Raw genomic sequence first — 889590 nt, forward strand, 5'->3', positions numbered from 1 at the left:
CCGGCGTCGGCCGCGACCTCCCGCACCCGTCGAGCGCTCTCGACGCCCGCCTCGCTCGGCGTCGGGTGGTCGCCGGGGAGGACCGCGACCCGCTCGGTCTCGACCGGGTCGTCCGTGACGACCGCGCCGCCGTCGATCCGGTCGCCGAGCAGCCGCTCGACCGCGGCCGCGAAGTGGCCCGCCGCGTTGCCCGCGCCGACGACCAGCACGCGGTCGTACGCGGCGAGGTCGCGGTCGGTCGTCGCTCCGTCGGCGGCCGCGACGGTCAGCACGTCGCCGTCGAGCGCGAGCGCGTCGGCGACGACCGCGGCGGGGTGCGCCGCCTCGATCCCGGCGACGACGCAGTCGAGCGCCACCTCGCGGGCCGGGTCGCTCGCGTGTCGCTCGCGGTCGGCGACGGTCACGGAAGGGTCGGCGTCTGGCGGACCGGACATCGGCTCTCGGTCGAGATGCGGCCTGTCGTGACAAGAGAGTTCGGTCGGCGCGAGCGCCGAGCGGTCCGGCTCAGAGGATGTAGCCGGCGGTCGAGAGGACGTAGTACGCCGCGAGCAGCGCCGCGATGACGTACTGGCCGAGCGCGACGTCGCGGCCCTCGCCGATCGCGAGCTTGATCAGCGGGTACGCGACGATGCCGGCCGCCAGCCCGTCGGCGATGGAGTAGGCGAACGGCATCACGGTGACCGTGAGGCCCGCGGAGACGGCCCACGCGGGCTCGGTCCAGTCGACCTCGACGAGCCCCTGGAGCATCATCACGCCGACGACGATCAGCGCGATGAAGGAGGCGTACGCCGGGATGGCGGCGACGACGGGGATCACGGCGAGCGACGCGAGGAAGAGCGCGGCGACGACGAGGGCGGTCAGCCCGGTGCGACCGCCCTCCTCGACGCCCGCGGACGACTCGATGAACGTCGTCACCGTGGAGGTGCCGACCACCGCGCCGAACGTGGTCCCGACGGCGTCGGCCATCAGCGGTTTGTCCATGTCGGGGAGGTCGCCGTCGTCGTCGAGGAAGTCACCGAACTGCGAGACGCCGATGAGCGTCCCGGCGGTGTCGAAGAAGTCGACGAAGAAGAACGTGAACACGACCAGGACGAACGTGAGCGGGTCGATTTCGGAGAGCCCGCTGAGGAACGCCCCCGCCAGCGGCGTGATGTCGTACTGGGCCGACGGCAGCGTCTCCGGGGTGACCGTGCCGCGGGCGAAGAACCCGCCGAGGGTGAGCGCCCACCCCGCGAGCGCGGTGGTGATGACGCCGAGGATGATGGCACCGGTGATGTTCCGCGCCCACAGCACGAACGTGAGGACGAGCCCGAGCAGGCCGAGAATCGCCCACGGGTTGGCGAAGACGTTCCCGAGCGTGACCAGCGTTGCCTCGTCCGGCACGACGATCTGTAGCTCCTGGAACCCGATGAACAGCAGGAACAGCCCGATACCGGCTCCGACCGAGCGCTTCACCGGCTCGGGGAACAGCCGAATGATATACTCGCGCGCGCCAACGGCGGTCAGGATCATGAACAGTACGCCCTCGACGAAGACGGCGGCCAGCGCCGTCTCCCAGTTGACTTCGAGCCCCTCCACGACCGTATACGCGAAGAAGGCGTTGAGCCCGAGTCCGGGCGCGAGCCCGAACGGCCGGTTCGCGTACAGCGCCATCACCGCCGTCGCCACTGCGGCCGAGAGGACGGTCGCGATGGCGATCATCTGGACGACCTCGAAGAACTCGTAGCCTCGGATGTCGATCGCGTCGGCCAAGATGAACGGGTTCACGACGATGATGTACGACATCGCGAGGAACGTCGTGAGCCCGGCGACCAGTTCGGTGCGGACGTCCGACCCGTGCGACTCCACGTCGAACCGCGCAGCCAGCGTGTCTGAAAGCCCCATTGAACGCGTGGAGGTTCCCGTGGATCGAGTGATAAGCCTTGCTGAACGACGCGAACTATGATCCGTGTATGTGGATCAAAAACCTCCCAAAACGGATTTTTTCTCGGAGAGTATGCGTGAACGTGGCTACTCGAACGTCGTGAGCGCCCCGACCGGGGCGTCGGTGATCGCTCGCGCGCGGTCCATCCCCTCGTCGCCGACGGCGATGAGCGCGAACACGCCGGTGACGTCGGCGTCGCCCTGGAGCGCGATGTCCAGAAGGAGCTCCTGGGTCTCGCCCGAGCGGATCAGGTCGTCGACGACGAGGACGGTGTCGCCGGCGTCGATGGCGCTCGCGGGGAGGTAGTACGTGAGCTCGATGCCGGAGGCGAGCCGCTGGCGCGACTCGATGAACTCCTCGACCGCCGTCTCCTTCGACTTCTTCGCGTACGCCAGGCGCGCGTCGAAAAAGGAGGCCATCGCCGCGCCGAGCGTGATGCCGTCGGTCGCGGCCGTCAGCACCACGTCGGGCGACTCGAACTCGAACGTCTCAGCTGCGACGGGCGCCACGAGGTCAAGGAACGACTGGTCGAAGACGACCCCGGAGTTGTCGACGTACCCCTCGTCGTCGAACTCGACGCGCGCGACCAGCTCGTCGGCGAGCGCCTCGCGGCCGACGGACTCGACGACCTCGCTCGCGCGGTCGGTGCCGGGCAGCACGTGCCCGTTCACGTAGCGGTTCAGGTCGCCCGCGGGCAGCCCCGTCACGTCCGACAGCTCCTCGTACGTTCGCGTCTCCTTCAGCATCCGCAACACGGCGACCGCCTGTAGCTGGAGGGCCGCCTTCTCTGCGCGGTTCATACGGATGATCGCGATCGCACAACTATGAATACGTCGAAGTCAAACGCCTATCGAATACCCACGTGTGTGGGTCTCACGCCTCGGGCGCGTCGAAGAAGACCGCCGGCTCGTCGATCGCGATCTCGACGTGGTCGCGGTCGTCGAGGGGGCGCAGCCGCACGGTGAGCGCGCCAGCAGCCTCCGCGGCCGCGCGCAGCGCGTCGAGGTCGTCGCCCTCGAGGTACGTGGGCACGCACAGCGCCACCTGCGCGGACTCGTCGGTGGCGACCACCAGCCGGTACGCGACCCCCTCGACGGCGCCCGCGTACACGTCGACGCCGTCGATCGCGGCGCCCTCGACCGCGGCGAGCGCGTCGTCGAACTCCGAGCCGGGCAACAGCACGTCGATCCGGGCGGCGTCCGCGACGGGGTTCACCTGCCCGGGGTGGCCCGCGATCGCGGTCCAGCCGCGCTCGCCGTACGCCGCCGCCGTCGACTCCGCGTCCGCCTCGACCGCGTCCCACTGCGGTCCGGGATCGGGTCCGTCCATACCGCCCGCCTACCGCCGGGGGCCCTACATACCCGTCGGTTTCCGCTCGCGCCCGATCCGGCGCGTTCGGCGCCGCTCACCCCGGCGACTCGGTCCCGCTACTGTCAGCCCATCGCGAGCAGTCGGTCCCGAAAGGGGCCGTGTCTGCCGGTAGGTTCATAACTCTCTATCGTATGGGATCGCCTATGCCTACTGACAACGACGATCATGTCGACAGGCGGACGGTGCTCAAGTACGCCGGAACGGCCGGTGCTGTCGGTCTCGCGGGCTGCGCCGGCGGCGACGGGGGCGACGGCTCGGACGGCTCCGACGGCGGCGACGGCATGGACGGCGGGGACGGCTCCGACGGCTCGGACGGCTCCGACGGCGGCGACGGCGGCGACGACACGTTCGAACTCGGCGTCACCATGGGACAGATGGACTCCGGGCTCGACCCGCAGGACCACGCCGAGACGAACACCGAGATCATCGTCGGCCAGCTGTACGAGGGGCTCCTCGACCGCGACAAGCAGGGCGGCATCATCGCCGGCCTCGCGGACGAGTGGGAGCGCACCGAGGACGGCGACGTCCGCTTCATGCTGCGCGACGGCCTCACGTTCCACAACGGCGACGAGGTCACGCCGCAGGACGTCCGGTACAGCATCCGGCGGATCGTGTTCGAGGACGTCGGCATCGCCAGCCCGCAGTCGAACGACCTCGGGCCGGTCACCGAGGTCGCCACCGGCGACGGGCAGGTGACCGTCTCCTTCGACGGCTACAACCCGATCGCCTTCCAGCTGTTCGCGACGAACGGCCCGATCGTCCAGCAGTCGTGGATCGAGGAGAACGGCAGCGACTACATCAACCGGAACGCCAACGGGACGGGGCCGTTCCGCCTCACGAACTACGAGTCGGGCAACCAGGTCGTCTACGAGCCGAACGAGGAGTACTGGGACGGCGCGCCCGAGGTCGACGAGCTCACCATGACCGCCTCCAGCGAGTCGAGCACGCGGGTCAACCAGCTGCTCGCCGAGGAGACGGACATCGTGACCAACGTGCCGCCGAACGAGGTCTCCCGGGTGAACAGCTCGGACGTGGCGACGATCAACTCCGTGCCCAGCGCGCGGATCATCTTCCTCCAGATGCGGTACGACGTGGAGCCGTTCTCCAGCCAGCAGTTCCGGCAGGCGATGAACTACGCCGTCGACGTCGAGAGCATCATCGAGAACGTGCTCAACGGCTTCGGGAACATCACCGGCCAGCCGACGCTGGAGGGCCACGTCGGCTACAACCCCGACATCGACCCGTACCCGTACGACACCGACGAGGCGGAGCGGCTCGTCGAGGAGTCCGGCCACGCGGGCGTCGAGATCACGCTCCAGACACCGATCGGCCGCTACCTCCGCGACGTGGAGATCGCGCAGGCCGCGGCGAACCAGATCGACTCGCTGTCGAACGTCTCCTGTGAGGTCCAACAGCGCGAGTTCTCCTCGCTCGTCCAGGACATCACGACGGGCAACATCGAGGACAAGCCGCACTTTAACCTCCTCGGCTGGGGGAACGGCGAGTTCGACGGCAGTCAGACCATGACGCCGCTGATGTCCTCCGAGGGGGCGCTGACGATCCTGAAGAACGACGACCTCGACGCGCTGCTCAACGAGGCCGAGACGACGCAGGACACCGAGGAGCGCGTCGATATCCTCCAGGAGGCGAACCAGCTCGCCCACGACCTCGCGCCGTGGGTGTTCATGCACCAGCAGTTCAGCGTCTACGGCGTCTCGAACGAGATCTCGTGGGAGCCGCGGGCCGACGAGTTCATCGACCCGGACACCGCCACCCGGCAGTAACGCCTCCGCCATCTCCCAATATCGTTATTAATGTCATTCGGAAGATTCGTACTCAAAAGAAGCCTCCAGGGGATCGGGGTCGTCTGGGGCGTCGTCACCGTCGTGTTCGCGCTCCGGTTCGTCACCCCCGGCAGCCCGATCAACGCGGTGGCACCGCTCGACGCGTCACAGGAGACGCGACAGGCGATCGCGGCCGAGCTCGGCCTCGACCAGCCGCTGTACATCCAGTACGGGCGGTACGTCTTCGAACTGCTTCAGGGCGACATGGGTCGGTCGTACATCCGCGGCCAGGAGGTCACGACGCTCGTCTTCGAGCGCCTGCCCGCGACGATCGAGCTCGCCGTCGCCGCCAGCATCGTCGCCATCGTCCTCGCGATCCCGCTCGGCGTGATCAGCGCGACCCGCCGCAACGAGCCGGTCGACTACGGCGCGACCCTGCTGTCGCTCGGCGGCATCTCGACGCCGAACTTCTGGCTCGGGATCATGCTCATCCTGATCTTCGCCGTGGAGTTCAACATCTTCAACACCAGCGGCCGCGGCGCCGACGTCGGCGACGTGGCGCTGTCGGTGGTCAACGCCGAGCCGTTCGTCGGGACGCTGTTGACCTGGCTCGCGTACATCACGCTGCCGTCTATCGCCTTGGGGACCTACTTCATGGCGCTCATCACCCGGCTGACGCGGTCGGGCATGCTCGACGAGCTCAGCAAGGGGTACGTCCAGGCCGCGCGGGCCAAGGGGCTCCCGCGGACCCTGATCCGGTACAAGCACGCGCTCCGGAACACGCTGATCCCCGTGATCACCGTCCTCGGGCTCCAGCTCGGGACGCTGATCGGCGGCGCCGTGATCACGGAGGCGGTGTTCTCGTGGCCGGGGCTCGGCACGCTGGTCATCGAGAGCATCAACCAGCGCGACTGGCCCGCGCTCCAGGGCAGCCTGATCGTCATCGGGACGAGCTTCGTCCTCGTCAACATCCTCGTCGACGTGGTGTACGCCTACCTCGACCCGGAGGTGGTGACCGACTAACATGGTCTCTTCACGTGTCATACGCAATCTCAAGAAGGAGTTCAGACAGAGCGGGCTCGCGAAGCTCGGGCTGGCGCTCGTGGTGGTCATCGTGTTGACCGCCGCGTTCGCCCCGTTCGTCGCGCCCCACAACCCGACCGAGCAACAGCTCAACGAGAGCGAGCTACCGCCGCTCGGCTTCTCGCAGACGGCCGAGCGGACCTCCTCGCAGATGGTCGACGGCGAGATCCAGACCGTCACCGAGGAGGTCGAGATCACGGCCGACCCGGACCACGTGTTCGGGACCGACGGACTCGGCCGCGACATGTTCTCGCGGGTGGTGTACGGCGCCCGCACGTCGCTCGTCGTCGGCGTCCTCGGCACCCTGCTGGCGGCGTCGATCGGCGTGCCGGTCGGCCTGCTCGCCGGCTACCACCGCGGGCGCGTCGACGACGCGCTGATGCGGATCGCGGACGTGAGCCTCGCGTTCCCCTCGCTCGTGCTGGCGGTCGCGCTCATCGGGCTGTGGGGGCGCGCGGCGGTGAACGTCCCCGACCCGTTCGTCGCCGCCGGGCTCGCGCCGGAGATGCCCGAGAGCTTCGTGTTGCCGATAACGGTGGTGATCGTCGTCGGCCTCGTCAACTGGGTGTGGTTCGCCCGCGTCGCCCGCGGGGAGGCGCTCTCCTTGCGCGGGCAGGAGTACGTGAAGGCGTCCCGCGCCCTCGGGGCCGACGACAACACGATCATCCTCCGCCACATCCTCCCGAACGCGATCACGCCGATCATCGTCCTCGGGACGGTACAGGTGGCGGCGATCATCCTCCTGGAGAGCTCGCTGTCGTTCCTCGGCTTCTCGGGGACGACGCTGTCGTGGGGCTTCGACATCGCGCAGGGGCGCGACTACGTCTCCTCCGGGCAGTGGTGGATCGCCTCCATCCCCGGGCTCGCGATCATGCTGTCGGTGATCGGGATCAACCTGCTCGGCGACTGGCTGCGTGACGCCTTAGACCCCGGTATCGAGGGCGAAGGGGGTGCCGCATGAGCGACGCCGAGCGGTCGCCCGACGAGCCCGCCGCGGCGACCGACGGCGGCGCGAGCGACGCCGCGGCGACCGACGGCGGCGCGAGCGACGCCGCGACGGCCGACGCCGTCGGCGCTGCCGGCGCGGCCCCGACCGGGCTGCCCGCGGCCGACGACGTGTTGTCGGTCCGGGACCTCTCGACGCGCTTCTTCACCGAGGAGGGGCAGATCAACGCGGTGGAGTCGGTGTCGTTCGACCTCCGGGAAGACGAGATCCTCGGCGTCGTCGGCGAGTCCGGCTCCGGCAAGTCCGTGACCGCGCTGTCGCTCGTCGACCTCGTCGAGACGCCCGGCCGGATCACAGCTGGCGAGGTGTGGTACCGCGACCCCGACCTCGCGGAGGAGTTCCGCGGGACGGAGGCGGTCCACGTCGACGGCGACCACGTCGACCTCCGGACGGTGCCGCCGAGCGTGCGCCGGTCGCTGCGCGGCCCCTCGTTCAGCGTCATCTTCCAGGACCCGATGAGCAGCTTCAACCCCTCGATCACGGTCGGCGAGCAGATCGCCGAGGCGGTCGAGGTGCAGCGCCGGGCGCGGGCGAACCCCCGCTCGACGCGCTCGCGGACGCAGGGGTACGGGCTCGGCAAGTACCTCCTCGACGGGCTCGTCCCCGGCCGCGACTACACGAGTGAGGAGAGCATGGAGCGGGCGGTCGAGTTGCTCGGCCAGGTCGGGATCCCCGACCCCGAGGACCGCGTCGACGAGTACCCCGGCCAGTTCTCCGGCGGGATGCTCCAGCGCGCGATGATCGCGCAGGCGCTCGCCGGCGAGCCGGACGTGCTGATCGCCGACGAGCCGACGACCGCGCTCGACGTGACGATCCAGGCGCAGATCCTGAACCTGCTGAAGGAGATCCAGGCCGAGCGCGGGATGAGCATCGTGCTCATCACCCACGACCTCGGCGTGATCGCGGAGATGTGCGACCGCGTCTGCGTGATGTACGCCGGCGAGGTCGTCGAGCGCGGCACGCTCGACTCCGTGTTCGAGGACACCGTCCACCCGTACACGCAGGGGCTGCTCGGCTCGATCCCCGACGTGGACGACCCGCGGCCGCGGCTCGAACCGATCGCGGGCAACGTCCCGAGCCTGGTCGACGCCGAGATGGGCGACCGGTGTTACTTCGCGGACCGGTGCCCGAAGGCGATGGAGGCGTGCCTCGACAAGCCCGCGGAGGCGACCGTCGACGCCGCCGCCGACCACGGCGCCAAGTGCGTCCTCGCCGAGCGCGAGTACGACCCGGCGGACGCGCTCCCGGACGACCACTTCGGCGGCCGCGGAGGTGAGGGCGAATGAGCGACCCGCTCCTCTCCGTCGACGGGCTGAAGAAGTACTACGCGGACGACTCGTCGATCGTCGACCGCCTGCTCGGGCAGGAGTCGTCGAGCGTGAAGGCGGTCGACGGCGTCTCCTTCGACGTGCGCGAGGGCGAGACGCTGGGGCTCGTCGGCGAGTCCGGCTGCGGGAAGTCGACGACCGGCGAGACGGTGCTGCGCCTGCGCGAGCCGACCGCCGGCGAGATCACCTTCGACGGGACCGACGTTCGGGCGATGACCGACCGCGACCTGAACGAGTTCCGCCGGCGCGCCCAGATCGTGTTCCAGGACCCGTTCTCCAGCCTCGACCCGCGGATGACCACCGGCGACATCATCACGGAGGGGCTCCGCATCCACGACGTCGCCGACCGGGAACAGCGCCGCGAGACGGCCCGCGAGTTGCTCGAACGGGTCGGCCTCTCCGCCGACCAGATGGACCGGTACCCGCACGAGTTCTCGGGCGGGCAGCGCCAGCGCATCGGGATCGCCCGGGCGCTCGCCCTGGACCCCGACTTCGTCGTCCTCGACGAGCCGGTGTCGGCGCTGGACGTGAGCGTTCAGGCGCAGATCCTGAACCTGCTCGAAGACCTCCAGGACGACTTCGGGCTCACGTTCCTGTTCATCGCGCACAACCTCGGCGTGGTGCGCCACGTCTGCGACCGCGTCGCGGTGATGTACCTCGGCGAGATCGTCGAGATCGGGCCGGTGGAGGAGATATTCGACGACCCCGCGCACCCGTACACGAAGGCGCTGCTGTCGAGCGTCCCGCGCGCGAGCACGGAGGCGCGCGACGAGGAGTTCGAGACGCTCCGCGGCGACGTGCCCTCGCCGCGGAACCCGCCGGCGGGCTGTCGGTTCCACACCCGGTGCCCGGAGGCGCGCGCGGCCTGCCGCGAGTCGGCGCCGCCGGGGTACGACGTGGGCGACGGCCGGACGGCGACCTGCTTCCGGGCCGACGACGGCCACGCCTACTGGGACAGCGAGCCGATCGGCGAGAACGCGGCGGCCGGCGACGAGTCGGACGCGCCCGCCGGGGAGCCGGCGGACGACTGATCCGCGCCCGCTCCCGCCGCGGCTGATTTCTTTATATACTACGGGCCGAACCAGTTCGTCGCTCGTACCTCCGATCGGGAAGCCGCGACCCGGTTATGGTGCCGCTTCCCCTCGGTCCAGACATGACCGACGCTGGTTCCGACTCCGACGGCGGCTTCGCGCGGCGAACGATCCTCCAGGCGGCGGGGCTCTCGGGCGTCGCCGGGCTGGCGGGCTGTATGAGCCAGACGGTCTCCACCGCCGCGACCGGCGACGGCGCGGAGCCAACGCAGACGAACGATGACGACGGGCCCGCGCTCCCCGAGACGGGGTCGCCGGAGGTCGTCGACCTCGACGAGCGCGGCCGCGAGGTGACGCTGCGCTCGGTCCACGCCCGACACGCGGCCCACCCCGGCGGCTCGCTGGGCGGGCCGGTCGAGATGCCGGTGACGTGGGCGTTCCAGGCCGACGACGGCACGCCGAGCGTCCCCGGGCCGGTCCTCCGCGCGACCGAGGGCGACGACCTGTCGATCACGCTCGACAACACCGACGGGGAGATGCCCCACACGCTCCACTTCCACGGCGTCTCGAAGTCGTGGAAGGACGACGGCGTCCCGTCGACGACCGGGATCACGGTGATGCCCGGCGAGAAACACACCTACGAGATCGGCGCCGACGTGCCCGGCACCCACCTCTACCACTGCCACTTCAACACCCCGATGCACATGGACATGGGAATGTACGGGATCCTCCGTATCGACCCCGAGGGGTACGAAGCAGCCGACGTCGAGCGGTTCATGACGCTGAAAGACTGGGACACGCGGCTCTCCCGGTCGTACGGCGGCGCAGACGTGACCTACGACATCGAGAACCGGCGGCCGGACGCGTTCACGATCAACGGCCGCGTCGCGCCGTACACGTTCAACCCCGACCGCGGCTCGCCGATCGTGGTCAGCGAGGGCGACACGGTGCGGCTCCACATGGTCAACGCCGGGTTCATGTCGCACCCGATGCACACGCACAACCACCGGTTCCGCACCGTCGAGAAGGACGGCGCCGAGTACCCCGAGGTGATGCAGATCCCGGAGGACGTGGTGAACGTCGCGCCCGCGGAGCGGTACACCGTCGAGTTCGAGGCCGACGCGGACCCCGGCATCTACCCGATGCACTGCCACAAGGTCGACCACGTCCGGAACGGCGGGGTCTACCCCGGCGGGATGCTCACCGCCATCGTCTACGAGCAGGCGATGGGGACCGACGTGTTCGCGGACCTCATGGAGAAGGCGGGCTACGAGCTGTAAACGCCGAGCGGCGCGGCCCCGAAACCCCGCTTCCGCTTACCGCTCGCGGACGACGACGAACTCCGCGAGGTCGCGGAGGTACTCGATCGCCTCGGTCTCGGGCGGGTCGGCGTCGTCGAGCGCGGCCAGCGCGCGCTCCGACTCCGCCCGGGCGCGTTCGTTGATCTCCTCGGGCGACAGCGACGTGACCTGGAGCACCGACGGGCGGTCCATCTCGGCGTCCTGCCCGGTCGGCTTGCCGAGGTCGTCGGCGTCGGCGGTGGCGTCTAACACGTCGTCGCGCATCTGGAAGGCGACGCCGACGCGCTCGGCGTACTCGCCGAACGAGTCGATCGCGTGCGGCTCGGCGCCGCCGGCGACCGCGCCCAGCTCGGCGGCGGCCCGGAACAGCGCACCCGTCTTCCGGCGCGCGAGCTCCATGTACTCCTCTTCGTTCGTCGGGCGCGCCGCCAGCTCCGTCGCCTCGCCCTCACCGAGTTCGACCATCGCCTCGGCGACGGTGCGCATCGCGCGCGGGTCCGTCGAGAACAGCGCGAACGCCTCGCCGAGCAGGCCGTCGCTGGCGATGATCGCGGGGCCGTAGCCGAACTCGGCCCAGGCGGCGTCGGTGCCGCGGCGGACCTCCGAGCGGTCGATGATGTCGTCGATCACGAGCGAGGCGTTGTGGACGAACTCGATGCCGGCCGCGAAGTCGACCGCCTCCTCGGGGTCGCCGTCGAACGCCTCGCAGGCGAGGACGGTCACCGCGGGCCGGACGCGCTTGCCGCCCGCGAGGACGACGTGCCCGACCTCGTCGGACAGCTCCTCGGGCTCGACGCCGTCGATGACCGACTCGATCCGGTCTTCGACGAGCCCGACCCGACGCTCCAGGTACTCCATCTACCGCCCGGAGGGCCCCGGCGCGCAAAGGCCTAACGGAACGCCGTCCGGGCGCGATTCGGACGACGGCGGCGGCGCGCCCGCCGCGCTACCGGAACCGCACGCCGAGGTCGTCGAGCCCGTCGTTGTTCGCGGCGACGTTGATGAGAAGCGGCGTGAGCCCCTCTATTTCGGGTGCGTTGGCGATCCCGCCGGCGTCGAGCGCGCGCAGCCCCTCGATCCCCTCGGCGACGTCCGCGACCGTCCGCTTGGCGTCCCCGTCGTCGCCGATCACGAGCGTGTCGACCCCCAGCTCGGCGTCGAGATTCGCCAGCCGCGCGGCCGCGAGGTTGTGGAACGCGCCGACGACGGCGACGCCGTCGGGCGCCGCGTCCGTGACGATCCGCGTCACCGAGCCGGCGCCCGGCCTGTGGTAGTGGAACCCCTCCTCGTCGCGTTTCATCCCCGTGGCGGGCGAGACCAGCACGTCGCCGTCGTCTAACGACCCCGCGACCGCCTCGACGGTGTCGCCGACGTGGTACGGCGGGACCGCGAGGACGACGATCCGGGCGTCGGCGGCGACCGCGGCGTTGTCGCCGCCGGTCACCGCGGCGTCGAGGCCGCGGCTCTCCAGTTCGGTCGTGTACTCCTCGGCCTTGGTCTCGGCCTTCTCGGCCTCTCGGGAGCCGACCGCGACCCGGTGGGGCGTGTCAGCCGCCAGCCGGAGCGCGAGCCCCTCGCCGATATCACCGGTGCCGCCCAAGATGGCGATTTTCATACGATCCGTGGGGTCGCTCGCGTCTTAGGGGTTGCGCGACCGGCCGTCCTCGCCACGACCGAAGGCGACCGGACAGCGGGGGACTTTTGCCCGATCGCGCGGAGGCGACGCCCATGGACGAGCAGGACCGCGTCGCCGCGTTCGTCGCCGAGCACGGGTTAGAGACCGACCTCGCGTACCGCGTCCTCGACTTGGAGAGCGAGGTCGGCGAGGTCGCGAAGGAGGTGGCGACCTCGACCGACTACGGGGAGGACCCGGACGCCGCCGCGATCGCGACCGACGAGGTCGGCGACGCGCTGTTCGCGCTGCTCGCGCTCGCCGACGCGGCCGACATCGACGCCGACGCCGCGCTCGACGAGTCGCTGGCGAAGTACGAGTCGCGGATCGAGTCGTCCGGCGACGCCGGGTCCGGGAAATAGCGGTCCGAAGGCCGACGCCGAATCCGAAAGGGAGGAGCGCACGAGGGCGCCGGTTCAAGTGCGTCGCCCGCCTACGAGGCTCATGGCCGACGCCCCGTCGCTCGCGCTGCGCTACGTCGCCTGCGACGCCTGCGGCACGGTGTTCGCGCGCCCCGACGACCCCGACGAGCCCGCCGCCTGCGGCCGGTGCGGCGCCCGTCCGCTCCGCGAGCTCTCGGGAGTTCGGGGGCCGGACGCGTACTTCTCGCCCTGACCTCGGTCCGCGGGCGGGGGGGTTGCCGATGGGTCACCCCCGACGACTCACCACCGACGACTCACCGCGGCCGACTCACCGCAGGTCGTCCATCTCCAGCTCTCCGGCCGCGATCGCCCGCAGCTCCTCGTCGGAGAGGCGGTCGATCACGAACTGCGGCATCCCCTCCGGAAGCCCGGCCGGCACCGACCGCCCGCCGTCCGTGCGAGACGCCGCGGAAGGGCCGCCGTCCGCGTGAGACGCCGCGAGAGGCCCGCCGTCGTCCGCGGTCAACCGGCGGACGGCCCGCTCGACGGTCTCGACCGCCGCCGACTGCCGCTCGCTCTCCTCGGCCAACCCCCTCATCCGCTCGCTGATCCGGTTCGACTGCTCGACCACCCCGTCGACCGTCGCGGCGATCTCCTCGGCCGCGGCGGCCTGCTCGTCGGTCACGTCCGAGACCTCGTCGATCCCGTTCGCCGTCTCCGTCACCGCCTCGGCGATGGCGGTGAGGCTCTCGGTCGCGTCGTCGACGCGCTCGCTCCCCTCGTCGACCCGGACGGTCGTCTCCGAGAGGCTCTCGACGGTCTCGTCGGTGTCGGTGCGGATGCCCTCGACCATCGCCTCGATGTCGCTCGCGTGGCCCTGCGACTCCCCCGCGAGCGACTTGATCTCGTCCGCGACGACGCCGAAGCCGGCGCCGGCGTCCCCGGCGCGCGCCGCCTCGATCGAGGCGTTGAGCGCGAGGAGGTTCGTCTGGTCGGCGATGCCGTTGATCGCGTCGACGAACTCGTCGATCTCCTCGACCCGCTCTTGCAGCGTCTCGACGTCCTCCGACACCTCGTCGACCGCGGCGCCGATGTCGTCCATGGCCGCCGCGGCGTCGTCGGCCGCGTCCGCCCCGTCCTCGGCGAGCGTCTCCGCCCGGCCGCTGGTCCGCTCGACCTCGTCGGCGGTCGACGCCACCTCCTCGACCGTCGCCGAGAGGTTCGCCACCTCCGAGGAGACCTCGGCGACCCGCTCCGACTGGTCCTCGGCCGCGTCGCCGACCTCGGCGGCGCTGTCGGCGACGTCGCTCGCCGACTCGCGCAGGTCGGCGATCGGCTCTTCGACCTCCGCTTCCACGTCCGCCATCAGCCGCTCGTTCCGCTCGACCGCCGCCGAGAGCTTCTCGCTGTACGAGTGGATGTACGTGTCCGTGACGACCTGCATGTCGAGGTTGACGATCCGGAGGATAGAGAGCAGGTCCTCGACCGCGTCGTCGACCTCCTCCTCTACCGCCGCCGCGGTCGCGTCGTCGAGCGTCTCGCCGGCGGCGTCCGGGCCCAGCCGGTCGGTGAGCGAGTCCGCGAGCCGGTCGCCGACGATCGGCAGGATGAGGTCGTAGTACACGCCGTACTGGCCGAGGTAGTGTTTCATCGGCATCTCCAGCACGTCGTGGATCTTCCCGATCCGCGCCCGGTCCTCGAAGTACTCCTCGCCGTACTCGCCCCCGGCGAGCGTCACGAGGTACGCCGACTGCGTCCGCTTGAGCTGTTCGATCCCCTTCTCGGACCGACCGATCACGTCGACCGTCTGCTGGTGACCGGTGAGGTTCTCGTAGAAGTCGTCCGCTATCTGGTCGGCGTTCTCCGCGAACGCGCCCTCGTACCGGCTCAGGCGCCGCTCGTCCTCCGCGTCGAAGCCGATGAACTCCTTCCGCCACGCGATCTCGTCGGCGTCGAGGCCGATCTCGTCGACGAGTTCCGACGCGTCGAGCCCCTCGTTCAGCCCGCCCTGGCCGAAGTCGTCCCGGCCGTACTCTCCGGATGTAGCCATACTGAGGCTTCTCCGCCTGTGTTATATAAACGGTAACCCGTGCTTCTCACCGGCGATACCGGGCTCAGCGGCGAGTAACAGGGACGGACGGCCGGGAACGCCGCGTCGGCGGTCGCTCAGTCGTCTCCGACCGCCTCGCCTCCGTCGCCCGCCTCGGCGGCGGGCTCGACCGCGACGGCCGAGTGCTTGAACTCGGGAATCTTCGCCTCCGGGTCGAGCGCGTCGCCCGTGAGCGCGTTCGCGAGCGGCTCCGCGTAGTGGAACGTACAGAACGCGACCCCCTCGCGCACCGCCGGCGTGACCTCGGCCGCGACCTCGACGGTCCCGCGCCCGTTCGAGACGGTCACCCGGTCGCCGTCCTCGATGCCGCGCTCGGCAGCGTCGCTGGGGTGGACCTGGAGGGCGTCCTCGCCGCGCATCGCCGTGAGCCGGTCCGAGCGCCGGCTGAGCGCGCCGCTGTTGAAGTGCTGGAGCACGCGGCCGGTCGTGAGCACCAGTTCGCCCGCGTCGAGGTCGTCGGCGGGCGGGACCGGGTCGACGACCGCGAGGGGGGCGGTGCGCTCGCCCGTCGCGAACGCCTCCGCGTGTAACACCTCCGTGCCGCGCCCCTCGTCGGCGTCGAACGGCCACCGCTGGTAGCCGTCGCCGATCCCCGCGTAGCTCATCCCCTCGTAGATCGGCGCGACGCGTGTCAGCTCGTCGAAGGCCGCCTCGGGGCCGTCGTAGTCGAACGCCTCGGGACGGTCGGTCAGCCGCCGGCCGAGCGCGGTCAGGATCTCGAAGTCGCGCCGGGCGTTCCCCGGGAGGTCGGCGTTGGGGCGCATCCGCAGCACGCGCCGGTCGGTGTTCGTCACCGTGCCGGACTTCTCGGCCCACGCGCTGCCGGGGAGGACCACGTCCGCGTGCGCCGCCGTCCGCGTCTCGAAGAGGTCGATGACGACGCAGAAGTCGAGGTCGTCGAACGCCGACGCGACCGCGGTCGCGTTCGGCTCGGTGACCGCGGGGTTCTCGCCGAAGACGACCGCCGCGCGCACCTCGTCGCCGAAGCGGTGCGTCGCCTCGACCTCGGTCAGCCCGGGCTGCGCCGGCGGTTCGACGCCCCACTCCGCCGCGACGCGCTCGCGGGCCTCCGGGTCCGTCACGGGCTCGTAGCCGGGGAGGACGCTCGGGAGTCCTCCCACGTCGCTGGCGCCCTGGACGTTGTTCTGCCCGCGGAGCGGGTTCACGCCGGTCCCGGGCCGCCCGACGTTGCCGGTCAACAGCGCGAGGTTGAGCAGGGTGTGGACGTTGTCGGTGCCGCAGCGGTGCTGGCTCGTCCCCATCCCCGTCACGATCGCTGCGCGGTCGGCCTCGCCGTACGCCCGGGCGGCCTCGCGGATCGCCTCGGGATCGACGCCGGCCGCCGCGGCGTTGGCCGCCACGTCGACGCCGGCGAGGTGCTCGCGCAGGCGGTCGAAGCCCGTCGTGCGCTCCGCGAGGAACGCCTCGTCGACGAGGTCCTCCTCGACGAGCACCGCGGCGACCGCGTTCGCCACCTCGATGTCGGTGCCGGGCCGCAGCGGGAGGTGGACGTCCGCGGCCTCGGTCGTGTCGTTCGCGCGCGGGTCGACGTGGACCAGCGTCGCGCCGTCGCGGACCGCCGGGAGGACGTACGACCGGAACGCGACGGGGTGCTGCTCGGCCGGGTTCGCCCCGTTGACGAAGATGCAGTCCGCCTCCCCGAGGTCGTCTAAGGTGTTCGTCATCGCGCCCGCGCCGAACCGCTCGCTCATCGCGGCGACCGTCGAGGCGTGGCAGAGCCGCGCGCAGTTGTCGACGTTGTTCGTCCCGAGCACCCGCGCGAGCTTCTGGAGGACGTAGTTCTCCTCGTTCGTGCAGTTCGACGACGCGAAGAACTGGACCGCGTCCGGTCCGTGCTCGTCGACGACGCGGCCGATCCCCTCGACCGCGCGGTCGAGCGCCTCCTCCCACGGCGCCGTGACGAAGGTTCCGCCGTGACGCACCAGCGGCTCCGTCAGGCGGTCGTCGTTGTCGACCACGTCGAACGCGGCCGCCCCCTTCGGACAGATCTCGCCGCGGTCGTTCACCGGTCCCTCGACGCCGGTCGCGCTGCCCCGCCCGGCGTACTCGACGCTGCAGCCGACCCCGCAGAACGGACAGACGGTGGGGTTCGACTCGAAGCGCCGCTCGGCCGTCTCGGTCGGATCGGTCATCGGGTCGACGTAGGGCCTCCACGACCCTCCCGATGCGGCCGGAACTGCGTGGTGTTTTAAGTGGCAATCCCGCGACCGGCGGCGCGACCGCCGACCGCGGCGCGTCACCCCGTCACGGCGTCGCCGCCGACCGGCGCGACCTGGCTACCGAGCGACAGGGCGCCGGCGGTCACGAGGCAGGCGGCGAACGCGATGGTGCCGAGCTTCCCGCCGAAGCCGACGACGTACGGCGCCGCGCCGACGAACCCGACGCCCGCGGTCCCGCCGGCCAGCAGCATCGCGCCGGGCCCGGGGATCCGCTCCGGCGCGGCCATCCCGGCGAACGACGCGCAGAAGGCGACCGCCGCGACCGCGTCGCCCGCGGCGAAAAGCGGCGGGCAGACGACGCCGGCGACGAGCCCGACGACCGCGCTCGCGACGACCGGGCCGTGGCCGAGCCGGACGCTCACGAGGAACGTGACGGGCGCGGCGACCGCGGCCGCCGCGACCAGTCCCGCCGCGACGGCCGGGTCCGGGACGGTCCCGGTGCCCGGCGTCAGCCCGCCGAGCGCCGCCACCGACAGGCAGCCGACGAACGCCGTCGTCCCGAGCTTCCCGCCGAACCCGTTGAACGCGCGCTTGGCGGCGACGAAGGCGACGGCGGCGGCGACCCCGGCCGCGGCCACCGACGCGAGGTCCGCGCCGGCCGCGGGCGTGGCCATCCCGACGAACGAGCCGCAGTACGCGGGGGCGCCGTACGTCTCGGTCAGGAGGTGCGCGCAGAGCCCGACGAGCGCGGACGCCACGACCGCGCCGACGCCGACCCGCACGGAGAGGGCGTACGTGACCGGCGCCGCGACGGCCACGGCGGTCGCGTTGCCGAGGTCGACCCGCGTGACGCCGAAGCCGTCCGTCCGCAGCGCGTCCCGCGTCTCCCTCGCGGCGGTGTACCCGAGGCACACCGCGGCGACCGCGAAGACGGCCGCCCCGATCGGTAGCTCCGGTCCGCCGACGGTTCCGCCCGCAAGGCCCGCGGCCGCCGCGGCGCTCATCCCGGCGCCGGCGCCGGTCAGGGCGACCGCTCCGACCGCGTGGATCGCTCGGTTCACGGCCGCGACTCCGGGGCGCGGACCGATACCGACCGGCCCTCAGTATTGCGGGTGTTCTCGGCGTGACCCCTCGGAGCGGGCCGCGCGTCGGGGATCAGGCCTTTGTGCCCGTCGCACTAACTCCGACGCGATGGGAACCGGAGGGAAGCCGGCCGACGACGGCGCGGGCGCGACGCCCGACGGCGTCCGCGCGGGCGTCGCGATCCACGGGACGGGGAACTGCCCGGTCGTCGCCGCCTCGACCGCTCACGAGGGCCCGATCACGGGCGTCACCTGGACGCACGCGGGCGACACGCACACCGAGGAGTTCCGCGCCCGCGACCCGGACGCGGTCAACGGCGCGGAGGGCGTCCCGGAGCCCGCCTCCGTCGTCGACCTCGGCGACGAGCGCGTGTACCGGTACGAGCGCCCCCGCGACGGGGCCTGCGCCTGCCGGATCATCGAGGAGCTCGACTGTCCGATCGCTGACGCCCGCGCCGAGGACGGCGTCCTCCTCCTAACGTTACACCTCCCCGACCTCGAACGCCTGCGCGACATCGTCTCGGCGCTCGACGGGACGGCGGAGCGCGTCGAGGTCCGCTACCTCGTCGAGGGCGCCGCGCGCGGCGACGGGGCGCCGGACCGGACGCTCGTCGACCGCGGCCGCCTCACCGACCGCCAGTGCGAGGTGCTGCGGACCGCCTACCGCATGGGCTACTTCGAGCGCCCCCGCGACGCCAACGCGAGCGAGGTCGCCGGCGCGCTCGACATCTCCCCGTCGACGTTCGCCGAGCACCTCGCGACGGCGCAGCGGAAGCTGTTGGAGGAGACGCTGGCCGGGAACTGACGGCCCGCCGGGAACTGACGGCTCGCCTCAGGCGGCGTGTTCGGCGATCGCGGACTCCAGCGTCGCGCGGTCCTGCGCGCCGACGAAGCGGTCGACCGCCTCGCCGTCGGCGTACAGGACGAGCGTCGGGATGCTGCGCGCGCCCAGCTGCTGGGCGACCGCTTGGTTCGCGTCCACGTCGACCTTCGCGACCGCCGCGTCGGTCTCGGCGGCGAGCGCCTCGATCGCCGGCTCCATCATCTGACACGGCCCGCACCAGTCGGCGTAACAGTCCACCAAGACCACGTCGTGCTCGTCGACCGCGCGCCGGAGCTCGTCCGTCCCGTTCACGTGGATCGGCTCGCTCGGGGTCGCCGCCCCGCCGTCGCCGCCGGCGTCGGGTTCGGCGCCCCCGTCGACCGCCTCGCCGTCGCCGAGGCGCGCCTCGAGCTCCCGCCGCTTCCGTTCGCGGATGCGCTCGCGCTCGGTCTTCGCGTCGTCGCCCGCCGGTTCGTCCGCGTCGGCTGCGTCGCTCATACAACAGTATTGGATGCTTGGAACAATATACCTTCCGCCGCCGGATCCGCTCGCGCGTCACTCCGTCGGCCCGAGGAGCCCGCCGAGCCCGGCCGCGCGCAGGTCCACGTGCTCCGCGACGAGGTCGGCCGCGCGGTCGTACGGCGAGCGGTCGGTCGCCGCGCCGTCCGGGCGCGTCAGGCCCGCGTGCGCGAAGACCCGCTCGACGAAGGCGTCGCGCACGGCGGCCGTCTCGAAGAGCCCGTGGAGGTACGTCCCGAGGACGCGGTCGGTCGCGACGCTCCCCGCGCCGAGCGGCTCGGTCGCGACCGCGGTCTCCGCCGTCCCCTCGTCGGCCGCGTCGCCGAGGAGCCGCGTCCGCCCGGCGTGGATCTCGTAGCCGGTCGCGTCGCCCTCCGCGCCCGCGATCGGGCCGGCGCCGTCGACGGCGCACGTCACGCGCTCGACGCGCTTCTCCGTCGAGAACTCGGTCTCGACGGGGAGGACCCCGACCCCCGGCACCGCCTCGCGGTCGCCGACGCCCTCGACGTCGGCGCCGACGAGCCGCTCGCCGAGGATCTGGTACCCGCCGCAGACGCCGACCACGGGGCCGTCGAACGCGCGCAGCGCCGCGTCGAAGCCGGCGTCGCGGAGCGCCAGCAGGTCGTCGACCGTGTTCTTCGACCCGGGGAGGACGACCGCGTCGACCCCGTCGAGCGCGGCGTCGAGCGGGAGGTAGGCGACGCGGACCCCCGGCTCGCGCGCCAGCGGCTCCAGGTCGGTGAAGTTGGAGATGCGCGGGAGCCGCGGGACCCCGACCAGGACGGCGGCCTCGTCGGGGACGCCGTCGTCGCTCCCGAGCACGCCGCCGTCGCGGTCGCCCTCGCCCGGTCCGTCCTCCCCCGCGTCCGGCAGCGAGAGGCTGTCCTCGGCCGGGAGCCCGGGGTCGTCGTGCGGGACGACGCCGATCACCGGTACCCCCGTCCGGGCCTCTATCTCCTCGATTCCGGGGTCGAGGAGGCCCGGGTCGCCGCGAAACTTCGTGATCACGGCGCCGCGGACGCGCTCGCGGAGGTCGTCGGGGAGCAGTTCGAGGGTCCCGTAGAGGCTCGCGAACGCCCCGCCGCGCTCGATGTCGACCGCGATCAGGATGTCGGCGTCCGCGAACCGGGCGCACTCGACGTTCGCGAGGTCGCGGTCGCGGAGGTTGATCTCGGCGACGCTCCCCGCGCCCTCCGCGACGATCACGTCGTGGGCGGCCGCGAGGCGCTCGTGGGCCGCGACCGCGGCCGCGCGCGCCTCGTCCCACCGGTCGTCGTAGTACTCGCTCGCCGGGGCGTTCGCGACCGCCTCGCCGTCGATCACGACCTGGCTCTCGCCGCCGCCGCGGGGCTTGAGCAGCACGGGGTTCATGTCGGTCGTCGCCGGGACCTCGGCCGCCCGCGCCTGGACGTGCTGGGAGACGCCGACCTCGCCCCACTCGCCGTCGGGCGTCAGCGCGACCCGCGCGTTGTTGCTCATGTTCTGGGCCTTGTACGGCGCGACCGAGACGCCGCGCCGCGCGAGCAGCCGACAGAGCCCGGCCGCCAGCGTGCTCTTGCCGACGTGGCTCGCGGTCCCCGCGATCAGGACGGTGTCGGCGTCGGGAGCGGCCATCTCTCGGGCCCTCAGTACTCCGTCCCGCGGCGGGCGCGCTGGCCGTCGTCGAACGGGTGCGCGACCTTGCGGACGTTCGTGATCAGGTCGGCGACGCCGTCGAGGTACTCCGGCTCGGCGTGGCTCCCGGTGAAGACGAGTTCGAGGTCGTCCGGCTTCGACTCGGCGAGGGCGACGACGTCGTCGGGGGCGACGAGCCCGCGGTCGGCCGCGTACAGCAGCTCGTCGACGATCAGCATGTGGACGCCGTCCTCGGGGTCGCCGTCGAGCGGGAGCGGCTCGGTCAGGGCCGCGTCGGCCGCGCCCGCGACGAGCTCCTCCGCGCGCTCGAAGGCGGCCGCCGCCTTCGCCTCGTGCTCGTCGTCGGCCGACCCGTCGAGCAGGCCGTGCCAGCCGTAGTGGCCGGCGTTCTCGTAGGTGAACCCGGGGACGGCGGCGATGGCGTTGTACTCGCCGCGGACGCCCTCGACGCTGTCGGCGCCGCCCTTCATCAGCTGGAGCATGTGGACGCGGTAGCCGTGGCCCGCGGCGCGGAACCCCATCCCCATCGCTGCCGTCGTCTTCCCCTTCCCGTCGCCCCACCAGGCCTGAACGAAGCCGAACTCCTCGGGGGCGGCGGGCTCGATCGGTTCGGGCTCGGGGGCCTCGCCCCCGCCGGGGGTGCGGCTCCGGTCGGCGGCCGGGGTCGCCTCGTTCTCGCTGCTCTCGCCGTTCCCGCTGCTCTCGCCGTTCTCGTCGGTCGATGCCTCGTCGGTGGTGTCGTCGTTCGGTGTCATGGATCGAAGACCTCCCCCCGCTCGTCGGTGACGACGCCGTGTTCGGCGTCGGCCGCCGAGCCGGGCACGTCGCCGTCCGGGTACCGCGACCGCAGGCTCGCGCGGACCGCGTCCCGGACGCAGGCGCGGGCCGCCCCGCCGACCGCGGTGGCGCTGCCGGAGAACGCCGCGGGCTCGCCCTCGGGGTCGTCGCCGACGACGACCGCGTCGCTCGTCGTCCCCGGGACCCCGGCCGCCGCGAGCAGCGTCGCCGCCTTCGCCTCGGCCGCGACCGCGACGAGGTTCGCCGCGGCCCCGGGCGCCAGCCGCCGCGTCGTCCCGACGACCAGGTTGACCGTCCCGGGGCCGGGCGGGCCCTCCGCGGCCTCCGTCGTCCCTCCCGAGTCGGCCGCGCCGGCCGGATCCGTCGGCAGCATCGCGGGGTTCGAGAGGCCGACGGTCGCGTACGCGACGGCGGGTCCGAGCCGCGCCCCCCTGGCGTGCTCCATCGAGACGCCCGTGAACAGCGCCGGGGAGGCGTCGGGGTCGCCGTCTCCGCTACCGCCGTCGCCGACGCGGTCGTCGGCCTCGCCGGCGAATCCAGCCCGCGCCAGCCGCTCGTCGCGGTAGGCCGCGAGGTCCGTCCGGTCGAACCCCTCCGGGACGGTGACGTTGTACGCGGCCGCCGCCCGCGACCGCCCGCCGTCCCAGCCGGTCGAGAGCCAGCGCGTCCCCGGTCGGCGGAGCCGGAGGACGCCCTCGCTGACGGTCGCCTCAAACATCGGCGCCCTCACCTCGGCTTCCGCCACCGCTCGACCCGCCGCCATCTCCCGCTTCGTCGCCGACCCCGAGCGCCGCGAGGAGCCGGTCGTTCTCGGCCGGGCGGCGCACCGCGACCCGAACGTGCGCGTCGAGGCCGCGGAAGGACCGCGCGTCGCGGACGGCGACCCCCCGGTCGCGGGCGCGTTCGATCACGCCGTCGACGTCGCGGTCGCCGACGTCGAGGAGGAGGAACGGCGCCTCGGAGGGGGCGACCGCGTAGCGCTCGCCGAGCGCGGCCCGCAGCCGGTCGCGCTCCCGCCTGACGCGCTCGCGGGTCTCGCGGACGAACTCGTCCTGCCGGAGGCAGTACTCGCCGGTCGCGAGCGCCGGCGCGCCCAGGTTCCACGTCCGGCGGGCGCCCCGCAGCGCCGCGCCGAGGTCGCCCGTCGCGACCGCGAAGCCGGCCCGGATCCCGGGGAGCCCGAACAGCTTGGTGAGCGCCCGCGCGACGACGACGCCGTCGGTCCCCGCGAGCGACGCGCGCTCCGTGAATCCGAGGAACGCCTCGTCGACGAGGCAGACGGCCCCGGCCGCCCGACAGCGCTCGGCGAACGCGAGCAGCGCGTCGCGGTCGTAGCCGGTCCCGGTGGGGTTGTTCGGGGTACAGACGACCGCGAGCGCGTGGCCGCTCGGGTCGGCGTCGAGGACGCGGTCGGCGTCGACGAACGACGGCTCGCCGCCCCGGAGCCGGACCTCGCGGGCGTACTCGCCGAAGCTCGGCGCCGGGAGCAGGGCGGTGTCGCCCTCGTCGACCGCGAGCGCGACCGCGGCGCGGATCGCCGCCAGCCCGCCCGGGGTCGGGACCACATCCTCGGGGTCGCAGCCCACGTAGTCGGCGGCCGCCCGCCGGAACGCCGCCGGCGGCTCGGGCGGGTACGTCCGCGCCCGCTCGAACGCCGCCCGGTAGACGCGCTCGACGCCGTCGGGGACCTCGGGGTTCGCGTTCGCGCTGAAGTCCAGCAGGTCGGGATCGTCGCTGCTCCCGTGCGGCTCGCGGCCGAGCGCCGCGGCGCGCTCTCGGTTCACGACCGCCCACCTCCCCCGCGCGCCGCCGTCGCGTCGAGCCAGTCGACCCCGCCGGTCGGGAGCGGTTCGGGTCCGTCGCCGTCGAGCAGTCGCTCCGCGAGGCGGCGGTCCCCGGGGCGGTTGACGTTGACGGCGAGGCGCGCGTCGCGGGTCGCCCGGACGGCCTCGTCGCCAGCGCCGTCGAGCGTGCCGACGACGTTGATCCCGGCGGGAACGCGGTCGCCGGCGGCTTCCCCGCTCGCCTCGCCGTCGTTCGCCTCGTCGCTCGCCCCGCCGCCGTCTCCCTCGTCGTACCGCGTCGCGGCGTCGGCGCTCGCGCCGAGCTCCCGCTTGCGCGCCGCGGGCACGCGGACCGAGAGCGCGTCGGCGTCGGCGGCCGCGTGCGCGTCGAGGACCGCGTCGACCGCCGGGCCGTCGAGCAGCGGCAGGTCGACCGCGAGGGTGAGCGCCGGCGCGTCCGGGCCGGCTTCGAGGGCCGCCCGGAGGTCCGCGACGTACCCGTCGCCCGGCGTGTCGAGCACCCGGAGGTCGACCGGTCCCGCATCCGAATCGTCGGCGCTCCCGTCCCGCCGCGCGACCAGTCGCTCGCGCGTCCGCGGCGTGTGCGGTGAGACGGCGGCGTACGCCGTCTCGACTCGGCTCGCGGCGAGCGCGTCGAGCGCGCGGTCGACCATCGACCGCCCGGCGACCGCCGCGAGCGGCTTCTCGCCCTCGCCGAGCCGGGTGCCCCGGCCGCCGCACATCACGAGAGCGTCCACGCGATCACCCCCGCGTGAACCCCGACGACCCGGGCGACCTCGGTCGTCGCGCCGAGCACGTCGCCGCTGACCCCGCCGAGGCGCGCGTTCGCCCACGCCAGCCCGACGACGGCGACGGCGCCCGCGGCGGCCAGCGCCGCGCCGGGGACGAACGCGGCGTTGAATCCGACGCCCGCCGCCGCCGCGGCGGGGCCCAGCAGCGCGGCGGGGGCCGCCGCGAGCGCGACCCAGATCAGGCCCCGCGGGCCGGACTCGGCGGTCAGCGCCGACCCGAGCCCCTCGTGGGGAGCCTCGCCGACGCAGACGAGCGCGGCCGCGGCGCCCCTCGCGCCGACCTCGGCGGCGACGACGAGCGCGACGGCGTCGACGAGCGAGAGCCGGGCGAGGTCCACCGCCACCGTCGCCGCCGTCGCGAGGCCGAAGACGACGAGCGCCACCGCGAGCGCGCCGCCGACGCCGAGCGCCGAGTCCTTCATCACCTCGCGGCGGCGCTCGGCGTCCCCGTGGACGACCGCCGCGTCGCCGAGGTCGGCGACGCCGTCGAGGTGGGTGATCCCGGTGACGAGGTACAGCCAGACGGGGACGGCCGCCGCGACCGTGGGGGACGGGACCGGGACCGGGAGCAGCGTCGCGGCGACGACCGGGAGCGCGACCAGGGCGCCGAGCGCGTAGGCGACCGCCGGCATGGCCGCGGGCGTCCGCCGGAACGCCTCCCAGGCCGCCTCGTCGCGGCCGACGGGGACCCGCGAGCAGAACCCGAGCGCGCCGCGGAGCGCGGCGACCGTCAGGACCACGCGACCACCCCCGCGAGCGCGAGGAGCCACCCGGCCGCGGCCGCGACCGCGACGCCGCCCGCGGCGCCGACGAGGCGCACGGCCTCCCGGGCGGCTGCGGGCGTCGGCGGTTCGGGTCCTCCAGCGAGCGCGTACGCGCCCGGCTTCTCCAGGCGGACGCCGAGCGCGACCGCGGCCGTCGCCATCGGCCACCCCGAGTTCGGGGAGGCGGGCTCGCGGGCCAGCGGCCGCGCGCGCCGCAGGCTCTCCGGGGACTGAGCGGCGACCGCGAGACAGCCCGCGGCGACCCGCGCCGGGAGGAACATGACGGCGTCGTCGAGCCGGGCGCTCGCCCGCCCGACGGGCTTCGAGCGGTAGCCGAGCATCGAGTCGAGCGTGTTCACGGCCTTCGCCCAGGCGGCGGCCGCGACGCCGGCGGCGAGCGCGACCGACGGGACCGCTGTGCCCCCCGCCGCCGCGGCGAGCGCGACGGCGACGGTCGCGCCCGCGACGAACCAGGCGAGGGGCGCGACGAACCCGTCAGCGAGGTTCTCGGCGGCGCTCTCGACCGCGGCGCTCCGGAGGTCTGCGGGCGAGAGGGCGGCCGGGTCGCGCCCGACGAGCGCCCGGACGGACTCCCGGGCCGCGTCGGGGTCGGCCTCGCTCTCCGCGACCACCTCGCCCGTCACGTCGAGCAGCATGCGCAGGCTCGCGGTCGAGAAGCAGACGGCGGCCGCGACGGCGACGGCGACGACCGGAACGCCCCCGATCCAGGGGCCGTAGACGGCCGCGAGGCGGACCGCTCCGCCGCAGACCGCGGCCGCCGCGAGCGGGAGCGCGACCGCGACCGCGACGCCGACGAGTCCCGGACGCTTCCACTCGCGGTCGACGGGTTCGACGAGGCGCCCGAACAGCGCCACCGGATGGACCCGCCGGGGCGGCTCCGCGACCGCGAGGTCGAGCGCGACGGCGACGGCGAGCGGGGCGAGCAGCGTGACCGCCGCGGCCGGGAGGGGTCCCGTCCCCGTCACCCTTCCACCTCGTCGAGGAACGCGTCGAACGCCCCGCTCGCGGCGTGGACGTGGCAGTACGTGCCGAGGGTCCGGTGCTCGACGAGCCCCTCGCGGTCGCCGTCGATCCCGGTCCCGCGCTCCACGTCGAACGCGAACCGGGCGTCGTCGGCGACCGCGGCCCCGGAGTAGTGGAACTCGTGGCCGCGGAGCCGGTCGCCCGCGCCCGCGGTGAGCGTCTCGGTCCGCGCGCGCAGTTCGACGTGGTCGAGCCCCTGGTACCGCTCCCGCATCTCGACGCTCGCGGGGAGGACGCCGGCCATCTCGTGGGCGTCGCCGTCGACCGTCGTCAGCGTCTCCGCGAGCGCCATCAGCCCGCCGCACTCGCCGAGGACGGGGGTCCCCTCGGCCGCGGCGTCCGCGACCGAGCCGAGCGCCGGCCCGTTCGCCAGCGACTCGGCGTGGAGCTCCGGGTAGCCGCCGGGGAGGTAGACCCCGTCGCAGGGCGGGAGCTCGTCGCCTGCCGCGGGCGCGAACGGGACCACCGTCGCGCGCTCCGCGAGGCGCTCGCGGGTGGCCGGGTAGACGAACCGGAACGCGGCGTCGTCGGCGACCGCGATCCGCGGGGAATCCTCGTCGCCCCCGCCCACGGCGGCGTCTCCGGCGCCCGCGTTCGGGGTCGCCTCCGCCCGCGGCGTCGGCTCGCGCGCGAGGTCGAGCAGCCGGTCGGTCCGGAGCGCCTCGGCGGCGGCGTCGAGCGCCGCGTCGTCGAGCGGGGCCTCCTCGGCCATCCGGAGCCCGAGGTGCCGGTCGGGGACCTCGAGGTCCTCGCGGGGCGGGACCCGGCCGCAGTAGGCGAGCCCGTCGGGGAGCGCCTCGCGGATCCCGTCCTCGTGGCGGCCGCCGTGGGCCCGCTGGGCGATCACGCCCGCCACGTCGAGGTCGTGGGGCGTCCGGTCGGCGTACGCCGCGAAGCCGAGCGCGGTCGCCGCGACGCTTTCCATCCCCGCGCTCGCGTCGACGACGAGGACGACCGGCAGGTCGAGCGCGGCCGCGACGCCGGCCGTGCTCGCCGCGTCGCCGTCGTACAGCCCCATCATACCCTCGATCACGCACACGTCGCCCTCGCCGCGGGCGTAGTTCCGGCGGAGCCCCTTGGGCCCCTGGAGCCACGGGTCGAGCGTCCGCGAGGGCCGGCCCGTGACCCGGGCGTGGTGGCTCGGGTCGATGAAGTCCGGGCCCGCCTTCGCGGGCTGGACCGTCCGTCCCGCGGCCTCGAACGCGCGCAGCGCCGCGAGCGTCGCCACGGTCTTACCGACGCCGGAGGCGGTGCCGGCGAGGACGAGCCCCTTCACGGCGGGTCACCCCCGGTCGTCGGCGTCGACTCGTCCGGGTCGCGCGGCGCGCGATCGGCGAGCAGTCGGTCGGTCACGGCGGCGATCCGATCGCGGACGGCGGCGTCAGCGACCTCCGCCCGGTCGGCGAGGGCGAGCGCCCCGCCCATGCCGACGCCCTCCTTCGCCTCGCCCCGGGCGTACGCCGCCAGCGCGGGGTGGTCGCCCTCGGCGAACCCGGGGTCGGCCGCCGCGAGCGTCAGGTCGAGGTCGGCGGCGAGCGCCGGGAGGTCCGCCGTGGGGTCGTCGGCGACGAGCGACGTGGTCGCCAGCGGGAGCCGGCGGTCGACGCCGGCGTGCCGCGCGAGCGCCGCCGCGGCCGCGAGCTGGGTGCCGCCCGCGAGCGTGACGTCGATCCCCGCGTCCGCGCAGCCGACGAGGAGCCCGGCGACCGCGGCGAGGACCGGGTCGCCGGCCAGCCGGACCGCCTCGATCGGGTCGCCCGCCGCGCCGCCCGGGTCGAGGCCGCTCGCCGCCAGCCCCTCGGCGACGACGCGGCGCTTGCGCTCGATCGGGTTCGCCGGGAGCGACGAGGAGACCGCGGCGCGCTCGCCGAGCGCGGTCAGGACCCCGAGCCCGGTCGTCGTTCCGCCCGGGATCGTCTCCGCGACGAGGAGTTCGGTCGCCCCGTCGCCGCCCGCGTCGTCGCCGCTCCCGGACGCGGCGAGGTCCGGGGCCAGCGACCGCGCGCGCTCGAAGACGGTCGCCGCCGCCGGGACCGGTTCCGGGTCGCGCACGTCGCCGCCCGGCGCCGCGCCGACGCCGCGCGTCGCGGCCGCGGTGGGCGCTCCCAGCCCGGCGTCGACGAACTCGGCGGTGAGCGACTCGGGGCCGAGCAGTTCGCGGACGGCGCGGGTGACGACCGCGGGGGTCGGACAGCCGCCCGGGCTCACCGGCACGGGCGAGCCCGGCGCCGGGCGCCCGGACGCGACGATCTCGAGGTCGGCGCTCGGCGTGTGGACGCGCAGGTCGGGGTCGGCGCCCGCGGCGCTGATCCCGTCGATCGCGGCCGTCTCGGTCGTCCCGGCGACGACGACGAGGGTCACGTCCCCCACCGGACACCCCCTCCGTCGAGGCCGCGTCGGTCCGGCGCGGCGTCGATGTGTACCACTGGCGGTTAATCGATACAAGTGAACTTTAATCGATCGACGCGGGGCGCCGGGAGCGCGGCCGAGCCTCCCTGTCACTCCTCCGCACGCGACCCGCGGAGCGAAGCGGTTAAGGGCGGACCGCGGGTAAATTCGCCAACTCGCTGGTGCGGACACAGCGGGCACTCGCCGCCGGGAACGTCGGGTCGGCCGACGCGCGCCCGGGACGAGACGACATGTGGCCCCTCGCGGCTGAATCGCAACCGTCCGCGGACACACAATGGCACGAAGCTTCTACTCGCACATCAAGGAGGCGTGGCGGTCCCCCAAGGAGGGGAAACTGGCCGAGCTGCAGTGGCAGCGCAAACAGGAGTGGCGCGACCAGGGCGCCATCGAGCGCATCGAGCGCCCCACCCGGCTGGACAAGGCCCGCGAACTGGGCTACAAGGCCAAGCAGGGCGTCATCGTCGCCCGCGTAAGCGTCCGGAAGGGCGGCTCGCGCAAGCAGCGCTTCAAGGCGGGCCGCCGCTCGAAGCGCCAGGGCGTCAACCGCGTCTCGCGGCGCAAGTCGATCCAGCGCATCGCCGAGGAGCGCGCCTCGCGGAAGTACCGCAACCTCCGCGTGCTCAACTCCTACTGGGTCGGTGAGGACGGCTCCCAGAAGTGGCACGAGGTCATCCTCGTGGACCCCGCCCACCCCGCGATCGAAAACGACGACGACCTGAACTGGATCTGCTCGGACGACCACAAGGGTCGCGCGTACCGCGGCCTCACCTCCGCCGGCACCAAGGGCCGCGGCCAGCGCAAGCGCGGCAAGGGCACCGAGAAGACGCGCCCGAGCGTCACCTCGAACGACCGGCAGGGCAAGTAACGCCCTCGACGCAACCGACGTTTTTCCTCGCGGTCCGCGCTCCCGACGAGCCGCGGGGCCGTGCGACGGCGACGCAAGAGCAAAGAGACCGCGTCACATACTCACGTACGTGGCGATCGCTCCGTGACCGCGAACGCGCCCATTCCGCTCGACGCGTTCGCGACCGAACTCGAGTCGCTCGACGGCGACGCGTTCGCGGACTTCGTCGCCGAGACGTACGCGGCGACCGCCGACGCCGTCGACGTCGACCCGCCGCGGGTCACGGTGACCGAGGGCGGCCGACGGACCGAACTGCTCGCGGTCGCGGCCGCCGACGGGACCGTCCCCGACGCCCCGGCGGACGCCGTCGTCGTCGCCAGCGACTCGCTGCTCGACGACCTCGACGCCGGGTTCGACGCCGACGTGGTGACCCCGGCCGACCTCCGAGAGCGCCTGCTGTACGGGGTCCCGCCGGCGACGGCGAACGCCGTCTCCGACCGGTTCCTCGACGTGCCGATCCGGTCCGCGGCCTACGAGAGCGCAGCCGCTCCCGCCGCCGACGCACCGGACTCCGGTACCGGTCCGGCGGACGACGACGCGGACGCGGTGACCGACGACGGCGACGAGTCGGGCGCCGGCGTGCCGGGCGCCGCTGCGCCGGAACCCACCGGTGACGACGACGGTTCGGGCCTCCGGTCCGCCGACCGCACCGCCGCCGACCGCACCGCCTCCGGCTCCTCGGGCGACTCGCGGGCCGACGCCCGACCGGGGAGCGAGGCGGCCGCGACGGATACGAGCGACGAGGCGACCGCGACCGACGGGGCGAGCGAACGAACGGACCGACGGGCGCTCCTCGCGGCGGTCGGCGTCGCCGTCCTCCTCGTCGCGGCGGCCGGGGCCGGGTTCGCGGCCGGCGCCGCCGGGGTCGGCGGCCCGGGCGGTCTCGCCGGCGTCGGGGGCGACGGGGCGAGCGACCCGGCGGGAAACGACTCGGACCCGACCGAAGCGGCGAGCGAGAGCGACGACGGGAGCGGCGGATCGACCGACGGCGGCGCGAACACCGTCTCGGTCGCGGACGGCGATCCGACGGGCGAGGCCGCGCGCAACACGGCGCCGTCGCCCACCTGCGAGCGGTCCGCGCTCCAGGTCGTCCAGATCCAGATGAACGCGCTCCGCTACAACGACAACGCGACGAACGACGGGATCCGGACCCTCCGGGCGTTCGCCTCGCCGCAGAACAGGGACCTGGTCGGCTCGACCGAGGAGTACGCAGAGCTGTTCGAGACGCCGCTGTACGGGCCGATGCTCACGTACGACACCGCCCAGTACTCGGTGCCGGACGTCGTCGACGACGCCGCCTACGTTGAGGTCGTCACCCGGGAGAACGGCAGCGTCACCGGCCGGTACGAGTTCCGACTCGTGCGCGTCGCCGGCGGGAGCGGGGACACGGACACCTCCCTCGGCGACGTGGACGACTGCTGGATGACCGACGCCGTGGCGGCGGCGACCGAGTGAGTCGGCGCGCCCCGCCGTCGGGGCTCAGTCGAGCCCGTCGAGCAGTTTCGCGTAGAACCGGTCCTGTTCGGTCCGCGCGTCGGTCTCCTCGGCGTCCTCGTCGTAGCGCAGCCACCGGAGCACGACGACGAGGTCGTGTTCGGGGTCGACCCAGACGGTGTTCTGCCCGTGGCCGAGGGCGGCGTACGCCGACTCGGGGGCGCTCGGCCACAGCGTCCGGCCCTCGTTGAGCCACCACAGGTAGCCGTAGCCCTCGTTGACCTCACAGGGCTCGGTCGACGCGTCGACCCACGCCTCCGAGAGCAGTCGGTTCCCGTCCCACTCCCCGCCGTTGAGGTACAGCAGGCCGACCCGGGCGAGGTCGCGAGCGGAGATCCACAGCCCGCCGCCCCAGTGGCCGCCGCCGGAGACGCTCTTCATCGCCGTCCCGTCCACGTCGACCGTCGAGTTGTAGTAGCCGTGCCACTCCCAGGTGTCGGTGGCGCCGACCGGTTCCATGACGTTCTCCGCGAGCACGCGGGGGAGCGGCCGGCCGACCGTTCGCAGGAGCGCCAGCGAGAGGCGGTTGATCCGCACGTCGTTGTACTCCCAGAACGTCCCCGGCTCGCGGAGCGACCGCGTCTCCGACTTGTCGAGCGCCTCGCCGTCCTTCCCGACCGCCCGGTTGCGGTCGACGGCGTCGGGCTTGCCGAACAGCGTCCCCTCCCACTCGCTGGTCTGGTGGAGCAGGTGGCGCCACGTGATCGCCCCGTTGTGGTCGCCCTCGAACCCGCCGTCGTCGACGTACTCGCGGACGCGGTCGTCGACGGAACCGATCTCGCCGCGGTCCCACGCCACGCCCGCGACGACCGAGAGGAAGCTCTTGGCGACGCTGAACGCCTGGTCCACGCGCCGGGTGTCGCCCCACTCCGCGACGAGGTAACCGTCCTTGAGGACGAGTCCCGCCGGGCCGCCGCGCCGCGCGGGGTGGGGCCCGATCCGCTGCCCGTGCTCGCCCTCGGCGTCGTCCCACGTCTCGTGGTCCGCGAAGTCGTAGTTGATCTGCTCGCGCGGCGTGCCGTTCAGCCTGTGGTAGTCGGCCGCGGCCGCGACGGCCTCCGGGTCGAGCCCGACCGCCTCGGGGTCGCGCCGTTCCCACTCGCCCGCGTCGGGGAAGTACATACCCCGCCTTCAGGGCTCGCCCCCTTCAGTCGTTCGCGTGTGAGGGAGTTTCCCCGGTCGCGTGCGGGGACCGTCGCCGGTGGCGCGCCCGCGCCGGCGGGCGCGTCGGCGACCGCCGCTCGGGAACACGATTATATCCGCGCCGGCACAGGTCGTAGGCATGAGTCTCTCGCTCGACGCGACCCAGCTCGACCGCTACTCAAGACACGTCATCCTCGACGACGTGGGTCCGGAGGGGCAAAAGCGACTGCTCGACGCGCGCGTCCTCGTCGTGGGCGCGGGCGGGCTCGGCGCGCCGGCGATCCAGTACCTCGCGGCCGCGGGGGTCGGGACGATCGGTATCGTCGACGACGACGTCGTCGAGCGCTCGAACCTCCAGCGACAGGTGATCCACGGCGACGGCGACGTGGGGCGGAAGAAGGTCGACTCGGCGGCCGAGTTCGTCGCCGACCTCAACCCCGACGTCGACGTCGAGCGCCACGAACTGCGGCTCGACGCGGGCAACGCCCGCGAACTGATCGCGGACCACGACGTTGTCGTCGACTGCTCGGACAACTTCGCCACCCGCTACGTGGTGAACGACGCGGCCCGGATCGAGGGGGTGCCGGTGTCGCACGGCGCCATCTACAAGTTCGAGGGGCAGGTGACGACGCTCTCGCCGGACGGTCCCTGCTACCGGTGCCTGTTCCCGGAGCCGCCGGAACCGGGCACCGTACCGGACTGCGCGAGCACGGGCGTCCTCGGCGTCCTCCCGGGGACGGTCGGCTGCCTCCAGGCGACGGAGGCCGCGAAGCTGATCATGGACGTGGGCGACCCGCTCGTCGGCCGGATGCTGTTCTACGACGCGATGGAACTCTCGTTCGAGACGGTGCCGTACGCGCGCAACCCAGACTGTCCGGTGTGCGGCGACGACGGCATCGACAGCATCGACGGCATCGACTACGCGGCCGGGTGTCAGATCGACGCGGCCTGAGTCGGCCCGCCGCCCGCGAGGCGCGTGCCCCGGCCGCTCACAGCGACCGGTCGGCCATCGCGGTCCCCGCGGTGACGCCGGCGTCCTCGTCGACGAAGCCCGACCGGACGCACCACCGGCAGTACCGATACCCCGCCCGGTTCTCGGCGCCGCAGTGCCGACAGACGACCGTCTCGCCGTCGGCGTCCAGCGGCGGCGGGTCGTCCCCGTCGGGCTCCCCCGCCCCGCTCGCCGAGCCGGCGTCCCCGTCGCCGTCGAGCGCGAGCCTCGGTCCGATCTCGGGCCCCTCGCCGTCGCCGTCCGACGACCGGGCCGCGGCCGAACCGAGCAGCTCCGCCGGGTCGCGGTTCCGCCGGACGAGCAGCCACGTCACCGCGAGGTTGAGCGCCGCCACGCCGACGAATATCGCGGCGAGCGGCAGGAGCTGGTCTCCCGTCATACGTGGAGTGTTACCATCCCATGCGCTTGTGTCTGACGGTGATTCCGACCGTTCGCGACCGCGATCCGGGCTCTGGGCCAGCCGACGGCGCCGCTCCAGAGTACTCTTGAGGCCGCCGGTCGAAGGCGCACCCGCATGAAAGAGACGATCCACACGGACGACGCCCCGGCGGCGGTGGGCGCGTACAGCCAGGCGACGACCGACGGCGACCTCGTGTTCACGGCCGGGCAGATCCCGCTGACGCCCGACGGCGACCTGCTCGACGACGCCCCGATCGCGGTCCAGACGGAGCAGGCGCTCGACAACCTCCTCGCGGTGCTCGAGGAGGCCGGCGCCGGTCCCGAGGACGTGCTCAAGACGACGGTGTTCATGGCCGACATCGGCGACTTCGACGAGATGAACGAGACGTACGCCGACTACTTCGACGCGTCGCCGCCGGCCCGCTCCGCGGTCGAGGCCGGCGCGCTCCCGAAGGGCGCGGGCGTCGAGATCGAGGCCGTCGCCGTCGTCGAGTAGATGGCCGACGGCGAGGGCGGGTCCGGACCGGGGCGCGAGCCGGACGCCGCGACCGACGGGTCCGTCCCCGCGCCCGGTGCGCCGGCGACCCCGCGTGCCCGAGCGCGCTCCGCGGCGCTGTGGGGGATCGTCGGCGGGTTCGCCTTCCTCGTGCTCGCGCAGGGGTACCGGCTCCTCGGTCCCGGATCGCTGCCGCTCGGTCTCGGCGGGCTGGCGCTCGTCGCGCTCGCGGTCGCGGTCGCGTCGGCCGGTATTACGTATCTCGCCGAGGTCCGGGTGCGCGCGAAAAGAAGGACTTAACAGTCGCACCGGATTATCTCCGCGTGAGCCAGGATGGCCGAGTGGTAAGGCGCACGCCTGGAAAGCGTGTTCCCATCCGGGATCGGGGGTTCAAATCCCTCTCCTGGCGTTTCGTCGACGCCGACTACGAGCGAGGAGCGACAGCGACGAGCGAGTCCGGCGTCGACGAACCCAAACAATGGGATTTGAACCAGGGAGTGAAGCGAACGGAGTGAGCGGAACGACTGAGGTTCAAATCCCTCTCCTGGCGCTTCGCTGTCGCAATAACGAGCGAGGAGCGGTAGCGACGAGCGAGTCCGGCGTCGACGAACCCGTCTAATTGCCTATTTATGAGCAACCGAGTGACGCCGCTGGCGATTACTTATAAATAGTTGACGACGCATCGGCGGCGAACACCGCCAAAGCCCCAGTCACGAGGCGGGCGCACGCTCGCTGCGGTCCTCGGTCGCTCACTCCGTTCGCTTCCTGTGGTCCTTGCGTCGCCTGCGCCCGCCTCGCGGCTGCCCCTTTGCGTCCCGCCCCGCACAGCACCGCAACCGCACCTCACGCCTCCCCAGCCTCATCGGCCGGCCTCCGCTTCGCTCCGGCCGCCCGACTCCCTCGCGCGTACTGTCTCGCGGCCGCCAGGGGCGGCCGCTCGCAGGCACGCGCCACCGCCTCGTTCATTCAAATGTAAGATCGCTGCTATCGGCACCTCCGCTTCGACTGCGTCTGCCGCCGCCTCGCTCGCGGACACGTCCGCACACCGACACAAGATTCATATGTGTGGGAATAGTTGACACGGGTGACGATGCCAGACACGAAATCGGGCCGCGAGCGGAAAGGGAGGAACAAGCGCCGCCAACTCGAGAACCACCTCGCACGGCGCGAACTCGACGCGGACGACGAACCGCCGGAGCCGTATGCCGAGGTAACTGACGCGGAGTTCCTCGCCGAGTCCGACGACGCGGCCCGGTGAGCGGCCGTCCTCGGGTCCCTTCTCGCCGTTCGTTCGCCGCCGTGCCTGCCGGGAATCTCGCGTCGCGAAAGCTTTAGACCGAGGAGCGGCCTATCTCGGCGCAATGAGTCGCGGCCCCGAGCTGATCATCACGGAGAAAGACAACGCGGCGCGGCGCATCGCCGACATCCTGAGCGGCGAGTCCGCGACCGCGGAGCGGATGAACGACGTCAACGTCTACGAGTGGGGCGGCAAGCGGTGTATCGGGCTCTCCGGCCACGTCGTCGGCGTCGACTTCCCGGCCGAGTACAACGACTGGCGCGACGTGGAGCCGGTCGAGCTGATCGACGCGCCCGTCACGAAGACGCCGACGCAGGAGGGGATCGTCGCCGCGCTGCGCCGGCTCGCCCGCAACGCCTCCCGGGTCGTCATCGCGACCGACTACGACCGCGAGGGCGAACTGATCGGCAAGGAGGCGTACGAGCTGGTCCGCGAGGTGAACGAGGACGTGCCCGTCGACCGCGTGCGCTTCTCGTCGATCACGGAAAACGAGGTGAAAAAGGCGTTCGCGAACCCCGACGACCTCGACTTCGAGCTGGCGGCCGCCGGCGAGGCCCGTCAGACCATCGACCTGACGTGGGGCGCGGCCCTGACCCGCTTCCTCTCGCTGTCCGCCCGACAGATGGGCGACGACTTCATCTCGGTCGGCCGGGTCCAGGGCCCGACGCTCAAGCTCATCGTCGACCGCGAGCGCGAGATCCAGGCGTTCGACCCCGAGTCCTACTGGGAGCTGACGGGCGAGCTGGCGAAGGCCGGCGGCGACCCGTTCGAGGCGCGCTACTTCTACCTGAACGACGAGGGCAACGAGCGCGAGCGCGTCTGGGACGAGGCGGTCGCCGACACGCTCACCGAGGCGCTCGCCGCGGCGGAGGCGGCGACCGTCGACGACGTCGACCGCCGCACGCAGACCGACGACCCGCCGACGCCGTTCAACACCACCGCGTTCATCCGCGCGGCGGGGTCGCTCGGCTACTCCGCGCAGCGCGCCATGTCGATCGCGGAGGACCTCTACACCGCCGGCTACGTCACCTACCCCCGGACCGACAACACGGTGTACCCGGACGACTTGGAGCCCGAGGAGCTGATCGAGGACCTCTCGGCCGCCTCGACGTTCGGCGCCGACGCCGCGAGCCTGCTCGACGGCGACGGCGACATCGAGCCGACCGAGGGCGACGAGGAGACGACGGACCACCCGCCGATCCACCCGACCGGCGAGCTCCCCTCCGCGTCGGACCTCTCCGACGACGAGTGGGAGGTGTACGAGCTGATCGTCCGCCGGTTCCTCGCCACCTGCGCCGACCCGGCCACCTGGGAGCGGCTGCGCGTGGTCGCCCTGGCGAACGGCGAGGCGACGCCGATCGCCGCGGGCGCGGACGGGCTCGCAGCGCTCCGCGACCCCGAGGACGCGGCCGGGCCGGCCGACCTCGTCGCCGACGGCGGGCTGCGGCTGAAGGCCAACGGGAAGCGGCTGCTTGAGGCCGGCTACCACGACGTGTACCCGTACCGCTCCAGCGACGAGCGGATCGTGCCGGACGTCGAGGTCGGCGAGACGCTGTCGCTGTCGGACCGGGCCACCGAGGCCAAGGAGACCCAACCCCCGCGGCGCTACGGGCAGTCGCGGCTCATCGAGGAGATGGAGAAGCGGCAGCTCGGGACGAAAGCGACCCGCCACCGGACGATCGAGAAGCTGTACGACCGCAACTACGTCGAGAGCGACCCGCCGCGACCGACCCGGCTCGCCGAGGCGGTCGTCGAGGCCGCCGAGGAGTTCGCCGACCGGATCGTGAGCGAGGAGATGACCGCCCAGCTCGAACGCGACATGGCGGCCATCGCCGCGGGCGAGAAGGACTACGACGAGGTGACGGCGGACTCCCGCGAGCTGCTCTCGCGCGTGTTCGACGACCTCACGGCGTCGCGCGAGGCGGTCGGCGACCACCTCCAGACGTCGCTGAAGGCCGACAAGACGCTCGGGCCCTGTCCGGAGTGCGGCTCGGACCTGCTCGTCCGGAAGTCGCGGCAGGGGTCGTACTTCGTCGGCTGCGACGGCTACCCCGACTGCGAGTACACCCTCCCGCTCCCCTCGACCGGGAAGCCGCTCCTCCTCGACGAGACCTGCGAGGACCACGACCTCCGCCACGTGAAGATGCTCGCCGGGCGGAAGACGTTCGTCCACGGCTGCCCGCAGTGTAAGGCGGACGAGGCCGACGAGCAGGAGGACGAGGTGATCGGGGCGTGTCCCGACTGCGGCGAGGAACACGGCGGCGAGCTCGCGATCAAGCGGCTCCGCTCCGGCTCGCGGCTCGTCGGCTGTACGCGCTACCCCGACTGCGACTACTCGCTGCCGCTCCCGCGGCGCGGCGAGATCGAGGTCACCGACGAGACCTGCGAGGAACACGACCTCCCGCACCTCCGCGTCCACTCCGGCGACGACCCCTGGGAGCTCGGCTGCCCGATCTGTAACTACCGCGAGTTCACGGCCCGCCAGGAGGGCTCGGAGCTGCAGACCGTCGAGGGGATCGGCGAGAAGACCGCCGAGAAGCTCAAGGACGCCGGCGTCGGCGGCGTCGACGACCTCAAGTCCGCTGACCCGGACGACCTCGCGGCCGACGTCGACGGCGTCGGCGCCGACACCGTCCGCGACTGGCAGGCGAAGGCGGACTGACCCCCTCGGGCCGAGCGCCGTCGCGCGGTCGCCGCGACTCATAAATCCATAAACACATATGCGCGGAGTGTTTCGATCACCGACAGATGGGAGACGGGAACGGGGATCCGCCGGCCGACGGCCCGTCGTCGAGCGGCGACGCCGCCGCGACCGGGATCCTCCGGGCGTTCGTCGGGGCGGTCCCGACGCCGACGCTCGTCTGTGACCCCGAGACCCTCGCGATCCGCGCCGCGAACGCCCCCGCGGTCGACCTGCTCGGCCACGACCGCGGCACGCTGACGCTGATGGGCCTCCCCGACCTGGGCGAGACGGAGGTCACCGTCTCGGGGGAGCCCGTCGACGCCGTCGCCGCGGCGGCCGTCGACCCCCCCGCGTCCGACGGCTCGGACGACCGGGTCGAGCGGTTCGAGTGGGACCTCCGGCTGGGCGACCCCGGGCTGCGGGTCGACGCGGCGCTCCACGCGGCGACCATCGCCGGCGACGAGTGGCTCGTCGTCGGGCTCTCGGACGCCACCGACCGGGTCGCCGCGGAGAGCGAGCGCGACGGCGAGCGCCGGCTCGTCGACGCGCTCGCCGAGACCGTCCCGCTCGCGCTGTTCCGCTGTACCGAGGAGGGGACGCTCTCGCGGTGGAACGACCGACTGGCGGCCGATTCCGGCTACGACCCCGAGTCGCTCTCGGGGCGGGCGCTCACCTCGCTGTTCGACGAGGAGACGCGCGGCCGCGTGAGCGAGTCGCTCTCGCGGGTGTACCGGGCGGGCGAGACCGTCTCCTGTGAGGTGCGGCTGCTCACTCGCTCCGGCGAGCGCGTCCCCTACCGCCTCTCCGTCGGTCCCGTCACCGACGGCGACCGGGTCGTCGGCGCCGTCGGCGTCGGCGAGGACCTCACGGAGGCGTCGCTCCGCGAGGAGCGGCTCGCGGTGCTGACCCGCGTGCTGCGACACAATTTCCGGAACGACCTCAACGTCGTTACCGGCTTCACCGGCCGGGCGATCGAGGCCGTCGACGACCCCGAGCTCACGGGGCAGCTCGAACGGGTCGTCGACACCGCCGAGCGGCTGCTGCGCCTCGGCGAGACCTCGCGCAAGGTGGAGCGGCTGCTCTCCCAGCGCCCCTCGCCGCGGCCGGTCGCGCTCGCGCCCGCGGTCGACGCGGCGCTCGAGTCGCTCCCGCCGGAGATCCGCGAGCGCGCCGCCGTCGACGTGGACGTTCCCGAGGGGATCGTCGTCTCCGCGGTCGCGTTCCTCCCCGAGGCGATCACCGAGCTGGTCGACAACGCGGTCCGCCACAACGACGCCGCCGACCCGCGGGTGCGGATCTCGGCGGCGGAGCTGCCGAGCGAGTCGTGGGTCTCGCTCGTCGTCGCGGACGACGGCCCGGGGATCCCGCCGGCGGAGCGCGCCGTGCTCACCGGCGAGGAGACGCCGCTCGACCACGCGAGTGGGCTCGGGCTCTGGTACGTGAACTGGATCGTCACCGCGGGCGGCGGGAGCCTCGACATCGTCGAGAGCAAGGCCGGCGGCAGCCGGATCGAGCTGTCGCTGCGCGTCGCGGACGAGCCGCGCTCCGGGGACGCGGACGTGTTCGACCCCGACGCCTTCGAGGACGGTCCGTAGGCCTCGGGCGGCTCCCGCTCACTCGACCAGCCGCAGCTCGTCGCCGACCGCCACCGACTCGGCCGCGCCCGCCGGCAGTTCGACGACGGTGTCGGCGCGGCCGCGGCCCAGCCCGACGAACGGCGCGAGCCGCTTCGTCGCCGTCACCTCGCCGTCGGCGAGCCACACCGCGTCGATCGCGAACGGGACGAACAGCATGTGGAGCCACTGCGTGTCGGCCTCGTCGAAGGGGAAGACCAGGCCGTAGTCGTCCGGGATCGAACGCCGGAACATCAGGCCCCGGACCTGTTCGAGCGTCGAGCGCGCGACGTCGACGTCGCTCGCGAGGACGGTCTCTCCCCCCGACTCGGGACGGTGAACGAGTCGCACGGCCGCCACCTCGCCGCGGGCGGATAAATAGCCTCTCGTTGCGGGGTCGGGCTCCGCCGGCTCCGTCGCAGGCTGATCGCGTCGGCCTCAGCTCGCGCCGCCGTACGTCTCTTCGAGGTACTCGACGATGTCGTCGCTCTCGGGCATCCCCTCGATCCCGTGGTCTTCGTCGACGAGGACCGGGACGCCGGTCTGTCCGGAGACCTCCTCGACCTCCGTCCGGTCGCTGTGCGACCGCGGCACCATCACCGACTCGTACTCCAAGTCGAGCTCCGACAGCTTCGTCTTCACCTTCGCGCAGTACGGACAGCCCTCAAGCTCGTAGAGCGTTAGGTTTGCCATCGCCCGACCGTAGGGCCCGGGGCCGTAAAGAGGTGCGGCCGCGGATGCGTCCGCCGCGCACGCCCGGCCCCGTCGCGGACTCGGATCTGGGGGACGCTACGGCGCGGCGGGAAAAACGGGGGGAAATCGGAGCGCGCGAAGGGGTAGTCGTCGAGCGATCGCGGTCGGGGCGGGCGTCGAGGTCCGAAGGACCTCGGCTACGTCGGCGTCGTCAGGCGGCGCCTGACGGGCTGTGGGAATTCGTCTCCGACCGGCGTCACATCGCGCCGCCCATGCCGCCCATGCCGCCCATGCCGCCGCCGGGGGCGCCGCCCTCGTCGTCGCCGCCCGACGTCGAGAGGTCGCCCGCCGAGATGATGTCGTCGATTTTCAGGACCAGGTTCGCCGCCTCGGCCGCGGAGGCGATCGCCTGCTCCTTCGCGTGGGCGGTCTCGACGACGCCCGCGTCGGCCGTGTTGACGACCTCGCCGGCGAACACGTCGAGCCCGGCGTTCTGGTCGCCCGCCTCGTGGGCCGCGCGCAGGTCGACCAGCAGGTCGATCGCGTCGAGGCCCGCGTTCTCGGCGAGCACGCGGGGGATCAGTTCGAGGGAGTCAGCGAACGCCTCGACGGCGAGCTGCTCGCGCCCCTCGACGGAGTCGGCGTAGTCGCGCAGGCGGCGCGCGATCTCGACCTCGACCGCGCCGCCGCCGGGCAGGGTTCGCCCGTCGGAGACGGTCGTCGAGACGACGTCGAGCGCGTCCTGGATGCCGCGTTCGAGCTCGTCGACGACGTGGTCGGTGGTGCCGTACAGGAGGAGCGTGACGCCGTGGGCGTCCTCGCCCTCGACGTAGAACAGCTCCTCGTCGTCGTCGCGCTCGACGGAGCCGACCGCGAGGTCGTCGGCGGTAAGCGAGTCGAGGTCGGTGACGATCGGCGCGCCGAGGACGTTCTTCAGGAACGTCAGGTCGGACTTCTTCGTGCGGCGGACCGCCAGCACGCCCTCCTTCGCGAGGTAGTGCTGCGCGAGGTCGTCGATGCCCTTCTGACAGAAGACCACGTCGGCGCCGGAGTCGACGATCTGGTCGACCTTCTCGCGGAGCTGCTGTTCCTCTTGGTCGAGGAACTTCTGGAGCTGGTCGGGGGAGTCGACGTTGACCGAGGTGTCGACGTCCGCCTCCTCGACCTCGATCGGGTCGTTGAGGAGGAGGATGTCGGCCGCGTCGAAGTCGGTCGGCATGTCCTCGTGGACGGGGTCCTTGTCGATCGCCGCGCCGGTGAGCAGGCGGGACTCGCCCGCCGCACGACCGGTGCGCGTCTCGATGTTGAGGTTGGCCAGGTCGACCACGTGGGAGCCGTCGTCGGCCTCGACGGTGACGCCCTGTACCGCGCGGACGACGAGGTCGGCGAGCACGTCCTTGTCGAGCTCGGCGCCCTTGCCCGTCATCGAGGTCTCGGCGACGTTACGCAGGGTCTCCGTGTCCTCGGGGTCGACGGCGGTCGCGACCTCGTCGACCTGCTCGCGGGCGTACTCGCTCGCGAGGTTGAAGCCCTTGATCACCGCTGTCGGGTGGATGTCCTGCTCGAGGAGGTCCTGCGCGTTCTTCAGCAGCTCGCCCGCGATGGCGACCGCGCTGGTCGTCCCGTCGCCGGCCTCGTCCTCCTGGGTCTCGGCGACCTCGACGACCATCTCGGCGGTCGGGTTGTCGATGTCCATCTCCTGGAGGATGGTGACGCCGTCGTTCGTGATGGTGACGTCCCCCATCGAGTTGACGAGCATCTTGTCCATCCCCTTCGGTCCGAGCGTCGAGCGGACCGACTCGGCGACGCCGCGCGCCGCGGAGATGTTGTACTCCTGAGCGTCCTTGTCCTGGACGCGCTGGGCGTCCTCGCCCATGATGATCATCGGCTGGCCCTGCTGCATTCGCTGACTCATACAGCGTTTGATTGATTGTGATTCTATATAAATGTCTCGTTGAGGGGCCGCCGCGCGCGGGTCGTCCGTGACGAATCGACTCGCTCGAAAACACCGGACTCCGCCGCCTTGGACCGAAATTCATGCGGGGAGTTAGCATTGCCCTCTGTCGACGCGAGAACGCCGATTCGGCGGCATTTATATACTCGCGTTCCGGGGGACCGTCACCCCGGTATCCCGCCGGCCAGGAGCGCGGCGTCGACGAGCAGCAGGACGGCCAGCCCCGCGCTCGCGAGCAGGTAGGGGCGGGCGACGGAGGCCAGCCGGGCGGACCCGGGGACGCCCCCCACCCCGGCGAGGGCGTCGACCGGGAACCCCTCGGCCATGTACCGGCCCCACCCGAGGTCGGGGTCGACCTCGCGGCGCATCCGGAGGACGCCCAGCTCGACGAGCCCGTTCATCGCGCCCCACAGCGACAGCATCGCGAGGACGGCCCACCCCCGGCCGGTCGTCGCGAGGGTCCCGAGCGGCGTGTACAGCCGCCAGATCATGTAGGCGCCGGTGACCGGGAGGACGACGCCGGTCCAGCGCGTGACCATGAGGAGCCGGTGGGCGGCGTCGACGAACGCGGCGCGGCCGAGCGTCCCGTCGGTCGCCCGCGGCAGGGTCGCGTAGACGACGTACAGCGTCGCGCCGGTCCACAGGGCGCCGGAGAGCACGTGGAAGACGAAGGCGGTCGTGAGCAACACGCGATCGACTGGGAGCGAGAGCGGCAAAAAGGCCGTCCCGGACAGGATCGGTTCGCTCGCCGCGGTCCGGCCTCGCGCCGTGCCGACCGGGCTCGCCTCTCGTCGACCGAATCCATCTCTCGTCGACCGAATCCATCCCTCGTCGGCCGGATTCCCTTCGTCGGCCGAATTCACCCCTCGTCCACGGGCACCGCCTCCAGCGCCGCCTCGACGACCCGGACCGCGCTCGCGCCGTCGCGCCGGGAGACGACGAAGACGAGCGCGTCGCCGGCCACGCCCGCGGCCGCCACCTCCACGTCCGCGGCGCCGAGCCGCCCCAGCGCGTCCGCCAGCGACGCGGCGTCGACGTCGCCGGTCGCCAGGATCGCGGTGCGGTCGCCGCCCTCGACGACCGCCGCGTCGCCCACGCGGAGGAGGGGGTCGGCGTCCGCCCCGTCGCGTCCCGCCTCGTCGTCCGTCTCGGTGGGGTCGTCGGCGATGCCCACTCCGCTCCGCATGGAAACGCTCGCGGTCCGGGCCTCGGTCTCGTAGGCCGGCAGGTCCTCCCGGAAGCGGCGGAGCGCGGCCGCGATCGCGTCGGGGTCGCCGTCGAGGTCGGCGCGCGCCGCGAGCCACGACGCCGCGGCGCTGTGGTTCACCAGTCCGGCGCGGAGCGCGTCGCGGACGAACGGGCGCGCCCTGACCGCCTCCCGCGTCTCGGCTGCCAGCGACATGCGCGGGGCTGCGCGGCGGGCGGGCAAGATCGTTTCGGTCGGCGGGAGCGCCCCGGCGACCGACCGTCGTTCCCGTCGTTCCGCAGCCTCCGAAGTCCCTAAGAGCGGCGCGGCCCCAGCACGGGTATGCAGTCGCTCGTCATCGTCGCGCACGGCTCCCACCTCAACCCCGAGTCGAGCGCGCCGACGTACGACCACGCCGACACGATCCGCGCCACCGGTGCCTTCGACGAGGTCCGCACCGGCTTCTGGAAGGAGGAACCGCACTTCCGAGAGGTGCTCCGGACCGTCGAGGGCGACGAGATATACGTCGTCCCGCTGTTCGTCTCGGAGGGCTACTTCACCGAGCAGGTGATCCCGCGCGAGCTCCGGCTCGACGGCTGGGACGTCTCCGAGTGGGGCTCCGACGGCCTCTCCGCGGACCAGGCGACGCTCGTCGCCGAGGACATCGGCCGCGAGGTCCACTACTGCGGGCCGGTGGGGACCCACCGCGCGATGACCGACGTGATCGTCCGGCGCGCCGAGTCCGTGACGGACGACCCCGACGTGGGCGAGGGGTTCGGCCTGGCGGTCGTCGGCCACGGCACCGAGCGCAACGAGAACTCCGCGAAGGCGATCGAGTACCACGCCGACCGGATCGCCGAGCGCGACCGCTTCGACGAGGTGAAGGCGCTGTACATGGACGAGGACCCGGAGGTCGACGACCTCCCCGAGCACTTCGAGAGCGACGACGTGGTCCTGGTCCCCCTCTTCATCGCCGACGGCTACCACACCCAGGAGGACATCCCGGAGGACGTTGGGCTCTGCGAGGACCACACCGAGGGGTACGACGTGCCCGAGACGGTCGACGGCACCCGGATCTGGTACGCCGGCGCGGTGGGGACGGAGCCGCTCATGGCCGACGTGGTCTTGGAGCGCGCGGCCGACGCGGGCGCCGACCTCGGGAGCGCGCTCGACGACGTGCGCGAGACGACCCGCGTCGCCACGGGGGACTGACCGTGGCCGACTCCACCTCCGCGACCGACGGCGGCGAGGCGGGCGGCGACGACCCCGAGGTCCCCGAGATCGACCTCCCGAGCGACGCGTTCGACGCGGTCCTCGACGCGCTCGACGAGCTGGACCCCGGCGAGCCCCTGCGGTTCGAGGGGTTCAGCGTCGCGCGCGGCACCGAGGGGGCCGACGAGGAGCTGCCCGGCGGCTCGCCCGACGAGTACGTCCTCGCCGACGGGAGCCGGCCGACGGGGATGAGCGAGCGCGAGCTCCACGAGGCGCTCGCCGAGCGCGCGCCCGCCGTCACCGACTGGTACGTCTTCGAGCGCGTCGTCGGCGAGTTCGGCCCCCGACGCGCCTTCCTCCGCTGGATCGAGGACGCCGACGGCGAGACCGTGGCGCCCCGGTACGCGGCGCTCGCGGCCGGGATCGAGCGCGCCTGGGGCGAGCTGAAGATTACGGCGACGCTCACCGACCGCGGCGAGCGCCGCTACGACGTGCGCCACGCCGACGACGCGGGCGTCCCGGTCGACGACCTCGACGCCTACGACGACCCGCTCGACGCGCGCGACCTGGTCACCTTCGACGAGAAGGGGCGGTACCGCCCCCTCAAGACGGCGCCGTCGCTCGCGGGCGGCTGGGTCTTCCCCGACCTCGGCCCCCGCGAGCTCTACGAGACGGTCGAGACGATATACCCCGCGACGGTCGCCAACTGGCACCGCGAGCGCGAGGGCGAGCTCGACGTGAACCACTGGCGCGAGACGATGGAGCGCCAGTCGGGCATCTACGGCGTCGTGAAGACGTGGGACCGCGGCGAGGGATATGAGCACGTCAACTGGGTCGCGGAGGCCTGTTGCGACGACTCGCAGTGTCTGAAGCGCCGGGAGTGGGAGTACGACGACGAGACGGACCTCGACGTCGACGGCGGCGACGGCGCCTTCCCCTGCCGCGAGCCCTGCTCCGTGGTGGTGTCGGCCGCGCGGAAGTGGACGCGGCTGGAGAGCGAGCAGCCGCGGACCTACGAGTTCGAGCTGACCCCGAGCGAGAAGGAGCAGGTCGAGGCGGTTATCGACGCCGTCGCGGACGGCCGGATCGACGAGATCCGCGAGGCGGACACGAAGGAGGGCGCGAACCGCTACCGGACGCGGTTCCTCCGGGCGAAGCTGTTCGACGACGAGGGGAACCTCGGCGGCGTGCCGACCGACCCGGACGAGGAGTGAGCCCCGCGGACGAGCGACCCGCCGCGGACGAGCGACCCGCCGCGGGGACCGTCACCCGCCGACGGCCCGGAAACATCGCCGCGCCCCGCAGGCTTTTCTCACCGCCCCCGGTACGGTGGGGTGATGAACGCCGTCACGCTGGGCCCCGCCGGCACGTACTCGCACCGCGCCGCGCGCTCCGTCGCCGCCGAGGTGTCGTTCCGCGAATCGGTCACCGCCATCGTCGACGCCGTCGCCAACGGCGAGTTCGAGCGCGGCGTCGTCCCCATCGAGAACAGCATCGAGGGCTCGGTCACGGAGAGCCTCGACGCGCTCGCGGAGTACGACGTGTCGGTCACCCGCGAGGTCGTCACGCCGATCCGGCACGCCCTCCTCGCGCAGGACGACTCCTTCGAGGTCGTCGCGAGCCACTCGCAGGCGCTCGCGCAGTGCCGCAACTGGCTGGAGGCCGAGTACCCGGACGCCGGCCTCGAGGCGGTCGCCTCCACCGCCCGCGGGGTCGAGCGCGCCCGCGAGGACGCCCGCGTCGCCGGGATCGGCCACCCGGACAACGCCGGCGACGACCTCTCCATCCTCGCCGCGGACATCCAGGACCGCACCTCCAACGCGACCCGGTTCCTCGTCGTCGCGCCCGACTCCGCGCGCTCCGACGCCGGCGGGAAGACAACGCTGATCGTCTACCCGAACGCGAACTACCCGGGGCTCCTCCTCGAACTGCTGGAGGCGTTCGCGGACCGCAACCTCAACCTCTCCCGGATCGAGTCGCGCCCGAGCGGCGAGCGCCTCGGCGACTACCTGTTCCACTTCGACGTGGACGCGGGCCTCTACGAGGACCACATGGCGAAGGCGGTCGGCGACGTCGAGGCCATCGCCGACAAGGGCTGGGTCAAGGTGCTCGGCTCGTACGACACCGAACACGTGCTGGACTGAGCCCCGGCGCCCGCTCGCGGCCCCGGGCGACGCCGTTCCCGAGCGACGCCGCCCCCGAGCGACGACGCCCCCGAGCGACGACGCCCCCGAGCGACGACGCCCCCGAGCGACGACGCCCCCGGTTCGGTCGCCACCCCTACCGGCAATACTGGCGAAGATTTGGGTCGCTTTCGTGCCGGATGCGGGTTACTTTCTCCAAATTGTTGAATACATACTGAAACGTTCTCCCGGCCGGGTGTCCCCCATGAACGCGAACAGACGGACGGTACTGAAGGGCCTCGGCGCGGGAACGGCGACGCTGGTCGGCGGCGTCGGAGCGGCCGCCGCCAAGCCGCCGAGCCAAGGGGAAACGATCGTCGACGTGGCCGTCGCGGCCGACGGGTTCGACGTGCTCGTCGCCGCGGTCCAGGAGGCCGGGCTCGTCGACACGCTGAGCGGGAACAGACAGCTCACGGTGTTCGCCCCGACGGACGAGGCCTTCGAAGACGCCGGGATCACCGTCGACAACGTCGGCGACGTCGACGGGCTCGGCGACGTGCTCACCTACCACGTCGTGCCGGGCCGCCGAAAGGCGAACTCGATCGTCAACGCCGACAGCGTCCCGACGCTCAACGGCGCGAAGGTCGACGTCGACGGCACCGACCTCAACGGCGACCAGGCCGACATCGTCGACACGGACATCGAGGCCTCGAACGGCATCATCCACGCCATCGACGGCGTGTTACAGCTGTAGCGGCTCCGAGCCGCCAGATGGTCCCCGCCGACGCTCCCGTCCTCCGCCCTCGCGGTGCTGGTATCCACGAGTTTATAGGTCGCTCCGCCGATCGGTACTGTCGATGGAGCCGGTCCTCTGGCAGGTGCTGGCCGGAACGCGGGGGGGTCCCAACCGGGCCCGCCTGCTCCGCGCGCTCGACGAGCGCCCGCGGAACGCAAACCAGCTCGCAGAGGACCTCGACCTGGCGTACAAGACCGTGCGACACCACCTCGACGTGCTCGAAGAGAACGACGTGGTCGAGAGCACGGAACAGACCTACGGCGCGGTGTACCTACCGACCGAGCGCACCCGAAACAACTGGGAGACCGTCGAATCCATCATCGACCAACTGGAGTGAGCATGACCCGAACCTGGAACGCGGCGACTGATCGTGGAATCGGAGGCGACGCGGAATGACCCTGACGCTCGACGTGGCGCGAGTCGCCGCGGGGGTCAACATCCTGCTGTTGATCGTCCTCCTCGGCATCTGGGGGCGCAGCTACCTCGAGGTGCGGTCGAAGCACACGCTCGGGTCGGCGGTGTTCGCCGCCTTCCTCTTGGCGGAGAACGCGCTGGCGCTGTTCTACTACCTGAACCCGCCGCAGATGTCGACGCCCGCGGTCCGCGCGATGATGTACCTCCAGATCCTCGAGTTCGTCGGGATCGCGTTCCTCGTCTACGTGACCTGGGACTGACTGCCCTGTCCGAGCGAGCGCCGCTCCGATGCCGCTCTCCCTACTCGAACCGGTACGTCGCGCCGTCCGGCCCGTCCTCTATCTCGACGCCGACCTCGCGGAGGGCGTCCCGCAGTTCGTCGGCGCGCTCGTAGTTGCCCGCCTCGCGCTCGGCTTCGCGCACGTCGAGCACGAGCTCGACCAACTCGCCCGCCAGCTCCGCGTCGCCGCCGCTCTCCGCCTCGAACTGGAGCCCGAGCACGTCGCCGCCGAGGTCCTCGAACGCTTCCACGGCCTCGCGGAGGCCGCGGTAGTCGTAGGCCTCGCCGGCCCCGTCGACCCCGTCGACGTGGCGGTTCACCGCGTCGGTGAGATCGAGGAGCGCCGCGGTCGCCTCCCGGAGGTTGAGGTCGTCGTTCATCGCGGCCGCGAACTCCTCGCGAGCCGTTTCGACCGCCGCGCGGAGGTCGTCGTCCGCGGCCTTCGCGCGGGAGTCGGTCGAGTCGAGCGCCTCGACGGCGCGGTCGTAGGTGCGCGAGAGGCGCTCCCAGCGCTCCTCCGCCTCGGCGATCGTCTCCTCGGTGAGCGCCTGCTCGGAGCGGTAGGCCGCGCCGGCGTAGAACGTCCGGACCACGTTAACGCCGAGTTCCTCTAAGGCGTCGGGGACGGTCCAGAAGTTGCCGATGGAGGAGGACATCTTCTCGCCGTCCATCTCCAGGAGGCCGACGTGGAGCCAGTGGCGCGCGAACGCCTCCCCGGTGGCCGCCTCCGACTGCGCGATCTCGTTTTCGTGATGCGGGAACACGAGGTCGCGCCCGCCCATGTGGACGTCGAGCGTGTCGCCGAGGTGCGTCGTCGACATCGCCGAGCACTCGACGTGCCACCCCGGGCGCCCCTCGCCCCACGGGGAGTCCCACGTCTCGCCGTCGGGCGTCTCGGCGCCGTGGTCGTGTTTGGCGTGCTCCCGCGCCGCGGTCTCGCTGACGCCGTCGGCCTTCCACAGCGCGAAGTCCGCGGGGTTGCGCTTCTCCGAGCGCTCGTCCGGGTCGCCTTGCGCTTCGAGCGCGTCGAGGTCCTGGTTCGAGAGCTTCCCGTACCCGTCGAAGCGCGTCACGTCGAAGTAGACGGAGCCGTTCGACTCGTAGGCGTACCCCTTCTCGATCAGGGTCTCCGTCAGGTCGATAATCTCCGGGACGTGCTCGGTGACGCGGGGGTACACCTCCGCGCGCAGGAGGTTCAGCCCGCGCATCGCGTCGAAGACGCTCGCCGTGAACGTCTCGGCCACGTCGCGCTCGGCGGTCCACTCGTCGCGCTCGCCGACGCGGGCCGTGATCTTCTCGTTCACGTCGGTGACGTTCTCGACGTGGCGCACGTCGTACCCCTCGTGTTCGAGCCACCGGTGGAGCACGTCGGCGTGGAACCACAGCCGGGCGTGGCCGAGGTGCGGGTCGTCCGACACCGTCAGGCCGCAGACGTACAGCGTGACGTCGCCGTCGGCCGTGAACTCGACGCGCTCGTCTTCCAGGGTGTCGGTGACGACGAGACTCATTACGACGTGGTTGCCGGGGTGCGCGTTTCAAATCGTCGGATCGAGCGAGACGCGGACGGATCCGGCTCCGTCATCGGCTCGTCTGCTCGGCTATAACTTACTGCTGACGGATCCGCTGCGAACACCACCAAAGCCCCAGCCGCGAGGGCTCGGTGCGCTCGCTGCGCTCCTCACTCGGTCGCTCCGCTCCCTCGTTGTGGTGCTTACGTCGCGCGCCTTCGCCCTCGCGGCTGCCCCTTTGAGTCCCGCCCCACACCGCAACCGCACCTCTCACCTCCCCAACCTCGTCGGCCTCCCTCCGCTTCGCTCCGGTCGGCCGACTCCCTCGCACGCGCTCCTCGCGGCCGCCAGCAGCGGCCGCTCGGAGGCGCGCGCCACCGCGGTTTTATTCACAAACTGACGACCTCGCCTCTCACTCTTCCCGCGTCGTCCACTCGACCTCGTAGCCCGCCTCGCGCACCGCCGTCAGGACGCGGTCGACGTGGGCGGGCCCGTTCGTCTCCACCTCGAACACGAGGTCGGCGTCGCCCACCGGCAGGTCCGGGCGGCTGCGCTCGTGGCGCACCGTCCGGATGTTCGCGCGCTCGCCGCCGATCAGGGTCGCTATCTCCCCCATCGTCCCGGGGGTGTCGTCGATCCGGACGGACAGCTCGATCAGCTGGTCGCGGTCGACGAGCGCGTGGGTCACCACCTCCTTCAGCGTCGTCACGTCGATGTTGCCGCCACAGAGCAGCGGGACGACCGTCTCGCCGGCGAGGTCGAGCTCGTCGACCGCGTCGTCGTTCAACAGGGCGGCCGCGGCGGTCGCGCCCGCGCCCTCGACCAGCTGTTTCGCGCGCTCCAAGAGCAGGAGGATCGCGCTCGCCACGTCGTCGTCGCTCACGACGACGGCGCCGTCGAGGTGCTCGTCCAGCAGGCCGAGGGTGAGGTCGCTCAGCCCGCCGGTCGCGATGCCGTCGGCGATGGTGTCGGGCTCGTCGCGCGTCACGAGCTCGCCGGCCGCGAGGCTCTCCGAGAGCGTGGACGCGCCCTCGGTCTGGACTCCGATCACGCGCGTCTCGGGCGAGCGCGCCTTCACCGCGGTCGCGACGCCGCCCGCGAGCCCGCCGCCGCCGACCGGGACGAGGACGGTGTCGGCGGCGGGCACCTGGTCGAGCACCTCCAAGCCGAGCGTCCCCTGGCCGGCGACCACGTCCGGGTCGTCGAAGGCGTGGACGAACCGCGTCCCGGGGTCGTCGGTCAGCGTCTGGGCGTGGGCCATCGCCTCGGGGAACGCGCTCCCGCGGAGGACGACCTCGGCGCCGTACGCGCGGGTGGCCTCGATCTTCGCCGCCGGCGCCGACTCCGGCATCACGATCGTCGCGTCGATCCCGGCGTCGGACGCCGCCAGCGCGACGCCCTGCGCGTGGTTGCCCGCGCTCGCGGCCACGACGCGCTCGATCGCGGGCTCGTCGGCCCCCTCGCCGGAGCCGTCGACCGCCCGCGAGATCGCGTTGTACGCGCCGCGCGTCTTGAACGAGCCGGTGCGCTGGAGGTGCTCCATCTTCAGCCGCACGTCGGCGCCGCACCGCTCGCTCAGCGACCGGCTCCGCTCGACGGGCGTGCGCTGGACGATGTCGGTGCCGGCGAGCCGCTCGGCCGCGGCCTCGACGTCGTCGACCGTGACTGGGGACATGCCAGCGGTGTTCGGCCGATCCCCTGAAAAGAACTCGGATACGCAACCGGGTTCCGCACCGTTCAGCGCTTCCCGAGCGCCTCCTCGAAGACGCGCTGGGCCCGCTCGTACCCCTCGTTCCGGTCGACGATGGGGTGCGGGTAGTCGGGCGCCAGCTCCTCGCGCTCCGCCCGCGAGAGGGTCGGCCAGTCGACGACCTTCCCGGCCGGCACGTCCGACAGCTCCGGGACGTACGCCTTCACGTACCGGGCGCCGTCGTCGTACTTCGACATCTGGCTCACCGGGTCGAAGATGCGCACGTCGACGGAGTCGGTGCCGGTGGAGGCGGTCCACTGCCAGGCGCCGTGGTTCGAGGCGTAGTCGTGGTCGATCAGCTGCTTCGTGAAGTAGCGCGCCCCGCGCCGCCAGTCGATCAGGAGGTGCTTCGTCAGGAAGCTCGCGACGACCTGCCGCGGCCGGTTATGGACGTACCCCTCCTCGTTCAGCTGTCGCATCCCCGCGTCGACGAGCGGGTAGCCGGTCTCGCCGCGGGTCCACGCCTCGAAGTCCGCGTCCGACTCCCGCCACGCGATCTCGTCGGGGAACGACTTGTAGTTCGAGACGGCGAGGTCGGGGGCGTAGTACAGCAGGTGGTACATCTGCTCGCGCCACGACAGCTCGTAGCGGTACTTGTCGACGTTGCGGCGCTCGCCGCCGGTCACGGCGTCGTAGACGTCGCTCGCGCCCGCCCACACCTCGCGGATCCCGATCGCCCCCGTCGCGAGGTACGGCGACATCCTGGAGACCGCGTGCGTCGGCGCCTCGACCGCCCGCGCGAGGTCGTCGCGGGTGTCGTTGTAGGAGGTGATCCCGTAGTCGAGGAACTCGTCGAACCGCTCGCGCGCGGCCTCGTACCCGGCGCCCGGGAGGTCGATGTCGGCGTCGGGCTCGGGGACCGTCTTCCCGTCGCGCACGTCGGCCAGCGCGTTCGGGTCGGGCTCCGGGTACGGCCCGCGCTTCGGCACGGCCTCCCAGTCGCCGTGGAACTGGCTGTGGTTCGGGTACCGCTCCTCCAGCCGCCCGGGGTCGACCAGCACGAGGTCGGTCCGGGAGTCCGTCGCGACGCCCGCGCCGGCGAGCGCGTCCTCCACCGCGCGCTGCCGGTTCCGGCGGGCCGGCCGGTAGTGCTCGTTGTAGACGACCGCCTCGGCGTCATGCTCGTCGGCGAGGTCGACGAGGACCTCGTCCGGGTCGCCCGCGCGGACGATCAGGTCGCTCCCGAGTTCCCGATACCGCTCTTCCAGGCGTTTCACGTGCCGGAGGAAGAAGGCGCGCTGACGCGCGCCGACCGTCGCGAGCAGGTCCGCGTCGTACACGAAGACGGGAACGACCGTTCCCTCGCGGGCCGCCGCCGCGAGGCCGGCATTGTCCCGCGTCCGCGCGTCGCCTCGGTGCCAGAACAGGCGCATACGATCACCAGGGTCGCCAGCGGATAGTGTCTGTCGCCCGGGCCCGGTCCCCCGGTCCCGCCGCCAGTACGTTCAAGACGCTCCGCCTCGAATCCTGACCCGCATGACACGACGCGATCCCTTCGACGAGATCGAGGACCTGCTCGAACGGATGGGCCGCGAGTTCGAGGAACTCGGCGGCACGCTGGAGGGCGCTGGCCCCGAGGTCCCCCGGTTCCCCGGGGCCCGCGAGGTGGACGTCGACGTGATCGAGGACGACGAGTCGATCACCGTCGTCGCCGACCTCCCCGGGTTCGACGCCGACGACGTGGACGTCGAACTGCGCGACGACGCGCTCGTGATCGCCGGCTCCCGCGAGGAGTCCGCCGAACTCGCCGCCGAGGGCGACGACGCGGACGACGCGGGAGACGCGGGCGAGGGCGACGAGGTCCGCTACCACCGGCGCGAGCGCCGCCTCCGGTCGGTCTCCCGGCGCGTCCCGATCCCCGAACCGGTCGAGGCCGACGCGGCGACGGCCGCCTTCGACGCCGGCGTGCTCACCGTCACGCTCCCCAAGCGCTCGCCCGACGACGACCGCGGGCACACGATCGACGTCAACTGAGCGCCGGCCCGCGATCGCCGTCGAACCGGAACGGTCACGTCCGGGGGATAGCACGTCTCACTCTGTGTTTATTATCTCACGGCGCCTTTCTGTTCTCATGAACGCGACGAATCCCTTCGACGAGATCGAGCAGTTCCTCGGCCGCACGCCCTTCGCCGGCGAGCGCGCCTGGGGCCGCGACCTCCGCGCCGCCGACATCGACGTCGCCGAGTACGACGACGAGTTCGTCGTGATGGCCGATCTCCCGGGCTTCGACCGCGATGAGATCGACGTTCGCGCCAGCGGCGACCGGCTGACCATCACCGGCGAGCGCGACACGGAGCGCGAAGACGCGGACCGACGCTACCTCCGCCGCGAGCGCCGTCACGAGTCCGTCACCCGGACGATCGAACTCCCCGCGACCGCGGTCCTCGAGGACGCGACCGGGACGTACCGCAACGGCGTGCTCACGGTGACGGTCCCGCTCGACGCCGTCGACGCCGACGAGGGGCACCGGATCGACGTGAACTGACCCGTCCTCGACGCGAACCGAACGACTCTCGACGCGAACTGAACGACCCGATGCGTCGCGGTCGAGCCGGACCCCGCTCTTTCCGGCCGATGCTTTCTCCACGGACCCCGTGGTAACTCTCCGCATGAACGACGCCGACCACGCGGCCGCCAGGCGCGACCTAGTGAGCGCGCTGCGCGACCGCCTCGACGCGAGCGAGCGGACGCTGTCGGCGATCGGCGCCGTCCCGCGACACGAGTTCGTCCCGGAGTCGGTGCGCGGGTCGGCGTACGCCGACCGACCGCTCCCGATCGGCCACGGGCAGACGGTCAGCGCGCCGCACATGGTCGCGATGATGACCGACCTGCTCGAGGTCGAGCGCGGCGACCGCGTCTTCGAGGTGGGGACCGGCTGCGGCTACCACGCCGCGGTCGTCGCCGAGGTCGTCGGCCCGGGGAACGTCTTCTCGGCCGAGCGCGTCCCGGAACTGGCGGCCGCCGCCCGCGACCGCCTCGACCGCCTCGGGTACGAGGTGACCGTGTCGGCCGGCGACGGGCGCGAGGCGTTCGCCGACGCGGCGCCGTTCGACGCCGCGTACCTCACCTGCGCGGCGCCGGAGGCGGTCCCGGACGCCGTCGTCGACCGCGTCCGGACGGACGGCCGCGTCGTCGCTCCCGTCAGCGAGCGCGGTCGCCAGCGGCTCGTCAGGCTCACGGTCCGCGAGGACGGGATCGACCGCGAGGACCACGGCGGCGTGCGGTTCGTCCCGATGCGGTAGGCGGGCGACCGAACGCACAGTTTTAGAGGACCGAGTCCCGAGACCGCGCATGGACGACGCGTCGCTCCGGGCGGACATGATCGAGGGGCTCGAACACCAGATCGGCGAGCCGATCGAGCCGCCCGTGCTGACCGCCCTTCAGCGCGTCCCCCGCGACCCTTTCGTCGACGACTCGCCCCGCGGGGACGCCGTCGACGGCGACGACCCCCACTCGCTCTCGCTCGCGACGCTGGTCCGACTGCTCACCGCGCTCGACGCCGACGAGGGCGACTCGGTCCTCGTCGTCGGCGCGGGGATCGGCTACTCGGTCGCGCTGCTCGCGGCGATCGCCGGCGCGCGGCGCGTCCACGCGGTCGACATCGACCGCGCCGCCGTCCACGCCGCGCGGTCGAACCTCGACGCGGCCGGCTACGGCGCCGTCCTCGTCGACCGCGCGGACGGCGCCGACGGGCTCCCCGCCTACGCGCCCTACGACCGGATCCTCCTCGAAGCCGCCGTGGTCGAGCCGCCGCGGCCCCTCCGCGAACAGCTGGCGCCCGGCGGTCGGATCGTCTACCCGCGCGGCGCGGGCGTCCAGACCGTCGCGGCGATCGAGCCGTCGACCGGCCCCGAGGACGGGGACGACCCGGCGCCGCCGGGGTTCGAGACGGTCGCGACCCACGGCCCGGCGCGGCTCCAGCCGATGCTCGTCGACGGCGAACAGCCGGGGACGGAACGCAACCGGACCCGGCGCGAGGACGCCGAACGCGCCGAGCGCGGCCGGCAGCGCCGACACGGCTGGGAGCAGGACTGGATCGACTGGGACGATCAGCTCTGACCGCCTCTCGCAGCGCGCCGCCGCGGCGTCACTCCTCGACGACGAGCACCTCGGTGTTCCCCCGCTCGTCGACGTAGTCGCCCTCCGCCGTCGGCTTGACGTCGATGGTGAGCGTCCCGTCGGCCTGGTTCGGCCCCAACTCGGGGTCGACGTCGACGGTCGCGATCCCCTCGCCGTTCGTCTCCGCGGTGACCACGCCGTCGATCCGCGCGGAGCCGCCGCGGACGATGACCGTCGCGTCGGCGACGCGGGAGCCGTCCGGGTCGACGACCGCGACGTCGATCGACTGCTCCCCGGGCGTGGTCACCTCCGGCTGCGGCTGCGCGTCGAGCTCCGTCGCGGCCAACCCGTCGATGTCGCCGATCATCCCCATCATCACGCTGAGGCTGGCGACGCCGACGACGAGCGCGATGACGAGGCGGACCGGGAGCCCCTCGATCGCGCGGGTGTCGGTGCTGAACGTCCGGCGGTTCGCGGTGCGCGAGTCGTGTGTTCGATCGGACATACGCCCCGCTGGCCGCGGCATCCGGTATAAAGGGTCGGCCGCCCGACCGTTTTTATCCCATACCGAGGCCAGCCGTCCGCGTGTACGTACTCGGCCGCGACGGACCGGACCCCGACGGCGACGACGCGAGCGACCCCGGCCGCGACCTCGGCGACGCGAGCGACAGCGACTCCGACCACGGCGACGCGATCGATCGTGACGGCGACCGCCCGCCCCACACCGCCCGGATCGGGTCCTTCCTCGCCCGCGACGGGAGCGCGGGCGCGCCCGTCGGCGTCGACCTCGACCGCCCGCACGCGGGCGTCGTCTTCGGAAAGCGCGGGACCGGGAAGTCGTACACGCTCGGCGTCCTCGCGGAGGGGCTCGCCGCCGCCGACGGCGTCGCGCCGGTCGTCGTCGACCCGATGGGCGTCTTCGGGGGCCTCGAAGCGGCCGGGGGACGGGTCGTCGACCCCGCGGTCCGTCCCGGCTCGATACCGCCGTCGACGTGGCCGGACCTGCTTGGACTCGACCCAGAGAGCGGGCCGGGAAGCCTCGTCTGGCGCGTCGTCGCCGACGCGGTCGACGGCGGCGACTCGCCCTCGCTCGCGGCGCTCCGGGAGGCGGTCGCCGCCGCGGACGCGCCGGCGGAGACGCGCCGCGCCGCCGCGAACCACCTCCGGCTGGCGGACTCGTGGGGCGTCTTCGACGCCGACGCGCCGCCGGTCGCGTCGCTCGCGGCCGACGGCGATCCCGCCGTCCTCGACCTCGCCTGCGTGCCCGACGCCGCCGCGGGGGCCGCCGTCCGCGCGGTCGCTCGCGGCCTCTACGACGCGCGGATCGACGGGCGCCTCCGGCGGCTGCCGTGGCTGTTCGTCGACGAGGCGCACGCGTTCTTCAATGGGGTCGCCGAGCCCGCGCTCCGGACGCTCCTCACGCGGGGCCGCGCGCCCGGCGTCTCGCTGGTCTGTGCGACCCAGCGGCCGGCCGCGCTGCCGAGCGTCGCCGTCTCCCAGTCCGACCTCCTCGTCTCTCATCGGCTCACGGCCGCCCGCGACGTCGACCGGCTCGCCGAGGCGGAGGCGACGTACCTCGCCGGCGACCTCGCCGCCCGGCTCCCCGAGGGCGTCGGCGAGGCGCTCGTCGTCGACGACGCGACCGAGACGGCCCACACGGTCCGGATCCGGGAGCGGCGAACGCCGCACGGGGGAGCGAGCCCCCGCGCCAGCCGGCCGTCGGACGCCGAGTAGCGCGGAGGCGGCTCGGAACGCACAAGCGCCCGCGGACACACCGACGCCCATGGAACGGACGCCGTACGGGTTCCTGCTCGTCGCGGCCGGCGGCTTCCTCGGCGCGGTCGCCAGGCACGCGGTCGACGTCGGCGCGAACGAGGCCGTCGCCGCGGTCGCCGCCGCGAGCGGCGTCGCGGTCGCCGGAGGCGCGCCGACCGGCGCGGGGACGCTGGCCGCGAACGTCGCCGGGTCGTTCGCGCTCGGCCTCCTGTTGACCCACGCGTCGAGCGACCGGGTCCGGCTGTTCGTCGGGACCGGCGCGCTCTCGTCGTTCACGACGTACAGCACCTTCGTCGCCGACGCGGTCGCGCTGGGGACGCCGGCCGGCGCGTGGTACGTCGCCGCCAGCTACGCGACCGGCTTCGCCGCGGCCGCGCTCGGGCTCGCCGTCGGGGGGCGGGACGGCCGATGACCGTCGCGCCGCTCCCCGCGACGGCGCTCGTCGGCGTCGGTGGCGCGCTCGGCGCGGTCGCCAGGCACGCCGTCGGGCTCCGCGTCGAGGGGCGTCGGTCGGTGCTCCTCGTCAACGCCCTCGGGAGCTTCGCGCTCGGCGCAGTCTCGGCCGCACCGATCGGGTCGGCGGCGGCACTGCTCCTCGGCGTCGGCTTCTGCGGCGCGTTCACGACGTTCTCCTCGTTCGCCGTCGGGACGGTCCGGACCGCGAGCGAAGCGGGTATCCGCGCCGCCGCGGGCGGCGCGGCCTCGACGCTCGCCGCCGCGCTGGCCGCGTTCCTCCTCGGCTCGCTCCTCGTCGGGCGGCTCTGGTGAGGGGCGCCGACGCTCGGCCGCTGTCCGGCAAGCGATAGGTACAGCATCCCTCGGCCCGTACCCGCGTCCGTGACCGACACCGACCGCTCCGTCGACGGCGAGTCGACAGACCCGGCCGACTCGGGGCCGCTCTCCGACGCCGTGGACCCCGAAGACGTACCCGAGTTCGGCGACCTCTCGATCGCCCAGCGCGCCTTCGTCGCCGCCGCGCAGAACCCCTCTCGCGGACTGCTGGTCGTCGGCCTGTTCGCGTTCGCGCTCGCCTTCTACGCCGCGTTCTGGCTGTCCTTCCCCGCCGCCGCGGGCCTCCTCTCGGCGCTCGCGCTCATCGTCGCCGCCGTCGCCGCCGCCGTCTACTGGCTCCTCGACCGCGTCGCCGGCTGAACCCCCTCCCTCGCCGACCTCACGGCCGCGGCTCGTAGAACTCCCGGAGCGGCCGCCCGAACGCGGGCGCGAGCGTCGCGACCGCCTCGCCGACCAGCACGTCGCGGTCGTCGAACGCCGGCTCCACCTGCGCGCCGAGCGCAACGTCGCTCGCGGCGTCGCTCTCCAGGTACTCCCGGACGGTGGCGAACTCCCGCTCCCGCTCGACGACGTATCGGTCCCCGTCGATGAACGGGCCGTAGGTGTCCGGATCGACGTCGTCGACGTACGACTCGAAGAAGCTCGCGGCGTGCTTCCGGACCGCGACCGGCGGCCCGTCGTGGCGCTCGACGGCCGGCCGCTCGGTCACCTCCAGTTCGGCGTACAGCGCGGCCCGCGTCGCCCCGTCGGACCCGTCGCGTCCGACCGTCCTCTCCGCGCCGTGCCCGCCAACGTCCCCCGTCGCCCTCGCGGCGTCCGTCATGGCCCGCGCTCGGAGGACGTCGAAGCCGCGGTCGTTCAGCCCGCCGACGATCCCGTCCAGCGACCGCCGGAGCTGCGGCCACAGCTGGTCGTCGACCACGTCGGGCGCGTCGAAGACGACCGCGACCGGCGTCGTCCCCCGCCGGTCGAGGTGGGCGCGCACCGCCTTCGGGTCCAGCGGCTCCGGCTCGTCCGGCTCGAAGAGGTCCTCGCTCGGGGCCGCGAGCAGCTCCCGGGCGTAGTGCTGGAACCGCGCGAGGTTCGTCGCCGACAGCACCGCGGCGACGTTCCGCGTCGGGTCCGTCGGGTCGACGACGACCAGCGGGTCCTCGAACGTCCGCTCGGCGTGCCCCTCGGGGTCGAACTCCACCGGCGGGTGCCAGCTCCGCGCCGACTCGACCAGCGGCACGAACCCGCCCAGCTCCAACACGAGCAGCTCCGTGAGGTACCCGGAGAACCCCTCCGTGCGGAGGTCGCTCCCGTACGCGCCGATCCCCTTCAGGAACGCCTTCGCCAGCACCACGTCCGCCGCGAGGTCGTCGTCGAGCCGCGCGGAGAGGTAGGCGTCGTGGAACGGCGTGCGGTCGACCGCGGAGACCAGGTCGCCGGCGCTCTCCACGTCGTGACAGGGGACGAGGTCGACGTCGAACCCCTCGTAGCTCCCCTTCACGTACGGGTGTTCGGCGTACTCCTCGTGGCCGTCGGGGAGGACCGCGTGGCCGACTTCGAGGCCGTACTCCTCCAGTTCGGCGCGGTCGAGGTCCGCGTCGAACCGGACGAACAGGTCGATGTCGCGGTCGCCGGCGACCCACGTGCCGCGCGCGGTCGACCCGACCTGGACCACGTCGGCGTCGACGGGGAGGTCGGCGATGGCCTCGCGGGTCCGGTCGGTCAGCGTCGCGGCCGTCTCCCGCAGGCGCTCGCGTTCCGCCGGCTCCGGGAGGACCCGCTCGCGGACCCGCGACAACACCGCCTCCAACTCGTCCATACCGAACGGTCTCGCGGTCCGGCCGAAAACGTGTCGGTCGGATCGGCGCCCGCGAGACCTGTCCTCCGCGGTATCGTTTCGCACCCCTGCGTCCCGCTGATCCCCTTCCGTCGGGCGGAAACGAAAGCCATATCAAAACGACGCGAGTACCCGGAAGTGAGCCGAAGTAGCTCAGTTGGTAGAGCGCCTCGCTGTTACGACGTTCGGCGGAAGCTCCCCCGGCCGTCACAGTCACGAGGCGGTCCCAGGTTCGAGTCCTGGCTTCGGCGTCCCTTCGTTCGGCCGCTCGTTTTGTACGATAGCGACGCAGCCGTTCGTATGTCGCGTCTCGCCCAGTACGACCGACTCGAGGAACCACAGAAGCGCGGACAGGCGACGGAAGCGATCGTCATCGCGGAACTGGTCGCTCGGGACGTCTCCGTGCTCACGCCGGCGTTCGACAACGAGCCGTACGACCTCGTGGCCGAGGTCGGCGGCGACTTCCACCGGATCCAAGTCAAAACCGCGTACGACAGTAAACGCGACGGTGCGGTGGAGTTCAGAACCAGAAGCGTCCGCGCAAAAAGCGACGGGTACGAGCGATCGGGATACGAGGGGGAGATCGACTACTTCGCCGCTTTGAACGTCAGAGAAGAGCATGTCTACCTGATCGCGATCGAGGAGGCCGGATCGACGACGACCGCGATCCGGTACGAACCCGCCGCCAACGACAACCGCGCGAACGTCAACTGGCACGCGGAGTATCGGCTTGAGACGGTTCTCGACGACCTCCGGTCGGGGTAATGCGGTAATCTAAAGAACGTCGCTCGTGTACCCGAAATCGACGCGGGCCTTTAGCTTAGTCTGGCTCAAAGCCCTCCGCTCATAACGGAGTGATCGCCGGTTCAAATCCGGCAAGGCCCATCAGTTCCAGCCTCGTTACCGACCGGTCTCCGAAACGACCATCGCCGACATCCGTCCCTCGAACGGTCCCACCTACTCCCGCCTGAGCGTCACGTCGGTCGCGGTCTCGTTCGCGAGGTTGTCGCTCACCGGGCACCGCTCTTCGACCGCGGCGGTGAACTCGGCGAGGGTGTCGTCGGCCACGTCGCCGGCGAAGTCCACGTCGACGCTCGCCTCGACGCCCTGATAGCCCGCTCGGGGCTCCTCGGCGTGACCGAGGTGTTTGCGCGGGTCGAACTCGCCGGCGACCTCGACCGCCACGCCCTCGACGTCGAGGTCGAAGTCCGGCGCCACGGCGCGAACCGTCGCGTCGAGGCACCCGCTCCAGGCTGCGAGCAGGTACTCGATCGGCATCGCGCCGGCGTCGTCGCCGCCCATCGGCTCGGGGTCGTCCATCACCAGTTCGTGGTCGCGGGCCCGGGCGACGAACGCCGACTCGCCGTCGCTCTCGCCGCGCACTACCATCCGCTGCGTCGCGTTGGCGTCACTCATCGACCGTATTAGCGTGTGAGGGCCCATAAACCGTCAAAATCGGTCCGGTTCGTGCCGGTGGCCGTGACGCCCGCGTCTCGCGTCGAGGCAGCACACGGGCGCCGAGACCGCCGATACCGGTCGGTTCGCCGTCAGCCGCCGCCGAGGCTCGTCCCCGGTACCGGCGAGTTCCGCGACCGCGTCGGTCGAAGGAATCGGATTGGCTCGGTCGCTCGCGCGGTACGGCCGCGACGCGCCGCCGGTCACTCCAACAGCTCCACCAGTTCGTTCACGTCCTCGACGACGGCGTCGGCGCCGTTCTCGGCGAACTTCTCGCGGCCCGCGTCGCCGGTGAGGCCGCCGGTGAGGACGCCGATCCCGTAGTACACGCGCGTCTCGTCCGCCTCGTCGGCGTTGCGCGCGGTCCGCACGTCGTCGAGGGTGTCGCCCGCGAACGCGACGCGCTCGGCGCCGAACCGCTCGGCGAGCTCGACGAGCGCCCGCGGGTGCGGCTTCCCCTCCTCCCAGTCGTCCATCGTGAACCGCCGGTCCTCTGGCACGTCGAGGCCGACGCGTTCCAGGGCGATCTCCGCCTCCGCCGCCGGCCGACCGGTGAGGACGCCGACGTCGAACCGGTCGGTGAGGTCGGCGATCGTCTCGGGGGCGACGAGCGTCGGCTCGTCGTGGATGTACCCCTCCGTCTCGACCGGCGGCTCGCCGCCCTCCAGCTCGCGGTACAGCTCCGCGCCGAGGTACAGCGCCTGAAACGTCTCGCGGAGGGCGTCCCGGTCCCACTGGTCGCGGACGCGGGCCTGCGCGACCCGCGGGAGGTCGCCGACGACCTCCTTGGCGGCGTCGAGGCCCCCGCCGAGTTCGCGGACGCGGTCGGTGAACTCCTCGACGTCCATCCGAAGTCCCTCGCGGCGGGCCAACACGAACAGCGCGGCCGCGTCGGTCAGCTCCCAGTCGTTGTTGAAGCCGCCGGCGTCCTTGAACGCCTGGACCGCGTCACGGTCGATCGGCTTGCCGCAGACCCGGTCGACCGACTCGAGGATCGCCCGACGGTAGGAGTCCGCCACGTCCACCAACACCCCGTCGATGTCGAGGACCACTGCGTCGACCTGCATACCGCAACGCCGTCTGGGGGCGGAATGAACGTTCGGGTTCGCGGCCGGCGCCGCCGGTTCGAGGGACGGCCCGCTGCCGGTTCGACGTCGCGACGGAGCGGTCGCCGGGCCGCGGCGTCACCGGGCGACGTACACGACGGTCCCCGCCTCCCGCGACCGCCGCCGGACGTCGACGGCCGGCTCCTCGAACCCGAGCGTGGTGAACAGGCAGGCGGCGTCGAGCCGCTCGGCCAGCGCGACGGTCGGACGCTGGATCTCGGCGGGCAGGTTCCGCGCGTACACGGCGTCGACCCCGTCGCCGACCCACTCGGAGCCGACCGCGTCGCGGATCGCTCGCCCGTCGTCGGCCGCCAGCGCCGTCACGTCCGCGGCGGCGACGCGGAGCGACCCGCCCCCCGACCGCGCCTTCGTCGCCGCCGCCTCCCGCGCCGACTCGCTCACGTCGACGTCGACGGCGACGACCGCTCGGCCGCGGTCCGCGAGCGCGAGGGCGACGTCCGGCCGCCGCCCGACGCCGACCTCGATCAGCCGCTCGTACGGGTCGAGTGCGGCGACGAGCGCCCGTTCGGACGACGGCGGTGACCCCACGGCGCGGCCTTTATGCCCGCGGCGGCCAAAAGCGGTTCCATGCTCGTGGACATCGTCCCGGTCGGGGAGGTCACGCCCCGAGTGAAACGGGAGGCCTCCGCTGCGCTGCGTTCCGTGTACGACTGTGACGTGACGGTCCACGACGACCAGGCGATCCCGGACTCCGCGTTCGACGCCGACCGCGACCAGTACCGCGCCGAGGACCTCATCGAGACGGTCACCCGGGTCGGCGGCGGCGAGAAGAACATCGGCATCACCCCCGAGGACCTCTACTACCGGCGCCGGAACTACGTCTTCGGCCTCGCGTACCTCAACGGCAGCGGCTCCGTCATCTCCACCCACCGGCTCCGCACCTCTTCGGACGGCGGCGTCTCGACCAAGCCCGCCGTCGACGTCTTCGGCGACCGCGTCCGCAAGGAGGTCGTCCACGAGATCGGGCACACGCTCGGCCTGGAGCACTGCGACAACAGCAAGTGCGTGATGTCGTTTTCCCCCACCGTCCGCGAGGTCGACGTGAAAGAGGAGAACCTCTGTGGCACCTGTTCTCGGATGGTCCGCTGAGCGCGCGGCCGCCGACGCGCCCGCTCGCCGACCGCCGGTAGACGTAAAGTCCGCCCCGCACAAGGGACACGTATGGCCGCAAAGCCGGAATACCGCGACCGGCCGGACGTCGAGGTCGCGCTGCTCGACGCGCTCGTCGACCGCGGCGACGAGGGGATGACGGTCCTCGAACTTCGCGCGGCCGTCGACGCCGACATCGACGCCGTCGAGGAGGCCCTCTCGGCGCTGAAGGAGGACTCGCTCATCACCGTGGAGTCGGACGAGCACGTCCGGGTGTACGCCCACGAGAAGGTCGTTCCGGACCCCGAGGCGCCGGGCGACGACCCGTCGGCGGGGCTCGTCGACGCGATCCGCGACCGCCTCGGACTGTAGCCGCCGGAGACGGCGGCCTTTTGGCTCTCGCTCGCGTCCCTTCGGCCATGACGCTCGTCTCCGGCACCCACGACGCGCACGGCGCCGTGTACCGCGACCGCGGCGGCCGCGAGGTCGTCGACCACTACGGGAAGCCCGTCCGCGTCGGCAAGGCGGTCCGCAACGTCGCCGGCGTGATCGAGATGGGGTACGGCGTCCTCGCCGTCAGGGGCGACGACCGCGTCGAGTTCGTGGACAACGCCGTCTCGAACCGCGTCCCGACCGCGGACGGCGAGGGGACCTACGCCCTGCTGCTCGACCCGCAGGGCGGGATCGAGACGGACATGTACGTGTACAACGCCGACGAGCGACTGCTCGTCTTCCTCCCCCCGGAGCGGGCCGAGTCGGTCGCCGCCGACTGGGCGGAGAACGTGTTCATCCAGGACGTCGAGATCGAGGACGTCTCCGACGAGTTCGGCGTGTTCGGCGTCCACGGCCCCAAGTCGACGGAGAAGGTCGCGTCCGTCCTCGGGGGGCCGGGCGCGCCCGAGGACCCCCTGTCCTTCGTCCGCGGGTCGATGGTCGACGCCGGCGTCACGGTGATCGCGACCGACGCGCCGCTCGGCGAGGAGGGGTACGAGATCGTCTGCGCCGCCGCCGACGCGGGCGAGGTGTTCGACACCCTGATCAACCGCGGGCTCAACGCCGCGCCGTTCGGCTACCGGACGTGGGACGCGCTCGCGACCGAGGCCGGGACGCCCCTCTTCGAGTACGAGCTGGCGGGCACCGTCCCGAACGTCCTCGGCCTCCGCAACGCGCTCGACTTCGAGAAGGGGTGTTACGTGGGTCAGGAGGTCGTCTCGCGCGTGGAGAACCAGGGGCGACCGAGCCGCCGGCTGGTCGGCCTCGAACTCGACGGCGCCGCCGAGGCGGTCGCCGGCATCGACGCGAACGCCGACCCCGAGGGGATCGACGCCGCGCTCCCCGCCCCCGGCGCGGCCGTCTTCGACGGCGACGAGGCGATAGGCGAGGTGACCCGGGCCGCGGTCGGCCCCGCGACCGAGGTCCCGGTCGCCCTCGCCCTCGTCGCGTTCGACGCCGGCCTCGGCCCGGTCACCGTCCGCGTCGACGGCGATGAGGTCTCGGCCGCCGCGGTCGACCTCCCGTTCGTCGACGGGAGCGCGGCGTCCGCGAGGCTGCCGACCTACCCCGAGCTGCGCGCCTGAGCGTCCCACTGCGGCGCCCGCCGCGGCTCAGACGACGAAGTCGACCGCCGTGTAGAGGCTGAACCCGAGCGTGAACGCGCCCACGAGCGACCCGACCCACGCGAGGACCGTGTACCCCATCTTCTTCCGGCTGACGCCCGCGTCGCCCGCGGCGTAGCCCGCGCCGACGATCGCGGAGACGATGATCTCGTTGAACGAGACGGGGATCCCGAAGGCGACGGCGGTCTGCGCGATCGCGAACGACGGGATCAGCGCGGAGATCGACCGCCGCGGCCCCATCGAGGCGTAGTCCTGCGCGAGCGCCTTGATCATCCGCGGCGCGCCCGTCCACGACCCGGCCAGCAGCCCGGCGCCCCCGCCGACGAGCAGCGCCCACAGCGGGACCCCGACCTCGCTGAAGATCGGGACGAGGGGGCCGATCGCGAGCCCCACCTGCGACCCGCCGGCCGAGAACGCGACGAGGCCGCCCATCGCCAAGAGGAACCGTCGCTGAGCGCCCTCGCGGTCGCGGCCGAGGTCGGCGTACACGGCGACCGCGACCAGGGCGGCGATCCCGAGGGTCACCGCGGGCGGCCCCGCGCCGCCGATCCCCAGTTCCGTGCCGAGGACGGACGCGACCGACGCCTGTTCGCCGGCCGGCCCGAGCAGCGCGAACCCGACGTTCGCGAGGAGCGCGCCCACGAGCCCGGCGAGCGCCGCGGTCAGCGGGCGCTCGGGCAGCGACTCGCCGATGAGTAGCCGGGCGACGCCGAAGGCGACGCCGCCGCCGACGAACGGGGTGAGCACCCACAGCGTCGCGATCTCGGCGTACTTCGGCCACGCCGGGTCGCCCCCCATCGCGAGGCCGACGCCGACGACCGCCCCGGTGACGGTGAACGCCGTCGCGATCGGGTAGCCCGCGAACACGCCGACGGCGACGAGCGCGGCGGCCGTGACGAGCGCGACGATGGCCGCCGCGGCCGTGAGCGTCACGCCGCCGATCAGCTCGGTCCCGACCGCCTCCGTCACGTTCGCCCCCTGGAGCGTCGCGCCGAGCAGCCCGAGGACGCCGACGATCAGGCCGGCCCGCATCACGGAGATGGCGTTCGCGCCGACCGCGGGGGCGAACGGGGTCGACCCCGACGAGCCCGCGCCGATCGACCACGCCATGAAGAGGCTGGCCGCGGCGGCGACGACGAGCGTCGCGGCGGTGACGACGACCATCAGTTCCGCCCGTCGTTGTACCCCTCGTTCAGCCCCCTCACCGTGCGTCGAACGAGGAGGAACCCGAAGAAGAACAGCCCGAGAAGACCCACCAACAGAAGCACGAACAGCGGCTGGACCGGAAGCATAGACGTGAATCCGTCGGGACGGTGTTATGCGTTTCGGGCGACGCGGCGGGGACCGGCGCGCGCCGCGCCCCCGTCACACGCCCCCACGAGTCCGTCCTACCGTCGCGAGGCCCGGTCTGCCCTCCGGTAAAGTGGGTATTGTTTACTCTCCTCATGAACACAGTTATATAGCTGTATCGTTCTGGGTTATATTGGTATGACGGACAAACAGAACAGACGGCAGGTACTGGAAGCGATCGGTGTGGCCGGCGTCGCGGCGCTGGCCGGGTGTAGCGGCGGCGGCGACGGCGGCGACGGTGGGGACGGCGGTGACGGCTCCCGCCTGAGCTGGCACGCCGGAGGGACGGGAGGGACGTACTTCCCGCTCTCGAACGAGATCAAGACGGTCGTCGAGGAGAACACGGACTTCTCGCTGAACGTCCAGTCGACGGGCGCGAGCGTCGAGAACGTCGGCAGCCTCGGCGACGAGTCCGCCGACTTCGCGCTGATCCAGAACGACATCGCCTACTTCGCGAAGAACGGGACGGGCATCGACACGTTCGAGGGCAACGCCGTCGAGAACCTGCAGGGCGTCGCGACGCTGTACCCCGAGACGATCACGGTCGTCACCCTATCGGACTCCGGTATCGAGTCGCTCTCCGACCTCAGCGGCGCGACGATCAACACGGGCGACCTCGGCTCCGGGACGCAGGTCAACGCGAACCAGATCCTCGAGGCCGTCGGCATCAGCGACTACAACGAGCAGAACGCCGGCTTCTCGCAGGCCTCCGAACAGCTCGCGAACGGGGACATCGACGCCGCGTTCGTCGTCGGCGGCTGGCCGGTCGGGGCCATCGAGGAGCTCGCGACCACGAACGACATCAACATCGTCCCGATCCAGGGGGACAACCGCCAGGCCGTCAAGGACGCCGCCTCGTGGTTCGCCGACGACACGATCCCCGGCGGCACCTACACGGGCATCGACAGCGACGTCGAGACCGTCGCGGTCCAGGCGATGATAGCCACCCACGCCGGCGTCCCGGCCGAGACCGTCGAGACCGTGACGGGCGCCATCTTCGACAACGTCGGCGAGCTGAGCATCAAGACCGACTTCATCTCCGCCGACAGCGCTCAGGACGGGATGTCCATCGAGCTGCACGAGGGCGCCGCGGCGTACTTCGACGCCTGACCGACCCGGTAGGTCGGATCCGGCGACGACGCACCGCTTCGCGCCCGCGTCTCCGTCCGCGAGACGCGGCGCTCGCACCCCGCCCGACGCGGGACACCCGTCACCGCACCTGAACATCACACGTGGTACTACGAGACGCGACTTCGCGAGACCTGCTCGGCCCGGCGCTCGCGGTGGTAGCGGTCGCGCTGTGTCTGTCGATCGCCGGCGCCGCCGTCGCGGCCCCCTCCGGACAGGTGCTCGTCGTCGAAGGGATCGACACCGGCGAGCGCTACCTGACGCACCCGGTCGACGACGGGAGCACGGTCGCGCTGTCGTACACCCACAGCGTCGAGAAGACCCCGGTGTACGACGAGTACCGCGTCGAGGGCGAGACGCTCGTGAACACGCGCATGGAGTTCGAGTCGTACGGCTGGGGACTCCCCTCGCGGGTGAACGTCACGAACGTCAACGGGACCTTCGTCTACGACCCGCCCGGACCGATAACGACGCTCGAGACCCTGTCGGTCTCCCCGGGGCGGATCGCTAACCACACTCTGATCGTCGAGGACACCCGGTACGACCTGGTCGCGGAGACCGACGCGAGGGACGTTCGGATCCGCGTGGAACGCCGGGGCCTCACGGACGTATTCTCATGAGCACGAACGACACACAACCGGACGACGCCGAGGAGATTTCCAGAGAAGAGGCCGACGAGATAATCGACGAGATCGAGCGCCGGCGGTCGTTACAGGGGCTCGCCGCACTCGCCGTCGCGGTCATCGGGATCTGCTTTTCGCTCTTCCAACTGGCGCTCGCGGCGCGCAGTTTCACCTTCACGATACCGCTGCCGACGATCGATCTCGGCCTGTTCGCGGTGCGGCCGATACAGATCTCGCTCCAACTGCTCCAGGCCAACGCGGTCCACGTCGGCTTCGCGCTCGTGCTCACCTTCCTGATGTTCCCGGCCACCATGGGCGACGGGCCCTTCTCGCGGCGGCTCGGCGGAGCGGTCGACGCCGCCGTGAACCGCCTCGGCGGTTCGAACCCGCTCTCGCGGGCCCTCGACGGCGTTCGGCGCGCGGTCCGGTGGGCGTTCGTCGACCCGGACCGCAGCCGCGTCACGCCCTTTGACGTGGCATGTATGATCGTCTCGCTGCTCGCGGTCGTCTACTTCCTCACCGAGTTCCGGGAGATCCGCGACATCCGCGCCTTCGGGCTCGAGTCCGGCCGCCCGATCACCGGCGTCTACTCGGTCCTCGAACCGCTTCTCGGCGGCGTCCCGTTCGTCAGCGAGTACTCCTACGCGATGCTGCTCGGCGTGCTCGGCGTCCTCCTCGTGTTGGAGGCCACCCGGCGGACGCTCGGGCTGCCGCTCATGATCATCGTCGCCAGCTTCATCGTGTACGCCCGCTGGGGGTACCTCATCAGCGGTAACACGCCGTTCGTCGGGCTCCTCGCGATCCCCCAGTTCACCTGGCCCGACATCATCCAGAACCTGTGGTACAACACCGAAAACGGGGTGTTCGGGATCCCGGTGACGGTCTCCGTCAGCTTCATCTACATCTTCATCCTGTTCGGCTCGTTCCTCGAGATGAGCGGCGCGGGCCAGTGGTTCATCGACCTCGCGTACGCCGCCACCGGCCACCGGAAGGGCGGCCCGGCGAAGTCGAGCATCCTCGCCAGCGGCTTCATGGGCACCATCTCGGGCTCGTCGATCGCGAACACGGTCACGACGGGCGCGTTCACCATCCCGCTGATGAAGAAGTCGGGCTACTCGCCCGAGTTCTCCGGCGCGGTCGAGTCGTCGGCGTCCTCCGGCGGCCAGATCCTGCCCCCGGTGATGGGGGCTGCGGCGTTCCTCATGGTCCAGTACACCGCGACGCCGTTCCGCGAGATCATCATCCTCGCGACGATCCCGGCGATCGTCTTCTTCTTCGGCGTCTGGGTGATGGTCCACCTCAAGGCTGTCCAACAGGGGATCGGCGGCGTCGACGCCGACACCGTGTCGCTCGGGACCCACCTCAAGCGCGGGTGGTTCTACCTGGTCCCCATCGTGCTGCTCCTCTACTACCTGATCGGCGCCCGGCTCTCCGTGTCGCGGTCGGCGTGGTTCACGCTCGTCGCGCTGGTCGCGCTCATCGCGTTCATCGCGGCGTACAGCGAACAGACCCGGGTGTTCCTCCTCGCGTCGACGGCGGCCATCTTCGGCGTCGAGCTGGCGAGTTACACCGTCGCCGGCGTCCCGATCACCGGACTCCTCGCCGGCGCCGGCGGGGCCGGGGTCCCGCTCGGCGACGCCCTCGCGGTCATCGGCCCGCGGATCGGGTGGTACGCGATGCTCGGCAGCGTCGCGACGATGATCGTCCACGCCGACGTCCAGTCGGCGGTGCTCGATCTCAACCCCACCGTCCAGACCGCCGCCGAGTCCGCCGGCGAGCGGACCGGTCGCGACCTCGGCGACAACCAGCTGTTCCGCGTCGGGACCTTCGTCGTGAAGTCGATGGAGGAGGGCGCGCGGACGGCCGTCCCGGTCGTCATCGCGGTCGCCGCGGCGGGGATCATCCCGGGCGTCATCAGCGTCTCCGGGCTCGGACCGAACCTCACCTCGCTCCTCTTGGAGCTGTCCGGGGGGTCCATCGTCGTCATGCTGCTCGTCACCGCGGTCGCGAGCATCATCCTCGGGATGGGGATGCCGACGACCGTGACGTACATCATCTTGATCTCGATGCTCGCGACGCCGCTCGTCGAGTTCGGGATCCCGCTGCTCGCGGCGCACCTGTACATCCTCTACTTCGGCGTGATGGCCGACATCACGCCGCCGGTCGCGGTGGCCGCCTACGCCGCGAGCGGGGTGGCGAAGTCGGACCCGTTCGAGACTGGCGTGAAGGCGTTCTCGCTGTCGCTGAACAAGGCGATCGTTCCGTTCGCGTTCGTGCTTGCCCCCGGGGTCGTCCTCCTGCGCGAGAAGGCGAACGCCGACGAACTGCCGCTCCGCGAGCAGTACCGCGTCGTCAACTTCGCCGACCTCGCGGAGCTGTCGTACTCCGTGCCGGAGATCCTGATCCCCGTCGTCGGCGTCTTCCTCGGCGTCGTGGCGCTTGGCGCGACCGTCATCGGGACGCTGTACGCCGACGTCCCGAAGCCCGAGCGCGCCGTGTTCGCACTCAGTTCGCTGCTGCTCATGGCACCCCGGCTGCTCTCGGAGTCGGTCTTCGATGTCCTCGGCCTCGCGGGCGTCAGCGTCTCGGTGAACGCGCTCCTGCTCGACCTGACGCTCCGCGGCGTCGGCCTCGTGCTGTTCGTCGCGCTCACCGTCAGGAACCGGCGCAAGGCCAGCGTCGAGCCCGCGGGCCCCTCCGGCGAGCCGACGACCGCCTGAGGTCGCCCGGGGCCGTCGCGTTTCGGTGACTAAAACGCTCGTTTGCGCCTCAGACACCTATATGATCGCGCCGCTCGTAAGTGGAAACGCGACCCCCGCTTCGGCCCTCACACGCTCGGAGAAGCCGGTCGACGCGCCGGCCGGTCGGACTCGCTGCCTCCCTCCCTGCCCAGAACCCCTCCCCCGGCCGCCGTCCGACCGCCGGCGTTCCCACCCGCACCGACTCGGGTCCTCCACCGTGCACACGACCGTCGGCCGGTCCGGCCGCACGCGGGGCGTCGCGATCGGTCCCCGCCGACGCGCACGACGGCCTCGCGCGCCCGCTCCTCGCGCCCGTTACTCCGCGCTCCCGCCCTCGATGCGGAACGTCTCGAAGGCCTCGCCGTCAGGCGTCACCAGCCGCCCGTCCAGCCCGTTTCCGCTCTCGCCGTCGACCGGCGTCAGCTCCGCGTGCGCCGGGCGGTTCCCGCGCGGCTGCGCGTGGCTCCCCGGGTTCAGTATCGGGAGCCCGCCCGAGTCGTCGAACCGCGGGCGGTGGCTGTGGCCGCAGATCACGGCGTCCGCGTCGCGGCCGCGGCCGAGCATGACGAGCCCGGTGTCGCCGCTGCGGTGCCGGTGGGTGACCGCGAACCGGACCCCGGCGTACTCGACGGTCCGCACCTCGGGGACGCGGTCGCGGATCGCGGCGTCGTCGTTGTTGCCGTAGACGGCGCGGAGGCTCGCGGCGGCCGACCGGAACGCGTCCAACACCGGCTCTCGGTAGAAGTCGCCCGCGTGGACCACCAGATCGGCCTCGCGGACCGCCTCGGCGGTCCGCCCCTGAAGCCTCGACTCCTCGCGTGCGTGCGTGTCGGAGACGACGACGAGCATGACCGACTCTCCGCGCCGGCGTGTTTTAAAAAGCGCGCCTGCTACCGTGGCGCGCGCCCGTGAGCGCCCGGCGGGCGCGAACGGCGCGTGCGAGGGAGTCGCGAAGGGAGTGAGCGACGAGGCTGGGGAGGCGTGAGGTGCCGTGCGGAGCGGGGCGGGGCTTCGGCGGTGTTCGCCGTCGATCTGTGGCCACTTGCGTACAGCCGAGCGGCTGGGGATTCGGCGGTGTTCACCGTTGATCCGTGGCCAGCAAGGTACAAAACGACGAGTAGCGTTCCGGAAACAGCCTACTCGTCCAGCGAAAGCGCCGCGAGCAGCGACTCCAGTTGGACCTGCTCGTTGGCGCCCTCCGCGATCCGGTAGTCGGCCTCGCCGATGCGCTCCATCAGCCGCACCGCCTCGCGCTCGCTCAGGTCGAACTCCCAGACGGAGCGGTGGAGCTGGTCGATCACGTCGCCGCCGGCCATCCCCGTCTCCGTGAGCAGCGTGTCGAGCGTCGAGCGGGCGCGGGCGAAGTCGCCCTCCAGCGCGTCGGTCACCATCGACTCGATCTCCTCCGGGCGGGCGGTCGCCGTGATCGCGTACACGGCCTCCTCGTCGACCACGTCGCCGGTCGTCGCCGCCGCCTGGAGCGAGTTGATCGCGCGGCGCATGTCGCCGTCGGCCGCGTAGACGAGGGCGTCGACCCCTTCGTCGGTCACCTCGATACCCTCGGCGGCCGCGATCTCGCGGACCATCCCGCCGACCGCCTCGTCCGAGAGCGGCGAGAACCGGAAGACGGCGCACCGCGACTGGATCGGGTCGATGATCTTCGACGAGTAGTTACACGAGAGGATGAACCGGGTGTTGTCGGAGAACTGCTCCATCGTGCGGCGCAGCGCCGACTGGGCGTCGTCGGTGAGGCTGTCCGCCTCGTCGAGGAACACGATCCGGAAGTCGCCGCCGAACGACGAGCGCGCGAACCCCTTGATCCGGTCGCGGACGACGTCGATCCCGCGCTGGTCGGAGGCGTTCAGCTCCAGGAAGTTGCCGCGCCAGTTGTCCTCGCCGTATATCTCGCGGGCGATGGCGGTCGCCGCGGTGGTCTTGCCGATCCCGGCGGGCCCCGAGAACAGCAGGTGGGGCACGTCGTCCTGCGCGATGTAGCTCTGGAGGCGCTCGACGATCTCCGCTTGCCCGTGGATGTCGTCGAGCGACTGCGGCCGGTACTTCTCGATCCAGATCTCCCGCCCCGTCGCGGTCGCAGCCGCCTGCTCGTCGGCCTCGCTCATTGCCCGATCCGAGGGCCGGCGGGGTCATAAACGAACCGAGAGCCGGCCGCGCCGACGCGCGCCCTCGGCGAGGCTACGTCCGCCGCCGGACCGCCTCGCGAAACGCGCCGGCGGCGTCGGCGTCGGCCTCCGTCCGCCGGAGCCGCGCGCTCGTCTCGGCGTCGAGCCCCGGCGCCAGCACGACCGCCGCCGCCCCGGTCGCGACGGTCTCGGTCCGCCAGTCGACGTACCGCCCGGCGAGCCACGCCGGGAGGTCCGCGCGTAACACGGCGTTTCGCCACGCGAACTCCCGGGTCGCCGTCAGTCCGAGCAGGGCCAGCCGGTCGTCGAGGGGGTCGAACGCCGCGTCGATCCCGGCGATTCCGAGCGCCCCGTACGCCTCGACGAGGGCGTCCTGGGCGGTCTGAACGAGCCGGGCCAGTACCGCGTTGATGCGGTCGTGGTCCTCCAGTTTGGCGCCGCGGTCGGGGTCGATCCCCACGTCGCCGAGGGTGTACGTGAGGTCGTAGGCGATGTGCGCGTTGATCCCGAGCAGCGCGTCCTGCGCGACGAGCGTCTCCCCGCGGGCCGCGGCGGCGAAGGCGAGCAGCCACGGCCGGGGGAGCGAGTCGAACGCCCGCCGCTCGAACGCGACCAGCGCCCGGCGGTAGCGCTCCGCGAAGGCGACGAGGTACGCCGCGGTCCACTCGGGGTCGACGAAGGCGCCGTCGTCGATGGCGGTCCGCACGGTCGCCGTCATCCGGCTGTACACCGTGAGGAACACCGCGCGGCGGTCGCCCCGCTCCCGGAGGTACGACTCGGTCTCCGCCAGCCGCTCGGCGACGTCGTCGACGGACGCGAACGGCGCCGCGACGAGGTCGAGCAGCGCCGCGTCCGGCTCGTCGTCCGGCAGCTCCGCGGCGATCGCGTCCCGCTCGCCGTCGACCGCTCGGCGGAGCCCGACGAGCAGCGCTCTCGCCTCTGCGGTCGTCGGGACGGCGGCGCGGGTCGGGGTCATGACTGGCGGACGGTCGGGCCGTCCGACCGACCGGTACTCGGCCGGAGTCAAAGAACGTTGCTGCGAGCGGGCCCGGCGCCGACTACGCGAACTCGTCGATCAGCTCGGGCACCACGTCGAAGAGGTCGCCGACGATCCCGTAGTCGGCGATGTCGAAGATCGGCGCGTTCGGATCGGTGTTGATGGCGACGATCGTGTCCGAGCCCTTCATGCCGGCGACGTGTTGGACCGCGCCGGAGATGCCGACGGCGATGTACACGTCCGGCGTGACGACCTTCCCCGACTGGCCGACCTGCCGGTTCTTCGGCAGCCAGCCGTTGTCGACGATCGGCCGCGAGGCCGAGAGGGTCGCGCCGAGCGCGTCGGCGAGCTCCTCGACGAGTTCGAGGTTCTCCTCCTCCTCGATGCCGCGGCCGACCGAGACGAGCACGTCGGCGTCCGCGATGTCGACGTCGCCGCCGCCGACCTCCTCGAAGCCCGTGACGCGGGCGCCCGACTCGGGGATGTCGACGTCGGCCGCCTCGACGGTCGCGTCGCCGACCCCCTCCGCGGGCGGCCACTCGCCGCCGCGGACCGTGATGACGAAGCGGTCGCCGGCCACGTCGACGGTCGTCTCCACCTTCGAGCCGTACATCTCGCGGGTGACGGTGAGCCCGTCGTCGTAGTCGATCCCGACCGCGTCGGTCACGACGGGGACGCCGAGGTCCTCCGCGAGCGCTGGCGCGTAGTCGAGGCCGTTGACGGAGTTCGGCAGCACCACCGCGCCGGCGTCGAGCCGGTCCGCGAGCGTCGAGACGGCCGCCTGGTAGGCGTTGTGGTCGAACTCCTCGCCGTCGTCGACGGCGTGGATCGCGTCGACGCCCTCGCGGTTGAGGTCCTCCGCGAAGCCGTCGACGTCGCCGCCGATGACGGCCACGTGGAGGTCGGCGCCGCGCGCGTCGGCGAGCTCCCGCCCGGCCGTGATCGCCTCGTACGTCACGTCCCGGAGCGCGCCGCGGCGGTGTTCGGCGGCGACGAGCACGCTCATCACGCGCCCACCCCCTTGTCTCGCAGGACCTCGGCAAGGCGACCCGCGGACTCGCCGGCGTCGCCCTCGATGATCTCCGCGTCGGACTCGCTCTCCGGCTCGTACATCTCGGTGATCGTCAGCGCGCTCTCGACGTCCTCGGCGCTCAGCCCGAGGTCGGACAGGTCCTTCGGCGCGATCTCCTTGCGCTGGGCCTGTCGGATCCCGCGGAGGCTCGCGTACCGCGGCTCGTTGAGCCCGGTCTGGACCGTCAGCACCGCCGGGAGGTCCACGTCGGTCAGCTCCTCGACGCCGCCCTCCAGCTCCCGGTGGACGTGCGCCACGCCCGCGTCGGCGTCGACGTCGAGGTGGTTGACGACCGCGGCGTGCTCGAAGCCGATCCGCTCGGCGAGCGCGACGCCCGTCGCGCCGAAGCCGGTGTCCGCGGCCTGGACGCCGCCGAGGATCAGGTCCGGCTCCTCCTCCTCGACGACCGCCTCGAACAGGTCGACCTTCGAGGCCACGTCGGCGAACCCGCCGGCGAGCGCGTCGTCCCAGACGCGGACCGCGCGGTCGGCGCCCTTCGCGAGCGCCATCCGGATCGTCTCCTCGGCGCGCTCCGGGCCGACGGTGACGGTCACGACCTCGTCAGCGATGCCGGCCTCGGCGAGCTGGACGGCGGCCTCGACGGCGTAGTCGTCCCACTCGTTCAGGTCATACTCGAGGTCGGACTCGGCGATGTCGGTCCCCTCGATCGCGAAGTCGTCGTCGGCCTCCGCGACCTCCTTGACGGTCACCAGAACCTTCATGATCGATACTCAGTCGCTCGTCCTGTAATGGTTTTCGGAACGAGCGACGGCGGACCAGCGGTTTTTCCTCTGTTCGCCCGACTCGGGGCGAGGGCCGGCGCCGCGGCGACCGCCGGCGCTGCCCGCCACCGTCGCCGCGACCGGGACCGCTACTCGTCGGCGCGGTCGCCGTCGCCGCCCCCGGCGTCGCCGTCGTCGGGCAGCGAGATGAGGTTCTCGCGGCCGAGCCGGAGCTTCTCGACGCGCCCCTCGTCGGCCATCGCCGAGAGCAGCTGCGACACCTTCGCGTCCGACCACCCGGTCTCGGCGACGATGTCGGCCTGCCGCATCCGACCGCCGTTGGCGTCGAGGAGGCGCTCGACGCGCTCCTCGTCCGAGAGCAGCGAGAGGTCCTCCCCGTCGTCGCCGGCGTCCTCCTCGTCGCCCGCGTCGGCGCCGTCGTCGTCCGGCTCCGGTCCCCGACCGGCGCCGCCGACGCCGGCCGGAGTCGGGCCGTCGCCGTTCGCCACGTCCTCGCCGCCGTTCATCGCCGACTCGCCCGGTCCGTCTCCCCCGGGATTGATCCGTCGGTATCCGACGACGCTCCCGGCGACGAGGGCCGCGGCGAGCACCATCGCGGCCATCAGCATCGTCCACGGGGCGCCCGCTCCGGCGGGGCCGTACACGATCGCCACGGGCTCGCCCTCCTCGAACGTCTGGGGCCCCTCGATGATCACGTCGCCGTCCGAGAGCTGGGTCACGGCGCTGCTCGGCGTTCCGGTGACGGTGTACCCCTCCGGCGTCGCCACCTCCAGCGTCTGACTCGCCTCCAGGCTGCGGAGCCACGTCTCGTTGTCCGGCGTCGTCAGCGCGTCCCCGAGGACGAGGCTCTCGCCGTCCTGTTCGAGGAATGCCGTCCAGGTGAACGTGAGCCGCAGCTCGCCGACCGCGACCGCGTCCTCCGTCGCGACCTCGTACTCGCTCGGGTCCTCGTACACCTCGACCTCGCGCTCGACGTCCTCGATCGCCATCGAGCGGTCGACGTTGCGGTTCGCCTCGCGGCGGAACCCCTCGAACAGGGCGGCGTCGGGGCCGACCTCGCCGTCCTCGAAGCGGTCGCCGGCGGTCCTGAACGCCGCCGTCTCGTTCGCGTCCGCCAGCGAGTACCGGACCGCGACGGTCCAGTCCGCGCTGCGGTCGGGGTTCAGACCGATCCGGATCCGCGTCGTCGACGGCGACGTGATGCCGTCGTCGGTCTGCTGGCGCGCGGCCGTCGAGCGGTCGCCGACGGCGCCGGCGACGCCCGGGCCGTCTGCGGCGGCCGACGCGCGGGTCGGGTTCTCGTCAGCGTCGAGGGGGGAGGGGGCCGTGACCGCGCCGTCGGCCGCGACGCCGGCGCTCGCGACCAGCGCGAGCGCGACGACGGCGACCAAGAGCGCGCGAAGAGCGGGGTTCCGCATACGTCACGGGCCACTCGCGCGCCGGGCAAAACGCTTTCCATACGCTGTTTTTTGACAGGACGCCCGGCCGAGTCGCCGCTCGCGCTCGCGCGCCGCTCGACGGCGACGCGGGTCGGTGGGCCCGGGCGGCCGGCCGCAGTGGGTGGACTTTTTGTGTCCCGGGCCGAACCGTCGGGCGATGAGAGCCCTCCCGATCGCCGCGGTCGCGGTCCTGTTGATCGTGGCCCCGGTCGCCGGCGTCACCGCGCCGGGCGCCGTCTCCCCGTCCGTCGCCCCGGCGGAGTCCGCCGATTCGGCCCCGCCCGCCGCGCCGGACCTCCCCGCCGCTCCGGCGTCGCCCGGTAGCTCGGCGTCGCCCGCGGACCCGACGGCCGCCGCCGGCCAGCCGGCGCCGCAGCTCGAAACGACGAACCTGACGCTCCGCACGCTCTCGACGCCGCCCGGCGCGGAGACGCGGGTCGGCACGTACGTACGCGGCCCCGACCTCGGCTCGGCGCTCGGGTTCGCGACCGCCGACGCCGACGCGGCCGTCGAGACCGCGGCCGTCGTCGACCGGATCGAGGGCGCCGAGGCCGGCGTCGAGCGCCAACAGCAGATCCTCGTCGAGATCAACCGCGTCGAGCGCGCGGAGGTGGCGCTGTCGAGCCGCCAGGCGGACGCCTTCAGCGCGCACGCCGCCGGCGAGATGAGCGACCGCGAGCTGGTCGACGAGCTCGTCCGGGTGGCGGCGACCGCCCGCGAGTACGACGAGCGGCTCGAGGCCATCGACGCGCTCGCCGAGTCGACGGACGGGTTCAGCTCGCCCGGCCGGCTCGACGAGCTTCAGGTGGCGCTCCAGGTGTACGAGGGGCCGGTCCGCGACCACGCGCTCGCGACCGCTCGCGGCCAGTCCTCGCCGAACGACATCTACGTCGCGTCGAGCGAGGACGCCGTCGTGCTCACGACCGTCGTCGACGGCGAGTACGTCCGCGAGGTCTTCCGGACCGACCGCTGGGACCGCGGCGGCGGCGATATCTCGAACGACGCGGCGATAGAGATCACCGAGGCGGCCTACCCCGAGACGGCCGCGCTGCGCGAGCCAGACGCGTTCGGCGCGGGCGCGGTCCAGCGGATCACCATCCCGCACGAGTTCGGCGTCCTCCGCACGTTCGTCAGCGGCGGCACCGAGCAGGTGTTCGTCGAACACCAGCGCGTCGACCTGGCCGCGTTCCCCGACACCGAGCCGGTCGCGGCCGCCGGCGACGGGTTCAACGTCACCGTCGAGCGGACCTACCCCGGCGGGCCGGTGACGGTGACCGTCCTCGACGACGAGACCGGCGAGCCGGTCTCCGGCGTCACCGTCACCAAGTCCGTCGGCGGCGGCGACAGCCGGGCGATCGGCGCGACCGACGAGAACGGGGTCGTCCGGACGCTCTCGCCCGCCGAGCCGTACCGCATCACCGTCGTCGACGAGCCCCGCGTCGTCGTCATCGACGGCATCGAACCCCTCCCGACGCCGCGGCCGGTCGACGACGAGTGACCGGCCGCCCGGGGCGACGCTTTTAGGCGAAACCGCCCCACGCCCCCCGTGTCACCAGTTGCTCGCCGCGCCCGAGGGATGGCGCCCGTCGCGGGCGTGCTGCTCATCGCGATCACGGTCGTGTTGGCCGGCGGCGTCGCGGCCGCCGCGCTCGACGGCCCGAGCGCGACGGTGCCGCCGTCGGCGGTGCTGTCGCTGTCGGCGACCGACGACCGGATCGCGGTCACGCACCGCGGCGGCGATCCGATCGACGTCACGGCCGTGCGGGTCCGCGTCAGCGTCGACGGCGAACCGCTCGACGAGCAGCCGCCGCTCCCGTTCTTCTCGGCCGCCGGGTTCCACCCCGGCCCGACCGGGCCGTTCAACTCCGCGGGCGACGACACGCTCCGCGTCGGGGAGACGGCCGCCTTCCGCGTCGCGGACACCAACGACCCGACGCTCGAACCGGGCCGACGGGTCACCGTCGAGATCACGGCCGACGGCCGGCCGGTCGCGACGCTGGAGACGGTCGTCGAGCCGGGGTGAGGGCGCGTCGGAGGGAGCGGCCGGGCGTTCCGGCTCTCGATCGACGCCGCTACTCGGCGTCGGGCGCCGAGGGGTCCGCGTCGGGGGCGGCCGCCGACGACTCGTCGCCCGACTCGCCGTCGTCGGGAACGCGGGCGACGGTCGTGATGGCGCGGGGGCTCTGCGGCGTCGCCTGCTGGATGTGGTGTTCGAACTCCTCGTAGCCGGCCGCCTCGAACATCCGGTCGGCCTCGTCGGCGTCGTAGAACAGCATGATCGCGTCGGCCACCCGCTGGAGGATCGGGTTGTGCGGGTAGTCGGGGCCGACGACGAGGACCTGCCCGCCGGGCTTAGCGACGCGCCGGAGCTCGCGCAGCCCCTCGACGGGGTTCGGCCAGTACTCGATGGAGCCGGACGACCAGACCACGTCGAACGCGTCGTCGCGGAACGGGAGCCGCTCGGCGTCGCCGCGGTAGAAGTTCACGCGGTCGCGCTTCCCGAACTTCCCGAACGCCTTCTCCATCTGGTGGATGCTCTGGTCGAGCCCGTGGACGTCGTCGGCGTGTTCGAGCAGTCCCTCCGTGCCGAAGCCGGTCCCGCAGCCCACGTCGAGCACCCTCGGGTCGTCGCCGAACTCCAGCCACGAGAGCGCCTCCGCGCGCATCTCCTCGTTCCAGTTGAAGCTGTTAATCCGGTCGTACACCTTCGAGAGGTACTTGTAGAAGAGCCGGGCGTTCGACTTGTCCTCGAGGATCCCCATTTACCGGTTCCTTGGGCCGGCGCCCCCATAACGACACGGATCCGCGAACGGTATCGGCCGCGGACGAGCGGGCCGCACCGCTTCCGACCGGCTTTTCCGCCCGCCGCCCCACCGCCCGGTATGGATCCGACGACGAGCGGCCGGTTCCGCGTCCACGACCGGCGCCGGCGGCCGGACATCGACGACGAGTCGGACGGGGGCGACCCCGGCGCGGCCGCGGCCGACGCCGAGGAGTTCGTCCTCGTCGAGCTCGCCGACGAGCCGGTCGACCCGACGGCCCCCGACGCCGAGGACCGCTTCGACCCCCTCTACGCCACCGCGGAGGGGTACGAGGGCGACCTCGGCGAGGCCGTCGACGCGCTCCGGCCCGGCTTCGTCGTCGACGCGACGCTGGCGTGGACCGACGGCTCCGCGCGCTTCCGCGAGGTCGAGGTCGTCCGCGAGACGCGCTTCCGCTTCGCCGACGGCGTCGAGGGGATGTTCGAGGCGGCCGTCGAGACGTGGCGGCAGATCCGCGCCGAGGGCGAGCCCGTCGGCTCGGTCACGACCCGGTCGAACGACGGCGACCCCAACGGCGCGCTGTACCTCTTCGCGGACGCGCCCGGCAGCGACACCTTCGACGAGGTCCGCACGGGCCGGCTCCCCATCGAGCCGCTCGTCGCGCGCGTGAACGAGTCGCGCGACGACGACGGTCCGCGGGAGGTGTTCGTGTTACGCCCCGCGGCCCACGAGTTCGTCGCCGTCTACGTCGTCTTCGACCGCGACGGCGTCCTCGCGCAGACGGTCCGGGACACCTACGACCTCGGGGCCGGGCTGGCGGCGGGGCTCGACGCGAGCTACCCGGGCGGCGACGACGGCGACTCGCTCGTCTCCGACGCCGCGGACGACGCCCCGGGGGAGTCGAACGGGTCGGACGACGACCCGCTCAACGATGACGACGACTTCGACGCCCTTGACCGCCTGTAGGCCGGCGCGTCTCCCCGGACTCCCGCGGCGCTACAGCCAGTCCGCCTCGGGGTCCACCCGGCCGTCCGGCGTCTCGCCGTTCAGGACGGCCGCCACGTCGGCCGCGCCGCTCCGGTTCAGGTCGTCTTTCGCCTCCTCGCTGTACCACGCCGCGTGCGGCGTGACCACCGTGTCGTCGCGCCCGACGAGCGGGTCGTCCTCGGGCGGCTCCTCGGCGAGGACGTCGAGGCCGGCGGCCTTTATGCCGTCGCGCTCCAGCGCGTCGAGGAGGGCGTCGGCGTCGACGACGGGGCCGCGGCTCACGTTGACGACCACCGAGTCCTCGCCCAGCCGGCCAAGCGCGTCCGCGTCGACGATCCCCCGCGTCGCGTCGGTCAGGGGGGCGTAGACGCCGACGTGGTCGGCGCGGTCGAACAGCGCCTCGAACTCGACCTTCTCGACGCCGCGGTCGGCCATCTCCTCGGCGTCGACGAACGGGTCGTGCGCGATCAGGTCGGCGCCGAACCCGGAGAGCTGCTCGGCCGCCCGCTTCGCGATCGGGCCGAACGAGAGCAGGCCGATCGTCGACGCGCTCACGCGCCGGGTCGGGACGCCGGCCTCCCAGCTCCACCCGCCCTCCGCGACCGCGTCGTCGTACGGCTTGAGCGAGCGCAGGCAGGCGAGGAGCAGCGAGACGGAGTGGGTCGCCACCTCGTCGGTACAGTAGTCCGGCACCCGGGTGACGGTCACCCCGCGCTCCGCGGCCGCCGCCACGTCGACGTTGTCGACGCCGACGGCCGAGCGGACGACCACGTCGAGGTCCGTGGCGTCGAGCGCCGCCTCGGTGACGGGCGTGTTGATGTCGGTGACCACCGCGTCGGCGCCGGCCGCCGCGTCGATCAGCCGCTCGGTCGACCCCAGTTCCGCGACCTCCACCTCGACCGGCTCGTCGACCGCGTCGGCGAGGACCTCGCGGTACGTCTCCGGGTCTATCATCGGGAACGCCGACAGCACGACTCTGGGCATGCGCGGCCGTTCACCGCCGACCCACTTGACGGCTGTCACTGACGCTGTCAGGCCCTCTTCCGTCCGATTCGATCGTGATAGATCGCCAGACCGGGCGCCGCGTTCCGATGGCTCTTTGCGGCGGCCGACCGTACGTGCCTCCGTGAGCGAGGACAGTTCGAAGCCCCCGATGCTGGTCCTGTTGGAGTCGCTGTCGTTCTATCGCAACGTCCGGATCGGGGCGGCCGCCGGCGCGCTGCTCGCGCTCTCGCTGTACCTCGTCCGGACCCTCGAACTGCTCGGGCCGGTGATCGACACGCGCGAGTACCCGCTGTTCGGGCCCGACGTGTGGTTCCTCCTGCTCGCGTTCGTGCTGGCGGCGACGTCGGCGCTGGCGGTGGCGGTCGTCCTCACCGTCGCGGCGGCTGTCCGCGGCGCACGCGAGGGCGGCGCGGAGCCGCCGGAGTAGCGGAGACGCCGCGCGGGACGGTCCCGAGCGCACGGAACGCGTCGCTCGGCGTCGCCGAGAGAAGGTGAGAAGACGGACGGGGTGGGGAGTCGACCGCCGCGGGTCAGTCGGCGGTACAGGAGGCCTCGCCCTCGTCGGCGGTGAACTCCTGGGCCGGCTCCGTGAGCTTGTAGAGGTTCTGTCTGGCGTCCGCGAAGTAGACGTCCTCGTCGACGACGCCGATCCCTTCGAGCCGTTCGAGCGCGTACCGGACGGTGCGGGCCGACAGCATCGACTCTTGGACGATCCCCTTCTGGGTCAGCGGTCCGTTGTACTCGAGCACCTTGAAGACGAGTTTGGCGCTCGGTGGGAGGTCGTCGAGCCCCTCCGTTTGAGTTCCTTCCATCGTTACGATTCGAAACCGCACACGTTCATAAATGTTGATGGAGCAGCCCCGTCTCAGCGCCGTTTACCGGCGAAATCGGCCGCATCTCGCGTCACAAACCAGCAAAATAGGCCGCTAACACCCCGCTGGACTGACCAGTCAGTCAGCGATTCGGCTCGCGCGCGCCTCGGCCGCGGCGACGCGCGGCGGTGCCCGACCGCCGCGTTCCGAGCGGCGGCCCGTCTCGCCCGCGGGCGACGGCGGGAACGAACGGCTTTTCACGGGCGCTCGCGGATCCGAAGGCATGAGCGACGATTCGGGCCTGTCCGACCACGCGCGCGGCGTGGTCGTCACGACCATCTGCTGTCTCGCCGGGATCGCGGCCGGCGTCGTCTCGGCCGTCTACGTCGGCACCGACCCGGCGTCCGCCGCGAGCACCACCGCGGTCTTCGTGCTCGGCGCGTTCGTCATCGCCCAGTACCCCATATTCAAAGCGGTCGGCGTCGGCGACCTCGGGGTCAAGGACAACCTCTACGTGGCGTTTCTCACGTTCACCCTCTGGTTCATCAGCTACACCGTCCTGCTGACGTCCGCCGTCGACCTGGGGGTCTGAGATGGCCGACGACAGCATCGCGGTCGTGGACCTCGATCGGTGCCAGCCCGACCGCTGTAACTACGAGTGCATGAAGGACTGCCCGCCCAACCGGACGGGCAAGGAGTGCATCACGGAGCGTGGCCCGGACGCCGAGGAGGGCGACCCCGACCAGATCCACATCTCAGAGGAGATCTGCCTGGGCGAGACCTGCGGCATCTGCGTCCAGTCGTGCCCGTTCGACGCCATCGAGATCATCAACCTCCCCTCCGAGCTCGACGACGACCCGGTCCACCGCTACGGGGACAACGCCTTCTCGCTGTACGGCCTCCCGACGCCCGAGCCCGGCAGCGTCACCGGCATCCTCGGGCCGAACGGGATCGGGAAGTCGACCGCCGTCCACGCGCTCGCCGGCGAGATGGTCCCGAACCTCGGCGACCACGCCGCCGACGGCGACTGGGAGCGCGTCCTCGACCGCTTCCGCGGCACCGGCCTCCAGAACTACCTCGAATCGCTGAAGGCGGGCGACGTGACGGTCGCGCGCAAGCCGCAGTACGTCGACCAGATCCCGAACCAGTTCGACGGGAACACCCGCGAGCTGCTGGAGCGGACCGACGAGCGGGGCGCGCTCGACGACCTCGTCGACCGGCTCAACATCCGGCCGGTGATGGACCAGGACATCGACTCGATCTCCGGCGGCGAGCTCCAGCGCGTCGCCATCGCGGCGTGTCTGGCCCGCGACGCCGACTTCTACTTCCTCGACGAGATCACGCCGTACCTCGACATCGGCCAGCGGATGATCGTCGCCCGGCTCATCCGCGAGCTGGCGGACGACGACGCCGCGGACCGCTCGATGCTCGTCGTCGAGCACGACCTCGCGATCCTCGACCTGCTCGCCGACACGCTCCACGTCGCGTACGGGGAGCCGGGCGCGTACGGTGTCATCACCGACCCGAAGTCGGTCCGGAAGGGGATCAACGAGTACCTGAAGGGGTACCTCGACAACGAGAACATGCGGATCCGGCCCTCCGCGATCACCTTCGAGGAGCACGCGCCGCGGGTCGCCTCCCGGAGCGAAACGCTGATCGAGTACCCGGACCTGCGGAAGTCGTACGGCGACGGCGAGTTCGAGCTCCGCGTCGAGGGCGGCGAGATCAACCGCTCCGAGGTGCTCGGCGTCGTCGGCCCGAACGGGATCGGCAAGTCCACGCTCGCGCAGCTGTTCACCGGCGACTTGGCGCCCGACGAGGGCGAGCTCGACTTCGCGCTCGACATCTCCTACAAGCCGCAGTACATCGACATCGACCAGCACATGCGGGTCGACGCGTTCCTCTCCTCTATCACCGACGAGTTCGGCTCCTCCTACTGGAACACCGAGATCGCCCAGCCGCTCCAGTTGGAGCGCGTGATGGAGCAGAACCTCTCGGACCTCTCGGGCGGGGAGCGCCAGCGCGTCGCCATCGCGGCCTGCCTCTCCGACGACGCCGACCTCTACCTGCTCGACGAGCCCTCCGCCCACCTCGACGTCGAGCAGCGCGTGCGGGCGACGACCGCGATCCGCCGGTACGCCGAGAACCACGACGCGACCGTGATGGTGATCGACCACGACATCTACATGATCGACCTCCTCGCGGACCGCCTGATGGTGTTCGACGGCGAGCCCGCCGAGCGCGGGCGCGCCGCGCCGCCGCAGGACATGCGCGACGGCATGAACGAGTTCCTCGCCGACCTCGAGATCACCTTCCGGCGCGACGAGCGCACCGGCCGCCCCCGGATCAACAAGCCGGGGTCGCAGCTCGACAGCCAGCAGAAGCGCGACGGCGAGTACTACTACTCAGGCTGAGCCGGCCTCCCGGTCGCTGGCAGCCCGCTCTCCGGCGCTCGCGACCCGCTCCCCGCCGCTCTCTCCCAGCTCCCCCGCCGGGCGCCGCCGCCTCGCCGCTACCCCGACGCTTTCGTCGTTCGACCTCGGAGCCTCCGCCATGCCCGAGACGGACGCCGACCTGTTCGGCATGACGTGGGAGGACGCCGGCGCCGCGATCGACGACGCCGACTTCGCGGTGCTCCCGGCCGGCAGCATCGAGCAGCACGGCCCGCACCTCCCGGTGTCGACGGACACGCTCCGCGCGGACCACCTCACGGCCGAGCTCGTCGACGCCGCCGACGAGTTCGACCTCGACCTGCTGCGGCTCCCGACGCTGCCGTACGGGCAGTCGGAACACCACATGCGGTTCCCCGGGACGGTCACGCTCTCGACGGAGACGTACGTCGACGTGGTCCGTGAGATCGGCGAGTCGGTGGCCGAACACGGCGCCGACCGGTTACTCCTTCTGAACTGCCACGGCGGGAACCGCGAGCCGCTGTCGATCGCCGCCGACCGGCTCGGCCGCGACACCGACCTCACGGTCCACTTCGTCCACTGGACGGACTTCGCGGAGGCGGACCTGACGGAGGCGTACGGCGAGGGGTGGGGCCACGCCGGCGACCACGAGACGAGCTTCGTCGAGCTGTACCGCCCGGACCTCGTGCGGACCGCAAAGAAGGAGCCGCAGGAGGCGGCGGAGCTGCCCCGGACCCGGAGCTACGAGTACTTCGACGAGGTGACGGAGCTGGGCGGTCTCGGCGACCCGACGAACAGCGATCCGGACGCGCTCGAACCCATCGTCGCCGCGACGACCCGGGAGATCCTCGGCGCGCTCGTCGAGGATCTCGACCGGGGGTGGTAGGGCCTCCCCACCTTCCGCGGGGTCGCCGCCGCCGTTCGATCCGCGGTATCGAAGCGATTAAGCCCGGAACACGCGAACCCCGGCACATGCACCACCTCATCATCCGCGGCGACCCCGACATCCGGAAGGACGCGGTGATCGAGCACGACGGCGAGGAGCTGGTCTGTTTCGGCATCAACGTTCAGGGCGGCTGGCACGGCCCGGACGAGCCGCAGCTCTGGTGTACCGTCGGCACGGAAGACGAGCGCGAGGCGTACGACAAACGCGAGTACGTCCCCCACTGGCTCGACGTCGAGACGGTCGACGCCGAGGACCTCGACGTGATCAAAGCGAAGGGCGACCTCTCCGTCTGAGCGCCGCGGTCGACTCTTCTCGCCGACTCACCCGTCCACCGGCGGGTCCGCCAGCCACGCCTCGATGGCGCCGGCCATCGCCCCGCGCCGGTGGATCGTCCCCGCCTCGGGGTCGACGACCGTGCTCTCCGTCCCAGGCGTCTCGCCGCCGTCGATCACGGCGGCGACTCCCTCGCGGATCCGGTCGGAGAGGTCGCTCGGGTCGGTGACGCTGCCCGTCCCGGAGACGTTCGCGCTCGTCGCGGTGAGGGGACCGGTCTCGGCCAGCAGCGCCCGCGCGAGGTCGTGGTCCGGCACGCGGATCCCGACGCGGTCGCGCCCGGCGGTGAGCGCGTCGGGCACCCGGTCGCCGCGCTCGACGACGACCGTCACCGGCCCCGGGAGGAACGCCCGCGCGAAGGCGACGGCCAGCTCCGTCGGGCGGGTGTAGCGGAGCGCGTCGTCGACGCTCGCGACGCCGAGCGAGAGGGGGTTCGACCGGTCGCGGCCCTTCAGGTCGAAGATGCGCTCGACGGCCTCGGGGTCGAGCGCGTCGGCGCCCAGCCCGTACACCGTCTCGGTCGGGTAGACGACGAGGTCGCCGCGGTCGACGGCGGCGGCCGCCGCGCGCAGCTCCTCGGATCGGTCCGGTCCGTCGTCGCTCGTGTCGGCGGTCACGCGCGACCGTTCGGCGGCGAGTTGAAAAAGCGTGACGAGTGTGTGCGGTCCGCGCGCCGGGCCGCGACCTCGGGTCCGCTCAGTCGACGAGGTCGGCGACCGCGTCGCCGATCGCCTCGGCGTCGGGGAACTCGGGATGCTCGCTCGCGACCCACGCGTACTCCACGGTGCGGTCGGCGTCGAGCAGGAAGACGGCCGGGCGGCTCTCCGTGATCCCGGTCATGCCGTCGATCTCGTGTGCGAGGCCGTACTCCTCGACGACGCCCGCGCCCGGGTCGGAGAAGATCCGGACACCGTCGCCGCGCTCGGCGAGCAGGCGCTTGTGGGCGTACGGCGTCGAGATGGAGACGCCGAGCACGTCGAGGTCGTCGCTCCACCCGTGGTCGTCGACCGTGTTGTAGAGGTACGTCCCCTGGAAGGTGCCGTCCATGGGGTGGAACAGGAGGAGCGTCGGGCCGTCGACGGCGTCGGCGAGCGCGCGGTCCTCCCAGTACTCGCCGTTCACGAGCGGGCGGGTGAAGTCGGGCGCCGTGTCGCCCCCGGCGACGTGGTCCGTCTCGGGCAGGGAGACGACGTCGAACTCCGGCATCTCAGGCACCTCCCTCGGCGTCGGCTGCGCGGCCCCCATCGGTCGCCGCGTCGCCGTACGTCCCCTTCAGGTACTCGACGATGTTCGCGCTCTCGGACATGGTGACGCCGGTCTCGCGGTCGACGATCGCCGGCACGCTCCGGGCGCCGGAGACGCGCTTGACGACGTTGCGCTCGGAGTGCATCGGCTCGACGTAGCGGGAGCGGTACTCCAAGTCGAGCTCGTTCAGCGTCCGGACGACGCGCTCGCAGTACGGGCACGCCTGCAGCCGGTACAGGGTGATCTGTGGATCGCTCATGTCCCGCGGTTCGCCCGCGAGACGGGTAACCGTGTCGGCGGCGGCACGCGCGTCGACGATGGCCCGGGTCGGCGGCGGCGCGCGTCGGCGGCACTCCGCCGCCCCGCCGCGGGGCTCAGCGAAGGGAACCCTTTAATCGTGGGCCGACGGATGACAAACGAATATGGGCTTGTGGTCGAGTACGCTGACGGCCGGTCTCCTCCAGATACAGATGCCCGGCGACACCGTCGTCGCCGCGCTCGGCGCGCTCACGATCCTGGTGTTGATCGCGCTGTCGGCGTTCTTCTCCTCGTCGGAGATCGCGATGTTCTCCCTGCCGCAGCACCGCATCGACAGCCTCGTCGAAGACGGGGTGCCGGGCTCGGAGACGGTGAAGGCGCTGAAGACCGACCCGCACCGGCTCCTCATCACGATCCTCGTCGGCAACAACATCGTCAACATCGCGATGTCCTCCATCTCCACCGGGCTGCTCGTCTACCTCGGCCTCGGGCAGGGGCAGGCCGTCACCATCGCCACCTTCGGGATCACGGCGCTCGTCCTGCTGTTCGGCGAGAGCGCGCCGAAGTCGTACGCCGTCGAGAACACCGAGTCGTGGGCGTTGCGCATCGCCCGCCCGCTGAAGCTTTCCGAGTACGTCCTCCTCCCGCTCGTGGTCCTGTTCGACTACCTGACCAGGGTCGTCAACAAGATCACCGGCGGCCGCTCGGCGATCGAGTCGTCGTACGTCACCCGCGACGAGATCCAGGACATTATCGAGACGGGCGAGCGCGAGGGCGTCATCGACGAGGAGGAGCGCGAGATGCTCGACCGCATCTTCCGGTTCAACAACACCATCGCCAAGGAGGTGATGACCCCGCGGCTCGATGTCACGGCGGTCGCGAAGGAGGACACCGTCGAGGAGGCGATCGAGACGTGCATCCAGGCCGACCACGAGCGCGTCCCCGTCTACGAGGGGAACCTCGACAACATCGTCGGCGTCGTCACGGTGCGCGACCTGGTCCGCGAGCTGCGCTACTCCGAGGGGACGCCCTCCCTGGAGCGGGTCGTCAAGCCGACGCTGCACGTCCCCGAGTCGAAGAACGCCGACGAGCTGCTCGCGGAGATGCAGGAGAACCGCCTCCAGATGGTCACCGTCATCGACGAGTTCGGCACCACGGAGGGGATCATCACGCTGGAGGACGTGGCCGAGGAGATCGTCGGCGAGATCCTCGAAGGCGACGAGTCGGCGCCGGTGGAGTTCGTCGACGACGACGTCGCCGTCGTTCAGGGGCAGGTCAACATCGACGAGGTCAACGAGATACTCGGGATCGAACTGCCCGAGGGCGAGGAGTTCGAGACGCTCGCCGGCTTCGTGTTCAACCGCGCGGGGCGGCTCGTTGAGGAGGGCGAGGAGATCGAGTTCGACGGCGTCCGGATCCGCATCGAGCGCGTCGACAACACTCGGATCATGTCCGCGCGCGTGACCGTCCTCGACGGCGGCGCCGCCGAGGCGGAGGAGTCGAGCGCGCCCGTCGAGGCCGCGGACGCGACCGACGAGGGCGCGGCGGAGGCCGACGGCGAGGGCGATCCGGTCCAGAACGACGTGGAGTGAGACGGCGCCGCCGACGGCTTCCGGACTCGGAGCGACCGTCGTCGACTGCCCATACCGACCATCGTCTCCGCAGCGTCGTCCGCGAGCGACGCGCTACCCCGCTTCAGACCGCGTAGGCGCGGGCGGCGGCGACGAGCGCCTTCCGGTAGTCGCTCTTGGAGGGGTCGTGGCCGAGGTCGAGGAAGCGCTCCTTGAACGCGTCGACGTCGACGGCGTCGGTGTCGCTCCCGGCGGCGCGCGCGAGGTCGTAGATGCGGTGGTCGGGCCCCGCGATGCCGTGGCGCTCGACCAGCGCCAGCGCGAACGCCGCGTTGACGGCCGTTATTTCGGGGTCGGCCCCCGCCGTCACCGGCGGCGAGCCGGTGCGCGACACGTCGGGGCGGTCCGCGACCGCGGCCGCCAGCGTGGATTCGAGGAACCCGAGCAGCTTGTCCGCGGGCGCCACCGAGAGCGTGATGTCGTCGGCGTAGATGTCTTTCATGTGGTTCGCGATCTGGTAGCAGTGCGCGAGCTTGCGGCGCTCCACCGTCTCGCCGGAGAGCCCGAGGTACAGCGCTTCCTCCGTCGACTGGAGGTGCGAGGGGTGGCCCTCCTCGTACCGGGCCATGTGCGCGAGCTCGTGGATCGCCAGCTCGCGCGCCATCGCGCTCGTGGCGGCCCGCCGGGAGACGTTCAGCACGTGGTGGTCGTCGTAGTGGCCGGCCCAGGTCCGCTCGTCCGGGTCCTCGCGGACCACGACGCGGACCGGCGCCTCCACGGAGCGCTCGGTCTCGAAGAGGTCCGCGGCGCCGAGAAACGGGTCGGGGGGTACGTCCCCCTGGACGCGAAGATCCATGCGTACGGTTAACACGGGCGGCCGCGATAAGTCTCTTGCGCTCGTCGAACCCCGGTTCCGCTCGCGTCCGAAGTCGACGAACCGAGGCCTTCCTGCCGGGATGCGCCGGCGTACGCTTTTGGGCCTCCTGGCCGAACCCCGATCCATGCGCATCTACGCGGCCTACGACGACGGCCTCCGGATCGTCGACCCCGCGACCGGCGCGGTCGAGACGCGCCTCTCCGGCCAGCGCGTCGAGTGCCTCTCCATCACGCGCCGCGAGGACGGGGGCGACGGCCCCGGGCGACCGCGCGTCCTCGCGGGGACGTTCGACGCGGGGCTGTTCCGGTCCGTCGACGGCGGCGAGCGGTTCGCCCGCGCGGCCGCCTCGACGCTCGGCCCCGAGGGGTCCGGTCCCGACGCGGTGACCGCGGTCGCGACGAGCCCGCACGACCCCGCGGTCGTCTGGATCGGGACGGAGCCCTCGCGGACGTACCGCTCCGCCGACGGCGGCGAGACGGCCGATCCGGTCGACGGCCTGACGGACCTCCCCTCCGCCGACGAGTGGTCGTTCCCGCCCCGGCCGGACACCCACCACGTGCGGTGGATCGAGCCCTGCCCGGCCGACCCCGAGCGGTGGCTCGTCGGTATCGAGGCGGGCGCGCTCGCCGTGACCGCGGACGGCGGCGCGACGTGGACCGACCGCCCGGCGGGCGCCCGGCGGGACACGCACGCGATGGCGACCCACCCGGACGCGCCCGACCGCGTCTACGCCGCGGCCGGCGACGGCTTCGCCGAGAGCGACGACCGCGGCGACTCGTGGCGCGTCCCCGACGCCGGCCTCGACCACGGGTACGCCTGGGGGCTCGCGGTCGACCCGGGCGACCCCGACACCGCCTTTGTCAGCGCGGCCGCGGGCGCGACGGCCGCCCACCGCCGCGGCGAGAGCTACCTCTACCGCTACCGGCGCGGCGAGGAGGGAGGAGCGGCGGACTCCGAGCGCGGTCCCGGCGCGTTCGAGCGCCTCGACGACCGCGGGTTCCCGACGGGCGAGGGCACCTACCGGGCGGTGCTGGCCGGGGGTCGGACCGCCGGGGAGGTCTGGGCGCTTTCGAACCGCGGGCTCTTCGTCACCCGCGACGCGGGCGACTCCTTCGAGCAGGTCCCGGTCGACCTCCCGGACCGGGCGGCGCGGGCGCTCGCGGTCGGCTGACGGTCGCGAGAAAGGGCTACCGCGGAGCGAGCGACGCGGTCAGTTCCGGACCGCGCCGACGATCAGGTAGACGACCGGCGTGTCGAGGACCGCGATCCCGAGCTTCAGGATGTACTGACCGAGGCCGAGCGCGAGCAGCGCCGAGGGCCCGAACACCGGACCGGCGCCGAGCAGGGTCGGCGCAACGTAGAAGGCGACGCCGACGAAGATGACGGTGTCTATCGCCTGGCTCGTCGCCGTCGACGCGAGGTTGCGGAGCCACAGCATGCGCTCGCCGGTGCGGTCGCGGATCGCGTGGAAGACGAACACGTCCCAGTTCTGACTGACGACGTACGCCAGCAGGCTCCCGGCGACGATGTTCGCCGCGGGGCCGAGCGCGGTCTGGAAGGCGGCCGACACCTCGGGGTCGACCCCGGGCGCCGCGAGCGTCGACCACACGAGCGCCAACACGAGGAAGTTCGCGAGGAACGCGACGTTGACGACCACCTGCGTCGCCCGCCGCCCGTACAGCTCCGCGTAGCAGTCCGACGCCAGGAACGTGAGCGCGTACGCCAGCGCCGCGCCGGGCAGCAGGATCTCCGGCCCGACGACCGGCAGCGCGACCGGGAGCGGCAGCGCCAGCACCTTCGCGGCCGTGAGCTGCGCGGTCGCGAGCGCGACGGTGAACAGCGTGATCAGCCCGACCGCCGCGACCGCCGACCGGTCGAGGGGGTCGGTCCGGAAGGGGCCGCTCCCGCCGGCAGCGGTCCGACTACTCATCGGTCCCTCCGCCCGACTCGGCCGCGGTCGACGTGCGGTCGCCGTCGAGCCGGTCGTGGCGGGCGTCGATCTCGTCGAGCAGGTCGAGGTTCTTGCGGATCGACGCGCGCACCGCGTCGCTGCGGTTCACGAACTTCCCGTCGTCGCCGACGTGTTCGTCGAGGTCGGCGAGCAGCTCCGCCGGGATCTCGACGCTTATCTTGGGCATACTCGTCTCGTGGACGCCGGGCGGGGATGAACGTTATTATCCGAGGATTATCCGAGGACTCTCGCGGTAGTCGAACTCGGTGCCATTCGGGCCGCGTCGAACTCGTAAACCGCTACGTTGAAGTGAGTTTACGAGTCCGTTCAGCCATGGCAACGAACACGGAGTCCGTCGACCTCGTCGGCGACGAGGCGGCGACGAACCTCGCGCGCGCCGCGCTGTTCGCGGCGCTCGTCGGCGCGTTCGCGTACGTATCGTTCCCGTTCCCGGTGTCGCCCGCGCCCGTCACGCTCCAGGTGCTCGGCGTGTTCCTCGCCGGGATCTTCCTCGGCCCCGTCTGGGGCGCCGCCGCGCTGGTCCTCTACCTCGCGGCCGGGGCGCTCGGCGCGCCGGTGTTCTCCGGCGGCGCGGCGGGCTTCGGCGAGCTCGTGGGTGCGACCGGCGGCTACCTCTGGTCGTACCCGCTCGCGGCCGGACTCGTGGGGGCGATCGCCCACCGCGGCGCCGCCCTCCGCGACCTCGACGCCGTCTCCGCCCCGCTCCTCGTGGCCGCCATGACCGCGGGGACGGTCGTCGTCTACGCGATGGGGGTCGCCGGCCTCTACCTGACGCTCGATCTCACCCTCGCCGAGTCGGTGATCCAGGGCGCCGTCGTCTTCCTCCCGGCGGAGGGCGCGAAGATGGCCGCGGCGATCGGCATCGTCCGGTCGGACGCGATCGCGGCGCGGTGAGGGGCCCGCCGTGATCGAGGTCCGGGAGGTCACCTGTCGGTACGACGGGGCCGATGAGGGCGGCGTCACGGCCGTCGACGACGTCTCCCTCTCGATCCCCGACGGCCAGTTCCTGATCGTCGCGGGCGCGAACGGCTCCGGAAAGACGACGCTGGTCCGGACGTTCAACGGGCTCGTCGACCCCGACGCCGGCCGCGTGGCGGTCAACGGGACCCCCGTCGAGACCGACCTCGTCGCGGCCCGGACCGCGGTCGGGATGGTGTTCCAGGACCCCCGGGACCAGTTCGTCGCGGCGACCGTCGGCGCCGACGTGGCCTTCGGGCCGGAGAACCTCGGCCTCGCGCACGCGGAGATAGACCGCCGCGTCGAGGCCGCACTCGACGCCGTCAACATGACCGGCCGCGAGACCGACCGGATCGCGTCGCTGTCGGGCGGCGAGCGCGAGCGGGTCGCGATCGCCGGCGCGCTGGCGATGGAGCCCGACCACCTCGTCTTGGACGAACCGTTCACCGGCCTCGACGAGCCGGCGCGTCGCTCGGTGATCGAGCGGCTCCGCGCGCTCCGCCGCGAGGGGACCGGCGTCGTCGTCGTCACCCACGACCTCCGGGACGTGTTCGGGCTCGCCGACCGCGTCGTCGGCCTGGCGGACGGCCGCGTCGCGGTCGACACCCCGCCGGCCGAGGCCGCCGCGGCGCTCCCGGGGCTCGACGTGCGCGTCCCCGAGGGCGACCCCGCCGAGCCCCGACCCAGCGACGGATGACGCTGTCGTACGTCCCCGGCGACTCGGTCGGCCACCGCCTCGACCCGCGCTCGAAGCTGCTCGTCCAGGTCGCCTTCGCGGCGGCGGCGTACGCGTACACCACGCCGCGCGGGCTCGCCGTCCTCACCCCCCTCGCCGCCGCCTGCCTCCTCGCGGCCGACGGCGGCGCCCGCGACCTCTGGGCGTACCGGGTCGCGCTGCCGTTCCTCCTCGTCGCGCCGCTGGTGGCCGGCGCGACCCTCGGCGCGCCGTGGTTTCGGGTCGAGCGCGCGGCGGACACGGGGCTCGCGAGCTACCGCGTCTTCCTGATCCTGGTCGTCGCGGCCGCGTACGTCCGGTCGACGCCGGTCCGCGAGTCGCGCGCGGCGGTCCAGCGGACGATACCGGGGCGCCCGGGCGTCTTCCTGGGCGCGGGCGTCGCGCTCGTCTTCCGGTTCCTGCCGCTCCTGCGGCGCGACCTGTTCGCGGCGCGCGACGCCATGCGGGCGCGCCTCGGCGACGAGCGCCCCGTCCGCGACCGGATGCGGATCGTCGCCGTCGCGGGGATCGACCGCGCGCTCTCCCGGGCCGACCGGCTCGGGACGGCGCTCGTCGCCCGCTGTTTCGCGTGGAACCCGACGCTCCCGCGGCTGGCGTTCCGCCGCGTCGACGCCCCGGCGCTGGCGCTCGCCGGGTGCCTGTTCGCGGCCGCCGTCCTGCGGATCGCGTGAGCGCCCCGCCGGGGGCGACCGCCTCGGGTCGGGTGAACGCCGAGCGACGACCGCCGCGTTGTGGCAAGTTTTAACCTCGCCGTATCCCGGTGATCGATCATGACTCCCCTACAGGCGGCCACCCGAGAGACCTTCTGGACGATCGGTCCGGTAGGGAAGGCGGCGTTCTACTGGCTCGCCGCCGTCGCGGTCCTCGTCTTTCTGTACGGCGTCTACGCGCGGTTCGCGGCGTACGCACGCGGCGGCGCCGACCCGCGGGACCGGCTGTCGAACCTTCCCGGCCGGGTCGCCGCCGCGACGAAGACCGTCCTCGCGAACGAGAACCAGTTCGACGGGGACCTCTACACCGGCGTGATGCACACGTTCGTGCTGTGGGGGTTCCTCGTCCTGCTCGTCGCGACGACGATCCTCGGGATCGACATCGACCTCTACCGCCCGCTCACCGGCGAGTCGTTCTGGGTCGGCGACTTCTACCTCGCCTACCAGTTCGCCGTCGACGCGTTCGGCCTGCTGTTCGTCGTCGGCGTCGGCATGGCCGCGTTCCGCCGCTACCGGCGGCGCGAGGGGCGGCTGTGGGGCAAACACACCTCCCTCGAGGACGACGCGTTCGTCTGGACGCTGTTCCTCCTCGGCGTCGGCGGCTTCCTCGTCGAGGGCGTGAGCATGGTCGGCCAGCCGCAGCGGGCGACCGAGACCGTGAGCTTCGTCGGGATGGCGCTCGCGACCGGGCTGGAGGCGGCCGGGCTCACGGCCGCGGGCGCGGAGGCGATATACGGCGCCCTCTGGTGGAGCCACTCGCTGCTCGCGTTCGCGTTCGTCGCGTGGATCCCCTACGCGAAGCCGTTCCACATGATCTCGTCGTTCGCGAACGTCGTCGCCCGCGACGAGAAGGCGGGCGCGCGGCTCCCGAACGTCCCCGCGGACCTCGATCACACCAACGCCGAGTCGCTCGACGACTTCACGTGGAAGGAGCTGATGGACGGCGACGCCTGTACCAAGTGCGGGCGGTGTACCGACGCCTGCCCCGCCGACACCGTCGGCCGGAACCTCGACCCGCGGAACGTCATCCTCGACCTGAAGTCGTACCGCGAGTCGGTGAGCGACGACCCGGTCGCGGGGAGCGGGCGGGGTGACGGGCCGATGGCGACGGACGGCGGGACTGCCGCCGCCAGCGACGGCGGCACGGTCCCCATCGTCGCCGACGAGGGCGGCGTCATCGACGCCGAGTCGATGGAGTCGTGTATGTCCTGTATGGCGTGTATGGACGCCTGCCCCGTCGACATCGAACACCTCACCTCCTTCACGAAGATGAACCGCCAGCTCGTCGACGAGGGGGCAGTCGACTCGAACCTCCAGGACGTGTTCCAAGACGTGATGGGGAAGGGGAACACCTTCGGGGAGTCGCAGTCGGCCCGCGGCGACTGGACCGACGACCTCGACGACGCCGTCGACGTGCCGGACGCCCGCGAGACCGAGGTCGAGTACCTCTGGTACGTCGGCGACTACCCGAGCTTCGACGACCGGAACAAGAAGGTCGCCCGCGCGCTCGCCCGCCTGTTCGACGAGGCCGACGTGTCGTTCGGCATCCTGTTCGACGACGAGAAGACGGACGGCAACGACATCCGGCGGATCGGCGAGGAGTTCCTCTACCTCGAACTCGCCGGTCACCACGTCGAGACGTTCGCGGACTGCGAGTTCGAGAACATCGTCTGTACCGACCCGCACTCGTACAACACCATCAAAAACGAGTACCCCGAGGTCGACTTCGCGGAGTTCGCGGACGACCCGATGATGCCGTTCGACCGCGAGGAGCCGTGGAACGCGGACGGCGCGGTCGACGTGTTCCACTGGACGCAGGTGGTCGAGGAGCTGGTCGACGAGGGGCGGCTCGGCCTCGCCGGCGACGAGCTCGACTACACCGTCACCTACCACGACCCCTGCCACCTCGGCCGGTACAACGACGAGTACGAGGCGCCCCGCGAGCTGATCCGGGCGACCGGCGCCGACCTCTACGAGATGCCCCGCTCGCGGGACGACTCGTTCTGCTGTGGCGGCGGCGGCGGCGGCCTCTGGACCGAACACGACGAGGCGGTCAAGCCGAGCGAGGAGCGCCTCCGCGAGGCGGTCGAGGACACCGACGCGGGCGCCGCGATAGAGAAGTTCGTCGTCGCCTGCCCGATGTGTACGACGATGTTCGAGGACGGTCGGAAGACGGGGAACTTCGAGGACGACGTGGAGATCGTCGACGTCGCGGAGCTGCTGATCGAGGCGGTGGAGGCCGGCTCGTAGCGGCCGGAATTCGCCGCTCTCGGTCGGGGCTGAGCCTCTCGCGGCGGGGACTCGCACCCAGCGTCCGTCGGTCCTACGCGTGGCTCGACCGCGCGTCGACCGCGTCGTCGGTGCGCCGCAACAGCGCCCGCCCGGGGGCGCGGTCGCGGACCGGCGCGTCGCCGAGGTAGTCGACGAGCGCGTCTCTGAGCAGGGCGATTCCCTCGTCGTCGAGTGCCGCGCCCCGCTCTATCGACTCGATCGAACGGTGGTACGGCCTGTCGTCGTCGGTGGCGGCGGTCGCGGCGTCGATCAGCGCGGCGTGGGCGACCCACGCCTCCTCCCTGGAGGTCGTCGGCGCGGGCGGCCCGTCGGTCGTGGGAGGGGTCATTCGTCCGGGTTCTCCCGGTACGGGGACTTAAAACTACGTCCCGGGCTGCTCGCTTCTCGGCCGCGACCATCGCTCGGGTGGCTATATACCGCTATATAGGAAACATACAGAAACGTACCCGTACCGGGCCGTACGCGTTCCCCCGTACCGCTCATAGCATACTACTTAACCGGAACTCGCTCATCAACTGGTGATGGCTTCCAGCCACGACGCGGACGCAACGGGAATCACACGGCGCAAATCGCTCGCGGCGATCGCCGGCGCCGGGGCGCTGGGACTCGCGGGCTGTACCCAGAGCTCCGACGGCGGGGACGGCTCGGACGGCGGCGACGAGCTCTCCGGAGCGATCAACATCGCCGGTTCGAGCACGGTGTTCCCGCTGATGAGCGCGATCATGGAGGACTTCGCCGAGGAGCACCCCGGCGTCGACCCCGACATCAGTTCGACCGGGTCCGGCGGCGGCTTCTCGAACTTCTTCTGTACGGGCGACACCGACTTCAACAACGCCAGCCGCCCGATCCAGCCGGCCGAGGAGGAGCTGTGCGCGGAGAACGGCGTCGAGTACATCGAACTGATCGCGGCGACCGACGCGCTCACGGTCGTCGTCAACCCCGACGCCGACTGGATCGACTCGCTCACGACCGAGGAGCTCGCGCAGATCTGGAAGTCGGACCCCGCCCAGACGTGGGACGAGGTCCGCGACGAGTTCCCGAACGAGGAGATAAACCGCTTCGGCGCCGCCGACACCTCCGGCACCTACGACTACTTCATCGAGGCGATCCTCGGCGAGGAAGGCCACACCAGCGACTACCAGGCGACCGAGCAGGACAACAGCATCGCCAACGGCGTCGCCGGCGACGAGTACGCCATCGGCTACTTCGGGTTCGCGTACTACTTCCAGAACCCCGACCAGCTGAAGGCGCTCGGGATCGACGACGGCGACGGGCCGGTCGAACCGAGCCTCGAAACGGCGTCGTCGGGCGAGTACACGCCGCTCTCGCGGCCCCTGTTCACCTACCCGTCGATCGAGTCGCTCGGCGAGGAGCACATCGCGGAGTTCGCCCGGTACTTCGTCGAGCAGACGACGAACGAGGACCTCGTCGCCGGCGACGTGGGGTACGTGCCCGCCACCGAGGAGACGCAGGAAGCGCAGATGGAGAAGCTCGAAGACGCGATCGAGCGGGCCCAGGGATAGCGCCCGCGCGATGAACCGGTGTATTGATTTACGACAGCGTTCGATACCTCACCGTTCGTGACTGACAGCACAGAGAGTCCCGACCTGAGCCGGCGGGGCGGGCTCACACGACTGAAGGAAGGAACCTACGGCGGCCTGTTCGCGGCGTGCGCGGCGATCACGCTGCTCACGACGGCCGCGATCTTCGTCACCCTCCTGTCCGACGCGGTGGTGTTCTTCCGGGCGATACCGATCACCGAGTTCCTCACCGGCACCAACTGGAGCCCGAACCCGGCCGGCGGGGGGCAGGTGTTCGGGATCGTCCCGCTGCTGATCGGAACGATCACGGTGACGATCACCGCGGCGTTCATCTCCATCCCGATCGGGACGCTCACCGCCATCTACCTCAGCGAGTACGCGACCCCGAACGCCCGGTCGATCCTGAAGCCTCTCCTCGAGATCCTCGCCGGGATCCCGACGGTCGTGTACGGCTACTTCGCGTTGGTGTACGTCACGCCCGCGCTGAAGGCGACGCTGTTCCCGGAGATGAGCACGTTCAACGCGCTCGCGGCGTCGATCATGGTCGGGATCATGACGATCCCGATGGTGTCGTCGATCTCCGAGGACGCCATGAGCGCGGTGCCGGACGAGCTGCGCCAGGCCGGCTACGGGCTCGGCGCGACCAAGTTCGAGGTGTCGACGGGCATCGTCGTCCCGGCGTCGATCTCCGGGATCGCCTCCTCGTACATCCTCGCCGTCTCCCGCGCCATCGGCGAGACGATGATCGTCGTCGTCGCGATGGGCGCGCAGGCGCGGATGCCCGAGGTCCAACAGGCGCTGTTCGGGATCCCGTTCGTCAACCCCGCCGACGTGCTCCTCCAGTCCGGGATGACGATCACCGTCGCGATGGTCCAGATCACCGGCGGCGACCTCACCGGCGGCACGCTCCCGTACAACTCCATGTTCGCGCTCGGCCTCGCGCTGTTCGCGGTAACGCTCGTTATGAACGTGATCAGTGACATCATCGCACAACGCTACCGGGAGGAGTACTGATGGCGACCGAAAACTCGAACGCCGACGGGTTCGGCGAGGTCAGCCGGGTGCGGGGGATCGCCTTCGAGTACCTCTCGTTCGGCGCGAGCGTCTTCGGCCTCGTCGCGCTCGGCGTGCTGCTCGTGTACGTCGCCATCGACGCCTTCGACCTGGCGAACGCCAGCCCCGCGTGGCTGCTGACCTACTTCCTCACGCTCGTCGTCCCGTTCCTCGCGTTCTGCCTGTACAGCGCGGACGACCCGGAGGTCACCCGGCGCGCGCTCGGCGCGCTCGGCGGCGGGCTCGTCGCCGTCGCGGTGCTTTTCACCGCGGTCGAGGCGCTCGTGACGCCGATCCCGCGGCTCAACTGGCAGCTCGCGTACCTCTTCGTCGTCGCCGCCCCCGTCACGGCGTACCTCGCGTACGTCGGGAGCCGCGGCCGCGTCGGCGCGGTCGGCTTCGGGCTCTTGGGGCGGCTCGTCGGCGGGGTCGCCATCGGCCTCGCGGTCGGCACGCTGTTCCTGGTGTTCGACGCGCTGCTGTGGTTCCTCGCGTACACCCTCGGCGTCCTCCCAGCCGTCGGACTGTACGCCTTCGGCCGGGCCCGCGACGAGGCGCGGGCGCGGACCGCGGCGGCGCCGGCCGGACTCGTCGGACTGGTCGCCGCGGTGATCCTCCGCGGCGTGGTCGCGACGTACCCCTCCGACCTCATCATCTACCTCTGGACCGTCGCGGTCCCGGTCGCGGCCGCGGGGGCGCTCCTCGTCGCCGACCGTCGGAGCCGAACCGCCGGGGCCGTCGTCGGCGGCGTCCCGCTCGCGCTCGCGACCGCCGGCGGGTTCCTGGCGGCGGGCGCCGGGCTGCCGGCCCCCACGGTCCTCCTCGCGCTCGTCCTCACCGGCGTGCCGACCGCGGTGTACGTCTCCCGCGTCGTCGACGCCGGCGAGGGGCTCGCCGGGCTCGGGCTCCCGCTGCTGCTCGCCGCCGGCGTGGTCGCCGGGGCGCTGATCGTCGAGGCGCTGGGGGTCCCCGCGCCGGACCCGTGGCTCGACCCCTCGTACCTCACCGAGGCGCCCTCTCGGACCCCGACGGAGGCGGGCCTGTACCCGGCCATCGTCGGCTCCGTCATCATCATCGCGATGGTCGCGGTGCTGTCGTTCGCGCTCGGCGTCGGCACCTCCGTCTTCCTGGAGGAGTACACCCCGGAGAGCGGGCCGCTCGGGACGCTGACCCGGATCCTCCAGGTCAACATCGCGAACCTCGCGGCCGTCCCGTCGGTCGTCTACGGCCTCCTCGGTTTGGGGCTGTTCGCGAACCTCCTCGGGCTCGGGATCGGGACGGCGGTGACCGCGGCGCTGACGCTGTCGCTGCTCATCCTGCCGATCACGATCATCTCCGCGCAGGAGGCGATCCGGTCGGTCCCGGACGACCTCCGGCGCGGCTCCGACGCCATGGGCGCGACGCGCTGGCAGACGACGAAGAACGTCGTGTTACCCGAGGCGATGCCGGGGATCCTCACCGGGACGATCCTCGCGCTCGGCCGGGCGATCGGGGAGACGGCGCCGCTGATCATGATCGGCGCGGCGACGACGGTGTTCCGGGCGCCGGACAGCCTGTTCAGCCGGTTCAGCGCCATGCCGATGCAGATCTACACGTGGGCCGGCTTCCCGCAGGCCGACTTCCGGTACGGCGTCGTCGCCGCAGGCGTTATCACGCTGCTGATCATTCTCGTCGGCATGAACGGAACGGCCATCCTGCTGCGGAACCGCGCGGAACGGGGGAGCTAACATGAGTAACAGCACAACAGACGACTCGCTCATCACGACGGAGGTACAGGCGGACTCGAACGACGACCGCGCGGCGCCCGCCGCCGGCACCGCGGTGGCGGCCCGGAACCTCGACGTCTTCTACGGCGACGAGCAGGCGATCGACGACGTGACGATGGAGATCCCGGAGAAGCGCGTCACCGCGCTCATCGGCCCCTCCGGCTGCGGGAAGTCGACGTTCCTCCGGTGCATCAACCGGATGAACGACATGATCGAGATCTGCCGCGTCGAGGGCGACGTGGAGTTCGGCGGGAAGAACGTGTACGACGACGACGTCGACCCCGTCGCCTTACGCCGGAAGATCGGGATGGTGTTCCAGAAGCCGAACCCGTTCCCGAAGTCGATCCGCGACAACGTCGCGTACGGCCTGAAGATCCAGGACTTCGACGGCGACGTCGACCAGCGCGTCGAGGAGTCGCTGAAGGGCGCCGCGCTGTGGGACGAGGTGAAAGACCAGCTGGACTCCTCGGGGCTCGAACTCTCCGGCGGGCAACAGCAGCGGCTCTGTATCGCCCGCGCCATCGCGCCGGACCCGGAGGTCATCCTGATGGACGAGCCGACCTCCGCGCTCGACCCCGTCGCGGCCTCGAAGATCGAGGACCTGATCGACGACCTCGCGGAGGAGTACACCGTCATCATCGTCACGCACAACATGCAGCAGGCGGCCCGCATCTCCGACCGGACGGCCGTCTTCCTCACGGGCGGCGAGCTGGTCGAGTACGACGACACCGCGAAGATCTTCGAGGACCCCGAAGAGCAGCGCGTCGAGGACTACATCACCGGGAAGTTCGGATAGATGCCCCGCGAGAACTATCAGGAGCGGCTCGACGCGCTCCGGGACGGCGTGGTCGCGATGGGCGAGACCGTCTGCGACCGGCTCGACGACGCCGTCGAGGCCGCGGTCTCCGGCGACGACGAGCTCGCCCGCTCGGTGATCGAGAGCGACCACGAGGTCAACGAGACGTACCTGTCGCTGGAAGACGAGTGTACCGAGCTGCTGGCGCTTCAGCAGCCGGTGGCCGGCGACCTCCGGCTCGTCGCCGCCTCGTTCAAGATCATCACCGACCTCGAACGGGTCGCCGACCTCGCGACGAACGTCGCGGCGTACGGCGGTCCGGACGGCGGCGTCCACCCCGCGGTCGACGTGCGCGACCTCGGCGACGCCGCCCGCGAGATGGTCGCCGACGCGGTCGCGGCCTACGCGGCGCGCGACCCGGACGCCTGCCGCGAGATTGCCGCCAGCGACGACGCGTTCGACGACCGGTGTCGGGCGGCGAGCGAGGCGGTCGTCCGCGAGCTGCTGGAGGCCGACCGCGCCCGCAACGCGGCCCGCGACGGCCCGGCGCCGACCGACGGCGAGGCGCTCGAAGCATCCCTCGACGAGGTGTCGCAGGCGCTGCTCGCGGTGCGCGACCTCGAACGGATCGCGGACCACGCGGTCAACGTCGCGGCGCGGACGCTGTACATGATCGAGAACGACGACGACCTGATCTACTGAGCGGCGCGTTCGCGGCCCGCTCCGCCGCGAGCGCGAGGCGGGCCGGGCGACCGGCGCGGGGTCGGGTGCGCTCGCTTCCGGAACCACTAATCCGCTCCGTGCGCACCGGTACCTCGTGACGTTACTCGCGGAGCTCATCGGCGACCAGCCGCTGCCCGTCTGGATCGCGCTCGGATTCGTCGGCTTCCTCCTGACCTGGAAGGGCGCGAACGTCGTCGAGTCGACGACCTCGAAGATCAGCGACCACTTCGGGGTCTCGCAGGCGATCCAGGGCGGGCTGATCGTCGCGGCCGCCACGTCGTTCCCCGAGCTCGCGATCATCGTCATCTCGGTGCTCGTCCTCGGCGACTTCGGCGTCGGCGCCGGGGCGCTCATCGGGACGGCGGTGTTCAACATCTTGGTCATCCCGGCCGCCGTCGCGGTCACGAGCGGCGACACGACGACGACGCAGGGGATCGTCTACCGCGACGCCATCTTCTACATGGTCGCCGTCCTCGCGCTCTTCGGCGTCATCGCCTTGGGCGTCCTCGGCACCGACGGCCGGGAGCTCGCGCGGATCACCCCGCAGATGGGCGTCGGGCTGCTCGTGTTGTACGGCGTGTACGTCGTCTTGCTCGTCGGGGGCAAGAGCGGCGCGTCGGACGTGGAACGGACCGACTCGACGAACGTCCCGAAGCAGGCCGGGCTGTTCGCGGCCGGGCTCGTCGTCGTGCTCGTCGGCGTCGAGTCGATGGTGGGCATGACGGTCCAGATATCGGGCGCGCTGAACGCGCCCCCGTTCCTCGTCTCCGTGACGGTGCTGTCGGTGCTGAGCTCGTTCCCCGACCTGCTCGTCGGCGTGAAGATGGGCCAGTCCGGCGACCAGCGGGCGGCGATCGCGAACGTCTTCGGCACGAACACGTTCAACCTCGTCGCGGCGCTGCCGGTCGGCGTCGTCCTCGCCGGCGGCGTCTCGATCGGGTTCCTCACGTCCGTGCCGCTCATGCTGTTCCTGTTTTACACCACCCTCGTCGTCGTGGTGCTGGCCGCGACAGACTTCGAACTCACCACCGAGGAGGGGTACGTCCTCCTCGCGATGTACCTGATATTCCTCGCGTGGATGACGACCGAGGCCGTCGGCGTCACCACGTTCCTGACCGAGTCGACGCTCCGGACCATCGTCGGGTGACCGGCCGGTGACTCGACCGGGGCGGAGGGGCCGGTGGCGGCCCGCTACGGCGTCCGGACCCGGACCTCGATCCCGTCGGCGTCGGTGACCGCGAGCCCGTCGCCGCGCGCCTCGACGGCGAACTCGGCGTCGCGCTCGGCCGCGACCGCGTCGAGCCGTGCCCGGACGGCGTCCAGCGCGGCCGCGTCGGGGACGACCACCTCGAACCACGCGAGCCCGCGTCCCGCGGCCGGGGTCGTCCGCCCCCGCCACGTGTTCGCGCCGAGGTGGTGGTGGTACCCGCCGGCCGCGACGAACCGGACGTCCGGTCCCGCCATTCCGACCGCGAAGCCCAGGCCGTCGACGTAGACGGCCTCGAACGCCGCGAGCGAGGCGACTTCGAGGTGGACGTGGCCCACGTCCGTGCCGGCCGGAGCGCGGTCGACGACGCCGCCGGGATCGGCGCCTCCGTCCGCGGCCGCCGCGACGCCCTCGACGTCGAGCGGGTCGGTCGCCACCCGGGGCGTCCCGTCCGGGTCGGTCGGCCACTCCTCGCGCGGGCGGTCGCGGTAGATCTCCACCCCGTTCCCCTCCGGGTCGTCGAGGTACAGCGCCTCGCTGACGAGGTGGTCCGAGGCGCCGTCGAGCCGCCACCGCTCCCGGACGCGGCCCAGCGCCTCGCCGAGCGCGGCCCGCGACGGGACGCGGAACGCGGTGTGAAAGAGGCCGGCGTCGGTGCGGCCGCGGGCCGGGCGGTCAGGGTCGCGCTCGACGACGAGCAGCGGCGTCCCGCCGGCCCCGAGCGTCGCGCGCTCGGCGTCGCGGTCGAGGACCGCGAGCCCGACCACGTCGCGGTAGAACGCGGTCGCCTCGTCGAGGTCGGCGACCCGGAGCGCGGCGCGGCCGATCCGAGTCTCGGGCGGCAGCCCCGCGCCGCCGTCGTCCGCGGCGTCGGCCGGGGCGTCGTCGGTGTCGGTCATCGGTGAGGGTACGTCCGCCCGCGCGTTCAACGCGTCGGTCGCGGATCCGACTCGGCGGCGCCCGCCCCGCGACGGAACCTTCCCCATCGTCCGTTAGAATCAAACCCGCACGCGACCCAATGTGGGACATGAGCGCCGAACAGCAGGAACGCGCGGTGCGGTGTCTGGTCGCGAAGGTCGGGCTCGACGGTCACGACCGGGGCGCACACGTCATCGCGCGGGCGTTCCGCGACGCCGGCTTCGAGGTCGTCTACTCCGGGCTCCACCGGGCGCCGGAGGACATCGTCCAGGCGGCGGTCCAGGAGGACGTCGACGTCCTCGGGATCTCGATCCTCTCCGGCGCGCACAACACGCTGGTCCCGAAGGTGATCGAGGGGCTGAAGGAGTACGACGCGTTCGACGACACCCTCGTCCTCGTCGGCGGGATCATCCCGGACGAGGACGAGGACGACCTGAAGGAACTGGGCGTCGCCGAGGTGTTCGGACCCGGGACGCCGATGGAGGAGACGATCGAGTTCATCCGGAACAACGTCCCGGAGCGCGCGTAGATGGCCGGGCCGGACGCACCGGCGTTCGCGGACGCGCCGTCGCTCACCGACGCGGACGCCGCGCTCGTCGAGGACCTCCTCTCGGGGAGCCACCGCGCGCTCGCCCGGGTCATCACCAAGATAGAGAACCGGACGCCCGGGTACCGGGCGATCGTCTCCGCGCTCCACGAGCACACCGGCGGGGCCGACGTGATCGGAGTCACCGGCTCGCCGGGCGCCGGGAAGTCGACGCTCGTCGACAAGCTGGCGGCCGCCTACCGCGACCGCGGCGACACCGTCGGCGTGATCGCGGTCGACCCCTCCTCGCCGTACACCGGCGGGGCCGTCCTCGGCGACCGGATCCGGATGGGGTCGAACGTCGGCGACATGGACGTGTTCTTCCGGTCGATGAGCGCGCGCGGCCAGCTCGGCGGCCTCTCGACCGCGACCGCGGACGCTGTGAAGGCGCTCGACGCCTTCGGGAAGGACGTGGTCGTCTTAGAGACCGTCGGCGCCGGGCAGAACGAGGTCGACGTGGTCCGGACCGCCGACACGGTCGCCGTCCTGGTCCAGCCCGGCTCCGGCGACGACGTCCAGACGCTGAAGGCCGGCATCTTAGAGATCGGCGACGTGTTCGTCGTGAACAAGGCCGACATGGACGGCGCCCAGCGGACCGTCGCCGAGCTGGAGGAGATGGTCCACCGCCGCGAGGGGACGACGACGGCCCGCGACGCCGGCCACCACGGCGCGGCCTCGATGGCCTCGACGGGCGGCGCCGCGGGACAGCGCGACGGCGCCCGATCGGGCGGTTCCGGCCGCGACGAGCCCGACGCGGACGACTCGGGGGACGACGAGTCGTGGACGCCGGACGTGTTAGAGACTGTCGCGAACACCGGCGAGGGGGTCGAGGCGCTGATCGAGGCGTTCGACGCGCACGCGGCGTACCTCCGCGAGTCCGGCGAGATCGAGGCGACCGAGCGCCGGCGGTACGCCGCGGAGATCCGCACGCTCGTGCGGGCGGACGTGGGGGAGATCGCGACCGCCGAGATCGAGCGGCACGGCGGGATCGACCGCCTCGCGGAGCGGGTCCGCGACCGCGAGACCGACCCGTACGCGGTCGCGGAGGCGATCGTCGGGCCGATCGCCGACTGCGTCGAGGAGGCGGGCGACCGGGATCGCGACGACTGACGGCGCCGCCCCGCCGTCGCGGCCGCGGTCCGCCGGGGCGCGTCCCACGAGTATAAGTCGCCAGCGAACCAACAGTATTCTATGAAGCTCAGGAACCTCCTCGGCAGCGCCGCCCTCGGCGTCGGCGCGCTCGCCGCGCTCAACACCGGTCTCCGCTACGAGGGCGAGTTAGAGTCCCCGCTCGACGGCAACGACGGCGTCTTCCGCTGGCGCGGGATGGACGTCGCGTACACCGAGGCGGGCGACCCGGACGACCCGGACCTCGTCCTGCTCCACGGGATCAACGCCGCCGGCTCCTCCGGCGAGTGGCGCGCGGTGTTCGACGACCTCGCCGCCGACTACCACGTCATCGCGCCCGACTTCCCCGGCTACGGCCGGTCCGACCGCCCGCCGCTCCGCTACTCCGCGGCGCTGTACGAGGACTTCGTCCACGACTTCCTCGCCGCGTTCGACGAGCCCGCGGTGGTCGCCTCCTCGCTGTCGGCCGCGTACGCGGTCGCGGCGACCGACGGCGAGGACGGCGTCGAGCTGCGCGGCTTCGTCGCCGTCTGTCCGACGGCGACCGCGGGTCCGAGCCCGGCGAAGGGGTGGCTCCGCGAACTGCTCCGCGCCCCGCTCGTCGGACGGGCGCTGTTCAACGCCATCACGGCGAAGCCGTCGATCCGCTACTTCAACGCCGACCACGGCTACGACGACCCCGCGAACCCGAGCGCCGAGTGGACCGACTACGAGTGGCGGACCACCCACGTCGAGAACGCCCGGTTCGCGCCCGCGTCGTTCGTCTCGGGGACGCTCAACAGCGAGGTCGACCTCGCGGCCGCGCTCGCCGACCTCGACGTGCCGCCGACGATTGTCTGGGGCCGCGAGGCGACGGTCAGCCCGCTCACCGAGGGGCGTGAACTCGCCGACGCGGCCGACGCGCGCCTCGTCGTCTTCGACCGCGCGCGGCTGCTCCCGCACGTCGAACACCCGGACCGGTTCGTCGAAACGGTCGAGGAGGCGCTCGTCGCCGGCGCGACGGCGTAGCCCGCCGACGCTCTCGGGCGGCTACTCGTCGCGGCGCACGTACAGCGTCTTCTCGCAGGCCGCGTGGACCTCGCCCTCCTCGTCGACGAGCGAGACGAGGTACTCGCGGTCGGTCGACTCGCCCGGCGCGAGCGCCTCGCGGATCGCCTCCGTCTCCCGGGTCGGGAGGTCGAACTCCGCGTACAGCGTGTCGCGGCCGGGCTCGATGAACTCCAGCGCGGCCGACTTGTCCCAGACCGTGAACCCGTCGCCGAGGACCCGCCGCAGCATCATCATGTACACCGGGTCGATCGCGCCGTAGATGCTGCCGCCGAAGACCGTCCCGACCGCGTTCCGGGTGCGCCAGTTGAACGGGACGCGGATCCGGACGTAGCGCCAGTCGGCCGCGATGTGGTCCACGCGCGCGCCCGTCCCCCGGTACGCGGGCATGAGGTTGAACCCGAGGCGCCAGAGCCGCGTCCGACGGCTCTCCGCCGGGGGGTCCTCGCGCAGGGGTCGCGGGTCGGGGTCGCGGTCGACGCCGGTCGGGGAATCGCTCACGGCGATCCGCGACGGGCCGGCGACAAACCGGTGTCGGAACCGGCGACAACCGGCCGGGGGTTGTCGACGTTTACCGCTCGTTTACGCGGGTCTCACCGTGCCCGCGAGCGCTCGCCCTCGGCCCGTCCCGGTTCCGCGGCCCGCCTCGCGCGGTCGGCCCGAAACGGGTATCCCCGCGCGAGCGCAACCGGACACCGATGGAGTGCGACAAGTGCGGAGCCGACGCGATCCACCACGCCGCCTACTCCGGGGCGCACCTCTGCGGCGAGCACCTCCGGCTGTCGGTCGAGAAGCGCGTGAAGCGTCGGGTCCGCGAGGACGGTCTCCTCGACACGGACGCGACGCCCGACGCCCCCGACCGCTGGGTGATCGGCCTCTCCGGCGGGAAAGACAGCGTCGCGCTGACCCAGATCCTCGACGACGTGTTCGGGGCGGACCCCCGCGTGGAGATGCTCGCCCTGACGATCCACGAGGGCATCGAGGGGTACCGCGACGAGAGCGTCGACGCCTGCGTCGAGCTGGCCGACGACCTCTCGATGCGCCACGAGCTGGTGTCCTACGAGGAGGAGTTCGACGTGCGGATGGACGACGTGGTCGAGGACGACCCGGAGAACATGGCGGCCTGCGCGTACTGCGGCGTGTTCCGCCGCGACCTCCTCGAGAAGTACGCCGCCGAGTTCGACGCGGACAAGCTGCTCACCGGCCACAACCTCGACGACGAGGCGCAGACCGCGATGATGAACTTCCTCGAGGGCGACGTGCGACAGGTCGCGAAGCACTTCGACGCCTCGCTCGGCCCGTTCGACGAGCGCGCCGAGACCGACGCGTTCGTCCCGCGCGCCAAGCCCCTCCGCGACGTGCCGGAGAAGGAGATCGCCCTGTACTGCCACGTGCGCGACCTCCCGACCCACATGGCCGAGTGCCCCCACGCCGAGGAGGCGTACCGCGGCGAGATCCAGTCGACGATCCACGCGCTAGAGGAGAACCACCCCGGCGCGCGCCACTCGATCATGGCCGGCTACGAGGAGCTGTCCGCGCTCGCGGCAGACGCCTACCGCGACGGGGACGGCGACGGCGAGACCCCCGACCTCGGCGAGTGCGAGCGCTGCGGCTCGCAGACGAGCCGCGACGTCTGTCGGAAGTGTCGACTGCTGGAGTCGCTCGAAGCGGTCTGACCCGACGCCTCCTCTCCGAACCGAGTCAAAAAAGCGGTTAGCCGTCTGTCCTCCGGGGTACGCTCAGCGGATGACGTCGAGGCCGTTGTTCTTCTCGATGGGGTCGCTGCCGCCGTCGGACTCCCACGCGCCGCGGTCGGTGCCGCCGGAGACGGCCGCTTCGCCCCTGTCGCCCGCCGCGCCCGGGCTCCCGTTCGCCTCGGCGGCGCGCGAGCGCGAGTCGCTGAGCTCCTCGCCGTTGACGGCCGCGCGGGACTTGTCGGCCTGCTTCTGGGTGGAGGGGCCGAGCACCTGCGCGCTCTGGACGCCCGTCATGATCGCCATGACGCGCACCTTGCCCTTGTACTCCTCTTGGATGCGGGCGCCCCAGATCACGTTGGCGCTCGCCTCCAGCCGCTCGGTGATGTTGTTCGCGATCCCCTCGGCCTCCTTCAGCGTGAGGTCGGGGCCGCCCGTGATGTGGACGAGCCCGCCCGAGGCGCCGCGGTAGTCGACGTCGAGCAGCGGGTGGTTCATCGCGTCGTTGACCACCTCTTGGGTCTTGTTCTTGTCCTGCGTCTCGCCGACGAGCATGACCGCCACGCCGCCCTGGTTCATGATCGTCGACATGTCCGCGTAGTCGAGGTTGATGAGGCTCGGCTGGGTGATCGTCTCCGAGATCCCCTTCACCGTCTCCGCGATGATCTGGTCCATCACGGAGAACGCCTTCCCGATCGGTAGGTTCGGGACGTAATCGAGCAGGCGGTTGTTGTCGAGGACGATGATCGAGTCGGCCTCGTTGCGGAGGTCTTCGAGGCCCTCCTCGGCCTTCACCGTGCGGGCGCGCTCGACGTTGAACGGCGTCGAGACCATGCCGACGACGATGGCGCCCTGCTCTTTGGCGATCTTCGAGACGACCGGCGCCGCGCCGGTGCCCGTGCCGCCGCCCATGCCGGCGGTGACGAAGACGAGGTCGGCGTCGCCGAGCACCTCCTTGATCGTGCCCTGGGCCATCTCGGTGGCGCGCTCGCCCATCTTGGGGTCGCCGCCGGCGCCGAGCCCCTGCGTGAGCGACTTGCCCACGAGGATCTTGGTGTCGGCCTCGATCATCTTGAGGTGCTGTTTGTCCGTGTTGATGGCGACGGTGTCGGCGCCGTCGACGCCGATGTTGTACAGCCGGTTGACCGTGTTGTTCCCGGCGCCGCCGGCACCGACGATGACGATTCGGGGGTCCCCGAACTCGTCGTCGTCCATGTCGACGTCCATGTCGCGCTTCTCCGCTTCCGCGTTGTCGAGGGCGTCCTGAACGAGATCTTGCATCAGTTTACACCTTCGCCCAGTTGCGGTTGCGGCCGCGCTCGTCGCGCTCGCCGTCCTGTTCGTTCAACATGTCGCGGACGGCCGACCGGATCGCCTCGCTCCGGTTCGGGAACTCGCCCGTCTCCACCATCTGTTCGACCTCGTCGATCTGCTGTTTCGGGATTCGTAGTGTCACACGCTCCATTGGTATTCCCCCGGTAAGACGGCGACCACGCGACGCGTGTGTCTTACAGCGCGAGACCGCCCGAAACCGGGGTATCACCCCGACCGGACGGACGCTGTAAGACGACCGTCTTACGCAACTCGTATCTCTGAGGCTACCATTATAAAACTATCGGAGGTTGTAAGACAATCTGCCGGTGAACGGGCCGCGGCGTATGCGCGGGGTCTTACGCCGGACTACTGATCCTTCAACACGTCCGCCGCCGGCGTCCGACGCCCGCACCCGGGACAGAACGCCCAGTCGGTCCGGAGCTCGTCGCCGCACTCGCAGAAGGCCCTGTGTGACTGCTTTTCGCCGCAGTTCGGACAGTACACGTGTTCGGACGGGACGACCTCTCCGCAGCCGCCGCAGGCGTTCTCGCGCGGCTTCGCGCCCGGGTCCGTCTTACGCGCCGCCGGCTCCGCGTCGCCGGCCGTCTCACGCGTCACACGCACCTCGTCGTCCCTGTCGTCGGACTCGGCGCTCGGCGCGTCGAGGGTGACGTTTACGTTGATGTCGCCCGGGCTCCCGGCCGCGTACGCCGGGGACGGGGCGCCGCCGGCCGGACCGAGCCGCTCGTCGAGCGCGGCGTCGAGCCGCTCCGCGATCAGGTCGTCGACGCGGTCCGCGAGGGCGTCGTCGACGCTCCCGGCCGACACGTCCGACGCGTCGGACTCGTCTCCCGTCCCGTCGAGGTGGGTCCGGAGCGCCTCCCGCATCACCTCGCTCTTGGAGGCGTCACACGCTTCCAGCCGGTCGACGAGGTCGTCGTCCGCCCGGAAGGTGATCTTGCTCATACCGAACGTGTATCCTCGGTCAGTACAAGTATCTTCCCCCGGCGTCTGACACGTTTCACGGTGATGAAACGTTCGTCGCTCGCCGGCCGAATCGGGCGACTGCCCGCCGAATCGTGTGATTTGGTCACACGTGTGTCTGACGCAGATTTATACGCGTCGCGCGAGCATGCGTGTGTATATGAGTAACCGCGTCGAGGACCTCGAACGGCAGGTCGCGGAGCTACAGGCGGCGGTCAACGGGCTCACCGAGGAGCTCGTCGAGATGAAAGAGCGCGTCCGACAGCTGGAAGACGAGCGGTCGGTCGCGGTCGAGGCCGACGCCGCGGGCGCGGCGGCCGGCTCCGAGGCGAGCGCGGCCGGCGACGCGTCGGACGACGAGCCCGCGGCCGACGACGCCGCGCAGGCCGCGGCCGGCGGCGAGCGGACGACGCACTCCGACGACCACGTCGACGTCTTCGAGTCCGTCGAGGAGTCGTCCGACGGCGCGGACGAGGCGGCCGCCGCCGACGCGGCCGAGGGCGACGACGTCATCGTCCCGGAGCAGTCGGCGACGACCCCCGACGCCGAGGAGAGCGCCGAGGACGACGAGGGCGAGTCGAGCGAAGGCGACGACATCATCGTCGCGTAAGCGGTCGCCTCCGACCCCATGCACATCACTGAAGTCGTTCTGGACGGGTTCAAGAGCTTCGGGCGTACGACGCGGATCCCGTTCTACGAGGACTTCACTGTCGTCACCGGTCCGAACGGCTCCGGGAAGTCGAACATCATCGACGGCGTGCTGTTCGCGCTCGGCCTCGCCCGCACCCGCGGGATCCGCGCCAAGAAGCTCACCGACCTCATCTACAACCCCGGCCACGACGACGGCGAGGCCGCGGACGGCCCGAACGAGGCCTCCGTCACGGTCGTGCTCTCCAACGAGGACGGCACCCTCGACCGCTCGCAGGTCGTCTCCGCGGCCGGCACGGAGAACGTCGGCGACGTCTCCGAGATCACGATCAAGCGCCGCGTGAAGGAGACCGAGGACAACTACTACTCGTACTACTACCTCAACGGGCGGTCGGTGAACCTCTCGGACGTCCAGGACCTGCTCGCGAGCGCGGGCGTGACGCCGGAGGGGTACAACGTGGTGATGCAGGGCGACGTCACCGAGATCATCAACATGACCCCCTACCAGCGGCGGGGGATCGTCGACGAGATCGCGGGCGTCGCGGAGTTCGACGAGAAGAAGGAGGCCGCCTACGAGGAGCTGGACACGGTCGAAGACCGGATCGGCGAGGCCGACCTCCGCATCGGCGAGAAGCAGGACCGGCTCGACCAGCTCGCCGACGAGCGCGAGACCGCCCTCCAGTACCAGGAGCTCCGCGAGGAGCTTGAGGAGTACCGCGGGTTCCGGAAGGCCTCGGAGCTCGAAGAGAAGCGCGAGGCGCTCGCGGACGTGGAGGGCGACATCGACGCGGCGGAGACCGACCTCGCCGAGCTCCGCGAAGAGCTCGACGCCAGGCAGGGGAAGCTCACCCGCCTCGAAGAGGACCTCGCGGACCTCAACCACGAGATCGAGACGAAGGGCGAGGAGGAACAGATCGAGATCCGCTCGGAGATCGAAGAGATCAAAGGCGAGGTCTCGCGGCTGGAAGACCGGATCGAGTCGGCCGAGTCGCGCGCCGAGTCGGCAGAGAACGACCGCCGGCAGGCGTTCGTCCAGATCGACCGGAAGGAGGAGAAGATCGAGGAGCTCGACGCCGAGATCCGCGAGACGAAGGTGGAGAAGGCGTCGGTGAAGTCGGAGCTGGCGACGAAGCGGTCCGAGCTCGCGGACGTCGAGGCCGAGATCGAGGGCGCCGACACGGAGTTCGACGAGCTGAAGGCCGAGCTGGCGGAGAAGAAGGAGGCGATCGAGTCGCTCCGCGAGGAGAAAAACGAGACGCAACGCGAGAAGGACCGGCTCCTCGACGAGGCCCGCCGCCGCTCGAACGCGGTGAGCGAGGCCCGCGAGGAGCTGGAGGACGCCCGCGAGTCGATCCCGGAGCACAAGGCGCGGATCTCCGAGCTGAAAGGCGAGCTCGACAAGGCCGAGAAGAACGAGGCGACCATCGAGGACGCGGTCGCGGACCTGTTCGCCGAGAAGGCGGAGAAGGAGGAGCGACTGGGGGAGATCGAAGACACCCTCCGCGAGAAGCAGAACGAGTACGCAAAGCTGGAGGCGGCCGCAGACGAGCGCGGCGACGCCTCCTGGCCGCGGGCGGTCACCGAGGTGAAGAACGGCGGCATCGACGGCGTCCACGGCGCGGTCGGCGAGCTCGGCTCGGTCGCGGCCGAATACGCCGAGGCGTGCGAGACCGCCGCCGGCGGGCGGCTGGCGAACGTCGTCGTCGACGACGACGGCGTCGGCTCGACCTGTATCGACTACCTGAAACGGCGGAACGCAGGCCGGGCGACGTTCCTCCCGATCACGAAGATGGACGACCGGAGCCTCCCGCGGAAGCCGTCGGTGCCGGGCGTCGTCGACTTCGCGCGCAACCTCGTCGACTACGACGCGGAGTACGAGTCGATCTTCTCGTACGTGCTCGGCTCGACGCTCGTCGTCGAGGACATGGCGACCGCCCGCGACCTGATGGGCGACTACCGGATGGTCACCCTCGACGGCGACCTCGTCGAGAAGTCGGGCGCGATGACCGGCGGCTCCGGCGGCGGCTCCCGCTACTCGTTCACGAAGTCCGGCGGCGGCAAACTGGAGCGGCTCGCGACGGAGATCTCCGAGCTCGAAGACGAGCGGCAGTCGGTCCAGTCGGAGATCGACGCCCTCGACGACGACATCGCGGACGCGCGCGACCGGAAGGCCGACGCGGCCGAGCGCGTGCGGTCGCTGGAGGCGGACGTCGAGCGCGCCGAGGACGACCTCGCAGAGGCGGAAGCTCGGATCGCAGAGCTGGAGGACGAGCTCGAGGAGCTGGAGGCGGAGCGCGAGTCCGTCGACGAGCAGATGACGGCGTTAGACGAGGAGCTCGCGGAGACGGACGCGGCGATCGACGAGCTCGAAGCCGAGATATCGGAGATCGAGGCCGAGCTCGCCGACTCGAAGATCCCGGAGCTCTCCGAGCGCGCCGACGAGATCCGCGCGGAGATCGACGAGCTTGAAGACCGGATGGACTCGCTCGACGGGCGGATAAACGAGCTGGAGCTGGAGAAGGGGTACGCCGAGGACGCCTTGGACGGCCTCCACGACGACGTCGAGGAGGCGCAGAACGCGAAGGCGGAAGCGGAGGAGGCGATCGCCGACCACGAGGCCGCGATCGAGGAGAAGGAGGCCGAGCTGGCCGAGAAGAAGGAGGCGATCGCCGACCTCGAAGCGGAGCTCACGGAGCTGAAAGAGGAGCGCGAGGAGCTCCGCGAGGAGATCCGCGAGGCGACCCGGAAGCGCGACGAGCAGCGCTCGCTCGTCTCCGAGGCGGAGTCGGACCTGTCGGACCTCACGGACCGCCGCGACCGCTTGGAGTGGGAGATCGACGAGCTGGAGTCGCAGGTCGGCGACTACGACGCCGACGAGATCCCCGACCTCGACGAGGTGGAGTCGCGGATCGAGGCGATCGAGGCGGAGATGGAGGCGTTAGAGCCCGTGAACATGCTCGCGATAGACGAGTACGACGAGGTCCAGGCGGCGCTCGACGAGCTCCAGGAGCGCCGAGACGTGCTCGTCGAGGAGCGCGACGCCATCGAGGAGCGCATCGAGGGGTACGAGGCGGCCAAGAAGGAGACGTTCATGCAGACGTTCGAGTCGATCAACGACCACTTCCGGGACATCTTCGCGCGGCTCTCGGCCGGGACGGGCGAGCTCGTCTTGGAGAACCCCGAGGACCCCTTCGAGGAGGGGTTGACGATGAAGGCCCAGCCCGCGGACAAGCCGGTCCAGCGGCTCGACGCGATGAGCGGCGGCGAGAAGTCGCTGACCGCCTTGTCCTTCATCTTCGCCGTCCAGCGGCACAACCCCGCGCCGTTCTACGCGCTCGACGAGATCGACGCCTTCCTCGACGCGGTCAACGCCGAGCGCGTCGGCGAGATGATCGAGGAGCTGGCCGAGGACGCTCAGTTCGTCGTCGTCGGCCACCGCTCGGCGCTGTTGGAGCGCTCCGACCGCGCCATCGGCGTCACGATGCAGGGCGACAACCTCTCGGCGGTGACCGGGATGCAGTTCGGCGACGACGCGGACGAGGAGGAGGTGAGCGCGGATGACTGACGACGGCGTCCCCGACCTCGACCTGACGAGCGAGCGCGACGGCGCCGACCCGTTCGCCGACGACGCCCCGGGCCGCGACGGGGGCGCGTCGGACGCCCGCTCCGAGTCGTCCGACAGTTCCGAGCCGTCCGGCGGACCCGCGTCGACGGCGACCGACCCCGGGTCGGACGTGACCGACATCTCGCCCCCGGACGAGACCGACGAGGACGAGGTCGAGCCCGTCGAGCTGCTCGTCCAACTGGCCGAGGAGGGCGAGATCGAGCCGTGGGACATCGACATCGTCCGGGTGACGGACGCCTTCCTGGAGAAGCTCGACGAGACGGACCTCCGGACGACGGGGCGGGCGCTGTTCTACGCCAGCGTCCTGCTCCGGATGAAAAGCGACGGCATGCTGGCGGACGACGACGAGGACGACGAGCCCGAGCCGGAGCCGTGGGAGGCCGCGATGGAGGGCGGCGCGCCCGACCCGGCCGCGGACGGGTTCGACCCCGTCGACAAGCTCGAAGCGGAGATCGACCGTCGGCTCGACCGCAAGAACACCCGGGGCTCGCCGGAGACGCTCGACGAGCTGGTCCGCGAGCTGCGCGAGGCTGAGCGCGGCTCCTGGTGGAAGGACTCCCGCGAGTACGACACCTCCGAGTCGCCGCACGGCCACGCCAGGGGCACGCAGACCCTCGACTACCACGCCGGCGACGAGTTCCGACAGGACGGGGAGCCGACCGCCGGCGAGGCGACCGACCGCACACACGACGAGGACATCGAGGAAGTGATCGTGGAGATCGACAACGCCCTCCGCACCCACTTCGACCGCGGGCGCACGGAGGTGCTGTTCGCGGAGATCGAAACCGCCGGCGGCCGCCCGTTCATGACGTACCTCGCGCTGCTGTTCATGGCCCACCGCGGCTCGGTCCGGCTCCAGCAGGACGACCTGTTCGGCGACCTGTGGGTGAAGGACCCGGCGGCGATGACCGGCGAGTCGGAAGCGGTCGCGGACTGACTCGGTCGGACCGGGACCGAACCGACGCGTGTTGCACGCCCCGCGGTCGGTGTCTTACAGGTAGTCGCCCAGCAGCGGCTCGACGCGCTCCTTCGTCTCCTCGGGGATCGCCTCGGTCGGCGTGTTGACGGTCCCTTCGAGCGCGGTGTGCGCGTCGCACTCCAGATCGTCGGGGAGCGTTCGCACGGCCTCCTCGACGGCGGCCTTGATGGCATTCTGGTTCTTCTCGGCGTTTTCGAGCACCTCTTCGAGCGTCACCTCGCTGTCCTCCTTCCAGACGTCGTAGTCGGTGACGCCGGCGATCGTCGCGTACGCGATCTCGGCCTCCCGGGCCAGCTTCGCCTCCGGGATCGCGGTCATGCCGACGAGGTCCCAGCCTTGGCTCTTGTAGAACTCCGACTCCGCGCGCGTCGAGTACTGCGGCCCCTCGATACAGACGTAGGTGCCGCCCTTCACGACGCCGGTGTCTTCGGGCGCGGCCGACTCCGCGGCCTCGGTGAGGTGGTCGACGAGCTCCGGGCTGTACGGGTCCGCGAACGGCTGGTGGACGACGACGCCGTCGCCGTAGAAGGAGAGGTCGCGGTGTTTCGTCCGGTCGTAGATCTGGTCGGGGACGACGAGCGTCCCGGGCTCAAGCTCCTCTTTGAGGCTCCCGACCGCGTTCGACGCGAAGATGTGCGTGACGCCCGCCTGCTTCAGCGCGTACATGTTGGCGCGGTACGGGAGGTCGGTCGGCGAGACGCCGTGGTTCGAGCCGTGGCGCGGGAGGAACGCGACCTCGCGGCCCGTGTCGCCGAACTCGCCGATCGTCACCGCGTCGCTCGGCTCGCCGTACGGCGTGTCGAACTCGATCTCGCGCACGTCGTTGAGCGGGAGCGCCTCGTAGATGCCGCTGCCGCCGATGAATCCGATGGTGCCCATACCTGGAATGCGCCCGCTCGCTACTTATATGACGTGAACCCGTCCGACGCCGGCGTGCGGTCGACCCGGCTCACAGCAGCCAGCGCACCGCCGCGAGCGCGACCGCGCTCACGGCGAGCAGGTGGACCAGCACCGCGCCCACGGGCGCGGCGCCCACCGCGCGCATGTCGTCGATCCGGATCGAGAGCCCGAGGCCGACGAACGCCAGCGCGAACAACGCGTCCGAGACGCGGCCGATCGACGCCAGCGCGGCCGGCGAGAGCAGCCCGCTGTTTGCGACCGCCGCCACGATCAGGAAGCCGAGCAGGAACTTCGGGAACTCCGCCCACAGCCGCCGCACGCCCGGGTCGGCCGCGGAGCGCGCCGTGTACGCGACCGAGTACGCGACCGCGACCCCGCCCAGCAGCGAGTTGCGCGCCAGCTTCGTCACCGTCGCCCACTGGCCCGCCTCGGGGGAGTAGGCGAACCCCGCGGCCGCGACGGGGCCGGTCGAGAACATGCTCACGCCCGCCCAGACGCCGAACTGTCGGCCCGTGAGGCCGAGCCACTCGCCCGCTAGGGGGAACGCGACGAGGGTCGCGGCGTCGAAAAGCAGGATCGTCGCGGCCGCGAAGGTGATCGCGGCGCCGCGCGCGTCCAGCACCCTCCCGATCGCGACGACCGCGGAGACGCCGCAGATGCTCGCGCCCGCGGCCAGGAGCGACGAGGTGGGCGACCCGATCCGGAAGAGGCCGCGCGCGACGGCCTCGGCGAACAGGAGCCCGCCGGCGACGACCGCCACCACGAGGCCGAGGACCCGCGGGCCGGCGGCCAGGAACTCCTCGACTGCGACCGCGGCGCCGAGCAGCACGATCCCGGTCTCCAAGAACAGCTTGTCGACGCCGACCCCCGGCTCCGCGATCTCGGGGATCCCGACGGTGTTCCCGACCCCGACGCCGAGCGCAACGGCGACGACGAGCGGCTGGAGGCCGGGGACCGCGTCCGCGACGAGCGTCGCCGCGACCGCGCCCCCCGCGAGCAGCGCGAGACCGGGCAGGTACGCCCGGACCGCCTCGACGACCCCCGTCACAGCGCCTGGCCGACGAGGTGCGCGGCGACGATCCCGAGCCCCAGCGCGAGCGCCTGCCAGCCGCGGTCGAGCGCGGTCCAGCGGTCGACGAGCGACGGGCCGGCCGCGCCGGCGTCGCCCGCTCCCGCGTCCGTCCCGTCGGCGGCGTCCGATACCATACCCGTGGCTCGGCGCGCTCGCATTTATGCCGTGTGACTCGGGGCGTTCTCCGAGGGCGGGAGCCGGACGGCCGTCGGGCGGCGACCGAAAGAGGCAGGGCGCGGGAGGGTGTGGTGACCACAATCGATGTCCACCACGCAGATCAAAGACTCCGTCCACGGCTACATCGAGCTGCCGGACGCGCTCGTCGAGGGTGTCGTCGACACGCGACCGTTCCAGCGGCTGCGGTACGTCCGCCAGCTCTCGGCGACCCACCTGGTGTACCCGGGCGCGAACCACACCCGGTTCGAGCACTCGCTCGGCGTCTACCACCTCGGGCGGACCGTCTTCGAGAACCTCCGCCGGCAGTCGTACTTCGCCCGGGACGCGACGGTCGAGGAGCTAGAGGAGATCCAGCGCACCCTGTCGTGCGCCTGCCTGCTCCACGACGTTGGGCACCCGCCGTTCTCGCACCTCTCCGAGGGGTTCCTCGACGAGGGCGTCCTCCGGGAGCGCGTCGCGGAGACCGGCCTCGTCGACGCCTTCGACCGGGCCGGCGTCGGCGGCGCGCCGCTCCGCTCGGCGAACCCCCACGAGCTGCTCGGCTGCGCCATCATCGTCGAGGAGTACGGCGACGCCCTCCGCGCGTTCGACGTGGACCCCTTCGAGGTGTGCGCGTACGTCCTCGGGTACAGCCTCGCGTACGAGCGCGGCGAGCCGTGGCAGTACGGGGTCGGCGCCCAGCTGCTCCACTCCCCCATCGACGTGGACCGGCTGGACTACATCACCCGCGACAACGAGATGACCGGCGCGGGCGTGTTGAGCTTCGACGTCGAGCGCATGGTCGACGCCTACACCGCGCACCCGGAGGCGGGGCTGGCGCTCTCGGAGAAGGCGCTGTCGACCATCGGCAACTACCTCGAAGGCCGGATCGCGCTGTACATGTGGGTCACCCAGCACCACAAGTCGGTGTACGCGAACCGGCTCCTCCAGGCGATGCTCGGCGAGTACCAGCGCGTCACCGGCGAGAGCCCCGTGACGGTGGACGGCATCATCGACCGGGAGCTCGACGACAACGCCGTGCTCGAACGGCTCCGGGTCGCGGCCCGCGAGCACCCCGACTCGACGCTCGCGTCGATGTACGACCGCTTCCGCGGCCGGCGGTTCCCCGCCACCTGCTGGAAACACCGGATCGCGCTCGCCGACCGGATCGGCGGCGACCTCGACGACGACCTCCCGGTGGACGGCGACCCCCTCGACGAGTTCACCGCGTGGCTCACGGCCGGTGACGACCGCTTAGAGCGGCTCCTCGCCGACGCCCTCGACGTGCCGGTCCACGAGGTGTGGATCGACCGCTCGTACGTCCCCGCCTACGACCCCGACGAGCTAGAGGACATCCCCATCGCGTACGGCGGCACGACGCGCTCGGTCGCCGACTGGGGGCTGTACGGCGACCGCGCATTCGACGTGCCGATCCCCTTCGTCTTCGTCCCCGGCGGGACGAAGCGGCGGGCGATCCGCGTGCTCCGGGAGGCGTTCGAGCGGGAGGTCGTCGACGCGTCGGCGGAGTAGGCCGACGGTCCCGTCAGACCGCGTCGGCGAGCCCAAAGCACATACCGAGACGGGGCGTACGCGCTTCGAGAAGGAGGTCCCCCGACCGGTCGCCATGCCCCTCGACGCCAACGAGACGGTTCGACGAGCGCTCTTCGGAAGTCGATCGTCGCCGAGGCGATTCGGGGCCGCGGCGGCGGTCGGGCTGTTCGCCGCGACCGGACTGTTCGCGCTCGCGTCGCACGCAGTCTTCGACGCGATACCCGAGGCGATCCTGTGGCTGTTCGTCCTGCTCGGCGTGCTGCTCGCGGTGGGAGCCGCGTACGGCGGAGGCGGGCTGCTCGTCAGTGCGGCGCTGGTGGTCGGACCGGTGTACGGTCCGGTGGCGTTCTACACGTGGCTGATCTCGACGCAGCGGGCGGCGCCCGTGGCGTTTGTGCTGTCGTTCTACGGGCACGGGGCGCCGGCGCTCTGGGCGCCGGTAGCGGTCGTCCTCGTCGCGGTCAGCTACGCGTTGGGTGTACTCACTCGCCGGATCGGGAACCGTCGCTAACTGCGTGGAGTAGAGGTCGTCGCGGACAGACGCGCGCGTCGATCTCGGCCCGTCGCCGAATGGCTCAGTCGTCGGCTTCCGCGGGAACGGGGTCCTCGGCGTCGTCGGCCTCGGCGTCGGACTCCTCGTCGGCCCGCGGGAAGTTCTCGATGGTCGCGTCGCGGAAGGCGGCCTCGTCGAACTCGTAGTCGTCCTCGAAGAAGTCCAGGACGGTCTCGACGTCGGTCATCGCGTTCTTCAGCGCGGTCGACGCGCCGGGCGAGGGCGTGATGTTGAATAAGATTCCGTCCTCAACGATCTTCGCTTCGCCCATGTCCAGCTCCTTGTTCTCGGTGTCGACGATCTGGGGGCGCACGCCGCCGTACCCCTTCGCGCGGTCGATGTCGTCGACGTCGACGCTCGGCACGACCTTCTGGACGTTCGGCAGGAACGCGCGCTTCCCGACGCCGGGGAGGTCGTACACGAGGTTGCGGACGACGTACGGGAAGAGGATCCTGTCCGAGAGGATGTTGACGTAGCTCAGCACGGAGTCGGGGTTGAACCCGAACACGTCGACGAAGTCGCTCACCGTCGAGAGGTGGCCGCGCTCCAAGGCGGGCACGAGCTTCGCCGTCGGGCCGAACCGGGTGACGCTCCCGTCGTGGACGTCGGCGTCGCCGTGGACCGCCGCGAACGGGAGCTTCTTCATCTGGAGCGTGTACACCTTCCCGTTCAGCAGGTCGTCCGCGAGGAAGAAGCTCCCCGCGACGGGCAGAAGCGACATGCCCTCCCCGTACCCCATCTCCTTGGCGAACTGGAGGCTGTGCGAGCCGGCCGCGACGACGACCGCCTCGGCGTCGAACGCGCCGTCGTCGGTGTCGACGACGAACCCGTCGCCCCGGTCGTCGACGCCGGTCACGGTCGTCCCGAGGTGGACGGAGACGCCGTCCTCCTCGCGGGCGGCCTCGACGAACGACTCGGCGACCGCGCCGTAGTCGACGACGTAGCCGTCGGGCGTCTGGAGCGCCTTCAGCTCGGTGTCGGGGTCGCGGCCCTCGACGACCTTCGGCTCCAGCTCGGCGATCTCCTCGCGGCCGATCTCGCGGAGCTTCGGGAACAGGTCGCCGAACCCGTTCTCGCGGTAGCGCTCCTCCAGCTTGGCGACCTCCTCGTCGCCGACCCCGAGGACCATCTTGCTGCGCTTGCTGTGCATCTCGCGGTCGGGGTCCGCCCCCTCGAGGTAGCCCGCGAGCAGCTCCGCGCCCTCCTTGACCTCCTCGGCCTTCTCCAAGGTGTAGTTCGTCTCGATGTCCCCGAAGTGGAGGGTCTGGGAGTTGTTCGTCCGGTGGGAGTTGATCGCGGCGACCTCCCGCTCCTTCTCGATCAGCGTGACGTCGTCGACGTCGGTGAACTTCGCGACCGTGTACAGAAGCGACGCCCCGCTTATCCCCCCGCCGACGATTACGAGATCGGTGTCAGACATGCGTGGTGAAACTCACCTCGCGAAACGCCCTCCCCCGTTAACCATCTTACCATCTTCGCGCGAAATCGTGCGGTAGAGGGCCTACGAACGTCTATCTCGAACACGACGATCGTCGAACAGCCGGCGTCGCCGCGGTTCGGGCCCTCTCGAGTCACCCGTCGCGCGCGGCGCGGTACCGCTCGCGGACCGCGGCGAACAGCGCGCGGCCCGCGTCGGTCTGGAGGCGCGGCTCGGCCGTCGCGAAGAACTCGTCTAAGTCGTCGTACTCGCGGAAGGCGTCGGGCTCGCCGCGCTCCGGGGCGTACCGGTCGCCGCGCTCGTACAACAGGGCTTGGAGGCAGGCGTCGAGCAGGTCGCACTCCTTGACGAGCACGGCCTCCGGCGAGTCGCGGGCCTCGTACGCCTCCCAGGCGTCGGCGACGCGCTCGGGGAGCGGGCCGGCGAGGTCGGCCATCGCCTCGCGCTCCGCCGCCGCCTTCGCCTCGCGGTCGACCGCGTCCGCGGTCGAGTCGGCTCGGGTCGCCACGTCGCCCGTCTCCGCCTCGGCCACGTCGTGAACGACCGCGAGCCGGAGCGCGCGGTCGAGGTCGACGCCCGGGAGGTCCCCGCGGAACCGGTCGCCGAGCGTCACGACGAGGTAGGCGACCCCCCACGAGTGGGCGGCGACGGACTCGGGCGCGTCGACCCCGCGGAGCTGCCACCCGGTGCGCTCCTCGTCTTTCAGGTCGTAGGCGGCGAGGACGGCGTCGAGCGCCGGGTCGCCGTCCGCGTCGCGCCGTTCGTCGGCCATCGCTCCGGGCCGCTACTCGGCGAGCGCCCAGCTGTCGTCGCCGACGGGCTCCGCGACGTCCCGGCGGACCATCTCGTCGATGACCTCGTCGAGGCGGTCGGGCTGGGCGACCTCCATCTCGATCCGGCCGATGCCGTGGTACTCCTCTAAGTAGTGACGCAGGTCCTCCCGCGAGAACGCCGACTCGTCGGCGCGCTCCATCGCGCCCTCAGTGAGGTCGATCATGTCTTCGAGGAAGTTCCACGGGTAGACGACCCACGTCCACTGTTCGAGCCGCTCGCCCACGAAGTCGGGCTGGAACTCCGAGGTGCCTAAGAGCTGGAGCGTCGCGGTGCGGATCTCAGCCGCGTTCCGCTCGTCGACGTACTCCTCGGCGCGGCGGATCGAGCCGCCCGTGTCGGCGATGTCGTCGATGATGAGGACGTTCTTGCCCTCGACGCTCCCCTCCGGCATCGGGTAGCGGATCTGGGGCTCACCGCTCTTCTCGGCGGTGCCCACGTAGTGTTCCATCTTGAGGCTCGTGAGGTCGTTGAGCCCGAGGAAGTCGCAGACGCAGCGGCCCGCGAACCAGCCGCCGCGGGCCAGCGCGACCACCATGTCCGGCTCGAAGTCGGCCCGCTTCACCGCGTCGGAGACGTTGCGGCAGAGCCCGTAGATGTACTCCCAGTTGGTGAGCGTGCAGTCGAAGTCGTCCGGGAGGTCGCTCATACGACCGTACCTGCCACCCGCGCGCTGATAAGGGTTTAGCTCCGGCGTCGCGGGCCTCACCGCAGCGCCGAGATCAGCGCGATACCGCCGGCCAGTAGCAGCGCGAGCGCGGCCACGGGCTGGCCCCCGCCGACCGCGAGTGAGACGCCGTAGACGAGCCCCGCCGCGAGCGCGCCGATGAGCAGGCTCAGCCCCGCGTGGACCGCGACGTTGCGCCGGACCCGCGCGCCCCGGCCGACCTGCTCGCCGAGGCCGACGCCGTGGTCGGCCACGTCCCACGCGACCGCCAGCCCGACGGCGGCGACGAGCAGCGGCTCGGCGGTCGCGCCGCGGTACCCGGCGACCGCGAGGCCGACCACGCCGACGGCGGCGCCCCACGTCAGGACCCGCGTCGACCGCCGGAGCGAGCCGGCGAGGAACCCGAGCGCGGCGACGCCGAGCAGCGCGCCGCCGACCGGGCTCGCGACCAGCCCCGCGGTCGCGGCGACCCCCGCGGCCGCGAGGCTCGCGACGACCGCGACCGTCGGCGACCGCGCGTCCGTCTCGTGGAAGTCGCCGTGCGCGCCGTCGCCGATCGGGCCGTCGCCGATCGGGTCGTCGCCGGTCGGCCGGGCCGTCGACTCGTCGCCGCTCATCGCGACCACCGCCTCGTCGCGGCCGCGACGGCGACCGGGAAGGAGTCGTCGCCCCACTCCACCGCGCGGATCCCCCCGGACCGGAGCGACCGCAGCCGCTGGCGCCGCTCGAAGGTCGTCAGCCGCTGGCCGACCGTCCCGGTCGCGGTGGGGTCCGGCGAGAGGACCGTCACGAGGTGCCCGTGCGCGTCGATCCGGCGGGCGAGCGTCGCCGCCGTATCGTCGACGAGCGGCGTGAAGAACAGCACCTGCGCGTCGGCCGGGAGCCGCCGCCGGAACCGCCGGAGCCACAGCGACCGGTAGAACCGCTCGTCGCTCGGCGTCGGCGCCAGCGCCGGATCGGTCGCCAGCGTCTCCCGCCCGCGGGCGGCGTGGACGGTCCCGCTGCCGGGCGGGAGCCAGCAGTCCAGCGGCGACAGCGCCGCGATGCCGACCCGGTCGCCGCCGTCGAGGAGCGCCGAGAACGCCTGGCCGGCGGCCGCGACGCTCGCCTCCACCGCGGTCTCGGCGTCGGGGTCGGACGCGGCGTACGCGGACTCGCGGGCGTCGACGAGCAGCACGACGGTGGCCGAGCGCTCCTCGCGCAACTCGACGGTCGACAGCTCGCCTGTCCGCGCCCGGCGGTTCCAGTCGATCCGCTTGAGCGGGTCGCCCCGGCGGTACTCCCGGGTCGCGTGGAACTCGACGCCGGCGCCGCCCACGTCTGTCGGGACCCGGCCGTGGTGGACGGTCGTCAGCCCGCGGAGGGGGAGGTCCCCGCCGGCGGCCAGTTCGGGGGTACAGGCGATCGCGGTCGGCGCGTCGAGGGCCGTCGCGCGCTCGCGGGCGCCAGCGGCGTCGCGCGTCACCGCGGTCATCGGCTCCCACTCGTGGTCGCCCCGGGCCGCGCGCACCGTGTACTCGAACGTTACCGCGGCTCCGGGCCGCAGCGCCGTGGCGACGCGCGCGGGTCCCTCGGCGACCGCCAGCCCCGGGGGGACGCCGTCGACGAGCCGGAGGTCCGGGAGCGGCGCCTCCCCGACGTTCTCCGCGCGGACCGTCACGCGCACCTCGTCGCCGGGCGCCGGCGCCTCGTCGCTCACCGTCCGGGTGACCGCGAGCGTCGGCGTCGGGGCCTCGCCGGCCCGCGCGTACACGGCGTAGCCGACCCCGACCGCGCCGGCGAGCACCAGCGACGACTGCCGGACGAGCACGCCAAGGCCGACGAGGGCCAGCGCCGCCCCGGCGACCCCCAGCCAGCGGTCGGTTGCGACCTCGCGCCGACGCTCGCGGTCGGTCGGTGCCGCGGCCGGTCCTCCGGCCGCCTCGGAAGCGTCTCCGGTCGCCTCGTCGGTTCCTTCGACCGTCTCGCCTTCGGTTCCCGGCGCGTCGGCCTGCGACCCGTCGGCCCGGTCGGCCGTCGGCTCGGATCGGTCGTCCCGTTCCGTGCCGCTCGTCTCGCTCCCGTCGGCCGCGGCCGCGTCCGAGTCGGTCGCCACCTCGGCGCCTCGCGGGTCGCTCACGCCGCACCACCCTCGATCCGTTCGATCTCGTCGACCGCGGCCCGGAGCCCGTACCAGTAGTTCGAGCGTCCCCGGATCCCGGCCGACAGGCGGACGCGGACCGGGTACGCGCTCCGCGTGTCGAAGAAGGCGGCCGCGGTGGGGTCGTCCGTCCACGTCCCGTCGTCGACGGCCGTCGCCGCGGCCTCGGGCGGGCAGTTCCGGTCGCGGGCGACGGCGTCGACCGCGACCTCCCGGATCCGGTCGCGGAGGTCCCGCCGGTCCCGGTAGCCGCCCGGCGCCGGGCTGACGACCCGCGCGATCCGCTCGTCGAGGTCCGTCCCGGGCACCGCGGCGGGCGCGCGCCGCTCCGGTTCGCCGGGGTCGGTCAGCAGCCGCCGCCGGTCGCGGCGCGCGTTCGCGTACCGCACTCCTTGGACCACGCCGAGGACGCCGATCAGCGTCACCACGGCCGAGGTGGGGGAGGTGGCCGCCGCGATGCCGCGGTCGAGCGCCGCGAGGACGCCGACGGCGACCGCCGCCACCCCGACGATCGCGAGCGGTCGCACTACGGCTCACCCCCGTCGGGTCCGGCGCTCGCGGTCGCGGACCGGTCGCGCGTCACGAGTCGCCCCCGTGTCGCTCCTCGATCCGGCGCAGCGCCTCGACGGCGCGGCGCTCGCGGTCGTCGGTCGCGTCCTCGCCGCCGTACCGCACGCGCTCGAACACCTCGGTGAGCGCGGTCACCGGCTCCTCGTCGACGCCGGCGTCGACCGCGGCGGTCGCGAACTCGGCGGGCGTCGAGGAGGCGGGCCGGTCGACGTCGAGCACGTCCGTCATGTCCCGCCACGCGCGGTACACCTCGTTGTCCGCGTCCGACGACTCGATCCGGTCCGCGGCCTCGCCGGCGGTCCGGCCGATCGCGTCGAGGTCCGGCGGGTCCTCGGCCGGCTCCTCGGCCCGCGCGGCCGCGTCCCCGTCCGTCTCGTCGTCGCCGCCGGCGAGGAGCAGCGCGGCGACGCTGGCGATCACCGCGACCACGACGACGAGCGCGAACAGGATCTGCGGCGCCGACGCCGCGCCCTCGCCGCCGCCGACGCCGGCGCCGCCGACGGCGCCGGCCGGCAGGATGCTCGTCCCGTTGCCGCCGAGGCCGAGCGAGACGGTGACGCTCTCCGCGACCGAGCGGCACGTCGACAGCACCCAGAAGAGGACCCCGATGGGGGCGCCCATCACGCTCGCGACGGCGACGCTCGCGAACGGCGACGCGGTGTCGCGGTAGGTGATCGCGGCGAGCAGCGTCAGTCCGACGAGCAGCGCCAACACGGCCGGCGGCTCCCGCAGCGACGGGAAACAGAGCCCCGACGCGGAGAACTCGCCGGCCTCGCCCGACGAGGAGAGCACGCCGGGGTCGCCGGTGTCCGACCCGACGCTCGGGGCCTCGCCGCCGCCTCCGCCGAACCCGCCGCTACCCGTGTCGACGGCGGTGTTCAGCGTCGCGGCAGCGACGCCGAGCGCGACGAGGGCAAGGAGGGCGACCGCGACCGCGACGAGGGCGTCCCGCTTCACGTCCCCGAATACGCCGGCCGCCGGGAATAGCTTACGGCGTCGGCCGCCCGGTCCGGGGGCTCACCGCTCCGGGCTGGCGTCACCGGTGCCCCGAGCGGGCGACTCGGCCGAGCGTCCGGACCGCTCCCCTACGCGTCCTCGCTCCCGTCGACGAGGTCGTCGAGCGGCGTCGTCGGGAACAGCGCGTCCACGTCGGGCTCGGGGTCGACCAGGCGGTACGCGGTCCCGTCGCGCTCGACGACGCCGGCGGCCGCGAGGTGGTCGAGGTGCGAGAACGCCTCGCCGGGGCCGTGGAGCACGTGGATGTCCTCCAGCGAGCCGAACAGCGCCGCCGACACCTCCCACGCGGTCGCGGGCCCCGACTCGTCGAGCACGTCGATCACCCGGCGGGTCCGGTGGCGGTGGTGGTCGAGGATCGTCGCCGCGCGGCGGCTCGGCTCGTCGATCCGCCAGCGGTGGCCGGGGTGGGCGGCGTCGAAGTCGCGCGCGACGAGCCGCGCGAGGCTCTCGGCGTAGGCGGCGAGCGCCCCCTCGACGCGCACGTCCGCGCCGCCGACGTTCGGGGTGTACTTCGGGAGCAGCGCGTCCCCGGTGAAGGCCTCCTCCGTCGCGTCGTCCCCCGCCACGGGCTCGTGGTCGGGGACGGTTCGGGGGTCGAACGCGAACCCGGAGAGCCCCGCGGTGTGGCCCGGCAGGTGGAGGGCTTCGAGTTCGACGCCGCCGGCCTCGATCACGTCGCTGTCGCCGAACGTCGTCACGTCGGCGGGGTCACCGGAGAGGTCCGCGCTGACCGCGTCGAAGAACCCCGTCAGTCGCTCGCGGTCGGCCGCGGGCATCCCCCAGCGCTCGAACGTCTCGCGCTGGAGGTCGCGGTCGGCGAACAGCGGCGTCTCGGTCCCGTCGACGAGGCCGGCGTCCGCCTCGTGGACGTACACGTCGGCGCCGCCCGCGGCCTGTACCTCGCCCGCGAGCCCCGCGTGGTCCGGGTGCCAGTGGGTGAGCACGACCGCGTCCACGTCGGCGAACGAGCGGCCGTGCTCGGCGAGGCCGTCGACCAACTCCCCGCGCACGTCCGGGAGCGCGACGCCGGTGTCGACGAGCGCCGTCGTCTCGCCGTCGAGCAGGTACACGTCGTTTTCGCCCTCGAAGACGGTGTTGCCGAGCTGGATCCGTTTCACACGACCACCTCGCGCGGCGCGCATTTCAGGGTTGCCACCGCGGCGAGGCGGACCGGTCGGCCGCCTCCCGTCCCCGGGTCGCGTCCGTCACTCGACGTCGACGCCGGTGAACTCGAAGCGCGCGCCGCCCGCGTCGCTCGCGGCGACCGACACCGTCCAGCCGTGTGCCTCGGCGACCCGCTCGACGATGGCGAGCCCGAAGCCCGTCCCGTTCGGGTCGGTCGTGTGCCCCGCCTCGAAGATCGCGTCACGCTCTCCTTCCGGAATCCCCGGCCCGTCGTCCGCGACGTAGAAGCCATCGTCGAGATCGCCGACCGTGACCGCGACCGCCTCGCCGCCGTGTTCGACCGCGTTCCGGATCAGGTTCTCCAGCAGCTGTTTGAGCCGGCTCCGGTCCGCGCGGACCGTCAGGGACGCCGCCGCGTTCAGCGTCGCGTCCGCGGTGTCGACGCCCCGCCAGCACTCCCGCGTGACCGCGGTGAGGTCGACCGCCTCCGTCGACTCCACGTCGACGCCCTCGCGCGCCAGCGTCAGGAGGTCGTCGATGAGCGTCGCCATGCGCTCGTGGGCGCGGGCCACCGCGTCGAGGTGCGGGGACTCGACCTCCTCTCGGGCGAGTTCGAGGCGCCCCTGCGCCACGTCGAGCGGGTTCCGGAGGTCGTGTGACACGATGCTCGCGAACTCTTCGAGCCGCTCGTTCTGACGCTCCAGCTCGCGCTCCCGTCGCCGCCGTTCGCTCACGTCTCGGATCACCCCGACGCGGCCGAGCTCTCCGTCGTCGCCGAGTTCGGTCGGCCCGAACCGCATCTCCGCCGGGAACGGCTCGCCGTCGACCGGCTCGAACTCGTACTCGATGGAGCCGGCGTCGCGGCCCTCCTCGCGCATCGCCGCGCGCTCCCGCCGCGCGCGCTCCGCTGTCTCCTCGCTCACCCAGTCGTAGATGTCCGTACCGAGGAGCTCATCGCGGTCGACGCCTTTCATCTCCGCGTACCGCTCGTTGACGTAGACGATCGTGCCGTCGGGACGGATTGCGTAGACGGCGTCGTCGAGCGACTCGAGGATCGTCTCGTACCGCCGCAGGTCCCGCGCTCGTCGCTCTCGGTCGCGGTCCCCCATCTGTGTTCGTGATCCGGTTCCGGCCGGTCCGTAATAAACCATCGTCAGCCGCGGCCCCGTCCGATCCGTCACCGATCCGTTGGGGCTTTGCTTCTCCCGCCCGTTCCGGCGATATGGAGTACCAACCGGGCGTGTGTAACATCGGACCGACCCAACAGCGACGGCGGCTCCTCCTCGGCGTCGGGTCGCTCTTGGTCGCCGCCGTCTACGTCGCGGCGGCCGTCGCGCTCGCGTGGCCGCGGTGGTCGCTGATCGCCGCCGTGGTCCCGCTGTACGGCGCCGCGATGGGGGCGTTGCAGTACCGCGAGCGCTTCTGTATCGGCTTCGCCGGGATGGGCGTCTTCGACGTGGGCGACGGGGCGAACGAGATACAGAACGAGGAGGCGCTCGCCGCCGACCGCAAGAAGGCGGTCCGCCTCAACGCGAAGGCGATGGCGCTCGGCGCGGCCGGGACGGTTGTGGTCTTTGCCGCGGTGACCGTCTTCCTATAACTAGTCGCGGGCTTCTGAGCGCTGGTTTATAAATCGTTGCTGGCGGATCGGTGGCGAACGCCGCCAAAGCCCCAGCCGTGGGGCGGGCGCACGCTCGCCGCGCGGCTGCCCCTCTGAGTCCTACCCCGACCGCACAGCCCCGCGCCTCACACCTCCACAGCCTCGTCGCTGGCCCCTCCGCTTCGCTCCGGCGCCAGCGACTCCCTCGCGCGGTGCTGCTCGGCCGCGGGGCGGCCTCGCAGGCACGCGCCACCGCACAACGACCGTTGGTCGCTTTCGCGTCGCGTCGGCGCCGCTGTCCTCGAATACACACGAACGTGCGTATAGAAAAGCATTAGACCCGGCTCGGTGACCACGTAAGTGAATGAGTCTGTCCGATGCGGACCACGAGCTCGTGACCGCGGAGCTCGGTCGGGAGCCGACGGCGGCCGAGGCCGCGTTGTTCGAGAACCTCTGGAGCGAGCACTGCGCGTACCGCTCCTCGCGGCCCCTGCTGTCGGCGTTCGACAGCGAGGGCGACCAGGTCGTGGTCGGCCCCGGCGACGACGCCGCGGTCCTCGCGCTGCCCGAGCCCGACGCGGCCGACGACCCCGCGGCCGAGCGCGACGCCGACGACTACGGCGACACCTACGTCACGTTCGGCGTCGAGAGCCACAACCACCCCTCCTTCGTCGACCCGTTCGACGGCGCGGCGACCGGCGTCGGCGGCATCGTCCGCGACACGATGAGCATGGGCGCGTACCCGGTCGGGCTGCTCGACTCGCTGTACTTCGGCGGCTTCGACCGCGAGCGCTCCCGGTACCTCTTCGAGGGCGTCGTCGAGGGCATCTCCCACTACGGGAACTGTATCGGCGTCCCCACGGTCGGCGGCAGCGTCGCCTTCCACGGCGGCTACGAGGGGAACCCCCTCGTCAACGTCGCCTGCGTCGGCCTGACGAACGAGGAGCGGCTCGTCACGGCCACCGCGCAGGAGCCGGGCAACAAGCTCGTCTTAGTCGGCAACGGCACCGGCCGCGACGGGCTCGGCGGCGCCTCCTTCGCGAGCGAGGACCTCGCCGAGGACGCGGAGACCGAGGACCGCCCCGCGGTCCAGGTCGGCGACCCCTACGCCGAGAAGCGCCTGATCGAGTGTAACGAGGCGCTGCTCGACGAGGACCTCGTCCGCTCGGCCCGCGACCTCGGCGCGGCCGGCCTCGGCGGCGCCTCCTCCGAGCTCGTCGCGAAGGGCGGCCTCGGCGCCCGCATCGAGCTCGACCGCGTGCACCAGCGCGAGCCGAACATGAACGCCACCGAGATCCTGCTCGCCGAGAGCCAGGAACGGATGTGCTACGAGGTCGCGCCCGCGGACGTCGACCGCGTCGCCGCGCTCGCCGAGCGGTTCGACCTCGGCTGCTCCGTCATCGGCGAGGTGACCGAGGGGAACTACGTCTGCGAGTTCGCGGGCGACGCGGACGGCGACGGGGAGTCCGAGGTCGTCGTCGACGCGCCGGCCGAGTTCCTCGCCGACGGCGCGCCGATGAACGACCTGCCGAGCGAGCCGCCGAGCGAACCCGAGCGCGACCTGCCGGACGACGAGCCCCCGCTCGACGAGGCGGTCGCCGCCGTCCTCTCTGCCCCCTCGACCGCGAGCAAGCGCTGGGTGTACCGCCAGTACGACCACGAGGTCGGCACGCGCACCGCCCTGAAGCCCGGCGACGACGCCGCGCTGCTCGCGATCCGGGAGACGGAAGCGGAGGACGGGGCCGACGGCGGCGCGGACGAGTCCGGCGACGGCGTCGGCCTCGCGCTCGCCTCCGGCGCGAACCCGAAGTGGACCGCGGCCGCGCCGTACGAGGGCGCCCGCGCCGTCGCCCTGGAGAACGCGACGAACCTCGCCGCGACCGGCGCGGTCCCGCTCGCCGCGGTCGACTGCCTCAACGGCGGCAACCCGGAGAAGCCGGACGTGTACGGCGCGTTCGAGGGGATCGTCGACGGGCTCGCCGACGCCTGCGCCGCGCTCGACGCCCCGGTCGTCGGCGGGAACGTCTCGCTGTACAACGACAGCGTCGAGGGCCCGATCCCGCCGACCCCGACGCTCGCGGTGCTGGGGACGACGCGCGGCTACGACGCGCCGCCGGCCGCGCTCGACGCCGACCGCGCGGTCGACTCCGAGCTGCTGCTCGTCGGCGCGGCCGGCGACGCGCTCGGCGGCTCCGAGTACCTCGCGCACGCCGGTGGCAGCGACCGGTTCCCGGCGCTGCCCGACGACTCCGGCGGCGCCGACGACCTCGGCGGACTCGTCGCGTCGCTGGCGGCGGCCGCCCGCCACGAGTCGACGCTCGCGGCCCACGACGTGAGCGAGGGCGGGCTCGCGGTCGCGCTCGCCGAGCTGGTGACCGACGACGCCGGCGTCGACGCGACCCTCCCCGACCGCGTCGCGGCCTTCGACGAGACGCCCGGCCGCCTCCTCGTCCAGACCACCGACCCCGAGGGCGTCGCCGCCGAGGTCGGTGACCTCCCCGTCTTCCGGCTCGGCGAGGTGACGACGGACGGGACGCTCTCGCTCTCGGTCGGCGACGAGTCGGTCGCGCTCTCCGCCGACGCGATACGGGACCACCGCGACGTGATCGACCGCGAACTGGCCTGACCCGCCGGGGAGCGGCGCGTTGGGAATTCGACCGTCCGCGGTCCGTCCCCGCGACCACCCGATTTCGACGCCGCGAGAGCGAGCGATACGCTTTTAGGCACTCCTAAAGTATGTGGCGGCAACCGCGGGACGCCGGTCGGCCCGGCGCCCGCCTCTCATCGATGGCATCCACGGAACCAGTCGGCACGACGCGCTCGGTCGAGTCGGACGACGCGACGAGCGAGCGACCCCGCGACGACTCGGACGACCGGCGGTCGGCCGGCGGCGACGCCGACCACGTCCTGTCGCTGTCGGACGTGACGAAGGCGTTCGGCCCGGAGACCGCGGTCGAGGACGTCTCGCTCGACGTCCGGTCGGGCGAGCTGCTGACGTTCCTCGGCCCGTCCGGATGCGGCAAGACGACGACGCTGCGCACCATCGCGGGACTAGAAGAGCCCACGGAGGGCCACATCACCCTCGGCGACGAGGTCGTCGCCGGCGACGGGTCGTTCGTTCCGCCGGAGCGGCGCGACGTGGGCATCGTCTTCCAGAACTTCGCGCTCTTCCCCCACCTCACCGTCCGCGAGAACATCGCGTTCGGGCTGTCGGACGCCGACGCCGCCGAGAGCGAGGCGCGCGTCGACGAGCTCTTGGAACTGGTCGAGATGACCGACCACGGCGAGAAGACGCCGGACCAGCTCTCGGGCGGGCAGAAGCAGCGCGTGGCGCTGGCCCGCTCGCTGGCGCCCGAGCCCGAGGTGCTCCTCTTGGACGAGCCGTTCTCGAACCTCGACGTGCGCCTCCGGGTGGAGATGCGCGAGGAGGTGCGCCGCATCCTGAAGGAGGCGGGCGTCACCGCCGTCTCGGTCACCCACGATCAGGAGGAGGCGCTGTCCATCTCTGACCGCGTCGCCGTGATGAACGACGGGCAGATCGAGCAAGTCGGCCGCCCCGAGTCAGTCTTCGAGCGCCCCGAGTCGAAGTTCGTCGCCTCCTTCCTCGGCCGGGCGTCGTTCCTCGAAGGCGAGCTCCGCGACGGGAAGGTCGACACCGGTATCGGCCGCTTCGACGCCGTCACGCTGGAGGGATACGACACCGTCTACGACGGGGCGCCCGTCGACGTCTTGGTCCGCCCCGACGACCTCCGCGCGACGCCGGCGAGCCCGGAGCTCGCCGACGGTGTCGTCACCTCCCGCCAGTACGTCGGCCCCTCGTTCGTCTACCGGGTCGAGCTCGACTCCGGCGAGGCGGTCCACTGCCTCCACAACCACGTCGAGGAGTTCGACCTCGACGAGCCGGTCTCCTTGGAGCTCACGGCGGACCACCCGCTCGCCTGGTACCCGCGCTGAGAGCGCCGCTGGCGGCGATTTCCCGTCGATAGCCGTGCCCGGAGAGCGCCGGCGGCGCTCAGAAGGTGGCGAGGAACGGAACGGCGTACGCGATCACTAGGCCGATCAGGGTGATGGCCGCGCCGATACCGACCTCACGGGTCCCGAACTCCTGCATCGGGGCGGTCACGCGCGCGTCCGGGTCGGGCTCGTGCGAGTGGTCGTCCATGCTCGCGATTCCGGTCGGGGGATACATAAGCCCACCTGAAGCCGACGGCGCCGACCCGCCCTGGCCCGGGCGCACCCGGTGTCCCGGGCCGTCCCCCCATACGATCTCTCGACGCGATATGTAACGCGCGTCCGGCCGCGATGGGCGCTCCCGTGTCCCGATCAGTTCGGGAAGTTTCGTCAGAAAAGAAACTTACATATGGTTCGTTGCGGGACGCCAAGGTACGGGCAACTGACACAACTATGACAACAGTCCTCACGCTAGCGTTCGTCGGCGTCATTCCGATCGCCGTCGCGTTCGTCCTGCTCGCCGGACTGCGGTGGTCGGCCGCCCGCGCGATGGGCGTCGGGTGGCTGCTCGCGGGCGGGATCGGACTGACGTACTGGGGCATGGAGCTCGACTGGCTGGTCGCGTCGGCCGTCTACGGCGCGCTCCAGGCGGTCGACATCATCCTCATCGTCTTCGGCGCCATCCTCCTGATGAACTACCTCGAGGGAAGCGGCGCCATCGCCACCATCCGCTGGTACTTCGGCCAGATCGAGGAGGACAGACGCATCCAGGTCCTGCTCATCGGCCTCGGCTTCATGACGATCATCGAGGGCGCGGCCGGGTTCGGCACTCCCGGCGCGCTCGCCGCGCCGCTCTTCATCGGGCTCGGCTTCCCGCCGCTGGCGGCCGCGGTGTTCGGCCTGTTCTTCAACGCGCCGAACCCGCCGTTCGGCGCGGCCGGCACCCCGGTCATCGGCGGTACCGGCGCCGTCATCGAACCGGCGCTGTCGGGCTCGATGAGCGTCGGCGAGTTCCTCTCGATGGTCTCCGCGTGGTCCGGCGTCGTCACGGGGGTGACCTACGTGTTCTGGGGCCTGCTCGGCGTGTTCTTCCTGACGTACTGGTTCGGCGACGCCGACGGCGGGCGGAGCGTGGGCGGCGCCGTCCGCGACACGCTCCCCATCGCGCCGTTCGCGCTCCTGCTCGGCGCCGTCACGGGCGGGACGCAGCTGGCCATCGCGTGGATCGTCGGGCCCGCCCTCCCCGACATCGCGGCCGGGTTCGTCGTCCTCGGCGTCGGGCTCCTGCTCGCGAACAACGACGTCCTCGTCCCCGACCGCGAGTGGGACTTCCCGAGCGACTCGCGGTGGAGCGACACCTGGCTCGGCGGGCTGGACCTCGACGAGATCTCCCGCGACCAGCCGAAAAAAGAGATGTCGGTGCTGCTCGCGTGGACGCCGTACCTGCTCGTCGCCCTCGCGCTGCTCGTCACGCGGTGGCCCGACCTCACCCTCGCCGGGACCGAGGTGCTCGCGTGGATCCAGAGCTTCTCCGTCAGCATCGACTCGATCCTCGGCACGGAGCTCGGGTACACGCTCCAGTACCTCTACCTGCCGGGGACGATGCCGTTCATCCCCATCGCCGTCCTCACCGGTCTCATCCACAAGATGGACCTCGACGAGATGGGCGCCGCGTGGCGGCGGTCGGTCGAGCAGGTCGCGCCCGCCGCGCTCACGCTCATCATCGCGGTGTCGATGACGCAGGTGATGATCCAGTCGCAGACGAACACCGCGGACCTGCTCGGCATGATGGAAGCGCTCAGCCGGGCGCTCGCGATCGGCGCCGGCGGCCTGCTCCCGATGATCTCGCCGTGGATCGGCGCCATCGGCTCCTTCATGACCGGGAGCAACACCTCTTCGAACATCCTCTTCAGCGTGCTCCAGTACAACGCCGCCGAGACGGTCGAGCTCTCCCGGACGATCGTCGTCAGCCTCCAGAACGTCGGCGGCGGCCTCGGCAACATGGTCTCCGTGCTGAACGTCGCCGCGATCTGCGGCGTCGTCGGCATCACCGGCCGCGAGGGCGACCTGCTCCGCAAGGCCATCGTCCCGATGGCCCTGTTCGCGCTGTTCGCCGGGCTGTTCGGGATGCTCTTGAGCTACGTCTTCGTGCCCGGGCTGTTCTGAGCCCGCGGCGGGTCGGTTCGGAACCGGGCGTTTCGGGCTCGGTTTCTGAGAGCCGTCAGATCGAAGCGGAATTTTATCCGCGGTCGCATCGACGACCGTGTATGGGCGGCGTCGACCTCACCGACCGCGGACTCGTCGTCGACCGCGAGCCCAATCGCCTTGACGAGCTCGCGGTCAGATTCTCTCGGGTGCTCTCGCGCCTCGACATCGACCACGTCTTCGTCGCGGGCTACGTCGCGATACTCGCCGGGCGGTCGCGTTCGACCGAGGACGTCGACGTGTTCATCGAGCGCTGCTCGTCGGAACGGATCGACGACCTCGTCGCCGAACTGGAGCGTGAGGGGTACTGGGGACCGGCGATGCCGCTCTCGGACACGTACGGGAACCTCGCCAGCGGGACGAACATCTGGGTCGCGCCGGACGGCGAGATGACGCCACACCTCGAACTGAAGTTCCCGAAGGACGAGTTCGACCGCGCGTCGCTTGCGAACGCGATCGACGCGCACGTCGGCGGCGAGACGGTCCCCATCGGCCCGCTCGAACTCCAGATCGCGTACAAGCTCTCGCTCGGCGGTCGGACCGACCTCGAAGACGCCGCGCACCTCTACACTGTTTTCGAAGAAACGCTTTCCCGCGACCGGCTCGAAATGTGGGTCGAACGACTCGACGTCGAAGACCGCTATGAGCGACTCACAAACACCTAAAGAGGGCTCGGCCGGAAGCGATGACGGTCCCGAGCGACCGCCCCGCTACGAGCAGGTGATCCGGTGGGCCGAGTATATTAACACGCAACCGCCGGAAGTATGGGGCCCGCAACAGAACGCGGTCGTGAACGGCCAGATCGAGAGCGCGCAGGCGGTCGACATGAGCGCCGAGGAGAAGAAGCGAATCCGGGAGTTCGCGGACGAGACGTTGCGGGCCGAAGGTGAGATCAACGAGGAAAATAACAGCGAGGAGTAGATCGACGCCCGAACTCAGTCGTAGAGTATCTCATCGATGTCCGCCTCGTCGGTTGCGACCCCGGAACTGACTCGGCCGCGCCGCATTCGTTCTTTTTGTTCCTCTGATAGCCGGAGGGGCGATACCATACCGAAGCCTCTCTCACGAGCCGTAATAGTCGTTACTCGAACGACTCCAACTTCCCGACGTTCCTGGTGTACACGTCCGGCGCGACGTACCAGCCACGGTCGATCATCGCGTCGATCGCCTCGGCGGACAACTTTCCGCGTTTCACCGCCGGGAGGAAGACGTGCGCGGTCCCGCGTGTCTCGACCCCCCCGACCGCAGCCGCCGAGCGACCCGCGGCCTCGTCCATTACCGCGACGCCGTCGCGCGCGTCGGCACACGCGAGCACCGCGACATCGGCGTTGCTCAGCCCTGAATGACGCTCAAGCCGTGTCGCGACCGTGGAGCCGTCGAAGTTGACCTCAACGACGTCGAGGTTCCCGCCCTCGACCGCCCGCTCGATCCAGCGCGCGTCGTTGTAACCCGCTTCGACCCTCTCGGTCACGACCTCGTGGTACACCCATTCGAGGACGAGCTGCGGGTCCGAAAGTTTCTCGACGACGCCCAGCCGTTCCGCCCTCGCGAGGTAGATTAGTGAGGTCGCGTCGAAGATCCAGGTCACAGGTTGTCGAGGTCGGCTTCGAGGTGATCGGACGAAACCCACGGGCGGTCAGATTCTCTGACGAGCCGCGCGAACTCCCAGACCGACATCTCCGCGAGCCCGGCGGCCCTGGCAAGCGATACCTCACCATCCGCGAACCAGTCGAGCGCGCGTTCCCGGCACCACTCGTCGAGCCCCTCAGCAAGGAGTTTCCTGACTGCCGTACTCCGGTCGAGACGCTCGGACTCGAGGTACGCCTCGAGTTCGGCTTCGAGGTCGTCAGAGACGCGGGCGGAGATGGTGGGCACACTGTTTGCTATGTGTACGATGTATTCATAGGTCTCGGCGGGACTCCCCCGTCCTTACTCGGAGCGTGGATTGGCCGTCCAAACATCGAGGGCGACAGTCTCCAGGTAGAGAGTACCTATATGGCCGCGGAGATAATACACACGTATATCTGAAACGGGTACGAACGATAGCGGTATCGACGACCCCGAGACGACGATCAACGTGCGCGTCACCGAGCGCCAGTTGGTGGAGATCGACGCGGCCTGGAGAGAAGAGGGCTACACCTCTCGGAGCGAGTTCCTCCGGCACGCGATCCGGGACGCGACGGAGCACCCGGGTGCGTCACGTGATATGCTGGCGAGCATCGCGGCCGAGGAGTACGCGATGCGGAAGGGTGTGAGTGAGGCCGTCTCTCGCGCCGAGGTCGCCGAAATGATCGATGACGAGGAGTAACGACTGGACGTAGGAACTCCGGCGGCCTGCCGCGCAGGTCTTCAACGGACTCGACGCGCCGATACAGCGTCGGATCGTCTCGAAGTTCGACGACATCGCGACCGACGAGTAGTGGACCTTCCCGAGTATATTGAACCGTTTTCGGGCGTTCCTCACAGCAAGAGACGGATCGGTGGGTCCACCTTGTTGGATTCATCTCCGCCCTGAAGCTGTAGATATTCTCCTTGTTCTGAGAACAGACGGTTTCTGTTAAATAGTTCCTGCCAGATATATTGAAAAGGAAATGACGGTGCTTGATATCGTTGCGGAGACATCCTCAGTGACGTTTTTTGCTGTGGGTGTTGCGCTCGCCTTTGGACTTCTACTCGCCTACGCAGCAAATTCGTCTGGCTATTGACACATTGTCACACATCAACAGAAACGTTGCTGGTCTCTACCGGGACTCAACAACGTCAATCCAGATATGAAGATCCCGATACGCATTCTCTTCTGCGGGCGATTCCGGCGCGGTCCCTTTGTACAGTAAATACTTGACACGGAGATCCTCTCCCGACTGTGTCGGACGTAATGTGTGTGGTTCGTGATGTGTACTGTTATGATCTACTGTAGTTTGAAATCGGTCAATCTCTTCACGGTCACGTACAACGGTGGTATTCCCGTCTCGTTCTACCGTTTGGAGTTGGACAACAACTGTGTACGTCGTTGTCTCATACTCGTTGTTGCCGATCCCAACAATCAATTCGCTCTGCTCACCAACTGTAAGCTCCTCCGGATAGCCGTCCGCGACTAATTCACCATCCTCGGATTCACTCAGTAAATAAAATTCAGAGAACTGTTCACCCTGTGGTGGGACAGCAACTGCGTACCCGACACTGCCAACAGCTAGCAACACCGAGACCGCAAGTGCGAGATTAAGCGCCGCATCCATCCGGCTATCTGGATTAAACAGTTCGGCCTTCCCGGCTCCGATCCACGATCGATACGGCACTTGAAACTGCTCTTCAGCAGGCAATTTGTGGCGTTGTCGTGCTGCGACACCCACACAGACAAACGTGAACACGGTGACTGACAGAGCAATCGGTGCCAGTCGAATCCCCCATGGTGTAAAATTCAGGACTAACCCGATGAGCGGTACAATGGCAATGGATAAGCCAAACGAGAGCGCGACCCGTTCGATTCCATCTATTCCCTCCCGCTGGTGTGCGTGTTCGCTGGGAGTGGCGGCCTGTGAATCGTCTACCTCTGCTGTGTCAGTGTCCGGAACTGGGCTCGGTTCTGTCCCAGTTTCAGTTCCAACTTCCGTCTGTGTCTGCTCGTCGTCTTCTGTAGCTGTTTGACCCTTTTCAGGAAACAACGCCGCAATCAGTGCGTAGCCGGGGAGAAACAAGACAAAGCCTAAACCGAAAATAACTCGCAGCGGCGTCTCATTTATGACTGGAAGAAAGACACTCCCCAATGTGAGCAGCGTGAGTACAACGACCGCTGCTAAGTCGGCAGGCAGCCGCCGGATTGGTCGCGGAAGAAGCAACCATGCCGTCTGCCGATCACTCATAGGTAAAAATCGGATACCGTAGACAAAAGCCACACGGTGTAAATCTGTACTAATTTGTGACTATAGTAACTATATTCCATTAGCATATACTCACAACCAAGATGCGCACACGGCTTGTCCACCCGACAGACTTCCAAATTCTTGAAGCGCTTTCGGACGGTCGACGGGATACAGCGGTTAATCTTGTGATGATTCAAGACAAGAATAGAGACTACATCAATACACGCTTGCCTATCCTTGCTGACGAAGGACTAATTCATCGGATCGGCCCCGCTGACTCTTCTGGGTTGTATCAGATTACACCGCGAGGTGTTGTCGCTTCGCAAAATCAAACGTTGGGCGCTTGCTGAACAAGAACCGCTAGTTACGATCACTGATCCTACTGTTCATCAAATCTCCGCATCGGAACAGTGAGCCATTATCTCGATATGTTGGATACTCCGATTTAATTTACGGAGAATCGAGGAGAAAGCCTCCTGAAATGCTCCACCTCACCCTTTGAGAATGAAGTACGATTCTCGCGCCCACAATTGTACTCGTACAACCAGAGAAGTATTCGCTACGTGATAGACCCGGTGCTCCTCCGTCGACAGAATCTAACCAACAAACATTAGTTAATTCACGAAACAACTATATTTGGTCGTCCTTTTCTCCCACTCTAAGAGGGACGATCGACAGACAGCGCAGGAGCTCCCTCCGCGCGCTGTTTGTGCTGTCCCGGATCCGCATCGCTCAGTCACAAGCAGGAGGTTTCGCTGTTTACATGACTACATCTGACATCACGGCATCAACAATTGATCCGACGGCACCCTCCACTCAACGCGTATGCGAGTGTGTGACGCGATGCGCTGTGCTACAGAGATCCAGCTTGGATTGGCAACTTAGCTCGGGGAAGATTTCAACTGAAGCGGTAGCGCGGAGTCCCCTTCCTCAAGGAGCGACCGAAGGGAGCGAGTAGGGAGGGGAGGAGCGCGTTCGTATCTGTCACAAACACCAGTCTATAAATAGCCACTTATACACATTGAATACGTGGCAGACGACTACGTGCGTCGGACGGCAATCACCCGCCTCTCGGTAGATGGCGAGCAACGCGAGTTGCTTGAGGAAACCATCTCCGAGTGGAAGCGTGGTTGCCAACTCGCCACGGACATGGCGTGGGGGAAGTGTAACGCCAAGAGCGACGTACAACCCCTCGCCTACGACGACGTGCGCGAGGAAACCGACCTCGGGAGTCAGCACGCGATCCTCGCCACCCACCAAGCCGCACAAGCTATCACCGGCTGTCTCGAACGCCGCTCGAACGGCAAGCAGGTCAGTAAACCCACGTTCACCGCACCCACGGTAACGTACGACACTCGAACGATGACGCTGTTCGATGACGATACAGTGTCGCTCTCCACGACGGAGAGTCGCGTCCGATGTGACCTTGCGCTCCCTGAAGCCGAGGATGGCTACCAACGGCAGTACTTCGACTCCGACCACTGGAGCGTCACGGAAAGCACACTCACCGCTCGTGACGGTGACTACTTTTTGCACATCGGCTTCCGCCGACCCAAGACCGAGACCGAGCGAGATACCGCCGAGGACGGAACGGTTCTCGGGGTCGACCTCGGTATTGAAAACCTCGCCGTCACTAGCACAGCACGATTCATCAATGGGCGCGAACTCTCACATACCCTCCGTGAGTTCGAGAAAGTCCGTGTAGGACTCCAACAGACAGGCACGCGAAGCGCCCACAGAACGCTCGAACAATCAAGTGGACGCGAACTACGATACGTTCGTGACGTGATTCACCAAGCGTCGAACGCGATTGTGGATGGAGCACTTCGATACGAGTGCGACGTGATCGCGTTCGAGGACTTGACCGATATCCGCGAACGAACGGGTGCGTCGTGGGGGCACAAGTGGGCGTTCCGAACGCTGTACGAGCAAGTAGAGTATAAAGCCGAAGCGGAAGGTATCACGGTGAAGCAAGTGGGGTCGGCATACACATCGCAACGGTGCGCCGAGTGTGGATTCACAGCCGAGGAGAATCGTGCGACTCGTAACGACTTCCGGTGCGTGAAGTGTGAGTCGGAAGCGAACGCGGATTACAATGCGGCGAAGAACATCGGGATGCGGTATGTCCGTCGAGGCCAACAGTCGTCTCGGCGGACGGGCGACAGTCAACTCGCCCTGAAGTCTGGAACGGTGACACCGAGTGGCGGATTCGCCGCCTACCCGAAAGGGTTCGACGCCGAGTTCATGGACAAGCCCCACCCTCAAAACGCCGAGGGCGTTTAGGGTGGGGTAGTTGACATGATCGAACCTCCGTCGACGGTGAGCGAGACCGAGCGGACGCACTCTCGATCGTGGCATTCCCAGCTCGTCCCGGTCCATTCGTCGACAGAGCGCCACCACCCGGAACGCTCCTGTCGCGGTTCGAATCGGTAGCGACGTCGCGTGGCGTCCCCGCATTCGATTTTGATTGTGAAACACGGATCCGACTGGATCTCTGTGGCTGCGGTGCCGCCGTCTGCGATCGCGAGTGTCGCCATCGATGCTGGCTCGACTGGGGTTGTTGTTTCGGTCATGGGCTCTTCGGGCGGGATTTTGTCCGGCCCTCACCCAATTCGGGGAATACAAACCGTTTCTGGAAGGTTCGACCCAACCTCACGGCGAGTGTTTCCTTCTGTGGTTGCTGTCGCCCCATTGGATACCGAATGGCACTCGTTGGTACGAAGTAGGGGGTTCAGTAGGGGGTCAAAGAAAACTCCAGCGAGGTGGTAGTAGGTGACTGATCAAAATCGCATGATAGAAGAGAGGTAGGGGATAACCAACCCGACTGATTAAAGAAGAATAAGAAGACTATGCTGGAGGCGGTGAAAACAGGTCAACACTCCTTCCGGCACGGAGGCCAGAAGAACTCCGTCAAAAGAGAATTGCGCAGGCAGAAGAGAAAGCCACGTTCATTCAGCAGGTTTCGATGCGGAGCCTCCGGCCTCAAGGAGCGAGGGGTTCCGACACTCAGTCGGAAGCGCGACGCGAGTAGGCCGGAGGGGAAGCCGACACGAGCTTTCACAGCCGTTATGTTATAGAGACGGCAAGGCGAATACACCCGCCTTCAGGCGGGTGATGAAGCTGACATAGTGGGAAGCAATCCACTAGCCGAACGTCTGTACCGAGTTTCACATACGGAGATTTAACCGACAGGCCGCTCTATGTGAAGGCAGGAATCGGTCGGAACGGAGCGGATTCCGAACCGTCCTTCGGAGGCGGCCTGTCCGCCCGCATAACGAAGTCGTTCGAAAATCTTCGATTTTCGTGATCACGAGAGACTTCGTCTCTCGGACGACAGTATCCGAAAGAGCAGTCGGTGAACGCCACATCCTCGAAAGGTGTGTCTCTGCCGACTGCTCAAAGCACGCGACATGATACCTCCAACTCCGCTGATGCCTGCCGGCGTCCCCGTGGCAAAAACAACATGTGGGACGCCATACACGGTGAAGGATAGGGGTAACGGCCACTTGGCATGGCCAGCAGTCCACCAGTCCGACACTGTGGGACTACCCGTGCCCGAAAGGTCTGGGAGTCAACTGATTGGACTACAAACCTGAAACTCCCACCGCTCGGGATTCCTCCGCGTTTACGCGGAGGAGGATGTCAAACCATATTTTACTGCCAGCTAGTGCCGTGCGTCCACAAGTGGCACGCAGTACGGGCCGCAGTAGCCCGGCCCTGAATGGTGGGTTTGTCGACCCCGAAGGGCGTCCGGTAGGCGGGGCGCACGAGACGCCCCGTCGCGCCAATTAAGGGCGAGAACCACATCAAAGCCCAACCCTCAACGAGTGAGCTGTAAGGCCGAGCGAAGTAGGGTGGGGTCGGTCACGAGGAATGGTCTGAGCGCTCGAATCACCATATATATTATATTTCTGGCTATCCTGCTCAGTTCAGAATATCACTTTCCAGAGAAAGATACAAATAATGAAATATTTAGGTGCTATACCTGATCTGCTGAGCGGTGACTCGAACGCATTTCACTAGTGGGTTGTGACTCATCACACCTGTAGTTTCAGCAATTGGTTGTCAGATCAGCAGCGTGGCTGACTGAGTTTCAGTTGTGGTGGAGAGAAATTGGAGCGTCCACAGAGTATCTATCTAGACAGACCTGATTGATCATCGGCTCCGTCCTGTCCAGTGGAACCGTCATCTTAGCCGCCGTTGACAACATCTTCTTCTTATTCTTCTTTAATCAGTCGGTGATGTAACCCCCTACCTGCGTTACGTCATGCGTTTTTACTCTTCTATCTGCTACTGATCTGCCAGCATACGGTTAATCAAAATTTGACCCCCTAATCGATAGCAGGCTCGCCTATCGAGATCGATCATCAAATAGCGAGTAGAGGGTCGATCTGACCCCCTACAAACTGAATATCCAACAAGTATGCCGCCGACTCGCGCGAGTGGCCAGCGGCTCACGATCAACGTGCTATGAAAATCATGAGTGATATTTTGGCCCAACAGAATATATACGGCTGATTGCTCGCTTTGCTTATGCGATGATCGTAGGTAATAATCACAGCGAGTATGAACTACTCTCCACGGTCACATCAGCCACCGAATATCGACGACAATTCGGTTAGATGATGTGTTTGATAACATACTTGTGGTTGTCTCACGTGGGGGCAGTCAGATCGAATCTCCACCGGGAGGATCAATGCTACTAGATTCTCGACATGCGTCGACTCCTCGCTCGCTTACCGAACTCACGCCACCACCGGATGAGTATTGGGCACGGATCGTTCCTCCTGGCGTTCAGGATTCGCGGGCCCGCGTGGGCGGGCCGGTCGTTGGAATGTTGACGCCGATCGTTGCTGAGATACTTGCGGATGATCTGGCGAGCGGTATCGAGATACTCTCGTATCCGGGAGTGGATCACCAAGAGTATCTGTTGCGGCCGTGGTCGCCGATTTCGTTTCCAGAAGACGAGGGGGAGCCGCCGACACCGGGGCGACCAGAAACGGTCGACAGCGAGATCGTGCGGTTTGCCATGGTGGTGAAACCGCTGCTTGTTCAGCGATTCGGCCTTGAGGTCGTTCACCAAGACTGGACGCCGCTTGGACAGACCCCGGTATTGACCGACCGGCTCATGAGTGTTGATGACCGCCGCATATCGCTGTCACCGTCCCGGACAGAGAGTTCCTTTGGCGCCTATCTTCACAGGCTTACAGACACGTCAATTCCGACCGTCGTGCGGATGCGGCTGCTACCGACAGATCGGGAGACGTACTTGCTCGAACAACAGATCGGGTACTTCGATTACCCACATCGATATCTCCTCCCGGCTGATAGTCTCTCCGTCCTTGGAGACACCCCGGAGACGGCGATCGCAGATGCGTATGCCGAGTCGGATCTCACGTCGCTGTTTCTGGTTCTTAACGACCTGCTCGACAAGCCGATGGGGTTGCCTGAGTCTGCGCGTGATGCGTACCGTGCTCGATTCATCGAAGACACGGCCGGGTCTGCTACAGAGACTGCTCTCGGGATCGACAGCTTCGAACAAGGGTATGAGTTTGATCGGCTTGTCGGCCGCTCAGAGCAGACAGATCCGCTTTCAGCCCTGTACTCTGCGCTCTCTGGAACGCCAACAGTCGAGATTACGCCTGACTCGCTGGCGCAGTATCTCGGCTACGTGCCAAACTACGGGCCGGATCAATGGACCGGACCGATGTGTACGGATCGCAGCCCGCCAACGCTTGAAACAGTCACCATCTCACAGGAGGCCAGCGGAACGCAACAGTCACTTACTACGCCGACGCAGGATCCTCCACAACGCCGCCGAACCAACACCGATCAGGAGACACCGTCATTCACGACGCTCACACAAACCAGTCTTCAACGGCTCAAAGAGTACGGTGATACCGTCATCGAAGCGCACGACGACGCATGTGCTGATAATACGTTCGTGCGGACGACACCGACGGGTGACAGCGACTACGTCGTTGTCGGCACACGCGAAACGCTTGCGGCAGGCGATCTAATCGCGACGGTTGCGGCCGGCTCGGACAGCGCCGGCGCCTTGTTTATCACCGGTTCACAGGCGGATGCACGCTGGATGATTTCTCGTCTTCGGCATCCCGTTCGAACGGCCGGTGAGCAAACCCACCTATACACACGACGGGATCAGTACTGGCATTCTGACGAGTTGATCGCGCTCATCCCGCAGGGAGTCACATACAAGTGGCAGGTGTTTCCGGACGGAACACTCGAATTACTCGCTGATGAGACGGTGGCGGCAACTGGTGATGTGAACAGAGGTCTTCACAACATCACCGCAAACGTCCGCTGGGGGCGGCTGAGAGACACGGTGTTTGACGTATATCACGCAGATGGAACATCCTTGGCTACGAATCAGTCGTATGATGCCGTCTCCACCCGCTATCAACCGGTGACGGTTCCAGCTGTTCCCTCACGGGTTTCATATCTCAATCACGCAGCCGTGTTCGTTCTTGAGGAAGGCCAACTCGTCCATCAGCTCCCGCAGCTCCAAACCGGGGCACAGTCCCGAGACTGGTCGAGGACCGAACTGGAGGCGTTTCTCTCAGATTTCACCTGCTTGTGGCCCGGTGATCAACTCGAGAAATCCGCTGTTGGTGTGCCGTTTCAACACTATCTCTGCGGGCTCACGAATGACGTTCCGCCGCCAGCAACGCTTGTTACCAAGTACCTCGACGATCTTGGGGTCTCATTTCAAGCGATGTCTCACCGCGAAGACGGGAACCCCGTGCCCGAGATCCGAACCCGTCAGTGGCGATATCCGCTTGAGGCGACGCCGGACCCGTTCGTCGAGACCGCACTGACAGCGACCAACGAGACCGCACGAACACTCGATTCATCCCAATGAGACACGACATAACACACCGACAAACCGCGACGACACCACGCACAGGGGAGAGCAGCTGATGAGCAACGACACCCAGGGTATCAAATCGAGGTGGCCACGCATCGGCTGTGTTCGAGTAACACTGCCTGACGGCGACCAGCAAGATGACCGGTACCTCCGGCCTGTCTCACTGCGGCCCGTCGTCAACCAGATCTTCGGGAAACATTCGAATATCACCCGACTCGAAATTCTCTCGTGGCCCGGTGACTCACAACAGGAGTGGATTTTCTTCCCCCGGGGAGCCAACGCAACCGAACTTGATGAAAACGCGATCACCCCGGATTCAGCTGCCCTTTCTGAAATCAACGAGGCGCTGACAGAGACTATCGCAGATCGTGAGGAGGTCAGCGGTATCCTCACCACTGTCAAAAACGCCTGTGAAGAACATCTCCCAGGATCCTTCGGATACGATTTCTGTTCGGTGGATCTGGCGCCACTTGAGAGTACGATCCGGCCGACATCACGATTGATCGCCCGTGAGAGCCCGGATCTGAAGCCGTTTACCTGGCGCAGCCCGCACCCGATAACGGATCTGTTTAGTCATCTCTATGACGCAAGTCTGCCACATCTCTTTCAGGTCATTATCGATAGGGGAAAAAACTCGGATTACCAGGTTTCCCAGCGACTCGCAGTATACCCGCCAAACTACGGTATTGCGACGGGACACGATCTGGCGAAGTTGCTTGAAGAAGGCCCACAGGTCAATCTCTCGCGGTTCTATGACCCGAACACGAACAAGATCCTCTCTAACTTCGATCTGGACAGTAGCAAGTATTTCAAATTCGAAGTCGATGAGGAGACGGGAAAACGGACCGCAACGAAACGATACAAACACGGTGAACAAGCAGCCAAAGACGCCCAAAGGATTCTGGAGGGCAAACGTGAGTGTTATGAACTGTACGCTGGGTTTCACGATACGGACGCGAAGTTACGAAACCTGTACCCCTCAACTGACTACTACACAAAAATTGCCGTCAATGAATCAGACATCTCTGCGTTCATCAAACTCGTTCCGAACTACTACGCGTACACACCGTGGTCGTTATTGAACTACCAGATACAAAAGCCCGAGATCATCGGTAATATCAAAACGTTCGCTGCCGGCTCACGTGCGCCTCACCGCACCGACTCCGAAGAGACAACAGAAACGTCAACGTTCGCAACACAGGGAAGTGATCTTCACCAAGAGTACGTTGAACAGACACGCAAATACTATGAGCGAGAAGGATACGAGGTCGAAATATTGGATGACCAGAGTACGGATTCCGTTCCAGATCTCCGTGTCCGGAAAGACGGAATCACGCACGTCATCGAAGTTGAAGTCGCCGGAACGAGTCGACCGGCAAACGTCCTGACAAACGCTGGCCGCGCGTTCAACGAAAACCTCAATCTGATCTTTGTCGCGGAAAACAAACGCAAAGCACAGCGACTCGTGAAGATCCTCCGGCATCCGGTTAAGAAAAATACCCCGGAGGGGGCTCAACTATATACGTATTCAGAGGCGCTGACGCTTGCGGATGGCGGACAGCCGTTGCTTCCAGCCGGCACCGATGAAACCTCTTCGACGTGGTATCTGCGTCACGATCGGGAAGCGCTTGCTGATGGGGCTCCGGAAACGGGGTATCCACCGCGGGATGATGAACTCCAGTTAGTTGTTGATGGAGACGTGATTGCGTCTGGGCCCGCGGATGAGTCCGTGACGACCTGGGAGTATGACACGACAGTCGTGACCGACGGGGAGATCCCAACTGGCCGGACACGCATCCATGCGGGATTTGTACCGTCGCGATTGTCCTACTTGCGTGGCGTCGAGATTCGCTACGTGAACGGCAAAGAGCTCTCTATCCTCGAAAAAGACGATTACCCGACTGAGTGGGATTACTCTGATGCAGAAGGGAAGCGAAAACGATACCGCGCGGCGTATGATAAGTTCATCACTCAAAAGACGGTTCCCGTCTCTGGTGGTGAGATCGACAAACGAGACGTAATGTCGACGATACAAACTGAGTTCTACAAGCCACAAACCGGACTCAAAGCGCCTGGGCCAGGGGAATCCGGGAAAGCGCTTCGGGACTCAGTCAACATCAAACCGAAACAAGAGAATACGCTTCACGTCTTGACTGACCGGGTGTGGCGTTGGCGGCGTGGCATTGAGTCGCCTGACACTCCGTTTACTGCTGGTGAGTCGTTGGGGTTAGACGACTGGGGGTGAACAATCTCACCTAACTCACCCGCTGGTCCACCTTCGGTCAACTATCTCTCCTACTCGCCCACGATGTACAGGCGGAGCGGGCCGCGTGTCTCGGAACTTGACCGCGAGGCGATTCACTCGTCGGGTGTACTCTCGAGAACGGACACAATCTCGGACAGATCGAAGAGGCGAACCGCATCTCGTTCGTCTGCGGCTTCTTTGACGGATCGGTTGAATCCAGAGCGACTGAACGTTCCGTCCGGGGCGCCGTACACGGTCGACGAGCAGCGGAATTTCGTCGCGAGCGACGAGCGGGACACGACGAACCACGGAACGCGAGTCGCGTTCATCCTGTCACGCTTCGCCCCGAAGGCTGTCTACAGCTTCTGTAACCCCACTAATGGGCTCGGCTTTGAATGTTGAGTTTTTAATACTCATCGACCGAAAATGGCGGTTAAGACGGTGTGTGAAGTACCTCGGGATCAAGCCCCGAGGCTTCCCGTTTCCACGACGCGCTTTACAGATTCCGCGAGGGAATCCACAGGGAGCGCAGTCTCCGCGCGCGTGGATTCGGAGTCTCCCACTCCTACTTGGTGGTCACGGCAGAGCGTCTGACCCGGCTTGTTTTATCCGACTAAGCCAGACGCGAAGTGTGCCGTCACACCACTCTGTTTGAGATGTTTCGAGTTAATGGCTTGGTTCACGAGTTGTCGGCTTCATCCACGGGGTCAAGCCCCGTGGCATTCGCCTCGCACCGCTTGTAAACGAGCGCTTCACGCCGCCGCGGGCTCCTCACCGGAGCCACTCGCGGTGAGCTCGACATCGAGGCGGATTCGCTCGTACGGGAGGTATGGGCGCTTCGAGCGGTCGTCGTCTTCGACGATGAACACAATGCCGTAGTCCGCCAGCAGCGTGACATCGTCGTGGACCGTCTTGTAGTCACGATCAAGCGCCTCCGCGAGCGCGCTGATGCTCTCAGCAGCCCCCTCGGTGTTCATGAGTGTCTGAAGGACCTCAATCCGCCGATCAGTGAGAATCTTCCGCAGCTCGCCGACCGTCGCGAACGACACCACTGCGGGCTGTGGGTCGCTGTCTGCGACTGCGTCAATCGCGGTGAGCGTGTCCTCGAACGCATCGTCGAACGATTCGACGGTGATGCGAAGGACATCGGGATGGGGCCGGTCACGAGGGTCACTGTACTTGTCGGGCCAGCCGTCGTGGTCGGGTTCAGTCATTGGTTTCCTCCGTGTCCGTCAGCGTCGCGATCTCGTTTAGGAACCGAGTCACGTGCGCCGAGAGCCCGTGGAACTCGATCGCTGTGTCGTCGCCGAATCGAACGTGTCGGTGATGCCAGCCGAGATCGTCGTCGTCGTGCGCGTCGTCGTACCGGAGCAGTTCGCCGGTTTCGGGGTGGTAGTACTGAAACCGGTAAAACCACCCGTCCGGATACTCCTCGTCGCGGACAGCGAATATCTCCACGCGCCCACCGGGAACAGCGCGGTTCAACTCGATCGGGTGACGCTTTGGCATCCCGTTGTACTATGATGTATGATGTTATAGGTCATAAGTATACGGGAAGAGATGTCAAAAGACAAGCTGCTCTGTGGAATCCGTAGAAGGCGTCAGGATTAGCTGAATACAGGCGCTAAGCCCCCTTCCTCACGGAGCGAACGGCGTCAGCCGTGAGCGAGTAGGGTGGGGTAGTTCACCAGTCACGATCTGGTAGACGGTTCAACTGAACTGGTAGCGCGGAGTCCCCTACCTAGCGGCCTCGTCAATGAGCTCGTCGGCCTTCTCGCGAAGTGTTCCAGTCATATGAAGCCCGTGTGAGTCAATCCGTCTTACGAGATCGTGTGCTGCCTCTCGATCAAGTCCCTCCTCTACTGCCCGAACGATCACACCGACCGTTCCAGTGACTGTCGCCCCAAGCCCACGAGCCGTGGTTCGAACACGCTGGTCATCTGAGACGACACCGACTGGTCGCTCCTCAGCCGTGTAGGCCAACACAGCAGCAATCAGAGAGACGTCTCCATTCTGTTCTACTTCGCCAAGGACCTCTTTGGCTTGCTCAACACGATCCTGAACAACTGGATCGGCCGTCGCAACCGCATCCTGCGCAATGAACCGGCTCAGATTTGTCTGTGCGGGCTCTGTCGTGACCTCACGTTGGACTGTGGGAAGGACAACAAGTGTACCGCTAAAACTCGTCAGCTGTTCGAGCTCACCGATCGTTCCGAGTACGATAAGCGTCGTCGCATCGAGAAAAATCCGCGTCACAGCTCACGCGCAGCAGCGGCGTCTGCTTCGATATCCTCTGGAGACAGTTGCGTTGTGAGATTATGTTTACGGGCGATCTCGAGCCACTCTGCGAGACTGACACCGGCAAGTCGAGCCGCCTCATTAACCGAGAGCTCGCCACTTTGATACCGTTCGATCGCGACTCGTCGACGGATAGATGAGAGACCTTCTGCGAGTGCTTTCCGAATGACTGTACTCTTGTCTTCATCTAACAGCTCACTCACCGCTTCAAGTTCGTCTTCATCGTCATCAGGAACTCGGGCACTAATTGACGGCATGTATACATCGTAGCACGTTGTACTACATAATGGTTTCTCATAGCGGAACACGGAGGAAGCCCGCAGCTTCAGCTGTGAGAGGATATCTAGCCGAAGTCGTAGTCGCTGTCGCAAGCGTTGACGTACTCATCGTTGCCCGCTCGATCCGGCACGAAACACGGACCACTCGCACTCGCGATTAACACCGGCGCCTCGATGTCGAGATCACTGCGTCGATCCACCAGCTGGGCACGGTCTCGCGGAGCTCGCTCACCCGCGGCTCGCGGCGAGTGCGGAGCGTCCCCTGGGGTGGGCGATGTTCAGTCAGCGGTGGGAGCGACTTGTTGGAGAGATCGTCGATGGTGACGATCCGCACGTCAAGGAGTTGTGCGAGGTACCACGCCGGGGTGGTCACGCCCCACGCCACCACAAGCCGGGGCTACTCATCACGCCATGAGCCCCATACCTCTCGATACTTGCCGAGTTCACGGTACTCCTTCTTCCGCTCGAAAGCGTCGATGGCGTAGATCACCTCGTTGTCTTTGTCCCAATCGATTAATACGCGGAAGTCACCGATTCGAAGCTTGTAGCCGGGGTGGTTCTTTAGCCGATCAAGAAAGTGGTCGGGGAAGTCCACGATGTCCTCCAATTTGTTGATGATCCGTTCAGTGTCCTGTGTTTCAAGCTTCTCTAACGTTTCGACCAACGTCTCTGTCAGAACGACCTCGTGAGCCACTGTTCACCCCCTCACTCGTCGATACCAAGTCGTTCGCGGGCCTCATCCGTGGACATCGTTCGGCCCGCCGCCACGTCCGCATAGCCCTCCGAGACTCCCTCTTGCGCACCAGGGGTCAGAATTGGCTCCGTGGTGTCGCGTAGCACCTCACGAATGAACTCCGACCGGTTGGTGTACTCCAATTCCTCCGCAAGCTCGTCGATCTCTGCGAGAAGTCGTTTCGGGACCTTCACGTTCAATTTGACCATGTCCCCGTCGCTGTCGTTGTCTGCGCCCGTACTCATACATCGTGGTACACGGGTGGTACTAATAGAACTGTCGCCAGCTGGCTGGATGTCAGCATCGTCGCCAACTTGTTGCCAAGAGAGTGAATCTTGTGTCTACAAAGCCGTCATATATTTACACCATATTGTCACAAAAGAATCCCGCCGAGTCGTATCTCATCACGGTACTGGTGGCAGTGTGGCCGGAAACGCCGCGTTCACCCGAAGTCGTAGTCGCTGTCGTAGGCGCTGACGTACTCGTCGTTGCCCGTTCTGTCTGGCACATAACACGGGCTTGTCCCCCCAGCGAAGAACACTGGCGCCTCGATATCGACGGTGCGCTGCCGGGCCACGATCGACGGTACGTGTTCACGGAGTTCCCTCACGGAGGGCTCTCGGCGGGTACGGAACGTTCCCACGGGTGGCCGATGCTCTGTGAGCGGCGGCAGCCCGTCTTTTGCGAGATCCTCGATGGTGAGGATGCGAACATCAAGTTGTTGCGCGAGCGTCCACGCCGAGGCCGTGACGCCTCTGGCGACGACGAGGACGGGCATTGCGCGAGCCAGTGCGGCCCGGTGGGAGATGGCGGCGACAGCGTCGCGACCGACGAGGGTTGCGTGCCAGTCTTTACACTCACCGACGATGAAATCGTCCGGCTCGTTTCGTGGGGATTGTCGGCGCGCGAGGACGTCGGTCTCAAGCCCGAAGAGCTGCTCATTGCGGGCGGTGAGATACCCCCACGCTTCGAGCGCGTCAGCGAACTTCCCTTCGAGCCACCGGCCGTTCGTAGGGTCGTGATCCGAGGGTGTCTCGTCGGGGTCGCGGCCGCCAACCTTCGGGATCTCCTCGTGGTCTTTGGAGTCGTCACTCATCTGTGGCCTCCAGAGCGGGTGCTCGCATGGCGGTTTCGACAAGCGCAGTCCCGAGTGCCTCTGCCGCGGTTGGGGTGAGTACTGCGTCCGTCGTCTCGTCTGGTCCCTCGACACTGAGCGTGACCGTCGGCTCTGTGGATGTATCGAGGCGCACGGTGAGCGAGCCGTCGTGGTGGGTGACGAGCCGATCGCGTGTAATGTGGGTGGTGAACCTGAAGGTGGGTGCTGTCATTGTGTGTCACCCATCTGGTTGGAGTGGAGCGGGAGCGATGCCTGTACTGTTGGGTGGTTGGAGTACATGCTGGTGGGTTGTGAGTGGTCTGACGGCGGTTCGATGGGGTGGTCTGGTGGCTGTTCGTCAGGGTGGGAATCGGGTGGGTGTCTGTGGTGACGCGCGTGCGTACTGGGTGAATTCATTGGGTGGGTGGTGGTGACTGTGGTTGGCCTTACGCCGGCGCTCTCCGGGTGCGGCTGGCCGGTGGCGTGGCTCATCACCACTTGATCGGGTGTGGTTGGCTGTTGGTGCGTCTCCAGCGTACCTGCCGACTGTCGAGCGCGCGTTGCTCGGATGGTCCAGCGGCGGTGGCCATCCACCTGTACCGCACAGACCCGATCAAGCGCGCGAACATCGCGGAGTCGCCGATCATAGCTGCTCGCAGAGATGTCGGCGCGCTTGAGGAGCTCACTACGGCCGAGCGGCTTGTCGGCACGCAGCAAGGTGGCGTACAGTTTGGTCGCGCTTGGCGCGAGATCCGGCCGGAACCGCTCCGGCGGGAGCGTGGCCATCGCGCGCTCGACGTCGGCAGGGGTTGGGTGGTGAGACTCGTTTAGCGCTTGGTGGAGACTCGCCACGACGTCGTACGGACACGCTCTGTGGGTGTCCGCCGGGCCAAACGAGCGGAGACAGAGCCGCACGAGCCGCTGGCGCTCGCGGGGTGTCCACTGTACGTCGTGGGTCATCGCGACCTCGTCGATCACCCGCCGGATGGCGGGGTACGTTGTCGCGTCTCGAACGGGGATAGCGAGAGTGGGTGCGTCTTCAGTGCCCTCGGCGATCGCTTCACGAACGGTGGCGAGTTCCGTTTGGAGGGTGGTGGTGATCTCCTCGTGGAGTTCGGTGATTGTCGGGCCCGCAATCACCCACGACATCGTGAGATTAATTCGATCAGTTGGGTCGACATCGTAGGGGAGTCGCCGGCACAGTTTTGCGGGCCGATCTTCGAATAAGAGTCGGTAGCCCGAGTGAATTCCATACGCTGATTGTTTGGGGACCGTCTTGGCGAGGAACTCACAGAAGTCTTCTCGGGTCTTGTGATTGCGAGCAAGAGACGCGGTGTCTGGGACTCTGAGCGTGGTTGTGAGGTTGAGTCCGGCCGCTTGGTACAGTTGGGTGACAGAGGCGATGAGCCCGTGGAGATCTGCGAAGAGATCGCTGCGAGCAGCGGTGTCATCGCTGTCTGTGAGTTCAGCGAGGCGGGCGAGCAGCTGATCGCGAACGGTGGTGATTCGATCCCGCCACGCCTGATAGGTGGCGTCGTCGTCGCTAAACCACCCGACTTGGTGGCCACGCTGGATGATGCGGGGTGTGTCTTCAGTGGAGTCAGTAATGTTCTCGAACTGCTGGCCAAGCCGTGTTGGGGTGAGGATTTCTGCGAGTGCTTTCTCGCTCAGTAAGGCACTCGCGAGACGTCCCAACGTGGCTAAGGGGCCACCCCACTGGAGCACGACGAGCGTTTCTGTGTTGGTGTGGCTGAGATACGCGACACGGCCGTCCTCGAATGCGTCGAGTGGATCGTCGACGAGCGTGATGCTGTCATCAGTGGCAGGGATGGCGAATCGCTGGTGGCGGGTGGGTGAACTGGCGTTCGGGTCGCTGAGCCACTGGACGTACTCGGCGTCGTCGGCTGTCTCGCCAGTTGCCGTGACCCACTCCTCGGTAGTGGGGCCCCCTGCCCGGCGGGACGACACTGTACTTGTGAGTTCCTGAGGGGTCCCAGTAAGACGTTCTCCCAGTTGGCGCTGATCCGGGTGGATGAGCGCCTGTGTGTCGTCAAGACACGCTTCGACGGCCGTCTGTCCCAACGCGGTGAGCTGGACGGTGTTTTGTTGGCCACGCCGATCGACCGTGACAAGATCGCGTGCTTCGAGATCGAGGACGTACCGACTGATGGTGCCTTCAGCGATGTCGAGTGTGGACTCATTCGCGAGGTCAGCATACGAGCACGCGTCCTCGTCGGTGAGACACGCGAGCAGGCGGCGTTTCGTTGGTTCCGTCTCGAGATCGCGGATGGCTGCCCACGCGTCGGCGACGCGTCGTGACTGCTGCTGGTGGTGGCCCGGAGTGGGGGACCGATCCCGACTGTTAGTAAGATCGAAATGAATCTCGGTCCACTGTGGATACCGCGCGCTGAGGTGTCGTTGGAGGGCGGGTGAGACACCGACCCGAACACAAAACCCGTGTGCGAGTACGGCGATCGTCGCGAGCGCGCGCACCCCGGTGCGGCGATCCTTGAGGCTGGTCCAGGCGGCCCCATCAAGCAAGAGCGTGATGACGCGTGGGTCGCTGTCGAGTTCTCGATGGAGTGCGACCGGGCCCTTGGCGAGCGCTCCCAAGCCGGCGTTGACGGGACCACGCCCAGTGCCGATCGACTCGACAGTGTCGACGAGGTCAGCGTGACGCTGCTGGTGGTACGTTGATCGTTCCTCGGCCGTGTCGTAGGTGGTCGCGAGTGTGGTGATCGCGTGGGTGTACGCGACCGCTTCGGCGACATCGTCGGTCCACGCGTCGTCGAGGGAGTTCCATTCAGGGTGGAGTCGCGAGCAGAGCGCGGTGCTTGTCCGCCACGAGTCGATGCGAGAGTGGTTGCGGATTGTTGCTTCGGTACGTGGTCGAAGTTCAGAGAGCAGGTCTGGAAGCCACTCTGTTCGCCGTGGCGTGACTCCCGAACAGACGAGTCCGTCTGTGGATTCGGCCGGCTTGTTGCTGGCGAGATGGACCCCTCGCTCAGGGGCCGCAGGCTGGTGTGCCCGCACCAGCAATCACCGTGGGTTGGCTGCGGAGTAGCGTCGTTCGGGCCGCATTACTCCGAGCCTCCATCACGCGGACCACCATCAGCACGCGTCTGCTCGCGAACAGCGGTGAACAGTGGTGTTGGCTCCCGCTGGGTAGGTCCAGTGGGATTGCGTGAGGTTGTGGTGTCTGGGTGGACGTGCGGCTTCGTGTGTGTGGTAACGCTCGTGACGACAATGGTCGGCGCGAGAAGGACCCAGGTCGTTAATTGGGTCCGGGTGTTCGCACAGCTGCCGATGTGGCCAGTGACGACGAGTTCACGAACGCCGCGGGTGAAGACGGTCGGATGCTCGTGGGTATCGTGGCCGCACATGAGATAGCCAATCTCGTAGGTGGGCTCGCCGGCTGGGCGGTACGCATAGACGGTGATGTCGTCGCCTTCCTGGAGGGTCTCCCCACAGACCTGACATCGCGGGTCACGTGTATCGAGTGCGATCCGGGTGAGGTGACTGCGATCGGTCTGGCGGCTGTACGAGTTATTCATCGCGGCCCTCCAGAAGATCAGTGTAGAACTCGCCGAACGCAGTCGCGCACGTGGTACAGAGTGGACCGCCAAACGCGGCGTCATAGCCGCTTGCGGTCTGTTCACAGAGGCGACAGCTGCCTTTGTAGGTATACGACTCCGTGGTTGTCTCGCAGGGCTTAAGCCCCGCAGTTGGATTGGTTAACATGGTTCTGTGGTGCCGCACAGAACCCGTCCCGGCTGGGTGTTCCAGCACCGCAGCCGGGGTTCCTACATTTTCTCGCGAGCCGACGGGTCGTCAGTTGGGTTCTGTAGCTAAACTGATGCGCTTAGGTCTTATCAATATTACGATGGCACTTAGGATAGCTTGTAGACATCATAAGTGCTATGCGACTGTAATAATGACCTTGGCACAGTAGAGAGACCTATGAGATATGCGGGCAGTTGGATGACTGCGGCAGATGATCGTATCTTGGAGTATCTATCCGAGCATAAATCTGGGTCTCCTACAAAGATGAAGCGCGAAGGTCCTATTCGGTATTCGCGTCAACAAGTAGACCGGAGATGTAAAAAATTAGCCGAAGAAGGGCTTATAGATCACCTTGGAAACGGCGTTTATGTGATCACGGAAGACGGAGAAGCATATCTTGATGGGCGGTTGGACACTGAAGAGTGGAGATATGTTGATGAGAATGATAAACTGGATCGATAGTTCCTCGCCAAGTGTGTGAGGAACATAAAAGCGACACCCCTAGTAGATCAGACCCTCCTACACCCTCGGTAGACTCGCTACAGAGTACGATAGCGTCAGTCAGTGGTCGTTGATTTCCGGGTAGCAAGATCAGGTGCTGTCGCCGCTATACCGACAGCTGTTGACTGGGAGTCACACACTCGTTGCTGGGCTTTCGCTGGGCGGACCCATTCATTATCTACGTGTTCAGCACTGAGCTCAACGCTATCATCAACTGGCTCACAGTCATAATGGACGGCAAACCGCCCCTCGTCTGCCGTGTTGACCCACGAGTTTGCCTTCACAATATCAGCAATCTCGATATCTAGTCCGGTCTCTTCGCGAATCTCCCGGCGAAGTCCCTGGCGTGGAGATTCACCCCGACTGAGCCGGCCTCCAGGAAGTTCCCATTCCCGATCCGTACTCCGCTGGACAACCAGTATCTGGCTGTCGGTGTTGTGGATCACTCCACGGACGCTTACGGTCGCACAGAGGAGGTTCTCAGTCATTACCTCAAGTGGTTAGCGATACATCATAACTGTAGAACAAGTTTCATATAGACGCACGCTACAGGATACAACAACTGAATATTCAGACAAATGGCATCTACTACCGCGCCCTCACAAGGAGATCACAACACGCCGCGCCCGGACCGCACACGAAGTGCCGATGAGTTGTTAGTTGGGCGTGACGCAACCATCACGCCGGAGTTGTCTGTCGTGATGCCGACACTGAACGAGGAAGCCGGCATCCGCACCTGTATCAACTGGATCAAGAACGCGGTTGAGGAGTTGCAGGTGCCGACAGAGATCATTATCAGCGACAGCTCGACTGATCGGACACCCGAAATTGCGCGTGAGATGGGCGCAATTGTTGTCGAGCCCGATGGGAAAGGCTACGGCTATGCGTACCGCTACGCCTTCGAGCGGACGCGGGGCGACTATATTGCGATGGGAGATGCCGACACCACCTACGATTTCAAACAGATTCCACGACTCCTCGATCATCTCGATGAGACGGGTGCGGACATGGTGATGGGGAGTCGGCTTGCCGGTGAAATCGAAGATGGAGCAATGCCACCGCTCCACCAACACATTGGAAACCCCGCGCTCACCCGGTTTTTGAATTTGTTCTACGGGGCTGGTGTAAGCGACGCCCACAGTGGTTTCCGGATTTTCACGCGAGATGCCTATGAGACGATGGAATGGGAGACGACTGGGATGGAATTTGCCTCTGAGATGATTATGGAGGCCGGAGCGAAGGATCTCGAGATTGCAGAGGTGCCGATTGTCTACCACGAGCGAGAGGGCGAAGAGACACTCGAGAGTTTCCGTGATGGCTGGCGCCACGTCCGATTTATGCTGGTGAACGCGCCTGGGTACCTGTTTTCGGTGCCAGGGTTGTTGTTGACGATCTTCGGTGTCGCAGTGATGACAGTTGCACACACTGGGGTAGCGCTTGGCGAGGTGACGCTTGGCATTAACTCAATGATAGCCGGGAGTCTCGCCACGATAGTGGGCACCCAGGTTGGGTCGCTTGGCGTGTTTGCAACGGTTGCCAGTGACCCAATTCAGCAGCCTGATGACCCACTGACAACCGGGATAACTGAGTACGCAACCCTTGAGCGTGGTGCGACAGCAGGCGTTGTCGTACTTGTTGCTGGTGGCGCGTACGCCAGTTGGCTGGTTGGTAACTGGATCCTGAGCGGGTTTGATGCCGTTCCGTTCACGTCGGCAGCGCTAGTCGCGTTTACCGCTGTTGTTGTCGGGATTCAGCTTGTGTTCTCGTCGTTCTTTTTGAGTACGGTCAATTAATGAGAATTCAAGTGTAGTTGGCTAGGTCGCTTATTTGCTATTGACCTTTTTCGGCACCCGAGTACACGAAATTCCACCGTCCCGACCGCGTGATTGGGCTATTCGGGTTTACAATCCACCACTCTGTCTGAAGTTAGAATCCTCAAGAGAACTCATAGAGATAGACTCCAGGCTGTGTCAGCTGACGATGCTCATCCTCCTTGGCGAAGTCGATCACATCGGCGACGATTCACGTTTGGCGAGGAGCACGCCGCTGTCGCGTTCGATCGCGGGGTCGACCGGGACGAGCGGGACGTTTGCGACGATCGTGTGCTACTCATCGTTTGGGAGATCTGTCGTGTGTATCACTTGCGTCGTTTTGTGGCTCAGTCACCATGTGAGTCCCTCGTACACGATCCCGTCACGGCGGTCGATCGCCCGCCGGCCGTCGACGACCACAGGCGTGCTCATGGCATCGAACTCCTCGTCGAGGGCCGTTATCTCCTCCCAATCAGTCACGACGAGGGCAGCAGCTGCCTTGGACAGCGCTGCGTTGAGGGTGTCGACATACTCGACGTCAGGGAACCGCTCACGCATGCTCTCGATCGCGACCGGATCGTAGGCGACCACTTCAGCGCCGCGCGCCTGAAGTCCCTCGATGACAGGAATCGCACGGCTGTTCCGGATGTCGTCGGTGCCGGGTTTGAACGCGAGCCCAAGCACTGCCACCCGCTTGCCGGCGACATCGACATGGTCGTCCATGAGTGAGAGTAACCGGTTCGGTTGGCGGTCGTTCACCGCGGTCGCGGCATCGAGCATTGCCGGCTCGTAGTCCTGTTGTCGTGCGGCCGCGCGAATCGCTGCGGTGTCCTTCGGGAAACAACTCCCGCCCCAGCCAATCCCGGAGCGAAGGAATTGCTCGCCGATACGGTCATCAAGCGCGATGGCGTCCGCGACCTCGTAGGCGTCGATCCCGAACTCCTTACAGATGTTCCCGATGTCGTTGATGAGGCTGATCTTGGCCGCGAGAAAGCCGTTGTTCGCGTACTTGATCATCTCGGCTGTGCGAGTGTTTGTCTCGACGACCGGGGCGTCGCTTCGCTCGATGAGTGGGTCGAACACCGAGTACATGTCCTCGAGTGCGCGCCCGTCGTCGGCGCCGAGCACGACCTTGTCGGGGTTGAGGAAGTCGTGAACTGCCGTTCCTTCGCGGAGGAACTCAGGGTTCATCCCGACGCCGAAATCCTCGCCTGCTGTGTTGTTGCTAGCTGCTTCGAGAATGGGTGTGATCGCTTCTTCGGTGGAGCCCGGCACAACGGTGCTTTTAATCACTACCGTATGCCACGCGTCTTTGGTTGCGAGTGTGCTTCCGAGTTGCTCGGCGGCAGCTTCCATGATCGAGAGGTCGATGCTCCCGTCGTCGTTTTGCGGCGTCGGGAGACAGAGGAACGTGATCTCGGTGTCCAAGACCGCCTCGTAATCGGTGGTGGCCTCGAGTTTACCTGTGCCATTCGGCCCGACGTGGTCAGCGACAAGGTCTGCGAGTCCGTCTTCGTGGATTGGAGCGGAGCCGTCGTTGATCGTGTCAACGATTTCCTGATCGATGTCGACGTTGATGACTTCGTGGCCGAGGTCGGCGAAGCATGCGGCGACCGTTGTCCCGACATAGCCGCTCCCAATGATACTGACGCGCATACACAACGGTTGCGTGGTGGCCTCAAGATGATTTGGTTATCACGATGAAAAGACATATCACCGTCTCGGGGGTGGGTTAGTGACATGAAAGCTGTCGTACTCGCCGCGGGGGAAGGGACGCGGCTTCGCCCGCTTACCGAAGACAAGCCCAAAGGGATGGTCGAGGTCGCGGACGAGCCGCTGCTCACCCACTGTTTCGACCAGTTGATCGAGTTGGGCGCCGACGAGCTTGTTGTCGTCGTCGGCTACCTGAAAGAGGTGATTATTGATCATTACGGCGATGAGTACGAGGGCGTCCCCATCACCTACGCCCACCAGCGCGAGCAGAACGGGCTGGCCCACGCGTTGTTGACGGTCGAAGAGTACATCGACGACGACTTCATGTTGATCCTCGGGGACAACGTCTTCGAGGCGAACCTCCAGGACGTGGTGCGGCGCCAGCGCGAGGACCGGGCGGACGCCGCGTTCCTCGTCGAGGAGGTGCCGTGGGACGAAGCATCGCGATACGGCGTGTGTGACACCAACCAGTACGGCGAGATCACCGACGTGGTCGAGAAGCCCGACGACCCGCCGTCGAATCTGGTGATGACCGGCTTTTACACGTTCAGCCCCGCGATCTTCCACGCGTGTCACCTCGTCCAGCCGTCGAATCGTGGGGAGTACGAGATCTCGGACGCGATCGACCTGTTGATTCAGAGTGGGCGGACGATCGACGCGATCCCGTTGGACGGGTGGCGTGTCGACGTTGGGTATCCAGAGGATCGAGAGGAGGCCGAGTCGCGGTTGGAAGGGAAGGAAGTAGAAGCTTGATTTTGACTTATTAGACGGTATGAAAATGAGCCAAGCAATGTGCTTTTGGTCAATCTGAAGCGTTAAAATCCCTTTTCTAGGTGTTATTAGGACTCGTAGACTAAGTCATCAAGCACGAATCGTACTTCTAGACCAGAAATTGTGAAATCGATCTGTTCACCAATGAGAATCATCAACATAGTATGTCAAGTCAAAATTGTAAGAATGAAGTAGGGCACACTTTAACCCATGTCTATGGATATCTGCTTCATTAATGGGTCCTTCCCACCACAGATAAACGGTGGGGCAGAAAACTATATAATCAGAACAGCTAACGAATTAATGTCAAGAGGACATAATGTAACCGTCATAACCACAAAACCGTTGAAGAAGGTCGACGACATTTCAATAGAAAAAACCAAGATTGAGGGAATTACGACATTCAAATTTTCTCCAATAAATATTTCATCAAGATACTCTTTCCCTGAAAAGTCAACAATTGAGCAGACAATCTGGAGATGTTTTGATCTAATTAATCCGCACTCTGCTTTCGTGGTCAAAAAATTGTTGTCAAAGATTGATCCGGATGTCATACATACAAACAACTTAATCGGAATTTCTTCCATAATTACTAAAGCCTTGAAACAGTTGGATGCTAAACATGTTCACACCCTACATGACTACAATTTAATTTGTCCAAGTGGAAGCCCTAGAACGGATGTGGATAGAGATTGCGTTCGAAGTTTTCTGAATTCTGAGATTGTCCTGAGGCCTTTTTCAAGGATACAGCAGTCAGTCTTAGAATCTCCAGACATAGTCACTGCTCCAAGTCAACACATCATCGACACACACCTAAATCGGGGGTTTTTCTGTTCGACTCCGACTAGTTGTTTGCCACTTGGGGTAACAACTACAAAACAAATAAGTACAAAACAAGAACTGTCATACAGGGCCTTATTTGTTGGTCGAATAACAGAAAGGAAGGGATTGGATGTGCTATTCGAAGCAGCCGAGCGTGATAGAAAGTATCAATTTGATATCTGTGGTGATGGGACATACGGTGAAAGAGTAAAAGAAAGATCCGCTAAACACTCTAATGTGAAATACCATGGATATGTGAGTTCAGAAAGACTAGCTAGACTCAGAGACAAGGCAGACACAGCGGTGGTTCCTTCGTTATGGATGGAAAACTCGCCGTTGACGATCTATGAATCCTTTGCGAATGGATTACCCGTCGTTGGAAGTAATATCGGGGGAATACCAGAACTAATTAGTCCAGGCACTAATGGAGAATTATTCACTCCCGGTAATGCAAAATCACTTATTAATTCCTTGGATAGCATGATGGATCAGCAAAAGCTTGCCAACATGCGTAAAGAGGCAATACATTGGGCTGAAAACCACACCATGGAAAAGCATGTGAATTCTCTCACAAAAATCTACACAAAATGACCACTGATTCACAGGACGGCTCTACAGTCCTCTTTCACAATATTGTGGCACCGTATCGAAACAAACTATTTGAAGAAATATCAGATAGCATTAATTTGACAGTATACTTTAGCAAATCAAACAACAAAGATAGATATTGGGAATCATCCCCAGAGAACTACAACTATAAGTCACGTATGTTAAAAGGATTTGAGATTGGACCATTTATTATAAACCCCTTCCTATGGATCCATCTTTTGAGAGATGACCCGGAAACAGTCATAGCTGTAGAAACGCTTCAAACAGTAGTATCCACGTTTATGCTGGTGATACTCACTAAGCTCACCGGAAGCTCATTAGTGCTCTGGAGTGGGGTCTTTGAGGATGAATATAAGTACAAGCGTTCTCCTGAAATGATTCATAATATAGATAATGCTGTAATTAGAAACACTATTCTTTCCATATTTAGAATTTGCTCGGAGTTTTACAGGAAATTATTGTACAGATATTCAGACAAACATATCGCCTACAGCCCTGACGCAAGAGACTATCTAATAGAACGTGGTGTCCCGGAAGAGCGCATCCGTGTCGGTGGGCAAGTGGTACCACAGAATCAAATACCTGAACCATCAAATGACGACGTTAAGTCAGATCAAGTAAATATTCTATATCTCGGTTATTTGAGGAAGGTGAAAGGAGTGGATCTGCTAATCCACTCATTCAAAGGCATAGACTCAGAAAACATACGTCTAACTATAGCGGGGGATGGACCTGAATACGACTCTCTAACAACCTTGGCCAGCGGAGATGATCGGATCACTTTTACTGGCTACGTTGAAGGGGTACAGAAAGCAGATGAATATCAAAAGGCAGATATTTTTGTACTTCCCACATATCATGACCCATGGGGGCTAGTTGTGAATGAGGCTATGGAATATGGTTTACCAATTATTACAACAGCGAGCGCTGGGTGTCGACAAGATCTGGTAAACAAGAACGGTCTGGTTGTGCCAACAGACGACAAGCATGCTCTTAAGGTAGCTATTGAGACACTTGCCGATCATGATGAATTAATGAAGGCAATGGGTAAGAAGTCTGAGAAACAAATAAGAGAACTGAGCATTCAAGCAGGTGCTGAACCATTCATTAAATCGTCCAGTGGTAATTGAATTACGAAATCCGTTCGGCCAATGTATTACTGACAGTTTCAACTTTTTCTTTGTCATTGATATATATTGAAATTAGATGGACAATGCCAAACGCCAACGAAAACGTTACTACTCCGACGATACCGCCTATTCCTTTGATTCCTAAGAACAGGATGGGGATAGAGCCCGTCGAAATGAGTGTACACTTTATGAGTCGCATTTTGATTGGAAATATACTATATCGGGTATATAAGCGATAGTTTAGAGAAACATTCCAAATAACATAAGAAACAACTGTTGCAGTGGCAGCTCCTACTAATTGGTATTCTGGAATTAGAAGTATATTCAATACTATGTTTATTGTAGCTATTATTACTGCTACCTTCGAAATGTAGTCAGTATCACCGATAGCAGTTGTTGCGTTTCTGTTTGGACCCAAGACAGTGTGCGTGAAGAAACCAATACATAACAATATTAATACATTTGCTCCATCAGTGTAAGCTGGACCGTAAAGTACCGAAATGATTGTTTCTGGGAATAAAATCAACGTGATAAATATAGGAAGGGTCAGCAGCACGATCCACTCTGTCATTTCGTTGTATGTTTCTCTCATCCTCTTTGTATTGCCCTCACTGTGAAACTCCGAAAAGATCGGCATGAACAAAAACCGAAATGCGCCGAGAACAAATATCAACAATTTGGTAATAGGATACACCGCGCTGTATATGCCAACAAGTTCACTAGGGTGGTAGTAACCAATTACAAATATGTCCATATGTGTCAGTATCTGAAACATTATCAAAGTGATAGTAAGTGGTGCGGAAAATCTTAGCAATTCTTTACCTCGAAATTTATATCCTGTCAAGTCGAAAGTCGAAGTTCGACTATATATAAAATATAAGCAAACTACTGCAATAAGTACATACGAAATTAGGTAAGCGTACGAGACTGCTTCTGCTGTTTTCCATTGAAACGCAGCAAATATCCCTAAGACAGACAAAAATACTGGTAGTGAGACATCTTGAATAATGGCTTTTGCCTGTGCATTTTGTAGGCCTTGAATGACTCCGACAGTCAACTTCATTAATGCGGCGAGAGGTATAACCATAGCAAAGATCAAAATGGGAACTACCTGACTGGTGTCAAAAAAAGCGCTAGAGATCTCTTGTCTAAAGAGTATAATCGCTATCGAACAAGTTACTGAGGCTGGAATTACAGTAACGAATGCAGATATCACATAGTCTCTTATTTGCTTATCAGAGCTGAGCCGTGGTATGTAGCGACCCACTCCTGTATTTTGCCCAAATAAAATTATTGTTGATATCAATGTGAACATTGAGATACCGATTGAAACGACCCCAAAAGCACTTTGACCAAGTTCTCTTGCAAGTACAAGTTTTATAAGAAAGAGGGTTCCTAAACTGAATACTTGGCTAAATAAAAGAAGAACTCCACTCTGTAAGAGCTGTTTACTTTGATCGGGCATTATCCGTTATAGCGGTTATTCTACCAAACATAAAGCATTTCATCTTTCCGCTTTTTCTAAGCACTCTCTCGTCTGGATCCTTATACGGATAATTGCCAATAAGATTCTTACATTTTAATTACACCAATAGCCTGTTTCTCCGCCTGAGTAGATTCGATTTAAACTTCGATCAAACGAACCCTTAACGGGTCCTGTTCGCAGGTAGGAAGCGTTTGCGTGCGTTACCCAGTCTTCACGGTACTTCACAACCCCATCATTCAGATTCGCACTACCTAAGTACATACAAATATTTTGATCTGTCTCTACACTCACGTTATCTCCAGAATATGTGTATCCTGTAGGGGAGATGGACCGTTTTCCAGGGTATCGAATCACGTCGTGTATCTCCCGATCGCGGGTAGCCCTATCTAAACCACCATAAGCAGTAAACGGAGTATCCAGTAAACTATCTGTATATACTCTTTCAATCTCACCGTGCGATTGTATCCATGTGATAGCCCTGATGTCTGCTTCCGTAGTACGAGAACTGCTATCCAAGATATCCGCTACTTCAGCTAACGAATCACTTTCATCAGGAGTCTCGATTACGAAGTTATTATGATCATCACCGGCAGCTTCCTGCGGTATACCCGCATTTAAGCTAAAAAAGACTATGACAAAAACCATAACTAATGTAGTTGTCGCAGGTGTTCTACTAACCGCCCTACGGGCAAGACTACTGCTACTCTGAACACCAATTACAAAGAAAGGAACTACTAGAATCGACACGATTGCATATAGCCGGGTCGTTGTAAAGTACGGATATGGAAGTGCCAGAGTTGAGACTAAGATTGTAAATCCACTCCCTGCGATTATAAGAAGCTCATCATCGATCTCTCTAGACCATTTGTCGAGGAAGCCGAAGAAGTGTGAGAATACGACGACTGCTATGCCGAGACCTATTAGACCAATAAGTGCGTACATCAAAATTCGAGTCAGAAGTGGAAACACCTGTGTGGGTACATCACCAACTTCTCTTGCTGTTTGAGAGCTCGATGAGGCCTCAGAAATTGAGTTCATGAGATAGACTCCTAGACGCACAAACCCATTGAAAAAGTTAGATGTATACATCTGCCACACAACATTTCCAATCAGTATTATGGAGAAAGCGGGGATTATTCTCTTTCTGAAATCTAAATTTAAGCGATTCTTAATTTTAGGGTTGAAATGGGTGAGAACGACAATTCCTATGAGTGGAACAAAAGATAACATAAATAAATAACTCGTCGCATAGTGTGATATCACAATCCCGTATCCAACAAGTGCCAGCAATATAGAGCGGCTTCGAGAGACGGTATATTCTAGCAGAATGTAAAGAAATAGGGTTATAAAAAACATACTGAGAGCTTGTCTGTAAAGCCTAGGGATTCCGAGGATAGTCGCATCAAAAGATAAGAATAGGCCCGCTGCCAAGAATGATTCTTTTTTGTTAAACCCCTGTCCCTTGACCATTTGATAGAGGGTGACAGGAAGAAATGAGTAAATAGTCGGATAGAGTATCTTCATCACAGTCGTAAGAGAAAGTTCAGACACTTGTACGAATATTGGTGCAGCAACAATCACAGGTATAATTGAATTTTTAGCAAACGCCGTTTGATCCGGTTCCCACAACCCGGTAGTTATGACGTTTTCAATTGAGGAATAGACAAACGCAGTGTCCCAATTTGTAACATATTGAGAACGGAAAGACACTAAGAAGAAAATAGAAAATGCAATTGCCCAAAGTGTAAGCGGATAAATGCGCTCGTCGAGATCACCTGCGACTACAGCCCAGATTAAAAATATGATTGCTACAAAAACAAACGATGTGATTATATCAATTCTTAATGTATTGATGTAATACGAGCCGATGAGGGAAAAGACAGGAAGTAGTATGACAGAGAGTGTAATGCGGGGGTAATTGCGCACAAGGGCTAATGGATCTTTACCGTACCTACTACTTTTTCCGGACACATATGATGCTATTACTAACCCTCCAATCAAAATGTTCACACCGATAACAACACCAATGGAAGACAAGGGCGGCGTATCACTAACTACTTGCCAAAAGAGTGATAAAACAAATCCTAATATAGAAACAAGTACAATGCTTAGTCCGATACAGAACGGTACGATATCACGTAGATCAGTGAAAAAATCCTCATCTAGAATCTGAAGCAATAGAGCACCAGGAATAATTGCTAGCAAAATGAATGAGCAAACTGGCCTCAAAGCCATGATATTCATGTCAGACACGTAAGTAACATTTAAGCAGAATAGACATAACAAAGATGTAAATCTTAATAACCCAAGTTTACGAAAGAGATTTAAGATTTCTATTTTTCCAATATCTAATGCTTGCATACCATCACTTCCCTCCACAGATAGATATTGGTTTTCCTTCGCGGTAATAAGTTTCTTCACCCCCACTCCAAGCAATTCGAGCAAGCATCTCGGAAGACTACCGAAATAAACTTAGATTAATTTAAATTGAATTTAATTAGCCGCCAACTCATATCGCAGCAATTGGCTGTTTGTCAACCCGTGCGTAGTCATTCGTATGACTCGTTATATTGCTTATGTTGTTTATATATGTCCCCTATTTGTACGTCCAAGCCATCGCGATTAGATCCGGGGGACATAATGGATGGAACCCGCAGGTTATGAACCCGGTTTTGTAATATAAAATGCTGTTAAACTAATATTAATATAAATTGTCTATACAAGAAATGCGCTCATACACTCGATAGCAGGAGACAGACCATACCGCTTATTTATTAGTAGACAAGTTAGTATCTAGTAATGACATCGCCTAATATCGTTATAGCACTACTGGACGCAGCCCGTGCGGATCATTTCTCTTGCTACGGATACAATCGCAAAACCACTCCTTTCATTGATGAAATCGCTACTAACGGAGACCTTTACACATCAGCGTACTCAAATTCCATCTGGAGTCTGCCCGCATACGCGTCACTTTTTACTGGGAAGTATCCATCCGAACACAAAGCAGTCGATTGGGGACAGAGTATCGATCCCGAGGAGAATACTCTTATCGATGGCGTCAAAGAGCAAGGATATAAGACTCACGCAATCACAACGCATCTACTATCCTGTGGACACGGTATCGCTGATTCATTCGATACCGTAGAATGGGTTACCAACCCTAACCGGCTTCCTTATCAAAATGACCCTGTGCTTGACTTAGTTCAAAAACAAGCTGATACAGGTGAAATCTCTCCTGAGACGTTTATAGACGCAATTAGCGTAATGGCCCGAGAGAGATCCTGGCAAACGATCCCAAATACCATCCAGTATATTACTCGTAAGTGGAGGCAAGCCACTGGCAATTGGAAGGATAACGGTGCTTCTGAAATTATCAGCAAAGCTAAGGATATCGTTCGTGAAACTTCCGATCCATATCTACTATTTACTAATTTTGTTGAGACGCATGATCCGTATCGACCCCCAAAAAACTATATTCGCGAATTTCTACCCAAAGACGTGAGTATAAAAGAAGCAAATAGGGTTGCTGACTCACACTTGGTTGACCTTTCTCTTGGGATAGACTCGCTCTCAGAGCGAGAGCGTGAAATACTGGTTGCGCTATATGATGCCGAAATACGATACATAGATGATGAGCTGCGGGAGTTTGTGGAATATCTTAAGCGACGTAATGAATTTGAAGATACGATTTTTATTGTATGCTCTGACCACGGTGATCTGTTCAGTGAGTGGGGTATTTGGGGACACCAGGGTGTCATCCACCGAGATCTATGCCGCGTGCCGTTAGTCATATCAACACCTTGGAATAGAGGAAAAAGACACACTAAGCCAGTTGAATTACGTAATCTCGCTCAATACTTAAATGAAGTTGCCTCGGGGTCTCAAATATCACTAAAACCACAGAGTTCTGCTGTTGTTGAATATCATGGTTGGGATTGTCAAATATCCAATGAGCAGTGGACAAAGTTTGATCTAGATCAGAAAGATCGTTGGAAAGCGTATTCAGCGAGCTATTTCACTGATGATTGGCAACTACTAGTTGACTCAAATGGTAATGACCGGCTGTTTGATCTATCCAATGGAGAGTACCCAATCAATATAACGCACACAGTTGAAAATCCAGAAGTTAGTAACAGATTGAAAGAAAAACTAATCAGTAGGATCGGAAAGCCGCAAGACAATCATGAAAAGTACCGAAAACATCTTGATAATGAAAATAGCTTATCGGAAGCCAGTGATGAAGTAAGAAATCATCTTGAGGACCTTGGATACGCATAGCTAACTGTGAATCCCGACTGTGTCAAAGTCCGGTGAATGTTTATGAGCTCAATGCTGGATATGATCCAGTTTCATAAAAAATGCCGATTGACATCCGAAATCAAGAAATTTTAAATTCAAAATAACACTTAACACAGTTGTATATTTGCTTACGAATATCAAGTTTTAATCATTATAAATATCAGCGGTGCGTGCGGCGATTGATTTCCAAGAATAATTTTTGGAAGTACATTGGAACTCATTAATTAGTTGTTGTTGTACGGCCTTGTTCCGATCCATTTCTTGGATCGCCGCCGCGTAAGCTCGTCCATCCCGCCGAGTAACGAATGCCTCTTCACAGTCAACTACATGACGAAAAGCCGGGCAGTCTGTCAAAACAACGGGAACCTGCCAGCTAATCGCATGACTAAGAATTCCCGACATTGAAGTGTGAGATTCATAAGGGAGAATGACTAGATCTGCTTTTTGAAACTCACTAAATAACTCATCATCGGAAACAAATCTGTTGAGCCAGTCGATTTGGTTGTCAACCCCGAGATCTTTTGCCTGCGACCGAAGACCCCGATAGTATCTCTCGTTTCCAATACCCCCTACGATTCTTAGATTAATTCCATCGAGAGCGGTGAGCGCACTAATAGCTACTTCATGACCCTTGATAGGACGAATTCCCCCTGGGAAAAGGATTGTTTCGATCTGACGTGGTTCTCTATTCACATTTTCACGGGCAATAATTCCGTGTTCAACGACTTCAACGCGTGTCTGGTGTCTATCCCAAATCATCTGCTTCCGATATTCAGTGTGGACGATGACTGTGTCGACAAAATAGTACAACAATTGGTGGTACAGAAACAAAATATCTGACATCCAGAGATTATCAAATCTCTCGTGTTGCGTTACTATTACACGAGTCCGAAAAAGTGCACTAATGAATAATAGAACTGGGAATGAAAGAAGATATCGTCCGAACGTGTACTGGATGTGAACTACATCCTGTTGTAGCATACTTGTTAGTAATTTATAACGAAACACGGGGATTCCACTTCCTCGAACGTATATTGGTTCACTATCCCAAGGTACGACATTGATATCACATGACTCTCGAAGGTGTGGAACAAGTTCGCGACTGTAGGTAGCCAAACCTCCATCACGATTCCACGGAGAAATGAACGTCGCCGAAATTTTGTCATTTGCCATTACTTGTACCCCAACGCGTCCAGCCGCCGTTCTATCTCTTCGTCTACCTCCTCGTCGTCCTCGACCGACTCGCCGTTCTCGACGCGCACCCGCTTGTCGACGTGCGCTTCTAACTCCTCGCGCAACGTGGAACCGGTACACTCCCCGAACTCGATGGTCCCCGACTTCTGATCGCGCTCACAGAAGCACGCACCCTCGGCGGTTCGCGACGCGTACCGCCGGAGATGACTGTGTTCGTCTTCGCCCCGCGCCTGACAGAAGATCGTCCGCTCGTCCGGAAGTTCCTCGAGCAGCGACACACCCACACCGGCCGCCTCGGCACCGACTGCCGCCTCGATCGTCGCACCCACGTCCAGTGTGCTCGTGGGAGTCGCTATCTCCTCCACATGCCCCCCAGGAGGTCGCACGTACAGGGGCACCTTGGTGATCTCGTCGTGGAGGTACCGTGGGTGTTCGTAGTAGTCGTGCTCGCCGAAAGCGTCGCCGTGGTCGGCGGTGATAATCAACAGCGACTCCTCCAGCAGATCGCGCTGCCGAAGGGCCTCCAAGAACTCTCCGATTTTTGCGTCGTTGTAGCGGATCTCGCCGTCGTAGAGGTCGATCAGTAGCTCGCGCTCGTCGTCCGTGATCGACTCCGGATCCTTGATCGCCCGCTGGTACAGCGACTGGGCCTCTCGGCCAGACACCGACTCGTCGGCGTACAGCGTCGCGTACTCGCCGGGCGGCTCGTACGGCCCGTGGGTGTCCATGTAGTGGTTCCACAGGAAGAACGGCTCATCGTCCGCCAGCGAGTCCAGCCACGACAGCGACCGCTCGTTGATCTCCTCAGCCCGCGCGTAGTGCCGGTTCCGGAGCTTATCGATCGCTCGCTGGGCGAGCGCGACCAGCTTGTGCTGGCCGAGGTGGAGGTCGTCGTCGAAGTGATCGAACCCCTCGTCGAACCCGTACGCCCGCGAGACGAACGGGTTCGAGTGGAACCCGGCCGTCGCGAACCCCGCCGCCGAGAGCGTCGACGCCACCGTCTCCGTCGCGAGCCGATACCCATCGTCGACCGCGACATCCGGGTACTCGCCCGTCAACAGCGCGGGCACCGCCTCGCGGGTGTGCGAGCTCGCGCTGTAGGCGTTTGCGAACCGGATCGACTCCTCGGCCAAGTCGTCGAGCACGGGCGAGGTCTCGCGGTGATACCCGTACGAGGAGAGGTGGTCCGCACGGAGCGCGTCGGCGGAGAGAAGAATGATATTTCTCAGATCCTCACTCATCGAATCGACACAGCACGTGAACTGATAAAGGTGTTACGTGAGTGGAGAGAACGGCGATCGAATTGGCAGTTCCGCTTTGGAAATGAACTTCCTACGTCTCCCGCGGATCTGTCACGAACCGATACAACCCGCGATTGACCTTCTCGATCCACCCCGCATCGACGAGTCCCTGTAATGCCCGATTGATGTACTGCCGCCGGATGTCGAGCCGCTGCTCCAGCCGTTTCGGATTCGCATACCCCCACGGGTTCCCCTCCGCTTGACCCTCTCTGAGCACATCGAGAATGGCTTCTTGTCGGTCGTCGGGCTCGAACTCTTCGTTGACCATCTTGCTCGGAGGTACCCGGTGGGGATATTTACGAATTCGGGACAGGTACACGATCGACGAGGCTGTTCTTTTAGAAGTTACAAAGTAACTATTAAGTTTGTACCTATCTAATACCCGTTGAGAAGCGCGGGCCGCCTCAGAAGTGGGGCCGGTGCTGGAACACCGACACCCGTGCTTCGCCACCACGACGAAGCATGACTAACTCCAAAGACGAGCGGCAAGAGCCTGTCGAACAGCCAGACGATTGTGTGGGACCACCGCTAGCAGAGTGTTTAGTCTGTGGCGCTGTCGGTCTCCCAGAACGCATTCTGAATCACGACTGCCGTGCGTTCGATCGGGGAAGCCAATGAGCGAGCGCTACGAGTGGCTCGACGAGCGGGTCGACGAACTTGCCGAGCGGTACGAATCCGGCCAATCGCTCCGAGAAATCGCAGATGCCTTCGACGTGACGCCGCCGACGATTCACAGCCGACTCCGAGATCACGGTGTCGAGATGCGAAACGGGGGCCCGGACCACCGGAAGTTGGCGGACCTCACCTCGGAACTACGCAAGCAGTACGTGGAGGACGACTGTTCCATCCAAACGATCGCTGATCGTTACGAGACATCGGTCAGGGCAATCCGGTACCACCTCGAACACGCCGGGATCGACTGTCCCCAACGGAATCCGCGAACGACCGATGTCGACTGGCGACCCTTCCAGACCTCGGTGATCAAGGGCGAGCTCCTCGGCGACGGCTGCCTCCACCGCCGTCGACACGCCGAATCGTGTTTCTTCCAGCTGTCGACCACGACGAAAGCCCACGCGGACCGCCTCATCTCGAAACTTCCGGCGGGACTCTTCCCGGATGCTCAACCGAACTCGGTCACGCGTCCGAACCAGTTCACAGAGGAGGACTACACGTGTTGGACCGTCACATCCCGACCGCAACCGTATCTCGACCGACTGTACGACACGTGGTACGAGGTCCGCGACGAACATAACCGCAAACGAGTCCCGGACAACTTCAGACTCGATTACACGGCACTCCTCCACTGGTACTGGGGAGACGGGAACTGTTCGATCCGTGACCGGGGCGCGCCTCGTGTGTCTTTCGCGACGCACGGATTTGCCGAACCGGGCGTGCGGCATCTCCAATCCGAACTCGACGCGATGGGCTACGACAACTACGCTGTTGAACAGCAGGAGGTCGACGATGGGTCAGGGCTGTACATTCGACTCCGTGACTACGATGCGCGTACCTTCCTCAATGACCTCCGCCGGGTGAACACGCTCCCGCAGTACGACCGGAAGTTCCCCGTCCCGATAGACGACTGAGAGGAGATCACGCAATCCTTCTCTCTCAGTCACACGAAGCGGAGCGTTCAAGCGTCGTCCGACGAGCATACGACTATCAGTCGATGAATATCTGTTATGTCAGCAATGTGGTTTATCCGTACATAACTGGAGGCGCCGAAAAGCGCATCCACGAGATCGGCACCCGACTCGCCGATCAGGGCCACGAGGTCACCGTGTACGGCCGGCACTTCTGGGACGGGCCCGCGGAGATCACCCACGAAGGGATGACCCTCCGCGCGGTCGCACCCGAAGCGGACCTCTACGCCGAGGACCGGCGATCCATCACCGAGGCGATCGATTTCGCGGCCCGCGCGCTCCCGCCCCTCCGGAGACGCCTCCGCAACGACGAGCACGACGTGGTCGTCGCCAGCGTCTTCCCGTACTTCCCGGTCCTGTCGACGAAACTCGCGAGCCTCCGGACGGACACGCCCCTCGTCACGACCTGGCACGAGGTATGGGGCGACTACTGGGACGAGTACCTCGGGCGCCTCGCACCCTGTGGAAAGATTACCGAGCGCGTCACCGCGCGCACGCCCCAACACCCCACCGCGATCTCGGCGATCACGGCCGACCGTCTCGCCGCTATCGGTCCCGACCGCGAGGACATCGAGATCGTTCCGAACGGGATCGACGTGGAGCAGGTCCGCACCGCGCCGCTTCCCGATCAGGGGTACGACGTGCTCTTCGCGGGCCGACTGATCGAGCACAAGAACGTCGACGTGCTCTTGGAGGCGTTTGACGCGGTCGCCGCAGAGCACGACGCCACGCTCGGGGTCATCGGCGACGGCCCCGAACGCGACCGGCTCGACGCACAGCGCGACTCGCTCGTGTATGCCGACCGAGTGGAGCTGTGCGGCTTCCTCGATGATTACGAAGACGTGCTCGGCCACATGCGAGCCGCCGACGTGTTCGCGTCGCCTAGCACCCGCGAGGGATTCGGGATCACCTTCTTGGAGGCGATGGCGGCGGACTGTACCGTCATCGCGGCCGATCACCCGGAGTCGGCCGCCGACGAGGTGATCGCCGACGCCGGCTTCCTCGTCGAGCCTACGGTCGACGCGCTCACGGAGCGACTCGACGCCACGCTGGGTGGGGCCCGGCCACCGACATCGCCCGTCGACCACGCCCAGCAGTATGACTGGGACGCGATCGCCGCGCAGGCGGAAACTGCCTACCGGCGGGCGATCGACGGCGCGTGGTGACGACTCCACCTAAGTATTGTTTCTCTGACAATGATATTTTACACGTCACCACGTACCCATCACCATGCCTACCAGCAATCCCCGGAGAATCTCTGGGAGGGCAACGTGAACGAGGCCGTTATCAAGCAGTGGACCGACGACACGACGGCATTCGACCGCGTGCGCCAGGTCGTTGACGTGACGACCGAGCCGCAATCCGCCGAGGAAATCGCCGATCGCGCCCGCGTCAGCCCGCCGACGGCGCGCAAGTACCTCTCGACGATGGCTGCGGACGGTCGTGTCAAGCGCATCAACACCGACGCCGGCAGTCAGTACATGCGCCCCCCCCCCCCCAGATGCTCGCGATGCGTCGTATCGCCGCGATCCACCGTGAACACACGAAAGCCGAGATCCGCAAATCGATCAAGGAGCTCCAAGAAGAGCGCGCGAACATCAAGGAAAGCCACGAGGTCGGAACGATCGACGAACTCACCCTCGCGCTCGACGCCGGCGACGACGGGTGGGGTGATGTCGCGCGCTGGCGCCAGATCGAGCAGAACCTCGAGATCGCACAGGCCGCGCTCGCGCTCTACGGGTTTGACACCGACGATAGCCACGCAGCCGCAGTGCGTACCGCTGAGTCTACAACCGAGCGCCGAGAGCGTGGTGCATTCGGTGACGAAACCTCACGCACCACCGCGTAGATGGACGAAGACATCGAGGGGGATGCCGGGTCGCTCGACATCGCAGCCCTCGAAGAGATCCGCGCAGAGTTCCGCGCACTCGACGGGCTCGTCGACCACGCCCAGCAGTACGACTGGGACGCGATTGCCGAGCAAGCAGAAACAGCCTATCAGCGCGCCATCGATAGAACCTGGTAGAAATACCTCAAAATAACGATAGAGGTCCAATTTCTCTTAAATAGGCAAAATGCTTCTCGGGCTGTCGTTCTGGAGAGTTAGGTGTAGATCCGCTGAATTTTGCGACACTATTATATACTAGTGTCAAGTGCCGCTATGAGGCCGTAAGAGTATCTCTACAGATATAATATCAGATTTTATTAAAAAAATCCCCCGATTTATCACTCCCACACTAGTTTGTGTATCCAGCGAATCACCAGACGGGATCGGGCGTATCGTGCTGCGTCACGATATCAACGGCAGAAACGGGGGGTTGTATTATAAGCAACCCGCCGCCGTATGGCGTACGTGGACCTGTATGCGCGGTGACGATCCCTGTAGGCTCGACTGAGCAAGCGCCACGTATGGATACAGTCGACGATGGCAACGGTATCGGTTACTCACACTTTTGGACAGTCACGTCAATATTACTGGTAGGCGAATGGCGACCCTCTGATTGGCGTTCAAACCAGGGACAGACGACATCCGCAACAGTCGGGCGATCCCCGTCATCGAGGGGCTCCAGGCGCGCGGCGCCGAGATCGTCGCCTACGACCCGGTTGCGACCGACAATATGCGCGAGCGGTTCCCCGATATCGAGTACGTCGACACCCCCGAAGCAGCACTGTCCGAGGCGGTCGCCGCCCTCGTCGTGACCGACTGGGAAGAGATAACGGCCCTCGACGACGAGTTCGATGGCATGCGAACACCCGTCGTCGTTGACGGGCGCCGGGCGATTGACCGCCGCGACGGGATTGTGTACGAGGGACTGACGTGGTGGCCGATCCTCGGAATTCCGTGCCCGACGAACGCGATCGATGGATCCCCGACGACGAGTGGGGGACGGTCGTCGCGAACGTCCCGCTCGTCTCGGTCGACCTCGTGATCGACCACGACGGCGGCGTGCTTCTCGGGAAACGCGAGAACGAGCCCGCGAAAGGCGAGTGGTTCGTGCCCGGTGGAACGGTATTCAAAAACGAGCCCCGTACTGATGCTGTTCACCGCGTGGCCAACGAGGAGCTTGGTGAATCCGTCATGATAGACGACTGTCTCGGCACCTACGAACACTTCTACGAGACGGCTGATGTCGACGGCGTCGACTCGAAACACTACCTCGCGACCGCCTATCGCTGTCACTTCGAACGAGACGATCCAAAGATCGTCGGTGACGACCAACACAGCCATTTCAAAGTCTTCCGGCCGCCGTTCGAGAATCTCCATCCGTACGTCGAACGATATCTCGACGATCGCTAACCTGACTCCAACTCCCCCACTCAGTCGCTATTTGTCTCCCCCACAACTCCATCCTCGAACTCTCCCTCCAACCGCACCTCCGTCTCCTCCCGATCCTCCGGATACCCGACGTCGATACGCCACCCGTCGAGTGGGGTCGCGTCGATCGTCTGCCCGCACTGGATCAACAGGTCGATCGCGTCCAAGATCTCGCACACCCCACGCCTAGGCGACTCGACGGGGTGACAGGCGTGGAAGAACGCGAGGGTAAACGTGGAAGAGCCAGTCATCACCAGATTCGACGGCGGGTCGTCGGGCTTCTCGACCACGTCGGTGATTTCGCCGTACTGATTCGATTCACACACCGTACCGCGTCGCCTCCTCCCACGACACCTCCTCGACGAGGAACGCGGCATCCGCTTGGTCCTCGCGCTGGCGCCGCACCATGTTTTGGAAGTTCGCGTCAAAGAGGATATCGCCAAGGATCGGCATGACGTCGTCGATGTGTTCCTCGACCATGAGGAGGGTGGGGCAGCCGCTGCTGCTCGTGCTGGTGAACGGTATCGCTGTACAAGGTCGAATCAATCGGGTCGTGGGTAGGAGCAACTCAGTGGAACTCATGATTATCGGTTCTGAGTAAGCTGACAACCAGCATTAAATATCAACAGTCTATTGCTAATCCGATGGACTCAGATTCCGTATCGGCGGTGGCAATAAACGTCGGGTCACAAACGGGTGAGCCGCTGGGCAGAGGGCCGATTTTCAGTGATGGTTCATTTCAGTACGTACCGATCACTGAGAAGTACGACGAGGCCGTCGACTGGCCGACCTATGCTGATCTTGGGTACACGAATCTCACCAGTGGTAGCTCAGGAGAGTTAGTAACCCATTTTGATCCCGAATTTCCAGAACTCCCTGGTGGCGAACACTACACGTTTGCTGATCCCGGCCGAACGAAAACCCGCCACTTAGCAAAACTCTCAGAGGGCGACTACGTCTTCCTTTACGGCACGCTGGATTTTGTCGGGAGTCGACGGCAGCAATACTGGATTACCGACGGCTGGGGTGGCTACGTATTTGGACATTTTCAGCTTCAGCGGGATCCAATATCTATCCAAGAGTACCGAGAGTTATCTGAAGCCGAGCAAGCGCCGTTCTCGAATAATGCTCACCTCCGCCGTCCAGAGCAGGATTCCAATCTCGTGATGCTGCTTGGAGATCCGGAGAACTCAAAATTGTATGAAACGGCTGTGCCGCTCACACTTCCTGAGGGGTCGTTAGGCGCAGATGAAAAACGAAGTGCGTTCTTTGATTCAGACGAAGTTGACATCAACATGGTGTGGTATCGTGGACCAATTCAGCTGACCGCAGCAAAGCGCGACGAATTGCTCACGGCTCACCAAACGGGGAATGCTCGTCACCTCTACGGGCCATCGCTGTCAGCAGCGCCCGGATTCGAGGATTTTGAGGCGGAGCTGCGGCCCCCCTCGTCATTTTCTGCGTTCCGTGAATTTATCCAAACCCAAGATCTCCATCGTGAGCAGGAGCTGCTAGCAGCATTTTCGTATATTTCTGGCGGGTGGACAATCGAGGTTCCCAAGGCCTTGGTGACTGAAGACGGGTTGGACATTCAGGCCCTGTCAGAGCTCTCTACAACAGATGGCGTCCATGAGGCCCTAACTGATGTTTTCACCCGAGTCCATGCCTCAAGCGACTGGCCCCACGGCCACCGTCGTAATGTGCCACGAAACGCAGGAAAACGACGAGACGACAACGAGCAACTTGGGCCGTATGAGGCGGAAATTCTGATTGAGTCTGTGGAGACCTTCAAAACAGATGTTGCGTCCTCATTTATGAACTTCTTAGATGGGTTGGATCGCGACGAACCGTTTGTCGATGGACTTGAAAAACTGAAACGCGTGTACTCTTTCCAGCGACTCGCAGCATTCGACTTGCTTGAATTAATTGTCCAGGTGTTAAACTACGAGTGGTTGGCTCCGGATCAACTTCGATACGAATACGTCAACTCAAATGGGCCAATCAGCGGCTTAGAACACGTATTCGGAGACGATGTCCGAACTCTAGGGGTGCGAGAGCAGACGCACTATCTCACCCGCCTTGTTGCGTATGCGGTTGAAGAACGTGAAATGTCACTTGCGGATGCTATTTTTGCGGTTGAGTCAGCTCTTTGTAACTGCCAAAAAGCGAATGGTGGGGCTGCGTAGCTCATCTTCTGTGATCTTATCCGGTTCCGAGTTGCCATCTTTGTGCTTGTGAGACCGTACAGAGATAATTGCCCCTCGTAACGCTGGAATCAAGTCAGATGACGCGAATCTGGCGCATACAGAATATGGACTCCTCTGGGACACTCCAAACGCTCTATACGGCAACTGTTGAGCAAAATGATGGTGCCTACCAAATTACAATCCCAGAACGAGAAATCACGAACGGCACACTTGCTGAAGACGGGACGTACCGTATTGCGCTGATTTCGACGGCGGTGTCGGGTACTGACACCGCAGTACCTGATTCTACCCATTCTGTTGCCCACGATGAACAACAAGAGGACGACGACGGCCCACCTGTTACGGAAGGCGAACATCGAGACGTTGAAATCGAGCACCTCGGTGACCAGGGTGATGGAATCGCGAAGGTCGAACACGGCTACGTCGTGATCGTTCCTGACACAACGGTTGGCGACCGCGCCACCGTCGAGATCCAACAGGTGCGTGAAAACGTCGCGTTTGCGGAGGTTGTAGACCGCCACCCGCGTAGCGCATTGTAGCACCGCCAGCTCGCGAACCGATGCGCGGCCAGCCAGAAAGCTTTCACACGGGCACGCGAGATAGCATCTGTGTCGCTGGCCATCACTCACTTCGCAGTCGGAGGCATCTGTACGGCGCTCGTTGCGCTGTATCTCTTGCCGCCGACACGGTACGCACGCACCCTTGTCCTCCTTGGCGGTGGCTGGGGCATGCTGCCGGACGTCCACTGGGTGGCGCCAGTATACGCCCCCGAACTCAAAGCCCTCCACTCTTCCGTGTTCACCAACATCTTCTGGTTTCACCAGACGCTCGACGTCGTCGATCCCACTGACTCATACACGGCGGCGGCGCTCGCGCTCGGTGCGTTCATCCTCATCGTGAGCCTTGGCGACCACTGGACCTACCGGACCGCTGAGCGCACCACCGCCACAACTGATCCCGGTCCGCTCACGACAGTCCGCTCGCTTGACACGCTTGTCGGGACTGCTGGCGTCCTGGCGCTCACGTGCGGGGTCGGGATCCTCGCTGTCGGGAGCCTCCACCCTGGTGTCGACGAGCTCCGAGGATTGTATCTTGGCGTGGGAACAGCCCTCGCGAGTACCGGGGGATTCGTCCTCGGCGGCCACCTCACGCTCGCCCCGTGGGTGACGAATCGCCTCTCAGCGACGGTGACGCGTGTCCTTGCCGGTGTGGGGAGTGTTGTGCTCGTGGTTGGTGGCGGGACACTCGCCGCCAGCCCCCTTCGATACGGCCTGACGGCACACTCAGTCGTTGTGGCTAGCGTCGGCGCGCTACTGCTCGTGTTGGCTGTTGTGTGTGCGCAACTCCGGCTTCAGAGTTAGCCAGTCACTAGCCGATCTCTCTCAGCTCTGATTGTCTTCCCGTGTGTATGAGGCCCCCATCACGTGGTCGAATCTGTATTCCTACCCGAGCGCCCCCGTATGCCGCGCTGTAACATTGTTTTCGTCACTATCTGAAACCGCGTAGAGCCCTGCTTCGGTGCTGACATACAGCGTGCCATCCTCATACGCCACGTCGTAGAACACGTAGTTGGTCCGCGATTGCCACTCGATGGCTCCCGTCTCTGTGTCGAGGATGGCCCCGCGTTCTCCATAGTCATATTCCACAAGTGCGGCGTCATCAGCAATCGTCAGATCAGGGAACTCCGCCGGAAGCGTCTGATCCCACGCAACCGAGCCATCCGTGCGGTCACGGGCAGACACGCCGCCCTCGCCGGCCAGAATCACGTGGTCGTCGGCGACTTGTAGTTCAGCGGAGTCGCGGGCGGCGGTGCGCCAGTTTTGCTCGCCAGTGGGCTCAATCGCGGTCACCCATTCGGTTGTGCCCGCATCACTGGTGGCGAAGATTGTCCCGTTGTCGATCTGAACAGACCGAACGTACGAGTAACTCGACTGGTTGCCAGCCGGTTGTTGGGACCACGCAACCGCACCGGTATTGACGTTGTACGCCGTGATAGTGCCGGATTCGGACAGGATAAGCCGCCCGTCAACGATGCCCTCCACCTCTGGATAATCATCACGGGTGAGCTGCCAGCGGACAGCCCCGGTGGTAGCGTCACGGACAACGATGTTGCTAACGGAGCCCGTCTCCGTGCTGACGATGCGTTCCGTGGCAACCGTGTCGCTCCCAGCGACGAGTGTCGACGGATTTGAGCTGTTGTCCGCATCCACATCCCACCGCACAGCACCAGTCGTTTTGTTCAACGCGGCGATCGACTGGTCATCCGCCACGTAGACCGTATCCTCTGTGATCTGTGCCTCGACGTACTCAGCTGTCGTCCACGACCAGTCGATCACACCAGAGTCCTGCGTGATCCGTGCGACACCCTGGCCAACGGCGTAGACGGCGTCCCCCTGGACGTGTGTGTCGCCCGCATAGAAGGGGGTAGTGACAGCCCACTGTGTCGACCCGTCAGCAGGATCGAGCGACCGGACCGTTGAGTCGCTCTCGTTCTCATCGTCTGACTGTTCTTCGCCGTCGAGCACGTACAGTGACTCACCAGCCCTGGCTCCTATCTCCCCGCCGCTGTCGCGCTGCCAGTCAAACGTGAGGCTCTCATCAACAGACACAATCGGAATGCTCTCGCGGTCGACAGCCGGCGAAGCGTTCGGTGCGTTCACCCGGACTGCGACTTCGTACTCTCCGGGCTCGGTAATCAGCCGATTCTGTGCCCGACCATCGCTCTCAAACTGTCCGTCACCATCGAGATCCCACTCATACGTGACTGCTTCTCGGTCGATGCTATCCGGTGTATCCACGGACGCCTCTGAACTGAGCACGCGATTCCCTAGTTGGGTCCGGACGTACACTCGTGGGTCGAGGCCCGGATTCACCGCAATCGTCTCGTTGACGACGGTCGTGGCGCCAGCAGTATCGGTGACCTGGAGACTAACGGGTATTACCTCCCCGCCATCGGCGTTGAACGTCACGTTCGGCCCGGAGTAGGTCCGTCCCTCGACCTCCCAGCTGTACTCACTGATCTCACTGTCGGGGTCAGTTGCGTCAGCTTCGACGGTCACGTCCTCGTTCGCATCAACGCTATCGGGGGCAACGATGGTGACGTCTGGCGGCGCGTTCACGCGGAGTGTTCGGTTTGTGGCTGTCGTGGCGCCATCGTCATCAGTGACTGCGGCGGTAACGCTCCAGTTCCCACTCTCGTTGAACCGCACGGTTGCGGTTCCAGCGGGCGTTACCGTGCGGGTGACTCCGGTGGATGACGTGACGGTGAGCGTCGTATTGTCGATTGCTCCGTCATCGTCACTCGCATCGATAGCGTATTCGACTTCGTCGCCCGTTTCGACCGGAGTCGTTTCAGGCGAGACACGCGTTAGCCACAGTTCTGGCGGGCGATTCTGAACCGTGACGTTCGTCGTGACGCTCGCTGTTGCGCCATCGTCATCGGTGGCTGTCAGGGTGACCGCGTAGCTTCCATCATCAGTGAACGTCCGATTCACATTGGCACCCGCCGCGTCAGGCGCAGCTTCAATTGTCCACTCGTAGGCGACAACGGTGCCGTCTGGGTCGTTACTCTGTGAGCCGGTGAGTGTCACCGGTTCGTTCGAGAGCACTGGGTCAGACACGTTCACGCGCGGGTTGGGTGGCCTGTTCACGTCGACAGTCACGTTCGTGCGAGCTGTCGCCCCATCATCGTCAGTCACCCGTACCGTGACAGACTGATTGCCTGGCTCGCTGAACGCTCTAGTGACTTGCTCGCCAGTGAAGTCGTAAGTGCCGTCGTTGGTGATGTCCCAGGCGACAGTGGCGATCGCACCATCGACGTCAGTGCTCTCGCTCGCGTCGAACGTCACCGGTTGCCCAATCGCCGGCGTTGTATCGTTAGCCGTGGCCGTTGCGTTCGGTGGCCGGTTGGTGACGGTCACGTTCCGCGTGAGCGAGCGATCGGTCCCGTCGTTGTCCGTGACAGTCAGCTCGATGGAGTAGGTTCCATCGTCAGCGAACTCAACGCTTGTCGTGGACCCGGTTGCCTCGCTGGTTCCATCGGTATCCAGATCCCACTCGTACGACTCTATCGTTCCGTCGGGGTCGACACTGGAGTCAGCCACCAGATCAATCGATTCAGCGGTCGGCACTGGGGCAGATGTGGTGAACGCCGGGGTGGGCGGGGCGTTCACGTCGAACGTGAGCGTCGTCTTGTTGCGGGCCCCGTCGTCGTCAATCACGGTCAGTGTCGCCGTCTGCTCACCGTAGTCGTCGTACGTTGCGGTTGGTTCCGAGGCGTTAGATTCGACGTGGCCGTTAGCGTCCAGATCCCAGCGTGTCTCAACAACCTCGCCGTCAGCATCGGTGCTGTCCGCCGCGCTGAACGCCACGGGATCACCAACGACAGGGGTAGCTGTCGTCACAACCCCGTTCGGAATCGGCGGCCGATTGGTGATCGCAACAGTCGTCGTCGCGGTGTCCACAGCTCCCTGGTTATCAGTCACACGGAGCGTAACCGAGTAGTTGCCATCGTCAGCGAACGTGCGGGTTACCGAGACATTGCTCGCGTCAGCCGCATCCGCAATGCTCCAGTCATACGCGATGATGTCGCCGTCTGGGTCTGTGCTGTCAGCGGCGGTGAATGTGACATTGTCACCGGTGAACGCCGGCGCTGTCGTTTCGAGACTGGCCGTTGGCGGCGCGTTCACGTCGACAGTGACCGTCGTCTCGTTTGTTCCACCATCATCATCGGTTGCTCGCACTGTAACGGGCTGTTCGCCCGGCGTGTCGAATGTGGTCTCAATTGTGCGCCCCGAACGTTCGTACGTACTGTCCCCGTCAAGATCCCACTCGTACCGTTCGATGTTCCCATCCGGGTCCACGCTGTTGCCGGCTTTGAACACGACGGGGGCGTTGACAGCGGGTGTCGACTCATTAGTTGTCGCGTCCACGACCGGTGGGCGGTTGGTGACAGTCACGTTCGTCGAAACGGTGTCTGTCGCGCCCACCCCGTCCGTGGTGGTGAGCGTGACCATGTACGTCCCGTCATCAGGGAAGCGGACCGTCGCGTTCGACCCGTCTGTGGTGCGGGTTCCGCTGTTTGGTACCGTCCAGTCATAGGTCGCGATTGTTCCATCGGGGTCCACGCTGGCGCCGCCGGAGAGCCTGATTGGCTCGTCGGTGAGTGCTGGGCCAGTTGAGCTGATCGCCGCTTGTGGCGGCGCGTTAATGGACACTGTCGTCTGGTTCGTTGCAGACGCTCCAAACGCGTCGGTCAACCGAAGGGTGACAGTTCGGCTTCCAGGCTCTGTGTATGTGGTAGTCAGTGTGGCGTTTGTGGTCGTCTGCTCGTATGCGCCATCGCCGTCAATGTCCCACTCGTACTTGACAACAGCCTCGCTTGGTGCCCGGTTATTCGAGGGAGCAATCGTGACTTTTTCTCCCGTGGTTGCGTTCGTCGGCGTGCCAGCAATCGGCGGCACGTATGGAGTCCGGTCAATCAGCCGAAGGCTATCGAGCACGACGGTTCCGTTACCCCTCACCTCAACTTCAAGTTGGGAGTCATCTGTGAGGTTTCCGGGGAGATCAGCAGTGACCGTCTGATTGCGTTCTTCCGTGAACGTGATTGACGAGAGGGGGTAGCGGTCGCCGTCACGGGTGCTGACGTACAGGTCTAACAGTAGCTCTCCATCGATCTCGTCCACAAGCGCGTTGTACGCGACGATGGCGTCACCAACGTCCGAGCCGTCTGGCACGGTGTATGACTGGTTCGAGCCACCAGAGAGCGAGTTCCCATCGTCATCTTCGTCGTCATCACCGTTACCCCCTCCACCGAGAGGCTCTGACCGGTCTCCTGGGAGGCTATTGAAGGGTACTGGACCGGTCCATTCGCCAACATTCCCAACGGAGTCAACGCCGCGTGCCCGGAGCTCAAAGGCACCAACTGCGTCTAGCTGAACCGCAGTTGTCTCTGATGAGTCAAGGGTCGTCCAGTCGGTCCACGCAGCGTCATCATCAGTGCGGTACTGGAGTTGGACAGACGAAAGCGGCTCATCTGCGGTTGGAGTGACGATCGCGCCGGTTTCATCGGCTGTCGCCGACACATTAACGATTGGCGCGTGGTTGTCGCGACGCACGCTGACTGACCGGGTAGCGATATTACCAGCCGCGTCGCGTACGTTGACAGTCACGTCGGTCCCATCTGTCGCCACATCAACGTCCACGCTCAGGCGGCCGTTCTCTGTCGGCGTCCATTCGGACCACGCCTTGCCATCGACCTGAACACGATACTCCAAGTCACTGGGGGACGTTTCAGCATCGTCTGCGGACCAGGCTAAGCTGACTGTCTGCGCTGCGACAACCCGGCGTTCAACCCGTTCACCGTCAACGAGTGTTGGCCGCTTCAGCGGAAGTGATTCAGCGTCAATATCCGGCGGCGTGGTATCTGGCGGGAAGTACCTGACGGTCTCGCTTGCCCAGGGACCGGTTTCGTTTGTGAGATTTGTAGCCCGCGCACGGACCTCAATCTCGCCTTCGATGGGCACTTGTAGCCGGCCAAAGCCATCAAGATCGTCACCGGTAACCCGCCGCCAGTCAGTCCAGTTTGCGTCACCGACTTGGCGGTACTCAACCTCAACAGACTCGATTCGTCTCTCGGGCAGTACCTTGACGTACACGTCATCGGTTGTGGGGTCGTCCGCAAGTGGCGCTGCGACGCGCGTAGTCGGCGCGCCAGCCGTAACGACCACATCAGCGTTCCGGACGGTGGTCCGCCCGACGCCATCGCGCACCTGAAGCTGGACCCGGGTGAGTCCATCACCGTAGGTCTGCTCGGGCGAAATCCGCCCGTTTTCGGGGAGCGTCGTCCACGCAGACCAGCCGTCGCCGGCTTCGCCGCCGGTGAACCCCTCGCCATCATCAACCCGGAACCGGTACTCAATGTCTGTCGTAGCCGTTTTGGCATCCCACACGTCCCAGATGAGATCGATGTCACCGTTGTCCGTCGGGTACACCGCATCACCGTCTCTCAGCGTCACCGGGTCAGGGCCTTCAACAAGCGTGGCATCCGGACGTTGGATATCCGGACCGGCACGCTCTGCAACGGCCACGTCGACAGTGCCACCAGTACCGCTTGCGCTCAGTTTCAGCGGGCCAAGACTGTCGCCGGCACGTACAACGAGGTACGTGGTGGCTGCCGGATCTTCAATACTCGCAGAGAGCGTCTCGGTGTCAGCCACTGACAGTTCTCGCCCGGTGGTGAGCCGGGGAGTGTCGGGACGCTCAGTAACAAGGGCCGTCTCGAAGGCGGCTGCGTTTGCGCCTGTCACATCGATGTTGAGTTCATCAGCAGTCGTCCCATTGGGCGCAGCATCGAGTTCAAACACAACGTAGTCGTCTGCGTGGTCCATTGTATCGTACACCTGTGCGTTACCGAAGGCGGTCCAGCCATGGGTTGGCATGGACGTGTCCCGCGGCAGCGATTCATCAGGCGCACCATAGAGCCGATCTGTGGTCTCTTCGTAGTCGAGTTTCACCAAGAGACGAAGTGACTCGACATCGGAGCGAATCTGTTGGTATGCCTGTGGGTCTTCGATGCCAGCGGCGTTGCTGACCACGTCGGCATGGACGTCCTGGAGATACGTTGGCAAGAGAAGGTACGTCTCTTGGAGTAGTGTTTCGCGCTCTCTGAGGAGCTGCTCCACCTCAGCAGCGTTTCCACGCTGTTTTGCCTGCTTGTAAGCTATTGAGTTCCGTTCGAGCTTCGCAAGATTCTCCCGTAGATTATCGTAGGAGTCAGTCCCGGGATCGACGTGAATCGCGATTGCCTGTTTTTGAATCCCTGGGCCAAGTGAGCCCGCAAATTGGTCTGATTTCAGCGCAATGTCAATGGCCGTGAGTGCGGTGCCGATACCACTGAACCCGGTGGCTGATTTGAGTGCACCATCCGCATACGAGATTGCTTGATCAATCGCCGCGTCCTCCACCTCCGATTTGAGGTTAACACGGAGTTCTTCGCGAATGACTGCGGCCGCGTCATCGGCGTCTTCGCGTGCGTCGACCTTCCAGTAGGATGCGTTGAGTGCCTGGGTGTGGTACGTGTTGTACGCAGTTGCGGGGAAATCAACCCGTGGGTCGGTAATGAGACTGGCGTCAACTGCCTCAGTGGTACCCTCTGTCTGAACGTAAACCCCTCGAGCCGCCTCAACAAGCGCAAATAACGAAAGTTGCTCAGTTTGGCTCCTGTAGACGTATCCAGCGGACGTGTTTTCTACGAATGTAACGCGCGTCGAGATTGTCTCCCAGCCACCAGTCGTCTCGTTGTAGCGTAAGAAGGAGACGTTCTGTGCCGGCCGGTCACTGTCGTGTGGGACCGTAAATAGGAACGATGCCTCCGCAATTGCGGCATCGGGGGTCGCCGGGTGGGAGACGTTGACGTACGTCCGGACAGACGCGTCCGGTGGGGCCGGTCGGTCGCCGGGCGCTGTAGCAGTTGACTCCGAACTGTCGACGACGGAGACGGTTGTGTTAATATTCTCGACGCTATCCGCGTATGAGATCGTCGTTGAACGGACGCTGACATCGTCTTGGGTTGCGCTGTCGAGGCCAGTGAGATTGAGCGTAACCGACTCACCGGCGGCGACCGACCCAGTCGCTTGCGCAACATCCCCATCGGTTCCAGAATCAACGGTGTCATTATCAGAGCCGTCTGTACCGTCAGTCGGGGTGTCGTCGTCTTGATCTCCATCAGAACCATCGCCTGAATCCCCATTTTCACCGGAACCGTCGCCCGGGTCTTCACTGTCGTCTGACCCGTCGCCTGGGCTCCCATCCGTGTCTGTGGCAACGGCGTTGATAGTGATCGCCTCGAGCGATTCAAGTTCAGTCTCGTTCGAGGAATCGATCTCAACTGAGACATTTGCCGATTCGCCGACACCGATAGTGACGCCGTCAGCGTCGGTGCCATCGAGTCGACGCTCGGTTTCCCCCTGTCCCGCAAACAGCGACAGTCCATCTACGGTGTCATCTACGGATACTGACACAGGGGCCGACCCACGATTTGTGACAACGAATACATTGGCAGCATACGTTGTTGCGTCCGGGTTCAACCCGTCAGCAAGCGTGTTGGTCCCATCAAAATTCAGTTGAAGTGTCCCGTCAGACTGTTCAGCGTACACGCCGTTGGGGCCTGTCGAGGGCTCCAACGAGAGATACGCCGCATCATCTTCTGCGACAGCAACCGACACTGTTCGGTCGGCTGTCACACTGGAGAACGCTCCAGTCATTGGAATTCCAGCTGTCAAAACAGAGACTGCGAGTAGTACAACAGCGACGCGACGCCACCGGGTCATTGTCGATCACACAGAGTGTCGACTCCGTCTCTCATTGCTCTTTTACACACATAATATAAGGATAGTAATGACCAAGTTGAAACATTGAAACTACCGCCTGAGTAGGTTCAATGAGTGCCTGAAAATGGCTGTACCATCGATATTCGCGGTCGTGGGGACTAAGGTAGCTGGCCTCCCGAGCGCAGCCGCACCGGTGTTGCCACCCAGGAGAAGACGCGTGGAAGATGCTGCTTGGAACTAGAGGGCCGTGCTCGGCCTGAAATCACATTCATTGCTGAATTATCTGGTGAAAGTATACTGAGTCGTCCTGGTGCTGATGGAAATCCAGTCAATACCCGGCCTAGCAGCAGCATCTGCTGAGTTGAAACCTTGTTGTTAGTCCACTGCTGGCCAGCTATCTCTCTCGTTGACATCGTCTCTGGGTTACGTTCGAGCGAAATTTTTTGGCAAGGTCGCGAGAAGTGGCCGTATGGCTCGGCTGGGGACACAATCGACAAGCGCTGACCGGCAGTTCGCGTTCGCATGGGTGGGGATGGGTGTTATTATGTCGGTCGCTGTTGCGACCATTGAGTTTCTTCCGCTTCCCTTGGAGGCAGTCTACGTGTTTGCTGCTGGTGTCATGCTCCGCGAGGCGCTCGGCTTGGCGTATTGGCTTGTCCAGCAGTGACCGATCGGAGCTAGATACACCATCCTGACTGACTAACGGGTGGCCGTCGAGTTCACTGACACCGGTCCTTTGACGACTGTTCTGTTTCCAAATCTACATGCCGGTTGCTGCTGTTGTTTACATATGGATTTGACAGATGCCACTGTGCTCGTCACGGGCGGCGCAGGCCTAGTCGGGAGCCACCTCGCAGCGACACTTGACGATGCGGGTGCGACAGTCCGCGTTGCTGATGACCTCTCGAAAGGTGAGCGTGAGCAAGTGCTAGAGTCCGTCACGTTCACCAAAGCCGACCTGACGGATCGCGACGACGTCGAACAGATCGTCACCGGTGATCTCGATATGGTGTTCCACCTCGCCGCGTACACAGACACGAACTTCGACGACGATCGGAAACTGTTCGAGGAAAATACCGAGATGACGTACAACCTCCTTGAAGCGATGCGTGGTGCCGATGTCAACCACTTCGCGTTCACCTCCTCCTCAACGGTGTACGGCGAGGCACCACGGCCGACTCCTGAGGATTACGCCCCACTTGAGCCAATCTCAATCTACGGCTCCTCAAAACTCGCCGATGAAGCGCTCATCTCGACATACGCGCACTCGTATGGTATCCAGTCGTGGGTGTTCCGCTTTGCGAATATTGTCGGGCCGTACCAACGTGGCAACGTTGTCCCTGACTTCATCGAGAAACTCATCGACGATCCCACTGAACTCGAAATTCTCGGTAATGGCTGCCAAGAGAAGTCTTATATGTACGTTGAAGAGTGCGTGTCGGCGATGAAATACGTCGTTGAACATGCCGACGAGCCGCTCAACATCCATAACTTGGGGACGAAAACAACTACGTCTGTCACCGACATCGCAGACATCGTCAGCGACGAACTCGATGTCGATCCGGAGTACACCTACACTGGTGGCGACCGCGGTTGGACGGGTGACGTGCCGAAGATGCGGCTCTCAACCGAGAAGCTTGCCGCACTCGGGTGGGAGCCGACACGCTCGAGTGATGAGGCTGTGCGGCAGGGCACTCGCGATCTCATCGACGAAATCGTCGAGTGAAATAGCTCACCCCCGTTGTGAGGTGTATAGACTCGCTCAGGAGTATCTCTCGTGGAGCTTTCACGCCGAACTCAGTCGTCCGTGCGTCATCCCGAGGTCATCCCACACAGCAGGTCCTCCAAACCGCCAGTACATTGATATCCGTCACACAACATGAGCGGTGTATCGATGGAGCTGAAAGACGTGCTCCAAGCTGTGCTCACTCGTGGAGACAGCTCACGCGCTTCGACAAGACATCGTGAGTGTCGCAACTGCGGGGCAAATCTCACGTGGAACCACGAACAGTGTCCCGGCTGCGGCGGCGATGTCGCCGTCTACGAGCTGTGAGCTGTGTAGATGCTGAGCAAGAACTATTACTCAGAATATCTCACATAAATCTATGTCTGAGACCGCAAATGGTCCGCGGTGTGACTGTGGCCGGCCAATTCCACGCGGGCTCTCAGCGACCGCTAAATGTGACCGGTGTCGAAGACGGTCGAAGTCACGATAATCTTCGGACCCGGTCATTCTCAAACGAGACGACCGGACTTCGTAGGCTGAAGAGTTGGTACTGCCTTTCTTGACTGTCTCCCTACGCTTCCGGTAGTTCACAACTGTTCTGTATTGCGGTGAGATGTTCTGTTGATAGTATTTTTCACAGATTAATTGGCCGACAACGCATCGGAGACCACAGGAGAGATGTCGGCGAGAAAATCCCGCAAATTCGATGCGCTTGCGGCATCAACACCGATGATAACCCCGGACGGCGGCTCCGTATAGTGTAGCAGAAGCCACTCATCATACAGTTGGACCGAGCATCGGTGCTCACCAAGTGGGAGTGTCTGATCGGTAGTCTGGTCAGTACAGCTTCGCTTGATCTGTGTCAGGGTGGGGTGTGACTCAGTTATTGGCTCATCGGAGTGGCGGAGGGCGCGTTTCGCATGTGGTGAGACGTACAAGAGCTGGCTTGATTCGTCATGATAGACAAGCACAACATACAGATACTCGCTGAGCTCGGTGCGGAGGCGTTGGACGAGTCGCTGCTCGCTAGGAGGGGGGGGGCCGTCCGGGCGGGGCATAATACAAATTCCTGTAACCGAATAATAGCTATTCCGGATGCTATAGGTTCCGAAATTCGAGGGAATAATAACTGATTATTAATCCGTATAGGGTGAGACAGATGGGAATACTTTCAGTATCGTAACGTTTTCACGGACACATTGAGCAGTCCACTACATGGAAGCGCAACGTGTCCTCGTCACAGGCGGCGCTGGCTTCATCGGCTCCAATATCGCCAACCATCTCGCGGCACACAACGATGTGGTCGTTGTTGACGACTGCTACCTTGGAACGCCTGACAACCTCAACGATGATGTTGAGTTTGTCGACGCTTCGGTCGTCGACGACGATCTCCCCACCGACGTTGACGTCGTGTTTCACCTCGCAGCCCTCTCCTCGTACAAGATGCACGAGGAGAATCCCGCACAGGGCGCTCGCGTCAACGTTGAGGGATTCGTGAACACGATCGAACAGGCCCGTCAAGACGGGTGTGACACGGTCGTGTACGCAACTACGTCCTCTATCTATGGAGATCGGACGAAACCCTCACCTGAGACAATGAACGTCAAAGCCCGCACTGGCTACGAGGCCTCAAAACTCGCGCGTGAGCGCTACGCAGAGTACTTCCACAATTTCCACGACATGACTCTTGCCGGGATGCGCTTTTTCTCCGTGTATCAGGGCTTTGGCGGCGCCGAGAAACACAAAGGCGAGTTCGCCAACACGGTCGCGCAGTTCACCGACAAGATCGCGAATGGGGACCGCCCAGAGCTCTTCGGTGATGGCACCCAAACGCGCGATTTCACCCACGTTGACGATGTCGTGCGTGCGTGTGAGCTCGCTGCCGATCACGAACTCCAGGGGATCTACAACGTCGGGACCGAAGAGAGCTACTCGTTCAACGAGATGATCGAGCTGATCAACGAGGAACTTGGGACCGATGTCGATCCGAAATACATCGAGAACCCGCTGGATGAGTACGTCCACGACACGATGGCGGACTACTCAAAGCTTCATGAGGCCACCGGCTGGGAGCCCAAAATTGGATTTGAGGAGGGTGTGTCGCGGGTGTGTGAACCGTACCAGTAGCTACCTCAGAAGCTGTTAGGATTCTCAGTCAGCTAGTCTTATTTACGACATCCACTACTAGTGTTTTGACGTGCTTCCATTAGGCCACCTCTCCTTCGCGTATCTCTGGTATGTCCTCTACGCGCTGGTTAACACCCATCGACTCCCCGCCCGGCTTGCGCTTGTCCCGCTTGCGTTTGGGAGCCAATTTCCGGATCTCATCGACAAACCCCTGGCGTATCTCGAGATCCTCAGATATGGCCGTTCGCTCGCCCACTCCGTATTCACGTTCACGATATGTTCGCTTGCGGTCTGGTGGGCCACGACCCGCCTTCGCAGCCGCTGGACAGCTGAGAGCCTCCCCGAACGACTCCGAACCGCCACCCCAGCAGCGTTTGCGCTCGGATATGCGAGTCACCTGCTTGGCGATACGTACCAGTTTTTCCTCGCAGGTGATCTGTGGGCTACACGCTTTCTGGTGTACCCGCTCTATTCTGTGCCAGTATCTCCGGCCGACGATGTCGCGCCGTGGGTTCGACTCTTCCGGATCTACCAAGAGATGGGGACTCATCCGCAGGTGAACTTGATCATTCTTGCTATTGCTATGTTCGTAGGACTACGACTCTACCACCGGAAACACCCACGCTCAGACTGCGTGTGAGATACCTACGCTTGGCTATCTCTTGTCTTACCCCTGTACTGTCTCCACAGATCCCGCACCACAACACCCAGCGTCACCACAAGCACGGCCACCGAAAACGCAGTCCACAGTCGCACATTGACACCGTCGACGCCAGCCCAAAACGGAACTTCAGGTCGCGCTTGTGCCGCAACGAAGGGCCACAACAGATCGGCCGGAATCTGCCCAGTACGCAAGACCTGATAGGTGTCTCCGAGCACATGGAGTAGATACGCGACGACAAAGGCACCAGCCACCCGCAGCCGATCCGTCTGCCAGCCATACAAAATGACACAGGCAGCGATCGGGATCGCGAACGGAATCGAGTGCATGAATACTCGACCACTCGGAATCACCTCAAACTGGTGGGCAAGCGGCTTATCAATCAAATCGGGATACTGACTCCCAACTACTGTCGCAAATGCGACTCCCCGTGTTGGTAGTTGTCGATCCCGGATACCGACGTACAAAACGACAGGAAAGAGAGCGACGAACAGATGCTCGTGCGGGAACACGCTACCTGTTCATCGAGCAGGCCTCAAGAGTTTTCTTTTGGCTAGAACCCACTTGACATCCTCTTCCGTGGTCACGCAGAGAAACCCCACGCGGCGGGCATGTCTGGTTCACAAGCGCCTGTCCGCACACCTCAATAATTCTAGATCACGTGTTTCTGGTCACTACACGGTCATGCTGAGTGTGTTTCTAGAGCTCCCACAATAGATGGCAACATCCCGACGACTGTTTGAGCCGTCTCTGTTGACACTGACTCAGGAGCAAACGTCGCTTGCTCGTATGCGGTTGTAAGCTGATGTATCTCTGAAGAGTCAGAATGATCTATTCCCTGCCATCGGTCATACAGCTCCCAGTGTGTCTCTGGGAGGTCTCCATCGGCCGGTGTCATCTGGGTCCTGAACGCAGCGTACGCGAACTGTACAGCAGCATCAGGGTCACCAGCATCAAGTGCGGTTTGCGCACGCTCAATAAGTGTATCACTCGAAGAATCGATCGCCTCAGAAGCCACACTACTAGGTAGGGATTCGTCGCGCGTATCCGTCGCCGACGGGACTGCTGATTGGGTGGACGTATTTTCGCCTGCCACTTGATTGCGGAGCCATCTCCAAACAGTTGTGTCCCTCCACCAAGTTAACAGCCCGCCAGCAATCAGTAGCGTCAGTATGCCTCCGACGAGTATCGGGCGACGGAACGGGCTCGTCGATGATACAGGCAGCGTCTGTTCTGCTGTACTTGCTTCGATATTACTCCCGGTGGGAGCAAACTCAACAGTTAACATCTGCGTCTCTTCAGAGATTTCTGCGCGGTCGATGGTCGTTTGGTACTGTCCAGTTGCGTCTGTCTCGACTGTCTCAATTGGTGTGTCTGCGAGTTGGAGTTGTAAGGACCGATCAGCAAGTGGCTCGCCCTCTTCGGTTGTGAGTGTCCCAGCAATTGAGACATTTTGATCAGTTCCTTCGTTATCGGCCATCTCAACCGTCAGCACAGTCGGTGTCGAAGCAACTGTTAGTGGTACCGTTGTATTCGACGGTGGCAGAATCAGGTCCTCGGTGGCAAGCACAACCCGGAGTGTCGTCTCACCGGCAGGGATCTGCTCGGGAAGCCTTATTTGAAACCGAAAACTGCCATTGGCTGTTGTTTCAGTTTGCGCCAGTTCTTCGCCAGCAACCTGTAGTGTAACCGGCAGCCCAACTCGTGAGCCAGCGTCCCGATCAGTGATATTTGTATAGCCGGAAACATTGACTGAATCTCCAAACTGAGCTTCTGTGGTCGCATTCGTCACCGTAATCGAGGTAGCCGGTTGCCCATGAACAGAAATGTTCGTTGACGCTGTACTCGATAAATATGGAGCTGCTGGAGCCGGCGTGTATGTCGCTGTGAGAACCGACGCATTTGGTGCGACGACGAGTGGCTGATACATTGCAGTATACGTGCCATTGTCCCTCGTCCGAGCGGTGATCGTATCCTCACCAATCCCAATCTGGATTGTGGCGTTTGCGATCGCCGTTCCATTCGCAGCCGTCAGCCGGCCACTCACCGCTGTTGGCTCTGTCGCCGACAGATTTGATTGCGCTGGCTGGATGGTGAGAGTTGTCTCTGTAAATTCACGAGCCGCAACCGCGCCAGCTGCTTGCGTGAGGCGCCGTTGACTCACGTTGAGTGCCTCCTGCGCAGCGTCAAAGTTCAGATTGGTCTCTGTTTCGAGCGTACCGTACCGTTGGTTGAGTGCTGTTGTACTCTGATTCAGTTCGCTCGCATTTTGGACGATGTTACGGGCAAGTGCCCGTGCTTCTTCCTCATTCCCATTTTCAACAGCCTGCTGATAGGCGGCGGCCGTTTGGTTGAGCTGCTGGGCCGACGTAATGATTTCACGTTGCTGTTCACGCGTGAGGTTAAACTGTGCTGCTGTCTCCGCTAGGTCAGTGTCGGCCGATACAGTAGCATACTTTTCTAATAAGACATCATACTCGTTGCCAATGAGGGCCAGTCCAGTCTCATACTCTTCATCGCTGGTAGCAATGGCACTCGCGTTAAGCCGAGAGCCAAGCTGTCGGGCGAGGTATGACCCAACTTCTTGGCTGTCGCCGCTCTCAGATACTTCTGTTGGGTTCTGGTGTGACGGCGTGGTGTTCGCCTCCGTCGAATTGAGTGGCTCGGAAGCAGGTGTCGTCGCACTCGCGGTGACCGCAAGTCCACTCACAAGAACGATCGTGGCCACGACGAGTGCGAAACGACGCGTACGAGCCGACACAGTTGCCATCTAATGGCGACCACAATAAAAAGCGCGACGACCGTCGCTTAGGTAGCAGTCAGTATCATATAAACGTGATCACAACTGGCACAGCATCTATCACCAGTATCCCAAACAGTCCCTGTCGCTTAATTGGCCACGTTGGTGCCTCTCGAAGTGATTCCCACGCTGTAGCTGATACGTCCAAGTCAGCGAAGTCTTGTCGTGGTTGCTGGTCGTCGCTCTCTGTCACCCGTTGTAGCTCTTCGATCCGCTTCTGTCGTCCTTCTTCCATTTTTTGATGAAGTCGCCAAAATGAGTGGTACAGCCAGAACAACGCCAATGATGCGTACGCAGCAATCGGACCGATATACAACACCACCCATGTGAGTCCGAGAAGCGTTGGCTCAACTCCCCCAGCGGGAATATTAAGCACACCTTCAGCGTAGAATCGATACGCGACATAGCCACCGGCAATAACCAAAATCACGTTGACACGAGTGGCAAACCGACCAAAATCACGAAACCCACCGTGATCGTCGGGATGGAATGGCTGATATCTGAGAATATCTCGCTGGAGAAGGTCTGTGAATTTGTACACCAAAACAAACACATCATACAGCATCGCAATCACGAATAGTGTCACAATGGCATAGACGACATACGCAATCTCACCCCAGCCAGCCCACGGACTCACAATGACTGGCAATAGCAGTGGACCTACTGCGACAACGAGCGCAAACGCCGCTGACCGTGGTATTGCTATCGGCCCAATAGTTAGTGTATCACCTAACACCGCAGTGAGTTCGGTATAGAACTCGTCATACGCTGGCTGTGAGACAATACTGCTGTTTTTCAATTGAGTTAACAAGTTCTCAGTCTTGAGGGCTAATCCATCATAGACGAGATGCCCAGCGACCAAGACAAACAAAAAATAGCCGGCTTGAACAGTCAGGGCTGGTTCAGCATCGCTTCCGGTGACTATCAATGCGATGTAGACTGCGTAGGCGGTTCCAGCTACTAATGGAAGTGCTGTTGCGAAAAATAATAGACTTCGATACATCCCAGAGCCACTTATGACGGATGCCAACAGCCGGTAGACGAGATATGCCCACACCAATCCAACCCCAATCCCACCAACGAGAACTGCGCCGCCGCGGAGTGTCGGCTGTGGGAGCACAAGTTGAACCTCACCGGTCCCAACAGCTCGGGCCAAATTGATGCCGAAATAGAGTGCCATCGAGACTCCCAAGACTGTTGGAAGATGTCGGAGTAACTGTCGTGTAATGCCTGTGGTGAACTGTACTGGTGGTCGATCTTGGTTTTCTGTCGTCGTGGGTTCGCTGCCCGAATCAAGCGGCCAGACAGCACACGATCGGTAGAAGGGACCACTATCGTCGGTCCACCGTTCCCAATGTGATTTGTGTGCCAACTCTGTATCCTCGTCAGTCATAGTTCAGTTGAATTACAGCTCCATTTTCAAGTTTTTGGCCCCACACCACAGGTGGGTAACACGAGAACCGAGAAGCCAAGTTTCAATTTACCCCGCACTAAGACAGAAGTAATGGAGGTCACGGAGCAGTGGTGGACGCTTGCGAGCGCCAGCCTGTTTTTAGTCGGCCTTGGAATTCTCGCAGACCAACTTGTGTTTCTCGTCGCCGCAGCTGGCCTTGGAGCGTGGCTCCTTGGCGGGGCCATTACCGCCAGCCAGTCATTCCGGACACAGCAGCGACAGCTCTCTGTCGAGTACACACTTGACGCCACGACACTATTTGTTGACACAGCGACGGAACTCACGCTTCATGTCTCTCGCTCTTCAGAAGCGGCACAGGAGCCACTCGTTATCGATGCCGAACTGCCTGCTGGCGTCACTACTGACACCGACTATCCCTCTGTCGCGCTCAAGGCCGGAGCGACAACCGGGACAACAACCTGTACGATTTCCCCCTCCGTTGTTGGCCAGTTCGAGTTCCCGCCCGTCGCAATCACGATCGGTGATAGATACCAGCTGTATACGGTGACACTTTCACATACGGAGACACCGACGTTAACGGTCCAACCCCACACGCCAGAGCTCCATATCGGTCAAGGCGGGACCGGTGTCCAAAGTGCCTACGGGCAACATCGCTCAGATCGTCCCGGGCCGGGCGTGACAACCCGGGAGCTGCGTGAGTATGTCCCAGGCGATGATGTTCAACAGATCGACTGGAACGCAACGGCTCGGCTTGGGGAGACGTATGTGCGCGAAACAGAGGGCGAAACAGACCGCCAAACGCTTCTCATTGTAGATCACCGCCACCGCATGGCTGCTGGGGTTGACGGCGGGACAATGCTTGAGTACGCACGTGAGGTCGCCGGTGGGATCGCACAGACAGCCGCGGACTACGGCGACCCACTTGGTCTTCGCGCGGTCGGTGCACAAGGAATCACCGCCCAAATCGCTGCGGGCACAACGCCACAGACGTACACTCGGATTGAGTCAACACTGTATACTCTCCAACCGACGGCCGAGACGCGTACGGAAGGCACTCGATCGGCACCCCAGGCACGCCGGCTTGCCACCCGGCTGGAAGGAGATACAAGCCCCTTTGGAACCGTCCTTGGCGCATACGTCGGAGAGCAAACACAGTACGTCCAGCGGTTTCAGGATGACCCGCTTGTGAGTACTGTCCGCCAAGCACACTCAACCGGTGGGGGTGACGGAATCATCGTGATCGTCACCAGCGATAAAGACCCGGAAAAACTCCGTGAAGCAGTCAAGACAGCGATTCAAGGAGACAGCCGGATATTGGTGTTTCTGACGCCATACTGTCTGTTCGAGCCACCAGCACTCGCTGATCTCACCGAGCTGTATGACCGCTATCGTGAGTTCGAGGAGTTACGGCGCGATCTCGAGCGGCACCCCCGCGTTAGTGCGTTCGAAGTCGCACCCGAATCACGCATCCAGCGTGTGCTTGCTCACCGCCAAGCGACAGGGGTGAGACCGCAATGACACAACAGCCATCGAAGCTCCCGTACCCAGATGAACCTGCTGTCTTCGAGCTGCGCGCTCGTGACTGGGGCAGCATCTTCGGGCTTGGGCTCGCTGCGGCCGCGCTGGTGAGTCTGTCATCGTCGTTGCCAATCGCCTCACTCGTGGCGCTCGGCGTTGCGGGGGTCGTTAGTTCGGCCCCGCTTGCGTTCGTCCTTGGCCAGCTGGCGCTTATTCCAGTCGTGAGTGGACTCTCACCGGCCGTCGGCGTTGTACAACTTGGCCTCCTCGCTGTGTTAACAGAGCGAGCCCGGTCGTCACGTGATCCGACTACACTCGTCGTGACAAGTCTCGGGTGGGGCGCTCTAATCGCCCTTGTAGTAGGAACAAGCGAGCAGGGACTGCTCATCACAGGCGGGCTGTTGGTTCTCGCTGTCGCGGGGAGCGTCTACCTCACGTATCGGGTGACGCTCGTCCGACTTGACCTTGTCACCCCCGCTGAGCCAGCCGAGAACCCAGACCCGGAAACACAAGGATAATTGGGAGTGACATGAATCAGAGGATATCATAATGGCGCACTCTGGCGGTACTGAGTCCGCACACTCACCAGCATCTGATGAGTCTGGCTCTACGGCCGACACCTCAGACGCACTCCAGACTCGCGTGGCGGTGCTTGAAGCCGAAAACAGACAGCTTCGAGAGGAGTACGCCCGCGCCCGCCAGGCCGCGTATCGTCGGACCGCGGTGAGCCTGTTGATCGTAGGCTTGCTCGGGATCGCTGGTGGCGTCGTGTTTCCCGATGCGCGGACTGTCCTGTTTGCGCTTGGTGGGACTGGGATCTTTGCCGGGGTGCTCACCTACTTTATTACGCCTGAACGCTTCATTTCAGCGGAGATTGGGGGGCGCCTCTTCGAAGCGGTTCACGCTGACCGTGAGGCGACAATCGATGAGCTCGGGCTTCGGGGTGATCCCGTATACGTCCCAGGAGATGAGGTCCGGCTCTTTGTCCCACGGGACACAGACGCGCCACTCCCTGAGTCACTCACCGATCTGGATCTATTTGTCGTGCCTGCGGATCCAACCACAGGCGGCGTTGCGTTTCACCCGACCGGTGTTCCGCTCTTCGAAGAGTTTTCCGACACCATGGACCAATCGCTCGGCACACGTCCACAGTCGGCTGCGCCCGTTCTCGCTGATGCGCTGGTTGAGGTGTTTGAACTCGCTGACAGCGCTGAGTCCACAGTCGATACTGACACACAGCGTGTCACGTTTGAGGTTCGTGGCGCCGGGTTAGGCGATCCGAGAGCCATTGACCACCCAATTGCCTCGTTTCTCAGCGTGAGTCTCGTCGAGGCACTTGCGGAACCCGTTGAGGTAACCGTCACAGAGGAAGACCCGCTTACGGTAACGTGTCGATACGGTCACCGCGAGTAAGCAAGGGCCCGTCTCAAAACGCACCACTGACATACGTTAGCTGACGTCGACTGTTCTCTCCGTAAGTTCTCAGAGAGCTACTCGCTCGGCACCGCTTGGTCGTCTGTCTCAGCAAATGTGGTGTCGGCACTAGGAGGTGTCACATCGGAAAGCACCCCGTCGATAATTTCGGAGACAGATTCGTCAGCGAGTTCGGCGTCAGTCGTCCGGATCACACGATGTTTGAGTACGGGTGCTGCGAGCGATTTGACGTCGTCTGGAATCACGTAGTCACGCCCCTGAATCGCAGCACGTGCCTTGCCAGCACTCAAGAAGGCAAGTGTGGCCCGTGGGGAGCCGCCGTGTTGTAGCATTGGTGACGCACGTGTTGCCGCCACGAGATCCAGAATATACTCTTTGACTGGATCAGCAACGTAGACGTCCGTTACTGCGTCGCTTGCGAGCTGAAGTTCGTCCGGGTCGATGACCTGCTCAACCGCTGATGGGCCAAGACCGGGTGCCGTGTCAAACCGGTCGAGCACCTTCCGTTCGTCAGTCCGGTCGGGAATCTCAACGGTGTATTTCAGCTGGAAGCGGTCGCGCTGGGCTTCCGGCAACTCGAACACGCCCTCCATCTCGATTGGGTTTTGAGTTGCAATCACCATGAACGGCGCTGGCAGCTCAAGAGTTTCACCGTCAATCGTAACCGTCGATTCCTCCATTGCTTCTAACAACGCACTCTGCGTTTTTGGCGTGGCCCGATTGATCTCGTCGGCTACGACCAGATTTGCGAACACAGGCCCCTTTTTCAGCTGGAACTCGCCAGTCGCCTGCTGGTAGACGTTTGTCCCGACGACGTCAGCGGGCACCATATCGGGTGTCATCTGAATCCGGCTGTACGAGAGCCCGGACGCCCGCGCGAAGGCGTTGGCAATCGTCGTTTTCGCGACGCCTGGTACGCCCTCCAACAAGAGGTGCCCATCAGTAAGTAGCGCGATCGTCAGGCCTTCTAAAATCTCTTCGTTGCCAACGATGACATCGCCAACCGCCTCGCGGAGCGTCTCGTACAGCGCCTCGGGACTACTCATCTTGTTCGTCTCGTGACCGCTCAGATAAAACAGCTGCCATCACCTGCTGAAGCTGTGCCTCATCAAGATCAAGCTCGGGATACTCTTTTTGAACGATAGCCTGTAGCGTCGCTGTATCAACGTGAGGTGGCCGTGTTGTGCCAGGGCTGTCTCGCAGCCAGCGTGGAAGCAGCGACAGCACACGCGCTGGGAGAAGGGTTTCGACAGCGCCACCTACTGTCTCCGTACGGATGCGGCGCCGCACCAGCAGCCACACACTGAGTGTGGCGAGTCCACCACCCACCTGAAGAAGTGGTGATGTACGCAGCAATACTACCGCACGCGCGAGCGGTGGTTGTGGACCGGCGTGTGAATAATCGAGTATCGCCCGTTCGTGTGTGTCAACGAGCTGCGTCGCAAAGATCCGGTTATCCGGCTGTGTCAACATTGAGTTAATAAAGAGACTCGGATCGCTGACCGTGATGACCTGTCCCTCTCCAACGGGCTCGACAGCGACGACAGGATACGCTCCCAGTTCATCGCCAGCCGAGAGGCTTCCCGTCGCATTCCGATCAAGATAGGCGAGTTCCGAACTCGTCACGATCGGCGTCGCATTCCCAGGTTCAACCGCAGTAGCGCCATTTAACGCGAGTTGTGAGACCCCCTCTGTATACGGCGTGGCCGTTACATTCGGCGCGATTGGGAGTGAGGGCCCACGGTAATACTCTCGCTCATCACGTAACGGGAGGCGGCTAAACCGAGCGTCGGCCCCAATTGTCTCGAGGAGCGGATTGCTGTGTGACCCGAAGTCATCAGCGATGAAAACAGTCCCTCCCCGCTCAATGAACTCACGGATGCGTTGTGAATCAGTCTCCGAGTACGACTCTGTGGGCGCAAGAATAATCGCAACGGCATCTGTCGCGTTCTCCGTCTCGTATGGAGTCGTCTCAAAAGCGATTCGGCTGTCTGGCCGCTCGTTGACAAGCTCTCGAAACTCACTCGTACCGTCCCACTGGGGGTTATACGCCCCAAATGAGGCTGTTGAGGTGCTCGCAGCAAAAATTAGTGCGCCTGCGAGAAGCCCGATCAGCACGTACAAGACGAGGCGTGGAAGTGGTGGTCTCCGCATTTAGAATGTCCCCGCTGGCAGGATCTCGATAATGCGGCGGATGACAATGTAGCTGAACCCAGCCAGTCCGATAAGAACGATTGGGAGCAGCCGTCGTCGCCAGCGTGGTGTGACATTGAATGGAGCAGTCAACTCAACAACGACGAGCAGGCCAATCAGAGACACGACAAAAAACAACTCTAGTTCCAACGCATCAAGTACGGTGAGTAGAAGAATTACGCTTACCATCCACGCAACGAGCGCGTACACAAATTGCCGTCGCTTCTCCAAGCTCATTAGTTACTCATCATTAACTTCTGTATTGCCGGGTTGAGCGTACGATTCTCTTGTATGTATTTTCCCAGTATGTATTCAACTTAGGATTCATCCTCTGTTTTATATCACGCTCTTCTTTCTTGTACGCCCGTGTCAACAATACAAATCGCATTGTTTGCTGGTGGAGATAGCCTGAGTACAACAAAATTACAGCATATTGGCGATTCGACGAAGGCCCGCACCAACTACTGTCGCGATCAAGATTGCCTGTACCGCATATAGTGGCATGCTATCGTTGGAAGTATCAGACGAGATGGATCCCTCGTTAGGCTCAATTGTTTCATCCTCATTGGTAGTCCCGTTCGTACCCGTCGAATCATCGTCTTTACCCCCAGCCGAACTGTCTGTGTCAGATGACGAATCCGTCTCCCCATCCGTTGAGTTGTTGTCTGTCGATGAACCAGTCTCTGCTCCGTCCCCGGAAGTATCAGATTCGTTCCCACTAGAGGTATTAGTATTGTCTGTTTGCTCGTTACTTGTGTTTCCGCTGCCGTCGTTCCCACTACTGCTATCTCCGTTGCTATCCGTACCTCCGCTACTTCCATCACCACTGTCGCTTCCGCTACTTCCATCATCACCGTCGCTTCCGCTACTTCCATCATCACCGTCGCTTCCACCGTTATCTGAATCCTCGTCCGTCTGGGTAACAGTTAGTGAATAAGCCTCGCTCAATCCTATTAGAGAGGGCCGTCCATCTACATCTTCACCCCCGCGAATCCTAACCTGTGTCTGGTACTCTCCTTGCTCGAGCGACGATATGTTTCCTTCATACTGATCATCAGCTGTCTCTGTCAGCGTGATATTCTGACGTTGGTCGTCATCCCAGACAGTCAAAGTCACTGACTCGACTGATGTTGGCTCTAGTGTTGTGAGAGAAGCTTCGACAGATACATTTTCAGACGGATTAATCTCTGCGTTTTCTGGTGCCGATCCATTGATACTTAGCGACTCCACCTCATGTGACGCAATCACGACCGGTAATACTGACTTGATAAGACCCTCATCGGGATCGAGGATATTCACCCCATAGCTCCCGGGTGACTCTACACTATCTGCGAATTCATACGTTGTTTCCGCTCCAGTAGTACTTTTAGCGTCAATTAGCGACTCATCAGAGTCACGGAACTGTATTTCATATGTTTTGTTCTCTCGATCTGGTACTGTTGCTGTCCCAGTAAGCGATTCATCTGGGGTAATAACTGCGGTCTTGTCGACCTCTAACTTTCCATCAATAAATCCATCTGATACTGTCTGAGAAGGGATTGTAACTGTCGCCTCTGAGTCTAACGCGAAGTCACTCGTCGACTGACCGCCAACAGTCACGCTTCCAACGGTGATTCCGAGACAAAGGAGAGCAACAAGGAGGGCTAACCGACGGTTCATAACTTTCTATGGCTCCTGACATGGTATCAATTTTCTGGTCGCAACTCATAATAACCTCGTCATTAGTACCCGTAGTCCTCTCGTAAGAAAGATATAAACGTGATGCCAAAAATTACAACGTATGACACATTCAGCGAGACAAGTAACGCTCGCTATTTTATTCAGCCTCGTCATGATAGGATCCATGATGGGGCCATTCGTTGGAGGTGCCGTGGCTGCCACAGACGGGAGTTTCTCCCCATCAGAGAGTGCCATTCAGCCCACAGGGCAGCCAGTCCACTCAGACATTGGTACAATCAACGTTACTAATGAGTTAGCGGTCTGGGAGCGTGCCCCCCTCCGTCCTGTAAAGGTTGACCGAACAGACGGCCCTGACAGGCCAGCAACCACGGTTAGTTCCCCTGAAGTAACTCTTGAGGGTGTCAACATCGAAACCTCCCAAGAAGCTATTTTCGAGCAAGGTGATGATGTCTCGTTTAATCTCGACGGGACATCAGACCTCCCTGAGAAAGAGTTCAGAGTGCTAGTCACGCGTATTGACGCAAATCAAGATACGACTGAGGTGTTTCTCAACGCTCAGAACGTGAGTGTTGACGAGGTTGAAAATGCCTTTGAAGATGTTCCGGGATACAGTGACTTCGAATCAACCGTTCAAAACCAAAACGAGGTCCGGTTTGGAACTGTCCGTGACTTCTTCAACGAGACGAGCCAGTTTGAGACGTTTGCCGACTCCTTTGCTGAGAATCAAACGTTAACTACAGAACGATTTGAGGAGGCACTGACTTCGGAAGAGTTCTTAGAGCTCACGGAGTTTAGCACTGTTTCCGCTGGTGAGATCCGTGCCGACGGAACTCAAGAGGCAACTGTCAATCTTGACCAGGCAGGTACATACATTTTAATTGGGCACATTGGCGGTGATGTGTATGACGAGGGTGATGACCGCCCCCGATTCAATAACACAACCGCACTTGGGGTTGATGCTGTTACGGCTCAAGAGGCCTCCTCAACAATTGAGCTTGACAGTAATGAGGTCACAGCCGGAAATAATGTCTCGATAACTGCGACAGCTGCTCTTGATACTGATACAGATATTTCACACGCAGTTGCCGTCATTGACGAAGATACGTTCAGCGAGAGTAAAACAGAAATCCTAGTCGACGGTGGCTTCTCGCGTGACGTACGCGCCGAGGATGTGACAGTTGCTTCAACAATTTCGGAGATACAAGGAGTTGCTAATGTACAGCCGAATATAGAGATATCTGGAACTGATATCGCCTCTGAGGAATTCTCAGGCACGGTAAGCACAGAAGACCAAGCAGACAGCTTCTTTGATATCCGGAATGCGCTGGTTGATGGATTCAATATCCGTGACCAAGCCGGCGACGCGGCCACGTTCAATACCATCGGAGATACAACGTTGAACGCCTCGATGACTGCTATTGGCGACGCCACCAGCCAAGAAACAATCGAAGTTGAGACATTGGAGGAGTGGGAGGCTGGCACATACACCCTTCTTCACATCGCATCTGATCAAGAAGACGGGCATGTCAGCACGAACAGTACCACGATCACTATTGTCGATAGCACTGATACGGGCGGTGACGGCGGTGACGGCGGTGACGGCGGTGACGGCGGTGACGGCGGTGACGGCGGTGACGGCGGTGACGGCGGTGACGGCGGTGACGGCGGTGACGGCGGTGACGGGGCACCCGAAGTTGTTGAGCCATCGCCTGAAGATCTTAATATTGTTGAACGAGAGGGTGGCGCGTCAGTCACGGTTGAAAACATTCGGGCGAACACGCCGACCCGGTTCGGCGTCGGTCGGAACGTGTCCCGGAACGGCGCCTCGGTCCGGAACTTCACGGTGAATCTCGCACAGGACCGCGACACTTTCTCCGTGAACGTCTCGACGAGTGACGATCCGCCGGAGACGACACCGCCGGTTGAGACTGGCACCCCGTTCACATACGTCGACGTGGACGCGGGGAACCTCACCGACGAGGATTACAACAGTGTAGAGTGGGACTTCACGGTTGACCTCGAGCGACTTGAAGAAAACGACGTCGACCCAGAAGATGTCCAACTCCAGCGGTACAACGAGACTCAGGGTGCGTGGGAGCGCTTCGAAACGACGCACCGTGGCGATGGTGTGTTCGTGGCTGAAGTGCCTGGCTTCTCCACGTTCGCGATTACGGCAGTTGAGCCCGCCTCACTCTCGGTTACTGCCGCCAGCCTCAGCGCAGACGAAGTCAACGTCGATGAGACGTTCGACGTGACAGCCACCATCGAAAACACTGGCGACGAGAGCGGTGAAACCGAGCTCGAAGTGCTCGTTAATGGCAATGTCGTTGAGACGCGCACAGTGACGCTTGATGGCGGCGCAACAACAGAGGAAACCTTCGAGGTGAGCGTGACCGAAGCAGGTGACTTCGAAGTTTCTGTCAACGCTGTCAGCGCTGGTGACATCTCTGTTGTGAGTGCTGATGCGGATGGAGGCGACGGGACCGGTGACGGTGACGGGACCGGTGACGGTGACGGGACCGGTGACGGTGACGATGGTGGGAACCTCGGCATCGCTCTCGTTGCCCTCCTGTTTGGCCTCCTAATTGCCGGCGGGTTCATCTACTACTTCGTCAATGAGCAAGAGTAGCTAACACACGACTCTTTCACCCGCCCTCCACATGGCAACTCAGCACAGCTCAGCCCCGGTCGTCTGCTCGGACGTGACCCGTCGGTACGAAGGCAGCACAGGCCGGTTCGGAACGAGCGGGACCACCGTGACGGCGCTCGACAACGTCTCGTGTGAAATCACACACGGGTCGGTCGTCGGGGTTGCGGGACCGAGTGGTAGCGGCAAATCCACACTGCTTCACCTGCTCGCAGGTCTTGATACGCCAACGGCCGGTGATATTCAGATCTACGGAACCTCAATCCAAACCCTCTCGTCGCGTGAACGAACAGCATTTCGCCGGTCGCATATTGGGATGGTATTCCAACGCTTCCACCTCTTGCCCGCGCTCACCGCGGTAGAAAACGTCGCAGTGCCACTCGTTCAGGCCGGTGAGAGCCGCGCTACACGGCGTGACCGCGCCACGGAGTTGCTTGACGCGGTCGGCCTCGACGGCCGTCACAAACACCGCCCCGGCTCGTTAAGCGGCGGCGAACAACAGCGCGTCGCGATTGCGCGGGCGCTCGCTGCGGATCCAGCGGTTGTAATTGCTGACGAACCAACCGGTGAACTTGATCGTGAAACGGGTGAACAGGTGCTTGATGTGTTGACTGACATTGCTGCGGATCGCGCAGTTGTCATCGCGTCGCACGACGAGTACACCCTGTCTCGAACAGACCGCGTGATCAACCTGCGAGATGGACGCCGAGAGACGTGAGTAGTCGACGACGTCAACTGGCGGGGATCTGTGGCCTTGGTGTCCGACGCGTTGTTGGTCGCCTCCGAACTGGCGCACGCGGCCGCACACTCGTCTCAATCACCGGTGTTGCCCTTGCGGTCGCGTTGTTGGTCGTTGTCACGAGTCTGTCAGCGGGGCTCGCTGGTGGCGCAACCGTCCAGAGTGAGGATATCGACTACTGGATCGTCCCTGACGAGTCGGGCGCAGGGAGCGTCCCACTCAACGCAGAGGGAGCCCAACTGAGCGAGGTCCATCGCATTACAGCCCAATTACGGGCAGATTCACGGATTAACTACGTAACTCCCGTTGCGATCACGCCGATTCAGCTTCGGCACCCAGCAACCAACGAGCAGACGTATGTCCTCGTGCTGGGCGTGATCCCCGAATCAGGGCGACATGTTGCCGGACTCAATACGACTCCATTAGCGGACTCATACGTCCATTATGACAACGGGTCATACGCTGGGCCGTGGACAGGACAGATGGTCATTTCCCCTGCTGTTGCCACTGAACTCAACGTGACACAGCGGGATGAACTCGCACTCGGTGGGAGCACGCGAACTGGGACCGTCTCCCACGTGACAGACACGAATCTCGATGCTGGCGTGGGTGAGGTGCCGGCGATTGTGATGCCGCTTGCTGAACTTCAAACACTCACCGGCCAAGCCAGCAGTGATACCGCTGACCAGATTCTGGTGAGTACGACTGACCCCAGCGTTCAATCACTACTTACTGACATCTATCCGGGGACGAGTGTGGTTTCACGTGTCGGGCTCGCAGGCGCAGAGACATCGACCACGAACTTACCACTCGCGATGGCGCTGGCTGCCACTGTTGTTGCTGGAGGGATTGGGGTCGCGTTCGTCGCGACAATGATGGGCTTAGAGCTAACTGCGAGCCGTCAAGAGATAGCTATTCTTGGTGCTGTCGGCTTCTCGACGCGGGCTCGGGTACTCGTTGTGATTACGGAGACAGTTACCGTGGCGATCCTTGGCGGGCTGCTTGGCGTTGCTCTCGGGAGTGTCGGGATTGTTGGTCTGAACGCCGCCATCGCGGAGTTTGTTGGTGTTACGACACTAGCGACACTCACACCCGGTATCATTCTGTATGCGCTGGCCGCAGCCGTTGCGGTGGGCGTACTTGCTGTTCCGTATCCATTGTATCTGGCAACACAGACAGACGTGCTAGCAGCACTTACACGCTAATGAAAACACGACTCAGACAGATTTTCGGGCAAATATGGATTGCGCTTCGCCAACTCCGCTGGGATAAAACCCGAACTGTCCTTGCGGTCATCGGCATTGCGCTTGCCGTCTTATCTGTCACCCTGCTTGCTGGTGTTGGGACTGGCGTGACCGAAACTGGCAACGAGCTATTCAACGAAGCTGACCGTGATCTGTGGGTTACTGGCGGCCCGATCGACCTCGCACCCGGGACTGTCGGCGGCTTCCAAAACCCGGTTCCAAACGCACACACCATTGCCAACCAGATCGAGCAACACGAGGATGTGCGAGTAGCGGTTCCACTCGCCTTCCAAGTCGTGTACGTCAGCACTAATGGTGAGGAGTTCGAGACGATGATTGGCAGCGGAACGCCAGGCACAGGTGGCTCCGTACGCGTTACAGCTGGCGAGCGATTTACGGGTCCAAACACTCACTACGCTGATGGCACCTACAGTGGGAATTTCACGCATCAAGCACTCATCTCACCAGAACTTGCTGCCCAACAGAACCTCACGGTCGGCGACACCATCCACGTCGGTGGGACCATTGCGAGTGCTCGCGCGAACGAGTTTGAGATTGTCGGAATTTCTCCTACCTTCTCGAACTTTTTGGGGACATCCACAGTCACGTTGCGGTTGAGCGAACTCCAAACGCTCACTGGTAACGCGTATGATGACAGCGCAACACTGATTACCATCACTACTGTCGACGGCGCCGATCGTGAGGCTGTACGGGAAGACCTCGCCACGTCATATCCCGAGTATACGTTCCGCACCAATCAAGAGCAGTTCGTTGAGGTCCTCCAACAGCAGGCGGTCGTGCTTGCTGCCGGCACGAGTCTTGTAGTGTTGGGCATAATTGCTGGTGGGATGCTCGCGCTGAATCTGCTCTTGTCGTTAGTGTATATCCAGTGCGAACCGTTTGCTGTCCTTCGTGCCACCGGCGCAACCCGGCGTGGCATTGCTGGGATCGCGATCGTCCAAGCCGTCAGCATTGCCGTCGGTGGGTATCTGTTGGGCGCACTGTTGACTCCGCCACTCGCAGCTGCTCTTGACCAGCTTGCGTTTGCTGTGACCGGATTCGAAGGGCTCGTACAGATCCCACGGTACGCCTATGTTGCTGGGGGAGTTGTTGCTGGGGGGTTCGCACTGCTCGGTGGCCTTCTGGGTGTCTGGCGTGTTACGCGGGCGACGTCCACTCGGGGCTTAATCAATTAATAAGATATCTGATCTGTCTGATCCCTTTCACAGCTGAAGCTGTGGGGCTTCCTCCTTGTTCCTCTGTGAGGGTTGCCCCAATCGACGTTCGTTCTAGACGTGGAGCCGTCAAGTGAACACCTTAATTAACACATGTGTTGATGTATACTCACAAATAATGTTTGAGCGGGCGAGAGAGTGGCTTCGCGACATCTACGTTGGCGAGATCAAGCAGTCGCTTGAATTGACACCGGACCACGTTGCTGTCATCCAAGACGGAAATCGACGGTATGCCCGTGAAAGAGGGCTTGATCCCTCGGATGGGCACGCTTACGGAGCAGAGACGACCGAAGACATGCTCCATTGGTGTACTGAATTTGATATTACTGAGGTCACCTTATATACCTTCTCGACGGAAAACTTCGCACGGCCGGATGAGGAACTTCTCGACCTTTTTGATCTGATTGAGGATCGACTGTACTCGTTTGCAGATGCGGATCTTGTTCACGATAACGAAGTATCAATACATGGGTTGGGTGAAATTCAACGACTCCCAGACCGCGTGGCTGAGGCAGTTGCGTACGCTGAACAACGTACCCAACAGTATGAGACACTCAACCTAAATATCGCATTAGCGTACGGCGGCCGAAACGAACTTCTGCGGACGGCCCAGCAACTCACACGAGAAGTTGCGAACGGTGAGTTGGAGCCAGACGCAATCACGGCAGAAACGATCGGAAAGAGGTTATACCGGAGGCCAGTCCAAGACGTCGATTTAGTAATCCGGACTGGTGGAGATGAACGCACCTCGAATTTTCTTCCGTGGCATGCGAGTGGAAATGAAGCTGCGGTCTACTTTTGTACACCGTACTGGCCAGAGTTCAATAAAGTGGAATTTGCGCGGGCCATCCGCACGTATGAAGCACGCGAACAGTCCTGGCAAGAGACCCAACTTCACCGTGCTCTCTCGCTTGTTCGTGCGGCTACACACATGGAATACCAGCCGCGAGTACAACTAATCCACCGGCTTCGTAGCCAGCTTCCACAAGAGACTGCCACCCAACTCGCGAACATAGTCAATATTGATACCGAAATAACAGCCACAGACGCGGACACACAGCAGTGTCAATCTCTCTCAAACGATTAACTCCAGAGGGTACAAACTCTTCACTTGAAAAGGTGGAGCGACTACGACTCTTTCTTTTCGTATTAATCACAGCCGGGATGCCACTCAGAAGGTAAGCTCCTCTAACCGCGACCTCGGAGATCCAACAGACCAAAACTCACAGACGGATGCTGGTGTTCACAATCTTTTTGTCAGTAACATACATGTGGCATTATCGGTCACGCCGGTACCTGGATCAAAGCCTCCGTGATTTGTATTTACGGGCACTGATCCGGCGGTGTTAAGATAAGGTCGAAGGATAAGGCGGTCAACAGATCGAGTGGTTCATGCTCTCGTTTGACCGCCTCAGCGGCGATAACGGTCGTATCGAGTTAGATTTTCTAGAGCGAGAGGCGACACCCGAGTCGGCGATGAAGCTCGGTATCCAACTCCATTTGGCTGAATTATCACTTTCAGATACAGTTTTATTTTTGAGGGTTTGGGTGTCAATCGCCATCGAACTACCGTTCATCGGTGGCTTCAGAAAGCCGATCTACAGCCGACAGACGATGCGAATCCGACTCACGTTGTGGTCGATGAAACAGTGATTCAGCTCAACTCTGAGCAATATTGGCTGTACGCTGCTGTCGATCCCGGCACAACCCGCCTGCTCCACGTTTGGCTGTATCCGACGAGAACGAACGCTATCACGTCGATGTTTCTCTCGAAACTGCGTGAGAAACATCAGGTTGACGATGTGGTCCTTCCCGTCGACGGTGCGCCGTGGTTACACGCGGCCTGTCATCGTCACAGGCTCCGATTCCACCATGTCACACGTGGGAATCGGAATGCCGTCGAACGTGTCTCCCGAGAAGTAAAACGACGAACAAACTAATTCTCAAATACGTTTAGTCACGTCGAACCGAAGACCGCCGAAAATTGGCTCTAAGCGTTCGCCTTCGCATGGGATCAACTTATCCAAACACTACCCTGATCCCCGCTCGGATGTACATACTAACCGATCACGATTAATGAACCGTTCTATAACTCTTCCAAGACTTGTCGCATTTGCTGTCTTTGTAGTTTTATTTTTGATGATAATGGAAAATTTTTTAAACAATGCGGGTTCATGGTGAGATATCGAGTAGCTTGAGCGGATCATTTTAACAAGTTTCTCCCTGAATTCGCGCTGTAGATGTTGTCAATTTTTCCTGATAATATTATAATATAAAATTCATCACACACCAACCAAATGAATGTCCTGACTACCTGTTTGATTCTGAAATCGAGGATACATTTCTGCCTTTATTCTCCGCGATCCTCGTTATCGCCTCTAAGACAGTTTGAACTACTCCTCGTCAGATCTTTTGTTTTCGGGTGGACCACGACCAGGGGGCTCTTCAGGCGGATCACGACCAGGGGGCTCTTCAGGCGGATCACGACCAGGGGGCTCTTCAGGCGGATCACGACCAGGGGGCTCTTCAGGCGGACCACGGCCGGGACTGGTCTTGTTTTCATTGCCTTCACAGAACACCTGGAACTGCTCAGTTGTTCTGACAGTCCCCCTTCCATCGCCGATCTCCCCAGCCAAGTTGAGTGAAAATGTAGCTTGTCCGGTGTCTCTACACTCTGTTTTGATTTCTACTGGTGGATCTCCAATATCAAAACCTATTTGTACGGTTGAGTTGGTCTCGAGACTTTTCCCGGCAACTGTTATTTTGTCAAGTGGGCCGCTGGTGCTGTCAAGCGTGACTGTGAGTTCAAGTGGGGTAGGAAACTGATTGGTGATCCGGGCCACTGTCTCGCCATCAGATACGCTCTCCTTCTGTTGTGTAATTCCCAGATACGCGTTCTCGTCTTTAACGACATTCACCTCCACGCCGCGCTCGGCCTCGATGCTGCTGAACGCGCCGGTGCCGACGCTCATCGCGCCGGCGCTCGCGCCGCCGAGTAGCAGGATGAGGTTCCGTCGTTTCATTTGCGTTGAGTTCGCACAGTCCGTTCACTCGAACTAACGCGTCCGGACTGTAAGGTTATGCGTCCCCGGAACGTCGGAAAGCACTGCTTGAACGCTGCCGCCTTACCTCAGTTCCGGTGGTTCCCCGGGTTCGCCGACCCTCATCTCTGCGGTGTAGTACTTGTGGACGACCGCGGAGAACGCGAACGCCACGACGATGGCGACCGCCCACGCCATGTCGGGGAGGAGGACGAACGGCCACGCGTCGAGCCACACCGCACCGGTGAGCGCGGCGGCGACCCCCGAGAGTCCGAGGTAGTAGTCGCTCCACGGGATCTCTTTCCCCTCCACGACGTCCATGTACAAGTCGACGTTCTGGAGCGCGGGCGTCGGCTCCACGATCCCCCGGTCCTTGTTGAACTCGACGACGCCCGCGTCGTCCATCTTCGGCAGGTGCGACTGCTGGAGCGCGGTGTACACGCGCTTGCGCTCGTTTCCGGTGATCTCGGCCGTGTCGATCCCGTTTTCCCACGCCGCGATCTGTTCTGCCATGTCGCCGATCTCCAGTTTGTCCGCCTCCTCCCGCTTCAGCAGATGAACTGCGAACCGTCGGCGCTGGTTCGCCAGCACGTCGAACAGCTCGTCTTCGGACACCTCCGTTGTCGGTTCCGCTCCCTGCCCGTCTAACTGCTGTACCGACGCCATTCCTGTCTGATATATATGAACAAATCAACATAAAACCCATGGGTATGATAACCTGCTAAACTTTTTTCTCGTTCATTCGGCGGTCAACACGAACGCGTAAATTTGCTTTTTGCGGCCTAAGAACCCGAGAAACGCCGTGATCAAATTCTATCCGCGAGCGGTTCGCCCGATATTATCAGGTTCCAGTAACTACCCCTCTCGTCACAGGGGCGGCGATCACCACTTCAGGCCGGGCTTGAACGCGGTCTCAGGACCGGCCTGAACCGATCGAACCGGGGTTCAGGCGGGGTCGGAACCGACCGGCCGGGAGTTCAGTCCCGCCCGGAAGTGTTTCTGGAACTTCATTACGATATGGGATAGGCCCCATGGGTGTTATAGAGCGACCCTGGGTGACGCGGGATGTCCCGCGTCGGCGGTCCACGGGTCGTGTGCGAACACAACGAGGTTACACAACTATGGCAAACCGACGCAAGTTCCTCGCCGGACTGGGCGCATTGGCTTCTGGTAGCGCGGCCGCAGTGGGTACGGGCGCGTTCACGAGTGTGAGCGCAGACCGGACCGTGAATGTAAGCGTTGCGGATGACTCCGATGCGTTACTCGCGTTTGAGACGGGTAGTGCTGACAACAGCGCGTATGCGGACGCAAGCGATACTGCGGTCAGCATCGACGTTACTGATTCGAATAATTCTGGGTTTAGCGACACCGATCCGAACGGCGTAAACCCCAACGCGACCACCCAGATCAACGACATCTTCAAAATCCGCAATCAGGGATCGCAGGCGGTTGTCGTCTACGTCGACCCCTCGAGCATTAGCAGTAACAACCGGACGACCTCCGATGGGTTCGGCGTCGACCCGCAGGCATCTAACCGTCCGAACGGTGACTACGAGAATAGTCCGGACAGTCGGGCTGACGGCGTCGAGAACGACCAGATCTCGCTGACGGGACTCTACAGTACGCCCCCGTACGAGTACTCGGCGTACGCCGACGACGGGACCGATGACGCGATCGAGGAGTTCGTCCTTGAGCCCGGGGAAGCGTTCGACTTCGGGCTCTACGTGAACTCAGGCAGCAGCACCACCTCTGCGACAATCAACATGGATATCGTCGCTGACGCGACACTCGTTCCCGATTCCTTCGCTGGTCAGGAGAGCTAACGATAGACCATGAATCGACGCACCCTCCTCGTTGGGGCTGGCAGTCTTGCGATGAGCGGGACACTTCTCACTGGAACGGGTGCGTTTACATCTACGAGCGCAAATCGAACGGTCACGGCGCGCGTCGCTGATGATGACCAGGCGTTGGTTGCGTTGCGTCAACAAGGGGCTGGGCGCCGAAGCCTTGGTGTCGGGACTCCTGAACGCGTTGTCTTTGATTTTCCTGGCTCGTTGGAAGCAGCTAATGCTGAAGATCTCGGGGTAGGTGCGAATTCAGTGTATGAGTTTAGTCAGGATTCTGGGAAGACAATTACCGGCCAGATCGACCCAGTTGAGGGGCTGCTCGCAATCGAGAATCAAGGGTCCCAAGCAGTGTCCGTTTTTACCCGTGACGCGACCGACTCTGCCGTAACAATCGAGCTGTTTGATGTCAACGATCCGGAGCGGATTGCACTTCGAGACGAGCCGGCCCAGCTGGCGACCGGCGAGTCCGTGAACACTGGTGTGCGGATTCGAACTGGTGATACGGGGCCACAGGAGTTCGAAGAAACACTTGTGATTATCGCGCAAGAGCAGTAACCCACACTGGTCGTCACTGCGGCGGTTCGATCCCGCCGGTGGGCATCCCCACACCCGGGGAGATACACCATGCAACGGAGAAAATACCTTGCTGGGCTCGGCGCCCTTGCGGCTGGTTCAGGAGCGGCAGTTGGAACAGGTGCGTTCACGAGTGTCACTGCGGATCGGGGTGTGTCTGTCGCCGTGGCGGACGACGCAGATGCGCTCTTAGCTATCGAACCCGAAGACACCCCTAACGGGAACGAATACGCAGACGTCTCCGGTGGAGAGGTTTTGCTTGACTTCTCAAATACGAACGAAACCTTCGCTGAAAGCTCTGATGACGGTGCGAGTGGGATCAACGGTGATGCTGATACAACGATTCGTGATGTACTTCAGGTTACAAATCAGGGAACTCAAGACGTGATCGTCGGTATTGGAAGCCTGCCGTCTGCGACGAGTGCGTACACTGACGATGGAGACGTGGCAGCTAACGGCAACAGCACTAGTCTCAACTGGGACAACTACTCTCCGAGCAGTGGCAATCTCGCGTTGGTCGAACCAGGTGAGACGATGAATCGTGTTGGGTTCATTTTCCGGGACCCGCCGAACTCCCTGAATCTGACCGGTGGGACGCTGACGCTCAACGCTGTTGCGGTGGACTCACTTGCTGACCCGGCCGCTGTTCGGAGCAACTATAGCAACGTTACGAATAACAGCTAACTCTCTCTTTGCTTCAACTGCTGTCTAGTCCTTTCTCAGCCGTGACAGCGGTGGGTTTCCCGTAGTTGTCCCGCTGTTTCACTGATTCTTACATTTTCAGTTTTGACAAGTAATATATTCAGGATCAGGCAACCCCAGAGTTCGGGCCTTCAGAATCGAGGCCCGTTATCGTTGGTTGCGTGTGGTATCAGAGTGACAATGAATGGTCAACTAGAGCCTTCGATATCTTCAGGAACACCATACTCATATCCCAGCATCACTTACGCTCTATATAATATATACATGCCCGCCACTCGCCGTATGTTGGGCTTTGCTCTCCTCTTCGTAGCCGCGGGGTCACTTGCGTTCGCCACAGGTGGGGCGGTAGTTGATGACACCGACCCCCTCACGACCGATGACCTCGTGGTCCAGCCAGCCGACAGCTCCAATGGCCAGTATGTCTATTTCACTGACGACGGTGAGATTTCGATCGACATTTCGGCGTCAAATCCAGATTCTCCCCGATCTTTCGAGGGTGTCAACGTCGACTCGACCGCAGCGATCGACGACGTGTTCACGGTCACGTACACGGCCGACGAGTACGCGCACGTGTGGATCGGGGACGCGAGCGAGAACGTCACGTTCGTCGCCGGCGGCGACTCGATCGAGGGCGAGGCGAACAACGTTACGCTCGCGCCGAACGAGACGGTCGCGATCGGCCTCGCGCTCGACACGCGCGGGAAGACCGCTGAGACGCAGCTGGGTGCCGACGAGTTCTCGATCGAGGCAAAGATCGCGGAGCCGGAGTCGCCGGCGATGTCGACCGGGAGCGATAACGGTGGCCCGACCACGACTGTTTTCTCGCCGAGCGGGGACCGGCGCGAGCTCGTCGCGAGCGGCATCGAGCGCGGCGAGGGCGTGCGGTTCCGGGCCGACGGGATGTCGCTCGACGGCAGGGACGTCACGCTCGAAGGGATCGACTTGGAGGGCGTCCGGACCGAGCGCGTCGAGCTGAACGCCACGGGGAGTCCGACCCCCTTCGCGAACGAGAGCGCGCTGGCGGCGCCGACGACGCCGCGGTCGCTGGCCTACCTCGCCTTGGAGTACGACTTCGCGCCCGACGCGGTCGATTCGATGACGGTCCGGTTCAGCGCGGACCCGGACTACCTCAACGCGACCGGGACCGACCCCGCGGACGTGACGCTCTACCGGCGGACGGACGCGGGCGAGTGGGAGGAGAAGCCCGCGACCGTCGTCAACGACGCGGTCGTCGAGATTCTGGGGCTCCCCGAGGACCGCGTCCACTTCCGCGCGCGGACCGCCGAGTTCTCGACGTTCGCGGTCGCGGCGCACGCGCCCCGGTTCGACGTGACCGAGGCGTCGGTCGTGCCCGGGGCGATCGACCCCGGCGACGAGGCGACCGTCCGGGCGACCCTACGGAACGGGGGCGGCGCGGCGGGCGAGCGCGGGGTGACGCTGACCGCCGACGGCGATCCGGTGGCGACCGAGACGGTCGCGCTCGCGCCGAACGAGACGGCGACGGTCGCGTTCGACGCGACCTTCGAGACCGCCGCCGAGTACGAGCTGGCGCTCGACGGCACCCCGGTCGGCACCCTGCTCGTCGGCGACCCCGCGGAAGACCCGGCCGGCGGCGAGGGGGAGGAGTCCGGCGGGACCGGCGGCGGATCCGCCGGGACGGACGGGAGCGACGGGGGCGGCGCCGGAAGCGATCCCACCGAGGAGCCCGGCGGCGTCGACTTCGCGCAGCTCGGCGGGCTGTTCGCCGCGGTGCTCGTCGCCGCGGCCGGGCTCGCGCTGTACCGGCGGACGTCGCGCTCGTGACGGCCGAGCGGCGCGCGGTCGAGACCGACGCCCCGTCCCCGCGGCCGGGCGTCGTCGACAAGTTATCACCGCCGAGACATGCGCCGACAGTTCTTCCCGTCTGGTCGGTCGTGTTACGCCCGTGACAGCGCCCGCGACCGACGAGCGCGACCGCACTGGCGACGCGAAGCGTCGAGCGGACCGCGACTTCCGTCGGGAACTGCTCGCGAGCGCCCGAGCGATCGACGTGTTCGCCCTGCTCGCGGTGCCTGGGGCCTTGATCGCCGTCTTCGCGCTCCCCGAGGCGACCCGGCGGTCGCTCGTGTTCGCGTACACCGACCCCACGCTCCGCTCGGCGTTCACGGCCCACTACGTCCACCTCAGCGCCGACCACCTCCTCGGCAACCTCGCCGGGTACGGGCTCCTCGCCGGGGTCGGCTACGCGCTGGCGGCCCTGAGCGGGCGGCGGCGGCTCTTCTTCACGGCGTTCGCGACGTACCTCGGCGCCTTCCCGCTCGCGCTCTCCGCGCTGAACCTCGCCGTCCCGCGGAACGCGATCGGCTTCGGCTTCTCCGGGGTGAACATGGCGCTCGCCGGACTGCTCCCGATCCTGTGGTACTGTTACGCCCGCGAGCGGTTCTTCCCCGCGGCGTCGGTCGCCGCGCTGCCCGCCGTCTTCTTCGGGCTGGTCGGGTGGATCGCGCTACTCGCGCTGCCCGTCTCGACCGAGGGGATCGGGCTGGGAGGGCTGGCGATCGGCGTCGCGAGCGGGCTCCTCGCGGTGCTGTACGCGGCCAGCAGCGAGGTCCGGTTCCCGCCGCCGGTCCGCGAGCACGTGCGCACGGTCGCGTCGCGCCCCGGCCACGGCGACCTGCTCGCGGTCGCCGCGGTGGTGGCCGTCGGCTACCCCGTCGTCGGCTTCCCCTCGGACCCCTCCGGCGGCGGCAGCGTCGTGAACCTCTACGTCCATCTCCTCGGGTTCTGTCTCGGGTTCATCGGCCCGTTTGCGCTCCTCGCGGGCGGCGCCTTCGACGGGTAGGCCGGGTCGCCGAACGACCTCGTCGTCGGGCGGCCGCCCGTGCCGATCGGATTCGCCTCCACCCACGAACTTATTAGGGCAGGCCGACGTTCAGCGATCGACGGATACCTGACGGTCGCACGACAGGAACGCCGGTCGCGCGGTCGCTCCCGGGACCGCTCTCTCGCCCGAACCGACGCATGTCACTCAAACGAACGCTGTCTCTGGCCGTTCAGGCCGCCGCGGTGCTGGTCGTCGTCTCGCTCGTCGTCGGCCAACTCCTCGGCCAGCCGGTCCTCCTCAGCTACGTCGAGACCGGGAGCATGCAGCCGACGCTCGACCCCGGCGACGGGTTCGTGGCGATCCCGGCGCAGGTCGCGGGCGGGATCGGCACCGGCGACGTGGTGACGTTCGACGCCCAAGAGATCCAGGGCGGCGGGCTGACGACCCACCGCGTCGTCGAGGAGACCGAACGGGGGTACGTCACCCGCGGGGACAACAACCCGTTCACCGATCAGGACGGGGGCGAGCCGATCGTCCAGGACGCGGACGTGGTCGCGAAGGCGCTTCAGGTCGGGGGAAGCGTCGTCGTGATCCCCCACTTGGGCACCGCGGCGATGGGGTTCCAGTCCGCCCTCGACGCCGTTCAGACGCGGTTGGCGGTGACGTTCGGCGTCCGGTCGCTCCAGGGAACGCAGGGGCTGGCGTACATCGTCTTCGGGCTGTCGGTCGTCGCGTACGCGGTCGACTGGTACCTCAACGCGGGCGGTCGCGACCGCGACGCGCGCGACCGGTCCCGCGACGACGGCACCTCCGTGTTCGCGATCCTCGGCGTGCTGGCGCTGGTGCTGATGGCGACCGCGACCGCGGCGATGGTCGTCCCGGGCGGGACCCAGGAGTACGGCGTCGTCAGCGCCGAGTTCGAGTCCGAGAACCCGACCGTCATCGAGCGCGGCACGAGCCAGGAGATCGAGTACGTCGTCCCCAACGCCGGGCTCGTCCCGGTGTACGCGTACGTCACCCCGGCGAGCCCCGGCGTCGACGTCGAGCCGCAGCGCCTCGCCGTCGGCAGCCGCGGCGAGGCGTCGACGACGGTGACGCTGTCGGCGCCCGACGAGACCGGCTACTACCGCCTGTTCGTCGTCGAACACCGGTACCTCGCGGTGCTGCCGCCGGGCGTCGTCGACGAGCTGTACGGCGTCCACCCCTGGGCGCCGCTCGTCGCGATCAACGGCCTGCTCGGCGGCGGTATCGTCGGGATCGGACTGCTACTGCTGCGCGGCGAACCGGCCCGGATCCGGTCGCGCGGCTCCCGCGAGCGCCCCCCGCTCTACAAGGGACTCCTCCGCGAGCTCTACAGGTAACACATGTCTTCAGCGCCCGACGAACGTCGACTCCGACTCCGCGCCGTACTGAACGCACAGTCCACCGCGATCCTCGCGGTCTGTCTCCTCCTCGTCGCGGTCGGGGCGGGGCTCGTGTACACGACGCACGTCGATCCCGGGACGGAGACGGAGCAACGGACGGTCTCGTCGCTCACCGTCGAGAGCGAGTACCGCCACAGCGCGACCGTGACGGAGCCGAACGCCGTCTTCGAGACCGGGCGCGTGCTCGACGGGCGCGACACGTACTTCACGCGGGTGGCCCCGGAGCTCGACGTGAGCGTGGCGACGAGCTACGCCGCGTCGACCGCGGAGAACGTGACCGTCCAGGTCGACTCCGCGCTCGTCATCCGCAACGTCGGCGAGGGCGACACCGTCTACTGGCGCGAGACGGAGCCGCTCGCGTCGGAGACGGCCTCGGGCGTCGCGCCCGGCGAGACGGTGAACGCCTCCTTCACGCTCAACAGCACGGCGATAGACGGGCGCGTGGCCTCGATCGAAGAGCAGCTCGGCGCCTCGCCGGGCGAGACGGAGACGTTCGTCACGACCGAGGTCGCCGTCGACGGGTCGATCGGGGGCGTGCCGACGGCCTCGACGCAGACGCTCGACATGACGGTCACCCACGGGGGCGACACCTACTCCGTCTCCGAGCCGGGCGTCCAGTCCGACACCACGGAGCGGACCGAGCCGGTGACCGTCAAGCGCGAGTACGGCGTGCTCCGGTCGTTCGGCGGCCCGCTCCTCCTGCTCGTCGGGCTCGCGGGCGCCGGCGGGATCGCCTACGCGCGGCGGGAGTACGACCTCGCGCTCACCGAGGCGGAGCGCGAGTACCTCTCGTACCGCGACGACCGCTCGGAGTTCGCGGAGTGGATCACGACGTTCCGGCTCCCGGCGTCGGTCCACGAGCGCCCGACCGCCGAGGCCGGGTCGCTTCGCGACCTCGTCGACTTCGCGATCGACAACGACACCGGCGTCGTCGAGGACCCCGAGACCGGCGCCTTCCACGCGGTCGCCGGCGAGTTCGTCTACACCTACCGCCCGCCCGCGCCGTCGACGGGCGACGGCCCCGCCGACGGCGAGGCGGTCGCCGGCGACGACCCGGGAGCGACCGCCGCGGTCAGTTCGGACTCGGCCGCGACCGCCTCGGCACCGGCCGAGGACGGCGACTCGCCGGGCGCCGCCCGCGACGCCGCCGACCTCGACGCCGCCGACCTCGATGGCCGCTCCGCCGACGCGACGGGGTCGGACGAGCGGGACGAGCGGGACTGACCCCTCCGGCCGCGCTCGCCGCTTCTGACCGCGGTTCAGTCGCCACCGCTCCCGTTCGCCTCATCGTCGCGCCAGGAGTGTTCCGGCTCCCACCCGAGCAGCCGCTCCGCCTTCGTACAGTCGAAGACGGACTCGTCGCCGTCGAGGTCGCAGTCGGCGGGCAGGTCGCCGAACGCCGCCTCGATCGTCGCGGCGGTGTCGCGGCCGAGGAAGTTCTCCGCGGCGACGATCAGCACCGCCTCGTGGCCCTCGATCGCGGTCTCGGGGTCGATCGCAGCCTCGATCGCCGAGACCGCGTCCCGCACGTCGACGTACGACCAGCAGTTGCCGCTCGGGTCGGCGGTCGCGGGGTCGAACGTCTCCCGGGCCTCGCGGCGCCGCTCGTCGCCCGGGTAGGTCACCCACGAGAATCGCAGCGAGACGACGGGGACGCCGTGGCGGCGGGCGGCCGCGGCCGCGATCTCCTCGCCGACGACCTTTGAGAGGCCGTACGGGTCCTCCGGCTCGGTCGGCGTCGCCTCGTCGATCGGGAGGCGGTCGGGGAGCCAGTCGTCGGCGGCGAAGACGGTGCCGTAGAGGCTCTCGCTCGACGCCCACGCGATCCGGGCGCCCGCGGCGCCGGCCGCGTCGAAGACGTTGTACGCACTCTCGACGTTGTTCGCGAACACCCGCGAGCCGGCGTGGTCCTCGGGGTGCGGGATCGCGGCCAGGTGGACGACCGCGTCGGGCGCGGCCGCCTCGATCACCTGCCGCGTCTCCCCGTAGTCGGTGAGGTCCGCCGCCGCGTAGTCGACGTCGGCGCGCCGCTCGTCGCGCGGGGGCGTCCGCCGGTCGACGGCGACGACCTCGCGGCCCGCGTCCGCGAGCGCGTCGACCGTGCGCGCGCCGACGCCGCCGGCGCTTCCCGTGACAAGTACGGTGTCCATGTCACCGCGAGCGCGACTCCGGGCCATAGGTGCGACGATCCCGGGACGCTCGGTCGTGTCGGTCGCGTCGGTCGCGCTGGTCGGGGCGGATGCCGCCGGGTATGATGGCTCTGCTCGCGCTGCGCGTGCGAGTCGTGCCAACTAGTAGCAAAAATCCGATCGCGCTCGGGCTCGGACCCCCCGCCTACGCCGAGGCCTCGTAGCCGGCGTCCTCGATGGCGGCCACGACGGCGTCGACGTCCACGTCGCCCTCGACGGTCGCGGTCCCCGCCTCGTGGTCGGCGCTCGCGGACTCGACGCCCGGCAACTCGCCGAGCGCGTCGGTGACGTTGTCCTCGCAGCCGGTACACGACATGCCGTCGACGTCTATCGTCGTCATGCGCGTCTGTAGCCACCGCGGACACAACTGCCTTTCCGTCGCCCCCGCAGACGACCGGTTCCCGGGGTCGTTCTCGCGTCGCCCGACCGTCGGACCGCTTTTGCCCGCGCCGGTCGAACGCCCGCCCATGCGCACCCTCGACGAGACGGACCGGGAGATCATCCGGCTGCTGCTGGCCGACGCGCGGCGCCCGTACAGTGACATCGCCGAGCGCGTGGACCTGTCGGCGCCCGCGGTGTCCGACCGCGTCGACCGCCTCCGCGAGGTGGGCGTGATCGAGGGGTTCACGCTCCGGATCGACGGCGACGCGCTCTCGGACGGGCTGCGGGTCCTCGCGACGCTCGCCGTCGCGCCCGCGGACGCCGAGCGCGTCCACGAGTCGGTCGCCACCCACGAGCGCGTCGAGCACGCCTTCCTCACCGCCGACGGCGAGGTGACGGTCGTCGCGCGCGTCGAGGAGGGGACCGCCCGCGACCTCGTCGACGACGCGGTCGGCCTGGACGCCGTGACCGAGCTGTCGGTCCGCCCGCTCGACGCCCACGACTGGTCGCCCGCCGTCGGCGACGCGGACCTCGCGGTCGAGTGCGTCGAGTGCGGGAACACCGTCACCGCCGAGGGGGAGTCGGCCCGGATCGACGGGACGCTGTACCACTTCTGTTGCGGCTCCTGCCGGGAGAACTTCGAGGAGCGCTTCGACCGGATCGAGGAGGGCGCGTAGTCGGGAGACGCTCCCGACGCGCCGCGGAGAGTAACGTACTTGAGTGCCCGCCGGTTAGCCGAACTCGCAGTCCCGTGGTGTAGTGGCCAATCATAATGGCCTTTGGAGGGAATCCGTCCGCGTCCGCGACTCACACGCGGCTGTTGGGCGTTTCTGCTGGAACGCCCCGTCGGATGCCCGAAGTCAGCCATTGACGGCGGTTCGAATCCGCCCGGGACTATCTTCCGAACTCCACCGCGAGCCGCGGGCTCCGAAGTCCGGCGCCGCCTACGCCTCGTCGAGGAACTCGTCGAAGAGGGCGACGACTCGCCCCTCTATCTCGTCGCGGATCTCGCGGACGCGCTCGATGTCCTGCCCGTGCGGGTCGTCGAGCGCCCAGTCGCGGGCCTCGACTCCGTCGGCGAGCGTCAGCGTCGAGCACCCCATGGTGGCGACGACGTCGCAGGCGTTCAGCTCCGCGGTCGAGACCTCGCGGGGGACGCGGTCGGAGAGGTCGATCCCGAGTTCCCCCATCGCTTCCACGACCTCGGGGTGGACCTCCTCGGCCGGATGCGTGCCGCCGGTGACGACCTCGACGCGGTCGTCGAGGCCGCGCTCGCGGCGCTCGCGCTCCGCGAACGCCGCCGACATCTGGCTGCGACCGGCGTTCTGGACGCAGACGAACCCGAACGTCACGACGTCGTCGTCGTTCATACCCGTGCGTCCCGGCGCGCCCGATTAACGCTTCCTAAGAGGGCTATAGAGCGCTATGTATTCCGCGCGTCGGCGCCGAGGGGCGGGCATCGGCGACGGGCACTCACTCCAGCACTACCGAGAACCCCCACGCCGCCGACGACCGGGGCTCGGCGTCGTCGGCCACGACCGACACCGTCGTCTCGAACCGGTACTCGCCCACCGGGAGACAGGCGTCCTCGCCGAGCGTCGCGTACAGGTCCACGAGCCGCTCGCTCGACTCCCCGGGGTCGAGCGCGAACGTCCAGTACTCCTCCGTCGTGGCGATCGCGTCGGTCAGCCGCCAGCAGTCGGGTTCGGCGGGGTACTCGCCGTCCGCCGGCAGGCAGACGAGCGCGTTGTCCCCGTCGGAGACGTACTCGAAGTGGACGGCGCGCCCCTCGCCGACGCGCACCCGGTCGTCGCCCGCGTTCGTCAGCGTCGTGCGCAACTGCGGCGGGTGGTCGGTCGTCGCGGCCTCGCGCGTGACCGCCACGCTCGGCCGGACCGGGAAGTCCACGTCGCCGTCGGTGGCGACGATCGAGACGCCCGGGCCGCCGGTCCCCTCGGGGCGCGTCCCGCCGGCGTCGGTGTCGTTCCCGTCCGAGCCCGGCAGGCCGTCGCTGTCGGACCCGTCGCTGCCGGGACCGCCGCCGTCGGAGCCCGTCGACGCACACCCGGCGAGTGCGAGCAGTCCGCCCGCGCTCGCCCCGCACACGCCGCGGAGGTACCGCCGTCGAGTCGGTGTCACAGGTCCGACAGCACCGGCGCGCGTATAGCCTTGTTGTCGGGGGTCCGCCCGCCGATCGTGTGTGTCATTTTTTACCATGCGGATCGTGGGTGTCACATGGACATCTCCGATTACCGGGCGGCGGTCGCGGCGAACCGGCGCGAGCACGGCTTCGAGGCGGTCGACGAGCGGACGGACGCGTTCGAGCGGCTGTGGACGACCCGCGAGACGGACGACACGCTCGGCGAGATGGTCGTGTTGGCGACGCTCGTCGAGGCCGACGGGGCGGACCCGGAGACGCTGCTCGACGCCGCGGCGGCGCTCCGCGACGTGTTGGCCGACACCGTCGACCCCCGCCCGGGACGCGCCGACGGCGGCGAGGCGCCGACGCCCGTCGGCTACGTGACGCTCGCGACGCCGGATCCGGACGCGTCGCTGCTCGACGCGATGTCCGGGTTCACGGTCGCGAAGCGACGGACGAACGTGTTCCCGCTCGTGTACGACACCGAGGCGGAGCGGCTCCACCGTCACGAGGTCCCGCGGCTGAAGGGGCGGGGCATCTACCGCCGGCAGGCGGACGACGCCGAGCGGCTCTTCGACGTGTAAATAGCGGTGGTTGAACCGGAATTCCCGTCGCTGACGCGTCGGGTGACTGCGGATGACTGATTGCCGATAAGTCGTCAGCGAACACCGCCGAAGCCCCACGCCGCGACCGCAACCTCACGCCTCCCCAGCCTCGCGGTTCGCGCTCCGCGAGCGCTCACCGCTCCCTCGCGCGTGCGACTCACGCCCTCCGGGCGTTCGTCGGCACGCGCCACCAAGTCGGTCCCGATCAGCGAATCGCGGAGCGGCCGCTGTGGGTCTGAAAATACGGAAAAATCGCACCGCTCGCGCGCCGTTCAGACGAGCCGCGCCGCGATGCGCGCCGCGCCGTCCGCGGCCGCGGTCGCGGGGTCCTCGGGCGAGACGACCTCGACGTCGCGGTCGAGCTCCTCGCTGAGGCGCTTCTCGAACTCCTCGGTGAGCCCCGGGATGCACGCCATGCCGCCGGTGATGGCGAGCGGGCGTCCGAGCGCCAGCTGGTAGGGCTTCATGTGGTCGTTCGCGAGCTCGGGGAGGAACTCGTTGGCGACGACGTCGACCGCCTCGTCGATGTACCGGTCGATCGGCTCCTGGACGCCGCGGTCGACGGTGAACTCGTGGCTCCCGCCGCCCGGCTGCTGGACCACGTCGGTGAACGGCTCGAAGTCGTACACGTCGCCGTGCTGCTCTTTGTACTCCCGAGCGGTCGTCCGGTCGATGTGGACGCGGCCCTGCGTCTCCTCCTCAACGGCCGCGACGATGCGGCGGTCGACCTCGTTGCCCGTCACCGAGCCGGTCGAGAACGGCGAGAGCTGCTCACCGCGCCGGTAGGCGCACGCCTCCATCGTCGTCGAGCCGAGGTTCACCGACACGAACACCTCGTCGATCGCGTCGAGGTCGTCGCCGTAGGCGGGGATCGCCCCGCACAGCGACTCGGGGTAGCTCCGCGTCTCGACCCCGCCGATCGAGGAGCCCTCGATCACCGACTTGAGGTTCTCGACGCCGGCCTCGTTGTCGATGGTCGGCACGGCGTAGACGACCGCGCTGTCCTCGGGCACGTCGTGGGCGTCCACGACCGCCTCGAAGAAGCGCTCGGCGTCAGCGACGCTGTCGTCGTCCTCGGGGAGGCCCGAGCGCAGCATGAAGCGCACGCGGTCGGGGTACTCGACCGCGGCCTCCTCGCCGAACAGCACCTTCTCCTCGCCGGTGATGGCGTCCTCGTAGGTCGCTAGGCAGGTCAGCACCGAGTGGCGCTCGCGTCCGCCCCGGCCGTCGGGGATGTCGAGCACCGTTCGAGTGCTGCCTAATTTCACGCCGACCGCTGCCGATTCGTCCGATTCGTTGATGTCCGTGGATTCGTCGTCGCTCATTGGTCACTCGCACACGAAGCGATCCGGACGATGGAGACGAGGCTGATCCGGTGGTCCGCGGGCGTGAACGGCCGGTCGCGCGTCGGGGCGTCGAACCCCTCGAGGCGGCGCGTCAGCGCCGCGACCGCGTCGTCGCCGACCCAGTCGAGTTCGCCGTAGTAGGACAGCGCGTCCCGGCTCCGCACGTGGCCGCCGACGTCGACGAGGTAGCCGAGCCACTCGCCGATCTCGCGTTCCGCCGCGGGCGACGCGGGGATCGCCGTCAGGTACGGCTTCTCCCCGGGACCGTCGCCGTTCAACCGCGCACCACGTCGACGCTGGAGCAGCTCCGTGAACGCGGCCGAGCGCGCCGCCTGCTCGGCTCGGTTCCGGTTGGGCCGCCGGAGCGCCCGCTCCCGAGGCGCTCCGTCCGCACCGTCCCGCGGCGCGTCCGCGATCCGGCGCAGCTCCCGTACGTCGTACCGTCGTGGATTCAGACTCATGTTCCGTCCGTCGTTCGCGTCCGTACCGGCACTGTCGCGGCGGGGTTATATGATAGTTGGCTCTCAGTTATCAGCGGTGAGAAACTACCGGCGGGGCCGCGGGGCGATTCGATCTCCCTTCCGCTGCGAGGGGACCGACATCGCCGCTCAGTCGACGATTCGGTTCGCCGCCGCGACGCTCCCCGCCGCGAGGACCCCGCCGGCGACGACGTCCGTGACCCAGTGGATGCCGAGGAACACGGTCGCGACGACGATGCTTCCGGCCAGCGCCCCCGCGACGTAGGTCCAGCGCGGGAACTCCTCGTGGGTCGAGACGGCCGCGAGGAACACCGTCACCGACAGCGCGGTGTGGAGGGAGGGGAAGACGTTCGTGGCGGCGTTCACCTGCGAGGTGAGCTGGGTGACTCCCCCGAACCAGTCGAGGAGCAGGGGCTCGACGGGCGCCGCGCTCGGGTCGGCGCCCGGCACCGTCGGGTAGTTGCGCGGGCCGTACGCGACGACCCCGGCGTAACAGGCGATCGCCACCGCGTAGTTGACCGCGTACGCCGCGACCAGCCGCTTCAGCGGGCGCAGTCGCTCGGCGAACGCGTACGCCGCGACCGGGAACGCGACCAGCACGACGTAGCCGACGACGTACATCGGGCCGAAGTAGTACACCGCGAATCGCGGGACCGCGTCCTGTATCGCGGCCACGAGGTCGCCCTCTATCGCGTAGATGGCGGTCGTCGCGCGGTAGCCGTACTCGAAGGAGAACGCCTCGATCCGCCGGATAGAGCCCTTGTTGACGGCGAGGACGAGGGCGAGCCCCGCGACGTACGGCGCGATCCCGACGGCGCGCTCGCGGAGCAGGTCGCGGTCCGAGAGGACGGTCCGCATGCGGTCCGGACCGACGCAGACCGGAAGCAGCACCGCGAACGCGGCGAGCGCGGCGCCGCCGACGAGCCCGGCCACCCCGACGAACCCGGCGGCCGCCGCGGTCATCGCGACTCACCAGTCATCCGTTCACGGACACCCGGGGCGGCGGAGCAATCAGTCTCTCGGTAGCGGTGGGCCGTCCGCGTCACCGGGCGTCCGACTCGGCCCACGGGAGCGGCTCGGTACACCAGTGACAGAAGTCGAGGTCGGCGTCGACCTCCTTGCCGCAGTTGGGACAGGACACCTCCAGCGTCTCGCCGTCCTCGACGGTCGCGGCCGCCGGCGGGGGGGACTGGCCGCCTCCCGGTCCGTCGTCGCCGTCGGCGCTCGCGGCCCGCCGCCGCATCGCCTCGGCGGCGGCGTCGGCGCGGTCGCGTTCGGCGGCGTCGGCGCGGCCGACGAGGTACGCGTCGAGCGCCGACAGCGCGGACAGGAGCACGATGGGCAGCGTCACGTCGGTCGGGACCGCCGCCGTCAGCGCCGCGGGGTCGGCCAGCGGGTCGACGGGCTCTACGTCGTACAGCGCGAACAGCGCGACCCCGCCGCCGACGATCGTCAGGTGCCACAGCAGCGCCCGCCCCCACCGGCGCAACGCGAGGTGGCCGAGCCCCGGGAAGACCAGCGCGAGCAGGGCCGCGAGGACGGGGCGCAACTGGTTTCGCATACGGCCCGGCTTCGACCGGCCGGTACTTAGGCCTGCGGTGTCGCCCCGAGCGCCCCCGTCGACCGAGCCGTCCCCCGGTCCGCCACCGCTTCGGCCGGGATAACAACCGTTAATCGCGGCCCGTTCGTCGGCGGGCACATGAGCAGCCAGCGGGCGACCGCGTTCGTCCCGGGCCACGTCACCGCCTTCTTCAGCGCGCACCCCGCCGACGACCCGGCGGTCGCCGGGTCGCGCGGCGCCGGGCTGACGCTCGCCGACGGCGTGACCGTCCGGGTGTCGGCGCCGGCCGACGCGGTCGACGGCGACGGCGACGGCGACGACAGCGACGCGGCGGACGCGAGCGACCGCGACGCGAACGCCGACGCCGGGTCGCGCACCGTGGACGGCGAGCCCGGATCGATCGGCGCGGTCGACGACGTCCTCGCCGAACTGGACGCGACCGCTGCCGACGTCGCGGTCGAGACCGACCTCCCGATCGGGGCCGGCTTCGGCGTCTCCGGCGCCGCGGCGCTGGGGGCCGCCCTCGCCGCGAACGACGCGTTCGACCGCGCCCGCACCGAGAACGACCTCGTCCGGATCGCCCACGCCGCGGAGGTCGGCCGCGGGACCGGCCTCGGCGACGTGGTCGCACAGGCGCGCGGCGGCGTCCCGGTCCGGCTCGAACCGGGCGCGCCGGGCGCCGGCCAGCTCGACGGCGTCCCGGCGACCGCCCGCGTCGAGTACGTCACCTTCGGCGAACTGTCGACGGAGACCGTCCTCGGCGGCGACACGGACGCGCTCACGGCGGCCGGCGAGGACGCGCTCGACCGGCTCCGCGCGGACCCGCGGCTGCCGACGCTGATGGACGCCGCCCGTGAGTTCGCCCGCGAGGCCGACCTCCTCGTCCCCGAGGTCGCCGAGGCGGTCGAGGCCGTCGACGCGGCCGGGGGCGAGGCCGCGATGGCGATGCTCGGCCGCACGGTCTTCGCGCTCGACACCGGGCTCTCCGACGCGGGCTACGACCCCGAGGTCTGTCGGATCGACGCCGCGGGCGCGCGGCTCGTCGACCGCTGACTCCTTCGGCGGCTGCCCGGAACGGTCGACGGTCCTTCACCGACGTGCGGGTGCGGTCGCCCCGACCAAGTCGGGGTGTCGTCCCGGGCCCGTCGGCCAGTCGACCGTCGGCTTTTGCGATGCTCCGCGCTCGATATCGTCCCGAGTGTGCTGCCACTCCTCGTGGCGACACAGGACGTTCACCGGAATTCCTTCGAGCCCTGCTACCGATGCGATCGCCGTCCGGTGGAACCCCTCGCAAAGCTGTATCTCCCCGTCCCGTCCGATCGCGACAACCGGTTCGAGTCGGTGGATATACGCGCTCTCGAAGTCGTTTTCCGTTGACGCCGGCTCGTGTTTGGCCTCGGCGTTTGGCCGGTACCCTTCTGTCTCGATCGATCGGATCAGGTCGTCGAGATACGCGAGCCGGACCCGCCGATACTCGTCGACGCTCTCGTATCCGCGGACGCGTTCGTCGGCTTCGAACCGCTCTCTCGCGCGACGGTACAGGGGTGTCTCCTCCCACGCGTCCCCCTCCTCGTATCGCTGCCGTACCGACCGGTACACCGGCGTCTCACGGACTGGTTCCCGTCCGTCGATGTCCCAGTCACCGCCCTCGACCCGGCCGATACCCCGATCGAGGCGAAGTCGCTGGTTATGGTGTCGTACTTCCGTCGGATCGACCCGTATCGTCGCCCACGGGTCCGCCGGCGCCCGGTACCGCCGGTCGTTCGCGAACGCGTGCCACCGGGTGTAGTAGCGGAGTCGATCGAGATCCATCGGTGCGAGCGGCCGAATGTCGTTCGGCGCGGCACTAAACGGATCGCTTCGTCGGGTCGACGGCGACAAAATAACCGACGTCCGCCGACGAACAAAGCTTTACCGCGTCGCCCGCCTATCTCCGGCAAATGGTACTCGACGACCTCGGTACGTCCCTGCGGAGCAGCCTCAACAAGCTCCAGGGGAAGTCCCGACTCTCCGAGAGCGACGTCGAGGAGATCGTCAAGGAGATCCAGCGCTCCCTGCTGTCCGCCGACGTCGACGTCTCCCTCGTGATGGAGCTGTCGGACTCGATCAAGTCCCGCGCGCTCGAAGAGGAGCCGCCGGGCGGCACCACCGCGAAGGACCACGTCCTCAAGATCGTCTACGAGGAGATGGTCGAGCTGGTCGGCGACTCCACCGAGCTCCCCTTAGAGAATCAGACGATCCTGCTGGCCGGCCTCCAGGGGTCGGGGAAGACCACCTCCGCGGCGAAGATGGCTTGGTGGTTCTCGAAGAAGGGCCTCCGCCCCGCGGTGATCCAGACGGACACCTTCCGGCCGGGCGCGTACGACCAGGCGAAGCAGATGTGCGAGCGCGCCGAGGTCGACTTCTACGGGAACCCCGACAACGACGACCCGGTTGACATCGCGCGGACCGGCCTCGAAGAGACCGCGGACGCCGACGTTCACATCGTCGACACCGCCGGCCGCCACGCGCTCGAAGACGACCTCATCGCGGAGATCGAAGAGATCGAGGGCGTCGTCGACCCGGACCGCTCGCTGCTCGTCTTAGACGCCGCGATCGGGCAGGGCGCGAAGGAGCAGGCCCGCCAGTTCGAGGAGTCGATCGGCATCGAGGGCGTCGTGATCACCAAGCTCGACGGGACCGCGAAGGGGGGCGGGGCGCTCACCGCGGTCAACGAGACCGACTCCTCCATCGCCTTCCTCGGCACCGGGGAGACGGTCCAGGACATCGAGCGCTTCGAGCCCTCGGGGTTCATCTCGCGGCTGCTCGGGATGGGCGACTTAAAGCAGCTCTCCGAGCGCGTCGAGCGCGCGATGCAGGAGACCCAGGAGGAGGACGAGGACTGGGACCCGGAGGACATGCTGAAGGGGGAGTTCACCCTGAAGGACATGAAGCGGCAGATGGACGCGATGAACAAGATGGGGCCGCTCGACCAGGTGATGGACATGATCCCGGGGCTCGGCGGCGGGATGATGGACGAGCTGCCGGACGACGCGATGGACGTCACCCAAGACCGGATGCGCCGCTTCGAGCGCATCATGGACTCGATGACCGAGGAGGAGCTGGAGAACCCCCGCGTCGTCGGCCAGTCGCGCACCGAGCGGATCGCCCGCGGCTCCGGCACCGACGAGGAGACGGTCCGCCAACTCTTGGAACAGCACTCGATGATGGAGGAGACCATCGGCCAGTTCCAGGGGATGGGCGAGGGCGACATGCAGCGCATGATGAAGAAGATGGGCGGCGAGGGCGGCGGCCTCGGCGACATGATGGGCGGCGGCAAGGGGCCGTTTTAAATCAGTAGGAGCTGTCGGGATTCCACTTCTCAGACGGATTCTCGCCTGAAACAGTAGCTGCCGCTTCCTGCGACTGAGTCGCGTAACAGGAGAGCAGACGTTCTACTGGAATCACAGTAAACCATCATTTAGTATCGTTAGCAGAAACACGTCAACTATGGTCCCCCATATCAGCGACGTTCTGTTCAACGAGCCGCAGGGCCGACCCGTCTCACTCGTTCAGTTCGGCGCGTCGGTCTTCTACCTGTGCCTATTCGCGTATGCGTGGAGCGTCGGCGAAACTGGAGCGGTAGTCCCGTGGCTACTATTCTTTGTTGTCGGAACCGCGCTGTCTGGAATTGCCGAATCCCTTCCGAAAGCCCGACGACGGGCGGCCGGTCTGCTGCGTCTCACGGCCGTCCTCGTATTGGCCTGTTTTCTCGCCATTCTGTTCCTTGCCCCGGAGTCCATCATCGGGTGACCGACGGTCGTTCTTGACACGGGGCAGATCCGTACCGTACATCAGTATGTGTACTTCCTGTACGGAGCGAGTCCGACGAGGACCGCACGAAAATAAGCATTTCAACGGAGCCAAACGGTATCTCATCAGCAAACGGTCGTGTTAACTTAAGCATCGGTTCCAGCAGACGGCGAAGGCCTGGAGCCACGATTCTGCCGCCGTCGGCTCCGCGTTTCTGAACGTATTTGAAAACAAAGAGGTTCTGCGTTTTACTTCTCTAAAGACACGTTCGACAGCATTCCGATTTCCATGACGAGTGATTTGAAATCGGAGTGAGGTGCGTGAGAGCGCAGCTGTGAGATGTCCGCCAGCATCAACAAGAAAGAGCGCGTCGTCAACGCGGTGTTTCTCTCTGAGATCGCGGAGAAACACCAGGGTGAATTGTTGGTTTTGGACGGGAAATACGTCAACATGAAGGAATTCGTTGGTACGAGGATCGACAGCGGCATACAGCCAGAATCTATCTGAGTTGATCTGAATCGCAGTCTCATCGACCGCAACGCGATTCGGGCTCGCACTGTCGGCTGGCTGTAGATCGGCCTTTTGAATCCAATTATGAATTGCTGTTCGGCTTCGATTGACACCCAACTTCTCAAGATACTGTTTAGTATTCGAAAGTGATAATCCAGCAAGATGGAGTTGAATACCGGTTTCAATGATCTCGCGGGGTGTCCGCTCTCGCTCCACAAACTCCAAGTCGATCCAATCAGTACAGCCGTCGAGGCGGTTGGATTCGGACATAGAGCATTCGAAACACCGACCGCCTCGTTCTTAACTTAACATCGCCTCAGCAAACCGATTGTACATTCATAAATGACTACGCGGTGTCGGAGGTGCTGAATCACGAAGTTCCAGCCGATTATTTATAACTCGTCGCGGCGGCAGTGAATCCCTCCGACCCTCCGGCCGCTCGCTTATAAATGGTTGCTGGGAGATCGGCGGAGAACGCCTCCAAAGCCCCAGCCACGAGGCGGGCGCACACTCGTTGTCGTTCGAGACGCCGAAGGCGTCTCGTGATGACGAGAGAGCGAAGCTCTCTCGAACCACGCTCCTCACTCAGTCGCTCACTTCGTTCGCTCCTTCGTTGCGGTGCTTAGGTCGTCTGCGCCCGCCTCGCGGCTGCCCCTCTGAGCCCCGCCCAGCACCGTTCCGCACAGCACCTCACGCCTCCCCAGCCTCGTCAGCCGGCCTCCGCTACGCTCCGGCCGGCTGACTCCCCCGCGCGTGCTGACTCGCGGCCGCCAAGGGCGGCCGCTCGCAGGCACGCGCCACCGCGGAAATCGAAATAATAGATCGATCCTTCCCGGCAGCCAGCGAGCGCTTCAGGCCTTTTATACGGGTGACCGGGCTACGCTTCGCCGATGAACCGAGACCGGATCGGCGAGTACGACGCCCTGATCCTCGTCTCGCTCGTCTGGTTCCTCGGGAAGTTCGTCCGCTACCTCTTCCCCCCGCTTTTCGAGTCGATCCAGGGCGCCTACGGCGTGAGCAACGCCGTCGTCGGGACCGCGTTCACGGGGTTCATGATCGTGTACGCCCTCCTCCAGTTCCCGAGCGGCGCGGTCGCCGACCGGCTCGGACCGGTCCGGGTGATCGTCGCGGGCGCGCTCGTCGCCGGCGCGGGGTCGCTCGCCGTCGTCGTCGACGCGCCCTTCGCCGCGCTGGTCGCCGCGATGCTCGTCATCGGGGCGGGCACCGGCGTCCACAAGACCGTCTCGGTGCGGCTGATCGCCCGCGTCTACCCCGCGCGCACCGGGCGGATGCTCGGCGCGCACGACACGCTGGGCGCAATGGGCGGCGTGGCCGCGCCGGCGGTCGTCGTCGCCGTCCTCTCGGCGCCGCCCGCGCTCGCGGCCGTCCTCGCGCGCCTCCCGGGCGCCGACTGGCGCGCGCCGTTCCTGCTCACCGGCGCCCTCGCGGTCGGGCTCGCAGTCGCGACCGCGGTCCGGCTCTCCGGGTCGCCGGCGGCGACCGGCTCGACCGACGGCGACGGCGACTCGCCCGGCACGAGCGAGTACCTCCGGCTGTTCCGGAACCCCCGCTTCTCGGCGTTCGTGCTGGTGACTGTCGGGTTCTCGTTCGCGCACAACGGCCTCGTCGCGTTCCTCCCGCTGTACCTCTCGGAGGCCGCCGGCCTCGCGACCGCGACTGCGAACCTCCTGTACTCGCTCGTGTTCGCGGTGACGTTCGTCCAGCTGGTCACCGGCGACCTCTCGGACCGCGTCGGCCGCTTCCCGGTGATGGTCGCGGCGCTCGGGCTGGCGGCGGCGGCGCTCGTCGCGCTCGTCTCGCTGCCGAGCCTCGGGCTTGGCGCCGTCGCCGCCGCGGTCGTCGTCGCCCTCTTCGGCTTCGGCTCGCACGGGTTCCAGCCGGTGCGCAGCGCCTACCTGATGGAGCTGCTCCCGGAGCGGCTGGCGGGCGGCGGGCTCGGCGTCGTCCGGACGCTGCTGATGGGCGCCGGCGCGCTCGCGCCGAGCGCGGTCGGCATCCTCGCCGACGCGGTCGGGTTCCGGCCGGCGTTCGCCCTCCTCGCCGGCTCGATGGGCCTCGCGGCGGTCGTCGCCGCCGGGCTCTGGGTGACGGAGTGAGGCGCCGGTTGGCCCTCCGACCGGACCCCTGACCGGCCCGCGGCGCTCAGTCGAGGCTCCCGGGCTCGAACGCCTCCGGGTCGAACTCGTGTTCGCGGAGGCGGTCGGCGTCGACCGCGCGCAGCACGGACTCGTTCGTGGCCTCGAGGACGACCGGCGGCGCGACCCCCGCCTCGGCCGCCTCCGTCCAGCGACCGACGCAGAGGCACCAGCGGTCGCCCGGCTCCAGCCCGGGGAAGTCGAACTCGGGGCGCGGCGTGATCAGGTCGTTGCCGCGGTCGCGGCTGTACCGGAGGAACTCGGCCGTGACGACCGCACAGAGCGTGTGTTCGCCCACGTCGCCGTCGACGTCGCGGCAGTACCCGTCGCGGAGGTAGCCGGTCGTCGGCTCGCCGCCGCAGGGGGCCAGGTCGCCGCCGAAGACGTTGCGCTCGCCGGGCTCCCCGTCGGAGTCGTCGGTCGACATGGAACGGGGTTCGGCCGCCGCCGACATAAGCGACCGGCGGGTCGCCGCCCGGCGGCCGTCGGGCGTTCGGCCGGCCGTATAAGTGCCGCGCCGTCGAACGGTCGCGGCATGAGCCGGAACGACGAGGTCGCGACCCGCCTAGAGGAGTTCGCCGACCTCCTCGAGGCGACGGGCGTCGAGTACAAGCCGACCGCCTACCGACGGGCGGCCGAGAACGTCCGCGACCACCCCGCGCCGATCGAGGGGCTCGCGGCGGAGGGCGAGGAGGCTGTCGCCGAGATCGACCGGGTCGGCGACGCCATCGCCGCGAAGATCGTCGAGTACGTCGAGACCGGCGAGATCGAGGAGCTGACCGAGCTCCGCGAGGAGCTGCCGGTCGACATGGCCGGGCTGACCGCGGTCGAGGGCGTCGGCCCCAAGACGGTCGGCTCGCTGTACGACGCGCTCGGGGTCGCCGACCTCGACGAGCTCGAGGCCGCCGCGGAGGCCGGCGAGATACAGGAGGTGTCCGGGTTCGGCGCCAAGACGGAGGAGAACATCCTCGAGAACGTCCCGTTCGCCCGCGAGGCCCGCGAGCGCACGCGCCTCGGCGACGCCCGGCCCGTCGCGGACGACGCGCTCGGGTACCTCGCCGACCGCGACGCCGTCGAGTCCGTCGAGGTGTGCGGCTCGATCCGGCGCTGGAAGCCGACGATCGGCGACGTGGACCTGCTCGTCGCCAGTGAGGAGCGCGAGCCGATCGTCGAGGCGTTCACGGACTGGGACGCCGCGGACGCGACGATCGAGGCGGGCACCGGGAAGGCGAGCGTGCGCGCCGACGGCACCCGCGTCGACCTCCGGATCGTCGACCCCGACGAGTTCGGCGCCGCGCTCCAGTACTTCACCGGGTCGCGGGCGCACAACGTCGCCGTCCGCAACCGGGCGATCGACCGCGGGCTCAAGCTGAACGAGTACGGGCTCTTCGACGTGAGCGACCTCGACGAGGACCCCGCCGCCGACGCGGACGACGGCGGAGACGCCGCCGAGGCGGACTCGACGCGCGCCGGCGAGCGCGTCGCCGGCGAGAGCGAGGACGAGGTGTACCGCGCGCTCGACATGGAGCCGGTTCCGCCCGAACTGCGCGAGGACCGCGGCGAGGTCGACGCGGCCGCCGAGAACCGGCTCCCGCCGCTCATCGGCGAGGGCGAGCTCCGCGGCGACCTCCACACCCACACCGACTGGTCCGACGGCGGCTTCTCGATCGCGGAGATGGCGCGGGCGGCCGACGAGCGCGGGTACGACTACCACGTCGTCACCGACCACGCGACCGGGCCGGGGATGGTCGGCGGGGTCGGTCTCGACGAGTCCGACATCGAGGAGCAGGCGACGGCGGTCGCCGAGGCGGCCGACGAGGTCGGGATCCCGATATTCCACGGGATCGAGGCCAACATCGACGCCGACGGCGGGCTCTCGACGGACGACGAGACCCTCGCCGCGCTCGACCTGGTGGTCGCGTCGCCGCACGCTGCCCTCGGACAGGACCGCGAGGCGGCCACCGAGCGCCTAGTCAACGCGGTCGAACACCCCCACGTCGACGTGCTGGGCCACCCGACCGGCCGCCTCATCAACGAGCGGCCGGGGCTCGACCCGGACGTGGAGGCGATCGCGACGGCCGCATCGGCTGCCGGCACCGCGATCGAGGTGAACGCGAACCCCGCGCGCCTCGACGCCGACGGGGAGTTCGTCCGGGCCGCGATCGAGGCGGGCGCGACGATCGCCGTCAACACCGACGCGCACGCCCCGCGCGAGCTCGACAACGCGCGCTACGGGGTCCACACCGCGCGGCGGGGATGGGCGCGGGCCGCCGACGTGCTCAACGCGCGCTCGCTCAACGGGGTCCGATCGTTCCTGCTCGAATGACGAGCGGCGATGGCGGCGACGCGCTCGACGGTCCGGGTCCCGCAACCGGGGAGAACCCCCCGGTCCTGCTCGACGTCATGTGCGGGAAGCTGGCCACCTACCTGCGCCTGTGCGGCTACGACGCCGCCTACGCGCTCGACCGCGGCGTCGAGGCCGACGACCGGCTCCTCGACCTCGCGGCCGACGAGGGGCGGACCCTGGTCACCCGCGACCGCGACCTCGCGGCGCGGGCCGACGCGGCGGACGGCTCCCCCGAGGCCGTCCTCCTCACCGAGCGCGACGTGCTCGACCAGCTCCGCGAGTTCGACGCGGCAGGATTCGCCGTCGAACTCGCCGCCGAGCCTTCCCGGTGCGGCTCGTGTAACGGTCCCGTCGAGCGCGTCGGCGCCGAGGGGAATCCCGCTCCCGTCGACCGCCCCGACTACGTCCCCGACGACGTGGGGACCGACCGACCCGGATGGCGCTGCGCCGAGTGCGGGCAGTGGTTCTGGAAGGGCGGCCACTGGGACGACGTGGCGGCACGGCTGGACGGGCTCTGACTCGCTCGCCCGACGCCCCGAGCGTAACCGGTTTGCCGGCCCGCCGCGTAGCGAGGGGCAATGGACCGCGACCGCGCCGTCGACCGCCTGGAGTCGCTCGTCGACCGCGTCGAGCGCGAGCCGATGCCGGTGCCCGTCCGCGAGGTGTGGGCGTTCGGCGACGTGGCGCTCGGGCTCGACCCGGTCGACCGGCTCGACGTCTACCTCACGAAGGACGTGATCATGGGCGGCGACGGCGACGCGGCCGCCGCCTTCGAGGCCGAGTACGGCGTGAAGGGCGTCGGCACCACGGTCGACGCCGACTGGGCCGAGGCGAACCCCGACCGCGTCCGGACGAGCGACAACGGCTACGCGGCGCCCGAGAAGTGCCTCGCGGCCGAACTAGTCGACGACGACGAGCCCATCCACCTCGAAGTGTGTAACGCCGGCTTCGAGGACAACGTCCGCCAGCGGCTGAAGGGCGCGCTCGCCCGCGACGCCTACGAGGAGGTGCTCGACCCCCGGGGCGTCTGCCTGTGGGTCGACGGCGAGCGCGACGACGAGGCGTTTGACCGCCTCCGCGAGGCCTCGCTCGCGATGCCGACGCTGCCCGCCGCGCTGGGGATGCTCGGCGCCGACGAGGACGCCGCGAATGCGGCCGCGGACGTGCTGAAGCGGCAGCGCGCCGAGCAGGAGGGGGCGTCCGTCCGCGGCGACATGGTCTGAACCGGCTCCCGGGAAAACGGGGGTCAGCCGCTCGACGCCACCCGTCCGACGGTCACGTCGAACGGGACGTACTCGACGCGCTCGTACTCCTCGGCGCCGATGGCGTCGACGACCTCGCGGCCCATCTCGCGCCAGCGCCCGCGGAGATCGTCGTAGGCCGCCTCCGAGGTCGCGGCCACCAGCTCCTCGCGGTGGTCGGCCAGGCCCGCGCCGGAGGCCTTCCGCGCCGCCGACCGCAGCGCGGCCTCCGCGTACGGCGGCTCGGTCCGCTTCTCGTGGACGTAGCGACGGGTCCGCACGTCGACGAGCCCGGCCGCGTCGAACGCCTCGCGCACGCGGTCGCCGAGCGCCACGTCCGTCTCCACGCCCGCGACGTACGCCTCGCGCGCCTCGCGCTCCAGCCGCTCCTCGGCGTCGACCGTCGAGGCCACCCGCACGTCGGCGTTGTCCGGCTCGACCGCGGCGACGAGGTCCCCGGAGACGCGGGCGAGCTCCCGCACCGCCGCGGTCGGGTCGGGCAGGTTGATCAGGAGCGCCTGACAGACCGCCAGGTCGACCGCGTCGTCGGCGACCGGCAGCCGGGTCGCGTCCCCCGCCAGGTAGCCGATCCGCCCGTCGCTCTCCTCGCGGGCGACCCCGAGGAGGTCGCGGTCGGCGTCGACGCCGATCACGGTCGCGTCCGCGTCGCCCGCCGCGTCCGCCTCCGCGGCCAGCACGCGGGTCAGCTCCCCCGTGCCGCAGCCGACGTCGAGGACGCGCTCGCGGCTCCCCAGGTTCAGGTCCGCGAGCGCGTCGCGGCCGTCGTCCCACATCCCGCGGCGGGTGTGTTCGAGGTACTCGGCGGAGAAGCGTCGCACGGGCCCGCTTCGCGGCGGGCGGAAATAAACGTCAGGAGATCGGTCGCGTGCGGCCCCGCGTCCTCACTCCGCGTCGCCGCTTTCGCTGTTCCCGCTACCGGACCCGACCCCGATTAGGTCGGCGGCGAGGACGGCGGTCACGCCGGCGCAGTAGCCGACGAACGCGCTGGTCACCCCGACCGCGGCGAAGCTCACCGTCACGTCGCCGATCGCCGGGTTCCCCCCGTTGATCCCGGGGACGCCGACCACCGTCCCGAGGAGGACGAACCCGCCGAGGACGGCCGCCGGCACGACGCCGACGGTCAGGCACGCCGGGCCCCCGCACCGCGCGTACGCGCCGGCGGCGGCCAGCGGCCCGGGCGCGTAGAAGACCAGCAGCGGCAGGACCCGGTCGGTCAGGGCGCTCGCCGTCGTCACGCCCGCCGACTCGGCGAGGAACGCGGCGACGAGCGCGAGCGCCACGGCGCCGGCGAACCCGACCACCAGCCCGACCGCGCGGCCGCGGCGGCGTCCCAACAGCAACGCCTTCGTGATGGGCATGTCCGTGGATCGCTCGCGAGGTCACTTAAAACCGCGTCGGACGGACGGCGTCCTCGGAGCCGACGGCGCTCGGTGCCGCAGAGCCCGTCTCAGTCGTGACGCAGCTCGCGGACCCGGTCGATGTTCCACGCGAAGCTCTTCCCGTCCTCCGTCGGCGTCTCTAGGGCCAGCGGCACGTCGACCAGGTCGGGGTGGTTGAGGATCCGCTCCATCCCCGCCTCGCCGATGTGCCCCTCGCCGATGTGGGCGTGCTCGTCCTTGTTGGTGCCGCACTCGTGTTTCGAGTCGTTGAGGTGGATGTACTTCAGGTGCTCTAACCCGACCACGTCGTCGAACTCCGCGACCGTCTCGTCGACCGCCTCGGGCGTCGAGAGGTCGTAGCCCGCCGCGAACGCGTGGGCCGTGTCGACGCAGACGTCGATGTCGGTCTCCGTGCGGTCGATGATCCCCGCGAGGTGCTCGAACTCGCCGCCCAGCTTCGTCCCCGCGCCCGCGTCGCTCTCGATCAGGACCGTGACGCCGTCGGGCACGTCGAGGTCGTCGATCACCGACGCGGCGTTGTCGAGCCCGCCCTCGACCCCGGCGCCCGTGTGCGCGCCGAGGTGGACGTTGACGTACGGGATCCCCAGCTTGTCGGCCGCGTCGACCTCCTTTTGCATCGAGTCGAGCGACTTCTCCCGGAGCCCCTCCTTCGGCGTACAGAGGTTCACGAGGTAGGAGGTGTGGATCACCCACGGTCCCTCCAGGTCGCGCTCGGTCCCCTCGCGGAACCGCTCGGCCTCGTCGTCGCCGATGTCCGGGTCCTGCCACACCTGCGGCGAGTGGGTGAATATCTGTCCGCAGTTGCCGCCGACCTCGACCTGGTTCGCCACGGCGTTGTCCACGCCGCCCGCGATGGAGACGTGCGCGCCGACCTTGAGGCTCATACCGGCTACACGGAGGCGGTCGAAAAAGCCCCTTCGGAACCGGGAATCCCCGCCTTGCCCGCCGAGGTCGCTACGCTCCGCCGCCGCCGGGCCGCGTTCGGACCCACCCCTCGTCGCGGTACTTCTCCGCGACGAGCTCCTCGGCCCGTTCCAGCTCCGCGTCCGTCCACGAGCCGTCCGTCTCCACGGTCGCGTCGGGCGCTCCTCCCGCCCAGTCCGCCAGCGCCGCCTCGACGGCCGCGACCGCGTCCGCGCGGTCGACGTCGACCAGCTCGTCCATCCCGACGACGCGCTCGCGGAACCCTTCGGGCGTCACCGGCGGGTCGTCGAAGACGCCGAGGTGGCGGTCCGCCTCCGCGGAGAACGTCAGCGACCCGTGCTGGATCACCGCCTCACGCTTGCGGTACTGCGCGTTGCCGGCGATCTTGCGCGGTCCATTTCGGCCGTCGTCGGCCACCACGTCGTGCGCCGGGTGAAGCTCGCGGAGGTAACACGCCGGGTGGTACAGCTCCGGCAGCGGATCCTCGACGTAGTCGGCGTCGATCCCGAGCCGGTCGAATGCGCCGAGGACGGGCTCGCAGAGCAGGTGATAGCAGTCGAGCAGCTCGCCCGGCACGTCGTCCGCGGGGACCGCGATGGAGTACGCCACGTCCCCGCGGCCGTCGTGGTAGATCCCGCCGCCGCCCGTCTGCCGCCGGGTCGCGTCGATCCCCTCGCGCTCGCAGAACCCCCAGTCGACCGTCTCCGGCTCCTGGTGGCGCCCGAGGGTGAGACAGCTCGGTTCCCAGCGGTAGGTGCGGAGCGTGGCGGGCCCGCCCGCCGCGGCGGTCTCGGCGGCGACCTCGTCTAACGCCATCTGCATCGGGCCGGGGCGGGCCTCCTCGCGGATCAGCCGCCAGTCGACGGCGGGCGCGGTCATACTGCTCCCGTGAGGCGCCGCTCCGAAAGCGGTTGCGCTCGGCGTCGCGAACGGCGAGATTCGGATTTGCTATCGCAGTATGCGATTTATCGGCCACCGATCCCGAACGCGCGTCCCTTTTAGGAATCGGCGGAGTAGGGGCGCGTATGGTGCGAAACGTCGCCGGCGACATGGCGGAGCTCGACCCCGAGGACTTCTACCTCCTCTCGGGCGTCGAGCAGGGGATGCGCTTCTCGGAGTGGGTGCGCCGCGACAAGCTCCCCGACTACGCGGACCTGACGCGCGAGGAGGTCGACTACCGGGTCGACCGGTGTCTCGACCGGGAGCTGATAGAGCGGAAGACGATCCAGTACGAGGGGTACCAGCTCACCTTCGAGGGGTACGACGCGCTGGCGCTCCGGACGTTCGCCGAGCGCGAGACCATCGACGGCGTGGGGTCCCCCCTGGGGCTCGGTAAGGAGGGCGACGTGTACGAAGCGCAGTCGTTCCGGCCGCTCGCCCTGAAGTACCACCGGGAGGGGTACACCAACTTCCGCGAGGTGAACCGCGAGCGCGAGTACACCGCCGACCGCGACCACGTCTCGTGGCTCTACACCGCGCGCAAGGCGGCCGAGCGCGAGTACGAGGCGATGGAGGAACTGTACCCCGACGTGAGCGTCCCGCGGCCGGTCGATCACAACCGGCACGCCATCGTGATGGAGAAGTTCCCGGGCGTGGAGCTGTCGCGCGCGAAGCTCGACCCGGAGCAGGCGGTCGGGGTCCTCGATCTGATCCTCCGAGAGCTGGCGACCGCACACGACCTGGGCTGGGTCCACGCCGACGCGTCCGAACACAACGTCGCCGTCGCGGAGAGCGGCGTGACCATCTTCGACTGGCCCCAGGCCGTGCCGGTCGACCACGAGAACGCGCGCGACTTCCTGAAACGCGACGTCGAGAACCTCACGCGGTACTTCGCTCGCAAGTATCCCCACGAAGTGCCCCGAGAGGCCGATGTCGACGGTATCGCCGCCGCTATCGCCGACGGCTCGTTCGACAGCGTTCGAGCGTTCGACGACCGATAAATCAGATAGCGCGATATACAATTTCTATCGGGCAGTACGACGACGGCCCGGTCCGACGCGGAACCACCGCGTTGAAACCGGTCGCTCGCGAGATCCCCGAACAGCCCATGGAGGACTCGGACCCCAGCCGCCTCGCAGCCCGGATTACCGAGGGAGACGCCGAGGCGGTCGTCGCGACCGTCGCGCGCCTCGAGGCGGTCGACGCCGAGACTCGCAAGCGCGCGCTGCGCGCCGTCAGAGACGCGGTCGACGACGGGACCCGCCTCGACGAGGCGGCCGTCGAGCCGCTGACGTCGTTCCTGACCGACGACGACCGGGCGGTTCGGCTGACGGCCGCGAAGCTGTTCGTCGCGCTCGCGCGGACGGCCCCGGAGGCCGTGACCGCCGCCGCCGATTCGCTCGGGGGGCGGCTGGCGGACGACGCGGAGTTCTACTACGTCCGGGCCCGCTGCGCCGAGGCGCTCGGGTACGTCGCCGTCGAGTCGCCCGAGGCGGTCGCGGACCCGGCGACGCTGGCCGACCTCCGCGTCGGACTGGAGTTCGACGAACCGGAGGTGAAAGAGAAGCTCGCGAAGGCGCTGGCGCACGTCGCGCTCGGCGATCCGGGCCGGCTCCGCCACCACGTCGACTCGCTCGCCGAGCACCTCGACGCCGACGACGAACTCGTGCGCTACCACCTCTGTACCGCGCTGGTCGCGATAGGCTGTGAACGCCCCGAGCGGTTGACGGCCGCCGAGGCCGCCCTCAGCGAGCGCCTCCGCGACGAGAGCCCGTACGTCCGGGGACGCGCCGCCGAGGCGCTCGGCCTGCTCGCCGGAACCGAGCCGCCGGGAGAGCGCGTCGGCGCGGGCGACGCGCTCGACGAGGTCGTCGCCGACGCGGCGCCGTCCTTCCTACTCGACCGCGCGGAGTTCTGCCGGCGCCGACTGGCCAATCCGGCGTCAGATCCGGTGTCCGGCGTCGGCACCGTCGAGTCGGTCCGCGAGGGGACGGCCGACGCGGTCGCGGCGATGACGGCCCCCGACGACGGCGCCTGCCCGCACTGCGGCCTCGACTTCGCCGACGGCGGCCCGCCGATGTGCCCGCGCTGCGGGACGCCTCGCTGACAATTTTGGCCGGCCTAAAGATTCGGAACTCTTTTGAATAGTTAGGCGAGCCTAAAACGTATGGCAGATGAACGGCCTGACCGGCTGGAATCGTCTCGACGGGACTACGTCAAGTACGGCGCCGCCGTCGGGGTCGGCGGCCTGCTCGCCGGCTGTACCTCCGACGCCGGCAATTCGTCGGGGGCGACGGACGACGGCCCGGAGACGGAAAACGAGACGACAGAGGGGGACGACGGCGGGACGACGAGCGCCGAGGAGTCGACCGAGGACACCGGGTACTCGGTGACGATGTCGCCGGCCGGCACGGTGGAGTTCGACGCGGTCCCGGAGACGGCGGCCGTGTACTCCAACCACGACGCCGACATTCTCGTGTCGCTCGGTCAGTCCGACGTCATCTCGTCGCTGGGCTTCCCCGAGAACTACAGCGCGCAGTACTACGACGAGCTCCCGGGGGTGTCCCTCGACACGAGCGCCCTGACGAAGCTCTACGACGACGGCGTCGACAAGGAAGTGTTCTACGAGCTCGACAGCGACGTTCACCACATCGACCCGGTGTGGATGAGCGGCTGGTCCTCGTTCGACGAGTCCGACTTCGACGAGATCGAGTCCAACATCGCCCCGTTCTTCGCCAACTACCACAGCCGGACGAACATCGCGCCCGACAGCGCGTCCGACTACCAGTTCTACACCATCTGGGAACTGGTCGACAAGTACGCGCAGGCGTATCAGGTGCCGGAGCGCGGGGCAGAGCTGAAGGCCGTCCGCGACGAGATGGTCGCGGACATCCGAGCGGACCTCCCGCCGCAGTCGGAGCGGCCCGAGGTCGGCGTCGTCTGGTACGATCAGAAGAAGGAATCCTTCTGGGTGTACCACCTGAACGAGCCGGGATTCCAGAACGCGCACACCCGGCCGCTGCGGGCGAACGACGCGCTCTCCGAGTTCGACAGCGGTCCCCGGAGCGGCTGGTCCGACAGCGCGCTCATCGACATGGAAGCGATGCTCGACGCCGACCCCGACGTGCTCCTCCACTTCTCGGACTGGCAGAATCCGGACGGGGCGACGGAGGCGTTCTTCGCCCTCGACGAGCACCCGGTCGGGAAGGAGCTCACCGCCGTCGAGAACGACCGCCTCTACGCGAGCGGCGACGCGTTCCAGGGACCGATCATCAACATCTTCCAGATCGAACTCACCGCGAAACAGATCTACCCCGACCTGTTCGGCGAGCCGCCGGAACCCGGAAACACCGGCGGACTCGGTGAGATGTTCGACCCGCAGCGCGTCGCGGACATCGTCAACGGCGACATCTGACCGATGAGCACCACCGACCCCGAGGCGACACACGACTGCGACCGCGACGTGGCCGTCGTCGGCGGCGGCCCGGCCGGCTGCTCCGCGGCCGTGTTCTGCGCCCGCGAGGGGCTCGACACGGTCGTCTTCGACCGCGGCCGGTCGTCGCTCAAGCGCTGCGCGCACCTCGAAAACTACCTCGGCTTCCCGGCCGGAATCGACATCGAGACGCTGTACGGGCTGATCCACGACCACGCCGAGACCGCCGGCTGCGAGATCGACTCCGACCTCGTCGAGTCGGTCGACCGCGCCGACGACGGTGAGGGCTTCGTCGTCGACCCGCAGGAGGGCGACCCCGTCACCGCTCGCCGCGTGATCGCGGCGACGCGCTACGACGGCTCGTACCTGCGCGGGCTCGCTGACGACGCGGCAATGTTCGAGACGTACGAGGAGGGCGGCGAGGAGCACGACTGGTTCGACCGCGAGTACCCCGACCGCGACGGGACGACGCCCGTCGACGGGCTCTACGTCGCCTCGCCCTCGGAGGAGGCCGACACGCAGGCGATCATGGCCGCCGGCCGCGGCGCGCGCGTCGCGCACCGCGTCATCGCCGACGCCCGGATCGACGACGGCTGGTGGGAAGCGGTCGCGGACGGCGTCGACTGGGTGCGCCGAGAGGCCGAGCTCGACGACGAGTGGAACGACCGCGACCGGTGGACCGAGTGGTTCGACGACCACTACGGCGACGACGCGCCCGTCGACACCGACTCCGACCGCTACCGGCGCGTCCGCGCGGCGGCCATCGACGAGTCGCTCTCGTCGTACGTCGAGCCGGACGAGATCGAGGAGCGCGCCGCCGAGGGGCAGGCCGCGCTCGCGTCCCACCTCGACGCGGACCGAGTGGCCGGGGCCGTCGACGCCGAAACGCTGCTGGACGCGGTCGACGACGAGACGCTGCTCGACGCGGTCGACGAGGACAGCGTTCGGGACCGCGCCGCCGAACTCGGCGCGACGCGGGGGGGATCCTGACCGTGGCGACGGGTACCTCCGCCGAGGCGGCCGGCTGGCGCGAGCAGTGGTTCGGCTGGTTCGACGGCTCGCTGTTCACGCTGTGTGCGGCGAGCCTCGCGGTCGTCGTCCTCGGCGGGCTCGCCCAGGTGAGCTTCGGCGCGTTCTCGATGACGATCGTCGACGCGTGGCAGGCGGTGTTCGACCCCCGCGTCGTCTTCGACGCGCAGGCGTGGCGAGCGTTCCTCCTCGGGGCCGAGCTCCCGGAGATGGGGAAACAGAGCCTCATCGTCTGGAACATCCGGCTGCCGCGGGTGTTCGTCGCGATGCTCGTGGGGATGAACCTCGCCGTCTCCGGCGCCATCTTCCAGGCCGTCACGCGAAACGAGCTGGCGAGCCCGTTCATCCTCGGCGTCTCCTCCGGGGCGGGGCTGATGATCCTGCTCGTCCTCGTCGCGTTCGCCGGCGCGACGCTCGCGATACCCTTCCTTGCGGTGTCGGCGGACCTGTCGCTGTCGCTGACGACGGTCGAACTCGGGATCTCGTCGCTGTTGCCCGTTCTGGCCGCCCTCGGCGGCGCGGTCGCGTTCCTGATCGTCTACGCCATCGCGTGGAAGAACGGCACCTCGCCCGTCCGGCTCGTGCTCGCGGGGGTCATCGTGGGCACGGTGTTCAGCAGCCTCCAGACGGCGCTGTTCTTCTTCGCGAACGACATCGGCGTCGTCCAGTCGGCCATCGCCTGGACCACCGGCTCGCTGACGGGCACCGACTGGGAGCAGGTCCGGATGGCCCTGCCGTGGACCGTCGCCGCGATGCTGCTCGCCTTGGTCAGCTCTCGGCAGCTGAACGTCCTGTTGCTCGGCGAGCGCACCGCCAGTTCGCTCGGGATGAGCGTCGAGAAGGTCCGGTTCGCGCTCTCGGGCGTCGCGGTGCTCGCGGCGGCCGCGAGCATCGCCGTGGCGGGCATCGTCGGCTTCGTCGGGCTGATCGTCCCGCACATGGTGCGCAACATCGTCGGGAGCGACTACCGGAAGCTGGTGATCGGCTGCCTGTTCGCCGGCCCCGCCCTGCTGGTCGCCGCCGACGTGGGCGCGCGCCTCGGCATGGCGGTGATCGTCGGCTCCGACGCGCAGATCCCGGTCGGCATCGTGACCGGGCTCGTCGGCGGACCGTACTTCCTCTACCTGATGCGCAGACAGGAACAGATGGGTGAGATCTGATGGCGCTCGAACCGACCGCGGGCGAGTCGAAGCGCCCGACCGAGGCCGAGGCCGACGCGGGTCGGGACGCCGAGGTCGACGCGGGCCGGGACGCCGAGGCCGACGGCCGCCTCGACGGAGAGGACCTCGTCCTCTCGTACCCCGCGAGCGACGGGCCGGTCGTCGACGGCGAGTCGATCACGGCTCCGAGCGGGGCGGTGACGGCGCTCGTGGGTCCGAACGGGTCCGGCAAGAGCACGCTGCTGAAGGGGCTCGCCGACCAGCTCGCGCCCGACGCCGGCTCGGTGCTCGTCGACGGCCGAGAGATCGGCTCGTTCGACAAGAAGGAGCTCGCACGGACGATGGGGCTGCTCTCGCAGGAGAGCACCTCGCCGAACAGCATCACCGTCGAGGACCTGGTGTACCACGGGCGCTACCCGCACCGCGGGTTCTTCGAGACGACGACCGACGAGGACGAGGCGGCCGTCGACCGCGCCATCGAGCTGGCGGGCTGCGGTCACCTCAGGGACCGCGAGGTCGGCAGCCTCAGCGGGGGGCAGAAACAGCTCGCGTGGATCGCGATGGTGCTCGCGCAGGACACGGACGTGCTCCTCTTAGACGAGCCGACGACGTTCCTCGACCTCCACCACCAGATGGAGGTAATGGAGATCATCGAGACGCTCCGGGACGAGAGCGAGGTCACCGTGGTCGTCGTCCTCCACGACATCGAGCAGGCGGCGCGGGTCGCCGACCGCGTGGTCGCGCTCAAGGACGGCGCGATCCGCGCCCGCGGCACGCCGGAGGAGGTCGTCACCGAGGACCTGCTCGCCGAGGTGTTCGAGATCGACGCCGCGGTCGACCGGACGCCGCGAGGGCCTCGGATCGAACCGCTCCGCGCCCGGCACGACGACCGCGAGCGCCCGAGCGAGCGCGTCGCGCGGGCCGACGGCGGCGACGAGTAAGCTCGCGAGCGACACGGTCGATCCCGGGTCGCCGGCGAACGGCGCTCCGCCGGGAATCGACGGATCAGAATCCTTTTCAATTTTTAGGTTAGCCTAAAAGTATGGCAGACGAACGAAGCCAGCGTCGGGCGCCGACCCGGCGAGACTACCTGACGTACGGCGGCGCGGTCGTCGGCGCGGGACTGCTCGCGGGCTGTACGGGCGGCTCCGAGGGCCCCGGGTCGAACGCGACCGACGACGAGACGACCGGCGGGTCGAACGCCACGGACGGGTCCGACGTGACGGGAGACTCGAACGGTTCGACGGCCGACGCCGGCTACACGGCGACCATGGCGCCGGCCGGCGAGGTCGCGTTCGACGCGGTCCCGGAGGACGTCATGGTGTACAGCCTCCTGTACGCCGACCTGGCCGTCGCGCTCGGGCACGGCGACGCGGTCAACTCGCTCGGGTTCGACGCCGACGCCGGCGGGAACACGCTGGACGCCTACTACGCCGACCTCGACGGCGTCTCCTTCGACCGCGACGGGCTCGCGCAGCTCAACACGGGCTCCGGCGGCGGCATCTCCGTCGACCGCGAGCTGCTCTACGAGCTCGACAGCGACCTCCACCTCGCGGACCCCTGCCTGTTCGTCTCCTTCGACGGGTGGACCGAGGACGACGTCGCCGAGATCCGTGACAACGTCGGACCGTGGTTCGGGAACATCTACAGCCGGCGGCGCTCGCAGCCGCCGGAGCCGTGTCGCGACCGGTACGAGTACTACGCGCTCCCGGAGATCGGCGAGCGCGTCGCCGCCGTCTTCCGGGAGGAGGAGCGGTTCGCCGCGCTCGACGCGGTCCGCGAGGACCTGATCGAGACGGTCCGGAGCGACCTCCCGCCGGCCGAGGACCGGCCGACGGTCGCGACGCTCATCTACATGGACGGGACCTACTACCCCTCGCGGACCGACGGGCCCGGGTTCGCGAACGCGCACGTCCGACCGCTCGGCGCTCCCGACGCCTTCGCCGGCGACGAGGTCACCTACGAGACGACGTACGACCACGAGGCGCTGCTGGAGGTCGACCCCGACGTGGTCCTCCACCAGTTCGGGATCGCCTCCTACTACGACGTGGGCGCGGTCCGCGAGGAGCTGGCGGACCACCCCGTCGCGAGCGAACTCGCCGCGGTCGAGAACGACCGGTTCTACCCGTCCGGGAACCCGGTTCAGGGCCCGATCATGAACCTGTTCCAGCTGGAGATGACCGCGAAGCAGCTGTACCCGGAGCGGTTCGGCGAGTGGCCCGGCTACGACCACGGCGACGCCTACCCCGCGATCCCCGACGGCGAGCGGCTGTTCGACCGACAGCACGTTGCGGACATCATCAACGGAGACGCCTGACATGAGCGACGACGACATCACCACGACCGGAGAATCGACCCGGCGCGACTACCTGACGTACGGCGGCGCGGTCGTCGGCGGAACCCTCCTCGCCGGCTGCGCGGGGCCCTCCGACGAGTCGGATTCCGGTGCGGACTCCGGCGAATCGGACACGGGTGCGGACTCCGGCGCCCGGGACGCGAGCTACTCGGTGAGCATGGAGCCGATGGGGACCGTCGAGTTCGAGTCCGTCCCGGAGACCATCGCGCCGTTCACCGCCGACTACATCGACATGTTGGTCGCGCTGGGCAAGGCCGACGCCGTCCGGTCCATCTGGTACCGCGGTCGCTACAAGACGAACCACTACGACGAGCTCGACGGCGTCTCCGTCGACCTCGACGGCCTCACCCAGCTGTGGAACGACGGCGTGTCCAAGGAGCTGTTCTACGAGATGGACGCGGATCTACACCTCATCGATCCGCACTCGCTGACCGACTGGCTCGCCGCCTGGGACCAATCCGACGTCGACGAGGTCCGGGACAACGTCGCCCCGTTCCTCGGGAACCTCATCTTCCGCCGCACGGACGACTGGCACGACTACCGGTACTACTCGCTGTACGAGGCCTTCGAGAAGGTCGCCGCAGCCGTCCAAGAGCGAGAGCGCTTCGAGGCGATCCGATCGATACACGACGACCTCGTCGCGACGGTTCGGGACCGACTGCCGCCGCAGGCGGAACGCCCCGACGCCGCGCTCATGTTCGCGGGCAAACAGCCCGAGGAGTTCACGCCATACCGGATCAGCGGCGAGGGCGCGAACAAGGAACACTTCCACGCGGTCGGCATCGAGGACGCCTTCGAGGGGACGGGGGTCGAGGGGTACACCGGCTCCGAATCGCTGGACTACGAGACGCTGCTGGAGATCGACCCCGACGCCTTGCTGCTCCGGTACCACGGGCGGGGGATGAGCCGTTCGGAGTTCGAGGAGACGGTCGTCGCGTACCTCGAGGACCACGACCTCGGCAGCGAACTGACGGCCGTTCAGGAGGGCCGGGTGTTCCGCGGCGGGCCGATATACGCCGGGCCGCTTCACAACCTGTTCATGATCGACCGGTACGCCACCGGCCTCTACCCGGACCGGTTCGAAGACGAACGGCTGTTCGACCGCCAGCGACTCGCGGACATCATCAACGGAGACGCCTGACATGAGCGACGACGACACCACCACGACCGGAGAATCGACCCGGCGCGACTACGTGAAGTTCGGCGGCGCGGTCGTCGGCGGCGGGCTGCTCGCCGGCTGTGCCGGCGAGGCCGAGGAGGGCTCGACGCCCGCGGACGCCGAGACGACCGACACCACCGAGTACAGCGTCGAGATGGCGCCGGTCGGCGAGGTCGCATTCGACGGCGTCCCGGAGACGTGGGAGTCGTACTTCCCGGGCTACGCCGACATGGGCGTCGCGCTCGGACAGGCCGACGGCCTCGCCGCGGTCGGCGTCAAGTCGCGGTACCACACGTCGTACTACGACGAGCTCGACGGCGTCTCCGTCGACAAGGACGAGGTCACGCAGCTGTACGACGAGGGGATCGACAAGGAGCTCTACTACGAGCTCGACAGCGACGTTCACATCACCGACCCGCAGTGGCTGCTCAGGAACTCCTTCTTCGGACTCGACGAGGGCGACGTCGAGGAGCTGACCGAGAACGTCGCTCCGTTCGTCGGGAATACGGTCTTCCGTCGGACCGACCCGTGGCACGACTACCGGTACTACACGATGTACGAGGCCTTCGAGAAGGTCGCGGAGATATTCCAGGAGGGCGACCGCTTCCGGGCCTTCGCGTCCCTCCACGACGACCTCCTCGCGCGGGTCCAGGCGGACCTCCCGGCGGCCGACGCCCGGCCCGCGGGGCTGCTGTGTTTCGCCGGGTCCGATGAGCCCGAGAAGTTCTCGCCGTACCGCCTCACCGACAAGGGGACTAACAAGAAGCACTTCCGCGACCTGGGCGTCTCGGACGCGCTCTCCGGGACCGGTGTCGAGGGGCTCTCGACGGACGACCGCGGACAGATCGACTACGAGACGATGCTGGAGGTCGATCCCGACGCGCTGTTCGTCCGCGGCCACGAGAACAAGACCCGCGCCGAGTTCGAGGACACCGTCTTGGCGTTCATGAAGGAACACAGCGTCGCAAGCGAACTGACCGCCGTCGAGAGCGGCGCGGTGTACCGCGGCGGCCCGATATATCAGGGACCGATCCAGAACCTGTTCCTGACGGAGCGGTTCGCGACGCTGCTGTACCCCGACACGTATCGCGGCGAGCTGTTCGACCGCGACGCGGTGAGCGCCATCGTCACCGGCGACGCCTGACTGCGGGCGGACGTTCCGGCGCCGCGGTCACGCCCGGGAGCCCGGCCCGCGGGCGGGTCGCGAGCGCGGACTCCGTGTGGAGCGGACCGTGGCGACGCGTCCCGTTTCGGGGCCGTGCTGACCGGTACTTTCTTGTGTTTTTAGGCTGGCCTAAAACATATGCTCGGAGGGAACCGCACCGACACCGGATCGACTCGGAGGGCCGTTCGAACCCGCGCGAGCACGTCGCCCGGTCGGCGGACCGAGGCCGGCCGTACGGACCACGACTGAACCATGGTACGGAGCGACACTGTCGGGTGGACGAGCGCGGCCACGCGGTCGCCGTCGTCGACGGAGGGGACCTGAGATGAGCGTCGACACGTACGTCGAACGAGCTCGGACCCGCGTTCGGACGGAGCGGGAGGCCCTCGACGCGAAACGGACGGCGTTCGAGCGGTTCGACCGCCGCGTTCGGTCGATATCGGCCGATCCGACGCCGGTCGCGTCGACGGGCGCCGCCGTCACCGGAACGGAACAGCGCGTGAAACCGGCGGGCGACGCCCGCTGCCGAGACGTCCGTCGGGCGTTCGAGGAGACGGTCCGGCCACACAGCCTCGACGACGTCGAGGGCTCCGGCGACGAGTCGCTGCTGGAGACGGTCCGCTCGGAGCTCACCGAGTCGATCGCGCTGGCGCTCTCCCCGGCGACCGACGCCTCGTTCAGTCCGCAGCTGAAGCGAACGGTCGTCGCCGAGACGGCCGCCCGTCGCAACGAAGTCAAGGCGCTCGAAGGGGCGCTCGCCCGCGAGGCGGCGCACCTGTCCGACGCCGCCGACGCCGTCGACGGCGTCGTCGATCGCCTCGCGGTCCTCGACGAGACGCCGCTGACGGCGCTCGGCTTCGAGGCGCTCGAGGCGCGACACGAGGCGCTCGACGAACTCCGATCGCGGTGTGCGGACCTGGCGCGGCGCCGACAGGAGTTTCTGAACGGCACGACGAGCAACGGAGCCGAGGCCGCCGTCGCTCACCGGCGGCTCCCGCCGTACCTCTACCGCGACTTCCCCGTCGATCACCCCGTCCTGTCGACGGTCGCGACGCTCGACGCGACGTGTGACGACTGCCAGCGAGCGGTGCGGAGACACCTCGTTCGGAGGGTATGACCGTGGGAAGCGGACCGCGAGGTCGGCGCGCTCGGGCGTGGGCCTGGACGTATCTCGCGATTTTCGGTCCCGGTGACGGGCGTGAGGAAGAGGACGGCGCCGACGACGCCGACGGACCGTCGTCGAGCGGGGTCGACGGCGGGACGCGAGGGGGCGAGCGATGACCGGCGCCCCGCAGTACCTCTTGGCGGTGTACATCCTCGGACATCGGAACGGGGAGCCGATCCGGACGAGCGCGGTGGCCGAGGCGCTCGACCGGTCGCCGGCCACAGTCACCGAGACGTTCCAGCGGCTCGACGATGACGGCCTCGTCGAGTACCGGCCGTACGAGGGCGCGACGCTGACGGACGCGGGACGCGAGCGGGCCGCGGAGCTTCACGAGACCTACGTGACCGTCTCGTGGTTCTTCCGGAGCGTCTTGGACCTCGACGACTCGGAGGGCCAGGCGATGCGGGTGGCGGGGCTCGTCAGTCCGATCGTCGCCGAACGCCTCGCGGAGACACTCCCCGTCGAGACGGGCGATGGCCCGGGAACCGACTCGGACGACCCGAACTCGACCGACGGCGAGCGGTCTTGACCCCGGCCCTAACGCGCCTTCACCCCGGCAGAATCCGGGTGGCGGGTACCGACTGCCGTCCCGTTTTAGGCGGTGCGAAAAATAACAGAACATAATTACTTGTCAGTGAAATCTCGGTATATATCCTATATATAGGCTCTATCGCGTGTTTTTAGGGTACCCTAATACCACAGTTTTATGATACTATGCGTTGAACGTGAGAACGCAATGAGCGCAGAAGGACTCGAACGGCAGACGCGGAGTTACCTGAGCAACGAAGTCCCGCAGATCCAGCAACACGGCGGCAGCTTCGAGATCCGCGACGTCGACGAGGAGGCGGGAACGGCGACCGTCGCTATCGGCGGCGCGTGTTCGGGCTGTGGTATCGCCCCGATGACGATGAAGGCCATCGAGCGCCGCCTGCCCGAGAGCGTCGACGGCCTCGAAGACGTCGAAGTCGTGCGGTCCGGCGGCCCGCGAGCCGCGGTGATGCCGTCGAAGACCGACGAGATGGACGAGATGGACGAGTACGAGGACTACAGCCCGCCGTTCTGACCGGGGCACCGGACGAGTCCGTCCCCGTCTTCGGGGAGAGCGCTCGAACCACGGACCCCGACCGGTCCCCGTGACCGCGCTCGACCACCGCCTCGACCGGCCGGTTCGGGCGCGGTTTCCCCCGACTCGCCGAACTCTTTAGGCTCGCCTAAGATTCGAAACCGATTTATTTCTTTAGGGTGGCCTAAAACGCATGGACTCAGACGCAGAGCGGTCCGGGGCGACCCGCCGCGACGCGATCAGGTACTGCGGCGTCGCCGGCGTGGGAGCGTTCGCAGGCTGCGCCGGGAGCGAGTCGCCGGACGACCCGAACTCGACCGACGGCGGCGGGTCACAGACCTCGACGACGGACGACGGATCGTCGGCCGACGGCGACGGAGACGGCTCCGACGGCGACGGCTCGGGCGACGAGACGGCCCCGTACGAGGCCTGTATCGAACCCGTCGGCTGTCTCACCTTCGAGTCGGTCCCCGAGACGTACGCCGTGTACAACGGGGGCTGGGCGGACATGGCGTTCGCCCTCGGCCAGCAGGACGGGTTCCTCACCGCGGGGAACATGATCCCGTCGTTCTTTTTCGAGCCGTTCGACCTCGACGTGCCCTCGCAAGACGAGCTACCGTCCATGTGGGCCGACGGCGGCTGGGACAAGGAGAGCTTCTACGAGCTCGACCCCGACGTGTTCCTCATCGACCCGAACTACCTCCACGGGACCGGCTGGGACGGCTCGTGGAGCGAAGCGGACACCGCCGAGATCCGCGAGAACGTCGCTCCGTTCTTCGGCAACAACATGCGGCGTCGCCGCGGATTCCACGACTACGAGCTGTACGGGCTCTACGAGGGGTTCGAGCGGCTCGCCGACCTGTTCCAGGAGCGCGAGCGCTACGAGGCGCTCGCGGCGGTCCACGAGGAGCTCCAGACCGAGATCGCCTCTCGGCTGCCGCCCGAGGAGGAGCGGCCGGAGGTCGGACTCATAAACGGCGGATCCAATCCGGCAAGCGGTGAGATATATCCGCTGTACACCCGCGGCGAGGGGTACGAGATGAAGCCGTACCGCGATCTCGAAGTGAAGAGCGCCTTCTCGGAGGAGCTGGCCGAGAGCGGCGCGATCGGCTACGAGCGACTGCTGGAGGTCGACCCGGAGATCATCGTCGTCCACTGGGGGATCGGCACGACCGGCGACACCGACTCCCACTCCGCCTCCGCGTTCCGCGAGCAGTACGTGACGCCGATGGAGGAAGACGAGGTCGGAAGCGAGCTCACGGCCGTCAGCGAGGGCCGCGTGTATCCGGGCGCGTACGGTGAACAGGGACCGATCGTCAACCTGCTCCAAACCGAAATGAAAGCCCAGCAGCTGTACCCCGAGGAGTTCGGACAGTTCGACCCCGAGGCCTTTCCCGAGGTCCCGGAAGAGAACCGACTGTTCGATCGCGACCGTGTCAACGACATCATCGCGTGTGACCTCTGATGCGCGCGCGAGAGTGGACCGTCGCGGCGACGTACGGCGATCCGTCGGAGTACGGCGTCCCCGCCCTCCCGCAGTGGCGCGTGGCGCGCGGCTCCGACGGCGCGGTCGCGTTCGCGGCGGCGGACGCCGACGAGCCGTTCATCACAGCCGACAGACCGGTCGAGGTGCGCCGATGACGACCCGTCCCGACACCACGCCAGCCGCGGACCCGGACTCGCGGATCGACGCCGACGTGGCCGTCGTCGGGGGCGGCGCCGCGGGGCTGTCCGCGGCGACCTTCGTCGCCAGGTACGGCCTGGAGACGACCGTCCTCGACGGCGGCAAGGCGGCGATCACGCAGTGCGCTCACGTCGAGAACTACCTCGGATTCCCCGCCGGGATCGCCCCCGACAGACTCCTCGAACTGGGTCGAACGCAGGTCGAGACCGAGGGCGGTCAGGTGGTGGACGAGCGCGTCACCGCGGTCCGACCGGCGGACTCCGACGGCAGCGAGCCCGACGCGTTCGCCGTGGAGACGACGTCGGGAGAGCTGATCGCGGACCGGGTCGTCGTCGCCGCCGCGTACGACGGCGAGGTGCTGGACCCCCTTGCCGATGCGGTCGCAGACACACACGCGGACGCGGAGGCGTCCGACGACGCCGACGGGTCGCCGCCCGAGCCGTTCGTCCCCACAGACGGGGGGCGCACCGAAGTTCCGGGACTGTACGTTGCCGGCTGGATGAGCGACGAGACCGTCCACCAGGTCGCGGTGAGTGTGGGCCACGGCGCGCAGGTCGGACTGGCGCTCGCTCGCGACGACATGAGCGAGCGGTACTGGCCCGCGGTCGGCGAGCGCTACGTCGACTGGGTCGTCCACGACGGTCGGTACGGGGGCGACGGCTGGGACGCCCACGTCGACGAGTGGTTCGAGCGGGAGATGCTCCCGGCGGACGGGGACCTCGACCAGGCCCTCGTCGAGCGCGCCCGCGAGGACCTCAAAGCCGAGTTCCTGGGCCGGTGCGTGACGCCGGAAGAGCGCTCTCGCCGGGACCGGCGGGGACAGCGCCGGCTCCTCGACGCGCTCGACGACGACGTGATAGGCGCGTACGTCGCCGAGACCGACATCGACCCGACCGAACCGACGGGCGGGCGGTCCGAGGAGTCGACCGCCGGGCCGGCAGGCGCTCGGCCGGAGGGCGACCGATGACCGGACCAGCCGAGAACGGCTCACCGGCCGCCGCGACCGACTCCCGCGACGTGGTCGTGGTCGGCGGCGGCGTCGCCGGGCTCTCGGCGGCCGTCTACACCGCTCGACAGGGGCTCGACACGCTCGTCGTCGACCCCGGCGGCTCGATCCTCCGCCGGAACGCGCGCTTGGAGAACTTCCCCGGCTTCCCGCTCGGCGTCGACGCGCGCCGGCTGCTGGACCTCCTCGGCGAGCAGGCCGAGACCGCCGGCGCGGACCGCCTCGACGCCCGCGTCACGCGGGTCGCGCTCGCCGACGGGGAACCAGACGCCGCCGACGGGGATGCCGCCGACGCGGACGGCGACGCCCGCTTCGCCGTGACCACCGACGACGGCGACCGCTTCGGGGCGCGCCACGTCGTCGCGGCGACGAAAAACGAGGTCGGGTACTTAGAGGACCTCGACGGCGTCGGAATCGTCGACCGCGGGAAGGCGTACGTCGACGCCGACGAACGCGGTCGGACCGGCGTCGACGGGCTGTACGCGGCCGGGCGGCTCGCCCGCAAGCCCCACCAGGCGGCGGTGTGCGCGGGCCACGGCGCGGAGGTCGCCGTGACGCTGCTGGAGGCGGCGGACGTGCCGTTCTACCACGACTGGGTCGCGCCCGAGGGGTACTTCACCGACCGCGACCGCGAGGTGCCGCCGGGCTGCGAGGAGATCGACGCCGCGGAGCGCGAGGCGCGCGAGGCGGCCGCGCTCGACGCGGCCCGCGACCGGTTCGCCGAGCCGCACCCCGACCCGCAGGAAACCCACCCGAGCCTAGAGGAGTGACCGACCGAGCGATCAGGAGCGACACGTGATCGGAACCACCCTACTCGACATCGCGGACCACATCGAATCGCTCGCGGCCGACGACGGCGAGTTCTCGCTCGTCTGCGCCCGGTACGGCGACCGGCCCGTGCCGGCCGCGGGGCTGCGCTTCGAGAGCCGCGAGACGGCCCGCGCGGCGGCCCGGGCGACCGAGCAGTACCGCGATACCCTCCGCCGGTACGACCCGGAACTCCCCTTCTACGACGTGGTCGTCAGACAGGAGTTCGCGGAGCCGCCGCCGGGGTCGACGGGCCGGGACGACGGCGGCCCGACGTTCGCCCCCGGTGAGGGCGGACCGCCGCCCGCGGAGCTGGCGGACCGGATCGTTGACGGCACCGCCCGCCGGGCGTCCGGCGGGGACGACGCGCCCACGGACCGCCGCCGCGCGGACGAGGCCGGGGGGCGCGGCCGGGGCCGCGACCGCGTCGAGTTCTGCCACGCGGCGGCCGCGGCGACGTTCGAGGCGCTCTCCGCCGGCGGCCACGACCGCGCCGAGTCGGCCGTGATGAACGCGTACTTCTCGCTCGCCGAGCGCGTCTCCGACCCCGACGACCTCTGTCTCTGCCTGCTCGAAGCGATGGCGACGGCGCTCGACCGACACTTGGACCCGGACGCGCAGGCGTCGGTGCTGGCCGACGCCGCCGAGCGCCTCCCCGAGCCGTCGGAGCCGGCCGCCGCCGACCCGGTCGACGCCGCGTTCGACCGCCTCGCGGCCGTCGGTCTCGTCCAGGGGTACGAGCGCGTCGACGAGGCGGGGTCGGCCGCGCGACCCGGGGATCCGGCCGACGACGCGACGGTCCGGGTCTCCGGGTACGCGCTGTCGCCCGCCGACGGGCGGGTCGCGACGCTCCCGGCCGCGCTGGAGCTGTGCCGCCGGGACTCGCGCGGCCGGATCGCCGGCATCGCCCTCCTCGGCGCGGTCGGCGACGCGACCGGCTCCGACTGGTGGGTCCGGGTCGACCCGGACGCGCCCGCCCTCGACGGCGGCCCGTCGACCGCGTCGGTCCCGTCGGCGGACTGACTCTCCCGCCCTACTCCTCGTCCGGCTCGATCCGCACCAGGTCGGCCTCGACGTCCTCGACGAACGCGCCCTGCCCCCCGACGGTGACCTCGCCGTCGTCCGTCGCGACGACGAGCGAGTGCTCGACCGGGAACTCGTTGTTCGTCGGCTCCACCATCCCCTGTTTCGTCTCGACGACGCGCCCGACGACCTCGGCCGGCTCGTCGTCGTCGGTCCACCGCCCGCCGACGGTCACCCGCGGCGGGTCGCCGGCGCGGAGCCGCAGGGTCGCCTGGAGGACGGTGTGCCGGAAGTCGGTGTACTCGGCGGGGAGCGGCGCCGGGTCGGCGACGGCCAGCTCGGTCGCGGCGGGCCAGTAGTTCCCGAGGAACGAGCCGACGATCACCGGCGCGAGCTGCTCCTGCGCGAACGCGATGGCCTGCCGGTCGGTGGTCGACCGGCGGAGCAGCTCCGGCGGGGAGACGACCCCGGCCGCGGAGTCGACGGTGAGCAGCGTCGGCATCGCCTCGCTCCAGGTCCGGACGACGTTCGCGACGCCCGCCAGCCCGGGGTCGTCGGCGTCGAGGTCCGCGGCCGCGTCGGAGACGACGAGCAGGACGAGCACGCCGCGGTCCACCGCGTCGACGAGCGCCTCCCGCACCTCCGGGAGTTGCTTCGCGGTGATCGACAGCGCAACCTCGCTCTCGGCGTCGGCGAGCAGCGACCGGATCCGCTTGATGACGGTGGCCCGCGACTTGATCACCTCGAACTGCTCGGCCTGGCGCTCGACGCGGGAGTACCGCTCCGCCAGCCCGGGCCGCATCGCGTCCACGTCGGACCGGAGCCGGTCGATCACCTCGTCCGGCGGGTTCGCGCGAATCGTCGTCGGCACGACGTGGTCGTTCACCTCGACGAAGCCGCGCTCCGCCAGCGACTCGCTCACGCTGTAGACGTACCGCTTCGAGACGCCCGCCGCGTCGGCGACGGTGCTCGCCTTCGCCTCGCCGTGTTCCAGCAGACTGAGATAGGTGTCGACCTCCTTGTCCGAGAGCCCGAAGCGACGGAGGAGGTCGGTCAGCGTCCGGTCGTCCATACGAACGCCTCTTCCGAGCGACACTTATATGGGTCGGTACCGGGCGACCTCGCCGCGCCGCCGGTCGGCGACGCCCGACCCTCACCGAAGCGCGGCGACGGCGTCGACCGCTATCGGAGCACGGCGACGGCGTCGACCGCGACTCGGACCTCGCCTTCGCCGTCGCCCTCGATCGAATTCCCGCCGCCGAACAGGTCCGCCTCGACCGGTCCGGGGACGGCGACGGTCGCCGGCTCCGCGGCGAAGTTGACGACGACGAGCAGGGGATCGGCGTCGTCGCCCGCGCCGGCGTCACCGGCTCCCGCGCCCGCCGGCGGCGTCCGCTCGTAGGCGACCACGCGCTCGGCGTCCCCGTCGACGACGCGGGCGTCGGCGGCGCGGCCGTCGAACGACACCCCGCCGCGGCGCAGGAGCGGTTCGGCGTCGCGCAGCGCGGCCAGCCCGCGGTGGAAGTCGGTGAGGTCGTTGTCGCCGTCGTGCCATCGGATCGGGCCGCGGTACGTCTCGTTGCCCCGCTCCTGGCCCGCGTAGATCATCGGCGCGCCGGGCAGCGTGAACGTCACGGCCGCGGCCGCGCGGAGCGCCTCGCGCCCGTGCTCCGCGAGGTACCGGTCCTCGTCGTGGTTCTCGACGTAGCGCATCTGTGCGGCGGGGTCGTCGAAGCCGAGCCACTCCCCGCGGGCGAGGGCGGTCTCGACTGCGTCCGCCGTCTCGTCGCCCGCGCCGATGGCGCGCAGCGTCTCGTACAGCGACGTGTCGTAGTGGCGGTGGAACTCCCCCTCGCCGTAGAACGGGTCGTGGGGGAGCGTCTCGTCGAGCAGGAGGGTGTCGTCGGGGACGCGGTCGGCGACCTCCTTCCAGAAGCCGTGCGGGACGCCCCACGCCACGTCCGCGCGGAAGCCGTCGACGACGCCGGCCCACTCGTCGACCACGTCGAGCAGCCACTCGCGGACCGCCGGGCTGTCGTAGTTGAGGTTCGGGATGCGCCCCCACTCGAAGTAGTAGTCCGGGGCGTCCCCGTCGCCGAGTTCGGCCCAGTCGATCCCCGTCACGTCGGCGGCCGCGTCGGTCCGGCGGTAGTGGTCGGCGTACGCGTCGACGCCGGCCGAGTGAAGCTGGAACGCGGGGTGATCGCGGGAGGTGTGGTTGATCACGAGGTCGAAGATCACGCGGATCCCGGCGTCGTGGCACGCCTCGACCAGGGACTCGAACGCCTCGCGGGAGCCGAGGTCCGCGGCGGTGTCGTAGTAGTCGGTGACGTGGTAGCCGTGCTCGGTCGGCGACGCGAGGACGGGGGTGAGCCACAGCGCGTCGACGCCGAGGTGGTCGAGGTACTCGACCCGGCGCTCGATCTCCGCGAACGTCGTCGGGAGCGTGTCGCCCGCGAACGAGCGGACGAAGACCTCGTAGATCGTCGGCGACTCCGCCCACTCCGGCGCCGGGTTCGGGTCGCGCACCGCGACCGAACCGTCGCCGCCGGCCGCGGCGCCCTCCCGCTCGATCCGGACCGTCTCCGCGGCCCCGTACCGCTCGCCGTGCGGGATCGCGTGGATCCGGACACTGTCCGGGAGGTCGTCGAGCGGGACCGAGAGCGTCCGCCCGTCCGCGCGCGACTCGATCGCCGCGACCGTCTCGGGGTCGGCGTCGCGGTCGTCGACGAGGAACGTCGCGTCGAGCGCGTCCGGGTCGCCGCCGCGCTCGACGCCGTCGACCGCGGGCGCCGGCTCGACCGCGGCGGTCAGGCGGAGCCGGTCGCTCGCCGCCGGGTCGTCGGCCCCGACGACCGACGCGTCGAGCGAGAGCCGCGGCCGACCGGGACCGGGCACCTCGCACTCCCCGTGGAACGCCGCCGAGCGGTCGCCGTCGGGGACGAAGCCGAAGCCGTGCCTGCCCGGCGGGACGCGGACCGAGGCGACCCACTCGTCGCCGTCGCGCTCGGCGCGGTCGAGCGCGAGCCGGTTCTCGTTGTGGGGCCACAGCAGCGAGACGCGGTCGACTTCGCCGTCCTCGACGCCCAGGTCGTCGGCCGGGACGCGGATCTCCGCCTCGCGGCGCTCGTCGGGGAAGGCGCGGACGCGCTGCCGGTGGGTCCCGTCCGGCGCGTCGAGCGCGAGGACGTAGGTGCCGGGGGCGTCCGGGTCGAGGTGAACCACCGGGTCGTCGCCGCGACCCGTCTCGCCGGCCCGCAGCACCGCCTTCGGCCCGTCGGGCGCGGGTGCGTCCGTCGCCGCCGTGGCGTCGGGAGCGACCGTCGTCGCCGAACTCGGCGGGCCGGTCGCGGTCGGGTCGGGGCCGTCGCCGGGGGAGAGGTCGCTGTCGGCGGGCGCGTCGCGGACGGTCCAGCGGTAGGTCCCGTCGGGGTCGGGGGACCGCGGCGCCAGTTCGACGGGCTCGCCGACGCTCGTCGTTCGCGGGGGGCCGGGTTCGTGCACGCTCCGCCTCTCGTCGCGCCGCGGTTTGAGGGTTTCCGTTCTCCAAACGAGTGAACAATAATTACACCAAAGGTTCATACCGACCGGTGGCGTGTGTTCGCGTAATGCAGCTTCGCGACGCCCTCGACGACTACAAGCGCCACGCCGGCGACGGGACGCGCTTCCCCGGCGAGCGGCGCACCGTCTCCGGCCGGTTCTCGGGCGGAAACGGCCGGCTCGTCCACGTCGGCGACGACGGCGAACTCCGCGACTTCGGCTACCCGCTCACCGGGCGGACCGGGCTCGTCCGGTCCCGGATCGGGCTCGCCGTCGGCGACGAGATCGCGTGGCTCGACGAGGCCGAGACGAGCCAGCGGTACGTCGGCGACACCGCGCTGGTCGAGACGGTCCACGAGACGCCGCGCGCGACGGTGACCCGCCACGACCTCACGCTCGGCGACGCGCACCTCACCCGGGCGTCGGTCGAGTCAGCGGACGGCGACGTCGACCCGGCGGACGCCTCGCTCGTCGTCTACACCCGCTTCGCGCCCGACGGCCGCGACGACCGCGTGGGACAGCTCCGCTACGACGACGCCGTCGAGGTGTACCACGCAGACGAGCACGACTTCCTCGCGAGCGCGACCGGCTTCGCCGACCTCCGGGGCCAGCTCCCGGCGACGTTCCCCGAACTGCTCGACGACGACCCCACCGAGCTCCCGCGCGACCGCGACGGCGACCGCTACGAAGAGGAGCGCCTCTCCGGCGAGGTCATCGCCGACGTGCCGTTCGACGACGGGGTCGCGACCGTCGCCACGCTCCTGACCGACCGCGCCGAGACCGACCGCGAGGCGGCCCGCGAGCGCCTCGACGACCTCTTCGCCGAGCTCGACACCGTCGACGCGCTCGCCGAGGCGGCGGCCGACGCGCTCCCGTCGGTGCCGGAGTCGGCGCCCGCCCGCGAGTCGGTCGTCGCGGACCTGCGCGTCCTCTCGCTGCTCTCCGCGCCGTCCGGGCTCCGGATCGCGGGGCCGGACTTCGACCCCTACTACGAGCACTCCGGCGGCTACGGCTACACGTGGTTCCGCGACGACGCGGAGATATCCGGGTTCCTGCTCGGCGCCGCCGACGCGGTCGGCCTCGACCTCGACGACTGGCACGCCCGCTCCGCCCGCATGTACGTCGACACGCAGCGCCCGGACGGCTCCTGGCCCCACCGGGTGTGGCCGCGGAACGGCGCGCTCGCTCCCGGGTGGGCGAACGCCCGCATCGAGGACGGCCCCGACGTCGACTACCAGGCCGACCAGACCGGCAGCGTCGTCGCGTACCTCGCCCGGGCGCGGGCGGCGGGCGTCGACGTGGAGGGCCTCGACGCCACGCTGGTCGCCGCGCTCGCGGGCCTCGACCGGACGCTCGAACCCGACGGGCGCCCCGTCGTCTGTCAGAACGCGTGGGAGGACTCGGCCGGCCGGTTCGCGCACACCGCCGCGACGTTCCTGGAGGCGTACAGCGAGCTCGCGCGGCACGGCGAGGGGCTCAGCGTCGACGCGCTCGACGACCCGGAGGCCGTGCCCGGCGCCGCGTCGCTCCCGGACAACCTCGCCGCGCACGCCCGCGACCGGGCCCGCGAGGTGTACGCGGCGCTCGACGACCTGTGGGTGCCAGAGCGCGGCTGTTACGCGGTCCGCGAGACGCTCGACGGCGGCATCGACGACCGGCTCGACTCCGCGACGCTGGCGCTCGCGGCCGCGCACCGCTCGTTCGACGCGCTCGGCGCGGCGGACGGCGAGGGCGGCGCGGTCGACGAGGAGCGCCTCGACCGGCTGGTCTCGCACGTGGAGACGGTCGTCGACGGCCTCTCCCACGAGACCGACGACATCGCCGGGCTGATCCGCTACGAGGGCGACGGCTGGCGCCGCGCGGACCAGCTCTCGGAGAAGGTGTGGACCGTCTCGACCGCGTGGGGCGCGAACGCCTGCGCGGAGCTCGCCGCCCTGCTCGCGGCGCACGACGACCCGCGCGCCGCCGAGATGACGGCCCGGGCCCGCGACCTGCTCGCGCACGTCTCGCCCGGCGGCTCGCTGTGCGAGCCGACGACGTACCTCCCCGAGCAGTTCTTCGACGACGGGACGCCGGACAGCGCGACCCCGCTCGGCTGGCCGCACGCGATCCGACTGGCGACGGTCGCGCTGCTCGACGACGAACTGCCGCAGTTCGCCGACCGCGCCGCCGCGGACGACGACTGACCGACCCGCGGCGACTATTTCTCGGTAAACCCTGAGCGGCGGCGCGTGCCTGCGAGTGGCCGGAGCGGAGCGGAGGCCGCGAGGAGCACGCGCGAGGTCGCCGGCGCTACGCGCCGGCTGCCACAGGGACCTTCGGTCCCTCGCTGGAGTCGGGCGCCGAGCGAAGCGACGGCGCCCGACGAGGCTGGGGAGGTGTGAGGTGCGCGGCTGCGCGACTGGGGCTTTGGAGGTGTTCGCCGCCGCTCCGCTCACGACGATTTATAAATAAACCCCAAAACTACGACAAAACCGCTCTTATCGCCACTCGTCGCGGGGCACGCAGTCGGACTCGCGGACCGTGATCCACCGCGTGGTCCGCTCGTCCGGGTCGACGTCCCGCTCGAAGAACGTCACCTCGCCGCCGTCGTCGCCGTCCGTCCGTTTACAGACGAGTTCGGGCGACCCGTCGTGAACACGCGCGGATGACGTGGACGTGGACATACGTCACGATTCGCGCTCGGTCGGATAATAACTGTTGGTTTCAGTCGCGCAAAAATAGAAACTACGAGCGTAGTTACTCCCGCGCCGGTCCGCGCTCAGCGCCGCACCGGGACGCCGCGCTCGTCGAGGTACGCCTTCGTCTCCTCGATGGAGTAGTCGCCGAAGTGGAAGATGGAGGCCGCGAGCCCGGCGTCGGCGTTCGCCTCCGTGAACACCTCGTACATGTCCTCGGGGCCCCCGCAGCCGGAGGAGGCGATGAGGGGGGTGGAGACGGCCTCGCCCACCGCCGTCATCAGCGGGATGTCGTAGCCGTCCTTCGTCCCGTCCTTGTCGATGGAGTTGACGAACAGCTCGCCCGCGCCGCGCTCCTCCGCCTCCTTCGCCCACGAGACGGCGTCGATGCCGGTGCCCTCGCGGCCGCCCTTCTTCGTACACTCGAACCACACCGTCTCGCCGTCCTCGTCCTCGTAGAAGTGGTCGCCCTCGTCGTCGTACCGGCGGCGGGCGTCGACGGAGATGACGATGCACTGGCTGCCGAACGCGGCCGCGCCCTCCTCGATGAGCTCGGGGCGTTCCAAGGCGCCGGTCGTGATCGACACCTTGTCCGCGCCGGCCCGGAGCGTCTCCTTGATGTCGGCCTTGGTGCGGATACCGCCGCCGACCGTCAGGGGGATGAAACACTCGTCGGCGACCGCGTTCACCACGTCCAGCATCGTCTCCCGCCCCTCGGCGCTGGCGGTGATGTCGAGGAAGACGAACTCGTCGGCGCCCGCCTCGTTGTACTTCTTCGCCAGCTCGACGGGGTCGCCCGTGTACTCCAGGTTCTCGAAGTTGACGCCGGTGTACACCGCGGCGTCGCCGTCGTCGTCGAGGTCGACGTCAATACAGGGGATGATGCGCTTCGTGAGTCCCATTCGTTGGCGGAGCGTAGACCGCGCCGTCGGTTAAAAGGCGCGGGGCTCACTCGGCGTCGGCCGCGTCAGCCGCGTCGCCGGCCGCCACGTCCTCGCCGCGACCCGCCGCGTCCCGTCGGTCGTACTTCGCGACGGCGCGGTCCGCGCGCGTCGAGACCCCGTTCGGGTTCTTGGCGGGGCTTCGGTCCCGCCGCCGCGCGACGATCCCGTCCGAGGCGCCGCCGGTGAGCCCGACGATCACGTCGCGACCCGTCGCGGCCCAGCGCGAGGGGGTCGACTCGCCGCGGACGACGTCCCGCGCCGCGCCGACGGCGTCGCCGACCGCGTGCGACCCCGTCCGGAAGAGGACGGTCGGCCGCACGCCGTAGTTCTTCAGGAGGCGATAGGCGAGCCCGCGGTACTTCCAGCCCCACTCGTGGGCGCTGCGTCCGCCGTCCGCGGCGGTCGGGGTCGGCAGTTCCTTCCGCGCGGCCATCTCCGGCCGCCACGCCACCTCGCGGTCCATGCGCGCCAGTCGGTGGGCCGCGTCGCGCGCGCCGCCGACCCGGAGGTACTCGTCGAAGCCGTCGAGGTCGCGGAGGGCCTCGGGCCGGAACGCGACGTTCCCGCCCTCGAAGTAGGTGACGTCCCGGCCGGCGATCCGGTTGCGCTCCGGCTCGCTCGGGTCGTCGGCCGCCGCGTCGGCCGCGCGGTCCGCGTCCCCGTCCGCCTCGCTCGGCGGGATCGGGGTCACCGGGCCCGAGACCACGGGGGCCGCGTCGAGGCCGTCGGCGACCGCGTCGCGCCACCCCGGCTCGATGCGGTTGTCGTAGTCGACAAGCGCGACCGCGTCGCCCGTAGCCACCTCGATGCCGGCGTTGCGGGCGACGTTCACCGTCCGGTCGGAGATTTCGACCAACACGTCGACGTCGTCGCGGTCGCGAACCATGCCGGTCGTGCCGTCGGCCGAGGGGCCGTTGACCACGATGACCTCGGCGTCGGGGGCGTTAGCCGCCAGCGCGTCGAGGCAGGCGGCCAACCGGTCCCGACCGTTGAGCGTCGGGACGACGACCGAGAGGTCCATACGACCCGCTATCGGGGCGAGGAGGTAAAAAGGGCAACGTGTGCGTTCGATCGGTCCGACCCGACGCCGCGCCGACCGCGGCCGGCGATGACGGTCCGAGGGCCGCTCAGATCGTCAGGTAGTACACCTGCTTGCGCGCGTCCTTGAAGCTGTACCGCGAGTCGACGAGGCCCTCCTCCTCGAGGCGGTTGAGCGCGTAGCGGACGGTGCGGTCGGGCAGCAGCGACTCCTCGGCGAGGCCGCCCTGCGAGAGGGGCGCGTCCCCCTCCAGTACCTTCGCGACGAGCTTCGCGCTCGGGGGAAGCTCGCGCAGGCGGTCGCGATACTCGCTCTCCGACAGGCGGTCCTGGTCAGCGGTCTCCGCGGGACTGGTACTCATGTCTCACACGAATTCCGTGGGTAGTGGTAAAGGTTGGCTACATATAGGGGAATCCGCCTGTGATAATATAATGTGTTAATATCACTCTTCGGCTCGCTCTCATACACGATCGATCAGGCGTGTTTTCCGGCGGCGGCCCGTACGCCGGCTCGTGATCCCCGAGTCCCACGTCGACATCCTCGAAGCCGAGTCGTACGCGCACTTCGCGACCGTCGGGCCCGACGGCCTCCCCCACGTCACGCCGGTGTGGGTCGACCACGAGGACCGCGAGTACGTCCTCGTGAACACCGCCCGCGGGCGACGCAAGGAGCGGAACGTGCGGCACAACCCGAAGGTCGGCGTCAGCGTGCTCGACCCCGACGACCCGTACCGCTACGTCTCCGTCCGCGGCGAGGCCGAACTGACGGAGGAGGGGGCGCGCGAACACATCGACGAGCTCGCCCGCCGGTACTTCGACGTCGACGAGTACCCGCACCACGACGAGGAGGAGGGCGCCCGCGTGATCGTGAAGATCCCCGCCGAGAACGTCGCCACGAGCGGGTGACCGGCGACCGCCGTCGGAGCGGTCCGGACCGCCCGCACCGAGGCCCGCGCCGGACCGCTTCCAGTACGGTTTTGTCGGTCCGGCGTCCACCACGGACAACGTGAAGGGACAGGACTGGTACCAGGCCGACGAGGTCGCCGAGGAGTACGACGACGTCCGCTTCTCCGGCGGCGGACAGCTCATCGACCGCCGGGAGAAGGAGGCCGTCCTCGCCGCGTTGGGGCCCATCGATCCCGGTCACCGCGTGCTGGAGGTCGCCTGCGGCACCGGGCGGTTCACGACGATGCTCGCCGACCAGGGCGCGGACGTCGTCGGGCTCGACGTCTCCCGCGAGATGCTCGAACAGGCCCGCGAGAAGGTCGCCGCCGCCGGGCACGCCGACGCCGTCGAGTTCCTCCGCGGCGACGCCTCGCGGCTCCCGTTCCCGGACGACCACTTCGACACGGTCGTCGCGATGCGCTTCTTCCACCTGATGGACGACCCGGTCCCGTTCGCGAAGGAGCTCCGCCGGGTCAGCCGCGATCAGGTGTTCTTCGACACGTTCAACAGCCGCAGCCTGCGGACGCTGTACACCTGGCTGCTCCCGATGGGCTCCCGGCTCTACTCGGAGCGGCAGGTCGCCGCCATGCTCGGCGACGCGGGGCTCACGCTCGCGAACGAGGAGCACGACTTCGTGTTGCCGTACGGCTTCTACCGCGAGCTACCGGGCGCGGTCGCGCGGCCGTTCCGGGCGCTCGACGAGCTCGCGGGCGACACGATCCCCGGCGACTACGTCGCCTCGGTGTCGTACTGGGACGCCAGGGTGCCGGACGAGGAGTGAGCGGCGCGCCGCCGCTCGTCGCCTGTCCCGTCGGCAGAAACCGCCGCCGCCTCGCTTCGCCGCCGCTTTAGCCCGCTTCCTCGACGACTTCGCCGACGGCGAAGTTCGACTTCACTTCGGTCACTTCGATCTTCACGCGCTCGCCGACCTCGGTGCCGGGGACGATGATCACGTAGCCGCGCTCGACGCGGGCGATCCCGTCGCCCTGCTTGCCGAGGTCCTCGATCTCGACGTACCGCATCTCGCCGGGCTCGACCGGCGGCTGCGGCCCGTCGTCGTTCCGGGAGGAGGCGGCGTCGGCGTCGTCCGTCGACGCCGCGACCCCGTCGCGGGCGACGAGCGCGACGCGGTACGTCTCGCCCGGCTCCAGCGACCCGGTCTCGATCTCTCGGTTGGGCACGTCGACGACGTACTCGCCGTCGTCGGCCTCGCGAACTTCCGCGCTGAACAGACAGAGGAGCTTCTCGGAGATTTCCATAGTAGACTCCATCGGAAACTGGGTGCGGGTCAGTATAGTTGTACCGCCGACACTGTTAGGCGCCGGGCGGCAAGCGTTCGGCGGGCACCAACGACTTTGTCGGCACCGGTCGAAGGGCCGTCCATGCCAATCTTCGATCTGCCGCACGCAGCCGTCTCGCCGCCGATAGTGACGCCATTCGCCGCCGACGGCGACGCCCCCGGCAGCGAGGTCGACGCCGACGCGCTCGCGAGCCACGTCGACGCGCTCGTCGAGGCCGGGATCGACGGGGTGGTCCCCTGCGGGACGACCGGCGAGTTCGCGAGCCTCGACGACGGCGAGCGGCGGACCGTGATCGAGACCGTCGTCGACGCGGCCGACGGGCGAGTCCCCGTGATCGCCGGCGCGGCCGACACCGCCGTCTCGCGGGTCCGAGACCACCTGTCGGCCGCCGCGGCGGCCGGGGCCGACGCGGGGCTCGTGACCCTCCCGTACTACCACACGTCGACGGACCCGGACGGACAGCGGGCGTTCCTCGAGGCCGTCGCGGACGACGCCCCGCTCCCGATCCTCCTGTACGACATCCCGGCGACGGTCGGCGAGGGCATCGACCTCGACGCGCTCGCCGACGCGGCGAGCCGCGAGTCGGTGATCGGGATGAAGGACACGACCGGCGACCTCACCGGCTTGGAGGCGAAGGTCGGCGGGACGCCCGACTCCTTCGCCGTCTTCCAGGGCGTCGACGCCCAGCTGTACCCGAGCGCGAGCCTCGGCGTCGACGGCGGGATCCACGCGCTCTCGCAGGCGATCCCGGAGGCCTTCGACGCGCTCGGCGAGGCGATCCGCGCCGGCGACGACGAGCGGGCACTGGCGCTCCACCGCCGCGCGGTCGCGCCGCTTTTCGCCCGCTGCGCCGACCACGGCTTCGCGCCGGCGACGAAGGTGGCGGCGGCGCACCGCGGCTTCATCCCCGACCCGGCGGTGCGCCCGCCGCTCACGCTCCCGGACGAGGCCGCCCGCGAGGCGATCCGCGACGACGTGGACGCGGCGCTGGACGTGGTCTGAGACCGCTCCGACGGCGACCCGTCTCCGCCCCCGCTACTCCCCGCCCACCGGGGTCCCGTCGGCCTCCTTCGGGCCCTCGGAGTCGAAGACGACGACGTCCCCGTCGGCCCGCTCGCGCGCCGTCGGGTCGTAGCCGTCCCGCACGCCGATGGCTTCCTCCAGTTCGCGCACCGCGCGCTCCTTCAGCGCCGCGGCCAGTTCCTCGGCGTCCTCGCGGGAGATGTCGCGGCCGAGCCCCTCGCACTCGTGGGCGCGGACGACCCCCGCCTCGTCGACCGCCTCGCCCATCGGCTGGCTCGTCCCCTCTAAGGCGACGCTGAACGGGTAGGTCCGGCAGATGAGCGGGCGCGAGTCGTGGACGGTGCAGGCGCCCTCCCCGCCCGACTCCTCGTAGAAGGTACAGTCGCCGCAGCCGTCGGTCGCGAGCGCCCACTCGAACGTCTCCCCGGTCGGGTCGCCGTCCCCGTCGGCGTCGAGCCCGAACGGCATCGGCCGCGCCACGTCGCGCCAGTCGTACGCCTCGCCGAACTCGTCTTCGGCGGCGTCGGCGACGCGCCGGACCTCGTCGGGAAAGACGGTCGCGGTGTGCGGCTCGCGGTCGGCGTCGCCATCGTGGCAGTCGGGGGCACTGCCCTCGTCGCCGTCCGCTCCGGCCTCGTCTGCCCCTTCTCCCGCGGGCGCGCCCCCCGGCTCGTCGGGGGCGTAGCCGGTACAGCAGCCGCCGCAGCGCGTACACTCGAACCCGATGGACTCGATGGCGTCCGCCAGGTCCGCGACCGCGAGGTCGCGGGCGGCGTCGAGTTCGGCTTCGAGCGACTTCATGTGTTACCCTCCGTGACGCGCGCGAAAAACCCCGACGGTCCCGAGCGAACCGGAGCGATATATATCCCTCTTAGCAAGCCCCATGACCGGGCGGGAGACGAGTCCACATGTATGGCCGCGAAGCCGCACGCGCGACTGCCACCGGCGTACGACTCCCTCCGGGTCGGTATCGCGCTGTTCGACGTCGCCGACGGTACCGTCGAGAGCGCGAACGACCGCTTGGAGTCGCTCGTCGGGTACTCGACCGCGGAGCTCCGCAAGCTGTCCGTCGGTCGGTACACCGCCAACACGTACCGCTTCTCCGAGTCGGAGTTCGCCGACCGCCTCCGCGAGGCCGCCGCCGGCGGCTCGCCCGAGTTCACGTGGCGGATCAAGCGGCGTGACGGGGAGTTGGTTTGGGTCCGCGTCTCGCTCTCCCCGTGGTCCGGCGACCGCGGGCCGGAGGGCGACGCCGACCGACGAACCGACGGCGACGGCGAGTGCGGGACGGGCACGAGACGAGTCCTCGCCGAGGTGCGCGACATCAGCGAGCACTACGCTGCGAGCCGGCGCGAGGCACTGTTCTGGCGCGTGCTCCGACATAACCTCCGGAACGAGGCGAACAAGATCATCGGGTACACCGGCGAGATTCTTCGGGCGACCGACGACGACGGCGTTCGCGAGGCTGCCGCGGATGCGCGCGAGGCCGCGGTGGGGCTTGGCGGCGTCGCGACCTCGGTCAAGGAGATCCAGCAGGCCGTCAGTCGGTCGGAGCCGCCGCGTTCGCACCGACGGGCCGCAGCCGCCGCGCGCGACGTCGTCGCCGCGCTCGAACCGTCGTACCCCGACGCCGAGTTCGTCGTCGAGGAGCGCCGACCCATGTGGATCCACGTCGACGCCGCGTTCGACCACGCGCTTCGCCACGCGGTCGAGAACGCGGTCCGGCACGCTGACGAGCCGGATCCGACCGTCGAGGTGACCGTCCGCCCGTCGCCGAACACCGGGCGCGTGGAGATCCGCGTCGTCGACGCGAACCCGCACATTCCGGAGGCCGAGGTCGACGCCCTCGACGCGTTCGGCGAGGTGACGAACACCCGCCACGGGACGGGCGTCGGCCTCTTCGTCATGAAGTGGTGTATCGAGTCGCTCGGGGGAGAACTCGAGTTCGAGCGGCGGGACCCCCGCGGCAACGTCGTCCGGCTCTACCTCCCGGCGAGGGAGCGGCCGGCGCCGTCGGCCTGACGGCGCCCGGCGAAGGAGCGAAGTGCGCCCGCGACCTACCGATCGAGCGTGAAGGAGTTCGAGCGAAAACAGCTCCTGGAGCGGGTCGAACGGGAGTCGTCGACGATCGGCGTCGACATCCCGGAGTCGATCGAGATCCAGGGGGAGGCGATCGACCTCCGGTCGTTCGTCTTCGAGATCAAGCGGCGCGACTCGGTCCCGCCCGGCGAGCGCGACCGCGTCGAGCGCGCCAAGCGGAACCTCCGCCGCGAGCGGCTCGACCGCCTGGCGCCGATCGAGGACAACGAGGTGAGCTACGAGGAGGGCGAGCGGCTGGCGGCGTCGATCATCGGTATCGACCGCGCGCTGGAGGCGCTGGAGGGACTTAACGCGCCCGACCCGGAGACCGAGGCGAAGCGCCAGGAGGCGGCCGACCAGAAGCGCTGGATGAACTTCCTGAAGAAGGCGCTCGGGCGCGAGGACGCCGGCAGCGGGAGCGGTCGCACGCGGTTCTGACCGCCGGCGAGTGGCGGTCGCGGCCCCGCGGCCGCTCAGTTCCCGGTGAAGTCGATCCGCGAGCCGCTGCCGTCGCCCTTCCCTGCGGAGGGGCCGAGCCGGACGAACTCGTAGGCGTCGTCGTCGAGGTACACTGTATCGTCCGCGACCGTCACGCCGACCGATTCGAGGACGGCGCCCTCGCAGGGACCGAAGTTACAGTAGCCGCCGTCGGCCTCGAAGGTGGCGCCGTGCGTCTGACAGAACACCTCGCCGTTGCGCACGAACGCCCCGTCGTCCTTGTCGAGGCGCACGTCGGTCCAGTGTTGACAGTAGTTCCGGAACGCGCGCACCTCCCCGGCGGCCCGCGTGAGGATCGCCTCGACCTCCGGGGCGCCGTCCTCGCCCTCGCCGAGGTCGCCCTCGCCCTCGTCGACCGTCTCGGGGTCGACCGGGCGCAGGGTCGCGAGCAGCGTGCTCTCCTCCGGGACCTCCTCGACGCCGGCGATCCGGCGGCTCTCGTCCATATCGTCCGGTGGGATGGGGCCGATTTGAACGCTGTGGTCCCCCGCCGACCTCAGAGCCGCTCGCCGTCGTAGTGGGTCTCTTCGATCCGGCGGTCGAACAGCCGCGAGAGGAGGGTCGTGAGCGGGCCGGCGACGCCATCGCCGTCGCCGTCGACCGCGATGCCGTCGACGGTCGCCACGGGTCGGACCTCCCAGGTGGAGTTCGTGAGGAACACCTCGTCGGCCTCGCGCACCGCGTCGGGGGCGTACGTCCCCTCCTCGACGGGGATTCCCTCCTCCTCCGCGACCTCGATCACGGTCGCCCTGGTGACGCCCGGGAGGATCGGGCCGTCGAGCGACGGCGTCTTCAGGGCCGTCCCGTCGGCGAAGAAGAGGTTCGCGGTCGCGCCCTCCGCGACGTTGCCGTCCGGGCCGAGCAGCATGGCCTCGTCGGCGCCCGTGACCCGGAGTTCGAGTCGAGCCAAGATCCCGTTGAGGTAGTTGTGGGTCTTGGCCGCGGCCGGGATCGCGCGGTCGGCGGGCTTGCGCGTCTTCGTCGTCTGGAGCGCGGCCGGGCCGTCGTGGACCGGGTCGCTCCCGACGCCGCCGCGCGCGAGCGGCTTCGCGATCACGACGACCGTCGGGTCGACCGCCGGCTTCGGGTCGAGCGTCCCCGGCTGGACCCCGCGAGTGACCGAGAGCTTCACGTACGCGTCCGCGAGGTCGTTCGCGGCGAGCGTCTCGTCGACCCGGCGCTTCAGGTCCGCGTCGGCGAGGCCGTGGTCGAGCCCGAGCGTCTCGCAGGTGTCCCGGAGCCGGTCCGCGTGCGCGTCCCACCGGAAGACGGCGCCGCCGTACGCGCGCATCGTCTCGAAGGCGGCGTCGCCGTAGGCGAACCCGCGGTCCTCCACCGAGACGGTCGCCTCCGGGGCGGGGACGAGGTCGCCGTCGACGTGGTACAGTCGCTCCGCGTCCTCGCCTCCCTCACGCATCCTCACACACCTCCACGAAGTTCCGGACCATGCGCTTCCCGCGGGGCGTCAGGATGCTCTCCGGGTGGAACTGGACGCCGACGTGCGGCTTCTCGCGGTGGCGAACGCCCATCACGACCTCGCGCTCCTCGTCGGTGCGCGCGGTCTCGACGAGTTCGTCCGGGAGGTCCTCGCGCTCGACGCACAGCGAGTGGTAGCGCCCGACGCGAAGCCGGTCGGGGAGCCCGGCGAAGACGCCCTCGCCGTCGTGGGCGATCGTCGACGGCTTCCCGTGGACGACCTCCGGCGCGTGGCCGACGCGGCTCCCGCGGCTCGCGCACAGCGCCTGGTGGCCGAGGCAGACGCCGAACACAGGCCGGTCGAGCTCGAAGACCGCGGTCGAGACCCCGGCTTCCGCCGGCGTCCCCGGCCCGGGCGAGACGACGACGCCGTCCGGGTCGAGCGCGCGGATCCCGGCGAGGTCGACCGCGTCGTTCCGCCGGACCGTCACCGCGCCCGCGACCTCGCCGACGTACTGGACGAGGTTGTACGCGAACGAGTCGTAGTTGTCGACGACGAGGACCCGGGCGTCGGCGTCGCCCGCGCCGGGGCGCCACCCGCCCGCCGCGTCGGCGTCGTCCGCCGCGGTCGCCGCGTCGACGCCGCCGCCGTCGCTGTCGCCCGTCATCGCTCGGCCGCCTCCTCCGCCGCGGGCCCGTCGTCGGCCTCGACCGCCATCCCGCCGGCGGCGAGCGCCTCGTCGACCGCGCTCACGAGGGCGCGCGCCTTCGCGAGCGTCTCCTCGTACTCCGCGTCCGGGTCGGAGTCGTGGACGATCCCAGCCCCGACCCGGAGGTGGTACTCGGCGGCGTGGCGCACGAGCGTCCGGATGACGATGTTCAGCGTCGCGCGGCCGTCGAACCCGGCGGCGAACATCGACCCGGTGTAGGGCCCGCGGCGCGTCGGCTCCAGCTCGTCGATGATCTCCATCGTCCGCGGCTTCGGCGCGCCCGTGATGGTCCCGCCGGGGAAGCAGGCCGCGACCGCGTCCGCGAGCCCCACGTCCGGGCGGGCCTCGCCCTCGACCAGGCTCACGAGGTGCATCACCTCGCTGTAGCGGTCGACGCGCCGGTACTCGCTCACCTCGACCGTGCCGAACCGCGACACCTTGCCGAGGTCGTTGCGTTCGAGGTCGACCAACATCGCGTGCTCGGCGCGCTCCTTCTCGTCGCCGGTCAGCTCGGCCTCCAGCCCGGCGTCGGCCGCCTCCGTGTCCCCCCGGGGCCGCGTCCCCGCTATCGGCTCCGTGACGAGCCGCGCGCCGCGGTCGGGGTCGTCGGTCGGCTCGCGTGCCAGGAGGAGCTCCGGGCTCGCGCTCACGAGGTCGCCGCCGGTCGGGCGGTCGCCGAACTCGATCAGCCCGGAGTACGGCGCCGGGTTTACCTCGCGGAGCGCGTCGTACGCCTCGACGGGATGGACCGCCGCCGGCGCGGTCAGCCGCTGCGAGACGTTCGCCTGGAACGTGTCGCCGTCGCGGACGGACGCCTTGACCCGCCGGACCGCGTCGGCGTACCCCTCGCGGCCCACGTCGCTCTCGAAGGTCGCGCTCTCCGCGGTCGGGTCGGGCGGCGCCCCCGAGGCCGCGTCCCCGGTCTCGATCCGAGTTATCAGGTCCGCGGCCCGCGCCCGGCCCTCGTCGAACAGCGCGTCGAGCGCGTCGCGGTCGGCCTCGGGGTCGTCCAGCCCCGCCGGCACGCGGGGACAGGCGGTCACGCGGAGCGTGACGGTCTCGTCGTCCTCGCCGTCGTCGCCGTCCTCGGCGTCCACCGGGCACTCCCAGGCCGCGATCCGGTCGAAGAGCCCGGCCTGGAGCCGCGGGAGCCCGCGGTCGTCGACCGCGCCGGGGCCCGCGGGCGGCACCGGCGGGAACGCCTCCAACTCGCGCGCCACGTCGTAGGCGAGCCAGCCGAACGCGCCGCACGGGTACGGCACCTCGCAGTCGCCACGCGCCAACGTCTCGCCGTCGAGGACGCCCTCCAGGGCGGACAGCGAGGCCGACGGGCGCCGGTAGTCGCCCGCTCGGGTCGCCCCCTCGCCGCGCTCCGCTCCGTCCGCGTCGCCCGCGCCGGCGACGACCGACTCGGCGGCGACGGTCAGCCGCTCGACCGGGTCGACGCCGAAGTACCCCCATCCGGACTGGCCGCCCGTCGTCTCGTAGAAGACGCCGCCGGGCCCGTCCCGCGCCCGGCGGTAGGCGTCGAAGGGGTCGTCGACGGCGACCCGGAGCTCGACCGGGACCCGCGCGCCGTCCGGCGCCGCGGCCGCGACCGCGCGGAACCGCTCCCGATCGGTGTGTACCGTTCGCCTCATGGGACTCCGTTCGGCGGGCGCGACGAAACAGTTGCGGTCGCCCGACCGCCCCGTCAGAACTCGCTCGCGCGGTCGATCCACGTCGCGGCGCGCTTCTCGCCGACGCTCGTGCCCTCCGCCACCTCGGCGGCGTCCGCGTCCGCGAGGTCGGCCACCGTCTCGATCCCGATCTCGGCGAGCCGCTCGGCGTACGCCGGGCCGATCCCCTTGATCTCCTCGACGCTCGGGCCGCGGTCGTCGTCGTCGACCGCGACGTCGTCCGCCTCGCCCGCCGCGGCCTCCGCCTGCTCGGCCGCCTCGTCCGCCCCCGCGCCCTCGTCGTCGACGAGCGACTCCGTCGAGGCGGCCGCCTCTGTCTCCGCGGCGACCGCCGCCTCGTCGCCGTCGCCGTCGCCCGCCTCGCTCTCCGCCGGTTCCGCGGCACTCGGCTCGCTTTCCGCCGGTTCCGCGTCGTCCGGCTCGACCGAATTGCCGGCCGCGGGCTCGTCGGCCGCGGGCGGCTCGGCCGCCGGCTCCGATTCCCGCTCTACCGTCACTTCCGTCTCGCCGGACTCGCGCTCGCCCGAATCGCTCCCGAATCCGAGCTTCTCTTTGAGCTTCTGGAGTAGAGCCATTGCCGGCGGCTACACGTGCGAGATATTTAAAAACCCTCTCCGCCGCAATCGACCGCCGGCCCCGTCCCGCCTGTTTATAAGTGACGCCGGGCCGTCGCGGTCGTATGAACGTCATCAACCCGGTCATGTGGTCGGTCCACGTCGGCTTCGCCGTCCTCTGGGTCGGCAGCGTGCTGTTCGTCACCCTCGCGGTCCTCCCGCCCGCGCTCCGCGGCGAGATCGGGACGACCGCGCTCGGCTCGGTCGCCGGTCGCCTGCGCTGGATCACCCGGATCAGCGCGGTCGCGTTCGTCCTCTCCGGCGGCCACATGGCCGGGACGCTGTACACGTTCGAGGCGCTGACGGGCACGCCCCGCGGCCACCTCGTGTTGACGATGCTCGGGCTGTGGTTCGTCGGCACCGGGCTCGTCGAGGTCGCCGGCTCGAAGCTGGCCGACGGGCTCGACGCCGACAAGCTCCGCGAGCCCGCCCGCGAGGCCAAGCCGTTCCTCTACGGCGCGTCCGCCGTCTCACTCGGTCTGATCGTCACCGCCGGGCTGCTCGCGAGCCCGTCGCTCCTCTGAGCGGCCGCCGAGTCCTCCGCCCGTTCACTCAAGCTCCGCCCGCAGCGCCGCGTTCATCGCATCGACCGGCGCCGACTCGCCGGTCCAGATCTCGAACGCCTCCACCCCCTGGTACAGCAGCATCCACGCGCCGTCGACCGTCGTCGCGCCAGCGGCCGCGGCCTCCCGCAGCAGCCGGGTCTCGATCGGCGCGTACACCGCGTCGAGGACGGCGAGGTCGCCGTGGAGGTGTTCGGCGGGCACCGGGGTCTCGTCGGGCGCCTCCATCCCCACGCTCGTCGCGTTGACGAGCAGGTCGGCGGCCGCGACGCGCTCGCCGAGGCCGTCGAGGCCGCCGCCGGTCGCGCCCGGCACGTCCCCCGCGAGCTCGACCGCGCGCTCCGCGGTGCGGTTCGCGACGTGGACCGCCGCGCCGGCGTCCGCCAGCGCGAACGCGGCCGCCCGCCCCGCGCCGCCCGCGCCCACCACGAGCGCGTCGCGGCCGTCGACCGTCACGCCGTGGTGTTCGAGCGCCCGCGTCACCCCCGCGGCGTCGGTGTTGTGGCCGCGCGGTCGGTCGGCCTCGCCCGCCCGGACCGGGCCGTAGTCGACCGTGTTGACCGCGCCGATGCGCTCCGCGAGCGGGGCGGCGTCGACCGCGTCGAGAACGTCCCGCTTGAACGGGACCGTCACGTTGAGCCCCGCGACGCCGAGGTCGGCCGCGCCCGCTATCGCCGCGGCCGCGGCGCCGGCGTCCGGCTCGAAGGTGACGTAGCGCGCGTCGAGGCCGAGCGCCTCGTAGCCCGCCTCGTGCATCGGCGGCGACAGCGAGTGGCCGACCGGGTTCCCGATCAGTCCGTACACGTCCATGCCCGCTCACGCGGCCGCGACCGACAAAAGCGGGTCGGTCGCCGGGTCGCTCCCGCCGGCCTCGCCCGTCTCACTCCCGCCGGCCGTCGGCGTCCCGCTCCGCGTCGATGACGTCTTCGAGGGTCTCGGTGCCGACGTCGCTGGCGACCTTGACGCCGACGAGCGACACCACGATGCCGCCGACGATGAACGCCGCGAGCTGTTGGACCGGCGTCAGCGTCATCCCGTACGCCGACAGCGGCTCGTGGATCGCCTCCTGCGCGAGGAAGTACCCGGCGAACCCGCGGACGACGAGGGCGACCGCGGCGATGACGAACGGGAGGTTGAGGTACGGGGTCCGGATCCCCTCGTCGCGGATCAGCTCGTCGAGCAGCCGCCCCACGGCCGCGGTCACGCCCGCGACCGCGAACCACGGGACCGCGGCGTAGGTGAACTCCACGACCTCGACGAGCCGCGCCGATCCGGGGGTCAGGTTCGAGGCCGCGAGGAAGCCGAAGAACCCGCCGACGAGGGCGAGCCCGCCGGCGACGACGTACGTCACGACGGACACCTGACCGGCGTACAGCGCCTCGCGGACGCGCTCCGGCAGCCCGGCCACGAGCCGGTCGACCGCGAGCCCCTTGTACAGCAGCGCGGCGCCGAGCAGCCCGGCGACGCCGGCGACCGCCTCGCCGGCGGAGAACCAGTAGAACAGCGCGGGGACCAAGAGCAGCGCGACGCCGAACGGCACGAGGATCGTCGAGCGAAGCTGCTCGTCGGCGAGGAACTGCTTGAGGAGGTAGTAGGTGGACTCGATGTCCCGGGCCTGTCGGACGACGACGCGGTCGACGGAGTCGACGGGGACCCGCGACTCGACGACCGGGAGGACGCGCTCGTCCTCCGCGGAGTCGACGACGACGATGGCGGCCCGCGGGTCGTACCGCTCCACGAGGTCGTCGAGCTGGGAGGCGATGGAGCGGTCGGCGCCGACCGGGGAGTCGCTCTCGGCGGAGACGACCGCCACCACCGACTCCTCGCGTTCGTCCCTGAGGTCGCGCGCGACGCGCAGCGACTCCAGCAGGCAGTTCACGCTGGCGTCCTCGGGGTCGTCCAGCCCGGCGTCCGTGACCAGCGACCGGACGGCCTCCCAGCCGGCGACCGGCATCGGGACGTTGGTGGCGCGACCGATCGCCCCCGAGCGGTCGACGCAGATGACCAGCGTCGTCACGTGTCGTCTCACACCGCGGCCGGACAAAAATCCTCCCCGTCGGTCCCCGGCCGCCTCTTCGTTTCGGCGGCAGTCTGCCCGTCGCTACCGGAACTCCACGTCGATGTCGCCGCCGTCGTCGGCGAACACGCCCGCGACCCCGCTCCCGGCGGCGAACGCGACGCGCTCGGCGCCGATGCCGAGCCGCTCCGCGAGCCCGCGCTCCGGGGTGAACTCGCGGACCTCGGGCTCGGCGCCGATCAGGTCGGCGAGCCGGTCCTCGACGTCGTCCTCGGTGCCCAGCTCGTCGACTAGGCCGAGCTCGGCGGCGTCGTCCCCGAGGTACACCCGCGCCTCGGTCTCCCGGATCGCTTCGGGGTCCATGTCGCGGCCCTCGCTCACGGTCTCGACGAACTGTTCGTAGTAGCCGTCGATGATCCCCTGGAGGTACTCCCGTTCGTCCTCCTCGATCTCCTTCAGCGGGACGCCGGCGTCCTTGTACTCGCCCGCGGTGAACTGCTCGTAGGAGATGCCGAGCTTGTCGGCGAGCCCCTTCGCGTTCGGCCGCGAGCCGACGACGCCGATAGACCCGACGAGGCTCGCCTCGCGCGCCCACAGCTCGTCGCAGCCGCTCGCGATCCAGTACCCGCCGGAGGCGCAGGTGTCGGTCGCGTACGCGACCGTCGGCCCGTCGAAGTCGGCGGCGGCCCGCCGGATGTCGTCGCTCGGCACGACCTCGCCGCCGGGCGTGTTGAGCTCGACGAGCAGCGCCTCGGCGTCGTCGTCCTCGTCGGCCGCCTCGATCTGCTCGACCACGTCGTCCGCGGTCGCCCCGCCCGGGCCCGAAAGCGGCGACGGCCGCCCCTGATTCCGGCGGATCGGCCCCGAGACCGTCACCTTCGCGACGTTGTACTCGTCCGCGTCACCGAATCGCCCGCCCGTGAGCCGCGCGAGGACCGCGCGGCCCGCGATCGTCGTCGCCGCGCCGACCGCGGCGGCCGCGAGCAACCCCTTCCGTCCGTTCGCCGGCGCGTCGTCCATACCGTCGGTTGGCGGCGCTCCCGTTTATATGCTGTCGTGGGCGACGCCGGTCGCCGGGACCGGCCGCCCGCGCTCGACGGGCGCGGGGCTGTCGGCCGTGGAAAACCGCAGAAAACCGCGGACCGCGTCTCGCCCGGCTTACAGGAGGCCGGTCTTCTGGAGCTTCATCAGGTCCTCGGTGTCGAGCGTCTCGCCCTCCTTGAACTTCTGATAGATCTCCTCGGCCTCTTCCTTCTCCTCTTCGCGCTTCTCGGCGCGCTCGTCCTGCCGCTCTTCCTCCTCCTTCTTGTCGAGCTCGCGCAGGCGCTTCTGGACGCGGACGAAGTCCTCGTGGTGGCGGTCGGCCGCCTCCTGGGCCTCGACGAACAGCTCGTGCATCTCGTCGGCCTCGTCGCGGATGTCGTCGGCCTCGCGGTAGGCCTCGATCATCTGGTTGTGGTGCTCCTGGGCCTTGTCGGCGAGCTCCGTCACCTTCTGGTGGTGCTGGGACGCCTCGGAGCGGACCTCCTCGGCCTCCTCGACGAGCTCGTCGAGCTCGCTTGTGTCGTCGACCTTCTCCTTCTTCTCGGCGAGCTTCTCGCGCTTGTCGTCGATCTTCTCGATGAGCTCGCGCTCGTCTTCGGCGTCGAGCACCTCCGTCTGCTGGCGGAACTCGAGGTCCTCGATCTCCTCTTCGAGCTCCTCGATGGACTTGCCGGAGCCGAGTTCGAGGTCCTGTTTGAGCTCCTCGACCTCGTCGAACAGCTCGTTGGCCTCGGCGTTGAGCTCGTTGCGCTTGTCCTTGTGCTCTTGGACCTGCTCGTTGAGCTCGTCGCGCTTCTCGCGGTGTTCCTGGGCCTCGTCGACCTTCTCGCGCGTCTTCGCGTTGAGGTCGTCGCGCTTGGAGGCGCGCTCGGACGCCATCTGGTTCAGCTCGTTGCGTCGGTCTCGCAGCTGTCCGGCGCGTTTGATGAGCTGACCCTTGGAGCCGTTCTCCAGGTCGTCCTCAGAAAGGTCCACGTTGTCCGCCTCGTCCATCGCTTCCACGTCGTACTGCTCGATGACTTCTTCTTTCGTTACCATTTGTTATCTCTCCATCACCGCTCCGGCGATAGCGGACGCTCGCTGTGGTGCGTCGGGCCGTCTGCAAGAACTCCCGTTCATTTCAGCGTGCGATTCCACCAGCGCCAGAGGCGTTCTGGTACCCGCAACTACCCCCGGGCGATACATAAATACTTCGGTGATTTTCGTGCGTACCGGTGCCACGGAGCGTGTACCCCGCGATTTCCGTGGTTACCGTTCACACGACTCGCTTACGACTCGCCGTCCTCCCCCACCGCGTACGAGAGGACGATCCCGTCGTCGAACCGCTCCGTGCCCGTCAGCGTCAGGTCGGGGAACCCCTCGGTGAAGCCCGCGCCGTCCGCGAGGGTGGGCGCGTCGCGGCCGCCGATCACGAGCGACCCGACGTAGACGTGTAGTTCGTCGACGACGCCGGCCTCGAAACACGAGAAGATCACCTCGCCGCCGCCCTCCACCATCAGGCGGTCGACCCCCCGCTCGGCGAGCCGATCGACCCCCTCGGCGACGTCGACGCGCTCCTCGCCGGCCACGATCACCTCGGCGCCCGCGTCGGCGAGCGCCTCGCGGCGCTCCCGGTCGGTCGCGGCCGAGACGAGCAGGTACGTCGCGGCCGCGTCGTCTAAGATCCGGGCGTCGGTCGGCGTCCGCCCGGTCGAGTCGATCACGACGCGGGCCGGGTCGCCGGGCCGCCCGTTCCGGAGGCGCTCGACGCGCCGGTCCTCCTCGTCGAGCGTGAGGTGCGGGTCGTCCGCGAGGACGGTCCCGACCCCGACCAGCACCGCGTCCGCGGCCGCCCTGACGCGGTCGACCCGGTCGAAGTCCTCCGGGCCGGAGATGCGGAGCTGCTCCCGGCGGCGGGTGGCGAGCTTCCCGTCGACGCTCTGGGCCGCGTTGACGACCACGTGCATACGCGACGGTCGGCCGGACGCGGAATGGTCGTTTCGGTCGGGGCGGCCGCAGCCACCTCCGACCGCGGCGGTCGCTCCGACCCAAAGCGTATCCGGCGCCGGACCGAAGCGAGCGCGTCATGAGAACCTCGACGATCGTGGTCCTGATCGGCGTCGCCCTGTTCCTCCTCCCGATCCCGGGCACGTTCATCCTCGGCGCGCTGGTCGTGCTCGCCGGGCTCGCCGCCCGCCTGTTCGGGCTCTGACCCGACACGGTTTCCCCGGCGGGGGCCGTCCGACCGGCCGTGTCCGACCCAACCGCGCACCACGTCGGCGTCACCGTCGCCGACCTCGACCGCGCCGTCGAGTTCTACGCCGAGACGTTCGACCTCGACGTCGTCGCCGAGTTCGCCGTCGGCGGCGACGCCTTCGCCGAGGCGGTCGCCGTCGAGGGCGCCGCGGCGGCGTTCGCGCACCTCGCCGCCGGGGACGCCATCGTCGAACTCGTCGAATACGACCCGGCCGAGGAGGCGGGCCCCGCGGACGGCCCCGACCTGAATCGCCCCGGAGCGACCCACCTCGGGCTCACGGTCGACGACGTCGAGGCGTTTCACGCGGAACTCGCCGACAACGTGGAGACGTTGAGCCCGCCGCGGACGACCGAGAGCGGGACGACCGTCCTGTTCATCCGGGACCCGGAGGGGAACCTGATCGAGGTGCTCGACGCCTGACGGGCCTCGCCCGCGCGGGCCGTGCGCCCCCTTACGCCGACATCGACTCGCGGAGCACGAGCAGCGACATCGGGACGCTCGCGGCCACGAGCCCGTACACGCCGCCGAGGATCGGTTCGACGCCGAACTCGGGCGCGAGGAGGTAGCCGGCGGCGAACCCGATCGGGTCGCAGACGACCGCGACGGCGATCAGCTGTGCGGCAAACGACATGGCTTCGAACCGACGGAGGAGGGCCATATCCCGTCGTCGCACGTCAGTCAAATAAAACTTCGAGGACCGTCGCCGTCCGCGGGGCGCCGCGGCCTCACTTCACCTTCGTGCCGGGCGCGGCGTCCTCGTAGGTGGTGAGGAGGTCGGCGTCCTCGCCGGCGGCCAGCACCATCCCGTTGGACTCGACGCCGAACAGCTCCGCCTTCTCCATGTTCGCGAGCACGATCACCTTCGTGTCCGGCAGCTCGTCGACCTCGTGGAGCTGTTTGAGCCCCGCGACGATCGTCCGGGTCTCCGCGCCGAGGTCGACGGTGAGCTCGACGAGGTCGTCGGCGCCCTCGATCCCCTCGGCCGCCTCGATGCGGCCGACGCGGATGTCCAGCTCCTGGAACTGTTCGAAGCCGATGCGGTCGTCGCTGATGGGTTCGATGTCGCTCATGTCGGTGTCGTCGGTAGCGTCGGTCTCGTCATCCTCGTCGTCGGCGCCGCTCTCGTCGTCAGCGTCGTCGCTCTCCGCTTCGGCGACGCGCGCTTCGAGCTTCTCGTTCAGGTCCGCGACGCGCTCGTCTTCCACCTGCTCGAACAGCTCGGTCGGCTCGCTCAGGTCGCCGGCGGGGCCCTCGCGGGCGGCCTCGACGGTCGCCTCGTGGACGGAGCCGGGCTCGCCGAGCTGGGCCCAGAGCCGCTCGCTCTTCTCGGGCGCCAGCGGCTCGAAGAGGACCGCGATCGCCTTCGCGAGCGCGACGCAGTCGTAGATGACCCGCTCGGCCTCGGCGGGTTCCTCGTCGACGAGCTTCCAGGGCTCGTTGCGCTGGATGTACTCGTTGCCGTACCGCGCGAGGTCGGTGACGGCGTCGCCGAGCGCGCGGACGGAGTAGTCGTTGACCGCGGCCGCGAACTCGTCGACCGCCTCGTCGATCCGCGCCGCCACGTCGTCGCTCGGCGCGTCGGCGTCGGGGCCGTCCTCGTAGTTGCGGTGGGCGAAGAGGAGCGAGCGGTAGAGGAAGTTGCCGACCGTGCCCACCAGCTCGGTGTTGACGCGCTCGGCGAACTTCTCCCACGAGAAGTCCACGTCCTGCTGGAACCCGCCGTTGGTCGCGAGGTAGTAGCGCAGCGGGTCGGGGTGGAACCCCTCGTCCAGGTACTCGTCGGCCCAGACGGCGCGGTCGCGGCTCGTGGAGAACCCCTTGCCGTCGAGGGTGACGAAGCCGGACGCCATCACCGCGCGCGGCTCCGCGTGGTCGGTCGCCTCTAACATCGCGGGCCAGAAGATCGTGTGGTGCTGGATGATGTCGCGGCCGATCACGTGGACGATCTCGCCGCCCTCCGGGTGATCGTCGCTCGCGCCCTCCTTCCAGGCGGCCTCCCAGTCGAAGGCGTCGGCGCCGACGCGCTCGGAGTACTGCTTCGTCGACGAGATGTACTCGATCGGTGCGTCGACCCAGACGTACAAGACGAAGTCCTGCGGGTTCTCGCCGGGCAGGTCGATCCCCCAGTCCATGTCGCGGGTGATACACCAGTCCTGGAGCCCCTGCTCGATCCACTCGCGGGGCTGGTTCCGGGCGTTCGAGGTGCCTTCGAGGCGGTCGAGGAAGCCGGAGAGGTAGTCGGCGAACTCCGAGACCGCGAAGAACTGGTGGGTGCGCTCGCGGTACTCCGCGGGGTTGCCGGTGATCGTCGACTCGGGGTCCTCGACCTCGCCGGGTTCGAGGTGGCGCTGGCACCCCTCGTCGCACTCGTCGCCGCGGGCGTGGGCGCCGCAGTACGGGCACGTCCCCTCGACGTAGCGGTCCGGGAGGTACTGGTCGTCGACGGGGTCGTACGCGACCATGATCTCCTTCTCGTAGAGGTGGCCCGCCTCGTCGAGGTCGCGGACGAGCTCCTGGGTCAGCGCCGTGTTCGTCTCGTCGTGGGTGTGGCCGTAGTTGTCGAACTCGACGTTGAACTTCGGGAACGTCTCGGCGTAGCGCTCGTGCCAGTCGAGCGCGAACTCCTCGGGCGAGACGCCCTCCTGTTCGGCGTTGACCGCGACGGGCGTGCCGTGCATGTCCGAGCCGGAGACGAACGCGGTCTCCTGGCCGAGTCGGTCGAGCGCGCGGCTGTACACGTCGCCGCCGACGTAGGTGCGGAGGTGGCCGATGTGGAGGTCGCCGTTCGCGTACGGCAGTCCACAGGTCACCACCGCGGGCCGGTCGGTGGGGTAGTCGTCGTGGCTCATGTGGTGCGTGTGTGTCGTGTGTCGGTCGATCGGGTCTAAAGCCCGCTGGTTCGAGACCGTCGACCGCGGCGAGACCGGCGCTCGCGCGGTCGTCGGTGTCGACGCCGGCGAGGCGGTCGACGGTCCGGGCGCTGCGGGAAGGCGACGGGATTCGCCGCCGCGTCGGCGCCGACCGCGTTACCGGCCGGCGGCGACGCGACGGGTCCGCCCGCCGCTAGAAGGAGCGCATCTGCATCCCGAACCGTCGACGCCGTGTCACGCCCCACGCTTCGGGCGGTTCCGTCTAAAAAGCGTCGCCCCGGGTCGACGGCGCCCCCGGCCGGAGCCTCAGGGCTCCATCGCCTGCTCGGCGCGACCCGTGAGCCGCTCCGGATCGAGCCGGTAGTACTCGAACGTCACCTCGCTCGTCGGCTCGCCGAAGACGTCGACGATGGGGATCTCAGCCGTCCGCTCGAGTCCGGCGAGCGACTCGGTCGCGCTGGCGTCGTCGCTGGTCGACACCAGCCGGCCGCTCGCGACCACGCTCTTCCACCGTCCGTCGTCCCGCCCGTAGGCGACGAACGTGACGCCGCGGTCGGCGGCGTTCGCCTTTCCGCTGTCCGCCCCGACGGCGAGCCGGAAGTAGAACGTCCCCTCGACCGGGTCGTAGCCGTACGAAACCGGGACCGAGTGCGGGGGCCCGTCGCCGTCCGTCGACAGCGAGAGGACGCCGGTCCCCGACCGCCCGAGGAACTCGTCGCGCTCGTCGTCCGTCATCCGAACCGCGTCCGTGTCTCTCATACGGGATCTACGTCCCATATGTTAATGAATACCTCTCATGGATCACGCGGCGTGCGGACCGTCGCGGGCCACCGGCGACCGCCCCGCCTACAGGATGTCGCGGACGATCGCGGCCGCCTCGGACGCCGTCGGAGCGAGCACGTACACGATCGGCTCGATGCCGACCGCGCCGGTCTGGTAGAGGACGAGCGTTCCTCCGTCCCCCTCCGCCGGGGAGCCGGCGGCCGCGACCGCGTCCGCGACCGCCTCGCGCGTCGGGCGTTCGGCGTCGAACTCGACGGTCGGGTGCGACTCGGCGAGCGCCTCGACGGTGTCGGGGTCGTACCGGACGTTCACCGCGCCGCGGGCGGTCGCCCCGCCCTCGCGGGCGGCGAGCAACACCGTCGCGACGTGTTCGCTCACGCCGAACTCGGGCTCGCCGGGGACCATCGCCCGGCCCTTCACGTCGACGAGGCGCCCGGGGACCGCCGCCACGTCGTCGATCGCCCGGGCGTCGCCGAGACACTCCGCCACGTTCGCCCCGACGTTCGGGATGAGCCCGGCGAAGCCCGAGGTGTTCGTCAGGGTGCGGAGCCCGCGGCGGACCGAGGTGAGGACCCGCTCGCGCTCCCGGAGCCCGCTGTCGGGGTCGTGGACGGAGAACTCGACGTCGGCGTCGGCGAGCGCGGGCATCGCCGTCTCGTGGAGGTCGGCGAGCAGGTCCCCCTCCTCCAGCTGCCGGATCAGCACCTCTATCTCCACGAGCGCGGCCACCGGCGTGAGGTCGCCGCTCGCGAGCCCCTCGCCGACCCGCTCGACGAGGTCGCGCACGCGCTCGTCGGCGACGATCCGCTCGTGTCTCGCCACGTCGCCGGCGGCGTACTTCGACACGGCCGACTGCGAGATGCCGAGCGCCGACGCGACCTCCGACTGGGTGAACCCGCGGTCGCGGAGGTCCTCCGCGAGCATCGAGCGGACGGTCGGCAGGAACTCGTCGACGACGACCTCCTCGATGAACCTCATTCGCGATCACCGCCCGACGGCGTCGCCCCGCCGTCACCCTCGCGTCCGTCGCCCGCCGCGCCCGCGAACTCGGGGTCGTCGCCGATCCGCGACGCCTGCGGCCCGTCCTGTCCCTGGTACTTCGAGCCGCGCTCGGCGCCGTAGGGGCGCTCCGCGGGCCGTTTCAGCTCCGTGAAGGTGAGCTGCGAGACGCGCATGCCCGGCGAGAGTGCCACGGGCGCGGTGCCGAGGTTCGAGAGTTCGAGCGTGATCTGCCCCTCGTAGCCGGGGTCGCACAGCCCCGCGGTCGCGTGGACGACGATGGCGAGCCGGCCGAGCGACGAGCGCCCCTCGACGTGGGCGACGAGGTCGTCCGGGATCGCGACGCGCTCGGCGGTCGTCCCGAGGACGAAGTCGCCGGGGTGGAGGATGAACTCGTCGCCCTCGTCGACGGTCGTCTCGGTGACGTACTCGCTCACCTCGCCCGCGTCGGTCGGGTGGATACAGGGGATGTTGGTGCGCTGGAACTCCAGGAACCGCTCGCCGAGCCGCAGGTCCACGCTCGCGGGCTGGACCTGCTGGTCGACGTCGTCGAGCGGCTCGATCGCGAGGTCGCCCTCGGCGAGCCGGTCGAGGATGTCGGCGTCGGACAGGATCATACCGGGAGGGGGAGCGCCGGCGGCTTAAAAACTCCCGAATTCGGCGTCCAGACGGGACCGAGCGTCGCCCGCGACGGGATCCGACCCGGGGAGTTACACCGCCGCGAGCAGCAGGGTCGGGACCGCGAAGAACGTCGCCACGCCGGCCGCGGCCCCGCGGTCGAGGTCGTACTCGGCCTCCAGCCCGCCGACGACGATCACCCACTGGACCGCGATAGCGACCCCCGAGGCGACGAGCAGCGGCCCGGTCGCGCCCGTGATCGCGGCGGCGACGTCGGCCGCCACCGCCTCGCCCGTCGAGCCGGATATCGTCGCGGTCGAGAGCGTGTACCAGATCCCGACGATCCCGGCCCCGAGCCGGAGCAGTTCCGCGCCGACCGCCCAGCCGGCGATCACGAACGAGTCGCCGACGGAGCCGGACCCGCCCGCGACGCGCGCGCCGACGTGGAGCGCGACCGCGAACAGCGCCCACCAGAGCGGCACGCCGATCAGCCCGTAGTGGATGAGCCCGGTCGCGGCGTCGCGCAGTTCCTCCCCCGCGTCGACCTCGATCCGTTCCGGTTCGTCGCACTCCTCGGCGAACATCGACCCCGGCTCGTCGCCGAACGTCTCGCAGGTCGACTCCGACGGCCGGTCGGGGTTGTCGACGGTGATCCGCTGGTCGACCGTCGCGTCGAAGACACCACCGAGCGCGACGATCCCGAGGCTGGTACCGATCGTGGCCACGACCAGCATCGCGACCGCGACGGTCCCGGCGTGAGGGGAGTCGAACCCGTCGCGGACGCGGTCGAGCACGCTGCCGGGCAGGCTCGCGAGGGCGGCGAGCGGGGAGGGCATCGTCGGGTTGTCCCCGCCGACGGACAAGTGCTTTTCCGCTCACAGCTCCGGGGCGGGGCGGCGTCCGGCCGCCCGCGTCACTCCCGGTCGAGTTCGGTCTCTCGCTCGACCTCCTCTGTGTCGGCGTCGTCCGCCTCCGCCGCCTCGTTCGCGGCGGCCTTGCGGGCGCGGTCGGCCGCCAGCTCGCGGTCGATGTCGTCCTCGACGTACCCCATCGACTCGACGGTGACGACGTTGCCGCCGCCCGGGTCGACCACCATCACCTCCTCGCCCTCGTCGATCGTTCCCTCCATCGAGCGGGCGGAGTAGTGGGGATTGAAGCCGCCGCCGGCGAGCTTCACCTCGCCGCCCGTGGGGGTCACCCGCTCCGTGACCGTCCCCGTCTTGCCCTTCAGCGAGTCGCTGTCGCTGGTCTGTTGTTGCCCTTTCCCGCCGTAGAGGTCGAACTCGTGGTAGCCGTAGAAGGCGGCGGCGCCGAACGCGAGCGTGAGGAGCGCCATGAGCAGCGTGAGGAGCGCGCCGGCGACGCCGAACGACGCCAGGAGCAGGCCGCCGAGCCCCGCGCCGATGAGCGCGATCCCGACGACGATGAAGTTCGCCCCCGGCGCGAGCGCCTCCGCCATCGAGAGCAGCAGCCCCGCGGTCAGGAGTAGGAGCGGGAGGGTGTCCGGGGAGAGGAGCCCGGACTGTGCGAGCGCGTTCATAGTCGGTCCTACGGCCGCGGCCTGATAAGTGGTGGTGCGCGCGGCCGCGGCGCCGTCGGTCGGCGGCGTCCTCGGCGGTCCGGGTCGTCGACCGCGCGTTCAGAAGCCGACCAGCAGGGTCCCGACAGTGAGCGCGACGCCGAGGACGACGAAGGCCGCGTGTTCGAGGTCCACGTCGCCCGGCTCTATCGGCTCGTCCGCCGGGGTGGCGGTGTCCTCGGTGACGCCGTTCGGCCCCACGTCGTCGACCGAGAAGCGCCACTCGCCGCCGTCGTCCGGCTCCTCGTCGCCGGCGTCGTTGGCCCGGCTGCGGTCGCCGAACTCCGTCGACTCCGCGGCGTCGGACGCGCGCTCGTCGCGGGCGTCGTCGCCGGATTCGTCGCTCATGGCCGGGTCTACGCGACTCCGTAATAAATGGCTGGCGGGCGCGAGCGGCGCGGGGCCGGGGCGGTCACGCCGATGGCAGCGCGTCGGGTGGGGGCGTGTCGGGTGGCGGCGCGTCGGGTGACGCTGTGTCTGGTGACGCTGTGTCGGCGGGATCGGGCGCGGCCTACCGCTCGCGGGCCGCCCGGAGCACGTCGCCGTCGTAGACGACGCCGCGCTCGCCGTCGAGGGTCACGGTCGTCCCGTCCGCGACCGAGTCGGGGAGGCCGGCGCCGGAGACCATCGGGACGCCGAGTTCGCGGGCGACGACGGCGGGGTAGCCGGTCATCCCCTCGCGGGCGTCGATGATGCCGGCGATCCGGTCGAGGTCGCCGGAGAACTCTCCGTCGAAGTCGGCGCCGAGCGCGACGACGGAGCCCGCCGGCAGCGCGTCGAGGTCGCCGTCCGCGGTCCGGTGGACCGGGGCGGCGACGCGGCCGGCGACGACCGCCTTCCCCGTCACGAGCGTCTCGGCGGCGACGTGGACCTTCAGCGTGTTCGTCGTGTTCGTCCCCTCGAACTCGGTCAGCATGCCTGAGAGGACCACGAGGGTGTCGCCGGACGCGGCGCCGCCGCGGTCGAGCGCGGCGTCGACCGCGTTGTCGAGGATCCCCTCCATGTCGTGGGCGTACTCGGTCAGCACCGGGCGGACCCCCCACGAGAGCGCGAGCTGGCGGCGGATGCGGTCGTCCGGCGTCGTGGCGACGACCGGGACGCCCGGCCGGAACATGGCGGTCTTGCGCGCGGTGAAGCCGGACTCGGAGACCGCGACGACCGTCGAGGCGCCGATGTCGCGCGCGAGGTAGCGCGCCGAGCGCGCCAGCGCCTCGGTGCGGGAGCCCTCCTCCGCGGTCGGGACGCGCTGCTCGCGCGTCTCCGCGTACTCGTCGCTGGCCTCGACCTGCCGGACGATCCGGTCCATCGTCTCGACGACGTTGACGGGGTCGTCGCCGACCGCGGTCTCGCCCGAGAGCATCACGGCGTCGGTACCGTCGAGGACGGCGTTGGCCACGTCGGAGGCCTCGGCGCGGGTCGGGCGCCGCGAGGAGACCATCGAGTCGAGCATCTCCGTCGCCGTGATGACGGGGACGCCCTCGTTGACGCAGGTCCGGATGATCCGCTTCTGGATCACGGGCACGTCCTCCAGCGGGCACTCGACCCCGAGGTCGCCGCGGGCGACCATCACGCCGTCGGCGGCGTCGACGATCCCCTCCAAGTTCTCGACGGCGCCGGCGCGCTCGATCTTCGCGACGATCGGGATGTCGCCGCCGCCGCGGGCCTCCAGCTCGTCGGCGATCCGGTAGATGTCGTCGGCGTCGCGCACGAACGAGGCCGCGACGAAGTCGGCGTCGGTGCGCGCGGCGAGGTCGAGTTCGGCCTCGTCCTCCGGCGTGATCAGGTCCACGTCGATGGCGACGCCCGGGAGGTTCACGCCCTTCCGGGAGCCGAGCTTCCCGCCGGAGACGACCGTGGCGACGACGGCCTCGCCGTCGACGCGCTCGACGCGGCACTCGATCCGGCCGTCGTCGAGGAGGATCGTGTCGCCCGGCTCGGCGGCCCCGATCGAGTGAGTGAGACCGACGCGCTCGGGCGTCGCGTCGTCGGCTTCGAGGAAGGTGACCTCCGAGTCGCCGGCGAGTTCGATCGGCTCGTCGATCTCGGCCGTGCGGACCTCGGGGCCCTTCAGGTCGACCATCACCGCGAGCGGGTCGTCGATCTCGTCGTCGACGGCGCGGGCGCGCTCGATCACCGTCTCCCGGTGGTCGGTGGTCCCGTGGCTGGCGTTGAGTCGGACGACGGACATCCCCGCGTCGGCGAGGCCGCGGATCGTGTCCCGGTCGTCCGAGGCGGGACCGATCGTACAGACGATCTTGGCGTTTCGCATACCGCCGGGTTCGACGTAGCGCCGGAAAAAGGCACCCGGTTGAGTCGCTCCCGAGTGAACGTTCGTGACGGACGGGCGCGTTGCGGGTTCAGTCCGGTATCCGGCGTCGATGAGTCATGGTCCGAACTGCGGCGGCGCGTGCCTGCGAGCGGCCGGAGCGAAGCGGCGGCCGCGAGGCAGCACGCGCGAGGGACGCCGCGAACGCCCGGAGGGCGTGAGCGGCGAGGTTGGGGAGGCGTGAGGCTGCGGTTGCGGTGCTGTGCGGGGTGGGGGCTCAAAGGGGCAGCCGGGAGGGCGAAGGCGCGCGACGCAAGCACTGGAAGGAGCGAGTGAAACGAGCGACTGAAGCGCGTGGTTCGAGAGAGCGAAGCTCTCTCGTCATCCCGAAAATCTCCGATTTTCGGGCGACAGCGAGCGCACCGAGCCCTCCCGGCTGGGGCTTTGGAGGTGTTCGCTGTCGACTCCCGGTCGAGCACGTGTACTCGACCAGCGGCGGACGTGGAGGGAGCAGCTACCGGAGCGTCAGCGGTGATCGCTCGTCGAAAGACGGCGACTTCGCCGGGTAACCGACTTTCGTATCAGTCGTCGGCGGGCGCGGGCGCGCCGCCGGCCGACAGTTCGACTTCGGGCGCGTCGACGCCGAGCTCGTCGAGGGCGGCCTGCGCGGCGCGCTTCCCGGAGACGAGCATCGCGCCGAACGTCGGGCCCATCCGCGGGAGGCCGTGCGCGGTCGCGACCGCCATCCCCGAGGCGATCAGCCCGTCGTGGACGACGCCGGTGTGCTCGACGACGGCGTCCTCGCTCTCGCCGACCCACATCGAGTCGTGGCCGGGCGAGTCGTGACCGGGGGCGCCGTACTGGTCGTCGCCGGTCTGGTCCATGCCGGTGTTGTGCTCTTTCGCGTGCTCGATGCCGGGCGCCGAGAGGACGCCGCGCTCGTCGAGCTTGCTGATCGCGACGGCGTCGTGGCCGGTCGCGTCGATGACGAGGTCGGACTCGACCGCGACCGGGTCGACGCAGGTGATCTCGCGGGGGAGCGCGTGGACCGGCGTCCAGTTCATCACGATGCCGCCGACGCGGTGGTCGTCGCGGACGACGAGGTCGGTGAACTCGGTCATGTTCTGGACGCGCGCGCCGGCGTCGCAGGCGGCCTTGATCAGCCCGGAGCAGGCCTCCGGCCCCGCAGCGGTGTAGAGGCCGTCCACGTCCGCGACCGGCTCGTAGTCCACGTCGAGGTCGTCGAGGATCTCCTGGGCGGGGTCCCGGACCGTCACGGTGTTCATCAGGAACCCGCCGAGCCAGAAGCCGCCGCCGAGGTAGTTGTTCTTCTCGACGATCATCACCTTCACGCCGCGCTCGGCCAGCTCCTTCGCGGCCATCAGGCCCGACGGGCCGCCGCCGAGGACGATCACCTCGGAGTCGGTGAAATCGAGGAACCCGTCGGTCCACTCGGTGCCGATGGCCTTCGTTACGTCCGTCTCGCTCACGTCGCTGAAGCCGTCGAATCCGTTCATACAACTTGGTAGTATTACTTGGTTGTGAAATACGTTGCGGTCGATACGTAGCCGTGTCTGTGAGGACTGCCGGCAATCTTCCGGCGAACACCGCTAAAACGCCAGTCAGTCGGTTACAGGTGGACGCCACTGACACGAACCCCTCCAAAGCCCCAGCCGGGAGGCGGGCGCACGCTCGCTGCGCTCCTCGCTCAGTCGCTGCCGCTCCTTCGCTGCGGTGCTTACGTTGCCTGCGCCCGCCTCCCGGCTGCCCCTTTGAGTCCCGCCCCGCACCGCACAGCAGCCTCACACCTCCCCAGCCTCGCCGTTCGTTCCGGGCTCCCTGCGGTCGCCCGTCACTCACGGCGTCCCTCGCGCGTGCTGTCTCGCGGCCGCCGAGGGCGGCCGCTCGCAGGCACGCGCCACCGCATCCGATCACCCCTCTTTCGTCGTCGCCGTCGGCGGTTCCGACCGCCGCAACTCGCAGCCTTTTTACCTGCGCTGGCGGTAGGAGTGGCTACTATGGCTGAGGACAAGGCTCGAAGCACCGGCAGCGCGGGCCGATTCGGCGCCCGTTACGGCCGGGTCTCCCGCAAGCGGGTCCAGGACATCGAAGAGGAGATGCGCAACGCGACCGTCGACGGCGACGACGTGAAGCGCGTGGGTACCGGCATCTGGGTCAACGAGGAGACCGGCGAGACGTTCACCGGCGGCGCGTACCGCCCCGAGACGCCCGGCGGTCGCACCGTCCGCCGCTCCATCCGCGCCGCGCTCGCCGACGAGGAATAAGGCGATGAGCTACAAGTGCTCCCGCTGTAAGCGCGACGTCACCCTCGACGAGTACGGCGGCGTGCGCTGTCCGTACTGCGGCCACCGCGTCCTCCTGAAGGAGCGCGGCGGTGGCATCAAGGAAGTCAACGTCGAGTAACGCCGTCTCCCCCTCCACGGACCGTGACGCGCGCACACGAGACGGTCCTCTCGTTCACCTACCCCTCCGAGCGGCGCGCCCGCGTCGTGGCCGACGCGCTCGGTCCCGAGGTCGGCGAGATCGACGACGCCCGCTCGACCGCGACCGTCGACCGCGAGGGCGACGCGGTCCGCGTCCGCGTCCTCGCCGACGACCTCGTGGCGCTGCGCGCCGGCGTCAACAGCTGGTCCCGGCTCGTCGCGGTCGCCGAGCGCGTCGCCGGGCTCGACGACTAAACCGACGCGAGCGTTTCCGAGACCCGTCGTATTGCCGACTTGTCGGGGCGGGAGAGATGTAGTGGGTTTTTCCGTCCGGGCCGCCTCGGTCCGCCCATGCAAGGGAACATGCCGCCCGAGGCACAGGAGAAGATCGAGGAGCTGCAGGACCTTCAGGAGACCGCACAGCAGGTCGCCGAGCAGAAGGAGCAGGCCCAGTCCGCGCTCAACGAGTCCAAGACCGCCCTCGACGCCCTCGAAGACGTCGACGAGGACGCGGGGATGTACCGCGAGATCGGCAAGGTCCTCGTCGAGACGGACTACGAGTCCGCCTACGACGACCTCGAGGACAAGGTCGACTCGCTCGAAGTCCGCGTCGAGCAGCTCGAGAAGCAGGAGGAGCGCGTCGAGGAGCAGTTCGACGACCTCCAGAGCGAGCTCCAGCAGATGCTCCAAGGCGGCGCGGGCGGCGGCGGCCCGATGGGACCGGGCGGTCCGGGCGCCGGCGGCGCGTAAGGCCGTGACCGACGACGCCGACGCCGCCGCGGAGCCGAGCGACGACGAGGTCGTTCGCACCGCTGCCGAGGCGGCCGAGGGGATCGTGTTCAAACACTACGACCAGTCCACCGTCACCGACCTCGACGTCACCGTCACGTTCGAGGAGGGCGTCCTCGACGTCGACGTCTACCTCAACGCCCCGGAGGACGCCGGGCCGGACCCGGACGCGGTCGCGCAGGAGGCGGTCGAGACCGCGGGCGAGGCCGTCGACGAGCTGTTCGAGGCGTAGGCGCCGGCCGTCTTTTCCGACCGGTGCGCCCCCGACACGACGAGCGGCGCGACCGCGTCCGGCGTCCGCGCATCGGGTACTGTTAACGTCTCGCACGTCGTGGGTCGGGCCGACATGTACGACGCGATACTGTGTCCGATCGACGGGAGCGCCGGGAGCGCCGCCGCGACCGAGCAGGCCTGCGGCCTCGCCGCCCTGACGGGCGCCCGGGTCCACGCGCTGTTCGTCGTCGACGAGGGCATCGCCGGCGCCGGCGAGTGGGACGTGGTCGTCGAGCGCGAGGAGGCGCGCGGCGAGCGCGCGCTCGACGCGGTCGCCGAGGCGGCCGCGGCGCGCGGCGTCGAGTGCGAACTCCACCTCCGCCGCGGCCGCCCGCACGAGGAGATCCTCGACGCGGCGGCGGACTACGGCGTCGACCTGATCGCGATGGGCACGCACGGCCGTACCGGGATCGGGCGCTTCGTCGCGGCGGGGTCGGTCGCCGAGCGAGTCGTGCGTTACAGCGAACTCCCGGTGTTGACGGCGCACGTCGGAGAATAGTCCGCGGCGCACGCCGAAGAATAGCCCGCGCTGTGCGTCGAAGAATAGCCCGCGACGCACGTCGGCGAACCGCTCGCGTTCTACGCCGACTCGCAGATCGCGACGAAGTTCTCGAAGACCTCCTCGCCGCGCTCCGTGTGCGCGACCTCGGGGTGCCACTGGACGCCGTACAGGTCCGCGTCCGCGTCGGCCATCGCCTCGATGCCGCAGACGTCGGAGGTGGCGGTGCGGGAGAACCCGTCCGGCAGCTCGGTCACCTCGTCGGCGTGGGAGGCCCAGACGCGCGTCTCGGGGGCCAGCGAGCCGACGAGCGGGTCCTCGTCGTCGGTTATCTCGACGTCGACGTCCGCGTAGCCGCCGTAGTCGCCCTCGCCGACCGCGCCGTCGAGCTCCGCCGCGATCAGCTGCATCCCCAGGCAGATCCCGAGGACGGGGACGTCGCGGTCGAGGTAGTCCGGCGCGTTGCCGACGCGGTCCATGTCCGGGCCGCCCGAGAGGACGACCCCGTCCGCCTCGACCTCGTCGGCCGGTGTCTCCGCCGAGACTATCTCGGTGTCGACGCCGAGGTCGCGGAGCGCCCGGCGTTCGAGGTGGGTGAACTGGCCGTGGAGGTCGATGACGACGATCCGAGTCATGGCCTCGATTGACGGCTGTCGCACAAAAACGGCTCGGAACGGAACACAGTCCCGTGGTGGTTTCGACTCCTCGAATCCCGAAGTGATCCACGAATCCGGATCGATCAGAGGTCGAGCGGGCCGCGCTTCGTGAACTCCCGCAGGAGCGCGGTCGCGTACGACCCGCTCGGGAGCGCGAAGGCGAACCGCGGGTCGCCGCCCTCGAACGTCACGTCGAGGTCCGTGCGCAGGAGGGCCGCGCGGCGCGTCCCGTTCGAGTCGAACTCGCCGGGGAGCGCGAAGTCGCCCGGCTCGACGCCGGCGTCGGCGAGGACCTCGCGCTCTATCTCGCCCGGCTCGCCGCCGCCGAGGGTCGTCTCGGTGCCGACGAGCGGCGCGGTGACGAAGGCCCGCCCGCGCTCGCAGTGCCGCGAGACCACGTCGACCCGGTCCGCGTCGACGCGCTGGAGGCGGTCGGCGTCCGGCGCGTACAGCCCCTCGGGCGCGTCGCCGTCGGCGAAACAGACCACGTCGCCGGCGACGGGACGGTCGAACGGGAGCCCGCGGCGCAGCCGCTCGCTCACGATCCGGTTGAAGAGGAACGACTGCGCGGCGTTGACGAACAGCCGCTGGAGGTTCGAGGGCACCGCCTCCAGGGCGTGCCACCAGTCCTCGTCGTCCGGCGGCGCGTCGGGGGCGACGCCGCGGTCGGCGAGCCGGTGGACCATCGAGCGCTCGAACCGGAGCTTGCCGGGGATCGCGTCGAGGCAGGCGGCCCAGTCGCCGTCGCCCGTGCCGTCGGCGGCGGGCCCGCCGTCGAGTCCGGAGTCACCGCTCACGCCGAACGCCGCGTCGACCTCATCGCGTGCGGCTCGGGTGTCCTCGGGCTCCGCCGCGGCGGGGTTCCCGGCGTACAGCCGGACCGCCTCGCGGGGGTCGTTCCGCGCGATCGCGAGCCCGACGACGTGAGTGACGGGGCGCCGGCTGCCGAACCGCTGCTGGCCGAAGTAGTTCGGGACGCCGACGGTCGCCTCGATCGACTCGTCCCCGCTCGGACCGCTGCTCCCGTCCGCGTCGCCCTCGTCCGCGTCGCCCGCGAACGCCCGGAGGTCCCGCACCGCCTCGGCGACGCGCTCGGGGGCGCCGTCGACCGCGTCCGCGACGCGGATCTCGAAGGCGTTGCCCGCGAGGTCGCCGAACGAGAGGCTCCGGCCCGCCCGGCCGAGCGCCGCTATCTCGGCGCCGCGGATCTCCGGGAGGTCGTCGGCGTCGACGCCGCGGACGGTGAACAGCTGCGTCGTGACGGCGCGCTTGTCCTTCGTCCCCGCCCACGAGACGCGCTCGCGGCTGACGCCGAGCGCGTCCGAGAGCCGGCGCGCGAAGTCGTTCGTGTCCCAGTCGCGGAGCGTCGCCCGGACGACGAGGTCGGGGTAGCTGCCGGGGTCGGCATCGAGCGGCTCCGCGTCGAACGCCTCCAGCTCCCGGACTCGGAAGTCCTCGGGCGACTCGCGGAGCCGCCCGCCGATCCCGTCGGCGCGGCTGGCGTAGTACTCGATACCGACCGCGCGCTCCGTCGGGTGCGCCTCGCGGAGGGAATCGCCGTCGGCCATTCAGAACAGCGAGAGGTCGCCGGTCACGCGGTCGACGCTGTCGTCGCGGGCGGGGCCGACCGCGAGCGCGGTGACGGTCCCCGGCTCCAGCTGGGTGTGGCCCGCGTCCCGGACGATAGCGTACGGCAGCCCCTCCTTGTCGGCCTTGTCGGCCAGCTCGAACAGCTGGCTCTCGGAGCTCCCCTTCAGCACGACCTTCTTCTGTCCCTCCCCCTGCCACTTCTTCCGCGCCCGGTCGCTCGCGTCCTGGTACGCCGACAGCGACGCGTGCGCGACCTGCGCGGCGAGTTTCCCCTCGCCCATGCCGATGTCCGTCCGGGCGACGATGGCCTGTTTCATACCGTCTCCACCGCCGCCGCGGGTTTAGCGCTTTTCTCTCCGCCGCCGGGCCGCGGCGCTCGTCGGCGGTGGAAATAGCGGGGGACCGACCGCGGCCGATCAGTCGTCGGCGGGCGCCGCGCCGCCGCGGGAGGCCGCGCCGAGACCGGCGGCCATGTCGGCGACGGTCCGCTCGTTGTTGACGACCCAGCGCAGCAGGAGGAACGCGAAGAGGTACTTCGCGATGATGTCCATCCCGCTGTACGCCCACGAGGTGATCGCCACGTCGAGCACGGCGAAGCCCTCGGCGCCGAGGGCCCAGAAGATGGGGTAGCCGAGCCAGAGGACGACGGTGAGCACCTTCAGCGTGTTGAAGATGTCGGCGGTGCCGGCGACCTCGGCGTCCTTCGCCCACTCCGCGAGCAGGATGTAGAGGACGACGACGAAGAACGCGCAGCTGATGCCGTACCAGACCCAGCGCAGCAGGAGCGAGGACGTGGTCAGCGCGGCCGCAAGCCCGGTGACGCACATCCCGACGTCGGCCACCACGGCGGTGAACAGCTTGCTCAGGTTCGAGCCGGCGAGCAGGCCGAGCGCGACGAGGATCATCGGCGTCGAGAACGCCCACGTGAGGTACCGACCCCACGGGGTGAACACCCCGCCCTCGGGGCCGGCGCCCGCGCCGGCCAGCGCGTGGCCGGCCGGCATCTCGAGGAAGCTGACGGTGAGCCCGGAGACGAGCCCCGTGTAGCTGGAGATGGACACCAGCGGTACCATCAGCGTGGCGACGAAGATCAGCTGGGCGCGCGGGTCCTCCACGTTCCGTCCCATGTAGACGAACAGGAGGATCGACAGCCCCGCGAGGGCGATGTTCACCCAGAGCGACGCGCTCAGGAGGGTGTTGCTCTGAATGAACTGGAATATCTCTGTCTGCGTCATTTCGAGCGGAACGGTACTCTGCGCGAGGAGGTCGGCCGCTGCTGTTTCTATCATGCGACGTTCTATTACACGTGGCGTATTTATTAAATGTACTAACCTGACTGGTAAGGTTTTCCTGACAGTTTCCCGTCTCAATCCGTATTTTTTGATATATTACCGTTCTCGAACTCGTATTTGGACGGCTGTTGCGACTCTCTCCGGATTCAGCGCCCGACCAGCGGCAGTCGGTCGAGTGGGCCGCCGGCGGCGTCCGCCTCGACCGCGGCCGCGCAGTGTTCCCCGCCGAGCAGGCACATCGGCACGCCGATCCCCGGGTTGCTGCTCCCGCCGACGTAGTAGAGGCGGTCGGTCCCGCGGACGCGCGGTCCGGGTCGGAGCGGCCCGGTCTGTCGCATCGTGTGCGCGAGCCCGAGCGCGCTCCCGCCGGGCTGGTCGAACCGCGCCGCGAACTCCGAGACGCACGCCGACTCCTCGGCGACGATCCGGTCGCGGAGGTCGACGCCGGCCCGCGAGTCCACCGCGTCGAGGACGCGCTCCCTGAGCGCCGCCCGCCGGTCCGGCGTGTCGTCGAGCCCGGGCGCGAGCGGCACGAGCGTCACGACCGCCTCGTGGCCGTCGGGGGCGACCGACGGGTCCGTCCGCGACGGGACGTTCACGTACACGACCGGCTCCGTCTCGCCGGTCGGCCACGCGGGGTCGTCGAAGATGGCCGCGAAGTGCGGGTCCCAGTCCGTCGGGAGCGCGAGCGTGTGGTGCGCCAGCTCCGGCAGCTCGCCCTCGACGCCGAGGTACAGCAGGTGCGCCGAGGGGCCGTACGTCCGCCGCTCCCAGTAGTCGCCGAGCCGCGGGACGGTCCCCTCGGGGAGCAGCTCGCGCTCGACGTGGGCGGGCGGCGCGTTACAGACCACGCGGTCGTGGACGTAGCGGTCGCCGCCGAGCTCGACCTCGACGCCGCCGTCGACCGGTTCGAGGCCCGTCACCTCGACGCCGGTGTGAACGTCGGCGCCGGCGTCGCGGGCGACCGTCTCGACGGCCTCGACCACCTCGTACATCCCGCCCATCGGGTAGTAGACGCCGAGCCCGTAGTCGACGTGGCTCATCAGCTGGTACAGCGCCGGCGTGTTGTGGGGCGACCCCCCGAGGAAGACGAGCGTGTACTCCAGCAGCTGCCTGAGCTTCGGATGGTCGACGTACGACCGCACCCGCTCGTCGAGGCTGGAGAGCAGGTCGAGCTCGCGGCCGCCGGCGAGGACGTCGAGCGAGAGGTAGTCGCGGAACCGCGACCGCCCGGGGAGGACGAACCGGTCCATCCCGGCGTCGTACGCCCGCTCGGCGTCGTCGAGGTACTCGCGGAACGCCGCGCCCGCGCCCGGCTCGTACGACTCGAACAGGTCGGCCGCGGCGTCCGGGTCGGCGGGCACGTCGGCGCGGTCGCCGTCGTCCCAGAACACCCGGTAGTGCGGGTCGAGCCGACGCAGGTCGTAGAACTCGTCGGGCGACCGGCCGAAGTCCTCGAAGAACCGCTCGAAGAGGTCCGGGAGCAGGTACCACGACGGGCCGGTGTCGAACCGGAACCCGTCCAGCTCCAGCCGACCGGCGACTCCCCCGACGCGCTCGGCGCGCTCGTACAGCGTCACCTCCGCGCCTCCGGCCGCGAGGTAGGCGGCGGCGGAGAGCCCGCCGACGCCGCCGCCGACCACCCCCACCGAGGCTCCGCGCAGCGGCTCGTCGCTCATGGGGTCGGTAGGGGCTCGCGCCGTGAGTGTGGTCGCCAACTCTCGACGGTCCTTTATAAGTCGGTCCGACGAGCCGCCGCGACGCGTACTCGTTCGGCTTCCTTTTTTTCCGGCTTCGGGCACAGGATCGATACATGGAACGGCGGTCGCGGTCGTCGGACAGCGGCTCCGCCGACAGCCCCGGTACCGCCGGCCGGCCCGGCTCCGACGGCCTCGCGCGCTCGGGGACCGCGCGGAGCGGGTCCGACGCCTCCCGAGACGCCGACCGGTCGAGCGCCGGCGGCCGCGACGGCGCCGGCGTCCGCGTCGAGGTGGTCGTTCACGACCCGAGCCCCGCGCCGGTGGCGGCGGCGCTCCCGCCGGGCGCGGTCGCGGAGGACGTCGACCGCGTCCGCGTCGACGAGGCGGTCGTCTCGCAGTTCCGCGCCGACCGCGCGGTCGACGCGGAGCTCGTCTTCGACGGCGGCGACGAGTTCGTCTACCGCTGCCGCAGCCCCGCGGCGGGCCAGTTCCCGTCCGACGCCGTCGAGTCGCTCGGATACCCCGTCTCGTCGGTCACGGTCCGCACGGCGCCGGACCGCGTCCGGCTCCGGCTGTCGCTGCCCGCCGCCGACCCGCTCGGCGACGTGATCGACGCGCTGGAGGCGACCGGCGGGTCGGTCCGTCTCGAACGGCTCACCAGCTCCGGCGCTGCCGACAGCCGCTCCGACCCGGTCGTGGTCGACCTGGGGCGGCTCACGGAGCGCCAGCGCGAGGTAATCCGGACCGCCCAGCGGCTCGGCTACTTCGAGCACCCCCGCGAGGCGAGCGCGACGGAGGTGGCCGACGCCATCGGCATCGCTCGCGCGACGTTCTCGGAGCACCTCGCGGCGGCGCAGCGCCGCGTCTTCGACGACCTCGTCGGCGGGTGAGCCCCGCCGCGAACGGCCCCGCGGGGACGGGCTGGCCGGGGACGGATCCGTTCCCACGCGGCGGGGTCGACCGCGGTATTGAAACCCCTCAGGCGCCCAGGTAAGGTATGTATCGCAGACGGTTCCTTCGCCGGACCGGCGCCGCCGGGAGCGCGGCGGCCGCCGTCGGGCTCGCCGGGTGCGCCGGCGTCGGCGGCGAGCCGGACTACGACGTCGGGATGCTCGCCGCCGCGTATCAGCCGCGGGAGGTCACGGTCTCGGTCGGCGACACCGTCGTCTGGGAGAACACGAGCGCGCGGGCCCACACCGTCACCGCGACCGAGGGCGGGATCCCGGACGGCGCCGAGTTCTTCGCCTCGGGCGGCTTCGACGACTACGACGCCGCGCTGTCGGCGTGGCAGTCCGACTTCGGCGGGCGGCTGGAGAGCGGCGACCGGTACGAGCACACGTTCACCGTCCCCGGCGCCTACGAGTACGTCTGTATCCCCCACCGCGAGGGCGGCATGTTCGGCACCGTCGTCGTGGAGGAGTGATCGGCGTGGCCCCTCTCGCCCCGCGCCGGCGGCCTCCCCGACGCGACGCCGAGCGACGAAACCCATTCACGCCCGCACGCCGAACGGGAGGTGACTGACTCGCATGGCCCTCTCGCCGCTCCTCGGGACCGACGTGCTGCTGTTCGCCGCCATCGGGCTGCTCGGCGGAGCCCACTGTATCGGCATGTGCGGCCCGCTCGTCACCGTCTACGCCAGCCGGATGGACGCCGACGGCGGCCGGACGGACGGCGGCGAGCCTGGCGCGGCCGGCGTCGCCGGCGCGGGGACCGGCCGCGAGGGCCACCTGACCACCTACGAGGTGCGCCAGCACGCGCTGTTCAACCTCGGGCGGGCCGCGAGCTACGCGGCGATCGGAACCCTCCTCGGCGCTCTCGGCGGCGCGGTCCTCGTCACCACGGCGACGCTGACCGGCGCCGCGACGGCGGTCCGCGGCGGGGTGGGGCTCCTCGTCGGCGCGGCCGTGATCGCCGTCGGCGTCCGGTACCTCCTCGGCGGCGCGACCGGCGGCGTCCACCTCCCCGGGCTCGAACGCGTCACGGGCTGGCTCACGGGGCACGTCGACCGGCTCGCGAACGGGCCGGGGATCGTCGCGCTCGGCGCGGTCCACGGGCTGCTCCCCTGTCCGATCCTCTACCCGGCGTACCTGTACGCCCTCGCGAGCGGCTCCGCGGCCGCGGGCGGGGTCGCGCTCGGCGCGCTCGGGCTCGGGACGATCCCCGCCGTCTTCGCGTACGGGACGCTGATCGAGAGCGTCGACCCCGTCCACCGCCGCCGGATCCACCGGCTGCTGGGCGTCGCGTTCGTCGCGCTCGGCTACGTGCTGTTCGCGCACGGGCTGATGTCGGTCGGGATCCGCGTGCCGCACCCGCGGCTCCCGTTCTGGAACCCGCTCGACGCCGGCATGGGGGGTATGTGAGATGAGCGCGACCGACGACGCCGCGGACGCGCGCGACGACCCCGCCGCCTGTACCCTCTGCGAGCTCCCGACCGAGGGGGTCGACGTGACCGACGACGCGGGGAACCGCTTCTGCTGTACCGGCTGCCGGGACGTGTACGGCGCCCTCGGCGACGCCGACGTGGACGCCGACGCGGTCCGAGAGCGGCGACGGGAGCGGGACGGTGCCGCGGGCGACGGCGACGAGACGGACGCCGACGGCGACCGCGACCTGCCCGACGGCCACGAGGCGGCGTTCCTCGAGGTCGACGGGATGCACTGCGCCACCTGCGAGGCGTTCATCGAGGCGGTGGCGACCGACGCCGACGGCGTCAGCGGCGCGAGCGCGAGCTACGTCACCGACACGGTCCGGATCGACCACGACCCGGAGGCCGTCACCATCGACGACCTCACCGAGACGGTGAGCGGCCTCGGGTACAGCGCGTACGCCCGCGACGACGCCTTCTCCAGGCGGCAGGCGAGCAACATGGCGACGGCGCGGCTCGCGGCGGGCGTCCTCGTCGGGATGGCGGTGATGCTGCAGTACATCGTCCTCATCTACCCGACGTACTTCGCGTTCCCGTTCTACGACGAGCGCACGCTGACGTACCTCAACGAGGCGATGGCCTCGACCTCGGGCACGTACTTCTTCATCGTCATCGGCGTCCTCACCACCATCGTCCTCTTTTTCACCGGGAAGCCGATCCTCCGGGGCGCGTACGTCAGCGCGAAGACGCGCTCGCCGAACATGGACCTCCTCGTCGCCATCGCCGCGGTGAGCGCGTACCTCTACAGCACGCTCGCGGTGATATTCGTCGAGTCGCCCTCGATATACTACGACGTGACCGTCGCGATCATCGTCATCGTCACGGTCGGGAACCACTACGAGGACTCGGTGAAAGACCGGGCGACGGAACTGCTCTCCGAGGTCACCGCGGTCCAGGTCGACGACGCGCGGCGGCTGACCGGCGACGGCGAGGCGGAGTCCGTCGCCGTCGACGCGCTCGAACCGGGCGACCGGGTCCTCGTGCGCGCCGGCGAGCGCGTCCCCGTGGACGGCGAGGCGGTCGACGGCGACGCGGCGGTCGACGAGTCCGTCGTCACCGGCGAGTCGCTGGCGGTCCGGAAGGTCGCCGGCGACCCGGTCGTCGGCGGCTCCGTCGTCGCCGACGGCTCGCTCACGGTCGCGGTCGGGCCGGACGCGACCTCCAGCCTCGACCGGGTCGCGGAGCTCGTCTACGACCTCCAGAGCGGGAACCACGGCGTCCAGAAGCTCGCGGACCGGCTCGCGACCGTGTTCGTCCCGGCGGTCCTCGTCATCGCCGCCGTCGCGGCCGGGGCGTCGCTCGCGCTCGGCGGCGCCCCCACCGACGCGATGCTCGTCGGGCTGACGGTGCTGATCGTCTCGTGTCCCTGCGCGCTCGGGCTGGCGACCCCGCTCGCCGTCGCCGCCGGGATCCGCGACGCGCTCGAACGCAACATCGTCGTCTTCGACGACACCGTCTTCGAGCGGATCCGCGACGCGGACACGGTCGTCTTCGACAAGACCGGCACGCTGACGACCGGCGAGATGCGGCTGACCGAGCGCGAGGTCGACGACGACCTGCTCCGCCTCGCGGCCGCGCTCGAATCGCGGTCCGCGCACCCGGTCGGGCAGGCCATCGCGGCGGCGCGCTCCGCGGCGGACGCGGCCGGGGCCGGTCCCGGCGAGGCGGGCGACGAGGGCGCGACGCCGGCGGTCGCGGACGGCGGGGCCGCGGCGGCAGCGGGCGAGTCCGGAGAGGGAGGCGACGGCCCCGCGGTCGAGTCCTTCGAGAGCCACGCCCGCGGCGTGTCCGGCGTCGTCGACGGCGTCGAGGTCGTCGTCGGCCACCCGGACCTGTTCGACGAGCGGGGCTGGACCGTCCCCGACGGGATTCGCGCGGCGGTCGCCGACGCGCGCGATGTGGGCCGCGTCCCCGTCGCGATCGGTCGCGACGGCGCGGCCGAGGGGTTCGTCGTCGTCGGCGACGAGCTGCGCGAGGGCTGGGAGGAGACGGTGACGGCGCTCGACGAGTCGGGCGTCGAGGTGATCGTCCTCACCGGCGACGACGAGCGCGCCGCGACGGTCTTCACCGAGCACGACGCCGTGTCGTCGGTGTTCGCCGGCGTGCCGCCGGAGGGGAAGGCGGAGGCAGTCGGGCGGCTGAAGGAGCGCGGCGTCACCGTGATGGTCGGCGACGGGACGAACGACGCGCCGGCGCTGGCCGCGGCCGACCTCGGGGTCGCGCTCGGCGGCGGCACCGCGATGGCGGCCGACGCCGCCGACGTGGCGATCGTCGACGACGAGCTCGGCTCCGTGGCGACCGTCTTCGAGCTCGCGCGGGCGGCGGGCCGGCGCGTGAAGGGGAACATCGGCTGGGCGTTCTGCTACAACGCGGTCGCCATCCCGCTGGCGGCGACCGGCCTGCTGAACCCCCTCTTCGCCGCCGTCGCGATGGGGGCGTCGAGCCTGCTCGTGGTGACGAACTCCTCGCGGGCGCTGCTGTCGGACGACTGATCCGCCGACACGACCCGCGGCGGCGCCTCGCGCCGCGACCCGGCCGCGCCCGCCCCTACCGCAAGCGACTTTCGGCTCACGCGAGTAGAGGCGGGCGATGACAGACCAACAGCAGCAGCCCGCGGTCCCGACCCGGAACGACATGCCCGTCCTCGGGCTCGGCACGTGGGAGAACGACGAGCCCGCCCAGTGTACCGAGTCGGTCGCGAACGCGCTCGACGCCGGCTACCGCCACGTCGACACCGCCCAGATCTACGGCAACGAGGCGGCCGTCGGCGAGGGGATCGCGGAGAGCGACGTCGACCGCGAGGACGTCTTCCTCGCGTCGAAGGTGTGGATCGACAACCTCGCGCCCGAGGACGTGGCGGCGTCGACCCGCGAGAGCCTCGACAAGCTCGGCGTCGACTCGGTCGACCTCATGTACGTCCACTGGCCGGCCGGGGAGTACGAGCCCGAGGAGACGCTGCCGGCGTTCGCCGAGCTGCGCGACGACGGCCTGGTCGACCGCATCGGCGTCTCCAACTTCGAGCCGGAACACCTCGACGCCGCGGCGGACGCGCTCGGCGAGGCGCCGTTCGCGAACCAGGTCGAGATGCACCCGCTGCTCCGCCAGGAGGAGCTCCGCGAGTACGCCGACGCCAACGGCGTCGAGCTGGTCGCCTACTCGCCGCTCGCGCGCGGCGAGGTCCTCGACGACCCGGCGATCGTCGACATCGCGGAGAAGCACGGCGTCAGCGCGGCGCAGGTGAGCCTCGCGTGGCTCCGCGAGTCCGGCGTCACGGCCATCCCGAAGGCGACCGGGATCGACCACATCCGCGACAACCTCGCCAGCGTCGACCTCAACCTCGACGACGAGGACGTCGCGGCGATCGACGACCTCGGCCGCACCGACCGCCAGCTCAACCCCGACTTCGGGCCGGACTGGTAACCGCGGGGCCGCGGCCGCGTGGACCGCCTCACTCCGCCGCGCGCGGCAGCGACACCGTGATCCGGTTGCCGCGCTCGTCGCCCGCCGTGCCGACCTCGACCGACACGCTCCCGTTCGACAGCTCCACGCTCCAGTAGACCAGCCAGAACCCGAGCCCGCTGCTGTGGTACACGTGGCTCATGTCGTGGTCGCCGGTGAGCACGTCGGCCTCGACCGCCGGGATGGGCGCCAGGTCGTCCTCGACGACGAGCTCGGCGCCCCCCTCGGTGCGGCGCAGGCGCACCGTCACCGTCGGACTCCCGTCGTCGCTGTGCTGGAACGGGTTCTCCAGGAGCTCGATCACCGCCGAGCGGAGCTCGCAGCGCCCGTCGACGACGACCGCGTCGAGCCCGTCGACCGCGATAGATCCCTCCGGGTACCGCTCGCCGACGGTCTCGACGGCCTCCTCGACCACGCTCCGGAGGTCGATCGCGTCGGTCTCCCGCTGGTCGGTGATGAGCTCGATCACCTCCCGCTCCTTCTGTGCGGTGTCGAGGAGGCTCTCGCCGACCCGCCGGATCACCGCGGTGTGCTCCGCCGACCCGGGGACCTCGTCTTCGAGGTCCTCGGCCGTCCCGAGGACGATGTTGAGGTCGTTCCGGAGGTTGTGGCGCAGGAGGTTGTCCATCACGACGAGCTGGCGCTCGCGGCGCCGGCGGTCCGTGACGTCCTTCGTGAACCCCGTGATCCGGACGACCTCGCCGTCCTCGACGATCGGCTCGCCCTGGACCCAGACCCACCGCTTGTAGTTCTCCGCGGCGTTCACGCGGTACTCCATGTCGACCGACTCGCCCGCGGAGAGCCGTTCCATCGCCTCCTTCACGGCGGAACGGTCCTCGGGGTGGATCGCGTCGAGGAACGTCGCGGGGTCGCCGCGGAGCTCGTCGAGCGAGGCCCCGTACATCTCCTCGTACGCCGGGTTCGCGAAGAGCAGCTCCGACCAGTCGGCGTCGAACATCCAGAGCACGTCGCTGGAGACCGCCGCGATCTCCCGGAGGTGCGCGGTCGCCTCCTCGCGCTCGCGCTCGGCCCGAACGCGGTCGGTGACGTCGCGCGAGCTGACGACGAACCCGTCGAGCTCCCCGTCGGTGAGGTTCGACATGCGGCTCTCCAGCCACACCCACGAGCCGTCCTCGGCGCGATGTCGGTACTCCGCCGTGACCTCCGTGAACTCGGCCGCCTCGACCGCCTCCTCGAAGGTTCGGCGGACCCGCTCCCGCTCGTCGGGGTGGATGTACCCGAAGGCGTTCGTTCCGACGAGCTCGTCCGGCTCGAACCCGAGGATCTCCTCCGCGGCCGCGTTGACGTACGTGTACTCGCCGTCGACGCTCAACAGGGCGACCTTGTCCTGCGCCTGGTCGAGCAGTAGCCCGTACGGCTCGGAGGCACTCATTCCCCCTATCCTCGTCGGCGAGCCCGTATAACCGTCACGGCCGTTCGACGGCGGTGACGACGCGCGGGGCGACCGCGCGGCCTGCTCAGACGTGTTCGGCGAGGAAGTCGACGATCTCGCGGTACGCCTCGATCCGGTTGTCGAGCTTCGCGAAGCCGTGCCCCTCGTCCTCGAAGATCAGCTTCCGGACCGGCACGCCCTGCTCGCGGGCCTCCTCGACGATCTGTTCGGCCTCGCCGACGGGCACCCGCGGGTCGTTCTCGCCGTGGAGGACGAACAGGGGGGCCTCGATCCGCTCGATGTTGTTGATCGGCGAGACGGACTCGAGGAACTCGCGGTCCTCCTCCAGCGAGCCGTACTCGGCCTCGCGCAGCGAGCGCCGCCAGTCCCCGGTGTTCTCCAGGAACGTGACGAAGTTCGCGATCCCGACGATGTCGACGCCCGCGGCCCACAGCTCCGGGTACTCCGTCAGCGACGCCAGCACCATGAACCCGCCGTAGGAGCCGCCCATCGCGACGACGCGGTCCGGGTCGACCTCGGGGTGGTCGTGGAGCCAGCCGACCCCCTCCCGGATGTCCTTCACCGAGTCCATCCGGTTCTCCACGTCGTCGAGCCCGGAGTACGCCTTCCCGTAGCCCGACGAGCCGCGGACGTTCGGCTCGAAGACGGCGTACCCGTTGTTCAGCAGGTACTGGGTGACGGAGGCGAAGGAGGGCCGGCGCTGCGACTCCGGGCCGCCGTGGATGTCGACGACGACCGGGTAGCCCGACTCCGGCGGCTCCGTCTCGGGCACGGAGAAGAACGCGGGGATCTCCCGCCCGTCGAAGGTGGGGTAGTGGACCAGCTCGCGCTCGACGAACGTGTCCGCGGGGATGCCGGCGGTCGAGGCGCGCGTCCACCGCTCCGTATCGCCGGTGGTCGCCTCGACGACGAAGACGTTCGCGTTGTGCGTGCTGCCCGTCGACGTGACGGCGAACCGGTCGCCGTCGGGCCCGAAGCTCACGCCGCCCGCGACGCCCCGCGGCAGGTCCGGTGTCGGGAACTCGTCGATCCGGTCGGGCGCGACGAGCTCGCCGGCGGTGAGCTCGGTGTAGCCGTCGACGTTCCGGGAGTAGACGAGCCGGCGGGTGTCCTCGTCTATCGCGACGCCGTCGACGTTCCACTCGCCGCCGTCCGCGACGACGGCGAACTCGTCGGTCTCTAGGTCGAGCCGCTCCAAGCGGAGCGTGTCGGTCTCGCGGTCGGTGACGAGGTACACGCCCTCGCCGTCGGGCCCCCATTCCGGGCTGCTGTACCGCACGTCGCCCTCGTGGGGCGTGTGGTGGGTCAGGTCGCCGGTCGACAGGTCGAGGGTGTACACGTCGTGGTCGAACGACGAGTGCGCCTCGTGGACGATCAGCCGGTCGTCGCTCGGCGACCAGCCGGCGACGGAGAGCCAGCCGTCGCCCTCGTACACCAGTTCGGCGTCGTCGCCCGTCTCGTCGCGCCCCTGGACGTACACGTCGAAGACGGCCTCGTCGCGGCGGTTCGACGCGAACGCGAACCGGTCACCGGCCGAGTCCCAGCCGCCCCACCGGTGTTTCGCCTCCGGCATGTCGGTGAGGTTCTCGATCGCGCCGGACTCGTAGTCGAGCCGGTACAGCTGCGCGCGCTCGTTGCCGCCCTCGTCCATGCCGAAGACGGCCTCGGAGCGCTCCGGCGAGGAGTCGACGAAGGAGACGGACTCCTCGAAGAAGGTGTGCTGTTCGGGCCACGACTCCGGCTCGCGGAGCGACCACACCTGCCCCGTTCCGGTCGTGTTGAGGAGGAAGGACAGCCGTCCGTCGGGACCTAAGTCTGCGCCGCCCGCGTTCCGCACGTTGAGGTAGCGGTCGATGTCGTACTGTCGCATGCGGACCCGTTCCGCGCGCGGCGTGAAACCGCTTCGGGTGACGGAACCCCGGCGAGGGGGAGGCCGGTCCGGTCGCCGTCAGCGCGCCGTCTCCCGACCGGATGCCGTGTCTTTTTACCGGCGCCCCCCGTGCGGTCGGCGTATGCGCGTCGCGTTCGCCTCGCTCTTCGCCCCCGGACACGGGGAGACCCCGGCGCGAACGCGGACCCTGCGGACCGCCCGCGGCCTCGCCGCCCGCGGCCACGAGGTCGTCTGGCTCTGCGCCCGGTGGTGGGGCGGCGACGTCGACGCCTTCGACGAGGACGGGATCGAGTACCGGTCGGTCACCGCCGAGCCCGCGCCCGGGGCCTTCGCCGCGCGGCTGCCGGCCGCGGTCCGCCGCGTCGACCCCGACGTGGTCCACGCGGTCAACAGCCCGCCGACGCCGGCGCTCGCCGCCACGGTGGCCGGGTCGCTCTCGCGGGTCCCGGTCGTCGTCGACTGGTGGCGCGACCACCCCGCCGACGCCCGCCGCTGGTACCGGCCGCTCGCCCGGCGCGCCGACGCGGTGACGACCCCTTCGCGGACGACCAAGACGCGCGTCCGCGAGCACGGCGCCGACGGCGACGACGTGCGGGTGCTCCCGGAGAGCATCGACTTCGACGCCGTCGAGGCCGCGGGCGTCGACGACCGGTTCGACGCGGTGTACTCGCGGCGGCTCGACCGTCACGCCAACGTCGAGACGTTCCTCCTCGGGCTCGCCGAGCTGCGCGGCCGCGACTGGACCGCGGCGGTGATCGGCGACGGGCCCGAGCGCGGCCGGATCGAGGCGACCGCGAGCGACCTCCGGATCGACGACCGGGTCGCGTTCCTCGGCGACCTCCCGACCGAGGAGCGGGTCCCGATCTTCAAGGGGACGCACGTCGCCGTCGCGACCGCGACGTGGGAGACGTTCGCGACCGACCTGCTGTGGGCGGTCGCCTGCGGCTGCGTCGCCTTAGTCGAGTACCAGGCCGACTCCAGCGCCCACGAACTCGTCGAGGGGCGCGAGCGCGGGCGGCTCGTGACGAGCCCGGCCGAGTTGGCCGACGAGTTCGTCGCGGTCGGGGACCTCGACCGCCGCGCGGTCGACCGCGAGTTCGCCTCGTTCGACCACGACGCGGTGATCGACCGCTACGTGGCGCTGTACGAGGACGTCGTCGACGGGGAGTGAGCCGCGCGAGGGCGGCAGAAAGGGGTCGGTCGCCGGCCGCTACCCCTGCTCGCGGCCGGTGATCGTGCCGCCGTACTTCATGAAGACGAACGCCAGCCCCAGCGTGCTCACCATCGCGATGAACGTCGCGATGCCGAGCGCGCGGGCGGCGTCCGGGACGAACACCGCGTTCGAGCTGCCGCCGCCGCCGGTCTCGACGGTGGCGACGTCCTCGCCGACGGCGATGCCGCCGTGCATGCCGACCGCGGTGTGGGGGACGCAGTGGTAGTGGGTGATGCCGGCGTCCTCGCTCGACGTCTCGTACTCGTAGGTGTAGCCTTCCTCGCCGACGGGGCTCCCGCTGTCGAGGCTGGCCGGACCGCCGCCGTCCACTGTCTGGACGTTGTGGTCGCCGCCCGCGCCCGTCCACTCCCAGGTGATCGTCGTCCCCTCGTCGACCCAGACGAGGGTCGGGTCGAACGCGAGGCCCTGGTCGCCGGCGCCGACCGAGATGGTCACCGAGTCCTGGCCGCGGGCGTCGGTGTACGACCCGACGTTCCCTTCCGCCCCGCTCGGCCAGTCGGGTGCCACTTCCTGTGCCGCCGCCGTCCCCGCCGTCGCCGTCGCCGCGCCGGCGGCGGCCGCCGCACCGCCGGCCGTCCGCATGAACGCGCGCCGAGAGACGTCGTCCGAACTCATACGAGGCGGTTCGTGGCGGCCCGTAGTGAATATGTTGATCCGAACGCGGCGCGAGCGATCGCCCCGGACCGGTCGCTCGCCCGGTCGATCGGCCGGTTACCGGCGAATCCGGTCGAGGTCGTCGAGGAACGCCCGCAGCGTCGACCGCGTCACGTGCGGCATACACACCACGCGGAGCTCGCCCGCCCCGGTCCGCGACACCTTCCAGCCGGCGTCGCGGAGCGCGGCGAACGTCGGCTCGGGCACGTCGGCCGCGACGAGCGGCAGCTCGGGCTCGACCACGTCGTACCCGCGGTCGGCGAGCCCCTCTGCGAGCCAGTCGGCGTTGTCGGCCGCGCGCTCGGCCGCCTCGCGGTAGCCGTCGGGCCACAGCGCGTCCATCGCCGCGACGGCGCCGGCGACGCCCGCGCCGCTCCGCGTCCCCGTCAGCGTCGCCTGCGACCGCGTCTCCAGGTAGGGCGTGTCGACCGCGAGCGCGTCGAGCGCGGCGTCCTCGCGGGCCAGCAACCCCCCCGCCGGGACCGGCGCTTGGCCGAACTTGTGGGGGTCGATCGTCAGCGTGTCGACCGGCGCGTCGGCGAACGACCAGTCGCGGTCGGTGAACGGGAGGACGAACCCGCCCCACGCCGCGTCGACGTGAAGCCGCGCTCCCGCCTCGTCGGCGATCGCCGCCAGCTCCGGGATCGGATCGACGCGGCCGTACTCCGTGCTGCCGGCGACGCCGACGACGAGCGCGGTGGCGTCGTCGACCGCGGCCGCGACGGCGTCGGGATCGGCCCGGTGGTCGTCGTCGAGGGGGACCGTCCGCAGCTCCACGTCGAGCAGCGCCGCGGCCTTCGAAAACGAGAAGTGCGCGCTCTCGGGGGCGACGACGTTGACCTCGCCCGCGCCGCCGCCCGTCGCTTCGCGGTGCCTGTTCCGCGCGGACCGCACCGCCTGGATGTTCGCCTCGGTGCCGCCGGAGGTGACGTACCCCGCGGCGTCGGCCGGCGTCGGGTGGTCCGCGAGCGTCGCGAGCCCCGCGACCGCGCGGGCCTCCAGGTCAGCGACCGACTCGTAGGTGGCGGGGTCACCGGGGTTCGTCGCGAGGAACCGCTCGGCGGCCGCGCGGGCGTCCGGGTGCGGCTCGGTGCACATCGAGGAGAGCACCCGGTCGAACGACTGCGGCTCCGGTTCCGGCTGTCGCATCTGCCCTCCCGTTGCCGGGGACGGCTCTTACCCGTTCCGCTCTCGGCTCCGGCGAGGGGTCTCGGCCCCGCACGGCCTCAGCGGACCGAATCGAGGAGCAGGCGCTGCTCGGTCCGCTTCACCTCGTGTTGGACGTCCCGGACCGCGTCGATGTTCGCCGAGATGGAGGAGACCCCCTTCTCGACGAGGAACTCGACCATCTCGGGCTTCGACCCGGCCTGCCCACAGATGCTGGTGTCGACGCCGAGCTCGCGGCACGTCTCGATGGTATCGCCGATGAGCCGCAACACGGCCGGGTGGAGCTCGTCGAACCGGTCGGCGACGTGCTCGTTGTTGCGGTCGACCGCGAGCGTGTACTGCGTGAGGTCGTTGGTGCCGAAGGAGGCGAAGTCGATGCCGGCGTTCGCCAGCTCCTCGATCTGGAGCGCGCTGGCGGGCGTCTCGATCATCACGCCCCAGCGGTGCGTCTCGGGGTCGATCCCGGCCCCGCGCATGTGGGCCGTGATCCCCTCGATGTCCGCGGCGTCGTTGACGAGGGGGAACATCACCTCCAGGTTGTCGTACCCCATGTCGTAGAGGCGCGCGAACGCGGCCAGCTCCTGGCGGAACGGCTCCGGCTTGTCGAGGCTCCGCCGGATCCCCCGCCAGCCGAGCATCGGGTTGTGTTCGACGGGCTCGCCGTCGCCGCCCTCCAGCTCGCGGAACTCGTCGGTCGGCGCGTCGATGGTGCGCACGCGGACCGGGCGGGGGTAGAACTCGTCGGCGACGCGCCGGACGCCCTCGATGAGCTCGTCCTGGTACGCGCGGGCGTCGTGGTCGGCGATGTACCGCTCGGGCGTCTTCCCGAGCGAGAGCACCATGTGCTCGATCCGGAGCAGGCCGACGCCGTCGGCGCCCGTCGCCGCGGCGCGCTCGGCCGCCTCCGGGATCGAGACGTTCACCTTCACCTCCGTCGCCGTCATCGGCTTGACGGGGGTCTCGGGGCGCGCGGCCTCCACCGGCTCGAACTCCTCGCCGGACTCGGCCGACTCGGACTCGCCGGCCCGGATCGTCCCCTTGTCGCCGTCGAGGGTGACCTGCCGGCCGTCCTCGAGGACCCGCGTCCCGTTGCCGGTGCCGACGACCGCGGGGACGCCGAGTTCGCGCGAGATGATCGCCGCGTGGCTCGTCATCCCGCCCTCGTCGGTGACGATGCCGGCGGCGCGTTTCATCGCGGGCACCATGTCCGGCATCGTCATCTCGGTCACCATCACGTCGCCCTCCTGGACCTGGTCGAGGTGGTCGAGCTTGTGGACGATCCGGACGGCGCCGGAGACGACGCCCGGGCTCGCGCCGAGCCCGTCGACGAGCACGTCCGCGTCGTCGTCGCCGTTCGAGGCGGCCCCGCGGTCGGGGCCGTCGTCCGTCACTCTCCCGTCGCCGTCCGCGGTTGCCGCGCCGGCCTCGTCCGCGCCCGCCTCGCCGCCGGCGTCCTCGCGGATCGTCGTGATCGGGCGCGACTGGAGCATGTATATCTCGCCGTCGTAGATCGCCCACTCGACGTCCTGGGGGGCGCCGTAGTGGGACTCGACGCGCTCGCCGAGCTCGACGAGGTCACCGATCTCCGCGTCCGAGAGGACCCGCTCGTGTCGGCGCTCCTCCTCGACGTCGAGCTGGACCGTCTCGCCGGTCTCCGCGTCCTTCACCATCTCGACCTTCTTGTCCGCGACGGTGACCTTGTCGACCGCGCCGCGCTCGCGGTCGTAGACGTAGTTGTCGGGCGAGACGGTGCCGGAGACGACCGCCTCGCCGAGCCCCCACGCCGCCTCGATGGTGACCTGCGGCTCGCCCGTCGAGGGATGGCTGGTGAACATCACGCCGGACTTCTCGGCGTCGACCATCCGCTGGACGACGACCGCGATGTCGACCTCGGAGTGCGGGAAGCCGCGCTGCTGTCGGTAGTAGATCGCGCGCTGCGTGAAAAGCGAGGCCCAGCACTCCTTCACGCGCCGGAGCAGGTCCTCCTCGCGGACGTTGAGGAACGTCTCCTGCTGCCCGGCGAACGAGGAGTCGGGCAGGTCCTCGGCGGTGGCCGAGGAGCGCACGGCGACGAACGCCTCCTCGCCGTCCTCGCCCATCGCCCGGTACCGGTCGAGGATCTCCTCGCGCACCGGCTCGGGGAACGGCGTGCCGAGGATCAGCTCCTCCGCCCGCTCCTCCGCCTCGCGGAGCGCCGCGGAGTCCTCGGGGTCGACGTCGACCGCCTCGAACAGCTCGTCGTCGATCCCGGCCTCCTCGATGAAGGTGCGGTACGTCCCCGCGGTGACGGCGAACCCCGGCGGCACCGGGAGCCCCGCACCGATGAGTTCCCCGAGCGACGCGGCCTTCCCGCCGACGGTCCCGACGTCGTCGGCATCGACGTCCTCCAGCAAGAGTACTGCCATTCGTGTGTCCGGAGGATCCGCGAGCCGACGTATGAAGCTTCCGGCAGCCGTAACGATGAATAAAAGATTACTCGCCGCCGAGTTATCTCCGTGCGTCGGAGTCGACACACCGAATCGCTGAACAGCAACCCCGGTTCGGAATTCCTACGCCGCTGACTGCGGTGACCCCGGGCACACCCTCTCGGATTCGGGCATGGATCCCTCGCTGGTCAACCGTCACCTCTGTTCGTTCTATCCCAGTCCACACCCGTTGAGTGACCACGTGAACGGACCAGTGCGACGCGGGGATCCGACGGCACAATAATGTCTGTCAGGGTCGAGAGTAGAACCGGGGCCGCGACGAGACCGCCGCGGCCGCGAGCGAAAACGAGGGCCGAAGGTCGGGGACAGCGAACCGACACGCGGTTCGTACCACTCCGTAATGGTCGAACTGGTCTATACTTACCTTCCGTTTTGCGATCGGATACTGTAACTTGTTACAGGAGCTGTAACATATTTTCCCGCCAGCGTCCGGTGTGACTCAGTCGGTCGCCGATCCCGATCAGTCGCCGCCGATTCCGTTCAGTCGCTGTCCACTCCGTTCAGTCGCTGTCCACTCCGTTCAGTCGCTGTCCACTCCGTTCAGTCGCCGCCGAGCCGCCGCCGCTCGTCGCGGAGGAGCCGCTCCCAGAGCCCGAACAGCGCGCTGTCGAGGCCGTACGCCTCGTCGACGCGGCGGACCCAGCGGTCGTCGCCGAACAGGTGTCGCTGGAACCGCCGGACCTCCGGGGAGAGCCGGTCGCGCTCGCCGCCGTAGTAGGACAGCGACTCCTCGCGGGCCCGCGCGACGAGGTCGTCCGGCACCTCGATCCCGTCCGCGGCGGCGACGTGGTCGAACCACTCCAGGTGGAGCAGCGAGTCGGCGAGGAGGAACCGCTCGCGGAAGCCGTCGACCCGCGACAGCGCCGGCGCGCCGTCGATCCGCACGTCGGTCGGCCGCGAGAACCGCGGCGCGGTCGCGGTCACGGACGCGCGCTCGGCGACCGCGCCGGCGACCCGCCGCAGCCGCCAGTCGGCGTACCGGACCGGCGCGATCAGGGCGAGCTCGTACCACGTCGGCAGCCACTCGCAGTACGGCTCCGAGAACGCGCCGTCGGCGAGCAGCGTCGTCGCGACCGAGCGCGCCTCGTCGGGGGTCAGCTCGTCGGGGGCCGTTCGGAGCCGACGGACCGCCCGGTCGCCGTCGAGCGCGTCGACGCCGGGGAAGCCCATGCCCTCGGCGACGGCGGTCGTGTACGCGCGGCCGGCGGCGTACCAGGCGGCGAAGTCGGCGGGCGCCGTCAGCCGCAGGAGTCGGAGGACCGTGATACCGATCGGATGGGCTCCGCCGAGATAACTCGGTCGGTCAGCCGTCGACGCGGGCCAGCGCGTCGCCGAGCGAGACGCCGTGGTCGGAGCGGACGGCGACGGCGTACACCACGCCCGCGGCGACGGCGGCGAAGGCGACGGCGAACGCGACCCCGGCGAACGAGAGCGGGCCGAACACCGGGAGCCCGGCGGCCCATGCGCCGAGGACGGCGCCTGTCGCGAGCGCGAGCGCGCCGAGGGCGGTCCGCCTGACGTTCGCCGTGTCCGGTTCGATCTCGATCACGAGCTCGTCCGGGAGGTCCGAGGTCAGCCGCACGGTCCCGTCGCGGTCGTCGAACTCGACGAGCCCGGCGTCGGCCATCTTCGGGCAGTGGAACTGTCGGAGCGACGTGTACACGCTCTTCCGCTGATCGTAGTCGACGTCCGCGGGGTCGACGCTGTTCTCCCACGCCGCGATCTGTCGGGAGGCGTCCGACAGCGCCGCGGCCGCCTCCTCCGCGCGGAGGTGTCGCCACAGGAGGCGCCGGCGGCGGTTTCCGAGTAGCTCCAGGAGCTCGTTCGCGCAGACGCGGTCGCCGTCCGCCGGCGCGTCGGGGTCGCTGTCGGGCTCGCCGCCGTCGCCCGCGGCGTTACCGTCCACGCCGCCGTCGTCCGCGCTGCCCGTTCGCTCTCCCGTCCGCTCTCCGGCGTCGGCCGCGCTCCCGCTCCCGGCGTCCGTCACGCCGGCCGACCCGGCGCGGTCCGTCGAGTCTCCCGCCTCGGGCGACCCCTCGACCCCTCCGGCCGCTCGTCTCCCCGCCTCTACTCGTCCACTGAATGACATGTTATATCTTCACATTACCTGTGTTCAAAAAATTACCGGCGAGACGGACGTTTTGAACGCGCGTCTGATTTCCGTATCACGCGCGTCAGGCGTCGGAACTCGGGTCGAGCGGCGGGGCGCGGTCCGCCGGATCGCCGGACTCGTCGAGCGCGTCGTCGAGGCCCCACTCGGCGGCGCGGTCGCGGGCCTCGGCCCGCGCCTGCTCGCGGATGGCGTCGATCCGCTCGTCGTCGGCGAGGAAGGCGGCGACGGCGTCGTCCTCGTCGGTGCCGTCGCGCAGGCGCTCGTCGGGCGCCGCCTCGCGGGTCCGCTCGGCGAGGGCGGCGTCGTCGGCCAGCTCGGTCGCGGCCGCGTCGGGCGCGACGCGCAGCGCGTCCTCCTCGTGGGCCGCCGCCAGCCCGCTCGCGTCGACGGCGTACAGCTCGACGCGGTAGGGGCCGGGGACCGCGAGCTCGGCGAGCGCGTCCGGGCCGCCGCTGTCGGTCACGGTGTTGTACGCCAGCACAGGCACGCCGTCCTCGAAGGTGATCACGCCGCGGGCCTCCCCCGACAGCAGCAGCGTCTCTTGGGGCACGAGCGTCGCGTAGCCGGTGAGCCCGCGGTCGAGCGCGCGCGAGAGCGTCGTCCCCACGTCGGAGACCACCCGTGAGCGCAGCAGCGTCCCCCGCGGGATGGTGAGCGCGGGCGGCTCCGAGCCGTCACCTTCTACACCGTCGCCGTCCCGGCGCCCGCTCATGGCGTGTCGGGGACGACCGCGCTGCGGAACCGGTCGGCGACCGCGTCGCCGTCGCCGTCGCGCACGTCGAGCCGGTCGGCCGCCCGGCGGTAGCGCGCCGCGGCCTCGCTCTCGGGGGCGTGCGCGAGGAGGGGCTCACCGGCCCGGTGCGCCGCCCGGACGGCGTCGCTCTCGGGGACGTTCGCGAGGACGGGGCCGCCGAAGTGGCGCTCCGCCTGTGCGGCCACGTCGTCGGCCTCGTCTCTGACCTTGTTGAACAGGACGCCGGCCGTCTCGGTGCCGTACGACCGCGCGTACTCCTGGACCTTCAGCCCGTCAGAGAGCGCGGGGATCGTCGGCTCGACGACGACCACGACGCGGTCCGCGAGCACGACCGGCAGGACGGCCGACTTCGAGCCCAGCGCGGCCGGCGAGTCGAGCAGGAGCACGTCGGTGTCGCGCGCGAGCGCCGCCACCACGTCGCGGAGCCGCTCCGGCTCCGCGGCCTCGAAGCCGGCCAGCGAGGTGCCGCAGGGGACGACTGAGAGCCCGAACCGCTCGTAGACCGCCTCGCTCACGTCCGTCGCGGTCCCCTCGACGAGCAGGTCGTGGAGGGTGACCGCCGCGTCGTCGAGCCCGGCGTGGAAGAGGAGGTTCGCCATCCCGGTGTCGGCGTCCACGACGGTCACGTCGTGGTCGGCCGCGAGCGCCATCCCGAGCGCGAGCGTGCTCGTCGTCTTCCCCGTGCCGCCCTTCCCGCTGGCGACCGCGAACGCCTCGACCATACGCCCGCTGGCCGGTCGCTCCGAATAAATCCTACCCATCGCGGTCGCGGTGGCGCGCCCCGCCGAGCGGCCGCCGCAGTCCGTCCGTCGACGGCCGTCTCCGCCTCCCGTCCACCGAGCGCTTTTGCTCGCTCGGCACGCCACCCCGGTATGGTCGAGACCATCTCCGCCGACGAGTTCCGCGACAGGATCGACGCGCGCCGGCGCGGCGACCGGTCGTTCACCGTGGTCGACACGCGACCCGAGGAGAGCTTCGAGGGGTGGCGCGTGGCGGACGCCGTCCACTACTTCTACAAGCCGTTCCACGAGTTCGACCTCGCCGACTTCGAGCGCGAGACCGGCCTCTCGCCCGGCGACAGCGTCGTCACGCTCTGCGCGAAGGGGAAGGCCTCGGACGACTTCGCCGCCGAACTCGCCGCGGCGGGGTACGAGGACGTGACCGTCGTCGCCGACGGGATGCGCGGGTGGTCCGCGGTGTACGACCGGACCGAGGTCCCGCTCCCCGACGGGCCCGACGACGCCCCGCCGCTCGACCTCGTCCAGGTCCAGCGCCGCGCGAAGGGGTGTCTGGGCTACCTCGCCGTCGGCGGACGCGAGCCGGGCGAGGCCGACCACGTCCCGGCGGGCGCACCCGCAGACGACGCGGACGGCGCCGACCGCGTCGCCGTCGCTGATTCCGACGGCGCCGACCGCGTCGCCGTCGCTGATTCCGACGGCTCCGACCGCGTCGCCGTCGCTGATTCCGACGGCTCCGACCGCGTCGCCGTCGCTATCGATGTCTCCAGACACGGCGACGAGTGGGTCGCGGCGGCCGCGGAGCGCGACGCGTCGATAGCGGCCGTCCTCGACACGCACGTCCACGCCGACCACCTCTCCGGCGGCCGCGCGCTCGCCGACGACCTCGGCGTCCCGTACTACCTCCCGGCCGCGGCCGCCGAGCGCGACGTGGCGCACGCCTTCGAACCGATCGGGCGCAACGAGACCCTCGACGTCGGCGGCGTCGACCTGAAGGCGCTCGCGACGCCCGGCCACACCGACGACGGCGCGAGCTACCTGATCGGCGGCGCCGCGGTCCTCACGGGCGACACGCTGTTCACCGAGGGCGTCGGCCGCACGGAGCTCCAGTTCTCGGCGGGCGGGGGCGACGAGTCGGCCGCCGCCGGAGACGGCGACGAGGGCGCCGCGGGCGCGGCTCGTCGGCTGTACGACTCGCTTCACGGGACGCTGCTCGCGCAGCCGGACGGCGTCGTCGTCTGCCCCGGTCACTTCGCCGTCGCGAACGATGGGACGACCGGCGGCGCCGAGCCCGGCGAGCCCGTGTTCACGACGGTCGGGGACGCGCGCCGCGGGATCGAAGTCCTCGACCTCGACCGGGCGGCGTTCGTCGACCGGATCACCCGGACGCTCCCGGAGAAGCCGCCGAACTACGAGTCGGTGATCGCGGCCAACCGCGGCGTCGAGTCGCCGCCGGACGAGACCGCGGCGATCGAACTCGAACTCGGCCCGAACCGCTGCGCGGCCGAGCCGGACGCCGGTTCCGCCGCGGACGACGACTGAGACCTCCCTCTCACCGCGGTTCGGCGCTCACTCGTCGTGGATGAAGACGAGCCGCTTCGACTCCGTGTTGACTAGACAGAGGTCGATGCCGTCCCGGGTCGCGCCGATCTGCTGCCAGCCGTGGTCGCTGACGAACAGCGTCTGGAAGACGCCGCGGTCGCAGTCGGGGTTCGGACAGCCGACCCCCGCCGCGTTCTTGTAGACGGTCGTTCCGCCGCCCGAACTCTGTCGCACCAACCCGTCGGTCAGCGACCGGAACTCCTCCGCGGACATCGGACTCTTCCCGTCGTCGTCTGTCATGTCTCCGCGTTCGCGGCCGACCGCCTAAAAACCGCCTACCGTGGCAACTGCTGACATGCCGCTCGGCGCGGGAGGCGGTCCGGCGCTCACTCCGCGTCCCGCTTCGCCCGCTCCGCGTGGGCGTCCGCGAGCCGCGTCGGCTCCGGGAGCTTGTACCCCGCGCACAGGGCCGCGACGAGGGCGACCGCGGTCTCCGCCGAGACGCGGTGCCCCGGGCTCACGTACAGCGGGTTCACGCGCCTGCTGTTCGGGTACTGGCGCGACTGGAGCGCGTGGCCGATGACGGTGCCCGGCTCAGCCGTCGTCACCGCCTCGTCCGCCCGGATCGGCGTGCGCCAGCCCTCGGGCCGCTCGTCGGTCGCCTCGTCGGGCTCGCCACAGAGGAGGCTCTTGGCGACGCCGACGCTGGGCACGTCGCGGAGGACGCCGACGTGCGTCGCGAGCCCCGCCTCCCGGTAGTGGATCCGGCCCGAGCCGTCACAGACCAGCAGGTCGGGGTCGGCGTCGAGCGCGTCGAGCGCGGCCAGTATCGGCTCTCCCTCCCGGAACGCGAGCAGCCCGGGGACGTACGGGATCGACAGCGGCGTCGTCGCGCTCGCGTACTCGACCACCGTCCCGCCCCGGAGCGCGACCGCGGCGGAGACGGCGGCGTCCGGGCGACCGTCCGCCCGGTCCGTGAGGAACGCCTGGTCGACGCCGACGACGGTGGGGGCGTCCTCGCCGCCTCCCTGGGGTTCGGCGTCCGCCGGCCCCGCGCCGGTCCCCAACCGCTCCTGTGCGCCGTCGTGCGCCGGGGGAAGTCCGTCCGCGAGCGAGGCGCCCTCGTCGACCGCGACGGCGGCCGGCTCGGGCGCGCCGTCGTCCGCGAAGACCGCGGCGGCCGCGATGTCGCGCTGGAGGGCCTCCATCTCCGCGCGCGACAGCGACGGGTCCGGGCGGAGGTCGGGCCGCGCGAGGTCCATCAGAACCGCCCGCCGGGGCCGCCCGGACCGCCGGGACCGCGCGGGCCGCGGGCGCCGCCCATCGAGACGCCGCCCATGCCGCCCGCGGAGCGCGCGAGCCCCTCGTTGCGCTTGCCGAACGCGAGGCCGATGGCGAAGCCGATCAGGTGCGCGAGGTGGGCGATCCCGCCGACGCCGCCGGTCCCGGTCTGGACCACGAGCGCCGCGGAGACGATCGCGATCCCCCACGTCAGGTACTTGATCTTCATCGGGACCACGAAGAACAGCAGCACCTGCATGTTCGGCCGCCAGACCGTGAGAACGCCGAGGATCGCGAAGCCGGCGCCGCTGGCGCCCAGCACGCCCGTCGGCGGGGCGTTCGTCGCGATCGCGAAGAGGACGTGGCCGAGGCCCGCGAGCATCCCCGACAGGAAGAAGAACGCGACGAACTTCTTCGAGCCCACCGCGCGCTCGACCAGCGGGCCGAAGAACAGGATCACGACGCTGTTGCCGATGATGTGGAACAGGCCGACCCGCGAGTGCGACAGCACAGAGGTGACCCACGTCCAGACGTTGCCCACCGCCTCCGAGCGCAGCACGAATATCTGACTGTGCGCCGCCTCCCCCAGCGTCAGCGTCACCGCCCACTGGAGGAGGAACGTCACCCACATCGCCAGCAGGAGGGCGTACGTCGCGTTGTTGCGGAAGTAGCTGATCAGCCCGCCGGTGCTGGTCTCGTGGTCGATCCGCCGTTTGACCTGATCGACGACCCCCGCGGACGCGCCGCCCGAGCGGGAGCCGCCCCCCGACCCGCCCTCGACGCTCTCGTCGAACCCGCTGTCGAAGACGCCGCCGGGGTCGTCCCACTCGGCGAGGCCCGGGCAGTCGTGGTTCTCCGGGAGCCGGTGCTCGGCGCAGAACGTCTGCCCGCACCGCTTACACTGGTACGGGAGGTTCTCGTACTCCCCGCACTCGTCGCACGTCGCCATTGCCCGCACTTACGGGGGCGGTCGTAAAGCGGTTTGGCTCCGCGCCGGCCCTGACGGACGCCCGACCGCGACGGACGGCCGACCGCGCGACGAGCCGGCGGCTGGCGGGCGGCTCGAACCGGTCGGCGGCGCGTCGCTCAGTCCAGTAGCCGCGCGGCGACGACCGCGACCGCGACCCCGGCGACGGCGACGCCGATGAGGGTCGAAACGAGCCGGCCGGACCCCCACTCCCAGCCGAGGAAGCGGGTGCCGACGACCGCGACGAGGGCGATCAGGAGGCCGAACGCGGAGACCAGCGACGACTGATTCGATCGGCGGAGGGCCATCTCACCCCTCACGTTCGACGGCGCCGGTGAAAAATATTCGTCCCGTCCGACCGTTCAGCGATTCCTTACGCCTCCGATTCGACCGCTCGCAGCCCGTCGACGAGGTCCCTGAGCGTCGCGAGCGGGTACTGTCCCGGCGCGGTCGCGTCCGCGGCGTCGACTGGCGCGTAGCCGATCTTCGACCCGTACAGCGGCGTGACCGCGCGGGTGTGCCGGCCCGGCTCGCCCATGCACATCGTCGCGACGCGGTGGCCCGCCGCGGTCGCCTCGTGGGTCGCCTCGATCATCGCGAGCGCGTCGCCCGGCGCCGTCGCCGTCGTCGCCAGCTTCCCAACGTCGCCCTCGCTCGCGGCGTCGGCGAGGAGGTCCACCAGCGCGGCGGGCTCGGGCGTCGACTCGAAGTCGTGGGCGGACGCGACGACCGCGACGCCGGCCTCGCGGGCCGCCTCGCGCAGCGCGGTCGCGTGCGACGCCTCGGCCGGGTCCGGGTGCGTCCCGCGCAGCGCGGCGAGCTCGACGTCGACCGCGGCGACGGCGTCGCGACCGATCGCGTCCGAGAGCGCGTCGTAGCGGCCGAGCCCCTCCGCCTCCCCGCCCTCCCACGACGCCCGGTTCGTGACGAGCAGCGGGAGCTCGCCGTCGTAGTCCGCCAGCTGGTCGAGCGGGTCGCTCGCGAGGTCCATCCGGAACTCGACGGCGTCGGCGTGCCCGCGGGCGGCCGGCTCCGCCGAGAGGTCCGCCGTGCTCGCGGCGAGAACGTACTCCTCGAACATACGCGGGCGTTCCGCGGGCGGGGACTTAGCTGGTCGGGTTGGCGGGACCCCGTGGGGTCGAGGAGTCGAGGAAGAGCGCGCGAGTTACGCGACGAGGCCGTCCTCGGCCTCCAGCAGCTCGTGGTAGCGGTTCCGGATGGTGACCTCGGAGATGTCGGCGACCTCCGAGACCGCGGCCTGCGTCGTCTTCTCGTTCGTGAGCAGCGCGGCGGCGTAGACGGCGGCCGCGGCGAGGCCGACCGGCGACTTGCCCGAGTGGACGCCCTTCTCCTTGGCGTTGCGCAGGAGGCTCTTCGCGCGCATCTCGGACTCCTCGGAGAGCTCTAGGTCGGAGGCGAACCGGGGGACGTACTGCTCGGGGTCGGCCGGCTTCACTTCGAGCTTGAGCTCGCGGACGACGTACCGGTACGTCCGGGCGATCTCGGCCTTCTCGACGCGCGACACGTCGGCGATCTCGTCGAGCGAGCGCGGGACGCCGGCCATCCGGGCTGCGGCGTACACGCAGGAGGTGGAGACGCCCTCGATGGAGCGGCCGGGGAGGAGGTCCTCGTCGAGCGCGCGGCGGTAGATGACCGACGCGGTCTCGCGGACGTTGTCCGGGAGGCCCTGCGCCGAGGCCATGCGGTCGATCTCGCCGAGCGCCTGCTTCAGGTTGCGCTCTTTCGAGTCGCGGGTGCGGAAGCGCTCGTTCCACTTTCGGAGCCGCTGCATCTTCTGCCGCTGGCGCGCGCCGAGCGAGCGGCCGTACGCGTCCTTGTCGCGCCAGTCGATGTTCGTCGAGAGCCCCTTGTCGTGCATCGTGTTCGTGGTCGGGGCGCCGACGCGGCTCTTCTCGTCCTTCTCGCGGGAGTCGAACGCGCGCCACTCCGGGCCGCGGTCGACCGAGTCCGCCTCGACGACGAGGCCGCAGTCGCTACAGACCGTCTCGCCGTGTTCCTCGTCGTTGATGACGTGGCCGCCGCACTCCGGGCAGCTCAGCGTCTCGTCGGTGCTCTCCGATTCCTCCTCGTTCGTCTCCGTTCGGGAGCGACTCCCCCGTGTGTGTAGTCGTTCACTCATAGCTCGGTTGCCCCCGGAAACTGAAACTGCCCGAGAGCGATCTTGGTTTACCGTCGGCGGAGCACAACTTAAAACGACCGGAACGTGTCGCTCGAATCCCGACGAAAGGACACGATCTATCACGTGTTTTCGCCGATCTCGGGATCGACGGCGACGCGCCCTCACGTTCCCTCGAACCCCGCCTCCGGCGGCCGTCGGGACCGAAACCGTTGACACGGTCGCGGACGGATCGACGGGCATGTCCGCGCCCCGCGTCGTCTCGCTCGCGCCGAGCGCGACCGCGACGGTCGCCGCGCTCGGCGCGGCCGACCGCCTCGTCGGCGTCACCGCCCACTGCGACATCTCCGAGGCCCCGAACGCCGGGTCCGCGCACGGCCTCGACGCCCCGACGGTCGTCGGCGGCTGGCTGAACCCCGACCTCGACCGCGTCGCCGACCTCGACCCCGACGTCGTCCTCACGAGCGACGGGCTCCAGGCCGACCTCGCCGACGACTGCCGCGAGCGCGGCCTCGACGTCGCGCACCGCGAGCCGGCGACCCTCGACGACGCCCTCGACGGGTTCGCCGCCCGGGGGAGCGACGTCGGCCGCCCCGAGGCGGGCGAGCGGCTCGCCGCCGACGCGCGCGAGCGCCTCGACCGGATCGCCGAGGCCGTCGCCGACCGCCCCCGCCCGACCGCGTACTGCGAGGAGTGGTCCGACCCGCCGATGGCGGCCGGCAACTGGGTCCCCGACGCCGTCCGCGCCGCGGGCGGCCGCTACCCGTTCGTCGACCCCGGCGAGCGCTCCCGCGAGGTCGACCCCGCGGCCGTCTCGCGCGCCGACCCGGACCACGTCGTCGTCCACGTCTGCGGGCGCGGCGACCGCGTCGACCCCGCGGCCGTCGCGGCGCGCGACTGGATCGACGCCCCCGTCCACGTCGTCGACGACTCCCTGCTCAACCAGCCGAGCCCCGCCCTCGTCGACGGGGTCGAGCGCCTAGCGCGGCTGCTCCATCCCGACGCGTTTTCGACCCCGGGCGACGAGGACCGACCATGACGACCCTGCGAGTCGGCGTCGGCAGCGGTAACCCGGTGAAGCGGCGCGCGGTCGAACTGGCCCTCGGATCGGCGGCGGACGCCGACCTCCCCGGCGCCCCGACGGGCGTCGCCGTCGAGTCGGTCCCCGTCGACTCCGGCGTGAGCGAACAGCCCCGGGGCCACGCGGAGACGATCGCCGGCGCCGAGAACCGGGCCGCGGCCGTACTCGACGCGGCGCCGAGCGGCGGCGACGCCGCGGCGTTCGACCTCGGCGTCGGCGTCGAGGGCGGCGTCGCGGGGTTCGACGGGACCGACGACCGCTACCTGATCATGTGGGCAGCGGTGACCGACGGCGACCGCGTCGGCCGCGGGGCCGGCCCGAGCCTCGCGCTCCCGGCGAGCGTCGCCGCCCGCCTCGCCGACGGGGCGGAGCTCGGCCCCGTGATGGACGACCTCCTCGACACCGAGGGCGTCGCGGAGCGGGGCGGCGCCGCGGGCGCGCTCACCGCCGGCCGCGTCGACCGAGCCGAGGCGCTCGCCGCCGGCGTGAGCGGCGCGCTCGGGCCGTTCGTCTCGGACCTGTACTGAGCGACCCGCGGCGCCGCCGCCGGCGGTCGGCGCGGTTCGAACACCGTACCCAAACGCGGCCGCGGGGCGGCGCTTTCGCTCCCGTTCCGGGACGAAACCGCACGACAGCGGCGTGTTAACCCCGTCTACCAACCGCCTTATGTCGGATGGCGGCGTGGATCGGGTATGAGTACTGCCCAGTTGGACGCGGTCGCAGCCGAATCGAGCGGCCTCTCCGCGAAACAGTCGCAGATACTGCGATACCTCCGCGAGAACGCGGGCGACCGGACGTACTTCAAGTCGCGGCTGATCGCCGACGACCTCGGCCTCTCCGCGAAGGAGGTCGGCGCGAACATGAGCGCCGTCGCCGACGCGGCCACCGACATCGACGTCGAGAAGTGGGGCTACTCGTCGGGGACGACGTGGATGGTGACGGCCTGACCGCCGGCCGCACGATTAGGGGTCGTACGAGACCAGCGACGCCGCGTCGTCGGCGACGGCGACCGCGGCGGCGTCGAAGGAGTCGGCGTACCGGACGACGAGCGTGAGCAGCCGCTCCGGCTCGGTCAGCGCGTAGCCGTCGGTCCGGTCGAGGAGGCCGGCGCGCTCCAAGTCGGCCGCCGCCGCGCTTATCGCCGGCCGCGAGACGCCGAGGGCGCTCGCGAGGTCGGCGCCCGTCGCGTCGGGGTCGCGCAACAGCGCGAGGATCATCCCCCGCGGCGTCTCTCGGCGGAGGTAGCCGAGCGCCCGCTTGTCCGTCTCGTCGAACCGGTCCGCGGGGAAGAACCGCCGGTAGTCGTCGTCTTTCACCGACTCTATCGCGCCCGCCTCCTCCAGCTTCCGGAGGTGGTACTGCGCCTCGCCGGTGCCGAGTCTGAGGTCGTCGCGGAGCTTCGAGAAGTGCGCGCCGGGGGTCGTCGGCACGTAGCCGCGGATCGCCTCCCGCGTCTCGTTCCCGTCGCCGCCGTCGTCGGCGCTCGCGGTCCCGACGAACGGCGCGGCCGCTCCGACCGCGGCGAACCGCCGGAGCGTCTCTCGCTTCTGCCCGTCGAACCCCTCTGTCACAGTTCCAGTAGCCTACGCCGCGACAAAAGCACTTCGCTCGTGACAGGTCCGCGGCGGAAAACGCGGTCTTCGACGGCGTCTCGCGCCGATTTACTCCTCTTTCTCGACCTCGGCGGGCGCCTCCTCGTCGTCCATCTCCTGGATGACCTCGTCGGCGGACCTGATGTTCGCGCCGGCGTCGCCCGCCTTCACGGCCTCCGCCTCCTTCTCTAGCTCCTCGACGTTCATCTCCGCGGACTCCTCGATCTGGCCGAGGATCTCGTCGATGTCGTCGAGCCCGAGCATCTTCCGGGTGTCGGCGTCGAACTCCTTGCCGTCGAGCCCCTCCATCTCCTGGACGTCGGAGCCGGAGAGGGCCTTCCCGTAGCGGCCGACCAGACTCGTCAGCTCCTGCGGAAGGACGAAGGTGGTGGACTCGCCCTTGCCGATCTCTTCGAGGGTCTCCATGCCGCGCTCGATGATGGCGCGCTCGCCCATCGACTCGGCCGAGCGGGCGCGGAGGACGGTCGAGATGGCGTCCCCCTGCGCTTCGAGGATCTGGGACTGCTTTTCGCCCTGCGCGCGGATGATGTTGGACTGCTTGTCACCTTCCGCCTGCTCGACGGCGGAGCGGCGTTCCCCCTGCGCTTCGAGGATCATCGCGCGGCGGCGGCGCTCGGCGGAGGTCTGCTGCTCCATCGCCTGCTGGACGTCCTTCGAGGGGTTGACCTCGCGGACCTCGACGCTCTCGACGCGGATCCCCCACTCGTCGGTGGGCTCGTCGAGCTCCTTGCGGATCTTCGCGTTGATCTCCTGGCGCTTGTTCAGCGTGTCGTCGAGCTCCATGTCGCCGAGGACGGCCCGAAGCGTGGTCTGCGCGAGGTTCGAGACGGCCTTCTTGTAGTCGTCCACTTCGAGGAACGCCTTCTTGGCGTCCATCACCTTGATGTAGACGACCGCGTCGGCGGTCACCGGTGAGTTGTCGCGGGTGATCGCCTCCTGCCGCGGCACGTCGAGCGTCTGCGTCCGCATGTCGAACGGGTACGTCCGGGAGACGAACGGCGGGATGAGGTTGATACCGGGTTCGAGCAGCTTGCGGTACTCGCCGAAGACGGTGAGCGTCTTCTTCTCGTACGCGTCGACGATCTCGAACGACTGCCAGAGCGTGACGACCACGAGCAGCAGCGCCAGCAGCCCGACGCCGACGAGCCCGAGGCCGAGTCCGGATTGGAGGGTGATCGGATCCATACCCCCGTTTAGACCATCGAACGGTTAATAGTTCGCCCGCCGGCACCCCGATCGCAACGCCGTCCCCCGGTCCGCCCCCGGCGTCCCCGTCGATCCCCTCACTCGTCCGCCTCGAACTCCGCGGCGACGTTCCGCAGGGCCGCGCGGAGCTGTCGCTCGTTGAACCGGCGGATCACGGGCGCGCCGACCCTCGTGAGCGCGTTCTCCGGCAGGCCGTACGTCGCGGCGTACGTCAGCTCCGTCCCGCCCTCGACGGGGGCGAGCCGGAGGTCGATGGTGCCGGTGAGGCGCCCGCGGAGCTCGAATCGGTGGCGCTCGGGCGGGTCGTGGACGGTCTGGACGATCTCGCCGTCGATCCCGACGCCCGCCATCCGATAGGTGTACGCCAGCCGCTTCCCGCCGTTCTCCAGCGGCTCGACGTCCCGCACGTCCGTGAGCCCGGGCGTGATCGCCGCGTGGTTCTCGGGGTCGTCGAGGAACGCGAACACCGCCTCCGGGTCGGCCGCGACGGTGACCGCGTCGCTCGCGGCGAACGGGTCGTCGCCCGCCGCTGACGGGCCGCCGGCCGCGTCGTCCCCGTCCGTCATGCGCCGTCGCGATCGGCCGCCGACGCTCGGGTCATCCGTCCGACCGGGGGTCGACGTACGCCTCGACCAGCTTCCGCTCGGCCGCGCGGAGGTGCTGGTGGAACGTCTGCCGGGTGATCCCCATCCGCTCGGCGATCTCGGAGCCGTCGACCGGGCGCGGCCACTCGAAGTAGCCGTTCAGCTCGGCCGTCTTCAGCGCGGCGCGCTGCCGGTCGGTGAGGCGCTCGTCGACCGCGGCGGCGAACTCGGCGACGGTGCGGTCGCGGCTCTCGCGCTCGACGCGCGACCGGAGCTCGACGCCCTCGTACTCGTCGCGGAACACGTCGAGGATCGACCGCACGTCGTGCTCGGGCGGCGCCTCGATCGTGAGGGTCGCCTCGTCCGCCGTGGCGGTCGCCTCGGTGACGACGCCGCCGTGAGCCGCCAGCTGGGTGAGCGGCGGCGAGTCGGTGACGGTAACGGCGAAGCTGACGCCGTCGTTCGTCTCCGAGACGGTCCGCATCGACTCGACGAGCGGGAGCGACGCGAGCTCGTCGAGGTCCGGGTCCTCGCCGTCGGCGCGGAAGTACAGCTCGCACTCGTCGTCCTCGAGCCGCGTCGTCCCGAGGTGTACCACCTCCCCGCCGACCGCGTCCGCGATCCGGGCGAGCGCCGCGGTCTCGTCGCGGATCCCGACCACGAGCTCCACAACCCGGTCGGTGGTGAGGATCTCCGTCGTCTCGATGGAGTGGAGCCCGTTCGCGATCATCTTCCCGACCGACTCGCACACCCGCCGCTCCCGGCGGGCTAAGACGTCCGCCCCGTTGCCGTAGATCCCCAGCAGGCCGTACTGCCGGTCGCCGTACGTGAGCGGCACGACGAGGAGCCGGCGGCCGCCCGCGGACTTGGGTTCGAGCGGCCCGTCGGCGACGTGCTCTATCGACCCGCTGTGGAGCTCCTCGGTCTCGATCGCCTCCTGTACCTCCGCCGGCGTCTCGGCGACGTCGTACGACGCGCCCGGCTCGACCGACACGCCGCTCGCCGCGCGGATCTCGAGCCGACCGGTCGCCGACGAGACCTCGCCGATCCAGCCGCCGGCGTACCCCGGCTCGCCGGCGATGACCTCGCAGACGCGCTCGGAGATGACCCCCGAGTCGCGGTTCTCGACGAGGATGCGGCTGATGTCGCTGAGGAGCCCGTTCACCCGGCCGAGGACCCTGTCGAGCGAGCGCCGCTCGGTCGCCAGCTTCTCGGCGCGCTCCTCCGCGAGCCGCTCCGCCTCCTTCCGGTCGCTGATGTCGTTCTGGAAGCCGACGTAGTGGGCGAGGTCGCCGTCCTCGTCGTAGACGGGCGCGACGGTCAGCTCGTTCCAGAACGGGGTGCCGTCGCGCCGGTAGTTCCGGATCTCGACGGTCACCTCCTCCTCGTTGCCGATCGCCTCCGCGATCTCGTCGACGGTCTCCGGGTCCGTCCCCGGCCCCTGGAGGAACCGCGGGTTGCGACCGAGCGCCTCCTCGACCGGGTAGCCGGTGTGTTCCTCCCAGGCGTCGTTGACGTACACGAGCGGGTAGTCCGGGAGGTCCGGGTCGCTGATGCTGATCCCGATCGGCGCGTCCTCGACGGCCCGCGTCACCTCCGAGGCGGTCGGTTCGTGGTCCGACACGTCCTGGCGGGTCTCCGAGGCGGAGACGCCGGAGCAGACGGTCGACACGTCGGAGACGAGCCGGTCGATCGACGCCGACCCGTTCTTCTGGAGGAACCTGTCGACGCCGTTCTCGAAGGCGGCCTCCGGCACGCCCTCCTCGTCGGTCGCCGTGAACATCACGACGGGCACGCCGGCGTCGGACTCCTCGATCGCGGTCGCGAGGGCCACGCCGTCGTCGCCGGCCAGCGCGTACTCGCTGACGACGCAGTCGTACTCGCCGGTCGTCGCCTTCGCGACCGCGGACGCGGCGGTGTCCGTGCGCGTCACCTCGAACCCCGCGGCGCCGAGCGCAGTCTCGATTCGATCGCTCCCCTCCTCCGGGTGGACGAGGAGCGCCCGAGCATTCGCCATGAGCAGCAGTTCGCACCCGTACGGGTTAATGCTTACCTGTCTTCCGAGGTCCTGAATCGCCCCCGGCCGCGCGGTCGGTGCCCCGAAACGGTCGAAACGCGATCGGAATCGTGTCGATAGATCAACCGTTCGATCGCGTTCGTGCGTATCATTCTCACATTCGATTCGTCGGCCGACGAGCACCGCCGGTCCGCGACTGTCCAGTTAGGCCGTGGGTACTTTGTGGTCGCTGGGCGTGAGATCGACGTATGGTGTCGACCATCGCCGCCGAGCCCCGCGAACGACCCCGCGGACCATGAGCGTGCGCGTCCCCGTCAGAGAGCCGCCCACGTCGGTCCCCGGAGACCGGATCGGGCTCCCCCGGGCCGTGCTCGACGACCTCGGGGTCGGCCGCGGCGACTCGGTGACCGTCGCGGGCGCGCACCGCGTCGCCGCCCCGGTCGTCGCGGTCGACGACGGGACGCGGGCGGCGTTCCTCCCCGAGCGGCTCCGCCGGACGGCCGGGGTCGAGCCGGGCGACACCGCGACGGTGGCGGTCTCGGACCTCCCGGTCGCGTCGTCGGTCACGCTGCGGCTCCGCCAGTCGGTCGACGTGGAGCGGAGCGAGGACGCCATCCGCCGGCGGCTCGCCCGGCGCGTGGTCGCCGTCGGCGACGAGGTCGAGGTCACGCGCCTCGGCGGCGCCCTCACCCTCCGGTTCGACGTGCGGGACGTGGCCCCCGCCTCGCCGGCGGTCGTCGACGACACGACCGAGATAACCGTCACGTCCGACGAGGCGGACGCCGCCGTCGTCTCCGAGCGCCCCGGGGACACCGGCCCCGACGACGGGTTCGTCGCGACGGCGACGTTCGAGCGCCTCCGCGACGCCGTCGCGACCCGGTTCGACGCGGCCGAGGCGTTCGCGTCCGCCGGACATCCGACCCTCGGGCTGCTCCTCCACGGACCGCGCGGGTCGGGGAAGACGACGCTCGTCGAGGCCGTCGCGGCCGCGACCGACGCGTCGCTCGTCCGCACCTCCGCGGCCCGGCTCCGGGGCGAGCGCGCGAGCGACCAGTCGGACGGGCTCGACCGCGTCGTCGACGCCGTCTCCGCGGGGGAGCCGACCGTGGTCCTCCTCGACGACCTGGAGGCGCTCGGGGCAGACGACGGCGGGGGCTCCGCGCTCGCCGACCGCCTCCGGTCGACCGTCGACGAGCTCCGCGACGGGGACCGGACGGTCGTGATCGGCGCGACGACGGACCCGAGCGCCGTGCCGTCGGCGCTGCGCCGCGGCGGGCGGTTCGACCGCGAGATCGGGGTCGAGCCCCTGACGACCGCCGAGCGGCGCGACGCGCTCGAAGCGCTCTGCGAGGGCGCGCCCCTCGCGATGGACGTCGACTTCGAGCGCGTCGCCGCGCGGCTCAACGGCTACGTGTTCGCCGACCTGGCCGTCCTCGTGGACGCCGCCCTAGAGCGGGCGGTCCGCCGCGACGGCCGGACCGCGATCCGGATGGCCGACTTCGAGGCCGCGCTCGACGACGTCGAGCCCACCGGGCTGCGCGAGGTCACCGTCGAGTTCCCCGCGGTCGGCTGGGACGAGGTCGGCGGCCTCGACGACGCCAAACGCGAGCTGGTGCGCGCGGTGTACTGGCCCCTGGAGTACGCCGACCGCTTCGCGGAGATGGGGATCGACCCTCCCTCCGGCGTGCTCCTGTACGGGCCGCCCGGCACCGGGAAGACGCTGCTCGCGCGCGCGGCGGCGAGCCTCAGCGACGCGAACTTCATCCCGGTGAACGGGCCCGAGCTGCTCGACAAGTACGTCGGCGCGAGCGAGCAGGCCGTGCGCGACCTGTTCGCGACGGCGCGCGAGAACGCGCCGGCGGTGATCTTCTTCGACGAGGTCGACGCCATCTCGCCGAAGCGCCGCGGCGACGACACCGGCGCCGGCGAGCGCGTTGTCTCCCAGCTGCTGACCGAGCTCGACGGGCTGGAGCCGCTCACCGACGTGGTGGTGATCGCGGCGACGAACCGCCCGGACAACATCGACGAGGCGCTGCTCCGGCCGGGGCGGATCGAGAAGGCGGTCGAGACGCCGCTCCCGGACCGCGAGGCGCGCCGCGAGATCCTGCGGATCCACGCGCGGGAGATGCCGGTGGCGTCGGGCGTCGACCTCGACGCCCTCGCCGACCGCACGGCCGGGTACAGCGGCGGCGACCTCGCGGCGCTGGTCCGCGAGGCCGGGCTGCTCGCCATCGAGGACGCCATCGTCGACGACGGGCCGCCGGCCGACCCGACGGTCGGGCGCGACCACTTCGAGCGCGCGCTCCGCGAGACGTCGCCGTCGACGAGCGACGGGCGCGCGGACGCCGAGCGAGTGGGACGCGACTCGCCGGCGGAGTGAGCGGCCGGCAAGAAGCCGGACTCCCCGGCCGACGAACCTCGCCTTACTCCGGCTCCTCGTGGAGGTTCAAGACGAAGTAGACGACGCCGGCCATGGCGAGCAGCTCCAGGGCCGCCATCGTCCAGAACCGGACGTTGATCCCGTCGACCGGCTCCGACAGCGTCGGAATCAGGAAGATCCCGACGAGCGCGACGGTGATACAGATGGCGATGCCGGCGACGGACCGCGTACGCAGCTCTGGCGGCTGTTCGGTGGTAGTGTCAGTCATGTCGAAAAATGAACGGTGGAAACGGTTGAACCGTGCTGTTCGGTCGCGTCGAGTCCGCCCGCCGAGAGGCCGGTGGCCGCTCCGATCAGTCAGCGGCGGAGGCCTCAGCGCCCGCGGAGGGCTCCGGGGCCTCGGTGTCGCCGAGGATGGCGCGGCTGCGGAGCAGGACGAACCCGAACCCGACCTTCGCGGTCACGTCGAGGACCATGAACGCGAGGGTCTCGACGCCGAGCCCCACGACGCCGGCGCCCTCAGTGCCGATGATCCACAGGATCGGGTACGCAGTCCAGAGGACGGCGACGAGCGCCGTCAGCGTGTTGAAGGTGCTCTGGACGTCCTCGGAGCGCTCCCGAGCCGCGCTCCGGAGCGAGGTGAGGAGGTAGTACAGCACGAACAGGAACGCGATCGTGCTGAACAGCCACCAGGTGTACCGGGCGAGCGGCGTGTGCGAGAGCGCGCCGATCAGGCCGGTGACGATCATCAGCGCGTCGACGCCGATGAGCGTCCCGGTGGTCACGCGATCGACCTTCGCCAGCAGGCAGAGGTCGAGCAGCAGCAGCGGCGTCGTGAACAGCCAGTCCGCGTACCGGGCGTAGTAGATGTCGAGCACTTCACCGCCGACGAGCTCGACCTCCGTCAGCCCGATGCCGAAGAACATCGACAGGTATGCCGCCGATGCGATCCCCGGCACGAGGATCGTGATCGCGTAGTACTCACGGGCCTCCTTGTCAGTCACGCCCCAACCGCGGGCGATGAAGTAGAAGGTCCCGATGATCATCAGTAGCGTGCCTATACCCAACCAGAGCGTCTCGGGGCGACCGTCCCCGAGCAGGTCGTATCCCGCCTGTAGCGCTATCGGGTCCATACCCACATCTTGATACAGTATATACTCTATTGAGACCGATGCCAACCCAGTTAGGTATCGGGGTCCGCGGGCGGTGCGTCGCGGGGGTGGATCGGGCCCCGTCGTCGTCGCCGAACCCTGACCGGGGGGAGACGTTGTCGGCCCGAAAGTAATGACCCTGGGGCTCCACTGGTGTCATATGGCAGACGAAGAGACCGAGGCGGAAGCGGAATCGACCACCGAAACCACCGCGGAGCGCGAGGCGGAGGCGATCGACGACGTCACCATCGACGTCGAGGCGATCGACGAGTACGAACAGCGCATCGACGAGCTGTCCACCGCGGTCGAGGAGCGCGACGAGACCATCGAGGAGCTCCGGTCGGTCGTCGAGGAGCAGTCGGAGCAGATCGACAAGCTACAGAACCAGTTCCTCGACCTGTCCGCGCGCGTGGCTGACGGCCGGAACCTCGGCGTCTGCCCCGAGTGTAACGGGCCGACAGAGAAGAAGGAGCGGCTGTTCCGCGCGGACACGATCGAGTGCACGCGCTGCGGCGAAGTGATCCACACGTACTGAGCGCCGCGGCGAAGCGATCCACGACCGAGGCGCCGTCCCGGCCCCCCCCGTCCCGCGCTGTGTCGCGTGACGGTATATAAAAGACCCAATAATGGCGACGAGGCCCTAACCCCGTAACGCCCCTACGTACGTCCATGTCGACGTCGACGGCGAGTCCGGTGCGGCGACTCCTCGGTGAACCGGAACGGACGGCCATCGGTGCCTCTCGCGCGGCGTTGCTCCTGCTCGCGGTCGGGTTCGGGGCCCTGTCCGCGGTCGGCACCGACGTGTCGCTCCGGACGCAGATGATCGCGTACCTCGTCGGGATGGTCGCGCTGAACCTCCCGCACGGCGGGTACGAGCACTTCTCGAACCTCCGGCGGCGGGGGCTCCCGTTCGGCGCCCGGTACGTGGCGCTGTACCTCGGGTTCGTCGCCTCGTTCGTGGCGCTGTTCGTGTTCGCGCCCCTGCCCGCGCTCGCGCTCGCGTTCGGGACGGCCGTCGCGAAGGGCGGGCACGGCGACCTCCGCGTGATGGACGCGCTGGTCGGGACCGAGCACCTCCCGACCAAGCCGCAGCGCGCGCTCGCCGCCCTGATCCGCGGCGGCGCCGTGATGATCGTTCCCGCCGTCTTCTGGACGGAGACGTTCTACGGGTTCACCGGCATCATGCTGGGCGTCTTCGACGGCCGGCTGGCCGGGCCGGCCGCCTCGAACCCGGAGGCGTTCACCACGGCGCTGGGCGCCGCCTTCGGGCTCGGCGTGGTCGCCCACCTCGGCGGCGGGCTGGCGACCAGCCTGCGCGCGACCGGCGGCGTGAGCCGGTCGTGGCTCCTCGACGCCGCGGAGACGCTGCTGCTCGTCGCGTACTTCGCCCTGGTGCCCGTGGTCGTCGCCATCGGGCTCTACTTCCCGCTGTGGTACTCGATGCGGCAGTCGGCGCGGAGCATGGTCGTCGAACGCGAGCAGCCGGACCGGACGGAGGGCGTCTCGCTCGTCGTCGCGTGGGGCGTCCTCGTCGTCGGCGCGCTGGTCACGGCGAGCGTCGCCACCGCCCTGTGGACCGTCGCCCCGAACCCGCTGGCCGGCGGCTCGCTCCTCTCCGGCGCCGTCGCCTTCTACACCATTTTCGTCTGCGTCATCGCGATGCCGCACGTCGTGGTCGGCGAGTGGCTCGACTTCGGGCGCGGCATCTGGTACGTGCCCTGAGCGCCGGCGCATGTTCCCGCGTGCGGCCCGACCCCGCCCGCGGTCGACGAGATAACAAGCCCTAAAACCCGGCTCGTCGACCGATACGGTATGCCTCTGCGGTTCGCTCGGCGGCTGGGGCTCGCGGACGCGGTCACCGTGGCCAACGCCGCCGTCGGCTTCCTCGCCGTCGTCGCCGCGACGGTCGACGTCGCGCTCGCGGCCCGGCTCGTGCTCCTCGCGGCGGTCGCCGACGGGCTCGACGGGGTCGTCGCCCGTCACCGCGGGTCGACGCCCGCCGGCCCGTACCTCGACTCGCTGGCCGACGTCGCCTCCTTCGGCGTGGCGCCCGCCGCCCTCGTGGCCGCGGTCGTCCGCGACGGGCGCTCGTTCGCCGCGGACCCCGCCCTCGTCGCGGCCGGCGTTGGCGCGGGCGCGCTGTTCGTCGCCGCCGCGGTCGCCCGGCTCGGCCTCTACACCGTCGACGAGGACGGCGCCCGCGAGACGGTCGGCGTCCCGACGACGCTGGCGGCGACCGTGCTCGCGGCCGCCGTCATCGCCGGCTACACCGCCCCGCTCCTCCTCGTCGCGGCGACGGCGGCGTTCGCGCTGCTGATGGGGTCGACGGTGACGTACCCCGACCTCCACGCGCAGGACGCGCTCGTGATGGGCATCGTTCAGGCCGCCGTGATCCTCACCCCGGCCGGCCACATGGCGACGGACGCGCTCCCGACGTGGATCGGGGAGGGGTTCGCGTTCGCGCTGCTGTTCCTCTCGGCCGGCTACCTCCTGCTCGGCCCGCGCTTCTACTGGGGCGACGGGATCCGCGCGCCGCCGGGACTCCGACGCTGAGTCGCTACGGTCGGCGAGTTCGGCACGGCCGGACACCGGACTCGCGAACGAACGGACGCCGACGCGATGAGGCGGCGGCTCAGGAGTTCGCAGACGGTCGAAATCGCAGTGAGAAGCGGTCGCCGGGGCCGCCGCTCGGCCTTACAGGAGGTCGTCGAAGTCCTTGTACCGGGTGATGTCGACGCCGTCGTCGGTGACGACCGCGACGTTGATCCCGTTGCCGGAGGCGAGGTCGCGCTCGACGGCGGACTGGATCGCCTTCGCGGCGATGGTCTCGGCCTCGTCGATGGTGACGTCGTCGTCGTACTCCTGCTCTAAGACACCGAGCGCGTACTGCGACCCGGAGCCGGTGACGGTGTACTCCTCCTCGGTCGTGCCGCCGAGGGCGTCGATGGAGTAGATGTGCGCGCCCTCGTCGTCGACGCCGCCCAGGATCGGCTGGACGACGAAGAACGCCCCGGAGCGGAGGAGGTTGCCGGTCAGCGTCGACAGCGCCTCCATCGACATGTCCTTGCCGCGGCGGGCCTCGTAGAGGCTCGTCTCGGCGCGGAGCGTCGAGATGAGGTTCTGCGCCGCCGAGACGGAGCCCGCGATGGTCAGGGCGCCGCGCGGGTGGATCTCCTCCACCTTCTGGACGTCCTTCGAGGAGACCATGCCACCGAGGGAGGCGCGCATGTCGGTCGCCATCACGACGCCGTCGTCGGCCTTGATGCCGACGGTCGTGGTCCCGGTCTTCATCTCGCCTTCGCCCTCCGCCTTCGCGGCGCGGCGGTCGCTGTGTTCGAACTCGCCGAGCTCCGGTCCGAAGACGGGCTGGTCACGGCCCAGGTCGGCGGCCGGCCCGTCGGAGAGGTCGCCAGTCGGTGTTCGCATTACACGCTCGTTGGCCCGGCGCGCTGATAAAGGCAACCCTTCGGGGGCCGCCGACCGGTTCCGACGGGCCTATCCGTCGCCGGGTCGGGACCGCCCGACGGCGGCCCGACGAGCGTCTCGGCGGCGACGGCGACGCGGCGAGGGCCCGCGGGGCGCGACGGCGCCGTCGCTCGGCGTCGGGTCGGTTTCGCAGAACGGGGGCTACGGCCGGTCGATCACTCCTCGGCGGCGGTCTCGCACGCCTCGGTGGTGGTCTCGACGAGCCGGCCGACGGGGACGTTGACGCCGAGGTGTCGGCGCGCGAAGACGGCCACCGGGAACAGCGAGATCCCGACGGCGACGGTCGCTTGGTGCAGCCCGAAGAGGGCCGCGGTTCGGATGCGGTCGAACATTGGACTTCTGCCCCAGCCCAACCGGGGGATGTATAAATATCTTCCGTGGCCGGCGCCGAGGAGACCCGGACGCAGTCGTGCGGTTTTCGGTCATAAATTAACGATCCTGAAACTTCCCGCGTTCCGCGCGGATCGTCGCGTATCCCAAGCCGGCCCGACCGAGTTTATTCTCGTAACTTATGCGAATCCACGCCGGCTCGTGCGCCTCGCATCGGCGCCCTCCGGGCGGGTCCGTCGCCGCCTCGCCGACCGCCCTGCCGACCTCGTCGCCCCGCGCCGGACCGAACGGGATTTAACGGCGTGCGCGCCTATCGGGTCGCGTGTAGAACGTCACGGACCGGATCCGGAACCCCTTCGGGATGCGCCCCGACTGCCCCTCGTTCGTCCCCGGCTACGGCGACGCCAACGCCGACTTCCACGTCGTCGGCGACCGCCCCGGCGTCCACGGCGGGACCGCCGCCGCGGTCCCGTTCACCGGCGAGCCGTGGTCGCCCGCGTTCCTGTCGGCGCTCGAGTCGGCCGGACTGATCGCCGGGCTCGCCGAGGGCGTCGCCCCCGACGGCGTGGCGACCGACGGCGACCCCGCCGCGGTCGACCCCGTCTCGACTGACCGGACGTTCCTCTCGTACCTCCACATGTGCGAGAGCGAGGGGCCGCCGGACGACGACGCCTACGACGACATGGAGCGGTTCTTCGACGCGGAGCTCCGCGCCATCGCGGCCCACGTGCTGCTCCCGGTCGGCGCGCGGGCGACCGAACACGTCTTAGAGACCTACACCGCGCGGGCCTGGAAGACCGAGATCGACATGGACGCGCTCCACGGCGAGGAGCTGCTCGGCGCCGGCTGGCTCGTCGTCCCGGTCAAGGACCCGGCGGACTGGACGGACGGCGACGCCGACCGGCTCGTCGACGCGCTCGGGGAGCTCCGGTCGACCGACTTCCGCCGCGAGAGCGACCTCGGACGGTTCATCGCCGGCAGCGACCCGTACCTCGTCCGCTGACGGGGCGACCGCCCGCGGGGCGCGCGACCCCGTCGGTCACCCGCCGCATGGTCGTGAACTTTCCCCGGCAAAGCGCGTCCCCATCGGTTCGATTCGGCAGTAATCTCCTCCGTCCGCGGACGATCGTTTTCTACCCGCGCCCGGGAGTGTCATATTTGTCGCTACTGCCCGGATTTTATAGCTGTCCTGTCGATCCGTACCCAGACGCCCGATCGATCGGGCGTCGGCCGCAGGACTGGTACTCCGCGCGGCGACTTGGTCAGCTCCGGCCCTCACCGGCCGGTTTTTCCTCGGCGCACAGCGACTCGACGTACTTCCCGACGTGGTCGTCCAGCCGCCGCTTGAACCCCGCCCGCCGCGCGAGCCGGTCGAGCTCGCGGGAGACGTACGTGCCGTACTGGACCGCCTTCTTGTCCGCGGCGTGGACCGACGCCGGGACGCGCTCGGCCGCGACCCGACGCAGCGCGACCTTGCGCTCCTCGCCGTCGACGAGCAGATCTCCGGGGAGCGCCAGCGCGGCGGCGACGACCCGGTCGTCGAGCAGCGGCGTCGCGGGCTCGACCCCGGCGGCCCGGAGCGCGAGAGCGTCTCGCTCCAGCTGTGCGGGGAGCGTGCGGACGGTCTCGGTCCGCGCCCCGCGGACGGTGTCGGCCTCGACGCGGGGGTCGTCGGCCGGGTCGACGACCTTGCTGTAGCCGCCGAACAGCTCGTCGGCGCCCTGGCCGACCGCGAGCCGGTCGAACCCGTCCGCGGCGGCCGCCTCGGCGGTCAGGAACAGCGGCACCGCGATGGCGACGTCCATCGGGTTCCGGCGGCCGGTCGCGGCCGCGACCGCGCGGACGGCGCGCGTGAGGTCGTCGTGCGTGACCTCGACCACCCGCAGGTCGCGGCCCATGGCCGCCGCGGCGTCGCGCGCGGCGGCGACGTCGTGGCTCCCCTCGAAGCCGGCCACGTAGCAGGGCGCCTCGGGCACGGCGGCCGCGACGAGCCCGGAGTCGACGCCGCCGGAGAAGGCGACCGCGAGGTCGCCGCCGCTCTCGGCGCCGTCCGCGGACCGAGTCGCAGCGAGGTCGTCGAGCGCCGCGCTCACCGCGTCGTCGACCGCCGCCAGCGCGGCGTCGCGGTCCGCGGTCGGATCCGCGTCGGGCAGCCGCCAGACGCGCTCCGTCCCGGCCGCCGAGGCGACGCTCCCGGCCGGAACCGGCTCGGGGTCGTCGAGGTCGCCCCGGTCGAAGCTCCACGCGCCGGGCTCCGTCGGCCGGCGGTCGGACTCGGGGTCGAGCGCCGCGGCCTCGGCGAACAGCGGCTGTCGACCGAGCACGTCGCGGACCAGAACCGGTCCGTCTTGGTCCGGCGGGTCTGCCAGCAGGCCGGCGAAGCCGCGCCCGCCGGGGAGGGGGTCGCCGTCGCGGAGCGCGGCCCGGACGCGGTCCGGGGCGGCGCCGCGCAGGTCGGACGCGGGTGAGTCCGGCATCGCGGTCACCGGAGGGCGTCGAGCGCGCGGAGCGCGCGGCGCTTCGCGCCCCCGCCGAACTGGCGGAGCGAGACGCGCCACGGGGTGCGCTTCCCGACGACGCTGGTCCGGCCGTCGGCGATGCCGTCGAGGATCGCCGCGGCGGAGCGCTCGTCGGCGCCGACCTCCGTCACCGCCTGCCCGACCATCTCGGAGATGTGCGCGTCGCTGCCGGCGGTCATCGGCAGGCCGTGGCGGACGGCGAACTTCTCGGCCTGTCGGTTCGAGCGGCCGGTGAACAGCCGGGAGTTGTACACTTCGAGGGCGTCGGCGCTCGCCAGCTGCTCGTCGCTGATGTGCGCGGCGACGCCGTGGCGGGACTTCTGGAAGGGATGGGGGACGACCGCGATCCCGCCCTGGTCGCGGATCCGGTCGAGCGTCTCGTCGAAGGGGAGGCCGCTCTCGACGCGCTCCTCGATGCCGAACGCGAGGACGTGGCCGACCGCCGAGGTCACCTCCATGCCGACGATGCCGACGAGGCCGTAGTCGGGGGCCTTCTCGGCCGCCTCGATGCTGGCGTCGATCTCGTCGTGGTCGGTGACGGCGAGCGCGTCGAGCCCGACCGCGGCCGCCTGCTCCAAGAGGAGGTCGACCGGGTCGCGCCCGTCGTACGACAGCGCGGAGTGCGCGTGGAGCTCGACCGATAGCACATCCGACGGTTCGAGCGTGGTCATAAAAAGCGCCCCGGTCCGGGCCCGGTTCCCGCGGATTCGCGGCGGTTGAACCCCGTTCTGACGATCTGCTATTTAAAACCACAACCGCGGTGGCGCGTGCCTGCGAGCGGCCGCCAGGCCGCGAGGAGCACGCGCGAGGGAGTCGGCCGACCGAAGGGAGGCCGACGAGGCTGGGGAGGCGTGAGGCTGCGGTTGCGGTGCCGCGGGTGGACTCGAAGGGGCAGTCGCGAGGCCGTCGTAGGCGACGCAAGCACCGCAGGAGCGAGTGGAACGAGCGACGAGGAGCACAGCGAGCGTACGACGGCCTCGCGACTGGGGCTTCGGCGGCATTCTCCGCGGTGGCAACCGCATGGTTTCGAGCGGTGGGCCCTCGACGGCGTTCGCCGCAGGGTCAGAAGTAACGACGTACGAGCAAACGGCCGGATCGACGAAATTGAAAGATGATCCGACGAAACCTGATTAGAACGCGCTCTCGCCCACCGTCTTCCGGTAGGTCGCCCGCCCGCTGTGGGTCGCGTCGTCCCACGACTCCACGTCGACGATCACGCGGGTGTTCACCGCGTCCGGCGGCGCCCCCTCGATCCGGAGCGTCGAGTCGCCGATGCGGGCGACGTGGTCGCCGCCCTCGCCGGCGCCGCCCCCCTCGCCGGTCACCATCACTTCGATCACGTCGCCGGCCGCGTAGTCCGGCGTCGGACCGCGGAACGACCAGCCCGCGAGGAACTTGTCGAAGACGCTCATGCGCGGGACACCTCCTCGGAGACGCGGTCGGGGATGTACTCCCGCCCGAAGCCGGTGATCGCGGCGAGGACGAATATCGCCACGAGGAACCAGCCGTGGAAGACGTACGGGACGACCTCGATGGGGTTGACGACCATCTCGGGGCCGTACTCGGCGCCGAGGCCGTCGGGCCCGACCATCACCTGGTAGCCGACCAGCACGCCGCCCGCCCACGGGAAGATGTAGCCGAGCGCGGAGGTGTTGGCGTCTAAGATGTTCGCGCGCCGGTAGCCGTTGATGTTGAACTTCTCGCCGATGCGGGCGACGTACGGGGCGATCGCGATCTCGGCCGCGGTGTTGATCGTGATCATCCCGTTGATGGTCGCGGTGCCGAGGACCATGGTCAGCTCCGCGCGGCGGACGGTCGTCGCGACGCGGTCGAGGAGGAACGTCTGGATCGCCTCGAAGCCGCCGCCGCGGATCATGATCTGCGCCATCGCGACGATCAGGAGCGTGAGGACGATGAGCGGGAAGAACCCGACCGCGCCCGCGTAGAGGCTCCCGCCGACGCCGGCGGTCTCGCCGACCTCGACGACCGGGAGCCCGGAGAGCGCCCCGGCCTCGGTGACGGTGAAGACGACGATATCGCTCGCGGCCGAGAGCCCGAAGAGGAGGTTGAACGCGACCGCCACGAGCAGCCCCCACGAGATCGCCTCGACGATGTGGCGGCCGGCGACCGCCGTGACGATGACGACGGCCATCGAGAGCAGGTGGACCAGCCCGAGGGCGTTCGCGGACTCGCGGAGCGCGGCGGCGCCCTCCAGGTTCACGCCGGCCATGACGGAGCCGGCGATCAGGTACGCGGCGAACGCGGGGACCGCCGCGCCGATCGCGTACTTGAACCGCGAGGCGACGACGCCGCCGATGTCGGCGTCCTGGGTCACCGCGCTCACGATCGTCGTGTCGCTCACGGGCGCGAGGTTGTCGCCGAAGACGGCGCCCGAGAGGATGGCGGCGAACAGCAGCACGGGGTTCGCGCCGATGAGGACGCCGGCCGGGAAGAACAGGGTGACGAACGCGACGGTCGCGCCGTACCCCGTGCCGATCCCGGTCGCCAGCAGGCCGCAGAGGACGAACGCGGCGGCCGGGAACGTGGTCGCGCCGACGTTCAGGGCGTCGGCCGCGAAGATGAGCCCCTCCACGAACCCGCCGACCTGGAGCGTCTCGGCGAACATGCCGGCCCAGAGCCACGCGACGATGGCGGTCGCGGCCACGCGCTGGGTCATCCCCTCGAAGATTGTGTCGGCGTACGCCTTCCAGTCGCCGCGAACGAGGAACATCCCGAGGGTCGTCCCGATCAGCGCGCCGACGACGAGGCCGTTGGTGTCGCCGATGCCGAGGACGCCGCTCTGGAGGATCGCCCAGCCGATGAAGAAGACGAGCGGGACCGTGCTCGCCCACTTGCCCCCGCGGAACTCGATCCGCGGGCCGTCGCCGCCCTGGTCGCCGACGCCGAACTCGCTACCGTCTGGCGGGTCCCCGCCGTCGGTCGCCGACGGAGCCCCGTCTCTGGTCTCGGTCATCTGTCGGTCACATCGCCCCGAACACCGACGACTCACCTAAATCCTCCTTTCCGCGGAGAACTCGCGCGGAACAAAACCCCGGGCGGCGCGGAGCGAGCGCGGACGAGAGCGCGGCCGCACTCGTCGCTCGCTCCACGGGAACGCTCGCCCCAACGAGAACGCACCGATCCACGAGGGCGCTCCGGCCGACAAGAACACTCCATCTCACCGGAACGCCCCGACCCACAAGAACACGCTTAAGAACCCCGACGGCGACCCCTCACACGGGAACAGCACAGCTGCAGATCCGACTCGCCGGGGCCCTTTCGCCCGCGGCTTGGGAATGTAGCAGTGCGCCGACGCCTCCGGCGTCGCGGTCTGGCGGTCCGCTCGCGCGGGCCGTCCGGTCGGATCGCTCGGTCCGCGAGCGGTCCGTAGCCGCGCCGCGCGGAGTCGCGGTCACGTTGCGGTTGTGCCGTTCCAACCAGACAGACAATGGCACGAATGCACACGCGCCGTCGCGGTTCGTCCGGTTCGGACAAGCCGGCGACGGACGAGACCCCGGAGTGGAGCGACGTCGACGCCGAGGACATCGAGTCCCGCGTCGTCGAACTGGCGGAGCAGGGCCACGACCCCAGCGTCATCGGCCTCAAGCTGCGCGACGAGGGCGTCAAAGGCGTCCCGATCCCGGACGTGAAGCTGGCGACCGGGAAGAAGGTCACCGAGATCCTCGAGGAGCACGACGCCGACGCCGACCTCCCGGAGGACCTCCGTAACCTCATGCGGCAGGCGATCCGCCTGCGCGAGCACATGGAGGAGAACGGGCAGGACCACCAGAACAAGCGCGCGCTCCAGAACACGGAGTCGAAGATCCGCCGCCTCGCGAACTACTACCGCGGCGACGAGCTCGACGAGGAGTTCACGTACACCTACGAGAACGCCGTCGAGCTGCTCGAGGAGTAACGCGGCGAGACGCGGCGACGACACCCCACGAGACCCACCCATGACCGAAGCGACGTCCGCCACGCCCGCCCCCGACGCGCTCGCCGGCGTCCTCGCAGACGCGCCGTTCGTCCGGCTCGTCGCGACCGACGACGGCGACGCGCTGGCAGCCGCGGGGCTGCTCGCGCGAGCGCTCCGAGCGACGGGCACGCCGTTCCAGGCGCGGGTGGCCGCCGACCCGGTCCCCGACGATCCCGACGACGGGGTCGCGGTGACCGTCGGCGTCGACCGCGGGCCGCACGCGATCCCCGGCACGGGGCGCCCGGCCAGCACGGCGGCCTTCGCGATCGCCCGCGCGCTCGGCGGCGACCCCGACCCCGTGGTCGCGCTCGCCGGCGTCGTCGCGGCCGGGTCGATCCCCGGCGCCGACGGCTCGGGCGACGCGCTCGACGCCGCGGAGCGGGCCGGCCGCGTCGAGCGGCGCCCCGGCGTCGCGCTCCCGGTCTCGGGCGGCGCGACGGGCGACGACGCTGACGCCGCGCCCTCGCGGGCAGAGGCCCTCGCGGCCTCGACGCTCGCGGCGACGCGGTACTCCGGCGATCCCGAGGCGGCGCGCGACGCGCTCGCCCCGCTGGGGCTGCCGGCCGACCCCGACGCGGACGACCGCCGCCGGTTCGCGTCGCTGGTCGCTGTCGACGCCGTCGACGGCGACGACGCGAGCGAGCGTGCGGCCTCGGCGGTCGAGCGCGCGCTCCGCCCGTACGCGACGGACGGCCCGTTCGCCACGGTCGGCGGCTACGCCGACGTGCTCGACGCGCTCGCTCGGGAGGCGCCCGGGACGGGCGTCGCGCTCGCGCTCGCGAGCGACCCGGACGACTCGCTCCGACAGAGCGCGCTCGACGCGTGGCGCCGCCACGGCCTGGCGGCCCACCGCGCGCTCGACGCCGCGACGGTCGGCCGGTACGACGGCTGCGTCGTCGCCCGCGTCGACGCATCGGAGGCGGTCCTGCCGACGGTCGCCCGGCTCGTCCGGGACTTCCGCTCGCCGGAGCCCGTCGCGGTCGCGCTCGACGAGGGCGCGGGCCGGCTCGCCGCCGCCGCCACCGGCGGTGGCCGCGCAGCGGGCGACGCGACCGGCGAGCCGACCGACCTCGGCGACGCCTGCCGGGCCGCCGCCGGCGCGGTCGGCGGCGACGGCTGGGGCACCCCCGAACGCGGCGGCGTCTCGGTCGCGACGGACGCGAACGACCCCGGCGACGCCGACGTCACGGCGGCGCTGGCCGCGCTCCGGGAGGCGATCTGAGATGGCGGGCGACGCCTCGCCGGGCGCCGACGCGGCACGGACCGCGACGGTCCGGACCGAGCACGCCGACGCCGCGACGGTCGCGGCCGCGCTCGCCCCGGACGAGACCGACTCGATGCGCACGCGCGTCGACGGCGACGTCGTCGCGTGCGCGGTCGAGCGGCCGACAACCGGCGGGCTCCAGTCGACGCTGGACGACCACCTCGTGAACCTGCGGGTCGCCGACCACGTGATCGAACGCGCACGCGACCACGCAGACGCCGCGCACGCCGACTCCCTCGACTCCGCAGACGAACCGCAGACGACCGACACCGACACACAACCCGACACATGAGCGAACGATCCGTATCCAAGAGCAGAGAACAGAAGCGCTGGTACACCGTGCTGGCGCCCGAACAGTTCGACCGGCAGGAGCTCGGCGAGACCCTCGCCGAGGAGCCCCAGCAGGTCGTCGGCCGCACGATCACGACGACGCTCGACGAGCTGACGGGCGACTCCAACGCGAACAACACGAAGCTGACCTTCAAGATCACCGACGTGGGCAGCGACTCGGCGTACACCGAGTTCATCAAGTACGAGCTGACGCGGGACTACCTGCGCTCGCTCGTCCGCCGCGGCGCCTCGAAGGTCGAGGCGTCGATCACGGTGCTGACGACGGACGACTACCGCATCCGCGTCCAGCCCGTCGCGCTGACGACGAAGAAGGCGGACCGCTCCCAGGAGAAGGCGATCCGCCGCGTGATGATCGACAAGGTCCACGCCGCCGCCGAGGAGCGCACCTTCGAGGCGTTCGTCGACGCCATCGTCGACGGGAACCTCTCGTCGGCCATCTACGGCGACGCCAAGGAGATCTACCCGCTCCGCCGCGTCGAGGTCCAGAAGCTGACCCTCGAAGCGCGCCCGAGCGAGGTCGCCGCCGAGGAGGAGGCGTCCGTCGACGTCGACGCCGACGAAGTCGCGGTCGACGCCGACGAGTAACCCCTCGGCCGACCGACGCGACCCGTTTTGCGTTTATCGACCGTCCAGCGGCGGCGCCGGGGGCTCATCCCTCGTCGACGCGGTCGACCGCCATCGTCATCTGCTTGCGGTAGTCCTCGAACCCGATCCGCTCGTAGAACGCCACGGCCCGCTCGTTGTCGACGTCGACGTCGAGCCGGAGCTGTTCGCAGCCGTGGTCGCGGGCGTCGGCGGCCGCGCGCTCGACGAACCGCTCGGCGAGCCCTGTGCCGCGGAACGGCTCCGCGACGTATATCTCGCCGATCACCAGCCGGTCCGGGCGGTCGAACGGGTCGGGACACTCGTCGACGCTCGTCATCAGCAGCCCCACGAGGTCGAGGGCGGGGTCGGTCACGTCGGCGGTCGCGGGGTCGACTTCGGCGTCGTCCGCGCCGTCGCCGGCGGTCGCGGCGACCCAGCCGCGGCTCCCCGCCTCCTCCAGTCGGTCCCGGGAGAAATCCACGTGTCGCTCGATGAAGCGCTCCGCGGGCCAGTCGGCGAGGTCGTGGGCCGCCACGGCGTCGGCGAGGTCGCGGTTGTACGGGAGCCACAGGTCGGCCGCGTACCGGCGGAGGGCCGCCTCGTCGAGCGGTAACCGTCGGATCGCGGGTCGATCGGCGGACATACCCGCCGTCTCGGCGGGCGATGGAAGTGCTTTCCGGGTGCGTGCGACCCGTCCGCATCCGGCGATATCCGGGAGACGAAAGCTTGAAACGCCGCTCGCCCGACCTGACGGGTATGGAACTGCGGGTCATCGAGAAGACCGACACGGAACTCCACATCGAGATCGCGGGCGAGGACCACACGTTCATGAACGTGCTGAAGGGCGCCCTGCTGGAGTCGGACGACGTCGCGGCCGCGACCTACGACATGAACCCCGAGCAGTCCGGGGGGCAGACCGAGCCCGTCCTCACGGTCAAAGCCGAGGAGGGCGACCCGCTCGACGTGCTCGCGGACGCCGCCGGCTCGATCACCGAGCGCACCGACGCGCTGCGCGACGCGGTCCGCGCGGCCTGAGCGCGGTCCGACCGCGTCCCCCGCCGACTCCTTTCCTCGCCCTCTGTCTCTCCGTTCTCCCACGCCACGAGGGGCATACCTAAGTGGTGACTCCAGAAACGAGGGTGTATGCCGCCGAGCGTACTCATGCTGGGGTGGGGGTTCCCGCCGAACATCACCGGCGGGCTCGACGTCCACGTAGGGGAACTGTTCACCGGGCTCCGCGACGACCTCGGGGTCGAGGTCACCCTGGTGTTGCCCGCGGAGTTCGCCCCCGACGACGAGCCGGGCCTCGAACCCGTCGAGACCGGCGAGGGCGACGTCGCGGCGCGCGTCGGCGAGCTCTCCGACCGCTTCGCCGAGCTCGCGCCCGACCACGACGTGATCCACACGCACGACTGGTTCGGGTACGGCCCCGGGCGCGCCGCCGCCCGCGCGTCCGACGCCACCTGGGTCTCCTCGTTCCACTCGCTGGCGAGCGACCGCAACATCGACCCGCCGAGCCGCGAGGTCGAGACCGAGCGCCGCCTCGCGAACGCCGCCGACACCAACATCGCGGTCAGCGAGATCGTCCGCTCGGACATCCGGGAGCTGTACGACGCGGACTCGCGGGTCGTGTACAACGGCTTCTCGACGCCGACGTTCTCCGGCAAGGACGTGCGCGAGGACCTCGGCATCGACGGCGAGATGCTGTTCTTCGTCGGGCGCCACACCGACCAGAAGGGGATCTCCCACCTCCTGTACGCGGTCAAGAAGCTGCGCGGCCGCGACGTGACGCTCGTCGTCGGCGGCTCCGGCCACCAGACCGACCAGCTCAAGCGGTTCGCGGAGCTGCTCGGCATCGAGGACCGCGTCGAGTTCGTCGGCTACGTCCCCGAGGCGGAGCTCGGCGACTACTACGCCGCCTCGGACGCGTTCGTCTCGCCGTCGTACGCGGAGCCGTTCGGGATCACGATCACGGAGGCGTTAGAGGCCGGGACGCAGGTCGTCGCGACCCCCTCGGGCGTCGCGGAGGTGCTCCCCGACGGCTGCCTCGTCGAGGTCGCGACGGACTCGGAGTCGATCGTCCACGGGCTCATCGAGGCGCTCGACCGCGAGGAGCCGCCGGAGTACGAGCGCCGCGAGTGGCTTGACGTGGCCGAGGACACGCTCGCCGTGTACGAAGACGTCGCCTGACTACTCCCGCTCCAGTCTCGTCCGCCGCCCGCGGCGGGCTCAGTCCTCGTCGCCCCGATACACGTCGAACTCCGTCACCGGCTGCGGGTGCGTGACCCGGAAGCCGTCCGCGGTCTCCATCACGCCGCGCGTGCTGCCGGTCGTCCCGCCGTACGGGCTCTCCTCGCCGCCGGCGCCGGCGCCCTGATACGGCGAGGTGTACGGCGACCCCCCGACCGGGTCGTCGAACCCCTCGGGCGGGAGGTAGATCCGCTCGCCGTCCGCGGACCGCACGACGACGGCGACGTCTCTCGTTCCCGTCACGTCGATGACCGTGCGGTCGTCGGTGATCCGCGCGTCGACGTCGATCTCGTCCATGCCCCACGTTGCGGACGGGGGCGGTTTAGCCCTACCGGCCGTCGCGGCCGCTGTAATTCCATCGGCCGTCGCGGGCGCTGCGCTCCCGCCCGCCGCCGGCTCGAACGGTGGTGAATCCTTTTGTGCGGCCGCGCCGAACCTCGCTTCGATGGACGTCAACAGCCATGCCGAGGAGCTCGCCTCCGACCTCGGCGTCGACAAAGAGGAGGTCAAAGCCGACCTACAGAACCTGCTGGAGTACAGCGTCCCCATCGACGAGGCGAAACAGAGCGTCCGCCGGAAGCACGGCGGGGGCGGCGGCGGGTCGTCGCCGACGCCCGACGCGGTCGACGTGGGCGAGATCACTACCGAGAACGACGGCGTGACGGTCACCGTCCGCGTGCTGACGCAGGGGACGCGCACCATCCGATACCAGGGCGACGACCTCACGATCCGCGAGGGTGAGATCGCCGACGAGACCGGCGTCATCTCCTACACTGCGTGGCAGGACTTCGGCTTCGAGCCGGGCGACTCGCTGACGATCGGCAACGCCGGCGTCCGCGAGTGGGAGGGGGAGCCGGAGCTCAACCTCAACGACTCGACGACGGTCGCCATCGCCGACGAGCCCGTCGAGGTGGACCGCGAGGTCGGCGGCGACCGGAGCCTCGTCGACATCGCGGCCGGCGACCGCGGCCGCAACGTCGAGGTCCGCGTGCTGGAGGTCGACGAGAAGACCATCTCCGGCCGCGACGGCGAGACGGAGATCCTGGAGGGGGTCGTCGGCGACGAGACGGCGAAGCTCCCCTTCACCGACTGGCAGCCCCGCTCCGAGATAGCGGTCGGCGCGGATCTCCGCATCGAGGACGTGTACGTCCGGGAGTTCCGCGGCGTCCCCTCGATCAACCTCACGGAGTTCTCGACGGTCACCCCGCTTCCCGACCCCGTCGAGGTCGCCGAGGACGCCCCGCGGCTGTCGATCGCCGACGCGGTCGGCTCCGGCGGCATGTTCGACGTCGAGGTCGTCGGGAACGTGCTGGAGGTCCGGGACGGCTCCGGGCTCATCGAGCGCTGCCCCGAGTGCGGCCGCGTCGTCCAGAACGGCCAGTGCCGGAGCCACGGCGACGTGGACGGCGAGGACGACCTGCGCGTGAAGGCCATCCTCGACGACGGCACCGACACCGTCACCGTCGTCCTCGACGACGAGCTCACCGCCGAGGTGTACGGCGGCGGGCTCGACGACGCCCTCGAAGCCGCGAAGGACGCGATGGACAAGCAGGTCGTCGCCGACGACATCGCCGACTCGCTCGTGGGGCGCGCCTACCGCGTCCGCGGGAACCTCTCGGTCGACGACTACGGCGCCACCCTCGACGCGGTCGAGTTCGCGCTCGCCGACGACGACCCCGCCGAGCACGCCCGCGCCGCGCTCGCGGAGGTGGGCGAATGAGCGACGACGGCCCCGGCACGCGAGAGGTCGCCTACCGGGTGTTCGCCGCGGAGTTCGACGACGCCTCGCTGTCGTACTCCGAGAGCGACGAGGAGCGCGCCCCGAACTACGTCGTCACCCCGACCGGCGCGCGCGTGAACCGCCTGTTCACCGCCGGCGTGCTCACCGAGGTCGAGCGCGTCAACGACGAGACGCGGCGCGGCCGCGTCGTCGACCCCTCCGGCGCGTTCGTCACCTACGCGGGCCAGTACCAGCCGGAGGCGCAGACCTTCCTGGAGCGCGCCGACCCGCCGGCGTTCGTCGCGCTCACGGGCAAGGCGCGCACCTTCGAGCCGGAGGACTCCGACCGCGTGTTCACCTCCGTCCGCCCAGAGAGCCTCAACGAGGTCGACGCCGACACCCGCGACCGCTGGGTCGTCTCCGCCGCGGAGGCGACGCTCGACCGCCTCGCGGTGTTCGCGCGGGCGCTCGACTCCGACCTCCGGGGTGACGACCTCCGCGCGGCGCTGGAGGCGGGTGGCGCCCCCGCCCCGCTGGCCGCGGGGATCCCGAAGGCCATCGACCACTACGGCACCACCGCGGTCTACGCCGAGGCGGTCCGCCGGCTCGCGGTCGACGCCCTGGAGATGATCGCGGGCGACCGCGACGAGGTCCGCGCCCTCGACCTCGCCCCCGACGAGGGCGGCGAGACAGCGCTCGGTCCGCTCCCGGAGACCGACGTGACGGTCGCCGAGCCGGCGGCGACGACCGATACCGACCGAACTCCGAGCGAGGCGAGCGCCCCCGAGGCGGAACCGTCTCCCGCCGCGAGCGACGCCGAACCGAGCGCGGAATCGGACTCGGCCGCGGAGTCGGAATCGACCGCTGACTCGGAACCGACCGCCGACTCCGGGGCAACCGCCGACTCCGGGGCGACCGTCGACTCCGGGGCGACCACCGACGCCGACTCGTCGTCCCCCGAGACCGACTCGTCGCTCGGCGACTCTAGCGAGGCGTCGACCGACGACGCCGTCGGGTCGCCGACGGACGAGACGGCCGAGCCGGCGTCCGCTTCGACCGCCGAATCCGACTCCCTCGGCGACGCCGACGACCCTGCCGCGGATCCGGCCGACGCGGCGGCCGACGACGGCGGGCTCGGCGACTTCGACGCCGGCGGCGACGCGGACGCGGCGTTCGACGACGGGAGCGAGGCGGACGCGACCGCGGACCTCGACGCGGACGCCGACGCCGACGACATGTACCAGCTCGACGACGAGGAGCGCGAGGAGATCGAGTCCGAGTTCGGCACCGACTTCTCGACCGGCACCGAGGTCGACGAGCCGGGCGAGGCCGACATCGACGTGCCGGACCCCGAGGACCTCGCCGAGGAGCCGGTCGACGACCCCGCGGCGGCCGCGGACGAGGCGACCGGCGCCGCGACCGAGGAGAGCGAGCCGGCCGACCCGGCGACCGAGGCCGCCGAACCGACGGAGGACGACGAGGCCGACGCGACCGAGGCCGACGAGGACGTCGACCTCGAAGCCGCCGCGGTCGCGGCGATGGGCGACCTCGACGACGGCGACGGCGCGCCCCGCGAGGCGGTCGTCGAGCGCGTCGCCGACGACCACGGCGTCGAGCCCGGCGCGGTCGAGGACGCCATCCAGGACGCGCTGATGAGCGGGCAGTGTTACGAGCCCGGCGACGGGCTGCTCAAGCCGATCTGATGGCGCGGGTGGAGCCGGTCGTCGGCGAGCCGGCCGCCGTGGCCGACCTCGGCGGCGAGCGCGCGCTGCTCGTCGCCGACGTCCACGCCGGCATCGAGGTCGGCCTGCGCTACGAGCGCGGCGTCGAACTGGACTCCCGCGCCGACGCGCGCCGCGAGCGGCTCTGCGACCTCCTCGCCGAGACCGACGCCGATCGGCTCGTAGTCCTCGGCGACCTCGCGCACCGCATCGGCGCGCCCGACGGCGACGAGCGCGAGGAGTTGGAGACGTTGGTCCGCGCCGTCACCGACCGCGTCCCGATGACGCTCGTCGAGGGGAACCACGACGCGGGCGTCGCCGAGGCGTTCGCGGACGACCTCGACGTGATCGGTCCCGAGGGCGGGCTGCTCGGCGACTCCCCGGGAGCCGTCGGCGTCTGCCACGGCCACACCTGGCCGGACCCGGGGCTCCTCGACGCCGACGTGGTGTGTACCGGCCACGAACACCCGCAGGTGCGGCTGGAGGACGCGGTCGGCGGCTCGCGCGTCGAGCGCGCGTGGCTCCGCGGGGAGCTCGACCCCGCGGCGTTCACCGAGTCGGGCGACGAGGGGGACCGCGCGGCCGACTCGCCCGAACTCGTCGTCTTCCCCGCGTTCAACGAGCGCTCGGGCGGGACGTGGGTCAACGTCGAGGGGCAGTCGTTCCTCGCGCCGTACCTCCCCGCGGCGCTGCCCGCCGCCGACGCCTACCTGCTCGACGGGACGCGGCTCGGCGACTACCGGGGGGTCTGAGCGTGGCGACCCCGCAACCTCGCGTCGCGACGGACGGGACCGTTTTCACCCGCGGCGCCGAACCGACGCCATGGTCACCGACCGGTCGCCGACCGCGATCGACGAGGCCGGCTGGCACTGGCTCCGGGTCAAGCACGTGACCGGGTTCCCGCGACAGGCCCGCGACGCCTACTTCCCGACCCACGACGTGACGCGCCCGGCAGCGACGACCGAGGCCGACCTGCCGGGGGTCGACCGGGAGCGGGCGGATGCGCCCCCGGCCGACCCCGAGACCGTTCGCGACGCCGACCGCCTCGCGCTGGAGACGACGTACCTGAGCGGGAAGTGGCTCGTCGAGCGCCCCGCGGGAGCGGTCGACGACCTCTGGGAGGGCGTGGTCGACGACGTCGCGGCCGGGCGGTTCTGGGACGCGAAGGTCACGACCCGCGCCGGCCGCGAGGCCTTCGGCGAGGAGAACTACGCCGTGCTGGTGTTCACGCCGAACTACTTCGACCGCGAGGACGTCGACCGGGTGCGGCGCCGGCTCCGGGACGCTCACGGCGTGACCGAGGAGATCCGGTACCGCCCGGACGTCTACACGCTCGACGGCGTCCACGCGGAGCGGCTCGGGCCGCTCACCGACACCGACGCGTCGCGGTTCCGGGCCTGAGCCCGTGCCGCGCGAGGGGGACCGCTACTCGACCGGGCGGAACCGGAACCCGTCCCAGTCCTGGCTCTCCGGCTCGCGGATGCCGGCGCCCGGCTCGCGCAGTTCGCCGGCGTGGACGGGCTCGACGCGGTCGCCGATGGCGACGTCGAACTGCTCGCCGTCTCCGTCGTCGCCCGCTCCCGCGTCGCCCCGCTCGGCCACCTGTCCGAGCGCGCGGACCGGCGGTCCGTCGTAGTCGTCACCCATCTCGAACTCGACGATTGCGAGGGTGTTCGGCTCGCGGACCCCCGGCGGCGTCGCGGTCGAGGTCGTCCACGTGACGACCCGGCCCTCGTACTCGCGGAGGTCGACCGTCCCGACGCGCTCGGCGCCGTCCGGGCTCACGGTGTGAGGCGGGTAGGTGACGGTCCCGTCCGCGTACTCCGCCGCCTCGAAGGTCGGTTCCTCGCCGGGCGCTGCCCCGTCCTCGCCGTCGGTCGTCTCGTTGTCGCTCATTGGCTTCCCTCCAGGATAGTGGTGGTCACGCAGTTCCCGAACCCGCCGACGTTGCAGGCGAGGCCCGTGTCGGCCTCGACCTGTCGCGGGCCGGCGTCGCCCGTGACCTGCTTGAATATCTCGTACACCTGCGCGACGCCGCTCGCCCCGAGGGGGTGGCCCTTCGACTTGAGCCCGCCCGAGGTGTTGATCGGCAGGTCGCCGTCGCGGTCGGTGACGCCCTCCTCGACCGCCTTCCACCCCTCGCCCTTCTCGAAGAAGCCGAGGTCCTCGCTCTGGAGGAACTCCAGGATGGTGAACATGTCGTGGAGCTCGGCCACGTCCACGTCGTCCGGACCGATGCCGGCCATCTCGTAGGCGACCTCGGAGGAGTCGACGACCCCGCCCATCGTCGTCGGGTCCGCGCGCTCGTGGACGACGTGGGTGTCGGTCGCGCCGCCGATCCCGCTGATCACGGCGTAGCTGCCGTCCGGCGCGTACTCCTCGGCGACGGACTCGGGGCAGAACACGAGCGCCGCCGAGCCGTCCGTGATCGGACAGAAGTCGTACAATCGGAGGGGGTCGGCGACGACCGGCGAGTCGAGGACGGTGTCGAGGTCGACCTCCTTCTGAAACTGCGCGTGGGGGTTGTCGACCCCGTTCCTGTGGTTCTTCACCGCGACCTTCCCGAGGCTCTCGCGTGGCGCGTCGTACTCGTCGAGGTAGAGCCGCGCGGTGAGCCCCGCGAACGAGGGGAGCGTCACGCCGTGTTTGTACTCGACCGGGTGGGTGAGCGACGCGATCACGTCGGTCGCCTCCGCGGTCGTCCGGTGGGTCATCTTCTCGCCGCCGACCAGCATCGTGAGGTCGCTCGCGCCGGACGCGACCGACTGCCACGCGGCGTACACGCCCGCGCCGCCCGACGAGGAGGTCTGGTCGATCCGCGCGGTGTAGGCCGGCTGCGCGGCGAGGTCGTGGGCGAGGGCGTTCGGGACGCCGGTCTGCCCCTCGAACTCGCCGCTGGCCATGTTCGAGACGTACAGGTGATCGAGGTCGTCGCCGTCGACGCCGGCGTCGTCGAGCGCGGCCGCGCCCGCCTCCGCCAGCAGCTCGCGCACCCAGGCGTCGCGCTGCCCGAACCTGGTCATCGACGCGCCGACGATCGCTACGCGTTCCATACCGCTGGGTCCGTCGCAGTCGCCTAAAACGTACCTCTCTGCGGTCGCCGTCGTCGGGGTGCCCCGGCCCGGTTGCGGAACGGGAGGCCCCCGCGAGGCCTCAGTCGGCCCCGGTCGGCGTCTCGTCGCCGAGCGACGGGGCCGCGCCGTCGCGGTCCGCGGCCGCGGCGGACACCACGTCGGTGAACGCCTGCCGCCGCGCGTAGAAGAAGTAGACGTACGGCACCTTCGCCAGCACGTCGAGGAAGGCGTACGTCAGCGCGACGCCCACCGCGCCGGTGAACCCGACGCCCGACGGGCCCATCAGCCAGACGAACGGGTACGCGAGCCACAGCAGCCCGACGTGGTTCTTCAGCAGGCTGAACAGGCCCCGCTGCATCGGGTCGTCGGGGACCGACCGCGGGAAGATCACGTACAGGTACGCGAACAGCGTGACGTGGAACAGCGCCGAGACGCCGAACAGAACCCACCTGAGCGTCCCGCCGGCGACGACCGCGCCGGCCCCGAACGCGATCATCAGCGCGTCGGCCACCATCACGCCCGCGATGGCGCGGCGCGACGCGCCGGCGACGTAGCCGATGAACCCGACGAGCAGCGGCGTGGTGACGATCCAGTCGACGTAGCGGAGCCCGACCAGCTCGTTCCCGTTCACCGTCACGGTCCCGACTCCGAGCGCCATCCCGACGTACGCGAGCCCGGCGAACCCGGGGATCACCGCCAGCGCGGCCAGTCGGCCGCGGTGCTCCGACCCGTTGAGCTTCGCGTACAGCGCCGCCGTGATCCCGAGGCCGACGAGGAAGCCGACGGCCGCGATCCAGTACGCGGCGGTGACGGCGCCCGTCATCGCGCACCCCCGTCGGTCGTCGCCCGCGAGCGGCCGGCGCCGCCCTCGGCGGCCGGACCGCCGGTCCCGGCGTCGCTCCCCTCGACGGTGAAGGCCGCGACGCGGTCCTGGAGCGTCGTCACGGCGTCGGTCTGGAACTCGCGCAGCGAGTCGGACACGTCCTCGACGACCGACTGTCCCTCCTGTATCTCCGCCGCCGTCTCCTCGGCCGTCTCGGCGGTCTCAGTGCTGAGCTCCGTGATCTCGTCGACGGACTCCGCCGTGTCCTGTACCGTGTTCGCCTGGTCGGCGGTCGTCCGGCGGATCTCCGCGAGCGACCCGCTGATCTCGTCGACCGAGTCGGCGATCGACTCGATGTCGGAGAGCGTCGACTCGACGGTGTCGGTCCCGTTCTGGACGCGCTCCTGCGTCGAGCGGATCGACACCGTCACCTCCTCGGTCTGGTCGGCGATCTCGTCTATCATCTCGTCGATCTCGTTCGCGCGCGACTGCGTCTCCTCGGCGAGCCCCTTCACCTCCTCTGCGACCACGCTGAACCCGTCGCCCGAGCCGTCCGCGCGGGCCGCCTCGATCGAGGCGTTCAGCGCGAGCATGTCGGTCTGCTCGGCGATCTCGCCGATGATGTCGACGATCTCGGTGATCTCGTCCATCCCCTCCTGGAGCCGCTCGACCCGGTCGACGGCGCGTTCTGCCTCCGACTCGACCTCGGCCATCTCGTCGAGCGCGCTCTGGGAGGAGCTGCGCGCGTCGTCGCTCGTCGCCGCGACCGCCTCGCTCCGGTCCGACAGGTCGTCGACGGTCGCCGCGATCTCCTCGGCCGAGGCGCTGATGTTCTCGACGTCGGCGGCGATCGACTCCAGCTCCGCGCGCTGGTCGCTCGCCTGCCCCCGGATCGTCGTCGCGCTCCCGGTCGCGCTGGCGACGCGCTGTTCGACCTCGTTGCTCATCTCCGCCATCTCGCCGGCGTCGGCCTCGATGCGGTCGGCCATCTCCCGGACCGTCTCCACGGTCGCCTGGAGGTCGTCCATCATCCGGTTGAACGACTCCCCGACGGTCGCGAGGCTCTCGTCGCTCTCGTCGACGTCGACCCGGCGCGTGAGGTCGCCGGTCGCCGCCTCCTCCATCACCTCGGCGTAGCGGTCGGCCGTCCGGCGGTACCGTTCGGCCATCTCCGTCGCCTCCGCCCGCGCGTCTTCGAGCTCGTCCTGCGTCCGCTCCATCTCCGCGAGTCGGTCCTTCAGCGAGACCCGCATCTCCTCGATGGAGCCCGCCAGTTCGCCGAACTCGTCGGTCCGTGTAGACCGCACCTCGCGGTCGATGTCGCCGTTCGCGACGCGCCGCGTCTGCGCGCCGATCTCCGTGACGCTGGCGATCGTCTCGGCCGCGTTGATCGACCCCAGCGTCAGCAGTCCGGCGACGGCCGCGACGACCGTCGCGTTCGCGTCGTTCGTGACCACGCCGACGGCGACGATGAACGCCCCCGTCGCGACGTACCCGACCCCCAGTTTCGCCCCGTAGCTGTCTTTCACCGATGCGATCGGCATACGATCTATCACGAAAACCAACGTGTTAAACGGCGGCCCGCTGGTATCAACCGTGATATTCGGGATCGGCGGTGAGTCGGGCTCCGCGTCCCCGCGCTGTCAGGGTCGCTCCCGGCGGACGCTACTCCGCGCGCCGCCCGCCGTGGCCCGGGTAGTCACGCTCGAATCGCGACCCGATCTCCTCACGGTCGAGCCGGATCACGACCGGGCGCCCGTGCGGGCAGGCGTAGGGGTTCTCGCAGGCGTCGAGCCGGTCGAGGAGGTCGACGACGCGGCCCTCGGTCAGCGAGGTGTTCCCCGTCACCGAGGGGTAACAGGCGAGGTCGGCGAGCAGCTCGTCGACCGCGTCGGCGACCGGCTCGTCGCCCGCGGCGGCGTCGTCGACCAGCGCGGACAGCGCGTCACGCAGGAGGTCGGGGTCGAGCGCGGCGTCGAAGACGGCCGGGACCGCCGTCACCGCGACCTCGCGCTCGCCCGCGCGCTCGGCCCGGAACCCGATCCCCGCGAGGTCGTCGACGAACTCCTCGAACAGCGCCGCCTCGCGCGCCGTCAGCTCGATGCGGACCGGCTCCGCGAGCGCCTGCGCGTCCGCGCCGTCCGCGAACGCCGCCTTCAGCCGCTCGTAGTTCACCCGCTCGTCGGCCGCGTGCTGGTCGATCAGCACGAGCCCGTCGGGCGCCTCGGCGACGACGTACGTCTCGTGGAGCTGTCCCAGCACCCGCAGCGAGGGTAGCGAGTCGAACTCGCGCTCGCGCTCGGTCCCCTCGCCGCCGAGGGTCCGCTGCCGCGTCGCGGGGCGCGCCCGCGGAGAGGGCCGCGACGACTCCTCGGCGGGGGACCGGTTGTCCTCCTCCTCGCCGGCCGGCGAATCGGAACCCTGCTCGGCCGCGTCGCTCAGCGTCTCCGCGCTGTCGCCGGTCGCCCCCGCAACCTCGTCGGTCTCCGTCGGCGGCTCGCCGTCGCGGTCCGCGGAGTCCGCCTGCCAGCTTCGCGGGGACGGCCGAGCGTCGCCGCCCGCGTCGGTGCGCCCGGAACCTGTCCGTTCGCCGGCCGGTCCGTCCGTCGACGCGCCCTCGCCGCCTAGCCCGTCGACCGACCACGCCGCGTCGTCCGCGGGGTCCAGCTCTGTCGGCGCCGACGGGTCGTCGTCGCCCTCGGCGGCGGCGGCCCGGTCGGTGTCATCGTCGGGCCGAGCGGCGTTCTCGTCAGCCCGGTCGGTGTCATCGTCGGCCCGAGGGACTTCGCCGTCGCGAGCGTCCTCCGAGCCGCCTCCGGCGTCCGTCGGGTCGCCCGACGCCGCGGACTCGGTCGCGCGCTCGCGCCCCTCGCGCGCGGCGCGCTCGTGGCCGGTGTCCGCGCCGCCGACGGCCTCGACGTCGGGCGTCTCCGGGGCGACCGCGGTCTCGTCGGGCGCCGACTGCCCGCGGGGCGCCGTCGAGCGGATCAGCCCGTGGTCGAGGAGGGCGTCCTCGACGGCCGTCTCGACGGCGGCGCGGACCGCCGGCTCCTCGTCGAAGCGGACCTCCAGCTTGCGGGGGTGGACGTTCACGTCCACGTCGCCGGCCGGGACCTCGACGAAGAGGACCGCGAACGGGTAGCGGTCGGGGGCCAGCTGGCCGCCGTAGGCGTCGAGGGTCGCCTCGCGGAGCGCGCTCGCGGTGACGTACCGCCCGTTGACGTACGTCGAGAGGTAGTCGCGCGTCGAGCGCGCCGTCTCAGGGTGCGAGACGAGTCCCGTCACGCGCTCGACGGGGGCGCCGTCGGCGTCGGCCGCGCCGTCCGTCTCACTCCCCTCGGGCGTCCAGTCCACGTCGATCATCGACTCGGCGACCTCGCGGCCGTAGACGGCGAGGACGGCCGACCGGAGGTCGCCGTTCCCCTCGGTTGCGAACGTCTCGCGGCCGTCGTGTTCTAAGGAGACCGCCACGTCCGGGTTCGCGAGCGCGTAGCTCGTCACGACCGTGTTCACGTGGTCGAACTCCGTCGCCGTCCGCTTGAGGAACTTCTCGCGGGCGGGCGTGTTGAAGAAGAGGTCGTTGACCTCGACGGTCGTGCCCGCGGGGCAGCCGGCCGGCCGGACCTCGCCGACCTCGCCGCCCTCGACGGTGATCTCCGCGCCCGCCTCGGCGTCCGGAGGCCGTGAGCGGACGGTGAGCCGCGAGACGGCGCCGACGGTGTACAGCGCCTCGCCGCGGAAGCCGAGGGTGCCGACGCCGCGGTCGAGGTCCTCGATGTCGCCGATCTTCGAGGTGGCGTGCTCCGCGACGGCGGCGTCCAGCTGGTCTTCGGGGATGCCGACGCCGTCGTCGCGCACGCGGATCCCCTCGGTGCCGCCCGACTCGACCGACACCGCCACGCGGCTCGCACCCGCGTCGAGGCTGTTCTCGACCAGCTCCTTCACGACGCTCGCGGGGCGCTCGACGACCTCGCCGGCCGCGATCCGCTGGACGGTCCGCTCGTCCAACCGCTCGATGTCTGGCGGCTCCATGCTTACGGACTGTCCGACGAGCGCGCACTTCAAGCCGTTGTCGGCGGCGACGCGAGACAGAGGACTCGCCGCGACGCGGCTCGGCATGACAAATCCGCGGCGGCGCGCGCCTTCGAGCGGCCGACAGGCCGTCAAGGAGCGCACCGAGCGCATCGAGTCGTCGCGGCCGGAGCTTCGGCGGTGTTCACTGCCGAAACGGCGGGTTCCCACCGAGCAGCGGAACTCACGATGTCCGCCTCCGATTCAGCGAGAAAGTACGAACGCTCGGTTCACACCCCGACGCCAGCTCCGAAAATCGCCCGTCTCTAAGCGACCGCGGCCGCGATCTCCTCCTCGGTCAGGAACACGTCCTCGCCGGTCTCGGGGTCGAACAGGTGGAGGTCCGCCTCGTCGAAGGTGACGCCGACCTCGTCGCCGGCCTCGGGCTGGACGTCCGCGGGCGATCGCGCGAGGAAGTCCTCGCTCACGTCGAGGTGGACGTAGTTGTCGGAGCCGATGGGCTCGACGACCTCGACGGTCGCCGTGAGGGTCTCCTCGCCGGTCGGCTGCTCGACGACCTCGATGTTCTCGGGGCGGACGCCGAGGGTGTACGGGCCGCTCTCGAGGTCGTGGCCCGCGACGTAGTCGCGGCTGAGCGGGAACGCGAGTCCGGACGCCTCGTCCCGGATCGTCGCCGTCGTCCCGTCGGTCTCCACGTCGACGTCGAGGAAGTTCATCGACGGCGAGCCGATGAAGCCGGCGACGAACTCGTTGACCGGGTTCTGGTACACCTCCGTGGGGGCGCCGACCTGCTGGAGCTTCCCGTCGTTCAGGATGGCGAGTCGGTCGCCCATCGTCATCGCCTCCTCCTGGTCGTGGGTGACGTACATCGCGGTGACGCCGAACTCCTTCTGGAGCTTCTGGATCTCGGCGCGCATCTCCGTGCGGAGCTTCGCGTCGAGGTTCGAGAGCGGCTCGTCGAAGAGGAACACCTCGGGCTCGCGCGCGATGGCGCGGCCGAGCGCGACGCGCTGCTTCTGCCCGCCCGAGAGCTCGTCGGGCTTGTCGTCGAGCAGGTCCTCGATGCCCATCATCTCGGCCATCTCGCGGACGCGCTCGTGGCGCTCCTCTTTCGTCATGTCCGTGCTCATCTTGAGCCCGAACGCCATGTTCTCGCGGACCGTCTTGTGGGGGTACAGCGCGTAGTTCTGGAACACCATCGCGACCGGGCGCTCCTTCGCGTGGATGTCGGTGACGTCCTCGTCGTCGAAGCTGACGGTACCGGAGGTCGGCTCTTCGAGCCCCGCGACCATCCGGAGCGTGGTCGTCTTCCCGCACCCCGACGGCCCGACGACGGTCACGAACTCGCCGTCGTCGATCTCCAGGTCCAGGTCGTCGACGGCGACGATGGTTCCTCGGTCGAACTCCTTCCGGAGCGTGTCGAGCGTGACGCGTGCCATTTCCCTGAAGACCGGTCCGCTGGCATATGAGTTCTTTGCTGTTTTCCTGATATATGGTGAACAATCTCTTCTCAAATATTCGCACCCGCCCGTTCGGCTCGGTCGGCCCGGCAGAACCGGCCGGAACCGGCCCTCCCGAGCGGAAACCGCTCTTTCGACTCGGTCGAGTCGATCGTCGAACGGTTCGGTCGACGCGGATCGATCCCGATCGATCGGAACGTACCCCAAACACTAAATGTATGAAAATATAATTCATCATTTGTTCTGGACGCATGAGCGAGAAACGTAGAACGCTGCTCAAGGCGATGGGGGGAACGACTGCGCTCGCGGGGCTCGCGGGCTGTATCAGCACCGGCGGCGACGGCGGTGACGGCGGCGACGGAAGCGACGGGTCGGACGGCTCCGACGGGTCGGACGGAAGCGACGGTTCCGACGGCGGCAACACCGGGTCCGCGCGGCTGTGGACGGACCTCTCCGACGCCGAGGACGAGGCGATGACCGATTACATCGACCAGTACGAGTCGGAGACGGGCAACACCATCAACAAGGAGGCGCCCGGCGGCGAGCTCGACCAGCAGCTCGAAACCGCGATCCCGGCCGGCGACGGCCCCGACTCGTGGATCTGGGCGCACGACTGGGTCGGCCGGTTCGCGGTCCGCGAGGACCCGCCGTTCCTCTACGACGCGAGCGACGACGTCGACGTCTCGCTCGACAGCTACACGCAGGCGGCGCGCGAGGCCGCGCAGTTCAACGACGGGCTCTACGGGCTCCCGTTCGCCTCCGAGACCGTCACGCTGTTCTACAACGAGGACATGGTCGACGAGCCGCCGGAGACCCTAGAGGAGATGGTCTCGGTCATGGAGGAGCACCACGATCCCGAGAACGGCCAGTACGGCCTCTCGTACCCCGTGACGGACCCGTACTTCGCCAGCGGGTTCATCCAGGCGTACGGCGGGAACATCTTCGACGAGCAGAATCTCGAGGTCGGCGTCGACAGCGACGCGTGTAAGCGCGGGATCGACGCCCTCGAGACGGTGTCGCAGTACGTCCCGGCCGACCCCGGCTACGAGTCGCAGATCGTCGCGTTCGCGGACGGCCTCGCGCCGTTCGCGATCAACGGGCCGTGGGAGCTCGGGAACCTCCAGGAGTCGATCGAGAACCTCGGCGTCACGACGCTGCCGACCATCGACGGGAACCACCCGCGCACGTACTCGGGCATCCAGCTGTTCTACTTCTCGTCGATGCTGGCCGACGCCGACCAGTCCACGGTCGACGCGGCGACCGGCCTCGCCGAGTGGTACACCACCAACGAGGAGATCATCCAGACCAACGCCGCGGAACAGGGGTACATCCCCGTCCTGGCCGACGTCGTGGGCAACGGCGACCTCTCCTCGGAGGTCCAGGCGTTCGCCCAGCAGGTCGACCACGGCGTCCCCATCCCGACGCACCCGGACATGGACAGCGTCTGGACGCCCGTCACGGAGGCGCTGGAGCGCGTCTTCAACGACGAGCAGGACAGCGACGCCGCGCTCGACCAGGCAGCCTCCGAGATCCGGGAGGCGCTGTAGGCACCGCTCGGAGCGATGGCCTCTTCGCAACCCGGAACCGGCGTGAGCGGACTGGCGCGCCTGCGGTCGGCGCTGCCGTTCTCCAGTCGCGACTGGGGACTGCTCCTCGTCGCGCCCGGCGTGCTGCTCTTCTCGAGTTTCATGCTGTACCCAATCTTCTACCTCTTCTACATCTCGCTCACCGACGCGACGTTCGCCGGGTCGGTGATCGGCGGCGGCGCCGAGCTGATCGGGCTGGCGAACTACGTCCAGCTGATCGGCGACTCGCAGTTCTGGACGTCGATGACGACGACGTGGCTGTTCGTCGCCGTCTCGCTCGTGATCAAGGTGATCCTCGCCGTGGGGATCGCACTCCTCTTGAACCACGTCCGGGTCGCGGGCAAGCGCTACATGCGCGCCGCGGTGATCGTTCCGCTGGGGTTCCCCGGCATCTTCACGATCACCGTCTGGCGCGGGATGTTCAGCGACGCGCGCTTCGGCGTGTTCAACACCATCCTGGGCCGGTACAACGACGTGATGTCGTCGCTGTCGGCCCCGCAGGCCCTGCTCTTCGACGTGCCCATCGGGTTCCTCAGCGGTCGCTGGGAGGCGTTCTTCGCGTACGTCACCACCGAGGTGTGGCTGGCGTACCCGTTCATGGTGATCATCATCGTGAGCGCGCTCCAGGACGTGCCGAAGTCGCTCCACGAGGCCGCGATGGTCGACGGTGCGGGGGCGCTCCAGCGGTTCCGGACCGTGACGCTGCCCGCGATCAAGGGGCCGGTGCTGTTCGCGTCGATCCTCACGGCCGCGACGTCGTTCCAGCAGTTCCTGATCCCGTGGGTGTTCAACCAGGGGGGGCCGTCGAGACAGAACGAGCTGATCATCGTCTACGGCTACCGCGAGGCGATCACGTTCAACCAGTTCGGCCTGTCGGCCGCGATCCTGATCGTCGGGATCGGGTTCGTCGGGCTGTTCATGTACGTCGCCGTGCGCTACGGCGGCCTCGCAGAGGGGGTGGGTGACGAATGAACCCCCTCGAGTCCGCGGCCGCGCTGGTCGCCGGCGCGCTCGGGCTGGTCCGCTCGAAGCTGATCGGCCTCGCGACCGCGCCGAAGCGGTTCGCCGTGGTGATCCAGCGGGCGATATACGACGTCCGCACCGGGAAACGCAGCGCCTGGGACGTGGCCAAGAGCGTGCTGATGACGCTGTTCGGCCTCGCGATGGTGCTCGTGCTGCTGTTCCCGCTGTTCTGGATCACGACCGCGTCGCTCGCGGAGGGGTCGCGGCTGTTCAACACGAGCGGCATCTTCCCGGACCCGTCGACGTACAACCTCGGCGCGTACCGGTGGGTGATCTTCGAGTCCGACTTCTTCTTCGTCGACGGCGACTGGGGGTACCCCCAGCTGGTCCTCGGCGGCGCGGACGGGCTCGTGAGCTTCCGGTGGGCCGGCACGGAGACCGGTCCCGGGGCCGTGTTCAACAGCCTCTACATCGTCAGCGTGACGCTCGCGGCCGGCTTCGGAATGATCGTCCCGGCGGCGTACGCGTTCTCGCGCCGCAAGTTCGTCGGCCGCAAGCGCATCCTCTACGGCTACGTCCTCTTCACGCAGATCGGCGCCGGTCTGTCTATCGCGACGCTCGTGGCGCTGTACTCGCTGTTCAGCACCTACGGGCTCACGAACAACCTGTTCGTCCTCGGGCTCTTCTACGCCGCGTCGGCGATCCCGTTCAACACGTGGCTGCTGAAGACGTACATGGACAACATCCCCGTCTCCTACGAGGAGGCGGCGATGGTCGACGGCGCGAGCTTCCTCGACACGATCCGGGAGGTGATCCTCCCGCTGACGAAGCCGGGGCTCGCCGTCGTCCTGATCTTCGTCTGGCTGGCCGGCTGGAACGAGTTCATCATCGCGCAGACGCTGCTGCGCCCCGAGAACTACCCGCTGTCGGTGGAGCTGTACAACATCGCGACCGAGGGGCGGTTCTCGACGCCGTGGACGCGGTTCGCGGCGTTCGCGAACCTGTTCGCGCTCCCGGTGGCGATCGTCTACTTCGCGGCCCAGCGCTCCGTCGAGGACGGCCTCTCGTTCGGCGGGATGGAAGGGTAGCCGACCCGACCGCCCCGTCTCGACTTCTTCGACTTCTTTGACTTCTTCGACTTCTTCGATTCCTCTGACGACGCGGCCGACTCAGTCGTCCGCGGCCGGCGTCGGCGCCTCACCGCCGAGCCGCTCCCGGTCGTGTGCCGCCTCGAAGTCGAGGTCGGGCCCGCGCGCGATGATGCCCGAGGGGGTCACGTCCGGGTGCGTGGTGTAGTAGTGCTCCTTGATGTGGGCCATGTTCACCGTCTCGGCGACGCCCGGCGTCTGGTAGAGGTCGCGCAGGTACGGCCAGAGGTTGTCGTACTGGTGGATGAACTTCCGGTTACACATGAAGTGCGTGTGGTACACCTGATCGAAGCGGATCAGGGTGGTGAACATACAGATGTCCGCCTCCGTCAGGGAGTCGCCGACGAGGTACCGCTGGTCGGCGAGCCGCTCGTCGTAGCGGTCGAGCGCGCCGAAGAGGTCGTCGATGGCCTCGTCGTACGCCTCCTGCGAGGTGGCGAACCCGGCGCGGTAGACGCCGTTGTTGATCGGCTCGTAGATGTCCGTGATCACCTCGTCGACGTCCGCGACGGTCGCGTCGTCGTCCGCGTCGGGGAGCAGCGAGGCGCCGTTGCCGAGGTCGGCGAACGCGGTCGAGAGCATCCGCAGGACCTCGCGCGACTCGTTGTTGACGATGGTCTCCTCCTCTTTGTCCCACAGTACGGGGACGGTCACCCGGCAGGTGGCGTCGGGATCGGCCTCGACGTACAGCTCCCGGAGGTAGTCGCTGTCGTGGAGGTGATCCCGCGTACAGCCGTCCTTCTCCGGGCTGAACTGCCAGCCGTCCTCGCCGCGCCACGGGTCGACGACCGAGACGCTGATCGCGTCTTCGAGGCCCAAGAGGGAGCGGGCGAGGAGCGTGCGGTGCGCCCACGGGCAGGCGTACGAGACGTACAGGTGGTACCGGCCCGCCTCCGGCTGGAAGCGCTCGTCCGGCTCCGCGTCGACGTGCTCCGGCACGTCGCTGCCGGCGATCCAGTTCCGGAAGGTGGTCTCGCCGCGCTGGAACGCGCCCTCCTCGTCGGTCGCCTCGTAGGTGTCCGTGCGCCACTCGCCGTTCACGAGCTGATTCATGTTCGCAACGTGGGGTTCGACGCCTATAACGTGGGCGGGGACACGCGTGTCACCGGTTGAACGCAGAGCAAGATGCCGCATTCTGAGTACCCTACAGATAATTGATCGACGGAGAGCAAACGAGAGGCTCCGCCATAACCCCAATTACTCGCTGATAAATCGATGATGGTAGATCGGCGGTGAACACCGCCAAAGCCCCAGTCGCTCGGCACTACGTCGTTGCCACTACGGGGAACACCGCCAAAGCCCCAGTCACGAGGCCGCAGTACGCTCGTTGCGCTCCTCGCTCGCTCCGCTCGCTGTGGTGCTTACGTCGCCTACTGCGGCCTCGTGACTGCCCCTTTGAGTCCCGCCCGGCACAGCAACCGCCCCTCGCGCCTCCCCAGCCTCGTCAGTCGCCCTCGCTCCGCTTCGGGCGACTGACTCCCTCGCGCGTGCTGACTCGCGACCGCCTCCGGCGGCCGCTCGCAGGCACGCGCCACCGCAGTAGCGTATACACAATCGTCGTCCCGGTGGCTTTTCGTCGTCGCTCGCGTGTCACGGGGTATGACCGAAGCAGACGAGCCCGCCCCGTCGGTCGCGGTCGTCGGCGGCGGCGCGGTCGGCGTCACCGCCGCGCACGACCTCGCGGCCCGCGGCGCCGACGTGACCCTGTTCGAGCGCGGCGATCTGGCGGCCGAGAGCTCCGGGCGCGCGGCCGGGCTCCTCTACGACGCCTACGCCGAGGACGTCGACGCCGCGGTCGGGGCCCGCGCGCTGGAGCGGTTCCGCGCGTTCGACCGCTCGCTGCCCGGCTTCTCCTTCGCCGCGTGCCCGTACGTCATCGCGGTCCGGGAGGGCGACCCGGACGCCGACGCCGTCCCGGCGATGGTCGACCGCATGCGCGAGCACGGCCGCGAGGTGTCGGTCGCCGAGCCCGACGCGCTCGGCGACCGCTTCCCGTCGCTCCGGACCGACGACCTCGCCGTCGCCGCGGTCGCGGAGGGCGCGGGGTGGACGGATCCCCCGAGCTACGTCCGCGCGCTCGGCGAGCGCGCCGCTCGCGAGGGCGTCGCGGTCGAGACGGAGACCGCGGTCGCGCTCGGTCCGCGGACCGACGCCGGACGCGAGGTCCAGGTCCGGGACGCCGGCGAGGAGGAGAACCCGCAGACCGAGACCCGCGCGTTCGACGCGGTCGTCGTCGCGGCCGGGGCGCACACGCGCTCGCTGCTCGCGGACGCCGGCGTCTCGGTCCCGGTCGTCCCCTACCGCGTTCAGGCGCTCGTGGCCCGGGACGCCTACGACGGCCCGATGGTCTACGACGCCACCGCGGACGCGTACTTCCGCCCGCACCCGGACGGCCTGCTCGCGGGCGACGGCACCGAACCGGTCCCGGCCGACCCGGACGACTACCGCCGGGAGGCGGACGACTGGTTCCGCGAGGACGTCGGGGCCGTCCTCGACGAGCGGCTCGCCCGCGGCGACGCCCCCGGTCGCTCGACGGGCACCGGCCGCGACCTCGCCGACGCGCGGGCGTGGGCCGGGCTCTGTACCGCGACGCCCGACGGCGACCCGCTGATGGGGCCGGTCGACGCGGGCGCTGAGGGGTCCCCGACCCTGTTCGTCGCCGCCGGCTGGCAGGGACACGGGTTCATGCGCGCGCCGGCGACGGGCGAGACGGTCGCCGAGGGCGTGCTCGCGTCGCTCGCGGGGATTACGTTCGACGCGCCGGACTCGCCGTGGATCGGCGCGTTCGACCCCGAGCGGTTCCACGGCGACGAGTCCTTCGAGATCACGGAGGGGATGTCGCTGTCGAACCGGACGGACGGGGAGTAGCCCGCCAGCACGGGGCCGGAAACGGCGGCGTCAGTCGCTCTCTTCGACGACGTCGACGTCGCTCGACCCGCCGCGCTTGGGTATCTCGACGTGGAGCGTCCCGTTGCGCGTGAGCGTCGCGTTCGCGCCCTCGGGCGTCACGTCGGCGTCGCGCGGGAGGTCGACGCGCCCGGACAACGAGACGCCGCGGCCCGGGAACACGAGGTCGTAGCCGTCGTAGAAGTCGCGGAAGCGTTCGAGGTTCACCTCGACGGTGCGGTCGAGGAAGGTGACGTCGACGTCCTCGCCGCGGACGCCCGGGGCGTCGAAGACGACGAGGTAGGCGTCGTCGCTCTCGAGGAGGTCGGTGGAGAGCGGGCGCCGCTCCTGGACGCGCCCCCACCCGCGACCGACGCGTTCGAGGGCGCTTCGGAGCGCCGAGCGACCGGTCTCAACGAGTCGGCCCACGGCTCACACCTCGATTTCGACGAGGTCGCTCCCGCCGCAGTACGGACACGAGAGGTCCTCCACGGCGTGGTCGTCCGGCACGTCGTACGTGTAGTGGTTCTCGAACATGTCGAGCTCGCAGTCGTCGCTCTCGCACTTGACCTCCATCGTCGATGGCATATACGAGCCAGTTGTGTCGGCGAGGGCTTAAACGGCGTGGCGGCGGCGACCCGGGAGCGCCGAACGCCCCGCGCGGCGGTCAGATACCCGCGCCGCGGAGCCGCTCCGGAACGACGGTGCGCTCGGCGACCGCGACGACTGCGGTGCCGACCGCCACGCCGGCGAGGAAGCCGGGACCGTACGGGTAATACGGGACCCCGAACGCGAGCGCGACGCCCAGCCCGACGGGGATCGCGAGGATCGCGGCGCCGAAGGCGACGTAGGTCAGCGTCTCGTAGCGTTCCGGGGAGAGGCGGTCGCGGGCGAGCCACGCGACCGGTCCGAGACCGACCGCGGTCGCCGCGGCCCACCCGGCCGCGAGCCCCCAGGGCCGAGGGTCGGCGCCGAGGAACTGTATCGCGGCGAGCGCGCCGAGCGCCGCGAGCGAAACGACGTTCGAGACTCGTTTCCAGCGAGAGGGCTCGTCGGCGGCCGAAGGGGGGCCGTCACCCGAGCGCGTCTCGGCGGTCGGGGGCGTCTCGGAGGGCATAGCCGGCGCTTCCGTGCCTCGCGACATAAGCCGTCCGGCGGAGTCCCCGGCGTTCCGCACGCTTTTCCCCTCTCGGCCGACTACGGGAGGTAACATGACCGATTCGCCCGCGTCGGCCCGGGGGTCGCTCCCGGCCGACCCGAACGACCTCGCCGTCACCATCGTCGACGGGTACGTCGACGAGCCGGCCCACTTCGGCGTCCCGCCGTACCTCTCGACGTACCCGCGGTACACGGCCGGCGCGCTCGTCGACGCGGGCGTCCCGGAGTCGCAGATCACGTATCACACCATCAACGAGCTCCGCGAGGACCGCTCGAAGCACGCCGACGTGGCGGACGCGGACCTCATGATCTACGTCGGTGGGATGACGGTGCCCGGCAAGTACGTCGGCGGCACCCCCGCGGAGCCCGACGAGGTCCGCGAACTCGGCTGGACCGCGGACGGCGTGACGCTCTTGGGGGGTCCCGTGCGGTTCGGAGTCGGCGAGGAGAACGCGGGCGCACAGGAGACGCAGCGCGACGACCTCGACTACGACTTCGTCGCGATGGGCGACGTCGAGGCGGCGGCCCACGACCTCGTCCGCGAGGGGTTAGAGGGGTACGGCAACCGGATGCGGACGAACGAGGAGGTCGACCGCTGGGCGCGGCGGGGCGCGTTCGTCGTCGAGCAGCACCCGAACCACCCGGACTACCTCATCTGCGAGATGGAGACCTCCCGCGGCTGCGCGTACCGCTGTTCCTTCTGTACGGAGCCGCTGTACGGCGACCCGGCGTTCCGCGCGGCGCGGTCGGTCGTCGACGAGGTCGACGCGCTCTCGGACCGCGGGGTCAGGCACTTCCGGCTCGGGCGGCAGGCCGACATCCTCGCGTTCGGCGGCGACGGCGAGGCGCCGAACCCCGACGCGCTCCGGGAGCTGTACGGCGGGATCCGCGAGGTCGCGCCCGACCTCCGCACGCTCCACCTCGACAACATGAACCCGGTGACGATCACCGACTACCCCGAGGCGTCCCGCGAGGCGATCCGCGTCATCGCCGAGCACAACACGCCGGGCGACACGGCCGCGTTCGGGCTGGAGTCGGCCGACCCAGTGGTTCAAGAGGAGAACAACCTGCTCGTCACCGCGGAGGAGTGCCTGGAGGCGGTCCGCGTCGTCAACGAGGAGGGCGGCTGGCGCCCCGGCGACGCCCCCGAAACGACGCCCGGCGACGCGTCCCGCGTCACCGGACCCTCGACCGGCCCGGACGCCTCGCCGCGGCTGCCGAAGCTGCTCCCCGGGATCAACCTCGTCCACGGGCTGACCGGCGAGCGGCCGGAGACCTACGAGCACAACAAGCGCTTCCTCCAGACGGTGTACGACGAGGGGTTGATGCTCCGCCGGATCAACATCCGGCAGGTGATGGCGTTCGCCGGCACGGAGATGGCCGAGACGGGCGCCGAGGTCGCACAGGAGCACAAAGACCAGTTCCAGGCGTACAAGCGCGAGGTGCGCGAGACCATCGACAACCCGATGCTCGACCGCGTGGTCCCGCCGGGGACCGTCCTGCCGGACGTCCACCTGGAGTACCACCAGGACGGCAAGACGTTCGGGCGCCAGCTCGGCACCTACGCGCTGCTGGTCGCGGTGCCGGGCGAGCGCGAGCTGGGAACCAGCATCGACGTGGCGATCACGGACCACGGCTACCGCTCCGTGACGGGCGTCCCGTACCCGCTCGACGTGAACGCGGCGTCGATGGACGAGCTGACGGCGATCCCCGGGATCAACCGGAGCACGGCCGGCGACGTCGTGGTCGGCCGCCCGTACGACTCCGTCGACGCCGTCGACGCGGTCGCCCCGGGGACCGTCGACCTCGCCGCCTACGCGGTCGCGGGCGACACCGACGTGCCGATCCCGGGCCGCGACCGACGCGGGTCCGGCCCCGGTCCGGCCGCGCGGTCGTCGCTCGGCCGCGGGGACTGAGCGATGGCGGCCGACGACCCCGGCGACGCGGAGCGGCCCCACGACCCCGCGGTCACCCGGGTCGAGGTCCCGGTCGACACGCGCGCGCCGGGCGGGACCACGAACGCGTACGTCGTTGACGGCGTGCTGATCGACCCGGCCGCCCGGACGGACGCGCTCGACGCGGCGGTCGCGGCGGACCGTCCCGGTGATCCCGGCCTCGAGGCCGTAACAGTCACCCACGCCCACCCGGACCACGTCGGCGCGGTCGCCGACTACGCCGCCGCGACGGGGGCGACCGTCGTCGCCCGCGAGGGCCACGCGGACCGGTTCGCCGCGGCCGCCGGGGTCGAGCCGGACGAGACGGTCGCGCCCGGCGAGTCGGTCGCGGACACAGCGGTCCGCGCCGTCGACACCCCGGGACACGCGCCGGACCACCTCGGGTTCGCGGCCGGCGACCCCGACGCCCCCGGGCGCGCGGTGCTGTGCTGCGGCGACCTCGCCGTCGCCGAGGGGAGCGTCGCGGTCGCCGCGCCCGAGGGCGACCTGTCCGCGTACCTCGCGAGCCTCGAACGGGTCCGCGACGCCGGCTACGGTCGCTTGCTCCCCGGGCACGGGCCGCCGATCGACGATCCCCAGGCGACCTGTCAGCGGCTGATCGACCACCGGCTCGACCGCGAGCGCGACGTGACCGCCGCGATCGACGCCGGCGCGACGGACGTCGAGTCGGTCGTCGACGCCGCCTACGAAAAAGACCTCACCGGCGTGCGGGACCTCGCCCGAGCGACGGTCGTCGCGCACGTCGAGAAGCTGGTCGCGGAGGGGCGGGTCGACGAGGCGTGGCGCGCGCGGCTGGCGGACCGCGGCTTCGACTGACGCGGCCGCTCGGCGCCGTCGGTCCCGCCTACGGCTCGGCCTCGAGTTCGCCGACGACCTCGGACAGCGGCGTCTCCGTCACGTCGACGAAGCGGCCGCCCGCGGCGACGATGCCGCCGTCAGTCTCGGGGTCGTCGCCGACGTGGACGAGCCCGGTGGTGGTGGTCCCGAGCGCCTCGGCCGCGGCCTCGAACGCGGAGGGATGCGGTTTCCGCCAGCCGCAGCCGACGCTCGTCGTGACCGCGTCGAACTCGCCGCGGAGCCCCGCGCGGATCAGCGTCCGCGGGACGAGCTCGGGGACCGCACAGTTCGAGAGGAGGCCGACCGGGCCGCGCTCGGCGGCGCCCCGGACCGCGTCGAGCGCGTCGTCGCGCCGGGTCACGTCGGGGTCGAACGCCGCGATCACGGCGTGCCTGGCGACGTTCTGGGGCGCGTCGACGCCGCGAGAGTCGAGCGCGCGGGCGACGTGCGCGGGGAGGGGAACCTCCGCGCCGGCCGGCGCCTCGACGTGCTGCTCGCCGTACGCGACGTGCCAGTCGTCGGGGACCGTCACGTCGCGGGACTCCAGTTCGCGCGCGACCGCTTCCGCCGGGTCTGCCGGGTACTCGACGTCGACGAGGGTCCCGAAGAGGTCGAAGGTGACTGCCACGATACCACCGTTAGGGCCAAACCCGGATTGAACCTGTCGGTCGGGGAGACCGCGCCTAGAACGCCGACCCGAAGTGGAGCGTGACCAGCCGGTAGAGCCCGGTCACCCACGCGCACAGCCACAGCAGCATGAACCCCGCGACGCCGGCCCTGAGGCGTTTCCGCCAGTGGCCCATGTCCTCGTGGAGCTCGTCGATGTCCACGCTGGGGTCCTCGTAGGCGTCCGCGTTCCGCTTCGCCTGGAAGATCCGCACGATGCCGGTGAGCGCGAACGCCAACAGGGCGTACGCCTGAACGCCGAAGAACGCGTGGAGGATCGCCATCCCGCTCACCTGGTCGAGGACGCGCGGGATCATCCAGGTGACGATGGGGACCGTCGTGAGCACCAGCCCGACGAGGATGTACCGGAGGTGCCGCATCAGCACGTTCCACGACACCGTTTCCGCGTCGATCATGATCCAGGCCCCGTACAGAAGGAACGGGAGGCTCGTCGTCACGGACACCCCGGCGAGCGCCGCGATGACCGACTCGTCGACCATGTCGACGGGTACGTGCTCCGGCGCGTAAAGCCCCGCGATCCGCGTCCGGCGACGCGGTCGCCCGGCCCCCGTCCCGTCTTCCCGGCGGCCGGGCGCGGACGAAAACAGTTAGCGTCAGGAGCACGTAGCGCCGGGGTGATGGAGGACACCTCGACGCGGTCGGAGCCGGAGTCGCCGCCGGAGGAGTCGGCCGATCCGACTCCCGACGGTCCGGACGACCCCGGACCGACGGGCGAGGACGGAGAGCCCTCGGCGGCCGACGAGGAGACTCGGGACGACGAGACCGACATCGAGGCCCTCCGCGAGCGGGTCGAGTCGGAGTACGACTTCGACGACTTCGGCCCGTCCGACATGGCGCAGATGAGCGCGGAGGAGTGGGACGCCGCGTTCGACCCCGACACGTGGATCACCGGCGACCGACTCTTAGACCGCGTCGACGCCGAGCTGAAGTCCCGGATCGCGACCCGGGACGTGTTCGGCGTCTTAGAGCGCGTCCGCGAGGACGGGGAGGAACGCATCCTCGTCTACTCCGACGAGGGGTACGCGATCATCCGGCCCACGGGCGAGGTCCGCGGCGAGGGGACCGTGCTCCGGGACATCGAGCCGGTCGTCGCGCTCGCGGCGATGGACTCGTACGAGGTGCCCGAGCCGCCGGAGGACTGGTCGCTCCCGCACCCGGACAGCGTCCCCGAGGGATCCGGCGAGTTCGGGAACCTCGTGGTACAGGTCGTCGCCGCGATCCAGGTGCTCGCCGGCGCCGCGCTCCTCGTCGCGAGCGCCGTGGCCGACCTCGGGACCATCGTCGCTCCGGTGATGGGGATCGTCTTCCTGCTGGTGGGCGTGTTCCTGTTCGCGATGGTGGCGAACGCGCGGCTCTCCGACCGGTTCCGCTCGGAGGAGTACCGGGAGCGGCTCCGGGCGCTCCGCGAGGCGAAGGAGCGGCCCGAGTTCGTGCCCGTCGAGGACGGCGTCGTGACCGACGGCGACGCCGCCGCGACCGACCGCGACCGAGACGAGTAATTACGCCGATTTCGGCCGTCTCAGCCCCTCCAACCTCCTCCACGTCGGCGGTTTCAGTCGGAGGGTTTAAGCGGGGCCCGTCCTGAGTGAAACCGTATGAAAAGGCGGGACTTCGTGCGGACGGCCGGCGGCGCGACCGCCGCCGTCGCGGCCTCCGCCGGGGCGACCGGAACGGTGGCTGCACAGGAGGTACAGCCCGACTGGCCGAGCGGCGCGTCGAGCGGCAACGTCGGGTCGTACACCGACGCCCGCGGCCAGGACTCGGTGACCATCTCGGTCGGCGCCGGCAGCAACGGCCTCGCGTTCGACCCGACCCTGGTCTGGGTCGACGAGGGGACGACGATCACCTGGGAGTGGACGGGCGCGGGCGGCGACCACAACGTCCAGACCGTCGACGACGGCGGCCCGGCCAGCCTCGACAGCGGAGACCCCGTCGGCGAGGAGGGGTACACCTACGAGTACGAGACGTCGAGCGAGGACGCCGGCATCACCCATTACCACTGCGTCCCCCACACCGCGGTCGGCATGCACGGCGGCATCGCCGTCGGCGAGGACGTCGCCACCGTCGAGACCGGCGGGGCGAACACCGGGTGGCCGGAGGACATCGCCAAGGTCGGCGTCCCCCTCCACGCCCACTGGGTCGGCATCTCCGCGATGCTCGGCATCGGGATGACGTTCGTGTTCACGTTCTACATGCTCAAGTACGGCGAGTCGGCCCACACCGGCCACGGGGGTGCGAGATGAGCTCCGGCAACTCCTCGTACGGGGACATCCACCGGTACGAGCCGGCCCGCGAGAGCACCGCCGCCGCGATCGCGATCGTCCTCCTCACCGTCATCGAGGTCGTCTTCGTCTCGCTTTTCACCTACGGGCTGATGTCCGCGTGGGCGTCGACGGAGGCGGGGAACATGTACGTCGGCGCGCTCCTGGCCTTCATCTTTATTGATCTCGCGTTCATCCTCCTCCTGTACCGGAAAGAGTTCCTTCCGGACGTGATGATCGTGAAGAAGCGCCGCCGCAAGTGGGAGGACCTGTACGTCCGCGAGGAGGACAAAGACGGCAAGGGAATTGACACCGGCGGGCTCGCGGAGACGCTGAAACGCGCGGTGTACCCGTACTACAAGAAGTGATTCGACAATGAGTCTGAAAAAACAAGACGACATGGACCACAACGCGTGGCTCAAGAGTCAGGACCTCACCGCCATCGAGACGGCGTTCCTGACCACGCTCATCTGGCTGGACAAGCGGCTCCGCATCGTCGACTACCTCGAGCTGCTGGAGACGATGTACTACCGCGCGAACCTCCAGATGCCGAAGAGCCACACGGAACAGTACGACCTCGACAACAAGTTCTGGTACTGGTACCCGCTGTACTCGCTCGGGTCTCTCTCTATCATCGCGTACCTGCTCGCGGCGGTGTCCGGCGCCATGCTCGGATTCTACTACGCGCCGTCGACCGCGGGGGCGGCGGCGCAGGGCGACCCGACCGCCGCGTACGACTCGATGGTGATGATCATGCAGGACGTCCAGTTCGGCTTCATGCTCCGGTCGATCCACCGCTGGGCGGCGCAGTTCATGGTGGCGGCGGTGTTCCTCCACATGCTGCGCGTCTACTTCACCGGCGCGTACAAAGAGCCGCGCGAGGTCAACTGGATCCTCGGCGTCGTGCTCATCGCCCTGACGCTGCTGTTCGGGTTCTCCGGGTACGTCCTCCCGTGGAAGCAGCTGTCCTTCTGGGCGGCGCAGATCGGCGTCGAACTGGCGCTCGCGACCCCCATCGTGGGCGAGTGGGCGGCCCAGCTGCTGTTCGGCGGGTTCACCCTCGGACAGGCGACGCTCGTGAGAATGTACATCCTGCACGTGTTCGTGCTGCCGTTCGTGGTCACCGCGCTCATCGCGATCCACGTCGGCATCGTCTGGGTGCAGGGCATCGCGGAGCCGCACTAATCCAATGACCGACGACACCACCCCCATGACGGACGGAGGCACCGACGACGAGGCGCGGACCGACGGCGGGCCGCCGGCGACGGTCCCGCCGGACGACGAGACGCCCACCTGGTCCGAGCGGAAGGAGCGCAGCCAGGGGCTCGCCCAGCTGACCTACCAGTACTTCGAGCGCTCCCGGCGCGAGGACGAGGACCTGCGCGCGGAGTCGACGTACGTCGAGCGCGACGTGCTCGGCTTCCCGACGTGGCCCCACGAGACGATCCGCAACCTCGCTATCACCTCGTTCTTCCTCGGGATCATCCTGCTCGTGGCCTCGATCCTCCCCTCGCACTTCGGGGACCCGGCGAACCCCGGCTCGACGCCGGCGATCATCCTGCCCGACTGGTATCTCTACTGGTCGTTCGGCCTGCTGAAGCTCAGCCCGATCAACCCCGAGCTCGCCGTGCTGGGCGGGAACATCGTCATGTCCAACGAGCTGTACGGGCTCGTGGCCCACGGCGCCATCTTCGGCGTCATCACGCTCGTCCCCTTCCTCAACAAGGGGAACGCGCGCCGCCCCGTCGAGGAGCCCGGCTGGGCCGCGCTCGGCGTGACCGGGGTCATCCTGGCGATCACGCTGGCGGTGCTGGCCATCCAGAACTTCTTCTCGGTCCCGCTCGAGCTGCTGTTCTCGCTCGTGTTCATGTTGCCCATCGCGGGCGGCGTCATCACCTACGCGGTGCTGAAGACGATGCGCGAGGGGTACATGTACGACCTCAACCGCCGGTACTACATGCTGCGCCCGCCGAAGTAAGCGGCCGAGACCCGCCCGCCCCGACCCCGTGACCGACGCGCGGTCGCGGTCACCGTTCCGCCTTCCCGTGTCACACATGTCATCCTCAACAGACGGCGACGCCTCGCAGGCGTTCGACGAGACCGGCGACCCGATCGCGGCCGACGACGACGCCGACCCGCGCAACGAGCCGACCGGCCCGCGGGACGGACCGAGCGGCCGGGAGGTCGTCGTCCCGTTCCGGCTGTACAAGGCCGTCACCGTCTTCTCGACGCTGGCCGCGGTCGTCACGTACTTCATCGGGTTCACGCTCATCGACGCCGCGACGCTCCAGATCAGCTTCGTCCGGACGACCATCGTCTACCTGCTCGACAACGCGGGGATCCTCCCGCCGGAGGACGTGCTCGTCGCGATCATGGCCATCACCGGCGTGGGCTTCATCGTCCTCGGGACCGCCGTGTACGTGCTCGGGACCCGGTTCCGCGGACAAGGGATGGGAAAGTCTCAAGACGACTCCAGCGAAACGTAAGATAATGGCAGACGAGTTCATGAAGGGCTTCGCCCTGTTCACGATCGGCGGTCTCGGGTGGATCACCTTCGGCGGCTGGTACCGGACGCCGTCGTACTACCAGATCTCGCAGCTCGTGAACCCGGCGGAGGGCGTGAACACGGCGTACGGCGAGATCGGCCTGCTCGCCGGCGACGTGCTGTTCTGGCTGATGATCCTCGGCGCGCTGACGTTCTGGGTCCTCATCCCCGCCAGCCGCCAGCTCCGCGACGCCCTCAACGACGGCGAGGACGACGCGGCCGCGAACTGAACCGGACAGCGCTCGTCTCCGTTTTTCCCTCGTTTCGCTTCCCCGCGAGCGACGCGACGGCCCCCGCCGACGAACCGAGAGCTTTTCACCGCCGCTCGCCCCAGCCTCGCGCATGAGTGAGCCGACGCGCGGCCTCGCGGTTCTCGGCGACGGCGACCCGGCGGCGGCGATCCGATCGGCGGCGACCGCCGCGGGCGCCGGCCTCGTCGACCGCTCCGCGGCGGACGCGGTCGTCGCGGTCGGGGACGCCGCGCTTCGGGAGGCGATGCGCGCGGCGGCGAGCGACGCGCGGCCGGCGCCGATCCTGCCGGTCGGCGGCGGCCGTCACGCCGTCGCCCCCGACCGCGCGACCGAGCGGGTCGCGGCCGTGGTCGACGGACTCGACGACGCTTCGGACGCCGTCGAGGGATTCTCCCGGATCGGGCACCCGCTCTTGGCGGTCGCGGACGCCGGCGACGGCGAGCGCCGGGTCGCGGTCGCGGACGTCGCGTTCGTGACGGCGGCGCCGGCCCGGATCTCCGAGTTCGAGATCGCGCTCGACGACGGGGAGTCGGCGTCGGTGCGCGCGGACGGCGCCGTGGTCGCGACGCCGTTCGGCAGCGACGGGTACGCGGCGGCGGCCGGCGGGCCGGTGGTGTCGCCGGGCGGCGGCCTCGCTGTCGTCCCGGTCTCGCCGTTCACCACGCGACCCGACACCTGGGTCGCGAGCGGCGGCGTCAGGGTCACGGTCGAGCGCGAGGAGGAGCCGGTCGCGCTGGTCGTCGACGGGACGCGGCGCGGGACCGTCGAGCCGCACCGCGCGGTCGCCATCGAGGTCGCGGCGCGGGTCGATCTCCTCGCGCCGACGGCCGAGTGACCGGCGGCCCGTCCCCCGTCCGCGGCGGCGTCACCCGCCCCGCGCCGGCGCGCCGATCGGAAACACTCTAATACGTCGTGAACGGAAGTGGTGGATATGGACCCACTGCAGTTCCTCGTACCCCTCGGCTGGCTGTCGGCCGTCGGGCCGGCGCTGCCGTACGCGATATTCGTGATGACAGTCGCGAACCTCGCGACGCGGCACCTCGCGCACAGGCGGCACGTCGAACAGGGTCAGGACGCCGACAGCGTGGAGGCGTACACGCCCCACGTCTTCACGAACGTCGGGCTCGTCCTCCTGACGTTCCTGTACATCCTCACCGCGCCCGTGCGGGGGACGATCCTGATCGTGCTCGTGCTCGCGATGTTCATCGCCGACCTCTTCGAACTGGAGGCCCGGAACGTCGAGGCCCGCAACGACATGGAGATCGAGGCGCCGAAGAGCTCGATCGCCGCCTCGCTCGTCGTGCTGATCTGGTCGTCGTACTACGCGTTGTTCTTCCTCGTCGAGGGGATCTGGAACCAGTTCGTCGTCGCCTGACGACTCCCCCGACGTCCCGTTTTCCCCCGCTTTCGCCGCCTCAGAACGTCCAGTCGCCGGTGAGCTTCATCCCGGTCGCCTTGCCCTCCGCTTCGAGCGCCGCCGCTATCTCGTCGGTGTCCCGACGCGGGATCGACGCGTCCGCCTCGGCGAGGTCGACGACCAGTTCGGTCAGCAGGATCGCCTGCTCCCGGAGGTTCCGCGACTCCAGCTTGTCGAGCGTGTCCGCGTGGGTGTGGCCCCAGCCGCGGCCGCGTCCCTCTGTCTCGCCGGAGATCATGTACCCCGGAATCCCCCGCTTCACGAACGGCCAGTGGTCGCTGTGGGGGACCAGCTCTCCGCCCGTCGACACCGGGTGATCGAAGCGGTCGCTCACGCGCTCGGCGGCGGCCGCCAGCGCGTCGAAGTCGTGGTGGTCGACGCGGAGCGTCCGCCCGAACACGTTGCTGTCGACGTTGACGACGGCGCGGACCGCGTCCCTGTCGGCCGCCTCGGCGGCCACCGACGATCCGACGAGCCCGACCTCCTCGGCGCCGAACGCGGCGAACCGCACCCGCACGCCGAGCTCGTCCTCGCGCGCCGCGAGCGCCCGGGCGACCTCGACGATCGTCGCCGTGCCCGCGCCGTTGTCCATCGCGCCCTCGGCTAGATCGTGCGCGTCGACGTGCGAGGAGACGATCAGGTGCTCGTCGGTGTCGGGGCCGAGCTCAGCGACCGCGTTCCCGCTCGTCGCGGTCGGCGTCTCGCAGTCGACCGCGACGGCCAGCTCGTCGCCCTCGCTCCGTCGCGCGAGGCGGGCGCCGGTCTCCTTCGAGACGCCGACTGCGGGGATCGCACCGATCGGGTCGTCCGCGGTCCCGACGCTGCCGGTCGGCGGGAGGGTCCCCTCGACGTGGTTGGCGAAGACGAAGGCGGCGGCGCCCGCGTCGACCGCGCGGTAGTACTTCTCGCGGCGGTGGATGAAGCGGTCGACGGAGTCGGGTGTGTCCGACGAGACCATCACGACCTTCCCCTCCAAGTCGGCCTCGAAGTCCTCGGGGACGCCGTGGCCGAGGTCGACGAACTCGCCGGTCGCCTCGCCGCTCGGGCTCCGCGGCAGCGCGATACAGGCGTTCGGGCCGACCGCGACGGGGTCGCCGCTCGCGGCGTCCCGGACCGCGCTGTCGCCGCGCTCCCAGCCCTGTATCTCGAACTCCTCGATCGCGGCGTTCCGCGCGCCGGCGTCGGCGAGCGCGTCGCGGGTCAGCTCGAGCGCCTCGCGCTCGCCCGGGGACCCGGCCATCCGGTCGCCGACGTCGACGAGGTCGGTGAGGTGGTTCCAGCCCGCGTCGCTCGTGAACGTCTCGCCGATCCAGTCGGTCATGGGTAGCGGTGTCGCGGACGCCGCTCAAGCGTTTCGGTGGCGGCGGGGGCGGCCGGAAGCGGGCGGCCGGCCCGCCGGGTCGGCGGGGGAGCGATCAGACCGGGACGGCCGGCAGGAGGGCCGTCGCGGCCTCGGCGGCCGCGAACGTCGAGTCGTACAGGTGGTTCAACAGGAGGTAGGTGACGACGCCGAGGACGAGCGAGAGGATCCACGCGCTCGCCGCGATCCGGCCGACGCGGCGGTGCGGCGTCTCGTTCCGAAGCTCCCGCTCCGTGTGCGTGAGCCCGAGGACGATGGCGTACAGCACGACCGGCACCGAGACCACGGAGAGTATGATGTGGATCGCGAGCATGAGCAGGTACGCCGGGTACACCCAGTTCCACAGCGGGACCCACGCGTACGACGAGTCCAGCACGAACTCCTTGGTCCCGCCGCCGGCGACCTTCGGGAGGTACATCCCGAGGAACAGGAGGATGAGCGCGAACGACGTCGTCATCGCCGCGGCGTGCTTCTTCACCTCGTCGTTGCGGATCCAGTACCACCCGAGCGAGAGGCTGATCACGGCCATCGTGTTGACGACGGCGATGGCGTGCGCGAGGAGGTTCACGGTCTCCTGCGTGAGCGTCGGGAACAGCGCCTGGAACTCGGGGACCAGGAAGACGCCGCCGACCGCGCCGTAGCCGACGACGGTGAGGAGGACGGTGATGGCGGTGGCCCGCTCCTTGGCCCGCTCGCGAACGCTGGCGGTGGACATATCAGGTGTACTCCCGGGAGCGTTATTGGCCTTTCGAGCGCGGCCGCCGTCGCCGGAAGCGGGCGGGGGTCGCGGCCCGCGTCGCGCCGGGACCGATCGACGGCCCGCGGGCCCGAAGCGGGGTCACTCGTCGATGACGCCCGTCGCCGTCGCGACCTCCACCGCGGCCGACTCGTTGATCCCGCCCTGGAGGATCGTGTAGCGGTCGCGGATCTCGTGGGCGCTCGTCAGGGCGGCGATCAGCTCGGCGTCGTCGATCCCCAGCTCATTAGCGGTCGTGGGGGCGTCGAGCTCGGCGAGCGCGTCGCGGATCGCCGCCCACCGCCCGTTCTCGCCGCTGTGGAGGTACTCAGTCATGATCGAGGCGACGCCGACCTGGTGGCCGTGGAGCGCCTTGCCGGGCGCGATGCGGTCCAGCTGGTGGGAGATGAGGTGCTCCGCGCCGGAGGCGGGCCGCGAGGAGCCCGCGATGGACATCGCGACGCCGGAGGAGACGAGCGCCTTCACGACCACCCACGCCGACTCCTCTAGGCCCGGGCGGATCATGTCGGCGTTCTCGACGAGCAGCTCCGCGGTCATCTCCGAGAGCGCGCCCGCGTACTCGCTGTACTCGACGTTGCGGAGGCGGCGGGCGAGCCGCCAGTCCTTCACGGCGGTGTAGTTGGAGATGATGTCGGCGCAGCCGGCGGTGGTGAGCCGCCACGGCGCCTCCGCGAGCAGCGTCGTGTCCGCGACGACGGCGAGCGGCGGGTCGGCCGCGACCGAGTGGCGCGTGTCGCCCTCGGGGATCGAGGAGCGGCCGGAGACGATGCCGTCGTGGGAGGCGACGGTCGGGACGGAGACGAAGCCGACGTCGAGGTGGTCGGCGGCCATCTTCGCGATGTCGATCGGCTTCCCGCCGCCGAGGGCGATCAGGTAGCCGGGGTCGACCGCCTCGGCGGTCGCCTTCAGCTCCTCGACCGCGTCGAAGGAGGCGTCCTCGACGACGGCGGTCGCGGGGTCGTCGAACTGCGCCCGGACGCGGTCGCCGGCGATCTCGTTCGGCGTCGGGCTCGTCACGATCAGCGGCCGCCCCGTCAGGTAGAGCTCGCCGACCGCCTCGCCGAGGTCGTCGATGACGTCGTGTCCCACGAGGACGTTCCGCGGGAGCTTGATCCACGTCGTCTTCTCGAACATATCGGGCGGTCGCGCCGACGCGTCAAAGCCGTTGTCCATGCGCGTCGCGGGCCGCGCGGACGCGACCGGGGCGGCGGGCGCGCGGTCGGGGACAGGCGCGCGCTACGCGCCGAGGGCGGCCAGCGTCGTCGCCGCGTCGTAGAGGAAGTACACGCCGAACCCGGCGAGCACGACGGCGGACAGCACCGCGACGATCGGCGCGAACGTCTCGATCCGGCGCTCGGCAGCGACGAGCCCGGTCGGGAAGCCGACGATCCACGTCAGCACGCCGAGGAAGAACCCGCCGATGAGCGCCGGCGACCCGGTCGCGACCACGAGCGTCCCCGCGAGGTCGCTCCCGACCACCGGGAGCCGCGCGAGCACGTCGAGCTCACCGCGCTGAAGCAGTCCGACGCCGATCGTCAGCCAGAACAGCACCTGGTACGGGTTCGTCAGGGCGAGCACCAGCGCCTTGCGGAACCCCTTCCCATCTGCGACCATCGGCTCCTCCCCGGCGGTCGGCCGGAACGACTCCCGGGCCCCCCGGGCGGCCCCGGCGGCGAAGTACAGCATCAGCACGCCGCCGACCGCGACCATGAGGCCCTGTAACAGCGGGAGCGACTCGACGACCGCGACGACGCCGACGTACGCGAGGACGAAGAAGATCGCGTCGGCGGTCGCCGCGCCGAGCCCGGCCCGGAAGCCGGCGAGGCGGCCGCGGAGGACGGACTCCTCGGCGATCACCGCGTTCATCGGTCCGGGCGGCGCCGCGAGCGCCAGGCCGAAGACGACGCCCGCGCCGAGCGTGACGAGGGTACTCACGTCGCTCGAAACGGCCGATTTCGTGAAAAACCCCGCGAAGAAGGGGCGGACAGCAGCGGACGGCTCCGGCCGTCACGCCCGGGATCGGGACATCGACGGACGGATCCGAACGTCGGTGCGCGCGGCGGACGACCGCCCCCGGCCGGCGGCCCCCCGGCGCCTACGCGTCCTGAAGCTCGGCGTCCCGGAGCGCCTCGTTGAGGTCCTCGCGGACGCGCTCGCCGGTCTCGCGGTCCATCGCCGTGGTGACGATCCGGTTCTCCTGAACGCTGGAGCCGTCCCGGAGGAGCAGTCGGACGTTGCCGTTCGTCCCCGCGCGCGTCGCCTTCGCGCGGAGCCCGGTCCGCGAGCCCGTCCCGCCGGCGTCGATGGGGCCGGGGACGATCTTCTTGACGTGCGGGTGCTCCGCGACGGTCTGGACGGCCTTCCGCCCCTTGCGGTCGCCGATGAGCGTCGAGTGCGAGCCGCCGATCTTCTCCCGCGGCGGCGTCTCGACCACCGCCAGCGACCGGTCGCCCCGGCGGTCGAGCACCCAGCGGACGACCGGGCTCACGTCCGCCTCGCGGTCGTCGTCCGAGGGGTCGCCCGCGGTTTCGGCGCCGTCGTGGGCGCCCTCGCTCGCGCCGCCGTCCGGGACGCGGTAGAACTCGTGGTGGAGCTGCGCGCGCGTCTCGCGGAGCGGCTCGCGCTCCCCGGCGGCGTAGACGGTCTCGGGGCGCTTCCGTCGGATCTCGTCGGCGACGCGGCCCGCGAAGTTCCGCAGTTGGACCTCGCTCAGCCGCTCCCGGTCCTCCGGGCGCGTGGTGACGGTCGTCTCGCCCACGACGTCGTCCTCGTCGAGCAGCGTCAGGCGCGCGCGGTCGGGCTCGAACTCGGCGACGACGGCGTCGGCGTTGGCGGTGTTACAGGTCAGACAGTAGTCCCCGGGCTTCTCTAACGGGGTCCCGCACCGCCGGCAGTTCATACCGATCGGACGGTCGTGTGCGGTAAAAGGCCGTCCGTTCGCCGTGCGACCGGCCCGTCGGGCCGCGGTACGGGACCGCCGCCCGGGTCGGAGCAACAGGTTATAACCCTCGCCGGTCTCCCTACCGGGTATGGACGGAGACCGACGCCGCCGCGGCGACGACGGCGCCGAGCGGGACGGCGGGGAGCCGGAGACCGTCGAGGACCGGCTGGCGCGGCTGGTCCGCGACGGGCGGTTCAACGCGCTCGCGGCGTGGACGATGATCGCGGTCCTGGCGGGGGTGCTCGTCGAGAGCGCGCTCGACTACGACCTCCTCTCGGCGGTCATCGTCGTCGGCCTCGGGGCGGTCGTCCTCGCGCCGACGGTCGCGGCGCGGGACTGGCGGGCGATGCTGCCCGCGGAGCTGGTCGGCCTCGCGCTGCTTCCGGTCCTCGTGCGCGCCGTGTTCGGCGGCGAGCTGGGCACGTTCGCCACCTACGTCGCCATCGCGGCGCTGGCGCTCGTGGTCACCGTCGACCTCCACATGTTCACGTCGCTGCGGGTGACCCACTGGTTCGCGGTCGTCTTCGTCGTGATGGCGACGCTGGCGACGGCGGCGGTGTGGACGGTGCTGCGCTGGAACCTCGACCAGCGCGGCGGGACGGCGTACCTCACGACGAACGACGCGCTGATGATCGAGTGGCTGTACGTCACGCTGGCGGGGCTCGCCGCGGGGCTCCTCTTCGACGGCTACTTCCGCGGCCGCGGGCGCCGCCTCCGTCGCGCCATCCGACGGGTGGTGCGGCGATGAGGCTCCTCCCGCGCCCCTCCATCCGGTCGCAACGTCGCCTCACCGGCGCGATGCAGGTCCTCCTGATCGCCATCGTGGCCTACGGCTTCCTCGCCGGCGAGCAGAAGGCGATAAGCAACGGGATCATCGCCTTCCTCGTCACGCTGGTCCCGGCGACGCTGGAACGCCGGTACGACCTCCCCCTGGACCCGTGGCTTGCCCTGTGGATCACGATGGCGGTGTTCCTCCACACGGTCGGGTCGGCCGGGTTCTACGCCCGCGTCGAGTGGTGGGACCACATGACCCACGCGCTGTCGGCCTCGCTGGTCGCCGCGGTCGGGTACACGACGCTCCGGGCCGTCGACCTCCACAGCGACGGCATCCGCATCCCGCCGCGGTTCGCGTTCGTCTTCATCGTCGTCGTCGTGCTCGCGTTCGGCGTGCTCTGGGAGCTGTTCGAGTTCGGACTCGACATCATCGCGACGGAGACGGGCATCGACATGCCGCTCGCGCAGCACGGGCTCGAGGACACCGTCAAGGACCTCACCTACAACACCATCGGCGCGGTGCTGGTGGGCCTGTTCGGACAGGCGCACCTCACGGGGGTCGCGGAGCTGGTCCGGGACCGGCTCCTCGGGAGCGCGGCCGAGTGAGGTTCTCCGAGAGGCGCCCCGACTCACTCAGTTCAGGCAGGCCGCCACGACCCGCAGCGCGGCCTCGCCTCTGACCTCGTTCGCGAGCAGGGGCACCCGCTTCACCTCGCGGCCGCGGAAGAGGTCGGTGGCCTCGCGGAGCGCGTTCTGCTGGACCTCCCAGCGGCGCGCGCAGAACTCGCAGGTCTCCGGGTTCGGCTCGACCACCCAGTCGGGGTCGATGCCGGCGCCGCCCCCGCCGGTCACGTCGCCGACGCCCTCCATCACCCGGTTGACGACGAGCGTGTCCACCGGAATCTCGAACTCGTCGAGGCGCGCGACCAGCCGCTCGGACTCGACGACGCTCATCTCCTCGGGGATCATCACGACGCGGAAGTCGGTCTTCGCCGGGTCGCGGAGGACGGCCCGCAGGCGCTCGATGCGCTCGCGGAGCTCGTCGAGGTCGGCCGACGGGTCGGGCTCGTCGTCGCCCCCGCCGAACATCCCCTTGAGCCCGTCCATCATCCCGGAGAAGCGCTGGCGGAGCTTCATCACGCGCCCGAGCATCGAGTCCATGATCTCGGGCAGCTGGAGCAGCCGGAGCGTGTGGCCGGTCGGGGCGGTGTCGACGACGACGCGGTCGAAGCGCGGGTCGTCGAGGTACTCTAACAGCTGGCGCATCGCCGCGGCCTCGTCGGCGCCCGGCATCGTCCCGCCGAGCAGGCCGCCGAGCCCCTCGCCGTCGCCGGCTTCGTCGTCCATCTCGCCGGGGCCCATCCCGCCCATCGCGTCGCCCATCTCGCCGAGCCCGCCGAGCGGGTCGGCGTCGGCGCCGAACATCCCCTCCTCCATCGCGGCGTCGGGGTCGATCTCGGCGGCGTACAGCGGCAGGTCCTCGCGGATGCGCGCCGGCTCGGCCGGGATCTCCGTCTCGTAGGTGTCCGACAGCGAGTGCGCGGGGTCGGTGGAGACGACGAGCGTCCGGACGCCGCCCGCGGCCGAGGCGAGCCCCGTCGCGGCCGCCATCGTCGTCTTCCCGACGCCGCCTTTCCCGCCGTACAGAACGTAATCGGGCGCGTCGACGCCCGCCGGGAGGTCGGCGAGGTCGTCGTCGACGGTCAGCGCCTCGTCCGTCTCCGCGGGCTCGACGGCGGCGCCGTCTCCCCCCTCGTCTTCGGGCCCGTCGACTCGGTCGACGGGCTCGACGTCGATGTCGTCCATGTCCCCGTGTCGTTTCGGCGGACACCTGTACCCGTCGGTCCCGAGAAGGCGATCGCGCGGGTCGCGTCGGACAGTCCCGCTCTCAGCACTCCCGCTCGTAGACGACCGACGGGTTCGACTCGCCGACCACGACGATCTCGCCCGTCGCGCGCGGCTCGAACCCCTGCGCCTCGTAGAACGCGCGGCTCTCGTCGTGGGCTTCGAACGCCTCCAAGACGAGGCGATCGCGCCCCGCCGGAACGCGCGACAGGACCGCCTCGACCAGCGCGGCCCCGACGCCCGCGTCCTGATACTCGGGGTCGACGTAGCAGGCCCGCAGCTCCGCCTCGTCGTCGCCGACGAACTCGCCGGTCCACTCGTCGTCCCACAACAGGGTCGCCCAGCCGACGACGGTCGTCGGACCGCCCGCCCCGTCGTCGGCGACCGCGACGAGCGCGCGGTTGTCGACCTCCGACCCGGTGAACTCCGCGTGTTCCTGCTCGAAGTTCTGGTCGAGCATCACCTCCTCTATCGTCGACAGCGCGTCCGGCGAGAGGAGGTCACCGTAGCCCTCCGCCCACGCCCGGACCGTCAGTTCCCTCCCCGCACGAACCTCCGCCGCGCTCTTCGGTTCGCGTACGTTCACGGCTCCTCCCTCTTATCGTCCGACAATAGTTCCGTCGGACTCGGTGAACCACCCGAAACGCCCCGTCGCGTCCCCGTCGCCGCCCCCACCGATCGGAGGCGGTTCGCGTTCGATGCGGGGTCCGCGGTGGAGCGCCCGCAAGACAGTTACCTCGACTTCACCGACACGCGGTATGCTCGTCCTCCAAGCCCCGCCGATGGGGGTGCTGATACTCGCAACCCTCGCCGTCCCGCTCGTGCTCGTTTACCTCGTCTACAAGCTGGTTCAGGCCTTCGAAGCGCGCTGACGGACGAATCGGCGTCGCGCGGGACGACCGCGGCTACTCGACCGCGCCGTCGCGCTCGACGTCCATCCCGAGGTCGGCCATCGCGTCGAAGAAGGCGGGGAAGGAGACGTCGACGTGCTCGGCGCCGCGGACCGTCGTCGTCCCCTCGGCGGCGAGCGCGGCGACGGACAGCGCCATCACGATCCGGTGGTCGCCGCGGCCGTCGACGGTCGCGCCCCGGAGGTCGCTCTCGGAGCCGTGGACGGTGAGCACGTCCGGTTCCTCCGCGGTCTCCGCGCCCATCTTCTCGAGCTCCTCCGCCATCGCCGAGACGCGGTCCGTCTCCTTGTAGCGGACGTGCTCGCAGTTCTCGATCCGGGTGTCGCCGTCCGCGACCGCGCCGAGCGCGGCGATCGTCGGGAGGAGGTCGGGCGTGTCGCCCACGTCGACGGTGACGCCGGCGAGGTCGGCGCGCTCGACCGCGATCTCGCCGGCCTCGCGGTCCCAGTCGACGGCCGCGCCCATCTCCTCGACGATCCCGACGATCGCGGCGTCGCCCTGCGCGCTCGGCCGCGCGCCCTCGATCCGGACCGCCTCGCCGGGGTCGGCCGCGACCGCGCCCGCGCCGAGCAGGTACGAGATGGAAGAGAAGTCGCCGGGCACCGCGTACGTCCCGTCGCTCGGCGCGTACGTCTGCCCGCCCGGGACCGAGAAGCCGGCCGCGCCCGCGGCGCCGTCGAGCGGGTCGCCGTCGGCGTCGACCGGCGTCGCCTCCACGCCGAAGTCGGCGAGCAGTTCGAGCGTGATGTCGACGTACGGCGCCGACTTGAGATCGGTCGTGAGATCGACCTCGACCCCCTCGTCGGTGACCGCGCCGGCCATCAGCAGCGCGGTGACGTACTGCGAGGAGACGTCGCCCGGGATCGCGACCTCGCCGCCCGCGAGCGGGCCGGCGACCACGAGCGGGGCCTGCCCGTTCGACCGGGTCGACTCCGCGCGGACGCCGAGGTCACCGAGCGCGTCGAGGAGCGGCCCCTGCGGCCGCGAGCGCAGCGACCCGTCGCCGGTGAGGACGGTGGCGCCGTCGGCGAGCGCGGCCGCGGCCGTGACGAGCCGCATCGTCGTCCCCGAGTTCGCGCAGTCGATCACGTCGTCCGGGACGGCGGGGCGGCCGCCGAACCCTTCGACGGCGAGCGCGTCGGCGTCGGCGAGGGCCGGATCGGCCTCGGTTCCGCCGTCGACTCCCGCGGGCGCGACCGCCCCGCCGAACGCGGTGACTGCGCGGGCGGTGGCCCGCGTGTCGGCGGAGACGAGCGGCGACTCGACGGTCGCGCCGTCGCTGTACCCCGCGGCGAGGAGCGCGCGGTGCGTGTAGCTCTTCGACGGCGGCGCGCGGGCGGTCCCCCGAAGGGTCGAGCGCGTGACGTGGACGTCCATACCCACTCTGCCGCCCCCGGCGACAAGTCGGTACCGGCCGCGGCACGATTGCGGCCGCGCGGTCGACGGCGGGCGACGCGCCGCGGACCCTCCCCGCGACGCCGCGGCACACCCTTTATACCAACGGGAGCGTTAGCGTCGCGTATGCCCCAGTGTGAGATGTGTGGCGCCGAGGAGGCCTCGCTGACGACGACGAAGGTCGAAGGCGCCGAACTGGAGCTCTGTAGCTCGTGTACGGACTTCGGCACCGAGGTCCGCGACGAGTCGACGAGCTCCGGCGGCGGCAAGTACTCCACCAGCTCCAGCACCGGGAAGTCGTCCTCGTCGTCCGGCTCCTCGGGCTCCGGTGGCTCCTCGGGGAGCTCGACCCGCCGCCGCGACATGTTCGACGACATGGACGAGATCGCCACCGACTACGACGAGCGGATCCGCGAGGCGCGGGAGTCGCGCGGGCTGAGCCAGGAGGAGCTGGCCGACCAGCTCAACGAGAAGGCGAGCCTCATCCGCAAGCTGGAGCGCGGCGACACGCTCCCGACCGACGAGGTCCAGCGGAAGCTCGAACGCGCGCTCGACATCTCCTTGGTCGAGGGTCAGTCGGCCGACGACGCCGACTGGGAGACCGACGACGCGGGCACGATGACGCTCGGCGACGTCGTCAAGCGGAAGGACTGACCGGCCCGCTCGCCCCGACCGCCCTTCTCGTCCCCCGTCAACCCCCTTTCTCAGACGCGTCGCCGGAGTCCGACCAGCGCGACCGCGAGCAGCCCGAACGCGACGAGCGACAGGTTCGGAATCGTGAGCCCGAAAAGCGGGCTCTGCCACTGAACGGTCGCGCAGGGGCCGCCGACCGTACACTGCGTCATCGTCGCCTGGAGGTACGAGTGGTACGCGGCGAGAGGCAGGCCGACGGCCACGAGCGGCAGCGCGGTCCGCCAAGCCGCCGGGCGACGCTCGACGGTCGCGACCCCGAGGACCGCGACGAGCGGGTACATGAGGATCCGCTGGTACCAGCACAGGTCGCAGGGAACCAGCCCGAGTCCGAGGCTGAACCAGAGGCTCCCTGCGGTCGCGACCGCCGCGACGACCGTCGCGGCCGACAGCCACGCGGTCGCCGGGGACGGGCGGGCGGTCACACCGTCGCGCCGCCGTCGTCCGTCTGCTCCGAGCCGCCGTACCGCTCCGTGAGGTAATCGATGATGTACTCGACGGTCTCGGGGTCGTAGCTCCAGAAACCGTAGAACTCGCCCGGCGCGCGCTCCTCGGCGAGCAGCGCGCACTTCGCCTCGTCGTAGCCGCCCCCGTCGTACGCGACGAACCACGTCTCGCGGATCTCGGCGGTCTCGCCGACGTGGACGGTGTAGTGTTCCACGTCGGGCGCCTCGCCCTCGTCGGCCGCGTAGGCGTGGACGTCGAGCCGCTCCTTCTCGCCGAGCAGGTCGTAGGTGTCCGCCTCGCCGGTGAGCACGTCGAGCGTCTGGAACCCCGCGTGGAGCTCGCCGTCGCCGACCCGCCAGGCGCGGTCCTCAATCTCTCTCGACGCGGCGACCATGTCCTCCCGGGAGTAGGAGGTGAACATCGTCTCGTCGAGGTGGTCCAACACCGGTCGCCCGACGCGGTCACCCGCGCCGGCTCCCCCCTCGGACTCGGCGGACTCCACCCCGGTGTCCGCCGTTTCCCCCTCGCCCGGCCGCGACAGCAGTTCGTCGACGGTCACGGCCGTGACGAACTCCCCGTCCCGCGCCAGGACGGCGAACTCCTCCGGGCCCGAGGCGGTCTGGTCGTCGACGATCCGGACGTTGCGGTCGGCGAAGTGCTCCCGGAGTTCGTCGGTCACCGCCGGATCGGCGTTGAACACGGTCAGCGTGGCCTCGTGCGCCTCCACGCCCGCGATGAGCTCGATGAGGGACATCCCTTGTCCGACCCACAACAGCGGGGTATAAGGACGTTTCTGCTCCCGGGACCGCGACCGTCCCCGGAAATCGGTATTCGAGGGGGCCGGCGAACCGGGCCGCCGTCGGGCGCGGTGCGGCGCGAAGCACGAACCTATTTGCGCCGCGCTCCCCCAGCGTGGGTATGTTCATCCTGGTGAACCTCAAGGCGTACCCGTGCGATCCGATCGAGGTAGCGACCGCGGCCCGCGACGTCGCCGAGGCGTCCGGCGCGCGCATCGCCGTCTCGCCGCAGGCCGCGGACGTCGCCCGCGTCGCCGAGACCGGCGTCGAGACGTGGGCGCAGCACGTCTCGCCGAACGGGCACGGCTCGCACACGGGCTCGACGCTCGCCGAGGCCGTCGCCGACAACGGCGCCGAGGGGACGCTGATCAACCACTCCGAGAACCGGCTGAAGCTCGCGGACGTCGACGGCTCCGTGCGGGCGGCCGAGCGGGCCGACCTGGAGACGATCGTCTGCGCGAACAACCCCGCGCAGGTCGGCGCCGCGGCCGCGCTCGACCCCGACGCGGTCGCCGTCGAGCCCCCGGCGCTCATCGGCGGCGACGTCTCCGTCGCCACGGCCGACCCGGGGATCGTCGAGGACGCGGTCGCGGCCGCCGAGGCCGTCGACCCCGCGGTCGACGTGTTCTGCGGCGCCGGCGTCTCGACCGGCGAGGACGTGTCGACCGCCGGCGACCTCGGCGCGGCCGGCGTCCTGCTGGCCTCCGGCGTCGCGAAGGCCGACGACCCTGAGGCCGTCCTCGAAGACCTCGTGAGCGGGATCTGAGCCGCTGCGGGGGCTCGACGCCCCGATCTCAGCGGCCCGGTCGCGGCGAGCGACCCTCCCCCTCCGTCCCGGAGCCGCTGCGTTTGCGGATCTGTATAAATACATCGATGTGAGCGACTCACACGATCGAGAAATCGCACGACGGCAGCGGGTTCGTTTGTGCGGCCGTATGGCAGCATCTAGTAACCTTTAACCGAAACAAGCCGCTACCTATGACCAAGATGGCGAGCAACAAGATTCTCGGTATCGACCTCGGTACCACCAACTCCGCGTTCGCGGTGATGGAGGGCGACGAGCCCGAGATCATCGCCAACGCGGAAGGCGACCGGACCACCCCGTCGGTCGTCGCCTTCGCCGACGACGGCGAGCGCCTCGTCGGCAAGCCGGCGAAGAACCAGGCCGTCCAGAACCCCGACCGCACGATCCAGTCGATCAAGCGGCACATGGGCGACGACGACTACACCGTCGAGATCGGCGACGACGACTACACGCCGGAGCAGGTCTCGGCGATGATCCTCCAGAAGATCAAACGCGACGCCGAAGAGTACCTCGGCGACGACGTCGAGAAGGCGGTCATCACCGTCCCCGCCTACTTCAACGACAAGCAGCGCCAGGCGACGAAGGACGCCGGCGAGATCGCCGGCTTCGAGGTCGAACGCATCGTCAACGAGCCGACCGCGGCCTCCATGGCGTACGGCCTCGACGACGAGTCCGACCAGACCGTCCTCGTGTACGACCTCGGGGGCGGCACGTTCGACGTGTCGGTCCTCGATCTGGGCGGCGGCGTGTACGAGGTCGTCGCCACGAACGGGGACAACGACCTCGGCGGCGACGACTGGGACGAGGCGCTCATCGACCACCTCGCCGACGAGTTCCAGAACGACCACGGGATCGACCTCCGCGACGACCGGCAGGCGCTCCAGCGGCTGAAGGACGCCGCCGAGGAGGCGAAGATCGAGCTGTCGAACAAGAAGGAGACCACGGTCAACCTCCCGTTCATCACCGCGACCGACAGCGGCCCGGTCCACCTCGAACAGTCCGTCACCCGCGCGACGTTCGAGAACCTCACCTCGGACCTCATCGAGCGCACCGTCGAGCCGACCGAGCAGGCGCTCGCCGACGCCGACTACTCGAAGTCCGACATCGACGAGGTCATCCTCGTCGGCGGCTCCACGCGGATGCCGCAGGTCCAAGAGCAGGTCGAGGAGCTCGTCGGGCAGGAGCCGAAGAAGAACGTCAACCCCGACGAGGCGGTCGCGCTCGGCGCGGCGGTCCAGGGCGGCGTGCTCTCCGGCGACGTCGACGACATCGTCCTGCTTGACGTCACCCCGCTCTCGCTCGGGATCGAGGTGAAGGGCGGCCTCTTCGAGCGGCTCATCGAGAAGAACACCACGATCCCCACGGAGGAGTCGAAGGTGTTCACCACGGCCGCTGACAACCAGACCTCCGTCAACGTCCGCGTCTTCCAGGGCGAACGCGAGATCGCCGAGGAGAACGAGCTGCTCGGCGCGTTCCAGCTGTCCGGCATCCCGCCGGCGCCCGCGGGCACCCCGCAGATCGAGGTCTCGTTCAACATCGACGAGAACGGCATCGTCAACGTCGAGGCCGAGGACCAGGGCTCGGGCAACGCCGAGTCGATCACCATCGAGGGCGGCGTCGGCCTCTCCGACGAGGAGATCGAGGAGATGCAAGAGGAGGCCGAGAAGCACGCCGAGGAGGACGAGGCCCGCCGCGAGCGGATCGAGGCCCGCAACGAGGCCGAGACGACGATTCAGCGCGCCGAGACCCTGCTCGAAGAGAACGAGGAGGATCTCGACGAGGGCCTCGTCGGCGACATCGAGGCGGCCATCGAGGACGTCGAGGACGTGCTCGAAGACGAGGACGCCGACACCGACGAGATCGAGTCCGCCACCGAGGCGCTCACCGAGGAGCTCCAGGAGATCGGCAAGCAGATGTACGAGGGCCAGGCCGCGCAGGCCGGTCCGGGCGGCGCGGGCGGCGCCGGTCCCGGCGGCATGGGCGGCATGGGCGGCGCCGCCGGTCCGGGCGGCGCGGCGGGCCCCGGCGGCGCCGGGCCCGACGGCGACGACGAGGAGTACGTCGACGCCGACTTCGAGGACGTGGACGACGACGAGGAGTAAGCCGCTCCGACCCGATTCTCGACGCCGCGACCCCGCCGTTTAAATCGACCCGTCGATCAACACCAACCAACGAACGCAACGCATGAGCGAAGATTTCTACGACGTCCTCGGCGTGTCGCGGGACGCCAGCGAGGAGGAGATAAAGAAGGCGTACCGCAAGCAGGCCGCCGAACACCACCCCGACGTCAGCGACGACGAGAACGCCGAGGAGCGGTTCAAGAAGATCCAGAAGGCCAAGGAGGTGCTCACCGACGAGCAGAAGCGACAGCAGTACGACCAGATGGGCCACGACCGGTTCACCGAGGCCGACAAGCGCGGCGCGACCGGCGGCGGTGGCCCGGGCGGCGCCGGCGGGCCATTCGGCGGCGCGGGCGGCGCCGGGGGCGCCGGCGGCTTCGAGGACATCTTCAACCAGTTCTTCGGTGGCGGCGGCGGTCGCGGTCGCGGCGGCGGTGGCGGCGGCAACCGGCCGCGGCAGGGGCGCGACCTCAAGACGGGGCTGACCATCGACCTCGAAGAGGCGTTCGAGGGCGCGACCAAGGAGGTCACGCTCACGCGACCCACCACCTGCGCCACCTGCGACGGCGCGGGCCATCCCCCGGACGCGGACGTGGAGACGTGCCCGCAGTGTAACGGTCGCGGGCAGGTCCAGCAGGTCCAGCAGACGCCGCTCGGGCGCGTCCAGCAGACCTCGACGTGCCCCCGCTGTGAGGGCGAGGGCGAGCTGTACAGCGAGGACTGTTCCGACTGCGGCGGCGACGGCGTCGTCCGCGAGGAGGCGACGCTCTCGGTCGAGATACCCGCCGGGATCCGCTCTGGACAGAGCCTCCGGATGGAGCGCGAGGGCGCGCCCGGCGAGAACGGCGGCCCGAAGGGCGACCTGCTCATCGAGGTCGACGTCGACGTCGGCGACCGGTTCGAGCGCGACGGCGACGACCTCCGCGTCAACGAGGCCATCTCCTTCCCGCAGGCCGTCTTCGGCGACACCGTCGAGGTGGAGACGGTCGACGGCAGCGTCGAGATGGACGTCCCCGCCGGGACGCAGAGCGGCGAGACGTTTCGCCTCCAGGGGAAGGGGATGCCCCGGCTTCGGCGCCGCGGGCGCGGCGACCTCTACGTACAGGTCGCCGTCGTCGTCCCCGAGTCGCTCAACGACGAGCAGCGCGAGGCGCTGGAGGCGTTCGCCGAGGCCGGCGGCGAGGACATCGACGTCGGCGGCGGCTTCTTCGAGAAGCTGAAGAGCTCGTTCTGAGCGGAGCGGGGCCCTCGTCCGGCGCTCGGAACGTTTCTCTTCCGCGGCCCGTAGCTTTTCGGCCGTCCGCGTCGTCCGTCAGCACATGGGCTACGACACGACCGCCTACGACGACGTCGAACCGCGCGCGCCCGGCATGTACTTCCTCCGCGACGCGCTCGACTGCGAGCGCCTCGGCGTGACCGTCGTCGAGGCCGACGCCGGCTGGGAGGGGATGGAACACGACCACGCCGACGCCGACCACGAGGAGGTGTACGTGCTGCTCCACGGCGAGGCGACGCTCACCGTCGACGGGGACGCCGTCGACCTCGCGCCCGGCGACGCGGTCCGCGTCGACCCCGGGTCCACCCGGGACCTCGCCTTCTCGGCCGACGGCTCGAAGATGGTCATCGCCGGCGCCCCCTGACGCCGGCTCCGACTCGGTACGGTCCCGGACGCTCCTCGCCGACGCCGCAGCGTTAAGTCTCGCGCGCTCCGAACACCGCGTATGGACCTCGTCGGGGATCTGCTCGCGCGCGACCGACGCACCCGCGAGACGGCGCTCGTCACGGCGGACGGCCGGGAGCGGAGCTACCACGACCTGATCACGAACGGGTACAAGGCGGCGAACGTGCTCCGGTACCTCGGCGTCCGCACGGGCGCGACCGTCGCCGTCGACCCGACGCCGGGCTTTCAGACGACGCTCGCATTCCTCGGCGCCGCCGCCGTCGGCGCACCGGTCCGGTTCGACCCGGCGGCGGGGATCGAGGCCGGCGACCGCGTCGTGCTCGCGCCCGTCGCGACCGCCGCCGCCTTCGACCCGGCGCCCGGCACGAACCTCGCCGCGTTCGGCGGGTCGCCGGAGCGCCCCGAGACCACGCACTGGGAGCAGGAGCTGTGGAGCGAGAATCCGGGAACCCCGCCGAGCGACGTCAGCACCGACGACGACGCCGTCGTCGGCCCGGACCGGGCGTTCAGTCACCGCGACCTCTGTTCGACCGCGGCGGCGGCCGTCGAGGCCGGCGCGATGGACGAGGGGACGCGCGTCGTCCTCCGTCGCCCGTTCTCCGATCCGCCGGCGCTCGCGGCCGGGCTCGTCGCGCCGGTCTCGGTCGGTGCGACGGCAGTGCTCGCGCCGCCGGACGGCGACGGCGAGCCGGACGTAGAATCGCGCGGGGACGTGGCGGTGGCCCCGCCGGACGCGGACGTTCCGGAACCCCAACGGATCGATCCGTCGTCGGTCGGTTCGGCGGCCGAGTAAACATCGCCGACCCGGGTCGCGCCCGGATCAGTCGTCCGCGGGGTTCGGCTCCGCGGGCGTCCGCTCCCCGTGGAGGAGGCAGGCGGACTCGTGGTCGGGTCCGTGAACCGTCTGTTCGGGCACGGTCTCGGCGCACGGCGTCGTGATCTCGTTTGAGAGCAATTCGTCGGCCATCTCGGCGTTGTCCCCTAATAGCAGGTTCATCGCCTCCGAGAGTGTCTCCTCCAGATCGGGGTCATCGACCGTCTCGCTGATGTCGAACTCGCGTCGGATCTCTGCTCGGACTTCCGAGTCGGTCGGCTCGGTCCCGCTAGCAGCAACATTCTCACGGACCTGTTCGATGTCTATCTCGCCGGTTGCGACCTTGTCGCGCAGGTTCAATAGCCCCCGCCAGTCCTCTTGGTCGATGTCGACGCCGTCGGGCTGGATCACCTTGTGACACCGCGTGTGGAACCGACACCCGCTTGGCGGGTTCGTCGGGCTGGGGACGGTGCCCTTCAGCTCGATGCCGCCGACGCTCGCGCGTGGGTCCGGCGTCGGGATCGAGGACAGCAGCGCCTCGGTGTAGGGATGTTGCGGGTTGGTGAAGATCTCCTCGACCGGGCCGATCTCGACGATCTCGCCGAGGTACATCACGGCGACGCGGTCGCAGATCTGGCGGATGACGGACATGTCGTGGCTGATGAACAGCAGCGACAGCCCGAACTCGTCTTGAAGATCGTTGATCAGCGAGAGGATCTCCGCCTGGATGGAGACGTCGAGCGCGCTCACCGGCTCGTCGGCGATGATGAGGTCCGGGTTCAACACGAGCGCCCGGGCGAGCGCGATCCGCTGTTTCTGCCCGCCGGAGAACTCGTGCGGGTACCGGTCGAAGTCGTTCGCCGAGAGCCCGACGCGTTCGAGCAGGTCCTCGACGATCGCGCGGCGCCGGTGGCGGTCGCTCATGCCGTGGACCTTCAGGAGTTCACCGACCCCGTTGCCGACGGACATCCGCGGGTCGAAACTCGACGACGGGTCCTGAAAGATCATTTGCGCGCCCCGACGGAATGTCTTCAATTCGTCGTCGTCGAACTCCGTCACGTCGTTCGGGTGAGTCCCATCTGGGTTCCGGCTCGCGCTGCCGCGTCCGTTGCCGTTGAAGATGACTTCGCCAGCCGTCGGTTCCTCAAGACGGATGACCGAACTGGCTGCGGTTGACTTCCCGCAGCCTGACTCGCCGACGAGCCCCAGCGTTTCGCCTTCCTCGATGTCGAAACTGATCCCGTCGACGGCGCGCGCGGCGCCGACCTGCCGGTTGAACAGTCCCTTCCGGATCGGGTAGTGCTTCTTCAGGTCGCGGACCGAAAGTAGCGGCTCAGTCATCGGCGGGACCCACCTCGCTGTCGCCGTCGGCCGCGCCGGCGATTCCGAACTCCTCTCCGCTGATCACCGAGGGATCGCCGCCCGGACCGTAGTGGACGCAGGAGACCCACTGGCCGGGTTCGACCTCGACTTCCTCCGGCTGCTCACCGGTTCGGCACGCCTCTTCGGCATATTCACAGCGCGGCGCGAACCGACAGCCGTCCGGTGGATTGTGCGGGTCCGGGAGCGTCCCCGGTATTCCGCCGCCTGTGCCGCCGAACTCCGGCAGGCACTCCAGCAACTGCTGAGTGTAGGGGTGTGTGGGGTTGTCGAAGATGTCGAGCACACTGCCGCGTTCCATGACCTTCCCGGCGTACATCACCACGATCCGGTCGGCGATCTGTGCGACGACACCGAGGTCGTGCGTGACGAACAGGATTCCCATCTCGAACTCGTCCTGTAGGTCGTCGAGTAGTTCCAGGATCTGCGCTTGGACCGTAACGTCGAGCGCAGTCGTCGGCTCGTCCGCGATGAGCAGGTCGGGGTCGCCGACCAGGGCCATCGCGATCATTATCCGCTGTTTCTGTCCGCCGGAGAACTCGTGGGGATAGTCGTCGAACCGCGAACTCGCGTTCGCTATCCCCACGCGGTCCATGAGGTCGACCGCCTTCGTACGCGCCTCCTCGTCGGAGACGTCCTGGTGGATCTGGAGCGCCTCAGTGATCTGCCACCCGACGGTGTAACAGTGGTTCATCGCCTCCTGCGGGTTCTGGAAGATGTGCGCGATGTCGTTGCCCCGGATCTGTCGGAGTTCAGACCCGGGCATCGACAGCAGGTCGCGGCCCTTGTATCGGACGGACCCTTCGATTTCTCCCGGTGGGGTGTTGATGATCCTGGTGATCGACTCCGTCGCGACCGTTTTTCCGGATCCAGATTCGCCGACGATACATACCGTCTCGCCGGTGTCGACGCTGAAGTCGACCCCGTCCACCGCGGTGAGCGTTCCGTCGTCGGTGCTGAACGTCGTCGTGAGGTCTTCGACCTCAAGTAGTGGCTGATCGTCGGACATTATTCGTTCTCCGCCTCCGCTTCGGGGTTCAGCGCGTCCAACAGCGCGTCGCCGAGGAAGTTGAACGCGAGAATTGTCAAGAACAGTACGATACCGGGTGCCAACACGATCCACGGAGCGTACGAAAGGTCACTCCGTCCAGCCGAGATGAGCTGTCCCCACGAGGGCACCGTCGAGTCGCCGACGCCGAGGAACGCCAACTGCGCCTCGAACAGCAGGAAGCCGGGGATGAGAAGCGTGAGCTGGGTGATAATGCTGCTCGCCACGTTCGGCACCACGTGGCCGCGGATCACCTGATACGTGCTCGCGCCGCTGATCCGGCTCGCCTTAATGAACTCCTCCTCGGAGATTGACAGCGATTTGCTGCGGACGTATCTGGCGGTTCCCCCCCACGCGAACAGAGAGAACACGACGATGAACATGCCCAAACCGCCGCCGTAGATGTACAGGATAAGCAGGAACATCAGGAACGTCGGGAACGAGAGGATGATGTCGACGAAGCGCATCATGATCTCATCGACCCACCCGCCGGAGTACGCGCTCAGCGTCCCGAACGTGATACCGATCGTCGCCACGATGGTCGTCGTGATGAACGCGATCTGCATGCTGATCGTCATCCCGTAGACGATCATCGTGAACACGTCTCGACCCGCGTTCGTCGTCCCAAGCGGGTACTGCCAGGTCCCGTAACAACGCCCGTTCATCACTTCGCCGACGCAGGTCGCCGGCGTCGACTGGACAACAGAGGTGAACACTGGTGGCTGGTAGGCGACGAGCAACTCTTGTTGCGGTGCGCTCATCACGAGCGGCCCGATGATCCCGCCCACGAACACGATCCCGAGCCAGATCATGCTCACGACCGCCGGCCGGTTACGCTTGAACTCCTTCCAGTAGTACCGCGTCATCCGCGGGTTCTGGTACAGCGGCAAGACGAGGTACCAGAACGCCAAGAACAGCGTGAAAATGAAGAAGAAGTCGACTGTCTCCAGCGTCCGGTCGAGCCCGATGAACCCGAAAGTCGGTGTCCGCTGACCGATGAACTGCCAGTCGTACACGGCGAGCAACACGAGCGGGAAGGTCGTAACCAGCATCCCGATCGAATTGACCGACAGGTCGAACCGCCCGGACCGTGAGAGGTTGCTCCAGTCGACCTGATCGAACCGTTCCGAGCCTTCAGTTGCCATTGTTTTCTGTTGAGTTACCTGTCATCGTAGCTGATACGCGGGTCAAGCACGGTAAACACGAGGTCCTCGATAAGGTTCCCCACGACGGCGACGAACGTGAAGAACAGCGTCGTCCCCAGCACAAGGTTCGTGTCCTGTGAGAGCAGTGCTTCGAAGGTGAGCCGGCCGAGTCCGGGTATTCCGAACACGACCTCGACGAGCAGCGACGACCCGAGGAACAGCGCGAGGAGCTGTCCGACGAGCGTCGTCGAAAGGGGGACGAGCGTCGGCCGCATGACGTGGTACGCGTACGCGCGAAGCGGCGACATCCCCTTGGCCTTCGCCGTCTTCATGAAGTCCGCGTTCTGGAACTCGGCCGACTCGTTCCGAGAGACGCGCATGACCGCGCCGATCGAACCGGTCACCAGCACGAACACCGGAATCGCCAGTTGAATCGCGTTTTCGACGCTGAAGACCGCAACGTCCGTGTTGTACACAATCGGAATCACCTCTAGCCACACACCGAAGATCAGTAGCAGGATGATGCCGAAGAAGAAGTTCGGGATGGCGTAGCCGAAGAACGCGAACCCGGTCGCCGCGTGGTCCCGCCAACTGTACATGTTCGCGGCGGAGTACACGCCCACGAGGGGCCCGAGGATGACCGTCAGGATCGTCCACGGAATCGAGTACTGAGCGGTGTAGTACAGCGCGTTCCCGACCGCCTCGATGACCGGCTGACTCCGACTGCTCGACCATCCCCAGTCGAGGGTGTACACGCCCTGAATGAAGTCGAAGTACCTCACGTATAGCGGTTCGTCGAGCCCTCGGAGCTCTCTGGCCCGCTCTACGGCTTCCGCCGGGTCGCCTCCCTGGAGAGCCGCCTGCGTTGCGGCCCGCTGTACGTCCGGGTTCGGCGCGGCCGACAAGAGCAGAAACGTGATCGTAGTGATGATGAGCGATACGACTCCTGCCCAGAGGACACGAGCGGTAACGTACCTTCCAAATCCCATGTTGATATCGTGAAAAACGTGTGGTGAAGATGAGCCGCCCTATCCCTCGTATCTCCACGCCGGGAGGTTCCAGCCGTTGGAGAAGTTCTCGATGGGACCTTCGAGTCCCTCACGGTATCCGACCGTGCTGTCGGGGAACGCGAGCATGATGTACGGCTGCTCCTCTGCGAGGTTGGCGAACAGCTCAACGAGCGCGTTCGCTAGTTCCTCCTCGGACGTTGCCTGCCGCGCGTTCTCGAACAGCTGTTCCGCGTCGAATCCAGGGTAGTAACCGACAGGGTTGTACAGCGGGTTTGCACCCTCAAAGAAGACGCTGTTGGCGAGCGGATTCCGCGGGTACGTGTTCAGGCCGAACACGACTTCCATGTCCCACGACTCGTTCGACGTGATGTTACGTGGGCCGGGGTTGGTAGAGGTGGGTTGGGTCCACTCTACTTCCTCGCCGTTCACCGTGTCGACGAGCTCTTCCGGCACGCTGACGACCTCGCCGTCATCGTTCGTCTCCGGAGTGGGGAAGTCGGTCTGCGTCCAGTACTCGTTGTTGAATCTGGTCCCGTCGATCGCCTCAACGTTCACGCTCATGCCGAGGTTCTCACCGAGCTCCTGCGCGATGAAGTCGGCCATCAGCTGCTCGGTGTTCTGTCCGGCGCTGTGGTAGAGGCTGAGCTGGACCTGGTTCCCGTCGGGATCGACCATCGTCTCCCCGTCGAACCGGTAGTCGTACTCGGACTGCTCGAACGCGTCCTCGGCCAGCCCGCGGGCCACTTCGCTCCCGTAGCTATCACCGACGCCGAACTGGGGGATGTCGCTCTCGGGCGGATAGAAGTTACTGAACCGCGGCTGCCAGGTGAAGTGCGTCTCCGCGAAGTCGCGGAACACGCCCTCGATCAGCCCCTGCTTGTCGATCGCGGCGGCCATCGCCTGCCGGAACGGCACGTGCCGGAACATGTTCCCCGGCCCGGTCGTCCAGCCGTTGTCCCGCATGTTGACCGATATCTTCTCGTTGTACGGCTGCGGGATCTGGTTGACGTATATTTCGTCGTTGTTCTGATACGACTCGACCTGGTTCGGCGGGATCGCCGCCGTGTCGACTTCTCCGGTTTCCAGCGCACCGAGTCGCGAGGCCTGCTCGCCGATCACGCGAATTTCGGCCTCCTCGAAGTACGGGGCCTCGTTGAAGACGTCTGGGAGGTCGTCCGCGTCTTGAAGGTAGTAGTCGTCATTTCGGCTGTACCGGGTTCCGCCGTCCCGCTGCCACTCGTCGAGGACGTACGGACCGAGGTTCCCCGAGAACTGAAGTTCAAGCAGTTCCTCGTCCTGTCGAAGCCCTTCTGCGTCCTCCTCTTCGACGTACGGTTCGAGGAGGCCCTGAGGAATCGGGTACAGCTGTGGGTCATAGCTCTCGGGCCAGAGGAGCTGTGGCGTATTCAGCGTGGCCTGGAACTCGTACTCGCCAGTCTCTTCGACTGTGACTCCGTCCCAACTCGCTGACGCGACCGAACTAGCCCAGGTACTCTGATGGACCTCCTGAATGAGGTAGACGAAGTCGCTCGCGGTCACCTCACCGTACGGATCGCTGAATTCGAGTCCCTCGCGAACCTCGAACGTCCACACCTCGCCGTCCTCGGTGGACATGTCATAGAGGAGCGGAACGTACTCGTTCTCCTCGTCGAACGTGTACCCCAAGTCGAGGGCGCGGGCGATCGCGTTCCCGGCGCCGTTCTCGTCGTTGTATATCGGGTTAAGCGTTGAGAAGGAGGACGCTGCGGCCGTCGCGTATATTTCTTCCTGACTGAGTTCGTCCGAACCGGAGCCGCTGTCGGAGTTGTTTCCGCCGCCGCCGCCGTTTCCGGAACAGCCGGCGAGCGTTACTGCGCCAGCGAGGCCGAGTGCGGAGAGCCATTGTCGCCGGTCGAGATGCCGGGGATCCTCACGATCTTCAATGCTTCGCCGTGGCATACCATTTGGTACGAGCGTGTGTATAAAAAACTTCAGACTTCGGGACAGTTGTCCGGAACGATCACCTTACATTCGTTTCGATTATCGCCAGATTTGATGTGGAATTCGGTCTACAGCCGGATAATCCCTCGTGTATCGGGGGTTTGATCCAAGCGATGTAGTGACATTTAATTCGTCTGTCCGGTTTCCTGTCATGCGCAGGTAAGCAACGCCTACCGAGCCCGGTTTCTGGGAGAGACAGACCGGTCTCGGCGATTCCCACCTCGCCTCGTCCGCCCTCGTCAGTCGCCGCGACCGTCTCGACCGGCGACGTCGTCGGGCTCGGTATCTTTCCCCCCGTTCGTTTGATCCGAGTTGGCGACCTCCTCCGTTCCGATCGCCCGGTCGCCGCCGTCGGCCGACGACCTCCCCGTCGATCCGCTCCCGGCCGCCCGCTCGTACCGCGCGATCTGCTCGCGGTGGAGGGAGTGAATCATGTCGGCGAGGACGCCGAACACCAGCAGCTGGATCCCGAGGATCGTCGCGCCGACCGCGCCGACGGCGACGATCTCGTGGCTGATCCCGAACGCGAGGTACCGGTAGAGGACGAACGCGCCCATCGCCAGCCCCGCGGCGGTCGCGGCCGCGCCGGCGCTCCCGAAGTAGAACAGCGGGTTGTTCGTCTTCGCCTTCCGGTACAGCTCCAGGAAGATCACGCCGCCGTCCCGGACCGGGTGGAGATTCGTCGCGGAGCCGCCGGGCCGCTCCCGGTACGTGATCGGGACCACGGCGACCGAGACGCGGTTCTTCACGCACTCGACGGCCATCTCCGTCTCGATGCCGAACCCGTCGGCGGTGAGGTGGAGCCGCAGGAACGACTCGCGGGTGAACGCGCGGTACCCGGAGAGGATGTCGCGGTAGCTCTCGCGGTGGATCGCCCGGAACGCGAGGTTGATCAGGCGGTTTCCGATCCGGTTGAGCCGGGTCATCGCCCCCGGGCGCATGTCCGCGAACCGGTTCCCGATGACGTGGTCGGCCTCGCCGTCGAGCAGGGGGTCGATCATCGCCGCCGCGTCGCTCGCGTCGTAGGTGGCGTCCGCGTCCGCCATCAGGACGTACGGCGCCCGGACGTGGTCCCTGACCGCCTCCCTGACCGCCTGCCCCTTGCCGCGCCCCGACTGCTCCACGACGCGCGCGCCGGCCTCGCGGGCGATCGACCGCGTCTCGTCGGTCGAGCCGCCGTCGATCACGAGGAGGTTCTCGAAGCCGGCGTCCCGGAAGTCCGCGACGACGCGTGCGACCGTCTCGGCCTCGTTCATCGTCGGCAGTAGGACGCAGACGTCGTCGTGGTCGCTCATCAGACGAGCGATCACGGGGGAGTCGGTAAACTCTGTCCCTCCCGGTCGCCGGCCGGGGCTGCGGCCACCCACACGCTCATGTATGTGAACATTGATCGTGAGTGTATGCCCCACCCACCGGACCAACGCGCAGAGGAACTGCTCAGCGCCGCCCGCACCGCGACGGGAGACGAGCTGCGGAGTCTCACCTACTTCACGGAAGCGGACGTTGACCAGCTGTACCTCCGCAGCGACCTGAGCCGGACCGCCGACCTGGTCGGCTTCGCCGAGAACGAGCGCCAGGGGTTCCACGCCCAGTCGATGTACGCCAACACCCAGCTCGGCGACTACCAGTTCACGGTCCGCGTGTTCGAGAACGGCTACCTCACGCGCGTCATCGCCAACGACCACGGCGTGTGGGTGACGACCGACTCGATGGAGATGGACCGGTTCGAGGAGCTGGCGAGCGCGCTCGCGTCGATCCTCCGCTCGTTCGATCCCGCCTGATCGCGCCTGATCGCGCCCGTTTGATCGCCGCCCGATCCCCCGTTCGGTCTCGCCTGCTCCCGCGTCGGCTCCCGGGCGCCGCTACCCGAGGTGGCTCTCAAACTCGCCGACCAGCTCCTCGGCGTCGACGGGCTTGGTCACGTAGCCGTCGGCGCCCGCCTTCACCGCCTCCATCATCTTCTCCTGCTGGTCGACGCTCGTGCACATCACGATCACCGCGTCGGGCCAGCGGTCCTTAATGGCCGCCGTGGCCTCGATCCCGGTCATCTCCGGCATCACGACGTCCATCGACACCGCGTCCGGCTCGTACGCCTCGAAGAGTTCGACCGCCTCTGCGCCGTTTTCCGCCTCGTCGACCACCTCGAACCGCTCCGCCAGCGCGTCTCGAACGACGGTCCGCTGGAAGGAGGAGTCGTCGACGACGAGTACCCGCTCGGTCATACCCGTTCTCTCACCCTGACCGACATAAGCGCGCGGATCGGTCGCTGCCCCGTCCGCTCGTCGTGAATCCGATCCCGGCCTCGATCCGTCTCGTCGTCGCGTCGGCGGCGTCCGACCCTACCGCGGCGCGCAGGGTATCCCTTGTATATTCGGTGTGGCGTATAATGAACATGGGAACAAGGTTAAGGTCTATCCGGCGGTACGGTCGGGCATGGAAACCCGGAAGGTCCAGCGGTTGGGGCCGTCGACGCTGGCGATGACCCTCCCGGCCGAGTGGGCGCAGGAACACGGCGTGAACAAGGGCGACGAGGTGTCGCTGCGGATGGGCGGGAAAGGGACGCTCACGGTGCTTCCCGAGTCGGTGAGCACCGAGGAGTCGGAGGCGGTGATCAACGCCGACGGGCTCGACGCGCGCTCGCTCGAACGCGCAATCGTCGCGCAGTACGTGCTGGGGCGGCGCGTCATCCACGTCCGCAGCGAAGGGGCGCTCGACAGCGAGCACATCAACGCGGTGTACAAGGCCGAGACCCAGCTGATGGGGCTCGGCGTCATCGAGGAGACCCCGGAGGACATCTCGATCCGCTGTTCGGTCGACCCCGAGGACTTCACCCTCGACAACCTGCTCGAACGGCTGGAGAACACGGGCTCGACGATGCGCGGCGAGGGCGTGAAGGCGCTCGCCCACGGCAACCCCGACCTCGCGCAGCGCGCGCTCAACCGCGAGCGGCAGGCGAACAAGATCTTCGTCCTCCTGCTCCGGCTCATCTTCACCGCCTACCAGAACCCCAACCTCGCGCGCGCGGTCGGCCTCGAAGAGGGCTTCCCGCTGATCGGCTACCGCTCCGTGGCGAAGAACCTCGAACTCACCGCCGACAACGCCGAGGACATCGCCGAGATCGTGATGGAGGCGGACGGCCACACCCTCGACGTCGACAGCGCGACGATGCGGCAGATCCGCGAGTTCACCGACCAGGTGGACGAGCTGACGGCGCTCGCGGTCCGGGCGGTCGTCGAGCGCGACTACGACCTCACCGTCGAGTGCCGCGACCTGTTCTCCCGGTTGGAGGACCGCGAACAGGAGATCCTCGACGAGCTCCCGAACGACCTGGACAACGAGACGCTGCTCATGACCCGGGAAGTGCTCGTCAGCCTCCAGCACACCGCGGAGTACGCCATGCGAAACGCAGAGATCGCGGCGAACCTCGCGCTCAACGAGGCGTCGGACCACGTCGAGATCATCTGATCGCGGCGTCCCGGCCCGCAGTCTTTCCTCTCGTCTCCCCGACGCGCGTCGCGCGGTTCGCATGAACTAAGTGGCCCCCCGCGAAGCGACTCGTATGAGCGAGGGTTCCATCGAGTCGGACAAGGAGGTCGGCGTCGCGCTCGCGCTCGGCGCCATCGCGGTCGTCGGCGCCGTTGTGATGGCAGCGTACCCGGGTCAGCTCGGGAAAGCGTGGGGGTTCGCGGGCGCGTTCCTCTTCGCGACGCTCGCCGTCGGCGCGGTCCAGCTGTTCGACTGACCGGTCCGCGCCCCGGACCGGTCGGCCGACCGCGAAAGACGAGAAACCGTTAAGGATGTCAGACGCGTAGGTCTGATAATGAGCGAGTACACCGAGGAGGAACAGCGGATCCTCGCGTACCTCACGGACAGCGTCACCCGTGGTGAGCGGTACGTTCGCTCGAAGACGATCGCCGACGCGATCGGCCTCACCGCGAAGCAGGTGGGCTCCCGGCTCCCGCGGCTCGCCGAGAAGTCGGACGACGTGGACATCGAGAAGTGGGGCCGCGCGAAGTCGACCACCTGGCGCGTGACCCCGGAGGGCTGAGGTCGTCGGGCGGCGCGGCGACCGCGTTCCCCGCACCCGACACCGTCGACGCGCATTTTTAACCCCCGTAGTCCCAAACGGGTACGTATGACCGTTCGAGTCTCCCGGACGTTCGAGTTCGACGCGCCCCCGGCCGACGTGTGGGCGTTCATCTCGGACGCGGAGCAGCGCGCGGGCGCCATCAGCGTGGTCGACTCCTTCGAGGTTCACGACGACGGCAGCGCGACGTGGCACGTCGCGCTCCCGATCCCGATGATCCGCTCGACGATCGACGTCGAGACGAAGGACATCGCGCGGGACCCCCCGAACCGAGTGAAGTTCGTCGGGAAGTCGCGGGCGTTCCGCGTCACCGGCGAACACGAGATCACCGAGACCGACGGCGGCTGCCGGCTCGCCAACGAGTTCGTCGTCGACGGGAAGCTCCCGGGCGTCGAGTCCTTCTTCAAGCGGAACTTCGACGCCGAGCTGGACAACTTGGAGGACGCGCTCCGCGCCTCGCTCGCCTCGCCGGCATGAGGCTCGCCGGCGTCCAACTGGCGGTCGAGGGCGGCGCGGTCGAGGCCAACGTCGAGCGGGCGCTCGACCGGGTGCGAGAGGCGGCGGCCGACGGCGCGGACCTCGTCGTGCTCCCCGAGCTGTTCGACGTGGGCTACTTCGCGTTCGACGCGTACGGGCGGGCCGCGGAGAGCCTCGCCGGCGACCGGCTCGCCCGGTTCGCGGCCGCGGCCGACGACCACGACGTGGCGGTGCTGGCCGGGACGGTCGTCGAGGACCTGTCCGCGTCGGCCGCGGACGGCCTCGACGTGCCGGCCGACTCCGGGCTCGCCAACGCCGCGGTGCTGTTCGACGCCGACGGCGAACGGCGCCTCGTCTACCGGAAGCGACACCTCTTCGGGTACGGCTCCGAGGAGACGGACCGGATGGTCCCCGGCGAGCGGACGCCCGTGGTCGACCTCGGGGGCGTCACGGTCGGGGTGACGACCTGCTACGACCTCCGCTTCCCGGAGCAGTTCCGCGGGATGGTCGATCGGGGCGTCGAGTGCGTGCTGGTGCCGAGCGCGTGGCCCTACCCGCGGATCGAACACTGGCGGACGCTCGGTCGCGCGCGGGCCATCGAGAACCTCGCGTACGTCGCCGCGGTCAACGGGAGCGGCCGGTTCGGCGACGACGCGCTCTGCGGCCGGAGCGCGGTGTACGACCCCTGGGGAACGACGCTCGCGTCGGTCGGCGACGAGCCGGGCGTCGTGACCGCGACGGTGGACCCCGACCGGGTCGCGGCGGTCCGCGAGGAGTTCCCGGCGCTGCGCGACCGCCGGTGAGCCGGCCCGCGCGTGCCTCGCGGGGGGCGCCGAATCCCGCGTGTCCCGATCTCGCGCCGCCGGGCCCCACGTGCTCCGATTCCGCCTCGCCGGATCGCGCCGTTCCGGATCTCACACCTTTATACGCCTGAGGGACATAGCGCCTTTTGCCGAAGACCGACGCTTTTCTCGTTGGAATTCGGCGTTAATCGATCCGCGCGCCCGTCCCGACCACCCGGGCGGCGACGCCGACGACAGCCTGGGGGTCCGCTGTCCGGCCGCCGCCCGCCGCCTCTCGCCGCCGCTTCGCCTTTCGCCCGCCTCCCACCTCTCCCACCCCTTTCGCTCGTTCCCTCGACGACCAGTGTCGCTCTCGTTCCGTCCGGTTTCGTCCCCCTCGTTTCGTCCGATTCCGTCCCCTTCACACTCCGAGTATCTTTCCTGATAACTCGGACGGTAGGTTCTTACGTCGCTCGGGGAAGGAAGCAAACGCCGCGGACGAATCCGACCGGCCCCATCCCGTTCCGGGCGGGCCGGTCGGCCACTCGCTTCCACCGTCCGTCGTCCGTCGGCTTGGGTTCGGGTCCACCCGCTCCCACACCGAGCCCGAACCCGTTTCTGTTCGCGCTTCGCTCCTCGAACAGCGACCGCCGTCGCCGCCGCGCGCGGCCGAAGCGCAAGGACGAAACCCTCGGCCGACGAACCGGCGGTCGAATGTTCCCCCGCGAGTACCGCGGCGTCGCCTTCGTCGTCGGGCTGTTCGTAGTCGTCCAGGTGGGCGCGCTGGCGCTCGTCCCCGAGTTCGCCGAGAGCGGGTATCAGGCGGTCGAGAACCCGGACAACCCCGTGAACAGCGTGGTGTACGTCGCGGCCATCGTCGTGATGACCGGACTGATGCTGGCGGCGTTCCGGTACGACTTCGACGGGGCGATCCGACTGTTGATCGTCGGCGTGTCGGCGTGGCTCTCGTGGTACGTGTTCTCCGCGCTCGTCCCGCCGCTCGCGGCCGCCGTCCCGGCGGTCGCGGTCGCGGTCGGCCTGCTCGTCCACCCCGAGTGGTACGTCATCGACACCGCCGGGGTGTTGATGGGCGCGGGCGCCGCCGGGCTGTTCGGCATCTCCTTCGGCCTCCTGCCCGCGCTGATCCTGCTCGCCGTCCTCGCCGTCTACGACGCCGTCTCCGTGTACGGCACCGAACACATGCTGTCGCTCGCGGAGGGCGTGATGGACCTGAACATCCCCGTCGTGCTGGTGATCCCGCTGTCGCTGTCGTACTCGCTGCTCGACGGCGAGTCGGCCAGCGAGGAGGCGTCAGGAGTCGCCGGGGAGTCGGAATCGGACGCGGAGGACGGCGAGACGGCGGACGCCGGCGACGCCGACGCGGACGCGAATGACACCGAGGACGTGGCCGCCGACCCCGCCGACGCCCCCGGCGACCGCGACGCGTTCTTCATCGGCCTCGGCGACGCCGTCATCCCGACGGTGCTGATCGCGAGCGCGGCGACGTTCTCGCCGGCGGCGGACCTCGCGGTCCCGCTCCTCGGGGTCAACCTCCCCGCGGCGCTGGCGATGGTCGGCACCCTCGCGGGGCTGCTCGTCCTCATGCGGTGGGTGATTCAGGGGCGCCCCCACGCGGGGCTCCCGCTCCTGAACGGCGGGGCCATCGGCGGCTACCTGATCGGCTCGGTCGTCGCCGGGGTCCCGCTGATCGAGGCGCTCGGACTGGCGGGATTCCTATAAGTCGATTCGGCGCACGATGAGTTCGTTCACGGACCACCGACCGACACGAACACCCCCGAAGCCCCAGCCGCGAGGCGACCAGACGCTCGCTGCGCTCCTCGTCGCTCGCGTTGCTCGCTCCTGCGGTGCTTACGTCGCCTCTGGTCGCCTCGCGGCTGCCCCTTCGAGTCCCGCCCGACCGCAACCGCACCTCACACCTCCCCAGCCTCGCGGTTCGCGCTCTCCGAGCGCTCACCGCGTCCCTCGCGCGTGCCGCCTCGCGGCCTCCGCTTCGCTCCGGCCGCTCGCAGGCACGCGCCACCGCAGAGGGGGTTGTCAGTCGTCGTCCGTGGGGTTCCCGTCGCGCGTCTTCACGGCGACGCCCGAGCCGAGTTGTTCGGCCTCCGCGCCCGAGAGCTCGGCCCGCCCGACCCCGAAAATCGCGTCGGACTCGTCGACGACGAGCACCTCGTCACCCGGGCGGATCCCGTTGTCGGCCGCGGTAACGAACTTCGCGAAGGCGTTGCGCCCCTCCCGGACGAACGGCTCGCTCTCCTCGCCGACGACCATCCGGTGTCGCGGCGCGGCGAACGCCTCGTGGATGCGCTTCCCGCCCGCGAGCCCGAGCGTGAACCGGCCGTCGGTGCCGTAGGAGACGAGGCGGTCGCCCTCGCTGCTGCCGGGCGTGTCGTCGACGTCGCCGTCGATCACCTGTCGCGGGCGGCCGCCGCTCGACCGGCGCACGGTGAGCGGGTCGCCCGGCGGGAACAACGCGTCGCCAGCGCCGGCCCCGAACTGGTAGTCTGCCGCCGTCCGCAGGTCCGCGAGCGTGTCGGCGTCGGTCATGGCCGCGGTTCTCCGCGCGCGCCCAAAGCGATTGCGACACCGCCCGCGGCTCACCCGAGCGGCGGGTACGTCGCGGCGCCGTCGCCGTCGACGCGCCAGCGGTCGGCGAGCGCCCGGTACGCCGCCGGGTCGGCGGCCGACTCGGCCGGGACCGCCTCGGGCGGCGACTCCCGAAGCGCATCGACCACCGTTTCGCGGTCCGTCGCGGACGAGCCGCCGCGGCCCTCGGCGAGGAGATCGGCCAGCTCGTCGGCGGCCGCGACGACCGCCCGAACCGCCTCGATCCGGTGGCCGAGGTCGAGCGCCGCGGTCAGCCGGGACGCCGCCGCCTCGCCGTCCCCGCGCTCGGCCGCCGCGGCGCCCAGCGCCGCGAGCGCCTGCGCCTCGACCTGCGTGAACCCGCCAGCGCGGGCCGACTCGACGGCGGACTCCAGCGCGGCCGCCGCGGCGTCGGCGTCCCCCCGAGCCAGCGCCAGCCGCCCCCGGACCCGGTCTAGCTCCGCCAGCCGCTTGTGCCCCGCGTGGTCGTCGAGCAGCGACGCGGTCCGGTCGACCCGCCGCTCGGCCGCGCCGAGGTCGCCGCGGTCGATGGCGACCTCCGCCAAGATGGCGGTCACCATCGCGCAGCGCGTGTCGGCGTCGAGCGCGTCGAGGCGCTCTAACGCGTCCGTGAGGTACCGCTCCGCCCGGTCGAGGTCCCCGGCGACGTGGGCCGCGCTGCCGAGGTGGCTCAGCGCGAACGCCTCGTACAGCTCCGAGCCGACCCGCTCGGCGATGGCCCGCGCCTCCGCCGCGCGGGCGACCGCCTCGCCGACGGCGCCGCGCTGCTCGGCGACCGCCGCGAGGTTCAAAAGCGAGATAGCCTCGCGGTGTTCGTCGCCGACCGTCCGGTAGCCGTCGAGCGCGCGCCGCGCCGTCCGCTCGGCCGCGTCGAGGTCGCCGCGACGCCGCAGCGCGACCGCCTGGTTCGCGCGCACGTTCGCCGCCCCGTGCGTGTCGTCGTAGGCGCGGAACAGGTCGCCAGCCACCCGGTAGTGGGCGAGGACGGCGTCGGTCCCGTCGAGCCCGTCGAGCGCGTTCCCGACGTCCATCAGCGCCTTCGCCTCCGCGATGGGGTCGCCGACCTCGACGGCGATGGCGTACGCCCGCGAGGCCGCCTCGTAGGCCTCCTCGAAGTCCCCGTCGAAGTGGGCCGCCTGGGCGCGGCCGCGGACGGCCGCCGCGAGCCCGCCGCGGTCGCCCGCGGCCGCGAACAGCTCCTCGGCCCGCTCGTACCGCTCGCGCGCCGCGTCGTACTCGCCGCGGCGCCGCGCCACGTCGCCGTACCCGCGCTGGCGCTCGGCGGCGCCCGCCTCGTCGGCGGGCCGCCACGCGTCGAGCGCCGCCGCCGCGCCGTCGAGGTCGCCGGCCTCGACGTACATCCGGGTCACCCACTCCGGCGGCCGGTCGCGGAGGCCGTCCGGGCACGCGTCCGGGAGGTCGATCCAGGCGTAGCGAACGCGCCCGTACAGGGGCGCGAGCCGGGGGTACCGACGGCCCACGCCGTACACCGCCCGGACCGTCTCCGCCGCCCATGCGGCCGGATCGCGCTCGATCCGATCGACCGTCGGTGCGTCGCCGCCCACGGCCCGCCGGACGCGGGCGCGCCGCGTCGGGTCGTCCGCGAGCGCGAGCACCCGCGAGACGGCCCGGCCCACGCGCCTGGCGACGACCGGCGCCGGCTCCCGCTCGACGAGCCGCTCTAGGAACAGCACCGACCACTCGTCGTGGACCGCGCGGTACCCCTCGTCCCCGGAGCAGACGAGGGCGGTCCCGACGAGGCGGTCGAGCGCGCGCCGCACCCCGTCGGCGGTCGGCGACGGGTCGCCGTTGCCCCCATCGAGGTCGCCCCCCGAGCCCTCCGCCGGCCCGTCGACGAGCGCGTACGCCAGGGTCCCGACGTCGCCCACGCCGGCGACGTTGAGGAGGTTCACGAGCACCGCGACGTCCGCCGTCGGCGGCGGCCGGTTCCGGACCTCCCGGACCGCCTCCGCGACCGCCGCCTCCAGTCCGGACTCGGGGCCGGCGTCTGCGCTGCGTCCGACCGTCCCGTCGCCCGTCTCGTGTTCTCCCGAGGCGCCGCCCGCGCTCTCCCCCGGGTCGCCCGCGGCCGACCCGGTCGCGCCCTCGCCGCTCGCGCGGACGAGGCGGTGGACGAGCGCGAGCAGCTCCCCGACGCGCTCGTCGTCCGCGCGCCGCACGTCGTCGAGCAGCGCGTCCGGGTCGGCCGCCGGCGCCGACCCGGTACAGTCGGCGACGTGGGCGACGAACCGCTCCACCTCGCGCGCGTCGAGCCGGGGCATCCGCACGGTCACTATCTCCCGGCGGTAGCGCAGGTCGGCCGGGGACAGCGGGAGCCCGTCGGGGTCGTCGTAGGGCTCCTCGCGGGCGTCGAACAGGAAGGACACGTCGTCGCGGTCGGCCAGCTCGCGGGCGAGGCTCACCGCCTCCGCGGCCCCGGGGTCGACCGCGTCCTCGACGACCACGAGGTGGTGGCCGTCCCCCGTGGTCACGCGCTCGCGCAGCCGCTCCGTCGCGGCGAACGGGTCGCCGCCGTCGCTCGGCCGGTACGTCACCGGACCGCGTCCGGACCGGTACCACTCGACCGCGACGCTCCGGCACACCGTGCTCTTGCCGCTGCCCGGCGGACCGACGAGCGCGTGGTCGGTGCCCTCGGCGAGGCCGTCGACGAGCAGGCCGGCGATCGACCGCCGCTCGCCGTCGCGCACCGCGGTCCTGTCGAGGACGTACCCCGCGTCGACCTCCGGGAACGACGCGGTGGTACGGAGCGGCCCATACGGGTCCGGGTCGCCGGAGAGCCGGTCTTCGTCGACCGCGTGGAACCCCTGCGCCGCGAGCGGGCTCCGCCCGGGGTCGTCGGACCCGGTTCCCCCGAAGAGCCGACCGCCGGTGCGCCCTGTTCTCCCGTCCGCCCCGGCGGATCGCCTCGGGCTGTCGGCCTCCTCCTCCTGCTCGGACCGGTCACCGTCTGTCGACGAGTCGCCCGCACCTTCCTCGGATAGGTCGTCACCGCTCGCGTCGCCCTCGGTCTCGCCCGACTCGGCGTCGTCCATCGCCGCGAGCGCGTCGCCCGTGTCGCGCCCGCGGTCGATCAGCCTCCGCACCTTCCGTTCCGCCCACTCGACGGCCTCCGGCTCGGTCGACGCCGCCGCCCCGTGGAGCGTCCCGTCGTCGAAGGTGAGAAGCAGCGCGGTCCCGTCGGCCGCGACCACCCCCGCGTCGACGGCGTCGACCGCGGCGACCCGGGACCCCTCCCGGCGCGCGACTGCGCCGAGGTCGTCCGCGAAGCGCTCGGCCGCGTGCCGGTACGCCCGGTCCGCGAGCGCCAGGTCGACGGTCCCGCCGCCCGCGGCCGTGCGCCGGAGCCGCTCCGCGACCCGCGGGTAGGGGAACGCGGGCAGCGCGGCCGCGACCGCGTCCGCGTCGGCGAGCGCCCCGTCGAGTACCTCCAGCGGCCGGTAGGGGTCCGGGGCCGCGGCCCGGTACGTCTCCGCCTCGCGGAGGACCGCGGGGTCGACGTCGACGTCCGCGCCGAGCGGGTCCAGCACGTCGCCCGCGGCCGCGAGGTCGTCGGCGGCCGTCAGGAACTCGCGGTACTCGGTGGCGAGGAGGCGCCCGGACAGCGTCGTCCGATAGCCGTCGGTCTCGCTCGCGACGAGCCCGGCCGCCTCCAGCTCGTCTATCGCCCGGTTCACCGTCGACCGGGAGTGGCCGAGCGCGTCGACGAGCTCGTGCTTGCGCAGCGGCTCCGCGGCGAGCCGTTCGAGGAAGTCGAGCCGGCGCTCGACGGCGCCCACGAGCTCCGACGGCTCCGTCATACGTGCCCCCGCACCACACCCACCGGTATAACTGTTTCTTCGGTGACGGCTCTCGCGCGCGGTGGCACACTGTTTCACTGGGTGAGAATAAGGGCGTCACCGACACAGTCGCTCGCATGAGCGAGGACCGTGGGAGCGGGGGCGACGAGGCGGAGGCGTCGGCCCGGCTCGACGAGGCGGAACCGAGCGGCCCGGACGAGGCGCAGCCGGTCGAGGCCGCCGAGCCGACGCCGGACGAGGCCGACGCGCCCGACGACGGCGACGACACCGACTCCGCCGCGGCGGGCGACGGCGGCTCGACGCCCGGCGGGTCCGGGACGGGCGCCGCGGACCTGCCGAGCCGCGCGTCGCGGACCGTCGCGGCGTCGCGGGCGGCCGCCGACGACCTGGCGGCGTGGGGCCCCGACGACGTCGACGCGCTCGTGCGGTCGGTCGGCGAGCGCCTGGCCGACAGGGAGACGGTCAGCCGGCTCGCGCGGTCGGCGGCAAACGAGACCGGCCGCGGCCACCCGGGGACGAAGGCCGAGAAGATAGCGACCGCGCTCGACGCCGCCCGGCGGACGCTGCGGGACGCGCCGACCGCCGGCGTGGTCGACCGCGACGGCGCGCGGGGGACCGTGACCGTCGCCGGGCCGGTCGGCGTCGTCGGCGCGGCGGTCCCCGCGACCCACCCGGTCGTGATCCCCGCGGTCCTCTCGCTGTACGCGCTCGCCGCCCGGAACGCGGTCGTCTTCGCGCCCTCGCCGTCGACCGTCGAGACGTGCGACGTGGTCGTCGAGACCGTCCGCCGCGCGCTCTCCGACGCGGGGGCGCCGACCGGCGCGGTGTCGATGCTGCCGGCGCCCGCCGCGAAGCCCGAGACGGACGCGCTGTTCGAGCGCGCCGACCTCGTCGTCGCGGCCGGCTCCGCGGCGACCGTCGCGGCGGGGCAGCGCTGCGGGACGCCGAACCTCGCCGCCGGCGCCGATGGCGTCGTCGCCGTCGCGGATGGGTCGGTCCCGGCCGAGGCCGTGGCGACGCGGCTCGCGGTCGGCGCGACGTACGACTTCGGCGCGCACCCCGCGGGCGACGCCGCGGTCGTCACGGTGTCGCCGGCGGTCGGCTCGCTGTGTTCCGCGCTCGAATCAGAGGGAGGATACGTCCTCGACGCGGCCGAGCGCGACCGGCTGCGGTCGCTCCTCGCCGACGCCGAGGCCGGGGCGACGGACCCCCGCGGGAACTCGCCGCGGTGGCTGGCGGCCGAACTCGACCTCCCGAGCGCGGCCCGCGAGGCGGCGTTCCTCGTCGCCGAGCCCGACGGCGCCGACGACCGGCTCGCGGCGCTGCCCGGGATTCCAGCGGTCGCGGTCCACGGTCGGAGCGGGTTCGACGGCGCGCTCGCGCTCGCCGCGGGGATCGGGTCCCCGCACGCCGCGGCGGTCCACACCACCCAGCAGCGCCGCGCCCGGCGCGCCGCGGAGCGGCTCGCGCCCGGGCGCCTCGTCGTCAACCAGCCGGGGATCGCGGCGACCGGCGCGCGCTCCAACGGGTTCGAGGCGGCGCCCGTGCTGGGGGGCGGCGCCGCCGAGGGGAGCCAGCTCCGCGGCGGGCTCACGCCCGACCGCCTCGCGCAGACCGCGACCGTCGCGGCGACGAGCGTCGCGGACGAGGCGTCCCACCGGAACGGGGCCGGCGACACGCTCCGCGGCCCCTGAGCCGCGTCGCCGGGCTCGGGCGGGCCGGCCGGCTCAGAGCTCGATGCGGTCGACGATCGAGCCGTTCCCGTCCCGCCCGTCGCTGTGGGTGTTGATCGCGACGGTCCGGATCCGGTCTTCGAGGAGCGAGCCCTCTATCTTCGCCTTTAGGAGGGAGTCGACCTGGTAGACGCCGGCGGCGTTGTTCATCCGGATCACGACCTGAACGGGGGTCTCGTCGCCCTCGCGGAGCGAGACGCGCTCGATCGCCTGCGAGGAGACGGTGTTGATCCCGCGGCCGCCCTCCTCGTAAGGGACGCGCGAGCGCCCGCGTTCCATGTCGAGGCCGTCGGCGATCCGGACCACGCCGGCCTCCAGCGTGAGCGGCTGCTCCTCCGTGTGGTGACACAGGATCGCGTGGAGCACCTCCGCCTTCACGCGCACCCGGTCCGCCACGCCGTAGAACGCCGGGAGCAGGTCGTCGAGCAGGTCCGCCGCCAGCGGGATCGAGTAGTAGGGGTGGTCGTGGCGGTGGACGACGTGGCCGATGTCGTGAAGCGTCGCCGCCAGCGCGACGATCACGGGCTCGTCCGCCTCGTCGAGTCCCTGCTGGCGGGCGCCGTTGAACTCGACGCCGCCGGACTTGAGCAGGTCGTACAGCCGGAGCGCGCGGTCGCGGACGATCTCGACGTGCTTGGCGCCGTGGTCGTTGTACCCCTTCCGGGCGACCGGGTTGACGTTCTGCGCCTCCAGGTAGGCGACGACCTCCTCGTCGGATTCGAGCCGCGCGAGGACCTCGTTGAGGCGCTCGTCGGGGAACGCGTGCTCGGCGTCCGGGTCGTACTCGTGGCGCGCGGCGTCGGTGTCGGCGCCCATCTCGTCGCCCGCGGTCGGTTCGTCCGCCGGGGCCGGGTCGGGGACGTCGTCGCCGTCGGTCGGGTCGGGGGCGTCGTCGGACGGGTCGCTCATGCGTCTCCCAGAGTCGCCCGGCCGGGATAAATGTGCGAGCCCTCGGTCCCCGCCCGGACCGCCGAGGCCCGGGCGAGCCGCGACGGAACCTGCCGGCGTCCCGACCGCTTATCCGGCCGCCGGCTGTGCCACCGCCCATGGCGTTCGACCCGGACCGCGTCTCGACGGTGACGTTCGACTCGTACAGCACGCTCGTGGACGTGGAGGCCGCCGAGGCGGCGCTCGCGGACCGCGTCGCCAACCCCGAGCCGGTGTCGCGGCTGTGGCGGTCGCGGTCGCTGGCGTACACGTTCGTCGCGAACGCGGTCGACGCCTACCAGCCGTTCTACGAGATGAACCGCGACGCGCTGACGTACGCGCTGGCGGCGCACGGCGTCGACCTGTCCGAGGCCGAGCGCGACGAGATCCTCGCGGTGTACCACGAGCTGGAGGTGTTCGACGACGTGCGCGACGCCATCGGGCGGCTCCGCGACGCGGGGTACGACTGCTACGTCCTCTCGAACGGCGACCCCGAGATGCTCGCGTCGATGGTCGAGCACGCCGACATCGGGGACCTGATCGAGGACGCGGTCAGCGCCGACGAGGTGGAGACGTTCAAGCCCGCCGCCGAGCTCTACCGCCACGGCGCGGCCCGGACGGGGACGCCGATCGACGAGGTGGTCCACGCGACCGCCGGCTGGTTCGACGTGCTGGGCGCGCGCCACGCCGGGATGCAGGCCGCGTGGGTCGATCGGAAGGGGACGCCGTGGGAGCCGTTCGGCGGCGACCCGGACGCGACGGTCGAGACGCTCCACGAGCTGGCGGACCTGCTCGGGGCCTGACCGCGTGCGCCCCCGCGGTCGGCACCCCGAGACGCTGGCGCTGGTCGCCGTCCTCGCGCAGCTGTCGGTCCGCGCGCTCGTCGGGGGCGCGGCCCTGATCGCCGCTCCCTCCGGTCGGATCGTCGGCCTGTCGCCCGCCGCGCTCGGCCGCACGCCGTTCGCGGACTACCTCGTTCCGGGGATCGTCCTCTTCGCCGTCTTCGGGGTCGGCGCCGGCGCCGTCTGCTACGGGCTGTACGCCGGTCGCGAGCGCGCCCCCGCGGCCGCGGTCGCCGTCGGCCTCGCCCTGCTGGGGTGGCTGGCGGTCGAGGCGCTGGCGGGGTTCGACAGGCCGACGCTCTGGCTGAACCTCGCGACCGCGGTCGCGGCGGTCGCGCTCGCGACGCGGCCCGCCGTCCGCGGCGACGGCCGCGGAGCGGGTCCGTGAGCGACCGCCGCGGCAGTTTCGACCCGAGACACAACGTATAAGCGCGCGACCGATCCATATGGCGATGTGATCCGATCCGCGTCCGCACGCGGCCCGCAGTCGACGCCAGCGGCGCGGCTCTTCTCGAAAAAACGCGCGTGAGCCGTCCGCCGGCGGGAGTGGCGACCCCGTCCCGGACGACCCCCGACTCGCGCGCATCGACCCGTTCACCGACCCGGACTCACCGCAGCACCCATGACAGACACGACCACCACGACACCCTACGCGACGCACGACGCGACGGACGGCGAACCGACCGACGCGCCCTTCGAGGGCGTGTACCCCGCAATGACCACCCCCTTCACCGACGACGACGCGGTCGACCACGACCAGCTCGCCGCGAACGCCCGGTTCCTCGAACGCGCGGGCGTCGACGGCGTCGTCCCCGTCGGCTCGACCGGCGAGTCGGCGACGATGAGCCACGACGAGCACGTCGCGGTGATCGAGACGGTCCGCGACGCCCTCGACGACATCCCCGTCATCGCCGGCACCGGCTCGAACAACACCGCGGAGGCGCTGTCGCTGTCGCGGCGCGCGGCCGACGCGGGCGCCGACGGCCTCCTCCTGATCTCGCCGTACTACAACAAGCCCGAGCCGCGGGGGTTCCTCGACCACTACCGCACCATCGCTGACGAGGTCGACCTCCCGCAGATCGTCTACAACGTGCCGAGCCGCACCGGCCAGTCGATCCCGGTCGACGTGACCGCCGAGCTCGCCGAACACCCGAACATCCGCGGGTACAAGGCCGCCTCGGGCGACCTCAACCTCATCAGCGAGGTGATCGAGCGCACCCGCGACGAGGCGTTCGCCGTGCTGTCGGGCGACGACGGCCTCACGCTACCGATCCTCTCTATCGGGGGCACGGGGACGATCAGCGTGGTCGCCAACGTCGAGCCCGAGCGGACCTGCGCGATGGTCGGCGCCGCGCTGTCGGGCGACTACGACCGCGCGCGGACGCTCCACCACGAGCTGTCGCCACTCGTCCGCGAGCTGTTCGCCGAGACGAACCCGATCCCGGTGAAGGAGGCCATGCACATCCGGGGCCGGGGCGGCCCCCGCGTCCGCTCGCCGCTCTCGCGGCTCTCCGAGGACCGGCGCGAGTCGCTCCGCGACCTGCTGGCCGCGTACGAGGAGCAGGCGCCGGGAGCGATCGACCCGACCGCCGTCGACCCCGCGGCGACCGGGGGTGCGGAATGAGCGGACGCGACGGGGGTGACCGCCTCCGTATCGCCGTCACCGGCGCGGGCGGCCGCATGGGCCGCGAGGTGATCGGGGCGGCCGTCGACCGCGAGGCCGTCGCCGTCGCGGTCGCGGTCAACCGCACCGAGACCGACCCGGTCGCGGGCGTCCCGGTCGCCGACGCCGCCGACCTCGACGACCTGCTCGCGAGCGAGGCGCCCGACGTCCTGATCGACTTCACCGGCCCCGACTCCGCGATCGCGTACGCCGAGACCTGCGCCGACGCCGGCGTCCCGCTCGTCACCGGCACGACGGGGTTCGCCGACGCCCAGATCGACGACCTCCGCGCCGCGAGCGAGGCGGTGCCCGTGCTCAAGGCCTCGAACTTCGCCCGCGGCGTGGCCGCGCTCCGCCGCGCGGTCCGCGAGGCCGCCGCGGCGCTGCCCGGCTACGACGTGGAGCTGACCGAGACGCACCACAACGGGAAGCGCGACGCCCCCTCGGGCACCGCGAAGTCGATCCTCGACGACGTGGCGGGCGTGCGCGACGACCTCGACGAGCGCGTCCACGGCCGCGAGGGCGACGCGCCGCGGAGCGTCGGCGAGATAGGCGTCCACGCCCGCCGGGCGGGCGACGTGACCGGCGAGCACGAGGTCCTGCTGGCCGGGAACCGCGAGACGCTGGAACTCACGCACCGCGCCGGCGACCGCGGGGTGTTCGCCGAGGGCGCGCTCGACGCCGCCGCGTGGCTCGCCGGCCGCGACCCCGGCTGGTACGGGTTCGACGACGTGCTGGACGCGGGTGACGCCGATGAATAACCGTCGAGTATCCCCGTACCGACACACAAATACCGACACTCATCCTTACACCACCCAATGAGCCTCGAATCCGACGTTGCCGACCTGTGGAACCGTTATCAGGACGGACTGACCGCCGCGGACGCGACCGACGACGACGCGGCCGTGATCGACGAGTTCCTCGCCGCGCTGGAGGCCGGCGAGGTCCGCGCCGCCGAGAAGACCGGCGACGACGTGACCTCATGGGAGGCCAACGAGTGGGTCAAGCGAGGAATCTTACTCAACTTCGGTCTGCGGGAGACGGAGCCGCGCGAATACGGCGGCGTCACCTACCACGACGTGCTCCCGCTGCGCGACACCGACGACCTCGCCGAGCGCGGCACGCGGAACACGCCGGACGGGACGGCGATCCGCCGGGGCGCGTACCTCGGCAGCGACTGTATCATGATGAGCCCCTCGTTCGTCAACATGGGCGCGTACGTCGGCGACGGCACCCTCGTCGACTCCTGTGACACGGTCGGCTCCTGCGCGCAGCTGGGCGAGAACGTCAAGCTCGGTGCCAACACCCTGATCGGCGGCGTCCTCGAACCGGTCGAGGACGCGCCGGTGATCATCGAGGACGGCGTCTCGCTGGGCGCGGGCTGCCGCGTCACCAGCGGGTTCCGCGTCGGCGAGAACTCGATCGTCGGGGAGAACACGCTCCTCACGCCCCGGATCCCCGTCTACGACCTCGTCGAGGAGGAGGTCGTCTACGGCCACCTCCCGGCCGAGCGCCGCGCGTTCACCCGGATGGTGGAGTCGTCCGTCGGCGACCACGACCTCTTCGAGGGCGGCGCGTACAAGCCCGCGGTCGTCGCGACGCACGTCGAGGAGGAGACGCTGGAGGCGACGCGGCGGGAGGACGCGCTCCGGGAATGAGCGACGCGGACGCGAGCGCGGCGCCGACCGCCCCCGACGAGAACCCTCAGGTCCGCCGCGTGAGCGACTGGGACGCCGACCGCCTCCGCGACCTCGCGGCCGAGCACGAGACGCCGCTGTACGTACAGGACCTCGACCGCGTCCGCGAGAACTGCGAGCGGCTGCTCGCGGCGTTCCCCGACGCCGACGTGCGGTACGCCGTCAAGGCGCACACGGGCCGCGCCGTCCTGGAGGCGGTCCGCGACGCGGGCCTCGACGCCGAATGCGCCTCGGCGGGCGAGGTCGACCGCGCGCTCGCGGCCGGCTTCGACGGCTCGCGGCTCCACTACACCGCGGTCAACCCGCCCGCCCGCGACCTCGACTACGTCGCCGGCGTCGCCGCGGCGGAGCCGGACCTCACCGTCACCGTCGGCGCGGTCGACACCCTCGACCGCCTCGCGGAGCGCGGCTACGACGGCCGCGTCTGTGTCCGCGTGAACCCCGGCGTGGGCGCGGGTCACCACGAGAAGGTCACCACCGGCGGCGCCGCGAAGTTCGGGATCCCCTACGACCGCGCCGCGGACGCGGCGCGTGACGCGGCCGAGCGCTTCGACGTGGTCGGGGTCCACGCGCACGCCGGCTCGGGAATCGACCCGGAGCAGCTGGACAGCCACCGCGAGCTGGTCGCGCGGATGGGCGACCTGGCGCGCGACCTGGCCGACCCGGACGGCGACGCGGCCCCCGTCGCCCTCGACTACGTCGACGTGGGCGGCGGGTTCGGCGTCCCCTACGAGGAGGACGCCCCGCCGCTCGACCTGCCGGCGGTCGCCGAGGCGACCCGCGAGGCGGTCGCGCCGCTGCCCGACGGCACCGACCTCGCCGTCGAGCCCGGACGCTACGTCGTCGCGGACGCGGGCGTCCTCCTGACGCGGGTGAACACAGTGAAGCCGACGCCCGACGAGACGGTCGTCGGCGTCGACGCGGGAATGACCGACCTGCTCCGGCCGGCGATGTACGACGCCTACCACCCGATCCGCAACCTGGGCGGCGGGCGGGGCCGCGACGGGGGCGACGCGCCCCCCGTCGCCGAGCGGGAGGCAACCCCTGTCACGGTCGCCGGACCTATCTGTGAGACCGGCGATACGCTGGGTACGAACCGCGCGCTCGCCGACCCGCGCCGGGGGGACCTCCTCGCGGTCGGGATCGCTGGCGCGTACGGGTACGAGATGGCGAGCCAATACAACTCACGACCGCGGCCGGCGGAGGTCGCGCTCGACGACGGGACCGCGACGGTCGTCCGGCGCCGGGAGGCGCTCGACGACCTGACGACGGTCGAGCGAGAGGCGGCGCGCGGCCGCGCCGACCGGACGGAGGGCGGCCGATGAGCACCCACGCTGTCCCGGTCGAGAAGTACCACGGCACGGGCAACGACTTCCTCGTCGTCGACGCGGCCGCCGAGAACGTCGGCGACCGCGCGGCGTTCGCCCGGGCGTACTGCGACCGCGAGACGGGCGTCGACGGCGGCGACTTCGCCGACGCCGACGACCGCGGCGCGCCGTCGGGCCGGCGCGGCGCGGACGGCGTCCTCTTCCTGTCGATCGAGGAGCGGTTCGACCCGACGCGCGTCGTGATGACGCTGGTCCAGCCGGACGGCTCCACCGCGACGATGTGCGGCAACGGCGCCCGCGTCGTCGCGCGCTGGGCCCGCGACCGGACGGGCGACCGCGAGTTCATGATCGACACGCAGGCGGGCACCCGCCGCGCCACGGTGACCGCGGACGGGAGCGCCGCCACCATCGAGATGGGCGCGCCGACGTTCGACCCCCGCCGCGTCCCGGTCGCCCGCGAGGGCGCGCTCGCGGACGAGCCGCTGGTCGACGAGCCGGTCGAGGGGCTGACCGTCACCGCCGTCAACACCGGCGTCCCGCACGCGGTCGCGTTCGTCGACGGCGGCCGCGACGACCCCGACGGGATCGACGCGGTCGACCTCGACGCGGTCGCGCCGCCGGTCCGGCACGCCGACGTCTTCCCCGAGGGCGCGAACGTCAACCTCGCCGCCGTCGTCGACGACGGCGCCGGCGACGGGCCCGCGGTCCTCGACCAGCGCACCTTCGAGCGCGGCGTCGAGGGCGAGACGCGCTCCTGCGGCACCGGCGCGGTCGCGGTCGTCGCGGCCGCCCGCCGCCTGGGCCTGATCGAGGGCGAGTCGGCCGTGAGCCGCCCGCCGGGCGGCGAACTGGAGATAACGGTGCCGGACCGCGGCCACGCCACGCTCGCCGGCCCCGTCGCCCACGAGTTCTCGGGGGCGCTCCCCGCCGACCCCAGATGAGCGGCGGCGGCGACGCCGGCCCGGGCTCGGACGCGGGACCCGACTTCGACCCGGTCGCGTTCCTCGAAGACGCGGTCCGGATCCCCTCCCACGAGTCGCCCGACGAGATGCGCGAGTCCGTCCTCGACCTCCTCGACCGACGGGGCGCCGACCCCGCGGTCGTCGCGGACGGCTGCGTCCTCGCGGAGAAGCGCTCGCCGGCGCCCGAGGCGGGGCCGCACCTCGTGTTGAACACGCACCTCGACACGGTGACGCCGCACGTCGCGTTCGAGCGCGGGCCGGCGCGCGACGGCGAACGAGGGGCCTCGGCGGGAGCCGGGGACGACCCGGACGAGGTGATCCGCGGCCGGGGCGCCTGCGACGCGAAGGGGCCGCTCGCGGCGCTGCTCGCGGGCTTCCTCGCCGCCGACCCCGACCGCGGGCGGCTCACGCTCGCGCTCACCCCCGACGAGGAGGCGCTGTCGCTCGGCGCCGCGGCGCTGACCGGCCGGCTGCCGGGGACCGACGACCGGCTCGACGGGGACCTGTACCTCGTCGGCGAGCCCACGGGGCTCGACGCCTGTACCGCCGCGAAGGGGCGGTTCCAGGCGACCGTCGAGCTGTCCGGGGTCGCCGCGCACGCCGCCGAGTTCGCGGGCGCGAACGCGGTCGCGGCCGCCGAGGACGCGCTCGCCGCGATCCGGCGGTTCGACGCGGACGCGACCGCCCACCCGCAGTTGGGGCCGCCGAAGCTCACTCCCACGGTCGTCGAGGGCGGCGCGGCGACGAACCAGGTGCCGGCGGACTGCGAGATAACGGTCGACAGGCGGAGCGTCCCGCCCGAGACGGCCGAGGAGTTCCGGTCGTCGCTCGCGGACGCGGTGCGGGAGTCGCTCGCGGGTGGCCCGGCCGGCGACCGCGGGGTCGACGCCGCGGTCGCGCTCACCGACCGCGAGTCGCCGTTCCTGGAGGCGTTCGCGACGGACCCGGACCACGACCTCGTCCGGGCCGTCGCCGAGGCGGCGGGGGACGCGGGCGACGCGGTCGGGCTTTCGGACGACCGTGGCGGCGGCGTCCGGCCGTTCGGCGCGGCGACGGAGGCCTCCTACTTCGCGCCGGCGCCGACGGTCGTGTTCGGGCCCGGCGACCTCGCCGACGAGTCGGGCGCGGTCGCGCACGCCGAGCGGGAGTACGTCCGGGTGCGCGAGGTCGAGGCGGCGGCGGCGGCGGTCGAGGAGACGGTCGCCGCGCTGCTCGGGTGAGCGCGGCCGCGCTCGGACGCCCGCTCGCAACTCCGGACGGGGCGTGCGCCGACTACAGCAGGAACGTCTCCTCCTCCTCCGCGAGGTCGACGAAGTCGTCGGCGGCCTCGATCAGCTCGTCGGCGGCCGAGTTGCCGAACCCCATCGCCTCCACGCGGACGCCCTCGTGGCGGAGGTGCGAGCAGAGCCGGGCGAAGTCGCCGTCGCCGGTGCAGAGGACGACCGTGTCGACGTGGCTCGCCAGCGAGACGGCGTCGAGGCTCATCCCGAGGTCCCAGTCGGCCTTCTTCGAGCCGTCGGCGAACGTCTTGATCTCCTTGATCTTCGTCTCGAAGCCGATGTCGCGGAGCGCCTCGAAGAAGCTCTCCTCCTCGGGCGAGTCGGCGCGGATGACGTACGCGATGGCGCGCACGAGCGACCGGTCCGCGACGGCCTCCTCGAGGAGGCCGGAGTAGTCGATGTTCCGCGAGTAGACGCTCTGCGCCGAGTGGTACAGGTTCTGCGAGTCCGCCAACACCGCGACGCGCTGGTCCGGGTGAATCTCGTTCATGGGCCCTCCTTCACCGCCCGCCGTTAGGGGCTTTGGGATCCGCGCGGCCGCGAGCCCCGGGCGCGGGCGAGCCGCGGCGACCACCATGGTTTATGTCAGACGATGGCGACCGTGGCCCATGGACGAAAAGCGGTTCGTCGTCGCCCTCTTCGGCCTCGCGGTCGCGCTCGTCGCCGGCTACGTGGCCTACCGGTTCGTCGCCCCGCTCACGGTCGCCGTCTTCCTCTACTACTCGACGCGGCGGTTCTACCACCGGCTCGAACGCTTCCGGCTGCCGGCCCGGGTGCGCGCGGTGGTGTCGCTGTCGGTAATCGGCGTGCCGCTCATCGGCCTGGTGAGCTACACCCTGGTGCTGCTGATCTTGGAGGCGCGCCGGTTCATCGAGACGTACCCGGTGGCCGACACCATCGGCGCGGAGAACTCGGTGATCGGCGACCTCGCGGAGCTGTCGAACCCGACGGCCGACGAGCTGCTCGCGGCGTACCGGTCCGGGCAGTTCGACCCCCTCATCGACCTCGTTTCCGAGCAGGCGTCGCTGCTGGCGAGCACCCTCTCGGGGCTCGCCCTGAACCTCCTCATCACCATCGTCGTGACCTACTACCTGCTCATCGACGGCTCCCGGTTCCACAGCTGGCTCCTCTCGTTCGACGACGACGCGGTCGTCCGCGAGTACCTCGAGACCGCCGACGACGAACTGGAGGCGGTGCTGTACGGGAACCTGCTCAACGTCATCGCGATCGGCATCATCGCCGTCGTCACCTACCTCGGGTACAACGCGGTCGCCCCGGCCGCCGTCGAGATCCCGTACCCCACGCTCGCCGGCGCGCTCACCGGCGTCGCCAGCCTGATCCCCGTGATCGGGATGAAGATCGTCTACGTCCCGATCGCGGCGGCGATGTCGGTCCCGCTCGCGCTCGACGGCGACCTCTCGCTGCTCGTGTACGTCGCGGGGTTCCTCGCGGTCGCGGCCGTGGTCGTCGACACCATCCCCGACATCGTCCTGCGGCCGTACTTCAGCGGCAAGACCACCCACGTCGGGCTGCTGATGCTCGCGTACATCTTCGGCCCGGTCGTGTTCGGCTTCCACGGGCTGTTCCTCGCGCCGATCATCCTCGTGCTGGCGCTGACGTTCGCGGACACCGCGCTGTTGCGCCTGCTCGGCGTCGAGCCGGACTCGGGGCCCGAAGTCCCCGCGGGCCAGCGCCGGCTCGACGAGTTCTGATCCCCCGCCAGCGCGCGGCGGTCCGGGGACGGCCCGCGCCGAGCCGAAGTCATATATCCCCGGTCGACGACCGGGCCACGTATGCGACTCCACGTCATCGGACTCGGCGGGGCCGGCGGGCGGGTCGCCGACCGGCTCGCCGCGGCGCACGGCGACGACCCGTTCCTCGGGGGCGTCAACGCCTTCGACACCGACATGGACGCGCTCGGGGCGCTGGACGCGCTCGGCGAGGAGCGCCGGTACCGGTTCGGCGACGCCGCGGGCGGGGACGGGCTCGGCGGCGACCTCCACGCCGGACGCCGCCTCGGGGACGCGCACGCGAGCGAGCTCGGCCGCGCCATGGACGACCAGCGGCCGTCGCTCGCGGAGGCGTTCCTGCTCGTCGTCGGCCTCGGCGGCGCGGCCGGCGCGGGCGCGGCCCCCGCGCTCGCCGCGGAGCTCTCGCGCCTGTACGACGCCCCCGTCTACGCCTTCGGCTTCCTTCCCACCCGCGACGAGACGGAGGAACCGGACGACGACGGGCCGCGGAGCGCGTCCGCCGGAGGAGCGAGCGGCGCGGGGTCGGGCGCGGGCGCCGGCGACGGGTCGGCGGCGCCGACGCCGCACCGCCCGCTCGCCGAGCGGAACGCGGCGCGGACGCTCGACGCGCTCTCCGAGGAGTGCGCGGCGGTCTTTCCGTTCGACAACGCGGCGTGGCTCCGCCCGAGCGAGACGCTCGGCGGGGCGCGCGACCGGCTCAACGGGGTCGCCGTCGAGCGGATCGCGGCGCTGTTCGGCGCGGGCGAGACGCCCGAGGGGACGGAGACGCCCCAGCAGGTGCTGGACGCGAGCGACGTCGCCCGCGCGGCGGGCGGCGACGGCGAGGTCGCGGCGATCGGTCACGCGACGCAGGCAGTCGAGGCGCCCGACTCGGGCTCGAAGTTCGGGCTCGGGCTGTTCGGCTCCTCGGAGCCGGCCGAGGTCGACACCAGCGCCGCGGTGTCGGCCATCGAGACGGTGATCCGGAAGGCGACCCGCGGCAAGAACACGGTCGAGGTCCCCGACGGGCGCGCCGACCGGACCCTGCTCGTCGTCGGCGGCCCGCCGGCGTGGCTCAACCGCGAGGCGATCGCCGACGGGCGGCGCTGGCTCGCCGAGGAGGCCGGCTCGGACGCGATCCTGAGCGGCGACGCGCCGGTCCCGGAGGGCGACGAGGTGTTCGCCGTCGTGATCCGATCGGGCATCGACGAGCCGGACCGGATCCGCGAGATCCGCGAGACGATCCAGTGACCGCGCCGCCGCGGGCCGGCGACCGACGCCCGGCGAGCGACCCGAACCGGTTAACCGGGTGGCGCGCCCAGTGATCCCGTGACGACGCAGGCAGACCTCGGGATCGACCTCGACGTTCGCGACCCCGCGGCCGTCGCGGAGCGGCGCGACGAGCTCGTCGCCGCCGTGCGCGACCACGCGGGGGCGATCGCCTACCAGCTCGCGCGGCTCCAGGGCGGCGACTACGGCCGGGAGACGCTGTCGACGCCCGGCGGCGAGTGGACGGTGAAACACGAGGCGGGCGAGCTGGAGTTCCTGCTGTTCTCGCCGAAGTCGGGCTCGGACACGTACGTCATCTCGACGAAGCAGCCGCCGGACCCCGCCGACCTCGCGGTCGCGCTCGACGACTACGCGGCGTTCGTGGCGGCGTGGAACGACCACGTCGACTCGCTGTCCGGCGTCCTCGACGGCGTGAGCGCCGAGTTCCCGGAGCCGGCGACCACCGAGGGCGTGGTGGCGGAGCGCGACCGCGTCCTCGACGCGATCCGCGAGACCTGCGCGGTCATCGCGGGGGAGATCCACCGGTACGAGGGCGACGACTACGGGACCTTCACGGCGCGCGTGGAGGGCGACCGCTGGGAGCTGAAGTACGACGAGGGGAGCGTCTCGTACCTCCGGATCGGCGGGTCGGGCGGCCTCTACCTCCTCTCGCAGTACGGCGCGCCCTCCGCGGCCGACGTCCGGGAGTACGCGGACGGGTTCCGCGGCTTCGTCGCGGCGTACAACGAGTTCGTCGACGATCTCGAGAGCGACCTCGAACGGATTTCGGTCTGACGCTCCGTCCCGGCCGACCGGCCGGCCTCTTCACACTCACCGTTCGGTCCCGTCCGCGGCGCTCAGGAGGTCGCCAAGCCGGACGGGATACCGGCGCGAGACGACCGCCGCGTACACGGCGGCGGAGACCCCGGCGCTCACCGCGACGGCGACCCCGAACCCGACCGGGGAAAGGGAGGCGAGCCCCGGCGCGTTCAGGGCCCACCCAACCCCGACGAGGCCCGCGCCGTCGACGAGCGCGGCTCTCGCCTGACTGATCCGCGTTCGTGCCTATCTGTTTCGCATTTTGGCAATACTTATTCATCTCTGTTGGGTACCGACTCGCACATGTCGATCACCCTTCCGGGGCCGACGCTCGGCGTCGTCGGCGGCGGACAGCTGGGCCGGATGCTGGGCGAAGCCGCGGCGCCGCTCGGCGTCGACCTCGTCGTGTTGGACCCGACGCCGGACTGCCCGGCGGCGCCGGTCGCGACCGAGCAGATCGTCGGCGACTTCGACGACGCGGACGCGCTCGACGAGCTCGCGGCCCGCGCCGATGCCCTGACCTTCGAGATCGAGCTCGCGGACCCCGACCGCCTCGCGGCCGCCAGCGAGGAGCACGGGGTTCCGGTCCACCCGGACCCGGACACCTTGGAGACGATCCAGGACAAGCTGGTCCAGAAGGAGGCGCTCGCGGACGCCGGGATCCCCGTCCCGGAGTTCGTCGCGGTCGCGACCGCCGAGGGGCTCGAACGCGTCGTCGAGGAGTTCGGCGGCGTCATGCTGAAGGCCCGCGAGGGCGGCTATGACGGCCGCGGCAACGTCCCGGTGGAGACTCCGGACGAGGCCGCCGACGCGCTCGATCAGATCGGCGGCGCCGCGATGGCCGAGGAGTTCCTCGACTTCGAGCGCGAGGTCGCCGTGATGGGCCTGAAGGGCGCGGACGGCGAGACGCGGACCTACCCGGTCACGGAGACGGTCCACCGCGAGGAGATCCTCCGCGAGAGCGTCAGTCCCGCCCGCGCCGACGACGCGGTCGTCGCCGAGGCGGAGTCCGTCGCCCGCGACGTGCTCGACGTGCTCGACGGCCGCGGCGTCTACGGGATCGAGCTGTTCGAGACGCGGGAGGGCGAGGTGCTGGTCAACGAGATCGCGCCGCGCCCGCACAACTCCGGGCACTGGACGATCGAGGGCGCGCGAACCTCGCAGTTCGAGAACCACGTCCGCGCCGTCCTCGGCTGGCCGCTCGGCCCGACCGACCTCGTCGCGCCCGCGGTCACGGCGAACGTGCTCGGCGATGTGGACAAACGGGAGGCGGCCACGCTCCGGAACGTTGAGACGGTCCTCGACGCGCCCGACGTCGACCTCCACTGGTACGGCAAAGACGACGTGTACCCGCTCCGGAAGATGGGTCACCTGACGGTGACGGATCGGGGCGCGACCGATGAAGTCGACCGCGACGCGCTGCTCTCTCGGGCGCGAGAGCTCCGCGACGGGCTGACGTTCCGAGACGCGTAGCCGCCGACCGTCCGGTCTTCAGGAGTTTCGATCGATCCACGCGCAGAAGGCGTCGAAGTCACGCGCGCCGGCGTCGTCCGCGATACCGCTGAGGGTACCCTCCCGAAGCTCGTCGTGTAGCGGAACCGTGACGTGCCGTCTGTCCCTCTCGTTCGTCGGATGCTCGTAGTACAGTTGCGCGTGGTCGCCGGTCGTTCGTCGCCACTCGAACCCGCCGCGGTTGACGAGAACCTTCACAACCTCCCGCCCAGAGAACGTGCGCCTCGCCACGCTATTCGAGGACGTCGGGCGGTTCCGCGTCTCCGGTCGCGTTCTCCTCGGGGTCGATCCCGAGTTCCCGAAGCTCCTCGTCGGTCGGCTCGCGACCGATCTCCCCTCGGTGGAGCGCGACGGCCTCGTCGAGGTTCTCCAGCGCGTCGGACCGGGACTCTCCCTGCGTCGTGACGCCCGTCCCGACGTCTCGGGCGATCCACCAGCCCTCGTCTCGCCAGAGGCGGATCTCCCCGTCGCGGTCCGCTCCGTCTTCCGTCGAGCTCGCCATTACCGTATCTTTCGTCCGATTTCGTTGATAAGGGTTGGGCAGACGAACGACTGATACCGGTGCGCCGACCAAGTGACGACTCGATGCCGGACGGTCTCGCACCCGACGCGGCACGCGAACGCCAGTCGATCCGGCTCCGGCCGGACCGGACCGGATCGAGGCGCTCCGCGAGTGGGCGGAGGAGGGAACCGCCCTGACGGCTGCGGCCCGCGTCTGCGACCCCGACGGTCGGCTCGCGCTCGTGAGGACCTCGTGGTCGGACGGCTGGGTCCTCCCGGGCGGGGCGGTCGAACCGGGGGAGTCGCCGGCGGCCGCGGCGGCGCGGGAGGTGCGCGAGAAGACCGGACTCGACGCGGCGATCGGCGACCCGGTCGTCGTCTTCGAGCAGTCGTACGTGGACGCCGAGCGCGACGCGGTCGCGTTCGAGGCCGACTACGTCGTCTTCGCGGCGCGCGCCGAGGGGCGGATTCCCGACGCGGCCGACCTCGGAGTCGATCCGGACGAGATCCGCGCCGCGCGGTGGTTCGACGAAGTCCCGGCGAACCTCCACGACGGGGATCTGCTGCGGGGGTTCCTCTGACCGCGCTTCGAGGAGAAGTTCCCTCCGGCTCGCCGCATCCGGCACTTCCTTACCGGCCTCCGTCGAACCGCCGTGTATGACCACGGTGGACGACCTGATCGACCGGCTCGAAGCGGAGGCAGCGGCCGACGCGGACCCGGCGACCACCCCGGACGTGGGGATCGTCATGGGCTCGGACTCGGACCTCCCCGTCATGGAGAACGCCTACGAGGCGCTCGACGACCTCGAGTTCGCGGAGCAGACCGACTTCGACGAGGCGCCGGACGCCCGGTTCACCTACGAGAGCTACGTCGTCTCCGCACACCGCACGCCGGAGCTGATGTACGCGTACGGGGAGACGGCGACCGCCCGCGGGCTGGACGTGATCATCGCCGGGGCCGGGGGGAAGTCCGCCGACCTGCCGAACATGACCGCGTCGATCGCCTACCCGGTGCCCGTCATCGGCGTGCCGGTTCAGGAGAAGTCGGTCGACTCCGTCATCGGGATGCCGACCGGCGCGCCGATCGTCGCCGTCGACGCCGGGAAGTCGTACAACGCCGCGCTGTCGGCCGCGCAGGTGCTCGCGCGCGAACACGACGAGGTCGAGGAGCGACTGGTCGAGCTCCACGACGAGCAGAAGGCGGGCGTCGCGGACGTCTCCGCCGACCTCCACGACCTCGGACTCGACGGGTTCCGCGAGCGGTAGCGGGACCGCGTCGCGTCCGGCCGGGCTGCTCCCGACGCGTCGCTCCTTTTCGCTCCGCGACGAACCCGTTCGGCGGCTCTCGGTGACATTTCCGGCGCTTCGACCGCGAACGGCCGGTACCGGCCCGCACGCACGCGGACGCACAAGACTCAACGCTTATGAGGGGGCGGTCCAAACGCCAGCACGTTACGGAGACCTATATGAGCGATTGGATAGCGATTGGCGCCTTGGCGGCCGTCGGCCTGCTCATCCCGATAGGGATGATGACAGTGTCGGCGCTGCTCCGTCCGAGCGTGCCTGAGACCGGTAAAAGTACCACCTACGAGTCCGGCGAGACCCCGACGGGCGGGACGCGGATCCGGTTCAACATCCAGTACTACATGGTCGCGTTGTTGTTCGTCGTGTTCGACATCGAGACCGTGTTGCTGTTCCCGTGGGCGGTCATCTACCGTCCGGCCGTCCAGGCCGGCGTGCCGATGGCCGACCTGCTGTGGCCGATGTTGGCGTTCGTCGGAATCTTGGCCGTCGGACTCGTCTGGGCGTGGCGGTCGGGGGCGATCAGCTGGGCCCGCAGCCCCCGCGCGACCAGCAGAAAGACGACGGAGGACCTCAACTAATGAGCAGCGATCAACCGTTTATCACCGACGATTCGCAAGTCGTAACCGAGACCCGAGACGCCCGGATGACCGGGCAGGGAGACCGGTTCAACTCCCGCCTGCGTGAGGCGTTCGGCTCCTCGCCGTTCATCCTCACCAAGTTCGACAAGTTCCTGAACTGGTGTCGGGGATCCTCGATGTTCATGCTGCAGTTCGGCATCGCCTGCTGTAGCATCGAGATGATGCACACCTACGCGGTGAAACACGACCTCGACCGCTTCGGGTCGGGCGTCCCCCGCGCCTCGCCGCGCCAGGCCGACGTGATGATCGTCCCCGGGACGATCGTCTCCAAGTTCGCCCCGCGGATGAAGCGCGTCTACGACCAGATGCCCGAGCCGAAGTTCGTCGTCGGCATGGGCTCGTGTACCATCTCCGGCGGCCCGTTCCAGGAGGGGTACAACGTGATCAAAGGCGCCGAGGAGGTCATCCCGATCGACATCCACGTCCCCGGCTGCCCGCCCCGCCCCGAGGCGCTCGTCTACGGCGTCGTGAAGCTACAGGAGCGCGTCGCCAACGGCGAGGCCGCGCCCGTCACGGTCAAGCCGTACGAGCTGGAGGAGTTCTCGGACCTCGAACGCGACGAACTCGTCGACAAGCTGGCCGACCAGATCGACGACGACGAGCTCGTCATGCGGTACAACTTCGCTGATTCGCCATGAGCCTCGAACGACCAGACACCGTCGACGACGGCGCCGTCGAGCGGACGCCCGACGAGCTGGAGGCGCTGCTCGGCGACCTCGTCGTCGACCGCGACGACCACCTGAACGCGCCCGGCTTCGTCATCCGCCCGGACACCGTCCAGGAGACGCTTCGGACCCTGAAAGAGCAGGCGGGGTACGACCACCTCTCCGTCGTCTCCGCACAGGAGTACGAGAACCGCTACGAGTCGATCTACCACCTGAAGAAGTACGACGACCCGACCCAGGAGGTCAGCGTCGTCGTCCCCGCCGACAAGGACAACCCCGTCTCCGAGTCCGGCGAGCCCGTCTTCCGCACCGCCGACTGGCACGAGCGGGAGGCGTACGACCTCATCGGGATCGAGTACGACGACCACCCCGACCTGCGCCGGATCCTCCTCCCGGAGACCTGGCAGGGCCACCCCCTGTCGATGGACTACGACAAGGACCGGCCGCAGATCGCGACGCTGCCGGAGCACGCGAACCCGCTGGAGGACCACCACAAGGACGCCGAGTCCGACACGATGTTCCTCAACATCGGGCCGCACCACCCGGCGACCCACGGCGTCCTCCACCTGAAGACGGTCCTCGACGGCGAGCAGGTCGCCGACGTCGAGCCGGACATCGGCTACCTCCACCGCAGCGAGGAGCAGATGGCGCAGTCCGGGACGTACCGCCACCAGATCATGCCGTACCCGGACCGCTGGGACTACATCTCGGCGGGGCTGCTCAACGAGTGGGCGTACGCCCGCGCGGCCGAGGACCTCGCTGACATCGAGGTGCCCGAGTACGCGCAGGTCATCCGGACGATGGGCGCCGAGATGTGCCGGATCGCGGCGCACATGCTCGCCCTGGCGACGTTCGCGCTCGACATCAACGGCGACTTCACGGCGACGTTCATGTACGCCATCAACGACCGTGAGCGCGTCCAGAACCTCCTTGAGGACCTGACGGGCCAGCGGTTGATGTTCAACTACTTCCGCCTCGGCGGGGTCGTCTGGGACCTGCCCGAGCCCCGCGAGGAGTTCTTCTCGAAGACCCGCGACTTCCTCGACCAGCTGCCGGAGTCGATCGAGGAGTACCACAACCTGATCACCTCGAACGAGGTGTTCCAGATGCGGACCATCGACACCGGCATCCTGCCGCCGGAGGTCGCGAAGAACTACGGCGCGACCGGTCCCGTCGCCCGCGGCTCGGGCGTCGACTACGACCTGCGCCGCGACGACCCGTACGGCTACTACGACGAGCTCGACTGGGACGTGGTGACCGAGGACGGCTGCGACAACTTCAGCCGCCTGCTCGTCCGGATGCGCGAGGTCGAGGAGTCCGCGAAGATCATCGAGCAGTGCGTCGACCTGCTCGAAGACTGGCCGGAAGACGAGCGGACGATCCAGGCGAACGTGCCGCGCACGCTGCGCCCGGACGACGACACGGAGATCTACCGCGCCGTCGAGGGCGCCAAGGGCGAGCTCGGAATCTACATCCGCTCGGACGGGACGGACAAGCCCGCCCGGTTCAAGATCCGGTCGCCGTGCTTCTCGAACCTCCAGACGCTGCCGGAGATGGCGAACGGGGAGTACATCCCCGACGTGATCGCCGCGCTCGGTAGCCTCGACGTCGTTCTCGGGGAGGTGGACCGCTGATGGGCACGGCGCCCGCGCAGCTGTTCCCCGAGTTCATCACCGACACGCTCGGTCTCGACAGCGTGATCGGCGACGTCGCGGCCTCGCTCGTCGCCGCGTTCGTCGTCGGGAACATCATCCTCGCGTTCACGGGCGTCGCGGGCCCGTGGGCGAAACGGAAGATCACGGCCGCGTTCACCGACCGGATCGCGGTCGACCGGATCGGTCCCTACGGGCTGCTCATCATCCCGGCGGCCGCGGTCCAGCTCCTCGCGAAGGAGCTCATCATCCCCGAGGGCGTCGACCGCCCCTCGTGGGACATCGCGCCGATCCTCCTGCCGGCGTCGGCGCTCCTCGGCTTCTCCGTCATCCCGATGGGGCAGCTCGGCCCGATCAACCTCCACCTCGCGGACCCCGAGGTCGGGTTCGCGCTGGTGTTCGCGTTCGCGTCGATCGCGTCCGTCTCGCTGGTGATGGCCGGCTACGCGTCGAACAACAAGTACTCGCTGCTCGGCGGGCTCCGCGCGGTCGCGCAGAACCTCGCGTACGAGATCCCGCTCATCGTCACGGCGATGTCGGTCGTGATCTTCGCCGGCACGCTCCAGATGAGCGGCGTCGTCGGCGCGCAGACGGAGACGCTCGTGACGATCGCCGGGGTCTCGATCCCGTCGTGGTACGCGTTCGTCAACCCGTTCGCGTTCGTGCTGTTTCTCACCGCGAACATGGCCGAGATCGGCCGGAACCCGTTCGACATCCCCGAGGCGCCGACGGAGATCGTCGCGGGGTACCAGACCGAGTACTCCTCGGCGTACTTCGTCCTGTTCTACCTCGGGGAGTTCGTCCACATCTTCCTGGGCGGCGCGATCCTCGCCGTGACGTTCCTCGGCGGGGCGTCCGGTCCGGGCCCGGAGAGCATCGGCTTCATCTGGTTCGTGGTGAAGATCTGGGGCTTCTTCCTGTTCACGCAGTGGGCCCGCGCGGCGCTGCCGCGCGTCCGTATCGACCAGCTGATCGAGATCGGCTGGAAGGGAATGCTGGTGCTGTCGTTCGCGAACCTGGTGCTCACGGCCGTAATCGTGGGGGTGATCGCCTGATATGATCGGACTCATGAAATCGATGGCGACGACGATGAAACACGCGCTGGACGGGTCGACCTTCACGGTGGAATACCCGGAGGACGCGCCCGAGGTGAGCCCGCGGTTCCGCGGGGTCCACAAGTTCAGCCAGGAGCGGTGTATCTGGTGTCGGCAGTGCGAGAACGTCTGTCCGAACGACACGATCCAGATCGTTCAGGACGACCAGCGCAACGGCGAGCAGTACAACCTCCACATCGGGCAGTGCATCTACTGCCGGCTCTGCGAGGAGGTCTGCCCCGTCGACGCCATCCTGCTGACCCAGAACTTCGAGTTCACGGCGGACACGAAGGACGACTTCGTGTTCAACAAAGAACAGCTCAAGAACGTCCCGTGGTACAAGGGAATCGACCCGCTGGAGTCCCGCAACCCCGATCGCGGCGCGTGGATCGGGGAGGGCGACGGCGAGGTCGACTACCAGTAGCGGGCACGTCTCGAAATCTTCAAAGGGGTTCTCATAGGAGACAAACACAATGGTTTATGCTACCATCGCGTTCGGGCTGTTCGCCGCGGTCACGCTGGCGTTCGCCCTCGGGGTCGTCCTGGCGCGCGACGTGTTCCACGCCGCGCTGCTTCTGGGCGGAGCCCTCACGAGCGTCGCGGTGCACTACGTGATGCTGCGGGCGGAGTTTATCGCCGCCATGCAGATCCTCGTCTACGTCGGCGGGGTCCTCATCCTGGTCACGTTCGCCGTGATGCTCACGCGATCGGATTCAGAAACGGAGGTGAGTAGCGCGTGAGCAGCGACGAGAGCCGCGGCTCCCGGATCGCGCCCGCGATCGCCGTGGGCGGACTGTTCGCGGTGTTGGCCGCGACCGTCAACGGGGCGACGTTCGGCTTCGAGGAGGTCGGCTTCCCGGCCGACGCCTCGGTCGTCCACAACATCGGGTACGCCCTGTTCAACCTCGCCGAGTACGACCTCGGCGCGGTGCCGTCCGAGGGGTTCCTCGCGGCGTTCCTGATCGCCGCGGTCGCGCTCGACGTGGCGGTCGACGGCGCCGTCTACCTGGCCAAGCGCGAGGAGGACGGCTCGGTCGTCGCGGCGGTCGGGCAGGCGTTCACCGACGGCGGACGCGACGGGGGTGACCGCCGATGACGGCGCTCGCGTCCTCGATCCCGCCGTCGTGGTACCTGCTGTTGGCGTCGGCCATCTTCTGTATCGGCCTGTTCGGCGTGTTGACGCGGCGGAGCGCGCTGTACTTCCTCATGAGCGTCGAGCTCATGATGAACGCGGCCAACATCAACTTCGTCGCGTTCGCGCTGTACTACGGCGACCTCACGGGGCAGGTGTTCGCGCTGTTCGTCATCGCGCTCGCCGCCGCCGAGGTCGCGATCGGTATCGGCATCATACTCGTGTTATACCGCAACTTCGGCACGACCGACGTGACTGTTCCCGCGGAGATGAGGTGGTAAGATGGTGAACGCATTCGCATACGTTCCGGCGATCGTACTCCTCCCGTTCTTCTCGTTCCTGGTTGCGCTCGGCGCGGGCAGGTACCTCCCGAAGGGCGGCGCCTTCGGCGGCATCGCGGCGACGGCCGGCTCGTTCCTGCTGTCGATCTGGGTCGCCGCGACCGTCGCGGGCGGACGGGCGTACAACGAGACGCTGTACCACTGGGCGAGCGAGGGCGGCGCGGGCATCGGCCCGACGGACGTCGAACTCACGTTCGGCGTCCTGATCGACCCGCTGTCGGCGCTCATGCTGGTCATCGTGACCCTCGTGGCGCTGCTCGTCCACGTGTTCTCGCTCGGCTACATGAACGACGAGGGCGAGACCGGGCTGCCGCGCTACTACGCCGGGCTCGGCCTCTTCACGGCGTCGATGCTCGGCTTCGTCGTCGCCGACAACCTGCTGATGGCGTTCATGTTCTTCGAGCTGGTCGGGCTCTGCTCGTACCTGCTCATCGGCTTCCACTTCCGGGAGCCGGGTCCGCCGTCGGCCGCGAAGAAGGCGTTCCTCGTCACCCGCTTCGGTGACTACTTCTTCCTCGTCGGCGTCGTCGCGGTGTTCGCCACCTTCGGCACGGCGCAGTTCGCCGGCCCCGAGTCGTTCCCGGCGCTGGCCGAGGCCGGTGAGGTCGTGTGGACCCCCGGCGGAGTCGGGGTCCAGACGTGGTTCACGGTCGTCGGCCTGCTCGTGCTCGGCGGCGTCGTCGGGAAGTCGGCGCAGTTCCCGCTCCACACGTGGCTCCCCGACGCGATGGAGGGCCCGACGCCCGTCTCCGCGCTCATCCACGCCGCGACGATGGTCGCGGCCGGCGTCTACCTCGTCGCGCGGATGTACGGGTTCTACGTGCTGACGCCGACGACGATGGCCGTCATCGCCTTCGTCGGCGGCTTCACGGCCCTGTTCGCGGCGACGATGGGGCTCGTGAAAGACGAGCTGAAGCAGGTGCTCGCGTACTCGACCATCTCGCAGTACGGCTACATGATGCTCGCGCTCGGCGCGGGCGGGTACGTGGCCGCCGTCTTCCACCTGACCACCCACGCCTTCTTCAAGGCGCTGCTGTTCCTCGGCGCCGGGTCGGTCATCATCGCGATGCACCACAACGAGGACATGTGGGACATGGGCGGGCTGAAGTCGAAGCTCCCCGTCACCTACTACACGTTCCTCGCCGGCTCGCTGGCGCTGGCGGGCATCTTCCCGTTCGCCGGCTTCTGGTCGAAAGACGAGATCCTCTACGAGGCGCTCGTCCACGGGCTCAACGACCCGCTGCTGCTCGGCGGCTACCTGATGGGGCTGCTCGCGGTGCCGGTCACCGCGTTCTACACCTTCCGGATGGTGTTCCTGACGTTCCACGGCGAGCCCCGCAGCGACACCGCCCGCGACCCCGAGTCCGTCCGGTGGAACGTGAAGGGGCCGCTGACGGTGCTCGGCTCGCTCGCGGTCGTCACCGGCTTCATCAACATGGTCCCGGTCCAGAAGGTGCTCGGCCTCGAGGGCATCGACCTCCTCCACCGCTGGCTCGACAACGAGTGGGGCGGCATCGAGGGGCTCTCCTCGCACCACTACGCCGACATCGGTCCGTACAGCAGCGCGTACCTCGTCGGCGGTGAGGCCGGGACCGTCCTCGTCGGCGCGGCCGTCTCGCTCGGCCTCGCGCTGCTCGGACTCGGACTCGCCTGGCGGCTGTACAACGTGCCGTCGCCGACGGAACACACCGCCAAACTCGGCGGGATCAAAGACGTGCTGTACAACAACTACTACCTCGACGAACTGCAGGTCTGGCTCGCGTATCGGACGGAAGACGTCGCGGGCGGCGCGAACACCTTCGACCAGGGGATCATCGACGGCGTCGTGAACGGCGTCTCCTCGGTGAGCCTGACCGGCGGCGGCCGGATCCGCAAGCTCCAGTCGGGGGTCGTCTCGCAGTACGCCGCGCTGCTCACCTTCGGACTCGTCGCGCTGTTGCTCGTGCTCGGCGCGACCGGGGGGTGGTTCCTGTGATACTCGAAGCGCTCATGGCGGCCGCGTTCGTCGGCGCGCTGACGGTGTTCCTCGCGCCCGACGAGTGGGCCGGCCGGCTGGCGTTCGCGATCAGCCTGATCCCGTTCGTCGGCAGCCTCTACCTCTGGTCCGGCTTCGAGGCCGGCGGCAACGCGCTGCTCGGCGGCGAGATCGCGTACGCGACCCAGATAGAGTGGCTCGAGGTCGGTGGCCGCACCGTCTCGTGGTTCGTCGGGCTCGACGGGATCAGCCTCCCGCTGTTCGTGCTCACGACGTTCCTCGTGCCGCTGGCGATCCTCAGCGCGTGGACGCCCGTCGACACGCGACAGAGCCAGTTCTACGGGCTCATGCTGTTCATGGAGGCGAACCTGCTCGGCGTCTTCGCCGCGCTCGACTTCTTCCTGTGGTTCGTCTTCTGGGAGGCCGTGCTGGTCCCGATGTACTTCCTCATCGGGATCTGGGGCGGACCGCGCCGCAAGTACGCCGCGATCAAGTTCTTCGTCTACACGAACGCGGCGTCGCTGCTGATGTTCATCGGCTTCATGAGCCTCGTGTTCGCGCTCGGCGACTCGGTGTCGTCGTTCGCCCTGCCGGAGATCGCGCAGGCGATCGCCGCGGGCGACCTGAGCGCCTGGTTCGGCATCCCGGCCGACCGCATCGCGATGGTCGCGTTCCTCGCGATGTTCCTCGGGTTCGCGGTGAAGGTCCCGATCGTGCCGTTCCACACGTGGCTGCCGGACGCCCACGTTCAGGCGCCGACCCCCGCGTCGGTGCTCCTGGCGGGCGTCCTCCTGAAGATGGGGACGTACGCGCTGCTCCGGTTCAACTTCACGATGCTCCCCGAGCAGGCGTCGATGCTCGCGGTCCCGATCGCGGCGATCGCCGTGGTCAGCGTCATCTACGGCGCGATGCTGGCGCTCGCACAGAAGGACCTCAAGCGGATCGTCGCCTACTCGTCCGTCTCGTCGATGGGCTATGTCATCCTCGGGCTCATCGTCTTCACCGAGTACGGGATCGGCGGGGCGACGTTCCAGATGGTCGCGCACGGCCTCATCTCGGGGCTGATGTTCATGGCGGTCGGCGTCATCTACAACGCGACCCACACCCGGATGGTCGGCGACATGGCCGGCATGGCCGACCGGATGCCGGTCACCGTCGGCATCCTCGTCGCCGGCGCCTTCGGCTACATGGGGCTCCCGCTGATGGCCGGCTTCGCCGGCGAGTTCTTCATCTTCGTCGGCTCGCTGTCCGCGCCGGCGCTCCCGTACGCCCCGGTGTTCACGGCGCTCGCGATGTTCGGTATCGTCATCGTCGCCGGCTACCTGCTGTCGGCGATGCAGAGCACGCTGTTCGGTCCCTTCGAACTGGAGACCGACTACGACGTCGGGCCCGCGGCGTTCCACGACGTCGCCCCGCTCGCGGTGCTTTTGGTGGCGATCATCGTGCTGGGCGTCGCGCCCGACATCTTCTTCGAGATGATCCGTGACGCTGCCCTGCCGGTCGTCGAGGGGGTGACGATCGATGGTTAACGGACTGCCCGCCGTGACGGCGCTGCTGCCGGCGCTGCTGTTGGCCGTCACCGGTCTCGCGCTGCTGCTGGTCGACACGATTCGACCGGACGCGCGCTCGAACACGTCGATGGCGGTCGTCGGCGCAGTCGGGTCGCTCGCCGCGCTCGCGGCCACCGTCTGGCTCACCGCCAGCGGCGGCGTGAGCCCCGACGGCGGCGCGGTGCTGCTGTTCGCCGACGCGGTGAAGGTGGACACGCTGGCGCTGTTCTTCACCGCCATCTTCGCGTCGGTGACCGCGCTGGTGTTAGTCGCCGCGCACGACTACTTCCACGACCACGCCAACCCGGCGGCGTTCTACTCGCTCGTGACGTTCGCGGCGACCGGGATGGCGCTGCTCGCGGTCGCGAACTCGCTCGCGGTCGTGTTCGTCGCCTTAGAGATGGTGTCGCTCCCGTCGTACGTGCTCGTCGCGTACCTCAAGCAGGACCGCGGCAGCGTCGAGGCGGGGCTGAAGTACTTCCTCGTCGGGGCGCTCTCGTCGGCGGTGTTCCTGTTCGGCATCTCGCTCGTGTACGCCGCGACCGGGTCGCTCATCCTCGCCGACATCGCGTCGGCGTCGATCGAGGGCCTGGCCGGCGTGCTCGGCGTCGGCGTCGTCATGATGATCGGCGGGGTCGCGTTCAAGACCGCCTCCGTCCCGTTCCACTTCTGGGCGCCGGAGGCGTACGAGGGTGCGCCCGCGCCGGTGAGCGCGTTCCTCTCGTCGGCCTCGAAGGCCGCCGGGTTCGTCGTCGCGTTCCGCGTGTTCACCGAGGCGTTCCCGCTGGAGATGGCGGTGTCCGCGAACGTCGACTGGATGCTCGCCTTCGCGGTCCTCGCGGCCGTCACGATGACGCTCGGTAACTTCGCGGCCGCGGTCCAGGAGGAGGTCAAGCGGATGCTCGCGTACTCCTCCATCGGGCACGCCGGGTACGCGCTCATCGGCGTCGCCGCGCTCACGGTCGACGGGCCCGCCAACGGCACGGTCATGGGCGCCGCGATGGCGCACCTGCTCGTCTACGGGTTCATGAACACCGGCGCGTTCCTCTTCGTCGCGATGGCGGAGCGGTGGGGCGTCGGCCGGACCTTCGCGGACTACGCGGGGCTCTGGCGGCGCGCGCCGGTCGCCTCCGTCGCGATGGCCGTGTTCATGTTCTCGCTCGCGGGGCTCCCGCCGTTCGCCGGGTTCTTCTCGAAGTACTTCCTGTTCCAGGCGGCCATCGACAACGGCTTCCTGTGGCTGGCCGGCCTCGGCGCGGTCAACAGCGTCGTCTCGCTGTACTACTACAGCCGGGTCGTGAAGGCGCTGTTCCTCGACGACCCCGAGTCGCCGAGCGCGCTCGACGCGATCGACGTGCGGCCGACGGCGCTGTACGCCGCGGTCGTCTTCGCGGCGGTCGCGACGGTGCTGCTCCTGCCCGGCTTCGGCCCCGTCATCGAGACGGCCGAGGCGGCGGCGTCGGCGCTGTTCTAGAGCGGCCGCGGACCCGCTTTTTTCGACGCGTCTCACGCCCTAGCGACGGCGCCGACCGTCGCGGCGTCGGACCGACGCGGCGGCTTTCGATCGGCGACCCGCGCGCCGGCGCCCACAGATACTCGTCCGTTCGGCCCCTCCGTACGGTCGTGTCCCGGACTCGCACCTACCGGTGTCTGAACTGCCTCGACGAGACCGTCACGCGCTCGTTCGACACCTCTCACCTCTCGATGACCTGTCCGAGCTGCGGGTCGTTCGAGCGGTTCGCGAACGAGGCGGTGATCGAGCGGTTCGAGTCGTTCGAGGCGTCGCCGCCCTCGGAACTCGACTGGGACCGGCTGGAACGCCGGGAGAAGCTGCTGGTCGCGGAGCGGATCGCTCGCACGGACAAGACGCTCGCGGACTTCGACGTGACCGACGCGACGGAGGCATAGCGCCGCGCGGGCGCTACCGCGCGTACAGCTTCCCGCCGACGAGGTCGGGGAGCCCGACGCCGTCGCCGGGCGTGACGGCCACGTAGGGGCGATCGACCGGCCCGAACACGTCGACGACGCGGCCGACCGTCGAGAGCGACTCGTCGACGACGCTCGCGCCGATCCGCGGGGGATCGGCGCCGGCGTCGCCGCGGGCGATCGCGAGCCCGCCGGCGGTGCGGACGACGGTACCGACGCGCCGCACGGTTACTCCCGGAGCACGCCGAGGTACGCGGCGATCGCCTGGACGAGGTCGTTCTTCGCGGTGTCATCGGTGCCCTGGACCGCCACGTACCCGCGGGCCTCGAACTCCCGGGAGTACGTCGCGTCGCGCTCGACGACCGCGTCGTAGCCGACCTGCTGGACGGCCTTCGCTATCTCGTCGACGGTCGGCGCTTCGACCGCCAGATCCGTCGGGACGCGGCGCCCCTCCGAGCGGGACAGCTCGGCGTCGAAGTAGGCAGGGTAGACGACGTTCTCGACCATACCGTGATCCCCTCGCGCGCGGCGTAAGGTCGTTTCGGACCGCCGCGCGCCCGGCGCCGCTCAGCCGGTGCGGAACTCGAACCGCGCGCCGCCGTCCGCGCCGGTCGTCGCCTCGACGGTCCAGCCGTGCGCCTCGGCGATGCGCTCGCTGATTGCGAGCCCGAGCCCCGTTCCCGACTCGTCGGTCGTGAACCCGCTCTCGAACACGCGCTCGCGGTCCGCCTCCGGGAGCCCGGCGCCGTCGTCCTCGACGTAGAAGCCGCTCGCGGGGCTCCCGTCGTCCCCCTCGAAGGTACCCGCCCCGACCCGGACCGAGAGCGGCTCGTCGGGGGCGTCGCGGCCGTGTTCGACGCTGTTCCGGAAGACGTTCTCGAACAGTTCGCGCAGCCGCGTGGGGTTCGCCTCCAGGGTCGCGTCGGACTCGACCGTCAGCGTCGTGACGTCCGTGTCGACGCCCTCCCAGGCCTCGCGCGCGACCGCGGCCAGCGAGACCGGCTCCGTCTCGCCCACCGACCGCCCCTCCCTGGCCAGCGACAGGAGGTCTTCGACGAGCTCGTCCATGCGCCCGATGGCGTCCGCGACCCTGTCGAGGTGGTCCACGTCGCCCGTCTCCCGGGCGAGGTCGACGTACCCGTCCGCGACCGACAGCGGGTTCCGGAGGTCGTGGGAGACGATGGAGGCGAACTCGTCGAGCCGCTCGTTCTGTCGCCGCAGCGTCTCCTCGCGCTCGCGCCGGTCGGTGACGTCGGTGTAGATGGCGTACCCGGCCGCGTTCGCGGCGTCGAGGTGGATCGGGATGACGTGGAGGATGAAGTGTCGCGGCCCGTCGGCGGTGAGCCGCGTGACCTCCCGCCGGACGTTCTCGCCGCGCTGGAGCTGCTCGTTGAGCTCCTCCGCCTCCGCGTCGGCCTCCGGGGGAACGATGTAGTCGTCGATGGACTCGCCGATCACCGTGTCCGGGTCGTATCCGAACGTCGCCTCGAACGCCTCGTTCACCTGTCGGACGACCGGGTCGCCGTCGGTGTAGTCGTAGGCGATGGCGGGGTCCGGCACGTTCGTGAACAGCGCGAGCAGGCGGTCACGCTCGGCCCTGAGCGTCTCGGTGGCGTCGATCCGGTCGAGGGTCTCTTCGAGGTGGGAGCCGAGCAGCTCCGCCAGCCGGCGGTCGGCGTCGTCGAACTCGTCGGCGTCGTCGCTCGCGTCGGTCGCGAGCTGGAAGACCACGTCCTCGCCCACCGGAACGGTGAGCAGCGTGTCGTACTGGCTCTCGGGGTTCGGGTTCGGCGCGATGGAGACGTCGCCGGTCTGGACCGCCTGCCCCGCCACGCCGGTCCCGACGCGGACCCGGTTGCAGTCCTCGACGGGCGTCCCGCTAGAGGTGACCACGGGCTCGACCCACTCGCCGTCGCGAACCGCGACCACGGCCTGGTACTCCGGGAACACCAGTTCGGCGACGGCGATGGCGGCCCGGTACGCCTCGTCGACCGACCTGACGGCCGCGAGCTCCGTCATCCCGGCGTTGAGCTGTTCGATCCGCGACGGGGTCCGCGTCGGGTCCGCCCGGACGACGGACCGCCGCTCCCGGGCGAGCAGCCACGACACCGTCTCCGAGAGCGACGCCGGCGTCCGCGCGACCGCGTCCACGAGCGGGTCGGTCGCGACCCGGCCGGCCGGATCGTCGACGAAGGCGACGACGGAGCCGACGCGGTCGGCGGACCGGACCCGTTCGAGTCCCGCCTCGTCGGCGACGACCGTCACGTCGGCCCCGGCGATACGCGAGCCGTCGACGGTAGCCGCATCGGCAGTGTAGGCTTCGACCGCCTCGTCGTCGTCGCCGCCGGGGGCGTCGGCGCCGAGGCGTGCCTCGAGGTCGTCGGCGAGTCCCGAGGCGCCGCCGAGGACGAGAACCGATGCGCGCTCGCCCAGCGCAGAAGTCACAATTGTACGTAATAGGTACCGCCGAGAGTATAAATCTTCTTACCGGTCAGCCAAATCCGGCGTGGCCGCCCGTTTCGGCCCGCAACGCGGCCTTCTCGGCGGTCCGCGAGATCGACCCGCGGCGCTCCGTCCGAGCGCCGTCGATCGAGGCCGGCCCGTCGGCGGCGAACGACGCGTCGCGGCCGACGAGCGACCCCGGAACCCTTTTGGAGCAACACGGGCCACGTTCGTGTAATGAGCGATCTCGAAGCGGAGTACCGTCTCGATTACTTCGAGGAGGAGGGGTTCGAGCGCAAGGAGTGTCCCTCCTGTGGCGCGCACTTCTGGACCCGCGACGCGGAGCGAGAACTCTGCGGCGAGCCGCCCTGTGAGGACTACAGCTTCATCGACGACCCCGGCTTCCCGGAGGCCCGGTCGCTGTCGGAGATGCGCGAGGCGTTCCTCTCCTTTTTCGAGGAGCACGGCCACGAGCGGATCGACCCGTACCCGGTCGCCGCCAACCGCTGGCGCGACGACGTCCTCCTGACCCAGGCGTCCATCTACGACTTCCAGCCGCTCGTCACCTCCGGGCAGACGCCGCCGCCGGCGAACCCCCTCACCATCTCACAGCCCTGTATCCGGATGCAGGACATCGACAACGTCGGCAAGACGGGCCGTCACACGATGGCGTTCGAGATGATGGCCCACCACGCGTTCAACACGCGCGAGGAGGTCGAGGAAGACGAGTACGCCTACCACGGCGAGGTGTACTGGAAAGACGAGACGGTCCGGTACTGCGACGAGCTGTTCGAGAGCCTCGGGGCGAACCTCGAGGAGATAACCTACATCGAGGACCCGTGGGTCGGCGGCGGCAACGCCGGCCCCGCCATCGAGGTCATCTACAAGGGCGCCGAGCTGGCGACGCTCGTCTTCATGTGTATGGAGCAGGACCCCGACGGCGACTACGAGATGAAAGACGGGAACACGTACTCGTTCATGGACACGTACATCGTCGACACCGGGTACGGGTTAGAGCGGTGGACCTGGATGAGCCAGGGGACCGCGACGGTGTACGAGGCCGTCTACCCCGACGCCATCGAGTTCCTGAAGGACAACGCCGGGATCGAACACACCGAGGCGGAACGCGAGATCGTCCACCGCGCCGCGAAGCTCTCCGGCCGGCTCGACATCGACGACGTGGACGACGTGGAGGCGGCCCGCGGCGAGATCGCCGACCGGCTCGACGTCGACGTCGACCGGCTGCGCGAGCTGGTGGAGCCGCTCGAAGCGATCTACGCGATCGCCGACCACTCGCGGACGCTCGCGTACATGTTCGGCGACGAGATCGTCCCCTCGAACGTCGGCACGGGCTACCTCGCCCGCATGGTGTTGCGCCGGATGAAGCGGCTCGTCGACGAGGTGGGCGTCGACGCGCCCCTCGACGAGCTGGTCGACATGCAGGCCGACCGGCTCGGCTACGGGAACCGCGACACGATCCGCGAGATCGTCCGCAGCGAGGAGCGCAAGTACGAGCGGACCTTGGAGCGCGGCGCCCGGAAGGTCGAACAGCTCGCCGACGAGTACGCCGGCACCGGCGAGCCGATCCCGACCGAGGAGCTGCTGGAGCTGTACGACTCCCACGGGATCCAGCCCGACATGGTCGCCGACATCGCCGACGAGCGCGGCGCGACCGTCGACGTGCCCGACGACTTCTACGCGCTCGTCGCCGACCGGCACGAGGAGGGCGACGCCGCGGCGGCGGCCGACGAGCGCGACGAGCGGCTCGCCGACCTCCCCGAGACGGAGAAGCTGTTCTACGACGACCAAGGCCGGACCGAGTTCGAGGCGGTCGTCCTCGACGTGCTCGACGCCGAGGAGGGGTACGACGTGGTCTTGGACCAGACGATGTTCTACCCCGAGGGCGGCGGCCAGCCGGCCGACAGGGGCCAGCTGACGGTCGGCGAGACCACCGTCGACGTCACCGACGTCCAGGAGGTCGACGGGGTCGTCCTCCACCGCGCGGACGCGGACCCCGGCAAGGGCGAATTCGTCACGGGACAGGTCGACGGCGACCGCCGCGAGCGGCTCCGCGCGCACCACACCGCGACGCACCTCATCGGCCACGCCGCCCGGCAGGTGCTCGGCGACCACGTCCGGCAAGCGGGCGCCCAGAAGGGCACGGACTCGGCGCGGCTCGACGTGCGCCACTTCGAGCGCATCACCCGCGAGGACGTGAAGGCGATCGAGCGCGTCGCGAACGAGCTGATCCGGGACGACGTGCCCGTCCGGCAGGAGTGGCCCGACCGCAACGAGGCCGAGGCCGAGCACGGCTTCGACCTGTACCAGGGCGGCGTCCCGCCGGGAACGAACATTCGCCTGATCCACGTCGGCGACGCCGACGTCCAGGCCTGCGCGGGCACCCACGTCGACCGGACCGGCGAGATCGGCGCCGTGAAGGTGCTGAAGACGGAGCCCGTCCAGGACGGCGTCGAGCGGATCGCCTTCGCGGCCGGCGCCGCGGCGGTCGAGGCGACCCAGCGCACCGAGGACGCGCTGTACGACGCGGCCGAGGTGTTAGACGTCGACCCCCTCGACGTGCCCGACACCGCCGAGCGCTTCTTCGAGGAGTGGAAGGCGCGGGGGAAAGAGATCGAGTCGCTCAAAGAGGAGCTGGCGACCGCGCGCGCGTCGGGCGGCGCCGACGCCGAGGAGGTCGAGGTCGCCGGGACGACGGCGGTGATCCAGCGGCTCGACGGCGACGCCGACGAGCTGCGCGCGACCGCGAACGCCCACGTCGACGACGGGAAGGTCGCGGTGATCGGCAGCGGCGCCGACGGCTCCGCGAGCTTCGTCGTCGGCGTTCCGGACGGCGTCGACGTGAACGCCGGACAGGTCGTCTCGGAGCTCGCCGGCCGCGTGGGCGGCGGGGGCGGCGGCCCGCCGGACTTCGCGCAGGGCGGCGGTCCGGACGCGGACGCGCTGGACGACGCGCTCGACGCGGCGCCGGACGTCCTCCGCAACCTCCAGGAGGCCTGACGGCCCGCACGGACACCCCATGCCCCACGCGACCAACGCCGGCGTCGAGATCCGCTACGAGGTCGACGCGCCCGACGCGGGCGACCCCGACGAGGCGGTGGTGTTCTGCGGCGACGTCGGCCTCGGCGCGTGGCAGTTCGGCTGGCAACACGCCGCGCTGGCGGGGCCGCACACGGCGATCACGCCCGAGACGCGCGGCGTCGGCCGGTCGGACGCCCCGCCCGGCCCCTACGGGGTCGAGGCGCTCGCGGCCGACCTCGACGCGGTCTGTGCGGCCGAGGGGATCCGCAACGCCCACCTCGTCGGCTACGGCCTCGGCGGGATGGTCGCGCTGACGGCGGCGCTGGCCTCCTCGCGGCCGGCGAGCCTCGCCCTGATCGGGACGCCGCCCGCGGGCGACGCGTACAACCCCGCCGGCGTCTGGGCCGACCCGGGCGACCCGGCCGCGGTCGAGGGGTCGCTCTCCGGGCTGCTCTCGCCCGACTTCCGGCAGGCGCACCCGGACGCGGTCTCGCGGATCGCGGAGTGGCGCCTCGCCGAGGACGCCGACCGCGAGACGTACGCGGTCCACCGCGCCGCGGTCGAGGGGTTCGACCTGACCGACGGCCTCTTCGAGGTGACGACGCCGGCGTTGGTCGTCCACGGCACCGACGACACCGCCTGCCCGGTCACGGCCGGCGAGACGCTCGCCGAGGGGCTCCCGCGCGGGGAGTTCCACTCGATCGAGGGCGCCCGACACCTCGTCGGCGTCGAGGCGTCGGCCGCCGTCAACGACCTCCTCGTCGGGTGGCTCGCCGAACACGCGGGCGACCCGTTCGCGTAGGGCGGCAGGCGAACGCCGCGGTGCGGGCGGCGCGGGCACGTCAACGTCGGCGGCCGGCACGTCCGGCGCCGCAACCGTTTTGTGACTCTCGGCTCTCCGTTCGGTCGATGACCCGCCTCCGGTTCGCCCTGTTGAACGCCGCCCACGACGGCGCGAACACCCGTCGGAACTTCCGCCGCGAGATCGACGCCGACCTCGTCGAGTTCGACGCCGTCGACGGCGACCTCCCCGACCACACCGAGTTCGACGGCGTCGTCGTGACCGGATCGCGCTCGTCGGTCTACTGGGACGAGGCGTGGATCCCGCCGCTCGTCGACTACGTCGCCGAGGCCGCCGACGCCGGCGTCCCGGTCCTCGGCGTCTGTTACGGCCACCAGGTGCTCGCGGAGGCGCTCGGCGGCCGCGTCGCCGGGATGGACGGCTTCGAGATCGGCTACAACGAGATCCGGCAGGTGCGCGACGACCCGCTGTTCAAGGGGATCGGCGAGACGTTCACGGCCTTCACGACCCACGGCGACGCGGTGGTCGAACTGCCGCCGTCCGCCACGCTGCTGGCCGAGAACGACCGCGGCGTCCACGCGTTCCGCGACGGGCACTGCTGGGGCGTCCAGTTCCACCCCGAGTACGACGCCGAGACCGCCCGCGACGTGACGGACGGCAAGCGCGACCAGATCGGCGACGCGCGCGTCGACGCCGTCCTGGAGTCGATCACCCCCGAGGCGTACGACGCCGCCTGCGAGGCGAAGGCGCTGTTCGAGAACTTCACCGCCTACGCCGAGCGGCTGGCGGCCGAGCGAGCGGAGCGGGCCGCCGCGGACGACTGAGCCGGACGGGCGGCCGCGGTCGGTCCCTTCCGCCCGTCGCCGGCGCGGCCCCCGGTCGAACACCCTTATACGGTTCCCGTCCCGAACCTCGGTATGAACGTAGTACCGGACACGAGCGCGGTCGTCGACGGCCGCGTGTCCGAACGCGTCGCGGACGGGACCTACGAGTCGGTCACCGTGTTCGTCCCGGAGGCGGTCGTCGGCGAGCTCGAGTCGCAGGCGAACGACGGGCTCGAATCGGGCTGGGACGGGCTGAGCGAGCTGAAGCGGCTCGCCGACTACGCCGACGGCGGCCGGATCGAGCTGCGGTACGTCGGCGAGCGCGCGAGCGGCGACGCCCGCTCGAACGCCCACGAGGGCGACGTGGACGCGCTGATCCGCGACCTGGCCGCCGACCACGACGCGACGCTACTGTCGAGCGACGTGGTCCAGGCCGAGGTCGCCCGCGCGAAGGGGCTCGACGTCGAGTACGTCGAGCCGGTCGCCCGCGGCGTCGTTGACGAGCTCCCGATCCAGGACTTCTTCACCGACGAGACGATGTCGGTCCACCTCAAGACGGGGACCGTCCCGAAGGCGAAGCGCGGGAGCCTCGGCGAGATGCGCTACGTCGAGATCGCCGACGAGCCGAGCGAGGAGGCCCAGATGCGCGAGTGGGCCAACTCGATCGTCGATCTGGCCCGCCAGTCGAACGAGGGCTTCATCGAGCTCTCGGACGACGGGATGGACATCGTCCAGTTCCGCAACTACCGGATCGCGGTCGCCCGGCCGCCGTTCGCCGACGGCATCGAGATCACCGCGGTCAGACCGATCGCCAAGACGAGCCTCGACGACTACGAGTTCGCCGACGAGCTCCGCGAGCGGTTCCGAGAGCGCAAGCGCGGCGTGCTCATCTCCGGGTCGCCCGGGGCGGGGAAGTCGACGTTCGCGCAGGCGGTCGCCGAGTTCCTGAACGACAGCGACTACGCGGTGAAGACGATGGAGAAGCCGCGCGACCTCCAGGTCGGCCCGGAGATCACGCAGTACGGCGCGCTCGGCGGCGCGATGGAGAACACCGCCGACTCGCTCCTCTTAGTCCGCCCCGACTACACCATCTACGACGAGGTCCGGAAGACGAACGACTTCGAGGTGTTCTCGGACATGCGGATGGCCGGCGTCGGGATGGTCGGCGTCGTCCACGCCTCCCGCGCTATCGACGCGCTCCAGCGGCTCGTCGGCCGCGTCGAGCTCGGGATGATCCCCCAGATCGTCGACACCGTCGTCTACATCGAGGCCGGCGAGGTCCACACCGTCTACGACGTGACCACCGAGGTGAAGGTGCCCGCCGGGCTCACGGCCGAGGACCTCGCCCGCCCGGTCATCCAGGTGTCGAACTTCGAGACGGGCCGCCCCGAGTACGAGATCTACACGTTCAACCGCCAGGTCGTCACGGTGCCGCTGAACGAGGACGGCGGCGAGGCGGACGGCGACTCCGGCGTCGGCCGCATCGCGAAGAAAGAGATCGAACGCGAGATCAAGTCGGTCGCGCACGGCCACGTCGACGTGGAGCTCAACGGCGACGACGAGGCGGTCGTCTACGTCACCGAGGGCGACATCGGCACCGTGATCGGGAAGGGCGGCGGCCGCATCGCCGACATCGAGAGCCGGCTCGGGATCGACATCGACGTCCGGACGCACGACGAGAAGCCCGGCGGGTCGGGCCCGGGCGCACCGGGCGGCGCCGCCGACAACGGCCGCGGCGACGGGCAGGTCGGCGCCGAGCGCGGGACGGTGGTCGCGCCGGAGATCACCTCGCGCCACGTCGTCATCGACGTCGACGACGGCGTCGGCGAGACGGTGGAGGTGCGCGCCGACGGCGAGTACCTCTTCACCGCCACCGTCGGCCGCGGCGGCGAGGTCCAGGTCTCCCGGGGCTCCGCCATCGCCGAGGAGCTGGAGGACGCGATCGACCGGAACCGCACGGTGACGGTCGTTCCGGCGCGGTAAGCGGGGACCGTCCCCGGTCGGTCGCGCCGCGAGCCGGACGTTTCCGAACGCTGTCACGCCGTCGGACGACGCGGCGGGGTACCACGATCGTCGTAACGTATCCCTCCTGAAAGATAACGCTTTTTTGACGGCCTTGACAACTCGGGGTATGGCAGATGAGTTAAAACGCGGGCTCGAGGGCGTCCTCGTCGCGGAGTCGGATCTGAGCTACGTCGACGGCGAGGTCGGAAAGCTCGTGTATCGGGGGTACGACATCGAGGACCTCGCGCGCGGCGCGAGCTACGAGGAGGTGCTGTACCTGCTGTGGCACGGCTCGCTCCCCAGCGCCGCGGAGCTCGACTCGTTCGCCGCCGACCTCGCGGCGGAGCGCGAGGTGAACGACGACGTCATCGAGACGGTCCGCGCGCTCGCGGACGCCGGCGAGCGGCCGATGGCCGCGCTCCGGACCGCCGCGTCGATGCTGTCGGCGTACGACCCCGACGCCGAGGGCGACGACGACGGCGAGGCCACCCTCCGTCAGGGCCGCCGGATCACGGCGAAGATCCCGACGGTCCTCGCCGCGTTCGAGCGCGTCCGTCAGGGCGAGGAGCCGGTCGCCCCCGACCCGGACCTCTCGCACGCCGGGAACTTCCTCTACATGCTCACCGGGACCGAGCCCGACGCCGTGAGCGAGGAGACGTTCGACATGGCGCTCACGCTCCACGCCGACCACGGGCTCAACGCCTCCACGTTCACCGCGATGGTGATCGGCTCGACGATGGCCGACGTCTACTCCGGCGTCACCGGCGGCATCGGCGCGCTCTCCGGTCCCCTCCACGGCGGGGCCAACCAGGACGTGATGGAGGTGCTCCACGAGATCGACGCCTCCGCGAAGGACCCCGTCCAGTGGGTGAAAGACCGGCAGGACGACGGCGGGCGCATCCCCGGGTTCGGGCACCGCGTCTACAAGGTGAAAGACCCCCGCGCGAAGATCCTCGAAGAGAAGCTCCGCGACCTCGCCGAGTCGTCCGGCGACACGAAGTGGCTCGACTACACCACCGCCATCGAGGAGTACCTCACCGACCAGGGGCTCGTCGAGAAGGGGATCGCCCCGAACGTCGACTTCTACTCCGGCTCCGTCTACGACTCGCTCGGCATCCCGCTCGACATGTACACGCCCATCTTCGCGATGAGCCGGGTCGGCGGGTGGATCGCCCACGTCGCCGAGTACCAGGAGGACAACCGCCTCATCCGTCCGCGCGCTCGGTACACCGGCCCCGAGGACGCCGAGTTCGTCCCCATCGACGAGCGATAGCGACCGCGACCGACGCGGTCCGTCGCCCGACGCGCTTTCTCTCTTTCAGCGTCACGGACGCTTCGACGCCGTCGCAGACCCCTTGACGGCGTCTCAGACGTCGAGTCGCTCGCGGGCGAACTTCGTGAGCAGCGGGATGTCGTCGAGGTGAAGCAGCTTCGCCATCGCGCGCTTGTCGCCCTGGTTCGCCCGTTCGAGGGTGTTCTCCTCCGCCTCCTTGAGGTCGCGCATGAACCGGTCGTAGCGCTCGTTGGGCGCGAGGTACAGCAGCCGCGTGAGCATCAGCCGCGCCTTCATCCGCGGGGCCACGTCGCGGTGCCACAGCCGCTCGTACACCGCGAGGCTCTCGGCGTCGAGGCGACGCTCCGAGTCCGTGAGACACCGGTCAACGGTGGCCGCCGCGGCGCGGGCGGACTTCATGCCCTTGTGGATCCCCTCGCCCCACAGCGGGTCGATGGTCGGCACGGTGTCCCCGATCGCGAGGAAGCGGTCCGTGTGCATCTCGTCGGGCATCTGGATGTGCGCGGAGCCGCGGTGGACCTTCCCGTCGATGCGCTCGGCGTCGGCGAACCGCGGGTCGCGGCTCACCCAGTCGTCGAGGTAGCCGTCGACGGTCTTGCCCGCCTCGGCGAACTCGCGGTGGCGGTCGTTCTGGATGTAACAGATGCCGACCTTCGCGGTGTCCTCGCCGGTCGCGAAGATCCACGAGTAGCCGCCCGGCGCGATGTCGTGGTCCAGGCGGAGCATCATCGCCCGTCGGAGGTCCGCGTACTCCGGGTGGTTCATCTCGACGCCCTCCATCTCGTACTCGATGCCGATCGCCTGGTTCTCGCGTTCGAGGTCGACGACGTCGAGCGCGCTCGCGAGCGGCGCGGCCGGGCCGGTCGCGTCGATCACCACGTCGGCGTACACCTCCTCGTCGCCGTTGTACCGCACCCCCTCGATGACGCCGTCGTCGTCGAGGATCGGCCGGGAGACGCGCGCGTCGAAGCGGTACTCGGCGCCGTTCTCGCGGCCGTCCTCGACGAGGAACCGCTTGAAGTCGGCGAACTCCAACACCGCTCCGGGCTGGTAGCTCTCGTAGTACTCGTTGGGCGACTCCAGCACCACGTCGTCGGTGTAGGACATCACGACGTCGTCGGGGATCCCGAACGAGGACATCATCGACGGGAACGTGCCGGCGGTCGACTTGTTGCTCTGTCGCGGGAACTCGTCTTCCGACTCCGTCTCTAAGACGACGACGTCGTAGTCGCGCGTCGCCAGGTCGCGGGCGCACTGCGCGCCCGCCGGCCCGGCGCCGGCGATAGCGACGTCGTAGCGATCAACCATACACGCCAGTTGCGGACCCTCCTAATTAGGCTTGCTGAAACCCGACGGAAAATACGTGCGAACCCCCTCGTTCGCCCGGTTTTGGCCGTCGAGAGAGGTCGGAATGCGGGCGGGTTCGGCGGGCGTTCGCGGTCGGCTCCGACCCTCCGAGCGCGAGCGGAGTAGGACCCTTTGCGCGAGGGTCGATCCGGGCCCCGGCGGCGGGCCCGCGGTCCGGTTCAGTAGAACTCGCGGACGAGGTCCGTCGCGCCCTCGGGGGCGCCGTCCGGGAGCACGGACATGTCCTCGTCGACGCCGTGCTGCTCGTGGTACGGCACCGACGACTCGTCCTTGTAGATGACGCCCTGGTGTTCCTTCTCGTTGTCGAGGATGACGTCCTTCGCCGCCTCGCGGTCGGTCGGGTCGTGGTCCGCCTCCTTCAGGTCGACCAGCGAGTCGCGGAAGTAGTCGTAGGTGTCGACGTCGTTGAAGGTGACGCACGGCGAGTAGACGTTGACGAAACCGAACCCGTCGTGCTCGATGGCCTCCTGGATGATCTCCTGGTGGCGGAGCGCGTCCGAGGAGAACGACTGCGCGATGAACGTCGCGCCCGAGGCGAGCGCCAGCGCGTGCGGGTTCACCGGGGGCTGTTTCGGCCCTTCGGGGCTCGTCGACGTCTCGAAGTCCTCGCGGGAGGTCGGGGAGGCCTGGCCCTTCGTCAGCCCGTAGATGCGGTTGTCCATCACGACGTACGTCATGTCGACGTTGCGCCGGACGGCGTGGACGAAGTGGCCCGCGCCGATGGAGTAGCCGTCGCCGTCGCCGCCGGCGACCATCACTTCGATGTCGGGCCGGGCCATCTTGACGCCGGTCCCGACGGGGAGCGCGCGCCCGTGAACGCCGTGGAGCGCGTAGCTGTGCATGTACGTGCCGATCTTCCCGGAACAGCCGATGCCGGCGACGACGAAGGTGTTGTCGGGGTCGTTCCCCGTCTCCGCGAGCGCCTTCATCATCCCGTTCATCGTCCCGAAGTCGCCGCATCCCGGGCACCACGTCGGCTGCTTGTCGGACTTGAAGTCGGTGAATCGAATGTCTGAGCTCATTGGTTACGCCTCCACCCCCGCTTCGAGGGTCGACTTGATCTCCGCTGCGAGTTCGTCGGCCTTGAACCGCACGCCGTTGTACTTGTTCACGCGGTCGACCCGTTCGAGCACGTCGTGCTCGACGAGGTCCGCGAACTGCCCCTGCTCGTTACACTCGACGACGACCGTCGTCTCGGCCGCCGCCACGTCCTCCGAGAGGTCCGGCCGCGGGAAGATGTACGGGACCGAGAGGACCCGCACGTCCTGGCCCTCCTCGTCGAGGATGTCGACCGCCTCGGCGAGCGCGCCCTCGTTCGACCCCCAGGTGATGACGAGGTCGTCGGCGTCCGCGTCGCCGAACTCGCGCGGGCTCCAGTCCTCGCGCTCGCGGGCCGTCTCCACCTTCCGGTTGCGCTTGTCGACCTGCGCGACGCGCATGTCGGTGTCCTCGGTCCGGCGGCCCTGCTCGTCGTGTTCGAGGCCGGTGGACATGTGCGCGCCGTCGGCCGTGCCGGGGAACGCCCGCGGCGAGATCCCGTCGTCGGTGATCTCGTGGGGCTGGAAGCCGCCCGACTCGCTCATGTGGTCGTCGATCGTCGTCTCGTCGACGACGTTCCCGCGGTCGACCTCCACCTCGTCCATGTCGAAGGTGTCCGGGGAGAACGTCTGCTCGGTGACCGCCATCGAGAGGTCGGCGGTGAGGTAGACGGGGACCTGGTACTTCTCGGCGAGGTTGAACGCCTCGACCGTCTTCCAGAAGCACTCGTCGATGGTGGTCGGCGCGAGGACGAACCGCGGCACCTCGCCGTGGCCGCCGTACAGCATCTGATTCAAGTCGCCCTGCTCCTGTTTCGTCGGCATCCCCGTCGAGGGGCCCGAGCGCATCACGTTACAGATGACGAGCGGCGTCTCCGAGGTGGCGATGAGCCCGAACGTCTCGGTCATCAGGTCGATCCCCGGCCCGGAGGTCGCCGTCATCGCGCGGGCGCCGCCGCGGGCCGCGCCGAGCGCCATGTTGATCGCCGACAGCTCGTCTTCCGCCTGGACGACGTGGCCGCCGTACCGCTCGATGCGGCCGGTGAGGTACGTCATCACGTCGGTCGCGGGCGTGATCGGGTAGCCGGCGTAGAAGCGGCAGCCGGCCGCGATGGCGCCCATGCCGATCGCCTCGTCGCCGTTGAGGAGGACGTAGTCCTCGTCGGTGGTCTCCAGCGAGTAGTCGAACTCGTGGTCGTACTCCTCGGCGACGTACGACTGCCCCGCGCGGGCCGCCTCCTTGTTGTTGTCGACGAGCTTCTGTCCCTTGTCCTTGAACCGCTTTTCCAGCGCCGAGTCGAGGTTCTCGATGGGGAACTCCGCCACCTCGCAGGCGGCGCCGAGCGCGACGACGTTCCGCATGATCGCCCCGCCGGCCTCCTCGGCCAGGCTCTTGAGCGGCACGTCGAGGCCGATCATCCCCTCGGGGATCTCGACGTCCTGCATCGTCGTCCGCTCGCCGTCGTAGATGATCACCGACCCCTCGTGGAGCTCGTCGAGGTTCTCCTCGATCGTCCGGGGCGTCAACGCGATGAGCACGTCGAGCCGGTCAACGACGCTCTGTACCTTGTCGACGGAGGTCCGCACCTTGTAGGCGGTGTACCCGCCTCGGATCCGCGATGCGAAGTCCTTCGACGTGAACACGTGCCGACCCGCGCGGGAAAGCGCCTGTGCGAAGATCTTTCCCGTCGAGTCGATGCCGTCGCCGGCCTCCCCGCCGACAGCCCAGTTGAAATCCGCAGCCATGTGCTATGGGCAAGGTTCCGGCGGACTCATCAAAAGGCTTCTGGAAGGAGCCACCGACACGTTTCTGGACGAACGTGTCCGCTCTCGCGAATATTGTCGCCTCTAAGCTGCTATATCGGATTTGAATGGAGCATAATTAAACATACGTTCACCAAATTCCTCACGATCGACCCCTCGCGTCGGACCGGTTTTCGACGACCGTCGAATACTCTCGGTCGGGAACGGGCCCGCGACGCGGCGACGGGCGCGTCGACTCGAACAGATGAGCGCGTCCGCGCAGCTCCGGAGGTATCGGTTGAGCCGCCCCGGAGGAACCGGTTTCGACACGGGCAGGACCGACGCCGACGGGAAGGCGTTTGTGTCTCCCCCGCCGATCCGGGGTATGGACACGACAGCGACGGTTGAGTCGGTCGAGCGGGTGGGTCCCGACACGTACGCCCTCCGCTTCACCGCGCCCGAGGGGTTCGCGGCCGAACCCGGACAGTTCGTGAAGCTCGGCACCGAGATCGACGGCGAGTCGGTCGCCCGCTTCTACACACTCTCGTCGCCCCGCGTCGGCGAGGCCTTCGAGGTCACCGTCGGGATCGACCCCGACGAGGGCGGCGACTTCTCGGCGTTCCTCTCGGACGCCGAGGCCGGCACCGAGATGACCCTCTCCGGGCCGTTCGGCGACCAGCACTACGACGGCGAGCCCCGCGCCGTCGTGATCGCGGGGGGTCCCGGGGTCGGCCCCGCGGTCGCCATCGCGGAGCGCGCGCTCGACGAGGGCGCCGAGGCCGCGGTCGTCTACCGCGACGACGACGTCGCCCACGCCGACCGGATCGACGCGCTCCGCGAGCGCGGCGCCGCGGTCCGCCTCCTGGACGCGGACGATCCCCTGACCGACGCCGTCGCCGACGTGCTCACCGGGGCGGCCGGGGAAACGGTGTTCGTCTACGGGTTCGCCGACCTCGTCGCGGACGCGGAGGCCGCGGTCGACGCGGCCGGCGGCGACGCCGACGCCGCGAAGGTCGAGAACTTCGGGTAGTCGCGGTCCCCCGGACGGCGCCCTCCCGCGCGCTCCCCGCCGGTGCCGCCACGCTTTACCCACCCCGCGCGAGAGTGGCGCGTATGGACTACCGACGGCTCGGGAACACCGGACTCAGCGTCTCGGAGCTCTGCTTCGGCACGTGGCGGTTCGGGCGCGAGACGAACGGCGTCGAGGAGACCGGCCGCGAGGAGTCGCACGAGCTCCTCGACGCGGCCGCGGACCGCGGGATCAACTTCATCGACACGGCCAACGTGTACGGGACGCCGAACGGCAAAAGCGAGACGTACATCGGCGAGTGGCTCGCCGACCGCGACCGCGAGGACTACGTCATCGCCTCGAAGGTGTACTTCCCGTTCGACGGCCGCGGCGAGCCCGGTCCCAACGACTCGGGGCTCGGCCGCAAGCACATCCGCGCGCAGGTCGAGGGCACCCTCGACCGGCTCGGGACGGACTACCTCGACGTCTACTACATCCACCGCTGGGACGACGAGACGCCCATCGAGGAGACGATGCGCGTGCTCGACGAGCTGGTCGCCGAGGGGAAGGTCCACCACCTCGGCGCCTCGACGATGGCGGCCTGGCAGCTGACGAAGGCGCAGTGGACCGCCGACGTCAACGGCTACGCCTCCTTCGACGTGGTCCAGCCGCTCCACCACGCGGGCTACTACGAGGACGTGAAGGAGTACCTCGACGTCTGTATCGACCAGGACCTGGCGGTCTGCCCGTACTCCCCGCTCGCGGGCGGGTTCCTCACCGGGAAGTACGAGCGCGCTGACCCCGACGACCCGGAGCAGGTGATCGCGCCCGACGGCTCCCGCGCGAGCTTCGACGACCGGTTCGAGCGTTTCTACCTCTCCGAGCGCGGTTGGAAGGTGCTCGACGCGGTCCGGGAGGTCGCAGACGAGCTCGACGCGACGCCCGCGCAGGTCGCGCTGGCGTGGCTCACCGAGTGGGACGAGTTCACCTGCGTCCCCATCGTCGGCGCGCGGACGGTCGACCAGCTCGACGAGAACGTCGCGGCCGCCGACCTCGACCTCTCGGACGAGCAGTGGGACCGGATCATGGACGCGCGCTACGACCCCGACGGGAACCTCTGGGGCCACTGAGCGGTCCGCGGACGTAAGGCGGGTCCGACGACTCCGCGCGAGCGCGCTGCCGGCTACGCCTCGAAGTCGGGCAGGTCGTCCGGCGCCTCGAAGTCGGCCTCCCAGTCGATGTACTCCTCCTTGAGCGTCTCGCAGACGATCTGTCCCAGCTCCGTGAGCCCGGCGTTGATCGCGGAGACGGTGCCCCACGAGTCGAGGTCGGGATGGAGGTCGCGCTCCTTCCAGTCCTCGGGAAGGCCCGGCGCGTGGTAGCCGACGCGGTCGGCGAAGTCGTCCCAGAAGAAGTCGAACCGGGAGACTAGTCCGAGGTCGACGGCGATCTGCCAGTCGTCTTCGTCCATGTCGCTGCCGGCGGCCCACTCCCCGAACGCCTCCTCCCACGCGCCCTCGCGCAGGAACGCTTCGAGCTCGTCGCGGCGGTACTCGCCGCCCGCCACCTCGGCGTCCTCGTACTCGTTCGGGTCGACGGCGGCGAGTTCGGGGGGGTCCGGCGGCTCGACGTTCAGTGTCATGCCCTACGATGGGCGCCGATGAGGCAAAACCCTACGGGAACGGGGCGCACCGAGCCGCCTCCCCGATCACGCGACGTGCTGGCCCGTTACGCCCGTCCGCCGCGACCGATCCGGTCCTTTTACCGCGGCGCCGTCCCGAGGGCCGGTATGGACCTCCGCGCCGTCTCGCGTCGCGTCGGGATCGCCGCCGCCGTGGTCACCGTCGTCGCGCTCGTCGCGCCGTACGCGGTCATCACGGGGCCGGAGTACACGGCCCAGCTGGCGACGTACTACGCCTCCGGCGTCGTCGGCTGGGGCGGCATCGCGCTGTTCGCCCTGCTGTCCGCGGTCGTGATCGCCTCCGTCGAACGCGGGAACGTCGACCCCGGAACGCTCGCGGGCGTGGCGGTCGTCCTCGGCGTCGCCACGACCGCGAGCGCCGCGAGCTGGGCGCTGGCCGTCGAGCCGAGCCCGGTGTTCCGCGACCACCTCTGGCTCGTGTGGCACGCGCGCGTCGTCGTCGCGCTCTCCGTTCCCGTCCCGCTCGCCGCCGCGGCGTACGCTCGGGGCCTCCTGACGTAGTCGCGCCCCCTGCTCCGCGACGCCCCGCTCCGTCTCGCCCCGCCCCGCCCTGCCCCGCCCTGCCCCGCCTCGACGGCGCCCGCCGAACGAAAGGCCCTTATGCCGCACCCGAATATCGTCGAACGGACTAGGTCGGGCGGTTAGGCCCCGCTCGTCACCCGTGAGGCAGTCTTCAGCGGGGACCGAACAGCGGGCACGTCCGGTCAGACCGGCACGGGCCCCGAGAGCCAACGTGGAAGCCTCGTCCGCCGGGGACAGCGGTCCGTGGCGCCCGCTCGCAGGAGCGGTCCGTCGCGGTTCGTCGGCGACACCGGGTCAGGCGCGGAAGCGAGCAGCCCACCGCCGGACGCCCGTCGCTCGTCGGGTCGCGGGGTGGAGGAGGCAATCGGGATACCCCGTGACGGAACGTCGGGCTACCCCGCCTGTCCGCCATTCATACCGATTATCGTTCGCTGAGTGGCGACGATACGACGTTGTTGTCGCCGGCGTGAGCGTCGAACTCGCGAGCGGTTGTTTATAAATGAACGCCGTCTGCGCGGAGTTCTGTGTATAAACAATCGACGTCGCCGCCGCGAACACCCCCGAAGCCCCAGCCGCGCGGCCGCCGTACGCTCGCTGTGCTCCTCGGTCGCTCACTCCGTTCGCTCCCTGCGGTGCTTGCGTCGCCTACGCCGGCCGCGCGACTGCCCCTTCGAGTCCCGCCCCCGCACCGCACGGCACCTCACGCCTCCCCAGCCTCGCGGCTCCCTACGGTCGCCGCGTCCCTCGCGCGTGCTCCTCGCGGCCGCCGAGGGCGGCCGCTCGCCGGCACGCGCCAGACCTCAAAAGCAGTTGTATCGCGACTCAGCGACCGGTGTCGTACTTGTACGTCGCCGAGTCCGGGTCGATGCCGAAGTCCTCGGCGGACTCCTCGGGCTCGTCGTCGCCGGTCGGCTCGGCGTCTTTGAACGCCTTCCGGAGGGAACTCGGCATCTCGAAGGCGTCGACGGCCAGTTCGAGGCCGACGACCCCGCCGCCGAGGAACTCCCGCTTCTCCGTCAGGCGGTCAGAGAGCGCGGGCGGGAGGTCGTCGGTGTCGACGCGCTCGAAGCCGAACTGCGTGAGGTAGTCGGGCTGGTCGGTGAGGACGTACACCGTCTCGAACCCGTCCGCGGCCGCGGTGTCGACGAGGCGCTCGACGACGTGCGCCCCGACGCCGCGCCGGCGCCACTCCGGGAGGACGCCGATGCCGGTGAGCTCGATCCGGTTGGCCTCGTCCTCGTCGCCGCGGTGGAGGCGGAGGCGGCCGAACCCCGCCCGGTCGCCGGACTCCTCGTCGACCGCGATCACGTAGTCCCGTGACCGGAAGGCGACGTCGTCGAGCCCCAACTGCTCGATGGCGTCCAACAACCACGCCTCGTCACGGTTTTTGGCGTCGCGGACGTACATGAACGCTCGTACGAGACCGGAGGTGAAAAGCGGTTCCCCGCGGCCCCCGTCCGCCGGCGTCCCCCGCCGCGACGCGGATCCGCTCGCCCACCGCGCCCCGCCGCGCACGGCGCATCGGGCCGCTTTTGCCCCCCGCCCACCGACCGGACGCGTATGGAGTTCGCCGCGCTGGCCGAACGGGCGGAACGGGTGGCCGCGAACGACGGCGACATCGAGACCACGCTCGCGGTCGCCGACCTGCTCGCGGACGCCGGCGGCGCCGCGGACGACGGCTCGACCGACGACCTCCCGGTCGTCGTCCGCTTCCTCCTCGGTCGCGTCTTCCCCGCCCACGACACCCGGACCCTCGACGTGGGCCCCGCGCTCTGCCGCGAGGCCATCGCCCGCGCGGCGGGGCAGAACGTCTCGGCCGCCGACGTGGAGGACCGCCTCGCGGAGCGCGGCGAGATCGGCGCCGTCGCGGCCGAGTACGACCTCGGCGGCCAGCGGGGGCTCGCCGCGTTCGGGAGCGGCCGCGACGCGCTCACCGTGGCCGCGCTCGACGAGGAACTGCGCGACCTCGCGGCCGCGAGTGGGGAGGGAAGCGAGTCGCGCAAGCGGGACGCGCTGTTCGGCCTGTTCACGCGCTGTTCGCCGAGCGAGGCGGCGTTCCTCGCCCGCCTCGTCCTCGGCGAGATGCGGCTCGGCGTCGGCGAGGGGACGGTCCGCGACGCGGTCGCGGAGGCGTTCCTCGCGTCGCCCGCGCCGCCTGAAGAAGACGGAGCGACCGGAGCGGAGCCCGAACTCGCCGCGCCCGACGACGCGGTCGCGGCCGTCGAGCGGGCGCTCCAGGTGACGAACGACTACGGCCGGGTCGCGGTCCGCGCCCGCGACGAGGGGGTCGCGGGGCTCCGCGAGGAGTCGCTGCGCGTCGGGCGGCCGGTCCAGGCGATGCTCGCGCAGGCGGGCACCGCGACCGACGCGGTCGACGCCTTCGGCGAGGTCGCCGTCGAGACCAAGTTCGACGGCGCCCGCGTTCAGGTCCACTACGACTCCGGAGGCGACGACGGAGCGGGCGGCGCCGACGCCGCGGCCGGCGGCGACGGGGCGCTCGGACCGAGGCTCTACTCGCGGAACATGGACGATGTGACCGAGGCGCTCCCCGAGATCGTCGAGTACGTCGCCGAGCGCGTCGACGTCCCGGTCATCCTCGACGGCGAGGTCGTCGCGGTCGACGACGACGGCGACCCGCTCCCGTTCCAAGAGGTGTTGCGCCGCTTCCGTCGGAAACACGACGTCGACCGCATGCGCGAGGCGGTCTCGCTGCGGCTCCACGCGTTCGACTGCCTCCACGCCGACGGCGACGACCTGCTCGACCGCCCGCTCCGCGAGCGGCACGACCGGCTCCGGGCGGTCCTCCCGGACGCCGCCGCGGACCTCACGCTCGCGGACGACCCCGAGGCGATCGCGGCCGCGGAGCGGGCCGCGCTCGACGCGGGCCACGAGGGCGTCATGCTGAAGAACCCGGACGCGGCGTACACTCCGGGCGACCGCGGGCGCGACTGGCTGAAGCGCAAGCCGGACGTGGAGACGCTCGACGCGGTCGTCGTCGGCGCCGAGTGGGGCGAGGGGCGCCGCGCGGAGCTGTTCGGCACGTTCCTCCTCGCCGTCCGCGACGACGGGGGGGACGCGAGCGACGCAGCGGAGCGTGACGTAGCGGGCCGTGACGCAGCGGAGCGTGACGCGGCCGACCGCGACGCCGACGCCCCCGTGCCGGCGGGGTACGCGACGGTCGGCAAGGTGGCCACGGGGATCACCGACGAGGCGCTGGCGGACCTCACCGAGCGGCTGGAGCCGCACGTCGTCGACGAGACGGGGACGACGGTCGCGTTCGACCCCGAACTGGTGGTCGAGGTCGGCTACGAGGAGATCCAGACCTCGCCGACGTACTCGGCCGGCTACGCCCTCCGGTTCCCGCGGTTCGTCGGCGTCCGCGAGGACAAGGAGGTCGACGACGCCGACTCGCTCGCCCGGGTCCGTCGGCTCGCCGGCGACGACTGAGCCGCGGCCGACGGGCCGGCGGCGACGCGACCGCCCCCGGCGTTCCGCCACGCGAAACCCCTTGACCCCTCGGCGCGTAGTGACGCCCATGCCAGGCCCGCTCGGCGACGCGACGCGGCGCGACCTCACCGACGCGGCCGCCGCCCGGCTCGCCGCCGACGGGTTCGCGGTCGACCGCCCGGAGAGCGGCGCCGAGCCACCGGCGGTCGCGGCCCGCGGCGACGAGCGGATCGCGGTCGAGCCGCTCGCGCCCGACGACGCGACGCCGACCGTGATCGTCTCGCGGCTCGGCCACGCGCTCGACCGCGACCGCAGCGTCCTGTTCGTCGCCCGCGACGACGCCACCGCGGCCGCCGTGCGCGACCTCCTCGCCGACCCGCCGCTGCTGGCCGCGCGCCGCGACGGACGGCGGACCTTCCACCTCGGGCCGGACCGGATCCCGGTCGCCGGCGGCGGCTACGCCTGCGTCCGCGCGGAGGGGCTCGGCGAGCCGACGTTCGCGTGGCGCGAGACGGACACCCCGGTCGGCCCGGTGACGGCGGACTCGGGGGTCGACGCCGCCGCGGTCGACGAGGCGGGCCGCCCGGTCGTCCCGCGGCTCGTCTGCGAGGTCGACGGGACTCCCGTCGCGGTCCTCGCCGGCGTCGAGAGCCTCCGGACGCCCCCCGACGAGGCGTTCCCGTTCGCGTACCGCCGCGACCCGGACGACAAGCGCTTCCGGGTCCGCCGGGGCGACGACGGTGCGGTCGTCGAGACGCTCGGCGGGTTCGGGGCGATGCGCGACGCCGGGTACGTCCCGGTCCCGATGCCGCTCGTCCCGGAGCACGCGCTGGGGCGCTCGCTCGACGACGACGCGCTCGCGGCGGCGTGGGACCTGGTCGTGATCGACGACGGGGTCGACGCGGCCGGCGGGACGCGCGGCGCGGGCGACGACGTCGGCGACCGCGACCGATAGCCACCCTCAAGGCGCCCGCGGCCGGACCCGGTGACATGACGGTCCGATTCGAGGAGCTCACCGTGGAGTGGCTCGGCTACGCGACGGCGCGGCTGGAGACGGACGGGGGGCCGGTCGCCTACACCGACCCCGGTCGGTACGGCGTCCTCGACGACTACTGGGCGCGCGACGGCGACCTCGTCGTCGTCACCCACGACCACCACTACGACAGCGACGGCATCCGGTCGGTCGCGAGCGAGGACGCGACGGTGGTCATCTACGAGGCGGTCGACCCCGCGGGCATCGACCGCGACGTGGAGCCGATCGACGCGCTCGCGGCCGACTACGACGTGGTCCGCGTCGGCGAGGAGGACCGCGTCGACGTCGACACGCCGGCCGGCGAGGTCACGGTGTGGTCTGTCCCCGCCCACAACGACCCCGAGGGACCGAACGCCGACGCGGACGGCTCGGTCGCGCACCCGCCCGGCTTCGGCTGCGGCTTCCTGCTGTCGCTCGGGGGGCGCACCGTCTTCTGGCCCGGCGACTCGGACGCGCTCGACGGGTTCGCCGAGCTGGACGTCTCCGTCTTCCTCGCGAACATCGGCGGGGGCGGCATCGTCGCCGACCGGCGCGCGGCGGCCGACCTCGCCGAGGCGATGGGCCCGGACCTCGTCGTCCCGATCCACTACGACACCTTCGACCTGCTGGAAGCCGACGGCGAGGCGTTCGCGGGCGACGTGGCGAGCCGGTCGATCCCCGTCGCGCTCGACGCGCGCTCGGCGAACCAGTAGGCGCGGGAGCCGGTCGGCGCCGTCGTGGGAACCCGACCCGAACGCTCTCGCGGCCGGTGACCTTTTCACCTCCCCGACTCCTTCCCCGGTCGCATGACCACCGAGTCCGCGCTCGCCGACGGGGTCCGAGAGGCGCTTTCGGTCGACGCCGAGGCGTTCGCCGAGCGCGCGGCCGAGGAGGCCGAGATCGTCAAACAGGAGCTCCGCGACGGCTCCTTCGACAACCACCAGTCGATCGTCGGCTTCGAGTACGAGTTCTACGCGGTCGGCGACGGGCGGTGGAGCGAGGAGTCGCGGGCGGGCGAGTACGCGCTGATGCGCGTGCCGCGCCGCCTGCTGGAGCTGATGGGCTTCGAGAAGGAGCTCGGGCTCCACAACGCCGAGATGTGCACGAGCCCGCAGCCGCTCTCCGACCACGGGCTCCGCGCGCAGCTCGCCGAGGTCCGGGCGCGCCTGGAGGCCGCGGAGAACACCGCCGGCGTCGAGGGGATGCGGCTCGTCTCCGACGGCCTCTGGACCATCCCGCCCGCGGGCGAGACCGCGGAGGGCTACCTCACCGACAGCGTCGAGGTCGACGGCGTCGTCGTCGCGGTCAACATGAGCGACGCGGTCCGCTACCACGCGATGGCGAACGCGGACCCCGACGCGGCGGACGGGGACGGACCCGACGACGCGCGGGCGGCCGGCGGGCGTGTCGAGCTCTCTGCCCCCGGGGTGTCGCTGACGGCGGACACGGTGATGCCCGAGAGCCTCATCACGTCGATCCAGCCGCACTACCAGGTGGCGCACGCCGAGACGCTGCCGCGGCACTTCCGGTACGCGCTCCGGATCGCCGGGCCGCTGCTCGCGCTCGGCGTTAACTCCCCCTTCTTCCCGCCGGACCTGTACGACGACGGCTGGGACGGCGAGCGGATCCTCGCGGAGGGGGCGACCGAGAACCGCGTCCACGTGTTCGAGTCCGTCCTCAACGCCCGCACCGACGCGGACAAGGTGCGGTTCCCGCGCGACTTCCGCGACGTCGAGACCGCCGTCGACCGCATCGCGGCCGACGAGACGCTGATCCCGATGCCCGACCCGGGCGGCAGCGACCGGTTCGACGACGACTTCGCGACGTTCCGGACCAAACACGGCAGCTACTGGCGCTGGGTTCGCCCCGTCTTCGAGGGGGCGAGCCGCTCGGCGGCGAACGCGCGGATCGAGTTCCGCCCGATCCCCGGCCAGCCCACGGTCCGCGATTCCATCGCGTTCCAGGGGGCGTTCGCGGGCCTGCTGCAGTCGCTCGCCCAGCGCGAGCACCCGGTCATCGGGCTCGACTGGGAGACCGCCCGCGACAACTTCTACGCGGCGGTCGCCGACGGGCTCGACGCCGAGATGGAGTGGATCGGCCCGGACGGCCAGCACACGACCGACACCGACGCGCTGTACGAGGACTTACTCGACCACGCGGAGGCCGGGCTCCGGACCGCCGGCTGCGCCGCCGACGAGGCCGCTGAGTGGATCGCGCCGCTCCGCTGGCGCGTCGCGAACCGCACGACGCCGGCGAGCTGGAAGCGCGACCGCGTCCGCGCCCGCCTCGACGACGGCGACGACTTCGAGACGGCCGTGGTCGACACCCAGCGCGAGTACATCCGCCAGCAGGCCGACACGCTCATCGACGGCGGCTTCTCGGCGTGGGTCGACCGCGCCTGACCGGACCGGGGGCCGCCCGCGACCGCGACACAGTACAGTTATCGGCCCGCCGCGTCACGCGCCGGTATGGACGACCTGATCGCCGCGGCGCGCGAGGCCCTCGAGGCCGCCCACGTCCCGTACTCCGAGTACCGCGTCGGCGCCGCGCTGCGGACCGCCGACGGCACCGTGTACACCGGCTGTAACATCGAGAACGCGAACTACTCCAACAGCCTCCACGCCGAGGAGGTCGCGCTCGCGGAGGCGGTGAAGAACGGTCACCGCGAGTTCGACCGGATCGCGGTCTCGTCGGGCGTCCGCGACGGCGTCACCCCCTGCGGGATGTGCCGGCAGACGCTCGCGGAGTTCGCGGCCGACGACCTCGTCGTCGCCTGCGACGAGGGCGGCGACGCCGTGACGGAGTACACCCTCGGCGAACTCCTCCCGAACACGATCAGCGAGGGGACGCTCGACGACGCCGCGGCGACCCCCGCCGACGCCGGCGACGGCGACGCGGACTGACGCGGCCGGCGCCGCCCGTCACTCGGACGCCGACACCGGGTCCGGGTCCGCCGTCCCGCCCCCCGCCTCGCGGCCCTCGTCGCCCTCGGCGTCCCACTCGCCGACGCGCTCGGCGACCCGCCGCCGGTTCACCTCGCCCACGCGGTCCGCGACGGAATCGACCATCTCGAAGAGGTCCTCGCGGACCGGGCTGTCGGGGTCGCGCACCGAGGGGCCGTCCGAGCCGGCCGAGTCGAAGTCCGGGTGGACGGGGAGCCGCGAGAGGACGGGCACGCCGTAGTCGTCGCGGATCTCGTCGCCGCCGCCCTCGCCGAAGACGGCGTGGTCGTCGCCGCACTCGGGACAGCGGAACGCGCTCATGTTCTCGACGACGCCCAGCACCGGCGCGTCGTGCTCGTCGAACAGGCGGAGCCCCTTGCGGGCGTCGGCGACCGCCATCTCCTGCGGCGTCGTGACGATGACGACGCCCGCGACGGGCAGCGACTGGAGCAGGTTCAGCGAGGCGTCGCCGGTGCCCGGCGGCAGGTCGACGACGAGGTAGTCCAGCCGTCCCCACTCCACCTCGTTGACGAACTTCATCATCACGTTGTTCACCATCGGGCCGCGCAGCACCGCCGGCTGGTCGCCGTCGGGCATCAGGTGGTCGGTGCTCATCACGCGGACGCCGTCCGAGGCCGGGGGAACGATCTCCTCGTTCGGCGTGACGCCGGGCTCGTTTTCGGTCGGCAGCAGCCGGGGCACGTTCGGCCCGTGGACGTCGGCGTCGAGGATGCCGACCCGCGAGCCGCGTTCGTAGAGCCCCGCGGCGAGGTTCGCGGCGACGGTCGTCTTGCCGACGCCGCCCTTCCCGGAGGCGACGGCGATCACGTTGCGGACGCCGGGGAGCACGTCGGTCTCGTGGCCGTGCTCCTCGCGGAACTCGGCGCGGAGGTCAGGTTCGAGTCCGGCCTCCTCGATCGCCTCGCGGACCGCGTCGCCGATCTCCATCTCCGCCGGCGCGTGCGGGGCGTTGAACGCGAGCGACACCTCGGCGGTGCCGTCGCTGATCGCTACGTCGTCGACGAGGCCCATCGAGACGATGTCGTCGCCGTTCTCGGGGTCCTCTACCGCGGCGAGTCGGTCGGTGAGTTCGGCTTCGGTGAGTGTCATTGGTCTGGGTTGGACGGCGAGTCGGTTCGGATTCGGTTCGGGCGTCGAGTCGGTTCGGATTCGGTTCGGGCGTCGAGTCGGTTCGGGTTCGGTTCGGGCGTCGAGTCGGTTCGGGTTCGGTTCGGGCGTTGAGTCGGTTCGGACGCTGTACGAGTGCCGCCGGGGCCGCGTCAGAAGAACACGGCCCCGATGATCAGCGTCGCCACGAACAGGCTCCCCCACAGGACGGTCGTGAGGCCGGCGAGGTAGCCGACGCCGAGCAGCCCGGCGAACCGGTCGCTCGGGTCGCCGAGGAACCACGCCGCGACCATCGCGTACACCGGCGCGAGGACGATCCCGAAGATCAGGTACGTCCCCGGACCGACGAACGGGAGCGTGTACTCCGCGGACAGCGGGACCGCGGGCCACGCGGCGGGCGCGAGGGCCGCGACCGCGGCGAGGAGCGCCGGCGGGGGCGCGAGCGCGGTCATGTGTCCACCTCCTCGTGGTCCTCGATCGCGTGGAGCTCGACGACCGGGATCACCTTCGAGACGACGAGGAAGAACAGCACGACGACGCCGATCGTCCCGAAGACCGCCGACACCTCGACCGCCGAGGGGACGTACTGACCGGGCACGCCGTCGTACAGCGCGAAGTGCGCGTGCTGGAGCCCCTCGACGACGAACAGCACCTTCTCCGAGAGCGTGCCGAAGAGCACGCCGACGGAGATGCCGACGAGCGCGCGCAGGTCGAACAGGTCCGGCCGCAGCGCGGTCGCGAAGGCGTACAGCATCGCCAGGACGACGAGCCCGATGGCGACCCAGTACAGCGGGGTCGATATCTTCACCTCGGTCGCGTGCTGGAGCGTCGTCGGCGCCGCGAAGATCCCCGTGATCACCTGCTGGAGCTGGAGCCACAGGAAGATCAGGCTGAAGAAGCCGAGCCACTTGGCGAGCCCCCGAAAGACGGCGCGGGGGATGAGCTCCTCCCAGCCGTACGCGTACCGGAACGCGGCCGCGACGATGATGATCCCCGCGACCGCCGAGGTCAGCGCGATGGAGAGGAACGAGGGGCCCTGGACGCCGCCGGCCCAGCCCGCCATCGACGGCAGCAGCGAGAACAGCCACGGGATCACCCCGCCGTGGAGCAACAGCGGCGCCATGATGATGATCGCGAACGCGATCCACCAGACCATGCGCTCGACGACCTCGTCCTCCGTCTCCGTGTACCCCACGGTCAGCGCCGCGTACAGGGGTTCGAGGCGGTCCGGCAGCCGGTCGCGGAGCCGGTTCACGTCGTAGCGGATCGTCAAGGCGAGGTACGTTGCCGTCAGCACGAAGTAGGCCGTGATGACGGTCACGTCCCACATCAGCGGCGACCACTGGACGCGCGTCGGCCACGCCGGCAGGACGCTCGTCACCAGCCGGTCCGGGCGACCGACGTGGATGAGGATGAACGTCCCGGCGCAGGTCAGCGCGGCGATGGTGAGCAGTTCGGCGAGGCGCGCGACGGGCTGGTAGGTGTCCATCCCGAGCAGGCGCACCGCGGCCGAGAGGATGATCCCGCCGTGGGCGATGCCGACCCACCAGATGAACGCGCCGATGTACAGCCCCCACGGCACGCCGCCGCCGGAGCCCCAGTCCGAGAGGTTCGTGACGATCAGGCCGTGCCGGAGCTGCCGGCTGTAGAAGAACAGCCAGACGCCGATCAGGCCGAGCGCGACCGCGAGCGCCGCGACGTACCTCGTCGAGAACGTCTTGATCGGCCGGACGAGCGCCTCGCGGTCGACGTCGGTCACGTCGACGCCGTCGACGCTCACGCCTCCTCACCCCCGTTCGCGGCCGCGCCCTGATCGAGGACCTCCTTGCGGTCGTCGACGAGCCCCACGTCCTCGTACGCGACCGGCCCCTCGACCTGCTCGGCGTGGGGCGAGGGCTCGTTGCCGACGAACCGGACGTTCGGCTCGGTGCCGCGCTCCTCCATCAGCTTGAACGTCGAGACGGTGTGGCCCTTCCGGTTCGGGTAGTCCGACGTGTCGTTCTCCTGTCCGTCGTGGTACTCTCGGAGGTGTTGGTTCGGCGGGCTCTCCGGGTCGTTGAGGTCGCCGAAGTGGATCGCGTTCATCGTACACGCCTCCTCGCAGGCGGTGGTGCCGACCTTCTCCTCGCCCATCTGTCCGTCCTGCCGGTCGACGCAGAACGTACACTTGCCCATCACGCCCTCCGGGGGGCGGGCGCCGACCCAGCGCCCCCGGTCGTCGATCTGGTGGTCGTCGTCGACCTCGGACTCGGGCACGTCGGGCTCGCCCCACTGGAAGTAGTTGACCCCGTACGGGCACGACACCTCGCAGTAGCGGCAGCCGATACAGATGTCGTAGTCGGTGAGCACGAGGCCGTCCTCCTCGCGGGTGTGGCGGGCGCCGACCGGGCACACTTTCGTGCACGGCGAGTCGGTGCAGTGCTGGCAAGTCCGGGGGAGGAAGTTCGTCTCGTCGCCCTGCCCCTCGTCCTCGAACGAGAACACGTACATCCAGTTCGCCCCGCGGGAGAGCTTGTGCTCCTGGTTACACGCGACCATACAGGCGAGGCACCCGTCGCAGTTGTTGAGGTTGATCGTCATCCCCCAGCGGGTCCCCTCGTCGTCGCCGCCGGCGCCGGCCCCTCCGGCGCCGTCGCCGCCGGTGGTCGCGCCCGCGGTGCCGAGCCCGCTGAGCCCGAGCGCGGCCGCCGCCGCGCCCTTCTTCATCACCGACCGACGCGACTCCGCGTCGTCGCCGCCGACGCTCCGTAGGGCCTCCCCGACGCCGCCGAACGCCTCCTCGACGCGCTCGACGGCGCTCACGTCGTCCGCGTCGACCTCGTCGGGGTCGGGGATCTCCACCTCTCGGTCGTCGACGTCGAACTCCTCGAGGATCCGGTCGTGGTACCGGCGGTAGAACTCGACCTCGGAGAGCTCGTCCGCGGCCACCCGCTGCGCGTCGCGGGCCATCTCCGCGCCGAGGTCGGCGTCGAACCCGGCCTCCTCCAGGAGCCGTCTGTCCTCCTCGTCCACGGTCGTGTACATCGATTCGTCGTCGGTGCTCATGGTGGCTGTGGAGTCGTCTCCCCCCGGGAGTACGCGATCCGAGGGGTCAATCGTGACCCGGGTTCCAACGCCGCGGCAAGGGCGGCGAAGATGTTCGAACCGCTCCACAAGAGGGTCGGAGTCGCCGCCGAGCCGGAACTACTTTTAAAAACCTCACCAAACGCCGGGGACATGACCGACGAACCAGACGCCGGCGGTTCCGGCGCGGACGGCCCGGCCGCCGACGCCGAGAGCGAGGACCCGAACGACGCGGCCGGCTACCACGTCGAGGCCGCGCCCGAGGACGTCGCGGACGCCGTCCTCCTCCCGGGCAACCCCGAGCGGGTCGACAAGATCACCGCGCTGTGGGACGGCCACGAGGAGGTCGCGCGCCACCGCGAGTACCGCACCGCGACCGGGACGTACGACGGCGCGCCCATCTCGGTGACCTCGACCGGCATCGGCTCCCCGTCTGCCGCCATCGCCGTCGAGGAGCTGGCGCGCGTCGGCGTCGACACGTTCATCCGGGTCGGCTCCTGCGGCGCGATCCAGCCGGAGATGGAGGTGGGCGACCTCGTCATCACGACCGGCGGCGTCCGGCAGGAGGGGACGAGCGACGAGTACGTCCGCGAGGACTACCCCGCGGCCGCGGACGGCGAGGTCGTCTCCGCGCTGGTCGCGGCCGCCGAGCGGCTGGGCCACGACTACCACACCGGCGTGACGATGAGCGCCGACTCCTTCTACGCCGGGCAGGGCCGCCCCGGATTCGAGGGGTTCGAGGCCGCCGGCTCGAACGAGCTGGTCGCCGAGCTCCGGGACGCGAACGTGAAGAACATCGAGATGGAGGCGTCGGCGATCCTCACGGTCGCGAACGTCTACGGGCTCCGGGCGGGCGCGGTCTGCTCCGTCTACGCCAACCGCGTCACCGGCGAGTTCCGGACGGAGGGCGAGTCGCGCGCGGCCGAGACGGCGAGCCTCGCGGTGAAGCTGCTCGCGCGCATGGACGAGGTCAAGCGGGAGGCGGGCGCCGACCGCTGGCACGCCGGGCTCTCGCTGTAACGCGCCGTCCCGCCGGGGGCCGGACCGCCGATCGCGACCGTTCCAAAGCGACTTTACCCGCGGGCCGCGGAGCGACAGGCATGAGTTCACAGGTCGTGGTCGTCGGCTCCGGGTACGCCGGCGCAGGGGCGGTCAAGGCGTTCGAAGACGAGGTCGGCGAGGGCGAGGCCGATCTCACGTGGATCTCGGAACACGACTACCACCTCGTTTTACACGAGGTCCACCGAGCGATCCGCAACCCCGCCGTCGAGGACAAGATCACGATCCCCGTCGACGAGATCAAGTCGCCCGAGTCCGACTTCGTCCAGGGCCGGGTCGTCGACGTCGACACCGACGAGCGCGTCGTCGAGACCGACGACGGCACGACCGTCGACTACGACTACCTCCTCCTCGCGGTCGGCTCCACGACCGCGTTCTTCGGCATCGAGGGCCTGAAGGAGAACGCCCACCAGCTGAAGGGGCTCGACGACGCGAAGGCGATCCACGAGGACGTGCGCGAGGCGGCCGCGGACGCGACCCGCTCGGATCCCGCGCAGGTCATCGTCGGCGGCGCCGGCCTCTCCGGCATCCAGACGGCCGGCGAGATCGCCGAGTACCGCGACAAGCACCGCGCGCCGCTCGACATCAAGCTCGTCGAGGGGCTCGACGAGGTCTTCCCCGGTAACGACCCGCAGATCCAGGGCGCGCTCCGCCAGCGGCTCGAAGACGCCGACATCGACATCCTCACCGGCGACTTCATCTCGGAGGCCGACGAGGACGCGGTCTACCTCGGCGGCGGCGAGGACGAAGAGCCCGAGGAGCTCGGCTACGACGTGCTGATCTGGACCGGCGGAATTACGGGCCAGCCCGAGTTGGAGCACGTCGAGGTCGACAAGGACGACCGCTCGAACCGCGTCCACGCCGGCTCCGACTTCGCCACCAGCGACGACCGCGTGTTCGCCATCGGCGACACCGCCCTCGTCGAGCAGGGCGAGGACGACGTGGCGCCGCCGACCGCGCAGGCCGCCTGGCAGGCCGCCGAGGTCGCCGGCGCCAACCTCGCGCGCGCCGCCCGCGGCGCGCCGCTCCGCTCGTGGACCCACGAGGACAAAGGGACCGTCATCTCCGTCGGCGAGGAGGCGGTCGCCCACGACGTGATGGGCATGCCGATCAAGACGTTCGGCGGCAAGCCCGCGAAGCTGCTGAAGAAGGCCATCGCCACGCGCTGGATCGCCAAGGTCTCCTCCGCGAGCCGCGGCGTCAGCGCGTTCGGCGACATGTAAGCCCGAGCGACGCCCCACGCGCCGTCGGCTCCCGACCCTCGACGTTTCGTCGACGAATCAGTCCGCGTTCTCCGAGGATTTCTCGAACCGGTAGACGAGTCCCGCTTCTAGATCAGTGCTCGGCCGGCTCGTCGGGCGCCCGCATGTCGTCGATCCGCAGGATGAGAATGTTCGCGGTGTCGTCTTTGCCGTCGACGGTGCCGTCGATGACGAGCTTCGAGAGCGGCGTCGGGCCGACGGTGACGCTGTCGCCCTCGTGGAAGTCGCGGACCGAGCCCTGGACGTGGATCTCGGCGCGGCACAGCTCGGGGTGGTGGACGCTGGAGAGGTCGATCCCGTCGACGTTGATCCCCTCGACCTGCTCGCCCTCGTGGGAGATCGGCACGTCGGCCGGCTCGTCCATGCGCTGGATGTCGAGCGCCTCGTAGGCGTTCGAGGTGGGCTTGTAGCCGCCCTTCGGGCCGGGGACGCCCTCGACGAGCTGGAGGGCCTTGAGGCTCTGCATCTGGTTCCGGATCGTCCCGGGATTGCGGTCTACTTCCTCGGCGATCGCCTCGCCTTTCACGGCGTCCTCCTGTTCCCCGTACAGGTTGATGAGGGCCGTGAGGATGCTTTTCTGGCTCGACGTGAGCTCGATCGATGACATGGTCGCGAATACACGACGCCCCCGCTTAAATGCGATGGAATTCGCTTATAAATGATCGTGTGAAACCGCCTCGACGGCCGGGCACAGCCGGCGCAGCGCGTTCCGGGCCTACTCCCCGCGCAGCCGCTTCATGCGCACGTACGCGAGCGGGCTCGACAGCGCGACGACCACGCCGACGCCGATCAGCGCGAGCCCGAAGTCGACGGCGACGAACGACACCGCGGCGCCGACGAGCCCGATCGCCGCGCCGGTGAACGCGACCGCGATGGTCGCGCCGATCGGCTCGATGTCGCCGGGGTCGACCGAGTAGGAGTCGGAACTGCCCATGACCGCCCCGTGGCGGCCCGGGCGCAAAACGTGTCCGGTCCGGCGGGGCGAATCGCGCGTCGCCGTCGCGGGCCGCGGCCGCGTCGATCCCCACCATTCAAGCGCCGCGGCGTCGCGTACCCGGTATGACCACGGTCAGGATCATCGGCGCGCCGACCGACTACGGGGCGAACCGACGCGGTGTCGACATGGGACCGTCGGCGATCCGGTACGGCGGGCTCGCGGACCAGCTCGCCGGCGCTGGCGTCGAGGCGGTTGACGCGGGCGACCTCCCCGTCCCGCGGGCGGAGGAGCGCGACCCGGACGCGGACGCGCCCAGCGTCGGGGAGGCGAAGTTCCTCCGCGAGACCGCCGACGTGTGCCGGGAGCTCGGCGACGAGGTCGCCGCGACGCTCGACGCCGGCGACGTGCCGCTCGCGCTCGGCGGCGACCACTCGATCGCCATCGGGAGCCTCTCGGGCTCCGCGCGCGACGCGGACATCGGCGCCGTGTGGTTCGACGCGCACGCCGACCTCAACACGCCCGCGACGACGCCGTCGGGCAACGTCCACGGGATGCCGCTGGCGGCCGCGCTCGGGATCGGCGAGTTCGCGGACGCCGAGTGGGCGACCGCGCCGGGGCTCTCGCCGGAGAACGTCGCCCTCGTCGGGCTGCGGTCGGTCGACGGCGCGGAGGCGAAGCTCATCCGCGAGCGCGACTTCGCCGCGTACACGATGTCCGACATCGACGAGCGGGGGATAACGGAGGTCACGGAGGAGGCGCTCGACGTCGCCTCGGCCGGCGTCGACGGGATCCACGTCAGCCTCGATCTCGACTGGCTCGACCCGAACGCCGCGCCCGGCGTGGGGACGCCGGTCCGCGGGGGCGTCACCTACCGGGAGGCGCACAGCGCGATGGAGATCGTCGACGAGACGGACGCGCTCCGCTCGATGGAGATAGTCGAGGTGAACCCGACGCTGGACCAGCACAACGAGACGGCGGAGCTGGCGACGGAGCTCGCGGCGAGCGCGTTCGGGAAGCGGGTGCTGTAACTCGGGGGCGACGGACCCGCCTCAGACGTCCCGGTCGAGCTCCTTGACGACGCGCTGGAGGTCCGCTGCGGCCTCGATCTCGCCTTTGATCTCCTCGCGGCGCCGGACCGCCGCGGAGTCGGCGTCGTACGCGCGGACGAACTCGGCGCGGGTGTGCTCGTCGAACGCGTGGCGGATCGCGAAGTAGCCGTCCGGGACGATCGTGCCGCACACCTTACACTCGTGGCGCTGGTGGTCGTTCGTCTGGTGGACGATCGCCGCCTCCACGTCGTCGAAGGCGGCGTCGCAGTCGCCGATGCCGCACGTCCAGCGAGGGGCCATACCCGGAACACTCGCCCGAGGGGGATTAACGGTTTCCCAACTCGGCGGGGTCCCGCGACGGTCCGCCGCCCCGCGGTCCGCCCGGCGATCGCGGCACCGTCGTCGTCGAACGATACGCCTTTGCGCGGGCGCGACGACCGTGCGACCGTGACCCGATCGCAAACGCGCGTCGACGCCCACGTCAAGGTGCTCGACGACGAGGTCGTCGCCCGCGCGAAGGCCCGCGGGATCGACGCGCTCGTGTACGCGCCGCACTTCACGCGGCTCCCGACGGTCCGCGAGCGCGCGGCCCGCTACACCGACGACGAGCTGACCGTCGTCCCCGCCCGCGAGGTGTTCACCGGCGACTGGGGGAACAGGCGGCACCTCCTCGCGCTCGGGCTCTCCGACCCGGTCCCCGACTACATCACCTTCGAGGGCGCCATGGCCGAGTTCGAGCGCCAGGACGCGGCCGTCCTCGTCCCGCACCCCGGGTTCGCCACCATCTCGCTCACGCGGCCCGAGGTGGACGCGCACGCCGCCCGGATCGACGCCGTCGAGACGTACAACACGAAGCTCCTCCCCCACCAGAACGCCCGCGCCCGTCGGACCGCGAAGGAGACGGGCTGCGCCGGCTTCGGCTCGTCGTACGCGCACCTCCCCGGCACGGTCGGCGAGGCGTGGACCGCCTTCGAGGGCGACCTCGACGACGCCGCGGCGGTCGCCGAGGCGTTCCGCGAGCGCCGCCCGCGGACGGTGATCCACCGCGGCGGGATCGGCCACCGGCTCCGGGGGCTCGTCGAGTTCGCGCACCTCGGCTACGAGAACACGTGGGCGAAGCTCGACCGGATGTTCCTCTCCGGCAACGAGCCCACCCTGCCGTCGAACGTCGCCTACGAGGGCCGGTTCGACGACGTGAGCGTCTACGAGTAGCGCGTCGCGGTCACAGCCCGAACCCGGCCGCGGCGTCGGAGGCCGCCGAGAGGTCCAGGCCGAGGCTGACGACGTAGGTGTGGATCGCCCAGAACGCGGCCAGCTCTATCGCGGTGATGATCACGGTAACGAGGTCGGCGTACTTACTGCTCGTCGTCACGCCGCTCGGCAGCCCGAACTCCCGGTCCGAGAGCGGGTGGAACAGCGCGATGCCCCGGCGGCTCCCGACCACGTCGAGGACGTAGTGGGTGAACACGCCGATCCAGACGTACTGGAGGTTCCCGAAGAAGATCGGGTACGCGAGGAAGATTGCCAGCACGGGGAGGCTGTGGAGCGTCTTTCGGTGGCGCCCGAAGGCGGTGTCGACGTCCGGGAACAGCGCCCCCAACACGACGGGAACGGTGATCTCGGCGACGGTCGTCGCGGTCGCCGCGTCGAGCCCCGGTTCGACGATGAACCCGAGCCCGAGGGCGAGCAGCAGGCCGTTGAGGACGTGGCCGCGCTTGTTCATACCACCCGCTGTGCGTGTCGGTAGGTCAAACCACCGGATCGCGGTGGCTCGGCGGGACCGGGTCCCGCGCTCCGCGCGCCCGCCGCGCGCCGGTCGAAAGAGCCACGGCGACCGCGTCCGACCCGACCGTATGGAGTACGAGGAGCCGAAGTTCTTCCACGTGATGCAGTACGCCGCGGCCGCCGACGGCGACGTCATCGACATGGTGAGCGGCAACCCCGACTGGGAGCCGCCCGCGGCGCTCCGCGACGCGCTCCGCGAGTACGCCGACCTGCCGCCCGCCGACTTCCAGTACCCGCCGAGCGACGGGCTCCGCGAGCTCCGCGAGGCGATCGGCGAGCGCCGCGACGTGGACCCCGACCGCGTGGTCGTCACCAACGGCACCGGCGAGGCGAACTACCTCGCGATGGCGCGCGCGCTCGACCGCGACGCCGGCGACGAGGCGCTCCTGATGGACCCGGTGTACCCGTACTACCCGGGCAAGACCCACCTGCTCGGCGGGGAGCCGACGCTCGTGCCCACCGCCCGCGACGGGAGCCTCGACGTCGACGCGGTCCGCGAGGCCGCGAGCGAGGACACCGCGCTGATCGTTCTCAATACGCCGAACAACCCGACCGGCGCCGTCTACGACCTCGACGCGGTCCGCGAGGTCGTCGCGGTCGCCGAGGCGGCCGACGCCGTGGTCGTCGTCGACGAGGTGTACGGTCGGTTCGACCTCGCCGGCTCCTTCGAGTCGGCCCTGACCCTCGACTCCGAGCGCGTGATCGTCACCAGCGGCTTCTCGAAGTCGATGGCGATCACGGGGCTCCGGGTCGGCTACGGCGTGTTCCCCGAGGCGCACGTCGGCGACGCGAAGACCCGCCACATGCTCGTGAACGTCACCGGGGCCCGCCCCTCCCAGTACGCCGTCTACCACGCGCTCGCCGAGACGGAGCCGTCGTACTACGCCGAGTCGCGCGACCTGCTCGCGGACCGGGTCGCGGCGTTCACCGACGCGCTCGACGCGGCGGGCGCGGAGTACAGCCGCCCGGAGGGGGCCTTCTACGTCCTCGTGCGGTTCGACGGGTTCCCCGGCACGATGGCGAACGTCAAGCGCCTGATCGACGAGGCGGGCGTCGCCGGCATGCCGGGCGAGGCGTTCGGCACCGCCCGCGACGAGTGGATCCGGTTCGCGCTGGTGACGCCGCGCGCGACCGAGGCGGCCGAGCGGCTCGCGGACTACTTCGCGGACGCGGCCCCGGACTCCCGCTGAGGGACCCCGGCGGGCCGGCGGGCGCTCGTCAGCCGGTCGCTCCCGACGGCCGCCGCGACGCACTCACCGGCCGCGGATCCGGCCCGCGACGGCCAGCGCGAGGAGAGCGACCGCGGCCGCGACGACGCCGAATCCGGGGTTCTCGTCGTCGGTGGTCCCGTCGCCGCTCGACGCGTCGCCGTCGGACGCGCCGCCGTCCGCGTCGTCGGCGCTCCCGTCGTCGCCGCTCGCCGCCGACTCGTCGACGCCCACGACCGTCACCGGTTCGGAGGCGGTGTCGCCGTCCCGCGCGACGAGCGTCCGGTCACCGGCGGTCCGGATCGTTACTTCGAGCTCGCCGCGGTCGTCAGTCTCCCCGACGGCCTCGCCGTCGAGTTCGACGGTCACACCACCGACCGGCTCGTCGTAGGCGTTCCGCACGGTCACGCGCGTCGTCTCTCCGAGGAGGACGCGATCGTTCGCGGGCTCGGCGAAGAGGGCGGCGCTGCGCTGCGCGGTGGCGTTCACGCTGACCGACGACTCCTCCACCCTGACCCGCTCGGACGTGGCGTCGTATCCGTCCTTGACGACCGCGACCGTGTAGACGGCGTTCACCGGTACGGTGAGCGAGGCGGTCCCGTCGGTCACGCTCACCCGCCCGTCGAACACCGGGGAGGAGGCCCGCACCGCCCCCGTCTCGATCGGGACCGGCGGGTCGAAGTGGTCGTCGAAGACGCGCACGTCGAGCGTCGTGGTGCCTCGCTCGACGGTGACCCGGGCCTCGCCGCCGTCGCCCACAGTCACGGCGACGGACGCCTCCAGGTACCCGGGCTTCACGACGACGACCTCGTAGTCGCCGCGTTCGAGGCGCGCCGTCTCGTACCGCCCGTCCGCGTCGGTCTCGCCCCGGTCGATCGTCCGCCCGTCTTCGCGGACCCGGACGGTCGCGTCCGGCTGCGACCGGTTCTCCCCGTCGACGACGGTCACGGTCGCGGTGCCGCTCAGCGAGACGCCGAGGTCTATGTTCGTCTCGCTGGCGTTCTCGACCCGGAGCGGTCGGTTCCGGACGTAGGCGTCGTCGTCGACGTCCAACTCGACGCCGGCGCCCTCCGGGACGTCGAGGAGGACGTTCCCGTTGCTCGCCGTCGTCCCGGACGCGGTCCCCGTCTCGCCGGCGTCGGTCTCCCACGCCGCCTCGACGGTCGCACCGGCGACGGCGTCGCCCTCCCGGTCGGTCACGGAGACGGTGAGCGTCACCGGGTCGGCGGCGAGCGCGCCGCCGGTCGCGGCCACCGCGACGAACAGTACTGCCGCGGCGACCAGCGTCGAACGTCCGGCGTTCATACGCGACGGACGCGCCCCGTCAGTATAGGTATGACTCGACTACCAGCCGCGAGCGGCCTCGAAACCCGTCTTTCCGGCCGATTCGACGGTCAGAGAGACTGAGAAAACCGCCTCAGCTACCCGCCGCCGCCACCGCCGCCGTAGCCGCCCTTCCCCGCCTCGGCCTCCCGCTCGCGGCGGTCCCGGTCGTCGTCCGCGTTCGCGGTCGATCGCTCGGACGCCGACCGCTCCGACGCCGACTCGGACCCCCGCTCCGTGAGTGCCCAGCCGAGTGCGTACGCCGCGACCGCGGCGGCGACGCCGGCGGCGGTACCGGCGAGCCGCGCGCCGGCGGCGAACGCGACGGCGGCCAGCGCCGGGCCGCCGAGGAGCGCGTACCCGAGGTTCTCGCGGACGAGTCGCGGCGTCTCCATGCTCGGAGCGTCCGCCTCCCCGGAGAAGTGTCTTGTCCCGACTCGCCGCCGCCGAGCCGTTTCTGCGACTCCTTCGCTGAACCGTTCCCACGACTCCGCCGTATTCAAATACGCGCGCCCAGACCAACGCGTATGGAGCAGATCGACGACCAGTACGCGCCCGCGGACGTCGAGGCCGCGGTCGACGAGTACTGGGACGACCACGACGCCTACGAGGCGGCGAAGGAGGCGCACGCCGACGACCCGCCGTTCTTCTTCGTGGACGGCCCGCCGTACACCTCCGGGCAGATGCACCTCGGGACGGCCTGGAACAAGACGCTGAAAGACGCCGTCATCCGGTACAAGCGGATGACCGGCCACCGCGTCACCGACCGGCCCGGCTACGACATGCACGGGCTCCCGATCGAGGTCAAAGTCGAGGAGGAGCTCGGCTTCGAGAACAAGCGGGACATCGAGGAGTACGGGATGGAGGCGTTCATCGAGAAGTGTAAGGAGTTCGCCTTGGAGAACCGGGCGGCGATGGACGAGGACTTCAAGTCCATCGGCGTCTGGATGGACTTCGAGGACCCGTACGAGACCATCTCGCCGGAGTACATGGAGGCCGCCTGGTGGGCGTTCTCCGAGGTCGCCGACAACGGCCTCGTCGAGCAGGGGAAGCGGTCCATCTCGCAGTGCCCGCGCTGCGAGACCGGCCTCGCCAACAATGAGGTGGAGTACGAGGACGTCGAGGACCCCTCCATCTACGTGAAGTTCCCGCTCGCGGACCGCGAGGGGAGCCTCGTCATCTGGACGACGACGCCGTGGACCATCCCCGCGAACACCTTCGTCGCCGTCGACGAGGACCTCACCTACAACGCCGTCCGCGCGGAGAAGGACGGCGAGAGCGAGCTCATCTACGTCGCCGCCGACTGCGTCGAGGACGTGCTCGGCGAGGGGCGCTACGAGGACTACGAGGTCGAGGCCGAGCTGACGGGCGACGAGCTCGTCGGCTGGGCGTACGACCACCCGCTCGCCGACCGCGTCGCCGAGTACCCCGACTTCGAGGGCGCCGGTCGGGTGTACGCCGCCGACTACGTGGAGGCCGACCGGACCGGACTGGTCCACTCCGCGCCCGGCCACGGGGAGGAGGACTTCCAGCGCGGCACCGAGCTCGGGCTCGACATCCACTGCCCCGTGAAGCCGAACGGCGAGTTCACCGAGGCGGCAGGCGAGTACGCCGGCCAGTTCGTGCGCGACGCCAACGAGGACATCATCGACGACCTCGTCGCCGACGGGCACATGCTCGCGCACGGCACCGTCGACCACAGCTACGGTCACTGCTGGCGGTGCGACACCGGGATCATCCAGCTGGTCACCGACCAGTGGTTCATCTCGATCACGGACGTCAAAGACGACCTCCTCGACAACATGGAGGACTCGGAGTGGCACCCCGACTGGGCCCGCGACAACCGCTTCCGCGACTTCATTGAGGACGCGCCCGACTGGAACGTCTCCCGCCAGCGCTACTGGGGGATCCCGATCCCCATCTGGGTGCCGGAGGACGCCGACGCCGGCGACCTCGACGAGGACATGATCGTGATCGGCACCCGCGAGGAGCTCGCCGAGCGCGTCGAGGAGGACGTCGACCCCGAGTCGATCGACCTCCACCGCCCCTCCGTCGACGACCTCACCATCGTCGAGGACGGGACGACGTACCGGCGCGTCGAGGACGTGTTCGACGTGTGGCTCGACTCCTCCGTCGCCTCGTGGGGCACGCTCGGCTACCCGAGCGACGAGGCCGCGCACGACGAGCTGTGGCCCGCCGACCTCATCATCGAGGCGCACGACCAGACCCGCGGCTGGTTCTGGTCGCAGCTCGGCATGGGGACCGCCGCAGTCGGCGAGATCCCGTACGACGAGGTGCTGATGCACGGCTTCGCCAACGACGAGGACGGCCGGAAGATGTCGAAGTCGGTCGGTAACATCGTCACGCCGGAGGAGGCGATCGACCGGGCCGGACGCGACCCGCTCCGGACCTACCTGCTCAGCCACGACCAGCAGGGGGTCGACCTCGCGTTCGAGTGGGACGGGCTCGGCGAGATCCAGGGCAAGCTCAACATCCTCTGGAACGTGTTCCGGTTCCCGTTGGAGTACATGGAGCTCGACGGCTACGACCCCGCCGACGCGGACCTCTCCGACGGCGAGCTCGAACTCGTCGACGAGTGGGTGCTCTCGCGGCTCCAGTCCGTGGAGGCCGAGGTCGCTGAGGCCTGGGACGACTACCAGGTCAGCGACGCGGTCAACGCCGTCATCGAGTTCGTCACGCAGGACGTGTCGCGGTTCTACGTGAAGGCGGTCCGCGACCGCATGTGGGAGGAGGCCGACTCCGCCTCGAAGCGCGGCGCCTACGCCACGCTCGCGACCGTCCTCGACGAGGTGATCCGCCTGCTCGCGCCGATCGCGCCGTACCTCACCGAGCGGATGTACCAGCGGCTCGACGGCGCGGCGACGACGGTCCACGCGCTGTCGTACCCCGAGCCGGACGCCGACCTGCGCGACCCGGACCTCGAACGCGACGTGGCGGTCTTCCGCGACGTCGAGGAGGCGGCGGCGAACGCGCGCCAGCAGGCCGGCCGGAAGCTCCGCTGGCCCGTCCCGCGCGTCGTCGTCGAGACGGACGACGAGACTGTCGCGACCGCGGTCGACCGACTCGAAGCGCTGATCGTCGACCGCGTCAACGCCCGCGAGGTGGTCGTCACCGACGCCTTCGACGAACTGGTCGAGACCGCGGAGCCGCAGATGGCGGCCATCGGGCCGGCGTTCGGCGGCGACGCCCAGAAGGTGATGGAGGCGGTCCAGGGCGCGACCCGCGCGGCGGTCGAGGGCGGCGAGGTGACCGTCGACGGCGAGCCCGTCGACCTCGACGACGAGATGGTCGAGTACGTCGCGGAACCCCCGGAGCACGTCTCCGGCGCCGACTTCGAGGGCGGCACCGTCTACGTCGACACCTCGCTGACCCCCGACATCGAGTCCGAGGGGTACGCCCGCGACGTGATCCGCCGGATCCAGGAGATGCGCAAGGAGCTTGACCTGGACGTGGAGGCGCGGATCCGCGTCGGCGTCGGCGTCGACGACGACCGCGTGGCCGGCTTCGTGGACGACCACGCCGACCTCATCGCCGGCGAAGTGCGCGCCGACGCGTGGCTCGACGACCCGAGCGACGCGGCGGCCGCCGAGGACGGCCTCGTCGAGGAGTGGGACGTCGAGGACGTCACGCTCACCATCGGCGTCGACCCGGTCGCGTAGGCCCCCCGACCGAAAACGCCGTTTCTAGCGTCCGAGTGATCGGTTTCGGAGCCCCCGGCGCCCGCCCTCGCCGACCCGAACCGACGCGGACGAGACCGCCGGAGGGTCGCCTCCGCGACGCGAGTTACTGTGGGAACAATTCGCACCCCGAAACCTATAGGTGCGTTCTTTACTCACGGTTGAACATGGATGTCCGGGCGGCTCGGGCCGACGACGCCGAGGCCCTTCGCACCGCGGTCTCGCGGGCCCGCGAGGAGACGGTGTTCGACGACATCGGCGCACCGCTGCTCGACGTCTCCGCCGCCGGCGTCCGCGAGGCCGCCGCCGAGGCCGAGTGGTCGTTCCTGATGGAGCACGACGAGGAGGGGCCCGTCGGCCTCGCCATCGCGCACCCGGACCCGGACGGCACCGAGGCGGAGCTACTGGCGCTGTGGGTCCACCCGAACCGCGCGGGGGAGGGGATCGCTGGGGAGCTGCTGTCGCGCGTCGGCGGCGCGCTCGCCGACCGCGGCGTCGAGACGCTCCGGGCGACGGTGCCGGCGGACAGACCGAGCGCGACGGAGTTCTTCGTCGCACACGGCTTCGAGGCGCGCGGAACCCGACGGAGCCCCGTCGGCGACGAGGACGTGGTGGTCGCGGCCCCGCGGACGCTCGTCTGAGGCCGCCGGCCTACTTCAGTCGTTCCTGGAGGAAGGAGGGGTGCGCCGCGGTGACGCCCTCGACGCCGAGCAGCTTCTCGGAGATGACCTCGCCGAGCTCGTCGCCGTCGCCGGCGCGGACCTCGGCCATCAGCATGTGGTCGCCCGAGGAGGTGTACAGCGCCTGGACCTCCTCTAGCGACTTCAGTTCGCGCGTCGCCTCCACGTACTGTCCGGAGTCGACGTCCATCCCGACCATGGCGATCGACTGCGACGAGAGCTTCTTCGGGTCGACCTCCGCCGAGTAGCCGACGATCACGCCCCGCTCTTCGAGGCGGTCGATGTACTTCCGCACCGTCGGCTTCGAGACGTCGGCCCGTTCGGCGATCTCTCCGCAGGACGCCTGCGCGTCCTCCTCTAACACGGAGAGGATCCGCTCTTCCGTCGATACGGTACTCATACCACTCCGTTTGTCACCAATGAAAAAATACCTTGCGAATCAAAAAACGAACTCACCGCGCCGTCAACGACTGACGGCCTCGCTCAGGCGTGTTTGTCGAGGAACATGTCGTGGGAGCGCTCCCACTCGTAGTCGTCGTCCCAGTAGCGCTCGGCGAGCGGCTCCTCGGGCATCTCGCCGATCTCGCGCTTCTCCTGGCCGTAGGACGGGCGGTCCTCGTCGACGTAGAAGCGCCCGGTGAGGACCTCGCCGTCGTAGAGGGCCTCCTCGGTCGTGCGCATCATCTCCTGGGCCTCGACGCGGTCCGTCTTGTCGAACTCGTAGTCGTCGGAGTCGTTGACGTCGATGTACGGGACGTACTGGCGCGCGTCCTTGTTCCAGGTCGGACACTGGGTGAGGAAGTCGACGTGCGCGAACCCGTCGTGTTCGATCGCCTCGGTGATGATCTCCTTCGCCTGATTCGGGTTGACCGCGGCCGTCCGGGCGACGTAGGAGGCGCCGGCGTTGAGCGACATCGAGAGCGGCTTGATCGGCTCCTTGGCGCTCCCGTGGGGCTGCGTCTTCGACTTGTGGCCCTTCGGGCTGGTCGGGGAGGTCTGCCCCTTGGTGAGCCCGAAGATCTCGTTGTTGAACACGATGTACGTCATGTCGTGGTTCTCCCGGGCCGTGTGGACGAAGTGGTTCCCGCCGATCCCGTAGCCGTCGCCGTCGCCGCCGGCGGCGATCACTTCGAGGTCGGGGTTCGCGAGCTTCGCGGCGCGGGCCACGGGCAGCGAGCGCCCGTGGATCGTGTGGAACCCGTACGTGTCGAGGTAGCTGTTCAGCTTGCCCGAACAGCCGATCCCGGTGCACAGCAGGGTCTCCTCGGGCGTGCGCCCGACCTCAGGGAGGGCCTGCTTGAGCGCCTTCAGGACGCTGAAGTCACCGCAGCCCGGACACCACGTCGGCTGCGGCTCCACGCCGGGGGTGTACTCGTCGCGGTCGATCTCCCGCTCCTCTCCGATCGCTGAAAACGTGCTCATTGGTTAGTCACCTGCGGCTGGGACGAACGTGGTCTGGTGGCCGGACGCGTCGCCGTCGCCCTCGACGATCGCGGCCTCGAACCCGTCGACGACCTCCGCCGGCTCGAACGGGTTCCCGTTGTACTTCAACAGGCTCGACAGCTTCTCGCCGTAGCGGCCGAGGTTCTTCTGAACGAGCCCGCGGAACTGTCCGGACGCCGTCATCTCGACGACGAGGACCTCGTCGACGCTCTCGACGAACGCCTCGACCTGCTCCGTCGGGAACGGGAGCATGTCGGAGACCCCGTACGACTTCACGGAGTGGCCGGCCTCGTTGAGCCGACCGACCGCCTCCTCGACGGTGCCCTGCTGGCTGCCGAACGTGAGAATGCCGTACTCGGCGTCCTCGGGGCCGGCGTACGAGCCGGTGTCCTCCTCGTCGAGGTCGGCGCGGATCGCCTCCAGCTTCTGGGTCCGCCGGTCGATCTGCGCGACCCGGTTGTCCGGGGACTCGCTGATGTGGCCGGTCGGGTCGTGCTCATTGCCGGTCGCGAGGAAGCGACCGCCCTTCTGCCCGGGCACCGACCGCGGCGAGACGCCGTCGTCGACGTCGTGCTGGAAGCGGTGGAACTTTCCGTCGCCGGAGTGCGGCTCGTCCGCGAGCGCGTCCTCCGAGAGCGTCTTCCCGAGGTCCGGGTTCGGATCGCGGTCGAAGTGGCTCTTGGGGACGTTCGTCAGCTCGCCGCCGAGCTTCTGGTCGTACAGCAGGATCGTCGGGATCTGGTACTCGTAGGCGAGCCGGAAGGCGATGCGCGACTGCTCGTACGCCTCCTCGACGGTCCCCGGGGCCAGGACGACGCGCTGGGAGTCGCCCTGCGAGGTGTAGAGGACGTGTTCGAGGTCGGACTGCTCCGGCTTCGTCGGCATCCCGGTCGAGGGGCCGGCGCGCATGGCCTCGACGAGGACGACGGGCGTCTCCGTCATCTCCGCGAGCCCGAGCGGCTCGGACATCAGCGCGAACCCGCCGCCGGAGGAGCCGGACATCGCCTTGACGCCGGCGTGCGAGGCCCCGACCGCGAGCGCGGCCGCGGCGATCTCGTCTTCCACCTGCTCGGAGATCCCGCCGAGCTTCGGCAGGTTCTGCGTCATGATGGTGAACACCTCGGTCCACGGCGTCATCGGGTAGCCGGCGATGAACCGGCAGCCCTCGTCGATGGCGCCGTAGGAGATGGCGTCCGACCCGGACATGAGCAGCTGGGTCTCGTCGTGTTCGCCCGTCGGCACCGACACGTCCGGGGCGTCCACGTCGTACTCCTCGCGGACCTGGTCGTACGCGGTCTCGAGGATCTCCAGGTTCGGTTCGAGGATCTTCTCCGGCATCGCGTCGCGCATCAGGTCCTCGACGTGGTCGAGTTCCATGCCGGTCAACGCGCAGGTCGCGCCGACGCCGGCGGTGTTGCGCATGACCTCGCGACCCATGTCGCGGGCGAGGCCGCGGAGGTCGAGCGGGTACACGTGCCAGTCGTTCTCCTCGGCGCGCTCCTCGAAGTTCGGGATCTCGGAGGCGTCGAGGAGTCCCTCGTCGTAGACGATGACCCCGCCCTCGCGGAGCTCGTCTAGGTTCTCCGAGAGCGGCTTGATCTCCTCGTTGCCGTAGACGGCCTCCTCCTGCGGGTTACGGGCGAAGGAGTCGCCGAGGGCGAGCAGGAAATTGTAGCCGTCGCCCCGGGATTCGACGGGGTCCGCCGACGCGCGGACCTCGGTGTAGGTGTGGCCGCCGCGGATCCGCGACGGGTAGTGCCGATGCGTGAAGACGTTGAGCCCCGATCGCATCAAGGCCTTCGCGAAGTTCTGGCTGGTGGAAGCGATCCCGTCACCGGATCCCCCCGATATCCGCCAGATGAGTTCGTCGTCAGTCATAGTGGTATGTGAGCCCGAGTGGGCCTCGTGGCCCGACGTTGTGCTGGTTCCCTCTTAGGGCTTGCTATGGAATCCCAAGGGACTATCATGAAGGTCTATTAGGGGCGCTCCGGCGCTCGCCGCCCGTCCGCCGGACCGATCCGAGCGCCTGCCCTCGGTTTCGTCGCTCCCGCCCCTTTCGCGTCCTTTTAGGCCGCCGCGCGCCGAGCGCACCCATGCTCACCTTCATCGGGCTCGGCCTCTACGACGAGCGCTCCGTCACCGTCGAGGGGCGCGAGGCGCTGCGGGCGGCCGACCGGGTCTTCGCGGAGTTCTACACCAGCCGGCTGGTCGGCGCCGACGTCGCCGACCTAGAGGCGTACCACGGCGTCAACGTCGAGGTCCGCGACCGCGCCGGCGTGGAGCGGGATCCGGAGCCCATCCTGGAGGCGGCCGCGGACGGCGACGCCGCCTTCCTCACGGCCGGCGACACGATGATCTCGACCACCCACACCGACCTCCGGCTCCGCGCCGAGGAGCGCGGCATCGACACGCGGGTGATCCACGGCGTCACCGCCCAGTCCGCGGCGTCGAGCCTGACGGGGCTCCAGAACTACCGGTTCGGGAAGGCGACGACGCTGCCGTTCCCGTACGCGCACGGCGGCGACGACGTGCCCGCGAGCGTGGTCGAGACCATCGAGGCGAACCGCGAGCGCGGGCTCCACACCGTCGTCTACCTCGACATCAAGGTCGGGACCGGCCCGAGTGGCCCCGACCCGGACCACGAGGAGTACATGACGGCCGACGTGGCCGCCGACCTGCTCGCCGAGGGGTGGGCCGACGAGCTCGCCGTCGCCGTCGCCCGCGCGGGATCGCCCGACGCGGTCGTCGCCGCCGACCGCCTGAGCGCGCTCGCCGACCGCGAGTTCGGCGACCCGCTCCACCTGCTCGTGATCCCGGGCGACCTCCACCACGTCGAGGCGGACGCGCTGGTCGGCCTCGCGGACGCTCCCGAGGCCCTCGTTGAGGAGTGAGCCGGCGGCGGCTCGGGGCGTCTCCCTCTCTCGCCGCTCGCCTAGCCCGCGCCCGCGTCGCCCGACGCGGACCGGTCCCTCCGACCGGATAATTGATTACCGTGCCCAGCGTTACCACGAGGCATGAACGACGTACCCGTCGATCGGCTCATGTCGACCGACCTCACCACGATCGAACGCGGCGCCCCGGCGGCCGACGCGGCGAAGCGGATGCGCGACACCGGCGTCAGTTCGATCCTCGTCGTCGAGCGCGACGGGCGGCTGGCCGGGCTGATCACCGCGACGGACTTCGTGGGGCTCGTCCGCGACAACGACCCGAAAGACCGGACGCCGGTCGAGGCGTTCATGACGACCGACGTCGTCACGGTGGGCCGCGAGGACACCGTCGCGGAGCTGGCGGCGCCGACCGCGCACGGCTACACCCACCTCCCCGTGACCGACGCGGACGGCAGACCGATCGGGATGGTGTCGACGACGGACCTCACGGCGCACCTCTCGAAGGCGCGCTGACGGCCCCCTCGAAGCGTCGCGTCCCGCCGCCTTTCTGCCGTCCCGAACGGGGTCGCGCCCGCCCCGCGTTGTGCGTTCCGGAAGAGTAATGCCACGCGGTACCACACGTCGTGGCATGGATCTCGACGACAGAACCCGCGTCGCGGACGTGATGTCGACGCCCCTGGAGACGATCGGAGCGGACGCCCCGATTCGGGACGCGGCCCGACGGATGCGCGACGGCGGCATCAGCGCGCTCGTCGTGACCACCGGCGGCGGCTGTATCGTCACGCAGAGCGACGTCGTCGGGGCGGTCGCCGACGGGCGCGACCCCGAGGCGACGACGGTCCGCGACGTGATGACCGAGGACGTCGAGACGGTGACGCCCGACCTCATGATGCAGGAGGTGGCCGCGATGATGACGATGTACGGCGTCAAACACCTCCCGGTCGTCGACGACGACTACGTCGGCATGGTCTCGTCGACGGACATCGCCGAACACCTCTCGTAAGGCGCGGGCCGCCCCGCGCCGGAGCGGGTCCGCCGCCGCGTTTCAGAACAGCAACAGCGGGACTCCGGCGAGCACGCCCACGGCGATCAGCAGGAGGTTCCAGAGGAACACCGGCCGGACCAGCTCCCGGGCGATGCTCGCCGCGAAGACGGTCTTGATGAGGACGCTGGCGGCGGTGCCGGCGATCACGCCCGCGACCGCCGTCTCGACCCCGATCTGTCCGGTCCCGAGCAGCGAGACCGCCGTGGTCGTCGAGGTCCCCGACGACACCAGGCCGGCGAGGAAGGAGGTGACGATGAAGCCGCTCGCGCCGAACGACTCCTCGGCGACCGCGGAGACGAGCAGCACGAGCAGGAAGAGCGCGCCGAACGTGAGCGCGTTCCCGAGGCTGAACGGCGAGGTCAGCTCGGCCTCCATCGTCGTCCGCCAGTCGCTCCGCCACACGGCGACGCCGACCCCCGCGACGGTGATCGCGCCGAGCGGGACGCCGACGACGAGCGCCGCCTCGGGGACGAAGACGACCACCACCGCGGCGTTCCGGAACGCCATCGCCGCGTTCGCGAGGAGGATGGAGCCCACCGCGATGTCGCCGAGGTCCGCGCGCCCCTTCGCCCGCTTAGCCATCTCGGCGACGACCGCCGTCGAGTTGACGAGCCCGCCGAAGAAGCCCGTCACCGCGTAGCCGCGGCCCTGGTACCGCTTGACGAGCACGTAGTTGACGAACCCGATGGCGCTGACCGCGACCACCAGCGACCAGACCAGCCGCGGCTGGACCGCCCCCCACGGGTCGACCGTCTCCGCGGGGAGGAGCGGGAAGACGACGAACGCGAGGATGGTGAACTCCACGGCGCTGCGGACCTCCTGTCTGGAGAGGCCCCACGCGAACGCGTGGAGCTCCCGTTTCAACACCAGGAGTAGCGACGACAGCACCGCCACCGTCACCGACTCTATGAACAGCCCCGCCGCGACGAGGACGCCGACGCCGTACGCGACGAGCATCGACGCCGACGTGGTCAGCGAGAGGCCGTCGACGTCGGCCTCGACGAAGCTCCGCACCGCCAGCAGCACCGCGCTGGCGACCACCAGCACCCCGCCGACGACGAGGAGTCCCGGTTCGCCGACGAGCGAGAACACCGCCGCCGCGAGGCTGATCAGCGCGAACGTCCGGATCCCCGCCGACTTCTGTGACCACTCCCGCTCTAGCCCGAGGAACATGCCGAGCGCGGTCGCCAACACCAGCTTCGCGACGTTCGTCTCCAGGTAGACGAACGGGTCGACGCCGCCGATCACCGCCGCTCACCCCGTCGCGGCCGCGTCCCTCGCCGCGGACCGGGGGATCCGCCGCGCGTCGTCGCAGTCATGCTCGCCCGTACCCGTCGCCCACGTCTATAGCTTGCTATATAGCGCTATGTATTCTCCGCAGTTCTCCGGGACGCGACCGGCCCGCCGGGGCCGTCGAGCGGCCGGCGGGCTACCGGTTCGTCGGCTCGCGCGGGAGGTCGAGCGCCTCGGTCAGGTCGTGTTCCTCGCCGGTGATGAGGTAGAGCACGTCCTCTAGGATGACCGCCAGCTCGGGCAGCTCGCGCACCGCGAGGAAGGTGATCGCGATGAGCGCCACGACCGCCAACAGCTGGCTCATGATCCGGTCGGAGATGAGGAAGGAGACCCGGTACGGGTCGGTCGCGCCGAACATCGTCATCACGAGGTCCGGGTACCAGTGCATGTACTGGTTGCCGGACACGACCGAGATGAACGTCGTCCGGAGGATGTTCAGCCCGTAGATCAGCGGGATCGACACCGCGAGCGCGCGGAGCTTCCTCGTGAGCGGCGCCTCGACGGCGGCCACGAGCCCGCCGAAGATGGCCATGCTCCCGAGCCCCGTACACGCCAGCACGATGTGGATGACGACCGTGTGGCCGTCGTCGAGCGTCCACGAGTACGCCGCGTCGTACCCCTCGTTGCTCGCAACCGCCTCCGGCGCGTAGCCGAGCAGGTCGATGAGCGCGCCGGTCTGTGACGCGACGACCTCGATGAGGACCCGACGGGGCTCCGGGACCGCGACCCCGGCGACGGTGAACGCCGGGATGGTCTCGAAGGGGAGGTAGATGAACAACATGATCGCGATGGCCCGGGTGAGGGTGAAAAGCGACGCCCGCCCGTCGTAGAGGAGGTACCCCGCGTACACGCTGGCCGGGAAGCCGACCAGCGCGAGGATCGACTCGACGTAGCTCTGGTGTTCGAACGCGAAGTACGGCACCGTCGACAGCCAGAAGAGCCCGAACAGCGCCCACGTCGCGGCCGCGAGGACGCGCCCCGCCGCGAGTCCGCGGCTGTCGAGCGCCCACGAGGTCGCGAAGAGGATCGCGACGGCCCACGCGAACGTGAACGTGTCGGGGATCACGCTCAACACCGCCGGCACGCCGTGGCCGAACATATCCGTCTGGTCCGTCGTCGTCGAATAAAGCCCTTGTCGTTGCGTGCGGGACCGCCGTCAGACCGGCGCCGTCACGCGCGCCGCGTCGCCCCGTTTCCGCGCCGGCGGCGCGGGTAGGGAGCTACCGTTCCTCGCTGTCGAGCACGCGGATCTGGTCGCCGCGGACCGTCACCGGGATCGGCACGGTCGCCTCGTACAGCTCGACGGTCACCTGGTCTTTCCCCTCGTCGATCCGCTGGACGCGCGCCTTCTCGCCCTTGAACGGGCCCGCGATCAGCTCGACGATGTCGCCCTCGCCGATCCCCTCCACGTCCGGGGTCGGCGAGAGGAAGTGCTCGACCTCGGAGAAGGGGCTCTCGGCGGGGCCGTCGCCGCCCTGAATGACGCCGCGGGCGTGCGGGATCTCGTCGAGGATCCGCCCGAAGGCGGTCCCGTCGGTCGCCTCGACCATCACGTAGCTCGTGAGCTGGTCGGGGGCGATGACGGCCTGGATCTCCGGCGCCTCCTTCTCGGCGATCATGTCGGCGACCGTCCGCTCCTGGCTCGCCGTCGTCTTGACCGAGTAGATCGGCATTACGCGCCGACCCCCGGGAGGAGGCTCATGATCGCGAACATCAGGAAGCCGATGAACCCGATGAGCAGGATCCCGGCGCCGGCGATCTTCGACACCTGGAGGAACTCGTCGGTGCTCGGCGTGCTCGCCAGCTTCAGCACCCGAATGTAGCTGTTGAGGTCGTACGGAACGTCCATGTTACACGAGGATTCGAGACGAGACGGTTTTTACCTTTTGATGCGCCCCCGAAGCGGCGACGGCGCCGTCGCGGCGGGCCGCCACCGACCCGCCCGCTCGGCGTGCGTCACTCCACGTAGTCGATGTCCTCGACGTCGCTCGGCGCGCCGCCCTCCGGCGGCTCGCCGTTGCTGCCGTAGATCTGCGGCGACTCGACGCCGGTGACGACGATCATCGTCCGCATCTCGCCCTCCAGCTCGTCGTCGACCGAGGTCCCCCAGATGATCCGCGCGTCGGGGTCGATCCGGTCGTAGATCTCCTCGACGACGCCCTCGGCCTCCTCGATGGACATGTCGGTGCCGCCGGTGACGTTCACGAGCGCGGAGTTCGCGCCGGAGATGTCCACGTCGAGCAGCGGCGAGCGCAGCGCGGACTTCACCGAGTCCTGCGCCTTCGAGTCGGAGTCGGACTCGCCGAGGCCGATCATCGCGACGCCGCCCTTCTCCATCACGGTGCGGACGTCGGCGAAGTCGAGGTTGACGAGCCCGGGCATCGTGATGAGCTCCGTGATCCCCTTCACCGAGCGCATCAGCACCTCGTCGGACACCTTGAACGCCTGGCGGACGGGGAGCTTCCCGACCGCGTCGAGCAGGCGGTCGTTGGGGACGACGATGACCGTGTCGCTCACGTCGCGGAGCCGTTCGAGGCCGGCCTCGGCGTTCGTCCGTCGGACCTCGCCCTCGGCGGTGAACGGCGTCGTGACGATGGCGATGGTGAGCGCCCCGGACTCGCGGGCCGCCTTCGCGACGACCGGCGCCGAGCCGGTGCCGGTGCCGCCGCCGAGCCCGGCGGTGACGAACACCATGTCGGAGCCGTCGATGGCGTCCTGGATCTCCTCTTGGGACTCGATGGCCGCCTCCTCGCCCACCTGCGGGAGGGAGCCGGCGCCGCGGCCCTGCGTCTTCTGCTGGCCCATCAGGATCTTCGTGTCGGCCTCGATGTTGACGAGGTGCTGGACGTCGGTGTTGGCGGCGACCAGCTTCGCGCCGTGGATCCCCTCCTCGGTCATGCGGTTGACTGTGTTGCCGCCGGCGCCCCCGCAGCCGACGACCGTGATGTTCGTCTGGAGGTCCTGGAGGACGTCCTGTAGCTCGTCGTCGGTCATCGTCCCCGTCTGCGGCGGCGCGCCGGCGCTCCCCCCGGCGGCGCTCTCGCCGGCTCCCCCGGCGTCGTCTGCGGGGGCCTCTTCGGCTTCGTCGATGGCGTCCTCAACGATGGAGTCCATTATGTGGTGAGGTTGCGACCCGGACGTATTTATTTTTGCCCGTTCGTCTGACGCGGGTCAGACGCCGAAATCTCCGTCGTTCGCGGCCGACCCGAGCGCGCACGGCCCGGACGGCGGCGACGACGCCCGCGGGACCGCTTATAAATTATTTCAGGGCCGCGCCGTCGATCGGGAAGCGGTCGGTCCGCGCGCGCGACACCGCCTCCGGCGTCACGGTCTCGCCGCCGACCTCGACCGGCTCCCCGTCGGCCAACCGCCCGAAAGCGGGCCCCTCCGGGACGCCTCGCTCGGCCGCCAGCGACGGGTCGAACGCCGTCTCCCGGGCGACCACCGCCGTCTCCTCCCGCGACACCTCGACCGCGTCGTACCCGGTCTCCAGCACGTCGACCAGCCCCTCGATCAGGTCGGCGTAGCCCGGCGCCTCCGAGGCCGTCGAGAACGCGACGCGCCCGGCCGCCCGCGCGCCGCCCTGCTCCGTGTCGAACGCGACGGCGACGCGCTCGACCGCCGCGCGCGCCGCGTCCGCGTCGAGCCCCTGTGCCCGGGCGAGCAGGTCCGCCGGGAGGTCACGGACGCGGACCGCGTCGCCGACCGCATCGCTATCGCCCTCGACCGCTTCCGAGTCGGGGTCGAGCGCGTCGTCGTCGACCGCGTCATCGCCGAGCGCGACCGCGCCGAACCGCAGGCCGTCGTCGACGGACCCGATCTCGGCCTCCAGCCGTTCGACGAGCGCGAGCGGCGCGTCGCCGACCTCGCGGACCCACGTCTCGCTCACCACCCCGTACCCGAGATCCTCGATCACCGCCGCGAGGTCGGGGCGGTCGCCGTCGATCACGGCCCGCTCGGCGCGGCTCCGCTCGAACGCGGCCTCGATCACCCGGCGGTTGGCGTCGGGCGCGCCGAGCTCCCCGAGCGCCCAGTCGGCGCCGACGTGCCCCACGGCCCATTCGGTCTCGCGAACGATCCGAGTGAACCGCGGCGCGTAGTGGCCCCCACCGAAGCCGACGACGTGACGGGGCCGGCTCCCGGCGTCGCCCGCATCGGCCGCCGCGGCGGCGTCGTCCGCCGTCAGGTCCGCGCCGGTCCCCCGCAGGTCGAGGACCGCCCGCGCGACCGCCCGGGCGGCGTCCGAGTCCTCCCACTGCGGCTCGTCGGACCCCAGTTCGACGAACAGCGACGGGACGGCGACGTCGGTCGGGCCGTGGTGGGTGCACTCGATGCCGACCTCGTACCCCTCGGGCGCGTGCCGGGCGAGCGCCTCCACGACGCGCTTCTCGGCGCCCGGCGCGGCCCGCGCCAGCGACTCCGGCTCGCCGCCGTACTCGGCGCCGCCGAAGTTCCCGGTGACGTGCGCGGTGAGGAGCCGCCCGGTCTCGCCGGAGTGCCTGGAGACGAACGCGAGGAACGCGGGGTCACAGTCGAAGGCCGCGGTCGGGTCGGACAGCCGGATGTGGAGGTCGTCGAACTGGCGGAGCTCGAACCCCTCCGTCCGGTAGTAGGTCCCGCCCCCGTCGGCGTCGGGGCGCGAGCCGTCCTCGCGCGCCGTCCAGTCGCCGACCTCCAGCAGCCGCTCCCCGATGTGCGCCGAGGCGCTGTCGGCCCGGCTGACGACGATCGCTATCACGGCACCGGCTCGGCCGCCCGCGACCGAATACCCGTCGGTTCCGGTCCCGGAGTCCGTCCCGTCGCGGCCGCCCCGACCGCAACCGGGCACGCCGCGCTACGGGAGCAACAGGTACACGAAGACCCCGTACCCGACGGTGAGCACGGCGCCGTCGAGCCGGGTGATCCGCTCGCTGTACGCCATAATCGCGACGATTCCGGCCGTGAACGCGAGCAGCGCGGGGAACTCGAAGCCGCGGACGCCCGGGGCGACGCCGATGGGCGTCACCACCGCGACGATCCCGATGACCGCGAGGATGTTGTAGATGTTCGACCCGACGACGTTGCCGACGCTGAACTCCGCCTGGCCGCGCACCGCGGCCACGACGCTGGCGGCCAGTTCCGGCAGCGACGTGCCCAGCGCCAGCACCGTGAGCCCGATGAAGATGTCGGAGAAGCCGGCGGCCGCCAGCAGCGACTCGCTGCCGTCGATCAGCCACCGGGAGCCGAGGACGAGCGCGGTGATCCCCCCGACGACCGCCGCGGCATCGCGCAGCTCCGCGTCCGGCATGTCGTCGCGCTCGCTGTCGGAGATTGCCGACTGGTTCGCCTGAACGCGCCGCAGGACCGCGGCCGTGAACGCGGCGAGCGCCGCGAGGAGCACCGAGCCGTCGAACAGGCCGATCCGCCCGTCCCAGCCGAGCGCGACGAGCAGCAGCGCGGCCAGCACCATGAACGGAACGTCCCGGCGGAACACGGTGTCGGAGACGTCGAGCGGGCGGATGAGCGCGGAGACGCCCAACACGAGCCCGATGTTCGCGATGTTCGAGCCGACGATGGCGCCGAGCCCGATGTCGGTCGACACCGTGACGGCGCCGAGGAGGGAGACGAACAGCTCCGGGGCGGTCGTCGCGAACGCCACGACCGTGACGCCGACGGTCGACGCCTTCAGCCCCACGGCGAGCGCGAGGTCCCGCGCGCCGGTGACGAGCAGTTCGGCGCCGGCGTACAGGAGGGCGACGCCGCCGACGATCAACAGCAGTTCGAGGAGTGGCGACCCGGGCAGCACGGCTCCCGGTTCGCAACGGCGTTTCAAAAGGGTCGTGATCCCCGGTCGCTCGGGGGCGTCGTCACCGGTCGAACGCCGCTCGCCGCCCGCCCCGGTCAGGCGTGTCCGGCCCGGAACTCGCCGTGTTTCACGCCGATCGCGAACGCGAGCGCCCCGAAGACGAGCATCGACGGGACGACCATCATCAGCGTCGTCTGGAGGGGCATCATCCCCGCGCCGATGAGGCCGCCGGCGCCGACCGCGACGATCAGTACGAGGATCGCTGCCGCGCGTGGAAGGTCGAACTCCATGGGACCGGTACGTGGCGAGCGATCCTAAACGTTCTGTCTCCGACGCCCGCGTTCCGGCGCGTCACGCCTCGATTATCTCGTCGTCCTCGTCGTCGGGGATCCGGATCTCCCCGTCGAGCGCGACCGTCGCCCGCCCGCCGACGCGGACGCCGTCCGCCTCGACGCGGACGCGGACCCGTCCGGGTCGGTCGAGGAAGTGCCCCTGTTCGAACCGGAGCTCGTCGGGCTCGTCCCCGTCGAAGGCGTCGACGCGGCGGAGGTACCCCCCGACCGCGCCGCTCGCGGTGCCCGTGACCGGGTCCTCCGCGATGCCGAGCGACGGGACGAACGCCCGGCCGTGGAGCGTCGAGTCGGCGTCGAGCGCGTCGAAGGTGAACGCGTACACGCCCGCGACGTCGAACTCCTCGGAGAGCGCCTCGACCGCGTCGTCGTCCGGGTCCGCCTCGCCCAGCCGCTCCAGGAAGTTCACCGGGACGACGAGGAACGGCAGGCCGGTCGACGCGACCGCGACGGGGAGGTCCGCGCCCACGTCGCGCAGCGCGGCGGGGTCGACGCCGAGCGCGGCCGCGACCCGGTCGAGGTCGACGTCGACGACCTCGACGCTCGGCGCCTGCTGTCGCATCCAGACGGTGCCGTCGTCGTCGACGGAGACGGTGAGGTCGCCGACGTTCGTGCGGAGCGTGCGCTCGCCGCCGTCGATTGCCCCCTCGGCGAACAGGGCGCCGTAGGTCGCTATCGTGGCGTGGCCACAGAGGTCGACCTCCGTGGTCGGCGAGAAGTAGCGGAGCCGGTCGTCGGCCGCGCCGTCGCCGTCGGTCAGGAACGCGGTCTCGGAGGCGCCGAGCTCGGCGGCGACCGCGGCCAGCTGGTCGTCGCTCAGCCCCTCGGCGTCGGGGACGACGCCGGCGGCGTTCCCGGCCAGCGGCTCCGCGGCGAACGCGTCGACGAGCATCGCGCGTCTGTGTTCCATGCCGGCCCCTCCGCGAGTCACGGACAAAAACCCTCCCGAGCCGGTCGGCGGGCCGGGCTGTCGGGCGCCGCCGAGCCGGCCGTCGGGCGCTACCGATCCTCGTCTCGCGTGTACGTCGACCCCTACCTCACGTGTACGTCGACCCTCACCTTACGTGTACGTCGACCCGGCGTTTCGCGGCGCGTCCGATGTCAATCCTTTTGCCCTCGACCGCGGATGGGTGTGTATGGGCCTCTTCGACCGGCTGCGAGGGAACGACACGCCGCGGGTGGCGTTCATCGGGATCGACGGCCTCTCGTACCGGCTCGTCGCCGACAACCCGGAGACGTTCCCGGCGCTGTCGGCGATCGCGGACGAGGGCGGTGGGGGACGGATCGACAGCATCGTGCCGGCGGAGTCGAGCGCGTGCTGGCCGAGCCTGACGACGGGGAAAAACCCCGGCGAGACGGGCGTGTACGGCTTCCAGGACCGCGAGGTCGGGTCCTACGACACCTACGTGCCGATGGGGCGCGACGTCCAGGCGCCCCGGGTGTGGGACCGCGCGACCGAGGCGGGGCTTGACGCGACCGTGATGAACGTCCCCGTCACGTTCCCGCCGCAGCGGACCGTCCAGCGGATGGTCTCCGGCTACCTCTCGCCCGACCTCGACGCGGCGGCCACCCCCGACGAGCTCCGCGAGTACCTGACCGGCAGCGACTATCGACTGTCGGTCAACGCGAAGCTCGGCCACAAGCCGGACAAGACGGCGTTCATGGAGCACGCCCGGGAGACCCTCGACGCGCGCGCCGCGGCCTTCGAGCGCTACGTCGAGCGGGACGACTGGGACCTCTTCGTCGGCGTCTTCACCGCCCCCGACCGCGTCAACCACTTCCTCTGGGGCGACTACGAGGACGGCGGGACGTACCGCGAGGACCTGCTGGCATTCCACGCCGCGCTCGACGAGCACGTCGGGTCGATCCGCGAGGCGCTCCCGGACGACGTCACCCTCGTCGTCGGTTCCACGCACGGGTTCCGCCGCCTCCGCTACGACGTGTACTGTAACGAGTGGCTCGAACGCGAGGGGTGGCTCTCCTACGACGGCGACGCCCACGAGGCGCTCGCCGACGTCACCGACGACACCCGCGCGTACTCGCTCGTCCCCGGCCGCTTCTACCTCAACGTGGAGGGCCGCGAGCCGAACGGCGTCGTCCCCGAGTCCGAGTACGAGGAGACGCGCGCCGAGCTGCGCGAGGCGCTGGAGTCGTGGACCGGCCCCGACGGCGACCCCGTCGCCGACCGCGTCGTCGACCGCGAGACGGTGTTCCGCGGCGATCACGCCGCCATCGCGCCCGACCTGGTCGTCCTCCCGAACGACGGGTTCGACCTCAAGTCCGGGTTCCGCCCGCACGACGAGGTGTTCGACCCCGACGGTCCCCGGTCCGGGATGCACGCCTTCGACGACGCCGCGCTGTTCGTCGACCACCCGGACGCGACGGTCGAGGACGCCGACCTCCTCGACGTCGCCCCGACCCTCCTCCGGCTCCTCGACATCGAGTACGGCCGCACCGACTTCGACGGCGCCAGCCTCGTCTGAGCCGTCGGCGCCCCGGTCCCCGCGTCGCCCCCACTGTTCCGCTCCCGCCGTCCGGCGACCGAATTGAAGTGAGTCCGCCCCCACCGGCCGGTATGGAGCGCACCCCCGACGGGACCCCCGTCGGCGTCGACGACCCCTACGCGGTCGCCGGCGTCTGCGACCACCTCACCGACGACGGTCGGTGTCGCTTCGCGCTGACGCGGTCCGGAGACGACCCCGAGTTCGCGGCGGCCCGCCGCGCCGACGGCTACGACTGCCACGTCGGCGCCGACGGCGAGTGGCGCGCGTGCCCGCACTACCGGTCGACGACCGACGCGAAGACCTGCGCCCGGTGCGGGCTGGCGGACGTGCGCCTGGCCCACGACGACTCCCGGTCGCTCGTCGAGGAACACCACCTCTCGTACGGCGGCGACGGCTCCCACGAGATCACGGTCGGCCTCTGTCGCTGGTGCCACGCCAAGGTCCACAACTCGATCGCTCGGATCGACGACGACGCGAGCCCGGACCCCGAGGCGATCGCCGAGCGCGAGCGACGGCGGGAGACCGAGCGCTCGGCGTCGGCGTTCGAAGCGGCCAGCGAGGGATACGATCCCGAGGAGTGAGCGACCGTCGCCCGATCCGATTCAGCCGACTGACGACCGATCCGATTCAGGCGACCCCCGACCCGATCAGGCGTCGTCGGCCGGCCGGATCAGGTTCGCCAGCGCGACGAGCAGACCGAGGAACCACCCGAGCGGCACCGAGATCCCGATCCACATCAGCACGTAGCCCAGCCCGGGGAGCCCCCACTGCTCGCCGAACGTCTCCAGGTCGAACGCGCCCCGGAGCATCTCGTTTATGCCCCCCACCGAGAGGAACGTGTCGAGGATCCACCGCGCGAGGTCGTAGCTCGGCGGTAAGATCAGTTCCTCCAGCGTCGGCGTGACGAGGGCGGCGACGACGGGCGGCAGGAACAGCGCCGTCATGGCGAACGGGTACGCGAGCAGGACGCTGACGAACCGCCCGCCCAGCTTCGAGAAGCCGGCGGCGAGCGCGGCCGAGACGACCGCCACCGCGCTCGCGGCGCCGACCGCGATCACCGCGTCGAACGGGAGCTGGAGGTGGGTGATGACGGTCAGCGTCCCCCAGACGACGGCCGCGACGAGCACCGCGCCGGCGACGCCGATGCGGGTGACCGCCGAGTCGAGCTTCGCCGCGTAGTAGCGCGTGGCGAACCCGACGAGCAACAGCGGGTACGCGACCGCGACGAGCGGCGCGCCGAGCACCGCCCAGAGGTAGTAGCCGACCGACTGAACCGCCGTCTCGGGCTTCCACTTCCCCAGGACGGCGCTCGGGTCGAGCTGTCGGGGGAAAACCACCTCCATCCACGTCTCGTGGAGGCGAACAACGTCTAAGAAGAGCGCTTCCACCAGCCCGGTTTGTCCTCGGCGTTCCATTTGCCTCACGTCGCGCACGCCCCGACGTGAACTTTGTGCCTTCGGCCCCGGCGTTCTCGCGACCGATACCCTCGGCGATAGCCTTAAAGAACTGTGTGGACCTACGCGATCACATGAAACGACGTGGACTGCTCGCGGCGATGGCCGCCTCGGCGTCGGTCGCGGTCGCGGGGTGCGCCGGCGAGGACGGCAGCTACGAGTTCGACGCGGAACCGGCGCGCGTCCCGGAGAGCGCGTACAGTGACTCCGGATACGACGGTCAGGAGCCGGAGTCGTTCAGCATCGACCGCGAGTTCAACGCCACGGGCGTGAACGCGCGGGTGACGGCGACGACGTGGGTCGCCCGGTACGTCAACCCGACGACCCAGTCGGCGCTGTTCGTGGCGAGCACCCCGAACGCGTCGGTCGCCGGCCAGTCGGTCAATCCGCTCGTCCGGGTGGAGGGCGCCGAGCTCATCCGCCGGCTCCTCAACCAGGTCAACCAGCAGGACATCGGCGGCGGCAACGCCGACATCCAGACGGACGACATCGAGGCGCGGGGCGAGGAGACGCGGACGATCCTCGGTCAGGAGGCGACCATCTCTATCTTCGAAACGACCGTCAGCGCGGACGTCGAGGGCTCGAACGGGCAGAGCGGGTCGGTCGAGGACATCCCCGTCCTCCTCTACCTCACGACGATCCAGCACCAGGCGGCCGACGCGGACAGCGAGGACGTGATCGCGCTGGTCGGGCTCCACCCGGTCGAGGTCGAGCAGTCCGAACAGCTGCTCGCGATGATGGAAGCGGTCGAACACTGACCCGCTTCGGCGACCGTCTAGTCCGCGTTTTCCGCTCTGTCCGGTCCCGGACCTATCGACCGCGGATTTCTACGAAAGTAACCCTCTCGTGACGCCGCTGTCTTGCGGTTATTTCCCTGAGCGGAAGCTTTCGCGTTCGTAAGCCACTTATAAGCGATCGGTCCGAGTGAGAGATCCCGCGGTGCGACAAGAGCCGCTTCGCGGAGGCGGGCCGACCACTGACGCCGCGCTGCCCCGGGAGCGATCGCTCTGGCATCCGTGGTTCGTTGGCTATGATCCGGACGCGATCGCTTCGATGGCTGTGGGCCGGTATTGTCGTTTGCTTCGTGATCGGTTCTGCTATCGTACTACTGGGAACAAGCATTGTTGATGCTCAAGCAAATAATCATAGACCCACCCTGAACAGCACTGGTGACGCGGAATCTATCCGAATAGGTCAGTCTGGGCAAAAAATAAATAATATTGAAATTCTGGTTTCGAATACATCAGACTCTCCCGGGAAAATCAGACTGTATGTGGATTTAGCTAGTATTGAGTCAAATGGAGTAAACACTTCTTCGGTCTCAATATCAATCAACGGTATCCAAAACGGATCTGTAATTAACACCTCACAATTAGATACTGAAGATACGACTCTACTAGCTGCTACGATACAGCCGAATAGATCCAGTCGCTCAATACATGTTGACTCTGTCCAAATATCTGGCATTAACACCGATGAGGCACAACTTTCGAGAAACATAAAATATCCAATTGTAGTTACTAACAAGACTGATTTCTCATCTACCAACATTACTGAACGAAAAAGCACAAGCTCATTTCAAATAATAGATGGTAATATCCGAATTCACAACCAAGCGACCGGGTCAACACAACTCCATCGGGATTCCTGGACGACTGTCGGCGTAACTGTTGACAATCTCAGCGGGAACACAAATTCAACCCTATTTATCACAAAACAGGAAGATAACGAAATAATCGGTGTTAAAAATCTTAGTAGAGAGATTCTTATGAGAGAAGATTCTATTTCTGTTGATCTGTCCAACCCTGGTGGTGATGTCACTGGATATCTCATAGCTAACTCTACGGTTGACACTTCAAATTTTGACATTGGTGATTATTTACCAACTAATGTAACCGACTTAGCTCTTTCATCCGCTAGTGGTCGAGTAGTTAATGCCTATCTTAAGTTCGATAATTCATCACATGATAAACCACAGACAGAGACCATCGTTGTCTCCAGAGCTAAGGTCTCAGATACAATCAACGATGAGACTCCATACCTAATTTCACTACACCCTGTCAATTCAACTGGTCACATCCTACATGACCAAGTCATTGCTCGTTCAAGAGTTCTAACAGGATGGAGTGAGGATATCCCTCTCCATTTCAATACCACAACCTCTCAAAGTGGAATTTTCCGTAGCAACCGCTATGCTGCGTCCATTCAGTTGGCAATAGGACATAGTGCTGGTAACTGGGTATCTATAAAAAAGGCGGAGCCCCTTCGGAACTCTGATCTTAATCAACAGTTTGTCTCTGATGGCGTCGCCGATGGTGGAGTAATTGTCATCGAGTCTGTTCACACAACTGGGTCAAATACAGATACTGTCCAAATCAACCGCAATCAGTCAATAAACACGCCCGTATACTCCGGACAAACAGTTCTGTTTAATTCTACATTGAATCCGATATCTGTTGAACTTCATAAAGTAGGGGAGGACGGAAACTCTCGGATTGTATCCATAGGGACACAGTTAAATAATTCCCAACAAGTCGGATATAATACTTCAACGCTCTCTACTGGCACATACTACATCCACTCAGATAGAGTGGATTCAGAGAAGTTTGAGATTATTGGAGAGGACAGAAAACGAGTTACTCTGAAGAATATTACTGAAAGGTCAAACTACGGAAGTCCAATGCGGATCTCTATGTCTCACAGCGTGCCAAGATTAAATATAACATTTTCTAGTACGGATAGTAACTCTTCTACAACACTCAACCTGACAACCAACGATACAGGCCCGACACCCGTCACGATTAACACGTACGCGTCGCCGGAATCCCCGTCGGACTTCGTCACGGCAGGCACCGGTATTAGCGTCGAGTCGGTCAACGGAAACTCCGGGTCGCTCACTCCCGGGATGTACGACCTCACACTCCGGTCGGAACACGGCACCGAGGTCGCCAACGACACCGCCACGGTCACCGTGGAACCCCGATCGACGAACAACCTAACGGCGTACACGACGCAGGCGGTCGACCGCGGCGACTTCGAGAACGCGACCGCGGTCCGGGAGGCGATCGCCGACGGAACGCTCACTGAGGCGACGGCCGCGACCGCGAACGACACGGTCGTGTACGCGGTGAACGCGACCGGCCTGACGGGCCTCGCGGCGACCGCGAACGGATCACTGGAGCGTGGCGCGAATCTCGACCGCCTCGACGGCCTCGAGTTCGGGGTCCAACCGACGGCCACGGACGCAGGTAACGGGTCCGACGGGAACGAACTCGGTCGTACGCCGAACGAGTCCGCAGTCCACCTCGACCGGAAGGGTCTGTACCTCGTCGTCGCCGGCGACCGCGCGTTCGGAACCGGAACGACCCCCGACCCCGGAGAGATGTTCGAGGCCGCCTTTCGGGTGGACGACGATCGACTCCGCCGGACCGCGGCGGACGACGGGCATCGGGTGACGACCGGGCTGACCTACGCCGCAGATCCGAGCGAGGGGGACGCCGGCGTCGACTCGACCGCCGACTCCACGGAGACGACCGCGTCGGTCGCGACGGAGCCGTCGGGTCAGTCCGGTGCGGCGACCGGCTCGGACACGGGCGGCGGCTCGGCCGGTGGAAGCTCGAACGGTGGGGGTTCGAGCGGTGGCGCTTCGGGCGGCGGCGGTTCGATTACCGGCGGGTCCTCGGGCACTGGTTCGGCTGGCGGTCCGAGCGGGGCCGGCGGCGCCGCCGGCTCCGACGAGACTACCGCCACCGACGCCGGTGGTCGCGGCGAACCCGGCGGATCGACGGGCTCGGATCTCGGCCGGCCGCCGGGCGTCGGTGTCCCGATCGCCCCCGGAGCGTCCGAGATCCCGCCGGCCGCGGGGCCGGCGAAGCTCTCCGGACCTGCCGAACTCGGGCGCGGTCCAGACGGTTCCGCGGCGGCGAACTCCCGCCCCGAGAGCGGACGGCCGAGCGACGGCGAGAACGGACCGTCGAGCGGCACCGAAAACGGTGATGGCGGCGGCGCAACGTCGGCCGACTCCGGCGACTCGGGCGAGTCCCCGGAATCGTCTGTCTCGGGCGAACCGACTTCGGACGAGGCCGACGCGAGCGATCTGGGCTACGACGACGCGCCGATCCGATCGACCGCGTACGACCTCCCCGGGTTCGGGCCCGTCGCGTCGCTCGCGGCGATGGCGGGGGCGTCGCTGCTCGCCCGGCGCCGCGGGGGCGTCGGGTGAGTGCGGGTGTAACCGTCGTTCGGATGGCCAGTCGGATCGCGGCGCGATCCGCCTCGACGGTCGCCGACCGTCGGTACGTTTTTGCTCGCTGACGCCTTTCGCTCGATCATGGGCGTGACCATCACACCGCCGAAGGAGCGCGCGTGCGAACTCTGCGGGCGCGAGGAGCGATGGGACGACGAGGTGGAGGGGTGGCGGATCGCGGACGACCCCGGCAACGTCTACTGTATCCACGAGTGGGACATCAACGGCTCGTTCGTCCCCCTCCGAGAGTAATTTCGGGCTGGACGTTTCACCACTCTACTCGGATCGAGTGAAACGCTCGCGGTGTGTTATGGGCTAATCCACCAATTATCGGGGCGAAATTCCGACACTTCCGACCGATCCCGGCGGTGTGTCATCTGTTCACCACCCGTGATGAATAATTACCTTATATTCCCTAATGTGTGTACGATGGATCCTACCCCTATCAGGGTCATACCTTTAACTGTTCATCCGTAGGAAAGCGTATGACCAAGTCACGTAGTACCACCCGGGGCGTACGCGACTCGGAGTCCTCGGGTCAGGAGGGGGGGCTCGCGGCGCCGACGGACGACCGGTCGAACTGCGGCATCGGCGGGGTCGTCGACCTCGACGGCGCGCCGTCGCACGACACCGTCGCGGACGCGGTCGAACTGCTCGAAAACCTCGAACACCGCGGGACGACCGGCGCCGAGGAGAACACCGGCGACGGCGCGGGGATCATGGTCGCGCGGCCGGACGAGTTCTTCCGCGACGTCGTTGACGCCGACCTCCCCGAGGAGTACGCGGTCGGCTCCGTGTTCATGCCGCCGGAGCCGGGCGTCCAGGCGGAGATCCACGACGTCATCGCCGAGGTGTGCGCCGTCTACGGGCTGGAGGTGCTCGCGTGGCGCTCCGTGCCCACCGACAACGCCGACCTCGGCGCCACGGCGCTCGACTCCGAGCCCGAGGTGTCGCAGGTGTTCGTCGCGCCCGTCGAGGGCGCGGGGCTCGCCCAGCGGTTCACCAGCGAGGGGAACCGCCCCGACGACGCCGATCCGGACCTGCTCGGCTTCGACCGCGCGCTGTACGCGGCCCGCCGCGAGATCGAGAACTCCGTCTCGGAGGTCGACGGCGCGGGACGCTTCTACGTCTGCTCGCTCGACCGCCAGCGCGTCGTCTACAAGGGCCTGCTGAAGGGCTCGCAGCTCGCGGACTACTACCCCGACCTGACCGACGAGCGCTTCGCGAGCCACGTCGCCTTGGTCCACGCGCGGTTCTCGACGAACACGCTCGGCGCGTGGCACCTCGCGCACCCGTACCGCAACATCGTCCACAACGGCGAGTTCAACACGATCCGCGGCAACGTCAACTGGATGCGGGCCCGGGAGAACGACCTCGAACACCCGGCGTTCGGGGCCGAACTCGACACGATCAAGCCGGTGATCGACGACCCGAACCAGTCGGACACCGCCAGCGTCGACAACGCGCTCGAACTGCTCCTCCACACCGACCGCGACCTCCCGCACGCGCTCCGGATGCTGATCCCGGAGGCGTTCCGCGGCGACGACCTGATGGACGACGACCGCGCGGACTTCTACGACTACCACGCCTCGCTCGTCGAGCCGTGGGACGGCCCCGCCCTCGTCATCGGCTTCGACGGCGAGCGCGTCGCCGGCGTCTTAGACCGCAACGGGCTCCGCCCGTGCCGCTACGAGGTGACGACGGACGAACGCCTCGTCGTCGGCAGCGAGGTCGGCGCGCTCCCGACCGAGCCCGCGGACGTGCGCCGCCGCGGCCGCCTCCAACCCGGTGAAATCTTCGTCGCCGACCCCGAGGCGGGCCGGATCGTCCCCGACGACGAGGTGTTCGAGGAGCTCACCGACGAGAAGTACGGCGAGTGGGTCGAGGACGGCCAGGTCGACCTCGACGCGCTCACCGAGGAGGACGACGTCGCGGCCGGGATCGACGCCGACGCGCTCGACGACGCGGATGACGGGGACGCGGAACCGACCGTCCGCGCCCACCAGGCCGCGTTCGGCTACACGACCGACTCGCTGAACCACCTCGTCGAGCCGATGGCGAAGGACGGGAAGGACCCGGTCGGCTCCATGGGCGACGACACGCCGCTCTCGGTGCTGGCCGACGTGGACCGCCCGCTGTTCACCTACTTCAAGCAGCTGTTCGCGCAGGTGTCGAACCCGCCGATCGACTACATCCGCGAGGAGCTCGTCACCTCGCTCGAGACGCGCATCGGCAACCAGCGCAACCTCCTCGACGAGACCCCGGAGCACGCCGAGCAGATTGTCGCCGACTCCCCGGTCCTGACGGACGCCGAGACGACCGCCCTCCGGGACCTCCCCGGACCGGGCGAGCGGAGCCCGGGCGACGCCGACGGGGCCGCCGACCGCCCTGACTTCACCTCCGTCGTCGTCGACGTCACCTACGACCGCGACGGGTCGCTCGTCGACGCCGTCAACCGGGTCCGCGAGGACGCCGCGGCCGCCATCGAGGACGGCGCCGACGTGGTCGTCCTCTCGGACCGCGCGGTGGGCCCGGACCGCCTGGCGGTGCCGAGCCTGCTCGCGACCGGCGCGGTCCACCACCACCTCGTCCGCAAGGGGCTCCGCAACCGCGCGGGCGTGGTCGTCGAGTCCGCCGAGCCCCACGAGGTCCACCACCTCGCGACGCTCGTCGGCTACGGCGCCGACGCCGTCGACCCGTACCTCGCGTACGCCTCCATCGCCGACGTGGTCGCCGGGCCGGACGGCGCCGACGAAGATGAGGCGCTCGCGGCGTACCGCCACGCGCTGGAGGACGGCCTCCTCAAGACGATGGCGAAGATGGGCATCTCGACGATGGAGTCGTACCAGGGCGCCCAGATCTTCGAGGCGGTCGGGCTCGACTCCGAGTTCGTCGCCGAGTACTTCGAGGGGACCGAGATCCGCACCGAGGGGATCGGGATCGAGCAGATCGAAGACGACCTGCGCACGCGCCACGCGATGGCGTTCGGCGCCGACCCCGAACTGGAGACGATCGGCGAGTACGAGCACCGCTCGTCCGGCGTGAAACACGGCTGGAACCCCCAGACGGTCGGCACCCTCCAGCAGGCCGTCCGCGGCGGCGACTACGAGCAGTACCAAGAGTTCGCGGAGCTGGTGAACGACCAGACCGAGGAGCTCCAGTCGCTTCGCGGGCTCTTGGAGTTCGACTCCGACCGCGACCCGGTCCCGGTCGAGGAGGTCGAGCCCGTCGAGTCGATCGTCGAGCGCTTCTCGACGGCCGCGATGAGCCTCGGGAGCATCTCGCCGGAGGCCCACGAGAACAACGCCATCGCGATGAACCGGCTGGGCGCGAAGTCGAACACCGGCGAGGGCGGCGAGCCGCCCGAGCGGTTCGACACCGAGAAGGAGTGTACCGTCAAGCAGGTCGCCTCCGGCCGCTTCGGCGTCACCTCCGAGTACCTCGCGAGCGCCGAGGAGCTCCAGATCAAGATGGCGCAGGGCTCGAAGCCCGGCGAGGGCGGCCACCTCCCCGGCAAGAAGGTCAACGAGATGATCGCGCACGTCCGGTGTTCGACGCCCGGCGTCGGGCTCATCTCGCCGCCGCCCCAGCACGACATCTACTCGATCGAGGACCTCAAGCAGCTCATCTTCGACCTGAAGGCCGCGAGCCCCGAGGCCGACGTCAACGTGAAGCTGGTCTCGGAGGCCGGCATCGGCACCATCGCGGCCGGCGTCGCGAAGGCGAACGCCGACGTGGTCCACGTCTCCGGTCACGACGGCGGGACCGGCGCCTCGCCGAAGACCTCGATCAAGAACGCCGGCCTGCCGTGGGAGCTCGGGCTCGCGGAGGCGAACCAGATGCTCCGCGCCACCGGGCTGCGCGACCGCATTCGCGTCTCCGCGGACGGCGGGCTGCGGACCGGCCGCGACGTCGCGGTCGCGGCCGCACTCGGCGCCGAGGAGTACGTCTTCGGCACCGCGTCGCTCGTCACCGCGGGCTGCGTGATGGCCCGGCAGTGCCACGAGAACACCTGTCCGGTCGGGGTCGCCACCCAGCGGGAGGACCTCCGCCAGCGGTTCCCCGGCCAGCCGGACCACGTCATCAACTACATGACGTTCATCGCGCAGGAGCTGCGCGAGATCATGGCAGAGCAGGGGTACACGGAGCTTGAGGAGTTCATCGGCCGCCCCGAGCTGCTCGCCCAGCGCGACACCGACCACGAGAAGGCGAAGCACCTCGACCTCTCGGCGGTCATCGCCGAGCCCGCGGGCGAGTCGCGCACCAAGGTCCGCGAACAGGCCCACGGCGGCATCGACGACCTGCTCGACTGGGACCTCATCGAGGAGGCCGCGCCCGCCATCGAGGACGGCGCGCCGGTCGCGCTCACCCGCGACGTGCGCAACGTCGACCGCGCGGTCGGCGCCACGCTCTCGAACCGCGTCGTCTCCGAACACGGCGGCGAGGGCCTCCCGGACGACACCATCTCCTGCCGGTTCGACGGCGAGGCCGGGCAGAGCTTCGGCGCGTTCCTCGCGCCGGGGATCACGATGGAGCTGTCGGGCGCCGCCAACGACTACGTCGGCAAGGGGCTCTCCGGCGGGCGGCTCGTGATCGACACGCCCGCCGAGGCGGCGTACGACCCGACCGAGAACGTCGTCGCCGGCAACGTCTGTCTGTACGGCGCCACCGACGGCGAGATGTATGTCAACGGCGTCGCCGGCGAGCGCTTCGGCGTCCGCAACTCGGGCGTGAAAGCGGTCGTCGAGGGCGTCGGCGACCACGGCTGCGAGTACATGACCGGCGGCGTCGTCGCCGTCCTCGGCGACACGGGCCGCAACTTCGCGGCCGGGATGTCCGGGGGCATCGCCTACGTGTACGACCCCGACGACCGCCTCGACGACCGCGTCAACCGCGGGATGGTGTCGGTCTCCGAGACGCTGGAGGGGTCGGACGAGCGGATGCTCCGCCGGCTCGTCGAGAACCACCGCGCGTACACCGACAGCGAGCGCGCGGCCGACCTCCTCGACGACTGGGAGGCCGCGCTCGACGACTTCGTCCGCGTCTTCCCCGACGCGTACGCGGAGGTCATCGCGGAGGGCACGGGCGCCGACGTGCGCGACGAGCCGCCCGCGCCCGCCGCCGCGGTGCCGGACGCCGACGCCGACGCGACCGGTCAGGTGTCGAGCGACGACTGAGCCGCGAAACGAGCGCCGCCCGCTACTCCAGCGTCTCCGAGTCGACCTCGCTCTCGGTCGCCCGCTCGACCGCGCGGTCGACGTGGCGCTCGCGGGCGCGCTCGACGAACTCCTCCGGTAGCTCGTCTATCTCACCGGCCTGGACGCCCCAGAGCTTCGCGTAGAGCCCGTCCGCGGCGAGCAGCTCCTCGTGGGTGCCGCGCTCGACGACCTCGCCGTCCTCCAACACGAGCGCGGTGTCGGCGTCGGTGACCGTCGAGAGGCGGTGCGCGATGACGAAGGTGGTGCGGTCGGCGGCGAGCCGGTCGAGCGAGCGCTGGATCAGCATCTCGGTCTCGGTGTCGACGGCGGAGGTCGCCTCGTCGAGGATGAGTATCGCGGGGTCCTGGAGGACGACCCGGGCGATGGCGAGGCGCTGGCGCTGGCCGCCGGAGAGCTTCACGCCGCGTTCGCCGATCCGGGTCTCGTAGTCGTTCGGCAGCGACGAGATGAAGTCGTGGGCCTCCGCGGCCTTCGCGGCCTCGACCACGCGCTCGCGGACCTCGTCCTCGTCGAGGCCCTCGGCGCCCGCCTCATCGATCCGCGTGAACCGCCCGTAGCGGATGTTCTCGGCGATGGTGCCGTCGAACAGCGTGGTGTCCTGCGCGACGTACCCGACCGACGAGCGGAGGCTCTCGACGGTCACGTCGCGCACGTCGTGGCCGTCGACGCGGATGGCGCCGTCGGTCACGTCGTACAGCCGGAGGAGGAGCTTGAGCAGCGTGGACTTCCCGGCGCCGGTCGGGCCGACGAGGGCGACGGTGTCGCCCGGGTCGGCGGCGAACGAGACGCCGCGGAGGACCTCCTCCTCGGCGTCCTCGGGGTCGACGAGGGCGTTCTCGGGGTACGCGAAGGAGACGTCGTCGTACTCGACCGCGCCCGCGACGCCGCCGTGGTCGGGGTCGCCGGCCGGCGTCACGCCGCCGTCGTTTCGAGCCCCGTCGTCGCTCCGGCCCTCGCCGCCGAGTTCGACCGCGTCGTCGGCGTCCTCGATGCGGACCGGGATGTCGCGCAGCCCGAACACGCGCTCGCAGGAGGCCTTCGCGTTCTCGTACTGGTCGATGATGTTCGAGACCTCGGCGAGCGGGGCGACGAACTGCTGCGTGAGGAGGACGAAGGTGACGAACGTCCCGACGGTCAGCTCGGTGGAGAACGGGCCCGGCGGGCCGTTCGCGAGCCAGTAGCCGCCGACCGCGAAGGTCGCGGCGAACGCCAGCCCGGCGAGCAGCTCCATCCCGGGGCGGTAGACGTAGTTGAGCCGGAGGATCGACATCGTCCGCTGGAAGTACGAGAACGAGGCGTCCTCCACGCGCTCGCTCTCGTGGGCCTCCGTGTTGGAGGTCTTCACCAGTTCGACGCCCGACAGCGCGTTTTCGAGGGCGGTGTTGAGGTCGCCGACGACGGACCGCTGGGCGGTGTACCGCGGCTCGACCGCGCGCATGAACCAGAGCGTGAAGAGGAACATCAGCGGGATCGCGGCGAGGGTGACGACCGCCAGCTCGTAGTTGTAGTAGACGAGGACCGTCGCGATCCCGACGAGCATCACGCCGAGGCGGGCGGAGTTCTGGAGGGCGTTGTCCAAGAAGACCTCCAGGTTCGAGGCGTCGTTGTTGAGGACGGACATGACCTCGCCGGTCTGTTTGTCGTCGAAGAAGGTCATGTCGAGCCGCTGCATCTGGTCGAAGGAGTCGGTGCGGACCGCGTGCATCACGCGGTGCGCGAAGTTGTTCGCGGCGATGCCGTAGACGTACGTGAACACGCCCGTCACGATGAACGACCCGAAGATGAGCAGCACGGAGAGTCGGAACTGCGCGCCGTCTTCGGTGGGGAGCCACGCGTCGGGAACGATCGGGAGCGTGTAGGGACCGGTGCCGGTGAAGACGGCGTCGATCGCGACGCCGAGGACGACCGGCGGGATCAGCCCCGCGACGCGGGCGACGATGTTGGCGACCATCCCGACCACGAGCCAGTGCGCCTCGGAGGCCCCGTACTCGCGGAACAGCCGTCCGAGGGGTCGATCCACCCGGTCGCGGTACACTTCGAAGGCGTTGCGCTCGTCGGCAGCCATGGGCGTACGAGCGCCGCGACCCCCATGTATCCGGCGGCTTCGGCGGCCCGTTCCGGGTTCGGCTGATCGCGCCCTTTCGTCTCCGTCGCGGTTCAGGAATTCCTTTCTGGGAGCGGTGGCGCGTGCCTCCGAGCGCCCAGCGGGCGCGAGGAGCACGCGCGAGGGACGCCGTGAGCGACGGGCGACCGAAGGGAGCCCGGAGCGAACGGCGAGGCTGGGGAGGTGTGAGGTACGGCTGTGGTGCGGGGCGGGACTCAAAGGGGCAGCCGGGAGGGCGAAGCACGACGACGCAAGCACCGCAAGGAGCGAGCGGAGCGAGCGACTGAGGAGCACAGCGAGTCGCGCGAGTCCTCGCGGCTGGGGCTTTGGCGGTGTTCACCGTAGGGAAGCTAAATCCGTACGAGCGGGAGACTGGGGCTTTGGAGGAGCGCTCCGTCGTCCCGAGGTCGCTCGATTACCACCGAGTGGGTGAGGATCAGACACCGATCACTGCGGAAACGCCGAACACGTACCGTCGCCGGACCGTTTAATAAGCGCCGCGCGAACCCGAGTACGTGGACGAACTCGTCGTGCGAACGGAGGTGTACGCCGACCCCGAGGAGGTGTACGAGTTCCTGCTGGACTTCCCGCAGTACGCGAACTACTCGGAGTACCTCCGCGAGGTCCGCACCGTGGCCGGCGACGGCGGGCCCGGGACCCGGTACGCGCTCACGTTCGCGTGGTGGAAGATATCCTACACCGCCCGCTCGGAGGTGACCGGCGTCGACCCGCCCGCCCGCATCGACTGGGAGATCACGAAGGACATCGACGCCGGCGGCTGCTGGCGGGTGACGCCCGCGGCGAGCGACGACGGGAGCGTCGACACGAGCGGCGACGCCGAGCAGAGCGACGACGCCCCCTGCGAGGTCGCGCTCGAAGTCGAGTTCGACCCGGGATCCGCCAGCTCGGACGCGCTCGATCTCCCCCGGCTGGTCTCGTTCGACTGGGTGTTGAAGAAGGCGGTCCCGCTGATCCGAGACGAGGCCGAGCAGGTCGTCGAACGCGCCGTTCAGGACTTAGAGGGGTCGAGGCGGGACGTGGACCTCGACGTGTACGTCGACTCCGACCGGATCTGACGCGCTCCGGAGCGGGTCCGCCTCGCGTCGGCGAGTCGAAGGCCTTAATATATCCAGCGGGGAACGAACGGATGCGTTCGCGGGCTCGTAGATCAGTGGTAGATCATCCCCCTGGCACGGGGAAGGCCCGGGGTTCAAATCCCCGCGAGTCCACTCCTTCACTCCTTTCAGTCGTTCAGTCGTTCCCTCGCGTGGTCCCACTCGCTCACTCCGTTCGCTCGCGGGACCCCCGCGAGTCCACGTTTTTGCGTCGCGGGCAACGTCACGAGCGGTGTAACCCGTACTGAGGGGTCGAATTCCACTCGCGCGCACCGAATGAAGAGACTCCTTCCCGTTCACCACACGCTCCCCCGATACTCCAGTCGTAGGTGGTCGGCCGTCTCCGGCGGGATCCCCATCTCCTCGAACATCCGTCGGAAGGTCGCGCGAACGTCGGCTTCCTCGAAGGACCGGGAGGCGCGCGTCTGCGCGTCGACCTCGACCCCGCCGTGGTAGTCGAGGTGGACGCGGTAAGTGTATCCGTCGACCTCGTGCGTGACGGTCGCCCGAGAGAGGACGAAGTCGATCGCTCCCAGCCGCGCTTCGCCCGCGTAGTACTCGCGGGTGTGCTGGCCGGAGCCCGGGACGGAACGCTCGGTGACCGTCGTCGCGCGAGCGGTCAGATCGTCGTACGCCGCGCGGAACGCGACCGGCTCGTCGACCCGGATCTCCGGGGCGCCCGCCCCGGGCTCGTCGGGCTCGGAGTCACGGACGTTCGCTTGTAGTTCCTCGACGTACCCCGCCGCGGTCGCCTCGTCCATCTCGAACAGCGTCGTGAGCCGACCGACGAGCCACTCCTCCGGCGGGAGGTCGTCGACGGTGACCTCGCCGCGGTTACCGTCCGCGAAGACGGTCACGACGGTGACGCCCTCGTCGGCGTAGAAGGTGGCCCACAGCCGCGTCGCCTCCGAGTGGTCGAACGTGACCCTGAACGCCTCGTACCCCGGGCCGAGGTCGGCGTCGAGCTCGTCGATCCCCGCCGGGTGGAAGCCGCTCGAACCGACGCGCTCGACCGCGTACCCGGCCGCGTCGGCTCGGTCCAAGGCGTCCTCGTACGCGAGGTCCGACACGGTGACGCCGTCGGAGGAGTACGACGCCACGTCGGACCCGATCAGGGCGCCCGCGAAGACCGCGTACGCGGCGGCGACGACGACGGCCCCGACGAGCGCGACCGCGGCCCAGCGGCGTAATTCCATACGCGCCGATACATCTCAGCGTCGTATAGCCCTGCCGACGGTTCCCTCGCGGCGGTGACGACCGCCGCGCGAAGGACAACGTCCCCCAAGTGACGCGGTCGAGCGAGTCGAGACTACTGCTCCGCCGCCGACACCCGCACCACCTGCTTCCCGATGTTGTCGCCGGAGAACAGGCCGAGGAAGGCGTCGGGCGCGTTCTCCAGGCCCTCCACGACAGTCTCGCGGTGTTCGAGGTCGCCGCTCGCGACCCACCGCCCGAGGCGCTCGCTCGCCTCGCCGAACCGGGTCGCGAAGTCCCCGACGAGCAGGCCCTGGACCTTCGCGCGCACGGAGATGAGCTGCGGGAGCTTCCGCGGCCCGGTCGGGACCGTCTTGTCGTTGTAGTGAGCGATCTGACCGCAGACCGCGACGCGCGCGTCGAGGTTCAGCTTCGTGAACACGGCGTCCGTGATCGGGCCGCCGACGTTGTCGAAGTACACGTCGACGCCGTCCGGCGCCGCCTCGTCGAGCGCGGCCCGGTAGTCGTCCGTCGCCTTGTAGTTGATCGCGGCGTCGAAGCCGAGGTCGTCGGTGAGCCAGTCGGTCTTCTCGTCGCTGCCCGCGAAGCCGACCACTCGACAGCCGTTCAGCTTCGCGATCTGGCCGACGACGGAGCCGACGGCGCCGGCCGCGCCGGAGACCACGACCGTGTCGCCGGGCTTCGGTTCGCCCACGTCGAGGAGGCCGAAGTAGGCGGTCCGGCCGGGCATCCCGAGGGCGCCGAGGTACGCTTCGGGGTCGGCGACGGTCGGGTCGACCGGCGCGACGTCGTCGGCGTCGAGCGTCGCGTAGTCGGCCCAGCGCCCCTCGCCGGTCACGAGGTCGCCCGCGTCGTACGCGTCGCTCTCCGTTTCGACCACTTCGCCGACGACGCCGCCCTTGAGCGCGTCGCCCACGTCCCACGGCTCGGCGTACGACTCGGCGTCGCGCATCCGGCCGCGCATGTACGGGTCGACGGAGAGGTACCGAACGCGGACGAGGAGCTCGCCCGGGTCGGGGTCGGGGACCTCGGTCTCGCGCAGTTCGAAGCTGTCCTGGTCGGGCTCGCCGGTCGGCCGCTCGGCGAGAAGCCACTCGCGGTTGGTGTCCGTCACGGTCGCCGTTGGGGGATGGAACGCAATAGGGTTTGGACCCCAGCAGCCGGCGTGGGGATCCGAAACTCGCAGCCGGCGCGGCGGTCGGGGAGTCGCGGCGGGGGACCGTCGCTCACGGGAATCCGCGAGCGACCGCCGGGCGACTCACGCGACCGCGACGCCGTTGCGCGCGAGGTAGTTGCTGGCGGCCTTGATCTCGACCGGGCTCCCGATGATCCGGTACTGGTCGGACCCCTCCACGACGGTGACGGTGAAGCGGGATTCGAGACACTCCCGGTGCCCGTCGAGCGCGCGGCGCGGGAGGACGATCTGCGTACTGTCGCGAAGGCTCGACGGATCTGGCATTCGGCGTGTGAGTGGGTTATTCGTCTCCGATATAACCGTGTCGAAGTATCGGCGGCCCAACCACTCGCGGCGGCGGCGAGCGGCCGGCTCGCGCGGGGCTGGCGGTCGATCCGATCCCCGACCGAGGGCCGGCGACCCGAAGGAACACCTTTAACGAGCCGACCGGCCGAGGAACGGGTAATGGGACTGGAGGAGGAGATCGAAGACCTCCGCGAGGAGATCGCCAACACGCCCTACAACAAGGCCACGGAGGCCCACATCGGGCGGCTGAAGGCGAAGCTCGCGGAAAAAAAGGAGAAGCTGGAGAACCAGTCCTCCGCCGGCGGCGGCCACGGCTACGCGGTCGAGAAGCACGGCGACGCCACCGTCGCCCTGGTCGGGTTCCCGAGCGTCGGCAAGTCCACCCTCATCAACGCCCTCACGAACGCCGACAGCGAGGTCGGCTCCTACGAGTTCACGACCCTCGACGTCAACCCCGGCATGCTGCAGTACCGCGGCGCGAACATCCAGATCCTCGACGTGCCGGGCCTGATCGAGGGCGCCGCGGGCGGCCGCGGCGGCGGGAAGGAGGTGCTCTCGGTGGTCCGGACCGCGGATCTCGTCGTGTTCATGCTCTCGGTCTTCGAGATCGAGCAGTACGACCGGCTCCGCGAGGAGCTGTACAACACGAACATCCGCCTCGACACCGAGCCCCCGAACATCAACATCCGGAAGACGCACAAGGACGGGCTCGGCGTGACGATGAGCGACGAGGTGAGCCTCGACGAGGAGACGGTCAAGCAGGTCCTCCGCGAGTACGGCTACGTCAACGCGAAGGTGACGATCCCCCACGACCTCACCATCGACGAGCTGGTCGACGCCGTGATGGACAACCGCGAGTACCTCCCCTCGATGGTCTCGGTCAACAAGGCGGACCTCATCGACAAGAGCTACCTCCCGACCGTGAAAGAGGAGCTGCGCGAGCGCGACCTCGACCCCGACGACGTGGTGTTCATCTCCGCGCAGGAGGGGCTCGGCCTCGACGGGCTCAAGGAGCGCCTCTGGGAGGAGCTGGGCGTCATTCGGATCTACATGGACAAGCCGGGCCGCGGCGTCGACTACGAGGAGCCGCTCATCCTGTTCGAGGGCGACACCGTCGGCGACGCCTGCGAGAAGCTCGGTGGCGAGTTCGACGAGCGGTTCAAGTTCGCGCGCGTGACCGGCGAGAGCGCGAAACACGACGACCAGCAGGTCGGGAAGGGGCACGAACTGGCCGACGAGGACGTACTCCGGATCGTCGCGCGGAAGTAGCCCCGCGCGCTCGCCCCGCCCGACCGAAAGGCGCTTTTCGCGGGGCCGCGACCGTCGGGTATGCTCACGGTCGCGCTCGCGGGCAAGCCGAACGCCGGCAAGTCCACCTTCTACACCGCCGCCACGATGGCCGACGTCGACGTCGCGAACTACCCGTTCACGACCGTCGACCCGAACCGAGGCGTGACCTACGTCCGCACCGAGTGCCCCTGCCTCAACCGCGAGGAGCGCTGCGGGGCGGAGAACTGCCGCGACGGGAAGCGGTACGTCCCGGTCGAACTCCTCGACGTCGCCGGGCTCGTTCCCGGCGCCCACGAAGGGAAGGGGCTCGGCAACCAGTTCCTCGACGAGCTGACGAACGCGGACGTGGTGTTGAACGTCGTCGACGCCTCCGGCGCCACGAACGCCGAGGGCGACCCGGTGGAGGTCGGGAGCCACGACCCCCTCGACGACGTGGACTTCATCGAGGAGGAGATGGACCTGTGGCTCGCCGGCATCGTCGACCGCAACTGGGAGGGCGTCGAGCGGAAGTCCCGCGCGCCGGACTTCGACCTCGAAGCGGCGCTGTCGGACATGCTCACGGGGTTCGGCGCGACCGAGCGCGACGTGACCGCGGTCCTGCGCGGGCTGGAGTACCCGGACGACCCGAAGGCGTGGACCGACGACGACCGCGAGGCGCTCGCGCGGGCGGTCCGCCGCCGCACCAAGCCCATCGTCGTCGTCGCGAACAAGGTCGACGCGGCGCCCGAGGGCGCGGTCGAGCGCATCCGCGAGGGGACCGACAAGCCCGTGATCCCGGCGACCGCCGACGGCGAACTCGCCCTGCGCCGCGCCGCGGAGGCCGGGGTCGTCGACTACGATCCGGGCGACGAGGAGTTCGCCATCACCGGCGACGTCTCCGACGACCAGCGCGCCGGCCTCGACGCGCTCCGCGAGTCGATGGCGGCCCACGGCGGGACGGGGGTCCAGACCGCGCTGAACGCGGCCGTCTACGACCTGCTCGACCAGATCACCGCCTACCCGGTCCAGGACGCCGGCAAGTGGACTGACGGGACGGGCAACGTCCTCCCGGACGCCTTCCTGCTGCCCGCGGGATCGACGCCCCGCGACCTCGCGTACGCGGTCCACTCCGACATCGGCGAGGGGTACCTCCACGCGGTGGACGCGCGCGCCTCGCGCCGGATCGGCGAGGGCCACGAGCTGACCGAGGGCGACGTGGTGAAGATCGTCTCGACGGCCGGGCCGTAGCGGCCCCCTGGGGAGCGAGCGTCATCGGCCGGGGGCGTCGCCGGTGGTGGGCGCCGCCCGCTGATCACTCCAGCGAGCGCGCGTACGTCACCTGCTTGGGCTCGAAGCCCGCGTCGCGGTAGAACCGCCGCGCGCCGTCGTTGCCCCACTCGCAGGAGACGGTGAGGTAGTCGCGGTCGTCCTCGCGGGCCATCGCTTCCACCCGTTCGAGGACCGCGCTGCCGTGCCCCTCGTTCCGGCGGCCCGGGTCGATTTCGAGGTTCACCACGTCGAGGTACCGCCCCCGCTCCCGAGAGGGGCGCTCGCCCGTTTCGAGGGTGACGAACCCGACCGTCTCGCCGTCGACGACCACGAGGTAGTCGGTCACGGAGGGGTCGTCGAGGTGCGCGCGGAACCCGTCGTCGGGGACCGCCTCCGCGTCCGCGTAGACGATTTCGTTCAGCGGCGAGTGCGACTCCATCGCGGTCGCGAGGTCGTACCACCGCTCGACGAGCGCGTCGAGGTCGTCCTCGTCGGCTGCCACGAGTTCCATGTCGATCCGCGATGGCGGACGGTCACTTCAGCGTTCGTCCGGCGTGGGTCGCCGGCCCAACCGGGGGCGCGGGGCGGCCTCCGCCGTGCGACCGACAGGCACATGCGGGTCGCCCGAGACGGGCCGGTAGAGAGCGGCATGCTCGGGCTCGAACACGACTTCCGGATCGTCGACACCCGCGCGACCCTCGACCCCGACGAGTCGTCGGTCGCCACCCACGGGCGCGACATCTCGCCGGAGCGCCTGGAACGCGAGATGCTCCAGGCCGGGATCGTCCGCGCGGTCGCGAGCCCCGGGCAACGCGCCGCCGGGCGGAGCTACCTCCGCGCGAACAACGCCGTCGCCCGCCTCTCCATCGACCGCCCGTTCGTCGCGTTCGCCCGCCTCAACGGCCCCCGCGACCCCGGGACCGGCCCGGTGTCGGCCGTCCGGAACCTGCGCGCCGAGCGCGACGACCACCACACCCGCCCCGACGACGTCGAGCAGTACTCCTACGACGACCGCTTCCACGGCTTCACGCTGGCGCCCCACGTCGACGGCCTCCCCAACGAGGACGTGCTGACCCGCCTCGAGGACGCCGACCTCCCCCTGTTCGTCCACGCGGGCCGGGAGTTCCCGCCCGAGGCGGTCGAAACCGAGCTGCTGGGCTACGACCTCCCGGTCGTGCTGGGCAGTTTCGGCGGGTACCCGCTGGACGCCGACCTGATGAACGAGACGCTCGACCTGCTCGACGAGTACGACCGCCTCCACGTCGACACGAGCGCGGTCCGGTACCGCGAGGTGCTCGAACGCGGCGTCTTGGAACACCCCGACCGCGTCCTCTTCGGCTCCGGCGCGCCGGACGTCCACCCGAACGTCGGCGTGATGGAGGTGCTCACGCTCGACGTCTCCGAGGACCTGATGCGGCGCGTGCTGGCGAAGAACCCAGCCCGCCTCGTCCCCGCGCTCGCCGAGGGCGCCGACGTGTGACCCGGAGCGCCCCCGCCGCCCGCGGGTCGATCCCCGCCGCCGCCCCCAGCGGGTAGAACCCCGCTGCCGCCCGCGGGTCGAACCCCGCCGCCGAAGCGACGCGCACTTGTCGCGCCGCCGCCGACCGACGGACATGAGCGACGCAGACGCCCGGAGCGAGCCCGTCGCGGGCGACGCCGACGCGGGCGCCGACGACCCGTACGTCGAGGTCGTGCGCGCGGTCGGCCACGAGCACGTCACCGCCGAGCACGCGAGCACGTTCGAGTTCACGACCGACGACTGGCTCACGCCGGCGGGCGACTGTATCGTCGGCGTCGAGGCGGACCGGGCCCCGCGGGACTTCTCGGCCGAGTTCCGCGAGGCCTGCCGGGACGCGGACGCGACGATCACGGCCACCGTCGCGGCCGGGGAGCCGGGCGCCGAGGCGGTCGACCTCGCGGACCCCGCTCACGTCGACCGGGTCGTCGGCCGCGGCGACCCCGGGCTCGCCCTGCTCGACGAGCGCTCCATGGTCGGACGCACGAGCGACTACACCGACGACGAGCGGACGGTCCTCGTCGACGGCGACGGCGCCGCGGCCGACCTCGACCGCGACCTGGTCGCCGCGCTCGCCGACGGCGCGCCCGCGGCGCTGCGCCTGGCGGTCGAGCCGACGGGGTGAGCGGCCGATACGAGCCGGGCGCCGCGAGCGGTCAGGACTGATCGGCGGCGTCGATGATGTCGAGGACGGGGAACGGCTCGGTCCGGTCGAAGGAGGCGAAGACGGCCTCGTAGCGGGCCGAGGGGAACACGAACACGACGACGTTCTCGAAGAACAGCGTCTGGGCCTCGAACGACTCGTCGATCAGCTCCTTGAAGTCGTCGCTGGAGACCTGATTCGCCATTATCAGCCGGTACGCGGACTCCAGATCCCGGTCCGAGTACAGGGAGGCGAGGTCGTCCCGGACGTATTCGACGGTGAAATCGAGGGACCCGAGGTGGGCCATCACCCGGGCCTCCGCGCCGTCGACCGCGCGGAGGCTCTCGACGAGGTCGGACATACCGGTGGAAGCGGCCTTCTGCGTGGTAAAACTGGCCATTCGGGGCCGCAGCCGCTCAGATCGGGAGTTCCGCGTCCGCGCCGACGACCCGGTCCGGCTCCGCGGGCGCGCGCCAGTCGGTCGTCCGCTCGAGCAGTTGGACGACCATCCGGCCCGTCACGCCCCACACGGTATAGCCGTCGACGTGGAAGAAGTGGACGCGGTGGTCGCCGTACTCCGGGTGGCCGACCCGGCGCTCTGACTCGTAGTTCGCCGGGTCGGTGAGCGCGTCGACCGGGAGGACCGCCACCTCGGCGACCTCCGACTCGTCCGGGACGTACTCGCGGTCGGGGGCGACGCCGACGAACGGGCGGACCGCGTACTTGCTCGACGTGCGGGTGTCGTCGAGGCGCCCGACGACGTCGACCTCCGTCGGTCGCATCCCGACCTCCTCGTCGGCCTCGCGCAGCGCGGTGTCGGTCAGCGTCCGGTCGATCGGCTCGCGGCCGCCCCCGGGGAAGCTCATCTGTCCGGGGTGCTCGCCGAGGTGCGCGGCGCGCTTGGTAAAGAGGAGGTGGGCGTCGCCGTCCCGCGCGATCACCGGCGCCAGCACGGCCGCCTCCCGGCGCCCGGCGAGCGACTGCGGCGCGTGTCGACGCAGCCCCGACAGGTCCATGGGCGAGGTAGGCGACGCGACGCGGTTAACGTTTCCGCGAATTCCGACCGCGTCGGACGGGAACGTATCGCGCGGAGGCCGGAGCGACGCGCCGCCCGCGGCTCAGATCACCGCGAGTTGGCGGACGACGGTCGCCACGAGCGCCGACAGCACGACGATCAGCGCCGCGAGCAGGACGGTCCGTTTCACCGGGTACATCGTACCCGCGGGAGGGGCGGGGCGACCAAGTACCCCGCCGACCCTCGTCCCGAGTTTAGCCGAATTTGCGACGCGCCGGGCCGAAGGGACTCCGTACCGACGCGCCGCGCGGGCGGGCGACGGCGGTCGGGTTCGGACCTTTTAAGCCCGCGACACCCGCTTTCGAGAGTAATGAGCGACGACGACCAGGAGCTCGGCATCACCGAGTCCAAGACGCACAACACCGGCGAGTGGTACGCCGAGGTCGTACGGAAGGCGGGGCTCGCGGACTACGGCCCCGAGGGGATGAGCGGGTTCATCGTCACCCGCCCGCGGGCGTACGCCGTCTGGGAGCGCCTCCAGGGCTTCCTCGACGCGAAGTTCAAGGACACCGGCGTCCAGAACGCCTACTTCCCGCTGTTCATCCCCGAGTCGTACCTCGAACGCGAGAAGGACATCGTCGAGGGGTTCGACCCCGAGGTGGCGTGGGTCGACGAGGCGGGCAACAAGGAGCTCGAAGAGCGGCTGGCGGTCCGCCCCACCTCCGAGTCGATCATCACGCCGTACATCTCGAAGTGGGTCCGGAGCCACCGCGACCTCCCGCTGCGCGTGAACCAGTGGTGCTCGGTCGTGCGGTGGGAGGCGACCGAGACGAAGCCGTTCTTCCGCACGAAGGAGTTCCTCTGGCAAGAGGGCCACACCGCGCACGCGACCCACGAGGACGCGTGGGACGAGACGATGACGCGGCTCGACCAGTACGAGTCCGTCTACGAGGACCTGCTCGCGCTGCCGGTCCTGAAGGGGCAGAAGCCGGACCACGACAAGTTCCCCGGCGCCGACACGACCACGACCGTCGAGGCGCTGATGCCCGACGGGAAGTCGGTCCAGGCGGGCACCTCCCACCACCTCGGGCAGTCGTTCGCGGAGGCGTTCGACATCACCTACTCGGACGAGGACGAGGAGGAGCGCACCGCCCACACCACCTCGTGGGGGCTCTCGTGGCGCGCGCTGGGCGCGCTGATCATGACCCACTCCGACGAGCAGGGGCTCGTCCTCCCCCACACCGTCGCCCCCACCCAGGTCGTCGTCGTCCCCATCTGGCAGGAGGACACGAAAGACGACGTGCTGGCGTACGCGGAGGGCGTGGCCGACGACCTCGACGAGGCGGGGATCCGGGTCGAGCTCGACGACCGCGACGAGCGCAACCCCGGGTTCAAGTTCAACGAACACGAGCTCAACGGGATCCCGCTCCGGATCGAGATCGGCCCCCACGAGGTCGACGACGAGGAGCTCACCCTGGTCCACCGGCCCGACGGCGAGAGCGTCGAGGTCGACCGCGACGGGGTCGCCGAGACCGTCCGCGACCAGTTCGACGAGATCTACGCCAAGCTGTACGCGACCGCCGAGGAGACCCTCGACGACGGCGTGCGCGAGGCCGACGACCGCGCCGACATCCTCGGCACGCTCGGCCAGCACGGCGGCTACGTGAAGGCCCCGTGGTGCGGCGACGAGGCCTGCGAGGAGCCGATCAAGGAGCCGATGGCCGCCGAGATCGTGATGGTGCCGTTCGAGGACGACGACCCCCTCGCCGACGGGGGGCACGACGAGACGTGCGCGATGTGCGACGCCGACGCCGAGCGGACCGCCTACTTCGCGAAGACGTACTGAGCTGCGGCGGTGCCGGCGCCGCCCGTGGTGTCTCGCTCGCGCGGTGACGCCGACCCGGTCCGGACCGGGCGTCCCCTGCGGGAGCGACCACCCGGCGACGCGACGTTCCTCCGGGATCGACTTATCCCTCTCACGTCGTGCGATTAATCCGCGTTGATCCGACTTAACGGAGTTCCGGGTATATAGGGACGGAGTGCGTACGCGCTGGTGATGAACCGATGGATTGCCGGCCTCGTCGTCGCGGCCGTCGCCGCCGCGGTGATCGCGGGGGCCGCCGCCGCCGCGCCGGCGGGAGCGGTGACCGCACAGACCGACGCGCCGAACGGGAGCGGTGCGGACTCCGGCGCCGAGAACGGGACGGTCGACCTGAGTCCCGGCGAGCAGCTCGCCGGCGTCGTCGGCGTACAGGGCGCCGAGATAGAGGGCGAGGTCGAGTCGCGGGCCTTCGAGGTCGGGCTCCGCGAGGCGGCGAGCAACGAGAGCCGCGCCGCCGTCGTGGCGGAGCGCCTGAACCGGACCGAAGCGCGCCTCGCGGAGCTGGAGCAGCGACAGGAGGAGCTGCGCGAGCGCCGCGCGGCCGGCGAGTTGAGTCAGGGGGAGTACGCCGCGCGGATGGCGACGACGACCGCGCGGATCGAGACGCTCTCTCGCGGGCTGAACCGGAGCGCGAGCGCGGCCGCCGAGCTCCCGGCCGCCGTCCGCAGCGAGGCGGGCGTCGACGGCGAGCGACTGACGGCGCTGCGCGAGCGCGCGAGCGAGCTCAGCGGTCCCGAGGTCGCCGCCATCGCCCGCGGCGTGGCCGGCGAGGGCGTCGGCGGGCCGGTGGCGCCCGGGCGGCGCGGCCCGCCGGCGAACGGCACCGAACGCGGCCCGCCGGGCGACGCCGGTCCGCCCGGTGCGGGCGGCCCCGGTGGCAGCTCGGGGAACGGCTCGATGGGCCCGCCCGGAGCGGGTCCGGGAAACGGGTCGATGGGCCCGCCCGGAGCGGGCTCCGGGAACGGGTCGATCGGAGCGCCGGACGGCTCCGGCACCGGATCCGGGAGCGGGGACGGTCCGGGTGACGGCAGTTCGAGCGGCGGCGAGCCCGGCGGCAACGGGCCCGGCGGTAACGGGACGGGCGGCGGCGCGGACGCGCCGTCGGTCGGCGGCGCCGCGGTCGCCGGGCCGACGGTCGCCGAGAGCCCCTCGCGCCTCGATGCGTGAGCGGTGTCACGCCGCGACCGTCGACTCCCCGCGTCCGGCTCCGGGTGACGGGGCGACCCGGGTCCGGATGGGAAGGAATTTACCGACAGTCCGAATGACTTAGCCCGTGCAGCGAGCGCCGATCCTCCTCGCAGTCATCGCCCTCCTCGGAGCCGTCGGTCTCGCGCTCGGCGCGGGCGGCGCCGGCGCGGTCCCGTTCGAGGGCGGGTTCGCCCAGATGGACGTCGAACCGGACGACGTGTCGATGGAGGTCGCCGTCCAGCCGGACGGGGACGCGCGGTGGACCGTCGAGTACCGGATCCGGCTCGGCACCGACGAGGAGGAGCGGGCGTTCGAACAGCTCCGCGCGGACGTGGAGAACGACACGGAGGCGTACACGACCCGGTTCCGCGACCGGATGGCCTCGACCGCGGAGACCGCCGAGTCGGCGACGGGCCGCAACATGACCGTGTCGAACGCGACCGTGACCGCCGAGCGGCGCGAGCTCCCGCAGGCGTACGGCGTGTTGACCTACCGGTTCGAGTGGACGAACTTCGCGGCCGTCGACGGCGACCGGCTCCGCGTCGGCGACGCCGTCGACGGGCTGTTCCTCGACGATGCCTCGTCGCTGATCGTCTCGTGGCCCGAGGGGTACCGCCTCGGCGAGACGACGCCCGAGCCGAGCGAGGTGCGGGAGCGGTCCGTGGTCTGGAACGGGCCGGTCGACTTCTCCGCCGGCCAGCCGCGGATCTCGGTCGGGCCCGCGGGGCCGCTCTCGGGGGTCCCGACCGCCGGCATCGCCGCGCTCCTCGGGGCGCTCGTCGTCGCCGGCGCCGCCGTCGCCTACCGCCGCCGGGACACTGAGGCCGCGGCGCCCATCGGAGGCGGAGACGCCGAGACCGAGGCGACCGGCGACGTGCCGGCGGACGACTCGGACGCGGCGACGGGGGCCGCCGCGAGCGACTCGACGGCGGAACCGGCGGCCGGCGACGACGACGGCGACGCGCCGGAGCCGGACTCGGACGAGCCCCGGCCCGTCGACGGGGACCTGTTGAGCAACGAGGAGCAGGTGCTCCGGCTGATCGAGTCGGAGGGGGGCCGGATGAAACAGAAGCAGGTGGCCGAGCGGTTGGACTGGACCGCCGCGAAGACGAGCCAGGTGGTGACGGGGCTGCGCGACGAGGGCGACCTCGACGGCTTCCGGCTGGGCCGCGAGAACGTCCTCTCGCTGCCCGACTACGACCCGGAGGGAGACGCGGACGGAGCCGACGAGGACGACGGGAACGGCGGCGACGAGGAGAGCGACGGGGAAGACGCGAGCGGCGAGGGCGACGCTACCGGCGGCTGACCGCGCCGTCGACGGCCCGGAGACGGCCCGGTTCGGCCACGCTCACAGGTCCCGCGAGCGACCGATGTGAAGCAGTTCGCCCCCGCACTCGCACTCGCCCGGGGAGCCGGTCCGCCGGCCGCATTTGAAACACTCGTACATTTCTTCGCTGTCGCAGTCGTATTCTGGTCGCATATACGTCGATAGGACTCCGTGATAGATAACCACACACCTAATATTATTTCTAGAATATAAATGGTTCTCCGAGAGCGGGTGACCGAACGATCGGAACGGCTCGATCGGGCCCGAGAACCGCGCTCGCGTCACCTATCGGGAGCCCCGTCGCTCACCGGCTCGGCGTCGCACCGTCAGAAGAGCCGGAGGAGGGACTGTGAACCACGGTCGTTCCGCTTCGCTTCACTCCCTGGTTCAAATCTCACCGGCGCTCTTCGACTCCACTCCCTTCCGTCAGAAGAGCCGGAGGAGGGATTTGAACCCTCGACCTATTCCTTACGAAGGAATCGCTCTGCCAGCTGAGCTACTCCGGCGCGCATTCGACAATTCCCGGACGGAAAAATAAGGGTTCCGAAACGGGGACGGGACGGCGATCCGACGCGCCGACTCCCGCGACGGAATCGGCGAATTGTTCCGGTAGTAATCTGGCAATCGTCTCGTGTTGGCTCGTATTCTGTCTTGATAACCACAAGAAATCGGGATAGTTCACAAGTGTATAAGGAAAAATACTAAATACCTGTTCGGGTTTGAATTCAGACGTGATGACACCGCCCGCGTGCCGAGACGGCGGGGATCGAATCCCTCGGCGGTGCGTGCCCGGTCGAAGCCCGTACCGGGCGGCGATAGTCACGTCGGTCGCCGGCCCCACGGCGACTCGACGCGGCCGTCATCCCCAGCAGCGTCCCGTCGCGGCTACCGTGTGAAACGCGTCTCCGACGCGCCAAGCGCAAAAATCGCCTCTGGTCCCCGACCGCCGCCGCGACCGCTTGTCATGTGACGGGCCCCGGCCGCGTCGCCCCGACCCCCCTCGGGGCGACGCGGCGTTCTCGCTGTCTCGACTCCCTCGCGAGCGACCGGCCCGACCGGCGCGCTCGCGCGGGGGCGACTCTCCTTACGCGAACAGCCGCCGCGCGCGACGGACTCCCGCGGAGAGTCCGGCGTACCCGGCGCCGACGACGCCCGCGAGCCGCAGTTCCGCGGGCGCGACGCCGAGGCGGTGCGAGAACGGCCCCGGCCGCGCGTCGGCGCCCGCGACCGCGACCGTGCGACCGCGGACCCTGACCTCGGCGGTGAGGCCGCCCCGGACCAGCTCCGCGGCCGCGAGGGTCGAGACGGACTCCGCCGGCAGTCGCCGGGCGATGCGGAGGGCGTCGCCGACGCTGTCGACCTCGACGAACAGTCGGCGGCCGGTCGCGTGGACCGCGGCGTCGACCCCGTCGACCGAGAGCGTCAGGTCCTCGGTCTCGACCGAGAGGCGCCGCCCGGACTCACTCCCGCTCACTCGTGGTGACCCGGACGCCGCCGTCGACGCGCCACTCGGCGTGCTCGGCGTCGTCGCCGGTCCCGCTCGGCACCTCGACGGTCAGGTCCTCGAACTGGTAGTGTATCTCCGCGTTCCGACCCGTGAGCCGGTCGTACAGTCCGATCGCCAGGTCGGGCCACGTGGTCGTCTCGTCGATGCGCTCCGCGGGGTCTTCGGCGTCGCTCATACGTAACAAATGATAGTGAGTGACACGCATAAGTGAGCGGCCTGACGTGTCTGTGCCCGTCCCGCGGCGGAGCCCGCCCCGGGGCTCAGTCGGCGACGCGGGTCAGTCGAACGTCGAGACACACGTTGTACTCGTGTGGCGCGTACGACCGGACGACCCGCTCGGTCTCGACGTCGACCGCGTACGCGTCGCCGGCCGCCGCCTCGATCGCGCGGCGGCCGGGGCCGAACGGGTCGTCCTCGTGCTGGATGTCGTAGTAGTGGACCGCGCAGTCGTCGCCCGCGAGCGCGACCGCGGCGTCGAGGAACTCGTCCGCGGAGTGCGGGAGGTTCATCACGAGCCGGTCGGCGGTGTCGGCGTACGAGTCGGCGATCTCCCGGACGTCGCCCGCGACGGCCGTCACCCGGTCTGCGACGCCGTTGCGCTCGGCGTTCTCCCGGAGGTACTCGACGGCGCGCTCGTTGAGGTCGCACGCGACCACGTCGGCGCCGCGGGCGGCCATGGGGACTGCGTACGGTCCCACGCCGGCGAACATGTCGACCGCCGACTCGCCGGGCTCCACCTGCTCGACCACGCGGTGCCGCTCGGTCGCGAGCCGCGGCGAGAAGTACACCTCCGCGACGTCGAGCGCGAACTCGTGGCCGTACTCGCGGTGGACCGTCTCGGTGCCGTTCCCGGCCAACACGTCCCACCGACGGACCCGGAGTTCGCCCTCGATCGGCGAGGCGCGGTTGAGGACCGTGTCACAGGGGAGGTCGGCGGCCATGACCGCCTCCGCTATCTCGCGGGCGCGCTCGTCGTCGTCCTCGTCGACGATGACGATGTCGCCGAGCCGCTCGATCGAGGGCTCGTAGCCGAGGATCTCCGCGGGCGTCGTGGGTCGGTCCCGGGCCGCCGCGTCGCGCTCCACGATCCGGTCAGCGAGGTCGGCGGGGACCCGATCGCGGTCCGCGACGGGGATGTAGATCGTGTCGCCGTCGGCGGCGATCTGGTGGTCGCCGTCGAGGGCGCCGGCGTCGGCGAGCCGGCTCCGGACGGTCTCGCCGCGCTCGCGGTCGACGGCGACGCAGGGGACGCTCATCGTCGGAGGGACGCGGGCGAGCGAATAAACGGTGACGCTTCGCGGGCGGCTCACTCCCCGTCCGCGGTCGCGCCCGCGACCGCGTCGAGCAGGTCCGCGCCGTCGGCGTCGGCGGCGACCGTGACGACCCGGTCGGCGGCCGCCGCCACCTCGGCGTTCGGGCCGTCGGCCGTCGCGGGGCCGCCGGCCCCCTCCGCCCCGACGGCGAGCGTCGCGTCCGCGTCGGCCGCGAGGTCCTTGGCCGCCGCGACCGCCGCCGCGGACGGGGCCTCGAACGGCGGTGCCGTCACGGCGGTCGCGCCCGCGTCCGCGGCGGCGCCGGCGGCCGCGTCCCCCGCCGGCACGACGCCGACCGAGGGCTCGTGGCCCGCGGCCGCCAGCCGGGCGACGGCGCGCGCCGCCGGCCGCCCCGTGCCGATCACGTGGACGCGCCGGGGATCGACGTCGCTGTGGGGGAACGCCGTCACCGCGGGCGCCCCGGTCGCCGGGTCGCGGCCGACGAACGCCTCCGCGTCGAAGGCGGCGCCGACGGTCGAGGCGGACAGCACCGACTCCGGGGGCCCGGCGGCGCGGACCCCGCCGTTCGCGAGGACGACGACCTCGTCGCAGTACCGGGCCGCGGCGTTGAGGTCGTGGATCGCGGCGATCGCCCCCCGGTCGCCGTCGTCGACGAACGCGCGGACCAGTTCGAGCGTCTCGACCGCGTGGTTCACGTCGAGGCTGGCGGTCGGCTCGTCCAAGAGGAGGAGCGGGGCCGCCTGCGCCAGGGCCCTGGCGAGCAGGACGCGCTGGCGCTCGCCGCCGGAGACCTCGGTGATCGAGCGGTCCGCGAACCCCTCCACGTCGGCCGCGGCCATCGCGGCGTCGACCGCCTCGTCGTCCGCGACGCCGTGCGCGTCGAAGCGGCCGAGGTGCGGGGTCCGCCCCATCTCGACGACGTGGCGCACGCGGAAGTCGAACGCGAGGTTCGTCGCCTGCGGGACGCTCGCGACGCGGCGCCCGACCTCCTTTGCCGACAGCGACGCCGCCGGGTCGCCCCCGATCTCGACGGTCCCGGCGTCCGGCTCGACCGCCCCGGTCACCGCGCGCAACACCGTCGTCTTGCCGGCGCCGTTGGGGCCGACGAGGCCGACGAGCGACCCGGGCTCGATGCGGAGGTCTACCCCGGAGACGACGTCGAGGTCGCCGAACGAGACGGCCACGTCCGCGACCGACAGCAGCGGGTCGTCGCCGAACGACGCGGTGTCCGGGAGCGACGCCGGTCCCGCGAGCGACGCCGACCCGTCGCGCGCGGCGGCGGGTCGGGGCTCGGCCGCCGCTGCGTCCGTCTCCCCCGCCTCCCCCTCCGCCGCCTCGCCGTCCGCGTGACGGTCCGCGCTCACAGCTCCGTCACCTCCCGGGTCACGAGCAGGTAGACGAAGAAGGGCGCGCCGACCGCGGCGGTGATGATGCCGACGGGGTACTCGGCGGGGGCGGAGCGCGCGAGCGTGTCGGCCGCGACGAGGAAGGTGCCGCCGGAAAGCGCTGCGGTCGGGAGCAGCACCCGATGGTCGGGGCCGACGACGAGCCGGAGCATGTGGGGCATGATAAGGCCGACGAACCCGATCACGCCGGCGAACGCGACGCCCGCGGCCGTGACCAGCGCCGAGGCGGCGAGCAGCACGCGCTTCGTCCGCTCGACGGCGATGCCGAGCCCCCGGGCCTCTTCCTCGCCGAGCAGGAGGACGTTGAGGTCGCGGGCGTACGCGAGCAGCACGGCGAACAGCGGCGGCACGACGACGGCGGTGACGGCGACCTCGCTCCACGCGGCGCCGGAGAGGTGGCCCATCAGCCACGCGACGATCTGCCGGAGCGACTCGCCGGCCTGGAGCTGGAGGTACGAGACGACCGCGCCGAGGAACGTCTGGACCGCGACGCCGGCCAGGAGGAGGGTGGCGACGGGCGTCCGGCCGCCCCGGGTCGCGATGGCGTACACGCCGAAGGCGGCGACGAGCGCGCCGACGAACGCGAAGAGGCTCGTCCCGGCGCCGCGCGAGAGCGCGATCTCGACCGGGCCGAAGAGCGGGAGCGCGACCGTCGCCGAGAGCGCGGCGGGGAAGACGATGAACGCGACCGCGCCGACCGCCGCGCCCGAGGAGACGCCGATTATCGAGGGGTCGGCCATCGGGTTGCGGAAGAAGCCCTGCATCACCGTGCCGGCGGCCGCGAGCGCGAACCCGACGAGCGCGGCCAGCAGGATCCGCGGCAGCCGCACGCCCACCACGATCTGCTGGTGGACCGAGTCGACGGGGAACGCGAACGGGGACGCGAACGCGAGGTCGACGCCCGGGAGCGTGAGCGGTCCGACGCCGGGGACCGGCAGCGGCCCGACGCCGCTGGCGCTCGTCTCTATCCCCGCGGGCACTGCGAGCGCGTTCAACACCGACTTCACGACGGTCTCGGGCGGGACGGAGACGGGACCGATCGCGGCGCTGACGACGACGGCGACCGCGAGGAGCGCGGCTACCGCCGCCGACCAGTACGCCGACCGAACCCAGGGTCGCATACGTACTCCAACACAACTTGTAGTAGGTAAATACTTATTGGACGAGGCCGGTCATCGATGCGATGCGAGACAGCTTCGCGATCGCGATGGCGATGCTGGTGGCGACCGCCCTGATCGGCGGCGTCGCCGGGACGGCGGCGGGCGCACAGCCGACGATATCGACCGACGGACCGGCCGCGGGCGCGCAGCCGGCGGTCGGCGCCGCGGCGGCGGGCGCGGGGCCCGCGCAGACCGACGGCGCCTGCGGCTTCCCGTACAACGCGACCGACGCCACCGGCGAGACGATAACCCTGGAGGAGCGCCCCGACCGGATCACGACGATCAACCCGTCGGCGGCGCAGACGCTGTGGGAGCTCGGCGCGCAGGAGCGCGTCGTCGGCGTGAGCCAGTTCGCCTTCTACCTCGACGGCGCCGAGGAGCGAGCCAACGTCTCCGCCGAGTTCGGCGCGAGCGTCGAGCGCGTCGTCGACACCGAGCCCGACCTCGTGCTGGCGCCGAACTCCTCCGCGGCCGACGTGGAGCCGCTCCGCGAGCAGGGGCTGACCGTCTACCACTTCCCCACGGCGACCTCGATAGACGACATCGCCGAGAAGACGGAGACGATCGGTCGGCTCGTGGGGGCGTGCGAGGCCGCGAGCGAGACCAACGCCGAGATGTACGACGCGGTCGAGGCGGCTGAGGAGCGGACGAGCGGCGTCGAGCGGCCGACCGCCCTCTACCCCCTCGGCGGCGGCTACGTGGCGGCGAACAACACCTTCATCGACGCGATCATGACCGCGAGCGGGACGGACAACGCCGCCGCGGAGCACGAGGCGTACCCGCAGCTCTCCGACGAGGTGATCCTCCAGACGGACCCCGAGCTAATCATCGTCACCGACCCCGAGGCCGCCATCCTCGACCAGGAGCCGTACGCCAGCACGACCGCGGGCGCCGAGGACAGCTACGTGGTGATGAACGTTAACTACCTCAACCAGCCGGCGCCGCGCAGCGTCATCGAGTCGACGACGACGCTGTCGAACGCCGTGGTCGAGCTACGGAGCGACGGCAGCGAGTCGACGGACGGCGCCGAGGGCGGCTCGTCTGACGGGGACGGGAGCGACGGCGGCGATTCCTCGGGCGACGGCTCCGGAGACGGGGACGCGTCCGACGGCGACGGCTCGACGACCGGCGATTCGACCGGAAGCGACGACGAGAGCGCCGGTGACACGGGCGCCGAGTCGCCCGGGTTCGGCGTCGTCGCGGCCGCGCTCGCGCTGCTCGCGACCGGCCTGCTCGCGCGGCGCGAGTAGGGAGAGACGGCCGCGTTGCGGCGAGCGCTCGCCGACGGCTCTTCTTAAATACCCTGTCCCATCAGGTGGCTGCGGAGCACGTCGGGCGTCTTCAGCCCGGCGTCGCTGTTGAGCAGCACGACGGTCTCGTCGCCGTCGAAGAACCCCTCCTCCGCGAGCGCCCACGCGCCGGCGGGGGCCGCGCCGCCGGTCGCGCCCATCTCGACGACCTCGTTCTGCGCCACGGCGACCGCGCTCGCGAGGATGTCGTCGTCCTCGACGCCGACCGCGGTCCCGCCGCTCTCGGCGACCGCTTCGACGGCCGCGGCGCCGCCGGCGGGGTCCGGGATCTCCAGTTCGCCGCAGATGGTGTCGGGCGTCCCCCACGGCTCGGGCTCGCCGAGGCCGCGCTCGACGGCGGCCGCGATCGGGGCGCAGCCCGCCGCCTGGGCGGCGACAACCTTCGGGGTGCCGTCGACCGCGCCGATCCGGTCGAGCTCGGCGAACCCCTTGTACACGCCGGCGACGACCTCGCCGGACCCGGTCGGGACGACGACGACGTCGGGGGCGTCGCCGAGGTCGGCGACGAGTTCGAACGCGACCGTCTTGGCGCCCTCGTGGCGGTACGGGGTGACGAACTCGCCGAGGTCGGTGTACTCGGTCTCCAGCTGCTCGTCGACCGCCTCGGCGGCGTCCGGGAAGCGCCCGCCGACCACGCGCATCTCCCCGCCGTGGACGTTCGTCATCGACTTGTTCGAGAACGCGCAGCGCGAGGGGACGAACGCGTACGAGCGCAGGTCGGCCCGGCCCGCGTACGCCGCCATCGACTGCCCGGCGTTGCCGGGGCTCGCGCAGACGAGCGGCTCCACGTCGGCGCCGTCGGCCGCCCGCCTCGCGACCGCCGTCATCGCGAGCGAGAGCCCGCGGTCGAGGACGGTCCCCGTCGGGTTCCGCCCCTCGTCTTTGACGTACACCGCCTCCACGTCCAGCTCGTCCGCGAGCCGGTCGGTCGCCACGAGCGGGGTGGCGCCCTCGCCCGCGGTGAGCGCGTCCGCGGCCGGGAACGGGAGCAGCGCGTCGAAGCGCCAGTGGCCGCGGGCGGTCGCGGGCGCGGTCCGGGCGTCGCCGCTTCCCCCGCGGGCGGCGGGGTCGAACAGGTCGTCCGGGTCGACCGCGTCGTAGTCGTAGACGGGGTCGAGGCCGCGCGCCCGCTCGTCGCCGTCGATCGCCGCCGCGTCGGCGGTCTCGTGGACGCGTCCCGACGCCCGACTCTCCAGCCCGCGAAACGCCGGCGTGGTCTCGAAGTCAGCCATACCGATCCTTGCGGCGGCGGCGACTAATCGCTTCGCACTCGGGGGCGACTACTCGGGGGTGAACCGGACCGTCGCCGTCCGGTCCGCCCGCTCGCGGCGGTCGCGGACGGTCTCGACCAGCCGCCGCACGCGGTCCGGCTCCGTCTCGAGCGCCTCGGCGGTCGTCTTTCGGTCCATGTCGAACCAGCCGTACAGCACGACGATCCGGGCCTCGTGGGGCGGGAACAGCGACGCGGCGACGAGGTCGCCCGCGAGCGCGCCCACGTCGACCCGCTGGAACCCGTTCCCGAACCGCCGGTAGAGGTCGGGGTCGAGCTCGCCGAGCGGCACCCGGCCGCGCTCCTCGTCGACGGGAACGTCGACGCGGCTCAGAAAATCGGAGGGGAACGTGCCGAACTTCGGGTTCTCCGCCTCGTCCACGTAGCCGAAGGTCCGGTCCGGTCGGTCGATCGGCGTCGCGACCGCGCCGTAGTGGAGCCAGCGGTCGTCGGACCCGCTCACGGCTCCCTCCCCGTCGGTGCGGTCGCCGCGCGGCGAGCGGTTCTCGTCGGGCGAGACGCGCGCGTCGCCGCCGAGCCCGTCGCGGGGTCGGCGAGACTGCCTCCGGACGGCGCCTCGGGGCACATACCGTCCGATCCGAGCAGGGGGTTTTCAAACCGATCACGTGGTTATCACTCGTGATTCCGAACGGGTCGGAACGACGCCCGCGACCCGAACCCGCCGCCGCTTATAATCCCGCGACCCGATACCCCGAGTATGAACGGAGACGCCACGGTCGTCGGCGGCGGACTGGCGGGGCTGGTCGCGGCGAGGCGGCTCGCCGAGGCGGGCGCGGACGTGACGCTGTACGAGCGACGGCCCGCGGTCGGCGGGCGCGTGCGGACGGAGACGGTCGACGGGTTCACCCTCGACCGGGGCTTCCAGGTGCTCTTCTCCAGCTACCCCGCCGTCGCGCGCGAGCTCGGACCAGACGGGCTCGACGACCTCGACCTGCGGACGTTCGCGCCCGGCGCGACGATCTGTCGGCCCGGCTCGCGTTCGGTCCTCGGCGACCCGCTCCGCGACCCGCGGTCCGCGATCCCCTCGCTGTTGAACGAGGAGGTCTCGTTCTCCGACAAGCTCCGGACGCTCGCGCTCCGGTACGACCTCGCGAACCGCGACGAGGCCGACTTCTTCGCCGGCCCCGACGCCTCGATCCGCGAGTACCTCCGCGACTGGGGGTTCGCCGACGACTACGTCGAGAACTTCGTGGAGCCGTTCTACGGCGGTATCACCCTCGACCGCACGCTGTCGACCTCGAAGCACGTGTTCGAGTACACGTTCCGCGCGATGGGCCGCGGGTCGATCGGCGTCCCCGCCGAGGGGATGGCCGCGCTCCCCGCCGCGCTCGCCGACCGCGCCCGCGAGGCGGGCGTCGAGATCCGGACCGGCGAGGACGTGGAGGCGGTCCGGACCGCCGGACAGGGTCGGATCCCGTTCCGGAGCGGTGCGGCCGACGCCGAGGGCGCCACCGTCGAGCTCGCGGACGGGTCGACCCGCGAGGCGGACGCGGTCGTCGTCGCGACCTCGCCGCCCGAGGCGCGGCGGCTGGCCGACGTCGACTCGGTCCCGACCGAGGGCGTGCCGAACACGACCGGCTGGTACGCGCTCCCCGCGGGCGAGTCGTTCGAGACGGGGAAACGGATCCTGCTCAACGCCGCGGGCGAGTCGCCGAACGCCGTGGTCCCGATGTCGGAGGTCGCGCCCGAGTACGCGCCCGCGGACCGCGCGCTGCTCGCCGCGACGTTCCTCGGCGAGGAGGCCTTAGAGCGCGACGACGAGGCCCTCCGCGGCGACGTGCGCGACGCGCTTGAGGCGTGGTTCCCGGACCGCGAGTTCGAGGGGTTGGAGACGCTCGACGTCCACCGGATCCGGTTCGCGCAGTTCGCGCAGCCCCCGGGCGTCCACGCGGACCTCCCCGACGCCGACGAACCGGAGGGGCCGGTGACGCTCGCCGGCGACTACACCGAGTGGTCGTCGATCCAGGGCGCGCTGGAGAGCGGGCGGGCGGCGGCGAACGCGGCGGGAAAGTACCTGTAAGTCACCAGAATCGACCGAGACGGGTCACGGACCGGCGCCGTCACCCGCGGACGAGCCCGAGGCCGACGATGGCCGCGAGCACGGCTACGCCGATCGTCCACTCGGTGGCAAACCGAAGTCCGATACCGAGCAACAGCAGCGCGTTCGCCGCCAGCAGGAGGAGGACCGCGTCGAGGCGGCGTCGGAGGGTGTCGTCGTCCATGTCGACACGCGCAGAGGCGGCGTAAAATCGGTGGCGATCGGGGGACGGAGACGACCGACGGGGGCTCGCCGTCCGCGCTACTCCTCCCGCAGGAACGCGTCCTCGCCGTGCGCCTCGACGGCGGCGAGCAGGTCGTCGCGCTGGCGGCGTATCTCGGGCGGGAGGTCGGCGTAGGCGTGATCGAACATCTCGCTCGGGTCGGGCGCGACGGACTCCGCGAAGTCGATGGCGTCGGCGACGACCTCGTCGGCCTCGTCGCGTATCGCCGCGACACCCTCGTCGCCGATCCGCCCGGTCTCCCGCAGGAACGCCTCCGTGCGGTCGAGCGGGTCGAGCGCGCGCCACGGGTCCACATCGTCGGGGTCGCGGTAGGCGCTCGGGTCGTCGGCGGTGGTGTGCGCGCCGAAGCGGTACTCGACGAACTCGATGAGGCTCGGGCGGGGTGCGTCCTCGTCGACGCCGTCCGTCCCGCTTCGCGCCCGCTCCGCCGCCTCCCGCGTGACAGCGTAGCTGGCGAGCGGGTCCATCCCGTCGACGCGGACGCCGTCGAACCCGTAGGCGGTCGCCTTCTGGGCGAACGTGTCGCTCGCGGTCTGTCGCGACTCGGGGATCGAGATGGCCCAGCCGTTGTTGTGACAGCAGAACAGCGTCGGCGTGTCGAAGACGCCCGCGAAGTTCATCGCCTCGTGGAAGTCGCCCTCGCTGGTCGCGCCGTCGCCGAAGTGCGCGGCCACGACGCGGCCCTCGTCGCGGTGGTCGAACGCCCACGCGGCGCCGACCGCGTGCGGGAGGTGCGCCGCGATACCGATGTTCAGCGGGAAGACGTTGCCCGCCGCGATCGCCTCCGTCCCGGACTCGTGGCCCATCCAGTAGGGGAGGTACTCGCCGAGGAGGTCGCGGACGACGACCGCGCCGTGCTCGCGGTACTGGTAGCTGATCAGGTCGTCGGCCGCGAGCGCGTGCGTCGAGCCGACCGCCGACCCCTCCTGGCCCGCGCAGGGCGCGTACGTCCCGATGCGGCCCTGCCGCTGGAGGCTCACCGCGCGCTCGTCGAACCGGCGGGTGACGACCAGGTCGCGGTAGATCGCGCGGAACTCCTCGTCCGAGAGGTCCGGGACCGTCGCGTCCGGCAGGGGGCTGCCGTCCGGCCCGAGCACGCGGTAGAGGTCCTCGTCGGCGAGGGGGTCGGTCGCGTCGCCGCCGTCTGACGCGCCGGCGCCGTTCTCGTCCATGCGCGATCGGTGTGCGCCCACGTCACAAGGAGTTAGCGGTCGCGGCGGCGCGTCACCCGCCCGCGTACCGCCGACGGACGAAGATCATCGGCGGGCCGATCAGCGTTCCGGCGAGCGTCGTCAGCGCGAACACGAGGCCGACGAGGAGCGGCGCGGGGCCGGCGGCCAGCAGGTCGACGCTCCAGACGACGAGGAACCACGCGGTCCAGACGACCCCGGTGAGGAGGGCCGTGAGCGCCCCGTACCCGATGCCGGCGGGATACGTGTACGTCGCCCGGCGCTCGACGAGCGCCCACCAGACGACGCCGCCGACGAGGAGCGCCGGCGCCGCGAGGAGCGGCACCGGGAACGACTCGGGGAGCCCGACCACCTGCGCGAAGACGCGCAGGACGGCCGACAGGACCAGCGCCGTGACCGCGCCGCAGCCGAACGCGTAGACGCCGGCGAGGGCCGACCACCGCCGCGAGGCGCCGGGCTCGGACGCGGACGAGATCGGAGAGGCCATACTCGGATGTCACGGAGGCGAACTAAAGTCCTTCCCGTGGGTGAAGCGTCGACTTGTGCCTTCCCGGCGGCGCGTCCGCGCCGCCGCTCACGCGACCCCGATCGCGAGTTCGAACGGGTACGCCCCGTGTTCGCTCGGCGTCTGTCCGGGCACGTTCCACGAGACGTTGAACAGGCCGCGGCTCACGTACGTCCCCGCGGGGAGGTCCGCCGGGACGGCGTACGTCGCGACCATCTCCTCGCCCGCGTCGAGCGACTCCAGCGCCTGTCCGTCGCTGCGGCTCGGGCGCGGCCCCTCGACGCCCTCGGTCTCGACGATTTCCAGCGAGCGGCGCTCGCCGTCGTGGAAGGTCCAGAGCGCGCTCGGCAGCGCGCCGCGGCTCGTGAACGTGTACGGCCCCTCGGCCTCGCCGGCGGCGTTCTCCGGGGCCGGCGCGACCGTCAGCGCGAACTCGCGGGGCGCGTCCTTGGCCGCCGCGACCGCGACCGACACCGGGACGCGGTCGTACAGCGATTCGCCGACGATGACGCTGTACACGGTCCCATTTATCCGGTAGTACACCGGCTCGTCGTGCTCGGCGGCGAGCGCCGCGTAGGCGTCCGGCACGTCGTCGGCGAAGAGCTGGCTCCGGTCCGGCGTCGGCAGCGCGGGCGCGCGGTGCTCCGACGCCAGCGCGCGCTCGAAGAAGGTCACCACCTCGGGGTCGAGCGCCGACTCGTCGACGACCGGCCGGTCCCACATGTCCCCGTCGGTCAGTTCCCGGGCCGTGATCGCGTACGGCGGGGCCTCGTGCTCGACGGCCGTGCGGATCCGGGAGACGCCCCTCCCGTCTTCGAGGTAATCGTACTCGTCGAGGAAGTCGTCGACCGGCTCGGGGCGGACGCACCGCCGGTACTCGCCGCGGGCCGCGTTCGGGCCGTACGCCGTCAGGGCGTTCACGAACGTCTCGACGGCCGCGGCGCCGAGGTCGTCGCGCCGCCCCGCCTCGCGGAGGACGCGGCCCTCGTCGTATCCCTCGGCCGTCGCGTCCGCGAGCTCCGCGGTGAACGTCGGAAGCGACGGGTGGAACGCGTAGCGCGTCCCGTCGATCTCGACGTACGGCCTCAGCTCGCCGCGGTCGTAGACGCGGAACTCGTCGACCGCGGCCAACAGCGCGTCGCTCGGGTCGTCGGTCTCGAACCTGCCGTCGCGCGCCGCGGCCAGCGGATCGCGCAGCGCGTCGGGGATCTCCGACTCCGGGACCACGTGGTCGGGGTCGATCCCGCGGGTCGGCGCCGGCTCGTAGGCGGTGACGACGTGGGGGACCGTCCGGAGCTCGACGTCGAGCGAGCCCGTCGAGTCGCCGTCGTCGCCCGACCGGCCGCCGTCCGTTCCGTCCGTTCCGTTCGTCGCCGGCCCCGTGCCGGTCTCGCCGACGCACCCCGAGAGGGCGACTGCTGAGCCGCCGAGGGCCGAGAGGAGGGCTCTGCGGTCCATGCTCCGGAGCTTCGAGACGAATAACAAAAATCTTCGGTGGGTCGCGGCCCGCGGCGCGGCCAGTCGACCGGCTCAGGGCGTGATGACGGCGCGGCCGTCGATCTCCCGGTGTTCGAGCTTCTCGGCGACCGCGTTGATCTCGCCGAGGTCGTACCGGCTGGTGTGGAGGTCCACGTCGCCCTGCTCGACGAGCGCGACGAGCTCCTGGAGCTCGGCGTACCGGCCGACGATGTTGCCGACGAAGGAGAACTCGCCGTTCACCAGCGCCTGCGACGGCTCGTGGACGTGGCCGCCGTAGCCGATGACGTGGTGATCGCCGCCGGCGGCGGTGATCTCGGGGGCGTAGGCGGTCGTCACGTCCTCGCCGACGAAGTCGAGGACCTGCGCCGCGCCGGTGCCGTCCGTGATCCCCTCGATTTCGGCCGCCACGTCCTCCTCGCTCGGGTTGATCAGGTGGTCGGCGCCGTAGCTGTCCGCGAGGTTGAGCGCCGACTCCTTGAGGTCGACCGCGGTGATCCGGGCCGCGCTCATCGCGTCGAGGCACTGGAGGCCGATGTGGCCGAGCCCGCCGACGCCGATGACGACCGCGTGGTCGCCCGGGTTCAGGTCGCCGACCGCCTTCTTCGCGGCGTGGTACGCGGTGATCCCCGCGTCGGCGTGGGGCGCGATGTCGATCGGTTCGACGCCCGACGGGAGCGGGATCACCGAGCGCTCGCTGGTGTGGAGGTACTCGGCGAAGCCGCCGTCGGTCGTGAGTCCGTTGAACGCGTCGTTCTCGCAGTACATCGTCTCGCCGAGCCGACAGGGGCGACACGTGCCGCAGGTCTGGACCGGGTGGCAGATCACCGGGTCGCCCGGCGAGACGAGGTCGACGTTGTCCCCCGTCTCGACCACGGTGCCGGCGTTCTCGTGGCCGAGGGTCATGGGCAGCTCCTGCGGGACGTACTCGGCCCACATCCCCTCGATGATGTGGTTGTCCGTCTGACACCACCCCGCCCCCTCGACCTCGACGATCACGTCGTCCGGACCGCTCGCTGTCGGGCGGTCGACCTCGTCGATCGTCAGTCCCTCGCTCATGTCGTCCGTGTACTCGTGGAGTCTCGCGGCTTCCATGCGTGAGAAACTCACGCGGGATTCACATAAACGTTCGTCGCAGACCTCGCGGGCGCAGCGGTGCCGCGCGTCGATCCACCCGGCAGGGGGGTCACAGCAGCCGGTCGAACTCGCCCAGCGGCGGGAACCGAAGCGCGCTCGCCGCGTCGTCGGCGTCGCCGGCGTCGGGGTCGTACACGACCGGCGCGAGCGCGGCCGCGTCGGTGACGAGCGGTGAGTCGAGCCCGGTCCGGACCGCGTCGTTGACCGGGACGCCCGCCGCCAGGCGCGTGAACGCGGGCACCACGAGGAGGTCGGCGCCGCGGTAGGTCCCGGCGCCAGCGAGGAAACAGGGGCGCCGGTCGCCCTCGATCTCGATCGTCGGGTGGACGTGGCCGATCACGTAGCGGTCGGCGGACGCCGACGCGCGGTCGGCCGCCGGCGCCTCGTGGCCGTGGCGGACGACGGTGCGCGGCGGGCCGGCCGCGTCGCCGTCGGAGCCGTCGCCCCCGGTCAGGAGCAGCTCCTCGCTGACCGGTCCGTCCCACGCGTCGGCGAGCGCGGCGTCGTGGTTGCCGGCGACGAGTTGGAGGGTCGCGCCGCTCGCCTCGCAGCGGTCGCGGAGCGCGTTCAGGGTCCCGCGGGCCCTGTCGGTCACCCGGTCGAAGGTGTGGACCGCGTCGCCCGCGACGACGACCGTTCCGGGGTCGAACCGGTCGAGCAACGCGTCGAGGCGGTCGACGAGGTCCGCGCGCTCGCCGAGGGGCAGCGAGACGGCCGAGGCCTCGCCGCGGCCGACGTGGAGGTCGGCGAGGACGAGCGCGTCGTGGGCCCGGAGGTACACCGCGCGCTCCGCGAAGGCGGCGTCGGCGAACGCGGTCGGGCCCGCGGCGTCGGGGCGGCGGTCGGTCACCGGCCGTACCCGGTCGAGGGCTCGCGGCGCGCGCCGCCGCGGTCCGCCGGCCCGCCGTCGGCGTGGTTGCGGGCGGTCGCGTACGCCTCGCGGACGCGGCGGAACGACTCCTCGTCGCCGCCCTGGTCGGGATGGGTCTCCTTGACGCGCTCGCGGTAGGCGCCCTTCACCGCGTCGAGGTCGGCGTCGCGGTCGAGGCCCAGCTCGTCGAAGGCGTCGCCGACGGGGTCGGGCCGGCCGGCGGTCCCGGTCGCGGCCCCGAACCGGTCGCCGCCGAAGCGCCCGGCTCGCCCCGCGCTCGACCCGGCGGACTCGCCGGTCGCCCAGTCGGGCTCGTCGACGTCGAACGGGAGCCGGCGACCGAGCCCGCGGCCCGGCATCTCGTGCTCGCAGAGGACGGTGTAGACGCCCTCGCCCTCCAGCCGGAAGTAGTCGTGCGCGTCGAAGGTGATGGCGACGCCGCGCTCGGGGAGGTAGAAGGGGACCGTCACCTCGTCGATCGCGTGGTCCTCGGCGAAGCGCTCGCCCGCCGCCTCCAGGTACGTCCGGATCTCGCGGCGGCGACGCTCGTCGCCCGCGGCGCCGCGGCGGCCCGTCGCCGCGGCCGGGGCCGGCGCGAACCGGTCCCCGAGGTAGAACGCGACCGCGACGAGCGCGGTGGCGACGGCCCCGAGGCCGACCCCCCAGAGGACCCACCGCGGCACCAGCGTCGTGAGATCGGCGAACACACCCGCCGTAGCGGCTCCGCGGTAATCAACCTCCCGCCGGGGCGGGGGCTACGGGACGGGGAGCGGTGCGAGCGGTGTGGTGAGAAGCGAGGTTCCGTGAGGCCGACTCAGATCATCCCCTTCGACTCGAGCCCGTCGAGGATGTCGTCGACGAGCTCCTCGGCGGTGTCGTAGGGGAACTCCTGTTCGCTGCCGAGTTTCGCGGCCATCTCCATTGCGGTGAAGCTCACGTCGCCGGCCTCGAACTTCGTCGCCGGGCCGTCCGGCAGCGCCGGGACGAGGTCCATCTGGTTCTGGACGGGGAAGTCGGCGCCGCCGAAGGCCTCTAAGAACTGTTCGCGGAGTTCCGCTTTCACGTCGCTCATACACATCCAATCCCGCGAGCGCCCGCAAAAGGGTTGCGGAACAACGATAAACATATTTACGGTTGAATACCCGTCGCCGAAGGGCGACGGTCGTGCCGGATCCTGCGGACCTTTGTCGCTGGCGCGGCCACGTGCCGACATGCCACGCGAGTTCGACTTCGAGTTCGACCTGCTCCGAGAGCTGACGGAAGCCCGCGGCGTCCCCGGCTACGAGGACGACGTGCGCGAGATCGTCCGTCGCGAGTTCGCCGAGAGCGTCGACCGCGTCCGGACGGACGCGATGGGCAACGTCGTCGGCACGGTCGAGGGCGACTCGGACTACTCGGTCGCCGTCGCCGCCCACATGGACGAGATCGGGTTCATGGTCCGTCACGTCACCGACGAGGGGTTCGTCCAGGTCGACCCGCTCGGCGGGTTCGACGCCCGGGTGCTGCGCGCGCAGCGCGTCACCGTCCACGGCGACGAGGACCTGACGGGCGTCATCGGCTCGGTCCCGCCGCACACGCTCACGGAGGAGCAGCGGGAGAAGGACGACGAGGTGAAAGACGTCTTCATCGACCTCGGCCGCGACGCCGAGGCCGTCAAGGAGGCGGTGAGCGTCGGCGACCTCGTCACCCTCGACCAGACCACGACCCGGATGGGCGACCGGGTCACGGGGAAGGCGCTCGACGACCGGATCTGCGTGTTCGCGATGCTGGAGGCCGCCCGGCGGATCGAAGACCCCGACGTGACGATCCACTTCGCGGCGACGGTCCAGGAGGAGGTCGGCCTCCGGGGCGCGCGGGCGCTCGGCGTCGACATCGACCCGGACCTCGCGGTCGCGCTGGACGTCACCGTCGCCAACGACGTACCGCAGGTCGGCGACCCGGCGGACGCCGTCACCGAACTCGGCGAGGGGACGGCGGTGAAGCTGAAGGACTCCTCGGTGATCACCAGCCCGAAGGTCCACGCCCGGCTCACCGAGGTGGCCGAGAGCGAGGGGATCGACCACCAGCACGAGGTGCTTCCCGCGGGCGGCACCGACACCGCGGGGTTCCAGAACACGGCGGGCGCGAAGCCCGTCGGGGCCGTCTCGATCCCGACCCGGTACCTCCACACGGTCACCGAGACCGCGGACGGCGGCGACGTCGAGGCGACGATCGACCTGCTGACGGCCTTCTTGGAGTCCGAGACCGGCGAGCACGACTACACGCTGTAAGCGCGTCGCGCCGGCGCGGGTCAGTCGTCGCTCGGGACGCCTGGGCCCGGGTCGCTGGCCGCGCGGTGGGCCCCCCGCGCCTGCCACGCGAAGCCGACCGTCGCGAACGCGATGAACCCGGCCGCGAGCAGGAACCCGGTCTCCGTGCTCGTCCCGTCCATCGTGACGCCGACCAGCACCGGCCCGACGACCTGCCCGACCTTCCACGAGACGGACCGGAGGCTCATCGCGCTGGCGACGGAGTCGTACGCCTCGCCCTCGCTGACGAACAGCGACATGCTCGCCGGGAGGCGTATCGAGTCGGCGACCCCGAGGAGCGAGTAGGCGCCGAACAGCGCGAAGAAGGCCCCGCCGAGCGTCTGCGAGTCGCCGAGGTACGAGACGGTGACGGGCGAGAGGGTCCCCTCGAAGTACGCCGCGAGCGGGATGGTCGCGGTGCCGACGCCGTACAGGAGCGCGCCGACGGCGACGAACAGGTACGTGCGCTCGTAGCGGTCGGTGAGGTCGCCGACGAACCCCTGCGTGAGCGCCTTCGTCAGCTTCCCGCCCGCCATGATCCAGCCGATGGCGAACGCCGAAATGCCGAACGTCGTCCGCGCGTAGATGGGGAGGAAGATGATCACCGCCATCTTCCCGACGCTGAAGGTGAACCGGAAGAAGACCAAGGCGCGCAGCATCGGGAGCCCGAGCAGCGACCGGAACGTCTCGATCCCCCCCGCGTCCTCGGGGTCCTTCCGCCCGCCGGGGTTGTCGCGGAGGAACGCGAACACCAGGGCGAACGCCGCGAGCGTGACGAGCGTCAAGACGAGGTACGTCTCGGAGAACCCGTAGGCGTACAGAAGGTAGCCGCCGACGAGGTCGCCCGCGAGCGACGAGAAGGAGGCGAACTGGTTGTACGATCCCAGCCACCGCCCCTGCTCGTCGTCCGGGCTGATCTCGCCGATCACGGTCGCGCCCGTGATCCAGAGGACGCTCGCGCCGAGGCCCTGGACCATCCGCACGAGGATGATGTGGACGGAGCTGTCGACCAGCGCGAAGCCGACGAAGACGGCGACGTTGATCAGGAAGCCGCCGAGCAGCCACCGCTTCGCGTTCCCGGTGTCGACCTTCCGCCCCAGCGGCAGGACGATGACCAGCTGGACGATCGCGAACGCGGTGCCGAACAGCCCCTCGATGAACCCGGTGGTGCCGAAGAGGTCGGCGTACAGCGCCAGGGCGATGAGGATCGTCGAGTACGCCTGGCTACGGGCGAACGCGGTCCCGGCGAGCGCCGCGAACTCGCGGTCCCCGAGCAGCCGTACCGAGTTGCCGAACTTCGCCACGGTCGTCTCTGTTTCGAGCCAAGGGGATCCCGAGAAAAAAGCGCCGTCGATCCGGCGGTCCGCGTGGGGTTGTCGGTTCGACGGGACGACGTGGGCCGACCGCACCGGGGCGGACCGCGTTCCCGAACGGAAACAACGACCGGTTACTTCTTACGGAAGTGTGGGCAATTCCGTTCACGTCACACATGCGTCGTCGACAGTACCTGCGGGCGCTCGGCCTCGGCGGTGCCGCCTCGCTGGCCGGTTGTTCGACCCGGGCCCAGACGCCCTCCGGCGACCGCGGCACGGTGACGCTCGCGACCGCCACGACGGCGTACGACAGCGGGCTGCTCCCCGTCCTGAACCGGGGGTACGCCGACCGGTTCGGGGCGCGGGTGGAGTCGGTCGTTCGGGGGACGGGCGCCTCGCTCCGGACCGCCCGGGACGGCGACTGCGACGCCGTGCTCGTCCACGCCCGCCCGCTGGAAGACGAGTTCCTCCGGGAGGGACACGGGATCAACCGACGGCGGGTGATGGTCAACGACTTCCTGCTCGTCGGGCCGCCCGACGACCCCGCGGGCGCCGCGGGAGGCGATCCGGCGGCGGCGTTCGAGGCCGTCGCCGACGCTGGCGCGACGTTCCTCTCGCGCGGCGACCGCTCGGGGACGCACATCCGCGAGCGACGGATCTGGGACGAGGCGGGCGTCGACCCCGGCGGCGAGTGGTACCTCGAAACCGGTCAGGGGATGGGCGACACGCTGATCGCCGCCCGGCAGTCGGGCGCGTACACGCTCGTCGACCGCGGCACCTTCCTCGCCGTGGGCGGCGACGGCGCCCTGGCGCGGCACGTCGACCGCGGCATCGACGACCCGCCGCCGCTCCTCCGGAACGAGTACGCCGTCATCCCGGTCAACCCCGCGCGACACGACGCGGCGTACGCGCTCGCCATGTCCTACGTCGGCTACCTCACCGGCCCCGGCCAGTCGCGGATCGAGGAGTTCCGGGTCGACGGCGAGCGGGCGTTCCGGCCGCTCGCGCGCTCGGCCGACCCCGCGTTCGACCAGTACGTCCCGAGCGACTGGGACGGGTAGCGGCGCGCCGGGAGGAGGGGTCCGACGGACGGGGGCCGGCGCCCGACGCGCTCAGTCGTGCCGGAAGCAGCGCGAGCCGGTGAACGCCATCGCCATGTCGCGCTCGTCGGCCGCGGCGATCACGTCCTCGTCGTTGACCGAGCCGCCGGGCTGGACGACGGCCTCGATGCCGGCGTCGGCCGCCTCCTCGACCGCGTCCGGGAACGGGAAGAAGGCGTCCGAGGCCATCACGGCGCCCTCGGCGGACTTCCCCTCCGCGTCCTTCTCCGCTTTCATCGCCGCGAGCGTCACGGCGTCGACGCGGGACACCTGCCCCATGCCGACGCCGACCGTCTCCGTGCCGGTCGCGAAGAGGATGCCGTTCGACTTCACGTGTTTCAGCGTCTTCCACGCGAACAGCATCGTCTCGACCTGCTCGTCGGTCGGCTCGCGCTCGGTGACGACCTCTAAGTCGTCGGCGGTCGGCGACTGGCGGTCGCGCTCCTGGACGAGGCGCCCGCCGACGATGGGCTTCTCCGTGAACCGCTCGGAGAAGCGCTTGTCGCCCTCGCCGAGGGGGCCCACGTCGAGCACGCGGAGGTTCTTCTTCTCCGTGAGCACGTCGAGCGCGCTGTCGGTGTAGCCGGGCGCGACGACGACCTCCTTGAACGAGTCGGCGACGGCGGTGGCGGTGTCGGCGTCGCACTCGCGGTTCAGCGCGACGATGCCGCCGAACGCCGACTTCGCGTCGGTGCGCAGCGCGCGGTCGTAGGCGTCGGCGAGGTCCGAGCCGACCGCGCAGCCGGCGGGGTTCGTGTGCTTGATCACGGCGGCCGCGGGCTCGTCGAACTCCTTGACGAGGTCGAGCGCGGCGTCGGCGTCGTTGTAGTTGTTGTACCCCATCCCCTTCGCGCCGGGGTTCAGCTGGTCGGCCTCGACGACGCTCGCCTCCTCGCAGCCGTCGTCGACGTAGAGGGCGGCGTCCTGGTGCGGGTTCTCGCCGTAGCGCAGCGAGGCGGACCGCTCCTCGGAGACGAACCGCCGCTCCGGGAAGTCGCCGCCCACGTCGCCGTCGACCGCGACCCCGACCGGCTCCCCGTCGGCGTCCCGCTCGACGGTCACGCGGTCCTCGGCGAACCAGCGGACCGCCCGCGGGTACGCCGTGAACTCGGCCTCGCGGAGGACGCGCGCCTTCAGCGAGTCGGCGTCGTCGTCCTCGTACACCGGGATCGGCTCCTGGGTGACGACCGGGCCGGCGTCGACCTCCTCGGTGACGACGTGGACCGTACAGCCGGTCGTCCGGACGCCGGCGTCGAGGACCTGCTCGTGCGCGTCCGCGCCGGGGAACGACGGGAGCAGCGACGGGTGGACGTTCAGCGTCGTCGGGACGGCGTCGAGGAACTCGTCGGTGAGCACGCGCATGTAGCCGTCCAGGCAGACGAGGTCCACGTCGTAGTCCGAGAGCCGCTCGACGATCCGGCGCTCGTGCGACTCGCGCGACTCCCCCTCCTCGCGCTCGACGACTTCGGTCGGGATCCGGCGCTCGGTCGCGGCGCCCAACACGGGCGCCTGCTCGCGGTTCGTCAGGACGACCGACAGCTCCGCGCCGCCGGGCGCGGCGTCGGCGATGTGTCTGAGGTTCCGTCCCCGGTTGCTCGCGAGTCCCGCGATCTTCATACGCGAACATCCGACCGATCGGGTATATCGATTGCGGTCCGCGCCGCGTGTGTGTACACGATCGGGGATCGGAGAGTGGTTTTGTGGCGGTTCGAGGCGGATTCAGATCCACGTCCGTGCGACACCCTATCGACACGCTTTTGCTGGCTCCGGGGGCAGTCGCGGGCATGACCGACGATGCCATCTCGGGGCTGTCACGGTCGGACCCGCTCGCGGCCGTCTCGCCGCTCGACGGCCGCTACGCCGGCCGAACGGCGCCGCTGTCCCCGTACGCGAGCGAGGCCGCGCTGATGCGCGCCCGGACCCGCGTCGAGGTCGAGTACCTGCTCGCGCTGGGCGCCCTCTCGGCGACGCCGATCTCGTTCGACGAAGCGACTGAAGCCGCGCTCCGCGAGCTGTACGAGGGGTTCTCGGCCGAGGACGCGCGCCTGATCAAGGCCCTAGAGACAGAGGGCGCGGAGGGGTACGACGCGACCAACCACGACGTGAAGGCGGTCGAGTACTTCCTCCGCGTCCGGCTGGCCGAGGTCGCGGAGGCCCCCGACGCCCCCCTCGACGACGCCGAGGCGCTGTACCCGTGGATCCACTTCGGGCTCACCAGCGAGGACGTGAACAACCTCGCGCACCGGCTCCTGCTCAAGCCGGCGGTGAGCGAGGTGATCGTCCCCGCCGTCCGCGAGGTGCGCGACGCCCTCGCCGAGCTGGCCCGCGAGGGCCGCGACACGCCGATGCTGGCGCGCACCCACGGCCAGCCCGCGACGCCGACCACCTTCGGCAAGGAGATGGCGGTGTACGCCGCGCGGCTGGGCCGCGCGCTCGGGCGGGTCGTCGTCGCGAACGGGGACCTCTCGGGGAAGCTCGCGGGCGCCTCCGGCACCTTCGCCGCCCACGACGCCGCCTACCCCGACGTCGACTGGCGGGCGTTCTCCGCGTCGTTCGTGCGCGGCCTCGACCTCGAATACACCGCGCTCGCGACGCAGGTGAACCCCTGCGACGACCTCGCGGCGCTGTTCGACGCGCTCCGCGGCGTCAACAACGTCCTCCTCGATTTAGACCTCGACGCCTGGCTGTACGTCTCCGACCGCTACCTCGGGCAGGAGGCCGTCGAGGGCGAGACGGGCTCGTCGACGATGCCGCACAAGGTGAACCCGATCGACTTCGAGAACAGCGAGGGGAACCTCTCGAAGGCGAACTCGGACCTCACCTTCCTCGCCGACTACGTGACCGCATCCCGGCTCCAGCGCGACCTCTCGGACTCCACCGTTAAGCGCAACGTCGGCGCCGCGCTCGCGCACTGCCTGATCGGCTACTCGAAGGCCGCCGACGGGCTCGGCAAGGTCGTCCCGAACGAGGCGGTCATGCGCGAGGAGCTGGACGCGACCCCCGAGGTGATCGGCGAGGCGGTCCAGACGATCCTGCGCCGCGAGGGCGACACCGAGGCCTACGAGCGCGTGAAGGCGCTCTCGCGCGGCCGGTCGGTGACGCTCGACGACTTCCGCGAGCTGTTCGACGACCTCGACGTCGACGAGTCGGTCCGCGATGAGCTGAACGCGCTCACGCCCGCGGGCTACACGGGCGTCGCAGACGCGCTCGCGGACGAACTCGGGGACGGGGAAGACGAGGACGGCGGGTCCGCCTAGCGACGGCACAAGACGTTTACTCCTCGGCCGAGCAGGGGGGACCGATGCCCTCCGAAACCGACGACACGAAGTACTCCGTCTTCGGCGGCGACGAATCGACGGACGAGAGCGAGCGCGATGACGGCGGGTCGCCCGCCGGCCGCGGCGAGACGGCGAGCGACGACCGGCCGCAGTCCCTCGGCGGCGGCGAGGACGGCTGCCCGGAGTGCGGCGGCACCGAGACCGAGACCGACGAGATAGCCACCAGCGGGACGGGACTCACCAAGATGTTCGACGTCCAGAACCGGCGGTTCGTGGTCGTCTCCTGCGCGGAGTGCGGCTACTCCGAGCTGTATAAGGGCCAGTCGTCCGGCAACGCGATCGACTTCTTCCTCGGCTGAGCCGGGTCCCCGCGGCGGCTCGCCCCGCCGTCGAGCGATCGATTTTTGTCGGGCGGCGAACCAGTCGGGATATGGTCTCCCTCCGACCGCTGGCAGCCCTCCCGGTCGTCGGCGTCGTCGCCGACGGCCGCACGTATCGCCGCCTGCTGTACCTGCTGATCGCGGTCCCGCTCTGGTTCGTCTACTCGGGATTCGTCACGTTCGCGCTCGCCTTCGGGATCGTCTTCTCGGTCGTCCTCGTCGGGGTCGGCATCCTGATCGCGGCCGTCGTCGCCTCGCGGATCGCCGCCGGGCTCGAACGGTGGCTGGCGAACCGCCTGCTCGGCACCGACCTGGTCGCGGCGGACGACCTCCCCGCCGCCGCGGACGGCGGGTCGTCCGGGGCGGTCGCAACCGTTCGGGCGTACCTGTCGGCGCCGTCGACCTGGCGGGGGCTCGGGTTCGTCTCACTGAAGTTCTGGGTCACGGTGCTGGCGTTCGCGCCGCTCGCCGTCCTCGCGCGGTCGCTCGCGCTCGTCGCCGCCCCGATCCGGTACCCCTACGCGCCGCAGTTCGGCGAGGTGAACGGCGAGCCGGCGGTGTGGGCGATCGACACGGCGCCGGAGGCCGCCCTCGCGGCGGGCGTCGGGGTCGTCGGCCTGCTCGTCGGCCTCCACCTGACGAACCTGATCGCGGGCGGCGCCCGGCTGATGGCCGTCGCGCTGCTCGGAGAGAGCGACGAGTCGGACGACGGGGACGACGCCGACCGGGTCACGGTCGAGCGCGACGGCGACCGCGAGACGACTGACGACCGCGACGGGAGCGACGAGCGGGGGGCCGACAGCGACGACGAGCCGGACGCCGACGGCTTCGAGTTCGACGGGGAGCCCGCCGACCCCGACGGGGACCCGGCCGACCGCGGCTGACCCGCCCGGAGCGCTTATTCGACTCCGAGCGTCAGGACGGGTATGGCTCCGACGCTCGTGAGCGCGGCCGTGGGGGCGCTGCTCGCGGCCGCGCTGCTGGGCGGCGCGTTCGACCGGCGGGCGGTCGCGGTCGTCGTCGCGGCCGCGCTCGTCCCCTCCCTCGACGCGGCCGCGAGCCTCCTCGTCCCGGGCGCGACGAACGCCCTCCTCCACGCCGTCTGGGCGCCGCTGCTCGTCGGCGCCGCGGTCTACTGGGACACGTCGCTGCGCCCGGCGTCGGCGCTCCGCGACCGGTTCGGTCGCCGCGGCGTGCGGGTGGCGTGGGTCGCGCTCGCGTCGTTCGTGGTCGCCGGCGTCGGGTCCGCGCTGTTCGCCGGCGAGGGGGCGGCGCTCCTGTACCCGCTGGAGGACGCGCGCTACGTCGTCCGCGGGCGGCTCGTGCTCTCGACGCAGGAGGGGGTCGTCCAGACGTTCCTCGCGCTCGGCGGCGACGGGTCCGGCGTCCTGCCGCTCCGGACCGCCGGCGGCGCGGTCGCGGACCCGGTCGCCTCGTGGGTCAACCCCGACGGGCGCCCCGGCCTCGACCCGGCCGCGGACCGCGAGTTCCGGTTCGTCGACGGCGGGTGGCAACTCGTCGTCGTCGCTGCGGCGGCCGCGACGCTCGCGGTCCGGTCCCGCCGCGGTGGTGAGGCGACGGACGGCCGGGAGGTGGCCCGCTGAATGCCCTCGACGGTCGTCCACGCCGGGTTCGCGCTGCTGCTCGCGGCCGGGCTGCTCGGCGCGTACTACGACCGGCGGGCGCTCGCGGTCCTGCTGGTCGTCCTCGTCCTCCCGGAGGCGGACAGCTTCCTCGGGGTGGTCATGGAGGGCGCGCACCGCACCGTCGGCCACAACTTCGTCCTCCCCGGCGTCGCCGCGCTGGCGCTGTACTACGACACGCGCGTCCGGGAGCGGTCGCTGGTCCGCGAGCGGCTCTCGGCGCGGTGGGTCGCGATCGCGTGGGTCGCCCTCTTCGTCCACGCCTTCGCGCACGTCGCGATCGACTGGACCCACCTCGACGGGGTCAACGCCTTCTGGCCGCTCCGCGACCGCTTCTTCCGGCTGGACGGCGAGATCCTCTACTCGACGGCCGACGGGCTCGTCCAGACGTTCGTGGACGTGCGGATCGACCCGGAGACAGGGAGCCGGACCGTCGACGCGGGCGCGGGCGGCACCAGCGAGTCGGTCCACGTCGACAACCCGGTCCAGCCGCGCGACCCCGACCTCGACGTCGCGGAGCCGGTCGACCGCCGGTTCCCGATCGCGAACAGCGGGTGGCGGCTCTACCTGATCGGGCTGGGCCTGTTCGCGCTCGGCGCCCGGCGGCTCCAGGGCGACGGCGTCGGAGACGACGCCTGACGGACGTGCGCGATCCGACCGACGGCGACGCCCCTAACATGGTATGACCGCAGGGTAAACGTGGTCGGCCGCCTATCACGACGTAATGTCACCCCAACCGGACGCGGGGCGGTCGGACGCGGGCGAGCCGCTCGCCGGCGAGTCCATCGCGGTCGTCGGCGCCGGCTTCGGCGGGCTCGCTGCGGCCAGCCACCTCGCCGACGCGGGTGCGGACGTGACGCTCTTCGAGCGGAACGACCACCCCGGCGGGTACGCCGGGCGGATCGAGCGCGACGGGTTCCGGATCGACACCGGGCCCTCGTGGTACCTCATGCCGGAGGTGTTCGACCGCTTCTTCGAGCACTTCGGGCGCTCGACCGACGACTACTACGATCTGATCGAACTCGACCCACTGTACGAGGTGATCTGGAAGGACGGCGACCGCGCGTCGATGCCCGCCGACCGCGAGGGGCAGAAGGCGCTGTTCGAGTCCTACGAGTCGGGCGCGGGGGAGGTCTTAGACGACTACCTCGCGGACGCGGCGGAGGCGTACGAGCTGGGCATGGACCGGTTCGTCTACCCGAGCCGCTCGCGGCTGCGCGACATGGTCGACGCCGACGTGCTCCGGTCCGGCCGCGCGCTCCCGAAGCTCCGGGAGATGGACGACTACGTCGGCGACTACTTCGACAGCGAGAAGCTCCGACAGATCGCGGAGTACAAGCTCGTCTTCCTCGGCGGGTCGCCGTACAACACCCCCGCGATCTACACGCTGATGAGCCACGTCGACATGAACCTCGGCGTCTACCACCCGGTCGGGGGGATCGCGAGCGTCGTGGACGCGATGGCCGACCTCGCCGCGGAGCTCGGCGTCTCGATCCGGACGAGCGAGCCGGTGACCGCGATCGAGCCGTCGGTCCCGGCGTCGGTCCCGAAGTTCACCGTTGAGTCCGCGCCCCGCGAATCGGGCGCGTCGCCCCGCTCGGCCCGCTTCGACCGGGTCGTGGCGAACGCCGCCCCGCCGCACGTCGAGCGCGAGCTCCTCCCCGCGGGGACCGTCGACCGCGAGTCGTACTGGGAGTCGCGGACGTACGCGCCCTCGGCGTACCTCTCGTACATCGGCGTCGAGGGCGAGGTGGACCTCGACCACCACACGCTCGTGTTCCCGACCGACTGGCGGCCGCACTTCGACGCCATCTTCGACGAGCCGGGGTGGCCCGACGACCCCGCGTACTACGTCCACGTCCCCTCGAAGACGGACCCGGAGGCGGCGCCCGAGGGCCACGAGGCCGTCTTCCTGCTCGTGCCGCTGGCCGCCGGGCTGGATGACGACCCGGAGACCCGCGAGCGGTTCCGCGACCTGGTGTTCGACGACCTCGCCGAGCACGCCGGCGTCGACTTCCGCGACCGGATCGTCTTCGAGGAGACGGCCTGCGTCTCCGACTTCCGGCAACGGTTCAACGCGCCCCGCGGCACCGCGCTGGCGCTGTCGCACACGCTCGACCAGACGGGCCCGCTCCGGCCGGCGCACCGCGCGCCCGGCGTCGACGGCCTCTACTACGTCGGCGCGTACACGAACCCCGGAATCGGGATGCCGATGTGCCTGCTCAGCGGCGAACACGTCGCCGAGGCGGTCGTCGAGGACGCGACCGGGAGCGGCGCGTTCCCGTCGGTCGTCCCCACGTCGACGCTGCGGTGAGCGGCGAGGACGAGCGGTCGATCGCTCACTCGACGCCCGCGTCCGACCCTTCGATCGGCCGCGGCTCCTGCGCGGCGACCCAGTGCGTGACCGTGCCCGCGTCGCCGAACAGCGGCCGCAGCGTGACCCGGTTCGCGAACGGGGCGCCGTCCCGGCGGCGGTTGCGGATCTCGACGGTGACCGCCGACCACGTCGACAGCGCCTCGCGGAAGTCCGCGCGGGCGTCCGCGTCGGCGTCGGCGCCCTGGAACAGTCGGGGGTTCCGGCCGCGGAGCTCGTCGAGCGGGTACCCGGTCCGCTCGCGGAACCAGCGGTTGACGTAGACGATCGGGGTGTCGCGGTACGCCGGGCCGGTGAGGGTGAGACCGATCGGCGCGTCGTCGAGCGCTCGGAGCCGGTCGACGAAGCGCGCCTCGCGCTCCGTCCGGTCGTCGGGGTGGTCGACCGGCGTCGGGGCCCTCCCGAGCGCGAGGTCGTAGTCGTCGAGAAGCGCCGCGAGCGCGGGCCGGAACGAGCCGCGGTCGGCGTCGACCGCCGCGAGCACGTCGCGTCGGAGCGTCACGGATCCGGTTCGCGACCGACCGACAAGGCGGTGTCGCTCGGCGACCAGCGCGCCGCGCGCGGAGTCAGTACCGGAGCGCGCCGGGACGAGGCGAGCCCGCCCGACCGGACGTGGTTGCCGGCTGAAACGAAGGTTATGTGTCTCCGCTCCCGAGGTTCCGGTAACCGATGCGTCACGCCAGCGCCGCACTCGTCGCCGCGCTCCTCGTCGTGCTCGCCGGCTGCGGCGGCCTCGGCGGGCAGTCACCGACCGACGCCTCGCCGACCATCGAGTCCGTCGACGCGCCCGCGTCGCTCGGCCACGACGAGCGCGCGACGGTCCGGGCCACCGCTCGGTGGGCCGCCCTGGCCGACGGCGCGGCGGGCGGGGACGCGCCGAACGCGAGCCTCGATCCGGTCCGGGTGACGGTCCGGATCGGCGACGCGACGCTGCTCGCGGAGAACCGGTCCGTCCCGGCGAACGGCACGATGACGGTGACGGCCCCGGTCGACGCCGCGGCGCTCGACCCCGGCGAGCACGAGCTCGTCGTGACAGTCGGGGAAGCGAGCGCGACCCGGTCGATCGTCGTCGAGGAGGCGCGGGCGGCGACGTTCGCGGTCTCGGGGATCGAGGCCCCGGAACGCGTCGCCTACGGCGGGGACCTCTCGGTCACGGCGACCGTGACCAACCGCGGCGACCTGGCGGGCGCACAGACGGTCTCGTTCCGGTACGGCACCGCCGCGAGCGCGAACCGGACGGTGACCCTCGACGGGGGCGCCGAGACGCGGGTGACCGTCACGTTCGCGGACGTGCGGCTCGACGGCGGCGACCACCCGCTCGTCGTGGCGACCGCGAACCGGACGCGCGAGCGGGCCGTCTCGGTGGTCCACCCCAGTCCCTACGGGAAGACGACGCTCGGGCTCTACGTCGACGACGAGGCGGTCGACCGCGACGTCTCGGGCGTCGTCGCGGCCGCGACGGGCTACTGGGAGCGGAACGACGAGCGCTACCTGGGCTACCCGGTCGCGTACGAGCGCGTCGACGACGCCGACGCCGCGGACGTGGTCCTCCGCTTCGAGCGCGTCGAGCGGTGCGGCGTCGAGGACGACGACGCGCGGTACTTCGGCTGCGCGGACCTGCTCGTCGACGAGCCGCGGACCCCGATGACCGCGACCGTCGATCCCCGGATCTCCGACGCGGAGATGAACTCGACGATCATCCACGAGCTCGGGCACGTCCAGGGGCTCGAACACGGCGACGAGCCCGCCGGGCTGATGAACGCGACGAGCACGCTCGCCACCAATAGCCCGGTGAAAGTCCACCTGCGCGGGGACGACGGCGCGGTCACCGGCCCCGTCGAAGACGAGGTGGCCGCGGCGCTCGACCACTTCGCGGCTCGCGACGACGTCGTCGGCAACGACGGGTTCGCGTGGCAGTTCGTCGACAGCGCGCGCGACGCGCACCTCCAGATCACCTACGACGAGCGCGGCGAGGTCTGCTTCGCCGACGGCGGCGGGTCCTGTACGGTCGACGGCGAGTACTACGGGCAACAGGACGTGCGGCTGGAGGAGCTCGACGAGGAAGTCGTCGCGTGGCACGTCGGCGCGTCGCTGGCGCCGGTGCTGCTGGACGAGGTCCCGCCGGAGCTCACCGGCGAGGCGGACAGACGCGAGCGCGAGGCGTGGCCGGAATAGCGGTCGAGCGGCGAGCTACACCCGATACTTCGCTTCGAGCTTCGCGGTGAAGTAGACGTACCGACGCTCGACGCGCTCGAAATCGGTCCCCGGTATGCGGAGCGAGTCCTCAACGGAGCCGGCGTCGCGGACCGTCTCCTCGACCGGTTCGGTGGCGACCAGTCCCTTGGATTCGAGGCTCTCGATGACCGCCTCGACGTCTCCGTCGCCTCCGAGGACTCGGAGGTGTTCGGCCGGCAACCCCTCCGCGATCATGAACTCGAACGTGTCCCGCTCGACGGCCTCGCCCGCGTCGAGGACCCCCTCGACGAGCCGTTCCTCGGCGTCGGTCAACACGGTCGGACGGTCGTCTCTCGTGTCGCTACTTCACGGTTCGGGAGGTGGGATGCCCTCGTCTCGCCGTGGCGGGGTCGCCGAGCGGGCCCACGTCCCTACGACGCGCTCTCGACGCCGGTGACCTCGAACCTCGCTCCGCCGTCGGCGCCGTCGGTCACCCGCACGTCCCACCCGTGTGCGTCGGCGATCTGCGCGACGATGCTCAGCCCGAAGCCGGTGCCGTCGGCGTTCGACGAGAACCCGACGTCGAAGACGGCGTCCCTGTCGTCCGCGGGGATGCCCGCCCCGTCGTCTTCGAGGTAGAACCCGCCGTCGAGGCCGCCGACGGCGATGGCAACGTCGCCGCCGCCGTGTTCGACCGCGTTCCTGAGCAGGTTCTCCAGGAGCGTGCCCACCCGGCTGCGGTCGGCCCGGATCGTCGGGAGGTCGCCGACGAGTGAGACGGCGGCGCCGTCGACCTGCGCCTCGCAGTCGCGGACGACGGCCGCCAGCGGGATGTCGTCCAAGTCGCCGATCTCACTGCCCGCGCGGGCGAGGGAGAGCAGGTCGTCGATCAGTTCGAGGCTCCGGTCGATCGACCGGGCGGCGGGCGCCAGGTGGGCCAGGTCCCCGTCCTCTCGGGCGAGCGCGATACGGCCCTGCGCGACGCCCAAGGGGTTGCGGAGGTCGTGCGAGACGACGCTCGCGAACTCGTCGAGCTTGTCGCGCTCCCGCTGTAACTCGCGTTCGCGCTCTTTGAGGTCGCTGATGTCGGTCCCGGTCATGTACACGCGCTCGTAGGTCTCGGCGTACGCCTCGGGGACGTACAGTTCGAGGATCTGGTGCCGGCGCCTCCCGTCGAACGTGTTGGCGACCGTCTCGCCCCGGAACCGCGTCTCCCCGGCGGCGATGCTGGCCCAGAGTTCGACGGTGAGGTCCCACCCCTCCTCGCCGAGGACCTGATCGACGTTGTCGAGGAGGTGCTCCTTCGAACGCGCCCCGTAGTACTCCACCGCGTTCCGGTTCACGTCGACCGTTTCGACCTCGTCGAAGAGCGCCGCCACTTCCGCGGGGTGCGAGTCGAGAAACGCCGCGACCTCAGTCGGGTCGACCTCCAGCGAATCCAGGTACGACTTCGCCGCCGAGAAGTCGTGCTCCCAGATGACGATCGGGTTGTTCTCGAACAGCATTCGATACCGATCGCCGGCGCCGCCGGTCTGTTCGCGGGTATCGGCGTCGCCGGGGTCACCTCCCATGGCTACTCAACGCCCCTGTTAGTATATAACTACTAACACGGATTCAGATAGCGGAGGAATCCGACCCTGCGCGCTTACATGCCTCTCACGTTCCTTCGAGGCCGTATGCGCGGGACCGGATTCGAACCGCGAGGACTCGCTTCGCTCGTCCTCTGGGCTACAAACCCGCTCCTGCTCCTTCGCTCAGTCGCTACGCTCCTTCGCTCAGTGCGCGGGACCGGATTTGAACCGGCGGACCCCTACGGGATAGCGTCCTAAGCGCTACGCCTTTGGCCTGGCTCGGCAACCCGCGCGCAAACCAGCCTACGCGAAACCGAGTCAAGAACCTGACGAACCGACAGCGGCGATATGACTTATAAATACCGTGCGGCGGCGCGTGCCTGCGAGCGGCCGGAGCGAAGCGGCGGCCGCGAGGAGCACGCGCGAGGTCGCCGGAGCGAAGCGACGGCGACTGACGAGGCTGGGGAGGTGTGTGGCCGCTGTGCGGGGCGGGACTCAAAGGGGCGGCCGGGGCTTTGGGACGTGGTCGCCACCAACCGACCAGCAGAATTCACTCCGAACCGGTCACGAATCGCTCCCTACTCACCGTATCAGCAGTACTCGCAATCGCAGTACGCCTCGCAGACGGGGTTGTCGCAGTCCGCGCTCCGCGCGGAACAGTGCTCCCGACCGTGTCGGATCAAGAGGACGTGAAGCGGGTAGATCAGCTCGTCGGGCACCTGCGCGTCCAGCTCCTCGTGGGCGCGCTCGTTCGAGGCCGACTCCGGCACCAGCCCGAACCGCTTCGAGACGCGCTCGACGTGGGTGTCGACGGCCATCGTCGGCTTCCCGAAGTGGAAGTTCAACACGACGCTGGCGGTCTTCGGCCCGACGCCTTTGATCTCCGTCAGCCACGCCTTCGCGTCGTCAGTCGCCATCGCGTCGAGGAACGCAAGCGAGTACGCGCCGCCGGTCTCCTCGCGGATCGCGGTCAGCGCGCGCTGGATCCGCGCGGCCTTCTGGTCGGGGAGGCCCGCGACCCGGATCGTCTCGGCCAGTTCGTCGTGGTCGGCGGCCTCGATGGCCGCGAAGTCGTCGTAGCGCTCGAACAGCGCCTCGGCGGCGCGGCGCGTGTTCTCGTCGGCGACGTTCTGCGAGAGGATCGTCGTCACCAGTTGCCTGACGCCCTCGCCCGGCTCCGCGGTCGGGTCCGCGCCGTGTTCGGCGACCCGGTCGATCGGCTCGTACAGCTCGACGAGGTCGTCGTGAAGCGCGCGGACCCGCGTCTCGTCCCACGTCTGCGTCGACATACGCGCGCTACGTGCGCGTGCGACTTGAGACCGGCGACCGCGTGGGACTCGACGGCGCCGACCGCGGGCGACTCCGGGCGCGCCGACGCGGGCGTTTATATCCCTCCCTCGACTACCTCGCCGCGTGTACCGGGCGAGCGACCGAGTCGACAACGAGGCGTGGATCGAACTGCTCGATGAGGCGTGCCGCTCGCTCGACCTCGACGACGAGACGCGCTCGACCGCGGTCGACCTGTTCCTCTCGCGCGCCCCCGACGACGACCGCGGGAAGCGCGTCGCGGCCGCCGCCAGCCTCTACGCCGCCGGGCTGATCCGCGGCGAGGAGCGCTCGCAGTCGGCGGTCGCCGACGCGATGGACGTCTCGCGGCTCTCGGTCCAGAAACGCTGGAAGCCGATCTTAGAGGACGCCGGCTTCTCGCCGCCGTCGTGGTAACACGGCGGAGCGGCGGCGAACGACTGTCTCGACCCTCGTGAGTCGCGGGTGACCTCGCCGGCGACAGTTTTATTATCGAACGTAAAGTGTCCTTTACTGTAAAGCGAGCTTTACACACGGTTCCCGCTCGCTTTTCCCCCCACCATGAGCGAACACACCGCCTCCGCGACGACTCGGCCCTCCACACGGAAACGCTACAAACGCATCGCCTACGGACTGCTCGGCGCCGGCATCGCCGCGCTGTTCGTGGCTATCGCCCTCGACCGCTTCGTCCTCGGCGTCGCCCTCTACTGGGCCGGCGGCCTCGGCATGGGGCTTGTCCAACGGTTCAGCCCCGTCGAACTGTACGACGAGCGCGACAACGCCATCGAGCGCAAGGCCAGCCAGAACACGCTGAACGTCTTCGCGTACCTCTTCGTCCTCGGGACGCCCGGCGGACTCGCCTTACAGGAGAGCGGGGTCGTCACGCTCCCGGGCGAGTTCTACGGCGCGACGTGGACCCTCTTCGGAGTCTTCGTCGTGTTCGGCGCGTCGGTCCTGTACTACAAGCGGAACGCATGAGAAACGACATCGCCGACAGACGCGCCGAGACCGACGAGAGCCAGGCCGACCTGGCCGCCGCGGTCGGCGTCACCCGACAGACGATAAACGCCATCGAACGCGAGCGCTACGACCCCTCGCTGGAGCTGGCGTTCGCGCTCGCGGACCACTTCGACTGCCGGATCGAGGACATCTTCGCGCCGGCCGAGTGATCACTTCGGCGTCGCCACGACGCCGAGGTGGTCCTCGTGGAACCGGTCGAGCCGCCGCGTCTCCAGGACCTCGTACGCCTCCCGAAGGCGGTCGAGCGCGTCATCGAACACCGCGTCCGGCGCCGCGGTCACGTCCTCGCTGCGCGCCTTGATCGCGAGCAGCAGTCGGCCGTCGTCGGCGAGGAACTCCGCGTTGCGCACGGCCACGTCGGCCTGCCCGCGCGTGGCCACGTCCTGAACGACCGCGTCGACGTCGGCCTCCACCACGTGCGCGTACGTCTCGGGCCTCCGGGCGTCCTTGAGCAGCGGGAAGAGCCTGTCGCGCGGTTCGGCGGCGTCGAGCAGGTCGCGCGCCGGCCGCGGGGCGAACTCGACCGCGTACGTCGGCCCGGCGAAGTCGGCGACGTGGCTGACGGTCGTCCCGCTCGCCGCGCCGAGGTAGAGGACCGTCTCCCCGCCCGCGAGCCCGGTCTCCAGCCCGAGCTCCAGCATGCCGCCGAGCTTCGACCGCTCGGGGTCCCACGCGCGCCAGCCGTCCGCGGTCGGCTCGCCGTACACCGGCTCGCCGCGGGTCGCCAACCGCTCCTCGCCGGCTATCTCGCGGCGCTCGACCCCGTCGGGAAGGGACGGCTCACTCATCGTCGGCCTCCCCCCCCGCTCGCCGCTCCGTCGCCGTCGCTCTCGGCGCCCTCGTCTGCCCGGGCTCGGATCGTCGCCATCCGCTCCCGGAGGTCGTCGTGGAGCTGCGCCCGTCGCTCGCCGGCGTAGTGGTCGGCCCGCGCCGCGAGCGTCAGCTTCCCGGCGAGGGCACGCGCCGCCGAGCCGCGGTCCGCCGGTCGGGTGCCGCGGACGAACTCGTGCGTGTAGATGATCCCGTGTTTCGGCGACGGGGCCCGCCCCGAGAGGTGCGCGAACAGCGCGTCCTCGGCGCCGAGCACCTGAACCGTGCCCGACGGCTTCTTCGCGAGCGACTCCAGGCCGCCCGCGAGCGCGATCAGCCGCGCGGCGAGCTCCGGCCCGGCCATCTCGGTGAGGTTCGGCGCGACCGCGGGCGCGATCCGACCGATCGTCGCCGCGAGTTCGGCCCGTTCGTCGTCCAAGTCGGCCGCGCGCACCGCGAGCGACACCGCCCGCCGTTCGACCTCGCTCTCCGGCTCGCGGGCCGCGATCGCCCGGGCACCCTCGACGCCGGACCCCACGTCGTCGAAGAGGCTCCCGGCCCACTCGACGGCGCGTTCGGCGAGCTCGTTGGCCACGCGCTCCGCGTCGTCCATCGCCCGGACCGCGTGGATCAGCTGCGCGTCGTCGGCGCGCTCCCGCTCGCGGACCGCCTCGCGGGTCACCGCGACGCTCGCCTCGTGGAGCCGGTCGTAGTAGTCGTCAGTCGAGTCGGCGAACCCGGACTCGACGGCGAGGGCCGGCCAGTCTCGGGGCCGGTCGGCCTCGCCGTTCGCGAGCCGGTCGCGGGCGGCGTCGCCCGCGTCGCCCGCGTCGGACCGCGAGAACCACCCCGCGTCGGCGTCGGTGTCGGTCATTAGCCGTCGCTACTCGTTCCCGTCGTATAGGCGTTCCCGAACGCCGACGCGCGGCGGCGCTGCGGGGAGCGCCTCAGTCGGCGGTCTCCGCGCCGTCGGCGTCGTCGAGCGCCTCGTCCTCGTCGGAGCGGAGCGCGTCGAGGAAGCCGCCCGGGTCCGAGCGCACGTCCGCTATCGTCGCGCCCGCGAGCGCGCCGAGGGCGCCGCCGCTGGACGCCGCCTGTCTGCTGATCAGTCCGCCGACCGCGGCGCCGGCGGCCGCGCCGACCGCGGCGAACGCCGCCCGAGAGAGTGCGCGTCGAATGCGTGATCCCATGCGCGGAACGTCTACGTCAACTTACAAAAGCCTACGGACGGGGTTCCGCGCGACGCCTCACTGGAGCCGCTTCGTCGTCTCCACGAGGGGGTGGCGCGCGTAGTCGACGACCTCGATGTCGCCGACGACCCGGAGCCCCTCCTTCTCGGCGGTCTTCGCCATCCCCAGGTCGATCGGGGTCCGCGGGACGATCACGTACGCGTCCATCGTCTCGATGCCGCCCTCGCGGGCGGCCATGGCCCGGTGATGGCCGTCGGCGAGGTAGAGCGTGCCGCCGTTGTCGATGACGACGAGCGGCTCCGCGAGCCCGTGTTCGAGCTCGTACTGCCGGCCTTCCAGCTCGTCCGCGTACACGCGCGCCTGCGTCGGCGTCAGGTCGGCGATGGCCACCTCGCGGCGCTCCTCGTCGAGCTCGACGCCGTGGATCTGCGAGAGCGTGCGCATCAGCTTCCCGACCTTCCCGGGGGTGGCGCGCTCGATCTGCGAGCGGACCACGTCGGTGTTCGAGATGATCCCCACGAGGTTGTCGGCGTCGTCGACGACTGGGAGCCGCTGGATCCCGGAGCGCAGGATCACCCGCGCGGCGTCGGTCACCTTCATGTCCGGGTGCGCGACGATCAGGTCCTCCGTCATCACCGTGAACACGGGGGCGTCGTCGTCGGCGAGCAGCAGGTCCCCTGCCGAGACGAACCCCTCCACGGTGCGGCCCTGCGTGACCGGGAACCCGTTGTGGCCGTCGCTGTCGGCCATGCGACGCGCGACGGTCGCCACCGTCTCGTCCGGGCTCACCGTCTCCACCTCCCGGGTCATGTACTCCCCGACCGTCGGTTTCCCGCTCATCGTCCGTCGTAGACGCTCCCGGGATAAAAGGGGCGGGGCGACGGCCCGCCGAGATAGGGGCGGGGCGACGGCCGGCCGGGAGGAGCGTCGGGGCCGGCGCTCGCCGTTCGTCAGTGCGAAAGCGGAGAACGCGGAAAGGGAGAGCGGCCTACTGCGGGCTCGGGTTCGACGGCCCGGAGACGTTGCCGTCCTTCAGCGCGGAGCCCGTGATCGACTTCAGCCGGGAGACGAGCGAGTCCTTCTCGGCCTCGCCCTCGAGGGCGATATCGAGGACCTCGCTGATGTGCGAGACCGGGATGACCTCGATCATCTCCTCGTACTCGTCTTCGATCATCACGTCCTGTTCGTTGGCCGCGGGGATGATCACCCGGTCGCAGCCGGCCTTCGCGGCCGCCTCGATCTTGTGGGTGACCCCGCCGACGGGGAGCACGTCGCCGCGGACCGACAGCGAGCCGGTCATCGCGAGGCTCTGGTCGACGCCGACGTCCTCCAGCGCGGAGATGACGGCGGTCGCGACCGTGATGGACGCGGAGTCGCCGTCGACGCCCTGCTGGCCCGTCTGGATGAACTGGATGTGGATGTCCTTCTCGGAGATGTTCTCGTCGGAGAACTTCTTGATGATCGCCGAGACGTTCTGGACCGACTCCTCGGCCATCTCCTGGAGCTGGCCGGTGGCGATCACCTGCCCGCCGCTCTGGGTCGGGGTCACCTCGGCCATCACCGGGAGCATGATCCCGGAGTCCTCGCCCATCACGGCGAGGCCGTTGACGCGCCCGGTGACGTAGCCGTCGGAGACCTGGAGCTCGTAGTCCTTCCGGCGCTCGATGTAGTCGTCGGCGAGCTGCTGTTCGATGGACCGCGAGCGCCCCTTCGCCTGGAGCACGTGGTCGCGGGTCGTGTAGTCGGCGTCCTCGCCCCGGGCGATGTCGCCCGCGACGCGGACCATCCCGCCGAGGTTCCGCATCTTCAGCGTGAGGTGGCCCTTCCGGCCGGAGCGGCGCTTGGCCTCGAGGATGATCTCCTCGACGGCCTCCGCGGAGAACTCAGGCAGGCGGCCGTCCTTCGCGACCTCCTGGGCGATGAACCGCACGTACTTGCGGCGCATCTCCGGGGTGTCCTCGATGGTGTCCTCCATGTACACCTCGTAGCCGTACCCCTTGATACGGCTGCGCAGCGCCGGGTGCATGTTCTCCATCGCGTCGAGGTTCCCGGCCGCGATCATGACGAAGTCGGTCGGGACCGGCTCGGTCTGGACCATCGCGCCCGAGGAGCGCTCGGACTGGCCCGTGATCGAGAACTCGCCCTCCTGGATCGCCGTCATGAGGTGCTGCTGGCTGCGGATGTCCAGCGTGTTGATCTCGTCGATGAACAGCACGCCCTTGTTCGCCTTGTGGATGGCGCCCGCCTCAACGCGATCGTGGCTGGGCGTTTCCATCCCGCCGGACTGGAACGGGTCGTGCCGCACGTCGCCGAGCAGCGCGCCGGCGTGCGCGCCGGTCGCGTCGCGGAACGGCGCGGTCTTCGTGTCGCCGTTGTTCACCAGCAGGTTCGGGATCATCGCGTCCGACCCGCGGTTGAGGTAGCGGAAGACGAGGTACACCACGCCGGCCGCGATGATGCCGACGAGGATCTGGCCGACGATGATGAGCGCGTAGCCCAGCACGACGGCGATGATGATCCACATCAGCAGCGAGCGCATCTGGTTGCGCTTGCGCGCCTCCTCGCGGTGCGCCTCGACGATCTGGTCGCCCTTGCCGGCCGGCACCGTGCGGACCTTCGGCTTGTTGCCGTCGTCGGGGTTGTGATACACCAAGACGTCCTGAAGCTCCTCTTTGGGGAGGAGCTCGGACATCGCCTTCGCGAGCATCGACTTCCCGGTCCCGGGCGAGCCGATCATCATCACGTGGCGGCGCTGCTTCGCCGCCTTGATGATCACGTCGCGGGCGTGCTCCTGCCCGATGACCTGGTCGACGAGCCGGTCGGGGATCTCGATCTCGGCCGTCGTGTCGATCTTGAGCCCGCCGAGGAGGTCGTCCTCGTCCGGGTCGTCCTCGATCTCGGCGCCCTCGACCTCGACGGTGCTGCCGAGCTCGTCGATGTCGCCGTCGTCGGTCGGCTCGGCGGCGTCGCCGTTCCGACCGCCGTCGGGACCTTCCCCGACGACGTCGGTCCCCTCGAACCCGTCGTCGACGACGACCCCGTCGTCCCAGGGGTCCTCGTCGTCGGGGCCCGCGGCCGACTCCCCGTCGGAGTCCGCGGCCTCGTCGACCCCGGGCTCGTTCGCCGGGCCGTCGTCGGGCTCGGGGTCGCCGCGCGTGGCGTCCTCGCCGTTCCCCGCCGGACTCGAGTCGTCGACGCCGCCGCGAGGCGGTTCGTCGGGGTCGTCGGCCGTCGGGTCGTTCGTGTCCTTCTCGTTGCTCATAGAATCAGGTGTCGCTACCGAAAACGAAGGGTCGGCTACTGATATACTTTCTCCCCCCGGCGGTGCCGGTCCGGGGGCAGTAAACCCCGCTTTGAAGCCGTATATCACCCGATCTGGGGGCGCGACCGTTCCCACGGGGTTTATAAATGACGCCGACGGTACGTAGATTCATGCGGGGGTTCTACATCGGCCGGTATCAGCCGTTTCACGACGGCCACCAGCACATGGTGGAAGAGATCGCGGAGGAGGTCGACGAACTCGTCTTGGGTATCGGCTCCGCCGGCGACTCCCACACCACCCGGAACCCCTTCACCGCCGGCGAGCGCGTCATGATGGTGACGAAGGCGGTCGAGGAGCTGGACGCCACCACCTACGTCGTCCCCATCGAGGACCTCGACCGGAACTCCGTGTGGGTGAGCCACGTCCAGAGCATGACCCCCCGGTTCGACGTCGCGTACTCGAACAACCCGCTCGTGGTCCGCCTGTTCGAGGAGGCCGGCGTCGAGGTGCGCCAGTCCCCCATGTTCCGGCGCGACGTCCTAGAGGGGACCGAGCTCCGCGAACGCATGATCCGCGGCCGCGACTGGGAGGACTTGGTCCCCGACGCCGTCGTCGACGTGATCCGCGAGGTGGACGGCGTCGACCGCATCCGGCGCATCGCCGAGACCGACTCCAACGGCGACGAGCCCTCGGACCAGTAGCCGGGGAGGCGGCGGCTCCGACTCGCCGGCGTTCGACCGGCCGCGACCGGCGCTCGTCGAGACTGGTGCTCGTCGAGACTGGTGCTCGTCGCGACCGGGGTTCGTCCAGACCGGCGCCCGTTCCTTTTAACCGCCCGCCGCACGCGGTCTCCGGTATGATCACGCTCACCTCGGACTTCGGCTCGCCGTACCCCGCCGCGATGAAGGGAGTGATCCGACGGCACACCGACGCCGAGCTCATAGACGTGGCCCACGACCTGCCGCGCGGGGACCCGCGCGCCGCGGCCTTCTGGCTCCGGTTCGTCCTCCCGGAGTTCCCGCCGGCGGTCCACTGCGCCGTGGTCGACCCCGGGGTCGGCACCGACCGCGACGCCCTCGTCGTCCGCGCCGGCGCGCACGTCCTCGTGGCCCCCGACAACGGCCTGGCGATGCCCCCGGCCCGGGCGCTCGCCGGCGACGAGTCCGACGTCGAGGCGTGGACGGTCGCGGTCGAGGACCCCGCGAGCGAGACGTTCCACGGCCGCGACGTGTTCGCGCCGACCGCGGCGCGGATCCGGGCGGCACTCGACGAGACGGGGACGGCGCACGGCGAGTCGCCCGACGCCGACGCGGTTGCGGAGATCCTTGCGGGGATGGACGACCTGTCGCCCGCGAGCGACCCCGCGGACGTCCGCTTCCCGGAGCCGACGGTCGAGCGCGACGAGGGGGGCGACGTGACCGCCGTCGACGGCGAGGTGCTCGCGATCGACCGGTTCGGCAACGTGATCACCAACGTCCCCGGCGACCTGGTCCGCGGCCGCGACTGGATCCGCGTCGACGGCGACCTCACGCCGGTCGCGGAGACGTTCGGCGCCGTCGAGCCCGGTGAGCGCCTCGTCACGGTCGGGAGCCACGGCTACGCGGAGTGCGACGTCAACGACGGCCGCGGCGACGGCGCGTTCGACCTCCGGCCGGGGGACTCGGTGCGGTTCGTCCCGGACAGCGTCAGCCTGTGAGCGCCGGGTGACTCGCCCGGCGTCGGCCGGTCGCGGCCGCTACAGTTCGACGCCCGAGGGGATCAGGCTCTCGCTGCGGAGCAGGTTCCCCTCGTGGTCGTACACGAGGAAGGTGTCCTTGTCGTAGGCGACGAGCCGCTCGCCGTCCACGTCGATCTCGACGCGGTACCGGGCGTCGCCGTCGTCCGTCGCGTCGCGCGCGGCGTGGATGAAGGGGAGGACGTCCGTCGCCGTCTCGTTGAGTTCGAGGACGAAGTCGCCGGTGTACCGGTTGGTGACGCCGACGACGCCCTCCGGGTCGTCCGCCTCGCCCAGCGGCTCGCGGAGCCGGAAGGCGACGTCGATCTGGTCGGCCGTGAGCAGGTCGCCGTCGGCGGCGTCCCCGCTCTCGCCGCCGGAGAGCCGCTCGCGGAGCAGTTCCTCCGGCCCGTGGAAGTCGATCCGCACCAGCGGGGGCGACCGGGAGCCGGCGCCGTCGTCGACGCCCTCGACGGTCAGATCGAAGTAGTCACGCCGCATTTCCTATCGGATGCTTTGCGGTCCGGCCGTATCAACGTAACGGGCGGCCCGGGGGCTCCGAGCCCCGGCGCCGGCGGAATCCGGAGCCGACCCGCGGCCGCGCCCCCGATGTCGGTCGTGATAATTGTCGGGGGTAGTTTAACTTCCCCCCGACTCTATGGCCTCGTATCCATGGCGAGTGACGCCGGCGGGAGCGACCTCGGCGACCGGATCGAGGACCTCCAGCGGCGCCTCTCGCACGCGTGGGAACTGATCCAGGGCTCGACGCTCGACGTCCGGCCGTTCCGCCCGGGCGAGGACGGCCCGCTCGCCTCCTTCGTCGTCCCCGAGGACGAGCGGGAGGTCGACCGGTACTGGGTGAACGCCCCGTACGCGTACGTCGTGATCACCTACGACGAGGCGGAGAGCGAACACCGCTACTACGCGGTCGAGCCCGAACTCGACGCCTTCGAGCGCGACCTGCTCGACCGCGTCGTCGACGACATCCGCGACCCGCTCCTCTACCGCGAGGGGACCGGCAAGACCGACGAGGAGACGCTCAGGTCCGAGCTGGAGTCCCTGCTGGAGGGGTACGGCGTCGAGGTCGGGATGGACTCCTTCCACGCGCTCGCGTACTACCTCTACCGCGACTTCCGCGGCTACGGGAAGGTCGACCCCCTCCTCAACGACCGCCACATCGAGGACGTCTCCTGTGACGGGTACGACCTCCCCATCTTCGTCTACCACGACGAGTACACGGACATCGAGACGAACGTCTCGTTCGGCCAGGAGGCGCTCGACAGCTACGTGATCCGGCTCGCCCAGCAGTCCGGGCGCCACGTCTCCGTCGGCGACCCCATCGTCGAGACGACGCTGCCCGACGGGTCGCGCGCCGAGCTCGCGCTCGGCGAGGAGGTGACCCCGCGGGGCTCCGCGTTCACCATCCGCCAGTACGCGGAGGACCCGTTCACCCCGGTCGACCTCGTGGAGTACGGGACCTTCTCGATCGAGCAGATGGCGTACTTCTGGCTCTGTATCGAGCACAACAAGAGCCTCATCTTCGCGGGCGGCACCGCCTCCGGGAAGACCACCTCGATGAACGCGGTGTCGATGTTCGTCCCGCCGCGCGCGAAGGTGCTCACCATCGAGGACACCCGCGAGCTCTCCCTGTACCACGACAACTGGCTCTCGGCGGTCACCCGCGAGCGCCGGTACGAGGGGACCGACATCGACATGTACGACCTGCTGCGCTCGGCGCTGCGTCACCGCCCCGAGTACATCGTCGTCGGCGAGGTCCGCGGCGAGGAGGCGATCACGCTGTTCCAGGCGATGAACACCGGCCACACCACGTTCTCGACGATGCACGCCGACTCGATCGAGACGGTGATCAACCGGCTGGAGAACGAGCCGATCAACGTCCCGCGGGCGATGGTCCAGTCGCTCGACATGCTCTCGGTCCAGACGCTCACGCGCTCCGAGGACGAGCGCGTGCGCCGCGCGAAGACGATCGGCGAGATCGGCGGCATCGACCAGCGGACCGGGGAGCTGGACTACTCCTCGGCGTTCGAGTGGGTGCCCGACGCCGACACGTTCCGCCGGAACGACTCGTCGCTGTTAGAGGAGATCGCCGACGAGCGCGGCTGGTCGCGCTCGGAGCTGCTGCGCGAGGTCCGGCGGCGCGAGCGCTTCCTCGAACTGCTCTCCGCGCTCGGCATCGACGACTACCGGACGTTCACCGCCCTCGTCAACGAGTACTACGCCGACCCCGACCGCGTGATGGAGCGGCTCGACGACCGCGCCGCCGCGGCCGACGGGGTCGACGCCGACGAGCTCGCGGCCGAGGAGGGCCGCGCCGCCGGCGACCCGACGGCGGACCCCGCGGACGGATGATCGAGTACCTCCCCCTGGCCGCCGCGGTCGCGGCCTGTCTCGCGCTCGCGCTCCCGCTCGTCGACGACCGGGCGGACCTGTTCGTCACCCGCGTCGCGCTGACGGCGTTCGGCGACTACGTCGGCGAGAACGAGTCGCGGCGGCGGGCCCAGCGCGACCGGATGCGCGCGGCCCACGTCGCCGGCACGACCCACCGCGTCTACGCCTCGCGGACCCTGTTGTACGCCGCCGTCCTCGGGGTCGCCGGCAGCGTGATCGGGGTGTACGCGGCCGCGGGGCTGCTCGCCGCGCTCGACGTCGGCGAGGCGGCGATCCGCGAGGCGCTCCCGGCCGCGGTCGAGTTCGTCGCCGTCGTCGCGCGCCTCGCCGACCTCGGGCTCGGGCGGCTGTTCGTCCTGCTCGCGGTCGTCTCCGCGACGGTCGGGTCCGGGCTCGCGCTCGGCGCGTACGTCGCCCGGTGGCAGCTGCTCGACCAGCGGGCCGCGGCGCGCGCGGCCGAGATAGACGCCACCCTGCCGCGGACGGTCGCGTTCATGTACGCGCTCTCGCGCTCGGGGATGGCGTTCCCCCGCGTCATGGACACCCTCGCGGAGAACGAGGCGGTGTACGGCGAGGCCGCCGCGGAGCTGTCGGTCGCGGTCCGCGACATGAACGCCTTCGGGACCGACGCGCTCACCGCGCTCCAGCGCATCTCGCGGCGGACGCCCAGCGACGACCTGGCGGACTTCTCGGAGAACCTCGCCTCCGTCCTCGGCACCGGGCAGTCGGTGTCGGCGTTCCTCAACGACCAGTACGAGCGCTACCAGGCGGAGGCGGAGGCCAAACAGGAGCAGTACTTAGAGCTGCTCTCGACGTTCGCCGAGGCGTACGTGACCGCGCTCGTCGCTGGCCCGCTCTTTTTCATCACCATCCTCGTCGTCATCGGCCTGGTCTTGCAGGACACGCTCCCGCTCCTCCGCGTCGTGGTCTACTTCGGCGTGCCGCTCGCCACCTTCGGCTTCGTCGTCTACGTCGACAGCGTGACCCAGGGCGTCGGCGGCACCGAGACCGTCGCGGCGTCGTCGCTCGACGACCCCGACACCCCGTCGGTCACCGGAGTGCGCCACGCGACGGACGAACCGGGCGACCGCGGCGGCTCCCCGCGGTTCGACGGCGGCGCGGCGGCCGGTCGGGAGGCGAGCGCCCCGGGCGCGACCGGCGCGGGCGCCGGCCGCTGGGCCGAGAACCGCGAGCGGCTCCGGGTCTACGACCGGCTCCGCGGGGTGCGGAAGCTGGCCGCCTCGCCGGTCGAGACGGTGCTGGACTCGCCGCGGACGGTGCTGCTCGCCGCGGTCCCGGTCGCGGTGGTTGGCCTGCTCGTCTTCGCGTTCCCGATCACGCTCGGGACGCCCGTGGAGATGGTCGACCAGATCGACGGACCGATCGTCGTCGCGACCGCGTTCGTCCTCGCGGCGTACGCGGTGGCCTACGAGTTCGGCAAGCGCCGGGTACGGCGCATTGAGTCCGCGGTGCCGGACTTCCTCGACCGCCTCGCCAGCGTCAACGAGGCGGGGACCGCCGTGGTCGGCAGCGTCCGCCGCGTCGCCGACTCGAACCTGGAGGCGCTGACCGAGGACCTCCGCCGGACCCGCCGCGACATCGACTGGGGGGCGGATGTCTCGACCGCGCTGCGCCGGCTGGAGCGCCGGGTCCGGTCCCCGATGACCTCCCGGGCGGTCGCGCTCGTCACCAACGCGATCCGGGCGAGCGGCGACGTCGGGCCCGTCCTCCGGATCGCGGCCGACGAGTCGCGCGCGACCTGGTCGCTCCGCCGGGAGCGCCGGCAGGTGATGCTCACCTACCTCATCGTCATCTACATCTCCTTCCTCGTGTTCCTCGGCATCATCGCGGCGCTTTCGGTGTCGTTCATCCCCGCCATCGAGGCGGCGGGCGTCCCGGGGACCGGCGGCCTCCCGGACGCCGGGACCGGGATGCCGAGCGGCCCGGGCGGGATCACGGACGGGATCGGCGACATCGACGTGGCGGTCTACGAGCAGCTGTTCTTCCACGCCGCGTCGATCCAGGCGGTCTGCTCCGGGCTTGTCGCCGGCCAGCTCGGGGAGGGGTCGGTCCGCGACGGCGTGAAACACGTCGTGGTGCTGCTCGCGCTCACGCTCGTCGCGTTCGCCGCGATCGGCGTGGCGTGACGCGGCGGTCCCGGTCGAGCCGGTCGCGCCGACGCGCCGTCGCTCCGGACGGACTCGGCCGCGGCCGCACGAGCTAAACCGGTCGCGGTCGACGGGGACGTATGGACTCCGATCCGGGGGGCGACGCGGGGTCGACCGGCGACCCGCGGGCGACGTACGACCGCATCGCGGCGCACTTCTCGAAGACGCGGGAGTACGCCTGGCCCGAGGTCGAGTCGTTCCTCGACGGCCGGTCGGGGGCGGTCGCGCTCGACGTCGGCTGCGGGAACGGGCGGCACACGGAGGCGCTCGCGGCGCGCGCCGAGGCCGCCGTCGGCGTCGACCTCAGCCGCGGGCTGCTCGACGAGGCGGTCGCCCGCGCTCGCAAGCGAAGGTACGCGGACGCGACCGTGTTCGTCCACGGGGACGCGGCCGCGCTGCCGGTCCGCGACGGCGCGGTCGACCTCGCGGTCTACGTCGCCACGCTCCACCACCTCTCGCCCCGCGACGCCCGCGTCGAGAGCCTGAACGAACTGGCCCGGGTCCTCGCGCCGGGCGGGACCGCGCTCGTCAGCGCGTGGAGCACGGCGCACGACCGCTTCGACCGCGAGGAGGGGTTCGACACGACAGTCGACTGGACGCTGCCGGGCGGCGAGACGGTCCCCCGGTACTATCACATCTACTCGCCGTCCGAGTTCGAGTCCGACCTCGCGGAAAGCGACCTCGAACCGCACCACGTGACGGTTTCGAGCGGGAACTGCTACGCGGAGGCGTCGCCGCCAGACCGCTGATTATCACGAGAGATACCGAAGTGGGTGGATTAAAGAGTCCCTGTCGACCGCCTGATGGTAATGGCTGACACCTTCCTCGAACGGGTCCTGCGTCGGGTCGCGCCCGACGCGGTCGCCCGGAGTTACCTCGCGAAGTTCCTCGTCGCCCTCGTCGTCGTCGTCCTCGCCATCGGGGCCGTCGGGGCCGTCACGTACGCCGAGACGACGGACCAGCTCGAATCGAACGCGCAGGGGGACTACACGGCCGTCGCGGAGCTGAGCGCCACGGAGATCGACGGCTGGGCGAGCGACCGCCGCTCGGTGCTCACGGAGATCGCCGACAACCACGCGTTCTCCCAGGACCCCGCACAGGTCGACAGCTACCTCTCCTCGCACCTCTCGCGGACTTCCGAGTCGGTCACCGCCTTCCACTTCGTCGACCGCGACGAGAGCGCCGTCCTCGCCAGCACCGACCGGGAGGCCGGCGAGTCGGTCACCTCGCAGGCGTGGTTCGACGACGACCTCCTGTTCGCGGACGACGTGTACACGAGCCCCACCTACATGGTCGACGGCGAGCGCCGGATCGCGTACGTCGCGGCGACCCCGCTGCGGGAGTACCTCGTGATGGAGATCTCGCTCGCCCCCGTCACCGACGACTTCCGCCAGCCCACCGAGAGCGCGTTCACGACCATCGTCCAGCCCGACGGCCGGATCGCGGCGAGCAACGCCGACTACGTCTCCGGGATCCGCTACGACACCGACGTCCGCTCCGCGATGCTCGACGACACGCGGTCCGTCGGGTTCCTCCCCTCGGCCACGTTCAGCTTCGCCGACGGCGGCGAGTACCTCGTCGCGTACGCGCCCTTGGAGACCGAGGAGTGGTACGTCGCGGTCCACGTCCCCCTCTCCGAGGCGTACGCCCTCTCGGGGATGATCGGTCGGAACCTGCTCCTCATCGTCGGCGTCGCGATCGTCGGCCTCGGGCTGCTCGGCGTGACGCTCGGCCGCGGCACCGTCGCCGAGCTGAACCAGCTCCGTGCGCGGGCGACGGCGCTGGCCGACGGCGACCTCGACGTCGACTTCCACACGGAGCGGCGCGACGAGTTCGGCGACCTCTCGGCGGCGTTCGCCACGATGCGCGACTCGCTGCGCGACCAGATCCAGTCGGCGGAGACGCAGCGGGAGCGCGCCGAGGCGGCGAAGGCGGAGAGCGAGGCGTTCGCGGAGCGCCTGGAGTCGCGGGCGAGCGACTTCGGCGCGACCATGGCGGCCTGCGCCGACGGCGACCTCACCGCGCGGCTGGAGGCGGACCCCGACGACCCCGAGGCGCTCCGCGACATCGCCGCGGAGTTCAACGACGCGATGGACGAGCTGGAGGCCGCGATCGCGGAGGTCGACGCCTTCGCCGTCGAGGTCGCGGACCGCAGCGAGGCGGTGACCGACGGCACCGACGAGGCCGCGGCCGCCGGCCGGGAGACGAGCGAGGCGGTCGACGAGATCTCGGACGGCGCGGAGCGGCAGAGCCGCCGGCTGGCCGAGGTGGCCGGCGAGATGGAGGACATGTCGGCGACCGTCGAGGAGGTCGCGGCCTCCGCCGACGAGGTCGCGACCACCTCGCGGCAGGCCGACGCGCTCACCGAAGAGGGCCGCGAGGCGGCGGCCGACGCGGTCGAGGAGCTCCACGGCATCGAGGCGCGCTCCGAGTCGGCCGCGGAGACGATCGAGCGGCTCGAGTCCGAGATGGCGGAGGTCGACGAGATCGTCGAGACGATCTCTGAGATCGCCGACCAGACGAACCTGCTCGCGCTCAACGCCTCGATCGAGGCGGCCCGCGCGGGCGAGGCCGGCTCCGGCTTCGCGGTCGTCGCCGAGGAGGTGAAGTCGCTCGCCGAGGAGACCCAGGAGTCCGCCGCCGAGGTCGAGGCCCTGATCGAGAGCCTCCGCGAGCGCACCGACGAGAGCGTCGACGAGATGGCCGCGATCCGCGACGGGGTCGACGACGGGGTCGACGTCGTCGAGGACGCCGAGGACGCGCTCGAAGAGGTCTCCGAGCGGGTGAGCGAGGCCGACGACGGCGTCCAGGAGATCTCGGGCGCGATGGACGCGCAGGCGGCGTCGGTCAACGAGGTGACCGGCGCGGTCGACGAGCTCGCGGGCGTGAGCGAGCAGACCACCGCCGAGGCGACCACCGTCGCGTCCGCCGCCGAGGAGCAGGCGGCCACGCTCGGCGAGGTCTCCGAGCAGGCGCACGACCTCCACGAGCGCGCCCGCGACCTGCGGGAGATGACCGAGGACTTCGAGGTCGACGCGGACGAGGCCGCCGCCGGCGACGCCGCGGCGTCAGCCGACGCCGGCGCCGAGTCGCTCGACGCCGACACCGCGTTCTCGTTCGGCGCAGACGAGGAGGCGTCGGACGCCGCGGCCGCGAGCACGGACGGCGGCACCGACGCCGACGCGAGCGGCTCGGAGATGGAGACGGGAGCCGGCTCGGAGCAGTCGCTCGACGAGCGTACGGACCGAACAGAAGAGTGACCGTCGTCGTCCGCGACGGCGCGTTCACCGGTGTCGTCGCGGTCGGCGATTCCCGCGCGATTCAGTCCGCCATCGTCTCGTGGCTGACGCCCCGGTCGTCCGGGAGCGGCGCCACGAGCCGGTACGCCGCGTAGAGGCCGAGCACCGCGATGCCGGCCAGCACGAAGCCGGTGCGGATCTCCGGCGCGATCAGCGGCGTCGCGACCACGTCGCCCGCCTCGTTCGTCATCGGGGCCGGGGCGAACGGCTGCCCGGCCAGCGTCTCGACTAATCCGAGGACCACGATGCCGAACAGCATCAGTCCCGCGCTCAACGCCCGTGCCGCCTTGTCGATGATGTCAGTCATTTTGGGTCACCTCGTTAGCCGAGCAGGTACCGCAGCTTGGGGTTCTGTTTGACGAGCGCCGTCTGTTCGATGAGCGCGTCGAGGCCGTAGTACCGACCGGCCGCGAGCACGATCACCGTCATGAACAGCAGCAGGCCCATCAGGTCGCTGTTGACGACACCGTGGCCGAATCCGGCGTTGCCGACCCAGAACAGGACCATGAAGATGACCCCGCCGAAGGCGGCGAGCCGCGTCAGGGCCCCGGCCATCAGCGCGAGGCCGATGAGCGTCTCGAAGAGGGGCACCCCGGGCGCGATGAGCCACGCGAGGTTGTTCCCCATCCAGACCGGGATCCCGCCGAGGACCGTCCCGGTCATCTGCTGCATGTACGCCGGGCCGTAGCTGAACGCGAACCCGTCCGTGATGATCTTCGTCACGCCGGCGTGGAAGAACCACCAGCCGGTGACGACGCGGAGGAACGCGATCCAGTACGTCGCCCAGGGTCCCTCCAGCGCGAACTCGACCTCGCCGACCAGCGGATTGCTCGATTGGTATGACATCGGTGTCACCTCACAGGTGTACGTTGGGTGGGTAGACACATATGTACCGTACAGGGTTCTAAGCGGCTGAAAAGCGTTCTAGCGCGCTGGGAGCGGCCCGCAGTATCGTGGCGCTTTAAGTACTGTCCCCGGTCACGGCCGCGGCTCGTCCCGTCAGAACACGGAACGCTTATGAAAGCCGTTCCGCCTACGTGTAGGTGCGTCATCGACCGACGCAAGCGCCGGTGGTCTAGTGGTAGGACCTGAGCCTTCCAAGCTCATGGCCCGGGTTCAAATCCCGGCCGGCGCACTCCCTTCGGTCGTGCGCCGCCCGTACTCCCACTCGCTCGCTCGCGGGAGTCCCGGCCGGCGCATTTCTCGGACACAACGAACGGGAAACGACAGCGACGGGTGAGTCCGTGCGTCAGGATTCGTCGAGGGATTTGAATCGGAGAGCGAGCGGAGCGAGCGACCGTGGTTCAAATCCCGGCCGGCGCACTCACTTCGTTCGTGCGCCGTCCGTCCCCCCACTCGCTCGCTGCGCTCGCGGCTTCCCCGCGCGCAATCGAGGTGCTCGCGTCGCTCGCACCCCGCACCGCTCGCGGGAGTTCCGGCCGGCGTATTTTTTGACTGATTTCGTCAGTCAGCGTCGGCTTCGCCCCGCTCGGCGTACGCTCGAACGTAGTGAGAGCAATTGCCGCGGATCCGACCCCGCGAGCCGCGCGTCCCGTGCGGGGCGTGCGTCGAGACGGTCACTCTCGGTCGACCACGTCGAGCGACCCGTCGAGGATGAACCGGTGTTCGGCACCGCCGATCGGCGCCGTCACCGCGACGCGAACCGGATCCTCGCCGACCAACCGCTCGGTCGCCTCGCTCAGCCACGTCTGTTCCCAGTGCGGAATCTCCCGGTAGTCGACCCCGGCGTCGTAGAGTAGCGACACCGTCACGGGGTGGCCGATAAGCGCGCTCCTGGCGCCGCTTCGCCGCCACTCTCCGCAGGCGCGGCACTCGTGAATGACGTCGACCGACCCGTCGAGCACGGGCTCGAAGTCGGGATGGAAGCGGGCGACCGTCTGCGTAATCGGGCCGTCGCACAGGTGACAGAAGCCTCGGTTGGCCCGTTCGACCGTCAGCATCGAGAAGCGGCTCCCGACCGCGGGGACATCGTCCGCGTCGGTCGATTCGACGACGATCGGTGGCACGGGGATGCCGTCCGGTATCCGGTCGCAGGTGTCACAGCCGAACCGCAGTTCGCCGTCGCGGTACTCGACTGTCGTATTCCCGTCGCAACCCGACATGTGGCAGTCGCCGACGACCGCCGGTCGGACGCTCGTCTCCGCCGTCTCCGTGTAGGTACCCGAGACGGCGTCGCCGATGAGCTTCGCTCCGGCGTGGGTCAGCTCGTAGCGCTCGTCGCGCTTGCGGACGAACTCCGGGACGAGCTTCCCGAGGTGGTAGTTGAACCGGCCGCCGTCGCTGACCCCCACCCGCTCGCGCAGCTCCGAGAACGAGGCGCCGTCCTCGTCGGAAACGCGGACGTCCCACAGCGCGCGGAGAATGTCGATTCGGGTGTCGCTGGCGACGAGCCCGAACGTCCGTTCCAGTTCGACCCCGGAACCCGCGAGGAGGTTGTCGCGCGTCACATCGCCGATATCTGAGAGCCCGGACTTAGTGTTTCGGCCGCGTCGTCACCGCGACGCGCGGGCGGCGACCCGTCGGGCGGGTCGACGGCGATACCGGGTCGCCGAGGCGAACCGGTCGGCCGGGGGGCGTCGATACGTTTCTGTGTCACCGGTGACGGCGAACCGCGGCATCGGTTCCGTTGAAGCCGGTCCGTCGGCTCAGTCCGCGTGCGGCCGCGGTTCGGAAGGCGACGCGTCAGCGGGGGACTGCCGACCGGCCTCGTGGCGACGGTTCGTTGCGCGGACGAGTCGGGCGACCGTCGCCGCGGCGATGGCCACGGGACCGACGGCCGGGACGAGCAGGGTCCCGACGACGACCGCCGCGAGGAGGGTGAACGCGGCGAGTCCGGAGAGTGTTCGCGGGCCGCTTGGCCCCTGATGATCGCCGATGGGCGGATTGAGTGGTCCGTGTCGCATCGCAAACGGAGAAAGGCCCCGTAGAGGGATAAATATAATCAGAATTACATTTCTGTAACGCGAGTTACTGAAATTCTCTTCTGCACCAGCGGCGCGCTCCGGAGGGCGTCGCCTCCGACGCTCGTCTCGGCGTTCCAACGCGTCGATCCCGCGTCGTCCGCCCGGTCAGGTCAGCGCGTCGGCCGGGGAGCCGCCGGTGGCGCGAGTCAGTCGTCGTCCGCTGTCGGAGCGTCCGTGTTCGCGACCTCGGCGGACTCGCGCGGCCCGCCCGCGTGCCCCTCGTGGGCGACGGCGGTCGCCATGAGGTGCGGCGGGATGGCGGGCACCTCGTCGTCGCCGACGGGGCCGTCGCGCGCCATCTCTTCTGTCGAGCGCGGGAACTCCCGGATCTCCTTGTGGATCGCGAGGCCGGCCTTCGCCCCCTGGCCCATCGCGACCGGCACCTGGTTGTGGCCCGGCGTGATGTCGCCGACCGCGAACACGCCGTCCTCGCTGGTGCGGCCGTGGTCGTCGACGGCGATGGTGCCGTCGTCGTTGAGGTCGCAGCCCAGCCCCTCGGCGAGGACGGTGTTGTAGTCGGAACCGTACATCGCGAAGCCGCCGCGGTACTCGCGGCGCGTGCCGTCCGCGAACTCCAGCGCCTCCAGCCAGCCGGTGTCGGGGTCGTTCTCGACGCCCTCGACCTCCTCGGTGACGACGTCGACGGGGTGCGCCTCCAGCTGCGCGGCGGTCTCCTCGCTCCACGTCGGCTCCTCGCCGCGGGTCAGCACGTCCACGTCGTCGGTGACGTTGAGCATGATCATCGCGACGTGGGCGGCGGCCTCGCCGTGGCCCATCACGTACACCGGCTCGTCGGCGAACATGTATGCGTCGCAGTGGAGGCAGTAGTGGAGCCCCTTGCCCGTCCGCGGGAGCGGCGGATCCGGGCGTTCGTCGGAGAACCCGGTCGCGAGGACGACGCGGTCCGCGACCAGTTCGGCGTCGTTCGTCTCCAGTCGGAACCGGTCGTCGTCGGTGCGCTCGACCTCGGTGACGAAGCCGCGCTCGAAGGTGCCGCCGTACGACTCCACCTGCTCGCGCCCGGTCGCGAGGAACTCGTTGCCGGAGACGTCCTCGGTGACGCCGATCACGTTGTGCGTGTCGGCCATCATCGCCGCGCGGCCGCCGCCGCGGTCGATCAGCACCGTCTCGTGGCCCAGTCGGGCCCCGTACAGCGCCGTCGTCAGCCCGGCCGGCCCGCCGCCGACCACCGCGATCTCGTACTCGTCGTCGGACGAACTCATTACCGTTTGTAGACGACCCACCGGGTTAAATACCGTCTTGTTGTGCGCGCCCCGCGACCAACCCCGTTCGCCTCGCGCCGGGAGGGGGACCGGCGCCCGACCGCGACGGCTCTCGCCTCCCGTCCGGAGGTTTATTGGTGCGTACCGCGTTCGCTCGGTCAGTGGTCACTCGTCTCGCCCTCGCCGTCTGCCTCCTCCTCGTCGGCATCGCCGCCGACGTGGGCACGACCTACGTCGCGCTCTCGGGCAGCGAGTACGTCGAGGGGTCCCCCGTCGGCCGCCTGTTCATCTCCCGGTTCGGCCTCCTCGGCGGGATGCTCCTCACGAAGGTCGTCGGCATGGCCGTCATCGGGCTCCCGGTCGCGGTCGCGGGCGGCACGCGGCGGTTCGTCGCGACCCTGATGTGCGGCGGCGTCGGCGCGCTCTCGCTGGCCGTCGCCGCGCGAAACCTGCTGTTCGTCGCGGGCCTGTGGCCGTGAGGGGCCCGGCTGTGAGGGATCCGGCCATAGCTCGGTCGTAACGCCCGCCCCGTCCGCTGCGACGCGACCGATCGGCGGCCTCGGCCGCCGCGACCCCAGCGGTTTTGCGTCGCCAGCGACACCGATCCGTATGCCACGCGAATCCGCTCCGGCCCGCTCTCCGCCGGAGACGTGCCGCGAGGTCGTCACGGAGACGCTCCACGGCGTCGACGTCGAGGATCCGTACCGATGGCTCGAAGGCGACGGCGAGGCCGTCGACGAGTGGGTCGACGCCCAGAACGCCCACGTCGACGAGACGCTCGACGACGCGCTCCGGGACCGGCTCCGCCCCCGGTTCGAGGATCTCGTCGAGGTGGCCGACTACGGCCCGATCGCCGTCCGCGAGGGGCGCTACTTCGCGACGGTCCGCGAGCCCGGGGCCGACCACGCCCGCCTCGTCGTCCGCGACGCGCCCGACGGCGACGGCCGCGTCCTCGTCGACCCGAACGCCTGGGCCGCGAACCGCGACGCGGAGCGCCCGCCGCGGTCGATGGCCTGGTACGTCCCGTCGCACGACGGCGAGCGCGTCGCGGTCGGCGTCACCGAGGGCGGCGACGAGAACTACGACGTGCGGGTGCTGTCGGTGCCCGACCCGACTGAATCGCCGGAGTCCGAGGGCTCGGGAGGCTACGGCCCGGGCGTCGAGGAGGTCGCGGTCCTCCCCGAGCGCGGCCGCGTCAACGCGGGGAGCCTCGCGTGGACGGCCGACGGCGAGGGGTTCGTCTACGTCGCGACCGGCGGCGCGGCCGACGGCGCGCAGATGGACAAGGAGATCCGCCGATTCCGGCTTGCGGACGGTCCCGAGGCGGAGGAACTCCTGCTCGAACACGACGACCAGCACGTCTGGCCGCGGGTCACGGTCGACTCCGACTCCGGGCTGCTCGCGGTCGCCTTCTCCGAGATGGTGGGGGGAACCGAGTGGTACGTCCACCTCGACGGCGACCTGCGCCCCGTCCTGACCGACACCGACGCCGAGACGTCGGTCCAGTTCCACGACGGGACGGCGTTCGTCTCGACCGACCACGGCGCGCCCCGGCGGCGGGTGCTCGCCTGCTCGGTCGACCGCTTCCGCGAGGGCGACCTCTCCTTCGAGGAGTGCCGCGAGCTGCTCCCCGGCGGCGAGGGGATCATCCAGTCGGTGGCGCCGACTCCCGAGCGCCTCCTCGTCCACCGCCAGCGCGACGCCCACTCGCGGCTCTCCGTCCACGACCGCGACGGGACGCACCTGCGTGACGTGTCGCTGCCGTCGTACTGCTCCGTCACGTGGGTCTCCGGGAACCGCGACGCGCCCGAGGCGTTCTTCGGGCTCACCGGCTTCGACCGGCCGCCGGCGGTCCGAGCGCTCGACCTCGCCGGCGGGGATTCGGGCGCCGAGGACCCGCCGGACCTCCCGTCGACAGAGATCGACTCGGTCGACCTCCCCGTCCCCGACGACCTCGTCGTCGAACAGCGGTTCGTCGACTCCACCGACGGCGCCGAGGTGCCGGTGTTCGTCTGCTACCGGGAGGACGCCGCCGTCGACGGCCCGCGCCCGACGCTGCTGTACGGCTACGGCGGGTTCCGCAACAGCATCACGCCCTCGTTCGGGCGGTTCCGGCTCCCGTTCCTCGCGGACGGCGGCGCGTTCGCGGCGGTGTGCGCCCGCGGCGGGTACGAGTACGGCGAGCCGTGGCACGAGGCCGGGATGCTCGCGGAGAAACAGCACACCTTCGACGACTTCGTCGCGGCCGGGGAGGCGCTCTGCGCGTCCGGGCTCACCGACACGGACCACCTGGCGGTCGCCGGCGGGTCGAACGGCGGGCTCTCGGTCGGCGCGGTCGTCACCCAGCGCCCGGACCTGTGGGCCGCGGCGCAGTGCGCGGTCCCCCTGCTGGACATGCTCCGGTTCCACCGCTTCCTGCTCGGGGAGTCGTGGACGACGGAGTACGGGCACCCGGAGGACCCGGAGGCGTTCGAGTACCTCCGCGCGTACTCGCCGTACCACAACGTCGACCCCGACGAGTCGTATCCGCCCGTCTACTTCACCACGGCCGCGAGCGACACGCGCGTCCACCCCTCGCACGCCCGGAAGATGACCGCGCGGCTCCAGAACGAGGCCGCGGGCGGGCCGTTCCTCCTGCGGACGAAGTCCGCCACCGGGCACGGCGTCGGCAAGCCGGCCTCGATGATCGTCGACGAGCAGACGGACTCGTGGGCGTTCCTCTATGAGCAGCTGAGCGTGAGCCCGGACGCCGCGGCGACCGCCGACGGCGACTGATCTACCTCCCCTCGTAGAGCCGCTCCGCCGTCGTCTCGGGGAGGCCGGCCTCGCGGACCGCGGCCGCGACGCGGTCCACGTCGTACTCGACGCGGTGCGTCTCGACGGCGTCGCTCTCGTCGGCCGTCGTGTCGAGGACGGCGTAGCCCGCCCGCGGGTCGCCGTCGCGCGGCTGGCCGACGCTGCCCGGATTGCACACGAACCCGCCGGCCACGTCGCGGCACCCCTGAACGTGGGTGTGCCCGAGGACGATCCCGTCGTACTCGCCCATGTGCCGGTCGAGGTTCGGGAACTCCTCCGGGTAGACGTAGGCGTCCTCGCGCTCGGCGGCGGGGTGCGAGTGGACGAGCAGGAACCGGCCGCCACCGAACGTCTCCGTCCGCGGGAGGGCGCCGACCCACTCGCGCTGCTCGTCCGAGAGGGACGCCTTCGCGTGTTCGAGGCCGGCCTCGGCCATCCGGTTGGCGCTGTACCGCTGCGGGCTCTCGACGGTGCGATCGTGGTTCCCCCTGACCGTCGCCGCCGCGACCTCGCGCACGCGCTCGACGCACTCGGCGGGCCAGGGGTTGTAGCCGACCACGTCGCCCGCGCAGTAGATCCGGTCGACGGCGGGCATGTCGTCGAGGACCGTCTCCAGCGCCGGGAGGTTCGCGTGAACGTCCGAGATGAGGCCGACCTTCATCGAACGACGGTTCGATCGGCGGAAGGGAATAGGTTGTGCCGCGCCGCGAGGACTTGTACTGGGATCCCGGCGCGTGCCTCCGAGTGGCCGCCGAAGGCGGCCGCGAGGAGCACGCGCGAGGGACGCCGCGAGCGACCGGAGGGAGCGAGCGGCGAGGCTGGGGAGGCGTGAGGTGCGGGGCGGTGCGGTCGGGTGGGACTCGAAGGGGCAGTCGCGAGGACGAACCCCGGCGACGTAAGCACTGGAAGGAGCGAACGGAGTGAGCGACTGAAGCGCGCAACGAGCCGCGCGAGTCCTCGCGACTGGGGCTTCAGCGGTGTTCGCCGCCGATCCGCGTTCAGATGTTCATAAACGAGCGACTGCGATCTCGGTAACGTTCCTCGCCGATCCTTACGCCTTGACCTTCTCGCGGAACCGCTCCCTGACCTTCTCCACCTTCGGCTGCGCGTGCATCGTACAGTAGGCGTCGGCCGGGTTCTTCTCGAAGTAGTCCTGGTGTTTCTCCTCGGCGCGGTAGAACGTCTCCAGCCGCTCGACCTCGGTCACCACGTCGTCGTCGTAGCCGCCCTCCTCGTCGAGCGCGGCCACGTAGTTCTCCGCGACTCGGCGCTGCTCGTCGTCGTGGTAGAGGACGATCGACCGGTACTGGGTGCCCACGTCCGGCCCCTGTCGGTTCAGCTGGGTCGGGTCGTGGACGGTGAAGAAGATCTCCAGGATCTCCTCGTAGGAGAGCGCATCGGGGTCGTACTCGACCTGAACGACCTCGGCGTGGCCGGTGTTGCCGGTACACACCTCCCGATAGCTCGGGTCCTCGACGTGGCCGCCGGCGTAGCCGGAGGTGACGGCCTCGACGCCGTCGAGTTCCTTGAACGCCGCCTCGACGCACCAGAAGCAGCCGCCGCCGACCGTCGCGGTCTCGGTGTTCGACATGGACGCCCGTTGGCGTCGGAGACGTATTAATGGCGCGTGGCCGGAAACGCGGGCGTGGACGCTGTCGGTTGCTCGTCGGGAATGGTCGTCGTACTCCGGTGACGAACACTCCCAAAGCCCCAGCCGCGAGGGCTCGGTGCGCTCGCTGCGGTCCTCAGTCGGTCGCTACCGCTCCCTCCCTGCGGTCCTTGCGTCGCGCGCCTTCGCCCTCGCGACTGCCCCTTTGAGTCCCACCCCGCGACCGCACAGCACCTCACTCCTCCCCAGCCTCGTCGGCCTCCCTGCGGTCGGCCGACTCCCTCGCGCGTGCTGCTCGGCCGCGGTGCGACCTCGCAGGCACGCGCCACCGCAGGATCGATTCATGACCGATCAGTCGACCGCTCCAGTCCGTCCCGAACGCGTTCGCCCGGCAACCCTGCGGTCGAACGGTAGACCTTTGCCGTCGCCCGCTCCACGTCGCGTATGGTCTCGCTGGGACTGGTGGTGGCGCGGTTCAACGACTCCGTCACGGAGCCGATGGCCGAGGCCGCCCGCGAGGCGGCCGCCGACCGCGACGCCGTCGTCGTCGACGAACTGAGCGTGCCGGGCGCGTACGACAGCCCGCTGGCCGCAGACCGGCTGGCGCGCCGGGACGACGTCGACGCCGTCGCGGTCGTCGGCGCCATCGTCACCGGCGACACCGACCACGACCGCGTCATCGCGAACGCGACCGCCGAGAAGCTCACGCAGGTGAGCCTCGACCGGGACACGCCGGTCACCTTCGGCGTGAGCGGCCCGGGGATGTCCGGCGCGGAGGCGCGCGAGCGGATCGACAAGGGGGCGGACGCGGCCGCGGCCGCGATCGATCTCGCGACGGAACTCGACTGACGGACACGACGATCACACACGACACATGAGCGACGCATACGACTTCTCGGAGCGGATCGGACGCGTAGAGCCCAGCGCGACGCTGGCGATATCGAACCTCGCGGCGGAGAAGGAGGCCGAGGGCGCCGACATCGTCGACCTCTCGGTCGGCGAGCCCGACTTCGACACCCCGGCGAACGTCGTTGAGGCCGGCAAGGAGGCCCTCGACGCGGGCCACACGGGGTACACCTCCTCGAACGGCGTGCCCGCGCTGAAGGAGGCGATCGCGGAGAAGCTCCGCGGCAACGGGATCGACGCCGACGCCGGCGAGGTGATCGTCACCCCCGGCGGCAAGCAGGCCCTGTACGAGACGTTCCAGACCCTGATCGACGAGGGCGACGAGGTCGTCCTGCTCGACCCGGCGTGGGTCTCCTACGAGGCGATGGCGAAGCTCGCCGGCGCCGACCTCTCGCGCGTCGATCTGGCGCCCCACGGCTTCCAGCTGGAGCCCGCCCTCGACGAGCTCGCCGCGACCGTCTCGGACGACACCGAACTGCTCGTCGTCAACACCCCGTCGAACCCCACGGGCGCGGTGTTCTCGGAGGCGGCCCTGGAGGGCGTCCGTGACCTCGCCGTGGAGCACGACGTGGCCGTCATCTCGGACGAGATCTACGAGCGGATCGTCTACGACGCCGACCACGTCTCGCTTGCGAGCCTCGACGGGATGGCCGACCGCACGGTGACGATCAACGGCTTCTCGAAGGCGTACTCGATGACCGGCTGGCGGCTCGGCTACCTCCACGCCACCGACGAGTTCGTCGGCGAGGCGGGGAAGCTCCACTCCCACTCGGTCTCCTGTGCCACGAACTTCGTCCAGCGCGCGGGGATCGAGGCGCTGGAGAACACCGAGGCGTCGGTCGAGGAGATGCGCGACGCGTTCGCCGACCGCCGGGACCTCCTCGTGGACCTGTTCGACGAGCACGGCGTCGACGTCGACGTCGGCGACGGCGCGTTCTACATGATGATCCCGGTCGACGACGACGACCAGGCGTGGTGCGAGCGCGCCATCGAGGAGGCCGCGGTCGCCTGCGTCCCCGGGAGCGCGTTCAACGCCCCCGGCTACGCCCGCATCTCCTACGCCGCGAGCGAGTCGCGCCTGCGCGAGGCGGTCGACCGCCTCGTCGCGAACGACCTGCTGTAACGCCGCCCGACCGCCCGCGGACGCCCCCATTCCGTCCGCGTCCCGACCCGGACGAACTCGCGGATCGGCCGCGAACGGGGGCTGCGATGCGTTTTTCACCCCGCTCCTCGAAGTTTCAGTTCGGTGGTACGATGTACGACAGGATACTGTACCCGACCGACGGGAGCGCCGGATCGGAGGCGGCGGCGGCGCACGTGGGGGCGCTCGCGTCGCAGTTCGGCGCGAGCGTGGACGTGTTACACGTGATCGACACCCGAGAGGGCGGGCTTGGCCTGAGCGGGGCGTTCCTCGACGACGACCCGCAGGCGATGAGCGGGCGGTCGCCCGACGAGGGCTACATCGGGCGGCACGGGGACGGGCCCGACCCCGAGGCGGTCGAGGCCGGGCTCACCGACCACGCCGAGGCGCTCATCCAGGCCTCGACCGGCGAGGTCGACCTGACGACCGCGGTCGAGTCGGGGACGCCCCACTCGGTGATACTGCGCTACGCCGACGAGGCCGACGCCGACCTCGTGGTGATGGGGACGCACGGCCGGACCGGGGTCGAGCGGTACCTGCTCGGCAGCGTCGCGGAGAAGGTCGTCCGGCTCTCGGACGTGCCGGTGATGACGGTGCGGGCGGACGAGGACGCGTGAGGCGGTGGACCAGACGAGCGAAGCGGACGCGGGAGGCGAACCGAGCCGATCGGCGGCCGACGATTTTTCCCGGCTCCGTCGACCACGCGAACCCATGAGCGACCCGGAGCGAACGGCGATCGACGACGGCGTTCGCGAGGCCCTCCTCGACCGCGTGAACAGCCCCAGCGCGACCGTCGGCGCGAGCGTGCCCGACGAGGTCGAGATAGACGGGAGCGCCGTCGACCTGTCGGCGTTCATCGTCGAGACCCGGAAGGTCGACGCGGTCCCGCCCGCGCTCGACCGGAAGGTGACGGCGGCGCGCGAGTCGCTCAGGGCCGAGCGGGCGCGGCGCGTCGAGCGGCTGGAGAGCGACCCCCTCGACCGCGAGACCGCCGAGGCGCTCGCCGACGAGGTCGTCGGCATCGACCGCGCGCTCAACGCCTTGGAGGGCATCCGCCGGCCGGGGTTCGCCGACGAGCACCACGCCGACACGCTGGCGGGCCACGAGCGCTGGCTCGCGTTCGTCGATCAGGTCCGGTAATTCCGGCTCCCGTCCCGACCCGCGTCGACGGCCCCCTTCCGAAACCCTTACTCGCCGCCCGCGTGGTACGTTCGGGTATGAGCGACACCGCAGCGTCGGACGACGGCGAGGCCGCCGTCGACGCCGAGGAGGTCAGACACGTCGCCGACCTCGCGCGGGTGCGACTCGCCGACGAGGAGGTCGACGAGTTCGCGGCGCAGTTCGGCGACATCTTGGAGTACTTCGCGGCGCTCGACGAGGTCCCGGAGACGGAGCGCGAGGAGGAACTCGTCAACGTGATGCGCCCGGACGAGGTCCGCGAGGGGCTCTCCCAGGAGGAGGCGCTCGCGAACGCCGAGGAGACGGAGGACGGCTTCTTCGTCGGGCCGAAGGTGTCGTAGATGGCGGCCGACATCAACGCCTTCGTCACGGAGGCGACGATCGAGGGCGACGGCGACGGCCCCCTCGCGGGCACGACGGTCGCGGTGAAGGACAACATCTCCACCGAGGGGATCCGGACGACCTGCGGCTCGGAGATGCTGGCGGACTACGTCCCGCCCTACTCCGCGACCGTCGTCGACCGCCTGACAGAGGCGGGCGCGACGGTCGTCGGGAAGACGAACATGGACGAGTTCGGGATGGGGACGACGACGGAGACCTCCGCGTTCGGCCCCACTCGGAACCCCGTCGACACCGACCGCGTCCCGGGCGGCTCCTCCGGCGGCTCGGCGGCCGCGGTCGCGGCGGGCGAGGCCGACGTGGCGCTCGGCTCCGACACCGGCGGCTCGGTGCGCTGTCCGGCCGCCTTCTGCGGCGTCGTCGGGATCAAGCCCACCTACGGGCTCGTCTCCCGGTACGGGCTCATCGCGTACGCGAACTCCCTCGAACAGATCGGCCCGATCGCGGGCACCGTCGAGGAGGCGGCCGCCGCGCTCGACGTCATCGCGGGCGACGACCCGAACGACGGGACGACCCGCGACCTGCGCGAGGTCGAGGGCGCCGACCCCGACGCGAGCTACGCCGCGGCCGCGGACGGCGACGTGGCGGGCCTGACGATCGGCGTGCCCACGGAGCTGTTCGAGGGCGCCGACGAGCGCGTCGTCGAGACGGCCGAGGCCGCGATCGACGACCTGGAGGCGCAGGGCGCGGAGACGACGGAGATCTCGCTCCCCTCCGTCGAGCACGCGGTCCAGGCGTACTACGTCATCGCGATGGCGGAGGCCTCCTCGAACCTCGCGCGCTTCGACGGCGTCCGGTACGGCCACCGGAGCGACGCGGACGGCAACTGGAACGAGTCGTTCGCGGAGACCCGCGAGGAGGGGTTCGGCGCGGAGGTCAAACGCCGGATTCTGCTCGGCACGTACGCGCTCTCGGCCGGCTACCACGACAAGTACTACGAGAAGGCGCAGGACGCCCGCGCGTGGGTCCGTCAGGACTTCGAGGACGCCTTCGACGACGTCGACGTGATCGCGTCGCCGACGATGCCGGTCCTCCCCTTCGAGTTGGGTGAGAGCCTCGACGACCCGCTGCGGATGTACCTCGCGGACGCGAACACGACGCCGGTCAACCTCGCGAACCTCCCCGCCATCTCCGTGCCCGCGGGCGAGGCGGACGGGCTCCCCGTCGGGCTCCAGCTCGTCGGCCCGAAGTTCGGCGAGGAGACCATCGTCCGCGCCGCGAGCGCGGTCGAGGAGCGATGAGCCTCACCGACGAGGAACGCGACCGGCTCGCCGACGTGGTCCGCCTCCAGCCGACGAAGAACGGCGAGCTCCAGGACGCGTGGGAGATGGAGAGCGGCAGCGAGGTCCACGGCTACCTGGAGGACCACCTGAAGGAGTACTACTACCGCGACGACGACAGCCTGATCCGCGCGACGGCGGAGGCGAACGACCTCGTCGACGTGGAGCCCGGCGTCGAGCCCGACGCGGTCGCGCGCGGCGGCGTGCCGGAGACGATCCGCGTCCCCGAACTGGAGTCGCGGGTGGTCGACGTGCTCGCCGGCCCGGACGAGCGCTCGCAGTCCGTCGTCAGCGTGCTCAACGCGCTCCGGGAGGCGTACGACGCCGACCCCGAGGTCGACGCGGTGCGGCGCGCGCTCCGCAGCCTCGAACGCAAGAACGTCGTCGAGGTCGTCTACCGCACCGTGCCGACGTTCCGGCTGGCGGTCGACCGCGACGAGATAACCGTCGAAATCGAGTCGTAGGCGGTCCCGTCCTCCCGGCGGTCCGGAGCCTCCCGGTCGTCGACACGACTTTGTACCGCGACGGAGACCGTCACGGCGATGGTCGACGACGACGAGACCCTCCGCGACCGGTTCCGTCGCAACGCGAGCGGCATCGCCGCCACGACGGTCACCGGGACGTGGCTCGCCGCCCTCCTGCTCGGGTTCGACTGGTGGCTCGGGTTCATGCTGTTCGGTTACATCGTGATCGTTCCGGTCGTCTCGATGCTGTTCGACGAGGAGGGCGGAGAGTCCGACTTCGAGGAGTACGAGACCGATCCCCTGTGGGGCAGACACGGCGAGACGGCGGAAAGCGACGACGAGCCCGCCGACACCACGGACGCCCTCGAACGGCTGCGGACCCGCTACGCGAACGGCGACCTCACCGACGAGCAGTTCGAGCGGAAGCTCGACCGCCTGCTGGAGACCGAGACCCCTGAGGACGCCGCCGAGTGGGCCGAGCGAAACCGGGCCGCCGACCGGGAGCGCGACGTCGAACGCGAGCGGTGACGCGGGGCGACGGCGTCGCGGCGGGCGGCGTCGCGGCGGCGAGCCCGGCGCGACCGAACCTCAAGCTTCAATGCGCGCGGCCGACTCGACCGCGTATGAGCGACCAGGAACTGCGGAAGGAGGCGCACGACCTTGACGTCACCGTCTGGGTCGGGAAGCACGGCATCGACTCGGTCGTCGACGAGCTGGCCGACCAGCTCGACGACCGGAAGCTGGTGAAGGTGAAGTTCCTCCGCGCGGCCCGCGGGGGTACCACGACCGACGAGCTGGCCGCGGAGCTCGCGGACGCGGTCGGCGCCGACCTGATCGAGACGCGCGGGAACACGGCGGTGCTCCACTGATGAGCGCCGCCGCGGGGCCGGCCGGCGTCGTCGCGGTCGCGGGGACGCTCCGACCGTACCTCGGACCGGTGACGGACCTCGTCGTCGACGCCGCCATCTTCCTCGTCGTCGTCGTCGCGACGTACCTGCTCTACAAGGCGGTCGTCACCCCGCTCGTCACGCGCGTCTTCGACAGGCAGGGGCTCGACGAGCACGCCCGCCGCCCGCTCCAGAAGATCGTGGCGTTCCTCGTGCTGTTCGCCGGCGTCACGGTCGCGTTCGGCGCGGCCGGGTACCAGGGGTTCCTGCGGTCGCTGGCGACGATCGCGGCCGCGGCGACGCTCGCGATCGGCTTCGCGCTCCAAGACGTGATCAAGAACTTCGTCGCTGGCGTGTTCATCTACACCGACAAGCCGTTCCGCATCGGCGACTGGATCGAGTGGAACGGCAACTCGGGCGTCGTCGAGGACATCTCCTTCCGCGTCACCCGCGTCCGCACGTTCGACAACGAGCTGCTCACGGTGCCGAACCACGCCCTGACGAGCGACGTGGTGAAGAACCCGGTCGCGAAGAAGACGCTCCGCCTGAAGTTCGTCTTCGGGATCGACTACGAGGACGACGTGGAGAAGGCGACGGACATCATCGTCGAGGAGGCCGAGAAGAGCGACGCCATCCTCGAAGACCCCGCGCCGTCGGTCCGGCTCACCGAGCTGGCCGACTCCTACGTGGGCCTCCAGTCGCGGATCTGGATCGAGGACCCCTCGCGGGCGGACTTCGTGAAGGCGCGCGCCGACTACGTGAAGGCCGTCAAGAAACGGTTCGACGAGGAGGGGATCTCGATCCCCTTCCCGCAGCGGACCGTCTCGGGGCGCAACGAGTGGACGGACCCCGCGTCGTTCGGCGGCGCGGCGGGCGGCGCCGGCGGCGACTCGTAGCCTCGGACCCCTGAGATTCCGGGGTCGACCGGGCGGAACGCGTCGCGGTTTTACCGACGCGCGGGAGCCGCCCCGGGAGCGATAGTAACGAACTTGAGGGTCCGGTAACTGGGTGTGCCCATGTACGTGGTCGTCATCGGGGCCGGCGAGGTCGGGACGAGCATCGCCGCCAGTCTCGCGTCGGACCACGAGGTGGTCGTCGTGGACGTCGACCCGGACCGCGCGGAACAGCTCAAGTACGAACTCGACGTCCTCACCATCGCGGGCGACGGCACCTCCTCGGAGATCCAGTCGGCCGCCGAGGTCGACCGCGCGGACATGGTCATCGCCTGTACCGACGACGACCAGACGAACCTCGTCGCCTGCGGCACCGCCAAGACGCTCGGGGACGGGTTCACGATCGCCCGCGTCAAGAGCACCGACTTCCTCCGCACGTGGCAGGGCAGCGAGGGGGCCTTCGGCGTCGACTTCATGGTGTGTACGGACCTGTTGACCGCGGAGAACATCGTCCGCGTCATCGGGCTCCCGGCGGCCGTCGACGTCGACCCGTTCGCCGGCGGCCTCGTCCAGATGGCCGAGTTCGAGATCGCCGAGGGGAGCCCCGTCGCCGGACAGACCGTCTCGGAGGCGGACCGCTTCGAGTCGCTCACGTTCGTCGGCCTGTTCCGGAACGGCGACATGATAATCCCCCGCGGGGACACCGACATCGCCGTCGGCGACCGCGCGGTGGTGATCGGGAGCCCCGAGAGCGTCCAGTCGTTCGCGACCGACGTGGCGCCGGAGGCGACGCCCGACCGCGCCGACGAGATCGTCGTCGTCGGCGGCAGCGAGATCGGCTACCAGACCGCCCGGCTCCTGGAGGAGCGCGACTTCAGCCCGCGGCTGATCGAGCAGGACCCCGACCGCGCGCGGTGGCTCGCGGAGAACCTCCCGGACACCGTCGTCATGGAGCACGACGCGACGGACACGGAGTTCCTCGCCCGCGAGCACGTCGACGAGGCCGACATCGTCGTCACGGCGCTCCGCTCGGACGAGAAGAACCTCCTCATCTCCGTGCTCGCCAAGCGCCTCGGCGTCGACCGCGTGATCGCCGTCGTCGACAGCCCCGACTACGTCACCGTCTTCGAGGAAATCGGCATCGACATCGCGGTCAACCCCCGCACGGTGACCGCCGAGGAGATCACGCGGTTCACCTACGAGAGCGTCGCGGAGAACATCGCCGTGCTGGAGAACGACCAGGCGGAGGTCCTCGAACTCGAACTCACCGAGGGGTGCGGGCTCGTCGGCCGACCGATATCGGAGATCGTCGCCGACAGCGACGTGCGGTTCGTCATCGGCGCGATCACCCGGGACCACCGGCTGGTCACGCCCCGCGGTGACACGGTGCTCCAGGCCGGCGACCACGTCATCCTCCTCGTGGAGTCCGACTCCGTGAGCGACATCGCCTCGATGGCCTGAGTCCCGTGAGCACCAGCATCCGCGTCGGGTGGCGGGCCAGCGTGGGACTCACCGGCGACGTCCTCGCCGCCCTCCCGGTCCCGCTCGCGTTCCCCCTCCTCCTCGCGTTCTACTACGGCGAGTCGCCCGTCCCCTTCCTCGCGGCGATCGCGGTTTCGCTCGCGCTCGGCGCGGCGTTCCGGTCGACGCGGGACCCGGCGGAGGACCTCGGGCCGCGTGAGGCGTTCCTCGCGGTGGCGCTGATCTGGTTCCTCGTCGCCGCGATCGGCGCGATCCCCTTCGTCGTGGCGGGGGTCGGCACGGTCGCGCACCCGGTCAACGCCATGTTCGAGTCGATGAGCGGGCTGACGACGACGGGCGCGACCGTGCTGCGCGACTTCTCCCTCCACTCGCGGTCCGTCATGATGTGGCGACAGGTGATCCAGTGGCTCGGGGGGCTCGGCATCCTGATCCTGGCGACCGCGGTGCTCTCGGAGATCGGGGTCGGCGGGGCACAGCTGATGGAGTCGGAGTCACAGACCCAGGACGTCAACAAGCTCACGCCGAAGATATCCCGGACGGCGCAGCTGATCTGGGGGATCTACTTCGGACTCACGGGGCTGGCGATCGTCGTCTACTTCGCGCTCGGCCTCGCCGTCGACCCGCAGATGGACCTGTACAACGCCGTCGCGCACGCGTTCACCTCGGTCGCGACCGCCGGCTTCTCGCCGGAGCCGCTCTCGGTCGGGGCGTTCCACCCGCTGATCCAGTGGGCGGTGGTCCCGTTCATGGTGATCGGCTCGACCAGCTTCGTCCTCATCTACTTCGCCATCAACGGCGAGCCGATGCGCCTGTTGCGAAACGAGGAGTTCCACTTCTACCTCGGCGCGATGGGGACGCTCGCGTCGATCGTCGCGGTCTCGCTGTTCCTCGACCCGAGCACCGGATTCGGCGCCGAGGCGACGGTCCGCCACGCCGTGTTCAACGTCGCCTCCATCGTGACGACGACGGGGTACGCGAGCACCGACTACGTGCTGTGGGCGCCCGCGGCGAAGCACATGCTGTTCATGGGCATGTTCGTCGGCGGGATGGTCGGATCGACCACCTGCTCGATCAAGTCGCTGCGGTGGCTGGTGGCGCTGAAGTCGTTCCGGCGGAACCTCTACACCGCCATCCACCCCGAGTCGGTGCGGCCGGTCCGGATCTCGGGGAAATCGATCGAGGAGGGGGCGATCCGCGACATCTACGCGTACCTCCTCCTCAGCATCGTGATCTTCTTTCTGCTCGCCGTCGTCATCGTCGTCGACGCCGAGCGGGCCGGGCTCCGCGTCTCCGAGTTCGAGGCGCTCGGCGCCGCCGCGACGACGTTCCTCAACATCGGGCCGGCGTTCGGCGACGCGGGGCCGTACGGCACCTTCGCGACGTTCCCGCTGAGCACGCGGGCCGTGATGGTCGTGCTGATGTGGATCGGCCGGATCGAGATCATCCCCGTCCTCGTGCTGTTCACGAAGGCGTTCTGGACCTCCTGACCGACGCCGAGCCGCCGCGGTCCGCCGTTCGGCGCCCGCGGCGGCTCCGTCCATCGACGGCTTCTTGTCGCGCCGGCCTGCTACGACGGGTATCGGAACCCCCGAGGGACACTCGTGACACGGACCATCGACGCGCGGGCGACGCTCAGCTACACCGGGAGCATCGTGAAGCTCCTGTCGGCGTCCATGGCCGTCCCGCTCGTCGTCGCGCTGATCTACGGCGAGGACGCGGTCGCGTTCGCGGCGTCGATGACGGTCGCCGTCGCGATCGGCGCCGGGCTCGAACGGCTCGACGACGAGCCGGAACTCGGCCCGCGGGACGCGCTGGCGGTCGTCTCGCTGGCGTGGTTGATGGCCGCGGTCGTCGGCGCCATCCCGTACGTCATCGCCGGCTACGGGACTCCCTCCGCGCTCGCGCATCCCGTGAACGCGCTGTTCGAGTCGATGAGCGGCTTCACGACGACGGGCGCGACCGCGACCGCGGAGATCAGCTTCGAGCAGCACTCCCACGCGGTGCTGATGTGGCGGCAGCTCACGCAGTGGCTCGGCGGGATGGGGATCATCGTGCTGATGATCGCGATCCTGCCGCAGCTGGCGGTCAACGGCGCCCAGCTGATGGAGTCGGAGGCGCCGGGGCCGGGGCTCCAGAAGCTCACTCCGCGGATCGTCGAGACGGCCCGCGCGCTCTGGCTCATCTACCTCGGGTTCACGGTGGCGATGGTCGCCGTGCTGGCGCTGCTCGGGCTCACCGGGTACGCGCCGGAGATGGACCTGTACAACGCCATCGCCCACGGGTTCTCCACGCTCCCGACCGGCGGGTTCTCGCCGGAGGCGGAGAGCATCGGCGCGTTCTCGCCGGTGGTACAGTGGGCGTTCGTCCCGTTCATGGTGATCGCCGGAGTCAACTTCGCGCTGTTCTGGTACGTGCTCAGGGACGACCCGCGGGAGATGTTCGAGAACACGGAGTTCCGGATCTACCTCGGGCTGGTGACCGCGTTCGCCGCCGTGCTCGCGGTCGGGCTGTTCTACGGCGGCGCGCCGGCCACCGACATCGGCGGTATCACGGAGGGCGTCCCGGAGAACGCGCTCCGGCAGGGGATGTTCCAGGTCGCGTCGCTGATGAACTCGACCGGCTTCGCGACCGCGGACTTCGCGGAGTGGGACACCCAGACCCAGTTCCTCCTGCTGTTCGCGATGTTCATCGGCGGCTCCGCCGGGTCGACCGGCGGCGGGATCAAGGTGATCCGCTGGCTCATCCTGCTGAAGACGCTCCGCCGCGAGCTGTACACGACGGCGAACCCGGACGTGGTCCGGCCGGTCCGGCTCGGCGGCGAGGTCGTCGACGAGGACGTGATCCGCGGGATCCTCGTGTTCACCCTGCTGTACTTCCTCGTGTTCGCGCTCTCGGCCGTCTTCATCGAGCTCGACACGGCGCGGATCGGCGAGCGGCTCACCGGCACGGAGGCGCTCGCGGCGTCGCTCGCGACGATCGGCAACATCGGACCGGGGCTCGGCCCGCTGGGCCCCTTCGGGAGCTACGAGTTCCTGCCGAACACGACGAAGCTGCTGATGATCGGGCTGATGTGGATCGGGCGGCTGGAGATCGTCCCCGTGCTCGCGCTGTTCGTCGCCGGCGTCGACGAGCAGTGACCTTCCGGGGCGCGGTCAGGTCCTCGACGCGACGCCCGGGGACGCGAGGCCACCTTCTTAAGCGCCGCCGGCCGTACTACCTCGCATGGACGGACCCGACGACACCGGCGGCCAGGACCTGCTCGGGCACGTGCTCCTCCCGGTCGCGAACGAGGAGGACGCGCTGCGAACGGCGCGGGCGCTCGACCCCTACGACCCCGCGCGGGTGACGGCGCTTCACGTCGTCGAGAAGGGGGACGGCGTGCCGGACAAGACCCCCATCGAGCAGTCGGAGGAGCTCGCGGCCGAGTCGTACGCGGCGGTCAGAACGGTGTTCCCCGACGCCGCCGAGCACACGGCCTACGCCCGGGACGTGGTCGAGGCGATCTTCGACGCGGCGGGCGAGGTGGACGCGAGCGCGATCGCCTACCAGTCGCGCGGGGGGAACCGCCTGGTCCAGCTCCTCTCCGGGGACCTGTCGGCCGAGATCGCGACCGACGCGCCGGTGCCCGTGATCGCGCTCCCGCGCGCCGACGCGGACGAATGAGCCGCCGTCGCGCCCGCGAGGGCGGGTCGTCGGCGCGCTGACGCGGCGGTCGACCGATGCCGCACAGCGACGACCGACCGACGGGACGCGCCGACGACCGCCCCGTCGTCATGGTCGCCCTCTCGAACCCGCGCACCGAGGCGGCGCTCGTCGCGCTCGCCGGCGCCGTGGCCGACAGCCGTGACGCCCGCCTCCTCGCGGTCCACGTCGTCACCGTCCCCGACCAGACCTCGCTGGAGAACGCTGCCGCGAACCGGGAGCGGCTCGACCGGTCCTCCGCAGAGCTGCTCTCGGCGGCCGTCGCCGACGCGGCGCCGTTCGACGCGCCGGTCGAGACGAAGACGATCCTCTCGCACCGCGGGATCGAGGAGGTGTTCGACGCCGCGCGGACGACCGGCGCCGACGCGGTGGTGATGGGCTACGGCGGGGCGCGGTTCGCGGGCGGGCGCGTCGAGGGCTCGCTGGACGAGCTGGCCCGCGACCTCCCCTGCGACTTCCTCGTCTTCGACGGGCGGCGGCTCGACCCCGCCGACGTGCTCGTGCCGACCGCCGGCGGCCCGTCGTCGGACCTCTCCGCCGAGGTCGCGCTCGCGCTCCGGGAGGCGGTCGACGCCGAGGTCTCGCTGTTACACGTCGTCGAGGAGGGCGACGAGGCGGCGGGCCGCGAGTTCCTCGCCGGCTGGGCCGAGGGGCACGGCCTCGGGGACGCCGACCTGCGCGTCGAGACCGGCGACGTGGAGGCGGCGATCGGTCGCGTCGGCGAGGGGTACGACCTCGTGATCGTCGGCGCCACGGAGCGCGGCCTCCTCTCCCGGATCGTCCGCGGATCGCTCGCGCTCGCGGCCGTCGAGGCCCTCGATACGCCGGTGCTGCTCGCGGAGCGCCCCACGCCGCGGTCGCTCCGCGACCGGCTGTTCGGGGGTCGCTGAGCCGAGCGCTCGGTGGGCGATCGGCCCGAGCCGAGCGCGACGAGGCGGTCGTTTCCGGGGTCGCTCGCGCCGCCGCCCCCTTCAGAATATAATGAATATTTATACCCGACCGGCGGGTAACGGGCGGTATGTACGACGACGAGGAGCTCTCCGAGATCCGCCAGGCGAAGGAGTCGTGGGAGGCGGAGACGCTCGACCCCACCCTCGACCGCCACGGGGAGCGGAAGTCGCGGTTCGCGACCGTCTCGAACCGCGAGGTCGACCGCCTGTACACCCCCGAGGACGTCGCCGACCTCGACTACGACGAGGACCTCGGGTTTCCCGGCGAGGAGCCGTACACCCGCGGCGTCTACCCGACGATGTACCGCGGCCGGACGTGGACGATGCGCCAGTTCGCGGGGTTCGGCACCGCCGAGGAGACCAACGAGCGGTTCCGCTACCTGATCGACGAGGGGCAGACCGGCCTCTCGACGGCGTTCGACATGCCCTCGCTGATGGGGATCGACTCCGACGACAAGATGTCGCTCGGCGAGGTCGGCAAGGAGGGCGTCGCGGTCGACACGCTGCGCGACATGGAGGTGCTGTTCGACGGCATCGACCTCGCGGAGGTGTCGACCTCGTTCACGATCAACCCGAGCGCGCCGGTGATCTACGCGATGTACGTCGCGCTCGCCGACCGCCGCGGGATCCCGCGCGAGGAGCTCCGGGGCACCCTCCAGAACGACATGCTCAAGGAGTTCATCGCGCAGAAGGAGTGGGTGATCCCGCCCGAGCCGTCCCTCGATCTGGTGACCGACACCATCGAGTTCGCGGTCGCGGAGACGCCCAAGTTCAAGCCCATCTCCGTGTCGGGGTACCACATCCGCGAGGCGGGGTCGACGGCGGTCCAGGAGCTGGCGTTCACGCTCGCCGACGGGTTCGCCTACGTCGAGGCGTGCCTCGACCGCGGGCTCGACGTCGACGAGTTCGCCCCGCAGCTCTCCTTCTTCTTCAACTCGCACAACTCGCTGTTCGAGGAGGTCGCGAAGTTCCGCGCCGCGCGCCGCATCTACGCGACCGTGATGGACGAGTGGTACGGCGCGGAGGCGGACGCCTCGAAGCAGCTGAAGTTCCACACCCAGACCGCGGGGCAGTCGCTGACGGCCCAGCAGCCGCTCAACAACGTCGCGCGCGTCACGATCCAGGCGCTGGCGGGCGTGCTGGGCGGCACCCAGAGCCTCCACACCAACTCCTTCGACGAGGCGCTCGCGCTCCCCTCCGAGCAGGCGGTGCGCGTCGCGCTCCGGACCCAGCAGATCATCGCCGAGGAGTCCGGCGCGGCCGACATCGTCGACCCGCTCGGCGGCTCCTTCGCGGTCGAGAGCCTCACCGACGAGACGGAAGCCGACGCGATGGCCTACATCGAGGAGATCCGGGAGATGGGCGACGGCTCCGTGCGCGACGGCGTCCTCCGCGGCATCGAACAGGGGTACTTCCACCGCGAGATACAGGAGTCGGCCTACGAGTACCAGGAGCGCGTCGACGAGGGCGAGGAGACGGTCGTCGGCGTCAACGCCTACGAGATCGACGAGGACACCCGCCCGGACCTGCTGAAGGTCGACGAGACGACCCGCGAGCGCCAGCTCGACCGGCTGGAGTCGGTGAAAGACGAGCGCGACGACGACGCGGTCGCGGCCGCGCTCGACGACCTCCGCGACGCGGTCGCGGCCGGCGAGAACGCCATGCCCGAGATCGTCACGGCCGTCAAGGCGTACGCGACGATGGGCGAGATCATGGAGGTGTTCGAGGCGGAACACGGCGCGTACCGCGAGCGGATCGGCGTCGCCTGACTGCGGAACGGGAAAACGAAACCGGACGGGTCGGTCGGCCGCGCGACTCCGCGAACTGCGTTCTACGCCGTCTCGACCGGCCGCGCGGACTCCGCGCACCACGCGTTCCCACGGCGGCCCGCTCGCCGGAGGTCGAGCTCGACGACCGAGCCGGCGTCGAGCGACGACAGCTCGGCCTCCACGTCGGGGTCGTCGTACTCGACGACGTACAGCGTCCCGTTGCGCGGGTATTCACGGAGCGTGATCGCCCCGTGGTCGTTACACGCTCTGACGACCGTGTACTTCCCAGTCCGATTCATCACGCGCGGCGTTTCGGTTTCCAGAAACTTAGTTATGCCATCCGTTCGCCGCGGCGGAGACGAGCGAGGCCGGCGAGCGGACGGAGGGCGACGGTCCGGCGCCGCCGACCGCGAACGGTCCATTTTAATCGACCCATCGCCTCCCTCGGGTATGACGGAGACGGAGGTCCCCGAGGACCACCCGCGGTACGCGTCGCTCGTGACGCGCCACCGGATCGAGGCGGGCGTCGAGAAGGGGATCACCTCGAAGCAGGGGCTGATCGCGCAGGGGCGCGGCGAGGCGTTCGACTACCTCCTCGGCGAGCGCACGCTCCCGAGCGCCGACGCCGCCGCGCGCGCCGCGGCCGCGACGCTCCTGCTCGCCGAGCGCCCCGTGATCTCGGTGAACGGCAACGTCGCCGCCCTCGCGCCCGGCGAGACGGTCGACCTGGCCGCGGCGGTCGACGCCGACCTCGAGGTGAACCTGTTCAACCACACCGACGAGCGGGTCCGGCGGATCGCCGACCACCTGCGCGAGCACGGTGCCGACGAGGTGAAGGGTCTCGCCGGCGACGGCGAGATCCCCGGCCTCGACCACGCGCGGGGCGTCGTCGACGCCGACGGGATCGAGGCGGCCGACGTCGTCGTGGTTCCTCTGGAGGACGGCGACCGCGCCGCCGCGCTCGACGCGATGGGGAAGACGGAGATCGTGATCGACCTCAACCCCGGGAGCCGCTCGCCCCGGACCGCCGACGTGCCGATAATCGACAACCTGATCCGCGCCGTGCCGAACGTCGCGGCGCACGCGCGCGACCTCGCGGACGCGACGCCCGAGGATCTCCGCGGGATCGTCGACGAGTTCGACGCCGCCGCCGCGCTCGACGCGGCGGAGGCGGCGATCCGCGAGGGGTCGTTCGCGGACGCGGACGGATCGTAGCCGCCGGTTGCTCCCGCCGGAAAACAAAAGCCTCCGCCCCCCGTACGGACTCGTATGGAACTCGACGAGACGGACCGGGCGATCCTGCGAATCCTCCAGGAGGACGCGCGGACCCCGTTCTCGGAGGTCGCGCGGCGGATCGACATGTCCAGCGCGACCGTCCACGACCGGGTCAGCCGCCTCGAGGAGGCGGGCGTTATCCGCGGGTACCACGCCGACATCGACCCGAAGGCGGTCGGGTACGGCGTCGGCGCGTTCGTCGGCCTGCGCGTCGAGCAGGGCCGCGAGGAGGACGCGCTCGAACGCCTCCGCGGCATCGACGGCGTCCGCGAGATCCACCTCACCACCGGCGAGTGGGACGTCATCCTCCGGGTCGTCGCGGCCGACACCGACCGGCTCCGGGAGCTGATGTTCGAGCGGATCGCGGAGACCGAGGGGTTCTCGCGCTCGCAGACGATGGTCATCCTCGGCACCGACTACGAGCGGGCCGGGCCGCCGCTGTAAGCCGGCGCGGCGGGGCGCCCCGCGGCGCGACCGCTCGACCGCGTCGCGCGCGACCGGAACCCTCAACTCGGGACCTCCCTGAACGGTGACCATGAGCACAGGCCTCGCGGACGGGTTCGACCCGTCGCCGGAGCGCGCGTGGGCGGCGGTCGTCGGCGGCGTCACGGCGCTGTTGGCGGTCGGATCCGTCGTCTTCCCCCGCGTCGTCTACGACCGGTTCCTCTGGCGCTACTTCTGGGGGCCGGTGGTCGCGGACGGCGAGGGCGCGCAGTGCGCGGTCCGCGACGCCGGCGGCACGGAACTGCTCGACAGCAGCGCGGCGTGCGAGGCGGCGCGGAGCGCCGGCGAGGTCGTCGCGGCGCCGGGGTACACGACCTTCTCGACGGTGAGCTACGTGGTGATCCTGCTGGCGATGCTGATCGGCGTCGTCTTCCTCCTCCGCCGGCTCGACATCGCGACGGAGCTCCGCTTCTTCTACGCGCTGTTCCCGTTCATGCTGTTCGGCGGGGCGATGCGGACGGTCGAGGACGCGGGCGTCGCCGCGACCGCCGCCGGCGTCGACCCGCTGATCGCGTTCCCGGCGAGCGCGGTGCTGATCAGCCCGTTCATCTACTTCACGGTGTTCCTGTTCACGCTCGCGTGCGTGCTGACGGCGTACGGCCTCGAACGCCGGGGCGTCGTCGACGACTACGCGCGGCCGCTGTTCGCGCTGGGGACCGCGGGGCTCGCGCTCGCGGTCGGCTACCTCGCGTACCTGGCGGCCACGACCGGCTACGTCACCTTCTACCCGCAGGTGCTCGTCCCCACGCTCGTCATCGCGACCGCCGCGACCGCGGTCACGTGGGCGCTGGCGACCCGTCGGATCGCGACGATCCGCCAGGGCACCGGCGCCGCGGGGATCGTGATCATCTGGGGACACGCGATCGACGGCGTCGCGAACGTGATCGGGCTCAACTGGATGCCCGCGCTGACTGGCACCGCGAACCTCGTCCCGAAGCACGTCGTCAACGCGCTGATCGTCGACTGGACCGGGCGGCTGCTGCCGGAGTCGATCGTCTCCGTCACCGGCGACGCGTGGCCGTTCCTGCTGGTGAAGCTCGCGGCCGCGACGTTCGTCGTCTGGGTGTTCAACGGCGAGATGTACGAGGAGTCGCCGCGCTACACGCTGCTGCTGCTCATCACTGTGCTGGCCGTGGGGCTCGGCCCCGGCACGCGGGACATGCTGCGCGCGACGTTCGGGGTCTGAGGACCGACCGCCGTGGCCGCGCGTCGCTCTCGCGGGTCGTCGCGGTTCTCACTCGCCCGGTTCGTTGACTGGGGCAGGCCGAGGCGCAGCGTCCGTATCGCACGATAGCGTCGACCGTAGGTGCCCCGAGCGCCGTCTCGGTGAACCGAAGATTTTCACCCCTTCCGACGGCAGTACCGCCCGTGCCCTCCGAAATCGGCGGTCACTCGGCTCGCGTGTACGCCATCCAGATCGGCTTCTGGGCGATCGTGTTCGCCGCGGGGGCGTTCGCCGTCGGATATCAGCGAGCAGTCTCGCTGGCCGCCGCTGTCTTCGGTGCGGCGATCCTGCTCGCCGCGGCCGCCTTGGAACTCACCGAGCGGTAGACGCGATCCGCGTTCGGAACTGCTCGCCGGGAGCGTCCCGTCCGGGTTCCGCCCCCGATCCGCAACGGCATCATATAAGCCGTCGGGGGCGGAACGGACTCGGTAATGCTGGACGGGGTCAACGTCGCGCTCGGCGTCTCGGGGAGCATCGCGGCGGTGAAGGTCGTCGAACTCGCGCACGAACTGCGCCGACAGGGCGCGAGCGTCCGCGCCGTCATGTCCCCGGCGGCGACGGACATCGTCCACCCGTGGGCGGTCGACTTCGCCACCGACGAGCCGGTCGTCACCGAGATCACCGGCGACGTGGAACACGTCGAGCTGTGCGGCCGCGAGGGGTGGGCCGACGTGCTGCTGCTCGCGCCCGCGACCGCCAACACCGCGGGGAAGGTCGCGGCCGCGGTCGACGACACGCCCGTGACGACGTGCGCGACGACCGCCCTGGGCGCCGACGTGCCGGTCGTGATGGCGCCCGCGATGCACGAGCCGATGTACGACCACCCCGGGGTGTTGGACGCCTTGGACCGCCTGGAGTCGTGGGGGGTCCGCTTCGCCGACCCGCGGGTCGAGGAGGGGAAGGCGAAGATCGCGGCCGAGGACGACATCGTCACCGAGGTCGCGCGGGCGACGACGCCGCAGTCGCTCGCCGGGACGCACGTCGTCGTCACCGCCGGTGCGACGAAGGAGCGGATCGACCCGATCCGCATCCTGACGAACCGCGCGTCGGGGAAGACCGGTCGGGCGGTCGCGAGGGCGTGCTACGTCCGCGGCGCCAGGGTGACGCTCGTCCAGGACGGGCCCGAGGTCCCCTACGCCGACGTGGTCGCGGTCGAGACCGCGGACGAGATGATGGCCGCCTGCCGGCGGACGGCGGCGACCGCGGACGCGCTGGTCTCCGCGGCCGCCATCTCCGATTTCACCGCCGACGCGGTCGGCGAGAAGATCCGGTCCGGGTCGCCGCTGTCGCTGGACCTAGAGCCCACGCCGAAGCTCATCGACTCGGTGCGCGAGGCGTACCCGGACCTCCCCATCGTCGGGTTCAAGGCCGAGACGTCGGGCGACGACGCGGCGATGGTCGCGGAGGCCGAGCGCATCCGCGACCGCGTCGGGCTGGCGTTTGTCGTCGCGAACGACGCGAGCGTGATGGGCGACGACGAGACGCGCGTCCTGCTCGTCGGCGAGGCGGGGACCGAGCCCGCGGAGGCGACCGGGTCGAAGGACGCGGTCGCCGGGCGCATCGCCGACCGGCTCGCGGCGACGCTCGACGCGTCGGCGTGAGCGGCGGCCGACCCGGTCGCTCGCTTCGCTCGCGACGCCCTCGCGCGGGCCGCGGGCCGTGCGGACCGTATCGCCCGCCTCCGGCAGGGTCCCCGCGGATACAAACTGTTTTGGGGCGGTAGGGTAACCACACGGATAGAGTAACCCATGTGTAACGAGACGGTCACGCACGGCTCCGTGGGAGGTGTGGTGGGTGGCTGACGGCGGCCCTCCGACCGGCCAGGTCACCGACGGCGACGCGCCGGCGGACGCCGCGGCCACGGCGGCGGACGCGGCGGCGGAGTCGGCGTCGGCCGGCGCGGTCATCGTTCCGGTCGAGCCGAGCTCCACGCTCCGCTCGACGGTCGCTCACGTCGCGGAGGCGGCCGCGGCCGACGGCGCCTCGGCGATCCACTTCGTCGAGATCGCCTCGTGGCGGAACGGCGACCCGGAGAGCGACGAGCGCGCCGCCGCGGCCGAGCGCGTGCTCGAACGGGTCACGTCGTGGGCGACCGCCGACCTCGACGACTCGGAGGCGGAGGCCGCCTCGGAGGTCGAAGTCGTCTCGGCGGTGCTCGGCGCCGACGACTACCTGTTCGGCGCCGACGACTACGTCCGCGTCCTCGCGGAGTACGCCGAGGCCAACGGGGCCGACCGCGTCGTCCTGGACCCCGAGTACACCCCGGTCGGGAACACGACGCTGCTCCAGCCGCTGGAGTTCGCGCTCTCGAACACCCCGCTGTCGGTCGAGACCGCGCCGGTCGACCGGCCGACGCGCCGCGAGCGGTTCCGGACCGAGGCCACAACCGGGCGGTTCGTGGCGCTGTTCGGCCTGTCACTGGCGTTTTACCTCCTCCTCGGGGACCCGACCTACTGGTTCGACCTGGTGACGGGCGTCGCCACCGCCGCGGTCGTCTCGATCACCCTCTCGCGGGTGAGCCTCGACTCGAACCCGGCGATCCCCCGGACGCCGATGCGGATCGTCCGCGGGGTGATCTACGTCCCCGTGCTGCTTTTGGAGATCGTGAAGGCGAACCTCGTCGTTGCCCGGGTCATCCTCGACCCCCGGCTCCCGATCGACCCGACGCTCAACCGGATGCGGGTGATCGTCGGGAGCGGGCTCCCGCTGATGACGCTCGCGAACTCGATCACGCTGACGCCCGGGACGCTGACGGTCCGCGCCCGCGACAGCGACCTCTACGTCCACTCGCTGCTCCCATGGGCCCGCGAGGGGCTGTTCGACGGCTCCCTCGAACGGTGGACCCGGTTCGTCTACTACGGGCGCCGGTCGGCGCGGCTGCCGACCCCGCGCGAGCGCGACGACGTGGCGATCCTCCAGGGCGACGAGGCGACCGAGGAGCTCCCGATCGCCGCCGCGGACGGCGGCGCGGTCGAGGCGACCGACGCGAGCGGCGAGGGCGAGCCGACGCCCGACGCGAGCGACGCCGACGAGGTGACCGACCGATGAGCCTCGTCGACGCGCCGCTCGCGGCCGGCTACACGCTCGGCGACTTCCTGCTCGTCGCGGCCGCCGGCTTCGCCGTCCTCGCGGTCGGGATGCTCTACCGCGCGGTCGTCGGGCCGACGATGCAAGACCGGGTGCTGGCGGTGAACGTCCTCGGGACGAACACCGTCGTCATCCTCGCCATCCTCGGCGCGGCGCTCGGCGAGCCGACGTTCCTCGACATCGCCTTAGTGTACGCGCTGCTCAACTTCCTGATGGCCATCGCCATCTCGAAGTTCACCGTCGAGCGGGGTGGTGTGCTGTGACCGCCGCGACGCTGGAGACGGCCCGCGTCTGGCTGGTCGTGGCCCTCACACTGCTCGGGCTGTTCTTCTCGTTCGTCTCGATGGTGGGCGTGCTCCGGCTGCCGGACGTCTACTCGCGGGCGCACACCGCCTCGCAGGCCGACACGCTGGGCGCGGGCTTCGGGCTCGCGGCCGTCGCGCTCACCGTCGGGCTGGCGGGGGCCGGCTTCAAGTCGGTGCTCCTGCTGTTCTTCATCTTCGTGACGAACCCGACCGCGGCCCACGCCATCGCCCGGGCCGCCTTCGAGGAGGGAATCGTGCCGTGGATCGAGGGGGACGACCGCCGATGACGGGGGCGCTCGCGGCGGCCGGTCCTCTCGGCGCGCCGGTCGTCGCGCAGATCACCGCCGTCGAGGCGAGCCTGTTCGCCTTCGTCGTGTTGACCGCGCTGTTCACCGCGCTGGCGCGCGACGTGCTCGCGGCGGTGATCATCTTCGGCGCGTACAGCCTCGGGATGGCCGCGCTGTACACGTTCTACCGCGCGCCCGACGTGGCGATGACGGAGGCCGCCATCTCCGCCGGCGTCACGACCGTGCTGCTGCTGCTCACGCTCGCGAAGACGACCCGCATCGACCACGAGGCGGCCTTCGAGTCGGTGAACCTGCCCGCGGCCGGCGCGGCCGGCCTGCTGTTCGCCGGCCTGATGCTCACGATGGCCGACATCCCGGCGGTCGGGTCCGCGGACGCGCCGATCTGGTCGAACCCGGACGTGACCCAGTGGTACATCGCGGAGACGTACGCGGAGACGCACGTCGAGAACACGGTGATGGCCGTGCTGGCGGCGTTCCGCGGCTTCGACACGTTCGGCGAGGCTGTCGTCGTGTTCGCGGCCGGGATCGCCGCCCTCATCGTCCTCCACCGGGAGGTGTTCGCATGAGCGGCACAGACGCCGGCCCCGGCGGGGACGCCGAGACCCCTTCCGCCGGCGGGTTCGGTCGCGACCGCCCGCCCCGCGAGGACGGCCGCCTCGACTCGGACAGCCGGCAGGGAACCCCGTACACGGAGAGCCAGGTGATCATGCCGACGGTGAAGATCGTCGCGCCGTTCGCGTTCACCTACGGCCTGTTCGTCACCTTCCACGGCGCCGGATCGCCCGGCGGCGGGTTCCAGGGCGGCGCCATCGTGGCCGCCGTCGTGTTCATGATCGCGTTCGCGTTCGGCATCGAGGCCACCCGGCAGTGGCTCGCGAACACCGTCGTCGTCGCGCTCGCGGTCGGCGGCGCGCTCGTGTTCGCCGGCATCGGGCTGGTCCCGGTCGCGCTCGGCGGCGCGTTCCTCCAGTACGAGCTGCTCCCGATCCCGGACCCGGTCAAGTACGGGATGGAGGGCGTCGAGATCCTCGGGATCGGCACCATCGTCGCCGGCGTCCTCATGGGCCTGTTCTTCGTCCTCGCGAAGGGGTTCAGCGACGCCGGCGGGTTCGCCGACGCGGACGCCTTCGACGACGAGGTCGGCGGCGACGCGGCGGCCGAGGCGTCGCCCGACGCGGAGGGCGCGAGCGCCGGCTCGACCGCCCCGACAGACGACGGGGGGTCGGACCCGAGCGCTCCGGGCCCGGCCGCGACCGACGGGGGTGAGCGGTAGTGTCCGCCCTGCTCGGCGCCGGCGCGGCCGCCTCGACGCTCGCCTCGGCCACCGGCGCGGTCGACGTGCTCGCGACGAGACACGCGTACGTCGCGTTCGCGGTGCTGCTGTGTATCGGACTCTACATGATGATCGCGAACCCGAACCTCGTGAAGAAGATCATCGGTCTCAACCTGTTCCAGACGGCGATATTCCTGCTGTTCATCGCCTCGGCGTACGTCGACGGCGGGTCGATCCCGATCGTCCCGACCGGCGGACCGGAGGGCGGCCTCTACGTCAGCCCGCTCCCGCACGTCCTCGTGCTCACCGCCATCGTCGTGGGCGTGAGCCTCACCGCCGTCGGGCTCGCGCTGTGTATCCGGATCTACGACGAGTACGGGACGCTGCGGACCGACACGCTCCGCGAACTGCTCCGCGACGAGGGGTCGATCCCGTCGCGGCGGTCGGCGGGGAACGCCGGTACCGACGGGTCACCGAGCGCGTCCGACGCGGGGGGTGAGGCGGATGACTGACGTCCTCCTGCCGCTCGCGATCGTCGTCCCCATCGTCGCGGCGACGCTGCCGCTGGCGCTCGGCCTGCGGTACGACCGCGTCGGCTGGCCGATCGCCGCGGTCGGGACGACCGCCGTGGCCGGGATCGCGGCCGCGATCGCCGCGGAAGTGGTCCTTAACGGCCCGTTCGACCACGCGCTCGGCGGCTTCCTCCCGCCGGTCGGGATCGAGCTCGTCGCCGACCGGCTGTCGGTGGCGGTGCTGCTGCTCGTGGCCGCGGTCTCGGTCGCGACGCTCGCGTTCGCGCGGGCCGCCGGTCCCCACGGGAACCCCTTCTACAGCGCCTACCTCCTGCTGGTCGGGGGGCTCGCCGGGATGACGCTCACCGGGGACCTGTTCAACCTGTTCGTGTTCCTGGAGATCACCGGGCTGACGACGTACGCGCTCATCGCCTCCGACCGCACCGGGGCGAGCGCGTACGCCTCGCTGAAGTACCTCGTCGTCGGCACCGTCGGCGCCTCGCTGTACCTGCTCGGCGTCGGCTACGTCTTCCTCGCGACGGGGACGCTCAACATGCTCGACGTCCAGGCGCAGATCGTCGCGCAGGCCGGCTACGGCGACCCGCTGGTCCGCGCGAGCTACGCGTTCATCGTCACGGGGCTGGCGCTGAAGATCGCCATCTTCCCGGTCCACTCCTGGCAGCCGGACGCCTACCAGCGGGCGCCGGACTCGGTCACGACGATCGTCGCCGCGCTGGTCTCGACGACGAGCGCGTACGCGCTCATCCGCGTGACCTACACCGTATTCACGGTCGACTTCCTCGCGGCCAACCGGGGGATCGCGACCGCGCTGCTCGTCGTCTCGACGGTCTCGATCGTCGCGGGCTCCGCGCTCGCCGCGATGCAGTCGAACCTCAAGCGGATGTTCGCGTACTCCTCGGTCGCGCAGTTTGGCATGATCGGCGCAGCGGTCGCGCTCGCGAACGAGACGGCGCTGCTCGGCGGGATCGTCCACCTGATCGGCCACGCAATCCTGAAGTTCGGCCTGTTCCTCGGGATCGGGCTGCTCGCGCTCGGCTACGGCACCCGGCGGATCGAGGACCTCGCGAGCGCCGCCCGCGCCGCCCCGTACACGTCGGGCGCGCTCGCGGTCCTCGGGCTCGCCTTGGTCGGCATCCCGCCGTCGATCGGCTTCCTCGGCAAGTGGTACATCGGCGTGGGCGCGGTCGACGCCGGCCTCGCCGGCGGCGGCGCGGTCGGGATCGCGGTCGCGGCGGCGATATTCGTCAGCACGCTGTTCACGCTGTCGTACGTCGCGCGGCTGCTCGAACGGTTCTACTTCGCCGGCGCCGGCCTCCCGGGCGACCACGGCGAGGTGCCCGGTGACGGCGCGGCCGCCGACGGTGGCCGCGCGGGCGACTCCGCCGCGACCGACGGCGGCGAGGAGGCCGTCGCGAAGACCGCCGACGGCCTCCCGGCGCCCGTCGAGGGCGCGCCGCGGTCGTCGCTCGTCCCCGATCGGGTGCCGACGGCGCCGCTGCTCGCGCTCGCGCTGGCGGTGGTGGCGGCGGTCGGCCTCGGCTTCGGCGGCTTCTCGCTCGCGGAGTGGTTCGGCCCGTTCATCACGGAGGTGTTCGCATGACTGACGTTGTACTCTCAGACCCACGACCCCTGCTGGCGGTTCTCGTCTCGTTCGTCGCGGCGTTCCTCATCGTCGCGTCGCACCGCTCGCCGAACGTCCGCGAGGGCTGGACGCTCGTCGCGTCGCTCGCGAAGTTCGGCATCGTCGCGTCGATGCTGCCGGCGGTCCTCGACGGTCGGACCTTCGAGTGGTCGGCCGGCGCGTTCCTGCCCGGCGTCGGCGCGCCGATCGAGTTCGCCCTCCGCGCGGACGCGCTCGGCATGCTGTTCGCGTTCCTCGCCAGCGGGCTGTGGATAATCACCTCCTTCTACAGCATCGGCTACATGCGCGGGCTCGACGAGCCGAACCAGACCCGGTACTTCGCGGCGTTCGCGGTGTCGCTCGCCGCGACGATGGGCATCGCGTTCGCGGGCAACCTCGTGACGATATTCGTCTTCTACGAGCTGCTGTCGATCGCGACGTACCCGCTCGTCGCGCACGACGAGACGGCCGAGGCGCGCTCGGCCGGCCGCAAGTACCTCGCGTACACAATGTTCGGCGGCGGCGTGCTCGTCCTCGCCGGCACCGCGCTCGTCTACCTGCTCGCGGGCAGCGTCGACTTCACCGCGGGCGGCATCGCGGAGCTCGCGAACGCCGACCCCGGGCTGGCGATGCTCGCCTTCTTCCTGCTCGCGATCGGGTTCGGCGTGAAGGCCGGGATCATGCCGCTCCACCAGTGGCTCCCCGAGGCGATGGTGGCGCCGACGCCCGTCTCCGGGCTCCTCCACGCGGTCGCCGTCGTCAAGTCCGGCGCGTTCGGCGTCTCGCGCGTCGTCCTCGACGTGTTCGGCCCGGAGCTCGTCTTCGACCTGTCGCTGCCGCTCGGCTTCACGGCCGGGCTCGTGCTCTCGACTATCGGCGCGATCACGCTCACGGCGGCCTCGCTCATCGCCCTCCGAAAGGACCACCTGAAGCGCCGGCTCGCCTACTCGACTATCAGCCAGCTGAGCTACATCATCCTCGGGCTCGGCCTCTTCGGGTGGTACGGGCTCGTGGGCGCGCTCCTCCACATCCCGGCGCACGCGTTCATGAAGCTCACCCTGTTCTTCTGTGCGGGCAACATCCACGTGTCGACGCACACAGACTACATCTCGCAGATGGCGGGGATCGGCAAGCGGATGCCCCTGACGATGGGGGCGTTCACGGTGGCCTCGCTCGGGATGGCGGGGATCCCGCTGCTCGCCGGCTTCGTCAGCAAGTACTACATGCTCATCGGCGGGGTGCGGATGGGGATGAACTTCACCCCGGTCGCGTACTACCTCGCCGGCGCGCTGCTGCTCTCCGGCGTGCTCAACATCGCGTACTTCTGGCCCGTGATCTACACCGCCTTCTTCGAGGCGGAGGACGCCCACGACGCGAAGCCCCTCGTGGACTTCCCGCTCGGCGGCGAGTCGCGGTCGATCGTCGCGGCGACGGACGGCGGCCGCGGCGAGGACAACGCGGCGACGGACGGCGGCCGCGCGGGTGACGACGCGGACGAGGGAAGCGACGGGGCGAACGAGGAGGACGACGACGCGGAGCCCGCCGGCGATGTCGACGACATCGTCGCGGAGGCGGACGACTCGGACGGGCCTTCCTCCGAGCCCGACGGCGTCGACGAGTCCGAGGTCCCCGACGCCGACCTCGACGACCTCCCGACCGACGAGGAGGGGGTCGTCCGGCCGGACTTCGCGGCGACCGAGCGCGACTTCTCGGAGCCGGCCGAGCGCGTCGACACCGGCGACTACGCGGTCGACCAGCGGCCGTCCGACGCCGACGTGCCGTTCGGTCCCGGCCGCGGTGAGGCGAGCGTCCCCGAGGACACCGGCGGCGCGGACGCCGGTGACGCGGATCGCGGTCCCGACGACCCGCACGGCGACCACGACGACGAGCCGCACGGCGGGCACGACGCCGACACGCACGACGACGGCCATCACGGCGGGCCGCCGCCGGGCGGCTGGGAGCACATTGCCGGCCTCGACGCGCTCCGCGGACGCGAGTCGACTTGGTTCACGCTCGGGCCGATCCTCGCCGCGATGACGCTCGCGGTGCTGCTCGGCGTGATCCCCTACGAGATGGGCTTCCTGGAGCTGATCGAGCTCATCGTCGACGCGCGGCTCCCCGAGGGGGTGGTCCGCCCGTGACCGCGCCCGTCGGCCTCCTGACCTCGATTCCGCCGTACGTCCTCGTCGCGTTCGCGGCGCTCGCGGTGCTGGCGCTGCCGCGGCGGGCGGGGCACGCGGTCGCGGCGCTGGCGACGGCGTTCACCTTCGTCCAGGCGGTGCTGCTGGGTGACGGCGGCACCGGCGCGCACCTCGCGACGCAGTTCCTCGGCTTCGAGGTCGTGTTCTTCAACGTCGACCAGTTCTCGCTGCTGATGGGCGTGGTCGTCGGCTTCCTCGCGACCGCCGCGGTGCTGTACGCCTACGGCAGCGAGGCGCCGACGTGGCTGTCCGCGTTCGCGCTGCTGTACGTCGCCACCACCCTCGGGACCATCTACGCCGGCGACTGGCTCACGCTGGTCTTCTTCTGGGAGCTGACGGCGGTCACCTCGACGCTGCTCGTCTGGCAGCACGGCGGGGCGGCCGTGCGGGCCGGCTACCGCTACGCGCTGTTCCACGGGACCGGCGGGACGATCCTGCTCGCGGCGGTGGTCGTCCACTTCGCGAACGCCGGGACGTTCCTGTTCTCGGAGACGGCCGGGATCGACCCGGCCGCGACGGTGCTCGCCGCGATCGGTATCGGGATCAACTGCGGGTTCATCTTCCTGCACAGCTGGCTCCCCGACACCTACCCGCGCCCGCACGTCGCGGCGTCGGTGTTCCTCTCGGTGTTCACGACGAAGACCGCCGCCTACGTGATGTACCGCGCGTTCCCCGAGGGCGGCATGTGGCTCGCGTACCTCGGCGGGTTCATGGCCGTCTACGGCGCGTTCTTCGCGCTGCTCCAGTACGACCCGCGCCGCCTGCTGTCGTACCACATCCAGGCACAGCTCGGCTACATGCTCGCCGGCTTCGGCCTCGCCACGGCGGTCGGCGAGTTCGCGGTCGTCGGCGGCTTCGCGCACCTGTTCAACAACGTCCTCTACAAGAGCCTCCTGTTCATGGCGGTCGGCGTCGTGGTGTACCGGACGGGGGTCGAGGACATCCGCGAGATGGGCGGGCTCTGGCGGGTGATGCCCGTCACTTTCGTCGTCTACCTCGTCGGCGCGGCCTCGATTACCGCGGTGCCGGGGTTCAACGGCTTCATCTCGAAGGGGATGGTGCTCGACTCCGCCCACGAGGTACACAACTACGTCCTCCTGCTTGACAGCGGGCTGCTCTGGTGGCTGCTCGTCCTCGGCGGCGTGGGGACGTTCATGTCGTTCATCAAGCTAGGCTACTACGTGTTCTTCCACGGCTCGGCGACGCTGACGCCCGACGACGCCACCGCGTTCCAGACGGTCGGCATGGTGCTCGCCGCCGGGGCGTGCGTCTTCTTCGGCGTCTTCTACACCCAGCTGATCGAGGTGATGCCGTTCACCGACCTCATCCTCAGCGACGAGGTGTACTTCAAGCCGTACAGTCGGAGCCACCTGACCGAGAGCGCGGCGCTGCTCGTCGCCGGGTTCGTCGGGTTCTTCGCGCTGAAGCGCCCGCTGGGCTGGCTCGCCCACCGGATGCCGGACGTCGACCGCGTGCTGTTCCCGGCGGCGTTCTACCTCGGGCGCGGCTCGGTGTGGGGCGTCACCGAGCTGTGGGCCGCCGTCGACCGCGCGACGATGGCGCTCGCGGGCGCGACGATGCGGACCGCGACCCGCCCGCGAGAGGTGCTCGCGCGGGCCGGGATCGACACCGAGATCCGGGCCGGCATCGGTCGCAGCGTGCTGTTCCTGACGCTCGCGGCCGGCGTCGCGCTGTTCGCCTTCATGCTGGCCTGAGCCGGGATCGCTACCGCTCACGCGGTCCCGTCGTCGAGCCGGCGCGCCCGTTCGCTGAGCGTGAGGAACGCGACCGCGCCGAAGAACACGATCACGAACCCGAAGACTGCGGCGTCGCCGTCGGCGTAGTGGCCGAACAGGACGGGGGTGACGCTCAGACCGAAGAGGCCGAGGGCGTACCCCGCCCTGTCAGCCCGGTCCTCGAACCGGGGCGTCGCCGCGAGCAGCGACACGTCGAACGCGAGGTAGAAGTAGGCAGCGCCGGCGTAGACGGCCCCGGTGCCGAGGGCGGTCGGGAGGGACGGGACGAGCTGGTAGAGGCCGAGGGCGGCGAGGAGGCCGACGCCGGCCGCGAGCGGGAGGGCTCGGTTCACGGACGCCCGATCCGAGAGCGCAGTGATAAAAGCCGCGAGCGACCGGCGCTCAGTACTCCTCGTACGCGAGGTTCATCATCCACTGCGAGAAGGCGTCGGCCTGCGCGTCGACCTCCTCCTCGCCGATGAACGGCGAGAGCATGTCGTCGGCCATCAGCAGCGAGAAGTCGAGGTCGCGCGGCGCGGGCTCCAAGTAGTAGGTGTTGTGACCGTCATAGACGGTGTCTTCCCGCTGGATGACCCCCGCCTCCTCTAAGGACTCGGCGATGCGGCTCCCCTTCCGCGAGGAGACGTCGAGCTCCTTCCAGAAGTCGCTCTGGTGGATGCCGCCGGTCTCGCGGATGAGTTCGAGGCCGGCGCGCTCGTCCGCCGACAGGTCGGACTCGATTTCGGACGCGCTCATACTCTCTCACGCCCCCCGAATCGCTTAAAACTGGCTTTCCGGTCGTCCGTGCCGCGCGGGCGACCCCTCGCGGATCGACCGCGTTGCGGACCCGTCCTCCCCGGTCAGCCGTCGCCGACCGCGAAGTCGGCCGGGAGCGACACCGGTTCCGCGGGCGTCTCGCACGGCGGTCCGTCGGCGTAGGCCATCTCGGGAGCGTCGCCGGTCCGGATCCGGGTGAACGACCGCGTGCCGAACGAGTCTCCGTGGAGGCAGGCGCCGTACTCGTGGTCGGCGAGGACGCCGCTCGCGCGGTCGAGCCACGACGCGCCCGCCTCGCCCGGCTCCGGGACCAGGGCGGCCGCGATCCGTCTCGCGCTGTCGGCGCGCTCCTCGCCGAACGCCCGCCGCCGCTCGGGGACCGCGAACCGCTCCGCGCCGTTGACCACGCCGCCGACGTTGCCGACGACGTGGACGCCCGGATCGAGCCTGGTCGCGGCCAGGCCGCCGTCGTACGCCAGCAGGAACGCCGCCCGCTCGTCCGCGAGGACGAGGTTGAAGCCGTCGTAGTCGCGCTCGTCGAGCTCGCGCTCGACCGCTCGCACCGCCGCCTCGGCGGAGGGGGCCGTCAGGCAGTCGCGGACGAGCAGCCCGCGCGAGCGGTCGCCCTCGCGGTCGGCGTCGAGCCACCGGTTCGTGACCGCGACGACGAGGCCGCCCTCGGAGACGCCGATCCACGTCCCGCCGGCCTCCGCGTCGCGCGGAGCGACGTACCGGACGCGCCCGCCGGCGTCGCCGTCCGTTCCGCGGCCGCCGTCGCCCGCCCGGCCGCCGTCACCGCTCGTTGCGCCGCGAACCGCGGGGGGCTCGCTCGGGCGGTCGAGCGCCTCGTCGCGAGTGGCGGCGAGCGCGACGGGGGCGTCGCCGAACGTCCGCCACGCGAGAGTCAGGGTACACACGGCGATCCGTACGCCGGACCGACTGAAAACTCCCCCGGGGAATCCGGAGCACGTGTTTACTCACAACAAAAGAAATCTTTTGGTGGCTGACCGCCTGGGTCGTGACATGAACGCGATAGCCGTCTACGAGGGAGCCGACGAGCCGGTCGTGACAGAGAAGCCGCGACCGGAGCCCGCGCCCGGCGAGGCGCTCGTTCGGACCCTGCGGGTCGGCGTCGACGGGACGGACCACGAGGTCATCGCCGGCGGGCACGGCGGGGCGCCCGCGGGCGAGGACCACCTCGTGTTGGGCCACGAGGCCGTCGGCGTGGTCGAGGACCCCAACGACACGCCGTTCGAGGTCGGGGACGTGGTCGTCCCGACGGTCCGCCGCCCGCCGAACGGCGCCAACGAGTACTTCGCGCGCGGCGAGCCGGACATGGCGCCGAAGGGGGAGTACCACGAGCGCGGCATCGTCGGCGCGCACGGGTTCATGGCCGAGTACTTCACCAGTCCCGCGGAGTTCTTAGTCGAGATCCCGCCCGCGCTCGCCGAGTGGGGGTTCCTCGTCGAGCCGGTCTCGATCGCGGAGAAGGCGATCGACCACGCGTACGCCAGCCGGTCGACGTTCCGCTGGGAGCCCGAGTCGGCGCTCGTGCTGGGCAACGGGTCGCTCGGCCTCCTGACCGTCGCGACCCTCGACGAGGAGTTCGAGCGGATCTACTGTCTCGGGCGGCGCGAGCGCCCGGACCCGACGATCGACATCATCGAGTCGCTGGGCGCGACGTACGTGAACTCCAACGAGACGCCGATCCCCGAGGTGCCCGGCGCGTACGAGCCCATGGACCTCGTCTTCGAGGCGACGGGGTACGCCCCGCACGCGTTCGAGACCATCGAGGCGCTCGCGCCCAACGGCGTCGGCGCGCTGCTCGGCGTGCCCGGCGACTGGGAGTTCGAGATCGACGGCGGGCGGCTTCACCGGGAGTTCGTCCTCCACAACAAGGCGCTCGTCGGCAGCGTCAACTCCGGGTACGGCCACTTCGAGTCCGCCGTCGAGTCGCTCTCGGGCCTCTCGGACGAGTTCTTGCGCGATCTCGTGACCGGCGTCCACGGGCTCGACGACTTCGAGGCCGCGTTCGCGGATGACGACACGACTATTAAAACGGCGGTCGAATTCGCCGCGTATGAAGAACGTTGACGACCTGATAGACAGCGCGGCCGAGCTCGCGGAGCGGGGGCTCTCGAAGGGCGAGATCGCTGACGAGCTGAACGTCTCCCGCGAGACGGCGAGCTGGCTCGTCGAGCGCGGCGGCGGCGCCGAGAGCGCGGAAGCGGCCGACGCGACCGCCTCCGCCGACATCCACGTCGACTGGTCGGCGCTCGGGCGCGACTCGACCCGCCTCGGCTACGCGGCGAGCGCGATGGCGGACCTCCTCGTCAAGCAGGGCGAGGAGGTCGACCTGACGGTCGGCATCGAGAAGGCCGGCGCGCCGCTCGCCACCGCGGTCGCGGACCGGCTCGACACCGACCTCGGCACGTACGCCCCCGCGAAACACCAGTGGGAGGAGGGGGACATCGACGAGCACGGCGGCGGCTTCTCGCGCAACTTCGCCGCGATCCGGAACCGCGACTGCTACGTCGTCGACGACATCATCACCTCGGGGACGACGATGCGGGAGTCGATCGACGCGATCCGCGAGCAGGGCGGCGAGCCCGTCGCGTGCGTCGTCTTGGTCGACAAGATGGGGTACGACGAGATAGACGGCGTCCCCGTCTACTCGCTCGTCGACGTGGTCCGCGTCGACCGCGACGAGTAGGCCTGCGATCCGCGCGCGGACGACCCGTACGCGGACCACCCCGTGCGGAACCCATTTGCCTCGCCGACGCGTACGGATGGCCATGACGTTCAGCCCCGAAACGGACGCCGACCCGGAAGCGATCGAGGAGCGCGTCGAGGCGACAATCGCCGACAACGACGTGGTGCTTTTCATGAAGGGGAACCGCCTGATGCCGCAGTGCGGCTACTCGCAGCGCGCCGTCGAACTGATCTCCCAGCACGTCGAGGAGTTCGAGACCGTCGACGTGCTGCCCGCGCTGCCGCAGTACCGCGAGGCGCTCGAGTCCCACAGCGGCTGGGAGACGATCCCGCAGACGTTCGTCGACGGCGAGTTCGTCGGCGGGAGCGACGTGCTCGCCGAGCTGGAGGAGCGCGGCGAGCTCGCCGCGGAGCTTGGCGCCGAGTGAGCCGGATTCCGCGCGGAGTTTGATTCGGTCTCGCGGCGATACCGGTGAGCCTGTCGCGGTGACCGCGCCCGCTCGCCGCGCCGATCCTCACATCTCGAAGGGCAGTCCATATAAACCCACGGTGCCTACATAGGGCAGGTGCAGCCGTTGCCGCTGCCGCCGTGACCACCGGTTCGACCCCACCGCATCCCACAAACAATGACAGGCCGCGTGTTCCGACTTCATTCGACGCTCGAACTGCCCCTCGAAGACGTAGAGACGTACTTCGACGAAGACCCCGATCTGCCGGAGGAGATCGACGACATCGACATCACGCGTCGAAACAACACACTCATCATCAAGGCCCTGTCCGACGACGAGTCGATCAGCAAGTACACCCCCACGGCGCAGCTGAAGGCGTCGGTCACGGAGACCCGCGTCTGGGAGGAGGAGCCGCCCCGCGCCGGCGGCCCGCAGTGGATGGACGACGAGGAGGAGGAGATCCCCTCCGAGCTCGTCGAGTTCGCCTGCTTCAAGGGCGACCGCGAGACCGTCCTCCAGAACTCCGCGCTCCAGTACCCCATGTTCCTCGTGCTCCGCAAGATCGCGACCCTCTCCGAGAAGGGGACGCTGACCGCGATCACCGAGGAGGACGGCGACCTGGAGGCGACGCGGATCGTCGAGGGCGAGCCGCGCCCCGCCAGCATCGAGGTCGTCGAGAGCCCGCAAGGCGCCGGCGAGGGCGACGGCGGCGTCAACTGGCGCGACAACGAGTTCATCTCGGACTGACGCGGCGCGCCCGTCGCGCGCGACACGCGAAACGCGGCCCCGCTACGGCCCGACCGCCGACCCTTTATCCGCGCGACTCCCTCCCTCGAGCATGAACGACTGGGTGAGCCTCTTCTCCGGCGGGAAGGACTCCTCGTGGGCGCTGTACCGCGCGCTGGAGGAGGGACTCGACGTCTCGCGGCTGTTGACCGTCCACCCCGCCGGCGACTCGTACATGTACCACACGCCGGCGACGGAGCTCGCCGCGCTCGCGGCCGAGAGCGTCGGGATCGACCTCGTCGAGGTGTCGCCCGACGACTTCGGCGCGGACGACGTCGACGACGCGGGCGCCCAGGGCGACGCCGAGCTGGAGCCGATGGAGGCGGCGCTCCGCGAGCTCGCGGCCGATGACGACCTCGACCTCGCGGGCGTCACCGCGGGCGCGGTCGAGAGCGAGTTCCAGACGGATCGGATCCGGGCGATGTGCGACCGGCTCGGGATCGACCTGTTCGCGCCGCTGTGGCAGCGGGACCCGGTCGAGCTCGCGGAGGCGATGTTCGACGCCGGCTTCGAGATCCGGATCGTTCAGGTGGCGGCGTACGGCCTCGACGAGTCGTGGCTCGGGCGGCGCTTCGACGCGGACGCGCTCGACGACCTGCTCGCGCTCCGCGAGGAGTACGGGGTCCACCCGCTGGGCGAGGGCGGCGAGTTCGAGACGTACGTCGTCGACGGCCCGCACATGGACCGCCGCATCGACCTGACCTACGACGCGGTGTGGGAGGGCGACCGGGGCCACGTCGAGATCCGCGACGCGCGGCTGGAGTGAGAACGGGGAGCGGCGACCGCTACGGCCAGCTGCCGGCCTGGTCGTACGCGTCCACGATCCGACCGATGCCGACGACGTACGCCGCGGTGCGGAGGGTGTCGACCTCGTTCGACTCGTAGGTGTCGACCAGGGTGTCGAACGCGTCCGTGATCACCCGTTCGAGCTCGTCGTTGACGCGCTCCTCGGTCCAGCTGAACCGCTGGCGGTTCTGGACCCACTCGAAGTAGGAGACGGTGACGCCGCCCGCGTTCGCGAGGATGTCGGGGACGACGTGGACGTCGCGCCCGGCGAGCACGTCGTCGGCCCCGGGCGTGAGCGGGCCGTTCGCGGCCTCGACGATCAGGTCGGCAGCGACGTCCCTCGCGAGGGCCTCGTCGACCGCGTTCTCCAGCGCGGCCGGGACGAGGCAGTCGACGTCGAGCGTGAGCAGCTCGTCGTTCGTGAGCGCGTCAGCGCCCGGGTAGCCGGTCACCGACCCGGTCTCGGACTTGTGCGCCTTCACGTCGCGCGGGGCGAGGCCGTCCGGGTCGTGAACGCCGCCGGAGGAGTCGGACACCGCGACCACGTCCGCGCCGAGGTCGTCGAGCAGCGCGGCGGCGACGGAGCCGGCGTTGCCGTACCCCTGGACGGCGACCGTCGCGCCCTCGAGGTCGCGGTCGAGCCAGTCGAACGCCTCGCGCGTCGACAGCGCCACGGAGCGCCCCGTCGCCTCGACACGGCCCTCGCTGCCGCCGGAGTCGAGCGCCTTTCCGGTGATGACGCCGGGCGCCGTGGTGTTCTCTAGGGTCTCGTAGGTGTCTTTGATCCAGTTCATCTCCCGCTGGCCGGTGTTGACGTCGGGCGCGGGGATGTCGCGGTCCTCGCCGATCAGGGGGCGCAGCTCGGTCGCGAACGCCCGGGTGATGCGCTCTAACTCCCCCTCGGAGTAGTCGGCCGGATCGATGGCGATCCCGCCCTTCCCGCCGCCGTAGGGAACGTCGACGACCGCGCACTTGTACGCCATCCAGCCGGACAGCGCCTTCACCTCGTCGCGGGTGACGCCCGGGTGATAGCGGATGCCGCCCTTGTACGGGCCGCGGTCGCCGTTGAACTGCGAGCGGTAGGCGCGCACCGTCTCCAGCGAGCCGTCGTCGCGCTCGAACGTGAGGTTCGTCTCCAGCACTCGCTCCGGGTTCTTCAGGCGCTCGATGACGCCCGGGGCGGCGTCGACGACCGACGCGGCGTCGTCCACCTGCTCTCGCAGACTCTCGAACGGGTTCGCCTCAGAAGACATGCCAGTACGTGCTGGTGGACGGGGGTTAATTGTGACGGACGACCCGGACGATCCCGCGGCGGGCGGACGCTACCGGTCGGCGTCGGGCGCGCGGTCCAGGATCCGCTCCGCCTGCGCGATGAGCGGGGCGTCGATCATCTCGCCGTCGACCTGGAAGACGGCCTTCCCCGCCCGCTCCGCCTCGTCGCGCGCGTCGAGGACCCGCTCGGCCCACTCCACGTCCTCGGGGTCCGGGGTGAACGCCTCGGTGATCGGGCCCACCTGCGCGGGGTGGATGGCGAGCTTCCCGTCGTAGCCGAGCCGCCGCGCGAACGCCGCGTCCTCGCGGAGCCCCGCCTCGTCGGAGAAGTCCGTGAACACCGTGTCGAGCGCGTCGACGCCCGCCGCGCTCGCCGCGAGGACGACGTGCTCGCGGGCGTACAGCACCTCGGTCCCCTCGTCGGTCCGGGTCGCGCCCACGTCGGCGGCGAGGTCCTCGGCGCCGAAGACGAGCGCGTCGGTCGCGTCCGCGGCCGCGATCGACTGCGCCGAGAGCACGCCGGCGGCGGTCTCGACGAGCGCGAACACGGCGGGGTCGCGCCCGCGCTCGGCGCACAGCGCGGCGACGCGCTCGACCCGGTCGGCGGCCTCGACCTTCGGGAGCATCACCGCGTCGAGGCGGACCGACTCGTTCGAGGGGTCGCCCCCGTCGAGGACGCCGTCCAGATCAGCCGCGGGCGACTCGGCGGTGAGCCGGACGCAGACCTCCGCGTCGGGGTCGAAATCCGGGTCGGAGAGCACCTCGCGGACCGCCGCCCTCGCCTCGTCCTTCCGGCCGGGAGCGACGGCGTCTTCGAGGTCGAAGCAGATCACGTCGGCGCCGGCCCCGGGCGCCTTCCGCATGAGGTCGGGGCTGTCGCCGGGCGAGAACAGCAGGCTTCGTCTGGCCATGTCGGGGCCTCCCCGCCGGCGGACATAAATCGTGGGCGTCTGCGGTGGACGATTTATATGTAACGAGGACGGTGCGGTGGCGCGTGCCGACGAGCGCCGCAACGCGGCGCGAGTCGCACGCGCGAGGGAGTCGGTCGCCTGAAGCGAAGCGAGGGCGACTGACGAGGCTGGGGAGGTGTGAGGTGCTGTGCGGTCGCGGTTGGGCGGGGCTTCAGCGGTAGTCACCGCCGATCCGCTGGCGGGTACTTACGAACCATCGAATGCCTCTCGGACGGAGTCACTACGAACGGTCCCCCAGTACGGAGCGGTACCGATTTCACGGCGCCGGCCGAGCGGGCGGCCATGCCCGGACTGTACTACGAGGAGTTCGCGGTCGGCGAGACGATAGATCACGCGAAGCGGCGGACCATCAGCGAGGCGGACAACCAGCGCTTCTGCGACATGACGATGAACCAGCAGCCGCTTCACCTCGACGGCGACTTCGCCGCCGAGACGCAGTTCGGCGAGCGGCTGGTGAACGGCCTGTACACCATGTCGCTCGCGGTCGGCCTCTCCATCCCGGAGACGACCGACGGGACCATCGTCGCGAACCTGTCGTACGACGAGGTGGAGCACCCGAACCCCGTCTTCCACGGCGACACGATCCGCGCGCGGTCGACGGTCACCGACAAGCGGGAGACGAGCGACGGCGAGCGCGGCGTCGTCACGATGCGCGTGGAGGCGTTCAAGGTCATCGACGGGGACGACGACGTCCTCGTCTGCGAGTTCGAGCGGACCGTCCTCTCGGAGAAGCGGCCGGCGGACGACGGGAGCGACGGGGACGACGGGAGCGACGGGAACGACTGACGCGGTCCTTCGGCCTCAGTCGTCCGCCGCGGCCAGCAGCAGCCCGAGGTACGAGGTCCGGACCTGCTCGTCGGCGTCGAGGCCCAGTCGGTCGAGCGCCGCGACCGCCGCCTCGCGCGCCGCGTCGACCTCCGCCTCCGTCTCTACTGCCCGCTCGATTTCGACGTACTCGTCGAGGCCCGTCACGGCGTCGAGGGTCACGGTGAACCCGTCGTACGCCCAGAACTCGCGCCGCTTCTCGACGGTCGCCGCCGGCTCGAACCCGAGCCCCGAGAGGACCGCGTCGAGGGCCTCGCCGTCGTCGACGCCGGTCTCGTGTTCGGCGCGCGTCTTCGAGGCGTCGTCGAGGAGCGGCCCCTTGTAGGTGACCGTCGCCGCCTCTTCGTCGGTCGCCTCGCCGTTCGAGAGCGGGACCTCGCGGCGGATCCGGAGCGCCTCGTCGGTCTCGGCGAACTCGCGGTGCGGCGCGTCGTAGTAGGTGTCCCGCTGCCGGCGGGCGCCGACGCGCTCGGCGCCGGCCTCCCGGAGGCGCTCCCGCGTCGCGTCCAGGTCGGCCGGGACCTTGATCTCGACCTCGTACATGCCCGAGGGTGCGGTCGGGGCGTTCATAAGCGGCGCGGGACTCCGCGGCGGTCCGGGACGGCACCGCCGGCCCTCGGGGGGCGCGTCGTCCGCCGAACCGCCGCTGTCTCCCGTTCGCCGGCGGGCTTCGGGCCGAACCGTGCTTCTTAAGGGTGTAACAGGTGACCTTCAGGTATGAGCGATCAGGAGCAAGCGGACGCGGCCGAGGAGGCCGAGGAGACCGAGACCGAGACTGACGCCGACGGACTCGAAGACGGCGACTTCGTCCGCGTCGCGTACACGATCCGCACGGCCGACGACGACCGCGTCATCGACACGACCGACAAGGAGACGGCCGAGGACGCCGAGATCGACGTCGACGAGTACGAGTTCGAGCCCCGCATCATCGCGCTCGGCGCCGGCCACGTGTTCCCCTCCGTCGAGGAGGCGTTCATCGGCGGCGCCGTCGGCGACGAGGGCACGGTCGACGTCCCCGCCGAGGACGCCTTCGGCGAGTACGACCCCGACGAGGTCGAGACGGTCAAGGCCGACAAGATCCCCGAGGACAGCCGCTACCCCGGCGCGCAGGTCCAGATCGACAACCAGCAGGGCCACCTCGAGACGATCATCGGCGGCCGCGCCCGCGTCGACTTCAACCACCCGCTCGCCGGCGAGGACCTCGAGTACGAGTACGAGATCCTCGAAGTCATCGACGACCGCGAGGAGCAGGCGTCCGGCATGCTCGGCATGTACCTCCAGGAGGCGCCGGAGGTCCGCATCGAGACGGTCACCGAGGAGGAGGAGACCGTCACCGAGGACGACGACGGCGAGGAGACCGTCGAGACCGAGGAGGTCGAGAAGGAGGTCCTCTACGTCACGGCGACGCAGGCGATGCAGATGAACCAGCAGTGGATGTTCCAGAAACAGCAGATCGCGCAGGACCTCATGGACCGCCTCGACCTCGACCGCGTGGTCATCGAGGAGGTCATCGAGGGCGGCGGCATGGGCGGTCTCGGCGGCATGATGGGCGGCATGGGCGGCGCCGGCGCCGGCGACGTCGACATCGAGGAGGCGCTCGAAGACGTCGACGTCGACGCCGACGAGATCGTCGACGAGATCGACGAAGAGTAACCCGCTTCTGCCGGCCTCGGGTCGGCCGTTCTTTCCCTCGCCGAGCGGCGGCTCTCGCACGCATGCGGCGGACGACTTGCCGGTGAGCGGGCGTCCGGCAAACGGATCCCTTTTGGCCGCCGCCGCGTCCACACCGAGTATGGAGATCGAACGGGCGCGCGAGGACGCGGTCGTCGCCGGGGTCGCGGGCGCGGCGACGGTCGCGGTCGCGCTGCTGTCGAGTTTCACCGGCGTCGTCTCCGTGGCGACGCTGCCGACGCTGGCGCCGCTCGCCGTCTACGCGCTGTACCTCTTCTCGCGGAAGGGCGGGCCGTACGGCGCGTTCGACACCGCGCGGAACTGGGCGATGGCGGCGGCCGTCGCGGGCGTCCTCGTGGTCCTCGCGTCCGCGGCGCTGTAATCCGCGTCGGGGCGGCCGCCCGCGTCAGGCGATGTCGCGGCTCGTGTCGACCGCGACAGTGTCCGTGAGCTTCAGCTTCAGCGGCTCTTCGAGGGCCGCGCCGCCCCGGAACTTGGGGACGACGAGGCGGTTCGCGATCTCGGTCCCGGTGACGGTCGTGCGCAGGTCGAACACCACGTCCGCGACCTGCTCCGTGACCCGCCGCGTCCGCGGGTCCTCGCCGCCGCGGAGCGCGTGGAGCAGCGCGACCCCGCCGGCGTCGTCGACCCGGGACCGCAGGTCGTCGAGGAACTCGGCGTACGCCGCCGGCGCCGCGCCGTCCTCCAGCGGCTCCACGGAGTCGACGATCAGCGTGCCGGCCTCGGGGAGGTCGCCGGTCAGCGCCGCGGCCTCGTCGAGGTCGCCGGCCTCCGTCGGAGCCTCGACGGTCGTCTCCTCGTCGCCGTCGCCGCTCAGCGACGCCTCCACCGCGTCGGCGGAGCGGACGGTGGTCAGGTAGCGACACCGGCGGACCCTGGCGAACCGATCTAGGATGAGCTCGGACTGGCTGTCCGGGTTCGCCTTCAACACGACGACGCTACCGCTCGGGAGCCCCCCGCCGAACTGTCGGTCCAGCACCGAGATCCCAGTCGGAAGCGTCTCCATACGATCGCTGCCGCCCGTGGAGGCTTGGGTCTGTCGATGGCGGCCCTCTCGGCCGGTCGCGACCCCGTCGTCCGCCGCTCCGGCGTCGCCCGTGGGCGCGATCCTCACGCGACCTGCCACCCGCTCGCCGCCGCGGTCTCGCAGAGCCGCGAGGCGAGGTCGTCGTACGCGCTCCGGACGGCCGGGTCGGACAGCGGGGCGCCGCCGCCGTCCGGGATCGCGCCGAGGACGGGACAGCCGAGCAGGCTGGCCACTCGGTCCGGTACGCTCGCCTCCCCGATCACGACCGCGCCGACCGGCGGGCAGCCGAGCCGCCGGGCGATCGCCGCCGTCTTCGCGGCGTCGCGGAGCGCGGCGCGCCTGAGCGGCGTCGCGATCAGCGCGCGGTCCGCCGCACGCAGCGGCGCGGCCACGTCCGGCGACGCCCCCGCCGGACTGTCGAGCAACACGGGCGCACCGTCGGGCGTCGACCCCGCGAGGGCGTCGAAGGTTGCGCCGGCGTCGACCGATCGCGGCGCGTCCGGCGCCGCGAGGACCGTCGGAGCCGAGCGGTCCGGGCGGAGCGGCTCTGCCTCGCGGACCGCGTCGAGAACGGTCCGCGTCGCCGTCCCGTCGGCGCGGCCGCCCGCGTCGGCCGTCGGCGACTCGGCGCCGGTCTCCGCGGCCAACCGCGCGAGGTTCGGCAGGTCCCAGTCGGCGTCGGCCGCGACCACCGGCGCGCCGCGCCGCGAGAGCGCGCGGGCGAGCCCGAGGGTAGTCGTCGTCTTTCCGCTTCCGCCCTTCCCGCCGGCGACGGCTATCACGGCGGGGGTGGGTCGGGATCCGGGATAAGGAGTCGGTCGGTGACGCTCCGCGGTGCGGTGATCTCTCCGCCGCAGTCAACGGCGGGTCGGCCCGCGGTCAGTCCTGACAGCAGCCGCCGGCCTCGCCGCCGAAGTCGACCGCGAGCGGCTCCGAGATGGCCTCGTTGACCGCTTCGAGCGTGTCCTCCAGTTCCTCTTGCGCGTCGAGGTACTCGCTCATCACCGGCATCGAGTGGAGCTCGTCTTGCGCCTCCTGGACGCGCTGGAGCTCGGCGTTCGTCGCCTGCCCGGTCTGCCGGGCCTGCATGAACTCCGCGCGGAGCTGCTCGAACTCGTCGATTCGCTGCTGGACCTCCTCGTCGCGCTGGACCGCGGCTCTCGCCTCCTCGAAGCGCTCGTACTCCGGGGTTTCGGCGATCCGCTCGCCGAGCTCTCGGCCGAGGTCCTCGATGGAGGCCTGTTCGACGCTCATACCCGAACGTCGTGGGCGAGCGGTTTGAACCTGCCGGAGCCGGGGCTCCGAGTCGGTTCCCCGCGCGCCCTACGCCGTCTGCGACCCGACGAACTCGACGACCGCTTCGAGCTCCTGCGGGCCGATGCCGTGCCCGCCCGGGAAGCTCCCGTGAGCGACGTCGGCGCCGACGGCGTCGAGCCGGTCGACCGCCGCCTGCGTCCGCGACTCGGGGATCACGCGGTCGCCGGCGCCCGCGCCGACGAAGACTGGCTTGCCCTCGATGCCCGCCGGGTCGAGGTCGGCGTGCGACTCCGCCAGGTACCCGTGGAGCGCGACGACCCACGCGTAGCGGTCGGGCGCTTCGAGGAGGAGCGAGAGGCTCGTGATCGCGCCCTGGCTGAACCCGAGCAGGCCGATCCGGTCGGCGTCGAGCCCGTACGCGTCGACGGCGCCCTCGACGCTCTCGACGATCAGATCGAGGCTCCGGCGGAAGTCCTCGGCGTCCGGCTGGCTCGACTCCAGGCCGCCCGCCGAGAGGTCGAGTTCGTACCACGTGTACCCGCCCTGGAGCGGGTCGGGCGCGCGGAGGCTGACGACGTGGCGGTCGCCCGGTAGCTCGGCGGCGACGGGGAGCAAGTCCTCCTCGTCGGCGCCGCGGCCGTGGAGGACGAAGACGGCGGGCGCGGGCTCGCCGTCGGCCTCGTCGTCCGGCGCGACGTGAACGTGTTCCAGCGGAATGTCGGTCATCGGTGCGCGGTTGGCGAGGGCGGCGGTTAGGTCCGTCGGCCGCGGCAGCGCGTCCTCTCGGGGCGCCACAGGATACTTGCCCGCTCCCGGAGTAGCGCCCTCGCATGCGTCCCCGCGCCCTCCCCCTGCTGGTCGCACTGCTCCTCTGCGCGACCGCGGCGGTCGCCGTCCCGGCCGTCGACGCCCGCGCACCGCCGACGCCGGTGTGCGGCGTCTGCGACCTCGACCGGACCGCGCCGAGCGGCGAGCGCGTGGTCGCCGGCGAGAGCGAACTGACCGTCACGATTCACGCGAACGGCTCGACCACCTGGCGGGCGCGCGCCGACCTCGCGGCCGGCGCGGATGCGCTCGCGGCGAACGAGTCCCTCCGCCGGGCGGTCGCGGCCGAGGCGGCCCGGGACGGCGTCGCGGAGCCGAGGGACCTCAGCGCCCGGCTCGACGGCGAGACGCTCGTCGTCGACTACCGCGACCCGAACGCGACGGAGCGACACCTCGGCGTCGCGGTCTTCACCCCCTTGACGCCCGCCTCGCCCTCGACGCCGTTCGTCATGGGCGGCGAGGGATCGCGGTACCTCGCCGCCGACCGCCTCACGGTCCGCGGCGAGCCGGGGTGGGCGGTCCGCGGCGACGCGCCCGGCGGCTCCGACGCGGGGTTGGTCTGGTCCCGCGAGACCGCCGACGCCGACGACGCGGAGCGACTCTCGCTCGACGTCGACCGCGATCCGGTCGCGGTCGAGGCGGGCGCGGTCCTCCCCGGTCCGCGGGCCTGGATCGCCCGACTGCTCGCCGGCGACGGCCCCTGAACTCCCGGCGGGAAGGCGACGGTCGCGACCGCCCGGAACGACGCTCGGGGTCGAACGCGCCGTTTAACCGTCCTGCCGCACAATTCGCTCGACATGAGCGGCTCTACGGAGGGCGACCTGACGAAGACGGGGATGGCCCTGAAACACGACCGCGAGTGGGACTACGAACTCGACCGAATCCTCGAGGCGATCGAGGAGCGCGACGCCTCGAAGGTCGGCCTCCAGTTCCCCGAGGGACTGAAGCGCCGCGGCCCGAAGGTCGCCGACGACCTCCGCGAGGTCGCGCCCGACGACGTGACGTTCATGCTCTCCGGGCAGCCCTGCTACGGCGCCTGCGACCTCGACACGTACCTGATGCGCCGGACGGACGTGTTCGTCCACTTCGGCCACACGCCGATGAAGGAGTCCGACAGCATCGTCTACGTTCCCCTCTTCTCCAACGTCGACCCGTTCCCGATCATGGAGGACGCGCTGGCGGAGGAGCTGGCGCCGCCGGAGGAGGACGCCGACGTGGGGCTCGTCACGACGGCCCAGCACATGAACCGCTTCGAGGAGATGACCGACTGGTTAGAGGAGCGCGGCTACGAGGTCCACACCCGCCGGGGCGACGACCGCCTCACCAAGGAGGGGCAGGTGCTCGGCTGTAACTACGCCTCCGCGGACATCGACGCCGAGCAGGTGCTGTACGTCGGCGGCGGGAAGTTCCACCCGGTCGGGCTCGCGATGGAGCACCCGGACAAGCGCGTGGTCATCGCCGACCCCGTCAACAACGCCGTCTCGGTCGCGGAACACGACCAGTTCCTCAAGCAGCGCTACGCCGCGGTCCACAAGGCGATGGACGCCGAGAAGTGGGGCGTCATCTTCTGTACGAAGATCGGGCAGGGCCGCTGGGAGAAGGCCCAGGAGATCGTCGACAACAACGAGAACGCCTACCTGATCACCATGGACGAAGTGACGCCGGACCGCCTGCGCAACTTCGACATGGACGCGTTCGTCAACACCGGCTGTCCGCGGATCACGACCGACGACGGCCCGCGCTTCCACAAGCCGATGCTGACGCCCGGCGAGTACGAGGCCGCAATCGGCGAGAAGCCGCTCGACTCGATCGAGTTCGACACGTTCCACGACACTTGGTAGGGCGGCGCGCAGGCGTCCTTCGAACTTTTTCGCAGCCCAGGTTACGCCTCGTCCGGCGGGTTCACGAAGAGTCCGTCGACCACGAGGGCGCCGGCCGCGAGCGATCCGCCGGCGACGGGGACCGTGTACCCCCGGGCGACGAGCGACGCGGCCGCGTACGCGACGCAGAAGGCAAGCGGGATGGCGAGCAGGAGGAGGTCGGCGCGCTCGATTTCGTCGAGAGCGCTCGACCCGGCCGTCCGGTGCCGCCCGCTCATTCCATGTACCCCAGCTCCCGGAGCTTCTGGGCGATCTGTTTCGCCTCCGCCTCTGAAACCCCCTCGTCGGACTCCATCTCCTGGACGACGACGTGTTTCACGAACTCCTTGACCGAGCCGAACGGCTCGTCCTCGATGTACGCCTCCACGTCCGCGACGAACTCCTTCCGCAGCGAGATCGTGGTGTAGTCGCTCATTGCCGGATCGATTTCGCCGCGGACTGATAAATCTTAATTACATCTAATTACCGTGGTTCGCGCCGCGCGCCGCCGGTTCAGCGCGGGGCGAACGGGGTCGGGAACCTCAGTGTCGCGGCGCCGACCGCGCCGGTTCCGCCGGATCCTCCGTTCTTTTGGGGGAGCGCTCCGTGATCCCTCTCGATGACGACGAACGACGGCCACATCTCCACCACGCACATCGGTAGCCTGCCGCGACCGCCGGAACTACTCGACCTGCTCACCGCCCGTCAGGACGGCGAGGCGGTCGACCCGGACGAGTGGGACGAGACCGTCGGGGACGCGACCCGCGACGTCGTCGACCGACAGGTCGAGGTCGGCCTCGACTCGATCAACAACGGCGAGCAGTCTCGGGTCTCGTTCAACTGGTACGTCGCCGACCGGCTGAGCGGCATCGACGGGAAGCGGGAGACCGAACTCTGGGCGGACCTCCAGGAGTTCCCCTCCTACGCCGAGGAGACGTTCAAAACGGACGTGATCGACCTCTCGATGCACCCGGTCGTCACGGAGGCGATCGAGTACACGGGCCGCGATGAGGCCGAGGCGGAGATCGACGAGTTCACCGACGCGCTCGCGGCCGCGGACCGCGACGTCAACGGCGCCTTCATGACCGCGGCGTCGCCGAGCGTCGTCACCGCGACCCACGTCGACGACCACTACGGGGACTACGAGGAGTACCTGTTCGCGGTCGCCGAGGCGATGAAGACGGAGTACGAGCTCGTCGCCGACGCCGGGCTCACCCTCCAGATCGACGCCCCCGAACTGCTGACGGTCGGCCACACCGCGGCGTACGCCGACGAGCCTCTCGACGCCGCGAAGGACGCGACGCGGCTCCACGTCCAGGCGCTCAACGAGGCGCTCGCGAACGTGCCGGCCGAGCAGGTCCGGCTCCACACCTGCTGGGGGAGCTACGAGGGACCGCACCACCTCGACACCGACCTCGCCGAGATGCTGCCGCTGATCTACGAGGCCGACATCACCGGGCTCAGCGTCGAGCAGGCGAACCCGCGCCACCAGCACGAGTACCGCGCGTTCGACGAGCACCCCGTCCCCGACGGGTGGACGCTCATCCCCGGCGTCGTCGACGTGAAGACGAACATCATCGACCACCCCGAGGCGATCGCGGACCGCTTGGAGCGCGTCGCGGACGCGGTCGACGACGGGACGCCGCTCGTCGCCGCGCCCGACTGCGGGTTCGGCACGCAGGCGGGGCTCGGCATGGTCGACCCCGAGATCGCGTGGGCGAAGCTGGAGGCGCTCGTCGAGGGTGCCGCGATCGCGAGCGACCGGCTCGCGTGAACGGCCCGCGAGGTCCGCGACGCACCGCGAAGCGATCCCGCGACCGCCGCGTACCCCGCTAACGTTTATCACCTAAGCGGACGACCGCTCAGCGAGGGTTGTCCGCGATGTCCACGCAAAGGAGTTCGATCGCCGCCGTCCTCGTCGCGGGGGCGCCCGATCGCGCGGAGGAACTGCGGGCGTCACTGGAACGCGCGGACGACCGTCTCGCCGTCGAACCGGTCGCGACGGTCGACGCCGCGCTGGAACTCGTCGGTGACTCGCCCGTCGACTGCGTGGTCGCGGTCGGCCGGCCCGCTGAGCCGACCGGTATCCCGGCCGTCGAGACGGTCCGTGACCGACGCCCGGCGCTCCCGATCGTGTTCTGTCCCGCCGAGTCGCTCGACGCGTCGGCCGTCGCCGAGGCGTTCGACGCGGGCGCCACGGACGTCGCGCGGGGCTGCGCCGACCCGGGTCGGACCCCGGTCCTCGCCCGCCGGATCGCGAACGCCGTCGCGTCCGCCCGCGCCTTGGAGGAGGCGGAGCGACAGCGCGACCGCCTCGAGAGCCTCGTTCACGGCGTCTCGCACGACCTGCGAAACCCGCTCAACGTCGCGCAGGGGCGGCTCGACCTGGCCCGAAGCGAGGGGGACCTCGCCCACGTCGACGCCGCGGCGTCGGCGGTCGACCGGACGCTCGAACTGATCGCGGACCTGTTGACGCTCGCGAAGCAGGGCGAGCAGCCGGGCGAGCTCGAACCGGTCGACCTGTCGGCCGTCGCCCGCGAGTGCTGGGCGAACGTCGCGACCGGCGACGCGACGCTCGTCGTCGACGCCGACCGGCAGATCCTCGCGGAGCGCGGGCGCCTGAAGCGGCTCCTGGAGAACCTGTTCCGGAACAGCGTGGAACACGGTTCCACGGGCAGTCGGCCGAAGCCCGACGACAGCGTCGAGCACGGCTCGACAGGCGGCCGGACGGCGTCCGGCGACGCGGCCGACCGCGGCGGCGACGTGACCGTCGTCGTCGGCGACATCTCGCCGATGTACACGACGACGCGCGCCGCCGCCGTCCTCCCGTCGGGGTTCTTCGTCGAGGACGACGGGCCGGGGATCCCGGAGAGCGAGCGCGACCGCGTGTTCGAGGTGGGGTACACGACCGACCCGGACGGAACGGGCTTCGGGCTCAGCATCGTCACCGAGGTCGCCAGCGCTCACGGCTGGGAGGTCGCCGTCGCGGAGGGCTCGCGCGGCGGCGCCCGGTTCGAGGTGACCGGCGTCGAGGAGGTCGACTGACGCCGCCGGGCCGACCGGGTAGCCCGTCGCTCGGATCAGTCCGTCCGCGCGGCCCGCTCGACGTACTCGACCGCCGCCGCGGGCGAGTCGACCGCCTCGACCCCGTCGACCGCGTGCGTGTCGAGCCCGGCCACGGGGCGCCCCTGCGCGAGCGCGAGCCCGATCTCGGAGAGCGTGCCGCCCGCGCCGTCGACCGCGACCGCGGCGTCGCCGTTCATCACGACGAGCGCGTTGCGCGCGTGGCCCATCCCCGTCGCGATCGGGGTCGTGACGTGTCGGTTCGCGTCCGCGCGGTCGTCAGTCGGGAGGATCCCGATCGTCTCGCCGCCGGCCGTGCGGGCCCCGCGGCAGACCGCCTCCATGACGCCGCCCAGCCCGCCGCAGACGACGACGTGACCGCGCTCCGCGAGCCGTTCGCCGAGGGCCTCCGCGACCGCCGCGGTCTCCGGACCGACCGAGCTCCCGCCGATGACGCTGACGCGCATACGGGGCCCACGGCCCGCGAGCGGGTAAAACCGCCCGACGCCTCTCGGCCGTCGACGGAGCGACGGGGGCCCGCGTCGATTCTCGCCGGTGAGACCGCCACTGAAACCCTTATCCCGCCTCGCCGTGAATGGGTGCTATGACGTACGATACCGTCGTGTTCGACAACGACGGTGTCCTCGTGGGCCGCACGCGCTTCGACGTGCTCCGGGACGCGACCCGGGACGCGTTCGAAGAGTGCGGCGTCGAGGAGCCCGATCCGGACGACGTAGAGCAGATGACCATCGGCGCGACCCCCGGCAGCGTCGGCACCGTCTGTCAGACGTACGACCTCGATCCGGGGTCGTTCTGGCGGACGCGCGACGACGTGGTGTCGCGGGCCCAACAGCAGGAGGCCCGCGAGGGGCGCAAGACCCCGTACGACGACCTCGACGAGCTCCAGGACCTCGACGTCCAGATGGGGATCGTCTCGTCGAACCAGCAGGCGACCGTCGACTTCCTCGTCGACCACTTCGACGGCTTCGACCGCATGGGCGCCGCCTACGGCCGCGAGCCGACGATCCACTCGCTCCAGCTCCGCAAGCCGAACCCCCACTACATCGAGCAGGCGCTCGGCGATCTCGACGCCGACAACGCCCTGTTCGTCGGCGACAACGAGTCGGACGTGCGCGCCGCCGAGAACGCCGGCATCGACTCGGCGTTCATCCGCCGTCCCCACCGCCGCGACTGGGAGCTGAACGTCTGGCCGACCTGGGAGATAGAGCGGCTCTCCGACCTCCACGACATCGTGGAGTGAGGCCGCACCGCTCCCGCCGCACCCTCACCCTCGACAGCGACGCGTCGCGGACCGCGCGCCGTGCCGCCGATGAAGCGTTTAACTCGGATGCCGCGTAACTCGCCCTCGTGACCGATTCGCCCCCGTGGGCCGACCTCTTCGGCCACCCCGAACCGTACCCCGAACAGGCCGACGGCATCGACGCCGCCGTCGAGGCCGCCGCCGACGGCGGCTTCCTCGCCTTAGAGGGCGCCTGCGGGACGGGGAAGACGATGCTCGCGCTCACCGCGGGCCTCGACCGCGTCCGCGACCCGGACTCCGACTTCGAGCGCGTCTTCGTCCTCACCAGCGTCAAACAGCAGCTTCGGCAGTTCGAGACGGACCTGCGGACAATAAACGACGACCTCCCGGACGACTACGACCCGGTCTCCGGGCTCACCCTCGTCGGCAAGGCGGACGTCTGCCCGTACGCGCGGGAGAACCGCGGCGGGATCGACCGCGAGAACGTGTACGAGCGCTGCGAGGGGCTCCGCGAGCGCACCCGTAACCTCGTCGGCGACGGGGGCGCGACGACGACCTCGAACCTCGTGAGCGAGGCGCGCAGCCAGCAGGTCGGGCTCATGGACTCGGGGGCCGACGCCGGCCCGGCCGCCGACGGGTCCGCCGCCGACTACCTCTCCGTCGACGGCGAGCCGACCCCGTACTGCCCGGACACCGAGGAGTACGACGACGTCGAGTTCTGTCCGTTCTACGCCGGCTTCCTCGACGACCTCCCGGACGACGGCGACCCCGCGGAGGCGGTCCCGTTCGACGTCACCGAGCTCGGCCACGTCGACGCCGACGAGCTCGTCCGGCTCGCCGCGGGCCACGGCTCCTGTCCGCACTCGATCATGGGCGCGCTGGTCCCGGAGGTTGAGGTCGTGATCGGCAACTACTACCACGCGTTCGACCCCGTGACGACCGGGACGTTCACCGGCGCGCTCCTCGACGACTCCACCTTCGTCGTCTGCGACGAGGCGCACATGCTCGAACCCCGCGTCCGCGACCTCGTCAGCGACGCCGTCGCCGACGCGAGCCTCCGCGACGCCGAGAACGAGCTCACCCGCGTCGTCCAGCCGCTCTCGTTCGAGTCGGCGGGCGCGGAGTCCGAGGACGCGGCGCTCGTCCGGGGGGAACTGGCGGACGCGGACGTGACCGTCGAGAAGATCGAGGCCGTCCGCGAGTTCTACGCCGACCTCCGCGGCGAGCTCGACCGCCGCGTGACCGCGCACCTCGACCGCGAGCGCCCGGACTGGCGGGCGTCGATGCGCGACCTCGACGACGAGGAGATACCGCTCCGCGACCCCGAGGAGCCGGGCGAAGACGAGATCACGGCCTGGGCGGACAGCGAGGGGCACGGCGAGCGCGTCTGGGCGCGCGCCGAGCAGGTGGGCGCGGTCGTCAAGCGCGTCCTCGACTCGCTGGAGGATGAGGACAAGCAGCGCGCGGCCCCGGGCGTCGGCCGCACCCTCAACGCCTGGTACCGCGAGGGACACACCGACTTCTTCCGGGCGATCGAGCTCGAACGGACGTTCGACGAGACGGAGCCGCCGGACTCGTGGCGCCGGGCGTACAACGCGCGGCTCGCGCTCCACAACTGCCTGCCCAGCGAGCCGATCGGCGACCGCCTCGCGGAGTTCGGCGGCGGCGTCCTCATGAGCGCGACGCTGGAGCCGATGGACCTGTTCCGGGAGGTGACCGGGCTCGACCACCTCGCGGAGCGCGGTCGCCCGGTCGTCGAGCGGACGTACGGCCTCTCGTTCCCGCCGGAGAACCGCGCGAGCCTCGCGGTCGACGCGCCGAAGTTCACCCACCAGAACCGCGGCGCGCCGGGCGAGGAGAACCCGACGCGGCTCGCGCACCTCGACGCGACGGCCGCGGTCGCGCGCCGCGACGGGAACGTCCTCGTGGGCACCCCGAGCTACGCCGAGGCGACGTGGATGGCCGAGTCGCTCTCGGCGCGGCTCGACAAGCCGGTCCTGCTCGACGAGTCCTCCGGCGACCGCGAGACGGAGTCGCTGAAGGACGACTTCTTCGCCGGCGAGGGGAAGGTGCTGGTGACGAGCCTCCGCGGCACGCTCACGGAGGGCGTCGACTACCGCGGCGACCGCCTCGCTGCCGCCGTCGTCTGCGGCGTCCCGATCATCAACACGGCGCGGCCGCAGACGCGGGCGGTCATCACCGCCTACGACCGCCGGTTCGAGTCCGGGTTCGAGACGGCGCTCACGGTCCCCGCCGTGCGGAAGGCCCGGCAGGCGGTCGGCCGCGTCATCCGCGGGCCCGACGAGCGGGGCGTCCGCGTCCTGCTCGACGCCCGCTACGCCCGCGACTCGTGGAACGGCGTCCGGGAGTACCTCCCGGCGCACGAGCGCGAGGAGTACCAGCCCGTCAGCCCGGACATGCTGGAGGTCGCGCTCGACCGGTTCGAGTCGCGTTCCTCGGCGACGCCCGAGTGACGCGGGCGCCCCTCGCCGCGTGGTAGGGACTGACTATCGGGGCGGTACGGTGCTCGTAACTATGCTGCGGGGGGAGAGTGTAGGGGGTATGTACTCCTCGTTCGAAGCCGAACGCTACCACGTCGTCTGTCGCGAGTGTCCCCTCGAACGCCTCTGTGACGCCTCGACGGACGCGGAGGCGCTCGGTCAGGACCACGTCGCCGACACCGGCCACCGGGTCGCAGTCGAGCGGATCGCCTGAGCGCCCGCGCTCAGACGACGTTCGAGTCGATGTCGCGCGGGTAGTTGGTGAGCCGCTCCGTGCCCGACTCGGTGATCGCGACCGTGTCCGAGTGCCGGTAGCCGTACTCGTCCGTGTAGAGGCCGGGCTCGATGGTGTAGACGTGTCCGGGCGCCATCACCGCGTCGTCGCCGTCGTAGCGCTCGCCCCAGCCGCGGTCGATGTAGGGCGGCTCGTGGGCGCCGAGGCCGATGTTGTGGCCGACGTGGTGCTGCGCGAGGTCGGTCACGCCCTGCTCCTCGAAGTACTCCCAGACGACCCGGTCGACCTCGGCGACCGGCACGCCCGGCCCCAGCGCGTCGATGGCGAGCGTCTGCGCCTCCAACATCAGCTCGAAGTAGTGCTCCTGCTCGTCGTCGTAGTCGCCGACGAACATCGTCCGCTCCAGCTCGGAGCGGTAGCCGTCGACGTTCGCCGTCGCGCCGGTGACGAGCACGTCGCCCTCGGCGAGCCGCTCGTTCGGCGTGTGGCCGTGCGGCAGCGCCGTCTCCTCGCCGGAGATGTAGCCGGCGTGGACCGGGCCGTCGCCGCGGACGCGGACGGCGTAGTTGTCCCCGAGCGCGTCGAGCATGGCGCGGGAGGCGTCGGTCGACGCCCGCTGCGAGACGGTCGCCGGGTGCGCGCCCGGCTCGGAGTAGTCGGCGAGGTGGCGGTGGCCGAGGTTCGCCCACTTCGCGGACTCGCGGATCAGGTCGACCTCGGCGTCGGACTTCGCCCAGCGCATCCGGTCGACCCACGACTGCGTCTCGACGTCGAGCGACTCGGAGAAGGCGGGGCCCTCGTACCCCATCACGCCCGGCGGCCCGTCCGCGTCCGCGGCGACCGCGTCCGCGCCCAGCCCGTCCAGCATCTCGACGGCGACCGCGACCGGCTCGCCGCCGGGGTAATCGAAGTAGTGATGGACGGCGTCGATCCGCGGGTTGGGCTCGACGCGCTCGACCTCCAGCCGCGGGACGGTGATCTCGACGCGGTCGTCGGTGACCGCGAGGACCACCGGCCGCTCCGTCTGGATGTGGTGGAAGCCGGTGAGGTACTCGATCGCCGTCGCGCCCACCCACGTCGCGGCGTCGGCGTCGGTCGCCGCGAGCCGATCTCGGACCGCGGCGAGCCGGTCGTCGAAGGCCGACTCGGGGAGTTTCGTGGCCATGCCTCAAGATGTGCGAACGGGCCGATAAACGGTCGGGTAGCGGAACGGCCGCACCGCGGGAATGTCCCCGGCGCGGCGGCCGCGCCGGCGGTTCAGTCCTCGCGACGGGCGAATGCGAGGTTACCGGAGACGTTCTTGATGTAGGCGGTCACGGTCTCGCCCTCCTGCGCGCCGGGGACGAAGATGGTGTACTCGCCGCGCTCGGCGACGCCGTCGCCCTTGCGGCCGGTGCCGACGATCTCGAGTTCGTACGTGTTGCCCGACTCGACGGCGTCCTCCTGCCGCTGGGTGTTGGAGGTGTTCTGCTTCGCCACCGGTCGGAAGGCCCCGCAGGCCTCACAGCGGAGCATCGGCGTCCGGTTCTCGGTCTCCAGTCGCGTGTCCGGGAGGCCGCACTCCGAGCAGGTGACGAACGACTCGATGTACGAGTCGATCGCGGCCTGGAAGTCGCGCTCGCGGAAGTTCCCGCTGTAGCGGGCGCGGCCGTCCTCGTACTGGCCCGCGGTCCCCAGCTCCTGCTGGATCTTCGAGTGGACGTGTTCGGGCTCGCGGCTCAGCGCGTCGGCGATCCCGGAGAGATTCGTCAGGCGGGTGAACGCCCCGTCTTTCTGCCATTCTGGGTCGGGGACCGACAGCCGCTCGTCGGACCCCCCGAGGTCCGGTACCGCATCCATCGCGCGGTCGAGGCTCGATTCGTAATCCATACCCGACGAAACGACAGCGCGACGGAAATCGCTTCCGGGTTCGGTGGCCGCGGCGCCGAGCGGAGAGAGACGACGCTAGGAAGGTGGCAGCCGGCCAGAAGTAGCGGGAGGTAGATTTGAACCACGGTCACTCCGTTCCCTGGTTCAAATCTTCTCCGAGGCTATCTCGTCGACGACGGCGCTCACGCCTCGCTACGCTCGCCGTTCACGGTCGTCGACAGAAGATAGCGGGAGGTAGATTTGAACTACCGATCTCCGGGTTATGAGCCCGGCGGAATCTCCTGGCTATCCCATCCCGCTACCGTAGCAAAATCGCGTGCGACTGTTAAGGGTTCTGATCCCGACGCCGGTGTGCGATTCGTCCACGCGTCCGCGGCGGTCGCGCGCCCTCGCACGGGCCGCCGCGATCGATACTTCCCCCCGCTCCCGTCTCGTCCCCGTTCCGCTCCCGTCCCGCTCCCGTCCCGCTCCTGTTCCGCTCCCGTCCTGCTTCTTTCACACCTGTCCAGCCCGGTCACGCCTCGCCCTCCTCCGCGTCGCCCTCCCGCGCCGCAACGGCCTTCGTGCGGATCCGGAGCGCGAGGACCGCGACGAGCGCCAGGCCGACGGTCACCCCGACATCGGCGGGATCGCCCGAGAGCGCCCGCTGCGCGGTGAGCCCCGCCATCAGCGCGAACGCGAACGCCAGCAGCCCGGCGATCGGAATCACGTACCCCTCGCCGAGCGGCGACCCGCCGGTCTCGTCGGTCATTTTCCCTCTCTGTGCGGCCGACCGTGAAAAGCCTCCCGCGACCGCCGCTCCCTTGCGGCGGCCGCAAACGATTTTACACATCATCGATAGTGATAGACGATGAACAAGCCGCTGTTGACGACGGACTTCTTAGACCGGGCGCGACGCCACTACGCCGACGAGGAGGCCGTCCTCGCGGTCGACGGCACGCGGTACACGTACGCCGAGCTCGGCGACCGCGCGGACCGGTTCTCCGCCGCGCTTCAGGCGCGCGGCATCGAGAAGGGCGACCGGGTCGCCGTGCTGGACCCGAACACGCACTACCACCTGGAGGCCGCCTACGGCGCGATGCAGGTCGGCGCGATCCACGCGCCGCTGAACTACCGGCTCACGCCGGACGACTTCTCGTACATGCTCTCGGACGCGGGCGTCGACGCCATCTACGCCGACGCCGAGTACGCCGAGAGGATCGAGGCGATCCGCGACGAGGTGCCGACCGAGACCTTCCTCACGAACGACGCCGACGCGGTCGAGGGCGACTGGGAGTCGTTCGACGCGGCGCTCGACGACGCCGACCCCGACGCCTACGACCGCCCGGAGATGGACGAGGACGACGTGATCACGATCAACTACACCTCGGGGACCACCGGCGACCCGAAGGGCGTCTGCCGCACGCACCGCGCCGAGACGCTCCACGCGTACCTCATCTCGATCCACCAGGAGATCACCGACGACGACGTGTACCTCTGGACGCTGCCGATGTTCCACGTCAACGGCTGGGGCCACATCTACGCGATCACGGGGATGGGCGCCCGCCACGTCTGTACTCGCGGCGTCGACGTCGCGGAGACGTTCGATCGGATCCGCGGGGAGGACGTGTCGTACTTCTGTGCCGCGCCGACCGTCCTCAACATGCTCGGCGACCACTACGCCGAACACGGCGGCGAGACGACCGGCGACAACGACGTGCGCGTCGCCACCGCTGGCGCGGCGCCGCCGGAGGCGACGATCCGCACCGTCGAGGAGGAGTTCGGGTGGGACCTCAAACACGTGTACGGCGCCACCGAGACGGGCCCGCTCATCACCACCTCCGACGCGAAGCGCCACTTCGACGAGGGCGCCGACGGCCGCTTCGCGGTGAAGAAGACGCAGGGGATCGGCTACCTCGGCACGGACGTGCGCGTCGTCGACGAGGACGGCGAGGACGTCGCCGCCGACGGCGAGACGATCGGCGAGATCGTCGTCCGCGGCAACCAGGTGATGGACCGGTACTGGAACAAGCCCGAGGCCACCGAGCAGGCGTTCTCCGAGCGGTTAGAGGGGTACTACCACATGGGCGACCTGGCCGTCGTCGACGAAGACGGGTTCGTCTCGATCCAGGACCGCAAGAAGGACATCATCATCTCCGGCGGGGAGAACATCTCCTCGATCGAACTGGAGGACACCCTCTTCGAACACGAGGCCGTCTCCGACGTGGCCGTCATCCCCGCTCCGGACGAGCGCTGGGGCGAGACCCCGAAGGCGTTCGTCGTCCCGGCGAGCGGCGACCCGGACGACGCGGGCGCGACGCCCGAGGAACTGAAGGCGTTCGTCCGCGAGCGCGTCGCGGACTACAAGACGCCCGGCGAGGTGGAGTTCGTCGCGGAGCTCCCGACGACCGCGACCGGGAAGATCCAGAAGTACGAGCTGCGCGAGCGCGAGTGGGACGAGGAGGAGCGGATGGTCGGCGAGGGGTAGCGGTCACTCGCCGCGGTCGGGAGGCGTTCGGCTCGACTCAGTCCCCGCCGCCGTCGATTTCGTCCGTGTCGTCCGTGTCGTCCGGCTCGTCGCCCGCTGATCCGTCCGACTCCTCGCCGCCGGAGTCGCTCAGGCGGTCGGTGTCGATGCTCACGCCCGGTGGCGTGACGACGAGGAAGCCCCGGAAGTGCATCAGCTCCCCGTCCATGTCCTTCACGTCGCGCGCGAAGGGCGCGGCGAGCTCGTTGAGGTCGCCGTCTATCGACAACACCAGCGTGTTCCCGTAGTCGACGCTGCGGACCCACTCCTCCGGGTCGGTCGTGCCGTCCAAGACGCCGAGGACGACGTCGCCCGCCGCCGCGAACGCCTCGTCCATCTTCGCCTCGGCGTCCCGCAGGTCGAGGTCCCAGTCGCTCATACGTGGGGGTCGACAGGGGACGGCAAAAGCGTTCGGGAGCGGTCCGACCGCCCGCGGCCGGGGGCGCCGTCGAGTCGCGGAGTCGTTAAGTGCGCGCCGACCCCACCACGGATATGGAACGCACGCGGCGGTCCCTGCTCGCGAGCGCGGCGTCGGTCGGCGTCGTCGGCGCGGCGGGATGTCTCGGCGGCGGCGGGGGGACGACCCTCGACCTCAGCGGCGTGGAACTCGACACCGGCGAGTACGACTGCGACCTGACGGAGCCGTCGGACCCGGACCTCGACTACCGGCCGACCCTCGGGGACCCGGACGCCGACGTGGTCGTCCGGGCGTTCGAGGACTTCACCTGCGGGCACTGCGCGAGCTACAAGCTCGAGCACTTCCCGGTCATCCGCGACGAGTACATCGAGCCCGGCGAGATCCGGTACGAGCACTGGGACTTCCCGATCCCGGTCGACGAGACGTGGGCGGTCCCCGTCGCCAGCGCGGCCCGCGGCGTCGGCGCCCGGAACGGCGACGAGGCGTTCTTCGAGTTCGCCACGGCGGCCTACGAGTCGCAGCGGAGCTACAGCGGGGAGACGCTCGGCGCCGCCGCGGAGGCCGCCGGCGCGGACCCCTGCGCGGTGCTGTCCGACGCCCGGTTCGCGGCGTTCGGCCAGGCGTCGGCCGACGACCGGGCGGAGGGCGCGTCGATGGGCGTCGAGGGGACGCCGACCATCTTCGTGAACGGGAGCCCCGTCGAGGAGGGCTACGGGGCCCAGTCGATCGCCGCCGCGATCGAGTCCGAGCTCTGAGGCGCGGCCGATCGACCGGAGAGCGCCGTTATCGTCCCGTCTCGGGCGGATCTTCCCGGAGCGTCGGTCTTTTGACCGTTCGACTCGTTTTATACGTAGATGAGCGACGCCGACCCCTCCCCCGCGACCGAGGCCGCCGGCGGCGACCGCTCGGTCGACGCGGGCGCCGTCGCGGGCGACGCGGACGCCGCCGACCGCCGGCGGCTCGGCGCGGTCGTCCTCGCGGTGCTGATCTCGCAGGTCCTCCTCTACCCTGGCGTGCCCGACCTCGTCGTCGCGCTCGGCGCGCCCGCCGGCATCGACGCCGGCATGTGGTTCCTCGTCGCGGAGTTCGGCGCGTTCGTGGCGTTCGCGGTCGTCTGGGGCGCGCTCTCGGACGCGCTCGGGCGGCGGGTCCCGCTGATCGTCGCCGGCGCCCTCGGCGGCGCGGGCTCGTACGTCGCGCTCGCGTCGCTGCCGGCCCTGGGGCTCGACTTCGGGGCCGCGCTCCTTGTGCGGGCCGTCGGCGGCGCGCTCACCATCGGCGCGTTCTCCCTCTCTATCACCCTCCTCATGGACCTCCGCGGCGGCAACGGCCGCAACATGGGCGCCGCGGGGCTCGCCATCGGCCTCGGCGCGGCGGTCGGATCGGTCGTCGGCGGGTCGCTCGCCGGGCTCGGCGCGCTGTACCCGGTGTACGCCGGCGCCGTCGTGCTCGGCGGGGCGGGGCTGCTCGCGGCGACCGTCGACGACCGGGCGGCGACGGGGTCGACGGAGGGGAGCGCGGACGCCGGAGCGACCGACGAGGCCGGCTTCGCCGACGTGCTCGCGCGGGCCCGGACGACGCCCGGCCTCCTCGTCCCGCTCGCGTTCGGGTTCGTCGACCGGCTCACGGCCGGGTTCTTCGCCCTCGTCGGGGTGTACTACTTCCAGGACCCGGCGACGTTCGGCCTCTCGGCGGCCGGCGCGGGCGCGACGCTCGCGCTCTTCTTCGTCCCCTTCGCGCTCCTCCAGTCGCCGTTCGGCGCGCTCTCCGACCGGATCGGTCGCTTTCTCCCCGTGGTCGCCGGGTCGCTCGCCTACGGCGTCGTCACGATCGGCGTCGGCGTCGCGCCGGTCTACCCGGTCGCCGCGGGGCTGATGGTACTGGTCGGCGTCTGCGGCGCGCTGATGGCGCCGGCGACGATGGCGCTCGTCACCGACCTCGTCGAGCCCGAGGTGCGGGGCGCGGCGATGGGGCTGTTCAACGTGTTCGGCTCGCTCGGGTTCCTCACCGGGTTCCTGATCGGTGGGAGCGCTACCGAGGCGTTCGGCTACACGCCGGCGTTCCTCGCGGTCGGCGGGCTGGAGCTGGCCATCGCGCTCGCGCTGCTGCCGGCGGTCCGGTCCATCTCGCCCGGCGCGGGCGTGGTCGGCCGGCTCGGCGCCGAGGGGTGATGTCGCTCCGAGGGGCCCGAGCGACGCGGTCGACGCACCGCCTTCGTCGCGCGCCCCGTTTCAGCGATCAGCTCGGACCGTACCCCTCGCCGTCCTCGGCGTCGAGGAAGGCGGTGAGGAGGTCGACCGCGGCCTCGACGTCGCGCGCGTCGGCCGTCTCGACCGCGGAGTGGTGGTACCGGACGGGGACGGAGAGGGCGCCGACCGGGCGCGCGCCCCCGGCGTTCTGGAGCGCGCCGGCGTCGGTCCCGATGTTCCGGGCCACCTCGCGCTGGAAGGCGATCCCGCGCTCCGCCGCGAGCGACTCGAACCGATCGGCGACCGCGGGCGTCGGGACGACGCTCGCGTCCTTCCGCTTCACGCCCACGCCGTCGCCGAGCTTCGAGGTCGCGTCCGCCGGGTCGACGCCGGGGTACGACTGCTCGAGCGTCCCGTCGAGCGCGACCGCCAGGTCCGGGTCGACGTCCACGCCCAGGGCGGCCGCGCCCCGCAGGCCGACCTCCTCTTGGACCGTCGCGGCGTAGTGGACGGTCACGTCGGGGTCCGCGCGCCGCGCGGCCTCCAGCAGCACGTACACGCCCGCGCGGTCGTCGAGCGAGGAGCCGGCGACGCACCGCCCCATCTCCCGGAGGTCGGCGTCGAACGTGACGACGTCGCCGACGCGGAACGTCTCGGCCGCCTCCGCGGGGTCGAGCCCGGTGAACACGTGCGCGTCGTCGAGGGTCCACTCGTCGGGAGCCGCCTCGGCGGCCGTGTGCGCGGCCGCGACGCCGACGACCGCGTCGTAGTCCCCGTCCTCGGCGTGGACGGTGACCGGGTGGCCGCGGAGCGCGTCCGGGTTCCAGCCGCCGAGCGGCTCCACGGAGAGGAAGCCGTCGTCGTCGACGTCGCTCACGACGAGCCCGATCTCGTCCATGTGCGCGGCGACGAGCACCTCGTAGTCGGGGGCCGCGTCGCCCTCGACGGTCGCGACGACGTTGCCCATCGCGTCCGTCCGCACGGCGTCGACGGGGGGCAGCTCGTCGCGCACGACGCCTCGGATCGCGTCCTCGCGACCGACCGGCCCGGGGGCGTCCGCCAGCCGCGCGAGCAGGTCGAAGTCGAACGTGGCGTTCGCGGTCACGTCCCGACCCAGGCGGGTCGCGCGTGAAAGTCCGGGGGTCGCGGCAGAACCGGCGTCCCCGCGATCGGTTCGGCCGAACGCGGACTCGGGAACCCGGCCCCGGGTACGCGGCGTCGCCCGCTCCGCCCCGAGGCGAGTCCTTTTAACCGTCGCGTCGCCTCGGATCCCGTAACCGATGGACCTCCTCGTCGTCGGCGCCGGTGAGATCGGGCGCTGGGTGGCCGACACCGTCGCGGCCGACGCCGCGCCCGTCGACGCGAGCGTCGCCTTCGCCGACCGCGACCCGGCCGTCGCGGCCGACGCCGCCGACGGGCGCGACGCCCGGACGGTCGAGGCCGACGGGGACTCCGTCCACGACGCCGTCTGCCTCGCGGTGCCGATGTCGGCGGTGCCGGCGGCGGTCGAGGCGTACGCGCCGCGCGCCGAGGCGGCGATCGTCGACGTCTCCGGCGAGATGAGCGACGCGCTCGCGGCGATGCGCGAGCACGCCCCCGGCCTCGAGCGCGCGAGCTACCACCCGCTGTTCGCGCCGCCGCGCGTCCCGGGCAACGTCGCGGTCGTCGTCGACGAGGGCGGCCCGGCGGTCGAGGCGCTCACCGCGTCGGTCGAGGCCGGCGGCAACGAGGTCTTCGAGACGACCGCCGCGGAGCACGACGGCGCGATGGAGACCGTTCAGGCGGGCGCGCACGCGGCGGTGCTCGCGTGGCGGCTCGCCGCGGAGCCGGTCCGCGAGGAGTTCCACACCCCCGTGTCGGCCGCGCTCGACGACGTGGCCGACACCGTCACGGAGGGGTCGCCCGCGGTGTACGCCGAGATACAGCGCGCCTTCGACGGCGCCGAGGACGTGGCCGACGCCGCGGCCGCGATCGCGGACGCGGACGACGAGGCGTTCGCCGCCCTGTACGAGCGCGCCCGCGGCGACCGCGAGGGGAGAGAGCGGCTGGAGTGAGACGACGCGACGAGACACCAATGATCGACAGAACCGCGGTCCGGAACAACGCGAACTACCTGCGCAACGTCAGACCGATCGACCCCGAGGAAATCGCGGAGTACATCGAGGGGACGCCGCACCCGGCGGTCGTCCGCGAGACGCTCCGCGAGGAGGCGTTCGACCTCCGGCTCCGCGAGCGCGAGGACGGCGCCTTCGTCCCCGTCGAGGAGGCGCCCGTCGACCCGCCGGGCTGGGCGCCGGAGGCGCTCCCCGAGGCGTACTCGTTCGCCCTGGAGGACCTGCTGGTCCGCGAGTACGGCGCGAACTGGCACCGCGGGGAGTCGGGCGCCGAGCTCCGCGAGCGCGTCCGCCGGATGAAGACGGACTACCTCTACGAGAACGAGGTCGAGTACGACCGCGTCGCGGCGCTCGGCTACGCCATTTACCACCTCCCGGCGTACTACGCGACGGTCGGGTACGTCCTCGACGACCTGACCGAGAACGGCCTGCTCGACCGCACGCTCCGCGTCCTCGACGTGGGCGCCGGCGTCGGCGGGCCCGCGCTCGGGCTCCACGACTACCTCCCGGACGACGCCGTCGTCGACTACCACGCGGTCGAGCCGAGCGCGGCGACCGAGGTCCTCGACCGGCTGCTGGAGGAGACCGGCCGCAACTTCCGCGCGACGGTCCACGAGACGACCGCCGAGGCGTTCCTCGGGCTCGACGGGGGCGAGGAGCCCGCCCCGGCGACCGACGAGCCGTTCGACCTCGTGCTGTTCGGGAACGTCCTCTCGGAGCTCGCCGACCCCGCGGCGGTCGCGGGCGCCGCGGTCGACGCGCTGGCGCCCGACGGCAGCGTCGTCGCGTTCGCGCCGGCCGACCGGAACACCGCGACCGGGCTCCGCCGGGTCGAGCGCGAGGTCGTCGCGTCCGGCGGCGACCCCGGTCGGGACGCCGAGATATACTCGCCCGCGCTGCGGCTGTGGCCCGACGCGGTCCCGACCGACCCGGGCTGGTCGTTCGACGTGGCCCCCGACCTCGCGGTCCCGCCGTTCCAGCGCCGGCTCGACGAGGCGGCGGCGCGCGGCGAGACCGACGAGCCGGGCGAGTTCGTCAACGTCGACGTGCAGTTCGCCTACTCGATCCTCCGCCCCGACGGCCAGCGGCGCGTCGACGTCGAGGCGAGCGCGGAGCGGTGCGCGCGCATGGCCGAGTCGGAGCGGCACGTCACCGACCGGGTGAACCTGCTCGCGGTGAAGCTCAGCCACGACCTGAGCGAGGGGGACAACGCCGTCTACCGCGTCGGCGACGGCTCGCAGGCGACCGATCACTACCTCGTCTGTACCCGCGAGACCGCGCTGAACCGCGACCTCCGCGAGGCGGGCTACGGGTCGGTCGTCTTCGTCGAGAACGGGCTCGTCCTCTGGAACGAGGACGAGGGCGCGTACAACGTCGTCGTCGACGACGAGACGGTCGTCGACCTGGTCGCGCCCTGACCAGCCGAACTCGGTCCCGACGGTCGCCGCGGCTCAGTCGCTCGCAACCGGCTCGATCAGCTCCGGCGCGTCGACGCCCGGCGAGTTCACCCGCGTCGACACCGGGTGCGCGGTCAGCTCGTCGCTCGGGTAGGGATCGAGCAGGGCGGCCGCCTCGTCGGCGTCGCCCCGGAGCCACGTCTCCTCTTCCCCGGCGTCCGGGTCCAGAATCACCGCCATCCGGTGGTGGAGGTCGGCGACGAGGTCGTTCGGCTCGGTGGTGACGACCGCGAACGTCTCGATCACGTCCGGGTCGTCGCCCCCGGAGCCGCCGTCACTGGCGCCGCCGCCGAACGCGTCGAGGCCGGTCTGGGTGGTCTCCGGCGTCGGCGGCTCCCACCGCTCGTAGATGCCGGCCATCGCGAACGGCCGGTCGTCCTCGAAGGCGACGCGGTAGGGGGTCTTGCCCGACCCGCGGTCGCCGCCGACCCACTCGTAGAAGCCGTCCGCGGGGACGAGGCAGCGCCGGCGCTCGAAGGCGTCCGCGAAGCTCCGCTTCTCCCGCACCGTCTCCGCGCGGGCGTTGATGAGGTCGAACGACTCGTCGGCCCACGAGGGCGTCAGCCCCCACTCCATCCGCGTCGCCGCCGACGGGTCCGCGTCGGGGATGACGGGGAGCGACTGCCCGGGCGCGCAGTTGTAGCTGGGTTGGTGGTCGCCGAACGCCGCGCCGAACCTGTCTTCGAGGTCGGCGGCGGGGGTGAAGAGGGTGTAGCGGCCGCACATACCGATCGCTTGCCGCGAGCCCACTTAATTCCGCGACGACCGGTCCGACTCCGGCAGCAGGTCCCACCGGTCGGCGATGACCCCGTCGACGCCGGCCGCCACAAGTCGCTCGGCGTCCTCTCGGTCGGCCGCGGTCCACGCGTTCACGGCTAGGCCCGCTTCGTGCGCCGTCTCGACGAAGCCCGGTTCGGTCGCGAGGTCGATCGGCGGGTGGACCGCGGCGCAGCCGAGTTCGGTCGCCCGCTCGACCGCGCGCTCGGGAGTCGTGTCCGCGACGAGCAGCGCGCGGTCCGTCGCCGGGTCGCGGTCGCGCAGCGACGCCAGCGCCTCCGGGCGGAACGACGAGAACAGCACCTCGGTGTCGGCCCGCCGCGCGACGGCGAGCGCGTCGGGCGCGGTCTCGGGCTCCTTGAGTTCGACGTTGACGCCGACCTCCTCGGGCGCGGCGTCGAGCGTCTCGCCGAGCCGCGGGATCGGTTCGCCGGAGTCGAGCACCGTCAGCCCGCGCAGGTCCTCCCAGTCGGCGTCCGCGACGCGGCCCGCCGCGCCGGTCAGTCGGTCGAGTTCCGCGTCGTGGACGACGACGAGCTCGCCGCTCGCGCACCGGCGCACGTCGACCTCGACGGCGTCGACGTGCGGCGCCGCGCGCTCGACGGCCGCGACCGTGTTCTCCGGGTACTGGCCGGCGCAGCCCCGGTGGCCGATCAGCGTGACGCCGTCGCGGGCCGCCCGCTTCATCGGGCCGCCCTCGCCGTATCGGTCGCCCCGTTCGATCGGTCGTTCACGGGCTCGCATCGGTGCCGCGGCGTGTTAGCTCTTCGCTCGCGGTCGGCCGCGCGGCCGCTCCCGTCGGCTTTTTCACCGCGCGCCGCTCGGGGACGGACATGCGTATCGAGAACAGCTTCATCCCCGTCGAGGGGGTGGGCGAGACGACCGAACGGCGCCTCTGGGAGCGAGGGGTCACGACGTGGGAGTCGTTCGACCCCGCGGTCGACGTGGCGGGCGTGGGCGCGACGACCGCCGACCGGATCGAGTCGTTCATCGCGGAGGCGCTCGCGCGGCTCGACGACGGGGACGCCGCCTACTTCGACCGGGCGTTCCCCTCGGGCGAGCGCTGGCGTCTCTACGAGAACTTCCGCGAGGAGACCTGCTTCTTCGACATCGAGACGACCGGGCTCGACGAGCGGCGCGACCGCGTGACGACCGTCAGCTTCCATCAGGGCGGCGAGACGACGACGCTCGTCGCGGGCGAGGACCTCACCGCGCGGCGCCTCCGCGAGCAGTTCGCGGACGCCAGCCTGCTCGCGACGTTCAACGGCGCGCGCTTCGACGTGCCCTTCCTGGAGACCTCCTTCGACGTGGAGATCGACACCCCGCACCTCGACCTGATGTACCCCGCGAAGCGGATCGGACTCTCGGGCGGGCTGAAGCCCATCGAGAAGGAGATCGGGATCGACCGCGACCGCCCGGACATCTCCGGCCGGGACGCGGTCCGGCTCTGGCGCGAGTACGAGCGGGGGAGCGACGAGGCGCTGGAGACGCTCGTCTCGTACAACCGCGAGGACGCGGTCAACCTGCGGGCGCTCGCCGACGCGGTCTGCGACCGCCTCGACGACGAGGTGTTCGTCGCCGCCCCGGACGGAGACGGCGACTGAGAGGGACCCGATAGGCGCGGACGGCGGGTATGGACCGCCGCGGTCGGAGTGTCGTCGCGGTCGGCGGGGTCGACGCCCGCGTTACCGACGCAGGACGAGCCCGCTGTTACCGACGACGACGGCGTCGCCGTCGACGTCGACCGCGTTCAGGTTCTCGCCGGTCGGCGTGTCGAGCACGAACCGGTCGTCGGCGGTGAGCTCCTGGACGACGCCGCCGCTGCCGACGACGTACCCCGCCTCGCCGTCCGTCTCGACGTCGACGAGATCGGCGTCGCCGAGCGCGTCGGGCGTCCAGTTCGCGCCGTCGTACGTCAGGACCGTCCCGTTGCCGCCGGAGACGGCGACGTCGTCGGGCGCGTCGCTGTCGAGGCCGTAGAAGGTCACGTTGGCGTCCTCGATGCCGATGGCGTTCCAGGTGACGCCGTCGTCCGTGACGAACACGCGGCCGTTCGTGTCGATCGCGTGCCCGCTGCGGGGGCCGTGGAAGTCGATCGCGGGGAGCGCGGAGCCGCTGCCCGGCGTGACGTAGTCCCACGTGCCCGTGGCGCCGTTCTCGAAGCTGTAGTAGATCTTCCCGGAGTCGCCGGCGACGTAGACGTTCGCCTCGCCGGCCTGTCCGGTGACGGCGACGGCGTTGTAGTTGTTCGTGTTGTCCATCGGCGCCGAGTGGTCCACGAGCGTGTCCGTCGCGGGGATGTACTCGCCGATGGCGCCGCTCGCGCCGACGAACCAGACGCGCTCGCCGTCGTCAGTGACAGCGGCCCCGTAGAGGTTGTTCCCGTTCCCGGTCGGGCCGCCGTCGCGAAGCGTCCGCCAGCCCTCTGCCGCCGGCGCGGTGAGGACGCCGCCGCCGCCGACCGCGAAGCGGCCGGCGTTCGCCGACACCACGTCGTGGAGCGTGCTGTCGGTCTCGGTCGCCTCGACGGTCCAGTCGCCCTCCGCGGCCGCGGCGACACCTGTCACGCTTCCCGATGCGACGATCGCACCCAGTCCCGCCAGCGTCGCGCGGCGGGTCGCCGTCAGAGATCGGCTCATGACGCACCCGGGGCTTTCGGTGCCTGTTTTAAGTGCCTTGTGTCAGTTTAGACTCGGCGTGAAATTAAACCGGCTAAAACCGCGTTAAACGTCGATTGGCACGGGAGTTCCGGGATAAATTGTCTCCAAACGCCTGCCGAAAAACGGCTGTTTAGACGCAGAGAACCGGATTTAGAATTCTGTCCCCGCCAGACGGAACACGTCCGGCGCAACGGGTCAGGAGTCGTCGTCGGACTCGACCGTCTCGGGCGCCGGGCCGGCGTCGGCGGTCACCGCCGCGGTCTCCTCGGCCTCCGCGGCGGATCCGTTCTCGGAGGCGGTCGGATCGTCCTCGCGCGCGGACGCCGCGGGCTCGTCCTCGGCGGTCGCGTCGGCGTCGGCGTCGGCATCCGCCTCGCCGTCGAGGTCGCGGTCAGCGTCCGCGTCGTCCGAGTCGGCGGCTTCTCCGTCGTTGACGGTTCCGTCGTCGGCGTCGCGGTCCGACTCGTCCGCCTCCTTGGCTTCCGCGCCGGCGGACTCTTCTGTCTCTGCGTCCGCGGCGTCGGACTGGTCAGCCTCAGCGTCTACGGCGTCGGACTGAGTTTCGGCGTCCGCGGCGTCGGCCCGGGTTTCAGCGGCCGCGGCGTCGGCCTCGGTTTCGGCGGCCGCCTCGGTCTTCGCCTCCTCCGGTTCATCGGACTCGACCCCGTCGTCTTCGCTCGGCCGCTCCGCTTCTTGAATCAGCTTCATCTCGCCGCGCGCCCGGAGGGTGCCCTGGATCTCCGCGCCGTCGTACACCACGAGATCGCCCGCGGAGACGTCGCCGAGGACGCGCGCGCCGCTCTCGACGGTCACGGTCCCGCCGCGGGTCGTCACGTCGCCGTGGATGATCGTGTCGGCGCCGACGGTGACGTCCTCGCGGGCGCGCAGCGAGCCGAACACCTCGTTGCGCTCGCCGACGCGGATCGACGCCGCGCGGAGGTTGCCGTGAAGCCGGCAGTCGTCGCCGACGGTGGCCGGGGTCGACACCCGCCAGGCGTCGTCGGATATCTCGGCGTTCCGCGGGACCAACAGCGGGTCCCGCACGTCGTCGCCGTCGGCGAGCGCCTCCGCTAGCTCGTCGGCGGCGTCGGTCTCGCCGACGCGCAGCAGCTGCGAGAGGACGATGAAGTAGAAGACGATCGTCGGCACCGGGTTGCGGATGACGATCCAGCCGTTGGCCTCGAACCCCTCCTCGATCGTCACGTCGTCGCCGATGTCGAGGTCCCCCGACACCATCAGGCGGCCGGTGACGGTGACCCGCTCGCCGAGGTACGCGTCCTCGCCGACGAGCACGTTGCCGTCGACGGAACACCAGGTGTCGAGCCGACAGTCGCCCTCGGCCTCGATGTCGTCGCCGACGCGCACGCGCTCGCCGATCGCGACGTTGCGGCCGCGGACGCCGAGCTCGACGGTCGACTGTCCGCCCACGAGCACGTCGCCGTCGACGACGACGTCGTGCTCCTCGACGGTCGTCTCCGAGGGGATCGCGAGCTCCTCTATCGGGCCGTCTCCTCGCAGCGACACACCGGGAGCAGTCGCCCCGAGCCTATAAACGGTGCGGGGCGTCGGACGGGCGTCGGACGGGGGTACACTGCGTCATGCCCGACGACGGGCCGCCGAGCGGGACGTGAACGCTTCCCGCGGCGGCCCCCTGTCGCCGCGCTTTTCAGTGCGCCGCCGGTAGCCCGCCCATGGGATTCGGATCGTACGACGAGAGCGAGCAGAAGGACCAGGACGTCGACACCGACGAGGACGACGCGGTGAACGTCCACGAGAACGACCACGACGGCGACGTCACCATCGAGGGCGACGCCGACACCGACGACCTCGTCGGCCGCCTCTCCGAGATGCGCGACGACGACGACGAGTAACGTCCGACGAACGCTCGCCGCCGACGGCCCCGTGTCGCGCTCCTTTTACAGATTCGCCGCCTACGGCCGGCCATGAGCACCGACCTCACATTCACGGACCGCGGCGTCGACGTCGTCTACGAGGGCACCGAGTTCGAGTTAGAGAAGGCGCTGATCGAGGAGGCGACCGGGAAGTCGTACCGCGACGTCACCGACCACGAGGTGCTGACGATAGTCGCCGAGGACCCGGACCTGGACGGCGAGCCGGTCCGGATCGGGGACGTGCTGTAACGGACGACTGCCGCCCGTTTTCCGGAGGTTCCTCTGACGACCCCGACCCGGTACCGCCCCGTCGAATCCGCTCTCGTTGTGCGATCTGACCTGCCCCTCGCGAGCGACGGTGCCCCCTCACCGACCGGAGTAAGAAATATATAACGTTAGATCGAACTAACACGCAGAGGTGACAACCGCATGCGACCTCGCACGAAGTACCGCATCGGACGGGCCGTTCACATGCTCGTCACGGTGCTGACGCTCAACCTCGGACTGGCCCGGGAGTCGGCCCCGCTCATCGCCAGCGGCGCGGTGCTGTTCGTCGCGTTCTTCCCCGTGAGCCGCACGCTCGCCGACCGCGTCGGCTACACGCCGACCGACGAGCGAACCCGGGCGCTCACGCGGACCGCCGCGAGCCGCGCCGCGGTGCTGCTGTTCGGGGCCTCGCTCGCCGTCTTCCTCGTCGGGTCCGCGCTCCAAGCGACGGGCGGGATCGACGGTATCGTCCAGACCGCCTACGCGCAGGCCCGCGTCGTGGTCGTCTGGGCCGCCGCCGCGATCTGCGTCTCCTCCGTCGCCCACGGGACGCGCGCCTGGGTGCGGCGGCGCGGCGTGGAGGCGTGATCGTGGAGTTCGACACCCGCATCCGCGAGCTCCGCGAGGAGGCGGGGCTGACGCAGGCAGAGCTCGCCGACCGCGTCGACGTGACTCGGCAGACGGTCCTCTACGTCGAGAAGGGCGAGTACAACCCCTCGCTGGAGCTGGCCTGGCGCATCGCGCGCGAGTTCGACGCGCGCGTCGAGGACGTGTTCGACCTGCCCGACGAGCCGCGCTCGTAGCGCCGCTGTCGCGCGGTCCGACCGGACGACTTTTTCCGACGCCCGACGAAGCGAACGGCATGGATATCGGATTCGACCTCGGAGCGAACGTCCCGTCCGGCGTGCTCGCGCTCCACGCCGTCATCGCCGTCGTGTTCCTGGGCCTCGCGGGCGTGAACGGCGCGAACGGCGAACTGATCGGGCTGGGGATCTACCTCGCGATGGCGGGCATGATCGGGCTCGTCGGCCTCATGGCGGGCCGGATCGTCGCGCGGCGCTGACCCGCGTCGACCCGTCTTCGACGGAGTGCCGTTCGCGTCGCCGAGTGTAGCAGCAGAGTTTGGGGCTACGGGGATCTGAACCGCGGTCGTCGTCGTCGCCTCTCGGTTCAGATCCCTCCTCAGGCCGTCGCCGTCGCTCGCGAGTGTGCTCGCGACAGCAGGAAGTGGGGCCGGAGGGATTGTGAACCACGCGGACTTCGCTCCGCTCGTCCGCTGGGTTCAAATCCCTCCTCAACATGTCGCTGTCGCTCGCGAGAGTGCTCGCGACAGCAGGAAGTGGGGCCGGAGGGATTTGAACCCCCGATCGACTGATATCTCCGGTGCGCCTCGGAACTCCAGAGGGTCGTCAACACGACCGATGATCAGTCGGCCGCTCGGTATATCAGTCTGGAGTGTCGTCCCGGGCGCAAGCCTCTGGAGTCAGTCGCCATGCCTGGCTTGGCCACAGCCCCGCATGATCTCGCATCAGTCCGTTGCCGAAACGCGGATAAAGGGGTTTCGATCGAAAGCGATCGAGGGACGGCGGGGGCCTTCCGCTCCGGGCGCTGCCGGCCCGTTCCGCCGATCGTCGGGTGAGTCGGTCCGAGTGGTTCAGTCGCGGTCGTCGGCGCTCCAGTCGCAGTCCTGGCACTTGTAGCCGGTGACGAACTCCGTCACGCTCGGCATGTACCCGACCGAGATGACGTCGCCGCCGCAGTCCGGGCAGTCGCGGTCGGCGTCCGTGATCGACTCGGCCTCCAGCACCGACTCCCCTTCGACCAGCTCTGCGAGCTTCTCGGGCGTCACCATCCGCCCCTGAACGACGCGGTTCGACATACCGGCCGTTCGGGGCCGAGTGCCTAAACCCCGGCGACACGCGCGGCGGTCAAGGCGACGGAGAAAGGGGTCAGGCGGGCGCGCCGTTCGCGGGCGGCTACCCGCCGGTCACAGCCACGGCGCGCGGGAGTCGTCGTCCGCGAACGGGTCCGCGCCGTCGTCGTCGGTCTCGCGCCCGTCGCCGCCGTTCGCGAGGACGGCGACGTCGTCGTCGACGATGGGCGAGGGCCCCTCCGGCGGGGCGTCGAGCGGCGGATCGCTCGGGGCCTCCGCGTCCGGTTCCTCGCCGGCGTCGGTCGCGTCGCCGTCGTCCGCCTCGGAGGAGTCGCTCGTCGGCGCGTCGTCGTCGGGCGCGTCGTCGCCGGCGGCGCTCGCCTCGCCGTCCGCGCTCGGGTCGTACGCGAACAGGGTCGTCACCGCGAGCACCGCGAGCGCGATGGGGGCGTCCGTCTGCATGAGGTCGAACGGGCCGAGCAGGATCGGCAGCGCGAGCACGCCCAGCGCGACCGCGGAGCCGAACCGGAACCGGTCGATGTCGACGCGGCCGCGGAGGTGCGGCGAGAGCAGCGCGATCGACAGCGCGAACGCCACGCCCACGGCGGCGGCCGCGGTGCCGTTGACCACGTACTCGGTCGAGGTCTCTATGGCGAACCCCGACGGGTCGAAGCTCGCGACGAGGCCCAGACCGATGATGACGCCGGGGCTCGGCAGGAACTCGCCGACCTCCGAGCTGGCGGTCTTGGCGGCGATGGTCAGGATGACGAGCCCGGCGAACCGCTCGAAGACGGGGAGATTGAGGAGCCCCTGGAGGGTCGGCGCGAGGGCGGCCTCGACGGCGGCGACCGGGATGATGACTGCGCCGATCAGCAGGACCGAGGTGGCCATCTCCCGCCGCGAGCCGTCCATCTCGGCGAGGATCACCGCGGCGGTCGCGGAGCCGCCGAAGATGAGGATGCCGGTCTCGACGACGCCGGTGGCCGATCCGAGGACGCCGGCGACGACGAGGGCGGGGAAGATGCCGTCGACGAGCGGCAGGGCCATGACGGTCGCGAGCAGCTTCGTCGCGCTCCCGACCTGCTGTTCGAGCCGCAGGGCGACCGGATGGCGTGACGTGCTCATTTAGGGACGATAGCCCTGACCGACGGGGTGGCGGTGGGACGCGTGCGACTCGCGATGGTCTGAGGACCAGCACGCGGAGTCCACGCCGCGAAGGGTCCGACGAGCCCATGTGAACCGTTTGCGCGGATTGCCGGCTGTAAAGCGGACGCCGAGGGCGGCGTTCGGCTGGCCGGCGATGCGCGCGTTCACGGGACTGTCGGAGTCCATACCTAATATACGAGTTTCGGTCGCGTTAAAGGTTGTGTGAGACGTGTCCGCAAGACACGATGGATCGACGACGATAGTAGCGCTTCGATGACGATATATCGACGTTCCCCGACCGTCTCCGATCATCTCTCGGTTTCCGAACCGCGGCCGTCGGGCTGACCGAACGATCGAGGCTATCGCGCCCGATCCGACCGCGGTCGCGGCCGACCCCGCAGAAATAGGCACGATTCTGTATACAACACGGATTCGAATGTGAGCAACCACCACGTCCGTGCCGTCTCGCAACGCTTTTCATCGGGCGCTTGTGACGGATTATATGGCGACAGATTCTGGCCGGTTCTCGGCGAAGCTCGAGGTTCCGGAAGCGCTGACGTTCGACGACGTGCTGCTCCGACCGAAGGAGAGCCGCGTCGAGCCCGACGACGCGGACCTCTCCACCCGCGTCTCGAAGAACGTCGAACTCACCGTCCCCGTGCTGTCGGCGGCGATGGACACCGTCACTGAGAGCGACCTCGCCATCGCGATGGCCCGCGAGGGCGGGCTCGGCGTCCTCCACCGCAACATGACCGTCGAGGAGACGGCCGCGGAGGTCGAGCGCGTCAAGCGCGCGCACGAGCTCGTCATCCGCCGCGAGAACGTCGTCACCGTCTCGCCCGAGGACACCGTCCGCGAGGCCGACGCGGTGATGGAGCGGCAGGGCGTCTCGGGCGCCCCCGTCGTCGCCGAGGACGACACCGTCCTCGGGATCATCTCCGGCACCGACATCCGCCCATACCTGGAGGTCGGCGAGGACGACGCCGTCCGCGAGGCGATGACCGACGAGGTCATCACCGCGCCGGAGGACGTGGACGCGCGCGAGGCGCTCGAACTGATGTACGACCACAAGATCGAGCGCGTCCCCATCGTCGACGGCGACGAGCGGCTCGTCGGGCTGGTGACGATGCAGGGAATCTTACAGCGCCGCGAACACGAGGAGGCCGCCCGCGACGAGCGCGGCCGCCTGCTCGCCGGCGTCGCCGTCGGCCCCTTCGAGGAGGAGCGCGCCGTCGCGGCCGACGAGGCCGGCGTCGACGTCATCTTCATCGACTGCGCCCACGCGCACAACCTCAACGTCTTGGACTCCGCGGAGGCGATCAAAGCGACCGTCGACGCCGACGTGGTCGTCGGCAACGTCGGGACGCGCGAGGCCGCCGAGGCGGCGGTCGACTTCGCCGACGGCCTGAAGGTCGGCATCGGTCCCGGGTCGATCTGTACCACGCGCGTCGTCAGCGGCGCGGGGATGCCGCAGATGACCGCGGTCGCGGAGGTCGCGGACGTCGCGGCCGAGCACGACGTGCCCGTCATCGCCGACGGGGGCATCCGCTACTCCGGCGACGCGATCAAGGCCATCGCCGCGGGCGCGGACGCGGTGATGCTCGGCTCGTACTTCGCCGGCACCGACGAGGCGCCCGGCCGCGTCATCACGATGCAGGGGAAGAAGTACAAGCAGTACCGCGGGATGGGCTCCGTCGGCGCCATGAAGTCGGGCGGCGGCGACCGCTACCTCAAAGAGGAGGACGAAGACGAGGAGTTCGTCCCCGAGGGCGTCGAGGCCGCGACGCCGTACAAGGGGAGCCTCGCCTCCGAGCTCCACCAGCTCACGGGCGGGATGCGCTCCGGGATGGGGTACGTCGGCGCCGAGACCGTCCCCGACCTCCACGAGCGCGCGGAGTTCGTCCGCGTCTCCTCGGCGGGACAGAGCGAGAGCCACCCGCACGACGTGATGATCACCGACGAGGCGCCCAACTACAGCCCGGGCGAGTAACCGCTGAGGCCGCGCGGCGGGCGAGACCGGCTCCGAGCCCGGACCGGGCGGAGCCGAGTCCGGCCGCGCCGCCGATCGACCCCCGCGTCGAAGAGGTATTTTAATATAGCCAGCGGCGAGACGAAACGTGTGAGCGAACACCCCCTCGCTCCCGTCATCCATGAGTGAGCAACCGCCGCTGGTCCTCGTGGTCGAGGACGAACCCGACTTGGCCGACCTGTACGCCGCCTGGCTCGGCGACGAGTACCGCGTCCGAACCGCGTACGGCGGCCGCGAGGCGCTCGACGAGCTCGACGAGGCCGACAACGAGGTCGACGCGATCCTCCTCGACCGCCGGATGCCCGGCCTCTCGGGCGACGAGGTCCTCACCGCCGTCCGCGACCGCGGCATCGACTGCCGGGTCGCGATGGTCACCGCCGTCGAGCCCGACTTCGACATCTTAGAGATGGGGTTCGACGACTACCTCGTCAAGCCCGTCACGAGCGACACGCTCCGCGAGATCGTCGAGGGGCTCCTGCGGCGCGGCGAGTACGACTCCGAGGTCCAGGAGCTGTTCTCGCTGACCTCGAAGAAGGCGATGCTGGAGTCCGAGAAGAGCGCCAACGACCTCGCCGACAACGAGGAGTACCAGCGGCTCACCGAGCGGATCGAGGAGCTGCGCGAGCGGGCCGACGAGTCGCGCGACGCGGTCGCGAGCGACGACGAGGACTACGAGAAGCTCTTCCAGGACTTCGACGCCGACGCGTAACCCGCGGCGGCCGAGGGGGATTCCGCCGACTCTTTATCACCGGTCCCGCCGAACGAGCGGTACATGCGCGTCCGGGACCTGCCGCTGTCTCAGCCCGTCGTCGACCACTTCGCCGAGCGGGGCGTCCGCGAGCTGTACCCGCCCCAGCGCGCGGCGGTCGACGCGGGCGTCTGTGAGGGGGCCGACGTCGTCGCGGCGGTGCCGACCGCGTCGGGCAAGACGTTCATCGCCCAGCTCGCGCTGTTGACGGCCGGCGGCCCCGGCCTGTACGTCTGTCCGCTCCGCGCGCTCGCCCGCGAGAAGTACGAGACGTTCGCGGCGCTGCCCGGCGTCGACGTGGGCATCTCCACCGGCGACTTCGACGCGACGGGCGAGGCGCTCGCCGGCAACGACGTGGTGGTCGCCACGAGCGAGAAGGTCGACTCCGCGATCCGCAACGGCGCCTCGTGGGTCGACGAGCTCGCCTGCGTCGTCGTCGACGAGGTCCACCTCCTCGGCGCGAAGCGGCGCGGCCCGACGCTCGAAGTGACGCTGGCGACGCTCCGGCGCCGGAACCCCGACCTCCAGACGGTGGCGCTGTCGGCGACCGTCGACAACCCCGACGCCATCGCGGACTGGCTCGACGCCGCCCTCGTCGAGTCCGAGTGGCGCCCGGTCGACCTGCGGACCGGCGTCGCGGTCGGCGGCGAGGTCGCGTTCGACGACGGCACGAGCCTCTCGGTCGACGTCGGCCCCGACGAGACCGCCGGCGACGGTGACGGCGGCGAGACCCGGGACGGAGCCGCAGACGACCCCGACGACCCCGACGCGACCGAGGTCACCGCCGCGCTCGTCGCCGACGCGGTCGCGGACGGCGGCCAGTGCCTCGCGTTCGTCCGCTCTCGCCGCGAGGCGGTCGACCTCGCGGAGCGGCTCGCGGAGGAGGGCCTCGCCGCGGCGCTGGGGGTCGAGGACGCGGCCGCCGCGGCGGCCGAGGAGGCGACCGACGTGGACGGCACCATGACCGGCCGACAGCTCGCGGACTGCCTGCGCGCCGGCGTCGCGTTCCACCACGCCGGGCTCCGATCGGGCCACCGCGCGGTCGTCGAGTCGGCGTTCCGCGAGCGCGACGTGGCCTGTATCTGCGCCACGCCCACGCTGGCGGCCGGGGTCAACGTCCCCGCCCGCCGCGTCGTCGTCCGCGACCAGCGCCGCTACGGGGAGGGCGGGATGTCGTGGATCCCGACGCTCGAGGTCCACCAGATGTGCGGCCGCGCGGGCCGGCCGGGGCTCGACCCCCACGGCGAGGCGGTCCTCGTCGCCGACGCCGACGCGCGCGACGAGGTGCGCGAGCGCTACGTCGAGGGCGAGCCCGAGGCCGTCGAGTCCCAGCTCGCCGACCCCGGCGCGCTCCGGACGCACGTCCTCGCGGCGATAGCGACGGACTTCGCGGCGACCGAGACGGAGATCCTCGACGTGTTCGAGGGGACGTTCTACGCGCGGGAGACCGGGGCGGGCGGCCTCGCCGACGCGGTCGCCGTCGCGGTCGACGACCTCGTCTCGGCCGGGATGGTCGCCCGGGAGACGGGCGGCGTCGATGACTACCGGCTCGTCGCGACGGCGGTCGGCGAGACGACCTCGAAGCAGTACGTCCGCCCGGAGACCGGCGAGCGGATCGTCGCCGGGCTCCGCGCCGCGGCCGACCTCCCGGAGGCGACGACGCTCACCGCCTTCGAGGTGATCTGCGACACGCCGGACATGCAGGACACCTACCTCGGCAACGCCGAGCGCGCCGAAGTTTACCGGTTCGCGCGGCAGAACGCCGCCCGCCTCACCACGGACATGACCGACCCGGACGACTTCGAGGGGTGGCTGGAGTCGGTGAAGACGGCGCGGATCTTAGACGAGTGGATCGGCGGCGCGACGGTCGAGGAGCTCGTGGACCGCTACCGGATCGGCCCCGGCGACCTCGACTCGCGCGTCGAGCGCGCGGAGTGGCTGCTGAGCGCGGCCGAGGCGCTCGGGGAGACCATCGGGGTGCGCGTCCCGGCGGTGTCGCGGGCGCGGTCGCGGCTGTGAGTGCGGGACGATACGAGACGACGACCCCCGTCCGACGGCGGTCGGGGGAGTTCAGTCCGCCGACCCGACCGCGCGGTGGAAGGGGGTACGCGCGATGGTCTGTCGCAGCTCCGCCAGCGAGTCGCGGCCGACGCCGCTCGCGGCCGACATCACCGCGAACACCTCCTGTCTGGACACCTTCACGCCGGTCTCGGTGAGCGCGTCCTCCGGGCGGCTCCCCAGCTCGCGGAGGGTGCCGACCGCGAGCAGGTACGGGACGGTCCACGCCTCCATCGTGTTGCCGTTCGAGAGCGGCATCGTCTCTAGGTACGCCTGCGCGTCGTCGAGGAACGAGCGGGCGTAGTCGGCGGTGCGGTCGACGACGCGCGCGGACGACTCGCGGTTCTCGGGGTGGACGACGCGCTCCTGGTCGACGCCCTCCGCCTCCAGCCACTCGGCGGGGAGATAGACGTTGTTCTCCTCGGTGTAGTCGTCGTACACGTCCTTCGAGACGTTCACCAGCTGGAGGAGGAGGCCGAACTCCTCGGCGGTCTCCCGCAGCCGCTTCGCGCGCTCCTCGGCGACGTCGCCGCGGGTGAGCAGGTTCGTGATGAGGTTGCCGACGGTGCCGGCCGCGTAGTAGCAGTACTGCTCTAACTCGTCGCGGTCGTCGATGCGGAGCCCGCCCTCGGTGGCGTGGCGGTCGACGAACATCGCCATCCCGTCGACCATCTCCAGCACGGGCGGGACGATGGCCGCCTGCGCCTCCGGGTCGAGATCCTCGAACGTCGCGGCGATGGTGGGCGCCTCGGCGACGACGGTCCAGTCGTCGTCGCGCTCCGCGGGCAGCCACTCGTCGACCGTCTCGCGGAACTCGGCGATGTCGGTCTCTTCGTCCGGGTCGATCGCTCGCCGGTACGTCCGCAGCACGTGGCTCTGGGCGTCCGGCGGGATGTGCCCGGCGTCCTCGACCGTGTCGGCGACGCGACAGAGGAGGTACCCGACGCAGATCTGCGACGCCATCGGTTCCTCTAACACGTCGACCGTCAGCGCGAAGGTCCGCGAGACCCCCTGGACCGCCTCGTGACACCACGCGAGGTCGGCCTCGGCGGGGGCGTGTTCTCGTCCGCTCATTCAGTTGCCAGTATTTACGGCACAACGCATAAAAAGCCTCGTGGAACGGCGGCCGCGCGTCGATCGCCGCTCGGGGCGGCGAAATCGCACGACTCGGTCCCCGTCGGCGCCGACGAACCGCCGACCCGTGTACAACCGTGTGGAAACGGCTAAGTCCGCCCGGCCGAAGGCCACGGCATGGAGTTCACGCTCACCGAAGAGCAGCGTCAGATCCGCGACACCGTCGCGGAGTTCGTCGACGAGGAGGTCGTCCCGCGCGCGGCCGAGATCGACGAGACCGACGAGTTCCCCGCGGACCTGGTCGAGGAGATGGCCGACCTCGGGCTCATGGGCATGCCGTTCCCCGTCGAGTACGAGGGTGCCGGCCTCGACTACCACAGCTACGCCATCGGGCTCGAAGAGATCTCCCGCGGCTCCGGCGGGCTCGGCACCGTCGTCGCGGCCCACACGTCGCTGGCCGGGAACATGCTCTACGAGTTCGGCGACGAGGCCCAGAAGGAGGAGTACCTCACCGCCCTGAACACCGCCGAGGACATCGGCGCGTTCGCGCTCTCAGAGGCCGAGGCCGGGTCGGACGTGCCCGCGATGTCGACGACCGCGGAGCGCGACGGGGACGGCTACCTCGTCAACGGCGGGAAGCTCTGGATCTCGAACGGCTCCGTCGCCGACACGGTCACGCTGTTCGCCAAGACCGACCCCGACGCCGGGCGGAAGGGCATCTCGTCGTTCATCGTGCGTCCGGAGGAGGACGACGGGTTCATCGTCGAGGGCACGGAGGACAAGCTCGGCGACAAGGGGTGTCCGACCGCGGAGCTCCGGTTCGACGACATGTGGATCCCGGAGGAGCGCCGGCTCGGCGAGGAGGGCGAGGGGTTCGTCCACGCGCTGAAGACGCTCAACGGCGGCCGGATCACCATCGCGGCCCGGTCGGTCGGGATCGCGCGCGCCGCCCTCGACGAGGCGAAGTCGTACGCCCAGCAGCGCGAGCAGTTCGACCGCCCGATCAGCGACTTCCAGGCCATCCAGCACAAGCTCGCGGACATGGACACGAAGGCGCGCGCCGCGGAGCTGCTGATGCACGAGGCGGCCGACCTGAAGATGCGCGACGACGACTACATCAAGGAGGCCGCGCAGGCGAAGCTGTACGCCTCGGAGATCGCCCGCGAGGTCGCCAACGAGGGGATCCAGATCCACGGCGGGTACGGCTACACCAAGGACTTCCCCGCCGAGCGCTTCTACCGCGACGCGAAGCTCTCGGAGATATACGAGGGGACGAGCGAAGTGCTGCGAAACACGATCGCCCAGCAGCTGCTCGACGAGTAGGTCCGCGGATCGGTCCCGTCGGTCAGGTCCGCGACTCGGTCCCGTCGCCCTCGGGGTCGTCGCCATCGCCGTCGGGATCACCCCCATCACCCTCAGAATCTTCGCCGTCTGCGTTCGGCCCGTGCGCCACGTCGGCGTCCGACGGGTTCTGGTCGACCGCGTACTCGCCGGTGTCGATGCGCTCCGCGGGCTCCGAGTAGTCGCGGTCGCTCGGCGAGAAGTCAGGGCGGACGACGCCGTCCTCGGGGATGTCGAGAGTGTCGTCGTCCGTCGTCTCGTCGGCGTCCGGTACCGCCGTCGTCGGGTCGGGCGCCGTCTCGTCGGCTTCCGCGTCGGGCTCGTCGGCGCCGGGTGCGTCGGGCTTGTCGATGTCCGCGTCGAGTCCGCCGGCGTCCTCTTCGGGGTCGCCGTCGTCGTCGGTGCTCTCGTCGGCGTCGACGTTCCCGTCGAACCACTCGAAGCGGTCGGTGCCGGCGCCGCGCCGCTCCGCGACGGCGGTCGCGAGGCGCTCGGTCAGCGTCTCCTCTAACGCCTCGGCCTCGGCCACCTCGAAGTCGACCGCGGCGGCGTCGCTGCCGGTCAGCGAACCGGTCCCCGCCGTGTCGGCGACGACCGTCGCGACGCCCCACCGGCGCTGGAACACGGTCCGGCTGTCGATCACGTTCTGAATCCGGTAGTACGGGACGACGGCGACGGTCCGGCTCCAGAAGCCGTTCCGCGTGAGCAGGTGGTCCTCCCCGACCCAGTAGCCGCGGTGCTTCCACTTCAGGTGCGCCGCGGGCGGCGCGACGAGGAGCAGCGCGGCGACGGCGTACCACGGCAGCGACGCCGAGGCGTACCAGTTCACGCCGTACGCGACCCCCGTGAGGACGCCGACGATCAGCGCGTACCGGATGACGTACCGCCACCGGATGCGCTTCGGCGGCCGGTTGAACTCGGGCGTGCCGAACGACTCTATCTCGTGTGCGAGCCGGTAGACGCGGTCGGTCGCGGCGATCGGCACCGCGGACTGGTTGCCGGACTCCGCGCTCTGCCCGGGGGCGTACCCCGCGGTCTCGATGGAGAGGCTCGCGTAGCCGAGCGCGCGCTTGGCGGGGTTGTCCGTGATCCGCAGCGTCTGTACCTTCTCGGTCGGGATCGACCCGCTGTACCGCCGGAACAGCCCGCGCTCATATCGGAGTTCGTCGCCGGCGCGGGAGAGCCGGAAGCCGTAGTAGTTCGAGAAGGCGACGCCCGCGCCGATGAGCCACGACGCGATGAACAGCGCCGCCACGCCGACGAACGCCGTCGCGGTGAGCGCGGCGGCCGACGTCTCCGGCAGGAAGCTCGACAGCACCGGGAACGAGCCGGAGCTGAGGAACGCCAGGAGCCCGATCAGGCGCCCGTCGAACGAGAGCGCACCGACCAGGGCCAGCTCGCTCGGCGAGATGGCGAACAGCTCCTCCTCGTCGGGCGCGAACGCGTCCTCGCGGCCGGCCTCGACCGCGTCGACGTCGGCCGACGCTCCCTCGCCGGCCTCCTCGGGCCGCGCGCCCCCGGCCTTCCGGCGCTGGACCTCGCGCTGGAGCCGGGTCGCCTCGTCGGGCGTGACGAACCGGATCGACCCCTCGGTGCTGGAGCCGCCGGCGGTCTCTAAGTCGACCGCGGCGACGCCGATGGCGCGCTGGATCACGCTCCGGCTCACGTCGACGTTCTGTATCCGCCGGTACGGGATCTCGCGCTCGCGGCGGGAGATGACGCCGGAGGAGATGTCGAGGGTGTCCTCGGTGAGGACGTACTCGAACCGGCGGTAGTACGCGACCTCGTAGGCGAACATCGCGAGGAGGATGGCGGCCCCGCCGCCGACCGCGAGGGGGAGGCCGAACCCGCCGCTGTTCACGATCACGAACAGCGCGACGGCGGTTCCGGCCGCCTTCTGGAGCGCGCGGTACGGGACCGACTGCGGCGCCAGCTTCACACCGCGTCCTCCCCGTCGGCGCGGATCGCCAGCCGCTTCAGCTCCTCGCGGAGGTCGCTCGCGCCGTCCGGCGTCAGCCCCGGGATCCGCACGTCGGCGCCGCGCGACCCGGCGGTGTACACCACGCAGGAGGCGAGCCCGACGGTCCGCTCGATCGGCCCGCGGCGGGAGTCGACGTGCTGGATGCGCACCAGCGGCACCGTCGTCCGCACCTGCGTGAGCACGCCGCGGTCGAGGTAGATGGCGTCCTCGCGGATCTCGTAGCTCCAGCGTCGGTACCGGAGCAGCGCGTGCGCGACGGTCAGCGTCAGGACGACGGCGCCGACGGCGACCGGCGCCCATCGCGGGAGGTACTCGAGGTACGCGCCGCCGGCGAACGGGGCGGTCACGAGCGCCGACAGCAGCACCGCGCGGAGGACCCACACGATCTGGACCCGGGGGTGGAGCGTCTGTGCCGTCATCGACGGTCCCCCGTCGCACGTCCGTGTGTCATGGGGGGCGATTGAGGGGCCCGACGTATAAGTCCGGTCGGAACCGCCCGGCGGGGCTCGGCCCGACCGCCGTGCGAGAGGATCTCTCTCGGAGGCGATACTTGCCGAAACCGATATCACGGGCGACGGAGTCGTGCCGGCCATGGCCGACGACCCGTTCCAGAACATGCTCGCCCAGATGGACCGCGCCGAGGAGTACGCAGACGTGGACCACGGGGTGTTCGAGCGGCTCAAGCACCCGGAGCGCACGCTGAAGGTGACGCTCCCGGTCGAACTGGAGTCCGGCGAAGTCGAGGTGTTCGAGGGGTACCGCTGTCAGTTCGACAGCGCCCGCGGTCCGTTCAAGGGCGGCGTCCGGTTCCATCCGTCGGTCACCCAGCGCGAGGTCGAGGCGCTCGCCGGCTGGATGACGTGGAAGACGGCGCTCGTCGACCTCCCCTACGGCGGCGCGAAGGGCGGCGTGATCTGCGAGCCGAAGGACCTCACCGACCGCGACCTCGAACGGCTCACCCGGCGGTACACCGAGGGGATCCGCCGGATGATCGGGCCCGAGATCGACGTGCCCGCGCCCGACATGAACACGAACCCGCAGACGATGGCGTGGATGATGGACACCTACTCGATGTACGAGGGGTACTCCGTCCCGCAGGTCGTCACCGGGAAGCCGCTGGAGATCGGCGGGACGCCGGGCCGCGTGGAAGCCACCGGCCGCGGCGTCTCGCTCGTCACCGAGCGGCTCTTCGAGTACCTCGACCGCGACCTCTCCGACGCCTCCGTCGCGATCCAGGGGTTCGGCAACGTCGGGTCGAACGCGGCCCGGCTCCTCGACGAGGCCGGCGCCAACGTGGTCGCGACCTCGGACGTCTCCGCCGCGGCCTACGACCCCGACGGCCTCGACGTGGCGGCGCTCGGCGCGCACGTCGACGCCGGCGGGCTGATCGAGGAGTACGTAGAGGGCGAGTACCGGGGGAACGCGGACGGGTCGAGCTGGGACGACCCCGACCGGATCACCAACGCGGAGCTGCTCACGCTCGACGTCGACGTGCTCATCCCGGCCGCCGTCGAGGGCGTGATCACCGCCGACAACGTCGACGACCTCCGGGCCTCGGCGGTCGTCGAGGCCGCGAACGGGCCGACGACGGTCGCCGCCGACGAGGTCCTCACCGAGCGCGACATCCAGGTCGTCCCGGACATCCTCGCGAACGCGGGCGGCGTCATCGTCTCGTACCTGGAGTGGGTCCAGAACGCACAGGAGTTCTCGTGGCCGCTGGAGACCGTCAACGCCGAGCTCGAGCGCCGTATCGGGAGCGCGTTCGACAAGACGATCGACCAGTACGACGAGAAGGAGTTGCCGGACCTACGGACCGCGGCGTACACGCTCGCCTTGGAGCGCACGGCGAAGGCCCACGAGTACCGCGGGCTCTTCCCGTAGCGAGTCGCGTGCGCGGCCGGGGCGAACGCCCCGCGGCCCTCAGACCCGGCGGATCCGGTCCGCGGTGACCGCGATCGGCTCGGCGTAGTGGAGCAGCGGCTCGCCGTCCGGGTCGTCGAACCCGTTGGCCGCGAACAGCGTGTTCGCCCGGATCTCCGCCGCGGCCGGGCGCAGCGTCCACGGCTCGTGTTCGATCTCGCCGACGTACAGCCGCCCGCCCGAGCCGGCGGTGTAGAAGCGGTAGTTCTCCGTGAGGAACGCCGGCAGCGACCCCGGTTCCGGCGTGAACGCCTCCCCGGCCGGCGCGTACGTCGCGTCGAACCGCGCGTGCGGGGCGCCGTCGTGGACGCGGCGGCTCGCGAACCGCACGGCGCGGTCCGCGTCCGCGCCCTCGCCGCCGACCCCGTCCCGCGCACCCGGGCGTCGAACGTCCGTCTCGGCGCGGTAGTAGGGGAGCCGGAACAGCCCGCGGGCGACCGCGACGCCGAGCCGGTCGTCCGCGTCGAGGCTGTGGAAGTAGACGCCGGGCCCGCTCGGTCCCTCGACGTAGGTCCGGAGGTTGAGCTCGGGGAACGACAGCCCCGCCGGCACCCCCCGCGGACGGATGTCGTCCATCACGAACGGGACGACCCCGAGGTAGGCGTCGCCGTCGTGGGTCGCGACCGACAGGCCCTCCGGCAGCGCCGCGGCGACGGTCGACGGGTCGACGGGCCAGTGCGCGAACAGTCCGTCCCGCCACGTCATCTCCAGCCAGCGGCGTTTCAGCATACCCGATCTAGGGGACGAACGGGCAAAACCCGCACGCCCCCGGCGGTCCCGGGTCCCGAGTGACCGCGGGGTCGGCCGGCGTCACTCCGGCGTCGGCGCCCGGTCACTCCGCCGGCGCGTCCGGCCCGCTCGATGCGTCCGGCTCCCCCGACGCGTCCGACTCGTCCGGCATGTCCTCCCACTCGGGCGCGTCCTTCCACTCCCCGAGGCCGGACGGGTCGAGGTGGACGTGGACGTCCCCGACGTCCTCCAGCGCGCGGAGGCTTGTGACGAGGTCCGTCTCCACGTCGTGGGCCGCGCGGAGCGTCATCTCCCCGTCGACCTCCACGTGGACCTCGACCTCCAGGTCGGTCCCGTCGTAGTAGACGGTGAGGTCGTGGACGCCCTCGACGGCCGGGTGGTCGCGGAGCGCCGCGACGACGCGCTCGCGGTCGCCGGAGGGCGGCGCCGCCCCGACGAGGTAGGTGACGTTCTCGCGGCCGATCTCGATTCCCTGGTACACGACGAGGAGGCTGACGAGCGCGCCGGCGACCGGGTCGAGGATCGGGACGTTCAGGAACACGCCGAACACGCCGACGAGCGCCGCGATCGTCGTGTAGATGTCGTTGAGGCAGTCGACGGCGAGCGCGTCGAGCGCGGTCGAGCCGAGGTCGGCGTTCACCAGCTCCGTGTACCGGTACAGGAGGTACATGTCGGCCATCGCGAACAGCAGGGCGCCGACGAGGAGCGGGCTCGCCGTCACCTCGACCGACCCGACCAGCCCGCGGATCGACTCGCGCAGCAGGAGCAGCCCGAGGATCGCGACCGTCGCGCCGACGAAAAGCGCCGTCAGCGGCTCGATCCGCTGGTGGCCGTGCGGGTGCGTCTCGTCCGCGCTCTCGTACCGCGAGCCCCCCCAGACGAACACGACCGCGCTCGCGACGAGGTCGGCGACCGAGTGGGCGGCGTCGGCGACCAGCGCGACGCTGCCGAACGCGAGCCCCGCGGCGCCCTCGACCGCGATCTTCACCGCGTTGCCGGCGACGTTCACCGCCGCCGCCCGCTGGAACCGAGCGCGGTCGTCGTTCCCGAAGAGACTCAGCATAGACGCCGGTGCGCCCCCGACCCTGTTAAGCGTCCCGCGTCGCGCCGCCGCCCGCCCGGGGGCGTCGCCCCGACCGATCGCCCGCCGCGTCAGCGGCCGGATACTCCGTCGTAACGCCTAAGACCGAAACGCTCCTCGGTGACGGTAATGAATCACGAGTTTTTCGCCCGAGGTGGTCCTGGTGGGCGTCGAAATTAAGGAAACGGAGGTGAGCGACGAGGATTTCGAGGAGATGAAGGGGTTCGTCCGCGACTACCTCGCGGCCAGCGTCGAGAGCGAGGACGACGGCGGACGGATGCGCTGGTACCCCTGGCACTCCGCGTCGTACCGCTTCAACCACATCCTCAACGTCGTCGACCTCGCGACCGAGATCGCCGAGGCCGAGGGCGCCGACGTTGACGTGGTCCGGGTCGCGGCCGTCTTCCACGACGTCGCGAAGCTGGAGGCCGAACAGGACGTCCACGCGGAGGCCGGCGCGCGCGTCACCCGCGAGTACCTCCAGAGTCGCGGCAACTACCCCGAGTCGTTCATCGAGGAGGTGTGCGGCGCTGTCGTCGACCACTCGTACACCGGCGACCTCGACGACGTGCCCTTGGAGAGCCGGTGTCTGATCGAGGCGGACGTGCTCGACAAGGTCGGCGCCAACGGCGCCGTCCTCATGCTGTTGCGCATGGGGTACGAGTCGCGGACGCACATGGACGCCGCGAAGATGGTCGACCGCGTGCTCCAGCGCGCGCACGACCACACCGACCGCGTCGTCTCCGACACCGCCGAGAGCATCGCGCACCAGCGGATCAAGCGCGTGAAGTGGCTCCGCGAGTGGCTCGAAGAGGAGGTCTCGCGGATGGACGCCGAGGGCGTCACGGACCGCTGATCGCGGCTTCGGCCGCTACTCTCCCGCACCGCTCGCGTCGACGAGCGGCAGCATCACCTCTATGTACCGGTCGATCCCGGCGCGCGAGCCCGCGACCCACGGGCCGCCGTTCGTCGTCGCCCAGCGGAACATCCCGCCCGTCGCGAACGTCTGGAGCGTCGCGGCCACCTCGGCGGCGTCGACGGAGTTGGGGTCGGGACCGGGTGAGTCGTCGTCGGGACCCGGTGGCCTATCGTCGGCCTCGGCCGCGGCCTCGCGGACGAGCCGTTCGAGGTACTCGCCGAAGACGCGGTCGCTGCGGTCGAAGTGGTCGCGGTACGCCTCGTCGCTCGCGGCCTGCGCGCGGAGCTCCGTCATCACCGTGACGAACCGCTCGTCGGGGGCGTACGGGTCGTCGAGCGACGCGGGGTCGACGACCGCCGTGAGGTAGTCGTCGAGCTGGTCCCGAGCCGAGCGATCGAAGGCCTCCGGGGCTATCTCCGGCACGTCGTCGCCCGCGCCCGCCGCGGCGTCGTCCGACCGCTCCGCGAGGGACCCGTCCGCGACGGACGCCTCGAACTGGTCGAGCAGGAAGCCGAGGAGGTCGAGGAGCAGGTCGTCTTTCCCGTCGTAGTGGTGGTACACGAGCGACGGGCTCTTGTCGAACTCGTCGCCGATCCGCTGGATCGTGACGTTCGCGTACCCGTGTTCGCAGAGCGCGCGGAACGCCGCGCCGAGGATGGCCTGCCGGGTGTTCGACGGCTCCGCGAACGGGTCGTCCATACCCGACGTATTCGCCCCCGGTATATACAGATCCTGATTGAACGTTCATTCAACACGCTTATGTCGCGGGCCTCGCTCGGGGACGTATGACTCGTTCCGACGCGTCACGGTACGACCGGCCGCTCCGCGCGGCCAGATCCTCCCGCGGCCCCGCCGGAGGGGACCGATGAGCCGACCGGCGCGACTCGCCACCGCCGCGCTCGCCCTCGCCGCGGTGAGCGCCCTCCTCGTCGGCGTCTCGCTCGCCGGCGCCGCGGCGCCGAGCGCGGGCGGATCGCCCGCGGACTCGGCCGCCCTGTCCGGGGCTCCGACCGCCGACGGCGTCGTCGCGCAGACGAGCGATCCGACCCCGCGACAGGTCCGCGGGTCGCCGGTGCTGGAGGTCTTCGCGTCGCAGCGAACGGTGCCGGCGGGCGCGGAGTCCTCGATCACGCTCGACATCGTCAACACCGGCGAGATGGAGATCGGCAACCAGCTCGACTCCCGAGTGACGACCGCCCGCGGGCTCACCGTCGAGGTCGACGACGGCGGCGTGCCGATCGACGTCGAGGACGGCGAGATCCCGGTCGGCGACGTCTCGACCGCCGCGAGCCCGGTCGCCGTGCCGCTCGACGTGACCGTGCCCGAGGACGTGCCGGACGGGCGGTACGAGGTTGAAGCGACGCTCCGCTACCGCTACACCTTCGAGATCATCCCCGAGTTCAACGACCACAAGGACCGCCGCGGCATCGACGACTTCGACGTCACCATCGTCGTCGACGACGGCGCGCGGTTCGCGGTGCTGGAGACCGACACCGACGCCCAGGTCGGCGGGAGCGGCGACGTGACCGTCACGCTGGCGAACGTCGGCGACGAGACCGCCCGCGACGCGGTCGTCTCCGGGAGCACGACCGCGCCGGGTGTCACCCTCGGACAGGGCGGCGGCCAGTCGTTCGTCGGCGACTGGGCGCCCGGCGAGAACCGGACGGTGACGTTCGACTCCTCGGTCGGGCAGTCGTTCGCCGGCGGCGCCTACGCCCTCTCCTCGACCGTGGACTACCGCGACCCGAACGGCCTCGACGAGACGGCGGCGCCCGCGCGCGCCGGGGTCGTCCCGCTCCGCGAGCAGTCGTTCTCCCTGGACGACGTCTCCGGCACGCTCGAAGTCGGCTACTCCGGGACGGTCACCGGCACGATCACGAACGAGGGGCCGCGCACCGTAGAGAACGCGGTCCTGGTCGCCGACTCCGGGAGCAACCGCGTGAGTCTCGGCGAGAGCCGGTACGCGCTCCCGCGGATCCCGCCCGGCGAGTCGGCGGAGTTCACCTTCGACGCGGACGTGAGCGGGAGCGCCGACCCCGGGCCGCGGCAGTTCCGGTTCACCACGGAGTACGAGAGCGGCGACGCGACCCTCACGGCCGAGCAGACCCGGCGCGTCGAGGTCGCGCCGCGACAGCCCGAGTTCGAGTTAGCCGTCGGAAACGCGACCGTCCAGGCGGGCGAGACCCGCCGGATCAACGCCACGATCACGAACCGACGGCCGGAGACCCTCTCGTCGATCAACGCCGGGCTCTACGCCGACAGCCCGCTGACGGCCGTCAACGACGAGGCGTTCGTCGACGAGCTCGAACCCGGCGAGTCCGCGCGGATCTGGTTCGAGGTGGCCGCCGCGGGGAGCGCGAGCGTCGAGGACCACCCGGTCGAGCTCGACTTCCGCTACGAGGACGCCCGCGGCAACGACCGCATCTCAGACATCACCCAGGTCCCGGTGACCGTGACCGAATCGGTCGACGACGGCGGGCCGCCGCTCGGCCTCGTCGCCGTCGCCGCCCTGCTCGTCGTCGCCGCGGTCGGCGGCGCCGTCTGGTACCGACGACGGTGATCGGATGAGCGGACGCACCACCGCGCCGGGTCGCCCGCCGAGGGGCCGCCCGACGACGGACTGCGGGACAGCGGGGCACCGGTGACCGCGGCCGACCGGCTGATCGAGGAGATCGACCGCGTCGTTACGCAGCGGCCGCTGGCGGTCGTCGCGGTGTTCCTCGTCGTGACCGCCGGCTTCGCCGGCGGGCTGACGGGCATCGAGACCAGCGCCGGCGCGGACCAGTTCACGCAGGACATCCCCGCCCAGCGGGCGCTCGACGACATCGACGAGGAGTTCGAGACCTCGATCGGCGGCTCCGCGACGTCGGCGCAGGTGATCGTCTCCGACGACAACGTCCTCTCCCGCGACGCGCTCGTGCGAACCTTGGAGACGCAACACCGGCTGGAGTCGCGCTCGACGCTCCGGGTCGCGTCGACGTCGAGCCACGCGGACGCGGTCGCGCGGCAGTTGGACCCGAGCGCTTCGACCGCGGCCGAGCGGCGTGATGCCGTGACCGAGGCGACGCCCGCCGAACTGCGGACGGCCATCGCCGACGCCGACGCGACGGGCGCGATCGCGGCCCAGGTGTCGGTCGACTACAACCCCACCGCGCAGGCGGCCGACACCGCCATCGTCGGGATCACCTACGACCTGCCGGACGCGGCGACGACGGCGCGCGTGACCGAGCTACAGACCCGCAGCGTCGAGGTCGTCGACTCGGTCCCGGGCAACGAGGCCGGCGAGAACGTCATCCTCTTCGGGGACGGCGTCCTCCAGTCGGAGATCACGGCGCTTTTGACCGACACCGCGATCATCGTCTTCCCGGCGGCGCTCATCCTGATCGTCGGGTTCCTGATCTTCTCGTACCGCGACCCGTTCGACATGGCGATCGGGATCGCCGCGCTGCTCCTGTCGCTCCTCTGGACGTTCGGCTTCATGGGGTACGCCGGGATCCCGTTCTCGGACTCGCTCGTGACGGTGTTCCCGCTGTTGCTCGCGGTCGGGATCGACTTCGGGATCCACATCGTCAACCGCTACCGCGAGGAGCGGGCCACCGGGACCGGCATCGAGGCGTCGATGCGGACCACGACCGACCAGCTGCTCATCGCCTTCCTGCTGGTGACGATCACCACGGTGTTCGGGCTCGTCTCCAACGTCGTGAGCCCGTTCGACCCGAACCGCGACTTCGGGATCGTCGCGGCCGCGGGGATCACGTTCACGCTGATCATATTCGGCGTCTTCCTCCCCGCGGCGAAGGTGTTCGTCGACAGGCTGCGCGAGCGGTTCCCGATCCCGACGTTCGGGACGAGCGCCCTCGGGGCCGGCGGCTCGCGGCTCGCGCGCGTCCTCCACGTCGGCGTCGACCTCTCGCGGATAGCCCCGGTCGCGGTCGTCGCGCTCCTGCTCGTCGGCGGCGCGGTCGGCGGCGCCTACGGGACCGGCGTGAACACGGAGTTCTCCGAGGAGGCGTTCTTCCCGGACCAGGACCGGCTTGAGACGTACGCCGACCTCCCGGAGCCGTTCGCGCCGACGGAGTACACGTTCCTCGACGTGTTGACCCTCTTCGAGGAGGAGTTCGAGCAGGACTTCGTGGGGTCGGTGACGCTGTACATCGACCAGTCGGTCAGGGACGACGACTCCCTGGAGCTGATCCACCGCACGACGCGGAACCCACCGGACACCTTCGCGACGACCGACGAGCGCCGCGCGCAGGCGACGAGCATCGTCACCGTGATCGAGGACCGCTCGTCGCGCGACCCCGAGTTCGCGGCGCTCGTCGAGCGCAACGACCGCCTCGGCAACGGCGTGCCCGACCGCAACGTCGACGAGGTGTACGACGCGCTCCTCGACTCCTCCGCGGACGGCCGGGCCCGCGGGTACGTCGCCGCCGACCGCGGCAGCGCGCGGATCGACTACACGATCCGACCCGGCGTCGACAACTCCGAGGCGGTCGCCGACGTGCGCGAGCTCGCCGAGCGCACGCCGCTCGACGCGGTGCCGACCGGCTCCCTCGTGGTCAACGAGGCGGTGATCGACCTGCTGACGGAGTCGGCGATCCGCAGCCTGTTCGCCGCCTTCGGGCTCACGGCGCTGTTCTTGGCGCTTTCGTACGCCTACCTCGAAGGGAAGGCGGTCTACGGGCTCCTCAACCTGGTCCCGGTGCTCGTCACCGTCGGCCTGCTCGTCGGGTCGATGCGGCTGTTCGACATCCCGCTGACGCCGATCAACGCGCCGATCCTCTCCGTCTCCATCGGGCTCGGCGTCGACTACACCGTCCACTTCGTCCACCGGTTCGTCGACGAGTACAAGGCGGGCCTGCCGATAGACGAGGCGCTCGACGTCACCATCGCGGGGACGGGCGGCGCGCTCACCGGCAGCATGCTCACCACGGTCTCCGGGCTCGGCGTGCTGTGGCTCGCGGTCATCCCCCTGCTGCGCGACTTCGGCGTCCTGCTCGCGCTCGGCGTGTTCTACGCCTACCTCTGCTCGATCCTGCTCGTCCCCTCGCTCGTCGTCGTGTGGGACCGGTACGGCTCGCTCGTCGGCCTCGGGCTCGACGACGGGCTCCGCGGCGCCGGCGCCGAGCGCTGACGCCGGGCACCGAGTGGAATTTTACCGGACGGCAGAGACAGAAGGAGACCGAGTCAGCCGACCACGCCGACGACCAACTGGACCGTGACGAGGACGAGGAACGCGGCGCCGGTCGCCAGGGTGCCCGCGGCGACGCCGTGCGCGTTCCCGAGTCCGCGGCTCCGCGTCGCGAAGTAGGCGCCGAGGAAGACGAAGCCGACGAGCAGCAGCCCGACGGCCAGGAAGGCGACGTTCACCAGCGTCCCGGCGAGGCCTTCAGGGATCCCGAAGCTCCCGACGCCGAGGAGGATGCTCCCGCCGACGAGGACCGTGATGCCGACGAACGAGACCGCCCACACGACCGGCGTCCGGGCCACGTCGCCGAGCGTCTCGACGACGGCCTCGTAGCGTCCGCCCGTCTCGTCGCGGCCGGGAGCGACTCGCTTCGCCCCGATTTCGGCGACCGCGACGAACGTGGCGACGACGAGGAGGCCCATCAGCCCCGTACTCAAGAGGGTGAGTGATGTCATGGATTTCCGTTGTTAGGGGCTCCGTTCGCGCGTACAAATACCCTTCGACGCGCCTTCGACGCGGGGTATCCGCACCGATCGGTCCCCTCGACCGCGGCGCCGCTCGACCGGCCGGCGGGGTCGCGCTCGGGGGGCGAAACGGCCCCGTCCGCCCCCCGATGGCCCGCCCCGCTACACAAGAGATAAGTGTACCATCGCTAAGGGTGGTACAAGAGCAGACAGACGAACATGATAGATCCAGTTATCCTACAACAAGGGGGCGACTGGCGCGCACAGGCGGAGGTCTTCGACGAGATCTTCTTCGTCTTCCTCGCGCTCGGCACCCTCGTCGGCACCATCGTCGTGGCGTACACGCTGTGGAACGTGTACAAGTACCGCGACGACGGGAACCGGTCGGACGAGGAGTTCGACGCGCCGACGGTCGGCGAGCTCCCAACGGGACAGGGCGGTCCGAAAGCCAAGAAGCTCTTCCTCTCGTTCGGGTTGAGCGCGATCGTGGTCATCAGCCTCGTCGTGTACGCGTACGGGCTGCTCCTCTACGTCGAGCAGGGGCCGGACACCGGCGACGAGGGAGACATCGAAATCATGGTCGAGGGGTACCAGTACGGCTGGGCCTACGAGTACCCCAACGGGCACACCGAACGGGGTGAGCTGATCGTGCCGGCCGACCAGCGGATCGACCTCAACATCACGTCGAGAGACGTGTGGCACAACTTCGGCTCGTCGGACTTACGGATAAAGTCCGACGCCATCCCCGGGGACTACAGCGAGACGTGGTTCGCTGTGAGCTCCGAGGACGTCGAGGCGCAAGGCGGGGAGGCGACGTACCGCGTCGAGTGCTTCGAGCTGTGCGGTCCGGGTCACTCCCAGATGAAGAGCCAGATCACGGTCCTGCCGCAAGACGAGTGGGAGGAGTGGTACGCGGGCACCGGTAACAGCTCCGAGAGCGCAAGCATCCAGGCCTCCGGCGCCGGCTTCGCCGCGGCCAGCGGGGTGAGCGCATGAGCGAACTCCCGCCGACGACCTCCGTCAAGCGCTGGTTCGTGACGACCAACCACAAGGACATCGGAATCCTATACACGATCACCGCGCTGTTCTTCCTGCTGTTCGGCGGCGTGATGGCGCTGCTCATCCGCCTCCAGCTGTGGGACCCGACGAGCCAGATCCTCTCCGGGCTGGCGTACAACGAGGCCGTCACCGCACACGGGCTGATAATGGTGTTCTGGTTCCTCTCGCCGTTCGCGTTCGGGTTCGCGAACTACTTCGTGCCGCTTCAGATCGGCGCGGACGACCTCGCGTTCCCGCGGCTGAACGCCCTCTCGTACTGGCTGTACCTGGGCTCGGGTCTCCTGCTCGCGATCAGCTTCTTCCAGGGCGGCACGCTGTCGGCGGGCTGGACGATTTACGCCCCGCTCAACGTGCCGATGTACACGCCGAGCATCGGTTCGACCGGTGCGGTGCTCGCGCTCGCGATGTTCGTCACCGGCACCACGGCGTCGACGGTGAACTTCCTCACGTCCATCCACCACTCCCGGGCCGAGGGGATGGGGATCATGGACATGCCGATGTTCACCTGGTCGATGCTCGCGACCGTCTGGATGATGCTGTTCGCGTTCGCCGCGCTGCTCGCGGTGGGCCTCATCCTCGCGGCCGACCGCGTCCTCGGTAGCGTCTACTTCTCGGCGACCGAAGGCGGGTCCCTGCTGTGGGGGCACCTGTTCTGGTTCTTCGGTCACCCGGAGGTGTACATCGTCTTCTTCCCGGCGCTCGGCGTGATGCTGGAGCTGTTCCAGACGTTCTCCGGGCGCCGGCTCGTCGGCCGGAAGTGGGTGATCATCTCCATCTGTCTGATCTCCGTCCAGTCGTTCCTCGTGTGGATGCACCACATGTTCCTGACGACGATCAACTTGGAGATCAAGACGCTGATGATGGCGACCACCATCGGCATCTCGCTGCCGTTCGACCTGGTCGTCTTCGCGCTGATCTACACGCTGATCAAGGGGCGGATCCAGTTCACGACGCCGTTCCTGTTCGCGTTCGGCGCGCTCCTGCTGTTCATCCTCGGCGGGATCACGGGCGTCTTCCTCGGCGCCATCGTGCTCGACTACGAGTTCCGCGGCACCTACTGGGTGGTCGCGCACTTCCACTACGTGATGTTCGGCGGGGCGACGGCGCTGTTCGGCGGGGCCTACTACTGGTTCCCGAAGATCACGGGGAAGATGTACGACGAGTTCCTCGGCAAGCTCCACTTCGTGATCTTCTTCATCGGGTTCAACGCCGTCTACTTCTCGATGTTCCTCGGCTGGGAGACCCCCCGCCGGGTGTTCGAGTACAACCCCGAGTTCCAGATCTACCACCAGTTCGGGACGATCGGCGCGTTCGTGCTCGGATTCTCGTTCTTCATCATGTTCTACAACTTCGCGAAGTCCTACGTCTCCGGCGAGCCGGCCGGCGACAACCCGTGGGACTACTCGCGGACGGCGGAGTGGGCGGTCTCCTCGCCCCCGCCGCTCGAGAACTGGCCCAACCGCCCCTCGTACGCCTCCGGGAAGCTGGAGTTCGTGAAAGACTACGTGCCGGACGGCGGCCCCGCCATGAAGACGGACGACAACGGCGACGTGGCCACCGACGGCGGCGACAGCCACTCGGCGCACATCTCCGAGTACCCGTACTGGGACAAACACCCGAGCCACGCCAGCATCTGGCCGTTCGCGCTCTCCGTCGCGCTCGGCGTCACGCTGTTCGGCTTCTCCGGGTTCGCGGACGCGGTCACCGTCGAGCTGGGCGAGACGGCGATGCAGAGCAACGTCGTCATCTCCAACGCGATGTACCCGATCGCCATCGTGGCCGGCATGGTCGGGCTGCTCTACACCGGCGTGAAGTGGGGGCTTGAGGACTTCTACGCCCCGCCGTCCGAGTTCGCCGAGCGCTGGCCGTTCAACGGCGTCGAGAAGGTGAAGCTGGGGATGTGGTTCTTCCTGGCCTCCGACGTGATCGTCTTCGGCGCGTTCCTCTCGGCGGCCATCTTCGTCCGCTACAACGCGGGCTGGATGACGTGGGAACCGCTGACCGACCCGTTACCCGGACTGATCAACACCTTCGTGCTGCTCACGTCCTCGTTCACCGTGATCCTCGCGCTGGTCGCGGCCCGCCGGAAGAGCCGGCAGGGCCTGCTGGCCTCGCTGGGGTCGACCATCCTGCTCGGGTTCGTCTTCATGGCGATCAAGATGTGGGAGTGGAACCACGAGGTCTTCGACAAGGGCGTGACCATCTCCGCGAACGCCCACGGCGACCCGATCCAGGCGTCGATCTACTACGTCACGACCGGGCTCCACGGGATCCACGTGCTGCTCGGTCTCGTGGTCGCCATCTTCCTGTTCGTCAGGGCCTACCAGGGACACTACCTCGACGACGAGCGGCCGATCGAGTACTTCGGCCTCTACTGGCACTTCGTGGACATCGTCTGGGTGTTCGTCTTCCCGCTGTTCTACCTCTTCTGAGGCGGTTCGCGGCCCCGTTTTTTCGCTGTCACGCGTCGCCCTCACCGACCGGTTCGGCGCACCACTGACAGAAGTCGAACGTCGGGTCGGTCTCTCTCCCGCATTCGGGACAGCGGATCGTCTCTCCTGACTCCGATTCAGACTCGCCGCCCGTCACCTCCGCGGACGCGCCGTCGGGACCGGGTACCGCGTCCGGCGAGTCCGTCACTCGTCCGCGGTCGCGATCCCGCTCTGACCCCCGGTTGTGCCGGACCGCCACGACGTACGCGTCGACCACGCTGGCGACCACGACGGCGGCGGCGGGCGCGACCTCCGAGACCGCCGGCGGGTCGCCTGCGAGCGCGCCCGAGATCGCGGACTCCGGGACGAACACGAACACCGCCGCGGCGACCGCCAGGTACCAGCCGAGCCCGCGGGCCCACCGGCGGAGGTACGCGTGACCCAGTCCCGAGACGACGAGCGCGAGCAGTGCGGCGAGCCAGGGCCGCCGACGAGTGCGTTCCGACATGCGCGGTCGTACGACCTCCCGCCCCGAGAACCTACCTCTCTCGGAGCGTTTATGTGGCGGACGCGCCGAACTCCGGTATGTTCGGCGTTCCGCTCGGCGAGTTCCTCTACGGGGCCGCGTTCGCGGTGTTCGGCGTCGGCACCTGGGGGATCGGCCTCGGCGTCGCGTACCTCCTCTACCGCCGGTGGCGCGGCGACGGCCCCCGCGGCGACGACGACTGAGCCGGACGATCGAATTCCGGTTCGGCCACGCTTTTCACGTCGCTCGTCCGATCCCAGGTATGTCAGACACGGCGCTCGTCGTCGGCGGCACGCGGTTCATCGGCCGACACACCGTCGCGGAGCTGCTCGCGCACGACTACGAGGTCGCGATATTCAACCGCGGGAACCACGAGAACCCCTTCGCGGACGACGACCGGGTGACCCACGTCGAGGGCGACCGGAAAGACGAGACCGCGCTCCGGGCCGCGAAGCTGTCGGTCGAACCGGACGTCGTGATCGACTGCGTCGCGTACCACCCGGCGGACGTGGCGACCGCGACCGACGTCTTCGCCGACGTCGACGGCTACGTCTACATCTCGTCGGGCTCCAGCTACGCCGCCGAGGAGATTCCCAAGCGCGAGGGCGAGACGCCGCTGGAGCCGTGTACCGATGCGCAGGCGGTCGACGACGACCACGAGACGTACGGCAACCGGAAGGCCGAGGGCGACCGCGAGGTGTTCGCGGCCGCCGAGGCGGGCGTCAACGCGATGGCCGTCCGCCCGTGTATCGTCTACGGCCCGCACGACTACACCGAGCGGCTCGACTACTGGATCGACCGCGTGCTCACACACGACCGCGTCGTCGTCCCCGGGGACGGACAGAACCTCTGGCACCGGGCGTACGTCGAGGACGTCGCGAGCGCCCTGCGGATCGTCGCCGAGCGCGGCGAGCCTGGCGCGGCGTACAACGTCGGCGACCGGCGGGCGCTCACCCTGCGGGAGACGCTGGAGACCATCGCCGACGCGGCCGACACCGAGGTCGATATCGTCCCCGCGAGCGCGGACGCGCTGGCGGCCGGCGGCCTCGACCCCGAGGAGTTCACCCTCTACCGCGAGTACCCGCACCTGCTCGACACCTGCGCGCTCGCCGACTTGGGCTGGGAGTCGACGCCGGTCGACGAGGCGATGGCGCGGACCGTCGAAGAGCACCGCGAGTCGGACCGCGACGGGAGCGAGTGGGACCCCGGTCGCGAGGCCGAGGAGCGCGTCATCGGCGTGAAGGAGACGCTCTGAGACGGTCGCGCCGCTCCGCGCGGCGACCCGTCAGTACGCCGCGTCCCACCGCGCGGGCTTCCGCCGGTTCCCGCAGTCGCGGCACTCCATCCGGTCCATCGTGTCGATGGCGACGTCCGTCCCCTCGCAGTTGCCACAGAGGTAGCCGTAGCGGCGCTCGTGGTCCGGGTCGACGTACGCGACGTAGAACGGGGCCTGCGAGCCGCGGTCGCTCTCGTCGAACGCGACGTGGACGGTCTCCCCGTCCTCGGTCTCGTACGTCGCCTCGGAGATGCCGGTGAGCCGTCCGACCTGCTTCCGGAACTCCCGTTCCGCGAACAGCTCGCCGCCGATGTCCACCTCGCGCTCGCCGGCGAGCTCGTACCCCTCGCGCTCGTAGAACTCGGTGCCCGCCTCGTTGTCGGCGAGGACGCGCGCCTCGATGCGGTCGACGTCGGCCGAGCGGAGCGCCGACTCGACCCGCTCTAACAGCGCCGAGCCGATGCCCGAGCCCCGGTGGTCGGGGTGGACGTGGAGCCAGTCGATCTCGCCGACCCGCTCGCGGCGCCCGACGACGTAGCTCTCCGCGAACCCGACGACGACCCCGTCCACCACGGCGACCGGGAACACCGCGTCGTCGTCTTCCACGTCGTCGCCGAGGTCCCCGGCGTCGTACCACTCCTCGACGGCCTCGTCCAACAGCGCCTCGTCGACGGCGTGCCCGTACGACGCCACGAGCGACTCGCGGGCGACCGACCGGACCGCGTCGACGTCTGCGGCGGTTGCTTCGCGTAGGTCCATGGGTGTAGATACCACCCCGACTACTAAAAACTCGGTCGGGATTTCCGTCGCACGCAACGGGTCGCCGCCGCCGTCGCGCGCGCCGCGGCGACCGAGCGGCTCGCCCCTGCCGGACCCGTCCTCACTGTACCCGCGCCGCCCCGCCCGCGCTCGACGCGGAGGCGCTCACGGCACCTCGACCTAATCAGACCTGATAAGCATCACGATTACGGAATCAAGAAGCGTTCAACCTCGCTATAATATTTCCCCGGAATTGAGTTTGAGGGCTACTTTGGAGCCTACTGACTGTATTCGGAAATGACTGATCCGTTACTGGAATGCGCTACAGAGAATCTTCTTACCCGTGCCGCGAGTACGTGTGAACGCATGAGCTACGAACTCGACCCGCTGCCGTACGAGTACGACGCGCTTGAACCGCACATTTCCGAGCAGGTGCTCGAATGGCACCACGACACCCACCATCAGGGGTACGTCAACGGCTGGAATTCCGCCGAAGAGACGCTCGAAGCGAACCGCGAGGCCGGTGACTTCTCGTCGTCCGGCGGGGCCATCCGCAACGTGACCCACAACTCCTCGGGTCACATCCTCCACGACCTGTTCTGGCAGAACATGTCGCCGGAGGGCGGCGACGAGCCGACCGGCGCCCTCGCGGACCGCATCGAGGAGGATTTCGGCTCGTACGAGGCCTGGAAGGGCGAATTCGAGGCGGCGGCCTCCGCGGCCAGCGGCTGGGCGCTCCTCGTGTACGACACGTTCTCGAACCAGCTCCGCAACGTCGTGGTCGACAAGCACGACCAGGGCGCGATCTGGGGCGGCCACCCGATTCTGGCCCTCGACGTATGGGAGCACTCCTACTACCACGACTACGGCCCGGCCCGCGGCGAGTTCGTCGACAACTTCTTCGAGGTCGTCGACTGGGACGAGCCCTCTGACCGTTACGAGCAGGCCGTCGAGCTGTTCGAGTAACGCGCTCGACGCGCCGGTTTCCGCTCCGCACGCCCGGACCGCCGGCGACGGAGCGAGGCTGTGGGCACTCGCGGCGGTCCGTTCTCTCCTGTTTTCCTTCCGGCGACCCCGTCCGGCCGTGAGGTCGCTCGGCGGCTACGCCGCGTCGAACTCGGGACCGTCGGTCTCGACGACCGTCCCGGTCTCGTCGACGCCCACGCGCATCTCGTCGCCCCCGCAGGCGACCGTCACGCGGACGCGGTGCGGCTCCTCGGAGACGACCGTCGTCGCGGCGTCGCTCACGCACCAGTCGAACGTCCAGAACGGCGCCGAACTCAGGTCGACGCCGCGGTCCGCGTGGAACCGGAGCACGTCGGCGTCGTCGAGCAGCAGGAGCCCGACCGTCGACCGGAGGTCGTAGCTACAGCGCCGGCAGGCGTGTTCGACCGCGACCGCCTGGTCCGGCTCGTCGGGCGTCCGCACAAGGTCGGTCTCGACGGTGCCGGCGCACTCCGGGCAGACGCCGTCGGCGGCGAGACAGTAGTGGTGGCGGACGTAGTGGTGGAACGCGTCCAGCAGGTCGTCGGTCGACCGGCCGTCGAGCGCGCCCGCCGGGAACGGGTAGCTCACCTGGATCGCGCCGCAGTCGGCGCAGCCGATGGAGAGCGTGTCGTCGACGTACCAGGCGTGGAGGTCGCCGCCGCAGGCGTGACACGATCCCTCCGCCGGGAAGAAGCCCAACTGCGCCCGCTCCGTGAGGGTGCCGGTGAAGATGGCGCTCACCACCTTCCGCCCGGGCGCGCGGAACTCGTAGCCGTCGTCGCGCCGCCGGACGAAGTGACCGGTGAGCTGGTCGAGGTGGTAGCTAAAATTCGCGCTGTCCGTCGCGTCGACGCGCTCGAACAGCTCGGAGAAGCTCACCGGCGACTCGTCGCCGCCGAGGTCGAGCAGCGCGTGGAGCGTCTCGACCCGCGTCTCGTTGCCGAGGACCGCGAACACCTCGGCGGGCGGGATCCGCGACTCGGTCCGCGGGGCCGCGGCGGGGTCGGCCCCATCGATGCGGTCCGCGCGCTCGCCGTCGGGGGCGACGCCGCCGGACCGGTCGAACTGACTCATACGTCCCTCCTCGTTTACTGGACGGTAAAGTCTGTTGGGACCGCCGGGAACGCGACGACCCCAGCCCGACCGATCCGGCGGGTATCTCCGCTATCTCTCCCCTTTTTGCTGTTTCTACCGTTTGGTAAAACGGGATGAGTGACCTATCGATCGACGCGGACTGGGACCGGCTCTACGTCGACGGCGAGTGGCGGACCGGCGAGCGAGGCGAGACCATCGCCGTCGAGGACCCCTCGACGCGCGAGACGGTGACCGAGGTACCGCGCGGCACCGAGGCGGACGTGGACGCGGCCTACGAGGCCGCGGCCGAGGCGCAGGCGTCGTGGGGCGAGCAGCCGCCTGCGCGCCGGCAGGCGGTGATCGAGCAGTTCCACGAGGCGCTCGACGCTCACGCCGACGAGATCATCGAGCTGCTGGAGTACGAGGTCGGCGGCTCGGCGATCATGGGCGAGACGTCGATCCAGATCGCGGGCGACCACGTGAGCGAGGCCGCGACGCTCCCGCGCCGGATGAAGGGCGAACACGCCGCCTCCAACATCCCGGGCAAGGAGAACCAGCTCCAGGTCGGCCCGAAGGGCGTCGTCACGGTCATCTCGCCGTGGAACTTCCCGCTGAACCTCTCGATGCGGGCCGTCGCGCCCGCCATCGCGGCCGGGAACGCGGTCGTGTTGAAGCCCTCGACGAACTCGCCGATCACCGGCGGGCTGCTGTTCGCGAAGCTGTTCGAGGAGACCGACCTCCCCGACGGCGTCCTCAACGTCGTCACCGGCCGCGGCTCCGAGATCGGCGACCGCGTCGCGAGCCACCCCGAGAGCGACGTGGTCGCGTTCACCGGCTCGACGGAGGTCGGCCAGCACGTCGCGAGCCTCGCCGGCGAGAACCTCGCCGTCCCGGCGATGGAGCTCGGCGGCAACAACGCGCACGTCGTCACCGCGGACGCCGACGTCGACCGCGCGCTCGACGCCGCCGCGTTCGGCTCCTTCGTCCACCAGGGACAGGTGTGTATCTCGATCAACCGCCACGTCGTCCACGAGGACATCTACGACGAGTACGTCGCGGGCCTCGTCGACCGCGCCGAGTCGCTGCCGACCGGGAGCGTCCACGACCCCGAGACGATCGTCGGCCCGATCATCGACGAGTCGCAGCGCGACGAGATGCTGGAGTACGTCGACGAGACGGTCGAGGCCGGCGCGACGCTGGAGACGGGCGGCCGCACGGTCGACGTCGACGGCGTCGACGACTCGCTGGTCGTCGCGCCGACCGTCCTCTCGGGCGTCACGAACGACATGCCGGCGGCGGCGAACGAGCACTTCGGCCCCATCGCCCCGGTGATCCCGTTCTCCGACGTGGACGAGGCGGTGGCGATCGCCAACGACACCGAGTACGGGCTCTCCGGCGCGGTCCACTCCGGCGACCTCGGCACGGCGAAGGAGATCGCCGACCGCATGGAGACCGGCAACGTCCACATCAACGACCAGCCGATCAACGACGAGGCGCACGTCCCGTTCAGCGGGATCGGCGCCTCCGGCGTCGGGCACTACAACAGCGACGCGTTCCTCTCGGAGATCACCGAGACGAAGTGGATCTCGATCCAGCACGAGCCGCGCGAGTACCCGTTCTGAGGCGACCGCGCCGTCGGCGCGGCCGCTGACCGGCGCGCTCCGTCGACACGCCGCGTCAGACGCGCCACTCCTCCTCGGTGTAACACATCTCCCAGAAGGCGTGTTCGAGCCGGGCGCTCCGCAGGAACGCCGCCCGCATCGCGTCGCGCTCGCCCGGATACGCCTCGGCGTGCCGGTCCACGAGGTCGCGCATCCAGGCGACCGTCTCGCGGAAGGCGTCGCTCGTGTACTTCTCGATGAACGGGGTGTAGCGGTGCTCCTCGGTCGCGCGGTCGGCCATGTGGTCGGCGACGTCGAGGTAGCCCTGTCCGCACGGGTAGACGGCGGCGACGATCTCCGCGATCGACCCCTCGTGGGCCGTCCGGACGAGGAAGTCGGTGTAGGCCGCGCAGGTCGGCGCCTTCTCGACCGCCTCCAGGTCCGCGGCCGAGAGGCCGTAGTCGGCGGCGAACGAGCGGTGGAGGTCCATCTCGTCGTCGAGCGTGGCGTGTGCGGTCGCCGTCAGCCGCCGGGTCGTCTCCTCGTCGTCCGCCTTCGTCCCCGCGATCGAGAAGACGCGCGCGTAGTCGAGGAGGTACCGGTAGTCCTGTCGCACCCAATGTCTGAACGCCGCCTCGTCCAGTTTCCCGTCCGCCAGCTCGACGACGAACGGGTGCTCCTTCTGCGCGTCCCAGATGTCCGATCCGGCCTCGAGGAGTCGGTCGCTGAACGCCATCTCGTCCGAGGGTCCGTTTCGGACTAAGTTATAACTAACTAATATTACTTGGTAATAACAGCCGGCGGCAACGGGGATGGAGTCGCTCCACGGAAAGCGGGAGGGTCGAGAGAAGATCCGGGAGGGGAGTCCGCGGCCGTCGCGGGGTCGTTACGAGATGGAGTACGTCGCGGCCGCCATCAGCAGCATGGTGAGCGCGAGCGCGAGGCCCATCAGGTAGGTCAGCGAGCGGTTCTCCCACCGGAGGTGCTGGAAGTACGCGACGATGAGCAGCGTCTTGACCGTCGCGATCACCAGCGTCCCGGCGATCGCCGTCGTGTACGAGAACTCGATGAACGACGTCTCGAAGAGCGCGAAGTTCAGCGTCGCCGCGACGAGGAGGGCGACGTATATCGCCGAATACAGTTTCACGGAGTCGTGCGCCATCTTACACCTCACTTCGTCCCTGCGCTTAAAGAATTAACCATCCGGGGGCCCCCGACCTCGGCGCCGAGCGAGTCCGCGCCGGCGTCCGAGGGCGCGCGCAGCCGTTCCGGATCCCGAAACGCCTATCCGCGCGACGGCCGGACCTGCGGTCGGTCGCAGACACGACCGGTGCTCCCGTGACTCCGCTGGAACCGACGGACGACCTGCTCGAATCGCTGTACGTCGTCAACAAGGTCGCAAAGCAGTTCGCCGACGAGGCCACCGCGGCCTACGAGCGCGGCGACGTCACCGAGAGCAACGTCCGCTCGGCCCGCAAGGACGCCCTCTACCGGCTCAAGACCGCCGTGCTCTCCCGCGTGGTCGCGTACGACGCCGACGGGGTCACCGGCGAGTACCACGCCATCAACGGCGACGTGTGGCTGTTCCTCACCGTCGGCGACTGGCACTTCCACCAGCCGCCGCACGCGATCGGCGGCGACCTCACCGACGCGATCGCGATCTCGAACTCCCGGGCGAACCCGATCGACGCCCCCTACGAGCGCGACGCCGCCGTGCGGCGCTCGGACCGGACGCTCGAAGAGGCGCTGTCGCGGCTCGCCGAGGTCGGCGCCAACGCCAACGACCACCTCGCGCGGCCGACGGTCACCAGCGAGCACGACCGGATCGTCGACGTCCGCTGGTCGTTCCTCTCGTGAGCGCCGTTCCGCCGCCGAAAAAATAGCGTTCCGTCGGACCGCCGGTCGGGACCGATTCAGGCCTCGACGACTTCGATCGCGCCGAGCATCCCGTTCGCCTGGTGAGGCGTGCACTGGTACAGCTGGATCCCGGTGTTGTCGAACGACTGCTCGAACGTGGTCCCCTCCTCGGAGACCGCGTTTCCGCTGTTGAAGTCGGACTCGGAGGCCTCGACGGAGGCGACGTTGTGCGCCCCGCCGGTCCCGGTCCACTCCCAGACGACGGTCGTGCTGGAGTCGATGCGGATCGCCGCCGGCGAGAAGGCGAACCCGACGTCGCCGGCGCCGACCTGGACGGTCACCTCGTCCTGTCCGGTGAAGTCCATGATGGTCCCCTCGTACATCCGAGCGTCCGAGAGGTACTCGTCGATCTCGTCGGGAACGTCGTCGACCGCGTTCCCGCCGCCGGACCCGTCGCCGCCGTCGCCGCCGTCCGACCCGTCGCCGCCGTCGCCGCCGCCCGAACAGCCGGCGAGCGTTCCGATGGTCAGCGCGGCGCCGGTCCCGGCGAGATACCGCCGTCTGGACAGTTTGTCAGACATCACCTGAAGTAGGGGACGAAGCCTTACAAACCCCGTGATGGCTCTCGGATCGCGGGAACGCGCCGAGGGGAAATCGGCCCGCTCGGCGCGCCGCGGACCCGCCGGGGAGGGGCGGGTTTATCGCGCTCCGGACCCTTCCGGCGACCAATGCGCGAAGACGCGCTGGCGACCCGGCTCGTCGAACACTACGAGGCGACGGCCGACGACCCGGCGATCCGCCTCGAAGAGCCGTACGACGCCGAGGGGCGCGAGGGCGTCGTCGATCTGTTCGTCCGGACGCGGACGCCGGAGCCGGTCGACCGCGTGATCGAGCTCAAGGCGGACGCCGCGGTCCGGCGCGCCACGGGCGCGAACGAGGTCCTCCGACAGTACCGGCGGATGGAGCGGTACTTCCACGCCGACGAGCGCCACGCGCTGCGTCCCAAGCTCGGGCGGACCGAGCCGGGCGCCCGCTACCTGCTCTGTTTCGCGCCGACGCCCACCTGCGTCCACCACGTCGCGACGAACCGCACGCTGTACGGCTCCGTCGACCGGGACGCGTACGCCGGCGACGTGCCGGCGGTCCGAACCGTCGCGTTCCTGACGGGGCTGGAGGGCGACCCGGCCGAACTGGGCCTCGTGTCCGTCAACGGGGACGCGACGTTCGGGTCGGCGCCGTTCAAGCGAGCGGTGCCGGACGACTCGCGGCTCGCCGAGAGCTTACGCGGCGTCGACGACGACCTGATCGAGTTCCCCTGAGGTCGGCCGGCTGGCGACCGAGAATGGGAGACGGTCCTTCAGAGGCCGAGTTCGCGCCCGATGACGACGTGTTGGATCTCGCTCGTCCCCTCGCCGATCTCCATCAGCTTCGCGTCGCGGTAGAAGCGCTGCGGCGCGAAGTCGGTGGTGTAGCCGTAGCCGCCGAGCGTCTGGACCGCCTCCTCGGCCACCTCGCGGGCGGCCTCGCTGGCGTCGAGCTTGGCGAGCGCCGACTCGCGCGTGACCGACTCGCCGGCGTCGTACTTCGAGGCGGCGCGGTGGGTCAGCAGGCGGGCGCGCTCGATCTGGCGGTGCATGTGGACCACCTTGTCGCGGACGGCGTCGAACTTCGATATCGGCTTGCCGAACTGCTCCCGCTCGCCCGCGTACTCCTTTGCGGCCTCGTAGGCGCCCTGCGCGAGTCCGACCGAGAGCGCGGCGATGGAGATGCGCCCGCCGTCGAGCGTCTTCATCGTCTGCGTCCAGCCGTCGCCCTCCTCGCCGAGGAGCCGGTCCGCCGGGATCCGCACGTCGTCGAAGGCTATCTCGCAGGTCGGCGAGCTGTTCAGGCCCATCTTGTCCCAGACGGTCGTCACCTCGAACCCGTCGTCGGCGTCGGGGTCGACGATGAACGTCGAGATGCCGTCGTACCCCGCCTCGGGGTCCGTCACCGCCTTCACGAGGATCGAGTTGGCGACGTTCGCGTTCGTGATGAACTGCTTGGTGCCGTTCAGCACGTACTCGTCCGCGTCGGCGTCGTACTCGGCGGTCGTGTCCATGTCGGAGGCGTCCGAGCCGCTGCCGGGCTCGGTGAGCGCCCACGCGCCGAGCCCCTCCCCCTCCGCGAGCGGGCGGAGCCACCGCTCCTTCTGTTCGTCGGTCCCGAACAGGTCGATCGGCTTCGCGCCCAGGGAGGTGTGGGCGGCGTACGAGAGCCCGATCCCGCCGGAGACGCGGCCGAGTTCCTCCGTGACCAGCGCGTACATCAGCTGATCGCCGCCGAGACCGCCGTACTCCTCCGAGACCGGGACGCCCATCATGTCCAGGTCCGCGAGCGACTCGAACACCTCCTCGGGGAAGCGGTGTTCGTCCTCGATCTCCTGCGCGATGGGCGCGATCTCCTCCTCGCAGAACTCCCGGACAGTGTCGCGTATCATCCGGTGCTCGCCGGGTACCTCGAAGTCCATGGGCAAGAATTGCGACCCGCGGGCATAAACGATGCGAACGTCCGTGACAGACCGCGGCGCGCGGCGGTCCGCGAGGCCGACGACTTATGCCGCGTCGCCGCGTTCCGCCGGTATGGAGTTCCGGCAGCTCGTCCGCGGCCGCGTCGACTGGCCCGACATCGAGCGGGTCGCGCGCGAGCTGGCGGCCCGGTACGACCGCGACGAGATGCGGGTGCGCTTCCTCGACGCCGACAACTGGCTGTCGACGCCGATGGTCGTTGACGAGGACCTCTTCGTGAAGGTGATCACGCGACAGAACACGCTCGTCCACGCGCTGTTCACCACCGGGCGGAACCTCGGCGCGTTCTCGGCCGGCACGGAGGGGTTCTTCGAGCGCCACGAGACGCCCTACGAGATGGCGCGCCACGAGCTGGAGGCGACCCGGCGCGTCCGCGAGCTCGGGGTCAACGCGCCCGAGCCCGTCGAGGCGTTCGAGGTCGGCGACCTCGGCGTGCTCGTGTTGGAGTACCTCCCCGAGTTCCGCACGCTGGGGGAGCTCGACGCGGCGGCCGTCGCCGAGCTCGCCCCCGAGCTGTTCGGGACGCTCCGGACCATCCACGACGCCGGCCTCGCGCACGGCGACCTCCGCGCCGAGAACGTTCTCGTCGCCGACGGCGAACTCTACGTCATCGACGCGACCCGCGTGAGCGAGGACGGCCGCGAGGCGGCGCGCGCCTACGACCTCGCGAGCGCGCTGGCGGCGCTGGAGCCGCTGGTCGGCGCCGCCGAGACGGTCTCGGCCGCGCTGACGAGCTACTCGACGGACGAGCTCCTCGCCGCGCGCCGGTTCCTCGACTTCGTCGCGATCCGGCCGGACCACGACTTCGACGCCACGGAGCTGACCGGCGAGCTCGAAAAGCGGACGACGTAGCGCGAGGGTCGGCAACCGACCCGGCGACGCCCGACCCGGCGGCCCCTTACGCGGATCATTCCGCGGTCGGATCGGGCGGACCGTCGCCTTCGTCCGCGCGCTCGCGGCCGACGACCCAGATGCCGACGGCCATCAGCGCGCCGCCGGCGACGAAGCCGGACCCGAGCGACTCCCCGAGCAGCGCCGCGCCGAGCGCCGCCCCGACGGCGGGCTGTGCGAAGAAGAAGACGGCGACCGTCCCCGCGGAGACGTACTCCAACCCCTTGTACCAGAGGAACCACGCCGCCGCCGTCGACGCCAGCCCGAGGTACAGCACCGCGCCGGCCGACTCGGCGGTCAGCGGGAGGTCGGCCGGCGAGCGGCCGAGGACCCACAGCTCGCCGGCGGCGAGGGCGCCCAGCATCGGGACGCTCGCCAGCGAGGAGTAGGTCGCCGCCCGGAGCGCCCCGTGACGCCTGACCGCGCGGACTCCCCAGACGGTGTAGCCGGCCCACGCCGCGCTCGCGAGGAGCAGCAGCGCCACCCCGAGCAGGTTGCCGGCGGCGACGGCGGCGAGGTCGTACCGGCCGGCGAGCACGACCGCGGTGCCGACCCCCGCGACCGCCATTCCGGCGGCCTTCCTCCCCGTGACGCGCTCCCCGAGCACGAGCGCGCCCAGCGCCACGGTGAAGACGGGGGTCAACACCGTCAGGAGCGAGCCCTGGCTCGCGTTCGTCAGCTCCGTCCCGACGAACTGCGTCGCGACCGTGAGGGTCACCCAGCCGCCGAGCGCCGCGAAGGTGGCCCACTCGCCGCGCGAGGGCGGGGGACCGCCGCGGGCGGTGACGACGAGCAGGAGCGCCACGGCGCCCAGCGTCACCCGGAGGAACCCCAGCGTGACCGGCGGGATCAGCGCGAACCCCCACTTGCTGACGACGTACATCCCGCCCCACAGCGACGCGGCTGCGAGGGGGGCGAGCGCGAAGGCGTATCGACTCGGTCCGGGTGACATCGTGAACGGCGTCAGAGAACCGCTACCGTCTCGCAAAAGGGTGTCGAGAGGAGTCAGCCGCCGAGGTACAGCTGCGAGACCTCGTCGTCGTTCAGCAGCTCCTCGGGCGTCCCCTCGAACCGGACCGTCCCCTGGTCGAGGACGTAGCCGCGGTCGGAGATGCCGAGCCCCTTCGTCACGTTCTGCTCGACCATCAGGATCGCCGTGTCCATGTCGTTGACCTCCTGGACGTCGGCGAACACGTCGTCGGCGGTGTTCGGCGCGAGGCCGGCCGACGGCTCGTCGATGAGGAGCACGTCGGGCTCCATCACGAGCGCCCGCGCGAACGCGAGCACCTGACGCTGGCCGCCGGAGAGCGTCTTCGCCTTCGCGGTCCGCTTCTCTTCGATGATCGGGAACCGGTCGTACAGCGTCTCGATGACCGCGTCGAGGCCGCCGTCGCGGGCGACCCCGCCCATCCGGAGGTTCTCGTCTATCGTCAGCGAGCCGAACACGTTGTCGGTCTGCGGGACGTAGCCGATCCCCTCGCGGACGATCTCCTCGGGCGCCATGCCGCCGATCTCGCGGCCGTGGTACTCGACGGTCCCCGTCCACGGCGTCAGCATGCCGAACGCCGTCTTGAGCACCGTCGACTTCCCGGCCCCGTTGGGCCCGACGAGACAGACGATCTCGCCCGGATCGAGCCGGACCGAGAGGTCGTCGAGCACCTGTACCTCCCCGTACCCGCTGTCGACGCCCGACAGCGCGAGCACCGGGTCGGTCCCGGCGCCCGAGCCGGCCTCGGGAGCGTCGCTCACGCGCCACCCCCGAGGTACGCGTCGATGACGCGGTCGTCGCTCCGCACCTCATCGGGCGTCCCCTCGGTCAGCACGTGCCCCTGGTCTAAGACGACGATCGGATCGGCGAGGTCCATCACGAACTCCATGTCGTGCTCGATGAGCAGGAACGTCGTCCCCTGGTCGTTGAGCCGCCGTATCTGTCGCTTCAGCTTCTTCGCGAGCGTCGGGTTCACCCCCGCTACCGGCTCGTCGAGCAGGAGGACCTCCGGCTCGGCGAGCATCGCCCGCGCGAGCTCGACGAGCTTCATCTGCCCGCCGGAGATGTCCGTCGCGGGCTGCGCGGCGAGGTGGTCGATCTCGAAGTCCGCCAGTATCCGCTCGGCCTCGGCGAGGTTCGCCGACTCGCTGTCGGCGACCGTCCCCGGCGACGCGAACAGCGTCAGGAACGACTCGCCGGGCTGTTTCCGCGGCCCGACCAGCATCGCCTCGCGGACCGTCATTCCCTCCAGCTTGCGCGGCGTCTGGAACGTCCGGACGAGCCCGTGGTCGGCGACCTGATACGGCTCCATGCCGGTCACGTCGGTCCCGTTGACCTCGACGGTCCCGCCGTCCGGCTCGTAGAAGCCGGAGATGAGGTTGAACAGCGTCGACTTGCCGGCGCCGTTCGGGCCGATGAGCCCGGTGATCGTGCCGCGCTCGACGGCGAACGTCGCGTGGTCCGTCGCCGCGAGCCCGCCGAACGACTTCTGGAGGTCGTCGACGCGCAACACGGCGTCCTGCTTGGGGAGCGCGCCCTCACTCACCGTCACCACCTCCCTTGCGCTCGCGGACGCCGCTGTCCGGCTGCTCGGGGCGTCCGCCCCCGTCGACCGCGCTCGGCCAGATCAGCTCCCGCTGCGGCGGGAGGACCCCCTGCGGCCGGTAGCGCATGACGGCGATGATCACGACGCCGATGAGCAGCAGCCGCAGCGGCGCGGGGTCGACCGGCAGCGCCACGTCGTTGAGGAACCGCGTCCCCTCGCGGATCGCGACGATGACGATCCCGCCGAACAGCGCGCCGCGGTTGGAGCCGCTGCCGCCTAAGATTACGGCGACCCAGGCGTAGAACGTCGTGATCGGGTCGAGGTCGCCCGGCCCGACGTAGAGGTTCAGGTGCGTGTAGAACACGCCCGCCAGCGCCATGATCAGGCTCCCGAGGACGAACGACTGCATCTTGAACGAGTAGGTGTTCTTCCCCAGCGCCCGCGCGAGGTCCTCGTCGGAGCGGATCGTCCGCAGGACGCGGCCCCACGGCGACCGGTGCGCGCGCCGGAGGACGAAGTAGGTCGCCCCCGCGAACGCGAGCACCAGCAGGACGTTCAGCGAGGCCTGCCAGAAGGCGGTCTCCAAGAACACCGGCGACCCCGGCACGACCTCCAGCCGGAGCCCGGGCATCGCCTCCGGGAACGTCGACAGCACCGGCCAGCCGGCGAAGAACCCGGGAATGCCCCGGACCCCCGCGCTGCCGTTCGTCAGCCAGCGCTCGTTGAGGACGACGAGCCGGACGACCTCCGCGAGCCCCAGCGACGCGATGGCGAGGTAGTCGGCCCGGAGCCGCAGCGTCGGGATCCCGATGAGGAGCGCCAGCACGAGCGCGACGAACAGGGCGACGGCGAGGCCGACGAGCGGGCTGAGCCCGCCCGCGATCGGCGAGCCGTCTGCGGTCATCAGCGCGGAGCCGTACGCGCCGATCCCGAAGAACGCCGCGACGCTGAAGTTGATCAGGCCGGTGTACCCCCACTGCGCGTTGAGCCCGAAGGACAGCAGCGCGTACATGCCCGCGAGGCCGACGAGGAAGAGGAAGTACGTCGGGCCGAGCCCGCCCGTCAGCAGCGCGGCCAGCAGGAACAGCGCGAACGCGGCGCTGACGCCGAGGACCCACCGCTCCGGGCGGCTCAGGTCCGTCACCGCCGCCTTCGCGTCGTCGAGGCGACTCATGTCGCCCCCTCGCCGGCGATCCCGTTGGGGCGGACTAACAGGACCGCGACCATGATCACGAAGGCGATAGCGTTCGCGTACTCGATGCTGACCAGGCTCTCGAGGAGGCGCGCGAGCCACCCCGGCCAGATCGGGAGCGCTTCGACCACGTCGGAGAAGAACGGTGTGAGCTGGTTGATCATGCCGATGAGGAAGCCGCCCGCCATCGCGCCGTAGACGGAGCCGATCCCGCCGAGGATCACCGCCGCGAATATCACGAGGAGGAGGTTGAACCCCATCCGCGGCGAGAGCTGGTTGAACAGCCCGAGGAACACGCCGCCGGCGCCGGCCAGCCCGGCGCCGATGACCCACGTCCAGAGCTTGACCCGCTTCGTCCGGATCCCGCTGACCCGCGCGAGGTCGGGGTTGTCGGCCATCGCGCGCATCTTCCGGCCGAGGTCGGTGTACTGGAGCAGCACGTGGAGCCCGACGACGAGTATCACGGCCGAGACGACGATCGCCACGTCGTGGAGCGTCACCCGGATCCCGAGGGGGACGAGCGACTCGATCGGCCGCAGCGGCTGGATGTCGAACCGCGTGAAGTCGGAGCCGAACCGGATCTGGATCAGCGCGCGGTAGACGAAGGCGATCCCGATGGAGGTGATAAGCAGGCCGATCGAGTCGATCTCCAGCGGCTCGTAGATCAGCCGCTCGGTGACGACCGCGACGACCGCCGCGGCGGCGATGCCGACGACCAAGGCGACGAAGAACCCGAACGGCAGTCCGAGCACCGCGCCGCCGAGCCCGCCGATCGCGCCGAACGTCACGAGCGCGGTGTACGCGCCGATCGTCATCGTGTCGCCGTGCGCGAAGTTCGCGAAGTCCGCGATGCTGTACACGAGCGACAGCCCGATGCTGCCGAGGACGATGATGCTGCTGAAGACCAGCCCGTTGGCCAGGTATCCGAGGACGGTCATCGGTCGGAGTTAGCCTTCGACGAAGTCGATGCCTTCGTACTCGTGGTTCTGGACCTCCAAGACCTGGAGGAACCCGACCGGGTCCCCGTCCTCGTTGAAGTCGATGGGCCCGCTGACCCCCTGGTAGTCCACGTCGTCGGGACCGCCGCCGTCCGCGAGGATCTCGCTGGCGGCCTCGAACGAGGTCACCTGCTCGCCCTCGGGGCCGGAGACGCGCCGGACGGTCTCCTGGAGCGCGGCGCCGCTGAACTCGTCGGCGGCCTGGATCGCCAAGGCGGCGTTGATGACGCAGTCGTACGCGTACGCCGCCCACGAGGTCGGGCGACGCCCGTACTCGGACTCGAAGGCGTCCGCGAACGACTGGTAGTTCTCCTCCTCGACGGGCGCGGAGGGGACGACGATCTTCATGCCGTCGATGCTCCCCTCAGGGGTGTTCTCCAGGACGTTGTCGCCGGAGACGGAGTCGGCGCCGTAGAACTGCGCCTCGTAGCCCGACGAGAACACCTCGTTGACCATCGTGGCGAACTCCGCCTGGTAGGTGACGAACAGCCACGCGTCCGCGCCGGAACTGTTCATCTCGGAGACGACGCCGGAGTAGGACTGCTGGTCCTGGTCGTGGGGCGTGTTGTACACCACGTCGCCGTCGTAGGCCTCGACGAACGCGTCGGTGAGGCTCTGCCCGTAGTCGTTGTTGACGTAGGTGACCGCCACCTCGTCGTAGCCGTCGTCGGCGATGATGTTCGAGAGCGCGAGCGACTGGCTGCGGCCGGACGGCGACATCCGGAGGAGCCCCGGGAAGTCGGTGAGGTTGAGCCCGGTGGAGTTCTGACTCAGCTGGACCACGTCGGTCCCCTCGACGACGCTCTCGTAGATGGCGAGCGAGACGCCGGAGCCGACCGCGCCGATGAGGAACGGGACGCCGTCCTGGTTGACGAGCTTCTGCGCGGCGGCGATGCCGCCCTGGTTCTCGCTCTCGGAGTCCTCGGTGATCAGGGCGAGGTCGCGGCCGTCGATGCCGACGTCGTTGACGCGCGACAGGGCGAGTTCGACGCCGCGCTGGTTCCGCTCGCCGAACGCCGACAGCGACCCGGTCAGCGAATCGACCATCCCGATCTCGTACGGGCCGGTCGAGTCGCCGCCGTCGCCGCCGTCGCTCCCGTCGCCGCCGTCGCCCCCGTCACTTCCGTCGCTGCCGTCGCTGCCGTCGCTGCCGTCGGATCCGTCCGACCCGTCGCCGCCGTCGCCCCCGTCGTCGGTCGTGCTCAGGCAGCCGGACAGGGCGATCACTCCCGCGCCGCCGGTCAGTTTCAGCAGGGTACGCCGGTCAGCCACGTCCGTGGTATCTCGTGACATGTTTATCCGGTAGTCCGGAGCACATCCGGGTATCTTAACCCCGGCCCGTCCATGGTCGGGACGAGCGGTTCGACCCGCCGAATTCGTACGTACGGGCACCGTCGCATATTTATACGGCCCATATACGTTCGCAAGAATTGGTCGGGTGGCAGTATATAGCGGCCCGGGGTCGCGGTGTACACATGCTACCGCCCATCGCGAGCAATTTCGTCGCCGGGGAGACGCCCGAGGCGGCGCTCGCCCACGTCGAGGGGCTGAACGACCGCGGCGTGGCCGGCATCCTGAACCTGCTCGGCGAGCACTACGAGGAGCGGCCGCCCGCCGACGAGGACGCGGACGCCTACGTCGACCTCGTCGGATCGATCGCGGACCGCGACGTCGACGCCTGCGTCTCGGTGAAGTCGAGTCAGATTGGCCTCGACGTCGGCGACGACGTCTTCCGCGAGAACCTCGCTCGGATCGTCGCGGCGGCCAACGAGGGGGCCGGGGGGGACGGGACGTTCGTCTGGATCGACATGGAGGACCACGAGACCACCGACGTGACGCTCGACGCCTTCGAGCGACACGCGCGCGAGACCGACGGCAATGTCGGCGTCTGCGTCCAGGCGAACCTGAAGCGGACCCGAGAGGACCTTGAACGGCTCGCGGCGCTCCCGGGCAAGGTCCGGCTGGTCAAGGGCGCCTACGACGAGCCCGCCGACATCTCCTACAAGAAGAAGGCGCGCGTCGACGAGTCGTACCGCGACTGCCTCGCGTACATGTTCGAGGCGTTCGACGACGGGGTCGCGGTCGGGAGCCACGACCCGGCGATGATCGAGCACGCGGCCGAGCTCCACGCCGAACACGGGACCCCCTACGAGGTCCAGATGCTGACCGGCGTCCGCGAGTCGGCGCAGTTCGACCTCGCGGCGGACGGGGTGACCGTGTACCAGTACATCCCGTACGGCAGCAAGTGGTTCTCGTACTTCTACCGGCGCGTCCGGGAGCGCAAGTCGAACGCGCTGTTCGCGCTGCGGGCCGTCGTCGGCCGCTGACCCGCGGCCGGGGTCACGGGTCCAGGAGCTTCGACTCCGCCTTCCGCAGGTGTTCGAGCAGCGTCGTCTTCGAGACGTCCATGTCGTCGGCGAGTTCCCGGGTCGACGCCTCGCGGGGCCACTCGTAGTAGCCGACCTCGCGCGCGTGCTCGTACACGGCCCGCTGCGTCGGGGTCAGCGTGTCGAGCCGCTGCTCGCGGGGGGTCCGCCCAGCGTGCCCGGTCGACGACATCGACTCCACCGTCACCTCGGCGCCGGACGCCGCCTGGACCGCGTCGAGCGACTCGCGGATGTCCGTCCGCTCGCCGACGAAGCACACCTGCCACTCCTCCCGTCCGTCCTCGATCCGGACCGGCGCGCTGTGGACGAAGCCGTGTTCGAGCAGCGTCGGACACACCATGTCGGCGGGGTCGTACTCTAAGAAGAACTCGCGGACGACGTTCCCCGGCGCGTCCCGCGCGCGTCCGAACCGCTCCCGTAGCTCCAGGAGGTTGCCGGCGCGGTCGGAGTCGCGGATCGCGTCGAGGAGCGCCTCGACCTCGTCCGTGGTGTCCGCGAAGGCGGTGAACAGCCCGTTCACGGAGTCGGGCGCGTCGGCGTCGGTCCGCGGCGAGTTGTAGATGGCGTGCGCGAGCACGCCGCCGTCCGTCTTGCCCGTCGCCTCGATGGCCCAGCAGTTCGGGTGCCACAGGTCGAGCGTCAGCCTGGTTCCGCCCCAGTCCCCCCGCCCCTCCGCGTCGGTCGTCGCCATTATCCGACACAGTAGGTACCGCACCACGAAGACCCTGCCGCCCATGGTAGGGTGGGTTATTTGGACGTGCCGACGGTAACCGCCACACATGGCGCAGCCCTACCAGCACTACATCGACGGCGAGTGGGTCGACGGCGACGGGTCCGAGACCTTCGAGAGCGCGAACCCCGCGACCGGGGAGTCCTTAGGCGAGTTCCGACGCGGGACCCCCGACGACGTGGAGCGCGCGGTCGACGCCGCGGACGCGGCGTTCGAGGAGTGGCGCGAGCTCTCGCGGATCCAGCGCGCGGAGTACCTCTGGGACGTGTACCACGAGCTCCGCGACCGGACGGACGAGCTCGGAGCGGTGGTCTCGAAGGAGTGCGGCAAGGAGATCAGCGAGGGGAAAGCCGACGTGGTCGAGGCCGCGCACATGGTCGAGTGGGCCGCGGGCGACGCCCGGCACCCGAAGGGCGACATCGTCCCCTCGGAGATCCCGTCGAAGGACGCGTACATGCGCCGGAAGCCGCGCGGCGTCACCGGCTGTATCACGCCGTGGAACTTCCCGGTCGCGATCCCGTACTGGCACATGGCCATCGCGCTGGTCGAGGGGAACACCGTCGTGTTCAAGCCCGCCGAACAGACCCCGTGGTGCGCGCAGATCATCGCGGAGATGTTCGACGACGCCGGGATCCCGGACGGCGTGTTCAACATGGTCCAGGGGTTCGGCGACGCCGGCAACGCGATCGTCGAGCACGACGACGTCTCGACCGTCCTCTTCACCGGCTCCGCGGAGGTCGGCCACCACATCCAGGACAAGCTCGGCGGCGTCGCCGGCAAGCGCGCGGCCTGCGAGATGGGCGGCAAGAACGCCATCGTGGTCACCGAGGAGGCGGACCTCGACGTCGCGGTCCACTCCGCGGTGATGTCCTCGTTCAAGACAACCGGCCAGCGCTGCGTTTCCTCCGAGCGCCTGATCGTCCACACCGACGTGTACGACGAGTTCAAAGAGCGGTTCGTCGAGGTCGCGGAGTCGGTCGCCGTCGGCGACCCCCTCGACGAGGACACGTTCATGGGGCCGCTGATCGAGCCGGAGCACTTGGAGAAGGTAACCGAGTACAACGAGCTCGCCCGCGAGGAGGACGTGAACGTCCTCGTCGACCGGACGGAACTCGACGCCGACGAGATCCCCGACGGCCACGCGGACGGCAACTGGATCGGCCCGTTCGTCTACGAGGCGGACCCCGACGCCGACCTGCGGTGTACCCACGAGGAGGTGTTCGGTCCCCACGTCGCCCTGCTTGAGTACGAGGGCGGCATCGAGCGCGCCGTAGAGATCCAGAACGACGTGGACTACGGGCTGGCCGGCGCGATCATCTCCGAGGACTACCGACAGATCAACTACTACCGCGACCGCGCCGAGCTGGGGCTGGCGTACGGGAACCTCCCGTGTATCGGCGCCGAGGTCCAGCTCCCCTTCGGCGGCGTGAAGAAGTCCGGTAACGGCTACCCCTCCGCCCGCGAGGCCATCGAAGCCGTCACCGACCGCACCGCGTGGACCCTGAACAACTCGAAGGAGATCGAGATGGCGCAGGGGCTCTCCGCGGACATCAAGACCACCGACGACTGACGAGCCGCGATCGACCCCGCGGTCTCGCCGCTCGCACCGCTCTCATTCCGTCACGTCGCGGACCGCCGCGACCGTCTCTTCGGGGGTCTCGGCCGCGGCGAGCGCGCCGCGGGGCGCCAGCCGCTCCCGCGGTCGCCCGACCGGCTGCGGCTCGGCGACCGTCTCGATCAGGTCGGCCGCCCGCAGGAGCCGTTTTATCCGCGTGAACGTCGAGGGGCTCCCGAGCCCCGCGTCCTCGCAGGCCCGCCGGAGGGTGCGGTCGAGGACGCCCTCGCGCGCGCCGACCGCGTAGGCGCGGACGCGGGCCGCTTCCGGGTCGGGACCGTCCGCGCTCGCGTCGCCCGTACCTTCCGGCGTGTCGCCCGCGCTGTCCACCGTGCCGCCGGCGTCGTCGGTCACGTCGAGCGCGCGGAGCACCGCCGCCGCGACCGACTCGTCGCACCGCGCGGCGATCCCCTCGTACACCCGCCGTCGACTGGGCGTCCGGAGCCCGTACGGCTCCGCGTCGGCGAACCGCGTCCCGTACCGCTCGCGGAGCGAGGCGTCGTCGCCGACCGGGAACCATCCACCCGGTTCCACGGTTGCCCCGGCGCGCTCGCTACCGATCAGTGCGAAGCCGGTCTCCTCGCCCGCCAGCACCGGGTTCGGCTGCGGCGCGTCGAGGACGCGGAGGGCGACGGCGTCGGCGTCGACGAGCGCCGCGAGCCGGCTCGCCGACCGGAACCCCGCCGTCGCGTCGTCGACCGCGCCCTCGCCTGCGAGCACCTTCAGCGTCGGGAGTCTCGACGGGTCGGGGTCGTCCGCGCCCGTGTCGCCCGCGCCGCCCGACAGGTCCGCGACGCTCGGCTCGACGAGCGTCGGCGCGGCCTCGCGGTACGCCGCGACGACCGCGCGGAGCAGCCGCGGTCCGGGGTCGACGAGGAGTGGCTCGGCGAACGCGCCGAGCCGGAGCGGCTCGGGTGTCGAGGGGAGCGCGGGGCCGGTCGCCATCTCAGGCCACCCTACGGACGCGACGGATTAAGCGTGCGGGACGCGGCGGCGCGGGACGCGGCGGCGCGGGACGCGGCGGCGCGGGGGCGTCAGATCGCCGCGTGCCGGCTCGCGCGCCTTTTTCACTCCGCGGCCGGAACCGTCTCGCGTGCCACCGCTCGACCTGTCGATCGGGCTCGGAACGTCCGGGCTCGACGACCCCGAGACCTGTACCGACACCGTCGCCGCGGCGCTGGACGCCGGCTACCGCCACGTCGACACCGCGCAGATGTACGACAACGAGGCCGCGGTCGGCGCGGGGATCGCCGCGAGCGACGTCGACCGCGACGACGTGGTCGTCGCCACGAAGGTCCACCCCGAGAACCTCGCGCCCGACGACGTGCGGGAGACGGCGCGCGAGAGCCTCGACCGCCTCGGCCTCGACCGCGTCGACCTCCTGTACGTCCACTGGCCGATCCGGGCGTACGACCCGGAGACGACGCTGCCGGCGTTCGACGGCCTCCGCGACGCGGGCGTGACCGACCACGTCGGCGTCTCGAACTTCACCCCCGACCTGCTGCGCGAGGCGCGCGAGATCCTCGACGCGCCGATCGCGGCCCACCAGGTCGAGTGCCACCCGCGGTTCCGCCAGCCGGAGCTGCGCGCGCTCGCCGCCGAGTTCGACCACCGCCTCGTCGGCTACTCCCCACTCGGCCGGGGCGAGATCCTCGACGACCCGGAGGTCGCCGCGATCGCGGAGCGGAACGACTGCTCGCCCGCGGTCGTCGCGCTCGCGTGGGCGCTCGACCGCGGCGTCGTCCCGATCCCGAAGGCGCGCGGCGACCACGTCCGCGAGAACCTCAGCGCGCTCGACGTCGACCTGCCAGACGCCGACCTCGACGCCATCGACGCGCTCGACCCGGGCGAGCGACGGATCGACCCGGACGACGCGGCGTGGAACCGCTGAGCCGGGCGGCCGACTCCCCGCCGCGGTCAGACGGCGTCGAGCCGCGCCCGTAACTCGGCGTCCGCGCGCTCGATCAGGGCGTCGACCGGCTCGTCGAGGTACGTCGCCCACTGGTCGACGAACCCCGACCGCCCGAGCATCCTGACGACCTCGTAGACGGGGCGGCGCCGCTCGAACCCCGCCGGGAGCCCCCCGGCCCGCTCGCGGTACCCCTCGCGGAGGGCGGCGGCGAACCGCTCCGGGCCGGTCGAGTCGAAGCCGTTGAGCAGTTGGTCCTCGGCGCGGACGAGGTCCCGCGCCGGGTCGCCGACGTGGGACAGCTCCCAGTCGATCGCCGCCACCGCGTCGGCGTCGACGAAGAGGTTCGGCTTCGTGACGTCGCCGTGGAGCAGCGCGGCCGGCGCCTCGTCGAGCGTCTCCCGGTTCGCGCGGACGCAGTCGATCACCGCGTCGTAGTGGCTCGCGAGCCGCTCGCTGGTGCCGATCTCGCGGGTCCGCTCGACCGTCGCGAGCAGCACGTCGGACCACGGCGCGAACTCTATCGAGAGTCCGGTCGGCCCGTCGGGTCCCGCGGACGTTCCTTTCTCCGCGGTCGCCGCGCGCTCCGCCTCGCTCCCGCGCTCCGTCCCTGCCCCGACTATCTCCCCGTGGTCCGGGAACCGGTCGGCGTGGAGCGCGGCGAGCGCGGCCCCGACGCGGCGGAGCAGTCGCTCGCGCTCGCCGTCGCTCGCCGCCTCGTAGGCGTCCAACAGCCCTCGGCCGGGCGCCGGCGCCGTCGCGAGGTACGCCGGGTCGCCGTCGGGATCGGCCGCCAGCACCTCGGGGACCGGCAGTGGCCCGTGTTCCGCGACGTACCGGAGCACGGCGCGCTCTCGGGCGAGCCGGCGGCTCTCGTCGGCCAGCGCGACCTTGAGGAACGCCCGGCCGCCGTCGGCGAAGACGACGCCCACCGTCTCGTTGGCGCCGTTCCACGAGGGGCCGACGCCCGTCAATCGGTCCACGGCCCGGTCCGGAAACGCCGCCGCGAGAGCCCGTTCGATCGGCTCCGAGCCGGCATCGTTCATGACCATCGTTCCGCGCGGAGCCGTGTTAACATTGTTGTCAGGACGGGAATAGTCATGGTGCGTGAAATCTCGGAACACGTTTCAGAATCCCGTAACCCGGTGATTATCGACACGCTCATACGTGTTGGCGAACCAGAATAAGCTCGTGAAAGACGGGGTTTCGGGCGAGCGTATCGGGTTCGAGGTCGACGGGACGACGCTCACGGTCCGCGACGTGATCGAGGGCGAGGAGATGGAGTTCCGCGTCGACCGCGAGCCGAAGCTCTCGCCGGCGCTTCCGGCGCTGTTCCCCTCCCCGGTCGACAACGCCGTCAGCTTCGAGGCGACGTCGTTCGTCGTCCCGGCGTACACGTCGATCGTCGTTCGCGACGCCGAGGGCGAGTTCGTCGAGCGCCCGAACGACCCGACGGAATTCCCGCGGGGATCGTACTGTGTCGAGACCACGGGCGCAGTGAAGTCGACCCTCAGGGTCGAAGACGCGGAGCTGTCGGTCAGCGGCGTCGAGGGACCGGAATCGGTCGAGATATCGCTGGACCGTCCCGCGATCGTCTCCCTCGGCGCCCGCTCGCTCCATACCCGTCCGGAGGCGACGATCACCGTCCCGGACGACCCGGAAGCCCTCGCGGAGGCGGTGTCGGTGCTGGGATCGTCCATCAGGGAGTTTTCGGCGGAGCGGTCCTGGCCGACGCTTCGCGGGTACCCGCCCCGCATCCGCCGAGGGGAATCGCTCGAAATCCCGAGCCCGCTGACCGTCCCCGACACCGGCGTCGAGGTAGTCGTCCGACCGACGTACGCCGACGTGTACCGCCTCTCGACGCTCGCCTATTACCTCGGGGCCCGGATGACGATCGGCGAGGCGCCTGCCGTCCGGCTCGACAACGGGTACACGGAGCGGCTTCCCACCGACGGCCACCGGCTCGAAGAGCGGACAACCGACCTACTTCGCACGTGGTTCTTCCTCGACACGCTCGTGCGGACCGACGGCTACATGATCTCTGACAGGGTGGAGTACGACCTGGTTGGTCCGCAACTGCCGTTTTACCCGCCGAACCTGAACGATCTCTCGCTGAGCGAACGGCTGATGGAGTTCCTTGAGGTCGACGCAGAGACCGTCGAGCCGTACGCTCCCGAGTGGGCGACGGAAGCGGTACTCCGTCCCGGCCCCGAAGGGGCCGAGCTTCTGCCGCACCTCGCGCACGTCCTCGCGCCGATTCGAGTCCGTGGCTCCGCCGAGGGGGTTCGCTCGGGGGATCCGGTCGGAGTCACGACGGCGGACCGCCCGACCGGAAGCCGATCGCTCTCCTCCCGCGAGGGCGACTCGGTTCCTACCCCGGATCCGATACCGGAGTGGACCGCCGCGGCGCTCCCGGCGGCGTACGAACACGAGCTTCGGCGGACGCCCCCGGAGGCCGGAGCCGCGAACGTCACCCTCCTCGTCCGGTCCGAGGAGCGAGCGCGGCGACTGCGCGAGGCGCTCACGAACCCGTCGACGCCGGCCGGCGTCGGGTCGCTCTCGGTTCTCGGAACCCCGACCGCGGACTCCGTCGCGGACGCGCTGTCGGACCCGTCGATCGACCTGTTGTACTCCGATCTCCCCGTTCGCGAAGGCCTGCCGGTCGCGGACGATCTCCCTCGTTACCCGGCGGCCGACGGCCGGTCGGCTCCGGCCGTCAGCGTCTTCGAGGGAAGCTCACGTCCCGCCGTCGCCGTCGACACGGTCCGCCGCGGCGGCACCGGGGGCGCGGTGATCGACGGTCACATCCCGGCGGACCAGGTTCGAACCGCGATCGAACTGCTCGCAGCGGAGGGCCTCCCGCTCGACACGGCCCTCGCGACGCTACGGCTTCCCAGTCACCCCCCGGTCCGCTTCGCGGGCAACTGCTCCACCAACGTGATGCCTCCGAATCCTCCGACGCCGAGGCTCATCTCCGTCGAGTCCGTCTCGGAGTCGCAACACCGAGTCATTTGGCGAACGGTGCTTTCCCCGGCTTCGTGGCTCGGGGCGGAGTATCAGATCGTCTACGACTGTTTCGACGAGAAGACACGGCTCGTGGGACGCGACCCGACGGAACAGCCGATTCTCTCCTCGGAAGTGGTGGCCGATTGCTCGGCCGAGCCCGATACCACGCTGTTCCTCAACGGTCAGTTCGTGCCCCCGACCGTCGATCTTACCGTCGAGGACGTCGAAGCATCGGCTCGGAAGGCGCTCGCGACCGACGAGTCCGACGCCCGCGACCCGACCGAACTCCGCAGCGAGTCCGAGTGACGCGACTGACGCTGCGCCGAGCGCCGCGAACCGAGACCGCCTCGGCGACGCCGTCGCGGATCACGCCCGGCGACATTTTTTATCCCCCGGCCGACCAATCTCCGCGTATGCCCCAGATCCACCTCGACGAGGAGACGGTCGAGCGGCTCGACGCGCTCCGGGTAGACGACGAGGAGTACGACGAGATCGTGAGCGAACTGATCAACATCTACGAGGCGGAGGAGCTGACGCTGTTCCGCGGCAGCGACCTGAAGTGAGCCCGGCGTCGGCCCCGCGTCCCGGGCCGCCCCGCTACTCCTGATACGCGACGCGGACCTGTTCCCACTTCCCGACTTCCTCTAAGTGCGCCTGTAGCTCGTCGGCGTACTCCTGGACGAGCCGCTCGGCGGCCTCCAGTTCCTCGTCGGACGGCCCACCGCCGCCGCCACCGCCGAGCCCGAGCGCGCCCTTGATCGAGTCGACGACGCCGCCGGAGCCCCCCGAGTCGCCGCCGGGGGCGCCGCCCATCCCCGCCATCTGCGACCGGAGGTTCTCCAGTTCGGGCATGATCGCGGGCAGGCTCGACGTGTCCGCGACGACGCGGGCGGTCTCCGGGTCGTCGGCGTTCTCGATCTCGAACTCGGTGGCCGTCATGATCAGTCCCCACTCCTGGCTGGAGAAGCGCGACGCCGCGACGCGCTCGTTGAACTGGTTGTCGACGGTCATCCGCTCGCCGACGATGGCGTCGGTCCACTCGCTCATACCCCTCCGTTCGCCGGTCGCGGTGAAAAGTCCGTCCCCCTGCGGCGAGCGCCGGGTCCGCCCCCGTCCCGCTACCGCCGCAGGTCGTCGAACGCGCCCCCGGCGAGTCCGGGACCCGTGGGGACCGCGATCCGGCCGCCCTCGACCGGGCAGGGGTCCGGCGCCAGGTCGTCGTCGAGCAGCGACGCGGTCGCGAGGCCGCAGGGCGACACGTCCGGGACCGCGGCCGCGACGTGGACGGCGGCCGTCCGCGCGACCACCGCGTCGATCGTGGTGGTGACGACCGGGTCGACGCCGGACTCCCGCGCCCGCAACGCGGCCGCGAGCCCGCGGTCCGGCCCGCCGAGCGCCATCGGCTTGAGCACGACCGCGTCGGCCGCGCCCGCGTCGAGCACCGCGTCGATCCCGCGGGCCGCGACCGACTCGTCGGCGGCGATCGGGACGCTGCCGCCTCCCTTGTCGCCCCTGGCGCCGTCATCGCTCCTGGCGCCGTCGGACGGGTCGCCCCGGCGAAGCGCCGCCAAGCCGTCGAGGTCGTCCGCCGGGAGCGGCTGTTCGACGTACTTGAGGTCGAAGGGGGCCAGCGCGTCCAGCGCGCGGGACGCCGTCTCGCGGTCCCACGCGCCGTTCGCGTCGGCGCGGAGCGCGACCGCGTCGCCGACGGCCTCCCGGACGGCGCGGACGCGCTCGACGTCGGCGTCGACGTCGCGGGCGCCGACCTTCACCTTCAGGCAGTCGAACCCCGCCTCGACCGCGCGCCTCGCGTCGGCGGCGGTCTCCGACGGCGACCCGTCCCCGACGGTCGCGTTGACCGGGACCGCGTCCGCGGGGGCGGCGCCGACGCCGGCCGCGTCCGCGAGGTGAACCGCGAGGCGCCGTCCGCGATCGCGGGCCGCGGCGTCGGCGACCGCGAGCGAGACGCCGTGGCGCGCGGCCGGCGTCGACGCCGCGTCCAGCGCCTCGGCGGGTGACTCGACTTCGCTCCGGTCGCCGAGGCCGTCGAGCGCGGTCTTACAGGCCTCCCCCGACTCCGTCCACCCCGGGAGCGGCGTCGCCTCGCCGAGACCGACCGCGCCGTCCTCGCCCGTCTCTCGTTCGACGGTGACCACGAACCCCTCCCGGCGGCTGATCTCCCCGCGGGCGGTGCCGAGCGGACGGGTCAAGTCGATCGCGAACGGCCGGTGTCGAACGGTCCGGGCCGGCCCCTCGCCGCGCGGGTCGTCGTCGATCACACCGCCAGTCCGACCGCGAACGCGACGGCGTACGCGGCGAGCAGTTTGCCGGTCGATTCGAGCGCGGGGTTGAGGGCCTCGCCGGAGGTCTCGGTCAACACGGTCCGCGCGACGGTCGCCGCCAGCGGGAGCGTGACGAGCGGGAGCAGCGTCGCGAGGCCGTCTCCCCGCGCGACGAACCACAGCGGGGCGAGGTACGCGAGGGCGAGCATCGCGAGGTACTCGCCGCGGGCGAACCGGTAGCCGAAGCGGACGGCGAGCGTGCGCTTGCCGGTCGAGGCGTCCTCCTCGCGGTCGCGGAGGTTGTTGACGACGAGGATGTTCGTCGACAGCGCGGCGATCGGGAGGCTCGCGACCGCGGCCCCGACCGTGACGGTCTCACCGGGCACCCCGACCGGGAACCACCCGGCGAGGAGCGCGGCGGCCTGGACGTAGTACGTCCCCGTCACGGCGATCACGCCGAAGAAGACGAACACGAAGAGGTCGCCGAGCCCGTGGTACCCGAGCGGGTACGGCCCGCCGGTGTAGGCGATGCCGGCCGCGACGGAGGCGAGCCCGATCACGAGTATCGGGACCCCGCCGACGGCGACGAGGTAGGTGCCGACGCCGATGGCGGCCGCGAAGGTGAGCCACATCGCCCGCTTCACCTCGTGCGGCTCGATGAGGCCGCTGGCGACGACGCGGGTGAACCCCTCGCGGTCGTCGGTGTCGGCGCCCTGGATCGCGTCGTAGTAGTCGTTCGCGAAGTTCGTCCCGACTTGGATCAGCGCCGCGCCGACGAGCGCCGCCAGCGCGGGCAGCGGGGCGAACACCCCGTCCGCGAGCGCCAGTCCGACGCCGACGATCACCGGCGCGGCCGCGGCCGGGAGCGTCTGCGGCCGGGCGGCGATCAGCCACGCCCGCCGGCGGGTGACCTCGGTGCTCATTACCGTCGGTTGGTGCGTGGCGTCCCTTAAGCTTGCCATCGCGGATCGCCGCCGCTCCCCCGCGGCCGCTCGCGGCGAGCGATACCGAGTGGCGTACACCTATGCCCCGCGGGCGCGACCGGGCGCCATGGCCCGCGTTCCCTACGCCGAGGCGTCGGACGTGCCGGACGAGTACGAGGACCTCCTGGAGTCGTCGCTCCAGGGGAAACCGCTCCACGTGTACCAGTCGGTCGGCAACAACCCCGAGGTGTTGGCCGGGCTGCGGTCGTTCCTCGGGTCGCTGTGGACCGACAGCGGCCTCACCGAGCGGGAGCGCGAGCTCGTCATCCTGGCGGTCGCGAGCGAGGTCGGCAACCGCTACGAGTGGCACCAGCACGTCAACATCGCCCGCGGGGTCGGGGTCGACGACGACGAGATCGCGGCGCTCGGGCGCGGTGACGCCGCCCCCTTCGGCGACGAGGAGACGACCCTGATCGAGTACGCCCTCGCGGTCGTCCGCGGCGAGGTCGACGCGATCGCGCACGACGAGGTCGCGGCGCTGTACGACGACGAGGCGATCGTCGGCATCGCCGCGACCGCGCGGGGGTACGACGCGCTCGGCGGGATGATCGACGCGTTCGACCTCGAACTGGAGCCCGGGACCGAGTTCCACGGGTGGGACCCCCGGTAACGACCGACAGGTTCGACAGGGTCCGGCCCGTATCGCGGGTATGACCGACACGGAGGCCGCGTCGGCGAACGGGATCGAGGCGCGGTACGAGGAGACGGACGGCGAACGACGGCTCACCTTCTCGCGCGACGGCCGCGAGGCGACCGTCGCGCAGAACGTCGAGGGGTACGCCATGCTGAAGGTCCGTCCCGGGCCCGACGGCGACGAGTTGGAGCGGTACTACGGGTTCGACATGGCGCTCGACCACGCCGCCGAACTCCTCGGCGTCGCCGTCCCGGACCTCCCGGTGCCAGACGCCGCCGCCGACATGGGGATGTAATCGCGAGGGACTCTTCTCCCTCAGTCGGCACCCCTCGCGGCCGAGACCGGACGCCGCGAGGAGTCAGCAACATGATCCGGTACCCGGAACGCGAGCCGAACGCATTCGACCGTGCGGGCGACCGCGAGCGAACCGCGCGTCCGGGCGACAGCGCGGTCGACGCCGCGTTCTGTTCGCGTGTGAACCGTCGTCACTGATGAAAATAAATAACTTAGAAGCATCATAGCCGGAGCCGAATATTCTCGATAGCCATATCGGTTTATTAGTGGCACCGGTATGGGGAGTCACGATGGAGCGAAGACAGTTCTTGCGCGGTACCGGCGCGGCGATCGGCGGCTCGCTCGTCGCCGGCTGCGTCGGGGGCGGGAGCGGCTCGGGCACGGTGACGGTCGACTACGCGTACTACAATCCGGTCAGCCTCGTGTTGCGCGAGAAGGGCTGGCTCGAGGCGGCGTTCGCGGACACCGGCACCGACGTCGAGTGGGTGTTGAGCCTCGGCAGCAACCAGGCGAACGAGTACGCGCAGAGCGGCGAGGCCGACGTCTCCTCGACCGCCGGCATCGCGGCGCTGATGGCGCGCACGAACGGCGTGCCGATCACGACGCCGTACGTCTACTCGGAGCCCGAGTGGACGGCGCTCGTCACCTTCCAGGAGACCGGCATCGAGTCGGTCGCGGACTTAGAGGGGAAGCGGGTCGCCGCGACCCGCGGGACTGACCCGTACTTCTTCCTGCTACAGGCGCTCGGCGACGCCGGGCTGAGCGAGGACGACGTCGAGGTCGTCAACCTCCAGCACCCGGAGGGGCAGTCCGCGCTGGTCCGGGGCGACGTGGACGCGTGGGCCGGGCTCGACCCGCACATGGCCGAGCTCGAGCTCGAACACTACGGGGCCGAGCTGTTCTTCCGCGAGCCGCGGTACAACACCTACGGCTTCCTGAACTTCCTCGACGGGTTCCTCGCGGACCGCACGGAGCAGGCGCGCCGCGTCCTCGAGGCCTACGAGCGCGGCCGCCGGTGGGCGATCGAGAACCCCGAGGCGACCGCGGGGATCCTCGCGGACGCCTCCGAGATGTCGGCGCCGGTCGCGGAGCGCGTGTTCACCCGTCGGACCGACCTCTCCGAGCCGATCCCGGGCGAGCCGCACCGCGAACTGCTCGCTGACCTCTCGCCGGTCCTCGAACGCGAGGGGCTCGTGACCGACGACGCCGACCCGGCCGGGGCCGTCGACGAGCTGATCGACTCCGAGTTCGCGACCGAGGTAGTCTGAGATGGCCGCGGACACCCGTCACGAGTCCGAGGCCCGCCGCGGATCGGACGGCGACGGGCCGGCCCGGAGCGCCGAGTCGCGTGGTCTCGGGCCGGTCCCGCTCCCCGCCGCGAGCCGGCTGCGGCCGCTGCTCGGCCTGCTCGTCCCCGCCGCGCTCGTCGTCGTCTGGCACGTCGCGGTCGCGACCGGGGTCTTCGCGGCCCACCAGCTGCCGGCGCCGCTGCGGGTGGCGGAGACGCTCTGGGGGATGGCCGCCTCCGGCGAGCTGTGGGGCCACGTCGCGATCACGGTTCAGCGCGTCGTCCTCGGCGCGGGCTTCGGGATCGCCGTCGGGATTCTGTTCGGGACCGCGACCGGGCTCTCGCGGACCGCGAGCGACCTGCTCGACCCGCTGTTACAGAGCCTGAAGAACATCCCGTCGCTGGCGTGGGTGCCGCTGTTCCTCCTCTGGTTCGGCATCGGCGAGACCGCGAAGGTGCTGCTCATCGCCGTCGGCGCGTTCTTCCCGGTGTACCTCAACCTCTCGACCGGCATCGCCGCGGTCGACGAGGAGCTGCTGGAGGTCGCGGAGGTGTACGACCTCGGCCGCGTCGAGTCGCTGCGGCGGGTCGTGTTCCCGGCCGCGCTCCCGGACCTGCTCGTCGGGATCCGCGGCGGCGTCGGGCTGGCGTGGATGTTCGTGGTCGCCGCGGAGCTGATCGCGGCGAGCCAGGGGATCGGGTTCCTGCTGAGCGACGGGCGGACCCTCGCGCGGCCCGACATCATCGTGGGGTCGATCCTGCTCTTCGCGTTCCTCGGCAACTGCTCGGACCTCGCGGTGAAGGAGGTGAGAGACCGTGTCGTCGGACGCTGACGCCGACGCCGCGCCGCCGAGCGCCGACGCCGCGCCCTCTGACGCGGACCCCGTCCTCGCGGTCGACGGCCTCCGCAAGCGGTACGACGACACCGTCGCGCTCGACGGCGTCGACCTCGCGGTTGCGGACGGGGAGTTCGTCGCCGTCGTCGGTCCGTCGGGCTGCGGCAAGTCGACGCTGCTCCGCGTGCTCTCCGGGCTCGAACCGGCGTTCGAGGGGCGCGTCACGGTCGACGGGACGGACGTGCGCGACGGCGGCAGCGACGCCGTGGGGATGGTGTTCCAGGAGCCCCGACTGCTCGACTGGGCGGACGTGCGCGAGAACGTCGCGGTCGGGCTCCCGGCGGACGTGGACCCCGACACCGAGGCGGCCCGCGGGCGCGTCGACGACCTGATCGAGACGGTCGGGCTCGACGGGTTCGCCGAGAGCCGCCCGGGCGAACTCTCCGGCGGCATGGCCCAGCGCGTCGCGCTCGCTCGGGGCCTCGCGTACGACCCGTCCGTGCTGCTGCTCGACGAGCCGTTCTCGGCGCTCGACCGCCTGACCAAGGCCGACCAGCAGGACCACCTGCTCGACGTGTGGGCGGAGCGGGGGACGACCGTCGTCCTCGTCACCCACGACGTCGAGGAGGCCGTCTACCTCGCGGACCGCGTCGCGGTGCTCGGCGGCCAGCCCGGCACGGTCGAGTCGGTCGTCGACGTGGACATCGACCGCCCCCGCGACCGGGCGGACCCCGACCTGGTCGCGCTCCGGCGCGAGGTGACGGCGGCGCTCGGTCGGTGAGGGCGGACCGCAGCGATCCCTGACGCGCACCGGTGCGCGGCGCACGCCGATCCGCCGCGCCGCACGCTCTTCCACGCCGATCCGCGGCGCCGCCGCGTTGCTCGCCGCCTTCCGTCGTCCCGTGCCACCGCGTGCCGCGCCGCGCGTTCCCACCGCGCGCCGGCCGCGGATCGAAGGAAACGAACGTCGATTCGGCTTATTAACCGGGTTCCGGATCGGAATTGGTCATCGATCACCGGTGTGTGTATAATCTCCTTAAGGTGTATTGATGCCGGCGCTGTCGTGCGGTTTTCCCGGTTCCCATCGCCGCGCGCCGAACTGGCGGTCGGTTCCGATTTTGCGATCGTCCAAACCGTTAAGTACCCGACCGTCTTGTTGTGAGTCGATGACAGACATCACGGAGGCTTCGTCGGACACCCCGGCGGATCGAGTTCTTCCAGGGCACGATAGCTTCTAACGTCGACATAGGTCCGGTACGGATCTTCGACACGACCCTGCGAGACGGAGAACAGTCACCACGTACGTCGTTCAGCTACGATGAGAAACGCCGCATAGCGGCGACGCTGGACGACATGAACACCCACGTCATCGAGGCGGGGTTCCCGGTCAACTCGGACGCGGAGTTCGAGGCGGTCAGCGACATCGCCGCCGCGACGGACACCACCGTCTGCGGGCTGGCGCGGGTCGTCGAGGGCGACATCGAGGCCGCCATCGACTCCGGCGTCGAGATGGTCCACGTGTTCGTCTCCACCAGCGACGTCCAGTTGGAGGACTCGATGCACGCGACCCGCGAGGAGGCCATGGGACGCGCGGTCGACGCCGTCGAGCAGGTGAAAGACGCCGGCGTCGAGTGCATGTTCTCGCCGATGGACGCCACTCGGACGGACCCGGAGTACCTGATCGACATCGTCGAGGCCGTCTCCGACGCCGGCACCGACTGGATCAACATCCCCGACACCTGCGGCGTGGGGATGCCGACCAGCTTCGGCGAGACGGTCAACGCCGTCGTGGAGGCGACCGACGCGCGCGTCGACGTCCACACGCACGACGACTTCGGCATGGCCGCCGCGAACGCGGTCACGGGCTTCGAGAACGGCGCGGAGCAGGCGCAGGTGTCGGTCAACGGGATCGGCGAGCGCGCCGGCAACGCCGCCTACGAGGAGGTCGTCATGGCCGTCGAGTCGGTGTACGGCGTCGACACGGGCATCGACACGACCCGGATCACCAAGCTGGCCCGGATCGTCGAGGAGGCCTCGGACATCCCGGTGCCGGCGAACAAGCCGATCACCGGGCGGAACGCGTTCGCCCACGAGTCCGGCATCCACGCCGCGGGCGTCATCGAGAACGCCGACACGTTCGAGACCGGCGTGATGACCCCGGAGATGGTGGGCGCGGAGCGCGAGTTCGTGCTGGGCAAACACACCGGCACGCACAGCGTGCGCAAGCACCTAGTCGAGGCCGGCTTCGACCCGACGGACAGCGAGGTCCGGAAGATAACCAAGCGGGTCAAGGAGTACGGCGCCGGCAAGCGGCAGGTGACCGCCGGCGACGTCGAGCGGTTCGCCGAGGAGGCGGGCGTCACGCGCGAGGAGGAGGTCCGGGTCTGATGGACCCCGCCCCGACCGGAGCGCCCCCCGAGCGACCGCGAGGGCGGTCGCGGGAGCAGCCGACCGAGGGACCGCGCGCCGCCCGGCGCCGCGTCCCCCGACAGGAATTTATACCCCGGCCGCGTTGCCTCGGGCGAGATGCGACGGCGTTCCACGGCCGCGGCGCACGCGAGCGTCCCGGGAGCCGTCGCGCCGATCATCGTAGGGGTCTGACCCCCTACACTACCCCTTCCTCACCGACGCGACGCACCGCCGAACGCCGGCGGCCGGACCGTTCCCGAACCCCGGAGTGCCGCGCTCGACGGGTCGAGGCCGCCCCCGGCCGCCCCGCGTTCGCAGCGACCGACACGACAACCCGCCAGATGCCACACCGCACACCACCACGACAATGAGCGACACAGCAGCACAGCCGCGATCCGACGCCGACGAGTCGGACGACGGCGCGACCGAGGAACCGACCGACCCGGACGACGGACCGGCCGCGGGCGCCGTCTCGACCGGCGCCGAGTCGGTCGTCGCCGCCCTCGAGGCCGCGGGCGCGAAGACCGCCTTCGGCGTCCAGGGCGGCGCGATCATGCCCGTCTACGACGCCCTGTACGACTCGTCGATCCGGCACGTGACGATGGCCCACGAGCAGGGCGCGGCCCACGCCGCCGACGCGTACGGCGTCGTCGCCGGCGAGCCGGGCCTCTGTATGGCCACGTCCGGCCCGGGCGCGACGAACCTCGTCACCGGCATCGCCGACGCCGACATGGACTCCGACGCGATGGTCGCGCTGACCGGCCAGGTCCCGACGGAGTTCGTCGGGAACGACGCGTTCCAGGAGACGGACACGGTCGGGGTCACCCGCCCCATCACGAAGCACAACTACTTCGCGGGCGGCGCGGACACCGTCGGCGACACCGTCGGCGAGGCGTTCGAGCTGTCGCGGGCCGGACGCCCGGGGCCGACCCTCGTCGACCTCCCGAAGGACGTGACGCAGGACGAGACGGACCGGACGCCCGGGCCGGCGACGCCGCCGGCCGGCACCGATCCCGACCCGAACGCCGACGCCGACGCGGTCGAGGAGGCCGCGCGCGCCATCGAGGCCGCAGAGCGCCCCGTCTGCCTGTTCGGCGGCGGCGTCATCAAGGCCGACGCGAGCGACGAGGCGCGGACCTTCGCCCGGAGCTACGGCATCCCCGTGACCACGACGATGCCCGGCATCGGCTCGTTCCCCGAGGACGACGACCTCTGCCTCTCGTGGGCGGGGATGCACGGCACCGGCTACGCGAACCTCGCGATCACCCACACCGACTGCCTGATCGCGGTCGGCACGCGGTTCGACGACCGCCTCACGGGCGGCATCGACACGTTCGCGCCCGAAGCCGAGGTCATCCACGTCGACATCGACCCCGCGGAGATCAGCAAGAACGTCCACGCCGACTACCCGCTGATCGGCGACGCCGGACGCGTCTTGGACCAGCTGACGGCGGCGGTCCGCGAGGCGCCCGACGCCGCGGCGTGGCGCGAGCGCTGCGAGGAGTGGAAGGAGACGTACCCGCTCACGTACGCGACGCCGGACGACGAGCCGCTGAAGCCGCAGTTCGTCGTCGAGGCGTTCGACGAGGTGACCGACGACGACACCATCGTGACGACCGGCGTCGGGCAACACCAGATGTGGGCCTCGCAGTTCTGGACGTACACGGAGCCCCGCACGTGGGTCTCCTCGCACGGCCTCGGCACGATGGGGTACGGCGTGCCCGCCGCGGTCGGCGCGCGCGTCGCCGCCGACACGATGGGCGAGGAGGACCGCGACGTGGTGTGTTTCGACGGCGACGGCTCCTTCCTGATGACGATGCAGGAGCTGTCGGTCGCGGTCCGCGAGGAGTTAGACGTCACCATCGCCGTGCTGAACAACGAGTACATCGGCATGGTGCGGCAGTGGCAGGACGCCTTCTACGAGGGGCGCCACATGGCGTCCGACTACACGTGGATGCCCGAGTTCGACAAGCTCGCGGAGGCGTTCGGCGCCCTCGGGCTGCGCGTCGACGACTACGACGAGGTCGCGCCCGCGGTCGAGGAGGCGCTCGACTACGAGGGGCCGGCCGTGATCGACTTCCATGTCGACCCCGAGGAGAACGTCCTGCCGATGGTGCCGAGCGGCGGCGCGAACGGGAAGTTCGCGGCCGCGGAGGACCAGCTATGAGCGGCGACTCCCCGTCCGCCGGCGCGCCGGAGGTCGACTCGCGGCCCCTCCCCGACGAGCAGCCCGGACCGGACGAGCGCGACCACCCCGAGGGGCGCCGGAACCTGGAGGGGATCCGGATCGACCCGGTCGTCGAGGCCGAACACGAGTCGCGGCGCGCCGTCATCTCGGCGCTCGTGGAGGACGAGCCCGGCGTGCTCGCGCGCGTCTCCGGGCTCGTCTCCCGCCGCCAGTTCAACATCGAGAGCCTGACGGTCGGACCGACGACCGTCGACGGCCACTCGCGGATCACGATGGTCGTCGAGGAGACGGACCCCGGCATCGACCAGATCGAAAAGCAGATAGCGAAGCTGAAGCCGGTCATCTCGGTCGGCGAGGTCGCGGGCGACGCGGTCACCTCGGAGCTCGTCCTGCTGAAGGTCGAGGCCGACGACCCCGCCGCGGTCCACGCCGTCTCCGAGATGTACGACGGCCGGACGGTCGACGCCGGCCCGGACACGATCACGGTCGAGCTCACCGGCGACAAGGCGAGCATCGACAGCGCGATAAGCGCCTTCGACCGGTTCGGCATCGTCGAGATCGCGCGGACGGGCCCGACCGCCCTCGCGCGCGGCAACACCCCCACGGCGCCAGGAGAGAAACCCGGAACGGCCGGCGAACCGACGACGCACGACGACTGACACGCGGACCCACGCGGACACAACACGATACACATGACCGAAGACGACACGCAGACGTTCGACTCGACAGTATACTACGACGACGACGCGGACGAGGAGGCCATCGCGCACAAGACGGTGGCCGTCCTCGGCTACGGCTCGCAGGGCCACGCCCACGCGCAGAACCTCGCGGACAGCGGGGTCGACGTGATCGTCGGCCTCCGCGAGGACAGCTCCTCGCGGGCCGCCGCCGAGAGCGACGGGCTCCGCGTCGAGACGCCCGCGGACGCGGCCGCCGAGGCCGACGTGGTGAGCGTCCTCGTCCCCGACACCGTCCAGCCGGACGTGTACGAGAACGCGATCGAACCGAACCTCGACGCGGGCGACACGCTGCAGTTCGCGCACGGGTTCAACATCCACTACAACCAGATCCAGCCGCCGGAGGACGTCGACGTGACGATGGTCGCGCCCAAGTCGCCGGGCCACCTCGTCCGCCGGAACTACGAGAACGACCAGGGGACGCCCGGCCTGCTCGCGGTGTATCAGGACGCCACCGGCGAGGCCCGCGACGAGGGGCTCGCGTACGCGGCCGCCATCGGCTGTACGCGCGCCGGCGTCGTCGAGACGACGTTCCGCGAGGAGACCGAGACCGACCTCTTCGGCGAGCAGGCCGTCCTCTGTGGCGGCGTCACCTCGCTCGTCAAGCAGGGGTACGAGACGCTCGTCGACGCGGGCTACTCCCCCGAGATGGCGTACTTCGAGTGCCTCAACGAGCTGAAGCTCATCGTCGACCTGATGTACGAGGGCGGGCTCGGCGAGATGTGGGACTCCGTCTCCGACACGGCGGAGTACGGCGGGCTCACGCAGGGCGACGTGGTCGTCGACGAGCACGCCCGCGAGAACATGGAGGAGGTCTTAGAGAAGGTCCAGAACGGGCAGTTCGCCCGCGAGTGGATCGCCGAGAACCAGGCCGGGCGTCCCTCCTACACGCAGCTCCGGGCCGCGGAGAAGAACCACGACATCGAGGCCGTCGGCGACGAGCTGCGCGGCCTGTTCGCGTGGGAGGAGTCGGCCGACGAGGACGAGGAGGAATCGGCAGAGGTGACCGCCTGATGAGCGAGGGGACGCTGTACGACAAGGTGTGGGACCGACACAAGGTCACCGAGCTCCCGAACGGGCAGGACCAGCTGTTCATCGGGCTCCACCTCGTCCACGAGGTGACGAGCCCGCAGGCGTTCGGCATGCTGCGCGAGCGCGAGCTCGACGTGGCGTACCCCGACCGGACGTTCGCGACGACGGACCACATCGCGCCCACCGAGGCCGACAAGCGCGAGCGTCCCCTCGCCGACGACCAGGCCGAGGAGATGCTCTCCGCGCTCGAACGCAACGTGAGCGACAGCGGGATCACGTTCTTCGGCTTCGAGTCCGGCAAGCAGGGGATCACTCACGTCGTCGCCCCCGAACTGGGGCTCTCCCAGCCCGGGATGACGGTCGCGTGCGGCGACAGCCACACCGCGACCCACGGCGCGTTCGGTTCCATCGGCGTCGGCATCGGGACGAGCCAGATCCGCGACGTGCTCGCGACCGGCTGTATCGCCGCGGACAAACAGAAGGTCCGCCGGGTCAACGTCGAGGGCGAGCTCGGCGAGGGCGTCTACGCGAAGGACGTGATCCTGAAAGTGATCCAGGACCTCGGCGTCGACGGCGGCGTCGGGCACGTGTACGAGTACGGCGGCCCCGCCATCGAGGCGCTCGACATGGAGGGCCGGCTCGCGGTGTGTAACATGTCCATCGAGGGCGGCGCCCGCGCCGGCTACATCAACCCGGACGAGACCACCTACGAGTACCTGAAGGGCCGCGAGTACGTCCCCGAGGGCGAGGCGTTCGAGGAGCGCAAGGCGTACTGGGAGTCGATCAGCTCCGACGACGACGCCGAGTACGACGACGTGGTCACGGTCGACGCCGACGGGCTCGACCCGCTCGTCACCTGGGGGATCAACCCCGGACAGGTGATCGAGATCTCGGAGCCGGTCCCGCACCCGGACGACTTCGAGGCCCGGACCGACCGCGAGGCGGCCGAGCAGGCGCTCGACCACATGGAGATCGAGGCCGGCCAGTCGATGCTCGGCTACGACGTCGACGTGGCGTTCCTCGGCACCTGTACCAACGGCCGCCTCTCCGACTTCGAGGAGGCGGCGAAGATCTTAGAGGGGAACACGGTCGACGAGGACGTCCGCGCGCTGGCCGTCCCCGGCTCCGAGACCGTCCGCCAGCAGTGCGAGGAGCGCGGCATCGACCAGACGTTCATCGAGGCCGGCTTCCAGTGGCGCCGCGCCGGCTGTTCGATGTGCCTCGCGATGAACGACGACGCCCTGGAGGGCGACGAGGTGTGCGCCTCCTCGTCGAACCGCAACTTCATCGGGCGGCAGGGGTCGAAGGACGGCCGTACCGTCCTGATGAGCCCCGCGATGGTCGCCGCCGCGGCCGTCGAGGGCGAGGTCGCCGACGCGCGCGAGTACCTCGACGACGGGCCGACGGGCGGCGCCGGCGGCGTCGAGGAGGTGGCCGACTGATGAGCGCGAACGACGCGGACGACCAGCACATCACCGAGGTGTCCGGCACGGGGGTCCCGATCCCCGGCGACGACGTCGACACCGACCAGATCCTGCCGGCGAAGTTCATGAAGGAGGTCACGTTCGACAACATGGCGGACTACCTCTTCTACGACGCCCGGCGGGACGACGACGGCGAGTTCAACGACCACCCGCTCAACCGCTTCGAGGGGGCGTCGATCGCGGTCGTCAACTCCAACTTCGGCTGCGGCTCCTCCCGGGAACACGCGCCGCAGGCCATGATGCGGTGGGGGATAGACGGCGTCGTCGGCGAGTCGTACGCCGAGATCTTCCGCGACAACTGTAAGTCGCTGGGCATCCCGGCGGTCACGACCGATCATGAGACGGTCGTCGAACTCCAGGAGTGGATCGAGGCGAACCCCGACGGCGACATCGAGATCGACGTGGAAGGCGAGACCGTCACCTACGGCGACACCGTCATCGACGTCGACGTCGACGACGCGATGCGCGAGGCCCTGGTCGAGGGGATCTGGGACACGACCGCCCTGATGTACTCGAACCGGAGCAAGGTCGACGAGACGGTCGCCGACCTGCCGTACGTCGAGGGGGACGACTGACCGGATGCCCGACGAGATAGTCGTCATCGAGGGCGACGGCATCGGCCGCGAGGTCGTGCCGGCCGCCGTCGAGGTGCTGGAGTCGCTCGACGTCGAGTTCGAGTTCGTCGCCGCCGACGCGGGCGACGCGACGAAAGAGGCGACCGGCGAGGCGCTCCCCGCGGAGACGTACGACCGAGTCGCCGGCGCGGACGCGACGCTGTTCGGCGCGGCCGGCGAGACGGCCGCCGACGTCATCCTCCCGCTGCGCGAGGCGGTCGACTCGTTCGTCAACGTCCGGCCCGCGAAGGCGTTCCCGGGCGTCGACGCGCTCCGCCCGGAGACGGACGTGGTGTTCCTCCGCGAGAACACCGAGGGCGTGTACTCGGGCCACGAGGACCGGCTCTCCGACGACCTCTCGACGCTGACGCGGGTCGTCACCTCGTCGGCGTCCCGGGAGCTGGCCGAGTACGCCTGCGAGTTCGTCGACGACGGGCGCGGGCCCGCGGGCGACCCCGACGAGGGGTTCACGGTCGCGCACAAGGCGAACGTGATGCGCGAGACGGACGGCCGGTTCCGCGAGGAAGTGCTCGACGTGGCCGCCGAGCGCGACGTCGACGCGGACGAGGAGCTGATGGACGCGTTCGCGACGAAGCTCCCGCTCGACCCGAGCCAGTACGGCGTGGTCGTCTGCCCGAACCTCGCGGGCGACGTGCTCTCCGACTTGGCCGCGGGCCTCGTCGGCGGGCTCGGCCTGCTCCCCTCGGCGAACGTCGGCCACGACAACGCGCTGTTCGAGCCGGTCCACGGCACCGCGCCCGACATCGCCGGCGAGGGGATCGCGAACCCCACGGCGGCGGTCCTCTCGGCGGCCATGCTCTTAGAGTACCTCGGGCACGTCGAGGAGGGCCAGCGGGTGCGCGACGCGGTGGAGGGCGTCCTCTCCGACGGGCCCCGCACCGGCGACCTCGGCGGGTCGGCGACGACCGACGAGGTCACCGCGGCGGTCGTCGACCGCCTGTAAGGCGCGTTTCGCCGCCGAACGGGCCGGCTTCCGTGGTCGCGTCGACCGCGGGCGAACCACAAGACAAGAAACCCTGCGGCCCCTCCAGCCGAGTATGAGCAACTACGAAGTCGCGATGGAGGCCGCCTGGTTGGTCCGGGACGTCGAGGAGACCGACGACGCCATCGGCGTCGCGGTCAGCGAAGCCGGCAAGCGACTCAACGAGACGGACAAGCAGTACGTCGAGGTCGAGCCCGGCGTCACCGGCTGTCCGGCCTGCGGCGAGCCGTTCGACGCCGCGTTCCTCGCGGCCAACACGGCCCTCGTGGGACTCCTCTTGGAGATCGACATCTTCAACGCCGACAGCGAGGAGCACGCCGAGCGGATCGCGAAAAGCGAGGTCGGCGGCGCGCTCCGCGACGTGCCCCTCGAAGTCATCGACGTCTTCGAGACGGAGGCGGACGAGGACGAGGACGCGCCGGAGCGGTAAACGCGAGCGCGAGATCGGTCGGTGCCGAAAGCTTTTCTAATAACCTCGGGTAATTTAGCGGTATGGAACTGCCGACGCCCCAAGACCTCCGCGAGCGCCGGACCGCGCTGGAGCTGACCCAGAGCGAACTCGCCGACGCCGCGGACGTCTCCCAGCCCCTCATCGCGCGGATCGAAGGCGGCGACGTCGACCCGCGGCTCTCGACGCTGCGCCGGATCGTCAACGCCCTCCAGGAGGCGGAAGGCGAGGTCGTCCGCGCGGCCGACCTGATGAACGAGACCGTGATCAGCGTCGCGCCGGACGACGCGGTGAGCGGGGCGGTCGAGCTGATGGAGGCGGAGGCGTACTCGCAGCTCCCCGTCCTCCAGAACGGCGTGCCCGTCGGGTCGATCAGTCAGGGCGACGTCGTCCACGCCGGCGAGAACGTCGGCGATCACCCCGTCAGCGAAGTGATGAGCGAGTCGTTCCCGACGGTCGCGCCGTCGGCGACCGTCGACGAGGTCCGGAACCTCCTCGACCACTACAAGGCCGTGATGGTCACCGACGGCGGCGAGACCGTCGGGATCATCACCGAGGCCGACATCGCCGCGCAGCTATCGTAGTATAATTCTGAGAAGAATTCACAATATTTTATTTTTTGACAACACCCAAACAGTACGTTCTATACATATAGTTAAAGCAAAATATTATGTCTAAAAATTGAATATGTGAACTCCCCTCGCTACCAACCACCGGCTTCAGAGACGCTCAAAAATTCTCAGGCAACCAACGGCATAGTTTCTTTAACAGTTGACAATATAGGTGTGAAAAATGTCGAAGGACCAGGACCATTTAGAAACTGCTGCTGAGTCAACCCGAAAAGGGGCCATTGGATTATTATTTGGACTGTATCACTACGTTATGGGGCTGAGCCAATGGACAAAAAAATAGACATATCGTCATCCAGGCTGCTATTACTTCGGTGATTGTTGTATTGCTATCTCAAATCGCTAATATAGTTGGAAGTGCTTTCTTCACGACTTTTTGGGGTCAAGCCGTGTATCTAAGTGGTGTAAAACTCCGTCTTATCCCAATCCCATTGAGTTTGCTAATATATGTACTTATCATATCATTCATACTCTACGCATACTCATTCGACTCCTCTGTACGAGATCTTCATTCAGAAATTGATGAGTTAAAATCTGAAATTGATGAGATCAAAGAGGACTCCACAGAATCTGACGATTAACTCACCGGTAAGCTCGTTTGTCTACTCCTCCCGGCGCTCCGAGAGCCGCTCCCAGATCTCCGTACAGCCCGCGCCGTCTTCCACGTCGTCGAGGTGTCCCCGGTCCGCCTCCCCCTCGTCGCCGTCGCGCTCGTCGTCCCGTCGGGAGCCGCCGCTTCCGTCTTCCCCGGTCTCGTCGTCCGCGGCGTCCCCGTCTGTCATCGGTGCGGACTACGCCGACGGCGGTGATAAGCCGTCATTCGGCGGCACGCGACGCCGCCGCTCCGGGGCGACCGCAACGATCGCCGGTACCTCGGACGCGACCGGTCAGAGCTCCAGCCCGCGGATCGCGACCGTCGCGTCGCCGTCCGGGGCGTCGGTCCCGGCCTCGACGCGACCGACCACGCGACCGTCGGTTTCGGCCGCCAGCGACTCGGCCGCGTCGGGGTCGAGGGCGGCGACGAAGCCGGTCCCCATGTTGAACGTGCGGTGCATCTCCTCGTCGGAGACGCTCCCCTCGCGCTGAACGAACTCGAAGACGGGCTGGGGTTCGTACGCGTCCTCGACGACGTAGCGGTGGTCGCCGAGCCGTTCGAGGTTCGTCCAGCCGCCGCCGGTCACGTGGGCCGCGCCGCGCACGCCGTGGGCGCGCATCGGGTCGAGGAGGTCGGTGTAAATCGCGGTCGGTTCGAGCAGCGCCTCGCCGAGCGTCTCGTAGCCGTCGAACGGGCAGGGGTCGGAGTACTCGTGGTCGCGCGTCACCGCCTCCCGCGCCAGCGTGAGCCCGTTCGAGTGGATCCCAGACGAGCGCCAGCCGACCAGGGCGTCGCCCGGCTCCGCCCGCCCGTCGAACACGCCGTCCTTCGCGGCGAGGCCGGCGCAGGTGCCCGCCAGGTCGAGTCCGCGGACCACCTCCGGCATCACCGCCGTCTCGCCGCCGACGAGCTCCATGTCTGCGAGTTCGGCGCCGCGGGCGAGCCCCTCGCCGACCTGCTCGGCGAACCGCTCGTCCGGCTCGTCGACCGCGAGGTAGTCGACGAACGCGACGGGGCGGACGCCGGCCGCGACGAGGTCGTTGACGTTCATCGCGATACAGTCGATGCCGACCGTCGAGTAGTCGCCGAGCGCCTCCGCGACGAGCAGCTTCGTCCCGACGCCGTCGGTCGCCAGCGCGAGGTAGCGGTCGCCGATGTCGAGCAGGCCGGCGTACTCGCTCCCGGAGCCCTCCGCCTCGGTGTCCGCGCCGACCGCGCCGATCAGCGCCGCGGTCGCGGCCTCGCTCGCGTCGATGTCGACGCCGGCGTCCGCGTATGTGAGTTCGTCGGCGTCGTCCGGTCCCCCGTCGTCGCTCCCGTCGCCCTCGGTCATGTCTGTGGGGGCACGCCCGCGGAGCAAAAACGCACCGTTCCGCTGGGCCCGCCGCGGGTCGGCCGCGTCGCCGCCCCGTTGCCCGTCAGAACGGCCCGCCGAACCCGAGGCCGACGACGAAGACGAGCACGAACGCCAGCAGCGCGGACGGAACGAACACCGCCGCCCACACCGGCTTGCTCCATGACAGCACCGTCTTCCCGTCGAGCGGGCCGTACGGGACGAGGTTGAACGCCGCGAGGAACGCGTTGATCGCGATCCCGCGCGCGCCGAGGACCGTGACGATCTCGCTCCCGACGATCCCGCCGAGCGCGAACAGCGGGAAGAAGACGGCCATCAGCCCGAGGTTCACGACGGGGCCGGCGAGCGCGATGTGGCCGTGCTCGCGGGGCGTCAGCCGGCCGCGGTGGTGGACGGCGCCCGGCGCCGCGAAGATGAACCCGAGGAGCGAGCTCATCACGGCGAGGAACAGCATGCTGTTGTCCGCGCGGAACTCCGCGACCTGGTCGTAGTGGACGGCGACGACCTTGTGCGCGACCTCGTGGAGGAGGAAGGCGACCCCGGCGGTCGAGAGCGCGACGAACAGCGGCGGGACCACGCCCGCCGCGAGGATGCGACCGATGCCGCCCGAGCCGCCGACGAAGAACAGCATGAACGCCACGCCGAGGGCGAGCCACGCGACGAGCAGGTCGCGGAGCTCGGTCCCGCTGAAGTACAGGCCGGCGATCCGGCGCCCGGACACCGCGCTCCCGCCGCTCATGCGATCCCCCCCACGGCGCCGCGGACGAGGTCCGCGCCGTTAAGGGCCCCCTCGACGAGCAGCCGGCCGACATCCTCGACGCCGCCGACCTCGGCGCCGAACATCGCCGGGATGACGTACGCCGCGAACAGGAAGCTGGCGACGATGCTCCCGACGTTCGTCATCGCGACGACGACGATGAGCCGGAACAGCGGCACGTCGAGCATCGCGGAGACCAGCTCGGCGGCCGACCGCGTCTCGTCGGCGAGCAGGTCGTTGAGCGCGCCGATGTCGGCGACGTTGACCGTCAGGCTGCGCAGCTCGACGTAGCCGGTGAACCAGCCGGGCGCGAGCAGCGGGTTGATCGAGGTCAGCCACGCGACGGCGCCGCCGACGCCGGCCGAGAGCCAGCGCGCGCCCGCGACCTTCGCGAACGCGAACGCGAAGACGCCGTTGATCAGGAACCACGCGCCGAACAGGCGGAGCAGGAAGGCGTTCCCGGCCCCGCCCAGCGCGAGCAGGAGGAAGAAGCCGACGAAGCCGACGGTGATCGCGTAGCCGATCGCCTTCTTCCACGGGAGCCCGCGACCGGACTCCTGGCCGACCAGGCTCTCCATCGGCGGGAGCGTCGCGGGGTCGGCGAGGTAGCCCTCAATTCCCGCCCGGTGGCCGGCGCCGACGACGGCCACCACGTCGTGGCCCGCCTCGCGGAGCGCGACGAGCCGGTGGGCGATGAACGCGTCGCGCTCGTCGATGAGCGCCTCCGCGCCGCCCGGGGAGAACTGCCGGAACTCCTCCATCATCATCGTCACCACGTCCGTGTCGGTGAGGTCGGCCTCGTCGAGCTCCTCGATCCCCCCGGCCTCGGGGTCGACCTCGCCGCCGGCGAACGCGCCGACCGCGAGCGCGAGGACGGCCCCGACGACCAGCCCGAGGCCGATCCCGATCCCGAAGCCGCCGATGGCGGCCACGGGGAACCCGCCGAGGTACGTCGAGACGAGGCCGTTCGCGACGCCGGTGACCCCGGCCGCGACGCCGGCGGCCAGCCCGGTGCCGGCCGCGGCGTAGAGCCGCTGGTCCGGGGAGAGCGCGAGCGTGCCGACCTGGTCGACGGCGATGCCGACGGCGAGCGCGACGAGGACGCCCGCGGCGACGCTCGTCAGCACGCCGGTCGTGATCCCGACGGCGCCGCCGAAGAGCCCGATCGCCGGGCCCGCGAGGATCCCGACCATGAGCCCGCCGATCACGCCGGCGACGCGCGGGTCGCTGACGCCGAACGCCAGCCCGCCCACGAGCCGGAGCTTCTCGGTTATCGTCATGCGCGCCCAGAACCGCTGGATCGTCGTCTGGATGTCGCGGTCGACCAGGGCGACGTCGATGCCGAGCGACTCGGCGACGTCGACGGCGGCCTTCATGTCGGCGCCCGGCTCGATGTCGAACCGCTCGCCCAGCTGCGTCTGGACGTACGAGAGCATCCAGTACGCCAGGAACTGGAACACGGTGTTCCCCTTGAGCAGGTCGCCGGCGTCGAGGTCGTCCGGGGTCTCGCCGTTGAGCTGCCGGTAGCGCCCCTCGTCGAGCTCGACGGCGACGACGTCGGGGCGCTCCCGCTCTATCGTCTCCTCGACCTCGTCGACGGAGCGCTCCGACACGTGCGCGGTCCCGACGACCGTGACGCTCCCCTCGCCGCCGGAGGGCGCGCGGCGCGTCGCCCCGTCCAAGTCGCCGCCGTCGGCCCGCGGGGACCGGTCGGTCGACGGGGGCGCGTCGTCGCCGCTCCCCCGTGACGTCTCTGTCATCACCCGTCGTACTCGGTCGCCGCGTTTAGGGTTTGTGAGTCGATCGCGGGATCCGCCCCGCGAGCGCCGACTCGTCCCCGACGATCCAACAAGTTTGTATCCTCACGCGCCCCATGGGAGCGTATGTCCCGGCTGTTGCCCTCCCTGCCGGACGCGACTCCGGAGGAGCGCGAACCCCGTGTCGTCGGCGTCGACGACGAGGAGGCCGACGACCTCATCGCCGCCCTCGGCTCCGAGACGGCGCGAGCCATCCTCTCGACGCTCCACGACCGCCCGGCGACGAAGTCGGAGATCGCCGACGAGGTCGACACCTCGCTCCAGAACGTCCAGTACCACCTCTCGCGGCTCGACGAGGCCGACCTCGTCGACGTGGTCGACACCGCCTACTCGGAGAAGGGGCGCGAGATGGACGTGTACGCCGCCGCGGACGAGCCGCTCGTGCTGTTCGCGGGCGGGTCCGAGGAGTCGACCGGGATCAAGACCGCGCTCATGCGCCTGCTCGGCGGCTACGGCATCATCGGGCTGGCGGCGGTCGCGGTCCAGCGACTGCTCGCGGTCGGCTCGCTCGGCTCGCAGTTCACCGCCCGCTCCGGGGGCGACGCGGGCACCGCCACCGCCGACGGCGGCGACGGCGGCGGCCCGACCATCGAGAGCGTCCCGGACCAGAACACCGCCGCGGAGGGGACCGACGGCGCGGTCGAACTCGTCGGCGACCCGATCGCGCAGTACGCCGTCTCCCTCGTCGAGCCGGGGGTCGTGTTCTTCCTCGGGGCCGCGCTCGTGTTCACGCTGGCCTGGGCGTACTGGTACCGCGCGTCGGACTGAGGCCGCGCGTGGGACAGCTATTCAAGCCGCCGTCTCCACGTTCGCGTATGGAACACGAAGCCGAGGTCGTCGGGGTTGGTGCGGGCTCGGCGCCGAGCGGCGACGTCCCGGCGGTGATCCTCTCCGCGCGCGGCGAGTACGTCCCGATATTCGTCAGCGGCGACCAGGCCAGGTCCATCGGCATGGCGCTGGAGGGCGAACCGTTCGACCGACCGCTCACGCACGACCTCCTCGTGGACATCCTCACGGAGTTCGGCGGCGCGATCGACCGCGTCCGCGTCGACGACCTCCACGACGGCACCTTCTACGCGAAGGTGGACGCCGAGCGCTACGACGACGGCGAGCCGGAGCGGTTCGTCTTCGACGCCCGCCCCTCGGACGCGCTCGCGCTCGCGGTCCGCGTCGACTGTCCGATCGTCGTCACCGACGAGGTGATAGACGAGGCCGGCCGGCCGCCGGACTCGATCCGGTTCGGCGACGACGACGGGCCCTCCGAAGAGCGGTAGCGCGCTCGCGCCGCGTCCGCCGGCCGCGACTGAAGCCGGCCGTTCAAGTCGCCGGCCCTCCCACGACCGGCATGGACGAGACGGCCACGCTCGCCTCCTCGCACACCGAGATGACGGAGATGCTGCTCCCGAACGACACGAACAACCTCGGCCGCGCGCTCGGGGGCGCCGTGTTACACTGGATGGACATCTGCGGCGCCATCGCCGGCATGCGCTTCGCGAACCGGCAGGTGGTCACCGCCTCGATGGACCACGTCGACTTCATCGCGCCCATCGAGATGGGCGAGGTCGCCATCATCGAGGGGTACGTGTTCAACACCGGCCGGACGAGCGTCGACGTGAAGGTCGACGTGCGCGCCGAGAACCCCCGCACGGACGAGACGCGGCGGACGACGACCTCCTACTTCACGTTCGTCGCGCTCGACGACGACGGGCGCCCCACGCCGGTCCCCGACCTGGACTGCCCCACCGATGACGAGGCGGCCCTCCGCGACGACGCCATGGAGGGGCGCGAGGAGCAGCTCCGGCAGGTCGTCGACCGGTACGACCTCTGAGGCGGGCCGCCCGGCGCCTCACTCCCCGGAGCCGTCGACCACGTCGACGGTCGCGTCCGGGTCCCCGGACGACGCGACCGCGGCCTCGTGCGCCGCCAGCGCGCGCTCCGCGAGGGCGTCGAGCCCGTCGCCGGCGGACAGGTGGCTCGGACAGCCGCAGTCGGAGGCGCCGAACCCGTCGATCGGCCCGGGCGGCAGGCGCTCGGCGACGGCGCACTCGACGTCGACGCCGACGCTCCGCACGACGCGGTCGATCCGCGCCGCCGGGTGGCCGAGCAGGTAGTCGACGTGCCAGTGCCGGGTGTCGTTGTCGCCGCGCGCGGTCCGGCGGTGCCTGTCGACCCGCGAGAACCCGCCCGCGCCCAGCGCGCTCCCCGTGTAGGCGTACGCGCCCGCCGGGAGCCGGTGGTCGCCGAGCGCCCCCGCCGCCACCGTCGCGTCCGCCGCGAGGCCGACGACGAGCGTGTAGCTCCCGCCGGTCGCGTCGCTCATCGGTCGCTCCCCGTCGCGGCCGCGGTCGGCGCCCCGGTCACGACAGCGCGGCCGGCGCCTCCGCGGCGGCCGTCCGGAGCGATCCCACCAGGTCGCCCGCCTCGTCGTCGAGGCGGTAGGTGTCGTGGAAGTCGTCCGGGTCGCGGGCCCGCCCCGACAGCGTCCCGACCACGTCGGCGATGCGGTCGTAGTTGTCGCGGACCAGCCCGCCGACGATCCCGGGGGTGCCCGCTCGGTCGGCCAGCTCCTCCGCGGCCGACCGGCCGGCGTACACGCGGCGCTCGGCGGGGTCGACGAGCACCATCGCGAACGGCCGGGAGCCGAACTGCGCGTCGAGGAACGGCCCAACGGGGTCGGCCTCCCACGGGACCGCGACCACGCCGTCGAGCCGGCGCAGCGCGACCGCCGCGACCGAGCAGTACGGGCAGTCGCCGTCGAAGATCAACACCGGCGCGTCCGCGCCGGCCGGGTCGGTAGCCATGCGAAAACGTAGGGACTCGACCGGCTTAAGCGGCCGGTCGGGCGAACTCGTTCGGGCGCCGAGCGGCGCGGCCTCCGCTCAGTGCGAGTGGCCGAGCGCGTCTTCGAGCGACTGCCCGAAGCGCTCCTCGAACAGCTCCGCGGCGGTCTCTTCCATCTCCGCGATGTCCTCGGGCACGTCGCCCTCGCTGTGGTGGACGATGACGTGCGCCTGCTGGGCCATCGCCTGGACGACCACGTCGGAGACGACGGCGGTCGACGGCTCGCCCTGCTCGCTGAGCACGTCGACGAGGCCGGCGGGCAGTTCGAACGACTCTTCGTCACCGTCGGGGCCGGTGACCGTGTAGGTCTCTGTGTCTCCCATGGACGTGCCTGGCGGCCGGGACATAAGGGTCTGTGGAAACCGGACGCGAGCCGGGTCACGCGACGGGAACGGGCGGCCGCTCGCCGTCAGCCGTGCGCCGACACGGGCCTTCCGGAGGCCCCGGCGCCGAGGATGCTCGCGAGGTACACCGCGATGGCCGTGACGACGATCGACCCCCCGGAGGGCAGCCCGAAGCCGATCGAGATCGCGAAGCCGCCCAGCACCGACAGCTGTCCGAAGATCACGCCGAGGTACATCGTCTCGCGGAAGCTCCGCGCGACCTGCGAGGCGGCCGCGACGGGGACGACCAGCATCGCGGCGACGAGGATGACGCCGAGAACCTGCATCGCGCCGACCACGACGACCGCGGTCAGCACCACCAGCAGGGTGTTGTAGCCGGTGACGTTCAGCTGGGCGACTCGCGCCGCCTGCTCGTCGAAGGTGATGAAGAGGAGCTGTTTGTACGTCAGCGCCACGCCCGCGACGACCGCGAGCGAGAGCGCGCCCATCAACCGCGCGCCCTCCGGCGTGACGACCGCGAGGTTCCCGAACAGGTACCCCTGAATGTTGACGCCCGTGAGCCCGTCGCCGTAGCTGATGATCAGCGTGCCGACCGCGAAGCTCCCGCTGAGCATGATCGCGATGGGCACGTCGCCGTAGGCGTCGGTGCGCTCCGTGAGCCACTGGACCGCGAGCGCGCCGAGGACGCCGACCGCGAGCGCGACGAGCAGCAGCGACCCGTTCCACCCGGTCGAGGAGGTGACGAGGATGCCGACCGCGACGCCGGCGAACGCGGTGTGCGCGAGCGTCTCGCCGATCAGCGCCATCTCGCGGTGGACGAGGAACGAGCCGACGAGCGGGGCGACGACCCCGACGAGCACGCCCACCGACATCGACTGCCACATGATCGGGTGCCGGAACACGTTGGTGCCGAGCGCGGCGTCCATGCCCCGTCCGAGCGAGCGGAACGCGGCGTACAGGTCGCTCGCGACCGGGAGGTCCTGCGCCCAGTACAGCAGGAGGAACCCGAGCATGCCGACCGCGACGAACGCGGTGAGGCCGACGCCGGCGAGTTCGACGCGACGCCGGCGACCCCGGGCCGGCACCTCGACCGTCTCGGTCTCCCCTTCGTCGTCAGCGGCGCTGCTCCCGCTCATCAGTGGTGGTGGTGGACGACCTGGCCCGTCGTGCCGTACGCCTCGGCGAGGGCCTCGCTCTCGACGAACGACTCGGTGTCGCCGTGGTGGTACAGCTCGGTGTTGATACAGGCGATGCGGTTCGCGCGGTCGGTGACGACGCCGATGTCGTGCTCGATGAGGATGATCGTGATCCCGTCGTCGTTGAGATCGTCGAGGAGCGCGTAGAAGGCGTCGCGCGACTCGGCGTCGACGCCGACCGTCGGCTCGTCGAGCGCGAGCAGGTCGGCGTCGCTCGCCAGGGCGCGCGCGATGTACGCGCGCTGCTTCTGTCCGCCCGACAGCTCCGAGACGAGCCGGTCAGCCAGGTCGCCGATGCCGACCGTCTCGATGGCGTCCGCGACGGCGGCCCGGTCGGCCGCGGAGAGCCGGCCCCGCCCGGCGTGCGCGAACCGCCCCATGGTGACGCACTCGCGGACGGTGACCGGCATCGCGCCGCCCCGGCTCGTCGCCTTCTGGGAGACGTAGCCGATCCGGCCGCCGTCGTCGAACTCCGCCACCGGCCGGCCGAACAGCTCGACCGACCCCGCGTCCGGCTCGTGGAGGCCGAGCATGAGGTGGAGGAGGGTGGTCTTCCCGGAGCCGTTCGGCCCGACGAGCCCGAGGAAGTCGCCCTCCTCGACCGTGAGGGAGACGTCTCTCACGGCGACGGTGTCGCCGTAGGCGAACGTCACGCCGTCGAGGTCGACGATTGCGCTCACTGCGTGTCTCCGGTATGGGTCGGCCGCACGTTTAGCTCTTTTAGTCCGACGGCGCCGCGGTCGCCGGCCGGCTCGGCGGCCGTCGCGCGCGCCGAGCGGCTCACTGCGCGCCGAACGCCCGCTCGAAGGCGGGGACGTTGATCTCGGTCATCTGTTCGAGGTAGCCGTAGCCGGCGTCGTTCCACTCCCGCGTCGTCCCCCCGGCGGGCGTGACGGGGACCGCCTCGGTCGCGTCGCTGTTCTCCACGATCGACTCGGCGAGCCGGGGCGACTGGAAGTGGTCGTACAACACCACGTCGATCCCCGCCGAGTCGACGAGGTCGATCGTGTCGGCGATCTCGGACTGCGTGGGCTCGTTCTGCGGCGAGACCCCGACCGGCGAGTGGAGCCGGAACCCGTAGCGCGCCTCCAGGTACTGGAAGGAGTTGTGGCCCGCCAGCACCGCCACGTCGCGCGCGGCGTCCTCCGCGATCGACTCGAACGCGTCGTCGATCGCGGCGAGGTCGTCGGCGTACGCCTCGGCGTTGGCGGCGTACGCCTCGGCGTGTTCCGGGTCCGCCTCGCCGAGTCCTGCCCCAATCACCTCGACCATCTCGGCCGCGAGGACCGGGTCGGTCCAGACGTGGGGGTCGTACCGGGTCTCCCCCTCGCCGCCGTGGTCGTCGCCCTCGTGATCGTCGCCCTCGTGGGAGTCGCCTTCCCCGTCGTGGCTCTCGTCGCCGTGGTCGCCGCCCTCTCCGCCGTGGCTGTGGTCCCAGTCGAGCAGGTCGTCTTCCAGCCCGTCGAGCGCGTCGACCACGGCGACGGAGTCGTAGTCGCTCTCCAGCGTCTCCGCGAGGTCCTGCGCCCACGAGAACTCCGGGCTGTCGAGGTAGACGAAGGCGTCCGTCGCGGCGACCTCCGCCGCGAGCGTCCCGTCGGGCGTCCACCCGTGGCCGAGCTGCCCCACGTCGACCGGGTCCTCGAAGCTCGCGTGCTCGCCCGCGACCTCGTTCGCCCAGTCGTTGAGGGTGAAGAAGGCGGCGTACCCCGAGTCGAACCCCTCGGAGCCGCCGGTGCCGCCGCCCGAGCACCCCGCCAGCGACGCCGCCGCCCCCGCGGCCGCGACCCCGGCGCCGCGCCGCAACAGCGACCGCCGTGAGTGAGTCATACCGATCCTATCGCCGATTAACAGAAAAAGGTTATTATTTCACAAGTCAGAGTTAATAATCAACCCGCCGAGAGCGCGCTCGCTTAACAACGCGCCGCCGGCCCCGCGCGTCGGGGGCGTCGCTCGCTACTCCGTGAGGTCGACGACGGTCGCGTCCGCGAGGTCGGCGAGCGCGTCCGGACCGATCGCGAACACCGCGCTCGGCGTCCCGGCGGCGCCGTAAACGGTGTCGTACTCGGCCAGCGTCGGGTCGAAGACGGTCGGGAGCGCGGCGTCGTGCCCGATGGGCGGGACGCCGCCGATGCTCCAGCCGACGACCTCGCGGATCCGCTCCGGGTCGCCCATCTCGGCCGCGTCGGCGTCGAAGAACTCGGCGACCGCGTCGAGGTCCAGCCGGTTCGCGCCGCTCGTGACCGCCGCGACGAGCGCCCCGTCCCGGTCGCCGCCGACGAGGGAGACGACGATGGTCGACGCGATGGCGCCCGTCTCGCAGCCGACGGCGTCGGCCGCGGCGGCCGCCGTCTCCGTGCCCGCGTCGAACTCCAACACGTCGACGTCGACCCCGTGCCGTTCCGCCGCCCGCTCCTCGAACTCCGCCGCTCGTGGATGCATGCGATCCGAGCCGCGGCCCGCCGGTATCAACCCCGCGGAGGCGGTGAAAATGCGTCGCGAGCCTGAGGATTCGGTCAGCGAGTCCGCAGTTCGTCTTTGTCCTTGATGACGCGGGCGTCGCCCTCGCCCGAGGTGACCTCGTTGACGAGGTCGTAGAGGTCGTTCTGGAGGCCGGCCGGGAAGGTGAGCACGCCGACCCACGAGCCGTCGTTCTGCCACTCCTCGCGTTCGAGGTCGCCGAACTCGCGGATCTGCGCCTGGCCGGACCCCGCGTAGTCGGCCGGGAGCTGGACCGCCATCGTCACCTCCTCGAACCGGATCGGGATCACCGGCCGCAGCGCGTCGAGCGCGTCGTCGACCTGGTTCTCCACCGGCTCCATCGGATCGATCTGGAACCCGGCCTCCTCCAGGGCGCGCTCGATCCGCTCGGGCGGGTGCGGGGAGTCGTCCATCTGCGGGTTCACGGCGTTGCGCGTGATGGTGGTCACCAGCTGGTTGTGCTTCCGCTCTTGCATCTCCGCGCGCTGCTCGGCGGTGATCTGGATCTCCCCACGCTCGACGACCTCCGGGATGATCTCCAGCGGGTCCGTTGTGCCGAAGACGGTCTCTAAGTCCTCCTCGGCCGGGCGGTCGCCCCGCGAGGCGTTCTCGAAGACGTCCTCCGCGGCGATGACCTCCTCTAAGTCGTCGTCGAACTCGCCGCGCTTGATCGCGAGCGCGGCGTCGGGGTCGATCAGGACCTCGAACCGCTCCCCGTGTGACTCCAGTCGGGCCGTCACGGCCTCGTCGAGCGATATCATACCGAACGCTACCACCCCCGCGGGCAAAAAGCCTCCCGCCGTCGCCGACCGCGGCGCCGCGTCGTCACGGCCGGCCTCCGGTCACCGCGCCGGCCGTCGCGCCGTCGCTCGCCCGACTACCCGCCCGCGGGGGGCCGCTCGTCGTCCCAGTCCGCGCGGCACGACGGCGAACAGAAGTGTCGGTGGACGGCGTCGCCGCCGTCGACCCACGTGACCGTTCGGTGTCCGGTCCCCAGCGCCGGCTCGCCGCACGTCGCGCAGCGCGGCGCGGACTCCTCGTCGACGTCCTCCTCGAGCTCCGAGGTCGGATCCACCATACCTCCCCGTACGCCCGGGGACACTTGAACCCGCGAAGGCCGGCAGTTCTGGCCACGGCGGTCGACGCCGCCCCGGCGGGCCCTCGATCGGGGCCGCTCGGCCGCTACCGCCGCGTCCGGGCGTCGCGGTCCGTCGCCTTCCGAGACGGGTGTCTGACCGTTATCTCTCGGTCGGCGCTCGGGCCGACGACGGTCCGCTCGCGCCCGTCCGGCCACCGCACGTCGACGCGGAGCGGCTCCGCGCCGCCGAGCCCGAAGTGCGCGACCGGCTCCGTCTGACAGAGGCAGCCGCCCCCGGCGTCGACCGTCCGCCGCTGGACGCCCTCGGTCGTCTCCAGGGTGGCGACGGCGCCGCGCGCGGGGGCGCCGTGTCGCGTCGTCGGCCGCACGCGCAGCCACCCGGCGTCGGGCGCGTCGGGGACGCCGTAGGCGGTCACGGGCTGGGCGGCGACCTCGCCGTGGACGACGAGCAGCTCCAGGGCGCCGTCGCCGTCGAGGTCGGCCGCCACCGCGCCGGTGCCGAACCCGTCCGGCTCCGCGGCGGCCCCGAGGTCCGCGGGCTCCCACCGGGGCGGCCCGCCGGACCGGTCCACGCGCTCGAACAGCCGGTTCTCCGCGCCGCAGACGTTGAAGAAGAGCTCCTCGCGGCCGTCGTTGTCGAAGTCCGCCGCGACGACGGTCCGGACCGGCCCAACGTCGCGGAGCGCGTCGGGGGCCACGTCGTCGTAGCCGCCGTCGGGCGAGCAGCGGAGCAGCCGGCTCGGCGCCGACTCGTTGCCGACCGCGAGCGCGAACGTCCCGCCCTCGTCGACGAGCGCCGCGCCCCGCGTGTCGCCGCCGGGGTCCGAGAGGTCGGGGCCGCCGTCGGTCCGGTCGTAGTGCCCGCCCCGGTTGCTGAACAGTCGGTTCGGTCCCCCCTCGACCCCCGCGAAGAGGTCGCCCTCGCGGGAGCGGTAGGGGACCGCGAGCAGCGACCGGCAGCCCCCGTCGACCTCCAGGCCGACCGCCTCGGCCATGTCGGTCACCTCGCCGTCGTCGCCGAGTTCGTAGAACGCGAGCGGGGCGGCGTACCCGGAGACGGCGACGCCGTAGCGACCGGTCCCCAGCCGGTCGAGCGCCGCGACGGACCGCCCGGCGCGCACGTCGATGCGGTCGGCGTTCACCTCGCGCGCGAACACGTCTGTCCAGCGGTACCTGTCGGCCTCCAGGCGACTCAAGAGCAGGTCGGGGTCGCCGCCGTCGACGCCGCGCGCGCAGTTGTGGACGTACACCTCCTCGCACCCGTCGGCGTCGAGGTCGGACGCGCACACCCCCATCCCGTGGCGGGTCCCGTCGGCGACGATGCCGCAGGCGGTGTCGGAAAAGCGGCCGCCCTCGCGGGCGTACAGCCGGTTCGGCTCGCCGTAGCCGGCGACGAAGACGAGCGGCCCGTCGCGGCCGGGCGTCACCGCGACGCCGTACCCGCGCATCGGGCGCCCGTCGTCGACGAGCGCGGACCGCTCCGTGAACATGGCCGCCCGTCACCGCTCCGAGAATATGAACGCACGGGTTGGATACGACCGGTCGCCGGCGGGAGGAAATCCTCGATCGGCCTACAGGTTGCGCTCGATGTACCGGTTTATCCGCGCGACGCGGTCCGCGTCGAACGTCCAGAGGCCGCGCCAGACGCGCGGCTCCGTCTCGACCGCGAGCAGCCCGACGCCCCCTTCGACCCCACGGACGAGGTCGCTTTCCGGGTCGCTCCGCGCGGGGTGCGGCCCCTCCGGGGGCCGGTACACCACGAACCAGCTGTCGGTGAAGTCGGGGTCGTTCCCGGCGTGGATCACCGCGTCGAGGTCCTGCGGGAGTTCGTCGGGCACGCCGTAGAGGTGCGTGTCGACGCCGGTGTCGGCGACCCGCTTGTACACGTCCCGCGTGCCAACCTCGTCGTCGATGCGCGAGAGCCGCTGGAACGACGAGCGCAGGGTGCCGTCGCCCGCGGTCCACGCCGCCCGCTCGATGAACCGCGAAATGGTGATGAGCAGCAGCTTCTGTCGGTTCGACTCGGGGTAGCCGCGAAGGGTGAACGTCGCGTCGTCGAGGCCGCTTATCACCGAGGGGAGCTCCACGTCGGAGAGCGACCGGCTGCCGGTGATGTACAGGTCGGAGTTGACGAACAGCACGGCGTCGCCGAGCTCGCCGAGCGTCGAGCCGGCGACCACCTCGTCGTCCTCCATGAGCAGCACGAGGTTCTCGATGTCGGAGGGGTCGCCGCCGTCGAACGGCACGTCCTCGTGGCGGCGGAGCACCTCGACGTCGAGCGACGGGACGGCGTCGCCCTCCCCGTCGACGACCGCGTTCGTCGCCAGTTCCCGCGCTGTGAGACCGCCCGTCCGATCGAGCCGCGGGGTCCCGGCGCCGTCGGTCAGCCGGCCGTCGTCCCCGGCGCCGCCCGCCTCGGGGTCGTCCGGGCCCTCGACCACACGGCCCTCCACGACCCGTACTGCGTCGTCGCCGAACGTGTCCACGAGCATGTTCAAGACGGGGTCCGGGTCGGTTCGGTTGACGATGACCACGGACCGCTCGGGACCGTCGAAGCGATCGAGAAACTGTTCGAGCGTCACGTATCCCGACTGAGGGGGTTCCCCCCATAAGGATTCCCACGCGGTTATCGCACCTGAGAACGAACGGCGCAGGCGACGAGACGCGTCGTAAGCGCGGTCCGCGGGAGGCGCTGTCTCGGCGGCGTTCGACCCCCGTCGGGGGCGCCCCCGCCTACGCCCCCAGCGTGTCCTCGAGCAGTTGGAGGGGGTGTTCGATCTCGTAGCCGGTGCCGTGCTCCATCTGCATCGCGCAGGTCGGGCACTCCGTCATGCCGACCTCGCCCTCGGCGTCCTCCATGTGCTCGAACATCTCCGCGCCGATCTCCATCGACTTCTCGTACTTCTCCTCCTTCCAGCCGTACGTCCCGGAGATGCCCGAACAGGAGTCGCCCACGTCCTCCATCCGAACGCCGTCGACGTCGCGGAACGTCTCCACCGCCTGCCGGGAGAGCCCCTGGTTGCGCGCGTGACACGGCGCGTGGTACGCGAACGCGCGCTCGTCGTCGAGCCCGCCGGCCGCGTCGAGTTCGCCCTCTAGGTCCTCGTGGATCCGGAGGTACTCCAGCGCCTCGAAGGTGTGCTCGGCGAGGTCCTCGATGCCGTGGAGGTCGAACAGTTCGGGGTACTCCTGGCGCAGCGACATCGAACAGGAGGTACACGAGGCGATCACGTCCGCGCCCTCGCCGATGGCCTCGACGAGGTTCTCGACGTTCGTCTCGGCGTGGCGCCGCGCGTCCTTCAGCATCCCGTTCGCGAACATCGGCGTGCCCGAGCACTTCTGGGGCGGCACCATGACCTCGTAGCCGAAGTGCTCGTAGACGCGGACCATGGCCTTCCCGACCTCGGGGGTGTTGTAGTTGGAGTAACAGCCGTGGAAGTAGGCCACGCGCTTGTCGGGGTTCTCCACCTGCGCGCCGCCGCGCGCCTTCCACCACTCGCGGAACGTCTCCGTGGCGAACTCGGGGAAGTCGCGCTCCTTGGGGATCCCCATCACCTTCTCCATCGCCCACCGGGCGGGCCCGAAGTTCATCGCGAACGACGCGGTCCGCGGGAACATGCTTGCGAGGCTCGCCGACGTGCGGTAGTTGGCCAAGATTCGGTTCCGAACGTACTCCATCGAGAGCTTCTCCATCTGTCGCTCGACGAACTGCCCGCGCGCCTCGTTGTGCATCTGCGAGAGCGGCACCCCGGAGGGGCAGGCGTCGTCACAGCGCATGCAGTTCGAACAGGAGGTGATCGACTCGTCGATGTCGTGGTCGTCCTTCCGCTTGAGCCGCCACTGCTCCGGGCCCTGGAACTTCGGCCCGGGGAACTCGTCGTCGACCTCCGCCACCGGACAGGAGGTGTCGCAGCTCGTGCACTTGTAACAGGAGTCGGCCCCCTCGCGGAGGTCGAGGTCGCCGCCGGGGAACACGTCCACCGGGTCGTACGCGTCCGGGTCGAGCTCGGTCGAGTCGCTGCCGCCCGACGCGCTCTCGACGCCGCCGTCGGTGGCGGCGCGCTCCGCGGCGCCGGCGGGATCCGCAGTCGCCCCCGCGCCGTCGTCCGCGACCTCCCCCTCGTTAGGGACGAATATCGACGGCTGCTCGTCGCGGCCCGCCTCGGGGACGCCCGGGCTCGGCTCCCCGCAGCCGCAGTCCCCGCACCCGGCGCGCCCGCGGCCCCCGCCGCGTCCGCCGCTCGGTTCGGTCGTCCCGTTCGCGTCTCCCCCGTCGCCGTCGTCCGCCGTGTCTCGTGTCATTGGCTCGCCTCCGTCGCCGCCTGCCGCCCGGCCGCGAGGCCGGTCGCGAGCGACACCCCGCTCGCGGACTTCTCCCGCGCCGCGTCCGCGCCGCCGACGACGCCGCCGGCCGCGAACACGTTCTCGTACTGCGCCTCCCCGTCGGCGTCCGTGGGCCGACACCGCTCGTCGGGCCGGACGCCGAACCGCGCGTACGGCTGGTCGCCGAACGCGTCGTCGACGAACCACTCGTACCGGTCGTCCGGCTGGTCGACGTACAGGTCGAAGACGGGCTCGCGGACGCCCTCGCGGTCGGAGTCGAGCCCCTTCCCGACGAGCCCCCCGGTCGCCAGCACGAACGCGTCGGCTCCGTACGGCGCCGTCCGACCCTTCCGGTCGACCGCGACCGCCTCGACCCGCCCGTCGCTCGCGGACTCGACGCCGACGACGGGGTTGCCGGTCTCGAACCGCAAGCCCTCGGCGTCGAGCGCGTCGAACAGGCGGTCCTCCAGACGGAGTCCCGGGAGGCTCGGCGGCCCCATCGGGACCTCGAACACGTCGGCGCCGAGCCGGTCGGCGAGCTCCGCGCGCACCTCGTCGCCCCGGTCGTCGCCGAGGAACGCCGGGAAGCCGACGCGCTCGACGCGGTCCACGCCGCCGTCCGCGTCGACCACGTCGTGGAGGTGCGGCGCGACCGCCTTCGCCAGCGCCTCGCGGGCGGGAACGCCGTCGATGTCCTCGTCGTGGTCGAGCGCCTTCGCGAGCCGGGTGATCTTCGCGTCGGCGCGGAACGCCTCCGCGAACTCGACTTCCGCCCCGGCGGCGTCGAACGGGACGCCGGCGGCCTCCAAGCGCCCGGCGAAGGCGCGCGCGTCGTACTCGGTCAGCGACCGGAACCCGACGATCAGCATCGGCCGCTCGTCGCTCGCGAGCCCGGCCTCGGCCGCGGCCGGGTACCGCGCGGTCGGCTTCACCGCGCCGCCGAACGTCGGGACGAGCGCGTTGCGGTCGGTGTGGCCCCCGCGGTACGCGTCGCCCGCGAGGTCGTCGAACAGGGCGAGCCCGTCGCGGAGCGCGTCCGCGCCGACCACCCGGTACGGGTGCGACTCCGGCAGCCGCTCGATCCCCTCGAACGGGTCAGCGAGCGGCCCCTCCGGGTCCGGCCACTCGTCGCGGTCGAGCTCGCGGCCCGCGGTCGGCGGCCCGTCGCGGAGCGGCTTCACCGGCTCGGTCGCCGGGACGTAGCCGAGCGCGTCGATCAGCCCGGAGGCCTGCCGCAGCGTGCTCGCCTTGTGGGAGACGAGGCGCACGTCCGCGCCCTCGCGGGCGGCCGACACCGCGGCGGTGACCGCGGCGAGCCCGCCGCCGATCACGAGCACGTCGCTGTTGATCGCCATCAGCGACCTCCGTCGACGGCCGCGTCGTCATCTGCGCGACCTCCGTCTGTCGCCGCGTCGTCGCTCGCGCGGCCACCGTCCGCCGCGGCGGTTCCGGTCTCGCCGTCGGAATCGCCCGGGCTCGGCGCCCCCGCGCCCGCGTCGAACGCGCCGAAGTCGACCGCCTCGTCGAGGTTCGCGGGGTCGCCGTCGCGGTTCATCGTGGTCGCGTGGAGCATGTGGTTCAACATTGCCTGCGAGAGCTGCTCGCCCCACAGGGCGTGGCGCTGGCCCTTCCAGCGCTCCTGGTACAGCTCGTCCTCGGCGTCGCGGACGACCGGCTCGGGGTACTCCTCGGCGAGCTCCGCGGCGATCCGGTGGGTACAGAAGCCGCCCTGGCAGTTGCCCATCGAGGCGCGGGTGCGGAGGCGGACCGCGTTGAGGTCGGAGCCGGCCTCGCCGATCGCGTCCTGGACCTCCGCGCGGGTGACGCTCTCGCAGTTACAGACGATCGGGTTCGGGTCGTATTCGTCGAGCACGTCGTCGGCCCGGGAGCCGAGCCGCTGGCCCGAGCGGCGCGCGACCGGCGAGCGCAGACCGAACTCGTCCATCAGCTCCTCCATGCGGGCCTCGCTCTCCGAGCCCGGGAGCGGCGCGTCGGCGGTGTCGCAGGTCGCCTCGTGGCCGAGCGTCTCGCACACGTGGTCGGAGATGGACTCGGCCATCATCCGGTAGGTGGTGAGCTTCCCGCCGACGATGGTCGTCATGCCGGGGAGGTCGTCGCGGTCGCCGTGGTCCAAGAGGAAGTAGTCGCGCGTGATGTCGGTCGGGTCCTCGGTGCCCGTCCCCGGGGGCTCGTACAGCGGGCGGACGCCCCAGAACGAGCGGAGCGTCCGCGCGTCCTCGAGCGCCGGGACGAGCTCGGAGAGCGTCTCGATCATCAGGTCGACCTCCCACTCCTCCTCGGGGTAGTCCTCCGGGTCGTCGACCTCTTCGTCGGTCGTGCCGAGGATACAGGCGGTCTCGTGGGGGACGATGATGTCGGCGTCGCCCTTCGGCCGGCAGCGGTTGATCACGGTGTCGACCTGCCGGGTGTTCATCACGGTCATCACCCCCTTCGACGGGCGCACCTCCACGTCGACGCCGGCCATCTCGCCGACGTTGCCCGCCCACGCGCCCGTGGCGTTGACGACGTGGCGCGCGCGGATCTCCTCGGTCGTCCCCGGCTCGCGGTGGACGCGCTTGCCGGGCCCGGTCTCGTGTTCGATCTCGACGCCGACGACTTCCCCGTCCTCGACGAGCACGTCCGTCACCGGGGCGTGGGTCTCGATCCGCGCGCCGTGCTCGCGGGCGTCCGCGGCGTTCGACACGCAGAGGCGGAAGGGGTCGACCGCGCCGTCCGGCAAGGCGATCGCCTTCTCCACGTCGCGCGCGAGGTACGGCTCGCGGCGCCGCGCCTCCTCCCCGTCGATCACCTCGACCGGGATGTCGCACGCCTTACAGCCCTCCAGCTTCTCCTGGAAGTACTCCTCGGAGTCCTCGGGCCGCTTGACGAACATCCCGCCCGTCTCCTCGACGCAGTGGGCCGCGATGTCGCGGAGGACCCTGTTCTCCTCGATACACTCCTTCGCGCTCTTCTGGTCGGAGACCGCGTACCGGCCCCCGCTGTGAAGGAGTCCGTGCATCCGTCCGGTCGTGCCGTGCGTCAGGTTCCCCTTCTCGACGAGGACCGTGTCGAGCCCGCGCCGCGCCAGGTCCCTGACGACGCCGCACCCCGTCGAGCCCCCACCGACGACCACGACGTCCACTTGTCTGTCCATGCGAGGCCCTTGGACCACGTCCACTTTACTTTACCTCCCGGCGCACCCCAACAGTAACTATCAGGGTCATTCAAGTACTGTAATCGCTGACGAGGCCGACGGATTTATCACTCTGCCTTTTTCACTCGCGTCGAACTCGGGATTTCAACAGGAAGATTATTATGGTAGTACATTATGTTCACGATCGGCGTGGTAGCTTCCGTGAAGATATGCCGCGGCGCGTCTCGCGACCGTCTCGGGTCGGCTCCGGACGGGCCTGACCGATCGGTCGCGCGCCGCGGCGGCGGACGCGGGCCCGAAATCGCCCTCGACGGCGAGGGGGAGCGGGTCATCGCCGCGCACGGACCAGCGCCACAGGAGGGATCCAGAACATGACACAGTACGTCGGTGCGATAGACCAGGGGACGACCGGAACTCGATTCATGGTGTTCGACCACGAGGGCCAGGTCGTCGCGAACGCCTACGAACAGCACGAACAGATCTACCCGAACCCGGGCTGGGTCGAACACGACCCGATAGAGATCTGGGAGAACACCCAGCAGGTCGTCCTCGACGGCCTCGCGGACGCGGGCCTCGACGCCGACCAGCTCGACGCCATCGGCATCACCAACCAGCGCGAGACGACGATCGTCTGGGACAAAGACTCCGGGAAGCCGGTCCACAACGCCCTCGTCTGGCAGGACCGCCGGACGACCGACCGCGTCGAGGAGCTTCAGGAGGCGGACAAGGTCGAGGAGATCCGCGAGAAGACCGGCCTCGAGGCCGACGCGTACTTCTCCGCGACGAAGACGGAGTGGATCCTCGACAACGCCGAGCCGCTGAAGATGCAGAGCTCGCGCGGCGGCGACCTGCGCGACCGCGCCCGCGCCGGCGAACTCGTGATGGGCACGATCGACTCGTGGCTCATCTACAACCTGACGGGCAACCACATCACTGACGTCACCAACGCCTCCCGGACGATGCTGTACAACATCCGGGACCTGGAATGGGACGACGAGCTGCTCGACGAGTTCGACGTGCCGAAGGAGATGGTGCCCGAGGTACGGCCGTCCTCCGACGAGGACTACTACGGCCACACGGACGCGGACGGCTTCCTCGGCGAGGAGGTCCCGGTCGCGGGGGCGCTGGGCGACCAGCAGGCCGCGCTGTTCGGGCAGACCTGCTTCGACGAGGGCGACGCGAAGAACACCTACGGCACCGGCTCGTTCTACCTGATGAACACCGGGACCGACGCCGTCGAGTCCGACCACGGACTCCTGACGACGATCGGGTTCCAGATGTCCGGCGAGCCCGTCCAGTACGCGCTCGAAGGGTCCATCTTCATCACCGGCGCCGCCATCGAGTGGCTCGAGGACGTCGACCTGATCAACAACGCGGCCCAGACCGCGGAGCTGGCGCGCTCGGTCGACTCGACCGACGGCGTCTACATGGTCCCGGCGTTCACGGGGCTCGGCGCCCCGCACTGGGACGGTCGCGCCCGCGGCACCATCGTCGGAATGACGCGCGGGACGAGCAAAGAGCACATCGTGCGGGCGACGCTCGAATCGATCGCCTACCAGACCCGCGACATCGCCGAGGCCATGGAGGCCGACTCCGGCGTGGAGACGACGAGCCTCCGCGTCGACGGCGGCGCGGTCAAGAACAACTTCCTCTGTCAGCTCCAGTCCGACATCATCCAGACGGAGATCGCGCGACCGGAGGTCGACGAGACCACCGCGCTCGGCTCGGCGTACGCCGCCGGGCTCGCGGTCGGCTACTGGGACAACGTCGACGAGCTCCGCGACAACTGGCAGATCGACCGCGAGTTCACCCCGGAGAAGTCGCAGGACGAGGTCGACAAGCTGTACAGCCGCTGGGACGACGCGGTCGAGCGCTCGAAGAACTGGGCGATCGACGAGGAGGACGAGTAGATGAGCGTCGAACTGCTCCCGGAGCTGGCCGTCGCGGCCGACACCGTGCTACAGGTCGGCTACGAGCCGGGCGCGCCGACCGACGTGATCGAGAGCCTGACGAATCCGGCCATCCTGCTCGGCGCGCTCGCGGGCGGCGCCTTCGGGGCGGCGCTCGGCGCGCTGCCGGCGTTCATCTTCACCGGGTTCCTCGTCATCGGCGGGTCGCTCGGCGGCGGCGGGTTCGGCGTCGACGTCGGCTTCGGGCCGGTGTTCGGGCCGCACATCTCCTTCGCGGGCGGCGTCGCGGCGGCCGGCTACGCGGCCAACAAGGGCTACATGGAGTCCGGGTTCGACTACCACAACGCGAAGGACATCGGCTTCGCGTTGGGGAGTAAGCCGGACGTTCTCGCCGTGGGAGCCGTCTTCGGCATCTTCGGCGTCCTCATCGAACAGCTCTCCCGACAGCTCGCGCTCCCGGTCGACCCGATCCCGGTGAGCATCGTCATCAGCGCGCTCGTGGTCCGCGCCGTCTTCGGCTACAGCATCGTCGGCAAGGTCAGCGACAAGGCCGACGGCTACTTCGACATGGGGCCGTTCGAGCGCGAGGAGATGCGCGAGCCCGGCGAGGTCAAAGGCGACGGCGGGAAGGCCAGCGAGGACCGACTCGCCGTCGAGCCGTGGCTGCCGAACATGTACAAGTGGTCGCACGTCGCCGCGATCGGCTTCTTCACCGGGCTCGGCGCGGGCGTCATCACGTACAACATGATCAGCGGCGGGCACGGCCTCATCGCCGTGTTCGCCGGCTTCGGGATCAGCGCGGCGTCGCTGCTGTTCCTGAACCTCGGCGTCGACCGCATCCCGGTCACCCACCACATGACGCTCGCGGGGGCGACCGCGTTCCTCGCGACGTGGCAGGAGGGTATCCTGATGCTCACCGACCTGTCGGCCGGAGACCTGACCGCGCCGCTGGCGTTCGGCGCCGCGCCCGCGCTGCTGTTCGGCGCGCTGTTCGGGCTCTTCTCCGCCGTCGTCGGCGAGGCGAGCCAGCGCGTGTTCTACGCGCACTCCGACACCCACTTCGACCCGCCGGCGGCCGCCATCGTCGTCTGGACGCTGACGATCGGCCTGCTGGTCATCGCGGGGCTGCTCAACTGGGGCGTCTGGATCCCCGGCACGGGAATCTAACGCGTCCGCATCCCCGGCAGCACCTTTTTATCATGGAACCTCGCTCACCCGCGGTCGCTCGGAACCGGTCGACGAGCGGCGCGCACGAGACTACGGCCGAGCGCGCACGTCGCTCAGTCGGGGAGCAGCACCGAGAGCCCGAGGAACCCGACGACGCCGACGGCCGCCGCGGCGACGGCGGTCGGGACGACCTCGACGCCGAGGGCGCGGCCCACCAGCGCGGTCGCGCCGGCCGCGGCGAGCGCGACGCCGGTCGCGCCGTGGTGGAAGCTCCCCGCGGTGGGCTGGTCTGCGATCGTCACCGCGTCGTCGTCGACGAAGGCGCGGACGCCCGCCCAGACGGACGCGAAGCGGACGCCGATCCCGAACGCGGCCGCGGCGATCGAGACGAACTCGATGTCGCCGATCGCGAGCATCCCGGCCCCGAACGCGGCCGCCGTCGACAGGACCGCGACGACCTTGCTCCTGTCGTCGACCGTGTGCAGCGTCTCGACGGCCGCGTCGTTCGACATACCCGTCGTAGTTCGCCCGACGGTGGTATAGGTTTCCATCGCCCCGACCCCGGCCGCCGGCCCCGGGCGAGCGCGGCGCCGCCCGTCCGCTCGACGGGGCGCGGTCGCGAGCCGAACGCGGGGCGTTTAACTGCCCCGGCCGAGACGACGTGGTATGCTAGACCGGATCGGGCTGGACCGGCGGGACCGACGGAACCTCCTCGTCGTGATGGGGGCCGTGGCAGTCGTGATGGCGGTCGTCTCCGAGGGAACGCCCGCGGTCCGACTGGCGGTCGGCGCGATCGCCGGCGTCATCAGCGGGGTCGTCTTCGTCGTCTCGACGGTCGTCATCAACCGGTACAAGCCCGCCCACTGGTAGGCGGCTCCGGCGGCCGGAGCGGTCCGCTCCGCGGGGCGTCGTCCGGTCCCGATTCGGGGCTGTTTTGTTCGACTATCTCGGAGGGTCGACCGTGAATATCGACGACCGGATCGAGCGACGACTCGGCTACGACGCCGGCATGAGCGTTCTCGCCGACTTCGAAGCCGTGTCTCCGGTCAGACACGTCGACTCGCCGGTCGGTCGCGGGCCGGCGATAGAGCGGCTCCTCGACGTGTTCGAGCCCGCCTTCTCCGGGTCGCTCCCGCCGAGCGTCTACGTGTACGGACCGAAGGGGAGCGGGAAGTCCGCGGTCGTCTCCGCGCTGTTCGACCGGCTCGCGAGCCACAGCGGCCCGCGCCGGGCGATCCAGACGACCACGCGGGCGGTCGAGCCGACGATCCCCGGCTTCGTCTACGTCGACGCGCGGAACGCCTCGACCCGGTTCCGACTGTACCACGCGATGCTGGCCGCGATGAGCGACGAACACGTCCCCGACCACGGGATCGGTACCGAGGACCTGGCCGACTCGCTGCGCGACGCGATGCGCACCGGGCCCGACCTGGTCGTCGCGGTCGACCACACGAACGAGGCCGAGACGCCGACCGCGGCGACGCTCGTCGACTGGCTCACCGACGTGGGCGAGCAGCTCACGCCGGCCTGTATCGGCCGCAACCCGCCGGACGCGGTCGACTGGGAGCCGGAGACCACCGTCGAGTTCGCGAAGTACCGCCGGCACGTGCTCGTCGAGCTGCTGACGAGCCGGTGTTCGACCGGGCTCGGCCGCGACGCGCTCAGCCACGACCAGATCCGCGAGATAGTCGAGTGGGCCGCGGGCGACGCCCACGACGCGCTCGCCGCCGTGATGGGCGCGGCGGTCAACGCGGAGCGGGCCGGCGCGTCGACGGTCAGGCCGGGCGACGTCGACGCCGGCACCGACGGGGTCCCGCGCCCCTGCGTGGCGCTGGGCCGCGTCCTCGCGCTGCCCGAGAGCCGCCAGCGGCTCCTCTACGAGCTCGCCGGGCTCACGGAGGAGGAGCGGTCGACCGTGGGGATGGCGACCGAGGCCATCGCGGGGCGCCCGGGCGTCGACCTGTCGGCGTCGACGGTGCGGCGCGTCCTCTACGAGCTGGCCGACGCCGGCCTGCTCGAACGGGTCACCGTCCACCGGAGCGACGGCAAGGGCCGGCCGCCGAGCCGGCTCGTGCCGCTGTTCCCGACGGTCGTCTTCCGCGAGCTGTTCGACCGCCGCGTCCGGACCGGGTAGCGCCGCGCGACCCCTCGGCTGCGCTCCGCGCTCGCCTCGGGCGAGCGCTCCGCGTGCGGACGACACGCGGCCGCTCCGACCGCGCTCCGTTCGAACGGAAGACAGTTGTCGCCGAGCCGCCGACTCGGGGTATGGTCCCGCCACTCGCGCTCGACATCGACGGCACGCTGACGACGCCGACCGGCCGGATCGACCCGCGGGCCTTCGAGCTGTTGCCCGACTGGGACGCCCCGATAGTCTTCGCCACCGGGAAGGCGTTCCCGTACCCGGTCGCGCTCGCGCACTTCCTCGGCCGCGATGAGACCGTTATCGCGGAGAACGGCGGCGTCGCGTACGTCGACGGCGAGACGACGGTCGTCGGCGATCCGGACGCGGCCCGGGCCGTCGTCGAGGCGTTCCGCGAGCGCGGCGGCGAGGTCGGGTGGGGGGACGGCGACACGGTGAGCCGGTGGCGCGAGACGGAGGTGGCGTGCTCGCCCGACGCCGACGAGGCGCTCCTGCGAGAGGTCGCCGCGGCCGTTGACGACGTGGAGGTCGTCGACACCGGCTACGCCTACCACGTGAAGTCGACGGGCGTGAGCAAGGGGCGGGCGCTCGGCGTCGTCGCCGACGCGCTCGGGCTCGCGGCCCACGAGTTCGTCGCGGTCGGCGACAGCGAGAACGACGTCTCGACGTTCGAGGTCGCCGGCGAGTCGTACGCGGTCGCCAACGCGGACGACGCGGCCCGCGAGGCGGCCGACGAAGTGGTCTCGGAGGGGTTCATGGACGGGACGGTCTCGGTGCTCACGGCGCTGCGCGAGCGCGCCGAGTAACCGCGGTCACTCCCCGTAGGGGTACCGCGCCGTCGCGCCGCACTCCGTACAGCGGACGACCACGCGGCCGGGCCGGGTCCGGACGCGGCTCGTCTTCCCGGGCCGGAGGTAGACGGCGCAGTCGTCGCAGGCGCGCCTGGAGAGCTCCGTCGGAACGCCGCAGCGGTTCCGCTCGGCGATCCGGCGGGCGCGGGCGACGTACTCGCGGGCGCGATCGTACTCGTCGTCGACGACCGCCTCGCGGGCGAGGGCGAACAGCCGCTCGATCCGCTCCGCCGGGATGCCCATGTCACGGAGGGCGGCGCGCGGCGGCAAAGAGGTTGTTATCCGGAGCGACCGCGGCGCCGCGGCGCCCCGATCGGCCGGTCCGAGACGGCGCGACGGTCGCGACCCGCACGCTTTTTTATCGGTCCACCCCAACCGAGCGGTATGAAGGAATCCCTGATGGACGTGATCTGCTGTCCGCTCGACAAGGCGCCCCTCGAACTCGACGTCGACGACGAGGACGACGAGGAGGTGCTCGCGGGGACGCTCACCTGCACGGAGTGCGGCGAGACGTACCCCATCGAGGACGGGATCCCGAACCTCCTGCCGCCGGACATGCGCGAAGAGGCGGCAGCGTAGGGCCGAGCCGAGCGGGCGACGGCGGCGGTCCCCTGCCTCGAAACCCCTCGCTCGTGTGAATCTTTTTTTAGTACGGGGGCGTGGTCCCGACCGTGCCGACACTCGACGTCGAACTGAACGGGGAGGCGGTCCACGACATCGACGCGCCGGACTCGTTCGTCACCGACGGGCCGTTCCCGGTCGTGCTCGAGAACAGCGGGCGCTCGACGCACGTCCACCTCCACTTCGACGACGACCTCGACCGGGCGGCCGCGCTCGACGACGGCAACCACTTCGTCGCCGACGAGGCCACCCGCCGCGTCCACGTCTCGACGGCCGACGTCGACGAACCGGTCCGCGGCAAACTGAAGATCGTCACCGGCTACGGCTCGAACACGGCGTACGTCGACGTTCGGATCGACCCGTCGCCCGAGACCCCGAGCGAGTCGGTCGCGGTCGACGAGACCTTCTCGGCGCCCCCGGAGCGGCCCCCGGAGATCCCGCCCGGGCAGCGCGCGGTGAACGCGCTCGACCGCCTCGTCAGGAGCGGCGGGGTCGCGGGCGCGGTCTTCGGGCTCGTCGCGGTCGTCGCCGCGGTCGCGGTCGCGGTCGCCGTCGACAGCGCCCTCGTCTGGCTCGCGGTCGGGATCGCGCTGATGATCGCGTTCGGCGCGGCGCTGCTCGCCGTGACGTGAGGCGACGAGGGGCGGCTTCCCCGGGACCGCCGCCGCCGACTTGCGGCCCTCGTCTCGGTCGGGATCCGCGCGCTTTTAACCGTCCCGGCGGAACGGATCGCCATGAGCTTCGAGAAGGAAGACGAGGTCGTGCTCCACGACAAACACAGCGAGTACGACGGCGAGTCGGGCACGATCACGCAGGTGATGGAGACGATGTTCGGCGACGCGACGTACACCGTCAGCTTCGAGAACGGCCAGGAGACGGGCGTCCCGGAGGACGCGCTCGACGCCGTCGAGAGCGAGGAGTAACGCCGCCCCCACCCCGTACCGCATGCCGAAAGTCCCCTTCCATTACGTCGACCTCCGCGCGTTCTCGTACGCCACGGAGGACGTCAAACGGGTCGAGCAGGCGCTCCGCTCGCTCCTGCCGGAGGACGTCGAACTCGATCGCGTCGAGAACGTCGGCCATCACGGGGACCGGATCGTCGTGCTCTCGGCCCGGGTCGAGCGGGCCGACGAGATGCGCCACGTCCTCGACCGGCTCTCCGAGCTGGAGGACCTCGACCGCGTCCTCGACGAGCTCGGCGAGCGGGTCGACGACAACTGCGCGCTGTTCCTCCGCCTCGACAAGCAGGCGGCGTTCCGCGGCGACGTCAGGCTCGGACCGGGGGTCACCGTCCGCACGAAGGTCGAGGCGTACCCGGCAAAAAAGGAGAAGGCGGTCGCGAACGCCCGCGAGACTCTCTCGCGGCTGGCGGACGACGACGGCGACTGACCGCCCCGCACCCCGCGCCCGCACCCGATCGGTCGCGTGCCCGGCCCACACTCCGCGCCCGCACCCGGCCGGTCGCGTGCCCGGTCCGCACCCGCGGCGTGACTTTTTCACCCGCCCCGTCGATATCCGGCCATGAGCGATCCGTTCGTGGTCGTCGGGGCCGACGCGGCGGGGTTGAGCGCGGCCAGTAAGTTCCGACGCGAGGCGCCCGACCGCGAGGTCGTCGTCTTCGAGAAGGGCCGGTGGATCTCGTACGCCTACTGCGGGATGCCGTACTTCATCGCCGGCTACGTCGACCGGATGTCGAACCTGCTGTCGCTGTCGCCGAGCGAGGTCGACGAGCGGGGGATCGACCTCCGGCGCGGCCACGAGGTCGTCGCCGTCGACCCCGACGCGAATCGCGTGACGGTCGAGACGGCCGACGGCGACCGCTTCGAGCGGGCGTACGGCGACCTGCTCGTCGCCACCGGGGCGCGCGCGACCACCGGCCCCTTCGACGTGCGCGGCGTCGACGGCGCCTTCACCCTCCACGACATGGACGCGGCCGCCGCCATCGACGCCTACGTCGCCGAGCCGGACGCCTACGACCCGGCCCGCGCCGACGTGAGCGCCGTCGACCGCGAGCGCGTCGACCGCAACGCCGCGATGCCGGCCCCCGAGACCGCGGCGATTGTCGGCGGCGGGTACGTCGGCGTCGAGGTCGCCGAGGCGCTCACCGAGCGCGGGCTGGACGTCCACGTGTTCCACCGCTCGGGCCACCTCCTCTCGCCGTTCGGCGAGACCGTCGGGAACCGCGTCGAGGCGGCGCTCGAAGCCGAGGGCGTGACCGTCCACACGAACGCCCCGGTCGACGCGCTCGTCGGCGACGGCCGGATCGAGGCGATCGAGATCGACCGCGGCGGCGGCGAGGCGCCGGAGCGAGTCCCCGTCGACATGGCGGTCGTCGGCGTGGGGATCCGGTCGAACACCGACCTGCTCGCCGGCACCGGCGTCGACCTCGGCCCCGGCGAGGCGATCCGGGTCGACGACCACGGCCGCACCAGCCTCCCGGACGTGTACGCCGCGGGCGACTGCGCGACCGCGCGCCACGCGGTGACCGGCGAGCCGGACTGGGTCCCGCTCGGCCTCACCGCGAACCGCGCCGGGCGCGCGATCGGGGCGACGGTCGCCGGCGACCCGACGCCGGTCGGCGACATCGCGGGCACGGCGGCGGTGAAGGCGTTCGACGCCGAGGCCGCCCGCGTCGGGATCTTGGACCGCGACGAGGCCGAGGCCGCCGGGTTCGACCCGGTGAGCGAGACGGTGACCGCGGGGTCGCGCTCCGGCTACTACCCGGGCGCGGCCGAGACGGACGTGACGCTCGTCGCCGACCGCGACACGGGGCGGCTGCTCGGCGGGAGCATCGTCGGCACCGACCGCGCGGCGGTCCGGATCGACACGCTCGCGACCGCCATCGAGGCGGACATGACCGTCCCCGAGATCGAGCGGCTCGACCTCGCGTACGCGCCGCCGTTCAGCCCGGTGTGGGACCCGATACTCGTCGCCGCCAAGGTGCTGAACGGGACGCTCGACGGCTGAGACGGGCCGAGACCGATCCTACCGCGACGCGGCGAGACGCGAGAAGAGGTACCCGACGACCGTCGACGCGGCGCCGACCGCGACCGCGACCGCGCCGGCGAGCGCGAGCGGGGCGGTGAACGCGGCGGCGGCCGGGCCGCCGGCGGTGAACGGGAGGACGTACGGCTCCGGCCCGAGTCCCCGGAGGAACGTCCCCGCGAACGGGCCGTACGTCAGGAGGATCGCCGGGAACGCGCCGCCCCCGGTCGCCGCGAACGCGACCGCGGCGACCGCCGTCACGGCGGCGAGGGCGCCGACGACCGCCGGGTCGCCGACGCCGACCGCGGCCGTCGCGTCGAAGGCCGCGTACGACAGCGCGAAGCCGACCGCGCTCCACACCGTCGCCCGCTCGAAGCCGGTCTCGCCGAGGGCAATCCGGCGCAACGTGGCGCGCCGGGACGCGGCCGCGTCCGCCTCGCTCGCGTCGCTGCCGGTCATTCCGGGCGCGTCGCGCCCCGCCCCTCGCGGTCGGGGGTGAGGTTGCCGTGCTCGTCGATCTCGCCCGCGACGATCCGCGTCGAGGAGATGCGCTCGCCGTCCTCCGCCGCCACGTGGTCGACGACGACCAGGTCGAGCGGGTCGCGGCCGTGCTCGGCGCGGATCTCGTTGATCCGCTCGCCGCCCGCCTTCGTCTCGGGAGAGACGATCAGCGCGTCGAACTCCGGCTCGACGGCGATGCCGGTCGGCTCCGTCAGCTCGCGGATCTCGTAGTCGCGGCCGTGCGCCTCGGCGCGCGGGGCCAGCTCCGCCTTGAGGTCGCGCTCGCGTCGGTCGTAGGGGCGGACGTACCGCTCGACGTGTCGGGTCTCGGGCGCCAGCTCGTCGGAGGTGAGTCCGACGGTGACGTCACCCAGCTCGAACGCCCGTTCGAACAGCTTGCGGTGGCCGTCGTGAACGGGATCGAACGTACCCCCCAGCGCGACGTTCATGCCTCTCCGTTACGCGGGTCGAACTTAAATGGTCCCGAACCGCCGCCGGCTCAGTTCGACGGCTCGTCGCCGCCGTCGTCCGCGTCCGCGTCGGCGTCGCCGACGGGCTCGCCGTCGCCGTCCACGGAGATCTGGACGGGCTCGGTGTCTCCGTCGGGCGACTCGCCGCCGAGCCGGCGGTCGAGGTTGAAGACGGCGTTCAGCTCCGCCTGGACGTCGCCGACGACGCCGCGGACGAGGTCGCTCGGCGCGATGGCCTCGTACTCGTAGGGGTTGTTGCCCGCCCCCTCGGCCTTCCGCTTGTCGCGCTCGACGGTGCCCTCGTCGTGGAGCTCGGCGAGCGCCTCGCGGACGGTGCTCGGGTACAGGCCGGTGCCGTCGGCGACCTCGTCGCTCGTGCTGTGTGGGTTGTCGCGGAGGTAGACGTAGATGCGCGCCCGGGTCTCGGTGTCGAGCAGCCACGCGAGCAGGTCGACGACGTTGTCGTCGAACCCCTTCACCGCCCTGTCGGCGCCCTCGCCGAGCCGCTCTTTCGTCTTCCGCAACTCCTCGCGGGTCCGCTCCGTCGGGGACTCCTCTGCGTCGTCGCCCGGTTCGGAGGGTGAATCGTTCGCGGTCATGGCGGAGCGTGGGAGCTACGCGGCCAAAAGGGTTTCTCGTCGCTTTCGTTCCGACGGAACGTCGGGAGCGCGTCTCGGGGCTTTCGGCCCCGGTGTCAGGAGATGACGACGCCGTCAGGGGGCGACGACGAGGTCCGCGCGCAGCGCGTCGGCGCCCGACTCCTCGCGGATCCGGCGCTGGCGCGCGGCGCCGCTCTCGGCCTCGTACACCTCCCGGATGCCGTCGATGCCGAGCCGGTCGCACTCGGCGTCGACCACCTCGCCCAGCGGGGTCGTCCCCTCGCCGTCGCGGTCGACGAACGCGGCGTCGTGGCCGCGCCGGATCGCGCGCCACTTGTTCTCGTCGAGCAGCTCGCGCCGCAGCGACGCGGGCGACTCGCCGTCCTCGTACCGCTCGGCGTAGTCGACGACCAGCGCGCGGACGTACTCGGCGAGCGCGAGGGTCACGTCGGGGTCGCGCTGGGCGTCCGGCGCCCGCACCTCGACCGTGCCGTGGCCGGTGTGGGGGCGCACGTCGAACCACAGCTCGCCGCGGTCCGCGATGGAGTCGGTCTCGACCATCCGGCGCTCGTACCGCCGGAACGCGTCGAAGTCCTCGAACGCCGACGGGATGCCGGTGTTCGGGAGGTTCTCGAACACCTTCGCGCGGGCCGAGGCCAGCCCGGTGTCGAACCCGTTCCAGAACGGGGAGTTCGCCGACAGCGCGAGCAGCACGGGACAGTGCCACCGCAGGCGGTTCGCGACCCAGACGGCCTTGTCCGCGTCGTCGACGCCGACGTGGACGTGGAGCCCCGCGGTCGTGTTCCGGTGTTGCGGGTACTGGATCCGGTCGAGCTGCGCCTGGTACCGCGGCTTCTCGACGTGGTCGAGCTCGCGCCACTTCGCCGCCGGGTGGAGGCCGGCGGCCGCAATCTGATAGCCGTCGGTTGCGGCGTGGTCGACGAGGGCCTCGCGGACCGTCGCGAGCGCGTCCGCGGCGTCCGCGGGGTCTTCGATCAGCTCCGTCTGCGCTTCGATCGTACACTCGAACAGCTCGTGGTCGAACCCCTCGGGCACCGCGGCGGGCGGGTCGCGGCCGTACACGAGGTCGTCGGTCCCGGATGTCGGGCGCCCCTCGGCATCGACGATGTAGAACTCCTCCTCGATGCCGAGCGTCCCCATCCGGGAGAACGCGTCCCGAGAACCGAGTTCCATTACGCTCCCGTTCCGCCCGCGCGGTCTTATATCGATTGGAACCCGAAACGGAGGGCCGGTGCCGCGAGCGGCTACACCAACACGAGCCGTTGCGGCGGCGCGTGCCGGCGAGCGGCCGCAGGCCGCGAGTCGCACGCGCGAGGTCGCCAGCGCTACGCGCCGGCTGCCAGAGGGACCAGAGGTCCCTCGCTGGAGTCGGTCGCCGAGCGTAGCGACGGCGACCGACGAGGCTGGGGAGGCGTGAGGTGCGGTGCCGTGCGGAGCGGGACTCAAAGGGGCAGTCACCGGCGGCTTTGCCCCCGGTTGCCCGTGGCGCGTAGCGCCACGCTGTCGCGAGGAGCCCATAGGTGACGCAAGCACCGGAACGAGGGAGCGGTAGCGACCGAGTGAGGAGCGCAGCGAGCGTACGGGCTCCTCGCGACTGGGGCTTTGGAGGTATTCTCGGCAGGAGCGGTCGCGTCTCGCCGAGCGACTGGGGCTTTGGAGGTATCCCCCGGCGATTCACAGTCAGACATTTATGAACGAGCAGTAGCAACGCGGCCGCTCTCCGTTCCAAAACTGATCGCGAAAAGTGAAGCGGCCACACCGCACGTCGCAGATCGAAAACGAGTCGGCGGCGCGCCGTCACGCGCCCGGTTCTCCCCGCTCCGCGTCGCGTCCGTTCAGCCGAGGACGTAGCGGAGCTTCGGGAACCGCTCGACGAGCGCCTGCCCGCCGACCTCGATCCGCTCGATGTAGGCGTCCAGTCCGAGGACGCGGCCCGCGCCGAACGCGGCGACGGTGAGGAACACCATCGCGTACACCAGCGTCGAGTCGAACAGCGCGAGCGCCTCGCCGCTCCACCCGCCGAGGTAGAACAGCGTCATCTGGATCGCGCCGCCGAGCGCGGCCAGGCGGACGAACGCGCCCGCGATGAGCGCCGCGCCGATGAGCACCTGCGTCACCGGAACGATCACGTTGACGACCTCCATGAGCGCCGGGCTCGACGCCATCGCCCCGTACAGCCCGCTGACCGGGCTCGCCGGGTTGATGTTCGCCAGGTAGCCCGCGGCGTCGAACGGCCACTCGGAGACCTTCCCGAGGCCGGCGAACAGGATCATCCCGCCGATGGTCGCCCGGAGCAGGACGATGAACAGCGCCGACAGCGAGTGCGCCTTCCCCAACAGGGTGATTCCGCCAATCTCGCCGCCGAACTCGTTCGTTGTTTTGGTGGACATAGTGTCTCTCCTCACCTACGGATACGCCGGTTCCCCGTATAAAGCGACGAGCGGGTTCCCTTCAGGCGGGACGGATCCGGGCCGTTCCCCGCATCGGCGGGGTCTTTAAATACTCCGTGCCGAACGCTATCGGTCCCGGGCGCTCTCCGACCCGCTCACCACGCCTCGCCGCTCGCGAGGTCCACGTCGCCGTCGCCCTTCTCCGAGGGGCAGACGTCGGCGAGCACGCAGTCGGCACAGTCGGGGTTGATCGCGGTACACGTCGCGCGACCGTGGTCGATCATGAGGTGGGTAAACTGCTGCCAGTCGCTCTCGGGGACCACGTCGAGCAGGTCCCGTTCGATCGCTTCCGGACGCTCCTCCTCGGTGATCCCCAGCCGCCGCGTGAGCCGCTGGACGTGGGTGTCGACGACGATGCCCTCGACCACGTCGTGGCCGTGCTGGAGGACGACGTTCGCGGTCTTGCGGCCGACGCCCGCGAGGTCGGTGAGCTCGGACATCGTGTCCGGGACCTCGCCGCCGTGCTGCTCCGCGATGTCCGCGCACGCCGAGCGGATGTACTTCGCCTTGTTGTTGTAGTAGGTGATCGAGTTTATCGCCTCCGCGAGCTCCTCCTGGGGCGCGTTCGCGTACTCCTCGGGCGTCTCGTACGTCTCGAACAGGTCGGCGCACACCGAGTTCACGCGCTCGTCGGTGCACTGCGCCGAGAGGATGACCGCGATCAGCAGCTCCAGCCGGTTCGAGTAGTTGAGCGAGATGGTCGAGTCCGGGTACTCCTCGTACAGCCGGTCGAGGACCTCGGCGACCTGTTCGTCCCGCGCATCGCGTGGCGTTCCCATACGGATCCCCTCCGCCCGGGCGACATTGAACGATCCGACTGCGCCCCTCGTTCGCGGGGCGAGCCGCCGGTCGGCCGCCGGGCCTCGGCCGCCCGGTCTCGGCCGAGTAGTAAGACAGTTACCACCCGGCGCGCTGGATGGCGTATGGACGTACTCGACGTCGCGGCGCGCGCGACCGAGACCGGGCCCGTGTGCGACGCCTGTCTCGGCCGGCTCGTCGCCGACCGGAGCTTCGGGCTGTCGAACGCCGACCGCGGCTCGGCGCTCCGGGTGTCGCTCGCACTGCGCGACGACGAGGACCACGAGGGGGTCGAGACCGCGGACTGCTGGGTGTGCGAGGGGCGCTGCGCCGAGTTCGACGACTGGGCCGTCCGCGCCGCAGAGGCGGTCGAGGGGATCGAGTTCGACACGTACAACGTCGGGACGCGCCCGCCGCCGCTGATCGAGGAGAACGAGGCCCTGCTCCGCGCCGACGCCGGCCTCGACGAGGACGCGGGCGAGCCGTTCAAGTCGGAGTTCAACCGCGAGGTCGGCAAGCGGGTCGGGCGGGCCACGGGCACCGAGGTCTCCTTCGACCGCCCGGACGTCCAGTTCACGATCGACCTGGCCGAGGACGCCGTCGACGCGAAGGTGAACTCCACGTTCGTCTACGGCCGGTACCGGAAGCTAGAGCGCGACATCCCCCAGACCGAGTGGCCCTGCCGCGAGTGTAAGGGCTCCGGGCGGCAGGGCGCCGACCCCTGCGACCACTGCGGCGGCTCCGGCTACCTCTACGACGACAGCGTCGAGGAGTACACCGCGCCGATCGTCGAGGACGTGATGGACGGCACCGAGGCGACGTTCCACGGCGCGGGCCGCGAGGACGTCGACGCCCTCATGCTCGGCACCGGCCGTCCGTTCGTGATCGAGGTCGAGGAGCCGCGCCGGCGCCGGGTCGACACCGACCGCCTCCAGTCGGACATCAACGCGTTCGCCGACGGCGCGGTCGAGGTCGAGGGGCTCCGGCTCGCGACCTACGAGATGGTCGAGCGAGTGAAGGAGCACGACGCCGGGAAGCGGTACCGCGCGCAGGTGGCGTTTGACGCCGACGTCGACGCCGACGCGCTCGCCGACGCGGTCGCGGAGCTGGAGGGAGCGACCGTCGAGCAGTACACGCCGAACCGCGTCGACCACCGCCGCGCGAGCATCACCCGCGAGCGCGACGTGTACGAGGCGACCGCCGAACTCGACGACCCGCGGCGCGCGACCGTCGAGATCAGCGGCGAGGGCGGGCTCTACATCAAGGAGCTGATCTCCGGCGACGAGGGACGCACCGAGCCGAGCCTCGCCGGCCTGCTCGGCGTCGGGGCCGAGGTGACCGCGCTCGACGTGCTCGCGGTGGAGGGCGAGGCGGAGCCGTTCGAGGACGAGGCGTTCTTCCGGGAGTAGCGCGCCCCCGTCCCGGGTCGCCTCGTCCCGGGTCCGGCCCCGCAGCGCACGGCCTCGGACCGCGACGGTCTCGGAACCAACGGGATTTATCTGACGAGCGTCAGACGTTCGCACATGGACGGGAGCGAGGCGGACGGCGGAAACGCCCGCGAGGGCGGGACGCGAAACGGCGGGGCCCGCGGCGGGTCGGGCGGTTCGGCCGGGACCGGGGGCGCCGGCCACGCGGGCGAGCCCGCGGTCGGCGACCCCGTCATCCGGCCCGCGGTCGACGAGGCCGGCGAGGTCCCGGCCGCCGCCGACGTGTCGCTGAACGGCGCCGACCGCGCGGACCGCCCCGACCGGGTCTCCTCGGTCCTCGTCGCCGTCGGACCCGGGCCCCACGCGGGCGCGACCGTCGACGTCGCGCGGGAGATCGCGGCGGCGACCGACGCCTGGCTCGAACTGTTCCACGTCGTCCCCTCGGACGCGGCGCTGGCCGACGCCGGCCCCGACGAGGACGCCTCCGGCACGGTCGCCGACGCCGGCGACGCGGACGACACCGACTACGCCGCGGCCGGCGAGCGGCTCCTCGACGCGGCCGAGGACAGGCTCGGCGGGTTCGACCGCGCGGACCGGTGGCTGGTCGAGGACCGGACCGCGGCGGGCGCCATCGTCGAGCAGTCCGCGTACTACGACCTCGTCGTCGTGGGCGCGCCGACCACCGGGACCGTCGGCCGCTTCGTCTTCGGCTCCACGACGGACACGGTCATCGGCGACGCGGAGGTCCCCGTCGTCGTCGTCGAGGCCGACGGGTCGCGGGCGCTCGACCCGGCGTAGGGCCGGCCCGCTCCGGAGTCGCCGTCGCTGTCGCTTTTCTCCCTCCCCCGCCTCTCCCCGCGTTCTTCCGCGTTCTCGACCCGTGGTACCGCTTGCCGTCGCGGCGACAGCGTTAAATTAGTGTACATACTTGTACATCACAACGCGGAATACTACATCGGTGGACACAATGAATCTCAACGACACGGTCGAGCGCGTGACGGACGGGGAGGATCTGACCGTAGCCGAGGCGCGCGAGGCCGCGCGGCTGGTCTTCGAGGAGGCGACGGACGCCCAGATCGGGGCGCTGCTGGCCGCGCTCCGGACGAAGGGCGAGACCGAGGCCGAGATCGCCGGCTTCGCGCAGGGGATGCGCGACGCGGCGCGGACGATCGAGCCGGACCGCGAGCCGCTCGTCGACACCTGCGGCACCGGCGGCGACGACTACGACACGATCAACGTGTCGACGACCGCCGCCATCGTCGCCGCGGGGGCCGGCGTGCCGATCGCGAAGCACGGCAACTACTCCGTCTCCTCGTCGTCGGGGAGCGCGGACGTGCTGGAGGTCGCGGGCGCCGACGTGGAGGCCGAACCGCCCGCCGTCGAGGCGGCGATCGAGGCGGACGGGATCGGCTTCATGCTCGCGCCGGTCTTCCACCCGGCGATGAAGGCCGTCATCGGCCCGCGGAAGGAGCTCGGCATGCGGACGATATTCAACGTCCTCGGGCCGCTCACGAACCCCGCGGGCGCCGACGCGCAGGTGCTCGGCGTCTACGACCCGGACCTCGTGCCCGTCATCGCGCGCTCGCTCGCGCACATGCCCGTCGAGCGCGCCCTCGTCGTCCACGGCGCCGGAATGGACGAGATCGGCATCCACGACGAGACGGTCGCCGCCGAGGTCGACGGCGAGGACGTGACCGAGTTCACCATCGCGCCGGAGGACCTTGGGCTCGACCGGGCCCCGATCGACGCGGTCGCCGGCGGCGGTCCGGAGGAGAACGCGGCGGACCTGCGCGGGATCGTCGACGGCTCCGTCACGGGCCCGAAGCGCGACCTGATCTTAGCGAACGCGGGCGCGGCGATCTACGTCGCCGGCGAGGCCGACACGCTCGCGGCGGGCGTCGAGCGGGCGGCCGAGGCGATCGACTCCGGCGCGGCCGCCGAGAAGTTCGCGGCGCTCTGCGGCGACGGCGAGCCGGCCGACGGCGAGCTCGGGGCGACCGCGGAGGACGACGACTGATGGCCCGGGTGAAGATCTGCGGGCTCACCGACGAGGCCGACCTCCGCGCCGCGGTCGACGCGGGCGCCGACGCGGTCGGCGTGATCACGGAAGTGCCGGTCGACTCGCCGCGCGAGGTCGACCCGGCGACGGCGGCCGAGCTGCTCGCCGCCGTGCCGCCCTTCGTCACCGCGACGCTCGTGACGATGCCCGACTCCGCCGAGCGCGCGGTCGAGCTGGCCCGGACGGTCGCCCCCGACGCGATCCAGCTCCACGGCGAGTGGACGCTCGACGAGCTGCGGTACGTCCGCGCGGAGACGGAGCGGAAGGTGCTGCTCACGGTTGACGCCGACGACCCGGCCCGCGCGGAGGAGCTCGACGGCGCGGTCGACGCGCTGGTCGTCGACTCCACCGACGACTCGGGCGCGGGCGGCACCGGCGAGACGCACGACTGGCGCGCGACCGGCGACCTCGCCGCCCGGCTCACGACCCCGGTCGTGCTGGCGGGCGGGCTCACGGCCGACAACGTCGCCGAGGCGGTCCGCGTCGCCGACCCCTTCGCGGTCGACGTCGCCTCGGGCGTCGAGATCGAGGGCGGGCGGAAGGACCACAACGCGGTCGCCCGCTTCGTCGCGAACGCGGGCCGGGAGATGGAGCTGGCATGAGCGACGCGCCCCCGCTGGACCGGACGAAGGCCGAGTTCGTCGACCTCGCGGCCGACGCCGAGCGGCCGGTCGTGGTCCGCGCGTCGGCCGCGCTCGACGCGGACGTGACCCCGCTGGGCGCGTACGCGACCCTCGTCGGCGAGGGGCCGTACGGCTTCCTCTTAGAGTCCGGCGAGAAGGTCGCCTCCAGCGACCCCGACGGCGCGTTCACCGCGGGCGGGAAGGCGGACCGTCACGCCCGCTACTCGTTCGTCGGCTACGACCCCGAGGCGATCGTCTCGGTCCACCCCGACCGCACCGAGGTGACCGAGCTGGGACCGGCCGCCGAGTTCGTCGGCGCGGGCGCGGACGGGGACGCGGCCGACGGCGACCTCGGGCCCGCCGCGGGCGACGCGGTCGACCGCGTCCGCGCGGCGTTCCCGGACGTGAGCCTGCGCGGCTTCCCGGACACCGACCGGCAGATCCTCTCGGGCGGCTTCGTCGGATTCCTCGCGTACGAGGCGGTGTACGACCTCTGGCTGGAGGAGGTCGGCGTCGAGCGCCCCGAGACGGGGTTCCCCGACGCCGAGTTCGCGCTCACGACGCGGACCGTCGTCTTCGACGAGCGAGAGGGCGGGGCCGAGCTGGTGTTCACGCCGGTGATCGGCGTCGACGACGACCCCGCCGCCGTCTACGACGACCTGGTCGCCGAGGCCGAGCGGGTCGCGACCGAGCTGCGCGAGGCCGCGCCGCCGGACCCGGGCGGCGTCCGCGTGCGCGAGGAGTCGGCGGACCCGCGCGAGGAGTACGAAGAGGCGGTGCGCACCGCCAAGCGCCACGTCCTCGACGGCGACATCTACCAGGGCGTGATCTCACGGAGCCGCGAGCTCCGCGGCGAGGTGGACTCGCTCGGGCTGTACGCGGCGCTCCGGGACGTGAACCCCTCGCCGTACATGTACGTGCTCCGGCACGACGACCGGACCGTCGTCGGCGCGAGCCCCGAGACGCTCGTGTCGGTCCAGGGCGACCGCGTCGTCTCGAACCCGATCGCCGGCACCTGCCCGCGCGGCACGAGCCCGGTCGAGGACCGGCGGCTCGCGGGCGAGATGCTCGCGGACGGGAAGGAGCGCGCCGAGCACACGATGCTCGTCGACCTCGCGCGCAACGACGTGCGGCGCGTCTCCGAGCCGGGCTCCGTCCGCGTCGAGGAGTTCATGAACGTGCTGAAGTACAGCCACGTCCAGCACATCGAGTCGACCGTGACGGGGACGCTCGCGGCCGACGCCGACGCGTTCGACGCGACGCGCGCGACGTTCCCGGCCGGGACGCTCACGGGCGCGCCGAAGGTGCGCGCGATGGAGATCATCGACGACTTAGAGACGATCCCGCGGGAGGCGTACGGCGGCGGCGTGGGGTACTACTCGTGGACCGGCGACGCCGACTTCGCGATCGTCATCCGGACCGCGACGCTCGACGAGTCGGGCGACGAGTCCGTCGTCGGCGTGCGCGCCGGCGCTGGCCTCGTCGCCGACTCCGACCCCGCGGCCGAGTACGAGGAGACCGAACAGAAGATGGACGGCGTGTTGACCGCGATCGACCGCATCCGCGAGGACGGAGCGCGGGACGGCGACGCCGACTCGGCGGCGCCCGCCGAGGGCGACGACGGGCCGCTCGCCACCGGCACGGAGGCGGAGCGATGAAGGTCGCCGTCGTCGACAACTTCGACTCGTTCACCTACAACCTCGTCGAGTACGTCTCCGACCAGACGATCGGCGGGGAGCCGGTCGCCGTCGACGTGTTCAAGAACACGGCGTCGCTCGACGAGATCGAATCGGCCGAGCCCGACGCCGTGATCATCAGCCCGGGGCCCGGCCACCCGAAGAACGACCGCGACGTGGGCGTGACGATGTCGGTGCTCCGCGACCTCTCGCCGTCGGTGCCGACGCTCGGCGTCTGTCTCGGCTTGGAGGCCGCGGTCTACGAGTACGGCGGGACCGTCGGGCACGCCCCCGAGCCCGTCCACGGCAAGGCGTTCCCCGTCGACCACGACGGGGAGGGCGTGTTCCGCGGGCTCGACCAGGGATTCCGCGCCGGCCGTTACCACTCGCTGGCGGCCACCGAAGTCCCCGAGGCGTTCGACGTCACGGCCACCACGGACCACGACGGCGAGTCGATCGTGATGGGGATCCGCCACCGCGAGCACCCGATCGAGGCGGTCCAGTTCCACCCGGAGAGCGTGTTGACCGGGTCGGGCCACGACCTCATCCGGAACTTCCTCACCGCCGTCTGAGCACCCCCTGGGTCAGGCTTCTCCGCCTTCCTCGTCGCCGTCGCGGCTATCCGCGTCGTCGCCCGGTTCTCCCTCTCCGTTCTCATTCTCGGCCGGTTCGCCGTCGTCGTCGAGCCCGCGGCCGGCGAGCCCGACGAGGTGGCCGACCTCGGGGAGGACGATCTCGTCGACGCCGAGCCGGACCGCGTTCTCCGAGCCCGGGAGACAGAACACCGGCGTGGCGGAGACGACGCCGGCGGTCGCGCGCGAGCCGATGGTCCGCGTGCCGACCTCCTCGTAGGAGAGCCGGCGGAACAGCTCGCCGAATCCGGGGAGCCGCTTCGCGAACAGTCCGCGGACCGCCTCCGGCGTCACGTCGTCGGGCGTGACGCCCGTCCCCCCGGTGGTCACCACCACGTCGGTGTCCTTCCGGCGAGCGAGTCGGTCGACGGTGCCCTGGACGCTGTCGTAGTCGTCCGGGATCAGCTCGCGGACCGACACCTCGTGGCCCGCCTCCCTGAACGCCGCCGCGACGTAGTCGCCGGCCGGGTCCTCGTCCGCGCCCCGCGACGAGGAGACCGTGACGACCGCGGCCGCGACGGAGTCCGCGTCGTGGTGGTGATGGCCGTGGTCTCCGTGGTTGTGACCGTCGCCGTGGTCATTGTGACCGTGGCCGTGGTCATCCTGGCCGTGGTCGTGACCGTCGTCGTGGTCATCTTGGCCGTGGTCGTGATTGTGGCCATCATGGCCGTCTCCAGAATGGTCGCCGTCGTGGCTATCGTCGCCGTGGTCGGTCATACGTCAGCCTTCGGCGCCCGCGTCAAAACACCTCCCGGTCTCCTCAGGGCCAGTCGTCGCGCGCCTGCTCCTCGGACGCCTCGTCGTCCGGCTCGCCCGTCGCGAGCGTCCACCCCGCGGCCTCGGCGGCGTCCTCGACCTGGAGGAACTCCCAGCCGGTCGCCTCGGCGACGGCCTCGTCCTCGTCGTCGACGCCGACGAAGACGTGCCGGTCCGTGTCGAACTGTCCGCTGATGTTCTCTAAGCTCTCCTCGACGCCGCGCGGGCCGGAGAAGAAGTCCTGTCGCACGCGGTGTTTCCGCGTGAAGTTCGTGACGACGTAGGTGGGCTTCTCGCTGACGACCCCGACGTACTCCGTCCACTGCCGGGCGTTGTTGAACACCGCGTTGGGGTCCGCGAGCGCTTTCAGCGCCTCCAACTCGAACGCCAGCGTCATGTCTGTGGATCCGCCGCTGTCCATGCGCCCCGCTTGCCGCCCGCCGGCGAAAACAACTTCGCTTCCGCGTAGCCCGCCGGCCGCTCACCCCGAGGCGGCCGCCGTCACCGCGACCGGACCAGGTAGTAGTCGGTGAACTTCACCACGTCGCCGTCGTCGAGGTCGCCGGTCTCGGGCGCCGTCCACGGCTCGCCCGCCAGCTCCCGCACGACGCCCTGCTCGTCGTCGTCCAGTTCGTCGTAGTGGCGGACGCGCGCGTCCGACGGGACGCGGCCGGTGCGGCGGAGCCGCAGCCGTCGCCCGGTGTCTCTGAGTGACATATGATACCGTATAACACGATTAATCATAAGCGTTTCGCGGCGGCCGCCGTCCCGACGGGGCCGCGGGCTCGGCGGGCCCGCCGTCGACGCCTCACTCGCCGGGGAGTTGGCCCTCCCGGCGCGACAGCGTGAGCGTGACCGCCGTGCCGCGGGGCTCCGCGTCCGCCACGGCCGCCGAGCCGCCCGACTGCTGTACGACCCAGTAGACGAGCCACAGGCCGAGGCCGCTGCCGTGGTACAGCGCGTCGACCGCGGTGCCGTCGACGAGCACGTCTCGGTTCATGTCGCTCAGTCCCGGTCCGTCGTCGGCGACGCGGACCGCGACCGAGTCGTCGCTCGTCTCGACCGACACCTCGACCGTCGGTCGGTCCCGGTCGTGGTGAACGATCGCGTTCCGTATCAGCTCGTCAACCGCCCGCGAGAGCCACGTCGTCGCGGACGCGACCGCGACCCCGTCGTCCGGCACCGAGACGTCGATGGTCGCGCTCGGGAACTCGTCGGCCGCCGCGGCCGCCACCTGTCGGACGATCCGCCCCACGTCGACGCGCTCCGTCTCCGCCCCGTCGCTCAGTATCTCGGTGATGTGATGGGCCTTCTCGCTGGTCTCTAAGAGGTCGTCGGCCCGGGAGACGACGTACTCCGCGGCGGCCGGGTCGGCGTCGCCAGCTGCGATCTGCTGTGCGCGCCCCCTGACGACCGTCAGCGCGTTCCGAAGGTTGTGCTGGAGGACGCGGTCGACGACCCGCAGCTGGCGCGCGCGGTTCTCGCTGTCTGTCACGTCCCGGAGCACGCCGACCACGCCGGCGGGCGCATCGCCGTCGGGACTGTCGAGCGGGTAGTACCGGACGTCGAACGTCCGCTTCCCGCGGTTCGGGTGGGTCCGCGTCGTCCGGTACTCGACGGACTCGCCGCGGAGCGCCCGCTCCACCTGTCTCTCGACGCGCTCGTAGCTCCCCTCCGGGACGACGTCGGCGAGCGTCAGATCCGTCACGTCGCGGTCGCCGATCCCGTGGTACTCCCGGTACTGCGGGTTGGCGAACAGCAGCCGCCCGTCGCGGTCGACCGCGGCGATGAGGTCCGTCGCCCCGTTGATGGCGCGCTCGTACCGTTCCAGTTCCCGCTCCCGGCGCTTGCGGTCGGTGACGTTCCGGCAGATGGCGAAGGTCCCGGTCAGTTCGCCGTCGGCGTCGTAGTACGGGTACCGCTGCGTGCTGAACGTCGCCTCGCGGCCGCTCGTCGGGAACTCGGGCGAGACCTCGTACTCGACCGTCTCCTCGCGTTCGAGCACCTCCCGCCGGCGCTCGTCTATCTCGGCCGCGGCCGCCGGGTCCATGAGCGCGAACTCGTCGGTGCCGTACAGCGCCTCGCGGTCGACGCCCGCGAACTCGCTCACGGCCTCGTTCAGCAGTTCGAACTCGCCGTCGCGGTTCTGGAGGAGCACCGGGTCGTCGAGCCGTTCGACGATGTCCCGGTACTGCTTCAGCCGCCCCGTGGCGGCCTTCCGCTCCGTGATGTCCGTCTGAATGGCGACGAACCGCGACACCTCCCCGTCGTCGTCGACCACGGGCGCGATCGTCTGGTGGGCGTGATACGGCTCGCCGTCGCGGCGTCGGTCGACTATCTCCTCCTCCCACACCTCGCCGTCCAGCAGGGTCGCCCACAGCGCGTCGAAGTACTCGTCGGGCATCTCGCCGGAGTTGAGTATCGCCGGGGTCTCGCCCAGGGCCTCCTCCGGCTCGTAGCCGGTGTGCTCGGTGAACGCCGGGTTGACGTACTCGATCCTCCCGTCGGTGTCGGTGACGTAAATCGCGTGGCCGGCGTGTTCGACGAGGTTGCGGAACGTCTCCGCCCGCCGGCCGCCGACCTCCTCGACGCCGTCACGGAAGATCCCAGTGTACACCGGATCGTGGCCGTCACGGTCCGCGTCGTCGCCACCGTCGCCTCCCTCCCCGCCGGGAACGTGTTCGTGGAAGCGCACGGAGAACGTCACCGTGTGGCCGTCGGCGTGGCGGATCGGCACCGAAACGCTCCCGCTCTCGTCGAGTCCCTCGACCCGCGCGATCCGGTCCCGAACCGACTCGGCCCCCGCGTCGCCGGCGTCCGGCGCGACGATGGACGCGAGTTCGCGTCCCTGTAGCTCGTTCGGCTCGTAGCCGAACGCCGACGCGGTCGCTGGGTTCGCGTGGACGATCGCTCCCTCGCCGTCGACGGAGACGACCGGGTCCGAACACTCCGCGACGAAGGAGTCGAAGAAGTCCCCGTCGGGAAGCCGTCCAGCGTTCATGAGCGGAGAGTACGCCCCCGCGGGCGAAAAGGTAGTCGGACGCGGCGTCGCGTTCTACTGCTCCGTCGTCGCCGCGAGGTCGTCGACGGAGAACCCGGGCTCCATGAGGAGGTCGGTCTGTCCGCTCACGTCGCGGCCCTCGCGCATCAGCTGCTTGAACGCGGACTGCGGCGAGAGGTCGCCGATGAGCACGCCGCCGACGACCTTACCGTCCTTCAGCGCGACGCGGCGCCACTCGCCGTCGCCGGTGGTCGCCTCCACCGACTCCTCGCCGAGCGTCGGGTGGCCGAACGAGAGGAACGGGAAGTCGAAGTGCGTGATCGAGTACGAGGAGACCCACTTGAACGCCTCGCTGCCGTAGTCGAGCATGTTGCGGGCCGCGATGGACCCCTGCTCCTTCGCGGAGCCCCACGACCCGTTCTTCGCGTGCTCGCCGAGGATGAGGTCGTTGAACGTGGTGATGTCGCCCGCGGCGAACACGTTGTCGACGTTGGTGCGCATGAACTCGTCGACGACGATGCCGTCGTCGAGCTCCAGCGGCGTGTCCTCGACGAGCTCGGTGTTGAAGTTCAGGCCGATGGCGACGCCGGCGAAGTCGCACTCGTAGCGCTCGCCGTTCGGGTCGACCGCGGCCTCGACGTGGCCCTCGTCGTCGACCTCGAAGCGGTCGACGCCGGAGTCGAAGACCGGCTCGACGCCGCGCTCGCGCATCGCCTCGTGCATGATCTCCGCGCCCTCCTCGGAGAGCGCGTAGCGCCACCAGCAGTCGCCGCGCATGAGGTACTTCGCCTCGACGCCCTGCGCGCCGCAGATGGCCGCGAAGTCGATGCCGAGGAGGCCGGCGCCGACGATGACGCCCTTCTCGGCGCCCTCCACGCTCTCTTTGATGTTGCGGGCGTCCTGGAACGTCCAGAAGTGGTGGATCCCGTCGGCGTCGGCGTTCTCGACGGGGAGCTGCTGGGGCGTGCCGCCGATGGCGAGCAGGAGGGAGTCGTACTCGAAGGTCTCCCCCTCGTGGGTGTGGACCGCGTCGTTCTCCACGTCGATGTCGACGACGACCGTGTTCAGCCGGAGGTCGACGTCGTGCTCGTCGTACCAGTCCTCTTGGTGGATCGAGATCGGGGCCTCGGGCAGCTTCCCCTTCGCGTACTCCTTGATCAGAATCCGGTTGTAGAGGGACTCACCCTCGTCCGTGAGAACCGTGATCTCGGCGTCGGGCGCTTCCTCGCGGAGCGTCTCGGCCGCGGACGCGCCCGCGATACCGTCACCGATGATCACGTACGAATCGCTCATGTCCGGCCGTTCGGATTCATGGTTAATGTGGGTTGTCATCCGCGTCCGAACCCGTGATACGGCCACGCATACCCGCCGAAAACCACCTACTCGGGGGCGCTCGCGGGCGACAGTTCGCCGCGGCTCAGTGGTCGGCGCCGGCCGGCTCCGCGGGGAAGTCCTTCTCGCCGGCCTCGATCGCCACATCGAGCCAGTTCTCCGTCGGGACGAGCGGGCACTCGTAGGCGTGGTTGTACGCGCACGTCGGGTTGTACGCGAGGTTGAAGTCCACGACCCACTCGCCGTCGACGCGGTCGCGGTCGGGCTCTAAGTCGAGGTACCGGCCCGCGCCGTACGTCTCGTCGCCGCTCGTCGCGTCGCGGAACGGCACCCAGAACCGGTCCGCCCCGTCGGTCGGCCGATACGCCTGGAGCGTCGCCGCCTCGCCGTCGACCTCGAAGCGGAACTCTCCCCACCGGCGGTACGTCTGTTCGCCCTCGGCCGTCGTCTCGACGGTCACCGTCTCCTTTTCGTCGTGCTCGTGAAGCGGGAGGACGAACCGGTACGCCGGGTCCGGGTCGTAGTACGCCAGTCCGGGGAAGCCGTCGCCCCGCATCGAGACCGGCAGCGGCGACCGCGCCGACTCGCGGAACTGCTGCGTCTTCGCCTCCCGCTGCGCCTCCACCTGTGCCGCCCAGTCGTCCGCGTCGTCGTCCATGATTACCTTAGTATTGCGCCGCGCGCACAATAACAATTCCGACGACGGAACTCTCGACCGCGCCGGCGACAGAAGGCACTTATAGCGTTCTCGGGGACGTTGAGCCGTGAACAGACGAACTGCCCTCTCCACCTTGGCAGTCGGTGGGTTCGTCGGAGTTGCTGGCTGTCTCGGCGACGTGCGCATTGGCGGCGACAACGAGCGATCGGATAGCGACGGGTCGGACCCCGAACTGAACCGAGAGGTCGAAGCGAACGGCGCCGAGGACGGCCCCCGGTCGCAGTTCCAGTGGGGACCGGCGCACGTCGGACGCCGCGAGGAGGCGGGACCGACAGACGACGTCGACGTGTTCTGGCGGCGGACGCCGTTCCGGTACGACCACTCGCAGCCGGTCGTCGTGGGCGATCGGGTGTACGTCTCTTTCTCGGGGACCTTGTTTCGCCTCGACCTCGTGACCGGCGAGGTACAGTGGTCGACGGAGGTCGGTCACGACGGGTCGTCGACGCCGGCGGTTCGCGACGGCATCGCATACGTGACGGTTTGGAACGGCGGCGGCGAGACCGACCGCGGACTGGCGGCCGTCGACGCCGAGAGCGGCGAGGTGCGGTGGCGGCGGCTGACCGACACGGAGATCACGACGGCGCCGACCGTGACCGACGACGGCGTGTTCGTGGGAGGCGGCTACGAGACGCAGACCGTCGCGGCGTTCGACCGCGACGGGACCGAACGGTGGCGTAACGACCTCGCCGAGTACGCTTCCGCGCCCGCCGTCGCCGACGGAACCGTCGTCTACGGCGCGGGCGATCCCCGTGTCGTCGCCTACGACGCCGCCTCGGGAGCGGAACTGTGGACGGCCGACGTCGACGGGGACGCGACCGCGACGCCGACCGTCGCCGACGGCCGCGTGCTGATCGGAACGCGAGACGGAACCCTGTACGCGCTCGACCTCGGCGACGGAACCGTCGAATGGACTGACGACCTCCCGGGACCCGTCCGGCGGTCGGTCGCCGTCGCGGCCGACACGGCGGTGGTTCCGACCGAGCTCGGGCTCGTCGCCGTCGGCGACGGCGGAGAGCGGCTGTGGAGCGACGACGAGGTCGCCGGCGCGACCGCGCCGATGGTCGCGGACGGGGTCGCGTACCTCGGCGATGGCCGGACCGTCCGCGCGATCGCGGTCGAAGACGGGACAGAGCACTGGTCCTTCCGGACTCGCGAGCGCACTTACACCGACGTCTTGCTCCAGGGCGTCCGCGCCGCTCCGACGGTCGTCGACGGCGTCGTCCTCGCGGCGACCCATGCGGGTGACGTGTACGCGCTCGGCGAGACCTGAAACGGTTGCCGGACCGCGTTTCGAACCGGTTCGACGCCACACATTCAAGAGCGTCCCGACCCAACGACGCGTATGAAAATCCGGCAGAACATCCGCCACTGGGCCGCAAAGAAGGCGTTGACCACGCCAGTCGTCGGCGACGTCGCCAACGACAAGCTCGTCGACCTCCACACGAGCATCTTCCTCAACAAGGCCGACGAGGACCGCCGGGAGGAGCGCCGCGACCACCTCGACAGCTTCTTCGACGCGACGATGGACACCTACGTCGCCGCGTTGGAGGCCGGCTTCCCGGAGGCCGAGGCCCGGGAGATCACCCACGTCCAGGCGAACTTCGACTTCTTCAACTACGGCTGGACGGAGATGATGGAGATCCCCGGCGACGAGCTGGAGCCCCACTACCGCCGGTACGAGTCCTTCTTCACCGAGTACGGGATCACGATCGACGACCCGCTCGGCGACTTCCGCCCGCCGGAGGGAATCGTCGACGCGCCGGAGACCCCGGAGAAGCTCGCCTCGCCGGAGTACGAGAACGCCCTGGCCGGCTTCGCGGACGACGTGTACGTCGAGACCGACGACGGCGAGACGGTCGTCGGCGGCGACACGGAGGAGCCGGACGAGGTCGACCCCGCGGCCGCGCCCGGGCTCGACGAGGACGAGGCCAGCGCCTGAGTCGTCCTCGCTCACGTCGACCGTCGAACTGATCTCTCAGCTTGTCCGCGGCGCGTGACGCGCACGCTTAGACGACCGGTAGCGGCGCGGCTGGCAGGCGAACAAGCAAAAAGCGATTAGCGTTCGATGTGGGTCACGCGGAGGGCCTCCGGGTCACCGGGGTCACCGCGCGTCAGTCGTCGTCTTCGTCCTCTTCATCGTCGTCTTCGGCTTCCGCCTCTTCGTCGTCGTCATCGTCCTCCTCGTCGTCTTCGTCGTCCTCCTTTTCATCGTCGTCCTCCTCTTCATCCTCGTCAGCCTCCTCGGCCGCGTCGTCGTCATCGTCGGCGTCGACGTCGCGGTCGTACTCGTACTCCTCTTCGAGGAGCGTCAGCGAGCCGTCGGCGACGGCGTACTCGAGTTCGCCCTCGGCCCCCTCGGTTTCGATCTCGATCTCCGCCTCGTCGTCGTCGTCGACGGCGAACGACGCGGTGCCGTCCGCGCCGGTCTGTGCGGTCCGGTCGTCGTAGCTGACCGAGACGTTCTCGGCGGGTCCGCCGTCGGCCGTGACGGTCACGACGAGGGTCTCGTTATCGATCGCCGCGCTCGCGTCGATGGTTGCGGCGCTCGTCGACTGGTCCTCGGTCTGTGCGAGCTGGCCGGCGCCCGGGGTGGCGGCACCGGTCGCGCCGGCGACGCCGGCGACACACAGCAGCGCGGCCGCGGCGATCGCGGCGATTGTGCTTCGACTCATGCGCTCGTCACGTGGGGCCTGACGGGAATAAACGGGCGAGACCGTTAGCGCCGCTGTCGCCGATTTAACCGGATTTAACGTGATTCGTCGCGGGCGATGACCCTAGCGTCCGCGCTCATCGAGGGACGAGCGCCCCTGATCGACGTGGTCGCTGGGCGCGCGCACTCCGCGCCGCCGAGAGGCGCGGCCGTCGTTCCGGGTCGGCTCCGACCGGAGTCTCCGTCGGTCGGCTCCGCCCGCCGCGCATATTTATATTCCGGGGGAGACACCGACTTCCATGAACCGCGGGCAATCGTTCCTGCTTCTCCTCATGGGGTCGGTCGCGCTGTTGACCCTCTTCGTCATTCTCCCGTTCGTCGAGTACGTGATCGCCGCGGCGATCCTCGCGTTCGTCCTCTACCCGTTCCACCGCCGGCTCTCGCGGTGGCTCCGGGCCCGCGTCTCGAAGCGCTTCGGACAGATGCTGTCGGCGCTGACGCTCATCTTCTCCGCCATCGTCGCGGTGATCCTCCCGCTCGCGTACATCTCGTGGGTGTTCGTGCGCGACCTCACGGCCATCGCCGCGGGCGAGACCGCGATCAACGTCGCGGCGATCGAAGCGGAGATCGCGGCGCTCACCGGGCAGGACCCCGAAGTCGCCGACCTGCTCCAGACCGCCGGCGAACTGCTCGTCGAGGTCCTGTTCGGCGGGTTCAGCGGCGTGGTCACCACGGGGCTCCGGGCCTCGGTCGGGCTGTCGCTCGCGCTGTTCCTGCTCTACTACACCCTCATCGACGGGCCGGCGTTCGTGCGGTGGATCCGGGACACGAGCCCGCTGCCGCCCGACGTCACGGCGGACCTCGTCGACCGGATCGACGCGATGACGCGCGGGGTGGTGATCGGCCACATCTCCGTCTCGCTGCTTCAGGCCGTCATCGCCGGACTCGGGCTCTGGGTCGCCGGGATCCCCAACGTGGTGTTCTGGACGTTCGTGATGGCGGTGCTGGCGCTTTTACCGCTCATCGGCGCCTTCTTCGTGTGGGGGCCCGCCGCGGCCTACCTCGTGATCATCGACCAGGTCACGGCCGGGATCTTCCTCGCGGTGTACGGCGTCGCGGTGATCGCGATGGTCGACAACTACGCCCGGCCGCTCGTCATCGACCAGCGGGCGCACCTCAACCCCGCGATCATCCTCCTCGGCGTGTTCGGCGGCATCTACTCGGTCGGCTTCACCGGCCTGTTCGTCGGGCCGATCGTGATCGGCGTGCTCGCGGCCACGCTGGAGACGTTCCGCGAGGACTACGACGCGATCTGACGGATTTAACCGCTCAGCCCGCGAAGGTCGCCCATGGTGACGACCGCGACCTCTCGGCTCCCGGACCGCCGCGACGCCCTCCTCATCGCCGCCGCGGCGGTCGCGGTCAACCTGATCGGCGCGCTCGGCGTCCCCTTCACCACGACGCAGAGCGCGTGGTTCACGTCGCTTGAGCTCCCCGCCTTCTACCCGCCGGGCTGGGCGTTCGGCGTCGTCTGGCCGGTCCTGTACGCGCTGTGCGGCGCCGCCGCGGCCCTCGTCTACCTGGCCGGGCGCGACGGCGCGGCGCCGGCGGGGCGCGTCCGGACGGCGCTCGCGCTGTTCGGCGTCCAACTCGCCGTCAACGTCGCGTGGTCGCCGACCTTCTGGGGGCTCGAACGCGCCGACCTCGGCCTCGCCGTCCTCGTCGTCCTCCTTCCGCTCGTCGCCGCGACGATCCGGCTCTTCGACCGCGTCGACCGCCGGGCCGCGGCGCTGCTCGTCCCCTACCTCGCGTGGGTCTGCTTCGCGACCGCGCTCAACTACGCCATCTGGGCGCTCAACTAGGGATCTCTCCCGGAGTTCGTCGCGTCCGCCACCGGCGGCGGCCCGCGCTCCAGTCGCTCCGCGACGAACCGGCGCTCGGCCCGGCTCAGTTCGCCGTCCGTCTCGCGGAACGCCGACAGCCCCTCGCGGTACCGCTCGGGGTCGACGTCGGCGGGCGCCCCGGCCGGCCGCTCGAGTTCCAGTTCGGCGATCCCGGTGCGCTCGCCCGTGTAGGCGAAGCCGCACTTGTGGCACGCCTCGTAGGCGAACGGGTTGTTCACGGCGATCTTCACGCGCTCGAAGCCGGCGACGGCCAGGTCGGCGACGGTCTCGCCGATCAGCTCCGGGCCGATCCCCTCCCCGCGGCGCGCGGCGTGGACCGTGACGTACCGCAGCCGGCAGCAGTCGGGGTCGGTCCGGTCGGCCGAGAAGGAGACGGCCGCGATCACCTCGTCGTCGAACGCCTCCGGGTCGACCGTGTCGGGCAGCGGTTCGTCCGGCTCCCAGCCCGGCGCCGCCGGGGACCCGTCCGGCGTCCGGACCACCGCCTTCCCCGGCCCGCCGACGACGAACTTGCCGGCGTACGCGAACGCTCGGTAGTCGAGCCGGAGGGTCTCCCCCTCCCCGGGCGGACACACGAGCGCGTACTCCATGGGGGCCGTACGGCGGCGAACGGCTAAATAGGGTCGGTGGCTCTTTGTCCGTCGCGGCGGTCGGACCGCCCATGTACGGCCTCGGCGACGTGGACTTCTTCGACCGGACAGCCCCGCTGTACGACCTCGCGATGCCGCCGGCGGACGGCGAGGCGCTCGCGGCCGGCCTCGACCACGCGACGCGGCCGATCGAGCGCCTCCTCGACGTCGGCGGGGGGTCGGGCCGCGCGGCGGCCGCGCTGACGGGCCCCGATATCACGGTCGTCGACGCCTCCGTCGAGATGCTCTCGCGGGCGCGCCGCGGCCGCGGCCTCGACGGGCTCGCCGCCGACGCCGGGCGCCTGCCGTTCCGCGACGCGAGCGTCGACGCCGTCACGGTCGTCGACGCCCTCCACCACCTGCCCGACCACGACGCCGCGCTCGCGGAGGCGGCCCGCGCGCTCGCGCCCGGCGGCGCGCTCGTCGTCCGCGAGTTCGACCCGAGCCACCCGCTCGGGCGACTGCTCGTCGCCGGCGAGCACGCGATCGGCATGAACTCGCGGTTCCGGACGCCGGCCGACCTCGCGGCCGCGATGGACGGCGTCGGCCTCGACCCCCGGATCGTCGACCGCGGCTTCGGCTACACGGTCGTCGGCGTTCGGCGCTGAGGTCGCGCCCGAGGCCCCGGGGCCGCGCTCGCGACGGGGCGACACCGGCGACACCGACGACACCGGCGACACCGACGACACCGGCGACGGTTCGGAGACAGCGTTAACCCCGTCGGGTCACGACTTGCGAACGAATGACAGGGAGACACGCGCGGCTCTCCAGGCGCGAGGCGCTGGCCGCCGGCGGCGCGGCGCTCGCGGCGACCGCCGGCTGCCTCGGCGTCCTCGACGACGGCCGGCCGGCGGCGTACAGCACCCCCGCGGCCGAGGCGTTCGACGACGTCGTCGACGCCCGCTGGCTCTCCGAGAACCGCGACAGCGTGGCGCTGCTCGACGTCCGCGACGAGTCGGCGTTCGACGCGGCCCGGATCCCCGGCGCCCACCGCTTCTCCACCTCGGCGATGCTCGAGAGCCACTCGGCCGAGACGCCGGACGGGTTCGAGGCCGACCCCGGTGCGATCGCGCGGACGCTCTCGCGGGCGGGGATCGCTCGCGACGACGACGTGGTGGTGTACGGCGCCGCCTCGGGCCTCTGGGAGACGTACGCCATCTACACGCTCAACGCCGTCGGGCACCGCGGGAGCGTCAGCCTCCTCGACGGCGGGTTCTCCGTCTGGGAGGCGGCCGGCGAGGAGACGACGTCGGCGGCGCCGTCGGCGAGCGAGACGGCGTACGAGCCGGCGATAGACACCGGGGTGGTCGCGACCCGCGAGTTCGTCGCGGAGCGCGTCTCCGAGGACGACGCCGCGGTCCCGATCCTCGACATGCGCTCGACGGCGGAGTACTGGGGGCAGGACCGGCGGGGCGACCTCGATCGGTTCGGGCACATCACCGGCGCGACGAACCTCCACTTCGTCCAGAGCATCGACGGCGAGGCGGGGCGGCTCCGCTCGCCGGCTGAGCTCGAGACGCTCTGGCTCGACGACGCCGGGCTCTCGGACGACGACGAGCCGGCGATCACGTACTGTCAGACCGGCGTCCGCGGGTCCGTCGGCTGGTTCGTTCTCGATCAACTCGGCCGGACGGAGGCGCGGAACTACGAGGGCAGTTGGGCGGACTGGGGGACGCTCTCCGAGGCCGACGGCTACTACTACACCACGGGGGAGGGGACGGGGACCGTCGTTGACACGTACGCCTGAGCGCCGCGGCGTCGCTCAGTCGTGCGAGGCGCCGTGCGCGGCGTGGTCGTGGTCGTGCGACCCGTCGCCGGACTCGTCGTGGGTGTGATCCTGTTCGCCGGAACTCGTCTCGCCGAGCACCTCGGCGCCCTCGCCGTCGATCATGTCCATGTTCTTCAGGTTATCGCGCTCCTCGAAGTCCTGGACCGCCTCCATCACGTCCGCCTGCGTGATCGTCATCCGGTCTTCGGTGAGCGCGCCGAGGACGGCCTCGCGGAGCACCATCCGGAGGTCGGAGCCCGTGAGCCCGCTGGTCCGGTCGGCGACCTCCTCGGGGTCGAAGTCGGCGATCTGCATCTCCTTGGTCACGACGCGGAGGATGTCGGCGCGCATGTCGCGGTCCGGCTTGGGGAAGTTGACGATCTCGTCGAATCGGCGCCACGCGGCGGCGTCGAGCTGGTCCGGGTGGTTCGTCGCGCCGATAAGCAGCACCTCGTCGCGCACGAGCGACACCTCGTCGATCGACTTGAGGAGGGTGTTGACCGCGCGCTTCAGGGCGGCGTGCTCGTCCGAGCGGCGGGTCTTCGCCACCGAGTCGAACTCGTCGATGAAGAGGATGCACGGCGAGAGCCGCTTGGCGACCTCGAAACTCTTCTCGACGTTCTTCGACGTCTCGCCGAGGTACTGGCTCGTGATCATCGAGAGCTTCACCTCGACGAACGGGAGCCCGAGCTCGTGGGCGAGCGCGCGCGAGACGGTCGTCTTCCCGGTGCCCGGCGGGCCGACGAACAGCAGCTTGCCGATCTCGCGGAGGCCGATCTCCGCGAGGTACTCGCGGTGCTCGATCGCCTTGACGATCTTCTGGATCTCGCCCTCCTGGTCGCCGGTCAACACGAGGTCGGCCAGCGTCGTCTCGATCTCCTCGGGCGCCCGGACGTTGACGAGGTCGAGCATCTCGCCGTCCTCGTCCTCGTCGAAGTACTCCGCGAGCAGCGCGTCGATCCAGACGCGGTCGGCCTGGACCGGCCGCACGTCTTCCCGGGCCTCCTCGCGGGTCACCGGCGGTTCGAGGTCCTCCGCGGCCGCCATCGCGGCGACGACCGTCGGGTTCCCGGCGATCCGGTCGTCGTCCGCGTGGTCGCGGTACCACTCCAGCCCCATCGCGGGCTGGGTCAGCGAGATCTCGCCCGAGAACTCCGTGCGTTGCGTGAAGAGGAGGTCGGAGACCGCCTCCCACGGCCGCTCGACGCCGGTCGCGGTGCGCGTGGTCTCGTCGGTCGCCTTCAGCGGTCGCTCCACGCCGCCGGGGGCGGCGTCGGCGGCGTCGGCCGACCAGAACACCTGCCGGAAGCGCGGGGGCAGGTCGTTCTCGTCGAGGTCGCGGTCCTGCGTGTAGAAGTGCGTCGTCAACACGAACTCGACGACGTCGAGCGCCGGGTCACTCATCCGCGCGAAGTAGCGCCGGGACGCGGTTAAGAGCGTCGAAGCGCCGCCGGTCGCGGGCGGCCCCGCGGCGGACGCCACCGGACGCCGGAGCGGAGACGTGGGGGAGCGCGGGTGCTGGCGTCCGGGAGCGCCGGTTGCCGCGGCGAGGTGGTCTCGGGGCATGCGAACGGCCGCGGTATCGAACCCTTATTAGCCCTGGTCCGCGACGTAACGCGCATGAGTTCCGAAGACGCGGCCGCACCGGGGGACCCCGCCGGCGACGGCGCGAGCGAGCCCGAGGACACGAGCGACGCAGACCACGAGAACGCTCTTCAGGACGTCATCGCCGTCGACCCCGACGACGTCGCGCAGGGGACGGTGAACCGGCTCGACGCGCACACCGGCGACGGGATCCGCCACCGCGCGTTCACCTGCCTCGTCTTCGACGGGGACGGCCACGTCCTGCTGGCCCAGCGCGCGCCGACCAAGCGCCTGTGGGACGGCCACTGGGACGGCACGGTCGCCTCCCACCCCGTCGAGGGGCAGTCGCAGGAGGAGGCCACCGAACAGCGGCTCGAAGAGGAGCTCGGCATCTCGCCCGACCAGTACGACGATCTCCGGGTGACGGACAAGTTCGAGTACAAGCGCTACTATCCCAACGAGGGCGTCGAGTGGGAGGTTTGCGCGGTCCTGAAGGTCACCCTCGACGACACGACCCTCGACCCGGACGAGGAGGAGATCGGCGGCATGCTGTGGGCCGACTACGACCACCTCCACGAGCACCCCGAGCTGTACCGCCAGCTCCGACTCTGCCCGTGGTTCGAGATCGCGATGCGGCGCGACTTCTCCTGAGCGGGCCGACCGACGCGCGCCGGTCCCGCGGGCCCGTGCCGCGTTCGAACGCTCGCCGGACCGAAGCAGCGAGTTGAAGGCGCTCCCGCGCCGCGTTCCGATATGACCGTCGTCGCCCTGCTGGCGAACCCGCCCCGCGAGGGGCTCGTCGGAACCGCGATCGCCGAGTCGACGCCGCTATCGCCCGCCGAGGCGGCCGACCTCTACGAGGCGCAGTTCCGCGACGCCGTCCTCGCGGTCGAGCGCTCGGGCGGCGAACTCCTCGTCAACTACCCCGACGAGGACGACCTCCCCGCCGAGTACCGGACCGAGACGAGCCCCGGGGCAGAGCTCCGGACGCTCGTCGCGGACACCCTCGGCGGCACCGACGAGGTCCGCTTCGAGCGGCAGGTGGGGTCCTCGTTCGGCGCGCGAGCCGGCAACACCGTCACGCACCTGCTGCGCGAGGAGGGCGCCGACTCCGTCGCGGTCGTCACCCCGACGGCGCCGCTGCTCTCGCGGACCATCGTCGACTCGGCGGCGATGAAGCTGCGGACGACCGAGGTCGTCCTCGGCCCCTCGTCGAACGGCCGGGCGTACTACGCGGGCTTCACCCAGCTGATCGACTTCGACGGCGCGTTCGAGGCCCCGGCCCTGCCGACGCTCGCGGAGCGCGGCCGCGACGCCGACCGGTCGGTGGACTTCGTCGAGCCGTCGCCCTCGCTGGAGACCGGCGACGACCTCCTCGACGTGGTGCCGATGCTCCGCGCGCGGTTCGCCGCGGAGCGCGTGGTGCCCGACTACACGGCCGCGTTCGTCCACGAGAAGGGGCTCGACGTGGTCGTCGAGGACGGCGAGCAGCGGTTGGTTCGGGACTGAGCGGCCGGGGCGACGCGTCGGTCGGTTCGTTGGATCCGACACCACTTAGTCGCCCGACCCCGAGCGGTCACGTGTGGTGGGATGGCAGAGTGGCCTATTGCGCCTGCCTTGAAAGCAGGTAGCCTCACGGCTTCCTGGGTTCGAATCCCAGTCCCACCGTAAGCGCGCAGCGCACACCGCGCTCCGCGCGCCACGTGCGCGGATTCGAATCAGAGAGCGACCGCAGGGAGCGACCGTGGTTCGAATCCCAGTCCCACCGTAAGCGCGCAGCGCACATCGCGCTACGCGCGCCACGTGCGCTTTGTGTACGGATTCGACCTCGAAGAGTGGCCCGCCGACAGAGAAACCACTTTCAGTTACGTCTTCATTTCGAACGCCTTTCACGAGTGGCTTTCGCGTTCGTCGCGCGCACTCGCGGAACCGCAACCACACCGTTGGAGCCCCGAAACTCCCGATAACACTCACGTCCGGTGCCGCGTGGTAGCGCGTGCCGCATTATCTTTAACAGGTTTCCGGCACATGTTCGTGATAGGTGATACAAGCATGAGCTACGAACTCGATCCGCTGCCGTACGAGTACGACGCGCTTGAGCCGCACATTTCCGAGCAGGTGCTCGAATGGCACCACGACACCCACCATCAGGGGTACGTTAACGGCTGGAACTCCGCCGAAGAGACGCTCGAAGAGAACCGTGAGAACCACGACTTCTCTTCGTCCGGCGGGGCCATCCGCAACGTGACCCACAACTCCTCGGGCCACATCCTCCACGACCTGTTCTGGCAGAACATGTCGCCGGAGGGCGGCGACGAGCCCGAGGGGGCGCTGGCCGACCGCATCGAGGAGGACTTCGGCTCGTACGAGGCCTGGAAGGGCGAGTTCGAGGCGGCGGCCTCCGCGGCCAGCGGCTGGGCGCTGTTGGTGTACGACACGTTCTCGAACCAGCTCCGTAACGTCGTGGTCGACAAGCACGACCAGGGCGCGATCTGGGGCGGCCACCCGATCCTCGCGCTGGACGTCTGGGAGCACTCCTACTACCACGACTACGGCCCGGCCCGCGGCGAGTTCGTCGACAACTTCTTCGAAGTCGTCGACTGGGACGAGCCCTCTGACCGCTACGAGCAGGCCGTCGAGCTGTTCGAGTAAGCGCGTTCGAGAGGACGCGTTACGCGCGTCGAGATCCGCATTTTTTCGCAGGACGCTACGCGGTTAGTGACCGCTCTGTTCAGGCTGATTGATTCACCGGGATTGTTGACGGAGTGTCGGGGAACACTGCCAAAGCCCCAGCCGCTCGGCGATACGCAATCGACGACTCGGCGATGAACACCACCAAAGCCCCAGCCGCGAGGGCGGCGCACGCTCGTTGCGCTCCTCGCTCGCTTCGCTCGCTGCGGTGCTTACGTCGCCTACGCCGCCCTCGCGGCTGCCCCTTTGAGCCCCACCCCGCCCCGCACAGCACCGCACCTCTCGCCTCCCCAGCCTCGTCGCTGGCGCCGATGGCGCCAACGACTCCCTCGCGCGTGCGACTCGCGCCCTATCGGGCGCTCGTCGGCACGCGCCACCGCATCGGTTCAGGTAGCGTCCGATCGATTCGGGTCGTATCGGCAGCGTTTACGGACGCGGTCGCGTATCGCCGCGCATGCCCGAACCGAAGTCGGCGTTCGACGCCACCTACCCGTGCGACTTCTACGAGCCCGCGGAGCTGTTCGAGCCGGACCAGATGTACACCATCCCGGAGATCGGGCGCCTGCTTCAGGGGTTAGAGCCCGACGCCGAGGTCGACCCCGACACCGAGGCGGTGCTGGTCGACTGGGCGGTCCCGTGGGTCATGGTCCACGCGGAGGAGATGGTCGTCGCCGAGCCGCTGACCGAGGACGGCCCGGGGTACTACGGGCTCGCGACCGACGCGGACCCCGAGCCTGACCCGGACGCCGAGGCCGAGGCCGACGGCGACGGGTCGGCGTGACCGGGGAGCGCTCCGACCCGCCGATCTACCTCGTCGCCGGGGGCTCGCGCGTCGACGCCGGGAAGACCACCTTCTCGGCGGGGCTGGTCGCGCACCTCGCCGATCGCGCGGGCGACGCGGTCGGCGTCAAGCCCCGCGCGGGCAACGACTACTGGTTCGACCACGACGACTACCGGGTCGCGACCGACGCGGGCCGCCTGTACGGGAAGGACGCCCGCACGCTCGCGGCCGCGAACACCCGCCCGCTGGCGGCGGCCGACGACTCGTCGCCGTCGGCGTCGGCGGTCACGCCCGAGTCGATCAATCCCGTCCACCGACTCTGGAAGCCGACGCCGGGCCGGACCGGCATGCTCGGCGACGCCGACCGCACCTTCCTCTGCGACCGCGTGACGACCGACGCGGGGACGCGGTTCGTCGTGAACGGCGCGGCCGCGGAGGCGGGGCTGCTCCCCGACGGACTGGCCGACCGCCTGCCGCTGGCGGAGGCGACCCGCGTGCGCGACGTCCCCGAGTTCAACGAGGTGATGGCCGCGGCGCACCTGCCCGCCATCGAGCGCCTCGCCGACCGCGTCGCCCGCACGCCGGTCCCGGTCGTCGTCGAGTCGTACGCCGACGTGGCCGGGACGCTGCCTCGCGACGGCCCGGTCGCGCCCGACGCGGTCGCGGTCGTCGACCCCGGTCGCGCCCGGATCTACGCGGGCGACCGCTACGCGAAGGCCCGCGCGGTCGCCGCCGGCAGCCCGCGCGAGGGGTCCCGCGAGGAGCATGTCGACGCGGTGACCGAGATGATCGAACCGCTCGCGACCGAGCCGCTCCCGGCGCTGTCGGGCGAGGTCCGCGGCGACCCCGACCGCGTAGCGGCGGCGTACGAGCCGGCGTACGCGGCGCTGGTCGACGCGGTCGAGAACTGAGAACCCGCCGGCGCGGCCCGCGCTCAGGCGTTCCGCTTCGTGTAGTGTTCCAGCGCGGACTCGATCGAGGAGAGCTCGGCCGTCACGCGGCTGTCCGCGACGCGCATGAAGCCGGGCGTGTACGACGACGAGTAGTCGAAGATGCGGTTGACGGCGCGCTTCGGGGCGGAGACGGCGCCGAAGTCGGTGACCGTGTACACGCGCGTGGTGGGGAAGGCGGTCCAGAACGTCCCGCTCGCCCAGCGGTCCTCGTCCGCGAACGCCTCGCCGACGCGGCCGGTCGCGACGTACTCGTCGTCCGCGTAGAACAGCAGGAGGTCGCCCGACTCCATCTTCTCGAACGTCGACCCGTTGCCGCTGTCGTCGTCGACGGCCCACAGGCGGGCCTCGTCGAGGTCGGCGAGGGGTTCGGGGCGATCCGGGTAATCGGTGAGATCGACCGGCGTCCGGACCGTTCGGTCGAAGTTCTCCGGGTCGATCGGGACCAGGAAGACGTTCTCGCTCATTACCCGACGTTTCGCCGGCAGGGGTTTAAAGCCGTTCGTTGATGCGTCGGGTCACTCCTCGTAGTCGGCGTACAGGCGGTCCATCCGCGCCGCCATCACGAAGTCGGCGCGCGTCAGACCGCCGACCTCGTGGCTCCACATCTCGATGCCGACCTCCCCCCACGACAGCGCGATGTCGGGGTGGTGCCACTCCGCCTCGGCGAGCTCGCCCACGTCGTTCGTGAACGAAAGCGCCGTCTCGAAGTCGGGGAACTCGTAGCTGGCCTCCAGGTGGTGTTCGTCGACGACCTCCCAGGCGTCGCCGAGTTCGGCGGCGTAGTCGGCGTACTCGTCTTCGGCGAGCGGCTCTCCGTCGTCGCCGGCCGGCTCGACCGGCTCGTCCGCGAGCGGTGAGGACATACCCCACGTTGGGCGACGAGCGGTTTGTACCTTCCGCGGACGGAAGGCCGGCGTCCCCGACCGCCGAACGGGCGCGCGGCGCTCACCGGAACCGCGAGAGCGCGTTCCGGAGCGCGCGCCGGGCCCGCGCGAGCCGGCCGCCGCGCCCCTCCTCGGCGGCGTCCGGCGCCCCCGGATCGGAGAGCCCCCAGCCGGCCTTCTCGGCTGCCTCGTCGACGCGCAGGAACTCGTATCCCGTCTCGGTCGCGACGCGCTCGTCCGCGCGGGTGGTGCCGACGAACACGTACCGCGGGGCGGCGCTCTCGTCGCGGACGTCCGCGAGCGTGCCCCACTTGTCCCAGCTCCGGAGCGCGTAGTCGTTCTCGACGCCGTGCTCGCGGGCGAACGCCGCCACCCGGTCCGCCTCGTTCGCGACGACGCCGACGTGGCGGCTCCACCGGCGCGCGTCGGCGAACGCCGCGGCCGGGTCGGCGAGCGAGCGCGCGGCCCCGAGCGAGAAGACGAGCGTCACGTCGCCGTCGCCGGGCTCCGTCGCGTCGATTCCCATCTCGGTCGGACGCATGTGGGCGCCGGCCTAAACGCTGTGGGGAGGCTTTTGTCGGGGCGCCGCGTCGCTCCCGACGATGGAGTTCGAATCCACCTTCGGCACGGCCGCGCCGCTCCTCGGCATGGTGCACCTCCCGCCGCTCCCCGGAGCCCCCCGGGCGCCGGACGACGGGCGCGAGGCGATGCGCGCGGCGGTCGACCGGGCCGCGAGCGACGCGCGGGCGCTCGACCGCGGCGGCGTCGACGGGATCGTGATCGAGAACTTCGGCGACGCGCCGTTCTACCCCGACGAGGTCCCGCCGCACGTCGTCGCGGGCGTGACCCGCGCCGCGACGGCGGTCGCGGCCGAGACCGACCTCCCGCTCGGGGTCAACGTCCTCCGGAACGACGCCGAGGCCGCCCTCTCCGTCGCCGCCGCGGTCGGCGCCGACTTCGTCCGCGTGAACGTCCACACCGGCGCCCGCGTGACCGACCAGGGGATCGTCCAGGGACGGGCCCACGAGACGCTCCGGCTCAGGGAGCGCCTCGGCGTCGACGTCGGCGTTTTCGCCGACACCGACGTGAAACACTCCGCGCCGCTGACGCCCGAGGGATACACCGCCGAGTCGTTCGCCGACACCGCCGAGCGCGGCCTCGCCGACGCCGTCATCGCCTCCGGCTCGGGGACCGGCGAGGCGGTCGACGCCGGCGCGCTGGAGTCGGTCGTCGCCGAGCGCGAGCGCCACGGCCTCGACACGCCAGTCCTCGTCGGTAGCGGGGTCACGCCGGAGACCGTCGCGGACCTCCTCGCGGTCGCCGACGGCGCGATCGTCGGCACCGCGCTCAAGGCGGGCGGCGAGACGACCGCCCCGGTCGACGCCGACCGCGTCGCGAACCTCGTCGCGGCCGCCGACGAGGCGCGGTAGCTCCCGCCGGCCGGTCCGCGCGCCCGGCCCGGTCGCTACGGGCTCCCGTCTGGCCCGAACCCGCGCTCGGCGAGGAACGCCTCGACCTCGTCGCGGGTCGGGAGCCCGGGCTGCGTGAACCGGCTCGTACAGTTGATCGCGGCGACGGCGGCCGCGAATCGGACGCCGGAAGCGACGGCCTCGCGGTCGGCCGAGGGCTCTCCCGGCTCGGCCACTCCCCGCGGTTCCCCCGCGAGCCACCGGTCGATCAGCCCCGCGGTGAAGGCGTCGCCGGCGCCGGTCGCGTCGACCGTCTCGACGTCGAACGCGTCGAACCGGGACGCCTCGCCGCCGGCGACGGCCGTCATCCCGTCCGCGCCGCGCGTGAGGACGGCGCGGGGCCACGTCGGGCCGCGGCGCGACGGGGTCCCCGGCCCGGCCTCGGAGTCGGCCGCCCGACGCTGCGCGGCCGCGACCCGCTCGACCGCGGCCGCCGCCGAGCCGAAGAACGCCCGGGCGGCGACGCCGTCCGCGACGAACAGGTCGGCGCGGTGGAGGAACCGGTGGATCGTCGCCGGCTCGGTGCCGCGCCCGACCAGCTCCTCGACGGCCCCGGAGAGGTCGAAGACGAGCGCGGGCGGGGCGCCGCCCGAGTCGGCCGCGGCCGCCCTGAGCGACTCCACCCGGTCGAGGATCCGCCGCGCCGCGCGGTCGGGCGCGTAGGCGGTGAGGAAGACGATGTCGGCGTCCGCCATCGCCGCGAGCGCGTCCGCGTCCGGGCGGAGCCCGCGGAAGCTCTCGCCCGCGGTGACGATTGCGCGCTCGCCGTCGGGGTCGCGGAGGATGAGCGAGCGCGTGTGAGCGGCGTCGCCGACGGCGACGTGGGTCCCGTCGACGCCGGTCTCGTCGAGGTACGCCAGCGCGCGGCGCCCGTACTCGTCGTCGCCGACGCGGCTGACGAGGCCGGCGTCGCGGCCGAGGCGGTCCAGCGCGACCGCGACGTTGGCGCCGACGCCGCCGAACGCGGAGGTTACCTCGTCGGCGAACGCCCCGCCGTCTGGCTCCGGGAGGTTGCTGACCGCGTACCACTCGTCGATGGCCGCGGCGCCGACGGAGAGGACCGCGGGGGTCTCGCTGGCATCGCCCCCGCCGTCGCCGCCCGCGTCCGGTCCCGTCGTCACGACTCGCGGAAGAAGTCGTTGTGGACCGCCATCGCGGACTCGACGGCGACCGGTCCCTCGACGGTCGTGTCGCCGTCGGCGCGCCGGATCACCTCTTCGAGGGGGATCGGCACCACGTCGCCGGAGAGCTCGCCGAGGGTCTCGCCGTCGACGCCGAAGACGACCCGCCCGATCCCCGCGTAGTGGATCGCCGTCGCGCACATCGGGCACGGCTCCGTGCTGGCGTACATCGTACAGTCGTCAAGCTCGTCGGCGTCGAGCTCGCGGGCCGCCCAGCGCGCGAGGGTCAACTCGGGGTGGGCTGCCACGTCGCCCTCGGTCCGCGTCTCGTTGTGCGCCTCGCCGACGACCTCGCCGTCGACGACGAGCAGCGCGCCGAACGGCGTGTTGCCGGCCTCGACCGCCTCCTCGGAGAGCCTGATCGCTCGCTCGACGTACTCCCGGTCGGTCGGATCGTCGGGGAGGTCGTCGAGGGACTGAAACTCGCCGTCGCCGGACGCGTCTGTCATACGCCCCTGTTCGCCTCCGGGTACCTAACGGTTGGTACCGCCCTCGTCGGGCGGCTTCGTGCGGTCGTCGTCCGGGGGCCGTCCGCCGTCCGCGTCGCCCGGACTCCCCGCGTCCTGCGACCGCCGCACGTCGCGGAGCGCGTCGACCGCGTCGTCGGTGGCGCTCGCGGTGCGCGTCTCGGTCGCTCCGGCGGGGTCGAGCCCCTCCGGCTCGTCGCCGTCGCTCGCGTCCCCGTCGGCGTCGCCGCTCGATCGCGCCTCGTCGCCCGATTCGCCCGCGTCGTCGTCCGCGCCGAAGAGCCACGCGCGGACCGCGTCGATGAATCCCATGTGTGGTCCCCGTCAGTAGTTCCGGAACAGCAGCGCGCGCACGTCGTCCTTCGTCCGCGCCGTCTCGACGCTCCCGTCCGGGAGGTCGACCTCGTAGCGCGCGTCGCCGTCCGCCTCGCGCCACTTGTCCGCGTGGGTGTCGAGCAGGCTCATCATCGCGTCCAACTGGCCGGCGCCGCCGTCGTCGCTCCCGCCGGCCGCGTCCTCGCTCGCGTCGTCGCCGTCGTCGTCCGCATCAGTTCCGTCGTCGTCTTCGTCCGCTTCAGTTCCGTCGCCCTCGCCGTCGCCAGCGTCGTCCGCATCCTCCGCGTCCGCGTCGTCGTCGAGGTCGATATCCACGCGCGAGAACGGGTCCGCGGCGAGGGCGGCCGCCGCGTCGAGGACCGCGTCGATCAGCTCGTCTTTCGTCATCTCGCTGCGGCCGGTGACCTCGAAGGCGGCGGCGATGTCGGACAGGTCCATCGGGTCGTCCGGGTCCGGGTCGCTGCGGCGGCGGTTCCGCGACGCCAGCAGCTCCCGGGCGCGGTCGCGGTCGAAGGGCGCGGCGTCGCCCGCGGCCGCCGACCGCTCGCTGCCGTCCTCGTCGCCGGTCGCCGGCGCCGCGACGCGGTCCGGGTCGTCGACGGCGTCCGCGAGGTCGAGCAGGTACGCGAGCGCGTCCTCGCGGTCGACGGAGGCGTACGGGCCGGCGTGGGCCGCGGCCAGCTCCGCGCGGAGCGCTTCGATCCGGTCGGCGTGGTCGTCGGAGATGTCGAGCGTGGGCATGGTGTGGGTTGGGTCGACCGCTACTGGTTCTCCTCGAAGCGCGCGAGCGCGTCCGCCCAGCTCTCGGCGAACTCCGGCTCGCCGGAGTGGTCGGCCTCGACGTCGGCGTAGCCGCACTCCTCGCAGGCGACGGCGGTGGCGGCGCCCAGCGACAGCGACGACAGGGCGGCGCCGCAGCGGGGGCACTCGGGCGTCACGGATTCTCGCGTGGAACCTCGTCGCCCGCGGTGAAAAACGCACGGGTCGGCGGGGTCGACCGCCGACCGCCCCGGACGGGCGACGCCGCGCGGCCGGCACCGCCGGGGTAACAGTCATTACACTCGGCGGAAACGTTCGCGTATGAGCGAAGCGGACGCAGAGAACGTCCTCATCGAGTACTACCGCCGATACGTCGGCGACCCGGACCGGACGATCGACGTGTACGCGGGGTTCGGGCTGTTCTCCGCCGGAATCGCCCTCGGGGTGATCGGGGTCGTCGTGTTCCTCTACAGCGCGACGCTGGACCCGACCGCGCTCTCGACGTACGCGGTCCGCGAGGTCGCGGCCGTCGCCGCCGCGGCCGGGCTCCCCGCCCTGCTGTTCGGCATCGTCGTCCTCCTCCCGGTCGACCGCCGAATGCTGTACCTGGCGGGCGTCGGCGTCGCGATCACCCTCGTCGGCACCGCCGCGTTCACCTGGGCGTACCCGCGCAACTGGAACGTCGTCGCCAACCCCGACTACAGCGCGCAGATCGTCGCGGGCTACACCCTCGGGCTGGTCGCGGTCATCGGCGCGACGGGCGGCGCCTTGGTCGCCCACCGCGTCGAGCGCGTCGCGGGCGGCGCGGTCGAGGGCGGCGCGTCAGAAGCCGGAAGCGGCGCCGCGGAGGCGGGCGGCGGGTCCGGCTCGGGCGCCGGCGGCGACGGCGAGGCGGTCACCGAGGAGTCGGTCCGCGCCGACATCGAGCGCGAGCTGTCGGACGCGGAGCTGACGTGGGGCGGCGTCGAGCGCTCCGAGACGCGCCGGCTCGAACTGAACACCAGCGCGGTCGACGACGCGGACGTCGACGCGGAGAAGCTGGCGGGCTCCGCGACCGAGACGCGGACGACCTCCGGCGCGGTCAACGACGCGGTCTCGGAGCTGAAGGGGCTCCAGGGCGGCGACGTGAAGACCGACAGCGGGCAGGGGACCGACGACCAGGCCGCGAAGCTCCGCGAGCTGCGCGAACAGCAGCGGAAGGAGGCCGAGGAGGCCGACGAGGACGAATCGGTCGTCGACAAGATCAAGGGGCTGTTCGGCTGAGCCCGCCCGCGCCGCCGCCGTCGCTGGCCCATTTATATACTTCCCGCCGCGTAGTCCGGGCGTGTCCAGCGTCACCGTCAGCATCGACCCGCACGTCCACTCGGAGGGGAGCTACGACGGCCACGAGCCCGTCGAGCTAATCTTAGAACACGCGGCAGAGATCGGGCTCGACGCGGTCGTCATCACCGACCACGACGTGATCCGGGAGTCGAAGCGCGCGGCCGAGATCGCCCCCGAGTACGGGCTGATCGGGATCCCCGGCGTGGAGGTGTCGACCGCGCACGGTCACCTGCTCGCGGTCGGCGTCGACCGGATGCCGCCCCGCGGGCGCCCCTACGCCGAGACGGTCCGCTGGGTCCGGGACCGCGGCGGCGTCGCGATCGTTCCCCACCCGTTCCAGCGCTCGCGCCACGGCGTCCGCCAGCGCAACATCCCGACCCCCGACCCGGCCGACGAGGCGGCGGCGACCCACGGCTCGGCTGACGAGGCGGAGGGCGAGGCGATCGAATCGGCGGCCCCCGAACCGACGCCGAACGGCGGGGCGACCCCCGAACCGGCGGCGGCCACCGAGGTCGACGCCATCGAGGTGTTCAACGCGTGGCTGTTCACCGGCTACCGGAACCGCCGCGCGCGGCGGTTCGCCGCGGAGCACGGCTACCCCGGCGTGGCCGCGAGCGACGCGCACCACCTCCAGTACGTCGGGCGGGCGTACACCGACCTGACGATCGAGGGCGCCGAGTCGGTCCGCGGGGTCACCGCCGACGACGTGCTGGCGGCGATCCGCCGCGGCACGACGACCGTCGAGGGGCGGCGCGCGCCGATCCGGATGGCGGCGAAACACTACGTCGGCGCGGCCGGGCGCCGGTCGGCCTACTACGCCCGGACCGGCGCCGCGCGGGGCGCGCAGGCCACCAAGCGGACCGCGGTCGACGGCGCCGTCGCCGCGAAGGTGGCCGCGCTCCAATCGGTCCACCGAACCCGGCGCCTCCTCTCCTGGTTCGCCTGACGGACGGCGCGGTGCGACGGAGCGGCACAGCGACGGAGCGACGCGAAGCGGTCGGCGGCCGGAGACGAGGGCGCCCGCGCCCGCGGAGAACGGGGTTTTTGCCCGCGGCCGCGAATGTGATCCCATGAGCCACGACAGACGCGAGTCCGGGTTCAAGCGGCGGACCCGGGTCGCGGACGCGAGGGCGACGCTGCTCGACGCCGTCACGCCCCACGACCGGACGGAGTCGGTCCCGGTCGGGGCGGCGGACGGCCGCGTCGTCGCCGAACCGATCGACGCGCCCGCGCCGGTGCCGGGGTACGACCGGGCCGCGATGGACGGGTACGCGGTCCGCGCCGACGACACCTTCGGCGCCGGCGACCGCTCGCCGGCGGTCCTCGCGGCCAAGCCCGCCGAGGCCGACGCCGTCGCGCCCGGCGAGGCCGCGCGCGTCCACACCGGCAGCGCGGTCCCCGAGGGCGCCGACGCCGTCGTGATGGTCGAGCGGGTAGAGGCGGTCGGCGACGAGGTCGAGGTGTTCGACGCGGTCGCGACCGGCGAGAACGTCGGCGAGGCCGGCGAGGACGTGGCGGACGGCCAGCGGCTGTACGAGCCCGGCCACGTCCTGCGCCCCTCCGACCTCGGGCTCCTGCGCTCGGTCGGCCTCGACGAGGTGACGGTCCGGGAGCCGCCCGAGGTGGCCGTGGTCCCGACCGGCGAGGAGCTCGTCGAGTCCGACCCCGGCCCCGGCGAGGTGATCGAGACGAACGGGCTCACCGTCTCCCGGCTCGTCGAGCGCTGGGGCGGCGAGGCCCGGTACCGCGACGTGGTCACCGACGACCTGGACGCGCTGCGCGAGGCGGTCGCCGCCGACCTCGACGCCGACGTGGTCGTCACCACCGGCGGCTCCTCGGTGGGCGAGCGCGACCTGATCCCCGAGGTCGTCGACGGCCTCGGCGAGGTGCTCGTCCACGGCGTCGCCCTGAAGCCCGGCCACCCGGTGTGCCTCGGGGCGGCCGAGGGGACGCCGATCGTCTCGCTGCCCGGCTACCCGGTCGCCTGTATCGTCAACGCGGCGCAGTTCCTCCGACCCGCGCTGAAGCGGGCGGGCGGGACCGACGCCGACCCGTTCCCGACGCGCCGCGCGACGCTCGACCGGAAGGTCCCGAGCGAGCCCGGTGTGCGGACGTTCGCGCGGGTGTCGCTCTCCGAGTCCGACGAGGGCGAGGGTGCTGACGGCGACGGCGGCGACGCCCTCCCGACCGCGACGCCGACGCGCGCGAGCGGCTCCGGGATCCTCTCCAGCGTCGCGCTCGCCGATGGCTGGGTCGTCGTCCCCGAGCCGCGCGAGGGCCTCGACGCCGGCGAGACCGTCGACGTCGAGCTCTGGGAGGTGACCGAATGAGCGACCGCAAGGAGTTCCGCGACCTCGCGACGCCCGAGGCCGCGCGCGAGGCGATCGCGTCGCTCGACCTCTCGCCGGCGCCGGAGACGGTCCCGCTGCGGGAGGCCCGCGGGCGGGTCCTCGCGGAGCGCGTCGACGCCGCCATCGACGTGCCGGGGTTCGACCGCGCGTCGATGGACGGGTACGCCGTGCGGGCGCGGGACACCTTCGGCGCGGACGAGGCCGACCCCGCCGAGCTGGACCTGGTCGGCGCGGTCCACGCGGGCGCGGCGCCGGACGTGACCGTCGAGCCGGGAACCTGCGCGGAGATATCCACGGGCGCGGTGATGCCAGACGGCGCCGACGCGGTCGTGATGGTCGAGCGGACGGACGAGGTCGGCGTGGACGGCAACGGCGGCGGGGACGGCTCAGCCCGGATCACGGTCCGCACGTCGGTCGCGCCGGGCGACCACGTGATGACCGCGGGGACCGACATCGCCGCCGGCGCCCGCGCGCTCGGCCCCGGGACGCGGCTGACCCCCCGCGAGATCGGGCTGCTGTCGGCGCTCGGCGTCGACGAGGTCCCGGTCGAGGGGCGCCCGCGCGTCGGGATCGTCTCGACCGGCGACGAGCTCGTCCGCCCCGGCGAGGAGCTCGACCCGGAGCGCGGCGAGATATACGACGTGAACTCGACGACGATCGCGGCGGGCGTCGAGGAGGCCGGCGGCGAGCCCGTCCTCTACCCGCACGCCGGCGACGACTACGCGGAGATGGAGCGGCTGCTCCGCCGCGCGGCCGACGAGTGCGACCTCGTGCTCTCCTCGGGGTCGACCTCCGCGAGCGCGGTCGACGTCATCTACCGCGTGATCGAGGCGCGCGGCGAGCTCCTCCTCCACGGCGTCGCGGTCAAGCCCGGGAAGCCGATGCTCGTCGGGCGGCTCGACCGGTTGGGCGACGGCGCCGACGGCGACGGGCCGGCGACCGGCGACGCCGGCGAGTCGGCGTACATCGGGCTCCCGGGCTACCCGGTCTCGGCGCTCACCATCTTCCGGACGTTCGTCGCGCCGGCGATCCGCGAGGCGGCGGGCCGAGACGAGCCCGCGACCGCGACGGTCGAGGGCCGGATGGGCGTCGGGGAGCGGTACGGCGAGGGGCGCCTGCGGCTGATGCCCGTGGGCCTGCTCGACCTCGACGACGGCGACCGCCCGCTCGTCTACCCGGTCGACAAGGGGTCGGGGGCGACGACGAGCCTCGTCGAGGCGGACGGCGTCGTCGCGGTCGACCCGGACACGGAGTACCTCGACGCCGGCGAGACGGTCTCGGTCGACCTGTTCTCCCCGGACGTGCGCCCGCCGACGCTGCTCGGCGTCGGCGAGGACGACCCCGCGCTCAACCGCCTGCTCGACCGGCTCGCGAACCCGCGGTACCTCGCCGTCGGCTCGCGCGAGGGGCTCCGCCGGCTCCGCGACGGCGTCCCCGACGTGGCCGTGACCGCGGGCCCGACCGACCGCGACGTCGACGCCGCGGTCCTCGGCGGCTGGGCCCGCGAGTGGGGGCTCGTCGTCCCCGAGGGCAACCCCGCCGACGTGACCGGGCTCGCGGACCTCGTCGACCGCGACCTCCGCCTCCGCAACCGGCCGACCGTCTCGGGTCTCCGGCGCAGCCTCGACGCGGCGCTCGACGACCTCGCGAACGACCGCGACGCCGACCGCCGCGACCTCGCCGACCGGATCGACGGCTACGAGCGGACCGCGAAGGCGTTCGAGAGCCCGGTCCGCGCCGTGGTCGCCGGCGACGCGGACGCCGGCCTTGGCCTCCGTGAGACGGCGGAGCGGCTCGGCTGTGACTTCGTCTCGCTCGGCGAGCAGTCGGTCGTCGCGCGGGCCGCCCCCGACCGCGCCGACCGCGAGCCGGTCGCGGCGCTGGCGGCGGCGCTCGGGACGGGCGACGACGCGGGCGCGGGTGCCGACGACGACGCGGGCGCCACTAGCGAGGCCGATCCGGCCCTCGACGCGATCCTCGCCGACCTCCCGGGCTACTCGCGAAACAGTCGGAACGAGCCCTGACCGACGACGACCTCCGACCGGCTCCCGTCGCTCGCGTCGTCGTCCGCGGTCGCCTCGCCCCCGTTTCCGGCGGTGGTGACCGTCATCTCGCTGACCCCGATCGATCCGCCCGCGCGCACCACCTCGGCCTCCGCGCGGAGGTCGCCGTTCGCGGGGCGGAGGTAGTTCGCGTTGAGGTTCACCGTCGCCACGCCGCCGTCGAGGGGGTCCTCGAACGTCGTGCGCTGAGCCACGCCGCCGGCCGTGTCGATCAGCGTCGCCGCCACGCCGCCGTGGATCGTCCGGCCGTCCGCGTTGGTGAGCTTGTCGTCGAAGGGGATAGAGAGGACGACGCGGCCGCGTTCGATCGTCTCGACCGACGTGTTCAGCCACGAGAGGTAGCCGTGCTCGTCCTCAAGCTTCCGCTCGACGAACTCGGTCGCCGCGTCGGGCAGCGGGTCCATCTCGGCGATGTCCGTGCGGTCCATGTTCCCGGGCAGACGCCGGGCCGGCTTGTACCCCCCGGAAACGCGAGACAACCGGCCGGCGATTCCCGTCGCCGCTCACCCGACGCCGAGGCGGATCGGGTCGTCGCTCGGGACGACCTCAACCGTCACCGATTCGCCGACGGCGAACTCGCGGTCCGGGCAGACCACCTTGACGCCGAACCGGTCGGTCCGCGACGCGAACAGGGACAGTCCGACGACGCGCTCGCCGTTCGCGAGGACGTCGACGGCGTCCCACTCGACGCGCGGCGCGCCGCCCGCCGCCTCGTGGTCGGCCGCGGTGCCGACCCGCGTCCCGAGCAGCGACACCGCGTCGCCCGGGCCGAGCGATCCGGCGCCCGCGCCGTCCGCCGGCTTCGGGGCGCGCGCGAACGTCCCGCCGCCCGCGTAGTGTGTCAGCCCGCCGTCGAGCGGGACGCCCTCGTCACTCGCGAGCGCGGCGAACGCCGGCCCGGCCCCGGAGCGGCGCAGTCCGTCGAGGACGACGTGGGTCGGCCCGCGCTCGACGACGGCGCCCGTCCCGTCCCAGGCGACCGGCTCGACCGCGGCGTCGACGGCGACCGGGAGGGACCCGCTGGCCCGGAGGAGGTCCGCGCCCGGGGCCCGGAAGCCGAGGTGGACGTGGTCGTCGACCCACTGCCCGAAGAAGCCGGAGCGCGTCGTCGGGCCGAGCGCGTCGCCGACGGCCACTTGGTCGCCGGGTTCCACCTCGGGGATCACGTGGAGGATCCGCGCGACGGTGCCCGGGGGAACGCTCGCCCGCGCGCACCACCCATCGTCGAGGTCGACGACGATCAGGTGGTCCTCCGCGGCCGCGTACGGGCGGTCCGGACAGCCGACGGTGCGGACCTCGCTGACGACCCCGGCGACCGGGGAGCGCCCGACGCCGTCGCGCGGATACAGGTCGACGGCGCGGCCGCGGTCGTGAGCCGGGTACGGGGAGTTGAACCGCGAGAACTTCTCGTACTCGCTGACGACCTCGCTAGGGAGCGCGACGGTCGTCCCGGGCGTGTCGGCCCCCTCGGTCTGCGGACCGGTCACGCGTCCGCCGCCTCCATCCCCTCGATGACGAACTCCGCGCCGCCGGCGTCTGACTCGGCGACCGAGAGCGACCACCCGTGCGCCTCGACGATGTCGCCGACGATGGCCAGTCCCAGGCCGGTCCCGCCGCCGAGCGACACGCCGCGCTCGGTGACGCGCTCGCGCTCCGCCGCGGGGACCCCTGGCCCGTCGTCGCCGACCGCCAGCTCGACCCGGTCGCCGTCGGCCTCGACGGAGACGGTGACGGCGACGTCCTCGCCCGCGTGGTCGATCGCGTTGCGGAACAGGTTCGACACCAGCTGTTCGAGGCGGTCGCGGTCCGCCAGCACCGTCGCGTCGCCGCCCTCGACGGTCAGGGTCGCCTCGGCGGTCTCCAGCCGCGACCAGACGCGCCGCACCGTCCCGTCGAGCGAGACGCGGTCGAGCTCGTCGACCGTCTCGCCGGCGGTCGCCAGCGCGAGCAGCCCCTCTATCATGTCGTCCATCCGCTCGTGGGCGTTCGCCGCCCGCTCCAAGGCGCCGTCGGGGTCGTCGCCGCGCTGGCGGGCCAGTTCGACGCCCGCCGACGCGGCCGCGAGCGGGTTGCGCAGGTCGTGGGAGACGACGCCGGCGAACTCCTCTAAGCGCTCGTTCTGCCGCTCGAGCTCGGCCTCTCGGCGCTCCAGCTCGGCCTGGCGCTCCTCGCGGGCGGTCACGTCGCGGAGCAGGAAGACGTGGCCGCGGTCGGTCCCCCGCGGGTCGGTGATCGGGTTCTCCTGGATGTCGAACTGCCGGTCGCCGATGGCGATCGGGTGCTCGACGCCGACCTCCAGGCGCGGGAACACCTCCGACAGCGACGACCCGACCGCGTCCGGCGGGAGGATCGCCTCGGCGGCGGGGTTCAGGTCGCGGATGCGCCCGTCGGAGCCGGAGACGATCACGGGGTCCTGCATCACCTCGACGGCGGTGTCGCGCGCGACGACCGCCGCGTCGAGGGTGCCGAGCCAGAAGACGGTGCCGTAGAGGAACACGCCGTGGATCACGAACGCCGTCGGCAGCCACGAGAGGTTCTCGTAGCTCCCCACGTCGACGAACGTCGCGATGCCGGCCAGGAACGGGAACAGCGTGCCGAGCAGGACGACGAACGTCTGGAGCCGGTAGCGGTTCCCCGTCCGCTCGTAGAGGTCGACGACGAGGAACGCGCCGGCGACGCACAGCCCGTACGCGAGGAGGACGAACAACCCCCCGGCGGGACCGAGCCCGTAGCCGAGCAGCGTGAACGGCCCCTCCGTCACCGGCGCCACGGAGCGGCGGGCGAGCCCGTGGGTGCCGCTCGACCACGCGAGCAGGACCCAGACGAACGCGGGGGTCGCGAGCGCGACGATCCGGTTCTCCGTCCGCCAGCGGTCGCGGCCGGTGAACGCCAGCGCGAAGAGGATCCAGAGGACGGGCAACGCGCCCAGCAGCGGCGTCGACAGGTTGAGCGCGACCGTCATCGTGACCTCGCCGGATGCGGCGACTTGGAGGGCATACAGGAGCGAGGCGCCGCCGCCGCACAGGAGGTAGAGCGCGACCTCGATCCCCCCGGGCTCGTCGCGCTCCCGCCACGCGACCCGGCCGAGCCAGAGCCCGATGCCCCCCGCCAGCAGGCAGGCGGTCAGGTACGCTTGGACCGGCAGCGCGCCCAGATCGCTCATCGATACCTGTACCACTTCCAGGGCCGACAAAACTGTTGTGTCACGGGACGGCGGCGGGCGGGCGGTCGCCGGCCGCGCAGACCCGCGACCCCCGCCGCGCGGCGCCCTCGGCGCAAAGGGCTTGTGCGATCCCCCCCTCGGCTCCGTCATGCGCGTCTTCAGAGGGGAGTTCGCGACGCCGGCCGCCGACCGGGAGCCGACGGCCGACCTGCTCGCGTCGGCCGCGGACGGCGTCCCCGCGGTCCGCGTCACCGCGCCCCCGCGACAGGTCGCGTTCGGCCGGCGCGACGCCCGCGAGCCCGGGTTCGAGGCGGCGAAGCGGGCGGCCGAGGCGGCGGGGTTCCCGTCAGTCGAGCGCGACGTGGGCGGCCGCGCGGTCGCGTACACGGGGGCGACGCTGTCGTTCGGCGTCGCGGTACCGACCGGGGCCGGCCGCGGGTCGATCGACGCGCGGTACGAGACGGCGACCGAGGCGCTCCGCGACGCGCTCCGCGACCTCGGCGCGGACGTGGTCCGCGGGGAGCCGCCGAACGCGTTCTGCCCCGGCGACCACTCGCTGCGGGTCGCCGACGGCGCCGGCGACGCGAACGGGGGGAAGATCGCGGGGCTCGCCCAGCGCGTGCGCGCCGACGCGGCGCTCGTCGCGGGCGTCCTCGTCGCCTCGGCGGACGATCCCGACCCGATCGCGCGAGTCACCGACCGCGTCTACGGCGCGCTCGACGTGCCGTTCGACCCCGGATCGGTCGGGAGCGTCGCGGGCGCGGGCGGCCCGGACGACCCCGACGCCGTCGCTCGCGCCGTCGAGGCCGCGTTCGTCGAGGGCGCGTGGGGGGACGGCGAACGCGAGATCGTCCGCGTCGACGGGGCAGACGCCTGAGCGCGCCGCGGCCCGCGGTTCCGACGTTTCGACGTGCTTTTTATGCGCGGGCATCTGGGTTCGCGCATGGCCGAATTCAAAGTCGTCGTCGCCGACCCCGAGACCGGCGAGACGTTCCAGCGAGAGGTCGACGGACAGGACGCCAACCGATTCCTCGGTCGCGAACTCGGCGACGAGATCGGCGGCGACGCGGTCGGACTCCCCGAACACACCATCGAACTCACCGGCGGCTCCGACGAGACCGGGCGCCCGATGCGCGAGGACGTCTCCGGCACCCGCCTGAAGGAGCTCCTCCTGGAGGGCGGCGTCGGCTTCGAGCCGTCACGCGAGGGCGAGCGCAAGCGGATCACCGTCCGCGGCCGCGAGATCGACGACGACATCGCGCAGATCAACGCCAGCGTCGTCGACGGCGACGGCGACGTGGCGGCCGCGCTCGGCGAGGGCGACGACGACGCCGACGAGTAAGGCGCCCCGATGCCTCGCGTTCCCTCCGACGGCGAGGACGTTTCCTCGATTCGCGTCTCGCTCGCCCGCAGCGGCGGCACTCGCCGCCCCTGCGTCAGGCTCCCGGACGACGACGCGCTCGACGGGCGCGTCGAGTCCGGCGCCTGCGACGCGCTCGGCGTGAGCGCGGGTGACGTGATCCGCGTCGCGATCGACCGCGAGGAGTACCACGCGCGGGTCGCGGCCGACTCGAACGGGCGGCTGCTCCGCGGCGCGTACGACAACCGGCGGCTCGCGCGCGAGGCCGGCGAGGGGGCGAACCGCCTGGTCGAGTGGCTCGACGCGAACGGTCGGGAGCCCGGGGACAGCGTCGTCCTCGACGTGGTGGTGCCAGGCGAGCTGTACGGGCTGCGTATCCCGGGCGAGCGGACCCTGTACGACGCGAACAGGGGGCCGCGGTCGTCGCTCGCGGACATCGCCCGCGACCTCGACGGGTAGGCCCGCCGCGGCGACGGGTCGAATCGCTTATTCTCGCTCGGGTCCGAGATCGGTCCATGCAGGAGGTCGACGCGGATCTAACGGCGCTCGACCGCGCGATCATCAACGCGTTCCAGGGCGGCTTCCCGGTCGCGGAGCGGCCCTTCGACGCGGCGGCGGCCGCGCTCGGGGAGCGCGGCGTCGAGGTCACGGGGCCGGAGCTCTGCGAGCGCGTCCGCGAACTCGACGAGGAAGGGATCCTCTCGCGGTTCGGGGCGCTCGTCAACGCCGAGGAGATCGGCGGGGCGGCGTCGCTCGTCGCCATACACGCGCCCGAGGACCGCTACGACGAGATCGCGGAGACGGTGAACGAGTTCACCGCGGTCGCGCACAACTACGAGCGGGAGCACCCGCACCTCAACATGTGGTTCGTGGTGAGCGTCGCCGACCACCCCGACCCAGACAAGGACGGCCACGACCGCGTCGAGGAGGTGCTCGCGGAGATCGAGGCCGCGACGGGCCAGGAGACGTACAACCTCCCGAAGCTCCGGGAGTTCCACGTCGGCGCGAAGTTCCTCGTCGACGGGCCGGTGCCCGACGGCGACGTGGACCTCTCGCATCTGGGTCCCGAGGTCGCGCCGAGCGACCGCGGGACGCTCACGCCCGACGAGCGCGACCTCGTGGTCGAGATCCAGGGCGGCCTCCCGATCACGGAGACGCCGTACGCCGACGTGGCGGCGGCGATCGGGGCCGACGTCGACTGGGTGATCGAGACGATCAAGCGGTTCGAGCGGGAGGGGAAGGTGCGCCGCGTCGGCGTCATCCCGAACCACTACGCGCTCGGCTACACGGAGAACGGGATGACGGTCTGGAACGTGCCCGAGGAGGTCTTAGACGAGGTCGGGCCCGCGGTCGCGTCGCTGGACTTCGTCACGCACTGCTACGAGCGGCCGCGCCACGCCGGCGTCTGGGAGTACAACTTCTTCGCGATGACGCACGGCCGCACGGAGGCGGAGAGCGAGCGCCGGATCGCGGAGGTCAGGGAGCTCATGGCCGAGCACTGGGACGTGGGCGCCGACGACTGGGACACGCTGTTCTCGACGCGCATCCTGAAGAAGACCGGCATCCGCATCGCGGACCGGGCGGACAGCAACACGGCGTGACCCCGCTGTACCACGACCTCGCGGGCGAGACCGTCGCCGTCTTCGGCGGCGGCGCCGTCGGCGCGCGCAAGGCGCGCGGGTTCGACGAGGTGGCGCGGGTGGTCGTCGTCAGCCCCGAGTTCGACGAGCGGCTGCTGTCGCTCGCGGACGAGCGCCCTGACGAGCCGTCCGTCGAACTGATACGCGCCGCCCCGGACCCGGAGGCGGTGCCAGACTGGATCGACCGCCTCGACCCGGCGCTCGCGGTCGCCGCGACCGACGACGCAGCGGTCAACGCCGCCGTCGAGTCGGCCGCGCTGGACCGCGGGATCCTCGTCAACCGGACGGACGTGTCGGGCGGCCGCGACCCCGGGAGCGTCGTCGTCCCCGCGACGGTGGAGGACGACCCAGTGACCGTGGCGCTCTCGACGGGGGGCACGAGCCCCGCGCTCGCGAAGGCGCTGCGCGAGCGGATCGAGGCCGAGATCGAGGGGGCGGGCGCGATGGCGGCGCTCTCGGGCGAGATCCGCGAGGAGCTGAAAGCGGCGGGCGTCCCGCCCGCGAAACGCCGGGAAGCGGTCCGGCGCGTTGTCAGATCCCGGGGGGTTTGGAAGGGTTTACAAAAGGGGAGATCCAACGGACGGCAAGAGGCCGACACCGTGATCGAGGAGGTACTCGACCGATGAGAGAGACGGGTGCGATCGCCGGCGTGAGCGTCGCCCACGCCGACGCGACCGTCGACGAGATCGAGGCCGCCGGCGGCGACGGCGTCCGCGCGACCGTCTCGGACCTGCTCGCACGCGAGGGAGTCGAAGAGGCGTTCGCGGTGCAGACGTGCAACCGCTCGGAGGCGTACGTCGTCACCGACCGGACCGTCGACGGGGCGACGGCGCTGTCGACGTTCGCCCCCGACGTACGCGCCGGGGCGGCCCGCCGCCTCGACCACGAGGAGAGTCTGGAACACCTGATGCGCGTCGCCTCCGGGCTGGAGTCGCTCGTGCTCGGCGAAGACCAGATCATCGGCCAGCTGCGCGAGGCCTACGAGGAGTCGAAGTCGGCGGGCGGCATCGGGCCGGTGCTCAAAGACGCCGTGACGAAGGCGCTCCACGTCGGCGAGCGCGCGCGGACGGAGACCGAGATCAACGAGGGCGTCGTCTCGCTCGGCTCCGCGGCCGTCCGGCTGGCGGCGGGCGAGATCGACCTCACCGACGGGACGGCCGTCGTGGTCGGCGCCGGCGAGATGGGGACGCTCGCGGCCCGCACGCTCGACGACACCGCCGTCTCCGAGATCGTCGTCGCGAACCGCACCGTGCCCCACGCGGAGTTCGTCGTCGAGGAGGTCGACACCCCGGCGGAGGCGGTGTCGCTCGCCGACCTCCCCGCGGTGATCCCCGAGGCCGACCTCGTCGTCACCGCGACCGGGAGCCCCGACCTTGTCGTCCATCCCTCCTACGTCGACGGCGCCGGTCGCGTCGTCTGTATCGACATCGCGCAGCCCCGCGACGTCGACCCCGCGGCCGGCGCCCGCGAGGGCGTCACCGTCTACGACATCGACGACCTCGAGGACGTCACGCGGCGGACCCGCGAGAGCCGCGCCGAGGAGGCCCGGAAGGTCGAGTCGATAATCGACGACGAGCTCGACCGCATCCTGGAGGCGTACAAGCGCAAGCGCGCCGACGACGCCATCTCGGCGATGTACGCCGGCGCGGACCGGGTGAAGGCGCGCGAGCTCGACCGCGCGATGTCGAAGCTGGAGGCGCAGGGCGACCTGAGCGACGAGCAGCGCGAGACGGTCGAGGACCTGGCGGACGCGCTCGTCGGCCAGTTGCTCGCCGCCCCCACCCGGTCGCTCCGTGACGCCGCCGGCGAGGACGACTGGGAGACGATCCGGACCGCCCTCCAGCTGTTCGACCCCGAGTTCACCGCGCAGGCGGAGGCGCCGGACGAGGCGGACCTCACCGAGGCCGGGGCCGGCGGGCCGGACGCGATCCCGGACTCCGTCGCAGAGGAACTCGACGACTGATTCTCGTCTCGGCCGCTGCGTCACCGACCGCTCACGATCCCGACCGGACCGGTCCCCGCGGACCGCCGCGCTTTATTCCCCGGCCGGTCCACGGGTCGGTATGAAGCTCTCCGAGTACGTCGAACGACTCGACGACCGACTCGACACGGCCGCGTACGCCGACGTCGACGCGAGCGCGAACGGGCTCCAGGTGGGGCCGGAGGCGGCCGAGATCGAACGCGTCGCATTCGCGGTCGACGCCGCGCGGGCGACGATCGAGGCCGCCGCCGACTCGGATGCCGACGCCCTCGTCGTCCACCACGGGCTCTCGTGGGGGGGAATCGAGCGCGTCACCGGACGGGTCCACGACCGGATCGCAGCCCTGGTCGAGCACGACATCGCGCTGTACGTCTCGCACCTCCCGCTCGACGGCCATCAGGAACTGGGCAACGCCGCCGGCGTCGCGGACGCGGTCGGGCTCGCGGACCGCGACCCGTTCGGCGAGATGGGACCGGTGACGATCGGCACGATCGGCGAAGCGGCGGAACCGCGGTCGGCGGCGGCGATCCGGGAGACGCTCGACGGCTTCGAGGGGCAGCCGGACGGCGAGCCGTCCCCGACGCGGGTGCTCGACTTCGGCCCCGACGAGATCGAACGGGTCGCGGTCGTCACCGGATCCGGGGTCGACTGGCTCGACGAGGCGGTCGCCGCCGGCGCCGACGCGCTGATCACCGGCGAGGGGAAACAGCAGGCGTACCACGACGCGCGGGAGGCGGGCCTCACGGTGTTCCTCGCCGGCCACTACGCCACGGAGACGTTCGGCGTCCGCGCGCTCCAGTCGCTGACCGACGACTGGGGCGTCGAGACGACGTACCTCCCGCACCCGACCGGGCTGTAACGGGGGCGCGACCGCGCTCCCGGCGGCGCGCTCGCCGCCGAACGCAACCCTTACCGCTCGCGTCCGCGCAGTCGGGGTATGCGCGATCACTTCGAGATCCGGGACCACGACGCCGCCGGGCGGATCGGGCGGCTGGAGGTCCCGCGCGCCGACGTCACGGTCGAGACGCCGGCGCTTCTGCCCGTGGTCAACCCCAACGTGCTCACGATCGAGCCCGAGCGGCTCCGCGAGGAGTTCGGCGCGGAGATGCTGATCACGAACTCCTACATCATCCGCAGCACGGACCGCATCCGCGACCGCGTGGTCGACGAGGGGCTCCACGAGTTCCTCGGGTTCGACGGCGCGATCATGACCGACTCGGGCTCCTTCCAGCTGGCCGAGTACGGCGACATCGACGTGACGACCGCGGAGATCATCGAGTTCCAGCGGCGGATCGGGAGCGACGTGGCGACCCCCGTCGACGTGCCGACGCCGCCCGACGCGGACCGCGAGCGGGCCGAGCGGGAGTTGGAGACGACGAAGCGGGCGCTCGCGGACGCGGAGGACGCAGACACCGGCGAGATGCTCGTCAACGCCCCGGTCCAGGGCGCGACGTACGCCGACCTCCGCGAGGCGGCGGGGCGGCACGCGGCCGCGACCGACCTCGACGTGTTCCCGGTCGGCGCGATGGTCCCGCTGCTCAACTCGTATCGCTACGCCGAGGTCGTCGAGACGGTCCGCGCGGCGAAGCGCGGCCTCGGCCCGGGCGTTCCGGTCCACCTGTTCGGCGCCGGCCACCCCATGATGTTGGCCCTCGCGGTCGCGGCCGGCTGCGACCTGTTCGACTCGGCCGCCTACGCGCTGATGGCCCGCGACGGCCGCTACCTCACGGTGTCGGGGACGGAGCACCTGGAGGACCTCGACTACTTCCCCTGCTCGTGTCCCGTCTGCGCGGACCACACCCCGGCCGACCTCCGCGGCTTCGGCGACGGCGAGACGGAGCGGCTGCTCGCCGAGCACAACCTCCACGTCACCTTCGAGGAGCTGCGCCGCGTGAAGGAGGCGATCCGGTCCGGGAACCTGCTCGACTTAGTCGACCGCCGCGCCCGCGGCCACCCCGCGATGCTCGACGGCTACCGCGCGCTGCTCGACCACGCCGGGGAGCTGGAGCGCACCGACCCCGGCTCGAAGGACGCGTTCTTCTACACCTCCCACGAGGCGGCGCGCCGGCCCGAGGTGCGACGGCACCGTGACCGCCTCGGCCGGCTGGCGGCGCCGGACGACCTGCTGCTCACCGAGTCGAAGGCGCCCTCCGACCACGCCTACGACGCCGTGTGGCGCGTGAAGCCGCCGTTCGGCCCCTACCCGCCCGCGCTCTCGGAGACGTACCCCCTCACCGCCGAGGTGCCCGAGCGGACCGACGACGCGGCGCAGGTCGCGGCCGCGGCGGGCGTGACCGCGCTCGCGGACGCCAACCCCGAGACGGCGCTCACGCTCGGCCACGACGCGTGGTGCGACGCGGCGCTGGAGCGGCTCCCGGACCGCGTCGAAACGGAGAACCTGCGGACGCTCGGCTGACGAGCCGGCGGCTCGCTGGGGAGTGTCGTCGCGGCGAAAAGCGCAGCCGTGACCGCGTCGCCCGGCCGTTCTGGACCGTGACCGGCTCAGTCGCGTCGGTGCCCGAGCGGCTTCTTCTGGTCGACCTCGACCTCGACGTGGATCGAGTCGGGGAAGTCGCGGCCGACCACGTCGCGCGCGATGTCGTCGGCGCCGTGGATCTCCATCGAGCGGCGGTACACGTCGTAGCGCCACGGCGAGAACTCGTCGCCGGGCGCGAGGTCCTTGTACAGCGGGACGGTGACGCGCTCCGAGGGGCTCGCGTGCGGGCCCTTGCACTCGGCGCCCTTGCGTTCGAGCGTCTCCTTGAGCTCCTGGACGGTCTCGACGAGCACGTCGCGGTCGCCGGACGCGAAGTCGAGTTTCGTGACGAAGGTCATGGCTGGGGGTCGTCCGCCAATGGCCGCCCGAGCGGTAAAAACGCATCTACCCGCAATTCCGGCCCCGAATTCGCGCCGGCCGCGACGGTCGCTGGAGCCGAGCGTAGCCCGCGGTATCCGCACTGCCGCGCGCCGCGGCCGCGTTCGGGCTCAAACCCCGAGTTACGGCTTCGCGTTTAGCCGGCCCGCGGAGTCGTCCCGCTCGCCGGACGGTCGGCGCTGTGTCGGACCAGTTCCCTGAAGACGGCCGGCCGGAGCGTTCCCTCGGTCGACCTCGCGTAATCGGGTTATCCGCCAGCCGTCGCCCCGACAGCGGACGGATTCGAGGACGACTTCGACCGCGTCCCCGAGGCGTAGGTCAGCCAAGCGATCGCGGGCGTCCTCGGTCGCGTCGATGGCGTGATACGTCCGGCCGTCGACGCCGTGGAGAGTCACGCCCCTGTCGGGGTGCGGTTCCGTCGCGAGCCGACACCGCCGCCGAACCTCAGCGGTCGCTCCCATTATTCCGGGTCACGTGCGACGCAATCATAAAACGAACTATGAGACCGACGGAGTGCTATTGACCGGTACCGAGAGCGGTGTGGCGCCGTTTCGACCGTCCGGCGATGCTCGGAACCCCGCCGTCTCGTCTTTCAGCCCGCACTGACACGACCGTTCGGAAGTCCGACACGCTCTTTAGGGGTGATCGCTTACCTGCGGCCAATGACGGTCGAAGCGACCAGTGCCGGAGCCATCCTCTTCCGCGATACCCGCGGCGAACGGGAGTACCTGCTCCTGAAGAGCCGACCGGGGGACTGGGAGTTCCCCAAAGGCGGGGTCGAGGGGGACGAGGAGCTCCAGCAGACGGCGATACGAGAAGTCGGCGAGGAGGCCGGAATCGAGGACTTCCGGCTGATCGACGGGTTCCGCAGGGAGTACGACTACGTGTTCGAGGCGAACGGGAAGACCATCCACAAGACGGTCCACCTCTTCATCGCCCGCTCGTTCGAGGCGAGCGCGGAGCTCTCGAAGGAGCACCGCGACCTCCAGTGGCGCGACTACGACCAGGCGATCAACACGATCACGCAGGACGGCCCGCGCGACATCTTAGAGGAGGCCCACGAGTACCTCGACGAGCGGAAAGACGAGGAAGACGGCAAGTACGTCTGATCGGGACGGAGCCGCCCACGGCGACGGCGGTCGCACCCCCGAGCGGTTGGCTTTTGTCCGCCCCGCTCGACGGGTCGACCAGTGACGCCCGACGCCGAGTTCGGCTACGAGCTGTTGGTCTGCCGGTTCGCCGAGCTGGCCTGGCACCCGAGCGAGGGGCCGCGTCCGGCGATCGTCGCCCGCCAGCTCGGCACCAAGGAGCGCCGCTGGGACACGGTCGTAATCGAGGTCGACCCGGCGGCGTTCGCGCGGCGGCGCGCGTTCGGCGACCGGACCATCGACTCCGACCTCCTCCACGTGGTCCGCGGCGCGCCCGCCGAGTGGGCGTGGTACCGCGACGCCCTCCCGGACCCGGGCTACCCGTGGCGCTACGTGCGGCAGGCGGTCCACCGCGCCGCGGGCCGGGACCTGATCGAGAAGCGCCGCGACGGCAACCGCATCGAGATCCGGCGGGTGCGCCCGTACCCGGACTGGGTCGAGCGGATCGTCGCGGTCGAGAACAAGCCGGACCTGGACCGCTCGGCGGCCGACCGGCTCGCCGACCAACTGGCCCACGACGTCGAGGCCGCGCTCGCCGACGAGGCGTGGCTCGCGACGGAGACGACGGGCGAGCGCGTCGAGCCCGCCCTGCTCCGCGAGATGCCCGTCGAGGCCGGCATCCTCGCGACCGACTTCGCGGCGGGCGTCGACACCGACGCCGCCGACGTGGCCTGGCACCCGAGCGACCTCGCGCCGGGGGAGGGCGAGCGCCGCGACCCCGAGACGGAGACGCTGCGCTTGGAGATCGCCGAGCGGGCGTACGGGAAGGGGTGGCGCTCGTTCCACGACACGATGCGCCCCGACTGCCGGCACTTCGAACTCCGGCGCGAGGGGCGCGCGCTCGTCCCGCACTGCGCCGCGAAGGGGAAGGTTCCGACCGCGCGGGAGTGCTCGGGGTCCTGTCCGGAGTTCTCGCCGGAGCCGCCGCAGTGGCGCACGCGGGGGTGGCCGATCGAGGGCGGCCCGGGGAAGGGGTTCAAGCGCGTGTTGCGGCGTCGCCGCGAGCGGGAGCGTGACGCGGTCGCGGGCGCGGGGCGACCCGAGTCCGAGTGAGCGCGGGCTACGCCAGCGCGGCCGCCAGCTTCTGGATCGGGTGCGTCGGCTCCGGCACCTCGCCGGGGCCCTCCTCCAGCTGCGTCCGGCAGGAGGTGCCCGGCGCGACGAGGGCGTCGCCGCCGCTGGCGTCCACCTGCTCGAACAGCGTCTCGCCGATGGCCTTGCTCATCGAGTAGTGCTCGGCCTCGTAGCCGAACGAGCCGGCCATCCCGCAACACGAGGAGTCGAGCGGGTCGACGCCGTAGCCGGCGCGCCGGAGGACGCCGACGGCGTGGTGGTCCTTCTTCGTCGCCTTCTGGTGGCAGTGGCCGTGGTAGGTGAGCGACTCGGTGGGGGCGTCGAGGGCGAGCTCCTCGTCGAGCCGGTGGGCGTCGACGTACTCCATGACGCCGTAGGCGCTCTCGGAGACGGCCGCCACGTCGGCGTCGGGCACGTCGCTGGCGTCGCCGTCGAGCAGGTCGTGGTAGTCCGACTGGAGCATCACGGCGTCGGAGGGCTCGACGACGACCACGTCCCAGCCGTCGCGCACGTCCGGCGCGAGCGTCTCGACGGCGTCTTTTGCCGTCGCGCGCGACACGTCGAGCAGGCCCTTCGAGTGGGGCGGGCGCCCGCTGCCGTCCACGTCGGGTATGCGGACGTGGCAGTCGGCGGCCTCCAGCACGCGAACCGCGGCCTTCCCGGCGCCGGGGTTCGTGTAGGTGGTGTACACGTCGGGGAACAGCAGGACGTCGCGGGCGGCCTCCTCGCGCGGGACGCCCGCCCCGCCGCGGGCCTCGAACCAGTCGACGAGCGTCTCCGAGCGGAAGGTGGGCAGGTCGCGCTCCCTGGCGATGCCGAGCGCCTTCTCCGCGAGGAGGCCGCTCCCGGGGATCTTGTTCGGGAGGTTCGAGAGGGGCGCGAACCGCGACGCGAGCGGGGCTAGCGACTCGAAGCGGCCGAGCAGCCGCGTCCGGAGGTCGGCCCCGTGTTCCTCGTGGTGGGCGTGCTCGACCTCGGCCTTCAGCTTCGCCATGTCGACGCCGCTCGGGCAGTCCACCTTACAGCCCTTACAGCCGACACAGAGGTCCATCACCTCGGTGACGAACTCGTCGTCGGTCGGGTCGTCGGGGAGTTCGCCGTTGATGGCCCCGCGGAGCATGTTTGCCCGGCCGCGGGTCGACTGGATCTCCTCGTCGGCGGCGCGGTAGGTCGGACACATCACGCCGCCGGTCGTCTCCTGCGGGCCGCGGCAGCCGCCGCAGCCGTGACACAGTTCGACCATCCCCTGCATCCCGTTGTCGACGGCCCACTCCATCGCGGGGTCGAAACCGGCGTCGTACTCGTAGTCGGCGTCGAACCGCAGGTTCTCGCGCATGTCGACCTCCCCGCAGACGTTGCCCGGGTTGAGCAGCCAGTCGGGGTCGAACGCGGTCTTCAGGTCGCGGAACGCCTCCCAGAGCTCGTCGCCGTACAGCTTCCGGTTCCACTGGGTCCGCGCGCGGCCGTCGCCGTGCTCGCCGGACACCGAGCCGCCGAGCCGGACCACGGCGTCAGTGACGCGGTCGGCGATGTCGAGCATCGCCTCCACGTCGTCGACGTCCTTCGTGTTGATCAGCGGGCGGACGTGGAGGACGCCGGGACCGGCGTGCGCGTAGAACGTCGCGAACGTGTCGTTGTCGGCCAGGATCTCCTGGAACTCGCGGGTGTACTCGGGGAGGTGCTCGGGCGGGATGGCGCAGTCCTCGATGAAGGAGATGTGCTTCTCGTCGGTGGTCCGCGAGAGGAGGATCGGGAGGCCGGCCTTGCGCATCTTCCAGAAGCGGTCGCGCTTCTCGGGGTCGTGGGCCTCCATGGCGTGGGCCGCGCGGCGGGGGTGGCTCGTCGTCTCGGCGGCGCCAGCGCTCGGCTCGACCGCGGTGTCGACGCCCCCGTCTCCGTCGGCGGCGCCCACGCGGTCGGCGATGAGATCTGCGACCTTCCGTTTCCCCTCGGCGTCGCTGTCCGCGTAAAACTCGACGAGGAGCGCGGAGTCGGTGCCCTCCGGGAGCATCCCGACCACGTCCTCGAACTCGGGCGTGTCGGCCGCGAGGCCGAGCAGCACGTCGTCCATCACCTCGACGGCGGCGGGGTCGTGTTCGAGACAGGCCGCCACGTCCTCCATCGCGTCCAGCAGGTCGTCGTAGGTGAGCAGCGCCACCGCCTTCGTCTCGGGGATCTCGACGAGCGAGACGGTCGCCTCGGTGACCGTCGCGAGCGTCCCCTCGCTGCCGGCCATGAGCCGCGCGAGGTTGACCACGCCCGCCTCGCCGTGCTCGCCGCGGTACTCGGCGAGGAGCCGGTCGAGGTTGTAGCCGGAGACGTTCCGCTTCAGCTCGGGGTAGCGCTCGTCTATCCGGTCGGCCTCCTCGTCTAAGACCCGGACGACCTCGGCGTGGATCCGGGGGAGCAGGTCGTCGCTGTCGGCGTTTGCGGACTCGCGGAGTTCGTCGACTGCGACCTCACCGAACGTCGCCACGGTGCCGTCGGCGAGGACGACCTCGACCTCCTCGACGTAGTGGTCCGTCTTGCCGTACTTCAGCGAGTGCGAGCCGGTTGAGTTGTTGCCGATGGCGCCGCCGACCGCGGACTTGTCGCGCCACGCCGGGTCCGGCGCGAACTTCAGGCCGTCGCCCTCGACGGCGGCGTTGAGGTCGCCCACGTACGCGCCGGCCTGGACGCGGGCCGTCTCCGCGTCGGCGTCGGTCTCGATCACCGCGTCCATCTCGCCCGTCAGGTCGAGGACGACCGCCTCGTTGACGGTCTGCCCGGCGAGGGATGTGCCGCCGCCGCGCGGGAGGACGGGGATCCCCTCCGCGAAGCAGTACTCGTGGACGGCCGCGACGTCCGCGGTCGACTCCGGGATCACGACGCCGATCGGGGTGACCTCGTACGCCGAGGCGTCGGTCGCGTACAGCCGCTTCGAGTAGTCGTCGAACCGCACGTCGCCGTCGACGCGGGCGTCGAGCGCGTCGACGAGGTCCGGTCGCTCCACGGACCCGCCGGTGTAGTCGAAGTCCCCGCCGTCCGTCGGATCCGGCTCCGGCGTGTTGGTGGCCATGCGAGACCCTCGCGGTCGAACCATGAAAAACCTCTTGCCGCCCGCGCGCCGCGGGAACTCCATCCGCCCGCCCGGCCGCATCCGATCGCGCGGTCCGGTTCGCGTCCGCGAGAAGCGCCGCAACACCCTTATGCCGACCGGCGAAGTGACCACCATGTCGCTCGCAGACACGTCGACGTTCACGGGTCGACTCGACGACCTCGGCGTCGCGGTCTCGGCGGGGCCGCCCGCGGAGTGCGCGGCCATGGTCGAGGCGGCCGCGGGCGAGCCCGCGGTCGGGGTCCCGCTCGACCGGTCCGGGCCGGCCGCGTTCGCCGACTCGCCCGCGACCCTCCCGGAGCGGATCGAGACGGAGCCGACCACCGCCGACCTGCGCGGGGCGCACACCGGCGTCACCGCGGCGTCGCTGGGCGTCGCCGAGTACGGGAGCGTCGCGCTGGAGGCGGACGCGGCCGGCACGGAGCCGGTGAGCCTGTTCGTCGACCGCCACGTCGTCGTCCTCCGCGAGGCGGACCTGGTCCCCGACATGCCCGACGCCTTCGAGTGGCTCGGGCCGCGGGCGCGCGACGAGTCGGTCGACGTGGTGTTCGCGACCGGCCCGAGCGCGACGGCGGACATGGGCGGGCTCGTCCACGGCGCGCACGGGCCGAAGGAGGTCCACGTGGTGCTGCTCCGCGAGGACGACCCTGCGGAGGGGGAGCGATGAGCAGCGACGCCGACCCCGGCGCTGCGGATGGCGCGCGCGCCGCCGAGGCGCCGGGCGACCTCGACCGAGAGGCGAAGGCCGACCGGATCCGCGAGCTGCTGGCGACCGAGGGCGACGCGGTCGCGGCGAACACCCGCGGGTTCAACGAGGGGCGCTACGAGTCGACCGGCCGGCTCGACGGCTACGAGGCGCTGAAAGACGAGGCGCGGGCGATCAAGGAGGACGCGATCGAGCGGCTGCCCGAGCTCATCGACGAGGTGACGGAGACGGTGGAGGCCAACGGCGGCACCGTCTACCTCGCCGACGACGCGGCCGACGCCAACCGGTACATCCGGGAGGTGGCGGCGGAGCGCGGCGCCGAGCGCGCGGTGAAGTCGAAGTCGATGACCTCCGAGGAGATCGAGGTGAACGACGCGCTCGCGGAGGACGGCGTCGAGGTCGTCGAGACGGACCTCGGCGAGTGGGTGCTCCAGCTGGCCGACGAGGAGCCGTCGCACATCGTCGCGCCGGCGATCCACAAGTCCCGCGAGGCCATCGCCGAGCTGTTCGCGGAGCGGTTCGACCCCGACGACCCGCCCGAGACCGCCGAGGAGCTCACGATGTTCGCCCGCGAGCGGCTCGGCGAGCTGATCGAGGACGCCGACCTCGGGATGACCGGCGCGAACTTCGTCGCCGCGGACTCGGGGACCATGCTCCTCGTGACGAGCGAGGGCAACGCCCGGAAGACGGTGACCGCGACCGACACGCATGTCGCGGTCGCGGGCGTCGAGAAGCTCGTCCCGACCGTCGAGGACTTCTCCCCGTTCGTCGAGCTGATCGGGCGGTCGGGGACCGGGCAGGATGTGACCTCCTACATCTCGACGCTGACGCCGCCGGTCGACTCGCCGGTGCCGGACTTCGCGGCCGACGACGGACCCCTGGCCGACGGCTCGGCGTCCGACCGCGAGTTCCACCTCGTGCTCATCGACAACGGGCGCCTGGCGATGCGCGACGACGAGACGCTAAAAGAGACGCTGTACTGCATCCGCTGTTCGGCCTGCTCGAACGCCTGCGGCAACTTCCAGAGCGTCGGCGGGCACGCCTTCGGCGGCGAGACCTACTCCGGCGGCATCGCGACCGGCTGGGAAGCGGGCATCGAAGGGCTCGACACCGCGGCCGAGTTCAACGACCTCTGTACGGGCTGCTCGCGCTGCGTCCCGGCGTGTCCGGTCGGCATCGACATCCCGTGGATCAACACCGCGGTCCGCGACCGGATCAACCGCGGCGAGGCCGACCCGAGCCAGCTCGACTGGGCGTTCGAGGAGCTGGTCCCCGACGAGGAGCCCGGCGGCCTCGACCTCGGCACCCGGCTCGTGGGCAACTACTCGACGCTCGCGAAGTGGGGGCACAAGACGGCGCCGCTCGCCAACCGGCTCGCGGACGTCGGCCCGCTGCGCGCGGTCGCCGAGCGGGTCGCCGGCATCGACCGCCGCCGCGACCTCCCCGCGTTCGCGCGCGAGTCGCTCGTGGAGTGGTTCGACGCCCGCGGCGGCCCCGCGGTCCCGGCCGACGAGGCGACCCGCGAGGCGGTCGTCTACCCCGACACCGCGACGAACTACGTCGACGTCGCGCGCGGCAAGGCGACCGTCAGGGCGCTGGAGGCGCTCGGCGTCCGCGTGCTGGTGCCCGCCCTGCCCGGCAGCGGTCGCCCGCCGCTGTCCCAAGGGATGATCGCGACCGCCGAGGCGGCCGCCGAGGACGTGTACGCGGGGCTGGCGCCCCACCTCGACGCCGACCGCGACGTGGTGGTGATCGAGCCGAGCGACCTCGCGACGTTCCGCCGCGAGTACGAGCGGTTCCTCCCGGCCGACTCCCACGAGCGGCTCGCGGCCGCGAGCTACGACGCCATGGAGTACGTCTTCGGCCTGCTGGAGAACGGCGCCGACCCCGCGGCGCTGCGCGCGCCGAGCGAGGGCACCGGGCCCGTAGCGTCGGGCAGGCGGATCGCCTACCACCCGCACTGTCAGGCGCGCACGGTCGAGGTGGGCGAGTACGCGACCGCGACCTTCGAGCGGCTCGGCTACGACGTGCTGGTCTCCGACACCGAGTGCTGCGGGATGGCGGGCTCGTTCGGCTACAAGACGGACTACTACGAGCTGAGCGTGGACGTGGGCGAGCCCCTCGTCAAGCAGTTCGGCGACACCGACCGGACCGTCGTCGCGCCCGGCACCTCCTGTACCGAACAGCTCGACGCCCTGCTGGAGGCGTCGCCGCTCCACCCGATCGAAGTGATCGCGCCGCGGGAGTGACGGGCGCCGGGAGTTGCGGGGTTCGGACAGCGGGGGCCGGACGGCGTCGGACGCGCGTCGTTCGACAACGAACGCTTATTAGGCGCGCTCGTGACCGTGTCGTGTATGAACGCAGCCCCCGAAGAGATCACGTCGCTCGTCGGCCGCGAGGTGTACTCCAGCAACGGCGTCTTCGTCGGCGAAATCGAGGACATCCAGCTCGACTTAGACGCCCGCGCCGTGACCGGCCTCGCGCTCGCCGAACTCAACCACGAGCTGTTCGCCGGACAGGTGAGCGGCTCGACGGGCGTCATCGTCCCGTACCGCTGGGTCCGCGCGGTCGGCGACGTCGTCCTGATCAACGACGTCATCGAGCGCTACGACGCCGGCGAGTCCGACGAGGAAGCGAGCGAGATCGCCGAGTCGCGGTGAGGGGTTCTCGGTCGGGCGGACCGCGCCCGACCGGCTCAGAAGGGTAACGCGTCGCGGAGGCTGGCGATCACGCCGCGCTCCTCCCGGCGGGCCTCGTCGAACACCGGGTAGAGCGCGTCGAGGAACGCCGTCTCGTTTTCGAACTCCCGTTGCGGCACGCGGTCGAGCGCGTCCGAGAGCGCGATCGAGCGCCCCTGCGCGTCGTAGGGCACCTCCTGATCGCCGAGCGCGTCGCGTAGCTCCGCGGCCGTCGCGGGGAACGACACGTCCGCCTCGTCGAGCCGGGCGTCGAGCGCGGCGATGCCGAACTCGATCGCCTCCGGTTCCTTCGTATCGCCGCCACCGGGTGGCCGTGCTGCCATTGTGACCTGATACTCCCTCCGACGGCTTGAAACCCCTGCTCTCGGCTCACTCCGGCACCGACTCCGTCGGCGGGACGGCGTCGACGACGGCGAGTTCGACCCCGTCCCCGGCCCGGTCGAAGGCGGCGACCGAGTCCGCGTCGTACGGCGGGACCGCGACGATCACCACGCCCGCGAGGTCGTCGGTGCGGGAGAGGCCGAGGAACCCGTCCGGGTGCGAGAGGAACCGCGCGCCGCCCTCGCCGGCCGGCGTGCCGAGGTCGACGCCGAACACGGAGCTGACCGAGCTGCCCACCGACGGGAGCGTGAAGTGCGTCACCACCGGCGTCGCCGGGTCGAGCCCGAGGTCCGCCTCGAACTCCCCGGCGGGCGTCGCCGAGAGCCGGACGTTCACCTCGTCGGGGTCCTCGCTCGCGGCGCGCTCGCGGAGCACGGTCAACAGGTCGCGGGTGACGTAGATCACTGGTCGCCCGTCGCTACGGGACGCATTGGCAAAAGGTCACGCACCGCTCGGCCAACGCCGCGGCGGCCCTGAAAGCTGCCGCGGCGCCCCGGAGGCCCTGAAACCGCCCCGGCGCCGCGGCGTCGCCGTTCCCGCTCAGAACGGCAGCGCCGACGCGAGCGTCTTCGCGTACAGCCCGGGCGCCTTCGACCGGGAGTCCGAGAGGGCGTCCTCGACGGCGACGGCCGCGCGCTCGTGGACGCCGACGCCGTGCCCGGTCAGGACCCGTTCGGGGTCGAGCCCCGAGAGGGTGGTCGTCGGCGGCGTGAGCCGCAGCATCGGGTGGACGCCGAGTCGCTCGCGGTCGCCCCGGAAGTACGACGCGGTGCCGAGCGACTCGGGGACGATGAGCGTCTCGCCGTCGAAGAGCCCGACCTCCTGCCACGGCGGCAGCGAGGAGTCGCGGATCCGGATCGCCTCGAAGCCCGTGTCGGCGAGCCGCGAGCCGAACCGCTCGACCTCGACGTCGGGGTCCAGCTCCTCGGCGACGCCCGTCATCCACTCGGGGACGTACACCGGAACGCCGTGACGCGCGGCGACCTCGCCGCTGTCGCGCACGTGGCGGTCGAGCCCGACGACGACGCCGGCCACCTCGCCGAGGTCGTCGAGCAGCTCGTCGACGCCGGGCGCGTCGACCGGGTCGACCACCCACACGTCGGCCGCGTCCGTCTCCTCGTTGTCGACCGCGAACGCGTGGCTCGCGCGCTCCATCGTCTCGTCGGGGTACGCGATCCAGCCGACGCCGCCGTCGTAGCGATCGATCTCGTGGAGGTCCGGCTCGTCGCCTTTCATGCCCATACCCTCCGTTCGGCCCGGACCCTTGTTAAGGCGTCTCCGTCGGAACGCCGTTCCGACACCGGATCGCGCCCCGGGCGCTCCGTCGTCGACCGCGCCTCGTCCAGCCTCACTCCTCGGGCCACTTGATCGAGCAGCCCCGCGAGGGCCGGTCCGGGATCTCGACGTCGTCGCCCGCGAGGACGGCGTCGACCGCGTCGCGGACGTAGAGCTCGGTCGGCTCGTCGTCGGGGTTGAGCGCGTCGTCGAGCCGGCCGTGGTAGCGCAGGCGGTACGTGCCGTCCTCGCGGCCGAAGAGGAACGGGTCGGGGGTACACACCGCGTCGTAGGCGGCCGCCACCTCGCCGGTCTCGTCGCGGAGGTACGCGTCGTACGCGACCGTGCCGTCCGCGACCGCCTCGCGCATCGCCTCGAACGAGTCGTCGGGGTACTCGTCGGCGTCGTTCGGGTTGATCCCGACGACCGAGAGGTCGTCGTACTCGGCCGCGAGGTCGTTCAACAGGTCGATCTTCGCCTTCGCGTACGGGCAGTGGTTACAGGTGAAGACGACCAGCAGCGCGTCCGTCTCGAAGTCGTCGAGCGCGTGCGTCTCCCCGTCCGTGCCGGGCAGTTCGAAGTCGGGCGCGGCGTCGCCGCGGTCGAGCGCCGAGTCGGATTCCATCTGGACCATGCGGAACCGTATGGGCGGAAACGGAAAAGGCGTTGCGAGCCACACGAGCCGCCAGAGCCGGTCAGACCTCACAGACAACTGCGGCTGACGTGCCGGCAAAGACTAAAGGCCACTACGCCGGTAGCGATCGGTATGTCGAGGCAGATGAACACCGTCGTCGCAGGTGACGAGTCGGGGATCCACGACGAGCCGCATATCCGGGACCGGCGAATCACCGTGCGCCACGTCCACGCGCTGGTGGAAGAGCGGGGGCTCGACGCACAGACGGTCGCGGATCGGTTCGACCTCACTGCCGCAGAGGTCTACCACGCGCTGGCGTACTATCACGACCACCCGGAGGAGATGCGGGCCGTCGAGGAACGTCGGCGAGCACTCCACGACGCCGCAGCAAACGATCCGAACGTCGTCACCGGTCCCGAGGATCTGTCGGACGCGTAGCGCATGCGGGTGTCGTTTCTGCTCGACGAGAACATCGCGGCTCCGCTGGCAGACAAACTCGCCAAAGCGGGCCACGACGTGGAGCGCGTCGTCGCCGTGAGCGAGCTCGGTGAGGGTGTCGACGACACCGCCATTCGCCGGTACGCCGTCGAACACGACCGTCTTGTTGTCACCAGCGACGACGATTTCGTCCAGATGCCGGTCGACTCACACAGTGGCGTATTCTACGTGCCCGATCAATCACTCGAAACGCACGAGCTCTATCACATCATACAGCGCGTCGTCGAGGCGTATCCCAATCGGGGCGCCATGGAGACGGTGACGTACATTACCACCGACTGGTTGTGATTCTCACTTACCCCGTGTCAGCGACTGCGCCGTCGACTCAGTACTCGATGGTCGCGGAGTAGCGGTTCAACAGGGCGACGAGCCCGGCGCCGACGAGCGCCGCCAGCGCGAACCGCGGCGCGGCCGCCCGCCACGGCTCGCCGCTCTCGGCCAGTCGCGCTGACACCTCGACCAGCGGCGCGCGCAGCGCGCCGACGACCAAGCTCACGAGGAACGCGAGCGTGGCGGCCCGCGCCCGCGAGAGCGCGTAGCGGACGGCGTGCGCGATGGTGAAGAGCCCGCCGACGCCGCCGAGGAGGAACGCGGCCACCGGCGGCAGCGTCTCGACGAGCGCGCCCGCGCCGTTCCCGAGCGCGGCCGCGCCGACGCCGTCGACGAACCGCGCGACGACGCCGGACATGTACTCGTACTGGCCGAGGACGATGAGCAGCAGCGAGCCCGAGATGCCCGGCAACACCATCGCGCTGACGGCGACGCCCCCGGCGAGGAAGACGACCGGGAGCGGGCTGCCGAGCGCGGTCGCCGCGACGCCGGACGCGAGGAAGGCGAGCGCGAAGCCGGCGACCGCGGCGGCCTTCCGGCGCGCCGTCGAGAGGTCGACGTCGCCGAGCAGCACCGCGGCGCTCGCCGCGATCAGCCCGAAGAAGAACCCGTACGTCGCGACCGGCTGCGTCGCCAGCAGCCGGTTCACCGCGCTCAACACCGTCACCACCGCGGTCCCGATCCCGGCGCCCAACACGAGCAGGAAGGCGCCGTCGACCTCGTGGAACGCGGCCCGCGCGTCGGCGCGGCCGCCCGGGCGCACCCCGCCGAGCACGCGGCGCGCCCGGTCGGGGTCGACGGCGGTGACCGCCGCGATCAGCCGCTCGTAGATCCCGACGATGAGCGCGATGGTGCCGCCGGAGACGCCCGGGACGGCGTCGGCGCTGCCCATCGCGACGCCCTTCAGGTACAGCGTCGCCCAGTCGCGGAGGTCGGCCATCTGCTCGCCACAAGCGGGGCCGCAGTAAAGAAGCGTGTGATCGGGCGGCCAGATCGACCGCGGGCGCCGAGACCGCGGTCGGATTCCGCGGTCAGTTCGGTGCGGTCACCGCCGTCGCGGTCGTCGCCGCCACCGGTTCGACGCCGATCACCGATCCGGCGTCGGTGGATTTCGTCGAGTCCCCGCCGTCGCTCCCGCTGTCGCCGTCGACCGGACACTCGGGGTCGCCGCTGGGACAGTCGATTATCCGCTCTTCGAGTTCGACCGTCGCGGCCGCGTCGTCGGCGCCGACGACCTGCCCCTCGGTCACCTCGACCTGCCCGAACCGCTCGGTGGTGTAGAGGTCGTCGTCGGTCGTCGCCGCCGTGGTGACGTTGTACGGCCCGGTCGCGCGGACGCTCGTGTTTGTGTACCCGTTCTCCGGACCGAACTCGTCGTACCCGGTCGTGGAGTACGGGAGCGTGAACTCGAAGTTCCCGTCGTCGTCCGCGGTCGCGTACTGCGTGTACTCGAACGTCTGCCCGTTCGGCTTCCGCAGCTCGACGGTCGCCTGGACCTCCTGGCCGGGCGCCGCGCCCGACCCCTCGACGGTCGCGCCCGGGACGCGCTCGAACGTCTTGACGAAGTCGTCGCGCAGCGCGCCGAGGAACGACTCACCGAACGTCGCCCGGAGGTCGACGCCGAACTGCTGGGCGAGGATGCTCGCCTGCTGGGCGTACGGCGACCGACCCGGTGCCTCCGTGGCGTGGACGAGCCGGTAGTGTTCCAGGGCGTCCAGCCGCTCCGAGGGCACGCCCATCACACCGCCGACCTGCGCGGAACCGTCCTCCTCGACGTACGACCGCGCGACCGAGAGGTTGTCGAACCGCCGGATCGCCTGTCCCTGGCTCGGGAGGACCCTGATGTCGATCTGTTCGCCTGAGGCGGTCTGTGCGCCCCGAGTCTCCCAGTCGACGACGACGGGCTCGGGCTCGACCGCGCTCCCGTAGTGCTGGTAGAGCCGGATCATCTGGCTCTCGTGGTAGCGTTGCGTGCGCGTCTGGAGGACCGCCCGGAACCCGCCCTGCTGGCCCTGCGGTCCCTCCACCTGCCGGTAGAGCAGTTCGTTGAAGTCGCGCACCGTCTTGTTGCCGCTGTAGAAGGTGACCGGCGCGTTGAACTTGGAGTTCGGCGACGCCATCTGCCAGTCGACCATCACGTAGCGGGTCCGGTTGCCCTCGGTGCTCTGACTCGCGAGCACCTCCGCGGCTTCCTCCTCGCTCGGCGCGAGGAGGTAGTCGGCCGCCTCGCCCGCGTTCTGCTGGAACGGGTTGGCGTTCGGGATGCGCTCGGCGCGCGTGGTGATCCAGTGGCCGTAGTCCCACCACGACTGGACGCCGTAGGCTCCCTCCGGGTATTCGAAGTCGCCGTCCGCGGGCCGCTCGTAGGTGCCGTACAGCTCCATCGGGTTGTCCGCGCCTTCGAGCTCGCCCGGTTGGGGGGTCTCGTCGTTCATCCACTGGAGGCTCTCGTCCCACTGGACGATGCTGCCAGGTTGGCTGGAGTTACCCGCCTGCCACACCGGCGTGGCGACCCCGACCAGCGGGACGATAAGGATCGCGATGACGGCAGCGACGGTGAGTACCTGCCACCCTTCGATCTCGCGGACGGCGTCGAGCGAGGTGAGATCGAGAGTGTCGAGCGCGACTTGGAGGAAGTACGCCGTGCCGACCGCGACGACGACGGCGAGGTAGTAGTTGAACCGGACCTGCGTGAACGCCGCGCTGCCGATGAACGCCGCCCACACGACGAAGTACAGCTCCTCGGCATCGTACTCGACGAGCAGCGTCGCACCGACGAGGAAGGCGGCCGCGATGAGCAGGCCGATCACCTGCCAGTCGACGCCGATGACACCGCCGATGGCGCCGTACGCCTGCGGAACGGCGTAGACGGAGCCGACGACCGCGAGCGCGGGCGGGATGTAGAGGGTGTGGTTTGTGTCGTCAGAGCGGTAGAGCGGGCGCGCGAGGATGTAGAGGACCGCGGCGAGCGCGAGGAAGAAGGCGAGCCCGTATTGTGAGAAGACGAAGTTCGAGAACGAGGCACCCTGGAGGGGTGGTTGCGCCTCGCCGATGGTGCGAGCCCCGGCGCTCGCGGAGAAGGCGACGGTGTTGAGGAGGTTGCCGATGACCGTCGACCACAGTGAGGGCATCGCCAGCCAGACGAACCCTGCGGATGCGAGGACGAGGCCGCCGACGGCCGCGGGGTAGGTGTCGGTGCCGAGGTCGCGCGCCTCCCACTGGCGGGCGAGCCACGCGAGGAAGACGGCGCCAAGCGCGACGGCGATCGGCGTGACAATCTGGAGTAAGGAGTACTCGCTCGATGCGAACCGGAGGGTGTCGAGCGGGATAATCTGCATCAGGCCCGCGACGGACATCGCGACTGCGCCGGCGAACGCCACCGGTTCCGGGCTCTTGCCGTGGTAGGTGTCGCTCGTGATCTTGACTGCGAGGAAAATCCCCGTGAAGCCGACCATCAGGATACCCGGCTGCCACGTCCACATGTACAGTCCGAGCGCAACGCCGGCCGCGGCGGCGTAGGTGATCGGCTTACGGAGCGCGTTCCAGTCCTGATCGACGACGAGCTCCCACACCGGCTTCTCGCGTTCGGCGACACCGAGCGCGACGAGGAACGCGAGGACGGCGGTGCTCTGGAAGAGGACCTCGGCCGCGCTGTGGTCGGGGAACCCGACGAGGGTGTACCGGAGGAACGTCCCGGAGAACAGCGCCAGTGTCGCCGCGCCCACGAGCGCGGGCACGCGGTCAACGAAACGACGCGCAATAAAGTACGTCGGCACCGCGACGAGCGCGCCGATAATCGGCGACATGACGAGCATGACCTCCTCGGTACTGCCCATGATCGGTCGGGCGATCCAGATGCCGACCGCCATGATGTGATCCCAAAGGGTCCCGAACTGCCCCGCGTTCGTCCCGACCGGGAAGCCGGTCCAGACGTCGTACGGGAGCGTGCTCGGATAGTTCTCGAGGAGGTAACTCGTCGTCCGGAGGTGATACCACGCGTCGTTGCCACGGAAGTACACCTCGCCGTTCTGGATGAAGTTCCCGTACGAGCGCAGCCGCGTCCACAGCATGAACGCGACCACCCCGAGGAGGACGGGAACATGGTACCACCGCGCGAGGAGATCGGACGGGGACGAGTCCGATTCAGCCGGCGGATCGTTCGAATCGCTCATTGTTCCATGAGACTGTCAAAACGCGCATAAGGCTTGTCATCTACCCGCGTCCGGCGCGCGTGTTCTGGCGTGTTCACCCGCGAACACGTACCGGCCTCGAGGCGAGGCGGAAACCCTAAGCGCACGGGTCGAAAGCGTCTCGGTGTGAAGGTCTCGGTCGTCGTCTGTACGTACACGCTAGACATGTACGAGCACTTCCGCGAGGCCGCCGACAGCGTCCTCGCGCAGACACACGACGATGTCGAACTCGTCGTGGTTGTCGACGGGACGCCTGAGGTGTACGACCGCGTCGTCGAGGACTACGGCGACCGTGAGGACACGGTGATCGTGTGTAACGACGAGAATTTGGGGTTGCTGGCGAGTCGCAACCGCGGCGCTGAGTTGGTGTCGGGCGATGTCGTCGCGTTCATTGATGATGACGCGGTGGCAGACGAGACGTGGGCCGCGCGGTTGGTGCGCGCCTACGAGGAGGAGGACGCGATCGCGGCCGGTGGGAGGATGACCCCCGAGTGGGTCGCGGGGAAGCCCTCGTTTCTCCCCGAGGAGTTCTACTGGTTGGTCGGAGTGAACCATCGCGGATTCGCGGACGGCCCGGGTGAGGTGCGGAACACCTTCGGCTCGAACATATCGTTCCGAGCGGACGTGTTTGCGGAGTTAGGTGGATTCGACGTCGACATCGGCGGGCGGAAAGGAAATAAGAACCTCCAGGGTGGAGAGACTGAGCTGTGCGCCCGGATGCAAGAGGAGTATGGACAGGGTGTGTGGTATGATCCGGAAGCCGAGGTGGCACACAAAGTGTTCAATTATCGGACAGAGTTTCGATGGCTGACGGATCGGGCGTTCTGGCAGGGGTACTCGAAGCGGGCGATGGAGTCGTTCGTCGAGGATGAAGGGGGCGAAGAGGGAATGTATCTGTACTTGTTGATAACAGACTTCGTTCCGCAGCGGTTAAAAAATCTGCTTAGTACACCTTCACAACAGGAACTGGAACAATTTATCTGTCTTTTCTGGTTCACATGTGTTGTCGGATTCGGATACCTATATGCCATCATAGAGCACTGAGACGAGGTATTGGATGAAATAAAACTGAGGGGAGCGGAGGGTCTGTCGTATATATTATAATAACATATTCTATCGCTGGTTTCTTGATTTAGTGCCCAGTACCAATAATATGGTCAAGCATGTGGATGTCGCCGAGCCAATTCTCGGCGATGAGGAACGAAGTAACCTCAGTGATGTTCTTGATTCTGGCCGTTTCTTACAGGGAGAATTCGTGGAGGAATTTGAGGAAAAATGGGCTGATTACGTTGGGACAAAGCACGCCGTCGCAGTCACTAACGGAACGACGGCAATCCAACTGTCCCTGAAAGCGCTTGGATTGGAACCTGGTGATGAGGTTATTGTCCCATCACTAACGTTTGGATCGACCGCTACTGCTGTTGTCCACCAGGCTGGAGTGCCCGTCTTTGCCGACATCGATCGAGAAATCTACACCCTTGACCATACAGATCTCGAGAGATGTGTTTCTGACGAAACATTTGCGATTATGCCAGTCCATCTATACGGTCATCCCGCTGAGATGGACAAAATTCGAGCGTTCGCTGACGAACACGATTTATACGTTATAGAGGATGCGGCACAGGCGCACGGCGCATCATACAAAGACGATTTTGTTGGTTCGATCGGTGATGTCGCCTGCTTCTCGTTTTACGCGACCAAGAATATAACGACAGGTGAAGGCGGTATCGTGACGACAGACAATGACGCGGTCGCGGAACAACTTCGAATGCTTAGAAGTCATGGAATGGCAAACCGTGACCAGCATGTCACCCTCGGTTACAATTTCCGGATGAGCGAATTGAATGGGGCTATTGGAACGGCACAGGTTGATCGACTTGAGCGGTTCAATAAACGTCGGAGAGATATTAGCGAGCGTCTGCTCAACGAACTCAATGATTTGGACTGGTTGGAGCCAGCTACGGTGCGAACATACGTCAATCACGCGTACTTTTGGGCACCTTTCGAGGTGAAACCAGAAAAGATTGGTATGAGCGGAAAAGAAGTTTGGAGAAAGCTTCGTGATAGGGGCGTTGAAACACGACACAGATATAATATTCCGCTCTACGATCAGCCGGTCTTCGAGCGACATCGGGGGTTTAATTCAGATTTCCCGTGGAGCGAGAACGCAAATAACCACGACTATGATTTATCGCTCCCTAATGTCGAAGCGATTGTCGGGAATATGATCGGGCTACCGAATCATCCCAATCTCACGGAGGAAGAAATACAATACGTTATCGAAACAGTTCGAGACTTCGAAGATGCGGTGTAATGGAGATTATATAGTGATATCCGTTGACCGGTTGTATCGGTAACTACGTCATTGAGGAAGTGCTCAAATGGAGTCCTCAGTTAGAGCCGTTGAATCGGTGCTCTGGGGAGGTTACGAACCAGACCCCTAGGCGGGAACAATCAGTTGGAAATTTGTGAGGGTGATATTCGCCATATCAGGATCCCTTGCACGCTGCTGAAGGATCTCTACCGTGACTCATCTGGCAGGAATTGTCGGAGATCCTACTTTTACTGTACGCTCTTCTGTAGGAGATTGTTCAGGATCTACCGAGCATCCCCAGCGTGAAGGGTATTCATTGGGCGCTACCCACGGAGAGGGACCCAAGACTGCGGTCGGCGCCAATGCGGGGGTTTCGAAGGCTTAATTGCCGGTACTGTTTCAGTTGTTACCCTAGTCGCCTACCTTCAGGAGCGTGGCGATGACCTCTCGCTGGTCAAGCAGGTTAAACGCGATTTTAGCGAGTGCCGACTCGATCTCCAGATCGATGATTGGGACGCACAGATCCGCGAAGTCGTCAACTAGGCTGGAGACGTCGGCCTGGAGACGTTGAAGGACATCACACGTGGGTTCGGGTTGGTCGGTGAGCTACGGCGCGTCGACTGTCAGGACCCACCGAGAGGAAACTCGTTTGAGAGGCCGAAAACCCGTCGAGCATCAACTGTCGGATATCAACGGCGTCGTATTCTAATTGAAAGTTGATTTCCCCTATCGAACTCGTTATGCGATACGACATTGGTATTGTTCCTAGTCTGAGACTAAAGATTCCGAAAACTCCCAGCACGGTAGTGTTTAGATAAGCTGATTCCATGCGAAGGCAAACGCTTGAAGCCAATTTCAGCGGTACTCGGCTTGACATGGCTAAACGTATTTGAGAACTGGTTTGTTCGTCGTTTTACTTCACGAAAGACACGTTCGACGGCATTCCGATTCCCATGTGTAACGTGTTGGAATCGGAGCCCGTGACGATGATAGGCCGCCTGTAACCATGGAGCACCATCGACGAGAAATACTGCGTCGCCGACCTGATGTTTCTCACGCAGTTCTGAGAGAAACATCGAGGAGATCGCGTTCGTTCTCGTCGGATAGAGACGAACGTGGAGAAGGCGGTTCGTGTCGGGGGCGACAGCAGCGTACAGCCAATATCGTTCAGAATTGAGCTGAATCACGGTTTCATCGACCGCAACGTGATTCGGATCGGCACCGTCTGTCGGCTGTAGATCCACTTTTTGTACCCACCGGTGGACGGTAGTTCGATAGCGATCGACACCCAACCTTTCAAGAATCGAGACGGTATCCGGAAGTGATAGACCAGCCAAATGGAGTCGGATACCGAGCTTCATCACCGACTCGGGTGTCGCCTCTCACTTCAGAAAATCTAACTCGATACAACCGCTATCGCCGTTGAGGCGGTCGAAACTGAGCATGAACCACTCGATCTTTTGACCGCCTCATTCTTCGACCTTATCTCAACACCGCCCCCAGCACCACTCCCGAAAGTTTTGGAAACGTCTGTTATGCTGGCAGGTCCGTAATTCTTACCTACCCTGAATAGGGTTGTTGAATCGACTTAGAGGAGAATAAGAATGAAAGACGATCGTCTACCTGATTTCCTACATATCGGGGCACAGAAGGCTGGATCGACATGGATACATTATGCACTAAAGGAACATCCAGATATATTCATGCCAGAAAATGATAACGTGTCATTTTTCGATGTATATCACCATCGAGGAGAGGATTGGTATCAAGGCCAATTTGACGAGTATAATGGAGAGAAAATAGTAGGAGAAGAATCACCGGGATATGTTAAGCATCCTTTGGTTCCAAAACGAGCTGTAAATCTAATTCCTGATGCAAAAATAGTATTATGCGTTCGAAATCCGGTGGAAAGAGCGTACTCTCAGTGGTGGCATGCACAAAAGAATTGGACCAATGCTCCCTTTGAGTATGCTCTCAACTATCATGCGGCCAATAGTGCGATTATAGTCCCTGGGTTTTATGATTACCACATCTCTCGATGGGAAGAGCATTATCCTTCTGATCAGATAAAAATCGTGTTTTTCGACGATTTCACGTCGGATAATGAATCGTTCATTCAGGACATCTACGATTTCCTCGGCGTTGATAACGAATATGCGCCCTCTATCGTAGGAGAAAGAATCAAAGCGGGCAAGGACTTCAACGAACCTGGTTCACTTTATCGAGCTCGCAGACGCGTTCGAAACGGGATTTCGGAACTGAGTCCCGATATAGTCAGAGATGAAATCCTGCGTCCAGTATATAATAAATCTGCCGGCACATTGTTCAACGCCTATCAAAAAATAATCAAACCGATTGGAAGGTCCGGATATGAAGAGGGTATGAATCCTGATACACGACGAGAATTAGAACAAATATATTATGAATCTATAAAGAACTTAGAACGACGTACTGGCCGAGATCTTGGCCATTGGTTTGAGTACGCTGAATAAACATTCACAGGAGTAATTACGAATATAAAATTCTGTTGAAGCCAATGACGATAACTTTCTTTCGAATGAACTAACTAATTCACCTAACTCAGTTCACGCAGAATGGTTCGACCCCACGGAAACGACCTTGTCGACAGAATTGTCGGACAGTATCGAAGCAGGGACCTCTGGGAAGATATTGATGATTCTAGCACGGTAACGCTCAACAAGAATCTCCTTTTTGACTTTGTGAATATAGCCCAGGGGGTGTACAGTCCTCTGCGTGGTTTTATGACACAAAATGATTTCTTAAAGGTTGTAAATGATTTAACCCTTGAGAGCGGATTGGTTTGGCCACTCCCTGTTGTTCTTGACATCGATGCGGAGTTGGCAAATAATATAGAACCCGGTGACAGGATTGGTATTCGTCGCCCAGATGGTACGCCACTTGGCGTGATGGATACTGATAGTATCTATCGATACGATGAGGCAAATACCTGCGAGAACCTGTTCGGGACGACAGATGGTGAACATCCGGGTGTAAGAACAATTCAAAATAAGGATCCCTTCTTCGTAGGTGGACCCATCAAGGCGTTCTCTGAGGCAATCCCCCGGAACGGCAACCATGATATCACACCGAAGGAGGCCCGTGTTTTGTTCAATAAACGAGGGTTCGACACTGTCGTGGGGTTTCAAACTAGAAACGTTCCACATCGAGCACACGAATACCTCCAAAAGTCGGCGCTCGAACACATTGATGGATTGTTGATTCAACCAAAGATTGGTGAAAAAAAGGCGGGCGACTATACAAATAACGCAATAATTCAGGGGTACGAATCACTCATTGACAACTACTATCCAACCCAATCGGTTGTTCTCTCTATATTTAAATCACGGATGATGTATGCTGGTCCGCGTGAGGCACTCTTTGACTCTATTGTGCGGAAAAACTACGGATGTACACATTTCATTGTCGGACGTGACCACGCTGGTGTCGGAAACTATTATGGTGATTTTGCGGCTCAAGAATTATTTAGCGCATTAGGAAATATCGGAATCGAACCGCTGTATTACCACTACGCGTTCTACTGTACGAAATGTGACGGTATCGTATCTGAGAAAATTTGTCCTCACGACAATGACCATCACATGAATCCCAGCGGCACGAAACTACGAGGAATGCTTTCTGAGGGAGAACGGCCCCCATCGCAACTCATGCGTCCAGAAGTGACCGAAACGGTATTGAACCTTGAAAAAATATTTGTACAGAAATAATATGTTCACGCTCTGGTTTATGGGCCGACCTGCCTCTGGGAAATCTACAATCGCAGCTCGTACAGAGGATAAGCTTGTAGAGCGAGGTTATCCAATTGAGAATCTAGATGGCGATGACCTTAGGAGGAATCTTCATCCGGATCTTGGCTTCTCACGTGAAGAACGGCGGACAAACAACCGTCGCACCGCCTATATTGCGAAGTTGCTTAATCGAAACGAGATTCCTGTTGTTGTCGGGATGATAACGCCGTTCCGGGATTCCCAAGAGCAAGCTAGAAACATCATTGAAAATGAGGGAGAATTTGTACTGATTCATGTCAAATGCTCCGTAGAAACTGCCGAAGAACGAGACCCGAAGGGGCTCTATCAGAAAGCTCGTGAAGGGAAAATCGAAAAATTCACTGGGATTAACCACCCGTTCCAAGAGCCACTGAAGCCGGAAATTGTGGTTGATACTGAAGAACAGTCTGTCAACGAGGCTGTTGAACACATCGTGAGTCAACTAGAAGAGCGAGGCATTCTGGATGAACGCCTCGACGACGAGTACAATTTCCCAATAACACACAACGAAGAACAAAAAGTCTTGGAACGCCTCAACGACCTTGGATATCTGGACGGATGAAGCCCTAAGAGGTTCAGTTATAATGATTGACGTTCAGTTGCGCGCTCTCGAAGGGCGTCCAGGTGAGGTCGTGTAACTCGTACTTTTCCGATTCGATACTTCCCCGAACCAGGCCCGTGACAATCGGACCCGCCGGTCGTCAATAAACTATATTTTTGAGAAAACTCTAGCGCATCTTTGGAAGTGACCTCAGCGTAGCCTCACTTGGGACCTCATCATACGGATACGGTACCTCGATAGCGTCGAGACCTACATTGACGAGGCCTTCCAGAGTCATTTCAAAACTATCAGTCCGTATACGACCTGGATGTGCTAAGGAAACAGCACCACCAGCATCCTGTATCGTGTTAATAACATCCTCGGAAGGTACTCGTTTCATCGGTACGAACGCATCCCCATTGCTTCCAAGATATGTTTCGAATGCCGCATTGACCGAGTTGACAATACCCTCCTCCATCAGAACATCTGCGATGTGTGGGCGAGCAAGAATACCGTTGAAATCCTCTCGAATTTTGTGGTACGAGCGGTTAAGATCGGTTGTTTCCCGAAGTTGAGCTATGATATCTCGGTTTCGATTCCGGCGGTATGATCGAACTATTTCAAGGAGTTGAATGAGATCTTGATTTGTAGGGTTAACGTAGTAACCTAACAGTTCAACTTTGGTGTCTTGAACGTCTGCTCGAACCTCAACTCCAGAATAAGTTCAAGACTTTTGTGGATAGATACACGCCGATTGAGATCTTCAGATATCGTATCGTGGTCCGTGATTGTAATAGACTCTAGGCCGATATCTTGAGCCTGTTGAATACGATTTTCAACCGTGCTGGTTCCATCTGAGGATGTTGTATGTAAGTGTAGGTCGGCCACTCCTTCGCTAAGGTTCATACTGTTTGTAACTCTACTATATCTTTTCACTATGTTGGTTTAATATCTGTCTGTAGACAAGTCATACCATCATGACACGAACTTAGTCGTATGATCTGGAAAAAGGATGGATCACTGCCTATCGGACTGACGATTGATTGAAATAGTAGTCAGGAGTAAAAATTATGTAATAGAGAACGGCGAATAAAAGTGGCTGAGCAGCCCGTTATCTCCAGACAGTATCAGCAAACTACGCGATGCTCATAAGGAATCTCAAACCGAGTTCGCTGAACAGATAGGGGAGAACACATCGACCCCTAGCCGATGGGAAAGTGGCAAGATACCTCCGAATGGGGAGAACATCGATACAATACGTGACGTTATCCCCGACGACCTCGATCCTGCGGATGTCGTTGATACCCCTAAACTCAGTCGAGATTGGGACGGACGCCTCTCGAGTATCGAGTACTAACTCCTTGGCTCGGGGAAACTCCAGGTACTCCGTGAGCATCTACGGACAGCTGTCGAAATACCGGGTGACGGAGGGACGAAGTCCTTCTCGGGAGAGCAGCGGCAGTTCGCTCGACAACAAAAGATCGGGACGTAGATTGGTCAGAGCGACAAACCTGGCGGGTTGGCAACGACGATCTACTCTGGAAGGTGACGAGCGGCGGGCGATTCGGCGGTTCATCGAAGTCAACGAAGAGACTGTCGCCATTGTACTCGTCAAACACTGGAACCGATTCCAGAACGAGTGAAGCGACTTGCTCTATAACCTGCTTGAGGAGGAGTGGCGGTTCTGGCTGATTGATGATTTCATCAAGCGTTAAACGGCCAAATCAGACCCTTAATCGCTGATAACATCCTGTGCTTTTCTCCAATTCGGTATAAACTTCTTCTGCTAAATTCTGGCGGTCGTGTTAACTTAAGCATCTGTTCCAGCAGACGGCGAAGGCTCGGAGCCATAATTCTGCTGTCGTCGGCTCCGCGTTTCTGAACGTTTTTGAAAACGAAGAGGTTCGACGTTTTACTTCTCTAAAGATACGTTCGACAGCATTTCGATTTTCATGACGAGTGATTTGAAATCGGAGCGAGGTTCGTGAGAGCGCAGCCGTGAGATGTCCGCTAGCACCAACGAGAAACTCAGCATCGTCAACGTGGTGTTTCTCTCTGAGTTCGCGGAGAAACACCAAAGTAAATTGGTGGTTTTGGATGGAAATACGTCAATATGGAGGAATTTGTTTGAACGAGGAGCGACAGCTACATACAGCCAAAATCTGTCTGACTCGATCTGAATCGCAGTCTCATCGACCACGATACGATTCGGACTTACACCGTCAGCTGGCTGTAGATCGGCCTTTTGAATCTAGTTGTGAATCGCTGTTCGGCTTCGCTCGATACCCAAATTCTCAAAATACTGTTTGGTATTCGAAAGTGATAGGCCAGCAAGATGGATCTGAATACCGGTTTCAATGATATTGTGGGGTGTCCGCTTCCGCTCCACAAACTCCAAGTCTATCCACTTAGTAGAGCGGTTGAGACGGTTGTATTCGGACATAGACTATTCGAAGCACCGACCGCCTCGTTCTTAACTTAACATCGCCGCGAGCGCCCCCGATAGATATCGGGCGTCGGGATGCCAGCAAGCTCGGTAACAGTTGAGACGATGTCGAGTAATTCTACCCGTTCTCCTGACGGCCGTCAGACGGTACGTCAGGATCTTCGACAACGACTCGGACGTGAAACACCTCCTTGTATGTCGTCGTGTTATGGCTGAGCTGGCCGTGTTCGAGGAACCCCTCGCCGTGGTCGGAGGTGACAACGCCGGTCGTTTCTACCCCCTACGCGTTCGCTGTCTCGATCAACCGGCCAATCTGCTGGTCGGTGTACCTGATTTCGGCGTCATAGAGTTCGGTCAGCGCCCGGAGTTCATCGTCGATGATCTCGTCGGGCTCCTCAAGAGTTTTCCGGCGGAGCTGGCTCTCTTCCCGTTCGGAAATAGCTATGTCGGTGCCGAGTTGCTTGCCGATCTCGGCGTGAGGTACATAGGGGTGGTAGACACCCATATAGAGGACCCAGGTGAAGGAATCTGTGTCGGTCGACTCAACCCAGTCGATGCTCTCGTCGGTGATCGTCTCTGTATCCTTGTAGGTCCGGCCAACGTCGAGGCCGGCCTTTTCTTCGTTGGTGTCGTAGAGGCACTGAATCGTCCGGTATGCGACCCCATCGTCGTCGAGGTTGAGCTTCACGAACGCGCGGGCCCCCGCCAGCAGCGACGGATCGGACCTGGAGTCATAGAAGTGATCGTATCAACGGCCGCAGTTGTAATCCCGAGAGAACCTTCGGTTCCAGGCGAAGGGCGCACTCTCGTAGTCCCCCCGTCAGACTGCCGAGGCGATGGCCATCCGTCCGAAAGATGCTCGAAGCCACGGTACTCGAGGTGGTACGTCGAGGTGATTATCGAGGGGAACGAGGCACGAGTCCAGCTTACATTGGTGTAGGCAACGAAGGAGAGTCCGTCGGCGGCGAGTGAATCAATAACCGGCGACGTGTCACGGTCGTAGCCGTAGTGCCCAAAGTGATCGGCCCGAAGCGAATCGACCGTCACCAGGGGGATGTTCGTCATACCACGATGTCGGCGGAAACCCGGTAAATACCGGATGACCCGAAAGTGGTCGAAAAACGTCTTAGACAGCCGGTATCGACACCGGTAGGTACTGGTTGACGATCTGGCGGATGTCGGGGTCCAGCAGGACCAGCACGGCGTAGGTGCCGGCCCCGGTGAAGACGATAGCGAACAACGTGGGCAGCGTCAGGGGTGCGAAGGCTGTCGCGAGGCTAGCCACCGAGAGCCCCATAACTGTCGTGCTAATGAGTTGCCAGGATACGCTCTTGATCGGTAACGAAAGGTCCAGTATTCTGCTAATAGAGATCCACTGGTAAAGTGTATCGAGGAGTTTCGAGGTGAAGGTGGCAACGGCTGCACCGACGAGTCCGTAGGTCGGGATCAACACCAGGTTCAACACGATCGCTAGGGTCACGCCCATCAACCGCGAACGGAAGGGCACGTCCGCTCGGTCCATCCCGGTCAGTACCGAGTTACCGATCCGCTGGACCGACTCTACAACCATGTATCCCGCGAGGATCGCCATCGGGATCGCGGCCTCAACGTACTCCGGCCTGTAGATCAGCCTGAGAACGTCCTCGCCGAGGACGGCTAGCCCCACCAGTCCCGGGAGGGGAAAGATGAGTCCGAAGATGATCGACCCCGGCACGATCCGTTCGATTTCCTCGTAGTCGCCGTCGCTGGCCCACCGGGAGATCTTCGGGAAGATGGTCGTGTTGATCGCCGCCGTGGCGATGATGAGTACCCGCGTCGTCTGCCAGGCCACCTCGTAGGAACTCACGTCGGCCCTAGTGAGGAAGACGCCGATCAAGAACGTGTCCAGCCAGAAATAGATGAAGTTCGTCGGCCCGAAAAACATCGTGTATCGCGAAATCCTGAACAACCGCTCGAAGTCCGATTTCGCGGGGAGCGCCACCGAGAGATTCGATAGCGGCAAGCCAACGACGAACGTGGCGGCAAACCCCGCGATGACGCCATACATCAGCCCCTCCGGACCGAAGCCGTACGTGATGAACGCGGCACCAGTACCGACCCTGACGACGTCCTGAAGCAACTGAAGCAGGCCGCTGGTCAGCACGCGATCCTCGGCCTGTAGCGTCTTGATCAGCAGGTCGGCGATCAGCCAGGTCGCGGTCGCTAGCGCCAGCAATCCGGGGACGGTCGCGCCGACGTACTCCGAGATGGGGGTCTTGAACAGGTAGAAGGCGGCTGTCGCGAGGAGGCTTACGGAACCGATGACAGTCAGCGCGACCGTGAACAGTTCTGACTGACGCTCTCCCTCGCCGATCCGGCGGACCAGCGCCTGGCCCATCCCTAGGTTCCCGACCATCGTCGACACCTGGATGACAAGGAAAAACAAGAAGTAGATCCCTAGTCCCGACTGGGGTATCACACGAGCGAAGTACACCAGCCCGAGGAAGCCGACAGCCCTGGCTGTGATCTGGACCAGAAACAGGAGGATGCTCTCCCGGCCGACGTCACCGTCGCTCATCCCGTCACCCGCCCGCGGCCGCGTCGAAGACGTCGGCCATTGCCTCGATCTTAGTCTCCCGTTCGAACCGATCGAATACCGACGGATCAGGGTCGTACGTAAACTCACCCGAGCGCAGCGTCTCGATGGCAGCTGCGATGTCTCCAGGGGACCTGGGATCGGCGACCACGCCCAGTCCGTTGTCCTCGATCAGGTCGGCCACCCGGAAAGATGGATCAACGACGGCGAGAATCGGCGTTTTAGCCCCGATGTAGTCCCAGATCTTCGAGGGGACGCTCTCGGCGTTGTCCGTCTCGATCCCACCGATGAACAGCACCGCGTCCGAGCCTTTCAGAACCGGGACGATCTCTTTGTGGGGGACGAAGTCGTGCGTCTCGACCATCGACTCGACTCCGTGATCGCGCGCCCTGGCGGTGTAGTCGTCGTCCCAGTCACCGTAGAACTGTACCGTCAGGTCTTCGCCTTCGTACGCCCCAAGGCCCGCCAAGACGCTGTACGGTTCGATCCACCCCTCGTAGAACGATCCCGCGTAGGTGATCGTGAATTGGTCGTACTCGCGGGCCTCGACGCCTTCGAAGTTCCCGCGCTCGTAGCCTTTGAACGGGAGTTCAACAAACGTTTCTGGCGCGATATCGGGATAGATCCCCCGGTAGTAGGACCCGCCGACTTGGATGCCGTCGGTCCAGACCACACGCTTGGCCCGATGTACGCAGAGCCACTCGACAAGCTTCGCGGCTTTCGTGATGAGTGCGTCGGGATCCCTGTCTGGATTGGCCAACATTGGATCGCGGAACTCGGCAACCCACGGAACCCGAAGCAAGAGGCTGACTATGAATCCGACGAGCTGGAGGTGAAACGGATTACTAACCGACACTACGATGTCGGCGTTCTCCCGGCGACCGCGGCGGTAACACCGGAAGATGCTCGATAGAAAGGTCCGAAAATACGGTTCGGGGACATGCCCGACGACTTGTTCCCAGCCATACTCGCGGAGGATCCTCTCTCGAGTGTCAAAATCCGCAGCGCGACCTCCCGGGTCCCCAGTAGTGACGTTCGAGATCAGCAGCGCCGTCCGCATCCTCAGAGGTAACCCAGGTCTTCAAGATGGTCCTGCGTCTCATCACTGACCTTGTCCGCAGTCTCGTATCGCTGCTCGTCATCGCCGATCCACCCGACGAGTTGCTCGAACAGCTCCTTCGCGACCTCTTCGTTGTCTTCAATCAAATTCCGTGATTCGGAGGGGTCCTGGGCGATGTGGTACAGCTCTGTCGGTCGCAGGTCGCCGTTGGCTGTACAGATGAGTTTCCACTTGTTCGAGCGAATGCTCACTAGCGAGTCGAGTTCGTTCCACCCGAAGTCGTACTGTTCATTCATCTTCTTAGTTAGCTTGTTCTTAGAGGTCAACTGGCCGTGGTAGGTTTCAGAGTAAGCCAGTTCGGGGTGGTCACCCCCCAGAATCGATTGCCCGTCAACGTCGGGAACGTCCATGTCCAGAGCGTCGAGCAGCGTCGGCACGATATCGATCGTACGAACCTGCTCGTTGACCTCCTTTTCGGGGAACATCTCCCCGGCCATGATCAGCGGGACGCGGATCAATTCGTCGTACAATTCGACGGCGCGGAACTGGGAGCCGACTCGGTTTCCCTCCGAATCGTACACCCAAGGGTAGCCGTGTTCGCCCGGCATCTTCGAGCCGTGGTCGCCCGTGATGACGGTGGCGTCGACATCGATCAGGTCGTGGAGCAGTTCGATCTGTCGAGCGACGAAGTCTGACTCCTCGTAGTAGCGCTGTTCCTGCCGACCAATGTACTGCTCGACGTTCTCGTAGACGTGCTGGTCGTCGAACGCCGGCGTCTCGCCGTTGCCGAACTCCGAACGGAGCGTGAAGTGGAGATCGAAGCAGTGGATAAACACGAAGTTGTCCCCGTCCTCGTGGTCGTCCAGCCAGTTTATCGCTCGGTTGATCAGCACGTTTGCTGGGCCCAGGTCTTGGCGACCTTCCATCCGGTCTTCGATCTCTGCGTGATGTTCCCAGGTGTCGAACCCCTTGCCGAGGTTCCCGGTCGGAAGCGGATAGCCGCCGGTGAACCCTGCTGTATTGTACCCCGCGTCCTTGAAAATCTCTGGGAGCGTTGTCGCGTCGGTGTGGTAGTCGACCAGCCAGCGAACGCCGTGGTTGAACGGGTGCTGACCGCTCAGCATCGACGTGTGGGAGGGACTGGTGAACGGAGCCTGCGCGATACAGGTGTCGTAGAACGACCCCTCTTTTTTTAGAGTCTCATAAAACCGATGTGTGAACGCGTCTGGGCGAATACAGTCGACCGAGACGAAAATAACATTCATGACTCGGAGTCCAAACTTAGTAATAAAAAGTGTTTGGTATCACCCCGCGGGCGAATCAGTAATCGGTAACTACTCGCGGTCGAGTCCAAATCTTCAAGAGGCTCATCCAGCTTGTTCGATGCGAAGGCCGACAATGATCTGCGCTTCGGCTGTCTCGGGTACGACACAGTGACCAGAGAGATCCTGAACGGGATCGACATCGATCCCGACCTCATTATCTCCTTTACCGAATCGGTCGAGGGTGAGTACAGACGCAGGGTAACCTACGAGTACGACAAGGCCATCTGGGTGGAGACGATCAATTCACAACGAGCTACGGAGGCCATCGAGGACCGCAACACCGACGTGTTGCTGGTGATGGGGTGGCCCGAACTGTTCAAACCGGAACTGATCGACGCTCTTGAGATTGAGTGTATGGGCAGACACCTCTCGCTCAAGCGTCGTGGCCATTCCCCCGCGGCGTGGGTGCTCACCCACGCCCTGAGCGAGACGGGCGTCTCGCTATTCTGGATCGACGAGAACGTTGACTCTGGGGAGTTGATCGACCAGCGAGTCGTTCAGATCGATCCCAGCGAGCACGCCGCGGACCTCCATCACAACTGTACACAGGCGACCATCGCGCTGCTCAACCAAGCGACACTGCTCCGGTTCAGGGACGCCGACTTCTCCAGCGAGCCAAAGGAAGGCGAGGCGACCTACAGCCACCCGCGGCGGCCGGATATGGGGATAATCGACTTGACTGACTGCGCGTGGGGCATTCAAAACTTCGTCCGCAGACAGTCGCATCCCTATCCTGGAGCATTCACGTAGAACCGAATGACAAGGAGTCGAAGACGAGACCGTAACTATGGCCGCGCCCCGGACGGTCCCCGGGACCGGTTCCTAGGACGACGGAAGCTGGCTGATCCATTGCGGTGAAGGCATCGTGGCCGTCACCGTCAAGTACGTCAACGGAGCCAATTCGATCCAAGTTGGTGACCATCTGCGGGCGATCCCGTACTGATGAACGTCGTCTTTCTAGTCTGCCACGCTGACGACGCCGGCCTCGGTGCTGGTGGCAGGGCCCAGCGGTTGTTGGAGGCCAGCTATACCATCGATATCATCTACGTGACTGAGGACTACACCTACCATCCCGAAGATAACTATGACACCCACGAGGCAGCCCAAGAGGCCAGGGCGTGCTCGGTCTCAACGAGGGCCGCATCCACTTCTTCGACTTCCCGATGATGAAACTAGACACGGAGGCGCTGATCGACGTGAACTTCTCCTTCGAGGAGACCGGTCCGAACCCGATGTGTTCTTCACGCTGGACGAAAGCGACCTGAACCAGGACCACTAGACCGTATACAACAGCGCGATGGTGGTCGGTCGCTCTATCCACCGCCAGATCGGAATTGTGACGATGGAGGTCCTCTCTCCGACGGAGTGGGGCGAAGCGAGTTCCAGCCAAACTACTACGTCGATGTCGAGGACCGAGTCGACAAGAAAATCGAAGCCGTTTCGAAAGTTGAGCCTGAAATGTAAAGTGGTCCTGTCCCCGCTCGGTGAAGTGTATCGAGATGAAAGTCCAGCAACGCGGAAGGGAAGTGGGCTACGACTCCACTGACGCGTTCTGGTTCGTTCGGTGGTTCGACTTTGACGAACAACTGGTGTGAAAGCGAGCGTCGTCGCTACGACTCGAAATACTCGCGAACGTTCCTGATGACAGTTTTGATGTCCTCGCGAGACAGGTTGGCGTGGATGGGCAACAGCAGGACTTCGTCGGTCGCAGTCTCCGTGTTAGGAAACCGCGCGGTGTCCACGTCCGGTGCGAGGGTGTACTCGTAGAGGGCTTCCTCGTAGATAATTGAAGTTTCAACGCCGTTGTCCTCCAGATACGCCATTAGTTGCCGATTCTCCGGCGTCCGGATCGGGAAGCCGTGGTAGACGTTCGTTCGGTTCGGACGAGTACGAGGGGGAACCACGTCCGACGGTAGTTCGTCCAAATACGTTTGCGCGGCCTCACGCTTGTTGGCGACTATATTGTCGAATTTTTTCAGTTGCTCGATCCCGATGGCCGCCTCCAGATCGTTCATCCTGACGCTACGTAGCGGCGTCTCGTCGTCGCCGTTCGTGTTCGAGCGGAGTTTCTTCACACGGTCGATATGCGACTGTTTGTCAGAGACTACTGCTCCGCCTTCAGCCGTCGTGAGTATCTTGGTCGCCCCGAAGCTACAGACGCCGATGTCTCCGGAGGTCCCGATATCCCGCCCATCGTACGTCGCGCCCACCGCCTGGGCGAAGTCGTTGATTACTGTGAGATCCTGTTCCTCGGCGATCTGACTGATCTCATCGAGGTCACAGGGCTGGCCGTAGAGATGAGTTAGGAGAAGACCATTGACCGCCGTTTCCTGTACGGTCTCGCTGAGGGCGTCGGGGGAGAGACTGTAACCCTCCAGCTGGATATCACAGAAGACCGGCTGCATGTTCTGTCTGAGGACCGAATACAGCATCGCGGCACAGTTGAACGGTGAGAGGACGACCGCGTCTCCTTCCTCCAGATCGCTCACCTCCAGTGCGAGTTCGAGCGCGACGCTCCCGGAACTGACAGCAGCGGCACCGGCCGTTCCGCTAAACTCGGCGAACGAGTCCTCAAAGGCCTCGACCGTATTGCCGACGGAAAGCTCACCGTCAGCCAAGAGACTGCTGACGGCGGCGATCTCCTCCTCGCCCGTTCGAGGTGAACCAAGCGAAACCATCAATTGCTTTTCTCTACCCTGTAGGCGGGGAAGTAACCGCTATCCGTGTCAATGCCGGCGGTCTCGGCCTCGGCGACCAGGTCGTCGTACACCTCTGGTATGTGTCGGACCCGCCCGAGATACAGTTCGCCACGATCGGGCGAGAAGGACTTCTTGAACTTGAAGACGCCCGGTCGACCGCCTTGGAAGTCGAAGCGGTCCCGGCCAGTCTCCCGCATGTACATCATCGCCTCGTAGCACAGGAGGTTGTTCACGCGCATATCCCAGTAATCGGGGTTCGACGCGCGGAGATAGTCGTGTGCGATCCGCTCGTCGTGGACGAGTATAGAGCCGCCGATCACGTCGCCCTCGTAGGTCGCAATCAGCAACGTCCCGATGTCTGACTCCAGCAAATCAATGAAAAAGTCAATGTCGAACCGGTAGTGTTCGCTGGCTTCCTTGGCGTCCATCGCAGTCGAGTAGATGTCGTGAAACGCTTGGTAGTCCCTGTCGTCACTCGTCGGTGTGACCTCGATGGCGGTGTCCTGGGCCTGGCGTATCGCGTTACGGTTTCGCTTCTCGAAACCGTCCCAGATGGCGTCCTCCTCGGCCGTGAGATCGACCCAGACTGTCTCACGGTTAAAACTCGGTTCGAGACACCCGAAGCGTTCGTGGTTTTCCTCGTTGGGGTCGAACCGGAGGAACTCGGCGACGATGTTCTCGGCCCGGCAATGGTCGTCGAATGCCTCGGCGAAGCGGTCACAGAGTTCGCTGTCGTTTCTGGACGTGATTGGGCCGCCGCAGTACCACGAGGAGACAATGTCGTCGTACCTCCTGAGATCCGTCTCCGCGTTCTTAGCGAACGGGACGGACTCCAGCGATCTACGGATGTATGGATAGTAGACGATGTCGTCACCGTCTTCGAGCACGAACAGTTCGGGCCGTTCGTCGTCATGCTCGAAGTCCCCAGTCAGCAACCGGAGGTAGTCAGGCCGGTGATAGGGACCTGGCTTGCCGACCCGGTCGTAGTAGTGCCACCAATCGTCGAGGTCGGCAGCGGAGAGACTTCTCGTCTCCATTGTTTATATGTATGGGTAGTCGGAGTTGCGGAACTGGTCGGCCTCGTAGTCGGTGATGTCCTCCTCTTCCATCCACTCCTTGATCTCTTGGACGCCGTCCGCGATATCGTACTCTGTCTCCCAGCCGAGGATGTAGTTGATCTTGTCGAAGCTCACGCGGTAGGTACGATTGTCCTCCTTGTGCTCGACGAACCGTACTTCCGCGCCATCGACGTTCTCCTCGACGATGCGGCCGACCTTCTTGATCTGGTAGTTGAGGTTGTTGTCCCCGACATTGAATATCTGGTGGTCGACATCCTCCTTGTCGGCCTCCAGCACGGCTGAGAACGCGCGGGCGGCGTCGTGGACGTGGACGAGCGGTCGGTACTGCTCGCCACCATAGACCGGGATATCGCCTTCCAGCACTGCTTTGGCGGTCAGGATGTTAACAACCAGATCGAAGCGCATCCGGCGTGACCATCCGAAGATGGTCCCTAGGCGCAGGATCGTCGCCGTGATGTCGGTGTCGGCGAACTGGTCGTGGGTCTCGTGGAGGATGATCTCCTCAGAGTCGATCTTGGACTCGGCGTACAGCGACAGCGGATTGAGATACGATCCTTCGTTGAGTTCCATTAGTTCGCTCGCGCCGTAGACGCTACAGGTAGAAGCGAAGACGAGTCGATCGATGTCATAGAGTTTCGCTACCTCGACAAGTGACTTCGTCGCCTCGACGTTGACTGACTGAGTTGCCTGCTCGTTGACGCCACACGCCGGGTCACCGACGATACCGGCCATATGAACGATGGCGTCACAGCCTTGAACGGCATATGACAGGTCCTCGATGTGGCGGATGTCTCCCTCGTGGATCTCAAGGTCGTCATCATCCGCGAACGGCGCCAGGGCGTCGTCGCCCCAGAGCATCGAGTCCAGCACTCTGACTTCGTGGCCGGTGTTGAGTAGTTCTTCGATGATGAAGTTGCCGATGTAACCGGCGCCCCCCGTGACGAGTACACGCATTAGTGTGGAAATATTCGAGAGAAGGAGGCAAAAAGCGTTCCGTCTACAGGTAGCCGCTGGCACGGCGGCTGTGGTTCGCGGTCCCCCTTCCTCGAAGGTGAACCGGACGGAAGAAAAAGCTCATGGGTCTTATCGGACAATCTACCCTCAATGGGAATCAAAGATGTGTTCTCAGAGATACGTAAACATGGGACCGATCTCCAGTGGTGGCGCAAGCGCTTCTTGACGCACGTCGTTGGCAGGTACTACGAGTTGAACCCGCCGAGGGCGGATCCGCTCTTCGATCAGGACTGGGACAACGTCCTGTTGCTCGACGCCTGCCGGTACGACCTCTTCGCGGACGTGCTTGGCGACCATGACCTCCCAGGAACGCCCGGCAAGCGCCGCTCGCTCGGATCGGCGACGCCGGAGTACATCAGAAAGAACTTCGAGGGGAAGCAATTCCACGACACGGTCTACGTGACGGCTAACCCATACGTCAACACCAAGCTCCCCAACGACACCTTTCACCACGTCGTCCCCGTCTGGAAGAACGGCTGGGACAACGACCTGAAGACGGTCCCACCCGAGGCGATGCGTGACGCGGCGCTGGAAGCGGCCGAGCGCTTCCCCAACAAGCGGCTGATAGTCCATTTCAACCAGCCCCACGTCCCCTTCATCGGAGAGGTCCGCCTCGACGGCCGGAAGGTGAGCGCCATCAGAGAGAAGGCGCTCGGGAACGAGCGCCCTGACCCCCGGAACCGCATCCCTACGGCCTTCGATCAACTGGCCAGCGGCGACCGATCCTACGAGGAGGTCCACGCCGCATACCGGAGCAACCTCGTCCGAGCGATGCCTGCGGTCACCGAACTGCTCGATTCGCTGGAGGGGCTGACGGCGGTCACGTCCGATCACGGCAACGCCATGGGCGAGCGCGCCAGCCCGTTCCCAATCAGTGTTTACGGCCACCCCGTCGGCGTCCTGATTCCCGCGCTGACGGAGGTCCCATGGCACACATACCAGAACAGTGACCGGAGACGGATCACTGCCGAGGAACCGACCAACGAGTCTGCAAGCGACATCGTCAACGAGGACGTCGAGAGCAGACTCCGCCAGCTCGGTTATACGGAGTAACTGTCGGTTCGCTGACTACATGGAGTAGTCGGTATATTTCCAGTTGCGTAAATAGTCAGTTCTGGACAGACTAACAATATTTTCGGACGATCCCGACGACGTTTCCCTCCTCGATGTTGGGCTGGTTTGTGAAGCTGATCACCTTACCGAGCACATCCTCCACGTTGTGGAGCGACAGCGACTCGTAGCCGTGACCGTTGTCGTTCTCGCTCCAAGTGAACCCACTGTTAAACCCCTCATGTTCGGTGAACACGAACTGTTCGTAGTGCGGTTTGTTGTAGCGGTGGCGAGTCTCGACACCCATGTCGCCGAGGCGGTCCCACACTTCCTAGCACGAGAGCCAGATAACGTCTTTCTGGGCCTCGAAGGGCGCTCACATATGTATGTTCGACGTGTACAGGCACGCTCACGGGTTTGAGCCACCCTATGTCACCGAGTTCTTCGGCGAGGTGCTTGGAGATCCGGCGGCATTGGTGTTGAATTAGGGTAGCTGTTCGATCTGTTTTGCGCTAACGGGGGCGTGGAAATCGCTCATCCGGTAGTAGTACCTCAGGTCGACGTGAGTGTCACGGTCGATCAGGACCTGGTTGCGGAGCCGGCGGAGCTTCTCTGCGAGTCCGTCTTCGTTGGTGGTAATCGTGCGTCACCGCTGGAGGTAGTATTCTTGATCGCGGCCCCAAACTTCCGGGACTATTATATTGTATAGTTAGTCCGGGACCGCTGCTCTCTTCAGAAAAGCTAGGTGGTTCTCGACGGTTCAGGACAATTGCCCGAAATAATACTCCGGACAAAATTCACACGTTTGAGTGAGATTCTGACCATCTTCAGCGGATGAGATCTCGTACAGAAGATCTAACACCTTCTGACGGTTCCCAATCGAGTTCCTGTACCGCTTTTGAAATGTCTACTTCAAACTGATCAACTGTTGTTTCATTTGAACGCGGATTTTTGACCAGTTGAACATCGATTTCTTTGGCCAATTCCAACTTGGCAGCCTCCCGCACGATCTCCGCTACCTCCATGACGCTCATGTCCTCTTCACCAGCAATCTCATACGTTTCGGTGCCGGTTTCGCTGCGCTCTAGTTGTTTTAAGAGCCGCTCCATACTCTGGACGTGTGCCCGTGCCACGTCTTTTACGTGAACGAAGTTGCGTGCCTGGGTTCCGGGCTCGTATACCGTTAGTGTCTCACCAGCGAGTGCTCGGTTGACGAAGAAGTTGATAACGGTTGGCTTATCAATACTCATATCGCCGACGGCATGTTCGCCATAAAGGTTCGAGATGAGGAACAAATGCGCTGGGAACGCACCGTCCGCAAAGGTATCTATAGATCGCTCACCCAGTAGTTTTGTCCGGCCGTACCAGTTCAGCGGGTCCCGTGGCTGGTCTGCGGTAATCGGGAATTCCTCAGGGTCGCCGAGTACGGCCATACTGAATGGGAACACCAACCCAGCGCCTGTCTTCCGACAGAACCACGCCACGTTATTCGTCCCCGTGACGTTCACCTCATAGGCAAGGTCAGGATTTTCTGTGCAGTCATCAACTCCGCTTACTGCTGCGAGGTGACAGACCACGTCCGCACCCGCGAGCGCGTCTTCCAACCGTCCGCGGTTTCTGATGTCTACGTGCTTGATCTCGATATCTCCGATCGCGTCAACCTGCCCACGATACATATTATCGATTGCGATCAACTCCCAGTCAGGGTGAGTCTCACGCAGTTCGACGACGATTCGACTCCCGATGTATCCGGCCGCACCCGTAACCGCAATTGTTGGGGCCGTCCCGGAATCTGACTCACTCATCGGTCAGCACGCCCGGCAGGAACCGGTCCTCGTGGGCCGCGATGCGCTCGCGCTCGTCGACGAGCGTCCCGAGTACATCGCGGATCCCCGATTCGAGGTCCTGTCGCTGGCCCCCCACAAGCTCGAGGAACCGCTCGTTTTCCATCTCCATTTTGTGTTCCTCGTCCTCCTCGCGCGGGTTCTCGTAGTGTTTCACTTCGGCGTCGAGGTCGAACTCCGCGCCGACCTCGGCGATCGTCTCCGCAAGCTCGACGATCGCGATCGGCCGGGTGACCTGGTTGTACACGTCGATCCCGTCGTCGCCGGAGTGGCCCTGCTCGACCAACCGAACCAGACTCTCGACGGCGTCTTCCAAACTCACCATCGGCTTGCGCTGTTCGCCTTTCCCGTACACCGTGATCGGGTACCCCCCCACGGCCTGCGCGCAGAACCGATTGACGACGGTGCCGAAGTAGTAGTCGAAGTCGAACCGCGTCGGGCTCTCGTGGGCGCGGGTCTCGTCGGTTTCGGTACCGTAGACAATCGCGGTCCGCACCTCGCTCATCGGGAAGTCGAACTGCGACTCCGCGAGCCGCATGTTCGCCGCATCAAAGGACTTCGTCTGGTGGTACCAGCTGCCGCCCATCGCCGGGAACGGCACCTCGTCTTCGCCGCCCTTCCGTTCGACCTCAAGCCCGCCCTCCGGAATCGGGAAGTGGGGCGCCCCGTAGATGCCGGTGGTCGTCGTCTCGATAAAGTGCGTGTCCGACAGCCCCGTCTCGTGGAGCCCGTGGAGCAGGTTCAGCGTCATCGAGACGTTGTTGCGCTGGGTGTAAAGCGCGCGCTCGCCGTTGATCGACGAGTACGGCGCGCTTGGCTGGGCGGCCGCATGGAGCACGGTGTCGGGCTCGTGGGTGGTCAACAGCTGGAGCACGAAGTCGCGGTCCGCCAGATCGCCCTCGACCAAGCTGAGGTTCTCGACGCGGGCGAATCGCTCCTCGGGGTCCTCGATCTGTGTCGCGGAGACGCTGCCGGACTCGGCGACCCAGTCGCGCCGCGAGAAGTCGTCGACGCAGACGATACGCTCGTCGAGCCGGTCGGCCAGTCGCAGCGCGGTCGGCCAGCCGAGGTAGCCGTCAGCACCGGTGAGTAGCACGGTCATCGTTACTCGGCAATCGAGTAACTACGAGTAAAGGTTTTGCGGTTAGATTCGCCGTGCTGATACCGATCCACGGGGGATCGACGTGCTCGCGTCGCTCTCGCGGGGGCATCCCGCTCGCCGATCGTCACTCTTCACTGCGGGTGTCGGGATCCGGATCGGCGGGGATACTCTCGTGGCGCCACAGCAGGTCGAAGTACTGCCACATCCCCGCCACGAACGAGGGGTTCTCCGTGACTGCGGCTTGGCGGTGGTGGTTCGGCACCTCCTCCTGTTCGACCATCAGGAGTCCCTGCCCGGATTCGTACGACAGATCCGGATCGACGAACGTGCCACGCCACGGCAGCACGCGGTCGCTGACGCGCACGCTGACCGACGGGAACTCGTCGGCGAGCGTTTCGCGGATCTCCGCCTGCCGCTGTCGGTTCTCCGTCGAAAGCGACTCGGGGTGGAGGAGCAGCACGTCAACGGCCACGCCGCAGTCGACCGCGTCGCGGATCGCCGGCCGCACGGCGTCAATATATCCGAAACTCTTCGAGAGCACGTACACACCCTCGTCGGCCTCGCGGAACAACCGCCGCGTCTCCCGCTCGCTCGGTTCGCCCACGTCGACGACGTGGAACAGGTCCTCGGTCGGACTGAGCTCGTCGACGCCGCGGTCGCGGACCGGCGCGTACTCCTCGACGAACGCCTCCTCAACGGCTTCGACGTCCTCCCGGAACCGCTCGTAGGCGTGCCGACGGTTCTCGACCGCCCGCTCGGCGATCGCCGCCGGCTCGTGGGGCTCGTACCGCTTCGGCCGGCCCGGGATTACCTTCACGTATCCCGCCTCGGAGAGCGCGTCGAGCACGCCGTAGATCCGCGCTTTCGGGATCCCGGTCGCCTCCGCGAGATCCGGGGCCGTCGTCCGGCCCAACAGCAGCAGTTCCTCTAAGGCGTCGGCTTCGTACTCCGTCAGATCGAGCAACGAAAAGAGGTCCTCACCGGAATCGGGCATGTACGCCTCTCCTCGTGCGCTCCGTAAGTACGTACTGGTAGGGCCGGAAGGGTTATTACGTGGGCGCCTATACGGTTACTCAGAATATGAGTAACTCGGATGCCGCTGACGACGCGCACCTCGCCGACGTCCCGGACGGCGCGGGGTGTACGGAGATCTGGGAGCGACTCTCTGAAGGCCGCGACGAGGAGTCGACCGACGAGTAGCCACGCGTACGGGGGGCGTAACCCAGTAAATCTCGGTCTCATCGTCGTGTCAGCGCCAGTCGCCGAGCGAGTGTCGTGCGTCGTGCCCAAGCGCTGCCATCGATCAGATGACTCCAGCGTTTTCGATACGTCTCAGTCGCAGAGAGCCATTCACGCGGACTGGCTTACGCGACTACGTGCCTCGACCGTAGTCGTGGACAGGCCCCTTGCGGGAGACAACTGGTAACCGGAATTGCTGACGATCTGCGGAGACGTAATCGAACCGCCGGTCCGGCTTCGATCGGAATCGGGCAGCCGCGAGTCGACCGCTGCCACCAACTACCGACCACGAGTTCTCACCGCTATTCCACCGTCACGCTCTTCGCGAGGTTCCGCGGCTTGTCGATCGACCGTCCCTTGTCGTTCGCAACGTGGTACGCGAACAGCTGGAGGTAGACGTTCGCGACCAGCGGCTCGACGATCCCCACGTCCGGCACCGGCAGCGACATGTCGAGCGTGCCGTACTCCTCGTCCGCAGACACACAGCCGATAGCGGGCGCGCCGCGCGTCTGCGCCTCGGTGACGTTGTTCATCGTCTCGTCGGCGCGCGACCCGTCGGTCAGCACCGCCAACACGGGCGTCTCCGGCGTCACCAACGCGAGCGGGCCGTGTTTGAGCTCCCCCGCAGCGAACCCCTCGGCGTGGTCGTAGGAGATCTCCTTGAGCTTCAACGCGCCCTCCAAGGCGACGGGGACGCCCAGTTGCCGCCCGACGAAGAAGAACGCCTCGCTGTCGCCGTACTCGGTCGCGGCCTCGCGAACCGCCTCCTCGTTGTCGAGCACCTGTTGAACGGCTCCCGGGAGGTCTCGGAGCCCCTCCAACACCGGCCGCGCGTCGGCGGCTCCCAGCGCGCCGCGCTCGCGGCCGATCGCCACCGCGAGCATCGCGAGCGTCGCCACCTGCGAGGCGAACGTCTTCGTCGCGGCGACGCCGATCTCGGGGCCGGCGCGGATGAACGCGGTGTCGTCGACCTCGCGCGTCACCGTACTCCCGAGCGTGTTCGTCACGGCGAACGTCCGCGCGCCCGCGGCGTTCGCTCGCCGGACCGCGCCCAGCGTGTCGGCGGTCTCGCCGCTCTGCGTCACGGCGACGACGAGCGTGCGGTCCGGGCTCCGGCCGGCGCCGAACTCGTACTCGCTGGCGATCTCGACGGTCGCGCGCACTCCCGAGAGCTCCTCGAACAGCTGCGCGGCGTACCGCCCCGCGTAGTTCGAGGTGCCGCAGGCGACGATCTGGATCTCTTCGAGGTCCGCGAGAAAGCCGGGCGGGAACGAGACGTCGAGGTCGACGCCGCCGGCGTCCACGTCGAGGCGCCCCGCGATGGTCTGGCGGAGCGCCTCGGGCTGCTCGTGGATCTCCTTTCGCATGTAGTGTTCGTAGCCGCCCTTCTCGGCGGCGTCGGCCTCCCACGTCACCGTCTCGACGCCGCGGTCGACGAGGTCGCCGTCGGCGTATATCTCGACGCCCTCGGCCGACAGCGCCGCCACGTCGCCGTCTTCGAGGTAGGTCACGTCGCGGGTGTGTTCGAGGAAGGCCGTCACGTCGCTGGCGACGAACGTCGCGTCGTCGTCGCGGCCCAGAACGAGCGGGCTCCCGCGCCGCGCCACGACGATCCGGTCGTCGCCCTCGCGGACGGCGCAGATCGCGTAGCTCCCCTCCAGACGGTCCTCGACGGACCGGACCGCGTCGAGGAGGTCGTCAGTGCCGCGCTCGGCCGCGAGCTCTTCCTCGATCAGGTGCGGGATGACCTCGGTGTCGGTGTCGCTCGTGAACTCGTGGTCGGCCAGCTCCGCTTTGAGCGCCTCGTGGTTCTCGACGATCCCGTTGTGGACGACCGCCACGTCGCCGACGCAGTCGGTGTGCGGGTGGGCGTTCGCGTCCGTCGGCGGGCCGTGCGTGCTCCAGCGCGTGTGGCCGACGCCCAGCGCCGCGTCGGGCACGTCGGGCACGGTGAGGTTGTCGACCTCCCCGGACCGCTTCGCGACCGTGAGCCCGCTCGTCTCCCCGACGAGCGCGACGCCCGCCGAGTCGTAGCCGCGGTACTCCAAGTTGCGAAGCCCCTCGTGGACGATGTCGCCGACGCCGGTGACTCCGCCGTCGCCCGCGGCGCCGTCGCTGTCGCTGTCTCCGTCGTCCAGCGCGATCCCGCCGCCGATGTAGCCGGTTATCCCGCACATGGTTACCCCCTCCGCACGACCGCGCCCGAGCCAACGCGGTCGTCGATCACGACCCCCGCGTCGGCCGTCACGTCGTCGCCGACGACCGCGCCGTCGGTGAGCGTCGCGCCGGCGCCGACGGTCGCGTTGTCCCCGACCACGCCGGCGAGTTCGACGCCGTGGTGGACCGCGTCGCCGACGACGACCGTCGCCGGTTCGCCCGCTATCGTCGCGTTCGGGCCGACTCGCGCGTTGCCGGCGACGATCGCGTCCCGGACCACGGCGCCCGCACCGATCACGGCGTCGGGGAAGACCACGGCGTTCTCGACGACCGCGCCCGCCTCGATGGTCGCGTTACTGCCGATCGCGGTGCTCCCGCCGAGCGTGACGTTCGGCCCGACGCGCACGTTGCCCGCGAGCGCCACGTCGTCGGCGACGGTCACCGACTCGCCGCGGCTCGCGCCCGCGGCATCGGGCGTCGCGGCCTCGTCGACCAGCCCCGCGTTGACGGTCAGCAGGTCCCAGAGGTTCGACACGTCGAGCCAGCGCCCGTCGTACCGCACCGCCGACAGCGTCTCGCGACCGGCGAGGTCGTTGAGCGTCGCCGTGATCGCCAACTCGCCGGGGGCGTGCGTCTCGCGGATCGCGTCGAACACCGCCGGCGAGAAGGCGTACACGCCGGCGTTGATCTGGTTGGTCTCGACCGGTCCCTCCGGCTTCTCGTCGATGGCCGTCACGCGGTCGCCGTCGAGCGTGACGACGCCGTACTCTCGGGGCCTCGCCGCGGACGTGACCGCCATCGCCGGGGGGGCGCCGTCGAGCGCCCGGTCGCGCATCGCCGAGACGATCGACGAGTCGACGATCCGGTCGCCGTTGAGCACGACGAACGGGCCGTCGACGACCGGCTCGGCCTGGAGGACGGCGTGGCCGGTGCCCAGCTGCGTCGCCTGCTCGACGTACTCGATCGTGACGCCCCAGTCGTCGCCGTCGCCGAAGTGGTTCCGGATGCGCTCCTGCTCGTAGCCGACGACGAGGACGATCCGCTCGATGTCGGTCGCCGTCACGGCCTCGACGACGTGTTCGAGTAGCGGCCTGTTCGCCACGGGGACCATCGGCTTCGGCCGCCGGTTCGTCAGCGGCGCCAGCCGCCGCCCCTCGCCCGCGGCGAGTATCACCGCGGTTACCGAGTCGGTTGCCATACCGTCACCGTCGCCCGCCCGGGTGTTAAATCGCTCGCGCGAGACCGGAACGTTGGAGAAGAGTAAAGTAGCGCACCGCGTCTACGTTTTCTGTGTCGAGATCGGCCGTCATCGCGGACGACGACGAGACGATCCGGTCGATCCTCCAGTACAAACTGTCGAGCGCGGGCTACGACCTCACGGTGTGTCACGACGGCGAGGAGTGTCGCCAGGCGCTGAACGAGAGCGGCGCGGCCCCGGACGTCGTGGTCCTCGACGTGATGATGCCGCGGATGAAGGGCACGCAGGTGTTACGGGCGATCCGGCGCGACGAGCTCGCCGTCGACCCCGACGTGCCCGTCGTGATGCTCACCTCGCGCGGCCAGGAGGCGGACGTGTTGGAGGGGTTCGACGCGGGCGCCGACGAGTACCTCACGAAGCCGTTCAGTCCGAACGAGCTGCTGGTCCGCATCGACCGACTGGTCGAGGGGTGAGCGTGCCGTTCGCGTCCCCGACGGCGGCGACCGTCACCGACCCCCAGTCGCGGGCGCTCGCGCTCGCCGTCGTCGTCCTCGGCTCGCTGCTGGTCGCGGCGGCGCTCATCACCCTCGGCTACTCGGTGCTCGCGGCCCGCAGGCGCCGGCGGCGGGAGCCGCTCCGCGCCGCGCTGCGCTCCGAGCTGCTCGATCGGCTCTACGGGCGCGACGAGCCGGCGTGGGACGCGTGGGTCGCGAGCCTGTCGGCGGCCGAACGCGACGAGCTGGAGTCGGTCCTCGACGTGTACCTCCGCGAGCTCGCCGGCCGCGACGCCGCGACGCTGGCCGGGCTCGGACGGGCGCTCGGGATCCCCGACCGGGCCCGTCGCGAGATCGTCGACGGGGGGTACTGGGAGCGGACCCACGCCCTCGTCTGGCTCGCGCTGCTCCGCGACGCCCCCGACCGCGACCTGCTCAGGGAGCACTGTACCGCAACGCCGCGCGAGCGCGCCGCTGCCGCCCGGGTGCTGTATGCCGCCGGGACGGACGACCGCGCGACGACCGGCGTCGACCTGTTGCTCCGAGACGACCCCGAGGCGTTCTCGGTGTTCGGCGTCGACACGCTGTACCGCGTCGCCGAGAGCGACCCCGGTCCGTTCTTCGACCGGGCGGCCGCCGACTTCGAGACGTGGCCGCCGGCGCTCCAGCGGCAGGCGCTGCTCGTCGTCCGCCACCTCACCACCGTGGTCGGCGGCGCCGACCTCTCGTGGGTCGTCGCGGCGCTGTCGAGTCCGGACCCAAGCGTGCGGGCCGCCGCGTGGCGAGCGCTCGGCGCGTACGGCTGGAACCGACGGCTCCGGGACGCGGTCGACCTCGGAGCGATCCCCGAGGAGCCGGCGCCGACGGTCCGCGCCGACGCCTACCGCGCGCTCGGCGTGTGGGGCGACGCGGCGGCGCTCGACGCAATCGAGGCGGCCGGGACGATCGACCCGGACCCGCGCGCGCAGGTCGCCGCGGCCGAGACGCTGGTCGCCCAGCGCGGGGCGGACGCCGCGCCCTCCGCGAGCGAGAAGCCGTTCGGCGTCGCGTGGGATTGGGCCGCCGAACACGCCCGCTTCGACCGGCTGGCGCGCGACATCTCGCGGGACCGGGAGCGGCTACACGACGAGGTGCGCGGATGACGACGCTCGAAAGCGTCGGAACGTCGCTTATCGTCGGCTCGGGCGTGTTCATCGTCACGTACTACCTGCTGATCAACGCGGGCTACCTGCTGATCCACGTGCTCGCGCTGTTCCAGCTCCGCGACAACGTCCGCGAGTCGGCGTGGGACCCCTCGTTCCGCGCGTTCGACAGCCCGTTCTACCCGGGCGTCGCGATGGTCGTGCCGGCGTACAACGAGGCGGCCAACATCGTCGAGAGCGTGCGCTCGATGCTCGCGCTCAACTACCCCGACCAGGAGATCGTCGTCGTCAACGACGGCTCGTCGGACGCCACCCTCGAACGGCTCGAAGACGCGTTCGGGCTGCGCCCCGTCGACGCCGAGGTCCCGTACGACGTGCCCTCCGAGCCGATCCGACAGGTTTACCGCTCGGCGACCCACGAGAACCTGCTGGTCGTCGACAAGGAGAACGGGGGCAAAAGCGACGCGCTCAACGCCGGCGTCTGGCTCACCGACCAGGAGCTGTTCTGCGCGGTCGACGCCGACACCGTGATCGACCGCGACGCGCTGCTCGACGTCGTCGCGCCGTTCCTCGAGGAGCCGACCCGGACCGTCGCCAGCGGCGGGACCATCCGCGTGGCCAACGAGTGCGTGATTCAGGACGGTCAGGTGAAGGAGACGAACCTCCCGAAGACCGGCCTCGCCGGCGTTCAGGTGATGGAGTACCTGCGGGCCTTCTACTCCGGGCGGCTCGGGCTCGCCCGGCTCAAGGGGCTGATCCTCATCTCCGGCGCGTTCGGCGTGTTCCGGACCGACCGCGTCCGCGAGATCGGCGGCTACCGCCACGACACGATCACCGAGGACTTCGACGTGGTCGTCAGGCTCCACGAACACCTCTCGGACAACGACATCGACTACCGGATCGAGTTCGTCCCCGAGCCCGTCGCCTGGACGGAGGTGCCGGAGTCGCTCCGGACGCTCGGCCGGCAGCGCCGCCGCTGGTACCGCGGCATGCTGGAGACGGTGGTCGCCAGCCGCGGCCTCTTTTTCCGCCGGCGCTACGGCCGCGTCGGGACGGTCGTGCTCCCGTTCTTCACCGCCGCAGAGGCGCTCGGGCCGCTCATCGAGGGGTTCGGCTACGTGCTGCTCCCGCTCGGGTGGTACCTCGGCATCCTCAACGTCGAGTTCTTCCTCACGTTCCTGCTGCTCACCGTCGGCGCCGGCGTCTTCCTCTCTTGGTTCGGCGTGTTCAGCGAGGTGTGGAGCTACAACCGCTACGAGTCCCCGCGGGACGCCGTCCGGCTGCTGTGGTACGGCGTGGTGGAGAACTTCGGCTACCGTCAGTGGAAGACGGTCGTCGCCTGGCACGGGCTGATCGAGTTCCTCCGCGGCGAGCAGTCTTGGGGCGTCATGGAGCGGCGCGGGTTCGGCGACGCGGGGACCGAAGCCGCGGCGGCTGGTGGTGCCGGCGCGGCGGCCGGTGGTGCCGGCGCGGCGGCCGCAGCCGCCGCGGCCACGGACGACCGCGAGGACGCGGACGACGGCGGCTTCGTCTGGGTGGACCGGCTCGCCGACGAGCCCGGGACCGACGGGCTCCGGTGGCTCGACCGCATCGCGGCCGACGACCGCCACGGCGCCTTCGCGTCCGTCGCGGACCTCGCCGTCGGCGTCGGCGACGGGGGGTTCGTCTGGACGACCGACTTCTCGGAGGGCGTCGGCGACGGGGGGTTCGTCTGGGTGACCGACCCGACGCTCGGCGCCGGCGACGGCGGCTTCGTCCTCACGGTCGACGACGGTGGCATGCGAGTCGCGGCGACGACCGACTTCTCGGAGGGAATCGGCGACGGGGGGTTCGTCTGGGTGACCGACCCGACGCTCGGCGCCGGCGACGGCGGCTTCGTCTGGACCCGCGACGCCGCGGTCGGCGCCGGCGACGAGGGGTTCGTTTGGGTGGTCGACGCGACTGACGCGACCGACGCCGCTGACTAATCAGCGGCGAGCGCCTCGTGGACCGGCTCCGCGGCGTTGACGTCACGCACCGCGAACCGCGTCCCGTCCGGGCCGCTGTCGACGGCGAGGTCCCAGCCGTGCCCCGAGACCACCCGCTGGACGACCAGCAGCCCGAGCCCGAACGACTTGATGTTCTCCGCGTCGGCCGCGGTGAGCGCGCGTTCCACGTCCTCCGGGAGTCCCGGCCCGTCGTCCGCGACCGCGAAGCCCTCGTCGTCGCCGGTGACCGTCACCGCGACGTCAGGCCCGCCGTGTTCGACGCAGTTCCGGAACAGGTTCTCGAAGAGCCGCCGGAGGCGCATCTCGTCGGCGAGGATCGCGGCGTCGGACGCGACGTCGACCGACAGCGTCGCGTTCCGCGTCCGCACCGTGTCCCACGCCTCGCGGACGACCTCGTCGAGGTCGACCCGCGTCCGCTCGCCGACGTCGGTCCCCTCCTTCGCGAGCATCAGACACTCGGCGATCATCGACTCCATGCGGTCGAGCGCGCCCCGGACGCGGTCGAGGAACTCGGCCGCCTGCCCGCTGACGTGTTCCTGCGCGAGCTCGGTGAACCCGATCGCTCCCGACAGCGGGTTCCGGAGGTCGTGGGCGACGATGCCGGCGAACTCGTCGAGCCGCTCGTTCTGTTCGCGCAGCTCGGCGTAGTGTTTCTGCCGTTCGAGCTCGCTGCCCACCCACTCGGCCAGCACCGCGACGAAGTCGCGCTCGGTGTCCGTGATCGGGTCGTCCCGCGGTTCCGCGTCGAAGAAGCACAGCGTCCCGTACGTCTCGCCGTCGACCGTCACCGCCGCGCCGACGTAGCAGCGGAGGCCGGTCGTCTCCAGCGCGGGGTCGTCGCGGTACTCGCTATCGTTCGCGTCCGCGAAGCCGAGTGTCTCCCCGGCCCGGACGACGTGGCGACACCACGTCCCGTCGAGGTCGACGACCCCGCCTCGGGCGTACGGGCCGCTCTCGATGCTCGTTTCGACCACCTCGTACCGGCCCTCGCCGGTGTACGAGAGGACGCCGTTGTCGACGCCGAGGTACTCCCGACCGACGTCGATCGCCTTGCGGAGCCGCTCGTCGGTGTCGAGGTCGCTCGCGGTCAGCTGTAACAGGCTCTTGAAGGGGTCCGAACGGACCGTGTCGGGTGACATGGTGGATTCGATCGCCGTTGTCCGGGCTACTCGCCGGCGTCGGATAAAGGCCCGATTCCGTCCCCGACGGGCGCCCCGTCGCCCGCGGTCCGTCACCCCGAGAGGCAGCCTTATGCCGGTCCGCCCGTACCGAGCCGTGTGCGCAGACGCCGATTCCTCGGCCGCGTCGGGGTCGCCGGCGCGGTCGGGACCGCCGGGTGCGGCTTCCGCGGCGACGGGTCCGGAGATGGCGCGTCGGGCGCCGCCGAGCGGCGGTTCCGCGTCGGCGACGACGGCTTCGCGGTCGCGGTCGACGGCGGCGGGTTCGAGCCCCTGTCGGTCCGCGGCGTGAACCTCGGGATGGCGAAGCCCGGGCGGTTCCCCGGCGAGGCGGCGATCACCCGCGCGGAGTACGACCGCTGGCTGGGGCTGATGGGCGAGTTGAACGTCAACGTCGTCCGCGTGTACACCGTCCACCCGCCGGCGTTCTACCGGGCGCTCGCGGCGTACAACCGGTCGCACGCCGACCCCATCTACCTCCTCCACGGCAACTGGATCGGCGAGGAGACGCTCCGCGAGGCCGGCGACGCGACGACGCTGTCGGCGCCGTTCGACCGCTCGATGCGGCAGGTCGTCGACGCCGTCCACGGCGCGACGACGATCGCGCCGGAGCCGGGGTACGCGAGCGGGACGTACGACGCAGACGTGAGCGACGCCGTCCTCGGCTACGTCGCCGGCATCGAGTGGCCGCCGGCCGTCGTCCGCGAGACGGACCGCGTGAACGAGGCGACCGGCTACGACGGGGAGTACCTCGCCGCGCCCGACGGGTCCCCGTTCGAGGCGTGGCTCGCGGCCCGCCTCGACGCCGCGGTCGCCTACGAGGCGAGCGAGTACGACGCCCGACGGCCCGCGGCGTTCACGAACTGGGTGACGACCGACCCCCTCGAACACCCCTACGAGCCGTTCCCGAACGAGGACGCCGCCTCCGTCGACCCCGACGCCGTCGCCGCGACCGACGCCTACGACGCCGGGACGTTCGCCGCCTACCACGTCTACCCCTACTACCCGCCGCTGTTGAACGAGACGCCGGAGTACGTCAATTACGTCGACCACCGCGGCGAACCGAACAGCTACGCGGGGTACCTGAACGACCTCGTCGGCGCCACCGACCACCCGCTGCTCGTCGCGGAGTTCGGCGTCCCCGCCTCCCGCGGGATCGCCCAGCGGGACGTCCACGGCCGCGATCAGGGACGCCTCACCGAGACCGAGCAGGGCGAGATCCTCGCCGCGATGTACGCGGACGTCCGCGAGGCCGGAACCGCGGGCGGGATCGCGTTCAGCTGGCACGACGAGTGGTTCAAGCGGACGTGGAACCTCGCGCCCTTCTCGGACCCGAACCGTCGGCCGTTCTGGTCGAACGTCCAGACGCCGGAACAGGGGTTCGGGCTGCTCGCGTTCGACCCGGCGAACGCCGTCCCCCTCGACGGCTCGCCCGAGGCGTGGGCGGACGCGACCGCCGCGACGCCCGAGCGGGACCCGGTCCGGCTCGGCGACGGCGCCGACGCGGCGCGCGAGCTGACGGCGGTCCGCGTCGCGAGCGACGCGGCGTACCTCAACGTCCGACTCGAACTCGCGGGGCTTGACGGCGAGCCGGACTGGGACGCGACCAACTACCTCCTGGCGATCGGGACCACCGGCTCCGGGGCGCGCCCGCTGCCGTACGGCGCGGCCGCGACGGCGCCCGCCGACTTCGTCGTCCGCCTCGGCGGCCCCGACGCCTCCCGGGTGACGGTGTACCCTCGGTACGACGCCTTCGCGTACGAGTACGGCGCCGAGGCGGGCCTCGACCTCGACCGGTACCGGGATCCCGATCCCGGCGACTACACGCCGCTCCGGCTGGTGATCAACCGCGGCTACACCGTCCCGGTGACGGGCGAGCGCGTCCCGTTCGAGTCCGTCGAGACCGGGCGGCTGCGATACGGGAACGGCAACCCCGAGTCGCCCGCGTACGACTCGCTCGCGGACGTCCACGTCGCCCCGTCGAGCGACGCGATCGAGCTTCGCCTCCCGTGGGGGCTGCTCAACGTCGCCGACCCGAGCCGACGGCGACGCCTCGGCGACCTCTGGACCGACGGCCTCGACACCTACGAGCCGATCGAGTCGATCGACGTCGCCGCGGCCTCGTACGTCCCCGCGGCCGCCGACGGGACGGCGCGGCCGCTCGACGCCCCGACGAATCTCACGCACGCGGCTCCGGACGTCGACGGCGACGCCCTACATCCCCTCGAATTCGTCCCGCCGACCTGGGACCGCCCGGCGTACACCGAGCGGCTCAAGGAGTCGGCCGACGCGGTGGCCGAGGTCTTCGATCGGTACGCCCAAGAGGACTGATCCCGATCCGGCGTCGGGCCAGCGTTACTCCGAGAGCCGGTCGCGCGTCAGCGCCTCACCGGGCCCCGTCGTCTCGCCGGCGCCCAGCACGACGCCCGCGTTCAACGCGGTGTTGATCCCGGTCTTCGCGCCGTCGCCGACGATCGCGCCCAGCTTGCGGCGCCCGGTGTCCACGCGGTCGCCCTTCACCGTCTGCCGGACGTTCTCGCCGTCGTGGCGGAGGTTCGCGACGTTCGTCCCCGCGCCGAAGTTGACCTCGCGACCGAGGACGGAGTCGCCGACGTACGAGAGGTGACCGACCGAGGCGTCCGCCATCAGCACCGAGTTCTTCACCTCGACCGCGTGGCCGACGTGGACTCCGGGCCCCACGACGGTCGCCCCGCGGACGTAGGCGTTCGGTCCCACGTCAGCGCCCTCGCGGATCAGCGCCGGCCCCTCGACGTACGCCCCGGATCGGACCCGCGCCCCCTCCTCGACGACCACCGGTCCGTGAAGCTGGGCGTTCTCCTCGACGGCGCCGGCTATCTCGCGCCCGTCGTCGAGGGCCGCCAGCGCCAGCTCGTTCGCTTCCAGCAGCTCCCACGGGCGCCCCACGTCGAGCCACGTGCCGTCGTAGCGCGCCACGTCGATCCGGCGGCCGTCGCCGAGCAGCATGTCGATCGTCGTCGTGATCTCGTACTCGCCGCGCTCGCTCTCGGGCGTGCGGTCGATGTACTCGAACACCTCCGGTTCGAACGCGTAGCAGCCGACGTTCGCGAGGTTCGTCGGCGGGTCCGCCGGCTTCTCGACGATGTCCGCGAGCGCGCCGTCCGCGTCCGTCGAGAGCACGCCGTACGCCCGCGGGTCGTCGACCTCAGTGGCCGCGACCGCCGGCGCGCCCGCCTCGGCGAGCGCCCGCGGCAGCGACGCGTCCACGACCACGTCCCCGTTGAGCACGAGGAAGTCGTCGTCGACGACGGGCGCGGCCTGCGCCACGGCGTGGGCGGTGCCCAGCGCCTCCGCCTGCTCGACGAAGTGGACCGGGCGGTCCCGGTACGACTCGCCGATCGCCTCCCGGACCGCCTCGCCGCGGTAGCCCGTCACGACGACGAACTCGTCGACGACGTCGCGGGCCGTGTCGAACACCCGTTCCAGCAGCGAGCGGTCCCCGACCGGGAGGAGCGGTTTCGGGCGGCGGTCCGTCAGCGGTCGCATCCGAGTCCCGCGGCCGGCCGCGAGCACGACTCCGTACATGGCCGGGGCGACGGCGGGGCGGGGCTTATCGGCTGCGGTCGACCCCGAGCGTCACCTACCGACTGCGGCGGAGCGGACCCTCACTCGCGGTCGACGGCCCGGTCGACGAGCCCCCGCGCGGTCTCGAACAGCGCGTCCGCGTCGCCCTCGTCGCGCGCCTCGGCCGTGATCCGGACCAGCGGCTCGGTGCCGCTCGCGCGGACGAGGAACCAGCCGGCGTCCGTCTCCACGCGGACGCCGTCGAGCGACGACACGTCCTCGTACTCGGCGGCCGCGACCTCGGCGACGCGCTCGACGATCGCCGACTTCGCGTCCGTTCGCACCGAGTCCCGGCGGATCGGGTACTCGGGGAGGTCGTCGACGAGCGCGGCGAGCGAGCCCTCGGCGCCGACGAGCGCGGTCAGGATACACGCCGCGAGCGGGCCGTCCGGGCAGGGCGTCCGGTCCGGCCAGATCCACGCGCCGCTGGGCTCGCCGCCGAACGCGACCCCCGGCTTCGACGCCTCCGCGGCGACGTACGCGTCGCCGACGGGCGTGTAGGTGACCTCGGCGCCGACCTCGGCGAGCGCGTCGGCGACGAGCAGGCTCGTGTCGACCGGAACCGCCACGCGGTCGCCAGCGCTCGCCTCGCGGCGCGCGAACAGCGCGAGCAGCGCGTCGCCCGCGACGAACCGCCCGCGCTCGTCGATCGCCATCATGCGGTCCGCGTCGCCGTCGTGGACGATCCCGAGGTCGGCGTCGGTCGCGGCGACGACCTCGCAGGCGGTCTCGCAGTTCGCCGCGGTCGGCTCGCTCGGCCGCCCCGGGAACCGCCCGTCGCGCTGTCCGTTGAGCGTCTCCACGTCGCAGCCGGCCGCGTGGAGCGCGTCGGCCGTGACGCGCCCGACGCCGTTTCCGAGGTCGACGACGACCGAGAGGTCGTCGGGCAGCGGCACGGTCTCGCGGAGCGCGCGCTCGTGCCGGCGTCGGGCGTCGCCGCCGACCGCGACCTCCCGCTCTTCGACGGCGCCGATCGCGTCGTGCCCCGCGAACTCGAACGCCTCCGCCTCGACGATCTCGGCGATCCGGTCGTTGCGCTCTTCGCCGAAGGCGCGCCCCGAGGCCGTCCAGAGCTTGATCCCGTTGTCGGGCGCCGGGTTGTGCGACGCCGTGACGACGACGCCGGCGTCGGCGCCCTCCCGGGCGACGGCGCGGGCGACCGTCGGCGTCGCCTCCACGCCCACGTCGATCACGTCGGCCCCGCACTCGGTGAGGCCCGCGACGAGCGCTCGCGTGAGCATCCGGCCGCTGTCCCGGGCGTCGCGCCCCACCACGACCGTCGCCGCGCCGTCCGTCGCGAGCGCGCGCCCCACGTCGAGCGCCAGGTCCGCGGTCACCGCCTCGCCGACCGGCCCGCGAACGCCGCTGGTTCCGAACATACCCCGGTCATCACCGGCCACCGCAAAGACGGTTCGGGACGACCCCGCGCAGCGGGTCGCTCAAAGACTTTTACCGATCGAAACCGCCACCGTCGCGTATGGTCCCCGATCCCGCAGCGGTCAGCAGGCGACGCGTTCTGGCGACCCTCGGCGGCGGCGTCGCGGCGCTCGCCGGCGGCACCGCGGCCGTCGGCGCGACGGAGCCGACGGCGCTGCCCGACCCGATCACGGACGCGGCGACGAACCACTACCCGACGCCGCCGGAAGTCGACACACTCTGGCGGCCGCCGGTCACCGAGGCGCACGCAAGCGCGGCCGTCGAGACGCTCGCGGCGACGGTCGCGGAGAGCCGACGCCGGTGGGACGAGATCGGCGACGTCGAGGACGAGGGCGCGCCGATCACGACGGACTCGGGCGGCTGGCTGGAAGACGCCCGCGAGTCGCTCGACGAGGGCGACTACCCCACGGCGCTGTTCCGCGCGCGGTACGGCCTCCAGTTCGCGGGCGAGGCGCTGGGGTACGCCCGCGCCGAGCAGGACGCGGTCGACCGGGCGGCCCTCGGCGACCGCGCCGTCGCGCTGACGGAGCGCGCGCAGGCGGTCGCGAGCGACCTGAAGCCGTATCCGACGAGCGAGCCGGCCCGGGACCTCGGGTGGTACGTCCGGATCGAAGCGGAGGTACAGTCGGCGAGCGCGCTGGCGGACCGCGCGCTCCCGGACGACGACTCCGGAGGCAGCGACGGCGACGCGTCCGGCGGCGAACTCGACCCCCGGGTTGCCGGGGAGCTGACGGCCGGACTGCTGCGGGCGGAGCTCGACGCGCGCTCGGCCGAGCGGTACCGCGACCTGCTCTCAGAGCGGCTCGCGAGCGAGACGACGCCGCACGCCGAGGCGCTGCGGACGGCGGCCGACCGCTTCCGCGCCGACCTCCGCGGGTATCCCACCCGCGAGGACGCGCGGGAACGGTACGTCGGAGAGGCCGACGAGTACGGGCCGTGGGAGGTCGCACACTCGCGGCTGGCGCAGTGGTGTCTCGGATCGAGCGCCCCCGTCCCGTGGCGCACGCCGATCGACGCGGACCTGCTCGCGCTGCGGGCCGTCGCGCTCTCGATCGGGCTGGCGCGCCGGCGGGCCCACGAGACCGCGGTCGAGCGCCTCGTCGTCGAGCCGGACGACACCGGCTTCGACTCGGGGTACGCGCTCGCCGCGAAGCGCCGGGCGCAGGCGACCTATCGGTCGGTCGTCGGAGACGACCCCAGTCCGCTGTTGGTGACGCAGATCGGGCGCGCCGTTGAGGACCTCCAGGTCGCGGCGGTCGGGTTCGTCGGCGGCCGCGACGAGCCGATGTGGCGCGAGCGGCTGGAGGCGTACCTCTACGCGCTGGTCGGCCGAGCCAAGCTGGAGGCGTTCCCGCCGCTCCGCGACGCGATCACCGATCCCGACTAATCGGTCGCGGGGCTCCGACCGCCGAGAAGCCGACGTGCCGCACGCCGGCCCGCGTCAGTCGGTCACCGACCCCGCGAGCGCGACGAGGCCGACCAAATGCGCCACCGTGACCCCGAACACCGTCGCGGCGTCGGAGAGTCCGAGGAGCGGCGTCACGCCGTACGCGATCACGTACGGGAGCACCGCGATACACGCGACGCCGACGGCCAACAGCAGCATCGTCCGGCTCCCGTTCCGGCGGCCGCCGTCGTACGCCAGGTACGCGACGTACGTGCCGAGGCAGGCGGTCGCGACGGTCGAGTCCTCGGACGGCGACCTGGTGCTCCGGCTCGGCGACGACCTCAGCGCGGCGCTCACCGCTCGCACCTACGACGGTGACTTCGCCCTCTCGGGAGGCGGTCCCGGGTTCCGCGTCCGCGAGCGGACCGAGACCCGACTGCGAGCGTCCGTCAACGGCGGCGACGGCTCGCTGACGGCGCGGACGAACGACGGCGACATCACCATCCGGGCGTAGGAACGAGCGCTCGACCCGCTGACGCGATTCCCCGGCCCTCCCCCGGTCGGTCGGCGGACGCTGACCGCCCGCGCGACTCGCGGCGAGCCCGTCGCACTCGCCTTTCGAACGCGAAATCTAACGCCCTTCCACGCGTGGAATTTCGCGCGTCGCGCGCCGACGAGACCGAAGCGCTAAACAGCCGTCTCGGAGAAGCGTCACCCATGCAGGACAAACGCGTCCTCGTCACGGGCGGCGCGGGATTCATCGGCTCGAACCTCGCGAACCGCCTCGCGGCCGACAACGACGTGATCGCGGTCGACGACACCTACCTCGGCACGCCCGAGAACCTCGACGACGGCGTCGAGTTCGTCGAGGCCTCAGTCGTCGACGGCGACTTCCCCGTCGACGTCGATGTCGTCTTCCACCTCGCCGCGCTCTCCTCGCGGAACATGCACGAGAGCGACCCCCAGCGCGGCTGCCGCGTCAACGTCGAGGGGTTCGTCAACACGGTCGAACGCGCTCGAAAGGAAGGGTGTGACACCGTCGTCTACGCCTCCACCTCCTCCATCTACGGGAGCCGCACCGAGCCCTCGCCGGTCGACATGGACGTGGAGGCGCGCACGGCCTACGAGGCATCGAAACTCGCGCGCGAGCGCTACGCCGAGTACTACGCCAACCACCACGACATGGCAATGGCCGGGCTGCGGTTCTTCTCGGTGTACCAGGGGTTCGGCGGCAACGAGGAACACAAAGGCGAGTACGCGAACACGGTCGCGCAGTTCGCGGACGCCATCGCGAACGGAGAGGCGCCCGAGCTGTTCGGCGACGGCACCCAGACGCGCGACTTCACGCACGTCTCGGACGTGGCCCGCGCGTGCGAACTCGCGGCCGACCACGAGCTCACGGGCGTGTACAACGTCGGCACGCAGGAGGCGTACTCGTTCAACGAGATGGTCGCGATGATCAACGACGCGCTCGGCACCGACGTCGACCCCGAGTACATCGAGTGTCCCTTCGACGGCTACGTCCACGACACGATGGCCGACTACTCGACCTTCCACGAAGCGACCGGCTGGGAGCCCGAAATCAGCTTCGAGGAAGGCGTCGAGCTGGTCTGCGAGCCGTATCAGTAACCCGAACGAGAAGCGGGACGGCGGTCAGGACGCGTCCACGGCGCTGCCGGCGGCGACGAGGAAGCCGATGATGGCGGTGATGAGCCCCACCATCCCGATGGCGACCGCGCCGATCTGGAACGCGTCCCCGGACAGCCGCTGCGCCGTCAGGAACAGGAAGACGGTCGTGACGAAGCCGACGAGCGCGAGGATCCGCCCGAATCGGGCGGTGTCGATCCCGGGTTCGCTAGACACGGTTCAATATCTCCTTGAGGACGCCCTGATACTCGTCGTCGGTCGCGGCGTTGCCGAGCGAGTGGATCGACTGCGAGATCCACAGCCCGGCGGTGAAGTTGATGAACGCCGCCATCGAGACGGTGCCGATCTGTCCCTCGACGAACAGCCCCGTGTATACTGCCCCGATGAACCCCAACACCATCAGGCTGTGCGTGACGAGCGAGCGGGTACCGAAGTCGGCGAGCTGTAGTGACAACCGAGTGCCAACGGCCATATCACTGTGTACGGCCCCGGCGTTAAAGAGGTAGCGCGTGTCAGAGCTCGTGACGCCCTGATCGTCGGCGGTCGCCACGCGGTACCGCACCAGTTTACCGACGCCGCCCCCTAGCGCCACCGAATGACTGACGCCGAGCCGACGCACGACGTCGTGGTGTGGGGCGCGACCGGGGTCGCCGGGCGGTTCACGGCCGAGTACCTCGCCGAGCGGTACGGCCCCGACGAGCTCTCGCTGGCCGTCGGCGGACGGAACCGGGCGAAGCTCGACGCGCTCGTCGACGACCTCGTCCGTCGCAGCGACGCGCGGGACGACGTGGCCGTCGTCGTGGGCGACGCGACCGACCCCGAGAGCCTGCGCGCGGTCGCCCGAGGCGCGGAGGTGGTGTGTACGACGGTTGGCCCGTACACCCGCCTCGGGACGCCGCTGGTCGAGGCCTGCGTCGAGACCGGCACGGACTACTGCGACCTCACCGGCGAGGTGAACTGGGTGCGCGAGACCGTGGACCGCTTCCACGAGGCGGCGGTCGACGCCGACGCTAGGATCGTCCACAGCTGCGGGTTCGACTCGGTCCCGGCGGACCTCGGCACCCTGCTCTCGCAGTCGCACGCGCGCGAAGCGCACGGCGCCCCCTGCGAGGCGGTCCGGATCTACCTCGACGGCGGCAGCGGGAGCGTCAGCGGCGGCACGCTCGCGAGCGCGGGCGAGCTGTTCGAGGCGGCCGCGACCGACCCGCTCGCGCGGGAGACGCTCCGCAACCCCTACTCGCTGGCGCCGCGCGGCGAGCGGAGCGGCGTCGACCCGGGCGCACAGCGGTGGCCGCGGCGGGACGCGCTGCGGGGCGAGTGGACGGCGCCGTCGCCGATGGCCGCGGTGAACGAGCGGGTGGTGCGCCGGAGCAACGCGCTCCTCGGGTACCCGTGGGGGCGCGAGTTCCGGTGTTCGGAGGTGATTCCGACCGGCGATGGGGTGCTGGGCGCGGCGACCGCGGGCGCCGTCGCCGGCGGGCTCGGCCTGTTCACGGCCGCGATGTCCGTCGGGCCGCTGCGTTCCGCGCTCCGCCGGTACGTCTTCCCCGACCCGGGCGAGGGGCCGACGCGGGAGGAGGCCGAGGCAGGCCACTTCCGGATCCGCGTCCTCGGACGCGGGACGGCGGCGGACGGACCGTTCACCGTCGAGGCCGCGGTCGGCGCCGACCGCGATCCGGGCTACGGCGCGACGGCGCGGATGCTCGGCGAGTCGGCGGTCTGCCTGGCGCGCGACGAGGTCGACTCCCCGTTCGACGGCGGCGTGTTGACGCCGGCGTCGGGGATCGGGCTGCCGCTCGCGGAGCGGCTCCGCGAGGTCGGCTTCACCGCGTCGGCCGGCGAGGCGGGCGACGACGGTCGCCGACGCTGATCGAAGACGAGGGATCCGCTGCGGCAAAAAGGGTCGGTCGGGGGTTACGCCCCGGCGGCGATCACATGTAGCCGAGGTCGCGCAGGCGCTCCATCAGGTCCTCCTTGTCCTGGGCGCGGCCGGCGCGCTCGGTCGTGTCCTCGAGGTTCTGGAGCCACGCGGGCTCCTCGGTCGTCTTCTCTGTCGAGACCTCGCTGCCCAGCGAGCGGAACCCGGCGAAGTACTTCGGCGAGATCGGAATGTCCTCCTGGGTAACGCCTTCGGGGAGGTCGTCGTCGGCCTGCGGGATGTACCCCTCGTCGGGGAACGCCTCGACCGTGTCCGGCACCACGAAGTTCCAGAACGCCTCCCACACGTCGGCCTCGGCGAACTGGAGGATGGGCTGGATGCGGTCGTGCGGCGGGAACAGGTCGGGGTCGTGCCGCGGCGAGAAGAACGTCTCGTCGGCGCGGGCCTCCTGTTCGTCCCAGCGGACGCCGGAGATGACGCCGTCGATGTCGTGTTCCTCCAAGGCGTCGTTGAGCGCGACCGTCTTCAGCAGGTGGTTGCCGACGTACGTGTCGAGCAGGAACGGGAACGAGTCCTCCTCGAACTCCAGGATCTCCCGGATGTGGTGCTGGTTGTGCTCCGAGAGCGCGTCGACGGGGATGTCGTCGCCCGGTTCGAGGCCGTGTTCCTCGACGTAGGCGCCCACGTCCTCGTTGCGGGCGTACACGAGGTCGATCTCCCACTCGTCGGCCCAGTGCTCGACGAAGTCGGTGATCGAATCGAAGTGCTGGAAGTGGTCGATGAAGACGGCGGTCGGCTTCTCGTAGCCGTACTCCTCGGCGACCTGGTTGATGAAGTACAGCGTCAGCGTGGAGTCTTTCCCGCCGGTCCACATCACCGCGGGGTTGTCGTACTGTTCGAGCCCGCGGCGGGTGACCTCGACCGCCTTCTCGATTTTGTGCTGGATCGACGGGTAGTCGTCCGGAGTTTCCCCCTCGCCGTCGGTGTAATCGACGTCGACGCTCGCCGGGAAGTCGTCGCTCATACGCCGTAGCAGTCGCCGCCGAGACGAATAGGCTTTCTGAATCGCGGTCGCCCGCGAGTCGGTCCCGCGGTCGGCGGCCGCCGCCGGGGTCCCGCGGAACACAAGGGATATGCCGGCCGCCCCGGAACCGTCGCCCATGGGTCTGTTCGACCGGCTCCGCGGCGACGACGACGAGCGCGTCGTCTTCCTCGGGATCGACGGCGTACCGCTCGACCTCGTCGAGGAGCACCCCGACGTCTTCGAGAACCTGACCGACATCGCCGAGACCGGTTCCGGGGGGCGCTTGGAGAGCATCGTCCCGCCCGAGTCGAGCGCGTGCTGGCCGAGCCTCACGACCGGGAAGAACCCCGGCGCGACGGGCGTGTACGGCTTCCAGGACCGCGAGGTCGACTCCTACGAGACGTACGTCCCGCTCGGGCGCCACGTGAAGGCGACCCGCCTGTGGGACCGCGTCACCGACGCCGGGCGCGACGCGACCGTCCTCAACGTCCCCGTCACCTTCCCGCCGTCGACGCGGGTCCAGCGGATGGTCTCCGGGTTCCTCTCGCCCGACCTGGAGTCGGCCGCGAGCGACGACGCGGTGCGCGAGACGCTCGACGGGTTCGACTACCGGATCGACGTGAACGCGAAGCTGGGCCACGACGACGACAAGACGGAGTTCATCGAGAACGCGCACGCCACGCTCGACGCCCGCCACGACGCCTTCGCCCACTACCTCGACCAGGACGACTGGGACCTCTTCTTCGGCGTGTTCATGAGCACGGACCGCGTCAACCACTTCCTGTTCGGCGACTACGCGACCGACGGCGAGTACAAAGAGGAGTTCCTCGAGTTCTACCGCAAGCTCGACGGCTACATCGGCGAGATCCGCGACTCGCTCGACGACGACACCACCCTGATCGTCGCCTCCGACCACGGGTTCACCCGGCTGGAATGGGAGGTGAACTGTAACCAGTTCCTCGCCGACGAGGGGTGGCTCTCCTACGCGGGCGACGACCACGAAGCCTTGACCGACATCGACGACGAGACGCGCGCGTACTCGCTCATCCCCGGCCGCTTCTACCTCAACGTAGAGGGCCGCGAGCCGAACGGCGTCGTCCCCGAGCCCGAGTACGAGGCGACCCGTGAGGCGCTCATCGACGACCTCGAATCGCTCACCGGCCCCGACGGCCGACAGGTGTGCCGCCGGATCGTGAAAGGCGAGACCGTCTTCGACGGCGCCCACGACGGCATCGCGCCCGACCTCGTCGTCATCCCCGCGGACGGCTTCGACCTCAAGTCCGGCTTCTCCGGCAAGGAGGCCGTCTTCACCGAGGGCCCGCGCAACGGGATGCACAAGTTCGAGAACTCGCTGCTGTACTCGACGGATCCCGACCTCGACCTGTCCGGCGCGAACCTCTTCGACGTGACGCCCACGATCCTCGACCTGATGGACGTCGAGGCCGACGACGAGTTCGACGGCGAGAGCCTGCTGGGCTGACGGCGCGCTCGCCGCGTGTTACTTCTCCGCCGTCGGCGTCGAACAGCGCAGACAGAGGATCCCCGTCCCCGCCCAGTTCACGTGGGTCGACCCGCAGTTCGGGCAGCGGTGGGTGTCGTTGTTGTACTCGGTCGTCCCCCGCGGGGCGGCGAGGTGACCGTCGTCGACCGCGCGCTCGATTAGCCCGGGGAACCGCTGCTTCTTGAATCGGGCGCGGTGCGCGAGGAATTCGCCGGCCCGGCCCGGGTCGCTCCCGTGGATGTCCTCCCACTTGATCGCGATCTCGCCGTCCGCCTGCCCCCGCGCGACCTGCTTGATCGTCGCGACCGCGGCCTCGAACAGCGGCGTCGTCGCTAGCGCCTGCGGGGAGTCGACCGCGTCGCCGGCGGCCGCGTACCGCTCGGCCGCGTCGTCGTACGCCTCCTCGGCGCCGCCCAGCCCGCCCGCGGCGCGGAAGTCGGCGACGAATTCCGCGAGGCAGGCCGCCTGTCCCGGCTCGGCGAGGACCGACTCGAAGTCGCGCGCCGCGGCGATCCCCTCGGCCGCGCGCCGCCGGGCGCGCTCGCCGACGCCCGCGACGCGGTACGCGACCGCCGCCGCGAGCAGCTGCTGGAGCCCCTGGCCGATCCATCCCTTCTCGTCCGGCTCGAAGGGATCGGTATCCGGGCGTGGGTCCGCGAGCACGCGCCGTCCCCCGCGAGTGTAGCGGTTTCCCGCGCGCTCGTACTCGCGGGCCGCCAGCGCGTCGACCGCCGCGTCGTGATGGCCGCCGTCGTTCGTGTTCACACGCGCGGTACGGGCGGGGACGGGTTACGCCTGACGCCCCCTCGCGGGCGTCCGCTCCGCGAGGGCACGGTAGAACGCCACGGAGTATGTCGCCCAGAGCGCGCCGAGGAGGCCGGTGACCGCCACCACGCCGAACCCGAGGCCGAGAGTCTCGAGCGCGCCGACCTCGACCGTCGGCACCCACGCCGGCGCCGTCTCCATCGCGGGCGGCGGCGCGACCGTCAGCGACGCAGCGGCGACGAGGAGTCCGAACGCCCCGCCGACGGCGGCGAGGAGGGCCGTGTACAGGAACGCGGCCCCGAGGTCCGACCGTACGAGCCGGACGCTGTGGCGGAACGCGGCGACGAGTTCGGCGCCGTCGATGACGACCGCGTGCGCGTAGAACTGGAGGAAGAAGGTGACGAGCAGGTACGCGCCGAACAGGCCGACGGCGATGATCCCGAGCACCGCGACGAGCGTGACGTCCTCGGCAGGGACCCGAACGAACCCGGCGGGCCCGCCGAAGACGCTCCCGGCGATGCCGAGGACGGTCCCGACGACGAGCAAGAACCCGAACGCGAGGCTCACGCCCAATAGTGCGAGGTAGGCGACGAGCAGCGGTAGATAGTAGTCGCGTCCCGCGGTGACGAGCGTCGCGACGCCTGTCCGGCCGTCGAGCGCCTCGTCGGCCATGGCGAGCAGGCCGCCTTGAAAGAAGGGGACGACGAGGATCAGCACGCCGAAGGTAAGCGCGGAGACCGCGGCCGAGAGCTCCGGGCTCGCGGTCGGCCGCACGAAGAGGTCGGGAAACTGCGCGAGCGCAAACAGCGCCGAGACGGCGACGAGGACGGGATTCCTCGCGACGCCACCGACTGCCGGTCGGATCGAGCGGAGGGCTGGCATAGTCGGTCGGTCCAGCCGACGGCAGTAAAACCCCCCGGGCCAGCGAGGTCCCGACCATACTTACTCTCGGGCGTCGAACCCGTCGTATGGAGAGTTCGGACGGCGCGTCGCGCTCGGCGGCGGAACCGACGTCTCGACGCTCCTCGCCGCGATCGGAGAGGGGCTCGTCGCCGACCAGCGGCCGCGTCGAGTGGCTCCTCGTCGCCGCGCTGCTCGCGATTCCCATGGCGGTCGTCCCCGGCGACGGCGCGCCGACGCTGGTGAGCCTCTGGGGGTTCGTGACGCTCGGCGGCGACGGCGCGGGGCTCGGCGGCTACCCGGTGTGGGCGTACTTCCTCGACCAGCCGCGGCCGTTCGCGACGCTCCCGCCGTCGATCCGGGCGTGGCCGCTCGCGCTCGGGTTCCACCTGCTCGCGGCGGGGAGCGCCACGAGCGGGATCGCGCTCGGCCGCGAGGACCGCCGTGTCACGGGCGGGCTCCTCGTGCTCGCGGCGGCCGCGACGCTGTGGGTCGCGGCGGGGCTGGGCGTGCGCTTCGGCGTTGGGACGACCGCCGGGTGGTTCTCGGTCCTCCCGGCGAGCGCGGTGGCGACGCTTCTCGTCGCGGGCTGGGCGTACGGCGGCGACCTCCGCGGGATCGTAGTCCGATAGGAACCGTGTCGACAGGGGCGTCGACTCGGTCGCCCGTTTTTATATCGTCGGGCGCGGAACCGGCGCCCATGACAACGCTGCCGGCCCTCCTGGGAATCACCACCGTCGCGGGGCTCGCGACGGGACTGGGCGCGCTGCCCGTCTTCTTCCGGGCCCGCGTCACGCACCGGGTGTACGACGCGGCGCTCGGCCTCGCAGCGGGGCTGATGGTCGCCGCCAGCGTCTTCGGCCTGATCGTTCCCGGGCTGGAGGAGGGCACCCTCTCCGCGGTGATGATCGGGGTGTTCCTCGGGGGGATCGCGCTCCTCGGCGGGAACTACGCCGTCCCGCACCTCCACGCGCGGTACCGCGAGTGGCTCCCGGAGGGCGGCGCGACGGGCGACGACGCCGAGTCGATGCGGACGGGCGAGGGAGGCGGGACGACCGCCGGCGATGACGACGAGGACGCCGTCGACGAGGGCGCCGTCGACGAGGCCGCCGGCGATGCGGCCGACGCCGACGCGGCCGCCCGCGAGGTGACGCTCCGGAAGGCGCTGCTCATCGGCGGGGCGATCACGCTCCACAACGCCCCCGAGGGGCTCGCTATCGGCGTCGCGTTCGCCTCCGGGTTAGAGGAGGTGGCGCTGCTGCTGGCGGTCGTGATCGGGCTCCAGAACGTGCCCGACGGGTTCGCCTTCGCCGTGCCGATGGCGGACACCGGCATGTCGAACGCCCGCGTGCTCTGGTACACGACGCTGTCGGGGGTAGTACCGCAGGTCGTCGCCTCCGTCTTCGGGTTCACGCTCGTCTCGGTCGCCGCGGGGCTGTTCCCGATCGCCTCCGGCTTCGCCGCCGGGGCGATGCTCGCGGTCGTCTTCCGGGAGCTGATCCCCTCCTCGCACGGGCACGGCCACGCCGACGCAGCGACCGGCGCCTTCCTCGTCGGCTTCGTGCTGCTCGTCGTCGTCGACGCCGTCGTCGTGGTGTGAGCCGTCCGACGCGCGACGCCTTTTCGGTCCTGCGTCCCCCGTCTCCAGACATGTCGACGACCGTGTCCACCCCCGACGCCGACGAACCGTGCGCGTACTGCGGCTCGCGGATCTTCGACCACGACCCGGTCTGCGTGCGCGACTGCGACGACGGGTGCGGCTCGCCGACCTACTTCTGTAACTACGCGTGCCTGTCCGCGCACGTCGACGAGAACGAACTCGTCGCGGGGAACGCCTGCGAGTGGTCGCCGGGAGAATAGGCGGGCCGGTCGGCGAGGCGGACCGGTCCGCGGAGCCGGCCAATCGACCGTTACTCGTTTCGCGGGCTGCTCGGGTGGTACTCCGTGTCGTACTGGCCGGGGTTCCCGTCGACGCGGTCGGGGTTGATCCGGCCGGCGAGCAGCATGAAGTCGAGGACGGTACAGTACAGCATCGCCTCGACGACGGGGACGGCCCGCGGCGGGAGGACCGGGTCGTGGCGGCCGACGACCTGGATCTCCTTTTCCTCGCCCGTCTCCCAGTCGGCGGAGCGCTGCTTCTTCGGGATCGACGTTGGGGCGTGCCACGTCGCCTCGCCGTAGATCGGCTCGCCGGTCGTGATCCCGCCCTGGAGGCCGCCGTGGTCGTTGCCGATGGGGACCGGGTCGCCCTCGTCGCTCTCGACGTGCTCGAACGACTCGCCGTCGTCGAACGTCCAGTCCTCGTTGCGCTCGCTGCCGGTCACGTCGACGGCGCCTTTCCCGAGCCCGAACTCGACGCCCGTGGTCGCCGGGATTGAGAACATCGCCTGCCCGAGCCGGCTCGGGAAGCCGTCGAAGCGCGGCGCGCCGAGCCCGCGCGGGACGCCGCGGCACTCGAAGTAGATGGAGCCGCCGATGGAGTCGCCCTGCTCCTGGTACTCCTCGATCAGCTCCTGCATCTCGGCGGCCGCGTCCGGGTCGGCGCAGCGCACGTCGTTCTCCTCGCTGCGTTCGAGCAGCTGCTCGAAGCTCACCGGGTCCGCCTCGACGTCGCCGATCCGGTTGACGTGGCCTTTGATCTCCACGTCGTACTCGGAGGCGTCGAGGACCTGTTCCGCGACCGCGCCGGCCGCGACCCAGTTCACCGTCTCCCGGGCGGATGAGCGGCCGCCACCGCCCCAGTTGCGCGTGCCGAACTTCGCCGAGTAGGTGTAGTCGCCGTGCGAGGGCCGCGGGGCCGTGACGTACGGCTCGTACTTCCCCGAGCGCGCGTCCTTGTTCTGGATCACCATGCCGATCGGCGTCCCGGTGGTGTAGCCGTCCTGGACGCCGGAGTTGACGACGACCTCGTCGGGCTCGCCGCGCGAGGTAGTGATCATCGACTGGCCCGGCTTGCGCCGGTCGAGCTGCGCCTGGATGGCCTCCTCGTCGAGCTCGACGCCCGCCGGCACGCCGGAGACGGTGACGCCCATCGCGTCGCCGTGGCTCTCGCCGTAGGTCGTCAGCTGGAAGAGTCGGCCGAACCGGTTCCCGTTCATACCGGTACGTGTGGCCGGGGGCATATAGGGGTTGCAATCCGCGCAACGGGTCGCGGTCGCTGCCAAGCCGCGGTCGCTGCCAACCCGCGACGGTCGACGACTCGCGGCGGTCGACGACCCGCCACGGGGCGGACCGACGCGCGACCGATGGGGGTATGTAACGGGACCTCGTTGGTGGGAGCGTGCGCGATCGCCTCACCTCTGACCTCGGCGTGTACGCCCTTTCGGGGCTGTTCTCGCTCGTCGTCTTCGTGCTCGCGCTCGGCATCCTCTCGCGGACGCTCCCCGACGGGCTCGCGAGCCGCCAGCTCGGCGGCCTGATCGTCGGCTACCTCCTGTTCGTCGGCGTGTACACGACGGCGTGGTTCATCTACACCGGCATCGACAGCCGCGAAGAAGTCTGACGGGGGCCGGGAACCGCTCGGCCGCGCCGATCTCTGAGTCCCGGATCCGGCTGCCGAATTGTTTTCACGGCGCCGCGCGACGGGGCCCGTATGAGCCGGGACACCATCTCCTTCGACGTGGACGACCGCGGCGTGGCGACGATCACCGTCGACCGACCCGAACAGCTCAACGCGCTCACCGTCGAGACGCTCGAAGCGATCGAGGACGCGCTGGACGAGGCGGCCGACCGCGACGCGCGCGCCCTAGTGATCGCCGGCGCGGGCGACGAGGCGTTCGTCGCCGGCGCGGACATCTCCTACATGGTCGAGATGTCGACGCCGGAGGCGCAGGCGTACGCGGAGCTCGGCCACCGCGTCGCGGACGCGATCGAGACGTTCCCGGCGCCGACGGTCGCCGCGATCGACGGGTACGCCTTCGGCGGCGGCTGCGAGCTCGCCTTGGCCTGCGACCTCCGCGTCGCGGCCGAGAGCGCGGTCCTCGGGCAGACCGAGATCGACCTCGGCATCATCCCGGGCTGGGGCGGCACCCAGCGTCTCCCGCCCCTCGTCGGCGACGAGGTGGCCCGCCGGCTGATCTTCCTCGGCGAGCGCATCGACGCGGCCGAGGCCGCCGAGGTGGGCTTCGTCGGCGAGGTCGTCGCCGACGAGGAGTTCGACGACCGGATCGACGAGCTGGCCGGCGAGCTGGCAGCGAAGCCCGCGACTGCGCTCCGCGCCGCGAAGGAGGCGCTGAACGCAGCCGGCGAGGGCGCCGCGGCGACCGGGCACGCCCTCGAACGCCGGGCGTGGGCCGGCCTGTTCGGCACCCACGACCAGCGCGAGGGGATGCGGGCGTTCTTGGAGAAGCGCGAGCCGGAGTTCGAGTAGACGGATTCAGGACTGACCGAGTCGGAACTGCTGTTCGGTGGCGCGTGCCGACGAGCGCCCGAAGGGCGTGAGTCGCACGCGCGAGGGAGCCGACCGGTCGGAGCGAAGCGGAGACCGGTCGACGAGGCTGGGGAGGCGTGAGGTGCGGTGTTGGGCGGTGCGGGGCGGGTCTCGAAGGGGCGGCCACGAGGGCGAAGGCGCGCGACGTAAGGACCGCAGGGAGCGAGCAGCGCGAGCGACCGAGGACCGCAACGAGCGCACCGAGCCCTCGTGGCCGGGGCTTCGGCGGTGTTCATATCGATCGGCGATCCGTGAATGAGCGTTCGGATACCGCCCTCCGTGCCATCGTCTCCCACCGCGATCCCGTAACCGCCACGCTTTATTAATCCGCCCGAGTACCCGCGACATGGACCAGTTGCGGCAGTCGCTCCTCGACGCGCCGATCATCGAGAAAGGCGAGTACCAGTACTTCGTCCACCCGATCAGCGACGGCGTCCCCATGCTCGAACCGGAGCTGCTCCGGGAGATCGTCATCCGGATCATCCGGAAGGCGGAGCTGGAGAACGTCGACAAGATCGTCACCCCCGCGGCGATGGGGATCCACATCTCCACCGCGCTCTCTTTGATGACCGATATCCCCCTCGTGGTCATCCGGAAGCGCCAGTACGGCCTCGACGGCGAGGTCCCGCTGTTCCAGGAGACCGGCTACTCCGAGTCGGAGATGTACATCAACGACGTCGAGGAGGGCGACCGCGTGCTCGTGCTCGACGACGTGCTCTCGACGGGCGGCACGATGAAGGCCATCCTCGACGCGCTCACCGACGAGGTCGGCGCGGAGGTCGTCGACGTCGTCGCCGTGATCAAGAAGGCCGGCCCGAACGAGCTCGACGACACCGACTACAACGTGAAGACGCTGATCAACGTCACCGTCGAGGACGGCGAGGTCGTGATCGTCGACGCGCAGGGCGACGAATAAGCCGTCCGCAGCGGAACCGCGGTGAACCCCGCGGATTTTCTGGTTAGCCGCTTGTAGGTAGTCGACTACGCTTAGGTGGTGAACGCCCTCAAAGCCCCAGCCGTGAGGCGGCCGTACGCTCGGTGCGCTCCTCAGTCGCACGCTCGCTGCGCTCCTCAGTCGCTCGCACTGCTCGCTCCTTGCGGTGCTTGCGTCGTCATCAGAACGCATCGCGTTCTGATTGGCTCACGAGAGCTTCGCTCTCGTGAACGCCTACGGCCGCCTCACGGTTGCCCCTTTGAGTCCCACCCCGCGCAGCAACCGCAGCCTCACACCTCCCCAACCTCGTTAGTCGCCGTCGCTTCGCTCCGGCGACTGACTCCCTCGCGCGTGCTGCTCGCGGCCTGTCGGCCGCTCACAGGCACGCGCCGACCGCACCGCTGCGGCCGTTTATAAACTCGGCGCCGCCCCTCATCGCTGCCGGGCGCGGGCGTCTTTTGTGTCGCGGCCGCGAACGGGGAGGCGAACATGACCAGCGCGCTGTTCGTCGTGAGCGAGGAGGGGTACTGGGCCGAGGAGTGTATCGAGCCGCTGACGACGCTCGAAAACGAGGGCGTCGACGTGACCGTCGCCACGCCCTCGGGGTCGCCGCCGGTCGTCGACGAGCGGTCGCTCGACCCGGAGGCCGCGGGCGGCGAGGACCGCGTCGCGGAGCTTCGCGAGGTCGACGAGAGCCACCCCGAACTCAACGATCCGGAGCCGATCGCGACGGTCGAGGCCGACGGCTACGACGCCGTCGTCTTCCCCGGCGGCCACGGGACCGTCTGGGACGTGAACCAGGACCGCCACGCGCGGCAGCTCCTGCTCGACGCGGTCGCGGGCGACGACGGCGTCGCCCTCGTCGTCTGTCACGCGGTCGGCATCCTCGGGTTCACCCGCGAGGCGGACGGGACGCCGCTCGTCGAGGGCCGCTCGGTGACCGGCTTCCCGAACGCGTGGGAGGAGGACATCGTCGACGAGGACGACGTGCTGCCGGACGGCCGGAAGCTCCCGTACTGGGTCGAAGACGAGGTCGTCCTCGCCGGCGCCGACTGGGACGCCGAACTCGACGCCGACACGAGCGTCACGGTCGACGGCGACCTGATCACCGCGCGCGGCCCGGGCTCCTCGGCCGACGCGGCGACGACGCTGCTGGACGAGCTGTAAGCCGCGCGAGCCTCCCTACCGGATCACGAACGCCGGCTCCTCGATCCGCTCGCTTTTACACTCGGGACACCGCGACGGCTCGTTGACCGGGTCGTCGAAGCCGTCGAACCCGCACTCGCGGCAGGTCGGCGGCGCGACGAGGAACTCCTCGTCCGCGTCGCCGCCGCCGGCGTTCCCCTCTCGGACCGACCGCGAGACGTGGTCGAGGTGTTCGTACACGGTCGGCGTCGGCAGCGACAGCGTCTCGGCGAGGTCGCTCGCGGTCCGCGGTGCCTCGCGGAGCGCGTCGGCGATCCGCTGGCGGGTCGTCTCCATGGACGGGTTTCGACGGCGACGCGCAAAACCGTCCGGGATCGCGACGCCACCGATGACGCGGGCACAAGAGGTATGTCACCGGAGTGAGACGGAGCGGGTATGAAAGCCGTCGTACTCGCGGGTGGCTACGCGACCAGACTCTGGCCGATCACCGAACACCGGCCGAAGATGTTCCTGCCGGTGGGCGAGAACACCGTCATCGACGAGATATTCGAGGACTTGGAGGCCGACGACCGGGTCGACGAGGTGTTCGTCTCGACGAACGAGCGCTTCGCCGACACCTTCGCCGAGTACCTCGCCGACAGCCCGTTCGAGAAGCCGACGCTGTCGGTCGAAGAGACCGTCGAGGAGGACGAGAAGTTCGGCGTGGTGGGGGCGCTCGAACAGCTCGTCGACCGCGAGGGCGTCGACGACGACCTGATCGTCGTCGCCGGCGACAACATGATCAGCTTCGACCTCGCCGACTTCGCCGACTTCTTCGAGGACAAGGGGACGCCGACGCTGGCGGCCTACGACGTGGGCGACCGCGAGCGCGCGAAGTCGTACGGGCTCGTCCAGCTGGACGGCGACGAGGTGGTCGACTTCCAGGAGAAGCCCGACGACCCGCAGTCGACGCTGGTCTCTATCGCCTGCTACGCGTTCCCCGCGGAGACGCTCCCGAAGCTCACCACCTACCTCGAAGACGACAACAACCCGGACGAGCCGGGGTGGTTCCTCCAGTGGCTCCAGCAGCGCGGCGCGGTCCACGCGTTCACCTTCGACGGCGCGTGGTTCGACATCGGCACCGCCGACTCCTACCTCGACGCGGTCGAGTACGCGCTCGACGGCGGGACGCTCGTCGCCGACGACGCGACCGTCGAGGGGAGCGACCTCGGCGACGTGGTCCACGTCATGTCGGGCGCGACGGTGACCGACTCGACGCTCGACCGCGCGGTCGTCTTCGAGGACGCGACGATCACCGACTCCGAGGTCCGAAACTCCGTGATCGACACGGGCGCCACCCTGGAGGGCGTCGACCTCTCGGGCGCGCTGATCGGCTCGTACACCTCGATCACCGAAGGCGACGACTTCTGAGCGCGGCGCGACCGCCGGGGCCGCCCTGCGCCCTCGCGGTCAGTCGCCGTCCGTCCCGGCCTGAGCGTGCGTGTGGTGATAGCAGTCGAACGCGGGCTCGCCGCCGTCGGTCGCGGGGTAGAAACAGACCCGCTGGTAGCGCTCGTTGTCGAGCAGGTTCGCCACGAACCCGCCGGTGTGGCGGGAGACCGAGTCGTACGGGTCGCCGCAGGCGGGACAGTCCGGCGGCGGGTCCTCGGGAACGTACATGCGGCGTGGCGTTTACAGGTACGGGATCGAGCCGGAAAACGACCCCGCCGGGGCGCGGGGGCGACCCGCCCCGAGTCGGCAGGTCAGGAGCCGTTCGAGCCGTCGCCGCTGCCGCCCTCGACGCCGAGCGCGTCGAACAGCTTCCGGCGGACCGCCTCCTCGGTGAGGTGGAGGAGCGTGTCGCGGTTCTCGCCGCTCGCCTCGATGCCGGTGAAGATGCCGAGCGGGATCTCTAAGGAGCCCTGCGTCGAGTGGCCCGCGGCGTCGCCCATCTCCGAGAACGCCTCGTCGAGGACGTTGCCGATGTTCAGCCGGATGTCCTTCGAGCGGGCCGCGAGATAGATCTTCTCGTCGGCGATGCCCAGCACGGCCGTCGTCGTGATCCCCTCCAAGTTGAGGAGGTGCTGGGCCGCCTGCGCGAGCGCCTCGCGGTCGCGGATGAACCCGGCCGTCGAGAAGAGGTGGCTCCCCTGGACCTCGCGGTTCTGGATCGCCTCCGCGAGCACGTCCAGCGTCTCCGGGCTCATCGACGGCGACTCCACCTGTTCGAGGGTGTCGTGGTTCGCGAACGGGTGGAGGTACGCGGCCGCGGTCAGGTCGGCCGGCGTCGTGTCGCGCTTGAAGTCGAGCGTCTCGGCGCGGATCCCGTACAGCAGCGCGGTCGCGACCGCCTCCGAGGGCGACTGGTCGAACTCCTGGAGGTACTTCGTGAGGATCGTCGACGTCGAGGAGACGTTGGTGCGCACGTCGACGAACCGCGCGTCGAACGGCACCTCGGACTCCAGGTGGTCGAGGTAGATGTCGACGGACACGTCGAGGTCGAGGTCCTCGGCCGCGGCCTTCGCGAGGTCGACGGCCGCGACGGTCGCGTACTCCGAGAGCGCCGGCGCCTCGCCGCGGGCGAGCAGGTCGATCCCGAGGAGGTTGACGAACGCGCGGTTCTCTTGGTGCCCCACGTCGCCGGAGTAGATGATGTCGGCGTCGACGCCGAACGCCTCGGCGATGGCTTGGAGCGCGGTGGCGGACGCGATCGAGTCCGGCTCGGGGTTGTCGTGGGTTAAGATTGCCATGCGGTCGCCCCCGTCCTCGATGATCTCCGCGAGCTGGCGCGCCATGTACTCCAGCTCGCCGGTCTCCAGCGACTGGAGCGCGCTGTCGGCGATCACCGTCGAGGGGTTGATCACCACGTCCGCGCCGCGCTCGCGCAGCTCGTCCTCGCTGACGGGGTCCGACGCCCGGACGACGACGTAGTGGTCGCCGCCGGTCTCCCTGACCGCGGAGACCGCGGCCTTGTTCGCCTCCACGTCGCTCGCGAGGATCAGGACGATGTCCCGGTCGTCGAGCTCGTCGACGACGTCCGGCTCGACGATGTCTTGGACGCGCGCGTTGAGGTCCTGGTCGCGGAGCGCCTCGACCCGGCTCTCGTCGCGGTCGAGGATGAGGACGTCCTTCCCGCGCTCGGTCAGTTCCTCAGCGACCGCGTGACCGACGCTTCCACAGCCGAGGATGGCGTATCGGGTCCGCGCGGATCCGGATGCCCCACTACTCATTGGAGGGATTTCCGCGGCACGACACTTAACGAGTGCGCTCTCACCGTCCGCGCGGGTTCATCCGTGCGCCCCGAACGTGTGACCGACCGGGCTCCTCGCGCCGTCGTCTCCGTCGAGTCGGCCGCCCTCGGTATTCCGATCGGTCGGCCTGAGCGCACGCGAGTCGACGCCGCTTTCGCCTTCCGGATCCGACCCGACCGACCGCCGTCGAATGAAAAGGTCTTTTAACTCGACAGCGGTACGATTCGGTGTGGGCCGGTAGCTCAGTTAGGGAGAGCGACGGACTCTTAATCCGTCGGTCGCGTGTTCAAATCGCGCCCGGCCCGTACCCTGAACCGAAGAGCAACGGCGACGCAGTGACTCGCCTCACCTCGCCTCGACGCGACATTTTATTTCCGCGCTCTCCGATCGCAGACCCATGACGGATCTCGACGGCGCGGCGGCGGTGATAACCGGAGCGAGCTCTGGAATCGGCGAAGCCACGGCGCACGCGCTGGCCGAGCGCGGCGCGGACCTCGTCCTCGTGGCGCGGCGGCACGAGGCGCTGGAGTCGGTCGCGGAGGACGTGCGCTCGGCGTACGGCGTCGAGGCGGTCGTCGCGGCCGGCGACGTGCGCGAGTCGGCGACGTCGGCGGCGGCGGTCGAGGCCGCGGTCGAGACGTTCGGCGGTCTCGACGTCGCCGTCGTCAACGCGGGGCTCGCCCGCGGGAGCGACGTGGCGACGATGACCGACGAGGAGTACTTCGCGATGCAGGAGACGAACGTCGACGGAGCCTTCTTCCTGACGCGGGAGGCGCTTCCGCACCTCCGGGAGAGCGAGGGGACGCTCGTCGCGGTCGGCAGCTTCGCCGGGGAGTTCCCCCGGCCGTTCAACCCCGTGTACGCCGCGACGAAGTGGTGGATCCGGGGCTTCGCCCACAGCGTCGCGGCGCAGGCCGGCGACGACGGCGTGGCCGTCTCAGTCGTGAACCCCTCGGAGGTGCGGACCGAGTTCGGCAGCGAGGAGGGCGAGCCGTTCGAGGAGCGGTTCGAGCCGGGGAGCGTCACCGAACCCGAGGAGGTCGCGGAGGCCATCGCATTCGCGGCGTCGCGGCCGGGCTCGTCGGCCCACGAGATCGACCTCTACCGCCGGGACAAGTACGCCGACACGATGTGAGCGGAGTGGTCCGGCGCGGCGTTTCGAATCGTAACCCCTTTTGAACCGGTCGGCGCGGATCCGGTGTGAGCAACGCGGGCGCGAACGACGGGGCGAAGCGATCGCAGTTCTGGGCGCTCTACCTCACCCGGTTCGCCGAGGGGTTCGGGTTCATCACGCTGCTGACGCTGCTGCCGACGTACATCAACACCCTGGACCCGCAGGCGACGACGGTGTTGGGAGTCACGCTCTCCGCCGGCTTCGTCATCGGGATGTACACCACCGGGTTCACGCTCGCGCAGACGGTCGCCGTGGTGCCGCTCGCGTGGGCGGGCGACCGGTTCGACAAGCGGCTCGTGCTGCTCGGCGTCCTCGGCGTCGGCGCTGGCGTGTACGCCCTCTTCCCGCTCGTCGACACCTCGGGCACGTTCATCCTCGTCCGCGCGCTCCAGGGGCTCGTCGTCACCGGCGCGGGGCTGATGACGCTCTCGCTCGTCGGCCAGATCGCCGACGCCGGGACGCGGGCCGACAAGATCGGCAAGGCGAACGCCGCCTCGTTCGGGGCCTCGATACTGGGCTCGCTCGGCGCGGGCGCGGTCTACGACGCCGTCGGCTTCGGGCCGGTGTTCGCGATCATCGCGGCGCTGATGGTCGCCGCGTGGCTCGTCACGTGGGGGGTCCTCGACCCGGACCCCACGCGGGTCGAGGGGTTCCCGTTTAGCGACCTCGCGGTGAACCGGAAGATCCTGACCATCTCGACGTTCCGCGCGCAGTACGCCTTCGCCGTGACGATGGTGCGGACGTGGGTGCCGATCTACGCCGGGACCGAACTGGCCGCCGGCGGGCTCGCGGTCGGCGCGACCGCGGTCGCGGTGACGGTCACCGCCGAGAAGGCGACCAACATGGTCGGTCAGCTGTTCACCGGCCGGCTCTCCGACGCCTACGGGCGGTCGCTGTTCGTCTTCGCCGGCGGCGGGGCCTACGGCGCGGTCGCGGTCGCGATCCCCTTCTCCGCGGCCGTCGGGAGCGCGCTCGGCGCGGGCGTGACGCTGCCGGTCCTCGGCGAGCTTCCGCAGGCGTACCTCCCGCTCGTCGCCTTCTCCGGGCTGCTCGGCGTCGCGGACTCCTTCCGCGAGCCGGCTAGCATGGCGCTGTTCGCCGACGAGGGGACCGACGACGGCGGCGTCGCCTCCAGCTTCGGCATCCGCGAACTGGTGTGGCGCCCGGGCTCCGTGGCCGGGCCGCTCATCGCCGGCTGGCTGATGGTCGAGGTGAGCATGGGGTCGGTCTTCTACGTCGGCGGCGCGTTCGCGATCACCGGCGTCTTGGCGTTCCTCGGGATCCTCGCCGCCGACCACGGCCGCGCGGCGCTGACCGCGTGGTAGCGGAGGGTTCGCGGAGCGAGCGCCGCGGCGGCCGACTACCGCTTCCGGAGCGCGGCGCGGTAGTGGGGCCCCTCGCCCGACCCCGAGCGGTCGACCGCCTCGACCGCCCACCCGGTCCCGATCGCCGCCTCGCGGAGTCGGTCCGGCGAGAAGAGGGTGAAGCGGAGCGTCGGGTCCCGCTCGCCGTCGTACGCGAACCACATGACGCGGCCCGCGAGCCCGGGCGTCGGGTCCTCGCGGTAGCCGAGGAGGTCGGCGGCGCCCGGGTGGTCGGGGTCGTAGCAGTCGACGACCGCGGTCGCGCCCGGCGTCGTCACGAACGCGAGGTCGCCGAGGAACGCGGAGAGGCCGCGCATCGACCCCGCCAGTCCGATCTGGGTCCCTATCGCGGTCGCCGAAGCGAACCGGTCGCGCTCGAACGCCTCCCGGAGGGCGAACATGTCGCCCTCGCGGGCGTCGGCGACGCCGCGCTCGCGCATCGTCTCGACGAGCGCCGGGCTGGACTCGACGGCGACGGTCTCGAACCGCTCCTGAAACCGTAGCGCGTGGCGGCCCGCTCCGGCGCCGAGGTCGACCAGCGGCCCGTCGAGCCGCGACGCGACCCACGACCCCGCGTCGCTCTCCGGGTCGAACTCGGTGAAGTAGAACGCCTCGATCGGGTGTTCGCGCGTCTCCTCGCCGTCTCCCTGGCGGAGCGGCTCAGTCCGCTCGCCTCGGTGGTGGTCCCGGATCGCGCGTCCGAAAGCGTCGGTCACGGCGACACGGTCGGTTCCCCGACAAAAAAGCGAGAGGGAACGGTGGTACCGGTTCGCACGGCGGCGAGGCGGCCCGTCTCGTTGGACCCGTCTCGGTCGGGTCCGCGTCAACCGCGTCGGCCGCGCGCCCGGACCGCGGTTCAGGCCTCGTGTCCCTGCGCCGCCAGCGCGTCCTCTAACGCGGCGAGGACGTACTCGACGTTCTTCGGGCGCGCGGAGTAGCCCATACAGCCGATCCGCCAGATATCGCCCTCCAGGTCGCCGAGGCCCGAGGCGATCTCCAGGTCGTACTCGTCGAGGAGGTGGTCGATGACCGCGCCGTCGTCGACGCCGTCCGGGACCCGCACCGCGTTGAGGCTCGGCAGCCAGTACTCGTCGGGGGCGTTCATCTCCAGCCCGAGGTCCTGGAGGCCCGTCTTCAGATCGCCGGCGACCTCGCGGTGACGCGCCCACCGGGACTCGATCCCCTCCTCGGCGACGAGGCGCAGCGCCTCGCGGAGCGCGTAGACGTTCGTGATCGGCGCGGTGTGGTGGTACGAGCGGTCGTCGCCCCAGTACCCCTCTAGGAGGGAGAGGTCGAGGTACCACGACCGGGGGCGCTCCTCGCGGTCGAGCACCTTGTCCATCGCGCGGTCGTTGAGCGTGAGCGGGCTCGCGCCGGGCGGACACGAGAGGCACTTCTGCGGTCCGGAGTAGGCGGCGTCGACGCCCCACTCGTCGACGCGCATCTCGACGCCGCCCAGCGAGGTGACGCAGTCGGCGATCACCAGGGCGTCGTGGGCGTGCGCGATGTCGGTCAGCTCGGGGACGCTCGGCTGGAGGACGCCCGTCGAGGTCTCCGCGTGGACGAAGCCGAACACGTCGGGCTGGTGCTCGTCGAACGCGCGCTCGACGTCGACGGGGTCGAGCGGCTCGCCCCAGGGCGCATCGACCTCGACGACCTCGCCGCCCGCGCGCTCGGCCATCGACTTCATCCGCCCGCCGAAGTAGCCGTTCGTCGGGACGAGCATGGTGTCGCCCGGCTCGACGAGGTTGCCGATCGCGGCCTCCATCGACGCCGACCCCGTCCCCGAGACGGGGATCGTCCACTTGTTGTCCGTCCGGAACGTGTAGCGCAACAGCTCCTGGACCTCGTCCATGATCTCGACGAACGAGGGGTCGAGGTGGCCCACCAGCGGCGTGCTCATGGCGTTCAGGACGCGCGGGTGGACGTCGCTCGGTCCGGGCCCCATCAGCGTGCGGTCCGGCGGCGTCAGCTCTCCGACTTCGGGCGCTCGGTCGTCGACGCCGGGCTCGGCTTGCTGGTTCGACATACCTCATACCCGGACGAGCGAACGCAAAAAGCCGACGGAAGGGGCGACCCCGTACCTCGGGCCGCGGTCTGCGCGCCGCCGCGCGCCGCCGCGTCGACGGGTCGGAACGCCGGCGAGCCGCGTCCTGTCCCGAATCCACCCTAACTTAACCGTCCGCGACACGTGCGCCGTGACATGAGCGACGGCGCGGGCGAGTCGGCGTCGAACAAGGACCTCCGGACGGTGCTCGACCGGATGTCGGACGGGTTCTTCACCCTCGACGACGACTGGCGGATCGTGTTCGCGAACGACCGGGGCAGGGAGATCCTCCGGTCCGCGATGAGCGACGACGCCGTCGGCCCGAACGGCGCGGTCGAGGGGGCGCACCTCTGGGACTCGATCCCCGAGTCGAGGGAGACCGTCTTCTACGAGCAGTACCGCCGCGCCATGGAGACCCAGGAGCCGGCCTCGTTCGACTCCTACTACGAGCCGCTCGACACGTGGTTCAACGCGCGTGCGTTCCCGTCGGACGAGGGGCTCTCCGTCTACCTCCACGACGTCACCGAGCGACGCGAACTGGAGCGGCGCCAGGAGGAGAGCCTCCGCGCGATCCAGCGACTGTACGCGGTGTCGTCCGACCAGGAGCGCACGTTTGAGGCGAAGGTCGCGGAGATACTGACGATCGGCTGCGAGTACCTCGACATGCCGAACGGGTTCCTCACGCGGATCGAAGACGGGACCCAGCACATCGAGGTCTCGCACGCCACCCATCCCCTGTTACAGCCCGGCGAGACGTGTCCGCTCGACGAGGCGTACTGTAAGCGGACGCTCGAACGCGACCAGCTCCTGACCATCGTCGACGCCTCGGCGGAGGGGTGGGCCGGCGACCCCGCGTACGAGACGTTCGGACTGGAGACGTACGTCGGCGGCCGCGTCGAGGTCGAGGGCGAGCGGTTCGGCACGCTCTGCTTCGCCGACACGACCCCCCGCGACGAGCCGTTCACCGAGACCCAGCAGACGTTCGTCGAGCTGTTGACGCGGTGGGTGAGCTACGAGCTGGAGCGGCGGCGCGCGGCCGACCGGCTCGCGAGCGAGCGCGACCGGCTCGACGAGTTCGCGAGCGTCGTCAGCCACGACCTGCGGAACCCGCTGACGACCGCCCGCGGGCGGATGGAACTCCTCGCCGAGGACTGCGAGAGCGAACACGTCGAGCCCGTTCAACGCGCTCTCTCGCGGATGGACACGCTCATCGAGAACATCCTCACACTGTCGCGCGAGGGCGGCGGCGTCGACGAGCTGACCCGCGTGGACCTCGGGGCGCTCGCCGAGGACGCCTGGGAGACGGCCGACACCCGGGGCGGGACGCTCCGCGTCGCGAGCGACGGCTACGCCCTCCGCGCCGACGAACAGCGGCTCAGGCAGCTCCTCGAGAACCTGTTCCGCAACGCCGCGGAGCACGGGGCCGCGGGAAGCGAGTCGGGCGGGGTCGCGGTCACGGTCGGGCCCCTCTCCGACGGAGACGGGTTCTACGTGGCCGACGACGGCCCGGGAATCCCGGCGGAGAACCGGGACCGCGTGTTCGAGTCCGGGTACACGACGACGAGCGACGGCACCGGGTTCGGGCTCGACATCGTCTCGCAGATCGCCGACGGACACGGCTGGGCGGTCAGCGTGACCGAGTCGGCCGGCGGCGGGGCGCGGTTCGAGTTCGCCGGCGTCGACCGGATCTGACGGCCGGCGCGCCGCGACGGGCGTGCGGCAGCGCCGGTCACCGACCGGCGCTCGGCCCCGCCGTCACTCGTCGTCGACGAAGTCGGGCTCCGTCCGCTTCTCGTCGCGCTCGGCGACGAGGTGGTCGACGAAGTCGTCGAGGTCGACGTCGCCGCGCTGGTTCTCGAAGCGGTCGCGCACCGAGACCGTCCCCGCCTCCTGCTCGTCGTCGCCGACGATCACCATGTACGGGAGCCGGTCGTCGTGGCCCGCGCGGATCTTCCGGCCGACCGTCCAGTCGCGGTCCTCGACCTCGACGCGGAAGCCGGCGTCCTCCAGCTCGTTTTTCACGCGGTGGGCGTAGCCGAGCGTCTCGTCGGAGACGGGGAGGATGCGGACCTGCTCGGGCGCGAGCCACAGCGGGAAGTTCCCGTCGAAGTGCTCGATGAGGACCATGAAGAAGCGCTCGTAGCTGCCGTACAGCGCCCGGTGGATCATCACGGGCTGGTGGTCCTCGTTGTCCTCGCCCGTGTAGGTCAGGTCGAAGCGGCCGGGCATGTTGAAGTCGAGCTGGACGGTCGGGCCGTCCCAGACGCGGCCGAGGGCGTCCTCGAAGCCGAAGTCGATCTTCGGGCCGTAGAAGGCGCCGTCGCCGGGCTCGACGTCGTAGTCGTAGCCGCCGGATTCGAGCACGTCGCGCAGCTGCTCCTCGGCGGACTCCCAGATCTCGTCGCCGCCGACCGACTTGTCGGGGCGGGTCGCCAGCGCGACCTCGACCTCCAGGTCGAGCGTCTCGACGACCTCGAAGATCATCTCGATCACCGACTCGATCTCCCCCCGGATCTGGTCCGGCCGGACGAACAGGTGGCCGTCGTCGATGGTGAACGACCAGACGCGCGAGAGCCCCGACAGCTCCCCGCGCTGCTCTTTCCGGTACACCTTCCCGTTCTCGAAGTAGCGCTGCGGGAGGTCGCGGTACGACCAGTTCTGCTGGTTGAAGATGGTCGCGTGGCCCGGGCAGTTCATCGGCTTCAGGCCGTACTCCTCGTCGTTGACGTCGAGGAGGAACATGTCGTCCTTGTAGTTCTCGTAGTGGCCCGACTGCTTCCACAGCTCCGTCCGGAACACGTGCGGGGTCTCGACCTCCTCGTAGCCGTGGTCGCGGTTGAGCTCGTTCGCGAACTCCGACAGCTCGCGGAGCACGGTCTTCCCCGGCGGGTGGTACAGCGGGAGGCCCGGCCCGGTCACCGTCGGGATCGAGAAGAGGTTCATCTCCTGGCCGATCTTCCGGTGGTCGCGCTCCTGGGCCTGCTCGCGGAGTTCGAGGTACTCCTCGAGGTCGGACTCGCTCGCGAAGGCGGTGCCGTACACGCGCGTCAGCGAGTCGTTCTCCTCGTCGCCGCGCCAGTAGGCGGCCGACACCTCGAGCAGCGTCGCGGCGCCGATCTCGCCGGTCGACTCGACGTGGGGGCCCTGACAGAGGTCCTCCCAGTCGTCCTGGACGTAGAAGGTGACCTCCTCACCGTCGGCCTCCTCGTCTAAGATCTGTCGCTTGTACTCGTTGTCGGCGTAGGTCTCCTTCGCCGCCTCGCGCGACCGGACCTCGCGTTCGATGTCGTAGTCCGCCGCGATTATCTCCTCCATCTCCTCCTCGATGGCGGCCAGGTCGTCCTCGTCGACGTCGACGTCGGTCACGTCGTAGTAGAAGCCGTCGTCGGTCGGCGGGCCGATCGTCAGCGTCGCCTCGGGGTGGAGCCGCTGGAGCGCCTGCGCGAACACGTGGGCCGCGGAGTGGCGCAACACCGTGAGGTACTCGTCGGACTGGTCGGTGACGATCTCGATCCGCGCGCCGTCGTGGACCTCCGCGTACTTTTCGACGAGTTCGCCGTCGATCTTCCCCGCGACGGTGTCGCGACCGAGCCCGGGGCCGATCTCGAAGGCGACGTCCTCGACTGTCGACCCCGCCGGAACGGTCAGCTCTGATCCGTCCGGCAGGACGACCGTCACCTCGGCCTCCGCATCGGTCTCGCTCATACAGGTCGGAGCCGGACGACCGGCATAAGTGTGTTCGATCCGCGGCGCGGCGTCACACGGTCGCGGGCCGCGACGCGCGAACCGATTCGGTCGCGCCGCGCCGCCCTCGGCAAAGACTGCCCTCGCCGGGGAGCCCCGGAACCGGACGGACCGATGGCAACACACAAAACCGGCGGCAACGTTTGCCGGGCTATGACCGACCATCGGGAGCCCCTGTCGTCGGTGCTGGAGACGATCGGGGAGACGCCGCTCGTCGACGTCCACGACGCGCCGGACGCGGTGCCGGTGTACGCCAAGCTGGAGTCGTTCAACCCCGGCGCGAGCGTCAAGGACCGCATCGGGAAGTACATGCTCGAACGCATGCTGGAGCGCGGCGACGTTGGGGAGGGCGGCACCGTCGTCGAGCCGACCGCCGGCAACACCGGGATCGGCCTCGCCGTCGCGGCCGGACAGCTCGACCTGAACGCCGTCTTCGTCGTCCCCGAGCGCTTCTCGGTCGAGAAGCAGCAGCTCATGCGCGCGCTCGGCGCCGAGGTCGTCAACACGCCGAGCGAGGAGGGGATGGGCCTGGCGATCGACCGCGCCCACCAGATCGCCGAGGAGCTCGACGACGCCGTCGTCCCCCAGCAGTTCTCGAACCCGCTCAACGTCGAGGCCCACTACGAGACGACCGCGCCCGAGATCGACGCGGCGCTCGACGGCGAGGTCGGCGCGGTCGTCGCCGGCTGCGGCACCGGCGGGACGCTGATGGGCCTCGCCGAGTACTTCCGCGAGCGCGACCCGGACACGTACGTCGCCGCCGTCGAGCCCGCCGGGTCCGCCTACCGCGAGTTCCTCGGCGAGGACGTCGAGCACGAGGAGTACAAGACCGAGGGGATCGGCACCCACGACATCGACCGCAACGAGCTGTTCGACCCCGAGGTCGTCGACGACATCATCGCGGTCCCCGACCGCGAGGTCCACGAGGAGATGGGCCGGCTCGCGGCCGAGGAGGGCCAGCTCGTCGCCTCCTCGGCCGCCGCGAACGCCATCGCGGCGAAGCGGGTCGCCCGCGACATCCGCGACGGCGCGATCGACGCCCCGCACGACGCGGTCGCCACGATATTCTGCGACTCCTCCGAGCGCTACCTCTCGAAGGGCGTCTACCGGTCGTTCGAGGAGTGGGAGG

At 69.6% G+C, this 889590-nt stretch carries 887 protein-coding genes, 12 tRNA genes, 1 other RNA gene and 7 pseudogenes (2 of these 907 only partly in view); 476 read left to right on the forward strand and 431 right to left on the reverse strand.

The genetic code is table 11. The features are described 5' to 3' along the window. From DVK05_RS00495 to DVK05_RS00510, 4 genes are all read right to left on the reverse strand, one after another. Positions 1–434 carry the start of a glycerate kinase gene (locus tag DVK05_RS00495; protein ID WP_121561506.1) on the reverse strand. 1048 nt of this gene lie to the left of the window's left edge, so the window shows 434 of its 1482 coding nt (coding positions 1–434); its start codon is at positions 432–434; its stop codon lies beyond the left edge, outside the window. 70 nt (positions 435–504) lie between these two features. Further along, positions 505–1884 carry an NCS2 family permease gene (locus tag DVK05_RS00500; RefSeq protein WP_121561507.1) on the reverse strand — a complete coding sequence of 460 codons (1380 nt, stop codon included), beginning with the start codon at positions 1882–1884 and terminating at the stop codon, positions 505–507. Positions 1885–2010: 126 nt separating this feature from the next. Beyond that, complete coding sequence (locus tag DVK05_RS00505; protein ID WP_053771892.1) at positions 2011–2724, reverse strand: phosphoribosyltransferase family protein; 714 nt, start codon at positions 2722–2724, stop codon at positions 2011–2013. A 73-nt stretch (positions 2725–2797) separates the two neighbouring features. Continuing rightward, positions 2798–3253: a hypothetical protein gene (locus tag DVK05_RS00510; protein ID WP_121561508.1), complete on the reverse strand. Its 456-nt coding sequence runs from the start codon at positions 3251–3253 to the stop codon at positions 2798–2800. A 185-nt stretch (positions 3254–3438) separates the two neighbouring features. On the opposite strand from DVK05_RS00510, the gene DVK05_RS00515 reads away from it, so the two are divergent. The 6 genes from DVK05_RS00515 (at position 3439) to DVK05_RS00540 (ending at position 10807) form a co-directional block, all read left to right on the forward strand. After that, positions 3439–5079 (forward strand): ABC transporter substrate-binding protein, encoded by a 1641-nt coding sequence (locus DVK05_RS00515; protein WP_121561509.1) that lies wholly within the window; start codon positions 3439–3441, stop codon positions 5077–5079. A 30-nt stretch (positions 5080–5109) separates the two neighbouring features. After that, complete coding sequence (locus DVK05_RS00520) at positions 5110–6102, forward strand: ABC transporter permease (RefSeq protein ID WP_121561510.1); 993 nt, start codon at positions 5110–5112, stop codon at positions 6100–6102. A 1-nt stretch (position 6103) separates the two neighbouring features. Then, positions 6104–7123: an ABC transporter permease gene (locus tag DVK05_RS00525; protein WP_121561511.1), complete on the forward strand. Its 1020-nt coding sequence runs from the start codon at positions 6104–6106 to the stop codon at positions 7121–7123. Then, on the forward strand, positions 7120–8454 hold the full coding sequence (locus DVK05_RS00530; RefSeq protein WP_233559332.1) for an ABC transporter ATP-binding protein: 1335 nt from the start codon (positions 7120–7122) through the stop codon (positions 8452–8454). The genes DVK05_RS00525 and DVK05_RS00530 overlap by 4 nt, the downstream gene beginning before the upstream one ends. Then, positions 8451–9527, forward strand: a complete 1077-nt coding sequence (locus DVK05_RS00535) for an ABC transporter ATP-binding protein (RefSeq protein WP_121561512.1) — start codon at positions 8451–8453, stop codon at positions 9525–9527. Before DVK05_RS00530 ends, DVK05_RS00535 begins: the two co-directional genes overlap by 4 nt. Positions 9528–9649: 122 nt before the next feature. Beyond that, entirely contained in the window at positions 9650–10807 is a 1158-nt protein-coding gene (locus DVK05_RS00540) for a multicopper oxidase domain-containing protein (RefSeq protein WP_121561513.1), read from the forward strand. A gap of 36 nt (positions 10808–10843) precedes the next feature. On the opposite strand, the gene DVK05_RS00545 is transcribed toward DVK05_RS00540, so the two are convergent. Both DVK05_RS00545 and npdG read right to left on the reverse strand, forming a co-directional pair. Then, positions 10844–11686 carry a polyprenyl synthetase family protein gene (locus DVK05_RS00545; RefSeq protein ID WP_121561514.1) on the reverse strand — a complete coding sequence of 281 codons (843 nt, stop codon included), beginning with the start codon at positions 11684–11686 and terminating at the stop codon, positions 10844–10846. Between the two features lie 88 nt (positions 11687–11774). After that, the gene (npdG, locus tag DVK05_RS00550) at positions 11775–12443 is read right to left on the reverse strand and encodes an NADPH-dependent F420 reductase (RefSeq protein ID WP_121561515.1); all 669 of its coding nucleotides are present in this window, start codon (positions 12441–12443) and stop codon (positions 11775–11777) included. Positions 12444–12556: 113 nt separating this feature from the next. Here npdG and DVK05_RS00555 point away from each other — a divergent pair, with 113 nt between their 5' ends. Together DVK05_RS00555 and DVK05_RS17190 are read left to right on the forward strand one after the other, a co-directional pair. Then, positions 12557–12862: a MazG-like family protein gene (locus DVK05_RS00555; RefSeq protein ID WP_121561516.1), complete on the forward strand. Its 306-nt coding sequence runs from the start codon at positions 12557–12559 to the stop codon at positions 12860–12862. An 82-nt stretch (positions 12863–12944) separates the two neighbouring features. Next, positions 12945–13115 carry a hypothetical protein gene (locus DVK05_RS17190; protein WP_199712268.1) on the forward strand — a complete coding sequence of 57 codons (171 nt, stop codon included), beginning with the start codon at positions 12945–12947 and terminating at the stop codon, positions 13113–13115. Between the two features lie 75 nt (positions 13116–13190). On the opposite strand, the gene DVK05_RS00560 is transcribed toward DVK05_RS17190, so the two are convergent. The 3 genes from DVK05_RS00560 to DVK05_RS00570 all read right to left on the reverse strand — a co-directional run bounded on the left by DVK05_RS00560 (position 13191) and on the right by DVK05_RS00570 (position 18156). Continuing rightward, positions 13191–14912 (reverse strand): globin-coupled sensor protein, encoded by a 1722-nt coding sequence (locus DVK05_RS00560; protein WP_233559330.1) that lies wholly within the window; start codon positions 14910–14912, stop codon positions 13191–13193. Positions 14913–15028: 116 nt separating this feature from the next. Then, positions 15029–17125, reverse strand: a complete 2097-nt coding sequence (gene fdhF / locus DVK05_RS00565; RefSeq protein WP_121561517.1) for a formate dehydrogenase subunit alpha — start codon at positions 17123–17125, stop codon at positions 15029–15031. Positions 17126–17229: 104 nt separating this feature from the next. Continuing rightward, positions 17230–18156: a hypothetical protein gene (locus DVK05_RS00570; protein ID WP_121562425.1), complete on the reverse strand. Its 927-nt coding sequence runs from the start codon at positions 18154–18156 to the stop codon at positions 17230–17232. A gap of 187 nt (positions 18157–18343) precedes the next feature. Between DVK05_RS00570 and DVK05_RS00575 the strand changes: the two genes are divergently transcribed. Next, complete coding sequence (locus tag DVK05_RS00575; protein WP_121561518.1) at positions 18344–19039, forward strand: helix-turn-helix domain-containing protein; 696 nt, start codon at positions 18344–18346, stop codon at positions 19037–19039. A gap of 27 nt (positions 19040–19066) precedes the next feature. On the opposite strand, the gene trxA is transcribed toward DVK05_RS00575, so the two are convergent. From trxA to DVK05_RS00625, 10 genes are read right to left on the reverse strand one after another with little or no spacing between them, the layout of a single operon-like run. Further along, positions 19067–19555 carry a thioredoxin gene (trxA, locus tag DVK05_RS00580; RefSeq protein WP_121561519.1) on the reverse strand — a complete coding sequence of 163 codons (489 nt, stop codon included), beginning with the start codon at positions 19553–19555 and terminating at the stop codon, positions 19067–19069. A gap of 57 nt (positions 19556–19612) precedes the next feature. Next, positions 19613–21190, reverse strand: coding sequence for a cobyric acid synthase (locus DVK05_RS00585; protein WP_121561520.1), 1578 nt, complete (start codon positions 21188–21190; stop codon positions 19613–19615). 11 nt (positions 21191–21201) lie between these two features. Continuing rightward, positions 21202–21966, reverse strand: a complete 765-nt coding sequence (locus DVK05_RS00590; RefSeq protein WP_121561521.1) for a cob(I)yrinic acid a,c-diamide adenosyltransferase — start codon at positions 21964–21966, stop codon at positions 21202–21204. Then, positions 21963–22727, reverse strand: coding sequence for an adenosylcobinamide amidohydrolase (locus tag DVK05_RS00595; RefSeq protein WP_121562426.1), 765 nt, complete (start codon positions 22725–22727; stop codon positions 21963–21965). Before DVK05_RS00595 ends, DVK05_RS00590 begins: the two co-directional genes overlap by 4 nt. Continuing rightward, on the reverse strand, positions 22720–23793 hold the full coding sequence (locus DVK05_RS00600) for an aminotransferase class I/II-fold pyridoxal phosphate-dependent enzyme (protein WP_121561522.1): 1074 nt from the start codon (positions 23791–23793) through the stop codon (positions 22720–22722). Before DVK05_RS00600 ends, DVK05_RS00595 begins: the two co-directional genes overlap by 8 nt. Then, complete coding sequence (locus DVK05_RS00605) at positions 23790–24536, reverse strand: NTP transferase domain-containing protein (protein WP_121561523.1); 747 nt, start codon at positions 24534–24536, stop codon at positions 23790–23792. Before DVK05_RS00605 ends, DVK05_RS00600 begins: the two co-directional genes overlap by 4 nt. Next, positions 24536–25345 carry an adenosylcobinamide-GDP ribazoletransferase gene (gene cobS, locus DVK05_RS00610; RefSeq protein ID WP_121561524.1) on the reverse strand — a complete coding sequence of 270 codons (810 nt, stop codon included), beginning with the start codon at positions 25343–25345 and terminating at the stop codon, positions 24536–24538. Before cobS ends, DVK05_RS00605 begins: the two co-directional genes overlap by 1 nt. Continuing rightward, positions 25336–26355 carry a CobD/CbiB family cobalamin biosynthesis protein gene (locus DVK05_RS00615; protein ID WP_121561525.1) on the reverse strand — a complete coding sequence of 340 codons (1020 nt, stop codon included), beginning with the start codon at positions 26353–26355 and terminating at the stop codon, positions 25336–25338. The genes cobS and DVK05_RS00615 overlap by 10 nt, the downstream gene beginning before the upstream one ends. Further along, positions 26352–27689 (reverse strand): cobyrinic acid a,c-diamide synthase, encoded by a 1338-nt coding sequence (locus DVK05_RS00620; protein WP_121561526.1) that lies wholly within the window; start codon positions 27687–27689, stop codon positions 26352–26354. Before DVK05_RS00620 ends, DVK05_RS00615 begins: the two co-directional genes overlap by 4 nt. Then, on the reverse strand, positions 27686–28783 hold the full coding sequence (locus DVK05_RS00625) for a nicotinate-nucleotide--dimethylbenzimidazole phosphoribosyltransferase (protein ID WP_121561527.1): 1098 nt from the start codon (positions 28781–28783) through the stop codon (positions 27686–27688). Before DVK05_RS00625 ends, DVK05_RS00620 begins: the two co-directional genes overlap by 4 nt. Positions 28784–29096: 313 nt before the next feature. Between DVK05_RS00625 and DVK05_RS00630 the strand changes: the two genes are divergently transcribed. Further along, the gene (locus DVK05_RS00630; protein WP_049931415.1) at positions 29097–29687 is read left to right on the forward strand and encodes a 50S ribosomal protein L15e; all 591 of its coding nucleotides are present in this window, start codon (positions 29097–29099) and stop codon (positions 29685–29687) included. 123 nt (positions 29688–29810) lie between these two features. Next, entirely contained in the window at positions 29811–31181 is a 1371-nt protein-coding gene (locus DVK05_RS00635; protein WP_121561528.1) for a hypothetical protein, read from the forward strand. Positions 31182–31205: 24 nt separating this feature from the next. On the opposite strand, the gene DVK05_RS00640 is transcribed toward DVK05_RS00635, so the two are convergent. After that, the gene (locus tag DVK05_RS00640) at positions 31206–32342 is read right to left on the reverse strand and encodes a serine hydrolase (protein ID WP_121561529.1); all 1137 of its coding nucleotides are present in this window, start codon (positions 32340–32342) and stop codon (positions 31206–31208) included. 160 nt (positions 32343–32502) lie between these two features. On the opposite strand from DVK05_RS00640, the gene DVK05_RS00645 reads away from it, so the two are divergent. Then, positions 32503–33315: a molybdopterin-synthase adenylyltransferase MoeB gene (locus DVK05_RS00645; protein WP_121561530.1), complete on the forward strand. Its 813-nt coding sequence runs from the start codon at positions 32503–32505 to the stop codon at positions 33313–33315. Between the two features lie 37 nt (positions 33316–33352). On the opposite strand, the gene DVK05_RS00650 is transcribed toward DVK05_RS00645, so the two are convergent. Further along, positions 33353–33754: a zinc ribbon domain-containing protein gene (locus DVK05_RS00650; protein ID WP_121561531.1), complete on the reverse strand. Its 402-nt coding sequence runs from the start codon at positions 33752–33754 to the stop codon at positions 33353–33355. Between the two features lie 135 nt (positions 33755–33889). Between DVK05_RS00650 and DVK05_RS00655 the strand changes: the two genes are divergently transcribed. From DVK05_RS00655 to DVK05_RS00675, 6 genes are all read left to right on the forward strand, one after another. Next, entirely contained in the window at positions 33890–34270 is a 381-nt protein-coding gene (locus DVK05_RS00655) for a Rid family detoxifying hydrolase (protein ID WP_121561532.1), read from the forward strand. Beyond that, positions 34271–34570 (forward strand): hypothetical protein, encoded by a 300-nt coding sequence (locus DVK05_RS00660; RefSeq protein WP_121561533.1) that lies wholly within the window; start codon positions 34271–34273, stop codon positions 34568–34570. A 27-nt stretch (positions 34571–34597) separates the two neighbouring features. After that, positions 34598–34679: transfer RNA gene (locus DVK05_RS00665), tRNA-Ser, on the forward strand. Between the two features lie 681 nt (positions 34680–35360). Next, positions 35361–35528 carry a hypothetical protein gene (locus DVK05_RS17195; protein ID WP_199712269.1) on the forward strand — a complete coding sequence of 56 codons (168 nt, stop codon included), beginning with the start codon at positions 35361–35363 and terminating at the stop codon, positions 35526–35528. Between the two features lie 103 nt (positions 35529–35631). Beyond that, the gene (locus DVK05_RS00670; RefSeq protein WP_121561534.1) at positions 35632–38229 is read left to right on the forward strand and encodes a DNA topoisomerase; all 2598 of its coding nucleotides are present in this window, start codon (positions 35632–35634) and stop codon (positions 38227–38229) included. 86 nt (positions 38230–38315) lie between these two features. Beyond that, positions 38316–39845: a PAS domain-containing sensor histidine kinase gene (locus DVK05_RS00675; protein WP_121561535.1), complete on the forward strand. Its 1530-nt coding sequence runs from the start codon at positions 38316–38318 to the stop codon at positions 39843–39845. Between the two features lie 18 nt (positions 39846–39863). Here the strand turns inward: DVK05_RS00675 and DVK05_RS00680 are convergent, their stop codons facing one another. From DVK05_RS00680 to DVK05_RS00700, 5 genes are all read right to left on the reverse strand, one after another. Next, complete coding sequence (locus tag DVK05_RS00680; RefSeq protein ID WP_121561536.1) at positions 39864–40223, reverse strand: DUF192 domain-containing protein; 360 nt, start codon at positions 40221–40223, stop codon at positions 39864–39866. 78 nt (positions 40224–40301) lie between these two features. Beyond that, positions 40302–40556, reverse strand: a complete 255-nt coding sequence (locus DVK05_RS00685) for a glutathione S-transferase N-terminal domain-containing protein (RefSeq protein ID WP_121561537.1) — start codon at positions 40554–40556, stop codon at positions 40302–40304. Positions 40557–40812: 256 nt separating this feature from the next. Beyond that, positions 40813–42459 carry a thermosome subunit beta gene (gene thsB / locus DVK05_RS00690; RefSeq protein WP_121562427.1) on the reverse strand — a complete coding sequence of 549 codons (1647 nt, stop codon included), beginning with the start codon at positions 42457–42459 and terminating at the stop codon, positions 40813–40815. Positions 42460–42674: 215 nt separating this feature from the next. Further along, the gene (locus DVK05_RS00695) at positions 42675–43199 is read right to left on the reverse strand and encodes a copper resistance protein CopD (RefSeq protein ID WP_121561538.1); all 525 of its coding nucleotides are present in this window, start codon (positions 43197–43199) and stop codon (positions 42675–42677) included. Positions 43200–43369: 170 nt separating this feature from the next. Beyond that, positions 43370–43912 (reverse strand): hypothetical protein, encoded by a 543-nt coding sequence (locus DVK05_RS00700; RefSeq protein WP_121561539.1) that lies wholly within the window; start codon positions 43910–43912, stop codon positions 43370–43372. A gap of 126 nt (positions 43913–44038) precedes the next feature. Here DVK05_RS00700 and DVK05_RS00705 point away from each other — a divergent pair, with 126 nt between their 5' ends. From DVK05_RS00705 to DVK05_RS00730, 6 genes are all read left to right on the forward strand, one after another. Further along, positions 44039–44908: a CbiX/SirB N-terminal domain-containing protein gene (locus DVK05_RS00705; RefSeq protein WP_121561540.1), complete on the forward strand. Its 870-nt coding sequence runs from the start codon at positions 44039–44041 to the stop codon at positions 44906–44908. 2 nt (positions 44909–44910) lie between these two features. Further along, the gene (locus DVK05_RS00710; RefSeq protein ID WP_121561541.1) at positions 44911–46122 is read left to right on the forward strand and encodes a DR2241 family protein; all 1212 of its coding nucleotides are present in this window, start codon (positions 44911–44913) and stop codon (positions 46120–46122) included. A gap of 123 nt (positions 46123–46245) precedes the next feature. Continuing rightward, positions 46246–47052 carry a prephenate dehydratase gene (gene pheA / locus DVK05_RS00715; protein WP_121561542.1) on the forward strand — a complete coding sequence of 269 codons (807 nt, stop codon included), beginning with the start codon at positions 46246–46248 and terminating at the stop codon, positions 47050–47052. 244 nt (positions 47053–47296) lie between these two features. Then, a complete protein-coding gene (locus tag DVK05_RS00720) occupies positions 47297–47785 on the forward strand; it encodes a fasciclin domain-containing protein (RefSeq protein ID WP_121561543.1) in 489 nt (162 codons plus the stop codon). 103 nt (positions 47786–47888) lie between these two features. Further along, the gene (locus tag DVK05_RS00725) at positions 47889–48164 is read left to right on the forward strand and encodes a winged helix-turn-helix domain-containing protein (protein WP_121561544.1); all 276 of its coding nucleotides are present in this window, start codon (positions 47889–47891) and stop codon (positions 48162–48164) included. Between the two features lie 55 nt (positions 48165–48219). Further along, positions 48220–48501 carry a hypothetical protein gene (locus tag DVK05_RS00730; protein ID WP_121561545.1) on the forward strand — a complete coding sequence of 94 codons (282 nt, stop codon included), beginning with the start codon at positions 48220–48222 and terminating at the stop codon, positions 48499–48501. Positions 48502–48541: 40 nt separating this feature from the next. On the opposite strand, the gene cysS is transcribed toward DVK05_RS00730, so the two are convergent. The 3 genes from cysS to DVK05_RS00745 all read right to left on the reverse strand — a co-directional run bounded on the left by cysS (position 48542) and on the right by DVK05_RS00745 (position 53152). Continuing rightward, positions 48542–50029 carry a cysteine--tRNA ligase gene (gene cysS / locus DVK05_RS00735; RefSeq protein ID WP_121561546.1) on the reverse strand — a complete coding sequence of 496 codons (1488 nt, stop codon included), beginning with the start codon at positions 50027–50029 and terminating at the stop codon, positions 48542–48544. 412 nt (positions 50030–50441) lie between these two features. After that, complete coding sequence (gene ilvA / locus DVK05_RS00740; protein WP_121561547.1) at positions 50442–51704, reverse strand: threonine ammonia-lyase; 1263 nt, start codon at positions 51702–51704, stop codon at positions 50442–50444. Positions 51705–51766: 62 nt separating this feature from the next. Beyond that, positions 51767–53152 carry a deoxyribodipyrimidine photo-lyase gene (locus DVK05_RS00745; RefSeq protein WP_121561548.1) on the reverse strand — a complete coding sequence of 462 codons (1386 nt, stop codon included), beginning with the start codon at positions 53150–53152 and terminating at the stop codon, positions 51767–51769. 103 nt (positions 53153–53255) lie between these two features. Here DVK05_RS00745 and DVK05_RS00750 point away from each other — a divergent pair, with 103 nt between their 5' ends. The 4 genes from DVK05_RS00750 (at position 53256) to DVK05_RS00765 (ending at position 55838) form a co-directional block, all read left to right on the forward strand. Continuing rightward, positions 53256–53753: an Hsp20/alpha crystallin family protein gene (locus DVK05_RS00750; protein WP_121561549.1), complete on the forward strand. Its 498-nt coding sequence runs from the start codon at positions 53256–53258 to the stop codon at positions 53751–53753. A gap of 97 nt (positions 53754–53850) precedes the next feature. Then, positions 53851–54264, forward strand: coding sequence for an archaeal heat shock protein Hsp14 (hsp14, locus tag DVK05_RS00755; RefSeq protein WP_121561550.1), 414 nt, complete (start codon positions 53851–53853; stop codon positions 54262–54264). Between the two features lie 124 nt (positions 54265–54388). After that, positions 54389–55021 carry a protein-L-isoaspartate(D-aspartate) O-methyltransferase gene (locus DVK05_RS00760; protein ID WP_121561551.1) on the forward strand — a complete coding sequence of 211 codons (633 nt, stop codon included), beginning with the start codon at positions 54389–54391 and terminating at the stop codon, positions 55019–55021. Positions 55022–55070: 49 nt separating this feature from the next. After that, positions 55071–55838, forward strand: coding sequence for a protein-L-isoaspartate O-methyltransferase (locus tag DVK05_RS00765; protein ID WP_121561552.1), 768 nt, complete (start codon positions 55071–55073; stop codon positions 55836–55838). Positions 55839–55866: 28 nt separating this feature from the next. Here DVK05_RS00765 and DVK05_RS00770 read toward each other — a convergent pair whose 3' ends face one another. Next, complete coding sequence (locus tag DVK05_RS00770) at positions 55867–56343, reverse strand: carboxypeptidase regulatory-like domain-containing protein (protein WP_121561553.1); 477 nt, start codon at positions 56341–56343, stop codon at positions 55867–55869. Between the two features lie 80 nt (positions 56344–56423). Between DVK05_RS00770 and DVK05_RS00775 the strand changes: the two genes are divergently transcribed. From DVK05_RS00775 to DVK05_RS00790, 4 genes are all read left to right on the forward strand, one after another. Then, entirely contained in the window at positions 56424–57572 is a 1149-nt protein-coding gene (locus tag DVK05_RS00775; RefSeq protein ID WP_394338852.1) for an ATP-binding protein, read from the forward strand. Between the two features lie 49 nt (positions 57573–57621). Beyond that, complete coding sequence (locus tag DVK05_RS00780) at positions 57622–58026, forward strand: CrcB family protein (protein ID WP_121561554.1); 405 nt, start codon at positions 57622–57624, stop codon at positions 58024–58026. After that, positions 58023–58382, forward strand: a complete 360-nt coding sequence (locus DVK05_RS00785; RefSeq protein WP_121561555.1) for a CrcB family protein — start codon at positions 58023–58025, stop codon at positions 58380–58382. Before DVK05_RS00780 ends, DVK05_RS00785 begins: the two co-directional genes overlap by 4 nt. Positions 58383–58451: 69 nt before the next feature. After that, the gene (locus tag DVK05_RS00790) at positions 58452–58766 is read left to right on the forward strand and encodes a hypothetical protein (protein ID WP_121561556.1); all 315 of its coding nucleotides are present in this window, start codon (positions 58452–58454) and stop codon (positions 58764–58766) included. A gap of 19 nt (positions 58767–58785) precedes the next feature. Here the strand turns inward: DVK05_RS00790 and cca are convergent, their stop codons facing one another. Beyond that, positions 58786–60216 carry a CCA tRNA nucleotidyltransferase gene (gene cca, locus DVK05_RS00795; RefSeq protein WP_121561557.1) on the reverse strand — a complete coding sequence of 477 codons (1431 nt, stop codon included), beginning with the start codon at positions 60214–60216 and terminating at the stop codon, positions 58786–58788. Between the two features lie 160 nt (positions 60217–60376). On the opposite strand from cca, the gene DVK05_RS00800 reads away from it, so the two are divergent. The 3 genes from DVK05_RS00800 (at position 60377) to DVK05_RS00810 (ending at position 61119) form a co-directional block, all read left to right on the forward strand. After that, positions 60377–60485: transfer RNA gene (locus tag DVK05_RS00800), tRNA-Asn, on the forward strand. A 49-nt stretch (positions 60486–60534) separates the two neighbouring features. Further along, a complete protein-coding gene (locus tag DVK05_RS00805) occupies positions 60535–60999 on the forward strand; it encodes a group I intron-associated PD-(D/E)XK endonuclease (RefSeq protein ID WP_121561558.1) in 465 nt (154 codons plus the stop codon). Positions 61000–61043: 44 nt separating this feature from the next. Continuing rightward, a tRNA-Ile gene (locus tag DVK05_RS00810) sits at positions 61044–61119 on the forward strand. Positions 61120–61191: 72 nt separating this feature from the next. On the opposite strand, the gene DVK05_RS00815 is transcribed toward DVK05_RS00810, so the two are convergent. The 3 genes from DVK05_RS00815 to DVK05_RS00825 all read right to left on the reverse strand — a co-directional run bounded on the left by DVK05_RS00815 (position 61192) and on the right by DVK05_RS00825 (position 63344). After that, positions 61192–61650 (reverse strand): OsmC family protein, encoded by a 459-nt coding sequence (locus tag DVK05_RS00815; protein WP_121561559.1) that lies wholly within the window; start codon positions 61648–61650, stop codon positions 61192–61194. Positions 61651–61892: 242 nt separating this feature from the next. After that, a complete protein-coding gene (locus tag DVK05_RS00820) occupies positions 61893–62756 on the reverse strand; it encodes a TIGR01548 family HAD-type hydrolase (RefSeq protein WP_121561560.1) in 864 nt (287 codons plus the stop codon). 117 nt (positions 62757–62873) lie between these two features. Beyond that, on the reverse strand, positions 62874–63344 hold the full coding sequence (locus tag DVK05_RS00825) for a UPF0146 family protein (RefSeq protein ID WP_121561561.1): 471 nt from the start codon (positions 63342–63344) through the stop codon (positions 62874–62876). Between the two features lie 39 nt (positions 63345–63383). Between DVK05_RS00825 and DVK05_RS00830 the strand changes: the two genes are divergently transcribed. The 3 genes from DVK05_RS00830 to DVK05_RS00840 all read left to right on the forward strand — a co-directional run bounded on the left by DVK05_RS00830 (position 63384) and on the right by DVK05_RS00840 (position 65482). Then, positions 63384–63905, forward strand: coding sequence for an archaemetzincin family Zn-dependent metalloprotease (locus tag DVK05_RS00830; RefSeq protein WP_121561562.1), 522 nt, complete (start codon positions 63384–63386; stop codon positions 63903–63905). A gap of 72 nt (positions 63906–63977) precedes the next feature. Next, positions 63978–64277 carry a DUF6432 family protein gene (locus tag DVK05_RS00835; protein ID WP_121561563.1) on the forward strand — a complete coding sequence of 100 codons (300 nt, stop codon included), beginning with the start codon at positions 63978–63980 and terminating at the stop codon, positions 64275–64277. A 47-nt stretch (positions 64278–64324) separates the two neighbouring features. Further along, a complete protein-coding gene (locus DVK05_RS00840; RefSeq protein ID WP_121561564.1) occupies positions 64325–65482 on the forward strand; it encodes an aminomethyltransferase family protein in 1158 nt (385 codons plus the stop codon). A gap of 27 nt (positions 65483–65509) precedes the next feature. On the opposite strand, the gene DVK05_RS00845 is transcribed toward DVK05_RS00840, so the two are convergent. Together DVK05_RS00845 and DVK05_RS17685 are read right to left on the reverse strand one after the other, a co-directional pair. Continuing rightward, positions 65510–66685 (reverse strand): inorganic phosphate transporter, encoded by a 1176-nt coding sequence (locus DVK05_RS00845; protein WP_121561565.1) that lies wholly within the window; start codon positions 66683–66685, stop codon positions 65510–65512. Then, positions 66685–66813, reverse strand: coding sequence for a hypothetical protein (locus DVK05_RS17685; RefSeq protein ID WP_255409696.1), 129 nt, complete (start codon positions 66811–66813; stop codon positions 66685–66687). Before DVK05_RS17685 ends, DVK05_RS00845 begins: the two co-directional genes overlap by 1 nt. A gap of 196 nt (positions 66814–67009) precedes the next feature. Here DVK05_RS17685 and DVK05_RS00850 point away from each other — a divergent pair, with 196 nt between their 5' ends. From DVK05_RS00850 to DVK05_RS00860, 3 genes are all read left to right on the forward strand, one after another. Beyond that, the gene (locus tag DVK05_RS00850; RefSeq protein ID WP_121561566.1) at positions 67010–67981 is read left to right on the forward strand and encodes a TAXI family TRAP transporter solute-binding subunit; all 972 of its coding nucleotides are present in this window, start codon (positions 67010–67012) and stop codon (positions 67979–67981) included. A gap of 194 nt (positions 67982–68175) precedes the next feature. Next, positions 68176–68619 carry a DUF1850 domain-containing protein gene (locus tag DVK05_RS00855; RefSeq protein WP_369333269.1) on the forward strand — a complete coding sequence of 148 codons (444 nt, stop codon included), beginning with the start codon at positions 68176–68178 and terminating at the stop codon, positions 68617–68619. After that, positions 68616–71342 (forward strand): TRAP transporter fused permease subunit, encoded by a 2727-nt coding sequence (locus tag DVK05_RS00860; RefSeq protein ID WP_121561568.1) that lies wholly within the window; start codon positions 68616–68618, stop codon positions 71340–71342. The genes DVK05_RS00855 and DVK05_RS00860 overlap by 4 nt, the downstream gene beginning before the upstream one ends. A 336-nt stretch (positions 71343–71678) precedes the next feature. Here the strand turns inward: DVK05_RS00860 and DVK05_RS00865 are convergent, their stop codons facing one another. From DVK05_RS00865 to DVK05_RS00890, 6 genes are all read right to left on the reverse strand, one after another. Beyond that, positions 71679–72212, reverse strand: a complete 534-nt coding sequence (locus tag DVK05_RS00865; RefSeq protein ID WP_121561569.1) for a metallophosphoesterase — start codon at positions 72210–72212, stop codon at positions 71679–71681. A gap of 287 nt (positions 72213–72499) precedes the next feature. Next, the gene (locus DVK05_RS00870) at positions 72500–73483 is read right to left on the reverse strand and encodes a replication factor C small subunit (RefSeq protein WP_121561570.1); all 984 of its coding nucleotides are present in this window, start codon (positions 73481–73483) and stop codon (positions 72500–72502) included. Between the two features lie 73 nt (positions 73484–73556). Beyond that, positions 73557–74480 carry a DUF5995 family protein gene (locus DVK05_RS00875; RefSeq protein ID WP_121561571.1) on the reverse strand — a complete coding sequence of 308 codons (924 nt, stop codon included), beginning with the start codon at positions 74478–74480 and terminating at the stop codon, positions 73557–73559. Positions 74481–74562: 82 nt separating this feature from the next. Next, on the reverse strand, positions 74563–75507 hold the full coding sequence (locus tag DVK05_RS00880; RefSeq protein ID WP_199712270.1) for an electron transfer flavoprotein subunit alpha/FixB family protein: 945 nt from the start codon (positions 75505–75507) through the stop codon (positions 74563–74565). Then, entirely contained in the window at positions 75507–76295 is a 789-nt protein-coding gene (locus DVK05_RS00885; RefSeq protein ID WP_121561573.1) for an electron transfer flavoprotein subunit beta/FixA family protein, read from the reverse strand. The genes DVK05_RS00880 and DVK05_RS00885 overlap by 1 nt, the downstream gene beginning before the upstream one ends. A 149-nt stretch (positions 76296–76444) precedes the next feature. Beyond that, the gene (locus DVK05_RS00890) at positions 76445–77734 is read right to left on the reverse strand and encodes a hypothetical protein (RefSeq protein WP_121561574.1); all 1290 of its coding nucleotides are present in this window, start codon (positions 77732–77734) and stop codon (positions 76445–76447) included. Between the two features lie 178 nt (positions 77735–77912). On the opposite strand from DVK05_RS00890, the gene DVK05_RS00895 reads away from it, so the two are divergent. Both DVK05_RS00895 and DVK05_RS00900 read left to right on the forward strand, forming a co-directional pair. Then, positions 77913–79253, forward strand: coding sequence for a hypothetical protein (locus DVK05_RS00895; protein ID WP_121561575.1), 1341 nt, complete (start codon positions 77913–77915; stop codon positions 79251–79253). 78 nt (positions 79254–79331) lie between these two features. Then, positions 79332–79778 (forward strand): type IV pilin, encoded by a 447-nt coding sequence (locus tag DVK05_RS00900; protein WP_121561576.1) that lies wholly within the window; start codon positions 79332–79334, stop codon positions 79776–79778. A 49-nt stretch (positions 79779–79827) separates the two neighbouring features. On the opposite strand, the gene DVK05_RS00905 is transcribed toward DVK05_RS00900, so the two are convergent. After that, the gene (locus tag DVK05_RS00905; protein ID WP_121561577.1) at positions 79828–80517 is read right to left on the reverse strand and encodes a methyltransferase domain-containing protein; all 690 of its coding nucleotides are present in this window, start codon (positions 80515–80517) and stop codon (positions 79828–79830) included. 120 nt (positions 80518–80637) lie between these two features. Between DVK05_RS00905 and DVK05_RS00910 the strand changes: the two genes are divergently transcribed. Continuing rightward, complete coding sequence (locus DVK05_RS00910) at positions 80638–81483, forward strand: DUF6663 family protein (protein WP_121561578.1); 846 nt, start codon at positions 80638–80640, stop codon at positions 81481–81483. Positions 81484–81513: 30 nt separating this feature from the next. On the opposite strand, the gene DVK05_RS00915 is transcribed toward DVK05_RS00910, so the two are convergent. Continuing rightward, entirely contained in the window at positions 81514–82488 is a 975-nt protein-coding gene (locus tag DVK05_RS00915; protein WP_121561579.1) for a C-terminal binding protein, read from the reverse strand. Positions 82489–82657: 169 nt separating this feature from the next. Here DVK05_RS00915 and DVK05_RS00920 point away from each other — a divergent pair, with 169 nt between their 5' ends. Further along, the gene (locus DVK05_RS00920; protein WP_053771968.1) at positions 82658–82936 is read left to right on the forward strand and encodes a hypothetical protein; all 279 of its coding nucleotides are present in this window, start codon (positions 82658–82660) and stop codon (positions 82934–82936) included. 103 nt (positions 82937–83039) lie between these two features. Here DVK05_RS00920 and DVK05_RS00925 read toward each other — a convergent pair whose 3' ends face one another. Continuing rightward, positions 83040–83321 (reverse strand): helix-turn-helix domain-containing protein, encoded by a 282-nt coding sequence (locus DVK05_RS00925; RefSeq protein WP_008443026.1) that lies wholly within the window; start codon positions 83319–83321, stop codon positions 83040–83042. 283 nt (positions 83322–83604) lie between these two features. Here DVK05_RS00925 and DVK05_RS00930 point away from each other — a divergent pair, with 283 nt between their 5' ends. From DVK05_RS00930 to DVK05_RS00945, 4 genes are all read left to right on the forward strand, one after another. Continuing rightward, complete coding sequence (locus DVK05_RS00930; protein WP_121561580.1) at positions 83605–83913, forward strand: hypothetical protein; 309 nt, start codon at positions 83605–83607, stop codon at positions 83911–83913. A 1-nt stretch (position 83914) separates the two neighbouring features. Further along, the gene (locus DVK05_RS00935; RefSeq protein ID WP_121561581.1) at positions 83915–85735 is read left to right on the forward strand and encodes a ribosome biogenesis/translation initiation ATPase RLI; all 1821 of its coding nucleotides are present in this window, start codon (positions 83915–83917) and stop codon (positions 85733–85735) included. 139 nt (positions 85736–85874) lie between these two features. Next, positions 85875–86618 carry a creatininase family protein gene (locus DVK05_RS00940; protein ID WP_121561582.1) on the forward strand — a complete coding sequence of 248 codons (744 nt, stop codon included), beginning with the start codon at positions 85875–85877 and terminating at the stop codon, positions 86616–86618. An 86-nt stretch (positions 86619–86704) separates the two neighbouring features. Next, positions 86705–86971: an HAH_0734 family protein gene (locus DVK05_RS00945; RefSeq protein ID WP_053771822.1), complete on the forward strand. Its 267-nt coding sequence runs from the start codon at positions 86705–86707 to the stop codon at positions 86969–86971. Between the two features lie 27 nt (positions 86972–86998). On the opposite strand, the gene DVK05_RS00950 is transcribed toward DVK05_RS00945, so the two are convergent. The 3 genes from DVK05_RS00950 to DVK05_RS00960 form a co-directional block, all read right to left on the reverse strand. Further along, positions 86999–87628 carry an L-threonylcarbamoyladenylate synthase gene (locus DVK05_RS00950; RefSeq protein ID WP_199712271.1) on the reverse strand — a complete coding sequence of 210 codons (630 nt, stop codon included), beginning with the start codon at positions 87626–87628 and terminating at the stop codon, positions 86999–87001. 79 nt (positions 87629–87707) lie between these two features. Continuing rightward, a complete protein-coding gene (locus DVK05_RS00955) occupies positions 87708–88217 on the reverse strand; it encodes a redoxin domain-containing protein (protein ID WP_121561583.1) in 510 nt (169 codons plus the stop codon). Between the two features lies 1 nt (position 88218). Next, entirely contained in the window at positions 88219–88515 is a 297-nt protein-coding gene (locus DVK05_RS00960; RefSeq protein ID WP_121561584.1) for a glutathione S-transferase N-terminal domain-containing protein, read from the reverse strand. A gap of 163 nt (positions 88516–88678) precedes the next feature. Here DVK05_RS00960 and DVK05_RS00965 point away from each other — a divergent pair, with 163 nt between their 5' ends. Then, the gene (locus tag DVK05_RS00965; RefSeq protein WP_121561585.1) at positions 88679–90106 is read left to right on the forward strand and encodes a hemolysin family protein; all 1428 of its coding nucleotides are present in this window, start codon (positions 88679–88681) and stop codon (positions 90104–90106) included. Positions 90107–90209: 103 nt separating this feature from the next. Here the strand turns inward: DVK05_RS00965 and DVK05_RS00970 are convergent, their stop codons facing one another. Next, on the reverse strand, positions 90210–90941 hold the full coding sequence (locus DVK05_RS00970; RefSeq protein ID WP_121561586.1) for a DUF5781 family protein: 732 nt from the start codon (positions 90939–90941) through the stop codon (positions 90210–90212). Between the two features lie 145 nt (positions 90942–91086). On the opposite strand from DVK05_RS00970, the gene DVK05_RS00975 reads away from it, so the two are divergent. Then, positions 91087–92133 carry a hypothetical protein gene (locus tag DVK05_RS00975; protein ID WP_121561587.1) on the forward strand — a complete coding sequence of 349 codons (1047 nt, stop codon included), beginning with the start codon at positions 91087–91089 and terminating at the stop codon, positions 92131–92133. A gap of 39 nt (positions 92134–92172) precedes the next feature. Here DVK05_RS00975 and DVK05_RS00980 read toward each other — a convergent pair whose 3' ends face one another. Both DVK05_RS00980 and DVK05_RS00985 read right to left on the reverse strand, forming a co-directional pair. Beyond that, entirely contained in the window at positions 92173–92892 is a 720-nt protein-coding gene (locus tag DVK05_RS00980) for a queuosine precursor transporter (protein WP_121561588.1), read from the reverse strand. Further along, positions 92885–93100 (reverse strand): type II toxin-antitoxin system ParD family antitoxin, encoded by a 216-nt coding sequence (locus tag DVK05_RS00985; RefSeq protein WP_121561589.1) that lies wholly within the window; start codon positions 93098–93100, stop codon positions 92885–92887. Before DVK05_RS00985 ends, DVK05_RS00980 begins: the two co-directional genes overlap by 8 nt. 146 nt (positions 93101–93246) lie before the next feature. Here DVK05_RS00985 and DVK05_RS00990 point away from each other — a divergent pair, with 146 nt between their 5' ends. The 4 genes from DVK05_RS00990 (at position 93247) to DVK05_RS01005 (ending at position 97587) form a co-directional block, all read left to right on the forward strand. Beyond that, positions 93247–93828, forward strand: coding sequence for a biotin transporter BioY (locus DVK05_RS00990; RefSeq protein WP_053771813.1), 582 nt, complete (start codon positions 93247–93249; stop codon positions 93826–93828). Positions 93829–93838: 10 nt separating this feature from the next. Continuing rightward, positions 93839–94588: an energy-coupling factor ABC transporter ATP-binding protein gene (locus DVK05_RS00995; RefSeq protein ID WP_121561590.1), complete on the forward strand. Its 750-nt coding sequence runs from the start codon at positions 93839–93841 to the stop codon at positions 94586–94588. Next, the gene (locus DVK05_RS01000) at positions 94585–95298 is read left to right on the forward strand and encodes an energy-coupling factor transporter transmembrane protein EcfT (RefSeq protein WP_121561591.1); all 714 of its coding nucleotides are present in this window, start codon (positions 94585–94587) and stop codon (positions 95296–95298) included. Before DVK05_RS00995 ends, DVK05_RS01000 begins: the two co-directional genes overlap by 4 nt. Positions 95299–95397: 99 nt before the next feature. After that, the gene (locus tag DVK05_RS01005; RefSeq protein WP_121561592.1) at positions 95398–97587 is read left to right on the forward strand and encodes a (Fe-S)-binding protein; all 2190 of its coding nucleotides are present in this window, start codon (positions 95398–95400) and stop codon (positions 97585–97587) included. A 73-nt stretch (positions 97588–97660) separates the two neighbouring features. Here the strand turns inward: DVK05_RS01005 and DVK05_RS01010 are convergent, their stop codons facing one another. Continuing rightward, on the reverse strand, positions 97661–97957 hold the full coding sequence (locus DVK05_RS01010; protein WP_121561593.1) for a hypothetical protein: 297 nt from the start codon (positions 97955–97957) through the stop codon (positions 97661–97663). 193 nt (positions 97958–98150) lie between these two features. Between DVK05_RS01010 and DVK05_RS01015 the strand changes: the two genes are divergently transcribed. From DVK05_RS01015 to DVK05_RS01040, 6 genes are all read left to right on the forward strand, one after another. Next, positions 98151–99152, forward strand: coding sequence for a PstS family phosphate ABC transporter substrate-binding protein (locus tag DVK05_RS01015; protein WP_121561594.1), 1002 nt, complete (start codon positions 98151–98153; stop codon positions 99150–99152). A 57-nt stretch (positions 99153–99209) separates the two neighbouring features. Next, the gene (pstC, locus tag DVK05_RS01020; protein WP_121561595.1) at positions 99210–100184 is read left to right on the forward strand and encodes a phosphate ABC transporter permease subunit PstC; all 975 of its coding nucleotides are present in this window, start codon (positions 99210–99212) and stop codon (positions 100182–100184) included. Then, positions 100184–101950 carry a phosphate ABC transporter permease PstA gene (gene pstA, locus DVK05_RS01025; protein ID WP_121561596.1) on the forward strand — a complete coding sequence of 589 codons (1767 nt, stop codon included), beginning with the start codon at positions 100184–100186 and terminating at the stop codon, positions 101948–101950. The genes pstC and pstA overlap by 1 nt, the downstream gene beginning before the upstream one ends. 1 nt (position 101951) lies before the next feature. Continuing rightward, positions 101952–102785 (forward strand): phosphate ABC transporter ATP-binding protein PstB, encoded by an 834-nt coding sequence (gene pstB, locus DVK05_RS01030; RefSeq protein WP_121561597.1) that lies wholly within the window; start codon positions 101952–101954, stop codon positions 102783–102785. Next, entirely contained in the window at positions 102786–103487 is a 702-nt protein-coding gene (phoU, locus tag DVK05_RS01035; protein WP_121561598.1) for a phosphate signaling complex protein PhoU, read from the forward strand. Between the two features lie 115 nt (positions 103488–103602). Further along, positions 103603–104655, forward strand: a complete 1053-nt coding sequence (locus DVK05_RS01040) for a sodium:calcium antiporter (protein ID WP_121561599.1) — start codon at positions 103603–103605, stop codon at positions 104653–104655. 44 nt (positions 104656–104699) lie between these two features. On the opposite strand, the gene DVK05_RS01045 is transcribed toward DVK05_RS01040, so the two are convergent. Continuing rightward, positions 104700–105614 (reverse strand): VOC family protein, encoded by a 915-nt coding sequence (locus DVK05_RS01045; protein WP_121561600.1) that lies wholly within the window; start codon positions 105612–105614, stop codon positions 104700–104702. 128 nt (positions 105615–105742) lie between these two features. Here DVK05_RS01045 and DVK05_RS01050 point away from each other — a divergent pair, with 128 nt between their 5' ends. The 3 genes from DVK05_RS01050 (at position 105743) to DVK05_RS01060 (ending at position 108355) form a co-directional block, all read left to right on the forward strand. After that, entirely contained in the window at positions 105743–106162 is a 420-nt protein-coding gene (locus DVK05_RS01050) for a cobalamin B12-binding domain-containing protein (protein WP_121562430.1), read from the forward strand. After that, complete coding sequence (meaB, locus tag DVK05_RS01055) at positions 106163–107329, forward strand: methylmalonyl Co-A mutase-associated GTPase MeaB (protein WP_121561601.1); 1167 nt, start codon at positions 106163–106165, stop codon at positions 107327–107329. 81 nt (positions 107330–107410) lie between these two features. Then, positions 107411–108355, forward strand: coding sequence for an alpha/beta fold hydrolase (locus DVK05_RS01060; RefSeq protein ID WP_121561602.1), 945 nt, complete (start codon positions 107411–107413; stop codon positions 108353–108355). 21 nt (positions 108356–108376) lie between these two features. Here DVK05_RS01060 and DVK05_RS01065 read toward each other — a convergent pair whose 3' ends face one another. Further along, positions 108377–108895, reverse strand: coding sequence for a DUF4442 domain-containing protein (locus DVK05_RS01065; protein ID WP_121561603.1), 519 nt, complete (start codon positions 108893–108895; stop codon positions 108377–108379). A 197-nt stretch (positions 108896–109092) separates the two neighbouring features. Here DVK05_RS01065 and DVK05_RS01070 point away from each other — a divergent pair, with 197 nt between their 5' ends. After that, positions 109093–110070 (forward strand): TIGR00269 family protein, encoded by a 978-nt coding sequence (locus DVK05_RS01070; protein ID WP_121561604.1) that lies wholly within the window; start codon positions 109093–109095, stop codon positions 110068–110070. 63 nt (positions 110071–110133) lie between these two features. On the opposite strand, the gene ftsZ (DVK05_RS01075) is transcribed toward DVK05_RS01070, so the two are convergent. From ftsZ (DVK05_RS01075) to DVK05_RS01085, 3 genes are all read right to left on the reverse strand, one after another. Beyond that, entirely contained in the window at positions 110134–111369 is a 1236-nt protein-coding gene (ftsZ, locus tag DVK05_RS01075) for a cell division protein FtsZ (RefSeq protein ID WP_121561605.1), read from the reverse strand. A 4-nt stretch (positions 111370–111373) separates the two neighbouring features. Then, positions 111374–111553 carry a ribbon-helix-helix domain-containing protein gene (locus DVK05_RS01080; RefSeq protein WP_004595187.1) on the reverse strand — a complete coding sequence of 60 codons (180 nt, stop codon included), beginning with the start codon at positions 111551–111553 and terminating at the stop codon, positions 111374–111376. 215 nt (positions 111554–111768) lie between these two features. After that, positions 111769–112368 (reverse strand): zinc ribbon domain-containing protein, encoded by a 600-nt coding sequence (locus DVK05_RS01085; RefSeq protein WP_121561606.1) that lies wholly within the window; start codon positions 112366–112368, stop codon positions 111769–111771. A gap of 178 nt (positions 112369–112546) precedes the next feature. Here DVK05_RS01085 and DVK05_RS01090 point away from each other — a divergent pair, with 178 nt between their 5' ends. From DVK05_RS01090 to DVK05_RS01100, 3 genes are read left to right on the forward strand one after another with little or no spacing between them, the layout of a single operon-like run. Further along, positions 112547–112996 carry a bZIP transcription factor gene (locus tag DVK05_RS01090; RefSeq protein WP_121561607.1) on the forward strand — a complete coding sequence of 150 codons (450 nt, stop codon included), beginning with the start codon at positions 112547–112549 and terminating at the stop codon, positions 112994–112996. 18 nt (positions 112997–113014) lie between these two features. Then, a complete protein-coding gene (gene smc, locus DVK05_RS01095; protein WP_121561608.1) occupies positions 113015–116599 on the forward strand; it encodes a chromosome segregation protein SMC in 3585 nt (1194 codons plus the stop codon). Further along, positions 116592–117596: a ScpA family protein gene (locus DVK05_RS01100; RefSeq protein WP_121561609.1), complete on the forward strand. Its 1005-nt coding sequence runs from the start codon at positions 116592–116594 to the stop codon at positions 117594–117596. The genes smc and DVK05_RS01100 overlap by 8 nt, the downstream gene beginning before the upstream one ends. Before the next feature lie 54 nt (positions 117597–117650). Here DVK05_RS01100 and mtnP read toward each other — a convergent pair whose 3' ends face one another. The 3 genes from mtnP to DVK05_RS17200 form a co-directional block, all read right to left on the reverse strand. Next, positions 117651–118517, reverse strand: coding sequence for an S-methyl-5'-thioadenosine phosphorylase (gene mtnP, locus DVK05_RS01105; RefSeq protein ID WP_121561610.1), 867 nt, complete (start codon positions 118515–118517; stop codon positions 117651–117653). Positions 118518–118587: 70 nt separating this feature from the next. Then, positions 118588–119586 (reverse strand): YeiH family protein, encoded by a 999-nt coding sequence (locus DVK05_RS01110; RefSeq protein ID WP_121561611.1) that lies wholly within the window; start codon positions 119584–119586, stop codon positions 118588–118590. After that, positions 119583–119744, reverse strand: a complete 162-nt coding sequence (locus tag DVK05_RS17200) for a hypothetical protein (RefSeq protein ID WP_199241335.1) — start codon at positions 119742–119744, stop codon at positions 119583–119585. The genes DVK05_RS01110 and DVK05_RS17200 overlap by 4 nt, the downstream gene beginning before the upstream one ends. A gap of 127 nt (positions 119745–119871) precedes the next feature. Here DVK05_RS17200 and DVK05_RS01115 point away from each other — a divergent pair, with 127 nt between their 5' ends. Beyond that, positions 119872–121296, forward strand: a complete 1425-nt coding sequence (locus DVK05_RS01115) for an HD domain-containing protein (RefSeq protein WP_121561612.1) — start codon at positions 119872–119874, stop codon at positions 121294–121296. A gap of 94 nt (positions 121297–121390) precedes the next feature. After that, on the forward strand, positions 121391–121828 hold the full coding sequence (locus DVK05_RS01120; RefSeq protein WP_121561613.1) for a hypothetical protein: 438 nt from the start codon (positions 121391–121393) through the stop codon (positions 121826–121828). A gap of 64 nt (positions 121829–121892) precedes the next feature. Here DVK05_RS01120 and DVK05_RS01125 read toward each other — a convergent pair whose 3' ends face one another. The 9 genes from DVK05_RS01125 to DVK05_RS01165 form a co-directional block, all read right to left on the reverse strand. Beyond that, entirely contained in the window at positions 121893–123290 is a 1398-nt protein-coding gene (locus DVK05_RS01125; RefSeq protein WP_121561614.1) for an FAD-dependent oxidoreductase, read from the reverse strand. Positions 123291–123441: 151 nt separating this feature from the next. Next, positions 123442–124080 (reverse strand): HD family hydrolase, encoded by a 639-nt coding sequence (locus DVK05_RS01130; RefSeq protein WP_121561615.1) that lies wholly within the window; start codon positions 124078–124080, stop codon positions 123442–123444. A 12-nt stretch (positions 124081–124092) separates the two neighbouring features. Beyond that, positions 124093–124788: a phosphoribosyltransferase gene (locus DVK05_RS01135; protein ID WP_121561616.1), complete on the reverse strand. Its 696-nt coding sequence runs from the start codon at positions 124786–124788 to the stop codon at positions 124093–124095. A 56-nt stretch (positions 124789–124844) separates the two neighbouring features. After that, positions 124845–125480 (reverse strand): hypothetical protein, encoded by a 636-nt coding sequence (locus DVK05_RS01140; protein ID WP_121561617.1) that lies wholly within the window; start codon positions 125478–125480, stop codon positions 124845–124847. Then, entirely contained in the window at positions 125420–126925 is a 1506-nt protein-coding gene (locus DVK05_RS01145) for a DUF58 domain-containing protein (RefSeq protein ID WP_121561618.1), read from the reverse strand. The genes DVK05_RS01140 and DVK05_RS01145 overlap by 61 nt, the downstream gene beginning before the upstream one ends. Next, positions 126922–127473, reverse strand: a complete 552-nt coding sequence (locus DVK05_RS01150; protein ID WP_121561619.1) for a hypothetical protein — start codon at positions 127471–127473, stop codon at positions 126922–126924. Before DVK05_RS01150 ends, DVK05_RS01145 begins: the two co-directional genes overlap by 4 nt. A gap of 52 nt (positions 127474–127525) precedes the next feature. Then, complete coding sequence (locus DVK05_RS01155; RefSeq protein WP_121561620.1) at positions 127526–128473, reverse strand: DUF4129 domain-containing protein; 948 nt, start codon at positions 128471–128473, stop codon at positions 127526–127528. Positions 128474–128601: 128 nt separating this feature from the next. Further along, positions 128602–129651 (reverse strand): MBL fold metallo-hydrolase, encoded by a 1050-nt coding sequence (locus tag DVK05_RS01160; RefSeq protein WP_121561621.1) that lies wholly within the window; start codon positions 129649–129651, stop codon positions 128602–128604. Positions 129652–129738: 87 nt separating this feature from the next. Further along, positions 129739–130767: an ATP-binding protein gene (locus DVK05_RS01165; RefSeq protein ID WP_121561622.1), complete on the reverse strand. Its 1029-nt coding sequence runs from the start codon at positions 130765–130767 to the stop codon at positions 129739–129741. A 113-nt stretch (positions 130768–130880) separates the two neighbouring features. Here DVK05_RS01165 and DVK05_RS01170 point away from each other — a divergent pair, with 113 nt between their 5' ends. The 3 genes from DVK05_RS01170 (at position 130881) to DVK05_RS01180 (ending at position 135212) form a co-directional block, all read left to right on the forward strand. Next, positions 130881–131258: a hypothetical protein gene (locus tag DVK05_RS01170; RefSeq protein WP_121561623.1), complete on the forward strand. Its 378-nt coding sequence runs from the start codon at positions 130881–130883 to the stop codon at positions 131256–131258. Positions 131259–131622: 364 nt separating this feature from the next. Beyond that, the gene (gene purL, locus DVK05_RS01175; RefSeq protein ID WP_121561624.1) at positions 131623–133884 is read left to right on the forward strand and encodes a phosphoribosylformylglycinamidine synthase subunit PurL; all 2262 of its coding nucleotides are present in this window, start codon (positions 131623–131625) and stop codon (positions 133882–133884) included. Between the two features lie 161 nt (positions 133885–134045). After that, the gene (locus DVK05_RS01180; protein WP_121561625.1) at positions 134046–135212 is read left to right on the forward strand and encodes an ABC transporter ATP-binding protein; all 1167 of its coding nucleotides are present in this window, start codon (positions 134046–134048) and stop codon (positions 135210–135212) included. 58 nt (positions 135213–135270) lie between these two features. On the opposite strand, the gene DVK05_RS17205 is transcribed toward DVK05_RS01180, so the two are convergent. Beyond that, positions 135271–135420, reverse strand: a complete 150-nt coding sequence (locus DVK05_RS17205) for a hypothetical protein (protein ID WP_199712272.1) — start codon at positions 135418–135420, stop codon at positions 135271–135273. Between the two features lie 242 nt (positions 135421–135662). Between DVK05_RS17205 and DVK05_RS01185 the strand changes: the two genes are divergently transcribed. The 3 genes from DVK05_RS01185 (at position 135663) to DVK05_RS01195 (ending at position 138335) form a co-directional block, all read left to right on the forward strand. Further along, positions 135663–137375: an L-lactate permease gene (locus DVK05_RS01185; protein ID WP_121561626.1), complete on the forward strand. Its 1713-nt coding sequence runs from the start codon at positions 135663–135665 to the stop codon at positions 137373–137375. 101 nt (positions 137376–137476) lie between these two features. After that, positions 137477–138079 carry a hypothetical protein gene (locus DVK05_RS01190; protein ID WP_121561627.1) on the forward strand — a complete coding sequence of 201 codons (603 nt, stop codon included), beginning with the start codon at positions 137477–137479 and terminating at the stop codon, positions 138077–138079. Next, positions 138057–138335 (forward strand): hypothetical protein, encoded by a 279-nt coding sequence (locus DVK05_RS01195; protein ID WP_121561628.1) that lies wholly within the window; start codon positions 138057–138059, stop codon positions 138333–138335. The genes DVK05_RS01190 and DVK05_RS01195 overlap by 23 nt, the downstream gene beginning before the upstream one ends. 160 nt (positions 138336–138495) lie before the next feature. Here DVK05_RS01195 and DVK05_RS01200 read toward each other — a convergent pair whose 3' ends face one another. Beyond that, on the reverse strand, positions 138496–139002 hold the full coding sequence (locus DVK05_RS01200; RefSeq protein WP_121561629.1) for a DUF3368 domain-containing protein: 507 nt from the start codon (positions 139000–139002) through the stop codon (positions 138496–138498). Continuing rightward, positions 138999–139289 (reverse strand): UPF0175 family protein, encoded by a 291-nt coding sequence (locus tag DVK05_RS01205; protein WP_121561630.1) that lies wholly within the window; start codon positions 139287–139289, stop codon positions 138999–139001. Before DVK05_RS01205 ends, DVK05_RS01200 begins: the two co-directional genes overlap by 4 nt. A gap of 202 nt (positions 139290–139491) precedes the next feature. Between DVK05_RS01205 and DVK05_RS01210 the strand changes: the two genes are divergently transcribed. Continuing rightward, positions 139492–139722: a ribbon-helix-helix domain-containing protein gene (locus DVK05_RS01210; protein ID WP_233559327.1), complete on the forward strand. Its 231-nt coding sequence runs from the start codon at positions 139492–139494 to the stop codon at positions 139720–139722. A gap of 433 nt (positions 139723–140155) precedes the next feature. On the opposite strand, the gene DVK05_RS01220 is transcribed toward DVK05_RS01210, so the two are convergent. Next, positions 140156–141274 (reverse strand): DUF1616 domain-containing protein, encoded by a 1119-nt coding sequence (locus DVK05_RS01220; RefSeq protein ID WP_121561632.1) that lies wholly within the window; start codon positions 141272–141274, stop codon positions 140156–140158. Positions 141275–141375: 101 nt separating this feature from the next. Here DVK05_RS01220 and DVK05_RS17485 point away from each other — a divergent pair, with 101 nt between their 5' ends. From DVK05_RS17485 to DVK05_RS16710, 4 genes are all read left to right on the forward strand, one after another. Then, positions 141376–141624 carry an ArsR family transcriptional regulator gene (locus DVK05_RS17485; protein WP_369333268.1) on the forward strand — a complete coding sequence of 83 codons (249 nt, stop codon included), beginning with the start codon at positions 141376–141378 and terminating at the stop codon, positions 141622–141624. 679 nt (positions 141625–142303) lie between these two features. Further along, positions 142304–143557, forward strand: coding sequence for an RNA-guided endonuclease TnpB family protein (locus DVK05_RS01230; protein ID WP_121561633.1), 1254 nt, complete (start codon positions 142304–142306; stop codon positions 143555–143557). 2551 nt (positions 143558–146108) lie between these two features. Continuing rightward, positions 146109–148157 (forward strand): hypothetical protein, encoded by a 2049-nt coding sequence (locus DVK05_RS16705; protein ID WP_147437681.1) that lies wholly within the window; start codon positions 146109–146111, stop codon positions 148155–148157. Between the two features lie 58 nt (positions 148158–148215). After that, a complete protein-coding gene (locus DVK05_RS16710; RefSeq protein ID WP_147437683.1) occupies positions 148216–150408 on the forward strand; it encodes a hypothetical protein in 2193 nt (730 codons plus the stop codon). A gap of 752 nt (positions 150409–151160) precedes the next feature. Here the strand turns inward: DVK05_RS16710 and DVK05_RS01250 are convergent. The 10 genes from DVK05_RS01250 to DVK05_RS01295 form a co-directional block, all read right to left on the reverse strand. Then, the gene (locus DVK05_RS01250) at positions 151161–151622 is read right to left on the reverse strand and encodes a hypothetical protein (protein WP_121561636.1); all 462 of its coding nucleotides are present in this window, start codon (positions 151620–151622) and stop codon (positions 151161–151163) included. Then, positions 151615–151866, reverse strand: coding sequence for a DUF6516 family protein (locus DVK05_RS01255; RefSeq protein WP_233559326.1), 252 nt, complete (start codon positions 151864–151866; stop codon positions 151615–151617). Before DVK05_RS01255 ends, DVK05_RS01250 begins: the two co-directional genes overlap by 8 nt. Positions 151867–152145: 279 nt before the next feature. Then, positions 152146–152664 (reverse strand): hypothetical protein, encoded by a 519-nt coding sequence (locus DVK05_RS01260; protein ID WP_121561638.1) that lies wholly within the window; start codon positions 152662–152664, stop codon positions 152146–152148. Continuing rightward, positions 152661–152963, reverse strand: a complete 303-nt coding sequence (locus DVK05_RS01265; RefSeq protein ID WP_121561639.1) for a UPF0175 family protein — start codon at positions 152961–152963, stop codon at positions 152661–152663. The genes DVK05_RS01260 and DVK05_RS01265 overlap by 4 nt, the downstream gene beginning before the upstream one ends. A 418-nt stretch (positions 152964–153381) precedes the next feature. Further along, on the reverse strand, positions 153382–153678 hold the full coding sequence (locus tag DVK05_RS01275) for a type II toxin-antitoxin system RelE/ParE family toxin (RefSeq protein ID WP_094532084.1): 297 nt from the start codon (positions 153676–153678) through the stop codon (positions 153382–153384). A gap of 11 nt (positions 153679–153689) precedes the next feature. Continuing rightward, positions 153690–153962, reverse strand: a complete 273-nt coding sequence (locus DVK05_RS01280) for a ribbon-helix-helix domain-containing protein (protein WP_094532086.1) — start codon at positions 153960–153962, stop codon at positions 153690–153692. A gap of 197 nt (positions 153963–154159) precedes the next feature. Further along, complete coding sequence (locus tag DVK05_RS01285; protein WP_121561640.1) at positions 154160–154813, reverse strand: hypothetical protein; 654 nt, start codon at positions 154811–154813, stop codon at positions 154160–154162. Further along, entirely contained in the window at positions 154806–155045 is a 240-nt protein-coding gene (locus DVK05_RS16715; RefSeq protein ID WP_147437685.1) for a hypothetical protein, read from the reverse strand. The genes DVK05_RS01285 and DVK05_RS16715 overlap by 8 nt, the downstream gene beginning before the upstream one ends. Continuing rightward, positions 155042–157846 (reverse strand): MarR family winged helix-turn-helix transcriptional regulator, encoded by a 2805-nt coding sequence (locus DVK05_RS01290; RefSeq protein WP_233559325.1) that lies wholly within the window; start codon positions 157844–157846, stop codon positions 155042–155044. Before DVK05_RS01290 ends, DVK05_RS16715 begins: the two co-directional genes overlap by 4 nt. A 47-nt stretch (positions 157847–157893) precedes the next feature. Then, entirely contained in the window at positions 157894–158367 is a 474-nt protein-coding gene (locus DVK05_RS01295; protein WP_121561642.1) for a hypothetical protein, read from the reverse strand. A gap of 406 nt (positions 158368–158773) precedes the next feature. Here DVK05_RS01295 and DVK05_RS17490 point away from each other — a divergent pair, with 406 nt between their 5' ends. Next, complete coding sequence (locus tag DVK05_RS17490) at positions 158774–159058, forward strand: MarR family transcriptional regulator (RefSeq protein ID WP_121561643.1); 285 nt, start codon at positions 158774–158776, stop codon at positions 159056–159058. Positions 159059–159153: 95 nt separating this feature from the next. Here DVK05_RS17490 and DVK05_RS01305 read toward each other — a convergent pair whose 3' ends face one another. Beyond that, a complete protein-coding gene (locus DVK05_RS01305; RefSeq protein WP_121561644.1) occupies positions 159154–159585 on the reverse strand; it encodes an NUDIX domain-containing protein in 432 nt (143 codons plus the stop codon). 90 nt (positions 159586–159675) lie between these two features. Between DVK05_RS01305 and DVK05_RS01310 the strand changes: the two genes are divergently transcribed. Beyond that, positions 159676–160890 (forward strand): glycosyltransferase family 2 protein, encoded by a 1215-nt coding sequence (locus tag DVK05_RS01310; protein ID WP_121561645.1) that lies wholly within the window; start codon positions 159676–159678, stop codon positions 160888–160890. Between the two features lie 369 nt (positions 160891–161259). On the opposite strand, the gene aglM is transcribed toward DVK05_RS01310, so the two are convergent. After that, the gene (aglM, locus tag DVK05_RS01315) at positions 161260–162564 is read right to left on the reverse strand and encodes a UDP-glucose 6-dehydrogenase AglM (protein WP_121561646.1); all 1305 of its coding nucleotides are present in this window, start codon (positions 162562–162564) and stop codon (positions 161260–161262) included. Between the two features lie 84 nt (positions 162565–162648). Here aglM and aglF point away from each other — a divergent pair, with 84 nt between their 5' ends. The 3 genes from aglF (at position 162649) to DVK05_RS01330 (ending at position 165953) form a co-directional block, all read left to right on the forward strand. Beyond that, positions 162649–163374: a UTP--glucose-1-phosphate uridylyltransferase AglF gene (aglF, locus tag DVK05_RS01320; protein WP_121561647.1), complete on the forward strand. Its 726-nt coding sequence runs from the start codon at positions 162649–162651 to the stop codon at positions 163372–163374. A gap of 234 nt (positions 163375–163608) precedes the next feature. Further along, complete coding sequence (locus tag DVK05_RS01325; RefSeq protein ID WP_158598843.1) at positions 163609–164805, forward strand: glycosyltransferase family 4 protein; 1197 nt, start codon at positions 163609–163611, stop codon at positions 164803–164805. Further along, positions 164802–165953 (forward strand): glycosyltransferase family 4 protein, encoded by a 1152-nt coding sequence (locus DVK05_RS01330; RefSeq protein ID WP_121561648.1) that lies wholly within the window; start codon positions 164802–164804, stop codon positions 165951–165953. The genes DVK05_RS01325 and DVK05_RS01330 overlap by 4 nt, the downstream gene beginning before the upstream one ends. 1 nt (position 165954) lies before the next feature. On the opposite strand, the gene DVK05_RS01335 is transcribed toward DVK05_RS01330, so the two are convergent. Continuing rightward, positions 165955–167418 (reverse strand): flippase, encoded by a 1464-nt coding sequence (locus tag DVK05_RS01335; protein ID WP_121561649.1) that lies wholly within the window; start codon positions 167416–167418, stop codon positions 165955–165957. A gap of 114 nt (positions 167419–167532) precedes the next feature. After that, positions 167533–169818, reverse strand: a complete 2286-nt coding sequence (locus DVK05_RS01340; RefSeq protein ID WP_147437686.1) for a DUF2206 domain-containing protein — start codon at positions 169816–169818, stop codon at positions 167533–167535. 420 nt (positions 169819–170238) lie between these two features. On the opposite strand from DVK05_RS01340, the gene DVK05_RS01345 reads away from it, so the two are divergent. Then, positions 170239–171720 carry a sulfatase gene (locus tag DVK05_RS01345; protein WP_121562433.1) on the forward strand — a complete coding sequence of 494 codons (1482 nt, stop codon included), beginning with the start codon at positions 170239–170241 and terminating at the stop codon, positions 171718–171720. A gap of 165 nt (positions 171721–171885) precedes the next feature. On the opposite strand, the gene DVK05_RS01350 is transcribed toward DVK05_RS01345, so the two are convergent. From DVK05_RS01350 to DVK05_RS01360, 3 genes are all read right to left on the reverse strand, one after another. Next, complete coding sequence (locus tag DVK05_RS01350; protein ID WP_121561650.1) at positions 171886–172914, reverse strand: glycosyltransferase; 1029 nt, start codon at positions 172912–172914, stop codon at positions 171886–171888. Then, positions 172914–174176 (reverse strand): sulfatase, encoded by a 1263-nt coding sequence (locus tag DVK05_RS01355; RefSeq protein WP_121561651.1) that lies wholly within the window; start codon positions 174174–174176, stop codon positions 172914–172916. The genes DVK05_RS01350 and DVK05_RS01355 overlap by 1 nt, the downstream gene beginning before the upstream one ends. 91 nt (positions 174177–174267) lie before the next feature. Further along, positions 174268–174504, reverse strand: a complete 237-nt coding sequence (locus DVK05_RS01360) for a MarR family transcriptional regulator (protein WP_121561652.1) — start codon at positions 174502–174504, stop codon at positions 174268–174270. Between the two features lie 346 nt (positions 174505–174850). Here DVK05_RS01360 and DVK05_RS01365 point away from each other — a divergent pair, with 346 nt between their 5' ends. From DVK05_RS01365 to DVK05_RS01385, 6 genes and pseudogenes are all read left to right on the forward strand, one after another. Beyond that, entirely contained in the window at positions 174851–175822 is a 972-nt protein-coding gene (locus tag DVK05_RS01365) for an endonuclease I (RefSeq protein ID WP_121561653.1), read from the forward strand. Positions 175823–175905: 83 nt separating this feature from the next. Further along, on the forward strand, positions 175906–177045 hold the full coding sequence (locus tag DVK05_RS01370; RefSeq protein ID WP_121561654.1) for a glycosyltransferase family 4 protein: 1140 nt from the start codon (positions 175906–175908) through the stop codon (positions 177043–177045). A gap of 335 nt (positions 177046–177380) precedes the next feature. Next, positions 177381–177728: a hypothetical protein gene (locus tag DVK05_RS01375; RefSeq protein ID WP_121561655.1), complete on the forward strand. Its 348-nt coding sequence runs from the start codon at positions 177381–177383 to the stop codon at positions 177726–177728. After that, entirely contained in the window at positions 177729–177905 is a 177-nt protein-coding gene (locus tag DVK05_RS17210) for a hypothetical protein (protein WP_199712273.1), read from the forward strand. It begins immediately after the preceding gene. A gap of 403 nt (positions 177906–178308) precedes the next feature. Further along, positions 178309–178701, forward strand: a pseudogene (locus DVK05_RS01380) (UDP binding domain-containing protein); the annotation flags it as partial. 20 nt (positions 178702–178721) lie between these two features. Further along, complete coding sequence (locus tag DVK05_RS01385) at positions 178722–179177, forward strand: GDP-mannose mannosyl hydrolase (protein ID WP_121561656.1); 456 nt, start codon at positions 178722–178724, stop codon at positions 179175–179177. A gap of 20 nt (positions 179178–179197) precedes the next feature. Here the strand turns inward: DVK05_RS01385 and DVK05_RS01390 are convergent. Beyond that, positions 179198–179712: pseudogene (locus tag DVK05_RS01390) on the reverse strand (sugar phosphate nucleotidyltransferase); the annotation flags it as partial. 127 nt (positions 179713–179839) lie between these two features. Here DVK05_RS01390 and DVK05_RS16720 point away from each other — a divergent pair. From DVK05_RS16720 to DVK05_RS01400, 3 genes are all read left to right on the forward strand, one after another. Then, positions 179840–181381 carry a hypothetical protein gene (locus DVK05_RS16720; protein ID WP_147437688.1) on the forward strand — a complete coding sequence of 514 codons (1542 nt, stop codon included), beginning with the start codon at positions 179840–179842 and terminating at the stop codon, positions 181379–181381. 125 nt (positions 181382–181506) lie between these two features. Continuing rightward, the gene (locus DVK05_RS01395) at positions 181507–181941 is read left to right on the forward strand and encodes a TRAM domain-containing protein (RefSeq protein WP_121562434.1); all 435 of its coding nucleotides are present in this window, start codon (positions 181507–181509) and stop codon (positions 181939–181941) included. Between the two features lie 69 nt (positions 181942–182010). Continuing rightward, the gene (locus DVK05_RS01400; protein WP_121561657.1) at positions 182011–182763 is read left to right on the forward strand and encodes a hypothetical protein; all 753 of its coding nucleotides are present in this window, start codon (positions 182011–182013) and stop codon (positions 182761–182763) included. An 81-nt stretch (positions 182764–182844) separates the two neighbouring features. Here DVK05_RS01400 and DVK05_RS01405 read toward each other — a convergent pair whose 3' ends face one another. After that, positions 182845–190665: a PKD domain-containing protein gene (locus tag DVK05_RS01405; RefSeq protein ID WP_158598844.1), complete on the reverse strand. Its 7821-nt coding sequence runs from the start codon at positions 190663–190665 to the stop codon at positions 182845–182847. A gap of 535 nt (positions 190666–191200) precedes the next feature. Between DVK05_RS01405 and DVK05_RS01410 the strand changes: the two genes are divergently transcribed. The 4 genes from DVK05_RS01410 (at position 191201) to DVK05_RS01425 (ending at position 195224) form a co-directional block, all read left to right on the forward strand. Beyond that, on the forward strand, positions 191201–191398 hold the full coding sequence (locus DVK05_RS01410) for a hypothetical protein (RefSeq protein WP_121561659.1): 198 nt from the start codon (positions 191201–191203) through the stop codon (positions 191396–191398). A gap of 123 nt (positions 191399–191521) precedes the next feature. Further along, positions 191522–192457 (forward strand): NAD-dependent epimerase/dehydratase family protein, encoded by a 936-nt coding sequence (locus DVK05_RS01415; RefSeq protein WP_121561660.1) that lies wholly within the window; start codon positions 191522–191524, stop codon positions 192455–192457. A gap of 1215 nt (positions 192458–193672) precedes the next feature. Next, positions 193673–194584 (forward strand): NAD-dependent epimerase/dehydratase family protein, encoded by a 912-nt coding sequence (locus DVK05_RS01420; protein WP_121561661.1) that lies wholly within the window; start codon positions 193673–193675, stop codon positions 194582–194584. A 70-nt stretch (positions 194585–194654) separates the two neighbouring features. Further along, positions 194655–195224, forward strand: coding sequence for a metal-dependent hydrolase (locus tag DVK05_RS01425; RefSeq protein ID WP_121561662.1), 570 nt, complete (start codon positions 194655–194657; stop codon positions 195222–195224). A 5-nt stretch (positions 195225–195229) separates the two neighbouring features. Here DVK05_RS01425 and DVK05_RS01430 read toward each other — a convergent pair whose 3' ends face one another. The 3 genes from DVK05_RS01430 to DVK05_RS16730 all read right to left on the reverse strand — a co-directional run bounded on the left by DVK05_RS01430 (position 195230) and on the right by DVK05_RS16730 (position 199438). Beyond that, a complete protein-coding gene (locus tag DVK05_RS01430; RefSeq protein ID WP_121561663.1) occupies positions 195230–195757 on the reverse strand; it encodes a metal-dependent hydrolase in 528 nt (175 codons plus the stop codon). A gap of 170 nt (positions 195758–195927) precedes the next feature. After that, the gene (locus DVK05_RS16725; protein ID WP_147437690.1) at positions 195928–198015 is read right to left on the reverse strand and encodes a hypothetical protein; all 2088 of its coding nucleotides are present in this window, start codon (positions 198013–198015) and stop codon (positions 195928–195930) included. Between the two features lie 55 nt (positions 198016–198070). Then, positions 198071–199438 (reverse strand): hypothetical protein, encoded by a 1368-nt coding sequence (locus DVK05_RS16730; RefSeq protein ID WP_147437692.1) that lies wholly within the window; start codon positions 199436–199438, stop codon positions 198071–198073. A gap of 111 nt (positions 199439–199549) precedes the next feature. Here DVK05_RS16730 and DVK05_RS01435 point away from each other — a divergent pair, with 111 nt between their 5' ends. The 3 genes from DVK05_RS01435 (at position 199550) to DVK05_RS01440 (ending at position 202390) form a co-directional block, all read left to right on the forward strand. Then, a complete protein-coding gene (locus tag DVK05_RS01435) occupies positions 199550–200977 on the forward strand; it encodes a DUF58 domain-containing protein (protein ID WP_121561664.1) in 1428 nt (475 codons plus the stop codon). Beyond that, positions 200974–201495: a hypothetical protein gene (locus tag DVK05_RS16735; RefSeq protein WP_147437694.1), complete on the forward strand. Its 522-nt coding sequence runs from the start codon at positions 200974–200976 to the stop codon at positions 201493–201495. The genes DVK05_RS01435 and DVK05_RS16735 overlap by 4 nt, the downstream gene beginning before the upstream one ends. Positions 201496–201619: 124 nt before the next feature. After that, a complete protein-coding gene (locus DVK05_RS01440) occupies positions 201620–202390 on the forward strand; it encodes a hypothetical protein (protein ID WP_121561665.1) in 771 nt (256 codons plus the stop codon). Positions 202391–202467: 77 nt separating this feature from the next. On the opposite strand, the gene DVK05_RS01445 is transcribed toward DVK05_RS01440, so the two are convergent. From DVK05_RS01445 to DVK05_RS16740, 4 genes are all read right to left on the reverse strand, one after another. Continuing rightward, positions 202468–203457 carry a MoxR family ATPase gene (locus tag DVK05_RS01445; protein ID WP_199712274.1) on the reverse strand — a complete coding sequence of 330 codons (990 nt, stop codon included), beginning with the start codon at positions 203455–203457 and terminating at the stop codon, positions 202468–202470. After that, positions 203450–204565, reverse strand: a complete 1116-nt coding sequence (locus DVK05_RS17740) for a DUF4350 domain-containing protein (RefSeq protein ID WP_121561667.1) — start codon at positions 204563–204565, stop codon at positions 203450–203452. The genes DVK05_RS01445 and DVK05_RS17740 overlap by 8 nt, the downstream gene beginning before the upstream one ends. Next, on the reverse strand, positions 204566–204841 hold the full coding sequence (locus tag DVK05_RS17505) for a hypothetical protein (RefSeq protein WP_121561668.1): 276 nt from the start codon (positions 204839–204841) through the stop codon (positions 204566–204568). It abuts the gene before it with no gap. 186 nt (positions 204842–205027) lie between these two features. Next, entirely contained in the window at positions 205028–206263 is a 1236-nt protein-coding gene (locus DVK05_RS16740; RefSeq protein ID WP_147437696.1) for a hypothetical protein, read from the reverse strand. Between the two features lie 121 nt (positions 206264–206384). On the opposite strand from DVK05_RS16740, the gene DVK05_RS16745 reads away from it, so the two are divergent. The 6 genes and pseudogenes from DVK05_RS16745 to DVK05_RS01485 all read left to right on the forward strand — a co-directional run bounded on the left by DVK05_RS16745 (position 206385) and on the right by DVK05_RS01485 (position 214143). Next, positions 206385–208913 (forward strand): PGF-pre-PGF domain-containing protein, encoded by a 2529-nt coding sequence (locus DVK05_RS16745; protein WP_147437697.1) that lies wholly within the window; start codon positions 206385–206387, stop codon positions 208911–208913. A 31-nt stretch (positions 208914–208944) separates the two neighbouring features. Continuing rightward, positions 208945–209649, forward strand: coding sequence for an ABC transporter ATP-binding protein (locus tag DVK05_RS01465; protein ID WP_121561670.1), 705 nt, complete (start codon positions 208945–208947; stop codon positions 209647–209649). Further along, the gene (locus DVK05_RS01470) at positions 209646–210875 is read left to right on the forward strand and encodes an FtsX-like permease family protein (protein ID WP_233559322.1); all 1230 of its coding nucleotides are present in this window, start codon (positions 209646–209648) and stop codon (positions 210873–210875) included. The genes DVK05_RS01465 and DVK05_RS01470 overlap by 4 nt, the downstream gene beginning before the upstream one ends. Next, complete coding sequence (locus DVK05_RS01475; protein ID WP_121561671.1) at positions 210875–212110, forward strand: ABC transporter permease; 1236 nt, start codon at positions 210875–210877, stop codon at positions 212108–212110. Before DVK05_RS01470 ends, DVK05_RS01475 begins: the two co-directional genes overlap by 1 nt. 157 nt (positions 212111–212267) lie before the next feature. After that, the gene (gene uppS, locus DVK05_RS01480; protein ID WP_121561672.1) at positions 212268–213236 is read left to right on the forward strand and encodes a polyprenyl diphosphate synthase; all 969 of its coding nucleotides are present in this window, start codon (positions 212268–212270) and stop codon (positions 213234–213236) included. 305 nt (positions 213237–213541) lie between these two features. After that, positions 213542–214143: pseudogene (locus DVK05_RS01485) on the forward strand (IS6 family transposase). Positions 214144–214542: 399 nt separating this feature from the next. Here DVK05_RS01485 and DVK05_RS17510 read toward each other — a convergent pair. Together DVK05_RS17510 and DVK05_RS01500 are read right to left on the reverse strand one after the other, a co-directional pair. After that, positions 214543–215172, reverse strand: a complete 630-nt coding sequence (locus DVK05_RS17510) for a hypothetical protein (protein ID WP_233559320.1) — start codon at positions 215170–215172, stop codon at positions 214543–214545. Positions 215173–215274: 102 nt separating this feature from the next. Further along, on the reverse strand, positions 215275–215856 hold the full coding sequence (locus tag DVK05_RS01500) for a hypothetical protein (protein WP_121561673.1): 582 nt from the start codon (positions 215854–215856) through the stop codon (positions 215275–215277). Between the two features lie 455 nt (positions 215857–216311). Here DVK05_RS01500 and DVK05_RS01505 point away from each other — a divergent pair, with 455 nt between their 5' ends. The 7 genes from DVK05_RS01505 (at position 216312) to DVK05_RS01525 (ending at position 223763) form a co-directional block, all read left to right on the forward strand. After that, on the forward strand, positions 216312–217013 hold the full coding sequence (locus tag DVK05_RS01505) for a hypothetical protein (protein WP_147437699.1): 702 nt from the start codon (positions 216312–216314) through the stop codon (positions 217011–217013). A gap of 9 nt (positions 217014–217022) precedes the next feature. Then, on the forward strand, positions 217023–217592 hold the full coding sequence (locus tag DVK05_RS16750; protein ID WP_147437701.1) for a hypothetical protein: 570 nt from the start codon (positions 217023–217025) through the stop codon (positions 217590–217592). A 69-nt stretch (positions 217593–217661) separates the two neighbouring features. After that, a complete protein-coding gene (locus DVK05_RS16755; protein WP_147437703.1) occupies positions 217662–218294 on the forward strand; it encodes a hypothetical protein in 633 nt (210 codons plus the stop codon). Between the two features lie 300 nt (positions 218295–218594). Further along, entirely contained in the window at positions 218595–220115 is a 1521-nt protein-coding gene (locus DVK05_RS01510; RefSeq protein WP_321166935.1) for a DUF1102 domain-containing protein, read from the forward strand. A gap of 121 nt (positions 220116–220236) precedes the next feature. Next, complete coding sequence (locus DVK05_RS01515; RefSeq protein WP_121561676.1) at positions 220237–221133, forward strand: hypothetical protein; 897 nt, start codon at positions 220237–220239, stop codon at positions 221131–221133. Between the two features lie 179 nt (positions 221134–221312). Beyond that, a complete protein-coding gene (locus DVK05_RS01520) occupies positions 221313–222476 on the forward strand; it encodes a signal peptidase I (protein WP_121561677.1) in 1164 nt (387 codons plus the stop codon). A 3-nt stretch (positions 222477–222479) separates the two neighbouring features. Beyond that, positions 222480–223763: a DUF5305 domain-containing protein gene (locus DVK05_RS01525; RefSeq protein ID WP_121561678.1), complete on the forward strand. Its 1284-nt coding sequence runs from the start codon at positions 222480–222482 to the stop codon at positions 223761–223763. Between the two features lie 35 nt (positions 223764–223798). On the opposite strand, the gene DVK05_RS01530 is transcribed toward DVK05_RS01525, so the two are convergent. Together DVK05_RS01530 and DVK05_RS01535 are read right to left on the reverse strand one after the other, a co-directional pair. Next, positions 223799–224689: an NAD(P)-dependent oxidoreductase gene (locus tag DVK05_RS01530; protein ID WP_121561679.1), complete on the reverse strand. Its 891-nt coding sequence runs from the start codon at positions 224687–224689 to the stop codon at positions 223799–223801. Between the two features lie 184 nt (positions 224690–224873). Next, a complete protein-coding gene (locus DVK05_RS01535; RefSeq protein ID WP_007344879.1) occupies positions 224874–225068 on the reverse strand; it encodes a heavy-metal-associated domain-containing protein in 195 nt (64 codons plus the stop codon). Between the two features lie 127 nt (positions 225069–225195). Between DVK05_RS01535 and DVK05_RS01540 the strand changes: the two genes are divergently transcribed. Together DVK05_RS01540 and DVK05_RS01545 are read left to right on the forward strand one after the other, a co-directional pair. Then, positions 225196–225786, forward strand: a complete 591-nt coding sequence (locus tag DVK05_RS01540) for an AsnC family transcriptional regulator (protein WP_121561680.1) — start codon at positions 225196–225198, stop codon at positions 225784–225786. A gap of 68 nt (positions 225787–225854) precedes the next feature. Continuing rightward, positions 225855–226006: transfer RNA gene (locus DVK05_RS01545), tRNA-Gln, on the forward strand. A 47-nt stretch (positions 226007–226053) separates the two neighbouring features. On the opposite strand, the gene DVK05_RS01550 is transcribed toward DVK05_RS01545, so the two are convergent. Together DVK05_RS01550 and DVK05_RS01555 are read right to left on the reverse strand one after the other, a co-directional pair. Beyond that, on the reverse strand, positions 226054–226479 hold the full coding sequence (locus tag DVK05_RS01550) for a low molecular weight phosphatase family protein (RefSeq protein WP_121561681.1): 426 nt from the start codon (positions 226477–226479) through the stop codon (positions 226054–226056). A gap of 103 nt (positions 226480–226582) precedes the next feature. Further along, complete coding sequence (locus DVK05_RS01555) at positions 226583–227248, reverse strand: hypothetical protein (RefSeq protein WP_121561682.1); 666 nt, start codon at positions 227246–227248, stop codon at positions 226583–226585. Between the two features lie 96 nt (positions 227249–227344). On the opposite strand from DVK05_RS01555, the gene DVK05_RS01560 reads away from it, so the two are divergent. Continuing rightward, a complete protein-coding gene (locus tag DVK05_RS01560; protein ID WP_121561683.1) occupies positions 227345–227833 on the forward strand; it encodes a hypothetical protein in 489 nt (162 codons plus the stop codon). Between the two features lie 293 nt (positions 227834–228126). Here the strand turns inward: DVK05_RS01560 and DVK05_RS01565 are convergent, their stop codons facing one another. The 4 genes from DVK05_RS01565 to DVK05_RS01580 form a co-directional block, all read right to left on the reverse strand. Continuing rightward, complete coding sequence (locus tag DVK05_RS01565) at positions 228127–229179, reverse strand: cell division FtsA domain-containing protein (protein ID WP_121561684.1); 1053 nt, start codon at positions 229177–229179, stop codon at positions 228127–228129. Continuing rightward, complete coding sequence (locus DVK05_RS01570) at positions 229176–229661, reverse strand: FlaD/FlaE family flagellar protein (RefSeq protein ID WP_121561685.1); 486 nt, start codon at positions 229659–229661, stop codon at positions 229176–229178. Before DVK05_RS01570 ends, DVK05_RS01565 begins: the two co-directional genes overlap by 4 nt. A gap of 147 nt (positions 229662–229808) precedes the next feature. Next, positions 229809–230642, reverse strand: coding sequence for a phosphatase PAP2 family protein (locus DVK05_RS01575; protein WP_121561686.1), 834 nt, complete (start codon positions 230640–230642; stop codon positions 229809–229811). 79 nt (positions 230643–230721) lie between these two features. Then, on the reverse strand, positions 230722–231240 hold the full coding sequence (locus DVK05_RS01580) for a zinc ribbon domain-containing protein (RefSeq protein ID WP_121561687.1): 519 nt from the start codon (positions 231238–231240) through the stop codon (positions 230722–230724). Positions 231241–231378: 138 nt separating this feature from the next. Here DVK05_RS01580 and DVK05_RS01585 point away from each other — a divergent pair, with 138 nt between their 5' ends. Then, positions 231379–232293: a pantoate kinase gene (locus DVK05_RS01585; protein WP_121561688.1), complete on the forward strand. Its 915-nt coding sequence runs from the start codon at positions 231379–231381 to the stop codon at positions 232291–232293. 36 nt (positions 232294–232329) lie between these two features. Here the strand turns inward: DVK05_RS01585 and DVK05_RS01590 are convergent, their stop codons facing one another. Beyond that, positions 232330–233052 (reverse strand): hypothetical protein, encoded by a 723-nt coding sequence (locus DVK05_RS01590; protein WP_121561689.1) that lies wholly within the window; start codon positions 233050–233052, stop codon positions 232330–232332. Positions 233053–233180: 128 nt separating this feature from the next. Between DVK05_RS01590 and DVK05_RS01595 the strand changes: the two genes are divergently transcribed. Both DVK05_RS01595 and DVK05_RS01600 read left to right on the forward strand, forming a co-directional pair. Further along, positions 233181–234572, forward strand: coding sequence for a signal recognition particle protein Srp54 (locus DVK05_RS01595; protein WP_121561690.1), 1392 nt, complete (start codon positions 233181–233183; stop codon positions 234570–234572). A gap of 157 nt (positions 234573–234729) precedes the next feature. Further along, the gene (locus tag DVK05_RS01600) at positions 234730–235032 is read left to right on the forward strand and encodes a hypothetical protein (protein WP_121561691.1); all 303 of its coding nucleotides are present in this window, start codon (positions 234730–234732) and stop codon (positions 235030–235032) included. Positions 235033–235173: 141 nt separating this feature from the next. Here DVK05_RS01600 and DVK05_RS01605 read toward each other — a convergent pair whose 3' ends face one another. Beyond that, positions 235174–235812 (reverse strand): IS6 family transposase, encoded by a 639-nt coding sequence (locus tag DVK05_RS01605; RefSeq protein WP_121561434.1) that lies wholly within the window; start codon positions 235810–235812, stop codon positions 235174–235176. A 620-nt stretch (positions 235813–236432) separates the two neighbouring features. Here DVK05_RS01605 and DVK05_RS01610 point away from each other — a divergent pair. Continuing rightward, positions 236433–237659: an MFS transporter gene (locus DVK05_RS01610; RefSeq protein WP_121561692.1), complete on the forward strand. Its 1227-nt coding sequence runs from the start codon at positions 236433–236435 to the stop codon at positions 237657–237659. A gap of 46 nt (positions 237660–237705) precedes the next feature. Here DVK05_RS01610 and DVK05_RS01615 read toward each other — a convergent pair whose 3' ends face one another. Next, positions 237706–238125, reverse strand: coding sequence for a DUF2237 family protein (locus DVK05_RS01615; protein ID WP_121561693.1), 420 nt, complete (start codon positions 238123–238125; stop codon positions 237706–237708). Positions 238126–238233: 108 nt separating this feature from the next. Between DVK05_RS01615 and DVK05_RS01620 the strand changes: the two genes are divergently transcribed. The 3 genes from DVK05_RS01620 to DVK05_RS01630 are packed head-to-tail and all read left to right on the forward strand — an operon-like array spanning position 238234 to position 241268. Continuing rightward, positions 238234–240024: a helix-hairpin-helix domain-containing protein gene (locus tag DVK05_RS01620; protein WP_121561694.1), complete on the forward strand. Its 1791-nt coding sequence runs from the start codon at positions 238234–238236 to the stop codon at positions 240022–240024. Next, the gene (locus DVK05_RS01625) at positions 240021–240563 is read left to right on the forward strand and encodes a Mut7-C RNAse domain-containing protein (protein WP_121561695.1); all 543 of its coding nucleotides are present in this window, start codon (positions 240021–240023) and stop codon (positions 240561–240563) included. Before DVK05_RS01620 ends, DVK05_RS01625 begins: the two co-directional genes overlap by 4 nt. A 60-nt stretch (positions 240564–240623) precedes the next feature. After that, entirely contained in the window at positions 240624–241268 is a 645-nt protein-coding gene (locus DVK05_RS01630; protein ID WP_121561696.1) for a hypothetical protein, read from the forward strand. A gap of 23 nt (positions 241269–241291) precedes the next feature. Here DVK05_RS01630 and DVK05_RS01635 read toward each other — a convergent pair whose 3' ends face one another. The 4 genes from DVK05_RS01635 to DVK05_RS01650 form a co-directional block, all read right to left on the reverse strand. Then, entirely contained in the window at positions 241292–242125 is an 834-nt protein-coding gene (locus tag DVK05_RS01635) for a class I SAM-dependent methyltransferase (RefSeq protein ID WP_121561697.1), read from the reverse strand. A gap of 63 nt (positions 242126–242188) precedes the next feature. Beyond that, the gene (locus DVK05_RS01640; protein ID WP_121561698.1) at positions 242189–242665 is read right to left on the reverse strand and encodes a hypothetical protein; all 477 of its coding nucleotides are present in this window, start codon (positions 242663–242665) and stop codon (positions 242189–242191) included. Positions 242666–242754: 89 nt separating this feature from the next. Next, on the reverse strand, positions 242755–243591 hold the full coding sequence (locus DVK05_RS01645) for a deoxyribonuclease IV (RefSeq protein WP_121561699.1): 837 nt from the start codon (positions 243589–243591) through the stop codon (positions 242755–242757). Between the two features lie 70 nt (positions 243592–243661). Next, the gene (locus tag DVK05_RS01650; RefSeq protein ID WP_121561700.1) at positions 243662–244510 is read right to left on the reverse strand and encodes a biotin/lipoate A/B protein ligase family protein; all 849 of its coding nucleotides are present in this window, start codon (positions 244508–244510) and stop codon (positions 243662–243664) included. A 146-nt stretch (positions 244511–244656) separates the two neighbouring features. On the opposite strand from DVK05_RS01650, the gene DVK05_RS01655 reads away from it, so the two are divergent. The 17 genes from DVK05_RS01655 to DVK05_RS01730 all read left to right on the forward strand — a co-directional run bounded on the left by DVK05_RS01655 (position 244657) and on the right by DVK05_RS01730 (position 261620). After that, the gene (locus tag DVK05_RS01655; RefSeq protein WP_121561701.1) at positions 244657–245571 is read left to right on the forward strand and encodes a serine/threonine-protein kinase RIO2; all 915 of its coding nucleotides are present in this window, start codon (positions 244657–244659) and stop codon (positions 245569–245571) included. Positions 245572–245678: 107 nt separating this feature from the next. Next, a complete protein-coding gene (locus DVK05_RS01660; RefSeq protein WP_121561702.1) occupies positions 245679–246677 on the forward strand; it encodes a HEAT repeat domain-containing protein in 999 nt (332 codons plus the stop codon). 60 nt (positions 246678–246737) lie between these two features. After that, complete coding sequence (locus DVK05_RS01665) at positions 246738–247985, forward strand: ABC transporter substrate-binding protein (RefSeq protein ID WP_121561703.1); 1248 nt, start codon at positions 246738–246740, stop codon at positions 247983–247985. A gap of 3 nt (positions 247986–247988) precedes the next feature. Beyond that, on the forward strand, positions 247989–248993 hold the full coding sequence (locus tag DVK05_RS01670; protein WP_121561704.1) for an NAD(P)/FAD-dependent oxidoreductase: 1005 nt from the start codon (positions 247989–247991) through the stop codon (positions 248991–248993). A 2-nt stretch (positions 248994–248995) separates the two neighbouring features. Beyond that, entirely contained in the window at positions 248996–250192 is a 1197-nt protein-coding gene (locus DVK05_RS01675; protein WP_121561705.1) for an iron ABC transporter permease, read from the forward strand. Next, on the forward strand, positions 250192–251133 hold the full coding sequence (locus DVK05_RS01680; RefSeq protein ID WP_121561706.1) for an ABC transporter ATP-binding protein: 942 nt from the start codon (positions 250192–250194) through the stop codon (positions 251131–251133). Before DVK05_RS01675 ends, DVK05_RS01680 begins: the two co-directional genes overlap by 1 nt. A 101-nt stretch (positions 251134–251234) precedes the next feature. Then, positions 251235–252509, forward strand: coding sequence for an ABC transporter substrate-binding protein (locus DVK05_RS01685; protein WP_121561707.1), 1275 nt, complete (start codon positions 251235–251237; stop codon positions 252507–252509). A 1-nt stretch (position 252510) separates the two neighbouring features. Continuing rightward, positions 252511–253689, forward strand: a complete 1179-nt coding sequence (locus DVK05_RS01690; protein ID WP_121561708.1) for an ABC transporter substrate-binding protein — start codon at positions 252511–252513, stop codon at positions 253687–253689. A 1-nt stretch (position 253690) separates the two neighbouring features. Further along, entirely contained in the window at positions 253691–254851 is a 1161-nt protein-coding gene (locus DVK05_RS01695; RefSeq protein WP_121561709.1) for an ABC transporter substrate-binding protein, read from the forward strand. A gap of 346 nt (positions 254852–255197) precedes the next feature. Beyond that, positions 255198–255989: a hypothetical protein gene (locus DVK05_RS01700; protein WP_121561710.1), complete on the forward strand. Its 792-nt coding sequence runs from the start codon at positions 255198–255200 to the stop codon at positions 255987–255989. Positions 255990–256149: 160 nt separating this feature from the next. Then, entirely contained in the window at positions 256150–256566 is a 417-nt protein-coding gene (locus DVK05_RS01705) for a metal-dependent transcriptional regulator (protein ID WP_121561711.1), read from the forward strand. 207 nt (positions 256567–256773) lie between these two features. Beyond that, on the forward strand, positions 256774–257100 hold the full coding sequence (locus DVK05_RS01710) for a NifU family protein (RefSeq protein WP_053771741.1): 327 nt from the start codon (positions 256774–256776) through the stop codon (positions 257098–257100). Between the two features lie 193 nt (positions 257101–257293). Beyond that, positions 257294–258565, forward strand: coding sequence for an ABC transporter substrate-binding protein (locus DVK05_RS01715; protein ID WP_121561712.1), 1272 nt, complete (start codon positions 257294–257296; stop codon positions 258563–258565). Beyond that, positions 258565–258741 carry a hypothetical protein gene (locus DVK05_RS17215; RefSeq protein WP_199241200.1) on the forward strand — a complete coding sequence of 59 codons (177 nt, stop codon included), beginning with the start codon at positions 258565–258567 and terminating at the stop codon, positions 258739–258741. Before DVK05_RS01715 ends, DVK05_RS17215 begins: the two co-directional genes overlap by 1 nt. Further along, a complete protein-coding gene (locus DVK05_RS01720) occupies positions 258738–259751 on the forward strand; it encodes an FAD-dependent oxidoreductase (RefSeq protein WP_121561713.1) in 1014 nt (337 codons plus the stop codon). Before DVK05_RS17215 ends, DVK05_RS01720 begins: the two co-directional genes overlap by 4 nt. Beyond that, positions 259748–260560, forward strand: coding sequence for an NAD(P)/FAD-dependent oxidoreductase (locus DVK05_RS01725; protein WP_121561714.1), 813 nt, complete (start codon positions 259748–259750; stop codon positions 260558–260560). The genes DVK05_RS01720 and DVK05_RS01725 overlap by 4 nt, the downstream gene beginning before the upstream one ends. Before the next feature lie 25 nt (positions 260561–260585). Beyond that, complete coding sequence (locus DVK05_RS01730) at positions 260586–261620, forward strand: hypothetical protein (protein WP_121561715.1); 1035 nt, start codon at positions 260586–260588, stop codon at positions 261618–261620. Between the two features lie 10 nt (positions 261621–261630). Here DVK05_RS01730 and DVK05_RS01735 read toward each other — a convergent pair whose 3' ends face one another. Both DVK05_RS01735 and DVK05_RS01740 read right to left on the reverse strand, forming a co-directional pair. Further along, positions 261631–262692, reverse strand: coding sequence for a TrmB family transcriptional regulator sugar-binding domain-containing protein (locus DVK05_RS01735; protein WP_121561716.1), 1062 nt, complete (start codon positions 262690–262692; stop codon positions 261631–261633). 110 nt (positions 262693–262802) lie between these two features. Next, complete coding sequence (locus tag DVK05_RS01740) at positions 262803–265124, reverse strand: alpha-amylase family glycosyl hydrolase (RefSeq protein ID WP_121561717.1); 2322 nt, start codon at positions 265122–265124, stop codon at positions 262803–262805. 104 nt (positions 265125–265228) lie between these two features. Between DVK05_RS01740 and DVK05_RS01745 the strand changes: the two genes are divergently transcribed. Continuing rightward, positions 265229–267346, forward strand: coding sequence for a glucan 1,4-alpha-glucosidase (locus tag DVK05_RS01745; RefSeq protein WP_121561718.1), 2118 nt, complete (start codon positions 265229–265231; stop codon positions 267344–267346). 294 nt (positions 267347–267640) lie between these two features. Here DVK05_RS01745 and DVK05_RS01750 read toward each other — a convergent pair whose 3' ends face one another. From DVK05_RS01750 to DVK05_RS01765, 4 genes are all read right to left on the reverse strand, one after another. Next, positions 267641–267826, reverse strand: coding sequence for a hypothetical protein (locus DVK05_RS01750; protein WP_121561719.1), 186 nt, complete (start codon positions 267824–267826; stop codon positions 267641–267643). A gap of 95 nt (positions 267827–267921) precedes the next feature. Further along, a complete protein-coding gene (gene hisF, locus DVK05_RS01755) occupies positions 267922–268740 on the reverse strand; it encodes an imidazole glycerol phosphate synthase subunit HisF (RefSeq protein ID WP_121561720.1) in 819 nt (272 codons plus the stop codon). Positions 268741–268786: 46 nt separating this feature from the next. Next, the gene (locus DVK05_RS01760) at positions 268787–269803 is read right to left on the reverse strand and encodes a glycosyltransferase (protein WP_121561721.1); all 1017 of its coding nucleotides are present in this window, start codon (positions 269801–269803) and stop codon (positions 268787–268789) included. A 106-nt stretch (positions 269804–269909) separates the two neighbouring features. Then, positions 269910–270182: a helix-turn-helix domain-containing protein gene (locus tag DVK05_RS01765; protein WP_053771729.1), complete on the reverse strand. Its 273-nt coding sequence runs from the start codon at positions 270180–270182 to the stop codon at positions 269910–269912. Between the two features lie 151 nt (positions 270183–270333). On the opposite strand from DVK05_RS01765, the gene DVK05_RS01770 reads away from it, so the two are divergent. Both DVK05_RS01770 and DVK05_RS01775 read left to right on the forward strand, forming a co-directional pair. After that, entirely contained in the window at positions 270334–270726 is a 393-nt protein-coding gene (locus DVK05_RS01770) for a PPOX class F420-dependent oxidoreductase (protein WP_121561722.1), read from the forward strand. A 100-nt stretch (positions 270727–270826) separates the two neighbouring features. Beyond that, positions 270827–271546, forward strand: a complete 720-nt coding sequence (locus DVK05_RS01775) for a class I SAM-dependent methyltransferase (protein WP_121561723.1) — start codon at positions 270827–270829, stop codon at positions 271544–271546. A 67-nt stretch (positions 271547–271613) separates the two neighbouring features. Here the strand turns inward: DVK05_RS01775 and DVK05_RS01780 are convergent, their stop codons facing one another. After that, positions 271614–272024: a TRAM domain-containing protein gene (locus DVK05_RS01780; protein ID WP_121561724.1), complete on the reverse strand. Its 411-nt coding sequence runs from the start codon at positions 272022–272024 to the stop codon at positions 271614–271616. Between the two features lie 123 nt (positions 272025–272147). On the opposite strand from DVK05_RS01780, the gene DVK05_RS01785 reads away from it, so the two are divergent. Further along, complete coding sequence (locus DVK05_RS01785; protein WP_121561725.1) at positions 272148–273068, forward strand: dihydrodipicolinate synthase family protein; 921 nt, start codon at positions 272148–272150, stop codon at positions 273066–273068. Between the two features lie 33 nt (positions 273069–273101). Here the strand turns inward: DVK05_RS01785 and DVK05_RS01790 are convergent, their stop codons facing one another. Next, positions 273102–273890, reverse strand: a complete 789-nt coding sequence (locus DVK05_RS01790; RefSeq protein WP_121561726.1) for a YkgJ family cysteine cluster protein — start codon at positions 273888–273890, stop codon at positions 273102–273104. Positions 273891–274001: 111 nt separating this feature from the next. Between DVK05_RS01790 and DVK05_RS01795 the strand changes: the two genes are divergently transcribed. Further along, a complete protein-coding gene (locus tag DVK05_RS01795; protein ID WP_121561727.1) occupies positions 274002–275111 on the forward strand; it encodes an ATP-binding protein in 1110 nt (369 codons plus the stop codon). 48 nt (positions 275112–275159) lie between these two features. After that, positions 275160–275606, forward strand: coding sequence for a DUF5788 family protein (locus DVK05_RS01800; protein ID WP_121561728.1), 447 nt, complete (start codon positions 275160–275162; stop codon positions 275604–275606). 35 nt (positions 275607–275641) lie between these two features. On the opposite strand, the gene DVK05_RS01805 is transcribed toward DVK05_RS01800, so the two are convergent. Genes DVK05_RS01805 through DVK05_RS01825 form a run of 5 tightly spaced genes read right to left on the reverse strand, consistent with a single transcriptional unit; the run spans position 275642 to position 280046 of the window. Next, positions 275642–276112 (reverse strand): Rieske 2Fe-2S domain-containing protein, encoded by a 471-nt coding sequence (locus tag DVK05_RS01805; protein ID WP_121561729.1) that lies wholly within the window; start codon positions 276110–276112, stop codon positions 275642–275644. 50 nt (positions 276113–276162) lie between these two features. Beyond that, positions 276163–277083 (reverse strand): aminotransferase class IV, encoded by a 921-nt coding sequence (locus DVK05_RS01810; protein WP_121561730.1) that lies wholly within the window; start codon positions 277081–277083, stop codon positions 276163–276165. Next, positions 277076–277750: an aminodeoxychorismate/anthranilate synthase component II gene (locus DVK05_RS01815; protein ID WP_121561731.1), complete on the reverse strand. Its 675-nt coding sequence runs from the start codon at positions 277748–277750 to the stop codon at positions 277076–277078. The genes DVK05_RS01810 and DVK05_RS01815 overlap by 8 nt, the downstream gene beginning before the upstream one ends. Next, on the reverse strand, positions 277747–279432 hold the full coding sequence (locus DVK05_RS01820; protein ID WP_121561732.1) for an anthranilate synthase component I family protein: 1686 nt from the start codon (positions 279430–279432) through the stop codon (positions 277747–277749). Before DVK05_RS01820 ends, DVK05_RS01815 begins: the two co-directional genes overlap by 4 nt. Before the next feature lie 53 nt (positions 279433–279485). Then, positions 279486–280046 carry a helix-hairpin-helix domain-containing protein gene (locus DVK05_RS01825; RefSeq protein ID WP_121561733.1) on the reverse strand — a complete coding sequence of 187 codons (561 nt, stop codon included), beginning with the start codon at positions 280044–280046 and terminating at the stop codon, positions 279486–279488. Positions 280047–280150: 104 nt separating this feature from the next. Here DVK05_RS01825 and DVK05_RS01830 point away from each other — a divergent pair, with 104 nt between their 5' ends. Continuing rightward, the gene (locus tag DVK05_RS01830; protein WP_121561734.1) at positions 280151–280609 is read left to right on the forward strand and encodes a transporter; all 459 of its coding nucleotides are present in this window, start codon (positions 280151–280153) and stop codon (positions 280607–280609) included. Between the two features lie 24 nt (positions 280610–280633). Here the strand turns inward: DVK05_RS01830 and DVK05_RS01835 are convergent, their stop codons facing one another. From DVK05_RS01835 to DVK05_RS01855, 5 genes are all read right to left on the reverse strand, one after another. Then, complete coding sequence (locus tag DVK05_RS01835; protein ID WP_121561735.1) at positions 280634–281458, reverse strand: shikimate dehydrogenase; 825 nt, start codon at positions 281456–281458, stop codon at positions 280634–280636. 70 nt (positions 281459–281528) lie between these two features. Then, positions 281529–282665 carry a DUF373 family protein gene (locus DVK05_RS01840; protein ID WP_121561736.1) on the reverse strand — a complete coding sequence of 379 codons (1137 nt, stop codon included), beginning with the start codon at positions 282663–282665 and terminating at the stop codon, positions 281529–281531. An 84-nt stretch (positions 282666–282749) separates the two neighbouring features. Further along, a complete protein-coding gene (gene sppA, locus DVK05_RS01845) occupies positions 282750–283685 on the reverse strand; it encodes a signal peptide peptidase SppA (RefSeq protein WP_053771713.1) in 936 nt (311 codons plus the stop codon). Positions 283686–283823: 138 nt separating this feature from the next. Further along, on the reverse strand, positions 283824–284747 hold the full coding sequence (locus tag DVK05_RS01850; protein WP_053771712.1) for a coiled-coil protein: 924 nt from the start codon (positions 284745–284747) through the stop codon (positions 283824–283826). A 230-nt stretch (positions 284748–284977) separates the two neighbouring features. Next, the gene (locus DVK05_RS01855; protein WP_121561737.1) at positions 284978–285655 is read right to left on the reverse strand and encodes a 2,5-diamino-6-(ribosylamino)-4(3H)-pyrimidinone 5'-phosphate reductase; all 678 of its coding nucleotides are present in this window, start codon (positions 285653–285655) and stop codon (positions 284978–284980) included. 119 nt (positions 285656–285774) lie between these two features. On the opposite strand from DVK05_RS01855, the gene DVK05_RS17220 reads away from it, so the two are divergent. After that, on the forward strand, positions 285775–285900 hold the full coding sequence (locus DVK05_RS17220) for a transporter (RefSeq protein ID WP_197702923.1): 126 nt from the start codon (positions 285775–285777) through the stop codon (positions 285898–285900). 39 nt (positions 285901–285939) lie between these two features. Further along, positions 285940–286365: a VOC family protein gene (locus DVK05_RS01860; protein ID WP_121561738.1), complete on the forward strand. Its 426-nt coding sequence runs from the start codon at positions 285940–285942 to the stop codon at positions 286363–286365. Positions 286366–286396: 31 nt separating this feature from the next. Here the strand turns inward: DVK05_RS01860 and DVK05_RS01865 are convergent, their stop codons facing one another. The 10 genes from DVK05_RS01865 to DVK05_RS01910 form a co-directional block, all read right to left on the reverse strand. Next, positions 286397–286603: a hypothetical protein gene (locus DVK05_RS01865; protein WP_121561739.1), complete on the reverse strand. Its 207-nt coding sequence runs from the start codon at positions 286601–286603 to the stop codon at positions 286397–286399. 67 nt (positions 286604–286670) lie between these two features. After that, the gene (gene metG / locus DVK05_RS01870; protein ID WP_121561740.1) at positions 286671–288794 is read right to left on the reverse strand and encodes a methionine--tRNA ligase; all 2124 of its coding nucleotides are present in this window, start codon (positions 288792–288794) and stop codon (positions 286671–286673) included. Between the two features lie 327 nt (positions 288795–289121). After that, positions 289122–289574 carry a pyridoxamine 5'-phosphate oxidase family protein gene (locus DVK05_RS01875; RefSeq protein ID WP_121561741.1) on the reverse strand — a complete coding sequence of 151 codons (453 nt, stop codon included), beginning with the start codon at positions 289572–289574 and terminating at the stop codon, positions 289122–289124. An 87-nt stretch (positions 289575–289661) separates the two neighbouring features. Next, entirely contained in the window at positions 289662–290576 is a 915-nt protein-coding gene (locus DVK05_RS01880; RefSeq protein ID WP_121561742.1) for a thiamine-phosphate synthase family protein, read from the reverse strand. Further along, a complete protein-coding gene (gene dcd / locus DVK05_RS01885; protein ID WP_121561743.1) occupies positions 290573–291214 on the reverse strand; it encodes a dCTP deaminase in 642 nt (213 codons plus the stop codon). Before dcd ends, DVK05_RS01880 begins: the two co-directional genes overlap by 4 nt. A 93-nt stretch (positions 291215–291307) precedes the next feature. Beyond that, positions 291308–292051, reverse strand: coding sequence for a YIP1 family protein (locus tag DVK05_RS01890; protein ID WP_121561744.1), 744 nt, complete (start codon positions 292049–292051; stop codon positions 291308–291310). 77 nt (positions 292052–292128) lie between these two features. Further along, on the reverse strand, positions 292129–292755 hold the full coding sequence (locus tag DVK05_RS01895) for an NfeD family protein (RefSeq protein ID WP_053771704.1): 627 nt from the start codon (positions 292753–292755) through the stop codon (positions 292129–292131). Positions 292756–292854: 99 nt separating this feature from the next. Further along, complete coding sequence (locus DVK05_RS01900) at positions 292855–293142, reverse strand: hypothetical protein (RefSeq protein ID WP_121561745.1); 288 nt, start codon at positions 293140–293142, stop codon at positions 292855–292857. Between the two features lie 163 nt (positions 293143–293305). Further along, positions 293306–295063, reverse strand: coding sequence for a pyruvate kinase (gene pyk / locus DVK05_RS01905; RefSeq protein ID WP_121561746.1), 1758 nt, complete (start codon positions 295061–295063; stop codon positions 293306–293308). Positions 295064–295641: 578 nt separating this feature from the next. Next, positions 295642–296577, reverse strand: a complete 936-nt coding sequence (locus DVK05_RS01910) for a sulfide-dependent adenosine diphosphate thiazole synthase (protein ID WP_121561747.1) — start codon at positions 296575–296577, stop codon at positions 295642–295644. A gap of 501 nt (positions 296578–297078) precedes the next feature. Between DVK05_RS01910 and DVK05_RS01915 the strand changes: the two genes are divergently transcribed. The 6 genes from DVK05_RS01915 (at position 297079) to DVK05_RS01940 (ending at position 299065) form a co-directional block, all read left to right on the forward strand. Next, entirely contained in the window at positions 297079–297345 is a 267-nt protein-coding gene (locus DVK05_RS01915) for a 50S ribosomal protein L37ae (RefSeq protein WP_006114269.1), read from the forward strand. A gap of 4 nt (positions 297346–297349) precedes the next feature. Then, positions 297350–297484: a DNA-directed RNA polymerase subunit P gene (locus tag DVK05_RS01920; protein ID WP_121561748.1), complete on the forward strand. Its 135-nt coding sequence runs from the start codon at positions 297350–297352 to the stop codon at positions 297482–297484. Between the two features lie 23 nt (positions 297485–297507). Then, the gene (locus tag DVK05_RS01925; RefSeq protein ID WP_121561749.1) at positions 297508–297759 is read left to right on the forward strand and encodes a KEOPS complex subunit Pcc1; all 252 of its coding nucleotides are present in this window, start codon (positions 297508–297510) and stop codon (positions 297757–297759) included. A gap of 108 nt (positions 297760–297867) precedes the next feature. After that, positions 297868–298254 (forward strand): prefoldin subunit beta, encoded by a 387-nt coding sequence (locus tag DVK05_RS01930; RefSeq protein WP_121562436.1) that lies wholly within the window; start codon positions 297868–297870, stop codon positions 298252–298254. Positions 298255–298258: 4 nt separating this feature from the next. Next, positions 298259–298525, forward strand: a complete 267-nt coding sequence (locus tag DVK05_RS01935; RefSeq protein WP_121561750.1) for a DUF3194 domain-containing protein — start codon at positions 298259–298261, stop codon at positions 298523–298525. A gap of 114 nt (positions 298526–298639) precedes the next feature. After that, positions 298640–299065 (forward strand): universal stress protein, encoded by a 426-nt coding sequence (locus DVK05_RS01940; RefSeq protein ID WP_121561751.1) that lies wholly within the window; start codon positions 298640–298642, stop codon positions 299063–299065. A gap of 80 nt (positions 299066–299145) precedes the next feature. On the opposite strand, the gene DVK05_RS01945 is transcribed toward DVK05_RS01940, so the two are convergent. From DVK05_RS01945 to DVK05_RS01965, 5 genes are all read right to left on the reverse strand, one after another. Further along, positions 299146–299700 carry a GMP synthase subunit A gene (locus DVK05_RS01945; RefSeq protein WP_121561752.1) on the reverse strand — a complete coding sequence of 185 codons (555 nt, stop codon included), beginning with the start codon at positions 299698–299700 and terminating at the stop codon, positions 299146–299148. A gap of 104 nt (positions 299701–299804) precedes the next feature. Further along, positions 299805–301289 (reverse strand): tRNA pseudouridine(13) synthase TruD, encoded by a 1485-nt coding sequence (gene truD / locus DVK05_RS01950; protein WP_121561753.1) that lies wholly within the window; start codon positions 301287–301289, stop codon positions 299805–299807. After that, positions 301290–301628 (reverse strand): peptidyl-tRNA hydrolase Pth2, encoded by a 339-nt coding sequence (gene pth2, locus DVK05_RS01955; RefSeq protein ID WP_121561754.1) that lies wholly within the window; start codon positions 301626–301628, stop codon positions 301290–301292. It abuts the gene before it with no gap. 99 nt (positions 301629–301727) lie between these two features. After that, entirely contained in the window at positions 301728–302546 is an 819-nt protein-coding gene (locus DVK05_RS01960; protein ID WP_121562437.1) for a bacteriorhodopsin, read from the reverse strand. Between the two features lie 203 nt (positions 302547–302749). Next, complete coding sequence (locus tag DVK05_RS01965) at positions 302750–304282, reverse strand: NAD(P)/FAD-dependent oxidoreductase (RefSeq protein WP_121561755.1); 1533 nt, start codon at positions 304280–304282, stop codon at positions 302750–302752. Between the two features lie 134 nt (positions 304283–304416). Here DVK05_RS01965 and DVK05_RS01970 point away from each other — a divergent pair, with 134 nt between their 5' ends. The 5 genes from DVK05_RS01970 to DVK05_RS01990 all read left to right on the forward strand — a co-directional run bounded on the left by DVK05_RS01970 (position 304417) and on the right by DVK05_RS01990 (position 310148). Then, positions 304417–305193, forward strand: coding sequence for a helix-turn-helix domain-containing protein (locus DVK05_RS01970; protein ID WP_121561756.1), 777 nt, complete (start codon positions 304417–304419; stop codon positions 305191–305193). Between the two features lie 107 nt (positions 305194–305300). Beyond that, on the forward strand, positions 305301–305726 hold the full coding sequence (locus DVK05_RS01975) for a plastocyanin/azurin family copper-binding protein (protein ID WP_121561757.1): 426 nt from the start codon (positions 305301–305303) through the stop codon (positions 305724–305726). A gap of 103 nt (positions 305727–305829) precedes the next feature. Next, entirely contained in the window at positions 305830–306663 is an 834-nt protein-coding gene (locus tag DVK05_RS01980; protein WP_121561758.1) for a sulfite exporter TauE/SafE family protein, read from the forward strand. A gap of 1 nt (position 306664) precedes the next feature. Further along, complete coding sequence (locus DVK05_RS01985; protein WP_121561759.1) at positions 306665–309220, forward strand: cation-translocating P-type ATPase; 2556 nt, start codon at positions 306665–306667, stop codon at positions 309218–309220. A gap of 142 nt (positions 309221–309362) precedes the next feature. Then, positions 309363–310148, forward strand: a complete 786-nt coding sequence (locus DVK05_RS01990; protein WP_121562438.1) for an aldo/keto reductase — start codon at positions 309363–309365, stop codon at positions 310146–310148. 28 nt (positions 310149–310176) lie between these two features. On the opposite strand, the gene DVK05_RS01995 is transcribed toward DVK05_RS01990, so the two are convergent. Both DVK05_RS01995 and DVK05_RS02000 read right to left on the reverse strand, forming a co-directional pair. Beyond that, positions 310177–311580, reverse strand: a complete 1404-nt coding sequence (locus DVK05_RS01995; RefSeq protein WP_121561760.1) for a PAS domain-containing sensor histidine kinase — start codon at positions 311578–311580, stop codon at positions 310177–310179. A gap of 85 nt (positions 311581–311665) precedes the next feature. Further along, positions 311666–313471 (reverse strand): S9 family peptidase, encoded by a 1806-nt coding sequence (locus DVK05_RS02000; RefSeq protein ID WP_121561761.1) that lies wholly within the window; start codon positions 313469–313471, stop codon positions 311666–311668. Positions 313472–313613: 142 nt separating this feature from the next. Between DVK05_RS02000 and DVK05_RS02005 the strand changes: the two genes are divergently transcribed. Further along, on the forward strand, positions 313614–314663 hold the full coding sequence (locus DVK05_RS02005) for a glycosyltransferase (RefSeq protein WP_121561762.1): 1050 nt from the start codon (positions 313614–313616) through the stop codon (positions 314661–314663). Positions 314664–314702: 39 nt separating this feature from the next. Here the strand turns inward: DVK05_RS02005 and DVK05_RS02010 are convergent, their stop codons facing one another. The 7 genes from DVK05_RS02010 to DVK05_RS02040 all read right to left on the reverse strand — a co-directional run bounded on the left by DVK05_RS02010 (position 314703) and on the right by DVK05_RS02040 (position 322622). Next, complete coding sequence (locus tag DVK05_RS02010) at positions 314703–315341, reverse strand: halocyanin domain-containing protein (protein WP_121561763.1); 639 nt, start codon at positions 315339–315341, stop codon at positions 314703–314705. A 96-nt stretch (positions 315342–315437) separates the two neighbouring features. After that, positions 315438–316529 (reverse strand): tyrosine decarboxylase MfnA, encoded by a 1092-nt coding sequence (gene mfnA, locus DVK05_RS02015; RefSeq protein WP_121561764.1) that lies wholly within the window; start codon positions 316527–316529, stop codon positions 315438–315440. Between the two features lie 77 nt (positions 316530–316606). Beyond that, the gene (gene ppsA / locus DVK05_RS02020) at positions 316607–318952 is read right to left on the reverse strand and encodes a phosphoenolpyruvate synthase (protein ID WP_121561765.1); all 2346 of its coding nucleotides are present in this window, start codon (positions 318950–318952) and stop codon (positions 316607–316609) included. Between the two features lie 621 nt (positions 318953–319573). Beyond that, positions 319574–320203 carry a hypothetical protein gene (locus DVK05_RS02025; RefSeq protein WP_121561766.1) on the reverse strand — a complete coding sequence of 210 codons (630 nt, stop codon included), beginning with the start codon at positions 320201–320203 and terminating at the stop codon, positions 319574–319576. A gap of 133 nt (positions 320204–320336) precedes the next feature. Next, the gene (locus DVK05_RS02030; protein ID WP_121561767.1) at positions 320337–321122 is read right to left on the reverse strand and encodes a hypothetical protein; all 786 of its coding nucleotides are present in this window, start codon (positions 321120–321122) and stop codon (positions 320337–320339) included. A gap of 85 nt (positions 321123–321207) precedes the next feature. Beyond that, on the reverse strand, positions 321208–321858 hold the full coding sequence (locus tag DVK05_RS02035; protein ID WP_121561768.1) for a hypothetical protein: 651 nt from the start codon (positions 321856–321858) through the stop codon (positions 321208–321210). Beyond that, a complete protein-coding gene (locus tag DVK05_RS02040) occupies positions 321855–322622 on the reverse strand; it encodes an AAA family ATPase (protein WP_121561769.1) in 768 nt (255 codons plus the stop codon). The genes DVK05_RS02035 and DVK05_RS02040 overlap by 4 nt, the downstream gene beginning before the upstream one ends. Before the next feature lie 150 nt (positions 322623–322772). On the opposite strand from DVK05_RS02040, the gene DVK05_RS02045 reads away from it, so the two are divergent. Beyond that, positions 322773–324179, forward strand: coding sequence for a rhodanese-like domain-containing protein (locus DVK05_RS02045; RefSeq protein WP_121561770.1), 1407 nt, complete (start codon positions 322773–322775; stop codon positions 324177–324179). A 27-nt stretch (positions 324180–324206) separates the two neighbouring features. On the opposite strand, the gene DVK05_RS02050 is transcribed toward DVK05_RS02045, so the two are convergent. From DVK05_RS02050 to DVK05_RS02075, 6 genes are all read right to left on the reverse strand, one after another. Next, the gene (locus DVK05_RS02050) at positions 324207–324479 is read right to left on the reverse strand and encodes a hypothetical protein (RefSeq protein ID WP_121561771.1); all 273 of its coding nucleotides are present in this window, start codon (positions 324477–324479) and stop codon (positions 324207–324209) included. 86 nt (positions 324480–324565) lie between these two features. Continuing rightward, complete coding sequence (locus DVK05_RS02055) at positions 324566–325441, reverse strand: endonuclease V (RefSeq protein ID WP_121561772.1); 876 nt, start codon at positions 325439–325441, stop codon at positions 324566–324568. Next, complete coding sequence (locus DVK05_RS02060; protein WP_121561773.1) at positions 325441–326409, reverse strand: rhomboid family intramembrane serine protease; 969 nt, start codon at positions 326407–326409, stop codon at positions 325441–325443. The genes DVK05_RS02055 and DVK05_RS02060 overlap by 1 nt, the downstream gene beginning before the upstream one ends. Before the next feature lie 137 nt (positions 326410–326546). Further along, a complete protein-coding gene (locus DVK05_RS02065; RefSeq protein WP_121561774.1) occupies positions 326547–326735 on the reverse strand; it encodes a multidrug transporter in 189 nt (62 codons plus the stop codon). Between the two features lie 65 nt (positions 326736–326800). Continuing rightward, the gene (locus DVK05_RS02070) at positions 326801–327508 is read right to left on the reverse strand and encodes a type I 3-dehydroquinate dehydratase (protein ID WP_121561775.1); all 708 of its coding nucleotides are present in this window, start codon (positions 327506–327508) and stop codon (positions 326801–326803) included. A gap of 84 nt (positions 327509–327592) precedes the next feature. Next, complete coding sequence (locus DVK05_RS02075) at positions 327593–328567, reverse strand: transcription initiation factor IIB family protein (RefSeq protein WP_004596489.1); 975 nt, start codon at positions 328565–328567, stop codon at positions 327593–327595. Between the two features lie 238 nt (positions 328568–328805). Between DVK05_RS02075 and DVK05_RS02080 the strand changes: the two genes are divergently transcribed. The 3 genes from DVK05_RS02080 (at position 328806) to DVK05_RS02090 (ending at position 330592) form a co-directional block, all read left to right on the forward strand. After that, the gene (locus DVK05_RS02080; protein ID WP_121561776.1) at positions 328806–329603 is read left to right on the forward strand and encodes a cobalamin-binding protein; all 798 of its coding nucleotides are present in this window, start codon (positions 328806–328808) and stop codon (positions 329601–329603) included. Then, positions 329600–330172 carry a DUF84 family protein gene (locus tag DVK05_RS02085; RefSeq protein ID WP_121561777.1) on the forward strand — a complete coding sequence of 191 codons (573 nt, stop codon included), beginning with the start codon at positions 329600–329602 and terminating at the stop codon, positions 330170–330172. Before DVK05_RS02080 ends, DVK05_RS02085 begins: the two co-directional genes overlap by 4 nt. A gap of 165 nt (positions 330173–330337) precedes the next feature. Further along, entirely contained in the window at positions 330338–330592 is a 255-nt protein-coding gene (locus DVK05_RS02090; RefSeq protein ID WP_121561778.1) for a hypothetical protein, read from the forward strand. A 15-nt stretch (positions 330593–330607) separates the two neighbouring features. On the opposite strand, the gene DVK05_RS02095 is transcribed toward DVK05_RS02090, so the two are convergent. The 4 genes from DVK05_RS02095 to DVK05_RS02110 form a co-directional block, all read right to left on the reverse strand. After that, the gene (locus DVK05_RS02095) at positions 330608–331216 is read right to left on the reverse strand and encodes a MarR family transcriptional regulator (protein ID WP_121561779.1); all 609 of its coding nucleotides are present in this window, start codon (positions 331214–331216) and stop codon (positions 330608–330610) included. Positions 331217–331306: 90 nt separating this feature from the next. Continuing rightward, on the reverse strand, positions 331307–332443 hold the full coding sequence (locus DVK05_RS02100) for an SPFH domain-containing protein (RefSeq protein ID WP_121561780.1): 1137 nt from the start codon (positions 332441–332443) through the stop codon (positions 331307–331309). Positions 332444–332541: 98 nt separating this feature from the next. Continuing rightward, on the reverse strand, positions 332542–333030 hold the full coding sequence (locus DVK05_RS02105; RefSeq protein ID WP_121561781.1) for an SRPBCC family protein: 489 nt from the start codon (positions 333028–333030) through the stop codon (positions 332542–332544). 31 nt (positions 333031–333061) lie between these two features. After that, on the reverse strand, positions 333062–335065 hold the full coding sequence (locus tag DVK05_RS02110; RefSeq protein ID WP_121561782.1) for a bacterio-opsin activator domain-containing protein: 2004 nt from the start codon (positions 335063–335065) through the stop codon (positions 333062–333064). 295 nt (positions 335066–335360) lie between these two features. Between DVK05_RS02110 and DVK05_RS02115 the strand changes: the two genes are divergently transcribed. Continuing rightward, entirely contained in the window at positions 335361–337445 is a 2085-nt protein-coding gene (locus DVK05_RS02115) for an AAA family ATPase (protein WP_121561783.1), read from the forward strand. A gap of 43 nt (positions 337446–337488) precedes the next feature. Here the strand turns inward: DVK05_RS02115 and DVK05_RS02120 are convergent, their stop codons facing one another. Together DVK05_RS02120 and DVK05_RS02125 are read right to left on the reverse strand one after the other, a co-directional pair. Further along, positions 337489–337713, reverse strand: coding sequence for a hypothetical protein (locus DVK05_RS02120; protein WP_121561784.1), 225 nt, complete (start codon positions 337711–337713; stop codon positions 337489–337491). Positions 337714–337798: 85 nt separating this feature from the next. After that, positions 337799–338578: a bacteriorhodopsin gene (locus tag DVK05_RS02125; RefSeq protein ID WP_121561785.1), complete on the reverse strand. Its 780-nt coding sequence runs from the start codon at positions 338576–338578 to the stop codon at positions 337799–337801. 178 nt (positions 338579–338756) lie between these two features. Here DVK05_RS02125 and DVK05_RS02130 point away from each other — a divergent pair, with 178 nt between their 5' ends. The 3 genes from DVK05_RS02130 (at position 338757) to DVK05_RS02140 (ending at position 341149) form a co-directional block, all read left to right on the forward strand. Continuing rightward, entirely contained in the window at positions 338757–339131 is a 375-nt protein-coding gene (locus DVK05_RS02130; protein WP_121561786.1) for a SlyX family protein, read from the forward strand. 134 nt (positions 339132–339265) lie between these two features. Further along, entirely contained in the window at positions 339266–340318 is a 1053-nt protein-coding gene (locus DVK05_RS02135; RefSeq protein ID WP_121561787.1) for a Brp/Blh family beta-carotene 15,15'-dioxygenase, read from the forward strand. 90 nt (positions 340319–340408) lie between these two features. Beyond that, positions 340409–341149, forward strand: coding sequence for a protein sorting system archaetidylserine synthase (locus DVK05_RS02140; protein WP_121561788.1), 741 nt, complete (start codon positions 340409–340411; stop codon positions 341147–341149). Between the two features lie 141 nt (positions 341150–341290). Here the strand turns inward: DVK05_RS02140 and psmB are convergent, their stop codons facing one another. Together psmB and DVK05_RS17225 are read right to left on the reverse strand one after the other, a co-directional pair. Continuing rightward, a complete protein-coding gene (gene psmB / locus DVK05_RS02145; RefSeq protein ID WP_121561789.1) occupies positions 341291–342022 on the reverse strand; it encodes an archaeal proteasome endopeptidase complex subunit beta in 732 nt (243 codons plus the stop codon). 215 nt (positions 342023–342237) lie between these two features. Then, positions 342238–342414, reverse strand: a complete 177-nt coding sequence (locus tag DVK05_RS17225; protein WP_167551900.1) for a hypothetical protein — start codon at positions 342412–342414, stop codon at positions 342238–342240. Between the two features lie 359 nt (positions 342415–342773). Here DVK05_RS17225 and DVK05_RS02150 point away from each other — a divergent pair, with 359 nt between their 5' ends. Next, the gene (locus tag DVK05_RS02150; protein ID WP_121561790.1) at positions 342774–343415 is read left to right on the forward strand and encodes a uracil-DNA glycosylase family protein; all 642 of its coding nucleotides are present in this window, start codon (positions 342774–342776) and stop codon (positions 343413–343415) included. Between the two features lie 259 nt (positions 343416–343674). Here DVK05_RS02150 and DVK05_RS02155 read toward each other — a convergent pair whose 3' ends face one another. From DVK05_RS02155 to DVK05_RS02170, 4 genes are all read right to left on the reverse strand, one after another. Beyond that, positions 343675–344889, reverse strand: a complete 1215-nt coding sequence (locus DVK05_RS02155) for an asparagine synthase C-terminal domain-containing protein (protein ID WP_121562439.1) — start codon at positions 344887–344889, stop codon at positions 343675–343677. A 5-nt stretch (positions 344890–344894) separates the two neighbouring features. Further along, positions 344895–345578 carry a PHP domain-containing protein gene (locus tag DVK05_RS02160; protein WP_121561791.1) on the reverse strand — a complete coding sequence of 228 codons (684 nt, stop codon included), beginning with the start codon at positions 345576–345578 and terminating at the stop codon, positions 344895–344897. Between the two features lie 483 nt (positions 345579–346061). After that, positions 346062–346343, reverse strand: a complete 282-nt coding sequence (locus DVK05_RS02165) for a hypothetical protein (RefSeq protein ID WP_121561792.1) — start codon at positions 346341–346343, stop codon at positions 346062–346064. After that, positions 346340–347905, reverse strand: a complete 1566-nt coding sequence (locus DVK05_RS02170; RefSeq protein WP_121561793.1) for a Na+/H+ antiporter NhaC family protein — start codon at positions 347903–347905, stop codon at positions 346340–346342. The genes DVK05_RS02165 and DVK05_RS02170 overlap by 4 nt, the downstream gene beginning before the upstream one ends. Before the next feature lie 474 nt (positions 347906–348379). Between DVK05_RS02170 and DVK05_RS02175 the strand changes: the two genes are divergently transcribed. Genes DVK05_RS02175 through DVK05_RS02190 form a run of 4 tightly spaced genes read left to right on the forward strand, consistent with a single transcriptional unit; the run spans position 348380 to position 351107 of the window. Beyond that, positions 348380–348847, forward strand: a complete 468-nt coding sequence (locus DVK05_RS02175; RefSeq protein WP_121561794.1) for a 30S ribosomal protein S15 — start codon at positions 348380–348382, stop codon at positions 348845–348847. A 40-nt stretch (positions 348848–348887) separates the two neighbouring features. Beyond that, a complete protein-coding gene (locus tag DVK05_RS02180; RefSeq protein ID WP_121561795.1) occupies positions 348888–350129 on the forward strand; it encodes an exonuclease RecJ in 1242 nt (413 codons plus the stop codon). Between the two features lies 1 nt (position 350130). Next, positions 350131–350463 (forward strand): KEOPS complex subunit Pcc1, encoded by a 333-nt coding sequence (locus DVK05_RS02185; protein WP_121561796.1) that lies wholly within the window; start codon positions 350131–350133, stop codon positions 350461–350463. Next, complete coding sequence (locus DVK05_RS02190) at positions 350460–351107, forward strand: 30S ribosomal protein S3ae (protein ID WP_121561797.1); 648 nt, start codon at positions 350460–350462, stop codon at positions 351105–351107. Before DVK05_RS02185 ends, DVK05_RS02190 begins: the two co-directional genes overlap by 4 nt. A gap of 64 nt (positions 351108–351171) precedes the next feature. Here DVK05_RS02190 and DVK05_RS02195 read toward each other — a convergent pair whose 3' ends face one another. Beyond that, on the reverse strand, positions 351172–351750 hold the full coding sequence (locus DVK05_RS02195) for a GNAT family N-acetyltransferase (RefSeq protein ID WP_121561798.1): 579 nt from the start codon (positions 351748–351750) through the stop codon (positions 351172–351174). Positions 351751–351863: 113 nt separating this feature from the next. Between DVK05_RS02195 and DVK05_RS02200 the strand changes: the two genes are divergently transcribed. After that, positions 351864–352142, forward strand: a complete 279-nt coding sequence (locus DVK05_RS02200) for a DNA-directed RNA polymerase subunit L (protein WP_004596453.1) — start codon at positions 351864–351866, stop codon at positions 352140–352142. 126 nt (positions 352143–352268) lie between these two features. After that, positions 352269–353297, forward strand: coding sequence for a glycosyltransferase family 4 protein (locus tag DVK05_RS02205; protein ID WP_121561799.1), 1029 nt, complete (start codon positions 352269–352271; stop codon positions 353295–353297). Between the two features lie 39 nt (positions 353298–353336). On the opposite strand, the gene DVK05_RS02210 is transcribed toward DVK05_RS02205, so the two are convergent. Then, a complete protein-coding gene (locus DVK05_RS02210; RefSeq protein ID WP_121561800.1) occupies positions 353337–353654 on the reverse strand; it encodes a hypothetical protein in 318 nt (105 codons plus the stop codon). A 148-nt stretch (positions 353655–353802) separates the two neighbouring features. Here DVK05_RS02210 and DVK05_RS02215 point away from each other — a divergent pair, with 148 nt between their 5' ends. From DVK05_RS02215 to DVK05_RS02230, 4 genes are all read left to right on the forward strand, one after another. After that, positions 353803–355077, forward strand: coding sequence for a Single-stranded DNA binding protein (locus DVK05_RS02215; RefSeq protein ID WP_121561801.1), 1275 nt, complete (start codon positions 353803–353805; stop codon positions 355075–355077). Further along, a complete protein-coding gene (locus DVK05_RS02220) occupies positions 355074–356780 on the forward strand; it encodes a hypothetical protein (protein WP_121561802.1) in 1707 nt (568 codons plus the stop codon). Before DVK05_RS02215 ends, DVK05_RS02220 begins: the two co-directional genes overlap by 4 nt. Beyond that, positions 356780–357550, forward strand: a complete 771-nt coding sequence (locus DVK05_RS02225; RefSeq protein ID WP_121561803.1) for a metallophosphoesterase — start codon at positions 356780–356782, stop codon at positions 357548–357550. The genes DVK05_RS02220 and DVK05_RS02225 overlap by 1 nt, the downstream gene beginning before the upstream one ends. 70 nt (positions 357551–357620) lie before the next feature. Then, entirely contained in the window at positions 357621–358199 is a 579-nt protein-coding gene (locus tag DVK05_RS02230; RefSeq protein ID WP_121561804.1) for a putative phosphothreonine lyase domain-containg protein, read from the forward strand. 24 nt (positions 358200–358223) lie between these two features. Here DVK05_RS02230 and DVK05_RS02235 read toward each other — a convergent pair whose 3' ends face one another. The 6 genes from DVK05_RS02235 to DVK05_RS02260 form a co-directional block, all read right to left on the reverse strand. Next, complete coding sequence (locus tag DVK05_RS02235; protein ID WP_121561805.1) at positions 358224–358694, reverse strand: hypothetical protein; 471 nt, start codon at positions 358692–358694, stop codon at positions 358224–358226. Continuing rightward, positions 358691–359851: a thiolase family protein gene (locus DVK05_RS02240; RefSeq protein ID WP_121561806.1), complete on the reverse strand. Its 1161-nt coding sequence runs from the start codon at positions 359849–359851 to the stop codon at positions 358691–358693. Before DVK05_RS02240 ends, DVK05_RS02235 begins: the two co-directional genes overlap by 4 nt. Before the next feature lie 100 nt (positions 359852–359951). Then, a complete protein-coding gene (locus tag DVK05_RS02245; RefSeq protein WP_121561807.1) occupies positions 359952–360695 on the reverse strand; it encodes a bacteriorhodopsin in 744 nt (247 codons plus the stop codon). Continuing rightward, entirely contained in the window at positions 360692–362239 is a 1548-nt protein-coding gene (locus DVK05_RS02250) for a methyl-accepting chemotaxis protein (RefSeq protein ID WP_233559317.1), read from the reverse strand. The genes DVK05_RS02245 and DVK05_RS02250 overlap by 4 nt, the downstream gene beginning before the upstream one ends. Before the next feature lie 121 nt (positions 362240–362360). After that, positions 362361–364727 (reverse strand): DNA mismatch repair endonuclease MutL, encoded by a 2367-nt coding sequence (gene mutL, locus DVK05_RS02255; protein WP_121561808.1) that lies wholly within the window; start codon positions 364725–364727, stop codon positions 362361–362363. A 305-nt stretch (positions 364728–365032) separates the two neighbouring features. Beyond that, positions 365033–366166: an ABC transporter ATP-binding protein gene (locus DVK05_RS02260; protein ID WP_121561809.1), complete on the reverse strand. Its 1134-nt coding sequence runs from the start codon at positions 366164–366166 to the stop codon at positions 365033–365035. Positions 366167–366438: 272 nt separating this feature from the next. Here DVK05_RS02260 and DVK05_RS02265 point away from each other — a divergent pair, with 272 nt between their 5' ends. The 3 genes from DVK05_RS02265 to DVK05_RS02275 are packed head-to-tail and all read left to right on the forward strand — an operon-like array spanning position 366439 to position 369824. Next, complete coding sequence (locus DVK05_RS02265) at positions 366439–367734, forward strand: extracellular solute-binding protein (protein ID WP_233559315.1); 1296 nt, start codon at positions 366439–366441, stop codon at positions 367732–367734. A gap of 15 nt (positions 367735–367749) precedes the next feature. After that, positions 367750–368745: a carbohydrate ABC transporter permease gene (locus tag DVK05_RS02270; RefSeq protein WP_121561810.1), complete on the forward strand. Its 996-nt coding sequence runs from the start codon at positions 367750–367752 to the stop codon at positions 368743–368745. Further along, positions 368742–369824, forward strand: a complete 1083-nt coding sequence (locus DVK05_RS02275) for a sugar ABC transporter permease (protein WP_121561811.1) — start codon at positions 368742–368744, stop codon at positions 369822–369824. Before DVK05_RS02270 ends, DVK05_RS02275 begins: the two co-directional genes overlap by 4 nt. Positions 369825–369905: 81 nt before the next feature. Here DVK05_RS02275 and DVK05_RS02280 read toward each other — a convergent pair whose 3' ends face one another. Beyond that, positions 369906–370937, reverse strand: coding sequence for a glutathione S-transferase family protein (locus DVK05_RS02280; protein ID WP_121561812.1), 1032 nt, complete (start codon positions 370935–370937; stop codon positions 369906–369908). 546 nt (positions 370938–371483) lie between these two features. Here DVK05_RS02280 and DVK05_RS02285 point away from each other — a divergent pair. Then, positions 371484–372752: an FAD-binding oxidoreductase gene (locus tag DVK05_RS02285; protein WP_121561813.1), complete on the forward strand. Its 1269-nt coding sequence runs from the start codon at positions 371484–371486 to the stop codon at positions 372750–372752. A gap of 30 nt (positions 372753–372782) precedes the next feature. Here DVK05_RS02285 and DVK05_RS02290 read toward each other — a convergent pair whose 3' ends face one another. The 3 genes from DVK05_RS02290 to DVK05_RS02295 form a co-directional block, all read right to left on the reverse strand. After that, positions 372783–373199, reverse strand: coding sequence for an Hsp20/alpha crystallin family protein (locus tag DVK05_RS02290; RefSeq protein WP_121561814.1), 417 nt, complete (start codon positions 373197–373199; stop codon positions 372783–372785). A gap of 3 nt (positions 373200–373202) precedes the next feature. Beyond that, positions 373203–373358, reverse strand: a complete 156-nt coding sequence (locus DVK05_RS17230; RefSeq protein ID WP_008581677.1) for a hypothetical protein — start codon at positions 373356–373358, stop codon at positions 373203–373205. A gap of 79 nt (positions 373359–373437) precedes the next feature. Next, positions 373438–373887: a hypothetical protein gene (locus DVK05_RS02295; RefSeq protein WP_121561815.1), complete on the reverse strand. Its 450-nt coding sequence runs from the start codon at positions 373885–373887 to the stop codon at positions 373438–373440. A 94-nt stretch (positions 373888–373981) separates the two neighbouring features. Here DVK05_RS02295 and DVK05_RS02300 point away from each other — a divergent pair, with 94 nt between their 5' ends. Both DVK05_RS02300 and DVK05_RS02305 read left to right on the forward strand, forming a co-directional pair. Continuing rightward, a complete protein-coding gene (locus DVK05_RS02300; protein WP_121561816.1) occupies positions 373982–375844 on the forward strand; it encodes a radical SAM protein in 1863 nt (620 codons plus the stop codon). 3 nt (positions 375845–375847) lie between these two features. Continuing rightward, on the forward strand, positions 375848–376699 hold the full coding sequence (locus DVK05_RS02305) for an MBL fold metallo-hydrolase (RefSeq protein ID WP_121561817.1): 852 nt from the start codon (positions 375848–375850) through the stop codon (positions 376697–376699). 28 nt (positions 376700–376727) lie between these two features. On the opposite strand, the gene DVK05_RS02310 is transcribed toward DVK05_RS02305, so the two are convergent. Both DVK05_RS02310 and DVK05_RS02315 read right to left on the reverse strand, forming a co-directional pair. Next, a complete protein-coding gene (locus DVK05_RS02310) occupies positions 376728–377348 on the reverse strand; it encodes an HAD family hydrolase (protein WP_121561818.1) in 621 nt (206 codons plus the stop codon). A gap of 55 nt (positions 377349–377403) precedes the next feature. Further along, positions 377404–377886 carry a hypothetical protein gene (locus DVK05_RS02315; RefSeq protein ID WP_053771629.1) on the reverse strand — a complete coding sequence of 161 codons (483 nt, stop codon included), beginning with the start codon at positions 377884–377886 and terminating at the stop codon, positions 377404–377406. A gap of 138 nt (positions 377887–378024) precedes the next feature. Between DVK05_RS02315 and DVK05_RS02320 the strand changes: the two genes are divergently transcribed. From DVK05_RS02320 to DVK05_RS02360, 9 genes are all read left to right on the forward strand, one after another. Continuing rightward, positions 378025–378906 carry a hypothetical protein gene (locus DVK05_RS02320; protein ID WP_121561819.1) on the forward strand — a complete coding sequence of 294 codons (882 nt, stop codon included), beginning with the start codon at positions 378025–378027 and terminating at the stop codon, positions 378904–378906. Positions 378907–379002: 96 nt separating this feature from the next. Continuing rightward, the gene (locus tag DVK05_RS02325; protein WP_121561820.1) at positions 379003–379650 is read left to right on the forward strand and encodes a halocyanin domain-containing protein; all 648 of its coding nucleotides are present in this window, start codon (positions 379003–379005) and stop codon (positions 379648–379650) included. Continuing rightward, entirely contained in the window at positions 379647–380036 is a 390-nt protein-coding gene (locus tag DVK05_RS02330; protein WP_121561821.1) for a hypothetical protein, read from the forward strand. The genes DVK05_RS02325 and DVK05_RS02330 overlap by 4 nt, the downstream gene beginning before the upstream one ends. A gap of 7 nt (positions 380037–380043) precedes the next feature. After that, positions 380044–380853 (forward strand): cytochrome bc complex cytochrome b subunit, encoded by an 810-nt coding sequence (locus tag DVK05_RS02335; RefSeq protein WP_053771625.1) that lies wholly within the window; start codon positions 380044–380046, stop codon positions 380851–380853. Between the two features lie 4 nt (positions 380854–380857). Beyond that, positions 380858–381646, forward strand: coding sequence for a cytochrome bc complex cytochrome b subunit (locus DVK05_RS02340; protein ID WP_121561822.1), 789 nt, complete (start codon positions 380858–380860; stop codon positions 381644–381646). Positions 381647–381722: 76 nt separating this feature from the next. Then, the gene (locus tag DVK05_RS02345) at positions 381723–382154 is read left to right on the forward strand and encodes a hypothetical protein (RefSeq protein WP_053771623.1); all 432 of its coding nucleotides are present in this window, start codon (positions 381723–381725) and stop codon (positions 382152–382154) included. 4 nt (positions 382155–382158) lie between these two features. After that, complete coding sequence (locus DVK05_RS02350) at positions 382159–382443, forward strand: hypothetical protein (protein ID WP_053771622.1); 285 nt, start codon at positions 382159–382161, stop codon at positions 382441–382443. 112 nt (positions 382444–382555) lie between these two features. Then, positions 382556–383299 (forward strand): NAD(+)/NADH kinase, encoded by a 744-nt coding sequence (locus tag DVK05_RS02355; RefSeq protein WP_121561823.1) that lies wholly within the window; start codon positions 382556–382558, stop codon positions 383297–383299. 96 nt (positions 383300–383395) lie between these two features. Continuing rightward, positions 383396–383839, forward strand: coding sequence for a hypothetical protein (locus DVK05_RS02360; protein WP_053771620.1), 444 nt, complete (start codon positions 383396–383398; stop codon positions 383837–383839). Between the two features lie 40 nt (positions 383840–383879). On the opposite strand, the gene DVK05_RS02365 is transcribed toward DVK05_RS02360, so the two are convergent. The 5 genes from DVK05_RS02365 to DVK05_RS02385 form a co-directional block, all read right to left on the reverse strand. Next, positions 383880–385202: a M28 family peptidase gene (locus DVK05_RS02365; protein WP_121561824.1), complete on the reverse strand. Its 1323-nt coding sequence runs from the start codon at positions 385200–385202 to the stop codon at positions 383880–383882. A gap of 94 nt (positions 385203–385296) precedes the next feature. After that, positions 385297–385956 (reverse strand): DUF420 domain-containing protein, encoded by a 660-nt coding sequence (locus DVK05_RS02370; protein ID WP_121561825.1) that lies wholly within the window; start codon positions 385954–385956, stop codon positions 385297–385299. A gap of 123 nt (positions 385957–386079) precedes the next feature. Continuing rightward, positions 386080–387132 (reverse strand): NAD(P)-dependent glycerol-1-phosphate dehydrogenase, encoded by a 1053-nt coding sequence (locus tag DVK05_RS02375; protein WP_121561826.1) that lies wholly within the window; start codon positions 387130–387132, stop codon positions 386080–386082. Positions 387133–387234: 102 nt separating this feature from the next. Then, a complete protein-coding gene (locus tag DVK05_RS02380) occupies positions 387235–387933 on the reverse strand; it encodes a LysE family translocator (protein ID WP_121561827.1) in 699 nt (232 codons plus the stop codon). A gap of 160 nt (positions 387934–388093) precedes the next feature. Further along, positions 388094–388897 (reverse strand): DUF2103 domain-containing protein, encoded by an 804-nt coding sequence (locus DVK05_RS02385; protein WP_121561828.1) that lies wholly within the window; start codon positions 388895–388897, stop codon positions 388094–388096. Positions 388898–389027: 130 nt separating this feature from the next. Between DVK05_RS02385 and DVK05_RS02390 the strand changes: the two genes are divergently transcribed. Further along, positions 389028–389687: a hypothetical protein gene (locus tag DVK05_RS02390; protein WP_121561829.1), complete on the forward strand. Its 660-nt coding sequence runs from the start codon at positions 389028–389030 to the stop codon at positions 389685–389687. Continuing rightward, positions 389684–390319: a hypothetical protein gene (locus DVK05_RS02395; RefSeq protein ID WP_121561830.1), complete on the forward strand. Its 636-nt coding sequence runs from the start codon at positions 389684–389686 to the stop codon at positions 390317–390319. The genes DVK05_RS02390 and DVK05_RS02395 overlap by 4 nt, the downstream gene beginning before the upstream one ends. A gap of 27 nt (positions 390320–390346) precedes the next feature. Here DVK05_RS02395 and DVK05_RS02400 read toward each other — a convergent pair whose 3' ends face one another. From DVK05_RS02400 to aroA, 3 genes are all read right to left on the reverse strand, one after another. Further along, positions 390347–391519: a TRC40/GET3/ArsA family transport-energizing ATPase gene (locus tag DVK05_RS02400; RefSeq protein WP_121561831.1), complete on the reverse strand. Its 1173-nt coding sequence runs from the start codon at positions 391517–391519 to the stop codon at positions 390347–390349. 82 nt (positions 391520–391601) lie between these two features. After that, positions 391602–392144 (reverse strand): GNAT family N-acetyltransferase, encoded by a 543-nt coding sequence (locus DVK05_RS02405; protein ID WP_121561832.1) that lies wholly within the window; start codon positions 392142–392144, stop codon positions 391602–391604. 319 nt (positions 392145–392463) lie between these two features. Next, complete coding sequence (gene aroA / locus DVK05_RS02410; protein ID WP_121561833.1) at positions 392464–393846, reverse strand: 3-phosphoshikimate 1-carboxyvinyltransferase; 1383 nt, start codon at positions 393844–393846, stop codon at positions 392464–392466. 144 nt (positions 393847–393990) lie between these two features. Here aroA and DVK05_RS02415 point away from each other — a divergent pair, with 144 nt between their 5' ends. Further along, entirely contained in the window at positions 393991–394518 is a 528-nt protein-coding gene (locus tag DVK05_RS02415; protein ID WP_121561834.1) for a multiprotein bridging factor aMBF1, read from the forward strand. Positions 394519–394568: 50 nt separating this feature from the next. On the opposite strand, the gene DVK05_RS02420 is transcribed toward DVK05_RS02415, so the two are convergent. Next, complete coding sequence (locus DVK05_RS02420) at positions 394569–394979, reverse strand: disulfide bond formation protein B (RefSeq protein ID WP_121561835.1); 411 nt, start codon at positions 394977–394979, stop codon at positions 394569–394571. Beyond that, positions 394976–395755, reverse strand: coding sequence for a DICT sensory domain-containing protein (locus DVK05_RS02425; RefSeq protein WP_121561836.1), 780 nt, complete (start codon positions 395753–395755; stop codon positions 394976–394978). Before DVK05_RS02425 ends, DVK05_RS02420 begins: the two co-directional genes overlap by 4 nt. A 164-nt stretch (positions 395756–395919) precedes the next feature. On the opposite strand from DVK05_RS02425, the gene tpiA reads away from it, so the two are divergent. From tpiA to DVK05_RS02450, 5 genes are all read left to right on the forward strand, one after another. Further along, complete coding sequence (tpiA, locus tag DVK05_RS02430) at positions 395920–396564, forward strand: triose-phosphate isomerase (RefSeq protein ID WP_121561837.1); 645 nt, start codon at positions 395920–395922, stop codon at positions 396562–396564. Between the two features lie 212 nt (positions 396565–396776). Continuing rightward, entirely contained in the window at positions 396777–398705 is a 1929-nt protein-coding gene (dnaK, locus tag DVK05_RS02435) for a molecular chaperone DnaK (protein WP_121561838.1), read from the forward strand. 82 nt (positions 398706–398787) lie between these two features. Continuing rightward, on the forward strand, positions 398788–399957 hold the full coding sequence (dnaJ, locus tag DVK05_RS02440; RefSeq protein WP_121561839.1) for a molecular chaperone DnaJ: 1170 nt from the start codon (positions 398788–398790) through the stop codon (positions 399955–399957). Between the two features lie 85 nt (positions 399958–400042). Beyond that, positions 400043–400363, forward strand: coding sequence for a cupin domain-containing protein (locus tag DVK05_RS02445; RefSeq protein ID WP_121561840.1), 321 nt, complete (start codon positions 400043–400045; stop codon positions 400361–400363). Positions 400364–400444: 81 nt separating this feature from the next. Next, positions 400445–401197: a hypothetical protein gene (locus tag DVK05_RS02450; protein ID WP_121561841.1), complete on the forward strand. Its 753-nt coding sequence runs from the start codon at positions 400445–400447 to the stop codon at positions 401195–401197. Between the two features lie 27 nt (positions 401198–401224). Here DVK05_RS02450 and DVK05_RS02455 read toward each other — a convergent pair whose 3' ends face one another. The 6 genes from DVK05_RS02455 to aglJ form a co-directional block, all read right to left on the reverse strand. Then, positions 401225–402559, reverse strand: a complete 1335-nt coding sequence (locus DVK05_RS02455; protein ID WP_121561842.1) for an ABC transporter ATP-binding protein — start codon at positions 402557–402559, stop codon at positions 401225–401227. Then, complete coding sequence (locus DVK05_RS02460) at positions 402552–403607, reverse strand: ABC transporter ATP-binding protein (protein WP_121561843.1); 1056 nt, start codon at positions 403605–403607, stop codon at positions 402552–402554. The genes DVK05_RS02455 and DVK05_RS02460 overlap by 8 nt, the downstream gene beginning before the upstream one ends. Next, positions 403607–404791 carry an ABC transporter permease gene (locus DVK05_RS02465; protein ID WP_053771598.1) on the reverse strand — a complete coding sequence of 395 codons (1185 nt, stop codon included), beginning with the start codon at positions 404789–404791 and terminating at the stop codon, positions 403607–403609. The genes DVK05_RS02460 and DVK05_RS02465 overlap by 1 nt, the downstream gene beginning before the upstream one ends. 14 nt (positions 404792–404805) lie before the next feature. Next, positions 404806–405780 (reverse strand): ABC transporter permease, encoded by a 975-nt coding sequence (locus DVK05_RS02470; protein ID WP_121561844.1) that lies wholly within the window; start codon positions 405778–405780, stop codon positions 404806–404808. A 39-nt stretch (positions 405781–405819) separates the two neighbouring features. Further along, positions 405820–407739: an ABC transporter substrate-binding protein gene (locus DVK05_RS02475; RefSeq protein ID WP_121561845.1), complete on the reverse strand. Its 1920-nt coding sequence runs from the start codon at positions 407737–407739 to the stop codon at positions 405820–405822. 281 nt (positions 407740–408020) lie between these two features. Continuing rightward, positions 408021–409076, reverse strand: coding sequence for an S-layer glycoprotein N-glycosyltransferase AglJ (gene aglJ / locus DVK05_RS02480; RefSeq protein WP_121561846.1), 1056 nt, complete (start codon positions 409074–409076; stop codon positions 408021–408023). Between the two features lie 105 nt (positions 409077–409181). Between aglJ and DVK05_RS02485 the strand changes: the two genes are divergently transcribed. Then, a complete protein-coding gene (locus tag DVK05_RS02485; protein WP_121561847.1) occupies positions 409182–409562 on the forward strand; it encodes a hypothetical protein in 381 nt (126 codons plus the stop codon). 81 nt (positions 409563–409643) lie between these two features. On the opposite strand, the gene DVK05_RS02490 is transcribed toward DVK05_RS02485, so the two are convergent. After that, on the reverse strand, positions 409644–410003 hold the full coding sequence (locus DVK05_RS02490; protein WP_053771593.1) for a response regulator: 360 nt from the start codon (positions 410001–410003) through the stop codon (positions 409644–409646). A gap of 211 nt (positions 410004–410214) precedes the next feature. On the opposite strand from DVK05_RS02490, the gene DVK05_RS02495 reads away from it, so the two are divergent. The 6 genes from DVK05_RS02495 (at position 410215) to DVK05_RS02520 (ending at position 414867) form a co-directional block, all read left to right on the forward strand. Continuing rightward, positions 410215–411246, forward strand: coding sequence for a phosphate uptake regulator PhoU (locus DVK05_RS02495; RefSeq protein WP_053771592.1), 1032 nt, complete (start codon positions 410215–410217; stop codon positions 411244–411246). Positions 411247–411340: 94 nt separating this feature from the next. Next, on the forward strand, positions 411341–411523 hold the full coding sequence (locus DVK05_RS02500) for a hypothetical protein (RefSeq protein ID WP_053771591.1): 183 nt from the start codon (positions 411341–411343) through the stop codon (positions 411521–411523). 78 nt (positions 411524–411601) lie between these two features. Continuing rightward, entirely contained in the window at positions 411602–411829 is a 228-nt protein-coding gene (locus DVK05_RS02505) for a hypothetical protein (RefSeq protein WP_008440311.1), read from the forward strand. Positions 411830–411916: 87 nt separating this feature from the next. Continuing rightward, entirely contained in the window at positions 411917–412345 is a 429-nt protein-coding gene (locus tag DVK05_RS02510) for a CoxG family protein (protein WP_053771589.1), read from the forward strand. After that, positions 412342–413148, forward strand: coding sequence for a nitrilase-related carbon-nitrogen hydrolase (locus DVK05_RS02515; protein WP_121561848.1), 807 nt, complete (start codon positions 412342–412344; stop codon positions 413146–413148). Before DVK05_RS02510 ends, DVK05_RS02515 begins: the two co-directional genes overlap by 4 nt. Positions 413149–413841: 693 nt before the next feature. Continuing rightward, positions 413842–414867 (forward strand): presenilin family intramembrane aspartyl protease PSH, encoded by a 1026-nt coding sequence (locus tag DVK05_RS02520; RefSeq protein WP_121561849.1) that lies wholly within the window; start codon positions 413842–413844, stop codon positions 414865–414867. Between the two features lie 315 nt (positions 414868–415182). Here the strand turns inward: DVK05_RS02520 and DVK05_RS02525 are convergent, their stop codons facing one another. Both DVK05_RS02525 and DVK05_RS02530 read right to left on the reverse strand, forming a co-directional pair. Next, positions 415183–415692 carry a PUA domain-containing protein gene (locus DVK05_RS02525; protein ID WP_121561850.1) on the reverse strand — a complete coding sequence of 170 codons (510 nt, stop codon included), beginning with the start codon at positions 415690–415692 and terminating at the stop codon, positions 415183–415185. 50 nt (positions 415693–415742) lie between these two features. Beyond that, positions 415743–419570 carry a MarR family transcriptional regulator gene (locus DVK05_RS02530; RefSeq protein WP_121561851.1) on the reverse strand — a complete coding sequence of 1276 codons (3828 nt, stop codon included), beginning with the start codon at positions 419568–419570 and terminating at the stop codon, positions 415743–415745. A 116-nt stretch (positions 419571–419686) separates the two neighbouring features. Between DVK05_RS02530 and DVK05_RS02535 the strand changes: the two genes are divergently transcribed. Further along, positions 419687–421264 (forward strand): aldehyde dehydrogenase family protein, encoded by a 1578-nt coding sequence (locus DVK05_RS02535; protein WP_121561852.1) that lies wholly within the window; start codon positions 419687–419689, stop codon positions 421262–421264. Between the two features lie 33 nt (positions 421265–421297). On the opposite strand, the gene DVK05_RS02540 is transcribed toward DVK05_RS02535, so the two are convergent. Then, positions 421298–422212, reverse strand: coding sequence for an HD domain-containing protein (locus DVK05_RS02540; RefSeq protein WP_121561853.1), 915 nt, complete (start codon positions 422210–422212; stop codon positions 421298–421300). 137 nt (positions 422213–422349) lie between these two features. Here DVK05_RS02540 and DVK05_RS02545 point away from each other — a divergent pair, with 137 nt between their 5' ends. The 8 genes from DVK05_RS02545 to DVK05_RS02580 all read left to right on the forward strand — a co-directional run bounded on the left by DVK05_RS02545 (position 422350) and on the right by DVK05_RS02580 (position 429942). Next, on the forward strand, positions 422350–423033 hold the full coding sequence (locus DVK05_RS02545; RefSeq protein WP_121561854.1) for a haloacid dehalogenase type II: 684 nt from the start codon (positions 422350–422352) through the stop codon (positions 423031–423033). A 4-nt stretch (positions 423034–423037) separates the two neighbouring features. Next, the gene (locus DVK05_RS02550; RefSeq protein ID WP_121561855.1) at positions 423038–423460 is read left to right on the forward strand and encodes a hypothetical protein; all 423 of its coding nucleotides are present in this window, start codon (positions 423038–423040) and stop codon (positions 423458–423460) included. A 234-nt stretch (positions 423461–423694) separates the two neighbouring features. Continuing rightward, positions 423695–424696: a 4-hydroxy-tetrahydrodipicolinate synthase gene (gene dapA / locus DVK05_RS02555; protein ID WP_121561856.1), complete on the forward strand. Its 1002-nt coding sequence runs from the start codon at positions 423695–423697 to the stop codon at positions 424694–424696. Next, complete coding sequence (dapB, locus tag DVK05_RS02560) at positions 424693–425496, forward strand: 4-hydroxy-tetrahydrodipicolinate reductase (protein WP_121561857.1); 804 nt, start codon at positions 424693–424695, stop codon at positions 425494–425496. Before dapA ends, dapB begins: the two co-directional genes overlap by 4 nt. Before the next feature lie 57 nt (positions 425497–425553). Further along, complete coding sequence (locus DVK05_RS02565; RefSeq protein WP_121561858.1) at positions 425554–426393, forward strand: 2,3,4,5-tetrahydropyridine-2,6-dicarboxylate N-succinyltransferase; 840 nt, start codon at positions 425554–425556, stop codon at positions 426391–426393. Continuing rightward, complete coding sequence (gene lysA / locus DVK05_RS02570; RefSeq protein ID WP_121561859.1) at positions 426390–427757, forward strand: diaminopimelate decarboxylase; 1368 nt, start codon at positions 426390–426392, stop codon at positions 427755–427757. The genes DVK05_RS02565 and lysA overlap by 4 nt, the downstream gene beginning before the upstream one ends. Further along, entirely contained in the window at positions 427754–428701 is a 948-nt protein-coding gene (gene dapF, locus DVK05_RS02575) for a diaminopimelate epimerase (protein WP_121561860.1), read from the forward strand. Before lysA ends, dapF begins: the two co-directional genes overlap by 4 nt. Next, entirely contained in the window at positions 428698–429942 is a 1245-nt protein-coding gene (locus DVK05_RS02580) for a M20/M25/M40 family metallo-hydrolase (RefSeq protein WP_121561861.1), read from the forward strand. The genes dapF and DVK05_RS02580 overlap by 4 nt, the downstream gene beginning before the upstream one ends. 52 nt (positions 429943–429994) lie before the next feature. Here the strand turns inward: DVK05_RS02580 and DVK05_RS02585 are convergent, their stop codons facing one another. After that, the gene (locus DVK05_RS02585) at positions 429995–430492 is read right to left on the reverse strand and encodes an NYN domain-containing protein (RefSeq protein ID WP_121561862.1); all 498 of its coding nucleotides are present in this window, start codon (positions 430490–430492) and stop codon (positions 429995–429997) included. Positions 430493–430610: 118 nt separating this feature from the next. Between DVK05_RS02585 and DVK05_RS02590 the strand changes: the two genes are divergently transcribed. The 4 genes from DVK05_RS02590 to DVK05_RS02610 all read left to right on the forward strand — a co-directional run bounded on the left by DVK05_RS02590 (position 430611) and on the right by DVK05_RS02610 (position 435293). Next, a complete protein-coding gene (locus DVK05_RS02590) occupies positions 430611–431714 on the forward strand; it encodes an AI-2E family transporter (RefSeq protein WP_121561863.1) in 1104 nt (367 codons plus the stop codon). A gap of 81 nt (positions 431715–431795) precedes the next feature. Then, positions 431796–432983 carry a cell division protein FtsZ gene (locus DVK05_RS02595; RefSeq protein WP_121561864.1) on the forward strand — a complete coding sequence of 396 codons (1188 nt, stop codon included), beginning with the start codon at positions 431796–431798 and terminating at the stop codon, positions 432981–432983. Between the two features lie 78 nt (positions 432984–433061). Then, positions 433062–433796: a hypothetical protein gene (locus tag DVK05_RS02600; RefSeq protein ID WP_121561865.1), complete on the forward strand. Its 735-nt coding sequence runs from the start codon at positions 433062–433064 to the stop codon at positions 433794–433796. 327 nt (positions 433797–434123) lie between these two features. Then, the gene (locus DVK05_RS02610; protein ID WP_121561866.1) at positions 434124–435293 is read left to right on the forward strand and encodes a 5-(carboxyamino)imidazole ribonucleotide synthase; all 1170 of its coding nucleotides are present in this window, start codon (positions 434124–434126) and stop codon (positions 435291–435293) included. 18 nt (positions 435294–435311) lie between these two features. Here DVK05_RS02610 and DVK05_RS02615 read toward each other — a convergent pair whose 3' ends face one another. Further along, positions 435312–435563, reverse strand: coding sequence for a type II toxin-antitoxin system HicA family toxin (locus DVK05_RS02615; RefSeq protein ID WP_121561867.1), 252 nt, complete (start codon positions 435561–435563; stop codon positions 435312–435314). A 1-nt stretch (position 435564) separates the two neighbouring features. Next, the gene (locus tag DVK05_RS02620) at positions 435565–435834 is read right to left on the reverse strand and encodes a type II toxin-antitoxin system HicB family antitoxin (protein ID WP_121561868.1); all 270 of its coding nucleotides are present in this window, start codon (positions 435832–435834) and stop codon (positions 435565–435567) included. A gap of 83 nt (positions 435835–435917) precedes the next feature. Here DVK05_RS02620 and DVK05_RS02625 point away from each other — a divergent pair. From DVK05_RS02625 to DVK05_RS02690, 14 genes and pseudogenes are all read left to right on the forward strand, one after another. After that, positions 435918–436414 (forward strand): annotated as a pseudogene (locus DVK05_RS02625) (NUDIX hydrolase). Positions 436415–436490: 76 nt separating this feature from the next. After that, positions 436491–437099: a 5-(carboxyamino)imidazole ribonucleotide mutase gene (gene purE / locus DVK05_RS02630; protein ID WP_121561870.1), complete on the forward strand. Its 609-nt coding sequence runs from the start codon at positions 436491–436493 to the stop codon at positions 437097–437099. A 200-nt stretch (positions 437100–437299) separates the two neighbouring features. Beyond that, positions 437300–437716, forward strand: coding sequence for an NADH-quinone oxidoreductase subunit A (locus DVK05_RS02635; protein WP_121562442.1), 417 nt, complete (start codon positions 437300–437302; stop codon positions 437714–437716). Next, on the forward strand, positions 437716–438414 hold the full coding sequence (locus DVK05_RS02640; protein WP_053771566.1) for an NADH-quinone oxidoreductase subunit B: 699 nt from the start codon (positions 437716–437718) through the stop codon (positions 438412–438414). Before DVK05_RS02635 ends, DVK05_RS02640 begins: the two co-directional genes overlap by 1 nt. After that, positions 438411–440075, forward strand: coding sequence for an NADH-quinone oxidoreductase subunit D (locus DVK05_RS02645; protein ID WP_121561871.1), 1665 nt, complete (start codon positions 438411–438413; stop codon positions 440073–440075). Before DVK05_RS02640 ends, DVK05_RS02645 begins: the two co-directional genes overlap by 4 nt. Further along, positions 440075–441148 carry a complex I subunit 1 family protein gene (locus DVK05_RS02650; RefSeq protein WP_121561872.1) on the forward strand — a complete coding sequence of 358 codons (1074 nt, stop codon included), beginning with the start codon at positions 440075–440077 and terminating at the stop codon, positions 441146–441148. Before DVK05_RS02645 ends, DVK05_RS02650 begins: the two co-directional genes overlap by 1 nt. A 1-nt stretch (position 441149) precedes the next feature. Further along, positions 441150–441611 carry an NADH-quinone oxidoreductase subunit I gene (locus tag DVK05_RS02655; RefSeq protein WP_004596401.1) on the forward strand — a complete coding sequence of 154 codons (462 nt, stop codon included), beginning with the start codon at positions 441150–441152 and terminating at the stop codon, positions 441609–441611. Positions 441612–441660: 49 nt separating this feature from the next. Next, entirely contained in the window at positions 441661–441927 is a 267-nt protein-coding gene (locus DVK05_RS02660; RefSeq protein WP_017342604.1) for an NADH-quinone oxidoreductase subunit J, read from the forward strand. Then, the gene (locus DVK05_RS02665; RefSeq protein WP_053771563.1) at positions 441924–442283 is read left to right on the forward strand and encodes a hypothetical protein; all 360 of its coding nucleotides are present in this window, start codon (positions 441924–441926) and stop codon (positions 442281–442283) included. The genes DVK05_RS02660 and DVK05_RS02665 overlap by 4 nt, the downstream gene beginning before the upstream one ends. Further along, positions 442280–442600, forward strand: coding sequence for an NADH-quinone oxidoreductase subunit NuoK (nuoK, locus tag DVK05_RS02670; RefSeq protein WP_053771562.1), 321 nt, complete (start codon positions 442280–442282; stop codon positions 442598–442600). Before DVK05_RS02665 ends, nuoK begins: the two co-directional genes overlap by 4 nt. A gap of 1 nt (position 442601) precedes the next feature. Further along, positions 442602–444635, forward strand: a complete 2034-nt coding sequence (gene nuoL / locus DVK05_RS02675; protein WP_121561873.1) for an NADH-quinone oxidoreductase subunit L — start codon at positions 442602–442604, stop codon at positions 444633–444635. 14 nt (positions 444636–444649) lie between these two features. Continuing rightward, positions 444650–446164, forward strand: coding sequence for a NuoM family protein (locus tag DVK05_RS02680; RefSeq protein ID WP_121562443.1), 1515 nt, complete (start codon positions 444650–444652; stop codon positions 446162–446164). Next, a complete protein-coding gene (locus DVK05_RS02685) occupies positions 446157–447659 on the forward strand; it encodes an NADH-quinone oxidoreductase subunit N (RefSeq protein WP_121561874.1) in 1503 nt (500 codons plus the stop codon). Before DVK05_RS02680 ends, DVK05_RS02685 begins: the two co-directional genes overlap by 8 nt. Before the next feature lie 149 nt (positions 447660–447808). Then, on the forward strand, positions 447809–448093 hold the full coding sequence (locus tag DVK05_RS02690) for a hypothetical protein (RefSeq protein ID WP_121561875.1): 285 nt from the start codon (positions 447809–447811) through the stop codon (positions 448091–448093). Between the two features lie 13 nt (positions 448094–448106). Here DVK05_RS02690 and DVK05_RS02695 read toward each other — a convergent pair whose 3' ends face one another. Genes DVK05_RS02695 through DVK05_RS02705 form a run of 3 tightly spaced genes read right to left on the reverse strand, consistent with a single transcriptional unit; the run spans position 448107 to position 450556 of the window. After that, a complete protein-coding gene (locus tag DVK05_RS02695; RefSeq protein ID WP_121561876.1) occupies positions 448107–448337 on the reverse strand; it encodes an H/ACA ribonucleoprotein complex subunit GAR1 in 231 nt (76 codons plus the stop codon). Positions 448338–448339: 2 nt separating this feature from the next. Further along, entirely contained in the window at positions 448340–448618 is a 279-nt protein-coding gene (srp19, locus tag DVK05_RS02700; protein ID WP_053771557.1) for a signal recognition particle subunit SRP19, read from the reverse strand. Positions 448619–448678: 60 nt separating this feature from the next. Continuing rightward, complete coding sequence (locus DVK05_RS02705; RefSeq protein WP_121561877.1) at positions 448679–450556, reverse strand: PAS domain-containing sensor histidine kinase; 1878 nt, start codon at positions 450554–450556, stop codon at positions 448679–448681. A gap of 234 nt (positions 450557–450790) precedes the next feature. On the opposite strand from DVK05_RS02705, the gene alaS reads away from it, so the two are divergent. The 5 genes from alaS (at position 450791) to citZ (ending at position 458495) form a co-directional block, all read left to right on the forward strand. Further along, the gene (gene alaS, locus DVK05_RS02710; protein WP_121561878.1) at positions 450791–453571 is read left to right on the forward strand and encodes an alanine--tRNA ligase; all 2781 of its coding nucleotides are present in this window, start codon (positions 450791–450793) and stop codon (positions 453569–453571) included. 19 nt (positions 453572–453590) lie between these two features. Further along, positions 453591–454394, forward strand: a complete 804-nt coding sequence (locus tag DVK05_RS02715; RefSeq protein ID WP_121561879.1) for an alpha/beta fold hydrolase — start codon at positions 453591–453593, stop codon at positions 454392–454394. A gap of 107 nt (positions 454395–454501) precedes the next feature. Next, positions 454502–455218 carry a type 1 glutamine amidotransferase gene (locus tag DVK05_RS02720; RefSeq protein WP_121561880.1) on the forward strand — a complete coding sequence of 239 codons (717 nt, stop codon included), beginning with the start codon at positions 454502–454504 and terminating at the stop codon, positions 455216–455218. Positions 455219–455311: 93 nt separating this feature from the next. Then, the gene (locus tag DVK05_RS02725) at positions 455312–457201 is read left to right on the forward strand and encodes a PINc/VapC family ATPase (protein WP_121561881.1); all 1890 of its coding nucleotides are present in this window, start codon (positions 455312–455314) and stop codon (positions 457199–457201) included. A gap of 148 nt (positions 457202–457349) precedes the next feature. Further along, positions 457350–458495: a citrate synthase gene (gene citZ / locus DVK05_RS02730; RefSeq protein ID WP_121561882.1), complete on the forward strand. Its 1146-nt coding sequence runs from the start codon at positions 457350–457352 to the stop codon at positions 458493–458495. 93 nt (positions 458496–458588) lie between these two features. Here citZ and DVK05_RS02735 read toward each other — a convergent pair whose 3' ends face one another. From DVK05_RS02735 to DVK05_RS02745, 3 genes are all read right to left on the reverse strand, one after another. Continuing rightward, on the reverse strand, positions 458589–459824 hold the full coding sequence (locus DVK05_RS02735) for a digeranylgeranylglycerophospholipid reductase (RefSeq protein ID WP_121561883.1): 1236 nt from the start codon (positions 459822–459824) through the stop codon (positions 458589–458591). A gap of 218 nt (positions 459825–460042) precedes the next feature. Continuing rightward, on the reverse strand, positions 460043–460906 hold the full coding sequence (locus DVK05_RS02740) for a 2-oxoacid:ferredoxin oxidoreductase subunit beta (protein ID WP_121561884.1): 864 nt from the start codon (positions 460904–460906) through the stop codon (positions 460043–460045). Positions 460907–460909: 3 nt separating this feature from the next. Then, positions 460910–462667, reverse strand: coding sequence for a 2-oxoacid:acceptor oxidoreductase subunit alpha (locus DVK05_RS02745; RefSeq protein WP_121561885.1), 1758 nt, complete (start codon positions 462665–462667; stop codon positions 460910–460912). Between the two features lie 382 nt (positions 462668–463049). Here DVK05_RS02745 and DVK05_RS02750 point away from each other — a divergent pair, with 382 nt between their 5' ends. Both DVK05_RS02750 and DVK05_RS02755 read left to right on the forward strand, forming a co-directional pair. Continuing rightward, positions 463050–463694 (forward strand): FAD-dependent oxidoreductase, encoded by a 645-nt coding sequence (locus tag DVK05_RS02750; RefSeq protein WP_121561886.1) that lies wholly within the window; start codon positions 463050–463052, stop codon positions 463692–463694. Positions 463695–463777: 83 nt separating this feature from the next. Next, positions 463778–464803, forward strand: a complete 1026-nt coding sequence (locus tag DVK05_RS02755; protein WP_121561887.1) for an aldo/keto reductase — start codon at positions 463778–463780, stop codon at positions 464801–464803. A 53-nt stretch (positions 464804–464856) separates the two neighbouring features. Here DVK05_RS02755 and DVK05_RS02760 read toward each other — a convergent pair whose 3' ends face one another. Beyond that, a complete protein-coding gene (locus DVK05_RS02760; protein WP_121561888.1) occupies positions 464857–465315 on the reverse strand; it encodes a hypothetical protein in 459 nt (152 codons plus the stop codon). 147 nt (positions 465316–465462) lie between these two features. Between DVK05_RS02760 and DVK05_RS02765 the strand changes: the two genes are divergently transcribed. Both DVK05_RS02765 and ffs read left to right on the forward strand, forming a co-directional pair. Then, the gene (locus DVK05_RS02765) at positions 465463–465876 is read left to right on the forward strand and encodes a hypothetical protein (RefSeq protein ID WP_121561889.1); all 414 of its coding nucleotides are present in this window, start codon (positions 465463–465465) and stop codon (positions 465874–465876) included. Between the two features lie 120 nt (positions 465877–465996). After that, an RNA gene (gene ffs / locus DVK05_RS02770) (signal recognition particle sRNA) lies at positions 465997–466308 on the forward strand. 411 nt (positions 466309–466719) lie between these two features. Here ffs and DVK05_RS02775 read toward each other — a convergent pair. Beyond that, the gene (locus tag DVK05_RS02775; RefSeq protein ID WP_121561890.1) at positions 466720–467304 is read right to left on the reverse strand and encodes a GNAT family N-acetyltransferase; all 585 of its coding nucleotides are present in this window, start codon (positions 467302–467304) and stop codon (positions 466720–466722) included. A gap of 153 nt (positions 467305–467457) precedes the next feature. On the opposite strand from DVK05_RS02775, the gene DVK05_RS02780 reads away from it, so the two are divergent. The 5 genes from DVK05_RS02780 (at position 467458) to cdd (ending at position 473259) form a co-directional block, all read left to right on the forward strand. Continuing rightward, positions 467458–469344 carry an ATP-dependent DNA ligase gene (locus DVK05_RS02780; protein ID WP_121561891.1) on the forward strand — a complete coding sequence of 629 codons (1887 nt, stop codon included), beginning with the start codon at positions 467458–467460 and terminating at the stop codon, positions 469342–469344. A gap of 88 nt (positions 469345–469432) precedes the next feature. Next, positions 469433–470299, forward strand: coding sequence for a hypothetical protein (locus tag DVK05_RS02785; protein WP_121561892.1), 867 nt, complete (start codon positions 469433–469435; stop codon positions 470297–470299). Positions 470300–470334: 35 nt separating this feature from the next. After that, the gene (locus DVK05_RS02790) at positions 470335–471069 is read left to right on the forward strand and encodes an MBL fold metallo-hydrolase (protein ID WP_121561893.1); all 735 of its coding nucleotides are present in this window, start codon (positions 470335–470337) and stop codon (positions 471067–471069) included. A gap of 93 nt (positions 471070–471162) precedes the next feature. Then, a complete protein-coding gene (locus DVK05_RS02795) occupies positions 471163–472758 on the forward strand; it encodes a hypothetical protein (protein WP_121561894.1) in 1596 nt (531 codons plus the stop codon). 66 nt (positions 472759–472824) lie between these two features. Next, complete coding sequence (gene cdd / locus DVK05_RS02800) at positions 472825–473259, forward strand: cytidine deaminase (protein WP_121561895.1); 435 nt, start codon at positions 472825–472827, stop codon at positions 473257–473259. Between the two features lie 18 nt (positions 473260–473277). Here cdd and DVK05_RS02805 read toward each other — a convergent pair whose 3' ends face one another. The 4 genes from DVK05_RS02805 to DVK05_RS02820 form a co-directional block, all read right to left on the reverse strand. Further along, positions 473278–474408 carry an Mrp/NBP35 family ATP-binding protein gene (locus DVK05_RS02805; RefSeq protein WP_121561896.1) on the reverse strand — a complete coding sequence of 377 codons (1131 nt, stop codon included), beginning with the start codon at positions 474406–474408 and terminating at the stop codon, positions 473278–473280. A gap of 170 nt (positions 474409–474578) precedes the next feature. Next, positions 474579–474878 carry a hypothetical protein gene (locus DVK05_RS02810; RefSeq protein WP_121561897.1) on the reverse strand — a complete coding sequence of 100 codons (300 nt, stop codon included), beginning with the start codon at positions 474876–474878 and terminating at the stop codon, positions 474579–474581. After that, on the reverse strand, positions 474875–476206 hold the full coding sequence (nrfD, locus tag DVK05_RS02815; RefSeq protein ID WP_199712275.1) for an NrfD/PsrC family molybdoenzyme membrane anchor subunit: 1332 nt from the start codon (positions 476204–476206) through the stop codon (positions 474875–474877). Before nrfD ends, DVK05_RS02810 begins: the two co-directional genes overlap by 4 nt. Continuing rightward, the gene (locus DVK05_RS02820) at positions 476203–477471 is read right to left on the reverse strand and encodes a 4Fe-4S ferredoxin N-terminal domain-containing protein (protein ID WP_121561898.1); all 1269 of its coding nucleotides are present in this window, start codon (positions 477469–477471) and stop codon (positions 476203–476205) included. The genes nrfD and DVK05_RS02820 overlap by 4 nt, the downstream gene beginning before the upstream one ends. A 171-nt stretch (positions 477472–477642) precedes the next feature. On the opposite strand from DVK05_RS02820, the gene DVK05_RS02825 reads away from it, so the two are divergent. Together DVK05_RS02825 and DVK05_RS02830 are read left to right on the forward strand one after the other, a co-directional pair. Continuing rightward, the gene (locus DVK05_RS02825; RefSeq protein ID WP_121561899.1) at positions 477643–478509 is read left to right on the forward strand and encodes a nucleoside phosphorylase; all 867 of its coding nucleotides are present in this window, start codon (positions 477643–477645) and stop codon (positions 478507–478509) included. An 80-nt stretch (positions 478510–478589) separates the two neighbouring features. Further along, entirely contained in the window at positions 478590–479771 is a 1182-nt protein-coding gene (locus DVK05_RS02830; protein ID WP_121561900.1) for an NAD(P)/FAD-dependent oxidoreductase, read from the forward strand. A gap of 112 nt (positions 479772–479883) precedes the next feature. Here the strand turns inward: DVK05_RS02830 and DVK05_RS02835 are convergent, their stop codons facing one another. Both DVK05_RS02835 and DVK05_RS02840 read right to left on the reverse strand, forming a co-directional pair. Further along, positions 479884–480417 (reverse strand): Rrf2 family transcriptional regulator, encoded by a 534-nt coding sequence (locus tag DVK05_RS02835; protein WP_121561901.1) that lies wholly within the window; start codon positions 480415–480417, stop codon positions 479884–479886. 108 nt (positions 480418–480525) lie between these two features. Beyond that, a complete protein-coding gene (locus DVK05_RS02840; RefSeq protein WP_121561902.1) occupies positions 480526–480744 on the reverse strand; it encodes a hypothetical protein in 219 nt (72 codons plus the stop codon). Between the two features lie 125 nt (positions 480745–480869). Here DVK05_RS02840 and rocF point away from each other — a divergent pair, with 125 nt between their 5' ends. Then, positions 480870–481775, forward strand: coding sequence for an arginase (gene rocF, locus DVK05_RS02845; RefSeq protein WP_121561903.1), 906 nt, complete (start codon positions 480870–480872; stop codon positions 481773–481775). A 21-nt stretch (positions 481776–481796) separates the two neighbouring features. Here rocF and DVK05_RS02850 read toward each other — a convergent pair whose 3' ends face one another. Beyond that, a complete protein-coding gene (locus DVK05_RS02850; protein WP_121561904.1) occupies positions 481797–482096 on the reverse strand; it encodes a hypothetical protein in 300 nt (99 codons plus the stop codon). 120 nt (positions 482097–482216) lie between these two features. Here DVK05_RS02850 and DVK05_RS02855 point away from each other — a divergent pair, with 120 nt between their 5' ends. Continuing rightward, positions 482217–483008, forward strand: coding sequence for a PHP domain-containing protein (locus tag DVK05_RS02855; RefSeq protein ID WP_121561905.1), 792 nt, complete (start codon positions 482217–482219; stop codon positions 483006–483008). A gap of 10 nt (positions 483009–483018) precedes the next feature. On the opposite strand, the gene DVK05_RS02860 is transcribed toward DVK05_RS02855, so the two are convergent. Then, positions 483019–483519: a metal-dependent hydrolase gene (locus tag DVK05_RS02860; RefSeq protein WP_121561906.1), complete on the reverse strand. Its 501-nt coding sequence runs from the start codon at positions 483517–483519 to the stop codon at positions 483019–483021. A gap of 130 nt (positions 483520–483649) precedes the next feature. On the opposite strand from DVK05_RS02860, the gene DVK05_RS02865 reads away from it, so the two are divergent. Continuing rightward, positions 483650–484771: a pyridoxal phosphate-dependent aminotransferase gene (locus DVK05_RS02865; protein WP_121561907.1), complete on the forward strand. Its 1122-nt coding sequence runs from the start codon at positions 483650–483652 to the stop codon at positions 484769–484771. A gap of 63 nt (positions 484772–484834) precedes the next feature. Here DVK05_RS02865 and DVK05_RS02870 read toward each other — a convergent pair whose 3' ends face one another. Together DVK05_RS02870 and DVK05_RS02875 are read right to left on the reverse strand one after the other, a co-directional pair. Beyond that, on the reverse strand, positions 484835–486094 hold the full coding sequence (locus DVK05_RS02870) for a carboxypeptidase regulatory-like domain-containing protein (RefSeq protein ID WP_121561908.1): 1260 nt from the start codon (positions 486092–486094) through the stop codon (positions 484835–484837). A 116-nt stretch (positions 486095–486210) separates the two neighbouring features. Further along, complete coding sequence (locus tag DVK05_RS02875; protein WP_121561909.1) at positions 486211–486507, reverse strand: hypothetical protein; 297 nt, start codon at positions 486505–486507, stop codon at positions 486211–486213. A 132-nt stretch (positions 486508–486639) separates the two neighbouring features. Here DVK05_RS02875 and ileS point away from each other — a divergent pair, with 132 nt between their 5' ends. Both ileS and DVK05_RS02885 read left to right on the forward strand, forming a co-directional pair. Continuing rightward, on the forward strand, positions 486640–489792 hold the full coding sequence (ileS, locus tag DVK05_RS02880; protein WP_121561910.1) for an isoleucine--tRNA ligase: 3153 nt from the start codon (positions 486640–486642) through the stop codon (positions 489790–489792). A 185-nt stretch (positions 489793–489977) separates the two neighbouring features. Continuing rightward, complete coding sequence (locus tag DVK05_RS02885) at positions 489978–490451, forward strand: N-acetyltransferase (protein ID WP_121561911.1); 474 nt, start codon at positions 489978–489980, stop codon at positions 490449–490451. Between the two features lie 10 nt (positions 490452–490461). On the opposite strand, the gene lrpA1 is transcribed toward DVK05_RS02885, so the two are convergent. The 3 genes from lrpA1 to DVK05_RS02900 form a co-directional block, all read right to left on the reverse strand. Further along, positions 490462–490890 carry an HTH-type transcriptional regulator LrpA1 gene (lrpA1, locus tag DVK05_RS02890; protein WP_121561912.1) on the reverse strand — a complete coding sequence of 143 codons (429 nt, stop codon included), beginning with the start codon at positions 490888–490890 and terminating at the stop codon, positions 490462–490464. Positions 490891–490973: 83 nt separating this feature from the next. Then, positions 490974–491912 carry a thiamine pyrophosphate-dependent enzyme gene (locus DVK05_RS02895; protein WP_121561913.1) on the reverse strand — a complete coding sequence of 313 codons (939 nt, stop codon included), beginning with the start codon at positions 491910–491912 and terminating at the stop codon, positions 490974–490976. Positions 491913–491915: 3 nt separating this feature from the next. Next, a complete protein-coding gene (locus DVK05_RS02900; RefSeq protein WP_121561914.1) occupies positions 491916–493811 on the reverse strand; it encodes a 2-oxoacid:acceptor oxidoreductase subunit alpha in 1896 nt (631 codons plus the stop codon). 215 nt (positions 493812–494026) lie between these two features. On the opposite strand from DVK05_RS02900, the gene dph5 reads away from it, so the two are divergent. The 3 genes from dph5 to DVK05_RS02915 all read left to right on the forward strand — a co-directional run bounded on the left by dph5 (position 494027) and on the right by DVK05_RS02915 (position 495824). Further along, positions 494027–494824, forward strand: coding sequence for a diphthine synthase (gene dph5, locus DVK05_RS02905; RefSeq protein ID WP_121561915.1), 798 nt, complete (start codon positions 494027–494029; stop codon positions 494822–494824). Between the two features lie 123 nt (positions 494825–494947). Continuing rightward, entirely contained in the window at positions 494948–495334 is a 387-nt protein-coding gene (locus DVK05_RS02910; protein ID WP_121561916.1) for a cyclic nucleotide-binding/CBS domain-containing protein, read from the forward strand. 115 nt (positions 495335–495449) lie between these two features. Beyond that, complete coding sequence (locus tag DVK05_RS02915; RefSeq protein WP_121561917.1) at positions 495450–495824, forward strand: cyclic nucleotide-binding/CBS domain-containing protein; 375 nt, start codon at positions 495450–495452, stop codon at positions 495822–495824. A gap of 42 nt (positions 495825–495866) precedes the next feature. Here the strand turns inward: DVK05_RS02915 and DVK05_RS02920 are convergent, their stop codons facing one another. The 9 genes from DVK05_RS02920 to DVK05_RS02960 all read right to left on the reverse strand — a co-directional run bounded on the left by DVK05_RS02920 (position 495867) and on the right by DVK05_RS02960 (position 504204). Beyond that, entirely contained in the window at positions 495867–497114 is a 1248-nt protein-coding gene (locus tag DVK05_RS02920; protein WP_121561918.1) for a DUF4010 domain-containing protein, read from the reverse strand. Positions 497115–497295: 181 nt separating this feature from the next. Continuing rightward, positions 497296–498258 (reverse strand): archaeosortase A, encoded by a 963-nt coding sequence (artA, locus tag DVK05_RS02925; protein WP_121561919.1) that lies wholly within the window; start codon positions 498256–498258, stop codon positions 497296–497298. 121 nt (positions 498259–498379) lie between these two features. Further along, positions 498380–498832, reverse strand: a complete 453-nt coding sequence (locus DVK05_RS02930; protein ID WP_004598345.1) for a transcription elongation factor Spt5 — start codon at positions 498830–498832, stop codon at positions 498380–498382. After that, positions 498832–499008 carry a protein translocase SEC61 complex subunit gamma gene (locus tag DVK05_RS02935; protein WP_006628863.1) on the reverse strand — a complete coding sequence of 59 codons (177 nt, stop codon included), beginning with the start codon at positions 499006–499008 and terminating at the stop codon, positions 498832–498834. Before DVK05_RS02935 ends, DVK05_RS02930 begins: the two co-directional genes overlap by 1 nt. Before the next feature lie 107 nt (positions 499009–499115). Beyond that, positions 499116–500273: a cell division protein FtsZ gene (ftsZ, locus tag DVK05_RS02940; protein ID WP_053771518.1), complete on the reverse strand. Its 1158-nt coding sequence runs from the start codon at positions 500271–500273 to the stop codon at positions 499116–499118. Positions 500274–500418: 145 nt separating this feature from the next. Next, on the reverse strand, positions 500419–501897 hold the full coding sequence (locus tag DVK05_RS02945) for a D-aminoacyl-tRNA deacylase (protein ID WP_121561920.1): 1479 nt from the start codon (positions 501895–501897) through the stop codon (positions 500419–500421). Between the two features lie 96 nt (positions 501898–501993). Next, positions 501994–502944, reverse strand: a complete 951-nt coding sequence (locus tag DVK05_RS02950) for a calcium/sodium antiporter (RefSeq protein WP_121561921.1) — start codon at positions 502942–502944, stop codon at positions 501994–501996. 95 nt (positions 502945–503039) lie between these two features. Beyond that, positions 503040–503234 carry a hypothetical protein gene (locus DVK05_RS02955; protein ID WP_121561922.1) on the reverse strand — a complete coding sequence of 65 codons (195 nt, stop codon included), beginning with the start codon at positions 503232–503234 and terminating at the stop codon, positions 503040–503042. A 61-nt stretch (positions 503235–503295) separates the two neighbouring features. Then, on the reverse strand, positions 503296–504204 hold the full coding sequence (locus tag DVK05_RS02960) for a PhzF family phenazine biosynthesis protein (RefSeq protein ID WP_121561923.1): 909 nt from the start codon (positions 504202–504204) through the stop codon (positions 503296–503298). Positions 504205–504430: 226 nt separating this feature from the next. Here DVK05_RS02960 and DVK05_RS02965 point away from each other — a divergent pair, with 226 nt between their 5' ends. Both DVK05_RS02965 and DVK05_RS02970 read left to right on the forward strand, forming a co-directional pair. Beyond that, the gene (locus DVK05_RS02965) at positions 504431–505777 is read left to right on the forward strand and encodes an alkaline phosphatase family protein (RefSeq protein WP_121561924.1); all 1347 of its coding nucleotides are present in this window, start codon (positions 504431–504433) and stop codon (positions 505775–505777) included. A 92-nt stretch (positions 505778–505869) separates the two neighbouring features. Continuing rightward, positions 505870–506379: a hypothetical protein gene (locus tag DVK05_RS02970; protein ID WP_121561925.1), complete on the forward strand. Its 510-nt coding sequence runs from the start codon at positions 505870–505872 to the stop codon at positions 506377–506379. Positions 506380–506445: 66 nt separating this feature from the next. Here DVK05_RS02970 and DVK05_RS02975 read toward each other — a convergent pair whose 3' ends face one another. Then, a complete protein-coding gene (locus tag DVK05_RS02975) occupies positions 506446–507186 on the reverse strand; it encodes a hypothetical protein (protein WP_121561926.1) in 741 nt (246 codons plus the stop codon). Between the two features lie 140 nt (positions 507187–507326). On the opposite strand from DVK05_RS02975, the gene DVK05_RS02980 reads away from it, so the two are divergent. From DVK05_RS02980 to gltB, 4 genes are all read left to right on the forward strand, one after another. Continuing rightward, positions 507327–508010 carry a DUF6517 family protein gene (locus tag DVK05_RS02980; protein WP_121561927.1) on the forward strand — a complete coding sequence of 228 codons (684 nt, stop codon included), beginning with the start codon at positions 507327–507329 and terminating at the stop codon, positions 508008–508010. 272 nt (positions 508011–508282) lie between these two features. Then, a complete protein-coding gene (locus DVK05_RS17745; protein ID WP_306462314.1) occupies positions 508283–511474 on the forward strand; it encodes a PGF-CTERM sorting domain-containing protein in 3192 nt (1063 codons plus the stop codon). A 108-nt stretch (positions 511475–511582) separates the two neighbouring features. Further along, positions 511583–511750 (forward strand): HEWD family protein, encoded by a 168-nt coding sequence (locus tag DVK05_RS17235; protein ID WP_167551913.1) that lies wholly within the window; start codon positions 511583–511585, stop codon positions 511748–511750. 233 nt (positions 511751–511983) lie between these two features. Beyond that, entirely contained in the window at positions 511984–516675 is a 4692-nt protein-coding gene (gene gltB, locus DVK05_RS02990; RefSeq protein WP_121561928.1) for a glutamate synthase large subunit, read from the forward strand. Between the two features lie 22 nt (positions 516676–516697). Here the strand turns inward: gltB and DVK05_RS02995 are convergent, their stop codons facing one another. Continuing rightward, positions 516698–518782: an ABC transporter ATP-binding protein gene (locus tag DVK05_RS02995; protein WP_121561929.1), complete on the reverse strand. Its 2085-nt coding sequence runs from the start codon at positions 518780–518782 to the stop codon at positions 516698–516700. 554 nt (positions 518783–519336) lie between these two features. Here DVK05_RS02995 and DVK05_RS03000 point away from each other — a divergent pair. Next, on the forward strand, positions 519337–519897 hold the full coding sequence (locus tag DVK05_RS03000; RefSeq protein ID WP_121561930.1) for an SRPBCC family protein: 561 nt from the start codon (positions 519337–519339) through the stop codon (positions 519895–519897). 81 nt (positions 519898–519978) lie between these two features. Beyond that, positions 519979–520050: transfer RNA gene (locus DVK05_RS03005), tRNA-Ala, on the forward strand. Positions 520051–520232: 182 nt separating this feature from the next. Here DVK05_RS03005 and DVK05_RS03010 read toward each other — a convergent pair. The 3 genes from DVK05_RS03010 to DVK05_RS03020 form a co-directional block, all read right to left on the reverse strand. Continuing rightward, complete coding sequence (locus tag DVK05_RS03010; protein ID WP_121561931.1) at positions 520233–521132, reverse strand: hypothetical protein; 900 nt, start codon at positions 521130–521132, stop codon at positions 520233–520235. A 113-nt stretch (positions 521133–521245) separates the two neighbouring features. Further along, a complete protein-coding gene (locus DVK05_RS03015) occupies positions 521246–522265 on the reverse strand; it encodes an NADP-dependent oxidoreductase (RefSeq protein ID WP_121561932.1) in 1020 nt (339 codons plus the stop codon). Between the two features lie 144 nt (positions 522266–522409). After that, on the reverse strand, positions 522410–522610 hold the full coding sequence (locus DVK05_RS03020) for a hypothetical protein (protein WP_053772351.1): 201 nt from the start codon (positions 522608–522610) through the stop codon (positions 522410–522412). A gap of 180 nt (positions 522611–522790) precedes the next feature. On the opposite strand from DVK05_RS03020, the gene DVK05_RS03025 reads away from it, so the two are divergent. Continuing rightward, a complete protein-coding gene (locus tag DVK05_RS03025; RefSeq protein ID WP_053772350.1) occupies positions 522791–523900 on the forward strand; it encodes a GTP-binding protein in 1110 nt (369 codons plus the stop codon). 60 nt (positions 523901–523960) lie between these two features. Further along, positions 523961–525148 (forward strand): redox-regulated ATPase YchF, encoded by a 1188-nt coding sequence (locus DVK05_RS03030; RefSeq protein ID WP_121561933.1) that lies wholly within the window; start codon positions 523961–523963, stop codon positions 525146–525148. Between the two features lie 64 nt (positions 525149–525212). Here DVK05_RS03030 and DVK05_RS03035 read toward each other — a convergent pair whose 3' ends face one another. Continuing rightward, positions 525213–525680, reverse strand: coding sequence for a GNAT family N-acetyltransferase (locus DVK05_RS03035; RefSeq protein WP_121561934.1), 468 nt, complete (start codon positions 525678–525680; stop codon positions 525213–525215). Positions 525681–525818: 138 nt separating this feature from the next. On the opposite strand from DVK05_RS03035, the gene DVK05_RS03040 reads away from it, so the two are divergent. Further along, positions 525819–526649, forward strand: coding sequence for an amidohydrolase family protein (locus DVK05_RS03040; protein WP_121561935.1), 831 nt, complete (start codon positions 525819–525821; stop codon positions 526647–526649). 133 nt (positions 526650–526782) lie between these two features. Continuing rightward, a complete protein-coding gene (locus DVK05_RS03045) occupies positions 526783–527310 on the forward strand; it encodes a DUF371 domain-containing protein (protein ID WP_121561936.1) in 528 nt (175 codons plus the stop codon). Positions 527311–527341: 31 nt separating this feature from the next. On the opposite strand, the gene DVK05_RS03050 is transcribed toward DVK05_RS03045, so the two are convergent. Next, the gene (locus DVK05_RS03050; RefSeq protein ID WP_121561937.1) at positions 527342–527689 is read right to left on the reverse strand and encodes a hypothetical protein; all 348 of its coding nucleotides are present in this window, start codon (positions 527687–527689) and stop codon (positions 527342–527344) included. Between the two features lie 55 nt (positions 527690–527744). Next, complete coding sequence (locus tag DVK05_RS03055) at positions 527745–528344, reverse strand: CoA pyrophosphatase (protein WP_121561938.1); 600 nt, start codon at positions 528342–528344, stop codon at positions 527745–527747. A gap of 369 nt (positions 528345–528713) precedes the next feature. On the opposite strand from DVK05_RS03055, the gene proS reads away from it, so the two are divergent. The 3 genes from proS to DVK05_RS03070 all read left to right on the forward strand — a co-directional run bounded on the left by proS (position 528714) and on the right by DVK05_RS03070 (position 532719). Continuing rightward, the gene (gene proS / locus DVK05_RS03060) at positions 528714–530189 is read left to right on the forward strand and encodes a proline--tRNA ligase (protein WP_121561939.1); all 1476 of its coding nucleotides are present in this window, start codon (positions 528714–528716) and stop codon (positions 530187–530189) included. A 210-nt stretch (positions 530190–530399) separates the two neighbouring features. After that, positions 530400–531392: a hypothetical protein gene (locus tag DVK05_RS03065; protein ID WP_121561940.1), complete on the forward strand. Its 993-nt coding sequence runs from the start codon at positions 530400–530402 to the stop codon at positions 531390–531392. Positions 531393–531498: 106 nt separating this feature from the next. Then, the gene (locus DVK05_RS03070; RefSeq protein WP_121561941.1) at positions 531499–532719 is read left to right on the forward strand and encodes a hypothetical protein; all 1221 of its coding nucleotides are present in this window, start codon (positions 531499–531501) and stop codon (positions 532717–532719) included. Between the two features lie 42 nt (positions 532720–532761). Here the strand turns inward: DVK05_RS03070 and DVK05_RS03075 are convergent, their stop codons facing one another. The 7 genes from DVK05_RS03075 to btuC form a co-directional block, all read right to left on the reverse strand. Further along, complete coding sequence (locus DVK05_RS03075; protein ID WP_121561942.1) at positions 532762–532893, reverse strand: rubrerythrin-like domain-containing protein; 132 nt, start codon at positions 532891–532893, stop codon at positions 532762–532764. 280 nt (positions 532894–533173) lie between these two features. Next, positions 533174–533246 (reverse strand) — tRNA-Thr (locus DVK05_RS03080). Positions 533247–533824: 578 nt separating this feature from the next. Next, on the reverse strand, positions 533825–534214 hold the full coding sequence (locus DVK05_RS03085; protein ID WP_121561943.1) for a peptide ABC transporter ATP-binding protein: 390 nt from the start codon (positions 534212–534214) through the stop codon (positions 533825–533827). Then, positions 534201–534422, reverse strand: a complete 222-nt coding sequence (locus tag DVK05_RS03090; RefSeq protein WP_121561944.1) for a hypothetical protein — start codon at positions 534420–534422, stop codon at positions 534201–534203. Before DVK05_RS03090 ends, DVK05_RS03085 begins: the two co-directional genes overlap by 14 nt. 85 nt (positions 534423–534507) lie before the next feature. After that, a complete protein-coding gene (locus DVK05_RS03095) occupies positions 534508–535503 on the reverse strand; it encodes a class I SAM-dependent methyltransferase family protein (RefSeq protein ID WP_121561945.1) in 996 nt (331 codons plus the stop codon). Between the two features lie 50 nt (positions 535504–535553). Further along, on the reverse strand, positions 535554–536723 hold the full coding sequence (locus DVK05_RS03100; protein ID WP_233559349.1) for an ATP-binding cassette domain-containing protein: 1170 nt from the start codon (positions 536721–536723) through the stop codon (positions 535554–535556). A gap of 158 nt (positions 536724–536881) precedes the next feature. Then, positions 536882–538048 carry a vitamin B12 ABC transporter permease BtuC gene (btuC, locus tag DVK05_RS03105; RefSeq protein ID WP_121561947.1) on the reverse strand — a complete coding sequence of 389 codons (1167 nt, stop codon included), beginning with the start codon at positions 538046–538048 and terminating at the stop codon, positions 536882–536884. A 62-nt stretch (positions 538049–538110) separates the two neighbouring features. Between btuC and DVK05_RS03110 the strand changes: the two genes are divergently transcribed. Then, positions 538111–539337: a PGF-CTERM-anchored ABC transporter substrate-binding protein gene (locus DVK05_RS03110; RefSeq protein WP_121561948.1), complete on the forward strand. Its 1227-nt coding sequence runs from the start codon at positions 538111–538113 to the stop codon at positions 539335–539337. 44 nt (positions 539338–539381) lie between these two features. On the opposite strand, the gene DVK05_RS03115 is transcribed toward DVK05_RS03110, so the two are convergent. Both DVK05_RS03115 and DVK05_RS03120 read right to left on the reverse strand, forming a co-directional pair. Continuing rightward, positions 539382–540629, reverse strand: coding sequence for a pyridoxal-phosphate dependent enzyme (locus DVK05_RS03115; RefSeq protein ID WP_121561949.1), 1248 nt, complete (start codon positions 540627–540629; stop codon positions 539382–539384). A 48-nt stretch (positions 540630–540677) separates the two neighbouring features. Then, complete coding sequence (locus DVK05_RS03120) at positions 540678–541253, reverse strand: hypothetical protein (protein WP_121561950.1); 576 nt, start codon at positions 541251–541253, stop codon at positions 540678–540680. 132 nt (positions 541254–541385) lie between these two features. Between DVK05_RS03120 and DVK05_RS03125 the strand changes: the two genes are divergently transcribed. Continuing rightward, positions 541386–542708: an NAD(P)/FAD-dependent oxidoreductase gene (locus DVK05_RS03125; protein WP_121561951.1), complete on the forward strand. Its 1323-nt coding sequence runs from the start codon at positions 541386–541388 to the stop codon at positions 542706–542708. A 40-nt stretch (positions 542709–542748) separates the two neighbouring features. Here the strand turns inward: DVK05_RS03125 and DVK05_RS17240 are convergent, their stop codons facing one another. The 8 genes from DVK05_RS17240 to DVK05_RS03160 form a co-directional block, all read right to left on the reverse strand. Next, entirely contained in the window at positions 542749–542910 is a 162-nt protein-coding gene (locus tag DVK05_RS17240) for a hypothetical protein (protein ID WP_199712276.1), read from the reverse strand. Between the two features lie 77 nt (positions 542911–542987). Beyond that, positions 542988–544142, reverse strand: coding sequence for a thiamine pyrophosphate-dependent dehydrogenase E1 component subunit alpha (locus DVK05_RS03130; protein ID WP_121561952.1), 1155 nt, complete (start codon positions 544140–544142; stop codon positions 542988–542990). A gap of 52 nt (positions 544143–544194) precedes the next feature. Then, positions 544195–544647: a hypothetical protein gene (locus tag DVK05_RS03135; protein ID WP_121561953.1), complete on the reverse strand. Its 453-nt coding sequence runs from the start codon at positions 544645–544647 to the stop codon at positions 544195–544197. A gap of 87 nt (positions 544648–544734) precedes the next feature. Beyond that, positions 544735–546123 (reverse strand): hypothetical protein, encoded by a 1389-nt coding sequence (locus tag DVK05_RS03140; protein WP_121561954.1) that lies wholly within the window; start codon positions 546121–546123, stop codon positions 544735–544737. Positions 546124–546195: 72 nt separating this feature from the next. Further along, on the reverse strand, positions 546196–547236 hold the full coding sequence (locus DVK05_RS03145) for an NAD(P)-dependent alcohol dehydrogenase (protein WP_121561955.1): 1041 nt from the start codon (positions 547234–547236) through the stop codon (positions 546196–546198). A 91-nt stretch (positions 547237–547327) separates the two neighbouring features. Beyond that, on the reverse strand, positions 547328–548128 hold the full coding sequence (locus DVK05_RS03150) for a metallophosphoesterase (protein ID WP_121561956.1): 801 nt from the start codon (positions 548126–548128) through the stop codon (positions 547328–547330). After that, complete coding sequence (locus tag DVK05_RS03155; protein WP_121561957.1) at positions 548125–548856, reverse strand: J domain-containing protein; 732 nt, start codon at positions 548854–548856, stop codon at positions 548125–548127. Before DVK05_RS03155 ends, DVK05_RS03150 begins: the two co-directional genes overlap by 4 nt. A 107-nt stretch (positions 548857–548963) precedes the next feature. Next, entirely contained in the window at positions 548964–549221 is a 258-nt protein-coding gene (locus tag DVK05_RS03160; protein WP_053772327.1) for an MTH865 family protein, read from the reverse strand. Between the two features lie 139 nt (positions 549222–549360). On the opposite strand from DVK05_RS03160, the gene DVK05_RS03165 reads away from it, so the two are divergent. Beyond that, positions 549361–550419, forward strand: a complete 1059-nt coding sequence (locus tag DVK05_RS03165; protein WP_121561958.1) for a M42 family metallopeptidase — start codon at positions 549361–549363, stop codon at positions 550417–550419. A 20-nt stretch (positions 550420–550439) separates the two neighbouring features. Here DVK05_RS03165 and DVK05_RS03170 read toward each other — a convergent pair whose 3' ends face one another. Continuing rightward, entirely contained in the window at positions 550440–551741 is a 1302-nt protein-coding gene (locus tag DVK05_RS03170; protein ID WP_121561959.1) for an MFS transporter, read from the reverse strand. 185 nt (positions 551742–551926) lie between these two features. On the opposite strand from DVK05_RS03170, the gene DVK05_RS03175 reads away from it, so the two are divergent. Further along, the gene (locus DVK05_RS03175) at positions 551927–552811 is read left to right on the forward strand and encodes a substrate-binding domain-containing protein (RefSeq protein ID WP_121561960.1); all 885 of its coding nucleotides are present in this window, start codon (positions 551927–551929) and stop codon (positions 552809–552811) included. Positions 552812–552862: 51 nt separating this feature from the next. Here DVK05_RS03175 and purH read toward each other — a convergent pair whose 3' ends face one another. Next, entirely contained in the window at positions 552863–554467 is a 1605-nt protein-coding gene (purH, locus tag DVK05_RS03180; protein WP_121561961.1) for a bifunctional phosphoribosylaminoimidazolecarboxamide formyltransferase/IMP cyclohydrolase, read from the reverse strand. A gap of 167 nt (positions 554468–554634) precedes the next feature. Between purH and purB the strand changes: the two genes are divergently transcribed. The 6 genes from purB to DVK05_RS03210 all read left to right on the forward strand — a co-directional run bounded on the left by purB (position 554635) and on the right by DVK05_RS03210 (position 560465). Next, entirely contained in the window at positions 554635–556107 is a 1473-nt protein-coding gene (gene purB / locus DVK05_RS03185; RefSeq protein ID WP_121561962.1) for an adenylosuccinate lyase, read from the forward strand. A gap of 44 nt (positions 556108–556151) precedes the next feature. Next, positions 556152–556487, forward strand: coding sequence for a zinc ribbon domain-containing protein (locus DVK05_RS03190; RefSeq protein WP_121561963.1), 336 nt, complete (start codon positions 556152–556154; stop codon positions 556485–556487). A gap of 71 nt (positions 556488–556558) precedes the next feature. Then, positions 556559–557392 (forward strand): sensor domain-containing protein, encoded by an 834-nt coding sequence (locus DVK05_RS03195; RefSeq protein WP_121561964.1) that lies wholly within the window; start codon positions 556559–556561, stop codon positions 557390–557392. A gap of 42 nt (positions 557393–557434) precedes the next feature. Next, positions 557435–558112, forward strand: a complete 678-nt coding sequence (locus tag DVK05_RS03200; protein ID WP_121561965.1) for a hypothetical protein — start codon at positions 557435–557437, stop codon at positions 558110–558112. Continuing rightward, positions 558113–558790: a metal-dependent hydrolase gene (locus tag DVK05_RS03205; protein WP_121561966.1), complete on the forward strand. Its 678-nt coding sequence runs from the start codon at positions 558113–558115 to the stop codon at positions 558788–558790. 85 nt (positions 558791–558875) lie between these two features. Beyond that, positions 558876–560465, forward strand: a complete 1590-nt coding sequence (locus DVK05_RS03210; RefSeq protein WP_121561967.1) for an NAD(P)/FAD-dependent oxidoreductase — start codon at positions 558876–558878, stop codon at positions 560463–560465. A 25-nt stretch (positions 560466–560490) separates the two neighbouring features. Here the strand turns inward: DVK05_RS03210 and DVK05_RS03215 are convergent, their stop codons facing one another. Then, on the reverse strand, positions 560491–561027 hold the full coding sequence (locus DVK05_RS03215; protein ID WP_121561968.1) for a PAS domain-containing protein: 537 nt from the start codon (positions 561025–561027) through the stop codon (positions 560491–560493). Between the two features lie 167 nt (positions 561028–561194). Between DVK05_RS03215 and DVK05_RS03220 the strand changes: the two genes are divergently transcribed. Further along, complete coding sequence (locus tag DVK05_RS03220; RefSeq protein ID WP_121561969.1) at positions 561195–562700, forward strand: Ig-like domain repeat protein; 1506 nt, start codon at positions 561195–561197, stop codon at positions 562698–562700. A gap of 15 nt (positions 562701–562715) precedes the next feature. On the opposite strand, the gene DVK05_RS03225 is transcribed toward DVK05_RS03220, so the two are convergent. From DVK05_RS03225 to nth (DVK05_RS03240), 4 genes are all read right to left on the reverse strand, one after another. Next, a complete protein-coding gene (locus DVK05_RS03225) occupies positions 562716–563036 on the reverse strand; it encodes a hypothetical protein (protein ID WP_121561970.1) in 321 nt (106 codons plus the stop codon). 95 nt (positions 563037–563131) lie between these two features. Continuing rightward, complete coding sequence (locus DVK05_RS03230) at positions 563132–564271, reverse strand: PAS domain-containing sensor histidine kinase (protein WP_121561971.1); 1140 nt, start codon at positions 564269–564271, stop codon at positions 563132–563134. Between the two features lie 208 nt (positions 564272–564479). After that, positions 564480–564564 (reverse strand) — tRNA-Leu (locus DVK05_RS03235). 297 nt (positions 564565–564861) lie between these two features. Next, the gene (nth, locus tag DVK05_RS03240) at positions 564862–565560 is read right to left on the reverse strand and encodes an endonuclease III (protein ID WP_121561972.1); all 699 of its coding nucleotides are present in this window, start codon (positions 565558–565560) and stop codon (positions 564862–564864) included. Between the two features lie 124 nt (positions 565561–565684). On the opposite strand from nth (DVK05_RS03240), the gene DVK05_RS03245 reads away from it, so the two are divergent. From DVK05_RS03245 to DVK05_RS03255, 3 genes are all read left to right on the forward strand, one after another. Continuing rightward, positions 565685–565993 carry a transcription initiation factor IIB family protein gene (locus DVK05_RS03245; RefSeq protein WP_121561973.1) on the forward strand — a complete coding sequence of 103 codons (309 nt, stop codon included), beginning with the start codon at positions 565685–565687 and terminating at the stop codon, positions 565991–565993. A 144-nt stretch (positions 565994–566137) separates the two neighbouring features. Beyond that, positions 566138–566554, forward strand: coding sequence for a DUF2178 domain-containing protein (locus DVK05_RS03250; RefSeq protein WP_121561974.1), 417 nt, complete (start codon positions 566138–566140; stop codon positions 566552–566554). Further along, a complete protein-coding gene (locus DVK05_RS03255; protein WP_121561975.1) occupies positions 566551–566745 on the forward strand; it encodes a helix-turn-helix transcriptional regulator in 195 nt (64 codons plus the stop codon). Before DVK05_RS03250 ends, DVK05_RS03255 begins: the two co-directional genes overlap by 4 nt. On the opposite strand, the gene DVK05_RS03260 is transcribed toward DVK05_RS03255, so the two are convergent. The 5 genes from DVK05_RS03260 to lonB all read right to left on the reverse strand — a co-directional run bounded on the left by DVK05_RS03260 (position 566746) and on the right by lonB (position 571858). Then, positions 566746–567384, reverse strand: coding sequence for a fibrillarin-like rRNA/tRNA 2'-O-methyltransferase (locus tag DVK05_RS03260; protein WP_121561976.1), 639 nt, complete (start codon positions 567382–567384; stop codon positions 566746–566748). After that, a complete protein-coding gene (locus DVK05_RS03265) occupies positions 567381–568280 on the reverse strand; it encodes an NOP5/NOP56 family protein (RefSeq protein ID WP_121561977.1) in 900 nt (299 codons plus the stop codon). Before DVK05_RS03265 ends, DVK05_RS03260 begins: the two co-directional genes overlap by 4 nt. A 73-nt stretch (positions 568281–568353) precedes the next feature. Next, positions 568354–568596 carry a hypothetical protein gene (locus tag DVK05_RS03270; RefSeq protein ID WP_121561978.1) on the reverse strand — a complete coding sequence of 81 codons (243 nt, stop codon included), beginning with the start codon at positions 568594–568596 and terminating at the stop codon, positions 568354–568356. A gap of 57 nt (positions 568597–568653) precedes the next feature. Next, positions 568654–569436 (reverse strand): CBS domain-containing protein, encoded by a 783-nt coding sequence (locus DVK05_RS03275; protein WP_121561979.1) that lies wholly within the window; start codon positions 569434–569436, stop codon positions 568654–568656. Between the two features lie 148 nt (positions 569437–569584). Further along, a complete protein-coding gene (lonB, locus tag DVK05_RS03280; protein WP_121561980.1) occupies positions 569585–571858 on the reverse strand; it encodes an ATP-dependent protease LonB in 2274 nt (757 codons plus the stop codon). A gap of 170 nt (positions 571859–572028) precedes the next feature. On the opposite strand from lonB, the gene DVK05_RS03285 reads away from it, so the two are divergent. Further along, positions 572029–572559 carry a nicotinamide-nucleotide adenylyltransferase gene (locus tag DVK05_RS03285; RefSeq protein ID WP_053772296.1) on the forward strand — a complete coding sequence of 177 codons (531 nt, stop codon included), beginning with the start codon at positions 572029–572031 and terminating at the stop codon, positions 572557–572559. A gap of 155 nt (positions 572560–572714) precedes the next feature. Then, the gene (locus DVK05_RS03290) at positions 572715–573554 is read left to right on the forward strand and encodes an S-adenosyl-l-methionine hydroxide adenosyltransferase family protein (RefSeq protein ID WP_121561981.1); all 840 of its coding nucleotides are present in this window, start codon (positions 572715–572717) and stop codon (positions 573552–573554) included. Between the two features lie 39 nt (positions 573555–573593). On the opposite strand, the gene DVK05_RS03295 is transcribed toward DVK05_RS03290, so the two are convergent. After that, positions 573594–574073, reverse strand: a complete 480-nt coding sequence (locus tag DVK05_RS03295) for a DUF5793 family protein (RefSeq protein ID WP_121561982.1) — start codon at positions 574071–574073, stop codon at positions 573594–573596. 171 nt (positions 574074–574244) lie between these two features. Here DVK05_RS03295 and DVK05_RS03300 point away from each other — a divergent pair, with 171 nt between their 5' ends. The 4 genes from DVK05_RS03300 to DVK05_RS03315 all read left to right on the forward strand — a co-directional run bounded on the left by DVK05_RS03300 (position 574245) and on the right by DVK05_RS03315 (position 581409). Then, positions 574245–575942, forward strand: a complete 1698-nt coding sequence (locus DVK05_RS03300; protein ID WP_121561983.1) for a type II/IV secretion system ATPase subunit — start codon at positions 574245–574247, stop codon at positions 575940–575942. Continuing rightward, positions 575939–578128: a type II secretion system F family protein gene (locus DVK05_RS03305; RefSeq protein WP_121561984.1), complete on the forward strand. Its 2190-nt coding sequence runs from the start codon at positions 575939–575941 to the stop codon at positions 578126–578128. Before DVK05_RS03300 ends, DVK05_RS03305 begins: the two co-directional genes overlap by 4 nt. A gap of 101 nt (positions 578129–578229) precedes the next feature. Further along, positions 578230–578898: a class I SAM-dependent methyltransferase gene (locus DVK05_RS03310; protein ID WP_121561985.1), complete on the forward strand. Its 669-nt coding sequence runs from the start codon at positions 578230–578232 to the stop codon at positions 578896–578898. A gap of 60 nt (positions 578899–578958) precedes the next feature. Further along, positions 578959–581409, forward strand: a complete 2451-nt coding sequence (locus tag DVK05_RS03315) for a methyl-accepting chemotaxis protein (protein WP_121561986.1) — start codon at positions 578959–578961, stop codon at positions 581407–581409. A gap of 61 nt (positions 581410–581470) precedes the next feature. Here DVK05_RS03315 and DVK05_RS03320 read toward each other — a convergent pair whose 3' ends face one another. Continuing rightward, positions 581471–581755, reverse strand: a complete 285-nt coding sequence (locus tag DVK05_RS03320; RefSeq protein ID WP_121561987.1) for a hypothetical protein — start codon at positions 581753–581755, stop codon at positions 581471–581473. Between the two features lie 14 nt (positions 581756–581769). Further along, positions 581770–582294 carry a DoxX family protein gene (locus tag DVK05_RS03325; protein WP_121561988.1) on the reverse strand — a complete coding sequence of 175 codons (525 nt, stop codon included), beginning with the start codon at positions 582292–582294 and terminating at the stop codon, positions 581770–581772. 218 nt (positions 582295–582512) lie between these two features. Here DVK05_RS03325 and DVK05_RS03330 point away from each other — a divergent pair. Beyond that, positions 582513–582583 (forward strand) — tRNA-Gly (locus DVK05_RS03330). A 442-nt stretch (positions 582584–583025) separates the two neighbouring features. Here the strand turns inward: DVK05_RS03330 and DVK05_RS03335 are convergent. From DVK05_RS03335 to DVK05_RS03345, 3 genes are all read right to left on the reverse strand, one after another. After that, the gene (locus DVK05_RS03335) at positions 583026–583916 is read right to left on the reverse strand and encodes a winged helix-turn-helix domain-containing protein (RefSeq protein ID WP_158598845.1); all 891 of its coding nucleotides are present in this window, start codon (positions 583914–583916) and stop codon (positions 583026–583028) included. A 198-nt stretch (positions 583917–584114) separates the two neighbouring features. After that, entirely contained in the window at positions 584115–584372 is a 258-nt protein-coding gene (locus DVK05_RS03340; protein ID WP_121561990.1) for a hypothetical protein, read from the reverse strand. Positions 584373–584578: 206 nt separating this feature from the next. Next, on the reverse strand, positions 584579–585655 hold the full coding sequence (locus DVK05_RS03345; protein ID WP_121561991.1) for an NAD(P)/FAD-dependent oxidoreductase: 1077 nt from the start codon (positions 585653–585655) through the stop codon (positions 584579–584581). Between the two features lie 161 nt (positions 585656–585816). Here DVK05_RS03345 and DVK05_RS03350 point away from each other — a divergent pair, with 161 nt between their 5' ends. After that, entirely contained in the window at positions 585817–586134 is a 318-nt protein-coding gene (locus tag DVK05_RS03350; RefSeq protein WP_121561992.1) for a hypothetical protein, read from the forward strand. Between the two features lie 130 nt (positions 586135–586264). Further along, the gene (locus tag DVK05_RS03355; RefSeq protein ID WP_121561993.1) at positions 586265–588430 is read left to right on the forward strand and encodes a prolyl oligopeptidase family protein; all 2166 of its coding nucleotides are present in this window, start codon (positions 586265–586267) and stop codon (positions 588428–588430) included. A 1-nt stretch (position 588431) separates the two neighbouring features. Here DVK05_RS03355 and DVK05_RS03360 read toward each other — a convergent pair whose 3' ends face one another. Together DVK05_RS03360 and msrA are read right to left on the reverse strand one after the other, a co-directional pair. After that, positions 588432–589112, reverse strand: a complete 681-nt coding sequence (locus DVK05_RS03360; protein ID WP_121561994.1) for a metallophosphoesterase — start codon at positions 589110–589112, stop codon at positions 588432–588434. Positions 589113–589502: 390 nt separating this feature from the next. Continuing rightward, a complete protein-coding gene (msrA, locus tag DVK05_RS03365; RefSeq protein WP_121561995.1) occupies positions 589503–590042 on the reverse strand; it encodes a peptide-methionine (S)-S-oxide reductase MsrA in 540 nt (179 codons plus the stop codon). Positions 590043–590504: 462 nt separating this feature from the next. Here msrA and ribH point away from each other — a divergent pair, with 462 nt between their 5' ends. The 16 genes from ribH to DVK05_RS03445 all read left to right on the forward strand — a co-directional run bounded on the left by ribH (position 590505) and on the right by DVK05_RS03445 (position 605112). Then, positions 590505–590909: a 6,7-dimethyl-8-ribityllumazine synthase gene (gene ribH / locus DVK05_RS03370; protein WP_121561996.1), complete on the forward strand. Its 405-nt coding sequence runs from the start codon at positions 590505–590507 to the stop codon at positions 590907–590909. A gap of 25 nt (positions 590910–590934) precedes the next feature. Then, on the forward strand, positions 590935–592089 hold the full coding sequence (locus DVK05_RS03375; RefSeq protein ID WP_121561997.1) for a pyridoxal phosphate-dependent aminotransferase: 1155 nt from the start codon (positions 590935–590937) through the stop codon (positions 592087–592089). 131 nt (positions 592090–592220) lie between these two features. Then, positions 592221–592724, forward strand: coding sequence for a universal stress protein (locus tag DVK05_RS03380; protein ID WP_121561998.1), 504 nt, complete (start codon positions 592221–592223; stop codon positions 592722–592724). A 94-nt stretch (positions 592725–592818) separates the two neighbouring features. Then, entirely contained in the window at positions 592819–593247 is a 429-nt protein-coding gene (locus DVK05_RS03385) for a DUF5788 family protein (protein WP_121561999.1), read from the forward strand. 77 nt (positions 593248–593324) lie between these two features. Further along, positions 593325–593627: an Asp-tRNA(Asn)/Glu-tRNA(Gln) amidotransferase subunit GatC gene (gene gatC / locus DVK05_RS03390; protein WP_053772279.1), complete on the forward strand. Its 303-nt coding sequence runs from the start codon at positions 593325–593327 to the stop codon at positions 593625–593627. Continuing rightward, positions 593628–594926 carry an Asp-tRNA(Asn)/Glu-tRNA(Gln) amidotransferase subunit GatA gene (gatA, locus tag DVK05_RS03395; RefSeq protein WP_121562000.1) on the forward strand — a complete coding sequence of 433 codons (1299 nt, stop codon included), beginning with the start codon at positions 593628–593630 and terminating at the stop codon, positions 594924–594926. Next, a complete protein-coding gene (locus DVK05_RS03400) occupies positions 594923–595429 on the forward strand; it encodes a DUF5797 family protein (RefSeq protein ID WP_121562001.1) in 507 nt (168 codons plus the stop codon). The genes gatA and DVK05_RS03400 overlap by 4 nt, the downstream gene beginning before the upstream one ends. Before the next feature lie 78 nt (positions 595430–595507). Then, positions 595508–595957, forward strand: a complete 450-nt coding sequence (locus tag DVK05_RS03405; protein WP_121562002.1) for an SHOCT domain-containing protein — start codon at positions 595508–595510, stop codon at positions 595955–595957. 95 nt (positions 595958–596052) lie between these two features. Then, positions 596053–596298 (forward strand): YhbY family RNA-binding protein, encoded by a 246-nt coding sequence (locus DVK05_RS03410; protein WP_121562003.1) that lies wholly within the window; start codon positions 596053–596055, stop codon positions 596296–596298. Next, a complete protein-coding gene (locus DVK05_RS03415; protein ID WP_121562004.1) occupies positions 596298–597212 on the forward strand; it encodes a mechanosensitive ion channel family protein in 915 nt (304 codons plus the stop codon). The genes DVK05_RS03410 and DVK05_RS03415 overlap by 1 nt, the downstream gene beginning before the upstream one ends. Positions 597213–597332: 120 nt before the next feature. Then, positions 597333–598670, forward strand: coding sequence for a Trk system potassium transporter TrkA (gene trkA / locus DVK05_RS03420; RefSeq protein WP_121562005.1), 1338 nt, complete (start codon positions 597333–597335; stop codon positions 598668–598670). Between the two features lie 5 nt (positions 598671–598675). Next, positions 598676–600178: a TrkH family potassium uptake protein gene (locus DVK05_RS03425; protein ID WP_121562006.1), complete on the forward strand. Its 1503-nt coding sequence runs from the start codon at positions 598676–598678 to the stop codon at positions 600176–600178. Between the two features lie 114 nt (positions 600179–600292). After that, positions 600293–601828, forward strand: a complete 1536-nt coding sequence (locus DVK05_RS03430; RefSeq protein WP_121562007.1) for a TrkH family potassium uptake protein — start codon at positions 600293–600295, stop codon at positions 601826–601828. Between the two features lie 85 nt (positions 601829–601913). Then, complete coding sequence (locus DVK05_RS03435; protein ID WP_121562008.1) at positions 601914–602354, forward strand: universal stress protein; 441 nt, start codon at positions 601914–601916, stop codon at positions 602352–602354. A 56-nt stretch (positions 602355–602410) separates the two neighbouring features. Next, positions 602411–603283: a universal stress protein gene (locus tag DVK05_RS03440; RefSeq protein WP_233559308.1), complete on the forward strand. Its 873-nt coding sequence runs from the start codon at positions 602411–602413 to the stop codon at positions 603281–603283. A 128-nt stretch (positions 603284–603411) separates the two neighbouring features. Beyond that, on the forward strand, positions 603412–605112 hold the full coding sequence (locus DVK05_RS03445) for a methylmalonyl-CoA mutase (RefSeq protein WP_121562009.1): 1701 nt from the start codon (positions 603412–603414) through the stop codon (positions 605110–605112). 62 nt (positions 605113–605174) lie between these two features. On the opposite strand, the gene DVK05_RS03450 is transcribed toward DVK05_RS03445, so the two are convergent. After that, positions 605175–605411, reverse strand: coding sequence for a hypothetical protein (locus DVK05_RS03450; RefSeq protein WP_053772270.1), 237 nt, complete (start codon positions 605409–605411; stop codon positions 605175–605177). A gap of 151 nt (positions 605412–605562) precedes the next feature. Between DVK05_RS03450 and DVK05_RS03455 the strand changes: the two genes are divergently transcribed. The 14 genes from DVK05_RS03455 (at position 605563) to DVK05_RS03520 (ending at position 619159) form a co-directional block, all read left to right on the forward strand. Then, entirely contained in the window at positions 605563–606327 is a 765-nt protein-coding gene (locus tag DVK05_RS03455) for a 4-phosphopantoate--beta-alanine ligase (RefSeq protein WP_121562010.1), read from the forward strand. A gap of 54 nt (positions 606328–606381) precedes the next feature. After that, positions 606382–606831 carry an Lrp/AsnC family transcriptional regulator gene (locus tag DVK05_RS03460; protein ID WP_053772268.1) on the forward strand — a complete coding sequence of 150 codons (450 nt, stop codon included), beginning with the start codon at positions 606382–606384 and terminating at the stop codon, positions 606829–606831. Positions 606832–606922: 91 nt separating this feature from the next. Then, positions 606923–608077 (forward strand): DUF63 family protein, encoded by a 1155-nt coding sequence (locus tag DVK05_RS03465; RefSeq protein WP_121562011.1) that lies wholly within the window; start codon positions 606923–606925, stop codon positions 608075–608077. A 182-nt stretch (positions 608078–608259) separates the two neighbouring features. After that, positions 608260–608442: a hypothetical protein gene (locus DVK05_RS03470; protein ID WP_121562012.1), complete on the forward strand. Its 183-nt coding sequence runs from the start codon at positions 608260–608262 to the stop codon at positions 608440–608442. A 105-nt stretch (positions 608443–608547) separates the two neighbouring features. Next, entirely contained in the window at positions 608548–609717 is a 1170-nt protein-coding gene (gene coaBC, locus DVK05_RS03475) for a bifunctional phosphopantothenoylcysteine decarboxylase/phosphopantothenate--cysteine ligase CoaBC (RefSeq protein ID WP_121562013.1), read from the forward strand. Between the two features lie 193 nt (positions 609718–609910). After that, positions 609911–611164, forward strand: coding sequence for a monovalent cation/H+ antiporter subunit E (locus DVK05_RS03480; protein ID WP_121562014.1), 1254 nt, complete (start codon positions 609911–609913; stop codon positions 611162–611164). Further along, a complete protein-coding gene (locus DVK05_RS03485; protein WP_053772262.1) occupies positions 611161–611466 on the forward strand; it encodes a cation:proton antiporter in 306 nt (101 codons plus the stop codon). The genes DVK05_RS03480 and DVK05_RS03485 overlap by 4 nt, the downstream gene beginning before the upstream one ends. Then, positions 611463–611795, forward strand: a complete 333-nt coding sequence (gene mnhG, locus DVK05_RS03490; RefSeq protein ID WP_121562015.1) for a monovalent cation/H(+) antiporter subunit G — start codon at positions 611463–611465, stop codon at positions 611793–611795. Before DVK05_RS03485 ends, mnhG begins: the two co-directional genes overlap by 4 nt. After that, positions 611792–612382, forward strand: coding sequence for a DUF4040 domain-containing protein (locus DVK05_RS03495; RefSeq protein ID WP_121562016.1), 591 nt, complete (start codon positions 611792–611794; stop codon positions 612380–612382). Before mnhG ends, DVK05_RS03495 begins: the two co-directional genes overlap by 4 nt. Then, positions 612379–613089: an MnhB domain-containing protein gene (locus DVK05_RS03500; RefSeq protein WP_121562017.1), complete on the forward strand. Its 711-nt coding sequence runs from the start codon at positions 612379–612381 to the stop codon at positions 613087–613089. The genes DVK05_RS03495 and DVK05_RS03500 overlap by 4 nt, the downstream gene beginning before the upstream one ends. Further along, a complete protein-coding gene (locus DVK05_RS03505; RefSeq protein WP_121562018.1) occupies positions 613089–613601 on the forward strand; it encodes a cation:proton antiporter subunit C in 513 nt (170 codons plus the stop codon). Before DVK05_RS03500 ends, DVK05_RS03505 begins: the two co-directional genes overlap by 1 nt. Beyond that, entirely contained in the window at positions 613594–615222 is a 1629-nt protein-coding gene (locus tag DVK05_RS03510; RefSeq protein WP_121562019.1) for a proton-conducting transporter membrane subunit, read from the forward strand. The genes DVK05_RS03505 and DVK05_RS03510 overlap by 8 nt, the downstream gene beginning before the upstream one ends. Beyond that, on the forward strand, positions 615219–617384 hold the full coding sequence (locus DVK05_RS03515) for a proton-conducting transporter membrane subunit (protein WP_121562020.1): 2166 nt from the start codon (positions 615219–615221) through the stop codon (positions 617382–617384). The genes DVK05_RS03510 and DVK05_RS03515 overlap by 4 nt, the downstream gene beginning before the upstream one ends. Continuing rightward, a complete protein-coding gene (locus tag DVK05_RS03520; protein ID WP_121562021.1) occupies positions 617381–619159 on the forward strand; it encodes a Na(+)/H(+) antiporter subunit D in 1779 nt (592 codons plus the stop codon). The genes DVK05_RS03515 and DVK05_RS03520 overlap by 4 nt, the downstream gene beginning before the upstream one ends. Positions 619160–619176: 17 nt before the next feature. Here the strand turns inward: DVK05_RS03520 and DVK05_RS03525 are convergent, their stop codons facing one another. The 3 genes from DVK05_RS03525 to DVK05_RS03535 all read right to left on the reverse strand — a co-directional run bounded on the left by DVK05_RS03525 (position 619177) and on the right by DVK05_RS03535 (position 620874). After that, a complete protein-coding gene (locus DVK05_RS03525; RefSeq protein WP_121562022.1) occupies positions 619177–619533 on the reverse strand; it encodes a hypothetical protein in 357 nt (118 codons plus the stop codon). A gap of 49 nt (positions 619534–619582) precedes the next feature. Next, positions 619583–619936 (reverse strand): hypothetical protein, encoded by a 354-nt coding sequence (locus DVK05_RS03530; protein WP_004598213.1) that lies wholly within the window; start codon positions 619934–619936, stop codon positions 619583–619585. Positions 619937–620040: 104 nt separating this feature from the next. Next, positions 620041–620874: an NRDE family protein gene (locus DVK05_RS03535; RefSeq protein ID WP_121562023.1), complete on the reverse strand. Its 834-nt coding sequence runs from the start codon at positions 620872–620874 to the stop codon at positions 620041–620043. 106 nt (positions 620875–620980) lie between these two features. Between DVK05_RS03535 and DVK05_RS03540 the strand changes: the two genes are divergently transcribed. The 5 genes from DVK05_RS03540 (at position 620981) to DVK05_RS03560 (ending at position 624670) form a co-directional block, all read left to right on the forward strand. After that, a complete protein-coding gene (locus tag DVK05_RS03540; protein WP_121562024.1) occupies positions 620981–622051 on the forward strand; it encodes a glucose 1-dehydrogenase in 1071 nt (356 codons plus the stop codon). Further along, positions 622038–622670: a transcriptional regulator GfcR gene (gfcR, locus tag DVK05_RS03545; protein WP_121562025.1), complete on the forward strand. Its 633-nt coding sequence runs from the start codon at positions 622038–622040 to the stop codon at positions 622668–622670. Before DVK05_RS03540 ends, gfcR begins: the two co-directional genes overlap by 14 nt. A gap of 82 nt (positions 622671–622752) precedes the next feature. Further along, a complete protein-coding gene (locus tag DVK05_RS03550) occupies positions 622753–623097 on the forward strand; it encodes a glutaredoxin (RefSeq protein ID WP_121562026.1) in 345 nt (114 codons plus the stop codon). A gap of 198 nt (positions 623098–623295) precedes the next feature. Then, positions 623296–623865 carry a hypothetical protein gene (locus tag DVK05_RS03555; protein WP_121562027.1) on the forward strand — a complete coding sequence of 190 codons (570 nt, stop codon included), beginning with the start codon at positions 623296–623298 and terminating at the stop codon, positions 623863–623865. Positions 623866–623956: 91 nt separating this feature from the next. Continuing rightward, complete coding sequence (locus tag DVK05_RS03560) at positions 623957–624670, forward strand: diphthine--ammonia ligase (RefSeq protein ID WP_121562028.1); 714 nt, start codon at positions 623957–623959, stop codon at positions 624668–624670. A 19-nt stretch (positions 624671–624689) separates the two neighbouring features. Here the strand turns inward: DVK05_RS03560 and DVK05_RS03565 are convergent, their stop codons facing one another. Continuing rightward, positions 624690–625943: a Glu/Leu/Phe/Val dehydrogenase gene (locus tag DVK05_RS03565; RefSeq protein WP_121562029.1), complete on the reverse strand. Its 1254-nt coding sequence runs from the start codon at positions 625941–625943 to the stop codon at positions 624690–624692. Positions 625944–626012: 69 nt separating this feature from the next. Then, on the reverse strand, positions 626013–626873 hold the full coding sequence (locus tag DVK05_RS03570; protein ID WP_121562030.1) for a CoA ester lyase: 861 nt from the start codon (positions 626871–626873) through the stop codon (positions 626013–626015). A gap of 342 nt (positions 626874–627215) precedes the next feature. On the opposite strand from DVK05_RS03570, the gene DVK05_RS03575 reads away from it, so the two are divergent. Next, positions 627216–627719 carry a MaoC family dehydratase gene (locus tag DVK05_RS03575; protein ID WP_121562031.1) on the forward strand — a complete coding sequence of 168 codons (504 nt, stop codon included), beginning with the start codon at positions 627216–627218 and terminating at the stop codon, positions 627717–627719. A 15-nt stretch (positions 627720–627734) separates the two neighbouring features. Here DVK05_RS03575 and cyaB read toward each other — a convergent pair whose 3' ends face one another. Further along, entirely contained in the window at positions 627735–628301 is a 567-nt protein-coding gene (gene cyaB, locus DVK05_RS03580; RefSeq protein ID WP_121562032.1) for a class IV adenylate cyclase, read from the reverse strand. A 174-nt stretch (positions 628302–628475) separates the two neighbouring features. Between cyaB and DVK05_RS03585 the strand changes: the two genes are divergently transcribed. Both DVK05_RS03585 and DVK05_RS03590 read left to right on the forward strand, forming a co-directional pair. Beyond that, positions 628476–629411 carry a peptidylprolyl isomerase gene (locus tag DVK05_RS03585; RefSeq protein WP_121562033.1) on the forward strand — a complete coding sequence of 312 codons (936 nt, stop codon included), beginning with the start codon at positions 628476–628478 and terminating at the stop codon, positions 629409–629411. Between the two features lie 139 nt (positions 629412–629550). Continuing rightward, positions 629551–629811, forward strand: coding sequence for a hypothetical protein (locus tag DVK05_RS03590; RefSeq protein ID WP_121562034.1), 261 nt, complete (start codon positions 629551–629553; stop codon positions 629809–629811). A 24-nt stretch (positions 629812–629835) separates the two neighbouring features. Here DVK05_RS03590 and DVK05_RS03595 read toward each other — a convergent pair whose 3' ends face one another. The 4 genes from DVK05_RS03595 to DVK05_RS03610 all read right to left on the reverse strand — a co-directional run bounded on the left by DVK05_RS03595 (position 629836) and on the right by DVK05_RS03610 (position 632460). Further along, complete coding sequence (locus DVK05_RS03595; protein ID WP_121562035.1) at positions 629836–630456, reverse strand: transcriptional regulator; 621 nt, start codon at positions 630454–630456, stop codon at positions 629836–629838. 104 nt (positions 630457–630560) lie between these two features. Further along, positions 630561–631259 (reverse strand): P-loop NTPase, encoded by a 699-nt coding sequence (locus tag DVK05_RS03600; protein WP_121562036.1) that lies wholly within the window; start codon positions 631257–631259, stop codon positions 630561–630563. A gap of 97 nt (positions 631260–631356) precedes the next feature. Continuing rightward, positions 631357–631731 (reverse strand): YlbF family regulator, encoded by a 375-nt coding sequence (locus DVK05_RS03605; protein ID WP_121562037.1) that lies wholly within the window; start codon positions 631729–631731, stop codon positions 631357–631359. A gap of 69 nt (positions 631732–631800) precedes the next feature. Beyond that, on the reverse strand, positions 631801–632460 hold the full coding sequence (locus tag DVK05_RS03610) for an alpha/beta hydrolase (RefSeq protein WP_121562038.1): 660 nt from the start codon (positions 632458–632460) through the stop codon (positions 631801–631803). 104 nt (positions 632461–632564) lie between these two features. Here DVK05_RS03610 and DVK05_RS03615 point away from each other — a divergent pair, with 104 nt between their 5' ends. Both DVK05_RS03615 and dph2 read left to right on the forward strand, forming a co-directional pair. Continuing rightward, positions 632565–633263 carry a hypothetical protein gene (locus DVK05_RS03615; RefSeq protein WP_121562039.1) on the forward strand — a complete coding sequence of 233 codons (699 nt, stop codon included), beginning with the start codon at positions 632565–632567 and terminating at the stop codon, positions 633261–633263. A gap of 93 nt (positions 633264–633356) precedes the next feature. Then, on the forward strand, positions 633357–634400 hold the full coding sequence (gene dph2 / locus DVK05_RS03620) for a diphthamide biosynthesis enzyme Dph2 (protein WP_121562040.1): 1044 nt from the start codon (positions 633357–633359) through the stop codon (positions 634398–634400). 41 nt (positions 634401–634441) lie between these two features. Here the strand turns inward: dph2 and DVK05_RS03625 are convergent, their stop codons facing one another. Next, positions 634442–634657 carry a hypothetical protein gene (locus DVK05_RS03625; protein ID WP_121562041.1) on the reverse strand — a complete coding sequence of 72 codons (216 nt, stop codon included), beginning with the start codon at positions 634655–634657 and terminating at the stop codon, positions 634442–634444. Beyond that, positions 634654–634854 (reverse strand): hypothetical protein, encoded by a 201-nt coding sequence (locus DVK05_RS03630; protein WP_053772234.1) that lies wholly within the window; start codon positions 634852–634854, stop codon positions 634654–634656. Before DVK05_RS03630 ends, DVK05_RS03625 begins: the two co-directional genes overlap by 4 nt. Positions 634855–635037: 183 nt before the next feature. Between DVK05_RS03630 and DVK05_RS03635 the strand changes: the two genes are divergently transcribed. Together DVK05_RS03635 and DVK05_RS03640 are read left to right on the forward strand one after the other, a co-directional pair. After that, positions 635038–636192, forward strand: a complete 1155-nt coding sequence (locus tag DVK05_RS03635) for a cobalamin-independent methionine synthase II family protein (RefSeq protein ID WP_121562042.1) — start codon at positions 635038–635040, stop codon at positions 636190–636192. A gap of 107 nt (positions 636193–636299) precedes the next feature. After that, entirely contained in the window at positions 636300–637463 is a 1164-nt protein-coding gene (locus DVK05_RS03640) for a HAMP domain-containing sensor histidine kinase (protein WP_121562447.1), read from the forward strand. Between the two features lie 35 nt (positions 637464–637498). Here the strand turns inward: DVK05_RS03640 and DVK05_RS03645 are convergent, their stop codons facing one another. Continuing rightward, positions 637499–637948, reverse strand: coding sequence for a TIGR00725 family protein (locus DVK05_RS03645; protein ID WP_121562043.1), 450 nt, complete (start codon positions 637946–637948; stop codon positions 637499–637501). 137 nt (positions 637949–638085) lie between these two features. Here DVK05_RS03645 and DVK05_RS03650 point away from each other — a divergent pair, with 137 nt between their 5' ends. The 3 genes from DVK05_RS03650 to DVK05_RS17245 all read left to right on the forward strand — a co-directional run bounded on the left by DVK05_RS03650 (position 638086) and on the right by DVK05_RS17245 (position 641457). Then, positions 638086–638742, forward strand: coding sequence for an HAD family hydrolase (locus tag DVK05_RS03650; protein WP_121562044.1), 657 nt, complete (start codon positions 638086–638088; stop codon positions 638740–638742). 107 nt (positions 638743–638849) lie between these two features. Further along, positions 638850–641216, forward strand: coding sequence for an ATP-dependent DNA helicase (locus DVK05_RS03655; RefSeq protein WP_121562045.1), 2367 nt, complete (start codon positions 638850–638852; stop codon positions 641214–641216). A gap of 88 nt (positions 641217–641304) precedes the next feature. Next, a complete protein-coding gene (locus DVK05_RS17245; RefSeq protein ID WP_199712277.1) occupies positions 641305–641457 on the forward strand; it encodes a hypothetical protein in 153 nt (50 codons plus the stop codon). 10 nt (positions 641458–641467) lie between these two features. Here DVK05_RS17245 and DVK05_RS03660 read toward each other — a convergent pair whose 3' ends face one another. From DVK05_RS03660 to DVK05_RS03675, 4 genes are all read right to left on the reverse strand, one after another. After that, positions 641468–642643, reverse strand: a complete 1176-nt coding sequence (locus tag DVK05_RS03660; RefSeq protein ID WP_121562046.1) for a Xaa-Pro peptidase family protein — start codon at positions 642641–642643, stop codon at positions 641468–641470. A gap of 92 nt (positions 642644–642735) precedes the next feature. Continuing rightward, positions 642736–643347 carry a translation initiation factor IF-2 subunit beta gene (locus DVK05_RS03665; protein ID WP_121562047.1) on the reverse strand — a complete coding sequence of 204 codons (612 nt, stop codon included), beginning with the start codon at positions 643345–643347 and terminating at the stop codon, positions 642736–642738. Positions 643348–643572: 225 nt separating this feature from the next. Further along, a tRNA-Met gene (locus tag DVK05_RS03670) sits at positions 643573–643647 on the reverse strand. Positions 643648–643861: 214 nt separating this feature from the next. Then, positions 643862–644098 carry a hypothetical protein gene (locus DVK05_RS03675; RefSeq protein WP_121562048.1) on the reverse strand — a complete coding sequence of 79 codons (237 nt, stop codon included), beginning with the start codon at positions 644096–644098 and terminating at the stop codon, positions 643862–643864. A gap of 99 nt (positions 644099–644197) precedes the next feature. Between DVK05_RS03675 and DVK05_RS03680 the strand changes: the two genes are divergently transcribed. Continuing rightward, entirely contained in the window at positions 644198–645814 is a 1617-nt protein-coding gene (locus DVK05_RS03680; protein WP_121562049.1) for a long-chain-fatty-acid--CoA ligase, read from the forward strand. A gap of 37 nt (positions 645815–645851) precedes the next feature. On the opposite strand, the gene DVK05_RS03685 is transcribed toward DVK05_RS03680, so the two are convergent. Further along, positions 645852–646232 (reverse strand): DUF5779 family protein, encoded by a 381-nt coding sequence (locus tag DVK05_RS03685; RefSeq protein WP_121562050.1) that lies wholly within the window; start codon positions 646230–646232, stop codon positions 645852–645854. Between the two features lie 113 nt (positions 646233–646345). On the opposite strand from DVK05_RS03685, the gene DVK05_RS03690 reads away from it, so the two are divergent. Further along, positions 646346–647026: a thioredoxin domain-containing protein gene (locus tag DVK05_RS03690; protein WP_121562051.1), complete on the forward strand. Its 681-nt coding sequence runs from the start codon at positions 646346–646348 to the stop codon at positions 647024–647026. A gap of 99 nt (positions 647027–647125) precedes the next feature. Next, positions 647126–648442 (forward strand): MFS transporter, encoded by a 1317-nt coding sequence (locus tag DVK05_RS03695; RefSeq protein WP_121562052.1) that lies wholly within the window; start codon positions 647126–647128, stop codon positions 648440–648442. A gap of 67 nt (positions 648443–648509) precedes the next feature. On the opposite strand, the gene DVK05_RS03700 is transcribed toward DVK05_RS03695, so the two are convergent. Further along, on the reverse strand, positions 648510–649565 hold the full coding sequence (locus tag DVK05_RS03700) for a M42 family metallopeptidase (protein WP_121562053.1): 1056 nt from the start codon (positions 649563–649565) through the stop codon (positions 648510–648512). Positions 649566–649740: 175 nt separating this feature from the next. On the opposite strand from DVK05_RS03700, the gene DVK05_RS03705 reads away from it, so the two are divergent. Together DVK05_RS03705 and DVK05_RS03710 are read left to right on the forward strand one after the other, a co-directional pair. After that, positions 649741–650514, forward strand: a complete 774-nt coding sequence (locus tag DVK05_RS03705; RefSeq protein WP_121562054.1) for a prephenate dehydrogenase/arogenate dehydrogenase family protein — start codon at positions 649741–649743, stop codon at positions 650512–650514. Positions 650515–650534: 20 nt separating this feature from the next. Continuing rightward, positions 650535–651992, forward strand: coding sequence for a small ribosomal subunit Rsm22 family protein (locus tag DVK05_RS03710; protein WP_121562055.1), 1458 nt, complete (start codon positions 650535–650537; stop codon positions 651990–651992). Positions 651993–652025: 33 nt separating this feature from the next. Here DVK05_RS03710 and DVK05_RS03715 read toward each other — a convergent pair whose 3' ends face one another. Together DVK05_RS03715 and DVK05_RS03720 are read right to left on the reverse strand one after the other, a co-directional pair. Then, positions 652026–652757, reverse strand: a complete 732-nt coding sequence (locus DVK05_RS03715) for an SOS response-associated peptidase (protein WP_121562056.1) — start codon at positions 652755–652757, stop codon at positions 652026–652028. Between the two features lie 24 nt (positions 652758–652781). After that, positions 652782–653495, reverse strand: coding sequence for a glycerophosphodiester phosphodiesterase (locus DVK05_RS03720; protein WP_121562057.1), 714 nt, complete (start codon positions 653493–653495; stop codon positions 652782–652784). 146 nt (positions 653496–653641) lie between these two features. On the opposite strand from DVK05_RS03720, the gene DVK05_RS03725 reads away from it, so the two are divergent. Beyond that, on the forward strand, positions 653642–654412 hold the full coding sequence (locus DVK05_RS03725; RefSeq protein ID WP_121562058.1) for a ribonuclease H-like domain-containing protein: 771 nt from the start codon (positions 653642–653644) through the stop codon (positions 654410–654412). 81 nt (positions 654413–654493) lie between these two features. Here the strand turns inward: DVK05_RS03725 and DVK05_RS03730 are convergent, their stop codons facing one another. Next, complete coding sequence (locus DVK05_RS03730) at positions 654494–655375, reverse strand: hypothetical protein (RefSeq protein ID WP_199712289.1); 882 nt, start codon at positions 655373–655375, stop codon at positions 654494–654496. 288 nt (positions 655376–655663) lie between these two features. Continuing rightward, positions 655664–656992, reverse strand: coding sequence for a polymer-forming cytoskeletal protein (locus tag DVK05_RS03735; protein WP_121562060.1), 1329 nt, complete (start codon positions 656990–656992; stop codon positions 655664–655666). Positions 656993–657159: 167 nt separating this feature from the next. Between DVK05_RS03735 and DVK05_RS03740 the strand changes: the two genes are divergently transcribed. From DVK05_RS03740 to DVK05_RS03760, 5 genes are all read left to right on the forward strand, one after another. Then, the gene (locus tag DVK05_RS03740; protein ID WP_121562061.1) at positions 657160–657339 is read left to right on the forward strand and encodes a DUF5786 family protein; all 180 of its coding nucleotides are present in this window, start codon (positions 657160–657162) and stop codon (positions 657337–657339) included. Between the two features lie 72 nt (positions 657340–657411). Continuing rightward, positions 657412–657609 (forward strand): DUF5800 family protein, encoded by a 198-nt coding sequence (locus DVK05_RS03745; RefSeq protein WP_121562062.1) that lies wholly within the window; start codon positions 657412–657414, stop codon positions 657607–657609. A gap of 180 nt (positions 657610–657789) precedes the next feature. Continuing rightward, a complete protein-coding gene (locus tag DVK05_RS03750) occupies positions 657790–658215 on the forward strand; it encodes a hypothetical protein (RefSeq protein ID WP_233559304.1) in 426 nt (141 codons plus the stop codon). Positions 658216–658217: 2 nt separating this feature from the next. After that, the gene (locus DVK05_RS03755) at positions 658218–658430 is read left to right on the forward strand and encodes a helix-turn-helix transcriptional regulator (protein WP_096393246.1); all 213 of its coding nucleotides are present in this window, start codon (positions 658218–658220) and stop codon (positions 658428–658430) included. A gap of 59 nt (positions 658431–658489) precedes the next feature. Then, positions 658490–658690 (forward strand): hypothetical protein, encoded by a 201-nt coding sequence (locus DVK05_RS03760; RefSeq protein WP_121562064.1) that lies wholly within the window; start codon positions 658490–658492, stop codon positions 658688–658690. Positions 658691–658967: 277 nt separating this feature from the next. Here the strand turns inward: DVK05_RS03760 and DVK05_RS17055 are convergent. The 3 genes from DVK05_RS17055 to DVK05_RS03770 form a co-directional block, all read right to left on the reverse strand. Further along, positions 658968–659142 (reverse strand) — tRNA-Trp (locus tag DVK05_RS17055). Positions 659143–659281: 139 nt separating this feature from the next. Beyond that, on the reverse strand, positions 659282–659506 hold the full coding sequence (locus tag DVK05_RS03765) for a DUF5795 family protein (RefSeq protein WP_121562065.1): 225 nt from the start codon (positions 659504–659506) through the stop codon (positions 659282–659284). Between the two features lie 108 nt (positions 659507–659614). After that, positions 659615–660625 (reverse strand): DUF5794 domain-containing protein, encoded by a 1011-nt coding sequence (locus DVK05_RS03770; protein WP_121562066.1) that lies wholly within the window; start codon positions 660623–660625, stop codon positions 659615–659617. Positions 660626–661148: 523 nt separating this feature from the next. Between DVK05_RS03770 and guaB the strand changes: the two genes are divergently transcribed. The 3 genes from guaB (at position 661149) to DVK05_RS03790 (ending at position 665442) form a co-directional block, all read left to right on the forward strand. Further along, a complete protein-coding gene (guaB, locus tag DVK05_RS03780) occupies positions 661149–662636 on the forward strand; it encodes an IMP dehydrogenase (protein ID WP_121562068.1) in 1488 nt (495 codons plus the stop codon). Positions 662637–662796: 160 nt separating this feature from the next. Then, the gene (locus DVK05_RS03785; RefSeq protein WP_121562069.1) at positions 662797–663384 is read left to right on the forward strand and encodes a HalX domain-containing protein; all 588 of its coding nucleotides are present in this window, start codon (positions 662797–662799) and stop codon (positions 663382–663384) included. Between the two features lie 63 nt (positions 663385–663447). Next, on the forward strand, positions 663448–665442 hold the full coding sequence (locus tag DVK05_RS03790; RefSeq protein ID WP_121562070.1) for a DEAD/DEAH box helicase: 1995 nt from the start codon (positions 663448–663450) through the stop codon (positions 665440–665442). A 51-nt stretch (positions 665443–665493) separates the two neighbouring features. Here the strand turns inward: DVK05_RS03790 and DVK05_RS03795 are convergent, their stop codons facing one another. Continuing rightward, positions 665494–666555 carry a phytoene/squalene synthase family protein gene (locus tag DVK05_RS03795; RefSeq protein WP_121562071.1) on the reverse strand — a complete coding sequence of 354 codons (1062 nt, stop codon included), beginning with the start codon at positions 666553–666555 and terminating at the stop codon, positions 665494–665496. A 177-nt stretch (positions 666556–666732) separates the two neighbouring features. On the opposite strand from DVK05_RS03795, the gene DVK05_RS03800 reads away from it, so the two are divergent. Then, positions 666733–667878, forward strand: a complete 1146-nt coding sequence (locus DVK05_RS03800; RefSeq protein WP_121562072.1) for an acyl-CoA dehydrogenase family protein — start codon at positions 666733–666735, stop codon at positions 667876–667878. Positions 667879–667900: 22 nt separating this feature from the next. Here DVK05_RS03800 and DVK05_RS03805 read toward each other — a convergent pair whose 3' ends face one another. Both DVK05_RS03805 and DVK05_RS03810 read right to left on the reverse strand, forming a co-directional pair. Continuing rightward, positions 667901–669835, reverse strand: coding sequence for a PH domain-containing protein (locus DVK05_RS03805; RefSeq protein WP_121562073.1), 1935 nt, complete (start codon positions 669833–669835; stop codon positions 667901–667903). Beyond that, entirely contained in the window at positions 669832–670296 is a 465-nt protein-coding gene (locus DVK05_RS03810) for a PH domain-containing protein (protein ID WP_121562074.1), read from the reverse strand. The genes DVK05_RS03805 and DVK05_RS03810 overlap by 4 nt, the downstream gene beginning before the upstream one ends. Before the next feature lie 172 nt (positions 670297–670468). Here DVK05_RS03810 and DVK05_RS03815 point away from each other — a divergent pair, with 172 nt between their 5' ends. Next, on the forward strand, positions 670469–671758 hold the full coding sequence (locus DVK05_RS03815; RefSeq protein ID WP_121562075.1) for a Glu/Leu/Phe/Val dehydrogenase: 1290 nt from the start codon (positions 670469–670471) through the stop codon (positions 671756–671758). Between the two features lie 39 nt (positions 671759–671797). On the opposite strand, the gene DVK05_RS03820 is transcribed toward DVK05_RS03815, so the two are convergent. Then, positions 671798–672526: a YqjF family protein gene (locus tag DVK05_RS03820; RefSeq protein WP_121562076.1), complete on the reverse strand. Its 729-nt coding sequence runs from the start codon at positions 672524–672526 to the stop codon at positions 671798–671800. Positions 672527–672629: 103 nt separating this feature from the next. Continuing rightward, positions 672630–673610, reverse strand: coding sequence for a cation diffusion facilitator family transporter (locus tag DVK05_RS03825; RefSeq protein ID WP_121562077.1), 981 nt, complete (start codon positions 673608–673610; stop codon positions 672630–672632). 172 nt (positions 673611–673782) lie between these two features. Here DVK05_RS03825 and DVK05_RS03830 point away from each other — a divergent pair, with 172 nt between their 5' ends. After that, entirely contained in the window at positions 673783–674484 is a 702-nt protein-coding gene (locus DVK05_RS03830) for an HD domain-containing protein (protein WP_121562078.1), read from the forward strand. 15 nt (positions 674485–674499) lie between these two features. On the opposite strand, the gene DVK05_RS03835 is transcribed toward DVK05_RS03830, so the two are convergent. After that, positions 674500–675246 carry a TetR/AcrR family transcriptional regulator gene (locus tag DVK05_RS03835; protein ID WP_121562079.1) on the reverse strand — a complete coding sequence of 249 codons (747 nt, stop codon included), beginning with the start codon at positions 675244–675246 and terminating at the stop codon, positions 674500–674502. Positions 675247–675412: 166 nt separating this feature from the next. Here DVK05_RS03835 and DVK05_RS03840 point away from each other — a divergent pair, with 166 nt between their 5' ends. Beyond that, a complete protein-coding gene (locus DVK05_RS03840; RefSeq protein ID WP_121562080.1) occupies positions 675413–677107 on the forward strand; it encodes a COG1361 S-layer family protein in 1695 nt (564 codons plus the stop codon). Positions 677108–677188: 81 nt separating this feature from the next. Then, positions 677189–679681, forward strand: coding sequence for an RND family transporter (locus tag DVK05_RS03845; RefSeq protein WP_199712278.1), 2493 nt, complete (start codon positions 677189–677191; stop codon positions 679679–679681). A 53-nt stretch (positions 679682–679734) separates the two neighbouring features. Here the strand turns inward: DVK05_RS03845 and DVK05_RS03850 are convergent, their stop codons facing one another. Then, positions 679735–680157 carry a hypothetical protein gene (locus DVK05_RS03850; protein ID WP_121562082.1) on the reverse strand — a complete coding sequence of 141 codons (423 nt, stop codon included), beginning with the start codon at positions 680155–680157 and terminating at the stop codon, positions 679735–679737. 261 nt (positions 680158–680418) lie between these two features. Here DVK05_RS03850 and coxB point away from each other — a divergent pair, with 261 nt between their 5' ends. Together coxB and DVK05_RS03860 are read left to right on the forward strand one after the other, a co-directional pair. Continuing rightward, on the forward strand, positions 680419–681195 hold the full coding sequence (gene coxB / locus DVK05_RS03855) for a cytochrome c oxidase subunit II (protein WP_121562083.1): 777 nt from the start codon (positions 680419–680421) through the stop codon (positions 681193–681195). Continuing rightward, on the forward strand, positions 681192–683690 hold the full coding sequence (locus tag DVK05_RS03860; protein ID WP_121562084.1) for a cbb3-type cytochrome c oxidase subunit I: 2499 nt from the start codon (positions 681192–681194) through the stop codon (positions 683688–683690). Before coxB ends, DVK05_RS03860 begins: the two co-directional genes overlap by 4 nt. A 28-nt stretch (positions 683691–683718) precedes the next feature. Here DVK05_RS03860 and DVK05_RS03865 read toward each other — a convergent pair whose 3' ends face one another. After that, positions 683719–684198, reverse strand: coding sequence for a zinc ribbon domain-containing protein (locus tag DVK05_RS03865; RefSeq protein ID WP_121562085.1), 480 nt, complete (start codon positions 684196–684198; stop codon positions 683719–683721). 77 nt (positions 684199–684275) lie between these two features. On the opposite strand from DVK05_RS03865, the gene DVK05_RS17250 reads away from it, so the two are divergent. Both DVK05_RS17250 and DVK05_RS03870 read left to right on the forward strand, forming a co-directional pair. Further along, on the forward strand, positions 684276–684419 hold the full coding sequence (locus DVK05_RS17250) for a hypothetical protein (RefSeq protein WP_199241165.1): 144 nt from the start codon (positions 684276–684278) through the stop codon (positions 684417–684419). A 59-nt stretch (positions 684420–684478) separates the two neighbouring features. Further along, a complete protein-coding gene (locus DVK05_RS03870; protein WP_121562086.1) occupies positions 684479–685471 on the forward strand; it encodes an NAD-dependent epimerase/dehydratase family protein in 993 nt (330 codons plus the stop codon). A gap of 30 nt (positions 685472–685501) precedes the next feature. On the opposite strand, the gene DVK05_RS03875 is transcribed toward DVK05_RS03870, so the two are convergent. After that, positions 685502–686251 carry a GNAT family N-acetyltransferase gene (locus DVK05_RS03875; protein ID WP_121562087.1) on the reverse strand — a complete coding sequence of 250 codons (750 nt, stop codon included), beginning with the start codon at positions 686249–686251 and terminating at the stop codon, positions 685502–685504. Positions 686252–686617: 366 nt separating this feature from the next. On the opposite strand from DVK05_RS03875, the gene sod (DVK05_RS03880) reads away from it, so the two are divergent. Next, positions 686618–687217, forward strand: coding sequence for a superoxide dismutase (gene sod, locus DVK05_RS03880; protein ID WP_121562088.1), 600 nt, complete (start codon positions 686618–686620; stop codon positions 687215–687217). 135 nt (positions 687218–687352) lie between these two features. On the opposite strand, the gene DVK05_RS03885 is transcribed toward sod (DVK05_RS03880), so the two are convergent. Next, positions 687353–688312, reverse strand: coding sequence for a helix-turn-helix transcriptional regulator (locus DVK05_RS03885; protein ID WP_121562089.1), 960 nt, complete (start codon positions 688310–688312; stop codon positions 687353–687355). Between the two features lie 134 nt (positions 688313–688446). On the opposite strand from DVK05_RS03885, the gene DVK05_RS03890 reads away from it, so the two are divergent. Further along, positions 688447–689934, forward strand: a complete 1488-nt coding sequence (locus DVK05_RS03890) for an aldehyde dehydrogenase family protein (RefSeq protein ID WP_121562090.1) — start codon at positions 688447–688449, stop codon at positions 689932–689934. A gap of 55 nt (positions 689935–689989) precedes the next feature. Here DVK05_RS03890 and tenA read toward each other — a convergent pair whose 3' ends face one another. Together tenA and DVK05_RS03900 are read right to left on the reverse strand one after the other, a co-directional pair. After that, entirely contained in the window at positions 689990–690649 is a 660-nt protein-coding gene (tenA, locus tag DVK05_RS03895) for a thiaminase II (RefSeq protein ID WP_121562091.1), read from the reverse strand. 150 nt (positions 690650–690799) lie between these two features. Next, positions 690800–691075 carry a cytochrome C oxidase subunit IV family protein gene (locus DVK05_RS03900; protein ID WP_053772186.1) on the reverse strand — a complete coding sequence of 92 codons (276 nt, stop codon included), beginning with the start codon at positions 691073–691075 and terminating at the stop codon, positions 690800–690802. 176 nt (positions 691076–691251) lie between these two features. Between DVK05_RS03900 and DVK05_RS03905 the strand changes: the two genes are divergently transcribed. After that, positions 691252–691770: a hypothetical protein gene (locus DVK05_RS03905; protein ID WP_121562092.1), complete on the forward strand. Its 519-nt coding sequence runs from the start codon at positions 691252–691254 to the stop codon at positions 691768–691770. Positions 691771–691826: 56 nt separating this feature from the next. Here DVK05_RS03905 and DVK05_RS03910 read toward each other — a convergent pair whose 3' ends face one another. Further along, entirely contained in the window at positions 691827–692351 is a 525-nt protein-coding gene (locus DVK05_RS03910) for a halocyanin domain-containing protein (RefSeq protein WP_121562093.1), read from the reverse strand. A 147-nt stretch (positions 692352–692498) separates the two neighbouring features. On the opposite strand from DVK05_RS03910, the gene DVK05_RS03915 reads away from it, so the two are divergent. Beyond that, positions 692499–693089, forward strand: a complete 591-nt coding sequence (locus DVK05_RS03915; RefSeq protein WP_121562094.1) for a hypothetical protein — start codon at positions 692499–692501, stop codon at positions 693087–693089. 38 nt (positions 693090–693127) lie between these two features. Here the strand turns inward: DVK05_RS03915 and DVK05_RS03920 are convergent, their stop codons facing one another. Then, positions 693128–694276 carry an acyl-CoA dehydrogenase family protein gene (locus DVK05_RS03920; RefSeq protein WP_121562095.1) on the reverse strand — a complete coding sequence of 383 codons (1149 nt, stop codon included), beginning with the start codon at positions 694274–694276 and terminating at the stop codon, positions 693128–693130. 112 nt (positions 694277–694388) lie between these two features. On the opposite strand from DVK05_RS03920, the gene DVK05_RS03925 reads away from it, so the two are divergent. Further along, entirely contained in the window at positions 694389–695186 is a 798-nt protein-coding gene (locus DVK05_RS03925; protein ID WP_121562096.1) for an RIO1 family regulatory kinase/ATPase, read from the forward strand. Positions 695187–695241: 55 nt separating this feature from the next. Here DVK05_RS03925 and DVK05_RS03930 read toward each other — a convergent pair whose 3' ends face one another. From DVK05_RS03930 to DVK05_RS03955, 6 genes are read right to left on the reverse strand one after another with little or no spacing between them, the layout of a single operon-like run. Then, complete coding sequence (locus tag DVK05_RS03930) at positions 695242–696177, reverse strand: DMT family transporter (protein ID WP_121562097.1); 936 nt, start codon at positions 696175–696177, stop codon at positions 695242–695244. 53 nt (positions 696178–696230) lie between these two features. Next, a complete protein-coding gene (locus tag DVK05_RS03935) occupies positions 696231–696974 on the reverse strand; it encodes an ABC transporter ATP-binding protein (RefSeq protein ID WP_121562098.1) in 744 nt (247 codons plus the stop codon). After that, positions 696971–697759, reverse strand: a complete 789-nt coding sequence (locus DVK05_RS03940) for an ABC transporter ATP-binding protein (RefSeq protein WP_121562448.1) — start codon at positions 697757–697759, stop codon at positions 696971–696973. The genes DVK05_RS03935 and DVK05_RS03940 overlap by 4 nt, the downstream gene beginning before the upstream one ends. After that, positions 697752–698933, reverse strand: a complete 1182-nt coding sequence (locus DVK05_RS03945) for a branched-chain amino acid ABC transporter permease (protein ID WP_121562099.1) — start codon at positions 698931–698933, stop codon at positions 697752–697754. The genes DVK05_RS03940 and DVK05_RS03945 overlap by 8 nt, the downstream gene beginning before the upstream one ends. Beyond that, positions 698930–699889, reverse strand: coding sequence for a branched-chain amino acid ABC transporter permease (locus DVK05_RS03950; RefSeq protein WP_121562100.1), 960 nt, complete (start codon positions 699887–699889; stop codon positions 698930–698932). The genes DVK05_RS03945 and DVK05_RS03950 overlap by 4 nt, the downstream gene beginning before the upstream one ends. A gap of 9 nt (positions 699890–699898) precedes the next feature. Next, entirely contained in the window at positions 699899–701242 is a 1344-nt protein-coding gene (locus DVK05_RS03955; RefSeq protein ID WP_121562101.1) for an ABC transporter substrate-binding protein, read from the reverse strand. 182 nt (positions 701243–701424) lie between these two features. On the opposite strand from DVK05_RS03955, the gene DVK05_RS03960 reads away from it, so the two are divergent. After that, positions 701425–702276 (forward strand): proline dehydrogenase family protein, encoded by an 852-nt coding sequence (locus DVK05_RS03960; RefSeq protein WP_121562102.1) that lies wholly within the window; start codon positions 701425–701427, stop codon positions 702274–702276. Between the two features lie 13 nt (positions 702277–702289). Here the strand turns inward: DVK05_RS03960 and DVK05_RS03965 are convergent, their stop codons facing one another. Beyond that, positions 702290–703027, reverse strand: coding sequence for a helix-turn-helix domain-containing protein (locus DVK05_RS03965; protein WP_121562103.1), 738 nt, complete (start codon positions 703025–703027; stop codon positions 702290–702292). A gap of 88 nt (positions 703028–703115) precedes the next feature. Here DVK05_RS03965 and DVK05_RS03970 point away from each other — a divergent pair, with 88 nt between their 5' ends. Beyond that, a complete protein-coding gene (locus tag DVK05_RS03970) occupies positions 703116–704636 on the forward strand; it encodes an aldehyde dehydrogenase family protein (RefSeq protein WP_121562104.1) in 1521 nt (506 codons plus the stop codon). Positions 704637–704678: 42 nt separating this feature from the next. Here DVK05_RS03970 and DVK05_RS03975 read toward each other — a convergent pair whose 3' ends face one another. Then, a complete protein-coding gene (locus DVK05_RS03975) occupies positions 704679–705626 on the reverse strand; it encodes a DUF5821 family protein (RefSeq protein WP_121562105.1) in 948 nt (315 codons plus the stop codon). 148 nt (positions 705627–705774) lie between these two features. Between DVK05_RS03975 and DVK05_RS03980 the strand changes: the two genes are divergently transcribed. Then, entirely contained in the window at positions 705775–706572 is a 798-nt protein-coding gene (locus tag DVK05_RS03980) for an aldo/keto reductase (protein WP_121562106.1), read from the forward strand. A 26-nt stretch (positions 706573–706598) separates the two neighbouring features. Here DVK05_RS03980 and DVK05_RS03985 read toward each other — a convergent pair whose 3' ends face one another. Continuing rightward, a complete protein-coding gene (locus tag DVK05_RS03985) occupies positions 706599–707636 on the reverse strand; it encodes a phosphotransferase family protein (protein ID WP_121562107.1) in 1038 nt (345 codons plus the stop codon). Positions 707637–707781: 145 nt separating this feature from the next. Between DVK05_RS03985 and DVK05_RS03990 the strand changes: the two genes are divergently transcribed. After that, positions 707782–709902 carry a hypothetical protein gene (locus DVK05_RS03990; RefSeq protein WP_121562108.1) on the forward strand — a complete coding sequence of 707 codons (2121 nt, stop codon included), beginning with the start codon at positions 707782–707784 and terminating at the stop codon, positions 709900–709902. Positions 709903–710009: 107 nt separating this feature from the next. Beyond that, positions 710010–710159, forward strand: coding sequence for a hypothetical protein (locus DVK05_RS17255; RefSeq protein ID WP_167551910.1), 150 nt, complete (start codon positions 710010–710012; stop codon positions 710157–710159). Positions 710160–710193: 34 nt separating this feature from the next. On the opposite strand, the gene DVK05_RS03995 is transcribed toward DVK05_RS17255, so the two are convergent. From DVK05_RS03995 to DVK05_RS04005, 3 genes are all read right to left on the reverse strand, one after another. Further along, positions 710194–710643, reverse strand: a complete 450-nt coding sequence (locus DVK05_RS03995) for a DUF5799 family protein (RefSeq protein WP_121562109.1) — start codon at positions 710641–710643, stop codon at positions 710194–710196. Positions 710644–710714: 71 nt separating this feature from the next. Beyond that, positions 710715–711875 carry a mandelate racemase/muconate lactonizing enzyme family protein gene (locus DVK05_RS04000; RefSeq protein ID WP_121562110.1) on the reverse strand — a complete coding sequence of 387 codons (1161 nt, stop codon included), beginning with the start codon at positions 711873–711875 and terminating at the stop codon, positions 710715–710717. Continuing rightward, the gene (locus DVK05_RS04005; RefSeq protein ID WP_121562111.1) at positions 711872–712801 is read right to left on the reverse strand and encodes a 1,4-dihydroxy-2-naphthoate polyprenyltransferase; all 930 of its coding nucleotides are present in this window, start codon (positions 712799–712801) and stop codon (positions 711872–711874) included. The genes DVK05_RS04000 and DVK05_RS04005 overlap by 4 nt, the downstream gene beginning before the upstream one ends. Positions 712802–712928: 127 nt before the next feature. Between DVK05_RS04005 and DVK05_RS04010 the strand changes: the two genes are divergently transcribed. From DVK05_RS04010 to DVK05_RS04075, 14 genes are all read left to right on the forward strand, one after another. Next, on the forward strand, positions 712929–713471 hold the full coding sequence (locus DVK05_RS04010; protein WP_121562112.1) for a carboxymuconolactone decarboxylase family protein: 543 nt from the start codon (positions 712929–712931) through the stop codon (positions 713469–713471). Positions 713472–713511: 40 nt separating this feature from the next. Beyond that, complete coding sequence (locus DVK05_RS04015) at positions 713512–713790, forward strand: hypothetical protein (RefSeq protein ID WP_121562113.1); 279 nt, start codon at positions 713512–713514, stop codon at positions 713788–713790. A 289-nt stretch (positions 713791–714079) separates the two neighbouring features. Beyond that, complete coding sequence (locus DVK05_RS04020) at positions 714080–715057, forward strand: aliphatic sulfonate ABC transporter substrate-binding protein (protein ID WP_121562114.1); 978 nt, start codon at positions 714080–714082, stop codon at positions 715055–715057. A gap of 1 nt (position 715058) precedes the next feature. Beyond that, a complete protein-coding gene (locus DVK05_RS04025; protein WP_121562115.1) occupies positions 715059–715910 on the forward strand; it encodes an ABC transporter permease in 852 nt (283 codons plus the stop codon). Next, a complete protein-coding gene (locus tag DVK05_RS04030; RefSeq protein ID WP_121562116.1) occupies positions 715894–716694 on the forward strand; it encodes an ABC transporter ATP-binding protein in 801 nt (266 codons plus the stop codon). The genes DVK05_RS04025 and DVK05_RS04030 overlap by 17 nt, the downstream gene beginning before the upstream one ends. 446 nt (positions 716695–717140) lie before the next feature. Next, positions 717141–718301: a LeuA family protein gene (locus tag DVK05_RS04035; RefSeq protein WP_199712290.1), complete on the forward strand. Its 1161-nt coding sequence runs from the start codon at positions 717141–717143 to the stop codon at positions 718299–718301. 388 nt (positions 718302–718689) lie between these two features. Next, complete coding sequence (gene ilvB / locus DVK05_RS04040) at positions 718690–720489, forward strand: biosynthetic-type acetolactate synthase large subunit (RefSeq protein ID WP_121562118.1); 1800 nt, start codon at positions 718690–718692, stop codon at positions 720487–720489. Then, complete coding sequence (ilvN, locus tag DVK05_RS04045; protein ID WP_121562119.1) at positions 720486–721169, forward strand: acetolactate synthase small subunit; 684 nt, start codon at positions 720486–720488, stop codon at positions 721167–721169. The genes ilvB and ilvN overlap by 4 nt, the downstream gene beginning before the upstream one ends. Positions 721170–721202: 33 nt before the next feature. After that, a complete protein-coding gene (gene ilvC / locus DVK05_RS04050; RefSeq protein ID WP_121562120.1) occupies positions 721203–722261 on the forward strand; it encodes a ketol-acid reductoisomerase in 1059 nt (352 codons plus the stop codon). Further along, positions 722261–723721, forward strand: coding sequence for a 3-isopropylmalate dehydratase large subunit (gene leuC, locus DVK05_RS04055; protein WP_121562121.1), 1461 nt, complete (start codon positions 722261–722263; stop codon positions 723719–723721). Before ilvC ends, leuC begins: the two co-directional genes overlap by 1 nt. Beyond that, positions 723721–724338, forward strand: a complete 618-nt coding sequence (leuD, locus tag DVK05_RS04060) for a 3-isopropylmalate dehydratase small subunit (protein WP_121562122.1) — start codon at positions 723721–723723, stop codon at positions 724336–724338. The genes leuC and leuD overlap by 1 nt, the downstream gene beginning before the upstream one ends. Before the next feature lie 4 nt (positions 724339–724342). Beyond that, on the forward strand, positions 724343–725341 hold the full coding sequence (locus DVK05_RS04065) for an isocitrate/isopropylmalate family dehydrogenase (protein WP_121562123.1): 999 nt from the start codon (positions 724343–724345) through the stop codon (positions 725339–725341). A gap of 94 nt (positions 725342–725435) precedes the next feature. Further along, positions 725436–725810, forward strand: coding sequence for a DUF555 domain-containing protein (locus DVK05_RS04070; RefSeq protein WP_053772161.1), 375 nt, complete (start codon positions 725436–725438; stop codon positions 725808–725810). A 62-nt stretch (positions 725811–725872) separates the two neighbouring features. After that, a complete protein-coding gene (locus DVK05_RS04075; protein ID WP_006628588.1) occupies positions 725873–726412 on the forward strand; it encodes a CBS domain-containing protein in 540 nt (179 codons plus the stop codon). 647 nt (positions 726413–727059) lie between these two features. Here DVK05_RS04075 and DVK05_RS04080 read toward each other — a convergent pair. The 4 genes from DVK05_RS04080 to DVK05_RS04095 form a co-directional block, all read right to left on the reverse strand. Next, complete coding sequence (locus DVK05_RS04080) at positions 727060–727239, reverse strand: hypothetical protein (RefSeq protein WP_121562124.1); 180 nt, start codon at positions 727237–727239, stop codon at positions 727060–727062. A 105-nt stretch (positions 727240–727344) separates the two neighbouring features. Then, a complete protein-coding gene (purM, locus tag DVK05_RS04085; RefSeq protein ID WP_121562125.1) occupies positions 727345–728385 on the reverse strand; it encodes a phosphoribosylformylglycinamidine cyclo-ligase in 1041 nt (346 codons plus the stop codon). An 85-nt stretch (positions 728386–728470) separates the two neighbouring features. Continuing rightward, entirely contained in the window at positions 728471–729145 is a 675-nt protein-coding gene (locus DVK05_RS04090) for a metalloprotease (RefSeq protein ID WP_121562126.1), read from the reverse strand. Further along, positions 729142–730923: a TraB/GumN family protein gene (locus tag DVK05_RS04095; protein ID WP_121562127.1), complete on the reverse strand. Its 1782-nt coding sequence runs from the start codon at positions 730921–730923 to the stop codon at positions 729142–729144. The genes DVK05_RS04090 and DVK05_RS04095 overlap by 4 nt, the downstream gene beginning before the upstream one ends. 123 nt (positions 730924–731046) lie before the next feature. Here DVK05_RS04095 and DVK05_RS04100 point away from each other — a divergent pair, with 123 nt between their 5' ends. The 3 genes from DVK05_RS04100 (at position 731047) to DVK05_RS04110 (ending at position 732808) form a co-directional block, all read left to right on the forward strand. Continuing rightward, positions 731047–731748 carry a winged helix-turn-helix domain-containing protein gene (locus tag DVK05_RS04100; RefSeq protein ID WP_121562128.1) on the forward strand — a complete coding sequence of 234 codons (702 nt, stop codon included), beginning with the start codon at positions 731047–731049 and terminating at the stop codon, positions 731746–731748. 47 nt (positions 731749–731795) lie between these two features. Further along, on the forward strand, positions 731796–732254 hold the full coding sequence (locus tag DVK05_RS04105) for a bifunctional nuclease family protein (RefSeq protein ID WP_121562129.1): 459 nt from the start codon (positions 731796–731798) through the stop codon (positions 732252–732254). Between the two features lie 71 nt (positions 732255–732325). Next, the gene (locus tag DVK05_RS04110; protein ID WP_121562130.1) at positions 732326–732808 is read left to right on the forward strand and encodes an acyl-CoA thioesterase; all 483 of its coding nucleotides are present in this window, start codon (positions 732326–732328) and stop codon (positions 732806–732808) included. An 18-nt stretch (positions 732809–732826) separates the two neighbouring features. On the opposite strand, the gene DVK05_RS04115 is transcribed toward DVK05_RS04110, so the two are convergent. From DVK05_RS04115 to glpA, 14 genes are all read right to left on the reverse strand, one after another. Further along, positions 732827–733300, reverse strand: a complete 474-nt coding sequence (locus tag DVK05_RS04115) for a DUF123 domain-containing protein (RefSeq protein WP_121562131.1) — start codon at positions 733298–733300, stop codon at positions 732827–732829. Between the two features lie 37 nt (positions 733301–733337). Next, positions 733338–733781 (reverse strand): DUF393 domain-containing protein, encoded by a 444-nt coding sequence (locus DVK05_RS04120; protein WP_121562132.1) that lies wholly within the window; start codon positions 733779–733781, stop codon positions 733338–733340. Positions 733782–733859: 78 nt separating this feature from the next. Then, entirely contained in the window at positions 733860–734144 is a 285-nt protein-coding gene (locus tag DVK05_RS04125) for a hypothetical protein (protein ID WP_121562133.1), read from the reverse strand. 86 nt (positions 734145–734230) lie between these two features. Next, positions 734231–735301 carry a metal ABC transporter permease gene (locus DVK05_RS04130; RefSeq protein WP_199712279.1) on the reverse strand — a complete coding sequence of 357 codons (1071 nt, stop codon included), beginning with the start codon at positions 735299–735301 and terminating at the stop codon, positions 734231–734233. Continuing rightward, positions 735301–736041 (reverse strand): metal ABC transporter ATP-binding protein, encoded by a 741-nt coding sequence (locus tag DVK05_RS04135; protein ID WP_121562134.1) that lies wholly within the window; start codon positions 736039–736041, stop codon positions 735301–735303. The genes DVK05_RS04130 and DVK05_RS04135 overlap by 1 nt, the downstream gene beginning before the upstream one ends. Positions 736042–736141: 100 nt before the next feature. Further along, on the reverse strand, positions 736142–737191 hold the full coding sequence (locus DVK05_RS04140) for a metal ABC transporter solute-binding protein, Zn/Mn family (protein ID WP_121562135.1): 1050 nt from the start codon (positions 737189–737191) through the stop codon (positions 736142–736144). Positions 737192–737317: 126 nt separating this feature from the next. Next, complete coding sequence (locus DVK05_RS04145) at positions 737318–737803, reverse strand: YbaK/EbsC family protein (protein ID WP_121562136.1); 486 nt, start codon at positions 737801–737803, stop codon at positions 737318–737320. 74 nt (positions 737804–737877) lie between these two features. Further along, positions 737878–738603, reverse strand: coding sequence for a ribosome assembly factor SBDS (locus DVK05_RS04150; protein ID WP_053772146.1), 726 nt, complete (start codon positions 738601–738603; stop codon positions 737878–737880). Positions 738604–738719: 116 nt separating this feature from the next. After that, a complete protein-coding gene (locus DVK05_RS04155) occupies positions 738720–738920 on the reverse strand; it encodes a hypothetical protein (protein WP_121562137.1) in 201 nt (66 codons plus the stop codon). Between the two features lie 104 nt (positions 738921–739024). Then, entirely contained in the window at positions 739025–740431 is a 1407-nt protein-coding gene (locus DVK05_RS04160) for a CRTAC1 family protein (RefSeq protein WP_121562138.1), read from the reverse strand. 81 nt (positions 740432–740512) lie between these two features. After that, the gene (locus DVK05_RS04165) at positions 740513–741523 is read right to left on the reverse strand and encodes a hypothetical protein (RefSeq protein WP_121562139.1); all 1011 of its coding nucleotides are present in this window, start codon (positions 741521–741523) and stop codon (positions 740513–740515) included. 151 nt (positions 741524–741674) lie between these two features. Continuing rightward, a complete protein-coding gene (locus DVK05_RS04170; protein WP_121562140.1) occupies positions 741675–743243 on the reverse strand; it encodes an anaerobic glycerol-3-phosphate dehydrogenase subunit C in 1569 nt (522 codons plus the stop codon). Further along, positions 743240–744619: a glycerol-3-phosphate dehydrogenase subunit GlpB gene (gene glpB, locus DVK05_RS04175; protein ID WP_121562141.1), complete on the reverse strand. Its 1380-nt coding sequence runs from the start codon at positions 744617–744619 to the stop codon at positions 743240–743242. The genes DVK05_RS04170 and glpB overlap by 4 nt, the downstream gene beginning before the upstream one ends. Then, positions 744619–746418 (reverse strand): anaerobic glycerol-3-phosphate dehydrogenase subunit GlpA, encoded by a 1800-nt coding sequence (gene glpA / locus DVK05_RS04180; RefSeq protein WP_121562142.1) that lies wholly within the window; start codon positions 746416–746418, stop codon positions 744619–744621. Before glpA ends, glpB begins: the two co-directional genes overlap by 1 nt. Positions 746419–746789: 371 nt before the next feature. Between glpA and glpK the strand changes: the two genes are divergently transcribed. After that, a complete protein-coding gene (gene glpK / locus DVK05_RS04185) occupies positions 746790–748328 on the forward strand; it encodes a glycerol kinase GlpK (RefSeq protein ID WP_121562143.1) in 1539 nt (512 codons plus the stop codon). Further along, positions 748329–749495 (forward strand): hypothetical protein, encoded by a 1167-nt coding sequence (locus tag DVK05_RS04190; protein ID WP_199241167.1) that lies wholly within the window; start codon positions 748329–748331, stop codon positions 749493–749495. Positions 749496–749608: 113 nt separating this feature from the next. Here the strand turns inward: DVK05_RS04190 and DVK05_RS04195 are convergent, their stop codons facing one another. Beyond that, positions 749609–750007, reverse strand: coding sequence for a hypothetical protein (locus DVK05_RS04195; protein ID WP_121562144.1), 399 nt, complete (start codon positions 750005–750007; stop codon positions 749609–749611). Positions 750008–750161: 154 nt separating this feature from the next. Here DVK05_RS04195 and DVK05_RS04200 point away from each other — a divergent pair, with 154 nt between their 5' ends. The 3 genes from DVK05_RS04200 to DVK05_RS04210 all read left to right on the forward strand — a co-directional run bounded on the left by DVK05_RS04200 (position 750162) and on the right by DVK05_RS04210 (position 752441). Then, positions 750162–750365: a hypothetical protein gene (locus tag DVK05_RS04200; RefSeq protein WP_121562145.1), complete on the forward strand. Its 204-nt coding sequence runs from the start codon at positions 750162–750164 to the stop codon at positions 750363–750365. A 91-nt stretch (positions 750366–750456) separates the two neighbouring features. Beyond that, positions 750457–751629, forward strand: coding sequence for a Cdc6/Cdc18 family protein (locus DVK05_RS04205; protein ID WP_121562146.1), 1173 nt, complete (start codon positions 750457–750459; stop codon positions 751627–751629). Between the two features lie 131 nt (positions 751630–751760). Beyond that, a complete protein-coding gene (locus DVK05_RS04210) occupies positions 751761–752441 on the forward strand; it encodes an HAD-IIB family hydrolase (protein ID WP_121562147.1) in 681 nt (226 codons plus the stop codon). Positions 752442–752447: 6 nt separating this feature from the next. Here DVK05_RS04210 and DVK05_RS04215 read toward each other — a convergent pair whose 3' ends face one another. After that, positions 752448–752729 carry a ribonuclease P protein component 4 gene (locus DVK05_RS04215; protein ID WP_121562148.1) on the reverse strand — a complete coding sequence of 94 codons (282 nt, stop codon included), beginning with the start codon at positions 752727–752729 and terminating at the stop codon, positions 752448–752450. A 141-nt stretch (positions 752730–752870) separates the two neighbouring features. On the opposite strand from DVK05_RS04215, the gene DVK05_RS04220 reads away from it, so the two are divergent. The 5 genes from DVK05_RS04220 (at position 752871) to DVK05_RS04240 (ending at position 756074) form a co-directional block, all read left to right on the forward strand. Then, on the forward strand, positions 752871–753065 hold the full coding sequence (locus tag DVK05_RS04220; protein WP_173228114.1) for a methytransferase partner Trm112: 195 nt from the start codon (positions 752871–752873) through the stop codon (positions 753063–753065). Positions 753066–753157: 92 nt separating this feature from the next. Then, the gene (locus DVK05_RS04225; RefSeq protein WP_199712280.1) at positions 753158–753739 is read left to right on the forward strand and encodes a hypothetical protein; all 582 of its coding nucleotides are present in this window, start codon (positions 753158–753160) and stop codon (positions 753737–753739) included. A 102-nt stretch (positions 753740–753841) separates the two neighbouring features. Beyond that, a complete protein-coding gene (locus DVK05_RS04230; RefSeq protein WP_121562150.1) occupies positions 753842–754030 on the forward strand; it encodes a DUF1918 domain-containing protein in 189 nt (62 codons plus the stop codon). A gap of 22 nt (positions 754031–754052) precedes the next feature. Then, on the forward strand, positions 754053–754496 hold the full coding sequence (locus DVK05_RS04235; protein ID WP_121562151.1) for an RNA-binding protein: 444 nt from the start codon (positions 754053–754055) through the stop codon (positions 754494–754496). Positions 754497–754628: 132 nt separating this feature from the next. Then, positions 754629–756074 (forward strand): FAD-dependent oxidoreductase, encoded by a 1446-nt coding sequence (locus DVK05_RS04240; protein WP_121562152.1) that lies wholly within the window; start codon positions 754629–754631, stop codon positions 756072–756074. Between the two features lie 18 nt (positions 756075–756092). Here DVK05_RS04240 and DVK05_RS04245 read toward each other — a convergent pair whose 3' ends face one another. The 6 genes from DVK05_RS04245 to nth (DVK05_RS04270) form a co-directional block, all read right to left on the reverse strand. Next, a complete protein-coding gene (locus tag DVK05_RS04245; RefSeq protein ID WP_121562153.1) occupies positions 756093–756551 on the reverse strand; it encodes a hypothetical protein in 459 nt (152 codons plus the stop codon). Beyond that, complete coding sequence (locus DVK05_RS04250) at positions 756548–757042, reverse strand: phosphopantetheine adenylyltransferase (RefSeq protein ID WP_121562154.1); 495 nt, start codon at positions 757040–757042, stop codon at positions 756548–756550. Before DVK05_RS04250 ends, DVK05_RS04245 begins: the two co-directional genes overlap by 4 nt. Before the next feature lie 50 nt (positions 757043–757092). Then, on the reverse strand, positions 757093–757662 hold the full coding sequence (locus DVK05_RS04255) for a winged helix-turn-helix domain-containing protein (RefSeq protein WP_121562155.1): 570 nt from the start codon (positions 757660–757662) through the stop codon (positions 757093–757095). A gap of 114 nt (positions 757663–757776) precedes the next feature. Then, positions 757777–758856, reverse strand: a complete 1080-nt coding sequence (locus DVK05_RS04260) for a glutamate--cysteine ligase (RefSeq protein ID WP_121562156.1) — start codon at positions 758854–758856, stop codon at positions 757777–757779. 662 nt (positions 758857–759518) lie between these two features. After that, on the reverse strand, positions 759519–760073 hold the full coding sequence (locus DVK05_RS04265; RefSeq protein ID WP_121562157.1) for a DoxX family protein: 555 nt from the start codon (positions 760071–760073) through the stop codon (positions 759519–759521). Between the two features lie 155 nt (positions 760074–760228). After that, on the reverse strand, positions 760229–760912 hold the full coding sequence (gene nth, locus DVK05_RS04270) for an endonuclease III (RefSeq protein WP_121562158.1): 684 nt from the start codon (positions 760910–760912) through the stop codon (positions 760229–760231). A 144-nt stretch (positions 760913–761056) separates the two neighbouring features. Between nth (DVK05_RS04270) and DVK05_RS04275 the strand changes: the two genes are divergently transcribed. From DVK05_RS04275 to trpG, 6 genes are all read left to right on the forward strand, one after another. Continuing rightward, positions 761057–762340, forward strand: coding sequence for a tRNA pseudouridine(54/55) synthase Pus10 (locus tag DVK05_RS04275; RefSeq protein WP_121562159.1), 1284 nt, complete (start codon positions 761057–761059; stop codon positions 762338–762340). Between the two features lie 114 nt (positions 762341–762454). Beyond that, on the forward strand, positions 762455–763156 hold the full coding sequence (locus DVK05_RS04280; RefSeq protein ID WP_121562160.1) for a universal stress protein: 702 nt from the start codon (positions 762455–762457) through the stop codon (positions 763154–763156). 169 nt (positions 763157–763325) lie between these two features. Next, positions 763326–764375: an anthranilate phosphoribosyltransferase gene (gene trpD, locus DVK05_RS04285; RefSeq protein ID WP_121562161.1), complete on the forward strand. Its 1050-nt coding sequence runs from the start codon at positions 763326–763328 to the stop codon at positions 764373–764375. Further along, complete coding sequence (locus tag DVK05_RS04290; RefSeq protein WP_121562162.1) at positions 764375–765019, forward strand: phosphoribosylanthranilate isomerase; 645 nt, start codon at positions 764375–764377, stop codon at positions 765017–765019. The genes trpD and DVK05_RS04290 overlap by 1 nt, the downstream gene beginning before the upstream one ends. Continuing rightward, positions 765016–766698 carry an anthranilate synthase component I gene (gene trpE, locus DVK05_RS04295; RefSeq protein WP_121562163.1) on the forward strand — a complete coding sequence of 561 codons (1683 nt, stop codon included), beginning with the start codon at positions 765016–765018 and terminating at the stop codon, positions 766696–766698. The genes DVK05_RS04290 and trpE overlap by 4 nt, the downstream gene beginning before the upstream one ends. Next, positions 766695–767288 carry an anthranilate synthase component II gene (gene trpG / locus DVK05_RS04300; RefSeq protein WP_121562164.1) on the forward strand — a complete coding sequence of 198 codons (594 nt, stop codon included), beginning with the start codon at positions 766695–766697 and terminating at the stop codon, positions 767286–767288. The genes trpE and trpG overlap by 4 nt, the downstream gene beginning before the upstream one ends. Before the next feature lie 12 nt (positions 767289–767300). On the opposite strand, the gene DVK05_RS04305 is transcribed toward trpG, so the two are convergent. The 6 genes from DVK05_RS04305 to DVK05_RS04330 form a co-directional block, all read right to left on the reverse strand. Further along, on the reverse strand, positions 767301–768065 hold the full coding sequence (locus DVK05_RS04305) for a molybdenum cofactor biosynthesis protein B (protein ID WP_121562165.1): 765 nt from the start codon (positions 768063–768065) through the stop codon (positions 767301–767303). 43 nt (positions 768066–768108) lie between these two features. Continuing rightward, positions 768109–768525, reverse strand: a complete 417-nt coding sequence (locus DVK05_RS04310; RefSeq protein WP_121562166.1) for a hypothetical protein — start codon at positions 768523–768525, stop codon at positions 768109–768111. A gap of 80 nt (positions 768526–768605) precedes the next feature. Beyond that, positions 768606–768821, reverse strand: a complete 216-nt coding sequence (locus DVK05_RS04315) for a hypothetical protein (RefSeq protein WP_233559299.1) — start codon at positions 768819–768821, stop codon at positions 768606–768608. A 91-nt stretch (positions 768822–768912) separates the two neighbouring features. After that, on the reverse strand, positions 768913–771105 hold the full coding sequence (locus DVK05_RS04320) for a PAS domain S-box protein (protein ID WP_121562167.1): 2193 nt from the start codon (positions 771103–771105) through the stop codon (positions 768913–768915). A gap of 54 nt (positions 771106–771159) precedes the next feature. Next, positions 771160–772398, reverse strand: a complete 1239-nt coding sequence (locus DVK05_RS04325; protein ID WP_121562168.1) for an NAD(P)/FAD-dependent oxidoreductase — start codon at positions 772396–772398, stop codon at positions 771160–771162. 124 nt (positions 772399–772522) lie between these two features. Next, positions 772523–773095, reverse strand: coding sequence for a DUF1684 domain-containing protein (locus DVK05_RS04330; RefSeq protein WP_121562169.1), 573 nt, complete (start codon positions 773093–773095; stop codon positions 772523–772525). Positions 773096–773201: 106 nt separating this feature from the next. Here DVK05_RS04330 and DVK05_RS04335 point away from each other — a divergent pair, with 106 nt between their 5' ends. Both DVK05_RS04335 and DVK05_RS04340 read left to right on the forward strand, forming a co-directional pair. Continuing rightward, a complete protein-coding gene (locus DVK05_RS04335; RefSeq protein WP_121562170.1) occupies positions 773202–774425 on the forward strand; it encodes a PQQ-binding-like beta-propeller repeat protein in 1224 nt (407 codons plus the stop codon). A gap of 72 nt (positions 774426–774497) precedes the next feature. Next, positions 774498–775094 (forward strand): DUF6149 family protein, encoded by a 597-nt coding sequence (locus DVK05_RS04340; protein ID WP_121562171.1) that lies wholly within the window; start codon positions 774498–774500, stop codon positions 775092–775094. Positions 775095–775266: 172 nt separating this feature from the next. Here DVK05_RS04340 and DVK05_RS17060 read toward each other — a convergent pair whose 3' ends face one another. Continuing rightward, entirely contained in the window at positions 775267–775827 is a 561-nt protein-coding gene (locus DVK05_RS17060) for a hypothetical protein (protein WP_158598846.1), read from the reverse strand. A gap of 277 nt (positions 775828–776104) precedes the next feature. Between DVK05_RS17060 and DVK05_RS04350 the strand changes: the two genes are divergently transcribed. Together DVK05_RS04350 and DVK05_RS04355 are read left to right on the forward strand one after the other, a co-directional pair. Then, positions 776105–777121, forward strand: a complete 1017-nt coding sequence (locus tag DVK05_RS04350; protein WP_121562172.1) for an AI-2E family transporter — start codon at positions 776105–776107, stop codon at positions 777119–777121. 33 nt (positions 777122–777154) lie between these two features. Then, entirely contained in the window at positions 777155–777667 is a 513-nt protein-coding gene (locus tag DVK05_RS04355; protein ID WP_121562173.1) for a TspO/MBR family protein, read from the forward strand. On the opposite strand, the gene DVK05_RS04360 is transcribed toward DVK05_RS04355, so the two are convergent. Then, positions 777664–778299: a GNAT family N-acetyltransferase gene (locus tag DVK05_RS04360; protein ID WP_121562174.1), complete on the reverse strand. Its 636-nt coding sequence runs from the start codon at positions 778297–778299 to the stop codon at positions 777664–777666. The genes DVK05_RS04355 and DVK05_RS04360 overlap by 4 nt on opposite strands. A gap of 71 nt (positions 778300–778370) precedes the next feature. Here DVK05_RS04360 and DVK05_RS04365 point away from each other — a divergent pair, with 71 nt between their 5' ends. Both DVK05_RS04365 and DVK05_RS04370 read left to right on the forward strand, forming a co-directional pair. Beyond that, positions 778371–778946, forward strand: coding sequence for a class I SAM-dependent methyltransferase (locus DVK05_RS04365; protein WP_121562175.1), 576 nt, complete (start codon positions 778371–778373; stop codon positions 778944–778946). 134 nt (positions 778947–779080) lie between these two features. Then, on the forward strand, positions 779081–780085 hold the full coding sequence (locus DVK05_RS04370; RefSeq protein WP_233559296.1) for a sulfurtransferase: 1005 nt from the start codon (positions 779081–779083) through the stop codon (positions 780083–780085). Between the two features lie 15 nt (positions 780086–780100). Here the strand turns inward: DVK05_RS04370 and DVK05_RS04375 are convergent, their stop codons facing one another. After that, a complete protein-coding gene (locus DVK05_RS04375; protein WP_121562176.1) occupies positions 780101–781510 on the reverse strand; it encodes an ATP-binding protein in 1410 nt (469 codons plus the stop codon). Positions 781511–781726: 216 nt separating this feature from the next. Here DVK05_RS04375 and DVK05_RS04380 point away from each other — a divergent pair, with 216 nt between their 5' ends. From DVK05_RS04380 to DVK05_RS04405, 6 genes are all read left to right on the forward strand, one after another. Further along, entirely contained in the window at positions 781727–782341 is a 615-nt protein-coding gene (locus DVK05_RS04380) for an NUDIX domain-containing protein (protein ID WP_121562177.1), read from the forward strand. A 102-nt stretch (positions 782342–782443) separates the two neighbouring features. Next, the gene (locus DVK05_RS04385) at positions 782444–783199 is read left to right on the forward strand and encodes a DUF2064 domain-containing protein (protein WP_121562178.1); all 756 of its coding nucleotides are present in this window, start codon (positions 782444–782446) and stop codon (positions 783197–783199) included. Between the two features lie 75 nt (positions 783200–783274). Next, positions 783275–783358: transfer RNA gene (locus DVK05_RS04390), tRNA-Ser, on the forward strand. Positions 783359–783742: 384 nt separating this feature from the next. Beyond that, positions 783743–784342: a superoxide dismutase gene (sod, locus tag DVK05_RS04395; RefSeq protein ID WP_121562179.1), complete on the forward strand. Its 600-nt coding sequence runs from the start codon at positions 783743–783745 to the stop codon at positions 784340–784342. Between the two features lie 493 nt (positions 784343–784835). Next, positions 784836–785162, forward strand: a complete 327-nt coding sequence (locus tag DVK05_RS04400) for a DUF5827 family protein (RefSeq protein ID WP_121562180.1) — start codon at positions 784836–784838, stop codon at positions 785160–785162. Next, positions 785159–786073: an ATPase gene (locus DVK05_RS04405; RefSeq protein ID WP_121562181.1), complete on the forward strand. Its 915-nt coding sequence runs from the start codon at positions 785159–785161 to the stop codon at positions 786071–786073. The genes DVK05_RS04400 and DVK05_RS04405 overlap by 4 nt, the downstream gene beginning before the upstream one ends. Before the next feature lie 23 nt (positions 786074–786096). Here the strand turns inward: DVK05_RS04405 and DVK05_RS04410 are convergent, their stop codons facing one another. The 3 genes from DVK05_RS04410 to DVK05_RS04420 all read right to left on the reverse strand — a co-directional run bounded on the left by DVK05_RS04410 (position 786097) and on the right by DVK05_RS04420 (position 787525). After that, positions 786097–786579, reverse strand: a complete 483-nt coding sequence (locus tag DVK05_RS04410) for a hypothetical protein (RefSeq protein WP_121562182.1) — start codon at positions 786577–786579, stop codon at positions 786097–786099. Positions 786580–786630: 51 nt separating this feature from the next. Then, the gene (locus DVK05_RS04415) at positions 786631–786978 is read right to left on the reverse strand and encodes a 4a-hydroxytetrahydrobiopterin dehydratase (protein ID WP_121562183.1); all 348 of its coding nucleotides are present in this window, start codon (positions 786976–786978) and stop codon (positions 786631–786633) included. Positions 786979–787060: 82 nt separating this feature from the next. Beyond that, entirely contained in the window at positions 787061–787525 is a 465-nt protein-coding gene (locus tag DVK05_RS04420; RefSeq protein ID WP_121562184.1) for a hypothetical protein, read from the reverse strand. Between the two features lie 76 nt (positions 787526–787601). Between DVK05_RS04420 and DVK05_RS04425 the strand changes: the two genes are divergently transcribed. Next, a complete protein-coding gene (locus DVK05_RS04425) occupies positions 787602–788429 on the forward strand; it encodes a BtpA/SgcQ family protein (RefSeq protein WP_121562185.1) in 828 nt (275 codons plus the stop codon). A gap of 35 nt (positions 788430–788464) precedes the next feature. Here the strand turns inward: DVK05_RS04425 and DVK05_RS04430 are convergent, their stop codons facing one another. From DVK05_RS04430 to DVK05_RS17260, 5 genes are read right to left on the reverse strand one after another with little or no spacing between them, the layout of a single operon-like run. Next, positions 788465–789589, reverse strand: coding sequence for a carbohydrate kinase family protein (locus DVK05_RS04430; protein WP_121562186.1), 1125 nt, complete (start codon positions 789587–789589; stop codon positions 788465–788467). Beyond that, positions 789586–790098, reverse strand: a complete 513-nt coding sequence (locus tag DVK05_RS04435; protein WP_121562187.1) for a nucleoside deaminase — start codon at positions 790096–790098, stop codon at positions 789586–789588. The genes DVK05_RS04430 and DVK05_RS04435 overlap by 4 nt, the downstream gene beginning before the upstream one ends. A gap of 24 nt (positions 790099–790122) precedes the next feature. Further along, on the reverse strand, positions 790123–790428 hold the full coding sequence (locus tag DVK05_RS04440) for a hypothetical protein (protein WP_121562188.1): 306 nt from the start codon (positions 790426–790428) through the stop codon (positions 790123–790125). Between the two features lie 12 nt (positions 790429–790440). Beyond that, positions 790441–791193, reverse strand: a complete 753-nt coding sequence (locus DVK05_RS04445) for a hypothetical protein (protein ID WP_121562189.1) — start codon at positions 791191–791193, stop codon at positions 790441–790443. A gap of 20 nt (positions 791194–791213) precedes the next feature. Next, entirely contained in the window at positions 791214–791390 is a 177-nt protein-coding gene (locus tag DVK05_RS17260; protein WP_199712281.1) for a hypothetical protein, read from the reverse strand. Between the two features lie 142 nt (positions 791391–791532). Between DVK05_RS17260 and DVK05_RS04450 the strand changes: the two genes are divergently transcribed. The 4 genes from DVK05_RS04450 to DVK05_RS04465 all read left to right on the forward strand — a co-directional run bounded on the left by DVK05_RS04450 (position 791533) and on the right by DVK05_RS04465 (position 796909). Beyond that, the gene (locus DVK05_RS04450; RefSeq protein WP_121562190.1) at positions 791533–792474 is read left to right on the forward strand and encodes a permease; all 942 of its coding nucleotides are present in this window, start codon (positions 791533–791535) and stop codon (positions 792472–792474) included. A 61-nt stretch (positions 792475–792535) separates the two neighbouring features. Then, the gene (locus DVK05_RS04455; protein WP_121562191.1) at positions 792536–793480 is read left to right on the forward strand and encodes a PHP domain-containing protein; all 945 of its coding nucleotides are present in this window, start codon (positions 792536–792538) and stop codon (positions 793478–793480) included. 124 nt (positions 793481–793604) lie between these two features. Further along, entirely contained in the window at positions 793605–794864 is a 1260-nt protein-coding gene (gene glp / locus DVK05_RS04460) for a gephyrin-like molybdotransferase Glp (protein WP_121562192.1), read from the forward strand. Next, entirely contained in the window at positions 794861–796909 is a 2049-nt protein-coding gene (locus DVK05_RS04465; RefSeq protein ID WP_121562193.1) for a molybdopterin biosynthesis protein, read from the forward strand. Before glp ends, DVK05_RS04465 begins: the two co-directional genes overlap by 4 nt. On the opposite strand, the gene DVK05_RS04470 is transcribed toward DVK05_RS04465, so the two are convergent. The 3 genes from DVK05_RS04470 to DVK05_RS04480 all read right to left on the reverse strand — a co-directional run bounded on the left by DVK05_RS04470 (position 796879) and on the right by DVK05_RS04480 (position 800111). Next, complete coding sequence (locus DVK05_RS04470; protein ID WP_121562194.1) at positions 796879–797376, reverse strand: PaaI family thioesterase; 498 nt, start codon at positions 797374–797376, stop codon at positions 796879–796881. The genes DVK05_RS04465 and DVK05_RS04470 overlap by 31 nt on opposite strands. Positions 797377–797451: 75 nt before the next feature. Further along, positions 797452–798435 (reverse strand): hypothetical protein, encoded by a 984-nt coding sequence (locus tag DVK05_RS04475; RefSeq protein ID WP_121562195.1) that lies wholly within the window; start codon positions 798433–798435, stop codon positions 797452–797454. Continuing rightward, the gene (locus tag DVK05_RS04480; RefSeq protein WP_121562196.1) at positions 798432–800111 is read right to left on the reverse strand and encodes a histidine kinase N-terminal 7TM domain-containing protein; all 1680 of its coding nucleotides are present in this window, start codon (positions 800109–800111) and stop codon (positions 798432–798434) included. The genes DVK05_RS04475 and DVK05_RS04480 overlap by 4 nt, the downstream gene beginning before the upstream one ends. Before the next feature lie 148 nt (positions 800112–800259). Here DVK05_RS04480 and DVK05_RS04485 point away from each other — a divergent pair, with 148 nt between their 5' ends. The 8 genes from DVK05_RS04485 (at position 800260) to tgtA (ending at position 807508) form a co-directional block, all read left to right on the forward strand. Then, positions 800260–800988 carry a lipoate--protein ligase family protein gene (locus DVK05_RS04485; RefSeq protein ID WP_121562197.1) on the forward strand — a complete coding sequence of 243 codons (729 nt, stop codon included), beginning with the start codon at positions 800260–800262 and terminating at the stop codon, positions 800986–800988. 66 nt (positions 800989–801054) lie between these two features. After that, positions 801055–801453, forward strand: a complete 399-nt coding sequence (locus tag DVK05_RS04490) for a 30S ribosomal protein S6e (protein ID WP_121562198.1) — start codon at positions 801055–801057, stop codon at positions 801451–801453. Between the two features lie 9 nt (positions 801454–801462). Further along, positions 801463–801930, forward strand: coding sequence for a hypothetical protein (locus tag DVK05_RS04495; RefSeq protein WP_121562199.1), 468 nt, complete (start codon positions 801463–801465; stop codon positions 801928–801930). A gap of 56 nt (positions 801931–801986) precedes the next feature. Further along, positions 801987–803072, forward strand: coding sequence for an Lrp/AsnC family transcriptional regulator (locus DVK05_RS04500; protein ID WP_121562200.1), 1086 nt, complete (start codon positions 801987–801989; stop codon positions 803070–803072). Then, a complete protein-coding gene (locus DVK05_RS04505; RefSeq protein WP_121562201.1) occupies positions 803069–803737 on the forward strand; it encodes a bifunctional precorrin-2 dehydrogenase/sirohydrochlorin ferrochelatase in 669 nt (222 codons plus the stop codon). The genes DVK05_RS04500 and DVK05_RS04505 overlap by 4 nt, the downstream gene beginning before the upstream one ends. After that, entirely contained in the window at positions 803734–805074 is a 1341-nt protein-coding gene (hemA, locus tag DVK05_RS04510) for a glutamyl-tRNA reductase (protein ID WP_121562202.1), read from the forward strand. Before DVK05_RS04505 ends, hemA begins: the two co-directional genes overlap by 4 nt. 100 nt (positions 805075–805174) lie before the next feature. Beyond that, complete coding sequence (locus tag DVK05_RS04515) at positions 805175–805951, forward strand: Nif3-like dinuclear metal center hexameric protein (protein WP_121562203.1); 777 nt, start codon at positions 805175–805177, stop codon at positions 805949–805951. A 78-nt stretch (positions 805952–806029) separates the two neighbouring features. Continuing rightward, positions 806030–807508, forward strand: a complete 1479-nt coding sequence (gene tgtA / locus DVK05_RS04520) for a tRNA guanosine(15) transglycosylase TgtA (RefSeq protein WP_121562204.1) — start codon at positions 806030–806032, stop codon at positions 807506–807508. An 86-nt stretch (positions 807509–807594) separates the two neighbouring features. Here tgtA and DVK05_RS04525 read toward each other — a convergent pair whose 3' ends face one another. Both DVK05_RS04525 and DVK05_RS04530 read right to left on the reverse strand, forming a co-directional pair. Further along, positions 807595–807927 carry an uS10/mL48 family ribosomal protein gene (locus tag DVK05_RS04525; protein WP_121562205.1) on the reverse strand — a complete coding sequence of 111 codons (333 nt, stop codon included), beginning with the start codon at positions 807925–807927 and terminating at the stop codon, positions 807595–807597. A 162-nt stretch (positions 807928–808089) separates the two neighbouring features. Further along, positions 808090–808428, reverse strand: coding sequence for a hypothetical protein (locus DVK05_RS04530; protein ID WP_121562206.1), 339 nt, complete (start codon positions 808426–808428; stop codon positions 808090–808092). Between the two features lie 201 nt (positions 808429–808629). Here DVK05_RS04530 and DVK05_RS04535 point away from each other — a divergent pair, with 201 nt between their 5' ends. Next, positions 808630–809076, forward strand: coding sequence for a bis(5'-nucleosyl)-tetraphosphatase (locus DVK05_RS04535; protein ID WP_121562207.1), 447 nt, complete (start codon positions 808630–808632; stop codon positions 809074–809076). 81 nt (positions 809077–809157) lie between these two features. Further along, on the forward strand, positions 809158–810168 hold the full coding sequence (locus tag DVK05_RS04540) for a DUF5787 family protein (RefSeq protein WP_121562208.1): 1011 nt from the start codon (positions 809158–809160) through the stop codon (positions 810166–810168). A gap of 7 nt (positions 810169–810175) precedes the next feature. Here the strand turns inward: DVK05_RS04540 and DVK05_RS04545 are convergent, their stop codons facing one another. Then, positions 810176–813247 carry an FAD-binding and (Fe-S)-binding domain-containing protein gene (locus tag DVK05_RS04545; protein ID WP_121562209.1) on the reverse strand — a complete coding sequence of 1024 codons (3072 nt, stop codon included), beginning with the start codon at positions 813245–813247 and terminating at the stop codon, positions 810176–810178. 154 nt (positions 813248–813401) lie between these two features. Here DVK05_RS04545 and DVK05_RS04550 point away from each other — a divergent pair, with 154 nt between their 5' ends. From DVK05_RS04550 to DVK05_RS04560, 3 genes are all read left to right on the forward strand, one after another. Next, on the forward strand, positions 813402–813953 hold the full coding sequence (locus DVK05_RS04550) for an LUD domain-containing protein (RefSeq protein ID WP_121562210.1): 552 nt from the start codon (positions 813402–813404) through the stop codon (positions 813951–813953). Continuing rightward, on the forward strand, positions 813950–816241 hold the full coding sequence (locus DVK05_RS04555) for an LUD domain-containing protein (RefSeq protein WP_121562211.1): 2292 nt from the start codon (positions 813950–813952) through the stop codon (positions 816239–816241). Before DVK05_RS04550 ends, DVK05_RS04555 begins: the two co-directional genes overlap by 4 nt. A 105-nt stretch (positions 816242–816346) precedes the next feature. Continuing rightward, the gene (locus DVK05_RS04560; RefSeq protein ID WP_053772364.1) at positions 816347–816652 is read left to right on the forward strand and encodes a PRC-barrel domain-containing protein; all 306 of its coding nucleotides are present in this window, start codon (positions 816347–816349) and stop codon (positions 816650–816652) included. A 35-nt stretch (positions 816653–816687) separates the two neighbouring features. Here the strand turns inward: DVK05_RS04560 and DVK05_RS04565 are convergent, their stop codons facing one another. The 4 genes from DVK05_RS04565 to DVK05_RS04580 all read right to left on the reverse strand — a co-directional run bounded on the left by DVK05_RS04565 (position 816688) and on the right by DVK05_RS04580 (position 818981). Continuing rightward, positions 816688–817014 carry a hypothetical protein gene (locus DVK05_RS04565; protein ID WP_121562212.1) on the reverse strand — a complete coding sequence of 109 codons (327 nt, stop codon included), beginning with the start codon at positions 817012–817014 and terminating at the stop codon, positions 816688–816690. Positions 817015–817060: 46 nt separating this feature from the next. Beyond that, on the reverse strand, positions 817061–817477 hold the full coding sequence (locus DVK05_RS04570; protein ID WP_121562213.1) for a hypothetical protein: 417 nt from the start codon (positions 817475–817477) through the stop codon (positions 817061–817063). A 135-nt stretch (positions 817478–817612) separates the two neighbouring features. Next, positions 817613–818308 carry a hypothetical protein gene (locus tag DVK05_RS04575; protein WP_121562453.1) on the reverse strand — a complete coding sequence of 232 codons (696 nt, stop codon included), beginning with the start codon at positions 818306–818308 and terminating at the stop codon, positions 817613–817615. A gap of 112 nt (positions 818309–818420) precedes the next feature. Then, positions 818421–818981: a thioredoxin family protein gene (locus DVK05_RS04580; RefSeq protein ID WP_121562214.1), complete on the reverse strand. Its 561-nt coding sequence runs from the start codon at positions 818979–818981 to the stop codon at positions 818421–818423. A gap of 132 nt (positions 818982–819113) precedes the next feature. Between DVK05_RS04580 and DVK05_RS04585 the strand changes: the two genes are divergently transcribed. Beyond that, positions 819114–819419 carry a DUF433 domain-containing protein gene (locus DVK05_RS04585; RefSeq protein WP_121562215.1) on the forward strand — a complete coding sequence of 102 codons (306 nt, stop codon included), beginning with the start codon at positions 819114–819116 and terminating at the stop codon, positions 819417–819419. Between the two features lie 3 nt (positions 819420–819422). After that, the gene (locus tag DVK05_RS04590; protein WP_121562216.1) at positions 819423–819767 is read left to right on the forward strand and encodes a DUF5615 family PIN-like protein; all 345 of its coding nucleotides are present in this window, start codon (positions 819423–819425) and stop codon (positions 819765–819767) included. Positions 819768–819804: 37 nt separating this feature from the next. On the opposite strand, the gene DVK05_RS04595 is transcribed toward DVK05_RS04590, so the two are convergent. Together DVK05_RS04595 and DVK05_RS04600 are read right to left on the reverse strand one after the other, a co-directional pair. Continuing rightward, the gene (locus DVK05_RS04595) at positions 819805–820749 is read right to left on the reverse strand and encodes a DUF368 domain-containing protein (RefSeq protein ID WP_121562217.1); all 945 of its coding nucleotides are present in this window, start codon (positions 820747–820749) and stop codon (positions 819805–819807) included. A 91-nt stretch (positions 820750–820840) separates the two neighbouring features. Further along, a complete protein-coding gene (locus DVK05_RS04600; protein ID WP_121562218.1) occupies positions 820841–823981 on the reverse strand; it encodes an oligosaccharyl transferase, archaeosortase A system-associated in 3141 nt (1046 codons plus the stop codon). 144 nt (positions 823982–824125) lie between these two features. On the opposite strand from DVK05_RS04600, the gene aglG reads away from it, so the two are divergent. Then, on the forward strand, positions 824126–825043 hold the full coding sequence (aglG, locus tag DVK05_RS04605; protein ID WP_121562219.1) for a glucosyl-dolichyl phosphate glucuronosyltransferase: 918 nt from the start codon (positions 824126–824128) through the stop codon (positions 825041–825043). A gap of 109 nt (positions 825044–825152) precedes the next feature. After that, positions 825153–826313: a DegT/DnrJ/EryC1/StrS aminotransferase family protein gene (locus tag DVK05_RS04610; protein ID WP_121562220.1), complete on the forward strand. Its 1161-nt coding sequence runs from the start codon at positions 825153–825155 to the stop codon at positions 826311–826313. A gap of 810 nt (positions 826314–827123) precedes the next feature. Here the strand turns inward: DVK05_RS04610 and DVK05_RS04615 are convergent. Continuing rightward, positions 827124–827758: pseudogene (locus DVK05_RS04615) on the reverse strand (IS6 family transposase). 159 nt (positions 827759–827917) lie between these two features. On the opposite strand from DVK05_RS04615, the gene DVK05_RS04620 reads away from it, so the two are divergent. The 3 genes from DVK05_RS04620 to cysC all read left to right on the forward strand — a co-directional run bounded on the left by DVK05_RS04620 (position 827918) and on the right by cysC (position 830681). Continuing rightward, positions 827918–828805, forward strand: coding sequence for a sulfotransferase domain-containing protein (locus DVK05_RS04620; RefSeq protein WP_121562221.1), 888 nt, complete (start codon positions 827918–827920; stop codon positions 828803–828805). A gap of 102 nt (positions 828806–828907) precedes the next feature. After that, positions 828908–830059 (forward strand): sulfate adenylyltransferase, encoded by a 1152-nt coding sequence (sat, locus tag DVK05_RS04625; protein WP_121562222.1) that lies wholly within the window; start codon positions 828908–828910, stop codon positions 830057–830059. Between the two features lies 1 nt (position 830060). Beyond that, complete coding sequence (gene cysC / locus DVK05_RS04630) at positions 830061–830681, forward strand: adenylyl-sulfate kinase (protein ID WP_121562223.1); 621 nt, start codon at positions 830061–830063, stop codon at positions 830679–830681. A gap of 17 nt (positions 830682–830698) precedes the next feature. On the opposite strand, the pseudogene DVK05_RS17765 reads toward cysC, so the two are convergent. The 3 genes and pseudogenes from DVK05_RS17765 to DVK05_RS17770 all read right to left on the reverse strand — a co-directional run. Next, positions 830699–830827 (reverse strand): annotated as a pseudogene (locus DVK05_RS17765) (hypothetical protein); the annotation flags it as partial. 20 nt (positions 830828–830847) lie between these two features. Beyond that, a complete protein-coding gene (locus DVK05_RS16765) occupies positions 830848–831138 on the reverse strand; it encodes a hypothetical protein (protein ID WP_147437708.1) in 291 nt (96 codons plus the stop codon). Positions 831139–831326: 188 nt separating this feature from the next. Beyond that, positions 831327–831566 carry a PHP domain-containing protein gene (locus DVK05_RS17770; RefSeq protein ID WP_121562224.1) on the reverse strand — a complete coding sequence of 80 codons (240 nt, stop codon included), beginning with the start codon at positions 831564–831566 and terminating at the stop codon, positions 831327–831329. Between the two features lie 220 nt (positions 831567–831786). On the opposite strand from DVK05_RS17770, the gene DVK05_RS17775 reads away from it, so the two are divergent. Beyond that, complete coding sequence (locus DVK05_RS17775; protein ID WP_394338855.1) at positions 831787–832017, forward strand: helix-turn-helix domain-containing protein; 231 nt, start codon at positions 831787–831789, stop codon at positions 832015–832017. Between the two features lie 448 nt (positions 832018–832465). On the opposite strand, the pseudogene DVK05_RS04645 reads toward DVK05_RS17775, so the two are convergent. The 6 genes and pseudogenes from DVK05_RS04645 to DVK05_RS04670 all read right to left on the reverse strand — a co-directional run bounded on the left by DVK05_RS04645 (position 832466) and on the right by DVK05_RS04670 (position 838006). Further along, a pseudogene (locus tag DVK05_RS04645) lies at positions 832466–833103 on the reverse strand (IS6 family transposase). A 283-nt stretch (positions 833104–833386) separates the two neighbouring features. Beyond that, positions 833387–833794 carry a sulfatase-like hydrolase/transferase gene (locus DVK05_RS04650; protein WP_158598847.1) on the reverse strand — a complete coding sequence of 136 codons (408 nt, stop codon included), beginning with the start codon at positions 833792–833794 and terminating at the stop codon, positions 833387–833389. Continuing rightward, positions 833791–834171: a sulfatase-like hydrolase/transferase gene (locus DVK05_RS04655; protein WP_121562226.1), complete on the reverse strand. Its 381-nt coding sequence runs from the start codon at positions 834169–834171 to the stop codon at positions 833791–833793. Before DVK05_RS04655 ends, DVK05_RS04650 begins: the two co-directional genes overlap by 4 nt. A gap of 61 nt (positions 834172–834232) precedes the next feature. Then, the gene (locus DVK05_RS04660; RefSeq protein WP_121562227.1) at positions 834233–835663 is read right to left on the reverse strand and encodes a flippase; all 1431 of its coding nucleotides are present in this window, start codon (positions 835661–835663) and stop codon (positions 834233–834235) included. 4 nt (positions 835664–835667) lie between these two features. Further along, positions 835668–836741, reverse strand: coding sequence for a glycosyltransferase (locus tag DVK05_RS04665; protein ID WP_121562228.1), 1074 nt, complete (start codon positions 836739–836741; stop codon positions 835668–835670). A 2-nt stretch (positions 836742–836743) separates the two neighbouring features. Beyond that, complete coding sequence (locus DVK05_RS04670; protein WP_121562229.1) at positions 836744–838006, reverse strand: sulfatase; 1263 nt, start codon at positions 838004–838006, stop codon at positions 836744–836746. A gap of 111 nt (positions 838007–838117) precedes the next feature. Here DVK05_RS04670 and DVK05_RS04675 point away from each other — a divergent pair, with 111 nt between their 5' ends. Beyond that, positions 838118–838816, forward strand: coding sequence for a formyltransferase family protein (locus DVK05_RS04675; protein ID WP_121562230.1), 699 nt, complete (start codon positions 838118–838120; stop codon positions 838814–838816). 192 nt (positions 838817–839008) lie between these two features. Then, complete coding sequence (locus DVK05_RS16770) at positions 839009–839233, forward strand: hypothetical protein (protein ID WP_147437710.1); 225 nt, start codon at positions 839009–839011, stop codon at positions 839231–839233. Between the two features lie 443 nt (positions 839234–839676). On the opposite strand, the gene DVK05_RS04680 is transcribed toward DVK05_RS16770, so the two are convergent. Genes DVK05_RS04680 through DVK05_RS04690 form a run of 3 tightly spaced genes read right to left on the reverse strand, consistent with a single transcriptional unit; the run spans position 839677 to position 842798 of the window. Beyond that, positions 839677–840744 (reverse strand): DegT/DnrJ/EryC1/StrS aminotransferase family protein, encoded by a 1068-nt coding sequence (locus DVK05_RS04680; protein WP_121562231.1) that lies wholly within the window; start codon positions 840742–840744, stop codon positions 839677–839679. Then, on the reverse strand, positions 840744–841802 hold the full coding sequence (locus tag DVK05_RS04685) for a GNAT family N-acetyltransferase (protein WP_121562232.1): 1059 nt from the start codon (positions 841800–841802) through the stop codon (positions 840744–840746). The genes DVK05_RS04680 and DVK05_RS04685 overlap by 1 nt, the downstream gene beginning before the upstream one ends. A 3-nt stretch (positions 841803–841805) precedes the next feature. Beyond that, complete coding sequence (locus DVK05_RS04690; protein ID WP_121562233.1) at positions 841806–842798, reverse strand: NAD(P)-dependent oxidoreductase; 993 nt, start codon at positions 842796–842798, stop codon at positions 841806–841808. 150 nt (positions 842799–842948) lie between these two features. Between DVK05_RS04690 and DVK05_RS17265 the strand changes: the two genes are divergently transcribed. Beyond that, a complete protein-coding gene (locus DVK05_RS17265) occupies positions 842949–843911 on the forward strand; it encodes a hypothetical protein (RefSeq protein WP_199712282.1) in 963 nt (320 codons plus the stop codon). Positions 843912–843981: 70 nt separating this feature from the next. Here the strand turns inward: DVK05_RS17265 and DVK05_RS04700 are convergent, their stop codons facing one another. The 6 genes from DVK05_RS04700 to DVK05_RS04725 all read right to left on the reverse strand — a co-directional run bounded on the left by DVK05_RS04700 (position 843982) and on the right by DVK05_RS04725 (position 851448). Further along, entirely contained in the window at positions 843982–844236 is a 255-nt protein-coding gene (locus DVK05_RS04700) for a hypothetical protein (protein WP_121562234.1), read from the reverse strand. A 499-nt stretch (positions 844237–844735) separates the two neighbouring features. Next, the gene (locus DVK05_RS04705) at positions 844736–845713 is read right to left on the reverse strand and encodes an NAD(P)-dependent oxidoreductase (protein ID WP_121562235.1); all 978 of its coding nucleotides are present in this window, start codon (positions 845711–845713) and stop codon (positions 844736–844738) included. Continuing rightward, positions 845706–846854 carry an NAD-dependent epimerase/dehydratase family protein gene (locus DVK05_RS04710; RefSeq protein ID WP_121562236.1) on the reverse strand — a complete coding sequence of 383 codons (1149 nt, stop codon included), beginning with the start codon at positions 846852–846854 and terminating at the stop codon, positions 845706–845708. The genes DVK05_RS04705 and DVK05_RS04710 overlap by 8 nt, the downstream gene beginning before the upstream one ends. Positions 846855–846978: 124 nt before the next feature. Beyond that, positions 846979–847848, reverse strand: a complete 870-nt coding sequence (locus DVK05_RS04715) for a TrmB family transcriptional regulator (protein WP_121562237.1) — start codon at positions 847846–847848, stop codon at positions 846979–846981. A gap of 547 nt (positions 847849–848395) precedes the next feature. Continuing rightward, positions 848396–850270: a glutamine--fructose-6-phosphate transaminase (isomerizing) gene (gene glmS, locus DVK05_RS04720; RefSeq protein ID WP_121562238.1), complete on the reverse strand. Its 1875-nt coding sequence runs from the start codon at positions 850268–850270 to the stop codon at positions 848396–848398. A 2-nt stretch (positions 850271–850272) separates the two neighbouring features. Then, entirely contained in the window at positions 850273–851448 is a 1176-nt protein-coding gene (locus DVK05_RS04725) for a sugar phosphate nucleotidyltransferase (RefSeq protein ID WP_121562239.1), read from the reverse strand. A 92-nt stretch (positions 851449–851540) separates the two neighbouring features. Between DVK05_RS04725 and DVK05_RS04730 the strand changes: the two genes are divergently transcribed. Genes DVK05_RS04730 through DVK05_RS04740 form a run of 3 tightly spaced genes read left to right on the forward strand, consistent with a single transcriptional unit; the run spans position 851541 to position 855051 of the window. Then, complete coding sequence (locus tag DVK05_RS04730) at positions 851541–851921, forward strand: response regulator transcription factor (protein WP_121562240.1); 381 nt, start codon at positions 851541–851543, stop codon at positions 851919–851921. Beyond that, the gene (locus DVK05_RS04735; RefSeq protein WP_394338853.1) at positions 851918–853084 is read left to right on the forward strand and encodes a HEAT repeat domain-containing protein; all 1167 of its coding nucleotides are present in this window, start codon (positions 851918–851920) and stop codon (positions 853082–853084) included. Before DVK05_RS04730 ends, DVK05_RS04735 begins: the two co-directional genes overlap by 4 nt. Further along, positions 853081–855051 (forward strand): glycosyltransferase family 2 protein, encoded by a 1971-nt coding sequence (locus DVK05_RS04740; RefSeq protein WP_121562241.1) that lies wholly within the window; start codon positions 853081–853083, stop codon positions 855049–855051. Before DVK05_RS04735 ends, DVK05_RS04740 begins: the two co-directional genes overlap by 4 nt. On the opposite strand, the gene DVK05_RS04745 is transcribed toward DVK05_RS04740, so the two are convergent. Continuing rightward, on the reverse strand, positions 855048–856211 hold the full coding sequence (locus tag DVK05_RS04745; RefSeq protein WP_199712283.1) for a GAF domain-containing sensor histidine kinase: 1164 nt from the start codon (positions 856209–856211) through the stop codon (positions 855048–855050). The genes DVK05_RS04740 and DVK05_RS04745 overlap by 4 nt on opposite strands. Before the next feature lie 138 nt (positions 856212–856349). On the opposite strand from DVK05_RS04745, the gene DVK05_RS04750 reads away from it, so the two are divergent. After that, positions 856350–858581: a hypothetical protein gene (locus tag DVK05_RS04750; protein ID WP_121562242.1), complete on the forward strand. Its 2232-nt coding sequence runs from the start codon at positions 856350–856352 to the stop codon at positions 858579–858581. A gap of 24 nt (positions 858582–858605) precedes the next feature. On the opposite strand, the gene glmU is transcribed toward DVK05_RS04750, so the two are convergent. Both glmU and glmM read right to left on the reverse strand, forming a co-directional pair. Then, positions 858606–859814 carry a bifunctional sugar-1-phosphate nucleotidylyltransferase/acetyltransferase gene (glmU, locus tag DVK05_RS04755; protein WP_121562243.1) on the reverse strand — a complete coding sequence of 403 codons (1209 nt, stop codon included), beginning with the start codon at positions 859812–859814 and terminating at the stop codon, positions 858606–858608. 80 nt (positions 859815–859894) lie between these two features. Further along, positions 859895–861232 (reverse strand): phosphoglucosamine mutase, encoded by a 1338-nt coding sequence (gene glmM / locus DVK05_RS04760; protein ID WP_121562244.1) that lies wholly within the window; start codon positions 861230–861232, stop codon positions 859895–859897. A 98-nt stretch (positions 861233–861330) separates the two neighbouring features. Here glmM and DVK05_RS04765 point away from each other — a divergent pair, with 98 nt between their 5' ends. Next, positions 861331–862677 (forward strand): hypothetical protein, encoded by a 1347-nt coding sequence (locus DVK05_RS04765; RefSeq protein ID WP_121562245.1) that lies wholly within the window; start codon positions 861331–861333, stop codon positions 862675–862677. A 54-nt stretch (positions 862678–862731) separates the two neighbouring features. On the opposite strand, the gene DVK05_RS17520 is transcribed toward DVK05_RS04765, so the two are convergent. Then, entirely contained in the window at positions 862732–862896 is a 165-nt protein-coding gene (locus DVK05_RS17520; RefSeq protein WP_233559290.1) for a hypothetical protein, read from the reverse strand. A gap of 52 nt (positions 862897–862948) precedes the next feature. On the opposite strand from DVK05_RS17520, the gene DVK05_RS17525 reads away from it, so the two are divergent. Together DVK05_RS17525 and DVK05_RS04775 are read left to right on the forward strand one after the other, a co-directional pair. Beyond that, complete coding sequence (locus DVK05_RS17525; protein ID WP_233559288.1) at positions 862949–863191, forward strand: DUF4097 family beta strand repeat-containing protein; 243 nt, start codon at positions 862949–862951, stop codon at positions 863189–863191. A 203-nt stretch (positions 863192–863394) separates the two neighbouring features. Further along, the gene (locus DVK05_RS04775) at positions 863395–864306 is read left to right on the forward strand and encodes an NAD-dependent epimerase/dehydratase family protein (protein ID WP_121562246.1); all 912 of its coding nucleotides are present in this window, start codon (positions 863395–863397) and stop codon (positions 864304–864306) included. A 24-nt stretch (positions 864307–864330) separates the two neighbouring features. Here DVK05_RS04775 and DVK05_RS04780 read toward each other — a convergent pair whose 3' ends face one another. Then, positions 864331–864540 (reverse strand): hypothetical protein, encoded by a 210-nt coding sequence (locus DVK05_RS04780; protein WP_053772031.1) that lies wholly within the window; start codon positions 864538–864540, stop codon positions 864331–864333. Next, positions 864533–864796 (reverse strand): hypothetical protein, encoded by a 264-nt coding sequence (locus DVK05_RS04785; RefSeq protein ID WP_121562458.1) that lies wholly within the window; start codon positions 864794–864796, stop codon positions 864533–864535. The genes DVK05_RS04780 and DVK05_RS04785 overlap by 8 nt, the downstream gene beginning before the upstream one ends. Positions 864797–864919: 123 nt before the next feature. On the opposite strand from DVK05_RS04785, the gene DVK05_RS04790 reads away from it, so the two are divergent. Continuing rightward, on the forward strand, positions 864920–866194 hold the full coding sequence (locus tag DVK05_RS04790) for a trans-acting enoyl reductase family protein (protein ID WP_121562247.1): 1275 nt from the start codon (positions 864920–864922) through the stop codon (positions 866192–866194). Positions 866195–866255: 61 nt separating this feature from the next. Here the strand turns inward: DVK05_RS04790 and DVK05_RS04795 are convergent, their stop codons facing one another. Then, complete coding sequence (locus DVK05_RS04795) at positions 866256–867227, reverse strand: phosphoadenosine phosphosulfate reductase family protein (RefSeq protein ID WP_121562248.1); 972 nt, start codon at positions 867225–867227, stop codon at positions 866256–866258. 136 nt (positions 867228–867363) lie between these two features. Here DVK05_RS04795 and DVK05_RS04800 point away from each other — a divergent pair, with 136 nt between their 5' ends. Then, complete coding sequence (locus DVK05_RS04800) at positions 867364–868707, forward strand: alkaline phosphatase family protein (protein WP_121562249.1); 1344 nt, start codon at positions 867364–867366, stop codon at positions 868705–868707. 18 nt (positions 868708–868725) lie between these two features. On the opposite strand, the gene DVK05_RS04805 is transcribed toward DVK05_RS04800, so the two are convergent. Together DVK05_RS04805 and DVK05_RS04810 are read right to left on the reverse strand one after the other, a co-directional pair. Further along, positions 868726–869493 carry a hypothetical protein gene (locus tag DVK05_RS04805; protein WP_121562250.1) on the reverse strand — a complete coding sequence of 256 codons (768 nt, stop codon included), beginning with the start codon at positions 869491–869493 and terminating at the stop codon, positions 868726–868728. A gap of 24 nt (positions 869494–869517) precedes the next feature. Further along, positions 869518–870375, reverse strand: coding sequence for a hypothetical protein (locus tag DVK05_RS04810; protein ID WP_121562251.1), 858 nt, complete (start codon positions 870373–870375; stop codon positions 869518–869520). An 86-nt stretch (positions 870376–870461) separates the two neighbouring features. On the opposite strand from DVK05_RS04810, the gene DVK05_RS04815 reads away from it, so the two are divergent. From DVK05_RS04815 to DVK05_RS04825, 3 genes are all read left to right on the forward strand, one after another. Continuing rightward, positions 870462–871025, forward strand: coding sequence for a TIGR04206 family protein (locus DVK05_RS04815; protein WP_121562252.1), 564 nt, complete (start codon positions 870462–870464; stop codon positions 871023–871025). A 68-nt stretch (positions 871026–871093) separates the two neighbouring features. Beyond that, positions 871094–871993, forward strand: a complete 900-nt coding sequence (locus DVK05_RS04820; protein ID WP_121562253.1) for a ZIP family metal transporter — start codon at positions 871094–871096, stop codon at positions 871991–871993. 50 nt (positions 871994–872043) lie between these two features. Continuing rightward, positions 872044–872253: a hypothetical protein gene (locus DVK05_RS04825; protein ID WP_121562254.1), complete on the forward strand. Its 210-nt coding sequence runs from the start codon at positions 872044–872046 to the stop codon at positions 872251–872253. A 50-nt stretch (positions 872254–872303) separates the two neighbouring features. Here the strand turns inward: DVK05_RS04825 and aroC are convergent, their stop codons facing one another. Next, positions 872304–873491: a chorismate synthase gene (aroC, locus tag DVK05_RS04830; RefSeq protein WP_121562255.1), complete on the reverse strand. Its 1188-nt coding sequence runs from the start codon at positions 873489–873491 to the stop codon at positions 872304–872306. A 182-nt stretch (positions 873492–873673) separates the two neighbouring features. Here aroC and DVK05_RS04835 point away from each other — a divergent pair, with 182 nt between their 5' ends. The 4 genes from DVK05_RS04835 (at position 873674) to DVK05_RS04850 (ending at position 876923) form a co-directional block, all read left to right on the forward strand. Continuing rightward, positions 873674–873895 carry a hypothetical protein gene (locus DVK05_RS04835; protein WP_092921938.1) on the forward strand — a complete coding sequence of 74 codons (222 nt, stop codon included), beginning with the start codon at positions 873674–873676 and terminating at the stop codon, positions 873893–873895. Positions 873896–873985: 90 nt separating this feature from the next. Continuing rightward, the gene (locus DVK05_RS04840) at positions 873986–874762 is read left to right on the forward strand and encodes an enoyl-CoA hydratase/isomerase family protein (protein ID WP_121562256.1); all 777 of its coding nucleotides are present in this window, start codon (positions 873986–873988) and stop codon (positions 874760–874762) included. A gap of 406 nt (positions 874763–875168) precedes the next feature. Next, on the forward strand, positions 875169–875738 hold the full coding sequence (gene hpt, locus DVK05_RS04845; RefSeq protein WP_006628363.1) for a hypoxanthine/guanine phosphoribosyltransferase: 570 nt from the start codon (positions 875169–875171) through the stop codon (positions 875736–875738). Positions 875739–876245: 507 nt separating this feature from the next. Further along, the gene (locus DVK05_RS04850) at positions 876246–876923 is read left to right on the forward strand and encodes a DJ-1/PfpI family protein (protein WP_121562257.1); all 678 of its coding nucleotides are present in this window, start codon (positions 876246–876248) and stop codon (positions 876921–876923) included. Positions 876924–876938: 15 nt separating this feature from the next. On the opposite strand, the gene DVK05_RS04855 is transcribed toward DVK05_RS04850, so the two are convergent. Beyond that, positions 876939–877238, reverse strand: a complete 300-nt coding sequence (locus tag DVK05_RS04855) for a transcriptional regulator (protein ID WP_121562258.1) — start codon at positions 877236–877238, stop codon at positions 876939–876941. A 99-nt stretch (positions 877239–877337) separates the two neighbouring features. Between DVK05_RS04855 and DVK05_RS04860 the strand changes: the two genes are divergently transcribed. Further along, positions 877338–878312 (forward strand): sugar phosphate nucleotidyltransferase, encoded by a 975-nt coding sequence (locus DVK05_RS04860; protein WP_121562259.1) that lies wholly within the window; start codon positions 877338–877340, stop codon positions 878310–878312. 39 nt (positions 878313–878351) lie between these two features. Here the strand turns inward: DVK05_RS04860 and DVK05_RS04865 are convergent, their stop codons facing one another. After that, positions 878352–878561: a hypothetical protein gene (locus DVK05_RS04865; protein ID WP_121562260.1), complete on the reverse strand. Its 210-nt coding sequence runs from the start codon at positions 878559–878561 to the stop codon at positions 878352–878354. An 83-nt stretch (positions 878562–878644) separates the two neighbouring features. Beyond that, on the reverse strand, positions 878645–880111 hold the full coding sequence (locus DVK05_RS04870; RefSeq protein WP_121562261.1) for a DHH family phosphoesterase: 1467 nt from the start codon (positions 880109–880111) through the stop codon (positions 878645–878647). A 252-nt stretch (positions 880112–880363) separates the two neighbouring features. Between DVK05_RS04870 and DVK05_RS04875 the strand changes: the two genes are divergently transcribed. The 3 genes from DVK05_RS04875 to DVK05_RS04885 all read left to right on the forward strand — a co-directional run bounded on the left by DVK05_RS04875 (position 880364) and on the right by DVK05_RS04885 (position 882631). Then, positions 880364–880437 (forward strand) — tRNA-Lys (locus tag DVK05_RS04875). Between the two features lie 92 nt (positions 880438–880529). Beyond that, the gene (locus DVK05_RS04880; RefSeq protein ID WP_121562262.1) at positions 880530–881267 is read left to right on the forward strand and encodes an SDR family oxidoreductase; all 738 of its coding nucleotides are present in this window, start codon (positions 880530–880532) and stop codon (positions 881265–881267) included. A gap of 65 nt (positions 881268–881332) precedes the next feature. Beyond that, positions 881333–882631, forward strand: a complete 1299-nt coding sequence (locus DVK05_RS04885; RefSeq protein WP_121562263.1) for an MFS transporter — start codon at positions 881333–881335, stop codon at positions 882629–882631. A 35-nt stretch (positions 882632–882666) separates the two neighbouring features. On the opposite strand, the gene DVK05_RS04890 is transcribed toward DVK05_RS04885, so the two are convergent. Together DVK05_RS04890 and DVK05_RS04895 are read right to left on the reverse strand one after the other, a co-directional pair. Beyond that, positions 882667–883386, reverse strand: coding sequence for a class I SAM-dependent methyltransferase (locus DVK05_RS04890; protein ID WP_121562264.1), 720 nt, complete (start codon positions 883384–883386; stop codon positions 882667–882669). 140 nt (positions 883387–883526) lie between these two features. Next, entirely contained in the window at positions 883527–884699 is a 1173-nt protein-coding gene (locus DVK05_RS04895; protein WP_121562265.1) for an alanine--glyoxylate aminotransferase family protein, read from the reverse strand. A 174-nt stretch (positions 884700–884873) separates the two neighbouring features. On the opposite strand from DVK05_RS04895, the gene DVK05_RS04900 reads away from it, so the two are divergent. Then, complete coding sequence (locus tag DVK05_RS04900) at positions 884874–886409, forward strand: PAS domain-containing sensor histidine kinase (protein WP_121562266.1); 1536 nt, start codon at positions 884874–884876, stop codon at positions 886407–886409. Between the two features lie 63 nt (positions 886410–886472). Here DVK05_RS04900 and thrS read toward each other — a convergent pair whose 3' ends face one another. Continuing rightward, on the reverse strand, positions 886473–888422 hold the full coding sequence (gene thrS, locus DVK05_RS04905) for a threonine--tRNA ligase (RefSeq protein ID WP_121562267.1): 1950 nt from the start codon (positions 888420–888422) through the stop codon (positions 886473–886475). A 192-nt stretch (positions 888423–888614) separates the two neighbouring features. Here thrS and DVK05_RS04910 point away from each other — a divergent pair, with 192 nt between their 5' ends. After that, positions 888615–889590: the 5' portion of a PLP-dependent cysteine synthase family protein gene (locus DVK05_RS04910; RefSeq protein ID WP_121562268.1), read on the forward strand. It continues 5 nt past the right edge of the window; only the first 976 of its 981 coding nucleotides appear in the window; it begins with the start codon at positions 888615–888617; its stop codon lies beyond the right edge, outside the window.

The sequence above is a fragment of the Halorubrum sp. Atlit-8R genome (assembly GCF_003666025.1).
Classification (GTDB): Archaea; Halobacteriota; Halobacteria; order Halobacteriales; family Haloferacaceae; genus Halorubrum; species Halorubrum salinarum.

Bases quoted from the DNA above. Each gene is read 5' to 3' on its own strand.
- DVK05_RS00500 (WP_121561507.1), bottom strand. From the start codon at position 1,884: ATGGGGCTTTCAGACACGCTGGCTGCGCGGTTCGACGTGGAGTCGCAC.
- DVK05_RS00505 (WP_053771892.1), bottom strand. From the start codon at position 2,724: ATGAACCGCGCAGAGAAGGCGGCCCTCCAGCTACAGGCGGTCGCCGTG.
- DVK05_RS00510 (WP_121561508.1), bottom strand. From the start codon at position 3,253: ATGGACGGACCCGATCCCGGACCGCAGTGGGACGCGGTCGAGGCGGAC.
- DVK05_RS00515 (WP_121561509.1), top strand. From the start codon at position 3,439: ATGCCTACTGACAACGACGATCATGTCGACAGGCGGACGGTGCTCAAG.
- DVK05_RS00520 (WP_121561510.1), top strand. From the start codon at position 5,110: ATGTCATTCGGAAGATTCGTACTCAAAAGAAGCCTCCAGGGGATCGGG.
- DVK05_RS00525 (WP_121561511.1), top strand. From the start codon at position 6,104: ATGGTCTCTTCACGTGTCATACGCAATCTCAAGAAGGAGTTCAGACAG.
- DVK05_RS00530 (WP_233559332.1), top strand. From the start codon at position 7,120: ATGAGCGACGCCGAGCGGTCGCCCGACGAGCCCGCCGCGGCGACCGAC.
- DVK05_RS00535 (WP_121561512.1), top strand. From the start codon at position 8,451: ATGAGCGACCCGCTCCTCTCCGTCGACGGGCTGAAGAAGTACTACGCG.
- DVK05_RS00540 (WP_121561513.1), top strand. From the start codon at position 9,650: ATGACCGACGCTGGTTCCGACTCCGACGGCGGCTTCGCGCGGCGAACG.
- DVK05_RS00545 (WP_121561514.1), bottom strand. From the start codon at position 11,686: ATGGAGTACCTGGAGCGTCGGGTCGGGCTCGTCGAAGACCGGATCGAG.
- npdG (WP_121561515.1), bottom strand. From the start codon at position 12,443: ATGAAAATCGCCATCTTGGGCGGCACCGGTGATATCGGCGAGGGGCTC.
- DVK05_RS00555 (WP_121561516.1), top strand. From the start codon at position 12,557: ATGGACGAGCAGGACCGCGTCGCCGCGTTCGTCGCCGAGCACGGGTTA.
- DVK05_RS17190 (WP_199712268.1), top strand. From the start codon at position 12,945: ATGGCCGACGCCCCGTCGCTCGCGCTGCGCTACGTCGCCTGCGACGCC.
- DVK05_RS00560 (WP_233559330.1), bottom strand. From the start codon at position 14,912: ATGGCTACATCCGGAGAGTACGGCCGGGACGACTTCGGCCAGGGCGGG.
- fdhF (WP_121561517.1), bottom strand. From the start codon at position 17,125: ATGACCGATCCGACCGAGACGGCCGAGCGGCGCTTCGAGTCGAACCCC.
- DVK05_RS00570 (WP_121562425.1), bottom strand. From the start codon at position 18,156: ATGAGCGCCGCGGCGGCCGCGGGCCTTGCGGGCGGAACCGTCGGCGGA.
- DVK05_RS00575 (WP_121561518.1), top strand. From the start codon at position 18,344: ATGGGAACCGGAGGGAAGCCGGCCGACGACGGCGCGGGCGCGACGCCC.
- trxA (WP_121561519.1), bottom strand. From the start codon at position 19,555: ATGAGCGACGCAGCCGACGCGGACGAACCGGCGGGCGACGACGCGAAG.
- DVK05_RS00585 (WP_121561520.1), bottom strand. From the start codon at position 21,190: ATGGCCGCTCCCGACGCCGACACCGTCCTGATCGCGGGGACCGCGAGC.
- DVK05_RS00590 (WP_121561521.1), bottom strand. From the start codon at position 21,966: ATGACACCGAACGACGACACCACCGACGAGGCATCGACCGACGAGAAC.
- DVK05_RS00595 (WP_121562426.1), bottom strand. From the start codon at position 22,727: ATGTTTGAGGCGACCGTCAGCGAGGGCGTCCTCCGGCTCCGCCGACCG.
- DVK05_RS00605 (WP_121561523.1), bottom strand. From the start codon at position 24,536: ATGTGCGGCGGCCGGGGCACCCGGCTCGGCGAGGGCGAGAAGCCGCTC.
- DVK05_RS00630 (WP_049931415.1), top strand. From the start codon at position 29,097: ATGGCACGAAGCTTCTACTCGCACATCAAGGAGGCGTGGCGGTCCCCC.
- DVK05_RS00640 (WP_121561529.1), bottom strand. From the start codon at position 32,342: ATGTACTTCCCCGACGCGGGCGAGTGGGAACGGCGCGACCCCGAGGCG.
- DVK05_RS00645 (WP_121561530.1), top strand. From the start codon at position 32,503: ATGAGTCTCTCGCTCGACGCGACCCAGCTCGACCGCTACTCAAGACAC.
- DVK05_RS00650 (WP_121561531.1), bottom strand. From the start codon at position 33,754: ATGACGGGAGACCAGCTCCTGCCGCTCGCCGCGATATTCGTCGGCGTG.
- DVK05_RS00655 (WP_121561532.1), top strand. From the start codon at position 33,890: ATGAAAGAGACGATCCACACGGACGACGCCCCGGCGGCGGTGGGCGCG.
- DVK05_RS00660 (WP_121561533.1), top strand. From the start codon at position 34,271: ATGGCCGACGGCGAGGGCGGGTCCGGACCGGGGCGCGAGCCGGACGCC.
- DVK05_RS17195 (WP_199712269.1), top strand. From the start codon at position 35,361: ATGCCAGACACGAAATCGGGCCGCGAGCGGAAAGGGAGGAACAAGCGC.
- DVK05_RS00670 (WP_121561534.1), top strand. From the start codon at position 35,632: ATGAGTCGCGGCCCCGAGCTGATCATCACGGAGAAAGACAACGCGGCG.
- DVK05_RS00675 (WP_121561535.1), top strand. From the start codon at position 38,316: ATGGGAGACGGGAACGGGGATCCGCCGGCCGACGGCCCGTCGTCGAGC.
- DVK05_RS00685 (WP_121561537.1), bottom strand. From the start codon at position 40,556: ATGGCAAACCTAACGCTCTACGAGCTTGAGGGCTGTCCGTACTGCGCG.
- thsB (WP_121562427.1), bottom strand. From the start codon at position 42,459: ATGCAGCAGGGCCAGCCGATGATCATCATGGGCGAGGACGCCCAGCGC.
- DVK05_RS00700 (WP_121561539.1), bottom strand. From the start codon at position 43,912: ATGTCGCTGGCAGCCGAGACGCGGGAGGCGGTCAGGGCGCGCCCGTTC.
- DVK05_RS00705 (WP_121561540.1), top strand. From the start codon at position 44,039: ATGCAGTCGCTCGTCATCGTCGCGCACGGCTCCCACCTCAACCCCGAG.
- pheA (WP_121561542.1), top strand. From the start codon at position 46,246: ATGAACGCCGTCACGCTGGGCCCCGCCGGCACGTACTCGCACCGCGCC.
- DVK05_RS00720 (WP_121561543.1), top strand. From the start codon at position 47,297: ATGAACGCGAACAGACGGACGGTACTGAAGGGCCTCGGCGCGGGAACG.
- DVK05_RS00725 (WP_121561544.1), top strand. From the start codon at position 47,889: ATGGAGCCGGTCCTCTGGCAGGTGCTGGCCGGAACGCGGGGGGGTCCC.
- DVK05_RS00730 (WP_121561545.1), top strand. From the start codon at position 48,220: ATGACCCTGACGCTCGACGTGGCGCGAGTCGCCGCGGGGGTCAACATC.
- cysS (WP_121561546.1), bottom strand. From the start codon at position 50,029: ATGAGTCTCGTCGTCACCGACACCCTGGAAGACGAGCGCGTCGAGTTC.
- ilvA (WP_121561547.1), bottom strand. From the start codon at position 51,704: ATGTCCCCAGTCACGGTCGACGACGTCGAGGCCGCGGCCGAGCGGCTC.
- DVK05_RS00745 (WP_121561548.1), bottom strand. From the start codon at position 53,152: ATGCGCCTGTTCTGGCACCGAGGCGACGCGCGGACGCGGGACAATGCC.
- DVK05_RS00750 (WP_121561549.1), top strand. From the start codon at position 53,256: ATGACACGACGCGATCCCTTCGACGAGATCGAGGACCTGCTCGAACGG.
- hsp14 (WP_121561550.1), top strand. From the start codon at position 53,851: ATGAACGCGACGAATCCCTTCGACGAGATCGAGCAGTTCCTCGGCCGC.
- DVK05_RS00760 (WP_121561551.1), top strand. From the start codon at position 54,389: ATGAACGACGCCGACCACGCGGCCGCCAGGCGCGACCTAGTGAGCGCG.
- DVK05_RS00765 (WP_121561552.1), top strand. From the start codon at position 55,071: ATGGACGACGCGTCGCTCCGGGCGGACATGATCGAGGGGCTCGAACAC.
- DVK05_RS00770 (WP_121561553.1), bottom strand. From the start codon at position 56,343: ATGTCCGATCGAACACACGACTCGCGCACCGCGAACCGCCGGACGTTC.
- DVK05_RS00780 (WP_121561554.1), top strand. From the start codon at position 57,622: ATGGAACGGACGCCGTACGGGTTCCTGCTCGTCGCGGCCGGCGGCTTC.
- DVK05_RS00785 (WP_121561555.1), top strand. From the start codon at position 58,023: ATGACCGTCGCGCCGCTCCCCGCGACGGCGCTCGTCGGCGTCGGTGGC.
- cca (WP_121561557.1), bottom strand. From the start codon at position 60,216: ATGGACGAGTTGGAGGCGGTGTTGTCGCGGGTCCGCGAGCGGGTCCTC.
- DVK05_RS00805 (WP_121561558.1), top strand. From the start codon at position 60,535: ATGTCGCGTCTCGCCCAGTACGACCGACTCGAGGAACCACAGAAGCGC.
- DVK05_RS00815 (WP_121561559.1), bottom strand. From the start codon at position 61,650: ATGAGTGACGCCAACGCGACGCAGCGGATGGTAGTGCGCGGCGAGAGC.
- DVK05_RS00820 (WP_121561560.1), bottom strand. From the start codon at position 62,756: ATGCAGGTCGACGCAGTGGTCCTCGACATCGACGGGGTGTTGGTGGAC.
- DVK05_RS00830 (WP_121561562.1), top strand. From the start codon at position 63,384: ATGCTCGTGGACATCGTCCCGGTCGGGGAGGTCACGCCCCGAGTGAAA.
- DVK05_RS00835 (WP_121561563.1), top strand. From the start codon at position 63,978: ATGGCCGCAAAGCCGGAATACCGCGACCGGCCGGACGTCGAGGTCGCG.
- DVK05_RS00840 (WP_121561564.1), top strand. From the start codon at position 64,325: ATGACGCTCGTCTCCGGCACCCACGACGCGCACGGCGCCGTGTACCGC.
- DVK05_RS00845 (WP_121561565.1), bottom strand. From the start codon at position 66,685: ATGGTCGTCGTCACCGCCGCGACGCTCGTCGTCGCCGCCGCGGCCAGC.
- DVK05_RS17685 (WP_255409696.1), bottom strand. From the start codon at position 66,813: ATGCTTCCGGTCCAGCCGCTGTTCGTGCTTCTGTTGGTGGGTCTTCTC.
- DVK05_RS00850 (WP_121561566.1), top strand. From the start codon at position 67,010: ATGACGGACAAACAGAACAGACGGCAGGTACTGGAAGCGATCGGTGTG.
- DVK05_RS00860 (WP_121561568.1), top strand. From the start codon at position 68,616: ATGAGCACGAACGACACACAACCGGACGACGCCGAGGAGATTTCCAGA.
- DVK05_RS00865 (WP_121561569.1), bottom strand. From the start codon at position 72,212: ATGCTCGTCGTCGTCTCCGACACGCACGCACGCGAGGAGTCGAGGCTT.
- DVK05_RS00870 (WP_121561570.1), bottom strand. From the start codon at position 73,483: ATGAGCGAGGCCGACGAGCAGGCGGCTGCGACCGCGACGGGGCGGGAG.
- DVK05_RS00875 (WP_121561571.1), bottom strand. From the start codon at position 74,480: ATGACCCCGACCCGCGCCGCCGTCCCGACGACCGCAGAGGCGAGAGCG.
- DVK05_RS00880 (WP_199712270.1), bottom strand. From the start codon at position 75,507: ATGAGCGTGCTCGTCGCCGCCGAACACCGCCGCGGCGCGCTCCGGGAC.
- DVK05_RS00885 (WP_121561573.1), bottom strand. From the start codon at position 76,295: ATGAAGGTTCTGGTGACCGTCAAGGAGGTCGCGGAGGCCGACGACGAC.
- DVK05_RS00890 (WP_121561574.1), bottom strand. From the start codon at position 77,734: ATGCGGAACCCCGCTCTTCGCGCGCTCTTGGTCGCCGTCGTCGCGCTC.
- DVK05_RS00895 (WP_121561575.1), top strand. From the start codon at position 77,913: ATGAGAGCCCTCCCGATCGCCGCGGTCGCGGTCCTGTTGATCGTGGCC.
- DVK05_RS00900 (WP_121561576.1), top strand. From the start codon at position 79,332: ATGGCGCCCGTCGCGGGCGTGCTGCTCATCGCGATCACGGTCGTGTTG.
- DVK05_RS00905 (WP_121561577.1), bottom strand. From the start codon at position 80,517: ATGGGGATCCTCGAGGACAAGTCGAACGCCCGGCTCTTCTACAAGTAC.
- DVK05_RS00910 (WP_121561578.1), top strand. From the start codon at position 80,638: ATGGATCCGACGACGAGCGGCCGGTTCCGCGTCCACGACCGGCGCCGG.
- DVK05_RS00915 (WP_121561579.1), bottom strand. From the start codon at position 82,488: ATGCCCAGAGTCGTGCTGTCGGCGTTCCCGATGATAGACCCGGAGACG.
- DVK05_RS00920 (WP_053771968.1), top strand. From the start codon at position 82,658: ATGCTGGTCCTGTTGGAGTCGCTGTCGTTCTATCGCAACGTCCGGATC.
- DVK05_RS00925 (WP_008443026.1), bottom strand. From the start codon at position 83,321: ATGGAAGGAACTCAAACGGAGGGGCTCGACGACCTCCCACCGAGCGCC.
- DVK05_RS00930 (WP_121561580.1), top strand. From the start codon at position 83,605: ATGAGCGACGATTCGGGCCTGTCCGACCACGCGCGCGGCGTGGTCGTC.
- DVK05_RS00935 (WP_121561581.1), top strand. From the start codon at position 83,915: ATGGCCGACGACAGCATCGCGGTCGTGGACCTCGATCGGTGCCAGCCC.
- DVK05_RS00940 (WP_121561582.1), top strand. From the start codon at position 85,875: ATGCCCGAGACGGACGCCGACCTGTTCGGCATGACGTGGGAGGACGCC.
- DVK05_RS00945 (WP_053771822.1), top strand. From the start codon at position 86,705: ATGCACCACCTCATCATCCGCGGCGACCCCGACATCCGGAAGGACGCG.
- DVK05_RS00955 (WP_121561583.1), bottom strand. From the start codon at position 88,217: ATGCCGGAGTTCGACGTCGTCTCCCTGCCCGAGACGGACCACGTCGCC.
- DVK05_RS00960 (WP_121561584.1), bottom strand. From the start codon at position 88,515: ATGAGCGATCCACAGATCACCCTGTACCGGCTGCAGGCGTGCCCGTAC.
- DVK05_RS00965 (WP_121561585.1), top strand. From the start codon at position 88,679: ATGGGCTTGTGGTCGAGTACGCTGACGGCCGGTCTCCTCCAGATACAG.
- DVK05_RS00970 (WP_121561586.1), bottom strand. From the start codon at position 90,941: ATGGATCTTCGCGTCCAGGGGGACGTACCCCCCGACCCGTTTCTCGGC.
- DVK05_RS00975 (WP_121561587.1), top strand. From the start codon at position 91,087: ATGCGCATCTACGCGGCCTACGACGACGGCCTCCGGATCGTCGACCCC.
- DVK05_RS00980 (WP_121561588.1), bottom strand. From the start codon at position 92,892: ATGAGTAGTCGGACCGCTGCCGGCGGGAGCGGCCCCTTCCGGACCGAC.
- DVK05_RS00985 (WP_121561589.1), bottom strand. From the start codon at position 93,100: ATGCCCAAGATAAGCGTCGAGATCCCGGCGGAGCTGCTCGCCGACCTC.
- DVK05_RS00990 (WP_053771813.1), top strand. From the start codon at position 93,247: ATGGCAACGAACACGGAGTCCGTCGACCTCGTCGGCGACGAGGCGGCG.
- DVK05_RS01000 (WP_121561591.1), top strand. From the start codon at position 94,585: ATGACGCTGTCGTACGTCCCCGGCGACTCGGTCGGCCACCGCCTCGAC.
- DVK05_RS01005 (WP_121561592.1), top strand. From the start codon at position 95,398: ATGACTCCCCTACAGGCGGCCACCCGAGAGACCTTCTGGACGATCGGT.
- DVK05_RS01010 (WP_121561593.1), bottom strand. From the start codon at position 97,957: ATGACCCCTCCCACGACCGACGGGCCGCCCGCGCCGACGACCTCCAGG.
- DVK05_RS01015 (WP_121561594.1), top strand. From the start codon at position 98,151: ATGGCTTCCAGCCACGACGCGGACGCAACGGGAATCACACGGCGCAAA.
- pstA (WP_121561596.1), top strand. From the start codon at position 100,184: ATGGCGACCGAAAACTCGAACGCCGACGGGTTCGGCGAGGTCAGCCGG.
- pstB (WP_121561597.1), top strand. From the start codon at position 101,952: ATGAGTAACAGCACAACAGACGACTCGCTCATCACGACGGAGGTACAG.
- phoU (WP_121561598.1), top strand. From the start codon at position 102,786: ATGCCCCGCGAGAACTATCAGGAGCGGCTCGACGCGCTCCGGGACGGC.
- DVK05_RS01045 (WP_121561600.1), bottom strand. From the start codon at position 105,614: ATGACCGACACCGACGACGCCCCGGCCGACGCCGCGGACGACGGCGGC.
- DVK05_RS01050 (WP_121562430.1), top strand. From the start codon at position 105,743: ATGAGCGCCGAACAGCAGGAACGCGCGGTGCGGTGTCTGGTCGCGAAG.
- meaB (WP_121561601.1), top strand. From the start codon at position 106,163: ATGGCCGGGCCGGACGCACCGGCGTTCGCGGACGCGCCGTCGCTCACC.
- DVK05_RS01060 (WP_121561602.1), top strand. From the start codon at position 107,411: ATGAAGCTCAGGAACCTCCTCGGCAGCGCCGCCCTCGGCGTCGGCGCG.
- DVK05_RS01070 (WP_121561604.1), top strand. From the start codon at position 109,093: ATGGAGTGCGACAAGTGCGGAGCCGACGCGATCCACCACGCCGCCTAC.
- ftsZ (WP_121561605.1), bottom strand. From the start codon at position 111,369: ATGCAAGATCTCGTTCAGGACGCCCTCGACAACGCGGAAGCGGAGAAG.
- DVK05_RS01080 (WP_004595187.1), bottom strand. From the start codon at position 111,553: ATGGAGCGTGTGACACTACGAATCCCGAAACAGCAGATCGACGAGGTC.
- DVK05_RS01085 (WP_121561606.1), bottom strand. From the start codon at position 112,368: ATGAGCAAGATCACCTTCCGGGCGGACGACGACCTCGTCGACCGGCTG.
- DVK05_RS01090 (WP_121561607.1), top strand. From the start codon at position 112,547: ATGAGTAACCGCGTCGAGGACCTCGAACGGCAGGTCGCGGAGCTACAG.
- smc (WP_121561608.1), top strand. From the start codon at position 113,015: ATGCACATCACTGAAGTCGTTCTGGACGGGTTCAAGAGCTTCGGGCGT.
- DVK05_RS01100 (WP_121561609.1), top strand. From the start codon at position 116,592: ATGACTGACGACGGCGTCCCCGACCTCGACCTGACGAGCGAGCGCGAC.
- mtnP (WP_121561610.1), bottom strand. From the start codon at position 118,517: ATGGGCACCATCGGATTCATCGGCGGCAGCGGCATCTACGAGGCGCTC.
- DVK05_RS17200 (WP_199241335.1), bottom strand. From the start codon at position 119,744: ATGGTATCGGACGCCGCCGACGGGACGGACGCGGGAGCGGGCGACGCC.
- DVK05_RS01115 (WP_121561612.1), top strand. From the start codon at position 119,872: ATGTCCACCACGCAGATCAAAGACTCCGTCCACGGCTACATCGAGCTG.
- DVK05_RS01120 (WP_121561613.1), top strand. From the start codon at position 121,391: ATGCCCCTCGACGCCAACGAGACGGTTCGACGAGCGCTCTTCGGAAGT.
- DVK05_RS01125 (WP_121561614.1), bottom strand. From the start codon at position 123,290: ATGTCTGACACCGATCTCGTAATCGTCGGCGGGGGGATAAGCGGGGCG.
- DVK05_RS01130 (WP_121561615.1), bottom strand. From the start codon at position 124,080: ATGGCCGACGAACGGCGCGACGCGGACGGCGACCCGGCGCTCGACGCC.
- DVK05_RS01135 (WP_121561616.1), bottom strand. From the start codon at position 124,788: ATGAGCGACCTCCCGGACGACTTCGACTGCACGCTCACCAACTGGGAG.
- DVK05_RS01165 (WP_121561622.1), bottom strand. From the start codon at position 130,767: ATGGGGGACCGCGACCGAGAGCGACGAGCGCGGGACCTGCGGCGGTAC.
- DVK05_RS01170 (WP_121561623.1), top strand. From the start codon at position 130,881: ATGGAGTACCAACCGGGCGTGTGTAACATCGGACCGACCCAACAGCGA.
- purL (WP_121561624.1), top strand. From the start codon at position 131,623: ATGAGTCTGTCCGATGCGGACCACGAGCTCGTGACCGCGGAGCTCGGT.
- DVK05_RS01180 (WP_121561625.1), top strand. From the start codon at position 134,046: ATGGCATCCACGGAACCAGTCGGCACGACGCGCTCGGTCGAGTCGGAC.
- DVK05_RS17205 (WP_199712272.1), bottom strand. From the start codon at position 135,420: ATGGACGACCACTCGCACGAGCCCGACCCGGACGCGCGCGTGACCGCC.
- DVK05_RS01185 (WP_121561626.1), top strand. From the start codon at position 135,663: ATGACAACAGTCCTCACGCTAGCGTTCGTCGGCGTCATTCCGATCGCC.
- DVK05_RS01190 (WP_121561627.1), top strand. From the start codon at position 137,477: ATGGGCGGCGTCGACCTCACCGACCGCGGACTCGTCGTCGACCGCGAG.
- DVK05_RS01195 (WP_121561628.1), top strand. From the start codon at position 138,057: ATGAGCGACTCACAAACACCTAAAGAGGGCTCGGCCGGAAGCGATGAC.
- DVK05_RS01220 (WP_121561632.1), bottom strand. From the start codon at position 141,274: ATGAGTGATCGGCAGACGGCATGGTTGCTTCTTCCGCGACCAATCCGG.
- DVK05_RS17485 (WP_369333268.1), top strand. From the start codon at position 141,376: ATGCGCACACGGCTTGTCCACCCGACAGACTTCCAAATTCTTGAAGCG.
- DVK05_RS16705 (WP_147437681.1), top strand. From the start codon at position 146,109: ATGTTGACGCCGATCGTTGCTGAGATACTTGCGGATGATCTGGCGAGC.
- DVK05_RS16710 (WP_147437683.1), top strand. From the start codon at position 148,216: ATGAGCAACGACACCCAGGGTATCAAATCGAGGTGGCCACGCATCGGC.
- DVK05_RS01250 (WP_121561636.1), bottom strand. From the start codon at position 151,622: ATGACTGAACCCGACCACGACGGCTGGCCCGACAAGTACAGTGACCCT.
- DVK05_RS01265 (WP_121561639.1), bottom strand. From the start codon at position 152,963: ATGCCGTCAATTAGTGCCCGAGTTCCTGATGACGATGAAGACGAACTT.
- DVK05_RS01280 (WP_094532086.1), bottom strand. From the start codon at position 153,962: ATGAGTACGGGCGCAGACAACGACAGCGACGGGGACATGGTCAAATTG.
- DVK05_RS01285 (WP_121561640.1), bottom strand. From the start codon at position 154,813: ATGAGTGACGACTCCAAAGACCACGAGGAGATCCCGAAGGTTGGCGGC.
- DVK05_RS16715 (WP_147437685.1), bottom strand. From the start codon at position 155,045: ATGACAGCACCCACCTTCAGGTTCACCACCCACATTACACGCGATCGG.
- DVK05_RS01295 (WP_121561642.1), bottom strand. From the start codon at position 158,367: ATGAATAACTCGTACAGCCGCCAGACCGATCGCAGTCACCTCACCCGG.
- DVK05_RS17490 (WP_121561643.1), top strand. From the start codon at position 158,774: ATGAGATATGCGGGCAGTTGGATGACTGCGGCAGATGATCGTATCTTG.
- DVK05_RS01305 (WP_121561644.1), bottom strand. From the start codon at position 159,585: ATGACTGAGAACCTCCTCTGTGCGACCGTAAGCGTCCGTGGAGTGATC.
- DVK05_RS01310 (WP_121561645.1), top strand. From the start codon at position 159,676: ATGGCATCTACTACCGCGCCCTCACAAGGAGATCACAACACGCCGCGC.
- aglM (WP_121561646.1), bottom strand. From the start codon at position 162,564: ATGCGCGTCAGTATCATTGGGAGCGGCTATGTCGGGACAACGGTCGCC.
- aglF (WP_121561647.1), top strand. From the start codon at position 162,649: ATGAAAGCTGTCGTACTCGCCGCGGGGGAAGGGACGCGGCTTCGCCCG.
- DVK05_RS01325 (WP_158598843.1), top strand. From the start codon at position 163,609: ATGGATATCTGCTTCATTAATGGGTCCTTCCCACCACAGATAAACGGT.
- DVK05_RS01330 (WP_121561648.1), top strand. From the start codon at position 164,802: ATGACCACTGATTCACAGGACGGCTCTACAGTCCTCTTTCACAATATT.
- DVK05_RS01335 (WP_121561649.1), bottom strand. From the start codon at position 167,418: ATGCCCGATCAAAGTAAACAGCTCTTACAGAGTGGAGTTCTTCTTTTA.
- DVK05_RS01345 (WP_121562433.1), top strand. From the start codon at position 170,239: ATGACATCGCCTAATATCGTTATAGCACTACTGGACGCAGCCCGTGCG.
- DVK05_RS01350 (WP_121561650.1), bottom strand. From the start codon at position 172,914: ATGGCAAATGACAAAATTTCGGCGACGTTCATTTCTCCGTGGAATCGT.
- DVK05_RS01355 (WP_121561651.1), bottom strand. From the start codon at position 174,176: ATGAGTGAGGATCTGAGAAATATCATTCTTCTCTCCGCCGACGCGCTC.
- DVK05_RS01360 (WP_121561652.1), bottom strand. From the start codon at position 174,504: ATGGTCAACGAAGAGTTCGAGCCCGACGACCGACAAGAAGCCATTCTC.
- DVK05_RS01365 (WP_121561653.1), top strand. From the start codon at position 174,851: ATGAGCGAGCGCTACGAGTGGCTCGACGAGCGGGTCGACGAACTTGCC.
- DVK05_RS01370 (WP_121561654.1), top strand. From the start codon at position 175,906: ATGAATATCTGTTATGTCAGCAATGTGGTTTATCCGTACATAACTGGA.
- DVK05_RS01375 (WP_121561655.1), top strand. From the start codon at position 177,381: ATGCTCGCGATGCGTCGTATCGCCGCGATCCACCGTGAACACACGAAA.
- DVK05_RS17210 (WP_199712273.1), top strand. From the start codon at position 177,729: ATGGACGAAGACATCGAGGGGGATGCCGGGTCGCTCGACATCGCAGCC.
- DVK05_RS16720 (WP_147437688.1), top strand. From the start codon at position 179,840: ATGGACTCAGATTCCGTATCGGCGGTGGCAATAAACGTCGGGTCACAA.
- DVK05_RS01395 (WP_121562434.1), top strand. From the start codon at position 181,507: ATGGACTCCTCTGGGACACTCCAAACGCTCTATACGGCAACTGTTGAG.
- DVK05_RS01405 (WP_158598844.1), bottom strand. From the start codon at position 190,665: ATGACTGGAGCGTTCTCCAGTGTGACAGCCGACCGAACAGTGTCGGTT.
- DVK05_RS01410 (WP_121561659.1), top strand. From the start codon at position 191,201: ATGGCTCGGCTGGGGACACAATCGACAAGCGCTGACCGGCAGTTCGCG.
- DVK05_RS01415 (WP_121561660.1), top strand. From the start codon at position 191,522: ATGGATTTGACAGATGCCACTGTGCTCGTCACGGGCGGCGCAGGCCTA.
- DVK05_RS01420 (WP_121561661.1), top strand. From the start codon at position 193,673: ATGGAAGCGCAACGTGTCCTCGTCACAGGCGGCGCTGGCTTCATCGGC.
- DVK05_RS16725 (WP_147437690.1), bottom strand. From the start codon at position 198,015: ATGGCAACTGTGTCGGCTCGTACGCGTCGTTTCGCACTCGTCGTGGCC.
- DVK05_RS16730 (WP_147437692.1), bottom strand. From the start codon at position 199,438: ATGACTGACGAGGATACAGAGTTGGCACACAAATCACATTGGGAACGG.
- DVK05_RS01435 (WP_121561664.1), top strand. From the start codon at position 199,550: ATGGAGGTCACGGAGCAGTGGTGGACGCTTGCGAGCGCCAGCCTGTTT.
- DVK05_RS16735 (WP_147437694.1), top strand. From the start codon at position 200,974: ATGACACAACAGCCATCGAAGCTCCCGTACCCAGATGAACCTGCTGTC.
- DVK05_RS01445 (WP_199712274.1), bottom strand. From the start codon at position 203,457: ATGAGTAGTCCCGAGGCGCTGTACGAGACGCTCCGCGAGGCGGTTGGC.
- DVK05_RS17740 (WP_121561667.1), bottom strand. From the start codon at position 204,565: ATGCGGAGACCACCACTTCCACGCCTCGTCTTGTACGTGCTGATCGGG.
- DVK05_RS17505 (WP_121561668.1), bottom strand. From the start codon at position 204,841: ATGAGCTTGGAGAAGCGACGGCAATTTGTGTACGCGCTCGTTGCGTGG.
- DVK05_RS16740 (WP_147437696.1), bottom strand. From the start codon at position 206,263: ATGAACCGTCGGTTAGCCCTCCTTGTTGCTCTCCTTTGTCTCGGAATC.
- DVK05_RS16745 (WP_147437697.1), top strand. From the start codon at position 206,385: ATGACACATTCAGCGAGACAAGTAACGCTCGCTATTTTATTCAGCCTC.
- DVK05_RS01465 (WP_121561670.1), top strand. From the start codon at position 208,945: ATGGCAACTCAGCACAGCTCAGCCCCGGTCGTCTGCTCGGACGTGACC.
- DVK05_RS01475 (WP_121561671.1), top strand. From the start codon at position 210,875: ATGAAAACACGACTCAGACAGATTTTCGGGCAAATATGGATTGCGCTT.
- uppS (WP_121561672.1), top strand. From the start codon at position 212,268: ATGTTTGAGCGGGCGAGAGAGTGGCTTCGCGACATCTACGTTGGCGAG.
- DVK05_RS17510 (WP_233559320.1), bottom strand. From the start codon at position 215,172: ATGAAACGACGGAACCTCATCCTGCTACTCGGCGGCGCGAGCGCCGGC.
- DVK05_RS01500 (WP_121561673.1), bottom strand. From the start codon at position 215,856: ATGGCGTCGGTACAGCAGTTAGACGGGCAGGGAGCGGAACCGACAACG.
- DVK05_RS01505 (WP_147437699.1), top strand. From the start codon at position 216,312: ATGGCAAACCGACGCAAGTTCCTCGCCGGACTGGGCGCATTGGCTTCT.
- DVK05_RS16750 (WP_147437701.1), top strand. From the start codon at position 217,023: ATGAATCGACGCACCCTCCTCGTTGGGGCTGGCAGTCTTGCGATGAGC.
- DVK05_RS16755 (WP_147437703.1), top strand. From the start codon at position 217,662: ATGCAACGGAGAAAATACCTTGCTGGGCTCGGCGCCCTTGCGGCTGGT.
- DVK05_RS01510 (WP_321166935.1), top strand. From the start codon at position 218,595: ATGTTGGGCTTTGCTCTCCTCTTCGTAGCCGCGGGGTCACTTGCGTTC.
- DVK05_RS01520 (WP_121561677.1), top strand. From the start codon at position 221,313: ATGTCACTCAAACGAACGCTGTCTCTGGCCGTTCAGGCCGCCGCGGTG.
- DVK05_RS01525 (WP_121561678.1), top strand. From the start codon at position 222,480: ATGTCTTCAGCGCCCGACGAACGTCGACTCCGACTCCGCGCCGTACTG.
- DVK05_RS01530 (WP_121561679.1), bottom strand. From the start codon at position 224,689: ATGGACACCGTACTTGTCACGGGAAGCGCCGGCGGCGTCGGCGCGCGC.
- DVK05_RS01535 (WP_007344879.1), bottom strand. From the start codon at position 225,068: ATGACGACGATAGACGTCGACGGCATGTCGTGTACCGGCTGCGAGGAC.
- DVK05_RS01540 (WP_121561680.1), top strand. From the start codon at position 225,196: ATGCGCACCCTCGACGAGACGGACCGGGAGATCATCCGGCTGCTGCTG.
- DVK05_RS01550 (WP_121561681.1), bottom strand. From the start codon at position 226,479: ATGAACGACGACGACGTCGTGACGTTCGGGTTCGTCTGCGTCCAGAAC.
- DVK05_RS01560 (WP_121561683.1), top strand. From the start codon at position 227,345: ATGGACATCTCCGATTACCGGGCGGCGGTCGCGGCGAACCGGCGCGAG.
- DVK05_RS01565 (WP_121561684.1), bottom strand. From the start codon at position 229,179: ATGAGCGACGACGAATCCACGGACATCAACGAATCGGACGAATCGGCA.
- DVK05_RS01570 (WP_121561685.1), bottom strand. From the start codon at position 229,661: ATGAGTCTGAATCCACGACGGTACGACGTACGGGAGCTGCGCCGGATC.
- DVK05_RS01575 (WP_121561686.1), bottom strand. From the start codon at position 230,642: ATGACCGCGGCGGCCGCCGGGTTCGTCGGGGTGGCCGGGCTCGTCGGC.
- DVK05_RS01580 (WP_121561687.1), bottom strand. From the start codon at position 231,240: ATGCGAAACCAGTTGCGCCCCGTCCTCGCGGCCCTGCTCGCGCTGGTC.
- DVK05_RS01585 (WP_121561688.1), top strand. From the start codon at position 231,379: ATGAGCAGCCAGCGGGCGACCGCGTTCGTCCCGGGCCACGTCACCGCC.
- DVK05_RS01590 (WP_121561689.1), bottom strand. From the start codon at position 233,052: ATGGATCTCGATCGACTCCGCTACTACACCCGGTGGCACGCGTTCGCG.
- DVK05_RS01595 (WP_121561690.1), top strand. From the start codon at position 233,181: ATGGTACTCGACGACCTCGGTACGTCCCTGCGGAGCAGCCTCAACAAG.
- DVK05_RS01600 (WP_121561691.1), top strand. From the start codon at position 234,730: ATGGTCCCCCATATCAGCGACGTTCTGTTCAACGAGCCGCAGGGCCGA.
- DVK05_RS01605 (WP_121561434.1), bottom strand. From the start codon at position 235,812: ATGTCCGAATCCAACCGCCTCGACGGCTGTACTGATTGGATCGACTTG.
- DVK05_RS01610 (WP_121561692.1), top strand. From the start codon at position 236,433: ATGAACCGAGACCGGATCGGCGAGTACGACGCCCTGATCCTCGTCTCG.
- DVK05_RS01615 (WP_121561693.1), bottom strand. From the start codon at position 238,125: ATGTCGACCGACGACTCCGACGGGGAGCCCGGCGAGCGCAACGTCTTC.
- DVK05_RS01620 (WP_121561694.1), top strand. From the start codon at position 238,234: ATGAGCCGGAACGACGAGGTCGCGACCCGCCTAGAGGAGTTCGCCGAC.
- DVK05_RS01625 (WP_121561695.1), top strand. From the start codon at position 240,021: ATGACGAGCGGCGATGGCGGCGACGCGCTCGACGGTCCGGGTCCCGCA.
- DVK05_RS01630 (WP_121561696.1), top strand. From the start codon at position 240,624: ATGGACCGCGACCGCGCCGTCGACCGCCTGGAGTCGCTCGTCGACCGC.
- DVK05_RS01640 (WP_121561698.1), bottom strand. From the start codon at position 242,665: ATGCCCATCACGAAGGCGTTGCTGTTGGGACGCCGCCGCGGCCGCGCG.
- DVK05_RS01645 (WP_121561699.1), bottom strand. From the start codon at position 243,591: ATGAGCCTCAAGGTCGGCGCGCACGTCTCCATCGCGGGCGGCGTGGAC.
- DVK05_RS01650 (WP_121561700.1), bottom strand. From the start codon at position 244,510: ATGACCGCGCCCGCCGTCGACTGGCGGCTGATCCGCGAGGAGGCCCGC.
- DVK05_RS01655 (WP_121561701.1), top strand. From the start codon at position 244,657: ATGGTGCGAAACGTCGCCGGCGACATGGCGGAGCTCGACCCCGAGGAC.
- DVK05_RS01660 (WP_121561702.1), top strand. From the start codon at position 245,679: ATGGAGGACTCGGACCCCAGCCGCCTCGCAGCCCGGATTACCGAGGGA.
- DVK05_RS01665 (WP_121561703.1), top strand. From the start codon at position 246,738: ATGGCAGATGAACGGCCTGACCGGCTGGAATCGTCTCGACGGGACTAC.
- DVK05_RS01670 (WP_121561704.1), top strand. From the start codon at position 247,989: ATGAGCACCACCGACCCCGAGGCGACACACGACTGCGACCGCGACGTG.
- DVK05_RS01680 (WP_121561706.1), top strand. From the start codon at position 250,192: ATGGCGCTCGAACCGACCGCGGGCGAGTCGAAGCGCCCGACCGAGGCC.
- DVK05_RS01685 (WP_121561707.1), top strand. From the start codon at position 251,235: ATGGCAGACGAACGAAGCCAGCGTCGGGCGCCGACCCGGCGAGACTAC.
- DVK05_RS01690 (WP_121561708.1), top strand. From the start codon at position 252,511: ATGAGCGACGACGACATCACCACGACCGGAGAATCGACCCGGCGCGAC.
- DVK05_RS01695 (WP_121561709.1), top strand. From the start codon at position 253,691: ATGAGCGACGACGACACCACCACGACCGGAGAATCGACCCGGCGCGAC.
- DVK05_RS01700 (WP_121561710.1), top strand. From the start codon at position 255,198: ATGAGCGTCGACACGTACGTCGAACGAGCTCGGACCCGCGTTCGGACG.
- DVK05_RS01705 (WP_121561711.1), top strand. From the start codon at position 256,150: ATGACCGGCGCCCCGCAGTACCTCTTGGCGGTGTACATCCTCGGACAT.
- DVK05_RS01710 (WP_053771741.1), top strand. From the start codon at position 256,774: ATGAGCGCAGAAGGACTCGAACGGCAGACGCGGAGTTACCTGAGCAAC.
- DVK05_RS01715 (WP_121561712.1), top strand. From the start codon at position 257,294: ATGGACTCAGACGCAGAGCGGTCCGGGGCGACCCGCCGCGACGCGATC.
- DVK05_RS17215 (WP_199241200.1), top strand. From the start codon at position 258,565: ATGCGCGCGCGAGAGTGGACCGTCGCGGCGACGTACGGCGATCCGTCG.
- DVK05_RS01720 (WP_121561713.1), top strand. From the start codon at position 258,738: ATGACGACCCGTCCCGACACCACGCCAGCCGCGGACCCGGACTCGCGG.
- DVK05_RS01725 (WP_121561714.1), top strand. From the start codon at position 259,748: ATGACCGGACCAGCCGAGAACGGCTCACCGGCCGCCGCGACCGACTCC.
- DVK05_RS01735 (WP_121561716.1), bottom strand. From the start codon at position 262,692: ATGGACGACCGGACGCTGACCGACCTCCTCCGTCGCTTCGGGCTCTCG.
- DVK05_RS01745 (WP_121561718.1), top strand. From the start codon at position 265,229: ATGCAGCTTCGCGACGCCCTCGACGACTACAAGCGCCACGCCGGCGAC.
- DVK05_RS01750 (WP_121561719.1), bottom strand. From the start codon at position 267,826: ATGTCCACGTCCACGTCATCCGCGCGTGTTCACGACGGGTCGCCCGAA.
- hisF (WP_121561720.1), bottom strand. From the start codon at position 268,740: ATGGGACTCACGAAGCGCATCATCCCCTGTATTGACGTCGACCTCGAC.
- DVK05_RS01760 (WP_121561721.1), bottom strand. From the start codon at position 269,803: ATGGACCTCTCGGTCGTCGTCCCGACGCTCAACGGTCGGGACCGGTTG.
- DVK05_RS01765 (WP_053771729.1), bottom strand. From the start codon at position 270,182: ATGAGTACCAGTCCCGCGGAGACCGCTGACCAGGACCGCCTGTCGGAG.
- DVK05_RS01780 (WP_121561724.1), bottom strand. From the start codon at position 272,024: ATGGAAATCTCCGAGAAGCTCCTCTGTCTGTTCAGCGCGGAAGTTCGC.
- DVK05_RS01785 (WP_121561725.1), top strand. From the start codon at position 272,148: ATGCCAATCTTCGATCTGCCGCACGCAGCCGTCTCGCCGCCGATAGTG.
- DVK05_RS01790 (WP_121561726.1), bottom strand. From the start codon at position 273,890: ATGAAGTCGCTCGAAGCCGAACTCGACGCCGCCCGCGACCTCGCGGTC.
- DVK05_RS01795 (WP_121561727.1), top strand. From the start codon at position 274,002: ATGGCCGCGAAGCCGCACGCGCGACTGCCACCGGCGTACGACTCCCTC.
- DVK05_RS01805 (WP_121561729.1), bottom strand. From the start codon at position 276,112: ATGGACGAGAGCCGCCGGATCGCCGGCGTCGAGGAGGTCCCGGAGGAG.
- DVK05_RS01810 (WP_121561730.1), bottom strand. From the start codon at position 277,083: ATGCGTGAGGGAGGCGAGGACGCGGAGCGACTGTACCACGTCGACGGC.
- DVK05_RS01815 (WP_121561731.1), bottom strand. From the start codon at position 277,750: ATGACGGGCGACAGCGACGGCGGCGGCGTCGACGCGGCGACCGCGGCG.
- DVK05_RS01820 (WP_121561732.1), bottom strand. From the start codon at position 279,432: ATGAGGCGAACGGTACACACCGATCGGGAGCGGTTCCGCGCGGTCGCG.
- DVK05_RS01825 (WP_121561733.1), bottom strand. From the start codon at position 280,046: ATGGCTCTACTCCAGAAGCTCAAAGAGAAGCTCGGATTCGGGAGCGAT.
- DVK05_RS01830 (WP_121561734.1), top strand. From the start codon at position 280,151: ATGAACGTCATCAACCCGGTCATGTGGTCGGTCCACGTCGGCTTCGCC.
- DVK05_RS01835 (WP_121561735.1), bottom strand. From the start codon at position 281,458: ATGGACGTGTACGGACTGATCGGGAACCCGGTCGGCCACTCGCTGTCG.
- sppA (WP_053771713.1), bottom strand. From the start codon at position 283,685: ATGGACGACGCGCCGGCGAACGGACGGAAGGGGTTGCTCGCGGCCGCC.
- DVK05_RS01850 (WP_053771712.1), bottom strand. From the start codon at position 284,747: ATGGTAACGAAAGAAGAAGTCATCGAGCAGTACGACGTGGAAGCGATG.
- DVK05_RS01855 (WP_121561737.1), bottom strand. From the start codon at position 285,655: ATGCACGTGGTCGTCAACGCGGCCCAGAGCGTCGACGGGAAGCTCGCC.
- DVK05_RS17220 (WP_197702923.1), top strand. From the start codon at position 285,775: ATGAGAACCTCGACGATCGTGGTCCTGATCGGCGTCGCCCTGTTCCTC.
- DVK05_RS01865 (WP_121561739.1), bottom strand. From the start codon at position 286,603: ATGGCCCTCCTCCGTCGGTTCGAAGCCATGTCGTTTGCCGCACAGCTG.
- metG (WP_121561740.1), bottom strand. From the start codon at position 288,794: ATGAGCCACGACGACTACCCCACCGACCGGCCCGCGGTGGTGACCTGT.
- DVK05_RS01875 (WP_121561741.1), bottom strand. From the start codon at position 289,574: ATGAGAGACACGGACGCGGTTCGGATGACGGACGACGAGCGCGACGAG.
- DVK05_RS01880 (WP_121561742.1), bottom strand. From the start codon at position 290,576: ATGAGGTTCATCGAGGAGGTCGTCGTCGACGAGTTCCTGCCGACCGTC.
- dcd (WP_121561743.1), bottom strand. From the start codon at position 291,214: ATGATCCTGTCCGACGCCGACATCCTCGACCGGCTCGCCGAGGGCGAC.
- DVK05_RS01890 (WP_121561744.1), bottom strand. From the start codon at position 292,051: ATGCCCTCCCCGCTCGCCGCCCTCGCGAGCCTGCCCGGCAGCGTGCTC.
- DVK05_RS01895 (WP_053771704.1), bottom strand. From the start codon at position 292,755: ATGAACGCGCTCGCACAGTCCGGGCTCCTCTCCCCGGACACCCTCCCG.
- DVK05_RS01900 (WP_121561745.1), bottom strand. From the start codon at position 293,142: ATGAGCGACGAATCCGGCGACGACGCCCGCGACGAGCGCGCGTCCGAC.
- pyk (WP_121561746.1), bottom strand. From the start codon at position 295,063: ATGCGAAACGCCAAGATCGTCTGTACGATCGGTCCCGCCTCGGACGAC.
- DVK05_RS01910 (WP_121561747.1), bottom strand. From the start codon at position 296,577: ATGAACGGATTCGACGGCTTCAGCGACGTGAGCGAGACGGACGTAACG.
- DVK05_RS01915 (WP_006114269.1), top strand. From the start codon at position 297,079: ATGGCTGAGGACAAGGCTCGAAGCACCGGCAGCGCGGGCCGATTCGGC.
- DVK05_RS01920 (WP_121561748.1), top strand. From the start codon at position 297,350: ATGAGCTACAAGTGCTCCCGCTGTAAGCGCGACGTCACCCTCGACGAG.
- DVK05_RS01930 (WP_121562436.1), top strand. From the start codon at position 297,868: ATGCCGCCCGAGGCACAGGAGAAGATCGAGGAGCTGCAGGACCTTCAG.
- DVK05_RS01940 (WP_121561751.1), top strand. From the start codon at position 298,640: ATGTACGACGCGATACTGTGTCCGATCGACGGGAGCGCCGGGAGCGCC.
- DVK05_RS01945 (WP_121561752.1), bottom strand. From the start codon at position 299,700: ATGACTCGGATCGTCGTCATCGACCTCCACGGCCAGTTCACCCACCTC.
- truD (WP_121561753.1), bottom strand. From the start codon at position 301,289: ATGGCCGACGGCGATTCCCTCCGCGAGGCGCACCCGACGGAGCGCGCG.
- pth2 (WP_121561754.1), bottom strand. From the start codon at position 301,628: ATGAAACAGGCCATCGTCGCCCGGACGGACATCGGCATGGGCGAGGGG.
- DVK05_RS01960 (WP_121562437.1), bottom strand. From the start codon at position 302,546: ATGACGCAGACAGAGATATTCCAGTTCATTCAGAGCAACACCCTCCTG.
- DVK05_RS01965 (WP_121561755.1), bottom strand. From the start codon at position 304,282: ATGAGCGACGAGCCGCTGCGCGGAGCCTCGGTGGGGGTGGTCGGCGGC.
- DVK05_RS01970 (WP_121561756.1), top strand. From the start codon at position 304,417: ATGGAACGGCGGTCGCGGTCGTCGGACAGCGGCTCCGCCGACAGCCCC.
- DVK05_RS01975 (WP_121561757.1), top strand. From the start codon at position 305,301: ATGTATCGCAGACGGTTCCTTCGCCGGACCGGCGCCGCCGGGAGCGCG.
- DVK05_RS01980 (WP_121561758.1), top strand. From the start codon at position 305,830: ATGGCCCTCTCGCCGCTCCTCGGGACCGACGTGCTGCTGTTCGCCGCC.
- DVK05_RS01985 (WP_121561759.1), top strand. From the start codon at position 306,665: ATGAGCGCGACCGACGACGCCGCGGACGCGCGCGACGACCCCGCCGCC.
- DVK05_RS01990 (WP_121562438.1), top strand. From the start codon at position 309,363: ATGCCCGTCCTCGGGCTCGGCACGTGGGAGAACGACGAGCCCGCCCAG.
- DVK05_RS01995 (WP_121561760.1), bottom strand. From the start codon at position 311,580: ATGAGTGCCTCCGAGCCGTACGGGCTACTGCTCGACCAGGCGCAGGAC.
- DVK05_RS02000 (WP_121561761.1), bottom strand. From the start codon at position 313,471: ATGCGACAGTACGACATCGACCGCTACCTCAACGTGCGGAACGCGGGC.
- DVK05_RS02005 (WP_121561762.1), top strand. From the start codon at position 313,614: ATGCGCGTCGCGTTCGCCTCGCTCTTCGCCCCCGGACACGGGGAGACC.
- DVK05_RS02010 (WP_121561763.1), bottom strand. From the start codon at position 315,341: ATGAGTTCGGACGACGTCTCTCGGCGCGCGTTCATGCGGACGGCCGGC.
- mfnA (WP_121561764.1), bottom strand. From the start codon at position 316,529: ATGCGACAGCCGGAACCGGAGCCGCAGTCGTTCGACCGGGTGCTCTCC.
- ppsA (WP_121561765.1), bottom strand. From the start codon at position 318,952: ATGGCAGTACTCTTGCTGGAGGACGTCGATGCCGACGACGTCGGGACC.
- DVK05_RS02025 (WP_121561766.1), bottom strand. From the start codon at position 320,203: ATGGGCTTCCCCGGCGTCGACGCGCTCGACGGCGACCGGGCGGTCCGT.
- DVK05_RS02030 (WP_121561767.1), bottom strand. From the start codon at position 321,122: ATGTCATTCAGTGGACGAGTAGAGGCGGGGAGACGAGCGGCCGGAGGG.
- DVK05_RS02035 (WP_121561768.1), bottom strand. From the start codon at position 321,858: ATGAGCGGGCGCCGGGACGGCGACGGTGTAGAAGGTGACGGCTCGGAG.
- DVK05_RS02040 (WP_121561769.1), bottom strand. From the start codon at position 322,622: ATGGTCGAGGCGTTCGCGGTCGCCAGCGGGAAGGGCGGCACGGGGAAG.
- DVK05_RS02045 (WP_121561770.1), top strand. From the start codon at position 322,773: ATGGTCGAGACCATCTCCGCCGACGAGTTCCGCGACAGGATCGACGCG.
- DVK05_RS02050 (WP_121561771.1), bottom strand. From the start codon at position 324,479: ATGACAGACGACGACGGGAAGAGTCCGATGTCCGCGGAGGAGTTCCGG.
- DVK05_RS02055 (WP_121561772.1), bottom strand. From the start codon at position 325,441: ATGGACCTCGCGCGGCCCGACCTCCGCCCGGACCCGTCGCTGTCGCGC.
- DVK05_RS02060 (WP_121561773.1), bottom strand. From the start codon at position 326,409: ATGGCGACGTGCGACGAGTGCGGGGAGTACGAGAACCTCCCGTACCAG.
- DVK05_RS02065 (WP_121561774.1), bottom strand. From the start codon at position 326,735: ATGGCCCTCCGCCGATCGAATCAGTCGTCGCTGGTCTCCGCGTTCGGC.
- DVK05_RS02070 (WP_121561775.1), bottom strand. From the start codon at position 327,508: ATGTTCGAGGAGTACGTTCTCGCCGCGAGCACGGCGGACCTCTCGGCG.
- DVK05_RS02075 (WP_004596489.1), bottom strand. From the start codon at position 328,567: ATGAGTGAACGACTACACACACGGGGGAGTCGCTCCCGAACGGAGACG.
- DVK05_RS02080 (WP_121561776.1), top strand. From the start codon at position 328,806: ATGTCCGCGCCCCGCGTCGTCTCGCTCGCGCCGAGCGCGACCGCGACG.
- DVK05_RS02085 (WP_121561777.1), top strand. From the start codon at position 329,600: ATGACGACCCTGCGAGTCGGCGTCGGCAGCGGTAACCCGGTGAAGCGG.
- DVK05_RS02090 (WP_121561778.1), top strand. From the start codon at position 330,338: ATGAGTACTGCCCAGTTGGACGCGGTCGCAGCCGAATCGAGCGGCCTC.
- DVK05_RS02100 (WP_121561780.1), bottom strand. From the start codon at position 332,443: ATGGATCCGATCACCCTCCAATCCGGACTCGGCCTCGGGCTCGTCGGC.
- DVK05_RS02105 (WP_121561781.1), bottom strand. From the start codon at position 333,030: ATGACGGACGGGGACGACGCGGCCGGCGGCCCGTCAGCGGCGGGCGAC.
- DVK05_RS02110 (WP_121561782.1), bottom strand. From the start codon at position 335,065: ATGGCGAATGCTCGGGCGCTCCTCGTCCACCCGGAGGAGGGGAGCGAT.
- DVK05_RS02115 (WP_121561783.1), top strand. From the start codon at position 335,361: ATGAGCGTGCGCGTCCCCGTCAGAGAGCCGCCCACGTCGGTCCCCGGA.
- DVK05_RS02120 (WP_121561784.1), bottom strand. From the start codon at position 337,713: ATGACTGACACTACCACCGAACAGCCGCCAGAGCTGCGTACGCGGTCC.
- DVK05_RS02125 (WP_121561785.1), bottom strand. From the start codon at position 338,578: ATGGACCCGATAGCGCTACAGGCGGGATACGACCTGCTCGGGGACGGT.
- DVK05_RS02130 (WP_121561786.1), top strand. From the start codon at position 338,757: ATGGCAGACGAAGAGACCGAGGCGGAAGCGGAATCGACCACCGAAACC.
- DVK05_RS02135 (WP_121561787.1), top strand. From the start codon at position 339,266: ATGTCGACGTCGACGGCGAGTCCGGTGCGGCGACTCCTCGGTGAACCG.
- DVK05_RS02140 (WP_121561788.1), top strand. From the start codon at position 340,409: ATGCCTCTGCGGTTCGCTCGGCGGCTGGGGCTCGCGGACGCGGTCACC.
- psmB (WP_121561789.1), bottom strand. From the start codon at position 342,022: ATGCGAACACCGACTGGCGACCTCTCCGACGGGCCGGCCGCCGACCTG.
- DVK05_RS17225 (WP_167551900.1), bottom strand. From the start codon at position 342,414: ATGTTCGACCGCATCCGAACCGCGGCCCTCTTCGGGCTGCACCAAGCG.
- DVK05_RS02150 (WP_121561790.1), top strand. From the start codon at position 342,774: ATGCGCCCCGACTGCCCCTCGTTCGTCCCCGGCTACGGCGACGCCAAC.
- DVK05_RS02155 (WP_121562439.1), bottom strand. From the start codon at position 344,889: ATGCCGGACTCACCCGCGTCCGACCTGCGCGGCGCCGCCCCGGACCGC.
- DVK05_RS02165 (WP_121561792.1), bottom strand. From the start codon at position 346,343: ATGAGCGTCTTCGACAAGTTCCTCGCGGGCTGGTCGTTCCGCGGTCCG.
- DVK05_RS02170 (WP_121561793.1), bottom strand. From the start codon at position 347,905: ATGACCGAGACCAGAGACGGGGCTCCGTCGGCGACCGACGGCGGGGAC.
- DVK05_RS02175 (WP_121561794.1), top strand. From the start codon at position 348,380: ATGGCACGAATGCACACGCGCCGTCGCGGTTCGTCCGGTTCGGACAAG.
- DVK05_RS02180 (WP_121561795.1), top strand. From the start codon at position 348,888: ATGACCGAAGCGACGTCCGCCACGCCCGCCCCCGACGCGCTCGCCGGC.
- DVK05_RS02185 (WP_121561796.1), top strand. From the start codon at position 350,131: ATGGCGGGCGACGCCTCGCCGGGCGCCGACGCGGCACGGACCGCGACG.
- DVK05_RS02190 (WP_121561797.1), top strand. From the start codon at position 350,460: ATGAGCGAACGATCCGTATCCAAGAGCAGAGAACAGAAGCGCTGGTAC.
- DVK05_RS02195 (WP_121561798.1), bottom strand. From the start codon at position 351,750: ATGTCCGCCGATCGACCCGCGATCCGACGGTTACCGCTCGACGAGGCG.
- DVK05_RS02200 (WP_004596453.1), top strand. From the start codon at position 351,864: ATGGAACTGCGGGTCATCGAGAAGACCGACACGGAACTCCACATCGAG.
- DVK05_RS02205 (WP_121561799.1), top strand. From the start codon at position 352,269: ATGCTGGGGTGGGGGTTCCCGCCGAACATCACCGGCGGGCTCGACGTC.
- DVK05_RS02210 (WP_121561800.1), bottom strand. From the start codon at position 353,654: ATGGACGAGATCGACGTCGACGCGCGGATCACCGACGACCGCACGGTC.
- DVK05_RS02215 (WP_121561801.1), top strand. From the start codon at position 353,803: ATGGACGTCAACAGCCATGCCGAGGAGCTCGCCTCCGACCTCGGCGTC.
- DVK05_RS02220 (WP_121561802.1), top strand. From the start codon at position 355,074: ATGAGCGACGACGGCCCCGGCACGCGAGAGGTCGCCTACCGGGTGTTC.
- DVK05_RS02225 (WP_121561803.1), top strand. From the start codon at position 356,780: ATGGCGCGGGTGGAGCCGGTCGTCGGCGAGCCGGCCGCCGTGGCCGAC.
- DVK05_RS02230 (WP_121561804.1), top strand. From the start codon at position 357,621: ATGGTCACCGACCGGTCGCCGACCGCGATCGACGAGGCCGGCTGGCAC.
- DVK05_RS02235 (WP_121561805.1), bottom strand. From the start codon at position 358,694: ATGAGCGACAACGAGACGACCGACGGCGAGGACGGGGCAGCGCCCGGC.
- DVK05_RS02240 (WP_121561806.1), bottom strand. From the start codon at position 359,851: ATGGAACGCGTAGCGATCGTCGGCGCGTCGATGACCAGGTTCGGGCAG.
- DVK05_RS02245 (WP_121561807.1), bottom strand. From the start codon at position 360,695: ATGACGGGCGCCGTCACCGCCGCGTACTGGATCGCGGCCGTCGGCTTC.
- DVK05_RS02250 (WP_233559317.1), bottom strand. From the start codon at position 362,239: ATGCCGATCGCATCGGTGAAAGACAGCTACGGGGCGAAACTGGGGGTC.
- mutL (WP_121561808.1), bottom strand. From the start codon at position 364,727: ATGGAGCCGCCAGACATCGAGCGGTTGGACGAGCGGACCGTCCAGCGG.
- DVK05_RS02260 (WP_121561809.1), bottom strand. From the start codon at position 366,166: ATGGCACGCGTCACGCTCGACACGCTCCGGAAGGAGTTCGACCGAGGA.
- DVK05_RS02265 (WP_233559315.1), top strand. From the start codon at position 366,439: ATGAGCGAGAAACGTAGAACGCTGCTCAAGGCGATGGGGGGAACGACT.
- DVK05_RS02270 (WP_121561810.1), top strand. From the start codon at position 367,750: ATGGCCTCTTCGCAACCCGGAACCGGCGTGAGCGGACTGGCGCGCCTG.
- DVK05_RS02275 (WP_121561811.1), top strand. From the start codon at position 368,742: ATGAACCCCCTCGAGTCCGCGGCCGCGCTGGTCGCCGGCGCGCTCGGG.
- DVK05_RS02280 (WP_121561812.1), bottom strand. From the start codon at position 370,937: ATGAATCAGCTCGTGAACGGCGAGTGGCGCACGGACACCTACGAGGCG.
- DVK05_RS02285 (WP_121561813.1), top strand. From the start codon at position 371,484: ATGACCGAAGCAGACGAGCCCGCCCCGTCGGTCGCGGTCGTCGGCGGC.
- DVK05_RS17230 (WP_008581677.1), bottom strand. From the start codon at position 373,358: ATGCCATCGACGATGGAGGTCAAGTGCGAGAGCGACGACTGCGAGCTC.
- DVK05_RS02295 (WP_121561815.1), bottom strand. From the start codon at position 373,887: ATGCCCTCCGAGACGCCCCCGACCGCCGAGACGCGCTCGGGTGACGGC.
- DVK05_RS02300 (WP_121561816.1), top strand. From the start codon at position 373,982: ATGACCGATTCGCCCGCGTCGGCCCGGGGGTCGCTCCCGGCCGACCCG.
- DVK05_RS02305 (WP_121561817.1), top strand. From the start codon at position 375,848: ATGGCGGCCGACGACCCCGGCGACGCGGAGCGGCCCCACGACCCCGCG.
- DVK05_RS02315 (WP_053771629.1), bottom strand. From the start codon at position 377,886: ATGGTCGACGAGTCGGTCATCGCGGCGCTCGCCGGGGTGTCCGTGACG.
- DVK05_RS02320 (WP_121561819.1), top strand. From the start codon at position 378,025: ATGGAGGACACCTCGACGCGGTCGGAGCCGGAGTCGCCGCCGGAGGAG.
- DVK05_RS02325 (WP_121561820.1), top strand. From the start codon at position 379,003: ATGAAAAGGCGGGACTTCGTGCGGACGGCCGGCGGCGCGACCGCCGCC.
- DVK05_RS02330 (WP_121561821.1), top strand. From the start codon at position 379,647: ATGAGCTCCGGCAACTCCTCGTACGGGGACATCCACCGGTACGAGCCG.
- DVK05_RS02335 (WP_053771625.1), top strand. From the start codon at position 380,044: ATGAGTCTGAAAAAACAAGACGACATGGACCACAACGCGTGGCTCAAG.
- DVK05_RS02340 (WP_121561822.1), top strand. From the start codon at position 380,858: ATGACCGACGACACCACCCCCATGACGGACGGAGGCACCGACGACGAG.
- DVK05_RS02345 (WP_053771623.1), top strand. From the start codon at position 381,723: ATGTCATCCTCAACAGACGGCGACGCCTCGCAGGCGTTCGACGAGACC.
- DVK05_RS02350 (WP_053771622.1), top strand. From the start codon at position 382,159: ATGGCAGACGAGTTCATGAAGGGCTTCGCCCTGTTCACGATCGGCGGT.
- DVK05_RS02355 (WP_121561823.1), top strand. From the start codon at position 382,556: ATGAGTGAGCCGACGCGCGGCCTCGCGGTTCTCGGCGACGGCGACCCG.
- DVK05_RS02360 (WP_053771620.1), top strand. From the start codon at position 383,396: ATGGACCCACTGCAGTTCCTCGTACCCCTCGGCTGGCTGTCGGCCGTC.
- DVK05_RS02365 (WP_121561824.1), bottom strand. From the start codon at position 385,202: ATGACCGACTGGATCGGCGAGACGTTCACGAGCGACGCGGGCTGGAAC.
- DVK05_RS02370 (WP_121561825.1), bottom strand. From the start codon at position 385,956: ATGTCCACCGCCAGCGTTCGCGAGCGGGCCAAGGAGCGGGCCACCGCC.
- DVK05_RS02375 (WP_121561826.1), bottom strand. From the start codon at position 387,132: ATGTTCGAGAAGACGACGTGGATCAAGCTCCCGCGGAACGTCCTCGTG.
- DVK05_RS02385 (WP_121561828.1), bottom strand. From the start codon at position 388,897: ATGAACTGCCGGCGGTGCGGGACCCCGTTAGAGAAGCCCGGGGACTAC.
- DVK05_RS02390 (WP_121561829.1), top strand. From the start codon at position 389,028: ATGGACGGAGACCGACGCCGCCGCGGCGACGACGGCGCCGAGCGGGAC.
- DVK05_RS02395 (WP_121561830.1), top strand. From the start codon at position 389,684: ATGAGGCTCCTCCCGCGCCCCTCCATCCGGTCGCAACGTCGCCTCACC.
- DVK05_RS02400 (WP_121561831.1), bottom strand. From the start codon at position 391,519: ATGGACGACATCGACGTCGAGCCCGTCGACCGAGTCGACGGGCCCGAA.
- aroA (WP_121561833.1), bottom strand. From the start codon at position 393,846: ATGGACGTCCACGTCACGCGCTCGACCCTTCGGGGGACCGCCCGCGCG.
- DVK05_RS02415 (WP_121561834.1), top strand. From the start codon at position 393,991: ATGCCCCAGTGTGAGATGTGTGGCGCCGAGGAGGCCTCGCTGACGACG.
- DVK05_RS02425 (WP_121561836.1), bottom strand. From the start codon at position 395,755: ATGTCCCTCATCGAGCTCATCGCGGGCGTGGAGGCGCACGAGGCCACG.
- tpiA (WP_121561837.1), top strand. From the start codon at position 395,920: ATGTTCATCCTGGTGAACCTCAAGGCGTACCCGTGCGATCCGATCGAG.
- dnaK (WP_121561838.1), top strand. From the start codon at position 396,777: ATGACCAAGATGGCGAGCAACAAGATTCTCGGTATCGACCTCGGTACC.
- dnaJ (WP_121561839.1), top strand. From the start codon at position 398,788: ATGAGCGAAGATTTCTACGACGTCCTCGGCGTGTCGCGGGACGCCAGC.
- DVK05_RS02445 (WP_121561840.1), top strand. From the start codon at position 400,043: ATGGGCTACGACACGACCGCCTACGACGACGTCGAACCGCGCGCGCCC.
- DVK05_RS02450 (WP_121561841.1), top strand. From the start codon at position 400,445: ATGGACCTCGTCGGGGATCTGCTCGCGCGCGACCGACGCACCCGCGAG.
- DVK05_RS02455 (WP_121561842.1), bottom strand. From the start codon at position 402,559: ATGACTGAGCCGCTACTTTCGGTCCGCGACCTGAAGAAGCACTACCCG.
- DVK05_RS02460 (WP_121561843.1), bottom strand. From the start codon at position 403,607: ATGTCCGACGATCAGCCACTACTTGAGGTCGAAGACCTCACGACGACG.
- DVK05_RS02465 (WP_053771598.1), bottom strand. From the start codon at position 404,791: ATGGCAACTGAAGGCTCGGAACGGTTCGATCAGGTCGACTGGAGCAAC.
- DVK05_RS02470 (WP_121561844.1), bottom strand. From the start codon at position 405,780: ATGGGATTTGGAAGGTACGTTACCGCTCGTGTCCTCTGGGCAGGAGTC.
- DVK05_RS02475 (WP_121561845.1), bottom strand. From the start codon at position 407,739: ATGCCACGGCGAAGCATTGAAGATCGTGAGGATCCCCGGCATCTCGAC.
- aglJ (WP_121561846.1), bottom strand. From the start codon at position 409,076: ATGAGCGACCACGACGACGTCTGCGTCCTACTGCCGACGATGAACGAG.
- DVK05_RS02485 (WP_121561847.1), top strand. From the start codon at position 409,182: ATGCCCCACCCACCGGACCAACGCGCAGAGGAACTGCTCAGCGCCGCC.
- DVK05_RS02490 (WP_053771593.1), bottom strand. From the start codon at position 410,003: ATGACCGAGCGGGTACTCGTCGTCGACGACTCCTCCTTCCAGCGGACC.
- DVK05_RS02495 (WP_053771592.1), top strand. From the start codon at position 410,215: ATGGAAACCCGGAAGGTCCAGCGGTTGGGGCCGTCGACGCTGGCGATG.
- DVK05_RS02500 (WP_053771591.1), top strand. From the start codon at position 411,341: ATGAGCGAGGGTTCCATCGAGTCGGACAAGGAGGTCGGCGTCGCGCTC.
- DVK05_RS02505 (WP_008440311.1), top strand. From the start codon at position 411,602: ATGAGCGAGTACACCGAGGAGGAACAGCGGATCCTCGCGTACCTCACG.
- DVK05_RS02510 (WP_053771589.1), top strand. From the start codon at position 411,917: ATGACCGTTCGAGTCTCCCGGACGTTCGAGTTCGACGCGCCCCCGGCC.
- DVK05_RS02515 (WP_121561848.1), top strand. From the start codon at position 412,342: ATGAGGCTCGCCGGCGTCCAACTGGCGGTCGAGGGCGGCGCGGTCGAG.
- DVK05_RS02520 (WP_121561849.1), top strand. From the start codon at position 413,842: ATGTTCCCCCGCGAGTACCGCGGCGTCGCCTTCGTCGTCGGGCTGTTC.
- DVK05_RS02525 (WP_121561850.1), bottom strand. From the start codon at position 415,692: ATGACCGACGCCGACACGCTCGCGGACCTGCGGACGGCGGCAGACTAC.
- DVK05_RS02530 (WP_121561851.1), bottom strand. From the start codon at position 419,570: ATGACGGAGCCGTCGGAGCTCGTGGGCGCCGTCGAGCGCCGGCTCGAC.
- DVK05_RS02535 (WP_121561852.1), top strand. From the start codon at position 419,687: ATGAGCGAGGACCGTGGGAGCGGGGGCGACGAGGCGGAGGCGTCGGCC.
- DVK05_RS02540 (WP_121561853.1), bottom strand. From the start codon at position 422,212: ATGAGCGACCCGTCCGACGACGCCCCCGACCCGACCGACGGCGACGAC.
- DVK05_RS02545 (WP_121561854.1), top strand. From the start codon at position 422,350: ATGGCGTTCGACCCGGACCGCGTCTCGACGGTGACGTTCGACTCGTAC.
- dapA (WP_121561856.1), top strand. From the start codon at position 423,695: ATGACAGACACGACCACCACGACACCCTACGCGACGCACGACGCGACG.
- dapB (WP_121561857.1), top strand. From the start codon at position 424,693: ATGAGCGGACGCGACGGGGGTGACCGCCTCCGTATCGCCGTCACCGGC.
- DVK05_RS02565 (WP_121561858.1), top strand. From the start codon at position 425,554: ATGAGCCTCGAATCCGACGTTGCCGACCTGTGGAACCGTTATCAGGAC.
- lysA (WP_121561859.1), top strand. From the start codon at position 426,390: ATGAGCGACGCGGACGCGAGCGCGGCGCCGACCGCCCCCGACGAGAAC.
- dapF (WP_121561860.1), top strand. From the start codon at position 427,754: ATGAGCACCCACGCTGTCCCGGTCGAGAAGTACCACGGCACGGGCAAC.
- DVK05_RS02580 (WP_121561861.1), top strand. From the start codon at position 428,698: ATGAGCGGCGGCGGCGACGCCGGCCCGGGCTCGGACGCGGGACCCGAC.
- DVK05_RS02585 (WP_121561862.1), bottom strand. From the start codon at position 430,492: ATGAACGAGATTCACCCGGACCAGCGCGTCGCGGTGTTGGCGGACTCG.
- DVK05_RS02590 (WP_121561863.1), top strand. From the start codon at position 430,611: ATGGACGAAAAGCGGTTCGTCGTCGCCCTCTTCGGCCTCGCGGTCGCG.
- DVK05_RS02595 (WP_121561864.1), top strand. From the start codon at position 431,796: ATGCGACTCCACGTCATCGGACTCGGCGGGGCCGGCGGGCGGGTCGCC.
- DVK05_RS02610 (WP_121561866.1), top strand. From the start codon at position 434,124: ATGTCGATCACCCTTCCGGGGCCGACGCTCGGCGTCGTCGGCGGCGGA.
- DVK05_RS02620 (WP_121561868.1), bottom strand. From the start codon at position 435,834: ATGGCGAGCTCGACGGAAGACGGAGCGGACCGCGACGGGGAGATCCGC.
- purE (WP_121561870.1), top strand. From the start codon at position 436,491: ATGACCACGGTGGACGACCTGATCGACCGGCTCGAAGCGGAGGCAGCG.
- DVK05_RS02635 (WP_121562442.1), top strand. From the start codon at position 437,300: ATGAGCGATTGGATAGCGATTGGCGCCTTGGCGGCCGTCGGCCTGCTC.
- DVK05_RS02640 (WP_053771566.1), top strand. From the start codon at position 437,716: ATGAGCAGCGATCAACCGTTTATCACCGACGATTCGCAAGTCGTAACC.
- DVK05_RS02645 (WP_121561871.1), top strand. From the start codon at position 438,411: ATGAGCCTCGAACGACCAGACACCGTCGACGACGGCGCCGTCGAGCGG.
- DVK05_RS02650 (WP_121561872.1), top strand. From the start codon at position 440,075: ATGGGCACGGCGCCCGCGCAGCTGTTCCCCGAGTTCATCACCGACACG.
- DVK05_RS02655 (WP_004596401.1), top strand. From the start codon at position 441,150: ATGATCGGACTCATGAAATCGATGGCGACGACGATGAAACACGCGCTG.
- DVK05_RS02660 (WP_017342604.1), top strand. From the start codon at position 441,661: ATGGTTTATGCTACCATCGCGTTCGGGCTGTTCGCCGCGGTCACGCTG.
- nuoK (WP_053771562.1), top strand. From the start codon at position 442,280: ATGACGGCGCTCGCGTCCTCGATCCCGCCGTCGTGGTACCTGCTGTTG.
- nuoL (WP_121561873.1), top strand. From the start codon at position 442,602: ATGGTGAACGCATTCGCATACGTTCCGGCGATCGTACTCCTCCCGTTC.
- DVK05_RS02680 (WP_121562443.1), top strand. From the start codon at position 444,650: ATGGCGGCCGCGTTCGTCGGCGCGCTGACGGTGTTCCTCGCGCCCGAC.
- DVK05_RS02685 (WP_121561874.1), top strand. From the start codon at position 446,157: ATGGTTAACGGACTGCCCGCCGTGACGGCGCTGCTGCCGGCGCTGCTG.
- srp19 (WP_053771557.1), bottom strand. From the start codon at position 448,618: ATGGTCGAGAACGTCGTCTACCCTGCCTACTTCGACGCCGAGCTGTCC.
- alaS (WP_121561878.1), top strand. From the start codon at position 450,791: ATGAGCGATCTCGAAGCGGAGTACCGTCTCGATTACTTCGAGGAGGAG.
- DVK05_RS02715 (WP_121561879.1), top strand. From the start codon at position 453,591: ATGCCCCACGCGACCAACGCCGGCGTCGAGATCCGCTACGAGGTCGAC.
- DVK05_RS02720 (WP_121561880.1), top strand. From the start codon at position 454,502: ATGACCCGCCTCCGGTTCGCCCTGTTGAACGCCGCCCACGACGGCGCG.
- DVK05_RS02725 (WP_121561881.1), top strand. From the start codon at position 455,312: ATGAACGTAGTACCGGACACGAGCGCGGTCGTCGACGGCCGCGTGTCC.
- citZ (WP_121561882.1), top strand. From the start codon at position 457,350: ATGGCAGATGAGTTAAAACGCGGGCTCGAGGGCGTCCTCGTCGCGGAG.
- DVK05_RS02735 (WP_121561883.1), bottom strand. From the start codon at position 459,824: ATGGTTGATCGCTACGACGTCGCTATCGCCGGCGCCGGGCCGGCGGGC.
- DVK05_RS02740 (WP_121561884.1), bottom strand. From the start codon at position 460,906: ATGAGCTCAGACATTCGATTCACCGACTTCAAGTCCGACAAGCAGCCG.
- DVK05_RS02745 (WP_121561885.1), bottom strand. From the start codon at position 462,667: ATGGCTGCGGATTTCAACTGGGCTGTCGGCGGGGAGGCCGGCGACGGC.
- DVK05_RS02750 (WP_121561886.1), top strand. From the start codon at position 463,050: ATGGACACGACAGCGACGGTTGAGTCGGTCGAGCGGGTGGGTCCCGAC.
- DVK05_RS02755 (WP_121561887.1), top strand. From the start codon at position 463,778: ATGGACTACCGACGGCTCGGGAACACCGGACTCAGCGTCTCGGAGCTC.
- DVK05_RS02760 (WP_121561888.1), bottom strand. From the start codon at position 465,315: ATGACACTGAACGTCGAGCCGCCGGACCCCCCCGAACTCGCCGCCGTC.
- DVK05_RS02765 (WP_121561889.1), top strand. From the start codon at position 465,463: ATGGACCTCCGCGCCGTCTCGCGTCGCGTCGGGATCGCCGCCGCCGTG.
- DVK05_RS02775 (WP_121561890.1), bottom strand. From the start codon at position 467,304: ATGTACGTCCGCGACGCCAAAAACCGTGACGAGGCGTGGTTGTTGGAC.
- DVK05_RS02780 (WP_121561891.1), top strand. From the start codon at position 467,458: ATGGAGTTCGCCGCGCTGGCCGAACGGGCGGAACGGGTGGCCGCGAAC.
- DVK05_RS02785 (WP_121561892.1), top strand. From the start codon at position 469,433: ATGCCAGGCCCGCTCGGCGACGCGACGCGGCGCGACCTCACCGACGCG.
- DVK05_RS02790 (WP_121561893.1), top strand. From the start codon at position 470,335: ATGACGGTCCGATTCGAGGAGCTCACCGTGGAGTGGCTCGGCTACGCG.
- DVK05_RS02795 (WP_121561894.1), top strand. From the start codon at position 471,163: ATGACCACCGAGTCCGCGCTCGCCGACGGGGTCCGAGAGGCGCTTTCG.
- cdd (WP_121561895.1), top strand. From the start codon at position 472,825: ATGGACGACCTGATCGCCGCGGCGCGCGAGGCCCTCGAGGCCGCCCAC.
- DVK05_RS02805 (WP_121561896.1), bottom strand. From the start codon at position 474,408: ATGACACTCACCGAAGCCGAACTCACCGACCGACTCGCCGCGGTAGAG.
- DVK05_RS02810 (WP_121561897.1), bottom strand. From the start codon at position 474,878: ATGACCGCGCTCGCGCCCCCGCCGGCGCTCCTCGCCGCGGTCGCGGCC.
- DVK05_RS02820 (WP_121561898.1), bottom strand. From the start codon at position 477,471: ATGAGCACCGACGACGAATCGATGTACACGACCGTGGACGAGGAGGAC.
- DVK05_RS02825 (WP_121561899.1), top strand. From the start codon at position 477,643: ATGACCGACGAACCAGACGCCGGCGGTTCCGGCGCGGACGGCCCGGCC.
- DVK05_RS02830 (WP_121561900.1), top strand. From the start codon at position 478,590: ATGAGTTCACAGGTCGTGGTCGTCGGCTCCGGGTACGCCGGCGCAGGG.
- DVK05_RS02835 (WP_121561901.1), bottom strand. From the start codon at position 480,417: ATGTCATCGATCGAGCTCACGTCGAGCCAGAAAAGCATCCTCACGGCC.
- DVK05_RS02840 (WP_121561902.1), bottom strand. From the start codon at position 480,744: ATGGGCAGTTCCGACTCCTACTCGGTCGACCCCGGCGACATCGAGCCG.
- rocF (WP_121561903.1), top strand. From the start codon at position 480,870: ATGACCACGGTCAGGATCATCGGCGCGCCGACCGACTACGGGGCGAAC.
- DVK05_RS02850 (WP_121561904.1), bottom strand. From the start codon at position 482,096: ATGGCCCCTCGCTGGACGTGCGGCATCGGCGACTGCGACGCCGCCTTC.
- DVK05_RS02860 (WP_121561906.1), bottom strand. From the start codon at position 483,519: ATGAACAAGCGCGGCCACGTCCTCAACGGCCTGCTGCTCGCCCTCGGG.
- DVK05_RS02865 (WP_121561907.1), top strand. From the start codon at position 483,650: ATGGAGTACGAGGAGCCGAAGTTCTTCCACGTGATGCAGTACGCCGCG.
- DVK05_RS02870 (WP_121561908.1), bottom strand. From the start codon at position 486,094: ATGAACGCCGGACGTTCGACGCTGGTCGCCGCGGCAGTACTGTTCGTC.
- DVK05_RS02875 (WP_121561909.1), bottom strand. From the start codon at position 486,507: ATGGAGACGCCGCGACTCGTCCGCGAGAACCTCGGGTACGCGCTCCTC.
- ileS (WP_121561910.1), top strand. From the start codon at position 486,640: ATGGAGCAGATCGACGACCAGTACGCGCCCGCGGACGTCGAGGCCGCG.
- DVK05_RS02885 (WP_121561911.1), top strand. From the start codon at position 489,978: ATGGATGTCCGGGCGGCTCGGGCCGACGACGCCGAGGCCCTTCGCACC.
- lrpA1 (WP_121561912.1), bottom strand. From the start codon at position 490,890: ATGAGTACCGTATCGACGGAAGAGCGGATCCTCTCCGTGTTAGAGGAG.
- DVK05_RS02895 (WP_121561913.1), bottom strand. From the start codon at position 491,912: ATGAGCACGTTTTCAGCGATCGGAGAGGAGCGGGAGATCGACCGCGAC.
- DVK05_RS02900 (WP_121561914.1), bottom strand. From the start codon at position 493,811: ATGACTGACGACGAACTCATCTGGCGGATATCGGGGGGATCCGGTGAC.
- dph5 (WP_121561915.1), top strand. From the start codon at position 494,027: ATGCTCACCTTCATCGGGCTCGGCCTCTACGACGAGCGCTCCGTCACC.
- DVK05_RS02910 (WP_121561916.1), top strand. From the start codon at position 494,948: ATGAACGACGTACCCGTCGATCGGCTCATGTCGACCGACCTCACCACG.
- DVK05_RS02915 (WP_121561917.1), top strand. From the start codon at position 495,450: ATGGATCTCGACGACAGAACCCGCGTCGCGGACGTGATGTCGACGCCC.
- artA (WP_121561919.1), bottom strand. From the start codon at position 498,258: ATGTTCGGCCACGGCGTGCCGGCGGTGTTGAGCGTGATCCCCGACACG.
- DVK05_RS02930 (WP_004598345.1), bottom strand. From the start codon at position 498,832: ATGCCGATCTACTCGGTCAAGACGACGGCGAGCCAGGAGCGGACGGTC.
- DVK05_RS02935 (WP_006628863.1), bottom strand. From the start codon at position 499,008: ATGGACGTTCCGTACGACCTCAACAGCTACATTCGGGTGCTGAAGCTG.
- ftsZ (WP_053771518.1), bottom strand. From the start codon at position 500,273: ATGGACTCCATCGTTGAGGACGCCATCGACGAAGCCGAAGAGGCCCCC.
- DVK05_RS02955 (WP_121561922.1), bottom strand. From the start codon at position 503,234: ATGGAGTTCGACCTTCCACGCGCGGCAGCGATCCTCGTACTGATCGTC.
- DVK05_RS02960 (WP_121561923.1), bottom strand. From the start codon at position 504,204: ATGGAACACAGACGCGCGATGCTCGTCGACGCGTTCGCCGCGGAGCCG.
- DVK05_RS02965 (WP_121561924.1), top strand. From the start codon at position 504,431: ATGGGCCTCTTCGACCGGCTGCGAGGGAACGACACGCCGCGGGTGGCG.
- DVK05_RS02970 (WP_121561925.1), top strand. From the start codon at position 505,870: ATGGAGCGCACCCCCGACGGGACCCCCGTCGGCGTCGACGACCCCTAC.
- DVK05_RS02980 (WP_121561927.1), top strand. From the start codon at position 507,327: ATGAAACGACGTGGACTGCTCGCGGCGATGGCCGCCTCGGCGTCGGTC.
- DVK05_RS17745 (WP_306462314.1), top strand. From the start codon at position 508,283: ATGATCCGGACGCGATCGCTTCGATGGCTGTGGGCCGGTATTGTCGTT.
- DVK05_RS17235 (WP_167551913.1), top strand. From the start codon at position 511,583: ATGGGCGTGACCATCACACCGCCGAAGGAGCGCGCGTGCGAACTCTGC.
- gltB (WP_121561928.1), top strand. From the start codon at position 511,984: ATGACCAAGTCACGTAGTACCACCCGGGGCGTACGCGACTCGGAGTCC.
- DVK05_RS02995 (WP_121561929.1), bottom strand. From the start codon at position 518,782: ATGGCTGCCGACGAGCGCAACGCCTTCGAAGTGTACCGCGACCGGGTG.
- DVK05_RS03010 (WP_121561931.1), bottom strand. From the start codon at position 521,132: ATGGAATTACGCCGCTGGGCCGCGGTCGCGCTCGTCGGGGCCGTCGTC.
- DVK05_RS03020 (WP_053772351.1), bottom strand. From the start codon at position 522,610: ATGCCAGATCCGTCGAGCCTTCGCGACAGTACGCAGATCGTCCTCCCG.
- DVK05_RS03025 (WP_053772350.1), top strand. From the start codon at position 522,791: ATGGGACTGGAGGAGGAGATCGAAGACCTCCGCGAGGAGATCGCCAAC.
- DVK05_RS03030 (WP_121561933.1), top strand. From the start codon at position 523,961: ATGCTCACGGTCGCGCTCGCGGGCAAGCCGAACGCCGGCAAGTCCACC.
- DVK05_RS03035 (WP_121561934.1), bottom strand. From the start codon at position 525,680: ATGGAACTCGTGGCAGCCGACGAGGACGACCTCGACGCGCTCGTCGAG.
- DVK05_RS03040 (WP_121561935.1), top strand. From the start codon at position 525,819: ATGCTCGGGCTCGAACACGACTTCCGGATCGTCGACACCCGCGCGACC.
- DVK05_RS03045 (WP_121561936.1), top strand. From the start codon at position 526,783: ATGAGCGACGCAGACGCCCGGAGCGAGCCCGTCGCGGGCGACGCCGAC.
- DVK05_RS03050 (WP_121561937.1), bottom strand. From the start codon at position 527,689: ATGTCCGACCTCGTCGAGAGCCTCCGCGCGGTCGACGGCGCGGAGGCC.
- DVK05_RS03055 (WP_121561938.1), bottom strand. From the start codon at position 528,344: ATGGACCTGTCGGGGCTGCGTCGACACGCGCCGCAGTCGCTCGCCGGG.
- proS (WP_121561939.1), top strand. From the start codon at position 528,714: ATGAGCGACGACGACCAGGAGCTCGGCATCACCGAGTCCAAGACGCAC.
- DVK05_RS03065 (WP_121561940.1), top strand. From the start codon at position 530,400: ATGAACCGATGGATTGCCGGCCTCGTCGTCGCGGCCGTCGCCGCCGCG.
- DVK05_RS03075 (WP_121561942.1), bottom strand. From the start codon at position 532,893: ATGCGACCAGAATACGACTGCGACAGCGAAGAAATGTACGAGTGTTTC.
- DVK05_RS03090 (WP_121561944.1), bottom strand. From the start codon at position 534,422: ATGAGCGACGCCGAAGACCCCGCGGAGCGCATCGACGAGACGACCACG.
- DVK05_RS03095 (WP_121561945.1), bottom strand. From the start codon at position 535,503: ATGAGCGTCCCCTGCGTCGCCGTCGACCGCGAGCGCGGCGAGACCGTC.
- btuC (WP_121561947.1), bottom strand. From the start codon at position 538,048: ATGCGACCCTGGGTTCGGTCGGCGTACTGGTCGGCGGCGGTAGCCGCG.
- DVK05_RS03110 (WP_121561948.1), top strand. From the start codon at position 538,111: ATGCGAGACAGCTTCGCGATCGCGATGGCGATGCTGGTGGCGACCGCC.
- DVK05_RS03115 (WP_121561949.1), bottom strand. From the start codon at position 540,629: ATGGCTGACTTCGAGACCACGCCGGCGTTTCGCGGGCTGGAGAGTCGG.
- DVK05_RS03125 (WP_121561951.1), top strand. From the start codon at position 541,386: ATGAACGGAGACGCCACGGTCGTCGGCGGCGGACTGGCGGGGCTGGTC.
- DVK05_RS17240 (WP_199712276.1), bottom strand. From the start codon at position 542,910: ATGGACGACGACACCCTCCGACGCCGCCTCGACGCGGTCCTCCTCCTG.
- DVK05_RS03130 (WP_121561952.1), bottom strand. From the start codon at position 544,142: ATGGACGAGAACGGCGCCGGCGCGTCAGACGGCGGCGACGCGACCGAC.
- DVK05_RS03135 (WP_121561953.1), bottom strand. From the start codon at position 544,647: ATGGCCTCTCCGATCTCGTCCGCGTCCGAGCCCGGCGCCTCGCGGCGG.
- DVK05_RS03140 (WP_121561954.1), bottom strand. From the start codon at position 546,123: ATGGACCGCAGAGCCCTCCTCTCGGCCCTCGGCGGCTCAGCAGTCGCC.
- DVK05_RS03145 (WP_121561955.1), bottom strand. From the start codon at position 547,236: ATGGAAGCCGCGAGACTCCACGAGTACACGGACGACATGAGCGAGGGA.
- DVK05_RS03160 (WP_053772327.1), bottom strand. From the start codon at position 549,221: ATGAGCGACGTGAAAGCGGAACTCCGCGAACAGTTCTTAGAGGCCTTC.
- DVK05_RS03165 (WP_121561958.1), top strand. From the start codon at position 549,361: ATGCCACGCGAGTTCGACTTCGAGTTCGACCTGCTCCGAGAGCTGACG.
- DVK05_RS03175 (WP_121561960.1), top strand. From the start codon at position 551,927: ATGCGTCGTCGACAGTACCTGCGGGCGCTCGGCCTCGGCGGTGCCGCC.
- purH (WP_121561961.1), bottom strand. From the start codon at position 554,467: ATGAAGATCGCGGGACTCGCGAGCAACCGGGGACGGAACCTCAGACAC.
- purB (WP_121561962.1), top strand. From the start codon at position 554,635: ATGACCGACGATGCCATCTCGGGGCTGTCACGGTCGGACCCGCTCGCG.
- DVK05_RS03190 (WP_121561963.1), top strand. From the start codon at position 556,152: ATGCCCTCCGAAACCGACGACACGAAGTACTCCGTCTTCGGCGGCGAC.
- DVK05_RS03195 (WP_121561964.1), top strand. From the start codon at position 556,559: ATGGTCTCCCTCCGACCGCTGGCAGCCCTCCCGGTCGTCGGCGTCGTC.
- DVK05_RS03200 (WP_121561965.1), top strand. From the start codon at position 557,435: ATGGCTCCGACGCTCGTGAGCGCGGCCGTGGGGGCGCTGCTCGCGGCC.
- DVK05_RS03205 (WP_121561966.1), top strand. From the start codon at position 558,113: ATGCCCTCGACGGTCGTCCACGCCGGGTTCGCGCTGCTGCTCGCGGCC.
- DVK05_RS03210 (WP_121561967.1), top strand. From the start codon at position 558,876: ATGTCACCCCAACCGGACGCGGGGCGGTCGGACGCGGGCGAGCCGCTC.
- DVK05_RS03220 (WP_121561969.1), top strand. From the start codon at position 561,195: ATGCGTCACGCCAGCGCCGCACTCGTCGCCGCGCTCCTCGTCGTGCTC.
- DVK05_RS03230 (WP_121561971.1), bottom strand. From the start codon at position 564,271: ATGGGAGGTGACCCCGGCGACGCCGATACCCGCGAACAGACCGGCGGC.
- nth (WP_121561972.1), bottom strand. From the start codon at position 565,560: ATGTCGACGCAGACGTGGGACGAGACGCGGGTCCGCGCGCTTCACGAC.
- DVK05_RS03250 (WP_121561974.1), top strand. From the start codon at position 566,138: ATGAGCGAACACACCGCCTCCGCGACGACTCGGCCCTCCACACGGAAA.
- DVK05_RS03255 (WP_121561975.1), top strand. From the start codon at position 566,551: ATGAGAAACGACATCGCCGACAGACGCGCCGAGACCGACGAGAGCCAG.
- DVK05_RS03260 (WP_121561976.1), bottom strand. From the start codon at position 567,384: ATGAGTGAGCCGTCCCTTCCCGACGGGGTCGAGCGCCGCGAGATAGCC.
- DVK05_RS03265 (WP_121561977.1), bottom strand. From the start codon at position 568,280: ATGACCGACACCGACGCCGACGCGGGGTGGTTCTCGCGGTCCGACGCG.
- DVK05_RS03270 (WP_121561978.1), bottom strand. From the start codon at position 568,596: ATGGGATCACGCATTCGACGCGCACTCTCTCGGGCGGCGTTCGCCGCG.
- DVK05_RS03275 (WP_121561979.1), bottom strand. From the start codon at position 569,436: ATGAGCGGGAAACCGACGGTCGGGGAGTACATGACCCGGGAGGTGGAG.
- lonB (WP_121561980.1), bottom strand. From the start codon at position 571,858: ATGAGCAACGAGAAGGACACGAACGACCCGACGGCCGACGACCCCGAC.
- DVK05_RS03285 (WP_053772296.1), top strand. From the start codon at position 572,029: ATGCGGGGGTTCTACATCGGCCGGTATCAGCCGTTTCACGACGGCCAC.
- DVK05_RS03290 (WP_121561981.1), top strand. From the start codon at position 572,715: ATGATCACGCTCACCTCGGACTTCGGCTCGCCGTACCCCGCCGCGATG.
- DVK05_RS03295 (WP_121561982.1), bottom strand. From the start codon at position 574,073: ATGCGGCGTGACTACTTCGATCTGACCGTCGAGGGCGTCGACGACGGC.
- DVK05_RS03300 (WP_121561983.1), top strand. From the start codon at position 574,245: ATGGCGAGTGACGCCGGCGGGAGCGACCTCGGCGACCGGATCGAGGAC.
- DVK05_RS03305 (WP_121561984.1), top strand. From the start codon at position 575,939: ATGATCGAGTACCTCCCCCTGGCCGCCGCGGTCGCGGCCTGTCTCGCG.
- DVK05_RS03310 (WP_121561985.1), top strand. From the start codon at position 578,230: ATGGACTCCGATCCGGGGGGCGACGCGGGGTCGACCGGCGACCCGCGG.
- DVK05_RS03315 (WP_121561986.1), top strand. From the start codon at position 578,959: ATGGCTGACACCTTCCTCGAACGGGTCCTGCGTCGGGTCGCGCCCGAC.
- DVK05_RS03320 (WP_121561987.1), bottom strand. From the start codon at position 581,755: ATGACTGACATCATCGACAAGGCGGCACGGGCGTTGAGCGCGGGACTG.
- DVK05_RS03325 (WP_121561988.1), bottom strand. From the start codon at position 582,294: ATGTCATACCAATCGAGCAATCCGCTGGTCGGCGAGGTCGAGTTCGCG.
- DVK05_RS03340 (WP_121561990.1), bottom strand. From the start codon at position 584,372: ATGCGACACGGACCACTCAATCCGCCCATCGGCGATCATCAGGGGCCA.
- DVK05_RS03345 (WP_121561991.1), bottom strand. From the start codon at position 585,655: ATGAGTTCGTCCGACGACGAGTACGAGATCGCGGTGGTCGGCGGCGGG.
- DVK05_RS03355 (WP_121561993.1), top strand. From the start codon at position 586,265: ATGCCACGCGAATCCGCTCCGGCCCGCTCTCCGCCGGAGACGTGCCGC.
- DVK05_RS03360 (WP_121561994.1), bottom strand. From the start codon at position 589,112: ATGAAGGTCGGCCTCATCTCGGACGTTCACGCGAACCTCCCGGCGCTG.
- msrA (WP_121561995.1), bottom strand. From the start codon at position 590,042: ATGTCGAACACCGAGACCGCGACGGTCGGCGGCGGCTGCTTCTGGTGC.
- ribH (WP_121561996.1), top strand. From the start codon at position 590,505: ATGGTCTCGCTGGGACTGGTGGTGGCGCGGTTCAACGACTCCGTCACG.
- DVK05_RS03375 (WP_121561997.1), top strand. From the start codon at position 590,935: ATGAGCGACGCATACGACTTCTCGGAGCGGATCGGACGCGTAGAGCCC.
- DVK05_RS03380 (WP_121561998.1), top strand. From the start codon at position 592,221: ATGTACGACAGGATACTGTACCCGACCGACGGGAGCGCCGGATCGGAG.
- DVK05_RS03385 (WP_121561999.1), top strand. From the start codon at position 592,819: ATGAGCGACCCGGAGCGAACGGCGATCGACGACGGCGTTCGCGAGGCC.
- gatC (WP_053772279.1), top strand. From the start codon at position 593,325: ATGAGCGACACCGCAGCGTCGGACGACGGCGAGGCCGCCGTCGACGCC.
- gatA (WP_121562000.1), top strand. From the start codon at position 593,628: ATGGCGGCCGACATCAACGCCTTCGTCACGGAGGCGACGATCGAGGGC.
- DVK05_RS03400 (WP_121562001.1), top strand. From the start codon at position 594,923: ATGAGCCTCACCGACGAGGAACGCGACCGGCTCGCCGACGTGGTCCGC.
- DVK05_RS03405 (WP_121562002.1), top strand. From the start codon at position 595,508: ATGGTCGACGACGACGAGACCCTCCGCGACCGGTTCCGTCGCAACGCG.
- DVK05_RS03410 (WP_121562003.1), top strand. From the start codon at position 596,053: ATGAGCGACCAGGAACTGCGGAAGGAGGCGCACGACCTTGACGTCACC.
- DVK05_RS03415 (WP_121562004.1), top strand. From the start codon at position 596,298: ATGAGCGCCGCCGCGGGGCCGGCCGGCGTCGTCGCGGTCGCGGGGACG.
- trkA (WP_121562005.1), top strand. From the start codon at position 597,333: ATGTACGTGGTCGTCATCGGGGCCGGCGAGGTCGGGACGAGCATCGCC.
- DVK05_RS03435 (WP_121562008.1), top strand. From the start codon at position 601,914: ATGGACGGACCCGACGACACCGGCGGCCAGGACCTGCTCGGGCACGTG.
- DVK05_RS03440 (WP_233559308.1), top strand. From the start codon at position 602,411: ATGCCGCACAGCGACGACCGACCGACGGGACGCGCCGACGACCGCCCC.
- DVK05_RS03445 (WP_121562009.1), top strand. From the start codon at position 603,412: ATGTACGACGACGAGGAGCTCTCCGAGATCCGCCAGGCGAAGGAGTCG.
- DVK05_RS03450 (WP_053772270.1), bottom strand. From the start codon at position 605,411: ATGAATCGGACTGGGAAGTACACGGTCGTCAGAGCGTGTAACGACCAC.
- DVK05_RS03455 (WP_121562010.1), top strand. From the start codon at position 605,563: ATGACGGAGACGGAGGTCCCCGAGGACCACCCGCGGTACGCGTCGCTC.
- DVK05_RS03460 (WP_053772268.1), top strand. From the start codon at position 606,382: ATGGAACTCGACGAGACGGACCGGGCGATCCTGCGAATCCTCCAGGAG.
- DVK05_RS03465 (WP_121562011.1), top strand. From the start codon at position 606,923: ATGAGCACAGGCCTCGCGGACGGGTTCGACCCGTCGCCGGAGCGCGCG.
- coaBC (WP_121562013.1), top strand. From the start codon at position 608,548: ATGCTGGACGGGGTCAACGTCGCGCTCGGCGTCTCGGGGAGCATCGCG.
- DVK05_RS03485 (WP_053772262.1), top strand. From the start codon at position 611,161: ATGAGCCTCGTCGACGCGCCGCTCGCGGCCGGCTACACGCTCGGCGAC.
- DVK05_RS03495 (WP_121562016.1), top strand. From the start codon at position 611,792: ATGACGGGGGCGCTCGCGGCGGCCGGTCCTCTCGGCGCGCCGGTCGTC.
- DVK05_RS03500 (WP_121562017.1), top strand. From the start codon at position 612,379: ATGAGCGGCACAGACGCCGGCCCCGGCGGGGACGCCGAGACCCCTTCC.
- DVK05_RS03510 (WP_121562019.1), top strand. From the start codon at position 613,594: ATGACTGACGTCCTCCTGCCGCTCGCGATCGTCGTCCCCATCGTCGCG.
- DVK05_RS03515 (WP_121562020.1), top strand. From the start codon at position 615,219: ATGACTGACGTTGTACTCTCAGACCCACGACCCCTGCTGGCGGTTCTC.
- DVK05_RS03530 (WP_004598213.1), bottom strand. From the start codon at position 619,936: ATGAGCGCGTCCGAAATCGAGTCCGACCTGTCGGCGGACGAGCGCGCC.
- DVK05_RS03540 (WP_121562024.1), top strand. From the start codon at position 620,981: ATGAACGCGATAGCCGTCTACGAGGGAGCCGACGAGCCGGTCGTGACA.
- gfcR (WP_121562025.1), top strand. From the start codon at position 622,038: ATGAAGAACGTTGACGACCTGATAGACAGCGCGGCCGAGCTCGCGGAG.
- DVK05_RS03550 (WP_121562026.1), top strand. From the start codon at position 622,753: ATGACGTTCAGCCCCGAAACGGACGCCGACCCGGAAGCGATCGAGGAG.
- DVK05_RS03555 (WP_121562027.1), top strand. From the start codon at position 623,296: ATGACAGGCCGCGTGTTCCGACTTCATTCGACGCTCGAACTGCCCCTC.
- DVK05_RS03560 (WP_121562028.1), top strand. From the start codon at position 623,957: ATGAACGACTGGGTGAGCCTCTTCTCCGGCGGGAAGGACTCCTCGTGG.
- DVK05_RS03565 (WP_121562029.1), bottom strand. From the start codon at position 625,943: ATGTCTTCTGAGGCGAACCCGTTCGAGAGTCTGCGAGAGCAGGTGGAC.
- DVK05_RS03570 (WP_121562030.1), bottom strand. From the start codon at position 626,873: ATGGCCAGACGAAGCCTGCTGTTCTCGCCCGGCGACAGCCCCGACCTC.
- DVK05_RS03575 (WP_121562031.1), top strand. From the start codon at position 627,216: ATGCCCGGACTGTACTACGAGGAGTTCGCGGTCGGCGAGACGATAGAT.
- cyaB (WP_121562032.1), bottom strand. From the start codon at position 628,301: ATGTACGAGGTCGAGATCAAGGTCCCGGCCGACCTGGACGCGACGCGG.
- DVK05_RS03585 (WP_121562033.1), top strand. From the start codon at position 628,476: ATGAGCGATCAGGAGCAAGCGGACGCGGCCGAGGAGGCCGAGGAGACC.
- DVK05_RS03590 (WP_121562034.1), top strand. From the start codon at position 629,551: ATGGAGATCGAACGGGCGCGCGAGGACGCGGTCGTCGCCGGGGTCGCG.
- DVK05_RS03595 (WP_121562035.1), bottom strand. From the start codon at position 630,456: ATGGAGACGCTTCCGACTGGGATCTCGGTGCTGGACCGACAGTTCGGC.
- DVK05_RS03605 (WP_121562037.1), bottom strand. From the start codon at position 631,731: ATGAGCGTCGAACAGGCCTCCATCGAGGACCTCGGCCGAGAGCTCGGC.
- DVK05_RS03610 (WP_121562038.1), bottom strand. From the start codon at position 632,460: ATGACCGACATTCCGCTGGAACACGTTCACGTCGCGCCGGACGACGAG.
- DVK05_RS03615 (WP_121562039.1), top strand. From the start codon at position 632,565: ATGCGTCCCCGCGCCCTCCCCCTGCTGGTCGCACTGCTCCTCTGCGCG.
- dph2 (WP_121562040.1), top strand. From the start codon at position 633,357: ATGAGCGGCTCTACGGAGGGCGACCTGACGAAGACGGGGATGGCCCTG.
- DVK05_RS03625 (WP_121562041.1), bottom strand. From the start codon at position 634,657: ATGAGCGGGCGGCACCGGACGGCCGGGTCGAGCGCTCTCGACGAAATC.
- DVK05_RS03630 (WP_053772234.1), bottom strand. From the start codon at position 634,854: ATGAGCGACTACACCACGATCTCGCTGCGGAAGGAGTTCGTCGCGGAC.
- DVK05_RS03635 (WP_121562042.1), top strand. From the start codon at position 635,038: ATGACGACGAACGACGGCCACATCTCCACCACGCACATCGGTAGCCTG.
- DVK05_RS03640 (WP_121562447.1), top strand. From the start codon at position 636,300: ATGTCCACGCAAAGGAGTTCGATCGCCGCCGTCCTCGTCGCGGGGGCG.
- DVK05_RS03645 (WP_121562043.1), bottom strand. From the start codon at position 637,948: ATGCGCGTCAGCGTCATCGGCGGGAGCTCGGTCGGTCCGGAGACCGCG.
- DVK05_RS03650 (WP_121562044.1), top strand. From the start codon at position 638,086: ATGACGTACGATACCGTCGTGTTCGACAACGACGGTGTCCTCGTGGGC.
- DVK05_RS17245 (WP_199712277.1), top strand. From the start codon at position 641,305: ATGTACTCCTCGTTCGAAGCCGAACGCTACCACGTCGTCTGTCGCGAG.
- DVK05_RS03660 (WP_121562046.1), bottom strand. From the start codon at position 642,643: ATGGCCACGAAACTCCCCGAGTCGGCCTTCGACGACCGGCTCGCCGCG.
- DVK05_RS03665 (WP_121562047.1), bottom strand. From the start codon at position 643,347: ATGGATTACGAATCGAGCCTCGACCGCGCGATGGATGCGGTACCGGAC.
- DVK05_RS03675 (WP_121562048.1), bottom strand. From the start codon at position 644,098: ATGACCGACGAGACCGGCGGGTCGCCGCTCGGCGAGGGGTACGTGATT.
- DVK05_RS03680 (WP_121562049.1), top strand. From the start codon at position 644,198: ATGAACAAGCCGCTGTTGACGACGGACTTCTTAGACCGGGCGCGACGC.
- DVK05_RS03685 (WP_121562050.1), bottom strand. From the start codon at position 646,232: ATGAGCGACTGGGACCTCGACCTGCGGGACGCCGAGGCGAAGATGGAC.
- DVK05_RS03690 (WP_121562051.1), top strand. From the start codon at position 646,346: ATGGAACGCACGCGGCGGTCCCTGCTCGCGAGCGCGGCGTCGGTCGGC.
- DVK05_RS03695 (WP_121562052.1), top strand. From the start codon at position 647,126: ATGAGCGACGCCGACCCCTCCCCCGCGACCGAGGCCGCCGGCGGCGAC.
- DVK05_RS03705 (WP_121562054.1), top strand. From the start codon at position 649,741: ATGGACCTCCTCGTCGTCGGCGCCGGTGAGATCGGGCGCTGGGTGGCC.
- DVK05_RS03710 (WP_121562055.1), top strand. From the start codon at position 650,535: ATGATCGACAGAACCGCGGTCCGGAACAACGCGAACTACCTGCGCAAC.
- DVK05_RS03715 (WP_121562056.1), bottom strand. From the start codon at position 652,757: ATGTGCGGCCGCTACACCCTCTTCACCCCCGCCGCCGACCTCGAAGAC.
- DVK05_RS03720 (WP_121562057.1), bottom strand. From the start codon at position 653,495: ATGAAGCGGGCGGCCCGCGACGGCGTCACGCTGATCGGCCACCGGGGC.
- DVK05_RS03725 (WP_121562058.1), top strand. From the start codon at position 653,642: ATGCGTATCGAGAACAGCTTCATCCCCGTCGAGGGGGTGGGCGAGACG.
- DVK05_RS03740 (WP_121562061.1), top strand. From the start codon at position 657,160: ATGGGATTCGGATCGTACGACGAGAGCGAGCAGAAGGACCAGGACGTC.
- DVK05_RS03745 (WP_121562062.1), top strand. From the start codon at position 657,412: ATGAGCACCGACCTCACATTCACGGACCGCGGCGTCGACGTCGTCTAC.
- DVK05_RS03750 (WP_233559304.1), top strand. From the start codon at position 657,790: ATGCGACCTCGCACGAAGTACCGCATCGGACGGGCCGTTCACATGCTC.
- DVK05_RS03760 (WP_121562064.1), top strand. From the start codon at position 658,490: ATGGATATCGGATTCGACCTCGGAGCGAACGTCCCGTCCGGCGTGCTC.
- DVK05_RS03765 (WP_121562065.1), bottom strand. From the start codon at position 659,506: ATGTCGAACCGCGTCGTTCAGGGGCGGATGGTGACGCCCGAGAAGCTC.
- DVK05_RS03770 (WP_121562066.1), bottom strand. From the start codon at position 660,625: ATGAGCACGTCACGCCATCCGGTCGCCCTGCGGCTCGAACAGCAGGTC.
- guaB (WP_121562068.1), top strand. From the start codon at position 661,149: ATGGCGACAGATTCTGGCCGGTTCTCGGCGAAGCTCGAGGTTCCGGAA.
- DVK05_RS03785 (WP_121562069.1), top strand. From the start codon at position 662,797: ATGAGTGAGCAACCGCCGCTGGTCCTCGTGGTCGAGGACGAACCCGAC.
- DVK05_RS03790 (WP_121562070.1), top strand. From the start codon at position 663,448: ATGCGCGTCCGGGACCTGCCGCTGTCTCAGCCCGTCGTCGACCACTTC.
- DVK05_RS03795 (WP_121562071.1), bottom strand. From the start codon at position 666,555: ATGAGCGGACGAGAACACGCCCCCGCCGAGGCCGACCTCGCGTGGTGT.
- DVK05_RS03800 (WP_121562072.1), top strand. From the start codon at position 666,733: ATGGAGTTCACGCTCACCGAAGAGCAGCGTCAGATCCGCGACACCGTC.
- DVK05_RS03810 (WP_121562074.1), bottom strand. From the start codon at position 670,296: ATGACGGCACAGACGCTCCACCCCCGGGTCCAGATCGTGTGGGTCCTC.
- DVK05_RS03815 (WP_121562075.1), top strand. From the start codon at position 670,469: ATGGCCGACGACCCGTTCCAGAACATGCTCGCCCAGATGGACCGCGCC.
- DVK05_RS03820 (WP_121562076.1), bottom strand. From the start codon at position 672,526: ATGCTGAAACGCCGCTGGCTGGAGATGACGTGGCGGGACGGACTGTTC.
- DVK05_RS03825 (WP_121562077.1), bottom strand. From the start codon at position 673,610: ATGCTGAGTCTCTTCGGGAACGACGACCGCGCTCGGTTCCAGCGGGCG.
- DVK05_RS03835 (WP_121562079.1), bottom strand. From the start codon at position 675,246: ATGGACGACCCGTTCGCGGAGCCGTCGAACACCCGGCAGGCCATCCTC.
- DVK05_RS03840 (WP_121562080.1), top strand. From the start codon at position 675,413: ATGAGCCGACCGGCGCGACTCGCCACCGCCGCGCTCGCCCTCGCCGCG.
- DVK05_RS03850 (WP_121562082.1), bottom strand. From the start codon at position 680,157: ATGGGCCTCCTCGTCGTCGCCACGTTCGTCGCGGTCGCCGAAATCGGG.
- coxB (WP_121562083.1), top strand. From the start codon at position 680,419: ATGATAGATCCAGTTATCCTACAACAAGGGGGCGACTGGCGCGCACAG.
- DVK05_RS03860 (WP_121562084.1), top strand. From the start codon at position 681,192: ATGAGCGAACTCCCGCCGACGACCTCCGTCAAGCGCTGGTTCGTGACG.
- DVK05_RS03865 (WP_121562085.1), bottom strand. From the start codon at position 684,198: ATGTCGGAACGCACTCGTCGGCGGCCCTGGCTCGCCGCACTGCTCGCG.
- DVK05_RS17250 (WP_199241165.1), top strand. From the start codon at position 684,276: ATGTTCGGCGTTCCGCTCGGCGAGTTCCTCTACGGGGCCGCGTTCGCG.
- DVK05_RS03870 (WP_121562086.1), top strand. From the start codon at position 684,479: ATGTCAGACACGGCGCTCGTCGTCGGCGGCACGCGGTTCATCGGCCGA.
- DVK05_RS03875 (WP_121562087.1), bottom strand. From the start codon at position 686,251: ATGGACCTACGCGAAGCAACCGCCGCAGACGTCGACGCGGTCCGGTCG.
- sod (WP_121562088.1), top strand. From the start codon at position 686,618: ATGAGCTACGAACTCGACCCGCTGCCGTACGAGTACGACGCGCTTGAA.
- DVK05_RS03885 (WP_121562089.1), bottom strand. From the start codon at position 688,312: ATGAGTCAGTTCGACCGGTCCGGCGGCGTCGCCCCCGACGGCGAGCGC.
- DVK05_RS03890 (WP_121562090.1), top strand. From the start codon at position 688,447: ATGAGTGACCTATCGATCGACGCGGACTGGGACCGGCTCTACGTCGAC.
- tenA (WP_121562091.1), bottom strand. From the start codon at position 690,649: ATGGCGTTCAGCGACCGACTCCTCGAGGCCGGATCGGACATCTGGGAC.
- DVK05_RS03900 (WP_053772186.1), bottom strand. From the start codon at position 691,075: ATGGCGCACGACTCCGTGAAACTGTATTCGGCGATATACGTCGCCCTC.
- DVK05_RS03910 (WP_121562093.1), bottom strand. From the start codon at position 692,351: ATGTCTGACAAACTGTCCAGACGGCGGTATCTCGCCGGGACCGGCGCC.
- DVK05_RS03915 (WP_121562094.1), top strand. From the start codon at position 692,499: ATGCGCGAAGACGCGCTGGCGACCCGGCTCGTCGAACACTACGAGGCG.
- DVK05_RS03920 (WP_121562095.1), bottom strand. From the start codon at position 694,276: ATGGACTTCGAGGTACCCGGCGAGCACCGGATGATACGCGACACTGTC.
- DVK05_RS03925 (WP_121562096.1), top strand. From the start codon at position 694,389: ATGGAGTTCCGGCAGCTCGTCCGCGGCCGCGTCGACTGGCCCGACATC.
- DVK05_RS03930 (WP_121562097.1), bottom strand. From the start codon at position 696,177: ATGTCACCCGGACCGAGTCGATACGCCTTCGCGCTCGCCCCCCTCGCA.
- DVK05_RS03945 (WP_121562099.1), bottom strand. From the start codon at position 698,933: ATGAGTCGCCTCGACGACGCGAAGGCGGCGGTGACGGACCTGAGCCGC.
- DVK05_RS03950 (WP_121562100.1), bottom strand. From the start codon at position 699,889: ATGACCGTCCTCGGATACCTGGCCAACGGGCTGGTCTTCAGCAGCATC.
- DVK05_RS03955 (WP_121562101.1), bottom strand. From the start codon at position 701,242: ATGTCACGAGATACCACGGACGTGGCTGACCGGCGTACCCTGCTGAAA.
- DVK05_RS03960 (WP_121562102.1), top strand. From the start codon at position 701,425: ATGCTACCGCCCATCGCGAGCAATTTCGTCGCCGGGGAGACGCCCGAG.
- DVK05_RS03965 (WP_121562103.1), bottom strand. From the start codon at position 703,027: ATGGCGACGACCGACGCGGAGGGGCGGGGGGACTGGGGCGGAACCAGG.
- DVK05_RS03970 (WP_121562104.1), top strand. From the start codon at position 703,116: ATGGCGCAGCCCTACCAGCACTACATCGACGGCGAGTGGGTCGACGGC.
- DVK05_RS03975 (WP_121562105.1), bottom strand. From the start codon at position 705,626: ATGGCGACCGGCCCCGCGCTCCCCTCGACACCCGAGCCGCTCCGGCTC.
- DVK05_RS03985 (WP_121562107.1), bottom strand. From the start codon at position 707,636: ATGAACGATGCCGGCTCGGAGCCGATCGAACGGGCTCTCGCGGCGGCG.
- DVK05_RS17255 (WP_167551910.1), top strand. From the start codon at position 710,010: ATGCCCCAGATCCACCTCGACGAGGAGACGGTCGAGCGGCTCGACGCG.
- DVK05_RS03995 (WP_121562109.1), bottom strand. From the start codon at position 710,643: ATGAGCGAGTGGACCGACGCCATCGTCGGCGAGCGGATGACCGTCGAC.
- DVK05_RS04005 (WP_121562111.1), bottom strand. From the start codon at position 712,801: ATGAGCACCGAGGTCACCCGCCGGCGGGCGTGGCTGATCGCCGCCCGG.
- DVK05_RS04010 (WP_121562112.1), top strand. From the start codon at position 712,929: ATGGCCCGCGTTCCCTACGCCGAGGCGTCGGACGTGCCGGACGAGTAC.
- DVK05_RS04015 (WP_121562113.1), top strand. From the start codon at position 713,512: ATGACCGACACGGAGGCCGCGTCGGCGAACGGGATCGAGGCGCGGTAC.
- DVK05_RS04020 (WP_121562114.1), top strand. From the start codon at position 714,080: ATGGAGCGAAGACAGTTCTTGCGCGGTACCGGCGCGGCGATCGGCGGC.
- DVK05_RS04025 (WP_121562115.1), top strand. From the start codon at position 715,059: ATGGCCGCGGACACCCGTCACGAGTCCGAGGCCCGCCGCGGATCGGAC.
- ilvB (WP_121562118.1), top strand. From the start codon at position 718,690: ATGAGCGACACAGCAGCACAGCCGCGATCCGACGCCGACGAGTCGGAC.
- ilvN (WP_121562119.1), top strand. From the start codon at position 720,486: ATGAGCGGCGACTCCCCGTCCGCCGGCGCGCCGGAGGTCGACTCGCGG.
- ilvC (WP_121562120.1), top strand. From the start codon at position 721,203: ATGACCGAAGACGACACGCAGACGTTCGACTCGACAGTATACTACGAC.
- leuC (WP_121562121.1), top strand. From the start codon at position 722,261: ATGAGCGAGGGGACGCTGTACGACAAGGTGTGGGACCGACACAAGGTC.
- leuD (WP_121562122.1), top strand. From the start codon at position 723,721: ATGAGCGCGAACGACGCGGACGACCAGCACATCACCGAGGTGTCCGGC.
- DVK05_RS04065 (WP_121562123.1), top strand. From the start codon at position 724,343: ATGCCCGACGAGATAGTCGTCATCGAGGGCGACGGCATCGGCCGCGAG.
- DVK05_RS04070 (WP_053772161.1), top strand. From the start codon at position 725,436: ATGAGCAACTACGAAGTCGCGATGGAGGCCGCCTGGTTGGTCCGGGAC.
- DVK05_RS04075 (WP_006628588.1), top strand. From the start codon at position 725,873: ATGGAACTGCCGACGCCCCAAGACCTCCGCGAGCGCCGGACCGCGCTG.
- DVK05_RS04080 (WP_121562124.1), bottom strand. From the start codon at position 727,239: ATGACAGACGGGGACGCCGCGGACGACGAGACCGGGGAAGACGGAAGC.
- purM (WP_121562125.1), bottom strand. From the start codon at position 728,385: ATGACCGAGGGCGACGGGAGCGACGACGGGGGACCGGACGACGCCGAC.
- DVK05_RS04090 (WP_121562126.1), bottom strand. From the start codon at position 729,145: ATGAGCGGCGGGAGCGCGGTGTCCGGGCGCCGGATCGCCGGCCTGTAC.
- DVK05_RS04095 (WP_121562127.1), bottom strand. From the start codon at position 730,923: ATGACAGAGACGTCACGGGGGAGCGGCGACGACGCGCCCCCGTCGACC.
- DVK05_RS04100 (WP_121562128.1), top strand. From the start codon at position 731,047: ATGTCCCGGCTGTTGCCCTCCCTGCCGGACGCGACTCCGGAGGAGCGC.
- DVK05_RS04105 (WP_121562129.1), top strand. From the start codon at position 731,796: ATGGAACACGAAGCCGAGGTCGTCGGGGTTGGTGCGGGCTCGGCGCCG.
- DVK05_RS04110 (WP_121562130.1), top strand. From the start codon at position 732,326: ATGGACGAGACGGCCACGCTCGCCTCCTCGCACACCGAGATGACGGAG.
- DVK05_RS04115 (WP_121562131.1), bottom strand. From the start codon at position 733,300: ATGAGCGACGCGACCGGCGGGAGCTACACGCTCGTCGTCGGCCTCGCG.
- DVK05_RS04120 (WP_121562132.1), bottom strand. From the start codon at position 733,781: ATGGCTACCGACCCGGCCGGCGCGGACGCGCCGGTGTTGATCTTCGAC.
- DVK05_RS04125 (WP_121562133.1), bottom strand. From the start codon at position 734,144: ATGGGAGACACAGAGACCTACACGGTCACCGGCCCCGACGGTGACGAA.
- DVK05_RS04130 (WP_199712279.1), bottom strand. From the start codon at position 735,301: ATGAGCGGGAGCAGCGCCGCTGACGACGAAGGGGAGACCGAGACGGTC.
- DVK05_RS04140 (WP_121562135.1), bottom strand. From the start codon at position 737,191: ATGACTCACTCACGGCGGTCGCTGTTGCGGCGCGGCGCCGGGGTCGCG.
- DVK05_RS04145 (WP_121562136.1), bottom strand. From the start codon at position 737,803: ATGCATCCACGAGCGGCGGAGTTCGAGGAGCGGGCGGCGGAACGGCAC.
- DVK05_RS04150 (WP_053772146.1), bottom strand. From the start codon at position 738,603: ATGATATCGCTCGACGAGGCCGTGACGGCCCGACTGGAGTCACACGGG.
- DVK05_RS04155 (WP_121562137.1), bottom strand. From the start codon at position 738,920: ATGGTGGATCCGACCTCGGAGCTCGAGGAGGACGTCGACGAGGAGTCC.
- DVK05_RS04160 (WP_121562138.1), bottom strand. From the start codon at position 740,431: ATGTTCACGGAGCGGTCCGCGCTCGTCGACGACGGGCGCCCGATGCGC.
- DVK05_RS04170 (WP_121562140.1), bottom strand. From the start codon at position 743,243: ATGACACGAGACACGGCGGACGACGGCGACGGGGGAGACGCGAACGGG.
- glpB (WP_121562141.1), bottom strand. From the start codon at position 744,619: ATGGCGATCAACAGCGACGTGCTCGTGATCGGCGGCGGGCTCGCCGCG.
- glpA (WP_121562142.1), bottom strand. From the start codon at position 746,418: ATGGACAGACAAGTGGACGTCGTGGTCGTCGGTGGGGGCTCGACGGGG.
- glpK (WP_121562143.1), top strand. From the start codon at position 746,790: ATGACACAGTACGTCGGTGCGATAGACCAGGGGACGACCGGAACTCGA.
- DVK05_RS04190 (WP_199241167.1), top strand. From the start codon at position 748,329: ATGAGCGTCGAACTGCTCCCGGAGCTGGCCGTCGCGGCCGACACCGTG.
- DVK05_RS04195 (WP_121562144.1), bottom strand. From the start codon at position 750,007: ATGTCGAACGACGCGGCCGTCGAGACGCTGCACACGGTCGACGACAGG.
- DVK05_RS04200 (WP_121562145.1), top strand. From the start codon at position 750,162: ATGCTAGACCGGATCGGGCTGGACCGGCGGGACCGACGGAACCTCCTC.
- DVK05_RS04210 (WP_121562147.1), top strand. From the start codon at position 751,761: ATGGTCCCGCCACTCGCGCTCGACATCGACGGCACGCTGACGACGCCG.
- DVK05_RS04215 (WP_121562148.1), bottom strand. From the start codon at position 752,729: ATGGGCATCCCGGCGGAGCGGATCGAGCGGCTGTTCGCCCTCGCCCGC.
- DVK05_RS04220 (WP_173228114.1), top strand. From the start codon at position 752,871: ATGAAGGAATCCCTGATGGACGTGATCTGCTGTCCGCTCGACAAGGCG.
- DVK05_RS04230 (WP_121562150.1), top strand. From the start codon at position 753,842: ATGAGCTTCGAGAAGGAAGACGAGGTCGTGCTCCACGACAAACACAGC.
- DVK05_RS04235 (WP_121562151.1), top strand. From the start codon at position 754,053: ATGCCGAAAGTCCCCTTCCATTACGTCGACCTCCGCGCGTTCTCGTAC.
- DVK05_RS04240 (WP_121562152.1), top strand. From the start codon at position 754,629: ATGAGCGATCCGTTCGTGGTCGTCGGGGCCGACGCGGCGGGGTTGAGC.
- DVK05_RS04245 (WP_121562153.1), bottom strand. From the start codon at position 756,551: ATGACCGGCAGCGACGCGAGCGAGGCGGACGCGGCCGCGTCCCGGCGC.
- DVK05_RS04250 (WP_121562154.1), bottom strand. From the start codon at position 757,042: ATGAACGTCGCGCTGGGGGGTACGTTCGATCCCGTTCACGACGGCCAC.
- DVK05_RS04255 (WP_121562155.1), bottom strand. From the start codon at position 757,662: ATGACCGCGAACGATTCACCCTCCGAACCGGGCGACGACGCAGAGGAG.
- DVK05_RS04260 (WP_121562156.1), bottom strand. From the start codon at position 758,856: ATGGAACTCGGTTCTCGGGACGCGTTCTCCCGGATGGGGACGCTCGGC.
- DVK05_RS04265 (WP_121562157.1), bottom strand. From the start codon at position 760,073: ATGTCCACCAAAACAACGAACGAGTTCGGCGGCGAGATTGGCGGAATC.
- nth (WP_121562158.1), bottom strand. From the start codon at position 760,912: ATGGGAACGCCACGCGATGCGCGGGACGAACAGGTCGCCGAGGTCCTC.
- DVK05_RS04275 (WP_121562159.1), top strand. From the start codon at position 761,057: ATGGACGTACTCGACGTCGCGGCGCGCGCGACCGAGACCGGGCCCGTG.
- DVK05_RS04280 (WP_121562160.1), top strand. From the start codon at position 762,455: ATGGACGGGAGCGAGGCGGACGGCGGAAACGCCCGCGAGGGCGGGACG.
- trpD (WP_121562161.1), top strand. From the start codon at position 763,326: ATGAATCTCAACGACACGGTCGAGCGCGTGACGGACGGGGAGGATCTG.
- DVK05_RS04290 (WP_121562162.1), top strand. From the start codon at position 764,375: ATGGCCCGGGTGAAGATCTGCGGGCTCACCGACGAGGCCGACCTCCGC.
- trpE (WP_121562163.1), top strand. From the start codon at position 765,016: ATGAGCGACGCGCCCCCGCTGGACCGGACGAAGGCCGAGTTCGTCGAC.
- trpG (WP_121562164.1), top strand. From the start codon at position 766,695: ATGAAGGTCGCCGTCGTCGACAACTTCGACTCGTTCACCTACAACCTC.
- DVK05_RS04305 (WP_121562165.1), bottom strand. From the start codon at position 768,065: ATGACCGACCACGGCGACGATAGCCACGACGGCGACCATTCTGGAGAC.
- DVK05_RS04310 (WP_121562166.1), bottom strand. From the start codon at position 768,525: ATGGACAGCGGCGGATCCACAGACATGACGCTGGCGTTCGAGTTGGAG.
- DVK05_RS04315 (WP_233559299.1), bottom strand. From the start codon at position 768,821: ATGTCACTCAGAGACACCGGGCGACGGCTGCGGCTCCGCCGCACCGGC.
- DVK05_RS04320 (WP_121562167.1), bottom strand. From the start codon at position 771,105: ATGAACGCTGGACGGCTTCCCGACGGGGACTTCTTCGACTCCTTCGTC.
- DVK05_RS04325 (WP_121562168.1), bottom strand. From the start codon at position 772,398: ATGAGCGATTCGTACGTGATCATCGGTGACGGTATCGCGGGCGCGTCC.
- DVK05_RS04330 (WP_121562169.1), bottom strand. From the start codon at position 773,095: ATGGACGACGACGCGGACGACTGGGCGGCACAGGTGGAGGCGCAGCGG.
- DVK05_RS04340 (WP_121562171.1), top strand. From the start codon at position 774,498: ATGAAAATCCGGCAGAACATCCGCCACTGGGCCGCAAAGAAGGCGTTG.
- DVK05_RS17060 (WP_158598846.1), bottom strand. From the start codon at position 775,827: ATGAGTCGAAGCACAATCGCCGCGATCGCCGCGGCCGCGCTGCTGTGT.
- DVK05_RS04350 (WP_121562172.1), top strand. From the start codon at position 776,105: ATGAACCGCGGGCAATCGTTCCTGCTTCTCCTCATGGGGTCGGTCGCG.
- DVK05_RS04355 (WP_121562173.1), top strand. From the start codon at position 777,155: ATGGTGACGACCGCGACCTCTCGGCTCCCGGACCGCCGCGACGCCCTC.
- DVK05_RS04360 (WP_121562174.1), bottom strand. From the start codon at position 778,299: ATGGAGTACGCGCTCGTGTGTCCGCCCGGGGAGGGGGAGACCCTCCGG.
- DVK05_RS04365 (WP_121562175.1), top strand. From the start codon at position 778,371: ATGTACGGCCTCGGCGACGTGGACTTCTTCGACCGGACAGCCCCGCTG.
- DVK05_RS04370 (WP_233559296.1), top strand. From the start codon at position 779,081: ATGACAGGGAGACACGCGCGGCTCTCCAGGCGCGAGGCGCTGGCCGCC.
- DVK05_RS04375 (WP_121562176.1), bottom strand. From the start codon at position 781,510: ATGAGTGACCCGGCGCTCGACGTCGTCGAGTTCGTGTTGACGACGCAC.
- DVK05_RS04380 (WP_121562177.1), top strand. From the start codon at position 781,727: ATGAGTTCCGAAGACGCGGCCGCACCGGGGGACCCCGCCGGCGACGGC.
- DVK05_RS04385 (WP_121562178.1), top strand. From the start codon at position 782,444: ATGACCGTCGTCGCCCTGCTGGCGAACCCGCCCCGCGAGGGGCTCGTC.
- sod (WP_121562179.1), top strand. From the start codon at position 783,743: ATGAGCTACGAACTCGATCCGCTGCCGTACGAGTACGACGCGCTTGAG.
- DVK05_RS04400 (WP_121562180.1), top strand. From the start codon at position 784,836: ATGCCCGAACCGAAGTCGGCGTTCGACGCCACCTACCCGTGCGACTTC.
- DVK05_RS04410 (WP_121562182.1), bottom strand. From the start codon at position 786,579: ATGAGCGAGAACGTCTTCCTGGTCCCGATCGACCCGGAGAACTTCGAC.
- DVK05_RS04415 (WP_121562183.1), bottom strand. From the start codon at position 786,978: ATGTCCTCACCGCTCGCGGACGAGCCGGTCGAGCCGGCCGGCGACGAC.
- DVK05_RS04420 (WP_121562184.1), bottom strand. From the start codon at position 787,525: ATGGGAATCGACGCGACGGAGCCCGGCGACGGCGACGTGACGCTCGTC.
- DVK05_RS04425 (WP_121562185.1), top strand. From the start codon at position 787,602: ATGGAGTTCGAATCCACCTTCGGCACGGCCGCGCCGCTCCTCGGCATG.
- DVK05_RS04435 (WP_121562187.1), bottom strand. From the start codon at position 790,098: ATGACAGACGCGTCCGGCGACGGCGAGTTTCAGTCCCTCGACGACCTC.
- DVK05_RS04440 (WP_121562188.1), bottom strand. From the start codon at position 790,428: ATGGGATTCATCGACGCGGTCCGCGCGTGGCTCTTCGGCGCGGACGAC.
- DVK05_RS04445 (WP_121562189.1), bottom strand. From the start codon at position 791,193: ATGCCCACGCTCGACATCTCCGACGACCACGCCGACCGGATCGAAGCG.
- DVK05_RS04450 (WP_121562190.1), top strand. From the start codon at position 791,533: ATGAGCGAAGCGGACGCAGAGAACGTCCTCATCGAGTACTACCGCCGA.
- glp (WP_121562192.1), top strand. From the start codon at position 793,605: ATGAGCCACGACAGACGCGAGTCCGGGTTCAAGCGGCGGACCCGGGTC.
- DVK05_RS04465 (WP_121562193.1), top strand. From the start codon at position 794,861: ATGAGCGACCGCAAGGAGTTCCGCGACCTCGCGACGCCCGAGGCCGCG.
- DVK05_RS04470 (WP_121562194.1), bottom strand. From the start codon at position 797,376: ATGGACCGCACGGACATCGCCGAGATGGACCCGCTGCCCGACGCGGCG.
- DVK05_RS04480 (WP_121562196.1), bottom strand. From the start codon at position 800,111: ATGAGCGATCTGGGCGCGCTGCCGGTCCAAGCGTACCTGACCGCCTGC.
- DVK05_RS04485 (WP_121562197.1), top strand. From the start codon at position 800,260: ATGCGCGTCTTCAGAGGGGAGTTCGCGACGCCGGCCGCCGACCGGGAG.
- DVK05_RS04490 (WP_121562198.1), top strand. From the start codon at position 801,055: ATGGCCGAATTCAAAGTCGTCGTCGCCGACCCCGAGACCGGCGAGACG.
- DVK05_RS04495 (WP_121562199.1), top strand. From the start codon at position 801,463: ATGCCTCGCGTTCCCTCCGACGGCGAGGACGTTTCCTCGATTCGCGTC.
- DVK05_RS04500 (WP_121562200.1), top strand. From the start codon at position 801,987: ATGCAGGAGGTCGACGCGGATCTAACGGCGCTCGACCGCGCGATCATC.
- hemA (WP_121562202.1), top strand. From the start codon at position 803,734: ATGAGAGAGACGGGTGCGATCGCCGGCGTGAGCGTCGCCCACGCCGAC.
- DVK05_RS04515 (WP_121562203.1), top strand. From the start codon at position 805,175: ATGAAGCTCTCCGAGTACGTCGAACGACTCGACGACCGACTCGACACG.
- tgtA (WP_121562204.1), top strand. From the start codon at position 806,030: ATGCGCGATCACTTCGAGATCCGGGACCACGACGCCGCCGGGCGGATC.
- DVK05_RS04525 (WP_121562205.1), bottom strand. From the start codon at position 807,927: ATGACCTTCGTCACGAAACTCGACTTCGCGTCCGGCGACCGCGACGTG.
- DVK05_RS04530 (WP_121562206.1), bottom strand. From the start codon at position 808,428: ATGGGAGCGACCGCTGAGGTTCGGCGGCGGTGTCGGCTCGCGACGGAA.
- DVK05_RS04535 (WP_121562207.1), top strand. From the start codon at position 808,630: ATGACGGTCGAAGCGACCAGTGCCGGAGCCATCCTCTTCCGCGATACC.
- DVK05_RS04545 (WP_121562209.1), bottom strand. From the start codon at position 813,247: ATGGCCACCAACACGCCGGAGCCGGATCCGACGGACGGCGGGGACTTC.
- DVK05_RS04550 (WP_121562210.1), top strand. From the start codon at position 813,402: ATGTCGCTCGCAGACACGTCGACGTTCACGGGTCGACTCGACGACCTC.
- DVK05_RS04555 (WP_121562211.1), top strand. From the start codon at position 813,950: ATGAGCAGCGACGCCGACCCCGGCGCTGCGGATGGCGCGCGCGCCGCC.
- DVK05_RS04560 (WP_053772364.1), top strand. From the start codon at position 816,347: ATGAACGCAGCCCCCGAAGAGATCACGTCGCTCGTCGGCCGCGAGGTG.
- DVK05_RS04565 (WP_121562212.1), bottom strand. From the start codon at position 817,014: ATGGCAGCACGGCCACCCGGTGGCGGCGATACGAAGGAACCGGAGGCG.
- DVK05_RS04575 (WP_121562453.1), bottom strand. From the start codon at position 818,308: ATGAAAGGCGACGAGCCGGACCTCCACGAGATCGATCGCTACGACGGC.
- DVK05_RS04580 (WP_121562214.1), bottom strand. From the start codon at position 818,981: ATGGTCCAGATGGAATCCGACTCGGCGCTCGACCGCGGCGACGCCGCG.
- DVK05_RS04585 (WP_121562215.1), top strand. From the start codon at position 819,114: ATGTCGAGGCAGATGAACACCGTCGTCGCAGGTGACGAGTCGGGGATC.
- DVK05_RS04590 (WP_121562216.1), top strand. From the start codon at position 819,423: ATGCGGGTGTCGTTTCTGCTCGACGAGAACATCGCGGCTCCGCTGGCA.
- DVK05_RS04595 (WP_121562217.1), bottom strand. From the start codon at position 820,749: ATGGCCGACCTCCGCGACTGGGCGACGCTGTACCTGAAGGGCGTCGCG.
- DVK05_RS04600 (WP_121562218.1), bottom strand. From the start codon at position 823,981: ATGAGCGATTCGAACGATCCGCCGGCTGAATCGGACTCGTCCCCGTCC.
- DVK05_RS04610 (WP_121562220.1), top strand. From the start codon at position 825,153: ATGGTCAAGCATGTGGATGTCGCCGAGCCAATTCTCGGCGATGAGGAA.
- DVK05_RS04620 (WP_121562221.1), top strand. From the start codon at position 827,918: ATGAAAGACGATCGTCTACCTGATTTCCTACATATCGGGGCACAGAAG.
- sat (WP_121562222.1), top strand. From the start codon at position 828,908: ATGGTTCGACCCCACGGAAACGACCTTGTCGACAGAATTGTCGGACAG.
- cysC (WP_121562223.1), top strand. From the start codon at position 830,061: ATGTTCACGCTCTGGTTTATGGGCCGACCTGCCTCTGGGAAATCTACA.
- DVK05_RS16765 (WP_147437708.1), bottom strand. From the start codon at position 831,138: ATGGAGGAGGGTATTGTCAACTCGGTCAATGCGGCATTCGAAACATAT.
- DVK05_RS17770 (WP_121562224.1), bottom strand. From the start codon at position 831,566: ATGAACCTTAGCGAAGGAGTGGCCGACCTACACTTACATACAACATCC.
- DVK05_RS04655 (WP_121562226.1), bottom strand. From the start codon at position 834,171: ATGACGAACATCCCCCTGGTGACGGTCGATTCGCTTCGGGCCGATCAC.
- DVK05_RS04660 (WP_121562227.1), bottom strand. From the start codon at position 835,663: ATGAGCGACGGTGACGTCGGCCGGGAGAGCATCCTCCTGTTTCTGGTC.
- DVK05_RS04665 (WP_121562228.1), bottom strand. From the start codon at position 836,741: ATGCGGACGGCGCTGCTGATCTCGAACGTCACTACTGGGGACCCGGGA.
- DVK05_RS04670 (WP_121562229.1), bottom strand. From the start codon at position 838,006: ATGAATGTTATTTTCGTCTCGGTCGACTGTATTCGCCCAGACGCGTTC.
- DVK05_RS16770 (WP_147437710.1), top strand. From the start codon at position 839,009: ATGAACGTCGTCTTTCTAGTCTGCCACGCTGACGACGCCGGCCTCGGT.
- DVK05_RS04680 (WP_121562231.1), bottom strand. From the start codon at position 840,744: ATGGTTTCGCTTGGTTCACCTCGAACGGGCGAGGAGGAGATCGCCGCC.
- DVK05_RS04685 (WP_121562232.1), bottom strand. From the start codon at position 841,802: ATGGAGACGAGAAGTCTCTCCGCTGCCGACCTCGACGATTGGTGGCAC.
- DVK05_RS04690 (WP_121562233.1), bottom strand. From the start codon at position 842,798: ATGCGTGTACTCGTCACGGGGGGCGCCGGTTACATCGGCAACTTCATC.
- DVK05_RS17265 (WP_199712282.1), top strand. From the start codon at position 842,949: ATGGGAATCAAAGATGTGTTCTCAGAGATACGTAAACATGGGACCGAT.
- DVK05_RS04705 (WP_121562235.1), bottom strand. From the start codon at position 845,713: ATGAGTGAGTCAGATTCCGGGACGGCCCCAACAATTGCGGTTACGGGT.
- DVK05_RS04710 (WP_121562236.1), bottom strand. From the start codon at position 846,854: ATGACCGTGCTACTCACCGGTGCTGACGGCTACCTCGGCTGGCCGACC.
- DVK05_RS04715 (WP_121562237.1), bottom strand. From the start codon at position 847,848: ATGCCCGATTCCGGTGAGGACCTCTTTTCGTTGCTCGATCTGACGGAG.
- glmS (WP_121562238.1), bottom strand. From the start codon at position 850,270: ATGTGCGGGATAACCGGCTACATCGGCGGCGGGATCGCGCTGGACGAC.
- DVK05_RS04725 (WP_121562239.1), bottom strand. From the start codon at position 851,448: ATGGCAACCGACTCGGTAACCGCGGTGATACTCGCCGCGGGCGAGGGG.
- DVK05_RS04740 (WP_121562241.1), top strand. From the start codon at position 853,081: ATGACGACGCTCGAAAGCGTCGGAACGTCGCTTATCGTCGGCTCGGGC.
- DVK05_RS04745 (WP_199712283.1), bottom strand. From the start codon at position 856,211: ATGTCACCCGACACGGTCCGTTCGGACCCCTTCAAGAGCCTGTTACAG.
- glmU (WP_121562243.1), bottom strand. From the start codon at position 859,814: ATGTACGGAGTCGTGCTCGCGGCCGGCCGCGGGACTCGGATGCGACCG.
- glmM (WP_121562244.1), bottom strand. From the start codon at position 861,232: ATGTTCGGAACCAGCGGCGTTCGCGGGCCGGTCGGCGAGGCGGTGACC.
- DVK05_RS04765 (WP_121562245.1), top strand. From the start codon at position 861,331: ATGGTCCCCGATCCCGCAGCGGTCAGCAGGCGACGCGTTCTGGCGACC.
- DVK05_RS17520 (WP_233559290.1), bottom strand. From the start codon at position 862,896: ATGCTGCTGTTGGCCGTCGGCGTCGCGTGTATCGCGGTGCTCCCGTAC.
- DVK05_RS04775 (WP_121562246.1), top strand. From the start codon at position 863,395: ATGCAGGACAAACGCGTCCTCGTCACGGGCGGCGCGGGATTCATCGGC.
- DVK05_RS04785 (WP_121562458.1), bottom strand. From the start codon at position 864,796: ATGGCCGTTGGCACTCGGTTGTCACTACAGCTCGCCGACTTCGGTACC.
- DVK05_RS04790 (WP_121562247.1), top strand. From the start codon at position 864,920: ATGACTGACGCCGAGCCGACGCACGACGTCGTGGTGTGGGGCGCGACC.
- DVK05_RS04795 (WP_121562248.1), bottom strand. From the start codon at position 867,227: ATGAGCGACGACTTCCCGGCGAGCGTCGACGTCGATTACACCGACGGC.
- DVK05_RS04800 (WP_121562249.1), top strand. From the start codon at position 867,364: ATGGGTCTGTTCGACCGGCTCCGCGGCGACGACGACGAGCGCGTCGTC.
- DVK05_RS04810 (WP_121562251.1), bottom strand. From the start codon at position 870,375: ATGCCAGCCCTCCGCTCGATCCGACCGGCAGTCGGTGGCGTCGCGAGG.
- DVK05_RS04815 (WP_121562252.1), top strand. From the start codon at position 870,462: ATGGAGAGTTCGGACGGCGCGTCGCGCTCGGCGGCGGAACCGACGTCT.
- DVK05_RS04820 (WP_121562253.1), top strand. From the start codon at position 871,094: ATGACAACGCTGCCGGCCCTCCTGGGAATCACCACCGTCGCGGGGCTC.
- DVK05_RS04825 (WP_121562254.1), top strand. From the start codon at position 872,044: ATGTCGACGACCGTGTCCACCCCCGACGCCGACGAACCGTGCGCGTAC.
- aroC (WP_121562255.1), bottom strand. From the start codon at position 873,491: ATGAACGGGAACCGGTTCGGCCGACTCTTCCAGCTGACGACCTACGGC.
- DVK05_RS04840 (WP_121562256.1), top strand. From the start codon at position 873,986: ATGAGCCGGGACACCATCTCCTTCGACGTGGACGACCGCGGCGTGGCG.
- hpt (WP_006628363.1), top strand. From the start codon at position 875,169: ATGGACCAGTTGCGGCAGTCGCTCCTCGACGCGCCGATCATCGAGAAA.
- DVK05_RS04850 (WP_121562257.1), top strand. From the start codon at position 876,246: ATGACCAGCGCGCTGTTCGTCGTGAGCGAGGAGGGGTACTGGGCCGAG.
- DVK05_RS04855 (WP_121562258.1), bottom strand. From the start codon at position 877,238: ATGGAGACGACCCGCCAGCGGATCGCCGACGCGCTCCGCGAGGCACCG.
- DVK05_RS04860 (WP_121562259.1), top strand. From the start codon at position 877,338: ATGAAAGCCGTCGTACTCGCGGGTGGCTACGCGACCAGACTCTGGCCG.
- DVK05_RS04865 (WP_121562260.1), bottom strand. From the start codon at position 878,561: ATGTACGTTCCCGAGGACCCGCCGCCGGACTGTCCCGCCTGCGGCGAC.
- DVK05_RS04870 (WP_121562261.1), bottom strand. From the start codon at position 880,111: ATGAGTAGTGGGGCATCCGGATCCGCGCGGACCCGATACGCCATCCTC.
- DVK05_RS04880 (WP_121562262.1), top strand. From the start codon at position 880,530: ATGACGGATCTCGACGGCGCGGCGGCGGTGATAACCGGAGCGAGCTCT.
- DVK05_RS04895 (WP_121562265.1), bottom strand. From the start codon at position 884,699: ATGTCGAACCAGCAAGCCGAGCCCGGCGTCGACGACCGAGCGCCCGAA.
- DVK05_RS04900 (WP_121562266.1), top strand. From the start codon at position 884,874: ATGAGCGACGGCGCGGGCGAGTCGGCGTCGAACAAGGACCTCCGGACG.
- thrS (WP_121562267.1), bottom strand. From the start codon at position 888,422: ATGAGCGAGACCGATGCGGAGGCCGAGGTGACGGTCGTCCTGCCGGAC.